The organism is Bacillus sp. FJAT-27225 (genome assembly GCF_001685025.1).
In the GTDB taxonomy this organism is placed as follows: Bacteria; Bacillota; Bacilli; order Bacillales; family Cytobacillaceae; genus Bacillus_D.
The window spans coordinates 573,426-1,285,093 of record NZ_MAYU01000001.1 but is presented as its reverse complement, the minus strand read 5'-3'; the positions used below and the strand labels follow the sequence as shown (position 1 = coordinate 1,285,093).

Annotated in this window: 692 protein-coding genes, 12 tRNA genes, 2 other RNA genes, 10 pseudogenes, 5 riboswitches and 7 other annotated features (1 of these 728 only partly in view); of the genes and pseudogenes, 583 read left to right on the top strand and 133 right to left on the bottom strand. The window is 43.6% G+C overall.

The window, feature by feature from the left end; all coding sequences use genetic code 11:
• Positions 1-65: 65 nt before the first annotated feature.
• The 13 genes from A8F94_RS06440 to A8F94_RS06380 all read left to right on the top strand — a co-directional run bounded on the left by A8F94_RS06440 (position 66) and on the right by A8F94_RS06380 (position 4,586).
• Positions 66-142, top strand: a tRNA-Ile gene (locus A8F94_RS06440).
• Between the two features lie 15 nt (positions 143-157).
• A tRNA-Ser gene (locus tag A8F94_RS06435) sits at positions 158-250 on the top strand.
• A 19-nt stretch (positions 251-269) separates the two neighbouring features.
• A tRNA-Met gene (locus A8F94_RS06430) sits at positions 270-343 on the top strand.
• Positions 344-346: 3 nt separating this feature from the next.
• Positions 347-423 (top strand) — tRNA-Asp (locus A8F94_RS06425).
• Positions 424-432: 9 nt separating this feature from the next.
• A tRNA-Phe gene (locus A8F94_RS06420) sits at positions 433-508 on the top strand.
• 21 nt (positions 509-529) lie between these two features.
• Positions 530-605: transfer RNA gene (locus A8F94_RS06415), tRNA-His, on the top strand.
• Positions 606-619: 14 nt separating this feature from the next.
• A tRNA-Gly gene (locus A8F94_RS06410) sits at positions 620-693 on the top strand.
• 5 nt (positions 694-698) lie between these two features.
• Positions 699-775 (top strand) — tRNA-Ile (locus A8F94_RS06405).
• A gap of 29 nt (positions 776-804) precedes the next feature.
• A tRNA-Asn gene (locus tag A8F94_RS06400) sits at positions 805-879 on the top strand.
• 3 nt (positions 880-882) lie between these two features.
• A tRNA-Ser gene (locus A8F94_RS06395) sits at positions 883-973 on the top strand.
• A gap of 3 nt (positions 974-976) precedes the next feature.
• Positions 977-1,048: transfer RNA gene (locus tag A8F94_RS06390), tRNA-Glu, on the top strand.
• 1,320 nt (positions 1,049-2,368) lie between these two features.
• Positions 2,369-3,517: a glucose-1-phosphate adenylyltransferase gene (locus tag A8F94_RS06385; RefSeq protein WP_066197091.1), complete on the top strand. Its 1,149-nt coding sequence runs from the start codon at positions 2,369-2,371 to the stop codon at positions 3,515-3,517.
• A gap of 16 nt (positions 3,518-3,533) precedes the next feature.
• Complete coding sequence (locus A8F94_RS06380) at positions 3,534-4,586, top strand: sugar phosphate nucleotidyltransferase (protein ID WP_066197088.1); 1,053 nt, start codon at positions 3,534-3,536, stop codon at positions 4,584-4,586.
• Positions 4,587-4,702: 116 nt separating this feature from the next.
• Here A8F94_RS06380 and A8F94_RS06375 read toward each other — a convergent pair whose 3' ends face one another.
• Positions 4,703-5,476, bottom strand: a complete 774-nt coding sequence (locus A8F94_RS06375) for a TraR/DksA C4-type zinc finger protein (protein WP_254660783.1) — start codon at positions 5,474-5,476, stop codon at positions 4,703-4,705.
• 216 nt (positions 5,477-5,692) lie between these two features.
• Complete coding sequence (locus A8F94_RS06370; protein ID WP_066197084.1) at positions 5,693-6,628, bottom strand: 1,4-dihydroxy-2-naphthoate polyprenyltransferase; 936 nt, start codon at positions 6,626-6,628, stop codon at positions 5,693-5,695.
• Positions 6,629-6,927: 299 nt separating this feature from the next.
• Between A8F94_RS06370 and A8F94_RS06365 the strand changes: the two genes are divergently transcribed.
• The 8 genes from A8F94_RS06365 (at position 6,928) to abc-f (ending at position 17,210) form a co-directional block, all read left to right on the top strand.
• A complete protein-coding gene (locus tag A8F94_RS06365; protein WP_066197082.1) occupies positions 6,928-8,340 on the top strand; it encodes an isochorismate synthase in 1,413 nt (470 codons plus the stop codon).
• A complete protein-coding gene (gene menD, locus A8F94_RS06360) occupies positions 8,337-10,085 on the top strand; it encodes a 2-succinyl-5-enolpyruvyl-6-hydroxy-3-cyclohexene-1-carboxylic-acid synthase (RefSeq protein WP_066197080.1) in 1,749 nt (582 codons plus the stop codon). The genes A8F94_RS06365 and menD overlap by 4 nt, the downstream gene beginning before the upstream one ends.
• A complete protein-coding gene (gene menH / locus A8F94_RS06355) occupies positions 10,082-10,891 on the top strand; it encodes a 2-succinyl-6-hydroxy-2,4-cyclohexadiene-1-carboxylate synthase (protein WP_066197079.1) in 810 nt (269 codons plus the stop codon). The genes menD and menH overlap by 4 nt, the downstream gene beginning before the upstream one ends.
• 15 nt (positions 10,892-10,906) lie before the next feature.
• Positions 10,907-11,725, top strand: a complete 819-nt coding sequence (menB, locus tag A8F94_RS06350; protein ID WP_066197077.1) for a 1,4-dihydroxy-2-naphthoyl-CoA synthase — start codon at positions 10,907-10,909, stop codon at positions 11,723-11,725.
• Positions 11,726-12,028: 303 nt separating this feature from the next.
• Complete coding sequence (locus A8F94_RS06345) at positions 12,029-13,519, top strand: o-succinylbenzoate--CoA ligase (protein ID WP_066197075.1); 1,491 nt, start codon at positions 12,029-12,031, stop codon at positions 13,517-13,519.
• Positions 13,516-14,622 carry an o-succinylbenzoate synthase gene (gene menC / locus A8F94_RS06340; RefSeq protein WP_066197071.1) on the top strand — a complete coding sequence of 369 codons (1,107 nt, stop codon included), beginning with the start codon at positions 13,516-13,518 and terminating at the stop codon, positions 14,620-14,622. The genes A8F94_RS06345 and menC overlap by 4 nt, the downstream gene beginning before the upstream one ends.
• Positions 14,623-14,968: 346 nt before the next feature.
• The gene (locus tag A8F94_RS26340) at positions 14,969-15,088 is read left to right on the top strand and encodes an RAxF-45 family protein (protein WP_302621295.1); all 120 of its coding nucleotides are present in this window, start codon (positions 14,969-14,971) and stop codon (positions 15,086-15,088) included.
• 235 nt (positions 15,089-15,323) lie between these two features.
• A complete protein-coding gene (abc-f, locus tag A8F94_RS06335; protein WP_066197069.1) occupies positions 15,324-17,210 on the top strand; it encodes a ribosomal protection-like ABC-F family protein in 1,887 nt (628 codons plus the stop codon).
• Positions 17,211-17,342: 132 nt separating this feature from the next.
• On the opposite strand, the gene A8F94_RS06330 is transcribed toward abc-f, so the two are convergent.
• Positions 17,343-18,398 carry a cytochrome d ubiquinol oxidase subunit II gene (locus A8F94_RS06330; RefSeq protein ID WP_066197067.1) on the bottom strand — a complete coding sequence of 352 codons (1,056 nt, stop codon included), beginning with the start codon at positions 18,396-18,398 and terminating at the stop codon, positions 17,343-17,345.
• An 11-nt stretch (positions 18,399-18,409) separates the two neighbouring features.
• Positions 18,410-19,771 (bottom strand): cytochrome ubiquinol oxidase subunit I, encoded by a 1,362-nt coding sequence (locus tag A8F94_RS06325; RefSeq protein ID WP_066197065.1) that lies wholly within the window; start codon positions 19,769-19,771, stop codon positions 18,410-18,412.
• A gap of 440 nt (positions 19,772-20,211) precedes the next feature.
• On the opposite strand from A8F94_RS06325, the gene A8F94_RS06320 reads away from it, so the two are divergent.
• Positions 20,212-20,565, top strand: coding sequence for a hypothetical protein (locus A8F94_RS06320; protein ID WP_066197063.1), 354 nt, complete (start codon positions 20,212-20,214; stop codon positions 20,563-20,565).
• Between the two features lie 119 nt (positions 20,566-20,684).
• Here A8F94_RS06320 and A8F94_RS06315 read toward each other — a convergent pair whose 3' ends face one another.
• On the bottom strand, positions 20,685-21,059 hold the full coding sequence (locus A8F94_RS06315) for a hypothetical protein (protein ID WP_254660800.1): 375 nt from the start codon (positions 21,057-21,059) through the stop codon (positions 20,685-20,687).
• A 235-nt stretch (positions 21,060-21,294) separates the two neighbouring features.
• The gene (locus tag A8F94_RS06310; protein ID WP_066197061.1) at positions 21,295-22,248 is read right to left on the bottom strand and encodes a metal ABC transporter solute-binding protein, Zn/Mn family; all 954 of its coding nucleotides are present in this window, start codon (positions 22,246-22,248) and stop codon (positions 21,295-21,297) included.
• Between the two features lie 523 nt (positions 22,249-22,771).
• On the opposite strand from A8F94_RS06310, the gene A8F94_RS06305 reads away from it, so the two are divergent.
• Positions 22,772-23,329: a beta-class carbonic anhydrase gene (locus A8F94_RS06305; protein ID WP_066197321.1), complete on the top strand. Its 558-nt coding sequence runs from the start codon at positions 22,772-22,774 to the stop codon at positions 23,327-23,329.
• 11 nt (positions 23,330-23,340) lie between these two features.
• Here the strand turns inward: A8F94_RS06305 and yidD are convergent, their stop codons facing one another.
• The gene (yidD, locus tag A8F94_RS06300; protein WP_441294178.1) at positions 23,341-23,589 is read right to left on the bottom strand and encodes a membrane protein insertion efficiency factor YidD; all 249 of its coding nucleotides are present in this window, start codon (positions 23,587-23,589) and stop codon (positions 23,341-23,343) included.
• 138 nt (positions 23,590-23,727) lie between these two features.
• On the opposite strand from yidD, the gene A8F94_RS06295 reads away from it, so the two are divergent.
• Complete coding sequence (locus A8F94_RS06295; protein WP_066197059.1) at positions 23,728-24,201, top strand: S-ribosylhomocysteine lyase; 474 nt, start codon at positions 23,728-23,730, stop codon at positions 24,199-24,201.
• Positions 24,202-24,589: 388 nt separating this feature from the next.
• On the opposite strand, the gene ytzI is transcribed toward A8F94_RS06295, so the two are convergent.
• Positions 24,590-24,751: a YtzI protein gene (ytzI, locus tag A8F94_RS24850; protein WP_077247591.1), complete on the bottom strand. Its 162-nt coding sequence runs from the start codon at positions 24,749-24,751 to the stop codon at positions 24,590-24,592.
• 149 nt (positions 24,752-24,900) lie between these two features.
• The gene (locus A8F94_RS06290; RefSeq protein WP_066197057.1) at positions 24,901-25,155 is read right to left on the bottom strand and encodes a DUF6154 family protein; all 255 of its coding nucleotides are present in this window, start codon (positions 25,153-25,155) and stop codon (positions 24,901-24,903) included.
• Between the two features lie 237 nt (positions 25,156-25,392).
• Here A8F94_RS06290 and A8F94_RS06285 point away from each other — a divergent pair, with 237 nt between their 5' ends.
• Positions 25,393-25,725 (top strand): hydrolase, encoded by a 333-nt coding sequence (locus tag A8F94_RS06285; RefSeq protein ID WP_066197055.1) that lies wholly within the window; start codon positions 25,393-25,395, stop codon positions 25,723-25,725.
• Between the two features lie 518 nt (positions 25,726-26,243).
• The gene (ytkD, locus tag A8F94_RS06280) at positions 26,244-26,726 is read left to right on the top strand and encodes an RNA deprotection pyrophosphohydrolase (RefSeq protein WP_066197053.1); all 483 of its coding nucleotides are present in this window, start codon (positions 26,244-26,246) and stop codon (positions 26,724-26,726) included.
• Between the two features lie 44 nt (positions 26,727-26,770).
• On the opposite strand, the gene A8F94_RS06275 is transcribed toward ytkD, so the two are convergent.
• The 3 genes from A8F94_RS06275 to A8F94_RS06265 form a co-directional block, all read right to left on the bottom strand.
• On the bottom strand, positions 26,771-27,574 hold the full coding sequence (locus A8F94_RS06275) for an ABC transporter permease (protein WP_066197051.1): 804 nt from the start codon (positions 27,572-27,574) through the stop codon (positions 26,771-26,773).
• Positions 27,567-28,331, bottom strand: a complete 765-nt coding sequence (locus A8F94_RS06270; RefSeq protein ID WP_066197048.1) for an ABC transporter ATP-binding protein — start codon at positions 28,329-28,331, stop codon at positions 27,567-27,569. Before A8F94_RS06270 ends, A8F94_RS06275 begins: the two co-directional genes overlap by 8 nt.
• Positions 28,332-28,490: 159 nt before the next feature.
• Positions 28,491-29,495 carry an ABC transporter substrate-binding protein gene (locus tag A8F94_RS06265; protein WP_066197046.1) on the bottom strand — a complete coding sequence of 335 codons (1,005 nt, stop codon included), beginning with the start codon at positions 29,493-29,495 and terminating at the stop codon, positions 28,491-28,493.
• 106 nt (positions 29,496-29,601) lie between these two features.
• Between A8F94_RS06265 and A8F94_RS06260 the strand changes: the two genes are divergently transcribed.
• Together A8F94_RS06260 and A8F94_RS06255 are read left to right on the top strand one after the other, a co-directional pair.
• Positions 29,602-30,393: an alpha/beta hydrolase family protein gene (locus A8F94_RS06260; protein ID WP_066197042.1), complete on the top strand. Its 792-nt coding sequence runs from the start codon at positions 29,602-29,604 to the stop codon at positions 30,391-30,393.
• 44 nt (positions 30,394-30,437) lie between these two features.
• Positions 30,438-30,680 carry a DUF2584 domain-containing protein gene (locus A8F94_RS06255; protein WP_066197041.1) on the top strand — a complete coding sequence of 81 codons (243 nt, stop codon included), beginning with the start codon at positions 30,438-30,440 and terminating at the stop codon, positions 30,678-30,680.
• A gap of 48 nt (positions 30,681-30,728) precedes the next feature.
• On the opposite strand, the gene pckA is transcribed toward A8F94_RS06255, so the two are convergent.
• Positions 30,729-32,315, bottom strand: a complete 1,587-nt coding sequence (gene pckA, locus A8F94_RS06250; protein WP_066197038.1) for a phosphoenolpyruvate carboxykinase (ATP) — start codon at positions 32,313-32,315, stop codon at positions 30,729-30,731.
• 124 nt (positions 32,316-32,439) lie between these two features.
• Here pckA and A8F94_RS06245 point away from each other — a divergent pair, with 124 nt between their 5' ends.
• The 3 genes from A8F94_RS06245 to asnB all read left to right on the top strand — a co-directional run bounded on the left by A8F94_RS06245 (position 32,440) and on the right by asnB (position 36,758).
• Positions 32,440-32,811 carry a thiol-disulfide oxidoreductase DCC family protein gene (locus A8F94_RS06245; protein WP_066197036.1) on the top strand — a complete coding sequence of 124 codons (372 nt, stop codon included), beginning with the start codon at positions 32,440-32,442 and terminating at the stop codon, positions 32,809-32,811.
• A gap of 108 nt (positions 32,812-32,919) precedes the next feature.
• Positions 32,920-33,036: riboswitch (SAM riboswitch) on the top strand.
• A 333-nt stretch (positions 33,037-33,369) separates the two neighbouring features.
• Positions 33,370-34,569, top strand: coding sequence for a methionine adenosyltransferase (metK, locus tag A8F94_RS06240; protein WP_066197034.1), 1,200 nt, complete (start codon positions 33,370-33,372; stop codon positions 34,567-34,569).
• Positions 34,570-34,868: 299 nt separating this feature from the next.
• On the top strand, positions 34,869-36,758 hold the full coding sequence (gene asnB / locus A8F94_RS06235; protein ID WP_066197032.1) for an asparagine synthase (glutamine-hydrolyzing): 1,890 nt from the start codon (positions 34,869-34,871) through the stop codon (positions 36,756-36,758).
• A gap of 41 nt (positions 36,759-36,799) precedes the next feature.
• Here the strand turns inward: asnB and A8F94_RS06230 are convergent, their stop codons facing one another.
• Positions 36,800-37,327: a gamma carbonic anhydrase gene (locus tag A8F94_RS06230; protein ID WP_066197030.1), complete on the bottom strand. Its 528-nt coding sequence runs from the start codon at positions 37,325-37,327 to the stop codon at positions 36,800-36,802.
• Between the two features lie 134 nt (positions 37,328-37,461).
• On the opposite strand from A8F94_RS06230, the gene A8F94_RS06225 reads away from it, so the two are divergent.
• Together A8F94_RS06225 and A8F94_RS06220 are read left to right on the top strand one after the other, a co-directional pair.
• Positions 37,462-38,265 (top strand): alpha/beta hydrolase, encoded by an 804-nt coding sequence (locus tag A8F94_RS06225; protein ID WP_066197028.1) that lies wholly within the window; start codon positions 37,462-37,464, stop codon positions 38,263-38,265.
• Positions 38,266-38,375: 110 nt separating this feature from the next.
• Complete coding sequence (locus A8F94_RS06220) at positions 38,376-39,440, top strand: tetraprenyl-beta-curcumene synthase family protein (RefSeq protein WP_066197026.1); 1,065 nt, start codon at positions 38,376-38,378, stop codon at positions 39,438-39,440.
• A gap of 575 nt (positions 39,441-40,015) precedes the next feature.
• On the opposite strand, the gene A8F94_RS06215 is transcribed toward A8F94_RS06220, so the two are convergent.
• Both A8F94_RS06215 and A8F94_RS06210 read right to left on the bottom strand, forming a co-directional pair.
• Complete coding sequence (locus A8F94_RS06215) at positions 40,016-40,588, bottom strand: class I SAM-dependent methyltransferase (RefSeq protein ID WP_066197025.1); 573 nt, start codon at positions 40,586-40,588, stop codon at positions 40,016-40,018.
• Complete coding sequence (locus A8F94_RS06210) at positions 40,578-41,561, bottom strand: TIGR01212 family radical SAM protein (RefSeq protein ID WP_066197023.1); 984 nt, start codon at positions 41,559-41,561, stop codon at positions 40,578-40,580. The genes A8F94_RS06215 and A8F94_RS06210 overlap by 11 nt, the downstream gene beginning before the upstream one ends.
• Positions 41,562-41,766: 205 nt before the next feature.
• Here A8F94_RS06210 and A8F94_RS06205 point away from each other — a divergent pair, with 205 nt between their 5' ends.
• The 11 genes from A8F94_RS06205 (at position 41,767) to A8F94_RS06155 (ending at position 53,540) form a co-directional block, all read left to right on the top strand.
• Positions 41,767-42,030: a YtzC family protein gene (locus tag A8F94_RS06205; RefSeq protein ID WP_066197020.1), complete on the top strand. Its 264-nt coding sequence runs from the start codon at positions 41,767-41,769 to the stop codon at positions 42,028-42,030.
• Positions 42,031-42,043: 13 nt separating this feature from the next.
• Positions 42,044-42,217, top strand: a complete 174-nt coding sequence (locus A8F94_RS06200) for a glycogen biosynthesis protein GlgD (protein ID WP_066197018.1) — start codon at positions 42,044-42,046, stop codon at positions 42,215-42,217.
• 339 nt (positions 42,218-42,556) lie between these two features.
• The gene (locus A8F94_RS06195; protein ID WP_066197017.1) at positions 42,557-43,510 is read left to right on the top strand and encodes a hypothetical protein; all 954 of its coding nucleotides are present in this window, start codon (positions 42,557-42,559) and stop codon (positions 43,508-43,510) included.
• Between the two features lie 22 nt (positions 43,511-43,532).
• Positions 43,533-45,515: a heme lyase CcmF/NrfE family subunit gene (locus A8F94_RS06190; protein ID WP_066197015.1), complete on the top strand. Its 1,983-nt coding sequence runs from the start codon at positions 43,533-43,535 to the stop codon at positions 45,513-45,515.
• Positions 45,515-46,006: a cytochrome c-type biogenesis protein CcmH gene (locus A8F94_RS06185; RefSeq protein WP_066197013.1), complete on the top strand. Its 492-nt coding sequence runs from the start codon at positions 45,515-45,517 to the stop codon at positions 46,004-46,006. The genes A8F94_RS06190 and A8F94_RS06185 overlap by 1 nt, the downstream gene beginning before the upstream one ends.
• Positions 46,007-46,036: 30 nt before the next feature.
• Complete coding sequence (locus A8F94_RS06180; protein WP_066197011.1) at positions 46,037-46,354, top strand: hypothetical protein; 318 nt, start codon at positions 46,037-46,039, stop codon at positions 46,352-46,354.
• A gap of 102 nt (positions 46,355-46,456) precedes the next feature.
• Complete coding sequence (locus A8F94_RS06175) at positions 46,457-46,972, top strand: NapC/NirT family cytochrome c (protein ID WP_066197009.1); 516 nt, start codon at positions 46,457-46,459, stop codon at positions 46,970-46,972.
• A gap of 2 nt (positions 46,973-46,974) precedes the next feature.
• Positions 46,975-48,420 (top strand): ammonia-forming cytochrome c nitrite reductase subunit c552, encoded by a 1,446-nt coding sequence (locus A8F94_RS06170; RefSeq protein ID WP_066197006.1) that lies wholly within the window; start codon positions 46,975-46,977, stop codon positions 48,418-48,420.
• 421 nt (positions 48,421-48,841) lie between these two features.
• Positions 48,842-50,029 carry an MDR family MFS transporter gene (locus tag A8F94_RS06165; RefSeq protein WP_066197003.1) on the top strand — a complete coding sequence of 396 codons (1,188 nt, stop codon included), beginning with the start codon at positions 48,842-48,844 and terminating at the stop codon, positions 50,027-50,029.
• A 359-nt stretch (positions 50,030-50,388) separates the two neighbouring features.
• Positions 50,389-50,609: a binding site (T-box leader), on the top strand.
• Positions 50,610-50,712: 103 nt separating this feature from the next.
• On the top strand, positions 50,713-53,124 hold the full coding sequence (gene leuS, locus A8F94_RS06160) for a leucine--tRNA ligase (RefSeq protein WP_066197001.1): 2,412 nt from the start codon (positions 50,713-50,715) through the stop codon (positions 53,122-53,124).
• Between the two features lie 101 nt (positions 53,125-53,225).
• Complete coding sequence (locus A8F94_RS06155; RefSeq protein WP_066196998.1) at positions 53,226-53,540, top strand: rhodanese-like domain-containing protein; 315 nt, start codon at positions 53,226-53,228, stop codon at positions 53,538-53,540.
• Between the two features lie 133 nt (positions 53,541-53,673).
• Here the strand turns inward: A8F94_RS06155 and A8F94_RS06150 are convergent, their stop codons facing one another.
• A complete protein-coding gene (locus A8F94_RS06150; RefSeq protein WP_066196996.1) occupies positions 53,674-53,925 on the bottom strand; it encodes an alpha/beta-type small acid-soluble spore protein in 252 nt (83 codons plus the stop codon).
• A gap of 113 nt (positions 53,926-54,038) precedes the next feature.
• Between A8F94_RS06150 and A8F94_RS06145 the strand changes: the two genes are divergently transcribed.
• Positions 54,039-54,221, top strand: a complete 183-nt coding sequence (locus tag A8F94_RS06145) for a sporulation protein Cse60 (RefSeq protein ID WP_066196994.1) — start codon at positions 54,039-54,041, stop codon at positions 54,219-54,221.
• A gap of 55 nt (positions 54,222-54,276) precedes the next feature.
• Here A8F94_RS06145 and A8F94_RS06140 read toward each other — a convergent pair whose 3' ends face one another.
• Complete coding sequence (locus tag A8F94_RS06140) at positions 54,277-55,548, bottom strand: NAD(P)/FAD-dependent oxidoreductase (RefSeq protein ID WP_066196993.1); 1,272 nt, start codon at positions 55,546-55,548, stop codon at positions 54,277-54,279.
• Between the two features lie 225 nt (positions 55,549-55,773).
• On the opposite strand from A8F94_RS06140, the gene A8F94_RS06135 reads away from it, so the two are divergent.
• Both A8F94_RS06135 and A8F94_RS06130 read left to right on the top strand, forming a co-directional pair.
• Positions 55,774-57,363, top strand: coding sequence for a putative polysaccharide biosynthesis protein (locus A8F94_RS06135; protein ID WP_066196992.1), 1,590 nt, complete (start codon positions 55,774-55,776; stop codon positions 57,361-57,363).
• A gap of 39 nt (positions 57,364-57,402) precedes the next feature.
• On the top strand, positions 57,403-58,122 hold the full coding sequence (locus A8F94_RS06130; protein WP_066196990.1) for a pseudouridine synthase: 720 nt from the start codon (positions 57,403-57,405) through the stop codon (positions 58,120-58,122).
• Between the two features lie 130 nt (positions 58,123-58,252).
• On the opposite strand, the gene A8F94_RS06125 is transcribed toward A8F94_RS06130, so the two are convergent.
• Positions 58,253-58,474 (bottom strand): DeoR family transcriptional regulator, encoded by a 222-nt coding sequence (locus tag A8F94_RS06125; protein WP_066196987.1) that lies wholly within the window; start codon positions 58,472-58,474, stop codon positions 58,253-58,255.
• 427 nt (positions 58,475-58,901) lie between these two features.
• On the opposite strand from A8F94_RS06125, the gene pepV reads away from it, so the two are divergent.
• From pepV to A8F94_RS06095, 6 genes are all read left to right on the top strand, one after another.
• Positions 58,902-60,326, top strand: a complete 1,425-nt coding sequence (gene pepV, locus A8F94_RS06120; RefSeq protein ID WP_066196985.1) for a dipeptidase PepV — start codon at positions 58,902-58,904, stop codon at positions 60,324-60,326.
• 19 nt (positions 60,327-60,345) lie between these two features.
• Positions 60,346-61,209, top strand: a complete 864-nt coding sequence (gene dat, locus A8F94_RS06115) for a D-amino-acid transaminase (protein WP_066196983.1) — start codon at positions 60,346-60,348, stop codon at positions 61,207-61,209.
• A gap of 347 nt (positions 61,210-61,556) precedes the next feature.
• Positions 61,557-62,084 (top strand): RNA 2',3'-cyclic phosphodiesterase, encoded by a 528-nt coding sequence (gene thpR, locus A8F94_RS06110; RefSeq protein WP_066196981.1) that lies wholly within the window; start codon positions 61,557-61,559, stop codon positions 62,082-62,084.
• Between the two features lie 74 nt (positions 62,085-62,158).
• The gene (locus A8F94_RS06105; protein WP_077247569.1) at positions 62,159-63,142 is read left to right on the top strand and encodes a diacylglycerol/lipid kinase family protein; all 984 of its coding nucleotides are present in this window, start codon (positions 62,159-62,161) and stop codon (positions 63,140-63,142) included.
• Complete coding sequence (gene pulA / locus A8F94_RS06100; RefSeq protein ID WP_066196978.1) at positions 63,129-65,270, top strand: type I pullulanase; 2,142 nt, start codon at positions 63,129-63,131, stop codon at positions 65,268-65,270. The genes A8F94_RS06105 and pulA (A8F94_RS06100) overlap by 14 nt, the downstream gene beginning before the upstream one ends.
• A gap of 408 nt (positions 65,271-65,678) precedes the next feature.
• Positions 65,679-66,464, top strand: a complete 786-nt coding sequence (locus A8F94_RS06095) for a phosphotransferase family protein (protein ID WP_066196976.1) — start codon at positions 65,679-65,681, stop codon at positions 66,462-66,464.
• Here A8F94_RS06095 and A8F94_RS06090 read toward each other — a convergent pair.
• Positions 66,450-66,737, bottom strand: a complete 288-nt coding sequence (locus tag A8F94_RS06090; RefSeq protein ID WP_066196975.1) for a YtzH-like family protein — start codon at positions 66,735-66,737, stop codon at positions 66,450-66,452. The two genes, A8F94_RS06095 and A8F94_RS06090, sit on opposite strands and share 15 nt — an antisense overlap.
• A gap of 257 nt (positions 66,738-66,994) precedes the next feature.
• On the opposite strand from A8F94_RS06090, the gene trmB reads away from it, so the two are divergent.
• Together trmB and A8F94_RS06080 are read left to right on the top strand one after the other, a co-directional pair.
• The gene (trmB, locus tag A8F94_RS06085; protein WP_066196973.1) at positions 66,995-67,636 is read left to right on the top strand and encodes a tRNA (guanosine(46)-N7)-methyltransferase TrmB; all 642 of its coding nucleotides are present in this window, start codon (positions 66,995-66,997) and stop codon (positions 67,634-67,636) included.
• A gap of 155 nt (positions 67,637-67,791) precedes the next feature.
• On the top strand, positions 67,792-68,634 hold the full coding sequence (locus tag A8F94_RS06080) for a YtnP family quorum-quenching lactonase (protein ID WP_066196970.1): 843 nt from the start codon (positions 67,792-67,794) through the stop codon (positions 68,632-68,634).
• A 108-nt stretch (positions 68,635-68,742) separates the two neighbouring features.
• Here A8F94_RS06080 and A8F94_RS06075 read toward each other — a convergent pair whose 3' ends face one another.
• Positions 68,743-69,063: a peptidase M4 gene (locus A8F94_RS06075; protein ID WP_066196968.1), complete on the bottom strand. Its 321-nt coding sequence runs from the start codon at positions 69,061-69,063 to the stop codon at positions 68,743-68,745.
• A 196-nt stretch (positions 69,064-69,259) separates the two neighbouring features.
• Here A8F94_RS06075 and A8F94_RS06070 point away from each other — a divergent pair, with 196 nt between their 5' ends.
• The 7 genes from A8F94_RS06070 to murC all read left to right on the top strand — a co-directional run bounded on the left by A8F94_RS06070 (position 69,260) and on the right by murC (position 78,228).
• Positions 69,260-70,333, top strand: a complete 1,074-nt coding sequence (locus A8F94_RS06070; RefSeq protein WP_066196966.1) for a M42 family metallopeptidase — start codon at positions 69,260-69,262, stop codon at positions 70,331-70,333.
• A 285-nt stretch (positions 70,334-70,618) separates the two neighbouring features.
• Positions 70,619-71,140, top strand: coding sequence for a DUF84 family protein (locus A8F94_RS06065; RefSeq protein WP_066196964.1), 522 nt, complete (start codon positions 70,619-70,621; stop codon positions 71,138-71,140).
• Positions 71,141-71,427: 287 nt separating this feature from the next.
• Positions 71,428-71,943 carry a hypothetical protein gene (locus A8F94_RS06060; RefSeq protein ID WP_066196963.1) on the top strand — a complete coding sequence of 172 codons (516 nt, stop codon included), beginning with the start codon at positions 71,428-71,430 and terminating at the stop codon, positions 71,941-71,943.
• A 242-nt stretch (positions 71,944-72,185) separates the two neighbouring features.
• The gene (locus tag A8F94_RS06055; protein WP_066196961.1) at positions 72,186-72,500 is read left to right on the top strand and encodes a thioredoxin family protein; all 315 of its coding nucleotides are present in this window, start codon (positions 72,186-72,188) and stop codon (positions 72,498-72,500) included.
• Between the two features lie 117 nt (positions 72,501-72,617).
• Positions 72,618-73,415, top strand: coding sequence for a DUF1444 domain-containing protein (locus A8F94_RS06050; RefSeq protein WP_066197313.1), 798 nt, complete (start codon positions 72,618-72,620; stop codon positions 73,413-73,415).
• A 154-nt stretch (positions 73,416-73,569) separates the two neighbouring features.
• The gene (locus A8F94_RS06045) at positions 73,570-76,650 is read left to right on the top strand and encodes a DNA translocase FtsK (RefSeq protein ID WP_175384358.1); all 3,081 of its coding nucleotides are present in this window, start codon (positions 73,570-73,572) and stop codon (positions 76,648-76,650) included.
• A gap of 276 nt (positions 76,651-76,926) precedes the next feature.
• On the top strand, positions 76,927-78,228 hold the full coding sequence (gene murC, locus A8F94_RS06040; RefSeq protein WP_066196959.1) for a UDP-N-acetylmuramate--L-alanine ligase: 1,302 nt from the start codon (positions 76,927-76,929) through the stop codon (positions 78,226-78,228).
• Between the two features lie 133 nt (positions 78,229-78,361).
• Here murC and A8F94_RS06035 read toward each other — a convergent pair whose 3' ends face one another.
• A complete protein-coding gene (locus A8F94_RS06035) occupies positions 78,362-79,477 on the bottom strand; it encodes an aminopeptidase (RefSeq protein WP_066196957.1) in 1,116 nt (371 codons plus the stop codon).
• Between the two features lie 265 nt (positions 79,478-79,742).
• Here A8F94_RS06035 and A8F94_RS06030 point away from each other — a divergent pair, with 265 nt between their 5' ends.
• From A8F94_RS06030 to ccpA, 5 genes are all read left to right on the top strand, one after another.
• A complete protein-coding gene (locus tag A8F94_RS06030; RefSeq protein WP_066196955.1) occupies positions 79,743-80,216 on the top strand; it encodes a DUF948 domain-containing protein in 474 nt (157 codons plus the stop codon).
• 21 nt (positions 80,217-80,237) lie between these two features.
• Positions 80,238-80,735 carry a YtxH domain-containing protein gene (locus A8F94_RS06025; RefSeq protein WP_066196953.1) on the top strand — a complete coding sequence of 166 codons (498 nt, stop codon included), beginning with the start codon at positions 80,238-80,240 and terminating at the stop codon, positions 80,733-80,735.
• Positions 80,736-80,832: 97 nt separating this feature from the next.
• The gene (gene ytxJ / locus A8F94_RS06020; RefSeq protein WP_066196951.1) at positions 80,833-81,156 is read left to right on the top strand and encodes a bacillithiol system redox-active protein YtxJ; all 324 of its coding nucleotides are present in this window, start codon (positions 80,833-80,835) and stop codon (positions 81,154-81,156) included.
• 347 nt (positions 81,157-81,503) lie between these two features.
• Positions 81,504-82,574: a bifunctional 3-deoxy-7-phosphoheptulonate synthase/chorismate mutase gene (locus A8F94_RS06015; RefSeq protein WP_066196948.1), complete on the top strand. Its 1,071-nt coding sequence runs from the start codon at positions 81,504-81,506 to the stop codon at positions 82,572-82,574.
• A 198-nt stretch (positions 82,575-82,772) separates the two neighbouring features.
• Positions 82,773-83,771 carry a catabolite control protein A gene (gene ccpA, locus A8F94_RS06010; protein ID WP_066196946.1) on the top strand — a complete coding sequence of 333 codons (999 nt, stop codon included), beginning with the start codon at positions 82,773-82,775 and terminating at the stop codon, positions 83,769-83,771.
• Positions 83,772-83,837: 66 nt separating this feature from the next.
• Here the strand turns inward: ccpA and A8F94_RS06005 are convergent, their stop codons facing one another.
• From A8F94_RS06005 to A8F94_RS05995, 3 genes are read right to left on the bottom strand one after another with little or no spacing between them, the layout of a single operon-like run.
• Positions 83,838-85,013 (bottom strand): acetoin utilization protein AcuC, encoded by a 1,176-nt coding sequence (locus A8F94_RS06005; RefSeq protein ID WP_066196944.1) that lies wholly within the window; start codon positions 85,011-85,013, stop codon positions 83,838-83,840.
• Entirely contained in the window at positions 85,010-85,657 is a 648-nt protein-coding gene (locus tag A8F94_RS06000; RefSeq protein WP_066196942.1) for an acetoin utilization AcuB family protein, read from the bottom strand. The genes A8F94_RS06005 and A8F94_RS06000 overlap by 4 nt, the downstream gene beginning before the upstream one ends.
• Before the next feature lie 12 nt (positions 85,658-85,669).
• The gene (locus A8F94_RS05995) at positions 85,670-86,302 is read right to left on the bottom strand and encodes a GNAT family N-acetyltransferase (protein WP_066196940.1); all 633 of its coding nucleotides are present in this window, start codon (positions 86,300-86,302) and stop codon (positions 85,670-85,672) included.
• A 174-nt stretch (positions 86,303-86,476) separates the two neighbouring features.
• Here A8F94_RS05995 and acsA point away from each other — a divergent pair, with 174 nt between their 5' ends.
• Positions 86,477-88,195 (top strand): acetate--CoA ligase, encoded by a 1,719-nt coding sequence (acsA, locus tag A8F94_RS05990; protein ID WP_066196938.1) that lies wholly within the window; start codon positions 86,477-86,479, stop codon positions 88,193-88,195.
• A 314-nt stretch (positions 88,196-88,509) separates the two neighbouring features.
• Here the strand turns inward: acsA and A8F94_RS05985 are convergent, their stop codons facing one another.
• Positions 88,510-91,251: a transglycosylase domain-containing protein gene (locus A8F94_RS05985; RefSeq protein WP_066196936.1), complete on the bottom strand. Its 2,742-nt coding sequence runs from the start codon at positions 91,249-91,251 to the stop codon at positions 88,510-88,512.
• Between the two features lie 141 nt (positions 91,252-91,392).
• Positions 91,393-91,611: a binding site (T-box leader), on the top strand.
• Between the two features lie 45 nt (positions 91,612-91,656).
• Between A8F94_RS05985 and tyrS the strand changes: the two genes are divergently transcribed.
• Both tyrS and A8F94_RS25655 read left to right on the top strand, forming a co-directional pair.
• The gene (gene tyrS / locus A8F94_RS05980) at positions 91,657-92,907 is read left to right on the top strand and encodes a tyrosine--tRNA ligase (RefSeq protein ID WP_066197308.1); all 1,251 of its coding nucleotides are present in this window, start codon (positions 91,657-91,659) and stop codon (positions 92,905-92,907) included.
• A gap of 109 nt (positions 92,908-93,016) precedes the next feature.
• Positions 93,017-93,190, top strand: coding sequence for a DUF6954 family protein (locus A8F94_RS25655; protein ID WP_175384357.1), 174 nt, complete (start codon positions 93,017-93,019; stop codon positions 93,188-93,190).
• A gap of 51 nt (positions 93,191-93,241) precedes the next feature.
• Here the strand turns inward: A8F94_RS25655 and rpsD are convergent, their stop codons facing one another.
• Both rpsD and A8F94_RS05970 read right to left on the bottom strand, forming a co-directional pair.
• Positions 93,242-93,844, bottom strand: a complete 603-nt coding sequence (rpsD, locus tag A8F94_RS05975; protein WP_066196934.1) for a 30S ribosomal protein S4 — start codon at positions 93,842-93,844, stop codon at positions 93,242-93,244.
• Between the two features lie 689 nt (positions 93,845-94,533).
• Positions 94,534-95,436, bottom strand: a complete 903-nt coding sequence (locus A8F94_RS05970; RefSeq protein WP_066196932.1) for a nuclease-related domain-containing protein — start codon at positions 95,434-95,436, stop codon at positions 94,534-94,536.
• 164 nt (positions 95,437-95,600) lie between these two features.
• On the opposite strand from A8F94_RS05970, the gene megL reads away from it, so the two are divergent.
• Positions 95,601-96,785: a methionine gamma-lyase gene (gene megL, locus A8F94_RS05965; RefSeq protein WP_066196930.1), complete on the top strand. Its 1,185-nt coding sequence runs from the start codon at positions 95,601-95,603 to the stop codon at positions 96,783-96,785.
• Between the two features lie 141 nt (positions 96,786-96,926).
• Here megL and A8F94_RS05960 read toward each other — a convergent pair whose 3' ends face one another.
• Entirely contained in the window at positions 96,927-97,409 is a 483-nt protein-coding gene (locus A8F94_RS05960; RefSeq protein ID WP_066196929.1) for a GAF domain-containing protein, read from the bottom strand.
• Between the two features lie 159 nt (positions 97,410-97,568).
• On the opposite strand from A8F94_RS05960, the gene refZ reads away from it, so the two are divergent.
• The 8 genes from refZ (at position 97,569) to rarD (ending at position 108,207) form a co-directional block, all read left to right on the top strand.
• Complete coding sequence (gene refZ, locus A8F94_RS05955; protein WP_066196928.1) at positions 97,569-98,192, top strand: forespore capture DNA-binding protein RefZ; 624 nt, start codon at positions 97,569-97,571, stop codon at positions 98,190-98,192.
• A 310-nt stretch (positions 98,193-98,502) separates the two neighbouring features.
• Positions 98,503-100,191 carry a septation ring formation regulator EzrA gene (gene ezrA / locus A8F94_RS05950; RefSeq protein ID WP_066196926.1) on the top strand — a complete coding sequence of 563 codons (1,689 nt, stop codon included), beginning with the start codon at positions 98,503-98,505 and terminating at the stop codon, positions 100,189-100,191.
• A 417-nt stretch (positions 100,192-100,608) separates the two neighbouring features.
• Positions 100,609-101,772, top strand: a complete 1,164-nt coding sequence (locus A8F94_RS05945) for a cysteine desulfurase family protein (RefSeq protein ID WP_066196924.1) — start codon at positions 100,609-100,611, stop codon at positions 101,770-101,772.
• Positions 101,751-102,959 (top strand): tRNA uracil 4-sulfurtransferase ThiI, encoded by a 1,209-nt coding sequence (gene thiI, locus A8F94_RS05940; protein ID WP_175384356.1) that lies wholly within the window; start codon positions 101,751-101,753, stop codon positions 102,957-102,959. Before A8F94_RS05945 ends, thiI begins: the two co-directional genes overlap by 22 nt.
• A 119-nt stretch (positions 102,960-103,078) precedes the next feature.
• Positions 103,079-103,282, top strand: coding sequence for an alpha/beta-type small acid-soluble spore protein (locus tag A8F94_RS05935; protein WP_066196920.1), 204 nt, complete (start codon positions 103,079-103,081; stop codon positions 103,280-103,282).
• Positions 103,283-103,487: 205 nt separating this feature from the next.
• Entirely contained in the window at positions 103,488-105,074 is a 1,587-nt protein-coding gene (mbcS, locus tag A8F94_RS05930; RefSeq protein ID WP_066196918.1) for an acyl-CoA synthetase MbcS, read from the top strand.
• A gap of 95 nt (positions 105,075-105,169) precedes the next feature.
• Positions 105,170-106,789, top strand: a complete 1,620-nt coding sequence (locus A8F94_RS05925; RefSeq protein ID WP_066196914.1) for an amidohydrolase — start codon at positions 105,170-105,172, stop codon at positions 106,787-106,789.
• Positions 106,790-107,286: 497 nt separating this feature from the next.
• Complete coding sequence (rarD, locus tag A8F94_RS05920) at positions 107,287-108,207, top strand: EamA family transporter RarD (protein WP_066196913.1); 921 nt, start codon at positions 107,287-107,289, stop codon at positions 108,205-108,207.
• Positions 108,208-108,413: 206 nt separating this feature from the next.
• On the opposite strand, the gene A8F94_RS05915 is transcribed toward rarD, so the two are convergent.
• The gene (locus A8F94_RS05915) at positions 108,414-109,217 is read right to left on the bottom strand and encodes an NAD kinase (protein WP_066196912.1); all 804 of its coding nucleotides are present in this window, start codon (positions 109,215-109,217) and stop codon (positions 108,414-108,416) included.
• A 145-nt stretch (positions 109,218-109,362) separates the two neighbouring features.
• Between A8F94_RS05915 and sppA the strand changes: the two genes are divergently transcribed.
• From sppA to ytfJ, 4 genes are all read left to right on the top strand, one after another.
• The gene (gene sppA / locus A8F94_RS05910) at positions 109,363-110,373 is read left to right on the top strand and encodes a signal peptide peptidase SppA (protein WP_066196910.1); all 1,011 of its coding nucleotides are present in this window, start codon (positions 109,363-109,365) and stop codon (positions 110,371-110,373) included.
• Between the two features lie 13 nt (positions 110,374-110,386).
• Positions 110,387-111,052 carry an RDD family protein gene (locus A8F94_RS26490; protein WP_077247568.1) on the top strand — a complete coding sequence of 222 codons (666 nt, stop codon included), beginning with the start codon at positions 110,387-110,389 and terminating at the stop codon, positions 111,050-111,052.
• Positions 111,053-111,189: 137 nt separating this feature from the next.
• Positions 111,190-111,861 carry a DUF2953 domain-containing protein gene (locus A8F94_RS05900; RefSeq protein WP_066196908.1) on the top strand — a complete coding sequence of 224 codons (672 nt, stop codon included), beginning with the start codon at positions 111,190-111,192 and terminating at the stop codon, positions 111,859-111,861.
• A 26-nt stretch (positions 111,862-111,887) separates the two neighbouring features.
• On the top strand, positions 111,888-112,388 hold the full coding sequence (gene ytfJ, locus A8F94_RS05895; protein ID WP_066196906.1) for a GerW family sporulation protein: 501 nt from the start codon (positions 111,888-111,890) through the stop codon (positions 112,386-112,388).
• Between the two features lie 49 nt (positions 112,389-112,437).
• On the opposite strand, the gene A8F94_RS05890 is transcribed toward ytfJ, so the two are convergent.
• Positions 112,438-113,202, bottom strand: a complete 765-nt coding sequence (locus A8F94_RS05890; protein WP_066196904.1) for a VOC family protein — start codon at positions 113,200-113,202, stop codon at positions 112,438-112,440.
• Between the two features lie 166 nt (positions 113,203-113,368).
• On the opposite strand from A8F94_RS05890, the gene tpx reads away from it, so the two are divergent.
• The 5 genes from tpx to A8F94_RS05865 all read left to right on the top strand — a co-directional run bounded on the left by tpx (position 113,369) and on the right by A8F94_RS05865 (position 117,974).
• Positions 113,369-113,869, top strand: a complete 501-nt coding sequence (gene tpx / locus A8F94_RS05885; RefSeq protein WP_066196902.1) for a thiol peroxidase — start codon at positions 113,369-113,371, stop codon at positions 113,867-113,869.
• Between the two features lie 142 nt (positions 113,870-114,011).
• The gene (locus A8F94_RS05880) at positions 114,012-114,995 is read left to right on the top strand and encodes a class I SAM-dependent methyltransferase (RefSeq protein ID WP_066196900.1); all 984 of its coding nucleotides are present in this window, start codon (positions 114,012-114,014) and stop codon (positions 114,993-114,995) included.
• A 297-nt stretch (positions 114,996-115,292) separates the two neighbouring features.
• Positions 115,293-116,486: an acetate kinase gene (locus A8F94_RS05875; protein WP_066197303.1), complete on the top strand. Its 1,194-nt coding sequence runs from the start codon at positions 115,293-115,295 to the stop codon at positions 116,484-116,486.
• A gap of 136 nt (positions 116,487-116,622) precedes the next feature.
• Positions 116,623-117,462 carry an EcsC family protein gene (locus A8F94_RS05870; protein WP_066196898.1) on the top strand — a complete coding sequence of 280 codons (840 nt, stop codon included), beginning with the start codon at positions 116,623-116,625 and terminating at the stop codon, positions 117,460-117,462.
• Positions 117,459-117,974: a MogA/MoaB family molybdenum cofactor biosynthesis protein gene (locus A8F94_RS05865; protein WP_066196896.1), complete on the top strand. Its 516-nt coding sequence runs from the start codon at positions 117,459-117,461 to the stop codon at positions 117,972-117,974. Before A8F94_RS05870 ends, A8F94_RS05865 begins: the two co-directional genes overlap by 4 nt.
• 50 nt (positions 117,975-118,024) lie before the next feature.
• Here A8F94_RS05865 and A8F94_RS05860 read toward each other — a convergent pair whose 3' ends face one another.
• Both A8F94_RS05860 and A8F94_RS05855 read right to left on the bottom strand, forming a co-directional pair.
• Positions 118,025-118,345: a hypothetical protein gene (locus A8F94_RS05860; RefSeq protein ID WP_066196894.1), complete on the bottom strand. Its 321-nt coding sequence runs from the start codon at positions 118,343-118,345 to the stop codon at positions 118,025-118,027.
• A gap of 28 nt (positions 118,346-118,373) precedes the next feature.
• The gene (locus A8F94_RS05855) at positions 118,374-118,826 is read right to left on the bottom strand and encodes a universal stress protein (RefSeq protein ID WP_066196892.1); all 453 of its coding nucleotides are present in this window, start codon (positions 118,824-118,826) and stop codon (positions 118,374-118,376) included.
• Between the two features lie 164 nt (positions 118,827-118,990).
• Between A8F94_RS05855 and A8F94_RS25645 the strand changes: the two genes are divergently transcribed.
• The 3 genes from A8F94_RS25645 to ald all read left to right on the top strand — a co-directional run bounded on the left by A8F94_RS25645 (position 118,991) and on the right by ald (position 121,004).
• Positions 118,991-119,152: a hypothetical protein gene (locus A8F94_RS25645; protein WP_175384355.1), complete on the top strand. Its 162-nt coding sequence runs from the start codon at positions 118,991-118,993 to the stop codon at positions 119,150-119,152.
• A gap of 168 nt (positions 119,153-119,320) precedes the next feature.
• The gene (locus tag A8F94_RS05850) at positions 119,321-119,677 is read left to right on the top strand and encodes a hypothetical protein (protein WP_077247567.1); all 357 of its coding nucleotides are present in this window, start codon (positions 119,321-119,323) and stop codon (positions 119,675-119,677) included.
• A 205-nt stretch (positions 119,678-119,882) separates the two neighbouring features.
• A complete protein-coding gene (ald, locus tag A8F94_RS05845) occupies positions 119,883-121,004 on the top strand; it encodes an alanine dehydrogenase (RefSeq protein ID WP_066196890.1) in 1,122 nt (373 codons plus the stop codon).
• Positions 121,005-121,050: 46 nt separating this feature from the next.
• Here the strand turns inward: ald and A8F94_RS05840 are convergent, their stop codons facing one another.
• The gene (locus A8F94_RS05840) at positions 121,051-122,154 is read right to left on the bottom strand and encodes a M24 family metallopeptidase (protein WP_066196888.1); all 1,104 of its coding nucleotides are present in this window, start codon (positions 122,152-122,154) and stop codon (positions 121,051-121,053) included.
• A gap of 169 nt (positions 122,155-122,323) precedes the next feature.
• Here A8F94_RS05840 and A8F94_RS05835 point away from each other — a divergent pair, with 169 nt between their 5' ends.
• From A8F94_RS05835 to A8F94_RS05825, 3 genes are all read left to right on the top strand, one after another.
• Positions 122,324-123,004 (top strand): metal-dependent hydrolase, encoded by a 681-nt coding sequence (locus A8F94_RS05835; RefSeq protein WP_066196886.1) that lies wholly within the window; start codon positions 122,324-122,326, stop codon positions 123,002-123,004.
• A 307-nt stretch (positions 123,005-123,311) separates the two neighbouring features.
• The gene (locus tag A8F94_RS05830; RefSeq protein ID WP_066196885.1) at positions 123,312-123,551 is read left to right on the top strand and encodes a hypothetical protein; all 240 of its coding nucleotides are present in this window, start codon (positions 123,312-123,314) and stop codon (positions 123,549-123,551) included.
• A 106-nt stretch (positions 123,552-123,657) separates the two neighbouring features.
• Entirely contained in the window at positions 123,658-124,977 is a 1,320-nt protein-coding gene (locus A8F94_RS05825; protein ID WP_066196882.1) for a CBS domain-containing protein, read from the top strand.
• 55 nt (positions 124,978-125,032) lie between these two features.
• On the opposite strand, the gene A8F94_RS05820 is transcribed toward A8F94_RS05825, so the two are convergent.
• On the bottom strand, positions 125,033-125,335 hold the full coding sequence (locus A8F94_RS05820; RefSeq protein WP_066196880.1) for a YtpI family protein: 303 nt from the start codon (positions 125,333-125,335) through the stop codon (positions 125,033-125,035).
• A 117-nt stretch (positions 125,336-125,452) separates the two neighbouring features.
• On the opposite strand from A8F94_RS05820, the gene A8F94_RS05815 reads away from it, so the two are divergent.
• The gene (locus A8F94_RS05815; RefSeq protein ID WP_066197299.1) at positions 125,453-126,394 is read left to right on the top strand and encodes a DHH family phosphoesterase; all 942 of its coding nucleotides are present in this window, start codon (positions 125,453-125,455) and stop codon (positions 126,392-126,394) included.
• A gap of 348 nt (positions 126,395-126,742) precedes the next feature.
• On the opposite strand, the gene ytrI is transcribed toward A8F94_RS05815, so the two are convergent.
• The gene (ytrI, locus tag A8F94_RS05805) at positions 126,743-127,246 is read right to left on the bottom strand and encodes a sporulation membrane protein YtrI (RefSeq protein WP_066196875.1); all 504 of its coding nucleotides are present in this window, start codon (positions 127,244-127,246) and stop codon (positions 126,743-126,745) included.
• Positions 127,243-127,581, bottom strand: coding sequence for a YtrH family sporulation protein (locus tag A8F94_RS05800; protein WP_441294177.1), 339 nt, complete (start codon positions 127,579-127,581; stop codon positions 127,243-127,245). Before A8F94_RS05800 ends, ytrI begins: the two co-directional genes overlap by 4 nt.
• Positions 127,582-128,005: 424 nt before the next feature.
• On the opposite strand from A8F94_RS05800, the gene dnaE reads away from it, so the two are divergent.
• From dnaE to A8F94_RS05760, 8 genes are all read left to right on the top strand, one after another.
• Positions 128,006-131,359, top strand: a complete 3,354-nt coding sequence (dnaE, locus tag A8F94_RS05795; protein WP_066196872.1) for a DNA polymerase III subunit alpha — start codon at positions 128,006-128,008, stop codon at positions 131,357-131,359.
• 118 nt (positions 131,360-131,477) lie between these two features.
• A complete protein-coding gene (locus tag A8F94_RS05790) occupies positions 131,478-132,716 on the top strand; it encodes an NAD(P)-dependent malic enzyme (protein ID WP_066196870.1) in 1,239 nt (412 codons plus the stop codon).
• Between the two features lie 68 nt (positions 132,717-132,784).
• Complete coding sequence (locus A8F94_RS05785) at positions 132,785-133,345, top strand: FadR/GntR family transcriptional regulator (protein ID WP_066197295.1); 561 nt, start codon at positions 132,785-132,787, stop codon at positions 133,343-133,345.
• A gap of 418 nt (positions 133,346-133,763) precedes the next feature.
• The gene (gene accD / locus A8F94_RS05780; protein ID WP_066196867.1) at positions 133,764-134,633 is read left to right on the top strand and encodes an acetyl-CoA carboxylase, carboxyltransferase subunit beta; all 870 of its coding nucleotides are present in this window, start codon (positions 133,764-133,766) and stop codon (positions 134,631-134,633) included.
• The gene (gene accA / locus A8F94_RS05775; RefSeq protein WP_066196865.1) at positions 134,627-135,604 is read left to right on the top strand and encodes an acetyl-CoA carboxylase carboxyl transferase subunit alpha; all 978 of its coding nucleotides are present in this window, start codon (positions 134,627-134,629) and stop codon (positions 135,602-135,604) included. Before accD ends, accA begins: the two co-directional genes overlap by 7 nt.
• 239 nt (positions 135,605-135,843) lie before the next feature.
• Entirely contained in the window at positions 135,844-136,806 is a 963-nt protein-coding gene (gene pfkA / locus A8F94_RS05770; RefSeq protein ID WP_066196864.1) for a 6-phosphofructokinase, read from the top strand.
• Positions 136,807-136,830: 24 nt separating this feature from the next.
• Positions 136,831-138,591: a pyruvate kinase gene (gene pyk / locus A8F94_RS05765; protein ID WP_066196862.1), complete on the top strand. Its 1,761-nt coding sequence runs from the start codon at positions 136,831-136,833 to the stop codon at positions 138,589-138,591.
• Positions 138,592-138,707: 116 nt separating this feature from the next.
• Positions 138,708-139,100 carry an FxsA family protein gene (locus tag A8F94_RS05760; protein WP_254660782.1) on the top strand — a complete coding sequence of 131 codons (393 nt, stop codon included), beginning with the start codon at positions 138,708-138,710 and terminating at the stop codon, positions 139,098-139,100.
• A gap of 102 nt (positions 139,101-139,202) precedes the next feature.
• On the opposite strand, the gene ytvI is transcribed toward A8F94_RS05760, so the two are convergent.
• Positions 139,203-140,324, bottom strand: coding sequence for a sporulation integral membrane protein YtvI (gene ytvI / locus A8F94_RS05755; RefSeq protein ID WP_066196860.1), 1,122 nt, complete (start codon positions 140,322-140,324; stop codon positions 139,203-139,205).
• 434 nt (positions 140,325-140,758) lie between these two features.
• Between ytvI and A8F94_RS05750 the strand changes: the two genes are divergently transcribed.
• From A8F94_RS05750 to thrS, 18 genes are all read left to right on the top strand, one after another.
• Positions 140,759-141,217, top strand: coding sequence for a DUF441 domain-containing protein (locus A8F94_RS05750; protein WP_066196858.1), 459 nt, complete (start codon positions 140,759-140,761; stop codon positions 141,215-141,217).
• Between the two features lie 580 nt (positions 141,218-141,797).
• The gene (gene citZ / locus A8F94_RS05745; protein WP_066196856.1) at positions 141,798-142,913 is read left to right on the top strand and encodes a citrate synthase; all 1,116 of its coding nucleotides are present in this window, start codon (positions 141,798-141,800) and stop codon (positions 142,911-142,913) included.
• A 175-nt stretch (positions 142,914-143,088) separates the two neighbouring features.
• Complete coding sequence (gene icd / locus A8F94_RS05740) at positions 143,089-144,357, top strand: NADP-dependent isocitrate dehydrogenase (protein ID WP_066196854.1); 1,269 nt, start codon at positions 143,089-143,091, stop codon at positions 144,355-144,357.
• A 329-nt stretch (positions 144,358-144,686) separates the two neighbouring features.
• Complete coding sequence (mdh, locus tag A8F94_RS05735; protein WP_066196852.1) at positions 144,687-145,625, top strand: malate dehydrogenase; 939 nt, start codon at positions 144,687-144,689, stop codon at positions 145,623-145,625.
• 220 nt (positions 145,626-145,845) lie between these two features.
• On the top strand, positions 145,846-146,322 hold the full coding sequence (locus tag A8F94_RS05725; protein ID WP_066196848.1) for a MaoC family dehydratase: 477 nt from the start codon (positions 145,846-145,848) through the stop codon (positions 146,320-146,322).
• Between the two features lie 146 nt (positions 146,323-146,468).
• Entirely contained in the window at positions 146,469-147,185 is a 717-nt protein-coding gene (locus A8F94_RS05720; protein ID WP_066196846.1) for a response regulator transcription factor, read from the top strand.
• Positions 147,182-148,951, top strand: a complete 1,770-nt coding sequence (pnpS, locus tag A8F94_RS05715) for a two-component system histidine kinase PnpS (protein ID WP_066196844.1) — start codon at positions 147,182-147,184, stop codon at positions 148,949-148,951. The genes A8F94_RS05720 and pnpS overlap by 4 nt, the downstream gene beginning before the upstream one ends.
• Positions 148,952-148,995: 44 nt before the next feature.
• On the top strand, positions 148,996-151,638 hold the full coding sequence (gene polA, locus A8F94_RS05710) for a DNA polymerase I (protein WP_175384365.1): 2,643 nt from the start codon (positions 148,996-148,998) through the stop codon (positions 151,636-151,638).
• A gap of 41 nt (positions 151,639-151,679) precedes the next feature.
• Positions 151,680-152,528 carry a DNA-formamidopyrimidine glycosylase gene (gene mutM / locus A8F94_RS05705; protein ID WP_066196840.1) on the top strand — a complete coding sequence of 283 codons (849 nt, stop codon included), beginning with the start codon at positions 151,680-151,682 and terminating at the stop codon, positions 152,526-152,528.
• Entirely contained in the window at positions 152,525-153,127 is a 603-nt protein-coding gene (gene coaE, locus A8F94_RS05700) for a dephospho-CoA kinase (RefSeq protein ID WP_066196838.1), read from the top strand. The genes mutM and coaE overlap by 4 nt, the downstream gene beginning before the upstream one ends.
• Before the next feature lie 331 nt (positions 153,128-153,458).
• Positions 153,459-154,490, top strand: a complete 1,032-nt coding sequence (locus A8F94_RS05695) for a glyceraldehyde-3-phosphate dehydrogenase (RefSeq protein WP_066196835.1) — start codon at positions 153,459-153,461, stop codon at positions 154,488-154,490.
• A gap of 572 nt (positions 154,491-155,062) precedes the next feature.
• Complete coding sequence (gene speD / locus A8F94_RS05690) at positions 155,063-155,437, top strand: adenosylmethionine decarboxylase (protein ID WP_053598736.1); 375 nt, start codon at positions 155,063-155,065, stop codon at positions 155,435-155,437.
• 134 nt (positions 155,438-155,571) lie between these two features.
• Positions 155,572-155,961: a hypothetical protein gene (locus tag A8F94_RS05685; RefSeq protein ID WP_077247566.1), complete on the top strand. Its 390-nt coding sequence runs from the start codon at positions 155,572-155,574 to the stop codon at positions 155,959-155,961.
• Between the two features lie 107 nt (positions 155,962-156,068).
• Positions 156,069-156,530 (top strand): transcriptional regulator NrdR, encoded by a 462-nt coding sequence (gene nrdR / locus A8F94_RS05680; protein WP_066196831.1) that lies wholly within the window; start codon positions 156,069-156,071, stop codon positions 156,528-156,530.
• A 93-nt stretch (positions 156,531-156,623) separates the two neighbouring features.
• Positions 156,624-158,036 (top strand): replication initiation and membrane attachment family protein, encoded by a 1,413-nt coding sequence (locus tag A8F94_RS05675; RefSeq protein ID WP_066196829.1) that lies wholly within the window; start codon positions 156,624-156,626, stop codon positions 158,034-158,036.
• 66 nt (positions 158,037-158,102) lie between these two features.
• Positions 158,103-159,038, top strand: a complete 936-nt coding sequence (dnaI, locus tag A8F94_RS05670) for a primosomal protein DnaI (RefSeq protein ID WP_066196827.1) — start codon at positions 158,103-158,105, stop codon at positions 159,036-159,038.
• Positions 159,039-159,535: 497 nt separating this feature from the next.
• Positions 159,536-160,387 carry a putative sporulation protein YtxC gene (locus A8F94_RS05665; RefSeq protein WP_066196826.1) on the top strand — a complete coding sequence of 284 codons (852 nt, stop codon included), beginning with the start codon at positions 159,536-159,538 and terminating at the stop codon, positions 160,385-160,387.
• A 468-nt stretch (positions 160,388-160,855) separates the two neighbouring features.
• Positions 160,856-162,784 carry a threonine--tRNA ligase gene (gene thrS, locus A8F94_RS05660; protein ID WP_066196824.1) on the top strand — a complete coding sequence of 643 codons (1,929 nt, stop codon included), beginning with the start codon at positions 160,856-160,858 and terminating at the stop codon, positions 162,782-162,784.
• Between the two features lie 61 nt (positions 162,785-162,845).
• On the opposite strand, the gene A8F94_RS05655 is transcribed toward thrS, so the two are convergent.
• The gene (locus A8F94_RS05655) at positions 162,846-163,715 is read right to left on the bottom strand and encodes a YsnF/AvaK domain-containing protein (protein WP_066196822.1); all 870 of its coding nucleotides are present in this window, start codon (positions 163,713-163,715) and stop codon (positions 162,846-162,848) included.
• A 262-nt stretch (positions 163,716-163,977) separates the two neighbouring features.
• Positions 163,978-164,109 (top strand) — a sequence feature (ribosomal protein L20 leader region).
• A gap of 79 nt (positions 164,110-164,188) precedes the next feature.
• Here A8F94_RS05655 and infC point away from each other — a divergent pair.
• From infC to A8F94_RS05625, 6 genes are all read left to right on the top strand, one after another.
• Positions 164,189-164,692 (top strand): translation initiation factor IF-3, encoded by a 504-nt coding sequence (gene infC, locus A8F94_RS05650; RefSeq protein ID WP_066196820.1) that lies wholly within the window; start codon positions 164,189-164,191, stop codon positions 164,690-164,692.
• Positions 164,693-164,708: 16 nt separating this feature from the next.
• Positions 164,709-164,909 carry a 50S ribosomal protein L35 gene (gene rpmI / locus A8F94_RS05645; RefSeq protein ID WP_066196819.1) on the top strand — a complete coding sequence of 67 codons (201 nt, stop codon included), beginning with the start codon at positions 164,709-164,711 and terminating at the stop codon, positions 164,907-164,909.
• 37 nt (positions 164,910-164,946) lie between these two features.
• A complete protein-coding gene (rplT, locus tag A8F94_RS05640) occupies positions 164,947-165,306 on the top strand; it encodes a 50S ribosomal protein L20 (RefSeq protein WP_066196817.1) in 360 nt (119 codons plus the stop codon).
• Positions 165,307-165,374: 68 nt separating this feature from the next.
• A complete protein-coding gene (locus A8F94_RS05635) occupies positions 165,375-165,647 on the top strand; it encodes a DUF1294 domain-containing protein (protein ID WP_066196816.1) in 273 nt (90 codons plus the stop codon).
• A gap of 253 nt (positions 165,648-165,900) precedes the next feature.
• A complete protein-coding gene (gene dut / locus A8F94_RS05630; protein ID WP_066196815.1) occupies positions 165,901-166,338 on the top strand; it encodes a dUTP diphosphatase in 438 nt (145 codons plus the stop codon).
• A 346-nt stretch (positions 166,339-166,684) separates the two neighbouring features.
• Positions 166,685-167,773, top strand: coding sequence for a M42 family metallopeptidase (locus tag A8F94_RS05625; RefSeq protein WP_066196813.1), 1,089 nt, complete (start codon positions 166,685-166,687; stop codon positions 167,771-167,773).
• A 157-nt stretch (positions 167,774-167,930) separates the two neighbouring features.
• Here the strand turns inward: A8F94_RS05625 and sspI are convergent, their stop codons facing one another.
• Positions 167,931-168,140, bottom strand: a complete 210-nt coding sequence (gene sspI / locus A8F94_RS05620; protein WP_066196811.1) for a small acid-soluble spore protein SspI — start codon at positions 168,138-168,140, stop codon at positions 167,931-167,933.
• A gap of 113 nt (positions 168,141-168,253) precedes the next feature.
• Between sspI and A8F94_RS05615 the strand changes: the two genes are divergently transcribed.
• The 3 genes from A8F94_RS05615 to pheT all read left to right on the top strand — a co-directional run bounded on the left by A8F94_RS05615 (position 168,254) and on the right by pheT (position 173,117).
• Positions 168,254-169,021: a TrmH family RNA methyltransferase gene (locus A8F94_RS05615; protein WP_066196809.1), complete on the top strand. Its 768-nt coding sequence runs from the start codon at positions 168,254-168,256 to the stop codon at positions 169,019-169,021.
• A 43-nt stretch (positions 169,022-169,064) separates the two neighbouring features.
• Positions 169,065-169,306, top strand: a binding site (T-box leader).
• 337 nt (positions 169,307-169,643) lie between these two features.
• Positions 169,644-170,681, top strand: a complete 1,038-nt coding sequence (gene pheS / locus A8F94_RS05610; RefSeq protein WP_066196807.1) for a phenylalanine--tRNA ligase subunit alpha — start codon at positions 169,644-169,646, stop codon at positions 170,679-170,681.
• A gap of 24 nt (positions 170,682-170,705) precedes the next feature.
• Positions 170,706-173,117 (top strand): phenylalanine--tRNA ligase subunit beta, encoded by a 2,412-nt coding sequence (gene pheT, locus A8F94_RS05605; protein WP_066196806.1) that lies wholly within the window; start codon positions 170,706-170,708, stop codon positions 173,115-173,117.
• A gap of 424 nt (positions 173,118-173,541) precedes the next feature.
• Here pheT and rnhC read toward each other — a convergent pair whose 3' ends face one another.
• Positions 173,542-174,504 (bottom strand): ribonuclease HIII, encoded by a 963-nt coding sequence (rnhC, locus tag A8F94_RS05600; RefSeq protein ID WP_066196804.1) that lies wholly within the window; start codon positions 174,502-174,504, stop codon positions 173,542-173,544.
• A gap of 336 nt (positions 174,505-174,840) precedes the next feature.
• Between rnhC and zapA the strand changes: the two genes are divergently transcribed.
• The 14 genes from zapA (at position 174,841) to A8F94_RS05530 (ending at position 191,338) form a co-directional block, all read left to right on the top strand.
• Positions 174,841-175,101, top strand: coding sequence for a cell division protein ZapA (zapA, locus tag A8F94_RS05595; protein WP_066196802.1), 261 nt, complete (start codon positions 174,841-174,843; stop codon positions 175,099-175,101).
• A gap of 6 nt (positions 175,102-175,107) precedes the next feature.
• A complete protein-coding gene (locus tag A8F94_RS05590; RefSeq protein WP_066196800.1) occupies positions 175,108-175,650 on the top strand; it encodes a CvpA family protein in 543 nt (180 codons plus the stop codon).
• Positions 175,651-175,736: 86 nt separating this feature from the next.
• Complete coding sequence (gene polX, locus A8F94_RS05585; protein WP_066196798.1) at positions 175,737-177,452, top strand: DNA polymerase/3'-5' exonuclease PolX; 1,716 nt, start codon at positions 175,737-175,739, stop codon at positions 177,450-177,452.
• A 48-nt stretch (positions 177,453-177,500) separates the two neighbouring features.
• Entirely contained in the window at positions 177,501-179,858 is a 2,358-nt protein-coding gene (locus tag A8F94_RS05580; RefSeq protein ID WP_066196794.1) for an endonuclease MutS2, read from the top strand.
• Positions 179,859-179,877: 19 nt separating this feature from the next.
• Entirely contained in the window at positions 179,878-180,282 is a 405-nt protein-coding gene (locus A8F94_RS05575) for a DUF350 domain-containing protein (protein ID WP_066196792.1), read from the top strand.
• 415 nt (positions 180,283-180,697) lie between these two features.
• Positions 180,698-182,401, top strand: coding sequence for a long-chain-fatty-acid--CoA ligase (locus A8F94_RS05570; protein WP_066196790.1), 1,704 nt, complete (start codon positions 180,698-180,700; stop codon positions 182,399-182,401).
• A 195-nt stretch (positions 182,402-182,596) separates the two neighbouring features.
• On the top strand, positions 182,597-183,178 hold the full coding sequence (locus A8F94_RS05565; RefSeq protein ID WP_066196788.1) for a TetR/AcrR family transcriptional regulator: 582 nt from the start codon (positions 182,597-182,599) through the stop codon (positions 183,176-183,178).
• Positions 183,179-183,203: 25 nt separating this feature from the next.
• Entirely contained in the window at positions 183,204-183,974 is a 771-nt protein-coding gene (locus A8F94_RS05560; RefSeq protein ID WP_066196786.1) for an enoyl-CoA hydratase, read from the top strand.
• A 123-nt stretch (positions 183,975-184,097) separates the two neighbouring features.
• Entirely contained in the window at positions 184,098-184,871 is a 774-nt protein-coding gene (locus A8F94_RS05555; RefSeq protein WP_066196784.1) for an electron transfer flavoprotein subunit beta/FixA family protein, read from the top strand.
• 25 nt (positions 184,872-184,896) lie between these two features.
• Positions 184,897-185,874: an electron transfer flavoprotein subunit alpha/FixB family protein gene (locus A8F94_RS05550; protein WP_066196780.1), complete on the top strand. Its 978-nt coding sequence runs from the start codon at positions 184,897-184,899 to the stop codon at positions 185,872-185,874.
• A 386-nt stretch (positions 185,875-186,260) separates the two neighbouring features.
• Entirely contained in the window at positions 186,261-187,118 is an 858-nt protein-coding gene (locus A8F94_RS05545) for a nuclease-related domain-containing protein (protein ID WP_175384354.1), read from the top strand.
• A 96-nt stretch (positions 187,119-187,214) separates the two neighbouring features.
• The gene (trxA, locus tag A8F94_RS05540; RefSeq protein ID WP_066196776.1) at positions 187,215-187,529 is read left to right on the top strand and encodes a thioredoxin; all 315 of its coding nucleotides are present in this window, start codon (positions 187,215-187,217) and stop codon (positions 187,527-187,529) included.
• A gap of 137 nt (positions 187,530-187,666) precedes the next feature.
• A complete protein-coding gene (uvrC, locus tag A8F94_RS05535; RefSeq protein WP_066196774.1) occupies positions 187,667-189,439 on the top strand; it encodes an excinuclease ABC subunit UvrC in 1,773 nt (590 codons plus the stop codon).
• A 70-nt stretch (positions 189,440-189,509) separates the two neighbouring features.
• A riboswitch (Lysine riboswitch) is annotated at positions 189,510-189,686 on the top strand.
• A gap of 422 nt (positions 189,687-190,108) precedes the next feature.
• The gene (locus A8F94_RS05530) at positions 190,109-191,338 is read left to right on the top strand and encodes an aspartate kinase (RefSeq protein ID WP_066197288.1); all 1,230 of its coding nucleotides are present in this window, start codon (positions 190,109-190,111) and stop codon (positions 191,336-191,338) included.
• Positions 191,339-191,401: 63 nt separating this feature from the next.
• Here A8F94_RS05530 and A8F94_RS05525 read toward each other — a convergent pair whose 3' ends face one another.
• A complete protein-coding gene (locus tag A8F94_RS05525; protein WP_066196772.1) occupies positions 191,402-191,845 on the bottom strand; it encodes a YslB family protein in 444 nt (147 codons plus the stop codon).
• 353 nt (positions 191,846-192,198) lie between these two features.
• Between A8F94_RS05525 and A8F94_RS05520 the strand changes: the two genes are divergently transcribed.
• From A8F94_RS05520 to A8F94_RS05455, 16 genes and pseudogenes are all read left to right on the top strand, one after another.
• Positions 192,199-192,810: a succinate dehydrogenase cytochrome b558 subunit gene (locus A8F94_RS05520; protein ID WP_066196770.1), complete on the top strand. Its 612-nt coding sequence runs from the start codon at positions 192,199-192,201 to the stop codon at positions 192,808-192,810.
• 56 nt (positions 192,811-192,866) lie between these two features.
• Positions 192,867-194,624 carry a succinate dehydrogenase flavoprotein subunit gene (gene sdhA / locus A8F94_RS05515; RefSeq protein WP_066196766.1) on the top strand — a complete coding sequence of 586 codons (1,758 nt, stop codon included), beginning with the start codon at positions 192,867-192,869 and terminating at the stop codon, positions 194,622-194,624.
• A gap of 6 nt (positions 194,625-194,630) precedes the next feature.
• Positions 194,631-195,437 (top strand): succinate dehydrogenase iron-sulfur subunit, encoded by an 807-nt coding sequence (gene sdhB, locus A8F94_RS05510; protein ID WP_066196762.1) that lies wholly within the window; start codon positions 194,631-194,633, stop codon positions 195,435-195,437.
• Positions 195,438-195,620: 183 nt separating this feature from the next.
• Positions 195,621-196,220 (top strand): class D sortase, encoded by a 600-nt coding sequence (locus A8F94_RS05505; RefSeq protein ID WP_066196761.1) that lies wholly within the window; start codon positions 195,621-195,623, stop codon positions 196,218-196,220.
• A gap of 200 nt (positions 196,221-196,420) precedes the next feature.
• A pseudogene (locus A8F94_RS26485) lies at positions 196,421-198,844 on the top strand (alpha-amylase family glycosyl hydrolase); the annotation flags it as partial.
• Between the two features lie 300 nt (positions 198,845-199,144).
• Positions 199,145-201,982, top strand: a pseudogene (gene pulA / locus A8F94_RS05500) (type I pullulanase); the annotation flags it as partial.
• Between the two features lie 203 nt (positions 201,983-202,185).
• The gene (locus A8F94_RS05495; protein WP_066196757.1) at positions 202,186-202,656 is read left to right on the top strand and encodes an acyl-CoA thioesterase; all 471 of its coding nucleotides are present in this window, start codon (positions 202,186-202,188) and stop codon (positions 202,654-202,656) included.
• A 100-nt stretch (positions 202,657-202,756) separates the two neighbouring features.
• Positions 202,757-202,972 (top strand): LuxR C-terminal-related transcriptional regulator, encoded by a 216-nt coding sequence (locus A8F94_RS05490; RefSeq protein ID WP_077247563.1) that lies wholly within the window; start codon positions 202,757-202,759, stop codon positions 202,970-202,972.
• A 406-nt stretch (positions 202,973-203,378) separates the two neighbouring features.
• Positions 203,379-204,899, top strand: a complete 1,521-nt coding sequence (locus tag A8F94_RS05485) for a class I SAM-dependent DNA methyltransferase (RefSeq protein ID WP_066196755.1) — start codon at positions 203,379-203,381, stop codon at positions 204,897-204,899.
• A complete protein-coding gene (locus A8F94_RS05480) occupies positions 204,889-206,151 on the top strand; it encodes a restriction endonuclease subunit S (RefSeq protein ID WP_066196752.1) in 1,263 nt (420 codons plus the stop codon). Before A8F94_RS05485 ends, A8F94_RS05480 begins: the two co-directional genes overlap by 11 nt.
• Positions 206,144-209,242, top strand: a complete 3,099-nt coding sequence (locus tag A8F94_RS05475) for a type I restriction endonuclease subunit R (protein ID WP_066196750.1) — start codon at positions 206,144-206,146, stop codon at positions 209,240-209,242. The genes A8F94_RS05480 and A8F94_RS05475 overlap by 8 nt, the downstream gene beginning before the upstream one ends.
• Before the next feature lie 245 nt (positions 209,243-209,487).
• Positions 209,488-209,628, top strand: a complete 141-nt coding sequence (locus A8F94_RS25635) for a hypothetical protein (RefSeq protein ID WP_175384353.1) — start codon at positions 209,488-209,490, stop codon at positions 209,626-209,628.
• A 31-nt stretch (positions 209,629-209,659) separates the two neighbouring features.
• Complete coding sequence (locus tag A8F94_RS05470; RefSeq protein WP_066196748.1) at positions 209,660-211,153, top strand: recombinase family protein; 1,494 nt, start codon at positions 209,660-209,662, stop codon at positions 211,151-211,153.
• Entirely contained in the window at positions 211,150-212,760 is a 1,611-nt protein-coding gene (locus A8F94_RS05465; RefSeq protein WP_066196746.1) for a recombinase family protein, read from the top strand. The genes A8F94_RS05470 and A8F94_RS05465 overlap by 4 nt, the downstream gene beginning before the upstream one ends.
• A 490-nt stretch (positions 212,761-213,250) precedes the next feature.
• Positions 213,251-213,610: a hypothetical protein gene (locus A8F94_RS05460; protein ID WP_066196744.1), complete on the top strand. Its 360-nt coding sequence runs from the start codon at positions 213,251-213,253 to the stop codon at positions 213,608-213,610.
• A complete protein-coding gene (locus A8F94_RS05455) occupies positions 213,611-214,453 on the top strand; it encodes a hypothetical protein (protein ID WP_066196742.1) in 843 nt (280 codons plus the stop codon).
• Between the two features lie 347 nt (positions 214,454-214,800).
• On the opposite strand, the gene A8F94_RS05445 is transcribed toward A8F94_RS05455, so the two are convergent.
• Positions 214,801-215,844, bottom strand: coding sequence for an HNH endonuclease (locus A8F94_RS05445; protein ID WP_066196735.1), 1,044 nt, complete (start codon positions 215,842-215,844; stop codon positions 214,801-214,803).
• A 19-nt stretch (positions 215,845-215,863) separates the two neighbouring features.
• Entirely contained in the window at positions 215,864-216,262 is a 399-nt protein-coding gene (locus A8F94_RS05440) for a hypothetical protein (RefSeq protein WP_066196733.1), read from the bottom strand.
• Between the two features lie 803 nt (positions 216,263-217,065).
• Between A8F94_RS05440 and A8F94_RS05435 the strand changes: the two genes are divergently transcribed.
• On the top strand, positions 217,066-217,950 hold the full coding sequence (locus A8F94_RS05435; protein ID WP_066196731.1) for a helix-turn-helix domain-containing protein: 885 nt from the start codon (positions 217,066-217,068) through the stop codon (positions 217,948-217,950).
• A gap of 313 nt (positions 217,951-218,263) precedes the next feature.
• Here A8F94_RS05435 and A8F94_RS05430 read toward each other — a convergent pair whose 3' ends face one another.
• On the bottom strand, positions 218,264-218,605 hold the full coding sequence (locus tag A8F94_RS05430; RefSeq protein ID WP_066196729.1) for a helix-turn-helix domain-containing protein: 342 nt from the start codon (positions 218,603-218,605) through the stop codon (positions 218,264-218,266).
• Positions 218,606-219,150: 545 nt separating this feature from the next.
• Here A8F94_RS05430 and A8F94_RS26335 point away from each other — a divergent pair.
• Complete coding sequence (locus A8F94_RS26335) at positions 219,151-219,282, top strand: hypothetical protein (protein WP_302621293.1); 132 nt, start codon at positions 219,151-219,153, stop codon at positions 219,280-219,282.
• Positions 219,272-220,060: an LAGLIDADG family homing endonuclease gene (locus A8F94_RS05425; protein WP_066196726.1), complete on the top strand. Its 789-nt coding sequence runs from the start codon at positions 219,272-219,274 to the stop codon at positions 220,058-220,060. The genes A8F94_RS26335 and A8F94_RS05425 overlap by 11 nt, the downstream gene beginning before the upstream one ends.
• 321 nt (positions 220,061-220,381) lie before the next feature.
• On the opposite strand, the gene A8F94_RS05420 is transcribed toward A8F94_RS05425, so the two are convergent.
• Together A8F94_RS05420 and A8F94_RS05415 are read right to left on the bottom strand one after the other, a co-directional pair.
• The gene (locus A8F94_RS05420) at positions 220,382-220,834 is read right to left on the bottom strand and encodes a GIY-YIG nuclease family protein (protein ID WP_066196718.1); all 453 of its coding nucleotides are present in this window, start codon (positions 220,832-220,834) and stop codon (positions 220,382-220,384) included.
• Position 220,835: 1 nt separating this feature from the next.
• Positions 220,836-221,651 carry a hypothetical protein gene (locus A8F94_RS05415; RefSeq protein ID WP_139070026.1) on the bottom strand — a complete coding sequence of 272 codons (816 nt, stop codon included), beginning with the start codon at positions 221,649-221,651 and terminating at the stop codon, positions 220,836-220,838.
• 434 nt (positions 221,652-222,085) lie between these two features.
• Here A8F94_RS05415 and A8F94_RS05410 point away from each other — a divergent pair, with 434 nt between their 5' ends.
• From A8F94_RS05410 to yihA, 20 genes and pseudogenes are all read left to right on the top strand, one after another.
• Positions 222,086-223,219, top strand: a complete 1,134-nt coding sequence (locus tag A8F94_RS05410) for a nucleotidyltransferase domain-containing protein (RefSeq protein WP_066196713.1) — start codon at positions 222,086-222,088, stop codon at positions 223,217-223,219.
• Between the two features lie 52 nt (positions 223,220-223,271).
• A complete protein-coding gene (locus A8F94_RS05405; RefSeq protein ID WP_139070025.1) occupies positions 223,272-223,652 on the top strand; it encodes a hypothetical protein in 381 nt (126 codons plus the stop codon).
• A 71-nt stretch (positions 223,653-223,723) separates the two neighbouring features.
• Positions 223,724-224,872, top strand: coding sequence for an SAVED domain-containing protein (locus A8F94_RS05400; RefSeq protein ID WP_066196707.1), 1,149 nt, complete (start codon positions 223,724-223,726; stop codon positions 224,870-224,872).
• A 250-nt stretch (positions 224,873-225,122) separates the two neighbouring features.
• Positions 225,123-225,245: a hypothetical protein gene (locus A8F94_RS26330; protein WP_302621292.1), complete on the top strand. Its 123-nt coding sequence runs from the start codon at positions 225,123-225,125 to the stop codon at positions 225,243-225,245.
• A gap of 84 nt (positions 225,246-225,329) precedes the next feature.
• Positions 225,330-226,916, top strand: a complete 1,587-nt coding sequence (locus A8F94_RS05395) for a recombinase family protein (RefSeq protein ID WP_066196704.1) — start codon at positions 225,330-225,332, stop codon at positions 226,914-226,916.
• Positions 226,917-226,918: 2 nt separating this feature from the next.
• Positions 226,919-227,020 (top strand): annotated as a pseudogene (locus tag A8F94_RS24835) (hypothetical protein); the annotation flags it as partial.
• A 181-nt stretch (positions 227,021-227,201) separates the two neighbouring features.
• Complete coding sequence (locus A8F94_RS05390; protein ID WP_066196700.1) at positions 227,202-227,657, top strand: MarR family winged helix-turn-helix transcriptional regulator; 456 nt, start codon at positions 227,202-227,204, stop codon at positions 227,655-227,657.
• 10 nt (positions 227,658-227,667) lie between these two features.
• A complete protein-coding gene (gene racE, locus A8F94_RS05385) occupies positions 227,668-228,465 on the top strand; it encodes a glutamate racemase (RefSeq protein WP_066196697.1) in 798 nt (265 codons plus the stop codon).
• 756 nt (positions 228,466-229,221) lie between these two features.
• Positions 229,222-230,271 carry a GerMN domain-containing protein gene (locus A8F94_RS05380; RefSeq protein ID WP_066196694.1) on the top strand — a complete coding sequence of 350 codons (1,050 nt, stop codon included), beginning with the start codon at positions 229,222-229,224 and terminating at the stop codon, positions 230,269-230,271.
• Between the two features lie 166 nt (positions 230,272-230,437).
• A complete protein-coding gene (gene rph / locus A8F94_RS05375) occupies positions 230,438-231,193 on the top strand; it encodes a ribonuclease PH (RefSeq protein ID WP_066196692.1) in 756 nt (251 codons plus the stop codon).
• A 16-nt stretch (positions 231,194-231,209) separates the two neighbouring features.
• Positions 231,210-231,809 (top strand): XTP/dITP diphosphatase, encoded by a 600-nt coding sequence (locus A8F94_RS05370; protein WP_066196689.1) that lies wholly within the window; start codon positions 231,210-231,212, stop codon positions 231,807-231,809.
• Positions 231,806-232,321, top strand: a complete 516-nt coding sequence (locus tag A8F94_RS05365) for a metallophosphoesterase (protein ID WP_066196687.1) — start codon at positions 231,806-231,808, stop codon at positions 232,319-232,321. The genes A8F94_RS05370 and A8F94_RS05365 overlap by 4 nt, the downstream gene beginning before the upstream one ends.
• A gap of 144 nt (positions 232,322-232,465) precedes the next feature.
• Positions 232,466-232,539, top strand: a tRNA-Arg gene (locus tag A8F94_RS05360).
• Positions 232,540-232,613: 74 nt separating this feature from the next.
• Complete coding sequence (locus A8F94_RS05355; protein ID WP_066196685.1) at positions 232,614-232,970, top strand: hypothetical protein; 357 nt, start codon at positions 232,614-232,616, stop codon at positions 232,968-232,970.
• Between the two features lie 151 nt (positions 232,971-233,121).
• Positions 233,122-234,156 carry a tetratricopeptide repeat protein gene (locus A8F94_RS05350; RefSeq protein ID WP_066196682.1) on the top strand — a complete coding sequence of 345 codons (1,035 nt, stop codon included), beginning with the start codon at positions 233,122-233,124 and terminating at the stop codon, positions 234,154-234,156.
• Positions 234,157-234,286: 130 nt separating this feature from the next.
• Positions 234,287-235,579: a trigger factor gene (gene tig / locus A8F94_RS05345; protein ID WP_066196678.1), complete on the top strand. Its 1,293-nt coding sequence runs from the start codon at positions 234,287-234,289 to the stop codon at positions 235,577-235,579.
• A 543-nt stretch (positions 235,580-236,122) separates the two neighbouring features.
• Positions 236,123-237,385, top strand: a complete 1,263-nt coding sequence (gene clpX / locus A8F94_RS05340) for an ATP-dependent protease ATP-binding subunit ClpX (RefSeq protein WP_066196671.1) — start codon at positions 236,123-236,125, stop codon at positions 237,383-237,385.
• Positions 237,386-237,709: 324 nt separating this feature from the next.
• A complete protein-coding gene (gene lonB / locus A8F94_RS05335) occupies positions 237,710-239,425 on the top strand; it encodes an ATP-dependent protease LonB (protein ID WP_066196668.1) in 1,716 nt (571 codons plus the stop codon).
• A gap of 453 nt (positions 239,426-239,878) precedes the next feature.
• Entirely contained in the window at positions 239,879-242,206 is a 2,328-nt protein-coding gene (gene lon / locus A8F94_RS05330) for an endopeptidase La (RefSeq protein ID WP_066196665.1), read from the top strand.
• Positions 242,203-242,826, top strand: a complete 624-nt coding sequence (gene yihA, locus A8F94_RS05325) for a ribosome biogenesis GTP-binding protein YihA/YsxC (protein WP_066196663.1) — start codon at positions 242,203-242,205, stop codon at positions 242,824-242,826. Before lon ends, yihA begins: the two co-directional genes overlap by 4 nt.
• A gap of 285 nt (positions 242,827-243,111) precedes the next feature.
• On the opposite strand, the gene A8F94_RS05320 is transcribed toward yihA, so the two are convergent.
• Complete coding sequence (locus A8F94_RS05320) at positions 243,112-243,597, bottom strand: LiaI-LiaF-like domain-containing protein (RefSeq protein ID WP_066196660.1); 486 nt, start codon at positions 243,595-243,597, stop codon at positions 243,112-243,114.
• A 297-nt stretch (positions 243,598-243,894) separates the two neighbouring features.
• Here A8F94_RS05320 and hemA point away from each other — a divergent pair, with 297 nt between their 5' ends.
• From hemA to ysxE, 8 genes are all read left to right on the top strand, one after another.
• Positions 243,895-245,241 (top strand): glutamyl-tRNA reductase, encoded by a 1,347-nt coding sequence (gene hemA / locus A8F94_RS05315; RefSeq protein WP_066196658.1) that lies wholly within the window; start codon positions 243,895-243,897, stop codon positions 245,239-245,241.
• Between the two features lie 14 nt (positions 245,242-245,255).
• The gene (locus tag A8F94_RS05310; protein WP_066196656.1) at positions 245,256-246,089 is read left to right on the top strand and encodes a cytochrome c biogenesis protein; all 834 of its coding nucleotides are present in this window, start codon (positions 245,256-245,258) and stop codon (positions 246,087-246,089) included.
• 15 nt (positions 246,090-246,104) lie between these two features.
• Complete coding sequence (gene hemC / locus A8F94_RS05305; protein ID WP_066196654.1) at positions 246,105-247,043, top strand: hydroxymethylbilane synthase; 939 nt, start codon at positions 246,105-246,107, stop codon at positions 247,041-247,043.
• A complete protein-coding gene (locus A8F94_RS05300; protein WP_066196652.1) occupies positions 247,040-247,819 on the top strand; it encodes a uroporphyrinogen-III synthase in 780 nt (259 codons plus the stop codon). The genes hemC and A8F94_RS05300 overlap by 4 nt, the downstream gene beginning before the upstream one ends.
• A 62-nt stretch (positions 247,820-247,881) precedes the next feature.
• Positions 247,882-248,862, top strand: a complete 981-nt coding sequence (gene hemB / locus A8F94_RS05295) for a porphobilinogen synthase (RefSeq protein WP_066196650.1) — start codon at positions 247,882-247,884, stop codon at positions 248,860-248,862.
• 315 nt (positions 248,863-249,177) lie between these two features.
• The gene (hemL, locus tag A8F94_RS05290; protein ID WP_066196647.1) at positions 249,178-250,467 is read left to right on the top strand and encodes a glutamate-1-semialdehyde 2,1-aminomutase; all 1,290 of its coding nucleotides are present in this window, start codon (positions 249,178-249,180) and stop codon (positions 250,465-250,467) included.
• A gap of 545 nt (positions 250,468-251,012) precedes the next feature.
• The gene (spoVID, locus tag A8F94_RS05285) at positions 251,013-252,221 is read left to right on the top strand and encodes a stage VI sporulation protein D (RefSeq protein WP_066196642.1); all 1,209 of its coding nucleotides are present in this window, start codon (positions 251,013-251,015) and stop codon (positions 252,219-252,221) included.
• A 77-nt stretch (positions 252,222-252,298) separates the two neighbouring features.
• On the top strand, positions 252,299-253,330 hold the full coding sequence (ysxE, locus tag A8F94_RS05280) for a spore coat protein YsxE (protein WP_066196640.1): 1,032 nt from the start codon (positions 252,299-252,301) through the stop codon (positions 253,328-253,330).
• Between the two features lie 18 nt (positions 253,331-253,348).
• Here ysxE and A8F94_RS05275 read toward each other — a convergent pair whose 3' ends face one another.
• The gene (locus A8F94_RS05275) at positions 253,349-253,522 is read right to left on the bottom strand and encodes a hypothetical protein (protein ID WP_254660798.1); all 174 of its coding nucleotides are present in this window, start codon (positions 253,520-253,522) and stop codon (positions 253,349-253,351) included.
• Between the two features lie 180 nt (positions 253,523-253,702).
• Positions 253,703-253,932: a binding site (T-box leader), on the top strand.
• A 77-nt stretch (positions 253,933-254,009) separates the two neighbouring features.
• Between A8F94_RS05275 and A8F94_RS05270 the strand changes: the two genes are divergently transcribed.
• From A8F94_RS05270 to A8F94_RS05260, 3 genes are all read left to right on the top strand, one after another.
• Positions 254,010-256,652 carry a valine--tRNA ligase gene (locus A8F94_RS05270; RefSeq protein WP_066196634.1) on the top strand — a complete coding sequence of 881 codons (2,643 nt, stop codon included), beginning with the start codon at positions 254,010-254,012 and terminating at the stop codon, positions 256,650-256,652.
• A gap of 89 nt (positions 256,653-256,741) precedes the next feature.
• Positions 256,742-258,046, top strand: a complete 1,305-nt coding sequence (locus tag A8F94_RS05265; RefSeq protein WP_066196631.1) for a bifunctional folylpolyglutamate synthase/dihydrofolate synthase — start codon at positions 256,742-256,744, stop codon at positions 258,044-258,046.
• 85 nt (positions 258,047-258,131) lie between these two features.
• Positions 258,132-259,853, top strand: coding sequence for a sensor domain-containing diguanylate cyclase (locus A8F94_RS05260; RefSeq protein ID WP_139070024.1), 1,722 nt, complete (start codon positions 258,132-258,134; stop codon positions 259,851-259,853).
• 53 nt (positions 259,854-259,906) lie between these two features.
• On the opposite strand, the gene A8F94_RS05255 is transcribed toward A8F94_RS05260, so the two are convergent.
• From A8F94_RS05255 to A8F94_RS05245, 3 genes are all read right to left on the bottom strand, one after another.
• On the bottom strand, positions 259,907-260,851 hold the full coding sequence (locus A8F94_RS05255) for a hypothetical protein (protein WP_066196627.1): 945 nt from the start codon (positions 260,849-260,851) through the stop codon (positions 259,907-259,909).
• Between the two features lie 103 nt (positions 260,852-260,954).
• Positions 260,955-261,398 (bottom strand): PilW family protein, encoded by a 444-nt coding sequence (locus tag A8F94_RS05250; protein WP_066196621.1) that lies wholly within the window; start codon positions 261,396-261,398, stop codon positions 260,955-260,957.
• Between the two features lie 4 nt (positions 261,399-261,402).
• The gene (locus A8F94_RS05245; RefSeq protein WP_066196616.1) at positions 261,403-261,825 is read right to left on the bottom strand and encodes a type IV pilus modification PilV family protein; all 423 of its coding nucleotides are present in this window, start codon (positions 261,823-261,825) and stop codon (positions 261,403-261,405) included.
• A 144-nt stretch (positions 261,826-261,969) separates the two neighbouring features.
• Here A8F94_RS05245 and A8F94_RS05240 point away from each other — a divergent pair, with 144 nt between their 5' ends.
• The 27 genes from A8F94_RS05240 (at position 261,970) to A8F94_RS05110 (ending at position 286,566) form a co-directional block, all read left to right on the top strand.
• On the top strand, positions 261,970-262,758 hold the full coding sequence (locus A8F94_RS05240; RefSeq protein WP_066196613.1) for a hypothetical protein: 789 nt from the start codon (positions 261,970-261,972) through the stop codon (positions 262,756-262,758).
• Between the two features lie 30 nt (positions 262,759-262,788).
• A complete protein-coding gene (locus tag A8F94_RS05235) occupies positions 262,789-264,165 on the top strand; it encodes a G5 domain-containing protein (RefSeq protein WP_066196607.1) in 1,377 nt (458 codons plus the stop codon).
• Positions 264,166-264,185: 20 nt separating this feature from the next.
• Complete coding sequence (locus tag A8F94_RS05230) at positions 264,186-265,847, top strand: GspE/PulE family protein (RefSeq protein ID WP_066196602.1); 1,662 nt, start codon at positions 264,186-264,188, stop codon at positions 265,845-265,847.
• A 10-nt stretch (positions 265,848-265,857) separates the two neighbouring features.
• Positions 265,858-266,898 carry a type IV pilus twitching motility protein PilT gene (locus A8F94_RS05225; protein WP_066196600.1) on the top strand — a complete coding sequence of 347 codons (1,041 nt, stop codon included), beginning with the start codon at positions 265,858-265,860 and terminating at the stop codon, positions 266,896-266,898.
• Positions 266,898-268,112 carry a type II secretion system F family protein gene (locus A8F94_RS05220; RefSeq protein ID WP_066196598.1) on the top strand — a complete coding sequence of 405 codons (1,215 nt, stop codon included), beginning with the start codon at positions 266,898-266,900 and terminating at the stop codon, positions 268,110-268,112. Before A8F94_RS05225 ends, A8F94_RS05220 begins: the two co-directional genes overlap by 1 nt.
• A 107-nt stretch (positions 268,113-268,219) precedes the next feature.
• The gene (locus A8F94_RS05215; protein WP_066196590.1) at positions 268,220-268,735 is read left to right on the top strand and encodes a prepilin-type N-terminal cleavage/methylation domain-containing protein; all 516 of its coding nucleotides are present in this window, start codon (positions 268,220-268,222) and stop codon (positions 268,733-268,735) included.
• A gap of 3 nt (positions 268,736-268,738) precedes the next feature.
• Positions 268,739-269,485: a prepilin peptidase gene (locus A8F94_RS05210; RefSeq protein ID WP_066196587.1), complete on the top strand. Its 747-nt coding sequence runs from the start codon at positions 268,739-268,741 to the stop codon at positions 269,483-269,485.
• Positions 269,486-269,541: 56 nt separating this feature from the next.
• Positions 269,542-270,537 carry a type IV pilus biogenesis protein PilM gene (gene pilM, locus A8F94_RS05205; protein WP_066196584.1) on the top strand — a complete coding sequence of 332 codons (996 nt, stop codon included), beginning with the start codon at positions 269,542-269,544 and terminating at the stop codon, positions 270,535-270,537.
• Positions 270,537-271,178, top strand: coding sequence for a PilN domain-containing protein (locus A8F94_RS05200; protein WP_066196581.1), 642 nt, complete (start codon positions 270,537-270,539; stop codon positions 271,176-271,178). Before pilM ends, A8F94_RS05200 begins: the two co-directional genes overlap by 1 nt.
• On the top strand, positions 271,175-271,999 hold the full coding sequence (locus A8F94_RS05195) for a hypothetical protein (protein ID WP_066196578.1): 825 nt from the start codon (positions 271,175-271,177) through the stop codon (positions 271,997-271,999). Before A8F94_RS05200 ends, A8F94_RS05195 begins: the two co-directional genes overlap by 4 nt.
• A 233-nt stretch (positions 272,000-272,232) precedes the next feature.
• Positions 272,233-273,267 carry a hypothetical protein gene (locus A8F94_RS05190; RefSeq protein ID WP_066196575.1) on the top strand — a complete coding sequence of 345 codons (1,035 nt, stop codon included), beginning with the start codon at positions 272,233-272,235 and terminating at the stop codon, positions 273,265-273,267.
• A 526-nt stretch (positions 273,268-273,793) separates the two neighbouring features.
• Positions 273,794-274,366 carry a Maf family protein gene (locus A8F94_RS05185; protein WP_066196574.1) on the top strand — a complete coding sequence of 191 codons (573 nt, stop codon included), beginning with the start codon at positions 273,794-273,796 and terminating at the stop codon, positions 274,364-274,366.
• A 76-nt stretch (positions 274,367-274,442) separates the two neighbouring features.
• The gene (gene radC / locus A8F94_RS05180) at positions 274,443-275,114 is read left to right on the top strand and encodes a RadC family protein (RefSeq protein ID WP_175384364.1); all 672 of its coding nucleotides are present in this window, start codon (positions 274,443-274,445) and stop codon (positions 275,112-275,114) included.
• Positions 275,115-275,286: 172 nt separating this feature from the next.
• Positions 275,287-276,312, top strand: coding sequence for a rod shape-determining protein (locus tag A8F94_RS05175; protein ID WP_066196567.1), 1,026 nt, complete (start codon positions 275,287-275,289; stop codon positions 276,310-276,312).
• Positions 276,313-276,337: 25 nt separating this feature from the next.
• Positions 276,338-277,219, top strand: coding sequence for a rod shape-determining protein MreC (gene mreC / locus A8F94_RS05170; protein WP_066196564.1), 882 nt, complete (start codon positions 276,338-276,340; stop codon positions 277,217-277,219).
• A complete protein-coding gene (gene mreD, locus A8F94_RS05165) occupies positions 277,216-277,731 on the top strand; it encodes a rod shape-determining protein MreD (protein ID WP_066196562.1) in 516 nt (171 codons plus the stop codon). Before mreC ends, mreD begins: the two co-directional genes overlap by 4 nt.
• Positions 277,732-277,831: 100 nt before the next feature.
• Entirely contained in the window at positions 277,832-278,512 is a 681-nt protein-coding gene (minC, locus tag A8F94_RS05160; RefSeq protein WP_066197282.1) for a septum site-determining protein MinC, read from the top strand.
• 1 nt (position 278,513) lies between these two features.
• Positions 278,514-279,320, top strand: coding sequence for a septum site-determining protein MinD (minD, locus tag A8F94_RS05155; RefSeq protein ID WP_066196557.1), 807 nt, complete (start codon positions 278,514-278,516; stop codon positions 279,318-279,320).
• A gap of 354 nt (positions 279,321-279,674) precedes the next feature.
• The gene (locus A8F94_RS05150; RefSeq protein WP_066196554.1) at positions 279,675-280,454 is read left to right on the top strand and encodes a M23 family metallopeptidase; all 780 of its coding nucleotides are present in this window, start codon (positions 279,675-279,677) and stop codon (positions 280,452-280,454) included.
• Positions 280,447-281,316: a M50 family metallopeptidase gene (locus tag A8F94_RS05145; protein ID WP_066196551.1), complete on the top strand. Its 870-nt coding sequence runs from the start codon at positions 280,447-280,449 to the stop codon at positions 281,314-281,316. Before A8F94_RS05150 ends, A8F94_RS05145 begins: the two co-directional genes overlap by 8 nt.
• A gap of 88 nt (positions 281,317-281,404) precedes the next feature.
• Positions 281,405-282,868 carry an Rne/Rng family ribonuclease gene (locus tag A8F94_RS05140; protein WP_066196548.1) on the top strand — a complete coding sequence of 488 codons (1,464 nt, stop codon included), beginning with the start codon at positions 281,405-281,407 and terminating at the stop codon, positions 282,866-282,868.
• A gap of 49 nt (positions 282,869-282,917) precedes the next feature.
• Positions 282,918-282,997: a sequence feature (ribosomal protein L21 leader region), on the top strand.
• A 14-nt stretch (positions 282,998-283,011) separates the two neighbouring features.
• A complete protein-coding gene (gene rplU / locus A8F94_RS05135; protein ID WP_066196545.1) occupies positions 283,012-283,320 on the top strand; it encodes a 50S ribosomal protein L21 in 309 nt (102 codons plus the stop codon).
• An 11-nt stretch (positions 283,321-283,331) separates the two neighbouring features.
• On the top strand, positions 283,332-283,673 hold the full coding sequence (locus A8F94_RS05130) for a ribosomal-processing cysteine protease Prp (protein WP_066196541.1): 342 nt from the start codon (positions 283,332-283,334) through the stop codon (positions 283,671-283,673).
• Positions 283,674-283,967, top strand: a complete 294-nt coding sequence (rpmA, locus tag A8F94_RS05125) for a 50S ribosomal protein L27 (protein WP_048825756.1) — start codon at positions 283,674-283,676, stop codon at positions 283,965-283,967.
• Positions 283,968-284,136: 169 nt separating this feature from the next.
• Complete coding sequence (locus A8F94_RS05120; RefSeq protein ID WP_066196538.1) at positions 284,137-284,670, top strand: Spo0B C-terminal domain-containing protein; 534 nt, start codon at positions 284,137-284,139, stop codon at positions 284,668-284,670.
• Positions 284,671-284,796: 126 nt separating this feature from the next.
• On the top strand, positions 284,797-286,089 hold the full coding sequence (gene obgE / locus A8F94_RS05115) for a GTPase ObgE (RefSeq protein WP_066196536.1): 1,293 nt from the start codon (positions 284,797-284,799) through the stop codon (positions 286,087-286,089).
• A 21-nt stretch (positions 286,090-286,110) separates the two neighbouring features.
• The gene (locus A8F94_RS05110; protein ID WP_066196534.1) at positions 286,111-286,566 is read left to right on the top strand and encodes an ACT domain-containing protein; all 456 of its coding nucleotides are present in this window, start codon (positions 286,111-286,113) and stop codon (positions 286,564-286,566) included.
• Between the two features lie 47 nt (positions 286,567-286,613).
• On the opposite strand, the gene A8F94_RS05105 is transcribed toward A8F94_RS05110, so the two are convergent.
• On the bottom strand, positions 286,614-287,156 hold the full coding sequence (locus A8F94_RS05105) for a transcription repressor NadR (protein WP_066196532.1): 543 nt from the start codon (positions 287,154-287,156) through the stop codon (positions 286,614-286,616).
• Positions 287,157-287,210: 54 nt separating this feature from the next.
• Positions 287,211-287,417 (bottom strand): hypothetical protein, encoded by a 207-nt coding sequence (locus tag A8F94_RS25630; protein WP_175384317.1) that lies wholly within the window; start codon positions 287,415-287,417, stop codon positions 287,211-287,213.
• Positions 287,418-287,806: 389 nt separating this feature from the next.
• Between A8F94_RS25630 and safA the strand changes: the two are divergent.
• The 3 genes and pseudogenes from safA to A8F94_RS05090 form a co-directional block, all read left to right on the top strand.
• Positions 287,807-287,960 (top strand): annotated as a pseudogene (safA, locus tag A8F94_RS26640) (SafA/ExsA family spore coat assembly protein); the annotation flags it as partial.
• 2,292 nt (positions 287,961-290,252) lie between these two features.
• On the top strand, positions 290,253-291,236 hold the full coding sequence (locus A8F94_RS05095) for a phosphotransferase (protein ID WP_066196526.1): 984 nt from the start codon (positions 290,253-290,255) through the stop codon (positions 291,234-291,236).
• 148 nt (positions 291,237-291,384) lie between these two features.
• Complete coding sequence (locus tag A8F94_RS05090; RefSeq protein ID WP_066196523.1) at positions 291,385-291,903, top strand: BofC C-terminal domain-containing protein; 519 nt, start codon at positions 291,385-291,387, stop codon at positions 291,901-291,903.
• Between the two features lie 86 nt (positions 291,904-291,989).
• Here the strand turns inward: A8F94_RS05090 and A8F94_RS05085 are convergent, their stop codons facing one another.
• Positions 291,990-292,493, bottom strand: coding sequence for an endonuclease (locus A8F94_RS05085; protein WP_066196521.1), 504 nt, complete (start codon positions 292,491-292,493; stop codon positions 291,990-291,992).
• 134 nt (positions 292,494-292,627) lie between these two features.
• On the opposite strand from A8F94_RS05085, the gene ruvA reads away from it, so the two are divergent.
• From ruvA to yajC, 6 genes are all read left to right on the top strand, one after another.
• Positions 292,628-293,236: a Holliday junction branch migration protein RuvA gene (ruvA, locus tag A8F94_RS05080; RefSeq protein WP_066196518.1), complete on the top strand. Its 609-nt coding sequence runs from the start codon at positions 292,628-292,630 to the stop codon at positions 293,234-293,236.
• Positions 293,237-293,247: 11 nt separating this feature from the next.
• Positions 293,248-294,249 (top strand): Holliday junction branch migration DNA helicase RuvB, encoded by a 1,002-nt coding sequence (ruvB, locus tag A8F94_RS05075; RefSeq protein WP_066196515.1) that lies wholly within the window; start codon positions 293,248-293,250, stop codon positions 294,247-294,249.
• Positions 294,246-294,452 carry a DUF2905 domain-containing protein gene (locus tag A8F94_RS05070; protein WP_066196511.1) on the top strand — a complete coding sequence of 69 codons (207 nt, stop codon included), beginning with the start codon at positions 294,246-294,248 and terminating at the stop codon, positions 294,450-294,452. Before ruvB ends, A8F94_RS05070 begins: the two co-directional genes overlap by 4 nt.
• 41 nt (positions 294,453-294,493) lie before the next feature.
• Entirely contained in the window at positions 294,494-295,522 is a 1,029-nt protein-coding gene (queA, locus tag A8F94_RS05065) for a tRNA preQ1(34) S-adenosylmethionine ribosyltransferase-isomerase QueA (protein ID WP_066196508.1), read from the top strand.
• 61 nt (positions 295,523-295,583) lie between these two features.
• The gene (tgt, locus tag A8F94_RS05060) at positions 295,584-296,723 is read left to right on the top strand and encodes a tRNA guanosine(34) transglycosylase Tgt (RefSeq protein ID WP_066196504.1); all 1,140 of its coding nucleotides are present in this window, start codon (positions 295,584-295,586) and stop codon (positions 296,721-296,723) included.
• Positions 296,724-296,752: 29 nt separating this feature from the next.
• A complete protein-coding gene (yajC, locus tag A8F94_RS05055) occupies positions 296,753-297,034 on the top strand; it encodes a preprotein translocase subunit YajC (protein ID WP_066196501.1) in 282 nt (93 codons plus the stop codon).
• Positions 297,035-297,115: 81 nt separating this feature from the next.
• Here the strand turns inward: yajC and A8F94_RS05050 are convergent, their stop codons facing one another.
• Entirely contained in the window at positions 297,116-297,511 is a 396-nt protein-coding gene (locus A8F94_RS05050; RefSeq protein ID WP_441294176.1) for a TIGR04086 family membrane protein, read from the bottom strand.
• A gap of 160 nt (positions 297,512-297,671) precedes the next feature.
• Between A8F94_RS05050 and A8F94_RS05045 the strand changes: the two genes are divergently transcribed.
• Positions 297,672-298,334, top strand: a complete 663-nt coding sequence (locus tag A8F94_RS05045) for a DUF421 domain-containing protein (protein ID WP_066196498.1) — start codon at positions 297,672-297,674, stop codon at positions 298,332-298,334.
• 39 nt (positions 298,335-298,373) lie between these two features.
• Here A8F94_RS05045 and spoVB read toward each other — a convergent pair whose 3' ends face one another.
• On the bottom strand, positions 298,374-299,936 hold the full coding sequence (gene spoVB / locus A8F94_RS05040) for a stage V sporulation protein B (RefSeq protein WP_066196493.1): 1,563 nt from the start codon (positions 299,934-299,936) through the stop codon (positions 298,374-298,376).
• 270 nt (positions 299,937-300,206) lie between these two features.
• Between spoVB and A8F94_RS05035 the strand changes: the two genes are divergently transcribed.
• From A8F94_RS05035 to dtd, 6 genes are all read left to right on the top strand, one after another.
• The gene (locus A8F94_RS05035; RefSeq protein WP_066196490.1) at positions 300,207-300,503 is read left to right on the top strand and encodes a post-transcriptional regulator; all 297 of its coding nucleotides are present in this window, start codon (positions 300,207-300,209) and stop codon (positions 300,501-300,503) included.
• A gap of 225 nt (positions 300,504-300,728) precedes the next feature.
• Positions 300,729-302,993, top strand: coding sequence for a protein translocase subunit SecDF (gene secDF, locus A8F94_RS05030; protein ID WP_066196486.1), 2,265 nt, complete (start codon positions 300,729-300,731; stop codon positions 302,991-302,993).
• 570 nt (positions 302,994-303,563) lie between these two features.
• On the top strand, positions 303,564-305,927 hold the full coding sequence (gene recJ, locus A8F94_RS05025) for a single-stranded-DNA-specific exonuclease RecJ (RefSeq protein ID WP_066196483.1): 2,364 nt from the start codon (positions 303,564-303,566) through the stop codon (positions 305,925-305,927).
• Positions 305,918-306,430: an adenine phosphoribosyltransferase gene (locus A8F94_RS05020; RefSeq protein ID WP_066196480.1), complete on the top strand. Its 513-nt coding sequence runs from the start codon at positions 305,918-305,920 to the stop codon at positions 306,428-306,430. Before recJ ends, A8F94_RS05020 begins: the two co-directional genes overlap by 10 nt.
• Before the next feature lie 359 nt (positions 306,431-306,789).
• A complete protein-coding gene (locus tag A8F94_RS05015; protein ID WP_066196477.1) occupies positions 306,790-308,988 on the top strand; it encodes a RelA/SpoT family protein in 2,199 nt (732 codons plus the stop codon).
• A 439-nt stretch (positions 308,989-309,427) separates the two neighbouring features.
• Positions 309,428-309,871 carry a D-aminoacyl-tRNA deacylase gene (gene dtd / locus A8F94_RS05010; protein ID WP_066196475.1) on the top strand — a complete coding sequence of 148 codons (444 nt, stop codon included), beginning with the start codon at positions 309,428-309,430 and terminating at the stop codon, positions 309,869-309,871.
• A 96-nt stretch (positions 309,872-309,967) separates the two neighbouring features.
• Here the strand turns inward: dtd and A8F94_RS05005 are convergent, their stop codons facing one another.
• Entirely contained in the window at positions 309,968-311,704 is a 1,737-nt protein-coding gene (locus A8F94_RS05005) for an SH3 domain-containing protein (RefSeq protein WP_066196472.1), read from the bottom strand.
• A gap of 210 nt (positions 311,705-311,914) precedes the next feature.
• On the opposite strand from A8F94_RS05005, the gene A8F94_RS25625 reads away from it, so the two are divergent.
• From A8F94_RS25625 to A8F94_RS04985, 5 genes are all read left to right on the top strand, one after another.
• On the top strand, positions 311,915-312,091 hold the full coding sequence (locus tag A8F94_RS25625) for a hypothetical protein (RefSeq protein ID WP_175384351.1): 177 nt from the start codon (positions 311,915-311,917) through the stop codon (positions 312,089-312,091).
• Between the two features lie 132 nt (positions 312,092-312,223).
• Positions 312,224-312,455: a binding site (T-box leader), on the top strand.
• Positions 312,456-312,646: 191 nt separating this feature from the next.
• The gene (gene hisS, locus A8F94_RS05000) at positions 312,647-313,918 is read left to right on the top strand and encodes a histidine--tRNA ligase (protein ID WP_066196469.1); all 1,272 of its coding nucleotides are present in this window, start codon (positions 312,647-312,649) and stop codon (positions 313,916-313,918) included.
• A 12-nt stretch (positions 313,919-313,930) separates the two neighbouring features.
• Positions 313,931-315,706: an aspartate--tRNA ligase gene (gene aspS, locus A8F94_RS04995; protein ID WP_066196466.1), complete on the top strand. Its 1,776-nt coding sequence runs from the start codon at positions 313,931-313,933 to the stop codon at positions 315,704-315,706.
• A 79-nt stretch (positions 315,707-315,785) separates the two neighbouring features.
• Positions 315,786-315,970: non-coding RNA, 6S RNA (gene ssrS, locus A8F94_RS04990), on the top strand.
• Between the two features lie 314 nt (positions 315,971-316,284).
• Entirely contained in the window at positions 316,285-317,058 is a 774-nt protein-coding gene (locus tag A8F94_RS04985; protein WP_066196463.1) for a tRNA threonylcarbamoyladenosine dehydratase, read from the top strand.
• A gap of 282 nt (positions 317,059-317,340) precedes the next feature.
• Here A8F94_RS04985 and A8F94_RS04980 read toward each other — a convergent pair whose 3' ends face one another.
• Positions 317,341-318,612: a replication-associated recombination protein A gene (locus tag A8F94_RS04980; RefSeq protein ID WP_066196460.1), complete on the bottom strand. Its 1,272-nt coding sequence runs from the start codon at positions 318,610-318,612 to the stop codon at positions 317,341-317,343.
• A 425-nt stretch (positions 318,613-319,037) separates the two neighbouring features.
• On the opposite strand from A8F94_RS04980, the gene A8F94_RS04975 reads away from it, so the two are divergent.
• From A8F94_RS04975 to A8F94_RS04875, 22 genes are all read left to right on the top strand, one after another.
• A complete protein-coding gene (locus A8F94_RS04975; RefSeq protein ID WP_066196457.1) occupies positions 319,038-319,703 on the top strand; it encodes a YczE/YyaS/YitT family protein in 666 nt (221 codons plus the stop codon).
• A 2-nt stretch (positions 319,704-319,705) separates the two neighbouring features.
• Positions 319,706-320,125, top strand: coding sequence for a cysteine metabolism transcriptional regulator CymR (gene cymR / locus A8F94_RS04970; protein ID WP_066196455.1), 420 nt, complete (start codon positions 319,706-319,708; stop codon positions 320,123-320,125).
• 43 nt (positions 320,126-320,168) lie between these two features.
• Positions 320,169-321,311, top strand: coding sequence for a cysteine desulfurase family protein (locus A8F94_RS04965; RefSeq protein WP_066196450.1), 1,143 nt, complete (start codon positions 320,169-320,171; stop codon positions 321,309-321,311).
• A gap of 446 nt (positions 321,312-321,757) precedes the next feature.
• On the top strand, positions 321,758-322,876 hold the full coding sequence (mnmA, locus tag A8F94_RS04960) for a tRNA 2-thiouridine(34) synthase MnmA (RefSeq protein WP_066196446.1): 1,119 nt from the start codon (positions 321,758-321,760) through the stop codon (positions 322,874-322,876).
• 411 nt (positions 322,877-323,287) lie between these two features.
• Complete coding sequence (locus A8F94_RS04955) at positions 323,288-323,953, top strand: tetratricopeptide repeat protein (protein WP_066196441.1); 666 nt, start codon at positions 323,288-323,290, stop codon at positions 323,951-323,953.
• Between the two features lie 31 nt (positions 323,954-323,984).
• Complete coding sequence (gene recD2, locus A8F94_RS04950; protein ID WP_066196435.1) at positions 323,985-326,438, top strand: SF1B family DNA helicase RecD2; 2,454 nt, start codon at positions 323,985-323,987, stop codon at positions 326,436-326,438.
• Positions 326,439-326,527: 89 nt separating this feature from the next.
• Positions 326,528-327,001, top strand: a complete 474-nt coding sequence (locus tag A8F94_RS04945) for a PRC-barrel domain-containing protein (RefSeq protein WP_066196430.1) — start codon at positions 326,528-326,530, stop codon at positions 326,999-327,001.
• Between the two features lie 11 nt (positions 327,002-327,012).
• Positions 327,013-327,204 (top strand): hypothetical protein, encoded by a 192-nt coding sequence (locus A8F94_RS04940; RefSeq protein WP_066196425.1) that lies wholly within the window; start codon positions 327,013-327,015, stop codon positions 327,202-327,204.
• A 148-nt stretch (positions 327,205-327,352) separates the two neighbouring features.
• Positions 327,353-328,414, top strand: a complete 1,062-nt coding sequence (locus tag A8F94_RS04935; protein ID WP_066196422.1) for an AI-2E family transporter — start codon at positions 327,353-327,355, stop codon at positions 328,412-328,414.
• A 366-nt stretch (positions 328,415-328,780) separates the two neighbouring features.
• A complete protein-coding gene (gene alaS, locus A8F94_RS04930) occupies positions 328,781-331,414 on the top strand; it encodes an alanine--tRNA ligase (protein ID WP_066196419.1) in 2,634 nt (877 codons plus the stop codon).
• A gap of 75 nt (positions 331,415-331,489) precedes the next feature.
• Complete coding sequence (locus A8F94_RS04925; RefSeq protein WP_066196417.1) at positions 331,490-331,756, top strand: IreB family regulatory phosphoprotein; 267 nt, start codon at positions 331,490-331,492, stop codon at positions 331,754-331,756.
• Positions 331,757-331,759: 3 nt separating this feature from the next.
• A complete protein-coding gene (gene ruvX / locus A8F94_RS04920; protein WP_066196415.1) occupies positions 331,760-332,179 on the top strand; it encodes a Holliday junction resolvase RuvX in 420 nt (139 codons plus the stop codon).
• Between the two features lie 10 nt (positions 332,180-332,189).
• On the top strand, positions 332,190-332,483 hold the full coding sequence (locus A8F94_RS04915; protein WP_066196412.1) for a DUF1292 domain-containing protein: 294 nt from the start codon (positions 332,190-332,192) through the stop codon (positions 332,481-332,483).
• A gap of 271 nt (positions 332,484-332,754) precedes the next feature.
• Entirely contained in the window at positions 332,755-332,883 is a 129-nt protein-coding gene (locus tag A8F94_RS26320) for a hypothetical protein (RefSeq protein ID WP_302621291.1), read from the top strand.
• 68 nt (positions 332,884-332,951) lie between these two features.
• Positions 332,952-334,088, top strand: a complete 1,137-nt coding sequence (gene mltG, locus A8F94_RS04910) for an endolytic transglycosylase MltG (protein ID WP_066196409.1) — start codon at positions 332,952-332,954, stop codon at positions 334,086-334,088.
• Positions 334,089-334,328: 240 nt separating this feature from the next.
• Positions 334,329-334,970 carry an O-methyltransferase gene (locus tag A8F94_RS04905; RefSeq protein ID WP_066196406.1) on the top strand — a complete coding sequence of 214 codons (642 nt, stop codon included), beginning with the start codon at positions 334,329-334,331 and terminating at the stop codon, positions 334,968-334,970.
• A 5-nt stretch (positions 334,971-334,975) separates the two neighbouring features.
• Entirely contained in the window at positions 334,976-335,905 is a 930-nt protein-coding gene (locus A8F94_RS04900) for a peptidase U32 family protein (RefSeq protein ID WP_066196404.1), read from the top strand.
• 38 nt (positions 335,906-335,943) lie between these two features.
• A complete protein-coding gene (locus A8F94_RS04895) occupies positions 335,944-337,212 on the top strand; it encodes a peptidase U32 family protein (RefSeq protein ID WP_066196400.1) in 1,269 nt (422 codons plus the stop codon).
• A 1-nt stretch (position 337,213) separates the two neighbouring features.
• A complete protein-coding gene (gene udk / locus A8F94_RS04890) occupies positions 337,214-337,849 on the top strand; it encodes a uridine kinase (protein ID WP_066196397.1) in 636 nt (211 codons plus the stop codon).
• Between the two features lie 288 nt (positions 337,850-338,137).
• Positions 338,138-338,614 carry a transcription elongation factor GreA gene (greA, locus tag A8F94_RS04885; RefSeq protein ID WP_066196394.1) on the top strand — a complete coding sequence of 159 codons (477 nt, stop codon included), beginning with the start codon at positions 338,138-338,140 and terminating at the stop codon, positions 338,612-338,614.
• 48 nt (positions 338,615-338,662) lie between these two features.
• Entirely contained in the window at positions 338,663-340,429 is a 1,767-nt protein-coding gene (locus A8F94_RS04880) for a penicillin-binding transpeptidase domain-containing protein (RefSeq protein ID WP_066196392.1), read from the top strand.
• Positions 340,430-340,703: 274 nt separating this feature from the next.
• Positions 340,704-341,387: a YrrS family protein gene (locus A8F94_RS04875; protein WP_066196389.1), complete on the top strand. Its 684-nt coding sequence runs from the start codon at positions 340,704-340,706 to the stop codon at positions 341,385-341,387.
• A gap of 31 nt (positions 341,388-341,418) precedes the next feature.
• On the opposite strand, the gene A8F94_RS04870 is transcribed toward A8F94_RS04875, so the two are convergent.
• Entirely contained in the window at positions 341,419-341,628 is a 210-nt protein-coding gene (locus A8F94_RS04870; protein WP_066196386.1) for a DUF2536 family protein, read from the bottom strand.
• A 219-nt stretch (positions 341,629-341,847) separates the two neighbouring features.
• Between A8F94_RS04870 and A8F94_RS04865 the strand changes: the two genes are divergently transcribed.
• From A8F94_RS04865 to A8F94_RS24825, 7 genes are all read left to right on the top strand, one after another.
• Positions 341,848-342,486 (top strand): class I SAM-dependent methyltransferase, encoded by a 639-nt coding sequence (locus A8F94_RS04865; RefSeq protein ID WP_066196383.1) that lies wholly within the window; start codon positions 341,848-341,850, stop codon positions 342,484-342,486.
• 16 nt (positions 342,487-342,502) lie between these two features.
• Positions 342,503-343,207 carry a 5'-methylthioadenosine/S-adenosylhomocysteine nucleosidase gene (mtnN, locus tag A8F94_RS04860; protein ID WP_066196380.1) on the top strand — a complete coding sequence of 235 codons (705 nt, stop codon included), beginning with the start codon at positions 342,503-342,505 and terminating at the stop codon, positions 343,205-343,207.
• A 14-nt stretch (positions 343,208-343,221) separates the two neighbouring features.
• A complete protein-coding gene (locus A8F94_RS04855; protein WP_066196377.1) occupies positions 343,222-344,145 on the top strand; it encodes a PLP-dependent cysteine synthase family protein in 924 nt (307 codons plus the stop codon).
• A complete protein-coding gene (locus A8F94_RS04850) occupies positions 344,146-345,279 on the top strand; it encodes a bifunctional cystathionine gamma-lyase/homocysteine desulfhydrase (RefSeq protein ID WP_066196372.1) in 1,134 nt (377 codons plus the stop codon). It begins immediately after the preceding gene.
• Between the two features lie 178 nt (positions 345,280-345,457).
• On the top strand, positions 345,458-345,712 hold the full coding sequence (locus tag A8F94_RS04845) for a YrhC family protein (protein WP_254660781.1): 255 nt from the start codon (positions 345,458-345,460) through the stop codon (positions 345,710-345,712).
• A 433-nt stretch (positions 345,713-346,145) separates the two neighbouring features.
• Positions 346,146-346,286, top strand: coding sequence for a YrzI family small protein (locus A8F94_RS24830; protein ID WP_077247556.1), 141 nt, complete (start codon positions 346,146-346,148; stop codon positions 346,284-346,286).
• 18 nt (positions 346,287-346,304) lie between these two features.
• Positions 346,305-346,445 (top strand): YrzI family small protein, encoded by a 141-nt coding sequence (locus A8F94_RS24825; protein ID WP_077247555.1) that lies wholly within the window; start codon positions 346,305-346,307, stop codon positions 346,443-346,445.
• 879 nt (positions 346,446-347,324) lie between these two features.
• Here the strand turns inward: A8F94_RS24825 and A8F94_RS25620 are convergent.
• On the bottom strand, positions 347,325-347,486 hold the full coding sequence (locus A8F94_RS25620; protein WP_175384350.1) for a hypothetical protein: 162 nt from the start codon (positions 347,484-347,486) through the stop codon (positions 347,325-347,327).
• A gap of 293 nt (positions 347,487-347,779) precedes the next feature.
• On the opposite strand from A8F94_RS25620, the gene sigK reads away from it, so the two are divergent.
• The 3 genes from sigK (at position 347,780) to A8F94_RS04835 (ending at position 350,789) form a co-directional block, all read left to right on the top strand.
• Positions 347,780-348,505, top strand: coding sequence for an RNA polymerase sporulation sigma factor SigK (gene sigK, locus A8F94_RS04840; protein WP_066196367.1), 726 nt, complete (start codon positions 347,780-347,782; stop codon positions 348,503-348,505).
• Positions 348,506-348,679: 174 nt separating this feature from the next.
• Complete coding sequence (locus A8F94_RS25325; protein WP_139070022.1) at positions 348,680-348,835, top strand: sporulation protein YjcZ; 156 nt, start codon at positions 348,680-348,682, stop codon at positions 348,833-348,835.
• Between the two features lie 157 nt (positions 348,836-348,992).
• Entirely contained in the window at positions 348,993-350,789 is a 1,797-nt protein-coding gene (locus A8F94_RS04835; protein ID WP_066196363.1) for a M3 family oligoendopeptidase, read from the top strand.
• A 72-nt stretch (positions 350,790-350,861) separates the two neighbouring features.
• Here the strand turns inward: A8F94_RS04835 and pssA are convergent, their stop codons facing one another.
• Positions 350,862-351,401 carry a CDP-diacylglycerol--serine O-phosphatidyltransferase gene (pssA, locus tag A8F94_RS04830; RefSeq protein ID WP_066196361.1) on the bottom strand — a complete coding sequence of 180 codons (540 nt, stop codon included), beginning with the start codon at positions 351,399-351,401 and terminating at the stop codon, positions 350,862-350,864.
• A gap of 181 nt (positions 351,402-351,582) precedes the next feature.
• Here pssA and A8F94_RS04825 point away from each other — a divergent pair, with 181 nt between their 5' ends.
• Complete coding sequence (locus A8F94_RS04825) at positions 351,583-352,368, top strand: phosphatidylserine decarboxylase (protein ID WP_066196359.1); 786 nt, start codon at positions 351,583-351,585, stop codon at positions 352,366-352,368.
• Between the two features lie 75 nt (positions 352,369-352,443).
• Here the strand turns inward: A8F94_RS04825 and A8F94_RS04820 are convergent, their stop codons facing one another.
• Complete coding sequence (locus A8F94_RS04820) at positions 352,444-352,584, bottom strand: sporulation histidine kinase inhibitor Sda (protein WP_066196356.1); 141 nt, start codon at positions 352,582-352,584, stop codon at positions 352,444-352,446.
• A 432-nt stretch (positions 352,585-353,016) separates the two neighbouring features.
• On the opposite strand from A8F94_RS04820, the gene A8F94_RS04815 reads away from it, so the two are divergent.
• The 8 genes from A8F94_RS04815 to A8F94_RS04780 all read left to right on the top strand — a co-directional run bounded on the left by A8F94_RS04815 (position 353,017) and on the right by A8F94_RS04780 (position 358,087).
• Positions 353,017-353,538 carry a YqeG family HAD IIIA-type phosphatase gene (locus A8F94_RS04815; protein ID WP_066196354.1) on the top strand — a complete coding sequence of 174 codons (522 nt, stop codon included), beginning with the start codon at positions 353,017-353,019 and terminating at the stop codon, positions 353,536-353,538.
• Positions 353,535-354,641, top strand: a complete 1,107-nt coding sequence (yqeH, locus tag A8F94_RS04810) for a ribosome biogenesis GTPase YqeH (protein WP_066196351.1) — start codon at positions 353,535-353,537, stop codon at positions 354,639-354,641. The genes A8F94_RS04815 and yqeH overlap by 4 nt, the downstream gene beginning before the upstream one ends.
• 62 nt (positions 354,642-354,703) lie before the next feature.
• A complete protein-coding gene (gene aroE, locus A8F94_RS04805; RefSeq protein WP_302621290.1) occupies positions 354,704-355,549 on the top strand; it encodes a shikimate dehydrogenase in 846 nt (281 codons plus the stop codon).
• The gene (yhbY, locus tag A8F94_RS04800) at positions 355,536-355,826 is read left to right on the top strand and encodes a ribosome assembly RNA-binding protein YhbY (protein ID WP_066196345.1); all 291 of its coding nucleotides are present in this window, start codon (positions 355,536-355,538) and stop codon (positions 355,824-355,826) included. The genes aroE and yhbY overlap by 14 nt, the downstream gene beginning before the upstream one ends.
• A gap of 24 nt (positions 355,827-355,850) precedes the next feature.
• Entirely contained in the window at positions 355,851-356,420 is a 570-nt protein-coding gene (locus A8F94_RS04795; protein ID WP_066196342.1) for a nicotinate-nucleotide adenylyltransferase, read from the top strand.
• Positions 356,410-356,982 carry a bis(5'-nucleosyl)-tetraphosphatase (symmetrical) YqeK gene (yqeK, locus tag A8F94_RS04790; RefSeq protein ID WP_066196340.1) on the top strand — a complete coding sequence of 191 codons (573 nt, stop codon included), beginning with the start codon at positions 356,410-356,412 and terminating at the stop codon, positions 356,980-356,982. Before A8F94_RS04795 ends, yqeK begins: the two co-directional genes overlap by 11 nt.
• Positions 356,979-357,335, top strand: a complete 357-nt coding sequence (gene rsfS / locus A8F94_RS04785) for a ribosome silencing factor (protein ID WP_066196339.1) — start codon at positions 356,979-356,981, stop codon at positions 357,333-357,335. Before yqeK ends, rsfS begins: the two co-directional genes overlap by 4 nt.
• Positions 357,332-358,087: a class I SAM-dependent DNA methyltransferase gene (locus tag A8F94_RS04780; RefSeq protein ID WP_066196337.1), complete on the top strand. Its 756-nt coding sequence runs from the start codon at positions 357,332-357,334 to the stop codon at positions 358,085-358,087. Before rsfS ends, A8F94_RS04780 begins: the two co-directional genes overlap by 4 nt.
• 181 nt (positions 358,088-358,268) lie before the next feature.
• Here the strand turns inward: A8F94_RS04780 and comER are convergent, their stop codons facing one another.
• Positions 358,269-359,096, bottom strand: coding sequence for a late competence protein ComER (comER, locus tag A8F94_RS04775; protein ID WP_066196335.1), 828 nt, complete (start codon positions 359,094-359,096; stop codon positions 358,269-358,271).
• Positions 359,097-359,177: 81 nt separating this feature from the next.
• Here comER and A8F94_RS04770 point away from each other — a divergent pair, with 81 nt between their 5' ends.
• The 3 genes and pseudogenes from A8F94_RS04770 to A8F94_RS04760 all read left to right on the top strand — a co-directional run bounded on the left by A8F94_RS04770 (position 359,178) and on the right by A8F94_RS04760 (position 362,747).
• The gene (locus A8F94_RS04770) at positions 359,178-359,789 is read left to right on the top strand and encodes a helix-hairpin-helix domain-containing protein (protein WP_066196331.1); all 612 of its coding nucleotides are present in this window, start codon (positions 359,178-359,180) and stop codon (positions 359,787-359,789) included.
• A 61-nt stretch (positions 359,790-359,850) separates the two neighbouring features.
• Positions 359,851-360,294 (top strand): annotated as a pseudogene (locus tag A8F94_RS04765) (ComE operon protein 2); the annotation flags it as partial.
• 101 nt (positions 360,295-360,395) lie between these two features.
• Entirely contained in the window at positions 360,396-362,747 is a 2,352-nt protein-coding gene (locus tag A8F94_RS04760; protein WP_066196325.1) for a DNA internalization-related competence protein ComEC/Rec2, read from the top strand.
• A 548-nt stretch (positions 362,748-363,295) separates the two neighbouring features.
• On the opposite strand, the gene A8F94_RS04755 is transcribed toward A8F94_RS04760, so the two are convergent.
• Positions 363,296-363,430 carry a YqzM family protein gene (locus A8F94_RS04755; protein WP_066196322.1) on the bottom strand — a complete coding sequence of 45 codons (135 nt, stop codon included), beginning with the start codon at positions 363,428-363,430 and terminating at the stop codon, positions 363,296-363,298.
• Positions 363,431-363,808: 378 nt separating this feature from the next.
• Between A8F94_RS04755 and holA the strand changes: the two genes are divergently transcribed.
• A complete protein-coding gene (gene holA, locus A8F94_RS04750; protein WP_066196319.1) occupies positions 363,809-364,828 on the top strand; it encodes a DNA polymerase III subunit delta in 1,020 nt (339 codons plus the stop codon).
• Between the two features lie 408 nt (positions 364,829-365,236).
• Here holA and rpsT read toward each other — a convergent pair whose 3' ends face one another.
• Complete coding sequence (gene rpsT, locus A8F94_RS04745) at positions 365,237-365,497, bottom strand: 30S ribosomal protein S20 (RefSeq protein WP_066196315.1); 261 nt, start codon at positions 365,495-365,497, stop codon at positions 365,237-365,239.
• Positions 365,498-365,722: 225 nt separating this feature from the next.
• Here rpsT and gpr point away from each other — a divergent pair, with 225 nt between their 5' ends.
• The 12 genes from gpr (at position 365,723) to mtaB (ending at position 380,085) form a co-directional block, all read left to right on the top strand.
• On the top strand, positions 365,723-366,847 hold the full coding sequence (gpr, locus tag A8F94_RS04740) for a GPR endopeptidase (protein WP_066196312.1): 1,125 nt from the start codon (positions 365,723-365,725) through the stop codon (positions 366,845-366,847).
• A gap of 109 nt (positions 366,848-366,956) precedes the next feature.
• Positions 366,957-368,135: a stage II sporulation protein P gene (gene spoIIP, locus A8F94_RS04735; protein ID WP_066196309.1), complete on the top strand. Its 1,179-nt coding sequence runs from the start codon at positions 366,957-366,959 to the stop codon at positions 368,133-368,135.
• Positions 368,136-368,147: 12 nt separating this feature from the next.
• Positions 368,148-368,474, top strand: coding sequence for a DUF3679 domain-containing protein (locus tag A8F94_RS04730; protein ID WP_066196307.1), 327 nt, complete (start codon positions 368,148-368,150; stop codon positions 368,472-368,474).
• Between the two features lie 288 nt (positions 368,475-368,762).
• Complete coding sequence (gene lepA / locus A8F94_RS04725) at positions 368,763-370,598, top strand: translation elongation factor 4 (RefSeq protein ID WP_066196305.1); 1,836 nt, start codon at positions 368,763-368,765, stop codon at positions 370,596-370,598.
• Between the two features lie 67 nt (positions 370,599-370,665).
• On the top strand, positions 370,666-371,823 hold the full coding sequence (hemW, locus tag A8F94_RS04720; protein ID WP_066196299.1) for a radical SAM family heme chaperone HemW: 1,158 nt from the start codon (positions 370,666-370,668) through the stop codon (positions 371,821-371,823).
• 106 nt (positions 371,824-371,929) lie between these two features.
• Positions 371,930-372,961, top strand: a complete 1,032-nt coding sequence (gene hrcA / locus A8F94_RS04715; RefSeq protein ID WP_066196294.1) for a heat-inducible transcriptional repressor HrcA — start codon at positions 371,930-371,932, stop codon at positions 372,959-372,961.
• Between the two features lie 107 nt (positions 372,962-373,068).
• A complete protein-coding gene (grpE, locus tag A8F94_RS04710; RefSeq protein WP_066196291.1) occupies positions 373,069-373,632 on the top strand; it encodes a nucleotide exchange factor GrpE in 564 nt (187 codons plus the stop codon).
• Positions 373,633-373,670: 38 nt separating this feature from the next.
• On the top strand, positions 373,671-375,509 hold the full coding sequence (gene dnaK / locus A8F94_RS04705) for a molecular chaperone DnaK (protein ID WP_066196288.1): 1,839 nt from the start codon (positions 373,671-373,673) through the stop codon (positions 375,507-375,509).
• A gap of 256 nt (positions 375,510-375,765) precedes the next feature.
• Positions 375,766-376,893 (top strand): molecular chaperone DnaJ, encoded by a 1,128-nt coding sequence (dnaJ, locus tag A8F94_RS04700; RefSeq protein WP_066196285.1) that lies wholly within the window; start codon positions 375,766-375,768, stop codon positions 376,891-376,893.
• Between the two features lie 16 nt (positions 376,894-376,909).
• On the top strand, positions 376,910-377,851 hold the full coding sequence (gene prmA, locus A8F94_RS04695; RefSeq protein WP_066197278.1) for a 50S ribosomal protein L11 methyltransferase: 942 nt from the start codon (positions 376,910-376,912) through the stop codon (positions 377,849-377,851).
• Positions 377,852-377,979: 128 nt separating this feature from the next.
• On the top strand, positions 377,980-378,723 hold the full coding sequence (locus A8F94_RS04690; RefSeq protein ID WP_066196282.1) for a 16S rRNA (uracil(1498)-N(3))-methyltransferase: 744 nt from the start codon (positions 377,980-377,982) through the stop codon (positions 378,721-378,723).
• 6 nt (positions 378,724-378,729) lie between these two features.
• A complete protein-coding gene (gene mtaB, locus A8F94_RS04685; RefSeq protein ID WP_066196279.1) occupies positions 378,730-380,085 on the top strand; it encodes a tRNA (N(6)-L-threonylcarbamoyladenosine(37)-C(2))-methylthiotransferase MtaB in 1,356 nt (451 codons plus the stop codon).
• Between the two features lie 423 nt (positions 380,086-380,508).
• Here the strand turns inward: mtaB and A8F94_RS04680 are convergent, their stop codons facing one another.
• Positions 380,509-381,435: a Na/Pi symporter gene (locus A8F94_RS04680; protein ID WP_066196276.1), complete on the bottom strand. Its 927-nt coding sequence runs from the start codon at positions 381,433-381,435 to the stop codon at positions 380,509-380,511.
• A 216-nt stretch (positions 381,436-381,651) separates the two neighbouring features.
• Here A8F94_RS04680 and rpsU point away from each other — a divergent pair, with 216 nt between their 5' ends.
• The 24 genes from rpsU to A8F94_RS04560 all read left to right on the top strand — a co-directional run bounded on the left by rpsU (position 381,652) and on the right by A8F94_RS04560 (position 404,365).
• Complete coding sequence (rpsU, locus tag A8F94_RS04675; RefSeq protein WP_015595024.1) at positions 381,652-381,825, top strand: 30S ribosomal protein S21; 174 nt, start codon at positions 381,652-381,654, stop codon at positions 381,823-381,825.
• A 20-nt stretch (positions 381,826-381,845) separates the two neighbouring features.
• Entirely contained in the window at positions 381,846-382,289 is a 444-nt protein-coding gene (locus A8F94_RS04670; protein ID WP_066196273.1) for a GatB/YqeY domain-containing protein, read from the top strand.
• Positions 382,290-382,549: 260 nt separating this feature from the next.
• Positions 382,550-383,188 (top strand): NfeD family protein, encoded by a 639-nt coding sequence (locus tag A8F94_RS04665; protein WP_066196271.1) that lies wholly within the window; start codon positions 382,550-382,552, stop codon positions 383,186-383,188.
• Between the two features lie 17 nt (positions 383,189-383,205).
• The gene (floA, locus tag A8F94_RS04660; RefSeq protein WP_066196268.1) at positions 383,206-384,189 is read left to right on the top strand and encodes a flotillin-like protein FloA; all 984 of its coding nucleotides are present in this window, start codon (positions 383,206-383,208) and stop codon (positions 384,187-384,189) included.
• A gap of 47 nt (positions 384,190-384,236) precedes the next feature.
• A complete protein-coding gene (locus tag A8F94_RS04655; protein WP_066196263.1) occupies positions 384,237-384,641 on the top strand; it encodes a hypothetical protein in 405 nt (134 codons plus the stop codon).
• 103 nt (positions 384,642-384,744) lie between these two features.
• Positions 384,745-385,041 (top strand): sporulation protein YqfC, encoded by a 297-nt coding sequence (yqfC, locus tag A8F94_RS04650; RefSeq protein ID WP_066196261.1) that lies wholly within the window; start codon positions 384,745-384,747, stop codon positions 385,039-385,041.
• A gap of 2 nt (positions 385,042-385,043) precedes the next feature.
• A complete protein-coding gene (yqfD, locus tag A8F94_RS04645; RefSeq protein WP_066196258.1) occupies positions 385,044-386,231 on the top strand; it encodes a sporulation protein YqfD in 1,188 nt (395 codons plus the stop codon).
• A 3-nt stretch (positions 386,232-386,234) separates the two neighbouring features.
• Positions 386,235-387,194 (top strand): PhoH family protein, encoded by a 960-nt coding sequence (locus A8F94_RS04640; protein WP_066196255.1) that lies wholly within the window; start codon positions 386,235-386,237, stop codon positions 387,192-387,194.
• Positions 387,195-387,389: 195 nt separating this feature from the next.
• Positions 387,390-389,570, top strand: coding sequence for an HD family phosphohydrolase (locus A8F94_RS04635; protein WP_066196253.1), 2,181 nt, complete (start codon positions 387,390-387,392; stop codon positions 389,568-389,570).
• Entirely contained in the window at positions 389,567-390,040 is a 474-nt protein-coding gene (gene ybeY / locus A8F94_RS04630; protein WP_066196251.1) for an rRNA maturation RNase YbeY, read from the top strand. The genes A8F94_RS04635 and ybeY overlap by 4 nt, the downstream gene beginning before the upstream one ends.
• Positions 390,027-390,392, top strand: coding sequence for a diacylglycerol kinase family protein (locus tag A8F94_RS04625; protein WP_066196249.1), 366 nt, complete (start codon positions 390,027-390,029; stop codon positions 390,390-390,392). The genes ybeY and A8F94_RS04625 overlap by 14 nt, the downstream gene beginning before the upstream one ends.
• A 583-nt stretch (positions 390,393-390,975) precedes the next feature.
• The gene (era, locus tag A8F94_RS04620; protein WP_139070021.1) at positions 390,976-391,899 is read left to right on the top strand and encodes a GTPase Era; all 924 of its coding nucleotides are present in this window, start codon (positions 390,976-390,978) and stop codon (positions 391,897-391,899) included.
• A 138-nt stretch (positions 391,900-392,037) separates the two neighbouring features.
• A complete protein-coding gene (locus tag A8F94_RS04615) occupies positions 392,038-392,181 on the top strand; it encodes a YqzL family protein (RefSeq protein WP_066196246.1) in 144 nt (47 codons plus the stop codon).
• A gap of 30 nt (positions 392,182-392,211) precedes the next feature.
• Positions 392,212-392,964 carry a DNA repair protein RecO gene (gene recO, locus A8F94_RS04610; protein ID WP_066196242.1) on the top strand — a complete coding sequence of 251 codons (753 nt, stop codon included), beginning with the start codon at positions 392,212-392,214 and terminating at the stop codon, positions 392,962-392,964.
• A 332-nt stretch (positions 392,965-393,296) separates the two neighbouring features.
• Positions 393,297-394,679, top strand: a complete 1,383-nt coding sequence (locus A8F94_RS04605) for a glycine--tRNA ligase (RefSeq protein WP_066196240.1) — start codon at positions 393,297-393,299, stop codon at positions 394,677-394,679.
• Positions 394,680-394,714: 35 nt separating this feature from the next.
• Positions 394,715-395,338 (top strand): helix-turn-helix transcriptional regulator, encoded by a 624-nt coding sequence (locus A8F94_RS04600; protein ID WP_077247552.1) that lies wholly within the window; start codon positions 394,715-394,717, stop codon positions 395,336-395,338.
• A gap of 29 nt (positions 395,339-395,367) precedes the next feature.
• Positions 395,368-396,171 carry a pyruvate, water dikinase regulatory protein gene (locus tag A8F94_RS04595; RefSeq protein ID WP_066197273.1) on the top strand — a complete coding sequence of 268 codons (804 nt, stop codon included), beginning with the start codon at positions 395,368-395,370 and terminating at the stop codon, positions 396,169-396,171.
• Between the two features lie 465 nt (positions 396,172-396,636).
• Complete coding sequence (locus A8F94_RS04590) at positions 396,637-397,152, top strand: YaiI/YqxD family protein (protein ID WP_066196229.1); 516 nt, start codon at positions 396,637-396,639, stop codon at positions 397,150-397,152.
• 14 nt (positions 397,153-397,166) lie between these two features.
• Entirely contained in the window at positions 397,167-398,972 is a 1,806-nt protein-coding gene (gene dnaG / locus A8F94_RS04585) for a DNA primase (RefSeq protein ID WP_066196226.1), read from the top strand.
• Positions 398,973-399,007: 35 nt separating this feature from the next.
• Positions 399,008-400,144 carry an RNA polymerase sigma factor RpoD gene (gene rpoD / locus A8F94_RS04580; RefSeq protein WP_066196224.1) on the top strand — a complete coding sequence of 379 codons (1,137 nt, stop codon included), beginning with the start codon at positions 399,008-399,010 and terminating at the stop codon, positions 400,142-400,144.
• Positions 400,145-400,766: 622 nt separating this feature from the next.
• Positions 400,767-401,909, top strand: coding sequence for an acyl-CoA dehydrogenase family protein (locus A8F94_RS04575; protein WP_066196221.1), 1,143 nt, complete (start codon positions 400,767-400,769; stop codon positions 401,907-401,909).
• A 155-nt stretch (positions 401,910-402,064) separates the two neighbouring features.
• Positions 402,065-402,427 carry a cytochrome c550 gene (gene cccA, locus A8F94_RS04570; RefSeq protein WP_066196218.1) on the top strand — a complete coding sequence of 121 codons (363 nt, stop codon included), beginning with the start codon at positions 402,065-402,067 and terminating at the stop codon, positions 402,425-402,427.
• Between the two features lie 115 nt (positions 402,428-402,542).
• Positions 402,543-403,253 (top strand): tRNA (adenine(22)-N(1))-methyltransferase, encoded by a 711-nt coding sequence (locus A8F94_RS04565; protein WP_066196215.1) that lies wholly within the window; start codon positions 402,543-402,545, stop codon positions 403,251-403,253.
• The gene (locus A8F94_RS04560; protein ID WP_066196212.1) at positions 403,250-404,365 is read left to right on the top strand and encodes a Nif3-like dinuclear metal center hexameric protein; all 1,116 of its coding nucleotides are present in this window, start codon (positions 403,250-403,252) and stop codon (positions 404,363-404,365) included. Before A8F94_RS04565 ends, A8F94_RS04560 begins: the two co-directional genes overlap by 4 nt.
• Before the next feature lie 34 nt (positions 404,366-404,399).
• Here A8F94_RS04560 and A8F94_RS04555 read toward each other — a convergent pair whose 3' ends face one another.
• Complete coding sequence (locus A8F94_RS04555; protein ID WP_066196210.1) at positions 404,400-405,356, bottom strand: 4-hydroxy-3-methylbut-2-enyl diphosphate reductase; 957 nt, start codon at positions 405,354-405,356, stop codon at positions 404,400-404,402.
• Positions 405,357-405,743: 387 nt separating this feature from the next.
• Positions 405,744-406,403, bottom strand: coding sequence for a VrrA/YqfQ family protein (vrrA, locus tag A8F94_RS04550; RefSeq protein WP_066196207.1), 660 nt, complete (start codon positions 406,401-406,403; stop codon positions 405,744-405,746).
• Positions 406,404-406,686: 283 nt separating this feature from the next.
• On the opposite strand from vrrA, the gene A8F94_RS04545 reads away from it, so the two are divergent.
• Both A8F94_RS04545 and A8F94_RS04540 read left to right on the top strand, forming a co-directional pair.
• Positions 406,687-407,997 (top strand): DEAD/DEAH box helicase, encoded by a 1,311-nt coding sequence (locus A8F94_RS04545; protein WP_066196204.1) that lies wholly within the window; start codon positions 406,687-406,689, stop codon positions 407,995-407,997.
• Positions 407,998-408,031: 34 nt separating this feature from the next.
• Positions 408,032-408,925, top strand: a complete 894-nt coding sequence (locus A8F94_RS04540; protein ID WP_066196202.1) for a deoxyribonuclease IV — start codon at positions 408,032-408,034, stop codon at positions 408,923-408,925.
• A 38-nt stretch (positions 408,926-408,963) separates the two neighbouring features.
• On the opposite strand, the gene A8F94_RS04535 is transcribed toward A8F94_RS04540, so the two are convergent.
• Positions 408,964-409,221 carry a DUF2624 domain-containing protein gene (locus tag A8F94_RS04535; RefSeq protein WP_066196199.1) on the bottom strand — a complete coding sequence of 86 codons (258 nt, stop codon included), beginning with the start codon at positions 409,219-409,221 and terminating at the stop codon, positions 408,964-408,966.
• Between the two features lie 170 nt (positions 409,222-409,391).
• Here A8F94_RS04535 and A8F94_RS04530 point away from each other — a divergent pair, with 170 nt between their 5' ends.
• From A8F94_RS04530 to A8F94_RS04520, 3 genes are read left to right on the top strand one after another with little or no spacing between them, the layout of a single operon-like run.
• Positions 409,392-410,168, top strand: a complete 777-nt coding sequence (locus A8F94_RS04530) for a metal ABC transporter ATP-binding protein (protein WP_066197270.1) — start codon at positions 409,392-409,394, stop codon at positions 410,166-410,168.
• Positions 410,165-411,019: a metal ABC transporter permease gene (locus tag A8F94_RS04525; protein ID WP_066196196.1), complete on the top strand. Its 855-nt coding sequence runs from the start codon at positions 410,165-410,167 to the stop codon at positions 411,017-411,019. The genes A8F94_RS04530 and A8F94_RS04525 overlap by 4 nt, the downstream gene beginning before the upstream one ends.
• Positions 411,020-411,024: 5 nt before the next feature.
• On the top strand, positions 411,025-411,438 hold the full coding sequence (locus tag A8F94_RS04520) for a Fur family transcriptional regulator (RefSeq protein ID WP_066196193.1): 414 nt from the start codon (positions 411,025-411,027) through the stop codon (positions 411,436-411,438).
• A gap of 709 nt (positions 411,439-412,147) precedes the next feature.
• Here A8F94_RS04520 and A8F94_RS04515 read toward each other — a convergent pair.
• Complete coding sequence (locus A8F94_RS04515; RefSeq protein ID WP_066196190.1) at positions 412,148-412,711, bottom strand: hypothetical protein; 564 nt, start codon at positions 412,709-412,711, stop codon at positions 412,148-412,150.
• 659 nt (positions 412,712-413,370) lie between these two features.
• On the opposite strand from A8F94_RS04515, the pseudogene A8F94_RS26635 reads away from it, so the two are divergent.
• Positions 413,371-413,556, top strand: a pseudogene (locus A8F94_RS26635) (DUF4190 domain-containing protein); the annotation flags it as partial.
• A 61-nt stretch (positions 413,557-413,617) separates the two neighbouring features.
• Here A8F94_RS26635 and ispG read toward each other — a convergent pair.
• From ispG to A8F94_RS04495, 3 genes are all read right to left on the bottom strand, one after another.
• Positions 413,618-414,727: a flavodoxin-dependent (E)-4-hydroxy-3-methylbut-2-enyl-diphosphate synthase gene (gene ispG / locus A8F94_RS04505; protein WP_066196185.1), complete on the bottom strand. Its 1,110-nt coding sequence runs from the start codon at positions 414,725-414,727 to the stop codon at positions 413,618-413,620.
• 122 nt (positions 414,728-414,849) lie between these two features.
• A complete protein-coding gene (locus tag A8F94_RS04500) occupies positions 414,850-415,179 on the bottom strand; it encodes a LysM peptidoglycan-binding domain-containing protein (RefSeq protein WP_066196182.1) in 330 nt (109 codons plus the stop codon).
• Between the two features lie 113 nt (positions 415,180-415,292).
• Complete coding sequence (locus A8F94_RS04495) at positions 415,293-416,069, bottom strand: DUF1189 domain-containing protein (RefSeq protein ID WP_066196179.1); 777 nt, start codon at positions 416,067-416,069, stop codon at positions 415,293-415,295.
• Between the two features lie 476 nt (positions 416,070-416,545).
• Here A8F94_RS04495 and A8F94_RS04490 point away from each other — a divergent pair, with 476 nt between their 5' ends.
• Entirely contained in the window at positions 416,546-417,028 is a 483-nt protein-coding gene (locus A8F94_RS04490) for a DUF456 domain-containing protein (RefSeq protein ID WP_066196176.1), read from the top strand.
• A gap of 79 nt (positions 417,029-417,107) precedes the next feature.
• Here the strand turns inward: A8F94_RS04490 and A8F94_RS04485 are convergent, their stop codons facing one another.
• Positions 417,108-417,803, bottom strand: coding sequence for a Crp/Fnr family transcriptional regulator (locus tag A8F94_RS04485; RefSeq protein WP_066196174.1), 696 nt, complete (start codon positions 417,801-417,803; stop codon positions 417,108-417,110).
• 335 nt (positions 417,804-418,138) lie between these two features.
• Here A8F94_RS04485 and A8F94_RS04480 point away from each other — a divergent pair, with 335 nt between their 5' ends.
• The 19 genes from A8F94_RS04480 (at position 418,139) to A8F94_RS04390 (ending at position 436,499) form a co-directional block, all read left to right on the top strand.
• Positions 418,139-418,747, top strand: a complete 609-nt coding sequence (locus tag A8F94_RS04480; RefSeq protein WP_066196172.1) for a superoxide dismutase — start codon at positions 418,139-418,141, stop codon at positions 418,745-418,747.
• Positions 418,748-418,967: 220 nt separating this feature from the next.
• Positions 418,968-420,185: an MFS transporter gene (locus A8F94_RS04475; protein ID WP_066196169.1), complete on the top strand. Its 1,218-nt coding sequence runs from the start codon at positions 418,968-418,970 to the stop codon at positions 420,183-420,185.
• A 157-nt stretch (positions 420,186-420,342) separates the two neighbouring features.
• Entirely contained in the window at positions 420,343-422,487 is a 2,145-nt protein-coding gene (locus A8F94_RS04470; protein WP_066196166.1) for a peptidoglycan D,D-transpeptidase FtsI family protein, read from the top strand.
• Between the two features lie 296 nt (positions 422,488-422,783).
• Positions 422,784-423,734, top strand: coding sequence for a PstS family phosphate ABC transporter substrate-binding protein (locus tag A8F94_RS04465; RefSeq protein WP_066196163.1), 951 nt, complete (start codon positions 422,784-422,786; stop codon positions 423,732-423,734).
• A 114-nt stretch (positions 423,735-423,848) separates the two neighbouring features.
• Complete coding sequence (gene pstC / locus A8F94_RS04460) at positions 423,849-424,796, top strand: phosphate ABC transporter permease subunit PstC (RefSeq protein ID WP_066196160.1); 948 nt, start codon at positions 423,849-423,851, stop codon at positions 424,794-424,796.
• A 1-nt stretch (position 424,797) separates the two neighbouring features.
• On the top strand, positions 424,798-425,682 hold the full coding sequence (pstA, locus tag A8F94_RS04455; protein WP_066196157.1) for a phosphate ABC transporter permease PstA: 885 nt from the start codon (positions 424,798-424,800) through the stop codon (positions 425,680-425,682).
• A gap of 17 nt (positions 425,683-425,699) precedes the next feature.
• Positions 425,700-426,506 (top strand): phosphate ABC transporter ATP-binding protein PstB, encoded by an 807-nt coding sequence (gene pstB / locus A8F94_RS04450; protein WP_066196154.1) that lies wholly within the window; start codon positions 425,700-425,702, stop codon positions 426,504-426,506.
• A 67-nt stretch (positions 426,507-426,573) separates the two neighbouring features.
• Entirely contained in the window at positions 426,574-427,233 is a 660-nt protein-coding gene (gene phoU, locus A8F94_RS04445; RefSeq protein WP_066196151.1) for a phosphate signaling complex protein PhoU, read from the top strand.
• Positions 427,234-427,499: 266 nt separating this feature from the next.
• On the top strand, positions 427,500-428,144 hold the full coding sequence (locus A8F94_RS04440) for a hypothetical protein (protein ID WP_066196149.1): 645 nt from the start codon (positions 427,500-427,502) through the stop codon (positions 428,142-428,144).
• A gap of 54 nt (positions 428,145-428,198) precedes the next feature.
• On the top strand, positions 428,199-428,348 hold the full coding sequence (rpmG, locus tag A8F94_RS04435) for a 50S ribosomal protein L33 (RefSeq protein ID WP_066196146.1): 150 nt from the start codon (positions 428,199-428,201) through the stop codon (positions 428,346-428,348).
• 60 nt (positions 428,349-428,408) lie between these two features.
• The gene (locus tag A8F94_RS04430; RefSeq protein WP_077247551.1) at positions 428,409-428,972 is read left to right on the top strand and encodes a 5-formyltetrahydrofolate cyclo-ligase; all 564 of its coding nucleotides are present in this window, start codon (positions 428,409-428,411) and stop codon (positions 428,970-428,972) included.
• Positions 428,972-429,757 carry a DUF92 domain-containing protein gene (locus A8F94_RS04425; RefSeq protein WP_066197264.1) on the top strand — a complete coding sequence of 262 codons (786 nt, stop codon included), beginning with the start codon at positions 428,972-428,974 and terminating at the stop codon, positions 429,755-429,757. The genes A8F94_RS04430 and A8F94_RS04425 overlap by 1 nt, the downstream gene beginning before the upstream one ends.
• Positions 429,758-429,862: 105 nt before the next feature.
• Positions 429,863-430,810 carry an L-lactate dehydrogenase gene (locus A8F94_RS04420; protein WP_066196144.1) on the top strand — a complete coding sequence of 316 codons (948 nt, stop codon included), beginning with the start codon at positions 429,863-429,865 and terminating at the stop codon, positions 430,808-430,810.
• Positions 430,811-430,866: 56 nt separating this feature from the next.
• Positions 430,867-431,061 (top strand): hypothetical protein, encoded by a 195-nt coding sequence (locus A8F94_RS04415; RefSeq protein WP_066196141.1) that lies wholly within the window; start codon positions 430,867-430,869, stop codon positions 431,059-431,061.
• 90 nt (positions 431,062-431,151) lie between these two features.
• Positions 431,152-432,699, top strand: a complete 1,548-nt coding sequence (locus tag A8F94_RS04410; protein WP_066196138.1) for a rhomboid family protein — start codon at positions 431,152-431,154, stop codon at positions 432,697-432,699.
• A 75-nt stretch (positions 432,700-432,774) separates the two neighbouring features.
• A complete protein-coding gene (locus A8F94_RS04405) occupies positions 432,775-432,996 on the top strand; it encodes a YqgQ family protein (RefSeq protein WP_066197260.1) in 222 nt (73 codons plus the stop codon).
• The gene (locus A8F94_RS04400) at positions 432,993-433,967 is read left to right on the top strand and encodes an ROK family glucokinase (protein WP_066196135.1); all 975 of its coding nucleotides are present in this window, start codon (positions 432,993-432,995) and stop codon (positions 433,965-433,967) included. The genes A8F94_RS04405 and A8F94_RS04400 overlap by 4 nt, the downstream gene beginning before the upstream one ends.
• A 95-nt stretch (positions 433,968-434,062) precedes the next feature.
• Positions 434,063-435,262, top strand: a complete 1,200-nt coding sequence (locus A8F94_RS04395) for a M14 family metallopeptidase (protein WP_066196132.1) — start codon at positions 434,063-434,065, stop codon at positions 435,260-435,262.
• 76 nt (positions 435,263-435,338) lie between these two features.
• Positions 435,339-436,499 carry a hypothetical protein gene (locus A8F94_RS04390; RefSeq protein ID WP_066196129.1) on the top strand — a complete coding sequence of 387 codons (1,161 nt, stop codon included), beginning with the start codon at positions 435,339-435,341 and terminating at the stop codon, positions 436,497-436,499.
• A 47-nt stretch (positions 436,500-436,546) separates the two neighbouring features.
• Here A8F94_RS04390 and A8F94_RS04385 read toward each other — a convergent pair whose 3' ends face one another.
• Complete coding sequence (locus A8F94_RS04385) at positions 436,547-436,720, bottom strand: DUF2759 domain-containing protein (RefSeq protein WP_066196127.1); 174 nt, start codon at positions 436,718-436,720, stop codon at positions 436,547-436,549.
• Positions 436,721-436,882: 162 nt separating this feature from the next.
• Between A8F94_RS04385 and A8F94_RS04380 the strand changes: the two genes are divergently transcribed.
• Positions 436,883-437,521, top strand: coding sequence for an MBL fold metallo-hydrolase (locus A8F94_RS04380; RefSeq protein WP_066196124.1), 639 nt, complete (start codon positions 436,883-436,885; stop codon positions 437,519-437,521).
• Between the two features lie 29 nt (positions 437,522-437,550).
• A complete protein-coding gene (locus tag A8F94_RS04375) occupies positions 437,551-438,639 on the top strand; it encodes a class I SAM-dependent methyltransferase (RefSeq protein WP_066196120.1) in 1,089 nt (362 codons plus the stop codon).
• 32 nt (positions 438,640-438,671) lie between these two features.
• Here A8F94_RS04375 and A8F94_RS04370 read toward each other — a convergent pair whose 3' ends face one another.
• The 9 genes from A8F94_RS04370 to comGA all read right to left on the bottom strand — a co-directional run bounded on the left by A8F94_RS04370 (position 438,672) and on the right by comGA (position 443,852).
• A complete protein-coding gene (locus A8F94_RS04370; protein WP_066196117.1) occupies positions 438,672-438,854 on the bottom strand; it encodes a YqzE family protein in 183 nt (60 codons plus the stop codon).
• A gap of 469 nt (positions 438,855-439,323) precedes the next feature.
• A complete protein-coding gene (locus A8F94_RS04365; protein WP_066196114.1) occupies positions 439,324-439,827 on the bottom strand; it encodes a shikimate kinase in 504 nt (167 codons plus the stop codon).
• A gap of 13 nt (positions 439,828-439,840) precedes the next feature.
• Positions 439,841-440,221, bottom strand: a complete 381-nt coding sequence (gene comGG, locus A8F94_RS04360) for a competence type IV pilus minor pilin ComGG (RefSeq protein ID WP_066196112.1) — start codon at positions 440,219-440,221, stop codon at positions 439,841-439,843.
• 5 nt (positions 440,222-440,226) lie between these two features.
• Positions 440,227-440,694 (bottom strand): competence type IV pilus minor pilin ComGF, encoded by a 468-nt coding sequence (comGF, locus tag A8F94_RS04355; protein ID WP_077247550.1) that lies wholly within the window; start codon positions 440,692-440,694, stop codon positions 440,227-440,229.
• Complete coding sequence (locus A8F94_RS04350; protein WP_066196106.1) at positions 440,645-440,977, bottom strand: hypothetical protein; 333 nt, start codon at positions 440,975-440,977, stop codon at positions 440,645-440,647. Before A8F94_RS04350 ends, comGF begins: the two co-directional genes overlap by 50 nt.
• A complete protein-coding gene (comGD, locus tag A8F94_RS04345; RefSeq protein ID WP_077247549.1) occupies positions 440,961-441,374 on the bottom strand; it encodes a competence type IV pilus minor pilin ComGD in 414 nt (137 codons plus the stop codon). The genes A8F94_RS04350 and comGD overlap by 17 nt, the downstream gene beginning before the upstream one ends.
• Before the next feature lie 23 nt (positions 441,375-441,397).
• Positions 441,398-441,730: a competence type IV pilus major pilin ComGC gene (gene comGC, locus A8F94_RS04340; protein WP_066196101.1), complete on the bottom strand. Its 333-nt coding sequence runs from the start codon at positions 441,728-441,730 to the stop codon at positions 441,398-441,400.
• Between the two features lie 18 nt (positions 441,731-441,748).
• The gene (gene comGB, locus A8F94_RS04335; RefSeq protein ID WP_066196096.1) at positions 441,749-442,780 is read right to left on the bottom strand and encodes a competence type IV pilus assembly protein ComGB; all 1,032 of its coding nucleotides are present in this window, start codon (positions 442,778-442,780) and stop codon (positions 441,749-441,751) included.
• The gene (gene comGA / locus A8F94_RS04330) at positions 442,770-443,852 is read right to left on the bottom strand and encodes a competence type IV pilus ATPase ComGA (RefSeq protein WP_066196094.1); all 1,083 of its coding nucleotides are present in this window, start codon (positions 443,850-443,852) and stop codon (positions 442,770-442,772) included. Before comGA ends, comGB begins: the two co-directional genes overlap by 11 nt.
• Before the next feature lie 347 nt (positions 443,853-444,199).
• Here comGA and A8F94_RS04325 point away from each other — a divergent pair, with 347 nt between their 5' ends.
• Complete coding sequence (locus tag A8F94_RS04325; protein ID WP_066196093.1) at positions 444,200-444,901, top strand: helix-turn-helix transcriptional regulator; 702 nt, start codon at positions 444,200-444,202, stop codon at positions 444,899-444,901.
• Positions 444,902-444,984: 83 nt separating this feature from the next.
• A complete protein-coding gene (locus tag A8F94_RS04320) occupies positions 444,985-445,227 on the top strand; it encodes a DUF2626 domain-containing protein (RefSeq protein ID WP_066196091.1) in 243 nt (80 codons plus the stop codon).
• A gap of 133 nt (positions 445,228-445,360) precedes the next feature.
• Here A8F94_RS04320 and A8F94_RS04315 read toward each other — a convergent pair whose 3' ends face one another.
• Together A8F94_RS04315 and A8F94_RS04310 are read right to left on the bottom strand one after the other, a co-directional pair.
• Positions 445,361-446,152: a YqhG family protein gene (locus A8F94_RS04315; protein WP_066196089.1), complete on the bottom strand. Its 792-nt coding sequence runs from the start codon at positions 446,150-446,152 to the stop codon at positions 445,361-445,363.
• Positions 446,130-447,818, bottom strand: a complete 1,689-nt coding sequence (locus A8F94_RS04310; protein ID WP_066196086.1) for a DEAD/DEAH box helicase — start codon at positions 447,816-447,818, stop codon at positions 446,130-446,132. The genes A8F94_RS04315 and A8F94_RS04310 overlap by 23 nt, the downstream gene beginning before the upstream one ends.
• 216 nt (positions 447,819-448,034) lie before the next feature.
• A riboswitch (glycine riboswitch) is annotated at positions 448,035-448,125 on the top strand.
• Positions 448,126-448,128: 3 nt separating this feature from the next.
• A riboswitch (glycine riboswitch) is annotated at positions 448,129-448,208 on the top strand.
• A 123-nt stretch (positions 448,209-448,331) separates the two neighbouring features.
• Here A8F94_RS04310 and gcvT point away from each other — a divergent pair.
• From gcvT to A8F94_RS04285, 4 genes are all read left to right on the top strand, one after another.
• Positions 448,332-449,438, top strand: coding sequence for a glycine cleavage system aminomethyltransferase GcvT (gene gcvT, locus A8F94_RS04305; protein ID WP_066196083.1), 1,107 nt, complete (start codon positions 448,332-448,334; stop codon positions 449,436-449,438).
• A 15-nt stretch (positions 449,439-449,453) separates the two neighbouring features.
• Positions 449,454-450,800, top strand: a complete 1,347-nt coding sequence (gene gcvPA, locus A8F94_RS04300) for an aminomethyl-transferring glycine dehydrogenase subunit GcvPA (protein WP_066196079.1) — start codon at positions 449,454-449,456, stop codon at positions 450,798-450,800.
• Positions 450,793-452,253 (top strand): aminomethyl-transferring glycine dehydrogenase subunit GcvPB, encoded by a 1,461-nt coding sequence (gene gcvPB, locus A8F94_RS04295; RefSeq protein WP_066196076.1) that lies wholly within the window; start codon positions 450,793-450,795, stop codon positions 452,251-452,253. The genes gcvPA and gcvPB overlap by 8 nt, the downstream gene beginning before the upstream one ends.
• A gap of 246 nt (positions 452,254-452,499) precedes the next feature.
• Positions 452,500-453,033: a DUF7010 family protein gene (locus tag A8F94_RS04285; protein ID WP_066196070.1), complete on the top strand. Its 534-nt coding sequence runs from the start codon at positions 452,500-452,502 to the stop codon at positions 453,031-453,033.
• Between the two features lie 66 nt (positions 453,034-453,099).
• On the opposite strand, the gene A8F94_RS04280 is transcribed toward A8F94_RS04285, so the two are convergent.
• Entirely contained in the window at positions 453,100-453,483 is a 384-nt protein-coding gene (locus A8F94_RS04280) for a rhodanese-like domain-containing protein (RefSeq protein WP_066196067.1), read from the bottom strand.
• Positions 453,484-453,682: 199 nt separating this feature from the next.
• On the opposite strand from A8F94_RS04280, the gene A8F94_RS04275 reads away from it, so the two are divergent.
• The 4 genes and pseudogenes from A8F94_RS04275 to A8F94_RS04255 form a co-directional block, all read left to right on the top strand.
• Positions 453,683-454,516 carry a lipoate--protein ligase family protein gene (locus A8F94_RS04275; protein ID WP_302621288.1) on the top strand — a complete coding sequence of 278 codons (834 nt, stop codon included), beginning with the start codon at positions 453,683-453,685 and terminating at the stop codon, positions 454,514-454,516.
• A gap of 352 nt (positions 454,517-454,868) precedes the next feature.
• Positions 454,869-455,657, top strand: a pseudogene (locus A8F94_RS04270) (ribonucleotide reductase N-terminal alpha domain-containing protein); the annotation flags it as partial.
• A 704-nt stretch (positions 455,658-456,361) separates the two neighbouring features.
• A pseudogene (locus A8F94_RS04265) lies at positions 456,362-457,516 on the top strand (vitamin B12-dependent ribonucleotide reductase); the annotation flags it as partial.
• 340 nt (positions 457,517-457,856) lie between these two features.
• Positions 457,857-458,465: pseudogene (locus A8F94_RS04255) on the top strand (vitamin B12-dependent ribonucleotide reductase); the annotation flags it as partial.
• A gap of 289 nt (positions 458,466-458,754) precedes the next feature.
• Here the strand turns inward: A8F94_RS04255 and A8F94_RS04250 are convergent.
• On the bottom strand, positions 458,755-460,530 hold the full coding sequence (locus tag A8F94_RS04250; protein WP_066196058.1) for a hypothetical protein: 1,776 nt from the start codon (positions 460,528-460,530) through the stop codon (positions 458,755-458,757).
• Between the two features lie 503 nt (positions 460,531-461,033).
• Between A8F94_RS04250 and splB the strand changes: the two genes are divergently transcribed.
• Both splB and A8F94_RS04240 read left to right on the top strand, forming a co-directional pair.
• Entirely contained in the window at positions 461,034-462,059 is a 1,026-nt protein-coding gene (gene splB, locus A8F94_RS04245) for a spore photoproduct lyase (RefSeq protein ID WP_066196055.1), read from the top strand.
• 90 nt (positions 462,060-462,149) lie between these two features.
• A complete protein-coding gene (locus A8F94_RS04240; protein ID WP_066196052.1) occupies positions 462,150-463,034 on the top strand; it encodes a patatin-like phospholipase family protein in 885 nt (294 codons plus the stop codon).
• Between the two features lie 306 nt (positions 463,035-463,340).
• On the opposite strand, the gene A8F94_RS04235 is transcribed toward A8F94_RS04240, so the two are convergent.
• Together A8F94_RS04235 and A8F94_RS04230 are read right to left on the bottom strand one after the other, a co-directional pair.
• The gene (locus A8F94_RS04235) at positions 463,341-463,715 is read right to left on the bottom strand and encodes an SA1362 family protein (protein WP_066196049.1); all 375 of its coding nucleotides are present in this window, start codon (positions 463,713-463,715) and stop codon (positions 463,341-463,343) included.
• Positions 463,716-463,781: 66 nt separating this feature from the next.
• Entirely contained in the window at positions 463,782-464,729 is a 948-nt protein-coding gene (locus A8F94_RS04230; RefSeq protein ID WP_066196046.1) for a DUF1385 domain-containing protein, read from the bottom strand.
• Positions 464,730-464,911: 182 nt separating this feature from the next.
• Here A8F94_RS04230 and A8F94_RS04225 point away from each other — a divergent pair, with 182 nt between their 5' ends.
• The 18 genes from A8F94_RS04225 to A8F94_RS04145 all read left to right on the top strand — a co-directional run bounded on the left by A8F94_RS04225 (position 464,912) and on the right by A8F94_RS04145 (position 478,959).
• Positions 464,912-465,385 carry a YqhR family membrane protein gene (locus tag A8F94_RS04225; protein ID WP_066196043.1) on the top strand — a complete coding sequence of 158 codons (474 nt, stop codon included), beginning with the start codon at positions 464,912-464,914 and terminating at the stop codon, positions 465,383-465,385.
• Positions 465,386-465,464: 79 nt separating this feature from the next.
• Positions 465,465-465,899, top strand: a complete 435-nt coding sequence (gene aroQ, locus A8F94_RS04220) for a type II 3-dehydroquinate dehydratase (RefSeq protein ID WP_066196041.1) — start codon at positions 465,465-465,467, stop codon at positions 465,897-465,899.
• A gap of 16 nt (positions 465,900-465,915) precedes the next feature.
• Positions 465,916-466,977 carry a M24 family metallopeptidase gene (locus A8F94_RS04215; RefSeq protein ID WP_066196039.1) on the top strand — a complete coding sequence of 354 codons (1,062 nt, stop codon included), beginning with the start codon at positions 465,916-465,918 and terminating at the stop codon, positions 466,975-466,977.
• A 21-nt stretch (positions 466,978-466,998) separates the two neighbouring features.
• Positions 466,999-467,556, top strand: coding sequence for an elongation factor P (gene efp / locus A8F94_RS04210; protein ID WP_066196036.1), 558 nt, complete (start codon positions 466,999-467,001; stop codon positions 467,554-467,556).
• Between the two features lie 147 nt (positions 467,557-467,703).
• Positions 467,704-468,168 (top strand): DUF6803 family protein, encoded by a 465-nt coding sequence (locus tag A8F94_RS04205; protein WP_066196034.1) that lies wholly within the window; start codon positions 467,704-467,706, stop codon positions 468,166-468,168.
• A 400-nt stretch (positions 468,169-468,568) separates the two neighbouring features.
• Positions 468,569-469,240, top strand: coding sequence for a response regulator (locus tag A8F94_RS04200; protein WP_066196030.1), 672 nt, complete (start codon positions 468,569-468,571; stop codon positions 469,238-469,240).
• A 48-nt stretch (positions 469,241-469,288) separates the two neighbouring features.
• Entirely contained in the window at positions 469,289-470,053 is a 765-nt protein-coding gene (locus tag A8F94_RS04195; RefSeq protein WP_254660779.1) for a cytochrome c, read from the top strand.
• A gap of 507 nt (positions 470,054-470,560) precedes the next feature.
• Entirely contained in the window at positions 470,561-471,622 is a 1,062-nt protein-coding gene (locus A8F94_RS04190) for a hypothetical protein (protein WP_254660778.1), read from the top strand.
• A 13-nt stretch (positions 471,623-471,635) separates the two neighbouring features.
• Positions 471,636-472,091, top strand: coding sequence for a cytochrome c maturation protein CcmE (locus tag A8F94_RS04185; RefSeq protein ID WP_066196024.1), 456 nt, complete (start codon positions 471,636-471,638; stop codon positions 472,089-472,091).
• Between the two features lie 25 nt (positions 472,092-472,116).
• Positions 472,117-474,099, top strand: a complete 1,983-nt coding sequence (locus A8F94_RS04180; protein ID WP_066196017.1) for a heme lyase CcmF/NrfE family subunit — start codon at positions 472,117-472,119, stop codon at positions 474,097-474,099.
• A gap of 1 nt (position 474,100) precedes the next feature.
• Positions 474,101-474,610, top strand: coding sequence for a cytochrome c-type biogenesis protein (locus tag A8F94_RS04175; protein ID WP_066196011.1), 510 nt, complete (start codon positions 474,101-474,103; stop codon positions 474,608-474,610).
• A gap of 12 nt (positions 474,611-474,622) precedes the next feature.
• Entirely contained in the window at positions 474,623-474,994 is a 372-nt protein-coding gene (locus A8F94_RS04170) for a hypothetical protein (RefSeq protein WP_066196008.1), read from the top strand.
• Positions 474,991-475,977, top strand: coding sequence for a hypothetical protein (locus A8F94_RS04165; protein ID WP_066196006.1), 987 nt, complete (start codon positions 474,991-474,993; stop codon positions 475,975-475,977). The genes A8F94_RS04170 and A8F94_RS04165 overlap by 4 nt, the downstream gene beginning before the upstream one ends.
• A gap of 22 nt (positions 475,978-475,999) precedes the next feature.
• Positions 476,000-476,704 (top strand): heme ABC exporter ATP-binding protein CcmA, encoded by a 705-nt coding sequence (gene ccmA / locus A8F94_RS04160; protein WP_066196004.1) that lies wholly within the window; start codon positions 476,000-476,002, stop codon positions 476,702-476,704.
• Positions 476,701-477,381, top strand: coding sequence for a heme exporter protein CcmB (locus A8F94_RS04155; RefSeq protein ID WP_066196003.1), 681 nt, complete (start codon positions 476,701-476,703; stop codon positions 477,379-477,381). Before ccmA ends, A8F94_RS04155 begins: the two co-directional genes overlap by 4 nt.
• 3 nt (positions 477,382-477,384) lie before the next feature.
• Positions 477,385-478,149 (top strand): cytochrome c biogenesis protein, encoded by a 765-nt coding sequence (locus A8F94_RS04150; protein WP_077247546.1) that lies wholly within the window; start codon positions 477,385-477,387, stop codon positions 478,147-478,149.
• A 12-nt stretch (positions 478,150-478,161) separates the two neighbouring features.
• Positions 478,162-478,287, top strand: coding sequence for a CcmD family protein (locus A8F94_RS24815; RefSeq protein WP_077247545.1), 126 nt, complete (start codon positions 478,162-478,164; stop codon positions 478,285-478,287).
• Positions 478,288-478,380: 93 nt separating this feature from the next.
• Positions 478,381-478,959 (top strand): TlpA family protein disulfide reductase, encoded by a 579-nt coding sequence (locus A8F94_RS04145; RefSeq protein ID WP_254660777.1) that lies wholly within the window; start codon positions 478,381-478,383, stop codon positions 478,957-478,959.
• A gap of 641 nt (positions 478,960-479,600) precedes the next feature.
• Here A8F94_RS04145 and A8F94_RS04140 read toward each other — a convergent pair.
• Positions 479,601-480,248 carry an SIMPL domain-containing protein gene (locus A8F94_RS04140; protein ID WP_066195999.1) on the bottom strand — a complete coding sequence of 216 codons (648 nt, stop codon included), beginning with the start codon at positions 480,246-480,248 and terminating at the stop codon, positions 479,601-479,603.
• 164 nt (positions 480,249-480,412) lie between these two features.
• Here A8F94_RS04140 and spoIIIAA point away from each other — a divergent pair, with 164 nt between their 5' ends.
• The 23 genes from spoIIIAA to A8F94_RS04020 all read left to right on the top strand — a co-directional run bounded on the left by spoIIIAA (position 480,413) and on the right by A8F94_RS04020 (position 501,863).
• A complete protein-coding gene (spoIIIAA, locus tag A8F94_RS04135) occupies positions 480,413-481,345 on the top strand; it encodes a stage III sporulation protein AA (RefSeq protein WP_066195997.1) in 933 nt (310 codons plus the stop codon).
• A complete protein-coding gene (gene spoIIIAB, locus A8F94_RS04130) occupies positions 481,338-481,853 on the top strand; it encodes a stage III sporulation protein SpoIIIAB (RefSeq protein WP_066195991.1) in 516 nt (171 codons plus the stop codon). Before spoIIIAA ends, spoIIIAB begins: the two co-directional genes overlap by 8 nt.
• Positions 481,854-481,864: 11 nt before the next feature.
• Positions 481,865-482,068 (top strand): stage III sporulation protein AC, encoded by a 204-nt coding sequence (gene spoIIIAC, locus A8F94_RS04125; RefSeq protein ID WP_043932815.1) that lies wholly within the window; start codon positions 481,865-481,867, stop codon positions 482,066-482,068.
• Between the two features lie 16 nt (positions 482,069-482,084).
• On the top strand, positions 482,085-482,474 hold the full coding sequence (spoIIIAD, locus tag A8F94_RS04120) for a stage III sporulation protein AD (protein WP_302621300.1): 390 nt from the start codon (positions 482,085-482,087) through the stop codon (positions 482,472-482,474).
• Between the two features lie 29 nt (positions 482,475-482,503).
• Entirely contained in the window at positions 482,504-483,691 is a 1,188-nt protein-coding gene (gene spoIIIAE / locus A8F94_RS04115) for a stage III sporulation protein AE (RefSeq protein WP_066195985.1), read from the top strand.
• 13 nt (positions 483,692-483,704) lie between these two features.
• On the top strand, positions 483,705-484,337 hold the full coding sequence (spoIIIAF, locus tag A8F94_RS04110; protein WP_066195982.1) for a stage III sporulation protein AF: 633 nt from the start codon (positions 483,705-483,707) through the stop codon (positions 484,335-484,337).
• A 31-nt stretch (positions 484,338-484,368) separates the two neighbouring features.
• Positions 484,369-484,989 carry a stage III sporulation protein AG gene (gene spoIIIAG, locus A8F94_RS04105; RefSeq protein ID WP_066197250.1) on the top strand — a complete coding sequence of 207 codons (621 nt, stop codon included), beginning with the start codon at positions 484,369-484,371 and terminating at the stop codon, positions 484,987-484,989.
• 2 nt (positions 484,990-484,991) lie between these two features.
• Positions 484,992-485,564, top strand: coding sequence for a SpoIIIAH-like family protein (locus tag A8F94_RS04100; RefSeq protein ID WP_066195980.1), 573 nt, complete (start codon positions 484,992-484,994; stop codon positions 485,562-485,564).
• Between the two features lie 705 nt (positions 485,565-486,269).
• Positions 486,270-486,785, top strand: coding sequence for an acetyl-CoA carboxylase biotin carboxyl carrier protein (gene accB, locus A8F94_RS04095; protein WP_066195977.1), 516 nt, complete (start codon positions 486,270-486,272; stop codon positions 486,783-486,785).
• Positions 486,786-486,790: 5 nt separating this feature from the next.
• Positions 486,791-488,143 (top strand): acetyl-CoA carboxylase biotin carboxylase subunit, encoded by a 1,353-nt coding sequence (accC, locus tag A8F94_RS04090; protein WP_066195974.1) that lies wholly within the window; start codon positions 486,791-486,793, stop codon positions 488,141-488,143.
• 21 nt (positions 488,144-488,164) lie between these two features.
• Positions 488,165-488,575: an Asp23/Gls24 family envelope stress response protein gene (locus tag A8F94_RS04085; protein WP_066195972.1), complete on the top strand. Its 411-nt coding sequence runs from the start codon at positions 488,165-488,167 to the stop codon at positions 488,573-488,575.
• Between the two features lie 273 nt (positions 488,576-488,848).
• The gene (gene nusB, locus A8F94_RS04080; RefSeq protein WP_066195967.1) at positions 488,849-489,241 is read left to right on the top strand and encodes a transcription antitermination factor NusB; all 393 of its coding nucleotides are present in this window, start codon (positions 488,849-488,851) and stop codon (positions 489,239-489,241) included.
• A 51-nt stretch (positions 489,242-489,292) separates the two neighbouring features.
• Positions 489,293-490,159 carry a bifunctional methylenetetrahydrofolate dehydrogenase/methenyltetrahydrofolate cyclohydrolase FolD gene (gene folD, locus A8F94_RS04075; RefSeq protein WP_066195964.1) on the top strand — a complete coding sequence of 289 codons (867 nt, stop codon included), beginning with the start codon at positions 489,293-489,295 and terminating at the stop codon, positions 490,157-490,159.
• Between the two features lie 123 nt (positions 490,160-490,282).
• A complete protein-coding gene (gene xseA / locus A8F94_RS04070; protein ID WP_066195961.1) occupies positions 490,283-491,644 on the top strand; it encodes an exodeoxyribonuclease VII large subunit in 1,362 nt (453 codons plus the stop codon).
• Entirely contained in the window at positions 491,634-491,867 is a 234-nt protein-coding gene (locus A8F94_RS04065) for an exodeoxyribonuclease VII small subunit (RefSeq protein ID WP_066197249.1), read from the top strand. Before xseA ends, A8F94_RS04065 begins: the two co-directional genes overlap by 11 nt.
• A gap of 4 nt (positions 491,868-491,871) precedes the next feature.
• Positions 491,872-492,765, top strand: a complete 894-nt coding sequence (locus A8F94_RS04060) for a polyprenyl synthetase family protein (protein ID WP_066195958.1) — start codon at positions 491,872-491,874, stop codon at positions 492,763-492,765.
• 240 nt (positions 492,766-493,005) lie between these two features.
• Positions 493,006-494,898 (top strand): 1-deoxy-D-xylulose-5-phosphate synthase, encoded by a 1,893-nt coding sequence (gene dxs / locus A8F94_RS04055; RefSeq protein ID WP_066195955.1) that lies wholly within the window; start codon positions 493,006-493,008, stop codon positions 494,896-494,898.
• Between the two features lie 4 nt (positions 494,899-494,902).
• Positions 494,903-495,745 carry a TlyA family RNA methyltransferase gene (locus tag A8F94_RS04050; protein ID WP_066195953.1) on the top strand — a complete coding sequence of 281 codons (843 nt, stop codon included), beginning with the start codon at positions 494,903-494,905 and terminating at the stop codon, positions 495,743-495,745.
• Between the two features lie 554 nt (positions 495,746-496,299).
• Positions 496,300-496,749, top strand: coding sequence for a transcriptional regulator AhrC/ArgR (gene ahrC / locus A8F94_RS04040; RefSeq protein ID WP_066195947.1), 450 nt, complete (start codon positions 496,300-496,302; stop codon positions 496,747-496,749).
• 16 nt (positions 496,750-496,765) lie between these two features.
• Positions 496,766-498,454, top strand: coding sequence for a DNA repair protein RecN (gene recN / locus A8F94_RS04035; protein WP_066195945.1), 1,689 nt, complete (start codon positions 496,766-496,768; stop codon positions 498,452-498,454).
• Positions 498,455-498,587: 133 nt separating this feature from the next.
• Positions 498,588-499,877 carry a SpoIVB peptidase gene (gene spoIVB / locus A8F94_RS04030; RefSeq protein ID WP_139070019.1) on the top strand — a complete coding sequence of 430 codons (1,290 nt, stop codon included), beginning with the start codon at positions 498,588-498,590 and terminating at the stop codon, positions 499,875-499,877.
• Positions 499,878-500,190: 313 nt separating this feature from the next.
• Positions 500,191-500,982 (top strand): sporulation transcription factor Spo0A, encoded by a 792-nt coding sequence (gene spo0A, locus A8F94_RS04025; RefSeq protein ID WP_066195933.1) that lies wholly within the window; start codon positions 500,191-500,193, stop codon positions 500,980-500,982.
• Between the two features lie 143 nt (positions 500,983-501,125).
• A complete protein-coding gene (locus A8F94_RS04020) occupies positions 501,126-501,863 on the top strand; it encodes a glycerophosphodiester phosphodiesterase (RefSeq protein ID WP_066197247.1) in 738 nt (245 codons plus the stop codon).
• Here A8F94_RS04020 and A8F94_RS04015 read toward each other — a convergent pair.
• On the bottom strand, positions 501,860-502,111 hold the full coding sequence (locus A8F94_RS04015) for a DUF2627 domain-containing protein (RefSeq protein WP_066195930.1): 252 nt from the start codon (positions 502,109-502,111) through the stop codon (positions 501,860-501,862). The genes A8F94_RS04020 and A8F94_RS04015 overlap by 4 nt on opposite strands.
• 180 nt (positions 502,112-502,291) lie before the next feature.
• On the opposite strand from A8F94_RS04015, the gene A8F94_RS04010 reads away from it, so the two are divergent.
• The 17 genes from A8F94_RS04010 to A8F94_RS03930 all read left to right on the top strand — a co-directional run bounded on the left by A8F94_RS04010 (position 502,292) and on the right by A8F94_RS03930 (position 523,486).
• Positions 502,292-504,358, top strand: coding sequence for a sigma-54 interaction domain-containing protein (locus A8F94_RS04010; protein WP_066195927.1), 2,067 nt, complete (start codon positions 502,292-502,294; stop codon positions 504,356-504,358).
• A 140-nt stretch (positions 504,359-504,498) separates the two neighbouring features.
• On the top strand, positions 504,499-505,404 hold the full coding sequence (gene yqiS / locus A8F94_RS04005) for a phosphate butyryltransferase (RefSeq protein ID WP_066195924.1): 906 nt from the start codon (positions 504,499-504,501) through the stop codon (positions 505,402-505,404).
• A 24-nt stretch (positions 505,405-505,428) separates the two neighbouring features.
• Positions 505,429-506,523, top strand: coding sequence for a branched-chain amino acid dehydrogenase (gene bcd / locus A8F94_RS04000; protein ID WP_066195921.1), 1,095 nt, complete (start codon positions 505,429-505,431; stop codon positions 506,521-506,523).
• A gap of 193 nt (positions 506,524-506,716) precedes the next feature.
• Positions 506,717-507,820, top strand: a complete 1,104-nt coding sequence (gene buk / locus A8F94_RS03995; RefSeq protein ID WP_175384363.1) for a butyrate kinase — start codon at positions 506,717-506,719, stop codon at positions 507,818-507,820.
• 14 nt (positions 507,821-507,834) lie between these two features.
• A complete protein-coding gene (gene lpdA / locus A8F94_RS03990; RefSeq protein WP_066195915.1) occupies positions 507,835-509,256 on the top strand; it encodes a dihydrolipoyl dehydrogenase in 1,422 nt (473 codons plus the stop codon).
• A gap of 67 nt (positions 509,257-509,323) precedes the next feature.
• Positions 509,324-510,331: a thiamine pyrophosphate-dependent dehydrogenase E1 component subunit alpha gene (locus A8F94_RS03985; protein WP_066195913.1), complete on the top strand. Its 1,008-nt coding sequence runs from the start codon at positions 509,324-509,326 to the stop codon at positions 510,329-510,331.
• A complete protein-coding gene (locus A8F94_RS03980; protein ID WP_066195908.1) occupies positions 510,331-511,314 on the top strand; it encodes an alpha-ketoacid dehydrogenase subunit beta in 984 nt (327 codons plus the stop codon). Before A8F94_RS03985 ends, A8F94_RS03980 begins: the two co-directional genes overlap by 1 nt.
• A 39-nt stretch (positions 511,315-511,353) precedes the next feature.
• Complete coding sequence (locus A8F94_RS03975; protein ID WP_066195905.1) at positions 511,354-512,667, top strand: dihydrolipoamide acetyltransferase family protein; 1,314 nt, start codon at positions 511,354-511,356, stop codon at positions 512,665-512,667.
• A 372-nt stretch (positions 512,668-513,039) separates the two neighbouring features.
• Complete coding sequence (locus A8F94_RS03970; RefSeq protein ID WP_175384349.1) at positions 513,040-514,797, top strand: methylmalonyl-CoA mutase family protein; 1,758 nt, start codon at positions 513,040-513,042, stop codon at positions 514,795-514,797.
• Complete coding sequence (gene scpA, locus A8F94_RS03965; RefSeq protein ID WP_066195898.1) at positions 514,790-516,952, top strand: methylmalonyl-CoA mutase; 2,163 nt, start codon at positions 514,790-514,792, stop codon at positions 516,950-516,952. Before A8F94_RS03970 ends, scpA begins: the two co-directional genes overlap by 8 nt.
• Entirely contained in the window at positions 516,953-518,008 is a 1,056-nt protein-coding gene (gene meaB / locus A8F94_RS03960; RefSeq protein WP_066195896.1) for a methylmalonyl Co-A mutase-associated GTPase MeaB, read from the top strand. It begins immediately after the preceding gene.
• A 267-nt stretch (positions 518,009-518,275) separates the two neighbouring features.
• Positions 518,276-518,713, top strand: a complete 438-nt coding sequence (locus A8F94_RS03955; RefSeq protein ID WP_066195893.1) for a BrxA/BrxB family bacilliredoxin — start codon at positions 518,276-518,278, stop codon at positions 518,711-518,713.
• A gap of 241 nt (positions 518,714-518,954) precedes the next feature.
• The gene (locus A8F94_RS03950) at positions 518,955-519,740 is read left to right on the top strand and encodes a transporter substrate-binding domain-containing protein (RefSeq protein WP_066195890.1); all 786 of its coding nucleotides are present in this window, start codon (positions 518,955-518,957) and stop codon (positions 519,738-519,740) included.
• A 78-nt stretch (positions 519,741-519,818) separates the two neighbouring features.
• Complete coding sequence (locus tag A8F94_RS03945; RefSeq protein WP_066195888.1) at positions 519,819-520,478, top strand: amino acid ABC transporter permease; 660 nt, start codon at positions 519,819-519,821, stop codon at positions 520,476-520,478.
• On the top strand, positions 520,471-521,193 hold the full coding sequence (locus A8F94_RS03940) for an amino acid ABC transporter ATP-binding protein (protein ID WP_066195885.1): 723 nt from the start codon (positions 520,471-520,473) through the stop codon (positions 521,191-521,193). The genes A8F94_RS03945 and A8F94_RS03940 overlap by 8 nt, the downstream gene beginning before the upstream one ends.
• A 759-nt stretch (positions 521,194-521,952) precedes the next feature.
• On the top strand, positions 521,953-522,933 hold the full coding sequence (locus A8F94_RS03935; protein ID WP_066195882.1) for an aromatic acid exporter family protein: 981 nt from the start codon (positions 521,953-521,955) through the stop codon (positions 522,931-522,933).
• A gap of 40 nt (positions 522,934-522,973) precedes the next feature.
• Positions 522,974-523,486: a L,D-transpeptidase gene (locus A8F94_RS03930; protein ID WP_066195879.1), complete on the top strand. Its 513-nt coding sequence runs from the start codon at positions 522,974-522,976 to the stop codon at positions 523,484-523,486.
• Between the two features lie 64 nt (positions 523,487-523,550).
• On the opposite strand, the gene prli42 is transcribed toward A8F94_RS03930, so the two are convergent.
• Positions 523,551-523,646 (bottom strand): stressosome-associated protein Prli42, encoded by a 96-nt coding sequence (prli42, locus tag A8F94_RS25615; protein ID WP_175384348.1) that lies wholly within the window; start codon positions 523,644-523,646, stop codon positions 523,551-523,553.
• A gap of 196 nt (positions 523,647-523,842) precedes the next feature.
• On the opposite strand from prli42, the gene mce reads away from it, so the two are divergent.
• The 4 genes from mce (at position 523,843) to A8F94_RS03910 (ending at position 528,484) form a co-directional block, all read left to right on the top strand.
• Entirely contained in the window at positions 523,843-524,256 is a 414-nt protein-coding gene (gene mce / locus A8F94_RS03925) for a methylmalonyl-CoA epimerase (RefSeq protein WP_066195876.1), read from the top strand.
• Between the two features lies 1 nt (position 524,257).
• Positions 524,258-525,808, top strand: a complete 1,551-nt coding sequence (locus A8F94_RS03920) for an acyl-CoA carboxylase subunit beta (protein WP_066195873.1) — start codon at positions 524,258-524,260, stop codon at positions 525,806-525,808.
• A gap of 75 nt (positions 525,809-525,883) precedes the next feature.
• Positions 525,884-527,005, top strand: a complete 1,122-nt coding sequence (locus tag A8F94_RS03915) for a M20/M25/M40 family metallo-hydrolase (protein WP_066195871.1) — start codon at positions 525,884-525,886, stop codon at positions 527,003-527,005.
• Between the two features lie 201 nt (positions 527,006-527,206).
• On the top strand, positions 527,207-528,484 hold the full coding sequence (locus A8F94_RS03910; protein ID WP_066197245.1) for a DNA polymerase IV: 1,278 nt from the start codon (positions 527,207-527,209) through the stop codon (positions 528,482-528,484).
• Between the two features lie 160 nt (positions 528,485-528,644).
• Here A8F94_RS03910 and zwf read toward each other — a convergent pair whose 3' ends face one another.
• Positions 528,645-530,147: a glucose-6-phosphate dehydrogenase gene (gene zwf, locus A8F94_RS03905; protein ID WP_066195865.1), complete on the bottom strand. Its 1,503-nt coding sequence runs from the start codon at positions 530,145-530,147 to the stop codon at positions 528,645-528,647.
• Between the two features lie 227 nt (positions 530,148-530,374).
• Between zwf and rnz the strand changes: the two genes are divergently transcribed.
• Entirely contained in the window at positions 530,375-531,298 is a 924-nt protein-coding gene (gene rnz / locus A8F94_RS03900; protein WP_066195862.1) for a ribonuclease Z, read from the top strand.
• A gap of 55 nt (positions 531,299-531,353) precedes the next feature.
• On the opposite strand, the gene A8F94_RS03895 is transcribed toward rnz, so the two are convergent.
• Complete coding sequence (locus A8F94_RS03895) at positions 531,354-531,626, bottom strand: hypothetical protein (protein ID WP_066195857.1); 273 nt, start codon at positions 531,624-531,626, stop codon at positions 531,354-531,356.
• Between the two features lie 155 nt (positions 531,627-531,781).
• Between A8F94_RS03895 and A8F94_RS03890 the strand changes: the two genes are divergently transcribed.
• Entirely contained in the window at positions 531,782-532,066 is a 285-nt protein-coding gene (locus A8F94_RS03890) for a hypothetical protein (RefSeq protein WP_066195853.1), read from the top strand.
• A 109-nt stretch (positions 532,067-532,175) separates the two neighbouring features.
• On the opposite strand, the gene A8F94_RS03885 is transcribed toward A8F94_RS03890, so the two are convergent.
• On the bottom strand, positions 532,176-532,643 hold the full coding sequence (locus A8F94_RS03885) for a GNAT family N-acetyltransferase (RefSeq protein ID WP_066195850.1): 468 nt from the start codon (positions 532,641-532,643) through the stop codon (positions 532,176-532,178).
• 458 nt (positions 532,644-533,101) lie between these two features.
• Positions 533,102-534,121: an NADPH dehydrogenase NamA gene (gene namA, locus A8F94_RS03880; RefSeq protein ID WP_066195847.1), complete on the bottom strand. Its 1,020-nt coding sequence runs from the start codon at positions 534,119-534,121 to the stop codon at positions 533,102-533,104.
• Positions 534,122-534,302: 181 nt separating this feature from the next.
• Here namA and A8F94_RS03875 point away from each other — a divergent pair, with 181 nt between their 5' ends.
• Entirely contained in the window at positions 534,303-535,283 is a 981-nt protein-coding gene (locus tag A8F94_RS03875; RefSeq protein WP_066197243.1) for an MBL fold metallo-hydrolase, read from the top strand.
• Positions 535,276-536,067 carry an SDR family NAD(P)-dependent oxidoreductase gene (locus tag A8F94_RS03870; RefSeq protein ID WP_066195845.1) on the top strand — a complete coding sequence of 264 codons (792 nt, stop codon included), beginning with the start codon at positions 535,276-535,278 and terminating at the stop codon, positions 536,065-536,067. Before A8F94_RS03875 ends, A8F94_RS03870 begins: the two co-directional genes overlap by 8 nt.
• Before the next feature lie 50 nt (positions 536,068-536,117).
• Here the strand turns inward: A8F94_RS03870 and A8F94_RS03865 are convergent, their stop codons facing one another.
• From A8F94_RS03865 to A8F94_RS03850, 5 genes are all read right to left on the bottom strand, one after another.
• Positions 536,118-537,149, bottom strand: a complete 1,032-nt coding sequence (locus A8F94_RS03865; RefSeq protein WP_066195843.1) for a DUF2332 domain-containing protein — start codon at positions 537,147-537,149, stop codon at positions 536,118-536,120.
• Between the two features lie 94 nt (positions 537,150-537,243).
• On the bottom strand, positions 537,244-537,717 hold the full coding sequence (locus A8F94_RS26480; RefSeq protein WP_368072769.1) for a hypothetical protein: 474 nt from the start codon (positions 537,715-537,717) through the stop codon (positions 537,244-537,246).
• Complete coding sequence (locus A8F94_RS26475) at positions 537,690-538,124, bottom strand: alpha/beta fold hydrolase (RefSeq protein WP_368072768.1); 435 nt, start codon at positions 538,122-538,124, stop codon at positions 537,690-537,692. Before A8F94_RS26475 ends, A8F94_RS26480 begins: the two co-directional genes overlap by 28 nt.
• A 27-nt stretch (positions 538,125-538,151) precedes the next feature.
• Complete coding sequence (locus A8F94_RS03855) at positions 538,152-538,583, bottom strand: SgcJ/EcaC family oxidoreductase (protein ID WP_066197241.1); 432 nt, start codon at positions 538,581-538,583, stop codon at positions 538,152-538,154.
• A gap of 22 nt (positions 538,584-538,605) precedes the next feature.
• Positions 538,606-538,797, bottom strand: a complete 192-nt coding sequence (locus A8F94_RS03850; protein ID WP_066195840.1) for a YqzH family protein — start codon at positions 538,795-538,797, stop codon at positions 538,606-538,608.
• A gap of 179 nt (positions 538,798-538,976) precedes the next feature.
• Between A8F94_RS03850 and A8F94_RS03845 the strand changes: the two genes are divergently transcribed.
• From A8F94_RS03845 to A8F94_RS26470, 5 genes are all read left to right on the top strand, one after another.
• Entirely contained in the window at positions 538,977-540,236 is a 1,260-nt protein-coding gene (locus tag A8F94_RS03845) for a Y-family DNA polymerase (protein ID WP_066195838.1), read from the top strand.
• Positions 540,237-540,353: 117 nt separating this feature from the next.
• Positions 540,354-540,686 carry a YolD-like family protein gene (locus A8F94_RS03840; RefSeq protein ID WP_066195837.1) on the top strand — a complete coding sequence of 111 codons (333 nt, stop codon included), beginning with the start codon at positions 540,354-540,356 and terminating at the stop codon, positions 540,684-540,686.
• 118 nt (positions 540,687-540,804) lie between these two features.
• Positions 540,805-541,077: a YfjL-like protein gene (locus A8F94_RS03835; protein WP_066195836.1), complete on the top strand. Its 273-nt coding sequence runs from the start codon at positions 540,805-540,807 to the stop codon at positions 541,075-541,077.
• A 69-nt stretch (positions 541,078-541,146) separates the two neighbouring features.
• Positions 541,147-541,737: a GNAT family N-acetyltransferase gene (locus A8F94_RS03830; protein WP_066195834.1), complete on the top strand. Its 591-nt coding sequence runs from the start codon at positions 541,147-541,149 to the stop codon at positions 541,735-541,737.
• A gap of 9 nt (positions 541,738-541,746) precedes the next feature.
• A complete protein-coding gene (locus tag A8F94_RS26470; RefSeq protein WP_077247540.1) occupies positions 541,747-543,006 on the top strand; it encodes a GNAT family N-acetyltransferase in 1,260 nt (419 codons plus the stop codon).
• Positions 543,007-543,033: 27 nt separating this feature from the next.
• Here the strand turns inward: A8F94_RS26470 and A8F94_RS03820 are convergent, their stop codons facing one another.
• The 6 genes from A8F94_RS03820 to A8F94_RS03800 all read right to left on the bottom strand — a co-directional run bounded on the left by A8F94_RS03820 (position 543,034) and on the right by A8F94_RS03800 (position 546,799).
• The gene (locus A8F94_RS03820) at positions 543,034-543,717 is read right to left on the bottom strand and encodes a DUF1129 family protein (RefSeq protein ID WP_066195828.1); all 684 of its coding nucleotides are present in this window, start codon (positions 543,715-543,717) and stop codon (positions 543,034-543,036) included.
• The gene (locus tag A8F94_RS03815; protein ID WP_066195825.1) at positions 543,714-544,049 is read right to left on the bottom strand and encodes a PadR family transcriptional regulator; all 336 of its coding nucleotides are present in this window, start codon (positions 544,047-544,049) and stop codon (positions 543,714-543,716) included. The genes A8F94_RS03820 and A8F94_RS03815 overlap by 4 nt, the downstream gene beginning before the upstream one ends.
• A gap of 167 nt (positions 544,050-544,216) precedes the next feature.
• On the bottom strand, positions 544,217-544,423 hold the full coding sequence (locus tag A8F94_RS03810; protein ID WP_066195824.1) for a CDGSH iron-sulfur domain-containing protein: 207 nt from the start codon (positions 544,421-544,423) through the stop codon (positions 544,217-544,219).
• A gap of 212 nt (positions 544,424-544,635) precedes the next feature.
• Positions 544,636-545,595 (bottom strand): alpha/beta hydrolase, encoded by a 960-nt coding sequence (locus A8F94_RS03805; RefSeq protein WP_066197236.1) that lies wholly within the window; start codon positions 545,593-545,595, stop codon positions 544,636-544,638.
• 116 nt (positions 545,596-545,711) lie between these two features.
• Positions 545,712-545,843 carry a hypothetical protein gene (locus A8F94_RS26315; protein WP_302621287.1) on the bottom strand — a complete coding sequence of 44 codons (132 nt, stop codon included), beginning with the start codon at positions 545,841-545,843 and terminating at the stop codon, positions 545,712-545,714.
• Between the two features lie 53 nt (positions 545,844-545,896).
• A complete protein-coding gene (locus tag A8F94_RS03800) occupies positions 545,897-546,799 on the bottom strand; it encodes a hydroxymethylglutaryl-CoA lyase (protein ID WP_066195818.1) in 903 nt (300 codons plus the stop codon).
• 133 nt (positions 546,800-546,932) lie between these two features.
• Between A8F94_RS03800 and A8F94_RS03795 the strand changes: the two genes are divergently transcribed.
• The 3 genes from A8F94_RS03795 to A8F94_RS03785 all read left to right on the top strand — a co-directional run bounded on the left by A8F94_RS03795 (position 546,933) and on the right by A8F94_RS03785 (position 549,530).
• Entirely contained in the window at positions 546,933-548,123 is a 1,191-nt protein-coding gene (locus tag A8F94_RS03795) for an acetyl-CoA C-acetyltransferase (RefSeq protein ID WP_066195816.1), read from the top strand.
• Positions 548,124-548,742: 619 nt separating this feature from the next.
• Entirely contained in the window at positions 548,743-549,000 is a 258-nt protein-coding gene (locus A8F94_RS03790; protein WP_066195814.1) for a YqkE family protein, read from the top strand.
• The gene (locus tag A8F94_RS03785) at positions 549,000-549,530 is read left to right on the top strand and encodes a GrpB family protein (protein ID WP_066195811.1); all 531 of its coding nucleotides are present in this window, start codon (positions 549,000-549,002) and stop codon (positions 549,528-549,530) included. Before A8F94_RS03790 ends, A8F94_RS03785 begins: the two co-directional genes overlap by 1 nt.
• Before the next feature lie 83 nt (positions 549,531-549,613).
• Here the strand turns inward: A8F94_RS03785 and A8F94_RS03780 are convergent, their stop codons facing one another.
• The gene (locus A8F94_RS03780) at positions 549,614-550,522 is read right to left on the bottom strand and encodes an aldo/keto reductase (RefSeq protein WP_066195809.1); all 909 of its coding nucleotides are present in this window, start codon (positions 550,520-550,522) and stop codon (positions 549,614-549,616) included.
• A 40-nt stretch (positions 550,523-550,562) separates the two neighbouring features.
• Complete coding sequence (gene mciZ / locus A8F94_RS24805; RefSeq protein ID WP_139070018.1) at positions 550,563-550,709, bottom strand: Z-ring formation inhibitor MciZ; 147 nt, start codon at positions 550,707-550,709, stop codon at positions 550,563-550,565.
• Positions 550,710-550,783: 74 nt separating this feature from the next.
• On the opposite strand from mciZ, the gene A8F94_RS03775 reads away from it, so the two are divergent.
• The 18 genes from A8F94_RS03775 to A8F94_RS03690 all read left to right on the top strand — a co-directional run bounded on the left by A8F94_RS03775 (position 550,784) and on the right by A8F94_RS03690 (position 567,783).
• Positions 550,784-551,335, top strand: coding sequence for an NUDIX domain-containing protein (locus tag A8F94_RS03775; protein WP_066195804.1), 552 nt, complete (start codon positions 550,784-550,786; stop codon positions 551,333-551,335).
• Complete coding sequence (locus A8F94_RS03770; protein WP_066195802.1) at positions 551,335-552,501, top strand: endonuclease Q family protein; 1,167 nt, start codon at positions 551,335-551,337, stop codon at positions 552,499-552,501. Before A8F94_RS03775 ends, A8F94_RS03770 begins: the two co-directional genes overlap by 1 nt.
• A 561-nt stretch (positions 552,502-553,062) precedes the next feature.
• Positions 553,063-553,701 carry a stage II sporulation protein M gene (gene spoIIM / locus A8F94_RS03765; protein ID WP_066195799.1) on the top strand — a complete coding sequence of 213 codons (639 nt, stop codon included), beginning with the start codon at positions 553,063-553,065 and terminating at the stop codon, positions 553,699-553,701.
• A gap of 115 nt (positions 553,702-553,816) precedes the next feature.
• Entirely contained in the window at positions 553,817-554,296 is a 480-nt protein-coding gene (gene fur, locus A8F94_RS03760) for a ferric iron uptake transcriptional regulator (RefSeq protein ID WP_066195796.1), read from the top strand.
• Between the two features lie 308 nt (positions 554,297-554,604).
• Entirely contained in the window at positions 554,605-554,832 is a 228-nt protein-coding gene (locus A8F94_RS03755) for a YqzK family protein (protein WP_066195794.1), read from the top strand.
• Positions 554,833-554,840: 8 nt separating this feature from the next.
• Positions 554,841-555,737, top strand: a complete 897-nt coding sequence (gene xerD / locus A8F94_RS03750; RefSeq protein WP_066197234.1) for a site-specific tyrosine recombinase XerD — start codon at positions 554,841-554,843, stop codon at positions 555,735-555,737.
• 511 nt (positions 555,738-556,248) lie between these two features.
• Entirely contained in the window at positions 556,249-557,436 is a 1,188-nt protein-coding gene (gene deoB, locus A8F94_RS03745) for a phosphopentomutase (protein WP_302621286.1), read from the top strand.
• A gap of 382 nt (positions 557,437-557,818) precedes the next feature.
• Entirely contained in the window at positions 557,819-559,123 is a 1,305-nt protein-coding gene (locus A8F94_RS03740) for a pyrimidine-nucleoside phosphorylase (protein ID WP_066195792.1), read from the top strand.
• A 125-nt stretch (positions 559,124-559,248) separates the two neighbouring features.
• A complete protein-coding gene (locus tag A8F94_RS03735) occupies positions 559,249-560,421 on the top strand; it encodes a D-alanyl-D-alanine carboxypeptidase family protein (protein WP_066195790.1) in 1,173 nt (390 codons plus the stop codon).
• Between the two features lie 183 nt (positions 560,422-560,604).
• On the top strand, positions 560,605-560,955 hold the full coding sequence (gene spoIIAA / locus A8F94_RS03730; RefSeq protein WP_066195788.1) for an anti-sigma F factor antagonist: 351 nt from the start codon (positions 560,605-560,607) through the stop codon (positions 560,953-560,955).
• Positions 560,955-561,395 (top strand): anti-sigma F factor, encoded by a 441-nt coding sequence (spoIIAB, locus tag A8F94_RS03725; RefSeq protein WP_066195785.1) that lies wholly within the window; start codon positions 560,955-560,957, stop codon positions 561,393-561,395. The genes spoIIAA and spoIIAB overlap by 1 nt, the downstream gene beginning before the upstream one ends.
• Before the next feature lie 12 nt (positions 561,396-561,407).
• Entirely contained in the window at positions 561,408-562,166 is a 759-nt protein-coding gene (gene sigF / locus A8F94_RS03720) for an RNA polymerase sporulation sigma factor SigF (RefSeq protein ID WP_066195783.1), read from the top strand.
• A 185-nt stretch (positions 562,167-562,351) separates the two neighbouring features.
• Positions 562,352-562,990, top strand: coding sequence for a stage V sporulation protein AA (locus A8F94_RS03715; protein WP_139070017.1), 639 nt, complete (start codon positions 562,352-562,354; stop codon positions 562,988-562,990).
• Positions 562,980-563,402: a stage V sporulation protein AB gene (locus tag A8F94_RS03710; protein ID WP_175384362.1), complete on the top strand. Its 423-nt coding sequence runs from the start codon at positions 562,980-562,982 to the stop codon at positions 563,400-563,402. The genes A8F94_RS03715 and A8F94_RS03710 overlap by 11 nt, the downstream gene beginning before the upstream one ends.
• Before the next feature lie 20 nt (positions 563,403-563,422).
• Positions 563,423-564,028 carry a stage V sporulation protein AE gene (locus A8F94_RS03705; protein ID WP_066195776.1) on the top strand — a complete coding sequence of 202 codons (606 nt, stop codon included), beginning with the start codon at positions 563,423-563,425 and terminating at the stop codon, positions 564,026-564,028.
• A complete protein-coding gene (locus A8F94_RS03700; RefSeq protein WP_139070016.1) occupies positions 563,979-565,457 on the top strand; it encodes a spore germination protein in 1,479 nt (492 codons plus the stop codon). The genes A8F94_RS03705 and A8F94_RS03700 overlap by 50 nt, the downstream gene beginning before the upstream one ends.
• Positions 565,458-565,672: 215 nt before the next feature.
• Entirely contained in the window at positions 565,673-567,007 is a 1,335-nt protein-coding gene (lysA, locus tag A8F94_RS03695; RefSeq protein WP_066195769.1) for a diaminopimelate decarboxylase, read from the top strand.
• Between the two features lie 404 nt (positions 567,008-567,411).
• A complete protein-coding gene (locus A8F94_RS03690) occupies positions 567,412-567,783 on the top strand; it encodes a GNAT family N-acetyltransferase (protein ID WP_066197226.1) in 372 nt (123 codons plus the stop codon).
• A gap of 2 nt (positions 567,784-567,785) precedes the next feature.
• On the opposite strand, the gene A8F94_RS03685 is transcribed toward A8F94_RS03690, so the two are convergent.
• The gene (locus A8F94_RS03685) at positions 567,786-568,334 is read right to left on the bottom strand and encodes a DUF309 domain-containing protein (protein WP_066195766.1); all 549 of its coding nucleotides are present in this window, start codon (positions 568,332-568,334) and stop codon (positions 567,786-567,788) included.
• Positions 568,335-568,704: 370 nt separating this feature from the next.
• On the opposite strand from A8F94_RS03685, the gene A8F94_RS03680 reads away from it, so the two are divergent.
• The 17 genes and pseudogenes from A8F94_RS03680 (at position 568,705) to A8F94_RS03600 (ending at position 585,441) form a co-directional block, all read left to right on the top strand.
• Entirely contained in the window at positions 568,705-569,478 is a 774-nt protein-coding gene (locus A8F94_RS03680) for a segregation/condensation protein A (protein WP_066195763.1), read from the top strand.
• Entirely contained in the window at positions 569,465-570,043 is a 579-nt protein-coding gene (gene scpB / locus A8F94_RS03675) for an SMC-Scp complex subunit ScpB (protein ID WP_066195760.1), read from the top strand. The genes A8F94_RS03680 and scpB overlap by 14 nt, the downstream gene beginning before the upstream one ends.
• Before the next feature lie 55 nt (positions 570,044-570,098).
• Positions 570,099-570,515 (top strand): hypothetical protein, encoded by a 417-nt coding sequence (locus A8F94_RS03670; protein WP_066195755.1) that lies wholly within the window; start codon positions 570,099-570,101, stop codon positions 570,513-570,515.
• 74 nt (positions 570,516-570,589) lie between these two features.
• Positions 570,590-571,079: pseudogene (locus A8F94_RS03665) on the top strand (DUF3907 family protein).
• 171 nt (positions 571,080-571,250) lie between these two features.
• A complete protein-coding gene (locus tag A8F94_RS03660) occupies positions 571,251-572,405 on the top strand; it encodes a D-alanyl-D-alanine carboxypeptidase family protein (RefSeq protein WP_066195752.1) in 1,155 nt (384 codons plus the stop codon).
• Positions 572,398-572,985 (top strand): nucleoside recognition domain-containing protein, encoded by a 588-nt coding sequence (locus tag A8F94_RS03655; protein ID WP_066195749.1) that lies wholly within the window; start codon positions 572,398-572,400, stop codon positions 572,983-572,985. Before A8F94_RS03660 ends, A8F94_RS03655 begins: the two co-directional genes overlap by 8 nt.
• 4 nt (positions 572,986-572,989) lie before the next feature.
• Positions 572,990-573,517 (top strand): spore maturation protein, encoded by a 528-nt coding sequence (locus tag A8F94_RS03650; protein WP_066195746.1) that lies wholly within the window; start codon positions 572,990-572,992, stop codon positions 573,515-573,517.
• Positions 573,518-574,226: 709 nt separating this feature from the next.
• A complete protein-coding gene (gene rluB / locus A8F94_RS03645; RefSeq protein ID WP_066195744.1) occupies positions 574,227-574,964 on the top strand; it encodes a 23S rRNA pseudouridine(2605) synthase RluB in 738 nt (245 codons plus the stop codon).
• 100 nt (positions 574,965-575,064) lie between these two features.
• Positions 575,065-575,589, top strand: coding sequence for a thiol-disulfide oxidoreductase ResA (gene resA, locus A8F94_RS03640; RefSeq protein ID WP_066195741.1), 525 nt, complete (start codon positions 575,065-575,067; stop codon positions 575,587-575,589).
• A 21-nt stretch (positions 575,590-575,610) separates the two neighbouring features.
• Positions 575,611-577,266 carry a cytochrome c biogenesis protein ResB gene (resB, locus tag A8F94_RS03635; protein ID WP_066195738.1) on the top strand — a complete coding sequence of 552 codons (1,656 nt, stop codon included), beginning with the start codon at positions 575,611-575,613 and terminating at the stop codon, positions 577,264-577,266.
• Positions 577,247-578,413 carry a c-type cytochrome biogenesis protein CcsB gene (gene ccsB / locus A8F94_RS03630; protein ID WP_066195735.1) on the top strand — a complete coding sequence of 389 codons (1,167 nt, stop codon included), beginning with the start codon at positions 577,247-577,249 and terminating at the stop codon, positions 578,411-578,413. Before resB ends, ccsB begins: the two co-directional genes overlap by 20 nt.
• Before the next feature lie 332 nt (positions 578,414-578,745).
• Positions 578,746-579,462: a response regulator transcription factor gene (locus A8F94_RS03625; protein ID WP_066195733.1), complete on the top strand. Its 717-nt coding sequence runs from the start codon at positions 578,746-578,748 to the stop codon at positions 579,460-579,462.
• Positions 579,459-581,234, top strand: a complete 1,776-nt coding sequence (locus A8F94_RS03620) for an ATP-binding protein (protein ID WP_066195729.1) — start codon at positions 579,459-579,461, stop codon at positions 581,232-581,234. Before A8F94_RS03625 ends, A8F94_RS03620 begins: the two co-directional genes overlap by 4 nt.
• Positions 581,235-581,799: 565 nt before the next feature.
• Positions 581,800-582,351 carry an RNA polymerase sigma factor SigX gene (sigX, locus tag A8F94_RS03615; protein WP_066195727.1) on the top strand — a complete coding sequence of 184 codons (552 nt, stop codon included), beginning with the start codon at positions 581,800-581,802 and terminating at the stop codon, positions 582,349-582,351.
• Entirely contained in the window at positions 582,326-583,492 is a 1,167-nt protein-coding gene (locus tag A8F94_RS03610) for a hypothetical protein (protein WP_066195721.1), read from the top strand. Before sigX ends, A8F94_RS03610 begins: the two co-directional genes overlap by 26 nt.
• Positions 583,493-583,681: 189 nt before the next feature.
• Positions 583,682-584,452: a peptidoglycan DD-metalloendopeptidase family protein gene (locus A8F94_RS03605; protein WP_077247537.1), complete on the top strand. Its 771-nt coding sequence runs from the start codon at positions 583,682-583,684 to the stop codon at positions 584,450-584,452.
• A 107-nt stretch (positions 584,453-584,559) separates the two neighbouring features.
• Positions 584,560-584,688: riboswitch (FMN riboswitch) on the top strand.
• Positions 584,689-584,853: 165 nt separating this feature from the next.
• A complete protein-coding gene (locus tag A8F94_RS03600; protein ID WP_066195711.1) occupies positions 584,854-585,441 on the top strand; it encodes an ECF transporter S component in 588 nt (195 codons plus the stop codon).
• A gap of 496 nt (positions 585,442-585,937) precedes the next feature.
• Here the strand turns inward: A8F94_RS03600 and A8F94_RS03595 are convergent, their stop codons facing one another.
• Positions 585,938-586,186 carry a ferredoxin gene (locus A8F94_RS03595; RefSeq protein WP_053599082.1) on the bottom strand — a complete coding sequence of 83 codons (249 nt, stop codon included), beginning with the start codon at positions 586,184-586,186 and terminating at the stop codon, positions 585,938-585,940.
• Between the two features lie 220 nt (positions 586,187-586,406).
• Between A8F94_RS03595 and A8F94_RS03590 the strand changes: the two genes are divergently transcribed.
• The 19 genes from A8F94_RS03590 (at position 586,407) to rpsA (ending at position 603,983) form a co-directional block, all read left to right on the top strand.
• Positions 586,407-587,507, top strand: a complete 1,101-nt coding sequence (locus A8F94_RS03590; RefSeq protein WP_066195708.1) for a helix-turn-helix domain-containing protein — start codon at positions 586,407-586,409, stop codon at positions 587,505-587,507.
• On the top strand, positions 587,485-588,984 hold the full coding sequence (locus tag A8F94_RS03585) for a RecQ family ATP-dependent DNA helicase (RefSeq protein WP_066195703.1): 1,500 nt from the start codon (positions 587,485-587,487) through the stop codon (positions 588,982-588,984). Before A8F94_RS03590 ends, A8F94_RS03585 begins: the two co-directional genes overlap by 23 nt.
• Positions 588,974-589,582, top strand: a complete 609-nt coding sequence (locus A8F94_RS03580) for a CPBP family intramembrane glutamic endopeptidase (RefSeq protein WP_066195700.1) — start codon at positions 588,974-588,976, stop codon at positions 589,580-589,582. The genes A8F94_RS03585 and A8F94_RS03580 overlap by 11 nt, the downstream gene beginning before the upstream one ends.
• Positions 589,560-590,330 (top strand): LysM peptidoglycan-binding domain-containing protein, encoded by a 771-nt coding sequence (locus A8F94_RS03575; RefSeq protein WP_066195697.1) that lies wholly within the window; start codon positions 589,560-589,562, stop codon positions 590,328-590,330. Before A8F94_RS03580 ends, A8F94_RS03575 begins: the two co-directional genes overlap by 23 nt.
• A 114-nt stretch (positions 590,331-590,444) precedes the next feature.
• A complete protein-coding gene (locus A8F94_RS03570) occupies positions 590,445-590,903 on the top strand; it encodes a YpbF family protein (protein WP_066195694.1) in 459 nt (152 codons plus the stop codon).
• 124 nt (positions 590,904-591,027) lie between these two features.
• Positions 591,028-591,663, top strand: a complete 636-nt coding sequence (locus A8F94_RS03565; RefSeq protein WP_066195692.1) for a CBS domain-containing protein — start codon at positions 591,028-591,030, stop codon at positions 591,661-591,663.
• A gap of 68 nt (positions 591,664-591,731) precedes the next feature.
• The gene (locus A8F94_RS03560) at positions 591,732-592,085 is read left to right on the top strand and encodes a hypothetical protein (RefSeq protein ID WP_066195689.1); all 354 of its coding nucleotides are present in this window, start codon (positions 591,732-591,734) and stop codon (positions 592,083-592,085) included.
• A 22-nt stretch (positions 592,086-592,107) separates the two neighbouring features.
• Entirely contained in the window at positions 592,108-592,881 is a 774-nt protein-coding gene (locus tag A8F94_RS03555; protein ID WP_066195686.1) for a metallophosphoesterase, read from the top strand.
• A 114-nt stretch (positions 592,882-592,995) separates the two neighbouring features.
• Positions 592,996-593,574, top strand: coding sequence for an adaptor protein MecA (locus tag A8F94_RS03550; protein ID WP_066195684.1), 579 nt, complete (start codon positions 592,996-592,998; stop codon positions 593,572-593,574).
• Between the two features lie 232 nt (positions 593,575-593,806).
• Positions 593,807-595,081 carry a Glu/Leu/Phe/Val family dehydrogenase gene (locus tag A8F94_RS03545; RefSeq protein WP_066195681.1) on the top strand — a complete coding sequence of 425 codons (1,275 nt, stop codon included), beginning with the start codon at positions 593,807-593,809 and terminating at the stop codon, positions 595,079-595,081.
• Positions 595,082-595,270: 189 nt separating this feature from the next.
• The gene (locus A8F94_RS03540) at positions 595,271-596,230 is read left to right on the top strand and encodes a YpdA family putative bacillithiol disulfide reductase (protein WP_066195678.1); all 960 of its coding nucleotides are present in this window, start codon (positions 595,271-595,273) and stop codon (positions 596,228-596,230) included.
• A gap of 47 nt (positions 596,231-596,277) precedes the next feature.
• Positions 596,278-597,234, top strand: a complete 957-nt coding sequence (locus A8F94_RS03535) for an asparaginase (RefSeq protein WP_066195674.1) — start codon at positions 596,278-596,280, stop codon at positions 597,232-597,234.
• A 261-nt stretch (positions 597,235-597,495) separates the two neighbouring features.
• On the top strand, positions 597,496-598,188 hold the full coding sequence (gene prsW / locus A8F94_RS03530; RefSeq protein ID WP_066195669.1) for a glutamic-type intramembrane protease PrsW: 693 nt from the start codon (positions 597,496-597,498) through the stop codon (positions 598,186-598,188).
• Between the two features lie 504 nt (positions 598,189-598,692).
• On the top strand, positions 598,693-599,433 hold the full coding sequence (sleB, locus tag A8F94_RS03525) for a spore cortex-lytic enzyme (protein WP_066195667.1): 741 nt from the start codon (positions 598,693-598,695) through the stop codon (positions 599,431-599,433).
• A 14-nt stretch (positions 599,434-599,447) separates the two neighbouring features.
• Positions 599,448-600,794: a germination protein YpeB gene (ypeB, locus tag A8F94_RS03520; protein WP_066195664.1), complete on the top strand. Its 1,347-nt coding sequence runs from the start codon at positions 599,448-599,450 to the stop codon at positions 600,792-600,794.
• Positions 600,795-600,882: 88 nt separating this feature from the next.
• Positions 600,883-601,062 (top strand): DUF5359 family protein, encoded by a 180-nt coding sequence (locus A8F94_RS03515; RefSeq protein WP_066195661.1) that lies wholly within the window; start codon positions 600,883-600,885, stop codon positions 601,060-601,062.
• A 362-nt stretch (positions 601,063-601,424) separates the two neighbouring features.
• A complete protein-coding gene (gene cmk, locus A8F94_RS03510; RefSeq protein ID WP_066195658.1) occupies positions 601,425-602,105 on the top strand; it encodes a (d)CMP kinase in 681 nt (226 codons plus the stop codon).
• The gene (locus A8F94_RS03505) at positions 602,102-602,695 is read left to right on the top strand and encodes a lysophospholipid acyltransferase family protein (RefSeq protein WP_066195655.1); all 594 of its coding nucleotides are present in this window, start codon (positions 602,102-602,104) and stop codon (positions 602,693-602,695) included. Before cmk ends, A8F94_RS03505 begins: the two co-directional genes overlap by 4 nt.
• 148 nt (positions 602,696-602,843) lie before the next feature.
• Complete coding sequence (gene rpsA, locus A8F94_RS03500; protein WP_066195653.1) at positions 602,844-603,983, top strand: 30S ribosomal protein S1; 1,140 nt, start codon at positions 602,844-602,846, stop codon at positions 603,981-603,983.
• Positions 603,984-604,071: 88 nt separating this feature from the next.
• Here the strand turns inward: rpsA and A8F94_RS03495 are convergent, their stop codons facing one another.
• On the bottom strand, positions 604,072-604,215 hold the full coding sequence (locus tag A8F94_RS03495; protein WP_066195650.1) for a YpzI family protein: 144 nt from the start codon (positions 604,213-604,215) through the stop codon (positions 604,072-604,074).
• A gap of 110 nt (positions 604,216-604,325) precedes the next feature.
• Here A8F94_RS03495 and A8F94_RS03490 point away from each other — a divergent pair, with 110 nt between their 5' ends.
• The 30 genes from A8F94_RS03490 to A8F94_RS03345 all read left to right on the top strand — a co-directional run bounded on the left by A8F94_RS03490 (position 604,326) and on the right by A8F94_RS03345 (position 632,106).
• Entirely contained in the window at positions 604,326-604,937 is a 612-nt protein-coding gene (locus A8F94_RS03490; protein ID WP_066195647.1) for a YphA family membrane protein, read from the top strand.
• Positions 604,930-605,805, top strand: coding sequence for a YIEGIA family protein (locus A8F94_RS03485; RefSeq protein ID WP_066195644.1), 876 nt, complete (start codon positions 604,930-604,932; stop codon positions 605,803-605,805). Before A8F94_RS03490 ends, A8F94_RS03485 begins: the two co-directional genes overlap by 8 nt.
• Before the next feature lie 13 nt (positions 605,806-605,818).
• Positions 605,819-606,004: a capping complex subunit for YIEGIA gene (locus tag A8F94_RS03480; RefSeq protein WP_066195643.1), complete on the top strand. Its 186-nt coding sequence runs from the start codon at positions 605,819-605,821 to the stop codon at positions 606,002-606,004.
• Between the two features lie 209 nt (positions 606,005-606,213).
• Positions 606,214-607,524 carry a ribosome biogenesis GTPase Der gene (gene der / locus A8F94_RS03475; protein ID WP_066195640.1) on the top strand — a complete coding sequence of 437 codons (1,311 nt, stop codon included), beginning with the start codon at positions 606,214-606,216 and terminating at the stop codon, positions 607,522-607,524.
• 20 nt (positions 607,525-607,544) lie between these two features.
• Positions 607,545-608,588: an NAD(P)H-dependent glycerol-3-phosphate dehydrogenase gene (locus tag A8F94_RS03470; RefSeq protein WP_066195637.1), complete on the top strand. Its 1,044-nt coding sequence runs from the start codon at positions 607,545-607,547 to the stop codon at positions 608,586-608,588.
• Between the two features lie 507 nt (positions 608,589-609,095).
• A complete protein-coding gene (locus A8F94_RS03465) occupies positions 609,096-609,293 on the top strand; it encodes a DUF2768 domain-containing protein (RefSeq protein WP_066195635.1) in 198 nt (65 codons plus the stop codon).
• A gap of 31 nt (positions 609,294-609,324) precedes the next feature.
• Positions 609,325-610,032 carry a hypothetical protein gene (locus tag A8F94_RS03460; RefSeq protein WP_066195632.1) on the top strand — a complete coding sequence of 236 codons (708 nt, stop codon included), beginning with the start codon at positions 609,325-609,327 and terminating at the stop codon, positions 610,030-610,032.
• A gap of 274 nt (positions 610,033-610,306) precedes the next feature.
• Positions 610,307-611,785: a stage IV sporulation protein A gene (gene spoIVA, locus A8F94_RS03455; protein ID WP_066195630.1), complete on the top strand. Its 1,479-nt coding sequence runs from the start codon at positions 610,307-610,309 to the stop codon at positions 611,783-611,785.
• A gap of 573 nt (positions 611,786-612,358) precedes the next feature.
• A complete protein-coding gene (locus tag A8F94_RS03450; protein ID WP_043933595.1) occupies positions 612,359-612,631 on the top strand; it encodes an HU family DNA-binding protein in 273 nt (90 codons plus the stop codon).
• 683 nt (positions 612,632-613,314) lie between these two features.
• Positions 613,315-613,881, top strand: coding sequence for a GTP cyclohydrolase I FolE (gene folE / locus A8F94_RS03445; RefSeq protein ID WP_066195627.1), 567 nt, complete (start codon positions 613,315-613,317; stop codon positions 613,879-613,881).
• Between the two features lie 24 nt (positions 613,882-613,905).
• Positions 613,906-614,142, top strand: a complete 237-nt coding sequence (gene mtrB, locus A8F94_RS03440) for a trp RNA-binding attenuation protein MtrB (RefSeq protein WP_066195625.1) — start codon at positions 613,906-613,908, stop codon at positions 614,140-614,142.
• A 234-nt stretch (positions 614,143-614,376) separates the two neighbouring features.
• The gene (locus A8F94_RS03435) at positions 614,377-615,171 is read left to right on the top strand and encodes a heptaprenyl diphosphate synthase component 1 (protein WP_175384347.1); all 795 of its coding nucleotides are present in this window, start codon (positions 614,377-614,379) and stop codon (positions 615,169-615,171) included.
• A 4-nt stretch (positions 615,172-615,175) separates the two neighbouring features.
• Positions 615,176-615,877 carry a demethylmenaquinone methyltransferase gene (menG, locus tag A8F94_RS03430; protein WP_066195621.1) on the top strand — a complete coding sequence of 234 codons (702 nt, stop codon included), beginning with the start codon at positions 615,176-615,178 and terminating at the stop codon, positions 615,875-615,877.
• Positions 615,878-615,909: 32 nt separating this feature from the next.
• Positions 615,910-616,872 carry a heptaprenyl diphosphate synthase component II gene (gene hepT, locus A8F94_RS03425; RefSeq protein WP_066195619.1) on the top strand — a complete coding sequence of 321 codons (963 nt, stop codon included), beginning with the start codon at positions 615,910-615,912 and terminating at the stop codon, positions 616,870-616,872.
• 200 nt (positions 616,873-617,072) lie between these two features.
• Positions 617,073-617,519, top strand: coding sequence for a nucleoside-diphosphate kinase (ndk, locus tag A8F94_RS03420; RefSeq protein WP_066195617.1), 447 nt, complete (start codon positions 617,073-617,075; stop codon positions 617,517-617,519).
• A gap of 143 nt (positions 617,520-617,662) precedes the next feature.
• A complete protein-coding gene (gene aroC, locus A8F94_RS03415; protein ID WP_066195614.1) occupies positions 617,663-618,832 on the top strand; it encodes a chorismate synthase in 1,170 nt (389 codons plus the stop codon).
• Entirely contained in the window at positions 618,832-619,905 is a 1,074-nt protein-coding gene (aroB, locus tag A8F94_RS03410; RefSeq protein WP_066195611.1) for a 3-dehydroquinate synthase, read from the top strand. Before aroC ends, aroB begins: the two co-directional genes overlap by 1 nt.
• Before the next feature lie 440 nt (positions 619,906-620,345).
• Positions 620,346-621,449 carry a histidinol-phosphate transaminase gene (gene hisC / locus A8F94_RS03405; protein ID WP_066195609.1) on the top strand — a complete coding sequence of 368 codons (1,104 nt, stop codon included), beginning with the start codon at positions 620,346-620,348 and terminating at the stop codon, positions 621,447-621,449.
• A 12-nt stretch (positions 621,450-621,461) separates the two neighbouring features.
• Positions 621,462-622,568, top strand: a complete 1,107-nt coding sequence (locus tag A8F94_RS03400) for a prephenate dehydrogenase (protein ID WP_066195606.1) — start codon at positions 621,462-621,464, stop codon at positions 622,566-622,568.
• A gap of 17 nt (positions 622,569-622,585) precedes the next feature.
• Positions 622,586-623,875: a 3-phosphoshikimate 1-carboxyvinyltransferase gene (aroA, locus tag A8F94_RS03395; protein ID WP_066195603.1), complete on the top strand. Its 1,290-nt coding sequence runs from the start codon at positions 622,586-622,588 to the stop codon at positions 623,873-623,875.
• A gap of 275 nt (positions 623,876-624,150) precedes the next feature.
• On the top strand, positions 624,151-625,044 hold the full coding sequence (locus A8F94_RS03390; RefSeq protein ID WP_066195600.1) for a hypothetical protein: 894 nt from the start codon (positions 624,151-624,153) through the stop codon (positions 625,042-625,044).
• A 26-nt stretch (positions 625,045-625,070) separates the two neighbouring features.
• Positions 625,071-626,330 (top strand): tetratricopeptide repeat protein, encoded by a 1,260-nt coding sequence (locus tag A8F94_RS03385; protein WP_066195598.1) that lies wholly within the window; start codon positions 625,071-625,073, stop codon positions 626,328-626,330.
• Positions 626,331-626,362: 32 nt separating this feature from the next.
• Positions 626,363-626,929, top strand: coding sequence for a ReoY family proteolytic degradation factor (locus A8F94_RS03380; protein ID WP_066195596.1), 567 nt, complete (start codon positions 626,363-626,365; stop codon positions 626,927-626,929).
• Between the two features lie 172 nt (positions 626,930-627,101).
• Positions 627,102-627,566 (top strand): YpiF family protein, encoded by a 465-nt coding sequence (locus A8F94_RS03375; protein ID WP_066195593.1) that lies wholly within the window; start codon positions 627,102-627,104, stop codon positions 627,564-627,566.
• Between the two features lie 191 nt (positions 627,567-627,757).
• Positions 627,758-628,270, top strand: coding sequence for a ubiquinol-cytochrome c reductase iron-sulfur subunit (locus A8F94_RS03370; protein WP_066195591.1), 513 nt, complete (start codon positions 627,758-627,760; stop codon positions 628,268-628,270).
• A 3-nt stretch (positions 628,271-628,273) separates the two neighbouring features.
• The gene (gene qcrB, locus A8F94_RS03365; protein ID WP_066195588.1) at positions 628,274-628,948 is read left to right on the top strand and encodes a menaquinol-cytochrome c reductase cytochrome b subunit; all 675 of its coding nucleotides are present in this window, start codon (positions 628,274-628,276) and stop codon (positions 628,946-628,948) included.
• A 63-nt stretch (positions 628,949-629,011) separates the two neighbouring features.
• Positions 629,012-629,782 carry a menaquinol-cytochrome c reductase cytochrome b/c subunit gene (locus A8F94_RS03360; protein ID WP_066195586.1) on the top strand — a complete coding sequence of 257 codons (771 nt, stop codon included), beginning with the start codon at positions 629,012-629,014 and terminating at the stop codon, positions 629,780-629,782.
• Positions 629,783-629,894: 112 nt separating this feature from the next.
• Positions 629,895-630,485: a DUF1405 domain-containing protein gene (locus A8F94_RS03355; protein ID WP_066195583.1), complete on the top strand. Its 591-nt coding sequence runs from the start codon at positions 629,895-629,897 to the stop codon at positions 630,483-630,485.
• Between the two features lie 97 nt (positions 630,486-630,582).
• Positions 630,583-631,374 carry a sporulation protein YpjB gene (gene ypjB, locus A8F94_RS03350; protein ID WP_066195579.1) on the top strand — a complete coding sequence of 264 codons (792 nt, stop codon included), beginning with the start codon at positions 630,583-630,585 and terminating at the stop codon, positions 631,372-631,374.
• Positions 631,375-631,431: 57 nt separating this feature from the next.
• Positions 631,432-632,106, top strand: coding sequence for a zinc metallopeptidase (locus A8F94_RS03345; protein ID WP_066195576.1), 675 nt, complete (start codon positions 631,432-631,434; stop codon positions 632,104-632,106).
• Between the two features lie 46 nt (positions 632,107-632,152).
• Here the strand turns inward: A8F94_RS03345 and A8F94_RS03340 are convergent, their stop codons facing one another.
• On the bottom strand, positions 632,153-633,025 hold the full coding sequence (locus A8F94_RS03340; protein WP_066195572.1) for a YitT family protein: 873 nt from the start codon (positions 633,023-633,025) through the stop codon (positions 632,153-632,155).
• Between the two features lie 190 nt (positions 633,026-633,215).
• Here A8F94_RS03340 and A8F94_RS03335 point away from each other — a divergent pair, with 190 nt between their 5' ends.
• The 18 genes from A8F94_RS03335 to A8F94_RS03250 all read left to right on the top strand — a co-directional run bounded on the left by A8F94_RS03335 (position 633,216) and on the right by A8F94_RS03250 (position 650,705).
• Positions 633,216-633,542 (top strand): nucleotide pyrophosphohydrolase, encoded by a 327-nt coding sequence (locus A8F94_RS03335; protein WP_066195567.1) that lies wholly within the window; start codon positions 633,216-633,218, stop codon positions 633,540-633,542.
• A gap of 26 nt (positions 633,543-633,568) precedes the next feature.
• Positions 633,569-634,372: a 4-hydroxy-tetrahydrodipicolinate reductase gene (gene dapB / locus A8F94_RS03330; protein WP_066195565.1), complete on the top strand. Its 804-nt coding sequence runs from the start codon at positions 633,569-633,571 to the stop codon at positions 634,370-634,372.
• A 12-nt stretch (positions 634,373-634,384) separates the two neighbouring features.
• Entirely contained in the window at positions 634,385-634,795 is a 411-nt protein-coding gene (mgsA, locus tag A8F94_RS03325; RefSeq protein WP_066195562.1) for a methylglyoxal synthase, read from the top strand.
• Positions 634,792-635,514, top strand: a complete 723-nt coding sequence (gene bshB1, locus A8F94_RS03320; RefSeq protein WP_066195560.1) for a bacillithiol biosynthesis deacetylase BshB1 — start codon at positions 634,792-634,794, stop codon at positions 635,512-635,514. The genes mgsA and bshB1 overlap by 4 nt, the downstream gene beginning before the upstream one ends.
• Positions 635,511-636,641: an N-acetyl-alpha-D-glucosaminyl L-malate synthase BshA gene (gene bshA, locus A8F94_RS03315; RefSeq protein WP_066195558.1), complete on the top strand. Its 1,131-nt coding sequence runs from the start codon at positions 635,511-635,513 to the stop codon at positions 636,639-636,641. Before bshB1 ends, bshA begins: the two co-directional genes overlap by 4 nt.
• Positions 636,642-636,650: 9 nt before the next feature.
• Positions 636,651-637,841: a CCA tRNA nucleotidyltransferase gene (locus A8F94_RS03310; RefSeq protein ID WP_066195555.1), complete on the top strand. Its 1,191-nt coding sequence runs from the start codon at positions 636,651-636,653 to the stop codon at positions 637,839-637,841.
• The gene (locus A8F94_RS03305; RefSeq protein ID WP_066195552.1) at positions 637,814-638,812 is read left to right on the top strand and encodes a biotin--[acetyl-CoA-carboxylase] ligase; all 999 of its coding nucleotides are present in this window, start codon (positions 637,814-637,816) and stop codon (positions 638,810-638,812) included. Before A8F94_RS03310 ends, A8F94_RS03305 begins: the two co-directional genes overlap by 28 nt.
• A 1,087-nt stretch (positions 638,813-639,899) precedes the next feature.
• On the top strand, positions 639,900-640,733 hold the full coding sequence (gene panB, locus A8F94_RS03300) for a 3-methyl-2-oxobutanoate hydroxymethyltransferase (RefSeq protein ID WP_066195549.1): 834 nt from the start codon (positions 639,900-639,902) through the stop codon (positions 640,731-640,733).
• Entirely contained in the window at positions 640,733-641,578 is an 846-nt protein-coding gene (panC, locus tag A8F94_RS03295; RefSeq protein WP_066195546.1) for a pantoate--beta-alanine ligase, read from the top strand. Before panB ends, panC begins: the two co-directional genes overlap by 1 nt.
• Before the next feature lie 36 nt (positions 641,579-641,614).
• Positions 641,615-641,998 (top strand): aspartate 1-decarboxylase, encoded by a 384-nt coding sequence (gene panD / locus A8F94_RS03290; protein WP_066195544.1) that lies wholly within the window; start codon positions 641,615-641,617, stop codon positions 641,996-641,998.
• Between the two features lie 97 nt (positions 641,999-642,095).
• Positions 642,096-644,879 (top strand): ATP-dependent DNA helicase DinG, encoded by a 2,784-nt coding sequence (gene dinG / locus A8F94_RS03285; RefSeq protein WP_066195541.1) that lies wholly within the window; start codon positions 642,096-642,098, stop codon positions 644,877-644,879.
• A gap of 137 nt (positions 644,880-645,016) precedes the next feature.
• A complete protein-coding gene (locus tag A8F94_RS03280) occupies positions 645,017-645,187 on the top strand; it encodes a YpmA family protein (protein ID WP_066195539.1) in 171 nt (56 codons plus the stop codon).
• An 11-nt stretch (positions 645,188-645,198) separates the two neighbouring features.
• Positions 645,199-645,672, top strand: coding sequence for a cell wall elongation regulator TseB-like domain-containing protein (locus tag A8F94_RS03275; protein WP_066195536.1), 474 nt, complete (start codon positions 645,199-645,201; stop codon positions 645,670-645,672).
• A gap of 30 nt (positions 645,673-645,702) precedes the next feature.
• Positions 645,703-646,890 (top strand): pyridoxal phosphate-dependent aminotransferase, encoded by a 1,188-nt coding sequence (locus tag A8F94_RS03270; RefSeq protein ID WP_066197224.1) that lies wholly within the window; start codon positions 645,703-645,705, stop codon positions 646,888-646,890.
• A 325-nt stretch (positions 646,891-647,215) separates the two neighbouring features.
• Positions 647,216-648,508: an asparagine--tRNA ligase gene (asnS, locus tag A8F94_RS03265; RefSeq protein WP_175384360.1), complete on the top strand. Its 1,293-nt coding sequence runs from the start codon at positions 647,216-647,218 to the stop codon at positions 648,506-648,508.
• A 198-nt stretch (positions 648,509-648,706) separates the two neighbouring features.
• Positions 648,707-649,411 carry a DnaD domain-containing protein gene (locus A8F94_RS03260; protein ID WP_066195531.1) on the top strand — a complete coding sequence of 235 codons (705 nt, stop codon included), beginning with the start codon at positions 648,707-648,709 and terminating at the stop codon, positions 649,409-649,411.
• Positions 649,412-649,576: 165 nt separating this feature from the next.
• Positions 649,577-650,242: an endonuclease III gene (gene nth, locus A8F94_RS03255; RefSeq protein ID WP_066195528.1), complete on the top strand. Its 666-nt coding sequence runs from the start codon at positions 649,577-649,579 to the stop codon at positions 650,240-650,242.
• Positions 650,229-650,705, top strand: coding sequence for a YpoC family protein (locus tag A8F94_RS03250; RefSeq protein WP_066195524.1), 477 nt, complete (start codon positions 650,229-650,231; stop codon positions 650,703-650,705). Before nth ends, A8F94_RS03250 begins: the two co-directional genes overlap by 14 nt.
• Positions 650,706-650,745: 40 nt before the next feature.
• Here A8F94_RS03250 and A8F94_RS03245 read toward each other — a convergent pair whose 3' ends face one another.
• Both A8F94_RS03245 and recU read right to left on the bottom strand, forming a co-directional pair.
• Positions 650,746-653,541 carry a penicillin-binding protein 1A gene (locus A8F94_RS03245; RefSeq protein WP_066195520.1) on the bottom strand — a complete coding sequence of 932 codons (2,796 nt, stop codon included), beginning with the start codon at positions 653,539-653,541 and terminating at the stop codon, positions 650,746-650,748.
• 30 nt (positions 653,542-653,571) lie between these two features.
• Positions 653,572-654,192: a Holliday junction resolvase RecU gene (recU, locus tag A8F94_RS03240; protein WP_066197222.1), complete on the bottom strand. Its 621-nt coding sequence runs from the start codon at positions 654,190-654,192 to the stop codon at positions 653,572-653,574.
• Between the two features lie 124 nt (positions 654,193-654,316).
• Between recU and A8F94_RS03235 the strand changes: the two genes are divergently transcribed.
• The 3 genes from A8F94_RS03235 to A8F94_RS03225 all read left to right on the top strand — a co-directional run bounded on the left by A8F94_RS03235 (position 654,317) and on the right by A8F94_RS03225 (position 656,424).
• Entirely contained in the window at positions 654,317-655,288 is a 972-nt protein-coding gene (locus tag A8F94_RS03235) for a DUF2515 domain-containing protein (RefSeq protein ID WP_066195516.1), read from the top strand.
• A gap of 448 nt (positions 655,289-655,736) precedes the next feature.
• Positions 655,737-656,003, top strand: coding sequence for a hypothetical protein (locus tag A8F94_RS03230; protein WP_066195513.1), 267 nt, complete (start codon positions 655,737-655,739; stop codon positions 656,001-656,003).
• 58 nt (positions 656,004-656,061) lie between these two features.
• Positions 656,062-656,424: a DUF1798 family protein gene (locus A8F94_RS03225; protein WP_066195511.1), complete on the top strand. Its 363-nt coding sequence runs from the start codon at positions 656,062-656,064 to the stop codon at positions 656,422-656,424.
• 592 nt (positions 656,425-657,016) lie between these two features.
• Here the strand turns inward: A8F94_RS03225 and yppF are convergent.
• Positions 657,017-657,217, bottom strand: coding sequence for a YppF family protein (gene yppF / locus A8F94_RS03220; RefSeq protein WP_066195509.1), 201 nt, complete (start codon positions 657,215-657,217; stop codon positions 657,017-657,019).
• Positions 657,218-657,402: 185 nt separating this feature from the next.
• Here yppF and A8F94_RS03215 point away from each other — a divergent pair, with 185 nt between their 5' ends.
• The 3 genes from A8F94_RS03215 (at position 657,403) to A8F94_RS03205 (ending at position 661,410) form a co-directional block, all read left to right on the top strand.
• Complete coding sequence (locus tag A8F94_RS03215) at positions 657,403-657,903, top strand: YppG family protein (protein ID WP_077247533.1); 501 nt, start codon at positions 657,403-657,405, stop codon at positions 657,901-657,903.
• 248 nt (positions 657,904-658,151) lie between these two features.
• Entirely contained in the window at positions 658,152-659,015 is an 864-nt protein-coding gene (locus A8F94_RS03210) for an ABC transporter permease subunit (protein WP_066195502.1), read from the top strand.
• Entirely contained in the window at positions 659,008-661,410 is a 2,403-nt protein-coding gene (locus A8F94_RS03205; protein ID WP_066195499.1) for an ABC transporter permease subunit, read from the top strand. The genes A8F94_RS03210 and A8F94_RS03205 overlap by 8 nt, the downstream gene beginning before the upstream one ends.
• Positions 661,411-661,482: 72 nt before the next feature.
• Here the strand turns inward: A8F94_RS03205 and A8F94_RS03200 are convergent, their stop codons facing one another.
• Complete coding sequence (locus tag A8F94_RS03200; RefSeq protein WP_066195497.1) at positions 661,483-661,965, bottom strand: Hsp20/alpha crystallin family protein; 483 nt, start codon at positions 661,963-661,965, stop codon at positions 661,483-661,485.
• Positions 661,966-662,186: 221 nt separating this feature from the next.
• On the opposite strand from A8F94_RS03200, the gene hcp reads away from it, so the two are divergent.
• Positions 662,187-663,488, top strand: coding sequence for a hydroxylamine reductase (gene hcp / locus A8F94_RS03195; protein ID WP_066195492.1), 1,302 nt, complete (start codon positions 662,187-662,189; stop codon positions 663,486-663,488).
• 245 nt (positions 663,489-663,733) lie between these two features.
• Here the strand turns inward: hcp and A8F94_RS03190 are convergent, their stop codons facing one another.
• Entirely contained in the window at positions 663,734-664,429 is a 696-nt protein-coding gene (locus A8F94_RS03190; RefSeq protein WP_066195488.1) for a Crp/Fnr family transcriptional regulator, read from the bottom strand.
• A gap of 193 nt (positions 664,430-664,622) precedes the next feature.
• Here A8F94_RS03190 and A8F94_RS03185 point away from each other — a divergent pair, with 193 nt between their 5' ends.
• From A8F94_RS03185 to A8F94_RS25610, 9 genes are all read left to right on the top strand, one after another.
• Positions 664,623-666,911 carry a DEAD/DEAH box helicase gene (locus A8F94_RS03185; protein WP_066195484.1) on the top strand — a complete coding sequence of 763 codons (2,289 nt, stop codon included), beginning with the start codon at positions 664,623-664,625 and terminating at the stop codon, positions 666,909-666,911.
• Positions 666,912-666,915: 4 nt separating this feature from the next.
• Positions 666,916-668,226 carry a ribonuclease H-like domain-containing protein gene (locus A8F94_RS03180; protein WP_066195481.1) on the top strand — a complete coding sequence of 437 codons (1,311 nt, stop codon included), beginning with the start codon at positions 666,916-666,918 and terminating at the stop codon, positions 668,224-668,226.
• Positions 668,227-668,801: 575 nt separating this feature from the next.
• Positions 668,802-668,900 carry a hypothetical protein gene (locus A8F94_RS26080; RefSeq protein ID WP_254660776.1) on the top strand — a complete coding sequence of 33 codons (99 nt, stop codon included), beginning with the start codon at positions 668,802-668,804 and terminating at the stop codon, positions 668,898-668,900.
• A gap of 74 nt (positions 668,901-668,974) precedes the next feature.
• A complete protein-coding gene (locus A8F94_RS03175) occupies positions 668,975-669,196 on the top strand; it encodes a CotD family spore coat protein (protein WP_066195478.1) in 222 nt (73 codons plus the stop codon).
• A gap of 94 nt (positions 669,197-669,290) precedes the next feature.
• Positions 669,291-669,848 carry a DUF1273 domain-containing protein gene (locus tag A8F94_RS03170; RefSeq protein ID WP_066195475.1) on the top strand — a complete coding sequence of 186 codons (558 nt, stop codon included), beginning with the start codon at positions 669,291-669,293 and terminating at the stop codon, positions 669,846-669,848.
• Positions 669,849-669,953: 105 nt separating this feature from the next.
• Positions 669,954-670,265 (top strand): cell division regulator GpsB, encoded by a 312-nt coding sequence (gene gpsB / locus A8F94_RS03165; protein ID WP_066197220.1) that lies wholly within the window; start codon positions 669,954-669,956, stop codon positions 670,263-670,265.
• Between the two features lie 84 nt (positions 670,266-670,349).
• Positions 670,350-670,731: RNase P RNA component class B (gene rnpB, locus A8F94_RS03160), an RNA gene on the top strand.
• 261 nt (positions 670,732-670,992) lie between these two features.
• Complete coding sequence (locus tag A8F94_RS03155) at positions 670,993-672,153, top strand: THUMP domain-containing class I SAM-dependent RNA methyltransferase (RefSeq protein ID WP_066195472.1); 1,161 nt, start codon at positions 670,993-670,995, stop codon at positions 672,151-672,153.
• 133 nt (positions 672,154-672,286) lie between these two features.
• Positions 672,287-672,451, top strand: a complete 165-nt coding sequence (locus tag A8F94_RS25610) for a hypothetical protein (protein ID WP_175384346.1) — start codon at positions 672,287-672,289, stop codon at positions 672,449-672,451.
• Between the two features lie 54 nt (positions 672,452-672,505).
• Here the strand turns inward: A8F94_RS25610 and A8F94_RS03150 are convergent, their stop codons facing one another.
• From A8F94_RS03150 to A8F94_RS03130, 5 genes are all read right to left on the bottom strand, one after another.
• The gene (locus tag A8F94_RS03150) at positions 672,506-672,805 is read right to left on the bottom strand and encodes a metal-sulfur cluster assembly factor (RefSeq protein ID WP_066195469.1); all 300 of its coding nucleotides are present in this window, start codon (positions 672,803-672,805) and stop codon (positions 672,506-672,508) included.
• A 14-nt stretch (positions 672,806-672,819) separates the two neighbouring features.
• Positions 672,820-674,064: a hypothetical protein gene (locus A8F94_RS03145; RefSeq protein WP_066195463.1), complete on the bottom strand. Its 1,245-nt coding sequence runs from the start codon at positions 674,062-674,064 to the stop codon at positions 672,820-672,822.
• 165 nt (positions 674,065-674,229) lie between these two features.
• On the bottom strand, positions 674,230-674,436 hold the full coding sequence (locus tag A8F94_RS03140; protein ID WP_066195461.1) for a DUF2249 domain-containing protein: 207 nt from the start codon (positions 674,434-674,436) through the stop codon (positions 674,230-674,232).
• The gene (locus A8F94_RS03135) at positions 674,433-674,675 is read right to left on the bottom strand and encodes a DUF2249 domain-containing protein (protein WP_066195458.1); all 243 of its coding nucleotides are present in this window, start codon (positions 674,673-674,675) and stop codon (positions 674,433-674,435) included. The genes A8F94_RS03140 and A8F94_RS03135 overlap by 4 nt, the downstream gene beginning before the upstream one ends.
• Before the next feature lie 14 nt (positions 674,676-674,689).
• The gene (locus A8F94_RS03130) at positions 674,690-675,379 is read right to left on the bottom strand and encodes a Crp/Fnr family transcriptional regulator (protein ID WP_066197219.1); all 690 of its coding nucleotides are present in this window, start codon (positions 675,377-675,379) and stop codon (positions 674,690-674,692) included.
• 1,272 nt (positions 675,380-676,651) lie between these two features.
• On the opposite strand from A8F94_RS03130, the gene A8F94_RS03125 reads away from it, so the two are divergent.
• The 3 genes from A8F94_RS03125 (at position 676,652) to A8F94_RS03115 (ending at position 679,420) form a co-directional block, all read left to right on the top strand.
• Positions 676,652-676,885: a DUF2249 domain-containing protein gene (locus A8F94_RS03125; protein ID WP_066195455.1), complete on the top strand. Its 234-nt coding sequence runs from the start codon at positions 676,652-676,654 to the stop codon at positions 676,883-676,885.
• Positions 676,886-676,987: 102 nt separating this feature from the next.
• Complete coding sequence (locus tag A8F94_RS03120) at positions 676,988-678,493, top strand: carboxypeptidase M32 (RefSeq protein WP_302621285.1); 1,506 nt, start codon at positions 676,988-676,990, stop codon at positions 678,491-678,493.
• Between the two features lie 9 nt (positions 678,494-678,502).
• A complete protein-coding gene (locus tag A8F94_RS03115) occupies positions 678,503-679,420 on the top strand; it encodes a DMT family transporter (RefSeq protein ID WP_066195453.1) in 918 nt (305 codons plus the stop codon).
• Positions 679,421-679,460: 40 nt separating this feature from the next.
• Here the strand turns inward: A8F94_RS03115 and A8F94_RS03110 are convergent, their stop codons facing one another.
• Genes A8F94_RS03110 through A8F94_RS03100 form a run of 3 tightly spaced genes read right to left on the bottom strand, consistent with a single transcriptional unit; the run spans position 679,461 to position 681,787 of the window.
• Entirely contained in the window at positions 679,461-681,128 is a 1,668-nt protein-coding gene (locus A8F94_RS03110; protein WP_066195450.1) for a b(o/a)3-type cytochrome-c oxidase subunit 1, read from the bottom strand.
• Complete coding sequence (locus tag A8F94_RS03105) at positions 681,128-681,604, bottom strand: cytochrome c oxidase subunit II (protein WP_066195448.1); 477 nt, start codon at positions 681,602-681,604, stop codon at positions 681,128-681,130. Before A8F94_RS03105 ends, A8F94_RS03110 begins: the two co-directional genes overlap by 1 nt.
• A 21-nt stretch (positions 681,605-681,625) precedes the next feature.
• The gene (locus A8F94_RS03100) at positions 681,626-681,787 is read right to left on the bottom strand and encodes a cytochrome c oxidase subunit 2A (RefSeq protein WP_066195446.1); all 162 of its coding nucleotides are present in this window, start codon (positions 681,785-681,787) and stop codon (positions 681,626-681,628) included.
• 742 nt (positions 681,788-682,529) lie between these two features.
• Here A8F94_RS03100 and A8F94_RS03095 point away from each other — a divergent pair.
• Positions 682,530-683,303: an SDR family NAD(P)-dependent oxidoreductase gene (locus A8F94_RS03095; protein WP_066195442.1), complete on the top strand. Its 774-nt coding sequence runs from the start codon at positions 682,530-682,532 to the stop codon at positions 683,301-683,303.
• Between the two features lie 148 nt (positions 683,304-683,451).
• Here the strand turns inward: A8F94_RS03095 and A8F94_RS03090 are convergent, their stop codons facing one another.
• A complete protein-coding gene (locus tag A8F94_RS03090) occupies positions 683,452-683,697 on the bottom strand; it encodes a hypothetical protein (RefSeq protein WP_066195437.1) in 246 nt (81 codons plus the stop codon).
• Positions 683,698-683,965: 268 nt separating this feature from the next.
• On the opposite strand from A8F94_RS03090, the gene A8F94_RS03085 reads away from it, so the two are divergent.
• The 5 genes from A8F94_RS03085 to A8F94_RS03065 all read left to right on the top strand — a co-directional run bounded on the left by A8F94_RS03085 (position 683,966) and on the right by A8F94_RS03065 (position 691,621).
• The gene (locus A8F94_RS03085; protein WP_077247532.1) at positions 683,966-684,673 is read left to right on the top strand and encodes a DUF421 domain-containing protein; all 708 of its coding nucleotides are present in this window, start codon (positions 683,966-683,968) and stop codon (positions 684,671-684,673) included.
• Between the two features lie 321 nt (positions 684,674-684,994).
• On the top strand, positions 684,995-686,077 hold the full coding sequence (locus A8F94_RS03080) for a type III polyketide synthase (RefSeq protein ID WP_066195436.1): 1,083 nt from the start codon (positions 684,995-684,997) through the stop codon (positions 686,075-686,077).
• Complete coding sequence (locus A8F94_RS03075) at positions 686,074-686,646, top strand: isoprenylcysteine carboxyl methyltransferase family protein (RefSeq protein ID WP_066195433.1); 573 nt, start codon at positions 686,074-686,076, stop codon at positions 686,644-686,646. Before A8F94_RS03080 ends, A8F94_RS03075 begins: the two co-directional genes overlap by 4 nt.
• Positions 686,647-686,948: 302 nt before the next feature.
• Positions 686,949-690,581, top strand: coding sequence for a dynamin family protein (locus tag A8F94_RS03070; protein WP_066195430.1), 3,633 nt, complete (start codon positions 686,949-686,951; stop codon positions 690,579-690,581).
• A 170-nt stretch (positions 690,582-690,751) separates the two neighbouring features.
• Positions 690,752-691,621: a 5'-3' exonuclease gene (locus A8F94_RS03065; RefSeq protein ID WP_175384359.1), complete on the top strand. Its 870-nt coding sequence runs from the start codon at positions 690,752-690,754 to the stop codon at positions 691,619-691,621.
• 481 nt (positions 691,622-692,102) lie between these two features.
• On the opposite strand, the gene sspL is transcribed toward A8F94_RS03065, so the two are convergent.
• Positions 692,103-692,240: a small, acid-soluble spore protein L gene (gene sspL / locus A8F94_RS03060; RefSeq protein WP_043933657.1), complete on the bottom strand. Its 138-nt coding sequence runs from the start codon at positions 692,238-692,240 to the stop codon at positions 692,103-692,105.
• Positions 692,241-692,564: 324 nt separating this feature from the next.
• On the opposite strand from sspL, the gene A8F94_RS03055 reads away from it, so the two are divergent.
• Both A8F94_RS03055 and A8F94_RS03050 read left to right on the top strand, forming a co-directional pair.
• Positions 692,565-693,062 (top strand): divergent PAP2 family protein, encoded by a 498-nt coding sequence (locus tag A8F94_RS03055; protein ID WP_066195424.1) that lies wholly within the window; start codon positions 692,565-692,567, stop codon positions 693,060-693,062.
• Between the two features lie 25 nt (positions 693,063-693,087).
• Positions 693,088-693,369, top strand: a complete 282-nt coding sequence (locus A8F94_RS03050; protein ID WP_254660775.1) for a DUF6123 family protein — start codon at positions 693,088-693,090, stop codon at positions 693,367-693,369.
• A 36-nt stretch (positions 693,370-693,405) separates the two neighbouring features.
• Here the strand turns inward: A8F94_RS03050 and A8F94_RS03045 are convergent, their stop codons facing one another.
• Positions 693,406-694,347, bottom strand: coding sequence for a DMT family transporter (locus tag A8F94_RS03045; protein WP_066195421.1), 942 nt, complete (start codon positions 694,345-694,347; stop codon positions 693,406-693,408).
• Positions 694,347-694,757 carry a reverse transcriptase-like protein gene (locus tag A8F94_RS03040; RefSeq protein WP_066195417.1) on the bottom strand — a complete coding sequence of 137 codons (411 nt, stop codon included), beginning with the start codon at positions 694,755-694,757 and terminating at the stop codon, positions 694,347-694,349. The genes A8F94_RS03045 and A8F94_RS03040 overlap by 1 nt, the downstream gene beginning before the upstream one ends.
• Before the next feature lie 331 nt (positions 694,758-695,088).
• Here A8F94_RS03040 and A8F94_RS03035 point away from each other — a divergent pair, with 331 nt between their 5' ends.
• Both A8F94_RS03035 and A8F94_RS03030 read left to right on the top strand, forming a co-directional pair.
• Positions 695,089-695,745: a reverse transcriptase-like protein gene (locus A8F94_RS03035; protein ID WP_066195415.1), complete on the top strand. Its 657-nt coding sequence runs from the start codon at positions 695,089-695,091 to the stop codon at positions 695,743-695,745.
• A gap of 10 nt (positions 695,746-695,755) precedes the next feature.
• A complete protein-coding gene (locus tag A8F94_RS03030) occupies positions 695,756-695,953 on the top strand; it encodes a zinc-finger domain-containing protein (RefSeq protein WP_254660774.1) in 198 nt (65 codons plus the stop codon).
• Positions 695,954-696,072: 119 nt separating this feature from the next.
• Here A8F94_RS03030 and cspD read toward each other — a convergent pair whose 3' ends face one another.
• Positions 696,073-696,273, bottom strand: a complete 201-nt coding sequence (gene cspD / locus A8F94_RS03025) for a cold-shock protein CspD (protein WP_043933662.1) — start codon at positions 696,271-696,273, stop codon at positions 696,073-696,075.
• 249 nt (positions 696,274-696,522) lie between these two features.
• Between cspD and A8F94_RS03020 the strand changes: the two genes are divergently transcribed.
• The 15 genes from A8F94_RS03020 to A8F94_RS02950 all read left to right on the top strand — a co-directional run.
• A complete protein-coding gene (locus A8F94_RS03020; RefSeq protein WP_066195412.1) occupies positions 696,523-696,789 on the top strand; it encodes a hypothetical protein in 267 nt (88 codons plus the stop codon).
• 113 nt (positions 696,790-696,902) lie between these two features.
• Positions 696,903-699,122, top strand: a complete 2,220-nt coding sequence (locus A8F94_RS03015) for a type IA DNA topoisomerase (RefSeq protein ID WP_066195410.1) — start codon at positions 696,903-696,905, stop codon at positions 699,120-699,122.
• Positions 699,123-699,284: 162 nt separating this feature from the next.
• The gene (locus A8F94_RS03010) at positions 699,285-700,961 is read left to right on the top strand and encodes a formate--tetrahydrofolate ligase (RefSeq protein ID WP_441294179.1); all 1,677 of its coding nucleotides are present in this window, start codon (positions 699,285-699,287) and stop codon (positions 700,959-700,961) included.
• A 228-nt stretch (positions 700,962-701,189) separates the two neighbouring features.
• On the top strand, positions 701,190-701,723 hold the full coding sequence (locus tag A8F94_RS03005) for a hypothetical protein (protein WP_066195404.1): 534 nt from the start codon (positions 701,190-701,192) through the stop codon (positions 701,721-701,723).
• A 97-nt stretch (positions 701,724-701,820) separates the two neighbouring features.
• Entirely contained in the window at positions 701,821-702,297 is a 477-nt protein-coding gene (locus tag A8F94_RS03000; RefSeq protein ID WP_066195401.1) for a glutathione peroxidase, read from the top strand.
• Positions 702,298-702,383: 86 nt separating this feature from the next.
• Positions 702,384-703,232: a DegV family protein gene (locus tag A8F94_RS02995; RefSeq protein ID WP_066195399.1), complete on the top strand. Its 849-nt coding sequence runs from the start codon at positions 702,384-702,386 to the stop codon at positions 703,230-703,232.
• A gap of 489 nt (positions 703,233-703,721) precedes the next feature.
• The gene (locus A8F94_RS02990; protein ID WP_066197210.1) at positions 703,722-704,321 is read left to right on the top strand and encodes an HD domain-containing protein; all 600 of its coding nucleotides are present in this window, start codon (positions 703,722-703,724) and stop codon (positions 704,319-704,321) included.
• Positions 704,318-706,198, top strand: coding sequence for an ABC-F family ATP-binding cassette domain-containing protein (locus A8F94_RS02985; RefSeq protein ID WP_066195396.1), 1,881 nt, complete (start codon positions 704,318-704,320; stop codon positions 706,196-706,198). The genes A8F94_RS02990 and A8F94_RS02985 overlap by 4 nt, the downstream gene beginning before the upstream one ends.
• A 178-nt stretch (positions 706,199-706,376) precedes the next feature.
• Complete coding sequence (locus A8F94_RS02980) at positions 706,377-707,513, top strand: conserved virulence factor C family protein (RefSeq protein WP_066195393.1); 1,137 nt, start codon at positions 706,377-706,379, stop codon at positions 707,511-707,513.
• Positions 707,514-707,600: 87 nt separating this feature from the next.
• Entirely contained in the window at positions 707,601-708,035 is a 435-nt protein-coding gene (locus A8F94_RS02975) for a BrxA/BrxB family bacilliredoxin (RefSeq protein ID WP_066195390.1), read from the top strand.
• A 95-nt stretch (positions 708,036-708,130) separates the two neighbouring features.
• A complete protein-coding gene (locus A8F94_RS02970) occupies positions 708,131-708,904 on the top strand; it encodes a class I SAM-dependent methyltransferase (RefSeq protein ID WP_066195387.1) in 774 nt (257 codons plus the stop codon).
• Between the two features lie 223 nt (positions 708,905-709,127).
• Positions 709,128-709,721: a YpjP family protein gene (locus A8F94_RS02965; RefSeq protein WP_066195385.1), complete on the top strand. Its 594-nt coding sequence runs from the start codon at positions 709,128-709,130 to the stop codon at positions 709,719-709,721.
• Positions 709,722-709,872: 151 nt separating this feature from the next.
• On the top strand, positions 709,873-710,574 hold the full coding sequence (locus A8F94_RS02960) for an anthrax toxin lethal factor-related metalloendopeptidase (RefSeq protein ID WP_066195383.1): 702 nt from the start codon (positions 709,873-709,875) through the stop codon (positions 710,572-710,574).
• A 100-nt stretch (positions 710,575-710,674) separates the two neighbouring features.
• On the top strand, positions 710,675-711,469 hold the full coding sequence (locus tag A8F94_RS02955) for a thymidylate synthase (RefSeq protein ID WP_066195380.1): 795 nt from the start codon (positions 710,675-710,677) through the stop codon (positions 711,467-711,469).
• A protein-coding gene (locus tag A8F94_RS02950) for a dihydrofolate reductase (protein ID WP_066195378.1) crosses the window boundary here: on the top strand, positions 711,466-711,668 show its 5' end (the start). It continues 298 nt past the right edge of the window; 203 of the gene's 501 nt are visible here — the first part of the coding sequence; its start codon is at positions 711,466-711,468; its stop codon lies beyond the right edge, outside the window. Before A8F94_RS02955 ends, A8F94_RS02950 begins: the two co-directional genes overlap by 4 nt.

Below are 711,668 nucleotides of genomic sequence, written 5' to 3'. Positions count from 1 at the left end.
AGCGTACGGTTCATACCCGTAAGGTCGGGGGTTCGATCCCCTCCGCCGCTACCAATTTTCATTAAGGACCTTTAGCTCAGCTGGTTAGAGCAGACGGCTCATAACCGTCCGGTCGTAGGTTCGAGTCCTACAAGGTCCACCAATTTTATATATAAATGGAGGAATACCCAAGTCTGGCTGAAGGGATCGGTCTTGAAAACCGACAGGCGGGTTAAACCGCGCGGGGGTTCGAATCCCTCTTCCTCCGCCATTTATATTCTTTTTATTATCGCGGGGTAGAGCAGTCTGGTAGCTCGTCGGGCTCATAACCCGGAGGTCGCAGGTTCAAATCCTGCCCCCGCAATACGGTCTGGTAGTTCAGTTGGTTAGAATGCCTGCCTGTCACGCAGGAGGTCGCGGGTTCGAGTCCCGTCCAGACCGCCATTTTTTTATGGCTCAGTAGCTCAGTCGGTAGAGCAAAGGACTGAAAATCCTTGTGTCGGCGGTTCGATTCCGTCCTGAGCCACCATTATCGGTTTTATAGATAATGGCGGTTGTGGCGAAGTGGTTAACGCACCAGATTGTGGCTCTGGCACTCGGGGGTTCGATTCCCCTCAATCGCCCCATAATAAATTCATACGCGGGTGTAGTTTAATGGTAAAACTCCAGCCTTCCAAGCTGATGTCGTGGGTTCGATTCCCATCACCCGCTCCAAATATGGGCCTATAGCTCAGCTGGTTAGAGCGCACGCCTGATAAGCGTGAGGTCGATGGTTCGAGTCCATTTAGGCCCACCATTTTTGTGTTTAGATTTTTATTTTTCTATTCCACAGTAGCTCAGTGGTAGAGCAATCGGCTGTTAACCGATCGGTCGTAGGTTCGAGTCCTACCTGTGGAGCCATATGGGGAAGTACTCAAGAGGCTGAAGAGGCGCCCCTGCTAAGGGTGTAGGTCGGGTAACCGGCGCGAGGGTTCAAATCCCTCCTTCTCCGCCATATGGCCCCTTGGTCAAGCGGTTAAGACACCGCCCTTTCACGGCGGTAACACGGGTTCGAATCCCGTAGGGGTCATACTAAGAGCAGCAGACACGATGTCTGCTGCTCTTTTTTTGCCTTTGGAGCAAGAGTATATACGAGATAGTAATTAATATTTTGTGCAGAATTAAGCACGATATATAAGCTCTGGATATTGGTTGAGGTCTATGCTCGTTTCAAGGCATTAAAAAACACACAGCTAACGGATTCTTTTATACTTGAAGTGTTGAGCAGCAAGTAAAAGGAATGGAGCTGCGTGCAATTGAATTTACACATGAATTTGCGTGGATTGAAAGAAACTACTGTAACCAAAGTTGAGGAAATTGAAGGCATACTCCGGATTCATGTGGAAGTTCCCCGGAAGCCTCACAAGTTTCCGGTTGTAGATACGTGACTCAACTATTCCGATGGATTTCTGGATAAAATCAAATAATTCAACAAAGGTTCCCAATCGAATGCTGTTGGCTTCAAAATAGCTCAGAATTTCAGTGCTAAAATGTTATTAAATCATCTGTATAAAGAAATTGATAATCACGATTGGTTAGCGAGAGAAGAAATTTGGTCTCTAGCCAAACGTTTGACGTAAATTTGTTATTTCTTCTTTTACCCCAAAAATTTAAGGTTCCGCATAAAAGTTATCCGGCATGTGAATTAGTATCGGCTCGAATTGTTTACAAAATGCTAGCTTTTAAAGGCAGTGAAGCATTCGTTTGCCTAAAAAGCAAAAGTCCCCCCAAATGACACCACTATTAATTCACTCTCCTAATTCCAGCCTTTCTTGTACCGGAAATATTCTCTCAATTTTCTGATATTTTTATAAAAGATTTCGAAAAATAGGATTAGCTCCCCTGTATTTTGGGTAACTAAATATAATCACTTACTGCATACCCCAGGTTTACCCGGAAACGTTAATCCTTTAGAAGAGCTACATACCCTTTCCTTTCTGGCAGTCACTAAGTTGCCACTTTTCTTTCGACTTTTCAAAACGAATATTGTCTATTTTTGAAGCAATAGTTGTCATGTGAACATGGTTGCGGTTGAATTTATAAAGCTTCTAACGGATTTACATGGTTTTTGTCAAAATAGTACGGTTTTTTTTACAAGGAAAAAGAATAGAATTAACGAATTAAAGAGCGTATTAGGAATATTCTTTTCAGAGGGGAAATTTGTATCACCGTAAGAAGGGTGGTACAAAAAAATAGGCAAATGATTTGTCTATTGAAAACTGCGGGGTATGGGGGAATAACGGTTCCAATCTTTAATCAAGCCGGACAGCCAGGAAAAAGCCTCTTGAGGTTAGGGACCTCACTTATAGGCTTTATTTTATTATTGTCCGGAAAAGAGAGGAGCGGCTGAATGGACAAAAAAAAGTGTGTGGCGATGCTTCTTGCAGGAGGCCAGGGAACGAGGCTAAAGCTGTTGACCGAAAAAATTGCAAAGCCGGCTGTGCCTTTTGGAGGAAAGTACAGGATTATTGATTTTACCTTAAGTAATTGCACGAATTCCGGTATAGATACGGTAGGGGTGCTCACCCAATATCAGCCCATGCTGTTAAATTCCTATATTGGGATTGGGAGTGCTTGGGACCTTGATAGAAAAGAAGGGGGGGTTACCGTATTGCCTCCATTTAGCGAATCTGCGGACGTTAAGTGGTACACAGGAACGGCATCTGCTGTTTATCAAAACCTGAGCTATTTAAGGCAGTATGATCCAGAGTACGTGCTTATTCTTTCTGGGGACCATATTTATAAGATGAATTATGAGGAAATGCTGAAGTTCCATGTTGAAAAAAAGGCGGATGTTACGATCTCAGTTGTCGAGGTACCCTGGGTGGAAGCAAGCCGCTTTGGCATATTGGAAACTGGTTCTAATATGAAGGTACTTGAATTTGAAGAGAAGCCTGAGAATCCCAAAAGCACCCTTGCATCCATGGGCATTTATATATTCAGCTGGGAAGTCCTGCTAAATTCCCTTGAGTCTGACTATAACAATCCGGATTCAAGCCATGATTTTGGCAAGGATATTATTCCAAACCTTGTTAAAGGGAAGGAAAGAGTCTTTGCATATCCATTCACAGGATATTGGAAAGACGTTGGGACAGTTGAAAGTCTTTGGGAAGCGAATATGGATCTTCTTGATGAGAAATGCAGCCTTGATTTATTTGATCATGGCTGGAGAATTTATTCGGTCAACCCAAACCAGCCTCCTCAATTTATTTCAGCCGATGCCACGATAATGGAATCGTTAATTAACGAGGGATGTACGATTGAAGGCGACATCGTGCATTCAGTTATTTTTCAAGGTGTAACGGTTGGAAAAGGCTCACATATCAAAGATTCGGTGATTATGCCTGATGCTGTCATCGGGAAAAACACTGAAATTGAGAGAGCAGTTGTTCCAGCAAATATGGAGATTCCAGACGGGATGGTCATTTGCCCTCCTCCAGGAGAAATTGTATTAGTCGATAAAAAAATGTGCCAGAAATATACCTTGCCTAGTAATTAAAAAGGAGGGACAGGAAATGTTAAAACAGCTGTTAGGTGTAATTGACGCCGCTGCTAACCACGAGAATCTACAGGAATTGCTGCTGCATAGGCCAGTCGCTGCCCTGCCTTTTGCCGGAAGATACCGGCTAATAGACTTTGTCTTGTCAAGTATGGTGAATTCAGGGATAAGGAGTGTTGCTGTGTTTCCCAAAACCAGCTATCGCTCGTTAATGGATCATCTAGGGTCCGGAAAAAATTGGGATCTTAATCGGAAGAGGGATGGGCTATTCTTTTTTCCACCTATGAATATAGAGGAAAGAGAGTTTAATGGAACAGGCTGCCTTGCCCATTTTGAAGAAAACATCGATTTCTTTTATAGGAGTTCACAGGAATATACATTACTATCTAACTCGAATACCGTCATTAATGAAGACTTTAGGCCTTTCCTCAAGGCACATTTGCGGAATAACTGCGATATTACTGAGGTTTATAAAAATGGCAAACCACTGAATATATACTTGCTGAAAACCTCGCTTTTAATTGAATTAATCGAGAATAGGCAATTCACGGGTTATACTAGCCTGAATGATGTTGTTGACGATTTTGGGAGCCCATATACCATCTGCAGATATGAGTTTGATGGATATGCAGAACAGGTAGATTCAGTAAGTAGTTATTATAGGGTTAGCATGGATTTACTAAAAACTTCCATTTGGGGAAAGCTTTTTAAAAAAGAACAGCCTGTTTTCACTAAAGTTAAGGATGAACCGCCTTCTCATTACTATAAAGGAGCTTCGGTTAAAAAAGCTCTTCTGGCTAATGGCTGCCAGGTCAGGGGAATGGTGGAAAACAGTATTATTTCAAGGGGAGTCACGATAGGCGAGGGCGCAGTGGTTCGTAATAGCATCATTATGCAAAAAAGCCAAATCGGGGAAAATTGTATCCTGGAGTCGGTAATCCTTGATAAGGATGTGAAAGTTGAACCAGGGACAATCCTTATCGGAACCCCGCAAAAACCAATCGTGTATGGCAAGGGGTCAATCATCAAACCGACTGCTGTACCCGTTAAATCGCTGCTGGCTTTGTAGAAATGACAAACAATCACTGGCTCAAACGGCTGTCAGAAGACGCGTTTTGAGCCAGTTTTTATTTTTAAAAAAAGGATGTTCCACCCTTGTATGGAACAATTTCTAATTAATAGATATCAATCATCTTCTTCTAAATAGCTGTCTTTGCGTTTATACGGAACGTCTCCCATTTGGGAGTCAATGCCTTTACGGTCAAGGACTTCTTCAAGATCTTCCAGTTTATCTACTTTATTGAACTGACGGTTGCCGCCTTCCATATCGTTCGATACGATTTCCTCAATATCCTCCGCCTGTGCTTCTTCATTGACTCCTTTATTATACAAGTCATTGTAGCTATCGTAATCGCCAACCATATCCTGGGGGCTATCAGCTGTTCCAAAGCGGGCAACCTCTTCAAAGCTGTCGTTTGTATCGATGACTCCGCCAGTGCTTCTGCCCCGGAAGGAATTCGGAATGGATGGCGTGAGGACATCCTCTTCAACTGGACGGTCGCTTGCCGGAATTCTTTCAGGGGTATGCTCTACGCAATATAAGGTGGAGGGAATGGCCTCCAGACGCTCATATGGGATGTTATTTCCGCACTCACGGCATACCCCATACGTACCATCCTCCATGGCTGATAGGGCCCGCTGTACCTTTTCAAGCTCTTCGCTGGTATGGCTTTTAAGCGCATAATTTTTCTCGCGTTCAAAAAGTTCTGTACCCAGGTCAGCCGGATGGTTATCGTAGGCAGATAATTCACCAACCGTTTCCCTTTCCGATGCATCACGGTCTGTATATCCGCCATCCATATTAAGTTGATTTTCTAGTACACGTTCTTCCTCTTTCAAGCGGTATTTTAAAGTGTTTTTTTGATTACCCGTTAACATATATATCCACTTCCATTTCATTGCAATTTACTCACTGTAATAAAATTGATACCCTTTCGGAATGCAATGAAACATGCAAAAGCGCAGAGCGCCTTCGTGGCAGAAGTAAAAGAATGGGTTTTTATAAAACATTGAATCATAATCAGGACAAGCCCTTCCTCCTAAATTCCACACTTAATGCTGCAGAACCCTTCCTGACATGAAATAAGCCCCCGCTTTTGGCGGGGGCTTATTTCATTAAATATAGTGGCCGATGAATAACCCAATGGCGAGCAAGAAACCAAAAATGGTATTGGTTTGTGCGGTTGCTTTCATGGCAGGCATCATTTCAATAGGAGTCTTGCCAGCTTTGAATCCTTTAATTGCCTTGATTGGTTTCGGCAAGCTTACGATTACAATGGCAGCCCATGGTGAAGCTATTCCTAACGCAATCAAAATCGCTACAATACTATATGAGGCAGCGAACATCCCCGCAAGGAACATGATTGCTTTTTCCCGTCCAAGAAGGATTGCGAGGGTCCTTCTGCCAAACTCCTTGTCACCATCCAAGTCACGGATATTATTTGAGAGAAGAATGGCACCGACAAGAATAGATACAGGAAGGGATACTAAAATGCTTGTTGAATTCACATAGCCGGTTTGAATAAAGAATGATAGCAGAATGATTAAGCAGCCCATAAAAAAGCCGGCAAACAATTCGCCAAATGGGGTATAAGCGATAGGGCGGGGACCACCGGTGTAAAGATAACCGAAAAGCATTGAAATGCTGCCGATTACAGCAACCCACCAGCTGCTTTCCATACAAATATAAACGCCCAGCAATACAGAAATTCCGTAAAGAGTTAGGGCTAATTGCATGACCGTTCTTGGCTTTATACCATCCCTTACAATGGCACCCCCAATGCCAATCGACTCTTCTGTATCAAGTCCACGGACATAATCATAATACTCATTAAACATATTTGTTGCTGCCTGTATCAATAGGCACGCTAGCAGCATTGCACCAAACAGTAATCCATCTATTTTCCCTTCTTCCAGGGCCAAAACAGTGCCCAGAAATACAGGGACGAACGCAGCTGTCAATGTATGGGGCCTCGTAAGCTGCCACCATGCACGGAAACCGCGGTTAGATTCAGGAATATGGGGTGTGCCAGTCTGTAACTGTGTCTGCATGCATAACACTCCCTGATAGTATTTGGCAATGGTAAAGAACACGCCACACTTAAGTGTAAGAAATATAGCGAAAGGTGTCAATTACTTTTTACTGGCATTAGCTTTTTCAAGCTCTATTTCCCATGTGGAAAAATCGGAATGTGATTAATCGAGCTTTGTGGCAGAATAAGATATAATAAAGGAAAAAACATGGTGTACTGTGACTACTGTTATTGACACTCCTGCAAATGGAGTAGTATTTTTAAATAGGCTTTAAACTGAATGGGAACAGTGGTTCGCGCTGTTTTGGAGGGATATAGTTGGTTACCATCCACGGTACAGAATTAAAGGAAGGCATCCTTCAGGGAATATCAAAAGCAAGGGAATTGGGCAGGCCTATACTTGTCAGTGAGATTAGCAGGATAGAGTCCCTTGAACCTTTGAGTTTTTTTGCCAATGGGAAAGAATCGTTCTTGGGTGAACGTTTTTATTGGAAGAGTCCGGGAGAGGAATTTTGTTTGGCCGGACTGGGTATCGCCGCTCAATTAGGCAGCGATAAAACGGATACCCGTTTTTTGCATATTAACAAGCAATGGGAAATGCTTGTGCATGATAGCATTGTGATCGGCTCTTCTTCATCAGAGGGAGTCGGGCCTTTAATGTTTGGGGGATTTACATTTGATCCTCATAAGGAGAAAACCGCTCTTTGGTCAAAATATCAAGATGCTCTGTTCCATATTCCACGTTTTATGATAACAGTCCTGAAAAACAATGAAGTATATTTCACTACTAACATCATGTGTACGCGGCATGATGGGGTCTCGCTCTTCAATAAGGTTGCCTCTGAAAGAGAGGCACTATTAACTATAGCAATGGAGCGAATGAAAAGTAAAAATGCTCCCCTTGTTGATATGGAAGAAATCGATCCAACTAACTGGAAGAAAACGGTAGAAACTGTTGCAAACGATTTAAAAAATGGCGGTCCGCTCAAAAAAGTTGTTCTGGCAAGAGAACTTCGGCTCCGATTTAATCGTCCGATCGATACAGGAACGATACTTGAAAATTTGCAGAAACAGCAAAAGTCCAGTTATATCTTTTCGTTTGAATCTGGAGGAGACAGCTTTATCGGAGGATCACCTGAAAGGTTAGTTAAAAAGGCTGGCCCAAAAGTCCTCTCTGCCTGTCTGGCCGGGTCTATTCCAAGAGGCAAAACGGAAGAGGAGGACAAAAAACTAGGCAGCCTCTTGCTTTCGGACGAAAAAAACCTTTCCGAGCATCAATATGTTGTCGATATGATAAGAGAAGCATTGGAGGAAACTTGCGAAATTGTTGCCATTCCCGAGAAGCCCCAATTAATGAAGGTTAGGGATATTCAGCATCTTTATACACCAGCAGAGGGAATCGCAAAGAAAGGTACAAGCCTCCTCCAGCTTGTTGAAAGGCTTCATCCAACTCCTGCTCTGGGAGGGCTCCCCAAAAAGCTTGCTGTGGAAAAAATCCGGGAGGTAGAAGTGCTGGACCGTGGCTTATATGCCGCGCCGGTCGGATGGATGGATTATTTCGGGAACGGTGAATTCGCAGTAGCAATCCGATCCGGCCTCATACAAGGAAAAGAAGCGTCCTTGTTTGCCGGCTGTGGTATTGTTGCAAATTCTGACGTAGAAAGTGAATATCTGGAAACAGGGCTTAAATTCAGGCCAATGCTTTCAGCCCTTGGAGGAATGAAGGAATGAATCATCAAGAAGCTTTAACATCCTATTTGGCGGCATTTGTAGCGGAACTTGTAAAGACTGGTGTAGAGGAAGTTGTCATCAGCCCGGGTTCTCGGTCGACCCCGATGGCTATGGTCATGGCTGAACATCCCGAGCTTACCGTCCATATCCATGTCGATGAACGTTCTGCTGCCTTTTTCGGACTTGGGATTGCAAAGGCGAGCGGCAGGCCTGTGGCACTCCTATGCACATCGGGAACTGCAGCGGCCAACTACTTTCCAGCCATTGTGGAGGCACGCTATTCACGGGTGCCTCTTCTTGTTTTGACTGCAGACCGGCCACATGAATTGAGAGATGTTGGAGCTCCTCAAGCAATCGATCAAATAGACCTTTATGGGAAGCATGTTAAGTGGTTTTCGGAAATGGCTTTGCCTGAAGAAGGCGCGGTAATGACTCGTTATGCAAGGACAGTATGTGCTCGGGCAGTCTCACTTGCAAGGCAGGTGCCAGCGGGGCCGGTCCATCTAAACTTTCCTTTCCGTGAACCACTCATCCCAAAACTGGATAATCTTCAGGCATTTGAGATGTTGGAAAGGCCCGACCGATATGTTTCGATCAGCCAGGGAAGACTTGGCTTGGATAGTGAGGAATACAGGGGAATAGCCAGGGTTTTTAATAAAAATAAAAAGGGAGTCATTATTTGTGGCCAGCTGGAAGGCAGGGATTTTGCCAGGAAGCTAGAACAGTTAGCCAGGAAACTCGGTTATCCGGTGCTTGCCGATCCACTGTCCCAGCTCCGAAGCAATGATTTCGGTGATGGCGTCCTTATTGATACGTATGATGCTTTCCTGCGTTCTTCAGATGCAAAGGAAATGCTGAAGCCTGATGTAATTGTCAGGTTTGGGGCGATGCCTATATCTAAAGCACTTACGACTTTCCTTAAAGAAAGCCATCTTGCCCGCCAATTTGTCGTTGACGGAGGAGGCGGGTGGAGGGATCCGCACTCGTTGTCGACTGAGATGGTTTATTGTGATGAAGACGTTTTTTGTGAAGGCATCCTGCCCTTCATCACGCCAGCAATTGATTCCGCTTATCTGGAGAAATGGGCAGATATAAATCATCTTTCCAAAGAAACGATGGTTTCGGAAATAAACAAAGAAGAATTAAATGAAAGCCTTGTCTATCATCAACTTCCAGATCTTCTTCCCAAAGGCTCAAGCCTCTTTGTAGGGAACAGCATGCCAATCCGGGATTTGGACAGTTTTTTCTGGAAAAACGATAAAGGTATAAGGGTCCTCGCCAATAGGGGGGCAAACGGGATTGACGGAATTATTTCCAGTGCGCTCGGTGCATCAATTCACTCTAACCCAATGTATCTTGTAATTGGTGACCTTACTTTTTACCATGATATGAATGGGTTGCTTCCGGCAAAACTGTACGGTTTGGATATAACTATTATTGTAATAAACAATAATGGCGGCGGGATTTTCTCATTTTTGCCGCAAGCCGGGGAAAAGAAAAACTTTGAGCTTTTGTTTGGAACTCCAATCGGGTTGGATTTTTCACATGCAGCTGCATTATATGGCGGGACTTTTACTCGGGTTGAAACCGTGGAGGACTTCCATGCTGCAGTTTTAAGTGCAAGGAAAGTACGGGGATTAAAGATTATTGAAGTGCTAAGTGAAAGGGAAGCGAATACGGCAGACCACCGCAGAATTTGGAAGTCTGTTTCCCAGGAAATAAGTAAGTTGGTAAAGTTAAAATGAATGCCAATATAAATAACCTGAATTATCACGTTGAATTGCGGGGAAATGGTACACCCCTCCTCCTGCTCCATGGCTTTACCGGGAGCAGCGGAACATGGAGCCCGTTTTTTACTAAATGGGAAGTTCATTTCAAACTGATTTGTCCTGATTTGCCTGGCCATGGCAAAACAAGGCCGATTTCTCAACCAGAGAGATTTTCCATGGACAATACAGTCGAGGACCTAAAAGGAATTCTTGATTATTTAGGGGTTGAAAAAGCGGATGTTCTCGGTTATTCGATGGGCGGGCGGATTGCATTAGCGTTCGCTCTGGCTTATCCAGAGCGGGTCCGGAAGCTAATAATGGAAAGTTCATCTCCGGGTCTTGAAAAGTCTTCTGACCGAAAAGAAAGACGCATGAAAGACAGTGAACTTGCCAATTTTATTATAGACAATGGGGTTAAAGCGTTTATCGATTATTGGGAGAACATCCCCCTCTTTGCATCACTTCAGAAAATGCCGGATAAAATCACTTCTGAGGTTAGAAGGGGAAGGCTTGAAAATAATCCAGAAGGGCTTGCACATTCTTTGTTAGGAATAGGAACTGGAGCCCAGCCTTCCTACTGGGAAAGGCTTGGGGAATTGGAGCCCGAGATACTACTCCTCGCTGGAAGCATGGATGAAAAGTTTTGCAACATTGCCGTTAACATGTCTAAAAGAATAAAAAATTGTAAAATGGCTATCATTCCTGAAGCTGGACATGCAATTCATGTGGAACAATCGGAAATGTTTGGTACAATAATAAGTGGGTTTTTGACAAATACATAAAGGAGGTTTTCTATTTTGACAGTAGAATGGGTGGCAGAACGCCAATACGATGAAATTCTCTATGAAACATATAATGGAATTGCCAAAATAACCATCAACCGTCCAGAGGTTCGCAACGCCTTCACTCCTAAAACAGTGATGGAGATGATTGATGCCTTTGCCTATGCAAGGGATGATTCAAACATTGGAGTTATTATTTTGACAGGTGCAGGGGACCTTGCATTCTGTTCCGGCGGTGATCAAAAGGTACGCGGCCATGGCGGCTATGTTGGGTCAGACGAGATTCCACGCTTGAATGTCCTTGATCTTCAGCGCTTAATCCGCGTTATCCCAAAACCAGTTATCGCAATGGTTAAAGGTTATTCAATTGGCGGCGGAAATGTCCTTCAGGTTGTCTGTGACTTGACGATTGCCGCAGATAACGCAATCTTTGGGCAAACTGGCCCGAAAGTCGGCAGTTTCGACGCTGGATATGGATCCGGTTATCTTGCGAGGATAGTCGGCCATAAGAAAGCTCGCGAAATTTGGTATCTGTGCCGTCAATACAATGCCCAGGAAGCGTTGGAAATGGGCCTTGTGAACACAGTTGTACCTCTTGATAAAGTTGAGGAAGAAACACTCAAGTGGTGTGAGGAAATTCTTGAAAAGAGCCCAACCGCTATTCGCTTCCTGAAAGCTGCAATGAATGCGGATACTGATGGACTTGCCGGCCTCCAGCAATTTGCCGGAGATGCTACGCTTCTTTACTACACAACGGATGAGGCAAAAGAAGGCCGCGACGCCTTTAAAGAAAAGCGCAAGCCAGACTTCGGCCAGTTTCCAAGATTCCCATAAGAAAAGCGGAATCGCCTTGGTCAGGGGCGACAAGCGCTGGAGGGCCTGAAGTGGAAGTCTTTCTTTGACTTCAACTGAAGGATCGAAGCGACCTCGAGCCCCTAGGCGCTGCTGCTGGACAAAAGAAAAGCGTAAGCGCCTTGGTCAGGGGCGAAGCTAAAAAATCATTGACGTTTACAGCTTGATGGACATTCCATCAGGCTGTTTTACTATTGAATAGAAAACCAAGTTCAATGTTAGGAACAAACCGTGTATGCCGTTTGGACATTAAAACGGGTAAGAACTATTAAGAAGGTGCACATCATGGATGTAAAAATGCCGCAATTTTTGAAAAAAAGAGCCTTCCTTACTCCGGAACGCCCGGCTTTGATATATAATAATCAACTAATAACGTTTATGGAACTATACCAGGAAAGTTTGTCCCTGGCAGGCAGGTTGACTGCTGTGGGAATTGGTTCTGAGAACTATACAGCCGTACTCATTAAGAATAATCTTGATTCCTCAATTCTGCTTTATGCCCTGCAGTTATGCGGCGTACCGACAGTCATGCTGAATAACAGATTGACCTCTGCAGAAATAGCGTGGCAGCTTCAAGATTCAAATGCCCAGTTCCTGATTAGTGAGCCCTCTTTGCTTTCTCTTGCAAAAGAAGCATCCTCAGGAATTGAAGGGTTACAAACCGTTTCCCTCGCTGAGTTATCCAACAAACCGCCAACAGAATTTGCAGAGCCAGATGAAATAGCCCTTGATCAAGTTTGTACCGTTATGTACACATCAGGTACAACTGGGCATCCGAAGGGAGTTTTGCAAACCTATGGCAACCACTGGTGGAGCGCTGCTGGGTCAGCCTTGAATCTCGGGCTGACAGATCAAGATACATGGCTTTGTACTGTCCCGCTTTTTCATATTAGCGGTTATTCAATTCTTATGAGAGGAATCATATACGGAAATTTGGTGGTGCTGCATGACCATTTCGATCCTAAACAGGTAGTTAAGGATATTTTTGAAAAAAAAGTATCGTATATGAGTGTGGTAGGAACAAGTTTAAATCGCGTTCTTGAAGAGCTGGAACCCAGAAAGCTTCCTGATACATTCCGCGCTATGCTGCTCGGTGGCGGGCCAGCACCACTCCCTCTCCTTGAAGCTTGCATCAATCAGAATGTTCCTGTTTTCCAGACGTATGGTATGACCGAGACGGCATCCCAATCGGCTACCCTTGCCCCTGAATACAGTCTGTCTAAATTAGGCTCAGCAGGAAAGCCGCTTTTCCCGGTTTCAATTAAAATTCAGCTTCCTGATGGAAGCGAAGCACCCGCCGGAGCAGAAGGGGAAATTCTTGTCAAAGGGCCAAATGTTACACCAGGATATTTGAACAAGCCAGATGTTACCGCGGAAAAAATTATCAATGGATGGTTACACACAGGTGACATCGGCCGAATGGATGAGGAAGGTTTCTTGTACGTTGTCGACAGGAGATCGGATTTAATTATTTCGGGAGGGGAAAATATTTATCCTGCAGAAGTTGAAAGTGTGCTCGTTTCTCATCCGGACATTTGGGATGCAGGAGTGACGGGGGTGCCTGATGACCGTTGGGGCCAGGTTCCTGCTGCTTTCATTATCCCTATGGAAGGGCGCACACTTACAGAAGAAGACTTGCGCGATTATTGCTTAACCAGGCTTGCTAAATATAAAGTTCCTCGGGACTTTTATTTTGTAAAAGAGCTGCCTAGAAATGCCGCAAACAAGCTCCTTCGCAGAAAGCTGCTTGGTCTCATTGGAGGAAATGGTCAATGAACCTGCATTCCATAAAGATATCAATCCTATCAATGCCTTTGAAACAGCCGTTTCATACACATCTAGAGACGGTTCGGACAAGAGAAGGGATACTAGTTGAAGTAGTGGATCAAAATGGGCTTGAAGGCTATGGGGAAGGTGTGGCATTCTCGTCTCCTTGGTATACCGAAGAAACGGTCGCCAGCTGCTGGGATGTAATGACATCCTACCTAATCCCAATTATTAAAAGAAATACAATCACTCATCCCGAGGAAGTATTCCGCTTATTTAGCCCGGTCCGTAGAAACCATATGGCCAAATCCGCCATTGAAATGGCGTTATGGGATTTATTTTCAAAGCAAGCTAAAAAACAACTTTCCCGGCTGCTAGGCGGTGACAAAAAGAAAATACCTGCGGGGGTTGTCGTTGCAGCCAAGAATCAAGCGGAAGCCATTGAGCAGACAGCACGCTTTGTAGAGGAAGGATATCAGCGCATCAAGGTTAAAATTAGTCCTGGCAATGATTATTCCCTGTTATCTGCACTGAGGCGTGAATATCCGGAATTGGCGATTATGGCAGATGCCAATTCTGCCTATACATTGGCAGATGCAGAAAAACTAAAAGCACTCGATGAATTAGGTTTGCTTTTAATTGAACAGCCGTTGGCTCATGATGATTTTCTTGAACATGCAAAGCTTCAGAAGCTGATTTCTACACCGATATGCCTGGATGAGAGCATAAACTCCTACTCTGATGCCAAAATGGCATTGGAATTGGGCAGCTGCAAAGTATTGACCATAAAGGCTGGAAAAGTCGGTGGTATTGGAGAGGCAATCAGGATCCATTCTTTATGCGAAGAAAAGGATATCCCTTTATGGTGCGGCGGGATGATTGAATTTGGTGTATCCCGGGCTCATAACATCGCTCTGGCGTCATTGCCAGGTTTCATTATACCAGGTGATATCTCGGCATCTTCCCGGTTTTGGGAAGAGGATATTATAGAACCCGAAATTACTGTCCAAGATGGATGGGTATCGGTGCCTGAGGGTGAAGGGATAGGGTTTCGCCTTAATCGGAGGCGAATTAACGAGATTACGTTAAAGGCGGAAACGTTTGTTTTCTAGTATTCATTTACAGGCCAGCTGGTTTTTAAGATTATTTACTTAACAAGCTGCCATTTTGGGCGGCTTTTTCTGTTTAATTTGGAACGGCTATAGGCGATAGACAGCTTTAGATTATAATTCTATGGACCTTTCCGTTGAAGGCTGGGCAAATGTATTTGTTTTAATTATGTTCCTTGTGGCTACTCTCATTTTAACGATTGCAATGATTTAAAACAGGAATAACATTCATCTTTAAGAGCAGTACCACAAAAATAGGCAGTTCAATGGTGTCTGATAATTTGCATAAATTATCTGACCATTTTATAATGAATTTATATATTGGATTTTTAAGGAGGTGGGATTTGAGATGAACCGGTCTGTTGGATTGCAAGGGCAGTTTATGGAATATGTCTATATTTGCCGTGCAATTTTTCATGAAATTGCTTTTAACGGGATACGTATGCCCTTTTTTAGCAATTTAATATGAACAGAACGGTAAGAGATCTCAATTCCTGCCCGATCAAATAAATCGCTGGCATTGTGGGCTGCAGCATGTCTATAATGCTTTAAGCTGGCATTCGGCGAAAACCCCATTAGCTGGGGATTTAGAAGAGTGTTTAGCGGCGAAATAAATGTCGATTAGCCATGGAAGACAGAGTCTTCTATGGCTTTTTTGTGTATTGCCTCTTACCGAAAATTTAATCGTGAAAGGAAAGAGGAACATGACAATATGCAGCATTCACCAGATTTCGAAAATGTTTGGCGGCAATAAAATCTTTGAAAATCTGTCTTTTGAAATCCAGGAAAAAGCCCGGATTGGATTGGTAGGCCGAAATGGCTCTGGAAAGACAACTATCTTTAAATTAATGGCTACAATTGAAATCCCGGATGAGGGAGAAATCCATATGAAAAAAGGGGCAAGAGTAGGGTATCTTGCTCAAATTCCACAGTACCCACTAGGAACGACAGGCCTGCATGTCCTGCAAATTGCATTCACTGACAAGATGAAAACAGCCGTGCGCCTTAGAGAGCTGGAAGAAAGTATGGCCATGGAAACGGATGATGTAAAGCTAGCAAAAAATATTGAAGAGTATGGCCGGTTGCAAGACGAATTCATTCTTTCAGGCGGATACGAGATGGAGGCAAATATAGCGAAGGTTGCAAATGGGTTGGGAATTACAGATCTACTCCAGAGAGATTTCGGGGAATTAAGCGGCGGTGAAAAGACAAAAGTTTGCCTTGGGCTTGTCCTTCTGCAGAATCCAGATTTGCTCCTTCTTGATGAACCGACGAATCACCTTGATATAGCTGCTGTAGAATGGCTTGAGGAATTCCTTAAGGAGTATGAGGGAACGATCGTCTGCATCTCGCACGATCGGTATTTCCTTGACAATGTCGTTACAAAGGTATTTGACCTTGAGGATGGAGAAGTTGCAGTGTACCATACAAATTACTCAGGATTTGTAAAAGAAAAGGAGGAAAGGCTGCTGCAAGAGTTCCAGGCCTACCAGGAGCAGCAAAAGAAAATAAAGAAGATGAAAGAAGCGATAAAGCGGCTTAAGGAGTGGGCGAACCAGGCAAATCCTCCGAATGAGGGCCTCCATAAACAGGCAAGAAACATGGAACGGGCGCTCGAACGTATGGAAAAATTAAAACGGCCCGTCCTTGAACGGAAACAAATCGGACTTGAATTTGAGAAAACGGACCGAAGCGGAAAAGAAGTTTTTATCATGAAAGATGTCTCAAAATCCTATGGAGAAAAAGAATTGTTCAGGAAGGCAAACCTCCTTGTCCACTATCTGGACAGGGCTGCAATTGTCGGTCCCAACGGAACAGGGAAATCAACCATTATTAAAATGGTCCTCCAGGAGGTAATGCCGGACAGTGGGGAGTTGAAGCTTGGCAGCAATGTAAAGATAGGCTATCTCTCCCAGCATTTTAATGCTGCAGACCCCAATATGAGGCTGATTGACGCGTTCCGGGAAGAGGTACATGTTGCGGAGGGAGAAGCACGCCATATACTGGCTAAATTCCTTTTTTATGGAGCAAATGTTTTTCGAAAGGTTGGCCAATTAAGCGGAGGCGAAAAAATGAGACTCCGTCTTGCCCAGCTGATGTACCAGGATGTTAATTTCCTTGTCCTTGATGAACCAACCAATCATCTTGACATCGACTCCCGGGAAGTACTTGAAGAGGCTTTGGAAGAATTCAAAGGAACCATTCTTGCAGTTTCCCATGACAGGTATTTTTTAAATAAGCTTTTTAAACGAACATACTGGCTTCATAATCAGAAGCTTTATTCTTTTGAAGGCGGGTATTCCTGGGCTAAGGATAAACTTGAGGAAATGCAGGCTAGAGTGGCTGTTCCTGAAACTGCGAGACCAACACAAAAGGCGGTTAAGCAAAGATTACCTGAACAAAAGGATGAAATAAAAAAATTGGATGAAGTGGAATCGGTCCTTATAGGTGTGGAGGAAAAATTGGCAGCTTTGGAAATCAAAATGTTAGAAGAGAAAGACCTGGCTAAATTGCAGGAGATATTCTCCTATAAAGAGAAACTTGAACAGGAAAAAGAAGAGCTATATGAGCAACTAGAGGGATTGATTTAAATCTCTTGTGTACAAATTTTATGTTACATGAATCCTGAAAATGTCCAGTCCGCAATAAAATAGTAGAAATCAAAAAGAGGCGTTTAGCCTCTTTTTTGATTATATGGTGCCAATACCTCCAAGCCCTCCGTTTTACTTCCTAGTTTCTCCCGCCTTTTGTCGTAAGTATTTTTTATCATGCATAAACAGACTCCAAAAGTATATAAAACCAGGAAACAGAATCGCAAACCCGACGATATAGGTTGCAAAAACGGCCCTGAAAGAATTTGGGTCGGTAAACGCGGTATGAATGGTTACATCCGGATAAACGAGATAGGGCAGGTGCGCCCTTCCGTATACATAACTTGCGGCAAGGTACTGGGCGGTAATCGCAATGACCGCTAACCTGGGCATTCCGGTCACTTTTTTTCCATCCTTAAAGGTAGGAAGAAATAGCGCCAGACCGCCAAGCAAGAACAATCCCAATGATAAGAACAGGATTGGAAGGTCATCTAACATTCTTTCGTATAGCCAGCCGGCTTCCCTATTCAGGGTAATCATAATTGCAAGAGCCATCACGATGGAAACCGGGCCCATGATCAGTGCATCGCGCCGGTACACTTTATATGCATCCATTTCATTCGAAACCTTAGAATAGTCGGCAAGCAGGAGTGAAGAGAGAAAAAGTGTCGAACTGATTGCAAAAGCAAAAAAGGCATACTCATTCGGGCTTGTAAAAAGACGGACTAAGTTAAGAGTCTGGCGGCCATCCTCAAAGGTATCGATATATTGGCCGTGAGTGATTGGCAATACACTTATCAGCAGTCCGGGAATCAGGAAACCGCAAATACCCGAAACATAGGTGAGCGGTTTTCTATATTCATCGGCAATATTTGAGAATACAAGAAAGGCACTTCTTAATGTTAAAAGAACAAGGATGAGACTTCCGGGTATCAGCAGCACCGTACCGAGCGTGTATGCTCCACGTGGAAATAAGCTGTACACGGCGACAACTAGTGCAACAATGAATGTATTTGTTACCTCCCATGTTGGCGATAAGTAGCGGTTGGCAATATTGGTTGCCATTGTATGGGGCTTATTGATGTAAAGCATCGACCAGAAGCCTGCCCCAAAGTCCATCGTTGCCATGACCGCATAGATGAAAACAAAACCCCAAAGAATCGTAATTGCAATATAGGCATCAACCATCGGGCCACCTCCTATGTATTGGAACTGAATAGCTGGACATCCTCATTTTCAGCCCGCTCCAAGTCTTTTTGAACAGGATTTTTTTTGAAAAAGTAGAGCAGTACAAAAATTGCAGCAGCTGCAAGTATCACATACAATGTTGCGAACATTGCATATAGCGGGCCTAGATTCGTCTGTGTCGTAACGGATTCCGCAGTCGTCAGCATCCGGTATATATTCCATGGCTGGCGTCCGGTGCAGGCGAAAATCCATCCAAGTTCAATTGCGAGAATTGACAGTGGCCCTGAAGCGACATAAGACCAAAGAAGCCATCTTGGATACTTTTCCTTTTTCAAAATCTTCTTCCAGAAAAGTCCGAAGAGGGAAACAACAATAAGATATACCCCGATAAAGACCATTCCATTGAATAACGTATGTGTGAACAAAGGAGGCCACTCTTCCTCCGGCCATTCATTCAGGCCTTTTACGACAGTATCAAAGCGATTCCCGGCTAAAAAGCTGAGTGCCCACGGGATTTCGATGCCATATTTTACAGATTGTGTTTCTTTGTCAGTAATTCCTGCAATTGAAAGCGGGGCGTACGACTGTGTCTCAAAAAGCCCTTCAGCGGCAGCCAGTTTTTCAGGCTGGTATTCATGAAGCATTTGCGCTGATTCATGCCCATTTACTGCTGTGAGGATTGAAAAAATAGCTCCTACTACAAGTGACAGGGTAAGAGCTTTTTGATGGAACTTATAAATTCGTGAACCGTACTCGGCTTTCATCATTTTATAGCCAGCGACCATTGCAACGACAAATGCGCCAACTATATAGGCAGACAGGGCGACATGCCCCGCAGTCACGAAAAAGCTCGGGTTAAAAAATGCTTTCCAGGGATCAACATTGACGATTTCGCCATTCACAATGTCAAAGCCGGCCGGAGTTCCCTGGAAGGCATGGACATTTGTAATCAGAACAGCTGATGCGAGCGCACCGAGAGCAACGAGTATGAGACTGACAATCCGCATCCATGGCTTGATTCGTTCAGCTGCATACACATAAATGGACATAAACAAGGCTTCAACGAAAAAAGCATAAATTTCAATTTGGAAGGGAAGCGCCATGACCCGCCCAATCACTTCCATGAACCCTGGCCATAACAAGGACAGCTGCATTCCCGCAATCGTCCCGGTCGGTATCCCGACTCCAAGCAGTACCGCGAATGCCTTCGTCCAGCGTTTGGCCATGACGACATATTCAATGTCTTTCGTCTTTTGATAAAGCAGTTCTGCCAGCAGCATCATGAGAGGCAACCCAACACCGATTGTTGCATGGATAATATGGAATCCCATCGTTGTACCGAACAGGGACCTGGCAATTGTTAAGTCACTCATTTTATTCTTCTCCCTTTCAATGTCACATAGTTTTAGTTTGACCAAGTCAGGAAATTTTAGACAAAAAAACCATGTCTGGAGTCTGGCTAACGGGTGCGGTTTTCGATTTCAAAAACTAACTTGGAAGACAAATAGCAGTCCGATTTACAATTGAATGGGGCTGCTCCTACTTGTTGAATCATATAAAAAATTCCCATCTTAGTTAGCACCCCTTTTAATAGGCTGTCAGAAATTATTGACAGTGTGCGATTGGTGTGCTGAAAATGATAAAAAGTTATTGGATATTTATGTTAAAATTAAAGGGGATTATTCACTCATTAAAGTTAGTTGATGATGATAGTTTGAAAGGCAGCAGAAAAAATAAGAGGATTTAGTCCCTTGGTATAGTGAACCAACGTGGCAATTTTTATTGAAGGATTAAAAAAGGGTGGAGAAGCAATATGAATAGGAGTATAAAATACTTACTTATTTCTGTTACGTTGCTTTGCATTTTAATCCCAAGTTATTTTTACATTCGATACCAGATGCTCCCGGTCTACCAAATTGAGTATAATGCCAGAGATGAAATGATTGACGGTATCACCTACACAGTAGATTACGCTTATTTTAAAAATCGTTCATATAGGTCTATTGTTAACCGATTAATGTATGAGGATGATTATCCTCTAGGGAAACAGATTGGGAGGACGGAGACTGAAACCGTTTTTGCAGTAAAAGGGCATAAAGATTTAATAGCTGTAAGAGGATTTATGAATGTGCCGCATTATTTCAAAGAGACTGAGGACAATGATTAGGTGCACTGGTCTACTTTAGATATGGGATGTCCAGCCGATTAAGCCGTAATTGTCAGGTGGGATTATATGTGGTTTTTTCTTAACTACTTTTTTAATTCTTAATGAACAAACAGGGGCAATCACTCCATCTGTAAGTTAAGTGTGTCATTTTCAGTATCTTCTCCTATGGCTTGTACATATAAATGATCGTGAAGGTATAACCGATCAATGCTCCAAGTTAAAGTAAAGCTGTTATCTTGTTCATCAGTTTTTAAATCGTAGCCGATTAACATTCTCTCGTTCCACGTGCCGGTGCCGGTTGGGATTAACCAGAACAAAACGGTTTCGGTATTACGAGCTTGTACATTAAATGTAATCTTCTTTGTCCCTTTCGGAATTTCAACCCAGCTTTCTTTTACAGGGAAATTGGAAGAGATACTGATTATTTCAGGCACAGATGGATTAGTTGGTTGAGTATAAATTAAAAGAGCTAAAGACAGAGCTATTTTCATCATTGACAATTGAATTCACCTCATACTTTTAGTATGTATGTTTAAAAGGTAAGTATGAGGAAGATACTCCACAACTCGGTGCAAATTAATAAGCGTCGAGTGAGAAGTTTAGCATTCAAACAATCAAAGTGCTGTAAAAAAGGGCTTGGAGCATAATGATATGCTCCAAGCCCTTACCAAGTTGCTTGCTGATTATTCGAATTTTGCACCTTCAAAACCGGCTATAGTGGGAGAAATCTTAATTCATCGCTTTTTCCAACGTTTTAAGATTTTTCTCCATAAGTGTAAAATAAGTTTCCTTGTTTTTTATATCCCGGTCGGTCCGAGTTGAGAGATTATGGACTTTGAGAAGCTCTGAATCTGTTTCTGCAGAGATAGCCTCAGCAAGCTTTGAGCTCACATTTTGCTCTACTAGGATGTAACGGATGCCATACTTATTTATCGTTTTAATTATTTTTTCCATATCCTTCTGAGTTGGCTCGCTTGAAGTTGACATGCCGGCAATCGGAACCTGTTCTATTCCATATCTTGATTCCCAATAGCCAAACGCTGAATGAGAAACGATTATTTTATTAATCTTTGCATTTGCGGCAGTTTCTTTAAAGTTTTGGTCGAGCTCATCCAGGTCAGCAATCAACTCTGTATAATTTTTTTCAAACTCATCCTTTAAATTCGGTTTTGCTTTTGAAAGTTCATCCTTAATGGACTTCGCAAGCTCCTTTGCATAAACAGGATCAAGCCAAACATGGGGGTCTACATCTCCGTGGTTGTGTCCATCTTCATGTTCATTTTCATTTTCATCCTCATGGCCCTCGTGTTCGTCTTCCGCGTTCTCCTCTGGATGAATATCCTTCGCGGCAGCCACCATCCGGACATTTTCACCCTTCATGGTCGATTTCGCCTTATCCACAAAACCCTCAAGACCCATCCCAATGTAAAAAAACAGGTCCGATTCAGCAAGAGCAATCATATCCTTTTGGGAAGGTTCAAATGTGTGTTCATCCGCCCCGGGAGGGTAGATGGAAGAGACATCAGCATGCTCTCCTGCAATTCTTTCGGCAAAATATTGAAGAGGAAAAACAGTTGTATAAATTGTCAATGTTTCTTTATTCTTTGTATTTTCTGTATCGTTGTCATTGCTGCACCCGGCCAAAAGAAAGGCAGCGAATAATAGTATCAGTAGTTTTTTCATAGTTTGCCTCCCAGCAAATCGTAGTAATTCCGATTTATAAAGTAAAAAAATTTATGTTAATAAAAGCTTTTCAATTGAGATTGAAGCGCCTTCAGTAGAAATTAGAGAATCATAAGTTTAACCTATATATGTTGAACTTAATAATTTACTTTCTGAGCCCTGTTGATTGGAGTGGAAGGCACGAAGACTCCTGCGGGAGCAGCGTGACAGGTGAGACCCCACAGCCGCCAAGGGCGGCGAGGAGGCTCACCGCACGCCCCGCGGAAAGCGAAGTGCCTAGAACGGAAATCAACAGACCAATTTAGAATATTATAATTTCAATCTATACATAGAATAACTTTTTATATAAATATAAAAAGTTAAATTGTAATGATTCCGATTTATCGACTTGACTATAATACAAAAAAATGAACATGAAAGCAAGCGAAAATTGATTTTTTAACTAAAAATCCTGTATCCTAAAAAAGGACCCAACATGGGCTTGCATGCTTATCTTATGTTTAGGAAAGGTGAAAAAGAAGATATGGACAGACTTAAAGAAATTTTAAACTACAATGAACAATTTGTAGAAAACAAACAATATGAACAATTTCAGACTACCAAGTTCCCAAATAAGAAGGCAGTCATTTTGACATGTATGGACACTCGCCTCCTTGAACTATTACCAAAGGCAATGAATCTTTCGAACGGGGATGTAAAATTAATTAAAAATGCCGGGGCACTGATTGCCCACCCATTCGGAAGTATTATGCGCAGCATTTTGGTCGCAGTTTACGAGCTACAAGCCGACGAAGTATTTGTTATTGGCCATTATGATTGCGGTATGAATTCTATGAAAGCAGAGAGTATGATTGAGAAGATGGAGGCAAGGGGTATAAAAAAGGAAACCCTTGAAACTCTCAATTATTCCGGGATTGAGATTAAGCAATGGCTGCATGGGTTTGACAGTGTAACCGACAGCGTCAAGCACAGTGTCGACACAATAAAAAAACATCCGCTAATGCCAGCAGATGTTCCTGTACACGGCTTGGTCATCGATCCTGAAACTGGCCGGCTTGATTTGGTTGTTGAAGGATATTAATTGTCCTTTTATCATGAATGGCGGTGCTTCCTGGAATCTGGCCAATCCTCGGGAACTGGGTCAAGGCCGCCAGGATGGAGCGGATGGCATTTAAGAATTCTTTTTATCGTTAAGTATCCACCTTTAAGTGCGCCGAAGCGTGAAATTGCTTCGGCCCCGTAGTTTGAACAGGTAGGATGGAACCTGCAGCTAGGCGGTTTCAATGGCGATATTGCCTTTTGATAGAATCGGATAATTCCGAGAAATAGTTTTGTTATCATAAATAGGTCTCCTTTTTATTCTTCATTAATTTAACACAAACAGGAAGAAACGTCTAAAAGGTGAATTTCCTTTAAAGTAGATGAAAATAGTCGGATTTTATGGTAAGATACAGAGAGAATAAAAAAGGAGTGACTTTCATGCCTTCAGTAGAAAGCTTTGAACTTGACCATAATGCAGTTAAAGCCCCTTACGTCCGCCATTGTGGTGTCCACAAGGTAGGCAGCGACGGTGTTGTGAATAAATATGATATTCGTTTTTGCCAGCCAAACAAACAGGCAATGAAGCCTGATTCCATCCATACACTTGAACATTTGCTTGCCTTTAACATCCGGAAGCATTCTGAAAAATATGACCACTTCGATATCATTGATATTTCACCAATGGGCTGCCAGACAGGCTATTATCTAGTTGTCAGCGGTGAGCCGACTGTAGAGGAAATTATCGACCTTCTTGATGCAACAATGAAAGAAGCGGTAGAAATCACTGAAATTCCGGCTGCCAATGAAAAACAATGCGGCCAGGCAAAGCTTCATGACCTTGAAGGTGCCAAGAAACTGATGCGTTTCTGGCTGACTCAAAGCAAAGAAGACCTAAAGCAGGTTTTTGCATAATATCGTAAAACGAGGCTTCCTTTTAGGGGCCTCTTTTTTAATGGTTAATATCATATAGCAGGTTGCCCATTTTAAATATCAGTTACAGTAATCCTATTGGCGCCATTTTGCTACTTTTAAAGACGTGAAACGATGCCAATAGGGTTTATTGGCACCATTTTGCAGTCTCAAAGACGTGAAACGACGCCAATAGGGTTTATTGGCACCATTTTGCTACTCTGAAAGACGCGAAACGATTCCAATAGCGCCTAGGGATAACCATCAGTCTATCACCGCAACTTGAAATATTATCACTGAGCTCTTGATTGAATTTGCTTACATCTGTATTAGAGAAAAAGCAGAGCATCATCGGCAATAATTATGCAATAAAAAAACCCGACTTCTATTGTCAGGCTTTTTTCTCCTGCCGATCCTCAACCAGAGAGGGAGATTCATCGGCAGGATCTACTGTGTGCCTAAAGGCATAAGCTTTATTTGTGGTAATTACCGCCAGTGCTATGACCACCAAAAAAATGACGAAAGATAAGACCATGATGATTCCCACTATCATACTCAATTTCCCATCCCCCTCGTACGACATTATTTAAAAACCATTCTATCATACAGGAAGAGAATGGCACAGTTTAGCGGAGCGATTATTTTGAATACAGAAAAAAGAGCCTTTTCCAAGGCTCCCCACTTCCAACCCCTATGTACTGTTTAATGTATATTCCTTGGATGAAACCCAGTAGGCCGCTGGCCGTAATCATCCCTGGCAAACTTGCCTTTTAGGCTTTCAATCAGGTAAATCCCCATTAAATTGTACAACTCTTGTTTGTCCATGTCCTGGATTAATGCTAATAAATCTTCATGGCTCATTTCTTCAAGAAACGCAAATGCAAGCATATCGATATCCTCTTCGTCCCCGGTAAGCTTGTTGCGGTATAATTCATAAAGTTCGTCAACCAATTTCACAACATTTCACCTCCAGACAAGAGAAATTTTTTAAGCAATAAAATCACCGTTTCTCTGTCTTTATATAAATTTTATACCCTTTGTTTAAAAAAGTATTCCTGCAGCTGAGACGCTGTCTTCTTATTTTAAACAATTTATGGCGGGAATGGCTGAAAAATGAATAAATCGTATAAAAAATATAGAAATGAGGGAAAAGAAGATAAAAATGGTATTCAACTCACGGAGGACTGACAAGCTATGGATGGACAAAAAAAGAAAACGTATTATATTTCAATAGCAACAGGTGAGATATCTCAAAGTGCGACAAGTTCTCCCTGGAATTTTAAAATTGAAGCCACCGATGAGGAAATTATCCAATTGCGGGAATACTTTGATGAAAACTATAACAATGAATTGAGCACATATGTCAGAGCCCATATCCCGTATGTTGAATATCATCATGACAAAGCGAATGATGCATATGATGACATGATGCAAAAGATTTACAGCCTTATTTATGAATTAGGGGACAATGAAGCTAAAAACCATATTGACTCAATGGGGATTCTTAACCAGGCTCCCAACCCTTAAGCTTTGCTGCTTCGATTGATAAATTGTATTTATGGGACGAATCTCTCTTCGTTGAACACTGGTTCGTCTATTAAATTGTATTTATAGGACGAATCTCTCTTCGCAGAGCATTGGTTCGTCCCTTAAATTGTATTTATGGGATGAATCTCTCTTCTCTGAACACTGGTTCGTCTCTTAAATTGTATTTATAGGACGAATCTCTCTTCGCAGGGCATTGGTTCGTCCCTTAAATTGTATTTATAGGACGAATCTCTCTTCGCTGAACACTGGTTGTCTCTTAAGTTGTATTTATGGACGAATTTCTCTTCGTTGAACACTGGTTCGTCTCTTAAATTGTATTTATGGGACGAATCTCTCTTCGCAGAGCATTGGTTCGTCCCTTAAATTGTATTTATGGGATGAATCTCTCTTCGCTGAGTATTGGTTCGTCTCTTAAACCGGCCCAATAGTTGAAGCTTTTGCTCATCCACGCTACGATTGTACTTATGAACACGATCATTCCTATTAGGCGGGTAACGATGGAAGAGTTTAAAGACATAAACGGGAACAGAATTCAGCTTTCTTTTAAAGACAGATTCTTCGATGAGGAAGCAGGGCATGTCCTGGTCATTTGCCAGTTGGATGGGCGCTGGCTTTTAACACAGCACAGTGAAAGAGGTCTGGAATTCCCCGGCGGCAAAGTGGAACCAGGAGAAACCATTGAACAAGCGGCCAGGAGAGAGGTTTATGAAGAAACAGGTGCCATCCTCAAAAAACTAAACTGGATTGCCGACTATCGGGTCCTGGATAAGGATACAGGGGAAGCGTTTGTTAAGGCTGTGTTCTCGGGGATTGCTGACAGGGTCGTCCAAAAGAAAACCTATTATGAAACAAAAGGGCCTTTTGTTTTTCAGGGAAATTTAACCGAAGCCCGACATGGTCCGAATTTCAGCTTTATTATGAAGGATGAAGTAATAGAGAAGTGCCTTAAACAACTGGAGTCAATAAAGAGTGGAAAATAATTGCGGCCGGCATCGATGAGCGCCGGCCGTTCGTTTGAATTTGGCTAATCTTTGACAAGCTTTTTCTCCACAAGGGCAACAAGCTGGTACATAAGTGTAGCGAAAACAGCAATTACTAGGAGCGACAGCAGCACAAGAGTAAAATTGAATACTTGGAAGCCATAAATAATCATATATCCAAGCCCTTTGGATGAAGCCAGAAATTCGCCTACAATAACCCCGACCCAAGAGAGTCCCACATTTACCTTTAAAGTTGAGATAATAGTCGGAAATGAAGCGGGGAGAATCGCTTCCTTAAAGCACTGAAATCTCGTTGCCCCGAAGGTTTTAAGGACTTTCAGGTAATTGGGATCCACTTCCTTGAACGAAGTGTAGACGACAATAGTCGTGATAATGATCGATATAATTGCTCCCATTGAAATGATTGACGCAAATCCGGGACCCATCGCTACGATTAAAATTGGACCAAGTGCAACCTTTGGCATTGCGTTGAGAACAACAAGGTAAGGATCCAAAATCTTTGATAGAAGCGGCGACCACCAAAGGATGGCCGCAATCAGGGTTCCCAGCAGCGTCCCAAGCAGAAAGCCGGCCACCGTTTCCGTCAATGTAATTCCCAGGTCTGCCAGAAGTGTTCCATTCTGCAATTTGGTTAACAGCAAATTCCAGATTTTCGTTGGTGCACTGAAAATAAGCGGGTCAATCCACTCTTTACGGCTTGAAAGTTCCCAGACTGAAAAAAATGCACAAAATATGAGAAGTTGGTAAAAACGTACAAGAACCTGTTCCTTTTTTAAGCCTTTCAAGTATTCCGCATGCTGGGAGCTGATAGGGGGATGGTTATTCAAGCGACTCCAGCTCCTTCCATATTTCTTTGAACAGTTTTCCGTAACTTTCATGATTTCTAGTTTCAAAGGGCTGAAGTTTCCTTAATTCATCCGGAATATGAAATACTTTATGGATTCTGCCCGGGCTTGCCGAAAAAAGGTAGATGCGGTCGCTCATCGCAATTGCTTCGCCAATATCGTGAGTCACAAGGATCGCCGTTTTGCCCAATCCTTTTAAAGTGGATAAAACAAGATCTTCAAGTTTTAGTTTTGATTGATAATCCAATGCAGAGAACGGTTCATCAAGCATCAGCACTTTAGGTTCGGCAGTGAGTGTCCTGGCAAGGGCGGCCCTTTGTCTCATTCCTCCGGATAGCTGTTTAGGCAGCTTTTTTTCAACTCCAGGCAAACCAATGTCCTGAAGGAGCTTAAGTGCCCGGGCTCTTCTTTCGGGTGTCAATTTCTTCGTTAGCTTTAAGCCTATTAAAACGTTTTCCTCAATGGTTTTCCATGGGAAAAGATAGTCCTGCTGGAGCATGTATCCGATATCATCCCTTGCGTCTTCAATCGGCTTGCCTCCGAGCAGGACTTTGCCCTCTGTTTGCTCAATGAGGCCGGCAATGATTGAAAGCAAAGTAGTCTTCCCACAGCCGCTAGGCCCGAGGAACGAAATGAATTCTCCCTCCTCGACTGAGAGGCTGATATCAGAGATGGCCGTAACTGCCATGTCTTTAGTAAAATATGTGTGCCCGACGCCTTCAAGTGAAAGCAAACTCATGCAGCGGCCTCCTTTTATCATTTTTTGCCCGCATCAAGGGGAGTTAGAATAAGATTCCGGGCATATGAAGCTTGATGGAGAGGGATGCCTGGTTCAGACAGCTCTGTTCAATTGAAGCCTGTGGAATCCCCATTATTAATTTATAAAGATAGCTGTCAGTTATTTTACTTTTTCAGCAATTTGGGTATTAACAAGTGTTTTATGGTCAATTCGCTGTGGGAGCTCCCCGGCTTCATCCATAATATTCTGAAGGTTTGCCCACTCCTCTTCATCAAGGATCGGGTCTGTAGCAAAGGAACCCTGGCTCTTATACCGTTCAATGACTGTCGCCATTATGCCGGGGTCTGTATCTTCAAAATATGGCTGAATTGCTTTTGCGATTTCGTTTGAATCGGTTTCCTGTACCCATTGTTGAGCCTTGTAGATGGCCTTCGTAAAATTTTCGATAATTTTTGGGTTTTTCTTCATATAGCTTTCTTTTGCCATAAAAGTGGTATATGGAACATGTCCGGACTCTGTTCCGAATGAAGCGATGATATGGCCTTTGCCTTCCTTTTCGAAGATACTGGCCGTTGGCTCAAACAATTGGACAAAGTCACCTGTGCCTGAGGCGAAGGCTGTTGCAATATTCGCAAAGTCGATATTTTGGATTAAGGTCAAATCCTTGTGAGGGTTGATTCCGTGCTTCTTCAATACAAACTCGCCGACCATTTGGGGCATTCCGCCTTTGCGTTGGCCAAGGAAAGTTGTGCCTTTTAGCATATCCCAGGAAAAATTGTCTATCTTTTCACGGGCAACGAGGAATGTTCCGTCAGTCTGAGTAAGCTGGGCAAAATTGATAACAGGGTCACTTGAGCCCTGGGATTGAACATAGATAGATGTTTCAGAACCAACAAGAGCGATGTCAGCTCCGTTTGAGAGCAGGGCAGTCATAGTCTTGTCGCCGCCAGGAGTTGTGGTTACTTGGACATCCAGTCCTTGTTCCTTGAAAAAGCCTTTTGCAAGGGCAACATACTGCGGAGTATAGAATAGAGAATGGGTAACTTCAGCAACTCGCACCTTTTCAAGCTTCTTCTCTTCTGATGTATCCTGGCATGCTGCCAGTGGCAGTGCCATAAGCACAGCAATCATGACTATAGACGCTGCCTTGAACCGTCTCAACATGGTGTTTACCTCCCGATATGAATTGGGCTATGTGCCTGTGATATCGTATGAAGAAGGAATGATTGTGTGAATGCCCATTGCCCGAAAAAATAAAGGAGGATGTATTATGGAAGTAGCAGCAGATGGAAAAATTATCTCAAAGGAAAAATTCCCGTCTCCAAATCCAGATATTGGATTATGGCTTATTACATATATGTCAGGCGATTTAAAGGTAAAAGGTCTTTTGGCAAAGCCGCTTGCTGGAGAGGTGACGGATGGATTTTTGTATTTGCGGGGCGGTATTAAAAATGTAGGAAAGGTCCGCCCGGCTAGAATTGCCCAATTTGCCGCCGAGGGCTTTGTTGTTTTTGCACCTTTTTATCGAGGCAATCAAGGTGGGGAAGGGGACGAAGACTTCGCTGGGGAAGACCGGATTGATGCATTTTCGGCCTACCAGGTGTTGAAGGAAATGCCTGGTATTTCCCATATTCATATCTTTGGGTTCTCAAGGGGAGGTGTAATGGCACTCATGACGGCCATCGAGTTTCCTGAGGCTGCATCTGTCGTAACCTGGGGCGGTGTGAGCGATATGAGCCTTACCTATGTAGAACGTGAGGATTTACGGAGGATGATGAAACGGGTCATTGGAGGAACACCGGTAAAGTACCCGGAACGGTATGAAAGCAGGACACCGCTCTATGAGCTTGAAAGACTCGTGCCCCCGGTATTAATTATTCACGGTGTCCATGATGACAATGTATCCATTGAACATGCCTATCGTTTGGAAAAACGGATGAGAGAACTCGGAAAAGACCCGGAAACTTGGTACTTTGACGAGTTTACCCACTACTTTCCTCCGAACGTAAACAGAAAAGTAGTCAAAGACCTCTGTGCATGGATGAAAAAGCAAGCTTGGTAGTGATAAAATAGAATGAAGGATCATTGCATAAAGGAGGAACGGTCATGGGCATGCCTCTAGAACTGAACACCATGATTGTCACAAAGGGCAGGGAAGAAAGGCTTGAGGAGAATCTATTTGTTCTTGAAAAAGAAGGCTATCGACTTTATCCAATCGATATCCCAATTGACATCCGCAAAACCATTGATGCTGACTCGAGCGGAACGGCAAGAATCACGAAAGTAGAATGGGGAGGGACGGTAACAAGGATTACGTATGAACTCATCTCGCTTTATTCTCCAAATTAGCAAACAAAAATGAGGCTCCCGTCTGGAAGCCTCATTTGCTTTTTCCACCTATTTTAGCGGCCCGCCTTTTTGTTCAATCAAAGGATCGATACCCTGAAACTTTTTAAAGTTTTCACGGAATTGGGCGGCCAATTCTGTTGCCTTTCGTTTGTAATCTTGCGCATCCTGCCACGTTTTTTCCGGCTGGAGCACTTCATCAGGCACACCTGGTACATGGAGGGGGACATAAAGCCCAAAAATCTGATCGCGGACTGTTTCACTATTGTTGAGTTCCCCTTCAAGCGCGGCCTGGACCATTGCCCTCGTGTAGCTTAATTTCATCCTGCTGCCAACTCCGTACTCTCCTCCTGTCCAACCTGTGTTAACAAGAAAGACCTTTGAATTATGCTCGAGAATTTTTTCGCCAAGCATCTCCGCATACCGTTTTGCCGGCAATGGGAGGAAAGGAGCCCCAAAGCAAGTCGAGAACGTTGCCTCGGGCGAGGAGATGCCACGTTCGGTGCCAGCCAATTTTGACGTATAGCCGCTTAGAAAATGGTACATAGCCTGTTCCTTCGTTAAGATAGATAGTGGCGGAAGGACCCCGAACGCATCCGCAGTTAGGAATACAATCGTATTCGGATGGCCGGCAACGCTTGGGGTAACAATGTTGCGAATCGCTTCGAGCGGATAAGCCGCCCGAGTATTTTCGGTCAAGCTGCCATCGTCATAATTTGTTCTCCGTGTTTTCAGGTTAACCGCGACATTTTCAAGGACTGCTCCAAAACAAATGGCATCAAATATTTGCGGTTCCTTTTCTCTCGAGAGGTTGATCGTTTTTGCATAACAGCCACCCTCTATATTGAACACCCCATTAGCGGACCAGCCATGCTCATCATCACCAATCAGACGGCGGTTGGGATCAGCTGAAAGGGTCGTCTTTCCAGTGCCGGAGAGCCCGAAGAACAATGCAACATCCCCTTCACTGCCTACGTTTGCCGAGCAATGCATCGGCATAATCCCGGATTCGGGCAAAAGGTAATTCATAACAGAGAAGATTGATTTTTTCATTTCACCTGCATATTCCGTCCCACCGATCAGGACTGTTCTTTTTTCAAATGAAATGATGATGAATGTTTCCGAGTTTGTACCATCGAGGGCAGGATCTGCTTTGAAACCGGGAGCAGAGATGACTGTAAATTCCGGTTTGTGCCCAGAAAGCCCGGATTGGCCAGGGCGGATGAATAATTGGCGGGCGAATAAATTATGCCAGGCAAATTCATTAATAACCTGGATAGGCAGCTGGTATTTCTGATCAGCACCCGCATATCCATTGAAGACAAAAAGCTCATCTTTTTGTTTTAAATAATCAATTACATTATTATATAAGGTAGTAAAGTTTTTTTCGGAAATAGGGCGGTTGATTTTACCCCACTCAATTTTACTGCTAATGGAGGGCTCGTCGACAATAAATTTATCTTCTGGCGAGCGCCCAGTGTATTTTCCAGTTGAAACGGAAACGGCACCAGTAGATGTAAGGATGCCCTCTCTGCGGCTAAGGATTTTTTCAACGAGCTGTGGTACAGAAAGTTGGGTAAGTATGTTGCCCCCGCTTAAGAGATTGCTCAGATTCTCAGGAATTTGTACTCCATTCATGGTAAATTTATTTCCCCTTTTAGATAATTTTGTAAAGCCTCATCCCGAAAATAGTATAACACATTGGTGTAAATGAGGTACATTATTAGCCGGCGAATCTTTTTTTAAAAAACGGAGGGTCGTTATGGCATTACTTGCGCTTTACGATGGAAATTGTGCATTATGCAAAGCTTCGAAGGAAAAGTCGATGAAACTTGACTGGCTCAGGCGAATTAAATGGGTGTCGCTGCAGGAGTATGAAAAAAAGGGCCTCAAGCCTTCTTTCCGCGCGGTTGATCTGAGAAGGGAGCTGCATGTATTGGAAGGTGCGAAGGTTTATAGGGGATTTTTCGCCGCCAGAAAAATGCTGCTTCAATTTCCGTTAACATTTTTGCCTGGTATTCTCCTGTATTTCCCCTTTGCGTCAATCATAGGTACACCTGTCTATAACTGGATTGCCAGGAACCGCTATAAGTGGCTGGGAACAACGTGTGAAAATGGAAGCTGCTCTTTATAGCATATTTGAAACACCAAGTGACCCATTTTGCCATAAACTATTGAAATTCTTGTTAAATCCATTGACATGCGAAGCGTTTATGATAATATTTACCCTTGAACGGATACTCTCTTATCCTGAGCCGGTGGAGGGACAGGCCCAATGAAACCCGGCAACCTGCTAATTGTGAAACCTTTTAGCAAAGGTGCCAACCTGACGCAAGGCGTATGCCTTGAACGATAAGAGTGAAAGGCGCGAATTTTGCAATTGAACCTTTCCTCACTACAGGGAAGGTTTTTTATTTTTGCTGCCTTTATTGGCGTCCCTTGGGGATCTCATTAAATCCAATTTGGCCCAGCCGCCTAAAGGGATTGGTGTAGTTATAAAAACCCCATGTTTACTTCATACTACTTAGGGAAATGAGTACCGTGACCGAGGTTTTTTGCAGGCCGGAGTATGTCCACAGCTGACCTCATTTATAAAAAATACGCCGATTGGCGAAGCCAGAGGCATAGTTTCAATGCTTACTTGGAAAGTGTTCAGCACTTTCTATTAGCAAAACATATAGGAGGAATCCAGATGCCAGCAAAACGCCGTTTATTTACTTCAGAATCAGTAACGGAAGGCCATCCAGATAAAATCTGTGACCAAATTTCTGATTCAATCTTAGACGCAATCTTGGCAAAAGACGCAAATGCACGTGTCGCTGCTGAAACGTCTGTCACAACTGGGCTTGTCCTGGTGGCAGGCGAAATTACTACATCAACGTATGTTGACATTCCAAAAATTGTTCGTGAAACGATCAAGGACATTGGCTATACTCGTGCCAAGTACGGTTTCGATGCGGATACGTGTGCAGTATTGACATCAATCGATGAGCAATCCGCCGATATCGCACTGGGTGTAGACCAAGCGCTGGAAGCCCGTGAAGGCCAAATGACCGATGCAGAAATCGAAGCAATCGGTGCGGGTGACCAGGGTCTTATGTTCGGGTTTGCCTGTAATGAAACTGAAGAACTCATGCCGCTTCCGATATCGCTTGCACACAAGCTTTCCCGCAGGCTGACAGAAGTCCGCAAGAACGAAACTCTCCCATATCTTCGCCCAGACGGGAAAACCCAGGTAACCGTTGAATACGATGAAAATGACAAGCCAATTCGGATTGATACAATTGTCATTTCAACACAGCACGGTCCAGAGGTAACTCTGGAAGAAATACAGCGAGATCTGAAAGAACATGTCATCAACCCAGTTGTACCGTCCAATCTGATTGATGAGAAGACGAAGTATTTTATTAACCCTACCGGGCGTTTCGTCATTGGCGGTCCTCAGGGTGACGCAGGCCTCACTGGCCGCAAAATAATCGTTGACACGTATGGCGGTTATGCCCGCCACGGCGGTGGTGCCTTCTCCGGTAAGGATCCTACTAAAGTCGACCGTTCAGCAGCATATGCAGCCCGTTACGTCGCGAAAAATATTGTGGCGGCAGGCCTTGCAGATAAGGTTGAGGTTCAGCTGGCCTATGCTATCGGTGTCGCTCGTCCTGTATCAATCTCAATTGATACTTTTGGCACGGGTACAGTAAGTGAAGACGTTCTGATTGAATTGGTCGAATCCAATTTCGACCTGCGCCCAGCCGGCATTATCAACATGCTTGACCTGCGCAGGCCGATCTATAGGCAGACAGCTGCTTACGGGCATTTTGGACGTAATGATGTTGACCTTCCTTGGGAGCGTACTGATAAAGCCGAGGTTTTAAAGGAGCAGGCTTCGAAATAAAGGGTTCAATATCGGGAGTTGCATATTTTATGTAACTCCCGTTTTTGTTTTTCGTCCAATTTTCTGTGATGTTTATTTTTTAAATTTGTTTTGAATGTTTAGATGGAGCGAAAATCCAGAAAAACTAATGTTCAGACTAAATAAATTTAGGGTATAAAATATGATAGGATGCATAATGGACATGGCTTATTTTTCCTAAAGCTGCCTATGCCATTTTTTGCTGAAAAATGATAGTATAAACTGTATGCCTTATAAAGGTATAGTCAAAAATGCAATGATCGGAGTAGGTGAACTACATAATGTGCGGTTTTATCGGTTGTGTCCATGAACAGCCCCAAAATTATTCAAATGAAGAAAAACAACTATTTAAAAATATGAATAACATCATCACTCACCGTGGTCCTGATGATGATGGTTATTACTATGATGAACACATCCAATTCGGTTTCAGGCGCCTCAGCATTATCGATATTGAATGCGGAGCTCAACCGCTTACTTATGAAAATGAACGCTATTGGATTATCTTCAACGGAGAAATTTATAACTATGTTGAATTGCGTGAGGAGCTTCTTAAAGAAGGCTTAACGTTTGAAACGCATTCAGATACGGAAGTTATTATTGCATTGTACAGCCATTTAAAGGAAAAGGCTGTTGAAAAGCTTCGCGGTATGTTCGCGTTTGTTATTTGGGATAAGCAAGAAAAGATGTTGTTCGGTGCTCGTGACAATTTCGGGATTAAGCCATTCTTCTACTACAATGAAGGGGATAAAACCTTCTTTGCATCAGAAAAGAAGAGCATCTTGCTTGCCCTCGAAAAAACGGACATGAATTATGACTCGCTTCAGCACTATCTTACGTATCAGTTCGTTCCGGAACCGGAAACGATGACAGAAGGCATCCATAAGCTGGAGCCTGGCCATTATTTTACTAAAAAGGCTGGCCAGCCAATGGAAATCAAGCGTTACTGGAAGGCTAATTTCGTACCGGTCTTTAAGTCCGAAGATGAATTTGTGAAGGAAATCCGTGATATCCTTTATGATTCAGTGAAAATCCATATGCGAAGCGATGTGCCTGTAGGTTCCTTCCTTTCAGGGGGGATTGATTCTTCAATCATCGCCTCAATTGCAAAGGAATTCCACCCGGCAATTAAGACATTCTCGGTTGGATTTGAACGAAATGGCTTTAGTGAAATTGATGTTGCGAAGGAAACAGCCGAAAAGCTCGGTGTGGAGAATATCTCATATGTCATCACACCGGAAGAATATATGGCTGAGCTTCCAAAAATCATGTGGCATATGGATGATCCATTAGCCGACCCTGCTTGTGTTCCGCTTTACTTTGTTGCCCGCGAAGCCAGAAAGCATGTAACGGTTGTCCTCTCTGGGGAAGGTGCCGATGAGCTGTTTGGCGGCTACAATATTTACCGCGAACCAGGCGATCTTCAGGTATTCAACAAAATACCTCGTGTTGGAAAGGTCCTTCTTAAGAGAATAGCCGACATCATGCCTGAAGGAACAAAGGGGAAAAGTTTCATTGAACGCGGCGTAACTCCAATGGAGGAACGCTATATCGGAAACGCGAAAATGTTCTCCGAGGACGAAAAGCGTGAGCTATTGAATATATACCGGAATGGCTTGGATTTCACTGATATTACAAAGCCGCTCTTTGCCGAAACCAGGGGCTACAACCCTGTTGACCGTATGCAGTATATAGATATTCATACGTGGATGCGCGGAGATATTCTTTTAAAAGCAGATAGGGTAACAATGGCTCATTCTCTTGAACTGAGGGTGCCATTCCTCGATAAAGAGGTATTCAGGGTTGCTTCGCAAATTCCTGCTGATTTAAAGACGGCCAATGGGACGACAAAATACATCCTCCGCAAAGCAGCTGAAAGTTTTGTACCTGCACACGTCCTTGACAGGAAAAAGCTTGGCTTCCCGGTACCAATCCGCCATTGGCTTAAGGATGAAATGAACAGCTGGGCTAAGGATATTATTCGTGAAAGCAATACGGACCACTTATTCAATAAGCAGTATATCCTTGGACTCCTTGATGACCATTGCCAGGGCAAAGCCGATAACAGCCGTAAAATCTGGACTGTTCTTGTGTTTATGATTTGGCACCAGGTCTTTGTTGAAGAGAAGTATTCATTCGGAGAAAAGGAATTTCAAACCGCTGGGAATTAACAAAGAAAGGAGGCGCTCCCTTAGGGTCCGCCTCCTTCTGTCTATTTATCTTCGCCGCCTTGGGCAAGTTCTTTATAATACTGCGCTTTTTCTGCATATTCCTTTGTAATTCTCTGCATTTCCTGGATATCTTCATTATTCAGTTCCCTGATTACTTTGGCGGGACGTCCAAGCGCGAGTGTGCCTGGGGGGATTTTTTTGCCGGGGGGAACAAGGCTGCCAGCTCCGATAAATGCCCCTTCACCAATTTCCGCTTTGTCCATAATGATAGATCCCATACCGATTAGCGCATTTTTCCTGATGATGCAGCTGTGGAGGATACATTGATGCCCGACTGTAACCTCATCCTCAAGAACTAACGGATTATTGGGGCTTTGGTGGAGGACTGAGTTGTCCTGAATATTAACACGCTTGCCAATAATTGTCGGCGCGATGTCACCGCGGATGACGGTATTAAACCAGATACCTGATTCTGGTCCGATTTCAACATCACCGGTTATGGTCGCAAAGTCGGCGATGAATGCCGTATTATGTATTTGAGGATACTTGCCTTTGTAAGGGTAAATCATATTGACACTCCTTTACCACAATCTATGTTTCATTTTATCGAAGCGGAAAGCAGATGCAAGCAAATTGGGTTTTCAGTAAACGCAGGTGTGATATAGTACTTTTATTGAGCAGTTCGGTTTTAGGAGGAATTCGTATGTGGAAATGGGAAGCTGACGGAGAAGCGAAAGCGGTTATTGTCATGATTCATGGAGCTATGGAGCACCACGGGCGCTATGGATGGCTAATCGAGATGTGGAGAACATCAGGCTTCCATGTTATTATGGGTGATTTGCCGGGCCAGGGAATGACAACCCGTTCACTAAGGGGCCATATTGATTCCTTTGATGACTATTTGACAGAGGTGAAAGATTGGATTCAGGCCGCCTATACATATGGATTGCCTGTGTTCCTGCTTGGCCATAGCATGGGAGGGCTCATTGCGATCAGGCTATTGCAGGAAGAGGAACACACACTAGCAGGCGCTATTTTATCCTCGCCATGCCTCGGGCTCGTCCATAAGCCATCAAAGGTTATTAATGGCCTTTCCTACGGCATGAATGTTATTTTCCCTTCGCTTCGGATGAATTCAGGGCTTACTGTCCAAATGGCGACACGAAACAAGGATGTCCAGGAAGCGGACTCGAATGATACGTTGTACGTGACCAAGGTATCGGTAAGATGGTATCGGGAATTGCAGGATGCAATGAAAACAGCGTTTGAAGATCTGTCCAAAACCCAGGACATCCCAACTCTCGTCATGCAGGCTGGCGATGACCTGATCGTAAACAAAAAGGCTGTCAGCAGCTGGTTTAACCAGGTTCCATTGTCGGAGAAGCGGTATAAGGAATGGCCTGGCCTTTACCATGAAATATTCAACGAACCAGAGCGTGAGCAAGTATTTCAATATGCAATAGATTTTGTAAACAGTCAATTAAGGGCAATCGGCTATATCATTTAGCCGCTCTTTTGACACTTGCAGGGGAGAACACTCTCCTCCTGCTTCAGATTAGATCCAGCCTTGCTTTTTTCAAAGCAAGTGCTTACAGAAGAGAAGTAGGTGGTTTTGAATTGATTATTCCAGTAAAACCAGTCGGGCTTATGGCGGTAAGCTACCGTAAAATTTTCCCGGCAGTAAAGGAAGAGTTGGCTTATTGGAAAAAGCGTGCTCAAGCAATTCCAAATCACGAGCTCCGCAAACAGGCACTTGCCAGTATTGATACAAAGACCTTCCATTGTGAGGGAGGATCCATTCTTGGGTTAATAGCAAAAAAAGAGTACAGGAAGGCAATCAAATTTATTGTTGCCTACCAAACAATCAGCGATTATCTCGATAATCTGTGCGACCGCAGCACCTCGCTCGACCCTGATGACTTTGCCAGCCTGCACGATGCCATGTTCGATTCCCTCTTGCCTGGCCCACGCTATGGAGATTATTACAGCAAACGGGAAGACCAGGATGATGGAGGGTATTTGGCAGAGCTTGTTTCCACTTGCAAGAAAGCCCTTCAGTCGGTGGATAGTTATCCAGTTATCCAGGATTATCTCCTTGAGCTATGCGGCTATTATTGTGAGCTCCAGGTTCACAAGCATGTACGCCAGGACGAAAGGGAAGGGCGGCTGAAAGAGTGGTTTGAACGCCATAAAAAGAGAATGCCCGACATGGAATGGTATGAGTTTTCGGCGTGTTCAGGGTCTACACTTGGCGTTTTCTGCCTTGTTTCGTATGCAATGGGAAGTGGCTTTAAAAGTGAAGATGCCAGGAAAGTTGTCAATGGCTATTTTCCTTATATCCAAGGATTACACATTCTTCTTGATTACTTTATTGATCAGGAGGAGGACAGGCTTGGCGGAGATCTGAATTTCTGTTTTTATTACAAAAACCAGGAAACTTTGTTCAATCGACTTCTACACTTTATGAAGGAAGCCGATCGCCATATCGAGGGTCTGCCAAATCAGCAGTTCCACAAGCTGATTAACAGAGGACTTCTGGGGTTGTATTTATCAGACAGCAAAGTTCGTAGCCAGGAAGGAGTCAGAAAGCTGGCTAAACAAATCATCAAAGCTGGCGGACCGATTAGCAAATTTTTCTATATGAACGGTATAGCGTACCGGCTGTTTCAAAAACAAAGCTGATTTAATCAAACAAAGCTGCCCCGAAAGGTACTTGCCTTTCGGGGCAGCTTTTAATTTGTACTGCTGAATTATTTGGATGATTTGAATAATTTAAATCATAATATCTGATCAGGGAATTCAAGAAATTCGTATTGGCCCAAGAGCGTCTCCCGCTCCTGCAGCAAGACTCAATGAATTGATTATACAAACAGTTCGCAATGGGAAAGGGTTTTTAGCTGTTATAACTGAATGTTGATTTCCCAGTGTTTGATAAATAAACGGAAACATTCCGCTTAAATTGGGAAATACCCATATTTCCCTGAAAATAAGGGGAGTTTTTCCGTTTATATGTAAAAATCATTGTATTTTGACTTTATTTAGTGAAGTTAACCGGAATATCTCCGCTTATACCAACTTCTTAAGCCCCCTTATATACATTAACCGGAAATTCTCCGCCTATGAATTCTCATACATATTCTATCTCGGCCGTAAGTTGATTAATCACTAAAACACCAGTGGTTTCAAATGGAAAAAGCATGGCGATCGCCATGCTTTTCCACTTTGCACCTAAAGAGAGAACCCATTAGTAAAGCCTCTTACCTTTTTTCGATTGCGACAATGAATGGAGGATTGTTTTTCTGGTTGATGAATCCGTATTGGAGGACATAGGCTTTCTTTTGGTCGAGCCCAATTGCGAACTTGAGCAAGTTGTCTCGTTCTTCTGCACCGCCTTCATGGCCGTGATAAACTACCAGAACAATGATGCCATCGGGGGAAAGCATTTCGAATATTTGTTCCACCGCAGAAATGGTCGTCCCGGATTTAGTAATGATCGTCTTGTCACTGCCTGGCAGATAGCCAAGGTTGAAAATGGCGGCCTGCAACTTTCCGTGGAAACTCTCCGGAATACAGGAGGCGGCATTCTCGTGGCCCGTTTGAAAAAGCTTCGCCCTGTCTGCGACGCCTGCATCCTCAAGCCGTTTAGAGGTGGCTTCGATTGCTTCAGCCTGAATATCGAACGAAAAGACTCTGCCCATTTCACCAACGAGATTTGCCAGGAAAAGCGTATCATGGCCATTCCCCATCGTCGCATCGATTGCGCTTCCGCCTTCTTGAACCGCTTTTTGTAAAAGCCCTCTTGCAAAAGGAAGCACTCCGTCAAGCTTCATGGAAAATTCTCCTTTCCGCCATCTCGGCCTTTTCAAAAAGCTTCCCCTGCCAGCTGTTCCGCCGCACTAGTTCCGCATCGATACTATTCAGCACTTCCCATTTATTCACACTCCACATTGGGCCGACCATCAAATCGATAGGCCCGTCCCCGGTTATCCGATGGATAATCATTTCAGGGGGAAGCACCTCAAGCTGGTCGCAAACGAGGGTGACATAGTCTTCAAGGGACAAAAACTCGAGCAGGCCTTTTTCATACTGTTTTACCATCGGTGTTCCTTTTAGAAGGTGGAGGAGATGGATTTTGATTCCCTGAACATCGAGCTTTGCAACCTCACGTGCAGTTTCCATCATCATTTCCGGTGTTTCTAAAGGAAGTCCGTTAATAATATGTGTACAGATTCTAATTCCGTGCTTGCGGAGCTTTTCAATGCCCTTTACATAACACGCAAAGTCGTGGGCCCTGTTGACCAGTTGTGCTGTGTTTTCATGGATCGTCTGCAAGCCAAGTTCAACCCATAAATACGTTCGTTGATTCAACTCAGCGAGGTACTCAACCACGTCATCAGGGAGGCAATCCGGTCTGGTTGCAATTGAGAGGCCGACCACTCCATCCTGCTTAAGAACCGATTCAAACTTTTCCCGCAGTACTGATACTGGAGCATGAGTATTTGTGAAAGCCTGAAAATAGGCCATGTATTTGCCGTCTTTCCATTTTGTATGCATTTTTTCCTTAATTTCGTTGAATTGGACTTCGAGCTCATCGATTCGCCTGCCGGCAAAATCGCCAGAACCGGCTGCGCTGCAAAATGTGCATCCTCCGTGGGCAACAGTGCCGTCTCGGTTAGGGCAGTCAAAGCCGCCATCCAATGCGACTTTAAATACCTTATGGCCAAACTCCTGGCGCAAGTGATAATTCCAGGAATGGTATCGTTTATGGTCTAATGCGTATGGAAAAGGGTTTAAACGTTCCATTTCGGGACACCCCATCATTTCTTAGTTTTGCCAAAGATGTTTGGCATAAAAAGAATTTTACCATGAAGTCCACTGTTAAGCCATTTCATTTCTTCCCATTAATATCGAGTGATAGATAACGCGGCAGTGAACAAAATAAGAGGGAAGCTGCATGCTGCAGATTCCAGTCCAAAAGAGGGCTGAATAATAAGTAGGGGGGACGTTAATGGCAACCCGACAATCAATTGAGGATTATATCCATAGATGCCAGCAAGCAATTGAATTTGCGCAGGATCAATATAACCATACTGCCAGGCAGGAGCATTATAATGCAGAAGGGTATACCGAGGCATTGCAAGTACTGGAGAATGCTTATAACGAAATGGCAGTCCTTGCAATGAGTGCCAACTCCCAGCAGCGCGAAAGGCTGAACAGGATGAGGCTTCAACTCCAGCAAGTCCAGAATGATTTGATTCTGCAGCGTTACTAAGGGAGGCGGAAGGATGAAAAAGCGTTCAAAGCAAAACAACCCTGAGCAAAAGACCCGCAATGGCTATAACAGCCAGGATGTAGAAGTTGGAACTGATTTAAACCTCATTGACAGGGCAAAGAAAGCCTACGAAAGAAAAGGCGGCCAGCCAGTCAAATCAAAAATGCATGTGGAAAATAATCAATAATTTTGAAGGCAGGGGCTTAATGGGCTCCTGTTTTTTTGCTATTAAAAATATTTGTGAACGTTTTGTGTAAGTTCATCAAATCTTCATATTTACTTCACACGTTTCACATAAATAAAAAGTGAGAGTAAAGCGAAATGCTGGGTTATTTGTGAAAGACTCCCTCATTTTACGTTCACAATTCGGTAAGAACTAGAAAAAATTTTGTGATTTAGGTCACAGAATGGCACTCCTATCCATGGTTTAAATAAGGTATCAACTTGAATGCTAATTGTTCGAATTAGTGGGCGTAGGCGAATAATCAAATCGCGTAAACTTAGCTCTTTGAAAGGAAGTGGCCAGATGGGCAACAAAATAGCCAGTCTAATCTTTTGTTTCATACTATTGCTGCCGGGAGCGGCTTTTGCAGAAGAAAAGAACGAGAATGTCCTGAAGCTTGAAGAGCTGACGGTCCAGGTTCTGCCGGAATTCGCGAACCATCCAGAGGATAAGAAATCGGAACAGCCTCCGTTGTTGATTGGATATCAAGGCAGCCTGATTAATTCCTCGGACAAGGCGCAAAAGGGAAAAATAGAAATCCCGCTGCCGGTTGAGGACAAAAACTTTCGGATCGGATTTGTAGCCGATTATGCAAGTGACCTGTCCCAGATGTACGAAATTGAGTATGAGCTTGATCAGGAGAAAGGGACGATTTCCTGGCAAACAAGCAGGGAGATCCAGCCTAAGGAACAATATAAATTCATTATCGAATTTTATACAGATGCGATAAAAGCAGATAAACAGAGTAAAATGCTTGACTACACATTCAAAAGCTTTACAGATATTGCGATGTTTAATGTGGTTGTTGTGGAACCAATGGAGTCCTCAAAATTGAAACTGGATCCGGCTCCAACTGAAACACCTCATGGCGATTCTTATGGTTTGAAGAAGCATATTTACCAGACAGCGAACATGAAGCCTGAACAGGATTTCACTGTCCACCTTTCGTATGACCGTACAGAAACAAAGACAACGAATGAATTGATGGAATCGACTGTTGGGAAACAAGCGCCGGCAAAGGCCGTTAAGGCGGAAAAGGTGCCGCTCGGATTTACGATAGCAGGCATTTCTGCTGCGAGCGTCCTGACTGCAGGATTACTGCTGCTCTTTATGAAAAGGCGGCAACAAACCGTGCCTGAAGCTGCAATTGAAACGAAAGTGGATGGGATGAAAGTCGCCCAGCTTCGTAAAATGCTCGTTGATGGATCGATTAATGAAGAAGAATATAACGAATTGCAAAAGAAACTAAAGTCTTAGAACGAACAAGGAGGGCGGCCGCATGTATATCATCGGGAATGTATCGTTAGTGCTCGGAATTCTGCTCTCCGCCTATACCATCATTGCAACAGCGGTTGGGGTCAGGAGGCAAAGCATGCAGTGGCTAGAGAGTGCCAAAGGCGGTATTGCAGGTACATTCGTAGCCGCAGTAACCTCGTCTGGCCTTCTCCTTTACCTGCTAGTGACCGGGCATTATGAGTTTACGTATGTGGCTTCCTACACGAATGATGCATTGCCGCTTATCTATAAACTGACCGCCTTTTGGGCAGGAAACGCGGGTTCGCTCCTGTTTTGGACGGCGCTGCTGGCAATTTATGCAGCTGTAATTGCTTTATCAAAAGCGAAAAATAACCCTTATAAGCCATATGCGCTTGCGATTCTGGCTATGAACTTGATGTTTTTCTTCATTGTAAACGTATCACTGGCCAACCCTTTTGAAATTTCAGAAACTGTGCCAGATGATGGCAACGGGTTGAATCCAATGCTTCAAAACCCTGGAATGGTGATCCATCCGGTTACCCTTTATCTTGGTTATGTAGGGCTGGCCGTTCCGTTTGCTTATGCCATGGCCTCACTGATGCTTAAAAATATGGATTCGTCCTGGCTAAAGCTTACTAGGAAATGGACACTGACTGCCTGGATGTTCCTGACAGCTGGAAATTTGTTAGGAGCCTGGTGGGCATATGTAGAGCTTGGCTGGGGAGGGTATTGGGCCTGGGATCCTGTTGAAAACGCTTCCTTCATGCCGTGGCTGACCGTTACTGCTTTGCTTCATTCAGTTATGATACAGGAACGAAAAAATATGCTCAGAAAGTGGAACTTGATTCTTGTCATCGTTTCCTACGGATTGACCCTGTTTGGTACTTTTCTCGTCCGCAGCGGTATCCTGACAAGCGTTCATGCGTTTGCAGACAGCAGCCTTGGCACCTATTTCTTCATTTTCCTGTCGTTCATGATTCTGTTTGCCGCGTATCTGGTTGTGTCCAGATACAGCCTGATTCACTCAAGGAGTGTTCCTGTAACGACAACATTCTCAAAGGAAAATAGTTTCCTCCTCAATAATTATATTTTGCTGGCGGCAGCTTTCGCCGTATTTTGGGGAACGGTCTATCCGCTCATCTCGGAAACGTTCACCGGAACTAAAATCAACACGGGAGCTCCTTATTTCAATATGGTGATGTCACCTATCCTGTTGGCATTGATTTTGCTGATGGCCGTCTGTCCTGCGATTCCATGGCAAAAAGCAGCCCCGGGACGATTCCTGAAGCAAATTCGCTGGCCGTTGGTTTCTACCGCAGTTTTCGCAGCACTCCTGATCATAAATGGGGTTAAAGGGACTTTTGCACTCATCGGAATATCGGCATGCATGTTCATGTTTTTAACCCATGTGGCTGAAGTAGTGAACGGTGTCAGAGCTCGTAGAAAAGCTACTTCTGAGAATATAGCCATTGCCACCATAAAACTTTTTAAGAAAAACAGCCGAAGATATGGCGGTTATATTGTCCATATCGGAATTGCGGTTCTTGCGGTTGGAGTCATCAGTTCACAAGCTTACCCGCTTGAAGTAATCAAAACGGTCAACAGGGGAGAAAGCTTCAAAATTGGCGGCTATAAACTTACTTTTACCAACTTTCATGAAGTTGAAAAAAGTGACCGCGATATTTTATTCGCAGAAATGGCAGTATCGCGTGACGGGAAGAAGCTTGAAACAGTCTATCCAGAGAAAACCTACTATGACAACTGGGCGGAGCCTGCAACTGAAGTGGCAGTGCAGTCACACTGGAATGAGGATCTTTATGTAGTCCTTAGTTCATGGGAAACGAAAAATAAAATAACAATCCTGGCCCGGGTTAACCCGTTTATCAGCTGGATTTGGGCAGGCGGGTATATCATGCTTGCCGGAATTTTACTCGCACTGGCAGGTGGAAGACGGACAGCAGGCAAATCAATTGTTCACTATATCACAGAAAGGCGGCCAGCATGATGGAGAAGAACCTTATGGCGAAAGCAGCGATTCTTTTTGCGGTAATGGCCCTTTCCATTTTTCCATCAGCTGTAATGGCCGCCTATACGGCCAACTCTCCCGAATTTAGGGAGGTGACAGGACAGCTCCATATGGATGGACATTCAGACCACGAGCTTTCAACGTGCAAGGTAAGGAAAGTGTACAACAGTGAAGTGCTCGAGATGCTGAACAAAGGAATGCAGCCTGATGACATCATTAGACATTATACAGATGAGTTGGGCCCGCAAGCTTTAAAGGTTCCCGATACAAAAGGAAGCGGGCTGATTGCCTGGATAATCCCCGGCATCGGTGTACTGGCTGGCGGCGCGGTTGTATCGGTTGCGATCAGGAGAGTGACAGCTCGCAAGGCTATACTGGAAAAAGTCAATGAAGATTCTACTGATAATGCCGGCAGTGATTTTTCAAACTTTGAAAAAACACTTGAAAATGAGCGGAAAAAACATTTCTAACATGCAGAAACAGGGAGGAGTTTGGTATATATGCTTGTTATCATACTTGTTTGTACAGCAATCATCGCTGTTTGCCTATACCTAATTATCTGGCCCTTTTTCACAGTTAAACATGCAGCAGCCGCCGCCGGCAGTGACAGCCTTGACATTGAATCCGTATATGAAGCGGTGAATGAGCTGGAAATGGATGCACTTATGAATAAAATCTCTGACGAGGATTTTAACGGTCTGAAAGATTCTTATTACCGGATTGCAGCTGAAGTAATCGAAAAGAAAACGAAAGCCGATCAAGATATCCTTGCAGCGCTTGAAGAAATACGAAGCGCGAAAAAACAGGCCGAACAATGATAGCGGCCCCACGGAACAGGCAGAGCCTGAGATTTTCCACTCAAACTTGGTTAGAACACATAGTGTTTTAATAGATAAACATTTACCTGGGGAGGTGAAAGAATGTTTAAGAAATTATTGGCGATAGACAAAAAGATACTCATTTTTGGCGCGCTGTTCGCAGGGATTGTCCTGTCGGTTGTGACAGTGAAGGCCATGGCCTATACGGACTCGCCAGATTTCTGCCAGAGCTGCCATATTATGGGCTCTGCGTACGGATCCTTTACGGATTCCACCCATTCTGAATTAGCCTGCAACGATTGCCATTTGCCGCACGACAATGTTGCAAAGAAGCTTGTCTTCAAAGGGAAGGCCGGTATGGGTCATATGTACTTTAATACTCTGGGCACAGAGAAAATTCCGGACGTTCTCCACGCAACGGAGAATACGGAAACTGTCGTCGAGCAAAACTGTATAAGCTGCCATCAAAGCACATTGACGAATATTGAACATGATGCGAAAGAAAGCTGCACAACTTGCCACAGAGGAGTACCACACGGAAAGAACTTTAAAACAGATGAGACATTCAATAAGCCGCCAGTATCAGGTGAGCTGCTTGAAAACAAGGGAGGATTTTAAGTATGAAAAGGTTCCGTTTAGGAGCTTACCTGATGCTTATGGCTGTCATACTGATCATCACCGGCTGCAGTTCGTCTAATGAACAAACAGCAGGCGCAAAAGCCAAGACAACAGGGCTCTCGAAAAATGAAATTTCAAATGAAGCGTTCAAGGACATGTTCCCGCTTCAATACAATAGCTATTTGAAGAATGAAAAAATGGAAGATACAAAATACAGCGGCTCAGTAAAACGTTCCAAGTATGATGCTGATAAAGAGCCTTATCTTCCAATCCTGTTCAACGGCTATGGTTTTGCTACTGAGTACAACGAAGACCGCGGCCATGTGTATGCGCTCGAGGATATTAAAAATGTTGCCCGTATCACGGACAAATCAGTTGGCTCCTGTTACACATGTAAATCAACTGCAGTCCCGCAAATGATCGAGGAAATGGGCGATGATTATTGGGGCGGCAATTTCAAAACTGAAATTTATCCTAAAGGGGAAGCTATGGGCCACTCTCCAATCGGCTGCTCCGACTGCCATGACCCGCAAACTATGGACCTTCGCATTACCCGTCCAAGCTTTGTAAAAGGGATGGAAGCACAGGGAATCGATGTTTCAAAAGCTACGAAGAATGAAATGAGAAGCTATGTTTGCGCACAGTGCCACGTTGAATACCATTTTGCTGCTTCCAACAGCGAAGTTACGTTCCCGTGGGACAATGGCTTCAAGCCTGAAGAAATGTATGAATTCTATGAAACAACTGCAAAGGAAAACGGCTTTGAAAAAGACTGGGTACACAATATTTCTGGAACGCCAATGCTTAAGGCTCAGCACCCTGACTTTGAGACGTTCATGGAAGGAACCCACGGTAAAGCGGGAGTATCTTGCTCCGACTGTCATATGCCATATGAGCGTGTAGACGGCAAACGCAAAATTTCGTCCCACTGGTGGACTTCACCGCTTAAAACTATGGATACGTCCTGCGGCCAATGCCACGGCGACCGTGACCTTGACAAGCTGAAAGACCGTGTTATGGAAATCCAGGATACACATATGGAGCAGCTTCATGTTGCCGAGGATGTTTCCCTGTCTGCCCACTACTATGTGAACAAAATGATTACTAGCAAAGTAAGCTCCGAGAAAATTAAAGCCGCTCAAGAGCATGTCCGTAAGGGGCAATGGTTCTGGGATATCGTCGCAGCTGAAAGCTCCGCCGGATTCCATAACCCACAAGGCTCAATGGATTCACTGGCGATTTCGCTCGAAGAGTCAAACAAGGCAATCATGATTGCGACCGAAGAGCTTGTCAAGAAAGGCGTCAATATCGACAAACTGAAAGAAGATATTGAAAAAGCCAAGAAAGCCGTAACAAGCGAAACAGACAACAAGAAAAAGAAAGACCATGCCATTAATGGGGAATTCCCGGCTCAACAGCCAGTCGTTCCGGCAACACCTAAGAAGTAATGAATGAAAACTGAAAGCACTGTTCCTTAGTGGAGCGGTGCTTTTTTTTGTGGAAGTAATTAGGGGAAATAAAAGTTCTTGGAATCGTTTGGTTGGTTTTTTGGGGGTGAAATGGTTTCAATAATGGCTATTGGCAACGTTTTGCCTTGTTTAAGAGGCTGAAATGATTCCAATAGAGGCCATTGGTAACAGTTTACCGCTTATAATGTGCTGAAATGATGCCAATGAATATTCCGGCCTAGTTAGTTGTGGTGTCATCGAAGAGTTTGTTCTGTTAATATCGGCGGGCATAAAAATCCATTGCATCGATCCTGCAAAAGGAATAGAATATCTCTTGGTGCATTTTATTAAACGACTTGCTTCAGCAAGTCTTGCCAACTATTTATTGCCTTATCGGGCAACTAGCAAAGGAGTTTCATGTATGCCGCGTTCGTTATGGCTCTTAATAATCGGGATGGTTGTCAATGTTATTGGCTCCTCTTTTTTATGGCCGTTAAATTCCATATATATTCATGATTATCTTGGAAAATCCTTGTCAACAGCAGGGTTCGTCCTAATGCTTAATTCAGCAGCAAGCGTCGCCGGCAACCTTGTAGGGGGAAGCCTATTTGATCGGCTTGGAGGCTATAAATCTATATTACTGGGTATCGGTATTGCCTTGGCTGCACTTCTCGGCCTTACACTCTGGCATGAGTGGCCGCAATATGTCATCTTTCTGACTCTGGCTGGATTTGGCTCGGGCGTTATTTTTCCGGCTATGTACGCGATGTCTGGTTCGGTTTGGCCTGATGGGGGCAGAAGGGCGTTTAATGCGATTTATGTGGCACAAAACCTTGGTGTTGCGGTTGGGTCCGCTCTTGGCGGAATTGTAGCAGGTTATTCATTCGAGCTGATTTTCTTTGCAAACCTCATCATGTATGTTCTGTTTTTCGGGATTGCCTTTTTTGGCTACAAGGGAATCAAAGTGGACAGCACAGCCCAGTCTTCCGTCTTGCAGGAAAATACTCCAAGATTTAAAGGAAACAAAGGCCTTCATGCCTTATTGATTTTATGTATTGGCTATTTGCTTTGCTGGGTGGGATATGTCCAGTGGCAGACAACGATTGCTTCCTATACACAGGAGATCAATGTGTCCCTTACCCAATACAGCTTGTTATGGACTGTAAACGGTGCGTTGATTGTCCTTGGCCAGCCATTCCTGAGTGCGTTCCTCAAGTGGTTCGGCCGTTCCCTTAAAGCCCAGATAATACTTGGAATGGTGATTTTTAGTATTGCATTTATTGTAGCCGCGTATTCAAACGGCTTCTCTGGCTTCATGGCAGGAATGATTATTTTAACAGCTGGTGAAATGCTGATATGGCCGGCAGTACCGGCAATTGCCAGTGAACTTTCCCCAAAAGGGCGCGAGGGCTTTTATCAGGGGATTGTCAACAGTACAGCAACTGGCGGCAGGATGATTGGCCCGCTGCTTGGGGGAATACTTGTTGACCTGTATGGCATGTCGATGCTTTTCACAATCCTGATCTTGTTATTCATTATCTCTATTGGCACAACGCTTATTTACGATAGAGGAATCCGAGGACAGAAACAATCTGTGAATGTCTCTTAAAGCGATATACAGCCCTGCCGGATTAGGCAGGGTTTTTACTGTTGAAAAATCAGTTAGACGGCGAATGAATTGTGACAAAATCGGTAATAACTGTAAATATCTCGGATAAATCTGCAAAACTCCCGGATAAAACCGAAAAGAAGTCCCGGAATATTGGAATGTACTTGAGCAAGGGTATCTAAGACAAAACCCCGTGACAGAAATATGCAAAATGTCCTTGAGCAGGTCGCACATATAAAAATGATGTTTCATCTCTGAAACTTATGTGTTGAAACGCCGCCAGAACCCATTTTTCTGCAGTTTGCTTGCATCCAAGCGAAATATTATATAAAATATCACTATCTCAATCCCATATACTAAACATGGCAATGAGAAGGAGCAGTAGTGAAGGCGTCCCGCCATTTAGAGAGCTGGCGGTTGGTGCAAGCCGGCCGGGACATTCATGAACTCGCCTTTGAGCCGCAGGTATGAACAGCTAGTAGTAATGCCTGCCGTTTTCCGCGTTAAGGATGAATGAAGCGAGTGTTTTACACTAATTTGGGTGGTACCGCGGGAAGATACATATCCTCTCGTCCCTGTTTATGGGATGAGGGGTTTTTTGCTTTTTTTTAAAAGAAATTGGCTGCATATTTTGCCAGGCCCAGCCTGGTCTTTGCAGGATAGATTGTAGGGAGGAATAGACAATGAGCTTCAACCACAGGGAAATTGAAAAGAAGTGGCAAACGAAGTGGGAAACAGAGAAAACGTTCAAAACAACCGAGGATAAAGGCAAGCCAAAGTTTTACGCGCTTGATATGTTCCCATATCCATCCGGCGCCGGACTTCACGTAGGGCACCCGGAGGGCTATACAGCTACAGATATCCTGTCACGTATGAAACGGATGCAGGGCTATAACGTGCTTCATCCAATGGGCTGGGATGCATTCGGGCTTCCGGCTGAACAGTATGCTTTGGATACCGGCAATGATCCGGCAGAATTCACGAAGAAGAATATTGATACTTTCCGCCGCCAAATCAAATCACTCGGCTTCTCTTACGATTGGGACCGTGAGTTCAGTACCACTGATCCGGATTACTATAAGTGGACCCAATGGATTTTCTTGAAGCTTTATGAAAAAGGGCTTGCCTATGTGGATGAGGTTCCGGTCAACTGGTGCCCGGCGCTTGGAACAGTCCTTGCCAATGAGGAAGTTATCGATGGGAAAAGTGAGCGTGGAGGACATCCTGTTGAGCGCCGCCCAATGAGGCAGTGGGTACTAAGGATTACTGAATATGCTGACCGGTTGCTTGAGGACCTTGAAGAGCTTGATTGGCCTGAAAGCCTGAAAGATATGCAGCGCAACTGGATCGGGCGTTCCGAGGGAGCCGAAGTTACATTCAACATCAAGGGCCACGATGGTACATTCAAGGTATTTACAACCCGTCCGGATACGCTTTTCGGTGCAACATATGCAGTCCTCGCTCCAGAACATTCGTTAGTTGAAAAAATAACGACAGCTGAGCAAAAAGAGGCAGTAGAAGCGTACCTCAATAAAGTAAAGGCAAAAAGCGACCTTGAGCGTACCGACCTTGCGAAAGAAAAGACCGGTGTCTTCACTGGCGCATATGCAATCAACCCTGTTAATAACGAAGAAATGCCTATCTGGATTGCAGATTATGTCCTTGCCAGCTATGGTACAGGAGCGATCATGGCGGTACCTGCCCACGATGAGCGTGACTATGAATTTGCCAAGCAGTTCGGGCTTCCGATTGTCGAAGTTGTTGCTGGCGGAGATATTGAAAAAGAAGCGTATACAGGTGATGGCGAGCATGTCAACTCGGGCTTCCTGAACGGCTTGAATAAACAGGATGCCATTCGTGACATGATTGCCTGGCTTGAGGAAAAGGGAGTCGGAACGAAAAAGATAACATATCGTCTCCGCGACTGGCTGTTCAGCCGCCAGCGTTATTGGGGCGAGCCGATTCCAATTATCCATTGGGAAGATGGCACAAGCACGGCTGTTCCTGAAGACCAGCTTCCGCTTGTTTTGCCGAAAACGACAGATATTAAGCCTTCGGGTACTGGCGAATCACCATTGGCGAACATTGAAGAGTGGGTAAATGTAGTCGATCCTGAAACAGGCAAGAAGGGCCGCCGCGAAACGAATACAATGCCGCAATGGGGCGGCAGCTGCTGGTACTTCCTGCGCTACATTGATCCAAAGAATGATAAGCAGCTTGCCGATCCTGAAAAATTAAAAGAATGGCTGCCGGTCGATATTTATATTGGCGGGGCCGAGCATGCGGTACTTCATTTGCTTTATGCGCGTTTCTGGCATAAATTCCTGTACGACATCGGTGTTGTCCCGACGAAGGAGCCGTTCCAGAAACTGTTTAACCAGGGTATGATTCTTGGCGAAAACAATGAGAAGATGAGTAAGTCGAAAGGCAATGTCGTAAACCCTGACCATATTGTAGAATCACACGGTGCAGATACGTTGCGTCTTTACGAAATGTTCATGGGGCCGCTTGATGCTTCGGTTGCATGGTCTACAAATGGCCTTGACGGTGCCCGCAGATTCCTTGACCGGGTATGGCGCTTATTCATTGAGAACGATGGGTCTTTAAGCTCGAAAATCCAGGAAGGTGCTTCGGCTGACAATCTTGAGCGTGTTTACCACCAAACTGTCAAAAAAGTTACCGAGGATTACGAAGGGCTCCGCTTCAACACTGGGATTTCCCAGCTGATGGTATTCATTAATGAAGCGTATAAGACTGACGTTCTTCCTAAGCCGCTTGTCGAAGGATTCGTAAAACTTCTTTCTCCTGTTGCACCGCATGTTGCGGAAGAACTTTGGGAAAAGCTTGGCCATACGGATACCATTTCCTACGAGCCATGGCCAACATTTGACGAATCCAAGCTAGTTGAAAACGAAGTCGAAATCGTTGTTCAAATCAACGGCAAGGTTAAGAAAAAGGTTATGGTTCCTGCCGATGCAACGAAGGAAGCCATGCAGGAGCTTGCAATGAACGAAATCAGCGGAGAGCTTGAAGGTAAGACCGTTCGCAAAGTAATCGCGGTTCCTGGTAAGCTTGTCAATATTGTAGCCAATTAAATTGAGTAGATCCTGGTAAAAAAACCGGGAATGTGGAAAAATTAGAATAGCATCCTCCGGGAAACCGGGGGATGTTTTTCCGAAAAAGGGGTGTATGTTAAATGGAAGAGATGAAAACAATCTCAACTGAAGAATTGCAAAAGAAGGTTGAAGCAGGGGAAAAGCTCGACATTATAGATGTAAGGGAAGATGAGGAAGTTGCTTACGGAATGATTCCAGGGGCCAAGCATATTAAAATGGGCGAAATTCCTGCACGAATGGATGAACTTGATAAAGACAAGGAGTATATATTCGTGTGCCGTTCTGGGGGCAGAAGCTTTAATGTATGCCACTACCTGCATGACCAGGGGTTTAAAGTGGTCAATATGGAAGGCGGCATGCTGGCCTGGGAAGGTGATGTCGAAGTTAATTTTTAAAGTATTTAGAGTGCTTTCCGTCTAAAATGGAAGGCACTCTTTTTGTGTCCTAAGCTGTTTAGTTAATTGGGTCTTAGTATATAAATTTATTTCGGTGGAAGCGGCTGTCCACTCCCACTCTAACTCATGAACATTACTGCTTTTTCATATTCTCCATTGCCATCCGCACCATTTCCTTGACCATGCTGCCGCCAAGCCTTCCGCCAACTTTGCCCGCGTCATGGGCAGCGATTTGGCCATTGTAGCCAGGCTGCAGCTGCACCCCAACTTCCTTGGCTGCCTCAAACTTTGCATCTTCAGGGCGTTTGGCACCGACTACTTTTGCCTTTAATTCATCAAGCCCATGTCTTGCTTCAGGAACTAAAATCTTATTGCGCCTGCTCATATTCTCGCCTCCTTGTTCTTATTTTGCAGCAAAAAATAAGAACTTATCCTGCATAGTTATAAACTGTTTGAATTTTGGGAAAAATGATTAACAATTTAAAGGAGGGGAAGAGGATGATTCAAGTTAAGCTTTTCGATAGGGAGCATGAAGCGGATTTAGAAAAGGAAATGAACCTTTTCCTGAAGGAATTGGATGAAAAGAGACTATACGATATTAAATATAATGTGGCCGCGATTCACGAGGATGAAGATGACCAGATTTATTGCTTTTCAGCGATGGTCATTTACAGGGCGTAAAAATCGACACGAATAAAAGAGGCTGTCCCAAAATACTGGGACAGCTTTTATGTTTTTAGCGAGAGGATCGGACATATTCGGCGGCACTGTTTCCAGCGAGCCTGCCGGTAACAAAGGCAGCCGTAATGTTGTAGCCGCCGGTATAGCCATGAATATCGAGGATTTCCCCGCAAAAATAGAGGCCTTCCTTCATTTTCGAAGCCATTGTCTTTGGTTCTATCTCCTTAACGGAGACCCCACCGCCTGTTACAAACGCCTTCTCTAAAGAGAGTGTCCCATTAACATGAAAAGTGAACTGCTTGCATAACGTGCAAAAGCTCCGGATTTTATCATGGGAAACTTCACCCGCCTGGGCAGATGGATCAATCCCGCTGCGTTCGAGCAGGAATAAGAGATATCTTTCCGGAAGGAGACCCTTTAACAGGTTCTTGACGCTTTTTTTCGGTTCTGCTTTTATGGATGCGACCGTTTCCTGGAATAATTCTTCTGCATTTTTATCAGGAAGTGCATCAATTGCCATTTGAACTTCCTTGAGATTCCACTTTTTCATCGCTTTAACGACAAACTGGCTGGAGCGGAGAACGGCAGGACCGCTGACTCCGAAATGGGTAAACAGCATGTCCATCCGGTGAGTGATGAGCGGCTTTCCTTTTGGATTCAGTACGCTGACCGCTGCTCCCCTGAGTGCAAGGCCCTGAAGTTCCTTTTTCTTAATAAAATCCTCAGAGGATGTCACAGGCACTTCTGTCGGGAAAAGCTCTGTTATTGTGTGCCCTGCTTTTTCGGCCCATGCATATCCGTCACCGGTTGAGCCAGTATGCGGGACAGACTTTCCGCCGACAGCAATAATGACTGCACCAGCGGTTATTTCGGTTCCATTGTCCAGCAATACGCCAGCTGCCCGATCATTTTCAATAAGCAAGTCCTTTACAGGTGAGTTTGTATAAATTTTCACCTTATATTCTTCAAGCTTGCGCAAAAGTGCATCAACGACTGATTGCGCTTTATCCGTAACCGGGAACATCCTACCGTGGTCTTCCTCTTTTAACTGGATGCCTAATCCTTCAAAAAAAGCAATAATATCCTCATTGCTGAATATCGAAAAACCGCTATATAAAAATCGTCCGTTGCCTGGGATATGCTTAATGATTTCATCAACAGGCAGCCTGTTCGTTACATTACAGCGCCCGCCGCCGGAAATGGCAAGTTTTCTGCCAAGCTTGTTTCCTTTATCAATCAGGAGCACTTTCGCACCTTTGGCTCCTGCCGCAGCAGCTGCCATCAGGCCGGAGGGTCCGCCGCCAATTACAATTACATCGTATTTCATCATTCACACCAACTTTGTTAAATATCCAGATTCAGTATCGACTGATTTTTAATTATTATAACCTACCAACCTTACCATGAAAATGTGGCCAAATGCGAAATTAATCGAAATATAAGGAATGGCAGTGGCACATTGGGGAAAAGAAAGGTACACTACTAATTAGCGTGCCGGTTCAAAAACATTGCATTCGGCACTTGCGGATTTTTAAGAGTAAGAAGGGATTTTATGTCATCAAAGCTTATTAGAGGAACGTTTATCCTGACTTTAGGGACGATTATATCAAAAGCGCTTGGATTGTTTTATGTTATCCCCTTCACACGTATTGTGGGAATAGAGGGAACAGAGCTTTACCAAATGTCGTATATTCCTTATACGATTTTTATAAGTATAGCGACAGCCGGGATTCCGCTGGCTGTTTCGAAATTTATAGCAAAATATAATGCACTCGAGGAATATGCGGTAGGCAGAAAGCTGTTTAAATCAAGCCTGGTCGTTATGTTGATAACAGGTATTTTGTCTTTCCTCGTTTTATATTTGTCTGCGCCTATTCTTGCGAGGGGTGAAGAGGATGCTGTTGCGGTCATAAGGGCAGTGTCATTTGCGCTGATTGTCGTACCTTTTATGAGTATGATTCGGGGATTCTTCCAGGGCCACCAATCGATGGGGCCTTCCGCAGTATCACAGGTTGTAGAACAAATTGTCAGAATTACATTTGTGCTGGCAGGAGCCTATATTATTCTTAAGGTACTTGATGGTAGCGTAGTGGACGCGGTTAAAGCAGCAACGTTTGCGGCTTTTGTAGGGGCAATTGGCGGCCTTGCCGTTCTTGGCTGGTACTGGATTAAGAGAAAGCCTGGCCTTGATGCGCTCCTTGAAAAGGATAAAGGGACGGCAGATATCTCGCTTAAGGAAATGTATAAAGAAATATTGGTTTATGCTACGCCCTTTGTCCTTGTTGGCATCGCGAATCCGCTTTTTCAATTTATCGACCAAATGACCTTTAAAGACGCGATGATGGCAATTGGATTTGATAATAAAGAAGCAGGTGCAGCCTTCTCCATCCTCAATTTTCAATCGCACAAGCTTGTTATTATTCCAGTTTCCCTTGCAACGGCATTTTCGTTAACACTGGTGCCAAGTGTGACAAAGGCGTTTGTTGAAGGCGATCGGAAAAGCCTTAACTTTCAGTTGAACCAGACATTTCAGGTGCTACTATTCCTTACCCTGCCGGCGGCGGCTGGATTGTCCTTGCTCGCTGAGCCGTTTTATACCGTATTTTATGGCCATATGGAGCTTGGCACTGAAGTGCTTAAAATGTATGCTCCGGTTGCCCTTTTCTTTGCGTTGTTTTCTGTAACAGCAGCTATTTTGCAGGGAATCAATCAACAGAAATGGACGATCTTAAGCTTGCTTACAGGGCTTTTAGTAAAACTAACTTTTAATATCCCATTCATAAAAATGTTTGAAACGGATGGTGCGATTGCTGCGACAGCCCTGGGCTATGGAGCAGCAATCCTGATCAATCTGATTGTGATTAAAAAATTCTCCGGTTATCGCTTCAGGCTCGTTTTCCGCCGCAGTTTATTAATTGTGATTTTTGGGGCGCTCATGCTTACGGCCGCAGCTATCACATACGGAATCATGTCGAGTTTCCTTTCTCCGGAGATCGAATGGCAAGCCCTTATTATCATTGCTGCAACAGCACTTATTGGAGGGGCAGTCTATTTTTATCTTTCCATTAAAACCCGCCTGATTTACTTCCTGTTTGGAGACAAGGTGGACCGGCTGCTGGGTAAACTGAGAATACGAGTCTAAAAAAGCACAAAAGATTACATTTGTAAGGAGTGATTTCCTTTGAGAATAGATAAAATGCTGGCCAATCTCGGATACGGCAGCAGAAAAGAAGTGAAGCAGCTCCTTAAAAGCGGTGCCGTGAAAGTGAACGGTACAGCAGCCAAGGATCCGAAGCAGCACATTGATCCTGAAAAGGACACCGTCACATTAAATGGGGCGCAGATTGAGTATAGGGAATTCATTTACTTGATGATGAATAAGCCTCCAGGCGTTATTTCTGCCACCGAGGATACCAGAGATGAAACGGTCATTGATTTGCTTGAAATGGACGATCAAGTATATGAGCCGTTCCCGGTTGGCAGGCTTGACAAGGATACCGAAGGGCTGCTGCTGATTACAAATGATGGACAATTGTCGCATCGCCTCCTTTCACCAAAAAAGCATGTACCGAAAACATACTTTGCAGTCATTGAAGGAGAAGTAACCGAAGCAGATGTCGAGGCTTTCTCCATCGGAGTCACGCTTGATGATGGCTACCATACAAAGCCTGGCGATTTGAAGATCCTAAAATCGGGGTTAATGTCTGATATCGAGCTGACCATTACAGAAGGGAAGTTCCATCAGGTTAAAAGGATGTTCCAATCTGTCGGCAAGCGCGTTGTCTATTTGAAACGCATTTCGATGGGACCGCTTGAGCTTGATGAAACACTTGAACTTGGCGAATATAGGGAACTGACAGATGAGGAACTCGACAGCTTGATGAACTATCAGCCTGAATGACAAGATATGGCCGGGGAAATCCCCGGCCATTTTTATTTCAATTATACAAAAAGAAAACCGCCAAATAGGCGGTTTTCATCTGAGGAGCGTTCAAACTACGCTTAAGTTTTTGAAGAGTATTGGTACTGTGTTAAGAGGACATTTTTACTTTCTTCTCGGTGGTTGTCCATTTGCCCCTGCTCGTGCTTTTGACGAGATCATTGTAGGCAAGGACATTTAAATCACGTTGAATGGTGCGAGGAGTGATGCCAAATTCGTCTACAAGATCCTGGGTCGAAACAGTCCCATTCTTGGAGATGAACATGTAGATGCACTTGATGCGGTTTAACATCCGGTTAGTCGAAGGTTTCAAAAAACCACTCCCTATCCATTTTTCAAACCCTGGGCATATTCCTGCTGACGGCCGACTGGTTAAGATTCAGATTAGGAATCTCTCCAAACAGCCACTCCCTTCCATTGCTTAGTGTTAATCATTTGTCCTTATTGTATCCCTTAATTCTGAAGATTTCCACCTTAAATATGAAATTTACAATATATTTATACTATTTTTGCACAAAACATTCGTGTTTACCTTTCTTTTACCCTTTTTACATACAATATGCACTTAATAATGCAGAATATGAGAGTTTAATGAAAATTTCGCAAATAAGCTGATTTTTCTTTTCTTTGTCCCGTTTTCACTTCGTTTTTTCTGTAAAGACTGGTAAGATTATTTTCATATCGATAGTCGTAGAATATGGGGAGGCACTGCCCATATATTTTTAGTGGGAGGATTTTTTGTGGAACAAATAAATTGGCTCGATGAAATCAGCAAAAGAAAAGAGGCATTCATTCAGGATACGCAGAAGCTTTTGCAGATTAAAAGTGTCCTTGATGAATCAAATCCGACAGAGGACGCACCTCTGGGACAGGGGATTAAGGAAGCTCTTGATTTCATGCTTGACCTCGGAGAAAAAGACGGGTTTATAACAAAAAATACAGATAACCTGGCGGGGCATATCGAACTCGGTGAAGGAAAAGAGCTAGTCGGCATCCTTTGCCACCTCGATGTTGTGCCTGAAGGAGATGGATGGACAAGCGGACCATTTGACGCCGAAATCCGCGACGGGAAACTTTATGCGCGTGGTGTACTGGATGATAAGGGGCCGACAATGGCTGCTTATTATGCAATGAAAATTGTAAAGGAACTTGGACTTCCTTTGAAAAAACGAGTCCGGATGATTCTGGGCACCGATGAGGAAAGCGATTGGCGCTGTGTTTCGAGATATTTTGAGACTGAAGAGATGCCAGGTCTGGGCTTTGCACCAGATGCTGATTTTCCAATTATATACGCGGAAAAGGGGATTTCGGATTTTGACCTCGTGCAATCTCTTTCTGGAGATGAGTCGGATGAAACTCCTCAGGTTGAGGTGCTGGCATTCAAGTCTGGCCTCCGCTATAACATGGTTCCTGACTTCGCCGAAGCATCCCTGCATGTACATAAAGCGGATACGGAAATTATGCAAAGGTTTATCGAATTCATGGATCAATATGGATTGGATAGGAAAGTCAATGTAGATGCGGGTACAGTTGTTTTGGAAGTTACAGGAGTGTCTGCTCATGGGATGGAACCTGAAAATGGGAAAAATGCCGGACTGTATTTGGCGGAATTTCTGTCTACGCTAAATATTGATTCTCGGGCAGGGCGGTATTTTAGCTTTATTTCCCGTCATTTTTACAAAGATTCACGTGGAAGAAGCCTTGGGGTCTCCTATAGCGATGATATTACCGGGGACCTGACCATCAATGTTGGAAAACTCTCGTACACAAACGAAGGCGGAGGAATGCTCGGCTTAAATCTCCGTTATCCAGTAACCGCCCAAATGGAGGAAATAAAAAGCAAGCTTCAGGAGACAGCAGGGAAGGAAGGCTTCGAGATTGTGAACTTCAGCGATTCCAAGCCCCACCATGTAGATGAAAATGATTTTCTCATCCAAACCTTGAAAAAGGTTTATGAGGAGCAGACCGGAGAGCCAGCCCAATTAATAGCGATTGGCGGCGGCACGTATGCCAGATCTCTTGAATCTGGTGTCGCCTTTGGGCCCCTGTTTCCTGGAAGGCCTGACGTTGCCCACCAAAAAAATGAATATATGTTTATAGAAGATCTTGTTAAAGGGGCGGCCCTTTATGCCCAAGCGATCTGGGAGCTTGCCAGGGAAGAGTAAATAATAGGAGGGGAACTAAATGGAATATGTAGTTTTAAATGGGGAAATTATCTCGCGTGACCAAGTGTCCATTGATATAGAAGACCGCGGTTATCAGTTTGGTGATGGAGTTTATGAGGTTATCAGAGTCTATAACGGAAAAATGTTCACAGCGAGCGAACACCTTGAAAGGCTTGAAGCTAGTGCGAGGAAAATAGGCATTGATTTAGGTTGGACGGTTAGTAAACTTGGAACCATTTTTACTGAACTGATTGAAAAAAATCAGCTAAGTACAGGGATTGTCTACCTTCAAGTAACAAGGGGTGTTTCGCCACGCAACCACGCATTCCCGCCCGCTGGGACTGCGCAGACACTAGTGGCGTATACGAGGAAAATGGAACGGCCGCTGCAAACGATCAAAAACGGGGTGGGAGCTCTCGTTGATGACGATATTCGCTGGCTGCGCTGTGATATTAAGAGCCTCAATCTTCTCGGAAATATACTGGCGAAACAAAAAGCTGCCGATGCTGGTTGTTATGAGGCAATTCTTCACAGGAATGGCACAGTCACAGAGGGGAGTTCTTCAAATATTTTTATTGTGAAGAATGGGTCTATATACACTCATAAAGCGAATAATCTCATCCTAAATGGAATTACAAGACAGACTCTTGAAAAGCTATGCGCTGCCGCAGCAATTCCATTTGTCGAAAAGGAGTTTGCAGTTGAAGAACTGAAAAGCGCTGATGAGGCATTGCTCGGAAGTACTACTTCTGAATTGACCCCGATTGTAAAAATTGATGGCAATCCGGTTGGGAACGGAGAACCAGGTCCTGTCACAAAAAGGCTCCAGCTTTTGTTTGAACAGGAAATTGAAAGGCAATGCGGGGCGATTGCTATAAACTGAAACTTCCATCAGCGTTTTTTGCTGATGGTTAGTCCCGTTCTAGTGCCGATAATTCGCCAAAGAGCGGCGACTAAGCGGCACTACGAACCCGATTAGTTCAACTAAGCCGCTGAACTTCACAGCGGCAAGTTTCACTGTATTTCACCAATCGGGCTTTAAGGGTCAGTTGCCTCTGAAAGAGGCTTACTGACCCTTAATGCGGGATAAAAAATTAATTTGCACATTAGATGATAAAAGGCTGCCCGAATGGTATGGGCAGCCTTTGGTTTTGGGAATATAGGCATAACGGAAACTTTTTCCGGTTTCCCATTGATTTTTTGTTAATATAAATCTAAAGGAGTAGAAAAATGAGCCATTATTTTTTTGCAGCCAAATTGCCTTCAGCATTGAAAGAAACAATGAATGACGAGATGGCAGGGCTAAAGGATATCTATCCTTTCAAGCGCTGGGTACATCATGAAGATTTGCATATAACGCTGGCTTTTTTGGGCCATGCTCCGGAAGACAAGCTGGATCGTGCAAAGAAGCTTGTCAAACATGCGATTCAACATGTTGAATCTTTTCAGCTTACGGTAGGCGGGCTTGGTACATTTGGGCGGAAAGACCAGCCAAGGATTTTATGGGCCGGGGTTTCCGAGAGCAGCGAATTAAGAGAATTGCGTAAACGTGTCTTCAAAGCATGTGAAGAGGCAGGTTTTCAATTGGAAACAAGGCCTTTTTCCCCGCATGTGACGTTGGCCCGCAATTGGGAAGGAGAGCGCCCATTCCAAAAGGCGGATAGGTCCCTAAAATCTTATGACTTTATAGTAGAGGAAGCAGTTCTGTACAGAACAAATATGGAAAAAACGCCGAAGTACGAACCCGTTGAAATCTAATCTCTTACACAAACATAAATATAAATATAAATAACCTCGGGACCATGCTTCGGTTATGGATAGGGGAAATCTGAGTGGAGATAAGAAAATATTATTTTATCGTAAACCCGAAAGCGGGCAATGGAAAATGCATTAAAAAGTGGAGAAAACTTGAGGAGAGGCTATTATCCCTCCAAGTGCATTATAAAGTTTACTATAGTAAATGGCCCGGGCATGCTATGGAACTAGCAAAGAAGATTGCCGAAGATCATGCAGGTAAACCAATCGTACTAATTGCTGTTGGCGGTGACGGAACGGCACATGAGGTACTGAATGGGATAGGCACCCACCCATCGATTACTTTTAGCTTTATACCTGGAGGTTCAGGGAATGATTTTTCGCGTGGTTTTTCTCTCCCCCGTGAAGCTGGTGCTGCGCTTGACGACCTAATTGGCAAATCGGCTCAGGATGCAGAAGTATTCGATTGTGGAAGGGTGTCATTTCCTGATAGCAGGAATCGGCTGTTTATTAACAATATGGGAGTCGGCTTTGATGCGCTTGTGTCGCGAAAGGCAAATGAGTCACGCATGAAGGCATTGTTTAACCGCTTGTCACTAGGGAGGCTTGTTTATGTTTATATTCTTTTGAAAGAACTTACTTCCTATAAGCTGAAAACAATTGAATTAACAATAGACGGAAATAGGCATATATATGAACAAACATGGTTTGTTACTGTCTCAAACCAGCCTTTTTATGGCGGAGGGATGATTATTTCACCAGCAGCCGACACAAGTGATGGCATTCTTGATATTACAGTGGTCCATCGGCTTTCCCGGGCCAAGCTTTTGCTTGTGTTTATGAGTGTGTTCTGGGGGAAACATATATACTTTAAAGAAGTACATACCTTTAAGGGCAGGAATATTGCAATCTCCTCTTCTTCACCTGTTGATGTCCATACAGATGGAGAATATATCGGCAGGACCCAACTTGCGAATGCAAGGGTTTTGCCAGGGGCTTTCAAAATCCTGTCCAAGTTAAGAGAACAGTTAATTGGTGGTGAGGCAAATGGCTTTAGTTAATCGTGATTTTGAGGCATATCTGGACGCAATGAATGAAATAACCATCTTGCTTCCTATCGCCTTTCGTGAAGCAGTTTCTGACATATTCACCCTAACCAATGAAGTGGTTGATCTTCCTTTGGATGTAGTGAATACCGAGGAAATAGAAAGTGGTTTCAGGCTTGCATGTAAATTTGATGGAGAATATGAATTTGGTACCGATTATGTTGTAAGGGGCAGTAACGGGTTAAAAACAGATGTGCAAATGGGTGCTGTTGTCCGCACAGCTGAATTCGATGCGAAGTTTTTTTACGATGGCAATGATTTGGGTTCCTCTTGCAAGAATGGAAGTACAACCTTTAAAGTGTGGGCGCCAACTGCTGTCCAAGTGAAGGTTAAGCTTTTCCCCCCGGGTGGGAAGTATTTTGAGCTTATAAAGATGTCAAGGGGTGAAAAGGGTGTATGGTCAATTGAACTGGACCGGGACCTGGAACTATACCGATACACGTATATGATTCTAGTTGATCAAGTATGGAGGGAGGCGGTTGACCCGTATGCAGTCGCAGCCGCACCAAATACAACACATGGAGTTGTCGCCAAGCTTGAAAATACGATTGTTGATAGAGTTTCCCTTCCTCCATTCACCCATCCGGTTGACTCAATCATTTATGAAGCCCATGTGCGTGATTTTACAATCCATCCGGAAAGCGGTGCCGTTCATAAGGGTCTTTATATCGGTGCTTGCGAAGTGGATACAGCAGGTTCGGACGGAAAGCCGACCGGCCTGTCCTATTTAAAGGAATTGGGTATTACGCACGTCGAATTCCTCCCATTCAATGACTTTGCGGGGATAAATGAATTAGGGGAACAGAAGGAATATAATTGGGGCTACAATCCGCTCCTCTTTAATGTTCCGGAAGGCAGTTACTCAACAGATCCGTCAAATCCTTATAAACGAATAACAGAATTAAAGCAAATGATTGAAGGTTTTCACTCCGAGGGATTAAGGATCATCATGGATGTAGTATATAATCATGTCTATATCCGCGAACAATCGTCATTTGAGAAAATAGTGCCTGGTTATTATTTCAGGTACCATTCCGATGGAAAGCCATCTGACGGAACGGGTGTTGGCAATGATATCGCCTCTGAAAGACTAATGGCCAGGAAATACATCCATGACTCTGTCAGGTTTTGGGTCGAAGAATATAATATCGATGGAATCCGGATGGATTTGATGGGAATTCATGACGTTGAAACCGTGACTGGAATCCGCTCCCTATGTGAAACTCTTAAGCCAGGAATGGTCATTATCGGAGAAGGATGGGACCTGAATACCCCGCTTCCTGCCTCAGAAAAAGCTAACCAGCGCAATCAGCATAAATTGGCGAATATTGGACAATTCAATGACCAGTTCCGTGACTCGATAAAGGGCAGCACCTTTAATCTTTATGAACGCGGATATGCTCTTGGCAATGGAACGTATACTTACCAAGCCAAGGAGGTTCTTGCAGGAAGCATTGGCCATTTCAACGGCGGGAAAGGCCTTTTTACAGAGCCAATTCAATCTGTAAATTATGTTGAGGCCCATGACAATCATACACTTTGGGATAAGCTTGAAGCCTGCCTAGATGGCTCAGGGGAATTGTTAAAAATGAAGTGCCACAGGTTTGCAACAAGCCTGGTCCTGCTTGCCCAGGGAATACCATTCCTTCATAGCGGCCAGGAATTTTTCAGGACAAAGAATGGAATAGGGAACAGCTACAAGGAGCCTGACGAAGTGAATCAGCTCGACTGGGAACGAAAAGTTAGATATTCGGACAATATCCGTTATATTAAAGGGATTGTTGAAATCAGGAAGCAGCTGGACTGTTTTAGGCTGAGAAGCGCGGCTGAAATCAATGCAAACATGAAGGATTTAGGACTGCAGCATCCGCTAATTGGTTTTCGCTATTCTAGTGCGAAGGGCATGGATGCCATACTAATTATGAATCCTACAGTATTTATTCATCATATTCCGCTTCCAGATGGAGAATGGAATGTCCTTGCAGATGATCTTCAAGCCGGAATAGCCCCCTTGAGGACAATTGGACAAGGGGGAAACGCTGTTTTAGAGCCAGTCAGCTTGATGGTTTTAGTGAAAAAATAGCTTGGAAAGTGTTTTTCTGCTTTTTGCTCTTGACGAAAAATGGCGAATGGCGCTAAAATTTATAGGATAGCTATTGTAAGAAGCTTACAGTAGCTGTCTTTTTTACTTTAACAAATAAACGCACTCTTCTTTTTGAATGAGTGTTCTAGCTGTGCGTCACACATCCCATGCTACCTTAGGTTTCTGGCTGTGATAAGCCATATTGTTTTGCTTACCTAGCCCATTATTAAAAGAAACCACTAAGTACTTTGCGATGTATATCGGGACGCACATGCTTTTCAATCGACCTCCGATTTCCACTAGACCCGGGCACCGGCGTTAAGAACCAATTCGCGTACCCTGCCCATCAAATAAGGACTGCAATCGCGGACAGCGAAGACGTTACGGACATAGTGTAGGTGACCTGTTTTGGAATATATATTAGGGAATGAATGGGAAATAGTCCCGGCCGGGGGCGCAACAGGCAAAGCTTTTTATGCTGAACATAAAGAGCAAAAGCTTTTTTTGAAGCGCAATTCATCGCCATTTCTGGCCGTGTTATCCGCCGAGGGGATTGCACCCAAGCTGGTTTGGACAAAAAGGCTTGAAAACGGTGATGTGATAACGGCCCAGCAATGGAAGAATGGCAGGGAATTAAAGCCCGAAGAAATGGGGCAGGAACGTGTCGCTAAGCTGCTCAAGAAAATCCATAGCTCAGAGCCGCTGCTCTCAATGCTAGTCAGGCTGGGAAAAAAACCTGTAGTTCCGGAGAAATTGTTTGACAACCTATTGGCCAGCCTTGATCAGGATGTTGCCGACATACCTGAAGTGAAAGAAGGCTTGCTGTTTTTAAAAAGGGAAATTGGGAATATCCAATACTCTGAACATGTGGTTTGCCATAGTGATGTAAACCATAATAACTGGCTGCTGGGGGAAGACAGCCAGTTATACCTGATAGATTGGGACGGGGCGACAGTTGGCGACCCGGCAATTGATTTGGGGATGCTTCTTTATTCGTATGTGCCCAAGGAAGATTGGGAGTCCTGGCTTGGCCGCTATGGAATGGAGCTGACGTCCAGCCTGGCACTTCGGATGAAATGGTATGTTTGTGCCGAGGCAATTTCAACCGTTCAATGGCTCAAGGATAAGGAAGATCAGGACACTGAAAGGCAAAAGTGGCTCAAATTTTTAGATGAACAGCTAAAGCTGTCCTGAAATTTGGTCGATGTCATTCACCCAGTTTGAAAGCTGCCCCTGGTGGGACTGGATATGCGCATCGAGATTCGCGCTTTGGGCGCCATGCTGCCCATATTCATAAATGTCCTGCAATATCCCTTTTACATTCTTGTTAATTCCTGTATGGGCCATTAATGACTTGACCAGTCTTTCAACTTGCTCACACTCAGCGACGGAACCGCAGCAATCGGTTTGGTGATTGTTCAATATATCTTTGAGGACAGATGCCTGATCCTTGCTGTTCAATGGCATTTGAATCATCCTTTCGATTTAGGTGTGAATAATTGGGAATCCATAACTTAGGTTGTGGATTCCCATGTTTGTTTATTCAAGCCTGAATATGGCAGGCTGCTTGCTATGAACAGGCTGTTCATGATATCTTTTAAACCGAGTGAATTTTTTTGACCGTGAAACCTAGCCTTGGCAGGGCAACCGAAGTCCCTGCCTGCCATCAGTGGGGATGAACAGAACCCCACTGATAGAAGGTTCACTTTATGAGGAGTGCGACTATGAGATTTCGTAATAAACCGTGGGCCGGGGAGAAAATCCGGCAGTATCCCCAGTATGTTGTTCAGGAGCCGGAAGAACATAAGGGGAAATGGAATGAGTTATTTGGAAATGACAATCCATTGCATATTGAGGTCGGAACTGGAAAGGGCAGATTTATTACTGGCATGGCTAATGCGAACCCAAACATCAATTACCTCGGAATTGAGCTTCACGAGGGCGTAATTGTAACAGCTCTGGATCGGATTATTGAGGCAGAGCTGCCGAATGTAAAGCTTCTTAATGTCAATGCTGCTGATTTGCTTTCAATTTTTGCAAAAGGTGACGTCGATAGGCTCTATCTTAACTTTTCAGACCCATGGCCAAAAACCCGTCATGCAAAAAGACGGCTAACGTATAAAAGTTTCCTGTCACTTTATGAGCAAATTCTTGTTGATGGCGGTGAGATTCATTTTAAAACCGATAATCAGGGGCTTTTTGAATATTCGCTTGTGAGCTTTTCAGAATATGGCATGCTTTTGAAATTTGTCAGCCTTGATTTGCATAACAGTGATTTTGAAGGAAACATCATGACCGAGTATGAAGAAAAGTTTTCCGAAAAAGGAAGCAGGATATTCCGTTGCGAGGTCCAATATCGGAAATAATGTGTAAGGCATTCTCTCCAAGGGGAATGCCTTTTTAATGTTTCTAATCAGAAAAATTTGGTAGAATAGTGAAAGCACTAAATGGGCATAGCCCTGTTTTCGATACTCCGGGAAACAGCTGCATTTTCCCGGCAGTCCAATAAGGAGGGGAAACAATGGAGCGCTTGAAAATTGGTGAACTTGAACTTGCCTGGTTAAAAGGCGGGGTTACCCATATGGATGGCGGAGCAATGTTTGGGGTCGTTCCGAAACCGTTATGGGAAAAGAAATATCCATGCAATGAAAGGAACCAGATTGAACTGCGATCAGATCCAATCCTGATTCAATATGAAGGGAAAAACTACTTAATTGAATCCGGCATGGGTAATGGCAAACTGACGGATAAGCAAAAACGGAACTATGGCGCAACCGAGGAATCCCAGCTTGAATCAGACCTGGCTGAATTTGGGTTAGGTTTTGGCGATATCGACTATGTCCTTATGACACACCTTCATTTCGACCATGCGTGCGGGCTGACAAAGGTTGACGCTGATGGAACTTATTTATCCGCTTTCCCAAATGCAAAAATCATTACCTCGAAGGTTGAATGGAATGAAATGAAAGAGCCGAATGTCCGCTCAAGGAATACATACTGGAAAGAGAACTGGGAAGCAATCCAAGGCCAGGTTGAGACATTTGAGAAGGAATGGAAACATGGCCCGTTCACAATGGTCCATACTGGCGGACACAGTGATGGACATTCGATTATTCTGATAGAAAATGGAGGCGAACTCGCTATCCATATGGCCGATATCATGCCTACTCATGCCCATCTCAATCCACTCTGGGTTTTGGCATATGACGATTATCCAATGGATTCAATTCCAGCGAAGCAAAAATGGATTAAACATGGAAAGGAAAACGGAGCCTGGTTTACCTTCTACCATGACGCTTTTTATCGAGCGGTGAAATGGGATGCTGATGGAAATGCAGTCAGTGAAATTAAGAGGGAAAGATAAAGTGAAAGCTACCTGTGCTTCTACGATTCTTGAGGTGAGGGTCTTACAGCCCGTAAATGAGGGGTAAAAAGTGAGACTGGCTGCAGGGCCAGTCTCACTCTGTCTAAATTATAGTTTTACTACTTCAAGGATTGTTCCGGTAGTGGCGTCCGAAACAAATTCAAACTGTTCTCCTGTATCGCTGCTGTTGGGATTCTGCCTTGTAATGCCACCGCGGTAAACCCGGTATTCAATTCCATTTTTCTCAAAAGGCAGTGCTTCCATATGAATCCATGAACCGCTTATAGGGCCAGATGCCTTAAATTGGTTTCTCGCATGCGATAGAACCTTTTGTGCTGAAACATCCCTGTTTTCCAAAATAGCTTCGTTCACAGCATATGCCGCGGCAGCTCCAGCTGCAGCTCCCAACAAGAAAGCTTTCCAATTCATACGTATCGCCTCTCCTTGAAATAAAATTCGGGTCAATATCATTTCAAGTATATCGTAGAATGGTGAAAGAACCTAATGCGAAAATGCAGGATGTAGCATTTAGAGTTAAATTTCTGTACTATTACCTGTATACATATTTAAGAAGCAATCAGATTTTTAACTGGTAACACTATAGCTTGAAGGGAGTCGGACATTTATGAATGAAAAAACACTTGATCTTTTTAAAACATTGACAGAATTGCCAGGTGCCCCGGGGAACGAGCATGCAGTCCGCAAGTATATGAGGGAACGCCTTGCTCCTAACTCAGATGAAATCATTCAGGATAACCTTGGCAGCATTTTCGGAGTCAGAAAAGGCAAGGATGAAGACCCGAAAATTATGGTTGCCGGCCATATGGATGAAGTCGGCTTCATGGTCACGGCCATTACCCCAAATGGAATGCTGCGGTTCCAGCCGCTCGGGGGATGGTGGAGCCAGGTACTGCTTGCCCAGCGTGTCCAAATCATAACGGATAACGGCCCTGTCATCGGTGTAATTGGTTCAATCCCTCCACATCTGCTCGATGATGCAAAGCGAAATAAGCCGATGGAAATAAAAAACATGCTCATAGATATTGGTGCAGATGATAAAGCAGATGCCGAAAAGGCTGGAATCCGGCCTGGCCAGGCGATTTTGCCAATCTGCGAGTTTACTCCAATGGCAAATCCAAAGAAAATCATGGCCAAAGCTTGGGATAACCGCTACGGCTGCGGGCTGGCAATCGAATTACTGGAGGAAGTCAGCGGCGTGGAGCTTCCGAACACGCTTTATTCCGGGGCTACTGTTCAGGAAGAAGTCGGCCTTCGCGGTGCGCAGACGGCTGCGAACATGATTAAGCCGGATTTATTCCTTGCCCTTGATGCAAGCCCGGCCAATGATGCATCAGGCAACAAGGAAGAGTTTGGACAGCTTGGCAAGGGCACCCTTCTCAGGATTCTTGACAGGTCGATGGTTACCCACCGCGGGATGAGAGAGTTCATTCTCGATACTGCAGAAACTAACAATATCCCGTATCAATACTTCGTCTCCCCAGGAGGCACCGACGCTGGGCGGGTCCATACTTCCCTTGAAGGTATTCCGAGCGCCGTTATTGGGATTTGCGCGCGTTACATCCATACACACGCATCGATTATGCATGTGGATGATTATGCTGCCGCTAAAGAACTGCTTGTTCGGCTCGTCAAGGCATTCGACAAAACGACAGTAGAAACGATTAAATCAAATAGTTAATGATTTTTCCGGCTTTTAATTCAAGTCTAGCCTTCACCGCCTTTGGCCGTGAAGGCTTTTGGTATAGGTTTAAGGAAATGCAATAAAACCAAATTACATTAGGAACGTTTTGGCTTCTAAAAACATGTAAAACCTAGCCAATGAATCGTATTGGGAACATTTTGCCTGCAAACAGCATGTGAAATGTAACCAATAAAGCGTATTGATAACATTTTGGCTAAAAAGATCATGCGAAATGGAACCAATAGATGTTTTTTAACTTTAGTTAAAAGTGGAGGAGAGAATGTGAGAGTAATCATTGGATCAGAAAATCCCGCAAAGGTATCAGCGGTACAAAATGTGTTTCAAGAATTCGGAGATGTAGAATTTGTACAATTGAACGTCCCTTCCGGTGTTTCCCCCCAGCCTTTTTCGGATGAGGAAACAATTGAAGGTGCTATCAATAGAGCGACTCAAGCATTTGAGCAAGGCGACATAGGGATTGGGCTTGAGGGAGGGGTGCAGATGACAAAGTATGGACTTTTCCTTTGCAATTGGGGTGCCCTGGCAGAGCAAGGCCAGCCGCCTCTTGTTGCCGGGGGAGCGAGACTCCTGCTTCCCGACGAGGTGGCAGGAAAGCTGCTGGCAGGGAAAGAGCTAGGCCCTGTTATGGACGAGTATACGAAAAAGAGAAATATCCGGAAAAATGAAGGAGCGGTTGGAATTTTCAGTAATGGTCAAGTAGACAGGGCCGCTATGTTTACTCACATAGTCAAGCTGTTATACGGGCAATATTCTTATAGAAAGGGTAGTTACAAAACCTCTTAAAATTCCTGTGGATTGGACTTGTGTTCGCTTTTGGTTTTAGTATTAGTTTGTCCTGTTATTTTTCTGTATTACAGATTTAAGCGGATTTTGTCCCGATTAGTTGAAAAGTATCCGAATCCAAATGTCTAAAAAAGGTATTAAAGACATCGAAAAGGAAGGCTTGTCACTCAGAATCAATGGGAGTATGATAAAGAGGAATCATAATTTGTCGGCTGGAGTGCAAAATTCGACTTTTTCCTATTAAGGCAAAATCCGAATTGGCGGGTCCTGCCGGGAGGGAAAAAGAGATGAAAAGAATACTCAGTACGCTTTTACTCTTGACGGTGTCGTTGGTTCTAGGTGCCTGCGGAGGACCTTCCTTTGAAGAAGAAAGTAAGAAAGCCATTACGGAAGCGAAAACTTCTTTTGAGGAAAAAAAGGAAGAGACGAATCAGGAAACAGAAGAGATTGCATTTTATTTGCCTTTTGGGTTTGAAGTTGAGGACGTGAAGCCAAACAATATCATTTTAAAAAATGGCGCAAAGACGTATATCCTATTTTATAATCCGCATGAGAATAAAGAAAGTAGAGTCGTTTATGAAGCGACAACTGCCCAATACAATAATCCAGATGTCAATGAAGAGTTTAATGGCGAAGGAAAATTTGGATATCTTTTGATCAAACAGCTGGAAGAAGGGCTCAATTCACTGACAACCGGAATTGGTGGAGTGAAGGTGTCTACGGAAACAAAAACCGGAAGCTTGGATGATGAAGCCAGAGAGATGATGCGGATTGCTAATTCAGTCGAATTGAATAAAAAGTGAAACAGGGATGGCCTAAAACTTTGGGCCATTCTTTTTTATGGGAAATTTGGCCGGCTTTGCAAATTTCAATCATTCAGCAATGATGCCTCTTTCATGTTATGCCGGAAAAATCTAAGGTTTGCTGGCACTTATATTGGGGAAAAATATTGTTCAGTACATGGCGGGCGTTTAATTAGACCAACCAGCCCAGCCTTGTTATGATGGATGTAACGAAAGACATGTGGCAAACAGGAGGAATAATGATGATACACCTGGAATCTATGGAACAATTTGAAGAACTAAAGAACACAGGCAAACATGTTTTTATGTTTTCTGCTGACTGGTGCCCGGATTGCCGGGTAATCGAGCCGGTTATGCCTGATATTGAAGGGCAGTTTAAGGATTTTACATTTGTCCATGTTGATCGGGATAAATTCATTGATCTATGCCAACAGCTTGATGTATACGGTATCCCAAGCTTTATTGGATATGAAAACGGTAAGGAACTTGGACGTTTTGTGAGCAAGGACAGGAAAACCCCAGAGGAAATTACAGGTTTTATGACTGGCCTTCGTTAATGGACAATCTTCCATCTCTGCACGAGATGGATTTTTTTTCGTTAATTACCAGAATTATATACATTTAGTGGAATTTAATAGGAAAAGAATATTGGATGGAGGTTTTGTAAATTGAAGATGGACAGCAGGAAAATGCGCAAAATTTTTGAGGAAAGGCTCGCTAAGCCTGGCAGGAAGTTTATATACGACAGAGATAAAGAGGATTTGAGGATTGAGCATGAAGCGAGCGGTAAAGGGATTACCGTATCGATTGGCGGAATTGTGGCTAAATGGCATGAACGGAAAGAAGCGGCAATTGAAGAAGCGATTTATTACATAGAGGAAGGCCTGGAGGCAATGGCTGGAGAGAGGCCTATTGAGGGAGAGATGAAGAAGGTTTTTCCTATCATTCGATCGGCATCCTTCCCAACAGAGCCAGAGGAAGGAAACCCGTTCCTTTTCGATGAGCATACCGCGGAAACGAGAATTTATTATGCATACGATATGGGAAATACCTATAGGCTTATAGATAAAAGGCTTTTACAAAAAGAAGGATGGGATCCTGGCCAAATCAGGGAAGTGGCCATGTTCAATGTCCGCTCACTTCCGATACCTTTGAAGGAGGACAAAGTGGCAGGCAACATCTTTTATTTTATAAATACAAATGATGGATACGATGCCAGCCGAATCTTGAATAAGGGATTTCTCGTTGAAATGCAGACGAAAATTGCCGGAACAATGGCATTGGCGGTTCCGCATCAGGATGTACTTATAATTGCGGATATACGGAATGATACAGGCTATGATGTACTTGCACAAATGGCAATGGGCTTTTTTGCTGCAGGCAAGACTCCTGTCACTGCTCTTTCCTTTTTATTTGAGAACGGGGAACTTGAACCAATCTTTATCCTTGGAAAAAATCGGTCTCAAAAGTAGGGCCATGTGAATTTTACTGCCGAATTCTCTCAGGGCCACTGTAGGTCAAAAGTCTGAATCGGATTGTTTTTCGCTATAATTCGATAAATATTGTCGAACTTTTTCGGAATCCTGTTAAAATGATAAAGAAGAATGCCGAGAAAGAGTGATTGATTTGAGTTTATTAAAAAGTTTGTACAGCATGTTCCAGGGAAGCCAGGAAGAGGACGCTCAGGACGATACTATACATAAAAACCAGGACTCTTCCAATTATGGAAGGAATAAAGAAACTATCGCTCGAGTTGCGTATGAGTACCCAAAAGGGAACTTCCGTTTCCCATTGATACCAGACCAAAATTCAAGCAGAAAGACAGAACGGCCTGTCCAAAAACAACATCCAATTGTGCAAAAACCTGTCAAGGAAACGAAAATAGAGCCTGTCTCCAAGGAACGTCCCGCCAAAAAGGTTAGGCCGTTCACTCCTACGGAAATACCATCACCTGTGTTTGGATATTCACGTTCTAAAAAAGGAGAGCCGATTGAGTATGAACTGAACGGATTTCTTACGGCGGATGAAGTCGAATTCCTGGCTCAAGCTCATCATGATAGTACTGAAGTCGCTTTGGAAACTGTTTCTGTTATGGAGTCCCATTCAGAAAATGGGGAATCCGTTGTAGATGATGAAATGGATCAGTCGGTTGAGTTTGAAGCAGTTAAAGATCACATCTTTACAGAGGATCCGGTTAGTCATCCAGCCGTAAATGTTGTTGAAAAACTTGTTTCAAATGGTAGCAATGAGAACATTCACGATAATATCGAGGAACTAAAAATTGAGAACAGTGACGAAACCGAAAATCTAGATGCAGATGAGCCTGTTCAAACAGTAGAATTTGAAGAGGAAGCAGCCGCAGAGTGGGAGACTTCAGCAATAACAGTATATGATTTAGAATTGGTCCAGGAGGCAGAAGAGGTTCAAAGCCTGCCAACAGGCGCCTTCGCAGCCCTGGATACGGGGGCTCCAGAAGCAACCCCAACTGTTTTAGAAATGGTCCAGGAACCCGAAGAGGTTCAAAGCCTGTTAACAGGCGCCTCCTCAGTCCTGAAGAAGGAAGCTCCAGCAGCAACCGCAACTAATTTAGAAATGACCCAGGAAACAGAAGAGGTTCAAAGTCTGCCCACTGGTACTGACGCAGTCCAGGAGATAGAAGTTGAAGCTGTAACCCCAACTGTTTTAGAAATTGCTCAGGAAATAGAAGAGGTTCAAAGCCTGCCAAATGGCACAGACGAAGTTCAGGAGAAGGAAGCTGAATCCGTAACCCCAAATGTAATAGAAGCGGCCCAGAAGGCAGAATTGATAATTGAAGATGCCGAGCTGCCAGGGGAACGACAGTCTGGCTTCTTACCCCCACAAAATCAGGAACATGAACTGAAACCTATAGTAGTGGATTTACTTCCTGAAGAGAAACAAGAAGTAGCCAGCATTGAAACTGAGACTCAAAAGAAAGATACAGAACGCCCTAAAAGACGGTCCCATTTGCCATTTAATGTTTTGATGCTCAAGCAGGATAGAGAAAAACTGGGACAGCAGCAAAAACCAGTTTTTAATCCCCTTTTTAGAAAAGATCCTTCAAAACCGGCTCCTACTGAGAACCAAGTGAAACAAGAGAGTAAGAGTAGTGGTAGTACTCCGGTTAAACAAGAAGGTAAGATTCTGGCAGATACTTCCGTCAAACAGGCTGATAGCGCGCCGATAGCGGAGAGTAAACTTATATCAGATAACTCAGTCAAACAGGATTTACAAGAAGATGGAATGACAGAGATTTCGGACAATATGGCCTATCGTTTTCCAGACATTGATCTTCTCGACCCTCCCATCCATGAAGAGGAGGATCCGGCCTGGCTTGAATCACGAAGAGAAATGCTTGAGCAGACACTTCACAATTTCAATGTCGGAGCATCGGTTGTCAATGTAACGCAAGGACCGTCGGTGACTAGATTTGAAGTCCACCCAGACCCAGGGGTAAAAGTAAATAAAGTAACCAATCTATCGGATGATATTAAATTAAGCCTGGCTGCACGAGATATACGGATCGAGGCTCCAATCCCAGGCAAGCATACCATTGGGATTGAAGTGCCGAACCCAAAATCCCGGCCTGTCATGATCAGGGAAATTATCGACAGCAATACTTTTATGGAGAAAGACTCCCCGTTGACGGCAGTATTGGGTCTTGATATTTCCGGAAATCCGATTGTTACTGATTTGAAGAAAATGCCGCACGGATTAATAGCCGGAGCCACCGGATCAGGGAAAAGTGTCTGCATTAATTCACTTCTGGTCAGCCTTCTTTATAAGGCTAGCCCGGATGATTTGAAATTATTGCTGATTGACCCTAAGATGGTAGAATTGGCTCCTTACAATCGAATTCCCCATCTTGTCAGTCCCGTCATTACCGATGTTAAGGCTGCTACTGCAGCTCTAAAATGGGCTGTCGAAGAGATGGAAAGGCGCTATGAATTGTTTGCGCATGCTGGTGTCAGAGAAATCACTCGCTACAATGACCTTGCCATGCAAACAAAACGCTATGCTGAAAAGCTGCCATTCATTGTTATTGTCATTGATGAGTTGGCGGATTTGATGATGATGTCGCCAGCAGATGTCGAAGAGGCGATTTGCCGGATTGCCCAAAAGGCGAGGGCGTGCGGCATCCATTTAATCATAGCCACACAAAGGCCATCGGTCGATGTCATCACCGGCCTAATTAAGGCAAATGTCCCGACACGTATTGCTTTCTCCGTCTCTTCGCAAGTTGATTCGAGAACGATTATTGATATTGGCGGAGCTGAAAAGCTGCTTGGACGCGGGGATATGCTGTTCCTGGAAAATGGATCCTCAAAGCCAGTCCGGCTCCAAGGCACATTTGTTACGGATGATGAGATTGATAAGGTTGCTTCTTTTACTAGAGGGCAAAGGAGCCCGAATTATTTATTCGAACAGGAAGAATTATTAAAGAAGGCACAGGTTACCGAGGAAGAAGATGAATTGTTTCTTGAAGCATGTGAATTCGTGGTTGGGCAGGGAGGAGCATCAACATCCAGCCTGCAAAGAAGGTTCAAGGTTGGCTATAACCGGGCCGCCCGTTTGATTGATATGATGGAAGAGGCAGGATATATATCAGGGGCCAGAGGGTCCAAGCCAAGGGACGTACTGATTACGGAGACTGAACTTGAAACGCTCCATGACTTGGGGCGCCGCTAGGCAGAGGTGCTGGTTTAACAAAAATTGGTTTTTTTGTAGTATTGTTTACGGTTCTGGGTAAATACTTAGAGTACTAGATGGGATATAAAGAGTAAATATTGCTTGCATTGCTGTATTGCTTTAGAGCGTTCGTTCATTAGTGTTTACCCGTCAAACGTGTTATAATTCAAAAATACATTGTCATATGTGGAAGACAGTTGGATTTTTTTCCAATTAGCAATTAATTTTAGGTGTCATATACTGTGTAACAGAAGATGTTTGGTGGAGGTTCTTTATATGACTATTTACCATTTTGTAGGTATCAAGGGGTCCGGAATGAGTGCTCTTGCACAAGTTCTCCATGATATGAATTATGAAGTGCAGGGCTCTGATGTCGAAAAGAGGTTTTTTACTCAGCAGGCCCTTGAGGAATCAGGAATAAAGATCCTTCCTTTTCAAAAAGAAAATATTAAACCTGGAATGGTTGTCATTGCCGGGAATGCGTTTCCCGATACGCATGAAGAAATAATGGAAGCAGTGAGGCAGGGCAACGAGGTGATTCGCTATCACCGTTTCCTGGGTGAATTCATGAAGAAGTTCATCAGTGTTGGAGTCACCGGCGCCCATGGGAAAACATCAACAACCGGCCTGCTTGCTCACGTCATGAAAGGGGCAGAGCCTACTTCCTACCTGATTGGCGATGGTACAGGCAAGGGGGAACAGGATGCTTCTTATTTTGTTTTTGAAGCCTGTGAGTATAGAAGGCATTTTCTCTCGTACTATCCTGATTATGCAATCATGACCAATATTGATTTTGATCATCCTGATTATTTTGCAAATATTGAAGATGTTTTTTCTGCATTTCAGGAAATGGCTGTGCAGGTTAACAAAGGCATCATTGCCTGTGGCGATGATGAACAATTGCAAAAAATACAGGCGAAAGTACCGGTCGTCTTTTATGGTTTTGGGGAAGATAATGATTTCCAGGCTCGCAATATCGTAAAAAGCCCGGAGGGAACAACTTTCGATGTGTTTGTCCGTAACACCTTTTTTGAGACATTCTCAATTCCTTCGTACGGCGACCATAATATTTTGAACTCTCTTTCAGTTATTGCACTATGCCATTATGAGGGAATCGATGTCAATAAGGTCAAGGATCAGTTGAAAACGTTCGAAGGTGTTAAGCGAAGATTCACAGAGAAGAAGCTTGGCAGCCAGATTGTGATTGATGATTACGCTCATCATCCTACAGAAATAAGGGCAACCATTGATGCAGCCAGGCAAAAATTCCCTGACAGGGAAATAGTCGCTGTATTCCAGCCTCATACTTTTACTAGAACCCAGGCGTTTCTCCAGGAATTCGCAGACAGCCTGAGTCTGGCTGATAAAGTATATTTATGTGATATTTTCGGGTCTGCCCGGGAAAACCATGGCAAGCTTTCGATAAAAGACTTGGAAAATAAAATTGGCGGTGCCGAGGTACTGACTGAAGAACGAACTGAAGTCCTCCAGGGCCATGAAGACGGCGTGATTATCTTCATGGGTGCAGGAGATATCCAGAAATTCCAGGACGCCTATGAAAAAGCGTATACTGCCTAAAAGAACTTAAGTATTGAAAAAGCGAAAAAAGGATGCGGGCTTTCCCTGCATCCTTTTTGTATGCTTTATCCCGCATTAACGGGCAGTAAAATTCAGTGGGGGATAAAAATTCCCCACTGATAGCAGTTTCACTTTATTTTAGATTTTCCGGATTCAGAACCTCTAGTTCAGGCAGCACAAAGCGGCCATCCTTGCGAATCAGCACATCGTCAAAGTAGATTTCACCGCCGCCGTATTCCGGGCGCTGAATGTTTACCATGTCCCAATGGATATTGGAGTGATTTCCATTATAGGCGTCCTCATAGCTTTGTCCAGGTGTAAAATGGAAGCTTCCATCAATTTTTTCATCAAACAGGATATCCTGCATTGGATTTTGGATATACGGGTTAACGCCTATAGCGAATTCGCCAACATATCGTGCACCTTCATCCGTATCAAAAATCTTGTTGATGCGCTCGGTGTCGTTGGAAGCAGCTTCAACAATCTTGCCATCTTTAAACGTGAGTTTAACATTTTCAAACGTAAAGCCCTGATATGGAGATGGTGTATTATAAGTAATAACGCCATTTACCGAGTCACGTACCGGCGCGGTATAAACCTCGCCATCAGGAATATTCATCTGGCCAGCACACTTAATGGCAGGAATATCTTTAATTGAGAATGTCAGGTCTGTTCCAGGCCCCGTCAAACGGACTTTATCGGTTTTATTCATCAGCTCGACCAGACTGTCCATTGCTTTATCCATTTTGCTGTAATCCAGATTACATACGTTGAAATAGAAGTCCTCGAAAGCTTCTGTACTCATTTTTGCAAGCTGGGCCATGGAAGAAGTCGGATATCGAAGGACGACCCACTTTGTTTTCGGGACCCTGATTTCCCGATGGACTTTCTTGCCAATCGTATTGCCGTGAATTTTCATTTTTTCGTCCGGAACATCAGCGTGTTCACTAATGTTATCGCCCGAACGCAAGCCTATGTATGCATCCATTTCCTTCATGACCGCTGCTTCAAAGTCTGCAATCATACCGAAGTTTTCTTCCTGTGCGCCCATCAGCAGCGCGCGGTCAACCTGGTGATCCTTTAGAAGAACAAACGGGTATCCTCCCGCTGCATATGCTTCTTTTACAAGTGCTGTTACAAGCTCGCGTTGAAGGCCAAAGTTTTCAATCAATACCTTTTCACCTTTTTGCAGGCGGACGGAATAATTGATTAAGTTCCTGGCGAGTGTTTCAATTCTTGGGTCTTTCATTGTCTTTACCTCCAAATAATAAAAATAGAATAATTCCCTTGGACAGACCATTTTCGACCTGTGGCGCGGGCGCTTTTGCTTTTACTATTCCAAATTCTAGTTTAACCGAAAAGTGGTGGAAAGTTTAAAATTTGGTTTGAAGATTAAAAACTTTTGTTTCTTTGAAGGAAAAAAATTAGTTTTAGGGAAATAATAATATAACCAGCTGTTTATGGTTTTTTGGTATGGGTAAAAGTAATTGTAGATTAACGGAGGTGTGAAACAGATGGAAATTATCCTTTATTTGAGTGTAGCGGTTATCGCTATAGCATTTTTTGTCCTTGTAATCTATTTATCAAAGACATTAAAATCGCTCCAAATCACTCTTGAGAGTGTTTCAAAGACACTCGTGGGGCTTGAACGCCAGCTTGACGGAGTCACCAAGGAGACAGCAGTACTGCTGCATAAAACAAATGCGCTTGCGGATGATATCCATAAAAAGTCCGAAAGCCTCAATACTGTTGTTGAAGCAGTTAAAAACGTTGGGACATCCGTCAATAAATTCAATCAGTCGGTCCAGACCATTGTTGGATCGGTTGACAGGCAAATTGACCAAAATAAGGACAAGATTTCACAAGTGGTTCAGTGGAGCAATGTGCTTCTTGAATTAAAGGACAAATGGAAAGCCAGGAAACAGGCAGCAGCTACTACTTCAGTCCAGCGAGAGTTGCTTGAACCCCGCACAGACCGCGGGAATTAATAATAAGGGAGGATTTGTAAAATGGCAGGCAGGGACAATGAATTGAAGGATTATGAAGAAAAGAACCTTACATCAAAGGATTTCATCACAGGTGCCGTAATCGGCGGACTGATTGGTGCGGCGGCAGCTTTATTCCTCGCACCAAAATCCGGGCGTGAACTTAGGGAAACAGTAACAGGCCAGGCTACCGCACTGAAAGACAGAACAGTCCAGATGAAAGATACAGTCGTGGAAAAGACCGGCGAATTAACCAACCTGACAAAGGAAAAAACCTCTTCCTTAACCCAGGCAGTCACTCAGCAATCAACCAATCTTATGGGTAAAATCAAGGGAAATGATTCAACTGGAGATTCTGTCAATGCAACTGAAGAACCAGCTGTAGAGACAGAGTATATTGCGCTTGAAACATCCAATAAGCCTTTTGAGGAATTGACCTTGGCAGATGATGCTGAAGTCCGTGAAAAACTGGAGGAAGTCAAGGAAGAGCTGGACGAAGAAGAAAACAAATACAACGGGTAACAGCTCAAAGCTGATCACTTGATAAGCAGGGCGGTGAAGTGATACTATTGCTTCACCGTTTTGCATGAAGGAAAACAAAGAGAAGGGGAATCTCATAATGATCAATACTCTTGAATCAATTGAACAATTTGAGGAAATCGTTCAAAAGGAACCAAAAGTCATGATACTGAAACATAGCAGTACTTGCCCGATTTCACATGAGGCTTTTGAGGAATACGGCGAGTTTGCAGGTGGCGAAAAAGTTCCGGCCTGGATGCTGATTGTCCAGGAAGCCCGTCCGCTATCCAATCACATTGCCGAAACTTACGGGATCAAGCATGAGTCCCCGCAAGCAATTCTTTTTTCAAATGGGCAGCCTGTCTGGAACGCTTCCCACTGGAAAATAACCAAAAAAAATCTGGATGAAGCACTATCTGAATAACCATTAAAAGCAGAACTCGCCGAATGGCGGGTTTTCTTTATATCCTGGCAAAAAGAAGTAAGCCAACAGGTTTAATCTCAATAACGCTTTTCCCCGTGATGTCAGGCACCGATTTTTTTAATCCCGTATATTAAATGTTTACGAAAACCAAGGAAAGAATAAGAGAAAAAGGCTAGAAGTTCAAACTACTGGTACTTTAGTGCTTAAAAGCGTTTAATCAATAAAGAAATAGTAGTGACAAAATTTTCGTAATAAAGTATAATATACCCTATTACCACTGAAACACAATATTTTAATATTGCCCAAATTATTGTTGACAGTCGGGCGACGAAAGGATGAAAACCGATATGAACGAATTGGATAAGTTGCGTTCGCGTATTGATGAACTAAACATGGACCTACTCAGAATTATTAGCGAGCGTGCCCAGCTGGCCCAGGAAATTGGCCGCGTAAAGGAAAATCAGGGAGTGTATCGGTTTGATCCTGTACGCGAACGAAAAATGCTTGATATCATTAAGCAAAAAAATGAAGGTCCTTTTGAAGATGCGACTATCGAGCATATCTTCAAGGAAATTTTCAAAGCAAGCTTGGAGCTGCAAAAGGATGACCATAGCAAAGACCTGCTCGTTTCAAGGAAAAAGCATCCTGAAAACACAATCGTTGAGGTAAATGGAGAACGAATTGGAGACGGTAAGCCTCACTTTGTTTTTGGTCCTTGTGCGGTCGAGTCTTATGAACAAGTTGCGGCAGTAGCGAAACATATGCAGCAAAAGGGACTGAAGCTTTTGCGCGGCGGTGCCTTTAAGCCGCGTACCTCTCCTTATGATTTCCAAGGCCTCGGCGTTGAAGGCCTAAAAATCCTGAAGCAGATTTCCAAGGAATACAATATGGCTGTCATCAGTGAAATTGTTAATCCTGCGGATATTGAAATGGCAGAAGAATATCTGGATGTCATTCAAATAGGCGCAAGGAATATGCAGAACTTTGAATTGCTTAAGGCAGCGGGTGCAGCAACAAAACCGATTTTACTAAAGCGTGGAATTTCAGCAACCATTGAGGAATTCATCAATGCTGCAGAATATATCATGTCACAGGGTAATGGCAATATTATTCTCTGCGAACGCGGCATCCGTACGTATGAAAAAGCAACAAGGAATACACTTGATATTACAGCTGTTCCAATTTTAAAACAGGAAACGCATCTTCCTGTCATGGTTGATGTGACCCATTCAACTGGCAGAAGGGATTTGCTGCTGCCAGCCGCCAAAGCTGCACTTGCGATAGGAGCAGATGGGGTAATGGCAGAAGTCCATCCGGACCCGGCTGTAGCCTTATCCGATTCCGCCCAGCAAATGAACCTCGAGCAGTTTGACAGTTTCCTATCAGAGATTATGGCTTCCAACCTTGTGCGCCAATAATCTTAAGAAATGCCTTCTGTCCCAGACAGAAGGCATTATTTTTGCAAAAAGTAAACAATGTTATTTGCAGCAATTCATCGGTTATCGTATGATTAGAAGCAACAAGTATGTATACTAACTCACATACATAAAAATGACTAGTGAAGCCAATTAGAGGCAAAATAAAAAAAAGGCCTGTTTTAAGGAGTGTTTACACGGATGAATATTACGATTTACGATGTTGCCCGCGAAGCGAATGTCTCGATGGCAACGGTTTCCAGGGTTGTGAACGGCAACCCGAATGTGAAACCAGCAACAAGAAAAAAGGTTATGGAAGTCATTGACAGGCTTGGCTATAGGCCAAATGCTGTAGCCAGGGGTCTTGCGAGCAAAAAGACAACAACGGTTGGAGTCATTATCCCGGACATTTCGAATATTTTTTATGCCGAGCTTGCCAGGGGTATTGAAGACATCGCAACTATGTACAAATACAATATTATTTTAAGTAACTCTGACCAGAATAAGGACAAGGAGCTTCACTTGCTGAATACGATGCTTGGAAAACAAGTGGATGGGATTGTTTTTATGGGCGGCAATATTACTGCTGAGCATGTGGAGGAATTCAAAAAATCCCCAGTGCCAATTGTACTGGCAGGATCATTGGAACAAACAAGGGAGATTCCTTCGGTTAATATTGATTATGAACAGGCCGTTTATGATGCTGTAACGGAATATATCGAGCGTGGGCATAAGCGGATTGGATTTGTCATTGGCCCTCTCCATGAGCCAAAGAACAGCGAGCTGAAGCTGAACGGATATAGGAGAGCTCTTGATGAAGCAGGCCTCCCATTTAACGAGGAGTATATTGTAGAAGGGGATTATACGTATGATTCCGGTGTTGAAGCCATCGAGAAGCTGATTGATGCTGATGAGAGGCCGACCGCGCTTCTTGTTGGTTCCGATGAAATGGCCCTCGGGGTTGTCCATGGCGCGCAGGATAAAGGCTTCAAGATACCTGAAGACTTTGAAGTCATTACTTCGGATAATACGAGACTGTCCCTGATGGTTCGCCCGCAGCTGACTACGCTAGTGCAGCCTTTATATGACATTGGTGCAGTAGCGATGCGCCTTTTGACTAAATATATGAATAAAGAAAAGGTCGATGAGCATATTGTCGTTCTTCCGCACCGCATCGAGGTAAGACATTCAACAAAATAATTGGAATTGAAATGCCCGGAGGCTGTACTCGCTCCGGGCATTTTAGTTTTTTACTTGAATTACTCGTTAAACTGACTCGGTCCTGGATGTATTTCTGATTGGATATAATGCCTTTTCAAGGGTCAGCCGATTCTTTTCGGTAATCTCGGCTTTTCTTGGAATCGGCTTATATAAATCAGGAGCATCTTCCCATGTTGACGGAAGCACCATCCCGGCTTTCTTCTCCCAAGCTTCAGTCCAGCCGGCAGGGAGATCCCCATCCGCAATTGAAGCTTTCCCGTTCATTTCAAGCCAAATAAGAGCCCAGGCCCGCGGGACGACTCTCCAGATATCATAGCCTCCGCCACCGACAGCGACCCATCTGCCATTGCAGTAACGATGTGCAATTTCATGGGCCAGCCTTGGGATTTCACGATAAATCTGCATCGTTCCGTATAAATGTGTTAATGGATCATAATAATGGGAATCTGCCCCATTCTGAGTCAGGATAATGTCGGGTTTAAAAAAATCCGCTACTTCTGTTAAAGCAGTTCTATAAACATGCAGCCAGGACTCGTCTTCAGTGAATGCATCTACGGGAATATTAAAAGAATAGCCATAGCCTTTTCCTTGTCCGCGTTCATTGATTGAGCCTGTACCAGGGAACAGGTATCTGCCGGTTTCATGTATGGATAGGGTGCAAACATTGGGATCATCATAGAATGACCATTGAACCCCGTCCCCGTGATGGGCGTCTGTATCAACATAAAGCACCCGTGCCTTATACTTTTCCTGCAAGTATTTGATTGCCACCGAGCTGTCATTATAAATGCAAAATCCCGAAGCCTTGCCCCTGAATCCATGATGGAGGCCTCCGCCAAGGTGTAATGCATGGGCGGCCTTCCCGGTCATAACCATATCCACTGCTTCAAGAGTACCTCCCACGATCATTGAGCTTGCTTCATGCATGCTTGGGAAGATGGGCGTATCCTCGGTTCCCAGTCCAAAATTCTCTGCCGTTTCTCCGCTAAGCAGGCCTTTTCCAGCCATTTTGACTGCATGGACATAGGATGGATCATGAATCAGGCATAACTCATCGTCTGTGGCCGGCCGGGGAGGGACGATTGAAGATTCATCCAAAGCACCGGCACGCCTTAACAAATCCATCGTTAATCGTATCCTGAACTGGTTGAAAGGGTGCTGGCCGCCAAAATTGTATTTCAGCAAATCATCCGAATAGATAAAGGCACAGGCGTCACTCATATCGGCATACCCGGAATGTTTGGCCATAAGACGTGATGTCCGGCGGCTTTCAGATCATGGATCAGGCCAACTGGATTCATCGTTTGGACTCGTATGACCAGTATTTTATAGGCTTCATCCTTTTTATCGGGGTACACTAGCACGCTTTGGATGTTTGCCTTCCGATTCCGGATCACATTGGCTACTTCCCAGAGAGTTCCTGATTTGTTTGGAACCTTTACTTCAATTTGAGAACCGGGTGTATGTGCTCCTGTCAGTTCCACAAGTGTATGGAGAAGATCCGTTTCAGTTACAATTCCGACAAGCCTGCTGTCCTGGATAACGGGCATGCAGCTAATATGATGCTCATAAAAGAGTGCGGCTGTCTCTTCAACAAAATCAAGGGGATGAGCCGTAATCACATTCTTTTTCATAATCGTTTCCAAAGGCTTTTGAAAATCTTCCGAATGCTCCTGCCTTCTAAAAATCGATGGAGTTGCATCGCGAATATCCCTGTCGGTCACAAGCCCGATTACATGCCTGTTCCCATCAACTATTGGAATATGGCGGATTTTGTAGTCTTCCATCAATTTGATGGCATCTGCAACTGTGTTAGCGGCCTGTAACGTGGCAACTTTTGTTTTCATGATTTCTTCGATAATCATCGTACTTCCCCCTTAGTACATAAAGCGGTTCATAAATCGAAGCTGATCGAATTTCTGGATCGATTCCGGCTTTACTCTTTTGCCGATTCTCGCCATAAGGCAATTGGCAGGATGGGAGCTGATTTCCGGATCATCGGTTGCGTACCACTCAAGACCCCCGGCATTCATCATCTTCTCCATGATCTTCCGGTACTCCCATACATTGAGGCCGGTTCCTTTTAGGTCCCAATGCCAGTAATATTCTGTCGTTATCGTAATGTAGTCCTCCATGGCATCATCCATCATTGATACTCTGAGAAGGTTTTTACCGACCGAATTCCCCCTGAAATCAGGGATAACTTCAATGGCTCCGAGCTCTATCAAATCCTCCATGTTTCCTTCTGACCATCGCTCGAGCGGGTCGGGATACAAATAGGTTACATACCCGACTATGGTATGGTTGTGCCTGGCAATGATAATACGCCCTTCTGGCAATGAAGCAATTTCTATCAGCGCCTTGTGCTGCTGGGCAGGCTGCCGAAAAGCTGTAAGATTTTCATGAAATTCATAGCCCGCTAGTTTCTCGGCAGAAATGGGCCCTTCAATGATGAGGTTTCCGTTTGCGGTTTTCAATTCTTTTGCATTATACGTTTTTACATGTTCCATTACGTCACCGCCTGCAAGCTTTGATAATAATTCTATTATACATAAAATCGTGATAGATAAAGCGCTTTCACTTAATTTTCTGTAAAAGGAGAGCTTATATAATATTTAAAAAATTGTGAATAGCATTCTTTTATACTATAATAATATAAACTCAATGAAGGGGGATAGTAATAAGTGAAAATGGAAGCGCTGCCAGTCATTCAAGGGGACTATAATCTGAAGGATTATCAGGAGGCCTATAAGAATTTTGACTGGAAAGAAACTGAAAAGGCATTTAGCTGGTATGAAACAGGCCTGGTGAATCTTGCACATGAAGCGATTGACCGCCATGCCGCCACTTTCCGCAAAAACAAAGTGGCCCTTTATTACAGGGACAATGAGCGGAATGAAAAGTACACCTTTAAGGAAATGAAGGACCTGTCCAACAAGGCTGCAAATGTATTGAAGACGTATGGGGATGTAGAAAAGGGGGACCGCGTCTTTATTTTCATGCCGCGCTCGCCTGAGCTGTATTTTGCAGTGCTTGGCGCAATCAAACTTGGGGCCATTGTCGGTCCGCTTTTTGAAGCGTTCATGGAGGGTGCTGTAAGGGATCGGCTTCAGGACAGCGAAGCAAAGGTGATTGTTACAACTCCAGAACTGCTAAACAGGGTTCCAGTCGATGAACTGCCTGCATTGAAGTACATATTTATTGTTGGGGACGGAGTTCAGGAAACCGATAAGGTTATTGATTTTAAAAAGAAATTTGCTGAAGCAGATAAAAATCTTAAGATTGAGTGGGTGGATAGGCAGGATGGGCTAATTCTCCATTATACTTCCGGCTCGACTGGAAAGCCGAAGGGAGTCCTGCATGTCCATAATGCGATGATCCAGCATTACCAGACCGGCCAATGGGTTCTTGACTTGAAAGAGGACGATGTATACTGGTGTACAGCCGACCCAGGCTGGGTAACCGGAACCTCCTATGGAATTTTCGGCCCTTGGCTTGCCGGGGTTTCAAATGTCATTGTTGGAGGCCGCTTCTCGCCGGATACCTGGTATAAGATGATTGAAGAGTTTGGAGTAACCGTTTGGTATAGCGCACCTACTGCGTTCAGGATGCTGATGGGGGCCGGGGATGAAATCGTCAAGAAGTATGACCTTTCAAGCCTTCGCCATGTGTTGAGTGTAGGTGAGCCGCTGAATCCCGAGGTCGTCAAATGGGGCATGAAGGTGTTCAACAAGCGTATCCATGATACATGGTGGATGACAGAGACTGGTGCCCAGCTGATTTGCAATTATCCATGTATGCCAATCAAACCAGGGTCAATGGGCAAGCCGCTGCCTGGCATCGAAGCAGCGATCATCGATGACCGGGGGGAAGAACTTCCTCCTTACCGAATGGGGAACCTGGCCATTAAAAGAGGCTGGCCATCAATGATGCATGCGATTTGGAACAATCCTCAAAAATACGAGTCGTATTTTATGCCGGGAGACTGGTATGTAACAGGCGACTCAGCCTATATGGATGAGGAAGGATATTTCTGGTTCCAGGGCCGTGTCGACGATGTGATTATGACATCAGGGGAAAGGGTTGGGCCTTTCGAAGTGGAAAGCAAACTCGTTGAACATCCAGCTGTAGCGGAGGCCGGGGTTATCGGGAAACCGGATCCTGTCCGGGGTGAAATCATCAAGGCGTTTGTTGCCCTCCGGGATGGCTATGAAGCAACGGAGGATTTAAAAGAAGAAATTCGCCAGTTTGTGAAAAAAGGGCTCGCTGCCCATGCAGCTCCAAGGGAAATCGATTTCCGCGACAAGCTTCCAAAAACTCGGAGCGGTAAAATCATGAGGCGCGTTCTAAAAGCCTGGGAGCTTGATCTTCCAACAGGCGACCTGTCAACAATGGAAGACTAATTAAAAGTTGAAGGTTTGAAAACTTGGCATTGCCAGAAAAAAAGAAACCGCATCGGATTCATCTCCAATGCGGTTTCTTTTTTGTTTACTGGCTTTATAGTGCCCAGCGGCAAGACGCCTGCAGGCCATACACGTTGAACAGGTGCTTGCGCTTATGTTCACGTCTAGCTCCAGCGCCTATCGCCTAGCAAACTTCAGGTCTCCTCCCTACGATAAGTCATCATCGAATCGCTATCGCTCTTCGTGATTCCTTTATCTCAGTCGAAGCCCCTCCAGTTTGTACGGCGATGACCAAGGCGTTTGCGCTTTTGTTGTTATTCGCCGCTTGGGGTTCCGCCGATTTCAATTGTATTGGATGGTGCGGATTCCTGGCCGGCAATATCGACTGCTGTGACATAATAAATACCTGGATTGGCAGGATACGATAATCCGGTACCAGCACGGATGCTGGCTACCCTATTCCCGTCAGCCGAATACACACGGTACCCGATAATGTCCTTCTCATTGACAGCACCCCATTTAAGGGTATTGCCTGATGCACTGAGGCCGACAGAGGCAGGGGTTTTCCCGTTTTCAGCCAGCTTTGCATCTGGAACAAGCAGGTTCGACCAGCGTTTCATTTTCGGAATAAGGGCCGATGCATTCTTGAAGTTCGTACCTGTCAAGGCAGATGCGTATTCCGGATTCAGGACAAGCCCTGTTTCGGCAAAGTCATCTGGAGTGGAATCAAGAGCCATGTAGTTTTTATCGCCAATCCTTACATACTTGCCCGAACTTAGGCTATCATCCGTTTTTGTTGGCACATACTTGGCGTTGAAAATATCAGTTTCGACCAGCCCGGCTCTTTTACAAGCCTCTGAAGGCAAGGTGCCGGAAATGGCACAGAATGACCTTGTGACAATTCCGTTAGGCCGTTTAAATTGTGCTTTAGGTGCGACCAGATTTGGATTTACATCATAGGCCGCATTAAGAAGGTCGGCCCATAGGTAGTTTGTCCGTTGGCTATAGGAAAGGCTGCCTTTAGTCTTCAATGATTTCTGCGTATCGTAACCAGTCCAAATTCCCATTGTAATATTTGGATTTGTTGCGACAATCCAGGAATCGTAGAATTGGTTTCCTGTTCCCGTTTTGCCGGCCCAGTCAGTACTGAATTTAAGTTTGTTCTTGACACTTGCTGCTGTACCATATTTAAACACGTCCCTCATGATATCTATTGTTAGATATGCAGTTTGCGGACTGAATACATCAGTCGGTTCTACTTTATGCTGATAAATCACATTACCGTCTTTATCAGTGATCTTCTCTATCATATACGCATCGATAAATTTCCCGCCATTAGCAAAAGTTGTGAAGGCATTGGTGTTTTCTTCAACCGTTACACCTTTTTGCATTGAACCGATTGCAGCTGCTCTATTCGTATAATCCTCTTTGCCCAGGGTTGTGATCCCCATTTTTTCAAGATACTGCCCCGGATTTTTTTTCTCAATTTGGCTATAAAGCTTCACGGCGGGAACGTTGTATGATTTGGCAAAAGCGTATCGGGCTGTTGCCATCCCGCTATAGCCGCCACCGTAGTTGCTTGGCCACGGTTTGTTTGGCTTATCGGGATCAAGGTGTAAAGGGACATCAGGAAGAATCGTGCCGGGTGAGGCTGCTCCCAATTCAAATGCAGGCGCATAAACGAGCAGCGGCTTCATGGTGGAACCGTTTTGCCTGATTGACCTTGTCGCATGGTTCAATTCCTGCTTCTTGAAATCCCTTCCCCCGACAAAACTGATAATCTTTCCAGTTTTGTTCTCGATCATAATGGCGCCGACCTCAACCGGTTCCATGACTGTCTTCTTTTCACCTGTTTCCGGATCTTCCTTTGTTTCCGGTTTATCCGGCCCGTAATAAGGGTATTGATTCTTGGCCTTCTCCATCGCATCATAGATTTTCTGGTCGATTGTCGTGTGAATGCGATAGCCGCTTTGCCTCAATTCTCGGCCTGCAAGCATATAATACTTATTATATAGCTTGTCATCTTCCTTTAGTTCCTTCTCAGTGACGCCTTCCTTCTCGGCAAGAACTTTTGTCAGAATTTCAGTGGCTCGCATTTCTGCTTCAACCATGACCCATGGATATTTTTCCAGAGGATCGGCCCCCGGTTCGACAAAGTCCTTTTTGATATCATAGGCGAGCGCGTCGCTGTATTCTTTATCTGTAATATATCCGCCATCATACATCCGTTTTAAGACAATCTTCATTCGGTTCAGGCCAGGTTCAAGATTTTCCTTGATCTTTTTGTCCTGGGTGAATGGCGTATAGCCAAAAGGACTTTGCGGCAAGCCAGCAATAAATGCAGCTTGGGCTAAGTTTAATTGTATTGCATCGACTCCAAAGATTCCTTTGGCGGCGGATTGGACACCTGCAATGTTACGGCCGGAAGAGTTACGGCCAAATGTTGCCATATTCAAGTATGCTTCGAGAATTTCATCCTTCTCAAAAAACTTTTCCAGTCTTAAAGCCAAAAGAATTTCCTTCGCTTTTCGTTCAAACGAGACTTCGTTAGTTAATATCTGGTTTTTAATCAGCTGCTGGGTGAGCGTACTTCCGCCAGATTGAACCGACGAATTGGTCACTTCCTGGACAAGAGCGCGAAGGATTGCCTTTGGAACGACTCCATCATGCTCATAGAAATATTCATCCTCAGTGGCAATCACGGCATTGATTACATGCGGGGATACATCCTTTAGCTTTATTTCCTCCCTGTAGAGGTCGGTGCGCAGCTTCCCAAGCGGGACATCGCCAGCAAAATAAACCTCGGAAGTTTCCGTATAATTATAAATGTCCTTCTTCATGCTTTCATAGCTTCGAATCGGCTCGTCTTTTACAAGCGATGCGAAATAACCAACGCCTGTTCCAGCGGCAAATGCACCGCCAGCCACGGAAACAACGAGAAAAATCAGGAATAGGTTCCAAAGGACCCCATACGAAATCCTGGCGTTTTTGACCGTCTTCTTATTTGTGAAAATGGACAAAGTTTTATCAAAAAATGAGTGCTTATTCTTCTCCATATCATCCCTCCAAAATCACATACATTATAGCATAAAGCGACGGCAAAAATGGAGATTGACTGGAATTTTCGGAAATTGTCAGGGGAATTGACATTTATCTTTCCCTATGGTAAAAAGAATTAACGTTTAATTTTCATAATTTAAACGGCTATGAAAGGGCGAAGTAGTTTTTCCATCCCTGGTAAGAGAGCTGCCGGTAGGTGCGAGGCAGTGCAAATGGAAAAAATGAATTACACCCCGGAGCCATTGCTTGCCCAGTTTTATGGGCGGCACGGTGTGAACCGTTATCCTAAGAGTTGGAGAAATGCAACCTTTTCTCAAGCTGGGTGGTACCGCGCGATTACGTTTTGCGTCCCTGCATTTATGCAGGGGCGTTTTTATTTTGTCAAAATTGGAGGAATTGTAGTGGATTTAATACAGGATTTACAATGGAGAGGCATCATTTACCAGCAAACCGATGAAGAAGGCATGAGGGAGACTCTCGCAAAAGAAAAAATATCCTTATACTGCGGGATGGATCCGACTGGCGACAGCATGCACATCGGACATTTGCTTCCATATCTAACCTTAAGGCGCTTCCAGCAGGCCGGCCATCGTCCAATTGTACTAGTTGGCGGTGCAACCGGGCTAATCGGAGACCCTAAACCAAACACCGAAAGGACGTTGCAGTCGATTGAAACTGTTCAGCATAATGTAGAGCGGTTGACAGAGCAGCTGAAAACCATATTTGATTTTGAAGGCGAAAACAGCGCACTTATGGTGAATAATTATGAGTGGACGAAGGATTTGGATATCATCACTTTTTTGAGGGATTACGGTAAGCATATCGGCATCAATTACATGCTTGCAAAAGATACGATTGCAAGCCGACTCGAAACAGGGATATCTTTTACCGAATTCACTTACACACTCCTGCAGGGGATGGACTTCAAGCATTTGTATGAGAAACACCAGTGCAGGCTGCAAATCGGCGGCAGTGACCAGTGGGGGAATATTACAACCGGGCTGGAATTGATCCGCAAAATGCTCCCTGATAGCGAAAAAGCCTTCGGAATGACCATTCCGCTCGTTACAAAGGCTGATGGTACAAAGTTTGGGAAAACTGAGGGCGGTGCAATTTGGCTTGATTCTGAAAAGACAACTCCGTACGAATTCTACCAGTTCTGGGTTAACGCAGCCGATGCCGATGTCGTCAAATACTTAAAATACTTTACCTTCCTGTCCCATGAAGAAATTGAAGCATTGGAAAAATCAGTCCAGGAAGAGCCGCATCTTCGAAAAGCACAAAAAGCGCTAGCTGAAGAAATGACCCGTCTGATCCACGGCCAGGAGTCGCTTGACCAGGCAATTAAAATCTCCGCCGCATTGTTCAGTGGGGACGTTAAAAGCCTGTCAGCTTCCGAAATCGAACAAGGATTTAAAGATGTTCCTTCCTACCAATTTGCCGGGGAAGAAACGTTGGTAGATTTGCTGGTTGCTGCGAAAATTTCTCCATCCAAGCGTCAGGCTCGTGAAGACATTACAACGGGTGCCGTTTCCGTTAACGGTGAAAAAGTTACTGATGCTGCGTATGTGTTGTCAGAAAGTGACCGGATTGAAGCAAAGTTTTCGATTATCAGAAGAGGAAAGAAGAAATACACTTTAATCAGGTATTAATATTGGATAGCCGCGGGTGTGCCTGCGGCTATTTATTTTTGCAAGAGTACTTCAGGAAGGAAACAGTGGACAGGCAGTCTTCGTCTACTATAGAAAGGAGTGATTATGGATGAAATGGCTGCTGCATCTAGTATTCCTGGTTTTGTTCGGCTTGCTGACATTCTTCGGGCTTGGCCCGGTGCTCATGGCGGATGGTGTTTGGACCGAGCGGCTCGTTACTGCCTTGATTGTGCTGGCTTTATACGTGCTGCTTGGTTTTTTATATAAACGATTTTCGAAATGACAAAAGACCCGGTCCATGTTGGACCGGGTCTTTTGGTAGAAGCCGCAATTATTAACGGCTGTAGAATTCAACGATAAGAGTTTCGTTGATTTCAGCTGGAAGTTCAGAACGCTCTGGTAGGCGTGTGAATGTTCCTTCAAGCTTATCTGCATCGAAAGTCAGGTAATCTGGAACGAAGCTGTTCACGTCAAGAGATTCCTTCACAACATCAAGGTTGCGGGACTTTTCGCGAAGGCTGATTGTTTGGCCAGGAGCTACGCGGTATGATGGAATATCTACGCGTGAACCATCAACAAGGATGTGGCCATGGTTTACCAACTGGCGTGCTGCACGGCGAGTGCGGGCAAGGCCAAGACGGTAAACAAGGTTATCAAGGCGAGATTCAAGAAGAATCATGAAGTTTTCGCCGTGAACGCCTGCCATTTTTCCTGCTCTAACAAACAGGTTGCGGAACTGGCGCTCAGTTACTCCGTACATGTGACGAAGCTTTTGCTTTTCTTGCAACTGCAATCCGTATTCGGAAATCTTCTTGCGTTGGTTTGGACCATGTTGTCCAGGAGCGTAAGGACGCTTTTCTACTTCTTTACCTGTTCCGGTTAGGGAAATTCCTAGACGGCGGGACAGTTTCCAGCTTGGGCCGGTATAACGAGCCATAATAGACTCCTCCTCGTGTTTTTATTTTGGTAAAATAAAAACCGTATGAATCAGCAATATGGGCCATTTTGTTTTCATGCATCCTCGCCCCAGCAGCATAGGGTTACAAGATACACCATCACTTTATGCCATGGGCGCATTGTGCGTCCGCTTTTCAAGTGAGGAACAAAATGAGATCCATAAAGGGTTCATTCAGGCTGCAATATTTTACACAAAGAGTATTATATAACTTTTTTAGGGGATAAGTCAAGGGCATAATTCGTTGACACCCAGGTTCCAGTTAGAGGCAGGCAGTTTTTTTAGAATATCTATTTATGAGGTTCTTGACGACCCTGTGAGCAAAAAAGTGTTGTTCGGTCGTTAATGGCCTTTTAACGACCCTGTAAGTAAAAAAAAGTGTTGTTCGGTCGTTAATAAGGCTTCTTGACGACCCTGTGAACAAAAAAAGCGGTGTCCGGTCGTCAATGGCCTCTTGACGACCCTGTGAGCAAAAAGAGAGTTGTGCGGTTGTTAATAAGGCTTCTTAACGACCCTGTGAGCAAAAAAAGAGTTGTGCGGTCGTTAATAAGGCTTCTTGACGACCCTGTGAGCAAAAAAAGAGTTGTGCGGTCGTTAACAAGACTTCTTAACGACTCTGTTAACCAAAAAGCCTTGATAGTGGCGTCAATATATTTAAAGAGGAACAAAAACTACTCAAAATAAGACCATCTACTTAATCTAACCATTTTAAAATTCTTTTCGAGAATGCTCTTAATCCATTTCATAGACACTATCCCGCACCAATTATGTATTAGGATAGTTTTTATTTGCTGATCGGGAAAGAGAAGCTTAAATTCTTCGACATGACGCATAACAGCTTCCTCCACTTTTTCGGTATGGGAGCAATTCTTGCAATTTAATTTCTTCCCCTCCACATACACGTCAAATGAATCACACCTTTGACATAGCATTCCGGGTCGAACGTGTTCAATCTCATAGGCAGGCAGCTGTTCAAAAGGTGAATTTTCCAAATGCATGGAGATTAGTTTATCTGCCAGTAATGTATGGTATCCCCTAAGCTTTCCTGTTTTTGTATTAAGTTTTTTAAAATAAGGGTTGAGATAGGTAGGAAGAATGATGGGTTTATCGAGAGGGGCATTGTATAAGGTGAATTCAGGGTTGATGAAGACAACAGAGCCTTCCACCTGGACGTTGAATCCAATACTTTTCAAGAGCTGGCGCAGTGACGTTTCGGTTCTGCTTAATTGAAGCAGGGGATCAGCCACTTCGGCCTGGGGCTTTTTAAATAACTTTCCGTCAGCATAAAAAAATTCCCCTTCAAAATTCTTAACCTCAAAAATGAAAATTTCATTTGGAAAGATAATCAACGTGTCAATCTGGAACGTCTTGCCGTTAATTTGCAGCAATAAATCGTTTAAAATGATGCAGTCAGATGTAAGCAGTTCGGTGCGCGCATCAAACAGCAATTCTCCTTCATACCCCTTTTTCAGGTTGCTATATTGCTGTTTAACGGCTTCCTCCAAATCCATCCTTCTGTCCAAAGAGCGGAGGACTCGTAGTTCTCTTGATTCAGTTCGCATCTTTTTTGGCATGGGACACTCCCTTTCTAAAATTAGTTCTTACACCTACTATTATAAACTACCTGTTCAAGTGTGAATAAGGTAACTTATGTGTTTTTACTTTCAAATTTTAAGGGGATATCATATGCTAGTATCAGGTTATGTGAACGTTTTCAATAGAACGAAGGGGGAGAAGGATGGACGGGAACAAATTGCAGCTTGAAACGAGGTTGATTCATTCGGGTTATGAGCCAAAGGAGCATAGTGGGAGCCTTGTACCACCGCTTTTTCAGACATCGACATTCGTATTTGAAAATGCCGCACAAGGAGAAAAGAGATTTGCAGGGGAAGAGGAAGGCTATATTTATACCAGATTGGGCAATCCAACAGTGAGCATTCTGGAAAGCAGGATAGCAGAACTTGAAGGAGCCGAGGCTGCCCTCGCGTTCTCATCGGGAATGGCGGCAGTGTCTGCCGTACTATTTTCACTGGTGAAATCTGGTGAACATATTTTGTGTTCCCCTGGAGTGTATGGCTGTACATTTGGCCTTTTGCAGCTCATGCAAGATCGATTTGGAGTTACACATAGTTTTTCGCCAATGGATAGTCCTGAGCAGGTAGCAGAGGCTATTCAGGAAAATACATGCTGCATTTTTATAGAGACTCCAATTAATCCGACGATGAAGCTTGTCGACCTTGAAATGGTATCAACCATTGTAAAAGGAAAAGGAATCCCGGTAGTGGTCGATAATACATTTTCATCCCCATATTTGCAAAACCCACTAGAGTTGGGGTGCGATGTCAGCCTGCACAGTGCGACGAAATACATTTGCGGCCATGGCGATGTAATCGCCGGGGTTGCTGCAGGCAGTGCGGATTTTATGAAAAAAGTAGCATTGTCCGCCCAGAAGGATATTGGCGGAGTCATATCGCCTTTTGATGCATGGCTTTTGCTCAGGGGAATTAAGACGCTTGCAGTCAGGATGGACCGGCATTGTGAAAATACAGAACAGATTTTTTCTTATTTAAAAAACCACCCAAAGGTGGCGAAGATTTTTTATCCAGGAGACCCGGAGCATCAAGATTACGATATTGCAAAGAAACAAATGAAGAAACCTGGAGCTCTCATCTCTTTTGAAATAGAAGGAACAAAGGATACAGCCCAAAAATTCCTTGACGAACTGAAGCTGATAAAAATTGCCGTCTCTTTAGGAGATGCCGAGACGCTGGCTCAGCACCCGGCCACGATGACCCATTCGGCAGTACCGGTAGAAGAACGGGCGAAGATGGGAATAAAGGATACACTGATCCGGTTATCTGTCGGGCTTGAGGCATGGGTGGATATTAAAAATGACCTTGAGCAAGCGCTCGAAAAAATTTAAAAGCGATCTAGAGGTAGTGCATGAAAAAACTTATAAATGAACTTGTGCAAACGTAAAAAAAACAAAAAAATGAGCCGGCAGCTGCCCGGCTCATTTTTGCTAATCAATTAGAGGGTGAAAAGCCAGCCTCCACTAGATAATTTATAGATAGTTAACCAATACAGCTACAAATTCCTCCAGCTTTTCCTGGTCGAGTTCGTCAAACCTATTTGTTTCAGGTGAGTCGATGTCGAGTACACCAAGTAGTTTTCCGTCCTTAATCAAGGGTACGACAATTTCAGATTGGGAAGCTGCATCACAGGCGATGTGCCCAGGGAATGCATGAACATCTTCTACCCTGATTGTTTCGAGTTTTGCAGCTGATGTGCCGCAAACTCCTTTTCCGAATGGAATTCTTACGCAGGCTGGAAGCCCCTGGAATGGCCCTAGGACAAGCTCGTTTTCCCCATCAACCAAGTAAAATCCTACCCAATTGATCCGGTCCAGGAATTGATTCAGGAGGGAGGAAGCATTGCTTAGATTGGCAATGACATTGTCTTCCCCTTCAAGCAAGGATTTCAGCTGTTTTATCACAAGGTTGTAATTCTCTTCACGTGTGCCTTTATACATTTCGACATTAAACATATTTATTCCCCTTTCTTCTCTATGTAATTTAACCTATTTTATCAGAAATTGTTTATCTTGGGGAGAAAGTGTCGACAGGTTTATAAAGGAGTTACAGAAGAAAGCTAGAAACAATACTAGAGTGGTCCTTGTCAATTTGGAGCACAAGGGAGGCTTGTTATGCGGAAAAATAAAAGGGAAGCCATTGTTCTAGCCGCCGTTTCACTTTTTAATACCCAAGGGTTTGCAGGTACCTCGATTCGCGATATTGCCTCAAAGGCTGGTGTGAATCCGGCAAATATTGCTTATTATTTTGAAAACAAGCACGGGCTGCTGGAATATTGCTTAACTACTTACTTCGAACAATACCTGGCTCAGATTGAAGCAGCGATACCTTTACTCGATATGGGGGCCCATGTGTGCCTCAAAAAAGTAATGGAAAACCTGATGTATTTCCAATGCGGAAATACTCAGATGTCCAGATTTATTGTAAGAGAGATGTCGCTTGATTCCCAGATGGTACGAGAGATTATGTCTACTTACTACCAAAAAGAAAAGTACTATTTCCAGGTCATTCTCGAACGGGGAATGAAAGAAGGGGTTTTCCGCAACCTATCGATTGCCTATGCGATCATTCAAATTAAAGGGCTGGTGACAATGCCGTTCCTGAATCCGCATTATATTACCGAAGTGCTTCATGTCTTCCCTCATGAACGCTATTTTGCTGATAAATACCTGAATCAGCTTTTTGATTGGGTTGATGGATCCCTGATTGCGCGCGATAAAGCCTCAATTGCTATATGAATAACAGCACCGGGGGAAACACCCGGGTGTCTTTTTTTTGCTTATGGAATATAAACAATCCAAGTGGTTTCTCCCGGTAAATCATTTGCAATTCATCCTCCAATGTAGTTGAATAAACATAGCTGTTTAAAGGCGCATTTTAAACCAATTCGGTGAAAATGCGTTTTTTCCGTTAGTTTTTCAAAAAAAAATGAAAAATCCCGTCAAAAAATGTCGCTTCCATGGTATCATAAAGGCATTAAATTAACTATAATAGCATTTTTATATAAAATTCAGTATCTGTCTTTCATTGAGGAAACAGGGGGATATTATGGAGATCATTATCGGAGTCATTTTCTTTGCGATTGCATTGTTTATAATAGGTTATTTTGTGAAACGGAAACATTATAAAGAAATTGACAGGCTTGAGGCATGGAAGCTCGATATAATGGACAGGCCTGTTCTCGTTGAGATGTCCAAAGTCAAGCAGTTGAATATGACAGGGCAGACAGAAGAACTATTCGAGCGCTGGCGCAATGAATGGGATGAAATTGTGACAGTTAAACTTCCTGAAGTAGAAGAAATGCTCTTCGATGGTGAGGAATACATAGATAAGTATCGATTTGGCAAAGCGAAGGAAGTAAAGCACAATATCATAGAGATCCTTGAATCAACCGAAGAAGAAATTAAGCGAATTCTCTCCGAGTTAAACGAGCTAGTTGGCAGTGAAGAGAAGAACCGGGGCGAAATAGAAGAATTGCGCGAAATTTACAGGGAATCGAAAAAAATACTGCTTGCGCACCGGCACAGCTTCGGCAGAGCCGAAAAAAGATTAGCGGAAATACTGGAAGAGGCATCTGTTAAATTTACCGAATTCGAAGAGAAAACAAACAATGGTGATTATCTTCAGGCTCGTGAGTTAGTCCTTGGCCTCAGACAGCTCCTTGAGGATATGATGCAGAGGATGGAGAAGACACCTCAGCTTCTGATAGAATGCCAATCCCTCCTGCCATCCCAGGTTAACGAACTGGCCGAAGGGTACCGTGATATGGCTTCAAATGGATACTATCTTGATCATCTCGAATTTGAATCCGAGCTTGCTAAAATGGGGCAGGAACTCGAAGGCTATCTGGCAATGCTTGAAAATGTGGAAATTGAGAAAGTCGAGCAAGGTATTGATGATTTAAAAAATCGAATCGACCAATTTATGGATCAGCTTGAAAATGAGGTAAAGGCGAAACAATACATTTTGCAGCATAAGGATCCATCCAATGATTCCCTTGACCGGGTAATTGAACATCATGAGGCAATCAAAGCAGAGGTCACCCATATACAGGAAACATACCATTTAACTGAAAAAGATTTCGCCTCACAGCGGAAGCTTGAGAAGAAGCTTGGAGACCTGGTCAAGCGGTACGATATACTGCTTGAAAAGATAAAGCTGAATGAAACAGCACAAACTGTTATCAGCTCCGAGCTGTCCGAAATAAAACAAGAACTTGAGGCATTTAGCGAAGAACAACAGGTTTTTGCAAAAAAGCTGAGTGATTTCAGGAAAGACGAAATAGAAGCAAGAGAAACTGTGCAAGAGCTTATTAAAAAAGTCTCCGAAATAACAAGAATGGTGGCAAGGAGCAATATTCCCGGGCTTCCGGAGCACTATATATACCTTCTTGAGGATGGGAACGAGTCAATCCGCAATGTCAGGCAAAAGCTGGAGGAGAAGCCTTTAGATATGGGTGCGGTCAAACAGCATCTTGAAATTGCCGAACTGACAATAGAAAAGCTTGCGACAACCACGAAGGAAATGCTGGAGAATGTTAGGCTTGCTGAAAAGGTCATTCAGTATGGCAACAGATACCGCAGCAAATACCCATCCGTTGCAAGAGGCCTTTCTGAGGCTGAGAAGTCATTCAGGAAGTTCGATTATCAAACGGCTCTGGAACAGGCAGCTACCTCAATTGAAGAAATTGATCCTGGTGCAATCAAAAAAATCGAAACGTTTGTTACTGTGGATTAAAATGAAAAAGGAACCGCGGTTTTGCCGCCTGGTTCCTTTTTTGTCTGCCATGCAGGCAGGATTTGTTCTGGTTAAGGAAATTATAAATTTCGCGACTGTGGATAACTTTTTTATTAAGCGTGTTTACGTCTAGCTCCAGCGCCTATCGCCTAGCAAACTTCAGGTCTCCTCCCTACGATAAGTCATCATCGAATCGCTATCGCTCTTCGTGATTCCTTTATCTCAGTCGAAGCCCCTCCAGTTTGTACGGCGATGACCACTAAGGAAAGCTCCTTAGAATAATCATCGCAGGGACAGGCGTTCTTTGCCTGTCACGAAGGCGCTTGCGCTTTTGCTACTTGCTCCCGCTAAATAATCATGCTACGTTTTTATCAAAAACAGAAGTTTATGGGAAACTAATACCGGAGGTTAACGCCAATGATTTATTTTGACAACAGTGCTACAACAAAACCATATCCGGAGGTTCTAGATTCCTATGTGAAGGTTGCTTCCGATTTCTTTGGAAATCCGTCTTCGCTTCATGGAATGGGAGCCAGGGTTGAGAAGCTTATGACCCAGGCGAGGTCCCAAATTGCAGGCTTGATTGGCTGTGAACCGGCTGAAGTATTTTTTACATCAGGCGGAACGGAAAGCAATAATCTCGCTATTAAAGGAACAGCTTATGGATACAGGAACAGGGGCCGGCACATTATTGCATCGTCCATTGAACATCCCTCGGTAAGGGAGCCTTTGCTCCAGCTCCAAAAGCAAGGATTTACTATTACTTTTCTACCAGTTGATCGTAACGGCAGGGTGAACCCTGTGGATATAGAGAAGGCGATCACGGATGAAACGATCCTAATTTCGATTATGCATGTGAATAATGAGGTAGGAATAATCCAACCGATTTATGAAATAGGCTCTTTGCTTAAAAACTACCCAAAAATTCTTTTTCATGTTGATGGTGTCCAGGGAGCAGGAAAAGTTCCTCTAGACCTAACTAGAGCAGGAGTCAGCCTTTATTCGTTTTCGGCTCATAAGTTTCACGGTTTAAAAGGCACTGGTGGATTGGTTGTTAAAAAGGGAGTAAAGCTTGAACCTCTTCTATCAGGGGGAAGCCAGGAACGAGGCCAGCGTGGAGGAACAGAAAATCCTGCTGGCATTGTAGCAATGGCAAAAGCACTCCGGATGTCTTCTGAAAAACAAAAGTCCAATTCGAAAACAATGGCTGACATCTTAAACAGATTAAGAAAAGGATTGGAAAAAATAGAAGGAATCACGATTCATACTCCAAACGAAGGGGCAGCTCCCCATATTTTGAACTTCTCGGTAGAGGGTATCAAGTCAGAAACGTTTGTGCATGCACTCGAAGAAAAAGGTGTTTTCATTTCGACAACGAGTGCTTGTTCTTCCAAGAAAAAAAGCGCGAGTAAGACGCTCCTCGAAATGGGCGTGCCTGAAAATTTGGCAGGCAGCGCAGCAAGGATTTCCCTTTCATATGAAAATTCGCCAGAGGAAGCGGATTTTGTGATTGAGGCAATTGAAAAAACAGTCAACGAGCTGGGAAAGGTTTTGAGATCATGTATTACGACAGAATTTTAATACGCTATGGAGAGATTTCAACAAAAGGGCGCAACCGCGGCAAATTTGTTGAGATGCTCAGAAAGAATATCTCACTTGCTCTTAATGAGTACCCGGGAATCAAAATTGAAGCGGACAGAGACAGAATGTATGTTGTTTTGAATGGGGAGGACAGCATTGAAGTGATGGCAAAGCTAAAGAAGGTGTTTGGGATCCAGTCGTTCAGCCCGGCGATTCGGGTCGAAAAGGAGATCCCCGCCATGAAGGATGCCGCCCTTTCCCTGCTTCAATCTGTCTATGAGGAAGGCCTTACTTTTAAAATAACCGCAAAGCGTTCCGATAAAAGCTTTGAACTTGATACAGATGGCATAAACCAGGAATTTGGCGCACATATGCTAAAGAACATACCTGGGCTTAAAGTCAAGGTGAAAAACCCTGATATTAACCTCGTGATTGAAATCAGGAGTGAAGCCGCCTATTTATCATGCGAAACGATACAGGGAGCTGGAGGGTTGCCGCTCGGTACAGGAGGGAAGGCGATGCTTATGCTTTCAGGTGGGATAGACAGCCCGGTCGCAGGTTTCCTGGCGATGAAGCGCGGGGTCCAAATTGAAGCTGTCCATTTTCACAGCCCTCCCTACACAAGTGAGCGCGCAAGGCAAAAGGTAATTGACCTTTCGGAAAAACTTGCAGAGGTAAGCGGGGAAGTCGTTCTTCATATCGTCCCGTTTACTGAGCTGCAGGAGGCTGTAAGGGCACAGATTCCGGAAAATTATTCAATGACAGCTACACGGAGGTTTATGCTTAGGATTGCCGATGCAATTCGCGAACGGAATGAGGGACTTGCCATTATTACAGGTGAAAGCCTTGGGCAAGTGGCTAGCCAGACGCTTGAGAGTATGTACGCCATTAATGAAGTGACGAATACCCCTATCCTCCGGCCGCTGATTACGGAGGATAAGCCGGAAATCATTAAAGTGGCCCAGGAAATTGGAACATATGACATTTCAATCCTGCCATTTGAGGACTGCTGTACGATCTTCGTCCCGGCCTCTCCTAAAACGAAACCAAAAAGGGACAAGGTTGCCTATTATGAAAGTTTTATCGACTTTGAACCTTTTGTGGAGCGGGCTGTAGAAGGAACAGAAACAATCCGGATAACCCCGGGGTACAGCAGGCAAAGCCCGGAAATCGAGGAGTTATTCTAATTGGGGGTAACTGGAAGATCCCAAAATATGCGATTAATGTTGTGAACAATTACCAATAAGCTGATTGAATGAAGCCATGTGATATGACACATTATATACTCACAAGGAGGTGAAATCACATGGCAAACAACAACAGCAACAATCTTCTAGTACCACAAGCTGAGCAAGCTCTTCAACAAATGAAAGTTGAAATCGCATCTGAATTCGGTGTAAACCTTGGTGCAGAAACTACTTCACGTGCTAACGGTTCTGTAGGTGGTGAAATCACTAAGCGCCTCGTTTCTATGGCTCAACAACAACTTGGCGGCGGTTTCTCTAGGTAAGTAAATTAAATACTATGGCTACAAGGAGCGGGTAAAACCGCTCCTTTTTCGTGTGGAATGCGAACAGTGCCAGGCACCACCCGAATTTTCTTGTTTCACAAAATGATGTTCCACAGTAGTCAATCACGCCTTCGCTAAAACGTTCCTAATTTTTAAAAAATTATATATAATAAGTGGGACAGGAATCATTAAGGGAGGGATAAACATGAACCGTGAAGAATTAATTGCACCCCTGAAATACAACCTTTTATCAGAATTTGAAGGATTTATAGAAAAAAACCCAAACCGAAAGGCTTTAATTTGGGAAAATGAAGAGGGTGACAGGAAGGAAGTTACATACGGACAATTGGCCGAACAAGTGAACAAAGCTGGAAATGTTTTTAAAGCGGCTGGACTCGATAAGGGAGATGTTGTACTGGTCGTCATTCCGAGGCTGATCGAGGCGTATATTGTTTATCTTGCCGCACTTAAGAACGGGCTAGCGGTGATACCAAGCTCTGAAATGCTTCGCGAAAAAGACCTTCAATACAGAATCACCCATGGGGATGTAAATGCAGTTGTCAGTTATTACCCATTCGCCAAGGAATTTAGCAATATCCAAAAAGAAGGGATGCTGAAATTCGTCGTCGGGCAGCAGGCGGAGGGATGGATATTCCTGGATGGGGAAATGGAGGAAGCCGCTTCCACTTTGGAACTGGCTGATACAATGAAAGATGATATGGCATTCCTGTCCTATACATCGGGTACGACCGGAAATCCAAAAGGTGTCGTCCATACCCACGGCTGGGCTTTTGCCCATTTAAGAACGGCAGCACCACATTGGCTGTGTATCCAGGAGTCTGATAAAGTATGGGCGACTGCAGGGCCAGGCTGGCAGAAATGGATTTGGAGTCCGTTCCTTTCCGTTCTCGGCTCGGGTGCAACAGGCTTTGTTTATCATGGTAAATTTGAGCCTGTAAAGTATTTACAGTTGCTTGAGCGCAATGAAATCAATGTTTTATGCTGTACACCAACAGAATACAGGCTGATGGCCAAGGCAGAGAATCTTTCTGATTACAAGCTATCCCATCTCCATAGTGCTGTGTCGGCAGGCGAGCCGTTAAACAGGGAAGTTATTGATACGTTTAAAAAGTACTTTAATGTTGATGTGCGTGATGGTTACGGACAGACTGAAAACACCCTTCTTGTCGGAATTACGAAAGAAATGGAACTGAGACCCGGCTCAATGGGTAAGCCAACACCGGGCAACAAAGTAGAAATCGTTGATGACTACGGCAAGCCATGCAAGCCCGGGGAGATTGGCGACATCGCGGTCCATGTAGAATCCCCTGCACTTTTTAAAAAATATTACAAAGATCCTGAACGCACTTCCATGCAATTCAGGGGTGATTATTACATTACCGGGGACAAGGCCAAAAAGGATGAAGACGGCTACTTTTGGTTTGAAGGCCGTGGAGATGATATTATTATCAGCTCAGGTTATACAATTGGGCCATTTGAGGTTGAGGACGCTCTTGTCAAGCATCCGCTAGTTAAAGAATGTGCTGTTGTAGCAAGCCCTGACGAGATACGGGGAAACATTGTAAAGGCATTTGTTGTTCTTAAGGAAGAGGCACAAGCGGAGAAGGAAAGCCTAGTTAAGGACCTCCAGGAACATGTAAAGGCGCTGACAGCTCCCTATAAATATCCTCGTAAGATTGAGTTTCTAGAAGAGCTCCCAAAAACAACTTCCGGAAAAATCCGCAGGATAGAGTTAAGGCAGAAGGAGATGGCACAGGCGGCAAGTAAGTAGATGTTCAGCCTATGTATATCCACGGCATGAATAGTAAAATGGAAAGCAGGCGGAGATCCGCCTGCTTTAGATATGAGTAGAGGAGAATGACACAAATGGCTACACTGCTATATGGAGGACCAATTTATACATTGATTGAGGAAGGGCATCAGGTTGAGGCCGTCCTTACAAAAGAAGGAAGAATTGTAGAAACAGGAACTGTTGCTCAGCTGGAAGCCGCCTTTTCTAACGAAATCGATAAAAGAATAGATTTGCAGGGCTGTACGATGATCCCGGGAATTGTGGACAGCCATATTCACTTGATAGGCCATGGGGAAAGGCTGATTCGCCTGGATTTGTCTTTGTGTAAAACAAGGCAGGAGGTGCTTGAAGCTGTTAAAGCCTATTCCCTTGGGTTAAAAGAAGGAGACTGGCTAGTCGGAGAGGGATGGAATGAAAACCTTTGGGAAGAGCCCCGGCCATTACATAAAGCTGAACTTGACGAAATTGCTCCCAATCATCCAGTTCTTTTAAAAAGAATCTGCAGACATGCGGTTGTTGCTAACTCATTGGCGCTCAAAGCGGCAGGTATCGATGAAAATTCAGTTGTTCCTGCCGGAGGGGTTATTTCCGCAGATGAATCCGGAAGTATTACCGGGGTATTAAAAGACAGTGCCCAGGATCTCCTGTACTCAGTGATTCCTCCCGCTTCCGAGGACTACTTGCTCCGCGCCATGAAGGCATCGATACATGATTTATACAAACTGGGGATCACCGGGGTCCACACAGAGGATTTGAATTATTACGGAGGCTTTGAAAAAACTTTCCGTGTGTTTAAAAGGGTGATTGAACAAGATGGGCTGAGGTTCAGGGCCCATCTGCTTGTCCATCATGGTGTTATTGACGATTTCGCAGAGTCGGGGCATTCTTTTCAATCGGGCAATGAATGGATCGAATTTGGCGCGATGAAAATTTTTTCAGATGGTGCCCTTGGCGGAAGGACTGCCTTGTTAAGTGAGCCATACGCTGACGAACCTTCCACGAGCGGAGTGGCGATTTTTTCAAGGGAAGAGCTGTCAGAGCTTGTCGGAAAGGCAAGAAAATACAATATGCCCGTCGCTATTCATGCAATCGGTGACTTGGCATTTGAATATTGCCTGGATGCCATTGAGGCTAATCCGTTAAATGGCCCTGGCCGGGATCGGCTGATTCATGCACAAATTCTTAGAGAGGATTTGATTGAACGGGCAGCACGGTTGCCAGTCGTTCTGGATCTCCAGCCGGCATTTCTGCAATCGGATTTCCCGTGGGTAATTGACAGGATTGGAAGCGAAAGGCTTGAGCATGCGTATGCATGGAAAACATTGCTTGATAAGGGAATTGCCTGCTCGGGAGGTTCAGACGCCCCAATCGAGTATCCAAATCCGTATCAGGCCATCGATGCAGCCGTCAACAGAATGGCTGGCGGAAAAGTGTATGGGCAAAACCAGGCATTGTCCGTATATGAAGCGGTGAGCCTCTTCACAAAGGGGAGTGCATATGCAGCAAGCCATGAACAGAACCGTGGCGAAATAAAGAAGGGAAACCTTGCTGATTTTACGATTTTAGACCGGAACCTGTTTTCCATACCTAAAGAGACACTTGGGGAAACCGAGGCAGTGATGACGATAATTGGCGGAGAAGTTGTCTTTGAAAAAAATAACGATCGTAAAATAACGCTTTTAGATTTTTGTTAAACCAGCTCTAACTATCGGATAAATTCACAAAAAGAAGCCCTAAGTGACTTTGCTGAGAAATATTGGAGAGCAAAGTCATTAAGAGGAGTTCTTAATGACTTTAAAGAGAAAAAACTTGTGACAAAGTCATTAATAGTGGCTCTTAGTGAATTTGCAGACAAAGTATTGAAAAAATTTTGTGTAAGTAATGAATTTAGTCAGATAGTGGACACTATAATTATTTTTTCCTGGCGGCTATTGGCGCCGTTTTAGGCCTGGCAAACGTCCAAAATGTCACCAATAGCTTGCATTGGCACCGTTTTAGGCCTGGCAAACGTTCAAAATGTCACCAATAGCTTGCATTGGTACTGTTTTGGACCGTGCAAACCTTCAAATTGTCAGCAATAGCATTGAAATGGTAAGAAGGCTTTGTATAAAAATAAAAAAATCCCCCCGCCCACACTCTTTTTGAGTTATAATATGAAATATTTCGATACTAGAAAGAACGGGGATACGCAATGGGGAACAATGAAATAAAGAGTGGAGTAATACAGGCTGGCTTTTCGTATCTGCTCTGGGGCCTGCTGCCGATCTACTGGAAGCTTCTCGGCCATGTCGACTCAAGTGAAATACTGGCCAATCGGATTTTTTGGTCATTTGTGTTTATGGTCGTCTTGTTGTTCCTGGCAAGGAAACAGACTTCCTTAACTGCCGTTTTAAAGGGGTTCAAGACACATCCAAAGCAAATGTATGCTCTTGCCTGTGCGTCTGTCCTGATTACGATAAACTGGTTTGTCTATATTTGGGCAGTTAATACAGGGCAGATGATAGAAACAAGCCTTGGTTATTATATAAACCCGCTTGTCAGTGTACTGCTCGGTGTAATTGTCTTAAAAGAAAGATTAAGCCTCGTTCAATATGCATCGTTTTTCATGGCTCTGACAGGGGTGTTAATTATTTCGTTTTCATATGGACGGTTCCCATGGATTGCCATGACGCTAGCGCTATCTTTTGGCATTTATGGGCTTGCGAAAAAGCTGATCAAGGTGGATGCGGCGATAGGGCTTACGCTTGAAACGATGGTTGTGACACCGGTTGCGGCGATTTATCTCGGATTTTTGCTAATGGAAGGTACATCAGCTTTCCTCCATAACGGATTAGGGACTAATATTCTGCTTGCTGCTGCTGGCCCTGCCACAGCGCTGCCGCTCCTGCTATTTGCTGCAGGGGCGCAAAAGATACCGCTGTCGATGCTTGGGTTTCTTCAATACATTGCACCGACACTTACGCTTATTCTCGGGGTATTTGTTTATGAAGAACATTTCAGCGGAACACAACTTTTAGCTTTTATGTTCATTTGGTCAGCTCTGACCCTATACTCCTTATCAAAATCAAAGCTGCTCAATTCTTTGCAGTTAAGGTTGAGGAAGCATCATTAAAAAAGGCATTCGCCAGATAAAAACTGGTGAATGCCTTTTGTTTTACTTAGGATTTTCCGCTCCAGGTGCTTCGCTTTCCGCGGGCGGCCTGGGAGCCTCCTCGGCGCGAGCGCCTGTGGGGTCTCCCACTGACCTTTTCTCCCGCAGGAGTCTTCGCACCTTCCGCTTCAATCCATTAGTTTCAAAGCCTTCTGTTCATTGAAGGATTACAAGAACGTCCGTTGTACTTTTTCCCAGAAGGAATTGTCCTTCAGTTTTACAGTTTTAATAATCTTATTGCTTAGCTTCACTTGAACCTTTTCAACATGCTGGACGCTTAACGCCTCGTTGTCCATTCCCATTGTTGGATAATCGTTGCCGTCTTTAACCACCTTAAGGGTAAGGGTGCGGTCCCCGCTCAGGATGAAGGAAGACCCTAGTGTCCTGAAACGGTTATTATTAAGGGAAGCGAGCTCGCTTACCTGAATGCAAGGCAGGAGTGGGTCAACAATAGCACCCTTAACCGATTTATTATAGCCTGTACTTCCTGTAGGGGTAGCAACAATCATTCCATCTCCGCGGAAAGTTTCAAAATAAAGGTCGTCGATAAAGACATCAAGCACGAATGTTTTAATGATGTTAGACTTGATACTGAACTCGTTCAGGCATTGAAACGTACTTTCATCGTCTATAGTTACCTCGATAGTAGGATAGCGGCGAACCTCAATCTGATCGTTCTGAGAAACAGCTTCAACCACGCCTCCGAGATTATCGATATGAAAATCGCAATACATGCTGAGACTCTCTGAGGTGGAAATGCCAACATATAGGGCATCATCCCTGAACCCTGTTTTCCTGACAGCCTGAAGGAATGTTCCCTCGTCACCAATACTGGTAATAATGTTTGCATCGTGATAATCCTTAACAAGCGTAAAACCATATTTTTCTGCCTGGTCATAAAGCGGTTTCACCTTCTGCAGCATTTCAGCATCCTTGGTATGATAAAGATAAAGATTTTTCCGATTCGACATTCGCATTTCCTCCTCAAACGGCTAGAGTTATTTGTACCAAATAAACAACCATTTTGTTAAAATAGTATTGTTTATTACCAAGTTTAGCATGTCCTGCCACATTTTAAAAACGAAACAGAAAATTTAGACGAAGGGGGACCTACATATGAATGGAAAACGCTGGGCAGCGATAGGGATTGCAGCAGCATTGTTTTTCTTTTCCGTAGTCATCAGTTTTTTATCTTCTTTTAATTCAGCGGGAATCGATAACGATTTTACCAACATGTTTGCTGGAGCCGGAGAAGGATTTGTTGAAGAAATAATTGAGGAAGGAAGCAGCCTTGATAAAATTGCAGTTCTTGAAGTAAATGGGACTATTCAGGATACTGGGGACGCAGTCTCTTTTTTTGAAAGCCCTGCTTATAATCACCGGATGTTCCTGGAACAGCTGGACAGTGCCGGGGAGGACGATGCTGTTAAAGGTATTATCATCAGGGTTAATTCGCCTGGAGGCGGAGTTGTTGAAAGTGCGGAAATTCATGACAGAATCGTTGAAATTCAAAAAGAAACGAAAAAACCTGTCTATATCTCAATGGGCTCGATGGCTGCTTCGGGAGGTTATTACATATCGGCGCCAGCTGATAAAATTTTTGCCAGCCGGGAAACGCTGACAGGCTCGCTTGGCGTCATCATGCAGGGAATCAATTATGAAGGGCTTGCTGAAAAATATGGGGTTGAATTTACCACTATCAAGAGCGGCCCATATAAAGATATCATGAGCCCGACTAGGGAAATGACCGATGCCGAACGTAAAATTCTTCAGGATATGATTGATAACTCCTATCAAGGCTTTGTCAAAGTCATATCAGAAGGTAGGAATATACCGGCTGAAGAGGTAAGGAAAATAGCAGATGGACGGATCTATGACGGGCGTCAGGCAAAAGAGCTTGACCTGATTGACGGGTTCGGCTATTTCGATGACGTCATTGAGGCAATGAAAAAGGATAAGAAACTGGGTGATGCCCAGGTTATCCGCTATGCAAATGGAATGGGCTTTGGCTCATTTTTTAGCATGGGAGCCCAAAAGATATTTGGCGGAGATATAGAAATACAGGGGCTTTTGGATATTATCTCCAGAACAAACTCCCCGCGCCTGATGTATTTGTATTCTGAATAAGGGAGGAAGCGTTATGGAGAGAAATGATAAACCAGAAGAAACCAGCTTCCGCGATCAGAATGCAGGTACGGGGGCGAATCAAACCAGCCAATCAACCGAAAGAGATGAGCTGAACCAGCCAATCTCAGGGAATGGCATTCTTTCTGATTCTTTAGAGGGGCAAAATGGTGATACTGTTCATGAAAAAATTAGCCATGGAAACAGGAATGAACAGGAGCAGGCATCTTTGAATCGTTTCCATCGGATTGAACAGGCGCCAAGATTCCCAGTTAGACGAGCGGGCTTTTGGATGAGATTTTGGGCATATTTGCTTGACCTGATTGTTGTTGGAAGCATAGGGCGAATTCTTCTATCACCACTATTCAATTTGATTGGTATTCCTTCGTCGGGAGGCATTTTTTCAGCGGAGAATATTGCTTCTGCAGCGCTCTTTTATTTGTACTTTGTCCTTATGACAAAATACCTTGGCCAGACATTGGGGAAAATGGCACTTGGCATTGCTGTCATCGAGTTGAAGGATGGAAAATTAAGCTGGCAGGATGTGTTAGTCAGGGAGTGGATTGGACGCTTCATATCCAAGACAATCTTCGTATTGTACTTAATTCCAGCCTTTCATCCACAAAAACAGGCCTTGCACGATATCTTTGCAGATACAGCTGTTATTCATGTTGAACGGTAAACCTTCTGGTTATGGTCGTTCAAAAATTAATCGAAGCTACTAAAAAATATCTGGATTTTAAACCTGTACCGGTGACGGTACAGGTTTATTTTTTTGTTATTGGCAGATACTAATAGGCTGAAAGGGCGGGGACGGACGTGTTTTGGTTGTTTTTCTCATTAACCGGAATAGTGTTGTTGATTGCACTAATTTGGGTAACCCGAATTACAGTACATACTGAATATAAAAATTATAGCGGCAACAATGAACTCCAAATACAGTTTCGGGCTTGGTTTGGGCTAATTCGCTATGCAATCACTATCCCCGTCCTTAATGTAGAATCCAATCCACCAGGCCTTGAAGCGGAAGGCTCCAAAGGAATAAATGGAGAAGAGGATACAGGAGGCAGGCTTTCCGCTGAAGAGCTTGTATCGATGCTCGAGGAAATCAAGGAAATCCTGGATCGTATAATCGGTGTACAGCCAATTATCAAGGACTTTCTGGCCCATGTGACAGTAAGGAAATTTGAGTGGAAAACAGCATTCGGGACAGGGGATGCTGCGATTACTGGTGTGCTTGCAGGGGCTATATGGGCAATAAAAGGAAGTGTTGCCGGTCTCGCCAGTGAATATATGAAACTAAAGGTAAAGCCGGATTTTATGGTGACGCCGTATTTCCAATTTAAAACAGCAGGTACTATGCTTACATGTATGTTTACGTTCAGGGCAGGGAAAGCTATTTCAGCAGGAATCAAGCTTTTTGCACACTGGAAAGGCAAAAAGACCGAGTTGCTATCAAAATCATTGAACGTTGTGCCGAACGAGGAATAATTACTTTATTATAAGGAGGAACCCAAATGTCCGATCATCCAATTCAGGGGTTGATGACAACCGCAATGGAAAGCCTGAAAGAAATGATTGATGTGAATACAATCATTGGCGATCCGGTTGAAACGCCGGATGGCAGTGTCATCCTCACTGTTTCAAAAGTAGGCTTCGGATTTGCCGCAGGCGGAACAGAGTTTGGCGAGGCTGGCCAGGAATCCGGCGGCAAACATCCTTTCGGCGGGGGAAGCGGCGGCGGAGTGTCGATTACACCTATCGCTTTTTTAATCGTAAATTCACAAGGAGTCAAGATGCTCCATCTCGACGAAAGTACCCACCTTTTTGAACGAATTCTTGAGACAGCTCCGCAGGCTGTTGATAAGATACAGCAAATGCTCTCAAAGAAAAGCCAATCAGGCTCAGATGAAAAAGAGGGCCAGGACAAGGAAAAGAGTAAGGAAAAGGATAAGGATAAGAATAAAGATAGCGGAAATAAAAAGAGTAAATCCGAGGACGAAGAGTTGGATTTTTAACAGGATAGGTGCTGCCCCAAAATCTATATATTTGGGGCATCCTCTTTTTTTATGAAAAAGAATAATTTGCTTTTCCTAATGTAAATGTTTTGCCCTTATATTCTGGATTATCTGTTCTGAATTGAAGCTCAGTGAGATGATTGGCCGTTCCTTTTTTAAAAAGGAAGGACTGGCTGCCAACGGTTAGAATTGATGTGTTAGTGTCCAGATGCTGAACAGGGAATCCGAAAAGCTTGCTCCAATGGCAGGAAACCTCATAAGGGTCGCCAACTTTAAAAATGGCTCGGGAGACATCGACAGAACCGCTCGGATGTGAATGGATAAATCCTGAAACTGTCAAATTTCTATGTCTCTCCTCGTCAGGCTGCTTCCATTTGATGAGAAAAGGGTAGGGAAGGCCATTGAAATTTCCTTTAATCATCAGCAGCTGCCACTCTATTAATTGACCTGCTGCGTTCACTCTTTTTCCATCCATAATTTCCGATACGTCCAGCCCTTCGTTCCTGAACCGAAAAGCCGCCTCTTCCATATCATCGGTCCTTAATGCAATCCTTCCGAAAACCTCTTCACCTGGAAGAAGATTTAGACAATCATGGACAAAAAGGATCGGCTCCTTTACCCCTTGGGCGATTTCCCTGTTTTCAACTGACAGAAATTCAATGTAGCAAAGGCCGAAATAACTGAGCGCATTGTACGTTCCCCAGTTTGTATGTGAGCCTCCCATGAACGCTTTCAGCCCGTTTTCAGCAAAACGTTCAATGCTTTTTTCAAGGCTGTTGACATGGTGTATCGTATGGTCCCATTTAAACTTCACTTGTAATCCACCACCTGTTAGTGTTCTTGAGTAAAACTATACAGTACTATACTGATTTGGGCATAATAGAACAATTTACGGTAAAACCGAAGTTCATTTTTTTGCAAATTGAAAGGTGAAAAGTTATAGTTACTCTGTACATAGTTGAACAAAGGAGGAAATGGGAATGGCATCTGTAACGTTTAAGGGAAATCCAGTAACGCTGGTTGGAAGTGAAGTAAAAGCAGGAGACAAAGCTCCTTCATTTACTGTTCTTGCCAATGATTTAACAGAGGTAACACTTGAGGATACAAAAGGACAAGTCAGGCTGATTTCTGTTGTGCCTTCACTTGATACAGGGGTATGCGATGCACAAACACGCCGCTTTAATGAAGAGGCCGGCAGCCTGGGCAATGTTAAGGTTCTGACAATAAGTGTGGACCTTCCATTTGCTCAAAAACGCTGGTGCGGAGCAGCAGGCGTTGAAAACGTCCAGACTCTTTCCGACCACCGCGATTTGTCTTTCGGCGAAGCTTATGGGGTTGTCATGAAGGAATTAAGGCTGCTTGCCCGTGCAGTGTTTGTTATTGACTCTTCAGATACTGTAACCTACGCTGAATATGTAAGCGAAGGAACAACTCATCCGGATTATGATGCAGCTTTGGCAGCAGCTAAAAACGCTCAATAATCAAAGAACCACAAAAATTCCCATATATACTGGGCCCCGATAACACGGGGCTTTTCATTTGCCTTGCTTCAGCGCTTTTCTTATTTGTGAATACAGAGAAAAGCTTGTAAAATGGGAAAAAATGAGTAACGGAGGCCATCATATGAAAATATCTCCGGTTGAACAATTGTTTGCCGTTTTTAATGAAACCACAACCATCCTCCAAGAGGAGCTTGCCTGTACCTATTTGGAGGCACTTGCCGAAACAGGAGAAAATTTGTTCCACGGATCTGTCCTCCAAGATGAGGTTAGCGAATTAAATGAAAAGAGGCTCAAAAAAAGCTATCAGACGATTCGGCTGGAATCTTACTCAAAGGAAGAGCGGAGGAAGGCGTTTCAGCTTGCCATCCTGAAAGGAATGAAAGAGAACGTCCAGCCCAATCACCAAATGACGCCAGATTCAGTCGGAATGCTCATGGGTTTTCTTGTCCAGAAATTTGTCAAGAATCCATCTTTCAGGATTTTGGATCCAGCGATTGGGACAGGGAACTTATTAACGACTGTAATCAATCAGCAAATACATAAACAGGTGGATGCCGTCGGTCTTGAAATTGACGACGTCCTTATCAAGCTTGCCTATGTAAATGCTAATCTCCAGCAGCATGAGGTCCAGCTATTTAATCAGGACAGTCTGCAGCAAATATTCAGCGACCCGGTGGATGTTGTCATCAGTGACCTTCCTGTTGGCTATTATCCCGATGATGACCGGGCATCCGAATATGAACTCTCAGCTTCGGAAGGACATTCGTATGCCCATCACCTGTTCATTGAACAAAGCATGAGACAAACGAAGCCAGGAGGGTATTTGTTTTTTGTTATCCCTAATGGATTATTTGAGAGCCCTGAAGCGCCCAAGTTGAATGACTACTTAAAACAAACCGCACATATTCAGGGTCTGCTTCAGCTCCCGCTCTCCATGTTTAAATCGAAGCAATCAGCCAAAAGCATCCTTATTTTACAAAAGTCAGGGCCTGGGACAAAACCGCCGAAGCAAGTGCTGCTTGCAGAGCTTCCAGCGCTTACAAACCAGACAGGGACAGAAGCGATCTTAAGCAAAATCAATCAATGGATAGCCGAAAATAAATAAACTTGCAGCATCTTCCAAGAGGGGATGCTGTTTTTTTACTTGTTTTCCCAAACTTGTGACTAATAAATGACAAAAAAAGACGAACAAAGAGTCAGAATATATTTATTTTTGTTCGGAACCGTTTTCATCAGACGAGCTTCTTGAAAATCGGTTTTGAGAGTGGGTACAATGGTTAATGGGTACATATACTATTGTCGTGCTATGGAACAATATTTCGAATCTGGACAGACAGAATGCCCCTTAAAGCAGGAGTCCTGTGCTGATTTGGAAGGGAATAAAAAAGGAGCGTTATTAAATATGTCAAAAATTATTGCAATTAATGCGGGCAGTTCTTCACTGAAGTTTCAACTGTTTGAAATGCCAAGCGAAAAGGTAATTACGAAAGGCCTGTTTGAACGGATCGGCCTAAATGATGCCATTTTCACTATCAGTGTAGGCGAAGAAAAGATTAAGGAAGTCACAGATGTTCCTGATCATGAAGTAGCTGTCAAAATTCTTTTGGACAAGCTTACATCAACAGGAATTATTGAATCATTGGATGAGATTACCGGAATCGGCCACCGTGTTGTTCATGGGGGCGAATCTTTTACCGATTCAGTCCTAATTACTGATGAAGTATTGAGCAAAATTGAACAGCTTTCCGAACTGGCACCATTGCATAACCCTGCCAACCTTACAGGAATCCGTGCATTCCAGCAAGTCCTTCCTAACGTGCCTGCTGTGGCTGTTTTTGATACAGCATTCCACCAGACAATGCCTGAAAGTTCATATTTATATAGCCTGCCATATGAATATTACGAAAAATACGGCATCAGGAAGTATGGCTTCCATGGGACTTCCCATAAATACGTTTCCCAGCGTGCTGCGGAATTGCTTGGACGCCCAATTGAACAACTAAGGCTGCTTTCCTGCCACCTTGGCAACGGTGCAAGCATCGCTGCTATTGAAGGCGGAAAATCAATTGACACTTCCATGGGCTTCACACCGCTTGCGGGAGTAACAATGGGAACTCGTTCCGGTAATATTGACCCTGCCCTTATTCCATATATTATGGAAAAAACAGGAAAGACTGCTGAGGAAGTTCTTGACGTTCTAAATAAGAAGAGTGGTATGCTGGCTGTTTCCGGATTCTCCAGCGACCTAAGGGATATCGAGCTCGAAGCTGAAAATGGTAATGAACGTGCTAAGCTTGCACTTGAAGTGTTTGCGAGCCGGATTCATAAGTACATCGGTTCTTATTCTGCACGTATGTATGGTGTTGATGCAATTATCTTTACGGCTGGTATCGGCGAGAATAGTGCGTCCATCCGTGCAAGGGTTCTTCGCGGCCTTGAATTCATGGGTGTATATTTTGATCCATCACTAAATGAAGTAAGAGGGGAAGAAGCATTTATCAACTACCCTCATTCCCCAGTAAAAGTAATTGTCATCCCTACAGACGAAGAAGTCATGATTGCCCGTGACGTTATGCGCCTTGGTAATATTCAATAAATAAAAGTTTGTATTAAAAAGCTGTGCCAGTTGACTGGCGCAGCTTTTTTCGTTACATTGGACGAACTTTGGGTTTTCTCTATTTTCTGCCATTTATGCTATACTTTATGAAAAGTCAGTATAAGGGGGGCAGGTCATGGCACTGTCAGATCGGGAAATGAGTGTCCTTGCCGAGATTAGAGACTGGGAAAAGCGCATGCGGGAATATGAGCCAAACGACATTCAGCTAACCTATGAAAAGTATTTGGAGGCTGGTTTTTCAATGCTTCCAGAAGAAGTTCAGAACAAATTTTTTTCGTTAGTCGATACGTGGATGTTCCATCTAAATGCGATGATCCAGGGCTCGCAATTTCAATTGGATGCAAAAGACAGGATCATGGCTTCTGCAAGGGTATTCAATAAACAGATACACACTATTGAGGACCTGCAGAAGCTGGATATTGACCAGTTAAATTATATTGCCCAACAGCAAATCGCGAAACACAGGCTGTATTCATTTGCGCAAGGGGCCATGGCCGGAACTGGCGGAACCTTGCTGCTTGGTATGGATATTCCCGCAATGGCCGTGATTAATCTCCGTGCAGTCCAGCTTTTGTCAATGACCTATGGGGTGGAAGGGAATACACCTTTTGAAATGATGACAGCTTTGAAAGTATTTCATACCGCGACACTACCGCCGCGCCTTCAGTCTGAAAGCTGGAATTCATTGCTCCAGGACTTGAAAGGGGAGGAAGAGCGTTATTTTTACCAGGGAAATGACAGGCTTACGGACGTGTCCTGGCTTGAACAACCAATCAGGCAGCTTCTCAAGGCGATGGTCATTGCGGCATTTAGGAAAAAACTGATTCAGGGTCTCCCCCTCGTCAGTGTGGCGGTTGGGGCGGCTTCGAATTATCAGTTGACCCGGAGAGTAACCGATTTTTCCCACAACTATTACCGGCTTCGGTATTTGATGAAAAAGGAGGATATCCTGTGAGTGTAAAAGACCATAAGAGAGAGGCACCCACTGCGGTTGCGTGTAAAATTATTACCGTTAGTGATACAAGAGATAAAGATTCCGATAAAAGCGGGAAACTGATGATTAGCATGCTTGAAGCAGAGGGGCATACAATAGTCGATCATGTCATTGTAAAAGATGAACAGGAAGCAATAAAGACAGAGGTTTTAAGCGGCTGTTCGAACCCGGAAATAGATGTTGTCCTAACAAATGGCGGGACTGGGATAGCGTTGCGGGATGTTACGATTGAAACAGTTACGAAGCTATTTGATAAAGAGATGCCGGGTTTTGGAGAATTGTTCAGGATGTTGAGCTATCAGGAGGATATTGGTTCTGCCGCATTACTTTCACGTGCGGCTGCAGGTGTCGTCAACAACAAGGCTGTCTTTTCTACCCCGGGCTCCAGCGGCGCAGTCAAGCTTGCTATGGAAAAATTGATCTTACCCGAGATTGGACATGTCGTCCGGGAACTCAAAAAGGATTTGAAATAGGCAGAAAGCTCCCGGAATTGGAGCTTTCTGCTCGATTGGATTTAAAATTATTAAGTATGGCTCTTATTTGTTTCTTCCAGTACAGCAGCTGATCTATACCAAAGCCATAAATCATTAATAATAGAAGCAAGTTCGGCGATTTCACTATTTAACTCACAGGATTTGGTGAAACTGCTTTCGTTTGAAAGAGCCGCCTGTTTTTCATTGATTTGATGCTCGAGCTCCTTGATTCTGTCAGGGATGGCACCACGTATTTGCTCCCAGGAAAAAAGAATTTTTTCCTGAATATCACGGTCAAATTGTTCAAAATCTCTCCCAACCCGCGGTACAGGAATACCCAGTCGGCGGTCATATGCAAAATAATGTTCCATTCTAATTCCTCCTATCATCCAGAATCTGTTATGCAAAGCCTTTTTCTGTTCTGACAACTAGAACGTCGCATGGTGCGTGAAGCGTAATATGCTCCGAAACACTTCCGATGAGAAACCGCTCCACAGAATTCATACCTGTTGCGCCACACACAATCAGGTCAACCTCATTATTTCTGGCAATATCCTTTGGAATTCTTAATTTAGGTGAGCCATATTCAATGAGAACGTCAACGTTATAAAGGCCGCTTGATAATGCCTCCTGTTTGTATTCTTCAAGCAGTTCTTTCGCAGTTTGGGAAGTGCGGTCCACCAGTCCCTGATCGTATGCCTCTACAATCGCGAACGTCCTTGTATCGATTACATGGACGATGAGCAGCTCTGCCTTGTTTCTGTTCGCAATACCAACAGCCTTCCTGAATGCCAATTTCGCCTCTTTGGATCCATCAACAGCCACTAGAATTTTTTCATAGTGGTTTGTCATTGGCCTTCCTCCCATAAATTTAGTTAAGACCATATACCGGGAGCGATGAATTGCTTGTATAACAAAATTATACATAAAAAAACTGTGTATAGGTGTAACGAAATATCGAAAAATAAAGGGGTAATGCACCGAAGTGTAATAAATCTCAAAGGAGGAAGCATTCGGTGAAAGATAACAGGCAGAATGAACGCAACCGGTTTACTTATGAAGACAATGGGTTGGAAGAGGTTAGTACCCAGATTATGGACTCCTATAATAGCGGCTTTATGGGGGAGCAGGAAGCAAAGGCAAGGACTCAGAAGAATTTGCAATCAAAAGGTGAATAAAGAAACATGAAAAAAGGCTGCCTTGGCGGCCTTTTTTCAGTCTGGTTCACCTTTCAAATAAATCAGGATAGCCCGGTCTTTTTTGTTAGAAAGGGCATATACCCAATACCTCCACATGGCATGTGCATATTCTTTAGTGTACCCAGAAAAAAATGAGGAGGAGTTACCTTGAATAATGAATATCAATTAATGCCTGCCCAGCCCCAAGTATTTGATGTACAAGGCCAGCCAGATATGAATGATACGAGAATAAGACCATTTGGCTTTGGCCGCCCGTTTGGCTTTGGCTTCGGTCGACCATTTGGCTTCGGTTTTGGCAGACCATGGGGCTTTGGTTTTGGTCGTCCATGGGGCTGGGGCTTTGGAGGTCCATTCTTTGGCGGGTTGCTTGGTGGATTGGCTGCTGGCGCTCTGCTTGCACCGGCATTCGGATATGGTTATGGATTTGGCTATCCATACTATGGATACGGCTATCCATACTATGGATTCCCTGGTTATGGATACGGATACCCTTACTACTGGTAATGTTGGATTTTGCGGAGTGTCCGGTTAAGACTGGCGCTCCGTTTGTTCTTAATTAAAATAATTCAGTGGTTTTTATTCGGAATAGTAAAAGTAGTGAAACTTAATCTTAATCTAGTAAATTCCAAAAAGTTTCCTCAGCATGCTATTCTTTTGATAGAATGTAAGTGCTTACAAATTCCAATAAAATGGTTTAGGAGGCAAAGGGATGAAAATCGGTGTGCCAGCTGAAATAAAAAACAATGAAAACCGGGTTGCGATGACACCGGCAGGAGTTGTTAACCTGCTGAAGTTCGGCCATGAGGTATACATAGAATCGGGTGCGGGCCACGGATCCGGCTTTACCGATCAGGACTACCTGTCCGCGGGGGCGCAAATCGTTCCGACAGCGGCAGATGCCTGGGAAAAAGAAATGGTTATGAAGGTAAAAGAACCGCTTCCTGAGGAATACAAGTATTTTTATGAAGGCTTGATTCTATTTACATATTTACACCTTGCACCTGAGCCAGAGCTGACAAAAGCCTTGATTGACAATAAAGTAGTCGGGATTGCGTATGAAACAGTCCAGCTTTCAAATGGGGCATTGCCCCTTCTGACACCGATGAGCGAAGTAGCAGGCAGGATGGCGGCTCAAATTGGAGCCCAGTTCCTTGAGAAATTCCATGGGGGAAGAGGAATTCTTCTATCCGGAGTACCTGGAGTACAACGCGGAACAGTATCGATAATTGGCGGCGGAGTTGCTGGCACCAATGCAGCCAAAATGGCGATCGGACTAGGTGCTAAGGTTACGATTATTGATGTGAATCCTGATCGCCTCCGCCAGTTGGATGATATTTTTGGTTCGGAAATAACCACCCTCATGTCAAATCCCTATAATATTGCGGAAGCCGTGAAAGAGTCCGACCTAGTAATCGGCGCTGTCCTGATTCCGGGAGCAAAGGCGCCCAAACTCGTTACGGAGGAAATGATCAAATCGATGAGGCCAGGAAGTGTGGTAGTCGATATTGCCATAGACCAGGGCGGCATTTTCGAAACAACCGACAGAATTACAACTCACGACAATCCAACATACATCAAACATGATGTCGTTCATTATGCTGTTGCAAACATGCCGGGCGCTGTCCCAAGAACATCAACAATTGCACTGACAAATGTGACTGTACCGTACGCACTGCAAATTGCCAATAAAGGCTACAGACAGGCGTGCCTGGAAAACGAGGCGGTTTTAAAGGGAATTAATACATTAAATGGCTTTGTCACGTATGAAGCTGTAGCCCAGGCGCATGGCCTGGAATTTAAGGGCAGCAGAAGGTTGCTGGAACAAAGCTAATCGAAAAAATAGCAGGATGCCATTCATAAAGGCATCCTGCTCTCTTTTACTTAATAATCTGCAATTCCTTCGGAAACTTTGTTAGAATTTCCAGACCGGATGCTGTCACGAGAACATCATCTTCAATCCGTACACCTGCTAATTCAGGAACATAAATGCCTGGTTCAATGGTGAAAACCATCCCTTCTTCCAGCGATAGCGGGTTGGTTGAGGTCAGGGAAGGATATTCATGTACGCTGATTCCAAGGCCATGACCAAGCCGGTGTGGGAAGAATTCACCGTAGCCTGCATCAGCGATTACATTCCGGGCAGCCACATCAACTTCTGAACATTTTACCCCAGGACGGGATGCTTCAATCGCTGCCAACTCTGCCTTCAACACTGTATCGTAGATTTCTTTTTGTTTATCATTTATATCGCCATATGCAACTGTCCTCGTAATATCGGAACAATATCGGTCGACAACAACTCCCAGGTCAAAAAGAACAAGGTCACCTTTTTGAATTTTTGTATGGCCTGGATTGCCGTGTGGGGAAGCTGCGTTTTTGCCTGTTAGCACCATTGTGCTGAATGACATTTCACTGACGCCCTTTTTCTTCATTTCAAATTCAATTGCAGCCAGAACCTCAAGTTCGGTTTTTCCTTCACGTATTTCATGTGTCCCAACTTGAATCGCAAAGTCGGCCAGTGAGCAAGCCTCACGAAGTGCCTTCAATTCCCGTTCGTCCTTTACAAGCCTAAGTGTCCTCATTTTCTCTTCGGCCGATACAAGGGCGCCTGCTTCCGGGAAGAGCCGCTGAATTTCTTCAAATCTTTCTACGTTCATATGCTCTTTTTCAATTGCGACTTTCCGGACTGAAGAGATTCCACGGGCAGCAATCGATTTTTTTATCATGACCCATGGATGATCCGTATCGGTGAAGCCGATGATTTCATTTTGCCATCCGGCATTCCTGGCATCGTTCTTTTCCATTGCGGGGCAGACGAGAAAAGGTTCTGCATCCTGAAATACAGCCAATGCCAATAATCGCTCATGTGGATCCGTAAAAAATCCAGACAAATAAAAAACATTATCTGGTGAAGTTAAAATGCAAACCTCGATTTCCTGTTCTTTCATCCAATTGGAAACCTTTGTCAAACGTTGATTCATAATAAAATCCTCCAAACTATTTCTCTCTATTCAAACCTATTATACCAAATACTTTGCGTCTCTAATTGGTATTAGGTATTTTAAATAATGGGTATTAGATAGTCGGAAGCAGGATTTAGACAAAATGAATGGAAAAGTATAAGTAAACAAGGTGAAAGGGGATTAGAACATGAAAGTTTCGTATCATGGCCATTCAGTAGTAAAAATTGAAACGGGTGGAAAAACAATCCTGATTGACCCGTTCATCACGTACAATAGCCTGACAGATTTGAAGGCTGAGGAGGAGAAGCCCGATTATATCATCCTGTCACATGGGCATAACGATCATGTCGGCGATACAGTCAGCCTGGCAAAACGGAATGATGCTCTTGTTATTGCGAATCACGAACTGTCAACCTACCTTGACTGGCAAGGAGTAAGGACTCATGGCATGCATATTGGGGGTTCGTACGAATTTGAGTTCGGGCGGGTTAAGCTTACCCAGGCTTTTCATGGTTCCAGTTATGAAACCGAGGATAAACAACTCGTTTATTGCGGAATGCCAGCGGGAATTTTATTGATGGCCGAAGGGAAGACCATTTATCACGCTGGGGATACTGGATTATTTTCCGATATGAAGCTGATTGGCGAACGCCATCCAATTGATTTGGCCTTTTTGCCGATTGGAGATAATTTCACAATGGGTCCGGATGATGCGGCGTATGCTGCTGAGTTATTAAATGCCAGCCAGGTTGTGCCAATACACTATAATACCTTCCCGCCAATTAAACAGGATCCGCATGCCTTCGCTAATTTGTTAAAAAAGAAAAACGGCCGGGTCATGAATCCGGGAGATTCACTGGAGTTATAAATCCATACCTTTAATGCCTCCCGTAATATTCCAAACGCATTCGAAAAATAAGCCTGAGGTGCATTGGCAACGTTTTGGGGTCTGGAAGGATGCAAAATGTAACCAATAGGCAGTATTGGAGGCGTTTCGGGTTCTTGAAACATGCGAAATGTAACCAATAGGCAAGATTGATAATGTTTTGGGCACTTGAGACATTCAAAATGCCAATGATAGATGGATAACCTTTTAGCAATCAATGGATAACCCGTCTTATTTCCTTCGCTATTGCATACTAATGAAACTAGAATAGGGAAGCGGAGGGAATAGAATGAGGAGAAATCGTTTGCTAATCTGTTTGCTTTTGGCCATACTGATGGTTTATTATGCAGTTCCGAGATTGTCTTTGGAGTTTAGCAGTGAAGCTGGAGCCTTTACCATTGCGTGGGCAATGGCGGCACTTCTTGTAATTGGCGGAAATATGGCGGGTCTGGTAAAAGAAGCAAAAGGGAAAACTACCCAGCAAACAAGAAGAAAAAAGCCTGTTCAGGCTCGAGGCCGAGGCCTGTAGCATTGTTTTTCAGCTATCCTTCATTGAATCGGGAAATTATTAACCTTATAATAAATAATAGGCAAATCCGCATGGATAGCGGAAACAAAAGCAGAGGGTGAAGGTCTTGGCAACTAAGCACGAACAAATTCTACAATATATAGATGGGCTTCCCATTGGAGAAAAGATATCAGTGCGCCAAATCGCCAAGGCGATGAATGTAAGTGAAGGGACCGCATACAGGGCGATAAAGGATGCTGAAAACAAAGGATATGTCAGTACGATTGAACGGGTAGGAACAATCCGGATCGAGCGGAAAAAGAAAGAAAATATTGAGAAATTGACGTACGCGGAAATCGTCAATATTGTCGAAGGACAAGTGTTGGGAGGGCGTGCAGGCCTTCATAAAACATTGAATAAATTCGTTATTGGCGCAATGAAGCTTGAAGCGATGATGCGCTATACGGGTGCCGGGAACCTTTTAATTGTCGGAAACCGGATACAGGCACATGAGCATGCCTTGAAGGCCGGAGCCGCGGTTTTGGTGACAGGCGGATTCGACACTGAGGAGCATGTCAAACGCCTTGCGGACAAGCTTCAAATGCCGGTTATCTCGACAAGCTACGATACGTTTACTGTTGCAACGATGATTAACAGGGCAATCTATGACCAGTTGATTAAAAAGGAAATTACCCTGGTCGAAGATATTCTGACGCCATTGTCGGACACCGTTTATTTGCGGACCACCGACAAAGCAAGCCAATGGCATACGTATAACAGAGAAACGAAACATGGGCGCTATCCTGTTGTCGACCATAGTATGAAAATCCAGGGAATGGTTACGGCAAAGGACGTGATGGGCCATAATCCTGATACGCTTATTGAAAAAGTGATGACCAAGAACCCGGTGACTGTCAGCGGCAAGACGAGTGTCGCGTCAGCATCCCATATGATGGTATGGGAAGGAATCGAGCTTCTTCCCGTTGTTGACGATTCAAATCGGCTCCAGGGAATCATCAGCCGCCAGGATGTCCTGAAAGCATTGCAAATGATTCAGCGCCAGCCGCAGGTCGGAGAAACACTTGATGATATCGTCACAAGCCAGATGGTCCTTTCAACTGGAAAAACCAAAGGTGAGGACTATTACCGGATTTCGGTAAGCCCGCAAATGACCAATCATCTTGGAACAATTTCGTACGGTGTATTTACCACTATTGTTACTGAAGCCGCCAGCAGAGTGCTGAGAGGCTATAAAAAAGGTGACCTTGTTGTCGAAAACATGACAATTTATTATTTAAAGCCAGTGCAGCTCGACAGCAACCTCGATATTTTTCCTAAGGTGCTTGAGGTAGGGCGGAAGTTTGGCAAGGTTGACATTGAGGTTTTTAATGAAGGGGTTCTGGTTGGGAAAGCGATGATGATGTGCCAGTTAATGGACAGGCATTAAGATTTATAACGGAAGGGAAGACATGAAAAATGCGCCGGCTGGCGCATTTTTCAGGTTAACTATTTTCTCCCTCTGCCTCCTTGATTGCATGTGGAAGATAGAATTTATAAGACTTAATTCCTGACCAAATATTAATGGCTCCCAAAAATATAAAAATCGCTGCGACAATGTATGTAACGGTTGTTTGGAATAAGAAAAGCTGATTTATGCCAAATGCCATAACAAACGTCCCGAGCGCGATTCCCGATTTTGAAGTAAGCCATAGCCTTTCAGCAGGGCGGCGGCTGCGTACATATTTAACCTTGAAATAAACATATAATGCAAGAGAGAAAATAATAATGAATACGAGGACCGGCATTGTAAGAACCTCCATATGTAGTTTAGCTAATACCCATTTTACCCGGAAATCCCGGCGAATGCTACCTTGCTCTTTTCGCCGCGAAGAGGGCAGCACCCGATGGAAAAGGAGTTTGTTATGAAGACGAAAATTTTTGATGCGATTGAAAAATACGAGACGATTATCATCCACAGACACGTCCGGCCTGATCCGGATGCATACGGGTCCCAGGGCGGATTGGCTGAAATCCTGAAAGAATCGTATCCGGACAAGTCAATTTATCTTGCTGGAAAAGGGGAAAGAACACTTTCCTTTTTATTTGAACCGGATGAAATTCCAGATAGCACCTACAAAGGGGCACTGGTCATCGTCTGTGATACTGCAAATACCGAACGGGTTTGCGATGGCAGATTTAACCTTGGCGAAATGCTGATTAAAATTGATCACCATCCTAATGAAGACCAGTACGGGGATGTCATGTGGGTTGATACAAATGCAAGTTCGACGAGTGAGATGATATATGAGCTTTATCTAGAAGGCAAAACCCGGGGGCTGAAAATGAATGACGAAGCAGCCCGGCTGCTTTACGCGGGAATCGTCGGAGATACAGGGAGATTTCTTTATCCTAGTACAACGAACAAAACATTTGCCTATGCAGGAGAATTAATCCGATATAATTTTTCAAGAAACGAACTATACGACAAATTGTATGAGCTCAGCCCCAATATCGTAAAGCTGAACGGATATGTACTCCAGCATTTTCACATGCACGGGAATGGTGTAGCTTCGGTAGACTTAACAAAAGAGCTTCTTAAAGAATTTGATGCGGTCCCTTCAGAGGCCTCTTTGCTAGTCAGTGCACTCGGCAATGTCGAAGGAATCAAGGCATGGGTCTTCTTTATAGAAGAAGAGGAACAGATAAGAGTCAGACTCCGCTCCAGAGGCCCGGTTATCAATGGTGTAGCAAGGAAATTTAATGGAGGAGGCCATCCTCTTGCTGCGGGTGCTTCGATTTATTCCTGGGATGAAAAGGACACTGTCCTTAAAGAGCTCCAGGACGCTTGTAAAAAAGCTTTATAAAGGCTGTTTTCGAAAGTCTTTTCTGAAAAAGAGAGAAATGTATGGTACTGAGGGTTGATTGGAGCGGAAGGTGCGAGCTCGTTCGAAAATGCATAAGACGCATTTTCTCCTGCGGTGCTTTTTCAGGGAAGATTATTCAACGTCCTGCGGGACAAGTGGGACAGGTGAGACCCCGCAGTTGCTTTAGCAACGAGGAGGCTCACCGCCCGCCCCGCGGAAAGCGAGCATCCCGGAGCGGTAATCAACTACTACATAAAACAACAATCTCTAATAAAAACCCAAACTTTAAGACGGCTCCGCAAATGGGAGCCGTCTTTATTCGTATAGACAAGCCAGATGGTTGTAACGTTACCGATCTAGATTAATATGGAGCTGAATAACGATTGTAGTATAGATAATCATTTCTTTTACTTCGAGCCGGTATTTTTTATCGTTAATCGTAAATTTTCTATTTTCAATTACCCGTTTTATTAATTCCCTGTTTTTAAAAGCAACTTCTAGATCTTTTGCTTTCAAGGTTTTTAAGTCCTCCATGACAGCGTCTTCTGTTTCATGGACACTGAGAAGGTCGAGGTCATATTTTTGATGATTGGTTATTTTAACCTGGATCGCCTGAATCAGAAGTTTTTCAATGTTTTGCTCGTTTAAATTCTTGTAATCTTCCTGCCAAATGATAATATCATCCTCAAGCTTTTTAATTTTGTCCTGCTGCTCTTGAACAAGGATCGATTGCTGTTCCTGGAATACCCCGTTTATATAGATGAAGATAGCCCAGCTGATAACAGCCCCAATCGCCATCCCGGCAAAGAACCTCTGCCAGGATCTGTCATTATATAACGGAGGGACTCTCATCGGGACATATGCTCCTGGGTAAACCATTCAATCAGGAGCGCTCCAGTTTGCGCCCCTCCGAGTGCAGAGAGAATGACCATGATTTGCTTAAAAACGTCACGGGTCTGCCCCTCAAATATCCCCCTCTCAAACTGGTAAACCGCATCAAAGGTTCCCCCAATTGCCGCAACGATTGCCCAAATTCTCAACATGGAAGAGAGTCTGGTAATCTCAGTGAGGGCAGGATGTCCAGTCAGGAAGGAAGCAATTCCACCGATGATGGAACCTCCGAGCAGAACCCCGAGTGCAATAAAGTAGCTTTCAATAAATGAGTGAAAAAATCCAGGCTGATTCATGGTATCCATCCTTTACGTATGCTTTTACACAATACGGATATCTTTTTGGAACAATCATATATGCTTCTTACTTCATCATATGGACAGGGCCTCCATATTATGAAGCAAACTATATAAGAGGAACTAAAGAATCTTAATTTAATTGAAGCGCCTCATGAAAGGCAAAGAACGCTCTCGACAGGCAAAGGCGCCTGGCTCTTCTGTGAAAATTCAAGGGAGCTTTCCTTTGTGTCCCTGCAATGATTATTCTAGGAAGCTTCCGTTCGTGCAGCGAAAATTAAAAGGATAACTTATAGGGTCCTCTTATATATTGGTTACAATTAAAACCATCTGATTGAGGATTCCATACAAAAGGGGAACATATTTTCTTTTTTAGCCTTAACATCTATAATAAAAGTAAGAAAAAAATTAGGGCGTGAATTCTATGTCGTTTATTCATCTTCAAACATATAGCGCATATAGCCTTCTCAGCAGTACCGCTTCCATATCGGGTCTCGTGGCAAATGCGAAGAAAAAAGGCTATCTTGCACTCGCCCTTACTGACCGGAATGTCCTGTATGGGGCGATCGAGTTTTATAAAGAATGTAAAAAAAATGGCCTGAAACCAATCCTCGGGCTTACTGTTGATGTTTTAAGCGGAAGGAGTGAGGGGGAAGCTTACCCGCTCGTGCTTCTCGCGAAGAATAAACATGGTTTTAGTAATCTTCTTAAAATATCCAGCGCGGTTCAAACTAAATCCGCTGATGGGCTGCCAATGAACTGGCTGAAATCTTACGCTTCGGGTCTCGTAGGGCTAACACCAGGTTTAAACGGAGAAATAGAATCGCTTATTCTTGACGGAAAGGATGAGGATGCAGCTTCGCTTGCCCGCTTGTTTGCCGAGATTTTTAAAGGGGAGTTTTATCTTTCCCTTCAGGACCATGGGCTTGATCAGGAGCTTGGCCTGAACAACAGGCTAGTCCAGCTCGCTGCCGAACTTTCTATACCGACAGTGGCAACCAATTCTGTTTATTATCTTGAAAAAGAGGACAGCCTCGCTCACGAATGTCTGCTTGCTATCAGGGATGGCGCGAAGCTGCAGGATGATGATCGAGCTACTTTGCAGGGGGAAGGCTACTATCTAAAAGATCCAGTGGAAATGGCAAAGCAGTTTTCTGATTTTCCTGAAGCACTGGAAAACACCATTGAAATTGCAGGAAAGTGCTCTGTTGAATTTGAATTCGGGAAATTCCACATGCCGAAATATCCCCTTCCCGAAGGCACCTCGCCGGACCAGGAACTGAAGAGGATTTGCTTAAAAGGATTAAAGGAGCGGCATTCAACCTTTGGCGGAGAATACCAGGAGAGGCTCCGTTATGAATTGGCCGTTATTAAAAACATGAATTTCAGCGATTATTTCCTGATTGTCTGGGACTTTATGAAATACGCGCGTGACAATGGCATTTTAACCGGACCTGGGCGGGGCTCGGCCGCAGGCTCATTAGTGGCATATTCCCTTTACATTACCGATGTTGACCCGCTCGAGCATGGGCTTCTGTTTGAGCGTTTCCTAAACCCGGAACGAATTACAATGCCAGATATTGATATTGACTTCCCCGATCACAGGCGTGATGAAGTGATTGCCTATGTGGCCGATAAATATGGAGAGCTTCATGTAGCGCAAATTGCAACCTTTGGGACGCTTGCGGCCAAAGCTGCTCTTCGCGACGTAGGCCGGGCGTTCGGACTGAATACAAAGGAATTGGATCAGTTATCCAAGGCGATACCGTCAAGAAATGGGATTACGCTCGAGGAAGCTTTTCGGGAATCGTCAAGGTTAAGGGAAATCGTGAATGAAAATCCGATGTATCAAAAGCTTTTTGACACTGCAAAAAAACTTGAGGGCCTTCCAAGGCATACATCCACACATGCTGCCGGTGTTGTGATTACTGGCAGCCAGCTTGTTGATCTTATCCCTATCCAGCACGGACACAATGGAGTTTACTTAACCCAATATTCAATGGAACACCTTGAAGAGATTGGCATGTTAAAAATGGACTTCCTTGGATTGCGGAATTTATCCCTATTGGAGACAATTGCCGCTTCAATTAGAAAAGATACAGGAAAACAGCTTGATATTAAGTCCCTCCCGCTTAATGATGGGAAAACGTTTGAATTGCTGGCGCAAGGAGAGACAACTGGAATTTTTCAGCTTGAATCTGAAGGAATGAGAAAGGTCCTTGTCCGCTTAAAGCCTACCCGGTTCGAAGATATTGTCGCTGTTAATGCGCTGTACCGTCCGGGGCCGATGGAAAATATCCCTCTGTTCATTGACAGGAAGCACGGCCGTGAGAAAACCACTTATCCCCATAAAGTGCTGGAACCCATTCTTGAGCCAACCTACGGGGTCATTGTGTACCAGGAACAAATCATGCAGATTGCGTCGGCAATGGCCGGCTTTTCGCTTGGGGAAGCCGACCTGCTCCGCAGGGCTGTCAGCAAAAAGAAAAAGGATGTTCTGGATAAGGAAAGGGAGCATTTTGTAGCAGGAGCCTTAAAAAAAGGCTACAATTCAGAAGCTGCCAATGAAGTATATGATTTAATAGTCCGGTTCGCGAATTATGGCTTTAATAAAAGCCATGCGGTAGCTTATAGTATCATCTCCTGCCAACTTGCATATTTGAAGGCACATTTCCCGACTCATTTTATGGCAGGCCTGCTCACGTCCGCGATTGGAAATGATGTGAAAATTGCCCAGTATATTAGGGAACTGAAAGGCTTGGGAATTGAGATTCTCCCTCCGTCTATAAACAAGAGCAGGTATTCATTCCATGTTGAATCAGGAAAAATCCGCTATGCACTTGGTGGCATTAAAGGTGTGGGAGGTACGGTGATAAAGGATATTGCCGAGGCGCGCAGGGCAAAACCATTTAGAGGGCTGTTTGATTTCTGTATCCGGCTTCCCAAAAAGTCGGCTTCACGCAAAACGCTAGAGGCGTTGGTTCATTCAGGCAGCTTTGATGAGTTTGGGGTTGACCGTGCATCTCTATTGGCCAGCATTGATATCGCTATAGAGCATGCCCAGCTCATGCGGCCTGAAGAAGACGGACAGGCCGGACTTTTTGGGTCAGAGGATTTTATGCCTGAGCCTAAATATATGGAAGTCGACCCGATTCGATTAGAAGACAAGCTGGCTTTTGAAAAGGAAGTGCTAGGCTTTTATTTATCAAGCCATCCTCTATCCATGCATGAGAAGGCCTTAAAAGAGAACGGGGCTAAATTCATTGCTGAATTGTCCAACCGGACTGGCTTTGCTTCTGTCGGTATTTATGTAACAAGCTCAAAGGTAATCCGGACAAAGAAAGGTGAACCAATGTCCTTTTTGACTATGAACGATTCAACGGGTGACCTTGAAGCTGTTGCATTTCCGGATGTGTATCGTAAATATTCAAAATTGTTGAATCAGGGACGGATGGCGGTTGTTGAAGGCAAAACGGAGGAACGGAATGGCAAGCTTCAATTCATGATTCGCAGCGCATTCGATATAGAGGAATGGGTAGCGGTCCATCAAAAGGAACGTTTATATCTTAGGCTGACAGCAGTTAACCAGGAAACAGGGCGGCTTACCGAACTTAAAGAACTCTTGTCTTCAAATAAAGGAACGGCCGAAGTAGTCCTTCATTATGATGGCGCTAATAAAACGATCAAGCTCGGAAGCGCACACCAAGTCATGCCAACAGAGTCACTCCTGCAGGAATTAAAGAGGTTTTTGGGCGAGGAAAATGTTGTCTTAAAATAACAAATATCCACTTTACATGGTTAAAGGATATGGTATAGTGGTTAAGAGGCAGTGTGGTCTGACCACTTTTAAATGGTAACAAATACAATTCCTGACATTTCTAAAGGAGTGAATGTCCTTGACATTGCGAGAAGAAGCCCTTCATATGCACCGTCTCCATAAGGGAAAACTTGAATCAAAATCAAAAGTAGAAGTAAGAAATGCCAGGGATTTAAGCCTTGCATACTCACCAGGAGTAGCAGAACCTTGCAAAGAAATCTATGACAAACCTGAAACAGTTTATGATTATACAATGAAGGGCAATATGGTTGCTGTTGTTTCTGACGGCACAGCTGTCCTTGGGCTTGGAAATATCGGCCCGGAAGCTGCCCTTCCTGTTATGGAAGGAAAGGCAGTACTTTTCAAGAGCTTTGCCGGAGTCGATGCATTTCCTATTTGCCTGAATACGACTGATGTTGAAAAAATCATTGAAACAGTCAAGCTATTGGAACCTACTTTTGGCGGCGTGAATCTTGAGGACATTGCAGCCCCAAACTGCTTTGAAATAGAGGAGCGGCTCAAAAAGGAAACAAATATCCCAATTTTCCATGATGACCAGCATGGTACTGCAATTGTGACTGCTGCTGGCCTTGTGAACGCATTGAAGCTGACAGGCAAAAAAATGACGGAAATCAAGGTTGTCGCCAACGGAGCCGGGGCAGCAGGGATTGCCATTATTAAACTTCTCTATCATTATGGTGTCCGTGATATCATTATGTGTGATACAAAAGGGGCCATCTATGAGGGACGCCCTTCTGGCATGAATAAAATCAAAGATCAAGTTGCAAAATTCACTAACCGTGACAGAATTCAAGGAGCTCTTCCAGATGTCATAAAAGGCGCAGACGTATTCATCGGGGTATCTGTAGCAGGTGCTTTAACAAAAGAAATGGTAGCGTCGATGAATGAGGGACCAATTATTTTTGCAATGGCCAACCCTGTGCCAGAAATTATGCCTGAAGAGGCTAAGGCTGCGGGAGCAAGAGTTGTCGGGACTGGCCGTTCTGACTTCCCTAATCAGGTGAACAATGTCCTTGCTTTTCCGGGTATATTCCGGGGTGCTCTTGATGCCAGGGCAACTCATATTAACGAAGCAATGAAAGTTGCTGCAGTAAATGCTATTGCAAGTTTAATCAGTGAGGATGAACTTAACGAAGATTATGTGATTCCGGGCCCGTTCGATCCAAGGGTGGCACCCGAGGTTGCCGCGGCAGTGGCGAAAGCTGCCATGGAAACAGGGGTTGCACGAATCAAGGTCGATCCTAACGAAGTAAAGGCACGGACAGAGCAGCTTTCGTTGATTAGCAAAGGACAGTGAAAATACTGGTGACAGATACAGGTCAAAAGTCAAAAGTATATATTGAAATTGTTAGGCAGCTAAGAGCAATGATCGCTGCCGATGGATTGAAAACTGGTGATAAAATTCCTTCTGAACGGGAACTGACGGAGCGCCTAAATGTAGGGCGCTCTTCTGTTCGAGAAGCACTTCGCGCATTGGAGCTTCTTGGATTGATCGAAACTAGAAGAGGTGAAGGGACCTTTATCCGCGATTTTAAAGGGAATCAGTTAGTCCAGCTGTTAAGTACGTTTGTCCTTCAAGATGACAAGGCGAAGAAGGATGTTAAGGAAACAAAATATTTTCTCGAAATGGATTGCTTAAGGATTATCCTTCAAAAAGGGGCCAATCAGCAGGTTGGACGGCTTGCCGCGCTGGCTAGTCATCATAATGTCAGTGATGATGAATTTTTCTATGAAGTTGTGCTTCTTGCCGATAACCACTTATTTCTGCGGATATGGGTCATCTTAAAAGACTATTACAATTCTCAGGATTTCACTGATGGATATCCAGCCTCTGAAGAATATGTTAAACTTATACAGGCAATTGAATCCGGGGATGAAGAAGCTGTACTTGGGCAATACAGAAAAATGAGAAAGATGTCTGTTTAATGCCGACAAAAACTGGCAATTTTTTAGAATCATATCGACTATAGTAGAGGTCAAACTAGCCTAGGTGTGACGGGCTTTTTTTAAAAATCAAGTGGTCTGGCCACTTTGGCCCGGCCTATTATGCCTATGGTTTGGACATGCATTTCGCATTAATGGGCTGTAAGTCCCTCGCTTAATGGCTTTAGAGGAATCAAAGAATCGCAGGCGGGGGTAACAGCAGTATGTGGCGGATTGGTGAGATACAGTGAATTTGCCGCTGTGTACTTCAGCGGCATAGTAGAACCAATCGGGTTCTTCTTCCCGCTTAGTCTCCTGGATACTCGGCGTATTAACGGCACTAGAACGGACTAACAATCAGGGGGTATGAAGCCCCCCACTAATCGAGGTTCACTTTATTTGGAATTAGGGAGGTACGAACTTGCTAAAAGGACTATTAACAAAATCCAAGAAAAGAAAGTATGCGGCCATACCTTCCGAAGCGGCAAAGCAGGATGTTCCGGAAGGCATTATGACGAAATGCCCTGGCTGCAAAAAAATCGTTTATACTCGTGAGCTTGCAAAGAATTTAAAGGTTTGCTTTCAATGTGGGCATCACTTTCCAATGAATGCCCGTGAAAGGATACAAAGCTTTCTTGATGAGGGCAGTTTTGAGGAACTTGATGCAGGCATGATTTCTGTGAACCCGCTAAATTTTCCGGATTACGTTGAAAAACTGGAAAAGGATAGAAAGAAAACAAACATGAATGAGGCGGTTGTAACAGGAACAGGGCTGGTTAACGGCCTGAATATTGTTGTAGCTGTAATGGATTCTACTTTTAGAATGGGCAGCATGGGGTCTGTAGTTGGCGAGAAAATCACCAGGGCAGTGGAAAAGGCAGCAGAACTGAAAGTGCCTTTTGTTATTTTTACTGCGTCCGGCGGTGCACGCATGCAGGAAGGCGTCCTCAGCCTTATGCAAATGGCCAAGACAAGCGTAGCCTTAAAAAGATTTAGCGACCAGGGGGGCCTGTTTATTTCAATCATGACCCACCCTACAACAGGCGGGGTTTCTGCAAGCTTTGCTTCTCTGGGAGACTATAATATTGCCGAGCCTGGCGCGTTAATTGGTTTCGCCGGCAGGAGGATTATTGAGCAAACAATCAGGGAGGAACTTCCCGAAGACTTCCAGACAGCAGAGTTCCTTTTGAAGCATGGACAGCTTGATGCTGTTATTGGAAGGCATGATTTGAAGGATAGAATCGGTGCAATCCTGGATATGCATCAGGATAGGGAGGATCTCGTATGGTAGGAGAACTTGAATTCGAGAAACCTATTATAGAACTTAGAAAAAAGATAAGTGAGTTAAAAGAGTACACAAAAAAGACTGATGTCGATTTAACTGCTGAAATAGACAAATTGTCTGCTCGGCTTGAGAAGCTTGAAAACGATGTTTATACAAATATCAAGCCATGGGACCGGGTGCAAATAGCTAGGCATTCCGCAAGGCCTACCACACTTGACTACATTGACCAGTTGTTTACCGACTTTTTTGAGTGCCATGGTGATCGTACTTTTGGCGATGATGAAGCAATTGTTGGGGGAATCGCCAAATTTAAAGGAAAACCTGTAACGGTTATTGGCCATCAGCGCGGCAAGGATACAAAAGAAAATATAAGGCGAAACTTTGGCATGCCTCATCCAGAGGGTTACAGGAAGGCCTTAAGGTTAATGAAGCAGGCTGAAAAATTCCGCCGGCCGATTATTTGCTTCATTGATACGAAGGGTGCATATCCTGGGAAAGCAGCTGAAGAACGTGGCCAAAGCGAAGCAATTGCCAGGAACCTTTTTGAAATGGCAAGCCTTGAGGTTCCGGTTGTATGCATCGTCATTGGTGAAGGCGGGAGCGGGGGAGCCCTTGCACTTGGAGTCGGCAACCATATTCTTATGCTTGAGAATTCCACCTATTCTGTTATCTCTCCTGAAGGAGCGGCATCGATTTTGTGGAAGGATGCTTCACAGGCAAGGCGCGCGGCAGAATCAATGAAAATAACAGCTCCAGATTTAAAGGGACTTGGCATTATTGATGGAATTATCCCCGAAGTAAAAGGTGGGGCCCATCGTGATTTACTAAGCCAGGCACATGAAATTGAGAAGTCGTTATACCGTTCCTTGAAGGAACTGTCTAAGCTTTCAGGATTGGAATTAGTTGACCAGCGTTATAGCAAATATAAGGCCATCGGTGAGTATTCGTTTTTAAATAGTTTTATCGGGGTAAATTAATGGCGTGCATCCCTGCACGCCTATTTCTTTGTTCTATGATTTTTTATCAATAAAGGTGATTTAAAACGCTTTCACTTTGCGGAGTATTCTGTGTTTTGTTAATTAAGTAGGATTAAGTTGTTAGACCTCTTCCTTAATGGTATTTTAGAGTTATTAGTGGATTTTTGAGAAATAATAACCAAGATAGCTTTTGCGTAAGACTGTACATACGGTTGAGCTATTGATAAGAGGTGATTTGGATGAAGAAAATTGGTGTCTTGACAAGTGGTGGGGATTCCCCGGGCATGAATGCCGCCATCCGAGCTGTTGTGAGAAAAGGCATTTACCATGACCTTGAAGTATACGGTGTTTATGGTGGATATGCCGGCTTGATGAATGGCAACATCCAAAGGCTTGAATTAGGTTCAGTTGGTGATATTATCCAGCGGGGAGGTACGATACTCCAATCTGCACGGGCATTGGAATTCAAAACGAAGGAAGGTCAGCAGCAGGGAATTGAACAAATGAAGAAGTTCGGCATAGAAGGCCTCGTTGTTATTGGGGGAGATGGTTCATATCGTGGGGCCAAAGCTCTTACTGAACAGGGTTTTCCTTGTGTCGGTATCCCAGGAACAATCGACAATGACATTGCCGGAACAGACTTTACAATAGGGTTTGATACAGCCCTAAATACAGTAATTGCTGCTATTGACAAAATCAGGGATACTGCAAGCTCCCATGAACGCACATTTATTATTGAGGTTATGGGAAGGGATGCAGGAGATATCGCTCTATGGTCAGGACTTGCCGGAGGAGCGGAAACCATCCTGATACCAGAGGAAACATATGACGTAAAGGAAATCGTCGATAAGCTTCGCAGGGGCAGTGAACGTGGAAAGAAACACAGTATCATCGTTATTGCCGAAGGGGTTGCCAGTGGTGTTGATCTGGCTCGCGAATTAGAGGAAATGACTGATTTTGATACTAGGGTTTCCGTCCTGGGCCATATCCAGCGAGGCGGATCACCTACAGTATATGACCGCGTACTTGCCAGCAGGCTTGGGGCACGGGCGGTAGAACTTCTAATAGAGGAAAAAGGCGGTAGGGCAGTCGGTATTGAAAAGAACCAACTGGTTGATTACGACATCATTGAAACTTTGGAACACAAGAAACATACGCTAGATTTAAGTTTATATAAATTGTCACAGGAATTGTCCATTTAAGGCTTTCTGACAGGAGGAACAAAAATGCGCAAAACGAAAATTGTTTGTACGATTGGCCCTGCAAGTGAAAGTATTGAGAAACTAACAGATTTGATGGAAGCGGGAATGAACGTAGCCCGTTTGAATTTTTCACATGGTGATTATGAAGAGCACGGTGCGAGAATTGCAAATATCCGTGAGGCTGCAGAAAAAACTGGAAAAAACGTTGCGATTCTTTTGGATACAAAGGGACCTGAAATCCGTACCCATACTATGAAGGATGGAGCGATTGAGCTCAATTCCGGCAATGAAGTGGTTGTATCAATGACTGAAGTCGAAGGTACAGCTGACATGTTTTCAATTACATATCCTGGCCTTATCGATGATGTCCATACAGGCTCAAGGATCCTTTTGGATGACGGGCTGATTGGCCTTGAAGTGTTGGAAATCAATAAGGAAAACCAAACAATCAGAACAAAAATCCTTAACAGTGGAACCCTTAAAAATAAAAAGGGTGTCAACGTTCCAGGTGTTTCTGTAAATCTTCCAGGCATAACTGAAAAAGACAGAAATGATATCCTATTCGGAATCGGACAAGGGATTGATTTTATCGCGGCTTCTTTCGTCAGAAGGGCAAAGGATGTCCTTGAGATCCGCCAGCTTCTTGAGGAAAATGATGCTGCACACATCCACATCATTCCTAAAATCGAAAACCAGGAAGGCGTCGATAACATTGACGAAATCCTGGAAGTTTCTGATGGTTTGATGGTAGCTCGCGGAGATCTTGGTGTTGAAATTCCAGCTGAAGAAGTTCCGCTCGTCCAAAAGCTGCTTATTAAAAAATGTAATGCAGAAGCAAAGCCAGTCATCACTGCTACACAAATGCTCGATTCCATGCAAAGAAACCCAAGGCCGACTCGCGCTGAAGCTAGTGACGTTGCCAACGCGATTTTTGATGGAACCGATGCAATTATGCTTTCAGGTGAAACTGCTGCAGGCTTGTACCCTGTTGAAGCGGTTCAGACTATGCATAACATCGCTTCAAGGGCTGAACAGGCACTAAATCATAAAGAAATCCTCACAGCAAGAAGCAAAGATACAGAACACAACACAACGGATGCGGTTGCACAATCAGTAGCACATACTGCCATGAATCTGGATGTTAGTGCGATCATTACTCCAACTGTCAGCGGGCATTCTGCCAGGATGGTATCAAAATACCGTCCGAAAGCTCCAATTGTCGCTGTAACATCGGATGCTGGTGTTCGCAGGCGCCTTGGCCTGGTTTGGGGTGTTTATCCTCAGCTTGGCAGGAAGGTGAAGGGCACTGATGAAATGCTCGATATTGCAGTGGGAGAAAGCTTGAACAGCGGGATTGTCAAGCATGGAGACCTTGTTGTCATTACCGCGGGTGTTCCTGTTGCTGAAGCTGGTTCAACCAATCTTATGAAAATCCATATCGTTGGTGATATCCTGGCAAAAGCGCAAGGCATCGGCAAAAAATCTGCATACGGCAAGGCTGTGATTGCCCGAAATGCTGAAGAAGCGAACGCGAAGGTACAGCCTGGCGATATACTTGTTACATTTGGTACAGACCGTGATATGATGCCTGCGATTGAAAAATGCGGAGCGTTGATTACGGAAGAAGGCGGACTGACAAGCCACGCGGCAGTTGTCGGTTTGAATGTTGGTATCCCAGTCATTGTTGGGGTTGAAGATGCAACCTCGATTTTCAAGGATGGCCAGGAATTGACTGTTGATGCTTCAACAGGATTTATCTATGACGGACACGCAAGCGTCCTTTAAGGATAGTTAAAACACAAAAAGAAGGGGAGAACCCTTCTTTTTGTTGTCTTTTCTGTATCCAGCCAATTTTGATATACTATTACTATGCATGAAAATAGATTTTAGGAGGTCCTCGCTTGTTCCGAACCTGGTTTTTTATTTTGCTTATCGTTGTTCCTGCTGCTGAAATGGGCATTTTGCTCTGGTCGGGCAAACAATTTGGAGTCCCTCTGACAGTGCTGCTCATACTTCTTACAGGTGTACTTGGTACGTATCTTGCCCGCAGCCAGGGCTTGAAAGTGATCAACCAGGCAAGGCAGCAGCTGCACTATGGACAGATGCCCGGAGAGGCAGTCCTTGACGGTATATGTATTCTCGTTGGCGGCACTCTATTGCTGGCGCCTGGATTTCTTACGGATGTGGTTGGAATCTTTTTGCTCCTTCCGCCGACCAGGAAATTTTTTAAACGTTGGCTGTCCCTCGCATTCAAGCGCTGGATGAATAGAGGAAATGTCAGGATTATTAGGTAACAAATAAGAATCCCTGCAATGTTCGGCTGGGTTTCGGTTTTTCGAAAATTAACGATTTACACTTATTAGCAGCCCAATTCATCAAAATCGAATTGGACTGCTTTATTTATTTGACTCTGTTCCCTTTATAAACATCCATAAATCTGTGAACACATTGGCCTTTTTTAATGTGTTGCCAATGACCAGTATAACAGGGCCAGCGATCAAACCTAGAAAGCCGAGCAGTTTAAAGCCAACAAATAAAGCAATCAATGTGGCAAGAGGATCAAGGCCGATATTGGTAGAAAGGATCTTTGGCTCCATCACCTGCCTTTGGACAAGGACGATGGTGTACAGGACCCCCAGCCCGATAGCAAGCCTGATATCGCCGGAGATGATTTCATATAAAATCCAAGGAACAAAAACCGCTCCCGTTCCGAGGTATGGAATAATATCGACGAGACCCGCAACTAATGCGATTGTAATAGCATAATCTACACGAAGGAAAAGCAGTCCGATTAAAATAATCACAGTTGTAATTGAGATAAGCGTTAGTTGTGCTTTAACAAAACCAAATAATGCTCTTTTTAAATCTGTAAAAACGGTTCTGCTGCTTGTCCATGCTTTGCCTGGGATGAAGCGGCCTCCGATTGCGGTAAGGCGATACCAATCTTTGCTGATAAAAAACGTCGCCAGAAAAGAAAATATTAAAACTGTAGCGGCATTTGGGAACCATCCGAGAATAGCGGGAATATTTCCAAAGAAACTTTGAAGGAAATCCCCCACAGTTGTGCCGAACTTTTGCCCTGCGCTTTGGATGTTTTTTAAAATCGTTTCTTGCTGTCCGGCATCCAGGTCATTAAACATTCCGGTTATTTGGTTATAAAGGGGAATCACCTGGGATGCAAACCAGTTCTCGCTGAACCGGAGAAGGGTATTTAAATGGGACGGCAAGACAGCAGCCAAATACGTTGCTCCGCTAACAATTTCGGCAACTAAAAGGGTCACTAGCCCTGCAAGCAATGCGAAAAGCAGCAGCAGTGTAAAAAGGACCGCCACAGCGCGAGGCATTCTTCCTTTTTTCTGCAAAAAGTTAACAGCAGGATTGATTAAAAACGCAATTGTGAAAGCAATAAGAAACGGATAAGCGACTGCCGATATATAATAAAAAGTTATAAGGGCCAGCACTATAAGGAACACTGTACATATGAACCTGGCGGCCCGGGCAATATAGATGGAGTTCAAAACACTTGCCTCCTTTGGTTATTCGATAATAGGCTCTAATAAAACTGTTCTCTTTATCAAGCTTACTAACGCTCTTTGACTAGTTTTAATAAGCTATTTGTTGCTATAGGAGAAAAGGAAAAGATTTGTAATTCAGTTGATTGGAGCGGAAGGTGCGAGACTCCTGCGGGACAAGCAGGGCAGGTGAGACCCCACAGTCGCTTTAGCGACGAGGAGTGTGAAATGCGTAAGTGCCTTGGTCAGCCCCGACAAGCGCTGGAGGGCCTGAAGGAGAAGTCGGTTTTTGACTTCACCTGAGGGACCGAAGCGACCTCGAGGGGCTAGGCGCTGAAGCAAGACTGGCTCACCGGACGCCCCGCGGAAAGCGAGCATCCTGGAGCGGAAATCAACTATTACTTAAAACTACAATCTAAGCCCAGAAAGGAAGACATCTAATGTATCAGGCATATTTATTTTTATTTTTGCTGCTGGGCATCGCGTTTGCTGCAAAGAATCAGTCGCTCATGATTGCGGTAACCGTATTGCTTTTATTAAAAATGATTGGCCTTGATAGTAAGGCTTTTTCATACTTGCAGACACGCGGAATTAATTGGGGTGTCACAATCATAACCATTGCTGTGCTGGCGCCAATTGCGAATGGAACGATTGGCTTTAAGGATTTGGCAGGAGCTTTTAAGTCTTCGTATGCCTGGATTGCCTTGCTTTCGGGACTGCTTGTCGCTTTGCTTGCGAAGGGCGGGGTGACGCTTCTCGCTGAGGATCCACACATCACCACAGCGCTAGTATTTGGCACCATTCTGGCGGTTTCTCTGTTTAATGGGGTTGCGGTAGGGCCATTAATAGGTGCGGGAATTGCATATGCAGCAATGAAGATGGTTGATTTCCTTAAATAAATCTCTTGCTAAATTTTGGAGCTCTTCTTGGCAGTTCGCCGGAGCATCAAGTTTGCAGAAGTGGTCTTTTACTAGTAAATTAAAAGAATAGCTATGTTCCCTTATATGCAACTTCCTTGCATAGTATGACAGGTTGTCCATTCCAGGTAATTGCAACGTTTATTTTGGCTTATGTGAAGCACCCGGTCGTCTGGCAGCAGAGTGACTGGGCCGAAGAACAGGAAAACAAAGAGAGAAATTCGTACTCTTTGTTTTCTACTAATATAGTATTTTTAATTTTTCCAATTCCTTTTCATTCACAAAAATCTGATAATTGTTTATAATAAGACGTGTAAGCGTAATCTTTTTTACATATATCCTATTGTTATGATTAAATAATTGTGTATAGTGTATAGTGGAAAAACAAATAAACGTGTGCACCCTATTTTTGGAAGGGCTGTCATTCGGATTGGCATGTGCCAAAACTGGCAGATGCTGATTTTTTAGAGTAATCCCGAGCGAGCGCTCAAGTTATTGCTTTTCACAACACTATAGAACAAAGGAATTGGGATACTATCAGAAGGTAAAGGAGAGATTTCGGATGTCAGTTACACGCGGTCTTGAAGGGGTTGTTGCTACAACTTCCTCAATCAGCTCAATCATTGATGATACATTAACGTATGTCGGCTATGATATCGATGATTTGGCAGAGAATGCTAGTTTTGAAGAAGTCATTTATTTGTTATGGCACCGCAGGCTTCCTACGGAGGCGGAACTTGATGAACTGAGAGGGCAGCTTGCTGCTGAAGCGGGACTCCCGCAGGAAGTGATAGATCATTTTAAAATGTATCCAATCAACTCAGTCCATCCTATGGCTGCCCTAAGATCCGCGGTTTCGCTGCTCGGTTTATATGACAGTGAGGCGGACGTGATGGACCAGGAAGCAAACTATCGAAAAGCTGTCAGAATCCAAGCGAAAATGCCGGCCCTTGTAACAGCTTTTGCAAGAATCCGGAAAGGGCTTGAGCCTGTATCGCCAAGAACTGATTTAGGCTTTGCGGCAAATTTCCTTTACATGCTGACCGGAAGCGAACCAGATGAGATTGCTGTAGAGGCACTTGATAAGGCCCTTGTCCTGCATGCCGACCACGAATTGAATGCTTCCACTTTCACAGCAAGGGTTTGCGTTGCAACCCTTTCCGATGTTTATTCGGGAATCACTGCTGCAATCGGAGCATTGAAAGGCCCGCTTCATGGCGGAGCAAACGAGGCGGTTATGAAGATGCTGACCGAGATTGGCACCCTTGAGAATGTGGAGCCATATGTCAGGGGCAAACTGGCGAACAAGGAGAAAATCATGGGCTTTGGCCATAGGGTTTATCGCCAGGGCGATCCGCGTGCGAAACATCTTCGAGCTATGTCGAAAAAGCTTACCGAGTTAACAGGAGAGCCACATTGGTATGAAATGAGTACACAAATCGAAGGGATTGTAACCAGCGAGAAGAATCTTCCGCCAAACGTCGATTTTTATTCGGCTTCTGTTTACCATAGCCTAGGTATCGATCACGATTTATTCACGCCGATTTTCGCGGTAAGCCGTGTTTCCGGCTGGCTTGCTCATATTCTGGAACAATATGAAAATAACAGGCTGATTCGCCCTCGTGCGGATTATAATGGCCCTGGAATGCAAAAGTATGTTCCAATCGGTCTCCGCTAAACAAGGAACCGTTCATTTTACTTTCGTGCCTGCAAATGATGTAATAGATTAGCAGGAACTATAGGCTTATGCCTGGTTCTTTTCGCAGCTAAAAAGGTTAGAAGCGAAGGCTTCTAACCTTTAAAGTGCGAATACTAACTGCTTAGCCAATTGAACAGTGGAGGGAGTTTTTAGAATGACAGGAGAAAAAATTACAGTACAAAACGGGGTATTGAATGTACCTAACAACCCGGTTGTCCCATTCATTGAAGGAGACGGAACAGGCCCGGACATTTGGGCAGCGTCTGTAAGAGTTCTGGATGCAGCGGTTGAAAAGGCATATAAAGGTGAAAAGAAAATTGTTTGGAAAGAAGTCCTTGCTGGAGAAAAGGCGTTCAATCAAACAGGAGAATGGCTGCCTCAGGAAACTCTGGATGCCATCAATGAATATTTAATTGCCATCAAAGGCCCTTTGACTACTCCAGTTGGAGGCGGAATTCGTTCTTTGAACGTTGCCCTTCGTCAAGTGCTTGACCTGTTTGTCTGCTTGCGCCCGGTCAGATGGTTTGAAGGAGTTCCTTCTCCAGTTAAGCGCCCGCAGGATACCGACATGGTGATTTTCCGTGAAAATACTGAAGATATTTATGCAGGTATTGAATATGCGAAAGGTTCGGATGAAGTTAAAAAGCTTATCAACTTCCTTCAGACTGAAATGGGCGTAAATAAAATCCGTTTCCCTGAAACCTCTGGTATCGGCATTAAGCCTGTTTCCGAGGAAGGCACTTCACGCCTCGTACGCGCGGCCCTGAATTATGCAATTAAAGAAGGCCGTAAGTCTCTAACGCTTGTACATAAAGGAAACATCATGAAGTACACTGAGGGAGCCTTTAAGAACTGGGGCTATGAATTGGCTGAAAAAGAATTTGGAGATAAAGTTTTCACTTGGGCTCAGTACGATCGCATCAAGGAAGAACAGGGAACTGAGGCAGCTAACAAGGCTCAGGCTGATGCGGAAGCAGAAGGCAAAATCATCGTAAAGGATGCAATTGCCGACATCTTCCTTCAGCAAATCCTTACTCGCCCTCGTGAATTCGATGTTGTTGCTACAATGAACCTGAACGGGGATTATATCTCTGATGCGCTTGCTGCTCAGGTTGGCGGAATTGGTATCGCGCCTGGAGCTAACATTAACTATGAAACTGGCCATGCTATTTTCGAAGCGACTCATGGAACGGCACCTAAGTATGCCGGACTGGACAAAGTAAACCCTTCTTCCGTTATTCTTTCAGGTGTCCTTATGCTGGAACACCTTGGCTGGAATGAAGCTGCAAACCTGATTGTAAAGTCTATGGAAAAGACAATCGCATCCAAGGTTGTAACCTATGACTTTGCACGCCTGATGGAAGGTGCAACCGAAGTCAAAACATCCCAATTTGGCGACGAACTCATTAAAAACATGGATTAAGGATAGACAGGCGGCGATTGCCGCCTGTTGGTCAATTTTTCCCCGCATTAACGGGCAGTAAGCTCCCCCAGCTCAGGATTCCATAAGTTAATGAGGAAAATTGGTGGGGGAACAACTGCCCGTAAAAGCCCGATTAGTGAGATAAGGTGAAACTTGCCGCTGTTTTTTAGCGGCTTAGTTGAACCAATCGGGTTCGTAGTGCCGCTTAATCGCCGTACTTTGGCGAATTAGCGGCAATAGAACGGGACTAACAATCAGTGGGGGATGGAGAATCCCCTCACTGATTGAAGTTTCACTTTATTAAATGAGGAAACAAGGGGGATATTTACATGTCACTGAAACGCAAAAAGATTTCGGTTATCGGCGGAGGATTCACAGGCGCCACAACAGCTTTCCTGCTGGCCCAGAAGGAGTTGGGGGATGTCGTGCTCGTTGACATTCCGCAAATGGAAAATCCAACAAAGGGGAAAGCACTTGATATGCTGCAGGCGGGCCCAGTCCAGGGCTTTGATGCAGCCATTACCGGAACATCAAGCTATGAAGACACGAAGGATTCAGATATTGTCGTCATTACAGCCGGAATTGCCCGAAAGCCAGGGATGAGCCGTGACGATCTCGTCCAAACCAACCAGAAAATCATGAAAAGCGTGGCACAGGAAATTGTAAAGCATTCTCCAAACAGTTTCATCGTAGTATTGACCAACCCTGTAGATGCAATGACTTATACTGTATTCAAGGAAACAGGATTCCCTAAAAACCGCGTAATCGGCCAGTCCGGCGTATTGGACACAGCCCGCTTCCGCACCTTCATTGCCCAGGAACTTAACTTATCGGTAAAAGACATTACCGGTTTTGTCCTTGGCGGCCATGGGGATGAAATGGTTCCGCTTGTCCGTTATTCCTATGCCGGGGGCATTCCGCTGGAGACGCTCATTCCAAAGGAACGCCTGGATAAAATTGTTGAACGTACCCGCAAAGGCGGCGGTGAAATCGTAAACCTATTAGGCAACGGCAGTGCATACTATGCCCCTGCTGCTTCCCTCGTTGAAATGTGTGAAGCAATCCTGAAAGACCAGCGGCGTGTACTCCCATCCATTGCCTACCTTGAAGGCGAGTATGGATATGAAGGCATTTATCTCGGGGTACCCACCATCCTGGGTGCGAACGGCATCGAAAAGGTTATTGAACTTGAGTTGACAGAAGAGGAAAAGGCGGCCCTTGATAAGTCCGCGGAAGCCGTCAGAAACGTCATGACCGTCCTCGCATAACGATAAACATAAAAATTCGGGGGAAATCCCCGGATTTTTTTCTAACCAAAGAATGGTATTTGTCTGTTGTCATAAGGGTATACTTGCTCAATGCCGTAGTTGTTGCCTGCAAAATGACTTTCTTTATTAAAGCCTCACTTTGTAGTATGGATGCTCTCTTAAACAAGAACTTTTTCAACAGTGTTTTTCTCATTTACCAAAATCCCCGGAGGTGCCGGCAGTGATTTTAGGAAAAAAGCGAAAGCTTGGCAGAGGAATTGAAGAAATTAAACGAGGTGAAAAACTGGCCCTCGCAGAAAAAATCCAGGACCGGGATTTGCTTCTCTACCTCGGCCTTACAAATGATGCAAATCCGCTTTATATCCAGCATGATTATGCTTCACAAACGCCGTTTGGAAAACCGGTTGTCCCGGCCGTTATGTTAATTGGAATTATCACCTCGGCTATTTCGAAATACCTTCCCGGGCCAGGAAGCCATATTCTCTCCCAGGAACTTGAATTTCCAAAACCGGTATACCATTATGGAACGGTAGATTTCCTCCTTGAGGTAACTGACGTGGATGAAACGAACCATGCCGTTACAATTGCCATTGAGGGGACGGATGAAAAAAACGAATCGGTCGTTACAGGCAAAATCAAAGTATGCCCTCCACATCGCCCTGTACAGATGGACGGCAGCGTATTGGAAAACTTTTAAGGACAGCTTAGTGGCTGTCCTTTTTATTTTTTTAATCTGAACTGCTAGTGGTCAACCGCCGCATTCCTTGAAGCTAAAATTTTTTTCCTATAGTATAGGAAATGAAAGAATATATAATAAAGAATTCTAAAGGACCGGGGGATCGTATGAAAAAAAAGGTGCTAGTTGTGGATGATGAACAGTCTATTGTCACGTTATTGAAGTACAACCTTGAACAAGGCGGCTATGAAGTGATCACTGCAATGGATGGAGAAGAAGGGCGGGAAACTGCAATCCGGGAGAATCCCGACATGATGATTCTTGACCTTATGCTTCCCGGGATGGATGGAATAGAAGTTTGCAAGCAGCTGCGCCAGCAGAAAATCATGATTCCAATCCTTATGCTGACCGCGAAAGATGATGAGCTTGACAGAATTCTCGGACTTGAACTTGGCGCTGATGATTATATGGTAAAACCATTCAGCCCGAGGGAGGTGCTGGCGAGAGTGAAAGCAATCCTCCGCAGGACTGCGCAATTCCAGGAAAAACAACAGGAGGAGCCATTGGAACAAGAGGCCATCCAGGTTGGTGACCTGACCGTACATCCTGACAGATTTGAAGCCTTTTTCAAGGAGGAGCCTCTAGAACTGACTCTAAAGGAATTCGAATTATTAAATTGCCTGGCGAAAAATAAAAATCGTGTGCTGACCAGAGATCAGCTTCTAAGCACAGTCTGGAACTATGATTTTGCGGGTGATACAAGGATTGTCGATGTCCATATATCCCATTTGAGGGAGAAAATAGAGAAGGATACGAAAAAACCGGAGTATATTAAAACGATCCGCGGACTTGGCTATAAACTTGAGGAGCCAAAAGGGGAATGACGAAATATAGGACAAGGCTTTTGATTGCCATTGTCTTTCTGATTGTCGGTGTCCTGCTTGGACTAGGTATTTTACTGGGGCAGCTATTCAAGGATTACTATCTTGATTCCTTCTATGAGAGGCTTGAAAAAGAGGGCAATCTTGTCAGCCGTTATATAGAAGACTATGGCGGGCTTGAGTATACTGACAAAAATGAATTGAGTAAATTCGGAACTGACTTGGGAGCAGGAATTATCCTGACAGACATGAAGGGCAGTATTTTATTCAACAGCCGGGTTACCGCTGGCAATGCAGCGGATATGGTTAAGAATGCCATAGCTGGAGGGGAAGAGCGGAAACGGTTTTTTAACCTGAAAGATGATCAAGACATTCATTACTACTGGACAGAAATAAAAAAAAATGGCAAGACGGAAGGGTATTTGTTTTTAAGCCTCGCATCAAGCGAATTGAAAGATGCTTATAAAAAAATTTGGTGGCTGCTTTCGGTAAGTCTGTTCCTCGCGCTAATTATTATCACTATAATTGGAATGAGGATTACAAGGCGTTATGCAAAACCGATCGAATCAGCTGCCAATGTAGCCATGGAGCTGGCAAAGGGGAATTATCGGGCCCGTACATATGTAGAGGATAAAGTTGATGAAACCGGGTTGTTAAGTTCATCGATTAATGTTCTGGCCAAGAATCTTCAAGAAATGGCCAAAGCACAAGAAATCCAACAGGAAAGACTGTCGACCTTGATTGAAAATATTGGGGTGGGCCTGCTCCTGATTGACAGCAAAGGATATATAAACCTTGTAAACCGGGGCTATCGGGAATTTTTTGATGTTGATCCTGATGACATCCTCTATAAGCAGTACTATGATGCGATTCCGTACGCGGAACTTAATGAAATGATAGAAACCATTTTTATAACTGAAAGAAGGCAGCAAGCCCAGGTTGTTCTTCCAGTCTCAATCGAACGCAGACATTTCGATGTATCCGTGCTGCCGATTATTAGCACGAATAGAGTCTGGAAAGGTGTTCTGCTCGTATTGCATGATATTACCGAGCTCAAGAAGCTTGAGCAGATACGGAAGGATTTTGTGGCCAATGTATCACATGAGTTAAAGACACCAATTACCTCAATTAAAGGATTTACTGAAACGTTGCTCGACGGGGCAATGAATGATGAAAAGACACTCCGTGATTTTCTGTCAATCATACAAAAGGAGAGCGACAGGATTCAGCATTTGATTCAGGACTTGCTTGAATTATCAAAAATTGAACAGCATAATTTTCGGCTCGAACTATCTAAGTTCGACCTTGTGTCCCTTGCCAGAGAAGTTGCGACACTGCTTGAAGGCAAGGCTTCCGCTAAAAATATTCCATTGCTTGTTGAAGCCGATGCTGAACCACTGGAAATGGAGGGCGATCCATTCAGGATTAAGCAAGTGATCATCAACTTAACATCCAATGCGATTGCTTATACTCCTCCTGGCGGGAAAGTTCAACTGTTTATCCAGGATGTTGGGAAAAGGGTAAGGCTGGTTGTAAAGGATAATGGAATGGGCTTTGATTCAGCTGAAATTCCGAGGATATTCGAACGATTTTATCGAATTGACAGGGCCAGGAGCAGGAACAATGGCGGGACAGGCCTCGGTCTGGCGATCGTTAAACATATAGTTGAAGCCCATCACGGGAAAATTGTTGTTAAAAGCAGTCCGGGTAAAGGTAGTGAATTCATACTTGAATTCAGGAAAGTATTTAAGGGAAAACCTAAAGGATAAACCTTCCATTGAAAACCGCAGTTTTGCAAATGAAGGAGGATTGGATATTGGAGAAGAAAAAGTTAGTTTTAATAGATGGAAATAGCATTGCTTACCGTGCTTTCTTTGCGTTACCGCTCCTGAACAATGATAAAGGGATCCATACAAATGCAGTGTACGGTTTTACGATGATGCTCAATAAAATTCTGGAGGATGAAAAACCGACCCATATGCTGGTCGCTTTTGATGCCGGGAAAACAACCTTTCGCCACAGCACGTTCAGTGAATACAAGGGAGGGAGGCAAAAAACCCCGCCCGAGCTGTCTGAACAATTTCCGTTTATTCGGGAGTTGCTCGATGCTTATCAAATTCCAAGGTATGAGCTTGAAAACTATGAAGCAGACGATATAATCGGGACTCTTTCCCTTAAGGCTGAACAGGAAGGGTTTGATGTAAGGGTCATTTCAGGAGATAAGGACTTGACGCAGCTTTCCTCAGATAAAACAACCGTTGGAATTACGAGGAAGGGCATTACCGATATTGAGGAGTACACCCCTGAACACATTAAGGAGAAATATGGCCTTGAGCCTTGGCAAATTATTGATATGAAAGGGCTCATGGGTGATTCATCCGATAATATCCCCGGTGTTCCGGGTGTAGGTGAAAAGACTGCGATCAAGCTGTTGAAGGAATTCGAAACGCTTGAAAAACTACTGGAATCCACCGATAAGGTGTCGGGGAAAAAGCTTCGTGAAAAGCTTGAGGAGTTCAGGCAACAGGCAATCATGAGCAAGGAATTGGCAACCATCACCAGGGAAGCTCCTGTTGAGGTTCAGCTCGATAACATCTCCTTTGAGGGATATGACCGGGAAAAGCTGATTTCGATTTATAAGGAGCTCGGCTTCAATTCGCTTCTTGATAAGCTTGGAGGAGACGAAGGTACTGGAACCGACGACGGCGAGCTTTCCGAGATCGAGTTTGAAACGCCATCGGAAATTAACCCGGATTTATTTGCGGATGATTCTGCCCTCTACGTAGAGATTCTCGACGACAATTATCATTATGCTGATATCATTGGTTTTTCAGTCGTTAATGAAAAGGGGAATTACTATTTTCCAACCAAACAGGCATTAGAGTCGAGCGCGTTTAAAGAATGGGCCGAGGACGAGTCGAAACATAAAACTGTTTATGACGCGAAGGCTTCCGAGGTTGCATTAAGAAGGCGCGGCATCCACTTAAAGGGTGTTGTGTTCGATGTTTTCATAGCATCTTACATTATCGACCCGACTGCCAACTTTGATGATCTGGCAGCGATTGAAAAGAAATATGGCTTAAGGAATGTACAGGGCGACGACAGCTTCTACGGGCGCGGGGCGAAGCGGAAGATTCCGGAAGAGACGGAACTGGCAGGCCATCTTGTCAGGAAAGGGATTTCCATCAACATTCTTAAGCCGCTTCTGGAAAAGGATTTACGCGGAAACAGCCAATATGAATTGTTTACTGAGCTTGAGATGCCTTTGTCACTCGTACTTGCCGATATGGAATCCTCGGGGGTCAAGGTTGACCTTGAACGCCTAAGAACGATGGGTAAAGAACTGCATGAAAAGCTGGCGGTAATTGAAGAAAAAATACATGAAATGGCCGGTGAGAAGTTTAATATCAATTCACCAAAACAACTTGGCACGATTCTGTTCGAAAAATTAGGTCTCCCACATGGCAAAAAGACTAAGACTGGTTATTCAACTTCGGCTGATGTACTCGAGAAGCTTTCCGCCGATCATGAAATTATCAGGCTTATTCTGGATTACAGGCAATTAGGGAAGCTTCAGTCGACCTATATTGACGGGCTTTTAAAGGTCGTTGACCAAAAAACGGATAAGGTCCATACCCGATTTAATCAGGCACTCACTGCCACAGGAAGGCTCAGCTCAACAGACCCCAACCTGCAGAACATTCCGATTCGCCTTGAAGAAGGCAGGAAAATCCGCCAGGCATTCGTTCCTTCTGAAGAGGGGTGGGTCATTTTCGCGGCTGATTATTCCCAGATTGAACTGCGGGTACTTGCCCATATTGCAAATGACGAAAAGCTGATTGAGGCATTCAAGTCGGGTGAGGATATCCATACGAAAACGGCAATGGCCGTTTTCCATGTCGAGGCGGACGAGGTTACTTCGAATATGCGCCGCCATGCAAAGGCAGTCAACTTTGGGATTGTTTACGGAATCAGTGATTTTGGTCTTTCGCAAAGCCTTGGAATCACAAGGAAAGAAGCAGGCCAGTTCATTGAACGATATTTGCATAGCTACCCAGGTGTCCAGGACTATATGGAGGATATCATTAAAGTAGCCAAGCAGCAGGGCTATGTCACAACTCTAATGAATAGAAGGCGCTATATTCCGGAAATCACTAGCCGGAATTTCAACCTGAGAAGCTTTGCAGAGCGGACAGCGATGAATACTCCGATCCAGGGAACAGCTGCCGATATTATTAAGAAAGCGATGGTTGATATGGCAGAAGCGCTAAGAAGGGAAGGGCTCAAAGCAAAGCTTCTCCTCTCTGTGCATGATGAATTGATTTTTGAAGCACCGAAGGAAGAAATTCCTGTACTTGAAAAGCTTGTTCCTGAAATTATGGAAAATGCAATTGAGCTAATGGTGCCTTTGAAGGTGGACTACTCGTATGGGCCAACATGGTACGATGCGAAGTAACTGGAACCGCGGCAAACACTATATAGAAAGGAGGAGTCTGAATGCCTGAGCTGCCAGAGGTGGAAACAGTCCGTAAAACACTTGAACAACTAATCCTTGGAAAAAAAATTAACCATGTGTCCGTGTTTTGGCCAAAAATGGTTAAAAACCCGGTGGATACAGAACAATTTACAGATGCGTTAAGAGGGCAGAGCTTTTTGAAGATTGGAAGGCGAGGCAAGTTCCTCCTTTTGTACACGGAGGAGTACACGCTCGTATCCCACCTCCGAATGGAGGGAAAATATTCCCTCGATTTGGCAGAGGAACCTGTAAATAAACATACACATGTTATCTTTCACTTTGAGGACGGCTACGAATTAAGGTACCGCGATGTCCGTAAATTCGGTACAATGCACTTATTCCTTAAAGGGACAGAGTTCGGCCAGGCTCCTCTATTTGGCCTTGGGCCGGAGCCTTTCTCAATAGAGTTTACGCCTGAATACCTGGCGGGCAGGCTTGCCAGGACCAATCGAAAGATAAAACCAGCCCTGCTTGATCAGACGATTCTTGTTGGACTTGGAAATATTTATGTTGATGAAGCCCTATTCAGGGCGAGAATACATCCTGAGCGCCTGGCTAGCTCCCTTTCGGAGGCAGAAATCGAAGTCCTCCACGAGCAAATTGTGTCCACGTTGGGTGAGGCAGTTGAAAAAGGAGGAAGCACGATCCGCTCTTATGTAAATTCCCAGGGGCAGATGGGGATGTTCCAGCAGGACCTGTTCGTATACGGACGGAAAGGCGAGGAATGCAAGAGCTGCGGCACTCCACTTTTAAAAAGTGTTGTTGGGGGACGGGGCACTCATTTTTGCCCTGCCTGCCAAAAGCTTGAGGAGAGCGGGGAAACAGTATGACACTGACAATCGGACTGACCGGCGGAATTGCAAGCGGCAAAAGTACAGTCTCGCAGATGTGCCTTGACTTGGGCCTGCCAGTCATTGATGCGGATGTTGAAGCCCGCCTGGCAGTTGAACCTGGGGAACCAGCATATGAAAAAATAGCCACAAGCTTCGGCGAAGGAATCCTTCTTCCGGATGGCAGGCTTGACCGCCCAGCACTGGGAGCAATTGTTTTTAATGATGAGGAAAAAAGGCTGCTATTAAATTCAATTGTCCATCCCGAGGTAAGGAAAAGGATGATTGCCAAAAAGGAAGCAGCAATAAACGCAGGAGCCTCCACCGTCATCCTTGATATCCCGCTCCTATTTGAAAGCAAACTTGAATACATGGCCGATAAAACGATTGTGGTATTTGTCGACCCTGAGGTGCAACTGGAGCGGCTCATGGAAAGAAATGCATTTTCACAAAAAGAGGCCGAAGTACGGATCGGTTCGCAAATGCCGCTTCAGGAAAAGGCAAAACGTGCCGATGCCGTCATAGATAATAACGGTGGACTTGACGAAACAAAACGCCAGCTATTGGACATACTTGAAAAGTGGCAGGCAGGAATATAAATTTAATGAGGCTGTCCCAACAAGTTCTGTCATAGGACTTCCCTGGGGAAGCCTTTTGTTTTTTTATGAACGTTTTAATTAGGTTTTGGTTTATGCTAATTAGCGTAGAAACTCTCCCGATTATCGAAAAATCTGCCTCGTGTTTCTTTATTTGTTACACTATTAATGGTATTCTCCGTAATAGAGTACCATTAATTAACGATATTTCTTTATTAAACTCAAAAACTTAGCGAAAACAGCACTTTAATTAGCACCATTATTCATAATTATGTTATACTAATTATATAAAAGACACTTAAAAGTATAACATATATTAGGAAGGGGCCGTTACATGAAGGCGAAAGTTGCTATTAATGGGTTTGGTAGAATCGGAAGAATGGTTTTCCGAAAAGCAATTCTTGAAGATGAAATTGAAATTGTTGCGGTAAATGCCAGTTATCCTGCGGAAACACTGGCACATCTGCTAAAATATGATACAAATCACGGTATATTTCAAGGGGATGTAATCCCTCTTGAAAATGAGTTAATTGTAAACGGCAAAAGGGTTAAGCTGCTATCCAACAGAAATCCGGAGCAGCTTCCATGGGCTGAATTGGATATAGATATTGTAATTGAGGCAACAGGCAAGTTTAATTCCCGCGAAAAAGCTTCACTACATTTAGATGCAGGAGCAAAAAAGGTGATCCTGACTGCTCCTGGAAAAAATGAGGATGTTACGATTGTCGTGGGGGTTAATGAAAATAGACTGGAGATCGACAAACATCATATTATCTCCAATGCCTCATGCACAACAAACTGCCTGGCTCCTGTTGCAAAAATCCTCGATGAGAAATTTGGTATTGAAAATGGATTAATGACGACAATACATTCTTATACAAATGACCAGAAAAATATTGATAACCCCCATAAAGATTTAAGAAGAGCACGGGCTTGCGGCCAATCAATCATTCCGACATCGACAGGTGCGGCTAAGGCGCTGGCTCTAGTCCTGCCACAACTAAAAGGCAAGCTTCATGGCATGGCTTTAAGGGTTCCTACACCAAATGTTTCGCTCGTTGACCTTGTGGTCGATTTGAAAAAGGATGTAACTGTGGAGGATGTGAATGCTGCATTCATCGAGGCTTCAAATAGAGAGTTAAAGGGAATTCTCTCCTTTACGGACGAGCCGCTTGTTTCGGTCGATTTTAACACGAATCCTCACTCTGCGATTATTGATGGCTTGTCCACCATGGTGATGGGAAGCAAAAAAGTGAAGGTTCTTGCCTGGTACGATAATGAATGGGGATACTCATCGAGAGTTGTTGACCTTGCAAAGTTTGTCGCCTCCCAAATATCTCAGCAGTCCAAGATGAAAGTCGGTTAATTATAGCTGTTAAAGAAAGCTGCCAAAACAGGCAGCTTTTTTGGGCTGAGATATAGAATAATGTTGATTTTTAAACGGAGATGATTTAAGCAGAAGGCGCGAGCTCGTTCGAAAATGCAAAAAACGCATTTTCTCCTGCGGTGCTTTTTCAGGGAAGATTATTCAACGTCCTACGGGAGAAAAGGTCAGTGGGAGACCCTGCAGGTGCTTGCGCCGAGGAGGCTCCCAGGCCGCCCGTGGAAAGCGAAGCGCCTGAAGTGGAAATCAACAGAATGGTTTAACAAAGCACTTTTGTTAAAAATACAGTCCGAGAAACAGGTTCTAAATTGAAATTTAATCGTACGCAGGATCAATCTTTTTGCCATGTTTTTTTCAAGATGAAATCTTTTTTAAGAGGTTGCAAAATCAATATAAACGAAGTATACTAGTCATCGTGAGCTTCTGGAACTGGGATTTATCCATTACTTAAAGGGTTAGGACCTCATTGGACTAACTTTCCCCCGTGGTAGTGGCCGAATGCCGTCAACATTGGGTTTCAGAAGAAAACAAACAGTTAGAGGGGGATAATGAATATGGAAACATTAGGAAGGCATGTGATCTCCGAGCTTTGGGGATGCGATTTTGAAAAATTGAACAACATGGACTACATTGAGCAAACGTTTGTTGAAGCCGCACTAAGATCTGGTGCCGAAATTCGCGAGGTAGCTTTTCACAAATTTGCTCCACAAGGTGTTAGTGGAGTCGTGATTATTTCCGAGTCTCATTTAACCATCCACAGTTTTCCTGAGCACGGTTATGCAAGCATCGATGTATACACATGTGGGGATTTGAATCCAAATGTAGCTGCTGATTATATCGCAGCAGCACTGAATGCGAAAACTCGTGAGAATATCGAGCTGCCACGTGGTATGGGACCTGTACAGGTCAAACAAGCTAAAGCTTTGTAATTTCATAATCTAAAAATACCCGGGGCGCGAAGGCGCCTCTTTTTATTTTAAAAGAAAAATACGTTACACTAATACATATAGATTGCTGCATACGTTAAAGATGCGTAACAGCGAGAGACATGGAGGTAGGAACCTTGAAATTGCTTACACGTTTTCGCAATAGCTGTGAAACAAGTGAAGGCCACCAGGATGCTGACTTAAGGACCCATTATTACAGGGCAAACAAGGATGCGCTTTTCCTGACAATTGAAGGAATTTTGAAGAAACGGAAGGGTACAGTTATTACCGACTCGTCGAAGGAACGTGGCGAAATTGCCGCAGATTTGTCTGAGCCTTTTAATTCCTTCCTCATCGCTACGATTGTAACAGTTAGGCCGTTTGAAACCGCGGTTGATTTTCATCTTTCGACAGAGCGTTTTATGCTACTTGGCAATTATCCCGCTTTAAAAAAGGAAATTCTTGATTTTTATAAGGAACTGGACAAGGCGCATACATATACTGGTGCCGGTAAAAACGCTGAATAGTCCTTGTGCATTCCGGAGGTTTTTTATAAGATTAAAGGTGATGGAATAATTAAATTTCACCGCCGGAATTCTCAGTTGGATTCCGGGAATGATGGAGCTGATTTAGTTTGAAATGCCCGGCATGCCAAAATAGCGGAACCCGAGTTCTTGACTCGAGGCCTGTTGATGACGGCCGATCGACAAGAAGACGTCGAGAGTGTGAGAAGTGCGGATATCGATTTACAACCTTTGAAAAGGTTGAAGAAATTCCACTTATTGTTGTAAAAAAAGAAGGAACCCGTGAAGAATTCAGCCGTGATAAAATATTGCGGGGTTTGATTAAAGCATGTGAAAAAAGGCCGGTTGCACTCAAGGAACTTGAGGAAATAACAGCTGATGTTGAAAAAGAGCTGCGCAGCCAGGGAACGTCGGAAATTAAGAGCGAAGCAATTGGGGAAATGGTGATGGACAGACTTGCCCTGGTTGATGAAGTAGCTTATGTCCGGTTTGCTTCAGTTTACCGCCAATTCAAAGATATAAATGTTTTTATCGAAGAGCTTAAGGAATTGCTTAAAAAAGAACAATCGTAACAATTCAGCGGGGAGTTTCCCGACGGACAGCAGGCATTCGCTACAAATGGGCGGATGCCTCGTTTTTCTAAAATAGGTTAGAGGTGAAGGAATATGGCTCAGCACTGGCAGGAATTGGTCCCGGTTGACAGATATGTTGTCTCCTCAAACGGACTGCTTCATGATTACGATAGAAAGATTCTTTCCTTCCTTTATCAGCCACTGATTGGGCCGGATTGCTTTAGTGTCTATTTAACGCTATGGGGAGAGCTTGAGGAAAACCGATTATGGGCTGACCCATCCTCCCACCATTTCCTGATGAACATGACAGGGATGAACCTAAAAGGAATTTATGAGGCAAGGTTAAAGCTCGAGGGCATTGGCCTGCTTAAGACATATGTAAAAAGCGAGGACGAAATCCGGTCATTTATTTATGAATTGCAGCCCCCTCTCAGTCCTGAACAGTTCTTTATGGATGGGATGCTGAATGTCTATCTATACCGTAAAATTGGAAAAAACAATTTCGCCAGACTGAAGAGGTTCTTTTGTGATGGGGCCTTGGATCCGAGTGGCGAATATCAAGATGTCACGAAGGCCTTTCAGGAAGTATATGCTTCAGCCCCTCTTGAAGGCATCCATTATCTGCAGGACAATGCTGCAGACCTGGAAGTTGAGGAAGGACAGCAATTCATTGGCAGGGACGATCCCCAGCCTATTCAAATACCTAACTCGACCTTTGACTTTGACTTGCTTGCATCCGGTTTAAGTGATTCGCTATTGCCAAAAAAGGCCCTTAACCAAAAGGTAAAGGATGCAATAAGCAATTTGGCATTTTTATATTCTATTGATGTCCTGCAAATGAAAAATATTGTTCTCGGTGCTATAAATGAAAACGATGAAATTGATCTGGAAGAGTTAAGGAAGGCTGCGCGTGATTGGTACCAATTTGTCCATTACGACAAGCTGCCAAGCCTTGTGGAGCGTGTTCAGCCTCCTCCATACAGGGAGCAGCTGGAAGAACCAAAAACGCAGGATGAAAAGCTGATTCACTATTTTGAAACTGCATCCCCACTTCAAGTATTAAGGGATTTATCAGGTGGGGCAGAGCCGTCAGCGGCAGATTTGCAAATCATTGAAGAGGTCATGTTTAACCAAAAGCTTATGCCAGGTGTTGTAAATGCTTTGATCCAGACGGTCATGATAAAAAGTGATATGAAAATGACCAAGGCCTATGTGGAGAGGATTGCCAGCCACTGGGCCAGGAAGCAGATAAAAACGGCGAAGCAAGCTGTAGACCTATCGAGGAAGGAACATAAAAAATATCTGGAGTGGAAAAACTCCGGTTCTTCCCCGGCTGCTACTGGTGGTAAACGCCAGACAAAGAAGAATGCAGTCCGGACGGAAATCCTTCCTGATTGGTTTGATGAGGAATCAAATAAGGCCCACCAAGAAGACAAGGGACAAACAGCAGAGCTGGAAGCCAGGAAAAAAGAAGTTGAGGAAAAGCTAAAGGCATTCAGGAATTAAAATGAGGACCGTTACTGAATTGTAAATCCTGTATGGAGCCCGCGAACGAAGGAGGGAGGGAAGAATATGGAACGCATAGACCGAACGCTGAGGCGGCTTGCCTCCAGTGAAAATTTTATGAAACGGTATGAACAAATGAAAGAACAGGTCATTTCCGACCCAGATGTCAAGGCGTTTTTTGAAAAAAATCGACAGGATATCACGGACGGGATGATTGAACGCAGCCTGGTTAAGCTTTATGAATATACGAGTCAAAGCAAGCAATGCAGAGGGTGCGAAAGCCTGGAGAAATGCGTGAATATAATGCAGGGCTTTCATCCCGAACTCGTCCTTACTCGCAATTCGATTGATGTACAGTATGAACGATGCCCGCGCAAAGTAATGGATGATGAAAAACGGAAAAATGAAAGGCTGATCCGCAGCCTCCATGTACCGAAGGATATTCTCCAGGCATCGTTTTCGTCACTGGACATTGATGGTTCACCAGGACGGCTTGACGCCGCAGAAAAAGCAGCCATGTTTGTGATGAATTATATTGATGGAAACAAACCGAAGGGTCTATATTTATACGGAAAATTTGGTGTGGGAAAGTCCTATCTTCTTGGTGCGTTAGCAAACGAGTTGGCTAAAAAGCAAATCTCTTCCATGATTGTCTATGTTCCGGAACTGTTACGTGAAATGAAAACGGCAATAGGGGACAACACGTTGAACGAGAAGATTGAAGCCTTGAAAAAGGAGCCTATCCTGATGCTCGATGATATCGGGGCAGAAGCAATGTCAAGCTGGACAAGGGACGAAGTGCTTGGTCCAATCCTTCAGTACCGGATGCTTGAAAAACTTCCTACGTTTTTCACTTCCAACTTTAATTTTGACCAGCTTGAGCATCATTTGACTTATAGCCAGCGCGGAGAAGAGGAAAAAATGAAAGCCCGCAGGATTATGGAACGGATTAAATATTTGAGTGAGCCGGTTATGCTTGATGGCCCCAACCGGAGAAATTAATTACAAAATCGCAAGCGCCTCGTGACAGACAAAGGAAGTCTCGCGACAGGCAAAATGCGCCTGTCCCTGCGATGATTATTCTTAGAAGCTTTCCTTTGTGGTCTCACCGTACAAACTGGAGGGGTTTCGACTGAGATAAAGGGATCTCTGAAGTTTGCGCATGTGTATGCGCTCCCTCAAAATCCTCATTACGCTGTCGCATAATTTCGTGCGATGTATTCTCAGGGAAGCTTTCCTTGTGCTATCGCTTTTTCTTCGTGCGACGCTTAGGCTGCCGAAGCCTTCCTTGTGGAGCTAGACGTAGACAAAACTCCAAAGTGGAGAAATCCATAAATTTTTTAACATAATGAAGCTGCCGGTCATCCGGCGGCTTTTTTCTGTTTTGGAGCATCTCGCAACGGTGCTGTCCCTCAAGAGTTTTCTTCAATTCCCCTTCTATTCATGGACAGCCTCCCATATATATAACAATAGAATTCTTGGGTACAGGGGGGATTTGGTTGGCGGAGATCCATTTCCGGAATATTCTCGATGCAAAGACTTTTCACCAGCTTCTGCAAAAACACCTGAAACAACGCGGGATTCACACAGATGTTCAGCTGTATGAAGAGCGTCCATATATAAAACTGAAGATCCATGCCCCTGAGGGGGAGTACCTTGATACATTAAAGTTCACATTTAATGAATTTATTTGGAAAGTAAAGTGGGATGAATGGTTCATGGAAATGATTAGAGATGCTTACTTATTTCAAGATTCTGCGGAAATTCAGCATATAACCGACATTATGTATTCCATCCTTGATGGGGAAAGGCAAGACTTGGCTTTGTTTATGGATTTGCCGTTTCCAGGAGAACAAGTAAGGGATTCAATTGAACAAGTCTTAAGTGAAGATGCTTCGCTATCCTTTGATTCTTATGCTAAGTTCAGGCTCCGCGCAGTCTTTGACTATATGAGTGAAATAGCGGCATTGTCCATTGATGAATACAAGATGGAGCAGGAATATCAGATCTTTATTGAATCGCTTAGATCGTTTTTATCAGGACGACCTCCAAAAATAGAAGAAATACACTTGCTTGCTGACGGAGAAGTTACATTTTATGATGGCAATATGCTGGAGGTGAAAAAGACGGAGCTCACAAAAATGATTGACCGGAAGCTTCTGATTAATCATCCTGTATATGTCGATTCTGTGTCAATCGCCCCGCTCCTGTCCATTGCCCCAAGGAGAATCGTTCTATATACTGATCATCATGATTCACCGCTGGTAAGGACAATTGTTAATATTTTTGAAGAAAGAGTACTTCTTCAAAAGAGGGAAAAACTTACGATTGAAGACGGACAATCGGGATAGCTGCTCATGAAAATAGAATGGTTTGTCCGCTGCTTGATTTTTGGCGAATGAATCATTATAATAACGTACATAGCAACTAAACCTAGCAAAAGTAATGATAAGGACATGGGTATTTCTGTACGGTTACCAGAGAGGGAGGGCTTGGTGAAAACCTCCTAACACGATAGAAATGCTTACCACCTTTAAACTCCGGCCGTGAAAATCCCATTTGGATGAGTAATTGCTGGCGGAAGCAGCCGTTATCTGTCCAAAGTCATATCCTGCCCATAGGCGGAGTATGAAAAATTGGGTGGAACCACGTGTGTAACAGCTCGTCCCTTTTCCAGGGACGGGCTTTTTTATTTTTTCAATAGGCTGTTTCACAAACCTTGTTGCTATAATAATCAACAATTTTTTAGAAAACAGCCTTCAATAACATTGTCAGGCGGAAAAGTTAGTAGAACTGCCGGCAGAAAAGGAGGAAAAGTTATGTCAGAGCTAAAAATTAAGTTCCCTGACGGGGCTGTAAAGGAGTTTCCGCAGGGTACCACAACTGAAGATATAGCCCAATCGATTAGCCCCGGCCTTAGGAAAAAAGCGATTGCCGGTAAAGTAAACGGACAAATGTTTGACCTTCGCAGGCCAATTGAAGAGGACGCATCCATTGAAATCGTAACGCCTGATTCACCAGAAGCACTCGAGATCCTTCGCCACAGTACAGCACACTTAATGGCACAGGCAATCAAACGTATTTACCCGGAAGTAAAATTGGGAATTGGGCCAGTTATTGAAGGCGGATTTTACTATGATATCGACCTTAACCAATCGTTGACTCCCGAAGACCTGCCAGCCATTGAGAAGGAAATGGCTAAAATCATTAATGAAAACCTTGATATCGAACGCAAGGAAGTAAGCAGGAAAGAAGCGGAAAGTATTTATAAAGAGATTGATGATGAATACAAGCTCGAGCTCCTTGAAGCAATTCCGGCTGACGAAAAAGTCACCATCTACTATCAGGGAGAATTCTTCGATCTTTGCCGCGGCGTCCATGTCCCGTCGACTGGCAAATTGAAGGAGTTCAAGCTGCTTTCTATCGCCGGTGCTTACTGGCGCGGCAATAGCGACAACAAAATGCTTCAGCGCATTTACGGTACTGCCTTTTTCAAAAAGGAAGACCTAAAAGAGCATCTTCGCTTGCTTGAAGAGGCAAAAGAGCGTGACCACAGAAAAATCGGCAAGGAGCTGGATTTGTTTACTACTTCTCAAAAAGTAGGCCAGGGGCTGCCAATCTGGCTTCCTAAAGGCGCAACAATCCGCCGCATCATCGAACGCTATATCGTTGATAAAGAAACAAAGCTCGGATACGATCACGTTTATACTCCAGTTATGGGAAGTGTCGATCTTTATAAGACTTCCGGGCACTGGGACCATTACCAGGAAGACATGTTCCCTGTGATGGAGATGGATAACGAACAGCTCGTTCTACGCCCGATGAACTGCCCGCACCATATGATGGTGTATAAGAATTCAATGCACAGCTACCGTGAGCTCCCAATTCGGATTGCTGAGCTTGGCCTGCAGCACCGTTATGAAATGTCCGGGGCATTATCCGGGCTTCAGCGCGTACGCGGGATGACATTGAATGATGCACATATTTTTGTAAGACCTGATCAAATAAAGGAAGAGTTTAAACGTGTTGTAAATCTTATTCTTAGTGTTTATAAAGATTTTGAACTGAATGACTACTCCTTCCGGCTATCTTACCGGGATCCGGAAAACACTGAAAAATATTTCGATGATGATGATATGTGGGAAAAGGCCCAGGCGATGCTGAAAGAAACAATGGATGATCTCGGCCTCGAGTATTTCGAGGCTGAAGGGGAAGCGGCATTCTATGGTCCAAAGCTAGACGTACAAGTTCGCACTGCTTTGGGCAAGGATGAAACATTGTCAACAGTCCAGTTGGATTTCTTGTTGCCTGAACGTTTCGACCTTACTTATGTTGGTGAGGATGGCAAGCAGCACCGTCCAGTTGTTATCCACCGCGGTGTCGTTTCCACTATGGAACGATTTGTCGCCTTCCTGATTGAAGAATATAAGGGTGCATTCCCGGCTTGGCTGGCCCCTGTCCAGGTTCAGGTTATCCCGGTCTCTCCATCAGTCCACTATGACTATGCCCGAAAAGTACAGGAACAGCTTCAAGAAGCAGGCTTCCGTGTCGAGCTAGACAGCAGGGATGAAAAAATTGGCTATAAAATCCGTGAAGCCCAAATGCAAAAGACTCCTTACATGCTTGTCGTCGGTGACAAAGAAGTTGAGGAGAATGCGGTCAATGTCCGGAAATATGGCGAGCAAAATTCTGAAACAATCGCCTTTGCCGACTTCGTGTCGCAATTGAAGAATGAAGTAAACAGATAAAGTTCCAACAATGAACAAATGGCTGCCGGTTGCCGGCAGCCATTTGCTATATTTACAGGCATCAGAACCTGTCTTTGCGTCTTTCACGAATATCAGTTTCGCCTTCAGACTCGATATGCGCTTCTTCACGCTTAACATTCTCAACAACTCGTTCGCTAGACTCGACTTCTTTTTTGCCAATGACAAGCTCTTCATTCACAACCGGTTTTTTCGTAACCTCAACCTTTTCTTCAACAATCGGGACGCGAATCGTTTCGTTCTCACCAATTGGTCCCGCATCCAGATTAGCTTCATTGCCATCAGCCGGGCGCCGTTCTACATATACCTCTTCATGTGTTACAGGAACATCAATCGTTTTTTGTTCCTCAACAACATCTTTATGAATCTCAACTTCGCCTGTTTGGACTCGATCCTTGTCCACTTTTAGCTGCTCTTCACGGAGCCTTAAAGTCCGCTCTTCGTCGGATTCAAGTGTATCGGATGTAGTAGTGGATGCAATATTGGTTCCGCTTTGCACAGGTGTATCATTAAAGAGACCGGTTGAGGCGGCTCCCGCATCTACTGCTTTCCCGCCATGGATCTCTTCAAATAAAATCAGTCTGCCTGACTCCAGGTCACCGGCATATTCCCTTGCTTCAGTTTCACTTACACCGGCTCCGACTAATCGATCATAATAGGAATTATCCATATCTTGGGACAAACCATCTAATTTTGAAACCATTTTATCTAAGAATCCTTTGTCCTCTTTTGTATCACCATGGTATATTTGTGCTTCGGACATGCCTGTTAAATTGCCAAGCCTGGACATAGAGTCCTCTGTGTTACCAAAAACAGATAGATTGGTTAGACTGTTTCCGTCCTTTTGATATCGTTCAACCGCTTCAATTAGTTCCTCTTGTGTGTTATAAACACCAACGACTCGTTTTCGCATATTTTACAACCTCCTGAATTGGTAATCGCCTCTTTCATATGGGCGTATTGAGGTAATTCCCGCCATTGGGGATATAGAAACAAACTTTAGTTGGAATCTTTACCATAATTTGGTATGAAGTTTTTCGGAAATAAACAGAATTACATATTGATTAAAAATTTGTGGTCTGATAAAATACTAAACGTTGCCGATAAAAAAACAGCATGTTTGACACAATGGTTCGTATGTGATATAGTTACAAAGGTGAAAAAGAATACGATTTGTTGGGAAGAAGAAGCACCCGCTTCTCACCTGGCTGACGCAGTGGCTGTTGGCAGGTTTTACGTTATGGTTTGTTTCAAACCTTATTTATGTACGTAAGTGTGGGTGTATGCATCCGCGCTTTTTTTATTGAAAAAAAACCTGTCCGGCACACCGGCGGCAGCGTATTCGTTATTAAACCCTGGAGGTGTCTAACTATTAGCAAAGAACAAATGTTGTTGAACGAAGGCATTCGCGCACGCGAAGTTCGCCTTATTGACCAAAATGGCGAGCAGCTGGGAATTAAATCGAAATTTGAAGCGCTCGAAATCGCAGGCCGCGCCAATCTTGACCTGGTGCTTGTAGCACCTAACGCCAAGCCACCTGTGGCCAGAATTATGGATTATGGCAAGTTCAAGTTCGAACAGCAAAAGAAAGACAAAGAAGCTCGAAAGAACCAAAAAGTCATTACGACTAAAGAGGTTCGCCTGAGCCCGTCCATTGATGAACATGACTTTAACACAAAGCTTCGCAATGCGATTAAGTTCCTTGAAAAAGGCGATAAGGTTAAAGCATCGATTCGCTTCAAGGGGCGTGCGATTACACATAAGGAAATCGGCCAGCGTGTACTGGACCGTTTTGCTCAAGAGTGCAAGGAAGTTGCGACGATCGAATCTCATCCTAAAATGGATGGCCGGAGCATGTTCCTGGTTTTAGCACCTAAAAACGACAAGTAACAAGGAGGACATCCCCATGCCAAAAATGAAAACTCACCGTGGAACTGCTAAGCGTTTCAAAAAAACCGGAACTGGTAAACTGAAGCGTTCCCACGCATATACTAGCCACTTGTTTGCAAACAAGTCAACAAAAGCAAAGCGCAAGCTTCGTAAATCTGCAATTGTTTCCAAAGGCGATTTTAGACGTATTCGCCAAATGCTTGACAATGTTAAGTAATCTCGAACGATCGATTCACATATAGGAGGGAAATTACATGCCACGTGTAAAAGGCGGTACTGTAACGCGTAAGCGTCGTAAAAAAGTTCTTAAATTAGCTAAAGGTTATTTTGGTTCTAAACATACATTATATAAAGTTGCTAACCAGCAGGTTATGAAATCCCTGCAATATGCTTACCGTGACCGTCGCCAGAAGAAGCGCGACTTCCGTAAGCTTTGGATCACTCGTATCAACGCTGCAGCACGCATCAACGGCCTTTCTTATAGCCGCCTGATGCATGGCTTGAAGCTTGCTGGTGTTGAAGTGAACCGCAAGATGCTTGCTGAGCTTGCAGTAAGCGATGCTCAAGCTTTCGCACAACTTGCTGATGTTGCTAAAGCACAGTACAATAAGTAATTTAAGATGATAAAGCCATTTCCGTAACTGGGAATGGCTTTTTCTTCATATCCCAAGGGGGAATTTCGATGGGAAAGACAATTTTTACATATTTGCTCCTTATAAATATCATTTCCTTTACGTTAATGGGGATTGATAAAAAAAGGGCGAGAAATGGACAATATAGGATTTCTGAACAGACGCTTTGGCTGTCAGCATTGGCTGGAGGAGCGATTGGAGCAACGGTCGGAATGAATTTTTTCCGGCATAAAACAAAGCATAGTGCATTTAAATATGGTTTTCCTTTACTTGCAGCCTTAGAAATCGTGGCTTTCTTATATGTATCAGCCAAATTTTATTAAAACAGCAGGTAAAGACCAATATTTCGTTTCTTTTTAAGGGGATTTGTAATCTTATATACGTAAACTAAAGAATTGCTGAAGTGAACATACTTTTATGATTGGATCGGAAGGAACGAAGACCCGTTCGCCAAAATGCACTTGCATTTTCTCCTTTGGTGCTTTTTGCGGGGAGGTTTATTCAACGTCCTGCGGGAAAAGCGGTACAGGGGTGCGTTATCTGCTCAAATTCCAACATGCCTGGAGGAGATTCAATATGCATTATACGTTAAAAGTTAAATTAGTACATAAGGATGCCAAATTGCCATTTAGGGCAAATCCAGGGGATGCTGGTCTCGATTTGTACTCGGTGGAAGAAAAGGTAATTAAGCCAGGAGAAGCTGCATTGGTTCGTACAGGGATCATTTTGGAACTTCCGGAGGGTACGGAAGCGCAGGTGAGGCCGAGAAGCGGTCTGGCTTTAAAGCATGCCGTGACGGTACTGAATAGTCCTGGAACAATTGATGAAGGGTATAGGGGAGAAATACAGGTTATTTTAATCAATCATGGAAAAGAAGAATTTCGGGTAGAAAAGCAAATGAGGATTGCACAAATCATCGTTGCCCCTGTCCCAAAGGTAGAAGTAATGGAAATAACCGAGCTTACCGAATCCGATAGAGGCAGGGGAGGATTTGGATCCTCGGGAATAAACTAGAGTTTAAAATAACAAATCATTATTGACTGGATTGAAAGAGGCTTCTCTTGAAGTGCTCTCCTATATAGGGAAAATTACAATTGTTGCTGTCACTGAACAAGAGTTAAATAACTTTATCGTAACAGTCTATGCTAATTCCGCTACCAAAGTTTTTGGTTGGCATTATTCTAGTTGAAGAGGAATATTTTACCGAAGGTGACTTAAACTAAAAAGCAAACAGGAAGTATGTATTAACAGAAAATTTTTACAAACAGCCAGGCTTTTTGTATAATGAACGGGCGAAGAGATGTACAGGCCTTAGTTACATACTGCCTGCATGGACCTATAAAAGAGGGGAGTCAATCGAATGGCACAACAATTAGATGAAACATTGCAAATGCTAAAAGCACTAACCGATGCAAAGGGCATCCCGGGAAATGAGAGGGAAGTCCGCGAGGTTATGAAAGAGTACATAGCGCCATATGCAGACGAAATCACAACTGATGGACTTGGCAGCTTGATTGCCATAAAGACAGGGAAGGAAGGCGGCCCAAAAATCATGGTAGCCGGACATCTTGATGAGGTCGGCTTCATGGTAACGCAAATTGATGAAAAAGGCTTTATCCACTTTCAGCCTGTTGGCGGCTGGTGGAACCAGGTCATGCTCGCCCAGCGTGTTACAATCGTTACCCGCAAAGGTGAGGTGACGGGTGTAATTGGGTCAAAGCCCCCTCATATCCTAACAGCCGAACAAAGGAAAAAGCCGGTTGAAATCAAGGATATGTTCATTGATATTGGTGCGGCAAGCAGGGATGAAGCTTCTGAATGGGGAGTACGCCCTGGTGATATGATCGTTCCTTACTTTGAATTCACTGTTATGAAAAATGAAAAGATGCTGCTTGCCAAAGCTTGGGATAACCGGATTGGCTGTGCGGTGGCAATTGATGTCCTGAAGCAGCTCAAAGATGTGGAGCATCCAAACGTAGTGTACGGAGTCGGAACGATTCAGGAAGAGGTCGGCCTGCGCGGTGCACGGACAGCCGCCGCTAAAATTGACCCTGATATCGGCTTTGGCGTCGATGTCGGTATCGCTGGTGACACACCGGGAGTTACCGAAAAGGAAGCGCTTGGAAAAATGGGTAAAGGCCCGCAAATTATTCTTTACGATGCTTCAATGGTCTCCCATAAAGGGCTTCGCGACTTCATTACGGATACAGCGGATGAATTGAATATCCCTTACCAATTCGACACTGTCCCGGGTGGCGGTACGGATGCAGGGGCCATTCACCTTTCCCATAACGGTGTGCCCGCATTGGCCATCACCATTGCGACAAGATATATTCACTCCCATGCCGCAATGCTTCACCGTGATGACTATGAGAACACAGTCAAACTGATTGTTGAGGTTATCAAACGCCTCGATGAACAAACTGTCCAAAACATTAAATTAGGGTAAGTAAACAGGGACGGTTCTCATCAGAGGAGAACCGTCCCTATTCGTTATCCCGCATTAAGGGGCAGTAAGCCTCTTTCAGAGACAACTGTCCCTAAATGCCCGATTGGTTCAACTAACAATCAGTGGGGATGAACCCCCCACTGATTGAAGTTTCACTTTATTGTTTTAACCCGCCTTCAAGGGCCTGGAGCATTTCTTTCTTTTCTTGTTCGGATGAGTTGTTCCAGATAATTTCAAAAAGGACGCCTAGGCCGGGAAGCATTTTCTCTTCACCTGTCTGGATTGCATCGACAATCGTATCCTCAAGCTCCTGCTGAGTGTTGTTTGCAATATTGTGGATAACGGCTGCACGTAAATCGAGATCCATTCTTTATTCCTCCTTTTTCAATGTTCCCTACTATCTTTTTCTTTCCATGGTTTTATTATGTATTTACAATAGGCTATAATGAGAAAATGAGTTCATAGAAAGGCGGAAAGAAAGTGAAGCACATCCAATCTGCCCAAAATCCACAAGTGAAACAATGGAAAAAACTCGCGATGAAAAAGGAGCGGGAGAGGACCGGACTGTTCTTGGCGGAGGGATTTCATCTTGTTGAGGAAGCACTAAAAAAACCGGGAACCGTTGTTGAACTGGTTATCGCGGAAGATACAGACATACCCCCTCGGATCGACTATAAAGATGTTTCCGTTACAACGATAACAAGAGAAATTTTTAAAAGCCTGTCTGAAACAGAGACACCTCAGGGAATACTGGCCATATGCCGGCAGGAATCTGGTGGAGGAGCACTTGACGACGCGAAGACATTTCTTCTATTGGATGCTGTCCAGGACCCAGGCAATCTTGGCACAATGATTCGGACGGCAGACGCTGCGGGAATCGATGCTGTTATTGCAGGGACAGGCACAGTCGATATATACAACCCTAAAGTACTTCGTTCAGCACAGGGAAGCCACTTTCATCTGCCTGTCACCACAGGCTCTCTTGATGAATGGATAGCCAAGATACAGGCTAAAGGCATTCCAGTTTACGGAACAGCTCTGGAAAACGCCCGGACCTATACAAAGGCAGCACCAGGAAGTGCATTTGCCCTCCTCGTCGGAAACGAAGGCAGCGGGGTTTCCAAACAACTTCTGGCACAAACAGACGACAATTTATATGTGCCCATTTTTGGAAAAAGTGAGTCTCTAAACGTAGCGGTTGCAGCAGGAATTCTTCTTTATTCTTTAAAAAATTCCGCAAACGTTTGAATCGCTCCGGAATTTGCGCTATAATAGCTACTAAATTCATAAAACAAAAACAATGACGGAGAAGAGTACCTTATCAACCGGCTTTAAAGGGAGAAAGTGCCTTGACTGAAAGCACTTTTAAAGCAGAGATAAGGGAAGTTCACCTCCCGAGTTGGCACCGGGACCATTCACCCTGAATGTAAAGGTGCACCGGCTACAAGCCGTTATCTTAATGAAGTGAACACGAATGTGTATACATACGTTGTTAACAAGGGTGGTACCGCGAACGCAAGCCTCGTCCCTTTTTTGGGATGGGGCTTTTTTGTGTGGAAAAGAGCTAATTAATATGCTTGCTGCCTACATTAATTTTGGCTGTATTAAAGGATAGTGGTGTTTTTTAAGGTAGTTGATTGCAGCAGCGGAAGGCACGTAGACTCGTTCGAAAATGCAAAAAACGCATTTTCTCCTGCGATGCTTTTTCAGGGATGTTATTTCAACGTCCTGGCGGGAGAAAAGGTCAGTGGGAGACCCCGCAGGCGATTGCGCCGAGGAGGCTCCCAGGCCGCCCGCGGAAAGCGAAGTGCCTGGAGCGGAAATCAACACATTTAACAGCCTGATTTTTTAAAATAAGGAGGAATATCACATGCAGGAAAGACTTGCAGAATTGCAAACTGAAGCGCTAGAAAAAGTAGCCCAGGCACAAAACCTGAAAGAATTGAATGATGTCCGTGTCGCTTATCTCGGCAAAAAAGGGCCAATCACCGAGGTGCTTCGGGGGATGGGCAAATTGTCCGCGGAAGAACGCCCAAAAATGGGGGCGCTTGTCAATGAAGTAAGGGGAGCAATCGAAGAAGCCATTTCCAATAAGCAAGTACAGCTTGAAGAAGCGGCAGTTAACGAACGCCTTGCTTCCGAAACAATTGATGTCACGCTTCCAGGTCGCCCAGTCAAAGCGGGAAGCCCTCATCCGCTTACTAAAATCATTGAGGAAATCGAGGACCTGTTCATCGGTATGGGCTATCAAATTGCTGAAGGCCCGGAAGTTGAAAAGGATTATTACAACTTTGAAGCACTGAATCTTCCAAAAGGCCACCCGGCCCGCGATATGCAGGATTCTTTTTATATTACAGAAGAGATTCTCATGCGTACCCATACTTCACCAGTACAGGCTCGCACAATGGAAAAACAGGGCGGCAAAGGGCCGATCAGAATCATTTGCCCTGGTAAGGTGTACCGCCGCGATAACGATGATGCAACTCATTCGCATCAATTTACCCAGGTGGAAGGGCTCGTTGTCGGTGAAAACATTCGTATGAGCGACCTGAAGGGAACACTTGCTGAATTTTCAAAGAAAATGTTCGGCGAGGATAGGAAAATCAGGCTGCGCCCAAGCTTTTTCCCATTCACTGAGCCTTCAGTTGAAATGGATATTTCCTGTAAAATATGTGGCGGCGATGGCTGCAGCGTATGTAAGGGTACAGGCTGGATCGAAATTCTTGGCGCAGGCATGGTGCATCCGAATGTACTGGAGATGGCTGGCTATGACTCTAAAAAATACACTGGTTTCGCGTTCGGCATGGGACCAGAGAGAATTGCGATGCTGAAGTACGGAATTGATGATATCCGCCATTTCTATACGAACGATATCCGGTTCCTAAAGCAATTTTCCAAGCAGGAATAGTTTAATTTAAAGGAGGTCCTACAAATGTTTGTTTCATATAAATGGCTTCAGGATTATGTGGATTTATCAGGAGTAACAGCTGAAGAGTTGGCTGAAAAGATTACAAAGAGCGGGATTGAAGTTGAGGGCGTTGAAACGCTGAACGAAGGAATCAAAGGTGTGGTCATCGGGCATGTGCTTGAGCGCGAACAGCATCCAAACGCTGATAAATTAAGCAAATGTCTTGTTGATATTGGCGAGGAAAACCCTGTCCAAATTATTTGCGGTGCTCCTAACGTGGCGGAAGGGCAAAAAGTGGCAGTTGCCAAAAACGGGGCGGTTTTGCCAGGCAACTTTAAAATTAAACGGGCAAAGCTCCGTGGTGAAGAATCAAACGGAATGATTTGCTCGCTTCAGGAACTTGGAATGGAAGGCAAAATCGTTCCAAAAGAGTACGCAGAGGGAATCTTTGTTTTCCCTAGTGATGCAGTTCCGGGTCATGACGCGATTGAGGCGCTGAACCGCGATGACAAGGTGCTTGAATTAGGCTTGACACCAAATAGGGCAGATGCCATGAGCATGCTCGGTGTTGCCTATGAAGTGGCTGCAATTTTAGGGAGAGAGGTTAAGCTCCCTGAAACGAAACTGGCTGAGTCGGATGAAAAAGCATCTGATTATATTAAAGTCACAGTGCAAGCTCCAGAAGACAATCCGCTTTATGCTGCGAAGGTAATAAAAAACGTCAAAATCGGCCCTTCGCCGCTTTGGATGCAAACTCGCCTGATGGCAGCCGGAATTCGCCCGCACAATAATGTTGTTGATATTACGAACTATATTTTGCTTGAATACGGCCAGCCGCTTCATGCTTTCGATTATGATAAACTCGGCTCAAAGGAAATTCTTGTCCGCCGTGCACGTGTTGATGAAAAAATCGTTACGCTTGATGATGTAGAACGGACACTTACACCTGACCATCTTGTTATCACAAATGGAACCGAACCAGTAGCGATTGCGGGAGTCATGGGCGGGGCAAATTCAGAAGTTTCTGCTGATACAACAACTGTCCTGCTTGAGGCGGCCTATTTCACGGGAGGTACAATCCGTAAGGCCTCAAAAGACCATGGCCTGCGAAGTGAGGCAAGTTCCCGTTATGAAAAAGGTGTCGATCCAAACCGTGTCCGTGCAGCTGGTGAGCGTGCAGCCGCTTTGATGGCACAATATGCAGGGGGTGAGGTTCTCGAAGGTTCTGTGGAAGCAGACACTCTGACTGTTGAGCCTGCAGTTGTCTCGCTTAATATGGAAAAATTGAATACCTTCCTTGGTATGGAATTGACATTGGACGATGTAACCGATATTTTTGCGAGGTTGGGCTTTGAAGCTTCCGTAGAAGGACGGGACGTCACCGTAGCTGTTCCAACCCGCCGTGGCGACATCACCATTCCGGAAGACCTGTACGAGGAAGTTTCCCGCCTTTATGGCTATGATAACATCCCGCAAACATTGCCTTCCGGTGAACAGTTGGCAGGAAAACTGACTTCTTACCAGGCAAAACGAAGAATTGTCAGGAGATATCTTGAAGGCGCAGGCCTTTACCAGGCTGTAACTTACTCATTAACAAGCGAGGAAAAGGTTTCTCAATTCGCCCTTGAAAAAACAGAACCCATTAAGCTGGCAATGCCGATGAGCGAAGAGCGCAGCCAGCTTCGGCTAAGCGTTCTTCCTCAATTGCTGGAAGTACTGAAATACAACGGTGCCCGCCAGGCTGACAGCCTAGCAGTTTATGAAGTTGGAGCGGTATTCCTTTCAAAAGGAGAAGAACTGCCGGTCGAAGAGGAGCATCTTGCGGCTGCGGTCACAGGCTTATGGCAATCCCATCCTTGGCAGGGTGAGAAGAAACCTGTAGATTTCTTCGTGCTGAAAGGGATACTCGAAGGCCTTACCGAAAAACTGGGCCTATCAGAGCGGGTTACGTATGCTGCTGCCCAGCTTGAAAACATGCATCCGGGCCGTACAGCTGAAATCCGTTTGGACGGGGAACGAATTGGCTTTGTAGGCCAGGTTCATCCGACACTGCAAAAAGCGCTGGATTTAAAAGATACGTATGTATTTGAACTTAAGCTTAATGTGTTGCTTGAAGCAGAGACTGAACCACTGCACTATGAGCCAATTCCAAGATTCCCTTCCATTACAAGGGATATCGCGCTTGTAGTTGATCAATCAACTGCTGCCGGAGAACTGCGCGGCATCATCCTTGAAGCTGGCGCACCGCTTCTAAAGGGAGCCGAAGTGTTTGACCTTTATGAAGGCGAACATATGGAACCAGGCAAAAAGTCGATTGCCTTTTCACTGAAATACTTTAACCCTGAACGGACATTGACTGATGAGGAAGTCACCAAGGTCCATGATAAAGTACTTGAAGTACTCAAGGAAAAAGCAGGGGCTGTGCTGAGGGGATAACCTCTTACTCTTTGTAAGTAGAAGGAATCATCCGCGGCAAGAAAGTTTCTGTAACATGATTTAACGGACGAATCAACGTTGTTCTAGGTGTGTTTCGTCTGATAAATATGATTTATGGGACGGAACGGCGAATTCGAGGAGAGATTCGTCCGATAAGTATAATTTATGAGACGAAACAGCGAATTGCGAGGAGAGATTCGTCCGATAAGTATGATTTATGGGACGGAACGGCGACTCCAAGGTGTGATCCGTCCCATAAGATTATTTAAAAAGCGAGGATCAATTTTCCGCTAATGACCTAAATACAAAAAGAGTTGGGGCGAATTCGTCCCAACTCTTTTTTTACTATTAATGAGTGCTCTTCCGCATCTTGGAAATCCCCATTTTGCCATCATTTATACTGTAGTAAAAGGAAATTATGTAGTTATCGGTTGCTCCTTCTCCTTGAGACAAGGTTCATTGCTTTTTGAGTATTGGCGAAGTGGAGCTTTACGAACTTCGGAAGAACTTCTTGCCCCTTTGCCAAGATCAGTTTCGCAGCTGCTTCATCCACTTTCGGGCCAGCTCCCTTTGGGATTAGAAAACCAGCTGCCTCAGAAAGATTTTCAAAATGCCTTATAAACGCGTAGCGTGCAAGAATAGATGCTGCTGCTACAGATAAATGCAGACCTTCTGCTTTTGTACTAAAGTAGACGTTGTCACGAATTATCGCCTGCTGGCCCCGTAAATGATTGTAATAAACGCCTCGTTCTGCAAATTGATCAATCAGGATGGCATCGGGTGTTTCGGGCGCGATTTTTTTCAGGACATGCCCAATCGCCTGATTATGAAGGAGTGCCTTTAATTTCCCTTGAGACATTCCCGACTGCTGCAGCTTATTGTATTTTTCGTTATGGAGTGTCAGCAGGCTGTAAGGAATCACGTCCTTTATGTCCTTTGCAATCGCAATGATTTTTTCATCATTCAAATCCTTTGAATCTCGGACGCCGAGTTCCTTTAGGAGTGGGAAATCCTGTTTTCGCGCATAGGCAGCCACTACAGTAATGGGCCCAAAATAATCGCCTGTTCCTACTTCATCAGAGCCTATGACTGATAAAAGCCCGAAGCCTGCAGGCAAATGGGAGCCGGGAGCAGGCTTTTGGGAAGTTTTTTTGCCGGGGGACGCAGCAGCTGGACTGGAAGAGAGAGCAGCCCATTGGGCGGCTTCACTTTCGGCACCGGCACCCTGAAACAAGACTTTTCCGGATTTATAGGCAGTAACCATACAGACAGGTGTTTTGGCTGCAAAAACGCTGCCCTGCGGAAGTTTATCAATTATGTATCGTGAATAATGATCCCTGAGCTGATTTATTTTGTCAGTTGTTACGGTAATGACGGCAGTTCCCAATGATCTGCACTCCTTTAAGGTTTCTTGTCAGCCTATTGTAGCATAATTTTTTAACAGTATTAACCGGCTTAAAGCTGTATAGCCATATTCTTTAAGTTAGGTATGTTTATTTCTTCGATTAATTGAAGGATTAATCTGCGCAGCCACATTTCTTTCAAGATTAATCTCGGAAAAACCCGTGGATAAATCAAAAAATCATATGCTGAAAAAGCATCATAATCTGACAAAAAATTCTTAAGAAAACTCTTGATTTAACATGCTGTACAGTTACACTTTTCCTGAAAAGCGTGTTCATGGTATGATAGGGATTAGGATTCTTTGAATGGAGGCAATTACGTGTCGAATGTAAATAAAAATAGGACAACGGTCGATATTTATGGCCAGCAATATGTCATAATTGGCCCGGAAAGCTCGAGCCATGTCAGGCTGGTTGCATCGCTGGTCGATGACAAAATGCGGGAAATCAGTTCCAAGAATCCTTCGTTAGATGCGAATAAACTGGCTGTACTGACCGCGGTAAATGCTGTAAATGACCTTATTAAACTTAGAGACCAGCTGGAAAAGCTGAAAACAGAAACGGAAAGGGAAAAGGGATAAAGGGGAATGCTGGATTTAGCAATTATTCTTTTATTGATTATGGGGTTTTTTATTGGCCTGAAAAGGGGCTTCATCCTGCAATTGATTCATATCACGGGATTTATTGTTGCCTACATAGTAGCCTATAAGTATTATGATATCCTTGCTCCGAAGCTGAAGCTTTGGGTTCCGTATCCGAATCTTGGCGAAACGTCGCCGCTGTCAGTCCTGACATCCGCGACAGGGGCGGAGGATGCATTTTATCGGGCATTTGCGTTCATTGGGATTTTTATCGCTGTGAAGATTCTGATTCAAATTATTGGGTCAATGCTGGATTTCTTGTCCCACTTGCCTATCTTAAGGCACCTGAATATTTGGGCAGGCGGAGTGCTTGGTTTTTTGGAAGTCTACTTGATTCTGTTACTATTGTTGTATATCGGGGCGCTTGTCCCAATTGGATTGATTCAAGAGCAGCTTGAAAACTCTGTCCTGGCCGAAGCGATGATTAAACATACTCCGGTTCTTTCACAGCAGCTCAAGGAATGGTGGATAGACTATATAGCTGCTTGAACTTCTCTGACAGCAGAGGAGTTTTTCTTTCTTTAACGGAACTTTTCGGATTTTTAAACGTACTGAAAGGATGGTGGGTACAAACTATGGAAACGAATAAAAAAGATGTTATAGGATTACTGGAAACGATTGCTGTTTATATGGAACTTAAGGGAGAAAATCCGTTTAAGGTATCGGCTTTCAGAAAAGCGGCATTCGCGTTGGAAACAGATAACCGAAGCCTGTCTGGAATAACCGATTTTACGGCCATTCCCGGAATCGGCAAAGGGACGGCGGCCGTCATTGAGGAATATATCACCGAAGGCGGCTCTACGGTTCTTAAGGAGCTGCAAGAAGAAGTGCCTGCAGGACTGGTCCCGCTTTTAAAGCTGCCTGGCCTCGGCGGAAAGAAACTAGCCAAGCTTCATGACCTTCTCGGAATCGAGGACATTGCTGACCTTGAGGAAGCCTGCCGCTTACATAAAATTTCGGAGCTGCCTGGTTTTGGGAAGAAGTCCGAGGAAAAAATCCTCGCGGCGATTGAAAAAGCAGGCGAACGCCCAGAAAGGCTTCCGCTTGCCTATATGCTTCCAATCGCGGAAAAAATAGAAGCACAATTAGCCGCTATGAGTGATATTGAAAAATTTTCAAGAGCCGGGAGCATTCGCAGATGGGCTGAAACCGTTAAGGACCTCGATTTTATCATCGCGACCTCCAGCCCTGAATCTGTAAGGGAACAGCTGCTTGCTTTACCAGATGTTAAAGAGGTTATTGGTGCAGGCGATACAAAGGTATCCATTACGTTTGGATTTGAATATGACATATCTGCAGACTTCAGACTCGTTACCCTTGCTGAACATGCCACTGCACTCCATCATTTTACTGGATCAAAGGACCACAATGTCCGGATGAGGCAGCTTGCAAAGGAACGCGGGGAAAAAATTAGTGAATATGGAGTCGAATCGGAATCAGGCGTCAAGACGTTTGAAAGCGAAGAAGAATTTTATGCACATTTCGGCCTGCCGTTTATCCCTCCAGAAATTCGGGAGGATGGCACAGAAGTGGAGAAATATACACCAGAACTTGGACTTGTATCGCTTGACCAAATCCAGGGTGACCTCCATATGCACTCAACATGGAGTGATGGTGCCCATACAATTGAAGAAATGGCAGAAGCATGCAGGGAAAAGGGATATCGCTATATCGCAATTACCGACCATTCCCAGTATTTAAAGGTCGCAAACGGCCTGACTCCGGAACGGCTCAGGGAGCAGAATGAAGAAATTCGCCGCCTGAATGCCAAGTATACCGATTTCAAAATCTTATCCGGAGTCGAGATGGACATTCTTCCGGATGGCACTCTTGATTATGAAGATGAGCTGCTGGCGGAACTTGATATTGTCATTGCGTCGATTCATTCCTCTTTTTCACAGCCTAGGGAAAAAATAATGATGAGGCTGAAAACGGCCCTTGAAAACCCGCATGTGGATATCATTGCCCATCCGACTGGAAGGCTGATAGGGAGACGGGCAGGATATGATGTTGATATAGAGATGCTGATTTCGCTTGCAAAAGAAACGAATACAGCCCTGGAGCTAAATGCGAATCCGCATCGCCTCGACCTGTCTTACGAATACTTAAAGAAAGCGCAGGAAGTTGGGGTGAAGGTGGCAATTAATACGGATGCCCATAAAACCGGGATGCTGAACCATATGGGTATCGGGGTTGCCGCAGCAAGGAAGGGCTGGATTAAAAGCAGTTCAGTTCTCAATACGTATACATTGGACGAATTACTCCAATTTTTACACCATCGGAATATATAAAATAGCTGCTTAAATCATGGCAGCATAAAGATAAAGGAGAGCTTCTCCATGCAGGAAAGAACATTGAAAGTCCTTGAGTTTTTCAAAGTCCGGGAGCAGCTGGCGGAATTCGCTTCATCCCCGCTTGGGCGGGAAAAGCTGTCCAAGCTTGTTCCCTCTACTGAGTTTGAAGAAGTAGAAAGGCTCCAGGAAGAAACAGATGAAGCAGCGACGGCTCTCAGGCTGAAAGGGAATGTGCCGCTGTCAGGAATCCATGATATCAGAGCCCATCTCAAACGTTCAGTTATTGGCGGGACGCTGAGCCCGATGGAGCTTGTCCAGATTGCAAGTACAATTTCAGCCAGCAGGCAGATTAAACGGTTTATTGAAAATCTCCATGATGAGAACAGTAAAATCCCTCATTTGTTTGAGTATACGAGCCAGATTGCCCCGCTTGGAAATCTGGAGCAGGCTATCAAAATGGCGATTGACGAAGGCGGTGAGGTTCTTGATACAGCAAGCGAAACGCTAAGGGCGCTCAGGCAGCAGCTGCGTTCGAACGAAGCAAGGGTCCGGGAAAAGCTGGAGAGCATGATTCGCTCTTCAAATGCCCAGAAAATGCTCTCAGATGCCATCATTACCATCCGGAATGACAGGTTTGTCATCCCTGTTAAACAGGAATACCGCGGCCATTATGGAGGGATTATTCATGACCAAAGCTCATCCGGCCAAACGCTGTTCATTGAGCCCCAATCGGTTGTTCAGCTTAACAATCAGGTTCAGGACATCAGGGTCAAGGAATCTCTTGAGATCGAACGGATCCTGTCTGAATTGTCGTCACGTGTTGCCGAGCATAGTCCTGAACTGGAAGTGATGACGGATGTGCTTGGAGAGCTCGATTTTATTTTTTCAAAAGCACGTTATGGCCGTTCAATAAAAGGTTCGAGGCCCAAGATGAACAACGAAGGCAGAATAGCCCTGTACAAGGCCCGGCATCCATTAATACCGGCCGATGTTGTTGTACCGAATGACATCCTGCTTGGGAAGGATTATACAACAATTGTCATTACAGGACCGAATACAGGCGGTAAGACGGTAACCTTGAAAACGGTCGGGCTATGTACGCTGATGGCGCAGTCCGGTTTGCAGATACCAGCCCTCGATGGATCGGAGCTGGCTGTTTTCTCCGCAGTATATGCGGACATCGGCGATGAACAATCCATTGAGCAAAGCTTAAGTACGTTCTCATCTCATATGGTAAATATAGTCGACATCCTGAAAAAAGCGGACGGCAATAGTTTCGTTCTCTTTGATGAGCTTGGTGCAGGAACAGATCCACAGGAGGGAGCTGCCCTGGCGATTTCCATCCTCGATGAAGTACACAACCGAGGGGCCAGAGTCATTGCGACTACACATTATCCTGAATTGAAGGCCTATGGGTATAACCGGGGCGGAGTGATGAATGCGAGCGTCGAATTTGACATTGAAACACTGAGCCCGACTTATAGGCTGCTGCTTGGGGTACCAGGCCGAAGCAACGCGTTCGAGATTTCAAAACGCCTTGGCTTGGATGAAAATGTCATTACCAATGCGAGGTCTCATGTCGGCGAGGACAGTTCGCAAATCGACAAGATGATTTCGTCGCTTGAGACAAGCAGGCGCGAGGCCGAGGAAGAGCTTGCAGATGCACATGATCTCCGCCGCCAGGCCGAAAAACTGCACGCCGACCTTCAAAAACAAGTTATCGAGTATTATGAACAAAAGGATACCTTGATGGAGAAAGCGGCAGAGAAGGCGCGTAAAATTGTTGAAAACGCGACACGTGAAGCGGAAGACATTATTTCAGATCTTAGAAAAATGCGTCTCGAAAAGAATGCTGAAATCAAGGAGCACGAATTAATTGAAGCTAGGCAGCGATTAGCCGGAGCCGCTCCCGAAGTAAAGAAAACAGAGAAGCCGGGTGCAAGGAAGGCAGCGAAGCACACCTTCAAACCAGGGGATGAAGTAAAGGTTCTCACGTTCAATCAAAAAGGAACGCTGTTAGAAAAATCCTCCAATGATGAATGGCAGGTTCAGATTGGCATCCTCAAAATGAAGGTAGCAGAAAAGGACCTTGAATATATAAATGTGCCAAAACCTAAGGAAGTCAAGCCAATGGCGATTGTCAAAGGCCGCGATGCCCATGTCAGCCTCGAGCTCGACCTGCGCGGAGAGCGGTATGAAGACGCCTTAATGAAGGTGGAAAAGTACATTGATGACGCCCTTCTGGCAGGCTATCCACGTGTATCGATTATTCATGGCAAGGGGACTGGCGCGCTAAGGCAGGGAGTCCAGGAATATCTTCGCAACCACCGTTCAGTTAAAAAGATTCGATTTGGTGATGCCGGAGAAGGCGGAACCGGGGTAACGGTCGCGGAATTCAAATAAAATCGGGGAGAATAGCGGTATGGAACAATTCTGGCAAAATGAATATATTCAAATTGCAGCATATTACAGTGTCGTTGTCCTTTGCCTTGTGCTTTTCCTGGCAGTATTTGAATTGGTGACCAAATATGATAACTGGGAAGAAATCAAAAAGGGAAATATGGCTGTAGCCATGGCAACAGGCGGAAAGATACTGGGTATCGCAAACATATTCCGCTATACTATCCTTGAACATAGTTCGCTGCTTTCAATGATTGGCTGGGGTGTATACGGATTCGCCCTTCTGTTATGCGGATATTTTATTTTCGAGTTCCTTTCACCGAAATTCAATGTGGATGAGGAAATCGAAAAAGGCAATTGGGCTGTTGGTTTCATTTCAATGGTTATTTCAATTGGCCTGTCGTTCATCATTGGGTCCGGTATATAAGGTGGGGGTTCAATCAGTGGGGGATTTATCTGCCGCTGATTGTTAGTTGAGCCTCCAACCTAAACTTTTTTGATTCCTTTCAGGCCTTGAGGGAGGACTTACAGCCCGTTAATGCGGGATAAAGCGAGGGAAGTAAAATGGAAAGACTGGGGAAGATACTGCTGGCTCTGTGCGGCCTTTTTTTCCTGATAGGGGTTATTTATATGGTGTTTATTGCCTAAAAATGAAAGGGTGTCCCAAGGAGATAACTGGGACGCCCTTTCTGTCTTTATACCTAAGTAGTAAGTACATAGTAATGGAAGCAATCACAGTTTAATAGGAAAATGTATTCTGTTTGTCGTATGCAGGTGAATAGATTATAATGGAAAAAAGAAAATGAAAGAATTTTTAAAAAACTTAACAAAAGGAGGCGCTTATGAGCAAAACGAAGCCATGGCTAAAACATTATCCTGAAGAAATTCCGGCAATGCTTGAATATCCCACCGATCCACTGCAGGATTATCTTTCAAAGGCGGCTGAAGAATTCCCGGACAAAACGGCTATTCATTTCATGGGAAAGGATTTAACCTTTCAAGAGGTTAGAGAGTCGGCACAAAAACTGGCATCCTACCTGCAGTCCTTGGGAATTGGCAAAGGCGACCGTGTGGCAGTGATGCTGCCAAATAGCCCTCAGGCAGTAATCAGTTTCTTTGGAATTTTATTGGCTGGCGGAGTCGTTGTCCAGACGAACCCTTTGTACACGGAACGCGAGCTGGAGTATCAAATGAAGGATTCAGGAGCACTAGCCATCTTAACCCTCGACATATTGTACCCGCGTGTTTCAAAAGTCATGAAACAGACTGATTTAAAACACATAATTGTAACCGCTATCAAAGACTATCTCCCATTCCCGAAAAATTTAATTTACCCCTTCATCCAGAAAAAGCAATACGGGATAGTTGTGAAAGTAAAGCATGAAGGAAGTGACCACCTGTTTACGGAAATTATGAAAAAACCGGCAGGCCCACTTGAAGTTCACCCATTTGATTTTGAGGAGGATCTGGCACTTCTGCAATATACCGGCGGAACAACCGGATTTCCCAAGGGTGTCATGCTGACGCATAAAAACCTGATTTCCAATGTGATGATGTGTAAAACATGGATGTACAAATGTAAACGAGGCCAGGAAAAAATACTTGGTATCCTGCCGCTTTTTCATGTGTATGGAATGACGACTGTATTGCTTCAATCTATTATAGAAGGCCATGAAATGATTCTTATGCCGAAATTCGATGCAGGAAATACACTTAAAATGATCCAAAAAAAGCGTCCGACCCTCTTTCCAGGCGCTCCAACTATTTATATCGGGCTATTGAACCATCCGGATATTAAGAAATATGACCTTTCCTCTATCGATTCATGTATTAGCGGTTCTGCCCCGCTGCCTGTTGAAATTCAGGAAAAATTTGAAGAAGTTACAGGAGGAAAGCTTGTTGAAGGCTACGGACTCACAGAGTCATCTCCTGTAACACACGCCAACTTTCTTTGGAACCGCCCCAGGGTAAAGGGAAGTGTCGGTGTCCCTTGGCCTGATACGGATGCAGTCATTCTGTCATTTGAAAATGGCGAACCGCTTCCGCCAGGAGAAATTGGTGAGGTTGCCGTCAAAGGTCCTCAGGTAATGAAGGGATATTGGAAGCGGCCTGAGGATACAGCAATGACATTGAGGGATGGCTGGCTTTTGACTGGGGATCTTGGCTACATGGATGAGGACGGCTATTTTTATATTGTCGACCGGAAAAAGGATATGATTATAGCTGGCGGATTCAATATTTATCCTCGCGAAATTGAGGAGGTCCTTTATGAACACCCAGCAATCCAGGAAGTGGTCGCCGCGGGTATCCCGGATCCATATCGCGGCGAGACGGTGAAAGCATACGTAGTATTGAAGGAAGGGGAAACCCTTTCGGAAAAGGAGCTCGATGAATTTGCCCGGAAACATCTTGCTTCGTTCAAGGTTCCGCGCATCTATGAATTTAGGGATGAACTTCCTAAAACCGCTGTAGGTAAGATCCTCAGGCGTGCATTGATTGATGAGGAAAAAAGAAAGCTTGCCGAGGAAGAACAAAAGCATGCCTAATAGACGGGGCCGCCTAGGCGGCTTCTTGTTTTTGCTGTGGGAAGAACATACAGGTTAAAATTGTGGTATAGTAATTCGGTAAGCAATTTTGAAATGAAAAGGGTGCAGTAAGCTTGACAGTAAAAGCAGCGAAGACGTACAATAAAATTATGAATGAATGGTCATTCATTTTTCTTCGAAAGGAGGGATGAGGAAGTGAAGAAGAATAAGCCAAAATACATGCAAATCATTGATGCGGCTGTTGTAGTCATAGCGGAACACGGCTATCATCAGGCGCAGGTATCCAAGATTGCCAAACAAGCCGGTGTGGCAGATGGGACGATTTACTTGTATTTTAAAAACAAGGAAGATATCCTCATTTCTTTATTTGAAGAAAAAATGGGTACCTACATAGAAAAAATCGAAGCGATGATGGCAGGAAAAGGGACAGCCGCAGAGAAGTTATTACTATTGGTTTCATCCCACTTTAAAATGCTGTCGGAGGATCACCATTTAGCCATTGTTACCCAACTCGAGCTGAGGCAATCAAACAAGGAGCTTCGCCTTAGAATAAATGAAGTCCTTAAAGGGTATCTGAAGCTAATAGATAAAATCCTCAATGAGGGAAAGGCCAATCAGGAATTTTCTGATGGGCTGGACGTAAGGCTTGCAAGGCAAATGATATTTGGGACAATCGATGAAACGGTAACGTCCTGGGTTATGAATGAACAAAAGTATGACTTAAATGCATTAAGTGGTCCCGTGCACGGATTGTTGATGAATGGGATTAGCCGTTAAATTTTCACATAAGGGGGATTGGACGTTGGAACTTTTAAAATGGGCCGATGAAGGCGGAATCGCTAAGATTACAATTACCCGGCCGCCAGCAAATGCTCTTTCCTCGGAAGTGTTGAAGGAGCTTTCCGCGATACTCGATGAAATTGAACCAAGAACCGACATCAAGGTGCTGCTGATCCATGGTGAAGGCAGGTTCTTCTCGGCGGGCGCGGATATTAAAGAATTTACGAGCATTAAATCGGAAAGTGAATTTGCAGCGCATGGCAAGCTGGGGCAGGACCTTTTTGACAGGATGGAAAAATTCCCCAAACCAATCATTGCCGCTATCCATGGCGCTGCTTTGGGCGGCGGGCTTGAGTTGGCGATGGCCTGCCACATCCGCCTCGTCAGTGAGACAGCCAAGCTAGGCCTTCCTGAACTCCAGCTTGGGCTAGTTCCAGGTTTTGCAGGTTCCCAGAGGCTGCCGCGCTTCGTAGGCTTTGCTCGGGCAGCGGAAATGTTGTTTACATCCGAGCCAATTACAGGGCTTGAGGCAGTCCAATATGGGCTGGCCAATCATGCCTATCCAGAAGCGGAACTTTTGGAGCATGCTTTTACATTGGCAAAGAAAATAGCCAAGAAGAGCTCTGGCTCGTTAAAGGCTGCGATTGAACTTCTTAACTATTCAAAATCAGGCGAGTTTTACGAAGGTGTGAAACGCGAAGCTGAACTGTTCGGCGAAGTGTTCATATCAGAGGATGGCAAAGAAGGCATCCAGGCATTTATCGAAAAGCGCGAACCGAATTTTAAAGGATAATTGATAGATCTGTCAGGCTGGTTTCGTCCAGCCTGGCAGTGATATCCATACAGGGATTTTTTTGTCCCGATTTTTTTAAATCTTTCGAAGAAATGAAATCTTGAAACTTGGGAGGGAAATGGCATGAATATTTTTGTATTAATGAAAAGAACGTTCGATACTGAAGAAAAAATTTCGATTTCGGGCGGCAAAATCAATGAGGATGGCGCTGAATTCATCATTAACCCTTATGACGATTATGCAATCGAGGAGGCAATCCGTGTCAGGGATGCGCAGGGAGGCGAAGTGACAGTCGTCACGGTTGGCTCTGAAGAGGCAGAAAAACAGCTACGCACAGCGCTGGCAATGGGTGCTGATAAAGCTGTCCTGATTAATATCGAGGATGACGTCGAAAACAGCGACCAATTTACGACTGCAAAAGTCCTTGCCGAGTTCTTGAAGGATAAGGATGCGGATCTGATTCTTGGCGGGAATGTCGCAATCGATGGGGGTTCAGGACAGGTTGGCCCGCGAGTTGCTGAATTGCTTGGCATTCCGTATGTAACGACAATCACCAAGCTTGATATCAATGGGAGCACTGTTACTGTAACACGTGATGTCGAAGGTGACTCCGAAATCGTAGAAACGTCCTTGCCGCTGCTTGTGACTGCTCAGCAAGGGCTGAACGACCCTCGCTATCCTTCACTTCCAGGCATAATGAAGGCGAAAAAGAAGCCGCTTGAAGAGCTTGAATTGGATGATCTTGATCTCGAAGAAGATGATATCGAAGCAAAGACAAAGACAATCGAAATCTATCTGCCGCCAAAGAAGGAAGCAGGGCGCGTCCTGCAAGGAGAGATTGCCGACCAGGTAAAGGAACTAGTCCAGCTTTTGCACAGGGAAGCGAAAGTAGTTTAATAGATACAGAGACGGAGGGAATAATATGGCGAGAAAAGTATTGGTAGTAGGCGAAGTCCGCGACGGTTCGTTAAGAAATGTTTCGTTTGAAGCGATAGCTGCCGGTAAAACTGTTGCAGAAGGCGGCGAAGTGATCGGGCTTTTGATTGGCGAAAGTGTAAGCGCTTTAGGAGCGGAGCTTTTCCAGTATGGCGCTGACAGAGTAGTGGTTGTCGAGGATGCGAAGCTGGGGAATTATACTCCGGACGGATATTCACAGGCATTATTGACAGTCATTGAATCGGAGAATCCGGAAGGCATCATTCTTGGCCATACAGCACAAGGGAAGGACCTAGCACCTAAAGTAGCGGCGAAACTTGGCAGCGGACTAATATCCGACGTAACAGCTCTCGAATCCGCCGGCGGGAACCTTGTGTTCACGAGGCCGATTTATTCCGGCAAAGCATTTGAAAAGAAAATAAGCACAGACGGAGTTATTTTTGCGACAATCCGACCGAACAACATTGCCCCTCTTGAGAAAAATGAAGAAGCAAGCGGAAATGTTGAAACCGTTTCCGCCGAGATTAAAGATTTAAGGACGATCGTGAAGGACGTTATTCGGAAAGCAACCGATGGGGTTGACCTTTCTGAAGCGAAGGTAGTTGTCGCTGGCGGGCGCGGCGTCAAAAGTGCAGACGGTTTCGAGCCGTTGAAGGAACTGGCAGCGGTACTTGGTGGGGCAGTCGGCGCATCCCGTGGCGCCTGCGATGCCGACTATTGCGATTACTCGCTGCAAATCGGCCAGACTGGTAAGGTGGTTACACCTGACCTGTACATTGCATGCGGTATTTCCGGCGCCATCCAGCACTTGGCCGGAATGTCCAACTCCAAAGTAATTGTTGCGATCAACAAAGACCCGGAAGCGAATATTTTCAAGGTCGCGGATTACGGAATTGTCGGAGATTTATTTGAAGTAGTTCCGCTCCTGACAGAAGAATTCAAAAAGTTGAAGGTACATTCTTAATAAGTAATAGGCGGGTGGTGAAAACCACCCGTTTTTCCTTTATGAGGAATGTTTTGTGTTTCATGATTTTTAAAGTCGCTGAATAATTTCTAAACTCGCTGAATTAATTTCAAAAGCGCTGAATTAATTCAAAACTCGCTGAATTATTTTTTTGAAAGTGATGAGCCTTACAAAATTTGTAATATAATTGTCTGTTCGGTGAAAATAATCTACCTTGCAAGGATTCCTGTGTCATAGTGAAGAAATAGAGAGGAAGTGAATGAAAAGGAGTGATTTATCTGCAATTATTGAAACCGCGAGAAGTACCGGTAAAAATATTAATCCTTGAAGCTCTCCTGAGACTGCTCAGACCCAATCATCCCATTGTTCCTAGAGTAAAACAAGATTTGAAAAACCGTCAAAAGGGATATAAAGGTGAGCAGAACGCTGACTATTATGCCCAGTTACTCCCAGACGATTACTTTGTCCTCCATGACCTCCGGCTATCCTTTAAAGGACTTATCTTCCAGATTGATACCCTCATTCTCACCACTAAATTTTTCCTTGTAGCTGAAATAAAAGCTTTTTCAAACGAGTTATATTTTAACGGAGATACGGGTGTCCTAACCATTTCCAGGCACGAAACCATTACTAGCATCGATAATCCACTCGTTCAAGCGCTGAATCACTGCAACCAGCTAAAAAGTTGGTTAGCAAGTCACATGTTTGAAATACCTCCAATTGAACACCTTGCCATTATCAGTAACGATAAAGCGTTAATCCGCTGCAGCAGTGTTTCTATAGCGAGGCATGTTAGTACCGCAAAAAGTTTTCCCCTTAAGGTTTTGGAACTTGCTAAAAGGTATAGAAAAGAATTTGTTACAGTTGAGGAGATTAAAAAAATCGCCCAGACCCTAAATGAATCTCATATCCCTGAAACAATGGATGTTATGAAACAGTATAATCTTAGAAAAGTTGAGTTAATGGAAGGAGTACCCTGTCCGACGTGCTTAAGGCGGCCTATGGATCGTAAAGGTATAAAATGGAATTGTTCGTGGTGTCAGGTTTTATCAGAGGAAGCTCACATTTCTGTTATAAAAGACTATCTTTTAGTTGTAAATGGATCAATATCAAATCAGGAGTGCTGTGAGTTATTAAAACTATCTTCATCTCATGTTGCCAAACGGCTGCTTTCATCTATGGGTCTCGTGAAAACTGGAAAAACAAAAGGCCGGACGTATTCACTCCCGAATGCAAACCGCTAATAATGGGGACGATAGGTGTGAGACAGATTATTAGCGTGCATAGGTAAATGGTGGTATACTTTCGGTAGAATTTAGAACCTATTAGGAGGCTTAAACATGGCTATTTCAAATGTAACTGACCAAAACTTTGCCGGTGAGACCGGAAAAGGCCTTGTTCTTGTAGATTTTTGGGCACCTTGGTGCGGTCCTTGCAAAATGATTGCTCCTGTTCTTGAGGAAATCGATGGAGAAATCGGCGACAAAGTAAAAATCGTCAAACTCGATGTTGATGAAAACCCTGAAACAGCGTCCAAATACGGCGTGATGAGCATTCCAACACTGCTTCTTTTCAAAGATGGCGAGCAAGTTGACAAAGTTGTCGGCTTCCAGCCAAAAGAAAACCTGACAGCTGTTATCGAAAACCATCTATAATTGAGTCACCAGCAGCCCGGCGAATTTGCCGGGCTGTTTTTTTATATAAAAATTGCACCACACGGCACCTATGGTAGAATAGGTAAAAACGCGGTATAATAGTCTTTTGTACAAAGAAGAAGGCGGTGTCCGCAGATATGAATGAAATAATTAAGCAAAAGCTGGCGCTGCTGCCGGACCAGCCAGGCTGCTATTTAATGAAAGACCGGCAGGGAACGATTATATATGTCGGCAAGGCAAAGGTATTAAAAAACAGAGTAAGGTCCTATTTCACCGGATCACATGATGCAAAGACGCAGCGGCTTGTCGGTGAAATAGAGGACTTTGAATATATCGTGACTTCCTCAAATATCGAGGCTTTGATCCTCGAGCTGAACTTGATCAAGGTGCATGACCCGAAATATAACATTATGCTGAAGGATGATAAAACGTATCCGTTCATTAAGCTGACTGCGGAGCGGCATCCAAAGCTGATTATTACGAGGAAAGTAAAGCGGGATAAAGGGAAGTATTTTGGACCCTATCCGAACGTGTACTCGGCGAATGAAACGAAGAAGCTGCTTGACCGGATTTATCCGCTCAGGAAATGCGCGACATTGCCCGACCGGGTTTGTCTCTATTACCATCTTGGCCAGTGCTTGGCTCCTTGCGTAAAGGAAGTGCCGGAGTCGGAATACAAGAAGATGACCGACGAAATTACTCGGTTCCTGAACGGCGGTTATAAGGATATTAAGAAGGAACTGACCGAAAGGATGAATGAGGCTGCCGAACAGCTTGACTTTGAACGCGCCAAGGAATTCCGCGACAAGATCGCCCATATCGAAGCGACAATGGAGAAACAGAAAATCACGACAACCGATTTCACGGACCGCGATGTATTTGGCTATGCCGTTGATAAAGGCTGGATGTGTGTCCAGGTCTTCTTCGTCAGGCAGGGCAAGCTAATTGAACGAGATGTTTCCCTGTTCCCGATTTACGGGGAGCCGGAGGAGGAAATGCTGACGTTCCTTGGCCAATTTTACGAGCAAGCGAACCACTTCAAACCGAAGGAAATTCTTATTCAGGATAGTGTCGACTGCCAGATGGCTGAAACCCTTCTTGGTGTAAAAGTACTTCAGCCACAGCGAGGCTCGAAAAAGGATTTAGTTAAGATGGCTGTAAAAAATGCGCAAATTGCGCTGACCGAAAAGTTTTCGCTTATTGAGCGCGATGAACAGCGTACGATTAAAGCCGTTGAAAATCTGGGCGCGATCCTCCGCATCCATACACCAAACCGGATTGAGGCTTTTGACAATTCAAACATCCAGGGGTCTGACCCCGTATCGGCGATGGTTGTGTTTATGGATGGGAAGCCGTATAAAAAGGAATACAGGAAGTATAAAATCAAATCTGTAAAGGGCCCGGATGATTACGAATCGATGCGTGAGGTGGCGCGAAGGCGATATTCACGTGCTTTGAAGGAAGGGCTTCCGCTTCCAGACCTGATTATCATTGATGGTGGAAAAGGCCATGTCGAGGCAGTCAGGGATGTACTTGAGAATGAGCTTGGACTCGACATTCCGTTAGGCGGGCTCGTCAAGGATGAGAAGCATAAAACTTCCAATCTGCTGTTCGGGAATCCGCTTGAAATTGTCCCGCTTCCAAGAAATAGCCAGGAGTTTTACCTTCTGCAGCGAATTCAGGATGAGGTTCACCGTTTCGCTATTACATTCCACAGGCAGCTGCGCGGCAAAAGTGCATTTCAGTCAGTTTTGGATTCGATTCCAGGAGTGGGTGAAAAGCGAAAAAAACTATTGCTGAAAAACTTCGGCTCTGTCAAAAAAATGAAAGAAGCGACCCTTGAAGAATTCCAGGCGATCGGCATACCAGAGCCGGTTGCGGAGGAGCTTATCAAAAAGTTAAAGGATTAAGATTGTCAGAATTTATTATACTATGATATAATGATGGAAATTTTATAATACTATCACTTTAAACTTCTAAAGTGAAGGTAGAGGCGCGGGCTTCATGAGTAGGAATCCGGAGATGATGGGAATCTAAGAAGGATTTTGAAAGGGGATACCGCCGAAGCTGAGGATGGCCCATTCCATCTCATGCTGGTTCTGTATTGAATAAATGCAGGATTGTCAGGGTAACTCACCCTGGAGAGCTATCTCACATAGATGCGTAATTGTTTTTTTGCGTATTCTGGGCAATGAGATATATCTCATTGCCCTTTTTATGTTGAGATAACTATTGATTTCGCAATTGTGGATAACTCTTTTATTGAGATTGTCCACGTCTAGCTCCAGCGCCTATCGCCTAGCAAACTTCAGGTCTTCTCCCTACGATAAGTCATCATCGAATCGCTTAGGTGCTCCTGCGCCTTAGCCTATTCAGGGAAGCATATCTTCAGCTCGTCGCAAAGCCCACGTAGCTTTTTCGAAGATGCTTTTTCATGATGTAAGGCAGGTAGTAGCTTCGCTCTTCGTGATTCCTTTATCTCAGTCGAAGCCCCTCCAGTTTGTACGGCGATGTGCAAGGCGCTTGCGCTTTTGTACTTTGTTGAGATAATGAAAAGCGGATTGAAAGAAGGGGAAACAGTGGCAATTATTGTTCAGAAATTTGGAGGTACATCTGTCGGAACACCAGAACGGATTATGAATGTAGCAAAAAGAGTTATTGAGGAACGGGCAAATGGCAATGAGGTCGCAGTTGTTGTTTCAGCAATGGGCAAGACAACTGACGAATTGGTTGCTTTAGCGAAAGCAATCACGTCCTCCCCATCCAAACGCGAGATGGACATGCTCCTGACTACGGGCGAACAGGTAACGATTTCGCTATTAAGCATGGCACTGCAGGCACTGGGCCAGGAGGCAGTTTCTTTTACAGGCTGGCAGGCCGGCATCCAAACCGAAGCAGTCCATGGGAATGCAAGGATTTTGGGGATTGACCCATCTTCTGTGAAAAAAACGCTTGAAGCTGGGAAAGTCGCAGTTGTTGCAGGGTTTCAGGGGATAACAGAGGCCGGCGACATTACAACCCTCGGGCGGGGAGGTTCTGATACGACTGCGGTTGCACTCGCTTCAGCATTGAAAGCTGCGCGATGCGATATTTATACCGATGTAACCGGGGTATTTACAACCGATCCCCGCTTTGTAAAGAATGCACGAAAGCTATTGTCTATTTCATATGATGAAATGCTTGAATTGGCGAACCTCGGTGCAGGTGTTCTTCATCCGAGGGCAGTCGAATTTGCTAAAAATTATGGAATACCGCTAGTTGTCCGTTCTAGCATGTCGAAAGAAGCAGGAACGATCATTGAGGAGGAAGCATCGATGGAAGAAAATTTGATTGTGCGGGGAGTTGCTTTTGAAGATCGGATCACAAGAGTATCGGTTATGGGCTTGTCTGAATCCCTGACAGGACTCCCGTCCATTTTTGCGGCATTGGCAAAAAACAGCATAAACGTTGACATCATTATTCAGAATGTTACTGGGGAAGGAACAGCCAATCTTTCTTTTTCCATTAAAACAGAGGATCTTGAAAGGACGATTGAAGTCCTTGAAACAAGCCGGAATACTCTCGGCTATGACCGGATCGAAACGGAAACAGGCCTTTCGAAGGTTTCCATTGTGGGTTCTGGTATGGTTTCCAATCCAGGGGTAGCTGCACAAATGTTTAACGTGCTTGCTAACAACGGAATCCAGGTGAAAATGGTCAGCACTTCCGAAATTAAAGTATCGGTCGTCATTGATGACAAGTTCATGGTCCATGCGGTCGAGACGCTTCATGATGCGTTTTCATTAGCGGGCAGCAGTGTCCGTTCCTAACAAAGCAAAACCCCTTTCCGCCAATATGCGCGGAAAGGGGTTTTTGGGCTTCGGTCAAAAGCATTATCCAACGTGATCTTTGCTATCCCATTTCACCGTAAACGAGGCCAATTTTGATTTTTTGACAGGGTGCTCGAACGCCTCGGCAATGACGCCTTTTTGCAGTTCAATTTGCTGGGCGAGGAATCCTGCTTCCAACTGGAAATAGGTTTCTGCCTTGGATGTGACGCGTGAGGCCAGCAGGACTGTTGAAAGCTCGAATTCCATTTCGTGCTTTGTTTCCTTTGTAACAGACAGGTCTCCCCATGATGCACGGGCAAAAAAAGCCTTGATTTCATCAACTGAATTTAATGGGTACTTCCTGGCCAGCAGCTTGCCTGCCCAATACATAATTTCCGGTGCGTTTTTGCCGAGGAGTTCGGGAAGAAGCACTTCCCTGATCAATTCATATCCAAATTTACTTACAGTTTCAGTTTCCGTATGTTCGGATGTGCTATATTCGTTCAAAAAAATACCCCTCTCTCTAACAATCTATTATATACAAATTTTTCAGTCGAAAAAACCTAAAACAAAAAACTGCTGATGGAAGAATATTCTACTATAAAAAAACACAGATGTTCCGTAGCGTTTAACTTCAGTAATGTAAGAGTTTTGAGTTCCAGTTCCTATATTAATATATTTTCAAAATTTAGTTTTTAAGCTGAAAATCTGTATCCGTTTTCTTGACGACCCCCAAGACTGGGGGTAAAATGAACATGTCACAATAATGTAAAAAAAGATTCATAACTTTTTCACAATGATGATAGTTTTAAAGTTTTGAAGGGGAGCCATCATCATTGTAATTACTAGGGGGTATGTTTATGGCGGAGAACAGAGAGTTTTTGTACCGCAGGCTACACTCACTGCTTGGAATCATTCCAATTGGTGTATTCCTGCTCCAGCACTTGACGGTGAACCATTTTGCGGCATATGGTGCCGAATCCTTTAACAAGGCAGCCGAGTTTATGGGAAATCTCCCATTCAGGCTAGTTCTTGAAACAGTAGTAATCTACTTGCCGCTGCTTTACCATGCCATTTATGGGATTTACATAGCGTATACGGCAAGAAATAACCCTAAGCGGTACGGTTTTTTTAGAAACTGGATGTTCACGCTTCAGCGTGTGACCGGCATCATTACTCTCGTTTTTGTCGTCTGGCATGTATGGGAAACACGTGTAGCGGCTGCATTTGGCGCTGATGTGAACTTTAACATGATGGCTGATATTCTTGATAATCCATTCATGGTTGTTTTTTATGTTGTCGGCGTGATTTCGGCCATCTTCCACTTTTCCAATGGGCTTTGGTCGTTCTTGGTCACTTGGGGTATTACTGTGACTCCGCGTTCGCAGCAGCTTGCAACATATTTCACAATCGGCTTGTTTATTGCCCTTTCCTATGTTGGAATTCGTACCATATTTGCATTCACCATTTAACACATACCAGGTTTTGTACCTGACAGAATTGGAATTAGGATAGGGAGTGGATCTAGATGGCAAAAGGAAAAGTAATTATTGTCGGAGGCGGGCTTGCCGGGTTGATGGCCACAATCAAGGTGGCCGAAGCGGGAACACCGGTTGAATTGTTCTCACTCGTGCCTGTCAAGCGGTCGCACTCCGTTTGCGCACAGGGCGGCATTAATGGTGCCGTCAATACAAAAGGTGAAGGCGACTCTCCGTGGGAGCACTTTGATGACACAGTGTATGGAGGAGACTTCTTAGCGAATCAGCCTCCAGTAAAAGCAATGTGTGAAGCTGCACCTGGGATTATCCACCTGTTCGACAGGATGGGCGTTATGTTCAACAGGACGCCTGAAGGCCTGCTTGACTTCCGCCGCTTTGGCGGTACACAGTACCACCGCACAGCATTTGCTGGCGCGACTACAGGACAGCAGCTTTTATATGCATTGGATGAACAGGTTCGCCGCTATGAAGTAGCCGGTCTTGTCACCAAATACGAAGGCTGGGAATTCCTTGGCGCTGTTGTCGACGATGAAGGCGTATGCCGCGGAATCACTGCACAGCATCTGACATCGATGGAAATCCATTCATTCTCCGCCGATGCCGTCATCATGGCGACTGGCGGACCGGGGATTATTTTTGGGAAATCAACAAACTCCATCATCAACACTGGCTCGGCCGCCGCAATTGTCTACCAGCAGGGAGCCCATTATGCGAACGGTGAATTTATCCAGATTCACCCAACAGCGATCCCTGGGGATGACAAGCTTCGTTTGATGAGTGAATCCGCCCGTGGTGAGGGTGGCCGGATTTGGACCTATAAAGACGGGAAGCCATGGTATTTCCTTGAGGAAAAATATCCAGCATACGGAAACCTTGTGCCGAGGGATATTGCAACGCGTGAAATTTTTGATGTTTGCGTAAACCAAAAGCTTGGAATCAATGGGGAAAACATGGTCTACCTCGACCTTTCCCATAAGGACCCTCGCGAACTTGATATTAAGCTCGGCGGCATTATTGAAATCTATGAAAAATTCATGGGCGATGACCCGCGCAAGGTTCCTATGAAAATATTCCCCGCAGTCCACTATTCAATGGGCGGGCTTTGGGTTGATTATGATCAAATGACCAATATTCCTGGGCTTTTCGCTGCCGGGGAATGTGATTATTCACAGCACGGCGCGAACCGCCTCGGTGCCAACTCGCTTCTGTCCGCAGTATACGGCGGAATGGTTGCTGGACCGAATGCTGTAAGGTACATCAATGGCCTTGAGAAGAGCTCGGATGCTGTTGAATTGTCGGTTTATGAAAACCATGTCCGCGAGGAAGAAGCAAAATGGAACCATATTATGTCAATGAATGGAACTGAAAATGCGTACATTCTTCATAAGGAACTTGGCGAGTGGATGACCGATAACGTAACAGTTGTCCGCCATAATGACAGGCTGCGCAAGACAGATGCGAAGCTTGAAGAATTGCTGGAACGCTATGAAAATATCAACATAAATGATACTGCTCGCTGGAGCAACCAGGGAGCAGCATTTACCCGCCAGCTTCAAAACATGATTCAGCTTGCTCGCGTCATCACGTTGGGTGCATTGAACCGGAATGAAAGCCGCGGTGCCCACTATAAGCCGGAATTCCCTGACCGTAACGATGACGAGTTCCTGAAAACAACAATGGCCAAGTTTACCGGCTCTAAATCAGCTCCACATATCTATTACGAAGATGTAGATGTGTCCCTAATCAAGCCGCGTAAACGTGATTATACGAAAAAGAAAGGGGAGTAGATAGGAATGCCTGAAACAACAGTGACCGAAACACCTGTAAACGAGACAGCTGCAGCTGCAGCCAAAACAGTAGAGTTTATTATTTCACGCCAGGACACTCCTGATTCTGACCCTTACGAAGAAACGTTTGTCCTGCCATACCGCCCGAATATGAACGTTATTTCCGCCCTGATGGAAATCCGTAAAAACCCGGTAACAAAGGACGGGAAAAAAACATCTCCTGTTTCTTGGGAGATGAACTGCCTTGAGGAAGTGTGCGGAGCTTGTTCGATGATCATCAACGGGAAGCCGCGCCAATCCTGCTCGGCACTTGTTGATAAGCTGGAGCATCCAATCCGCCTGGCTCCGATGAAAACATTCCCAATTGTCCGTGACCTTCAGGTTGACCGGAGCAGAATGTTTGATTCACTTAAAAAAGTTAAGGCATGGATTCCGATCGATGGAACATACGACCTTGGCCCTGGCCCGCGTATGCCGGAATCAAAGCGCCAGTGGGCATACGAACTATCGAAATGTATGACATGCGGCGTTTGCCTGGAAGCCTGCCCGAACGTCAACGACAAATCCGATTTCATCGGACCAGCCCCATTGTCACAGGTCCGCCTGTTCAATGCTCATCCAACGGGTGAAATGAACAAAGCTGAACGCCTGAACGCAATCATGGGCGACGGTGGAATTACAAGCTGCGGCAACTCACAAAACTGTGTGCAATCGTGCCCGAAAGGCATCCCGCTCACAACCTCAATTGCCGCGCTCAACCGCGACACATCTTTACAGGCATTCCGGAATTTCTTCGGAAGCGATCACGCATAATTATCGAAGAAAGGCTGTCCTTTTGTAATAAGGGCAGTCTTTTTATTATGAAAATATCTTTTGATTCATATTTGATTTTGAAGATGGAAAAATGTCCGTACCCTCCTGCCTAATACTTTAGATGTCTCCGGGTTTCGTTTTTGATATAATGATGCTAATAACCCCGTGAAACGAGGTAAGCAAATGAAGTTTATACGGATTATTCCGCTCCTGCTGATACTGTCAGGAATTGCTGTCCTGGGCGTTGGAGGTTATCAGCTGGCGGAAACAAAGATAAAAGAAAATAAATCTCTCGAAGAGGCCAGAAATTTGATTGAGCCAAAGGCAAATGCCGCTGCCAAGGAAATTCCCAGGGATGAAAATGGGTTGTTAAAGCCGGAGTTTGGTGATGTTGTAGGGTTACTCGACATTCCTGCGATCGATTCGGAGCTTGCGATTGTTGAAGGTACTGATCCAAATGATTTAAAAAAAGGCGTCGGCCATTATAAAGGCTCCTACTACCCTGGTGAGAATGGACAAATTGTTCTCTCAGGCCACCGGGACACGGTTTTCCGCAGGCTGGGCGAGCTTGAAATCGGTGATATACTAAACATCAAAATGCCAGATGGCGACTTTGCTTATGAAATAACGAGGACAAAAATCGTTGATGCTGATGACACTTCCATCATCACCCTTCAAAACGAAGAGGAAGAGTTAATCGTTACAACCTGCTATCCGTTCCGATATGTCGGAAATGCACCGGACCGATACATCATCTACGCGAAACCAAAGAAAGAAAGTTGAGCCAGCGGAAACGCTGGCTTATTTATTTTCGAAGAGTCAATGAAAAGCCCGAAATCCACTAACGAACTTTTTAATTTTTATAAAATTGCAAATTGAAAAAACATTTTCTGGGTGCTATTCTAGTAGTGAAAGCGATTGCATTAATTCTTTGTTATGAGGGTGCGTGCAATCGTTTTCACTAAACCGATTAAATAGGAGGTATGCAGTTGAAAAGGTACATATCAAGCCTTTTGGCAGTCGTTCTATTGTTTTCGACATTTGTGGTACCGTTTGCACGATTTGTCGAAGCAGCTGAGAAAACGTATGATACTGTCGTTTTACGGGGGGATGCACCTTCCTTCAGTGAACACTGGAGCGGTGATAATGATCCACTTACCTGGTCTGCCGAAGAACAAGTATGGAAAAGCAGAGCCTATCAGCTTGAAGGCGGTAAAAAGGTAGAGTACAAGTTTGTTATGAATGGAAATTGGATGTCGGGAGACAATCTAGTATTTACACCGCCTCAGACAGGTAATTATGTATTCGTTTTTCATCCTGAACAAGAACGTACTGTTGATGTCCGAATTGACTTGTCAAACTTTACAGGATCAATGACTCTGGAAGTAACCCTTCCTGAAGGGACGCCGGAATGGGCAACTCCCACGCTTGGTTCATCCCTGAATGGTTTTAATTATTCGGTTACATCCCTGACAAAGGTAGACGGGCACAAGTGGAAAATCGATCTTGCCGGCAAAGAAGGTGATACAGTCGAGTATTTGTACGCGCTCGGAGATGCAAAGTATGTTGAAAAGCGTGAACAAAAACGGACTGCGACTTTTTCTGCAGGAGGAAAAGTTTATTCCGATACAGTTACTGAATGGAAGGCGGTACCTGTAGCAAAGGATGTAAATCATAACTTTGCGTTTTCACCGGCTTTGCCGACCAGTGAAGACAATGTAATTGTTAAAGTTTCAGTTAAACACTTTGGAAATGTGACAAAAGGAGCGCTATACTTCACAACCGACGGCACAAAGCCTCTTGGTGCGCTCGGAGTAGCAGAGAATGGGCAGACTGTCATCCTAACCGCAAGTGAGCCAATGGTTGAAAATGGTGTAACCACAACCGTTTTTACCGGTGTTATTCCTAAGAAGCACAATGAAACCCGCGTAAAATATATTGCTGATGTATGGGCAGATGGCGGGACAACCTCCCAGTTTGCAGATACAAACGGCCTCGTACCTCAAGACGCAACTGAATTTGCCTACTATGTCGACCAATTCGAATCTCCTGATTGGGCGAAAAAAGCAATCATTTATCATGTGTTTGTAGACCGCTTCAATAACGGGGATAGGACCAATGATGAACCAGGAACTCAAGATCTGCCGTATGACGAGCAGCTTAAAGGCTGGATGGGCGGGGACCTTAAAGGTGTTCTTGATAAGCTTGACTACATCAAGAGTACAGGTGTCAACACAATCTGGATTTCACCAGTATTTGAGGGACCTTATTCTCATGGTTACCATCCTGCTGATTTTAAAGCAATCGAGGACCATTTTGGCAATCGGGACCTGATGAAGCAAGTGATTGAAGCTGCTCACGCAAAAGGCATGAGAGTTGTCTATGATTTTGTACCAAACCATACCTCAATGCAGCATCCGTTTTTTCAGGACGCTCTGAAAAACGGTGAAAACAGCCAGTATTATGACTGGTACACATTTACTAAATGGCCTGAAAAATATAACTCGTTCTCGGGAATTGCAGAGCTTCCTGAATTAAACAACAACAACTATGAAGTTCGCGATTATATATTGGACGAGGTCATTCCTTATTGGCTGGAAGAGTTGAATTTTGACGGTTTCCGTCTTGATTATGCCAAAGGGCCAAGCTACAGCTATTGGGTTGATTTCCGCCATAAAGTGAAACAGCTTAAGCCAGAGGCATTCATTTATGGGGAAGTTTGGGATAGCCGTGAAAAAATCAATACCTATGCTGGCGAGCTTGACGGCGCCCTTGATTTTGGCATGAGAGATGCTCTTGTCAATACGTTTGCGAAAGACCAAAGCATGGTTGGTTTAAGCAATACGATCCTCGATAACATTAAAACTTATCCAAAAGAATTTGTTACGGCGTCATTCCTTGACAGCCATGACCAGCCACGTTTCCTTTTTGAAGCGGGCGGCGATAAAGACAAACTGAAGCTTGCGGTAGCAACACAATTTACCCTGCCAGGTGCGCCCGTTATTTATTATGGTGATGAAGTCGGCCTTTCACAAAGTAAGGACCATAATTCGGTTTCCGATTGGAAGGACCGCTATTATCGTGAAATGATGCCATGGGATGCTGATAAACAGGACCTGCAATTAAAGGAGTTTTATAGCAATCTCGCAGCCCTCAGGTCCAGCGAAACTGCATTAAGTACCGGCGCGTTCCAAAAGCTTTCCGCAGACCAGCATGTGTTTGCATTTGAACGTTCCGACGAAACAGGGCGATTCCTTGTTGTAGTTAACAAAGGGGCTCAGCCAAAAGAAGTGGATGTAAATTCACTTTACAATCAGCTGGAAATTACGAACGTAACTTTAACAGATTCTCTAAATAAAGACACTGTTTCAAGTGACAGTAATGGCAATCTGAAATTCACAGTAGCTGCCAAGTCTTTTGAAATCTATGAAATTGCTGGCGACTTAGTGTTCAGCGACAAGCCGCTGGATAGAAATAAAGTTTTCGAGAAAGTAATTTTAAGAGGATCAGAGCCGCTTTCATGGGATGGGGAGTCCAATCCACTAACTTATGATGCTGAATCCAAGCTATGGAAGAGTGAGCCGATTGCACTTGAGGCCGGAAAGGCAATTGAATTCAAGTACGTAATGGATGGCAATTGGCTTGATGGGGACAACTTAAGGTTTACACCTGAAGCGACAGATGAGTATATTTTCAGCTTTGATGCCTTGAATCCACGGACTATTGATGTGCAGGCTGCCCAGCAGCCAATTACGACTTCGATCAAAATTCATTATCAGCCGAAAGCAGGAGATACAAAGGACTGGAATCTGTGGGTATGGCCGGATGGAATGAGCGGCCAGGTTTACCAATTCACCGGAGAAGATAAATTTGGGAAAGTGGCAGAACTGAAGATTCCTGGCGATTATAATAAAATCGGCTTCATTGTCCGTACCGATAGCTGGGAAAAAGATGGCGGCGACCGCTTTATCGACGGCATTTGGGATGGCAATGACGAAGTATGGGTCAAGGCTGGCGATGATACAGTTTACACCAGCAATCCAGATGGAGCTGAGCCTCCAAAAACATATGACTCTATTGAAGTGAAATTTAATTATTACCGATATGATTTAAATTATGACAACTGGGATATTTGGGTTTGGACCGACAAAACCGACGGCCAGGCAGTCAAGCTTGATAAAACTACATCTTATGGCAAGCAAGCTGTGTTCAAGGCAGACAATCTTGGCGGTGCAACAAAGGTTGGATTTATTGTCAGGAAATCGGATTGGTCCGCCAAAGATCCAGGTGACGGCGACCGTTGGATTACTGATTTTAGTGAAGATGGCAAAGCAGAAGTCTGGCTTGTCCAAGGACAAAAGAGGATTTACGACAACCCTGCAAAAGTCGACAGGACACCAAGAATTACTAAAGCGACAATTGATGAAATGAATAAAATCACGCTTACTACCAATCTTCCATTTTCGGTTTCAAACCATGGCATTACCTTGAGGGGCGCAGAGATTGATAAAATCGAAGCTGCAGATTCCAATGCCGGGGATATGACAAACAAAGTCATCATCACAACAAAGGATGAGCTGGATTTTGCAAAAGTTTATAAAGTAGCCAAGGAAGGCTACGGTGAAGCAACCGTCCAACTTGGGAAGGTAATTGGGAGCAAATCCTTTGAAGAAAAGTTCTATTATCCTGGCAAAGATCTTGGAAACACCTATTCAAAAGAACAGACCAAATTCCGCCTCTGGGCTCCAACTGCAAGCGAAGCAATGCTTGTAACCTATGAAAATTGGGACAGTACTCAGGGTACAGAGCTTTCTATGATTCGGGCAGAAAACGGCACATGGACTGCTGTCCTTGATGGCGACAAGAACGGAACGCTCTATACGTACAAAGTTAAAATTGGCGATACATGGAATGAAGCGGTTGACCCTTATGTTCGTGCGGTTGCGGTAAATGGCGATAAAGGTGCTGTCATTGACCTGGATTCCACTGATCCAGCTAAATGGACAGAGGATAAGCCAATCTTCAAAAACCGGGAAGACGCGATTATCTATGAAGCACATATCAGAGACTTAACCATCCATCCTGAAAGTGGCGTTTCTAATGAACATAAAGGTAAATTCCTTGGTGTCGCAGAAACAGGTACAACAGGACCTGATGGTGTAAAAACCGGTCTTGGCCATATTAAGGACCTAGGTGTAACTCATGTCCAGTTCATCCCGATGTATGATTACAACACGGCAAGCGTCGATGAAACAAAACTTGATACACCTCAGTACAACTGGGGCTACGATCCAAAGAACTACAATGTACCCGAAGGCTCGTATTCTACTGATCCATATACACCTGCAGTCAGGATTACAGAAATGAAACAGATGATCCAAACATTGCACGACAATGACCTGCGCATTGTTATGGATGTTGTTTACAATCATATGTTTAGTGCGTTTGAATCGAATCTCCATAAGCTTGTGCCAGGCTACTACTATCGTTACAACGAAGATGGCAGCCTCTCCAACGGAACTGGTGTAGGAAATGATACTGCGTCTGAACATAAAATGATGCGTAAATTCATTGTTGACTCGGTGAAATATTGGGTTGAAGAGTACAATATCGACGGATTCCGTTTCGACTTGATGGGTATCCATGATGTTGAGACCATGAATGAAGTGCGCAAGGCGCTTGACGAAATTGATCCATCAATTATCGTGATCGGCGAAGGCTGGGATTTGGCGACTAACCTGCCTGCCGAGTTAAAGGCTAACCAGAAGAATGCATACAAAATGCCGGGAATCGCCCACTTCAATGACGATATCCGCGATGGTTTGAAGGGAAGTGTCTTCAATGACACTGACAACGGTTTTGTAAATGGCAAACAGGGTATGGAGCTTCGCATAAAGAAAGGCATTGTCGGCGGAATCCGATATTCAGATGAAATCAACACGTTTGCTGACGATCCGGAACAAACTGTAACCTATGTCGAGGCCCATGACAACCATACACTTTGGGATAAGCTTCTTTTGACCAATCCAAGGGAGTCCGAGGAAGCCAGAAAACAAATGCACAAGCTGGCAACCTCTATTGTCCTGACATCTCAGGGGGTTTCCTTTATTCATGCAGGCCAGGAATTCATGCGCACGAAAGGTGGAGACCATAACAGCTACAAATCCCCGGATTCAGTCAACCAGCTTGACTGGCAAAGGCGCAGTGAATTTGACGAAGAGGTTGAATATTTTAAAGGCCTCGTAGAGCTGAGGAATGAGCATCCAGCATTCAGGATGACGACTGCAGAAGAGATTAAAGAACATCTATCATTCCTTAAAACTCCTGCAGGCTCTGTTGCATATGTCATTGACGACAATGCAAATGGGGATAAGGCTGGAAAAATTGCAGTCGTTCATAATGCGAACAATAAACCGGTTGAAATTACTTTGCCTGCAAGCGGGAATTGGAATGTACTTGTAAATGGTATTAAGGCGGGTAAAGAGACACTCTCAATTCACAAAGGAAACAAACTAACAGTGCCTCCACTATCCACTTATGTAGTAACTTTAGGTGGAAACAATAAGGGCAAAAAGGAAGAGAAGAAACCTGTTAAAACTCCTGCCGTTTTGGAAAAAAGAAAGTCTGCATAAAATCAATGGAATCTGCCGCTTTTTCGGGCAGATTCTTTTTAGTTTCCATTCGTTTCATTCGATACTATAATAAAATGAATGGTTACTCATTCATAAGAAGGACAAGGAGGAACAAAATGAGCAGAATTGGATATATTGAAGACATCGAAGAGTGGAAGAATGGCTTTCATTTTTCCTATCCCGTAAAGGTCCGTTTTTCGGAAACAGATATGTTTGGACATTTAAACAATACGGTTCCGTTTACATACTTTGAACTAGCAAGGATTGAATTCTTTAAGAATATCGGTTTCATGCAGGACTGGGTAAGGCCCGGCAATGAAACGATACCTGTTGTCGCTGACCTTCAATGCGATTTTTTAAAGCAGGTTTATTTTGATGAACCCATCGATATTTTCGTAAAGGCAAACAAGATCGGGACATCTTCAGTTGATATCCATTATATGGGCAAAACAGGCAAAGGGGACATATGTTTTACCGGGCGGGGGACTATGGTTCAAATATCCAAGAAAACTGGCAAGGGAGTCCCTTGGACAGATGAAATGAAAAAACTTCTCGCAAATCCAGAGAATCCAGCAATAATCAAGTAAATTTAGTCACTCAAAAAGGATTGGTTACATACTATATTCTGACTAAATATATACCCATCCCACGATTCACAACTGGCGAAGGCAAGGAGGGTTACAATACTTGAAGGAAAACGGATTCAACCATAAACCATTGCTCACCAAACGGGAAAGAGAAGTATTCGAACTGTTGGTACAAGACAAAACAACAAAGGAAATCGCTGGTGATTTATATATAAGCGAAAAGACAGTCAGGAACCATATTTCGAAGGAGAACAGGTTTGAAAGCAGGAATAAGAAACAAGATAAAACCGCCCTTTTTCGGCGGTTTTATCTATAGTATTCAGGATGCCAAAATTAAGTTCATTTAGACTTTATCTTGTAAGTTGGCACGAACAAACCGATGAAGTACGTCCTTAGGTAGAGCAGCGATAAAACCTCTTACTAGTGAAAGGAATCTTGTCCTTAAACCAAAGAGGTGAAGGGTTAAAGCGGTACATTGTATTTAAGTCCTTATATTAAATATTGTAAATAACATAATTTACTAATACGATGGTCCCAAACAGGACTAACGCCTTTTTTGTTGAATTCGTTATTGCTCTTCGGGAGCTAATCTATCCTCTTTCAAAATGTATAAAAAAAATTAGTGATATATTACCCCAGGATAGTAAAATGAAGGTATAAGACTTTACAATTTTATCTTTAATTGAAAGCATATAGTAAAGGAACACTGGGAGGAAATACTTGTGATTACTGCAAATATTGGATTTGAAGAAAAATTATGGAGTATGGCAGATAAATTACGTGGATCAATAGATTCAGGTGAATATAAAAATGTCGTATTAGGGTTATTATTTTTAAAATATGTTTCTGATTCATTTGAGGAAAAATATGCTGAACTACAACAAGATGAATACGCAGATCCAGAAGATAAAGATGAATATTTGGCAGAGAATATCTTCTGGGTTCCAAAAGAAGCTCGATGGTCATTCATAAAAGATAATGCGAAAAAGCCTGAAATTGGACAAATAATTGATAAAGCGATGGTCGCAATTGAAAAAGAAAACCCATCACTACAAGGTGTATTACCGAAAGACTACGCCCGCCCTGCCTTAGATAAAGTCCGCTTAGGTGAAACTATTGATTTATTCTCTTTTAAAGTAGGGGATTCAGAAAGTCGTTCAAAAGACGTGTTAGGTCGAGTGTATGAATACTTCCTAAGTAAATTTGCAAGTGCCGAGGGCAAAAATGGCGGAGAGTTCTACACTCCTTCATCTGTAGTGCGACTTTTAGTCGAAATGCTTGAACCATATAAAGGTAGAATATACGATCCTTGCTGTGGTTCAGGTGGAATGTTTGTACAAAGTGAAAAGTTTGTAGAGGAGCATCAAGGGAAACTTGGCGATATTGCCGTTTATGGGCAGGAGTCGAATCCAACAACATGGAAACTTTGCAAGATGAATTTAGCTATTCGTGGCATTGACGGCAACATTGGCTCTCATAATGCAGATACCTTTCACAATGACCTTCATAAAGGGTTAAAAGCGGATTATATCTTAGCGAATCCTCCTTTCAATATTAAAGATTGGGGTGGCGAAAAACTACGTGAAGACGTTCGTTGGGAATTTGGAGTTCCGCCTGTTGGAAATGCGAACTATGCATGGATTCAACATATGTATTCTAAACTGGCACCAGGCGGTACAGCAGGTTTTGTTTTAGCAAATGGTTCAATGTCTTCTAATACCAGCGGTGAGGGAGAAATCCGTAAAAACTTAATTGAAGCAGATAAAGTGGAATGTATCGTAACATTGCCTGGACAATTATTCTATTCAACACAAATTCCTGTATGTATTTGGTTTATTTCAAAAGATAAATCAAAAACAGGTAAAAGAAAACGTAACAATGAAATTCTTTTTATTGATGCACGTAAGCTCGGATTTATGGCAGATCGCACGCACAAAGAATTTTCTGATGAAGATATCAACAAGATTGCAGACACATTTCATAAATGGCGTGGAACAGTAGATGGAGAGTATGAAGATGTGCAAGGTTTCTGTAAATCTACTTCTATCGAAGATGTTCGAAATAACGATTATATCTTAACCCCAGGCCGATATGTTGGGTTAGAAGAAGTAGAAGATGATGGCGAATTATTTGAAGAAAAAATGGCTCGATTAACAAGCGAGTTATCGGAGCAATTTGCGAAATCAAAAAGGCTTGAAGAACAAATTCGGCAAGCACTTGGGGGTATTGGATATGAGCTATAATGAATTACCTCTGGGCGAAATAGCTAATGTAACAAAATTAGCAGGTTATGAATTTACAAAGTATATTGTTTACGATGAAAAGGCGGAAATCATTGCTATTAGAGGTTTAAATATAAAAAATGGAGTATTAGATTTAACCGATGTTAAAAAAATTTCTCGAAAAGTATCCGATGAATTAGTAAGGTCAAAATTATTTAAGGATGACATTGTATTAACTTATACAGGTACTATTGGAAATGTTGCTATTATAAAAGAGGATGATGCTTTTCATTTAGCACCAAATGTTGCAAAGATTACTTTTACTGAAAAAAAGTATAACCCTTATTTTTACTATAGTTATTTTAGAAGTGAAGATTTTTATAATAAATTAATGAATTATAGTGTTGGTAGTACACAAGCTACTATCCCAATGAAAACGATTAGGGAAATTACCGTTCCAGTTCCACCATTGGAGACACAAAATAAAGTTAGTAATTTTATTTCGAGTATTGATGAAAAAATTCGGATAAATAAGGAATTGATTGGTTCCTTAGAAGAAATGTCCCAAACGATTTTTAAACACTGGTTTATTGACTTTGAATTTCCCAACGAGGAAGGATTGTCGTATAAATCAAATGGTGGCAAGATGGTTGAAAGTGAGTTAGGGGAGATACCCGAAGGATGGATAGTAGGAGCTATAAAGGATTTGTGTTTAATATCGAGTGAGAAGATAAACCTCGATAAAGAGAAGCGTAATTTTCATTACATCGGTCTTGAACATATGCCACAAGGTAGTATTGCTCTTGGAAATTGGGAAAGCAGTAAAAAGGTGTCTGGAGTTAAAGGGGTATTTAATAAAGGTGATATTTTGTTCGGTAAGTTACGACCATATTTTAAAAAAGTAGGTATTACTTCGGTTGAAGGCGTTTGCTCAACAGATATTTTGGTATTTATACCAAAAAATGATTTTGGAAAAGCATATTTATTAATGAATTTAATTCAAGATAAATTTATTGAATATACAACAAGTACAGCTACTGGAACACGAATGCCAAGAACAGGTTGGAATCAGATTGGGCGATATAGTACAGTAATTCCCCCTACTAATTTGCTTATTAAATTTAGTGAAGTTCTTAGTCCAATGTTAGAACAAATCCAAGAGTTAATACATGAAAATATTTATTTAGGGCGAGTTCGGGATTCATTACTCCCCAAAATGCTCTCAGGAGAAATTGAAATCCCAGACGAAAGTGTGGTGGATTTAGTTGTTTAAGTACTTGGAATCGGACTTAGAAGAAGCAACGCTTGAATGGTTAGCTGAGATGGATTATTCCATCTTGGCTGGCCCCGATATTGCACATGAAGGGGATACTCCTGAAAGAGATAGTTACCAGGATGTAGTTTTAACAGAACGTTTGAGGGGTGCTTTATATCGTATTAATCCAACCGTTCCAACTGAGGCAATAGACCTTGCCATACAAAAAATCGAAGCGAACGAATCACCAAATTTAGTCATCAATAATCAAAAGTTTCATCGCATGGTAACAGATGGGTTGGATATTGAATTGCAAGGTACGGATGGATATAATCCAACGGTAAAAGTATGGCTTTTTGATTTTGAAAATTCAGCGAACAATGATTTTGTTGCAGTCAACCAGTTTACAATTATTGAAGGGAATCAAAACAAACGCCCTGATGTGCTTGTTTTCGTTAATGGGCTACCTTTAGTTGTCATTGAGCTGAAAAATGCTACAAATGAAGCAACTGGCATTTCAGAGGGGTATAATCAGCTACAAACCTATAAGCAAACAATCCCATCCCTTTTCCGCTACAATTCTTTTCTAATAACAAGTGATGGTGTAAATGCTCGTGTTGGTTCTCTAACAGCTAATGAAGAGCGTTTCATGAAGTGGCGTACCATTGATGGTATTGAACTTGCACCAAGATCACTTTCTCAATTAGAAGTATTACTAAAAGGTATGTTAGAGCCATCAAGGTTAATGGATATCATTCGAAATTTTATCTTATTTCAAACAGATGGAGAGAACACTTACAAAATTTTAGCGGCTTATCATCAATTTCATGCTGTAAATAAAGCGGTGGAAAAGGCAAAAATCGCTGTTCGGGGAGACCGTAAAATCGGTGTCGTTTGGCATACGCAAGGGTCTGGGAAGAGCTTATCTATGGTGTTCTATGCGGGGAAACTCATTCAAGCAATGAATAATCCAACCATAGTCGTGCTCACAGACCGAAATGATTTAGATGATCAATTATTTAATACATTCTCTATATCAAGTGACATCCTACGGCAAACGCCGAGCCAAGCGAACAGTCGTGATGAACTCCTTCAAATCTTGTCTGTTGAATCAGGAGGAATTATCTTTACAACCTTACAAAAGTTCGCACCTGATGAAGATACGGGAAAAATGCCATGTTTAACAAACCGTTCAAATGTTATTGTCATGGCAGACGAAGCTCACCGCAGTCAATACGGATTTGGGGCAACGGTTCGTGGAAATGAAGCGGAAACAAAATATGGCTTTGCAAAATATGTTCGTGATGCTTTACCAAATGCATCCTTCATTGGCTTTACAGGAACACCAGTCGAAGCAACAGACAAAAATACACCAGCAGTTTTTGGTGATTACATTGACATTTATGACATGACACAGGCTGTTGAAGATGGTGCAACAGTGAAAATCTTTTATGAAAGCCGCATCATCCCGTTAGATTTACCAAGTGATTTAAAATTAGATGATGAATACGAGGAAATAACAGAAGACCAAGAGCTTTCTGTGAAAGAAAAGCTCAAATCAAAGTGGTCTCGTTTAGAGGCATTAGCAGGTGCAGAATCCAGAGTAAAGAGATTAGCAGAAGATGTAGTGATGCATTTTGAAGAACGCCAAGATGCCATGTTTGGAAAGTCAATGGTCGTTGTAATGTCTCGCCGCATTGCCATCGATTTGTATAAAGAAATTGTGGAATTGCGACCAGAATGGCATTCCGATGACGATGATAAAGGGGTTATAAAAATCGTCATGACTGGTTCTTCAAGTGATCCTGCTGAATGGCAACCATACATCGGCAATAAGAAGAGACGTGAATACCTGGCAAAGCGAATGAAAGATATTGATGATCCTTTAAAAATTGTCATAGTTCGAGACATGTGGCTCACAGGTTTTGATGTTCCTTCAATGAATACGATGTATATTGATAAGCCGATGAAAGGGCATAATTTGATGCAGGCAATTGCAAGGGTCAACCGTGTATTTAAGGACAAGCCTGGTGGTTTAATTGTTGACTATATTGGTATTGCGGAAAACTTAAAGGAAGCACTTCATCAATACACTGAAAGTGACAAAGCAACAGCAGGTGTGGATACATCCGTAGCGGTTAATATTATGCTTGAAAAGCATGAAATCCTTGTTGAAATGCTCCATCAACATGATTATAGTGGCTATTTATCCAGTAAATCAACTGAACGGATGAATGCTATCATCTCAACAATGGATTATATTTTAGGTCTTGGTGAGGATGAAAAGAAGCGATTTCTCAACACTGTAACGGAACTATCAAAAGCATTTGCTCTATGTGCGACTACCGAAGAAGCACAAGAACTGAATGCGGAAATTGGCTTCTTTAAAGCGGTAAAAGCAAGCCTTGTAAAAAGTATAGGGGATGGCAGTAAAAAGAAAACGAACGCTCAAATGGAAGCACAATTGAATCAGCTAATTTCTAAGTCTGTGATTTCAGAAGAAGTAATCGATATTTATGAATCGTTAGGATTAGAGAATCCCGATATATCCATTTTATCTGACAAGTTCTTAGAAGATGTGAAGGCAATGCCACATAAAAATTTGGCAGTTGAATTATTAAATCGTTTGTTAAATGGCAAGGTGAAAAGTGTACAACGTGTAAATTTGATTCAAGCACGTAAATTTTCTGAGATGTTGTCAGGAGCATTAAATAAATATAATAAAAGAGCAATTGAAACGTCAAAAGTTATAGAGGAACTGATTGCGTTAGCAAAAGAGATGGATACAGCTTATAAACGTGGGGAACAGGCTGGACTGATCAAAGAGGAAATCGCATTTTACGATGCCTTAGCATCACATGAAACTGCTGAACAAGTATTGGGTGATGATACGCTTAAACTCATTGCACATGAACTTACAAAGTCAATTAAAGAAAATATGAGTATAGATTGGAACTTGCGAGAGTCTGCTCGTGCAAAGATGCGTGTTACAGTAAGAAGACTGCTTAAAAAGTATGGCTATCCACCAGATTTACAAAAGGAAGCTGTTGAAACTGTTATAAAACAAGCTGAATTAATGGCACAGTTAGAGTTTGATTTGAAATATTGATTTTTTGTATCAAAACAATATAGTAAACCTGAAATTTATGCTGCACAGAGGATGTAAACTATCCACTGTTTGAACTCCGTAGTGCTTTAGGGGATCCAAACCCAATGGTTTGGTTCTTTTTTTTGCCTAAACGTTCATAAAAATGAATATAATGTTCACGAAAGTGAATATCGTAAAATGAAACCGCATAGTATAAAGTGTGCCTATCCCCCCCTATCGCAGCAAAGACAAAAGGAGACTTTATAATGACAAAATCAAAGAGACCAAAAAACAAAATTACTTCAATTCAATACGTTCATGATCCTGAAGCTGCCAAAGAATGGATGAATGTATTTATGGATGTTACAATGAAGCATTTTTTAAGCAAAGGTAAGAATAAAGATTAATAAATAAATAATTTTCCAGTGAGGTGGTTATATGAAGCAAACAGCAGCCTATTATCGAAGTTCAACAAAACTTCAAGAGGATTCAGTACCTGCACAGCAATATAACATCAATCAATTTGCCTTGAAAAAAGGCATATTGATTGATGTTGAGTTTCCAGAGCCTTTCGTTTCTGCAAGAAAAAACAAGCTAACTGAAAGGCCTCAGATGAGTCAATTAATGACTGAAATACGCAAAGGCAAAATTGGAAGACTAATAGTCTATAAAAGGGATCGTTTGGCACGGAAGGTCGAGGAGCATCTGGAACTCTATAATCTATTTAAACGTTATAACGTCGAAGTTCTTTTTATCGCGGAGAATGAACCTCCGATGAGATTTGATGTATTTGGTGAACTAATTGAGTTATTCATAGGTGTTATGAATCAGCGTGATGGAGAACAAATTAACATGCGTATAATGGATACAAAATTGAGTAATTTTCTAAGTGGAAAGACGATAGGGTATGTACCTTATGGTTACTCAACAAATAAGGAGAAAACCAAAATCCTAAGAAATGAGAACGAACTGGTTACGGTTAAATCCATATTCAGTGAATGGAATACAGACAAGTATAAAAACTTTCAAAAGCTAGCCGAAAAATTAACAACTGATGGTATTAAAAGAGGAGAAAAAAACTGGACTCGAAACGAAGTTTCCGAGGTTCTTGCCAATCCGATTTATATGGGTTTAAGAATTGCCATGTTCCATAATCAGCCTGCTCAGAAATCGGTTGACGATTTAGCCATTATTAGTAAAGAAGATTTTGAACTTGCTCAAAATCTAATTAATAAGAGAAGAAAACCACAAAAAACAAAGGAACACTTCGATTACTTGCTGTCTGATTTACTCTTTTGCGAGTATTGTGATGCGGAAATTTTAGCAGAAAAGGAAAAGACGGGTGAGATTAAATTGCAAATGCCCTTAATTACAAGTCAACGAGTTAAAGACAAAAAGCCTTATCCGACCTACGAATGCAAAAATCACAATGTTGTAATAGTAACTCAAGAAATTGAACATGAGGTTTATTTAAGGTGCCAGGAGTTTTTCTCTGAATTGTTAAAGAAAGGCTTTGATAAATTGTACTCTAATCAGCTGAGGAAAAATATAAAGGAAATCACAAAATTAAAAACACAAATGGAAAGGGAATTACTCTCTGTTGAAGAAAAGTTAGTTCAGGTTACCAACAAATGGCTGGAAAAGAACAGTAATATTCACAGGGAGAGAGTTTTAGAGTATTCAAGACGTATGAAAGCAATTAAACAAGAAATTATTGAACTTGAAAGTAAAAAAGAATTGTTTATTGATGTGCCAAATCTAATTAAAGAAATTAGAGAGTACATTCTTAAAGATGCATTATGGAGTACCCTCTCGTTTTCTAAAAGACAGGAACTCATCCAAGATTTAGTGCACCACATTGTCATTAGCAAATACACTACACGTATTATCTTTAAACATCCTTTTTTAGAAACAAATGAGGTGAAATCATGAATTTGGCTGAATTTTTGAAGCAAGAAAATCTTAAAGGAGTTTTTTACGGCCGCCACTCAACAAAAGGTCAAAAGGTAGAAACCCAACGTCATGTTTGTTTTGAATTCGCCAAAAAACATGGGATTACGATGGTTGATGAGTACATTGACAAGAAGTCAGCCTTTAAGAAGAAGAATATGGACAATAGAACAGATCTTCAACGGCTACGTAAAGATGCGAAAGACCGTAAGTTTGATTGTGTGATCGTGTATAAAGCTGATCGATTAGCTAGAAAAATTGACCAGCATATGATTCTCTGGGGGGAGTTTCGGGAATTGGGTATTCCAATCATTTTGGCGGAATCTGAAAAACTTTACACCACAGACAGTCCAACGGAGATTATGGTGGAGATTGGGCTGAGTTCAATGGAATCAGAAAATACTCGGATAAGAACAAGTGACACCTACAAATCGAATACTGCAAAGGGTAAATGGCAAGGAGGCAATCTCCCTTATGGTTATAGATATGTTTTAGATGATGAAGAAAAAAGCATTATGGTTCAAATCCCTCTTCAAATTAAGAATGTAAAGCAAATCTTCAGCTTATACCGAAGAGGATATGGATTTAAACGTATAGCATCTTTAATGAACGAGGGATATCCTAAACATCCTGAAAAAGGGTCAGGTAAGTGGGTTGCAGGCAATATTAAAGCAATTATAACTAACCCTTACTATGCGGGGTATACCACAAGCCATAGGATAGTACCTGGTTCAGGTAACTCAATACAGGAAAGAAGTGAATGGACAAAGGGAAAGTGTGATGCAATTAATCCTGCCATATCCGAAGAAGTGTGGGACGCATGTATGGAAATTTATGAAAAGAAAAAAAGCAGAGAAGTTATGAAGAATAAGTATATCTCACCATACTTATTCATCGACATTCTTTTTTGCAAGGATTGCGACTCGAAAGTGAAAGGGAAAAATTACACCTCAGGAAAAGATAGTAAAGATTCTCGCCCCAACCGAAGAATGTATATTTGTACATCTTGCAAACAAAAATGGAGAGCATCAATTGTAGACGAGGAACTGTTTGAACAAATTATGAGTGGCTGGCACTATAATTATCACACTATCCCTAAGGATGACCTCCAAAAAAATATTATGGAGAAGATACAGGGGAAAATCGAAGAAATTGACAAGTCTGTGAGTTCCTATAAAGCTGAATTAGTTTTATGCTTGGATGAATTAAAGCAGGTCGAAAGCAAGCAATTAGAATTAATACAGAAACTTTCTGAACCAGATGAACTGCAACATGCACTAGTCCAATATAGAATCACTGTTAATAAGAAAATAGCATTGCTTGAAGACGAAATTGAAAAAGAACTCAGAGAAAAACAGCAACTTTATTTTTCTTACGGGGATGTGGGCAATTTTAAAGAAATCACGAAAGAATTAACTAGTTTTGAGTATGAACTAGATCAGCCAGAGATCAGAAAATTGTTTTTGTTTTTATTGAATAAAATTAGTATTAGAACCATTAGCGAGAAAAGTAATGAGTATGCGTATGACATAATTGCTAATGTTGATTTAAATCAAAGAGGACTAATTCAGCTGGGTGATTTGCAATGAATAATAAAATGGTGCTAAGACTTTCTGAGTCCTAGCATCCTTTTATTTTAGAATCAATATATGTGTTTTCAATATTAAGTATTAGCTATGGTGAATAATATTGTTGATAATGACCATAAAACAAGGGCCCTGAAATGACCCTTGTTTGAAATCTTATTGAAGATAAGCACCAGATACTTTAAGTACAATTCTTTACAAACTTGAAATTAAAAAGTTGTAATGAAAATTTCTTTAGCCTATTCATCGATAGGCTGGAAGTTTTACTTCGTAAGAGTCAACAGTGTAGATTAAATCAAATATTTGCTGTGCTCTGGTCTAGAGGTCACCTATGCTCATTTTGTTAAAATTCCCTTTATTTTCCAAACCTATTCATTTAATGCACTCTTAAATGTACTGTATGCAATTTTTGATAAGTAATTATATACATTATTTGTTATAATTTTACTGTAAAAATATATAATACTTGCAATTAGGGAAAGGATTGTAACGAATGCCTAAGATGAATAATGAAGCTTATGTAGTAAGAGGAGGGGTTTGTGCAGCAGAAACATTGATCAAAGCTCAAGAGAGAGACCCACAATATCACATATCAGTTAACTCTGCTAATGGTTACTCTGTTAAGGAATTATGCAAGTACGGACCCATAGAGGGATATAAAAAAGTCTCTGTAACTACAGTTGGAAATATACGTTTAAACAAATGGGAAGTAATTAGTTCTCCTATTGAAGACCCATTACCTAATCCCGTACATGCTTCAATAGAATGCTTTGGTCTTCTGGATAGTATAACTTCTCAAAAGCTATCAACTTTATTCGAGACAATTTTCAATCCTTTATTTGAGGTGAAGTAAATGAATAATAATCTTCCTTTACTAGTCGTTGATAGGAATTGGTTAAATAAAAATAATGATCCAATAATCACTAAACAACAAGTTAAGGATTTAAACTTAAATGAAGGGCAAAAGGTTATCGCAATTGAAGATGATAATCAATGGGAAGCTACTTTGATGTATGATAGTACCTTACCACATCAGGAACAATGGTATATTATTCTCGATTGGTCAACTTGGAATGAGTCTGACTTTAGAAATATAATTCCATTTGAAAAAATGTCAGAAAAAGAGGCAACTGAGCACCTTGATTGGTTTCTCAATAAGTATGAATCTTCGATGTTAACATTGAAAAACACATACAAATTTACTAATGGCTCAGGAGAATTAGACTTTTCTCCAAAGTCATTAATTAATTTATGGGATTGGACCCTTGAAATAAGCAAAATAAATGAAAAGAATAATTCATATATTAATCCTATTATCAAAAAACAAAACACTGACCTTATTACAAATTACACTGTTTGGGCTTATAAGCTAATTGGTGAAGATGACGTTTCTCTAAACGGAGGGATGATTGAAACCATTCGTCTTGTAGGCATGTATTTCGGAGAAGTGTGTACAAAGGATAATCCATCGGTAAAATGGGAAGTTGGTAATGATTCTAAACCAATATTATCAAGAAAACTATCAGGTGGGGTGGTAATGTTTTTAAATCCTTTTTCTATAATATATTCTGAACTCAAAAACAAGGTAGATTTAAATAAAAATAATCTATATGAAATTTACACAATGTTATTTGAAAAAAAACCTAACATTAATAATATTATTCGAAAATTTTGGTTAGAAGGTCCGTTAAGGTAAAAACGTTTCGAATACTATGGTATCGAGATGATTTCTTAAAATGGATATATAATTAAAATTTAGCTATTTCTTCGCTAAATTACTGCTTTTTAAACGTGAGTTTTAACACTTACTTTCACAAAAAAATGTTTATTTATAACACACATAGGTACTAAGCTTTAAGGAAAAGGGACAATTCCTCAGAAATAAGGGAATGTCCCTTTATAATTTCCATGTTTTTCAATAAACTGCCCCGTTTGTTCAATATGGAATTCAATAAAAAGGCGGCTAATCCTTCATGGATTAACGCACCAGTTTGTTCAAGTACAAATATTACAAAGTAAAAAAGTGAAGTGAATTTTTCCCCATTATAGAACAACATTACTTTCTAATGTCTTTTGCTTTTCTTCAAACAACTTCCATGTATATTCTAAGTATTTACTATTTAAAATATGTTCTTCTTTCATTGCCAACATCTCTAAATGGTACTGATCGTCTTCTCCAAATATACAATGTATCTTTTGAGTTACAGGATGAATCGCATAATATAAATCATCGAATTGAGTATGACAATTTGGACACAACACAATTAAATTATGGCTACTATCGTCTCCTCGATGAACCTTGTTGTACGGTTGAATATGATGAGCCTCAGAATAATACTCACCGTTAGATTTGCGTAATCTATAACCACACAATTGGCATTGATTGTCATACTGTTTCCGTAAATTTCGACTAATCTTACTATCTCGAACCAATCGTTGAATAGTTACTTTATTATTTTCAAGGTTTCTATTGTTATTCATGTCGTAATCTCCTATATCAATTTGGTTAACGTCATTCAATTCTGAATAGGAGCCAAAATTTACTGCTCTTTTTTTCTTAGCTAAGATTTCCTCAATGTTATAACGGTCGTACAATTCGTTCTTGTTTTCAGTACGAATAATCGACAAATATTCGTTAAACGCATGATCCAAGGCAGTATTCATATCTTGTTCTAATAAGATTTGATAAAGACCTTTTCCATTAGTGGAGATAAGTATGTAAAGCATCATACTGCGAGTAAGTAAACTTTGATGTAACTTCTTGTTCCCAAAGAGCACTTTATTATCTCTTCGCTCAAAGCAATTAAACAATTTGTTTATCTTGGTATTATCCAATGGTGCATTATCCATTACCAATAACGAATCATTTGGATAATGAAGCGTTTGGCGATAAGTCAAATATGTTTTTAAATACTTAACCGTTACATCGTTTAATGAAAGCCATTCAACTAAGTCGGAATTTTCTTCTGTTCGCCTAAAATTTCTTATTAGCTGTTTTTCTAAGTCTATATCTGATAATTTAAGTTTAATTACATCTTCTTGCTTAAACATATAAAAAAAAGAGAGAGAACAAATCAAAGGCAACATTTTTTCTTCATACTCATATCTAAAATTGATCACTAAACAAAGTACGTATCTCGTTAGGCGTCAAAAACTCAACACTATCTTCTCTCTCTTGTTCTTCAGAAACAAAAACCGATTTAACATTGTTTTGTAGCTGGAAATAGTCAAGTTCTTCGATAAATTTTTCCTCATACAAAAAATACAAAAATCGAAGCAAGCTGGGACGTACATTATTAGATTTCCTTCTTAATAAGGAAAGTCTTTTCTGACCAAAAATTGCACCATAGTTATTTTTTTCGACTTTATCAATTACGTTACTGTTAAAATAAGCGTCGAGAATCACTTTATAGCGTGAAAGTGTACTTGGTTGATACTGTGCCTTTTCAGTAGCAAATTCCATAAATCCTGACATGAGTATTTCATATTCTTCCGAATCAAACAATTTTGTCACCCCTTTATTAAATTTATGACTATTTGTCTAACAGGGAAAGTAATAATTCGGAAAAATTTTACATGAATTGGTACTTAAGAATAAATGGTAAATAATATTTTTTTCCTATCGGACAATTTTTAATTTATTAAATAATCCTCCCCCGTATGTTAAAAGACTTCTACAAAAGCGTTGATCCTCTTGAATGAACTCATTGGACAAGTTCTTTTCTTTCTTTATGTAAAAGAAGCGAAGCACTTAGTATATTATCGCTTGTAACATAATTGGTATAACATTATAAGGGTTCGTAAAAAAACACATGTTAGACAAGCTATAATGTTCCTGATATAAAGTTAGCCTTATTACATTATGATTTAAAAGTTATCACTCTACTAATAAATCGAGAATGAATTTAATGGACATGCAATAATGTTCGGCATGTGGGTAGAGGCTTGATTTATAGATGCTTTCTCGTTTCGGCAAAGGGATAGTTTTGGGATCCCTCAACTATCCCTTTGCCGATTTATAAAAGCTCTCTAAACGGCTTGTCCTATATACATCAAGGTCTTTTCCCCCCTTTTCCCACAAGGATTTTTGTTACTTAATTGCTTGGTTCGGCTTTTGGGTAGGATTACGATTTTGGTTTTCGGTAATGAGGTCATTTATTAAGTAATGTTACTAATACAAAGTAAAGCTATGAACCTTCAAAACCATTAAAATTAAAAAATTAGGTAAAATCGGAAATAAATCAACTTTAGTTCTTACTCATTAGTAACTTCATATATTTACTCTAGAGACTTTATAGGAGTGAGGTTATGAAGGAGTATAATGTTCATGAAGTTCTTGCAATTTTGAAGGAATATAATATTACCCATTCTCAACAAATGGTCACCAAATGGATAAGACAAGGGAAAATTAAGGGTACACGGAGTGAGAACCGTAAGGAAGGATACATGGTTTCAGGGAAGGATCTATTGGATTTTATTGAGGAACAACGGCCAGGATGGCCTAATGTTATGGAGGTGTATGATGATTATATAGAGGAGCTCAGACCCAAAGTCGTCCCAGAAATTGAAATTCATTTATCGAACAGAAATGAGTCTAGAGAGAACAATGTTAAGTACATGAGTGAGCGTATTAGTAGCTTAGAAACAAAACTATCTGAATTACAGGCAGAAAAGCAGTTGGTTGAAAAAAAATTAATCGAAATAATGGATGACAATATCCAACTTAGGCAGAAAGTTAATAATCTTCAGGAAGAAAGATTGAAAACATTCGAATCCCAAAAAGCTGCGACAAAAAACGTAAATAGTGCCAGGGTTGACAGAGTTAAACGTATGACTTTTGACCAATTCAAAGAAAATTCGGGCAATGTTGTTAAAGATTTAATGTTAGATGTGGAAGGGAAAGGGGTGTCAGACCATTTTGTTGTTTTATACCAAAAATTCTTTAATGAAGGTACATTAAGGTCCGAGTTAGTTAATGAAGACGGGCTTATAAAATGTCCATTTACAGGAGAGGAATCTAAACAATTCAAGCGAATATTGAAAAAGGCATGTAAGTTTTATTTTGAAAATCTAAAAGAGTCAAAGGAGCAGACAGAACAGGATAAAAATAATAAACAAAAAGGTCAAACTCAGAGAAATGATTTACTGAACAAGGAAGGTACAAACTATGAGCAGCAAAGTATGGATGTATAAAAATATGTTGTATTAGCCTTAATGAATCCTGCGATAAGTTCCATTCACCCTGGTACACCAAAGCGAAAAGAGCTTTCTTTTCGTTTTTTCTTTCCTCCATTCCTCCCAGAGCATCAAACAAAAAAAGACCGCCAATTAATAAATGACGGTCAAATAGTGGTAATGCACAGTAAGTCAAATTGTACTTTTCTAATAAACCATGGATAAATTTGTTCGACAGCAATCCAGTTTTATCCGTTTAACAATAAATTAGGACAATCAGTTTCGTATTAGCATAAATGCATATATTTATGTATTGGACAAAAGGAAGAGCTTATCGCTCTAATTTCTTATTCATTAGAAAAAATTGAATTCCATTTTCAAAAGTGGTTAGGAGATAATTAGCAGCCTCAGGATTTTTATTGAGTATTTTTTCATATTGGTAACGAATACTTAAGAACCTTTGCGAGATTTCGTCTGATTGTGATTCGATAGGCAATATACCTAGTTCGAGTTGGAGTTTATCAAGAATGTGCAATGGTATCGTATCGGTTTTCCCTGTCTCTAGCTGGCTCAAATAACCTGATGACACCCCTAATTCCTTTGCAAATGCGTTTAGTGAAATCCCCTTCTGTTCCCTTAAAAGTCGAATCCGTTGCCCCAAATTTCGCAACATAATATTTTACCTCCGTTCTCTCCATTCTATGCACAGTAAGGAGAAATTAAAGTGAATTTCTCCATTGATTGGGCGAAATCCTTCTTAACCAGCTTTATTACTCAATTACTTCATACCTAATAATCTCACAGAAAGGAATTTGTTTTATGTACAATTCATCAACTTGAAGGAAGATTTCTTTATGAGTTTCATCTAATCGGTTTACCCTGCCCTTGAATTCATAAAAAAACCTTCTCTCCATACTTTCACAGATACCTCATAGGAGAATTCCATCGCAAAATGGATACGCCCCTCAATATCCTCAATGAAAAGGAAGTGAAAAAAAGGTTAAGGACACATCCTCAATCAATTTTTTAATAGCTATTATGTATATTAATTCAGTGTACTGTTTTGGTATTGATCTGAGGCTCCTTTTAATGAACAACGGCTGCTTGGGTCCAGCAGGATTAACCGCCTTTTTTGTTGAATTACTTATTGAACAAACGGGGCAGATTAGTGAAATGAGGATGGTAAAATAAAGTGCAAATACAGAATGAGGGTGAGGAGTGAAAATGTCAACACCTGATTTAGCTGTACTTAATGAAATCAAAGCTTTAAAAGAGAGAAGGAAAAAACTCAGTAAAGAAATGATTAAAAAAAGAGATGAAATACTAATTAAGGTTTACAATGTCTTATAAAGAAATGGCAAAATTGTTTTCCTTAACTGATAGAGGAATACGTCTAATAGCTAATAAGTACAACTTGAAAATTAGAAATGGTAATGAACAATATAACGTAAACAAAGATTTCTTTAAGAGTTGGACTAATGAAATGGCATGGGTTTTAGCAATGATTTATACGGATGGGTGCATTCACGACACAGTTGGCAATCGTTCTTTTGATATAGCCCAAAAGGATACGAATATTTTGCATAAAATTAGAGATTTGCTTGGTTCAAATCATAAAATTATTGATGGATACAAGAACAGAAGTGCATGTCTTAATATTGGAAGCACAGAAATGGTAAATGACTTAAAATCATACGGAATGACTCCAAATAAATCTAGGTCCATTAAATTCCCTGATGTTCCTGAATTATATCTTCCCCATTTTATTAGGGGAGTGATAGATGGGGATGGATGGGTAAAGCCTAAAGGTTCCGTTTTAAATGTAACTAGTGCAAGCAAGGATTTTGCTGAATCCTTATGTAACGTGTTTAAAAGTTGGGGGCTAAATTCAGAAATAAGAACTCAGACTTCAGATGCAGGAACAACTATTTATAGAATTTGGGTTATTGGGATTTTTAGTGTTTGGAAACTTTCCTCAATTATATATCATAATTGTGGCGATTTATATATTGATTATAAACGGAAAAGAATGGAATATAATCAGTCAAGGATTAAACGTGTTTACGACCGAATTAAAGACGAAACTGATTTTGACAGAATATCAAATATAATTCGATATTATAGCTAACGTCCCTACTCGGATTTTACTTGTCAAACCAAATAAGTAAGAACAATGTGAAGTTCAAACAGCCCTTTTTGAAATTAATTAGGTTTGAACTAACATATGAGAGTTTTTGTTTCTAGGCTCAGATTGATTGTGAATTATTGTACTTAAATTAAAGGGTGCGAGAATCCCACATCACTATAGCTCAACTATCTTCAATTAGTAATTAAAACAAGGACCAATAATTAGGTGAAGTAAAACAGGCTTGTTACACAGCTTGATAGTAATAAAAAGGCTCGCCTTAATTAGGGCGAGCTTCTAATTATTCAACATACGCGTCAGTTTTTAATAACCCTTAATAGAGTCTTCAATCTTGGGAGTGTACTTTTCGTTCTTAATCCAATTTAGGTCTTGAGATGTTAGCTCGAACCACTCTCCTGAACAGCGTTTTTCTTTAAAGTGTTGGTGAAATAGATATTCGGTTTTATGATAGTTTTCACTTTTAATTATATGAACTGTATTAAATTCATAAGGCATGATTGTTCCAAAATCATTATTAATTCGTTTTTCAGGAACCTTAGCCTTCCCAATTTTAACTAACTTCTTACCAGATTCTTGAACAAAGTATACATACCCAGTATTAAAACTTACAGACTCAAACTGTTGACTTACTGGACTTAAATGATGCCATTCTTTTATACCAGTTTCGATATTTTTAGTAAGGTATGACCCTTTATATAATTTTACAATCAGTAAAATAAACAGAAAGATAAATCCTATAAACGTAAAAAAATCCATCTTAGCAGTCCTCCTTGTCATAAAGGATTCGTGGGGAATAAACCCTGTTTAACACACAAAAACCGCTGCGTTTTTTAAAGGTAACTAATAGTCGATGGCGTTGTAAGGTACGCTTGGGACATCTGTATTGTTGAAATTTCTTACGCTCAATAACAGAAGAAATAATGGGTTCAACATCATATCCATCTCCATAAACACCATTTATAAAAATAGTATGACAAGGTAAAACCGCAAGTAAGTCAATGATAACTTTGTTTAAGCAGCTATACACATACATCTCATACAATTCAATTCTTTTCATTTTTGGGAAAATGTGGTACCGAAGGTTTCCTCGTTTAGTTACTTTTTCGATTTGATAAGGAATAACATTTTCCAGGGTATGAAGATAGACATCACACTCTACTATATTAGAGTAGACATACAGACTATAAGCCTTGGCAAGGGAAGGATTTCTATGAAATTGACCATATTTCTTCACGGCCATTCTCCAAGCTTGTGGGTCACCTTCTAATACTTTTTTGACGAAAGGATACCTCTCTTCCCATTTTTCGTAGATACGCTGATCTACTGTTCGTCCTTTGTTTCTCTGGTATTTGTAGTAGTATGTAACGATTTTACTAAAACCAATCTTCTTTGAAAAGTGGGAAGGTTGGTATCTATCTTCTTTATCTGCCCATACTTCTTCGGCAGGACCCAACCTGTACTTGGGAAAAGGCTCAACGCTTTCCTTCAACCAGTCTATAGGCGAACATCCGTAAAGGTGATGAGCCTTTAACTCATCCAGCTGTACTTGTTGTCGGTTTGTTATTCTATACATTGAAATCACCAAATTTAGTATCTGCATGAGTGTTTCGAATTATGAGAGACATTCGAAACCTCTTTTGTAAAATCCTCGGAGTTATTTTTAAAGAACTTCTTGATATAAAGTAACTTTCCTGAAAAGATTCAGGAGACATATGTCTTAAGGGTGTAATTGGAATATCTTTAGAGGATTGCGTGTATCTCACCCTTGAGCCGACTGAGATGTATAAAGGCGGAAAAGATTAAAAACAAAAGGTGTTTATTGACCCAGAGAAAATTTAGCGTGTCAACACGAAAAGGTTGGGAGATGAAGGTAATCTAAGTAACAGTTAGCTTACTAACTTTTGTGATTTAAAATTATTTTGCTGCTGCAAAATTTTCTTGACAAAATTTGACAAGTTGCAATATGCTTGTACTAAGAATGCAAACACTTTTTTGGAAGGGGATCTTATGGATAAAGTACTTTCTTCAAATAGTTCCCAACTTGAAGATTTGCTACAGCGTGTAGGTATGAAATTGCAAATAAGTAAAACACAGCGAGAGTTGGCAGAAAGTAGATATAAAAGTGTAGGAGAATGGCTTTCTAAAGATGATACGCTCTTTAATGGAGTGGACATCGACATATACTCGCAAGGTTCATTACGTATTGGCACTACCGTCAAACCACTTACAAAACAGGAATATGACCTTGATTTAGTTTGTGAAATTAATCAGAACTGGCAAGGTAAAGACCCACTGAAATTATTAGACTCCATTGAAAGACGCCTCAAAGAAAACAAAATCTACGAAGGAATGGTTGAAAGAAAAAATCGTTGTATTCGGCTTAATTATGCTAACGAATTTCACTTGGATATTTTGCCTGCTCATCCCTTAAATCAATCAACAGACACCAATTTAAAAGTCCCTGACCGAAAGGCCGAGGATTGGAAGGACAGTAATCCAAAAGGATATGCTGATTGGTTCATAAACCGTTCTAATCAATATAAAATTCTTTTTGAAAAAAGTGCATCTATTGAACCCCTGCCAAGTGATGAACGTGTAGAAAAAAAGGCTCCTTTAAAAAGGGCAGTTCAGCTTATCAAACGGTACCGTGATGTTTATTTTAAAGATAATTGTGAGAATGCTCCTATCAGTATTGTTTTAACAACTTTGGCAGGAGATGTTTATAGTGGGCAACTTACAGTTAATGAATCCATTACTCACATTTTGGACAACATTATTGCTCATATTCCAAAAGACGGGGAAAGATTAGTTGTTTTAAACCCTGCTAATCGTAGGGAAGATTTAAGTGAGAAATGGGATCAGGATCAAAAATTATACCTATCCTTTATTAACTTTATGCTTGATTTTAAAGAGCATTGGGCCAAACTTAATAAATTACAAGGAATTCATGAAATTGCAGTGGAATTGAAAAACATGTTTGGCGAAAATATCATCAACGATGCCTTAAAGGAACAGGCAGAATTCATGGAAAAAGTAAGGAAGTCCAATAATCTTTCTATATTAGGCTCAGGATTATTGGTTGCTGCTTCTAAAGAAGAAAATAGGGTTAGTGTCAAACCGAACACGTTCTATGGTGAATAAAAGAATCCCGTTTAAAAAGTTTTCTGTTTCCATTTCCCAACAGGTCATTGCAATGGAAAAAGCATTTCCTAATTTTCAAACCGATTGGAAAAGGAACACAGTGATTTGGACGGGAACTTTAAAACCTACTCCTTTAAGCCGCTGCTATACTGTTCAAATTTTTTATTCTTTAACCATGGACCAACCAAAAATAATAGTTTTATCCCCCCCGTTAAGAAAAAGAGGAGATGCAAACATTCCACATACCTATCCTGGGAATAAACTTTGTTTATTTCGACCCAAGAAAAAAGAGTGGACCAAGGCAATGTTGATTTCGGAAACAATTATTCCTTGGACATCTCTATGGCTATATTATTATGAGATGTGGCAGGCCACTGGGGAATGGTTCGGGGGAGGAGAACACCCTCGACTTAGAAGGAAAAAAAGTAAATGAAAATGAGGGTTATAAACCATCGTTTTCTTTTTATAATGGTCCTTTTTAAAAAAATATAGGGGGTGGTATTCTTGTCAAAAACAAAAATTCCAGAAAAGGTCAAAATAAGATTATGGGGAAAGTCTGCAGGAAGGTGCCAATACGAAGGATGTAATGAACCACTATGGTTAGATTTACTTACCAAAGCTGAGTTTAATACTGCCTACGTGGCTCATATTATTGCTGATAGCCCAGATGGTCCACGAGGAGATAAAGTTCTTTCAGAACAACTGGCTATGGATATATCAAACCTAATGTTGATGTGTGATAAGCACCATAGGTTAATTGATAAAGAGGACGTAGAAGGGCATCCCGTAGAGCGTCTTATTGATATGAAAAAAAGGCATGAGAAGAGAATAGAAATTGTGACAGCCACTAAGGAGGAAATGAAAAGTCATGTCCTTTTATATGGTGCTAATATTGGTCAACATACCTCTTTAATCAACTATGCAAATACAACTCCAGCAATGATGCCACATAGGTATCCAGCAGAGACCCCTGCCATAGAGTTAAGTATGCAAGGTAGTTCTTTCCGTGATCACCAAGATTTATTTTGGACCATTGAGAGGCAACATTTAATAACGCAATTTGCTGATAAGGTGAAGCGGAGGCTCGAATTAAGAGATATTACCCATCTCTCGGTGTTTGCCATGGCACCTCAACCTTTACTCATTCAATTAGGAGCACTAATCAGTGATATTTGTTCTGCGGACGTATATCAGTTACACAGAGAACCAACCGATTGGTGTTGGCAGGACGACCCTGCAGATTTTGAATATATTGTTAAGGAACCTAGTAGCTGTTATAAGCAAGTTGCTATAAATCTATCCTTAAGTGCTAGTATTGATATTCATCGTATTTATAGTGTGCTTGGTGAGGAAACTTCAGTGTGGACATTAACCATTCCATCGCCCAATAATGATTACCTAAAGAGTAAAAATCAATTGAAGATGTTTCGTATCATAATTAGACGCCTGTTCGATAAGATAAAATTTGTTCATGGTCAAGATACCGTTATTAGTATTTTTCCTGCAGTACCACTTTCAATTGCCGTTGAATTAGGAAGAGTTTGGATGCCTAAAGCTGATTTGCCACTAGCTCTGTATGATGAAAACCGTGAGCTAGGTGGGTTTCAATATACTTTTGATTTGGGGGAAAGGACTGGTAAGGCAGCAACATAATCTCAAGTTAATAATGAATATGTAGACATTGGTTTCATAAGGTTTATTAAATTCGGAAAAAATTAACAGATAAGGAAAGTGGGCTTTTTATCCCAGGCATCGAGTAAACAGAATAGTGCTTCTCTCGGGCTATCCCTTGCCCAATGCTGTTTTTTTAGTTGTTGTGTTTTTTGGCTTGTTCTTTACTCAAACACAGATATCATAGGACAACTCCACTCCTACATAGCTTGATTGTAGGAGAGTGATAAATATGAGGGAACATCAAAAGACATTCATCTTTATATTTAAAAAGCCAGATAAGCCCTCTAAAACCCAGGAAGAAATATTGCTCGAACTCATCCAATCCGCAATCCGAAAGGCCGTAGCCAGATAAGCAGCTTAAGGTTATAATATAATATAAAGCAATTAAGCCCGACGCGTAAAAGCTAGGGCCTTTTTTATTACTGGGAGGTATATGATGAAGAACTCGATAACAGCGAGTTATGTTCGTGTCTCGTCAACTAAAGCCTCGCAGAAGGAATCACCTGAGCATCAACGAATGCTATGCGAGGAAAAGGCACTTAAAGAAGGCTTCGAAATTATTTACACATACGAAGATCGTTCTTCAGGAACGAGCATTAATGGCAGGGAAGATATAAAAAAAATGCTGGAAGATGCAAAAAAGGGATTGTTTAATACCCTTCTTTTTGCATCAATATCCCGTTTTAGCCGTGATCAGCTTGATGCCATCACCCTTAAACGAACATTGGTGGATGCACTTGGCATTAGACTTATATCAATAGAAGAAAATTATGATTCGGCTGTAGATAAAGATGAATTAAAATTTACGTTGTTCGCCATTATGGCTCAACAACAGGCAGAGCAAATAAGTTTAGCTTCGCGTCGAGGAAAGAGGCAGTCTGCAAGGAAAGGTAACTTTACTGGCTCCATCGCTCCATATGGTTATAGTAGGACAATCATCGCTAATCAAAAAACACTTGTTCCAAATAATGATGCTGAAGTTGTACGTAAGATATTTCATTTATATGTCCATGAAAATATGGGGGAAAAAAATATAGTTCATTACTTAAACAGTAAAGAAAACAACATACCATCTCCCAGAAAAGGTATTTGGGGACTCTCGACAGTGCAACGGATACTTCAAAATGAAGCCTACACTGGCAGAAATGTATTTAACAAGTATGAAGTTAAAAAAGTATATGAAGATTTGAATGATATGAGTGATCGAAAAAAGAGATTGGTACAAAGAGTTAAGGAAGAATGGTACCGCAATGAAAATAAAAATTGGGAAGCCATTATAGAAGATGAAACATTTGAAAAGGCACAAGAGTTGAGATTATTACGGGGAGGGGGCAAACGAGGCGGCCCTAGACAAAGAGTAAATGTTTTTGCAGGTTTTGTGCACTGCGGGCATTGTGGTAGCAGTATGGTGAGCATGAAATCAAAGAACGGGAAGAATTTGAATGATGGGCGAGAATATCGATACTTGATTTGTTCAAGAAGAAGGAGATTGGGTGAATTAGGATGCGACAACAGTAAGTACACCCCGTATTATGAATTTAGGGATTCGGTAATAGAAGAGGTATCCCAACGATTAAGACATCGGATTGACGTTGAAAAAGAAATTGTAAATTATCTGGATGAAAATAAGAATAAACATCAAAATAGAGGAAAGAAATTGGACAAAGAGAAGGCACAGCTTGAAAGGAACATGGAAATTAACAGGAAGTTGCTATTTGAATTAAGGAAGCAAAAAATGCTTGATACGAATATGGATGAAGACCAATATAGTTTTGAAAAAGAACAATATGAAAAAGAAATACAAACAAGCCAAAAACGCTTGAAAGATATTGAAGGTAAATTGACTAAAGAAGAAAATAAAGAGGAATATCATAAAGCAATAAAAGAAGCTCTTGAAGAGCTAGGTAACTTGTCATACGAAGATTTCGATGAGTTGCATATTACGTTAAAAAAATTGATTGATAAGCTAGTTATCTATCCTGACAATAAGGTGGAAATTTACACTGTATTAGATTCTGATTAATTACGACTTCAAAGCCTATCTCGAATGCAATGCAAAAGCTCGGAGTTAAGGGGCGTTCTCAGGCAGTAGTTGAACTCCTGCGAATGGGAGAACTAGAGCTATGATCAGGACCGGCATCCATGTGGAGGCCGGTCTCCATTTATGTGCCGGGATATTCTTTTGGTTGAAGGCTGCTGTGGCCTGTTATGTAGTTTCCCTTGAATTTTTGGCGAAAAAAGTAGAGAATGAATGTAACCAGAAGTAGGGGATTCAGCCTTTAAGGCTTTTTATGGGAGTGGTTAAAATATGGAACAGGTTAGAAGTGAAAAATTGGATCCAGTTATAGTTGGCCAAATTGAAAAAGATCTTCGCTACATAGCAGGTATTATAAAACAAAAAGGCAGGGAAATGCTTAGCAACTACACAATTACCCCGCCGCAATTTGTTGCGTTGCAGTGGCTCTTTGAAGATGGCGACATGACAATCGGGGAATTATCGAATAAAATGTATCTTGCGTTTAGTACGACGACCGACCTGGTCGACAGAATGGAAAAAAACCATCTGGTTGTTCGGGTTAAGGATCCGAAGGACAGGCGTGTTGTAAGAATCCATCTACTCGAAGAGGGAGAACGGATTATTGACGAAGTTATTAAAAAGCGGCAGGATTACCTGAACGATACATTAAAAAATTTCTCCTCTGAAGAAGTATCCGTTCTTCAGCACTATATGACAAAATTGCATCAGGAAATGCGGGAAAAATGAGGCGAGGCTCTTGAAACAGCCAATCGGAATAATAGACTCAGGTGTTGGCGGCTTAACAGTGGCAAGGGAAGTTATGCGCCAGCTTCCAAATGAACAAATTATTTATCTTGGCGATACAAAACGATGCCCATATGGGCCGCGTCCTGTCCGGGAGGTACGAAAGTTTACCTGGCAGCTGACGCGTTTTTTGCTTAATAAGAATATTAAAATGCTTGTGATTGCCTGTAATACAGCAACAGCGGCAGTCCTGGACGACATTCGCAGGGAACTCGATATCCCGGTTGTGGGGGTTATTTATCCCGGAGCCCGGGCGGCGATCAAAAATACTGAAAATTACCATGTCGGGGTAATCGGAACAATTGGCACAGTAAAAAGTGGTGCTTATGAAAAGGCGTTGAAATCTCTGGTCAGCAGGGTTTCCGTTGTAAGCCATGCATGTCCGAAGTTTGTTCCGCTCGTCGAATCCGGCGAGGTTGAAGGGGAATTGGCCGAGCGCATTGTAGCCGAGGCACTGGAGCCTATAAGGGGCAATAAACTCGACACCCTTATACTGGGCTGTACTCACTATCCATTGCTCGAGCCGCTCATCAAAAACTATATGGGCAAAGATGTCAAAGTCATCAGTTCCGGAGACGAAACAGCCCGGGAAGTCAGCACCATCCTCGATTACCGAGGATTGATTGAGCAGGACGCAGATGAACCGAAACACGAATTCTATACAACCGGTTCTGATATCCTCTTTACAAAAATTGCATCCCAATGGCTGGGCTATGATGTAAAAGGTGTAAAGACCGTTAAATTGGATTAACCTTTGGAGCTCCTTTTGGGGGCTTTTTTTGTGTTTTTGTCTATTTAAATGGGGATAGGCCAGTGAACTGCGGGAACTAAAAATGCGAACAGTGCCAGGTACGCCTCGGATTTTCTTGTTTCACGAGCGATGTTCCACGGGCTGAGTGTGCTATGGTTACTAGTTAACTTATTGGTAAACACAGTTCAGTTAGTAATAAAGAGTGATTTTCGGAAGTAGTTATTTGTAGTACTACTCAGAGTACTACTAGTTTTATCAGCAGATTGCCTAGTGATGCTCCGAGTACTACTAGTGAAAACTGACTATCTTTGTATCTAATCTAGCAATAAAGTGTGGTTCAAGAAGGTAGTCATTTGTAGTACTACTCAGAGTACTACTAGTGTTTTCATCAGATTGCCTAGTGATGCTCCGAGTACTGCTAGTGAAAACTAACTATCCGTTAACCTTGAATAGCAACAAAGTGTGGTTCAGGAAAGTAGTCATTTGTAGTACTACTCGGAGTACTACTAGTTTTTTCATCGGATTGCCTAGTGAACCTCGGAGTACCACTAGTGAAAACTGCCTATCGGCAAATCATAATTAGTAAAAAAGTGTACTTATTTTTCTGCTGCAAATCCGCTTTAATTAAATTCCGCAGGCGAAATTCACCTTCCTTTCCAACTTAATTTCTTATTACCAGTTTATTTTCAATGGCTTGGTCTAAATCTTCCAGGGGCTCGTATACATGTAGTACAAACTGTCTCAGGAGGGGTTTTCATGTCCAAAAATAAAATTAAGGTCCTGGCATCGGCTGTACTGCTATCTTCTGTTATGCTAACCGGATGCGGGCTATTCGGGGCGGAAACGGTCAAGAAGATCGACCCGCCAAAAAGTACTTCCTTTGAAAACAAAGAAGGGAAGAAAAACTCAACTACCAGTGGTGAAGCAGCCGAAACAACAGGCACCATTAAAACTGAATTGTATCTTATCGACAAGGATGGCTTTGTCGTTTCCCAGCCACTTGACCTTCCAAAAACAAATTCAGTCGCAAAACAGGCACTAGAGCATCTTGTCGTGAACGGCCCCGTTTCTGAAATGCTCCCAAATGGCTTTAGGGCAGTCCTTCCTGAAGACACCGATGTATCAGTCGATATCAAAGACGGAGTCGCAACTGTTAATTTTTCAAAGGAATTCAAAAATTACCAGCCTGAAGACGAGTTGAAAATCCTTCAATCCGTTACCTGGACATTGACTCAGTTTGACACGGTCGACAAAGTCAAGCTGAAGCTGAACGGCCATGAACTAAACGAAATGCCTGTCAATGGCACACCGATCAGTGACAGCCTGTCGAGGAGTTCTGGAATTAACCTCGATTCATCCAACACAGTCGATATTATGAACACAAGGCCGGTGACGGTTTACTACATTGGCGGTGAAGAAGGCTCCTACTATTATGTGCCTGTAACCAAGCGAGTGAGCAACACCATTTCCGACGACATTGTTGCTGCTGTTCAAGAACTTGCCAAAGGGCCGTCAACTACAAGCCTTGACAGCCTGTTCATGAGCCAGGTCAAATTGCTTGATAACCCGAAAGTCGAGGGCGGAAAAGTCACCCTCAATTTCAACGATGCGGTGTACCACAGCTTTGAAGAAAAAATCATTTCTGAACAGCTCGTTGATGCGCTTGTCCTTTCCTTGACTGAGCTTGAAGGAATTAAGGAAGTTTCGGTTCTGGTAAACGGCAAAGCTGAACTCGTCAAAGAAGATGGCAAAAAATTAACAGAGCCGGTAACGCGCCCTGAAAAAGTCAATACGGGTAGTTTCTAATAAACAATTTTTGTTATACTATATAATGAAATCAAAGAGGCAGCCGTTAAGCCGCCTCTTCTTTATTTTTTCCTAAATTAGAAAGTATGCCGCCATACTGGCGAATGCGATTTTTTGAAAAATGGGCCTACATCATAAAAACAGGTTATTCCAGGGAGGACTTTCTATGCGATTTGATGGCAGGGAACCGCTGCAACTAAGACCGATACATATTGAAACGAATTATTTAAAACACCCAGAAGGGTCAGTACTGATTTCAGTTGGAGACACGAAAGTGATTTGCTCCGCCAGCATTGAGGAACGAGTCCCTCCGTTCATGCGGGGAGAAGGAAAAGGCTGGATCACTGCTGAATATTCGATGCTGCCCAGAGCCACCGAGCAGCGCAATATCCGTGAATCTTCCAAAGGGAAGGTGACGGGCCGGACTATGGAAATCCAGCGCCTGATTGGGCGTGCGCTCAGGGCGGTTGTTGATTTGGAGGCTATTGGCGAAAGGACAGTCTGGATTGATTGCGATGTAATCCAGGCGGATGGCGGGACACGGACAGCTTCCATAACAGGAGCGTTCGTAGCGATGGCACTCGCACTGAACGGCCTCGCTCAAAAAAGAGTTCTGCCCCGCTTTCCTGTTGTGGATTTCCTTGCTGCGACAAGCGTTGGCATCCTTGGCAATGGACAGGCAGTACTTGATTTGAATTATGTTGAAGACTCCAAGGCGGCTGTCGATATGAATGTCGTTATGACAGGCAACGGTGAATTTGTTGAGCTTCAGGGAACAGGAGAGGAGTCAACTTTTTCCCGGGAGCAGCTGAATAAAATGCTCGAGGCTGCCGAAATAGGTCTGATTGATTTGTTTGAGCAGCAGCGAAACGCTCTAGGTGCTGACATTTCGGGTAAAATAGATTCTAGAATAAAAAAGTAACAAGGAGGACCAAGCCTTGAAAGAAGTAATTATTGCAACCAAGAATGCCGGAAAGGCAAAGGAATTTGAAGCCATTTTTGCAGAGAAGGGCATTAAAGTGATGACCTTGCTCGATTTCCCTGACGCTCCTGATGTAGAGGAAACAGGTTCAAGTTTTGTGGAAAATGCAACTCTGAAAGCCGAAACAATATCCCGGAAGCTCGGAAAGGCGGTCATCGGAGACGATTCCGGCCTTGCAATTGATGCACTGGAAGGCCGTCCCGGAATTTACTCAGCCCGCTATGCAGGCGAGGAAAAAAGCGACGATGCAAATATTGATAAGGTTCTAGAAGAACTTGATGGCATACAGGAAGAGCAGCGCACGGCCCGCTTCCATTGTGCGCTTGCATTTTCAGTTCCTGGCAACAAAACGATTACTGTTGAAGGGACATGCGAAGGGATGATCCTTCGGGAGCGCCGCGGCACAAACGGTTTTGGCTATGACCCAATTTTTTATGTGCCTACTCTTGGACGCACCATGGCCGAGCTGTCAAAGGACGAGAAAAACGCGATCAGCCATCGTGCCAACGCTTTGAAAAAGCTGAGAGAGGTACTAGATGGAGCTGGCCGTTCATGAAGAAAGTACTCGTTGTAAGTGATAGCCACGGTTTAGCCGATCCAATGAGAGTATTGAAAAAGAGGCATGAAGAAGTTGATGTGTTCATCCATTGCGGAGATTCGGAACTTGCCAGGGATGACGAAGCGCTAAAGGGTTTTGTAACGGTTGGAGGAAATTGCGACTTTCATCCTGGCTACCCGGATGAAGAAGTTGTTGATGTTTCTGGCAAAAAAATCTTTGTGACCCATGGCCATCTTTATTCAGTAAAATCCACGTTAATGAACATTCTCTACAAAGCTCGCGAAGCAGGTGCTGATATTGTCTGCTTTGGCCATTCGCACCTTTTAGGTGCAGAAATGTCAGGAGGAATCCTTTTCGTTAATCCAGGCAGCATCCGGCTGCCAAGGGGAATTAGTGAGAAAACGTACGTTATCCTGGGCATCGACGGAGATAAGGTAGAGGTCACTGTTTATGATTTGGAAAAAGGCGAATTGCCCGAATTAAAACAGCAGTTCCACCTAAACCAATGACCAACGGGAAAAACGGACGCCGTTTGGTTCCGTTTTTCCCATTAAAACTATTGTACAAAAACTTTTATAAATCTGGTTGACAACTCCTAACTTGCCTACTATAATAAAACATGTTCGTTAAAAACAATGATTCATTTTTACTTTGTCCCAGTAGCTCAGCAGGATAGAGCAACGGCCTTCTAAGCCGTCGGTCGGGAGTTCGAATCTCTCCTGGGACGCTCATACACTAGCCGGTAATCTCACAAATTGAGGTTACCGGCTTTTTCTATGCTGGAAAAAAGGGGAGCAGGCCATGCATATTATAAAGGCTCGAGAACTGGACTATCTTTATAAGTCTATAAAACCGATATTGGACACGGCGACTATCATTGAGATTGATGATAGGGAGACAGAGGAAACCCTACATCATTATTTGTTTTTGCACCAATATTACGACCGAATCGTTTCTTCCTCTTACTTTACAAAGGAAGAGGTGCTTCATAGCCAATATTATTGGTATCATCAATTCAAAGAAATGTATTTTGACAGGTTTGAGCATGATGGAGGTATGGAGCAGCAAGCTTTTAAGCTTCTGGAGCACCTGGACCGGGAACTGGAAGGGAATATCGATTGGCCGGTAATAGAAAAGATAGTAAACGGAGAGATATGAATCCTGTTTTCTCTATTTATTTCATAGATCGACCCTCTGTTTTAGGAAAGCTTCATATTGTAAGAAGATCTCTGTTTAAAATTGTTTTTTCTAGAATGCCATGCTAAACTTTTTTCAACTAAAGCTTGTATAACTTAAGGAATGATTTTTTATGAAAGAGGAAGATAGAGACAATATTGTCCTTTTTCCAAATGTGGAACGGCGTCTTGTAGAAAAGGGAATTGAAGCTCTGCAAAACAAACAATTAAGTGAAGCGATTTCCTTGCTTGAGCAGGGGTATGCACTTGATCCGGATAACGGCGATGTGATGGCGGCTCTCGTGCTGGCTTATTTTGAAGGCGGAGCACTGACCAGGGCCAAAGAGCTTTGCAAGGAAATGCTATTGGCGGGGCAAGGCGACTATTTCCAGATAGTCGAGATGTATATTACGATTTTGATTCAGCTGCATGAATACAAGGAAATAACAGAGGTACTAGAGGCATTACTTGATGAGCGGGAGGTGCCAGCCGAGAAGAGGGAACATTTCATGACGATTCTCCAGTTTTCTCAGAGGCTGGCGGATAATGAACCTGTGCCTGAGATGACTGAACAGGATTCCGAGCCGGCGAGACAGGAGACTGGGATTCAGCCCGAAGAGCTCGATCTACTCAAGATTACGGATTTGAATGAACAGGTCGCACTTGCAGGCAAATTAGCCAATCAGAATATCCGTCCTTTTGTAAACCGAATTGGAGAATATTTGAAATCAGCCGAGGGGCATCCTTTCATGAAGACGATGCTGTTAAATATTCTTCGTGAACAGGAAATGTTGAACGAAATGAATGTGGTAAAGTTTGGATTAATGGAGAATTTTATTCCAGCAGAGCTGCCAGCTCCCCATTCCCAGCCGCTGGAGAACGAGGTTGGGAGGCGGTTGGCCACAGAACTTGAACATCAAGACCCGTTTTTATTGGAGAGCACTTTAAGCCTGCTTGGAAGGCATGAGTTTGCCGTGTATCCATTTAAGCTTGAACCCGATGACCCTGCAGCCTGGGCTGCTGCCTTTGAGTATACCGCTCAAGTATACCTTGGCAATGAACCAAGCGTTGGTGAGCTAGCGGGTAGGTACAGTACGAATTTGGACGCTGTCAGCAAAGCTGCTGGCTGGATTGAAAAAGTGGAGGAAATTTCTTATCCCATTATTTAGCCGCCAGAGTTGAAAGAACAAATTCGTATGTGTATAATGTAGTGGTTGCAATGTGTAAACAGCTTATGGATTACATAGCGAGCGAATCTACCATTGGTAAATTAGGAAATAGATTGTTGGAGGGAACAAAATGTCTGCTACATGGGAAAAATTAGAAGGAAACCGCGGTGTTCTGACTGTAGAAGTTAGCGAAGAAAAAGTTGCGGAATCCCTTGATTTTGCTTTTAAAAAAGTTGTTAAGAATGTAAATGCCCCAGGCTTCCGTAAAGGAAAAATGCCTCGCCCAATTTTCGAAAAAATGTATGGTGTTGAAGCACTTTACCAGGATGCAATTGATCACCTACTTCCTGAAGCGTATTCTTCTGCCATTGATGAAACTGGTATCGAACCAATCGACCGCCCTGATGTTGATGTCGAGAAGTTTGAAAAAGGTTCAAGCGCAGTTTTTAAAATTACAGTAGAAGTTAAGCCTGAAGTCAAGCTTGGTGACTATAAGGGACTTGAAGTAACTGAGTTTGATACATCTGTAAGCGATGAAGATGTTGATGCTGAAATCAAAACTCTACAAAGCCGCCATGCCGAGCTTGTTGTAAAAGAAGAAGGCACTGCTGCAGAAGGCGACACAGTTGTTATCGACTTCAAAGGTTTCGTTGATGGCGAAGCTTTCGAAGGCGGAGAGTCTGAGAACTATTCTCTTGAACTTGGTTCTGGCTCATTCATTCCAGGCTTTGAAGAACAGCTTGTTGGCTTAGCTGCAGGCGAGTCCAAGGATGTTGAAGTAACTTTCCCTGAGGAATATCATGCTGCTGAATTGGCTGGCAAACTAGCTACTTTCAAAGTAACTCTTCATGAAATCAAGTCCAAGGAACTTCCTGAGCTTGATGATGAGTTTGCAAAGGATGCTGACGATGAAGTTGAAACTCTTGATGAGTTGAAAGCAAAAATCCGTTCACGCCTTGAGCATGACAAAGAGCATCAAAAAGAACACCATGTCCGTGACGGTGTTGTAGAAAAAGCTGCTGCAAATGCAGAAATCGAAGTCCCAGAAGCAATGGTTCGCAATGAAACAGACCGCATGCTTCAAGAGTTCGAACAGCGCCTGCAAATGCAAGGCATGAACATGGAGCTTTACTTCCAGTTCTCCGGACAGGATGAAGCAGCCCTTCGCGAGCAAATGAAGAGTGACGCTGAACAGCGCGTTCGCGTAAGCCTGGTTCTTGATGCAATCGCCGAAGCTGAAAACATTGAAGTATCTGATGAAGATGTGAATGCAGAACTAACTAAGATGTCCGAAATGTACAACATGACTCCAGAGAACATTACAATGGCTCTTGGAGGCACTGAAGGCATCAAGTCTGACCTTAAGAAAAATAAGGCAGTAGACTTCCTTGTCGAAAACAGCAAAACAGTTGCTGCTGAATAATATAAACATAAAAACAAGGCGCGATTTATCGTGCCTTGTTTTATACAATTAAGCAATTACATATTATAATAAGAGATAGATATACATATGAAAAGTTTTTAGGCAGTGGCTTAATTCCGTCAGGTTTTGGTTAAGCTTTAGGAAGTACATATAAAAGCGGAAGCACCCGGTTAGCGCCGTATGGCCTAGAGGGCCTCGACATGAGATAAAGGAAACACGATGAGCGAAGCGAATCGATGTTGACTTATCGTAGTGAGGGGACCGAAGGACACTAGGCGCTGGGTGCTGGAGCTGGATAAATAAAAGCGGGAGCACCCGTTATGGTGCTATAGTTGGACAATTATTTTTTTGACCGTTGCGCAGGCTTTAGGATTTTCGGGCTAAATTGGGCAAGAGTTATTATTTCCTGAAAGCATGTATCATGTGGTACAATGCAATACATAACGCCTTTTTGTTTCTGTAAGATTGTTCCCAATTTCCTAAATTAAGCCTGCACCTGTTGCAGCTAATAAATACGAAAACCGTTCTTAAGGGGTGAAAGATTTGTTCAAATTCAATGATGAAAAAGGTCAGTTGAAGTGTTCCTTCTGTGGAAAGACGCAGGACCAGGTACGCAAACTGGTTGCCGGGCCTGGTGTTTATATATGTGATGAGTGCATTGAATTATGTACTGAAATCGTCGAGGAGGAGCTTGGAACCGAAGAGGAAGTTGAGTTCAAGGATGTTCCGAAGCCAAAGGAAATCCGCGAAATCCTTGATGAATATGTGATTGGCCAGGACAATGCGAAAAAATCGCTCTCCGTTGCGGTTTATAACCATTATAAGCGAATCAACTCCAACAGCAAAATCGATGATGTCGAACTGTCGAAAAGTAATATTTGTATGATCGGACCTACAGGAAGCGGAAAAACCCTTCTTGCCCAGACGCTGGCCCGTATTTTGAATGTGCCATTCGCGATTGCTGATGCTACATCGCTTACTGAAGCCGGCTATGTGGGCGAGGATGTTGAGAACATCCTGCTCAAACTGATTCAGTCTGCTGACTATGATGTTGAAAAAGCAGAAAAAGGCATCATTTATATTGATGAAATCGATAAAATTGCCCGTAAATCCGAAAACCCTTCGATTACAAGGGATGTTTCCGGTGAGGGCGTACAGCAGGCGCTTTTGAAAATCCTTGAGGGCACTGTTGCCAGCGTTCCGCCTCAGGGGGGCAGGAAGCATCCTCATCAGGAATTCATCCAGATCGATACAACGAATATCCTGTTCATTTGTGGCGGGGCATTCGATGGAATCGAGCCTATCATCAAACGCCGCCTTGGCCAAAAGGTGATTGGTTTTGGATCCGATGTAAAGCAGACAGATATCAGCCAAAAGGAACTCCTTTCTAAGGTCCTTCCTGAAGACTTGCTGAAATTCGGCCTTATCCCAGAATTCATCGGCCGCCTTCCTGTTATCGCAAGCCTTGAGCAGCTTGACGAAGATGCGCTGATTGAAATCCTCACAAAACCAAAGAACGCTCTTGTGAAACAATATCAGAAAATGCTTGAGCTGGATGATGTTGAGCTTGAATTCGAAGAAGGAGCCCTGAATGAAATTGCCAAAAAGGCGATTGAACGCAAGACAGGGGCAAGGGGCTTACGCTCGATCATCGAAGGCATCATGCTTGATGTCATGTTTGACCTGCCTTCCCGTGATGACATTACAAAGTGTATCATAACGAAGGAAACAGTTGCCGAAAACAGTGAACCAAAGCTTGTTACAGAGGACGGCACTGTTATTAACGAAGAACGCACATCTGCATAAAACAATTTCTGCTGCCTGGCATTTAATGCCGGGCAGTTTTTTTGCCGAAACCAGATTTCAAAGTCGCGAATTAATTTCAAAACCGCTGAAATATTTATAAAATCGCTGAACTAGGTTCTTAAATCGCTGAATTATTTTTTACAGTTTTATTTCCCCCGGGAGTACCCCAACTGACTCTTGTAAAAGCAGAGGCTTTTAAACCACTCCATATTTTGGAATGTTCATTCTTTTCCATCTTACCATTCTTCACTTTTTTGTTTACTACGCCCCTTCAACGGAAATACTAACAAATAACGGAAAACGTATTGTTCAGGAGGGAAAAGGATGAGTTGGATGGGAATCGCCTTGGTAATACAGCTCTTCTTTGGAATTATCATCGGGCTGTATTTTTGGAACTTGCTAAAGAATCAACGGACACAAAAGGTAAGTATCGATAAAGAGTCAAAAAAGGAAATGGAACATCTTCGCAAAATGCGCTCGATTTCATTGACCGAGCCGCTTGCTGAAAGAGTGAGGCCAACTTCTTTTGATGATATTGTTGGCCAAAAGGACGGCATTAAAGCTTTAAAAGCAGCTTTATGCGGGCCGAATCCCCAGCATGTGATCATTTATGGGCCCCCGGGAGTTGGAAAGACCGCTGCTGCGAGACTCGTATTGGAAGAAGCGAAGAAAAATCATAAATCACCGTTCCAAAAATCCTCCGTTTTTATAGAGCTTGATGCCACGACAGCAAGATTTGATGAGCGGGGCATTGCGGATCCTTTGATTGGTTCAGTCCACGATCCGATTTATCAAGGGGCAGGTGCGATGGGGCAGGCAGGAATCCCACAGCCAAAGCAAGGTGCTGTGACCAACGCACATGGCGGGGTCTTGTTCATCGATGAGATTGGTGAACTGCATCATATCCAAATGAATAAGCTGTTAAAGGTATTAGAGGACAGAAAGGTTTTTCTCGAAAGTGCATATTACAATGAAGAAAACCAGTCCATTCCAACCCATATCCATGATATTTTTAAAAATGGCCTGCCAGCCGATTTCCGGTTGATTGGAGCAACAACGAGGACTCCGAATGAAATTCCGCCAGCAATCCGGTCTCGCTGTATGGAGGTATTTTTCAGGGAGCTCAGCCAGGATGAAATCATGACGGTTGCGAAAAAGGCTGCCGATAAGGTTGATATGGCGATTAGTGAAAACGGGCTGGAAATCCTTTCGAATTATGCCCGAAACGGGCGTGAAGCAGTCAATATGGTTCAAACCGCAGCCGGGCTGGCAATCACTCAGGATCGCAGTGAAATTAAGGATGAAGACATTGAATGGGTCATCCATTCCAGCCAGGCGACTCCGAGGATGGAACGCAAAATAAACGATCTTCCTGCGATTGGACTAGTAAATGGCCTTGCAGTATATGGACCTAATTCTGGTGCTCTGTTAGAAATAGAAGTAAGTGTCATCCCGGCAAAAGAAAAAGGCTCGATTAACATAACGGGCATCGTTGAAGAGGAAAGCATTGGAGGGCAAGGAAAATCGGTTCGCCGTAAAAGTATGGCACGCGGTTCGATAGAAAATGTTATTACTGTCCTGAGGACAATGGGCGTGCCTGCCGAAGCTTATGATATTCACGTCAACTTCCCGGGAGGCATTCCAATAGACGGTCCTTCTGCGGGAATTGCAATGGCAACCGGCATTTATTCAGCCATCTACAACATGCCTGTTGATAATCGGGTTGCGATGACTGGGGAAATTTCAATCCACGGGAATGTAAAGCCGATTGGCGGCGTTTATGCGAAGGTTTTGGCTGCAAAGAAAGCCGGCGCCAAAACCGTTATCGTCCCTGCCGAAAATATGCAGTCGATCCTGAACGAAATCGATGGAATTGAAATTATTCCGGTTACCCATTTTAATGAAGTAATTGGGCTTGCACTTAAAGAAAATGCTGCAAAGAATGTGGTACCGCAAAATGGCGGCACCCATGCAATGCCTGAGGGCGACGGTACAGTTATACCAGCTGCCGTACAAATGTCTAAAAAAGAATCAGTTTAATCCATTAAAACAGGATGGAACTTCGGAGTTGGATTGTCCGGAGTTCCTTTTTTATCCCGCATTAAGGGGAAGTCAAGCCTACTCAGAGTCAGCTGTCCCTAAATGCCCGATTGGTGAACAGTGAAACTTGCCGCTGTGGTGTTCCCAGCAGCTTAGTTGAACTAATCGGGTTCGTAGTGCCACTTAGTCGCCGCGAAATTTGGCGAGTTAGCGGCAATAGAACGGGACTAACCATCAGTGGAAGTTCACCACTGATGGAAGTTTCACTTTATATGAAACAAAGTAATTTTTCAAAAAGAATAACATAAATGCGCTTATAGAAAAGGATACTATGAAGGCGGGAAGCCCTGCTCAGCATAGATAATTAGACACGTTTTCTTAAATAAGATAGAATTGAACAAAGACAAATACCTTAAAAAGGGTAATGAATGCATTTTTGGAGGTGCATGGGTAATGGCGGAAACGAATGATAAACAAATCCCCCTCCTGCCGCTTAGAGGGCTGCTGGTCTATCCGACAATGGTGCTGCATCTGGACGTTGGCCGGGAAAAGTCCGTTCAGGCACTCGAACGGGCTATGGTCGATGACCATCTAATTTTTTTAACAACCCAAAAGGATATCTCGATAGATGAGCCGTCAGAAGACGACTTATACAGCATGGGTACATTGACAAAGGTAAAACAGATGCTGAAACTTCCAAATGGAACCATCCGTGTCCTTGTGGAGGGTCTTAAACGTGCCAAAATCGTTTCCTTCTATGATAGAGAAGAGTTTTTCTCTGTTACAGTGGAAGAGTATGAAGATAAAGAGACAAAGGATGTCGAAGATCAGGCTTTAATGAGAACGATGCTTGATTATTTTGAACAATACATAAAGATGTCCAAGAAAATTTCTGCAGAGACTTATTCATCGGTCGCAGATATTGAAGAGCCAGGCAGGATGGCGGATATTATCTCCAGCCACCTTCCGTTAAAGCTCAAGGATAAGCAGGAAATCCTTGAAACCATTGATGTCAAGGAACGGATGAGCAGTGTTATCAATATCATCCACAATGAAAAGGAAGTTCTTAACCTTGAAAAGAAAATCGGCCAGCGTGTCAAGCGGTCGATGGAACGCACACAGAAGGAATACTACCTCCGTGAGCAAATGAAGGCAATCCAAAAGGAGCTTGGCGAAAAAGAAGGCAAGACAGGAGAAATCGCCGAGCTTACCGAAAAGATTGAAATGGCAGGGATGCCCGAATCCGTGCAGGCTACTGCATACCGCGAGCTGGATCGCTATGAAAAAGTACCATCAAGCTCGGCGGAAAGTGCGGTCATCCGCAATTATATAGAATGGCTTGTGGCAATCCCATGGACAAAGAAGACAGAGGATGACTTGGATATTGCCAGGGCCGAAGATATCTTGAACGAAGACCATTACGGACTCGAAAAAGTAAAGGAACGCGTCCTTGAATATTTGGCAGTGCAAAAGCTAACCAACTCCCTGAAAGGGCCAATCCTTTGCTTGGCAGGGCCTCCGGGTGTCGGTAAAACGAGCCTTGCTAAGTCAATTGCCCGCTCGCTGAACAGAAATTTCATCCGTGTTTCACTTGGCGGTGTCCGGGATGAATCTGAGATCCGCGGCCATAGAAGGACATATGTCGGAGCAATGCCAGGCCGGATTATCCAGGGCATGAAAAAAGCCGGGACAATCAATCCGGTATTCCTTCTTGACGAAATCGACAAGATGTCGAGCGATTTCCGCGGCGATCCGTCGGCAGCGATGCTCGAGGTGCTTGACCCGGAACAAAACTTTAACTTTAGCGACCATTATATTGAAGAACCGTATGACCTTTCGAAAGTCATGTTTATCGCAACTGCGAATAACCTCGCAACCATTCCGGGGCCGCTGCGCGACAGGATGGAAATCATTACGATTGCTGGGTATACGGAAGTAGAAAAAGTCCATATTGCCAAAGACCATCTACTGCCAAAACAAATCAAGGAAAATGGTCTATCCAAGGGGACTCTTCAGATTCGCGAGGATGCGATTTTGAAGGTGGTCCGTTACTATACAAGGGAAGCCGGCGTCCGCAGCCTCGAACGCCAAATGGCAACCATTTGCCGGAAAACAGCCAAAATCATTGTTGCTGGTGAGAAGAAAAAAGTTGTTGTTACCGAGAAAAACATCGAGGACTTCCTTGGCAAACCAATTTTCCGTTACGGCCAGGCTGAACTTGAAGACCAGGTCGGAGTTGCAACCGGCCTTGCCTATACGACTGTAGGGGGCGACACGCTGCAAATCGAGGTGTCGATTTCTCCAGGAAAAGGCAAGCTTGTTCTGACCGGAAAGCTTGGCGATGTGATGAAGGAATCCGCCCAGGCGGCGTTCAGCTATGTCCGCTCCAAGGCGACAGAGCTTGGAATTGATCCTGATTTTCATGAAAAACATGATATTCACATCCACGTTCCAGAAGCAGCTGTTCCGAAAGACGGTCCTTCTGCGGGGATTACAATTGCGACCGCGCTCGTTTCAGCGTTATCGGGTAAACCGATTCGCCGTGAAGTCGGAATGACAGGCGAAATTACATTGAGGGGACGCGTTCTGCCAATCGGCGGCTTGAAGGAGAAAACCCTGAGCGCCCATCGCGCCGGGCTTACAAAGGTTATTTTGCCAAGAGACAATGAAAAAGACATTGATGATATTCCGGAAAGTGTCCGAAGTCAGATGGAATTTGTGCTCGTTTCCCATGTCGATGAGGTGCTGAAGCATGCGTTGTCGGATGGAGGAAAAGCATGAAGGTAACAAGTGCAGATATAGTAATTAGCGCGGTAAAGCCGGAGCAGTATCCTGATTCGGCTTTACCCGAATTTGCGCTTGCCGGCCGCTCAAATGTCGGCAAAAGCTCTTTTATTAACAAAATGCTGAACCGGAAAGCTCTGGCTCGGACTTCTTCAAAGCCGGGCAAGACGCAAACACTGAATTTCTTCCTTATTAATGAAATGATGTATTTCGTTGATGTACCTGGCTATGGCTATGCGAAGGTTTCAAAAAAGGAACGCGAGGCATGGGGAAAAATGATTGAAACATACATTACGACGCGCGAGCAGCTGAAGGCGGTTGTCCTAATTACGGACCTTCGCCATCCACCTTCAAACGATGACGTCATGATGTATGAATTCCTGAAGCACTACAACATTCGCTGCATCATCATTGCAACCAAAGCCGATAAAATTCCAAAAGGCAAATGGCAAAAGCATTTGAAGGTAACAAAGGAAACATTGGATGCTGACCCCAATGACCCAATTGTACTGTTCTCGTCCGAAACCGGATTGGGTAAGGATACAGCATGGGCTGTGCTCAAGCAGTATATGAATGAAGAAACTCGAGAAGAAGAACACGCGGAAGACGTGGAATAAGAAAAGCTGGGGGATGGCCTTGTATGGCCTGCCTCCAGCTTTTTTGTTTGTTTTTAGAATTTACGGTGAAGTTAATAGAGCTAGTAGTTTCAACGATTCAATTTCAATGTATTGGTTACATTTCAGGTCTATACGAGGGGTGAAACGTTGCCAATACGCTCTATTGGATACATTTCACCCATCTCGAAACACCAAAATGTGCCCAATAAAGGGTGTTGGGCACATTTTACAGGTTGCAGAATACCGAAACGTTGCCAATACGCTTTATTGGTTGCCAGGATATCTTTATTTTTTTCTGAAAAACAGCATCCATGCTCCAATAACAACCATCAGCACAGGCCAGAATTTCCAGATGAGCGAGACGCTGCTCTCAACGACGTTAAGCCAAATTCCAACTTTGTCGGTAAACAGGAGAAGGGTGGCGACGACCAAGAATAACAAGCCATTTAAAAGCCCTTTTCCGGTTTTTTGGTATTGAAGAAGGAATCCAAGTGCGATTATTGCTACGAACGTGCCGATATGATTCGGCCAAAAAGCGACTTTGCCGGCAACGTGGAAATGAAGGCCGAAACCGGCCAGGATGATTCCCGGCAGAATCGCATCATGGTCTCTTGCCATATAGCCTTGGCATAGAAAGGCGACGCCAACTATCACAAGCAGCGTCGGCCATGTATAGTATTGCTTTAAAGCTGTAAAGCCTGATTGCTCCAGAAAAAAATACAAACCGAAGCCGACCAGGATCACTCCGGGGAATAGTTGTTGGTTTCTCATTTGTTCTCTCCGCTTCCAGTAAGGTATCCTTGATATAACTAGTTATTTTTGCTAATGTATATATGAATGGACTTTTATTTTCGACACCATAAACCGGGTCGAAATACCAATTATTTTTACAATGCACTTTCCAGAACGGACCAAAAACCCGTTGCCGGAAGTTCAATATATTAATTTTTTCTTAATAATATCATAGAGTTTCGCTTTCTGTTCACATTTTTTCGGCAAGCTACCAAAATGACCGTGATATAATCTGAGTAGTTAGTTACGTGATTAAGTTGGGGGTGTTACTATTACATGCATATTTTAGTGGCAGGACTAAATTATAAAACCGCCCCTGTTGAAATTCGTGAGCGGCTGACGTTCAATCCGGCCGACCTTGGAAAGGCGACAGCCGACTTGAACGCCAAAAAAAGCATTCTCGAGAACGTCATCTTGTCAACTTGCAACAGGACAGAGATTTATGCAGTTGTAGATCAGATTCATACGGGACGGTACTATATAAAAGAATTCCTCGCTGATTGGTTCGGCTTGGAGCAGAGCGAATTTTCGCCCTATCTTTTCATATATGAAAGTGATGGAGCCATTGAGCATCTGTTCAATGTCTCATGCGGACTGAATTCTATGGTACTCGGTGAAACACAGATTCTTGGCCAGGTGCGGTCGAGCTTCCTGCTGTCACAGGAAATGAAGACGACTGGCACAGTGTTTAACCATTTGTTTAAACAAGCTATTACAGTTGCCAAACGTGGCCATGCTGAAACCGATATCGGTGCCAATGCAGTATCAGTTAGCTATGCTGCGGTGGAACTAGCCAAAAAGATATTTGGCTCGCTTCAAGATAAGCATGTCTTAATCTTTGGCGCCGGCAAGATGGGCGAGCTGGCTGCACAGAACCTTCATGGATCAGGTGTTGGCAGCGTGACAGTCATCAACAGGACTTATGAAAAAGCCCAGGACCTTGCACGGAAATTTGGCGGCCAGGCAAAGCAGCTGTTTGAATTGCAAAACTCACTCGCTGAGGCCGATATTTTAATCAGCTCGACAGGGGCAAGCAATTTTGTGATTACGAAGGAAATGATGGAGCAGGTTGAAAAGCGCCGCAAAGGAAAGCCATTGTTCATGGTCGACATTGCTGTGCCTCGCGATCTTGATCCGCGCATTTCCGAATTGAATAGTGTGTTTTTATATGATATTGATGACCTTGAAGGCATCGTAGAGGCGAATCTTCAGGAGCGGAAGAAAGCTGCTGCTCTTATCATGATGATGATTGAAAAGGAAATTGTCGATTTTAAGCAGTGGTTAAGTACGCTTGGTGTTGTGCCTGTCATTTCGGCGCTTAGGGAAAAAGCCCACCTCATCCAGTCAGAAACGATGATGAGCATCGAGCGCAAACTGCCACACCTTTCCGATAGGGATAAAAAGGTATTGAACAAGCATACGAAAAGCATAATCAATCAGCTGCTTAAAGATCCAATCCTCCAGGCAAAAGAACTGGCTGCCCGCCCAGATGCCGATGAGGCTCTCGATTTGTTCATGACAATTTTTAACATCAAAGAACTTGTCGAGGAGCAACAACAATCGAAAGCAGCCGAAACCGTGAAAGACATGGTTCATGCACCGCAGGCTTCCTTTCAGTCATAAGAGAGGTAATGTCTATGTTTGACATTCATATGACGCGACTGCACGAATTGACGGTTATAATTTATGCTTTAAGCGTGCTGTTATATTTCTTTGACTTTATCCATCATAACCGGAAGGCGAATAAGATTGCCTTCTGGTTACTTGCATTTGTATGGGTTTTGCAAACAGGCTTCCTCATTTTTTATATGGTCAGTACCGGACGGTTTCCAGTCCTGACGATATCGGAGGGCCTATATTTCTACTCATGGGTGCTCGTTACGATGTCACTCGGCATCAATCGGTTATTGAAAATGGATTTTATCGTATTTTTTACGAATATTCTCGGTTTCGTTGTTATGGTGATTCATATATTCACACCTGATCAATATGAATCCCACCTGATTAGCGAGCAGCTCATTTCCGAGTTGCTGCTAATCCATATAACGATGGCGATCCTGTCCTATGGGGCATTTTCAATGTCATTTGTTTTTTCCCTGTTATACATGATTCAGTATGATCTTTTAAAAAGAAAGAAATGGGGAGCCCGGCTTATCCGGATTGCCGACCTTTCAAAGCTCGAGCAGCTCAGCTACCTTCATGCCGTCATCGGAGTGCCGATGCTGCTGCTGAGCCTGATCCTTGGCCTCCATTGGGCTTATTGGAAAGTCCCGGAGATGCCCTGGTATGATGCGAAAGTAATAGGCTCCTTCATCCTGCTTGGAGCTTACAGCATTTATTTGTATTTAAGGATTGTAAAGGGGATTGCTGGCAAACAGCTTGCGGTTTGGAATATTGCTGCATTCCTGCTTGTATTAATTAACTTCTTCTTTTTTGGCCAGTTATCGTCATTCCACTTTTGGTATTCGTAGATTAGGAGGCTTTTTATGAGAAAAATTATTGTTGGTTCCAGACGCAGTAAATTAGCACTTACCCAAACAAATTGGGTTATCGAGCAATTGAAGAAAATTGCCGGCCCTTCATATGAATTTGAGGTAAAGGAAATCGTCACTAAAGGGGACCGAATCCTTGATGTTACGCTTTCAAAAGTAGGTGGCAAAGGCCTTTTTGTAAAAGAAATCGAGCAGGCCATGATGGATAAGGAAATTGATATGGCTGTCCACAGCATGAAAGATATGCCTGCAGTCCTTCCTGAAGGGCTTACGATTGGCTGCATCCCGTTCCGTGAGGATCACCGCGATGCACTTATTTCAAAAAATCATGTCAAACTGGATGATCTTCCTGCTGGTGCAGTTGTCGGAACAAGCAGTCTGCGCCGCAGTTCGCAATTGCTGGCAAAGCGGCCTGACCTTGAAATCAAATGGATCCGCGGCAATGTCGATACACGCCTCGAGAAGCTGAATAACGGCGAATACGACGCGATTATCCTTGCAGCTGCAGGGCTTTCCCGCCTTGGCTGGACAAAGGATGTTGTCACTGAATTCATCGATGATGAAGTGTGCATCCCGGCAGTTGGGCAGGGCGCGCTATCCATCGAGTGCCGTGAAGATGACAATGAACTGCTCGAGATTCTTGAAAAATTCACATGCAAAAAGACAGCTCTTGCCGTTCGGGCGGAGCGTTCCTATCTGCAAAAGATGGAAGGCGGCTGCCAGGTTCCAATCGCGGGCTTTGCCACTGCTGAAGAGGATGGCGACATTACCCTGAACGTTTTGGTTGCTTCCCCTGATGGGAAGGAAGTATACAAGGATACAGTGAAAGGCACCAATCCTGAAGAACTTGGCGAGAAAGCTGCTAGCCTTCTGATTGACAAAGGTGCGAAGGAACTGATTGATAAAGTGAAAGAGGAGCTGGACAGTGAATGATGTCCCAGGAGCCCCTGTCCGGTAAAAAGGTATTGATACCAAGAGGGGCCAACCAGGCAAAATCATTTTCGCGGCTCATAGAAAAGTACGGAGGGATTCCAGTCGAAATCCCTCTTCTTTCCTTTAAGCCTATCAGCTTGGATGACCACCTCAAACAAGTTTTGAATTCACTTGAATCCTATGACTGGATTGTTTTTACAAGCAATACGACAGTGGAAACGTTCCTGTCTTTTTTCCCTGAAGGGCTGCCTGACGCGATGCCAAAGGTCGCGGCAATCGGGGAAAGGACAGGAATTCTTTTGGAGAAAAAAGGTCTTGGGCCACATTTTGTCCCCACCAAATATGTCGCGGAGGTTTTTGCGGAGGAATTTATCACCCATATCCGTCCGGGCAGCCGGGTCCTGATTCCAAAAGGGAACCTGGCCAGGGAGCATATTGCCATGACGATAAGGGAAAACGGTTCTTTTGCCGATGAAATCGTTGTATATGAAACATACCTCCCTGAAGGCAGCAAGCTGAAGCTGAAGAATGCGCTTGCTGAAGACGGGCTCGACATCTTGATGTTCACAAGCCCATCAACAGTCAATCATTTTATGGAAGCGGTTGTAGAGTATGGCCTTAGAGAGCAGGCCGACCGCTGCATCGTTTCCTGTATCGGGCCGGTTACCCATGAGCGCCTGCTGGAATTTGGCTTTACCGTCCATGCCTCGCCCGAGCAGTATACGGTCGCGGATATGGTGGAAACTACAATCGATTATTTGGAAAGCGTACAATAAGCTTGTACAATAGAGAAGAATACGATCTGGCATTGCCAGAAATTGTCCGGAGGTAAGCAGTTATGGAACTTCAATTTTCACGTCACCGCCGTCTGCGCTCAAGCGCAAATATGAGAGCGCTTGTCAGGGAAACCCACCTTCATGTGGAAGACTTTATCTATCCGCTGTTCATCATTGAAGGCGAGAATATTAAAAATGAAATTTCGTCTATGCCAGGTGTTTTCCAGGTATCCATGGATTTGCTTGGAGCTGAAATCGATGAGGTTGTCGAGCTTGGAATCAAGTCGGTCATTTTGTTCGGTGTGCCACAGGACAAAGATGAATGCGGCACAGGCGCATTCCATGACCATGGAATTGTCCAGGAGGCTACCCGCTTCATTAAAGAACGCCACCCAGAGCTGATTGTTGTTGCCGATACATGCCTATGCGAATATACAAGCCACGGCCATTGCGGCGTTGTCGAAGGGAGCCGCGTCCTGAATGACGAGTCGCTTGAGCTGCTTGCCAAAACAGCTGTCAGCCAGGCAAAAGCAGGAGCCGATATCATTGCTCCATCCAACATGATGGACGGCTTTGTAGCAGCAATTCGCTCAGGCCTTGATGAGGCAGGTTTTGTTGATGTTCCGATTATGAGCTATGCGGTTAAATATTCGTCCGCATTCTACGGACCGTTCCGTGAAGCTGCCGAAAGCACTCCGCAATTCGGCGACAGGAAAACGTATCAAATGGATCCACCAAACCGGATCGAAGCAATGCGCGAGGCAGAATCCGATGTCCTTGAAGGAGCTGACTTCCTGATTGTCAAGCCTGCCCTATCTTATCTTGATATCGTCCGTGATGTAAAAAACAACTTCACTCTTCCGGTAGTAGCCTACAACGTCAGCGGCGAATACTCAATGGTCAAAGGCGCCGCCCAAAAAGGCTGGATCGACGAGAAAGCAATCGTGCTTGAACTGCTCACTGGCATGAAGCGTGCCGGCGCAGACTTGATCATTACCTACTTCGCCAAAGACGCAGCAAAGTGGCTGAGGGAAGAGCGTTAATATTGGTTTAGTGGTTAGGGCTGGTATCCCTTTTAGTATCGGTTTTTGCGGGAAACCGGTCCTTGTAAACCTCTAAGTTACTTTGATATGAAAAAATTGCTGTGCGAAAGTCATTAGGAAAGGTTCTAAGTGACTTTTCAGAGAAAAATTATGTGACAAGGTTACTTATAAAAGCTCTAAGTAACTTTGCAGCGAAAAATATTGTGACAAAGTCACTTATAAAAGTTCTGAGTGGCAATGCAGTCAACATCTGCTGGACAAATTTGCAGATGACCATATAAACACTATCCTAAATAGAGAAACGAGGGAACCGTCATGCGCTCATACGAAAAATCAATTGTAGCTTTCCAGGAAGCAAAGCAGCTAATGCCAGGCGGCGTAAACAGCCCTGTGCGCGCCTTCAAAGCGGTCAACATGGAGCCAATCTTCATGGAACGAGGCAAAGGCTCGAAAATTTATGATATCGATGGCAATGAATATATCGACTATGTATTATCGTGGGGACCGCTGATTCTCGGCCATACAAATGATAAAGTTGTCGAGGCAATCAAACATGTTGCTGAGCTCGGCACCAGCTTTGGTGCACCAACCTTGATGGAAAACGAACTGGCCAAACTGGTCATTGACCGTGTCCCTTCCGTTGAAGTTGTCAGGATGGTTTCATCCGGTACAGAAGCAACAATGAGTGCACTTCGTCTTGCCCGCGGATTTACAGGCCGGAACAAAATTCTAAAGTTTGAAGGCTGCTACCATGGCCATGGCGACTCGTTGCTGATTAAAGCAGGCTCCGGTGTCGCGACACTCGGTTTGCCTGACAGCCCGGGTGTACCTGAAGGCATTGCAAAAAATACAATTACAGTCCCGTACAATGACCTTGAAGCAGTTCGCTATGCGTTTGAACAATTCGGCGAGGACATTGCTGGCGTTATCGTTGAGCCAGTTGCAGGAAATATGGGTGTGGTACCACCGGTGCCGGGCTTCCTTGAAGGCTTGCGCGAAATAACTACTCAATATGGTTCATTGTTAATTTTCGATGAAGTTATGACTGGATTCCGTGTTGACTATAACTGTGCCCAAGGTTATTTCGGGATTACACCTGATTTGACTTGCCTTGGAAAAGTAATCGGCGGCGGCCTGCCAGTAGGCGCATTCGGCGGCCGTGCGGACATTATGCAGCAAATCGCACCGGCTGGCCCGATTTATCAGGCTGGAACCCTATCTGGCAACCCGCTTGCAATGTCCGCCGGCTATGCAACATTGAGCCAGCTGACACCGGAAACGTATACCGAGTTTGGTCGCAAGGCCGATATGCTTGAAAAAGGACTTAGCGAGGCAGCTGAAAAGTATGGCATTCCGTACTGCATCAACCGTGCGGGTTCAATGATCGGAATCTTCTTCACAAATGAAAAAGTCATCAACTATGAAAAAGCAAAGACCTCCAACCTCGAGTTCTTTGCCGAGTACTACGCAGAGATGGCCAACCAGGGTGTCTTCCTGCCGCCATCCCAGTTCGAAGGCCTGTTCCTGTCAACCGCACATAGCGACGAAGACATTGAAAAGACCATCAAGGCTGCGGAAGTTGCATTCTCCAAGTATAAAAAATAATGTGGTTTTGGCACCCTTCGCCCGGTTGTGGCGGGGGTGCTTTATTTTTGCGGGAATTTGAATGTGAGTGGCTGAAGATTAGTAAGGTATAGCCATTCAATTTGTCGTTGGAGAAGCTGCTCCAGTATCTCACAGCATTAATCAAGAGATTTTTAATGTTTATCGTGATATTCTGTGCTTTTATCAAGACATTCTCCACTCTTATCAAGACTATTTTCATTTTTATCAAGACTCTTCCAAATGTAACTCCATATAATTGAGTTGAAGAAAGGTAAATTGGAGTCCAAAGCTTTGAACTGCCGCTCGAGGTTTCGAAGTGTTTCTACGGTTACCCGGCAACAACTCGTTTTCAACCTTAACAATCATCCCCAAGATCAATCCACCCTACCACCTTTAAAAACGATTACAAACCCCAACTGTACACAGCGACTTCCCCGATATTTGATGGGCGAGACTCCTTGTTTTAATCATATTCATCAAAAAATTCTCATAGAGTGTAAGTGACATGGTGATTTTTTACGAAGGAGATGAAAGGAGGAGTCGCTTTGTCTCAGGAGAATCAATCGTCTTTGCGGTTTTCTTTAGAAGAATCGTTATGGTTTCGGAAAGGACAGGAAGTCGATGAGCTTGTCTCGATTTCGTTAAGCCCGGATATTACGATCCAGGAGACCGACGGATACATCAACATTCGTGGTGCGCTTGATTTGACAGGGGAATATGTTTGCAATGGAGATGGGTCAGTGGAGGCTGATGAAGCTGGGCCGGCTCTACGATATGTCCAGTCTGCAGTTTTGCGTGAGGAGGGGCTTTGGGATTTCGCGCACAGGTTTCCTGTTGACATTACCATTCCTGTGAACCGGATTGAAAGCATTTATGATATTGATGTGATTGTGGATTCATTTGATTATTCTTTTTCCGAAAGAAGCTGTATGAAGCTGACGGCCGACCTGATTATTAGCGGCCTGTATGCAGGAGAGCCGGAAGTGAAGGAGGAACCTGAGGAAATCTTTCTTGGGGTTCAGGAGCGTGAATACGAAGCAGAAGAAGAACTGGAAGAGGATTATGAGGAAGTGGAAATAGAGCAGCGGGAAGAGGAAGAGGAGCTCGTTTTTGAGGCCGAAGCGAGAAGGATGCCTGAAGACAACCCTGATGAATTGGCAACGTTCTCTGCTTTTCCGTTTAATCCATCATTTGCGTCGTATTGGAATCAGTCCCAGACCGTATCCAAAAGAGCTGAACAGCAGCCGCCAGTCCAGCAGTATCAGCAAGTCCGGCAGCAACAACCACAAGCTCAGGCACCTAACCAGTCTGAGGCCCAATATGAACAAGCAGAACAGCCGTATGCATCCGAACAGTATGGGGACGTCCAGGAGCTTGAAGCCGTGCAAACCCACCAGGTTGAGCTGGAATCAGCGGGTGAAGTAGAAACCATAGAGGTAGCAGCACAAGAACAAACGGAAGATCCTGTAGCCGAAGCAGAAGAAACGGTGGAAGTTGCTGCAGCTCCGGCGCAAAAGAAGAAAACGAAAAAGACCAGTATGTCGCTTACAGAATTCTTCGCACGCAGGGACGAACATGAAGAGCAGGCAAAACTGAAGGTATGCATCGTCCAGAAAGGCGAGTCGCTTGATAGCCTGTCAGACAGGTACAATGTGTCGGTTCAAAACATTCTTCGCTATAACAATCTTGAAATAAGCCAGGATGTGTACGAAGGACAGGTGCTCTATATTCCTGCCGCGTTTGCAAAAAAATAAAAGTGACTACGGGTGAGCGGGCTCATGCTCGCTCACTGTTTATTTATTTTAAAATTTCGGAAGTGAGCTGAATTCCGATGAATGAACAAAACCGGGTGAGGGAATTCGCGCCATTGCTGCAGCATTACGGCATCGAACCTTATTTTGTCGAGGATTTTGGAAACATTAAAAAAGTTTATAGCAATAAAGGGACGTTTGCCTTGAAGTCTATTGATGCCCATACAGGAATTGATTTTATCAGGCATGTCCAGCACTTGTATCAGCGGGGCTATAACCGGATTGTACCCATTTATCCGGCCCTTGATGGAAGGTACGGAATCCTGTCCGGGCAGAGGCTATATTATCTTATGCCCTGGCTGCCAAACGAGGCCCTCCAGGCATACAGGGAAAGAAGCCTGCAGATGATTCGTGAGCTGGCCCGCCTTCATACTCTTTCGGCAAAGGAAGTAAAGGTGGAGAAAGAGGAGCGTGCCGACCATTTTGAAAAAATGACCCTTCACTATGAAAAAAATCAGGAATTCCTCGATGGATTTATTGAGGGGTGTGAAAAAAAAATATACATGTCGCCGTTTGAGCTTCAGTTTTGCCTTTATTACACCGAAATTACCCAGGCAGTGAAATACTCGACGGAAAAGCTTAAGGAGTGGCATGAAAAAAGCAAGGAAGAAGAAAAAGCAAGGATGGTCATTGTCCATGGGAAGTTAAAACCGGAGCATTTTGTATATAATGAAAATGGGTATGGCTACTTTATAAATTTTGAAAGAGCGGGTTATGGTTCGCCTATCCATGATTTGCTGCCATTTATTTCAAAGATGCTTAGGACTCCTCCAAAGCAAAATGAGGAAGCCGTCGAAACAGCAACCCATTATTTTAAGTACTTTCCATTCAAGAAGGATGAAAAGCTTCTCTTTTATAGTTATCTCGCTCATCCTCTCCAGATTACAAGGACTGCCGAGGCTTATTTTTCAGAAGGAGCTGGAAGGAATGAATTCGCCTATTCCAAAAAGCTTCTAAAAGAATATTGGCATTTGAAAAATACAGAATATGTAGTCATGCGGCTTGTAGAAATGGATCGCCAGGTGGAAGCAGCAAAAGAAGGAGCCCAGTGATTTGTTCACTTGGGCTCCTTAAATAATTTCAAGGTATAAAGCCGTTGCCAGTAAAATTAAACATGCCAACAGAAGCACATCGAAAGTTGTAGGCAGCAGAATCGTCCGGATTCCCTGAAAGATGCAGAACGGAATACAGAATTGAGCCGCAACTGCTCTAATCGTCCGAACCCATGGAGGGTACGAGTACATATTGAACCGTTTCCTTTTCACTGCATTTCCCCCTTTTAATCCATCTATAAAAAGTGTATGCGGAGAAAGCTTGATAGGTGAACGCCCATTTTTGCAAAAAACGAATGAATTTGAAAAAAATTGGCCATCCTGATTGACGTCAGGAAGGTTTTTTGGATATGATATAAACTAAATTAATAATTAAAAGCAAAGACAGGGAAAAGTACAATGACCCGCCTGCTTTCCAGAGAGGGAGACTTACCAGCTGAAAGGTTTCCCAGGCAGCCCATTGGAATGTCACCCTTGAGCTTCTTCCGCCAAAGGCGTTTGCCGAGTAGTGGAAGACGGATCAACTCCGTTAAAGAATTTGAGCGCCGGCTGTTTTGCCGGAAAAAAGGTGGTACCGCGAGCCAACTCCATTCGTCCTTTTAATTTAGGATGAGTGGAGTTTTTTTATTTTTCTAGGATAACGGTCACACTGTCTATTGCAATTTAAGGAGGAATCACAATGGATCAAAAAGAAATCAGCATGCCGACGAAGTATGATCCGCAGTCGATCGAGCAAGGCCGCTACGAATGGTGGGTGAACGGCAAATTTTTCGAGGCGAAGGATGACGAATCGAAGCAGCCGTACACGGTTGTCATTCCGCCGCCGAACGTAACGGGCAAGCTGCATCTTGGCCATGCGTGGGATACGACGCTTCAGGATATCATTACCCGCATGAAGAGGATGCAGGGCTATGACGTTCTCTGGCTGCCTGGAATGGACCATGCCGGGATTGCGACCCAGGCAAAGGTTGAGCAGAAACTTCGCTCAGAAGGGAAGTCACGCTACGACCTCGGCCGCGAGAAGTTTGTTGAAGAAACGTGGAGATGGAAGGAAGAGTACGCAGGCCATATCCGCGAGCAGTGGGCAAAGCTTGGTCTTGGCCTTGATTACAGCCGCGAGCGGTTCACCCTTGATGAAGGGCTTTCAGATGCGGTTAAAAAAGTATTCGTGACCCTTTATGAAAAAGGATTGATTTACCGCGGCGAATATATTATTAACTGGGACCCGGCTACAAAGACAGCTCTTTCTGATATCGAAGTTATCCATAAAGATGTTCAGGGCGCATTTTACCATATGAAATATCCTTTGGCTGACGGCTCCGGCCACATTGAAATCGCAACAACTCGTCCGGAGACGATGCTCGGTGATACCGCGGTAGCTGTTCATCCTGAAGATGACCGCTATAAGCATCTGATCGGCAAAACAGTTATACTGCCAATCGTTGGCCGCGAGATTCCGATTGTGGGCGATGATTACGTTGACATGGAATTTGGCTCAGGTGCTGTTAAAATTACCCCGGCCCACGACCCGAACGACTTTGAAATTGGCAATAGGCACAACCTGGAGCGTGTTCTTGTTATGAACGAAGACGGCACCATGAATGCACGTGCTGGCAAATATCAAGGCATGGACCGTTTTGAGTGCCGCAAGCAGATTGTCAAAGACCTTGAGGAGCAGGGTGTCCTGTTCAAAATTGAAGACCACCTTCACTCTGTTGGCCACTCTGAGCGTAGCAACGCTGTTGTGGAGCCTTACCTGTCAACCCAATGGTTCGTTAAAATGCAGCCGCTTGCTGATGAAGCGATTGCCCTTCAGGAAAAGGAAAACAAGGTAAACTTTGTTCCAGACCGCTTTGAAACGAACTATTTGCGCTGGATGGAGAATACTCGTGACTGGTGTATTTCCCGCCAGCTTTGGTGGGGCCATCGGATTCCGGCCTGGTACCATAATGAAACAGGCGAATTGTACGTTGGTGTTGATGCACCTGAAGACATCGAAAACTGGACACAGGATAAAGATGTACTCGATACATGGTTCAGCTCGGCGCTATGGCCGTTTTCAACTATGGGCTGGCCTGATACGGAAGCAGCTGACTTTAAGCGTTACTTCCCGACTGATGTGCTCGTTACCGGTTATGACATCATCGGCTTCTGGGTATCCCGGATGATTTTCCAAAGCCTTGAGTTTACGGGAGAGCGTCCGTTTAAGGATGTTCTCATCCATGGCCTCGTTCGCGATGCGGAAGGACGCAAGATGAGTAAATCACTAGGTAACGGCGTTGATCCGATGGATGTAATCGCCCAGTACGGCGCCGATTCGCTCCGTTACTTCCTGTCAACCGGCAGCTCGCCTGGCCAGGACCTTCGCTACAGCACCGAGAAGGTTGAAGCAACCTGGAACTTTGCGAATAAGATTTGGAATGCATCACGTTTCGCATTGATGAACATGGCAGGGCTCACCTACGATGAGATTGACTTCAGCGGCGAAAAATCGACTGCTGATAAGTGGATTCTGACCAGGTTGAATGAAACAATCGAAACAGTTACCCGCCTGTCCGAGCGTTATGAATTTGGTGAAGTTGGCCGTGCACTGTACAACTTCATCTGGGATGACTTCTGTGACTGGTATATTGAAATGGCGAAGCTTCCGCTATACGGGGAAGACGAAGCTGCCAAGAAGACGACCCGTTCGATTTTGGCATACGTTCTCGATAACACAATGAGGCTGATGCATCCGTTTATGCCGTTTATCACAGAAGAAATCTGGCAGCACCTGCCGCACCAGGGCGAGTCAATTACGACCGCTGAATGGCCAAAGGTAAACCCGGAACTATCTGATGAGGCAGCGGCTGAAGAAATGAAGCTGCTTGTTGAAATCATCCGCTCAGTCCGGAATATTAGGGCGGAAGTGAACACACCATTAAGCAAAAAAATCAAGATGCTTGTTAAGGCGAAGGACGAAAGCTACCTGGCGATGGTTGACAAGAACCGTGCCTATATCGAGCGTTTCTGTAATCCAGAAGAGCTGCAAATTGGCACTGACCTAGCAACTCCTGACAAGGCAATGACAGCGGTTATCACAGGTGTTGAAATCATCCTTCCACTTGAAGGGCTGATTAACATCGAGGAGGAAATCGCCCGCCTTGAAAAAGAAAAGGCCCGCCTTGACAAGGAAGTTGAGCGTGTTCAGAAGAAGCTTGGCAACGAAGGCTTTGTGAAAAAAGCTCCTGCCCATGTTATCGAAGAAGAGCGCGCGAAGGAAGCCGATTACTCTGAAAAGAGGGCAATCGTTGAAGCGCGCATCAAAGAGCTTCGCGGGTAATAAGTACAGCTTAGACTAAATAAACAAAACTGAAGGCGGATTCCAAAACGGAATTCGTCTTCGGCATGTTTACAATTGGAGGCTTTCACATGTTTCAAACATATACTGAAGCGCTGGAATGGATCCATGGCAGGCTTAGGCTTGGTATGAAGCCTGGTTTGACAAGGATGGAATGGATGATGGACAAGCTCGGCAATCCCGAGAATCTTGTAAAGTCAGTCCATATCGGCGGGACGAACGGGAAGGGTTCGACCTTGACATTCCTGAGGTCGATTTACGAAGCGGCCGGCTATACGGTCGGAACGTTTACATCCCCATATATTGAATCCTTCAATGAAAGGATCAGCGTCAACGGCCAGCCGGTGTCCGATGAAGATATCGTTAAATTGGCGAACCGGATTAAGCCGCTTGCCGATGAACTTGACCAATCCGAGCTTGGCGGACCAACCGAGTTTGAAATTATTACGGCGATGGCGTTTGTCTATTTTGGAGAGACAGAAGGAATCGATGTAGCCATTTTTGAAGTCGGGCTTGGCGGCCGGTTTGATTCCACTAACATCCTGAAGCCGATGGTATCGGTGATTACGAATATCGGCCTGGACCATGTGGCGATCCTGGGCGATACGTATGAAGAGATTGCATTTGAAAAAGCAGGGATTATTAAGGAAGGGATTCCCGTAATTACCGGCACTCTCCAGCCTGGTGCTCTTAAAGTGCTTGAGGAGCAGGCGGATCAAAAAGGCTCCAGTCTGCTTCGTTTAGGAAAAGAAATCACCATCCTGGATCATGAAAAGGCAAAGCGTGGAGAACGGTTCTCGCTGGTAACTCCATTCGGCTTTCTCGGAAAATTGGAGGTTTCAATGATAGGTGAGCACCAAACTGCAAATGCTTCACTTGCAGTTGCAACGGCGCAACAATTGAATCAAGACGGCTTGATGAAGGCGGATGATACAGCAATCAGAAAAGGATTAAAGGAGGCTTTTTGGCCGGGCAGGCTTGAAATCGTCTCTGAAAATCCAATGATTATTCTGGACGGAGCCCATAATACAGAGGGAATCCAGGCACTTGTTGAAGAGCTGTCGGCCCGCTTTTCCAATGACAAGGTTAGAATCATTTTTGCAGCACTGAAAGACAAGCCGCTCGGCAGTATGATTAAAACCCTGGAGGAGGCGTCTTCAAGCCTGACTTTTGTATCATTCGACTTTCCCAGGGCAGCCAGTGCGAAGGAACTAGTAGCATTGGGTAATAATCCATTCAATTTGGCAGCAGATGATTGGAGAAGGGCCATCACGGACGAAATTGGTAAGCTTCGTGACGGGGAAGTGCTGGTGATTACCGGCTCGCTTTATTTCATATCAGAGGCAAGAAGGTACTTGCTCGAAAAAATCATTTAATCCAGTCCCATGGTGTGACAAGCTCCCTAAACTTTGGTAAAATGATTAAAAATATTAAGACTATTTTACCAAAGGGGGGCAGGCAATGAGTGTGGGACCGAAAACAAAGAGAATCATATTCCTTGTATGGCTTTTACTCGTTCCACCCGGTCTAGTGCTTACCTACATGATTTCGCCTCCTCCAGACCATTTGAACTTTATTGACATTTTAGGGTTCCTTTTGCTCGGCTCCATTGTGGCAGCAATGCCGATGATCATTAACAGTGTACCCGTTTTTTTGATCCAGTGGGTATCCATCGCGGTTTTTCTCCGCTACGGACTGTTCATTGAAATGATTACGGTCCAGGTTTCCGTGATTGTCCTATTGTTGAGCATCCGGATTCCAAAAGAAGGCATGTTCCGGCTGCCGCTGAACTCCATCATGTTTTTCATCGTATCCCTTCTAAGCGGGATGATTTATTTTGGACTTGGCGGCACCGTCATGCCGGACCTCCGCAGTGATGACGCCTCAAATTGGTACGCCGCCGCTTACGCCATTTTTTATTATGCCCTTAACCAAGTAATCATCATGTTTTTCCAAAAGGTTATTTACAAGAGCAATGAGTCGTTTTTCGGTAAAGATTTTGTTTGGGAATTGCTGACGACAGTCATGACCTTCCCGCTTGGCTTTGTTCTGTACATGCTCCACAAGGATATAGGGCCGATTGCGCTGCTGTTCATTGGAGGTCCCTTTGCTGGTGTCTCCCTTGTCCTGAGAGCGTACAACAAGACAGAGCATATCAATGAATACCTTCAAAAGGCAGCTGAAATCGGCCATCGGCTTGCCGAACGGGTCAATGTAAATGAGGTTACCGATTTATTTTTGCAAAAACTAGCCGGCATGCTTCCAGTTGACTATGCTTATGTCATTGAAATGGAGGAGCATAACCAGCTTGTCAGGTCACACCGGTATGAAAATGGAATCGCATACACAAATCAGGAGTTTGATTTTAATAGCAGCCGAGGAATCAGTGGTACAGTTTGGAGTACCGGGAAGCCAGTTCTATTCGGAACACGGAAAGAGTGGCGCCAAATTGGGAGCAGATCAATTCCTAAGGAAGCAGAAAGCGTCCTTGGCGTGCCAATGAAGAAAAATGGCAAAACAGTAGGGGTGCTTGTTCTTGCCTCGAAGCGGAAGCGGGCTTACGAAAAGTCGCAAGTAATCATTGTTGATATTTTATGCTCACATTATGCAATTGCCGTTGAAAACGCCCGCCACTACGAGCAGGCTAAAGAGGAAAGCGAGCGCTGCTCACTGACGAAGCTTCACAACTATCGTTACTTTGAAAAAGTGCTTACGAGGGAATTCACTATTCTGCAAAACCAGGGCCGGGAACGCCTTTCACTTATCATTCTCGATATTGACCATTTCAAATCGGTAAACGACACATACGGCCACCAAAGTGGAAATGAAGTATTGAGGGAACTGGCATCAAGAATTGAAAAGATAGTCGGGGAATCGGGAACTGTCGCCCGCTACGGCGGGGAGGAATTTGTCATCCTGCTGCCTGAAGCGACCAGCCGGGAAGCCTATAATCTTGCAGAATTGATCCGCCAGTCCATCGCCAACTGGCCGTTCCTGCTTAAAGAGAACATTGAAACCGACGGCTCTCAGCAACTGTCTATTAAAATAACCGCCTCATTTGGCATCGCCACCGCCCCGCAAGATGCAGACGACGCACTGGCACTCTTGAGGCACGCCGACCGCGCACTGTATGTGGGGGCGAAGAGGGCGGGGAGGAATCGGGTTGCGGCGTATGTTAAGTAAAAAAGAAGCGAGATTATCCCTAATAGTTAAAATGGGGATAATCTCGCTTTATTTTATTGAAGATAGTCTACTGTAACACCACTTGCTAAATTAATGGACCAATCAGTACTTCCTGAAAAAGAAGAGCATTTATTTCGCCCACCTAAATCATCATAAGGTTTTTTTATGCCATTTTCCAGATAATATGAATTACCCAAGACACAAATATCTAAAGAGTTACCATTAAGATCATTTGACTCTATCTTCTTTTTTAAGAGCAAATCTCCGAATACGAATATACTCACGTTTCCGTTCAATTTTAATTGTCCTATTGTTGCATCTCCACCAATAAATAAATCAGTGGTTCCTCCCATATCTAAAGCCCCGCCTAAATTCGTATGGTCTAAAATAACCAATTGTCTGTTTCCTTGCATGAGTAACTGTCCTGTAACATTTACCTCGTTACAAATTACAGGTGCTTTATTATCGATACCTTCTTTGCAAGTTGGATTAAGGGTATCACTCCCGTTGTTGCCATTTCCATTTTTAATAACCATTTCAGAACCGGCTGGTATTGAGGGAGTAGATATAGTCGATTCTGGTGATCTTTGTAACGGAATACTAGCTGACACCTTTTTCTGTTCTTTATTATTATCTCCTAAGCTATTAAAAGTCACCATATTGGTTGTATCTGTAATAGTTGCATTGAATGAGGAAACAATAAAATTACTGCCTGAACTATCAACTAGGACCTTATTAGTAAAAGCATCGTTATTAAAAAATTCCTTAATATTATTTTCTAAAAGAGAATTATAATAATTTATAATTCCTAATAAAGAGGGACCAACATTCGTCCCAAATTTTGTTGGGGCTTCTTTAATTAATTCTATCCTGGCATCATTCGCAATCTTGCTAATATTTGAATTTAATAGCTTGGTAGTATAAGTAACACCCATTTCAGCCAAATCAGTTGCATTGTTTATATCATCGACCTTATTTATTTGTACACGTGAGTTCATTGCCATGGTACTTAAAGAGAGAGCAAATACAAGGGTTATAGTAATAATAATTAGAACAACAATAAGTGTATAACCTCTTTGATTAATAATAACTATTCCTCCCTTAATAACGTTTTATTACTGTTTCAATTATGTAAGGTTTATTAACATTTTTGTCTCTTAACTCAAGATGTATGTATAACGGTTCCTTTGTATCTACTGTTAACGGGAAGGTGCCTTCAAAGCCGTTTGTTTTACCAACTTTAATTTTTATATTTAGGTTTTTTTTGGTTAGGTCAATATCCGGTGTTGAGGATCCAATATAGGCTCTTTTTTCTGTTGAGCTTACATCCTTATAATCCAATATATAGCTAGTTTTCTTTAAATGATAATCCTTAATGGTAGCTATTATTAAATTTGCTTCCCTGCTTAAATCGGTTTTTGCTGATAGTTTGGTGTAATTCTTATTTGAAGAAATGAGTACACCGAAAACTAGAGACGAGACAATTGAAAGTATAGCAATGGCAGCAAGCAATTCAATTAATGTTATTCCTTTTTCATTTTTCATAATATCACCTAACATACGTATAAGTTTCAGACTTTGAACCAGAACTGCTTACTACTATTTTGGCTTGATATAATATCGTTTTTTTCCCTTTAACATCTACTTCCTTTTTAACAAAATCCACTACGATATTAAATAATGTGTCATCCATCAACACACCATTATCTTTAAGATAATTAAGAATCTGTTCATTATTATAACTGTTTACTAGGACAAACTCGGCTTCATTGGGGGTAATATTTAATTCTATTCCATTAACGATTTTTTGAGCTTCTAGAGATGAATTAAGTTTTAGTTCGTTTTTGTTATTAAAAATAGCGGATTGAGTAAAAAAGCCTAGGAAGGAAGTAAGTATTATGGCTAGTAATACTATTGAGAGGAGAACTTCCAACAATGTGAATCCTTTCTGATTATGGAATTTTTTATCCACGTATGCCTCCACCCTCTTTTTAATTCTGTAAGTTTATTATACAATATTTAGAAAGCGAGAATTGTCATTTTTTATATCTTTCAGGCACTATTTGCAATTTTTTGAAAAAAATAGTGATAGATTAAGGGGAAAAGGGGTTTTTCTATGGATACATTGGTTTTGGGGCTAGGGTCTCTCATCCTGCTCGTTCCGATTCTTTATTTTCTTCCACTTGGGCTTTCAGCAAAAGGAAAAATAATTACACTATCTTTTGCTGCCATAGTGGCAATTATAGCAGCCTATGGAGTAAATATTTTTGGTCTATGGCAAATGGTTCTGGTAATTACAATGTTTTCCGCTGTTGGGGCTTATATCATGAATGGGAAACTTGAATCTAGTATATATACTGAGCAAGTAAGCAGCCATGATGATTATGAAGAAGATTTATTCCATGTAGCGCCTGATTTTTCCGAAAACCAGACAACTAGATCCGTCCATCAAGAAATAAATAGTGAAGAAATTGCAAAGCCAAAGATAGACGCTACAGAAGAAATAACCATAGATAGTATTTTAGATGAGATAATGGTTCCTATAGCTTCTGGTGAATCTCCAATTACCCCAACTAGCGAGAATGATAATCCTGAATCTTTATCCTTCCTAGATGAAATTGAGTTTGGCGTTTCTGAAGACAATAGTAAGCCATTAACCAACCCTGCCTCTGCATCCACTTCCCCTTTTGATGATGAAAGTGAATTGCAAGTTCTAATTTTTGAAGAAAATCAATCCGAGTTGCCAATACTGGAACTTAAACCTAGTAAACTTCAAGAATCATCTTTGGAGACTTTAAATGAGCAACAATTGGAGAATGAATACTTATCAGCGTTTCTTCAGGTTGCTGCTGGCAATGAGAAGGAAGAGCAAGAACCTTTGTTACAGGTTTCAAATCATCAGTAAACTTCGAGTTAAGTCGAGAGGGGCTTCGTTGTGAGAAAAAATCAACAGGTATTAAAACTTTTTATTGTCCTTTTCTTATGTACAGCATATATATTCAGTTTTTCACATTATGGAGCTAAAGCTTTTGACACTCTTTTTGCGGGTGAAGAAGGCTATCAGCCAGGAACCATGATTGGTTCAGTAAATCTGGAGGGTAAGTCTTCAACTGAAGCCCTTGCCCTATTAAAAACCTCTATCCAGGAATGGCAGAATAGTACTACTTATAAACTTGCTTATAAAGAAAAAACAATTGATCTGGAAATAGACCCGTTTGAATTTGCTCCTGAGGAGACAGTGTCGTCACTGGTTGATGGAAGGCAAAATGGAATCCATGTAACCTTGGATGAAACGATACTGGTTGAATGGATCAAACAAATCTCTCCACAATTAATCGGGATTGAAATCAATCTTAAGGACTTGAACGCAAAGCTCGTAGAACCTGCATCCACATTAACTGCAGGGGAAGTAGTTGTGAAGCTTTCTGATTTTATAGTCGATTCAAACAAGAAACCTGAAGTCATTGCTACAGGTACAGTAAAGGTGAAGGAAGCTTCGGATGAGATTGAAATGGCCCTGGACGGGTTCCCGGATATTAAAATTGAGGCATTATCGGATTTTTCATTTCAAGGATTTATTGAGCAGCAGAAAATAGAAGGTCTTTCAACTAGTACACTTAGCATGATGGCTTCGGCTGCTTATATTGCCGTGCTTCAAACCAATTTTGATATTGTTGAGCGGAATATTGGCAAGGAGCTTCCGGATTTTGCCGAGCTGGGATCTGAAGCGAGGATCGAGCCTGAGCTTGGCTTAGACTTCTCCTTCCGCAATCCAAATGATGCGGAGTTCGGATTGAAATTCGAATATGCAGGAGGAAAGCTGACTGCAACGATAATTGGAACGCCATTTCTTTATGAATATAAGGTCGTAGCAGACGGGGAAGACGTGTTTAAGCCAAAGACTATTATTCAGTTTAGTCCACTTCTGAAACCGGGACAAACAAACGTAAAAGAAGAAGGCAAAGAAGGAAAAATCATAAAAGTTTATCGTGAAGTATACAGCAATGGAACACTTATTGACATCGAAGCGATATCAGACGATTTTTATCCTCCTATTCATCGAATTGAGGTTAAGCCGCTGTCCGCAAGCCAGACTACTCCAACTAGCGAGACTCCAGGAACTAATACAGAAGCTCCTGTTTCGGAACCTGGAACCGTAGCTCCGGCTGGAGGGAATACTGAACCCGTCGTAACAGATCCTTCAACAGTTCCATCCGAGGCAGGAACGGGAAATGTCGATAATGGCAACGTTAAGAATCCTGGTAAAGATGATGGAGGCCTTTGGGGCAAACCGAATGAACAACCGAAATAAATGATAAGCAGGGATGTTATATGAGACAAACACGGAAGCGGCTCGGTGACTTGCTTCTGGAAGCCGGCCTCATTACGGGGGAACAGCTTAACACAGCCCTGAAGGAGAAGGCTCCAAAACAACGTCTGGGAGAAGCGTTAGTCCAAAGGGGTTATATTACCGAATTGCAGCTGATTGAAGTGTTGGAAATGCAGCTTGGCATTCCCCACATTAGCCTGTTCAGCTATCCGTTTGATAAAAACTTATTCAACTTAGTACCGAAAGATTTGGCGAGAAGGCATTTGCTAGTCCCACTGAAAAAAGAGGGAGACAAGCTGTTTATTGCAATTTCCGATCCACTTGACTTTTTGGCTGTCGATGACCTAAGGCTTCTTACTGGCTTTCAAATTGAAACTGCGATTGCAACGAGGGACGATATCCTCCGGACCATCAATAAATATTACAACACGGATGAAGGGCTTGAAGAACTTCTCGGTGAACTTCCTTCAGGAAACAACTCAAGTAGTGAGGATGTAACAGACCTAGATTCACCAATTGTCCGTCTGGTAAATCAGATTCTCGTCAACGCAGCTGTCCAGCGGGCGAGCGATATCCACATCGATCCTCATGAAACAAAAGTAGTGATTAGGTACCGTGTCGATGGGGTACTTCGGGTTGAACGAGTCCTGCCTAAGAGCATGCAAAATATTTTGTCTGCCCGGATTAAAATTATGTCGAACCTTGATATAACCGAATACCGGATTCCTCAGGATGGACGGATTAAGGTGAATCTCGATTTTCATCCGATCGACTTAAGGGTTTCCACTCTTCCGACTGTTTACGGGGAAAAAATTGTCCTTCGGATCCTTGATATGGGGAGTACGTTGAACGACCTTGCCAAACTTGGTTTCAATCAATTAAATTACAAACGTTTCCTGGACATGATCGAGCGTCCAACCGGAATTGTCCTTATCACTGGACCAACAGGTTCCGGAAAATCTTCTACACTTTATGCGGCACTAAACAAGCTAAATAGCGAAGAAGTAAACATAATCACTGTTGAGGACCCGGTTGAATATCAGTTGGAAGGCATAAACCAAATTCAGGTTAACCCGAATGTCGGGATGACTTTTGCAGCAGGTTTACGTTCGATTCTTCGTCAGGACCCCAATATCATTATGGTCGGGGAAATACGAGATAAAGAAACCGCGGACATTGCAGTCCGGGCTTCACTGACTGGACATCTTGTACTAAGTACGCTCCATACCAATGATGCACTTGGCACTGTTTCCAGGCTGATTGATATGGGCGTTGAGCCGTTCATGGTTGCTGCCTCCCTAGCTGGTGTTGTAGCCCAGAGGCTTGTACGCAAGGTGTGCCGGGATTGCATGGAGCTGGTTGAGCCATCAAAACGAGAACTTGAGATTTTCGCCCGGCGCGGTATTAAAATTGAAAAGGTTCCGCGCGGCAGGGGTTGTTCATCCTGTAGTATGAGTGGCTATAAAGGCAGAATTGCCCTCCACGAAGTTCTATCCATTACGGATGAAATCCGCAGGGTCATCATGGATGGGGAATCGTTCCAGCATCTTAAAGAAGTGGCCATTAGAAATAAAACGATCTTTTTGATTGATGATGGATTGCTAAAAATAAAACAAGGTCTCACCACAACCGAAGAAGTATTGAGAGTTGCGATTCTGGAGTAGGAGAGCACATATGAAAGAACAAATCGATATGATTTTAAGGGCCGCCTCTGAGCACAGGGCATCTGACATTCATTTGACTGTCGGTGTGCCTCCTATCATGAGGATTAATGGAGATTTAAAACGCTATGGCAAGGAGATGCTTAAGCCTGCCGATACGGATAGTATGGCTAGAGCCATTGTCCCGGAAGGTATGTGGGATGTTTTTAAGGAGAAAGGAGAGCTTGATTTCTCCTACAGCGTCCCTGGAGTATCACGATTTAGGGTGAACACATACCATCAAAGGAACTGTATAGCGATTGCGTTGAGGATAGTCTCCTCAAAGATTCCGACTATTGAAGAACTCAGCATGCCGGATACATTGAAGAAATTGATGGAAAAGCCACAGGGACTTGTCCTTGTTACCGGACCGACGGGGAGCGGGAAATCTACAACTCTCGCATCGATGATTCATTATATGAATCTGACGATGCGAAAGCACATCATTACGCTAGAAGACCCTATTGAATATTTGCATAAACATGGCAACTCGGTCATTGACCAGCGTGAGGTCGGCTATGACACCGGCAATTTCGCGAATGGCCTCCGGGCTGCACTCCGCCAGGACCCTGATGTTATTCTGGTCGGGGAGATGCGTGACCTTGAGACAATTGGGACAGCAATCACAGCTGCGGAAACAGGGCATCTTGTATTAGGTACATTGCATACATCAAGCGCCCCGGCAACTATCAACAGGATTATCGATGTCTTCCCGCCATCCCAACAGCCGCAAATCCGAGTCCAGCTTGCTTCGGTACTTGTTGGAATTATCTCACAGCGATTATTCCAGACCGCCGATAAAATGGGACGGAGGGCAGCAACCGAAATCATGATTAATAATCCAGCCATAGCCAACCTAATCCGAAATGAAAAGATCCACCAGATACCGAGCATTATGCAAACATCCCGGGCGCTTGGTATGCATACACTTGAGGCTAATATTAAGGAATTAATTGATAGAGGCATTATCCTTAAAGAGGTTGCTCAGCCATTTCTTGAGGAGATGATCGTATAATGGCACGATTTAAATATGAAGGACGTGACAGGCGGGGAACGAGGCAAGGGGTCATTAATGCAGTCTCTAAACGGGAGGCACTCCTAAAGCTAAAAGAAGATGGCGTGCGTGTAGTTGATATTAGTGAAATGCCTGAAACACTCTTGACAAAGGATATTTCTATAGGGAATCCGGTCAAGCTGGAGCATTTTGTTATTTACATTCGGCAGTTTGCAACATTGCTCAAAGCTGGAGTAACTGTTGTCGATGCAACGTCAATTTTGTCTGTACAAACCGAAAGCAAGGCTTTAAAAAAAGCTTTGATTTTAATTGAGTCTGAACTTCGTGAAGGCCGTCCGCTTTCACAAGCAGTAACAAAGCATAAAAAGATTTTTTCTCCTATGTTTGTAAATATGCTTCGTGCTGGAGAGGCAAGTGGTAATCTTGATGGAACATTGGAAAGGCTGGCAGACCATTTTGAAAAACAGCATCATACAAAGCAAAAAATTGTGTCTGCTTTAACGTATCCTGCCGTAATTGGTGTCTTAGCAATTGGAGTAGTTATTTTTCTATTAACATCAATTGTTCCTACCTTTGTCACTATGTTTGATGATATGGGAGGAGAATTACCGGCGATTACACAATTTGTTATGTCAGCCAGTGACTTTGTCCAAGTGTGGTGGTGGCTGCTCCTAATAATTTCGATAGGGATTGTAGCTGGGGTTATTGCACTAAGGAGAAATAAAGAGACTAAGTATTATTTGGATTATGCAATCTTAAGGATGCCGATTTTTGGCAATCTAATGCGCAAGGCAGTTTTAGCAAGAATGACTAGAACATTAAGTTCCTTATTTGCTAGCTCAGTTCCCATTCTTCAATCGATGTCGATTGTCGAAAATGTTGTTGAAAATGAAGTGATTGCCAGGGTAGTAAAAAAATCACGTGATTCTCTGGAAAAAGGACAATCTATGACTATTCCAATGGAATCTCATTGGGCATTTCCTCCCTTAGTCACTCAAATGGTTTCAATCGGTGAGCAAACTGGTTCCTTGGATGCCATGCTGGATAAAGTAGCAGAATTTTATGAAAAGGAAGTAGATATTGGAACAGACAAGTTAAAATCCCTTATAGAGCCATTAATGATAGTTGTTTTGGCGGTATTAGTAGGTACTATTGTTCTAAGTATTATGATTCCTATGTTTGAAATGTTTAACCAATTTGACAAAAAGTACTAAAATTAGTTTAAATTCTACAAATACCCTCTTTTTTACATGCCAAACTTGTTATATACTGTAAGAGTACTAATTTATTTGGGTTATAGACCTTAGAAGGAGCGGGGAAAATGTTCAAAAGTTTAAAGAAAAAAATAAAAGATCAGCGTGGTTTGACACTGATCGAGTTGCTTGCTGTTATTGTTATTCTGGGGATTATTGCTGCGATTGCCATTCCAGCAATTGGTGGACTAATCGACAATACTAAGAAAGATGCTCACATTGCAAATGCTCAGCAAATGATCAATTCTGCAAAATTGGCAATTACTTCAGATCCTGCCCTTCAGCCGAAAACTGATGGTGGGAAGAGTTATATATCATTAGCTTACTTAGAAGCACAAGGTTATATTGATGAAGTTAAGGACCCAGACGGTTCTAATTATGAGAAAGGTGATCCTGATTTAGTGGACGATGCAGATGCTACGAAATCATTAATAGGTACTGCTCCAGCTGATACTACCTCATATGTAGAAGTTACAAAGAGTGGAAAAGGTTACACATACGTTGTTAATCTGTATGGAAGTGAAAGAAAAATTCAAAAGGCTGCTCTTTCGGGATTGGTCAGAACAGCTGTAGTTAAAAGGTAATTAATGTTTATATTTCTTTTGTTTTTATACGGCATCACCTTCGGCTCCTTCTTCAACGTAGTCGGACTAAGGGTGCCAAATGGACAATCAATTGTCAGCCCAGGCTCTGCCTGTCCCAATTGCGGACACAAGCTTAAGGCTCATGAATTGATTCCAGTTTTCTCATATGTTTTTCAATGGGGGAAATGCCGCGGCTGTGGGTCGCGGATTTCCCCCATTTATCCAATCATGGAGTTTTTGACTGGAATCCTCTTTGTCCTTGCACCTGTCCTGCTTGGCTGGAGTTGGGAACTGATCATCGCCTGGACACTGATTTCGTTATTCATTATCATTACTGTATCTGACATCAACTATATGCTTATCCCTGATAAAATCTTGTTGGTGTTTGCAGGGATTTTTTTATTTGAACGCATCCTTTGGCCGCTTTCGCCCTGGTGGGATTCGCTGCTCGGTGCGGCTGCCGGCTTTCTGCTTCTGCTCTTGATTGCCTATGTCAGCAAAGGCGGCATGGGTGGAGGCGACATTAAGCTTTACGCCTTAATCGGTTTTGTTGTTGGAACGAAGCTGATGTTCCTTTCGTTCTTCCTTGCTACATTATTCGGGGCCGTTTTTGGAATTGTGGGTATACTGTCGAAAAAAATTAAAAAACGTGAGCCGATTCCATTTGGTCCGTTTATTGCACTTGCCACACTCGTTGCCTACTTTTTCGGAAATCAATTAATAGATTTATATTTAAGCTTTTTTTCATAGCATCCGCAGGCACGTATTCTGTGTCCTGATTTCTCTTAACTAAAGGGGTAGTTTGCATGGCCTTTTCCCTTTCACTTGGAAATAAACGACCAATTAATCTTATCTTTAATGACCATAGTATCCGCTATCTTGAGCTGAAGTCAGCGAATCCTCCTACTGCGCTAAGGTGGGGAGAGCGCAACATCCCGCCTGGCATCATTGAGGAGGGAAAGATTACTGACTTTCAGACTCTTTCTGTCATTCTTGAAGAATGTATCAATGAATGGAAGATTGCTAGAAGACCCATTCATTTCATCGTACCGGATCCCCTGGTGATTATCCGTAAAATTGCGATCCCTGCCGATGTCGAAGATGATGAAATCGATAGCCATCTTTATATGGAACTGGGCGCGAGCATCCATCTTCCGTTTGAGGACCCGGTATTTGACGTCTATCCTCTCGGCGAAAAAGACGGCAAAAAGGAGCTTCTTCTCTTCGCGTCTCCTGAAAAATTTGTTCAGGAGTATTCCGAACTTATAAGCGGAGCAAAGCTGGTTCCGGTTGCGGCAGACATATCTCCGCTTGCCCTTTACCGCCTTTATTACTCATTGGAAGCCCCGCAGCCGGATGAAAGCTTGTTTACTGTCCAAGTCAATTTGACCTCAGTCAATATGACCATTTTCGAGGAGCAGGTACCATACTTTATGAGGCAGTTCCCACTCGATTTCGAGGTGAACGACTGGGAGATTCGCCGGGACCGTTCCGGAACATGCGAATACCAGTACAAAGGTGACTCCTACAAGCTTGATGGCCAGTTTTCAATGATTTATTCGGAAATGAATAAATTAATGGACTTCTACCGCTATTCGGCCAATGTTGAGACCACTGGTGTAAACAAAATCCTGCTTGTCGGGGATCATCCGCTGCTTGACCGCATCCATGATGAAATGAAGGAACAGTTCGATTTGCCGATTTTCACTTTCCCGACAGAATCGATCCATAACAGCCGGAACAAATCGCTTCCGCAGACGCATGCGCTTGCGCTTGGGCTTTCTTTGAAAGAGGTGAGGTAATGCTGATTGATATTAACTTGCTTCCGAAAAAGAAAAGAAAAAGCGGCAGCCTGGTTGCTGTTTCTCTGATATTTACGGTGTTGTTTTTTGCAGCAGGCGGTTTCCTCTATTGGCAGTCCTCTTCCTTGAAGATTGATATTGCTGCGGTGGACAACCGGTTAGAAACCACCAAAAAGCTGCAGGAAATTGAAGAGAAGAAGGCAACCGAAGTCACTGCTGCTGATTCGGTTGCCAAGCTTGAACAATCGGTTACATGGGCTGAGGATTATGCGATTCCGTCTGTGCCGGTTATGAAGGAATTCACGTCTCTGCTGCCTGAACGCGGCTTTATCCAAACTTTTGCCTATCAGGAGACCGGCGTTGTCACGTTATCGGTCCAATTTGATACAACACGTGAGGCGGCTTATTTTCTGAACAGGCTGAATGGTTCGGGATGGGTTACCGAAGCTACATTGTCAAGCCTTGCTGCCACACAGACAGTCGGAGAGCAGCAAACTGCTGAATCTACAACAGTGAATGTAAACAATGAGAAAAAGAAAGACATTTTGCCTCGCTACCAGGGACAATTCGAAATCAAGCTAAATAAGGATTCGGTGAAAGCTGCAATCCTTGAGCAAGAGGAAGGGGAGAGCGGGCTATGAGGCTGGATCCTAAAAAACAAAAAATGGCCGTAATTAGTCTCGCATTCTTCCTCGTCTTGTTTGCTGCAGGAGGATATTTCTCCTGGGTCAGTCCGTTAAAAAGCGATCTTGAGATGAAGAAAGCTTCGCTTAAAACCGAAGAGCAGCTTCTCGCTGTCCTGCAAGGCAAAGAGAAGGAGACGGAGGAGTTTTCGACTGAAACAACAACTCAGCTACAGAATCGGATTCCGGTAAAGCCGCTCGTCGAACAGCTGATTCTTGATTTTGAAAAAGCGGAAGTGGTGTCAGGTTCAAAAGTTTTGTCCATGTCGTTTGCGAAAGATGGAACTGTAGAAAAGCCTGAAGCTGAAAATGGGGAAGCTGCTGCTGAGACAGCAACTGGAACTTCTGAAACGACGGAAACTCCTGCAGAAGGCCAACCCACTGAAGACGCGGCAACAGACGAAAATGGCCAGCCTCTACCGCCTAAATCCGTTATCCCTGTTCCAGAGGGTGTGAAAAAGGTGACCGTCCAGCTTTCTGTACAGGCACCTGGTTATCCGGAAATTGAAAAATTCATTGCAACATTGGAGAGCCTTAAGCGGATCGCTGTGGTTGAATCTATCAACTATACAGGTGGCCCAGAGGTGACTACAGTTGTTGCCGAGGAACCACCAATCGCCTTTACATTAACACTGTCGGCATTTTATATGCCTGGCTTGGCCGACCTCGCACAGCAGACTCCGAACATCGAAGCACCGGAGCCAGCGAAAAAGAAGAATCCATTGACAACCTTCTCGAATACAGTGAAGGAAGAAACAGACGATAAAAATGAAAATTAAATCAGGATTTGGCGAAAGCATCTTATAACAAGGCGACAAAAACCTTGTTATTTTTTTTTGCCTGTATGGTAGGATTATCAAAAAGCTGAAGCGGCTTGGTTAAACCCGACCAGCTTAAGACGGAACCCGCAGGAGGGGCCTGCCCTCCGAAGTGGGCCGGCTTAAGACCTCGAGGGTTTAGCCGCTGAAGCTGGATTAAACAAATCCGCCGTGGCAGAAGGGATGCGCTGATTGTGGACAAGCCGAAAAAAAATACGATTACGATAAAAATAAATGGTGACAGCCGGCCATATAAAGAAGAGTTGAAAAAGGAAATACCGAAGAAAGAAACCGTCCCGCTTGATAGTGCAACCTCTGCAGAGATTGAACAGGCAGCGGCGCTTGAAACAGGTGAGGAAAGCTTTGACTGGATATTACCGGAACTGGAGCCTGAAGCACCAAAGGAATACATAATTAAGGAAGCGACTGATACCGCCTCCATTTACCCCAAGCCAGCCAAGTCTTCAAAACCGTCCAGACAATCATTTAAATTTAATACAATCTCATTGAAACCGCTTGTCATTCCGATTATCTTCGCCATTCTAATCGGGGTTACGTTTGGTACCGGGATGCTGAAGATGCTCGGTTCAGGCGATGTGCTGGAAGAAGTCGGCTCTCCGATAAAGCCTGTTGCTGGTACAAGCAAGAAAGACCCTAAAACCTCTGATAAAAAAGCTGCCTTTACATTGTTGCCCCTTTCCACATTTGCTGTCCAGGAAGGTGTTTATACAAAAAAAGACTCGGCAGAATCGAAAAAAGATGAACTTGTCTCAAAAGGTATCCCGGCTGCAGTCCTCGACATGGATGGTAAAGCAATGATGCTGGTCGGCGTTGCTGACAGCCTGGAGAAGGCCAAGGAAGTTGGAGCCGCGATGAAGGCCAAAGGCATCGAGATATATGCAAAGGAAGTGGCACTTCCTGAAAAAGATGCAGGGAAACTGTCTGAGCAGGAAGCTGCTTTTTTAAAAGAATCCCCAGCGCTCTATAATTCATTAAGCGGAGCGGCTTCAGCGGGGATCAGTGGCGGCAGCCCTGACGAAACAGCCAAACAGGCCCTTGCACAACTGAAGAAAACAGATTCAAGTAAATTTAAGAACGAAAATGTAAAAAAGTTGTATAACGGCCTTTTAAGTGCTGCCACCCTTCTCTCATCAACTCCTGATGAAGCAGGAAGCATCAAAGCCCAGCAGCACCTTCTCGATTTCCTTGTATCCTATCAGTCTTTTTAAGCATACCTAACCCCGGGCAAACACCCGGGGTTGTTTTTTTTCGAATATATAAAACGAACAAGTGAATAGTGTTGATTGGAGTGGAAGGAGCGAAGACTCCTATGGGAGTAGCGGGGCAGGTGAGACCCCACAGGCGCTCGCGCCGAGGAGAAAGAAAAGCAGAGGCGACTGCCCAGCTCCGACGAGCGCTGGAGGGCCTGAGGCAGAAGTCGTACTTTGACTTCAGTTGAAGGACCGAAGCGACCTCGAGGAGCTAGGAGCCGCAGCTAGACAACTCACCGCCAGCCCCACGGAAAGCGAAGCGCCTCGCGACAGGCAAAAGCCGCCTGTCTCTGCGATGTGAATTCTTAGAAGCTTCCCTTTCTGGAACGGAAATTAACAGCAGTGTTGATTACAAAAGTTGGTTTTTAATAGAATAAAACCTGAAAAATTTCGACACTTTAATGATTAGAAATTGTTTGCAAGGGTGAAGTTTGATACGATTGAACTGTATCTCCCCAAACGAAGCAAAAAGAAAGGTGATTGTATGCCGAACCTCATTTTAGCCTCTTCTTCTCCGCGGCGGAAGGAACTTCTTGAAACTCTCCAGCTACATTTCCACATTTACAGCTCAGATGTTGACGAAAGCTTTGCTCCCGGTACGTCTCCTGAGGATATTGTCATGGGGCTTGCTGAACGGAAGGCGTCCATCGTTTTTGCCGAGCATCCGAATGATGTTGTCATTGGTGCCGACACAATTGTCGTGGCAGATGGCGAGGTGCTGGGCAAGCCTGCTGACCGTGAGGAAGCGATTGGGATGCTGAAGCGTTTGTCAGGCAGTGTCCATTATGTTTATACCGGGGTTGCGATTATTTCTCCGGATGCGGAAACCTGTTTTTATGAAAAAACTGAAGTCCATTTTTGGGAGCTGACGGACAGGGAAATTGACTATTATGTGGACAGCGGCGAGCCAATGGACAAGGCCGGCGGTTACGGTATTCAGGGGCTTGGCAGCATGCTTGTCAAAAAAATTGACGGCGACTATTTTGCGGTTGTCGGGCTTCCTGTGTCCCGGACAGTAAGGGAGCTTACCAGGGCTGGCTTTCCGCTTCCATACTAAATGTGGTTTTCGGACAATCTTTGTCCGGGCGCTCCCGCTTACAAGGGAGGAAAATTGGTTGACCAGTACGACATTAATGATCCGAGACTATCCCCAGGAAGAGAGGCCGCGTGAACGTTTTATTGCGGGCGGCCCCTCAAGTCTTTCCAACCATGAATTAATTGCACTGCTTTTAAGGACCGGAACAAAGGATGAATCGGTCCTTCAATTGGCTAACCGGCTTCTTTCGCATTTTGAAGGTCTCAGGCTTTTGAAAGCTGCCTCGCTTGAGGAAATTACCGCTATCAAGGGAATCGGCCAGGCAAAGGCGATTCAGCTGATGGCAGCGCTTGAATTGGGAGGCCGGGTCGCCAATCTTTCAAATCATGAACGCTATGTCATCCGTTCACCGGAAGATGGCGCAAACTATGTGATGAATGAAATGCGCTTCCTCAGCCAGGAACATTTTGTCTGCCTCTACCTCAATACGAAGAACCAGGTTCTCCACAAACAGACAATCTTCATCGGCAGTTTGAATGCCTCCATCGTTCATCCCCGCGAAGTTTTTAAAGAAGCCTTCCGCCGCTCTGCAGCTTCCATCATTTGCCTCCATAATCATCCCAGTGGCGACCCAACACCAAGCCGGGAAGATATCGAGGTCACGAAGAGGCTGTCGGAGTGCGGGAAGATAATAGGAATCGACGTACTTGACCATTTGATCATCGGGGAAAATAAATTTGTTTCACTTAAAGAAAAAGGGTACTTGTGAGACTATGTTTTTATTTGACGATACGATATAATAAAGCTTATGATTTTTTAGGGCCTGCCCATTAAAAATTACAAACAAATTGCTGAGTTTTTCAACAATTTCTGATATGAAGCCACCTTCAGTCAGGGTGGATTAATGACCGAATTTTTGCAACGGAAAGGGAGATACATTTATGTTTGGATTAGGGGCAAGAGATCTTGGCATAGATCTGGGGACTGCCAATACACTCGTTTATGTTAAAGGAAAAGGAATTGTTTTAAGGGAACCGTCTGTTGTTGCCTTTCAAACAGATACAAAGGATATTGTCGCTGTCGGGAATGACGCGAAGAATATGATAGGAAGGACTCCGGGCAATATTGTTGCCATGAGGCCGATGAAGGACGGAGTCATTGCTGATTATGATACAACCGCAACAATGATGAGGCATTATATTAAACAAGCTACGAAAAGCAAAGGCATTTTTAAAAGCAATAAGCCCTATATCATGGTTTGTGTTCCTTCGGGAATTACCGCTGTTGAGCGCCGTGCTGTAATCGACGCGACAAGACAGGCGGGGGCACGTGATGCTTTTCCAATAGAGGAACCTTTCGCAGCTGCAATTGGCGCAAACTTGCCAGTTTGGGAACCAACAGGCAGTATGGTCGTTGACATCGGCGGAGGTACAACTGAAGTCGCAATCATTTCGCTTGGAGGCATTGTGACTAGCCAGTCAATCCGGATTGCCGGCGATGAAATGGACGACGCAATCATTCAATATATCCGCAAAAACTATAACCTCATGATTGGGGACCGCACTGCCGAGACAATCAAGATGGAAATCGGTTCCGCCGGAAATGCGGAAGGCATAGAAAACATGGAAATCCGCGGCCGGGATCTGCTGACTGGCCTTCCTAAAACAATTGAAATTTCTGCTGAGGAAATTGCCGGCGCGCTTCGTGACACAGTCTATGCAATTGTTGAGGCGGTCAAGAGCACTTTAGAAAAAACACCGCCTGAGCTTGCTGCTGATATTATGGACAGGGGAATTGTCCTGACAGGCGGCGGGGCGCTGCTTCGCAATCTTGATAAAGTGATCGGCGAAGAAACAAACATGCCAGTCCTGATCGCGGAAAATCCGCTTGATTGTGTGGCAATTGGGACGGGCAAAGCGCTTGATCATATCGACTTGTTCAAGAACAAGGGCAGGGACTCCAAGTAATGGAATTAAAAACGAGGTGTAACTAATGCCACAATCTTTTTTTAACAAACGCCTCATTATTTTGCTTGTAACGGTTATTATCCTGGTAGCATTGATTGGATTTTCATTAAGGGAGCGCGACAGGCTGACGTGGCCGGAGCAGTTCGTCAAGGACTCCTCCGGCTGGCTTCAGTCGCTTGTCTCAACACCGGTCCAGTACGTTGCGGACTTTTTTGAAAATGTCTCAGACCTTCAGGATACATACAATGAAAATAAAAAGCTTAAATCTAGAGTAGTAGATGTTGCCCGGCTAGAATCCGAAGTCTATCAATTAAAAAAAGAGAATGAAGAGCTCCGGAAAACCCTCGATAAAACCGAATCTCTCAGCAAGTCGGATATCATTCAGGCCACCATTATCGGCCGAAATCCTGACCGCTGGAATGAACTGATTATCATTAATAAAGGATCTTCTGACGGCATCGAAAAGAATATGGCCGTGACCACTGCTGAAGGATTGATTGGAAAGGTTAAAAGTGTCAATGACTTCTCGTCAACCGTCCAGCTGTTGAGCGCGATGGATCCAAAAAACCGGATATCGGTCGTTACCCAGGGTGACGAGGCTATCTACGGTTTCGTTGAAGGCTACGATGAGGAAAGAAAGCTTCTTCAGGTAAAAAAGATTCCTCATGATGTTAAAGTGAAAAAGGGCCAGACTGTCGTGACATCCGGGTTAGGCGGTGTGTTTCCTAAAGGGCTTCTGGTAGGGAAAATCGAGGATGTCGAGCCGGATCAGTACGGGCTGAATCAGATTGCCTATGTGAAGCCTGGAGCAAACTTCTATGATATTAGTGAAGTTATGGTAATCAAGCGGCTTATGGACAAGCCAATGGCTTCTGAAATGGTGGATGACAAGGAGGAAGAGTTGTGAGGCGTATCTTCCTTCCTCTTTTATTGTTTCTATTCTTTACAATCGAAAGTATCTTTGTCCTGCTTTTGCCTTCGGAAACCTTCATGGATAAGTGGATTCTTGTCCCCAGATTTCTGATTGCGGTACTGATGCTGTTTGCGGTGTACGGGAAGCAAAAGCAGGCGATTATTTATGGGTTTGCGTTCGGGCTTTTATTTGATATGGTGTACACTGAAATTATCGGAGTCTATTTATTTCTTTTTCCATTGACCATAGCATTTGTTTCAAGGCTGATGAAGGTGTTCCATGCCAATGCGCTTGTTGTGATTGTGGCGATTCTTGCCGGCATATCGGCGCTTGAAATCGTGATTTATAAATTGAATCATTTTATCGGCATTACAGAAATGCCGTTTTCGGCTTTTGCTGAAGTGCGCCTTCTTCCGGTCATTGTCCTGAACCTTCTTTTCCTGGCGGTGGCCTTTTATCCATTAAGGCGCTTTTTTGAAAAATTGGCACAGGATGAAGGCCTATAAAAAGGATTTTTGGCACTGTATGTCGAATTGTATAGAAGGCAGCCTGTAACCTGGAGAACCAGGGAAGGCTGGGTGTTAGATGATCGGGGTGAAAGTAGGCGTGAGCAAACGGCAGCATGTGACGATTAAAGGGACGAAAGACGGCATCACGCTGTTCCTGGACGACCTTTGCTCGTATGAAGAACTAAAGAAAGACTTGGAGAGCAAGCTTTCAAGTCATAAGAATAGCAGCGGGGACAGCCAGCTTCTCCCGGTGAGGGTGAATGCCGGAAACCGTTATTTAACAGCCGGCCAGCAGGAAGAGCTGAAAGAGCTTATCAGGAGAAAAAAGCATCTTGTTGTTGAAACAATTGAATCCGAAGTCATTTCCAGGCAGGAAGCGAAAGAGCAGGCAGAAAAGTCAGCTGTTACGACAGTGGCAAAGATGATCCGTTCCGGGCAGGTTCTTGAAGTGCCAGGAGACCTGGTACTGATAGGCGATGTCAATCCGGGCGCGGTTGTCATGGCTGGGGGCAATATTTTTATCATGGGAATCCTTAAGGGGGTTGCCCACGCAGGCTGTTATGGCGATACACAGGCAGTAATTGCCGCTTCCGCGATGATGCCATCCCAGCTAAGAATCAGCCAGAACGTGCTTACCTTGCAGGGTAAGGCTGGCAATGACAATTTGCGGGATATGGAATGCGCGTACATAGATGAGGAGAACGAAATTACACTTGGCAGGCTTCAGTCATTGGCAAGTTTAAGGCCTGGATTAACTAGATTAGAAGGAGGGCGTTAATATGGGGGAAGCAATCGTAATTACATCCGGGAAGGGCGGCGTCGGCAAGACGACGACTTCCGCTAATTTAGGTACTGCCCTGGCCCTGCAGGGGAAAAAGGTCTGTCTGGTTGATACCGATATTGGCCTTAGGAATCTTGACGTTGTCATGGGGCTTGAAAATAGGATCATTTATGATCTGGTCGACGTGGCCCAGGGCCGCTGCAAAATGCATCAGGCGCTTGTTAAAGATAAACGCTTTGACGGGCTTCTGTTTTTGCTGCCTGCCGCTCAGACAGAGGATAAGACAGCTGTTACTCCAGAGCAGGTAAAGACTCTTGTCGAGCAGTTGAAGCAGGATTTTGATTATATTATCATCGACTGCCCCGCCGGAATCGAGCATGGCTATAGGAACGCCATCGCTGGTGCCGACAAGGCTGTTGTCGTCACCACTCCGGAGAAGTCGGCTGTCCGTGATGCAGACAGGATTATTGGCCTCCTTGAAAAAGAAGAAAACATTGAGTCGCCAAAATTGATTATCAACCGAATCCGGCCGCAAATGATGAAAAACGGTGAAACGATGGATGTCGAGGAAATCACCTACCATCTGTCGATTGAATTGCTTGGAATTGTCGCCGATGATGATGAAGTCATCAAGGCCTCGCATTACGGCGAGCCGATTGCAATGAATCCAAATAGCAAAGCATCAATCGCTTATCGCAACATCGCGCGCAGGATTCTCGGCGAATCGGTTCCGCTTCAGCAGCTCGAGGACAACAACCATGGTGTTTTTTCAAAAATCAAGCGGTTCTTTGGCGTAAAATCATAGATTGCTAGATAAGCAAACCCTTCCGTTCATGTAGACGGGAGGGTTTGTTTTTGTTAAGGATTTCGCCACTGAACGTCTCTTTCAGCCATGCTGAATATTTTATCGCCCGTTGCCACACTTTTATCACCTTGAATGAACTTTTTTTATCCCTCAACCACACTTTTATCACCCTGAACGAAGAGTATATCGCCCTTATCCATACTTTCGACACATAAAAAGATTAAAACTATAGTTCGAACAAAAGAAATCCACAATGTGCCCAACCTTTTACTGTCTCTCCTCCATTGAGTAGCATACACCGGACAACTCCTTCATAGACTTGTACAAAAACGTGTTTAAAAGGCTGGTGGAGATATGCAACCAAGCAAGGAGGAAATTCGCAGGCGGATTGCCAAGCGGAAGAAGGAACGGGGCCGGACAAGCAACAGGAGACCGGATAAGACAGTGAAAACACCGGTACCTGGCTGGCTCCAGGAAGATGAGAAATACGGGTTTAATGAAATGATTTCCTATGAAAGCGGTCCGGACGAAGGCGGGCATCCGCTGTTCAAGAAGGAAGTTTTTTTCTTTAAATTACTGGCTGCAGCCGTGTTGTTTCTTGTTATTGCGATTATGTTCCGGAGCCAGTCCCCGACGGTGGAGCCGGTCAAGGAGGTAGTCCTGAAGGGGTTCACGGAGGATTTTCAGTTTGCCACAGTCAGTAAGTGGTATGAAGATAAATTTGGGAAGCCGCTTGCCCTGCTTCCGGACCCAAAGGAAAAAAAGCCGGTTCAGTCTGACCTTGCCTTGCCGGCGTCCGGTAAAATCCTTGAGAATTTCGCAAAAAACGGCCAGGGCATCATGATTGAAACTGAAAAGGATGCACCTGTTGAAGCAATTGACGAGGGTCTCGTTATATTTGCCTCAACCAAAGAGGGGCTTGGAAAAACCGTTGTGATTCAGCATGGCGACAAGAGCGAATCATGGTATGGCAACCTTGATAAAATTTCTGTCGGGCTTTATGACCATGTTGGAAAGGCTAAGGAAATTGGCCAGGTTGGGCCAGGTGCTGATGAAACAAAAGGGGAATTTTATTTTGCGATCAAAAAGAAAGAAGGTTTTATTGATCCAATCCAGGTGATTTCCTTTGAATAAAGCCGCTTCCTTGCTGAGGCTTGTCCATATCCATCCCCTGTTATGGCTCGCAGCAGCCCTGGCAGTCCTAACCGCCCACTTCCAAGAACTTTGTATGCTGCTTCTGATTATTTTCATTCATGAAATGGGCCATGCGCTGGCTGCCGCGTCATTTTCTTGGCGAATCAAGCGGATATCATTCCTTCCTTTTGGCGGGGTGGCGGAGATGGATGAGCACGGGAACCGCCCGTTAAAGGAAGAAGCAATTGTGATTCTGGCGGGGCCGATTCAGCACCTTTGGATGATGGCAGCAGCATATCTCTTGTACACGTATGGAGTAGTACCGGATGGTGCCTATGAATTATTTATTTCCTATAACTTAATGATTCTATTCTTTAATCTGCTTCCGGTGTGGCCGCTTGACGGAGGGAAGCTCGTTTTTCTTGGCTTATCCTTATTGAAGCCTTTTCCCGAAGCACACCGGTGGACGCTGATTGCTTCGTTCATCGTTCTAATCGCCTTCACCCTCGCAATTGTGGCGATTGCCCCGCTTCATTTGAATAGCTGGATTATCGCCGGCTTTCTCTATTTCACGCTGTTTTTTGAATGGAAACAGCGCCATTATGTGTTTATGCGCTTTTTGCTCGAGCGTTATTATGGGAAAAAGGACAGCGGGCTCTCTGGTTTAAGGATGATAAAAGCCGATGAAGGAGAGCCGATCGTAGAAGTGCTTGCGAAATTTCGGCGCGGCTTCAAACATTCAATCTTGATTGATAACAACAATGGCGAAAAAGCGATTCTGGATGAAAATGAAGTTCTTCATGCGTGTTTTTCCGAGCATCGGATCTCAGGAAAAATCGGTGATATAATCTTTATATATTAAATGCTCAAGAGGCGTTCACCGGCTTTGCATGGTGAATGCCTTTTTTTGCGTTATAATAATAAAAGAATGAAAAAAGCGGGGTTTCAACATGAATCGATTACTTATAAATTATGGCACGCGTGAAAAACGGGCCGCTCTCATAAAAGATGGAAAATTGCTAAGGATTGAAATAAGCCGAGAGGGAAACCAATCCAGTGAAGGAAGCATTTTTTTCGGTTTTGTTACAAAGGTGCTGCCAGGGATGAATGCTGCATTTGTCGATATCGGGACGGGAAAGAACGCATTTCTCCATCGTGATTCACTAGCCTCGTACATTCAGTCTGGCGAATCAAAGAAAAGCATTTCTTCCTATGTCAGCCAGGGTGAGCGCCTGCTTGTCCAGGTGGAAAAGGATCCGGTTGGAAATAAAGGAGCGAAGGTAACCGGCATCCTTGAATTTCCGGGCAAACACCTTGTATACATGCCGCAGGGAAAGCAAGTGGCTGTCTCAAAAAAGATGTCTTCCCCGGAACGGCGTGAACATATCAGGAACCTCGGGCGGGAAGCACTAATCGATTCTGAAGGCGTTCTTTTCAGGACCTCATCCGAAAATGTCCTGGACGAAGAACTGCTGGCTGAACTGGGAAGCCTTCGCCAGGAAGCGGGAGAGCTTTTACAAAAGGCTGTCTCACTAAAGAATCCTGGCCTGCTATCGTATAAAGAACAATTCCTTGAAAAGGTCCAGGAGCTTCTCGAATCAATTGAGGAAGCTGAAGTGATTGCCGATGATCTTGGACTCATTGAAAAATTGAAAACCTATTCCCCTGGCCATACATATTCCTACTATTCCGGCAAAGTGAATCTATTTGATTCTCAAGGGGCTGATAAGGAATTGGATAAGCTGCTCCGAAGGGTTGTATGGCTGGAGAACGGCGCCTATTTGCTTTTTGAGGAAACAGAAACACTGATAGCCATAGATGTGAATACCGGTAAGTTCTCCGGGAAAAACAACCTCCAGGAAACCGTATTGAAAACAAACCTGCTTGCTGCGGTTGAGATTGCAAATCAGATCAGGCTTCGAGACCTTGCCGGCACCATCTTGATCGATTTTATTGAAATGAAATCCGAAGCCGACCGGCAACAGGTTGAGAAGAGAATGGAGGCTGAACTGAAAAAGGATTGGCGCAGGACGAGGGTGGCAGGATTTACGTCGCTCGGGATCCTCGAGATTACCAGAAAGCGGGTAGGAGAGTCATTGGCGGAAAAACTGACGGTGAAATGCCCTGCATGTGAAGGGACAGGCAGGGTGGTTAGCCCGGAAACAGTAGCGTTCAGGCTTGAACGGGAATTGTGGGAATACCGGGGCACTCTTGAAGAGGCGGTCCTCGTCGAGGCGACCCATGAGGTAAAGTCGGTATTTGCCGGAGAAGGCGATATCCATCTGAAGCGGATCCAGCAGTCGCTGGGATTGGAAATCGTGTTTATCGGTAAGGATTCCCCGCTTCATTATTATAAAATTCTTCAGTTCGGTCCGATGAATGAATTGAAAGAGAAAGCCCGGAATTTAGGTTGACACTGAACGCGTATATGTGATAGTATTTTCATGTTATGTTTGTAGCGCACCCGTGCTACAACCGCTCAGAACAGGTCTTAAGCTTTTGCACCGTGCAAAACGCCTGGGTTGGCGAGTCTTAGACTATGAGGAGGTGCAAGTTCATGTACGCAATTATCGAAACTGGCGGTAAGCAAATCCGTGTAGAAGAAGGCCAAGCCATCTACATCGAGAAGCTGAACGCAGAAGCAGGCGAAACTGTTACTTTTGACAAAGTTCTTTTCGTTGGCGGTGAAGATGTGAAAGTTGGCAGCCCGGTTGTTGAAGGCGCAACTGTTACAGCTACTGTTGAAAAGCAGGGCCGTGCGAAAAAAATCACAGTATTCAAGTACAAAGCGAAGAAAAACTATCGTAAAAAGCAAGGTCATCGACAGCCATACACTAAAGTTGTAATCGGCAAAATCAACGCGTAAGGCGTGATTGGATGATAGACGCACTAATTTTCCGAAACGAAACCGGCTCAATCCAATCGTTTTCGATTTCTGGACACGCATTTTTTGCCCAGCGGGGCAAGGATATCGTCTGTGCAGGCGTATCTGCTGTCGCTGTCGGTGCAATCAATGCCATCCACGAAATCACAGGCGTCACACCCGAGCTTGAACATGGTGAAGGTTTGCTCCGCTGTGTGGTTCCGGAAAACCTTCCGGCGCAGGAGCAAAAGACTATCCAGGTTCTTCTTGAGGGCATGCTCGTCTCATTGAGGACAATTGAGGAAGAGTACGGACAGCACATACGGATTACCTTCAAAAAACAGGAGGTGGAATAAATGTTATTGAAATTGGATCTTCAATTGTTTGCTTCCAAAAAGGGAGTAGGTTCTACAAAGAACGGCCGTGATTCCATTGCGAAGCGCCTTGGCGCGAAGCGTGCGGATGGCCAGTTCGTAACTGGTGGTTCGATCCTTTACCGTCAACGCGGTACAAAGATCTATCCAGGTGAAAACGTAGGCCGCGGTGGAGACGACACTCTTTTTGCAAAAGTTGACGGCGTTGTTAAGTTCGAACGCATGGGCCGTGACCGCAAAAAAGTGAGCGTATACCCAGCAGCTCAAGAAGCTTAAGTTTAACTAACCGAAAACTCTAGCCTCCATGGCTGGAGTTTTCTTTTTGCCTGGAATTGTTCTGATTACATAATCCACCACAATTTTCCGATAATACCAAATTTGCTTACGGAATCCGCTTTTTTTGTTATACTATGAGCAAATGAGCATCAGGCATAAGGAGTAATTTATGGAAAAGAATTGGGATCTTGTTGAAGTTCTCAGGTATTCCCGCCACGACTGGCTCAACAGGCTGCAGCTGATAAAAGGGAATCTTGATTTGGACCGAATTGATTGTGCAAAAGCTGTTATTGATAAAATCATAATTGACACACAGCAGGAATCAAAGCTTTCGAATCTGAAAATACCCGGGCTCGCCTCTCAGCTGCTAAGGGCCAATTGGGAAGGACACCATTTTCAGCTGGAATATGAGGTCCTATGTGAGCATCAGGTGCAGTCTGTTGAAGAAAAAATGATGACAAATTGGTTGGACGGGCTCTTTTCCACACTTGATCAAGCTGTGGAACCGTTCCAGGAGAACAGCCTGTCAATATGCATCGATTTAGCAGAGAATGGGATAAGTTTCAATTTTGATTTTAGCGGAATAATAAAAGAGACAAAGCTGCTAGGCGACTTTCTGCAAAAAGGCAGCGGCTTAAACATTACCCTCGGGAAGCTCTCCGATCGGGAGCTTGACTTTGAGGTATTGGTGCCGTTCTGCTGATGGATACCCGCCGTGTTGGTCTTTGAGGAAAGCGATACAAGGTAATGGGCGAAAGTCAATCATGACAGCCTGCAGTAACCAAACCGGCACTACTGCTTTTCTAGACAGACGGGAGGATTTTGAAAAATGTTTGTTGATCAGGTGAAGGTGTATGTAAAAGGCGGTGACGGCGGCGATGGTATGGTCGCGTTCCGCCGTGAAAAATATGTTCCAAATGGAGGACCTGCCGGCGGCGACGGCGGCAAGGGAGCCAATGTAGTCTTCGAAGTAGAGGAAGGCCTCAGCACATTGATGGATTTCCGCTATAAGCGGCATTTTAAGGCAGACCGTGGTGAGCACGGAATGTCGAAAAACCAGCATGGACGGGGTGCCAAAGATATGATCGTCAAGGTTCCACCGGGTACTGTCGTCTATGATGAAGAGACGAATGCAATCCTTGCCGACCTTGTAGAGCATGGCCAAACGGCAATCATTGCCAAGGGCGGGCGAGGCGGACGAGGCAATTCACGATTTGCGACTCCTCAAAATCCAGCCCCCGAGCTTTCCGAAAAAGGCGAGCCAGGGCAGGAGAGGAACGTTATCCTCGAATTGAAGCTCCTTGCAGATTGCGGGCTTGTCGGTTTTCCAAGCGTTGGGAAATCCACGCTTCTTTCAGTTGTCTCCTCAGCTAAGCCGAAAATTGCCGAATACCATTTTACAACAATTGTCCCAAATCTGGGTGTTGTTGAAACAGAAGACGGCCGAAGTTTTGTTATGGCCGACCTGCCAGGGTTGATTGAAGGCGCCCATCAGGGTGTCGGGCTTGGCCACCAATTCCTCCGCCATATCGAGCGGACACGGGTTATTGTCCATGTCATTGACATGGCAGCTACCGAAGGCCGGGATCCATTTGAGGATTATACAAAAATCAACCAGGAGCTTCAGCAATACAACCTGAGGCTGACTGAGCGTCCTCAAGTCATCGTTGCAAACAAAATGGACATGCCGGAAGCAGAAGAAAACCTGAAAAAATTCAAGGAACAGCTTCAGGAGGATTATCCGATCTTCCCAATCTCTGCGGTTACAAGACAGGGACTAAGGGATTTGCTGTTTGCGATTGCCGATAAAATTGCCGAAACACCGGAGTTCCCAATCCATGAGGAAGTACTTGAGGACAACAGTGTAAACAGGGTTGTCTATAAGCATGAGAAGGAACCGGAACAATTCAAGATCACAAGAGACCCGGATGGCGCCTATGTCATTTCAGGCGACAGTATAGAGAGATTGTTCAAGATGACTGACTTTTCCCGGGACGAATCGGTACGCCGCTTCGCCCGTCAGCTTCGTGGAATGGGCGTGGATGATGCGCTTAGGGAACGTGGCGCCCAGGATGGGGACATCGTCAGACTGCTTGAATTTGAATTTGAATTTATTGAGTAATGGCTGAGTGGGGTGGTTGGTGTGAGATATAACAAAGCAGACAAGAAATTTTATCTGATAAGGGAAGATGTATTGCCGGAAGCGATGAAGAAGACCATTGAAGCGAAGGAATTGCTTGAGCGGGGCAAAGCCGAAAATGTTGGGGATGCCGTCCGAAAGGTTGACCTGAGCCGGAGTGCGTTTTACAAATACAAGGATACGGTCTATCCATTTTCGCAAATTGTAAAGGATCGTCTTGTTACGATGGTTTTTCATCTGGAAGATCGCTCCGGCACTCTTTCACAACTGCTTGGAATGGTCGCGAATGCCGGCTGTAACGTCTTGTCAATCAACCAGTCCATCCCTCTTCAAGGCATGGCTGTCGTTACGCTTTCCCTTAATATAAGGGAAATTAAGATGGATGTTGAAGTATTGCTTGATAGCCTTCGGGACCTAGAATTTGTTGAGCGTGTAGAAATTCTAGGGACCGGAGCATAAGTTTAAAAAGCCTGTTTCCAAAATTATGGAAACAGGCTTTTTGTTGGTTAGGCATTTGGAATGAGGAAGCCGGATTTTTGCAGCGTTTGTTCTGCCCTTTCAAGCGCTTCCTTTGAATTTGCGGTCAATGTATGTAAATGATAGCCGCCAGTCAACTCGGAAAGAAATGAAGCGTTTGTTTCTCTTATTTTTTTCATAAAATTCGCGACTTCTGGCCGATTGGAAACCATGATGGATGCTGTTAAGTCTCCATAGACAGGATGTTCAATTTTCACATCCTTAATGGTTACCCCTTCATCCACAATCGCAAGAAGTTCCTGTTCTGTTTTTTCAGGAGGATGGAAGCAGGCTACTGTTTTTTCATATACCGGCGATTGGGCATTTTGTTTTAAATACAAATACCCTTGGCTTGTCGCAATGATTGGTTCATTTTTTGCTTTCAGGAGAGTAATGTCCCCAACAATGATTTGCCTGCTGACATTCGCACGAGCTGCCAAATCACTTCCGGTGATTGGCTCGCTGCTTTCCTTTAGAAGCGACAGGATAATCGCTCTCCGCTCTTCCCCGAGCAATTTCTTTTGTTCACCCATAAATCAACACTCCCGGTAGGATGGTAATCTATATTTTAACATAACAACTATTCATTATCCTTCATTCAAAGCAACCTGAAAAAAATTGCGGCTTAATTCCACAAGCGAATCAGCCAGTTTTCTTACACCTTCCTTACTGGTCGAGGTACCGAAAGATATTCTGATAAATTCTTTAGCCGGCTTGCCATCTATCCCGATTGCCTGCATTGTTTTTGAAGGGCTTAGCATCCCGGAACAATGAACCGGATTGGCCTCCCGCATTGGTTATGGTGCCTTGAAACGATGGAAGAACCAGTTGTACACAATCTCAAAAAGGTGAGCGAAGACATTGCCAGGAATGCCAAACTGGCTTTGAACCGCATGCTTCAGCACGCATAGGACGGATGCCTGGCATCCGTCTTTTTTACATCATTTAAAAATAAATCAGCGATTTTAGAATTAATTCGAACAGTTTTAAAGATAATTCAGCGGTTTTCAAATTAATTCTATAAGTGCAGAATGTTCCGTCAAATCACCATCGTCAACTAGTAACATTTTTGCCCTCTTATCATATCGATTTCAAAGATTGCATAACTTTTTATGTAGATTGTTAGCATTTTGCCCACACCAACATACACTATATGGACTTATGCCATAGGAGGGAAATCAGAGTGAGAATCCATATCGTACAGAAAGGGGATACTCTTTGGAAGATCGCCAAGAAGTACGGCGTGAATTTTGAAGAGCTGAAGAAAATGAATTCGCAGCTCAGCAATCCTGATATGATTATGCCCGGTATGAAAATAAAGGTCCCGACCCCAGGCGGAACAATAAAAAAACAAGCGCCAACAAGCGGGTCAAACCAGGGAGCATCCATAAATTACGGGGTCGTCAAGGAAGCCCCGACTGCTGAGCATCCCTTTTCAAACCTTAAGACATTATCACAGGACGAAACACCGGATGTTCCGGTCCCAGCGGAACCAATCACGGAGGAAATGCCAGTCACGCCTTATCAGCCAAAGGCCCCGCAGGAAATGCAAGGGATGGACGTTGACAATTACTTCATGATGAACATGAGCAATCTATCTGTAAAGGAAATACCGGTCAAGCCAATCAAGGAGGCACCACTTCCTCCAAAAAAAGAAGTGCCATTAAAGCCTGTACCTGTCATACCGACTAAAAAGGAAGTACCTCTCCCACCTAAAAAAGAAGTACCCATTGCGCCAATAAAGGAAGTGCCACTTCCACCCAAGAAAGAAGTACCGATTGCGCCAATAAAGGAAGTGCCGCTCCCACCCAAAAAAGAAGTACCGATTGCGCCAATAAAGGAAGTGCCGCTCCCACCCAAAAAAGAAGTACCGATTGCGCCAATAAAAGAAGTGCCACTTCCACCTAAGAAAGAAGTACCAATTGCGCCAATAAAGGAAATGCCGCTTCCACCTAAGAAAGAAGTACCGATTGCGCCAATAAAAGAAATGCCGCTTCCTCCAAAAAAGGAAGTGCCAATTCCTCCACCTGTCCCAACACCTCCACTAGTCCAGCCGCAGCCACCAGTCGTAGAAGAATATTGCCCGCCGCCTGTTGAGGAGTATTGCTATTATGTCACCCCAGTGATGCCGGGAGTATGCACACCTTGTCCTGTGCCATATCCGCCTGAACCGATCTGCATGCCGGAACCAATCTGCATGCCTGAACCGATTTACATGCCTGAACCAGTATGTGCGCCTGAGCCAATATGCCCTCCATATCCTGAAGTAGCTGGACAAATGTATCAGACGTATCCTCAGGGTGTTGCAGGTGTCCATTACGAGGAAGAATCTTCTTCATCGTCATCACTCGGAATGGGGCAATACCCAGGTTTTGGATATACTCAACAACCAACCTTTGGTGGAGTTATTCCAGATTATAGCCAGCCGCAATACGGAGGACAGCCATATCCAGTAATGGGCAGCCAGCTGCCATATGGAGTTCAGGAATCTACAATGATGGGAAGTCAACCATTATACGGAGGACAGCCATACGCAGGAATGGGCAGCCAGCTCCCATACGGAGTCCAGGAATCTCCAATGATGGGAAGCCAGCCGTTATACGAAGGACAGCCATACGCAGGAATTGGCGGCCAACTGCCATATGGAGTTCAGGAATCTCCAATGATGGGAAGCCAGCCGTTATATGGAGGACAGCCATATGCAGGAATTGGCGGCCAGCTGCCATACGAAGGCGAGGAATCTCCAATGATGGGAAGCCAGCCGTTATACGGAGGACAGCCATATCCAGTAATGGGCAGCCAACAGGCATTTGGAGGTAAGGAATCTCCAATGATGGGAAGCCAGCCGTTATACGGAGGACAGCCATACGCAATGGGCGGCCAGCTGCCATACGGAGGCGAGGAATCTCCATTGATGGGAAGCCAGCCACCATACGGAGGACAGCCATACCCAATGATGGGCGGTCAACCGCAATACGGAGGCCAGCCATATCCAATGATGGGTGGCCAACCGGGATACGGAGGCCAGCCATACCCAATGATGGGCGGTCAACCGCAATACGGAGGCCAGCCATATGCAATGATGGGCGGTCAACCGCAATACGGAGGCCAGCCATACGCAGGAATGGGCGGCCTACCGCAATACGGAGGCCAGCCATACGCAGGAATGGGCGGCCAACCGGAATACGGAGGCCAGCCATACGCAGGAATGGGCGGCCTACCGCAATACGGAGGACAGCCATACCCAATGATGGGCGGTGAACCGCAATACGGAGGACAGCCATACCCAGGAATGAGCAGCCAACCGTTATATGAAGGTCAACAAAACCCAATGATGGGAGGCCAACCTCAATTCGATGGTCAGCAATATCCGATGATGGGGGGCCAGCCGCAATTCGGGGGTCAGCAGCTCCCAATGTATGGCGGCCAGCCACCCTACGGTGAACAACAAATGCCAGAGACAAGTCAAACTGGCCAGGCAAACATGGGCGGACAGGGAGAGATGCGGGAAAATGACTTTATCCCGGGCGTTCCAAGAATATTTGCCCCACCTATGCCTTTCTCACAGCCGCCACTTTTGAATCCATATGGAATTGGCCCGCTAAGCCCTGGCCAACATGGATACATTGATGAGAGCGAAGATTAATCATAACCAACCAGGGGACGAGGATTTTTTGAATCGTCTCCTCTCTTGTTTGAAAAAACAAGAGACTGCACCAATTGTTAAACTACAAAAAATCCGTCCCAGAGTTCTGTATGTTAAAACCTCGGAACGAGAGTATATTCTTAAAGGATATTCAACTGATGTAAAATTGAAGCTATTGACAGCATTTACGGATAGATTAAAAAAGGAAGGATTCCAAGAAACCTGTTCCTATCTTTTAGATGACAGTAAAGAGCCGCTGTTTCTGGATGGTCATTACTACGGCCGAATGGAATATATTGAACCGCATCACCATCCCTTTACTTATTACGAAGAAACCGATCGGGTCAGTGGCTTGAAAATCCTCAAAAGATTCCATCGGATTACTCAAAGGGTTAAAAGTGATTTTTATACTTCAATTCAGCCTGACTATCTTGTGGATAAGTGGGAGGAGCGGCTGGATCGGTTTATAGCCAACAAAAGTGATGTGAAACAGTTTCTCGGCCACGCAATGGTGGAGGAATGTATTGAGTGGGCAAAGGTGGGGCTTCAAGGAATGAATAGTTTCCGTGGTGCCCTTCAAGTTGAAAAGTCTGCTATATTACATGGAGATGTAGCCCATCATAATTTTATTCGAGCAAAGACCGGGAAGATCTATCTCATTGATTTTGATCTAATCGGTATAGGTGCCCCTGCGGTCGATTACCTGCAATATGCTAACCGAATCCTTCCGTTCATTGGGTGGTCATTGCAGCACCTTTCGATGTATAAACAAGTGTCGAGGTATATGAACGATAAAAGTTTTTTATTTGGTTTAATTTATCCAACTGATATTTTAAGGGAATGGAATCGAACATTGAAAGGACCTGTTTTGGACTGGAAACTGCAACAAGTAATAAATCAAACAGTTCATCAGTATCAAGCCCGAAGGAATTTTGTAAGGGATGTAATGGGAAAACTGGGAGTATAAAATGAGCGACGCTGAAAAGCGTTGCTTTTTGCATTGAAAAAAATAACTACAAACATAACGAACCTCAATTACTCCTAAAAAGGATAATTAGGCAATAAAGGGAAATGATAAGAACGGATTAAAAATACGACAGGAAGAGGTGGGCAATATGACGCGGAAAACAGTATTATTTGTGGCTGCATTTCTAATTCTTCTGTTTGGCGGGATCATTTGTCCGGAAATGAGGGCATTTGCAGATGAAAAAGCGATTCAGGAGCCTCTTCGTCTGAAAGTGACACTTGAAAAGCAGTATCTCGATGGTGAGATAAGCCAGGAACATCTAATTGAAACCGTTACCTCATGGGAGGATTTCTGGTCAAAATATGAAAATTGGGCAACGATTGATATAAGCAAACATTCTGTTACATTAAGGAAACGGGAAGAAGATATTTCTCCACTCTTAAAGTCCAATGGCTACTTTGGATTGGGACAGGGAGGGGTGCTGGCGATTTTTAACGGGAGGCCACCGTACTCCCAAATCATCCAGTCATTTTTTCAAATTGATGTAAAAAAACTTGAAAGTAAACGACACGAAGAACTTAAAGAAGGCATCCCGATCCTCACCAAGGACCGCTATGTAGAAGTTCTTGAAAGCTATGTGCCTTATTCATCCTGCGAAAGCCATTAATCTGCTGAAACGCATGCGACCACAGGACCTCAATTTATAAAAATCAAAAAGCCAGGCAAATGTGCCTGGCTTCTTAATTTTCGGTTTTATTGTTCAACCTTTGTCACTACATAACTGTTATCTTTTTGTTCAACAGTGTATGTAACGCCGTCTTTTGTTTTGACAGTGCCTTTCTTTGCGTCGCCTTCAATTGTTACGTCGTCTTGAGTTGTCTCAGTAATGGACTTTGAGAAGAAAGGTTCTTCCTTAACAATGATTTGGCCTTTATCTGTTTTTTGGCCAGTTGAGTAGTGTGTAGTGATTTGCTTTGCAACATCTTCACTGTAATACTTTGTCAGGAAGGTTTCAGCTGCTGCTTCATCAGCAAATGTTGCATTCAGGACAGGAGTTCCGTCCTCAGCAGCATCATGCGCGTATACAGTATCTACTTTGTTTTCACCTAACCGGACCGCATTGTACATTTTTCCTTTTGCTTGGTCAGTTAGCTCGGTGCTTTCTTTTTCGCTAGCGGCTTTATCTTCTTTTTCTGAGCAGCCGACAATAACAAATGCTAGTGTGAAAACTGCCAGAAATGCCATTAATTTCTTCATTCCATTTTCCCCCAATCTGAAAATTAAGACCTTTCTCATTATAAGGAATCAGAGGCCCATTTTGCAATAGTTTTTTCAAATAAACTTAAATAGTATGGTAGAATGGAGTACAGCAAGGAAGAGGAGAGGAAAAAGTGTTCGATTTTATAAAAGGGAATTTGGACTTTGTTGGTCCTGAATACATAGTAGTTGAAAATGCCGGGATTGGCTGGCAGATTTCCACACCGAATCCATTTGCCTATTCCGGAAAAATAGGAAGTGAAGTGACAGTATATACGTACCATTACGTTAGGGAAGATGTGATGGCGCTTTACGGATTTTCAAAGCGGGTGGAAAAAACACTTTTTACAAAGCTTTTAAGTGTTTCAGGAATAGGGCCAAAAGGGGCCCTGGCGATTCTCGCATACGGGCAGCCTGAACAGGTCGTCCATGCCATTGAGCAGGAGGACGAAGCGTTTCTAGTTAAATTCCCAGGAGTAGGAAAGAAGACAGCGCGGCAAATGATTCTTGATTTAAAAGGTAAGCTTAAATCTATTACCCCTGAGTTGTTTCCGGATCTTTTCAATCAGGAAGCAGGTTTCGTCCCAATTGCAGGAAACAGCCAGCTGGATGAAGCGATTCTTGCATTACGGGCATTGGGGTATACAGAAAAAGAAGTAAACAAGGCGACTAAAGAACTTCGAAAAGAAGACTTGTCGACGGACCAATATATTAAAAAAGCCCTGCAGCGGCTTATAAAGTAAGGTGATCGAGAGTGGAAGAACGAGTTATTTCAAGCGAGGCGGATAAGCAGGAAATCATCTTTGAAACCAGTCTCAGACCTCAGACTCTTAGGCAATATATTGGGCAGGATAAGGTTAAGGACAATCTTGAGGTTTTCATAAGCGCTGCGAGGATGAGGCGCGAGACACTGGACCATGTGCTTTTATACGGTCCTCCCGGGCTCGGGAAAACGACGCTTGCGGCTATCATTGCAAATGAGATGGGCGTGAATTTACGGACGACCGCGGGACCGGCAATTGAAAGGCCTGGCGATCTTGCTGCCATATTGGCTTCACTTGAACCGGGCGATGTATTGTTCATCGATGAAATTCACCGTTTACCAAGAGCGATTGAGGAAGTTCTTTATCCGGCAATGGAAGATTTCTGTCTCGACATTGTCATCGGAAAAGGTCCGGAAGCAAGGTCGGTACGAATTGATCTTCCTCCGTTCACATTGGTTGGTGCGACAACCCGAGCTGGAGCGATATCGGCGCCATTAAGGGATCGATTTGGAGTTTTGGCACGGCTCGAGTATTATAGGGAAGAACAGCTAAAGGAAATTGTCGAACGGACGGCAGCCATCCTGGATACAGTAATCAGCCCGACTGCTGCCTCGGAAATTGCCAGGCGGTCAAGAGGAACCCCGAGGATTGCAAACAGGCTGTTACGGAGGGTAAGGGATTTCGCCCAGGTACGCGGGAATGGAGAAATTAATGATATGGCGGCAACTGAGGCGCTCGAGCTCCTTCAAGTTGATAAGCTGGGCCTAGACCATATTGACCATAAGCTTTTAACCGGCATTATTGAAAAATTCCGGGGAGGCCCGGTTGGCCTTGAAACGATAGCAGCCTCGATCGGCGAGGAGGCGAATACGATTGAAGACGTATACGAGCCTTACTTACTGCAGATAGGCTTCCTCCAGCGTACCCCCAGAGGAAGGATTGTCACAGACCTTGTTTATCGCCATTTTCATATGGAGGTGCCTAAAAAATGACGGGTTTGTCAAAAATGCTGATGGCGATAGGAGCTATTATTTTTCTCATCGGCCTGCTGATGCCTGTTTTTAATCTTGGGAAGCTTCCGGGAGATATTTTTATAAAAAAGGGCAATACAACCTTTTATTTTCCTGTTGTCACATCAATTGTTATCAGTATTGTCCTGTCATTAATATTATTTGTAATCGGCAGGTTCAAATAACGCACTAAAAATGAACGTTACTATAGGTAGGGTGCAAACGAATGAAAGTAGATATATTTGATTTTCACCTGCCTGAGGAATTGATTGCCCAGACACCGCTTCTTGATCGCGCCGATAGCCGATTGATGGTGCTGGACAAGCAAACAGGCAGAATACAGCATGAAAAATTCAAAGCTATAAAAGAATACTTGAGAAAAGGCGATTGCCTCGTATTGAACGATACAAAGGTTCTACCTGCCAGGCTGTACGGCGCAAAGAAGGATACTGGGGCAAAGATTGAAATCCTGCTCCTTAAACAGCTTGACGGCGACAAGTGGGAAACGCTTGTAAAACCGGCAAAACGGGTAAAGGAAGGAACCGAAATTGTATTTGGCGATGGTGTACTGACTGCAGTTTGCACAGCTGAAGCCGACCATGGCGGAAGAATTCTCGAGTTCAAGTATGAGGGAATCTTCTACGAACTCCTTGAATCGCTTGGCGAAATGCCGCTTCCTCCTTATATAAAAGAACAGCTGGACGACAAGGATCGTTACCAAACTGTTTACGCAAAGGAAAGGGGATCGGCTGCAGCGCCGACCGCAGGGCTCCATTTTACTGAGGAGCTGCTTGGGGAAATTAAGGCTATAGGCGTAAGGATCGCTTTTATTACGCTTCATGTAGGCCTTGGTACGTTCAGGCCGGTAAGTGTCGAGGATATCGCTGAACACGATATGCATTCCGAATTTTATATCGTTCCCGAAGAAACAGCGAAAATCCTGAATGAGACGAGGGAAAACGGCGGGAGAATCATTACTGTCGGGACAACTTCGACCCGGACGCTCGAAACCGTTGCTACAGCCAACAATGGCAGCTTTGCTGCCGACAGCGGGTGGACGGATATATTTATTTACCCGGGTTATCAATTTAAAGCAATTGATGGAATGGTTACGAACTTCCATCTGCCAAAATCAACACTAATCATGCTTGTCAGTGCGCTAGCCGGCAGGGAAAACGTTCTTCACGCCTACGAAACCGCTGTAAAAGAACGGTATCGATTCTTTAGCTTTGGCGATGCAATGCTTATTGTATAGAGATAATCTCTGCTTTTAGTGCAAACATGCACATTTCTTCAAATGGAAGGAGTACGTTGCTTTGACAGCAATACGTTATGAATTAATTCACACATGTAAACAAACCGGAGCGAGACTTGGGAGAGTCCATACCCCGCACGGCAGCTTCGAAACACCAATGTTCATGCCAGTGGGGACGCTTGCGACAGTAAAGACAATGTCGCCGGAGGAACTAAAGGAAATGGGCGCAAAAATTATCCTCAGCAATACGTATCATCTTTGGCTTCGTCCAGGGCATGAGATTATTCGCGAAGCAGGCGGGCTCCATAAGTTTATGAATTGGGACAGACCCATTCTTACCGATTCAGGCGGCTTTCAGGTGTTTAGTTTGAGCGAATTTCGGAAAATTGAGGAAGAAGGGGTTCATTTCCGGAATCACCTCAACGGAGACAAGCTGTTCCTCTCTCCAGAGGGGGCTATGGAAATCCAAAATGCGCTGGGATCGGATATTATGATGGCGTTTGATGAATGCCCGCCATATCCGGCAACAGAGGAGTATATGAAAAAATCTGTTGAACGGACATCACGATGGGCGGAACGCTGCCTGACTGCCCACAAGCGGCCGGAGGATCAGGGACTTTTCGGGATTATCCAGGGCGGCGAATTTGAACATCTGCGTAAACAAAGCGCCAGTGACCTTACAAGCCTTGACTTCCCAGGATATGCTGTAGGGGGCTTATCAGTGGGTGAGCCGAAGGATGTTATGAATCGCGTCCTCGAGTTTACGACTCCTCTTTTACCGGCCAACAAACCAAGATACTTAATGGGTGTCGGCTCACCGGATTCCTTGATTGACGGGGCAATCCGCGGCATTGATATGTTCGACTGTGTCCTTCCAACAAGGATTGCGCGTAATGGAACTCTAATGACAAGCAACGGAAGGCTTGTCGTCAAGAATGCCAAATATGCCCGTGATTTTGGGCCGCTTGATGAAAATTGCAGCTGCTATACATGCCGGAATTACAGCCGGGCTTACATCCGCCACTTAATTCGCTGTGATGAAACATTCGGAATTCGGCTTACAACTTATCATAATCTACATTTTCTGTTAGAATTAATGGAGCAAGTCAGACAGGCTATTCGAGAAGATCGTCTGGGGGACTTCAGAGAAGAATTTTTTGAGCGTTACGGGTTCAATAAGCCGGATGCAAAAAATTTCTGATATAGATTGGTTTGAAAGGAGGGAATTCGATGGAAGGGAATTTACTAGGTACATTGGGACCATTAATCCTGATGTTTGTCCTGTTTTATTTTCTGTTAATCCGCCCGCAGCAAAAACGCCAAAAGGCAGTCCAACAAATGCAAAGCGACCTTAAAAAAGGTGACCGCGTTGTTACAATCGGCGGCCTTCATGGCTTTGTCGATTCACTGGATGAGGACAAGGTAGTTATTCGCTGTGGCGATGGCAGCCGTCTTACATACGACCGTGCGGCTATCCGCGATGTAGTTTCAACAGATTCTGCAAGCAGTTAAACAACATAAAAAGGCATTCCCTAGGGAGTGCCTTTTTCCTATTAGCCTCTAGTTCCAGCGCCTACGTGTGCGCTTTTATTGCTAGATTGCCGTCCGCTTTGGCCCCGCCAGATTGACACCCAGGATGCCGCCCATCATCGAAATGAGGATATAGCAGACATGATACACAATTTGCTCAACATCAAATAATTTGTCATGGCCCAGATATTGAAACAGGAAAATGATAAATGAATACAAGAGCCCAGTCAATCCGCCAAGCATCCAGCCCTTTTCTCCCACTTTCCCTCCCGATAGGAAGCCCCCGCCAAACAAGCCGATAAAGGACATGGCTGTTATGATATATTCAAGCGAAACTTCCTTTAACGATGTAAACCTTAACAACAACGAAAAGACAAGTGAGCTGATGAGCGCAAAAGCAAAAATGAATACCAGCCCGTATAAAATCCCTCTCCCCATACTTCTTGTTTCGATTTTCACCCTCTCCCTTCCTTGCTAAGACAATCGTTGCCTAGTACAAGCATATTCAATACAAGAAGGATTAGAAGTACCAATTAAAAGAAACTTGGCAATAAGTACCTTACTGAATGGATTGGAAATGCGAAAACTAAACATGTTCAAACCTCGGAGGTGCTAACAAGTGGAGCATTGGGAAATATTGTTTCGGACCCTATTATTGTACCTCCTCATTCTGGTAACCTTCAGGCTGATGGGGAAAAGGGAAATCGGCGAACTTAGTGTCCTCGATTTGGTCGTTTTTATTATGCTTGCGGAAATTGCTTCAATGGCAATCGAAAATACAAATGATTCGATCTTTCATTCGATTATCCCGATGATGGGGCTGGTCGGAATCCAGATTGTTTTTGCATATGTTTCTTTAAAAAGCAAATGGTTCCGGGATTTAATTGATGGCAGGCCAACAATCATCATTAACAAAGGAAAAATTGATGAAAAGGCAATGAAAAAGCAGCGCTATAATTTTGATGATCTTCTTGTCCAGTTGAGGGAGAAGGATATCCGAAATATTTCCGATGTTGAATTCGCAATCCTTGAGACAACCGGAAAGTTATCTGTTTTTAAAAAAGAGCCCAAAGGAAACGCAAAGCGGGATCATTCACAGGGCGACATTACCATGCCCCTGATCATAGATGGAAATGTTCAGGAAGAAAATCTGAAAAGGATTAAGAAAACAAAGGATTGGCTTTTAGATGAGCTTAAAAGAAAAGGTGGAATGGAGATAGGCAAAATTTCTTTTTGCAGTTATGATCGGGGGAAGCTATATGTGGATGAAAAGGATTCATAAAAAAAAGCTGACCCCCTTAAATCGGAAAGTCAGCTTTTTTTAACGCGGTGAAAGCCTGGAAAGGAAAGTACCAATAAAGGGAATCCTTCTAAGCTCTTCAGGACGGATTAATTTTAGGAATAACACTAGCAGTGAATAAATGCTTCCCATACAGATAATAGATATTAACACTTTGTAGAGTATGGAAAGTTCCAGCGATAGTCCAGTATAAATGACATACCCTGTATAGCCTGAAACTCCAATTGCCAAAAAAATTTTTAAATAGTCCATAATATAAAAAGAGAATGAAATTCGTTTAAGTACTGTAGCAAAATGCAGCAGTGTAACCAGGACAGTCCCTGTCATCAATCCAAGCGCGACACCATTGATTCCAAAGGCCGGTTGTGAGGCAAGAAGGAAGATAACTGCTGTTTTAATGACTGCCCCAATCAAGCTGTTAATCATTGCTGCCCTGGCGAGATTCAAAGCCTGCAGTGCAGCCTGCAGCGGCCCCTGATAATAATAAAATAAAAAGAATGGTGCCATGAGCCTGATGAAGACGGCCCCATTTGCCGACCCATACATCAATGTCATTAACGGGTCGGCTAGTACATAAAGAACGGCAACCGATATTCCGCCAGTTAAAATTGAAAAGCGCAGCGCTTGCTGGAGGCGATGTTCAATCAGCTTTCCATCATTCTTTGAATTTGCTTCGCTAATTGCCGGGACAAGCGAGGTTGCCAATGAATAGGTAATAAAAGAAGGAAGCAAAAGCAGGGGCATCGCAAAACCGGTTAATGCCCCATATTGTTTTGTTGCCAGCGAGGTTGCAACGCCTGCCATCCCAAGACTGAACGAGACAACAATCGGCTCAAAGAACCATGAAACAGAGCCAATCAGCCTGCTGCCCATCGTTGGGACAGCCACGCTCATCAGCTCCTTAAAAGGCTGCTTTCCTGTTTTAACAAACTTGTAGAAGTCAGTACGAAGCCTGAATTTTTTCTTTAATTTAAATGCAGTCACTAAATAAATGAGAGAAACAAGCTCCCCAATGACTGCTGAAAGCATGGCGCCTGCAGCGGCATATTCTACCCCGTACGGCATGAATGTTTTCGTCATGATGGCAATCAAGGCAATCCTGAAGGTCTGTTCGAGAATTTGTGAATAGGCGGACGGTTTCATCGTTTGTCGGCCCTGAAAATAGCCGCGCAGAACAGAGGAAACTGCAATAATTGGAACCACAGGTGCTATCGCGATTAATGGGTAATACGTTCTGTTGTCAGTGAAAAGCGTTTCCGCCAGCCATGGAGCAAATAAAATCATTGCAGGTGTAAAAATGGCCGATAACGTAAGTGTTGTTGCAAGGGAAACAACCAGGATCTTTTTAATTTTTCCATATTCCCCGCGGGCTTCCGCTTCGGCAATATTTTTTGATATGGCGACTGGCAGGCCAAACTGGGTAATGGTGATGACCAAAACGAGCGTCGGGTAAGCCATCATATAAAGGCCAACCCCTTCTTCACCAATAAAACGGGCAATTGCGATCCGGTTAATAAAACCTAGCATTCTAGTAATAAATCCTGCCAAAAGCAGGATGGCTGTCCCTTTTAAAAACTTCGACATTCGTTTCCCACCTTCTCAAAATAGTGGATATAATATACAATTAACTATATGCACCGGGGTGGACAAACAGACATAGAGCATGCCAGAAAACTATCTGAGTTTAAATTCCGAATCCATTCATGGGAAGGGACTGTATCATCAGAAACAAGCAAAGGCGATGAGGCGGGGCCGAATCGCGCACTTTCAGAAATATTTAATTTGAGCTGAACGATTTAGTGAAGCTCTGCCGCTTTTCCACACAAAAAGACTAACTGTTTCAGGAGGATCTTAATGGAGTACGGGCATATTTACGACCAATACCGGGATAAACTTTTTCCAGTCCTTGAAAGCAAGCTTGAGGAATTCCGGCTTCTTGGCAATGATTCGATCAGTGAAGAAGCACTATGGGGCTATCTTATTAAGAAAAAATGGAAAAAGGATAAAGGAGAAAAACTTCTTCATGAGCTTGTCCAGGACGTCCTGACAGTAAAGATAAGTGATTTTATCAGTTATGCCACAATGGAAACATACAAAGAGTCTCCTTTTTCCCTTGATAATGAGGAAGAATGGAAGGAGCTCTTAAAGTAATTTTCAAGATTAATAGATGCGAGAAATCACATTAGAGTGCGGGAAAGTTTGTAGTGGCTCTGCAGGTAAGCTGCAGAGCCGTACTATATTTGGTAAGTTTTAGTAATTGTCCGATTTTCACCAAAAAAGTCATCTACGTTGAATTGACAGGCTACCCATGATAAATCATAATGATTCTATGTATTTACAGGTTAGTTTTGCCAGGAATTTAAGGAGGTTCATCACATGGTTAAACGCAACAGGATCGTGGCTTTTATCCTCATTGTTCTAGTAATGGGGAGCGTCATTGGCGCCACGTCCAAAAACATCTTGGGTAACATCAAGCTTGGCCTAGACTTGCAGGGCGGGTTTGAAATTCTTTATGAAGTATCGCCTGCCAAGGAAGGGCAAAAAATTAACCAGGAAGCACTGGCCAGTACGGCTGAGGCACTCGACAGGCGGATAAACGTACTTGGTGTCAGTGAGCCGAATATCCAAATCGAAGGCGACGATCGGATCCGGGTACAGCTTGCCGGTGTAACGGACCAGGCGAAAGCCAGGGAAATCCTATCGACCGAAGCGAATCTCAGCTTTAGGGATGCAAACGACAAGCTGATGATGGATGGAACCGACCTTGCTGAAAACGGAGCAAAGCAAACCTTCGATGAACAAGGAAGGCCGAGCGTATCACTAAAATTAAAAAGTGCAGACAAGTTCCGTGAGGTAACACAGGAAATAGTGAACCAGGCACCAAACAACTATCTTGTCATTTGGCTCGACTTTGAAGAGGGGGTTGATTCCTTCAAGGAAGAAGTCGGGAAAGAAGATCCAAAATTCCTGTCTGCCCCTACCGTAAATCAGGTGTTTAATGAGAATACGGTGTCAATCGTTGGGCAATTCACTCCTGAAGAGGCCCAGACGCTTGCAAGCCTGCTGAATGCGGGTGCGCTGCCTGTTCAGCTCGATGAAATTTATTCAACATCCGTCGGGGCCCAGTTTGGTGAGAAGGCTCTTGATGAAACCGTTTTTGCAGGAATTCTCGGGGTTCTCGCAATTTTTATATTTATGATCGCTTACTACCGGTTCCCTGGATTTATTGCAACACTTACACTTACAATTTATCTATTTTTGACTCTTCTTATTTTTGATTGGATGAATGTCGTCCTGACTTTGCCAGGGATTGCGGCATTAATTTTAGGTGTCGGTATGGCGGTAGACGCCAATATCATTACCTATGAACGGATAAAGGAAGAAATCAAAGTTGGGAAATCGATAAAATCGGCTTTCAAGGCTGGAAACGAAAACTCATTCTCAACAGTTACAGATGCCAACCTGACTACATTGCTGGCTGGTGTCGTCCTGTTTTTCTACGGGACTAGCTCTGTCAAAGGGTTTGCGACAAGCTTAATCATCGGTATTCTTGGAAGTTTCTTTACGAACGTATACCTGTCAAGGTGGTTGCTTGGCCTTTGGGTTAACAGCGGATTCCTGAACAACAAGCCTGGCTGGTTCGGTGTTAAGAAAAAAGACATCCATAGCCTCGCTGAAGGTGTGGATACGCTTGACCTTAAAACGAAGTTTGACCGGATTGATTTTGTCCGGAACCGGAAAGCGTTCTTTATTGCTTCCGGAGCAATTGTTGTCGTGGGTATTGCGATTCTCCTGATTTTCAGGCTGAACCTTGGCATTGATTTTACTCAAGGTACCCGTGTAGAAGTTTTATCGGACAAGCCGTTAACGACTGAGCAATTTTCTAATGAATTGAAAAAAGCCGGTTTTGAAACAGACGATATCGTTATATCTGGATCTAATAAGGAAATCGGGGTTGCCAGATTCAAGGATGATATGTCCAAGGATGAGATTACTCAGCTAAAACAAGAACTTCATGATGTATACGGGTCTGATCCAACAGTAAATAGTGTGTCACCGACTGTCGGGAAGGAATTAGCTAAAAACGCAATGATTGCTATGGCGCTTGCTTCGCTGGGCTTGATTATTTTCGTTGCATTCCGTTTCGATCTTCCAATGGGGATATCAGCAATTATCGCCTTGCTGTTTGCGGCATTTTTCATCTTCCCGTTATTCAGCATAATACGTTGGGAAGTTGATATTAACTTCATCGCCGCGGTGCTGACGGTTATTGGTTACTCAATCAATGATACGATTGTTACGTTTGACCGGATGCGTGAAAACATGCAGAAACGGCGCCGCCTGAAAACGAAGGAAGAAATCGCTGATGTTGTAAATACTAGTATCAGGCAGACGCTTGGGCGATCGATCAATACAGTTGGAATGGTTGCCATGACGGTCATTGCCTTATTGTTCTTCGGCAGCGAATCGATTCGCAGCTTCTCTCTAGCGTTACTGGTCGGCCTTATCGTCGGAACGTATTCTTCAATTTATATTGCGGCTCAGCTCTGGGTGGAATGGAAGAACCGCGAACTGAAGAAGAAGGGTGTACTCATCACTTACAAAGAAAAACGCAAATACAATGACCAGCCACAAGTCTAACCGCAGATTTTCTGCGGTTTTTCTTTTTGGAAGGGTATTGGGTAAACCTGTACTTTATTGCTACATTCGACCAATAGATGGTGATTTTCACTAGTATCACTCAGAGAACTGCTAGTGAATCGGCAAGCAAAAACTAGTAATACTCTGAGTAGTAGAACGTGCAACACCGAAAAAACAGTGGTTGTTTATCACTAGTAATACTGCGAATAATCACTAGTGAAGTTCGGTGTAAAACTGTTTAGAGCAAAACTCCGAATAAAGAAAGCAATACATTGGTTGCATTTTATTGATTTAAAAGCCTTCAAATGTCATCAATACTCCGTATTGGTAACGTTTTTGAAGAATTTATAGGCTGAAATGTCATCAATACGAGTTATTGGCACCATTTTTAATAAATTCACATGCTGAAACGAAACCAATGAGTTAGCGAAGCCTTTTCCACTGTATGAATGCCGAACTGAAGCATCCTCTCCGCATACCCCATCTTCCAATTCTTCACAAAGATACCTTGTTTCATCATTGTGCAGATTTTTTTGCTCCTGTATAATAGAAAAGTTGAGGGGTGAACGTATGTTACAGTCGAAAACACGATGGATCGTCCGTGAATATGATCAGGACAAGGCTAAAAAACTAGCAGAAGAACTGAAAATATCTCCCCTTGTTTCTTCCATGCTGATAAACCGGGGAGTTGATACATCAGAATCTGCCCGGTCTTTTTTATTTGGCGGCGAGGATTTTCACGATCCGTTTCTGCTTGATGGCATGGACAGGGCTGTTGCCCGAATTAAGGAGGCAATCACCAGCCAGGAACCTATTTTAATATATGGGGATTATGATGCGGATGGAGTCAGCAGTACAGCCGTGCTGATGATGACCCTTAAGGAACTCGGTGCAAATGTCGGTTTTTACATACCAGACCGGTTTTCCGAAGGCTACGGCCCGAACGAACCGGCGTTCAGGCAGGCTGCTGAAAATGGAATTAAACTGATTATAACTGTGGATACAGGAATTGCCGCTATTCATGAAGCTGAAATAGCCAAGGAGCTCGGTCTCGATTTGATCATTACGGACCACCACGAGCCCGGACCTGTTTTGCCGGAAGCACTTGCAATCATTCATCCTAAGCTTCCGGACAGCAAGTATCCATTTCGTGACCTTGCCGGAGTTGGGGTTGCATTCAAGGTGGCGCATGCCCTTTACGGCGAGCTTCCCGAACATCTTTTGGAAATTGCCGTGATTGGTACAATTGCCGACCTTGTCTCGCTTAAAGGTGAAAACCGTCTGATTGCAAAAAGAGGAATTGAAAAGCTGAAAACTACCAAAAATATTGGCATAAAAGCTATTTTAAGAGCTGCCGGAGTCGAACTTCATACACTAAATGAAGAAACGATAGGGTTCTCGCTTGCGCCTAGAATCAATGCAGTAGGACGGCTTGAACATGCGAGTATGGCTGTTGAGCTGCTTTTGACCGAGAACCAGGAGGAAGCGATGCAGCTCGCTGTTGAAATGGACTCGTTAAATAAAGAGCGGCAAGCGATTGTGCAGTCCATTACCGTTGAAGCAATGGAACAGGTGGACAAGCACTTCCCGGCTGAAACAAACAACGTTTTGGTTATCGGCAATGAGGGCTGGCATGCTGGAGTCATCGGCATCGTCGCTTCTAAGCTTGTTGAAAAATATTATCGCCCGGTGATTGTCCTTAGCTTTGATAAGGAGAAGGGTCTTGCAAAGGGTTCGGCGCGAAGCATTCCCGGGTTTGACCTATTTAAGAATCTGTCTGTTTGCAGGGATATCCTTCCGCATTTCGGGGGACACCCGATGGCGGCTGGCATGACATTGAAGCTTAATGATGTCAATGACCTTCGATTTAGATTGAATGAGCTTGCAGCCCAGCAGATGAGCAAGGAAGATTTTATCCCGGTGCTGCAGCTGGATGCAGAGGTTTCCGTTTCCGATGTGACTTTGTCCATCCTTGAGGAAATGCAGCTTCTCGCTCCTTATGGTATGGATAATCCGAAGCCAAGGATTTCAATTGAAAATGCCGGGATTTCGTCAATCCGGAAAATTGGCAGTGACCACAGTCATTTAAAGTTGACATTGGCGAATGAAGGCCGGGCAGTCGATGCAATAGGATTTGGTTTCGGACAGCTGTCAGACCATATTTCTCCTGCATCCAGTCTTTCGATTGCGGGTGAGCTTTCAATCAATGAGTGGAATAATATCCGTAAACCACAAATTATGCTACAGGATCTTGCAGTCAGGGACTGGCAGTTGTTCGATATCCGCGGTATCCGTTCGCTCGGTTCGCTTAAATCAAAGCTGCCTGATATAAGGAAGATTTTGGTCCTTTTTGATCCGGTATATGTACAGGGTATCGTACAAGGGGAAAAAGACGAAATTATCATTGTGGAATCAATTGAAGCTGCTGAAGCGGTAAAGCTTGATCATGAAAATGTTGTCCTTATTGATATGCCGCCTTCGAAAGCTATTCTGGAATCACTGCTTTCTGGCAAAAAGCCGGGAAGAATATACGCTGGGTTCTTCAAGGAAAACAGCGAATTTTTCAGTACGATCCCAGGCAGGGACCATTTTAAATGGTATTATGCATTCTTATTAAAAAATTCGCCTTTTGATATCCATAAATATGGAAGCGTGCTTGCCAAGAGGCGGGGATGGACGAAGGAAACGATCGATTTCATGTCTGAGGTGTTTTTTGAGCTTGAGTTTGTTACAATAAACAATGGATTAATTTCCGTTAATAAGACTTCGAATAAACGAGACCTGGCTGAGTCGCGAGCTTACCAGGAAAAGCAAGCACATATTGCTCTAGAGCAGGATTTGTTATTTTCTTCCTACGGACAGCTAAAAAGTCTGTTTACCCAAATCCTTGCTGAGCCTGTTGAAAATGAGGAGGCAATAAAAGAATGGATTTAAAACAATATGTTACAATTGTGCCCGATTGGCCGAAAGAAGGCATTAAGTTTAAAGATATTACACCGCTAATGAATAATGGGGAAGCCTATAAATATGCGACTGACCAAATTGTTACCTATGCGAAAGAAAAGAAAATTGACGTTGTTGTCGGTCCGGAAGCACGCGGCTTCATCATCGGCTGCCCTGTTGCTTACTCACTAGGGGTTGGCTTCGCGCCGGTACGAAAAGAAGGTAAGCTTCCACGTGAAACAATTAAAAAAAGCTATGGCCTGGAATACGGAACAAATGTCCTTACAATCCATAAGGATGCAATCCAGCCTGGCCAGCGTGTCCTCATTACTGACGACCTTCTTGCAACAGGAGGAACAATTGAAGCAACGATCAAACTTGTTGAAGAGCTTGGCGGAATCGTCGCAGGGATAGCCTTCATTATTGAACTGACTTACCTAGAAGGACGGGACAAGCTTGAAGGCTACGATGTTTTGACTTTGATGGAGTACTAATCGAAGGGAGTGCCGGAAAGGTGCTCTCTTGAATTTATTATCTCCTGGTTTTAAATACGTGTGCCCAGTGCCTTGTCCAAAGCCTAGAGGCTCGCCAATCGGCGAGTTTTCTTTATATTTTAAAAGGGATAGTCGTATGCAGGGTGATAGGCCAATTTTTTGAAAAAAGGCCACGAAAACAAGTTTTTTCGACAAAATTCTTGCTTTCCAATAAAAATCCTATCCAATCACTTTACAACCTGGGGTTTTTTCTCGATAATAGTAACAATCCTCTTATATTTTTCATACATCTAGGGAACAAAGGGGCTGCTCGTTTGTGGTCCGTAACTATATTTTCTATTAGAAACAAAGGTGATTTCATGGCGAATGATCAAGTGCTGACCGCCGAACAAGTCATCGACATGACAAGGGCCTATTTGAATGATGAGCATGTGCAGCTTGTGCAGAAAGCGTACGAGTATGCCGAGATGGCTCATCGTGAACAAATAAGGAAGTCCGGAGAGCCGTATATTATTCATCCGGTCCAGGTTGCAGGCATTCTGGCTGACCTAGAAATGGACCCGGCTACGGTTGCGGCTGGATTTCTCCACGATGTCGTTGAAGACACAGCGATTACCTTACAGGATATTGAAGCTGAATTCAACGAAGAAGTGGCCATGCTTGTTGATGGCGTGACGAAGCTGGGCAAAATTAAATATAAATCGCATGAGGAACAGCAGGCGGAGAATCACCGGAAAATGTTTGTTGCGATGGCCCAGGATATCCGGGTCATTTTGATCAAGCTGGCGGATCGCCTGCATAATATGCGGACGCTGAAACATCTTCCTTTTGAAAAGCAGCAGCGGATTGCGAATGAAACGTTGGAGATATTCGCTCCGCTTGCGCATAGGCTGGGTATTTCGACAATTAAGTGGGAGCTCGAAGACACAGCGCTCCGCTATTTGAATCCGCAGCAATATTACCGGATTGTCAACCTCATGAAGAAGAAGCGCGCAGAGCGTGAGCAATATTTGGAAGACGTGATTGATGAAGTGCGCGAACGTGTCGGTGAGGTTTCAATAAAAGCCGAGATTTCCGGCCGGCCGAAGCACATTTATAGTATATATCGGAAGATGGTCCTGCAAAACAAGCAATTCAGTGAGATTTATGATTTGCTTGCTGTGAGGATTGTGGTTAACAGCATTAAGGATTGCTATGCCGTCCTCGGCATCATTCATACATGCTGGAAACCTATGCCTGGCCGCTTCAAGGATTATATAGCAATGCCAAAACCAAATATGTATCAATCCCTTCATACAACTGTAATTGGCCCCAAAGGAGATCCGCTGGAGGTGCAAATCAGGACGGCTGAAATGCACAGGATCGCTGAATTTGGGATTGCCGCCCACTGGGCATACAAAGAAGGAAAGAGTGTCAGTGAAAGTGCGTCGTTTGAGCAAAAACTGACATGGTTCAGAAATATTCTTGAATTCCAGAATGATACGGCGAATGCCGAAGAGTTTATGGAATCTCTCAAAATAGATTTGTTTTCGGATATGGTATTTCTGTTCACACCGAAGGGCGATGTCATCGAATTGCCTTCGGGTTCGGTGCCGATTGATTTTGCTTACCGGATTCACTCCGAAATCGGGAATAAGACAATTGGGGCCAAGGTAAATGGCAAAATGGTCACGCTTGATTATAAGCTGAAAACGGGCGACATCATCGAGATTTTGACGTCGAAGCATTCATACGGACCAAGCCAGGACTGGCTGAAGCTGGCCCAGACCTCCCAGGCGAAAAACAAAATCCGCCAATTTTTCAAAAAGCAGCGCCGCGAAGAAAATATCGATAAAGGCCGCGAAATGGTTGAGAAGGAAATTCGCAATATGAATTTCGACATTAAGGAAATCATGACGCCAGAAAACGCCCGCAAGGTAGCTGAGAAATTCAACTTCATGAATGAAGAGGATATGTACGCCGCGGTTGGGTATAATGGTATAACCGCCTTGCAGGTTGCGAACCGCTTGACTGAGAAATGGCGGAAAAAACGCGACCAGGAAGCAGTTACTAATATTACTGAGGCCCTTACGGAACTAAAGACTCCGGCAACAACGGTTGTGAAAAAACGCGATTCAGGTGTCCGGGTCGCCGGCATTGATAATTTGCTGATCCGGCTTTCAAAATGCTGCAATCCTGTCCCTGGTGATGAGATTATCGGCTTTATCACAAAGGGGCGCGGAGTATCCGTGCACCGTGCCGACTGCCCGAACATCGAGAATGAGGACCAATCCCGCCTGATTCCGGTTGAATGGGATTCTTCTTTCACCGATCGGAAGGAATACAATGTGGATATTGAAATCAGCGGCTATGACAGGCGCGGGCTCTTGAACGAGGTTCTGCAGGCTGTCAACGAAACGAAAACGAATATTACTGCGGTTTCAGGCAAATCTGACCGGAATAAAATGGCGACGATTATCATGTCGATCGCGATTCATAACGTTAGCCATTTGCAGAAGGTGGTCGACCGGATTAAGCAGATTCCTGATATATACGCAGTCCGGAGAATTATGAACTAACCATTATGGCCGCTATGCGGCTTCTTTTTTTAGCTGCAAACTAGCTTTACCCTGGCATCGACAAGTCGAACAGCTAAGCGAGATTGATGGATTCCTGATAAATCGATATTTAGTGGATTAACCTCGGACTAAGCCAAGGGAATTAATCTACGGAAACCGAACTTAGTGGATTAATCTTGGTCTAAGCGGAGGAGATTAATCTACGAAAACGAGCTTAGTGGATTAATCTCGGACCAAGAAAGGGAGATTAATCTACGAAACCGAGCTTAGTGGATTAATCTTGGACCAGGCAATGGAGATTAATCTACGAAACCGAGTTTAGTGGATTAATCTCGGACCAGGCAAAGGAGATTAATCTACGAAACCGAACTTAGTGGATTGAATAAAAACGAATTATTAAATGTATTAATACATTTTTTTCTAGAAGGCAGGTTTTTTGATGAGAGCGGTTGTCCAGCGCAGCAAACAGGCGAGTGTTAAGGTTGAGGGAGAGGTAGTGGGCAGCATACCAGGAGGGCTCGTTGTTCTTTTGGGTGTCACTCATGATGATACTGAAAAGGATGCGGCCTTTTTAGCCGATAAGATTGTCAATTTACGAATTTATGAGGATGAGGACGGAAAAATGAACTTGTCGCTTCTTGATGTTGGCGGTGATATTTTATCTGTTTCTCAATTCACACTTTATGGGGATTGCCGAAAGGGGCGGCGCCCGAACTTCATGGCCGCGGCCAAGCCTGATGTGGCGAATGGGCTTTATGAGACGTTCAATACACTGCTCCGTGATAAGGGGATTCGAGTTGAAACGGGGAAGTTCGGGGCGATGATGGATGTCAGCCTTGTGAATGATGGCCCGGTAACACTTATCATTGATAGTAAATCCTAAAGCAAACACCCGCCAAGTCAGCGGGTGTTTTTTAGTGTCCAGTGTGAGGATTCGAGACTAATTAAGCATTCAGAGTTAATCTGTGCTGTGCATATGTTATTGCTCCTTGAAGTAGCGGGCAAGTCCGTTAAGGATACCAGTTGATGCGGCTTCCTGGAACTGGCTGCTTAACACGCCCATTTCCTCTGATACATTACTCAAATAGCCAAGCTCAATCAGAGCGGCCGCCCGCTTGTTTTCACGGATGACATGGTAGTCTCCATAGCGCGCTCCGCGATTTTTGGACTTTGTTTCATTTACGGTTGCTGTGTGGACGGCTTCAGCAAGCTTCTTTTGATAGGGATGATAATAAAAGGTCGTCATCCCTCGAACTGTTTGATCGTAAATGGAATCATAATGAATGGAAATAAATGCATCTGCGCCATGAATATGAGCCGAGCTGACCCTTGATGGCAGGGAATAATAGGCATCCCGGTCCCGGGTCATGACAACCTTGGCCCCATGGCTTCGCAGCTTGCTGTAAAGCAGGTCGGCGGTCCTTAATGTCAAACCCTTTTCATATGTACCTCTTATTCCGATTGTCCCAGTATCGATTCCGCCGTGGCCGGGATCAATGACGATGACCTTGTTTTTTAAATAGGAATATCCGCTTTCTTTATTGATTTGCGGCGCATTTCCCGTAACCTGGACAATCCAGCCTGCAATATAGCCGCTGTTCCCATTTTTCAGCTCGATTTCGTACCAGCTTCCTGATACCTTTTTTACTTTGAATTGGGAGCCTTTGTTAGCTCGGGCGATTACCTTTGCACTCTGTTCAGGCTTTTGGCGGATATTGCTGCCATCGTGAAGGATAGTTACAGTGCTTTCCTTCACTTTCTGGCTTGTTTTACTGGATTCCGTGGCGTCTTTCTCAAGGTACCAGCCTGCAACCCAGCCAAGTTTGCCTTTCTCGTATTCAATTTTGGCCCAGTTGTTCTTTTCTTCAAGAATACTGAACGTTTGTCCTTTTTCGACAGTCGCAATGATTTTACCGTCCAGTGAACCAGTTTGCCTCACACTCAGTGCAGTCGCTGTAACTGTTCCAATAATCCCGGTCAAATTTTTTTCGGCTGGCTGGCTTGTCCCGGCCGCGGCCAAAAACTCGGATGTGACCCAGCCCTTATTCCCATTTGAAAAAGAAATCTGTGACCAGCCATTGGATTCTGCGAGTACGGTCACTTCTACGCCTTGCTTCAGCTTTGCAGTTACTTCCGCTGTAACAGACGGGGATGTCCGTACGTTTAGAATATCCGCATTGACAATTTGTACGTTTTTACCACTTTTGGTTGCAGCAGGTGTCTGTACGACAGGCGCAGATTCCTTAAGGAATTCTGTTGAAACCCATCCACTCCCGCTTTTGCTGTTAATTTTGCTCCAAAGCCCTGATTTCTCTATGATGGTTACCTGTGCCCCCATCGATAAGGACCCTGCAATCGCAAAGTTTGTTCCCGGACCCTTTCTAATACGAAGCTGGTCGGCTGTTGTAACGGCGGTTTGGGTAGTTGTGGCATTAACTGCAGTTGTCGGCTTGTCCAAGAGCCAATTTGCAGCCCATCCTTTTTTACCAGAGGAAAGCATTATCTCAGTCCAATCATCTTTCTCGGAAAGTACTGTTAAAACTGCTCCTTTTTTTACAGTAGCCACCAAACCATAGCTTAATCCGGGACCACTCCTGATGTTAAGGCCGTCTACCGCTGCGGTGACTGACTGACCAGCAGCGTATTCCTTTAATGGGAAGACAGCTCCGATCAACAGGATGCAGCAGGCTGCCAGTAATAAAAGTTTTCTTCCCATTGTTCACCTCCTAAACGTATCTTTATTGTAGCGGAAATATGTGCCAGTTTCATTCAAAATTTCATTTTTCCGTCTCTTTATCTGTCATGCTGGGTTGAAAAGCTTATAAGACAGCAGATGAATCAATAAAAATTTCATAAGAAAAACCGAAACTTTTTTTCTCGTTTGGGGAGACTAGAAGAATAATCGTGTGTGATGGAGGGTTTTGGAATGAGATTCAGTGATAAGGGGATGCATGCGCAAGCAGGCCAAAAAGGAGTATTCGGGGTAGACTTTCATGATTTCATCGAAAGAGAACAGAATTCAGGTACATTCGAGTTGGCAAGCGAATTCGGTTTAACGATCCGTGATGTCCGGAAGCTGAAAAAAAAGCTTGAACGCTCCTAATTAAAACTTCTGTACGTAAGGGCCTATCACTGATTGTTAGTTGAACCAACTGGTGTTAAACGTCTTGACAATCAGCCTTTGGGTCATTATCATAGAATAAATAAAGCAAGGCCAATGTACATAGCTATATGGAAAAAACCGATGATGGAGCATAGTAGTCAAGCCATAAACCATGGTCAGAGAGGGATGGTCCCGGGCTGAAAGCCGTCCCGCATGCAGGATTGATGAATGAACACTCCGTAGGTTTCCCCCTGAACTAACAGTAGGGGGAGAACGTTGCAGGCGTTAACTGTAAAGAGGAAGCCCGGATAATCGGGTTTCAAATTAGGGTGGCACCACGGGAATCCAAACTCTCGTCCCTTGTTTAGCAATAAACAGGGGAGGGGAGTTTTTTTATTTTCCAGTAAATTCGGCAGGACCGTTAAAACGTCTTGGTTTTCTGGTAAACCTTAAGTACAGCTAAAAGTGGTCCTTGTCTTTGATACATAATCCAATTTCTTCACCCCTGCCAAAAGGGTTTTTAGACACAAAATAGATTTTAAAGGAGGAATCCTCATGTCAATTACTATTCCAAGGGGAACCCAGGATATCCTGCCGGGACAGGTTGAAACATGGCAGCTAATTGAGGAAAAAGCACGGCAGCTTTGCAATGTCTATCAGTACCAGGAAATCAGGACACCTGTTTTCGAACATACTGATCTTTTCAGCCGTGGTGTTGGGGATACAACTGATATCGTAACGAAAGAAATGTACACATTTGAAGACCGGGGCGGCCGCAGCCTGACTTTAAGGCCTGAAGGAACAGCCTCCACCGTAAGAGCTTACGTAGAGAAAAAAATGTTCGGGAATGCCGACCAGCCCGTCAAACTTTTCTATATGGGACCGATGTTTCGCTATGAACGCCCACAGGCTGGCCGATACCGCCAGTTTGTACAGTTTGGCGTTGAAGCACTTGGCAGTAACGACCCGGCAATCGATGCGGAAGTTATTTCACTGGCAATGACATTATACCGTGAGATGGGCCTAAAGAAATTGAAGCTTATCCTTAACAGCCTTGGCGATAAGGAAAGCCGGAAGGACCACAGGGATGCGCTCATCAGCCACTTCAAGCCGCGGATAGGAGAGTTTTGCTCCGACTGCCAGACAAGGCTTGAGAAAAACCCATTAAGGATTCTTGACTGCAAAAAGGACCGGGACCACGAGCTGATGAAGTCGGCACCGTCCATAGTCGAGTATTTGAATGAAGAGTCACGAGCATACTTTGAAAAGGTTAAGGAATACCTTCGCCAGCTTGACATCCCTTTTGAAGTCGATCCAAATCTTGTCCGGGGCCTTGATTATTACAATCACACAGCATTTGAGATTATGAGTGATGCAGAAGGATTCGGGGCAATAACAACGCTATGTGGCGGCGGCCGCTATAATGGCTTAGTAGAGGAATTGGGAGGGCCTGAAACCCCTGGAATCGGCTTTGCGTTCAGTATTGAAAGGTTCATAGCCGCTCTTGAAGCGGAAAAAATCGAGCTTCCTGTCAAAAGGGAAATCGACATCTACCTCGTTTCTCTTGGTGACAAGGCAAAGGATTATACAGTTGGCATGCTTCAGCAGCTTCGCAAGGAAGGTATTTCAGCTGAACGTGATTATTTGAATAGGAAGTTAAAGGCCCAGTTCAAAGCAGCAGACAGGCTGAATACCAAATTTGTCGCTGTACTAGGTGAGGATGAGCTTGATAAAGGTGTAATTAATTTAAAAAATATGGCAACCGGCGATCAGAAAGAAGTGGAATTGGCTTCTTTTGTTAAAACGTTTAAGGAATTGCAGCGATAAGGAGGATATCACATGTACGGCAGAAGCTTTTTTTGCGGCGAAGTGCCAACGGATGCTGTTGGAGAAAAAATCACATTAAAAGGTTGGGTTCAGAAGCGCCGTGACCTTGGAGGGCTCATCTTTGTTGACTTGCGTGACAGGACGGGAATTGTCCAAGTGGTCTTCAATCCTGATCAGCATGGAGATGTCCATAAAATTGCCGAAACCATTCGAAGTGAATACGTGCTTGATATAGTCGGCACAGTAGTTGCCCGTGATGAAGGAACAATTAATGAAAACATCCCTACCGGAAAAATCGAGGTTCACGCTGAAAGTGTAACAATCATCAATGAAGCGAAGACGCCTCCGTTCGTTATTTCCGATAAAACAGACGCATCAGAGGATATCCGCCTGAAATACAGGTATCTCGATTTCCGTCGCCCTGTTATTTTTAATACATTGAAAATGCGCCACCAGGTGACCAAAGCAATCAGGGATTTTCTCGACAGCGAGGGGTTCCTTGACATCGAAACACCTATTTTGACAAAAAGCACGCCTGAAGGTGCCCGTGACTATCTTGTCCCAAGCAGGGTGCATCCAGGAGAGTTTTATGCGCTTCCGCAATCGCCACAATTGTTCAAGCAGCTGCTGATGGTCGGCGGCATCGAGCGGTACTATCAAATTGCCCGCTGTTTCCGTGATGAGGATCTTCGCGCTGACCGCCAGCCGGAATTCACGCAAATCGATATTGAAACGAGTTTCCTAAGCCAGGATGATATTATCGAGATGATGGAACGAATGATGGTGAAGCTGATGAAGGAAGTGAAAGGAATCGACCTTACAGTTCCTTTCCCGCGCATGAAGTATGCAGAAGCGATGTCCCGTTTTGGCTCCGATAAACCTGACACAAGGTTTGGGATGGAGTTGAAGGACTTGTCTGAAACCGTGGCTGGATCAGGCTTTAAAGTATTCGCCTCCGCAGTTGAAAACGGCGGCCAGGTAAAGGCAATTGCCGTAAAAGGCGGGGCAGACAAGTATTCGAGAAAAGATATCGATGCTCTTGGAGAGTTTGCCGGCGTTTACGGCGCCAAAGGCCTGGCCTGGCTTAAAGTCGAGGCCGATGGTCTTAAAGGCCCGATTGCAAAATTCTTCGATGAGGAACAAAGCGAAGCGATCAAATCGGTTGCCGAGGCCGAGGCTGGCGACCTGCTATTGTTCGTGGCTGACAAGAAATCTGTTGTCGCCGATGCACTTGGTGCCCTGAGGCTGAAACTGGGCCGCGAGCTTGGCTTGATTGACCAGAGCAAATTTAATTTCCTTTGGGTGACTGAATGGCCGCTGCTTGAATACTCCGAAGAGGATGGCCGCTATTATGCCGCACATCATCCGTTTACGATGCCATTCCGAGAGGATCTCGGCAAGCTTGAAGAGAATCCTGCTGAAGTCCGTGCTCAGGCATATGACCTTGTCTTGAATGGCTATGAACTTGGCGGCGGCTCGTTAAGGATATTCGAACGTGACATTCAGGAAAAGATGTTCCAGGTGCTTGGCTTCAGCCCGGAAGAAGCGAAAGAACAATTCGGTTTCCTACTTGATGCGTTCGAATATGGAACACCTCCGCATGGGGGGATTGCACTTGGGCTTGACAGGCTGGTCATGCTGCTAGCCGGCAGTACAAACTTGCGTGATACAATTGCATTCCCGAAAACTGCCTCCGCAAGCGACTTGCTGACAAATGCTCCAGGAGAAGTCAGCTCTGCGCAATTGGAAGAGCTTCATTTAGAATCGAAGGCAGGAAAGAACGAATAGTTCATGTTGGGAAAAAAAGAGAATAAGGCTTGTTCCTTGAATAAACTCACCTGATATGATAATATAAAAACAAGTTAGAAGAGTCCTGAAGTGTACGTTGCATTGCCTAAATGTTTTGACCGAACATATTTTCTTCGGGAGTCTGCGTTCCGCGGCCGCGTAAATGCCCTTTTTAGGGACTTACAGCGACAACGGACAGGACACCCACCTGCTTTATGCGGGCCAAAACGAAGGAAACAGGCAACGGCACAAGTTGGGACTCTTCGCCTTTTTATCTATTACATAATTCCCCTGGAGGATTAGTCCTCCGGGGTTTTTTGATTTTGTAAAAACTCGTAGAACGAGCGTTACAGCAATTTGGAAATGTCCTTGAGCAGTCGCTCGATCAGTTCGGAAAGCCATTGCCTATATTAGATTTTTGAAGGCCTTTTCTGGCTTTTTTGTTTGGAAATCTTCTTGCATTACAAAAAGGTATAGTATATATTTTATCGGGGTAAAGATACATGAAAGCAAATTTTCGCCAAGGCATGTGGCGAAACTAAAGCTATATGCCACACATTTAAATGGAGTGATCACCTATGCTGCATCAATTTTCACGAAACGAACTTGCAATTGGCCAGGAAGGCCTTGATATTTTGAAAAATAGCACAGTCCTGGTGCTAGGAATTGGCGGAGTTGGCTCGTTTTCCGCAGAAGCGCTGGCAAGGTCCGGTGTCGGGCGTTTGATTCTAATTGATAAAGATGTCGTTGATATTACAAACGTAAATCGCCAGGTCATTGCACTATTGTCTACAGTAGGTAAGCCAAAGGCGGATTTGATGAAGGAACGGATAGCTGACATCAATCCGGATTGCGAAGTCATTTCTCTTAAGATGTTCTACACGGAAGAAACATATGAAGAAGTGTTTGCTTATAAACCGGATTTTGTCATTGATGCTTCTGACACGATTATTTATAAAGTCCATTTAATAAAGGAATGCCTGAAGCGCGGTATCCCGATGATCTCAAGTATGGGCGCCGCCAATAAAATGGATCCGACCCGTTTTGAAATTGCTGATATATTCAAGACTCATACAGATCCGGTTGCAAAGGTAATGAGGACAAAGCTTCGCAAAGAGGGGATCAGGAAGGGAATACCGGTTGTTTTTTCAAGCGAAAGCCCGATTGTCATTCGGGAGGACGTACGGAAAGTAGTTGGGAACGACAAAGCTCAAATCAGGAAAGCACAGATGCCGCCTTCCTCGAACGCATTTGTTCCTTCAGTGGCTGGTCTTATTATGGCAAGCTATGTAGTAAGGGAACTTTTGAAAGATATTCACATCGAACGCGTTTCTGGTGTTCCGGAAAAATAAATGATTGATGGAATCCATGGCCTTCGGGCTATGGGTTTCTTTTTTGCAAAAAGGTGATGATAAAGAATCTAACAAATTCCGTTCTATAAATGGAAGCTCCCCGCAACCTTCATCTTATTGGTTACATTTCAACCTGCCGCCGAGCTCGAAACAGTTCCAATAGCTCTTATTGGTTACATTTTGACCTGTCACATAACTCGAAATGGAACCAATCAAGTCTGTCGGTGGAAATCGAAACAGTTGCCCAAAAAAAGGAGGCTTCCGCCAAAGGAAGCCTCTCCATTATTCTTTCGTCAATTTTTCGTATACGGCGGCATAAGCCTGTTCGAATTTGCTGTTCCTTTTTGGCTTATAATAGCGCTTGTTCTTAATCTTGTCGGGAAGATATTGCTGACGGACCCAGCCCGATTCAAAATCATGTGGATAAAGGTAGTCGACGCCCCGGCCAAGCTCCTTGGCTCCCTTGTAGTGGGCGTCACGGAGGTGGTCCGGGACTTCTCCAGCCAACCCCTTTCGAATATCCGCCAACGCAGCATCAATTGCCATATATGCAGAATTGGATTTAGGTGACAGGCACAACTCGATTACAGCATTGGCAAGCGGTATTCTTGCTTCGGGGAAGCCGATCCGCTCCGCAGTTTCTATAGCTGCGAGTGTCCTGGCTCCAACTTGCGGATTTGCAAGGCCGATATCTTCATAGGCAATGACCAGCAGCCTTCTAGCAATGCTGGGCAGGTCGCCTGCTTCAATCAGCCGGCCGAGATAATGGAGTGCTGCATTGGCGTCACTGCCGCGGATTGATTTTTGGAAACCGGACAGTACGTCATAATGGGCATCTCCATCCTTGTCGTGGACAAAGCTTTTCTTTTGCAGGCATTCTTCGGCAATTTTTACATCTATAATAATTTTGCTTGTTTCGTCGGATTCGGTTGATAGAGCGGCAAGTTCGACAGCATTCAGTGCACTTCTAACGTCTCCTCCTGATCCTTTGGAAAAATGCTCCATTGCTTCAGGAGTGATGGTAATATTAAACGCTCCCAGGCCGCGCTCCTGATCTTGAAGCGCTCTTTCAATCGCCTTTTTAATATCATCAGGCTCAAGCGGCTTAAGCTCGAAAATTTGGCAACGGCTCCTGATTGCGGGGTTAATGCTGTGAAATGGATTGCTCGTTGTAGCGCCTATCAGTGTAATCATTCCGTTTTCAAGGTAAGGCAACAGGAAATCCTGCTTTCCCTTATCGAGACGATGGACTTCATCAAGCAAAAGGATGACCTTGCCTGACATTTTTGCTTCGGCGGCGACGATTTCCATATCCTTTTTATTGTTTGTAACGGCATTTAACGTCCTGAAGGCATACCTGGTGCTCCCAGCGATCGCACTTGCAATCGATGTCTTTCCAATCCCAGGGGGACCATAGAGAATCATCGATGAAAGCTGTTTGGCTTTGACCATTCTGGCGATTATCTTTCCATCACCTACTAAATGCTCCTGGCCGCATACTTCATCGAGTGTTCTTGGCCGCATCCTGAAGGCGAGTGGTTTAGTCTGATTCATGTTTCATCTCTCCAAAGTCAATTCTATCCTATAAGTGTACCATGCCGTATGCCGTTCAGCTAATATGGCAATTTGTCCCGCATTAAGGGTTGGTAAGCCTCTTTCAGAGGCAACTGTCCCTTAATGCCCGATTGGTTCAACTAACAATCAGTGGAAAACCCCCACTGATTGAAGTTTCACTTTATCCGGACCGATGCATAGTGCATTTCTTTGTGCTATAATTTCTAAAGCCTATCACTTTACTCAGTATTGGTTAATAGAAATCAGCCTAATCCCGCATTAACGGATCGTAACCCCACTCGCAAGGCCTTAAAGACAAAAAGGCGTATTCGGGGATAACAGCCGGTAAAAGCCCGATTGGTTTAACTAAGCCGCTGAAGTGCACAGCGGCAAGTTTCACTTTATCCAGCAAAGGGGTCTTTTCATTGTTTAAAAAGAGGAAGGGGCAAATTGGAGCAAGGTTTACGATTTTTACAATCGGCCTGCTCGTCATGTCTCTTGGAATCGTTTTGCTTATTAGAAGCAATGCCGGAGCAACGCCATGGGATGTATTTCACGTAGGCCTTTATTACCAGATAGGTTTAACGGTCGGCAGCTGGTCAATCCTAGTAGGAGTCGTCATCCTTACAGCAGCCGCCATACTGGCAAAGGAAATCCCACATATAGGGGCCTTTCTCAATATGCTTTTAATTGGTGTATTCATTGATATGTATATGCTGATGCCATTTATAAAGGAGCCTTCGTCTGTTGTTGGCGAAGTCGCCATGTTTGTTCTTGGGTTACTTGTTTACGCATATGGAATGGGAATTTACATCTCAGCTGGGCTTGGGACAGGTCCACGGGATAGTTTGATGGCAGCTGTATATGAAAAAACAGGCTGGAAAATCAGGAATGTCCGTGGCTCAATGGAAGTGATTGTCCTGCTAATTGGCTGGTGGCTTGGAGGCCCGGTAAGCTGGGGCACCATCCTGTTCAGCTTCTTAATCGGCCCAATATTAGGGGGAGCCTTGCCGCAATGCAATACGATGACAGATACAATTTTAGAAAAGATTAAAAGAAAAGATGCATTTAACATCAGTAAGGGGGCCTAGTTGTGAAAATTTCTACTAAAGGTCGGTACGGATTGACAATTATGATTGAACTCGCTAAAAAACATGGGGAAGGCCCGATTTCTCTAAAATCAATTGCACAGGCAAACGATTTATCGGAGCATTACCTTGAACAGCTGATTGCTCCACTCAGGAACGCCGGGCTCGTAAAGAGCATCCGTGGTGCATATGGAGGCTATCTTCTTTCCAGAGAGCCTTCACAAATTACTGCCGGTGACATCATTAGAGTTCTTGAGGGGCCAATCACTCCTGTTGAAGGCATCGAAGACGAGGAGCCTGCGAAGCGGGAGCTCTGGATTCGAATCAGGGACGCCATAAAGGAAGTTCTGGACAGCACAACAATAGAGGATTTGGCCAACCATAGTGAAAACCAATATCCAGATTCTTATATGTTCTACATTTAATGGTTAAGATAGCGTTAGTTAACATAGAAATGAAGGTGATTCCATGGAGCGGATTTATTTGGACCATGCCGCAACATCCCCTATTCATCCCAGAGTGATTGAAAAAATGGCAAAAGCGATGGGGGATTTCTACGGCAACCCATCCAGCATCCATTCTTTCGGCAGGGAAGCCCGCCACTTGCTTGATGAAGCCCGCCATACTTTGGCAAAGGGAATAGGGGCAGGAGCAAATGAAATCATTTTTACAAGCGGCGGTACAGAAGCGGACAACCTCGCGATTTTGGGAGTCGCAGAATCGTACAATGAAAAGGGCAGGCATATAATCACAACTGAAATTGAACATCATGCCGTCCTGCACGCCTGCCAAAGGCTGGAAAAACAAGGTTTTACCGTGACCTATTTGCCAGTTGATGAAACAGGCAGGATTTCAATAAGCGAACTCGAGCAGGCGTTAACAGATGAGACCATTCTTGTGACCATCATGTATGGCAACAATGAAGTGGGGACTATCCAACCAATAGAAAAGATTGGCAAGCTCTTAAGCAGCCACCAGGCATTATTCCACACTGATGCAGTCCAGGCCTATGGGCTTATTGATATTGATGTAAATAAAGCAGGCATCGACTTGCTGTCTGTATCGGCCCACAAAATCAATGGACCCAAAGGAACGGGTTTTCTGTTTGCAAAGGACGGCATCAAATTGTCGCCACGTTCTTTTGGAGGCGAACAGGAACGAAAACGCAGGGCGGGAACCGAGAACCTCGTATCGATTCTTGGATTTATGGAAGCAGCGCAACTGGCTGCCGAATCGCGAGAAGAGAAGGCTAAACATCATTTTGCCTTAAAGAAACGGTTCATCGAGGTGCTGGAGGAAGAATCTTCCGTTTTTGAGCTGAACGGTTCTCTTGAAAATTCACTGCCACATATAGTAAACTTAAGCTTTCCTGGCACGAATGTCGAGGCAATGCTCGTCAACCTTGACCTTGCTGGAATTGCTGTTTCAAGCGGATCCGCGTGTACCGCAGGTTCCATTGAGCCGTCGCATGTTCTTGTTGCCATGTTTGGCCGTGAATCCGAGCGAATCGCCAATTCTATCAGATTCAGCTTCGGACTTGGCACAACGGAAGCAGATATTGTACGTGCCGCAAAGGAAACTGCGAAAATTACCAGGCGGCTGCGCGGATAGCAGCGTGCATTTTACTGATTAAAAAGCGGAAGTGCTTTTTTCATATACCTTTGCTTCAGTTTTTACCGAGGGCTCGCCAATCGGCGGGTTTTCTTTATCGTTTAGGAATTATAGATTTTGCGACAATGGATAGCTCGATTATATAGCTTGTTTACATCTAGCTCCAGCGCCTACGCGTGCGCAAACTTCAGGCCTCCTCCCTACGATAAGTCATCATCGAATCGCTTAGTGCTCCTGCGCCAAAGCCTATTCTTGGAAGCATATCTTCAGCTCGTCGCAAAGCCACGCAGCTATTCGAAGATGTTGCTTCATGATGCAATGCAGGTAGTAGCTTCGCTCTTCGTGATTCCTTTATCTCAGTCGAAGCCCCTCCAGTTTGTACGGCGATGACCAAGGCGCTTGCGCTTTTGCTTTTAACAATTTTTAGAAAAAGTGTGGTGAATAACATGGAAAAAAGAGAGCCAAAAGATATAAGGGTTGTTGTCGGCATGTCTGGAGGAGTAGATTCATCAGTTGCTGCTTTGCTGCTTAAGCAACAGGGCTATGATGTAATCGGGATTTTCATGAAGAACTGGGACGATACAGATGAGAACGGAGTATGTACGGCAACAGAGGATTACAACGATGTCATCCGTGTATGCAACCAGATCGGCATCCCGTATTATGCAGTCAATTTTGAAAAGCAATACTGGGACAAGGTGTTCACGTACTTCCTTGAAGAATACAAAGCGTACCGCACGCCGAACCCTGATGTCATGTGTAATAAGGAAATCAAATTTAAAGCGTTCCTTGACCATGCACTGCAGCTTGGGGCCGATTATCTGGCAACCGGCCATTATGCACAGGTAGAATATCGTGATGGCGAATACAAAATGCTGCGCGGCCTTGATGAGAACAAGGACCAAACGTATTTCCTGAATCAATTGAATCAGGAGCAGCTGAGCAAGGTTATGTTCCCGATTGGCGGCTTGCAAAAATCAGATGTAAGGAAAATTGCAGCTGAAGCAGGGCTTGCAACAGCCGCCAAAAAGGACAGCACAGGCATCTGTTTCATCGGTGAACGCAACTTCAAGGAATTCCTTGGCCACTATTTGCCTGCACAGCCAGGCAATATGGAAACAATGGACGGAGAAATCAAAGGCCGACACGATGGCCTGATGTATTATACAATCGGGCAGCGCCACGGCCTCGGCATTGGCGGACAGGGCGACCCGTGGTTTGTGATTGGCAAGGATCTCAAGCGTAATGTCCTTTATGTTGGGCAAGGTTTTGACAATGAAAAGCTGTTTTCAACATCGATACTTGCTGACAATGTAAGCTGGACGTCCGATTCCGAGAAGCCTGCAGAATTTAAATGCACTGCAAAGTTCAGGTACCGCCAGGCGGACAATGGAGTGACCGTTAGACTTCTTGAAGGCAACAAAGCAGAAGTCATCTTTGATGAGCCAATCCGCGCTGTCACACCTGGACAGGCTGTCGTCTTTTATAATGGAGACGAATGCCTGGGCGGCGGAACCATTGATGAAATCTTCATGAACGGACAAAAACTTGATTATGTTGGTTAAAATATATCCCGATTCCCAGCGGCTGCTGGCAATCGGGATTTTTAATTTGATTGATTGAGGTTTGTGTCCAAAAAGTGTAAATCTCGGATATATTGATTTTTTCTCGGGTATATGACTTAAAGAAGTCTCGGATAAGTTGCGGTTTATCTCGGATATATGAGCTAAACTCTCGGATATCTGCCCAGTCGCCGATACTGGAAGGAGACATTGGGATGGTTGGTTTTCCAGATGATGTCTATATGCTCATATCAATGCGAAATAGGCTCATATGAGGCTCATATCCGGGTTAAATAGGCTCATATATTTTTCGTGTTCTTATGAGTACAACTTTCCCCCTGCTTCTCTCTACATCTGCCTAAAAAAGATACGATCAGTATGGTATACTTTTTTCTGACTGGAGTGTGATTTTTAATGGACAAAAATGTAAAAGGAATTGAACATATGCAAGCTGGAAGGCTTGAAGAAGCAGCAGTGGCTTTCAATGAAGCAATTGAACAGAACCCGGCGGACCCGGTTGGATATATTAATTTTGGCAACTTGCTCGCAGCAACGGGCGACAATGAGCGGGCCATGAAGTTTTTTCAAAAAGCGTTGGAGCTTGATGAGAATGCCGCAGCGGCCTACTACAGCATTGGAACCTTGCATTACAACAAAAAGGATTTTGAAAAGGCGACCGTCATGTTTGAAGCCGCAAGGAAAAAAGGCCTTGATTCCAGTGACAACTTTTTCATGTTGGGCATGTCGCTTAGCCAGGAAGGCAAGACGCGCCTTGCGCTTCCTTTTTTGCAAAGAAGCGTCGAGCTCATGCCTGAGGACGTTGATGCACGCTTCCACTATGGGCTTTGTCTTGCTCAAGAAAACCAACTCGATTTGGCGATTGGTCAGTTTGAAGAGTGCATCAAACATGACCCGAATCATGCAGATGCCTACTACAATCTTGGAGTGGCCTATGCCTTCAAAGAGGAAACAGCCAAAGCGCTTGATTATTTAAACGAATCCCTGCGCATTGAACCGGGACATACAATGGCCGCGAGCGTTAAGAATTTTATTGAAGAAACCCTCAGCAGCCAGCAATAATGATTATCAATGATTGAAAGGAGGGCTGTATATGGATCAACAGGATTCGCTTGACCTTTTTTCCGAACAGGGAAAGTATGTCAAGGGCAGGCCGATTGTGACGATCTTCCATAATGAAGCGAACCTTTACACTGTTGCAAAGATAAGGGTCGACGATACGAATGATACGTATGAAGACCGTGAAGCGGTCGTGACTGGCTACTTTCCCAAGCTGCATGACCAGGAAACTTACTTGTTTTATGGGGAATTCAAAGACCACCCAAGGTTTGGCCCGCAATTCCAGGTTACCCATTTCAGGAAGGATATGCCACAGTCGAAGCAGGGGGTTGTCGCCTATCTTTCAAGTGAAATGTTTAAGGGGATAGGAAAAAAGACTGCTGAAACAATCGTGGAAGTGCTAGGGGAGAACGCAATTTCCCGAATCCTGAATCAGCCTTCCCTTCTTGATTCCATACCCCGGCTCCCTCCGGAAACAGCTAAAATGCTCTATGACACACTTATGGAGCATCAGGGGCTTGAACAAGTGATGGTCGCGCTGAACCAGTATGGCTTTGGCCCTCAGCTTTCGATGAAAATTTATCAGGTGTATAAAGAAACAACACTTGAAGTAATTCAAAAAAACCCATACCAGCTTGTCGAGGACATTGAGGGGATAGGGTTTACACGTGCGGACGAGCTAGGGTACCAGCTTGGTATTTCAGGCAGCCATCCCGATAGGATTAAGGCGGCCTGTCTTTACACACTTGAAACGGAATGCATGCAGGCAGGGCATGTTTTCCTGGATGCCCGCGACCTGCTCATTAAGGTAAAGCAACTATTAGAGGAAAATAAACGGGATGTAATTGACTTTAAGGATATTACCGCGGAATTGATTAAACTTGAAGAAGAGGGGAAAATTGCGGGCGAGCAGCAGCGTGTCTATTTGCCGTCCCTTTATTTTTCAGAAAAAGGGCTGGTTACAAGCATAAAGAGAATTCTTGATCAAAAGGATATCGGGCAATTCCCTGAATCGGAGTTCCTTCTTGCACTCGGTGAACTTGAAGAAAGGCTTGGCGTGGAATATGCACCTTCCCAGAAAAAAGCGATTCAAACTGCAATTCATTCCCCGATGATGATCCTGACGGGAGGTCCTGGAACCGGGAAAACCACTGTCATCAAAGGGATTGTCGAGCTGTACGCCGAGCTTCATGGCTGTTCGCTTGAACCAAAGGATTATCATAAAAAGGATGAGACCTTTCCGATTCTGCTCGCTGCTCCCACTGGCCGGGCTGCAAAGCGGATGAGTGAATCAACCGGGCTTCCTGCTGTAACCATTCACAGGCTGCTCGGGCTTAATGGTTCGGAAACGTTCAGCCACGATGAAGAAGCCACACTCGAGGGGAAGCTATTAATAGTCGACGAGACATCAATGGTTGATATTTGGCTTGCCCATCAGCTTTTCAAGGCACTGCCAGAATCCATTCAGGTTATTCTTGTCGGTGATGAGGACCAGCTGCCGTCTGTCGGGCCAGGACAGGTACTTAAGGATCTGCTTCGCTCGGAACGGATCCCGACTGTAAGGCTGACAGATATTTATAGACAGGCAGAAGGTTCGTCCATCATCAGGCTTGCCCACGATATAAAAAATGGCGCCATTCCGGATGATCTAACCAATCAGCAGCCGGACCGCTCATTCATAAAATGCAATGGCCAGCAACTCGCCCAGGTTGTAGAGAAGGTGGCCGAAAATGCAAGGAAAAAGGGCTATCATGTCAGGGATATCCAGGTTCTTGCACCAATGTACAAGGGACCTGCCGGGATTGACAGGCTGAATGTCATTCTGCAGGAGCTGTTCAATCCAAATTCGGATGGAAAAAGAAAGGAACTCGCATTTGGCGATGTCAAATATAGAATCGGCGATAAGGTGCTTCAGCTTGTCAACCAGCCGGAACAAAATGTTTTTAACGGTGACATCGGTGAAATTGTCTCAATTTTTTATGCAAAGGAAAACACCGAAAAACAAGATATGGCCATCGTCTCCTTTGATGGGATCGAGGTTACGTATACACGCCAGGAATTGAACCAGATTACCCATGCTTACTGCACATCTGTCCATAAAGCACAAGGAAGCGAATTTCCGATTGTCATCCTGCCAATTGCCAGAAGCTACTACCGGATGCTGCGCCGGAACCTGATTTATACGGCAATTACCCGAAGCAGGCAGTTTTTAATACTTTGCGGTGAGGAAGAGGCGTTTAGGCTTGGAGTTGAACGAAATGATGAAATGACCCGCCAAACGACACTTACTCAAAAGCTTATTGAAACCTTGCCTGCTGCTGAAGAAAAAGAATCATCGGAAAATAACGGGATTCAGGAAATACAAAATAAAGTCAAAGGCAAGGTGGCAATTGCCGTGGGTGAAGGGCCTTCCTATGAAGAGATGCTGTTGAAAGTAAACCCAATGATCGGCATGGAAAACATTTCGCCTTATGATTTTATGGAATAGGCCGAAGACTAAATTCATAAGTCCCCCTGGATGGCGTGGAGTACAAGTACATCCAGCCGGGCAACCATGTTCGAAAAGGGCGTGAGGTATTGCGGACATTTGAGTTGATAAAGGGGTTGCCCGTCATAACGGGAACAAACGGGGAGAATCTCGGGACTGTAACGGATCTCTGTATTGCAGAAGGGAAGGTTACCGGGCTGATTGTCAGCAAACGAAATTTTCTCAAGCAAAAGCTTTACCTTGATTACAGCAAGGTGTTATCAATCGGGCCTGACGGAATTATTATTTCATCCCCGGAGGAACTTGAGAAAGGCATTACCAAATCCATTCATACGCTCTCACATCAAAGCCCAATTGCCGGAAAAATGGTCATGACAAGTGAAGGCAGAGCGCTGGGAGTCTTACATGATGTATATTTTAACGATGAAGTGGGCACAATCGTAGGGTACGAAATTTCGGATGGATTCTTTTCGGACCTGCAGGATGGGAAAAAAATTATTAAATCGGGCGGGGCCGCGAGCATAGGAAAGGATACCATCATCGTAACTCCTGAAATGACGTGAGGTGCCTTTTCATGTTAAGCTGCCCAAACTGCCAAAGCAAAGATATCGGTAAAATCGGCATCAACCAGTATTATTGCTGGAATTGCTTTATTGAGCTTTCTATTTCCAAGGGGCTGATCCATACCCATCAGGTGGAAGAGGATGGAACCTTAAGCTCTCTCGATGACTTGTTTGAAGAAAATGAGCGCCGATATTCAAGTTAAGTTGATACTTTAAAATGAAGCCGGGGAGGATTCTCCCTGGTATTTTTATTTTAGTTTGCTTTTATAAGCAAAAAGATAGCTGGGCTTTATACAACTTTGGAATAAACTGCACCCTCTTCTCGAAAACTAGCTTTGAGGGAGGTGCGGAATGAATATCCAATTAAAATGGTTCTACCGAATTGGCTTTTTCCTGCTGCTGCTTTCAACTGCATTCATTTTAATGAAATTGAAACCGTTCTGGATTCCCGCTGCCCGCCTAACAGGCTATTTGCTTACACCTTTTATCGCGGGAGGATTCATTGCCTATCTTCTCCATCCAATTGTTGAAAATCTGCATGGCAAAGGGCTTCATCGAGGGTTGGCAGTGCTGATCATCTATATTGTTTTTTTCGGAGGAGCGGGATTTGCCTTTTATAAAGGTGTACCTGCATTTATTAACCAGATTCAAGAGCTTTCTGCAAGCGCCCCAGACTTTGCGGACCAATACCGAGAGATACTTTCAGGTTTCGAAAAACGGACGGAAGGATGGCCGGACGGGATTAGGGATCGGGTTGATGGAGCCATTAATGCTGTGGAGAAACGGCTTGATAGTCTCTTCGACAGAGTGGCCGCAGGATTCGGAATACTGGCAGATTCGATTTTGACCCTTGCTGTCATTCCGTTTATAGCCTTTTACATCTTAAAAGATTATGAAGTGCTAAAGAGGGCTGTCTGGTATATGACCCCGAATAAATGGCGGCGGCAAGGAATTAAGTTTCTTCGGGATGTCGATGAATCTTTGGGAGGCTATATTCGGGGCCAGCTTCTTGTATGTACACTTATGGGCGTTATTTCTTCCATTCTGTTTTGGGTTGTGGGACTTCGCTTTCCACTGCTTTTGGGTCTGGCGGTCGCACTTACAAATGTTATCCCGTATTTTGGCCCTTTTATTGGAGCCATCCCTGCTGTCACGATAGCCGCTTCCACTTCTGCGAAAATGGTGTTTATCACAATCGTGATTGTCTTTTCCCTCCAGTTCCTTGAGGGAAATATTTTATCACCGTATATTGTAGGGAAAAGCCTGCATATGCATCCGCTGCTCATTATGCTATCGCTTTTGGCAGGAGGAGAAATAGGAGGAATACCAGGTTTAATCCTCGCTGTTCCGATTCTTGCAATCTTGAAAGTGGCCATCATACATGCAAAAGGTTTTATTGTGAGAACATTCTAATCGCCCTGATTGACAAACGAACTCTGCATCGCTATAATCCAGACATAGGAAAACAGTATCCGAGAACATGATGAAGGATCGAGTATGCTATTGGCAATCCAACCGCATTACATGCGGACAGAGAGGGCTTCCACTGGCTGGAAGAAGCCCGGATGAAAAATGGCAGAACGCTAATCCGGAGTGCAGCTAATCACTGCCGTATGCCGCGTTAAGGCATCAATGAGAGATGGGTAATAGAATTACTACCCATAATCAGGGTGGTACCGCGAGTCAAGCTCTCGTCCCTGTCCAGGGATGAGGGCTTTTTTGTGTTCTTTTTTTAAAAAATATGCTGCGCATTCCAGAAAAAAATAAGGAGGATTCAAAATGAAACAATTAACTGGCTCACAAATCAGGAAGATGTTCCTGGACTTTTTCCAGGAAAAAAATCACCAGGTTGAACCGAGCGCATCCCTCGTACCGCACGACGATCCATCATTGCTTTGGATCAACAGCGGGGTCGCAACCTTGAAAAAATATTTTGACGGCCGTGTCATTCCGGATAATCCGCGTATTACAAACGCACAAAAGTCGATCCGGACGAATGATATTGAAAATGTCGGAAAAACTGCGCGCCACCATACATTCTTTGAAATGCTCGGCAATTTTTCGATCGGTGAATACTTTAAGGAAGAAGCGATTGAATGGGCCTGGGAGTTCCTGACTTCACAAAAATGGATAGGGTTCGAACCTGAAAAGCTGTCTGTGACTGTTCATCCGGAAGACCAGGAAGCATATGAGTATTGGAACAAAAAAATTGGCATTCCAGAAGAAAGAATCATCCGCCTTGAAGGCAACTTCTGGGATATTGGCGAAGGTCCAAGCGGGCCAAACACTGAAATTTTCTACGATCGCGGCCCTGAGTATGGAGATGATCCAAATGATCCAGAACTATATCCTGGCGGTGAAAATGACCGGTATCTAGAAGTTTGGAATCTTGTCTTTTCCCAATTCAACCATAACCCTGATGGGACATATACACCGCTTCCAAAGAAGAATATTGATACCGGGATGGGTCTTGAACGGATGGCATCCGTTGTCCAGAATGTTCCAACCAACTTTGAAACCGACTTATTCATGCCAATCATTCGCGCAACAGAAGAAATCTCTGGCGTAAAATATGGTGAATCCAAAGAGTCGGACGTTGCTTTCAAAGTAATCGCGGATCATATTAGAACCGTAGCCTTCGCTGTGGGTGATGGGGCGCTTCCTTCGAATGAAGGGAGAGGCTATGTTCTGAGAAGATTGCTTCGCAGGGCTGTCCGGTATGCAAAGCAAATTGGCATCAACCGCCCATTTATGTTCGAGTTGGTCCCGGTTGTCGGCGAAATCATGCACGACTTCTATCCGGAAGTTAAGGATAAGCAGGAGTTTATTCAAAAGGTGATTAAAAACGAAGAAGAGCGATTCCATGAAACCCTGCATGAAGGGCTAGCCATTCTTGAAGGTATTCTGGAAAAAGCAAAAGAATCTGGCAGCAAGATGATTTCAGGTGCTGATGCTTTCCGACTATATGATACGTACGGATTCCCTGTCGAATTGACAGAAGAATATGCAGAAGAAAGCGGCCTTAAGATTGATTATGATGGCTTTGAAGCTGAAATGGCTGCACAGCGTGAGCGTGCCCGGGCAGCAAGGCAGGATGTCGATTCAATGCAGGTGCAGAGCGGAGTTCTCGGTGAAATCAAGGTTGACAGCAACTTTGTCGGCTATGACCAGCTTGAAACCAACTCAACAGTGCTCGTTATCGTAAAAAACGGTGAGATTGCCACGGAAGCAGCAACAGGCGAGGAAGTTCAATTAATTCTTGACCATACCCCGTTCTATGCTGAAAGCGGCGGCCAAATCGCGGACGAGGGCCTCCTAATTGGAGATGGAGTCAAAGCTTTTGTCAAAGACGTCAAGAAAGCTCCGAATGGACAGAACTTGCATCGCGTAGTAATTGAGAATGGCAGCTTAGAGACCGGAAAAAAGGTTGCCGCTGCTGTTAACCGGGAAAACAGAGTAAGAGTTATTAAAAACCATACAGCAACACATCTCCTGCATCAGGCATTGAAGGATGTGCTTGGAACACACGTCAACCAGGCTGGATCGCTTGTTGAAGCGGATAGGCTCCGATTTGACTTCTCGCATTTTGGCCAGGTAAAGCCGGAGGAACTCGAGGAAATTGAAAAAATAGTAAACGAGAAAATTTGGCAAAACATTGAAGTGGATATTTCCTTAAAACCAATTGCTGAAGCAAAGGCAATGGGTGCTATGGCGCTATTTGGAGAAAAGTATGGAGATATCGTCCGTGTCGTAAAAGTGGGTGACTACAGCCTTGAGCTTTGCGGAGGCTGCCATGTGCCAAATACTTCTGTTATCGGGCTGTTCAAAATTGTTGCTGAAAGCGGCATTGGGGCTGGTACCCGCAGGATTGAAGCGGTAACAGGTGAGGCAGCATACGAGTTAATGAACAGTCAGGTTGGTTTGCTGAAGGAAGCTTCTGAAAAATTGAAAGCAAATCCTAAAGACCTGCCTGCCAGAATAGAAGGCCTTCTTGCCGAACTCAAACAGGTTCAGCGCGAAAATGAATCGCTTTCCGCAAAACTTGGACACATTGAGGCATCAAATTTGACTGCGAAGGCTAAACAAGTAAATGGAATCACTTTGCTATCTGCAAATGTCCAAGGCCAGGATATACCGGGGCTTAGAGGAATGGCTGATGATTTGAAACAAAAATTGGAATCAGCCGTCATTGTTCTTGGCAGCGTGAACGAAGGAAAAGTAAACTTGATTGCTGCCGTAACCCAGGATTTAATTGGGAAAGGGTTCCATGCCGGGAAACTTGTCAAAGAGGTGGCAGTACGGTGCGGCGGCAGTGGCGGCGGGCGCCCAGATATGGCCCAGGCCGGCGGCAAGGAACCAGGCAAGCTTGATTCGGCGCTTCAGTTTGCCGAAGAATGGGTAAAATCAATTTGATAATCAGGACAAGTAGTGTAGAATGAATATATTACCAACGATTCTCTATGCTAACGAAAATGCGAGGTGCAGGCAATGAGCTCATTAGACAAAACAATGAGATTCAATTTTCCTGAAGAGCCATTTGAACATGATGTAGACGAAGTCCTTTTCCAGGTGCATGAAGCGCTTCAGGAAAAAGGGTACAACCCGATTAACCAGATTGTCGGCTACCTGCTTTCCGGTGACCCTGCCTATATACCGCGCCATCGGGATGCACGAAACATCATCAGGAAGCTTGAACGGGATGAAATCATCGAAGTTTTGGTGAAATTTTATCTTAAGCAGAAACGCGGAGGCTAAGTAATGCGGATATTGGGTCTTGACGTCGGCTCAAAAACGGTCGGCGTCGCCCTCAGCGATGAACTGGGCTGGACAGCTCAGGGTCTTGAGACAATTAAAATCGATGAGGAAAAGAACGAGTTTGGTTTTACCCGTTTGGGTAAAATTATAGAGGAGTATGGCGTCGGCCAAGTGGTGGTTGGTTTACCAAAGAACATGAATGGGACAATTGGGCCGCGTGCCGAGGCCAGCCAGCGTTTTGCTGATCAGGTGGAAAGCCTGTTCTCCGTCCCGGTTGTCCTATGGGATGAGCGGATGACCACCATGGCTGCTGAACGGGTCCTTCTCGAAGCAGATATGAGCAGGAAAAAACGGAAGAAGGTCATAGACAAAATGGCAGCCGTGATGATCCTGCAAGGGTATCTTGACAGTAAAAAATATTGAGGTGAAAACAATGGAACATGGAGATAACCAAATTACCGTTATAGATGAAGACGGCAAAGAGCAATTGTACACCATCCTGACCACTTTCGATCTGGAAGAGTTCGGGAAGTCCTATGTGCTATATTATCCTGCTGATGCGGATGAGAATGGTGACGATGAAATTGAAATCCACGCTTCAGCATTCGTGCCAGGTGCCGAGGGTGAAGAAGGGGATTTGATTCCAATCGAATCAGAAGAGGAATGGGACAGGATTGAAGAAATCCTTGGCGCCTTCCTCGATGAACAAGACGATTACGAGGATTAAGTAAGTAAGATAGGCTGGACCGGCGCTTTCGCCGGTCTTTTTTTTGTGCCGTATTTCCGGGGACAATTGGGAGGGTGAGAGAGGAGCTTTTCAAATAGATTAATCGTCCTGGGTAAAAGGATGATTAATCATACCTGCATGGGAGGAGTTTAATCTAAAATCACCTTTCCGAAAATGGATTTATTTTCCACATAGAGGCATTAAGACCCAGGAAGAAGCAGTCCATAAGGGCTGAACCAATTAATTCTTACTATCTCGATTAGAGGGCTAAATGAGGAATATCAAGGGATTTATCGACCCGGAATCATTGGAGACAGTTTTCTTCAAATTGACAAGAATCACTATATATGCTGAAATTATTACGGTAGTATTGAAAAAAATGCAGAATGTTGTTATATAATAGGCAAAAGAAACTAGATACCTTTACAGGATAAAGGACCTTTCACAGCCAGGAGGGGGAAAAGCAGAATGTCTGCTGACATGAAAAACAATAAGAAAGAGATGATTCGCCAAAAACTGATTGAGCAGCAGGGAGAGGCAAAAGTCGTAAGAAAAATCGTTTTACTCATAACGCTTGTAGCGATCGTGCTTGCTTTGGCATTAGGTGGAGGAGGATACCTTTATGTCAAATCCGCATTAAAACCTGTTGATCCCTCGAGCAAGGAAACGAAAAATGTCGTTATTCCTATTGGATCCTCGGTGACCGGAATCGCGAACGAGCTCGAGAAGAGTGGCGTTATTAAAGACGCCCGTGTATTTAAGTATTATGTCAAGTTTAAAAATGAGTCTGGTTTCATGGCAGGGGAGTACAAAATGAATCCTGCAATGACGATTCCTGATATAATCAAAAGCTTGAAAACAGGCAAGGTTGTCCAGCCGGAGAAGTTCCGGGTAACCGTCCCTGAAGGAAAGCAGCTTACTGAAATAGCGGAAATTATTTCTAAGGCGACTGGCGAAAACCAGGAGAATGTTTTTGCAACGTTAAATAATCGCGACTATATCAACAAGCTTATGGAGAAGTATCCTGACTTGTTAACGAAAGATATTCTTGGCGAAAATGTTAAATATCCGCTCGAGGGTTATTTATATCCTGCTACTTATCCAATTTATAAGGACAAACCAACAGTCGATGAACTTGTCACCATGATGCTCAATAAAACTCAGTCTGTTCTTGCTCAATACAGTGAAAGCAGCACAGAGAAAAATATGTCACCCCATCAGCTGCTGACAATGGCTTCATTGATTGAGGAAGAAGCAACAGAACAGGTTGACCGCCATAAGATTTCAAGTGTGTTTTATAATCGGATTGATGCCGGGATGCCGCTTCAGACGGACCCAACAGTTCTTTACGCACAAGGAAAACATAAAGAACGTGTTTTATACGAGGACCTGGAAGTGGATTCTCCGTATAATACTTATAAGCATCCGGGGCTTCCGCCTGGACCGATTGCCAATGCGGGTAAAATGTCGATTGAGGCGGCTTTGAATCCGGAGAAAACAGATTTTTATTATTTCCTTGCTGCAAAAGATGGAAAGGTTTATTTTTCCAAGACGCTTCAGGAGCATAACAAATTAAAGGCACAGCATATAACAAACAATAATTGATTATTGGCCGGGGAAGACATGGATTTTCCCCGGCTATTATGGTAAAATGATTCAGGTGTTTTAGAGAGAATAGTTTCCACTGGTATAACCCTAACTATAACTAAAAGGGGAATATGTTCCAGTTTATAGACTATAGCGTGAATTACAGCATCCAATGGATAAGCCTTTTGGCCTTCAAGGTTTGCTGTGAACGCTATTTTTTCGTGTTTAAGGCTACATAGCAAAGTTGAGGTGGAACGCTTGTTGGATGAAAAACTGCAAGCCTATATAGAGGGCCTTCTTCCTGAAAGAAATGGCTTATTTGCCGAAATGGAGGCTTTTGCAAGAGGTAATCATGTTCCGATCATGGAGCCTGCCGGAATGGAAGCATTGCTGCAGGTATTGAGGATTTTGAAACCCCTGCGTATTCTTGAGCTTGGTACCGCAATTGGTTATTCAGCGATGAGGATGGCCGAAGCAATTCCTGAAGCAACTGTAGTTACGATTGAACGAGATGAGGAAAGATATCGGCTTGCCAAGGAGTATTTCTCGAGAGGCGGGTTTGAGAATAAAATTCATCCGATTTTGGGTGATGCGCTTGAGGTTTCCGATAAAGTAAGCACGTTTGCTCCTTTTGACGCACTATTCATTGATGCTGCCAAGGGGCAATACCAGAAATTCTTTTCTTTATACGAGCCATATTTGACTGCAGGCGGAGTGCTTGTAACCGATAATGTTCTTTTTAAAGGGCTTGTTTATAATGAACAAACCGAAAATAAGAGGCTGGCAAAGCTGGCTGAAAAAATACATGGCTACAATGTTTGGCTTGCTGCCCAGGAAGCTTATACAACAACAATTCTCCCGATTGGCGATGGGGTTGCAATTAGTTATAAAAGAGGGTGAAGGAATTGAAAAAAACTGAATTGCTCGTAACACCAACTAGCGTGAATGATATCCTGCCTCTTGCCGAAGCAGGCGCGGATGCATTTGTAATAGGTGAACAACGTTTTGCCTTAAGGCTTGCTGGAGAGTTTAACCGGGAAGAGGTTAAGGAAGCAATTGAACTCGCCCATTCAAAAGGAAAAAAGGCATATGTATCCATGAATGCTATTTTTCATAATGAAAAAGTGGACGAGCTGGGTGAGTACCTTAAGTTCGCAAAAGAAGCTGGAGCGGACGCAGTATTGTTTGGTGACCCGGCGGTCCTAATGGCAGCGCGTGAAGTTGCCCCCGGCCTTACGTTGCATTGGAATACAGAAACGACGGCAACGAACTGGTACACCTGCAATTATTGGGGAAGGAAAGGTGCGAGCCGGGCCATATTGGCGAGGGAAATAAACATGGATTCCATCATTGAAATAAAAGAAAAGGCTGAGGTTGAGATTGAAGTTCAAGTCCACGGTATGAGCTGTATGTTCCAATCAAAGCGTTCGTTGCTAGGAAATTACTTTCAATACCAGGGCAAGACAATGGAGATTGAAAACAGCAGGCTGGACAAGGATATGTTCCTGCATGACAAAGAGCGGGGCACGAAATATCCTATTTTCGAGGATGCAAATGGAACTCACATAATGAGCCCGAATGATATCTGCGTTATCGATGAACTTCAGGAGATGCTTGAGGCAGGGGTCGATTCTTTTAAAATTGAAGGAATCCTTAAAACACCCGACTATATCATTAATGTGACCCGTCTTTACCGGAAGGCAATTGATCTTTATTTTGAAGATCCGGAATTATATGAGGATGCAAAGGATGGCCTTCTCGAAGAAATAGAAAAGATTCGGCTGCCATCAAGGCCTTTGGATACAGGATTTTTCTTTAAAGAAACGGTTTATTGATCTTTGTTTTAAATTAAGAGAAATGGAGGTATATGGCCTTGAGTGCAGTGAAAGACAGAGTCTCTGATATCATTGACGGAAAACGGGTAATTATAAAAAGACCCGAACTGCTTGCCCCGGCGGGAAATCTTGAAAAGCTTAAAATCGCTGTCCATTACGGGGCGGATGCTGTTTTTATTGGCGGCCAGGAATATGGCCTCCGTTCGAATGCTGATAACTTTACGTTTGAAGAAATGAAAGAAGGCGTCGAGTTTGCAAAGAAATATGGTGCGAAAATCTATGTTACAACGAATATTTTTGCACATAACGAAAACATCGATGGTCTTGAAGACTATATGCTAGGGTTAAAGGAAGCCGGTGTTGCGGGCATCATTGTTGCTGACCCGCTCATTATTGAAACTTGCCGCAGGATTGCCCCTGAAATTGAGGTGCATCTAAGTACACAGCAATCCCTCTCCAACTGGAAGGCGATCCAATTTTGGCAGGAAGAAGGATTGGAACGGGTTGTCCTTGCCCGTGAAACGAGTGCGGAAGAAATCAGAGAAATGAAGGAAAAAGTCGATATCGAAATCGAGACGTTCATTCATGGAGCAATGTGCATTGCCTATTCCGGCCGTTGCACGCTAAGCAACCATATGACTGCACGGGATTCAAACCGTGGCGGCTGCTGCCAGTCATGCCGTTGGGACTATGACCTGTACAGGCTGGAAGAGCACGGTGAAACACCATTGTTCCAAGAGGATGATGCTCCTTTTGCGATGAGTCCTAAAGATTTGAATCTTCTTCAATCGATTCCTCAAATGATTGAATTAGGTATCGATAGTTTGAAGATTGAAGGCAGGATGAAGTCGATCCATTACATCGCGACGGTCGTCAGTGTTTACCGGAAGCTGATTGACGCTTATTGTGAAGATCCGGATAACTTCACCATTAAGCAAGAATGGATCGATGAACTGGACAAGTGTGCCAACAGGGAAACGGCGCCCGCATTTTTTGAGGGAGTTCCTGGGTATAAAGAGCAAATGTTTGGCAATCATACCAAAAAGACAAGATTCGATTTTGTCGGGCTTGTACTGGATTATAACGAAGAGACTAAAATTGTTACACTTCAGCAAAGGAACTTTTTTAAGCCAGGTGATGAAGTCGAGTTTTTTGGTCCGGAAATCAATAATTTTAAAGCGGTTATTGAAAAGATATGGGATGAGGAAGGGCGCGAGCTTGCTGCTGCCCGCCATCCGCTGCAAATCGTGAAATTCAGACTCGACAAGCCGGTTTACCCAAACAACATGATGCGGAAGGAGAATTAATATGGATCGCAAACCAGTTGTAATCGGGGTTGCCGGGGGATCCGGTTCTGGAAAAACATCGGTCACAAAGGCAATTTTTGATAGCTTTAAGGGACATTCAATCCTCATGATTGAACAGGATTATTATTATAAAGATCAGAGCCACCTCCCCTTTGAGGAGCGGCTGAAAACGAACTATGACCATCCGCTAGCTTTTGATAACGACCTGCTGATTGAGCATGTTGAAACGTTGCTGGACCGCAAGCCTGTTGACAAGCCAGTATATGATTATTCGCTCCACACGAGGTCGAGCCAGGTGGTACATGTAGAGCCAAAAGATGTCATCATTCTTGAAGGAATCCTGATTCTAGAAGATGAACGGCTCCGTAATCTAATGGATATCAAACTATATGTCGATACTGATGCGGATATCCGAATCCTCCGAAGGCTTCAGCGTGATATTAAAGAGCGAGGCAGGACTGTCGAGTCGGTTATAGAACAGTATGTGAACGTCGTCAGGCCAATGCATAACCAGTTCGTAGAGCCGACAAAGCGCTATGCGGACGTTATTATCCCTGAAGGCGGCCATAACTACGTCGCCATCGACCTAATGGTTACTAAAATTCAAACAATTCTTGAACAAAAGTCTATTTTATGACACAATAGCATAAATAAAGAAGAAAAGCGGAAGCGCCTGGTTAGGGGCGACAAGCGCTGGAGGGCCTGAAGGTGAAGTCGTACTTTGACTTCGGCTGAAGGACCGAAGCGACCTCGAGCCCCTAGGCGCTGCAGCTGGACAAAAGAAAAGCGGAAGTGCCATGTGCCTTCCGCAACCCCTTAGTGCGCGCGCCCTGACAAGAGCGCGCTCGCTATCTATTTTACGGAAAAATAACTACATAGTAAGCGCGCACAACTCGATGTGCAGATAATATAAGGAGTGAATATTTTGGCAAAAGATAAAGTATTTCCAATGACACAGGCGGGCAAGGATAAGCTTGTACAGGAACTTGAACACCTTAAAACGGTTAAACGCAAAGAAGTAGTGGAAAGGATTAAAATCGCACGCAGCTTTGGTGATTTGTCCGAGAACTCTGAATACGACTCCGCGAAAGAAGAGCAAGCTTTTGTAGAAGGTCGTATTACCACTCTTGAAAATATGATCCGCAATGCAAAGATTATTGAAGAAAGTGAAATCGCTGGGGATGCCGTTGCATTGGGCCGCAGCGTTACATTCATGGAACTGCCGGATGGTGAGGAAGAAACTTACACAATCGTGGGCAGTGCCGAGGCTGATCCTTTCGAAGGTAAAATTTCAAATGATTCGCCAATCGCGAAAAGCCTGATGGGCAAGAAGGTTGGCGATCAAGTTGTTGTCCAGACTCCGGGCGGCGAAATGTCTGTCAAAATTACTTCAATTCACTAAGGTTTGAAATGGAAACATCTCGTCAAAGCTTTTGACGAGGTGTTTTTTATGTGGAAAAAGCGGGCAGTATCGATGCTGTATGTATATATGCTTTTATTTCTTGTTTTGTTGGCAAGGCTGATCCAAATTCAATTATGGGAGCCTGAAAGTTTTTCAGCCCACGACATTAATTTGGTAGAAGAAAGTGTTTTTCAACGGTCTCAGGAATTGATTATGGATGATGGGAGAGGGCGGTTCCTTGACAAAAATGGACAGTCCCTGACACATAAAGACGTATCCGTTCTAATTCTATTCCCATTTTTAAAAAATACCTCATGGCCGGTGGAACAGGTCGCGAGTATTGCCGGTGTCCAGGAAGGTAAGCTTCTTGAGGCTGTGAAGATGGCCAAAAAACCATTTGCTTATGGCGAACCAGAACCTCATTCATTGTCCGCCTCACAGGTTTCATCCCTTAATGCCCTTAAAATCCCGGGGGTATTTGCTGTCGAAAAGAAATTAAAAAAATCCGATGCTGTTGCTGGACAGCTTATTGGTTCGATCGGTGAAAACCAAGCTGCCTTGGAAAAAAGATATCCAGATAGAGCATTTCCACCGCGTACCCCCATTGGAATTTCGGGTCTGGAAAAAAGCTTTGATGAGTTTCTCGTAGCTGAGGGAAAGTCACGGCTCGTTTTTCATGTGGATGGCAGTGGAAGCCCTCTTTTTGGAACAAAGGTCAAGTATACTGGAATGGCTAACCCCTTTTATCCTGTAAGCATTAAAACTACGATTGATGCAGACATCCAACAACATGCAGAACAGATGGTTGATAACCATGGTATTTCCAAAGGCGGACTGCTGCTGCTTGATATTTCATCAAACAGCATTCTTGCGTCTGTTTCGAGGCCAGAAATAGATTCCAAGGATCCTTTTAAAGGGGATGGCATGACAAATTTAATGTTAAAAGAACAGATTATAGGTTCAGTTTTTAAGACAGTTGTAGCAGCGGCTGCGATTGACAATAGCCTTGCCAATGAAGATAGGCAATTTAATTGCAGCAGGACGATTGATGGAAAACCGGATCCTGTTTACCAGCACGGACTGCTTGGATTTTCGGATAGTTTTGCTGCAAGCTGCAATAATACGTTTGCTACGCTTGCAAAGGAACTAATGGAAATCGATCCGGGTATTCTCGAAAACTATGCTTCAAAACTTTCACTGACAGGAGGTGCGGGCTGGGAAGGGGATGTCTTTCAATTAGGTGGCTTTCATCAATTATCTGGGGAAGAAAAGGGAAGAGTATTTCTTTCGGATGAAGAGAGAACGGACCGTAACTTTGTAGCCCTGTCAGGAATCGGACAAAAGGAAGTGAGGGCAACCCCGCTTGCCGTTGCTAATATGATGGCAACAATAGCGAGAGGCGGTAAAAAGGAAATGGTCCGGGCTGTATTTGAAGTTGACTATAAAAATGGCACTACTATGTATGAATTCCCGCAAAAGGAATTGGAGGGGGAGCATCTTTCAACTAAGACAGCGAATGAGCTAGGCTTGCTGCTAAGAGAAGTTGTTATGAATGATAAAGGGACAGGCAGATGGTTTGCCGGCTTGCCATATGAAGTAGCGGGGAAATCAGGAACAGCTGAAACAGGCAGATATAGAAATGACAAGCAGCTCCACAATAAATGGTTCGCCGGCTTTTTCCCGTACAGCAATCCACAGTATGCACTGGTTACAGTCAATTTGGATGTATTTGATGACATGGGCGGTGTTAACCCTTTGTTTGCTGAAATGGTAACTTACCTGTATAACCGCGATCATGAAATTCAAGGGAATTAATGCGGCCTAAGATTTAATGATAAAAAGCAGTTTACCGGATTTATACCAGTGTGAGACCAAGGGATTAATCCACGAAAAGCAGTTTACCGGATTAATTTCAGTGTGTGACCAAGGGATTAATCCACAAAAATCAGTTTCCTGGATTAATCTTAGACTGTAACCAAGCGATTAATCTACGAAACAGGTGTATCAGCATCCGGCATTTTCCTTTTAACTTCAATAACAGTCATGGTAAAATAGTGACAACCTTTTTTGTAGGGAGGCTTTGTCAATAATGAATCAGGATTACACGGAAGGGACGCGTTCGCGCTACCGGGCAAAAAGAAAAAAGACCAATCTAATCTTAAATAGCTTAATTATTATTGTTATTCTTCTTATTTTAGCTGTTGGGTACTCAATCTTCGCAGGTGGAAATGATGCAGCTCCTAAGCCTGCAGATAATCCGGAAACCAGTGCCGCTGGGGGCTCCGGTAATAACCAGCAGAAAGACAATTCTGCAGGTGGAGATGTTTCTGAAGAAGCTTCCAAGGAACAGGACGAAAATGAACAAGAAGCCGATGAGCAGGAAGCTGACGAGAACGAAACAGACGAGTCAGAAGCAGCTGAACCTGTTGTGACCGAAGGCGGAAGTGATCAAAATGTAAGAAGGACAATTGAAAATCCGGCTTGGAAACCTGTAGGGACCCAGCAAACAGGTGAACATAAGGTCGTAACGGATCAAAGTTCTCAAGACTGGCAGGAAATGCTGGATGCACTGTCATATGCCATTGAAACTGATAAAAATTCGATGACGGTATGGTGGCTACAGCGAGACAGGGCCACCGAGGGTGGTGCAATTGGGACAGTAAGTGCCAAAGGAAACGACCAGGCCTATCGGGTTTATATCCAATGGGTAGATGGCGAGGGATACAAGCCGGTAAAGATTGAAGAATTAATTGAAAACGATAAGAAGTCATAGCGGGTGCTGGCAATTGCCAGTCCCGCTTTTTTTATTGTTTTTTCAGTTTGAAATGGACAGCTGCCGTGAAATACGTCTGGCCGTTTTCATTTACATGCATCTGGTAATTAACCGAATGGACATGAAGCATGATTGCTATGTTCACTTCGATTTGCGAAGCAATCTTCTTTTCCAATGTCTTTATGTCAGTTGCCTCAAAAAATTCAATTTTATCTTCAAGTAAGTCAAAATGCAGGTTCATTCTAATCCTCCCATAGATTTCTCGTCTCCATCCCGCATTAACGGGCTGTAGAACCCCACTAATTGAAGTTCACTTCATTGTAACCAGAACAGTTTATTTTTTGCAATCCGACTGTTGAAGGATAGCAATAGTTGTGATAAATTGGAACATAGTTACATCTAATTCATAGTATATCTATAGGTTTTTATAAGATTAAAAAATTCCGGAGAGTGATAATAGATGGGCAGGGAGTTTCTCGATTTATTTGAAGTTTGGGCGGATACGTATGATAAAACAGTTGACGGTCATGACAAAGAATATAAAGACGTATTCAGGCATTATGAGAACATTCTCGAGGCAGTTGCATCTAGATCAGTAGGTCATGTTGCTGAATTTGGAATTGGAACCGGAAATCTTACCAAAAAAATCCTTGCAAAAGGCTTAAAAGTGACTGGGATCGAACCCTCTCCGGCGATGAGGAAAATTGCCATGGAAAAGCTGACTGGACAAGCGGAAATACTGGATGGGGACTTTTTGCATTTTGAAGGTCTCGAAAATCCTGATACATTGGTTAGTACGTATGCCTTTCATCATCTCACAGATGATGAAAAAGCAACGGCAATAGCCCTTTATGGAAAGATATTACCCGTTGGTGGTAAAATAGTATTTGCTGACACCATGTATGAATCAATAGAAGCCTACGAAGCCGCGATAGCAGATGCAAAGGAAAAAGGGTATCAAAATCTTGCAGAAGATTTGCAGCGCGAGTATTACACAACGATTCCAGTATTGGAGAAAATACTGAAGGATAACGGATTCAGTACACACTTTTCCCGCTGCAATGAGTTTGTTTGGCTGATGGAAGGTGTAAAAAAATAATAAGCGAGGTTTATCCATGAAAATTGCCATAATTGGAGCAATGGAAGAAGAAGTCGTTTTATTGCGAGACAATATTGAAAATCAGAAACAGGAAACGATTGCGGGTTGTGAATTCACAATGGGTACTATGCACGGAGCGGAGGTTGTTTTGCTTCGCTCCGGGATTGGGAAAGTGAATGCTGCCATGTCTACAACAATCCTGCTGGAAAAATTCAAGCCTGACTCCGTCATTAATACAGGCTCGGCGGGCGGCTTGAATCCGGAACTGAATGTGGGCGATGCTGTCATTTCAACAGAAATACGCCACCATGATGTTGATGTTACGGCATTTGGTTATGAATATGGACAAGTTCCACAGCTGCCCGCAGCATTCACGGCGGATGATAGACTGGTTGCGGTTGCCGAAGCTGCGGCTTCTGAAATTGAAGATATTCAGATTGTCAAAGGCTTGATTACAACTGGTGATTCGTTTATGGACAATGCTGAAAGGGTAGAGGCTGTCCGAAAGAATTTTCCTGGAGTACAGGCTGTTGAAATGGAAGCGGCCGCAATAGCCCAGGTTGCCCATCAGTTCAAGGTACCTTTTGTGATAATCCGATCACTTTCGGATATTGCCGGCAAGGATTCCAGTGTTTCGTTTGATCAATTCCTTGACAAAGCTGGCCAAAATTCAGCAACGCTTGTAATGAAGATGGTTTCAGCTTTAAAAGACGGCCGTTAGATCGGAGGCTTATTATGAAAGTTTACGGAAGTGTCCATGAATTGATTGGCAATACACCAATTGTGGAGCTTAAAACATTTGAACAGCCGGGGCGAGTAAGAATTTTTGCCAAGCTTGAATTTCTTAACCCAGGAGGCAGTGTCAAGGATAGGCTCGGAGTGGAACTACTAAGAGAGGCACTGGATAGCGGCAAGCTTCATGCAGGAGGAACGATCATTGAGCCGACTGCAGGAAACACCGGGATCGGTCTTGCGTTGGCTGCGATCAAAAAAGACGTGAATGTTATTTTTTGTGTTCCTGAAAAATTCAGTCTCGAAAAACAAGATTTGATGAGGGCGCTTGGTGCAAGGGTCGTCAATACACCAACTGAAGAAGGAATGAAGGGTGCCATTAGGAAGGCTAACGAGCTATTGAATGAAATTCCTGGCTCTTATTGCCCCCAGCAGTTTGGAAATCCTGCAAATCCTGAAACATATTATAAAACTCTTGGACCAGAGCTTTGGGAACAAATGGATGGACAAATTGATATGTTTGTTGCAGGCGCAGGTACGGGCGGTACATTCATGGGGACGGCCAGATACTTAAAGGATCAAAATAAAAATGTAAAAACCGTCATTGTCGAGCCCGAAGGATCCATCCTGAACGGAGGCAAATCCGGCCCCCATAAAACGGAAGGGATCGGAATGGAGTTCCTTCCCGACTATATGGATCGAAGTTATTTCGATGCCATTCATACGGTATTGGATACGGATGCGTTCCGGCTGGTCAAGGAGCTTGCTGCACAAGAAGGCCTATTGGTTGGAAGCTCTTCAGGGGCGGCCATGCATGCCGCACTTCTTGAGGCGGAAAATGCTTCACCGGGTACAAATATCGTTGTTATTTTTCCTGATGGAAGCGAACGATATTTAAGCAAAAAGATATATGAAGGCGGGATATAAATGAAAAGAAAAACAAGACTTATACATGGCGGGATACCAAACGATCCTCATACAGGAGCCGTATCTATTCCAATTTACCAGGTTACCACATACTCCCAAGAAGGGGTAGGAGGCCATAAGGGCTTTGAATATTCCAGGACTGGAAATCCGACCAGGCATGCACTTGAAGAATTGATCAAGGATATTGAAGGCGGACATGCAGGGTTCGCATTTGGTTCTGGGATGGCTGCCATGACTGCCGTTATGATGCTGTTTAACTCTGGAGACCACGTCATTATGACTGATGATGTTTATGGCGGTTCTTTCCGTGTAATGACAAAGGTGCTGAATCGTGTCGGAATCGATTCTACATTTGTTGATACAAGCAACCTCGAAAACATTAAAGGAGAAATCAAGCCAAATACAAGGGCGATTTTCCTTGAAACACCAACCAATCCGCTTCTTAAAATCACTGATATTGAGGGCGTGGCTAAATTGGCGAAAGAGAATGGCCTTTTAACAATTGTCGATAACACATTTTCGACACCATATTGGCAGAACCCAATTGAGTTAGGTGCAGACATTGTCGTGCATAGCGCTTCAAAATACCTCGGCGGGCATAGTGATGTAATAGCAGGACTTGCAGTTGTGAATAGCCAGAAGCTGGCTGAAGATCTGCATTTTGTCCAAAACTCAACCGGAGGCGTCCTTGGGCCGCAGGACTCCTGGCTGCTAATCAGGGGAATTAAAACGCTGGGACTCCGTATGGAAGAAATGGAAGCTAATACAAAAGCAATCGTCGATTTCCTGATTAGCCATCCTGGAGTTAAAAAGGTTTTCTACCCAGGGCTTGAAAACCACCCGAACCATGAACTTGCCAAAAAGCAGGCACGTGGATTCGGAGGGATGGTTTCCTTTGATGTCGGCAGCGCCGAAAAAGCTGATCAAGTCTTGGGCAAAGTCCGTTACTTTACGCTTGCGGAAAGCCTTGGTGCAGTAGAAAGCCTAATCTCTGTGCCAGCCCGGATGACACATGCTTCAATTCCTGCGGAGCGCAGAGCTGAGCTTGGGATTACCGACGGGCTTGTCAGGATTTCAGTTGGAATTGAAGATGCGGAAGACTTAATCGAGGATTTAAAAAATGCATTAGAATAGAAGTGATGGCGCCGGATTCCTCCGGCGCTTTATTTTACAGGACTTTGTTTCCGCTTACTTTGGTAAAAGAAGCTAACAGGTAAACAATGTTCCCATAATGTTAATAATTACATCGTTCAAAACCTAATAAAATATGCTAAATTAGTTTAGTAGCATACTAGAAAAGCAGGTGAGAATGATGAATAAGGCAAGAGACCTTTTTGAAAAGATGAATGACACTAAATGGTTTGGAATTGTTCTATTAGCTGTCGGATCATTCTTCTATCTAGGCACAATCCTGCCTACTGAGCGAGTTTTGAGTGAATTTGATGTCGCTGGTATGTCAGTGGCTGCCCTTGTTTTTCTTGCGGCTTCCATTCTATTCTTTCTTAAATCCAAGGAATACAGGAATATGCTGATGGAGCATGAAGATGGAGAAGACTACTTTATATAGATACGATACAAACGTCCATAAGGACGTTTTTTTTGTATTCAAAACTCGTCCATAAAAAGGTAATAAAAGAATTTTTTACTAAATAGGGGTTTACAAACCTCTGATAGGTGGATATAATTACCGTAGTTAGTTAAAAATTCCTGAAAGGAGGCATTATCATGTTCATCAATTATGCATGGTTAAAAAATCAATACAAACTTAATACATGTTCTGCCTTCGGGGAATGGATTGCTTAAAAATTTTTAAGTTACAATTGCCATGTCTAAGCCGCAGGAGAACTATGCCTGCGGCTTTTTTATGCCTTAATAAGCCAACAGCTGTCATGGTTCCTTAATGGAGCCTTGAGTGGCTGTGGTAAGCCGCAGGAGATACCTTCTTGCGGCCTTTTTGTGCCTAATGAAGGATATCGATTTTTTTAAGGAGGTGATAAGTAATGACACTGAATATTTTCTTTATTACGGTTACGATCAAACGACGCCAAATGGACCCAGAAGAAATCATTAAACGGGAGCAGATATCGAAAATTACCGAGGAAAACAAAGATCGTCAATTTTCAATGTACCGCCCGTTTTAATTAAAGGTGGTGAAAGCAATGACTCTTCATATTTTCTTTTTGACAATTACAATCAAGCTCAGGGAATATAACCCGGAAGAATTAATTTCATTGGTGCAAACCAGGCAAATTACTGAAAAGGATAAAAACCTGAGGTTCAATTATTACAGGCCATTTTAATGTTTATTTTTTAAAAATAATGAAAGGTGGAGATTCACATGTGGTTATTGATTCAGAATAGTAGAGGTTGCCTTTGTATTAAGAAAGATACGACATAATCAGCCTCGGAAGGGAGGGGCAGCATGCCTTTGCATTGTTTCTTGTTAACGTTTTTCCCCGCATTAACGGGCAGTAAGATTCCCCATATCGAGACTAAAAAGTATAAGGAAAAAAGATAAGTCAGGAATAACTGCCCGTAAATGCCTGGTTGGTGAGATACAGTGAAACTTGCCACTGTGCTTTTCAGCGGCATAGTTGAACCAATCGGGTTCGTAGTGCCGCTTGGTCGCCGTAATTTGGCGAGTTAGCTGCAGTAGAACGGGACTAACAATCAGTGGAAAGTCGCTACTGTTTGAAGATTCTCTTTAAGTGAAGCGAACAAAATAGTCCATTCCAGTCATATGTATCCTTATTGAATGGTCGGCACCATTTATACTATAATAATTATTAGAATGTTAAGTACAAGGGGTGCTGGAAATGTTCTTAATGGTTATGGCGTTAATTGTTACGGGTGTTATTGGCTGCGTAATTGCAGCTGAAGTGAGCGTAGAAGATTAACTTGAAAAGCATCAACCCATTTGGGGCTGATGCTTTTTCTTGTTTATGGAAGGCTGTTTTCGCAAACTTTGTTGATATTAGAAAAACCATAGTATGATATCTAGTTGATTGGAGCGGAAGGTGCGAGACTCCTGCGGGACAAGCGGGACAGGTGAGACCCCACAGACGCTTTAGCGTCGAGGAGGCTCACCGCACGCCCCGCGGAAAGCGAGCAGCCTGGAGCGCAAATCAACTATTACAAAAAGCAACATTCTTTTAGAAAACAGCCTTATGGAGAAACTTTTAACTCCTTCTGTTTGGTTTAAACCAAAGAAGGACGATTAGTAAAATGGCTCCTGCCCCAGCCAAACCAGTCTTTGTGGATAAATCACCGAAGATGATTTGGGCAGCGAGGGCAAGGACAACCATAAAAAGAACAAGCACCAACACAACTTTTTCTGGCATTGAAATCCCCTTACGCTTCTTTTTCTCCTATTTTACCCCTCGTCTGCCTGAAAGTCTATTAGTCCGAAACGATGCATTCCCATGTATTCTCTATGGAGAATTTCCTGACAAAGTCCCTACTAACCTGGCTAGGTGACCTTCGCGTTTACAATTTTGTGCAAATTCGCTCTCCCCTCCAACTTTTATCCCTTTTAGCAAATAACGGAAATTTATATAGGACAGACACGAACGTTTCTTTTTATACATAGAGATTAGTTATAACACATGCTGAACAGAAAGCGGGGGTAAAATGTATGTCCAGTATATTGGCCGCACTTGGTTACATGGTAAAAGAAATCCTCTTTCTTGTTTCTTATGTTAAAAATAATGCTTTTCCTCAGCCCTTGTCATCCGCAGATGAAAAAAAGTACCTCAAGCTCATGGCTGCGGGCGATGCAAATGCCCGTAATCTTCTTATTGAACACAACCTCCGGCTTGTCGCCCACATTGTAAAGAAATTTGAAAATACCGGGGAGGATGCGGAAGATTTAATCAGCATTGGTACAATTGGCCTCATTAAGGCGATTGAAAGTTATTCGGATGGAAAGGGTACGAAGCTCGCTACCTATGCAGCACGTTGCATAGAAAATGAAATACTCATGCATTTAAGAGCTCTTAAAAAGACAAAAAAGGATGTTTCTCTTCATGATCCCATTGGCCAGGATAAGGAAGGCAATGAAATTTCCCTGATTGATGTTCTTAAATCTGAATCCGAGGATGTTATTGATACAATCCAATTAAATATGGAACTTGAAAAAATCAAGAAGTATATCGGGGTGCTGGATGCCCGGGAAAAAGAAGTGATCGTTGGCAGGTTTGGGCTTGACCTCCAAAAAGAAAAGACACAGCGGGAAATAGCAAAGGAGCTGGGGATTTCAAGAAGCTATGTATCAAGGATTGAAAAAAGAGCCTTAATGAAAATGTTCCATGAATTTTATCGCGCGGAAAAGGAGAAACGAAAAAAGGGAAAGAGCAGCTGACTAGGCAGCTGCTCTTTTCCTGTCCATTTATAATATAGCCGACTCCCCAAACGTTGATAAAGTGCTATAAAATGAATTTTCTAGAGAATCAAATTTATGCATAATTATTTTTTTATTCGCCCATGCACCTTTGAGATAGGTACATACCCTGTAGTAAGGGAAAGGGGTGAAAACATGTACGGTTATCCTTATCCGGGCCCGTATAGCTATGGCTATTCATATGGGGCAGGTGCTGGCGGCTTTGGCTTTTGGTATGCGCTCCTGATTATCCTGTTTATTATCATTCTGTTATTCGGGGGCTGGTGGTTTTTTAACTGCTATTACAGATGAAACAATGGGCCATCCTAATTGGAGGCCCTTTCAATTTTTCTTCCACCGTTAAAGAAGTGTTTTGCTGATTTATGGAAATCTTCTAATTACTTATCTATAATTAAAAGGTACATACTTTATCGGGTCTTACCTGAATGATAGAACAGGGGGAAATAGTTTGGCAGCAACAATATATTCAGACGTTTGGGACTTGGATGTATTTTTTCCAGGCGGAAGCGGCTCAAAGGAATTTGAACTGCATTTAACAGAAACAGAAGGTGCGATCAATCAATTTCATAGCCAGGTGAGTAACTGGCAACTTTCAGAGGTTGAAAAAGACGCCCCGGTACTTGCATCATTCATTACCTTATTTGAGGAAGCTTCAAAGAAAATTCGGCAGGCTGGTGCATTCATCAGTTGTTTAAAAGCCCAAAATACCGAAGATAAAAAAGCATATGAACTTCAGGCAAAGGTAACAGGTTTAAGTGCATCCTTCCAAACAGCACTTGGTGCTTTTGATGGGAAATTGGCAGATATTGCTGAAGAGGATTGGGAGAACTTAATGAAGGATGAAAGGCTTAAGGAATTGGCCTTTGTATTGACCGAACGGCGGACAAGGGCTGCCGAGAAACTGTCAAAAGAAGAAGAAGCGGTCGTCAATGCACTTGGAGTCGATGGCTATCACGCATGGAGCCAGATGTATGACATGGTAGTCGGTAAAACCAAAATCCCGTTTATCCAGGATGGCGAGGAAAAGCTTCTTTCAGTTGGACAGGCAGCCAACCAGTTTTCCAATCCTGATCGGGAAGTGCGAAAGGCAGTATTTAAGGAGTGGGAAGCCGCATGGTCAGCAAATGCTGATTATTTTGCTAAAATCCTGAATCATCTTGCCGGTTTTAGGCTAAACGTCTATAAATTGAGAGGTTGGGACGATTTCCTGAAGGAACCGCTTGATATAAACAGAATGAAAAAGGAAACTCTTGATGCAATGTGGGGAGCAATCGCCGAAACAAAGCAGCCGCTTAAGGACTATTTGGAGCGCCGGGCTGAACTTATGGGTGTGGAAAGGATAAGCTGGTACGATTTGGATGCCCCATTGGGAACGACTGAAACAAAAGTTTCATACCAGGAAGGAGCCGAATTCATCCTTGAACAGTTTGCCAAGTTTGGGGAAGAGATGACGTCATTTAGCAGACATGCTTTTGAAAATAATTGGATTGAAGCTGAAGACCGGCCGGGTAAAGCTCCAGGCGGCTTCCATACATACTTTCCGGAGGCTATGCAATCACGGATTTTCATGACCTATTCAGGCACACCGTCCAACATTTCAACACTTGCCCACGAACTGGGACATGGCTTCCATACGTATGCGATGCGCAATCTTCACCTGTTAAACAGGAATTACGCGATGAATGTGGCAGAAACAGCGTCTACCTTTGCGGAAATGATCGTCTCCGATGCTGCAGTGAAAAATGCGGCTTCTAAGGAAGAAAGACTTGCACTCCTTGACGATAAGATTCAACGATCCGTTGCTTTGCTTATGAACATCCATGCCCGCTTTATATTTGAGACCAGCTTTTATGAAGAAAGGAAAGCTGGCTTCGTAAGTGCAGCGCGCCTGAACGAGCTTATGGAAAAAGCGCAGGAAGAGGCTTATCTAGGTGCACTGGAATCCTATCATCCATCTTTCTGGGCTTCAAAGCTTCATTTCTTTATTACCGGTGTCCCATTCTATAACTTCCCATATACGTTTGGATTCCTATTCTCACTTGGAATCTATGCCCAGGCTTTAAAGGAAGGAAGCGGTTTTGAGGAAAAATACATTGCGCTCTTAAAGGACACTGCTTCGATGACAGTTGAAGACCTGGCGATGAAGCATCTTGGAGCGGACCTGACCAAAGCAGATTTCTGGTATGACGCACTGCAGCTATGTACGGACGATATAAATGAATTTCTTGAGCTGACAAAACAGTAACACCGAACAGCAAAAACCCCGGCAGTGACTTAGCTTGCCGGGGTTTTTGCACAAAATGAATGGTTAGATAAGTTAAACTTTTCGAAGTCTGAAGGTAGAAACCATAAGAAATGATAGAATCATAATCGTTATAATGAAAATTTGCGGCGGCAAGTACGGTATGGCTAGATAGCTCAAGGTCACAAGGCAGCCCGCAGCCGTAATCGGAAGTCCGGTAAAATAGCCATTGCCCTCAGTAATATTGAAACGGGCGAGCCGGAATGCGCCGCATGCTATGAAAAAGACAGTGAAAAAAGTTCCAGGCGCGCCAAGTTCAAACAAAATACCTTGATATAATAATAGTGCAGGAGCAACACCAAATGATATAATATCACTCATGGAATCCAATTGTTTACCAAGTTCTGATTCGATGTTGAATTTCCTTGCAACCATTCCGTCGAAGCGGTCGGCAAGGGCTGCTATGAAAATCAGCAGAAGGCTCAGTCTTAAGTTCCCATGTAGGGTAGAAATAATTGCGAAGCCGCCAAGCGATAAATTAATTAAGGTCAGAACGTTTGCTGTCTGGGTCTTAAGTTTTTTAACCGTAGGGACAACAACATCAAATAAAAACATTTCCTCACTCCTTTTACTTTCCGGCTGGGCATCGCAGTCCGGTATGAAAGAAACAAAGGCAAGGGCCCCGGGTTCTTGTCTGGCTAATCTTGAGAAACGGTTCATATCCTATCTTATTTAATTTTAAGCATTTTATGACGATTCGTAAAGAGTATATTTACACTTTTTGGAGGTTACTACATTGTTTCAGCCCATCTATAGGCTTATGATTGAATTGACAAATGGGAAGTGGTCATCCCAGCTTTTAAAAAAGTTTGCAAGGTCCAGGTACAGCAAGCATGTGGTGTCCCGCTTCGCAAAAGCTTATCGGCTTAACACAGAGGAAATGGAAACCGAGCTTAAGGATTTCCCTACCTTACATGAACTTTTCGTCCGGAAACTCAAGCCGGATTCCCGGCCAATCGATTTGGCGGATGACTCTGTTGTCAGCCCGGTTGATGCAGTTATCGAAGATATTGGCATCATCAAAGAGTCGAGTGAAATGGAAGTAAAGGGGAAAGTATATTCTGTTGAAGAGATGCTCGGAGACAGGGAAACCGTTGAAAAGTACTTGAACGGTGTATATATGATTTTTTATTTAAGCCCAAGCCATTACCACCGGATTCATAGCCCTGTGACAGGGGAGGTAAAGAGGCAATGGGCTTTGGGTACAAAATCTTACCCAGTTAACAAATGGGGTCTAAAATATGGTGTTAGCACCTTATCAAAAAATTATCGGATGATTTCCGAGGTCAAGACGGATTCCGGGATGGTTGCCATTGTAAAGGTTGGCGCGATGTTCGTAAATTCAATTGAAACAACCCACACTGGCTCACATCTTCAAAAAGGTGAGGAAATTGCCTACTTTAGCTTTGGATCTACAATAGTCCTTCTTTTTGAAAAAGGTTGTTTTGAGCCGTCAGATACTCTTCATGTCCCTCATCATATTAAAGTTGGGGAAAGGGTTGGCCTTTTCAAAAACGAATAGAAGAAAGGCGGCCCATTCAATAATGGAGCCGCCTTTCTATTTTTACAATAATAAAAAAAGCCCCTCAGGGCAAATTCAAGAAGACACTCGGATACGGCGTGATAAAGAACGGCGATGTATTTCCTTTTCTATTAAACGAATAAAATCCGGGCTCAAATTAAGCTCCATTGCCTTGTAATACGATTCAATAAGCAGCTCATCAGACAATTTCCGCATATGTAACACTCCCCCCTCAAATTTATAGGCAAGTTTTATGTGAAAAAAGCATATACTTGTAAGTTCAAGATGTTTGTACCACTAATCTACCAAAAAAGTGTTGTGAGAACAATCGTTCTTATTATCCACAAACACCAGTGGATAACCTGTGATTAAATTGTTTATAAATGGGAAAAAAGTGATAATGACAAGCGGTATAATGTTAATAATTTTATTCACAAGCTAGTGAATGTTGAATTTTGTCGAAAACTTTTATTAATGATATCCCTTTTTCAGCTGATTAATGGCAACTTTAAACGATTTTCTTTCGAATCTGTCAATATCTGCAGTAAATGATGAACACGATAGTAAATTCCTTTGAAACCTGAGGCAAAATTCGTTATGATGAAAACATTGCCAATCAAGATGATTTGAAGTAAATGAGGTGTAATCATGTTAAAGCATTTTCTTCCGGATGAACATGTGAAGAATATATTCGCTATTACTCCTGAGCAGCTTAAAGAAAAGGGTATTAAGGGAATCATTACTGACCTCGATAATACACTTGTTGAGTGGGATCGCCCCTACGCGACTCCAAAGCTTATAGAATGGTTCGATGAAATGAGAAAGAACGAAATATTGGTAACGATTGTATCCAATAATAATGAGCAAAGGGTAAGGGCATTTTCCGACCCGTTAGGTATTCCATTCATTTTTCAGGCAAGGAAGCCGATGACACGAGCTTTTAAAAAAGCATTGGCACGGATGGGAATTAAACGGGAGGAAGCAGTGGTAATTGGAGACCAGCTTCTGACTGATGTCTTCGGCGGAAATCGCGGCGGATTCCATACAATCCTTGTTGTCCCAGTTGCTTCTACTGATGGATTAGTAACAAGATTTAACCGTAAAGTTGAACGAAGGATTTTGAGCTTCTTTCGAAAAAGAGGAATGATCAATTGGGAGGATTCAAAGTGAGTGATGATCGCTACATTTGTATGGGATGCGGTGTCGGGATCCAGACGGTAGAACCTGGAGAACTTGGATATGCTCCGCAATCATCGTTAGAAAAAGAACAAATCATATGCCAGCGCTGCTTCCGGCTAAAGCATTATAATGAAGTCCAGGATGTCAGCCTGACAGATGATGATTTCCTCAAAATATTAAACCGGATTGGTGAAACAGATGCATTGATCGTTAAAATCGTTGATATTTTCGACTTTAATGGCAGCTGGATTCCCGGGATGCACCGGTTTGCAGGGAAAAATAAAATTCTGCTGATTGGAAACAAAGCGGACCTTCTCCCAAAATCAGTCAAACACAATAAGCTAATCAATTGGATGAAACAGCAATCGAAAGAACTCGGGCTCCATCCAGAGGATATATTCTTGATTTCCGCGGCAAAGGGTAATTCCATTAGGGAAGCTGCTGAAGCAATTGATGCTTACCGGCGGGGGAAGGACGTATATGTTGTCGGTTGTACGAACGTGGGAAAATCCACGTTTATTAACAGGATTATTAAAGAAGTAGCCGGCGGCCAGGATGTTATCACAACTTCTCATTTTCCAGGGACAACGCTTGACATTATTAAGATTCCCCTTGATGATGGCAAGGCGCTCGTTGACACTCCAGGCATAATTAATCATCATCAGATGGCTCATTATGTTGGAAAAAAGGGTTTGAAAACAATCACTCCAAAGAAGGAAATAAAGCCTCGGGTTTTCCAGCTGAACGAAGGCCAAACCCTTTATTTCGGGGGATTGGGGCGGCTCGATTATGTTAGTGGCGGAAGAAGGGGACTTGTTTGCCACTTTTCCAATGAACTGGAAATACACCGTACGAAGACTGAAAACGCGGATGATTTATACGAGAAACATCTTGGAGGATTACTTACACCTCCTGACTCGAGTGAAGTGGACTTGCTCCCTGAACTAGGAAAACAGGAATACACCATTAAAGATGGGAAAACGGATATAGTTTTTTCAGGTCTTGGCTGGGTAACAATCAATGAGCCAGGAGCAAAAGTTGTTGCGCATGTTCCAAAGGGTGTTCAGACACTGCTTAGAAAATCACTTATTTAGAACGCTGTACTTTTTGGCTATTCATGCAAGACAGAAAGAATGTTGCTTTTGGGGGAATCGATTTGAAGCTGTATGGAGTTATTGGAAATCCGATTGCGCAGTCAAAATCACCGATCATGCACAATGATTTATTTGGCTATTACGGGATTGAAGCTTATTACCAGCCATTTCTTATCGAAAAAGGCGAGCTTGCCAAAGCGGTGGATGGGATAAGGGCTCTTGGAATAGCCGGCTTTAATGTGACTGTGCCTTTTAAGTCTGAAATTATTCCGCTACTGGATTATATTGATCCACTGGCCAAAGAAATTGGTGCTGTTAATACTGTCATTAATGAAGGTGGAAAGCTAACTGGATATAATACGGACGGTACTGGTTTTCTAAAGAGCCTTGAGGACGAAGGTTTTTCAACAAAGGGAGCAGATGTTCTTGTGATTGGTGCCGGCGGGGCTGCGAGGGCAATCAGTTTTGCGATTGCACAAACCAAACCGAAGCGAATTGATTTTTGCAATCGGAGTACGGAAAATGCAACTAGGCTTGCAGAGGAAATTGCTGCACATGTACCGTCTTCACCACTTACATTGCGAGAGGCTGAGCGGGAAATCAATAAATACGGCGTTGTCATTCAGACGACGCCTTCAGGCATGTTTCCAAAAGATAAGGAAATGCCTTTACATTTGGAAAATCTAAAAACTCCGCTGGTTGTGGCAGACATTATCTACAATCCAATGGAGACGAGGTTCCTTGAAACAGCAAGGAAAAGCGGGGCATTAACAATCAATGGATTAGGGATGTTCATCCATCAAGGTGCCCTTGCATTTGATATATGGACCGGGATTCGCCCGGATACCGAAAGAATGAGAAACTTGCTGGTAAACCAGCTGGGAGGTAAAAGAAATGCTGACTGGTAAACAAAAACGCTTCCTCCGCTCGAAGGCGCACCATCTGAATCCAATTTTTCAGGTGGGCAAAGGCGGGGTAAATGAAAATATGGTAACCCAAATTGCCGACGCGCTCGAGGCAAGAGAGTTACTGAAGGTAAGTGTGCTTCAAAATTGTGAGGAAGACAAGGAGAGCGTTGCCGCACAACTAGTAAAAGGAACTGGCGGGGAGCTCGTCCAGATTATCGGGAATACGATTGTCCTTTATAAAGAATCAGCTGAAAACAAGCAAATCCAGCTTCCATAACGTGCATAATAAGGAGGAGGGCCAATGAAAAAGATCGGCATATTGGGTGGGACATTTAATCCCCCGCATATTGGCCACTTGATTATTGCGAACGAAGTGGGTATGGCTGCCGGGCTTGATGAAGTTTGGTTTATGCCGAACCAGGAGCCGCCCCATAAGGAAAAGTCGGCAGGCGCGGAGGATAGGGACCGGCTTGCAATGCTTCAACTGGCCACAAAAGGGAATAGACTATTTAAGATTCAGTCCATTGAGCTTGAGCGACCCGGTCCTTCATACACTGCCGATACAATGGATATCATAAAAAAAGAATATCCAAAAGACCAATTTTATTTTATCATTGGTGCCGACATGGTTGAGTACTTGCCTAAATGGCACAGAATCGATGAGTTGCTTAAAAAGGTTACCTTTATCGGCGTGGAAAGGCCGGGTTACAGCATGGAAACCGAATATGAAATCATGTCTGTTGATGTTCCCGAAATCAACATTTCCTCAAGCATGGTCAGAAGCAGGCTGCGAAAAGGAGAAACCGTAAACTATTTAGTACCGGAAGAAGTGGTTCGGTATATTAGGGAGAACCAATTATATGGACCGTGAACAAGCGTTGGCGTTCGTCAAGGGCCACTTGACTGAACAGCGTTATATTCATACAATCGGCGTAATGGAAACCGCCATTATGCTTGCCAAGAAATACAATGCTGATACAAAAAAAGCTGAGTTGGCTGCAATTTTTCATGATTATGCAAAATTCCGCCCGAAGAATGAAATGGAAAAGATTATAGCTGAAAATGGATTTCCACAAGATTTGCTCGATTATAATCCTGAATTGTGGCATGCTCCTGTCGGGGCCTACCTGACAAGAAAAGAAGCAGGGATACACGATGAGGAAATATTGGCTGCAATTCGCTTTCATACGTCTGGAAGACCAGGAATGAGCCTGCTCGAGAAGATTATTTATTTGGCGGATTACATTGAACCTGGAAGGAAGTTTCCCGGAGTGGAAGAGACACGCATAATTGCAGAGGAAAATCTTGATTTAGCATTGATTCAAGCTGTACGGAATACAATTATTTTTTTAATGAACAGGAACCAAACAGTTTATCCCGAAACATTTTTAACATATAATGACCTCATCAAAAACAGGAGGATTGATGGATGAGCAAGCCAGAACTTTTACAGGTAGCGGTGAAGGCCGCGGATGACAAAAGGGCCGAGGATATAATGGCGCTGAATATGAAGGGTATTTCCTTAATCGCAGACTATTTCATCATCTGCCATGGGAATTCTGATAAACAAGTGCAGGCAATCGCTAGTGAAATCAGGGAAAAGGCTGAAGAACAAGGCTATGGTGTTCGAAGGATGGAAGGCTATGACGAAGCGAGATGGGTCTTAATTGATTTGGGAGATGTTGTTGCCCATGTATTCCATCGGGACGAGCGGTCCTACTACAATCTAGAACGGCTGTGGGGAGACGCGCCGCTTGAAAACTTATCAAGCGTCCTGAATCCATGAGTTACGGACGATTTGCCTATTATTATGATGCGTTAATGGAAGATGCGCCTTATTCCAGATGGGCGGAGTTTGCCATTAAAGCTATTGGGTTTTACGGTCCTAAACAGGAAAGAACCCTTCTTGACCTTGGATGCGGGACTGGAGAACTTTCAATCCGTTTTGCCAAGGACGGATTTTCTGTAACAGGAGTGGACCTTTCTCCCGAGATGCTTTCAGTAGCCAGCTCAAAGGCTGAAGAAGAGAGAGTGCGAATCCGATTTTTTGAGCAGGATATGTCTGAGCTTGATGTGCCTGGCCAATTTGGTCTTTGCGGCATTTTCTGTGATTCATTAAATTACCTTAGCTCAGAAGAGGATGTAACCAGCACCTTTAGGCGCATCTTGGACCACCTTGTCCCGGGTGGATTGCTTGTATTTGATGTCCATTCGATCCATAAGGTTGTGCAGGGTTTTTTGAACCACTCATTTTCTTTGAATGGTGATGAGGTAGCTTATATTTGGGATAGTTTTGAAGGTGAACATCCATACAGTGTTGAACATGAAATCAGTTTTTTTGTTCTGGACGAAAAATCCGGAAAATATGACAGATTTGATGAGGTTCATGCACAAAGGACTTTTCCCGTAGAGACATATACTGCCTGGCTTCAGGAGGCAGGTTTTGAAGTTCTTGACATTGGAGCCGATTTTGATTTCGCTCCCCCATCCTCCGAGTCGGAACGTATATTCTTTATAGCAAAAAAACCGCTGGAATAAAGTGAAACTTCCATCAGCGATTTTTGCTGATGGTTAGTTGAACCAATCGGGCATTTAGGGACAGTTGACTCTGCAAGAGGCTTACTGACCCTTAATGCGGGATAAAAAACAGCCATTTCAAATGAGAAATGGCTGTTTTTTTTCTGAGAGAAAAAGGATAAACTCATTTTATGTCGAAACATTAATGTGGTGTGTATTGTTTTACTGTCTTTTCAAGATCTTCATTAAATTTGGCGTTTGTTGTCCTGAATAATTCCCTGAATAACTCCTCAAGTTCCCCGCCCTCAAGAACCTTTATTCCTTCACCGGTGATGCCGCCTTTTACACAAACCTTTTCCTGCAATGTCGGCAGGGTGTAATGCCCCTGTCTTAATAGCTCACCCATACCGACAATCATTCCACTTGCCATGTCGGTGGCCATTTGACTGCTGATACCGGTTTCCTTTACTGCCGCAGAAATAAATTGCTGGAGAATGAAGCTGAAAAAGGCTGGCCCGCAGCTTACGATGTCCGATGCAACCCTGACCAAAGGCTGTTCAATCTTAATTGGAGATGAAATTTTTTGCATGATCGACTCAACAATTGATTTCCATTGGTTGTCGCAATTTGTCCCAAAGGTAAGTAGCGACACACCGGCAAATGCACGGTTTGTTATGCTGGGAATTGCCCTTATGACCGAGCAGCCAACAAGGGTTTCCAGTTGGTTGGTTGAAATCGGGCTAGTTATTGAAACAAGGCATTTATCCTTTGAAAGATAGGAGGCGATTTCTTTAAGCAGGTTTGCAATATCCAAAGGTTTTACACAAATAAACACAATATCAGATAAGCAGGCTGCCTCAACAGCTGACTCACACACCCGGATGCCTGGAAATTCCTTCTGCAGAGCCAATGCTTTTGATTTTGTTCTATTGAAGGCAATTAGGGATTCCTCCTTAACAACACCACTGCCGATAAAGGCTTCTGCAAGAATTCTCCCCATGTTCCCTATTCCGATTATGCCGATTCTCATATTCATCCCTCCATAGCCAAACGAATACCACTAACACAATATGAAATGGACAACTGAATTATACCTAAAGGAAGTGTTCTCATGAAAGAGTGGCTAAATGAGAAAAAATATGTTATTGGTGCAGTCCTTGCAGGAGCAGCACTATTCTTTTATTTTTTGTACCAAGACTCATTTTTTGATTCGCAGGCTGCAGATGGGATTATCGCTGAAGACGCTCACCTTAATCCCGAATTTGAGGGAGGGGCAGATGCAGGACATACACCGGCTGTAATAGTAGTTGATGTAAAGGGTGCTGTAAAAAAACCGGGTGTTTATGATGCGAATGATGATGAGCGGGTTATTGATATTATTGAACGAGCCGGCGGTCTTACTGAAAAAGCGGATACGTCGGCTGTGAATTTCGCTCAGAAACTTACAGATGAAATAATTGTTTCGATCCCTGAAATAGGAGAAGCGGATGATAATCCTCCCACAGGCGTTGCCGGTGCATCCGGCAATGGTAAGATAAATATAAATAAAGCGACCGAAGTTGAACTTCAGGAGATACCGGGGATTGGGCCATCAAAGGCAGCTGCCATCATTGAACATCGTGAAAAGAATGGGCCTTTCAGGAAGCCGGAAGATTTAAAGGATGTAAGCGGAATTGGGGAGAAGACGTATGAGAAACTGGAAGGGACGATTACTGTCCATTGACCTTTATCAATTTGAACCTGTAAACTAAACAAGACAACCATTTTGTATCGGGGGAGAGAATGTGGAACGAATTTCTTGGGATCAATATTTCATGGCCCAGAGCCATTTGCTGGCGTTGAGGAGCACTTGTACCCGACTTATGGTCGGTGCAACAATAGTCCGGGATAAACGAATTATAGCGGGCGGTTATAACGGCTCGATTGCGGGCGGAGATCACTGCAGTGACCATGGCTGTTATGTGATTGATAATCACTGTGTCCGGACCATTCATGCGGAGATGAATGCACTGCTTCAATGTGCAAAATTTGGAGTTACAACAGGCGAGGCAGAAATCTATGTTACCCATTTTCCTTGTCTGCAATGCTCCAAAGCGATTATCCAGGCAGGAATTAAGACAGTTTATTATGCTGTGGACTATAAAAATCATCCATATGCAATTGAACTTTTTAATCAAGCGGATGTAAAAGTTGAAAAAGTGCCATTAACTGAAACAATCCTTGATCTTGGCAGAATTAGTGAATACTCAACGCCAGGAACACCCAGTAAATAACTACGAACAGGCATCCTGTCCCATTAGTAGGATGCCTGCCTTTTTTGGAGGCTTTCATGAAAACAAAAGCCATACTCCTCTTACCTCCCGCAATCCTAGGTGTGCAAACAGCCTTCTCCTTAACACTGCCTTCCCTTGTCTTATTAAGTATTTATCTGCTTCTTTTAATCTGGTTTAAAAAAATTCAAAAGAAGGAAATTCTAGTGTTCTTTTTTGTATTTTCTGTATTTTTCGGTGTAGCAAGCCATGCCGAATTCCAAAACACCACATCATTAATAGAAGGGGAATCAAGGATTCCGATTGAATTTCGCTCTGGCGTGAAAATTGATGGGGATTCTTTTAGGGCAATAGGCATTGATACGAGAACTGGAGAAAAAATCCTTGTAACCTATATAATCCGCTCGGAAGCAGACAAGCAAAGGCTCCTTTCCGTTTCCTTCTTTGGGCTCGCGTCCATTCTTGAAGGAGAGCTTAAAACTCCTTCTGAATCACGTAATCCTGGAGGTTTTCATTATAGAGACTACTTGATCCGAAAAAAAGTGCATTGGATTTTCGAATCTGAAACCTTTCCGCTTGCTCAAGCAGGTTATAAATCACTATCTATTCGTGAGCGACTCGGAAAGCTGAGGGAAACGGAAATAAGAAAAATATATGAACGGCTGCCAAGAGAAACTGCAACACTTGTGTCGGCCCTGATTTTTGGCGACCAATCGACCATTCCCGAAAAAGTGGAGGACGCCTATGTTACGCTCGGCATAACCCATTTGCTGGCCATCTCCGGCATGCAGGTAAGTGTTCTCGCAGGAATCGCACTATTTGTTGGCATCCGCCTCGGTGTTGCAAGAGAAAAAATGTCGTTTGCGCTCATACTGCTTTTGCCGATGTATGCTGTTCTGGCGGGGGGAAGCCCTTCCGTGAATCGGGCGGTTATCATGGCCGTTATTTTGCTTATGGTCCCTTTAGGTGGAACCCGTAATGGGTTGGGGCCACTTGATGCTCTAGCGCTCTCCTTTAAACTATATCTTCTGGTGGATCCCTACACAGTATTTGATGCCGGTTTTCAGCTTTCCTACGCTGTAACCTTTGCACTTCTGGTTTCCTACAAAGGGCTCAAGGAAAAAGGTTTAACAGGAATCGCTTTATTATTGACAGCTACACTTATTTCTCAATTATCCGCATTGCCTATCCTGCTGGCACATTTCTATACTGTCCCTCTTATAGGCATAGTTGCCAATCTGCTGTTTATCCCACTCTATAGTTTCTTGTTTTCTCCTGCTGTATACAGCCTTTACTTGCTTCTTCTTATCTTTACTACCCTTCCTGCTTCCATAATTGGCCCCATCAATAAACTGATTCTCTTTTCGGAAAAAATCGCCCTATCCCTTTCTGCTATCCCAGCCCAATTTTATCCAGGCCAGATGGGTTTTTGGCTATTGGCATTTTATTCACTATTAGTAGTGATTATTTTTACCAACTGGGAAAGGCAAGATAAGCTGCTTAACAACTTGCTTTTTCTGCTGATTCCATTTGCCGTGTTGTTTTCACAAAGTATTGTGGAAGCCAATTTTGCCCGAACGGGGGAAATTACATTGATAGATGTTGGACAGGGAGACAGTCTGTTCATTACTCTTCCGGGTGGAGCAGGCAATTATTTGATTGATACGGGAGGAAGTATTGTTTTTGAAAAAAAGGACTGGCAGGAGCGGCATGGCTCTTTTGAGCCCGGAAAGGATATTGTTATTCCATTTCTAAAAGCAAGAGGAATTTCGACGCTAGATAAACTTATTTTGACCCACGGAGACCAGGACCATATCGGAGGGGCGGCTGCAATTATTGAACACCTTAAAGTAAAAGAAATTGTTTTACCGAAAGTGACCGAAAAATCTGGAACAGAGCAAGCGATTATTAAAATGGCTGCCCAAAAACATATAAAAGTCACCGAGGTTAACAGAGGCGATAAATGGCAAGCAGGGGGAGCGTATTTTTATGTTCTATCTCCTGAAAAACGAGATAGTGGGAAAAGAAATGACCAATCAATAGCGATTTATACAATTTTGGGTGGTAAGGGATGGCTTTTTACTGGCGATCTTGAGGAACGGGGGGAAGCTGCCTTAATGGAACAGTACCCCCGGTTAAAAATTGATGTACTAAAAGCCGGCCATCATGGGAGTAAAACCTCATCCGGAGAAAAGTTTGTCGGCCATTATCATCCAAAGACCGTTTGGATTTCGGCTGGGGTAAACAACAGGTTTGGCCATCCGCATACAGAAACAATCCGCCGTTTTGAAGAGCTGGGGATGGCCATTTACCGAACGGATTTACATGGTGCCATAACCTATACTTTTTATGGAGATAAAGGAACCTTTTCCACTCACCTGCCATACAATGCACTATCCAAGGCGAATTGAACTACTCCACTTTCTAACGAAAATTTGAAGATGGAGATTCCTGCGAACACCCAAGTATCCTGCGGTTTTTTAGCAGGCTATCCCCGTCGCACCGACGGTTAGCAGTACCAACGGCATGAGCCTCCTGCAAGTGTTGAAAACCTGTACGTTGAATACGCCACGCACCCTACTTTAGCTTGGTTTTCGCAACTTCGGTATGCGTAGAGGCGAATGGTGCTTGGATATTTTACAGTGCGAAGCCTTTCTCGCACTAACCCCATATATCCAGTTTTCAAAGAACAACTTACAGGAATATTATACCACGCAAACAAGTGTTTTGGGTTTCGCCAGCCGACATTCATCTCGCACTTATTTTTGGGCTACGCCCTGCTCAAAATTGAAGTGGGAGTCTTCTGCCGGAAAACGATAAAGGTTAGAGTTCGTTTATATAAAAAGTGAATAGCCTCGATGAATCAGGATTTACTTCAACAGTGCCTATCCTTTTTGTCTATTTGAAATCTTCGGCTAAACAGAAAAAGGGCCGCTGTATGCGGCCCTGGAATCCCTCTTTAGGATCCAATAATTTTGATTACTGTCGCGATAATAAACATAGTTGCGAAGAAGCCAAAAGAAACAATGAATCCTACCCCTGAATCAATCGCATCATTTCGTTTGTCCTGGACATTTTGTTCGAATTCGTTCACAAGTTTCCCCTCCCCATTTCCATTTTAGTATAAGCGAACCATTTTGAAAAATCCAGCCCTGTCTTTTGTCAGGAGTTTACACAAATACTTTGAAGGTACAGGGCAAAAATAAAACCACTAAGGCATTCCGCCGGCGGGATGGGCCCGGGACTTATCCTTGCTGGCGTTCATATAAAACGGGAATCGGGAAATGGATAACCGATTCCCTTTGAATGCTTGTAAAATTGGACGGGCTTCTTTACGATAGAGAGAGGAAAACACTTGCTCTGATATAACGGAAAGCATACTGCACGAGAGGCAAGCTGTATTTGCCTCTTGTCTGCTTTTTCACTATATCAGGCAGAACGGGGACAGGTATGCTTTAGGGAGAGATACTAAATGGTAATTGATTTATGGAAGAAGATAAAAAGGAAGGATATTGCGCCGATTTACCTCTTATATGGGTCTGAAGCCTTCTTGATGAAAGAAACAGGGAACCTCTTGCTTGAACATATTTTGGGCGATGAACGGGATTTTAATTTTTCTAATTATGACCTTGAGGAAACACCGATTGAAGATGTAATTGAAGATGCTGAAACATTGCCTTTTCTTGGTGAGAAAAAAGTAATCTTCGCACAGAATCCATTTTTCCTGTCTTCTGAAAAACAAAAGGAAAAAACAGCCCATACTTTATCAAGGCTTGAAGCTTACATAAAAGAGCCCGCTCCATATTCCATCCTGGTGTTCTTTGCACCATACGAAAAACTGGATGAACGAAAAAAAATCACAAAGGAATTAAAGCGTCTCGCTACGGTTGCTGAAATGAAACAACTTGGCGAGTCAGATCTTAAAGTCTGGATTGCCGACAAAGCTGACCAAAGAGGGATTACCATAAAGCCGGATGCAGTAGAGACCATTATGTCCTTGGCAGGCACCAACCTTTTTATGCTTTCAAATGAGTTGGATAAGCTCGCCCTTTATGCCGGAGACGGGGGTACGATTGATGCGGCCACTGCCGAGCGGATGATCCCAAAGTCACTGGAGCAAAATATTTTCAGTCTTACAGATAAGGTTGTCCAAAGGAATTCGGCTGATGCGCTGCGTATTTACTATGATTTACTTAAACAAAACGAGGAGCCTATCAAAATTCTCGCGCTACTTGCCGGACAATTCAGGCTGATTTATCAGATTAAGGAACTCAGTAAAAAGGGGTATGGCCAGCAGCAGATGGCCTCAGCTCTCAAGGTACATCCCTACAGGGTCAAGGTAGCTGCTGGACTTGCTTCCAGATTCAGTGATATGGAGCTGGCAAAGATTATGAATATGATTGCAGATGCGGATTACCAAATGAAAACCGGCGGTGCAGATAAATCGTTACTGGTCGAACTTTTCCTTATGAAGCTCGGGACAGCGATATAAAAGCGAAATTAATTAAACTAAACAGGTGTTCGTGACGTTTTAAGTGTCTAAGGCCGAGGAAACGTCCACCAACCAGTTGTTCGTGGACGTTTTAGGTGTCTGAGGTCAAGGAAACGTCCACCAACCAGTTGTTCGTGGACGTTTTGGGTGTCTGAGGTCAAGGGAAAGTCCACCAACTAGTTGTTCGTGGACGTTTTGGGTGTCTGAGGTCAAGGAAGTGTCTACGAAACAGTTATTAGGGACAAGCGGACCAGAGTAACTTCTAGTGACCGGGATGCTTACTTCCTTAGTAGAATATAAATCCAATACTAAATCAAATAAAAAAACAGCCTGCTTCCAAATCGGAGGCAGGCTGTTTAACTCTTAACATTGTCAAGCTTAAAGCAGTAAACGGCTGCTTTGCTCTTCTTATAGAGAGTTGACTTTCTTAGCCAGGCGCGCTTTTTTGCGGGCTGCAGCATTTTTATGGATAAGGCCTTTTGCAGCTGCTTTGTCCAGCTGGCTTACAGCTTCAGCATAAACTTCTTTTGCAGCATTGCTGTCGTTTACAGTAACAGCAGCTTCAACTTTTTTAACAGCAGTACGCATAGCAGATTTTACAGCGGTATTTTGAGCATTACGATCTTCGTTAGTCTTTACACGCTTAATAGCAGATTTAATGTTTGGCATTCCATTCACCTCCTAAAAAAGAACCGAGACATCTATGAACTCGACTTTCACTTCCATAAACAATTATAAGGAACAAAAGATATTCTATCAAACCGGTGCCCGGATTGCAATACTCAATTGAAAAATGTGTAAAACTCCGGCCTTGACAGACTGAATGGCCTGGGAAAAATAAGGCAAAGATATAAGATAGGCAGTTTAATGACATGAAATGGAGGAATCCGTTTAATGAATGAATCAATTGATTTAAGCCAATATACAGTCCGGACAGACCTGGCTGTTGAAGCCAGGGAAATGGTGATTGCGGGCAGGGAAGGTACGATTGGACAGGAAGAAGATCTCTCAAGGATTGAAGGAGTCATCATTAAAGAGAGAGAAGTAGATGGAATGAAGGTTTCACTTGTCGAGATCACACCTGAAGGAGAATCACAGCTTGGCAAGAAGCCAGGCAGCTATCTCACGATTGAAGTCCAGGGAATCCGCCAGCAGGATACCGAAGTTCAACAGAAGGTTGAAAAACTTTTTGCTAGGGAGTTCGCGGCTTTTCTTGAAAACGCAGGGATAAAAAAGGGCGACTCCTGTCTTGTTGTCGGCCTTGGCAATTGGAATGTAACCCCTGATGCCCTTGGGCCGATGGTATGTGAGAATCTTCTTGTGACCCGCCATTTGTTCCAGTTGCAGCCAGAAAGCGTCCAGGAGGGCTATCGTTCTGTTAGCGCGTTGGCTCCAGGAGTCATGGGGCTTACTGGAATTGAAACGAGCGATATTATTTACGGGGTGATCGAGGAGACCAAACCGGATTTTGTTATCGCAATTGATGCGCTCGCTTCGAGGTCTATTGAGAGGGTTAATTCAACAATCCAACTATCCGATACAGGCATTCATCCGGGATCGGGAGTGGGAAATAAACGAAAAGAGCTCAGCAGGGAGACCTTGGGCATTCCTGTTATAGCGATCGGGGTCCCAACCGTCGTGGATGCAGTCTCCATTACGAGTGATGCAATTGATTTTGTTTTAAAGCATTTTGGAAAAGAACTTAGAGAGGGAGATAAACCATCAAGATCGCTCATTCCAGCCGGGATGATGTTTGGTAAGAGGCGAGAGCTTACTGAGGAAGATCTTCCTGAAGAGGAGCATCGAAAGACATTTCTTGGAATTGTCGGCACGCTTGAAGATGAAGAAAAACGGCAGCTAATCCACGAGGTGCTGTCACCGCTTGGCCATAACTTGATGGTCACCCCCAAAGAAGTAGACGTATTCGTAGAAGACATGGCCAATTTGATAGCAAGCGGAATGAATTCAGCATTGCACAGTCAAGTAGACCAGGATAATGCTGGCTTTTACACACGTTAATAGAAGGAAAAGGTTCTACCAACTCTAGCATCTTCATATGATTTACTAGGATTGAGCTTGGAAAGAAGCTGAAGCTTGTCCGTATATCATTGCCAGACGGGGTGGAACCATGAAAAAAAGCAACGCGTTAATTGTATCGGGTATCAGCATCGCAAAGGGAGCGGCGTTGATGGCTCTTTTGATTATCAGCTCTTTCTCAGCCAGCGGACTGCTTGCTTCCTTTGAAACAGGTTCCAGAATGTCCATGCTTCCGGTAAATCGTTCAAATCAAGATCTAAAAGGGGACATTCTTTATCAATTCATGGGTTGGGAAAATCATTATTTTGCGGGGGCGGGAGGAAAGGACTCCAGCCCCAAGCTGACAAACCTCTTCCTTGGGCTTTCGGCAAATATCAATCTCGATGACCCGAGGAGCTTGCTTGGACGCGAATTGCCTGGCTTTGCCTCCTTCGACGGACGGATTATTGTAGCTGGAGAGGGCACAAACTATACAAATATGCCGATGGAATCTGCACCGCCGATTGAAATTATGAAAGCAGAACGGGAGGCGGCACTCCAGAATCTTGAAGATATCCCGGAACCGGAGGAAAACAATGGAGCACCTGCTGCAAGGTGGAAGGAAGGTGTATTTGTTTACTTTTCCCATAACCGGGAATCCTATTTGCCGTATCTAAAGGGAGAAACGAATCCTGACCGGGCTTATCATTCCCAAATCAATGTGATGAAGATTGGCGATCAGCTTAAGAAAAGCCTTGAAACGCGCGGGGTAGGGACTGTTGTTGATAAAACCGATATTAATAATGTCCTCCTCAAAAAAGGATTGAACTTTAACAGCTCTTACGCGGAATCCAGGAATGTTGTCAAGGAAGTGATGGCGGGCAACAAAGAAATCCAGTATTTCTTTGATATCCATAGAGATTCGAAAAGGAAAAAAGAAACGACGAAGGTGATTAACGGGAAAAGCTACGCGCGGCTCTTTTTTGTAATCGGAGGGGAACATCCAAACTACAAAGAGAATATGAAACTTGCCACGGAGCTTCATGAACTTCTTGAAAAAAATTATAAAGGACTAAGCCGGGGAGTTTATTTGAAGAAAGGAATCAATACGAACGGCAAGTTCAACCAGGATCTTTCAGGAAAGGCTATTTTGATTGAGTTTGGCGGGGTGGACAATACGTTCGAGGAATTGAACCTGTCCGCAGATGCACTTGCAGATGTATTCGCGGATTATTTCTGGGATGCGGAAAGCGTTTCAAATCCTGCAAATCAGCCGGCAGATAAGCAGTAAGGAGGGAACGGCTTGAAACTATTTATGGTAAAGAGTCTGCTTCTTGCGATGTTCATGTTTAGTGTTGCCCTTGCTGGGATGCAGGCGGCCAATAATGGAATTAGCCGTATGAAAGGGTATGAAGACCCCGATTTCAAACAGCCGGTGACCATACAGGAAGAAGATGGTGTAACACAAGTTACGATAATGGGAGGGGAAGTCACTCATGGCTCACTCGAGGAAAAGAAGGAACAGTTAGAGACAACAAAGGCTGTCAACTTTTTCTCAGCATTGGGCAAAGGATTGGCGAGTGCCCTATCAAGTATTGCCAAGGTTATTGTGAATTCGTTCTCGGGTTAATGAATACTTCATATTAAGAAAAAGGATTCAGGTGAAAAACCGGAATCCTTTTTGATTTCTAGCTCCAGCGCCTACGCGTGCGCAAACTTCAGGTCTCCTCCCTACGATAAGTCATCATCGAATCGCTATAGATCTTCATGATTCCTTTATCTCAGTCGAAGCCGTCCAGTTTATACGGCGATGATCAAGCCGCTTTCGCTTTTGTTAGTTGTCCAAGGTTTACTATTGATTTTTCAATTGTTATAATGAAAAATAGTCTACATGTGCGTAAAACAGGAGTGAACCCGATTGAATAGAGAACAGAGATTAAACAGGCAGTCGAAAATCAGGAACTTTTCGATCATTGCCCATATTGACCATGGAAAATCAACACTAGCCGACCGCATCCTTGAGAAGACAAATTCGTTGACCTCGCGCGAAATGAAGCAACAGCTTCTTGATTCAATGGACCTTGAACGCGAACGCGGCATTACAATTAAATTAAACGCAGTCCAGCTTAAATACAAAGCTAAAGACGGAGAAGAGTATACATTCCATCTGATTGATACCCCCGGACATGTCGACTTTACTTATGAAGTGTCACGAAGCCTGGCTGCTTGTGAAGGTGCGATTCTTGTAGTCGATGCCGCACAGGGAATTGAAGCACAGACATTGGCAAATGTTTATCTTGCACTTGATAATGATCTTGAAATTTTGCCTGTCATAAATAAAATCGACCTTCCAAGTGCGGAACCGGAAAGGGTGCGTAAGGAAATTGAAGATGTCATTGGTCTCGATGCATCTGAAGCTGTTCTTGCATCCGCCAAAGCAGGTATTGGAATTGAAGACATTCTTGAGCAGATTGTCAAGCAGGTACCCGCACCACAGGGAGATCCGGAAGGCCCGCTGAAGGCGTTGATTTTTGATTCCCTTTATGATCCATACCGCGGAGTCATTGCTTATATCCGGGTTGTCGAAGGGACAGTCAAGCCAGGCGATAAAATCAAAATGATGGCGACCGGCAAGGAATTTGAAGTAAATGAAGTAGGCGTTTTTACACCAAAAGAAACACCTCGTGATGAGCTTACAGTTGGTGACGTAGGTTTCCTGACAGCCTCCATTAAAAATGTAGGAGATACGAGGGTCGGTGACACCATTACCAACGCAAAGGGCGGTGTAACCGAACCGCTTCCTGGATACCGAAAGTTGAACCCAATGGTTTACTGCGGATTATATCCAATTGATTCTGCCAAATTCAATGATTTGCGGGAAGCGCTGGAAAAGCTTGAACTGAATGACGCAGCTCTTCAATTCGAACCGGAAACATCCCAGGCGCTTGGGTTTGGGTTCCGCTGTGGTTTCCTGGGGCTTCTTCATATGGAAATCATTCAGGAACGGATTGAACGCGAATTCAAGATTGACCTTATTACAACTGCACCAAGTGTTATTTATCACGTTCATATGACAGATGGTACTGAACTTAAGGTCGACAACCCTTCAGCTATGCCAGACCCGCAAAAAATTGACAGGGTTGAGGAACCGTATGTAAAAGCAACCATGATGGCCCCTAATGATTATGTAGGTGCAATTATGGAGCTATGCCAGCATAAGCGGGGGATTTTCATTGATATGCAGTATCAGTCGGAAAACCGTGTCAGCATTGTGTATGAAATACCTTTAGCCGAAATCGTTTATGACTTTTTCGACCAGTTGAAATCAAATACCCGGGGATATGCATCTTTTGATTATGAATTGATTGGCTACAAGCCTTCGAAGCTTGTTAAAATGGATATTCTCCTTAATACAGAGCAAGTGGACGCCCTTAGCTTTATTGTTCATAGGGATTTTGCATACGACCGCGGAAAAGCGATTGTAGAAAAGCTTAAAGAGTTAATTCCAAGGCAGCAATTCGAGGTGCCAATCCAGGCTGCGGTTGGAACGAAAATAGTGGCCCGTTCAACTATTAAGGCGATCCGGAAAAACGTCCTTGCAAAATGTTATGGTGGCGACATTTCCCGTAAACGGAAGCTTCTTGAGAAGCAAAAAGAAGGGAAAAAACGCATGAAGCAGGTCGGCTCCGTCGAAGTTCCGCAGGAAGCATTCATGGCTGTACTGAAGATGGATGACGACAGTCCGAAAAAATAATTCAAGGGGGTTGGATGAGCCTTTACAGGCAAGTCCTGCCTCTTTTTGATTTTAGGAAGTGAAGTAGATGACAATCTTACGAAACGCCGGCCCCCGCGCCGCGTACATCCATATTCCGTTTTGTGAGCACATTTGCCATTATTGTGATTTTAACAAGGTTTTCTTAAAAGGGCAGCCGGTTGATAAATATCTTGATATGCTTGAGCGCGAAGTTGAGTTAACACTTGAACTTCATCCGCCAGAGGAAATGGACAGTGTGTTTGTTGGTGGTGGAACGCCGACATCATTAAATGAAGGACAGCTTGAAAGACTGTGCCGGATTATTTCGAGCCATTTGCCGCTATCCAACCAAACTGAATATACATTTGAAGGCAACCCTGGGGACCTTTCCATTGATAAGCTTGAAGTTCTTAAAAATCATGGGGTTAATCGCCTGAGCCTGGGGGTCCAGACTTTCGATGACACGCTTCTTGAAAGGATAGGCAGAAGCCATCGGGCGAAGGATGTTTACAATACAATAGACAATGCCAGGAAAGCCGGATTCGACAATATTTCTTTGGACTTGATTTATGCCCTCCCCGGCCAGACCTTAGCTGATTTTAAAGATACGCTTAAACAAGCCTTTTCTTTTGGGCTTCCCCATTTCTCGGGGTATTCTCTCATAATAGAACCAAAAACAGTCTTTTATAATCTGATGAGGAAGGGGAAACTTCCGCTCCCAGGTGAAGATATTGAGGCGGCAATGTTTGAGACGCTGATGGAAGAGATGGAACAGCATGGTTTACACCAATATGAAATAAGCAACTTTGCAAAACCTGGATATGAAAGCACGCATAATCTCACATATTGGAGCAATGAACCGTATTATGGCTTTGGAGCCGGGGCGCATAGTTACCTCGGCGGCTGGAGGAGGTCGAACGCCGGGCCGCTTACTAAATATATGTCTCCGATTGAGAATGGGAGCCTGCCGGTGTTTGAGGAAAATGAAGTGACTAGGCAGGAAGCAATGGAAGAGGAGATGTTCCTCGGTTTAAGAAAAGTCGAAGGAGTTAGTAAAGGTCACTTTCAACGGAAATTTGGTGTGTCGCTCGACAGTATTTTTCCAGGCCAATTGGAGGAACTGTCGAAAAAAGGCCTTCTCGAAGCAGATGGTGATAGTGTCAGGTTAACAAGAATAGGAAGAATGCTGGGCAATGAAGTTTTTCAGGAATTTCTTGCAGGATAACCTTCTGTTTTTTGAACCGTACTAATTGACATGGATTTGTTGGTTTGATACTTTAGTAGTAGAATTAGCACTCGATATTGATGAGTGCTAACAGGGGTGATGAACGTTGCTGACAGATCGCCAATTATTGATACTTCAAGTTATAGTCGATGAATTCATCCGTTCTGCGCAACCTGTTGGATCGCGAAGCTTGTCTAAAAAGGAACAAATTTCGTTCAGTTCGGCAACGATCAGGAACGAAATGGCGGATCTAGAAGAACTTGGTTTTATTGAAAAAACCCATACTTCTTCAGGAAGAGTTCCTTCCGATAAGGGATATCGTTATTACGTGGACCATCTCCTGTCTCCGCAAAAGATTAATGAGCAGGAAGTGTCGAAAATTAAATCGGTTTTTGCCGAACGGATTTTTGAGTTTGAGAAAATCATTCAACGCTCGGCAATGATCTTGTCTGAAATGACTAGCTACACATCCATAATGCTTGGTCCTGCGGCAGAGGAAAACAGGCTGAAGAAAATTCAGATAGTCCCTTTGAACCAGGAAGCTGCCATTGCGATTATCGTAACCGATACTGGCCATGTCCAAAACAAAACGGTAAAGCTTCCCGCCGCAATGGATGCAAGTGACCTTGAAAAGATGGTTAATATACTGAATGAAAGGCTGACCGGTGTGCCGCTAGTTGACCTCCGGGATAAGCTTTATAAGGAAGTTGCAGTCCTGCTAAGCCAGCATATCAAGAATTATGACTTTATGCTTAAGATGATTACAGAAACGTTCAATATGCCAATTAACGAAAAGCTTTTCTTTGCAGGCAAAACAAACATCCTTAGCCAGCCGGAATTCAATGATATTTCAAAAATCCGCGATCTTATGACGATGATTGAGCAGGAAAGGCCAGTATACGACCTTATTAAAAACACTCCTGCTGGAATTACGATTAAAATCGGCCGGGAAAATGACAACAGCGCAATGGAAAATTGCAGTTTGATTACTGCGACTTATGCAATGGGGGATGAAAAGCTCGGTAGTATTGCGATTCTCGGTCCAACCCGTATGGAATATTCCAGAGTCGTCAGCCTGCTGAAAATCATGAGCCATGACCTGTCGTCGGTTTTAACCAAGTTGTATCAAACAAAGTAGCAGTGGAGATAGTTAGTAAGGGCGGAATCCCGTTTCCGCCCTTTTCCCAAGAGATGACACGCATCGTTCTCTATAGTAAATTATGTCCTTTGAGGGAGGTGAGCAAGATGACAGACGAAATGAAAAACAACGAAACCCAAAAGCCAGAACAACATGCAGCTGACCAGCAAGCTGAGGAAATCTTTGTAGAAAATGAGCAAAAGCCTATGGCTGAAGACTCTTCAAATATCGTTCCAGAGTTGGAGAAAAAGCTTGAAGAAGCTGAAAACCGTACTTTGCGGCTTCAGGCGGATTTTGATAATTATCGCCGCCGGGTTAGATTGGATGCTGAAGCTGCTGAAAAATATCGGGCGCAAAGCCTTATTTCGGACTTATTGCCAGTATTGGACAATTTCGAGCGGGCCCTCGCTGTGGAAATAGAAGGTGAGCAGGCACAATCGTTTAAACAAGGAATGGATATGGTTTACCGTGGGCTATTGGAAGCCTTGAAAAAGGAGGGCCTTGAGCCAATTGAGGCGAAGGGTAAGCCTTTTGATCCAAACTTCCACCAGGCAGTCATGCAGGTTGAAGACAATTCCATGGAACCAAATTCAGTGGTTGAAGAATTCCAGAAAGGGTATGTCCTTAAACATAGGGTCATCCGCCCGTCCATGGTAAAAGTAAATCAGTAGAGTTCTGAATCTACATATTGAATTGGAGGAAAAGGATTATGAGCAAAATCATTGGTATTGACCTTGGAACAACCAACTCTTGTGTGGCTGTTCTTGAAGGCGGCGAGCCTAAGGTAATCCCAAATCCTGAAGGCAACCGCACAACTCCTTCCGTCGTTGCATTTAAAAATGGCGAACGCCAGATAGGTGAAGTTGCCAAACGTCAGGCAGTTACAAATGCAAATACAATTATGTCCATCAAACGGCATATGGGAACAAGCCATACGGTTGAAATTGAAGGAAAAAAATATACGCCACAAGAGGTTTCTGCAATCGTTCTTCAGTATTTGAAATCCTACGCTGAAGATTATCTTGGTGAAGAAGTAACAAAAGCTGTTGTTACTGTACCTGCATACTTCAATGACGCTGAACGCCAGGCAACAAAAGATGCCGGCCGCATTGCGGGTCTTGAAGTAGAACGGATCATCAACGAGCCGACTGCAGCAGCTCTTGCATATGGCCTCGATAAAATGGAAGAAGACCAAACTATTCTTGTTTACGACCTTGGCGGAGGCACATTTGACGTGTCGATCCTTGAACTGGGCGATGGAGTCTTTGAAGTAAAGGCGACTGCCGGTGACAACCGACTTGGTGGAGACGATTTCGACCAGGTTGTCATTGATTACTTAGTTGAGCAGTTCAAGAAAGAGAATGGAATTGACCTTTCCCAGGACAAAATGGCAGTTCAACGTTTGAAGGATGCTGCTGAGAAGGCTAAAAAAGACCTTTCCGGTGTTACTTCAACCCAAATTTCACTGCCATTTATCACTGCCGGGGCTGCTGGTCCGCTTCACCTTGATATTACTCTGACAAGAGCGAAATTCGATGAACTGACTGCGCATCTTGTTGAGCGTACGATGGGTCCTGTCCGCCAGTCGCTAAGCGATGCCGGTCTTTCTGCAACTGAAATTGATAAAGTCATCCTCGTTGGTGGTTCGACAAGGATTCCTGCTGTCCAGGAAGCAATCAAGCGTGCAACTGGCAAAGAGCCTCATCGCGGTGTAAATCCTGATGAAGTTGTTGCAATGGGTGCAGCAATTCAGGGCGGTGTTATTTCCGGTGATGTAAAGGATATTGTATTGCTTGACGTCACACCTCTTTCCCTTGGTATCGAAACAATGGGTGGGGTATTCACGAAACTGATTGAGCGCAATACAACCATCCCAACATCTAAATCACAAATTTTCTCAACAGCTGCCGATAACCAGACTGCTGTTGATATCCATGTGCTTCAAGGGGAGCGTCCTATGGCTGCCCATAACAAAACACTTGGCCGTTTCCAGTTGGCAGATATTCCGCCAGCTCCACGGGGTGTACCTCAAATCGAAGTTACATTCGATATTGATAAAAACGGTATCGTAAACGTTCGTGCGAAAGACCTTGGCACGAACAAAGAACAGCAGATCACAATTAAGTCTTCTACTGGCCTGAGCGATGAAGAAATTCAGCGTATGGTCAAGGAAGCTGAACAGAACGCTGAGGCCGACAAGAAAGCGAAAGAGGAAGCAGACCTTCGCAACGAAGCGGACCAGCTTGTTTTCCAAACAGAAAAAACACTGAAAGACCTCGAAGGCAAAGTGGATGCTGCTGAGGTGCAAAAAGCAAACGAAGCAAAAGATGCTCTTAAAGCTGCCATTGAGAAAAACGATCTCGAAGAAATGCGCACTAAGAAAGACGCGCTTCAGGAAATCGTTCAAAATCTGTCAGTGAAGCTATATGAAGAGGCTGCGAAGCAAGCCCAGGCGCAACAAGGCCAGGGAGCAGGGCCTGAAGGCTCCGCACAAAGGGACGACAATGTTGTAGATGCAGAGTTCGAGGAAGTAAAAGACGACAAATAAGAGCATTTACCAACTAATTACCCTAGTCGACGTAAAATGAAATGAACTAGCTAATGCCAACAGGAAAGTCAAAGTCAGAACAACAGGCTTTGACTTTTCTTTTGGAAAAAGGCTGCCTAGAGAATTCTCCACTTTACTCATGGCAAAATAGATTATATAAAGACTGAGAAACAAAAACGGAGAATGAATTCTTTTATTGTTTAGCATCCGCCTGGATGGTACAATAATCTTTATGTGAGATTTCGGGAGTGGTTTTATGAGTAAGAGGGATTACTATGAAGTCCTTGGAATTGATAAAGGAGCTTCAAAGGACGAAATTAAAAAAGCTTACCGAAAACTGTCCAAAAAACTTCATCCTGACATAAACCAGGAACCGGATGCGGACGAGAAGTTTAAGGAAGTAAAAGAAGCTTATGAAACGCTGAGTGACGACCAGAAACGAGCCCACTATGACCAGTTCGGGCATACCGATCCAAACCAGGGATTTGGCGGTGGCGCTGATTTTGGCGGGGGATTCGGCGGATTTGAGGATATATTCAATACATTCTTTGGCGGCGGCGCAGCCAGAAGGCGAGATCCAAATGCCCCTAGGCAGGGAGCGGATCTCCAGTACACAATGACAGTTTCCTTCGAGGAAGCGGCATTCGGGAAGGAAACCGATATTGAAATTCCCCGCGATGAAACATGTACAACTTGCCATGGCTCAGGTGCAAAACCTGGTACCCACCCGGAAACCTGTAAGCATTGCCACGGAAGCGGCCAAATTAATGTTGAACAGAATACTCCGTTCGGCAGAATTGTAAATCGGAGAACTTGCCACGTTTGTAACGGTACTGGTAAAGAAATTAAACAAAAATGTACAACATGCGGCGGGGATGGAAAAGTCAGAAAACGCCGGAAAATACATGTCAAAATTCCAGCCGGAATTGATGATGGCCAACAGTTAAGGATGGCCGGCCAGGGCGAAGCTGGCATCAATGGCGGACCTCCAGGCGATTTGTACGTCGTTTTCCATGTACGTCCGCATGAGTTCTTTGAACGTGAAGGCGATGATGTATATTGCGAAATGCCACTCACCTTTGTCCAGGCTACTTTGGGAGCTGAGATTGAAGTGCCTACCATACATGGAAAGGTCAAGCTCAAAATACCGTCGGGTACACAGACAGGCACTAAATTCCGCTTGAGAGGGAAGGGAATCCCTAATGTCCGCGGCTATGGTACAGGAGACCAGCATGTGATTGTCCGCATCGTCACTCCGACTAAGCTGACCGATAAACAGAAGCAGCTTCTCCGGGAATTTGGAGAAATTAGCGGCACTGCACCTTTGGGTGAACATGAGGAAAGTTTTTTTTCAAAAGTAAAACGCGCCTTTAAAGGCGATTGAGAGCGGGGCATGCATGATGAAGTGGTCTGAAATCAGCATCCATACAGCAAACGAGGCAGTCGAGCCGATTTCAAATATCCTCCATGAAGCAGGGGCAAGCGGTGTAGTAATTGAGGACCCGTTTGAACTGATTAAGGAACGTGAAGACCAGTTCGGTGAAATCTATCAGTTAAACCCTAAGGATTATCCGGATGAAGGTGTCATCGTAAAGGCATATTTGCCAGTCAACAGTTTCCTTGGAGAAACTGTTGAGGCTATTAAAGACTCCATCAACAATTTAATTATTTATGATATTGACATTGGACTGAACCAGGTCACCATTTCAGAAGTGAATGAAGAAGAATGGGCTACAGCCTGGAAGAAGTACTACAATCCTGTGAAGATTTCCGAGCGATTTACGGTTGTTCCAACATGGGAAGAGTATACACCTGTTTCAAGTGATGAATTGATTATTGAACTTGATCCCGGGATGGCTTTTGGTACTGGGACACACCCGACCACAGTCATGTGCATCCAGGCACTTGAGCGTACTGTTAAAGAAGGCGATACGGTCATTGATGTCGGTACCGGCTCGGGGGTTTTAAGTGTTGCAGCTGCACTGCTTGGCTCAAGTTCAGTCCGTGCCTATGACCTTGATGAGGTTGCTGTCCGGTCGGCCAGGCTGAATATCAAGCTCAATAAGGTTCATGATAAGGTAACGGTGGCAAGGAATAACCTTCTGGATGGTATAGAGGACGCCTCTGCAGATGTAATTGTTGCCAACATCCTTGCGGAAGTTATTCTTCGTTTTACTGATGATGTTGTTCGCGTTTTAAAACCTGGTGGAACCTTCATTGCCTCGGGCATCATTCAACAGAAAAAGGACTTGGTCAAGGCAGCTCTGCTTGATACTGGTTTTACTATCTCTGAAACGATTGTAATGGAAGACTGGGTAGCAATTATCGCCAAAAAAGATTGATTATGAAGGTTGGCGTCCGTTTTAATAAGCGGATGCCTTTTTCATTTAATTTAAATTTACATGGCAGAAGTGACTTTAGAAGAATCTTTTAGTAAAATAGAAACAATGCTTACAGAGGGGTGCGTCTCGTGCAGCGATATTTTGTGGACAAATTCGATAATGGCCGCTTTTACCTTGGAGGGGATGACTGCCATCATATTGTAAAAGTCATGAGAATGGAGCCTGGTGATTCTATTATCTGTACAACTAATGGCAGGAGTGCAGTTTGCAAAATTGCAGAAATTACCGGTGAAACAGTCATCGCGGACGTTGTAGAATGGAAAGATAGAACATCGGAACTACCTGTTAAGGTGACCATTGCCAGCGGACTGCCAAAAGGGGACAAGCTGGAATGGGTCATTCAAAAGGGCACTGAAATGGGGGCTCATCAATTTATCCCATTCGCTGCCTCACGCTCCGTCGTTAAGCTGGATGAAAAAAAGCAGGGAAAGAAGGCCGAACGGTGGCAAAAGATAGCAAAGGAAGCAGCCGAGCAATCTCATCGTGGTATACTGCCTAAGGTTGAGAGCTCATTTACTTTCCAGGAGCTTTTACAAGTAAGCAAGAACTACGATTTTCGGCTTTGTGCCTATGAAGAGGAAAGCCGGGCAGGGGAAACCGCTGTCCTTTCATCAACACTTCAAGAAGTGAAAACCGGACATTCCATACTGTTTGTTTTTGGGCCGGAAGGGGGACTTTCCGAAGCGGAGGTCCAGCTTTTGAAGGAACATGATTTTAAGCTTTGCGGGCTTGGCCCGAGAATCTTAAGGACTGAAACTGCGCCATTATATGCACTAGCTGCAGTGTCCTACCATTTAGAACTAATGAGGTGAATTTTAATGCCTACAGTCGCGTTCCATACACTTGGATGTAAGGTAAACCACTATGAAACTGAAGCAATTTGGCAGTTGTTCAAACAGGAAGGCTATGAACGGGTTGAATTTGAGTTAACTTCGGACGTTTATATTATAAATACATGTACAGTAACGAATACTGGCGACAAAAAAAGCCGCCAGGTTATTCGGCGAGCCATCAGGAAGAATCCGGATGCGGTCATTTGCGTTACAGGCTGCTATGCGCAAACCTCCCCTGCTGAAATCATGGCGATCCCTGGTGTTGACATTGTTGTCGGTACACAAGACCGCGTGAAGATGCTAGACTATATCGCACAATATAAGGAAGAACGCCAGCCTATTAATGGTGTCCGAAACATTATGAAGAACCGGGTTTACGAAGAACTGGATGTTCCGGCTTTCACCGACAGAACCCGCGCATCCTTGAAAATTCAGGAAGGCTGCAATAACTTCTGTACATTCTGTATTATTCCGTGGGCACGTGGCCTGATGAGGTCCCGTGATCCGAAGGAAGTTATCCGCCAGGCACAGCAGCTTGTTGATGCTGGATACAAGGAAATAGTCTTAACAGGTATTCATACTGGCGGCTACGGGGAAGATTTGAAGGACTATAATCTTGCAGCACTTCTTCGCGACTTGGAGGCGGAGGTGAAGGGCCTTAAGCGCCTTCGCATTTCTTCCATTGAAGCAAGCCAGATTACCGATGAAGTCATTGAAGTAATTAATGACTCAAACTTGGTTGTCCGCCACCTCCACATACCGCTGCAATCAGGTTCCGATACGGTCCTGAAGCGGATGCGCCGCAAGTATACAATGGAATTTTTCGGGGAGCGCTTGGATCGTCTGAAGGAAGCTCTTCCAGGGCTTGCAGTTACTTCCGATGTCATTGTTGGATTCCCGGGAGAGACAGAAGAAGAGTTCATGGAAACATACAACTTTGTTAAAGAACATAAATTCTCCGAATTGCATGTATTCCCTTATTCCAAGCGGACAGGCACGCCTGCTGCACGCATGGAGGATCAGGTGGACGAAGATATTAAGAACGAGCGTGTCCATAGGCTGATTTCGCTGTCTGACCAGCTTGCCAAGGAGTATGCATCTCAATTTGAAAATGAAGTTCTTGAAGTTATCCCTGAAGAGGAATTCAAGGAGACAGATGGTTCGGGTCTTTTTGTCGGCTATACTGATAATTACTTGAAAGTTGTATTCCCAGGCTCAGAAGACATGATCGGCAATATCGTTAAGGTTAAAATTACGAAAGCAGGCTACCCATATAACGAAGGGCAATTTGTGCGTGTCATTGAAGACGGCACAATTGAATTGAAAGAAGCAATCGTATAGCAAAAATTTGTCTTTTGAAGTGCTAAAAAGGTTAAATCATATACGATAAAGCAAGGCGATTCCCAAAGGAATTCGCCTTGCTTTTTTTTTAGGCGGAGAATTTCCGTCTAATGTATAGAGAGAAGTTTAAAAGATAGATATAAGCGGAAAAATTCCGATTAACTTCCCTAAATAAGACAAGATCCAACGAGTTGGATTATATAAACGGAAAAACTCCGCTTATATTTTGGGAAATATGGGTATTTACCGGCTTAAGCGGAATTTTTCCGTTTGTTTTTCAACACAGGGGAACAACATTCAATGTTGATACAGCAATACAAATAGGGTGAGAAATCACTGCAATTTCGCACCCTATTTGTATTGCGATTTACTGTTTTGCATTTTTAAAGAGAACCGGTGAGTCATTCGGATGGATTCCAATTATCATGTTTTGCTACCATGCATAAAAACAATCATCCTTCCAAAGCGTTCCGCAAAAGGAAGTGCTGCCAATGAGACTGCAACATTGAAAATGACCGAGATATGGGCAAGCTGTGCATCTGGTGAAGACGCCATCCTTGGCCCCAGATCTGCCAATGGAGTGATGAGCGGAATGAATAGCATGACGCCCAAGACGTTTAACCACACATGGGTAAAGGCCGAAAGCCTGGCTTCTTCTCCGCCGCCAATTGAGGCAAAAAGGGCGGTTATGCATGTGCCGATATTTGCGCCGAGCACAATTGCGATTCCTGCTTCCAGCCCAAGGAGTCCGGACGTTAAAAAACCCATTGCAATCCCGGTCATCGCAGTACTTGACTGAATAATCGCTGTCATGATTGCCCCTGCTGCAATTCCAGCCAGGACTGTCTCATTGAGTGCAGCCAAAAGGCTATTAACAGCCGGAATGGATGTCATCGGGATGGCCAGGGCCTCAAAGCCTTTCATTGCCGTAAAAACGGCAGATATGCCGATAAGGACCATGCCTATGCTTTTAAGGACCTTGTGCTTCATAAAGAATAGAATCCCTCCAGCGACTGCAAAAGGTAGCAAGTAACCGCTTATATTGAAGGTTATCAGTTCTGTTTTAAAAGTTGTGCCAATATTAGTTCCCAAAATAATTCCTATTGATTGGGGAAATGTCATTATTTTGGCGGAAATTAATCCAATTGTTAATACCATTACCGTCGAACTGCTCTGTAAAATTGCTGTTATGAAGGTGCCAGTCAGCATCCCTTTTAAAGGGGTGTCCGTCAGAGTTTCAAGGAATCCTTTTAATTTATTCCCGGAAAGGCTGAACATACCTATCCTGATAACAGTCATCCCCAATATGAATAAGCCAATGCATAATAGAAATAATAGGCCAAATTTCATGATATCCACTCCCTTTTACAGTCTATTGCCTGTCCTCTTGGAACATGCCTTCAAATTCGGAGTGGTACTATTGGAGAATCATTGAAATAAAGATGGGAAAGTATCATGCATACTTTATTTACAGTTGACCTTATAGAAAGGTTGTATTATAATGGCAAAGTACATGGATTTCCATGTTTGATGTGAGTGTGTTGTGTTCGGAGGGAGGGAAAGTTAATGTCTAAAACCGTCGTTCGTAAAAACGAATCGCTTGAAGATGCTCTTCGACGCTTTAAACGTACTGTATCTAAGTCAGGTACTATCCAAGAAGCAAGAAAGCGCGAATTCTACGAAAAACCAAGTGTTAAGCGTAAGAAGAAATCTGAGGCTGCAAGGAAACGTAAGTTTTAATTTAGAGAGGGTGGACTAACCTGAGTCTTCTCGAACGTTTAAATAATGATATGAAACTAGCGATGAAAAGCAAAGACAAAGACAAGCTCACTGTAATCCGAATGATTAAAGCTTCCATGCAGAATGAAGCAATTAAGTTTGGCAAGGAACTATCGGAAGAGGAAGAGCTGACTGTCCTTTCTCGCGAAATGAAACAGCGTAAAGACTCCCTTCATGAGTTTGATAAAGCAGGTCGTTCAGATCTTGTTGAGAAATTGCAGCACGAAATCGAGGTCGTTGAGCTTTACATGCCAGTGCAGCTTTCTGAAGAGGAGCTTGCAGACATTGTGAAAGAAACGATTTCTGAGGTGGGTGCAACGTCCAAAGCTGATATGGGAAAAGTGATGGCTGCCATTATGCCAAAAGTAAAGGGCAAAGCAGACGGATCACTTGTTAATAAACTTGTGCAACAACACCTTTCATAATTCAACTGACATCAACGGCCGCAGGCGAAAGCCTGCGGCTTTTACTGTTGTTATAGGCAATTATAAAAGTAATTCATCACTGGAAAACTAGCCCCAGCGGCTTTTGTTCCGGGTGGGAGCGCTTTGCTGTAAAGCAAGATAAAATCCAGATTTCCTCTTTATGGTACTAGCATCTTATTTTGTAAAAACTGAAACCATAAGGCGTGATGAAACGTACACACTGTTATGGAAGGATCTAAAACTTCAAAAGGAGGTTTGTCATGGCCGAATTTATTACAGATCCTATTGTAGTCACAATCCTGTTGACTATAGCTGGTATGGCAATGGTGCTGGAACTATTTTCACCGAGAATTGGCCTTCCTGGCCTTATTGGCCTGTCCGCGCTGCTGCTGTTTTTCTATGGGCACTTCCTTGCCGGGCTTGCCGGTTTTGGAACTTTGGCATTATTTATCGCCGGTCTGATTCTTATTTTTTTAGAATTTTTTCTCCCTGGTGCGGTTGCGGGTACACTAGGAGTAGCTGCGCTTATCGGCAGCCTGTTTCTAGCAGGTGAAAGCACCCTGCAAATGGGAATATCGCTCGTCATTTCAATTTTTTTCTCCATTGTCTTTTTTATTATGCTTGTGAAGGTCTTCCATAAAAAAATGGCTTTATTTAATTCGATGGTTTTATTTGACACGGCCAGAAAAGAGGATGGCTACGTAACAAATGTAAACAGAACCGACTTGCTCGGGAGTGAAGGGACGGCATTAACTGTTTTGCGGCCATCCGGTACAGCGGTTATTAATAACGAGCGGGTGGACGTTGTAACGGAAGGCTCCTTCATCCCAAAGGGTGCAACAGTAAAAGTCATTGAAGTCGAAGGGCCGCGCGTTGTAGTCAGAGAAAGTAATAACTGAGGAGGTTATAAGAGAGTATGAATGAAGCTATATTTTTGGTCGTTGTAGTGGCAGTAGGATTGATCCTATTGGCAATCCTATTGTCGTTTGTACCGGTTATGCTGTGGATATCCGCTCTGGCAGCCGGTGTCAAAGTCAGCATATTTACGCTTATCGGAATGAGGCTCCGCCGGGTAACACCCCACAGAGTCATCAATCCGCTTATCAAAGCACATAAAGCTGGACTTGGTGTCACAACAAACCAGCTTGAAAGCCATTATCTTGCAGGCGGGAATGTTGACCGGGTTGTTAATGCTTTGATTGCTGCGCATAGGGCCAATATTGAGTTGTCCTTTGAGCGTTGTGCGGCAATTGATCTGGCTGGGCGCGATGTTCTTGAAGCTGTCCAAATGAGTGTAAATCCAAAGGTTATTGAAACTCCATTTATCGCGGGTGTCGCAATGAATGGGATTGAGGTTAAAGCAAAAGCAAGAATTACTGTCCGTGCCAACATTGACCGCCTTGTCGGAGGTGCTGGTGAAGAGACGATTGTAGCCAGGGTAGGTGAAGGGGTTGTCTCAACAATTGGTTCCTCGGAGAACCATAGCAAAGTTCTTGAAAACCCTGATCTAATTTCCCAGACAGTACTTGCCAAAGGACTGGATGCCGGAACAGCATTTGAAATCCTGTCCATTGATATTGCCGACGTTGATATCGGTAAAAACATTGGTGCCGAGCTCCAGACTGAACAGGCCGAGGCTGATAAAAAAATCGCCCAGGCCAAGGCGGAGGAACGCCGCGCGATGGCGGTAGCGTCCGAACAGGAAATGAAGGCGCGTGTTCAGGAAATGAGAGCGAAAGTTGTCCAGGCAGAGGCCGAAGTGCCGCTTGCCATGGCAGAGGCGTTGAAATCAGGAAATATCGGGGTAATGGATTATATGAACTTCAAGAACATTTCAGCAGATACAGATATGAGAGGTTCGATAGGCAAAATGGGTAATGACAAGAAGGAAGGCCAGTAAACCATAAAAAGGTGAGGAATTCCGGCCGATAAGGAAGGAGGCTGGCTTTGGAAACAATTATTCTTTTTATCATTATTGCAGCGATATCAGCTATTTTTAATAAAGCAAAAGAAAGACCTGCAGATTCGAAACGGAGGACAATTCCGGAGCTTAAAAAGGAATTCCAGGAGGTCTATAAAGAGATTTCGCAGTCCGAAATTCCAAAAAGTTTAAAGGAGCTTGAACAGCGGCGAAAACAGCAAGTGCAAATTCCTAACCGGGAGGCTGCCCATCCAGTTGAAGCTGCTCCGAAAATCTCTTCTGGTAAGCAATTGCTTAAAGAACAGCCCGTTATGGTAAACGAAGAGCGAAAACCCTCGCTGGAAAAATCCGAAAAGGACCTCGCGGATGCAGTCATTTGGGCTGAAATTCTAGGACCTCCCCGCTCCAAACGTCCTTACTATAGAAGATAACGATTTAGGAAACAAATTCGCATGCAAGTCCCTAAATAGGAAAAACAAGTGCTAGAATCCCCTTTCATTTCATAAAAATGATGTGAAAGGGGGTTCTTTTTTTATGGCGAAAAAATGGGGCTTATCGCTACGCAACTGGATTGCAGCCAAAATGGATCTTCCCCAGGATGTCATCATGGATTTGCCAAGGATTACAATGATTGGGCAAATCCATATTTATATAGAAAATCACAGAGGACTCCTTTCTTTCACTGATCGTGAAATAAGACTTGTCCTGAAAAAGGGACAGCTTTTAATAAAAGGGAAAGCATTTGTGATTAAAACAATCCTGCCAGAAGAAATCCTCCTCGAAGGGAAGATTGACCAGGTTGTATATATAAATGAAGAGGCTGGGGGTTGAAAATGAAAAATGCGTGGGCGGAATTTCTTACCGGAAAAGTGACTGTTAAACTTACGGGAAAAGGCTTGGAGAGATTCCTCAATACATTAACACGAAGCGGTGTGCTGATGTGGAATGTAAAAAGGCTAGGCCCGGAGACCATGATGTTTACAATCAGTCTGCAGGATGCTCTCAAAATCCACACACTATCAAGAGGCAGAGAATGTAAGGTTACGTTTATCAGAAGAAAGGGCGTTCCATTTCTCTTTAAACGTTTGCTGAAAAATTCAGGTTTTTTGATCGGTGGTTTTGTATTTTTCTTTATGGTCATGTTGTTATCCAATATGGTTTGGGGTATAGAAATAAAAGGTGCTCAGCCTGAAACTGAGCATATAATCCGCAAAGAATTGGACAAGATGGGAATAAAAATAGGCAAGCCCCAGTTCACCCTGGACAATGTTGAGGCAATTCAAAGGAAGCTGACAGACCGGGTAGGAGCGATTACTTGGGTTGGTGTGGAGCTGCACGGGACAACCTATCAGCTTCGAGTTGTGGAAAAAAATGAACCAAAAGAACCGGAGTATGTATCACCAAGGCACCTTGTAGCAAAAAAGGAAGCGATTATCGTCAATTATTTTATTGAGAAAGGCCAGAGGTTGTTTGAGGTAAATGACCATGTCGTGCCCGGCCAGCTGCTTGTATCCGGCTTATATGGCAAGGAGGGCGAGCAGGAACCTGTCGCATCAAGCGGTGAAATATGGGGTGAGACATTATATAAAGCTTATGTGGAGCTCCCCCTGAATGCTACTTTTAAGGTTTACAATGGTGAGGAAAAGGAGAAGCATTCCCTCCAGCTGGGAAAAGTAAAGGTGCCGATATGGGGATTTGGCAAGCCTGAATTCAGTGAGTATGAAAAGGAAACGACCGCTGTCCCAGTCAAATTTTTAAAGTGGGAAATGCCCATTTCCTATGTGAATACAACGTATCGGGAGAGCGAAATCGTAAAAAGGGAATATTCGAAAGATGAGGCAATGAATAATGCTCTGGATTCGGCAGAGAAGGAAATAAAAAAACGAATAGATGAAGATGCTATTATAAAAGGTGAAAAGATTTTACATCAGTCAATTGCGAATGGTAAAGTAAGACTGTCCATCCTATATACAGTTGTGGAAAATATTGCAATAGGACAACCCATTATTCGAGGAGACTAGTGAATGACAGAAGACCTTAAAAGTTATAAACTTCAACTTGAAAACCCTAACGAAGCCATCATGCTTTTTGGCAATTCAGACACCAATCTAAAGATGATTGAACAGGAATTAAATGTGTCAATTATTACGCGTGGTGAATTGATCAATATCACTGGCCCGGAGGAAAACGCAGGGCAGGCAACGGCGGTATTGGAGAAGCTGGTTGAGGTAATAAGGAAAGGAATAAGCATAAGCCAAAGAGACGTGCTTTATGCCGTTGAACTTGCAAGAAAAGGAACCCTTGATTATTTTGGGAATTTGTATGATGAAGAAATCGCGAAAAATTCCAAGGGAAAATCAATCAGGGTTAAAACGATTGGGCAGAGATACTATATCAATGCCATGAGAAAAAATGATATGGTATTTGGAATCGGTCCCGCAGGTACAGGGAAGACGTATTTGGCAGTGGTCATGGCGGTAACTGCTTTAAAAAATGGGACAGTCAATAAAATCATTCTGACCCGGCCGGCTGTTGAAGCAGGGGAGAGCCTGGGCTTTCTTCCCGGAGATTTGAAGGAAAAGGTTGACCCATATTTAAGGCCGCTATATGATGCCCTTCATGATGTGCTGGGAATGGAACATACATTAAGGCTTATTGAAAGGGGAACAATTGAAATTGCCCCTCTTGCCTATATGCGCGGAAGAACATTGGATGAGGCCTTCGTCATTCTCGATGAGGCTCAGAACACAACCTACGCACAAATGAAAATGTTTTTGACCCGTCTTGGGTTTGGCTCGAAAATGGTCATCACCGGGGACCAAACACAGGTTGATTTACCGAAAGGGGCAAAATCCGGTTTATTTGCTGCAGAGGAAATATTAAAAGGTGTAAGAGGGATTGAATTTATCCGGCTAGAACAAAGCGATGTTGTTCGCCACCCTCTCGTAGCAAGAATTATTGAGGCATACGGGAAACATGATTAAAAGCCGCCACTTGGCGGCTTTTTCCTGTTTTTCGGATTTTGTCCATTCCAATCATTTTCAGAGAGAAAACAAACCTTCCTGACTATTCGTACAAATATAAGTGAAAGTTTATGAAAAAACTGGTATGATTTTAGAAAACGGACAAACAGCTATGCCGTTTAGGGGATACCAGCCGGAAGGCGGGAGGGATCATACATGGATTTGCTTCAAAAACAATTTCAAAAGCTGAAGCGGCTGCTTGACCTTGCTTTCTTCCGTGTTTTATTTTTTGCTATGCTCGGTACGATCCTGTTTCTGGCCATGTACAATAACGTCAAGCCTGACAAATTGAATATCGGCCTCTTTCATGTCGCGGATAAGACAGTTGTATCTCCTGTCACAGTTGAAGATAAGGAAAGTACCGAGCGGAAACGGCAGGAGGAACTTGACCGGGTCCAGGGAATCTATACAGTTAAAAGTGAATATGCAAAGAATCAGGTAGACCTTGTTTCATCCATTTTTGACTCGGCAGTGGAGGTCAATGGGGATATTCAGCAGGAGTTAAAAAAAGAGCAGGAGTCAAGTGCTGATTCTGAACCTGTTCCTGTCCGAACGGAACCTTCGACTTCCGAAAAGGTGAAAATGCTCAAGGAAAAATTAACACAATCTGTCATTGATGATTTGCCGGAAGAGGTGTTTACGGGCCTTGTATCGGTAAACAATGGCCAGCTATCGATTGCCAAGGATTTAACGGTAACGGCCATTAACAATGTCATGGAACAAACGATTCCTGCTGATGAGGTCGAGAACGCAAAGAAAAAGGTTGAGGAAGAATTGAACTTTTCAAGCCTCGATCCGGCCTTGAAGAGGGCATCCATTTTATTGGGCCGTTTTGCTGTCATCCAGAATGAATTCTTTGATCCTCAGGCTACCGAAGAGGCGAGGAGGAAAACCGCTGAAAGTGTCGAGCCTGTAAAAATTCTTGAGGGGCAAATAATTGTTAGTGAAGGCGATCTCGTAAGCAGGGAGAAATTCCGCCAGCTTCAGCTCGCTGGTTTGCTTGAAAGTGAGGATTCGGTCCGTCCTTTCATCGGTCTGGTCCTGTTAATCGCCGTTATCCTTGGCACAATTTATTATTATTTTTCACAGCAGAAAAACCCCGCTGATAAGAGGCAGACAAATCTGCTTCTGTTCGGTATGATATTTTCCTTTTCCATTATCATTATGAAAATAGTCAGCTTATTCCAGGAGCTCAACTATGATGGTACATTTTATTTATTTCCAGCGGCACTGGCTGGTATCATCATTTGCATCCTGATAGATGAAAAGCTGGCTTGGATAATGGCAGTCATCCAGAGCATATGCGGAAGTATTATTTTTAACGAAGAAATGGCCGGGACCCTAAATATGTCGGCTGGAATTTATATTTTGTGCGGCGGGCTTGCAGCAACGCTGATTTTGAAAGACCACCAGGCCAGATCCAAAATAATGTCGGCCGGGATGTTTGTATCAGCAGTAAATCTCGCGTTGATCTTATCGTTAATATTTCTCCGTAACGCCCAATATAGCGGTACTGAATATGGGATGTTTATGTTATTCGGAATTGTTTCGGGTATTTTGTCTGCGATTTTGGCGCTGGGTATACTGCCGTTCTTTGAAACCAGTTTTGGTATACTATCAACAATGAAACTGATTGAACTATCCAACCCTAATCATCCGCTCCTAAAGAGAATTCTGACGGAAGCACCAGGTACTTATCACCACAGTGTAATGGTTGCCAATATGGCGGATGCTGCTTGTGAAGCAATTGGCGCAAATGGGCTGCTTGCCAGAGTCGGATGCTATTATCACGATATCGGCAAAACAAAGAGACCATTATTTTTCATTGAAAACCAAATGAACCGGGAAAATCCACATGACCGATTAACACCTGAAAAAAGTGCGCAAATTATTATTGCACACGCTACTGACGGTGCTGCTTTGTTAAGGAAACATAAAATGCCGAAAGAGATTGTTGATATTGCTGAACAGCATCATGGGACGTCCTTAATTAAGTTTTTCTATCATAAAGCAAAACAGGCAGGCCAAGTGAATGAAGAGGACTATCGATATCCAGGGCCGAAGCCGCAAACAAAAGAAACGGCGATTATTGGCATTGCGGACAGTGTTGAGGCAGCTGTTCGTTCGACCGGGCAGCCCACTCCTGAACAAATAGAGTCAATTGTAAAGTCCATTATTTCAGACAGGCTGCAGGATGGACAATTAAATGAATGTGATTTAACACTCAAAGAAGTGGAAATCGTCGCCCATACTCTTTGTGAGACTTTGAAAGGCTTTTTCCACTCCAGGATTGAATACCCTGCTGAAACGACAAAACAAAAGGTGAGGCAAGCATGACGATGATGATTGATTTTTTGGATGAAACGGGCAAAGTTGCACCCGGGGAAATTTCCCAGGTGGAACAATTGCTTCAATTTGCTGCTGGAAAGATGAAGGTAGAGGAAGGCAGCGAAGTGTCGGTTACTTTTGTGGATAATGAACGGATTCATGCAATCAATCTTGAATACAGGCAAAAAGATGCGCCTACAGATGTAATCTCTTTTCCAATGGAGGAACAAGGAGAAGGTGAAATTGAGATAAGCGGTGCCGACATGCCGCGTATTCTGGGGGACATTATCATCTCCATTGAGAGGGCGAAGGAACAAGCTGAAGAATATGGCCATACCTATGCCAGGGAGCTTGGATTCCTGGCTGTCCACGGCTTCCTCCATCTTCTCGGCTATGACCATGAATCGAAAGAGGAGGAAACGGAAATGTTCTCGCTCCAAAAGGAAATTTTGGAGGAATTCGGGCTTGCAAGGGAATAACCGATTAATCAAGTCTTTCGGATATGCACTGGCAGGGATAGGTAGTGCGATCAGGAAGGAAAAGAATCTCCAAATCCATCTTGCCATTTCATTCATAGTAGTGGTTCTGTCTTTTCTACTGTCTATCTCAAAGATAGAATGGTTATTTGTTCTTCTTGCAATTGGCGGAATGCTGTCACTTGAATTAATGAACACAGCTATTGAAAAGACTGTGGATTTGGTGACAAAGGAATTTCATCCACTCGCCAAGCAAGCGAAAGACATTGCTGCCGGTGCGGTATTCGTTTATGCCCTTCTTTCGGTTTTGATAGGGCTAATTATTTTTTTGCCAAAGATAGCAATATGGTTTTAAATGCCGGAGCCACTTCCGGCCTTTTCTTTTTTTCTATAGGCTGTGTTAAAGGATATTGTTGATTTTTTAAAGTGTTGATTGCAGCGGAAGGCGCGAAGACTCGTTCGAAAATGCAAAAGACGCATTTTCTCCTGCGGTGCTTTTTCAGGGAAGTAATTTCAATGTCCTGGCGGGAGAAAAGGTCAGTGGGAGACCCCACAGGCGCTCGCGCCGAGGAGGCTCCCAGACCGCCCGCGGAAAGCGAAGCGCCTGGAGCGATAATCAACATCCTTTTTAACAGAGCCTTTCTATAAAAGAGCTGCTTCTATAGAGCAATTTGATAACGAAGGGGCTATAGGCTAAAATAGCTAAAAGAAGATTAAAACGGTATTTATGAGAAAATTCTAAATTTTTTTATTACGATTCGTTTGCAAAGAGTGAATCGGCGACGTTTTTAGGGTAAAATAGAGTTATGTAGGGTAAATCCTGTTATGCAGAAGGTTACTCTGTCAAATATGTGGTTTTAATCTTCGGAGAACGAGGAAATAAAAGATTACACCAGGATGTTCGTCTCAAGGTGTCAACTATCGGAGGATATACAGGAATGATACACGCTAGTGGTGAAGGAAAAGGGCACAAATCAGGGTTTATTTCTATTATCGGCAGGCCAAACGTAGGCAAATCAACATTTTTGAACCGGGTGATTGGCCAAAAAATTGCCATCATGAGCGATAAGCCGCAAACGACAAGGAATAAGGTGCAGGGTGTATTGACACAAGAGGATGCTCAGCTTATTTTCATCGATACACCAGGAATCCATAAACCTAAGCATAAGTTGGGCGACTTTATGATGAAAGTGGCCCAGAATACATTGAAGGAAGTAGACGTAGTCTTGTTTATGGTCAGTGCGGAAGAAGGTTTTGGACGGGGAGAGGAATTTATTCTTGAAAAATTCCAATCCATTAAGACTCCAGTTTTCCTGATCATAAATAAGATTGATAAAGTACATCCTGACCAATTGTTAAAAATAATTGATGATTATAAGGAAAGGCATCCATTTAAAGAAATTGTCCCAATCTCTGCTCTTGAAGGCAATAATGTCGACAGGTTACTTGACCAAATCAAGAAGTATCTGCCGGAGGGCCCTCAGTTTTATCCAGCTGACCAGGTAACCGACCACCCGGAAAGGTTCATTGTTTCGGAACTGATCCGCGAGAAAGCACTTCATCTTACTCGCGAGGAAATTCCTCATTCTCTTGCGGTTGTGATCGAGAAAATGGAACGGGATTCCAGCAAGGATATGGTTCACGTCATGGCAACCGTAATTGTCGAGAGGGATTCCCAGAAAGGGATTATTATCGGCAAGCAGGGAAGTATGCTGAAGGAGATTGGCAAGCGTGCAAGAGTCGATATTGAAAATCTGCTCGGCTCGAAAGTATTTCTTGAATTATGGGTAAAGGTACAGAAGGACTGGCGCAATAAAATGTCCCAGCTCCGCGATTTCGGATTCCGTGAAGACGAGTATTAATCCGATAACAATTCAACAGATTATGCATGTCCATGTTTAACAATATTTTCGTCTTATTATTTTTGAATGGCAGGCTATGATAAGTTTAATCAGGAACGAAAAAGAGCTAGTCTATATTAAGAAAGGATGGGGTTTTTGATGTTGGATTTTACCTGGAAAGTCTTTAGCCAGACAGGTAACATTGACACATATCTTCTCTTTAAAGAAATGGAGAAAGACAATCAAGAAATTCCCGGCAATCTGGATGACGAGCTAGCGCAAGTAGATTTTCCTGTTTCATAAGTTTGTCCATAACCCTGGATGGTGAATGGGATGCTTGAAAAATGTGAAGGCATCATCATACGGACAACCGATTATGCTGAAACAAATAAGGTTGTTACAATGTATACCCGGGAGCGGGGGAAGATAGGAGTAATGGCGAGAGGAGCCAAAAAGCCCAACAGCCGGCTATCTGCCATTACTCAATTGTTGACGCATGGCTATTTCCTTGTACAAAAAGGCAGCGGCCTTGGTACCATGCAGCAAGGAGAAATTATCTCACCAATGAGGTCGATACGGGGGGATATTTTCTTGACTGCCTATGCGAGCTTTATTGCGGAATTGACTGATAAAGGGACGGATGATGGCAGGGCCAATCCGTTTCTTTTTGAACTTCTTCTGCAAACTCTTGTTTGCCTGGACGAAGGATATGACCCAGAAGTGATTACAATGATTTATGAGATGAAAATGCTTAATGTATTAGGCCATTATCCGGTTCTTGATCAATGTTCCGTGTGCGGAAGCACTGACGGAAAGTTTTCCTTTTCAATTCGTGAAGGTGGATTTATCTGCCACCGATGTCTTGAAAAGGATTCTTATCATTTTAAAATTTCCCCGGCGGCTGCCAGGCTGCTCCGGCTGTTTTATCATTTCGATCTTAACCGCTTAGGGAATATTTCAGTCAAGAAGGAAACAAAGGACGAGTTAAAAAAAATCATCTCGGCATATTATGATGAGTATTCCGGCTTAAGCCTTAAATCAAAGAAGTTTCTAAAATCAATGGATAGTTTTCGCGATATGGTTTAACTTCAGTTGACATTGGCTTTCTTTTTCGCTACTATTTCTTTAAGATTAGATTAAAAGAAACCATATAACCGCATTGATGGAAAGGAGTACCTGTGTACCCCTGCATTAAGCGAGCCCGGGACGGTGGAAGCCGGGTGGCAGTGAACCAGGGAAGGCAGTCCTGAGCGGGCTTTAGTAAAGTGGCTGCGTCAGTTTGCAGCAAATAGGGTGGAACCGCGGGTAACTCTCGTCCCTATGCCATAAAAAGGCATATGGACGGGAGTTTTTTATTTTTTTAAAGCGATTCTTCCTGGCGTACTAACAAACTACCCCCAAAAAAAGGAGAAATGAAAATGACAGCTACAATGGAGCAAATCGTTTCACATGCCAAACACAGGGGATTTGTCTTCCCTGGCTCAGAAATTTATGGCGGCCTCGCTAATACATGGGATTATGGCCCGCTTGGCGTCGAGTTGAAAAACAATATTAAAAAAGCATGGTGGAAAAGATTTGTTCAGGAATCCCCTTATAATGTTGGTGTTGATGCCGCAATCTTGATGAATCCGCGAACATGGGAAGCATCAGGCCATATCGGTAACTTCAATGACCCAATGATTGATTGTAAAAACTGTAAAGCACGGCATCGTGCAGATAAACTAATTGAAAACGCACTTGATGAAAAGGGGATGGAGCTGGTTGTTGATGGGCTTCCATTTGAAAAAATGGAAGAATTGATCAAGGAGCATGACATTGCCTGCCCAGACTGTGGCAGCAAGGACTTCACAGGCATCAGGCAGTTCAATCTTATGTTCAAGACCTTCCAAGGAGTGACCGAGTCGAGTACAAATGAACTATTCTTGCGCCCCGAAACGGCTCAAGGGATTTTCGTGAATTTCAAAAACGTGCAACGTACAATGAGGAAAAAACTTCCGTTTGGTATTGCTCAAATCGGTAAAAGTTTCAGAAATGAAATTACTCCAGGCAATTTTACCTTCCGTACAAGGGAATTTGAGCAAATGGAACTCGAATTCTTTTGTAAGCCTGGAACAGAGCTTGAGTGGTATAAATACTGGAAGGATTTTGCCGAGAATTGGCTTATTTCACTTGGAATGAAGAAAGAAAATTTAAGGCTCCGTGACCATTCAGAGGATGAACTATCCCATTACAGCAACGCGACAACTGATTTCGAATATAAATTCCCGTTCGGTTGGGGAGAGCTGTGGGGTGTTGCTTCACGGACAGATTACGATCTTAAGCAGCATATGCAATTTTCCGGAGAGGATTTTCACTACCTGGATCCAGAAACGAATGAAAAGTATATTCCATACTGTATCGAGCCTTCCCTCGGCGCTGACCGGGTAACCCTCGCTTATTTGATTGATGCTTATAAAGAGGAGCAGCTCGATGATGGTACGACAAGAACCGTTATGCATCTGCATCCGGCTCTGGCTCCGTATAAAGCAGCTGTCCTGCCATTGTCTAAGAAGCTCTCCGAGTCTGCACGTGAAATTTTTGCAGACCTTGCAAAGGATTTCATGGTTGATTTTGATGAAGCGGGATCAATCGGAAAACGGTACCGCAGGCATGATGAAATTGGTACGCCATTCTGCATTACAGTGGATTTTGATACAGCAGATGATAAAAAAGTAACGGTGCGGGATCGGGATACGATGGAACAGACTCGTGTGCCAATTTCCGAACTTTCGAGCTTCCTACAAGGTAAGATTCAATTTTAGGGAGCTAGTATATCAGAGAACGGTGGTGAGAAAACATAGAGCTAAATAAAAGGCAGGAGCAAATCGTGCAAATCGTAAAAGAAAATGGGCCAATTACCGGAGAGAATATTGCAGAGAAGCTCAACTTAACAAGAGCAACACTGAGACCGGACCTGGCGATATTGACCATGTCCGGCTTTCTGGATGCAAGACCCCGCGTTGGTTATTTTTATACCGGGAAATCAGGAGACGAACTGCTATCGGAAAAACTAAATAAGATTCTCGTTGGGAGTTATCAGTCAAGGCCTGTTGTCGTTAATGAGAGTATCTCTGTCTATGATGCGATTGTAACCATGTTCCTTGAAGATGTCGGTACGCTTTTCGTGGTCGATGATCAATCGCTGCTTGTCGGGGTTCTTTCCAGGAAAGATTTGCTGCGGGCAAGTATTGGCAAGCAAGAGCTTACCGCCCTGCCAGTAAACATCATAATGACGAGAATGCCAAACATTGCCTTATGCCGAAAAGATGACCTGCTAATCGACGTTGCGAAGAAATTGATTGACAGGCAAATTGACTCCCTTCCCGTAGTCAGGGAGAAGGAGGAAGGTTTTGAGGTCATCGGCAGGATTACCAAAACGAGCATAACCAGGGTGTTTGTGTCGCTGGGGGGCAAAGAGTGAACAATGAGCAGAGGGGAATGGAAACAGCTATGGAGCAACCAGTCATATATGTAGTGTCGGATTCAGTCGGCGAGACTGCTGAATTAGTAACAAAGGCGGCGATAACGCAATTTAATGGAAATGATATTAAGCTGAAGCGGTTTCCATACGTAGAAGATAAAATCCACATTGATGAAGTTGTTTCTCTGGCATCCTTTGATAAAGGCATGATTGCTTTTACATTAGTAAAGCCTGATATGAGGGCTTATATGAGTAAGAAAGCGGATGAAGCCTCGATATTGGCAGTTGACCTGTTAGGCCCGTTAATGGATCAGATTGGTCAGTTAACCGGGCTTGCTGCAAGGCATGAACCAGGATTGGTCAGGAAGCTGGATGAAGATTATTTCAAAAAAGTTGAAGCAATTGAATTTGCGGTTAAATACGATGATGGACGTGATCCAAGAGGGCTCATGAAAGCGGATATTGTTCTGATTGGAGTTTCCAGGACGTCCAAAACGCCGCTTTCCCAGTACTTAGCCCATAAAAGATTAAAGGTTGCAAATGTTCCGCTTGTGCCCGAAGTGGACCCGCCTGAAGAATTGTACCGGGTTCCTCTCGAGAAGTGCTTTGGCCTCAAAATCAGTCCGGAAAAGCTAAACAATATCCGTAAGGAACGCCTGAAATCACTCGGATTGAATGATAGTGCAAGCTATGCAAACATAGCCAGAATCAAAGAGGAATTGGACTTCTTTGAAACGGTTGTAAGTAAAATTGGCTGCCCAGTCATCGATGTCACCAATAAGGCAGTGGAAGAAACTGCTAATGTCATCTTGCGGACAATCAGGAACCGATAGACTTAAAAACTTCTGTTGGAAAAAACACATGCCCACACTGGACATGTGTTTTCCCTTTCATAGGCATGTTCATATTGTGATTTTTATTATAAATACAGTTATATTCAGGATATTGTATATGTTGAATTTGAAAATTTCTATATAAAATGAACTAAAGAATCGACAGTAGTGTTCAAAAATAGTTTGTTTTATATTTTTAGATTGAACCGAAGTGCCCGTAGCGGAAATCATAAAAAATGTAATTTCAACATAGATAGCTTATGTACGATCAAAAAAATATTTTTTTAAGATAAAACATTAGCAAAAAAGCCTTTCATGTTCTATAATAAAAAATTGTGATAAAAATATCCATAATAGGTTTAGACTTGCATGTGAACGAATAAACTATTTATTGTCAGATGTCAAGTAAACCAATAGTAAAAAATTCGACACAATCTCCGATAAACTTATTCGGGAAAGAAGGAATTGGCGGGGGGATGTAGAATTAATACAAAGGAGAATGGCCCAACTATTTTTGTGGATGCGGATTCGTGCCCTGTAAAAGAGGAAATCGCACAATTGGCATCCGATTTTTCAGTAAAGGCCATTTATGTGGCATCATATGCCCATGTGACCACCAATCCCTTATATGCGAACTGGGATTGGAGATACGTAGATTCGAGCCGGGAAGCCGCCGACCTTTACATTATGAACCACTCGGTCAAAGGAGATGCAGCCATTACCCAGGATATCGGCCTTGCTTCTACTCTCCTGCCAAAAGGGGTTTATGTCCTATCGCCCAAGGGAAACGTATTTGAGGAAAAGACGATTCAGACCGCGCTTGATTTACGTTACTTAAAATCTAAAGCACGGGCCAGGGGCAATTACGATAAAGGACCGCCGCCTTTTTTGCCGGAAGACCGGGAACGCTTTGTAATGGAGTTTGTTAAACTGCTTTGCAGGCTAACAGGGCGCCAATTCCCGTTTGACAGAGAATCATAACTGGAGTTGTTCGTATGGCAGAGCGCATACCTGAAGAAAAGGTCAATCAGATAAGGCAATCTGTTGATATTGTTGATGTAATCAGCGATTATGTTCAACTGAAGAAACAGGGCAGGAACTATTTTGGTTTATGCCCATTCCATGGGGAAAATTCACCATCATTTTCTGTCTCTCCCGACAAACAAATTTTTTATTGTTTTGGGTGCGGGGCTGGCGGAAATGTTTTTTCATTTTTAATGGAGCTTGAAGGTGCCACTTTTGCTGAAGCAGCTTTAAAGCTTGCAGACCGCTCCGGGATAGAACTGGAAATCGCCACACATACGTCCAAAGGGGACCTGGCCAGACAAGCAGAATTACAGCCCTATTTTGATGCTCATGATTTGTTAAGGAAATTTTACCATCATTTGCTTGTAAACACAAAAGAGGGTCAGGAGCCGCTTGAGTATTTGCTAGAGCGTGGCTTCACCAGGGAGTCAATCGACAAATTCCAGATTGGCTATGCGATGGATTCCTGGGAATTTACTGCTTCGTATCTGCAAAAAAGAGGATATAAACCCGACTTGATGGAAAAAGCGGGCCTGCTTGTAAAACGTGAGCGGGATGGTACATACCTGGATCGCTTCAGAAACAGGATCATGTTCCCGATAGTTGACCAAAGCGGAAAGACGATTGCTTTTTCGGGCAGGGCGCTTGGTGATGAAAAACCCAAGTACTTGAATAGCCCTGAAACGGCAATCTTCAATAAAAGCAAGACTCTTTATAACTTTCATCATGCCAAGCCTGTTATTCGCAGGCTTCACCAGGCGGTACTGTTTGAAGGATTTGCCGACGTGATATCCGCAGATCGCGCCGGGGTCGAAAATGGGATTGCGACAATGGGGACTTCGTTGACCGATGAGCATATCTCGATGATTCGGCGGAATACACAGGCGGTAACCATATGCTATGATTCAGACAATGCCGGGATTGAGGCAGCCTACCGTGCGGGTAACTTGCTTGCACAAGCAGGCATCGAAATAAAGGTCGCTATTATGCCAGATGGCCTTGATCCGGATGATTACATCAAGAAATTTGGTGCAGAGAGATTTCGGAATGAAATAATAGATTCCAGCCATACTTGGATGTCTTTCAAATTTCTTTATTTTAGAAGAGGAAAAAATCTTCAGAATGAAGGAGATAGGCTAGCCTATATCGAAAGGATAGTAAGCGAAATTAGCTTGCTGCCAAAGGTGATTGAAAAAGACCATTATCTTCGCCAGCTATCAAGCGAGTTTTCGCTTTCGCTGGATGCCTTAAAACAGCAAATGGCTGCCAGTACCCCAAAAAAGGGAAAACAAGTTACGGAGCGCGTTGCACCAGTACCAGCCAGGCAGGCTATCCGGCATATATCAGGTTTGAAGCCAGCGTACTACAATGCGGAGCGAAGACTTATTGCTCACATGCTTAGAAACAGGGATATTGCATATGAAATTCAGGAAATGCTAAACGGGAATACGATGAACGATGATTATCATCAAGCCATTATCACCTATCTTTTTGGCTATTATGAAAAGAGCGACCAGTTTGTGTTAAGTGAGTTCCTTGATTATTTAAAAGATGATAAGCTCAGGAGGCTGGTTGCCGACATAGAAATGATGACGCTCAATGAAGAACTGGGCGAGCAGGAATTGAAGGATTACATCCATCAGGTGTTGAAACATCAAAAGATGTTAAAAATAAATGAAAAACGTGCACAGTTGAAGGAGGCCGAAGCTCAAAAGGATTATCTCAGGGCAGGCCAACTAGGAAACGAAATCATTCAAATGCAAAAGTCATTATAAGCAGTATGAGGATGAATTTTTAAGGAGGGGGACCTATGGCTGAAAAATCAGCACGGTCACAAGAGGTCGAGAACGAATTGACCATTGAACAAGTAAAAGACCAGTTAACGGCGCAAGGCAAAAAAGCTGGCCATCTTGCCTATGACGATATAGCCGAAAGAATGGCCAATTTCGATATGGATTCAGATCAAATGGATGAATTCTACGAATCCCTGCAGGACCAAGGAATTGAATTGCTTGGCAGCAAGGATGAAGAAGACGAGGACGAAGATCCAAGCCTTCAGGAAATTTCCAAAGATGATGAAGAATTTGATCTGAACGACCTGAGTGTCCCCCCTGGCGTCAAAATCAATGACCCAGTCCGGATGTACCTGAAGGAGATTGGCAGGGTTGACCTGCTAACGGCAGAAGAGGAAATCCAATTGGCCAACAGGATTGAGAAGGGCGATGAGGAAGCAAAACGCCGTTTGGCTGAAGCTAACCTAAGGCTTGTCGTCAGCATTGCCAAGCGCTATGTCGGCCGTGGAATGCTATTCCTTGACCTCATTCAGGAAGGGAATATGGGATTAATCAAAGCTGTAGAAAAATTTGATTACCGCAAAGGTTTCAAATTCAGTACGTATGCCACTTGGTGGATTAGACAAGCGATTACACGTGCCATAGCAGACCAGGCCAGGACAATCAGGATCCCTGTCCATATGGTTGAAACAATCAATAAATTAATCAGAGTCCAGAGGCAGCTTCTTCAGGATCTTGGGCGCGAACCAACTCCAGAGGAAATAGCCGAAGATATGGACCTTACGCCGGATAAGGTTAGGGAAATCCTGAAAATAGCTCAGGAACCTGTATCACTTGAAACGCCTATCGGGGAAGAAGATGATTCCCATCTTGGCGATTTCATTGAGGATCAGGATGCAACATCACCATCTGAACATGCCGCTTATGAGTTGTTGAAAGAACAGCTAGAAGATGTTCTGGATACATTGACCGACAGGGAAGAAAATGTCCTGCGCCTCCGCTTTGGATTAGACGATGGCCGCACCCGGACGCTGGAAGAGGTCGGCAAGGTATTCGGTGTCACCCGTGAGCGTATCAGGCAGATTGAAGCAAAAGCATTGCGAAAGCTTCGCCATCCGAGCCGCAGTAAACGACTGAAAGATTTTCTTGAATAAAAGTACACAAGAGCTTGCCTTAACAGGCAGGCTTTTTTGTTTTTGTTATAATCTGTTTTCGCAAACTTTGATGCTATAAAAGACAGAAGTATGGTATACAGTTCATTTGATTGGAGCGGAAGGTGCCAGCTCGTTCGAAAATGCGTCTTTTGCATTTTCTACTGCGGTGCTTTTCAGGGAAGATCATTCGACGTCCTGCGGGACAAGCTGGACAGGTGAGGCCCCGCAGTCGCTTTAGCGACGAGAAGAATGAAATGCGTAAGCGCCTTGATCAGCCCCGACAAGCGCTGGAGGGCCTGAAGGAGAAGTCGTTCTTTGACTTCACCTGAGGGACCGAAGCGACCTCGAGGGGCTAGGCGCTGAAGCTAGCCTGGCTCACCGCCTGCCCCGCGGAAAGCGAGCACCTGGAGCGGAAATCAACTCACTTTATATTACTGCACCCTCGGATAACAAACATACTCTGTTTTGATTCATTTTACTGAATCGGGAAACGGAAAGCAACTTGATGAGACATAAAAGTATTAAAAATTCCACTCATTTTTCCAAAGGTTATAAATGTTGAGAAAATTCAAGTATCCCCATATAATGGTTTAGAAAGCGCATACATTTTGGAGGGGGATATATGAATTTCAACTTAACTGCGGAACAAGAAATGATTCGAAAAACAATCAGGGAATTTGCGGATGCGGAAGTAGCCCCGGGCGCCCTTGAAAGGGACCGTACCAAGGAGTTCCCTTTAGACATTTTCAAAAAGCTGGCCAGTATGGGAATCATGGGCCTCCCATTTCCTGAAGAATATGGTGGAGGGGGAGCAGATACTATCAGCTTTGCAATTGTAACGGAAGAGTTAAGCAGGGCATGCGGTTCGACAGGCATAACCTATTCCGCTCATATTTCGCTTGGCGGGGCTCCAATCAATATGTTCGGAACCGAAGAGCAAAAGCGGCAATACTTAACACCAATATGCACAGGTGAGTCGTTTGGAGCATTCGGGTTAACTGAGCCCAATGCCGGTTCAGATGCAGGCGGCACCAGAACGTCAGCCAAGATGGACAATGGGGAGTGGGTAATTAACGGAAGCAAATGTTTTATTACGAACGCCAGCTATGCAAAGTACCTTGCTCTGACTGCCGTAACCGGAGGCAGCGGTGATAATAATGAAATAAGCGCGATTATTGTACCAACAGAAGCCAAAGGATTCACCATAATCGACAATTATGAAAAAATGGGGCTCCATTCCTCAAATACAACTGAACTAGTCCTCGAGGATGTACGAGTACCGGAGGAAAATCTCCTTGGCAAAAAAGGTGAGGGATTTAAACAGTTTCTAATGACTCTTGACGGGGGCAGGATTGGGATAGGCGCCATGGCGGTCGGAATTGCCCAGGCAGCTTTCGATAAGGCGCTGCAGTATTCAAAGGAAAGAAAACAATTTGGGAGAAGCCTTTCCTCTTTCCAGGCTACACAGTTTAAATTGGCGGACATGGCCATGAAAATCGAGCTTGCCAGAACGATGGTCTACAAAGCTGCATGGCTAAAGGACCAAGGCAAAAAGTATTCAAAGGAAGCATCTATATGCAAGCTGTATGCTTCCGAGATTTGCATGGAAGTAACAGACCAAGCCGTACAGATTCATGGCGGCTATGGATACATGAAGGATTACCATGTAGAAAGATATATGAGAGATGCCAAGCTCCTCGAAATAGGAGAAGGTACATCGGAAATTCAGCGAATTGTCATTGCAAGAGAAATTGGGTGCATCTGACCGATTTAGGCTGGGTAAAGTAACTTGTCCAGCCTTTTCATTTTTAATTGTGACAAAAGTAACTTTATCCTTTTCCTTCTACTGTTTTTCATATACAATAATAGTTGTTTGAAATATTAATTTTGTTTTTGTACGTACATAAGGGAGGGTATTTCATGAAAAATCCAGTCGTTCCTTTTATTATGATCATGGTCATGGGGATTGGCCTGATGTTTGTGCTTTCCTTCAAGGGACTTGGAGATTCAAAAGATCTTGCCAAAGGGGAAAAAGGCGGCGAAAAGACGGAAGTTGCGGCAAATCCTGAAGAACTTTATGAAGCCAAAGGCTGTGTGACTTGCCATGGGAATCAGCTGGAAGGTAAGGGAAATGCGCCGAAGCTGGCTGATGTTGGTGCTAGGCTGTCTGAGGCGGAAATCAAGGATATTCTTATAAAAGGCACAACAGGCGGAATGCCAGGCGGACTCGTTCAGGGTGCAGAGGCTGACGCCGTAGCCAAGTGGCTTTCTGAAAAGAAATAATTGTATAGAGATTCCAGAACAACGCTGCCGCAAATGCTGGCGGCGTTGTTTTTTTGCATATGGAAACATTCTTTTTTATACTGATATAGAGATGAACGGAAAAGTGGTGCTTAACTTGAACGCAGGACAATTATCAAAAAGGCTGCAAACAGTAGCAAACTATATACCAAAAGGGGCGAAGCTGGCAGACATCGGTTCAGACCATGCCTATCTGCCAGTGTTTCTTGCCGGCAGGGGCTTAATTGAATCTGCCATCGCCGGGGAGGTCGTTGAAGGACCCTATCAGACAGCCAGCAGGCAAGTCAGAGCAGAGGGCCTAGAGGATGTCATAGCTGTTCGGCTTGGAGATGGCCTTGAAGTCGTAGCTCCAGGCGAAGTCGATTGTATTTCCATTGCTGGAATGGGAGGAGCGCTTATAACTGAAATCCTTGAGGAAGGGAAAAATAAGCTGGATAGTGTTAAGCGGCTCGTGCTTCAGCCTAATATTGCAGCCTGGGCCATCAGGAAATGGCTGGTTGAAAACGGTTGGGAACTTATTGATGAGGATATTCTTGAAGAGGATAGCAAAATTTATGAAATTCTTGTTGCCGAGAGAGGAAAACCCGAACGTCCTTATACGACAGGCTTAGAAACCGGCCTATTGTTTGGGCCGTTTTTGCAGCAGCGAAGGCAAGAGGCCTTTCTTAAGAAATGGAAGCTTGAAAAAGAAAATTGGCAAAAAGTATTGGGTAAACTGGGACAGGCAAAACCTTCTGATGAAGTGGAAGCAAAGAAGGCGGATCTTCAGAAAAAGATAGTGCTAGTAGAGGAGGTTTTAAATCTATGAAGAAAATCAATGGCCATGAGTTTATTACGCTGCTTGAACGTTTTTCTCCAAAGGAATATGCCGTGGAAGGGGATAGAGTCGGCCTCCAGATTGGCCAGTTGAATAGGCGGGTTGACAAGGTTCTGATTACACTGGATCTTACTGAGGAAGTTGTCGATGAAGCAATCGATAAAGGTGTTCAGTTAATCATTGCCCACCATCCGCCAATTTATCGGCCTTTGAAAAAACTGGCAACCGATACGGTGCCAGGCAGGATGATTGAAAAGCTTATCAAACATGACATTTCAGTCTATGCCGCTCACACCAATCTGGATGTTGCAAAAGGCGGCGTGAATGATATGCTGGCCGAAGCTCTTGGATTGGCAAATACGGAGGTTTTATCCCCAACGTACGAGGAAAATCTTCAAAAGCTGGTTGTTTACGTCCCTGCTGCAGATGCTGAATCGGTCAGGTCAGTGCTTGGAAAAGCGGGCGCTGGTGCTATCGGAAATTATAGCCATTGTTCATTTTCCTCAGAAGGTACCGGGCGTTTCCTTCCTGGAGGGAATACCAATCCTTACATAGGCGAACAGGGACGGCTCGAGGAAGTGGATGAAGTAAAAATCGAAACCATTGTCCCTTCCCGGCTTACTAACAAAGCCATTGCAGCAATGCTAAAATCCCACCCATACGAAGAGCCCGCCTATGATGTATACCCTCTTGAAAATAAAGGGGAGATCCTCGGGCTTGGCCGGATTGGAACAATCGAAGAGATGACTCTTGCAGAATTTGCCGAGAAGGTGAAGAAAGATTTTGAAGTCGACGCTGTTCGTGTTGTCGGAGATTTATCCTCAAAGGTTAAGAAGGTAGCAGTTCTTGGCGGGGACGGGAATAAATATTTCTCACAGGCAAAATTTAAGGGTGCTGACGTTTATGTAACCGGCGATATTTATTTTCATGTTGCACACGATGCATTAATGCTAGGATTGAATATGGTGGATCCTGGGCATATTGCGGAAAAAATCATGAAGAAAGGACTCGCATCTATCATGGGCAGGATGTGTGCGGAAGCCGGCTTTGATGCAGAAATCCTTTCTTCAGAAATTGACACCAATCCATTTAAGACATTATGAAAAATCCGGCCAAAAGTGGCCGGATTTTTACTGTTTATAACTGCGATGCTGCCTTTTTTACTTTAGGCAGGATTTTAGTTAGAGGAACATTCTTTTTGCGTTCCCATGTATCTGGATTTTCAGGGTCATATTGTTCCAGAAATGCAATCACTTCTTTTGTAATCGGGGTTGGTGTAGATGCACCAGCCGTAACGGCAACAGTTTCTGCACCTTTTAGCCAATCCAGGTCAAGCTCTTCAATATCGGCAATCCGATAGGCTTTGGTGCCGGCAATTTCTTGGGATACTTGGGCAAGCCTGTTGGAATTATTACTTTTTGGATCTCCAACAACAATCAGCACATCCGCCTCGCCGGCCTGCTGTGCAACAGCTTCCTGCCTTACCTGGGTTGCCATGCAGATTTCCCTATGGACTTCGGCATGAGGATATTTCTCTTTTACTTTATCCATGATGTCGGCTACGTCCCACTGGCTCATCGTAGTCTGGTTCGTCACAATAATTTTATCATGGTGTAAATCAAGTTTTTCCACATCTTCCACAGTTTCAACGAGATGGACAATCCCCGGAGCGGCAACACCAACTGCGCCTTCCGGCTCCGGATGGCCTTTTTTGCCGATATAAATAACTTTGAACCCTTCTGCCTCTTTTTCCCGAATTAAATCATGGGTCTTTGTCACATCCGGGCAAGTAGCATCCAAGGCTACCAGTCCTTTTTGTTTTGCAAGGTTCCGGACTTCCGGCGATATGCCATGGGCCGTGAAAATAACGGTTCCCCCGTCAACTTTTTCAAGAATTTCCTTCCGGTTATTCCCGTCGAGAGTAATGATGCCCTCCTCTGCAAACGCATCGGTGACATGTTTATTATGAACAATCATCCCAAGGATGTAGATAGGGCGTGGCAACGATTTATCGAGAGCCGCGTTCCGTGCGATGACCATTGCATCAACAACCCCGTAACAATAGCCTCGCGGCGATATTTTTATCACATTCATTAATAAAGCCCCTCCTGATTAAGGTTAGACTTGCTTATCCCTTCTCATTATATAGGTATTAACCAATATGTTCAAAGTTAAAAATCTTACAGCCAATATGGTTGCTGTTATAGAAGGTTGAATAGTCGTTTCATACAGTGAAAAAGGGGAGAATTTGTTGGAGAAATTGGTAACGAGGTCGCTGAAAAGGCAGTTCGGACTCGCTAATAGCTAGGGCTATCTTCCCGAACTACACTTTATTGCTATTCGAATATTATGGATAGTAAGTTATCACCCGTCCTACGCAGAGACTCACTAGCCACCTGGCCGAAAAAAACTACTCTAAATGGGTAACTCCGTAAATGTTTTCTACGATAAAGTAAAAAAGGTGCCACTCAGCACCTTTCTTCAGAAAAATAGCCTTGGCCTAGGCCGGTCATCATCATTCCTGTTTGATTGCACCCGATTATCCTCGTTCCTGATCGGCCGTCCAAGCCATGGGTCACGTTGTGGGGAAGAAGAATGGCCATCGCTGGATTCCTCTATATGTTTGGTATCCTTGGGTTCCTCATCTTCCCGGTGGGATTTCGTTTTAACGCTTTTGTTATGTGAGACGGGTTTCTTCTCTGAGGTTTCTTCTGTGTCAGTATTTTTTAATCCGCGGTAAAGCTTCCACATGGATGGGAGGTTTTTAACAATCGGACCGTATTGTTCGATTAGCGGGCTAAAGGATTGGACTGTCTGAATGACGTTCTGCGTATTGGCTAAAAAGGCATTGAGTGATTCCGGATTGCTAAGTGTATTTAGAATGGACCCAGATTGTCCTGCATCTCCGGCTCGGGAAGCAACTTCTCGTCCCGGGACCTGTCCTCTTCCTGATTTTCCAAGCAGCCTTGAAAGCAGTCCCCCTCCTCCTCCTCTTTGTCCCTGAGACCTTGGAGGCATAGGGCCCATAAAAGGCGATGGAGGACCGTTAAAGCCATTAGAGCGACCGAAAGGATGTCTGCCTGGCCCCATAGCTGGCCGGTTCATTCCTCCCTGCCTATACATTGGCGGGAATGGTGGCATAGTTTAATCTCCTCTCAAAAGTAATTTCTCTATTTAAAATATGCAGAAGTCCGATTTGTGTTATGCTTTATGGCTCCAATTCAATAATTGGTTCGCCATCATTTTTAATTACTTAAAGAGGGGCTCCCGTAACCGCAATATTATTCATCAAAGCAATAGGAGGAATAACCTTCATGAAAGCGGGACTTTAAGCAAATCATAATAATAAGTAGCTTTACAATCCAAACTTTACTATAATAACAGGATGGGCAGAGTTCCAAAACCGAAACTAAGGAGCCTGAAAATGAGCGGAAATCAATTTAATCAATTTAATTTAAAGCCATATTTATTAAAAGCGATAGAATCTTTAGGGTTCACAAAGCCAACAGAGATACAGGAGCAGATGATACCAACTGCCCTGAAAGGTGGAAGTGCAATCGGCCAATCGAGGACCGGAACAGGAAAAACCCATTCCTACTTGCTGCCTATTCTGGAGAGGCTTGAGCCAGGCCGCCAGGAGGTACAGGCTGTCATCACTGCACCGACGAGGGAGCTTGCCAGCCAGATTCACCAGCAATTTTTGAAGGCGGTGGAACATTACGAGGGTGACGAGACAATAGTTGTCCGTAATTATATTGGCGGGACGGACAAGCAAAAATCAATTGAAAAACTAAGGGTTCAGCCCCATATTGTTATCGGGACACCTTCCCGGATTTTTTCTCTAGTTGATGAACAGGCACTGTTTGTCCATACAGCCACTACATTGGTAGTGGACGAAGCAGATTTAATGCTAGATATGGGTTTTCTTGAAGATGTTGACAGGATTGCATCAAGGATGCCCGAGAAACTGCAAATGCTAGTGTTTTCGGCAACGATTCCTGAAAAGCTGAAACCTTTCCTGAAAAAATATATGGAGAATCCGAAATATATTCATATTGATCCAAGAAAAAAAGCCGCGGAAAACCTGGAGCATTTGCTATTGCCTTCAAGGCATAAGAGCAGAAAGGAAATTGTCTTCAATGTCCTCCAAGTTATTAATCCTTATCTTGCGATTGTTTTTACAAACACGAAAAAAATGGCTGATGAGGTTGCCGATTATTTAATTGAAAAAGGGATGAAGGTCGGCAGGGTACATGGGAATCTTAATCCGCGTGAACGCAAGAAGATGATGAAACAGATTCAGGATTTGGACTATCAATACATCGTTGCGACCGACCTGGCCGCTAGGGGCATTGATATTGAAGGGGTTAGCCATGTCATCAATTATGAGCTGCCAACAGACCTCGATTTCTATATCCATAGGGTTGGAAGGACAGCAAGGGCCAATCTTTCCGGAACAGCCTTGACTGTTTATGATACTTCCGATGAAGATGCCTTGAACCGTCTTGAGAAAATGGGTATTGTTTTCAAGCATGTTGACGTTAGCAAAGATGGACTTGTTGAAATTGGCGACCGCAATAAGCGAAAAACCCGCAAGAAGCAGGAAGATGAGACTGACAAAATTGCGAGGTCGATAGTCAAAACGCCGAGAAAAGTAAAGCCTGGGTACAAGAAAAAAATAAATGAAGAAATAGCCAAGGTAAGAAAGCGCCAAAATAGATTAAAGAGGAAATAACGGCACTAACTGCTGAATGAAGGAGAAGGGGAAAATGTTGAAAATTGGTTCTCACGTATCGATGAGCGGCAAGGAAATGCTGCTAGCGGCCAGTAAGGAAGCCGTTTCCTATGGCTCCAACACATTCATGATTTATACAGGGGCTCCCCAAAATACAAGAAGAAAAAAAATTGAGGATCTGAATATAGAGGCCGGCAGAAGGCATATGGAAGAGCATGGAATCGGTGATATTGTAGTTCATGCTCCATACATCATTAATATAGGAAATACCACAAATCCCGCAACATTTGAGCTAGGGGTTAATTTCCTTCGCTCTGAAATTGAAAGGACGGAAGCCATAGGCGCCAGACAAATTGTCCTTCATCCAGGAGCCCATGTTGGAGCTGGAACGGAGACAGGAATAAAAAAAATCGTCGAGGGCTTAAATGAAGTGTTGACTGGGAAAGAAAACGTTCAGGTAGCTCTGGAAACGATGGCCGGCAAAGGATCGGAGTGCGGGAAGAATTTCGAGGAGCTGGCCATGATTATTGACGGTGTAAATTACAGTGACAAGATTTCTGTTTGCTTTGACACATGCCATACCCATGACGCCGGATATGATATTGTCAATGATTTTGATGGTGTCCTAAATGATTTTGACAAAATTGTCGGGATCGACAGGCTAAAGGTGCTTCATATTAACGATAGTAAAAATTCTATCGGAATGAGAAAGGACCGCCACGAAAATATAGGTTTTGGGCATATCGGTTTTGATGCCCTCAGCTATATTGTCCACCATCCACAGCTTATGTCGGTGCCTAAAATCCTTGAAACTCCGTATGTGGGGGAAGATAAGAAAAGTCAGAAGCCTCCTTATAAGCATGAGATTGAAATGCTTCGCAATAAAATCTTTGATCCAAGCTTAAAACCGGTTGTTACCCTCGCTTAAAATGAATGCCTCCCTGCTATTGGAACAGGGAGGCTTTTTTACGACTTGGTAAATTGTAGGAAAAGCTTATTCACTTCTTTTGCTGTATCAGGGCCTGCAATTTTCGCAATTTCCTTGATAATAGCAGTTCGCTGTGCGCTGTCAAAAATATTTATCTGCCTGCCTCGTAAGTATTCGGCAATTTGGCCTGCCTGTTTTTGGTTAATCGCGATACCAAACTGATTGGCATAGTTCAACAATTCCTTGTCAGTTATTGTGTTTATTTTATGATTGATGATATTTTCGAACAGTTTCACTTTCATCACTCCCCTTTCTTACTGTATGAGGGGAAATCCCAAACAGTGCCAACAATTTCTTGGAAAAAGTTTAATCAAGGCCAGAGGCTTTACAATCCATTCGCGGTGGGGTATACTACAAAACGTAAATCGGAATGATTCTTAAAATTGATTTGTTAATAGGTGATAATATGGCAAATATGCCTGTAATTGATATAACCGGGCTTTCTTTTCGATATGAAAAAGAAAAAGTCCTTGAAAATATAAATCTCAGTGTTCCAAAAGGGGCCTTTCTGGCCATTGTTGGGCCTAACGGGTCAGGAAAATCAACTCTGCTTAAGCTGATCCTTGGGCTATTAAAACCCCAAACAGGAGAAATCCGGCTATTTGGAGAACCACTTCGATCATTTGATGGGTGGGAGAAGATTGGGTACGTATCTCAAAAAGCAAACTCCTTCAACACTGGCTTTCCGGCGACTGTTGAGGAAGTAGTCTCCAGTGGACTTGTTCGAAAAATCGGCCTGTTTCGTTTTATGAAGGCAAAAGAAAAACAGAAAGTCCGGGAGGCCCTCACCTCAGTTGGGATGGCTGACTTTGCCGATAAAAATATAGGTGAATTGTCCGGTGGGCAACAACAAAGGGTGTTTATTGCCAGAGCACTTGTCAGTGACCCTGAACTGCTTATCCTTGATGAGCCGACTGTCGGGGTCGATCAGAGGCAGCAGGACATTTTTTATAAAATGCTTGAAAAACTTAACAAAAAAGCGGGGATTACGCTTTTGCTTGTTACTCATGACATTGGGACGGTGTCACAGGCAGTCACCCATGTTGCGTGTTTGAATAAGTACCTCCATTTTCATGGTGAATCAAGTGAGTTTGAAAAAATAGCGAAGAATGGATTATCGGAATTTTACGGCTACGATGTCCATCAGCTCAGCCATCACCATCACGGGGAGGACGGCAAATGATCAGCAGTATATTTCAATATGAGTTCTTGCAAAACGCATTTATCTCAGGTGCCTTGATTGGCATAATTGCCCCGTTGCTTGGTGTCTTCATTGTTGTCAGAAGACTCTCGCTCATCTCCGATGCATTGAGCCATGTAACTCTTTCAGGAATAGCGGCAAGTCTTCTTCTTGAAAAAAAGTTCGGTCTTTCGGGTGCAATTAACCCTTTGTATATGGGGATGGCTTTTTCGGTAGGCGGGGCATTGTTTATCGAAAAATTGAGAGCCGTTTATAAGCATTATCAGGAGCTTGCCATACCGATTATTTTGTCGGGCGGTATTGGCATTGGTGTGATATTTATTTCACTGGCCGACGGGTTTAATGCTGATCTGTTTGGTTATTTATTTGGTAGTGTAACTGCTGTCAGCAGGGCGGATGTCATGATAATTGCAATTATTGCAGTTATCGTTGCGGTTGTGATTTTCCTTCTTTATAAAGAGCTGTTCCTGCTATCCTTTGATGAGGACCATGCAAGGGCTTCAGGAATACCTGCAAATGCGATTCATTTTGTTTTTATTGTCATGGTAGCCCTTGTCATTGCTGCTTCCATGCGCATTGTTGGTGTCCTGCTTGTATCGTCTTTGATGACATTGCCTGTTGCCGCAAGTATGAGGGTTGCTAAAGGTTTTAAGCAGGCGATTGTTTTATCTGTGGTTTTCGGGGAAATTTCGGTTATTGGCGGCTTGTTTGCGGCTTATTATCTGGACCTGGCTCCAGGTGGCACAATTGTGTTACTCGCTATTGGCATCCTTTTACTGGCCATTATGTATAAAAAGATGGGCCTTACCTTGCGGACAGGGCGGAAGGAGTGACTGAAATGAATGTAGATGAAGCTCTTGATTATTTAAAGGAAAAGGGTTATAAGCATACCGGAAAACGCGAGGATATGCTGCAGCTGTTTTCCGATAGTGATAAATACTTGACCGCAAAAGATGTCCTGGACCGTCTGAAACAAAATTATCCAGGCCTAAGCTTTGACACGATATACCGAAATTTGTCCTTGTTTGCGGAGCTTGGCATTTTGGAAACGACTGAGCTATCGGGTGAAAAGCATTTTCGCTTCACCTGTTCAAGGCATTCTCATCATCATCACTTCATTTGCCTTGATTGCGGAAAAACAAAAGAGCTGGGAACTTGTCCAATGAGCGAGTTGAGCGAGGATTTAAAAGGGTACGATGTTTCTGGCCATAAGTTTGAGATTTATGGCCGCTGCCCGGATTGTGTGCTATAAACCATAAAAAAACAGCCAACTTTGGCTGTTTTTTTATGTGGAAAATTTCTTATTAATCCACAAACTAAGCGTTGCTGAACTTTTTACCACCTGGCAACCGTCAATTCATCCACGAACTAAGCGTTAGTGAACTTTTTACCACCTGGCAACCGTCAATTCATCCACGAACTAAGCGTTAGTGGACTTTTTACCACCTGGCAACCGTCAATTCATCCACGAACTAAGCGTTAGTGGACTTTTTACCACCTGGCAACCGTCAATTCATCCACGAACTAAGCGTTAGTGGACTTTTTACCACCTGGCAACCGTCAATTCATCCACGAACTAAGCGTTAGTGGACTTTTTACCACCTGGCAACCGTCAATTCATCCACGAACTAAGCGTTAGTGGACTTTTTACCACCTGGCAACCGTCAATTCATCCACGAACTAAGCGTTAGTGGACTTTTTACCACCTGGCAACCGCCAATTCATCCACGAACTAAGCGTTAGTGGACTTTTTACCACCTGGCAAACGGTCAATTAATCCACAAACTAAGCGTTAGTGGACTTTTTACCACTGGCAACCGTCAATTAATCCACGAATAAGCGTTAGTAACTTTTTACCACCTGGCAACCGTCAATTCATCCACGAACTAAGCGTTAGTGGACTTTTTACCACCTGGCAACAGCCAACTGAACGGACCCTAAGATCAACTGCTGAGCCGGGCCTATTTTCTCCACTCTGCTACCCATCGTGCGGCTTCTTCCCAGTTCTTCACTCTTATGACTCCTTTTGGGATTGGATCCCGGTTATAGGGAGTATCAAATAAGAGGACGGGGATTCCGCATTCTTCATGGATGGCAACCGCATTATCATGTTTATCTTCAAGGAATAAGTCGACTTTATATTTTTTTGCCGTTGCAATTTTATTGTGGGTGCCAATCAATTCGATATGATGGTATTCCAATTCATTCCTGGTGAACCATTCTTCCGTAACATGAAGCAAGTGCGTGGCTCTAGCACTAATAAAGTATAATTCAAATTGCTCCTTCCATTTGGAAAGCACATGTTTCGCTCCCTCTGCAAGGGGAGAACCAGAGTATATTTCAGGCTCTGCTCCTTGAAACCACGTAGAAAATTGCTGCCTAGGCACATCGGGGACAAGATGCAGCAAATCATATTCTTTTACATCATCCAGTGTTACATTTACTTTAAAATCACGGTTAATATAGGGCAAAATACTCGAAGGACAGGTGACTGTCCCGTCAATATCAATTCCAAGTCTTTTCATATAAAAACTCCTTTTGTCTATGTAGAATACAATGTTTGTCCCGGGTGCTATTTTTTGGAAGCTTGCCGTAGTGCAAGCTGCCAGCAGAAGAGGGATGGCCCCGGGTGATAAACAACCCTAATTAGGGACGCTTTACTTTATTTTACCAGAAGGAGTATGAGAGGTACTCCTTGCAAAGATTGACATAGTAAAAAAAATTCAGCCGTAAACAATAAGAAGGCTCCTACTTTTGAAAGTGAGGGATTAAGGTGGCCGATCAATCCTATGGCAGAAACACGATGCAGCAAGAGGGCAGGAACGATTCCGAAAATCAGGGAAGCAGGAATTACCAATCACAGTCGGGATATAACTACAAAGAAGAAACGTCTTCAGAGCCGCTGCTTTTACCTTCACCGCAGGGTACCACAACCATGCAGACAGGTACGGGGTTAACAGCAACAGGCTCAACTGCAACTAACTCAACTGGAACTGGTTCAAATGAGACTGGTTCAACTGCATCTAGATCCGCGCTAACTGGCACTGCTGGGTCAAGCCCGGCAGAAAACACCAGGGAAGAAACAGCAGGCGAGATTGCTGCACCTGTCCAGGTAAGGCAGAATCGAAACAATAAAGAAGGGCAGCAGCGAAATCAGGCTGATGAAAATGCGGGTACTTCGATGCTCGGTTATATTGCTCTAGGCTTGGCGATTCTGTCGTTGTTCTTTCTTCCTGTGCTGCTAGGGGCAGCTGGTATTGTCCTTGGGTTTTTGGCAATGAGAAGAGGGCAATCCAAAGCTGGCGGTTGGGCAATTGGCATTGGCGCGGTTTCACTTATAATTGGAATGTTCATAGCACCATTCTTTTGATCATTTCTCAAAAAGGAGCAATCGAAAAGAGGACGGCATTTGCCGGCCTCTTTCGTATTGCCTACTTCACCCCTTGTTCTTCAAGGGCTTTCTTTTCAAAATATTCCGCAGCGATTGCGTCAATTTCTTTCTTTAACTCTTCAACCATCGTCTCTTCAGGAACTTTCCGGACAATTTCACCTTTCCTGAATAGAAGCCCTTCGCCTCGTGCGCCGGCTATGCCAATGTCAGCCTCGCGTGCTTCGCCAGGGCCGTTAACGGCACATCCAAGTACGGAAACTTTGATTGGAGCTTTAATGTTTTGAATATATTCCTCAACTTCATTGGCAATACTGATCAGATCGATTTCAATCCGTCCGCAGGTTGGGCAGGCTATTAAGGTTGCCGAGTTGGCCGATAAACCAAATACCTTTAACAGGTCACGGGCAACTTTAATCTCCTGGACAGGATCTGCACTTAAGGAAATCCTCATTGTGTTGCCTATTCCCATATTGAGAAGGACACCGAGGCCGGCAGAACTTTTGATCGTGCCAGAGAACAGGGTCCCGGATTCAGTGATGCCGAGATGAAGCGGATAATCAAAGGCACGGGCCGCCTTTTCATATGCTTCAATAGCAAGATTGACATCAGAAGCTTTCATGGACACGATAATATCATGGAAATCCAGGTCCTCAAGAATCTTGATATGGTGGAGAGCACTTTCTACCATTCCATCAGCGGTAGGATAACCGTATTTATCAAGAATCTTTTTCTCAAGAGAACCGGCATTGACTCCTATTCTGATCGGTATCCCTTTTTCTTTGGCCGCTTTGACAACAGCTTCCACTTTCTCGCGTCTGCCGATATTACCAGGGTTGATCCTGATTTTGTCAGCGCCGCCTTCAATTGCTTTGAGAGCAAGCTTGTAATCGAAATGGATATCGACGACAAGTGGTATGTTGATTCTTTTCTTTATTTCAGGAATTGCCTCGGCAGCCCGCATATCGGGGCAGGCAACCCGGACGATTTGGCAGCCGGCATCTTCAAGCCTTTTGATTTCAGCGACAGTTGCCTCAACGTCATGGGTTTTGGTTGTTGTCATACTTTGTATAATAATTTCGTTGTTTCCGCCAATGGTCAGGTTACCGACCCGGACCGGGCGGGTTTTAGTACGATGTGTAAGTTCATTCACGTAAGGTCCGCTCCTTTGGTACTAAATAATAATAGGTATATACAAATAACAGTACTAGACTATTTTATCAGTAGCCGGGCATTCTTACAAGGTGAAGAAACTACAGCTGGAATCAAACTCCCTTAATTGGAATAACTGGGGAAAAGATAGGTTTTCCCGGCTTGAAGTGATTCGGGTGTCGAACCCGGATTAAGTGTTTCGAAATCAGTTATAAGCTTACTAATGGGAACCCCCGGATTTCCTGCTCCATATTCCTCAACAATTGACAGCAGCGTTTGGCCAGGCTTTACGGTAGCTTTGAAATGTGGTGTGGCAGGAGAGCTTGTTTCCTTTTTTTGTTCCGGATGTTTTCCAATTGGCGCAGTTGCAGCTGGAAGTGTACCGCTGGTTAAGTCTACGTAAACAGAAGCGATCAATGCTATCGTAAAGAGAGTGGCAATTAATTTTTTCATTGGACATGCCTCCTGCGGCAATTTGTAACATACATATGCGCAATAAGGAGAATTTAGAACAAAAAAACCGTCCATTAAGGACGGAATAAAATGGTGCGTATTGAAAATTTACTTTAGACAGCTTCTTTTTCAGAACCAGGGGTCTCTTTGATTGCCAGGTAAAGAACAATTGAAGACACGAACCAGTTAATTAACATACCATTTGGCACTATAGTCTGAAGAGCCTCCATAATTGTAAAAAAGATAGTTGATAGTGTGACACTGTATGCAGCCATTCTCCATAAATGCCTATATTGTAACTGCCGCATCCCGATAGAGCTGAACATAATGCCGAATCCAGCCAGTACACTAACTTCAATAAACTTTAAGGCCGAAGACATTATGAAAATCACAGCAAATACAATTGGCATGATTACCCCTTTTATACCATTCATAGACGAAAAGAATTCAAGGAAATCATTCTTTGTAATTTCACTGCCCTCCAGCATTGCGTATGGATAGGATTGCGTTCTCCCGCCTGCGGAAAGGGTAAATTCATTTTTAAGGAAGCCAAAAGTATTGCCAGTATCAGCAAGGTCTTCCCCCGTTACAGCACCGGTTGGATCCAGTGTAATCGAAAAGCTGTCCCTCTGAATGGTAACGGGTTTATCGATATCGGCTTCAAGGGTACCATTTTTAATAGTGAAATCAGGAAGCTCCTCACTAGCAATTTGTTTAGCTGTTTCAATGCCGTTGACTATGGCATGATTAAGGTAGTAAAAGGTAGGCAATACAGAAATGAAAGTGAGCAGGAAAACATACAGGATGGTTTTGCCGATTCCCTGGTTTCGGAATGAAGCAATGTCTTTTGGTGAATAGATGCTTTTATACAGTTGTTTAAAAACGTTCATGATTACACTCCCTATAAAGTGAAACTTCAATCAGTGAGGATACTTCATTACCCACTGTTTGTTAGTTGAACCAATCGTACACATGCGGCTGTTATCCCTCATCTATGCTTTTTCGATGAGGTAGGGGTTTAACAGACCATTAATGCGGGAAAAAGTTTCAACCCATTTATTTTATCCCTTCAACGCATCCTGTACAAGCGGAAGAAACCAGAGGCAAATATGTTAGAATAATAAATATTTTAGAAACATAGAAACGAACAATAAAGGGATTTTAGAGCCACTTTAATAAATGTGTAAAGAAAGAGATACCTTTTGTGGCCCTGTTGATTTACGTTCCAGGCGTGAAGCTCGTTCGAAAATACAAAAAACGCATTTTCTCCTGCGGTGCTATTTCAGGAAGATTATTCAACGTCCTGCGGGAGCAGCGGGACAGGTAATATTTAGTTTCAATTTATAAAGATAAAGGAGACCGGTAAATGGAAACAGTTATATGGGGAATTGTCATCATTATGTTTATTGTTGCGTTTGCAGGAATTGTATTTCCTGTCATTCCAAGTGTCCTTTTTATTTTTGGAGGATTTCTCATTTATGGTTTTTTTATATCATTTGAACCTTTTAATTGGTTTTTCTGGGTTATTCAAGGCCTTTTCACATTGTTGTTATTCGGTGCGGATTACGTTGCAAATATCATCGGAGTGAAGAAATATGGCGGTTCAAAAGCTGCAGTATGGGGGAGCACAATCGGCCTTCTAGTCGGGCCATTTGTTTTGCCGTTTCTCGGCATTCTTGTCGGCCCGTTTATTGGTGCGGTGCTTGCAGAAATGATGGTCCACAGAAAAGGGTTATCCGAAAGTGCGAAGATCGGCTTTGGTTCTGTTATCGGTTTTATAAGTGGCGCAGCAGCGAAAACTGTCATCCAGGCCGCAATGATTGCATATTTTTTATTTATGGTATTTTGAAGGCATAGAAAAAAGCCGGATTGGGACTTCGAAGCCCAATCCGGCTTAGCATTGTGATAGGGAAAACCTACATGCTGCATCAATTTAACCCGCATATCTCAAAACCACAATTTTGGCAATCGACTTCATGTCGCAAGTACGCTAAATCTTTTATTGTAAATTTCTGTTGATCATAACCAATTACGTTTATATCTCTCAATTCCTTCAAGCTTCTTTGAATAACTTCCCTGGTTCCGTACGTCAGATTTGCAAGTTCCTGATGGGTTAGAGGCAAGTCAATCAAAATGCCGTCTTCGGTATCAACACCATATGAATTGGCGAGTCTGATTAAAATTGAATAAAGTCCGCCTTTCTTTCCGTTCATGATTAAATCCTGGCATTTCATTTGAGCCTTTAAATACCTCGTGCTCATCCACGAAACCAGGGCTGTCATTGCAAAAGGGTCATTCGTAATAAAGTCCTCGAATTGGATCCGCGGAATGACAAGCAGTTCACAGTCAGTTAAAGCTTTAGCTGAAAAATGATAGCAGGATGAAGGGTTAAAGAGCTGGTATTCCACGACAATTTCTTTCGGAGTAAGAATTTTAAGGATAAATTCCTTTCCCTTTACATGAACTCTTCCAATCGCAACGCTGCCTTTTTGAATGATATAAATATTTTCAACAGCATCCCGTTCACTAAATAGAATCGTCCCTGCATTGTATTTTTGAAGCGGTTCCTTCCTGCCGAAAAACTGGACGAGTAAATTATATAGAGAGTCTTTATTTTCTTGCATACTATGCCACTCCTTATGTCTCCTTAAATTGATTAAAAAGAATAATTGCCAACGTGTCAATGTCGTTTTTACAATTTGTGGAAGAGGTTTAGAGCTGGTATGACTTAAATCGTTGACAAATCTAGGGAAAGTTGAAAGTGACAAATTTCCGAATCTTGAATAATAAAGATTAAAAAAACAGGCATAAAATAATCGAAGAAAGGGAATAGTATCAAGGTGTGTTACAAAGCGTATCATTTGAATCATCTGATCAACTTTGATAAGCTGTAACTGCAAAGCTTTGGAAATTTTCTACTATTTTCCGAAGAAATCGAGATACATAGGAGGAATGGAGAATGGCATTTGAATTGCCTCAACTTCCATATGGATATGATGCGTTAGAGCCTCATATTGATAAGGAAACAATGAACATCCACCATACGAAACATCACAACACATATGTGACCAACTTAAACAATGCACTGGAAGGAAACGAAGAGCTTCTATCGAAACCAGTAGAAGAAGTTATCGCGAATCTCGATGCGGTGCCTGAAAGCGCAAGAACTGCTGTCCGCAATAACGGCGGCGGCCATGCTAACCACAGCCTTTTCTGGCAAATTATTTCACCAAACGGCGGTGGCGAGCCTTCCGGCGAGCTTGCTGATGCACTTAACAGCAAATTCGGCAGCCTCGAGAACTTCAAAGAAGAATTTGCCAAAGCCGCTACTACTCGCTTTGGATCGGGATGGGCATGGCTCGTTGTCAATAATGGCGAGCTCGAAGTGACAAGCACTCCAAACCAGGACTCTCCATTGATGGAAGGAAAGACACCAATCCTTGGCCTCGATGTTTGGGAGCATGCCTATTACCTGAAATATCAAAACCGTCGTCCAGAGTACATCAATTCCTTCTGGAATGTTGTGAATTGGGATGAAGTTTCAAAGCGCTACAGCTCAGCAAAATAATGTAAGCCAGCAGGCTGCCCCATTAGTCGTTAAGCTCTTGGGGGCAGCTTTTTTTTATGTTAGGGGAATTTCAAACGTAAATTATAGTTGGATATAAGCCTGCAGAAAGTGGAAACTATCCCAGCACCTACTGACCAAGCACTGGAGGCTTTTTATTCTTATTTAGAATAGAAACAAGAAGGCTGATGAAAACTACCTTTATGAAAAAAGGAGTTTTCATATGCTGAACAAATTAAAGTTATTTGGGGATTTAGAAGTAACAAAGGATCTTAAGCTCTTACTCATATTAGGCGGCCTTTACTCATTGAGCATAGCTCTATCCAACACATTCGTAAATATTTACTTATGGAAGCAATCAGGAAATTTTGCAACAATCTCGCTTTATAATCTGTCCATTGTTGTTCTACAGCCGCTTACTTTCATCCTGGCCGGTAGATGGGCAAAAAAAATAGACAGGGTCATCGTTCTTCGGATTGGGGTTATTTTTCTGGCACTGTTTTATTTGGCTGTCCTTACTGCAGGTTCTGGCGCCTCGAAATTCCTCATCCTCTTGGGGGGGCTTCTTGGCATAGGATATGGGTTTTATTGGCTTGCTTTTAATGTCCTTACTTTCGAAATAACTGAACCTGATACGAGAGATTTTTTTAATGGATTTCTTGGTATCCTTTCTTCAGCCGGCGGAATGGTCGGTCCGGTTACCTCAGGCTTTATTATTACAAGGGTAGACAGCTTTAACGGATATACAATTGTATTTGGCTTATCACTGGCCCTTTTTTCGCTGGCTGTCTTCCTAAGCTTTTTCCTAAAGCCACGTCCTTCTTCAGGCAAATATGCAGTTGCTGATATATTTAAGGAACGGAGGCGCAACCGTAATTGGAAGCTAGTTACAAACGCCCATTTCTTTCAGGGGATTCGGGAAGGGACGTTTGTATTTATCATTTCTGTCTATGTTTTCCTTTCAACAGGCAGCGAGCTTTCGTTAGGGACATTTGGCCTGCTGAACTCGGGTGTTTCATTTATTGCCTATTACTTTGCCTCCAGGATGATTAAGAAGCAAAGAAGAAAAAAAGCAATCTTACTTGGGGGCATCCTTTTATTTGCTGCAGTTTTTCTGCTTGTGTTTAATGTGAATTTCTACAAACTCCTGCTTTATGGCAGTATTATCGCCATAGCCTACCCAATCCTCCTTGTGCCATATATGTCCATTACATATGATGTTATCGGGAGGAGCTGGAAGGCTGCGGAAATGAGAATCGAGTATATTGTTGTCCGAGAGGTTTTTCTGAATTTCGGCAGGATTGTATCAATTCTTGTTTTCCTTTCTGGCATAACCCTTTTTGATTGGCGCGAAAGTATTCCCATCCTGCTAGTCATCCTCGGCTCCGGGCATGCCTTTGTCTATTTTTTTCTAAGAAATGTTCACCTTTCATCACCATAGGGCCTTTGCTTGCAAGGGTCTTTTTTCATTGGAAAATAAAGTTGCTTCTCGTTCTGAAGCCCTATTTCAAAAATGGCAGACGGTTACGGATAGAAATAATCGCTGTGTTCCATTACAATAAGGGATAGTGTAAATTTTTAAAAGAAAGTGTGAGTACATGGTTACAACGAAAAAAAAGAAAAAAAGGGCTTATGTGCCATTTAGGCTGAATATATTATTTTTTGCAGTGTTTGTGCTTTTTTCTTTGTTGATCTTAAGGTTGGGCATTGTCCAAATTGTATATGGAGATGATTTTAAGCGCGAAGTTGAACGGACTGAGGATGTAACGGTTAAAAATCCGGTTCCTAGAGGGAAGATGTATGATCGGAATGGCAATATTATTTTGGATAATGAGCCGCTTAATGCAATTACTTATACGAGATATCAAGGTACGACTCAGGAAGAAATGCTTGAGGTTGCTGAAAAGCTGGCAAAGATGATCGATAAGCCAACTGACCGGCTTCAGGAACGTGATAAAAAAGATTTTTGGCTTTTGAAGAATGAGGAAGAAGCCAAAAAACTAATAACAAAAAAAGAATGGGATCAATATTACGATAAAGAGATTACAAATAAAGAACTGTACGAAATGCAAGTCGACAGGGTGACAGAAGAGCACTTGAAGAGCCTTACACCTGCTGAGCTTGAAGTAGCGGCGATTTGGAGGGAATTCAATTCGGGTTATGCCCAAACTCCGCAAATCGTTAAAAATGAAGGAGTGACGGATGAAGAATTTGCGGTAGTCAGCGAAAACCTTGAAGCATTGCCGGGAGTAGATACAACAACTGACTGGAAGCGCAAATATGTTTATGGAGATACATTGAGAACGATACTTGGGAATGTGACGCCTTCTGATAAAGGAATTCCCAAGGAACAGCTCGATTATTATTTATCAAGGGATTACAGCCTTAACGACCGGGTTGGAATCAGCTATATCGAAAGGCAATATGAAGAGGTCCTCCAAGGGCAAAAGGCGAAAGTGAAAAATAAAACAGATAAAGGCGGAAACGTCCTCGGCACTGAAGTCGTGTCGGAAGGGAAACGCGGGAAAGACCTGGTTCTTACTATTGATATGGAGCTTCAGCGTGAAGTTGAAAAAATCCTTGAAAAAGAACTCTGGGCCGCAAAGCGAAAGCCGGGATCTGCCCTTCTTGACCGGGGATTTGTGGTCCTTATGGATCCTTATACCGGGGATATTCTTACCATGGCGGGTAAAAAGATAGAAAAAAACCCGAAAACCGGTAAATACGAAATGAGTGATTATGCATATGGAGCTTTTACTAGTTCCTATAATGTAGGATCCACCGTTAAAGGCGCAACAGTCTATACAGGCCTTAAACATGGGGTTATCACTCCATCGACAACATTTTATGACACACCAATGAATATAAAAGGTACCCCGAGAAAATCTTCCTGGAGGAGCGGGCTTGGATTTGTCAACGCCGCAAGTGCACTTGAAGTGTCATCGAACATTTATATGTTCCATGTTGCTATCAAACTGGGGAAAGGAACGTATATTCCTAATCAGCCGCTTCCTCTTGACTTGAAAGCCTTTGGTACCTTTAGGGAATCCTTTAGCCAGTTTGGGCTTGGTGTCAGGACTGGCATCGACCTCCCGAGTGAATCTGCAGGTTTTGCCGGACCGCTAGAGAGCGGGAAGCTGCTTGACCTTGCAATCGGCCAGTATGATACATATACAGCCATGCAGCTGGCCCAGTATGTATCGACAATCGCCAATGGGGGGACAAGGATACAGCCTCATATCGTAAAAGAAATTCGCGAGCCTGAAATGGAAAGCGATGAGCTTGGACCAATCATTCAGGAAATTCAGCCCAAAGTACTGAACAGGCTGGAGGGCGGTGACAAACACCTAAAGCCTGTAAAGGAAGGTTTTTGGCGGGTTATGCATGGATCACGTGGTACAGCCAGGGGTTACTTTAACAACGCACCATATAACCCTGCAGGAAAAACAGGAACAGCCGAAGCATTTTATGATGGTTTTGAAAGAAAGAAATTCGGGAAAATTCCTCCAGAAGTTATGAACTTGAGTCTTATAGCCTTTGCTCCTTACGAAAAGCCAGAAATAGCGATTTCCGTACTAATTCCATGGGCATATCAGGGGAACGGGGGTAGCTATAATAATATCATTGGACGTCAAGTACTTGATGCATATTTTGAGCTCAAGGAAAAGCGGGTTAGCGGCGAAACGAATGAGATTGAAGCAAATTCGGGAGAAAGCCAGGATGAAATGAACCAAACTGAATAAACAATATTTAAAGTCGCCTTTTGGGGCGGCTTTTTTGTATGAATAGTTCTAATAAGTTTTCTTTCCTAATGCTTACAACAACTAGAATTGATATACCTTTATTGGGGGAAACTCATTTATATGAAATGTTTACCCAGCCGTAATGGAGGTTAAATATTAACAATAGTCGGAAAAAATAGACATGATTAAACAAGATAAATTTACAAAAGCTTAACATTTGATTTAAACGGCTTTTACAGTATATCTGTAAGCTAAAACTTGTAGGGAAATAACCAAACTCTAGGGGGAACAAATAAATGAAACGATTCAAGAAACTCGGCCTGCTTACAATGCTTGCAGCAGTAATGGTATTTACAGCAGCTTGCGGCGGCAACTCAGGCGGCAATGGAGAAGGATTGGAAGGAAGCGTCGTTATCGACGGATCTGGAACTGTATTCCCATTCATGGCCAGAATGGCTGAGGATTATATGGTTAACGAACAAGAAGACGTTTCAGTGGAGGTCAGCCGTGCAGGTACTTCTGCTGGTTTCAAAAAATTCCTTGTTAAAGACGGAACAGACTTCAATAATGCATCCCGTACAATAAAAGAAGAAGAAAAAGCTGAAGCAAAAAAGCTTGGCATTGATGTACAAGAACTAAAGGTTGCTCTTGATGGTATTACAATCGTCATCAATAAAGACAATACTTGGGCAAAAGAACTTACCCAGCAGGAAGTTGTTGACATCTTTACCGCTGCGAAAAACAAGAAAAATTGGTCTGATGTACGCCCTGACTTCCCAAATGAGCCAATTAAGACATACGGACCAAATGAAAACCATGGAACATACGAATTCTTTTATGAAGAAATTTTAGGTGAGCAGGATTTACCAGAGAATATTAATCTACAGCAAGATTATTCAACTTTGGTTGATCTCGTATCCAAAGATAAGAACGCAATCGGATTCTTCGGTTTTGGGTATTATGATAGCAACAAAGACAAGCTCTCAGCTGTCAATGTTGACTTTGGCAACGGGCCTGTAGAGCCTTCCTTAGATACAATCAAGGAAGATGGCGCCTATGCACCTTTTACTCGCGCAGTTTTCACATACTTGAATGAAGGACATGCGAAGGAAAAGCCGCAAGTACTGGATTACGCGATTTATATGATGGAGAACGCTCAGGATGTTGCGTCTGAAACTGGTTTTGCTCCGATTTCTGATGCAGACAAGCAGGCAGCGCTTGATGCCCTGAATGCTCTGAAAAAATAAAGATAAAATCCATTCCCATGGAAGATGAGAAGCCTGCCTTCTCATCTTTTGTGCCGTTAATTATGTTTATGATATATTTTCCAAGGAAAATATAGGGGTGAAAGGGGCCTTGATATGGACAACACAAGCAAAGGCAAGAAGCTGAACATTAGTGGGCTTATACAAGAAAAGAAAAAGTCTGCAAGCCTAGGAAGATACACAGAAAAATTAATACCAAGCATCCTCTTTGCTATTGCAGCGATATCTGTTTTCACGACGATTGGTATTGTCGTCACACTTTTGACTGAAACATTGTTATTCTTTAGAGAGGTTTCATTTATCGAATTTTTCACAGGTACCGTACTTAAACCTTTAGGTGAAAATGCACAGTTTGGTGTACTGCCTTTGTTGAATGGGACACTTATTTCTACTGCAATTGCAATGGTTGTGGCAATTCCTGTAGGGTTAATGACAGCAATTTTTCTTAGCGAATATGCATCGGAACGGGTTAGGAGAGTTCTTAAACCAATTCTTGAAGTGCTTGCGGGAATTCCAACCATTGTTTATGGATTCTTTGCATTTACATTTGTAACACCTTTGTTGCGATCTTTTATACCGGGACTTGAGCCTACGAATATATTGAGCCCTGGGATTGTAATGGGGATTATGATTATTCCGATGGTGGCTTCCCTTTCAGAAGATGCGATGAGTGCAGTACCTAACGCGATGCGTGAAGGTGCGTTGGCTCTAGGGGCAACAAAGCTAGAAGTTACCTGGAGAGTTGTCATTCCCGCAGCCATTTCAGGGATTATCGCTTCTTTCGTTTTAGGAATTTCACGTGCAATTGGGGAAACTATGATTGTTGCAATCGCTAGTGGAAGTTCCAAGAACTTCACTTTTGATATAACACAATCCATGCAGACTATGACAGCTTATATAGTGGAAGTAACCGGTGGTGAGGCTGCAGCGGGAACAACATTATATTACAGCTTGTATGCAGTCGCCATGACACTTTTCGTATTTACATTAGTCATGAACCTGATTGCGCAATATATTTCACGTAAGTTCAGGGAGGAATACTAAAATGAAATATATTGACAAAGGCCAGGTTCAGAAGAAGATGGGCACAAGACTGACTATAAACAACATCGCAAAGGCCATTTTCTTACTTGCAGCATTGTTTGGAATTGCTGTTTTGGCTGTCTTAATATATAGAGTCGTTCGCGATGGTATCGGCTGGATTGATATGGATTTTCTCACAAATAAACTTTCTACTAACCCTGAAAGGGCAGGAATCATGGGAGCGATCCTCGGTACGCTTTGGCTTATGCTGGTTGTAGCTCCAGTTACAATGATTCTTGGGGTAGGTACGGCAATATACCTTGAAGAATATGCAAAAAAAGGAAAACTGCAATCATTTATTCAAACGAATCTTTCCAACCTTGCCGGTGTCCCTTCTGTTGTATTTGGGATTCTAGGACTGACCGTTTTTGCCCGTTGGATGGATCTTGGTTCCGTAGTATTAGCTGGGGGACTGACGATGTCACTCCTCGTGCTTCCGGTAGTTGTTGTTTCAAGCCAGGAAGCAATCCGCGCTGTTCCGCAATTTTTGCGTGAAGCATCTTACGGAATGGGAGCAACAAAGTGGCAGACAATTAAAAATGTAGTTTTGCCGGCATCCCTGCCAGGAATCCTTACCGGGGTAATTTTGGCCCTGTCACGGGCAATTGGTGAAACTGCACCACTTGTTGTATTGGGAATACCGGCACTATTAATTCCATTCCCTGACAACATCCTGGATAAATTCACAATTTTGCCTGTTCAAGTTTACTACTGGACAGTTGACTCGGCTCTTGTCGCTGAATACGCAAATCTTGCTGCCGCGACAATCATCATTTTGCTTCTTGTACTATTTATTATGAATTCAATAGCAGTCCTAATAAGAAATAAATTCCAAAAAAGATATTAAGGCGGGAGGCCATTACGATGGGGACTACATCAGGAAAATTAAATGCACAGGCTGATACTAACACGGCTGCGAAAGCCGTTTACGAAACGAATGATTTTAATTTATGGTATGGCGAAGGCCATGCACTGAAGAATATTAATTTAGACATAAATGAAAATGAAGTGACAGCAATTATTGGCCCTTCCGGATGCGGAAAATCAACGTATATTAAAGCGTTGAACAGAATGGTTGAGCTTGTCCCAGGTGTCAGGACATCGGGAGAGATTCTTTATAGAGGTAAGGACATCCATGATAAAGATTTCGAGGTTGAAGATTTGCGGACCCGTGTCGGCATGGTATTCCAAAAGCCAAATCCCTTTCCAAAATCAATCTATGAAAACATTGCCTATGGCCCAAAAATTCACGGTATCCGCAACAAAAAAGTATTGGATGAAATCGTGGAGCAGAGCTTGCGCGGTGCTGCCATTTGGGATGAAGTGAAGGACAGGCTGAACCAAAATGCTTATGGGCTTTCCGGAGGACAACAGCAGCGGATTTGTATTGCACGCTGCCTCGCAATTGAACCGGATGTCATTCTAATGGATGAACCGACTTCTGCCCTTGACCCAATCTCTACTCTAAAGGTTGAAGAGCTTGTGCAGGAATTGAAACAAAATTACAGTATTATCATTGTTACACACAACATGCAGCAGGCCGCCAGGATTTCTGATAAAACAGCGTTTTTCCTAAATGGAGAGGTAGTTGAATTTGCTGCAACAAACAAAATTTTCTCAAATCCATCTGATAAGCGGACAGAAGATTACATTTCTGGCCGATTCGGATAATATTATAGTTGGAACCGTGATAAAACATCCGGCTGCACATATTCAGAAAGAATAATGGGGTGAGATAGTGGTTACAAGGACAAATTTTGACAATAATTTAAACCAATTAAAGGAAATGCTTATGGAGATGGTGCGCCTTTCAACAGTTGCTGTAAGAGAAGCAACTGAAGCACTTGTGGCACAGGATCTTGAGAAAGCAAATGGAATTGTTAAAGGCGATACAAAAATTGATGAGCTTGAGGCCAAAATAAATGAAAAGGCAATCCTCTTGATTGCGACTGAATCTCCGGTTGCAACCGACCTTAGAAAAATTATTGCGGCGTTAAAGATATCATCTGAGGTAGAAAGGATTGCCGATAATGCAGTAAACATTGCAAAGGCTGCTTTGCATATTGGCAAGGAAAAGCATATTAAGGAAATCGTTGATATCCCTAAAATGATGATTCTGGTTATCGAGATGCTAGAATGTGCCCTAAAATCTTTCTATGAAAATGACACTGTCCTTGCAAGGGAATGTGCAAAAAAAGATGATAAGGTAGACGAAATGTACGGCCAGCTTGTTAGTGAATTGTTAAGCTTTATTCCAAAAAATCCAACTGCGACAAACCAAATCACCCAGCTTGCATACACATGCCGCTACCTTGAAAGAATTGGCGATCACTCCACCAATATTTCTGAACAGGTTATATATGTAGTAACAGGAAAACTCTATGATTTAAATACTTAAAAGACAAAGCATGCTGCCTCTTATTGGCAGCATGCTTTTTTAGTGGTTTTTATTAATAGTGTCGAATATACGCAAAAATACAGGCTTGGGCTTTGTTTATAAAATTTTTTTATGTATTGAGAAGAGGACTGGCTTGGCAAGGCAAATTCCGACAATTTGCGTTCATTGTACAAGGATAGTGAAGGTGCTACGATTATTTTTGAAAGCGGCATATATTTATAGCTAATACACTATACTGATACGTTACAATAAAGGCGGTTGAACTTATGATTAAGTTGGGACAGGAAAAGAGCAGGGTAAATAGCGGGGATTATTATGATGAAGCAGCAAGGAACCCTGCCATTGAAATAGGAACGGGCATTTGGGTTAATGGGAAAGTAAACTGGAATTTTGATAACAGGGAAACAATTCTGTATGAAGAAGAACTGACAATGCGAGTGACAGAAGAAAAGCCTCATTCAAAAATCACCATGATTACCTATCATATTGTGAATCATAGTTCAGACGAAAAGCGAATAAAGCTTCTTTCCATGAACTATTTAAAAACTGCCCAAAGTGACCATTTTGCTTTTATATCCCCCGCAGACAACACTATTTTCCATTTGGCAGGGGAGAAAATGTTCATGATTGATGGCTTAAATGAATCAAGAAACAAATGGGAAAGTACTGTAATTCCTTCCTGGATTATTCATTCCGAGGAAATCTGGGCTTCTTTAAAGAATGGACAGCTAAAGTACCAGCCAACAGCCAAGGGCAATCCTGCAAGCCTTCTCTCAAAAACCTTTATTATTCCTCCAGGAATGACCCAGAAAGCTAACTCATGGATTATATGCGGAAACGATAAAAATGAGCTTGTATTTCTAAACGATGCCCTTTTGAAAAACAGACTAGCATTCCAAAAGAAAAAATGATATTATAGAAAAGTCGTATGAACGAATAAGCTTTAAGTGTTTGGAGGGAAAAACATGCGCGTAAATATTACGTTGGCTTGCACTGAATGTGGGGAGCGTAACTATATTTCTAAAAAAAATAAACGCAACAATCCTGATCGCCTTGAGCTCAAAAAATACTGCTCAAGAGAGAAGCGCACAACAGTACATCGCGAAACAAAATAAGCAGTAGGGCTTCCTGCTGCTTTTTTTGTTGTCTTTAAAAGTACAAAGAGGAGGGGTACCGTGGAAGAAAAGCGCATATTGAGGAAAAATATGATGCAAGAACTAAAATCAATTTCGGAAGACGAGTATAGCCGGCTATCGGGCATGGTAGCTGAATCGTTATACAAACAGCCTGATTGGCGGATGGCTTCAACAATTGGAATAACGGTATCCCGTCCACCTGAAGTTGATACATACCAAATCATTAAACAAGCCTGGTCTGATGGCAAAAAGATCGCTGTACCAAAGTGCCTTCCTGAAACAAGGGAAATGGAATTCCGTTATATTACGGACTTTAAACAGTTGGAGAGTGTCTACTATGGCCTTTTTGAGCCGATAAGGGAAAAAACGGACCTGGCAGAGCCCGGGAAAATTGGGCTGTTGATCGTTCCTGGCCTCGCTTTCACATTGGATGGGTTTCGAATGGGTTTTGGCGGGGGCTATTATGATCGGTTTCTTTCTGGATTTCATGGTAAGACGTTAAGCTTGGCATTTGAAAAGCAAATAGTCGATTACCTTCCTCTGGAGCCGCATGATATGCCTGTTTCAAAAATCATTACGGATAAGAGGGTTATATCCAAGTGATGATAGGGAAGTTTATAAGTATCATATTGATTTTCCTGGCCTCTGTTTCGGGATGGTACCTTCGTGCTCTTACAACTTCAGGAGCTGTTGCTGCAATAGTTTGCGGCCTGTTGATTTTTGCTGGAACAGGTGCCGAAGGCCTGATTCTCCTGGGTGTTTTTTTTGTAAGCTCCAGTTTATGGTCGATGTTTAAAAGCAAATCAAAAGCTTTGCTGGAAGAAAAATTGGCTAAGGGGTCGAGAAGGGATTGGAGGCAGGTTGCTGCGAATGGGGGTCCCGCCACTTTATGCAGTTTGCTCTTCATCTTTACGGGGAACGATATTTGGGTAATCTGTTTTGCCAGCGCAATCGCGAGCTCGAATTCAGATACATGGGCATCCGAAATAGGCCCATTGAGCGGTAAGGAGCCCTTTAGTATATTAACCTGGAGAAGGGCGGAAAGAGGCACTTCAGGAGCTGTTAGTTTATTAGGAACGACTGCGGGGGTTGCAGGGTCGGCGGTTATTGCGATTGCGGCTGTCCTTTTTTTCGAGTTGGAGATTACTACTGGATTGTTAATCTTTATCTTTGGTTTTTTAGGAAATGTGATGGATACAGTACTTGGGGCGTATGCCCAGGCGATGTATAGTTGTTCGGTTTGTGGAATGGAGACGGAAAAGCGCTATCATTGTGGCCATAGGACTAGGAAGATAAAAGGGATTGGCTTTCTGGACAATGACCTTGTCAATTTTATGTCAGGAATTCTGGCAGCTTCGGGAACATTTATCTGGCTAATCACAGGTTAAGGAACGCTGCTCAGGGAATGCTTTACATTAAATCATTTTGAGCCCTTGGGAAGCAATTAAACAACAGCTGTGATTTCAGCTAATTTTGTTTAGAGGAGGATATAAATGGGACAGGTAAACAGGGTTGTTTTAATTGGAACAGGTTTTGTTGGATCTAGTTATGCATTTGCACTATTAAATCAGGGTGTAACAGAAGAACTTGTGTTGATTGACTTGAACAAGGAGAAGTCAGAGGGAGATGCAATGGATTTAAATCATGGACTTCCATTTGCACCATCCCGTACAAAAATCTGGTTTGGCGATTATTCAGATTGTAAGACAGCGGACCTTGTTGTGATCTCGGCAGGCGCCAATCAAAAACCAGGCGAGACAAGGCTGGATTTAGTCGAAAAAAACACAAAGATTTTTAAAGGTATTGTAGATAGTGTAATGGGCAGCGGATTTAACGGAATTTTCCTGGTTGCTACCAATCCTGTTGATATCCTCACCTATGCAGTATGGAAATTCTCCGGTTTGCCAAAGGAAAGGGTTATTGGATCGGGAACTATACTCGATACCGCCCGTTTCCGATTTTTGCTAGGGAACTATTTTGATGTTGATACACGGAATGTCCACGCCTATATCATTGGCGAGCATGGGGATACTGAGCTTCCGGTTTGGAGCAACGCTGATATTGCCAACATGAGTATAGCAGAATGGAGTAAAAAGAAAGCGGATTTCAAACAAGAAGATTTGGATGAAATATTCCTGAACGTCCGGGATGCGGCCTACCATATTATCGAAAGGAAAGGCGCTACTTATTACGGTATTGCTATGGGGCTTGTCAGGCTGACAAAAGCAATTCTGGGCGATGAGAACTCCGTGCTTACAGTTTCATGTTACCTTGACGGTGAATACGGTCATAACGATGTCTATATCGGGGTGCCGGCTGTCGTTAATCGAAATGGTATCAGAGAGGTTTTAGAAATGGAACTGAGCGAAGAGGAAAGGGAAAAGTTTTCCCATTCGGTAGATGTCCTTAAAAAATACCTTCAACCGGTCCTGAAGCAATAAATATTGGATGTATAGGCTCCTTCCCTTTAGAAAGACTATGGGAGGGAGGGATTGTTATGAAAAAGAGCTTTTCATCCATGGTGGTTTTGGGAACGGCCGGCTACCTTCTTTATCGGAACCGCTACAGAGTAATGAATAGTGTACTGGGTACGGGCTGGGTAAGAAAGGCAGCGGTCAGTACTTTTATGGGAATGCCCGGGATGAGGGACAAAGTGATGAATACTGTATTTGGAGGGCCGAACCGTTTTTAAAACGGGACGGCCTTTCCTATATTCAGGTATAATATGTAGAGTAGGATTTTTGGGCGGGCATCGGCCGCCTGAGGAAAGCAGGGGAAATTAGTGTACAGTAAGAGTGATCATCTTTTTTGGGTGCTGGCCGAAGCATTCATAATCAGATCTGGCTATAGAATAATTAAATTATTTCCAAATGAGCAGGAGTTGTGGCTTGAAAAAAAAGAAAATAAACAAGCCCCCATCCTCCGGCTGCTCCGTTACAATCTTGATTGGGGCAATTGGATGGAAAAAGATATACATATGACAGCATCAACTGGTGATAAAATTCGCGGACAGCTGAATAGCCGGAAGCTTACAGTCGTGAATATCTATGTAAGCGAATTTGCTCCTGTCGACTCTTACGAACATTTGCTAAACGAACCGTTTATGTATTCGAAGGCCTTTTCTGAAACTTCTGTTCACACTGTTTTATTTACAAATGATACTTATCACGAAGCCCAAACGAGGCTGACAGACTTAACAGGTGTGAATCCTCTACCAGATACTCCAGTTGAGAAAGAGGGAGCAGAAGAAGAGCTTGCAGATGTTAGAATGCGCACCCTTGAACATGCGAGGCGGGCAAGCCAGGAGGAGCAGGCGATTTTTAAAGCTGGTAAGCCCATCTTTACATACTTCTTTATGGTTTTGCAAATTGTCGTCTTTATCTTTCTTGAGCTATCAGGTGGCAGTACAAATCCATCAACATTGATTGAATTTGGAGCAAAATTTAACCCGTTAATTCTGCAGGGTGAGTGGTGGCGATTTTTTGCTCCGATTTTCCTTCATATCGGGTTTTTGCATTTGGCCATGAATACACTTGGGTTATACTTTGTGGGAACTGCAGTTGAAAGGATTCTTGGGTCGGCAAGGTTTTTGTTTGTCTATTTATTGGCTGGATTTGGCGGTTCATTGGCAAGCTTTTTATTCAGCCATGACTTATCGGCGGGAGCGAGCGGTGCTATTTTTGGTTTGCTTGGTGCACTCCTCTATTTTGGGGTGACTTTTCCCAACTTGTTTTTTAGGACAATGGGTCCGACCGTTTTCTTTATTATTATCTTTAACCTGGTGTTTGGATTTTCGGTCTCAATGGTCGATAATGCCGGCCATCTGGGTGGGCTTGTTGGCGGTTTCCTTGCGGCCGGAATCGTTCATTTTCCAAAGAAAAAAAAGCCTTTCCTTCAATTGGGGTTTGTTTTATTCTCCGTGCTTGCTATCGGAGGCGGCCTTTATTACGGCTTCAATACTGAATTGGGTTCAAAGGACGAACGTTCAATTGTTATGCTCGCGGAAGAATATGTATCAAATGAGAATTATGATGCTGCATATAACTTGTTGCATGATTTTGAGGAAGGGAACAAGGTTACTGAAAAAACATATTTCCTTCTGTCCTATACAGAAATAAAAAAGGGTATGCTGCCTGAAGCAAAAGAACACCTCCAAAAGGCAATCAGCTTCGATCAGGATTTTCATGAAGCCCATTTTAATCTTGCGCTTGTATATTTGGAAGAAGGCCAAATTGATGAAGCCCGTAAGCATGCAGCAGAGGCAGTGAAACTTAACCCTGAAAAGCAGGAATACAAAAACCTGCTTACAGAGCTTGATAGTTTGCCTTAGAGGTTCGGTGAAGGCGGGGGATTAGATAAAATATGTATATTGCAGGAAGTAAAACGGGCCAGAGGTGAAGAAAGCGTGAAGAGTGTATATGAAATCCAGCAATTTTTAAAAAGGTACGGCACGATTATTTATGTCGGAGACCGGCTTGCTGATATGGAACTCATGGAGGACGAACTAAAAGAAATGTTCAACTCGCAGTTAATCGAACGCAATGAATTTGAGAATGCGTTAATGCTTCTGCGCCATGAAATTCAGCTGGAGAAGGAAAAAAACAATCGGAAAGGTGACAGAAAATGACAGAAAAATGGCTAGCAGGTGTTGACCTCGGCGGAACGACAACAAAATTGGCATTTGTTTCAATCTATGGTGAAATCCTGCATAAGTGGGAGATTCCGACGGATAATTCAAATGAGGGGAAAAACATTGTCCTAAACATTGCAAAAGCTATTAATGAAAAACTTGAAGAACTTGGCGAAAGAAAAGATAAACTTGCTGGTGTAGGAATGGGGGCTCCCGGTCCGGTCAACTATGCAAGTGGCGTCCTTTATAATGCTGTGAACCTGGGACTGAGGGAAAACTATCCGTTGCAGGATGTACTGGAAATGGAAACTTCCCTTCCGGCAGCTATTGATAATGATGCGAATTGTGCTGCAATCGGCGAAATGTGGAAGGGTGCCGGAGAAGGGGCAAAGGATCTTGTTTGTGTAACGCTTGGAACAGGTGTAGGCGGCGGTGTCATTGCAAACGGACATATTGTTCAGGGTGCAAGTGGCGCGGCAGGGGAAATAGGCCATATTACTTCAATAGCGTCAGGCGGTGCGAGCTGTAATTGCGGGAAAACGGGCTGCCTTGAAACAATTGCTTCGGCAACCGGGATTGTAAGGCTTTCACTAAAAAAGTTGGAGGAGAGCTCGGAAATAGGAGCACTGAACGATATTTATACTGCTAAAGGCTTGATAACCGCTAAAGATGTTTTTGATTGCGCGCGTATAGGTGACAATTTGGCACTGGCAGTTATTGAAGAAGTTTCTTTCCATTTGGGATTTGCTTTGGCAAATATCGCAAATACACTGAATCCGGAAAAAATCGTTCTGGGCGGAGGTGTGTCAAGGGCAGGAGAGTTCCTCACAGGGAAAGTAGCAAGGCATTTTGAACAATACGCTTTTCCAAGAGTTCGTGAATCAACTCAAATTGCCCTAGCGACCCTAGGAAATGATGCAGGAGTAATCGGCGCTGCCTGGCTGGCGAAAAACAAATTATCCCTTTAGATTTTTAGAGGCCTCCAAGTTAGGGGCCTTTTGTTATTTCTTTTTTATCAGCGGGATTCATACATTTATAAAAGTTGATGAAAGGAGTAGCTGGGATGAAGATATTTTTGGAGCCTGGTGAGACAAAAGAATCTATTGGTAAGCTTTTTAACATTCCTGTGGACTTGCTCGAGACTGTCTCTGATCCTCAAATTCCTTGTGAAGAGTTGCCCTCTAAAAAAACCAATCGCATCGCTATTCCGGGCCTTTGTACTCTTCCTTATCATGTTCAAAAGGGAGATAATCTTAGGAAACTTGAGCAGGATTGGAATGTCCCTCTCACAGTTATCACAAGGATTAATAACCTAAAGCCAGATGAAGATTTGAGAGAAGGACAATTGATATGGCATCCGTTGAGAATCACCTCTCCTATCATACCATGCAAGATGCCATATCATTCAAAGGTGCTTGAGCAGGATATAGAGATATTAAAAAAGGCCTATCCATTTGTTAAAGTTAGGATAATTGGGAGAAGTGTTCTTCGCAAGCCCATATACGAACTAATAATTGGGAGCGGGAAACGAAAAATTCATTTTAATGCTTCTTTTCATGCAAATGAATGGATTACATCGGCGATCCTCATGGATTTGGCAAACCATTATTTATTGGGGCTAACCAATGGATTGTCCGGTTGGGACTTTGCACATGCATATATGGACAATGAACTTTCGATTGTACCTATGGTAAATCCTGATGGTGTTGATTTGGTTTTGCAAGGCCCTCCCCTAGGCTGCGAACTTGATATCGTACAGATAAATGATGGGAGGACAGATTTTACTGGATGGAAAGCGAATATCAGAGGGGTAGATTTGAATAATCAATTCCCTGCCAATTGGGCTATTGAAAAGGAACGAAAGGAGCCAAAATCACCATCATCGCGTGATTTTCCAGGTGAGGCTCCCTTAACAGAACCCGAAGCAATAGTAATGGCAGAATTGGCAAGATCAAGGGAATTTGATATGGTCTTTGCGTTTCATTCGCAGGGTGAAGAATTTTATTGGGGTTATAATAACCGGGAACCAGAGGAGGCCGGTAAGCTTGCGGGTATGATGGGAGCCATGAGTGGCTACAGGCCAGTCAGGACGATAGACAGCCATGCGGGCTTTAAAGATTGGTTTATCGAAGAGTTCCAAAAGCCTGGATTCACAATAGAGGTGGGAAAAGGAATAAACCCGCTTCCTCTTTCACACTATGATTCCATTTTCCAGTCGGTATCAAGCCTATTTTTTTCAGTAGTCGGATTGAAAAAAAATTAATCAAATTGCATATATATTGAAACTAACGACAATGTCAAACGTCTATTATGATATCGACTTTAAAGGAGGGAAAGGAATGGGGCTATATAGATTTAGGCGTTCCACTTTTACTGCAGCAAAGGCCCTGTTCATTTGCCTTGTATTCCTTTTCCTGACAGCATGCACAAAACCAGAAGCTTTGAAGGTCATGCCTCCATTACAGTCCGATGAGCCAAGTGAACAAACAGAAGAGGAGAATGGGGGAGCAAGTAACTGGAGGCTGCCAATACAAGTGCCGGAAGGGGAATTTTTTAAAACATTCGGCTGGTTAAATGAATCAGAATTAATTTATGCTTCCAATTTAGCCTCGGGTTCGAATTTATATTCCTATTCATTAGGGACTGGTGAAAGCAGGTTAATTCTCTCCAGTAATACGCCTATTGTTACAGCAGCTGTAAGTCCTGACATGAAAAAAATTCTTGTTCATACTTCGCCCTCATCATTTGAAGCGATTGTATCCATTTACGATTTGGAAGGAAATGAATTGATGACCCAATCCTTCCCTTCAGCTGAACTTCGCGCAGAATGGAATCCGTATGTTGAGGATCTTGCCTTAATAATTGCATTTAATGAGGATTGGACATATAGCAGCTATCAAATGGATACAAACGAGAACCATGTAGATGAACTGGATCTGCCAGACCCGTTTGCAAAATGGGCAGGTAAAGAATTGGTTGCATACTTGAAATGGGATGAAAACACACCATCGTTTTTTGCTCCACTGGTCATCAAGGATCTTAAAGGCGATATCACATCGAGCCTGGATGAGCAATATTATCATATCGAGGCATATGAAAATCTACTTGTTTCAATCAGCCGTGATAAGCTTAACGAGGACCAGGCCGTATATACGTTTTATACTCCACAATTAAAAGAATTGGGATCATTTGTGGTTCCCCATCTAACAAAATTTTCAGATTGGCTCGTTCCTTTTCAGGCTTATAGTCCGGGTTCAGAAACGTTTGCAGTATTTGAACCGATAAGAAGTGGAGAGGCTGATGCCTATACAGAAGGATTTACGCTTGCCTCTTATGAGATAGGGGGGAGCAGGGAAGTAATTCTTGAAGGGGTTGACAACCAGCCAATCGTTTACTCTCCGGATGGCAAAACGATACTATATGGCTATCGGTTAGAACGCCTCATCGATCCCCGTACAAAAAAAGTAATAAATCTCATTGAGGAATCAGGACAAAATTAAAAGGCTGCCTTTGCGGAATGCAAGGCAGCCTTTTCCTTCCAATTTTCTTAGAGGCCGGAAGGGTATCCGTCTTTCCAGACAGTCATGAATGTGAACCAACCAAAAACAAGAAAAGTCAGGAACGCAAAACCGACACCAAGAAAGTTCTTATTTTTGAGCGCAGTAAAAGTTGAATACCCTGCCAAAAGTGCAACAAGCGTGAAAATGATCATTAGTCCCATACAATAGCCCCCTTTGTACCGTAACGGCGGGCGAGAAGCCCGTTTAAATATGTAAAAAAATAACCGTTTTCATTCGATTTTTATTCTATAGGTTTTTATCTGATTTGTCGAGCATTATAGTGTACAATAAGGCTATCAATCATCTAGACTGGAGGCTTTGCCATGAAGTGGTTTCCGCTCCCGCTTGGAGGGATTCAAGCAAATTGTTATATTCTTCACCGCAATGACGGTACATGCCTGATTGTTGACCCTGGCGATGAGGCCAAAAAACTGATTAGGGTTATTACTGAAAAAAAGCTTACTCCTCTTGCCGTCATTTTGACCCATGCCCATTTTGACCATATTGGGGCAGTTGATACGGTTAGAGATCATTATAAAATTCCTGTTTACCTGCACAAAAAGGAAGAAAAGTGGCTGGGAGATCCAGCTTTGAACGGTTCAGCCTTTTTCCCTGTAGAACCTGTTAAGGTAAAGGATGCGGACCATCTATTCAAAGGGGAAGGGGAAATGGAGATTGCCGGGTTTCACTTTACACTATACGAGACACCTGGCCACTCACCTGGAGGTGTTTCTTTCTATTTTCCTGATGACGGGCTTGTTGTTGCTGGAGACTCGCTTTTTATGGGAAGCATTGGAAGAACAGACCTTCCGGGGGGGAATTCCAAAGAGCTGTTAAACAGTATACATACGAAACTTCTAACATTGCCTGAGGAAACAATTGTCCTGCCTGGCCATGGCCCTGCAACGACAATTGGCGATGAAATGGACTCCAACCCATTTCTGAATGGATTCGGCATATGATTGCTAAAGTATAGGTGAGAGTGATTGGAATGCTATCGCAGCTGGAACAAAAAATAAACAATGCCCCCGGAAGGCTAATTACTTATGCCGAATTCATTGAAATGGCCCTCTATTTTCCTGAGAATGGCTATTACATGCGAGAAGGAGAAAAGATAGGCCGCTCGGGGGATTTCATTACAACAAGCAATATTTCTGATATATATGGACGTACACTTGCAAAGTGGTACTTGCACCTTGCAACGAGATACAAACTGGCTCCAGAAGTATGTGAGATTGGGGGAGGGAACGGCAGATTTGCCAAGGCATTCCTTGACGAATGGCGTTTGCATTCGGATACCGATTTACAATACGCAATTGTTGAAACGAGCCCTTATCACAGGAAGCTGCAGGCAGAATTGCTCTCTGGCTTTCCGGGCTTTTCGCAGCATGAAACTCTTGCAGGAATCCGGATTCAAAATGGCCTTATTTTCTCCAATGAATTATTTGATGCCCTCCCTGTCCATGTGGTTGAAAAACAACGCGGACAACTCTTTGAAGTGAAAATAGGATTGAAAGAAGGCAGGTTTTATGAACAGCCAGTGCCGCTAACCGAATCGAATATCGCCTCCTATTTGGAACGAAGTGGACTGTCCCTGGCAGAGGGGCAGAGGATAGAAGTCCCCCTCGCAATGGAGAGCATGGTTAGAGATATATCTGAATCCCTTGAAAAAGGACTTGTCGTAACGGTTGATTATGGCTATACAAATGAAGAATGGCAGAGTCCTGCCCGAAGGCGTGGGAGTCTTCGGGGATACAAAGCACATAGAATGTATGACGATGTTTTGCAGGATCCGGGAAGCATGGATATCACCACCCACATTCATCTGGACGGGCTTATCGAGGCAGGGCAAAGGCACGGGCTCGGGCTGGCATCGCTTATGCGCCAGGATGAATTTTTGATTGCGGCCGGGATTCTGAAAGAGTTGGAGGAACACTATGATCCTGACCCTTTCTCGGAACGAAGCCGGCGGAACCGCGCAATTCGAAGCCTTGTTCTCCCATCGGGCATGAGTGCTTCGTTTCACGTCATCATCCAGCAGAAGGCAACCGAGATTGGCACCGCTGGCCTCTTTGAATAAGGAAAGGAGCAATACTAGCGTTGTTTACGCTCTTATTGCTCCTTTTTTTTGATTCTTAAATAGACTAAATACGGAAGTATTCCAAACCAGCGGTACCAGAAGGCAGCTTTTTCTTCTTTCCTGGCCGCGCGGAGCCGCTTTCGCTCTTCGCGAGGCTGGTCATAGTACTTTACGAAGGTTTGAGTCATATATTTCACATAGTCATTTGTTTTCAATCGACACACCTGCTTTCGTTAACGTCTAGCTCCAGCGCCTATCACCTATCAAACTTCAGGGCTCCTCCCTACGATAAGTCATCATCGAATCGCTCAGGTGCTCCTGCGCCATAGCATATTCAGGGAAGCATACCTTCAGCTCGTCGCAAAGCCCACGTAGCTTTTTCGAAGATGCTTCTTCATGATGTGAAGCAGGTAGTAGCTTCGCTCTTCGTGATTCCTTTGCCCCACCTTAAGGCACAGTAGGCCTCCTTCGTCGGCAACTGTCCCTAAAGGTCCGATTCATTCACCTAACCATCAGCCAAAAGCGCTGATGGAAGGTTCATTTTATCTCAGTCGAAGCCCCTCCAGTTTGTACGGCGATAACCACTAAGGAAAGCTCCCTAGAATAATCATCGCAGGGACAGGCGTTCTTTGCCTGTCACGAAGGCGCTTGCGCTTTTGTTTCGGTGCTACAAGTATGTCCGATTTAAGCCTCTTTTAACCTGGCTGCGATTTCTTCAGCAATTGTCTCCGGACTTTTTTCATCAGTCATGACGGTCAAGTCTGAAATGGCCGTGTATAATGGAAGACGATTATTGAGTCTTTTTGCTATTTCCTTCTTTTTATCGCCTTTCAATAGCGGACGGGTCTCATCTTCAACCAATCTTTTTGATATCTCCTCCGCACTCGCTTTCAAATAAATAACCAGACCAGACTGCTTTAATAGCCCGCGATTAACCTCACGAAGGACAGCACCTCCGCCAGTTGCGACAACAAGCTCCGAACCGGGAAAACTTGTTAAGAGGGCAGTCTCCAAGTCCCTGAAGCTTTCTTCTCCCTCTTCTTGAAAGATTGCCGATATGCTTTTCCTTGCAGTACGTTCTATTTCTTCATCCATATCAACAAAGCGAATGCCCAGTTTTTCGGCAAGGATTTTTCCGACAGTTGACTTGCCGCTGCCCATAAAACCAATCAAAAAAATAGTTTTCATAGAATATCTCCATTCATTTGTTCTTGAACCATTTTACCATCTTTTTTTGATTGATATTATAATAACTTTGAGCCTGAATGGGGGTGCCTTCAGTCAACAAAACAATGAATGTAACCAAATGCTGGCCATTAGTGGCTGGTGAAACGGTATATGTAACAGTTCCCTTATCAAAAATATATTCACCAGCCGTTATAATTCCTTTGCTTTGGAACTCTCGCTCAGTTTTCTTTAATGCTGTCAGGAAGTAATAATCCTGTTGCTGTATTGCAGCCAACTCGATTGCCACTTTTTTCTCGATTAAAAGAATTTCCGCTGTCATGATTAAGAATAGGCACATCGACAATAAAATGGAAAGAGTCACTGGATAGGTGAAGCCTTTTTGGTATAGTCTCATACTTGTTACTCCCAGGGGATAATCGAATAAATGATTCCTTCGTAAAGGTTTCCCTCGAAATCCGTGGTTTGCATAATAATTTGCTGGCCTTCTCGTTTGAAGGCGACTGTATCAATATTTTGAAGCAGGATTTCATGCCCTGTAAGATTGACCCGCCGCCTAATGGTATTTCCGTATTTCTCGTACATCACTGTATCTTTTTCCAGCTTAAAAACAAGCTTGCCGGAAAGTACTTGGATTGAGGCTGCAGAAAGAAGCTCATTTTTCGCTTGAGTGTAAAAAATCTCCCATTCCATTTCTTGCAATTTGCGGCTTGTATGTGATTTGCCGCTTTCCAAAACCGATATGGCAGGAGCTAACAGGAAAGCGATTATGGACAGGCAGGCGAGCGAGAGAAGCATCTCGCTCATGATCAATCCTTTATTATTCAATTTTTTGGCATACTTCCTGAAACTGTGGTGTTGGATTTGCATCGCCTACACATACCTCCTTGCTTCCACCGATTCTCGTTTGTATAGATACTTTAAATTGATTCCCGTTTGCTCTAACAAAACGGTCAATCGGGTATTTATCTTCTGAAGCATAAGCAGATAGCTCGTTGAATAGTATCTTGGTTGCGTTTTTGGATAGTGTTGCTTTGGCGCTTTGCTTCCAAAGAAAAACCGTTGATGGAATGAGGAACATTGCTGCAATTGACAATGCAGAGAGGGAAAGCAATAAGTCTGAAAGGAAGAAACCGTCACCCTTCCGCAACATAAAACCGCCCCTTTCCAAGTTGAAAAACAAGCCGGTAATAACGCCCGTCTTTACGGACCAGGATTGTCCCAAAGCGGTTCACATTTCCATCAGGAAGAAACTTAAAATTAAGAGGCATGGTCCCGGGGGTTATCTGAAAAGCGGCTGGATAAATACGTTTTATCAATAAATTTACAACATATGTGTTATCAACATAGTAAAGGTTTTTTTCTCCCATGATGATAAAGTTTTGATCCCGCTGATGTGAGATTGCATACAACTGGGTGTAATATAAGTCTGCTTTTAGAAGTGAGAAGAAATGCTGTCTTTCCGAAGCGGAATGCAATGGTTTCATAAGCGAGACACACAGGGAAATAATCATGATGAAGCCGGCGAGGGAGATTAAGGCTTCGGCCATTGTAAAGCCCGCTTGGTTTCTAATCATTGGACAGTGGAAATAGCGACTTCACTAACTGTACCATCTGAATTTACAATGATCTGTTTTTTGCCTCCAGGGCAGACACCGGCTTCGGGGTTCAAGTATTTGGCTTGGATTAACGTATTTAAATCCTGAGGATACGCACCTCTTTCAAGTTGGTAGGCCTGGACCTGAGCTTCGACAACTTTTACAAGTGCGCCGCAGCCTTTTTTATTGATTGCCTCATTGCGACTAGTCAAATTGGGAATCGTGATAGCCAATAAAACAGATATGACAAGCATGACAATCATCATTTCAATCAGGGTAAAACCGTTTTCGTTTTTAATTTTTTTCATCTAGTATTCCTCCTTAAATTAAATGGCACTGAGCATATGAAACATTGGAAGCAAAATTGCCAGATAGATAGAAATGACTAAAACAGCAATGATTAAAAAAATCGAAGGCTGAATAACCTTGATTAGTACCTTTACTTTCTTTTCAAGTATGGAGAGGCAGTTCTTGCTATAAAAACGCAGCTCTTCTGGGAGCCTTCCATTTTTCTGTCCATGCCGGACAGTTGAAGAAAAACCATTCTCAAAGAAAGGGAGAGAGGGAAGGATAGCCTCGAGTGACTCTCCGGCTATAAGCCCGGATTTTATATGCCTGGCTATTTCACTATAAAAATCTTGTTTTTTATGGTTTTCAAAAAAAGTAAGGGCTTCCAGAAATGATAATCCTCCTGAAAGCAGGTAGCTTAATTGGATGGAAAAATAGTGGGTGTGGATCAGCCTGAAGGTTTGCCCTGCCAGTGGAACCTTCATGAGGAAACGTCTTTGGGTTAAGGCAGGCAGGCTTCTGTACCAAAATTGGTAGAGACATGCCAAGACTGTTAACAGGAAGGCTAGAATCAATGAGAACAAAGGCAAAAGTTGGCCAAACCGGATGACCCCTGCAGTGAAGCCGTGCTCCTCTAGCCCCATCGAATGGAACATTACTGTAAACCTGGGCAGAAGTGATTGCTGGACAAACGTAAACAGGAGTATGGTGGCAATAAGAAGCAGGGCGGGATAATACAAAAGGCTTCTTAGTTTTCTTGAATCCATATCCCTGTTCAATAGTACTGTGCTGCCTTCAAGAATTGCCTGCTCAAAGTTCCCATGCTGTTCAGCAAAATAGACGTAACCTGATAAATCCTTGTTAAAGCCCAGACCTTCAATAACGTCATGGAAGGGTGTCCCATTCTTCAAATCCTGCAAACAGGCAGAAAGTTCAAGCTTTCTTTTTGAAGGCAAGTGCAGGGAGATTGACTCGATTGCTTCAGACATGTGGTAGCCCCGCTGAAGCAGCTCTCCCATTTCTTTCAGGAATTCCGCCTGCTCCTTCAGCGGCCACTTATTACTCTTCATCAGAATATATCAGCCTTTCATATTCACACTTTTTAATATAGCCAAGTGCAATCCCTTTTTTAATAAAGTAGGCTAAAGTTTTGTATTCCGGCCGTACACTGTCGCCCTTGGATACCTTAATTGCTTCCCCAAGGCTTTTTCCTGACAATAATTCAAATATGCTTGCCCTTTTTCGGCCATTCACCGAGGGGCAGTACGGGGAACAATTTTCTCCGCAAAAAGGGCATACGAGTTCGACTATACGCTGGGCTGTAACCGCGAGTAAAGTTTGCTCAATTTCAAGCTGATTCACTCCAAACTCCTTCAATCTGAAAATAGCGCCCGGCGCATCCCGTGTGTGCATCGTACTTAACACCAGATGTCCCGTAAGTGCCGCCCGAATTGCTACTTTTGCTGTTTCACTGTCCCGGATTTCACCGACCATAATGATGTCTGGATCGTGCCGCAAAATGGCTCTTAGTCCAGCTGCATAGGTGACGCCAGCCTTTTCGTTTACCTGAACCTGCAGGACGGTTGAACATTCCTTTTCGATTGGATCTTCAAGAGTGATGATACTGCGCTGCTGCCGTTTGGCAGTTTCATTTAGAAGGGAATACAAGGTTGTGGTTTTTCCGGATCCGGTTGGACCTGTAAGGATAATCATCCCATTGGCGGCTTTCAGGAGATTGAACAGCTTCAGTGACATACTGGGAAATAGGGAGAGGTGCCTGAAGGAAAATGCTTCATGTTGGGGCAGGAGCCTGATGACCATGCTTTCCCTGTTATTCGAAGGCAACGTCGACAGCCTTAGGCCATATGTTCTGCCATCAATGCTGAAAATGACGGAACCGCTTTGCGGTTTTCTTTTTTCTCCAATATCCATATGAGCGGTAAATTTAAAATGAGAGATCAGCTTATCGCATTGGTCTATTGGGAGAGTCATTCGGGGAATAAGGCTGTTTGTGATGCGGAGCTGGACAAGGGTATCTGCCTTCCGTGGGAGAATGTGTATGTCCGTTGCCTGTTGCCTTACTGCATCGGCAATAATTCGTTCAGCAAGGGCTTGAATGATACTTGAAATCGTTAACACCACCTTTCCTCTTCATTATACATAAGTTTCCATAGAATGCTATTTTTCGACAGGTGTTTAAATGTGAATATTTTGTTAACACACCGGGTGTAGTCGTTTCTATAACGTCGTCACCTGTGAAAGGTAATTATGATTTTAGAGGTGAAAATAGAAAAATTGTTCAAGAAATTAGTGTTTGACAAAAACCTTGTATAAGATGAGTGGAATTAATGTATAAGTTTTAATGATAGACAACCGCCTAATTGTGAACACTTTCCAAACATATGGTGTTAACATTGTTAACCTCATTCCCATCATGAATTAGCTATATTATAATTGGATTAAATTGAAGGGGTCCGAGGTGAACCATGATGGAGCAAACGTTAAAAATTACAAATGTGCTGTCCGATCCAACCAGGTATTACATTTATCAATACATTACCAAACGCCACCAGGAAGTTACGGTTCAGGAAGTTGCAGATAATTTCAATATTCATCCAAATGTTGCACGTCTGCATTTGTCAAAGCTTGAGGATGTCAATATGCTCGCTTCTGAAACAAAGAAAACTGGAAAAGGCGGCAGGCCGAGCAGGCTTTATCGGCTTTCCGATGATGTCATTCAGCTTCACTTCCCATTCAGGGATTATATGCTTCTTTCGAAAGTAGCGATCCAGACAATGATGCTGCTTGGTGAAGAAGGGAAAAAAGCCCTTTATATCACCGGCAAACGGTTCGGCATGGAAGTGATTGAACAGGAACTGTCCAAAAAGCAGCAGTCAGGCCATGAGATGTCTTTTGAAGAAAAACTGTCAGTCCTAAAAAGTGCTGCCACTCTTGCTGGTTTCTATCCTGAAATTGATGTGAATGGGGACCAGACAAAGATTTATTTCCAAATCTTTAATTGCCCATTCAAGGAAGTAGCCCGCGACCATTCCGAAACGGTATGCAGCATGCATCATGAATTTCTTATCGGTATGTTTGAGGGGTTGTTTGATTCTGTGGAACTGGTTGAGAGCCATAACATGGCATCTGGGTGCGATACTTGTTCCTACCAGGCACTCGTAACCAATTAACTGAAGGTCAATAGTTTACATTTGTCTCTCTTTTACTTTATAATATTGTACGATGGTATTGCGGGTAAAAGGGAGGGATACATATGGAGCGGATGTACAGGGTACTTGGTTTCTGGACAGGAATTTTTACAGTGATGTTTTATGTGGGGGATATGAATAAAACAGCTCTGCTGTTCCTGGCTCAGACAGGATTCTTTGTTCTCTTGAGTTATCTTAAATTATCTGAACGCATGTATATGTATGTTTTTGGTGCGTATTTGACAGTTTTCTTTGCGGGTTTCACCTACTGGACCACCTTTATGATGCCGTTAGGCGGAGGACATTGATTTCGACTATTCGCCACAAACCGCCGGGATACTTTCCCGGCGGTTTGTTTTGTGGTTCCGTTGATAGGCTTACGGATTTAGGTGTGAGCCCCTGCCTGTTCCTGTGTTAAATTAACAGAGAAATAAACTAATACTAGACAGCATCCTCTTTAAGGTAGAATAACCCTCCATTAACCAGTGAAATTGAAACCTTTGGTTCGTATTGCTCCTGCAGTGCTTTTTTCTCAACAAGGTAGCTTTCTTCCCTGTCTTTATCCACATCCTCATAGAAATGATCAAGCAGGCGCTGATCCTTTTCCCATCTCTTGATTGCAGCATCTGCCCAGCTATGGTCCTCTGACTCAATTCGCGTTTTTAAATAATTTTCGATACGGATAAAGCCGCTTTTCGGCATAACTAAAGGTGAAAGTGTATATGAATAATCCGGTATTTTTGGTGTCAGTGGTATTGATAAAAGCTTTTCGTGAAATTCCTCAACCATTCTGCCATTGATCAAGTGCAAGCCGATTGATTTAAATACATCTCTTTTCCTGTCGCATTGGTAAGAAACCTTGACATTCATGCACAGCCATGGGAATAAAGGTGTCTGGTTTCCCGCCTGGTGGGAATGATAAAGCCTGGTATATCTGGCAAGGCTCCGGGCTGATTCAAATAGTTGGTGCAGCCTTGGTGAGCCGAAGTGGATTTGCTCTCCTTTCAGCCCCTCTGGTGCTTTTGCAGGATCGGTAATAAGTGTAATGGACATCGGGTTGGGAATTCCGCCTGTTTTCTCAAGATAATGCCAATAAAATGGCCGGTTCATTAATTCCTTGTCGATTTCGACTGTCAATTGCACGGTCATATGACCTGGTGACCTGTCAAGAACTTCACAGTCGTTTGAGCGGAAATACTCTTCAAGAAATTCATGAATGTCCTGCTGCTGCATGCTGTTCCCCCTTTGTATGGCCTTTGGCAAACTCGATCATTGAGGCCAGATTTTCCATTTTGATTTTCATTTCGCCTTCGGTAGCCGAGTGCCCGAAAATATCGGCCAGGTGCTCCTCAATATTGCCCAGCTCCAACCGAACAAGAATGTCATCCAGCTCACCTATAACCTTTTCAAACAGATTGATTTTCTCATAAAGAAGCTTGAGGACATGTTCCTCCATCGTATCTTTGACCGCTAAATTATAAATCCGTACATCCTTTTCCTGGCCAAGCCGGTGAATTCGTCCGATCCGTTGCTCTAGACGCATTGGGTTCCATGGCAGATCGAAATTAATGATATGGCTGCAAAATTGTAAATTGATTCCCTCACCGCCTGCCTCGGTGGCAATCAAAACCTGGGCTCGATGCTCGAATAACTCACGCATCCAATCCTTTTTCCCGCGTTTAAATCCTCCCCGGAATGGAACAGAACTGATACCGTGCTGCTGAAGATACCATTGGAGATAAAGCTGGGTTGCCCGATATTCTGTAAAAATAATCACCTTGTCATTAATTTTTTGAATGAGCTCCAGTGCCTTTTCTGCCTTGGAATTTCTCTCAACCTGATTAACCTTTTCTATCAATTCCTGTATTTTTGCCGTGTATTCAGAAGAAGGATTCTCCTTTTTGAACAGCATGTTTTTTAATGTATAATAAACGGCTTCCCGGCTGCTGCAAGCTTCCCGCTGCAGTGTCATAACCGAGAAAGCACTTGACTGTGCCCAGTCACCTGCGCTGCGAAGGCTTGAAATCGCATCATAAAGTGTTCGTTCTGTTTCAGAAAACTCAATTGGCATTGTTTCGACATGCCTTTTTGTCCACTCGATTCCGGTATCCCCGCGGCGGTTGCGGATCATCACCTTATTGACAAGTTCCTTCAGGCTGGCATCGTCATTTAAGGAACGGGAGTCCTTTTTATATTGATCATAGAAAGCAGATTCATTGCCAAGATGGCCGGGTTTAAGAAGGGAAACAAGATTGAAAATCTCGTCGATTTTATTTTGGATCGGTGTGGCTGTTAGAAGCAGGCAGAATTTCTTTTTTAAGCTCTGGACAAATTCATAGTTTTTCGTTTTGTTATTTTTAAGCTTATGTGCCTCGTCAATAATGACAAGGTCGTAATCCTGTTTATAGACGAGTTCCCGGTGCGGGCTTCGTTTTGCTGTATCAATGGAAGAAACTACGATATCGCATTGTTCCCACACATATGACTTCTTCTGTGTGACTGCGGGAATATAAAACTTCGAATTAAGTTCCATTGCCCACTGTGTAACCAAGGAAGCTGGAACGAGAATTAAAACCTTTTTAACCAGCCCTCTAATCATGTATTCCTTCAGAATTAAACCTGCTTCGATTGTTTTTCCAAGCCCGACTTCATCGGCCAGGATCGCCTTGCCATTCATATTTTCAACGACCTGTCTCGCAGCTTCTAATTGATGGGGAAGGATTGTCAGATCAGGAAGGTATTTGGGCGCCTGCAGTCCTTCAAACTCAGGGATGGCCAAATAACGTGATGTACCTGCGGCTAACTTGAAAAGATCCCAATTGCCCCATGGGCCATCGTTATCGATTCTTTGCAGAAAATCCTCCTGCCAGCTTGTATCGAATTCAATCTTTACCGACATGTGCCAACGCCCCCTTTCAAAAAGTGTTCATACCCGTATGTTTCGCCTGCCCCAAAGTTGTCCAGGCAGCTATAAAACGATTGCCCTGCCAAATGGTTTAATGGTAGGATGAAGGTAGTCTTGAAAGTTTCAAAAATTGCAATAATCTCCGGTTCAACATTGGCGTATTTCCATTGCTTCTTAGTATGGCCTGTTTTGAAAATATTATAATGGCGGATGATAACAAGGGGAGAGACTACACACGTAGCGCCGAAGGAGCAAGCAAGGAATTTGCGAATCTCTCAGGCAAAAGAACTCTTGTTGGACGCGGCTCTGGAGAGCGCTTTACATAGGTGAAGCCACCAAAGGGGAAAGCCTGGTTCAGGTAAACTTTCAGGTGCAAGGACAGAGACCTCCTGTTTATACCAAGGGAGGAATCTGTCCTTTTTTATGGCCAAAAATAGATGAATGGTCCAATGAGTAATGCTGGCTGGAGTATAAGCGAAACTATGATATGTAAAGGGGGATTTATTCATGACTGAGCTTAAGCGTACGCCTTTGTTCGAGACGTATAAGGAGTATGGCGGAAAGACGATTGACTTTGGCGGTTGGGAATTGCCTGTCCAATTTTCCGGCATTAAAGAAGAGCACGAGGCAGTCAGAACAAAAGCGGGCCTATTCGACGTTTCCCATATGGGGGAAATTGAGGTCAAAGGCGCGGACAGTCTTTCCTATTTGCAAAAAATGATGACCAATGATGTTTCAAAAATTGTGGACGGAGCGGCACAGTACACGGCCATGTGCTATGAAAATGGCGGGACAATCGATGACCTGCTCATCTATAAAAAGGGGATGGACCACTATTTGCTTGTGGTGAACGCTTCTAATATTGAAAAGGATTACAGCTGGCTTGAGGACCATCTGGAAGGAAATGTGACGATTGAAAACCTTTCAGACAGATTCGCCCTGCTAGCACTTCAAGGTCCTTTGGCAGGACAAGTCCTCCAAAAACTTGCAAGCCATGACAACCTTTCTGAAATCGGCTTTTTCAAGTTTAAGGAAGGGGTGGAACTGAACGGGACAAAAGCTTTAGTATCGCGGACAGGCTATACCGGTGAAGATGGCTTTGAAATCTATTGTGACCCACAGGATGCTATCAAGCTTTGGAAAGAAATCCTGGAGGCCGGGCAGGAAGAAGGGGTTCTTCCATGCGGCCTTGGGGCCCGCGATACACTTCGTTTCGAAGCTGGCCTTGCCCTTTATGGACAGGAGCTTTCTTCCGAAATTTCCCCATTGGAAGCAGGAATAGGCTTTGCGGTCAAGCTGAATAAGGAAAGTGACTTTATCGGAAAAGAAGCTTTGAAAGTACAAAAGGAAAATGGCATCCCAAGGAAACTTATTGGGATTGAAATGATTGACCGGGGCATTCCGCGCCATGGCTATCCTGTGTTCTCAGGAGATTCCAAAATAGGCGAGGTGACAACCGGAACACAGTCGCCCACGTTGAAACGCAATATTGGCCTTGTTTTGGTAGAAACAGAAAATGCAGAACTTGGCCAAGAGGTATTGGTTGAAATTCGTGGCAAAAAACTGAAAGCAAAAATTATTCCCGTTCCATTTTACAAACGGGCCAAGAAATAAGTAGGGGGGATCCTGATGAAGCACCGCTATTTACCGATGACAGAACAAGATAAAACAGACATGCTTGAGGCAATAGGCGTCGATTCCGTAGAAGAGTTATTCAATGATATCCCGGAACGAGTTCGTTTCAAGGGTGAGTATAACATCAAGCCGGCAAAGTCTGAAACTCAGCTTATGAAGGAGCTGGCCGGGCTTGCCGCAAAAAATGCAGATTTTAAAAGCCATGCATCGTTCCTTGGTGCAGGAGTTTATGACCACTACATGCCTGTCATTGTTGACCATGTACTTTCCAGGTCGGAATTTTACACGGCATATACACCATATCAGCCAGAAATTTCCCAGGGAGAACTGCAGGCTATTTTTGAATTCCAATCAATGATTTGCGAATTGACTGGGATGGATGTTGCCAACTCTTCCATGTATGATGGAGGAACTGCATTGGCGGAGGCAGCGATGCTGAGTGCAGCCCAGACGAGAAGGAAGAAAATCCTGATCTCGGAAGCTGTGCACCCGGAATCCCGCGAGGTTGTTAAAGCATACGCAAAGGGCCAATACATTGAAGTTGTTGAAGTTCCCGCTAAAGATGGCGTAACTGATTTAAATGCTTTAAAGGAGTTGGCTGCTTCAGATATTGCAGCAGTTATCGTCCAATACCCGAACTTTTTCGGAAGAATTGAATCTCTAAGAGAAATTGAAGAAATTGCCCACGCGCAAAAATCAATGTTTGTTGTATCCAGCAATCCACTGGCGCTGGGAATACTCACACCACCTGGCAAGTTAGGTGCCGATATTGTAGTCGGGGATGCCCAGCCGTTCGGCATACCTGCAGCTTTCGGCGGACCGCACTGCGGCTATTTTGCCGTAACGGAAAAGCTTATGAGGAAGGTACCAGGAAGACTTGTCGGCCAAACTCATGATGATCAGGGACGCAGAGGGTTTGTTTTAACCCTGCAGGCACGTGAGCAGCATATCCGCCGTGATAAGGCCACTTCCAACATTTGCTCGAATCAGGCGCTGAATGCATTGGCGGCATCTGTTGCGATGACAGCACTTGGCAAAAAGGGTGTCCGCGAAATGGCGGCAGCCAATATTCAAAAAGCTCATTATGCAAAGAAAGTTTTGCGTGAAAATGGAATGGAAGTCGCTATGGATGGCCCATCTTTTAATGAGTTTGTCGTTAAGTTGAATAAATCGGTCAAGGAAGTAAACCAGGCACTCCTCCGAAAAGGATTTATCGGGGGTTATGACCTGGGGCGCGATTACCAATCGCTTGAAGACCATATGTTAATCGCTGTAACTGAACTAAGGACGAAGGAAGAAATCGATACTTTTGCAAAGGAATTGGGGGATATACATGCATAACGAGGATCAGCCGCTAATTTTCGAGGTAAGCAAACCGGGACGTATCGGCTACAGCCTTCCGGAAATGGATGTGCCTGAACTTGATTTGAATGGCCTCCTTCCTGTCGGCTATGTAAGAGAAGAAGAACCGAATCTTCCTGAAGTTTCCGAACTGGATATTATGCGCCATTACACCGCTCTTTCCAAGCGTAACCATGGTGTGGATTCAGGATTTTATCCGCTCGGGTCTTGTACGATGAAATACAATCCAAAAATTAACGAAAACGTCGCAAGATACAGCGGATTTGCCCACATCCATCCGCTTCAGGATGAAAGCTCAGTTCAGGGTGCCCTGGAACTGATGTATGATTTACAGCAGCATCTCAAGGAAATTACCGGAATGGACGAAGTTACTCTTCAGCCTGCTGCAGGCGCCCACGGCGAATGGACAGGCTTGATGATGATTCGTGCCTTCCACGAGGCCAATGGCGATACCAAACGTACGAAGGTTATCGTACCGGACTCAGCCCACGGGACAAACCCTGCCTCAGCTACAGTTGCCGGGCTTGAGACAGTAACCGTAAAGTCCAATGAACACGGGCTAGTTGACCTGGATGATTTGCGCAGAGTTGTTGGTGAAGACACAGCTGCTCTCATGCTTACCAACCCGAACACTCTTGGCCTGTTTGAGGAAAATATCCTTGAAATGGCTGAAATCGTTCATGGGGCAGGCGGAAAGCTATATTATGACGGAGCCAACCTGAATGCCGTACTTTCAAAAGCACGCCCTGGAGACATGGGCTTCGATGTAGTCCACTTGAATCTCCATAAGACCTTCACTGGCCCTCACGGCGGCGGAGGCCCTGGTTCAGGCCCTGTAGGTGTAAAAGCCGATTTGATTCCGTTCCTGCCAAAGCCGGTCATCGCAAAACGTGAGGACAAGTATGTATTCGATTATGACAGGCCGCAATCAATCGGGCGGGTCAAGCCGTATTATGGAAACTTTGGCATTAATGTCCGTGCTTATACGTATATCCGCTCCATGGGTCCGGATGGCTTGAAGGCGGTAACCGAGTATGCTGTCCTGAACGCAAATTATATGATGAGAAGGCTTGAGCCTTATTTTGACCTGCCATTCGACAGGCACTGCAAGCATGAATTCGTGCTTAGCGGACGCAGGCAGAAGAAGCTTGGTGTCAGGACACTTGATATTGCCAAAAGGCTGCTAGATTTCGGTTATCATCCGCCGACCATCTACTTCCCGCTTAATGTCGAGGAGTGCATCATGATCGAGCCGACTGAAACCGAGTCCAAAGAAACACTGGATGGATTCATTGACACGATGATCCAGATTGCAAGGGAAGCCGAGGAAAATCCTGAAATCGTACAGGAAGCGCCGCACACAACAGTTGTTGGCCGCCTCGATGAAACGACTGCTGCAAGGAAACCGGTTCTAAGATATAAGAAAGACTAAATAGGGAAATGCCCGTACCGTATATGGTGCGGGCATTTTTAGATTTTACAGGCATGTTCATTGGAGTGGAGGGCGAAGCTCGTTTGAAAATGCAAAAATCGGCATTTTCTGCTGCGATATGGAGCTATCCTTTGTGGAAGAAAATCAACGAACGGTATTTAAATTTAAAAGTAACGAAATTTTTGAATATTCTTATGGTAAAATGTGCCTAAGACTGCTAATTTATAGTAAATAGGGAGTGGGTAAATGGAAAGAACCTTAGAATATCTTCAGACCGATATTATCCTAAGAGCGAAAAAGGGGTATCCAATATTATTGTCGGGATCAATCATTTTTTTGCTGTTTACTTTTTTGCCGCTTTTTTTTCCTATGAAGGTGATTTATTTAGTTTGGATTTTTGGCTTGGGCGTTATCTTTCCTCTCGGTTTGTTATTGGGGAAAGTGTTAAAAGTAGAAATTATGACAAAAGATAATCCAGTTGCTACTCTTGGTGGGATTGTTGCTGCCCCGCAGGCATTCTTTATTCCTGTCTTCATTCTTGTTTATCAAAATAACCCTGAATTTTTACCCTTTACGATTGGTTTGCTGGGGGGATCGCATTTTCTTCCCTATATGTGGATTTATAAAAGCAAAGCTTATTTGTTTGTTACTCTAGGGACTTGTCTGTCCTCTTTCCTTATTGGTTCAATCCTGGTAGAACAGGCATTTATATTCGTTCCACTGGCAATATCAATTGTTTATTTTCTGGGTGTTGTATTTATCTTGAGAGAGCTTAAATAATAAAGAATCGCTTTAAAAAAACAACGCACTGTTGAGTCACCATACTCAACAGTGCGTTTGTTTTTATTATTTCTTTGCTTTTATTTTACCGGACCACTTCTTAAAGCCGCCCTGGAGCTGGACAAGGTTACGATAGCCCCTCCTGTATAGGAACTGGGCGGCACGGCCGCTTCTCATTCCGCTTTGGCAATAAAGATAGACAGGTTGGTCAGGACGAATTTCCTTAATCCTTGTCTTCATTTGGGAAAGTGGGATGTTTCTGGCACCAAGGATATGGCCAGCATTGTATTCGTTTGGTTCACGGACATCAATGAGCTGGGCTTTCCGGTAGCCTGCACGGAATTCTTCTTCCGACACGGTTTTTACAATTCTGCGCTGGATCAGCCATGCTACGATGGAATAGACAAGGAAACCAGCAAGCAAAACGAGTATGAAATATAGTGTTTCCAAAATAGATAGAGCCCCTTTCAAGCTATACTGCAACAACATGTATAATTATATAAGCCAACTGTCGAATGAGTAAAGGGAATTGCCAAAATTCTTTTATCGAAGCAGAAATAGACGGTTCGTCTGGCTTTGAAAACAACTCTCTTTTTGCTAGACTTAACCTCATGATATGAAACGCATTAGCGAGCAGGGAGTTTTTCTTATGAAAGAACAATGGTATTTTATAGATTCGGGGAATTGTTCTCCTTCCTTTAACATGGCGCTTGATGAGGCTCTGCTTAATTGGCACAGTGAAGGCAAAATTCCTCCTGTCGTAAGATTTTACGGTTGGAATCCAGCTACATTGTCGATAGGTTACTTCCAAAAGGTCGAAAAAGAGATCAACTTGGAGGAAGTCAAAAACCTTGGCCTCGGCTTTGTTAGAAGACCCACTGGCGGGCGGGGTGTCCTGCATGAGCATGAACTTACATACAGTGTCATCGTTTCGGAGGAGCATCCAAAAATGCCGCAGTCGGTAACTGAAGCCTATAGGGTTATCTCAGAAGGAATTTTACAAGGATTTCAGAACCTTGGATTGGAAGCCTATTTTGCTGTGCCTAAAACAGATGAAGAAAAAAGTGCGCTAAAAAACCCTCGTTCCTCAGTATGCTTTGATGCTCCAAGCTGGTATGAGCTTGTAGTCGAAGGACGAAAGGTTGCTGGAAGTGCGCAGACGCGCCAAAAGGGTGTCATCCTCCAGCACGGCTCGATTCTGTTGGACCTTGATGAGGATAAGCTGTTCAGCCTGTTCAACTATTCAAGTGAGCGTGTAAAGGAACGAATGAAGGCTGCTTTCAAGGACAAGGCAGTCCCGATCAACGAAATCAGTCCGCGCAGAATAGACATTGACGAAGCGAAGGCTGCTTTTCATAAAGGTTTTGAAAAAGGGCTGGAAATCGATTTAGTTCCGTATCAACTGACTAGTGAGCAAGTAGACTATGTAAAAAAACTGGCAGCGGACGTTTATGAGAACGATAAATGGAACTATAAACGATAAAGAGCGGAACTCCCGCTCTTTTCTCTATTTTGGAAAATGATTCCTGTTCTTTATTGAATTACTTTATTTTCAAGCAACCTTCGAATTTTGTCAAAATTAATAATCTGCTGTAGAAATTCCTGCAATATCTCTTGTTTCCTCTATTTTTTAAGTGATTCTGTTTTTGACAAATTTTTTTCTTTTGCCTTTTACACAATATGTAGTAGTGTCGAAAAAATATTAAGCACAATATGTTGATTTTTTGGGTTTTAGATGATAGTTTTAGGGTATTCAAAAAATCAACTAGATATCTAGCATAACAACACAGATTTCGACAAAGCGGTTTTGTATCATTGGAGAAGGAGATGTGGTCATGTCTGTTGCACTAAGAAAAAAACTAAATATTGATTTTGATCGGCTCAATGAAGATATCCGGTTGTTCCCTCAGGTACATCCTGTTACCCCGGATATGCAAATTACTCACAAAGGTGTATCCCGGCTTGTCATGCTTGACCGATACACGTTTAAGGACACTGAAAAGCTTACTTTGACAAAAGGTGATTTCGTTGTATTGACGGTCAAGGAGGACCCGAAGTTCCCGGCCAGGGGGCTTGGCTACATTCTTGAGATTGACTGGGAAAAAAAGATGGCCCAGGTGCAGGTCGAGGAGGAGTTCAGGGGTGTGCTTGATACTCCGGAAGAAGTAAAGTCCGGTGTCATCATCCGTTCACTTGATGTGATTGAGAAGCCTCTTGAAATTTTCTACGAGCAGATTGCACTGAGAAATGCGACAGGCCTTGCACAGGCGGAGAAGACAGAGGAGAAAAGGCTTGAGTGGTTCAATAAGTTCTACGAAGAGCTTGTGAGCATGAACTTCATTCCGGCTGGACGAGTCCTATACGGTGCGGGTGCAGGAACAGATGTTACGTTCTTCAACTGCTACGTGATGCCATTTGTACAGGATTCGCGTGAAGGCATTTCCGACCATCGTAAAAAGGTGATGGAAATCATGAGCCGCGGCGGCGGTGTTGGAACGAATGGTTCAACATTGCGTCCTCGAGCAACACTTGCAAGAGGCGTAAATGGTAAATCGTCCGGTTCGGTATCGTGGCTGGATGACATCGCCAAGCTGACACATCTTGTTGAGCAGGGCGGTTCCCGTTAATATCCATGGCGGGAGTAAAATCTCGTGAATTGCTGGAACACCCTTAGAGCCTTATCAACCACAACGTGACTGGCGACGGTGAGCGTGATGGTTCGAAAATGATAAGGATTGGGCAATCAGCAGCGAAGCATCTCTGGAAACGGAGATGAACGTTCAACGACTATTGAAATCACCTAAAGATTCTACTGGAATATTGCCGAAAGGGTGTTAAGGATGGAATCCAAGGTGAAAGTAAACCATAAGCCACGGAGACGGGCCTATGGGGCGCGAGACAAAGAGATGATCTCTTTGATGATATAGTCTGGTCTCATATGAAAGTATGAGAGCCTGGCAGAAATGACCAGGCCCGCTTATGAAGCGAGTAACAAAAAAAGCGTGGAGCACAGATGATTATGTTGGCGGATTAACAGATGCACTAGTCCGCGTCGTTCAGAAAATGAACGGCTAGAAAATCGGGTGAATTGCAGGAAAATCCTTAGAGGCTGGCAAGCTACAACGTGGCTGGAAACGGCGAGCGTGAATGCTCTAAAAATTGCCAAGCATTGGACAATCTGCAGCCAAGCGTCATCGGGCATAGGTGATGGCGAAGGTCCAACGACTAGAGAGTGAGTCCCAACAATAAACTCTCATAAGCGCCCGGCCCCTAACAGATAAAGCTGAGGGTGATGATATAGTCTAGTCCGGCTGCAATGCAGCGAAATATTCCGAAAGGAACGGTATGCACGTGGCATCCTGATATTATTGAATTCATCATTTCAAAAATGCAGAACCCTCGAATCCTCAGGTTCCTCATTGAGAATACAAATGATGAATGGATTAAAAAGCAGGCAAAGAGCAAGTTGAAATTCACTCCGCTCACCGAGCAGGAAAAAGCAATGTACCAGGGGATTATTAATTACAAGCATATCCCTGGATACGGCGGATTCAGCGAGAAGATATTCGAAGATGCGGAGGAAAAGCTTGAAACCGGCGGTACATATACCGTCCATAACCCTGATTTCCTGACCGGGGCGAATATTTCCGTTACCCTGACAAAGGAATTCATGGAAGCAGTAGAAAATGACGAAGAGTATGAACTTCGTTTCCCTGCGACCGAAAGTTATGACGAAGAAATGATGAAGATTTACAACGAAGAGTGGCATAAAGTTGGCGATGTCCGTGAGTGGGAGAGAATGGGATACAAGGTTCGCACATACCGAAAAATCAAGGCAAAAGAACTTTGGAATCTGATTAACATTTGCGCCACATACTCGGCTGAGCCAGGCATCTTCTTTATCGATAATGCAAATGACATGACAAACGCCCAAGCGTATGGGCAAAAAGTAGTTGCAACCAACCCGTGTGGCGAGCAACCCCTCGCCCCATACAGTGTCTGTAACCTTGCTGCAGTCAACCTTGCAGCTATGGCAGACAAGGAAAACAAAACAGTCAATTTTGAAAAGCTTAAAAAGACAGTTGCTACAGGAGTAAGAATGCAGGATAACGTTATTGATTCAACACCTTACTTCCTGGAAGAAAATAAAAAGCAGGCACTCGGCGAACGCCGTGTCGGCCTTGGAGTAATGGGACTGCACGACCTGCTGATCTACTGTGAAACCGAGTACGGTTCTGAAGAAGGAAACAGGCTTGTTGATAAGGTGTTTGAAACAATTGCCGTGACTGCATATGAAACGTCCATTGAACTTGCCAAGGAGAAGGGAAGCTTCCCATTCTTATTGGGAGAAACTGACGAAGAAACAAATCGTTTAAGGAAAGCTTTTACCGAAACTGGATTTATGAAGAGAATGCCTGATCATGTAAGAACAGCGATTCTTAAAAATGGAATTCGCAACTCACACCTACTAACTGTTGCACCTAAATAATTTGGGCTTTTATGTGGTGACACATAATCGAAACCTCTTTAATTGCTGGGAAACCCTAAAGCTGTTTCAACCACAACGTAATTGGTGACAATAAGCGTGATGGTTTGAAAATGAAACAGATATTACAATGGGCAATCAGCAGGCAAGTTATCTTATTTAGCAGTAACAAGATAAAAGCTTCAACGACTAGAGCGGCAGCTCGTACCGCGCAAGCTATTGGCGTGGGAAATAGGAGGGCACTCACCCGAGTGTTTGATATAGTCTATCCTTGTGTGAAAGCACAAGCAGCTTATAAAGCGGTATAAAGAGTAGCGTCTTTATATGAATAAAAGAGACAGGATCCACAGGTACGATGGTAGGTGTATCAACAGGACTTGAACCATACTTCTCCTTCTCATATTTTAGAAGTGGACGTTTAGGGAAGTTTATTGAAGTAAAAGCAGATATTGTAGCCGAGTATTTGGAAAAGAATCCTGAAGCAGATCCGGACAACCTGCCAAGCTTTTTCGTGGCGGCGATGGAGCTTGCACCTGAAGCACATGCTGATGTGCAGTGCGTCATCCAGCGCTGGATCGACAGCTCAATTTCCAAGACGGTTAACGCGCCGAAAGGCTACAGTGTCGAGCAGGTCGAGAAAGTGTACGAGCGCCTTTACAAGGGTGGTGCCAAAGGCGGCACTGTCTACGTCGACGGCTCCCGTGATTCTCAGGTCTTGACACTCAAAGCGGAAGAAAATACTGTTGAAGATACACTTGATGTTAAACCTAAGCAAAAACAGCATGTTGTCCTTGTCGATACAATTAGCGACCTCCGTTCAACCGATGTTACAATAGGTTCGGAAATCGGCAACACATGTCCGGTCTGCCGCAAAGGAAAAGTTAAGGAAATCGGCGGCTGTAATACATGTACAAACTGCAATGCGCAATTAAAGTGTGGTCTATAAGGAAGAAATGTGGGATGGAAAAAATTTCCGTCCCTTTTTTTTGTCGCAAAAATTCAAGAGTCTAGAATTAGCAGTGAATTGTAGGTAATATCAAGGTTTTCTTGATTTTCTAGACTTGCAGGAGCAAAGGAACAATTGGTTTAATTTTCCGATAACTATAGAAATATTACGTATGTTCAAGATGCTGAACGATGGAAGAATTCAAGCGCTAAATAAAAAGCCTCGTTATTTAGAAAACCCGTGAAGAAAAAAATTCTCCACGGGTTTTTTCGTTTTTCTAACTTTGCATCTATCTTTTTACAAGTTCTATCTTTTTATCTCCCCTGTCGACGATGATCTTCCCGTCTTTCATTTCAATAATTACTTGGAGAGGGCTGCCGAATCCTGCATCTTCTGCTCGAATTACTGCCTTGTTGTTTTCGAATGTTGCGGCTACCGGTCCGATTGATACAATTTGGTTGCATTGGTTCATGCAGTGTTCATAGCTAACCGTCGCTTTGCCATTCTTAAAGTTTTGCAGTGTTACAAATGTTAGTTCACTCTGGTTCTCGTATTCGCCGTTAAACCCGCTTTTGTCTACAACAGGAGGCAGGGTGATAACTGGCGTCCCTTCCTCTTCCTCTTCATCTTCCTTTTCCCTGTTGTATTCCTCGTTGTAGGTGATAAGACCATTAGATGAATGTGCCTCAAGATATGGAAGACCCGGGAAAAGTTCATGCTCCTTTGTGACTTTGAATATATAGATGGTTTCATTGTTCTGTTTTTTTTCTTTTATCTCTTTTATATTAAGCCCCATGAGCTTTGCGTATTTTTCAACTTCTTCCCAAGTGAAATCAATCGTTCTTCCGTCAACAACATCATCTACGATTAGGTCGTCCAGCATCCATTGTCCAGACTTTTCATTGTATATCGCCGATAATTTCACATGTAATCCGGTTTTATAGCTTTCGTTCGCCAGTTCGATTGTCTCAATCGTTACGCTCTCCAGGCTATTGTCCAGAATTCTTAGCCGCACATCCGGAAGAAGCTCTGTCGGCGGTCCGTTTTCCCCCGATGTCTCTTCCTTCATTCTGAGAAATGGCTCGAGGCTTTCGTAAAAGTTCTCCGTCCCTTTTGAGTCATCGCGAACATCAATGATGGTTTTGTACAATTCAACCATTTCTTTCGGTGTTATCTTTTTGTGTTTTTCTTTCTTCTGGTACCATTCAACAACCTGCTTTGCATAGTTCCCATGTTTCGTTTGCGTTTCCTTACCCTTTAATATCTGATAGATGTCAAATGTGAGAAGCTGGATATCTTTCAGTCTTTCCTTTCCGTCAGTGCCAGGCTTAAAGGAAGCGTTATCAAACTGAAGGAACGCTGCGTCCGATGAAAACTCGAACCTTGGTAAATCTATTCCGGGAAGATAATTGTCATCGTATTTCAGGATGAGATTTCCGTTCGTGTCATAAAGTCTATTGTCCTTATACTTGCTTTTGGGATAGTAGCTGAAATAGATGATGTTAGCCAATATATATTTCGTTATCTCACTAAGTTCGAAATCAAGCGATATCAAATCATTGTAATAGTCCAACTCATCTTTTAATTTTTCCCTCATCTGATCAGGAGAAGCGAGCAGGTCTTTATTCAACTTTTCCTCTGCATTGCCCTGCAAACCCTCTTTTGCTTTATCCATAATAGCCATAACAATATTATTGTAAATATAGTTCTTAGCCAACTGAATGCTTCCTTCAAATCCGTCATCTCCGTTTTGAATCATGAACTGTTCATGGAAAACGAGATGTACAGGATGGTCATCGGGGAATTTCAGACCAGTCGTCCAGAATGACACCATGTCGAGGTCCCTAGTGATAATCGTATAAAAGTCCTGTGCGCGTCCCGAATCATGATACCCGATCGTCACGCCTGTCCTTCCCATCAATTCGATGTTGTCGATTTCCTCTACTTTGTACTCTGTATTGTTTTCTACAGGTTCCGCTTTCACGACTTCCGCTTCTTCCTTTTGTGAGCAGCCAGATGCAATTAACAGTATAGTTATAAATAAAGCCAAGAGCTGTTTCTCCAATACCTCTCCCCCTTAAACTTCGTATATAATAATACTGTGGTTTATGTGTTAATATTGTAAAAAGTTGTAATTTTATTTTTTCCTTAAAAGTACTTGATTTACAGGTGTTATTAGATTGTTTTTCGGATAAATAAACACGCCTTAAAATGCATTTAGATTGGGTTGAAACTTGATAAATGGATTCTGCTTATTTTGATTTGAGGGAAATTTATGGATAGAGACGAAGTTATACTTAAACTCGATAAATTAAGTTCTATACCTAGAAAGAAAAGAAGGAAGTATGAAGAGAATTATATTTTCGGATATTATTGAAGCATTTTTGGTATAACATAACCAAACTTTGACTTTTGCGTGACACCAACCACCTAATTTTATTGAAAGTGTTGTTGCCTAAGGGTTTATACAAAAACTATAATGGAAAAAATTTTCCGTCCCTTTTTCTGTTCATTATTTCTTTTTTGCTGATACTACTAGCAAGACTTTTTGCAAAAAGAGGGATGAACATGAAGCCATTTATGCCGCAAATAGTATATATCGAACCACAGGCGTTAGAATACCCGCTCGGCAGGGAGTTGAAAGAAAAGTTCGAAGCCATGGGGCTTGAAATCAAGGAAACAACATCACATAACCAGGTAAGGGGCATACCAGGTGAGAATGAACTCCAAAAGTACCGTAATGCTAAGTCAACATTGGTTGTCGGTGTGCGCAGGACTCTGAAATTCGACACATCCAAACCGTCTGCCGAATACGCAATCCCGCTGGCAACAGGCTGTATGGGCCATTGCCACTATTGTTACCTGCAAACCACCCTGGGTTCAAAGCCGTATATCCGAACGTATGTAAATATTGACGAGATTTTTGAACAAGCTCAAAAATACATGGATGAACGAGCCCCGGAAATTACCCGTTTTGAGGCTGCCTGTACATCTGATATTGTCGGTATTGACCATTTGACGCATTCATTAAAAAAAGCGATTGAATTCATTGGACAGTCAGAATACGGACAACTTAGATTCGTGACCAAGTATCAGCATGTCGACCATCTCCTGGATGCCAAGCATAATGGAAAAACCAGATTCAGATTTAGTGTCAATTCCCGGTATGTTATTAAAAACTTCGAACCAGGAACCTCTTCTTTCGATGAAAGGCTTGAAGCAGCAAGGAAGGTTGCCGGCGCCGGATATCCGCTCGGCTTTATCGTTGCTCCTATCTATATGCATGAGGACTGGGAGAAGGGCTACCATGAATTATTTGAAAGGTTGAAAGCTGCTCTAGACGGTGTTGAAATAAAAGACCTTTCATTTGAAATGATTCAGCATCGATTCACGAAGCCTGCCAAAAATGTCATCATGAAACGATATCCTAAAACAAAGCTTGAAATGAATGAAGAGAAACGGAAATACAAATGGGGCAGGTATGGGATCGGGAAATATGTCTACCCAACTGAGGAAGCCGCCAAACTGGAGTCAACCATCAGGGGCTATATCAGCGATTACTTCCCAAATGCAGAAATACAATATTTCACCTAAAAAAGGAAATTTTCAATTTGTCCACCGTACTATTTTGCAACGAAGCCGCTTAAAGATGTAGGAGTGAATACATCGACGGGAGTGGCTTCCATGCTAATAGACGGTGTTTTTTCCGGTGGTGGAATAAAAGGCTTCGCTCTGATTGGTGCATGTGAGGCAGTTGAAAGGCGGGGTTTCAGGTTCTGCCGGGTTGCGGGGACGAGCGCGGGCTCAATTGTTGCCAGCCTAATCGCGGCAGGTTATTCAAGCGTTGAAATGCGCGGCCTCCTCGATGAACTGAATTTAGAAAAGCTGCTCGATTCTCGAAAATTACTTATTCCCACCCCTGTTACGAAATGGCTGCTACTCTACTGGAAGATGGGTCTTTATAAAGGTGATGCGCTTGAAGCCTGGATTGCTGAAAAGCTTGCCCAAAAAGGTTTAAGGACGTTTGCCGATCTGCCTCCTGAATCATTAAGGATTGTCGCATCAGACCTATCCAACGGGAGGATGGTTATTTTGCCGGATGACCTTCCCAAATATGGCCTTTCCCCTGGTTCATTTTCTATTGCAAAAGCAGTCAGGATGAGCTGCAGTATCCCTTATTTCTTTGAACCTGTAAAGCTTGTTGATGCAAGCGGTACGAATATTTTAGTGGATGGCGGGGTTCTGAGTAATTTTCCGATGTGGCTGTTTGACAGGGAGAACGTGAAGAAGGTCAGGCCCGTACTTGGTATTAAACTTAGCCATGACCCTGAAAATCATCCAAAACACAAAATAAAAAATGCGATTCAATTGTTTGAAGCCCTTTTTGAAACGATGAAGGATGCCCATGATGCCCGCTATATTACCCGCAAACATGCAAGGAACATCATCTTCATACCTACTGCAGGAGTAGTGGCAACCGAGTTTCAACTGACTGAAGAAAAGAAAGAATTGCTAGTTAAACATGGAAGGGATTGTGCAGAGGCCTTTTTCAGGAAATGGAGCTACTGAATCCAATTATAAGGCTCTGTTATTGTTTGTTTTTTGTGGGTATGAGAATTCATAGGCGGAGAATTTCCGGCTAATGTATATGGAGGCAGCTTATGAAGCAGATATAAGCGGAGATTTTCCGATTAACTGCTCTTAATAAGACAAAATCTAATGAACTGAATCATAATAACCGGAAAAACATCCCTTATTTTTCAGGAAATACGGCTATTTCCCAATTTAGCTGGAATTTTTCCGTTTATTTTTCAAACAACGTGAAATCAACGTTCAGTTATAACAGAACCTATAAAAAAATAAAACCGGACTTCCCTAAAAGGTGGCCCGGTCTTTTTTCTTGCCTTTTTTTCCTTCAATTACTGTCAAATGTGCCTGTGCTTTCTTTTTGGGGCGTTTCAAGGATGCGAGCGTCCCATGGAATGCGTTTTTTCCTTGAGCATGGGTGGTGCGGTTCCCTTTTCGTTTCTTTGACTGTCTGGCAGCTTTGAGGAATGCCCGTTGCTCTTTTTTAGCAGGATTGGCGCTCGTGATTCGGCGGTAAATATAAAAAATAACCAAACCGATCAGGACTGCGATCACAATATTTTGTATGAAAGCGGCTGGGTCTTTAAGTAACGTCCCTATTAAGCCGATGACCGCGAAAAAGATAAGAAAGCCTATAAAGAATACTGATTTACGTTTGTGCAAGATAGCCACCTCCCTAAGAGCATCTTAAGCAAGTTTCCCCAATTTTAAACTTCTATACTTATTATTTTATACAATTTCGTCCTGAAGTGCCTTATCTTCTGTTTCTTTTTCCAGCTTAAGCAGTTCATTAAATGAAAGTATGGCAACTTCTACTTGGCTGTTGTCAGGTTCCTTGGTTGTCAGCAATTGGAGCCAGAGGCCTGGATAACCAAGAAAGCGAAGAACCGGGACATCCCGCAGTTTGTTAGTGAACTGAAGAACTTCAAAGGAAATGCCGAGTACAACTGGAATAAGCGCCAGCCTGTTCAGGACACGGACCCAGAGCGGATCGGTTGGAACAAGTAAATAGACGAATACTCCGACGACAACTGTAAACAGCATGAAGCTGGAGCCGCATCGGTAGTGAAGGCGTGAACTTGCCTGGACATTTTCGACAGTCAGCTCCTTGCCGCTCTCAAAGCAGTTGATTACTTTATGTTCCGCTCCGTGATATTGAAATACCCTCTTAATTAAAGGAGTAAGCGAGACAAAATATATATATGCAAGTAAAAGAATCAGTTTGATTAGCCCTTCGATTAATACCTGTGCCGTATCTCCCGGGAAGATTGGCTTGAATAGTTCTGCAAGGAAGACTGGTATCAGCGTGAACAGGAATTTGCCAAATAAAAACGAAATTACGCCGATGGCCGCAACGCCTAGCCATAAGGTGAGCTTCGAGGTTTCCTGCTCGGCAATCGTTTCATCTTCCTCCGGGTCAATATCGTATCGCTCTGTCGAAAAGTTGAGGTGCTTGGATCCATTCGCACTTGCTTCAATAATCGCAGCGATACCGCGGATAAATGGAATTTTTTTAAAAAAGGATACTAACGGACGGCTTGTCCGGGAAAGCCTGAAATACTCAATCGTATCATCTTTGCGCCTGACTGCTGTTACATAATGATGTTTTCCGCCAAACATGACGCCTTCAACAACTGCCTGGCCGCCATATATTGGTTTAGGTTCTTTCGTTGTCATTAGATCTCACACCAACCTACTCATAGAGTTGCACTCACAGTGGATACTGCCTGTACTTTCCTTTATTCTACTAGAAAAATACGAAAAGCTCTATACATTGGCCATTAACATTTTTGCTGGAAGGAGAAGACTGGGGATGTACATACTAAGAAAGAACGATTAATTACAAAGGAGAAGTAAAAATGGATTCCAATAAAATGAAAGACTTTCCTATGCTGGTTATATTAACAGGGTTCTGGGGAGGGCTGATCTGGAGCTTCATCGGCCAGATTGGGTACTATTTTAATTTTACTAAAATCCCGCCGAGAGTCATCCTCGAGCCCTGGGGGTTAGGGGATTGGAAGACGGGCTGGCTCGGGACACTTATATCAATCTTATTGATTGCTGTCATTTCAATTGGAGTGGCGTTTCTGTATTCAATGTTTTTGAAAAAGGCGAAGGGGCTTATTCCGGGAGCAATGTTTGGCCTTGGGATCTTCCTGTTGATTTTCCTGTTGCTGCATCCTATTTTCCCTGGCATTTCACCCCTTGGCGATCTTGATAAAAATACCCTTGTGACATCAGCGTGTCTGTTTCTTCTTTACGGAGTATTCATTGGTTATTCAATCTCCTGGGAATACTCGAATATTCAAACTAAACAGGAGGTATCCGGGTAGGAGAAAGAGAGGCGATATGATAAAATGATTTAGGTAAATAGTGCTGGCATTAGAGATTATAAAGATTTGGGGAATATCGATGAGTAAAAAAATTTTACTGCTTAATGGACCGAACTTGAATATGCTTGGTAAACGGGAACCTGGAATTTACGGAGCGGAAACACTCGCATCTGTTGAGGAAACAATCCGTAAGTTAGGGTTGGATAACGGCTGCGAAGTGGATTGCCGGCAATCCAATCATGAAGGGGTTTTGATTGACTGGATTCAGGATGCCGATGAAGAACGCTGCCAGGGAATCATATTCAATCCGGGAGCTTATACACATTATAGTTATGCCATCCGCGACGCAATTGCAGGGATTAGTGTACCGGTCATCGAAGTTCATATCTCGAATATTCATGCCCGTGAAAACTTCAGGCATACATCGGTTACAGCCGCAGCCTGCAAGGGCCAAATAAGCGGCCTTGGTACAAAAGGGTATGAACTGGCTTTTTACGCCCTAATGAACAGCTAAAAGGAGAGGAATTGGAATGAGTAAACTAGAAAAGTTAAGGAATGAGTTCTCGAAGCTCGGCATCGACGGGATGCTAATTACAAGCGATTTCAACCGAAGGTATATGTCCAATTTTACCGGAACAGCTGGAACAGTTCTAATTAGTGCGGACAAAGCGCTTTTCATTACTGATTTCAGGTACACGGAACAAGCAGCCAAGCAATGTGTCGGTTTCGAGATTATCCGTCATAATGGGACAATGCAGGAAGAAGTGGCGCTTCAGGCCAGGCAGCTTGGAATCAAAAGGCTCGGTTTTGAACAGGACCATGTTACATATGGAGTATATAAAACGTATGAGGCTAAATTTGAGGGCGAGCTCGTGCCAGTTGAAGGTGCAGTAGAAAAGTTGCGCTTGATAAAGACCGATGCAGAGATTAAGATATTAAAGGAAGCTGGGGCTATTGCGGATGCGGCCTTTACACATATCCTTGAATACATTCGCCCGGGCAGGACAGAATTGGAAGTTTCAAATGAGCTAGAATTCTTTATGCGCAAAGCGGGTGCAACATCTTCGTCTTTTGATACAATTGTTGCTTCAGGATACCGTTCTGCATTGCCGCACGGAGTGGCAAGTGAGAAAGTGATTGAAACCGGGGATTTTGTAACGTTGGATTTTGGTGCGTATTATAATGGGTATGTATCAGATATAACCAGGACTATTTCTGTCGGAACTCCAGACCAAAAGCTTAAGGAAATTTATGATATCGTCCTTGAAGCCCAGCTGCGCGGGCTTGCAGGAATTAAGCCAGGCATGACAGGGAAGGAAGCTGATGCACTTACCCGTAATTTCATAACTGAAAAAGGATACGGGGAGTATTTTGGCCATTCGACTGGACATGGCATTGGCCTTGAGATTCATGAAGGCCCAAGATTGTCGTCTCAATCTGATACTGTACTGGAGCCGGGCATGGTTGTAACAGTTGAGCCAGGCATTTATATCCCTGGGCTTGGCGGTGTCCGGATTGAAGATGATACCGTAATCACACTGGATAAAAACGAAAAGCTTACCCACTCAACAAAGGAACTGATTATTCTTTAAAAGGAAATAGGAGGAACACACATGATTTCAGTTAACGACTTCCGTACAGGACTTACCATTGAGGTAGACGGCGGCATTTGGCGTGTTATGGATTTCCAGCACGTTAAACCAGGAAAGGGAGCTGCGTTTGTCCGCTCGAAGCTCCGCAACCTTCGTACGGGTAATGTGAATGAAAAGACATTCCGTGCCGGTGAAAAAGTTGCAAAGGCCCAAATTGATAACCGCAGGATGCAATACCTTTATGCAAGCGGTGACCAGCATATCTTTATGGATAACGAATCCTATGAGCAAATTGAATTGCCTGCAAGTGTTATCGAGTATGAGCTGAAGTTCCTTAAGGAAAACATGGAAGTTTCAATAATGATGTATCAAGGTGAGACGCTTGGTGTCGACCTTCCAAATACAGTCGAGCTTGAAGTTACTGAAACGGAGCCAGGAATCAAAGGTGATACTGCATCAGGAGGTTCAAAGCCTGCAACACTTGAAACCGGACTAGTTGTACACGTTCCATTCTTTGTTAACCAGGGTGACCGCCTGATTATCAATACATCGGATGCTTCTTACGTTTCACGCGCATAATTTTTCTGATAACATTTTATTACAGAACCCGGATCTGCCATGCAGACCGGGTTTTTTCTATGTTAACAATTTCTACATGATTTCTGCTTAAATTCTGCACATTTATTTTTTACATAATAATCACCCCAACAAAAGGAGCAGATTATCATGAACATGACGCATTATATGGGTTTGCTGGCAGACAATCAGCCTTGGAACCTGATTATTTTTATGGCGGTGGTCGTAATAGCGGCTGAAACCATTGCTATTACAGAGCTGGGCATCTTATTTACACGTAACTTTAACGGGAAAATGCGGAAGGTGAACAAGATTACCAGCATTTTTGCAGGCATCTATTTTACAGGTATTTTCATTTATTTAATGCAGACAGCATGGATTCCGTTAACACTATCCGGCGGCTGGCACGGCTGGATTGATTTTACCGCAGTGACATTCTACCTCCTGGGGATTGTACCGCTTTTGGGAATGACCCTGATTGACATGGGGCTGGTAATGAAAAACAAGCCAGAGCAACAGAAAATGAAGGTTCATGTGTTTTATGTAGGCCTTTTCCTAGTAGTTGCCCATGTTGCCATGATTTTCGGCATGCCACAATATGCACGACATGAGTAATATGTAATGGCCAAAACAGCTGTCGGATAACCGGCAGCTGTTTTTTTAGGGGACAGAGATATTATAAATTTCGCGACTGTGGATAACTTTTTTTATTGGCCTACCTACGTCTAGGTCCGGTGCCTACGCGTGTGAAACCCTAAATGGAGCGGAAGCCAACAGAGTCATTTAACAAAGGAATTTACACTAATAAGCATAAACTTATGAAGATATTGTGAAGATAGCCTCCTTGAAATTTGAACGTTTTATTAACATCCTCCCAGGTAACTAGTCAGTAGGATATAAGGGGACTAAAATAAAGGTAATCACTAGTAATTAAGTGGGATATATCCTCAATATTACTATAAAAAAAGCCGTACGGTCGGTTACCGCTACGGGAGTTTGGGAGGCTTGAAGTCTAATGGAGAAAATTAATGTTTTGATTGTCGATGACCATTATATGTTTCTGAAAGGCCTTGAAAGTATTATAAGTGAAGACAGCTCTTTGAAAATCATCGGGGAGGCACGTGATGGCAAAGAGGCAGTGGAGCTGGCGAATGAAAAGAGGCCCGATGTCATTCTGATGGACGTAAATATGCCTACAGTAGGAGGTATAGACGCTCTTAAAACAATCATACAAGATCAACCGGAAATCAATGTTTTAATGATGGCCACCGACGATAATGAAGAAAGCTTGATGGAGGCCATGAAAAACGGTGCCAAAGGTTATTTATCAAAACATCTTCTCCCTGACGAGCTGCTTATGTTCATTCGCATGGTCCATAGAGGTGAGTATATAATTTCCGGCCCTCTTGCAAAAAAAATCATAGAGGCAAATACCAGTACTGAACAAAACACAACAGAACATGAAGCGGGGATGCAAAAGAAGGAAAATGTTTTGACCAAAAGAGAAAAGGAAATCCTCAGCCATGTGAGCAAAGGGATGACGAACCGCCAAATCGCCAATGCCCTGTTCATTTCAGAAAACACGGTTAAAAACCATATTAGAAATATTATGGAAAAGCTGCAAATGAACAACCGCCTTACAGCTGCAAATTATGCGAAGAATGAGGGCTGGCTGCAGCACATTTAATCCGAAAACCTTCACTGAATAGTTGAAAATACAGCATGGGAATATGAATTGAATTGTTACAATGAAGAAAGACCTGACAGTGCCAGCTGTAATTCAAAAATAAAAGGATTTTGGCAGGTTAAAGCCGAGGAAAAGGTGCAGATTATGAAGAAAAAATTATTAATCAGCAGTTATATACTTGTTGTCATAATTGGGATTTCAGCATTTGTATCGACAAATGGATTTAAAGGGAAAAATTATGAATCCGTTCAGGCTGGCGAGAAAATTTATCGGGCTGAATGTGCGCTTTGCCATGGAGACACTGGGAAAGGTGAAGGAGCAAAAATCGGGACTGCTCTTAATAGCGATGTTTTCCTAAGCTATGCTTCGGATAAGGATCTGTACAACTATGTTAAGTATGGCCGTCCTGACGCAGCCATGCCCGCATATGGTGAAAGGATGTCCGAGGAACAACTCCAGAACGTTGTTGATTTTATGAGAAGCTGGCAAAAGAAAGAAATGGATTTCGATGATGTCCCAAAGAAAATTGAGGGAAATCCAGTTGCCGGAGAAGAAATATATAATCGTTCGTGTTTGACATGCCACGGTGAAGCGGGAGCGGGCAAGAAGAAAATAGGTACAGTGCCAGTGCTCGCCAATCCTGAACACTTGAAGTATACATCCTACAGACAGCTGTGGATCGGAATCGCATATGGCCGGGAGGGTACCCGCATGGCTCCTTCTTTAAAAGGGCTGGAAGGTGTCCGGCAATTAAGTGAACAGCAAATTTCGGATGTAGTTGCCTATATCCGGTCCTTGGAGAAAACAGAATAAATACAAGAAACCCTGGATCGCCAATGCGGTGCCAGGGTTATTTTTTATCCAAAAAATCCTAAGTATTGGCGGTTGGGTAAGTTTAACAAAACGTTCATATCTGCATGAACTGGTAAAAAAGGATTGGCATTATAGTTAACATAGGAAATTAGGATTAGTTATTTTTCCATAATACATAAAGTTAACTAGTATTTAGAAATAGACTGATTGGCAGATTTCTAACATGATAGATTGTTAAAAACTTCACAAGAGGGATAAAAGATGAATATTTTTCCGCTATTTTCCTGTACATGCATAAACTCATTTCCTAGGAATGCAAGAAGGAGATTGTGAACAATTTATGTTCTTTTCATGTCAAAACCCCAACGTTTTTCTTCCTTTAACAAAATGTTCAAGAGTGATTAATCCAAAGGATAGTACTGTCGATTATATTTATTTCAAAGAGGACTATAGTGGAAAGTGGTACTGACTAGTTAATTGTTTTTCCACTATCCAAGGAGGATTATGATGATAAAAAAATTCTTGTCAGTAGTGCTTGCGGCTTCCTTTGCATTATCTGCGAATGGTACAGCTGCCAATGCGGAAGGGAATTTCACGACAGAGAAATTTCCTTATGAGGAGATGCAAATCCAGGTCATGCCTGAGTTCGATTATCCTGAAAACTGGCCAAAAGAGGAACCATCATTGTTAGTTGGCCAATACGGCACCATTACAAATAAAACTGGCGGGGACTTTACTGGGAAAGTAGAAATTCCAGTGCCCGTTAATGAAAAAGGCTTTCAAATTTACCTGGTGGCTGAGTTTCCCAGCCCTGAAAAACCCGAAGTCCAGCGCCCATTCGAAGTGGATAAAGAGAGAGGCGTTGTCGTCTTCCGGCCGCAGAAACCAATTAAAAAAGACGGAACCTATAGTTTCGTAGTTGAGTATTACTCAAACCCACTATCTGTGAAAGGTTCGGAAAAGAGCTTTAAGTATGAGTACAAGGCTCCATCTGCAATTGAAACGCTTGATGTTATTGTTTACGCACCGCTGAAGTCAACTGACATTGTTATGGATCCAAAACCAGCCAGTACCCAAAAGAGCGAATATGGAGAACAAATCGCTTTCTATCAGCAAAAAGGCGTAAAACAAGGTGATGCTATAAAATATGGCATTTTCTATAAGAAAGAAGGAAATGCTTCAACCCTATCAATGATTGATACTGCCAAAGCACCAAATGATGAGAACCATAGCGGACAAACGGCTACTGACCAGGTAGTTGGTGCCGCGGCTAATAATGGCGGCGGGAACGGGAATGGAGACCGTCCGATTATCGGTGCCGCAGGCGGAACCATCATTGGGGCTTCCATCATCATTGCGGGCATGTTCGTATTCTTTGGGTTAAAGAATAGAGCCGAAAACCGGAACCATCCAGCGCCAAAGAAAAAGACAAAAGATAAAAAGCCTGCTGAAACGCAGAAAAAGAAGAATGACTTGAATGTTGATGAAATCAAAGAGCTTCGCAAAAAACTGCTGAGTGGGAAAATTGATCAAGAGGCTTATGATGAGCAAGTCAAAAAATTGATTTAGGGGGATGGAACGAATGAAAAAGAACACGATTGTTATGCTGGGCGGATTCATCATTGCTGGCGCGATTGTCTTTTTGCTCATGGCAGCCACACCAGGTTCGAGTGGCATTGAATTAAAAATGAAAGACTTGCTGGCAAACCAGGAAAAACATAAGGACGATTTTGTGACAGTTGAAGGCCTGCTGATTGAAGATTCTATTAATTGGAATGCAGATAAAATCGAGTTGAAATTCGATGTTAAAGACAACGAAGGAAATATTATGCACGTTGTCCATAACGGTGTAAAGCCGGATAATTTCTCGGAAGGAGTTATTGTCATCCTTCAGGGGGCGCCTACTAAAAGGGATACATTTCAAGCCGAAACAGTTAAAACGCGCTGCCCTTCCAAATATGAAGGCGAGGACATGGAAAATTATGACCCGGAAGCACATAAAGAGAAGCTGAACAAAAAGCCTTCCACCGAAGAATAGAAGCCAAACTAAAGAAGGTGACGACATGTATTTATTCTCAAATGCGACAATCTTTGTAGGCCTGGCGCTGGCGATTTATTCATTGCTGGGGACCACCTACGGGATTGCAACAAAGAATCAAAAGCTTATCAATAGCGGCAAAGGTGCAGCATTCGGTTTGTTCATTAGTGCAACGCTAGCAATGCTTTCGTTATTTTACCTGCTCGGGACGTCGCAGTTCCAATTTGAATATGTCAATGACTATACAAGCAGCGAGCTGCCAGTCATTTATAAGCTGACTGCACTTTGGGCAGGGAATGCAGGTTCACTGCTTCTCTGGACGTTCTTCTTGACTCTCTATATCGTGATGATCGTTTTTTCAAGGAAGATGAAAGGAAACCCAATGGTTCCCTACATCATGTCGATCCTGATGGCCAATGCGGTTTTTTTCTTTCTGGTACTGGCTTTTGTAGCAAATCCGTTTGACATTTTGCCTGAAGTTCCTATCGAAGGAAAAGGCCTTAACCCGATGCTTCAAAACCCAGGCATGATTATTCACCCAGTAACCTTATACCTTGGTTACGTAGGGCTTGCCGTTCCATTCGCTTTTGCAATGGCGGCCTTAATCCTGAAGAACATGGATGACTTCTGGATTAAGATGACGCGAAGGTGGACGATTATCGCTTGGCTGTTTCTGAGCCTGGGCAATATTTTTGGCGGCCAGTGGGCCTACGTAGAACTAGGCTGGGGCGGATACTGGGCATGGGATCCGGTTGAAAATGCATCCTTCATGCCATGGCTGACAGCTACAGCATTCCTCCACTCCGTTATGATACAGGAACGCAAGAATATGCTGAAAGTCTGGAATATTAGCTTAATCATCATCTCGTATGCTCTGACTCTATTTGGTACATTCCTTGTACGAAGCGGGGTTCTCACATCTGTCCACGCTTTTGCGAATTCCAATCTCGGCTTGTACTTCTTAATCTTCATGGGTGTAGCTGTGATCGGTGCAATGTATGTTCTGATGAGCCGCTACAACCTGATTAAACGCAGTGCAGGGGAATTCAATTCCTATATCTCAAAAGAAAGCAGCTTTCTAATCAATAATTTGCTGCTAGTAGGTTCGGCCTTTGCGGTATTTTGGGGAACAATCTTCCCACTCGTGTCAGAGGCAGTCCGCGGCACGAAGGTTACAGTCGGGATTCCATTCTTTAATGCAACTCAGGCGCCAATCCTTCTTGGAATGATGTTTATAATGGCCGTTTGCCCATTGCTCGCTTGGCAAAGGTCATCGCTTAAAAATTTGAAAAAGAACTTCATGATTCCAGCCATTCTTGCAATCGCTGCGATGGCCCTGATGGTGATTCTCGGAATCTCCAAGGCGTGGGCTGTTATCGGCTATGGTGTTATCGTCCTTCTACTATGCACCCACTACCTGGAGTTCCACAGAGGCGTCAAGGCCAGAAGGAAAATGACTCGTGAAAGTATACCTGTGGCACTTTATAGGCTGATGACAAAGAACCGGCGCCGTTATGGAGGCTACATCGTTCATCTTGGAATTGCCTTCATAGCTATTGGGATTATCGGTTCACAAAACTATGACCATGAAACGATGAAAACTGTTGCAATAGGGGAATCAATCGAGATTGATGATTACAGGATAAATTACGACAAGCTCGATCAAAGGTCCGAGGGCATCAACGACATCGTTTATGCAGATCTGACTGTTTTCAAAAACGGTGAAAGACTTGGCAATTATGAGGTTGAAAAAGTATTTTACGGCAACTGGGACCAGCCATCATCCGAAGTGGCATTGATCTCAAACGCTGCGGAAGATTTATATATTATCCTCAGTGCTTGGGAAAATGACGGAAAGGCCACTTTCATTGTTAAGGTAATCCCAATGATGTCAGCGATGTGGTTTGGATCTTTCCTAATCGTAATAGGTTCCTTATTTGCAGTATGGAATGGAAAATATCAACATGTAACCCCTAGGTATACCGGAGCAACCAGGGAGGTAGTGTAGAATGCTTAAAAAGCTTTACGCCGGGCTTCTGATTGCTTTGGTCTTATTCCAGGCTGCCATTGCTCCCGCGGAAGCAAAGGATAAGGAATTTGATTATAAGTCACCTGAATTTAAAGCAGTGGCATCGCAGTTTGCCTGTACATGCGGATGTGGCCAGGATCATTATGAATGCGATCCAAATACGTGCAATCTCACAGTGGAGTTCAAGGCAGACCTCGTCGAAATGATGAACAAGGGTATGGATAAGGATGAAATCCGTAAGTATTATATCGGCATTTACGGGGAAGAAATCCTGACATCTCCGGAGAAAGAGGGCTTTAGCCTAACAGCCTGGGTCCTTCCATTTGTAGTATTAGGCGGAGCAGGAACAGCGGTATTCTTCATCATTAGAAAATGGGTTAGGAGAAAAAGTCCTCAAACTTCCATTGAAGAAGAATTTGTTGGGAATGACGAAGTAGAGGGTGAAATCCTTTCTTCAATCATTGATGAGGAACGAAAAAAGTATCTTTAGGATGTGAACAGAATGGAAGGAATTTCATTACTATCTATACTCTTTACTGCTTTGTTTGTACTCGGCTGCCTTTATCTTGTGCTAATGCCGTTGTTCAAAGAAGAGACCTTCCTTGACCATACAAGAAAAAGCCAAACGGATACAGCCACAAAGGAAGCATTGTTTACAACATTGAATGAAATTGAATTTGAATTCAAAATGAATAAATTATCTGAAAGTGATTACCGCCAGCTAAAAAGGCAGTATGAGATCCAAGTGGCAAAAATTATGAAGGATGAAGAAACTTCGGTAGAAAAAAATATCGATTTGGATCTCTTGGCAGAGGTCGAACGCGAAATTGAAGCATCCCTGAACAAGCAACAGAAAAAGGGGGAAGGAAAGTGATTAAAAAAATCACGATTTTCCTTCTCGGCCTAATGCTACTGGCCCCGGCAACCGGGGCCTATGCAGCCGAATCGAAAATCACCATCGATATGCTTTACCTTGTTGTCAGCCCTTCTGAAGACGGTTCAACAAACATGATGTACATGGTGAATTATACAAATACCGATTCGGAGGAATACAAAGGCGACGGTAAGAGTGAGGCTGTCTTAAATGTCACCTTGCCAGAGGGAGCAACCAATCTGAATTTTATGGATGCGAAAATAACATCAAAACAGACTGAGACTGGCTTCATTACAACTGATCCTATCCCGGCAAGCCAAACAATTGTACTTCCATACAGCTATAGAATGCCAGCAGGCAAGGAAATCAATCTGACATTTGACTATTCGACCCAGTTGATACAGGTGCTCGTGCCTGAGGGAATGGGGAGCATCGAATTTCAGGGAACGAAAGCGACAAATCAAGGAGTCTTTAATTTTGAGGACCAAAAATATGTAGGGTACAGTGTCGAAGGAATTCAGGCAAACCAAAAGCTGACCATGATTTATAACAAAGATCTACAGCCGAGCCAAAACGAAACCAGTCAAACAGGAGGAAATAACACAGAATCGGTTGTTTCAAAGCAATCACCTGCATTCCATAACCCTGGCCATCTTCGGATGTGGTACCAATCACCTTTGAAAAGCTTTAACCCACATATCCTAATGATTGTGCTGGCTGCTATTTTGATTGCGGGAATCAGCTATTACTCCTATTTTAGGGTAAAAACGAAAGCTGCTGCAGAAAAGCTGGAAAATGATACAGATGAAAAAGCATTTAAGCTGCTTATGGCCAAGCAAAAGACAATTATGGATAAGATTATTGAACTCGAAGAAAATCATGGCAATGGAGAGCTCTCCGAGAACGAGTATAATGCGAAGCTTGATGCCTATAAGCAGCACTTGGTCAAAGTCAAGCTTGGCCTCAGGAGATTTGTAGAGTAAGAGCGCAGTAGGAGGGTCTCTTATGATAGAAGTAAAAAAGATTACCAAACAGGCTGACAACAAACTCATACTGAGAGGAATCGACCTAACCATCAACAAAGGCGAAACGGTCGGGATACTTGGGCCGAATGGAGCGGGAAAAAGCACATTGTTGAAGGTGTTGGCAACGTTGATCAAACCATCCTCTGGCGAAGTGAAGATCGGCGGATTTGACCTGAAAAAGGAGCAATCGCAGATCAGGAAGCTTTTCGGCTACCTGCCCCACTCCAGTTTGCTCTATGACCACTATTCTCCTCGTGAAAACCTTGTATTCTTTGGAAACCTATATGGGGTGAAAGATGCTGAGCAAAGGGCCATAGAGTTAGTAAAAGAAGTAGGGCTATCGTTCTTTCTTAATGAGCCTGTCAAGAATTTTTCAAGAGGTATGACTCAGCGAATCGCAATAGCACGGGCCATTGTCCATGAACCGGATATCCTGTTCCTGGATGAGCCGCATACAGGCCTGGACCAGGGGGCGATTGCCATTCTCAACAATGTCATCCTGAGGATGAAGGACAAGGGGGCAACGACCCTGATGGTAACCCATGATTTCAAACAGGCAGCAGAAATCTGCGACAGAATCATAATCATTAAAAATGGGAAAATAGCGGATGATTTCTTACTTGAAGATAAAATGCTAGATTTATTATCCGAAAAATATAACAACCTGGTGGAGGGAGTATCATGAGCCATTTAAGGTCTGCCCTCCTGTTGGCAAAAAAAGATTTATACTCGGAGTTTAAGACGAAACAAGTCATGGTGACAATGGCTATATTTGCGGGGCTCGTCATCCTGGTGTTCAGTTTCGCTTTCGACCCGCAAAATAATACGACCAAAGCAGTCATTCCGGGAGTCATTTGGGTCATTATCGTATTCTCCGGAATCCTCGGCCTGAACAGATCATTTATATCAGAGCAGCGGAATGATACGATGCAGGGCCTTTTGATAGCGCCTATGGATGCTTCAAGCATCTATCTTGGCAAAATGATGGCTAACCTGGCCATGATGCTGATTGTAGAGCTAGTCTCCCTCCCGTTTTTGTTCTTGTTATTCGACTTTAAACATATGGGAAGCATGCCTTATTTTATCCTGGTGCTGTTTATAGGAACATTTGGATTCATCTCAATTGGCACATTCCTGGCGGCGCTTGCAGCTAATTCGAAAAGCAGTGAAATGCTTCTGCCCCTCCTGCTTTTTCCTATCACAAGTCCGATCCTAATCGGTGCGGTGCAGTCGACAAAAATCATTTTAACAAATATTGAACAGCTACCAAGTGCGATTGCCTGGATGCAGTTAATCGCGGCCTATGATGTAATCTTTTTTGTCCTATGTTTTTTATTAATCGAATATGTGTTGGAGGTATAGGAGATGAGCGTAAATCTCGAAACAGAACGTGCCGCACTCCCGCTGAAAGCTGCAGACCATTCCTTTGGGAACCCGATGGTATCCAAGGTACTGTTCGGCGGAACTATTGTTACGATGCTGGCAGCCATTTATTTAATATTCATGTATGCAGAAATTGAAAAAGTCATGGGTGTTGTCCAAAAGATATTTTTTATCCACGTACCATCAGCCTGGGTGGGATTCCTGGCGTTTTTTGTAACATTCGTATTCAGTATTCTTTATCTTTGGAAACGGAAACGCATTTATGATACCTATGCCTATATATCAGCTGAGATTGGCGTTTTGTTTACAACAATTGTTTTAACAACAGGGCCGATTTGGGCAAAGTCTTCCTGGAATACATGGTGGGCCTGGGAACCGCGCCTGACGACAACACTAATCCTCTGGTTCATTTATGTAGCCTATATCATGATTCGCCAAATGGATGGCGTTTGGGATAAGAAAGCCCGGCTTTGTGCTGTTTTTGGAATTATCGGCTTTGCTGATGTGCCAATTGTCTGGTTTGCAATCCGCTGGTGGAATACAAAATTCCATCCGGTTGTGTTCGGTGAAGGAAAAGACCAATCGGGAGGCGGCATCGATGATACAATGCTTGTGGCGCTGCTCGCGATGATTACGGCAATGACGTTCCTATATGCCTTGTTGCTTCATAAGGGCGTAACAGTTGAAAATATGAAAATCAAAGTCACTCAATACAAAGAAAAAATTCGCGAATCAATCGAAAACTAGGAGGATTACAAAATGGAATTTATGTATGGAGCATACTCGGTAGCCTGGATTTTAATTTTCGGATATATTGCGATACTTGGGAAAAGACAAACAAGCCTTAAAAAGGAAATTGAGTTTCTGAAACAATTGGATAAATAATACAATTGCAGGGCCTGGACGATTCGGGCCCTGCAATAATGGTGTCTTAGCCTAAAGTACGCGATGCCATTAATTTGAATCAGGAGGGTTACCATGAGTCAGGAAGAGATCAATGGTACAGCACAAGAGACCTCTATAGAAGAGCAGCCGAAACAGTTGTCCATGAAGCAGAAGATCATCAGGATGACAATTTTAGTCCTAATTGTAGGACTGTTTGGCATAATCGGCATGAGTATGGCCAAGAAGGCTGATGTTTCAACAATTGGCGACCCGGCCCCGGCATTTGAACTCGAAGATATAGACGGAAACATGAGGAATTTAGCTGAATTCAATACAGACCAGGTGGTTGTTCTCAACTATTTTGCAACCTGGTGTGGGCCGTGCGTGGATGAAGCACCTGAATTGGAAGCTTTTGAACAGGAATATGGTGACCGGTACAAGCTTCTTATCCTAGACCTTGGAGAAACAAGGGATCGTGTCAAGAAATTTATGAAAAAACATAATACAACATCTACTTATTTGTTCGATTATAATTCCAAGACCTCAAAATTATACGGTGTAACCGGCCAGCCTGAAACCTTTGTCATTGATAAAAAGGGCATCATCCGTGAGCATATTAAAGGGCCAATCACAAAAATGGAATTGTATAATCTGGCTAGCAAATATGAATGAGAAAAAGGATTGAGCACTTGGGGCTTAATCCTTAGGCTGTTGAGAACTCTCAACAGCCTTTATTATTTATTGCGTTATTAATCGAACGGATTCATTATTGAAATGCCATAAAAAATTGACTATTTGACATGTCTGTTGATTTGCGCTCCAGGCGCTTCGCTTTCCGTGGGGCAGGCGGTGAGCCTCCTCGTCGCCCTTGGCGACTGTGGGGTCTCACCTGTCCCGCTAATCCCACAGGAGTCTGCGCGCCTTCCGCGCAAATCAACAGGTGTTATTGATTGGACTTGCAACTCAATCAATCATTAATAGTAAGTGGTAAAAAATCAATGTTTAACCCAAAAGAATGTAGCCAAAGTGAAACATAGAGTAGTACAAGGACAAGGTAAGGTTAATTCACTTGTCAAAATGGGAGGTGGTTAAGAGTATAAAGGAAATATTGATTGAAGCTTTGCATACTCCAAGGAACTAAGCGCGACTACGATACTGACGGTTACGGGGCAGAAAAAGTGAGTAGGATTTACTTTTCAAGCTCCCAGAACTGAAAAAAGGATGCAAAACACTTCTTCATTCGGAAAAGGTGTGTTTCATTCTCTAGGTTATTATCTCCTGATGATTGGAGCATTTGGTGCCTAATCCTTTTTTTATTCAGTCCTTTTGAAGGTATATAAAGCAGTTACTGTTGCTTCAATAGTCAGCTGTCCTGATTTTATCGGGGTGCTGGTAGCCCCTTTGACCATCGGGACATGGTATTCCATAAGTGGCCTGACAGACCGGTTTACCTCCGTAACCATAACAGGAACAGGGTCAAGTGTGATCTTGATGGCCATGGCAATGGTTTGAGCCTTATTAAAGGCATTTTCAATGGCCAAAATAAGAGCTTCATTATAAAACTCTTCCTTCTTTTTCACCGAAAAAGTTATATCCGAAACAGTATTAGCTCCGCTTTGGACAGCTGTATCGACAACGATGCCAATCTTTTCCAAGTCAGTAATTGTAACCTGCAGCAGATGTGTGATTTTATAGCCTCGGAAGTGCTGGACACCATCCTTATAATCGTAAACAGATTCTATTCGGTAATCGAGTGTCCGAATCGTTTCTGCTGGAAGTCCAATTTGCAAAAGCGCCTGAATAACTGCTGAAATGATTCGGGCATTTTGCTGTTGGCCTTGGACGAGATCCTTAACCTCGGTAGAAACACCAACCGTGACGGTTGCTGTATCCGGTGTCGCTGCAACCGATCCTTCACCTGTTACCTCGATGGTATCCCTATTTTTTGTTGTTTCACTCACAATCCTTCCTCCTCTCTTTTTCCCTGCCTAATGAAGTGTACTCTGTAGCTGCTCAAACATTACAATCGTTTGCTGATTCTGATGAATGCCTGAGAACACAGTCATAATGATCTTGTACAGGCATACATTTTAACTATGGTACATGCAGCGGGAGGAGTATGCCAATGGACACAGTCGTTCATTTTTTGCCAAAAACAATTGCTGACGCGTTAAACGATATCCCTTCTGTATCAAGAGAAAATATTGAGGAAATCAGGATTCGAATTAACAGGCCAATTGAAGTAACTGTCCGGGGTGCACCGATTTTTCTTCCCTACAAAGCAAAACCGGAAGATGCCGTCCTGCTTTTGCAAAAGATCAGTAATCACTCGATTTATGCCATGGATGAGGAACTAATGAGGGGCTATATCACTGTTTCTGGCGGACACAGGGTTGGACTTGCCGGAAAAGTAATCCTTGAAGACGGAAAGGTAAGGGCTATTAGGGACGTTTCCTCATTTAATATCCGGATTGCCAGAGAACAAGTCGGTATCTCGAAGCAATTAGTGCCTTTAATTTATAGACAAAGCTGGCTTCATACGATGATTATCGGCCCTCCACAAACTGGAAAGACAACCCTTTTAAGAGATATAGCAAGGCTGGTTTCACTAGGAGATCAAGACTATCAGCTTAAACCGTCCAAAGCCGGAATTGTCGATGAACGATCTGAAATTGCTGGCTGTGTAAACGGAATTCCCCAGCTGACATTTGGGCCGAGAGTCGATGTTCTCGATGCCTGTCCCAAGGCGGAAGGAATCATGATGCTGATTCGTTCGATGAGTCCTGATGTCATTATAGCCGATGAAATTGGCAGAAAGGAAGATTCGGAGGCAATCATGGAGGCTGTTCATGCGGGGATCAAGATTATAACAACTGTCCATGGCCGTTCTTTTGATGAAGTAAGAAATAGGCCATCTTTAAAGGAACTTCTCAATTCACATATTTTTGAACGATTTATTGTTCTTGGCAGGTCAAAGGGGCCGGGGACGATTATAAGGATTCTTGACAGCGATGGGAATCCCGCAACTCCAATGGGGGGAGTGACGATGAATGATTAAATTGTTTGGAGCGATATTTATCCTCATCTCAACAACCTGGGCCGGGTTTGAACTGGCCAGGCATCTGAGCGAGCGGCCAAAACAGCTTCGCCAGCTTAAGTCTGCACTTCAGTCACTTGAAGCTGAAATTATGTATGGGCATACACCCCTCCATGAAGCATCGAGGAGGCTGGCCGCCCAGCTGCCGCACCCTTTATCCTGGCTGTTTGAATCCTTCGGGAATAGATTGGCAGCAACAGAAACGACAGTCAAGGAAGCCTGGGAAGAGAGTCTGCAGGAAGTTTGGAGACTGACTGCTCTTAAACAGGGTGAATTTGAGATTATGAGCCAATTTGGAGAAACGCTTGGCCGTCATGATCGGCTATCCCAGCAAAAACAAATTCAGCTGACATTGAATCACCTTGAAAGGGAAGAGGCGGAAGCAAGAGATATACAATCAAAATACGAAAAAATGATGAAGAGCCTCGGATTCCTCTCAGGCTTGCTCCTCATCATTGTCATGATATAGGGGGAATTTGAATGGGCTTGGATGTCGATATCATTTTTAAAATTGCCGGTGTAGGAATTGTTGTCGCCTTTTTACACACAGTTCTTGACCAGGTTGGAAAAAAAGAATATGCCCAGTGGGTAACCCTTTTTGGTTTCATTTATATCCTGTTCCAGGTAGCGACAATTGTAGACGGGCTTTTCCAAAAAATAAAATCGGTCTTTTTGTTCCAGTAGAGAGGAGGGCTCTAAAATTGAAATTCTAAAGATTGTTGGAGTTTCACTGATTGCTACATTCCTTGCCATGATTGTAAAGGAACAAAAACCAAACTTTGCATTTCTTCTTGTGTTATTTACAGGCTGTGCAATCTTTCTTTTCCTAATAGATAAAATTTACGAAATCATTTCCATGCTTGAACGCATTGCTTCAAACGCACATGTAAACCTGATTTATGTGGAAACGATCTTAAAAATTATCGGCATTGCCTATATTGCAGAATTTGCATCGCAAATAACCAAGGATGCAGGGCAGGGAGCGATTGCCTCCAAAATTGAATTAGGCGGAAAGATTCTAATCTTGACAATGGCGATCCCGATATTAACTGTCCTGATTGAAACAATTATTAAACTGATACCAAGCTGAAAGAGGGCAGTCTAAACTGAGGTGAAAATATGAAGTATATACTTTGCAAAGCTGTGATACCAATCCTATTCATTTTTTATTTAATGCCTGCACCAGTGCTAGCCTCAGCAGAAACAGTTTCAAAGGGAACAGAGGAGCTTGTTAATGCCCAGCTTGAAAGAATGGATTTATCCGAGGTCATGGAGTATTGGGAGGACATTACGAATGAATATGGGGGCTTCCTTCCCGAAAGTCAAAAGGGGAGCTTTTATGAATTCCTGAAAGGGGAAAAAAAGTTCTCTCTTGAGGAATGGGCAAAAGCCTTCATGAAGTTTGCCTTTCATGAATTTATTGCAAATGGGAAGCTGATGGGATCTATTATCCTATTAACTGTTTTTAGCATGTTTCTTCAATCCTTGCAAAATGCATTTGAGAAAAGCACGATCAGCAAGGTTGCATACTCGATTGTATTTATGGTTCTGGTTATTCTGGCGCTTAACAGCTTCCATATTGTAATAGATTACACAAATGAAGCGATTAGAACAATGTCTGCCTTCATCCTGGCATTGATCCCTTTGCTGCTTGGCTTGATTGCAGCTTCTGGAGGAATTGTTTCTGCGGCATTTTTTCACCCAGTTGTTCTTTTTCTAATGAATATTAGCGGAGTTCTGGTAGAAACCATAGTACTTCCTCTTTTATTCCTGTCCACTCTGCTCAGCATAGTCAGTATGATGTCAGAACACTACAAAGTCAGTCAGCTTGCTGGGATGCTAAAAAACTGGAGTATAGGCCTCCTTGGGATTTTTCTTACAATTTTTCTCGGCGTCCTCTCCGTTCAGGGGGCAACCTCCGCAGTTTCGGATGGGATAGCGATAAGGACAGCGAAGTTTATTACCGGAAACTTCATACCGGTGATTGGAAGAGTGTTTACGGATGCAGCGGATACTGTAATTGGGGCATCGGTATTATTAAAAAATACAGTAGGGATATTCGGGGTGCTGCTGCTGCTGGTAATCGCTGCCTTCCCGGCGATAAAAATATTAATGATTGCCTTTATTTATAAATTTGCCGCTGCAATTCTTCAGCCCCTTGGCGGAGGGCCGATTATTTCATGCCTCGATATGATAGGCAAAAACATCATTTATGTATTTGCTTCTCTGGGAATTGTTTCGTTAATGTTCTTTCTGTGCATGGCGGTTATTGTTGCAGCTGGGAATATCACGATGATGATGCGGTAAAGGAGGCATAGACATGGATTTTTTAATAGAATGGGTCACCAATATCATCTTGTTCGTCCTTCTCGCCACAGTCATTGATATGCTAATGCCAAATTCCGCTATGCAAAAATACACAAAAATTGTGACCGGTCTTTTACTGATTGCAATCATCCTCAGTCCGATTTTGAAGCTAATTTCAAGCGATTTTGAAGAAGCTTTGGCCTCACTTCCAGCTCTCCAGGCATCAAGTTACGGCGAAAATAGCAAAAGTTTACTAGAATCTCAGAAAAAAGAAATACAAGAGGCACAACATGCATATATTTTAGAACAAATGGCTGTCCAACTTGAGGCGGACACGAAAGAGGAGTTGATGAATCAGTTCGGGTACCAGATTAAGGGGATAACCGTTGCTGCTGATAATGTGGACGGGCAGGGCTTGCCGGAGCAAATTGACCTAGTATCCCTGCGATTGGCCGAGCCGGAAGAGGAAGTCCATTCGGTTCGGGCAATCGAAGTAGTCAATATTCGGACGACCGAACCCTTGCCAGAGCGCATTGCAGATGAGCAAACTGAAGAGATCAGAGCATTCCTGGCGGATAAATGGCAGGTGCCTGCAGAAAAAATTGTAATCGCCATTGAAGGAGGGGTGAGCAAGGGTGGGCAATAAAAATGACGGCCCGTTTTCCTGGCTTAAAAACATGCTGAATGGAAATGGGCAAAACGATAAAAAAAAGATGAAATATCAGTATATGGCGCTTGTCCTTTGTATTGGGGCAGCATTTATGCTGGCAGGAAATGTCTTCCTCTCCAACAATCAGGCATTGGACGCAGCAGCCGGAGTAGCACAGCCAGACCTGGAAGATGATGTCGCTGTATTCGGACAGAAGAAATCAAAGAAAGAAACAGTCACTGATTATGAGAGGGCCTATGAGACCCAATTAAAGGATGCGCTTGAGGATATGCTTGGGGTCAATGATGTTACCGTAGTTGTTAATCTCGAATCAACAGAGTCACGTGTTCTCGAAAAAAACACCGTCACTAAAAGGCAGACAACCAATGAAACCGACCGTGAAGGCGGAAAGCGGGAGGTAGAGGACGCTTCAGTTGATGAACAGCTTGTCATTATTCGAAATGGCGAGAAAGAAGAGCCAATTGTTGTCGAGACAAAAAAACCTGAAATCCGCGGGGTCCTTGTTGTAGCCCGCGGAGCAGATAATATAGAAGTGAAAAAATGGATTATTGAAGCGGTTACCAGGGCCCTGGGGGTTCCAAGCCATCGGGTCGCTGTCATGCCGAAAAAAAATAAGGGGGACTCCTAATCATGCTTTTGAAAAAACAAACAGTCTGGTTACTGACAATGTTAAGTTTGGTTATCGTTCTTTCAGTCTATTATGTTACCTCTGATCCACAAAGCAGCAAAGATTTGGCATCAATCGGCGAGGAGGCAAAGGAACAGGCTGAAGCAGGCAAAGAAGCAGGCAAGGAAACAGCAACTTCTCAATCTGAAGACGGTAAAACAATCGTTACCGAGACAAAGAACGATGAAGCCTTTGAAACCATTCGCCTCAAAATTACCGATCAGCGCAATGCCATGAAGGAAGAATGGGAAACGGTCATGGCTTCGACCGATTTGCCGCCTGAAAAACGAAGCCAAGCGGCCGACAAAATTGAAGAATTGAATGAAATTAGCCGCCAGGAAGAGATGCTCGAAACCCTTCTCAAATCAACAATGGGTTATGAAGACGCCCTTGTACGGGCTGATGGCGAAAATATTCGGGTAACGGTTAAGTCCAAAAAAGAGCACTCCGCAAAGGCAGCCAATGACATAATCCAGCTCGTTCGTACAGAAATCGGCTCAAAATTCACTGCTGTTGAATTCAAGCCTTCAAAATAAAAATCGTAAGCACTGGAGCTAGACTTAGGAAGAAAGCCGGGCCGTTGAGCCTGGCTTTTAGTGTTTTGATTCTGTTAAAAGTGAATGTTGATTTCCCTGTGTTAAAAAAATAAACGGAAAAATTCCGCTTATATTAGGAAATACAGGTGTTTCCTAAAAAATAAGGGTAGATTTTCCGTTTATGTGATTCAAATCTATGGATTTTGTCTTATTTAGAGATGTTAAGCGGAGTATCTCCGCTTATGCCCGCTATTTAAGCCTCCCCTATAGACATTAACCGGAAATTCTCCGCCTAAAAATACGTGGCGAATTCCTTTACGAATAATCATGCTTTATCGTATAGTATCTAACCTTTATTTGCACTTCAATGGAGAACCAATATCTCTCCACAGCCTTTTAAATGGGAGGGGCTTCGCATTGTGATTTAGAGGAAACTAGGTTCGGAGTGTAAATTAGATTTTTTCATGAAAAGCAGTTTGGGTGAACTTCTTCCCACCACCTTATAAATTAGGCGGTTGACCTCAAATTTATTTATAGATTATATGTCTATACTTATAATGAGTGAGTTGAAAATTTCTTTTTTTCCCTAAAAGATTTAAAATTAAATTAGGGGGCTGGATGTAAAATCCTTTTCATATTGAACTTAGACAAGGTATTATCGTATAGTATTAGTAGTTAGTCTTAAATTTGAAGGAGTGCTGAAAGGTGTTAAAAGTACAAGAAATCCGTGAATTAATAAAATTAATTGATCAATCCAGCATCGATGAATTTACTTTTGAAAACGAAGGTTCAAAAATCAAAATGAAAAAACATGGCCAACAGGTTGCAGTCGCTGTCCAGCCACAGCCACTTGCACAAGTCCCTCAGGCTGCTGTACCGGCTGTATCGGTCCAGCAAACTGAAAATGTGCCTGCACCTGCCCAGGAAGCTGTTAAGCAGCAGGAAGCAGCACCTGTTGAGGAGCAAACTGATTTACATAAGATTGTTTCCCCAATGGTCGGTACTTTCTATCAATCCCCATCCCCTGATGCAGATAACTATGTAAAGCCAGGATCCCAGGTGAATCCTGATACAGTGGTCTGTATTGTCGAGGCAATGAAGCTGTTCAATGAAATTGAAGCAGAAGTCAGCGGCGAGATTGTTGAAGTACTCGTTAAGGATGGCCAGCTTGTGGAGTACGGCCAGCCGCTGTTTTTGGTAAAAACGCAAGGGGAGCGCTAAGCAGTATGATTAAAAAACTGTTAATCGCAAACAGGGGAGAAATTGCGGTAAGGGTTATTCGTGCCTGCCGTGACATGGGCATCGATTCAGTAGCCGTCTATTCCGAGGCAGACCGTGAATCGCTCCATGTTCAGCTGGCTGATGAAGCTTACTGCATTGGGCCAACCTCCTCAAAGGACAGCTACTTGAATTTTACCAATATCATTAGTGTTGCCAAGCTTACCGGCTGTGACGCCATCCATCCTGGCTACGGCTTCTTGGCAGAGAATGCGGCATTCGCGGAATTATGCAGGGAGTGCAATATCACGTTTGTTGGGCCAAGCCCGGAAGCGATAAATAAAATGGGGACTAAGGATATCGCCCGCCAGACAATGAAGGAAGCAGGTGTTCCGATTGTTCCCGGCTCCGAAGGAATTATTAAAGATACGGATGAAGCAATCGAACTTGCAGGGCAAATTGGCTATCCTGTCATTATTAAAGCAACGGCTGGCGGCGGCGGGAAAGGAATCCGTATCGCCAGGGATGAACAGGATTTGATTAAAGGTATTAATATTACACAGCAGGAAGCATTGACCGCATTTGGAAATCCTGGTGTCTATATCGAAAAGTATATAGAAGATTTCCGCCATGTTGAAATACAGGTTCTTGCGGATACCTATGGAAATACCATTCATTTAGGTGAAAGGGATTGTTCGATTCAAAGGCGCCTGCAAAAGCTTCTTGAAGAAACACCATCTCCTGCCCTTGATTCCGAGATGAGGGAAGAAATGGGCTCCGCTGCGGTAAAAGCTGCAAAAGCGGTTGATTATACAGGCGCTGGTACTGTAGAATTTATATATGATTACCGCAATCGAAAGTTTTACTTCATGGAAATGAATACGAGGATCCAGGTTGAGCATCCCGTTACTGAAATGGTAACCGGGGTTGATCTTATTAAAGAACAAATCAAGGTTGCATCTGGCGAAAAATTGCCGTTAACCCAGGAAGAAGTCACTTTTACTGGCTGGGCGATTGAATGCCGGATCAATGCCGAAAATCCTGAAAAGAACTTTATGCCTTCGGCCGGGAAAATTAAAATGTATCTGCCGCCTGGCGGGATTGGGGTAAGGGTTGATTCTGCAGCCTACCCAGGCTATACAATTCCTCCTTATTATGATTCAATGATTGCGAAGGTCATCACATACGGAAGTACCCGGGAAGAAGCGATTGCCAGGATGAAAAGAGCCCTTTCCGAATTTGCAGTGGAAGGAATCCATACAACGATTCCATTCCATCTCCGGCTGCTTGAGCACGGCAAATTCGTCGAAGGAGAATTCAACACAAAGTTTCTTGAGATGTATGATGTGATGAAATCCTAGAGATACGCGGAGGTGTCTGGAATGAATGAAAACAGTATTTTGGAAATGAGCGAAGGCATGAGTGGCCATGGCAAGGTGGAAATTGCCCCGGAGGTAATTGAAGTTATCGCTGGGATTGCGGCTTCCGAGGTTGAAGGAGTTGCATCAATGAGAGGCAACTTTGCCACTGGTGTTGTTGAAAAGCTGGGCAAGAAGAATCATGGCAAGGGAATCAAGGTTGAATTGACCGAATCCGGGATTAAGGTAGATGTTTTTTGCATGATGAAATTTGGAGTTTCCATTCCTTCTGTTGCACAAAAAGTGCAGGATAACATCCGCCAGACCCTGTTGAACATGACTGCCCTGACTGCGGAGGAAGTCAATGTCCACATCGTTGGTATCCAATTTGAGACGAGTAAGCAGGAAATACCTGAAGTAGAACAGGAAATGTAATTCCAGGCTTGCATCTGTTTAAAAAGGGAAAAATGAATAAAGGGGGGCCGAGGCTAAATGCTTCCGGCCCTTTTCTATTGTTTCAAACTAGTGTTTAACCATAAGTTATGTTCATTGGCCCTTGCAGTGCATTCGCCTTTTCTGTATGCTATTATTTTCAGTAGGGAAAAAATAACTTCAACTCTATCACGCAACTCGGGCAACGTTTCATTTTGTGGCTATTTACGCAATTTATTTGATTTGCGATTAATTTATAAAGGAGCTAATTGTATAATGAAGAGAAGGACAGCCAGGGAAAAGGCACTTCAAGCGCTTTTTCAGATTGATGTTAGCGATGCGGAACCATCATCTGCAATAGAACATGTACTCGAGGAAGAACAGGGGGATCCGTACCTGTCTAGGCTTGTCAATGGGGCGGTCGAGCATAAGCAGGAAATTGACAGTTTAATAAGCAGGAATTTGGAAAAGTGGTCAATGGACCGGCTTGCGGCTGTTGACAGGAACCTGCTTCGCCTTGGTGTCTATGAATTAAAGTACTGCTCACAGGAAGTACCAGCAAATGTTGTACTCGATGAGGCAGTCGAAATCGCCAAGTTATATGGAGACGACCAGTCAAGCAAATTCGTCAATGGTGTGCTTTCGAAGGTAAAGCAGCAATTGGTATAACAGATTTGCAGAGTATGGGGCCGATCCAACTATAAAGAAGGAGGAATCGGGATGGCAGCTGAATTGATTAATGGAAAAGAAATTGCCAAAAAGAAACGGCAGGAAATTGCCGAGAAGGTTAGCGAACTAAAGGAACGAGGTATTCACCCAGGGCTAGCTGTAATTCTTGTAGGTGAGGACCATGCTTCCCGCACCTACGTCAGGAATAAGGAAAAGGCCTGTGGGGAAGCTGGAATCAAATCATTATTATATGAGCTTCCCGCATCGATTTCTCAGGATCAGCTTCTGGAAAAAATAGAGGAGCTTAATACGAACGATGATGTCCACGGAATCCTTGTTCAGCTTCCGCTTCCAGCGCATATTGAAGAAAAAACGATTATTGAAGCGATATCTCCTGAAAAGGATGTAGATGGCTTTCATCCTATCAATATTGGCCGGATGATGACTGGTCAGGATGCGTTTCTTCCTTGCACACCATATGGAATTATGGTCATGCTGGACGAAATCGGACTTGAGTTGACAGGAAAGCATGTTGTTGTTGTTGGAAGGAGCAATATTGTCGGAAAACCTTCCGGACAGCTTTTCCTGAATAAAAATGCTACTGTTACATATTGCCATTCAAGGACGACGGATCTTGAATACCACACGCGCCAGGCAGATATTTTAGTTTCGGCGATTGGAAAACCGAACTTCATCCGCGGCAGCCACATCAAGGAAGGTGCAACGGTCATTGATGTTGGAATTAATAGAAATGAAGAGGGTAAGCTTTGCGGGGATGTCCATTTTGGGGAGGTTTCCGAAAAAGCTGCCTACATAACGCCTGTCCCAGGCGGTGTCGGGCCAATGACCATTACAATGCTTTTATTTAATACGTTGAAAGCTGCCAGCCAATCAAAGCCTGTTCTTTCAAAAGCGTAACAAATTGATTTGCCTCTTGCCTAGAGTTTACATGCCTAGTCCGTGACGGATTACAAATGTAAACTTATAATGGAAAGGGGCTGTTTTTTTACTTAAGCTCTCAATACATGAGGAGTATGTTCCATGCAGGATACTAACCGATATTTAACGATTACAGCACTGACAAAGTACATAAAGAGAAAATTTGATGCCGATCCGCATCTTCAGGATATTTTTATCAAAGGCGAAATTTCTAATCTGAAGCAGCATTCGAGCGGGCATATGTATTTAACATTGAAGGATGATCGCGCGAGGATTTTAGCTGTGATGTTCGCCAGTAATTCGCGGAGCCTAAAATTTGCCCCTGAAAACGGGATGAAAATTATTGCGCGAGGCGAAGTTTCCGTTTATGAAGCCAGCGGCCAGTACCAAATATATATTAAAGAAATGAAGCCCGATGGTATTGGTGAGCTGTTTCTTGCCTATGAACAGTTAAAAAAGAAGCTTAACGCCGAAGGTCTGTTCAGGACAGAAAGGAAAAGGAAACTTCCGTTGTTCCCACAAACGATTGGGATTATAACCTCCCCTACTGGTGCAGCGATCAGGGATATCATCACAACCATTAAGCGACGCTATCCAGTTGCTAGATTGCTTGTATATCCGGCTCTTGTTCAAGGAGACTATGCGGCAAATTCAATTGCAGAGGCGATTCATCAGGCAAATCAAGACCGGGAAGCAGATGTCCTGATTGTAGGCCGGGGCGGGGGATCCATTGAAGAGCTCTGGGCTTTTAATGAAGAAGTTGTCGCAAGGGCGATCTACTCTTCAACCGTACCAGTCATTTCTGCAGTTGGCCACGAGACGGACTTTACGATAGCGGATTATGTAGCGGACCTGAGGGCTCCGACTCCGACAGCTGCTGCCGAAATGGCAGTTCCCCATATTGATGAGCTTCTCGAGCGAGTCCTGCAGCGGCAAGGCAGGCTGATTAGAGCAATGAAGGAAAAATTCACTCTTCAAAAAAACAGGCTTGACCGTATTCAAAGGTCGTATGCATTCCGATATCCAAGGCGTTTGTATGAGCAAAAACTTGAACAACTGGACAGGCTTACCGAAAATTTGAATCGGGGAACATACCGGTTGGTCACCCTTAAGAGGGATTCCCATTCTCAGCTTACAAGGATGCTTGAACGAAATAATCCGCGCCAGCTGCTTGCAGAAGCCTCAAGCCGGCGTGACAGATCTGAGCGGGAGCTTTTACGTGCTATGAATGTCATTGTCGCTGGCAAAAAGGCGGAATTTGGAAAGACCATCGCATCACTTGAGGCGCTTAACCCTCTTAAAATTATGGAGCGAGGCTACAGTCTTGCTTATACCGAGGACAACAGATTAATTAAAACAATTGGACAAGCAGAAATAGACGATAAAGTCACAATCAAACTTACAGACGGAAGCCTGCTTTGCAGAGTCCAGGAGAAAGTGGAGGAATCGAATGATGAGCGGTGAGAAAGAACTGACATTTGAACAAGCAATGGAACAGTTGGAACAGATCGTTGCGAGGCTCGAAGAAGGTGATGTTCCCCTTGAGGAAGCAATCGGCTTTTATAAACAAGGAATGGAACTATCAAAATTATGCCATGATAAATTAAAAAATGTTGAAGAACAACTGACCCAAATTATTACTGAGGACGGGCGGAAAGAAAGTTTTACAATACAGGGGGAGGAATAATACATTGGAGAACGAGCTTATTACTGCTTTTATAAAAAAATATAAACAGCTTGTTGAAGAAGAGCTGAGGAATGTGGTGGATAAGCTTGATGCCCCCCAATCTTTAAAGGAATCGATGGCCTATTCTCTTAGTGCAGGAGGAAAACGGATTCGGCCGATGCTCACTTTCGCAACTATGGATGCATTTGGCAAAAATCCGGAACTAGGTGTAAAGGCTGCAGCTGCAATTGAGATGGTCCATACGTATTCCCTAATTCATGATGATCTTCCAAGTATGGACGATGATGACTTGAGAAGGGGAAAACCAACCAATCATAAGGTGTTTGGCGAAGCAATCGCTATTCTTGCCGGAGACGCGCTATTGACTCACAGCTTTGAGGTCATCGGGGAAATGCCCGCCGAAATTGCATCGCCAGAGGTTAAAATGGATCTCTTGATCGGCTTGGCAAAGGCTTCAGGTGGCGAGGGTATGGTAGGAGGACAGGTTGCCGACATGGAAGGGGAACGAAAGGAACTTTCACAAGAAGAGCTTGAATCGATTCACGTCCGAAAAACAGGCAGATTGTTTGCTTACAGCGTATACGCTGGGGCCGTTCTTTCAGGAGCCAACCAGAACCAGCTTGATTGCCTTTCCCGTTTTGCTTATCATCTCGGACTGGCGTTCCAAATCAGGGATGACATACTGGATTTAATTGGGGACGAAGCAACAATTGGAAAACGAGTCGGAAGTGATACTTTAAATGAGAAAAGCACCTATCCGAAGCTGCTGACACTTGAAGGTGCCAAACTGGCTTTAGAAACCCACCGGAATAAAGCAAATGAACAATTGGCGGGCACCGGGCTCCGTGCAGCCATGCTCGAGGAGATTGTCTCGCTCGTGGCAAGCCGGGACCACTAAATTTCAATGTTTGAGGCATGAAGGCAAGTATGTTAGAATTTCTAAGGTGAACACACTGACTGTGCCGTTATCACGCTAGTGCTAGCGGCTGTTTTTATAAAGACGGTTAAAGTTTTGTCACGACTTACGTGAAATAGAAAGTAAAATAACGAGATGTTCTTGAGGAATCTGCCCATTCCTTTATAATAAAAGAGTTAAAGCAACTTCGGGCAGAATAAGCATGAAAGCGAGTGATCCTATTTGGATCTAACATCGATAAAAGATCCTTCCTTTTTAAAAAGGATGACTAACCCGCAACTTGAAAAATTAAGCAAAGAAATTCGCCAGTTTCTGATTGAAAAGCTTTCAGTAACCGGTGGACATATTGGCCCCAACCTTGGTGTAGTCGAACTGACCATCGCCCTTCATAAATGCTTCGACAGCCCTAAGGATAAAATTCTATGGGATGTCGGACATCAATCATATGTCCATAAGATTTTAACAGGACGCGCCTGTGAGTTTGATACGTTGCGCCAATTCAAAGGATTATGCGGATTTCCAAAGCGGAATGAAAGTGAACATGATGTATGGGAAACCGGCCATAGTTCAACATCCCTTTCAGCTGCGATGGGGATGGCGATTGCCAGGGATATAAAGAAAGAGGACAGCTATATCCTCCCGGTAATCGGTGATGGTGCCTTGACTGGAGGTATGGCGCTTGAAGCATTAAACCATATCGGACATGAAAAGAAAAATATGATTGTCATTCTGAACGACAATGAAATGTCAATTGCCCCGAATGTAGGTGCACTGCATAATGTATTAGGACGACTGCGGACTTCTGGGAAGTATAATGGCGTTAAAGACGAGCTTGAACTTTTAATCAAAAAAATACCGGCTGTCGGCGGTGTTCTTGCATCAACCGCTGAAAGAGTCAAGGATAGCTTGAAGTATATGCTCGTTTCCGGGATGTTTTTTGAAGAGTTGGGCTTTACGTACTTAGGGCCGGTCGATGGCCATAATTTTGAGGATTTGTTTGAAAACCTTGCTTATGCAAAGAAAACTGAAGGGCCAGTCCTTATCCATGTGATTACAAAAAAGGGTAAAGGCTACTATCCCGCTGAGTCCGATAAAATTGGTACCTGGCATGGAACGGGTCCTTATAAGACAGAAACCGGTGATTTTGTAAAACCTGCTTTTTCACCTCCATCCTGGAGCGGCCTTGTTGCCGAGACTGTCCGGAAGATTGCCAGAGCGGATGAAAGGGTTGTCGCAATCACACCAGCTATGCCTGTCGGCTCAAAGCTTGAGGGCTTCGCCTCTGAATTCCCGGACAGGATGTTTGATGTGGGGATAGCCGAACAACACGCGGCAACTGTCGCGGCGGGCCTTGCTACTCAAAATATGAAACCCTTTTTGGCAATCTATTCAACCTTCTTGCAGCGAGCCTATGACCAGGTGGTACATGATATTTGCAGGCAAAATTTGAATGTGTTTATCGGGATTGACCGCGCCGGCCTTGTAGGAGCTGACGGGGAGACCCACCAGGGAGTCTTTGATATCGCGTTCTTGAGGCATGTTCCAAATCTTGTCCTGATGATGCCGAAGGATGAGAATGAAGGGCAGCATATGGTGAATACCGCGCTTACGTATGATGATGGCCCTATTGCAATGAGATTCCCACGCGGAAATGGAATTGGTGTACCGCTGGATGAAACATTAAAACAAATTCCAATTGGGACATGGGAAGTTTTGAAAGAAGGCCATGATGCTGCGATCTTGACGTTCGGTACGACTATATCAATGGCTATGGAAGCAGCAACAGCCCTCGAAAAGCGCGGGATTTCAGTTAGGGTAGTCAATGCACGGTTCATTAAACCTCTTGATGAAGCGATGCTTACTGAAATCCTTGAGGGAGGCATGCCAATCCTTACAATTGAAGAAGCAGTCCTTCAAGGCGGGTTTGGCAGCAGTGTACTTGAATTTGCCCATGACCATGGATTTTTCAATGCAGTTATTGACCGGATGGGGATTCCGGACCACTTTATTGAGCATGGCAGTGTGGATCGCCTCCTAGAGGAAATAGATTTCACAATTGATTCAGTAATAAGCCGGCTGTCCGTATTGGCTGCCAAGAAGCAGCAAAGGGCGTAATCAAATGAAGGCAAAAAAGGAAAGACTCGATGTTCTGCTAGTTGAGAGGGGTCTTGCAGAAACTCGGGAAAAAGCAAAACGCGCCATTATGGCGGGCTTGGTATATACGAATGAAGAACGGCTTGATAAGCCCGGTGAAAAAATCAGTTCAGACCTTCCGCTGACCATAAAGGGCAATGTCCTTCCTTATGTGAGCAGAGGGGGACTGAAGCTTGAAAAGGCATTAAAGGTTTTTAATGTGGATGTAAAGGGCAAAACGATGCTCGATATCGGTTCATCTACAGGCGGGTTTACTGACTGTGCGCTTCAGAACGGAGCAAAAATGTCCTATGCACTTGATGTTGGATATAATCAGCTTGCGTGGAAACTTCGCCAAGATGAACGTGTCGTCGTGATGGAACGGACGAACTTCAGGTATGTCACCCCAGCTGATTTAGTGAAGGGGATGCCTGATTTCGCAACAATTGATGTTTCGTTTATTTCGCTATCCTTGATACTGCCTGTACTTGCAACTTTGCTAGTACCAGGCAGTGATGTGGTTGCGCTTGTTAAGCCGCAATTCGAGGCGGGCCGTGAACAGGTAGGTAAAAAAGGAATAGTCCGGGACGAAAAAGTACATCTTATGGTTCTAGAGAAAACAATAGCGCTTGCTATTGGTGAAGCCTTTACTATTGCAGGGCTTTCCTATTCCCCTATAACAGGCGGGGATGGCAACATTGAATTCTTGCTTCACTTGAAATGGGACGGAAAGGAAAACGGTGGGAAGAACCTCCTCGAAATCTCCCCCGAACAGGTTGTCAAGGAAGCTCACTCGGTCCTGAAAACAAAACAAAATGCTGAAGGATAAGCAATCGCTGCTTATCCTTTTTCCTGTCGGAGGGCTTCAGTATGCAGCCGAAGAGACGTCGTTAGGCCATGGACACGAGATTGTTTACCACAAGGGTTATTTTTGGGAGCTTTCCTTTGTGCCCATGAGGTAATTATTCAAGGAGCTTTCCCTCGTGGAGCGGAAATAAAAGGAAAACAAATTGAAAGCCGGTATGGCTACTTTTTCACGGCTGTTTTCGTCTTCATAAACCGGATGAAGGACGGTATGAGTACCTTTTCACGGCTGTTCCCGTCTTCAAACCGTATGAAGGATGGTATGACTACATTTTTGGGCTTGTTCCCGTCTTAATAAACCGGATAAAGGATGGTACGACTCCTTTTTCACGGCTGTTCCTGCCTTCAAGCCGTATGAAGGAAGGTACAACCACTTTTTCGTAGCTGTACCCGTCTTTATGGAATTTATTTTTTCACACGAATGATTGCACAAAAGCGGCAAAATCGGCTAACATATGGGTAGAACCGACAAATTGCATATTCATGCAAATGTTTTGATTGTCTTATGGGGTGAATATAATGAACAAAGGCCAACGACATATTAAAATTAGGGAAATCATTACGAGTAGTGATATCGAGACTCAGGACGACCTGGTGGACGAGCTGAAAAATGCCGGCTTTAATGTTACTCAGGCAACTGTCTCAAGGGATATTAAGGAATTGCATCTGGTCAAGGTCCCACTGCAGGATGGCCGTTATAAATACAGCCTTCCAGCCGACCAGCGTTTTAACCCTCTCCAAAAATTGAAGCGTGCGATGATGGATGCGTTTGTCCGAATTGACTCTGCCGGCCATTTGCTCGTTATGAAAACACTTCCCGGCAATGCGATGGCGATTGGTGCCCTCTTAGATAATCTTGATTGGGAAGAGATTCTTGGAACGATTTGCGGAGATGATACAATCCTGATTATTTGCAGGTCGACTGAAGAAACCGAAGCAATTACGAATAGATTCCTGGAAATGCTCTAAGTTGGAGGAATGTTTTTTGTTAACGGAATTATCAATCAAGAATTTTGCGATAATAGAAGCGCTCTCTGTGTCATTTGAAAAAGGACTGACTGTTTTAACAGGTGAAACCGGCGCAGGAAAATCAATCATTATTGATGCCATTCACTTGCTTGTCGGAGGCAGGGGGTCAGCTGAATTCGTCCGGCATGGCGAGGATAAGGCGGAAATCGAAGGCCTGTTCCTGCTTGACGATCAGACCCATCCATGTCTGGAAAAAGCGTTAGAGTTTGGGATTGAGATTGAGGATTCCATGGTTGTACTAAGACGGGATATCCATCTAAGCGGGAAAAGCATCTGCAGGGTGAACGGCAAACTTGTTACCTTATCCGTTTTGCGGGAGATAGGCGGAACCCTTGTTGATATACATGGACAGCATGAGCACCAGGAACTGATGAATGAAGCGTTGCATCTGCCGCTTCTTGATCAGTTTGGCTCAGCGGATATTCAGCCTGCGCTAGACACTTATCAGGGAACTTACCGGCAATATGAAGACACTTTATCAAAGCTGCGGAAATTAAGTGAAAATGAACAGCAAATGGCCCACCGCCTCGATTTAATCCAATTTCAGCTTGAAGAAATAAGCAATGCCAATCTGAGGCCGAATGAAGATGAGGAATTGGCGGAAGAGAAACAGCGGCTTGGAAATTTCGAGAAAATTTATGAAGCGATTCAGTCAGGCTATACTGCTCTTAAAGGTGATTCCAGGGCGCTTGATTGGGCCGGGGAAGCTATGGCGCAGCTTGAGGACGCGGCAGCACTCGATCCGGAGTATAAAGACCTGTCGGAATCAGTTTCAAACAGCTATTACGTACTCGAGGATGCGGCGGCAACCCTCCGAAATTCGCTCGATACACTTGAATATGATCCGCAACGCTTAAGTGAAATAGAGGACAGGCTAACTGAGATCAACCAACTAAAACGGAAGTACGGAAGGACAATCGGGGAAATTCTCGCCTATGAGGAAAGAATAAAGGTCGAAATTGATGCTCTTCAAAACAAAGAAACACATATCGGTAAGCTTGAAAAGGAATTGTCAAAGTTTAGGCAGCAATTAACCAAAGAGGCGGCAAGGCTCACAGCTGCAAGGAGGAAATGGGCTGATAAGCTGACAAAACTGATTCATAAAGAACTGAAGGACCTCTATATGGCCAAAACGGTCTTTGAAATCCGCTTTGGAAAGGAAAGCCAGCAATTTACCCGGGCTGGTATAGACAAGGTGGAATTCTTTATTTCAACCAATCCTGGAGAACCGTTGAAGCCGCTGTCCAAAGTAGCTTCCGGAGGAGAACTATCCCGGATTATGCTTGCTTTAAAAAGTATATTTTCGAAGCATCAGGGCGTCACATCGATTATTTTTGATGAAGTGGACACCGGTGTTAGCGGCCGGGTTGCCCAGGCGATTGCCGAAAAGATTTCACGAGTAGCCTCTGGCTCCCAGGTCCTCTGTATTTCGCACTTGCCTCAGGTTGCTGCGATGGCAGATACCCATCTGTTCATTTCAAAGATAACAAAGGGCGGCCGAACAAAAACATCCGTCGTCCCACTTAACGAACAAGAAAAAATTGTCGAAATTGGCAGAATGATTTCCGGTGTCGAAATTACTGACTTGACAAAGGAACATGCCAGGGAACTCCTGACGATGGCCGCCGAAATAAAGAATTCATGAAAAGCTATCCAATATGGGTAGCTTTTTTATTTTTCCCTTGGTTATAAATGCTTCAGAACACGGCAAAATTATAGTTGTAGCCATTTTTAAAGAAAACAGACGTGAGCACTAAGAAGCGAGGAGAGTGATGAATTTGAATGTAGGATTAATCAGAAAGATAATCGGTGGAATTCTCCTTGTTTCAATTATTGCCTTATCAAGCTGGAAACCATTTCAAGACTATCTCCAAATACCAAATGAAATAACAGTATTTCAGGGCCAGGAGTTTTCATTTAATAAGGCATTGCCTGTAACGGCTGCGCTTGATTCAAAATCCGGAAACATTGTCCTGAATCAGACAGACCATCTTGTCTCCGTATCTGCAAAAGAATCCGGGGCGAGTTCGGTTGTTCTTGACCTCGCAGGCATTCCAATCAAAAAAGTCGATGTAAAAGTGCTTAAGGATTTTAAAGTCCATCCAGGTGGACAGTCAATTGGTGTTAAGTTAAATTCTGTAGGAGTACTGGTGGTTGGCCATCATCAGGTGGAAACGTCAGATGGCCGAAAGTCACCAGGAGAACTTTCGGGAATCAAAGTCGGAGACATTATTACAGAGATAAATGGAAAACGGATTGAAAAAATGGCCGATGTTGCACCACTCGTACAAGAAGCAGGTAAAACTGGAAAACCTCTCAACGTCTCCATTACCAGGGAGAGAGGAAAGCTTAAAACAAATCTAATGCCTTTAAAAGAAAAAGGTGCGGATCATTACAAGCTTGGGCTTTATATTCGGGATTCTGCAGCAGGAATCGGAACAATGACTTTTTATCATCCTGAGTCCAAAAAATATGGAGCGCTCGGCCATGTTATTTCGGATATGGATACAAAAAAGCCAATCGTTGTTGAGGATGGCCAAATTGTAAGGTCTACAGTTACTTCAATTGAAAAAGGATCAAATGGAAATCCTGGTGAAAAGCTGGCACGGTTCTCTGATGACAAAGAAATCATCGGGAATATAAAGCGAAATAGCCCATTCGGGATTTTCGGAAAGCTGACAAAGGATATTGAAAACGAAGTGATTGACAAGCCGATGCCAATCGCCTTGTCACATCAAGTAAAAGAAGGTCCTGCACAGATTCTTACTGTTGTTGATAACGACAAAGTGGAGATGTTTAACATTGAAATTGTAAGCACGATCCCGCAAAAATTTCCGGCAACAAAAGGAATGGTCATCAAAGTGACCGATCCGAAGCTGCTACAAAAAACAGGTGGCATCGTCCAGGGAATGAGCGGCAGTCCAATCATACAGGATGGAAAATTAATTGGTGCTGTCACACATGTCTTTGTAAACGACCCAACATCGGGTTATGGTGTCCATATAGAATGGATGCTTTCGGAAGCGGGAATTGACATATATGAAAAACCGGAATTAAAGGCTAGCTAAAGGCAGCTGTCTCATGAGTTGTTCGCTAAGAACTTCATGGGGCAGCTTTTTATTTGAGCTCTATTTTTCACTGCTGTTTTATACATAACTTTGAGGGAATATAGGTAAAAGCAGTAAAAATATTTCGACAAATTGGTGAAAATATACGAAAAACGTCGAAATAAAGAGAAAAATTAAGATAAAGGCATTTTTCATGTGTTTTTTGAGAAAATTTCAATTCTACGCAGGAATTATAGTTGCATTGTCGAATTTGTCCTTTAGAATAGAAAATAGATTGGCTGAGATTACTTGGAACTTGAGGAGGTAAATGGGAGTGAAGAAAATTAAAGTTTGCGTCGTTGACGATAATCGTGAATTGGTAGGCCTGCTTGATGATTACATATCATCACAGGATGATATGGAAGTTGCAGGGGTAGCTCACAATGGCCAGGAGTGCCTAGAAATGTTGGAGGAAATAAATCCGGATGTTCTTGTTCTGGATATAATTATGCCCCATCTTGACGGTCTAGCTGTTTTGGAAAGGATGCGCGAAATTAAAAACGGACCAATGCCGCATGTCATTATGCTGACTGCGTTTGGCCAGGAAGATGTGACAAAGAAGGCAGTTGAACTTGGAGCCTCATACTTTATTTTGAAGCCTTTTGACATGGAAATGCTTGGGAATCATATTCGTACCGTCAATGGCAAGTCAAGCTCTGTTACAAGAAAAGGCCATACCTCCAGTTTCCGCTCCCATTCCGAGCAAAAGCCAAGGAATCTTGACGCAAGCATTACGACAATCATCCATGAAATTGGAGTACCGGCCCATATTAAAGGATATCTGTACCTCCGTGAAGCAATTTCCATGGTTTACAATGATATTGAACTGCTCGGATCGATTACGAAAGTCCTTTATCCGGATATTGCGAAGAAATACAATACAACAGCAAGCCGTGTAGAAAGGGCAATCCGCCATGCGATCGAGGTTGCGTGGAGCAGGGGCAACATAGATTCGATATCATCCCTGTTTGGGTACACAGTCAGCATGACTAAGGCGAAACCAACAAACTCAGAGTTCATTGCGATGGTCGCTGACAAATTACGGCTTGAACATAGAGCGTCTTAATAGGTAAATTGCCATCATAGGTTTTTAATTAAGGTGATCCTCCTTCAGCATCATTGCTAAAGGGGGATTTTTCATTGGGATATCGTATAATCAATGAGGGTAAAAGAATTCGGAGGGTACTTGATAAGTGGGAGGAGATTATAATGACGTTAATTTACGCCCATCGGGGATATAGGGCATCATTCTCGGAAAACACGATGACTGCATTCATAGAAGCTGAACGGGCAGGGGCTGAAGGGATAGAGCTTGACGTCCAACTGACAAAGGATGGGATCCCCGTGATCATACATGATGAAAAGGTAGACAGGACAACGGGAATACCGGGGTATGTCAAAAATTTTACATATAAAGAAATAAGACAATTAAACGCAGATTTTAAGAAAACATCCGCTAAAGGGACCGAGCCAATCCCTTCACTAGAAGAAGTGCTGGAATGGCTGACAACGACTCCGCTTGATTGCAATATTGAGTTTAAGAACGGAGTTATCCCATATTCGGGACTGGAAGAAAAATCAATTTCCTTAGTAAGGAAATTCGGCCTTGAAGAAAGAGTAATCCTTTCTTCGTTCAATCATTATAGTGTTGTCCATTGTTATAGAATTGCTCCCGACCTTGAAACTGCTCCTCTCTTTGCAGAGTTAATTTATAAACCGTGGGTATATGCAAAGGCGTTGGGCTCCAAAGGAATTCATCCAAACCATCTCTATGTGTCGGATGAAATAATTAAAGATGCACTTTCCAATGGTTTTGCTGTAAGGCCGTACACGGTGAATCGGGAAAAGGACATGGAAAGGCTTTTTGAAGCCGGGTGTACTTCAATCATTACTGATAATCCTGCTCTTGCTCTTGAAATACGAAATAAAAAAGGAAAAAGGCACTAAGCCTCTTTCCTTTCTTTGTTTTTAAACCGATCCTGAACCTTATTCCGTTTACGGTCGCGATAAAGGATAAAGCCGGCAACGAAGCCAACCCCTGCGACAAATAAAATGAAACCTGCCAAAAATTGAAGCCATAGGAACGGAAAAGGCTCAAGCAATTTACCAAAAAGCATATCACGCATCAATTTTACCCCATAGGCTGCCAAAAAGCCTGGGACCAGCATGACAGATAGAGCAGCCAAACGCCTCATGTGTTTCCTTCTCCAATCTTTCCAAGATATCCTTAAAAAAATCATAAGCCAAGATTCAGATTTGTCAAGAAAGTGTGAAACGGCTAAAATGGATATGAAAAAGGTTGCAGATTATTTAGCTTAGTCACGTGAAAATGTTTGCGGAGTTGATTCCTATTTTCTGCAGAGGGGGCAGGGAGATTGCCGAGTGTGATGATTATAGGTGCCGGCAAGGGCGGTACCGCCATACTGAAAATGCTCAGGGAAACAGAAGTATTTGATGTAAAAGCTGTCATTGACCGTAATCTTGATGCGCCCGGTTTACAACTGGCGAAAAGCGAAGGGATTGCGACAGGAACCGATTGGAAGCCTTTCATGGATCAAAAGCTTGATATCATCATTGAGGTTACCGGGAATCCTGCTGTTTTTCCCGAACTAAGAAAGGCAGCCAGCGATGCGATTCTTATACCGGGGAGTGTGGCTTTCCTTATATCTACCCTAATGGAAGTAAAGGAAGATCTAATTGGGCGACTAAAAAGTGAATCGTACAAACAGGAGCTAATCTTCAATTCCACTAACGATGGTATGATAGTTATTGACCAGAAAGGAATTGTAACCTTATTTAACCGCAGGGCTTCAGAGATGGTAGGTATCCGGAGCGACCTTGCACTAAATAGGCATATTCACGAAATTATCCCATTAAGCAGGCTTCCATTCATCCTTGATTCGAAAAGAATTGAAGCAAATCAGGAAATGGATCTTGGCAATGGGGTTAAAATCATTACAACAAGGATTCCGATAATCGATGAACAAGGAGTGCCAATTGGGGCTTTCGCTGTCTTCAAGGATATTTCAGAGGTCCTTAGCCTTGCGGAGGAAATCACAAACTTAAAAGAAATTCAAACAATGCTTGAGGCTATTATTCAGTCAAGTGATGATGCAATCTCAGTAGTCGATGAAGAGGGAAAAGGCATTCTTGTGAATCCTGCCTATATAAGGATAACAGGGCTGTCACGCGAGCAAGTGATTGGCCAGCCGGCGACTGCAGATATTTCCGAAGGTGAAAGCATGCATATGAAGGTCCTTCAAACGAGGCGTGCTGTCCGCGGTGTGCCGATGAGAGTCGGCCCCAATAAGAAGGAAGTAATCGTTAATGTCGCACCCATCATTGTGGAAGGGAAATTGAAAGGCAGTGTTGGAGTAATCCACGACATGTCGGAAATCAAGACACTGAATCGGGAGCTTTCAAGAGCCAGGCAGATCATCCGGACGCTCGAAGCAAAATACTCCTTTGATGATATTATAGGTATGTCCGAGGAAATGCTCTTAGCGATTGAACAGGCCAAACTCGCCGCAAAAACACCGGCAACAGTCCTATTAAGAGGAGAGTCGGGAACAGGGAAAGAACTATTTGCGCATGCAATACATAATGCGAGTGACAGGAAATTCAATAAATTTATTCGTGTCAATTGTGCCTCCCTCTCTGAAAGCCTTCTTGAAAGTGAATTATTCGGTTATGAAGAAGGGGCGTTTTCAGGAGCAAAACGGGGCGGAAGACGCGGATTATTTGAAGAAGCAAATAACGGGAGCATCTTCTTGGATGAAATAGGTGAATTATCGGCAAATACTCAGGCGAAATTATTAAGGGTATTGCAGGAAAGAGAAATTGTCAGGGTCGGCGGCACAAAAGCAATCCCGATTAACGTCCGTATTATCGCGGCAACCAATGTCAACCTGGAAAAGGGGATTGCGAATGGTTCGTTCAGGGAGGATCTTTACTATAGGATTAACCGCCTGCCTATTCATATTCCTCCATTAAGGAATCGGCTTGAGGAAGTGCCTCTTTTATGCGAGAGACTAATCCAAAAAATCAATCAAGATTATGGCCGAAACGTAGAAGGTGTGACGGAGGCTGCGATTCTTCGTTTAATGGAGTATGATTGGCCGGGGAATGTCCGGGAACTGGAAAATGTCTTAGGAAGGGCGATTATATTTATGGGATATAACGAAACAACCATTGACGTTAATCATCTTCCGGACCTTAAAAAGAGTATTTCGCAAAGCAGGGAAGCCATGCCTGGGACGCCAAGCGCAGAATCGTTAAACCTTGCTGAAATGGTTGATCAGTATGAAGCCGCAATCATCAGGCGTACACTGCAGCAAACTAACGGTAATAAAACAAAAACGGCAAGAATTCTCGGATTATCGATACGGAATTTATATTATAAGCTTGAGAAATATAACCTTGAAAACTTAAGCATGCAATAAGTTGCGTACTATGCAAATTGTTTCAAGTTTGCATCTCATTAGGAAATGTACAGCATGAAAAAATAACGGTTTTTACTTTTTGGCACGCTTCTTGCATTATTAGTTAAGGGGATACCCGATAAAGGGGTTGATTGCAAATAATGTTTCTTGATGGACTACTCGAGAGAGCTGTAGTGGAGGCGCAAAGGACTGTGGCAGTGGCGGCGGCTGCAGATGAAGAAGTTCTTGAGTCAGTTGCCGATGCGATTCGTCATGGGCTGGCGAAATTCACCCTCTATGGCAGTAAGGAACAGATTGGTGTCATCCTTGAACATATCCGGCCCGGATTGTCAGAAGATCCTTCGATAACCATTATTGACATTAGCGGAATAACTGATTCAGCAATAGAAGCCGTAAAGGCAGTCAGCTCTGGATCAGCAAGTGTGTTAATGAAAGGGAATGTCCCGACATCGGCCATATTAAAAGCTGTGTTAAATAAGGAATATGGACTTCGGACGAGCGGGATATTATCCCATACTGCCGCATTCGATGTGCCTGGATATGGAAGGCCTATTTTTATAACAGATGCCGCGATGAACATAGCACCCAATCTCGAACAAAAAGCTGCCATTATTGAAAATGCGGTTGCACTTGCACTTGCCAGCGGAATTCACAATCCAAGAGTTGCCCCGGTTTGTGCTGTTGAGACTGTAAATCCAGCCATGCAGGCGACGCTGGATGCGGCAGCGCTCGCTTTGATGAACCGCAGAGGGCAAATTAAAGACTGTATTATTGATGGCCCTTTGGCGCTCGACAATGCGATTTCAGCTTTAGCTGCTGAACATAAAGGTATTACAGGTGAGGTGGCTGGCAGGGCAGACATTTTGCTTATGCCCGCTATTGAAGCAGGCAATATTTTGTATAAATCACTTGTATATTTTGCCAAGGCAAAAGTTGGTTCAGTTTTATGTGGTGCCAGGGCTCCAATTGTCCTGACTTCACGGTCAGATTCTTCAGAAAGTAAGCTGTATTCTCTTGCTTTGGCCCTATGCTCATCACCAAAATAAGTCTATAAACAGGGGGAACAACAAATGGAAATCTTCAAGTATATGGAAAAATATGATTATGAGCAATTGGTATTCTGTCAGGACAAGCAATCCGGATTAAAGGCAATTATTGCCATTCACGATACTACCTTGGGACCAGCCCTTGGCGGAACAAGGATGTGGACATACGATTCCGAGGAGGCTGCCATTGAAGACGCACTCAGGCTTGCGCGCGGAATGACCTACAAAAATGCAGCGGCTGGATTGAATCTTGGAGGCGGAAAAACGGTCATTATCGGTGATCCGCGCAAGGATAAAAACGAAGAAATGTTCCGTGCGTTCGGCAGGTTCATTCAAGGTTTGAACGGAAGATATATCACTGCGGAAGATGTGGGCACAACTGTGGCCGACATGGATTTAATTCATGAGGAAACCGACTATGTTACTGGGATTTCTCCGGCGTTCGGTTCCTCAGGCAATCCATCTCCGGTTACAGCCTATGGCGTATACAGAGGAATGAAGGCTGCTGCAAAAGAAGCGTTTGGCTCCGATTCCCTTGAGGGCAAAACCATTGCGATTCAGGGTGTGGGGAATGTAGCCTATAACCTGTGCAAACATCTTCATGAAGAAGGCGCCAACCTTATTGTCACAGATATCAATAAGGAAGCCGTTCAGAGAGCTGTTGAAGAATTTGGTGCAAAAGCGGTGGATCCTGACGATATTTACAGTGTTGAATGTGATATTTACGCACCATGTGCACTTGGGGCAGTCATCAATGATGATACAATTCCCCAGCTTCGTGCCAAAGTCATTGCCGGAGCCGCAAACAACCAGCTGAAGGATACCCGGCATGGTGATACGATTCACGAGATGGGAATTGTGTATGCGCCTGACTATGTCATCAACGCTGGCGGTGTCATTAACGTTGCTGATGAGCTTCATGGCTATAATAGGGAGCGCGCAATGAAGAGGGTCGAACAAATCTATACGAATATTGAAAAGGTAATGGAAATAAGCAAACGCGATGGGATACCAACGTATGTTGCAGCAGACCGGATGGTCGAAGAAAGAATCAACAAGCTTAGGAATTCAAGGAACCAATTTTTACAAAATGGCCACCATATTCTTAGCAGGCGTTAAGGAAAAATCGAAACTACAGTATTTTTGAAGGCAAAGCCGCATGTGCTTTATTGGCATGCGGCTTTGCACTAATCCAATAAGCTTCTATTTCCTGTTATAATGCTTTACTCCCCTACCCTATGGAGCCGGGCATTTTTCTGTTGGAAGAATTGCTTAACGGCCATATCATCAGATTTTTTGGAGGTCTACTATGATGCAACACACACACTATCGAATCCTGGTCATCAATCCGGGCTCTACCTCTACAAAAATTGGCATTTATGATAATGAGCGTCCGGTAATGGAAAAAACAATCCGCCATGATTCAGAAGATATTGCTGCTTATGATAGCATCATTGACCAATACAAATTCCGTAAAACCACCATTCTCGAGACTCTTCATGATGAAGGCATAAATATTTCAAAGTTAAGTGCCGTATGCGGAAGGGGCGGACTGCTTCGGCCGATAGAGGGCGGGACGTATGCTGTAAATAAGGCTATGCTTGAAGACTTAAGGGCTGGGTATGCAGGACAGCATGCCTCCAACCTAGGCGGCATCCTTGCATATGAAATCGCAACAGCCTTGAACATCCCTTCCTACATCGTCGATCCAGTCGTCGTCGACGAGCTTCAGGATATTGCGAGGATTTCCGGGGTTTCTCTATTTGAACGAAAAAGCATTTTTCATGCTCTGAATCAAAAAGCAGTTGCAAGGAGAATTGCAAAGGAAATTGGGAAGCCTTACGAAACCCTCAATATGATTGTCACTCATATGGGGGGCGGAATCACTGTCGGTGTTCATAAAGGCGGCCGAGTCATTGATGTGAATAACGGACTTCATGGCGAAGGCCCATTCAGTCCGGAAAGGGCGGGAACGGTCCCTATCGGGGATCTTGTCAGCCTTTGTTTTTCCGGAGAGTATTACCGGGAGGAAATAATGAAGAAGCTAGTCGGCCAGGGCGGGCTCTTCAGCTATCTTGGCACAAGTGATGCAGTCAAGGTAGAGAAAATGATAGAAAAAGGTGACAAAAAGGCAAGACTTGTATATGAAGCAATGGCTTATCAAGTTGCCAAGGAAATTGGATCTGCCAGTACCGTTCTTGCCGGCAAAGTGGATGCTATCATTCTTACAGGCGGGCTTGCTTATGGCAAGGAGTTCGTTAAACTCATAACAGACCGGATTAATTGGATTTCGGATTGTTTTGTTCATCCCGGTGAAAATGAACTTCAGGCACTTGCCGAAGGCGCACTCCGTGTCCTTCGCGGTGAGGAACGCGTTAAAGAATATCCTAATAAAGTGAAGTCAGCTATTAAATAGTGGGAGGATAAATTATGGCTCAGGAATATGATTTGGTCATATTGGGCGGAGGAACGGGCGGGTATGTTGCCGCAATTCGCGCCTCGCAATTAGGCCTGAAAACAGCAATCGTAGAGAAGGGAAAGCTTGGGGGCACATGCCTCCATAACGGCTGTATTCCCTCAAAGGCACTACTTCGGAGTGCAGAAGTATATGTAACAGCAAAAAAAAGCGAGCAATATGGAATACTGGCATCTGACGTAAGCTTCGATTTTGGTAAAGTGCAAGAGAGGAAAAATGCAATAGTTTCCCAATTACATAAAGGCGTACAGCATCTAATGAAACAAGGGAAAATTGATGTATACGAAGGCACCGGCAGAATTCTTGGCCCGTCGATTTTCTCGCCAATGCCAGGAACCATTTCGGTTGAAATGAATGATGGCAGCGAGAACGAAATGCTCCTGCCAAAGAATGTGATTGTCGCTACGGGATCAAGGCCGCGCTCACTCCCCGGGCTCGATATTGACGGGACCGATGTTCTTTCTTCCGATGAAGCACTGAAACTGGAAACATTGCCTCAATCCATTATCATAGTTGGGGGCGGAGTAATCGGAATCGAATGGGCATCGATGCTGTCTGATTTCGGAGTACAGGTTACTGTCCTTGAGTATGCTCCAAGAATTATTCCAACCGAGGACCATGAGATTTCGAAGGAAATGCAAAGGCTTTTGAAAAAGCGGGGCGTTAAAATTGTAACAAGTGCTAAAGTTCTTCCTGAAACACTTACCAGGGAGGAAGGCGTTACAATTTCAGCCGAAGTGAAAGGCCAAGTAAAGGAATACAAAGCGGAAAAAATTCTTGTATCGGTCGGCCGCCAGGCAAATGTCGAAGGAATCGGCCTTGAAAATACGGACATACAGGTGGAGAAAGGCTTTATTGCCACGAATGAATATTTCCAAACAAAAGAATCCCATATTTATGCGATTGGCGATGTAATTGGCGGATTGCAGCTAGCGCATGTTGCTTCACACGAGGGGATTACAGCGGTGGAGCATATCGCAGGGAAAAATCCAAGCCCAATCGACTATACATTAGTCTCCAAATGCATTTACAGCCATCCTGAAGCTGCGAGCGTCGGACTGACAGAAGAGGAAGCCAGGGAAAAAGGCTTCAAGGTTAAAACCGGAAAGTTTTCGTTCAGGGCAATAGGAAAAGCGCTTGTTTTTGGCGAATCTGATGGATTTGTAAAAATTATTGCTGATGAAGAAACAGATGATCTTCTTGGTGTCCACATGATCGGACCTCATGTAACAGATATGATATCTGAAGCAGGACTCGCGAAGGTGCTGGATGCGACTCCATGGGAGATAGCCCATACAATCCATCCTCATCCTACACTGTCAGAGGCGATTGGGGAAGCAGCACTGGCAGTGGATGGAATGGCTATTCATTCGTAAAAAATATGCTTTTTGCTCTTGTAACGGAGCAAGTCCACTAATCTGAACAAATGGAGGTACATACTATATGGCTGAAAACCGCCACCACACTTTAGGCTTAAGTGATGAAACTGTTCTTGAAATGTTTGAAATGATGCTTTTATCCCGCAGGCTTGATGAACGCATGTGGCTTTTGAACCGCTCTGGCAAAATACCGTTTGTCATTTCATGCCAGGGGCAGGAAGCGGCTCAAATTGGCGCTGCGTTTGCGCTGAATCGACAAAAGGATTATATTCTTCCTTACTACCGGGACCTTGGTGTCGTCCTGACATTTGGCATGACTCCAAAGGAATTAATGCTTTCCGCGTTTGCAAAAGCTGAGGATCCGAACTCTGGCGGCCGCCAGATGCCGAGCCACTTTGGACAAAAGAAAAACCGGATTGTCACCGGATCATCCCCTGTGACTACCCAGGTGCCACATGCGGTAGGAATTGCCTTAGCCGGGAAAATGGAAAAGAAAGATCTGGTTGCGTTTGTAACATTCGGGGAAGGCTCGTCCAACCAGGGAGATTTCCATGAGGGGGCAAACTTTGCCGGCGTCCATAAGCTGCCGGTTATCTTTATGTGTGAGAACAACAAGTATGCAATTTCTGTCCCGATTGAAAAGCAGCTTGCCTGTGGAAAAGTATCAGACAGAGCTATAGGCTATGGGATGCCGGGCTATACCATTGATGGGAATGATCCGCTCGAAGTCTATAAAGTTGTAAAAGAAGCGGCGGATAGAGGACGCCGAGGAGAAGGGCCTACGCTAGTTGAAACAATTTGCTACAGGCTTACTCCGCACTCATCTGATGATGATGACAGGGCTTATCGGGCACCTGATGAAGTTGCAGAAGCAAAGACAAAGGACCCGGTTATTACGTTTGGCGCTTATCTAAAGGAAACGGGCGTTATGAATGATGAAATAGAAAAACAAATCAATGAGCGCGTCATGAAGCAGGTCAACGAGGCAACTGAGTATGCCGAGAATGCACCTTATGCAAAACCGGAAGATGCTCTTAAATATGTTTATGCCGAAGAAGGGGGGAATGCATAATGGCAGTTATTTCTTATATTGATGCAGTAACGATGGCGATACGTGAAGAAATGGAGAGAGACCCTAAAGTTTTCGTCCTTGGCGAGGATGTTGGCCGAAAAGGCGGGGTTTTTAAAGCAACCGTTGGCTTATATGATAAATTTGGCGAAGAGCGTGTCATCGATACTCCGCTCGCAGAATCTGCGATTGCCGGTGTTGGGATTGGAGCTGCAATGTATGGGATGAGACCGATTGCTGAAATGCAATTCGCTGATTTCATTATGCCGGCTGTCAACCAGATCATATCCGAAGCAGCGAGAATTCGTTATCGCTCAAATAATGACTGGAACTGTCCGATAGTGATTCGTGCCCCATACGGAGGCGGAGTCCACGGAGCGCTATATCACTCCCAATCTGTGGAGGCTGTGTTTGCGAACCAGCCTGGATTGAAAATCGTTATGCCTTCAACCCCTTACGATGTAAAAGGCTTGCTGAAGGCTGCAATCCGTGATGAAGACCCTGTCCTGTTTTTCGAACATAAGCGAGCTTACCGCCTGATTAAGGGCGAAGTTCCTGATACAGATTATACATTGCCAATCGGAAAAGCCGACATAAAACGCGAAGGTGATGACATCACTGTAATCACCTATGGCCTATGCGTCCATTTTGCTTTGCAGGCTGCCGAGAAGCTGGCCAAAGACGGCATTTCCGCGCACATTCTTGATCTTCGGACAGTATATCCACTTGATAAGGAAGCAATCATTGAAGCGGCCTCAAAAACAGGGAAGGTTCTCCTTGTTACAGAAGATAACAAAGAAGGCAGCATTATGAGCGAAGTCTCGGCAATTATTGCGGAGAACTGCCTGTTTGATCTTGATGCTCCAATAAAGAGGCTTGCCGGCCCGGATATACCGGCCATGCCATACGCACCGACAATGGAAAAGTTCTTTATGATGAATCCGGAAAAGGTAGAAAAGGCGATGCGGGAGCTTGCGGAATTTTAAAAGCTGTTCCCTTGATTAAGGTTGAAGGAGTGACTTCATTTGGCAATTGAACAAATTAAGATGCCGCAGCTGGGTGAAAGCGTGACAGAAGGAACAATCAGTAAGTGGCTCGTTTCCCCTGGCGACAAAGTAAATAAATACGACCCGCTCGCAGAGGTCATGACGGATAAAGTTAATGCGGAGGTACCGTCTTCCTTCACAGGGACGGTTAAGGAATTGATTGCTGCAGAAGGAGAAACGCTCGCCGTTGGGGAGGTCATCTGTACAATTGACCTTGGCGGCGAGGATACCGCTGGAAGCCGTGATACTGTCGAAACAGTTGAAGCCGGTACAGCACATGCCGCTGAAAAGCAGGGCTCGGCTGCTGCAGTCGATTCCAGCGAATCGGTGGACACATCAAGCAAGGCCAGGTACTCCCCGGCAGTTCTGAAGCTTAGCCAGGAACACGGCATTGATCTTGCTCAAGTAACGGGTTCCGGAGCGGGGGGAAGAATCACCCGCAAGGACCTTCTGAAACTCATTGAATCAGGAAGCATTCCGAAGGAACAGGCAGAAGAAGTGCAAATTGCTGATGCAAAGCAGGAAAATACTGCCCAAGGCAAAATGCAGGTAACTTCCGCATCGGCATCAGTATCAATTCCTACCCTTCCTGGCGATATAGAGATACCGGTTACCGGAGTCCGGAAGGCAATCGCTTCAAACATGCTCCGCTCCAAGCATGAAGCACCGCATGCCTGGACAATGGTTGAAGTCGATGCAACTGCGCTTGTTGAATACAGAAATTCCATCAAGGATGAATTCAAGAAGAAAGAAGGCTTTAATCTTACATTCTTTGCCTTTTTTGTAAAAGCAGTCGCCCAGGCCCTGAAGGAATTCCCGCAAATCAATTCGATGTGGGCTGGAGATAAAATCATCCAGAAAAAAGATATTAATATCTCGATTGCGGTAGCAACGGAAGATGCCCTTTTTGTCCCTGTCATCAAGCATGCTGATGAAAAAACGATCAAAGGCATTGCCCGTGAAATTTCAGAGCTTGCACGTAAAGTTCGTGATGGGAAGCTGACGATGGACGAAATGCAAGGCGGGACATTCACTGTAAATAATACAGGTTCCTTCGGTTCCGTGCAGTCAATGGGTATTATCAATTATCCCCAGGCAGCCATTTTGCAGGTCGAATCAATCGTAAAACGTCCCGTTGTGATGAATAATGGCATGATTGCGGTACGCGATATGGTAAACCTTTGCCTCTCGCTTGACCATCGTGTCCTTGATGGCCTGGTCTGCGGACGATTCCTGCAGCGGGTTAAACAAATCATTGAAAACATGTCAAAGGAAAATACGTCAATTTATTAAAACACGAGGCTGGCCAAATTACAGATTTGGCCAGCCTTTTTAGATGGTGTAAAAAATTTCTATTACCGATAATCGTGTTATGTTAACATCTGAAAGTTTGTTCTTCCTGCCTAACATTCAGCGGAACTGTAATAACCGCTGAATTAATTTCAAAATCGCTGAATTAGTTTCCAAAACCGCTGAATTATGTCCTACAACCGCTGAATTAATTTTTATAGAGATAGTATCAAACCCACAAAAGGTGTTTTCAGCGGATAATTCTTCTTCGTTGCCTGCTGTGGGCGGGCTATACTACAATTAAGAGAGAAGTTTTTTGAATCTTTGAATTAGAATGGAAGGGGTGTGGCAGTTCTTATGGGGTTAGGGAGTGTAATGAATTATCAATTTAAAAACTATACACTGGATGAGTGGAAGGACAAAGCTGAACAAGCTTTGAAGGGCAACACAGCAGATTCACTTTCCAGTGTTACTTATGAAGACATTATTTTGAAACCGCTTTATACTGCCCATGATAAAAGAAATCCGGGGTTCTCAGGAAAGCCGGACTATCGAAGGGGCATTTATCCAAATGGCTATCAAGATCAGCCTTGGCTGATAGCCCAAAAAATTCAATCTGATTCCGCGGAGAAATTAAAAGAAAAGCTTGAAGAAGCACTTGGAAAAGGACAAACTGCGATTGCACTGGATTCAGACAGAATTACCCCGGCATACGCAGAAGTTCTGGCACCATATGCCAGAGCTTATCCCTTTGCAATAAAAACAAACATCCAGCTTGAATCTGTACTAGAAGAGTTCGAAAAGAGAGTCGGCCAAGGGGACCTCACTGGATACATAGCTTATGACCCTATCTCAGTTTTTGAAAAACCTGTCAAACTTGAGGCTTGGGCTGAAACGGTTAAGGAAGCAGCAATTCGGCAGCCGGGCTTAAGAACAGTTATGATTGACACCGGCATTTATCACATGAAGGGTGCCAATGCGGTTCAGGAGCTGGCAGCCGCAGCAGCATCCGGGGTTTTATATCTGGAAAGCTTGCTGGATGCAGGTATGGCACTAAACGATATAGTAGACAAATTTATTTTCACGTTTCAGATTGGGACTGAATTTTTTATGGAGATAGCCAAGCTCAGGGCGGCACGGATTATTTGGGACAGAATAACAGAGGAATACGGCACCAGCAGGGAAAAAAGAAAGATGGTCATTTCCTCCGAAACTTCCAAGTTCACGCAAACATTATTTGATCCGCACGTCAATCTACTGAGGACAGGCAACCAGGCTTTTGCTGCTGTTCTTGGCGGGATTCAATATCTTCATGTAGAACCTTATGACAGCTTGACGGGGATCACCAGTTTTTCTGAAAGAATTGCCAGGAATATGCCACTCATTCTCCGGGAAGAAGCTCACCTTGATAAGGTGGCTGACCCGGGCGGGGGCTCATGGTTTATTGAAGAGCTGACTGAACAGCTTGCCGAAAAGGCATGGGCACTTTTTCAGAAAATTGACCAGCAGGGAGGCATGCTGGCGTCCATTCAATCAGGCTGGTTCCTTGAAGAGGTTGAAAAAACACTAACGGAAAGACTCTCAGATATTAAGGCTCGCAAACGGAGCATAATTGGTACAAATGTTTATGCGAACCTCGCTGAGGATAAGCCAAAACCGGGAATCATCAAACAAGCCAGGCTTTCGGCACCTTATGAAGAGCTGCGGTTAAAGGCAATTGCACTTGAAGAATCAGGAGTTAAGACCGCAGTCGGGCTAATTTGTTTCGGCGGCATAAAGGATCATAAACCTCGTGCTGATTTTGTGGAGGGTTTCCTTTCTCCTGGCGGAATCCGGTCTGTTCGAAGCGATGTACTCTATACTTTGGAAGACGTGATTGAATTTGTTGAAGCCAGCGGACTCGACCGTTTTTGCGTTTGTTCAAGTAACGAATTATATAATGAGGCTGGCCTCGATATCGCTAAGCGTTTGAAAGAAAACTATCCCGGAGTTTCGTTATATCTCGCAGGACAACCAGAAAACAAACTCGATTGGGAAGAGGCAGGCATCAAAGGGTTTCTCCATGCAAAGGCGAATTGTTATCAATTCCTTTCAGACATACTAAGCGGATTGGAGGTGTCAGCAGATGCGTAACAAACCAAACTTTCAAGCTATCACACTTTTTAACAGAATAGAGAAAAACGAGCCTCATTTGAAGGATGAGAAACGGCCCGAACCTTTTAAAACAAACGAAGGGATCCCATTAAAAACGTTGTACACCGAGGCAGACGTCGATGGACTCGAACATCTCGATGATAAACCCGGCCTGCCGCCTTTTACCCGGGGACCTTATCCGACTATGTACGTTAATCGGCCATGGACTGTCCGGCAATACGCAGGCTTTTCGACTGCTGAAGAAAGCAATGCCTTTTACAGGCGCAATCTTGCCATGGGACAAAAAGGCTTATCCGTTGCATTTGATTTGGCCACCCATCGGGGCTATGACTCCGACCATCCGCGAGTTGTTGGTGACGTTGGCAAGGCGGGGGTAGCGATCGATTCAATTCTCGATATGAAGACGCTGTTTGATGGCATCCCTCTTGACCAAATGTCCGTTTCGATGACAATGAACGGGGCTGTTCTTCCGGTTCTCGCCTTTTACATTGTTACCGCCGAGGAGCAGGGGGTCGAGCAGGAGAAGCTTACAGGGACAATCCAAAATGACATTTTAAAAGAATATATGGTTCGTAACACGTATATATATCCCCCGGAGATGTCGATGAAAATCATTGCCGATATTTTTGCCTATACATCTGAAAATATGCCGAAGTTCAATTCTATCAGCATTTCAGGCTACCATATGCAAGAGGCGGGTGCGCCTGCAGATATTGAGCTTGCCTACACGCTTGCGGATGGTCTTGAGTATGTGAGGACTGGCCTCAAGGCAGGAATTGATATCGATTCATTTGCACCAAGGCTTAGTTTTTTCTGGGGAGTTGGCATGAATTATTTCATGGAAGTTGCTAAAATGAGGGCTGCCCGATTTATTTGGGCAAAAATGATGAAAAGCTTTAATCCTAAAAATGAAAAGTCACTCGCACTCAGAACCCATTCTCAAACTTCCGGTTGGAGCCTGACAGAGCAGGATCCTTTCAATAATGTGATGAGAACGCTGGTAGAAGCGCATGCTGCAGCAATGGGCCATACCCAGTCACTCCATACCAATGCCCTGGATGAAGCAATCGCACTCCCAACTGACTTTTCGGCAAGGATTGCCAGGAATACCCAGCTGTTTCTTCAGGAAGAAACCGGAATCACGAAGGTAATCGACCCATGGGGAGGGTCCTACTATGTTGAAGCATTAACAAATCAATTGATTGAGCGTGCTACTGAACATATAGAAGAAATAGAAAGCCTTGGGGGCATGGCGAAAGCGATTGAAACCGGCCTCCCCAAGATGAAAATAGAAGAAGCTGCTGCAAAAAGACAGGCTTTAATTGATTCCGGAACCGAAATTATTGTCGGAGTAAATAAATATAGAGTTGAGGAAAAAGAACCTCTCGAAATCCTCGATATTGACAATACAGCAGTAAGGAACCGCCAGATTGAAAAATTAAAAGAATTGAAGGCGAGCAGGGATAGCCAAGCTGTTGCTGCTGCATTGGGCAAGTTGGAAGAGGCGGCAGTTTCAGGTAAGGGGAACCTTTTGGAATTTGCCGTTAAAGCCGCACGGGCGAGGGCGACGTTGGGAGAAATATCAGACGCGATTGAACGTGCAGCTGGCCGCCACAAAGCGGCGATTCGTTCTATAAGCGGGGTTTACAGTTCTTCCTTTTCAAATGACGAAGAAATTGAAAATGTTAAGCAAATGGCTGAGGAGTTTCTTGAGAATGAAGGAAGACGGCCGAGAATTCTCATCGCAAAAATGGGCCAGGATGGACATGACCGTGGTGCAAAAGTCATTTCAACTGCTTTTGCCGACCTTGGCTTTGACGTGGATATAGGCCCGCTATTCCAAACACCAGCAGAGACTGCTTTGCAGGCAGTCGAAAATGATGTCCATGTAGTTGGCTTCAGCTCTCTTGCGGCAGGACATAAGACCTTGCTGCCCCAGCTCGTTGAGGAATTAAGGAAGCTTGGCCGCCCGGACATACTTGTTGTAGTTGGCGGTGTCATCCCTTCTAATGATTATCAATTTTTATATGACCATGGTGCTGCTGCTATTTTTGGGCCAGGAACAGTCATCCCGGTCGCAGCCCAGGATATTATCAGGAAAATATACCTATCGCTCGGTTACGAGGAACTATAAATGGACCGTCAAGCTATCAATGATGGAAAAGAGAAAAAAGGCAGGCCGATATTTAAAAAGAAAAGGAGCCAGGAAGTACAGGTTAATGACTTGGTGAATACTATCCCAAAGGGAAGCAGAAGTGCACTTGCCAGGGGAATTACACTCATTGAAAGCAATGCATCCCGCCATTTTGGCGATGCACAAGTGCTTTTGCAAAAATTGCTCCCTTATACCGGCAATTCAATCAGAATTGGAATTACGGGTGTGCCGGGAGCTGGAAAAAGTACGTTTATCGAGACATTCGGCCTGTACTTATGTGAAATCGGCTATAAAGTGGCCGTGCTGGCCATCGATCCAAGCTCTTCTGTAAATGGAGGCAGTATTCTTGGAGACAAGACCCGAATGGAACAACTCTCCCGCCATCCTTCTGCATTTATCCGGCCATCGCCTACTGCTGGAAAGCTGGGTGGCGTCCATAGGAAAACACGTGAATCGATGTTGCTGTGTGAAGCAGCGGGATATGATGTCATTCTTGTTGAAACGGTGGGGGTTGGCCAGAGTGAGGTATCAGTCAGGGATATGGTCGATTTTTTCATGCTGCTGGTCCTGACAGGTGCTGGAGACGAGCTGCAGGGTATGAAGAAAGGCATTATGGAGCTTGCCGATGGTATTGTTGTCAATAAAGCGGACGGGGAAAACCTAAAGCTTGCTGAAAAAACCGCTCATGAATACCGGAGGATCCTCCACTTCCTTCAGCCGGCAACGATTGGTTGGGAAACTAAGGCATATGCCTGTTCCGCACTTACGAAAAAGGGAATTCCTGAAATGTGGGAATCTATTAAAGAGTTTGAAAGAAAGGGTAAGCAATCTGGAATTTGGGAGGAAAGGCGTCGAATACAGCTGCGCGGTTGGTTCCATACGGTAATTTCCAATCAGCTTCATTACGACTTTTATCAAAATGAAAAAGTGAAAGGCCTTCTTCCTAGGCTGGAATCTGAAATTCTCGAAGGAAGTACTACTCCTGCCAAAGCAGCTGACATGCTGCTTGGTGAGTTTTATAAAAGCGGTGAATAGAAATAGGGGCATGGCATCATAAATGTTGCTGATAAAGTTTAAAAATATGTATTGTTATACGTCCTTTATACAAAAAAAAGGGGATAGCCCAAAGGCTATCCAAAAAATTAGGGAGTTTAGGGGTATGGATCTAGCTGTATTCTTTTCTTTCCCAGTATGGAAAAGAAGTAAACCTTTTCCATGAAAAAATTCTCTTTTCTTGGTAAACGAGTATTTTCCCTGTTATGATAAGGGTATAGGTTTATATGCTAAACAGGGAGTGATTCCATGACTATGAATTTTAATTTGTTCATGAATGATGTTGTCCGCCAGGCCAGGGATGAAATATCGGCTGCCGGTTATACACAATTAAAGACACCTGAAGAGGTGGAACAAGCTTTCGCACAAAAAGGGACGACTCTTGTAATGATTAACTCCGTATGCGGATGTGCAGGCGGGATTGCAAGGCCGGCTGCAGCCCATGCACTTCACTATGATAAGCGGCCGGATCATTTGGTGACTGTTTTTGCCGGGCAGGATAAGGAAGCAACCGAAAAAGCACGCAGCTTTTTTACAGGTTATCCGCCATCCTCTCCATCATTTGCCCTGTTAAAGGACGGAGAAATCTGCACCATGCTGGAAAGGCATGATATTGAAGGCCATGAGCCGATGGCTGTCATTCAAAAGCTACAAAACGCATTTGATAAATACTGCGAAGAATTATAAATAGTGGAAAACGCTACCCGTCATGCCGATTGCATGACGGGTTTTTCTATGCATTGGGAAGGCTGGAAAAAATCAGAAAATTAATTTTTAAAAATAGTATTGAATAATTATTGAAACGTGTTAAAATTCATTAATGTGAATAAAAATAAGTCTATTCTTACTTAATTGGAAAGGATTCGAGCTTGGCTGTAATGGGTAATAGTTTATCGATTATTCTGAATAATAAAGGGAGGAAATTATAATGAAAAAAGGTTTGGTTCTGTTTTTGACTATGGCTCTTGTTATGGTCATTTTATCGGCTTGTGGTTCGAGTGAAAATAACAGCAATGGAGGCGGAGCAGAGGAAAATAAGACACTTACGATGGCTACCTCAGCTGATTACCCGCCATTTGAATATATTGATACGAAAAAAAGTGATGAAATCATTGGATTCGATGTTGATTTGGCAAAAGCACTTGGTGAAAAGCTCGGTTATGAAATCGAAGTAAAGGATATGGATTTCAACAGCCTTGTCCAGGCGCTTAAATCAGGACAGGCAGACCTTGTCCTGGCAGGTATGACACCAACTGAAAAGCGGAAAAAGAATGTTGACTTTAGCGATATTTACTATACCGCATCCCATTTAATTGTGACCAAGGATAGCAGCATTACAAAACTTGAAGATCTTGAAGGCAAGACGGTCGGTGTCCAGCTCGGTTCAATCCAGAGCGATAAAGCAAAAGAACTTCAAAAAGAAGTAGATTTCAAAATCGAAGACCGCAATAGAATCCCTGATTTAATTCAAGAAATTAAATCAGGAAGGTTTGATGCAGCGATCATTGAGGATACAGTCGCGAAAGGCTTCATTGAAAACGAAGAAGGTTTCTCCGGATTTACAATTTCTGAAAACCCGGAAGAAGCAGGTTCGGCGATTGCATTTGCAAAGGACAGTGAGCTGACTGATAAGTTCAATGCTGAACTGAAAAAAATGAAGGAAAACGGCGAACTCGATCAATTGATTGTTAAATGGTTTGGCGGGGAAGAATAGAGGGGAAAATTGAAACGTTCAGAAGGCATTGCCTTTCTGGACGTTTTTACAGTTGATTATAGAGAGGAATGGTTTTAAGTGGGACTGGATTTCGCACAAATTGTCCCTTCCTTGCCATATATACTGGAAGGGATTTGGGTAACGTTAGGGATCGTTTTCGTTGCAGGTATTTTGGGATTTATTCTTGGCATTATCCTTTCAATTTTCAAAATTAGTAAGGTTAAACCACTTGCCTGGTTTGCGGATGCTTATACAAGTGTGTTCAGGGGAACGCCACTTGTATTGCAGCTAATGATTATTTATTTCGGTTCTCCGCAACTACTCGGCTATCAAATTGATATGCACGTTGCTGCCATCCTGTCTTTCGGATTGAACTCGGGTGCTTACATTTCCGAAATTATCAGGGCGGGTATTCTTGCGGTTGACAAAGGGCAGAGGGAAGCAGCTATGGCACTTGGTGTTCCTTCCCGCCCAATGATGCTTGATATCATCCTGCCGCAGGCTATGAAAAATATCCTCCCAGCTCTAATGAATGAATTCATTTCGCTGACAAAAGAATCAGCGATTGTCACTACCATTGGAGTCGCGGATATTATGCGGAGGTCTTACCAGGTAGGGGCCGAATATTACGCCTACCTTGAACCGCTTCTTTTTGCCGGCTTAATTTATTATCTGATGGTCATTACTTTGACCTTCCTTGGAAAGGTTGTTGAAAGGAGGATGAGGCGCAGTGATTAAAGTCAGTGAATTGCGTAAAAACTTTGGAAAGCTCGAAGTATTAAAGGGAATCACAACTACAATTGCAGAGGGCGAGGTAGTTGCTATCATTGGCCCATCGGGTTCCGGAAAATCCACGTTCCTTCGCTGCATGAACATGCTTGAAACTCCAACAAGCGGCCGCATCTGGATTGGCGAAAATGAAATTACAGATAAGAAAACAAATATTATGAAAGTTCGTGAGAATGTAGGAATGGTTTTTCAACATTTTCATCTGTTTCCGCATAAAACTGTCCTTCAAAATTTGACGTATGCACCAATGAAAGTGAAAGGTCTTTCAAAAGCAGAGGCAGAAAAAATCGGATATGAGCTATTAGAAAGAGTCGGCTTATCCGATAAGGCTAACGAGTATCCCGGCAGGCTGTCAGGCGGGCAAAAGCAGCGTGTTGCCATTGCCAGGGCGTTGGCGATGCAGCCTAATGTCATGCTGTTTGATGAGCCAACCTCTGCCCTTGACCCCGAGATGGTCAAGGAGGTTCTCGATGTTATGAAATCTCTCGCCTACACCGGGATGACGATGGCGATTGTTACACACGAGATGGGATTTGCACGCGAAGTAGCGGACCGGGTCTTGTTTTTGGATGGTGGTGTTCTTGTCGAAGACGCCGCTCCCGAACAATTTTTCTCTCAGCCAAAAAGCAGCCGGGCTCGGGAGTTTTTGGAGAAAATGTTATAGGTACAGGGGCGGAACTGCGTGATCTACAAAGAGTTTGATTAAGTTTCTTGTCCATAACTTTAAAAGTCTTAGTATAAAGTCTAATTCTTCTTCGATCCACCGCCTGTCCTGTTTGGTTAAGTGTATAGAATTATGTGCTTTTGTCTTAATATGAGGTTGATTAATAGGGTATCATGGAGAAGATGGTCTAAGGATCATCTTTTTCTTGTTGTAGTGCAGGGGCGGAGCTGCGTGTTTTAGTGAGTGTATGGATTGAATTTCTGCCGATAAACTTTAAAAGCTTAAGTATGAAGAGTAATTCTTCTTCGCTCCACCGCCTTACTTTTTAGAATATAGTTTGTAATAGGATTAGGTTTTAAACTTTTAAAAAGGTTGATGGAATTGGGGGCGAAGCTGCGTGAATTGGTTTGATTTTCTTCCCAAACTTAAAAAGTTATAGTATAACCGGCAATAGGGGGCGGTCTGGTTTGCAGATATCCGATTCTCTTATCGAGGTTTGCCCAAAAAATACTTCATGGACGGAACCGAATAGTCAGAGGTGCAGTTCGTCTAAAAAATTCGTTTAATGGACGGGGCTGCGTCTTCGGAGGAGAGATTCGTCTAATAAAATTCGTTTAATGGACGGGGCTGCGTCTTCGGAGGAGAGATTCGTCTAATAAAATTCGTTTAATGGACGGAACTGCATATCCTGCGGAGAAATTCCTGCCAATAATAATATCTTATGCTATAAATGGTTGTAAACACATGGAGTGTGAGTGTATGAGGTACAGGATTGGATACAGAACGATTAAGACCGCAGTCGGTACGGCGGCGGCTATTATTATTGCCCAACTGCTGGGGGTGGCGAATTATTCTTCTGCCGGCATTTTAACGATACTTTGCATCAAACCAACGAAGCGTAAGTCGCTGAGGGCTGCATGGGATCGTTTTATTGCTTGTATGCTTGCCATGCCAATTTCCGCGCTTTTTTTCGAATTCATTGCTTATCACCCTCTTGTCATTGGGTTGATGTTGTTCTTTTTTATACCGACTGTTGTAATGGTTAAGGCGAAGGACGGGATTGTGACATCGTCCGTAATCATATTGCATATTTATGCCGCTGGTGAGGTTTCAACAGGTCTTTTTCTTAATGAGTTTGTCGTTATCATTGTAGGTATAGGAGTAGCTTTATTAATGAACTGGTATATGCCTAGTCTTGAATCAAAACTGTATGAATATAGCGGGAAAATTGAAGAAAATTTCCGGAAGATATTTTTGGAGATGGCAAGATACTTGAGGACGAATGACAGCAATTGGGCAGGACAGGAATTGACTGATACATCTAAACTGCTCAATGAGGCAAAAACGCTTGCCTTTCGAGATGTGGAAAATCATCTGACCAGGGAAGAAGATATTTATTATCACTATTTTACAATGCGGGAAAAGCAATTTGAAATCATTGAACGGATTCTGCCTATTGCTTCGTCCCTTTCTCCAGAGGTAGAACAGGCAGGGATAATGGCAGATTTTATTGAAGAACTATGTGAGAATATCCATCCAGGCAACACAGCCTATATTTATCTTGATAAGATAAAGGTAATGAGGGAGGAGTTTGAGGAAATGGAGCTTCCGAGAACCCGCGAAGAGTTCGAAACGAGAGCAGGTTTATTTCAGATGCTCAATGAACTAGAACACTATTTAATCATAAAAAGTTCGTTCAGAGGCCTGGAAAAACCAAAGAAAAAAGTATCAGCACAGTAAGATTCGCACAAACTAGGGAAAAATCCAGAGGGTGGTATGAATGGCGCATTTCCTGGCTGCACTGCTTACCGTTCTATTTGTTTCCCCAATTTGGCCTCTTGGGCCGAATCCGCTTCCCGGCGATACGTTTATTATCGTCAATAAAAAAACGAATGAGATGGCGTTTATTGATGCAAACAGGGTGCAAACCGTTTTGTCAGTTGCAACTGGCAAAAGTGATGATTTAACACCCGAAGGTCTTTTTACTGTCACGGTTAAGGCCGAAAAGCCGTACTACAGGAAAAAGAACATTCAAGGCGGCCATCCTGACAATCCGCTAGGATCCAGGTGGATTGGCTTTGATGCGAAGGCGACGGATGGCAGGGTTTACGGGCTGCATGGGACCAATGAGCCTGTTTCCATCGGCAAGTATGTCTCTAACGGCTGTATCCGGCTTCAAAACGAAGGGATTGAATCACTCTATCCTTTTATTCCGCTAGGTACAAAAATATTAATTACATCGACTGACCGGCCTTTTACTGAACTGGGAATAGAATACGGAGCGATACAATGAGAAAAAGGGACTGTCTATACGGCAGTCCCTTTTACATATGATTAGGAAATAAAGTGTGTCCTTATTAAAGGAAAGATGCCAATCCCATCAGGAGGGTTGAGGCAAGCATTGCGAATAGCATTAAATATACGATTACCTTCCTGGCTTTACGGTTGTTCATTTATATTCTCCTCCCTGAATGTAATATGGGATATCTCTATTTTAACGGTAAATGGGACATCTAACAACCTTTCAAATTGGGAAGGATTTATGACACTTTTTAGAGAATACAATAATTGTCGAAATATTTGGGAGAAAACTGCTTAATTCGTAGGGGATGTGGATTTTGCAGTTTTTAAATAAAGGGGGGATACAGGATGATTGAAAAAGTGGATCATATTGGAATTGCCGTAAAGTCTCTGAAACAAGCTCTTCCTTTCTATACAGATATCTTAAAGCTTCCTTTGCTCGGAATAGAGGAAGTGGAAAGCCAAAAGGTTATTGTTGCGTTCCTGGATGCCGGCGGGACAAAGCTTGAGCTGCTTGAAGCAACGTCTCCTGAAAGCCCAATTGCCAAGCATATTGAAAAGCGTGGCGAAGGCATTCACCATGTTGCATTTGGAGTGAAGTCGATTCAGGATAGGATTAACAATCTGAAAAGCGAAGGCATCCGAATGCTCAGTGATGAACCGAAGCAGGGAGCACATGGAGCCTTGGTTGCTTTTATGCACCCTAAGGATTCAGGCGGGGTTTTATACGAGTTTTGTGAGAAGAAAGGGATGGAAAAGTAACATGGCGGATATATTTGAGAAAATAAATGAATTATATGATAAACGCCGTGAAATTGAAATGGGCGGCGGGGATGAAAAGATTGCACGGCAGCATGCAAGGGGGAAGCTGACTGCAAGGGAAAGGATTAATCTGTTAGTCGACAAAGATTCTTTTGTTGAATTGAATCCGTTTATTGAGCACAGGATTACATATTTCGGAATGGATCAGCAAAAAGGGCCAGGCGATGGAGTTGTGACAGGCTATGCAAAAATCAACGGCCGTGCAGTTTACGTGTTTTCCCAGGATTTTACCGTTTTCGGGGGAGCGCTGGGGGAGATGCATGCCCATAAGATTGCCACGCTGATGGATTTGGCTGCAAATAACGGGGCTCCTGTTATAGGCTTGAACGACTCGGGCGGGGCAAGAATTCAGGAAGGGGTCGTTTCACTGGATGGATACGGGCAGATTTTTTATCGGAATGCCATTTATTCTGGGGTCATTCCGCAAATTTCTGTCATTATGGGACCATGCGCGGGCGGAGCCGTTTATTCGCCGGCTATTACGGACTTTGTGTTCATGGTTGAAGGAACAAGCCAAATGTTCATTACTGGCCCTAAAGTCATTGAGACAGTAACAGGAGAAAAAATTTCGGCTGAGGATCTCGGCGGTGCAAAGGTCCATAATACCATTTCCGGGAATGCCCATTTTAGAGGGAAAACGGAAGAGGAAGTATTGGAATCTGTTAGAAAGCTATTAAGCTATCTTCCGCAAAATTCGAAGGAAAAGCCGCCTGTTGTTGCTTTTGAAGATGAAGATGATTATAGGCCAGACCTCGTTGACTGTATTCCGTTTGATCCAATCAGGCCATATGATGTCCGTGTCGTTATCGAGCAGGTTGTTGATCAGAATAGTTTTATGGAAATCCATAAAGATTTTGCCAGGAATATTGTTATTGGTCTGGCAAGGATCAAAGGTGAACCAGTCGGGCTTGTTGCCAATCAGCCCAAAGTGATGGCGGGGAGCCTTGATATTGACTCTTCCGATAAAGCTTCTCGGTTTATTCGTTTCTGTGACTCTTTTAATATCCCAATTATTACGTTTGAAGATGTAACAGGTTTCTTCCCGGGAATTAAGCAGGAGCATGGCGGCATTATCCGCCACGGCGCAAAAATCCTTTTTGCCTATTCAGAAGCGACGGTCCCCAAGCTAACCGTAATTTTACGGAAAGCATACGGCGGTGCTTATGTTGCCTTGAATAGTAAATCGATAGGCGCAGATCTGGTATTTTCTTGGCCCAATGCGGAAATCGCTGTCATGGGGCCGCAAGGGGCGGCAAACATTATCTTTGCAAAAGAAATTCAAAATTCGCCCGAGCCTGAAAAGCTTCGCCAGCAGAAAATCGAAGAGTACCGGCAGCAATTTGCCAATCCGTACGTTGCAGCGGCCAGGGGGATGGTCGATGATGTCATTGACCCGAGGGAAACGCGGATTAAGTTAATCCAGGCATTGGAAATGCTCAGGAACAAGCATGAAGACAGGCCCCGGAAAAAGCATGGCAATATCCCGCTCTAATCCCGTCGGTTGAAGCTCGAGTTTCACAAGAGTATACTGAAATGGTGAGTACATAACCAGACGGAGGTTTTACGGATGATTAACAGTGAACGTTTGCTGAATGAGTTTCTTGAACTCATTCAAATCGATTCTGAAACAAAATTTGAAGCAACCATTGCAGAAGTCTTAAAAAAGAAATTCACCGAGCTCGGCCTCGATGTATTTGAAGATGATACGACGGCTGTTACAGGCCATGGAGCCGGCAACCTAATCTGCACACTTCCGGCAACAAAGGATGGTGTTGATCCAATCTACTTTACTAGCCACATGGATACAGTCACACCGGGCCAGGGCGTTAAGCCTTCAATCCAGGATGGCTATGTCGTAACCGATGGTACAACCATACTTGGAGCTGATGACAAAGCGGGCCTGGCAGCGATGTTTGAGCTGATTCGTGTCTTGAAGGAGCAGAATATCCCTCATGGCGAAATCCAGTTCATCATTACAGTTGGGGAAGAATCAGGGCTTATGGGTGCAAAAGCTCTCGATCCTTCAAAAATTACTGCCAAATACGGCTATGCCCTTGATAGCGATGGCCTTGTCGGGAATGTTGTTGTGGCCGCGCCTACACAAGCCCGGATTGAAGCCGTTGTTTATGGGAAGACCGCCCATGCGGGTGTCGCGCCTGAAAAGGGAATTTCTGCAATTACGATTGCAGCGAAAGCAATTGCCAGAATGCCTCTGGGGAGAATTGACAATGAAACAACTGCCAATATTGGAAGGTTCGCTGGTGGGCAGGCTACAAATATCGTCGCCGACCGGGTTGATATTTTGGCAGAAGCAAGATCGCTTGTGGCTGAAAAAATGGAAGCGCAGGCAGCAAAAATGAAAGAAGCGTTTGAATCGGCCGCAGCCGAAATGGGCGGCAGGGCCGAAGTGAATATCACGGTCATGTATCCGGGCTTTAAATTCGGTGCAGGTGACCATGTTGTCGAAGTTGCCAGGAAGGCTGCTGCGAAAATCGGCCGCAGCTGTGAACTGCAGCAAAGCGGCGGTGGCAGTGATGCTAACGTGATTGCCGGCTTTGGCATCCCTACAGTGAACCTTGCAGTTGGTTATGAAGAAATTCATACGACGAATGAACGCATGCCAATCGAAGAATTAAACAAACTTACCGAAATGACGGTTGCGATTGTTGAGGAAGTAGCAAACCAATAAACTGATTCCGGTTACTTAACGAATACAATCCAAAGCCCTGACACCCTACTTAGTGTTAGGGTTTTTTAGGAAGAAAAGGCTAAAATAGCTCATGCTCAATGCGTTGTCCCGTCCACTTTCTCTGACCATTACAGGCTTTGGGTAAGCTAGAATCATCCCCAGTTAGTGTGATAAACTAGAGGGGGAAATGAGGTGATGGCTGTGAGGGAGATGTACCCGAAAAAGGGACGGGTTATTTTGCATGTGGACATGAATAGCTTCTATGCATCAGTGGAGATGGCGCATGATCCGTCACTGAAGGGCCGTCCGCTTGCGATCGCTGGAAACCCTGAAGAAAGGCGCGGGATTATTGTCACGTGCAGCTATGAGGCAAGAAAAATGGGAGTCAAGACGACGATGCCTCTTTGGGAAGCAAAAAAAATATGCCCGCACTTGATTGTGATGCGCCCAAACTTCGACCGCTATAGGGCGGCATCAACAGCCATGTTTGACATTCTCTCACAATTCACCGAACTGGTTGAACCAGTTTCAATAGATGAAGGCTATTTGGATATTACAGGCAGCCACGAACTCGGCAGCCCGATTGAAATTGCCCAAACGATCCAGAAAAGGATTATGGCGCAGCTCGACCTGCCTTGCAGCATTGGCATTGCTCCGAATAAATTCCTTGCTAAAACTGCTTCGGATATGAAAAAGCCACTTGGCATCACAGTTCTCAGGAAACGGGATATTCCTGCCATTCTATGGCCAAGGCCTGTTGGGGATATGCATGGTGTCGGTTCAAAAACAGCAGAAAAGCTGAACGGGATTGGCATCCATACAATCGGGGAATTGGCCGGCGGAAATGACATTCAATTGAAGATGCTGTTGGGTATCAATGGAATTCGCTTGAAAGAAAGAGCAAATGGAGTGGATCCGCGCTTGGTTGACCCAGATGCGGTTTCGGATTTTAAAAGCATTGGCAACTCCACGACGCTTCCGAGAGACATGACAAATCAGCATGAATTGTTCCAGGTTTTTGACGGGCTTGCCGACAAGGTGGCAACCCGTTTAAAACGAAAAAAAGTCGTTGCCAATTCCCTGGCAATTACGATTCGATACAAAGACCGAAAAACAATCAATCGGGGCAGGAAGCTAAGGAATCCTGTCAGCACGAAGGAAGATATTCTCGGGCTTGCCAAACAGCTTTTTATAAGCAATTGGAACGGAAACCCTGTCAGGTTGCTTGGGATAACCGGTTCCGACCTGGAAGCAGTCGAAGAAGCAGTAACCCAGCTTGACTTGTTTTCATACGAAAAGGTTGCAAAAAAGGAGCCGCTGTTCAAGACTCTTACTGAACTTAAAGAAAAGTATGGCAAACATATCATTACCAATGCAGGATCAAAAGCCGAACTTGATGCGAATAAAGGAACCCAGACCAGCTTCAATAAGGATTTTCTGCGCGAATTTAAGCCCGGACAAGGAGAGAATAAAAAATAAAAGATGCCGCCCTAAATATAGACAGGGCGGCATCTTTCTTTTTTCGTATCGAGAGGATTTTGATTTTAAAATTAATATGCTACGCATTCAAGAAGCAAGATACCGCGCCGGCGAGGACCAGTTCCAATGGTGCTGCAACCACATCAACTATCCCCGGTTCTTAACATTTCTCAACTTTCAAATCCCGGACCCGCCACCAGGAGAATCCGTCCTTTTCAAGCAGCTCCTCGGCAGCTTTTGGCCCCCTTGAGCCAGCTTCATAATTCGGGAAGCTTTCATCACGAGTCTTTTCCCAAGCCTCCGAAATTTTATCAACAAAAGCCCAGGAGAGTGCAACTTCATCCCAGTGTGTAAAGTTTGTGGCATCTCCCCGCAGGCAATCATATAGAAGCAGCTCGTATGCTTCCGGAGTGTTGATTTCGTTTACCCCGTTATTTGAAAAACTTAATTTTACTTCTGTTGCATCCATGCCCTGGCCTGCTTTTTTGGCATTTAGGTGAAGGGTAATGCCTTCCTCAGGCTGAATGTGGATGACAAGCAAATTCGGACTTAGGGGCTTATTCGGCTGATAATACAGATTCATCGGAATGTCTTTAAATTGGACAACAATCTTTGTCGATTTGGCGCCAAGCCTTTTTCCGGTGCGGATGTAAAATGGGACTCCCGCCCAGCGGAAGTTATCGATCATCACTTTGCCGGCAACATACGTTTCGGTATTGGATTGTTTGTCCACCATCGGTTCATCACGATAGGCCGGAACTTCCACATCGTTGATTATACCAGCGCCGTACTGGCCGCGGACGAAGTAATCATGTACTTCTTCGCCCTCAATTGTCCGTAGTGACCGAAAAACACGAATCTTTTCTGAACGAATTTCGTCTGTTGTAAGCTTAATTGGCGGCTCCATTGCCAGCAGCGCAACCATTTGCAGCATATGGTTCTGGACCATATCCCTTAACGCGCCGCTTGTTTCATAATAACGCCCGCGCTCCTCAACACCGAGAGTTTCACTCGATGTAATTTGGATGTTGGAAATATAGCGGTTGTTCCAGAGTGGTTCAAACATTGCGTTTGCGAACCTGATGACTTCGATGTTTTGGACCATCTGCTTGCCTAAATAATGGTCAATTCTGTAGATTTCATCCTCATCGAAAGCAGTCCGGATTTGTTCGTTAAGTTCTATTGCCGATTTTAAATCATGGCCGAATGGCTTTTCGATCACGAGCCGCTTAAAACCCGCTGTATCTGTCAGGCCGTCTGATTTAAGATGAAGAGCAATTGGTCCGAAGAACTCAGGTGCCATCGCCAAATAAAAAATTCTATTTCCCATAAGTCCATACTTTTGGTCAAGATCTTCTCCGATTTGCCTCAAAACTGCATAGGAACCTGAATCAGTTACATCATGGGAATGGTATGTAAAATGGGACGCAAATTCGTCAAGTTGGCCGTCTGCCTCCAATGCTTCGCGGACAGAATTCTTTACATTTTCCTGGAATTGTCCTTCCGTCAACGGTCTTCTCGCTACGCCAATTACTGCGAACCTCTCAGAGAGCCGCCCTTTTTTGAAAAGCCTGTAAAGAGAAGGGAAGAGCTTCCGTTTTGCAAGGTCTCCAGTTGCCCCGAATATTATAATCAATGATGCTTGTTCTTTTGTTTGTACCAAGGATAAGGACTCCTTTTCGTGAAAAATTTCCATGTTGGCAGCTAAGTCTTTTCAAATATCTAAGTTTATCCCTTTATGTTAGATTTCGCAAATATAACGCAATCCATGTAACAATCTAAAAAAGCTGTATTCTCTTGAAGCATGCTAGGGCGATAGCCCGTGATTATGGTATAGTAGAGTAAATTTTAAATTATTTTGTGGACGGTTTTTAAAGAGAGGTTGTTAGTATGGATTTGTTGTTTCTTGGAACAGGCGCAGGCCTTCCTGCAAAGTTAAGAAATGTTACCTCAATGGCCCTTAAGCTTTTGGAGGAACGCGGTACAGTTTGGCTGTTTGATTGTGGGGAAGCGACACAGCACCAAATTCTTCATACGTCCCTTAAACCAAGGCGAATCGAAAAAATTTTTATTACCCATTTACATGGTGACCATATATATGGACTCCCAGGTTTGTTGTCAAGCCGCTCTTTTCAGGGTGGTGAATCCGAGGTTGAGGTAATTGGGCCAAAGGGAATAGATGCGTTTATTCGCACCAGTCTGTCTATTAGCGGTACATACCTGAAATATCGTCTGAAAATTACAGAGCTGGAAGAGGGAATTGTTTTTGATGATGGCCAGTTTAGGGTTGAAGCGCGTCTTTTGGACCACGGCATTGCTTCATATGGCTATCGGATTATTGAAGCGGACCGTCCGGGTACATTACTTGCTGATAAACTTTCGGCTGCTGGAATTCCTCCTGGCCCTATTTATAAAAAAATTAAAGCTGGGGAGCGAACCTTATTAGCCGATGGAACGGTTTTGGATCCCAATGAATTTGTCGGACCGTCTCAGAAAGGAAGGGTTGTAACAATTCTCGGTGATACCCGCCGCTGTGAAAATGCAGTAAAACTGGCTGAACATGCAGATTTGCTTATCCATGAGGCAACCTATGCAGCTGGGGAAGAATCAATGGCTCGCGAGTATTTCCATTCCACAACCGCACAAGCCGCAGAAGTGGCATTACGTGCCAATGCAAAGAAGCTTTGCATTACGCATATCAGCTCACGCTATGACCGGTTGGCGTCCCAGGAGCTCCTAAACGAGACGCAACGTTATTTTGCAAATACAGAGATTGCAGAGGATTTTAAAGAAATCCATATCCCGCTGCCATAGAATCAATGCCCGGCATCCATTCGGAAAAGCCGGGTTCTTTTTTGGGGCAATAAAGCTATTTCCCTCGATAGGCTTTCCACGAAGTTTTTAAGGACGAATAACTGCCAATCGCGGCATATCCATAGAACCATCCCATAAAAACAGCTGACCAAAAACTATGGGTATGGGTAACTAGAATGGATAATGCCAGACCGGTTACAAGTGCAATTGTCGGGACAAAAGACTTTGGTATCCTGAAATAAAGCTTCACAATTTGTGTGAATATCATAACTGCCGGAACCGCTATGACGGCATCCCAAACGTTTGTGTATACGATAGGGAATTCCACGGTATGAGCGCTCCCTTCAATGGTGCTTGAATGTATTTATTTTTATCAAAATGCTCGTGTTTAGTCTTTTTTTCTTATTGCCAATTTTTTCGGAATAATTATTTTTAAGTAGGGTAGTAGTACTTTAAGAATACTTTTCTCCAGGGGGAATGAGCATGGAAGCACTTATCATCATTGGTGTATATTGTATGATTATGGGGTCGATTGTCCTCATCGGAAGCGGATTGATCTGTTATTTCTTTCCTGCAATACATATTTTGTTTATTTTAGCTGGCAGCGCACTATTTGGCATCGTTGGGGGTTATTTGTTTAATGTCAACATTCTTTTCGCAGTTGTTTTTAACGTAATCCTTTCCGCAGTAGCTGCTGGACTAGGCCGGTTCGGGCGTTATCTTAAAAATAAAACCGATGTTGAACCTGAAAGCATCCTTCATTCGTAACGAAAAAAGGCGCCGTCCGGGTAGTAACGGGTTCGGTTTTGAAGTACAAAACTTTAATTAGCAATAAAAAAGAGGTGCAATTCGCACCTCTTTTATTTACCATTTAGCATTAGAATGCAATGTCTTTGTAAACAAATTCTCGATATTTCACAAATTCATTCTTCTTATAAAAGTTCTTTGCTATTTCGTTATTGAACCAATAGTCTAATTCAATCCTATTAATGCCGTTTTCTTTTGCAATATCCGTAATTTCGTTCATCAATTCAGAACCGTATCCTTTTTTTCTTTGGCTCTCTGCGATACTTATTTGATGCACATATACCGATTTATATGATTTTTTAAAGGCATTATCGGGATAATTTCTTAACTCAATCCAAGCATAACCTAAAGATTGGTCATCGTCCTCCAACAGAAGGAAATAGAACTCCTCTTTATCAATAATCTTTTGAAAGAAAGACTTAATTTCCTCAAAATTATATTCTTTGAAATACTCAGGGTATAAATTTGCGTGTAAATCGTGAACATATTTATTCAATTTAGCCACTAATTCAAAATCGTTTGTTCGACTGATATTCATATTCGTTCCCCTTTGTAAGAAAATTCCTATTCTCATACTATCATAAAAGTGTATTTCCTAAATAAAAAACAACCTTTTTCAGGTCGTTTTGACATAAGTTGCTTTAAGCTTGATATTCGAAATATAATTAGTAATCAAATTGGCACTTATTTTGGCATACGTTTCAGGCGTATGACATTAGCTGTTGTCATCCTGTTAAAAAGCGTGCTAATTTCAGTGCTAATTGTCACGTCAAAATGTAAAAAAGCTTATTATATCAACAATAATAAGAGGTCCAAATCATATGCGATTTGGACCGAAATTGATGCTCTAAATGAGTTTTTGTACTCCTAATCCGAACCCGTTACCGGAAAGGAAGGCGCCTTTAATTCTGGTCAGAGTAAATTTGTTCTCGTGTTAAATAGTTTAGCTTTCTACAAACTTATCCTTGGACCTTGCCGCTGTTTTTAGACTATTTACTATTTCCAGCCCCGCTCATATTGCTTCGGCATTCCGATTTCAACACCGAGTTCCTTTGCCGCGGTTCTTGGCCAGTATGGATCGCGGAGCAATTCCCGTGCTATGAAAATTAGGTCGGCACGTTCATTCTGAAGAATTTCTTCAGCCTGTTTTCCGGTTGTAATCAAGCCGACTGCTCCTGTGGCAATTTCAGCCCCATTTCGGATCGTTTCCGAGAAACGAACCTGATAGCCGGGGTACACATTAATATGAGCCGGAGCGACACCGCCGGAGCTTGTGTCAATCAAGTCAACTCCCTGTTCCTTCATCCATTTCGCCATCGGGAGATAATCTTCAGGAGTCATTCCTTCTTCCCGGTAATCATGCGCGGATATTCTGACAAACAGAGGGCCATCCCAAACCGTATTGACTGCCTCGATGACCTCACGCAGGAAACGGTATCGGTTTTCAACTGTTCCGCTATATTCATCTTCGCGTTTATTGGTAAGGGGAGAAAGGAATTCATTAATCAAGTAGCCGTGGGCAGCGTGCAGCTCGATTACGTCAAATCCTGCCTGCTTGGCCCGCTCTGCTCCTTTTTTAAAGGCCTCAATTGTTTCCTTGATATCTTCCTTTGTCATTTCTTTCGGTGTTTTATGTTTTTCATTGAATGGAAGCGCTGATGGCGCGTATATGTCTCCTTCAAGGACTGCCTTTCTGCCTGCGTGGGCAAGCTGGATTCCCATTGCCGCCCCATGAGCTTTCGCAAGGGAAGTCAGCTCTTTAAGACCTTCTACATGGTCATCGCTCCAGATTCCCAGGTCATTTGGTGAAATCCTTCCCTGCGGCTGAACTGCTGTTGCCTCAATTACAATTAAGCCGACTTGACCGACAGCTCTGCTTGTATAGTGGGTCCGGTGCCAGTCTGTTACGATACCATCCTCTTTTTCACATGAATACATGCACATTGGTGCCATCACGATTCTGTTTTTCAATGTTACTCCTTTTACTGTAAACGGAGTGAAAAGTTTCGCTGTCAATAGAATGTAGCCTCCCTTACATCTTTTTACTAATTTAGTATAACAAAGCTAATCTATTATAGAAAAATTGATGCTTGATAATATATTCAGCCAATTGAGAGGCGAAAATAATGACAAGGTTTTCCTGAATCGGTAAACTAATCGTATAATATAGGAAAATAATGTTGTGAGGGACTTTTTAATGGCAGAGTGGAAAGGGAATCTAGCAAAAATTACGCTGCCGACACCGTTTGCGGTGGGTGACGTAAATGTTTATTTAATAAAAGGGGACAGGCTCACACTTGTAGACGCCGGTCCGAAAACGAATGAAGCGTGGGAAGCTCTGAAAGCCCAATTGGCAGGCCTAGGTGTTTCTCCAGAGGATATTGAACAAGTTGTCCTCACACACGATCACCCGGATCATGCCGGGCTTCTTGATTTTTTTCCAAAATCACTTGAGGTCTATGGACACTACTTGAATGAAAGATGGATTAATCGGACTGAAGAATTTCTGGCAGAGCACGATCGATTTTTTATCGGGCTTTTTACCGATTTTGGGATTCCTCAGCAGTATTTGCGATTGGCCGGCCAGCTAAAAAAGTCATTAAAATACTCTTGCCGGCGGGGATTGACAGGGATACTTTCTGAAGGAGACGAGCTACCGGGCCTCGCGGAATGGCGGGTAATTGAAACTCCCGGCCACGCACAGAGCCACATCTCACTGTTTTGTGAAAAGGATGGAATATTGCTTGCGGGCGACCATATTCTCGCCCATATATCCCCGAATCCTTTACTTGAGCCTCCGCTTACCCCGGGGGAAGAGCGTCCGAAGCCCCAGCTCCAGTACAATGCTGCACTTGCGAAACTCAGGAATTATCCAATAGATTTAGTGTATACAGGGCATGGAGCTGAAGTAAGGAAACTTCCGCAATTGATTGACAGAAGGCTCGGCCGGCAGCATGAAAGAGCACTTCTTGTAAAAGGAATGCTCAATGAGGGCCCAAAAACTGTTTTCGAGCTATGCCGTGAGCTTTTCCCAAAGGCATTTGAACGAGAGCTTGGCTTGACTATGTCCGAAACTGTCGGCCAGTTGGATTATTTAGGATCATTAGGTGCAATTGATTCCTATGTTAATGGGAATGTTACCTATTATGAAGTCAAGCGGGGTGAGGGACATGGGTAATCTTTCCGGGAAAAATGTTGTCATTACCGGGGCCTCGGGAGGAATTGGGGCTGAAATAGCGAGACAAGCGGCTAAGAGAGGCGCAAACCTTGCGCTGCTCGCAAGAAGTACCGATAAACTCGAGACTCTAAAGGCAGAGCTGGAAACGACTTACAAGAGTACGGTAATTGTCCACCGGCTTGACGTTTCAGATACCGATAAAGTCATTGAAGTGTTCGAATTAGTATATAAACAAATGGGCGATATTGATATTCTCGTAAATAACGCCGGATTTGGCGTGTTCCGGCACGCCCATGAAGCCGAACTTGATGAAGTCAAGGCTATGTTTGATGTTAACGTAATCGGCCTGATTGCCTGCACAAGTGCCGTTTTGAAAAACATGCGAAAGAAACGGTCGGGTCATATCATTAACATTGCTTCACAGGCCGGCAAAATTGCTACCCCGAAATCAAGTGTCTATTCAGCTACAAAGCACGCTGTCCTCGGATATTCAAACAGTCTGCGGATGGAGCTTTCCGATTTTAACGTCCATGTTACAACGGTAAACCCGGGGCCAATTGAAACAAATTTTTTCAACATTGCGGACGAAAGCGGAACCTATGTGAAAAATGTGAAGCGCTGGATGCTGAAGCCCGAATATGTAGCCAGTAAAGTGGTTGATGCGATGGAGTCGCCTGTCCGGGAAATCAATCTCCCAGGCTGGATGAATATGGGCAGCGTTTTTTATACCTTGTTTCCACGCCTGTTCGAGAAGGTTGGCAAAAAGGCATTTAATCAGAAATAAACTTTATGTAACACCACTCGGGATAAAGATAACCTGAGTGGTGTTTTTCTTTATGCTAGTCTCCAATCAAACCATCTTCCATGTCCATCCGTTTCTGCGACAAGTTTATGGTCGTTGACCCCATCAACAAAGGAATCGAGACGAAGATAGTGATCCCTGATATTGTTGTAAAGATGAAAAATGTCTCTCTCTACTGCAATCGTTTCTATTGTTTCGAGCAGTTTTAGTTTCGTATCATAAGGTATCTGGTTGGCGACGTGAGTATGAAAGACAACTACTGTAAACTCTTTCGGTATCCTCCCGGCGATGTTGGGAAGAAGTTCTACACCGTCACCTTCAATGAAAGTGATTTTTTCTTGATTCTTGTTCATGCAATGCACTGCTTTTTCAAATAACGCCCTGCGGTCATGATGTTCCGGCCAAATCAGTGCTTTCATCCATAGCGAGTTTTCTTGGTTTCCCATATCATTCATATGCAGGTCTACGCCATATCGGGCTTTGACTGGGGGAGCGCTATCAGGAAATAATAGCTGTCCCTTTCCCTTTATTTCTGACTGAATGAACACTCCTGACTCACTGCTTCCGTAAACTTCTCCGGTGCCATATGAATAAGAATAATGGTCCCAGAGCAGTTGAAAGCCGGCACTCGTTCCGATTTCGATCAGTGCCAAGGGTTTGTGCGTTATTTCGTATATATGGCTGAAAGCAGGGAAAAGGTAGCCGCACCTTCTAACTTCGTTGGTTTGGACCAGTTTTGTCTGCAAAAGCTCAATGATCTGCTCCTGATGAACAGAACAAAATTCCTTAAAAGATAGGAATGCTGCCTCTGGAGATCGTGGATTGGTATTTATACTGGCGTAAAACCTTGCCAGGGGATGGTCTGTTCCCTTCAGGAGAAGGTAATGGACTGCCCCAAAGAGCAGGTTTGGAACCGGCTGTCCCGGTGAGGCATAGGAACTTAGCTCAAGAATATGTGGGTCTTCTGATATTTTCATCGAAAGGCTTTCGTACAACTCGCTTGAATTATTGCACTCTCTTTCTGCGAATGTCTTAAATGTTTCTGCAAGCTTGTAGAATTTCATTTATCCACCTCGAATAATCAATTATACCTTCATAAAATTCCGTGAAAAAATACTCATGCAAATTAAGGCGCTGGCTATCCCAGCACCTCTTCATCTATTTTTCTATACTTGCAAGAAAATCTTTGACAACCTTCCGATATTCGTCTGGCTGCTCCCGGTAGGGTGAATGGGCGCTTTCCTCAAAGATGTGCAGCTTTGCTCCCGGGACGAGGCTAGAGAAATAGCTGGTCGATTCTGGTGTCGCCTCATCATAGCGGCCGCAAAGGAAAAGGGAAGGTACATCCAATTCATGCAGTTTCGGGGTACAGTCAAATTCCTTTAAATTGCCGGTTACACAAAACTCGGAAGGTCCCCACATTAGGTTGTATACCTCACGATTTCCAAGCCTTGAAACAGTCTCCCGCTCTTCCTTGCTTATATCAATTCTGCAAACGAAATTTTTCGCGAACACAACCATTGCCTGCTTATATTCTTCTGAGTCTATAGTGCCATCCGCCTCGCAGCGTGTGATTGCCTCCTGGGTTTCTTTTGGAAGCTGTTTTAACAGGGTTTCTGATCCTCTGCCCATTGCGGTGCACTAAGGCAGGGGCTTGAAAAAATCGCAGCTTTAACACCTTCAGGCTTAGTAAGCATATATGCCGCAAGTAAGGTTGTTCCCCATGAATGCCCAAGAATATGTACGTTATCCAATCCAAGCTGCTCTCGTACCTGGCCAAGTTCTTCAACATAGCGGTCGAGGTTCCATAATGTTTGATCTGTTGGCCCCTGGGACCGTCCTGCTCCGAGTTGGTCATAATACACAATGGTCCTCCCATTTGCCCCCTCTGCAAGCTCGTCCAATCTTTGCAATGGATACGTTGTAGAGCCCGGTCCGCCATGGAGCACCATCAATGGGACGGCAGGATTTTCACTTTTTACAATGCGGTAGTAAACTTTGCCGCCAGTTACATTCACAAAACCTTCTTCAATTTTCAAAATGTTCTCCCCCTTGTATAAGATCCTCTATGCTTGCCTTAATTCCTCAGTCATTTCTTCGACCAGCTCCGGGCGTCCGTGGAACTGCGCCGGTGTATTCTGGAATAGCTCAATTTTCCATAGATCTTTATGCATTTTTGCTACCAATGTTTGATGGGCGTTAAGTTCAGGTCTGAGATCCATTTCGCCGGTCGGAACCATTCCGGCAATTGCCCGGAGGATTGCTGTGTCGTCTCCCAGCATTCTCACTTCCTTTATTTTTACGGTGAAGGGAGAGGTGGGATGGCTTTCAAAGATTGGCCTTGTATGTAAAAGCACTTCTTGAGGGCCGATCACAAGGCTTCCATCGAAACCAATCATCGTACCACCTTCTGCGAATAGCCTTGCCATTCCTTCAGCATCTCGTCTATTCCAAGACTCGATTAATTCCTTGTACAAAGACTCTATCTTAGTTCCCATTGATGTCATTCCGTCCTTCCATTTAAATTGTTAAAAATTCATACACAACATCGTTGACGATATGATGCAGAGGAGACTCAGGCTCTGCTTCTTTTTGCCTATAAATTTGTTCGCACAATTGTGCTATATCGCGTTCGCCAAGAGGCTGTTCCTCATTTGCATAATATTGCTTCAGGCAGTTTTGAATCATTTTTACAACTAGTTTTTCTTCCATTTGAAGCACCTCTCTGACAAGTATAACCCACTCACCGAGAGAGACGAAATGGAAATGAACCCTATTTTTATACAACATGCCGGAAAATTTCCATTGAATACGAACGCATATTCGCTTAATATATGGGTATAATGGTACGGAACGGATGTTCTTGTTTTGGTGAGAGGAGGTAAAATTGTATGGTTGATTACAGTACAATGCCGCAGCATAAAATTCTTTGCGTCGATATGAAAAGCTTTTACGCCAGCTGTGCAGCGGTCATGGAAGGGCTCGACCCGCTCAGCTGCTACCTTGCTGTAGTCGGGGATAAAGAGCGGGAAGGGAGCGTTGTTCTTGCTGCTTCGCCACTTTTAAAAAAGGAATTCGGAATAAAGACGGGCTCACGGAAATTTGAGATCCCAAATGATCCGAGAATCTTGGTTGTTGAACCTAAAATGGGTTTGTTCCTGAGAATCTCTACTGAAATCACCCGTGTTTTCCATCGCTACGTTCCAAAAGAAGCAATTCACGTCTACAGCGTTGATGAGAGCTTCATTAAAGTGGACGGGGCTGCAAAGCTATGGGGGGATGCCAAGACGATTGCGAGAAAAATCAAAGATGACATCGAACGCGAATTTCAGCTTCCGTGCGCGATTGGCATTGGCCCGAACATGCTCATGGCCAAGCTTTGCCTCGACCTTGATGCGAAACAGCACGGGATTGCCGAGTGGACCTACGACGATGTCAAAACTAAACTATGGAACGTTTCACCTCTTCGAGAGATGTGGGGCATCGGCAGACGCGTTGAAAAAACACTGAACGGAATGGGAATCTTCACTGTCGGCCAGCTGGCCCGGTATGACCTTGAACTGCTTGAGAAAAAATTCGGCGTTATGGGCAATCAGCTGTATTACCATGCCTGGGGTATCGACCTTTCCGATATGGGGGCGCCAATCATGGAGGGACAGATCAGTTTTGGCAAAGGCCAAATCCTCCTTCGCGATTATAAGGATGAGGAGGAAATCAAGCATGTCATTCTTGAAATGTGCGAAGAGGTTGCACGCAGGGCCCGGACGCACCAGAAGGCAGGAAGGACGGTTACGCTTGGCATCGGCTACAGCAAGGACGAATTCGGAGGAGGTTTCCACAGGGCCAGGACGATTTCGGAGCCGACCAACGTCACCATGGATATATACCAGGTTTGCCTCGAACTGTTCTCCGAGAATTACTCCGGCAAGACGGTCCGCCAAATTAACATCACACTGGGGAATATCGTTGATGATACCGAACTCCAGATGAGCCTTTTTGACATGGGCGCCAGCAAACGAAGGAATCTGGGCTATGTGGTTGATCGGATTCGCCACAAGTATGGTTCCGGGGCGCTGCTGCGGGCTGTCTCCTATACGTCTGCAGGAACGGCTAAGCACCGGGCAACACTGCTCGGGGGCCATAAATCATAAAGAAAAGCAGGATTCACTCAACTAAGTGACTTTACAACTAAGAATTTTGTGACAAAGTCATTAACAGACGCTTTAAGCGGGAACTTCTTGCTGAGCAACCAGAAAAGAGGGATGAACATGATTCGCGACCGCGGCAGGATAAAATGGACATCAATGATGCTCCCCGAGCACGTCAAGATACTCCGTGATTGGGTGAAGGAAGATTCATATGAGCAACAAACCGAACTAGATGAGCAGCAGCTCGAATTGATGAACGAAGTGCTCGGGGAAGCAATGGAATTCAATCAGGCTGTCGTGATTACACATTATCGCCGCCACAATTATGAAATCTGCGTTGGGCACATCCATTATTGGGATGAACTTACCCAAAAACTCCACATTATCGATTCCTTCGGGGATGCGCACCTCATTTCTATTACAGCAATTGCTGATGTAAGGCTGGCTGATTGACAGCCGGCCGCCTTCATTGGATAAAACCAGAGCTTAACAATAAAAAAGGCTGGAAAAAGAGTATCACTTCCCCTTCTTTTAGTGTAAAATTACACTAAAGGAGATTGTTGGGAAGGCGATGAAATTAAAAACAAAGAGTATATTGTTGCTGGTTTCCCTAGCATTGCTTGCAGGGGGCTTATTTTTATATGGAAATCCTATTGGCCGGGCAGATAGTAAAAGAATTGCTGAAAAACACCTCCAGAAAAAGCACCCAAGCCACTCTATAGAAATAAACGATATCGGCTACTATCCGGGAGAAGGCACATATATAGTCCATTACAACCTAAATGATGGGGAACGAGAAGGAAATCTTGATATAAGGAAAGGGAAAGTAATCAATAATGAATAGAAAAACCCCTAGGAAAATTCAGAAAAATTTGATAGCATATGGAAAAGAATCAGACTAGGGGGATGGAGTATGGAAATCGAAGAAGTATACGGGGACTTGCCGGTCCTCGAAACAGAGAGACTGCTCCTCAGAAAAATAACGCCAGCAGATGCGGATGACATATTTGCCTACGGGTCTAAGGAAGAAGTCGCCGCGTATGTAACGTGGGATACACACCGGACCATCGAAGATACACAAACTTTCATCGGATATGTCCTCAATCAATACCACAACAAAAAGGTGGCTCCGTGGGGAATAGAACTCAAAGAAACAGGCCGGCTGATTGGGACGATAGATTTTGTCTGGTGGCAGCCAGCCCATAACAGCGCGGAAATCGGTTATGTAATCGCACCTCAGTATTGGGGAAAAGGCATATGCACAGAGGCTGCGAAAGTGATTATGCAATTTGGTTTCGAGCAGATGGAGCTTGTCAGGATACAGGCGAGATGCTTTGCTGAGAATATAGGTTCGGCAAGGGTGATGGAAAAGGCCGGGATGAGCTTTGAGGGTATTAACCGGAAGGCGATGTTTACCAAGGGGAAGCATCGGGACTTAAAAGTGTATTCCATCCTTCAGGAAGAATTTTCTCTTTTACAAAACAAGGCGGCAGCTGTCCAATAGGAGATTACCTTGATTAAAGAAATTGATATTATGAATAAACAAAATGCCCAAGAAGTGCTCGGCATCCAGCTGCCAGCCTATATGGCAGAAGCAAAGCTAATCAATTTTTATGAAATTCCGCCTTTGAATGATTCGGTTGAAGCACTGCGCCAGTGTGGTGAGACATTTTACGGTTACTATGAAAATGGCAGCCTTTGCGGGGCAATCTCATTTAAGTTAATGAACGAAACGGTAGATATCCACCGATTGATGGTCCATCCTGATCACTTTCGGAAAGGCATCGCCAATCGGCTTCTAGCGTACCTTGAGAAAGAGAATCCACATGCAGATTCAATCATTGTATCGACTGGATCAGGAAATGGGCCTGCAATCGAGTTTTATGAAAAACATGGGTTCCAAAAAACAGGGGAACGACAGGTTGCAGAGAACCTGAAAATCTGTGAGTTCAGAAAAGAATTTAGCGACATTCCACCCAACGTAAAACGGGTCGTCCATGAACACCTGGAATTGATTGATTTAAGGCTGAAGGGGTTTTTGGATTCTTACTATCTCACCGGCTCTATTTCCATGAATGCCTTTACGCCGGGGCAAAGTGACATTGACTTTTTTGCTGTTATTAATCGTGAAGCTACTAAGGATGAAATTATATCTTTGAAGGAGATCCATGCATCCATCCACACACAGTATTCCGATTTAGTACTGGATGGCTTTTATGTACAAAAGGCCGAAATTGAATCAAATGAAGATGAATGGAACTGTTTGCGTTTTAATGATGGAGAATTTCACGGGGAAGTGAAGTATGGCAGACATTCAATTGATGCCTATCAGCTAGCAGAATACGGAGTATCCATAAAGGGCAGGAATGTTTCCGAGCTTTGCATTTCTGTAGATTGGGATATTCTGCTGGCGAGGATGAAAAACAACCTGAATACGTACTGGGTGAATTGGATGAAAAGAAGCAAAACATTTCCATCCGCCAGCTATTTCGGGCTCTTTTTCAGTGTGAAGGAAGTTGAATGGGGCGTATTGGGAGTAACCCGCTTGTTTTATACATTCAAGGAAAAAGACATTGCATCGAAAGCAGAGGCGGGTGATTACGCCTTAAAGTCAGTGCCAAAGAGGTGGCATAAAATTCTCCATGAATCGCTGAGACTAAGGAAGGGGATTAAGCCTTCCTATTATAGGTCCGTGTTCCAAAGGAGAACGGATGCGCTAGAGTTTATGGAATACATGATTCAGGAAATCAATAAATTTACAAAGGACAGATAAGCATTCGCTTTTTCTGTCCTTTCCTTATTAATTGGCCGCATTTTTTGCAAGAAGCCCATTCCTTAACATGTAGGAAATCCCCCAGGAGAGAAGGCCGATAATCACAGAGACGTACCACGGAAAATCGATAGCCGGGCCAGAATCGGGAATAAAGCGGCCTGCCGCAAGATAAAGTCCCATTAAAACGGCGGCCGAACCTCCAATGACAATCATATTTTTAGTATGAGAGACATTTTCGACAAAGAGCGTTTTTTGAATAAGATTGAAAAATAACCATATGAGAAAAAAGATTGCAATCACAGAACCAAGAAAAATAGGAATATCCTTTAATGGAAAAAGACTATTAACGCCATTATTTAAGAGCAGGCCACCAAGAAAACCATGAATAACGAGCATATAGCTCAGCAGCTGAAGGATGAGAGAGGAGATGAAGCCGGCAGCATTTCTTTTGCTCTCCTTTGGGATATCAGCAATCAGTTCATCGGCAAATCCCTTTGGGTCATCCCCAAAGAGTGCCCGTGCAGACTTCCCATCTTTCTGTGCTTCAAGCAAGTGGTCAAGAATTTCCATCAGGACCTCTTCTGTTTGCTGTTCAGACAAGGTAAGCTGCAGCCTGATATAAATGAGAAAATCCGAGTAAATTTTTTCGTTTTCCGGAGAAAGTTCTTTTTGTTTTTGATTATTCAGCTCAATTAATTGCTCCGCATTCATTCCATCCCGCTCCCTTTTATTAAAATCCTGCCTACAGGCTGTGCGATTTGCTCCCATTCCTCTTTGATAAGAGCGAGGGCAACATGCCCCTCTTTCGTTAAATGATAGTACTTCCGGTTTGGCCCTGCTGGGGAAGGCTCCATCTTGCCCTCAATGAGCCCATTTTTTTGAAGGCGAAGCAAGACCGGGTAGATTGTCCCTTCGCTTACATCCATCAGCCCTTCTTCCCGAAGCTTTTGGGACAGCTCATAGCCGTATACCGGTTCAATCGAAATGATGGAGAGCACGCAGCCGTCCAAAATTCCTTTTAATAACTGGCTTCGAATTGACATAATGAATACCGCCTTTAGGTATATGGTAAAACAAGATAGCTGTTTGAAAAACAACTACCTTGCTTTGCAAAGTAGTTAAGTATAGCATAAAAGAACAGGATAATAATGTCAATACTAATATGTACAAAAAGAAAAAAACCCGCCGATTGGCGAGTCAAATGTTCGTATTAATTCTCTTCATGGACACGGACCTGTGACTCAAAATTCCCCTTATGTGTTCCATCGCAAAATGGCTTGTTTGATGACAACCCGCATCGGCACAGTGAAAAGGCTGGTTTTGTTTTATATGCATTCCCCTGGCCATCAAGCAATTCAACATCTCCACTGATCCTGATTGATCCGTTATCGTTTACTTTAATTTGAACTTTTGACATTCCGATTCCTCCTAATGGTTTTTCCCTTTTTCTATAGTTTTAGACTATTAATCAAGTCTGTTGATTTCCGCTCCAGGCGCTTCGCTTTCCATGGGCTCCCACTGACCTTTTCTCCCATAGGAGTCTTCGCGCCTTCCGCTTCAATCAACTCTGTCTAAATAACGAATAACATAGTCCAATGTTAAAGCAATTCTGTTTTTCAAATACATATGCTACTGCCGGGCAGTTGATGTCTTATTGACCAAAGCCACAGTTTTACGCGCTGGAACGATTCCAATGCTCAATAGAAATTCGTCAATTACTTGTTCATATTGTTTGCGGTTTTCGTTGAATGATTGGGCATGGACACCGTTTTCGGCCATAAAGAGCATTTTTGGGCCATTCTTTTTTTCATATAGTGCCTCTGTCATTGAAGGCAGGATGAAATCATCCTTTGAGCTGTGAATGAACAAAACCGGATTCTTAATATTGTCTATCACCGTGATTGGCGATACTTCGCGCAGTGAATATTTATCACGGAAGCGAAGAAAAAGTTCAGCCAGTGGAACGAGTATGCCCGCTGGAAGATGGACTTCCTCTTTAATACGATAGGCAAGCTGTTCACGGAAATCAGAAAACGGGCAATCGGCAATATAAAAGTCAGCACCATCCTCGAGCATCCCCGCATACAGGAGCATTGTCGCTGCGCCCATTGATTCGCCATGAATGCCTAGTTTAATCTCCTTGCCCTTTTCGTTTTTTAACCAATCGACAACCGCTTTCAGGTCGAATTTTTCATAATGGCCGTAGGACGTTGTTTTTCCCCCTGATTCGCCATGGCGGCGATGGTCGAAAATCAGTGCATTAAAGCCGCGCTCTAAAAAAAGGTTCATGTATTTGATGGAATTGAACTTGTTCTCAGTCACACCGTGGCTAATGATTATATAATAGTCAGTGTCGTGAGGCTCGGCCAAGACACCCTTAATGTCATAGCCGAAAGGGGAGGGAATGGATACATCCCTTTTATTCAGAGACTCATATTCTTCATCAATGATTCTTCCTGCTTCACGTTCACGTTTCAGGATGAATTCATCCTCTTTCTTTTTCATAAACATCAGCCGGTTTGTGAAATAGATTCCAACTGCTGTAATAGCAGCAAGTATTGACAACAAAATCCTTAGTGCTCTTCTCAAAAAAATCCCTCCGGCCACAAATTGCATTCCCTACATTATTTTACCATTAGCAGCTGGTTCAAACCCATTATCCTGATAAAAAAGAATACCGCCCTGAACAGGCGGTGGTTGGAAACTTATTTGGGGGCATTTTGCCGGTTTGTAGGATGAAGTTCCTTATCCAAATCCTCTTTTGCTATTTGAGGCTTAATGTCCTTTGCTGTCGGCTCGCCCGTTTGGCTATATCCTTTGTCTCGCTTTTGGCTCATTGTCAGATCTCCCTTCATCTCTTTATTATTAAGATGAGCTCCGGGCAGAGAGCTTATGCACCAGATGAAGCTTGAAGTTTGTATATGACACTATCGATCGGCCGGCTTAGATGGGGTTTGACTATGTCGACAGCCTCTATAATTTTTTTCGATGAAATTCCTGTCTCGATTCCCATTCTCTCCAGCATATAGACAACATCTTCGGTTGCGACATTTCCTGTTGCACCGGGAGCAAATGGGCAGCCGCCAAGGCCGCCTGCGGAAGCATCAAAACGGTCAATGCCAGCCTGCATGGAAGCAAGTATGTTCGCTAATGCAAGTTTTCGTGTATCGTGGAAATGGCCAGTTAGAAGGATGTTTGGCATCATTGTCTTTAGTTTTCTAAAAAGTGAATACGCTTCGTTTGGCACGGCCATGCCAATGGTATCGGCTACACTCAGTTCATCCACGCCTGCTTTGGCAAATTCACTGCAAAGTTTAATTGTGTCGTCTTCGTCAATTTTACCTTCGAAGGGGCAATGCCAGGCTGTAGAGATGCAAGCCCTTACAAAAAATCCGTTCGTTTTTAATTCGCCGATAAGAGGCCGCAATTCCTCCATGCTTTCTGCAGTGGTTTTGTTAATGTTCTTCTTATTGAAGGTATTGCTGACTCCAACAAAGACTGCGACTGCCTTGATGCCTGTTTCCTGAACCCGGTCAATTCCCTTCTTATTAGGGGCCAGGACTATGGAACGTGTATTGCTGTCAAGGCATCCGTCTACAATTTCCGCTGCATCAGCCATTTGCGGCACCCATTTTGGTGATACAAACGAAGTCAGCTCCATTTCGGTAATTCCAGCCAGGCGAAGCGCATGGATGAATTCCATTTTTGCTTCCGTTGGCACAAAGCCCTTTTCATTTTGAAGGCCATCCCTTGGGCCAACTTCAATAATCGTTACTTTGTTTGGCAGTTGCATGCCATGCTCCCCCTTTAGTTATATTTCTTTCATTGTAATTTGACTATTTTGATTTGTGCAACTTTATGGATAACCCAATATGAAATAGGGTATGTAAAAATGGGTCAAAGTCACTTTCGAAAGGGGAAAACAAATGGAGAATAAAGAAATTGTCATTGTTGCGGCAACAAGGACAGCGATTGGAAACTTTAATGGAAGCTTGAAAAGTGTACCGGCAACAGAACTGGGAGCAACAGTCATCAAAGCTGCACTTGAACAGGCAGGAATACAGCCGGACCAGGTGGATGAGGTCATTCTTGGGAATGTCCTTCAGGCTGGACTTGGACAAAATCCCGCCCGCCAGGCAGCCATCAAAGCGGGCATTCCAAATGCGGCATCCTCGATGACGATTAATAAAGTATGTGGATCGGGCTTGAAGGCAGTACATTTGGCAGCTCAGGCAATTTATGCAGGAGATGCGGAAGTAGTCGTGGCTGGCGGAATGGAGAACATGAGCCAGGCGCCATATCTAATGAAAAATGCGCGGGAAGGCTTCAGAATGGGTGACCAGAAAATAATCGACAGTATGATTTATGATGGGCTCTGGGATGCATTCAACAATTATCATATGGGAATCACAGCCGAAAACCTCGTCGAAAAATATGAAATCACAAGGCAGGACCAGGATGCGCTGGCAGTCGCAAGCCAGGAAAAAGCGGTCCGGGCAATTCAAGAAGGAAAGTTCAAGGACGAAATCGTTCCGGTAACGATCCCGCAGCGCAAAGGCGACCCAATTGTATTTGATACGGATGAATATCCGAAAAAAGGGACGTCCCCTGAAACTCTCGCGAAACTGCGTGCAGCGTTTAAGGCCGATGGCAGTGTCACTGCCGGAAACGCATCCGGGATTAATGACGGTGCTGCCGCAGTGATTGTGATGAGCAGAAAGAAAGCTGAAGAACTTGGCGTGAAGCCGCTTGTTGTATTGAAAGGGAACGGCAGTGCTGGTGTTGATCCAGCGATTATGGGTATTGGCCCAGTAGAGGCTGTCAGGAAAGCGCTTAGAAAAGCAGGTGAATCAATCGAAACAATTGACCTCATTGAAGCAAATGAAGCTTTTGCGGCACAGTCGCTTGCTGTAGCAAAAGAACTGGGCTTTGATATGAACAAGGTCAATGTGAACGGCGGTGCCATTGCCCTTGGCCATCCAATCGGAGCAAGTGGTGCAAGAATCTTTGTTACACTTATCCATGAAATGAGAAGGCGCAACGCAAAGAAAGGCCTCGCGACACTTTGCATTGGCGGCGGACAGGGTGTTGCTTCGGTAGTTGAACTTGCGGAGTAATGAGAATATGAAAAAATATAAAGAACGGAAGCGGATTGCTTCCGTTTTTGTGAATTTATGGGAATATATATCACTATAAGCGATTGTAATTAAGTTTCTCGGTCGTTGGGCCGTTATGTACCCTACAACTATCAACGCCTTAATTGTGTTTCTCAGTCGTTTCGGTCATTGATGCCCGCCTATCAACGCCCTTAATCGTGTATTTCAGACGTTTTGGTCGTTGATGCCCCTCTATCAACGCCCTTAATTGTGTTTCTCAGTCGTTTCGGTCATTGATACCCGCCTATCGACGCCCTTAATCGTGTTTTTCGGACGTTTTGGTCGTTGATGCCCCTCTATCAACGCCCTTAATTGTGTTTTTCGGACGTTTTGGTCGTTGATGCCCCTCTATCAACGCCCTTAATCGTGTATTTCGGACGTTTTGGTCGTTGATGCCCCTCTATCAACGCCTTTAATTGTGTTTCTCAGACATTAAGGTCGTTGATACATCTCTATACCAAAACAAACCTTTGCGCACTATAGGCGTCATTATCTACCATCGGGATAAACTTGCCTATCATTTCTACTGCTAATAGAATCGAGTATAATAGTCATATATTTATAAAAGGGAGCGGCAAGTATGGCAAAGAAAAAGCAGACAAAAAGACTAAACCAGCAATCAAAGAAGACGGAATCTCCGCTAACACTCGGGGATATGATTGATCAGGATTTATTTACTCAGCTAAAAAACCGACAGCAGGAGTTAAAGCAGGAGGAAGCTCGCAAAGCTGAAGAGGAAGAGCAGCGCAAGCGCGAGGAGCGCCGATTAAAGGAGAAAAACAAGAGTTTCGAAGAGCTGCTAAACGAAAGCGGCATGAGCTGGAAAGACTTCAAGTAATGACGCCGCGGAGAGTAGAGGTAATTCCATACTCAACTGACTGGCCTATTAAGTTTGAGACAGAAAAAAAGCTGCTATTGGAAGTGTTGGACGGTGAAGGGCTTATCCTTCACCATATTGGCAGTACGTCTGTACCGGGCTTAAGTGCCAAACCTATTATTGATATTTTGGCTGAAGCTGATTCGTTGGCCATTTTTGATAGGAATGAAGATAAGATGAGTGGTGCCGGCTATATCGCAAGAGGTGAAAATGGAATTCCGGGACGACGTTATTTTGTTAAGGCGAGTTCAACCGGAGACCGAATCGTTCACTTGCATGCATATCAGTTAGGCAGCCCTCACGCAGGCAGGCATCTTTACTTTCGAGATTATCTAATCGCTCATCCTAAAAGAGCGAGTTCTTATGGGAATATAAAGGAAGAAGCTGCGAAGAAATTTCCATATGATATTGATTCATACATACAGTACAAACATGGGATTGCTAGTGAAATAGAATGTGAAGCAATTCAATGGGCAAATAAAAAAGAATAGGGCAGCCAAACAATCGGCTGCCCTAAAGATTATTCCTACATAACAAACAGGTGTAAGATCCCCACGGGATTGAAGTTCCTACCCTATCTATGCTCCGCGTACTCATTTGATTTTGTAAGTTCTCGAATAATCGCGATTTCTTCCTCTGTAAGCGGATTGGCTCGGGCTGCCTGTGCATTCTTTTTAATCTGTTCTACACTGCTTGCGCCGGTAACTACGGAAGCAACAGCGGGGTGAGAGAGATTATATTGAAGCGCCGCTTCTGTTAGCGGGCGTGAGCCAAGTTTCTCCTTAAGTAATGGAAGGAAGCTCCCAAGCTCATCAAGGCTGTAATCGAGATAGCCAGAAGGGGATGCTTTCTCCAGCATTTTCTCGCTGAGCAGCCCCTTGGCGACCGGTCCCCTCGTAACCGCTGATATGCCATTAGCTTCGAGAATCGGCAGGATGTCTTCCTCAGGCCTTCGGTCAAGCATGCTGTACTGGACCATGACAGAGACTATCGAGGATTTTTTTACATATTCCCTTACAACATTCGGCCGGATTGATGAAATCCCATAATACCGGATTAACCCCTCGGATTTAAGTTCTTCAAACGCTTCAATGGTTTCATCAATTGGATCCTCAATCGTACCGCCATGGAGCTGGTACAAATCAATATAATCGGTTTGCAGCCGTTTCAGGCTATCCTTGACTGCCTGTTTAATATGATCCTTTGAAGGATCCCATGACCAGCCGGATTTATCTGATTTCCAGCGATTTCCCGCCTTTGTGGCGATAATTACTTTGTCACGGCGTCCTTTCAAGGCTTCGCCGACGATTCGTTCATTTTCCCCGAAATCATACAAATCAGCAGTATCAAAATAATTGATCCCCTCATCAAGCGCAGCATCAATGATCGACTTGGCTTTGTCCAAATCTGTCCCAAGCGACATGCAGCCAAGGCCGAGAACGCTGACTTCGAGATCGGAATTGCCTAACTTATTTCTATTCATAGCAATCACTCCTTATGGGTATCTTACCCAAATAGGAGGATCACCGGCAACTTGTCTGCCTTTCTGCTTCATATTGGAGCAGGTCTGAAACGGTTAGATGTGTTGAACTGAGTTCCCGGAGTAAATAGCGGATTTCCCATGCTTTGCCGGAGAGAGTGAACCCCTTCTTATGTACATACGCCTTCATGGTTAATAACCCCCAATTAAAGTATGATAGAATGTATGAACATAAGGATAGGAATAGAACAGGAGTGGACATGCATGGGAAATCTTGAAGAAAAAACAATCGGCAGCAAGGAAATATTTAGTGGAAGAATCATCACCGTAAAGCTTGATGAAGTGGAACTTCCAAACGGCAAAACTTCGACGAGAGAAATCGTTAAGCATCCTGGTGCAGTTGCGGTACTTGCAGTAACGGATGAACAAAAAATAGTCTTGGTTGAGCAGTACAGGAAACCGATGGAGAGAATTTTGGTTGAAATCCCTGCTGGCAAGCTTGAAAAAGGAGAAGATCCCGCAATTTGCGCACGCCGAGAGTTGGAGGAGGAAACAGGCTATGTGTGTGAGGAAATGGAACATCTGATTTCCTTCTATACATCACCTGGCTTTGCAGATGAACTGGTCCATCTCTACATAGCCAGAGGCCTTTCCGTAAAAGAGGATGCGGCAGGACTTGACGAGGATGAATTCGTCAACCTTATGGAGGTTACACTTGACGAAGCGCTCTCCTTAATTAAAGAAAAGCGGATTTATGACGCAAAGACTGCCTATGCTGTCCAGTATGTCCAGCTTCAGGAGGCACTTTTAAAATAATGGAACGGTATTATGCGGATTTACATATTCATATCGGCCGCACAAAGACAGGGAAGCCGGTCAAAATAACCGGGGCAAAGTCTCTTACTTTCAGCAATATTATTGAACATGCCCGCAATAAAAAAGGTCTTCATATGATTGGCATTATCGATTGCCATTCGCCGGAGGTCATATTGGAGATGGAAGAACTGATTGCGGCAGGTGAGATGGCAGAGCTTCGGGGCGGTGGATTAGTGTATGAAGGGATGGCTGTTATCCCTGGTTCGGAGCTTGAAATTTATGATGAGAATTGTAAAGGTCCAATCCATGTCCTTTGCTATATGCCTAACCTGAAAGCAATGAAAGGCTTTTCGGCATGGCTTTCAGGGAAACTAAAAAACATTACTCTCAGCTCGCAGCGAATTTATGCAACAGGGCTTGAACTGCAGACAAAAGTAAAAGAGCTTGGGGGACTGTTTATCCCAGCCCATGTTTTCACTCCATTCAAAAGCCTTTATGGAAAAGGCGTGACAAAGTCTCTTGCCGAAGTGCTGGATCCTGGTCTTATAGATGGGATTGAACTAGGCTTGAGTTCGGATACATCAATGGCGGATGGCTTGGAGGAGCTGCACCGCTATACTTTTTTAACAAATTCTGATGCCCACTCTCTTGGAAAAATTGCTCGTGAATATCAGGCAATTCAAATGGAGGAGCCTTCTTTTTCAGAGCTTTCGAACGTTTTGAAAAGAAAAGATGGAAGGGGAATCCATGCAAACTATGGGCTTGATCCCCTGCTTGGAAAATATCATGGGACTGTTTGTGCGGAGTGTATGAACCCAGTGGCTCAAATAGGTACGACTTGCAGCCATTGCGGTTCGATAAAGATAATTAGAGGCGTCGCAGACCGGATTGCCGATCTTTCGAGTGCAAATGCCCATCCGGCATGGCGGCCTCCATATATTCATCAGGTCCCACTTGATTTCATCCCCGGCCTTGGGCCAAAGCTGTTTGAAAAACTATTGTGGCATTTTGGAACGGAAATGGATATTCTTCATAATGTTCCAAGAGAAGCAATTGAACAGGTAATTCCAGGGAGGATTGCGGAACTCATCATTGAAGCAAGAGAAGGAAGGCTTCAGCTTTCAGCAGGCGGCGGAGGCAAATACGGAAAAGTAGACTATTCATAGAAACCTCCCTTAATTTAATAGAGAGAAATGGCTGTTTTATAACCCTTATTGCTGTGAGGAAAGAAAAAGTATTGCATCAAGTTGGATGGACGGAATGTGCGAGCTCGTTCGAAAATACAAAAGGCGCATTTTCTCCTGCGGTACTTTTTTAGGAAGATTATTCAACATCCAGCGGGGGCAGCAGGACAGGTGAGACCCACAGTCGCAGGAGGCTCACCGCACGCCCCTAAGGTCCGCGAGCATCCTCGAGACAGGCAAAATGCGCGTCGTGACAGACAAAGGGCGTCTGTCCCTGCGATGTTTATTCTGGGTAGCTTTCCTTTGTGTCTCTGCAATGATTATTCATGGTAGCTTTCCTTTGTGTCTCTGCAATGATTATTCATGGGAGCTTTCCTTTGTGTCTCTGCAATGATTATTCATGGGAGCTTTCCTTAGTGGAGTGGAAATCAACTACTTTTACATACACACTCTTTCAGAAAAGAGCTAACGAAATAGAAGGAGCAGTAATAACCTAATAGGACTGGCATACAATGTAGAAATAATCCTTTAGGAGGAGAGACCATGAAAAAACGTATGAACCAGTCCATTGCAGCAGCATATTTAGGCGAACACTCCTCAATCTTTCTATTTGTCTCCATCCTGTTTATGATGGGAGTCATTTTCGGGGCCATTATTGTCAACAGCATGAATATAGCCCAAAAGGAAGATTTGTTCTATTATTTAACACAATTTTTTGGGCAGATTGCCAAAGGGGAAACTGAATCTGCCAGGGATTTATTTTTTCAGAGTCTAGTGCATAATAGCAAATTCATCTCGCTGATGTGGGTGCTCGGAATATCCATTATTGGGCTCCCAATCATCCTGATTCTATTGTTTATAAAAGGGATGGTTGTTGGCTTTACGGTTGGATTTTTGGTCAGCCAAATGGGTTGGGATGGGTTTATATTTGCATTTGTCTCGATTTTGCCACAGAATGTGATTATCATTCCAGTGTTTATTATCATGTCTGCAGTGTCAATTGTATTCTCATTGAAAATGATAAGAAGACAGTTTTTTAAAAAAGTAGGCCAGCCAGTCATGCCGTTATTTGGAAGATATGTTGCTTTTCTTGCGATAGCACTCGTTCTTTTAGCGATAGGATCGGGAATTGAAGCCTATCTTTCACCAGGTTTCATGAAAATCATTGCTGGATCACTGTGATGATTATCACTTTCAGTTAATAATAATTTTAATCTGTTATTTATAATAATTTTAGTTTTCAACTTTATTTCAATCTGTTATAATGGGATGGACAGTTGCGAGGGAGGTCAACCCCATGGAAACAAGGATTGAAAGAATAAAAAAACATTTGCATTCATCGAGCTATAAGCTGACTCCGCAGCGAGAAGCCACCGTTCGGGTTTTATTGGAGAACGAAGAGGACCATCTAAGTGCCGAAGACGTATATCTCCTAGTCAAAGAGAAATCGCCCGAAATCGGCCTGGCAACTGTTTATCGGACACTGGAATTGCTAACTGAATTGAAAATAGTCGACAAGATTAATTTTGGAGATGGTGTTTCCAGGTATGACCTGCGCCAGGAAGGTGCCGCACATTTCCACCATCACCTTGTCTGCATCGAATGTGGTGCAGTTGATGAAATTCAGGAAGATCTTTTGGAAGATGTAGAAGAGATCGTTGAACGGCGCTGGAATTTCAAAATCAAAGACCATAGGCTCACATTCCATGGAATTTGCCACCGCTGCCAGGGCAAAAGTGAAGCCGATAAAGTGGAAAAAGAAATTACAAATAAATAGTAACGGGCCTTCCGCTTTAGGAGGGCTTTTTGTTTTTAAAGGAATTATTAAGAGTATATGATTGTGGATATCTGTATAGAGACAATGGAATCTAGCTCCACAAGGAAAGCTTCTTGGAATAATCATCGCAGAGACAGAAAGGAAAGCTACCCAGAATAAACATCGAAGGGACAGACGCCCTTTGTCTGTCACGAGGCGCATTTTGCCTGTCTCGAGGCGCTTGCGCTTTTTGTTCTTGCGCTGAGGTATAATATTCTGCAAATTTGGCATACCTTGTACTAAAACCTGAAACGTGGGGGAAGACAACGATGATGTCATTTTGCAGGGCTGTTTATCATACTTTAAAGGTATTTATCTTGTTTGTAACCTGCACGGTCCTTTTTTATTATGGTATGATATGGTTACACGAAGAGTATCAGAACTATCACCGGTATGATGAGCCGAAAGGGGCTGCTGTCAAAGTTTCGAGCAGTCCACAGGGAGCTAACCCTGAATGGCTTGACCGGTTGTTGCTGTTCTATTTGAACGGGGAGTAATTTGCATGATGGAAGATCACTTAAAGGATTTTATTCATTTTTTAATGGTTGAAAAGGGATTGTCCCAAAATACGGTCATTGCGTATGAACGGGATTTAAAAGGATATTTGAAACATGTGAAAAACAAGGATGGACTTTCCTCTATTAATGATATACAGAGGACGCATATTCTCCATTATCTTGGAAAATTGAAGGAGGATGGCAAGTCGTCTAAAACGATTGCCAGGAACGTCGCATCAATCCGCTCCTTCCATCAGTTTTTATTAAGGGACAAAGCTTCCGAACATGACCCGTCGGTCCATATTGAGACACCAACTCTAGAAAGGAATCTTCCGAAAGTATTAAGCATGGAAGAAGTAGAAACCTTGCTGGAAACTCCGGCACAGGAAGGACCCTATGGACTAAGGGATAAAGCAATGCTTGAAATCCTCTATGCAACGGGAATTCGGGTCAGCGAATTAATAGGCTTGAATATTGGCGACCTTCATTTACAAATGGGATTCGTCCGCTGCATTGGAAAAGGGAATAAGGAGCGAATTATTCCAGTTGGACGGACTGCTACCGAAGCATTGCAGCGGTATCTCGATGATGGACGTCCCGAACTTGTAACCAAAAAGTCTGCTCGGGAGGAGGCATTATTTCTGAATCACCTGGGACAAAGACTGACTAGACAGGGATTTTGGAAAATTCTTAAGAAGCTGGCCACCGAGGCAGGCATTGAAAAGGACCTGACACCACATACGCTCAGGCATTCTTTCGCAACCCATCTACTTGAGAACGGCGCAGACTTAAGGGCAGTACAGGAAATGCTTGGACATGCCGATATTTCAACAACCCAAATTTATACACACGTCACTAAAGTCAGGCTGCGTGATGTATATAGTAAATTCCATCCAAGAGCTTAAGAGATTAGTAGAAAAAGGTGTCCCCTTCAGTATCGGACACCTTTTTCTTTGCCCGCTCTTAACTTTGACAGGCAAGGGGCCAGAATACCCACTATACCGTTCCGCTGCAAACGAAATGGAAATAAATGTAGAAAGGGTCAATTGCACTGCGGAGGTCGGTACCATTTATATATACATCCCAAATAGAGGAGCTTCAAAAAGCCTGCTTTAATTTAAGCAGAAAAATATGAAGATAACCTGAGTTACTGCTTGTAATTTTTGAGCGGTTTAGTAAAATATAGATGTCAGACTTCTGACGTTTCTACTACCGATTAATGAGTTTTTGGAAAGGGTAGAATATCAAAGAGACTTTCAATGTAGTTTTATTATCGTATGGATACTTTCTTAACAAATATGAAAACGATGACATTGGCCGAAAATAAAGGCGAGTCCAGTATTTCAACAATTGTATTAATAATAAGGCGGTAGATATTGAAACTTTATTCTTGCCGAAAAAAAAGGAGGAAAAAGAGTGGGCCAAACTGGTACATTCAAGCGAATTTTTTTAATTGTAATGGATTCCGTCGGAATAGGTGAAGCACCTGACGCAGAAAGATTTGGAGATAAGGGTTCAGACACGCTGGGGCACATTGCAGAGGCAATGGACGGGCTCAATATGCCTGTCATGGGTAAGCTTGGGCTCAGCAATATAAAAGAAATTAAAGGAATACAAAAACAGGAGAAGCCACTAGCCTATTTTACAAAAATGCAGGAAGCTTCAAATGGAAAAGATACAATGACCGGCCATTGGGAAATAATGGGCCTTAATATACAGACACCGTTTCGCGTATTCCCTGAAGGGTTCCCGGATGAACTTCTTTCTGAGCTTGAATCCCGTACAGGCAGGAAAATTATCGGCAATAAACCCGCAAGTGGCACAGAAATCCTTGTTGAACTTGGCAAGGAACATATGGAAACGGGAGCGTTGATTGTCTATACATCCGCCGATTCCGTCCTTCAGATTGCAGCACATGAGGAGATTGTTCCTTTAGATGAATTGTATCAGATTTGCAAAATTGCGAGAGAATTGACTCTCGATGAAAAATATATGGTTGGCCGTGTGATTGCAAGGCCATATGTCGGTGAGCCAGGGAATTTCAAAAGAACTGCCAATCGCCATGACTATGCGTTGAAACCATTTGGCAGGACTGTTATGAATGAGCTTAAAGATGCCGGCCAAGATGTGATTGCAATTGGTAAAATTTCAGACATCTATGACGGTGAAGGGGTAACTCAATCACTTCGTACTGTGTCAAACATGGATGGAATGGATAAGCTGAATCAAACGCTTGACATGGATTTTACAGGCCTTAGCTTTTTGAATCTCGTAGATTTTGATGCGCTATATGGCCATCGCCGTGATCCTGAAGGATATGGAAAAGCGCTTGAAGAGTATGATGCACGGCTTCCAGAAGTCCTTGAAAAATTAAAAGAGGATGACTTGCTCATTATTACCGCTGACCATGGCAACGATCCTGTACATCCCGGAACAGACCACACCCGTGAATTTGTGCCCCTTTTGGTTTATTCGAAACGGTTTGCTGAAGGGAAAGAGCTTTCACTTAGGGAAACGTTTGCCGATATTGGTGCAACAGTTGCTGACAACTTCAATGTGACAATGCCAGAGCATGGAAAGAGCTTCCTAAGTGAATTAAAATAGATTTTTTTTTATTAGCTATGTGAATGAATTGTTGATAACCAATATTATGATTGAAGCGGAAGGCGCGAAGACTCGTTCGAAAATGCAAAGAGCGCATTTCTCCTGCGATGCTTTTTCTTGGAAGACGTCCTACGGGATATAAGGTTAGTGGGAGACCCCGCAGGCCGCCCGTGGAAAGCGAAGCGCCTCGCGACAGGCAAAAACGCCTCGTGACAGACAAAGGGCGTCTGTCCCTGCGATGTTTATTCTGGGTAGCTTTCCTTTGTGTCTCTGCGATCATTATTCATGGTAGTATTCCTTTGTGAAGCGGAAATCAACAACATTGTTTAACATAGCCTCTTATTAAGCTAATACCGAAAAATGAAAAGGTATGGTGATCACGATGAGAATGGTAGATTTAATTGAGAAAAAGCGTGATGGGCAAGAGTTGACTGCTGAAGAAATCAATTTCATTATTCAAGGCTATACAAAGGGTTCCATTCCCGATTATCAAATGAGTGCCTTTACGATGGCAATCTTCTTTAAGGGAATGACCGAATCCGAACGCGCGGAACTTACGATGGCAATGGTCCAATCTGGTGACCAAATTGATTTGTCCGGAATTGAAGGAGTCAAAGTCGACAAGCATTCCACAGGTGGTGTTGGAGATACAACAACCCTTGTTCTCGGTCCACTGGTTGCTTCCGTTGGCGTGCCTGTCGCAAAAATGTCCGGGAGAGGGCTTGGACATACAGGAGGAACCATTGATAAATTGGAAGCGGTTGAAGGCTTTCATGTCGAGATTAGCAATGATGAATTCCTGAACCTTGTAAATAAAAATAAAATTGCAGTTATTGGGCAGAGCGGAAACCTGACACCTGCAGATAAGAAACTATACTCACTTCGCGATGTCACAGCGACCGTTGACAGCATCCCGCTTATCGCAAGCTCGATTATGAGCAAGAAAATTGCTGCCGGTGCTGACGCAATTGTTTTGGATGTTAAAACAGGTGCTGGCGCATTCATGAAGACCCTGGATGATTCCAAAGAACTTGCAAAGGCAATGGTACGAATCGGAAACAACGTAGGCAGGAAGACAATGGCTGTTATTTCAGACATGAGCCAACCGCTTGGATATGCAATTGGAAATGCTCTCGAAGTAAAAGAAGCCATCGATACACTAAAGGGCGAAGGACCTAAAGACCTGGCGGAATTGAGCCTGACTTTGGGCAGCCACATGGTCTATCTTGCTGGAAAAGCTGAATCTCTTTCTGAAGCACGCCGGATGCTGGAAAATGCAATCGCGGACGGTTCTGCCCTTGAGAAAATGAAAGTATTCCTTAGCTCACAAGGAGGGGATGGTTCAGTTGTTGATGATCCATCCAAGCTGCCGCAGGCAACCTTTATTACTCCTCTAGAAGCAAAAGAAAGTGGTTATGTTTCAGAAATTATTGCGGATGAGGTCGGGACAGCTGCGATGCTGCTCGGTGCCGGACGGGCTACAAAGGAATCCGAGATTGACTTGGCAGTGGGACTTGTCCTGAAGAAGAAAATTGGTGATAAGGTCGAAAAGGGTGAGCCACTGGCGGAGATCCACAGTAATAGCGAGAATATCGCAGAAGTCACCGATAAGCTTTATGCCAGCATCAAACTATCCAACGAAAAAGTCGACGCACCAACCCTAATCTATGGAGAAATAACAGAATAGAATACAAAGCAATGACAGTGCCAGCTTTAAAATAGCTTGCACTGTCTTTTTTTCGTTGAAGTTAATTGTATAGAAAAACCATTTTTGGAAAAAATGGAGGCTATAAAGAATGGAGGGTTATGTACATGAAACGAGTAGGTTCACTAATGCTTGCAACATTGCTTTCTTTCACACTAGTTTTACCAGGAACGGTTTCTGCCGAAGAAAATAACTCCACCGATTTGGCGAAAGATGTGAAATCGGCCATTTTAATTGAGCGGGACACGGGTACAGTCCTCTATGAAAAAAACAGCAATGAGCAGCTGCCTCCTGCAAGCATGACGAAAATCATGACAATGCTCCTTATTATGGAAGCGCTGGACGAGGGCAAACTCGATATTAATGAAAAAGTCAGAGCAAGTGAATATGCAGCCTCGATGGGCGGCTCACAAATTTTCCTGGAAGTCGGGGAAGAAATGACAACGAAGGAACTTTTGAAAGGGATCGCAATTGGCTCGGGTAATGATGCATCTGTTGCAATGGCCGAACGGATTGGAGGTTCTGAAGAAGCGTTTGTTGGCATGATGAATAAAAAGGCCAAGGAACTGGGCTTGAAAAACACTGTATTTAAAAATACAACAGGCTTGCCTGCCCAAGGGCATACCAGTACTGCACACGACATGGGAATCATGGCAAAAGAACTTTTGAAATATGAAGATATTACAAAGTATACAGGGATGTACGAAGCATACCTTCGCGAAGATACAGACAAAAAATTCTGGCTTGTTAACACCAATAAGCTCGTAAGATTTTATCCTGGGGTCGATGGTTTAAAAACAGGCTTTACCTCTGAAGCAAAATACTGCCTTACAGCAACCGCACAAAAAAATGGCATGAGGGTCATAGCTGTTGTATTTGGCGCTCCAACCTCTAAAGCAAGGAATGCCCAGGTGTCAAAGATGCTGGACTATGCCTTCAGCCAGTATGAAACGCATCCGTTATATCAGCGGAATATTGCGATAGGTGAAGTGGAAGTAAGCAAAGGCAGCCGCAAGAAGCTGGAGGCTGTTACAAGCGAGCCCATCTCCCTTCTGACAAAAAAGGGAGAAAAAACCTCCGATGTCAAAAAGGTAATTAGTCTAAAGAAGGACCTTCATGCTCCAATCGAAAAGGGTGACAGGATTGGAACCCTTAAAATTATGAAGGGCGGAAAGGTTCTCCAGGAGAGTCCCCTTGTAGCAAATAAAAATGTAGGGGAAGCCAGCTGGTGGACAATGTATAAGCGGGCTTTGGGCATGTTTACAAAGTCAGGCGAATAGTCTGTCGAAACGGTAAAGAATGACACTTTCTTTAGCGAATGGACACTAGTTTTGTCCTGGTAGAAGGATTTGGACAATCAAGTATCGAATTGACTCACTGTAAGGCGGCCAGACTGCATCCGCAGCTGGCAATCATTGGCGTGTATGCCAATTGCCGGAGTACACATTAGGAGGCCGGAGATAGTGAGTCTGAACATCGCAATGGAAGTGAGAAACGAAGTATTGTGCATCCGTTTGAGCGGCGAGCTTGATCATCACACTGCTGACGGGCTGCGCCAGCAAGCAACACATGCAATTGAAGAATATGGAATCCGCCATATCGTCTTGAACCTCGAAGGTTTGTCCTTCATGGATAGCTCCGGGCTGGGGGTAATTTTAGGACGCTACAAACAATTAAAGCAGCTTCATGGCGAAATGGTTGTATGTTCGGTTTCCCCAGCGATTGAACGCTTGTTTGATATGTCGGGACTATTTAAAATTGTGAAAATGGAGCCAACAGAAGAATTTGCACTCCAGCGACTGGGGGTAGCGTGATGAAGAACGATATGACTCTTCAATTCAAGGCCCTCAGCCAAAATGAATCGTTCGCGCGGGTGACTGTGGCGGCGTTTGTCGCCCAGCTTGATCCAACGATGGACCAGCTGACCGAGATCAAAACGGTTGTCTCAGAGGCAGTTACAAATGCAATTATCCATGGATATGAGAATGATCCAGGGGGAATTGTTCATATCCGGGTTTCGATTGAAGGAGAGACTGTTGAAATTGTAATTAAAGATACTGGAAATGGAATTACTGATATTGACGAGGCGCGGCAGCCGTTGTTTACAACTAAACCAGACCTTGAGCGATCCGGGATGGGTTTCACCATCATGGAAAATTTTATGGACGAGGTTGAGGTATTATCCGAGCATGGCAGCGGCACCGAGATCAGGTTGCGAAAGAATCTATCCCGAAGCAAAATGCTTTGCAATTAAGGAGACGGGCTAATGGATGTGGAGGTCAAAAAAGAAAGTGCGCAGCCGTTTCTAAAGGACCATGAGGTTAAGGAACTAATAAAGAGAAGCCATGAAGGGGATCAGGATGCCCGGGATACCATTGTCGAAAAGAACATGAGGCTTGTCTGGTCAGTTGTCCAGCGTTTTTTAAACCGCGGCTATGACCCTGATGACTTGTTTCAAATCGGCTGCATCGGCCTTCTAAAATCGGTCGATAAGTTCGACCTTTCCTACGATGTTAAATTTTCAACATATGCAGTTCCGATGATTATTGGAGAAATCCAACGATTTATTAGAGATGACGGTACAGTTAAGGTGAGCAGGTCCCTGAAGGAGACCGGGAATAAAATCCGCCGGGCAAAAGATGAAATGTCAAAAACGCTGGGACGTGTACCGACAGTTAACGAATTGTCCGAGCACTTAGGCCTTGAGCCTGAGGAAATCATTCTCGCCCAAGAAGCGAGCCGGACGCCTGCATCCATTCATGAAACAGTCTATGAAAATGATGGAGACCCCATTACACTTTTGGATCAAATCGATGATGGAAACGACGGCAAATGGTTTGACAAAATTGCCTTAAAGGAAGCGATTGGTGAGCTTGATGAACGGGAGAAGCTGATTGTCTACCTCCGTTATTACAAGGACCAAACGCAATCCGAGGTTGCCCAGAGGCTCGGCATTTCCCAAGTACAGGTTTCAAGACTTGAAAAGAAAATATTGCAGCAAATGAAAAACCATATGGACCTTTGAGTCTATATGGTTTTTTTTGTTGAATTATTATTCCTGGGCGATGGTATTAATAATTAAAAGTCAGTGAACTTTCCTCGAAACTTCTTAGCAACCTCTTTTATCTCCCATAAATCCGATAGACAAGGCAATTATTGCCTTTCATGAAGAATTCCCAAAAAATCCATACTAGCAATACAAGGAAACCAATGATGGAAGTGAGTGTTTTGGACAAAACGGTCTACATCCGGATGAGGAATCGAATATTGGTCCAGCCAGGCCAGGAAATTATATTGGCGGATGTTGCACAGGTCCTTGCCCCAGATGGGCTTGACCACAGGATAAAAAATATTCCGATTTACAAAATCACCTCCCGCGACAGCAATTTTGTCGTCATGGATGCAATGAAAATAATTCGCCATATCACTACCCTGCTGCCTGGTGCTGATGTCCAAACGATTGGGCCTGCCCAGACATTGATTGAAGTGATCGTTAAGAAAAGAGGGGTTTCCCTGCCCTTATTCATTTTGATTTGGTTTTTACTTTTTTTTGGCTCAGCCATGGCCATTATGAATTTTCACGATGATGTGAGTATGCGCAGTGTTCAGGAAAAGCTCTATTCCATCGTTACCGGGAAGGAGTCCCATGAGCCGCTGATGTTTCAAATACCGTATTCGATAGGACTTGGGGCAGGAATGGTCCTATTTTTTAATCACATTTTCAAAAAACGAATTAACGAAGAGCCAAGCCCGCTCGAAGTGGAAATGTTCAATTACCAGCAGGATCTTGACAACTATGTGATGATCCATGAAAACAAGGAGAGCATGAAGCGCCTTGATGATTATTAGGGAAGTAACGGCAGTGTTCATCGCATTAAGCGGAGGGCTTGCAGTTGGTTCTGGCTTTGTTGCCTTTCTTACCGTATTGGGAATTATCCCGCGCCTGTCACAAATCTCGAAAACAGCTGATAAGGCAGTCTGGTACGAAGCCGCAATTATCCTTGGGACGGTAGCTGGTATATATGGGAGTTTAAGGGATCCGGTATTTGGCTTGCCTGCCTTTCTGCTTGTCTTCCTTGGACTCGCAGGAGGTGTTTTTGTTGGCATGATTGCCGGCGCTCTAGCTGAAGTCCTTAACGTTATCCCGATTCTTGCCAAGAGACTGAATTTGGATGGGGAAGTCATTATCCTGCTTATGGCTGTAGTTTTAGGGAAAATTGCTGGATCGCTCTTTCAATGGCTTTATTTTATCCATCGATGAAATTTGGAGGTGATTGCTGAATGCAAAGACGTGTCATCCTCGTTACAGATGGTGATGAATATGCAAGGCGTGCAGTAGAGTGTGTTGCGGCAGAGATTGGCGGACGGACCATCTCTCTTTCATCAGGTAATCCCTCTACGCTATCCGGGCCTGAAATCGTTGATCTCATTAAACTAGCCCCTCATGATCCGGTTCTTGTCATGTTTGATGACAGCGGACTGGTCGGGGAAGGTCCGGGAGAATCTGCGCTGAAATACGTTGCCTCACATCCAGACGTGCAGGTGCTAGGTATTATTGCTGTAGCCTCTAAAACTCACCAGGCCGAATGGTCGAGGGTGGACGTCTGTATTGATCGCGATGGGGAACTTACCCCCTATGGTGTAGATAAGCATGGTGTACAGGAATTGGATATAGGAAGAATTTACGGAGACACAGTTTACTGCCTGGATGGACTAGACGTTCCAATCATCGTAGGGATAGGGGATATAGGGAAAATGGCGAGAAGGGACCATTTTTCCGCAGGCTCCCCGATTACGAAAAAGGCTGTCGAGCTTATTCTTGAAAGGAGCGGTTATGATGGAAGGGAAACAAAAGGGAAAAGCACTGCTTCCGAAATCGTTGAATGAAATTGAAACATATATGAAGGACAATGTAGGACTAGGAAAGAGCTTTGATCTGGGGGTCCGAAAGCTTCGGGTACTGCGTAAGGATGTACATTTTTATTATGTGAATGGCTTGTGTGAGACGACCTTTATTATGGAGATAATGGAAGAGTTAGTCGAAAGTGATACGAAAGGAAAACTTTCATCAGGCATTTTCCCTTTTATTGAACAGCATCTTGTTCACCAGACAATCGAAAAAGTAACGACGCTCGAGGATTTTGTTACCGCTGTTCTTTCAGGGATGATAGTATTTGTCATTGAAGGCGAAGGTACAGGTCTGTCTGTAGATACAAGGGGATATCCAGGCCGTCAGCCCCAGGAGCCTGATACGGAAAAAGTGGTCAGGGGTTCGCGGGATGGGTTTGTTGAGAATATCATACTAAATACTGCTCTTACAAGAAGAAGGATACGCGATGAACGATTAAGATTTGAAATTCTAAAAGTCGGAGAGCGATCAAAAACCGATATTGCAATCGGTTATATTGAAAACGTGGCAGACCCTGGCCTCGTTGAAAAGATCAGGAAGGAGATAGAGAATATCAAGGTAGATGGTTTGCCAATGGCAGATAAAACGGTTGAGGAGTTCATTGTGAATCAAGGATATAATCCATATCCGCTCGTTAGGTATACGGAGAGGGCGGATGTAGCTTCAGTTCATCTTCTTGAGGGCCATGTCCTTATATATGTAGATACTTCACCGAGTGTTATTATTGCGCCTGCAACTTATTTTCACCATGTTCAGCACGCGGAGGAATACAGGCAATCTCCCGCCGTAGGTACTTTCGTAAGATGGGCCAGATTCCTAGGTATTTTCTCATCAATATTTCTCCTGCCGCTTTGGTTTCTGTTTGTAGTAGAACCAACCCTTTTGCCAGAGCATCTATCTTACATAGGGCCTAATGAAAAAAGCAGCATTCCTGTTATCATTCAGCTGCTCCTCGCAGACCTTGGAATTGAGTTTTTACGAATTGCGGCCATTCATACACCAACTCCACTTTCAACCGCGATGGGACTGGTAGCGGCAGTTTTAATCGGCCAAATTGCCGTTGACGTTGGGCTTTTTCTTCCTGAAGTGATCCTCTATGTAGCGGTTTCGGGTATAGGTACGTTTACAACACCTAGCTATGAGCTTAGTGTCGCCAATAAAATAGGGAGGTTTTTCCTGCTTATTATCACGGCTTTTTTTCATTTGCCGGGATTTGTTATTGCTATAACCATATATTTACTGTTTTTAATCAGAATTAAAACTTTTGAAATACCCTATTTTTGGCCTTTCATTCCGTTTGAACCGAAGGCAGCACTGCAAATTCTTATTCGCCGGGCGGTTCCTGGAGCACTTCTGAGACCAAGAATTATCCACGCAGAAAACCGGCAGCGGCAGCCCTCTAAATGAAGCGGGCATTGCAGAAAGCACTTTGATGTGCTAAAGTAAACTCTATCAATAATTAACCTAATGATGTAGTGGACAGTACCTGTTGCGGGCCTGTCTTTTTCTTTATTCCGCTTTACAATCGGATCAGCTTTCAATGAGTGTGAGGGAGGAAGAACCCCACTGATAAGATTTTTACTTTAGTAAGGCAAAGCCATTAACAGGGGAGATGGGACTTTATGCATTTTTATGGAACAACAGCAGTGAACCAGGCCGGAAACCTGGAAATTGGCGGGGTTGATACCATTGAACTAGCAAATACGTATGGTACACCTCTATATGTGTATGATGTTGCTTTAATCAGGGAGCGTGCAAGAGGCTTTAAAAAGGAATTCGAGGCACAGGGAGTCAAGGCTCAAGTAGCGTATGCCAGCAAAGCATTCTCAACGATAGCGATGATTCAGCTTGCGGAAGAAGAAGGCTTGTCCCTTGATGTTGTGTCAGGCGGCGAACTATTTACGGCAAAGGCGGCAGGTTTTCCAGTCGGCAAAATCCATTTTCATGGGAATAACAAGAGTCGGGAAGAGCTTGAGCTGGCAATTGAAATGGGAATTGGCTGCATTGTTGTAGATAATTTCCATGAGCTTGCCTTACTTAAGGACATTTGCATTGAAAAAAATACAAGAGTCTCCATTTTGTTAAGGGTGACTCCGGGAATTGAGGCCCATACGCATGACTACATCCTTACAGGGCAGGAGGACTCGAAATTTGGCTTTGACCTTCAAAATGGCCAGGCCGAGGAAGCGCTCCTGGAGGCATGCGGATTTAAATACTTTGATGTACTAGGGATTCATTGCCACATTGGTTCACAAATTTTTGAGACTACAGGGTTTCTTCTCGCAGCCAAAAAAATCTTTGAAAAATTGGCGGCATGGAATCAAAGCTTTGGATATGAAACAAAGGTTCTAAACCTTGGAGGAGGATTTGGGATCCGATACACGAAAGAGGACAACCCACTTGCCCCTTCTCATTATGTACGCGAAATTATTGCTGAGGTTAAAGAACAGGCTGCTCTCCATGAAATGAAAATGCCTGAAATTTGGATTGAGCCAGGCCGTTCGCTAGTCGGCGATGCCGGGATAACCCTGTATAAAACAGGTTCCCGGAAAGAGGTTCCGGGTGTCCGCAATTATTTGGCCGTAGACGGCGGAATGAGTGACAATATTCGCCCTGCTCTTTACCAGGCAAAATATGAAGCAGTCCTGGCAGGCAGGCCTCTGGCGGAACCGAAGGAAACCGTTTCGATTGCAGGAAAATGCTGCGAATCGGGAGATATGCTCATTTGGGACCTGCCTCTTCCGGATTCCGGCAAAGAAGAAATTCTTGCTGTTTTTTGTACAGGTGCTTATGGTTATTCTATGGCAAATAACTATAACCGGATTCCAAGGCCCGCTGTTGTGTTTGCTGAAAATGGACAGGCTTCCCTAGTCGTAAAACGGGAAACATACGAGGATATGATTAGCCATGATGTGCCATTAACTAAATCCAACAACAAGGAAGCTGCCAACAAGTAGCAGCTTCCAGGCTTGTTTCATACAAAAAGCCGGTCTATGGATAATTTATTAGAAATAGTGTAGAATGGTTGATATTGGCATCAAACCGCTGGAGGGCACGGATGTAATGGGGGAAAAGTCGAATAAGGTTCTGCTGGCAGTTCTTTTCATTTTATCAATTGTTTGGGGTTTGATATACTGGTTTTTCATTGCGTAGTTAATGGTGGGGAATCCAACTATCAGCTTATTGCTGATAAATTGCAATTGTTTAGGTAAGTTGGTATAGGCGCAACTTGCAAGCTTTTCTACATATACTGATTCTAGATCCGGATTTATTGTCCGGGATGATTTTACCCGCATCAATGGGGATGAAAAACTCCCCGCTGATTGAAGTTTCACTTTATTATCATAATGAGGGATCTTACATGTTAATCCGATACAAAAAACAGTTTGAAAAAATTGCTATGGGTCTATTGTCGTTCATGCCTGGCGAAAAGGATATAAAAAAGCTTCAGCAGACAATGAAACAATATGAATCTGGTGTAGGCTGGCAGTTGTTTCTTTGGAAAGAGGAAGAGGATATAATAGGTCTCATTGGGGTTTTCCATACAAGTGATGAAACCTCTGAAATCCACCATATCTCTGTCAATCCATCACACCGTTTCCAAGGAATAGGGCATAATATGGTAAAAGCTTTAAGTGAGCTTTTTCCTGCCAAAACAATTACCTCAAACCAGGTGACGGCAGCCTTTTTTGAAAAATGTAAAGATGGTTTAAGCGCAGAATGTGAGAATTAATCTCATTCTGCGCTTTTTTGATCCCTGTCTGCAGTTTTAAAATTCCGCCGAAGTAACGCTTGTTGCCTTTCATTTATGATTATTGTACGGTCACGTGTCTTATGCCGATGGATAATTGACTCATTCGGCATATACCCCGATTCAAGGATTTGAAGCCCTTTCTTTTTGCACACTGATACCCATAAATCTCGTAATATCTCATCTTCAATCGGGATGGAAAAACCTTTGTATGTTTTTCCGGTTATGGCTTCTTCAATTAGTGCTTCTATCTGAGTAAAAAGATCTTCTCGATTAATTCCAAAAGAAGAAATAAGGTTTTCGTTCGTTTTGAACAGCAATAATGATTTTCGTAAATTTTTAGCTGCTCCTTGTGTATTTCTCCTCCGAAAGTGGTAGCAGCCAACTGCCAGTTGAATAAAAGCAACCCAAATGGACTTTTTATTGCCTGGGTCTACCTCCTTCCAATACTCCTCCAATAGTTCATGGCACTCAAAAAAGTCATGGTCACCGTGAAAATGTGCCAGATATTCTATATATGGCTCTGGATACATTCAATTCCCCCCGCTTCAATGCATTTCTATGTTCAGTTTAGCATAAGGCAAGCTTTGAGGTTGAAGATGGCTTTATATAAGGATTTGGGAAGAATTTTTTGTTGGATAAGCCGATTTAATCCTCTATACTATATAAGATGGACTAAAGATTTAAATCTTACTTGTTTATTTGTACTTTACTCAGAACCCACCTGGAATTCGCCTGCAGGGGAAGGAAGTAAAGCTTTCGAATCCGGCTATATATTAACAGGGAGGAATTTGGTTTCACAGCCTAATTCTGTAGTTTAAAAATGAAAGTAACCACCTGTTGGAACCTCAGCCTTTTTAGATTAACCAGAAATAGAAATACATAGAATTTGGTGAATAAATCATGCAGTATAATGTGAAAATTGATTCATTTGAAGGGCCACTCGATTTGCTGCTCCATCTCATTAATACCCTTGAAATTGATATTTATGACATTCCGGTCGCGCAAATCACGGAGCAGTACCTTTTGTATATCCATACAATGAAAGAATTGAAACTGGACCTCGCCAGTGAATACCTGGTGATGGCGGCTACACTTCTGGCCATCAAGAGTAAAATGCTTCTGCCCAAACATGAGGAAGAACTGTTCGATGATGCTCTTGAACCGCTCAGTGAGGAAGATCCCAGAAATGAACTTGTCGAGAGGCTGATTGAATACCGAAAGTATAAGGAAGCTGCCGTTGAGTTGAAGGAACTGGAAGAAGAGCGCAGCCTTATTTATACAAAGGCCCCAAGCGACTTGACTGATTTTGCTAGAGAGGCTTTGCAACAAAAGGCTCCAACTCCTTCCGTATCGATTTACGATATGCTTGGCGCCTACCAAAAGCTAATGCGGCGAAAGAAACTTCAAAAACCGGTGGTTACAAAAATTACAAGACAGGATATATCCATTGAAAAACGGATGGATGAGGTTTTGGAAACTCTTAAGGATAAACCATTGGGAATTGACTTTTACGAGTTATTTCCTTCTCCTGAGAAGGGGTATGTAGTGGTTACCTTCCTTGCCATTCTCGAATTAATGAAAAGGGACGAAATCTTTGCGGAGCAATCCGAAAATTTTGGCGACATCAAAATTATTTCTGCAAGGGAAGGAGCGGCAGCAGTTGGATATAATTAAGTATCAAAGTATATTGGAAAGCCTTTTGTTTGCTGCAGGAGACGAAGGGCTTTCTATCAAGCAGATTGCTGCGGTCTTGGAGATTGACGAACAGCAGGCAGCCGACCTAGTCGATGAGATGAAACATAAATTGGAAACAGACGAGGACCGTGGCTTAATTATTGTTTTATTGGCTGGAACAGTCCAGCTGGGTACAAAAAAGGAAAATGCAGATTTTCTAAAGAAACTTGTGGAAACACCTGGTACAACCACACTTTCACAGGCGGCGCTAGAAACACTTGCGATCATTGCGTACAAACAACCGATTACCCGATCTGAAATTGAAGATATCCGAGGTGTTAAAACAGAACGCCCTCTGCATACATTGATGGCAAAGGCCTTAGTAAAGGAAGTAGGAAGAGCTGAAGGATCGGGCCGGGCAATCCTCTATGGAACAACCAAGGAATTTCTTGATTATTTTGGCTTGAAGAGCCTTGAGGAACTTCCTCCGTTGCCCGATAAAGGGGAGGAAGACTTCATTCAAGAGGAAGCGGATTTGTTTTTTGGAAAGTTCAAGGAGCTTTAGGTATTCCAATTTTGTTACAATGGGGAAAAGATGTCCAAATGAGGAGGAAAGCGGGATGTTGATTAAACAAAGCAGGGGATATGAATTAGAAAAGGAAAAATCAAATACCTCGGAAGACTTTTTTAACCGCAGTCAACTGACCTACGTTGAAGGTGGCGAGGAGAGGACTTTACATGTCTTATACCTTCGTTATTTTGATGAAAACTTCACTGAGTTTGTACCGTATAAGGAAGATCCTCTTTTTTCTGCAGGAGGGAAGGATATTTATTTCAAGGATATCGTTGCACTGGTTTGCATGATTAAGAATCCAGGGCTTCGGAACCGAAAGCGCCTTTATCTTCACACTCAAAAAGAATTCTCGGCATTTTTCACGGGGATTGACTTTGACAAGCTTCCAGAAATTTTTGATTCGCTCGGTTCAAAAGGCAGTTATGAAATAAAATCGCCTCTAGAATTTGTGCATGTTTCCTAATCCCTTTTAAAAAAGCTTACTGGATGGGCTTAATCGATTTTTGGTAATCAACTTGTATCGGTGGAGGGACGAAAATGGCGAATACGCCCGTTGAATCGCAGCTTAAGGAAGTCCATGCTTTCCTTAAAGATTCAAATAAACACCTGGAATCTTTCCTTAACGAAACCAGCCTTACTAGCTTGATAGAGGGCGTTGAGGATAACCTGGATTACTTTAGGACCATCCTTTCCCAGATGAGAAGACTGTTGGTTTTTAGTGAAGAAGGCTTGGATACTTGTTCAATCCTCCTCCAGGGTTCACCTTTCCGAAAAGCGGCTGCGGAAAAGACGCTTTACCGAATTTATCACCAATGCATTGATGAATTCTTTTCCCCGAAAAAACGGAGCATGGTATGAGGATAGCCGCAGTGCCTACACGGGCAGAAACTCAATTATTTTTCATAAGCCAGTGCCTGATTCTGTGAAAAACCTCATCCAGGAACTTGAGTCCGAGTTCCAGCGCATTCGCGAAGATCTGGAATACTACGAGACCGATTACCGTACAAAAATGATTCAGTCAAAATAATAATGTAAACAAAGCCGCGGGATATCCTGCGGCTTTTTTCTGTCTAACTGCCTGTCCTCTGTTTTTGGTCATATTGGACAAGACTCCGCATACACTTGTACAAACATTTAAATTCATGGTGCATCAACAGTTGCGCTGTATCCTATTTTCAGGAAGGGAACGGAGTCTGTAATGAAAAAAGTGAAACAATTCTTTTTATGCCTCCTTATTTCCGTGCTGATCACCGGCGGCCTCTTGCCCTCAGGAGCCTCTGCCTCTCTTTCTGTCAGCGCAAGTGCGGCCATCCTGATTGAACAGGAGACCGGCCGGATTTTATTTGAAAAAAATGCTCAAACACCGATGCGGATTGCAAGCATTACGAAAATCATGACCGCCATACTTGCGATTGAATCAGGAAAGATGAATCAATTGGCGACCGTAAGCGAAAAGGCTGTCAGGACTGAAGGTTCCTCCATTTACTTGAAACCGGGTGAAAAAATAAAGCTTGAAGACCTTGTTTATGGGCTAATGCTGCGTTCCGGTAATGATGCAGCAGCGGCTATTGCTGAATTCGTTGGAGGGAGCGAGGAGGGGTTCGCATTCCTTATGAACCAGAAGGCAGAAGAAATAGGGATGGAAAATACGTTTTTTTCAAATCCCCATGGACTCGATAACAAGGAAAAACACTATTCAACCGCATATGACATGGCATTATTGACAAGGTATGCCATGAAAAATAAAGTGTACAGAAAAATCTCGGGCACAAAAGTACATAGGGCGGAAAATCCGGGTGAACGGTGGGACAGGGAATGGAAAAATAAAAATCGGCTTCTTTCAATGTACAAATATAGCACCGGAGGCAAGACTGGTTACACCAAGCGGGCCAAGCGGACACTTGTTTCAACCGCCCAAAAAGGAGAAATGGAACTGATTGCCGTTACTCTTAATGCACCGGATGACTGGGATGACCACGTAAATTTGTTTGAATCGGGGTTTAAGAGCTTTGACCTGGCAGAGGTTATCCCAAAAGGAAAGATTTCTTTGGAAAAACAGCCATACAAAAACGGCTATATTTTCACAGCAAAAAGAGTGATTTATCCTGTCACGGAAGAAGAGATGGACAAGTTTGAAGTGAAATATAAACTGTTGAAACCAGAATCAGGGAAATTTCGTGATACACAGAGAGGAAAAGTAACTGTTGCCGGGAAGGCAGAGGTTTATTTAGATGGGTCGCTAATAAGAACCGTCCCTGTTTACTTCAAGGAGTCAAAGGATCGGAAAACTGGTTATTTGGATAGTTTCAAGAAGTTTTTTAGTTTAGCAGTAGGGATCGACAAAAATGGTTAATTATGTTTGGGTTTTAATAACTGTGGTTGGAATTGTTTTTGCGCTTTTCAATGGGACGATTCAGGAAGTGAACCAGGCTGTTTTTCAGGGAGCAAAGGATGCGGTCACGTTATGTATCGGATTGATCAGCATATTGGTTTTTTGGCTGGGGATGATGCGGATCGCCGAGGAAGCGGGTTTACTGAAAGCGATGGCTAAACTGTTTAAACCGATTGTCAAACCTTTATTCCCTGAAGTGCCGGCAAACCATCCTGCGATGGGGTATATCTTATCCAATATAATTGCGAATATGTTTGGGCTTGGGAATGCGGCAACCCCTCTTGGTCTGAAGGCAATGGAGCAGCTTCAGGATTTGAACGTTCAAAAGGATCATGCAAGCCGTTCAATGATTACTTTTTTGGCAATTAATACAGCATCCATTACAATTTTACCTACGACAGTCATTGCGATTCGAATGAATTATCATTCTGCAAACCCGGCGGAAATCGTCATCCCGACACTCATTACAACGGTCCTTTCAGCACTAGGCGCAATTTTGATAGACAGGTATTATTATTGGCGGCGGAGCCGAAGAAGGTGATAGCTTGCAAACTCTGGCAGCGGTTTCTCTCTGGTTTATTCCATTAATTATTGCTTTTATCTTGGTTATAGGAACAATCAAGAAGGTGCCAACCTATGAAAGCTTTGTAGAAGGCGGAAAGGAAGGCATCAAAATAGCAATATCGATTATTCCGTTCCTTGTTGGGATGCTTGTATCTGTTTCGATTTTTAGAGCGTCAGGCGCAATGGATGTAGTAACAGGATGGGTACGACCTTTACTATATGGGGCTGGCATCCCACCGGAAATTGTACCGCTAGCCTTAATCCGGCCGATTTCGGGAACAGCGGCCCTCGGAATGACGACCGACCTGATTGCGACGTATGGGCCAGACTCTTTTGCAGGCAGGCTCGCCTCGATTTTACAAGGAAGCACGGATACCACGTTTTATGTGTTAACTGTATATTTCGGATCGGTAGGAATCAGGAAAATGGGAGACGCTTTAAAGGTTGGTTTATTGGCAGACGTTGTAGGGATTGCGGCAGCTATTTTAGTAGCAATTCTCATTTTTTAGCCTGGGCAGCTTGTCCAGGCTTTTTTGTATTTTTCTGCTATAAATAGTATTCGTTTTTATGAATAATGAAACGTCCTTTTCATGAAACTTTTCCTATAAATGAAAATAATTATGACTATATTTGTTGAACTTGAAAAAATTCTTTTGCAGTCCTGTTGATTGTAGAGGAAGGCGCGAGCTCGTTCGAAAATGCAAAAAACGCATTTTCTCCTGCGGTGCTTTTTCTGGGAAGATTATGCAACGTCCTGCGGGAGCAGCGTGACAGGTGAGACCCCACAGACGCCCAGGAGCGGCGAGGAGAAAGAAAAGTGAGGCGACTGCCCAGCTCCGACAAGCGCTGGAGGGCCTGAAGCAGAAGTCGTCCATTGACTTCGGCTGAAGGACCGAAGCGACCTCGAGGAGCTAGGAGCCGCAGCTAGACAGGCTCACCGCACGCCCCTAAGGTCCGCGAAGCGCCTCGCGACAGGCAAAAAGCGCCTGTCTCTGCGATGTTAATTCTCAGAAGCTTCACTTTGTGGAACGGAAATCAACAGACCTATTGAGAAAATATTAAATTCAATCTATACAGTAATTTTTCACAATACCCATTCTTCTGCATCAATAATCTGATTCGCGGTTTTTCAAGCTTTGAATTCGTACAAAATTGTGTCATAATTCATTAGAATACAATTGCACGATAATAATGCTAGAAATAACAGAGGTGGCATAGATGGAACGTTTGCAAAAAGTAATTGCCAGGGCTGGAGTTGCTTCAAGAAGAAAAGCCGAAGATTTAATTAAAGAAGGTAAAGTCAAAGTCAATGGCAAGGTTGTTTCAGAGCTTGGTGTGAAGGTCTCCCCTTCGGATAAGGTTGAGGTAAATGAAATCCAGATACAAAGAGAGGAGCCGGTTTACTTCCTTTTTTATAAGCCGCGCGGGGTCATTTCTACTGTAAAGGATGATAAAGGGCGAAAGGCAGTAACTGATTTCTTTCCGGACTTGGAGGAGAGGATTTATCCAGTCGGAAGGCTGGATTATGATACATCCGGGCTGCTTTTACTTACGAATGATGGGGATTTTGCTAACCTGCTCATGCATCCGCGCAATGAAATTGAAAAGGTGTATGTAGCAAAAATAGAAGGCATTCCTCTTAGAGAAAAGATTAAAAAATTGGAAAAGGGAATTAAGCTGGAGGATGGAATGACAGCACCCGCCAGGGTGAAAATGCTGTCGCATGATAAAAAGAAAAATACATCCATACTTGAACTCTCAATTCATGAAGGACGTAACAGGCAGGTAAGACGAATGTTCGAGGCGATCGGTCATAAGGTTACCAAATTAAAGCGGGAAAGGTATGGATTTTTGACTTTGGCTGGCTTAAAGGCGGGGGAAGCAAGAGAGCTGACACCACATGAAGTGAAACAGATGAGAGCGCTTGCCATGCAGACAGAGAGGAAAAATTCATAATACTGTCACAATTGATAAAGCGTTAACACTGTTCGTGTAGTGAAAAATGATATAATTTAGACAAATTTATCAAACATGTTCGAATTTTGGAGGAAGAGAAATGAAGAAAAGGCGGTTGGCAATCAGGTCGGTGATTTTGGTGCTATTGGCTGGGGCCGTTGTGTATACGCTTTATGCAAACTTCACCAAGGAAGAACGCGCCATGGTTACACCAGGGGATACGGCGCCAGATTTTGTTCTAACTGACCTTGAAGGTAATAAGCATAAGCTGTCAGATTACAAAGGCCAGGGGGTATTCCTGAATTTTTGGGGAACATGGTGTAAGCCATGTGAAAAAGAAATGCCTTATATTAACAATCAATATGCCCAGTTCAAAGATCAAGGGGTTCAGGTGCTGGCCGTAAATATCGGCGAATCCAATTTGGCAGTCGGCAACTTTGCTGAAAAATATAGCCTCGATTTTCCGGTCATTCTCGACAAGAGCAGGCAAGTTATGAATGCCTATGGGGTTAATCCCCTTCCAGCAACGTTCCTGATTGATAAGGATGGCAAAGTTGTCCGCTACCATACGGGCCAGCTGACGGAAGCGACTGTCAAGCAATATATGGAAAGCATTAAGCCTTGAGCTGTATAGGGAGATTTTATAATGAATCAAATAAAGTGTGATTGTGGACATGTCAATCCTCACGGTACAGTCCTATGTGAGGCATGCGGGAAGGCTCTTTCCCAAAATGCCAAACAGGAAAAGCTGCATGATATGCGGTATGAGGGCAGTTCCCGCCGGTCGCAAACGTATAACAAAACGTTCGTCGACAAAATTTGGAACTTCTTCTCATCGGTTAAAGTCGGCGTATGGCTCATCATTATCACCTTGGTGGCATCCGCGGTTGGAACGATTTTTCCACAGGAAATGTATATCCCAAATGTAGTCACACCCGAACAATATTATGAGGATCAGTATGGCTGGATGGGGAAACTGTACTATTTGCTCGGTTTCCATAATTTATACAGTTCCTGGTGGTATTTAATATTAATTGCAATGATCGGGATTTCCCTTGTTATATGCAGCCTTGACAGGGTTGTTCCGCTGCACCGTGCCTTGAAGGCGCAGCGGGTGATCAGGAATGACGGTTTTTTGAAAAAGCAAAGAGTTTTCGGGATAACAGAAGGCGCAGCCACTAATGACGAAATTGCAAAGGTAAAGGCAAAGCTTATTGAGCGCCGCTACAATGTCCGGGAAGATAACGGCAACCTGCTTGCGGAAAAAGGCAGATTTTCCAGATGGGGTCCTTATGTAAACCATGTTGGGTTAATTATTTTCCTAATAGGCGGTATGCTTAGATTCGTACCTGGCATGTATGTCGATAAAGTGCTTTGGATTCGTGAAGGTGAAACGACGGAAATCCCTGGAACTGAAAGTGAATATTTTTTGACTAATAATCAATTTATCCTTGAAGTGTATGACAAGGAGACTGAGGACGAAGTATTTAGTGAGGCTCTGGAACGCGCTGGTACTGTGGCGAAGACATTTCAATCCAATGTCGTGTTATATAAAAAGTCAGCCGATTCACTTCCAGGGGAAGAACCTAAACTTGAGAAACTAAAAGAATCCGAGATTCGAGTCAATGAACCTTTGAAATTCGATGACTATGCGCTTTATCAAGTTGACTATAAACTAAATGAGTTGAGTTCAATGACGTTTTCGCTAACAGATAAAGCCTCTGGAGAGCAATTTGGGGACATTAAGGTTGATCTGGATGAGCCTGCAAAAACTTATGAACTTAGAGACGGATATTCTGTTAAACTTCTTGGATACTACCCTGATTTTGAATTTGGTGACGATGGTGAACCAATAACAAAATCACGTGTACCGAATAATCCTGCATTTGTATTTGACATGATTACACCAGATAAGCCTGAAGGCGAGGTCAGCTTTGTTGCAATCCAGCAGACGATTGAACCTGAAGGAAATAACAAATATAAAATGGAATTCAAAAATGTAGAGACTAGGAATGTTTCCGCACTTACAGTCCGAAAAGACCATACACTTTGGGTACTGGCTCTCGGTGGGCTAATTTTTATGATCGGGGTCATTCAAGGTTCCTACTGGAATCACCGCAGGATCTGGGTCCAAAAGAGAAGTAACGATATTTGGATTGCGGCACATACCAATAAAAACTGGCATGGTTTAAAGCGGGATATTGGACAAATTCTCGAAAATACTAAACTAGGAATACCTGAAGATCAGCTTCAGGATGAAAAGCCAGAAGGAGGGGCGAATAGTGGCGGAGCTAAGCAGTAATCTGTTATTTGTAGCATTTATCTTATATTTAATAGCCACCTTCCTGTTTGGAGGGGCAATTAAAACCGGCAAGACGAGCAATTGGGGAAAGGCTGCCATTACGGCTGCCATTGCGGGCTTTATCTCCCAGATGGGATATTTTATAACAAGATGGATTGCTGCGGGGCACGCACCGGTCAGCAATTTATTCGAATTTACAACATTTTTCGGAATGGCTCTTGTCGGCGCTTTCATTTTCATATATTTTATTTATAAATCGGCTTTGCTTGGATTATTCACAATGCCGGTTGCACTTCTTGTCATAGCATATGCGAGTATGTTCCCGCGTGAAATCAGCCCGCTGATTCCGGCACTGAAAAGCTATTGGCTGCAAATCCACGTTATTACCGCAGCGCTTGGTGAAGCAATCCTGGCAATCAGTTTTGCGGCTGGATTGATTTATTTAATAAAGGTTATTGACCAGTCAAAATCTACTAAAAAAACGTTTTGGCTAGAGTCGATTTTGTTCACAATGGTTTGTGTACTTGGTTTTATCGTGGCAGCGGTTGGTTTTTCCAGTGCCGGTTATAAAGCTGAGTTTAATTGGATTGACAAATCTGGGAACCCCACTCAGGTTGAGTTCCATATGCCGGCGCTTGTGGGGCCGCATCAAGGAGAACTCCTGACAGACGGGAAGTTCGAGCCGCTAGTAGAAATGCCGGCGATTATCAATTCGAAAAAGTTGAATACTGTAATATGGTCTTTAATCGGTGGCGCCGTCCTTTATGGACTCATAAGGCTTATTTTAAGAAAGAGGATTTCGGCGGCTCTTAAGCCGTTAGTGAAAAATGTTAATCTCGATCTTGTGGATGAAATTAGCTACAGATCTGTTTTAATTGGATTCCCGGTATTTACCCTTGGAGCGTTAATTTTTGCAATGATTTGGGCTCAAATAGCCTGGACACGTTTCTGGGGTTGGGACCCGAAAGAGGTTTGGGCCCTGATTACATGGCTGTTTTATGCAGCGTTCCTTCATCTCAGGCTCTCGAAAGGCTGGCATGGTGAAAAATCAGCATGGCTCGCCGTTATCGGGTTTGCCATCATCATGTTCAACCTGATTGCAGTCAACCTAGTAATTGCAGGTCTCCACTCCTACGCCGGGTCATAGAAAGGCGGAAACTCCCGTTTAGCGCCGTATGGCCTGGAGGGCCTCGACATGAGATAAAGGAAACACGATGAACGCAGTGAATCGATGTTGACTTATCGTAGTGAGGGGACCGAAGGACACTAGGCGTTGGGAGCTGCAGCTGGACAGAGAAAGGCGGAAACTCCCGTTTAGCGCCGTATGGCCTTGACATGTAGGAAGTAAACGCAATTCGAATGGTCTTGTTTCACAGTAAAAGCCCCGCATGCAAATGCTGTGCAGCGGCTTGTAATAACTGATTAAATTTGGCAATTTATCTTTCATTTTGTAAACTAATTGCATGGGGGGAATTAACTATGGAAAAAGACGTAAAAATTCTTGTTGTTGACGATGAGGAGCGTATTCGCAGACTTTTAAAAATGTATCTCGAGCGTGAAGACTTTTTTATCGAAGAGGCAGAGGACGGCAATGAAGCATTGACCAAAGCGCTTGCCACTGATTATGATGTCATTCTGCTTGATTTAATGATGCCAGGAAAGGATGGCATAGAAGTTTGCCGTGAATTAAGGGAAAAAAAGGCCACTCCTGTCATTATGCTTACAGCCAAAGGTGAAGAAGTAAACCGCGTACAGGGTTTTGAAGTAGGAACAGACGATTATATCGTAAAACCTTTTAGCCCAAGGGAAGTAGTCCTGCGCGTTAAAGCATTACTTCGCAGATCCTCACAAACGAGCTACCTGCAAACTGATACAACGACCAAGGATGTTATTGTGTTCCCTCATTTGACAATTGATAACGATGCCCACCGTGTCACTGCAGATGGAAAGGAAGTAAGCCTTACTCCAAAGGAATATGAATTGCTTTACTTTTTAGCGAAATCTCCTGACAAAGTTTTTGACAGGGAACAGCTTCTCAAAGAAGTATGGCATTATGAATTCTTTGGGGACCTCCGTACGGTTGATACTCATGTAAAGCGCCTAAGGGAGAAGCTGAATAAGGTTTCCGAGCAGGCTGCGCGAATGATTGTGACTGTATGGGGAGTCGGGTATAAGTTTGAGGTTGTGAATGAATGATCTTTCTACGAAGTGTCGTAGGTAAACTTTGGTTTACCATTCTTTTGCTTGTTTCTTTTGTGCTGTTCATTCTCACCGTTATGCTGCTTGAGTTTTTTGAAAATGACAGCATTATTAAAACAAGAGAGGCTTTAACGCATACAGCTGAGAAAATTGCAAATGTCCTAAAAAAGCATGAGAATGATGAAACTTCGCTAGGATTGGAGATTTCATGGGAAATTCTAGATAATGTAACAAGGGCAGTCATTATCAAAAATCCCAACGAAGTCTATTATTCACCTAATACTGATGATAAGGGCAAGCTTAGCATTACGGATATTTACAATGATCCCGTATTATCCAAGGTACTCAACGAGGGTGTGGCAGTAAACAAAGTGTCCACCCTTTCTTCGAATCCAGGCAAAGAGGGCCCTAATTATTCCATTATTGGAGTGCCTCTTGAAGGATCTGATGAAAATGGTGCGGTTTTCATATATCAGTCCATCTCTGTTGTACAAGATACAACGAGGGATACGACTAAATTTATTTTATTGGTGGCGGGGGTAGCAATTGTCCTCACCACAATATTTGCGTTTTTTCTTTCAACAAGAATTACCTCTCCCCTCAGGAAAATGAGGGAAGCTGCCTTCGAGGTTGCCAGAGGCAAGTTTGACACCAAGGTGCCAATCCTCACCAACGATGAAATTGGCGAGCTGGCCACCGCCTTTAACCAAATGGGAAGACAGCTTAAATTCAATATGAATGCACTTAACCAGGAGAAGGAGCAACTGGCTAGTATCCTTAGCTCAATGGCGGATGGAGTCATTACTTTTAATAGAGATGGGACAATACTCATTACCAATCCTCCAGCAGACAGATTCCTTCAGTATTGCTATTATGATAAAGACAGTGCTGAGAGTGGTTCTGAAGAAGTACCAGCTAAAGTTATGGAACTTTTCCAGCAAGCAGTTGATACTGAAAGAGAGCAGATGGGGGAAATTACTTTACTTGGCAGGAGCTGGGTCATCCTTGTGAGTCCGTTATACAGTTCTAAATTCATTCGCGGTGCAGTTGCAGTTATTCGCGACATGACAGAGGAACGGAAGCTGGATAAAATGAGGAAGGATTTTATTGCGAATGTCTCCCACGAGCTTCGGACCCCAATCTCCATGCTTCAGGGATACAGTGAGGCCATTGTTGATGATATAGCAGGATCGGATGAAGAGAAAAAGGAAATGGCTAAGGTCATTTATGATGAATCACTTCGAATGGGTCGGCTTGTCAATGAGCTGCTCGATATAGCAAGGATGGAATCAGGCAATATGCAATTGAATACCGGAGAGATTCCGGTAGGACCATATATTGGCCGCATCCTCCGGAAATTCCAGGGCTTAGCGAAAGATCATGACATTTCCTTGACTGCTGAAGTAGACAATCCCGATTATTATTGTACATTTGACGGTGACAGGATTGAACAAGTATTCACGAATCTGATTGATAATGCAATTAGGCATACTCCAAAGGACGGAACCGTTAAGGTAACTGTCAGGGTCGATGATAGGGGTATGGAAGTGGAAGTTGCGGATACCGGATCCGGAATACCTGAAGAAGATTTGCAGTTCGTTTTCGAACGTTTTTACAAAGCGGACAAGTCACGCACGAGAGGAAGGGCAGGGACAGGCTTGGGCCTGGCGATTGCCAAGAATATAATAGAAGCCCACAAGGGTTATATATCAGTAAAAAGCAAGCTTGGACACGGGACGACATTTTCCTTCTTTATTCCCCGAAAATAGATGGAATACTTGGAAACATGACGCAAAATCTTGATACACGGGAAACATTTAAACCTGCGCAACGAAGCGCAGGTTTTTTGTTGTTATATTTAATGCGTCTGTTAAGGAATTCATAAAAGGAGGCTTTTTTAGCAATTTTGTTGCCGCAAAGAACGCCTCGTGACAGGCAAAAAGCGCCTCGTGACAGGCCAAAAGCGCCTGTCTCTGCGATGATTATCCATTGGAGCTTTCCTATGTGTCTCTGCGATAATTCTCCATGGGAGCTTTCCTTTGTGTCCCTGCGATGATAATCAAAGCAGCTTCCCTTTATGGAGCGATCTTTTAGAAAACAGCCTAAAAGAAAGCAAGCTCTTCTTTATACAAAGGAATTTTCACTCAATATTTTTATGGCAAGGCAGTAACAATTATTGATAATTTAGATGGACAATGCTGTTATGGAATCGCAAAATGAATGACATAAATTTGTAATATTTTCCTTCCTTTTTGTAACAAAACAGACTATATTTAAAAGTGTAACTTTATTGGTTCGTTTACGTCTAAAATTACGAACGGGGAGGAATAGAGAATGGACTCCGTTTTTACTGACCTATATAACAAATATCACCAGGAGGTTTTCCAGTTCTTATTTTATATGGTCCGGTCAAAAGAACAGGCGGAAGATCTGGTACAGGAAGTATACATCAGAGTTTTAAGATCCTACTCACGTTTTGAGGGGAAAAGCAGTGAGAAAACATGGCTCTTTTCAATTGCCCGGAATGTTGCGATTGACCATTTTCGAAAACAAAAGGGCTGGAAGCAAAAGCTTTTGGAAAAATTTGATTGGTCTACGGCCCAAGTAAGGGACCATCAGCCTCTTCCGGAAGAAATAGCTCTCCAAAGGGAAGAGATTAAAGGTATGTTTAAAAGTCTTGATTTGTGCACTCACGACCAACGCGCTGTCATCATCATGAGGTATCTCAATGATTTATCGATAGCGGAGACAGCAAAAGTTTTGGGCTGGACCGAAAGTAAGGTCAAAACCACTCAGCACAGGGCGATAAAAGTGCTGAAAGCCCAAATGGAATCGCTTTTTGAAACGGAGGGATTTGTGGATGAACAAGCGAGGGTGGAGCGATAAAGAGGTTGAACAATTCATCAGAGTCATGCCTAAAGTGACCGATGATCGCGACCCGCGGGAGATCTATCAGAATATCTCAATGAAAGTAACGAAGAAACGCCGAATTACCTGGATTATGCCAGGGTTTGCTGCAGCCGCAGCCGCATGCCTGTTGTTTTTGCTCTTCTCGAACGGTTCCTTTAATTTTACAGGAGACAGGCAGAATGCTTCAACAGGGAACGGAGATCCAAATGTAGCATTGGTCGATACCGATAACAACAAGAAAACAGGAAATGACGAAAATAAGGCATTGACTATGGAAGCCATAGATTCTAAACTCTCTGGGACAGCGTTATATCAACAGGATGTACAGGAAAATGAAAAGGCCGTTACGTTGTTTGTGCCTGACAGCCAAGCTCAATTTCCTGTCCCTATAACAGTAAAGGTAACTCAGGCAGAAGGCAACTGGGTAGATTCTTTAAAGACCGCGATGGCGTCCCTAAAGGAAGAAGATTTGAGCTTGAGCGACTATTATCCGCTTGATGTTAAACTTGAAGAAGGGAATACCTTTGCCGTCAATGTATCTGAAAATCACCCATATTCGATATCTGGCGGAAGTGAAAGAATGTTTTTAAAAGTAGTGAATGATACTGTAGAGGCGAATGATGAAACTATCAATACAATTATTTACACCACTAATGGAGAACCGGGGATAACTTTAAAACATATAAATACTTTTGTATCTGAAGAAAAAGTTTTAGAAAAAAAGAACCGTGCATATTTGTTTTCAAAACAGGAAGGCAAGGATATTCCTTTCATGGTGCCTTCCGAAAAGCCATTCGATAATTTTGAGCAAGCTATAGCAGCAATGAAAAAAGAGGGCTTTCAGATTGGATTGCAGCCGTCACTCCCTCAAAACTTTACTATACAGAATGTCTCTGTAAAGGAAAATGTCCTTCATTTTTCTCTTGGAAAAGGGACGGACCTGAAGGATAATGCAGCCACACTGCAATCTTTTGAAGCGCTTTTACTGACTGCGAAAGATTTTGACTATTCCGCGGTTAAAGTGGAAAATCCACCAATCAATAAACTGGGGCCTTTCGATTTAACAGACAAAGTGAATGTCCCGATAGGCGCCAATAAGCTGAATATTGAACAATAAAGCTGAAACCAGGCCCGCCATTTAGGCGGGTTTTTCTCTTTGTTAGGGAAATACTTCTAACTTTTTCCCTAGTAGATGAATAACTGCAGCAAAGAGTCCAAATTATAACAAATGTGCCAATTCCCGTTCTAAACCCTGGCCAAACAGCATATGGTGGGTAGTGCGTGTAAAAAGGAGGAGGATATATTCGTGAAAGATTACATAGTCAGATTTTTAATTGCCGGTATTATGGCGGTTTGCGTATCATTGCTGATCATTGGAGGAAGCCAGGCTAGAGCTAGCGAGATGAATGATAATTCTGAATGGGTCCTGCCTACTGACGGGATTATTACTGATGTTTTTGGGACAAGAGGCGGCACCCATAAAGGGATAGATATAGCAGGGGAATTAGGAGTTCCTGTAATAGCTGTGAATGACGGAACAGTAACAAAATCATATTTATCTGTATCCTATGGAAATGTTATCCTAGTCAAGCATCAAAACGGATTTGAATCCGTTTATGCGCATTTAGACAAGCGGTTAGTGAATGAAGGGGCACCTGTAAAAAAGGGGCAAAAAATTGGGACAATGGGGAATACAGGGTATTCAACAGGTGTACATTTGCATTTTGAGCTCCATAAGAATGAATGGACTTTTAAAAAGGAAAATGCAATGAATCCTGAATCCATGTTAGGGAAAATTGAAATAGGTGAATACATGGCGGCAGTTCCAATAACGAATCACCATAAAGAAAGCATCGAGGCAGGAGCAAACCTGAATAGGTCAGATCAAGCTTTCCATGTAGTTGCTGCGGGTGAAACGCTTTGGAAAATAGCACACATGCATAATTTAAGCGTTAAACAGTTGATGAAACTCAATAAGTTGAATGAGACTGTTATCCATCCTGGCGATGAGCTGGTCATTAAGAATGATATCGAGCAAGCAGCAAAGGAACTTGCTATATCGGCAGCGAGCAAGTAACAGCGGAATGGCTAATTTCCGTTCATAAAAATAAAACTTTTCTACCGAAGCTCTTTCTCTTTTCAAGCTGCCGTTTTTTCAGTATAATAAACTCGTAATTAAATATTGTCTATCTTCGGGGCTGGGTGAAATTCCCGACCGGCGGTGATGAGCTTTTGCTCTAGCCCGCGAGCCGCAAGGCAGGATTTGGTGCGATTCCAAAGCCGACAGTATAGTCTGGATGGGAGAAGATGGAGGTTCAGCAGACGTTCGAAAATTTTTGACGAGTAGAACGTTTATTAAGCTTGCCTTTGCAAATTTCTCCCTCGAGTATTATTACTTGGGGGATTTTTATTTATAGGGCCTGCTTGTTGCGGAATCTTTCTTCTTTAGTGGATGGACTCAAAGGAGAGAGGAAGAAAATGAAGAAAATGAATGTCAAAACAATGGTGGTCATCGGGATGCTTAGCAGCTTATCCTATGTACTTATGCTGCTGAATTTCCCACTTCCGGTATTTCCGGCTTACCTAATGATTGATTTTAGTGACATCCCTGCACTAGTAGCAGCGTTGGCGTTTGGTCCGCTGGCTGGAGTGCTGGTGGAATTAATCAAGAACATACTGGACTGGTTTATGACTGGCAGCCAAACTGGTGTACCTGTAGGTCATATCGCTAACTTTGCTGCTGGTATTTTGTTCATTTTGCCAACCTATTATGTTTATAATAAAATTAAAACCAGGAGAGGTTTGTCCTTGGCACTTATTGCTGGCACCGTTACAATGGCGGTCCTGATGAGTGTTCTTAATTACTTCTTATTCCTTCCAGCTTACACCTGGTTTTTGAATGCTCCTGCAATGGCAGATTCCGAAGCGCTAAAAAGTGTTGTACTGTTCATTCTGCCATTTAATATATTAAAAGGGATTATTGTTTCTGTTCTGTTCATGCCACTTTATGTCAAAATGAGCTATTGGATTAACCGCCAGAGAACGTCTGTACAACTAAATGGATAATAGTCGAAAAAGCAGCGGGATTCCCCGTTGCTTTTTTTTCAAAAATTAATAAGAGGATAGCCTCCTCTTGGATAGAGATTCATGAAGATGGGGGGCAATCGATAAAAGGTATCACATTCGAGACCGGAAGAGACGGTTTTGGGAGAAGGGATTAAAGTGAATTTCTTGTGCACAGCAGTTCAAAGGCAAGTTCCCTAATGGTCACAGTGTTTTGTCCTTGAGAGAGCAGTTCAAAGACAGTTCACATATCTGTCACAGCGTTTTGTCTTTGAGAGAGCAGTTCAAGGACAAATTCACATATCTGTCACATAGTTTTGTGTATGAGAGGCAGTTCAAAGACAAGTTCATATATCTGTCACAGTGTTTTGTCCATTGATTTGAAGCGGACCGGGCGATACTCTTGGGAAATATCGCGGTTCTTCTTCCTCCATGGCTACAGAAAAGAGGCTGTCCCAAAAGGTTTCTTTTGGGACAGCCTCTTTATGTACACCCTTTATTACTCGAACTTGGTAGGATTGCCGTCAAAAGGCTCATCGGCCACTTTGATTGAGTCAGTTGGGCAGCCTTCAAAAGCGTCCATCATGTCATCAATCAAAACATCTGGAATTTCAACGATCCCTTCGTTGTCATCCAGTGTCACATAGGCGATGCCTTCATCATCATAATCATAGATGTCCGGTGCAGCAGCTCCGCATGCACCACAGGCAATACAAGTTTCTTTGTCTACAATCGTATACTTGGCCATGAAAAAACCCTCCCGTTGGTATGAACAATTATTTCCCCGCAAAACGATGGAAACGCATTCCACATCTCTATTGTAAAAAAGAAATCCCAACTTTTCAATAGATAATATACTGATAATCCTTATCACTACTGCATTCTTTCGTCAATTTTCCCGAAATAAAGCCATCTAAACCACTATATTCATGATAGAATGATGGTATGAACATTTTTAGGAGGATGGTATGCAACAATTGCGCTATACAAACCAGCTCTCTTATTTAGAAATGCTAATTTTATTTTGCCTAAAACAATTAAATGGTGAGCGGTCAATTTATTCTATTTATCACCTCCTTAATGGCAAGAAATCCGCTCAAACCATTCAAGATGCCCATTTATTTGAACTTACTCGTTTTTTTAGAGTATATGAATCTTTATCCAGGGAACTGCTGGAAGACATTGTGAAAATTCTTGCTTCCAAAGGGCTAATTGAGAGCGGTAATCCCGCTCATTATTTTGTGACTGTAAAAGGGAACGCGCTATTGACGGAGGCACTTGAGGTTCATCCTTTTCCTAATCATTTGTCAGGATTGAGGTTCAGCCAGCTTAGCCAGATTCTTTGGGAGAGGCTGTCCCTACTTGTCCAGGTTTGCTCTCATTTTACTTATAAAGAAAATTCCTATGTTCCAATCCAAAAGGGCAGGCAAACCCAACTTTGGGTAAAGGCCTTCTTTTCTAAAAGGGATTCAGCTGAAAAGACGAAAATTCCTTATCTGATTTATAGAGAATTAATGGAAGTCCTTGATAACAAAGGGATTCCGATTCCTGATATTCTCGTTTTAAGGCTGAGCGGTTACAAACATATAGGTATGACGACGGGCCAGGCAGCAAGCAGGCTTGGTATGGATGAGGTTCATTACCGCGTTGAATTCCAGGGAATTCTCCACTATATATGCGAAACTGTCATTACAAATGGAGCCAGATTTCCGATTCTGTATGAGCTGGTGCGGGATGGAAGTAAAAGCAGCGCACTGACATTAACTTCACGCCAAACAATGAAACTTTTACATCAAGGATATTCGATTGAGGACATTTCCATGTTTCGAAATTTAAAAATAAGTACAATTGAGGACCATATTGTCGAGATAGCCTTGAATTGCCCTGATTTCTCCATTGATCCATTTGTACGTGCGGAAGAGCAACAAATGATTGCTGAACTAGCAGAAAAAACATCTTCGAAACAACTGCGCCATCTAAGGGATCTTTTAGGCGGCATGGATTATTTTAAAATACGGCTTGTATTGGCAAAGCTTGGTGATAGTAATGTTGGAACAAAAATTATATAAATATTTTGGCTTTGCTACTTTCCGTCCGGGGCAAAAGGATGTTGTTTTATCACTGCTATCGGGTAAAGATACTCTCGCAATGCTTCCTACCGGAACAGGTAAATCGCTTTGTTTTCAGCTTCCGGGATATTTAATGGAGGGATCCGTCGTTATTGTTTCCCCTTTGCTATCGCTGATGCAGGATCAGGTTGAGCAATTAAAGAAGAGAGGGGAAAAACGGGTTGTCGCCATTAATTCCTTTTTGTCCCCAGCAGAAAAAAAAGAAGCACTCTTACGCCTCCAACAGTATAAGTTTATTTTCCTATCACCGGAAATGTTAACAATGCCCTATATAATTGATAGGCTTAATGAGATTGAGGTCTGCCTCCTGGCAATTGATGAAGCCCATTGCATATCACAGTGGGGTTATGATTTTAGGCCGGATTATTTAAAGCTTGGCGAGTTTAGGAGCAGGCTTGGCAATCCGCTCACACTCGCTTTAACGGCTACGGCTACAGCCGAGGTGAGAGAGGATATTGCCAATAAGCTTCGTTTGAACAACCATGCAAAAATAATTTCAAGTATTGACAGGCCAAACATTTCTTTTCACATTGAACGGCTGGTCGATTCTCCTCAAAAAGATCGAAGAATACTCGAACTTGTGAAAACACTTAAACGCCCGGGCATTATTTATTTTTCCAGTAAGAGGGCTGCGGAGCAAATTGCGGAGCTGCTAAGGATTAACGGACATTCCCGGACAATGCCCTACCATGGAGGTATGGAACAGGAGCAGCGAGTGTTAATCCAACAACAGTTCCTGAATGGCCAGCTTGATATCATTTGTGCGACAAGTGCTTTTGGAATGGGTGTGGATAAAGAAGACATCCGATTTGTCATTCACTACCATATGCCGATGCAAATTGAATCATACTTGCAGGAAATTGGCCGGGCTGGCCGGGATGGACGAGCATCACTTGCCATATTGTTATACGCGAATGGAGATGAAATCCTGCAATACAGTTTAGCCGAAGGGGAATTGCCTTCGGTTGAACAGGTGGATGCCTTCTTTTCCTTTCTAAACAGACATAAATTGAAAACCAATGATAGAGGTAGTTTAGAACAGGCACGGGAGGCGGGAGGATTTTCCGATAACCAATGGCGCTGGTTTTCTGATTATCTTAACGGTATGGGAAAAGAGCAGCTGCCAGCTAAAGGCGAGGAAATAAACCGGTATATTGCTGGCAGAAATAGGATTAAGATTAATCAAATTCGTAAGATGAAGAATATAATTGAACATGATGGATGCATTCGAAATGCGTTTCTCGATTATTTCGAAGAACCACACCTCGAAACTCGGCGAAAAACATGCTGTGATGCCTGTGGGCTCAGTTTAACAGATTTTCTTGTTGAACTTGGTCAAAAGGAAAAAGCAGAAGCCGGGCATGACTGGAAAAGGCACTTATCTTATTTACTTCTGGGTGAAGGCTATGAAAAATAAACAAGCAGAACTTATTGGACAACTTACGGACAAAGAATTGCTCATCCATCTTTACGCAACCCAGTTATTTCTGCTGGTCGTTTCATTTATATTGGGTGTTCTCCTTTTTGATTTAAGGTTCTTTGGGAATTTAGCCCAATGGAATGATCCGGCCATTTGGTTAATAGGGCTGCCAGCGGGAATCGCTGTTGTCTTACTGGATATAATTCTAATGAAACTGCTGCCATCTTCCTATTACGATGATGGCGGGTTAAATGAAAGGATATTCCGTTCAAGAGGCACCCTCCATATTGCTTTTATAGCAGCAATCGTTGCCATAAGTGAGGAAATACTTTTCAGGGGGATAATCCAGGAGAAAACTGGGCTGATCATAGCCAGTATCATTTTTGCAGTAATCCATTACCGGTACTTATTTAATTGGTTTTTATTTGTGAATATTGTAGCTCTTAGTTTCTTCATTGGGGCTATCTATAGCTGGACTGATAATCTTGCGGTTACGATTGTGATGCATTTTACTATAGACTTTCTATTAGGTTTGGTTATAAAGCTAAAAAACAGGAGTGGAGGGAAAGTCGATGAACAAGGAAGACCCATATAGGAAACAGGCAGAAAAAAACCGGAGGCGGATCGTGATAGCCAAGCCGGATCCAAACGATGTATCTTCCCTGCCTCCAAGATCTAGGGTGCACCAGGAAAAAAAGAAAAAAACGGTACTTAAATTAAAATATCCTGTCATTCGATTACTTGTTCTTTTTTTCATCTTGCTTCCGATTACTGTACTAAGTGTTATTTCCAATATGGAAGAAAACAAGTCTGAACTATCAGCAAGATCCGGCTATGAAGAAGTCAGCCTGGAGGAAAAGGACCGTGAAATCGCCAGTGGAGAAGAAAATGGAGCAGATAAGTCAATTGCCACTGCCACTAGGGAGGATGAAACTGCTGAACGATCCAATGGCGATGCAAAACAAACACTTCAATCCTCATCACCCGACAAGCCAGCTACTGAAGGTAAAGACAGCCAGGTGTCTCCGGTAATTAGCCCTGCAAACACTAAACAGCAACAGGGGAATTCAGCTGCTAAAACATCTGAAATGGCAAATAAACAGACTGGTCAGGAAACTACTGAGCCAGAAGGCACTCAAACTGAGAGCTCAGGGTCCGAAGAAAGCAAGCCTGTAACCAGCAATAAAATTCTGTACCATACGGTTAAGCCAGGAGAAACCCTGTTTCGGATTGCAATGACATATTATAAAAACCAAGCGGGCATAGATACGATCCGCAAAGCCAATGGTCTAGTTGGAAATGAAATTGAGACAGGACAAACATTAAAAATACCAGTCAATTAACCGGCCGCCCGCAGCGGCCGGTTTTTAGTTGGGAAGCTCTTCATAAACAAGTGGACAGGTTCATACATTTCTATAAGATAACCTTGAAGCTAGTTTGGAAGGGGAATCAGGTCTATGGAAACACCAATAAGCATGCTTGATAGCCGCACTGATCAGGCAACAAAAGAAATGCTCAATAATGTGGTGAAAAGAAAAAAGAAGTTTGACGATGCGAAGCGTAAACATTATGCATCCATTACTGCCCTGCTTGGCATAACAGCCATTTACTTGGCCTACTTGTATTTTACCGTTGTGGTTCCTTACTCGTATTCATTTTATGCGATGTTTTCAACCTTCGTCGGAAATGGCTTGAATTTCTTTTTCTTTATCCTAACAGGCTCACTTTATGGGCTAATGGTGCTTTTAAAACAGCAAAGCGATAAGAAGGAAAAAGAGTTTCATGAACTTAGATGTGAAATTGTTGATCGAAGTAAAGACTTGTGGAAAAAGGAAGATGAGTGGAAATCCAGGCACATTGTGTTTGAGATGATGAAAAAACAATATGATATAAATCTTTATCATGAGAAGAAATAGTGTTTCATGAATGCAGGGAAGTTTTAAAGCGCCCTCTCATAATAAAATTCTATAAAAGAAAGGATTTTTAATTTAGTTTGTTGAAATAGTACTATGAAGGATTTTTTATGCAGAGGTGATGGGAATGTTCGTAAAAAGCATTATGATTCCAAAATATAATTGCCATGTGGTCCAATCGGGTGAAACGGTGCGCAAAGCACTGGAATGTCTTGAAGAACATCAGATTGACGGTGTTCCGGTCCTGAATGGCGATAAATATGAAGGGATTCTTACCCTTCATCGTATTTTTGAACAATTTTTCAAATCAGGCAAATCGAAAGATGCGTTCCTTGATGAAACGGTTATATCCGATATTGCTACTCATCAGGAATCCTACTTGGATGGTGGGGAGATTTTTGAAAATACGCTAATGGAATTAAGAAATTTCCCGTTACTATCAGTTGTTGATAAAAAAGGGAACTTTCTGGGGGTTGTAACCCGCTATGATGTTTTAAATCAATTTCAAAGTGCGTTTGGCATGAACAGACCAGGTGTCAGGATTGCTTTCACTTCGGTCGAAACCGAAGGAAGGATCGCGCGTCTGGCAGAGATTGCTCACCAATTCCATGAACATATTATTTCACTTGTAACCTTTGATGAAACAGATAAACTGGTTAGAAGGATCGTATTGAAGGTTGAGCGTAATCAAAATCTCGACAAATTTATTAAAAAGCTTGAAGAACACGGATTCCGTATTCTTAATATTCATGAAGATGAATAAACGCACCTGCTAAAAAAATGGCAAGTAGCTTATTTCCCCCTCATATATAGTATATGGGGGGATTTTTCGTGCACATTTTTATCCTTATGATTACGATGCTCATTTGCGGCTATTTATTCAGCTCTTGGATGGTGATTTCAAACCCATTTTCACTCAATAGCTTTTTGCTCGATTTAGTCCTGAATCCGCTCAGCTTTTTTGCCGCTGCTGTAGCATATTTTTCGGGAGTAGGAATCAATGGGTATTTGATCCGTACATTTTCAGCTGCTCCTAAAAGAAAGGCTTTAAATAGGTTGTCGGCTTTCTTCATTTGCTTCGGTTCAATTTCTATTTTTTATTTTCTATATCAGGTTTCTCCTGTACATACACTCGTATTTTTCGGCTCAAGCCTTATTTATGGTATGATTTCCATATACTTTTAGTCTGGTGAAGGGTGCTGAATGAATGGGGTTCTTTTATTTTTTGATGGCTGCCGCAGTTTTGGGTGCCATTCTGTTGGGTTATATGATTTATCTTGCATTTGAAAATAATCTTATAGAGCAGGAACTGCTCTTTTCCGACTTTCCTGAATCGTTCGGTGAGCTAAGGGTGTTTTTCATTTCGGATATCCATAAGAGACTTGTGGATGAATCATTGGTTAACTCCGTAAAAGGAAGAGTTGACATTGTGATAATTGGCGGGGACTTGCGTGAGAAAGGAGTGCCTCTAAGCAATGTTGAAACGAATATCCTAAAGCTGAAATCATTAGGTCCGGTCTTTTTTGTTTGGGGCAATAATGACTATGAAGGAGAGTACCGTGCCCTTGATCATCTCTTGCTGAGCCATGGTGTTAAAATTCTCGACAATACAGCAACTTCTTTTGAGTCAGTGAATGGTGATAAATTAGTGCTGCTTGGTGTTGATGACCTCGGTTTGCAGAAGGATCGGCTTGACCTCGCACTACTTGATGCCGGAGAGGGGGATTTTAAGGTTCTTGTGAGCCATAATCCTGAGATTATTAAAAAAATTGAGCCTGAACAAGGTATTTCATTGGTTCTAAGCGGCCATACACATGGAGGCCAAATTCGCATCGCTGGATTCGGCCCTTATCAAAAGGGCGGAATTCGAAAAGTTGGAAATCTACTGTTGCTGACTAGCAATGGCTATGGAACAACCATGCTTCCGTTAAGATTAGGCGCTAAATCCGAATGCCATCTGCTGACAATAAGGAATGGATAATTGTTAAAAACTGGTTCGATAACAAAAGTGGTGGTGATTAGTAAGACAAATCACCAACCCGCTGCAATGACATAAACTATCAAAAAGAGTGAGTCATGGCAGGGGGCTTAACGCATGCGTCTTGAAAGGTTGACAGCAAATAAAATTAAAATATTTATAACCTCTGATGACTTATTTGACAGAGGTTTATCCAAGGAGGATATAGTAAAGGATTCGCTTAAATGGAGGCAGCTTTTTACCGATATGCTTGAGGAAGCAAGCGACACGCTCGATTTGGATATCCAAGGGTCTGTTGCAGTTGAAGTGTTTTCCCTTCAGGCACAAGGGATGGTTATGATTATTACTGTTGCCGAACAACCCGGAGAAGAAGAGCTTCTCTATGATGGCTTCATAGACATGCAAGTAACGGTTGAAGGTCTAGAAGATCTTTTGTTTAGATTTGAATCCATAGAAGATGTTATTCAGCTGGTTAAGCGTCTTTCGCAGCTTGGCACTAACGGCGGAAGCCTGTATTCAATGCAGGGGAGCTATTATCTCCTCTTTGATGCCTCTTCCAGGGATGTCGAGCTTAGTGCTTCCTTAATGGCTGAATATGGGGTGTCCTCCATATTGAGCGTGGCTTATCTCGAAGAGTATGGGAAATTAATAATAAAAGACCATGCAATTCAGACTCTCCTCCATTATTTTCAATAAGCGGATAGCCCCCCTGGCGGCAGCCGCTATTTTTTTGCCTATCGCTAACCCTGAGAGGTAAAGGGCCATAGCACTTGTGTCTGTAGTCAAATGACTCATTTAACAACGTTTACACAAATCTGTGCGAATAGACTGAATTGGCATTTTTATCTTTGCATTAACTTTTTTTAAGTGTATACTTATCTCTGAAAGCCACGAACTTTCGAGCAGTGATATCTTAGGAGGTTTATAAATGGCAACGGGGAAAGGTAATGAAAGTACGAATCTTGAAAAACATGATGTTCTTAAATCCACGCAAACTGTCATCCATAAAGCACTTGAGAAGCTTGGATATCCCGAAGAAGTGTACGAGCTTCTGAAAGAGCCTATCCGGATGATGACTGTAAAGATACCAGTGCGCATGGATGATGGATCGATCAGGATCTTTACCGGATACAGGGCCCAGCACAATGATGCAGTCGGACCGACGAAGGGCGGGATTCGCTTTCACCCGAATGTAACAGAAAAGGAAATTAAGGCACTTTCAATATGGATGAGCCTTAAATGCGGAATTGTAGACCTCCCATATGGAGGAGCAAAGGGCGGGATCATTTGTGATCCACGCGATATGTCATTCCGTGAACTGGAAAGGCTTAGCCGCGGATATGTCAGGGCAATAAGCCAGATTGTTGGCCCTACAAAAGATATTCCGGCACCGGATGTATTTACCAACTCTCAAATCATGGCTTGGATGATGGATGAATACAGCAGGATTGATGAATTCAATTCACCTGGATTCATTACAGGGAAACCGCTTGTCCTTGGAGGTTCCCACGGCCGTGAATCAGCAACTGCAAAAGGGGTAACCCTTTGCATTCGTGAGGCGGCAAAGAAGAAGGGCATCGAGCTTAAAGGAGCTCGGGTTGTTGTCCAGGGATTTGGGAACGCTGGAAGCTATCTATCAAAATTCATGCATGATGCGGGTGCGAAGGTGATTGGAATTTCCGATGCATATGGTGCTCTCTATGATCCGAATGGCCTCGACATAGATTACCTCCTTGACCGCAGGGATAGCTTTGGTACAGTTACAAAGTTATTTAATAATACAATCACAAATAAAGAATTGCTGGAACTTGATTGTGACATTCTTGTTCCTGCAGCAATTGAAAACCAGATTACTGAAGATAATGCCCACAATATAAGGGCAAGCATCGTTGTGGAAGCTGCCAACGGCCCGACAACTTTGGAAGCTACGGAAATCCTGACTGAGCGTGGAATCTTGCTGGTACCGGATGTTCTTGCATCTTCCGGAGGAGTAACCGTGTCCTATTTCGAATGGGTTCAAAACAACCAGGGCTATTATTGGTCCGAGGAAGAAATAGAAGAAAAGCTTGAAAAAGTGATGGTAAAGTCATTCAAGAACATTTATGAGACAGCCCAGAACCGCCGCGTCGATATGCGTTTGGCTGCTTATATGGTTGGGGTTCGCAAAATGGCTGAAGCCAGCCGTTTCAGGGGCTGGATTTAATCCAAACCATTCCTGTATAGGCTCAATTTGCTTTTGCATTGATACCTTGATGAAAATCTCCTATCATAACAGATAGGGGATTTTTTTTCGCGAAAGAACGACAGTGCGGAGCTTCCTGTTGTGGAACGGAAATCGACACCAGAGTATAGAACCTAAGTTAATCTAATAATAGTTTCAGGAGTGGCAACGATGCAAAAAGAAGATATCATTATTATTGGAGCTGGTCCATGTGGCCTAGCTGCTGCAATATCATTGAAGAATGCTGGCAAAAACCCGCTTATTATTGAAAAGGGAAATATCGTGAATGCAATTTATCACTATCCAACCCATCAGACATTTTTTAGCACTAGCGAGAAGCTTGAAATAGGCAATGTACCGTTCATCACGGAAAATTACAAGCCGGTCAGGCTCCAGGCGCTAGTTTACTACAGAGAAGTTGTAAAAAGGAAGCAATTGAGGATCAGTTCGTTCGAAAAAGTAACTTCTATTAATAAAAAAGACAGTCTTTTTACGGTTAAGACGGAAAAAGATATTTACGAAACACCGTATGTTATTATTGCGACTGGCTATTATGATAACCCAAATTATATGGGTGTTCCTGGAGAGAGCTTGCCTAAGGTATTCCATTATTTTAAGGAAGGCCACCCTTATTTTGATAAAGACGTATGCGTTATTGGAGGAAAAAATTCCAGTGTGGACGCAGCGATTGAATTAAATAAAGCTGGGGCAAGAGTAACCGTGCTTTATAGGGGAAGTGAATACTCTCAAAGCATTAAACCATGGATTCTTCCAGAATTTGATTCGCTTGTCCGAAACGGGGCAATCCGCCTTGAATTTAATGCTCATGTGAAGGAAATAACAGAGCAGGAGGTATTTTTTGAAAAGGATGGACGCATCCAGCGAATTCAGAATGATTTTGTGTTTGCGATGACCGGATATCATCCAGACCACAATTTCTTAAAGCAAATCGGTGTTGAAATTGATCGTAAAACAGGCAGGCCCAGCTATAATCCCGAAACAATGGAAACAAATGTACCAGGAATCTTTATTGCAGGTGTGATTGCTGCCGGAAATAATGCAAATGAAATTTTTATTGAAAATGGAAGATTCCATGGAGACGTGATTGCAAAAGCTCTAACAAATAAATAATAAAGCATTGGGCAGGCCTGATGCTTTTAACGAATCAGGGTGATTGAATGAGAAAAGTAGTATTGTTGACCACAGGCGGCACCATTGCCAGTAAACCAAACAAGGATTCTGGCAAACTGGCCTCAGGGGAAATGACGGGGGAAGAATTAGCAGAGCGCTGCAAGCTTCCGGATGATATAGAAGTAATAGTAGAATCCGTATTCCAAAAGGCCAGCATGCATATTACGTTTGATGATCTGATTTACTTGAAAGAAAGAATTGAGGAATATTTCAAGGATGATACGATTTGTGGGGCAGTTGTTACCCATGGTACCGACACAATGGAGGAAACTGCCTACTTTCTTGACCTGACTATTGATGATGAACGGCCTGTTGTTGTTACAGGGTCACAAAGATCGCCAGATGATTTGGGCAGCGATGTGTTTATTAACTTAAGGCATGCGATCTATTCAGCCTGCTCAAGCGATTTACGCGGCACCGGCACAGTCGTAGTCTTTAATGAACGGATTTTCGGTGCGCGTTATGTTAAAAAGGAGCATGCTTCCAATATACAAGGATTCAGTGTCTTTGGATTCGGTTATTTGGGCATTATCGACAATGATGAGGTATTTATCTACCAAAAGCCTATTAGGCGGGAAGTATTTAAGTTAAAATCCTCTATACCGCGTATTGAGATAGTCAAATGCTATATGGGCGGAGATGGAATATTTATTAAAGCTGCCAGAGAAAGCGGAGCGAAGGGAATTGTGCTTGAGGGAGTCGGCCGTGGCCAGGTAGCTCCATTAATGATGGATGAAATTGAAAAGGCTATCGCTGAAGGCATATTGATCGTTATAACAACCAGTGCTGAAGAAGGTACAGTTTATACGACTTATGACTATAAAGGGAGCGCTTATGACCTTTATAAAAAGGGCGCAATTCTTGGTAGTGATAATGATTCTAAAAAGGCAAGAATTAAACTTGGTGTTGCTCTTGCCAGCGGTGTCACAAAAATAATATTTTAAAAAACTCACCCGGCAGCAAATAGGCTACTCGTCACCTTGCACAGCGAAATGCATAGAAAAGGTAACGAGTAGCCTTTATTTGTGACCTGTACTTTGTTTTCTAAATAAAGATAAAAATTTCAGCTTGCCTCGTTGTTAGTAAAGACAAACATTTTTCACAAGAAAAGTTCCCATTTTCTTTCTGTTCCCACCGTGTTACCATAAAGGAAATGGAAATTCAGGATAAGATGTGTTCGCATCTTTAAAGAAAGGAGGCCGTGCATGCTGGGGGTCTTTTCTGCCGGGATTGCACCCGGCCTCGCATTGCTCAGTTATTTCTATTTGAAGGATGAAGTAGAAGCGGAACCGCTTTCAGTTGTATTAAGGGCTTTTTTAAATGGAGCCTTGCTCGTTTTTCCAATCATGTTTATACAGCACGTCCTCTCTGTCGAGAATGTGGTTAATTCAGGTTTGGCGGAAGCGTTCTTTTCAGCTGGCCTGTTAGAGGAATTCGTTAAGTGGTTCATTCTGTATTATGTGATTTACAGGCACATTGCTTTTGATGAGCCCTTTGATGGTATTGTGTATGGTGCGGCTGTTTCGCTTGGCTTTGCTACTGTGGAAAATATTTTGTATTTGATTGGAAATGGTGTAGAGCATGCATTAGGCCGTGCACTGCTTCCAGTTCCAAGCCATGCCTTATTTGGGGTGATTATGGGATTTTATCTCGGAAAAACAAAATTCAGTAAAACAAACCAAAAATGGTGGTTGTTTTTATCAATAACCTTGCCAGTCGTTCTTCATGGAATCTATGATTTTATCTTAATCACTCAGGAAAATTGGATATACATTATAACACCATTTATGGTTTTCCTTTGGTGGTTTGCATTCAGGAAAGTTAAAAAAGCGCGGATCTTAAGTGCTGCCCATCTCAAAAGCAAGTATCAACCTCAAAAACCCCTTCACTTGCAGTAATTCTCTGGAATATTTGAAGAGTATAAACTTCTCATCTTTGAGGGGTTTATACTCTTTTTTTATCGATAGGCTGTGTTAAAGGAATTGTTATATTCGAGCAGTTGATTTGAGCGGAAGGCACGAAGACTCCTCGGAAATGCATACGCATTTCCTTCGTGCGTGGGATTACTCGAGGAAGTTGTTCAATATCCTGCGGGAGAAAAGGTCATTGGGAGACCCCGGAGGCGCTAGCGCCGAGGAGGCTCCCAGACCGCCCGCGGAAAGCGAAGTGCCTCGTGACAGGCAAAAGGCGCCTGTCCCTGCGATGCTGATTCTTGGGAGCTTCCCTTGTGGAGCGAAAATCAACAGTTCCGTTTACTAAAGCTAACGATTAAACATTGGACGAGATGATAGATTCTCCTAAATTTCTTTACTTATGATTCTCCATGAATTTTATTGTATAAAATCGCCTGTCTTACAAAAAATACACTCAATATAGAATGAATGGAAATGGAGGTACCAAAAATGAAAAAGAAGTGGATGGCGGTCCGCATATGCACATTAGTTTTATTGCTATGCCTTCCCGTCCTTTCTGCGACAGGTGAAAAAGCAGAAGCGTTCAGCAATCAGGTCATCCAGCATGGCGCAGTAGGGGAAGATGTAATTGAGCTGCAATCAAGACTGAAATACATTGGCTTTTATACTGGGAAAATAGATGGAGTCTTTGGATGGAGAACGTACTGGGCGCTCAGGAATTTTCAATATGAGTTTGGAATGAAGGTTGATGGTCTCGCAGGTGAAAATACAAAATCAAAGCTTGTAAAGGCCACCAAGTATAACAAGCCTGGCGGAGGCACAACAAAAGCTGCCGGACAGGCAAAACCATCGGCAACGAATGTCCCAAATGGCTTTTCCCAGAATGATATAAAGCTTATGGCCAATGCGGTGTACGGAGAAGCAAGAGGTGAACCATACGAAGGGCAGGTTGCTGTTGCGGCTGTCATTTTGAACAGATTGGAAAGCTCTACATTTCCTGACACCATTTCTGGGGTCATTTTTGAACCCCTAGCGTTTACGGCTGTCGCTGACGGACAAATATGGCTCACTCCCAACGAGACTGCGAAAAAGGCTGTAATGGATGCGATAAATGGCTGGGATCCTACTGGAAACGCAACTTATTATTTCAATCCGGATACAGCAACAAGCAAGTGGATTTGGTCACGCCCCCAAATCAAAAGGATCGGAAGGCATATATTCTGTAAATAAAGCAGGTGAAGGAAATGATTAGAAACGTAATAATCGTTATCCTCGTGGTTGCCCTTGCAGGGACCGGTTACTGGGGATATCAGGAGCATAAAGAAAAGAATGCAGTTCTGATCAATGCAGAGAATACTTACCAAAAATCTTTTCACGAACTCACATATGAAATCGATTTGCTTCATGATGAATTAGGATCAACATTAGCTATGAATACACGCAAGTCACTGTCGCCTTCCCTTGCCGAGGTTTGGAGGATTACTGCGGAAGCACGCCAGGATGTTGGGCAGCTTCCTCTTTCCTTGCTCCCGTTTAATAAAACGGAAGAATTCCTAAGCAGTGTAGGTGACTTCAGCTACAGGACAGCGGTAAGGGACCTTGAAAAAGAACCGCTTACTGACCATGAATACAAAGCTTTGCAGTCGCTGTATAAAGAAGCCGGCGATGTTCAGGAGGATTTGAGAAAAGTACAGCATACGGTTCTTAAAAACAATCTTCGCTGGATGGATGTGGAACTCGCTCTGGCCTCTGGCCGGGAAAACAGTGACAATACAATTATTGATGGTTTTAAAACCGTAGAAAAAACGGTTTCAGGTTATGGAGAAACAGATTTCGGCCCTGGTTTCGTCGATATGAAAAAAAGTGATGCCAACTTCAATGATCTTCCTGGTAAAAAAATATCAAAAAAAGAGGCAGTAGCAACAGCCAGGAAATATATCGGTTTTGATGGAAATGCCAAAACAAAAGTCACTAAAAATGGAAAAGGATCAGACTACGGGTTTTATTCAGTATCAGTCAAGAATAACCAAACAGGTTTGGAAGCCATGATGGATATTACTCAAAAAGGCGGCTATCCCATTTGGTTTTTGAATAACCGGCCCGTTAATAAGGCATCCATTTCCTTAAATGAAGCCAGCAATCGTGCCCTTGCCTTCCTCAAGGAGAACGGCTTCTCCTCAATGGAATTATTTGAGAGTGCGCAATATGATTCGGTGGGCGTCTTTACATTTGTTACTAAAATAGGAGAGACGAGGATTTATCCTGATTCGGTGAAGGTAAAGATTGCCCTTGATAATGGAATGCCAGTTGGTCTTTCAGCAGAAGATTATTGGAAAAACCATAAAGACCGAAAGTTGGATAAACCTGCAATCACCAGTGAAGAAGCAAGAAAGAAAATTAATCCAAAAGTAAAAATAATGGAAGAACGCCAGGCGGTCATTGTCAATGATGTACGGGAGGAAGTCCTATGTTATGAATTCCTGGGAACTCTAGGTGATGATACGTACCGGATCTATATTAATGCAAAGAATGGCGATGAAGAGAAGGTTGATAAGCTAAAAGAAGCTGAAGCATTGTACGAGGGTGCATGATATAGGCCGTGTTTTCAATTGTAGGAACCGTTTAAAATGATCATCTTGGGCGATACTGTAGGCAAATCCAAGTGAAAAGAGAGCGGTTATGAAAAGAATTGAACGCATAATGATTAAAATTGCTGTCGCACAGCTGCTATTTTTAATCCTTGCACAGCTGATATTTCATCAATTTGGGTTGTTACAGGAAGTTCTACCAATTACAAAATATGAAGGAGGGAAGTCCGAATCGTACACGGATTTCCTCGAATCCTTCCAGGATAAGTAGGGGCAGGAGAAATCCTGTCCTTCTTTTACTGTTTAGAAAGTATAACTTTTCATTAATAATTATCTAGCTCCCGCGCCTTCAGTCCAATCTTTACGGCGATGACCAAGGCGCTTGCGCTCTCTTATGATATCGGCACGTTACTTGGGACCTTCCCTTTGTGGTGCAAAATTCTTAAGTTCGATTTATATAACATCCTATATCAAAAAATCATTTAATCTATGGTAAAATAAATAATTGGTAGCTATATATGTTGAATGAAAGAATACCTAATTGGATTGGCGCAAAAATCCAGTAGCTTAAGTTCACTCTATATAGAAAATGAATTCAGCAAAGATATGCAACGGTTATATACAGGAGGATTTATGGATAAGAAAATTTCAATTGCTATTGACGGCCCAGCAGCTGCCGGAAAAAGCACAGTGGCAAAAATAATCGCTGAAAGGCTTTCCTACATTTACATTGACACTGGTGCGATGTACAGGGCTCTCACCTATAAAGCTCTTAAAAACGGGGTTGACTTGGAGAATGAAGAGAACTTGATTGATATGCTGCTTGGTACCTCTATTGGCCTATATCCATCTGACAAAGGGCAGCTCGTATTTCTTGATGGCCAGGAAGTAACCGGGGACATACGTACTGCAGAAGTAACCAACTCTGTTTCGATTGTTTCAAGGCATCGGAAGGTAAGGGAAGAAATGGTGAAAAGGCAGCAAAAGTTTGCAGAACATGGAGGTGTGGTCATGGATGGCCGCGATATTGGTACCCATGTCCTGCCCGATGCTGAAGTAAAAGTATTCTTGCTTGCAAGTGTGGATGAACGGGCTGCTAGAAGGCATGCCGAAAATAGTGCCAAAGGTTTTGCTTCCGACCTGGATACGTTGAAGAAAGAAATAGCTGCCCGGGACAAACTTGATTCGGAGCGTGAAGTTGCTCCTTTGGTGAAAGCTAAAGATGCGGTTGAAATAGATACAACTGCCCTGTCAATCCAGCAGGTGGCTGATACAATCATGGCATTAGTTAAAGAGAGAGTGGGGAAACAATGACGTTTTATGATTTTGCCAGAACAGTTGTTAAAGTTGCTTTAAAGCCTGTCTATCAATATGAAGTGATTGGAAGGGAAAATTTCCCGAAGGAGGGCGGTGTCCTGCTTTGTTCCAATCATATAGATAATCTTGATCCGCCAATGGTCGGGATTACTGCACCACGCCCTGTTCATTTTATGGCCAAGGAAGAGATTTTTAAAGTGCCGGTTTTGGGGAATATTGTCAGGAAGTGCAACGCATTCCCTGTTAAAAGGGGCATGAGTGACCGGGAGGCCTTAAGAAAAGGATTGGGTGTTTTAAAGGAAGGAAAGGTTTTAGGATTGTTTCCAGAGGGAACAAGAAGCAGGACAGGGGAATTGGGTAAGGGTTTGGCAGGAGCCGGATTTTTTGCCCTTCGCTCGAATGCCCATGTAGTTCCGTGTGCGATAATTGGTCCATATAAAAAATTCGGGAAACTGAAAGTAGTCTACGGGAAACCGATTGATATGGAAAAGGCAAGACTAGAAAAGGCTTCTGCAGAAGCTGTCACTGAATTAATTATGTCGGAAATACGCAAACTTATTGAAGAACACAAAGGGGTTTCCGCTTGACAAAAAAGTCCTTTTGTAAGAAGTTAATAAAAAAGGATATTTTTTAGAATATTCTATAGACTTGCAGCCGCGGATGGGCATATAACTTTTATTTGTTAGCCCCATCGATTATGTTAAAAGGGCAGCCAATGGTTAAGGAGGAGTACATATGTCGGAAGATATGAACCAAATTGAAGTTGGAACTTTTGAAATCGGGGACAGGGTAACCGGACAAGTTACCAAGGTTGAGGAAAAGCAGGTCCTCGTCGACATCCAAAACAGCAAGCTTGACGGAATTATTCCAATCAGCGAATTGTCCAGCATCCATATTGAGAAAGCGTCGGATGCGGTTTCTGAAGGTGATACACTTGAGCTTGAGGTAATGAAGGTGGAAGAGGAAGCTCTTATTCTCTCAAAGCGCAAAGTGGACGCTGAAAAGGCCTGGGACGAGCTAGAGCAGAAATTTCAAAGCGGAGAAGTTTTTAACGCTGAGGTAAAGGATGTCGTGAAAGGCGGCCTTGTCGTCGATCTTGGCGTCCGTGGATTTGTGCCTGCATCCCTGGTTGAAGCTTACTTTGTGGAGGACTTCTCCGATTATAAAGGAAGAGAGCTGTCCTTTAAGATTGTTGAGCTGGATAAGGAAAAGAACAGGCTTATCCTATCTCACCGCGCAGTTGTTGAAGAGGAGAAAGGCAAGAAAAAACAAGATTTGCTCGAAACCCTGCAGCCTGGACAGGTTATTGAAGGAACCGTCCAACGGATTACCGACTTTGGTGCGTTTGTAGATATCGGGGGTGTTGATGGCCTCGTCCATATTTCACAATTATCTCATGAACATGTCGAAAAACCGGGTGATGTCGTAGAGGAAGGCCAAAAGGTTCAAGTGAAGGTTCTAAGTGTAGACCGTGACAATGAAAGAATTTCCTTGTCAATCAAGGAAACACTTCCTGGACCTTGGGCCAATATAGCCGATAGGGCTGCAAAAGGCAGCGTCCTTACCGGTACAGTGCGCCGAATCGTATCATATGGAGCATTTGTTGAAGTTTTTCCTGGTGTTGAAGGCCTTGTGCATATTTCCCAGATTGCCCACAAACATATCGCAACACCTCATGAGGCTCTAAGGGAAGGCCAGGAAGTGGAAGTGAAAGTTCTCGAAGTCAATGAGCATGAGCAGCGCCTCAGCTTAAGCATCAAGGATCTTCTTGAAAAAGACGTCGAGGAAAATGTTGATTATGAACTTCCGGAAGAATCAAAAGGCTTCCAGCTTGGTGAGCTTCTCGGAGATAAATTAAAAAACCTTAAAAAATAATAGTAAAGTTTCAGAGGCTCCCCAGTTTCAAACGGGAGCCTTTTTGTTATGGGTGATCAAGAAAACCGCGCAGGAATCCCTAATTGTACTAATCCTTATGTTTGTAATTCAACTTTCTCGCCTCTTCTGGGGTTTGAAGCCCTGTAGCACCCGGAAAGCCTAAATCCTGGTCACGGTCTGATTCCACTCTTCCACTTTTCCTCAATTTCTTTTCCTGTCTGTCTTTTCCCATTTGCACACACCTCCTCTCTTTTAAAATAAATCAATGAACAAAGATTATTCACTCGTGTATGAAATTACATAGCTCCTGCCGATAATGGAAATGATAGGAGGAGGGTATGTGTGGCTGGGCTGTTTTTTTATTTATTGGCATGGTTGTTTTGGATTTATCTCACTTTCATACTTGACCGGAAAAGTCCGCTAAGACGAAGAATGGCAGTCGGCGTACTGGCGGTTATTGGGCTTGCGCCTTATCATGTTCAAGTATTCAGTATCACTGTTTATTTAGGTGCGTTGTTTCTCTTTTTCTTCTCACTTTCTTTTTTGAGAGGGGAAAAAATAAAGCAGCTTGCATATTTTTATATTTGCTCGCTAATTTTAGCGATTGCTTATGGTGGTATTCAAATTTTTTACTTCTTTGATCCGGTCATCTTTTTTATTAACAAGGACCTGCTTTCAGCCTTTATTATTGGAGTCTTATCGATCATCCTTCAAAATTTGCTGGGAAAAAGATTTCTTTTAGTTTTATTTGCTACATTGCAGGGCGAGCTGCTGCTTTCCATTGTCCTCATCCAGCTGGGTTTCCCTTATGAAGCAGGCGGCTATGTTTTTTTAGACCACGCAGCTTTTTGCTCCGTTTTAATCTTACTATGGAGTGCCATTGAAAAATTAACTTCACTTGTTGGAACACTATTCAATTCCGTTGAAAGGGGGAAGAAACTTCCTCATGAATGAATACACCTATCCAATTCTGACAGGCCTCATTGTGGGTGTGTTAGCCCGTCTTTACATGCTGAGGACAGATTATCGCCAATATCCAACGTATCTTCATGGAAAAATTGTTCATGTGGCTGTAGGTTTTATAGCCTCGGGGCTTGGTGCAGTGGTTGTTCCATCTGTAATGAACAAAGAGTTTACAGCAGTGACCTTCCTGACAATCGCTGCCTCACAGTTTAGGGAAGTAAGGAATATGGAGCGCAACACGTTGAGCGTGCTGGATGAATATGAGTTGGTAAAGCGGGGAAGCACCTATATCGAAGGAATTGCGATTGCATTTGAAAGCCGTAATTATCTTGTTATCCTGACGTCTTTTGCAGTAACTCTTGCTTATTTGTGGATAAACATAGTGGCTGCGATTGTAGCGGCCATTTTGGCTTTGATAGCTGTAAAGCTATTGATGTCAGGAGGGACAGTAGGAGAGATAGCGGATATAGAATACGTGCAGCCTAGATTTGAAGGCCCGGGATTATATGTAGATACAGTTTATATTATGAATATTGGTCTGCCTGAGCGCAGGAAGGAAATCCTTGAAAATGGAATGGGTTTCATCCTGAAACCTAAAAACGCCAATTCAAAAATCACACTGGGGAATTTGGGGCAGCGTCAGGCAATTCTCCATGATGTCTCAACCGCGCTTGGTGTTTATAGGGATTCTGGTACACCTGCGCTTGTTCCATTAGCAAAAAGAGATTTACAGGATGGGCGTTTGGCCGTGTTTGTCCTTCCCCATGAGAAGGATCAACAAAAAGCACTTGGTATCATTGCTGCTGTGCCGACACTGGAAAATGCAATCCGAATGCCTTCAAAAAAATTAAAAGAGTAGTGAGGGATGAATCGTGAGCCTAGAAAAGTTCATATTGGCCGTTGTGACAACCAATTCTGCTAAAGTTTCCGGAGGAGCAAGTGTTTTCCATTGCTCTGATAAAAAGGAAATGGACGAACTCACCGCAAATCTGGAGGCAATTCTGGATGGAATAGCGCATGCGCTTGGAGATGAATTATATATAATAGTCAAGCATTGAACGGAAATAGTTTTATTTGCGTCAATGGACGAACATTGTTACTATTATGAAGAGTTAAGCCCTTCCTTAGAAGGGTTTATTTTCGCTAATAGGAAAATATATAGATTAACCGTTTTAACGCATAATAAAGAGCGAAAACAGTACGTAACAGGCTGGATGCCAAAAAGGTGAACGCCTGAATCTTAGATCGCAAATTAAGGGTGAATTGAATGGTAAAACCAACAGTAGCAATTGTCGGACGCCCAAACGTCGGCAAATCAACCATTTTTAATAGAATAGTCGGAGAAAGGGTTTCGATAGTCGAGGATATTCCTGGTGTGACTAGAGACCGTCTTTATAGCTCTGCAGAATGGCTGACTCATGATTTCAATATTATTGACACAGGTGGAATTGATATAGGGGATGAACCGTTCCTTGAGCAAATTCGCCAGCAGGCTGAAATTGCAATGGAGGAAGCGGATGTTATTATCTTTATAGTAAATGGACGTGAAGGTGTAACAGCAGCCGATGAAGAAGTGGCTAAGATTCTTTATAAAACAAAAAAGCCAGTCGTCCTTGCAGTCAACAAAATCGATAATCCTGAAATGCGCGCGGAGATTTACGATTTTTATGCACTGGGCTTTGGTGAGCCTTTCCCTATTTCAGGCGCTCATGGACTGGGTCTTGGGGATTTGCTTGACGAGGCAGCAAAGCATTTTCCAAAAACCGATGACAGAGAATATTCAGAAGATGCCATCAAGTTCTGCTTGATCGGCCGCCCAAATGTCGGTAAATCCTCACTTGTAAACGCGCTTCTTGGTGAAGAAAGGGTTATTGTCAGTGATATAGCGGGTACAACCCGAGATGCTATCGACTCAATGTATGAATTTGAGGGACAGGAATATGTCATCATTGATACCGCAGGCATGAGGAAAAGAGGAAAGGTTTACGAGAGCACAGAAAAATATAGTGTACTCCGGGCTTTGCGTGCGATTGAACGATCGGATGTGGTCCTCGTTGTTATAAATGCGGAGGAGGGAATCCTGGAACAGGATAAAAACATTGCCGGATATGCGCATGAGGCAGGAAGAGCCGTTGTCCTGGTCGTAAATAAATGGGATGCTATTGAAAAAGATGAAAAAACAATGAAAGAGTTTGAAACGAAAATCCGTGAACATTTCAAGTTCCTCGATTATGCTCCAATTGTCTTTTTGTCGGCAAAAACGAAGAAACGAGTCCAAACCTTGCTGCCGGTCATTAATATGGTGAGTGAAAACCATGCACTGAGGGTTCAAACGAACGTACTTAATGATGTGATAACCGATGCAGTCGCCATGAATCCGACTCCAACCGATAAAGGCCGAAGATTGAAGATCTATTACACGACCCAGGTCGCTGTGAAGCCGCCTACATTCGTCGTTTTTGTTAACGAGCCTGAACTGATGCACTTTTCTTATGAGCGTTTCCTGGAAAATCGAATCCGTGATGCTTTCGGATTTGAAGGGACTCCAATCAAAATATTTGCGAGAGAAAGAAAATAACGTAAAGGTTGTGATATAGAATGGAGAAGCACGCTGGGGAAATCGCTGTATTAGGCGCGGGAAGCTGGGGAACTGCACTTGCGTTGGTGCTTGCGGATAATGGGCATAAGGTAAAACTGTGGAGCCACAATCCCGGACAGGTGATGGAAATTAATGAATCAAGGGCCAATGCGAAATATCTGCCGGGAATTGAGATTCCGTCACTAATAGAGGCTGTTTCATCATTGAAAGAGGCCCTTCAGGCTACAGATACGGTTGTTTTAGCTGTACCGACGAAGGCAATCAGAGAAGTCATCGCCAAAATGAGGGAAATACAGACATCTCCGGTAACCATTGTCCATGTTAGCAAAGGAATAGAACCTGATTCATTACTGCGAATCTCGGAAATGATTCAAGAGGAAATGCCAGCAGAGCTTTTGAAAGCAATTGTAGTTCTCTCAGGCCCTAGCCATGCTGAAGAAGTAAGTCTCCGGCATCCGACTACGGTTACAGTTTCATCGGAAGATATGGACGAGGCTGGAAGGATCCAGGATCTTTTTATTAACCAAAACTTCAGAGTCTATACCAACCCCGATGTCATTGGGGTTGAAATTGGCGGGGCTTTAAAAAATATTATTGCCTTGGCTGCTGGAATAACCGATGGCCTTGGCTATGGGGATAATGCCAAAGCAGCCCTCATGACAAGAGGACTTGCCGAAATCGCCAGGCTTGGAACCAAGATGGGAGCCAACCCGCTCACCTTTGCCGGGCTTGCCGGTGTGGGTGATTTAATAGTTACCTGTACAAGTGTCCATTCAAGAAATTGGAGGGCAGGAAACTTGTTAGGCAAGGGGCAGAGTCTTGAGGAAGTCCTTGAAAACATGGGGATGGTTGTCGAAGGAGTCAGGACAACGAAAGCCGCACATCAGCTAGCTGCCAAATATAATGTTGAAATGCCAATTGCGGATACGTTATATAAGGTGCTGTTTGAAGAGATTCCTGCCAAGGATGGCGCTGATATTTTAATGGCACGGAATAAAACCCACGAGATGGAAGACCTGACGAACATCCTCAAAGAAAATTAATTTTTGACGGGTTAACACTTGGGGGTTATTGGATAAAGACCATCTCTGAGAATGGTACATCCAAGCCTTTGAGAAAACCGATTTACAATCATTGATACTGGTCCATCTTACACTGATGGACACGGCTGTCAGTAGAACGGAACTGACCATCAGCAGTAGGCACGACTGAAGGAAGGTCCGCATTTAAACCCACTCTTAAGGAAACAGTAAGCCCTAAAGGGCAATTGTCCTAAACATCCTTTACTTTATTATCCAAACTTGGGCTTTTTGGAGATGCATTTATTTTTCTGCCTGCATACAATGCAACGAAACATTTTGGTAAAGTGAATTGTTGTGAGGGTATATTAGTTGAGATTTGAGCAAGGACTCGCCCCCCTTGCTCTTTTTTTATGCCACATCACCGATAGCTTGGAGGTTGGTTGGACAAAGTTGGAATCAACTCTGGCCAAAGAGTTCAAGTAAGCTTGTTCCTGTGATATAATAATTTTTTGTAAAGGGGGTATTTGTTTGTCACCAGCATTGATGAAAATGTGGATTTCGTTTGTTGGTATGGGGTTAATGTTTGTTTCCATTCTTACAATTTACTTGAGCAGGTACAAATTAAAAGGGGTCCTTCGGCTTATTACCGCCATTTTAGCCTATGTAATGATGGCGCTATCAGGGCTGATTATTTTCCTTGTCGTCATGAGTGGGCCAACAAGTTAACCGGTATTACATAATCCAAAGGATGGATGTTATGTTTAAAAGAATTAAAATCATGTTTATTTTCATACTTATATCCATTCTCTCGGGCTGTTTGTATCCTGAAGGTGAAATGGCACAAAACCAGATTCCTTATCAGGATCAGCTTAGTGCAGTCCAAACGGCTGTCAACCAATTTCAAACCGATAACGGCGGCATTCTGCCGATTAAAACGAAGGAAATGGATACGCCGATTTATCAGAAATATCTGATTGATTTTAACAAAATTTCACCAAGATACATGGCTGAACCTCCAGGCAATGCTTTTGAAAGCGGCGGCATTTTCCAGTATGTGCTCATTGATGTAGAAACAAATCCGACAGTCAAGCTGCTCGATTTAAGGATTGCGGACCAGATTCGCGAGCTGAAAATCCGGATTAATGCCAATGGCTATCCTCCCTATAAAGAGAGGATCGGGCAGAATGTCTTTACGATGGACTATAAAAAGCTTGGCTACAAAGAGGAGCAATTTGCAGTCAGCCCATTCACCCAGCAAAACCTTCCGTTTGTCGTAACAGGGGAGGCCGAAGTGTATGTTGACTATCGAAGTGATTTATACCAGGCACTTAAAAAATCAGAGAAATCATATGCAAAGGGCGATGACATCCGCAGCGTTTTAACAGACAGTTCAATGTTCGTTCCGGCGTATTCTTTGCCATATACCATTGATGGCAATGGAGAGCCTGTCTTTATGGAAAACTAGTAATTTACCCTATATTAAAAAATTGATAATCGTATGGCATAACCCTTTTTCTGTGAAATATATTTACAGGAGAAGGGTTTTTTCTTTTCGCATGCTTCCCTGGCTGGGTTAAGACCGGTATATTCCGGAATAATGGGTTTTCCCGAACAGGAGGTAAAAAATAAATAGGCTTTTAATGCATAAATAGATAGGACAACATCATAAACATATACTGTCCAAAATTACCTAAATGGATAATATTATCCCACTAACTCTAGGATCGGGAGGGGATCTCTTGGAAAGGGTAGATATTTTTAAAGATATTGCTGAAAGAACTGGCGGCGATATTTATCTGGGGGTTGTTGGGGCTGTGCGCACCGGCAAATCCACCTTTATCAAAAAGTTTATGGAACTGGTTGTACTGCCAAATATGAGCAATGAGGCAGAACGGGCAAGGACGCAGGATGAATTGCCGCAAAGCGCCGCAGGCAAAACAATCATGACTACTGAGCCTAAATTCGTCCCTAATCAGGCAGCTACAGTCTTTGTCGACGAGGGGCTTGAGGTGAATATTCGCCTGGTGGATTGTGTTGGCTATACGGTCCCGGGTGCAAAAGGCTACGAAGATGAGAATGGCCCTCGGATGATTACGACACCTTGGTATGAAGAACCGATCCCATTCCATGAGGCAGCGGAAATTGGTACTCGAAAAGTCATCCAGGAGCATTCGACAATTGGCGTTGTCATCACAACAGACGGAACAATCGGTGAAATCCCCCGCAGCTCCTACTTGGAAGCGGAGGAACGCGTCATTAATGAGTTGAAGGAAGTTGGCAAGCCATTCATCATGGTTGTCAATAGTGCCCAGCCTTATCATCCAAATACGGAGTCACTCCGAGCAAGCCTGGCTGAAAAATACGATATACCAGTCATTGCGATGAGCGTTGAGGGAATGCGTGAAACAGATGTCCTTAATGTATTGAGAGAAGCATTATATGAATTCCCTGTTATTGAAGTAAATGTTAACCTGCCAAGCTGGGTAATGGTGCTTAGGGAAAATCACTGGCTTCGCCAAAGCTACCAGGAAGCTGTAAGAGAAACAGTTAAAGATATTAAGAGATTGCGAGATGTCGATCGCGTTGTCACTCAATTCAGCGATTTTGATTTCATTGAAAGAGCCGGACTGGCTGGCATAGAAATGGGCCAGGGTGTCGCAGAGATTGATCTTTATGCCCCTGACGAGTTATATGATGAAATTCTAAAGGAAATTGTTGGGGTGGAAATCAGGGGGAAGGATCACCTGCTCGAGCTTATGCAGGACTTCGCCCATGCGAAAGCTGAATATGACCATATCTCAGATGCTCTTAAAATGGTTAAACAAACAGGCTATGGAATTGCCTCGCCTTCATTGGCCGATATGAGTCTCGAAGAGCCGGAAATTATCAGGCAGGGTGCGAGGTTTGGAGTAAGGCTGAAAGCAGTTGCACCTTCCATTCACATGATTAAGGTCGATGTTGAATCTGAATTTGCTCCAATCATTGGTACAGAAAAGCAAAGCGAGGAGCTTGTACGCTATCTCATGCAGGATTTCGAAGACGATCCGCTATCCATCTGGAATTCGGATATTTTCGGAAGAAGCCTCAGTTCTATCGTCAGGGAAGGCATTCAGGCCAAGATTTCGCTGATGCCCGAGAATGCCCGCTATAAGCTGAAAGAAACACTTGAGCGGATTATCAATGAAGGATCAGGGGGCTTAATTGCTATCATTCTTTAACAGAATACATTGCAGAAAGAGAAGGCTCCCAGCGGGCCTTTTTCTTTTGTCTGCTAGGAGTAATTATAACGCATAAAGAACACCATTTGTCGAAAAATTGTCGAATGCAAGTTTTTTTAATTATGAAGTAAATTTCAGCTGCACCGGATGCTCTCCTTGTTTAGATTGTCCAATAAACGGGGAAAGAGTATTTATGGCCATGTGGGATAGGTAGCGAAAGAGGAATAAAAATCTTAGTAAAGGCCTTGTTTTTCCTATATTCGACAAAAAATTAGTTTTTTCGTCCAACTGATGAAAAGATTTCCGCTATTTAATGGATTAATCTTGATATACGAATTTTTATGTGATAATCTTTTAACAGAATTATCCTCAAGAAGCACAAAGCCTTAATTTCATTGGGTTTTCTTTTGTTTTTTAAGTAAAAATGATTGAAATCCAGCGAGGCTTCATTTATGATAAGCCTTGTCAATTAAATACGGTTATACGTATAGAATTGGTGAAATTTGTTTAGAAATGTAGATAAGTAATCTTATCTGCCTCACTGGGCAAATCATTTGGGAGGAGGTGAATGGCATGAACAAGACAGAACTAATCAATGCGGTAGCTGAGGCTAGTGAACTTTCTAGGAAGGAAGCAACCAAAGCTGTTGACGCTGTGTTTGATTCCATTTTGGATGCATTGAAAAATGGTGACAAGGTTTCCCTTATCGGTTTTGGTAACTTTGAAGTTCGTGAGCGTTCCGCTCGTAAAGGCCGCAACCCGCAAACTGGCGAAGAAATCGAAATTGCTGCCAGCAAAGTTCCAGCTTTCAAACCTGGTAAACAACTCAAAGACGCAGTGAAATAATTACATACAGACGTACTTTGGGAGAAAAAAGGCCATGGAGGATTCCATGGCCTTTTTCATGTAATAAAAGAAACTTAAGAACTCGTAATTGTCGATAGCTCTTTTATCGAGATTGTCCACGTCTAGCTCCACAAGGAAGGCTTCGGCAGCATAAGCGTCGTACGAAGAAAAAGCGATAGCTTTTTCGAGGAGCGCCTACGCGTGCGCAAACTTCAGGTCTCCTCCCTACGATAAGTCATCATCGAATCGCTTAGGTGCTCCTGCGCCATAGCCTATTCAGGGAAGCATATCTTCAGCTCGTTGCAAAGCCCAGGTAGCTTTTCAAAGTTGCTAATTCATGAAGTAACGCAGGTAGAAGCTTCGCTCTTCGTGATTCCTTTGCCCCACCTTTAGGGACAGTAGGCCTCCTTCGTCGGCAACTGTCCCTAAAGGTCCGATTCATTCACCTAACCATCAGCCAAAAGCGCTGATGGAAGGTTCATTTTATCTCAGTCGAAGCCCCTCCAGTTGTACGGCGATGACCACTAAGGAAAGCTTCTGAGAATAATCATCGCAGGGACGGGCGTTCTTTGCCTGTCACGAAGTCGCTTGCGCTTTTGAAATAAATGCTATCGTTTTGCCCGGGTTAAAAAGGATATGCTAATATGAAAGAGACTTGCCAGATTTCTTAGGGGGATAGACATATGCCAGAAGTAAATAAAGCCCGGATTGAAGAAGCGGTACGGATGATTCTTGAAGCGATAGGTGAGGATCCCGACCGGGAAGGGCTGCTGGATACGCCAAAGCGTGTAGCCAAAATGTATGAAGAAATTTTCAGCGGAATGAATCAGGATCCGCGTGAGTACTTTGAAACAATTTTCGGCGAAGAACATGAAGAATTGGTTCTCGTTAAGGATATACCATTTTACTCCATGTGCGAACATCATCTTGTTCCATTTTTCGGTACAGCCCATGTTGCTTATATTCCTCGGAACGGACGTGTTACCGGGCTAAGTAAACTTGCCAGAGCTGTGGAAGCAGTAGCAAAAAGGCCGCAGCTTCAGGAGCGGATCACATCAGAAGTTGCAAACAGTATTATGCAGACACTTAAGCCTTATGGTGTCATGGTTGTGGTTGAAGCCGAACATATGTGCATGACTATGCGGGGAGTAAAGAAGCCGGGATCAAAAACGGTAACATCAGCTGTTCGCGGTATTTTTAATGAAAATGCAATTGCCAGGTCGGAAGTCTTAGCGTTGATTAAAGAGTAACAAAAAACATGTGGAGGCGGAAACATGGATAAAAAAGAACAGCAAACTGGAGAATTTGTTGTCATTAAGGCGGTAGAAGACGGCGTAAGCGTGATCGGCTTAACGAGAGGGACAGATACGAGATTTCATCATTCTGAAAAGCTTGATAAAGGAGAAGTCCTGGTTGCCCAGTTTACAGAGCATACTTCGGCAATAAAAATAAGAGGCCATGCAAAAATTCTAACACGTGTTGGAGAAGTTGAAAGTGAGGCAAAAAAATAAGGATCCAATTGAACGGTTGCTGCCGTTCTTTTTGTTTGATGGAAAGTGAGAGAAGATTGTCAATTCGACAAATTTTTCGCCTTTCCTCTTATTAATTTTATAAAACATAGCCATAAGGAAAATAAATTGTGATATAATGATGACTGCTATGTTTACTGAAAAATAATAACTCCAAAGAAAGACGCCTTGAAACAATATGGGTGTGGCAAACCAAGATGTACCGGGGTGATAATCGTGCACGACATCAAAAGAATAGCCGGTGAGGTCAAGTCCCTTATCGAGCAGAAGGTTTTTCATCCTTATTTGCTTCAGCATATCAATGCTCCAGTTATTGACGAAGACAAGCTCCTGTTGCTTGTTTCAAGGATGGAAGGACTTAGCTTATCCAATCGTGAACAAAAGAATTACGCACTGACTGCCATGCTAGTACAAATCGCTCTGGATACTCATGAACATGTTACAAATAAAATAGTTCCTTCCGATTTAAAGGAGAGGCAGTTAACGGTCCTGGCCGGTGATTATTATAGCGGCCTTTATTATAAGCATTTGGCGGATACTGATGATATCCAAATGATACGAGCACTTGCCAAAGGCATTAGAGAAGTGAATGAAAACAAAACCTTGTTCTATCAAAAGCAATTTCCGGACAAGGAGAGCCTTTTGGAAAGTATAATGAATATTGAAGCATCATTGTTGGCAAGATTTTCGGATTATTTTGGAAGAACCCCCTGGACGACATTTGTTGAAGGGTTCCTTCTTTTAAAACGCCTTTTAAATGAACGAAAGTTATATAGTGAACAAGAGAAAAACGGATTTTATGAAGCTATGGAATTGCTTCCCCCGGACTTTGGGTTTTCCGGGCAGGCCGTGCCTTTGATTGAAACGCTGGATAGATGGATTGCTGCAGTTGTGGCAGAAGTTAAAACTCGGGCCGCCGCAATTCCTGATATGAACTCCGTCTTGAAAAATAGGCTGGACGAGATGACAGGCGAGATTGGCCGGTTGAAAATATTTGTGGAAGAAGGGTAACTGCATGGCACGCTCAAAAGAAGAACGAGTCCACTCCGTGTTTGAAAGCATATCCGATAATTACGATAAAATGAATTCCGTCATAAGCTTCAAAATGCACCTTGCCTGGAGAAAGGACACAATGAAGCGGATGAATGTACGCCCTGGCTCAAAGGCTCTTGATGTTTGCTGCGGCACTGCCGATTGGAGCATTGCTCTAGCCGAGGCTGTCGGGAAAGAAGGGCATGTTACAGGCCTTGATTTTAGTAAAAACATGCTGAAAATCGGGGAAAAAAAAGTGGCGGATTTAAATCTGGGCAATGTTGAACTCATTCATGGAAATGCGATGGAATTGCCTTTTCCGGATAACACCTTTGATTATGTAACGATTGGCTTTGGGCTTAGGAATGTTCCGGATTATTTGCAAGTGCTTAGGGAAATGCACAGAGTACTTAAGCCAGGTGGCCTAGCAGTATGCCTTGAAACTTCGCAGCCAACCCTGCCGGTGTACAGACAGCTTTATTTTATTTATTTTAAACATATTATGCCAGTCTTTGGGAAGCTGTTTGCGAAGAGTTATCAAGAGTACTCTTGGCTCCAGGAATCAGCGCGTGAATTTCCAGGCATGAAGGAATTGGCCAACATGTTTACAGAGGCTGGTTTTACTAAAGTTTCGTATAAAGCCTATAGTGGCGGGGCAGCGGCTGTCCATTTTGGCAATAAATAGGCATCAGTATTAGGAAAAGCAGGGTGAATGCAATGAAATTAAAAATGATGACCTCATTTTTAAATTCCGACCTTACATTAATAGAAAAAACACTTGAAGATACAATACAAGCGGAATCATTGCTATTAAGGCAGGCTTCGCTGCATACCCTGCAGGCGGGAGGAAAGAGAATCCGCCCTGTTTTTGTTTTGCTCGCTGCAAAGTTCGGCAATTATGATATCGAGCGGGTGAAACATGTTGCTGTTTCACTTGAGCTTATTCATATGGCCTCCCTTGTACATGATGATGTGATCGATGATGCTGAGTTGCGCAGGGGCCAGCCAACAATCAGGTCAAAATGGGATAACCGGATAGCAATGTATACCGGTGATTATATACTTGCTCTTTCGCTTGAAGTGATGACAAATATCGAAAATCCGGTTGCTCATCGAATACTTGCGAATACGATTGTCGAAGTTTGTATCGGAGAGATCCAGCAAATTAGAGATAAATATCGTTTTAATCAAACGATACGCGATTATTTTAGGCGAATTAAGCGAAAAACCGCGATCCTCATTGCAGTTAGCTGTGAGCTTGGTGCGGTTGCTGGAGGCGCCGACCGGGAAATCAGCAGGAAGCTGTACCGTTTTGGTTATTATGTAGGTATGTCCTATCAAATCATTGATGATATCCTTGATTTTACCGGTACGGAAAAGGAGCTAGGGAAACCAGCTGGAGGAGACCTCCTTCAAGGAAATATTACCGCGCCTGTTCTGTATGCAATGGAAGATCCTTTGTTACGGGAAAAAATTATGGCTGTAAGTGAGCACACGAGCCAGCAGGAAATGAATGAGATTATCGATTCTATTAAAAAATCAAGCGCTATTGACCAATCGATGGCTCTTAGTAACCGTTATCTAGAAAAAGCTCTCACTATACTTGAAACGCTGCCCCAGAACAAAGCGAAGAAAACATTAAACGACATTGCAAAATATATAGGAAAACGAAAATTTTAAAACGCGCCTTTAAGGGTGCGTTTTTTTCGGTTAAGGAAATTATAAATTTCGCGACTATGAATAATTTTTTTAAGTCTAGCTCTACATGGAAGGCCTCGCTTTCATTAAATCTTGCCAAATTTTCTAAACAATGATACTATTTTCGTGGATTGCTACTTCTGCAATCAGCACTATTTACATATTTGTTTAGGAGTGGAAATATGGAAAAGACATTTTTAATGGTCAAGCCGGATGGGGTTCAGCGTGGAGTAATCGGGGAAATTGTTTCCCGTTTTGAAAGAAAAGGCTTTCAGCTAGCTGGTGCCAAACTAATGAGTATTCCTCGTGAAACGGCGGAACAGCATTATGAAGAGCATAAAGAACGTCCGTTTTTCGGAGAACTGGTTGATTTCATCACTTCTGGTCCGGTTTTTGCGATGGTTTGGCAGGGCGAGAATGTAATTGCAACCGCTCGGCAAATGATGGGAGCTACAAATCCTAAGGATGCTGCCCCTGGGACAATCCGCGGTGATTTCGGTTTGACTGTGGGCAAGAATATCATTCACGGTTCAGATTCACCGGCAAGTGCTGAAAGAGAAATTGCTCTTTTCTTCAAAGAGGATGAACTTGTTGAGTACACCAAGTTGATAAATGAGTGGGTTTACTAAAATGGAAGGGCACTTTGCATAGCAGAGTGCCTTTTTGTATCCGCTTACTGGCGATTCATGTTCCATCCGCCAATTAGCTTCGCTTGGCGGGGTACTTCGGTACAGGTATAATAGCACTATTAGAATGTGAGGGGGATATAAATATGAGATACATAACATCAGGCGAATCACATGGTCCGCAATTAACAGTAATTATTGAGGGTGCACCAGCTGGAATGCCGTTAACTGCAAAGCAAATCAATACAGAGCTTGCACGAAGGCAAAAGGGACATGGCCGGGGCAGGCGCATGCAAATCGAAAAGGATACAGTTGAAATTGTTGGCGGAGTGCGGCATGGTAAAACGCTCGGCTCTCCAATTGCGCTGGTCATTAAAAATGATGATTGGAAGCACTGGACAGGAATCATGGGCATTGATCCGATTGATGAGGAAGCCGAAGCGGGGATGAAAAGAAAAATTTCAAGGCCGCGCCCGGGACACGCGGATCTTAATGGGGCAATCAAATATGGCCATAGGGATATCCGCAATGTTTTGGAGAGATCATCAGCGCGGGAAACAGCTGCGAGAGTAGCAGCTGGTGCAGTGGCGAAAGCTCTCCTTTCAGAGGCTGGCATTCAAATTGCTTCACATGTTGTAGAAATAGGTGGCGTAAAAGCGGCAGGCATCAATATGGCTGTGGCAGAAATACAGGTTAAGAGCGAAAACTCCCCGGTCCGCTGCCTGGATCCTGATGCAGAGACATTGATGATGGAGGCTATTGATAAAGCCAAGGAAAATGGCGATTCGATTGGGGGGATAGTCGAAGTGGCTGCAGAAGGAATGCCGCCGGGGGTCGGCAGCTATGTGCATTATGACAGAAAGCTGGATGCAAGGATTGCCGGGGCCGTTATGAGCATTAACGCCTTTAAAGGGGTTGAATTTGGTATAGGATTCAAGGCCGCCAGCATACCTGGCTCACAGGTTCATGATGAGATTATTTGGGATGAAGAGAACGGCTATACACGCAGAACCAATCGCCTTGGCGGCTTTGAAGGCGGAATGACAACGGGTATGCCAGTCGTTGTACGAGGTGTAATGAAGCCAATCCCAACTCTTTATAAGCCGCTCCAAAGTGTAGACATTGAAACAAAGGAGCCGTTTACAGCCAGCATCGAGCGATCAGACAGCTGTGCGGTGCCAGCAGCCGCTGTCGTGGCTGAGAATGTTGTTGCCTGGGAGCTTGCTTCTGCCCTTATCGAGCAGTTCCAATCCGACAGGTTTGATGTATTTTTAGAGAATCTTGCAGCCTACCGCGAAAATGCGAGGACGTTTTAATGGCAACTATCCAAATTAAAACGGGAAGCAAGGACTATCCGGTTGTTATTGGCCAAAACGCAATCCATGAAATAGATCCGTTCCTTCGCAGCGAATTTCCGGATTTGACCAAGCTTATGGTTATTACGGATGCTAATGTTGCGCCATTATATTTGGAAAAACTTCAAGCAAGCCTGCATGGTTTTCAAGTCGCTGTCTTTACGGCTCCCGGAGGAGAAGAAGCAAAGTCAATTGACACCTATTATCGTGGAATGACCGCGGCCTTTGAGGCGGGACTAGACAGAAAATCTCTTGTCCTTGCCCTTGGGGGCGGGGCTGTAGGGGATTTGGCAGGTTTTATGGCAGCAACCTTCATGCGCGGAATATCCTTCATCCAGGTTCCGACAACCATTTTGGCACATGACAGCTCTGTAGGAGGCAAAACAGGGATTAATCACCATCTTGGAAAGAATTTAATCGGCTCTTTCCATCAGCCTGAAGCTGTATTTTATGATATCTCCTTCCTCGGGAGCCTTCCTGTACACGAAATACGTTCTGGATTTGCAGAACTTATAAAGCATGCCCTAATTGGTGATCCGGAATTGTACAAATGGATGAAAACGAATATAAAGGACTTGGCACAAATTCCTGCTGTTCAGTATGAAACGATTCTTGCTAGAGGCATTAAAGTTAAAGCCGCTGTTGTCTCTGAAGATGAGCGTGAGCAAGGTGTCCGGGCACATCTCAATTTCGGGCATACTCTTGGCCATGCAATTGAGGCGGAATCCGGCTACGGTACAATCACACATGGGGAAGCTGTCATGCATGGAATGCTGTTCGCGTTACAAGTAAGTAAAGAAGAGGCGGGGTTAGAGTTTAATCTTGATGAGTTCATATCCTGGATCAAAAGTATCGGATATGAAACACGCCTTCCGGAAGGGTTTGCCGTTGATGGCCTCCTTTCAAGAATGAAAAAAGACAAAAAAGCGGTGGGTGGAAAGCTTAGGTTTATTGTTCTGGAAGAAATTGGGAAACCTATTGTTAAGGTGCTTGACTCTGAAATGCTTATGAGAAAATTAGCATCATTCATATAAAATCCTTTCACGGTTGCTTACATGGAATCAAAGCAGGCAACGGGAAAGGGTTTATGGAAACATTTCGACTCTTGGGCTTAAAACATATACTTGGACACACACCGAGATGGGCAAGCTTTATGCCTATATAGGAGAAACTAAAGAATCACATTTTAATTGGAGCGGAGGGCGCGAAGACTCGTTCGAAAATGCATTCGCATTTTTTTCCTACGGTGCTACTTCAAGGAAGATAACTCAACGTCTTTGCGATGATTATTCATTGGAGCTTTCCTTTGTGAAGTGGAAAACAACAACCTTGTTTAACATATCCTCTGCTTAAAAGAAATAAAAATTAAAAAATTCAATTAAAACAAAGACTTTCTAGTAATGCTATGTTAAAATAAATACAAATTAACACACTTTACTGTGGTAATGCGTCTAAGTATAAAAGAGGTGTCTGTATGCGTTGGAAAGATCAAGTACTTTCCTTAAAGCCTTATCAGCCTGGAAAGTCAATTAAATCAGTTAAAGAAGAATTCGGCTTGGAAAAGATTGTGAAACTTGCATCAAATGAAAATCCTTTAGGTTGTTCAAAGCAGGTTATAGAGGCAATAAAAACCAACCCAATTCCACTTGAAATTTATCCGGATGGCTATGCTGGTGAGCTCCGTTCTTCACTTGCTGAGAAACTTGGCATTAGGGAAACACAGCTTATTATCGGGAATGGTTCGGATGAAATTATTGAAATTATCTCAAGGTCCCTTCTATATCCAGGGGTAAATACGGTTATGGCTGCCCCTACCTTTTCGCAATACAGTCATAACGCTATCATCGAAGGTGCCGAAATACGAGAGGTTCCTCTCGTTGATGGCAACCATGACCTGGATGGTATGCTGCAATGCATCGACAATAAGACAACCGTAGTTTGGATTTGCAGCCCAAACAATCCGACAGGCACGTATATTCCTAACCATGACCTAATTCATTTTTTGGAAAAAGTCCCTTCAGATGTACTTGTTGTTATTGATGAAGCTTATTTTGAATATGTGGTGGCTGATGATTTTCATGACTCGGTCAGTATCGTCAACCGGTTTTCCAATGTTATTGCTCTAAGGACGTTTTCGAAAGCATATGGGCTGGCTGGATTGAGAATTGGGTACGGAATAGCGGATGAAGCCATCATTCGCGCCCTTGACCCTGCCCGTGAACCATTCAACGCTAATGCGCTCGGGCAGTTTGCAGCCAAAATTGCTTTGCAGGATCAGGAGTTTATCGCTACCTGCAGGGAAGAAAACAGACGTGGACTTGAAATGTTTTACCGCTTCTGTGAAAAGTGGGATTTGCCATATTATCCTTCACAGGGGAATTTCATTCTGGTGAATTTCCGTCAGGATGCAAATCAAGTTTTTCAATTTATGCTGGAACGGGGCTTTATCGTCCGCTCAGGTGCAGCACTTGGCTTCCCTGAAAGTGTTCGGATTACAGTTGGTACGAAAGAGCAAATAGAAGGAATTTTCAATGTTTCTGAAGCATTCCTTGAAAAGGAAAGCCAGGCTAGAGTATAGGGGAGTGCGAAAGTGACTGGTAAGGTATTCATCATAGGATTGGGATTAATCGGCGGTTCTTTGGGCCTTTGTATCAAAAAGGCCCACCCCGATTCAACAGTAATTGGTTATGATATTAGAGGCAGGCAGGCCAATCTTGCGGAAATGCTTGGCCCGATAGATAAAGCGGTCGGAACAATCCAGGAAGGCGCCGTGGAAGCAGATTTAATAATTATATCTGCTCCTGTAAGGGAAACCGAAAGAATTCTTCAGGAATTGGCTGGCTGCAGGCTGAAAAGTACGGCAATTGTAACGGATACAGGAAGCACAAAGGAGCAGATTAGTAAGCTTTCCGAATCGTTAAGGAAACAAGGCATATCCTTCATCGGCGGCCATCCAATGGCTGGGTCCCACAAGAGTGGCATTACTGCTGCAAAAGAGAACTTATTTGAAAATGCATTTTACATATTGTCGCCAATTGAGGGAGAGAAACCAGAAAATATATTAGCATTAAAAGAGTGGCTTGCAGGTACAAGAGCTAAATTTTTGGAGTTAAATCCAAGGGAGCATGACTTTCTTGCCGGAGTGATTAGCCACTTTCCGCATATTATTGCTGCTTCGATTGTCCATCAGACTGAAAAGCTTTCAAGCAATCACCCTTTATTGCCGAGGCTTGCCGCAGGCGGATTCAAGGACATAACCAGGATTGCCTCCAGCAGTCCGGAAATGTGGAGAGATATCCTTTTGCATAACAAGGAAACCCTCTTGGATTTGCTGGATATGTGGTCACAGGAAATGGAAAGGGTGAAATCCTTGCTAGTGGCATCAGATCAGGCAGCTATTACTTCTTACTTTGCCGATGCAAAACTTTTTAGGGACGGCTTGCCTGTTAAGGAAAAGGGTGCCATCCCTGCTTTTTACGATTTGTTTGTTGATATACCGGACGTTCCCGGTGTTGTATCCGAAATTACAGGCTATTTGGCAAAAGAGAACATTAGTATTACAAACATAAGAATTATTGAGATACGTGAGGAAATATACGGTGTGCTTGTTATCAGCTTCCAAACGGCCCGGGACAGGGAGAACGCTGTAAAATGCATTCAAACTTATACCTCCTATCCAATTGAATACGAAAACTAGCAAGCGAAGGAGGCCCCATGGAAACAATTAAACTTATTCCTGCTTCAGCAGGCTTAACAGGTGAGATCGCAATACCGGGAGATAAGTCAATATCACATCGGGCAATCATGTTTGGAGCGATTGCTTCCGGTACGACCGTGGTTAAAAATTTCCTTACAGGGAATGACTGCCTAAGCACTGTTTCCGCGTTCAGGAACCTGGGTGTAACGATTGATTTAAATGAAACAACTGTTACCATCCAAGGCAAGGGGCTGGATGGGCTGAAGGAATATAACGGAACCATTGACGTTGGAAATTCGGGGACAACCATCCGGTTAATGATGGGTCTCATGGCCGGGCGTCCTTTCCAATCAAAATTCACAGGCGATTCTTCCATAGCCAAAAGGCCAATGAACAGAGTAACCCTGCCGTTAAAGGAGATGGGCTGCTCAATTGACGGAAAAGAAAATGGCAATTACATCCCAATAACGATCAAGGGCGGTAATCTTAAGGGGATTCCCTATACATTACCTGTTGCCAGTGCACAGGTGAAATCGGCGCTCCTTCTTGCAGGGCTCCAGGCCGATGGGGAAACCTCAATCACTGAACCCTCTTCTACTAGGGACCATACTGAGAGAATGATTCGCCAATTCGGTGGAAGGGTCGATGTGTCGGGAAATACAATTCACGTCCAAGGCGGACAGCAGCTAAAGGCAGCTGACATTACGGTTCCAGGGGACATTTCTTCAGCTGCATTCTTCCTTGTCGCGGCTTCAATTGTACCTGGCAGTAAATTGCTACTCAAAAATGTGGGCTTAAATGAGACACGGACAGGAATCCTGACTGTTTTAGAGGAAATGGATGCATCCACTGAAATTAACAATTCTAACCCCGATGCTTATGAACCAGCAGGTGATATTACAGTTTCCTATTCACAACTCAAGGGTACCACTATTGGTGGCAGCCTGATCCCAAGACTGATTGATGAACTGCCTGTTATAGCTTTGCTTGCCACCCAAGCTGAAGGAGAAACAGTTATTCGTGACGCAGCAGAGCTTCGTGTTAAAGAGACTGATCGCATTGAAACCGTAGCAAGTGAGCTTCGGAAGCTTGGTGCAAAAATAGAAACTACAGAAGACGGCATGATTATTTCGGGAGGAACAAGGCTTACTGGCGGCAGGGTTTCATCTCATGGTGATCATCGTATAGGTATGATGCTCGCAATTGCCTCTTTAATTTGTGAGAATGAAGTGATACTTGAAGATGCCGAATCGATAGCTGTTTCCTATCCAACCTTTTTCAAGGATCTGGAAAAACTAAAAAAGTAAGGTTCTTTACCATTTGAGCTGGTTTGCACTAAGAGAATAGCTGATTGGAGCGGAAGATGCGAGCTCGTTCGAAAATGCAGAGAACGCATTTTCTCCTGCGGTGCTTTTTCTACTTCTTTTGTTGAAGAGCCAAAAGTAAAGAAACATAACAGGTGCAGGTAAATCTGCACCTGTTTTTTTGTGAAAAGGAACCTGCTTCTGTAACTCTCTTGGCTATGTCATAAATTTTGAAAGGATGCATAGCTTGTCTTAAGAGAAGCGATAGGGGTGGAGAAATGCCATATTTAATTGAGAATGCTGCGATTCTGAGGGAAAACAAGATTACAAGAGAATCAATCATGACAGAAGGGGATACAATCGATACCATCAGGCCAGATTTGACAAGATACACATTTAGAAAAATGAATGTGGAAGGTTTTCTAATGACACCATGTTTTACAGTTTTGGATGGAACACTTTTGGATAACAGCCCGTCGCAGTCTACGCAGATAGTGAAGGATTATGTAATGAATGGAGCCACTACTGTCATTACATATGTAAAACCTGCTTATGAACGTGAATTGGCTGGCAGATTGGAAAACGCCCAAAAACAACTTTCGGATTCACCGGCCGACTACGCTATCGCCGTAAAAATTCCGCTCACTTCCCTTACACCAACATTAATCAGGGATTGCAAAAGAAGAAAATTGCCGGCCATTTTTGTTGAGATTAACCACCTATCCGATTTTGCCAAAGTTCCTTGGGGCTGGGTAAGAGAAGCTGTGTTTCCTGGTAATTTTCCACTCATACCGATTTTTAATGGAACTGAAACTGACGTAGACAGACAACTGTTAGTTAAGTGGACAAAAACTATGGCCTCGGAAAAAATACAAACCATCCCACATGAAATAAAAGAGTCCATTCCTCTCTCCCCATATGAAATGAACAGGTTGGGTATATACCCAAACCGTTCGAGCCTGCTTCATAAGGCCGAGTTAAGTTATAATTTATATAGAAACGATGAGGAAGTTAAAAATGTTGATGAAGTTTCAATGTTTCTTTATCATAGGGAAAGGCTTGCTGTAACCGTCCTTAGAGGCTGCGTAATTCGGCCTGATGAAAAAGCAGGAGTTGGGATGGTTACTGGCGAAAATATAAAGATAAAGACACATTCATACTATTCATTTTGAAATCACAGGATAAGGCGGAATGATTCATGAACCGAGTCAATAAAATTATAAGCATGCTGGAAAATGGACAACATACGGAAGCTATCAATGAATATAATGAAGTATTACAAACAGGGACTGCTGATGAGAAATTTCTTCTCGGGGAAGAAATGCTTCAATATGGTTTCCTGGAAGAAGCTATCTCGCTATTTGAAAACCTTCTTCTGTATTATCCTGGGGAAGGCGAAATCATTGTTCTTCTCGCGGAAGCATATATTGACAATGACCATGAAGAAAAGGCAATCCTGCTTCTTGAAGATATTGAAGATGATGATCCTTCTTATGGAGAAGCTCTGCTGTTATTGGCAGACCTGTATCAAATGCAGGGCCTTTATGAGGTGAGTGAAAGGAAATTATTAGCTGCAAAGGTATCTCTGCCAGATGAACCTGTTGTTGATTTTGCGCTTGCGGAGCTATACAGTTCGATGGGAGAAGTAAAGAAATCGATCCTTTTCTATGAGGAAGCGTTAAAGGAAGGCGAAAATATTGCCGGTGCCAATATTCATGAAAGGCTTGCTGAAATTCTAAGCGCATCCGGTGCATTCGAAGATGCTCTTCCTCATTATGAGAAAGCTCTTGGAAATAAAGTTGAGATTAATACATTATTCGGCTTTGCTTTTACAGCCTTGCAAGCGGGTTTCAGCCGGATCGCCATTGAAAAGTTTACAGAATTGAAGAACCTTGACCCCGAATATCACTCACTTTATTTAAACCTTGCAAAAGCGTACGAGCAGGAAGATGAGACTCAAAATGCATTTGAAACGGTACAAGAAGGAATAGGCCGCGATCAATTTAATAAGGATTTGTTTTTTTATGGAGGTAAGCTAGCCTTAAAGCTTGGGCTGGAACGAGAAGCAGAGGGGATGCTTCGAGAAGCACTCGCTCTTGATCCAGGGTTCTCTGAGGCTGCCCTGACACTTAATAAGCTTTTCATTCATCAGGATCGATATTCAGATGTAATTGACCTAATTGAGAATTTGGATGTAAATGAACATGCCGAGCCCCAATTTCTATGGGATGCAGCTGTTAGCTATAACGAACTTGAAGAATTTGAAAAAGCATCGGAAAATTTTGAAACCGCATATAATTTCTTCAAGGAAAATGAAAGTTTTTTGAATGATTATGGATATTTTCTTATTGAAGAAGGAAAAACAGGCAAGGCTGCCGAAGTTTTTAATAGGTTATTAAAGAATGATCCTTCAAATGAGGAATATGCTGGGCTGGTTGAAAGGCTTTCACAAGAATAATCAAGTTAATTTCGCAGAGGAGGGAAACGATCATGGCAACCCCTGTATCTGTCAACGAGAAAAAGGACTTTATCCGATGGTTTTTGAACCATTATCAGTTAAAGAGAAGAGAATGCGTATGGATCCTCAATTATCTTATGAGCCATGACCAACTGATGGAAAAAGTGCATTTTGTTGACCAGGCTCAGTATTGCCCGAGGGGCCTGATTATGTCGACCCATTGCACAGATAAAGTGCCGTTCCGCTTTTATAAAGAAAATATCATGACAACCGATGCCGAAAAATCGTTTCATGATATCAGGCTTAATAGGGAAGAAGAAATTTACATCCAATTGAACTTTAATGCCTCCAATAAGGTGCATCAGTATGCCGCTGTCCTTGAAGATAATCCGTATATGCCAAGACATTTACAGGTTAATGAGAAGGATAGGGCAGTAGCCCAGCAATTTCTGGAATACAGCATTCAAAGATTCAATGAGGAAAAGCTGCTTAACTTGATCGATGAAGCACTCGATAAACAGGATAAGGAAGCATTTCTTCTTTTTACAGAACAATTGAATCGAATGAAAAAGCCGCACCGATATGAGAGCATGATTTAACTGATTCTCATCTCTGCCAATCGGTTATCACGTAAGTCCGGTGAATGAACTTTGCCTGCCGCACGCTCGCCAACTGGCGAGTTTTTTTGTGAGAATCGTGTCGTAAAGATTCACATTGCAACTTCAGGAATGATATGATTGAAAGAGTTAAGCACATAAAGGAGGGAAGTGAATGAAATGGCTTCCGGTGGACATCAGCCAATACATGAACGCAAAAGAATATATTGACACTGCAATTATACCTCTGATTCAGATTGGCCTGGGAGACAAGATGCCCCAATCAGCGACAATGTCTGAATTTATTGGTACCCTCTCGGCAGGCCTCGAGAGGCAATTTGCGGGGCGGACGTTGTTGCTGCCAGCTTTTACGTATTTACATAATGAAACGAAGGAAGAATTGGCTAATCGTCTAAAGGGTTGGGAAACAGCTCTTCAGGGAGAAGGAATCCGGCATATTTTTCTTGTTACTTCAGACCAGTCATGGCTTCAGAACAACGATTCGTTGTCTGGGTCCTTGCTCTGGCTCCCAGCATTGCCTCTTTCAAGCATGGATGACCAGCAGAAAAGGTCGCTCATTAATGAACAGGTGAAGCAGCTTGCTGAACTGTTCACAACAAAATGGCGGGAAGAAATATAATATTCTTTCCCTATTAAGAAAGTTAAATTGCATTTGTACATCTATAACAAAATCGCCATTAAGTTCAGAAAATCAAAAGTTCACAAAATAGTATAATATTGACCTTGAATTCAGATTGATATATCATAATAATGTCCTAGTTATTCATTGTAAGTGTACGGACTTAACGTGTGAACAGAGGGGGGAGAAGCATGAGTAAGCATCGAGTTTCAAGAAGGCAGTTCCTAAGCTATACCTTGACTGGTGTGGGGGGATTCATGGCGGCTGGGATGATTATGCCAATGGTCCGTTTTGCCGTTGATCCTATGCTCAAAGCTGACAATGCAGGTGATTTTATTCCGACACCTAAAAAGGTGGCCGACATAACTGAAGAACCTGAGCGTGTCGATTATTCGTTTAAGCAAAAGGATGCGTGGTACGAATCCGAGGTAACTCAAACTGCATGGGTTTATAAAGATGAGGATGGGAAAATTATTGCCCTGTCACCAGTTTGTAAACACCTTGGCTGTACAGTCGGCTGGGATAATAGCCCGGATCATCCAAACGAGTTCTACTGCCAATGCCATGGGGGGCGTTACAAAAAGAGCGGTAAACTCGTCCCAAAAACACCGCCAATCAGCTCTCTGGATATGTACCCTGTCCGGGAGAAAGACGGCTTGCTTTATTTGGGTAAGCCGCAGCCATGGAAGGAAGGGGGTCTCTAACCAATGTTAAATAAGATTTATGATTGGGTGGATGAGCGCCTCGATATTACGCCGCTTTGGCGCGATATTGCTGACCACGAAGTGCCTGAGCACGTAAATCCTGCCCATCACTTTTCGGCATTTGTATACTGTTTTGGCGGTCTGACATTCTTTATAACCGTCATACAAATCCTGTCTGGAATGTTTCTGACCATGTATTATGTTCCAGATATAAAAAATGCATGGCAATCCGTTTACTACCTTCAAAATGAAGTCGCTTTCGGCCAAATTGTCCGGGGTATGCACCACTGGGGCGCAAGCCTGGTCATTGTCATGATGTTCTTACATACACTGAGGGTATTTTTCCAGGGCGCATACAAAAAGCCACGTGAACTGAACTGGATTGTTGGGGTACTCATATTCTTCGTCATGCTTGGCCTTGGTCTTACAGGCTACTTGCTGCCTTGGGATATGAAAGCGCTATTTGCGACAAAAGTTACACTGCAGATTGTTGAATCAGTTCCGTTAATAGGTCCTTACTTGAAAGCATTGATGGCAGGACACCAGGAAATTGTTGGTGCGCAAACGATTACCCGTTTCTTTGCAATCCATGTTTTCTTCTTGCCTGCGGCGCTGTTGGGACTAATGGGGGCCCACTTCATTATGATCCGTAAGCAGGGTATCTCAGGACCGTTGTAAAAATTCGCGGCAGGACTATTTTGATTCCTGCACCATATGACGAAAAAGGAGGGGGATTTTTCGATGCATCGCGGAAAAGGTATGAAGTTTGTTGGCGATTCACGGGTACTGGCGCCGTCCGAGCGTAAACCTATGACTCCCAAAGACTATTCGGAATACCCTGGAAAAACCGAAGCCTTCTGGCCGAACTTCCTCTTGAAGGAATGGCTTGTTGGCGCAGTTTTTCTAGTAGGCTTTCTTTGTTTGACGGTAGCGCATCCGTCGCCGCTTGAAAGGATTGCAGATCCGACGGATGCGGGTTACATTCCGCTTCCTGACTGGTACTTTATGTTCTTGTATCAGCTGCTGAAATATACGTATGCATCCGGGCCTTATAATGCCGTTGGGTCAATGGTTATTCCGGGTCTTGCATTCGGTGCACTGTTGCTTGCTCCGTTCATTGATAGGGGACCTGAACGGAAGCCATCCAAGCGTCCAGCTGCCACTGCGTTTATGCTTTTGGCAGTAGCAGCCATTTTCTACCTGACATGGGAGGTTGTCGCTCACCATGACTGGGCAGCTGCTAAACGCCAGGGAGCGATTGTTGAATCCAATATTGATAAAAATGCAGACGGGTATAAGATTTACCAAGATCAGGGCTGTATCACCTGTCACGGAGCCGAACTCCAAGGTGGAGCCGGCGGTGTCAAACTGATTGACCGCGGGTTTGATCCCGAACATGTTGCCAAGGTTGCCGTTGAGGGGAAAGGCTCTATGCCAGCGGGAATGTTTAATGGCACCGATGAAGAATTGAAAGTCCTATCTGAATTTATCGCGAATTTAAAGAGCGAATAATAATTAGGCTGATGGCGAACCCATCAGCCTTTTGTACTTCTATTCTTTTGAAGTTGAATTTTTTGTGTTACCATCAACCCATACATATATTTAGTAAAAGGCGGATCAAAAGATGAAATGGATTTACCCACTTTTTGCCCAACGGCCGGTACTTTGGTTACTTCTGATCGTTAATATTCTGGGAACACTTTATGGCTATATTTGGTATAGCCCGCAATTAAAAGAAACTCCTGCAATCTTTCTTGCTTTTGTACCGGATAGTCCTACAGCCAGCCTGTTTTTTGTTTTGGTACTTATTGCGTTCCTGTTAAAACAAAATTGGCCTATCATAGAGGCGCTCGCTCTTGTTACTTTGGTGAAATACGGTATATGGGCAGTTGTCATGAATCTTCTTGTTTTTGTAGAGACCGGCGAGCTGGATGGGATAGCCTGGATGCTTATGCTGTCTCACTTTGCAATGGCTGTTGAAGGTGTGCTTTATGCCCCTTTTTACAGGATAAAGGCTTGGCATCTTGCCATTGCAGCAGTTTGGACCCTCCACAATGATGTAATTGATTATGTGTTTTTTATGCTTCCAACCTATCATGTTCTCGATGAATATACACCTCAAATAGGCTATTTTACTTTTTGGCTGTCCATCGCATCGATTTTCCTGACATGGTATTTGTGTGTACGCCCAAAGCGGTTCAAGCTTGACATGTAAACCCTTTAAACTCTATCTATTGAAATATTGGCGGGACAAGTTCTATACTTGTCCTTTTTTTCATACATTTTTACTAGTATGAGAGGGGTGCCAATATATGAAGATTAGATGCTTCCTTATAAGTCTTTTTTTAATCTCTTTCCCGCTTTCGGTTTTTGCGGCGGAAAACCTCGCGGATGTTGAAAAACTTGATGAGATTTCTGACGATGCATTCCAGATGGTTAAGAATCAGAGATATGAAGATGCTCAAAAATTACTGAGTTATTTTTCAGAAGAGTTTGAGCAGATGTATGATGGGACTGTTCCGATAACCCTTGATGAAATGAGGATCGTTTCTGTATCCAGGGATGAGGCTATGGAAGCCGCGGCAAGCCCCACAATGGAATATCAGGAAAGGCTGAATAAAGTTACCCGGTTTCGCTTAGTTATCGATGCACTATCAACCTCATCCGATCCGCTTTGGTCGGAAATGGAGGACGATGTAATGGGAGCGTTCAGCCAGGCAAAACAGGCCGCTCAAAAAGGTGAACCTACACTTTATCATGCCAATTTAAATTCTTTTCTGTCAATGTACGAGCTCATTTATCCAAGTATGAAGATAGATGTTCCAAAAGAACAGCTTCAACGGGTCGATGCGAGGGTAAGGTCAATGGAAAAGCTGAGTTCGTCGCTGCCAAAAAGCCAGGCCGAGCTAGAGGAACTTGATGCGCTCGGAACGAGTCTTCAGGATATTTTTAACGGAATAGAGGAAGATGAAGCAGATCCCTCGCTATGGTGGGTTATTATTTCAACTGGCAGTATTATTATCCTGACATTATCTTATGTGGGGTGGAGAAAGTACAAAGGAGATAGAGAAATTGCAAAGAAACGCCGCGAGCTAAAAGATTGACATATTTCTCCCCTTTTCGGTAAAGTTATGATAACTAGACTGGATAGGGGGTTCAACATGTTTTTAATCTATTTTGCGATAATAATCCTTATTCCGTTATGGGCTCAAATGCGGGTTAAGGGAGCATATAAGAAGTACTCACAGGTCGCCTCATCTTCCAGGAAGACAGGCGCAGAAGTTGCAAGAGAAATCCTTCATGCCAATGGGCTTTATGATGTAAGGGTTGAAGAAGGGCGCGGCTTCCTGAGTGACCATTATGACCCGAGGGCAAAGGCAATCAGGCTTTCACCCGACATCTACCATGGCCATTCTTTAGCTTCCACAGCTATTGCGGCCCATGAAGTCGGGCATGCCATCCAGGATGGCGAGAATTATGCATTTCTTAGGTTCAGGCATGCGCTTGTTCCTGTTGCCAATATTGGAAGCAACTTCTCCTGGATCCTGATCATAATTGGAATGCTTGCCTATATGAGTGAATTGCTTTTGTTGGGTATCATCTTCATGGCCGCAGCGGTTTTGTTCCAAATCGTCACACTTCCTGTTGAATTCAACGCTTCGAGCAGAGCACTGGATCAAGTGGTTTCGCTTGGGATAATCCGGAATGAGGAAGAGCGTCCTGCGAAGAAGGTCCTTGATGCGGCAGCTTTGACTTATGTGGCAGCGGCAGCAGTTGCGGTACTTGAATTGTTAAGGCTTGTTTTGATTTATACCGGCATGACTCGTAACGAATAGAAAGAGCGGGGGTTAATTCCCCGCTCTTTTTGTTGTCTATTTGAACTTATACTTCAAAAGGATTTTTATTTGCATCAAGCGTAAAACCTTCTCCAAGGACGTCGTGGACGGCTGTTACAGAGACAAATGCATGAGGATCCACTGCTGTGATGACATTTTTAAGTCTGATGATTTCACTTTTAGGAACAACGCAGTACAAAACTTCTCGTTCCTTCTTGCTATAATACCCATAACCTTTAAGAACAGTAACCCCTCTGTCCATTTCCTTCATGATCCGTTCAGCAATCTCATCATATTTTTCGGACATGATCATCGCGCCCCTAGCAGAGTAAGCACCCTCCGCCATCACATCAATTACTCTTGCACCAACAGCTACGGCAACGAGGGTGTACATTGCTTCCCGATAATCGAGATAGGTCAGGAAAGATGCGAGGATTACGAGTGCATCAAACATGAACATTGTCCTTCCCATGCTAATTCCCCAGTATTTTTGGGCAATCCTGGCAATAATATCAACACCACCTGAAGTGCCCCCAAATCTGAAAATGATACCAAGGCCAACCCCTATAAATAGACCGGCGAATAACGCTGCCAAAAACATATCATCCCGAAGCGGAATCTCAAGAGGGATTCTTTGAAAAATCCACAAGAAAACGGAAAGCCCAACGGTTCCAATGATTGTATAAATGAATGCTCTTCTTCCAAGCAATTTATAGCCTAAAAAGAAAATAGGGATGTTTATAATCAGGTTGGAATAGGCAGGGTCAAAGTTGAACAAGAAGTAGATAAGAATCGTAATCCCGGTCACTCCGCCCTCTGCCAGCTGATTTTGTATGTTAAAATTAATAACTCCGAATGCCATAATTGCCGTCCCTAGCAAAATGAGCAGGATATTTTTCACTTTCAGGCCTTTTATCATGTATGAAGCCTCCCTTTGCCATATTTTGACCGATAAAGACGGATATAATTATATCGGATACAAGTTATTCCGGCAATTTCCGCCACATTTTTATTTCGTGAAAAAATATTTGTAAATGGAATTTAATTTAGCTAACATGAGTTATAGCCTATTACATATAAAACTATTCTTAATCGGCCGGGGTGAACCAATGGAAGAGACGAAAACAGTGAAACAGCTACAAAAAGAAGTGGATGAATATATAGGGCAGTTCAAAGAGGGCTATTTCAGTCCGTTGGCTTTGACTGCGAGGCTAACTGAAGAATTAGGGGAGCTAGCGAGGGAAATTAATCATTATTATGGGGAAAAACCGAAAAAGGCTACTGAGGAGACGAAAACAGTCAACGAAGAAATAGGGGACTTGCTTTTCGTAATGATTTGCCTGGCAAATTCCCTGAATATTGACCTTCAGGAATCCCATGACATGGTTATGGAAAAGTTCAGGACGAGGGACAAGGACCGCTGGACAAGAAAGTAATGATGCATAGAGGAGTTGTTAATTTTATGGAGAAAAAAATAAAAATTGTCATCGCTGGCCCAAGGGGGCGAATGGGAAGTGAAGCAGTCAAATTGGCAGCTGATACTCCTCATTTTGACCTAGTTGCAGTATTAGACAGGAGCAATAACGGCTTAACTCTCGGGGAATTAGGAAACTTCCCACTTTCCGATGTACCCGTCTTTTCTGATATTGAGGAATGCCTGCAGGCTGTAAATGCAGATGTGTTAATTGACCTGACTGTTCCAGAGGCGGGCATGCATCACGCCCGAACAGCTTTAAATTATAATGTTCGGCCTGTAGTAGGAACAACCGGATTTTCACCTGAGGATTTGGAAGAGCTTGAAGGACTTTCCAAAGAAAAAAGCCTTGGCTGTATCATTGCTCCTAACTTCGCCATTGGTGCTGTTCTGATGATGAAATTTGCCAAAATGGCAGCAAAGTATTTCGATGATGTCGAAATCATTGAGATGCACCATGACAGGAAACTTGATGCTCCATCCGGCACTGCTGTTAAAACAGCCCAGATGATTTCCTCGGAGCGTACAGCCAAAAAACAGGGCCATCCTGATGAAAAGGAAACATTAAAGGGAGCCCGGGGCGCAGATTATGAAGGGATGAGGATACATTCTGTCCGTCTTCCTGGTCTTGTTGCCCATCAGGAAGTCTTATTCGGCTCAGAGGGCCAGACACTTACTATCCGCCATGATTCGTATAATCGGGCATCGTTTATGTCAGGGGTAAAAACAGCTGTTGACACTGTCATGAAGATCGACTCGTTTGTATACGGACTCGAAAATATATTGGAATAGCGGGGGAGAAAGATGAATATTGCATTGATTGCCCATGACAAAAAAAAGGATGATTTGGTCAATTTCGTGACAGCATATAAACCGATATTTGAAAGCCACTCTCTGTTTGCTACAGGTACGACTGGAAAACGAATTTCAGAAGCGACCGGGCTTGAAATCCATCGCTTCCAGTCAGGCCCGCTTGGCGGAGACCAGGAGATTGGTGCACTCGTCGCCAACAACAAAATGGACGCGATTTTCTTTTTCCGCGATCCGCTTACGGCCCAGCCGCACGAACCGGATGTTAATGCATTGCTGAGGCTTTGTGATGTTTATGCAATCCCATTGGCAACTAATATGGGAACAGCCGAGATTGTTGTCAAGGGGATTGAAGAAGGCCATCTTGATTGGCGGTCGGTTGAAAGGGAGAATAATCCAGAATGACCGTTTATTCCGAACCTGTACATATCCTCGCTTTTGGCGCCCATGCTGATGATGTTGAAATTGGCATGGGAGGCACAATTGCAAAATATGCCGCCCGTGGAAAGAGAACAGTCATTTGCGATTTGACCATGGCAGAATTGTCTTCCAACGGCGACGTAGAAACAAGAAAGAAAGAAGCGGCCAAGGCAGCGTCCATTCTTCAAGCTGAGCGGATAGGGCTGCAGATGCCAGACCGCGGGCTATTTATGAAGGAAGAGTACATAAAACAAATAACAGCTGTAATTAGGGCGTATCGGCCACAGCTCGTTTTTGCGCCTTATTGCGTGGACCGGCATCCTGACCACGGAAATTGCGCCCGCCTTGTAGAAGAGGCGGTTTTTTCAGCTGGAGTCCGCAAATTTGATGATGGTACCCATTTCCCGCCCCATAAGGCGGACAGGGTTTACTATTATATGATCAACGGCTTTCATCAGCCGGAATTTGTTATAGATATTACTGCTTTTTTTGAATCGAAAAAAGCGGCACTAAATGCGTATGAAAGCCAATTTGTAAAACAGGATGACAGCTTCGATACCCCGCTTGTAAACGGCTATATTGATTCAATTGAAGCGCGGGAATCTTTATTCGGCAAGCAAGTTGGTGTCCAATACGCTGAAGGATTTAAAACTGGCGGTCCACTATTGCTTGACGGTGACCTATTGGGAGAAAGGCAGCTATGAAACCATTAAAAATCGGGATTACATGTTACCCTACTGTAGGAGGTTCAGGTGTTATCGGAACCGAGTTGGGCAAACTTCTGGCAGAAAAGGGACATGAAATCCATTTTATCTCCTCCAGTTTGCCATTCAGGCTAAAGAGGATGTACCATAATATCCATTATCATGAGGTAGAGGTCAATCAGTATTCTGTCTTCCAATATCCGCCCTATGATATTGCGTTGGCGAGTAAAATGGCTGAGGTAGCCAACCAGGAAGGCCTTGATCTCCTTCATGTCCATTACGCAATTCCCCATGCTGTTTGCGCGATACTCGCAAGGCAGATGAGTGGAAGGGACTTGAAAGTCATGACGACCTTGCATGGCACAGATATTACTGTGCTTGGGAATGACCCGTCTCTGGCAGATGCGATAAAATTTGGGATCGAAAAATCCGACATTGTAACGGCTGTGTCAAATTCACTCGTCAGCCAAACGATGGAACTGATTCATCCCGATAAAGAGATTGAGACCGTATATAACTTCATAGATGAACGAGTATATTTAAGACGTGCTGACCTGGAATTAAAGAAAAAATTGAAGGTGGACGAGTCAGAGAAGGTTGTAATCCATGTTTCCAATTTCCGGACAGTGAAAAGGGTACCGGATGTGATTCGTACTTTTGCAAAGATTGCAGAAGCAATGCCCGCAAAACTGCTGTTGATTGGAGATGGACCGGAGAAGAGAAATGTGACCCGGCTTGTGGCGGAGCTGGGTTTGAGGGACAAAGTCCTGTTCCTCGGCAAGCAGGACAATGTGGAAGAACTTTACTCAATTAGTGATTTAATGCTTCTTTTATCAGAAAAAGAAAGCTTTGGCCTTGTCGCGCTGGAAGCAATGGCATGCGGTGTGCCCTGCATTGGGACAGATATTGGCGGAATACCGGAAGTAATCCGTGATGGCATAACTGGATTTATATGTCCGCTAGGGGACATTGAGGCTATTTCAGAAAACGCAATTGCCCTATTATCTGATCCAGAGCTTCATCAACGTTTTTCAAAAAAAGCTGCTTCGGATACAAAGGAAAGGTTCAATGCAGACCGGATTGTTGGTGAATATGAAACCCTCTATTACAAATTGCTAGGAAATTAGGTGGGAATCGTGCAAAAGCCATTTTTAGATGCATTGCCCGTTCTGAATGAAATAGAAGCCGCAGGGTTTGAGGCTTATTTTGTCGGCGGGTCGGTTCGTGACACTATTCTGGGAAGACCAATCGGCGATGTTGATATTGCAACTTCAGCCCTTCCCGAGCAAATCAAAAAAATTTTCTCCCGGACAGTTGATGTTGGGATTGAGCATGGAACGGTACTTGTCCTTTATAAGGGTGGGTCCTATGAAGTGACGACTTACAGGACTGAAACAGGCTATACGGACTTCCGGCGGCCTGATGAGGTAAGATTTGTTTCCTCCTTAAAAGAGGATTTAATGCGCCGTGACTTTACGATCAATGCAATGGCTATGGATCGGAACGGAACAGTCATCGATTATTTCGGAGGCCAGGAAGACATCGCCAATAAACTAATACGAACTGTAGGAAGCCCTTTTGAAAGGTTTAGCGAAGATGCTCTTAGAATTATGAGGGCGGTACGCTTCCTTAGCCAGCTAGGTTTTGACATTGAAGATAAAACCCTTTCCTCTATAGTTGAAACAGCCCATTTGCTATCGCATATTGCAGTTGAGCGTAAAAGGGCCGAGTTTGAGAAAATGATCCAAGGAATCGGCAGAGTTGAAGGTATTAAAATGGTTTCAGATACTGGAATTCTTGAATATCTGCCCGGCCTGGGTGGTAGGGCAAATGAACTTTCAAAGCTGGCAACCTTTTCGATATTATCTCTTCGCCTAAATGAAATGTGGGCGCTGCTCCTGCATTTCCTGGCAATTGAAGAAAAGACTGCGGAGGGGATTCTGCGGGAATGGAAGCTGCCAATTAAGCAAATAAAAGAAATTTTGAAAGTGCTCGACTATTTTAGGCAGAGGCTTGACAATGATTGGGATGTTCTCCTTCTTTATCAGGCAGGGTTGGATACTATTTCTTCTGTGGAAAACCTGCTGCATGCAATTGGGCGTAAGGCTAATAAAGAAAAATGGGTTAGAACGTATGAAACTCTGCCAATTAAGTCGAGCAAGGATATGGATATATCCGGGGGCGACCTGATTAGCTGGGCGGGACAGTCCGGCGGGCCATGGGTTAAAGAGCAATTGGCTTTGGTGGAAGAGGCCATTCTTCTGGGCCGCCTTATGAACCGAAAGGACAAGATAAAGGAGTGGCTTCTCAATTGCAATCAGAAATAAGAAAAAAGCTGCTTGATGCATTTGCAGAAGCAGAAGATGAATTCATATCTGGGCAGGCACTGGCGGAAGCAGCAGGATGTTCAAGAACCGCTGTCTGGAAGCATATCGAAGGACTCAGAGAGGAAGGGTTCAGACTTGAAGCTGTCAGGAAAAAAGGATATCGGCTTATCGAGGTTCCTTCAGCCTTGACAGCGGATGAAATAAGACTCGGTTTAAAAACCGAATTCATAGGTAAAACCATCCATTATTTTAATTCGGTTGATTCCACTCAGAAAATAGCACTGAAACTGGCTGCTGAAAAGACCCATGACGGCACCCTGGTCGTAGCCGACGAGCAGACAGAAGGCAGGGGAAGAATGGACCGTAAGTGGCATTCCCCAAGCGGGACGGGCATTTGGATGAGTTTGATTGTCCGCCCGGATATTCCACTTCAAAAGGCACCGCAACTTACTCTGTTAACAGCCGTGGCAGTTGTGAGGGGAGTAGAAGCCGCAACCGGCCTTGCTCCGGAAATCAAATGGCCAAATGATATTTTAGCCAATGGCAAGAAATTGACTGGAATTCTTACCGAACTTCAAGCTGAGGCAGATCGGATTCATTCTGTCATTATTGGGATAGGAATCAATGTCAACCAGAAAGGATCCGATTTCCCTTCCGAGTTACGGGACCTTGCAACATCGATTGCCGCTGAAACAGGGACGGAACATTCCCGTGCTGGCCTTATCCGGGAATTCTGCCTTCAATTTGAAAAGTTGTATTTGTTATACCTTGAGGAAGGCTTCCGGCCTATTAAGCTCCTCTGGGAAAGCAGTGCAAGTGGTATTGGCGGGCCAATCAGGGCCCGGACATACAATGGGACGATTGAAGGAACTGCTTGCGGAATAACCGAGGAGGGTGTTCTTGAGATAGAGGATGCTTCAGGCACCATTCATTCCATTTACTCTGCAGATATTGAGCTGCCCAATACGTAATAATCCGAGAATCATTAGATGATGATGCCCCCAACGTTAGCGTTTGGGGCATTTTTTTAGTTATTGCTAGTGAAAAGTGACTAACTCGGGAGTTGTCTAGCACTTAAGTGTAGTGGGAGGGTAGTCATTTGTAGTACTACTCGGAGTATTACTAGTTTTTTCAGAGAGATGGCTAGTGAACCTCTGAGTAATGCTAGTGAAAAGTGACTACTCACGCAAGTTGTCTAGCAATAAAGTGTGGTGCGGGGAGGTAGTTATCGTAGTACTACTCGGAGTATTACTAGTTTTTTCGGAGTGATGGCTAGTGAACTTCTGAGTAATGCTAGTGAAAAGTGACTACTCACGCAAGTTGTCTAGCAATAAAGTGTGGTGCGGGAGGGTAGTTATTGTAGTACTACTCGGAGTATTACTAGTTTTTTTAGCGAGGTGGCTAGTGAGTCTCTAGTAATGCTAGTGAAAAGTGACTACTCACGCAAGTTGTCTAGCAATAAAGTGTGGTGCGGGGAGGTAGTTATTGTAGTACTACTCGGAGTATTACTAGTTTTTTCGGAGTGATGGCTAGTGAGTCTCTGAGTAATGCTAGTGAAAAGTGACTACTGACGCAAGTTGTCTAGCACTTAAGTGTAGTGTGGGAGGGTAGTCATTTGTAGTACTACTCGGAGTATTACTAGTTTTTCAGCGAGATAACTAGTGAATCTCCGAGTATTGCTAGTGAGAAGTAACTATTCTCGCAACTTGCCTGACAACAAACAGTGAATCTCGATTAACGATTAAAAACCACGGTCTGCCTGTCATTCCGTCAATCTTGTCTATTGGAGGCAAATCCATACTCGAGATAGCATTCCAAAGCAAATAATCGTTGGCATCCTTCATGGGTTTTGCTATAATTCGATTGGGCGGTATCCAAAAGAACTGCACCTTATGCAAGTCCTAATTAAACATGGTTTCTGCCTAGATCCGTAAAGGACCGGGACAGAGGGATAAAAACGCAAAAAACAACGGGATCCTCTGCCTTCAGCAAGGATCTTTTTCTATGCTGCGGCAAATCCTTTTTATCCCCTCTTCCTAACAGAAGGAGGATATTGATGTGAAAAGTACAACAGATTTCTTGAAGATGAAACAAAATGGCGAAAAGATTGTCATGCTGACGGCTTATGACTATCCGGCTGCCAAAACTGCCGAACAAGCTGGGGTTGAGATGATCCTTGTCGGTGATTCTCTTGGAATGGTCGTACTTGGCTACGATTCGACGGTTCCTGTAACAGTGGATGATATGATCCATCATTCAAAGGCAGTTAAAAGAGGGGCACCAGGTACATTTATTGTCGTGGATATGCCTTTCATGAGCTATCATCTATCGGTTGAGGATACCCTCAGGAATGCTGCAAGGCTTATCCAGGAGACGGGCGCAAACGCAGTCAAGCTGGAAGGTGCGGATGATGTGCTTGAAAAAATCAAAGCGCTTACCCAGGCCGGCGTTCCGGTATGTGCGCATCTTGGGCTTACACCTCAATTGGTAGGTGTCCTGGGCGGCTTTAAAGTTCAGGGCAAGACCGCGTCGGCGGCGTCAAAATTGATTGAAGATGCCAAGAAATGTGAGGAAGCGGGTGCGTTTGCTGTCGTTCTTGAATGCATTCCGAGACAGCTTGCCCAAGAGGTTGCTAATACCGTTTCCATCCCTGTAATCGGAATTGGTGCAGGGGCAGAGGTGGATGGACAGGTTCTCGTCTACCATGACCTTGTTGGCTACGGAGTAGAACGGGTTCCGAAGTTTGTAAAACAATACGGCCATATTGGCAATGATATCGTGGATATGATTGGGCAGTACGTTTCAGATGTTAAGAGCAGTAGTTTCCCTGAGAATGTCCATACTTTTACAATGAAAGAAGAAGAGCTCCAGGCTTTATATGGTGGTAAATAATGAAAAAGATTGAGCAAATTGTCGAGCTCCGTAAGCAGTTGACTCAGCATAAAAGAGAAGGACGTTCAATTGGCTTTGTGCCAACTATGGGCTTCCTTCATGAGGGGCATCAAGCGCTCATCCAAAAAGCCAGGGCCGAAAATGATATTGTTGTGCTCAGCATTTTTGTCAATCCGCTCCAATTCGGGCCTAACGAAGATTTCGATGCGTATCCGAGGGATTTGGAACGTGATCTAACTGTCGCCCGAAATGCCGGGGTGGACTATGTATTTGCGCCCGCAGCGTCGGAAATTTATCCTTCAAGGCCGACTGTTAAAGTCGCTGTTGAAGCAAGGACAGATGTCCTGTGCGGCAAATCAAGGCCTGGCCACTTTGATGGAGTGGCAACCGTACTAACTAAACTATTTTCGATTGTTCAGCCTGATAAGGCATATTTTGGCTTGAAAGATGCACAGCAGGTTGCAGTTGTCGATGGATTAATAAATGATTTTAATTTCCCTGTCCAGCTTGTAGCGGTGGATACAGTCAGGGAAGAAGACGGGCTTGCAAAAAGTTCGCGAAATGTCTATTTGACTGAGGAAGAGCGCAAGGAGGCTCCTGCATTGTACAGGGCACTGAAAGAAGGGCGCGAGGCTTTTGAGAATGGCGAAAAGAATCCGGACAAAGTCATTGATATTATAAAAGGCATAATTGAAAGGGAGACAAACGGCCAGATTGATTATGTGGAAATCTACCGGTATCCATCTCTCGAACCTGTTGAAAAAATTGAAGGCAAGTGTATTATTGCTCTGGCTGTTCGGTTTTCCGGTGCAAGGCTTATCGACAATATTCTTTTGGATGCCTAATCGTGTACATTTTGATAAATATGGAGGAGTAGCAGTATGTTCCACACCATGATGAACGGAAAAATCCATCGCGCCCGAGTAACTGAAGCGAATCTCAATTATGTTGGGAGCATTACGATAGACGAAGATATCCTTGATGCAGTCGGGATGATTCCAAATGAGAAAGTCCAGATTGTCAACAATAACAATGGCGCCCGCCTTGAAACGTACATTATCCCCGGGGAACGAGGCAGTGGTGTTATTTGCTTGAATGGTGCGGCTGCCAGGCTGGTTCAGGAGGGGGATGTTGTGATCATAATTTCGTATGTCCTTGTTCCTGAAGAAAGGGTTGTCTACCATAAACCCAAGGTTGCAATTATGGATGAAAACAACAAGATTGTCGAACTTCTTAACGCTGAACCGGCAAATACAATTATATAAATCACGAAAGCGGAACTGCCCTTGGCGGCCTCCGCTTTTTATTTTCTGTATTTTATGGTAGGGTTTTGATTGAGAGAACCTAGTGGGAAGTGTAAGGATGCACAAGAAATACGTAGTAGTCGATCTTGAAACAACAGGCAATTCGCCAAAGAAAGGCGATAGAATTATTCAGTTTGCGGCTGTTGTCATAGAAGACGGCAAAATATCAGATCAATATACAACGCTATTAAATCCGGGAAAACCTATCCCTTTATTTATTGAAGAGCTGACAGGCCTCACCGATGAAGCTGTAAAGGAAGCTCCACAGTTTAGTGAAGTGGCCCCAAAAATCTCCTCCATTTTGGAAGACGCCTATTTTGTTGCGCATAATGTTCTATTTGATTTGGGTTTCCTTCAGGAGGAACTTCTTATGGCAGGTGAAGAAGGATTTTTCGGGCCAGTTCTTGATACAGTTGAAATGGCTCGGTTTCTTGAGCCAGAAGCTGACAGCTATAAGCTATCTGACCTTGCAGAAAAGGAGGGGCTTAACCATGACCGCCCTCATCAGGCAGATAGTGATGCATACGTAACAGCAGAGTTATTTCTATTATTTTTAAAAAAGCTGGAAGCATTGCCTATTAAGACATTGAATCAACTTACTGCTCTCTCTGAGGGACTAAAGAGTGATATCCACCTTCTTCTGGAAGAGTATACATCCCGCCGTGGTACGCTTTTTCAAGCTGAAACCAGCTCGATGGTAACGATTAATGGTATCAGTCTGAAACGTAGAACGTCTTCGAGTGGCATTGATTCAGAGAGTGGTGTCCAGTACCCCTTTAAGGATGAGGAAAAGCAGGAAATGATGCGCAATTCCATTGAAGAGTATGAGAAGCGGACAGGGCAATTTGAGATGATGGATGAAGTCTATCATGCTTTCAGCAATCAAACGCATGCTCTGATTGAAGCTGGAACAGGAATTGGCAAATCAATTGGCTATTTGCTTCCTGCCGCATATTTTTCCCGAAAAAGCGGTGCAAAAGTTGTAATCAGTACATATACAATCCAGCTTCAGGAGCAACTCATGAAAAAAGATATACCGCTCCTGAAAAGAACTATTCCGTTTCCAATCACGGCTTCACTTATGAAAGGCAGAAGTAATTACCTTTCCCTTCCAGCTTTCGCCAAAAGCCTTGAAGAGGAAAATGACAACTATGATACTTCGCTTGCGAAGATGCAAATCCTTGTCTGGCTAACCCGGACCGAAACTGGTGACAGGGATGAACTCAATCTTTCCAGCGGGGGTGCCTTGTATTGGAACGGGATTTCAGAGGATGGGAACAGCACTGGAAGAAGTAGTGCATGGCAAGGCTATAATTTTTATGAACAAGCCGTCCAACTCGCAAATGAGGCAGATTTAATTATTACAAATCACTCCCTTCTGCTGGCCGATGTTGAGGCAGGAGGAAGGATCCTGCCTTCCTATGAGTACGCCATTCTTGATGAGGGCCACCATTTTGAACATGCCGCCGCCGAGCATCTGGGCATACGCCTGGATTATATTGGCGCCAGGCTGATCCTCGGGCAATTCGGCTTATTTGAACAAAAACAATTATTTTACAAAGCTGACAGATTCGTTTCCCAACTTGAAGGCAGAGGAAAGGCAGGATCGAGGGCAGCTATCAATCAAATCGTTGCCGATACAGTTTACGAAATGGATGAATTTTTTGGATTGCTCTTTTCCTATGTTAAAAAAGCAGTAAAAAATCATGGCCAAAACCGGTTGAAAACGAGAATTGACGAAAATAAGCAGGTCCATGAATGGGAGACCTTGAAAAATGCAGCTGACAGATTTTCTTTTTTACTTAAGGATATAAGCGAAGCAGCTGCATCCTTGCGCGAGTCCATTGCTCCGCTCGGCACTGATGAGGGTTCAGCATTGGCGGTACAGCTTGCAGCTTTCATTTCAGATGCTGAAGAACTTAGACTAAAATTGAATGGTGTTTTCACACACGATACGGAATTTGTCAAATGGATTGAAACCGATACACGTTCACCTCAAAATGCAACATGTATTTATTCAATGCCTTTGTCGGTTGCAAAAAAATTGCATTCTATGTTTTTTTCTTCAAAAAAATCTGTGGTCCTTACATCAGCAACGTTGACAATTGACCATTCTTTTAAGTTTATTCTTTCTGGCCTTGGCCTGAATCAGAATCAAGTTAACACTGTTTCAATCCCATCTCCGTTCAATTATGAGCAAAATGTCAAATTGTTTATATCAACTGATTTGCCCGCAGTCAACACTGTGCCGCAGGATGAATATATAGCAGAAATAGCTGGAAGAATTATTTCGATTTGCGATGCAGCGAAAGGAAGGATGCTAATCCTGTTTACATCGCATGAGATGCTAAAGAAGACGTTTGAACTTGTAAAAGAAAGCGGTCTGTTGGAGGAGTATGCACTGATTGCACAAGGGATTACGGGGGGCAGCAGATCTAGGCTGACACGCAATTTCCTGAAATTTGAGAAAGCCGTCCTTTTTGGCACAAATAGCTTTTGGGAAGGAATTGATATTCCAGGGGAGGGACTATCGTGTCTTGTTGTCGTCAGGCTTCCTTTCAGTCCGCCCGATGAACCTTGGACCAAGGCAAAATGCGAAATGATTGAAAAGACGGGTGGAAAGCCCTTTTCGGACTATTCACTTCCGGAAGCTGTCCTGCGTTTTAAACAGGGTTTTGGCAGGCTTATCAGAACCGGAAAAGACAGGGGAGTCATTGTCGTCTTCGATAGGCGGCTTGGGGAAGCAACATACGGACATTCCTTCCTTCGCTCGATTCCCAGGGTGCCAATTCGTAAAGTTGGAATTGATAAACTTATTGAAGAAATAGAAAAATGGCTATAAGAGGCTAGTGATTATTATTGATAATCACTGCTAAAAAAAGCTTTTTAAAATCCTGCCAATTGTCTTCTTCCCTGCTATAATGAAGAAATATAGATTTAAAAACAAAACCTGTCGGTATTTACAATGGAGGAACATGCATGGAAAGTAAAATTGAAGTATTATCAACTGTAAAAATTCAACATGGCCCTGACTTATATAAAGTGGTCGATGCCTTGAACCGGACGCTTAAACATGAAAATCTTATGTTCGGACTGGCGCTAGATAGCGAGGATCAAAGCAAAGCGATCTTTACAATATACCGGACGTAAGGGGCGGTACTGTGAAAAAACTGATTTTATTCCTTTTCCTGATTATTGCCCTGTTATTAGGGGGGGCCGGATGGATATACGCAAAGGCTACCGAACCTGTCAGGGCCGCCGAGGAGAAAGCAATAGAAAGGGCCATTAAAGAGGCAGATCTGGATGAAGCTGCAAAGTTCACGCTCTTTAATGGCGAAGAAACAATCTATGTTGTAGAGGGGAAAAACAAAAAAGGTGAAAGTATCATTGTCTGGATGCCCGAAAAGGACGGCAAAACTGTGGTCCATAAAAAAGGAGACGGTTTGACGAGACAGGATGCCATAAATAAGGTATTTGAGGAAAAGAATCCGGAGGAAGTAATTTCAATACGGCCTGGCATGGAAGAAGGCATTCCCTTTTGGGAAGTGTACTATTCCACCGGCAATGGCCTTATCAACTATTATTACGTTCACTTTGAAACCGGTGAAATGTATAAGCTAATAGAGAATCTCTAATTTGTCTACTGTGGAGGTAACAGTATGGAAATAAAATTGGCCAATAGGGTGCTTTCCCTGACCCCTTCATCAACACTCGCCATTACAGCAAAGGCGAAGGAACTCCAGGCAGAAGGGCATAACGTTATCGGTCTAGGTGCTGGAGAGCCTGATTTTAATACTCCAGAACATATTCTTGATGCTGCCAAGAAGTCAATGGATGAAGGACACACAAAATATACCGCAACAGCCGGGCTCCCTCAGCTTAAAAAGGCAATTATTGCAAAATTTGCTGCTGACCAGGGCCTGGATTATAAAATGAACGAAATTATTGTTGGGAATGGCGCTAAGCATATCCTGTATACCCTTTTCCAGGTAATCCTTAATGATGGCGATGAAGTGATCATTCCTGCACCTTACTGGGTCAGTTACCCTGAACAGGTCAAGCTTGCTGGAGGAAAACCGATTTACATTTATGCGGCAGAAGAAAATGCCTTCAAAATTACTCCGGAGCAGCTGCGAGGAGCAATAACGGATAGAACCAAAGCAATCATTATCAATTCCCCAAGCAATCCAACAGGGACTCTCTACACTGCCGAAGAACTTGAAGCCCTTGGGAGAGTATGCCTGGAGAAGGACATTTTAATTGTTTCAGATGAAATTTATGAGAAACTCGTTTATGGGGAAAAGAAGCATGTTTCGATTGCCGAACTTTCACCCGAGTTTAAGGAACAAACTATTGTCGTGAACGGCGTATCAAAATCCCACTCCATGACAGGCTGGAGGATAGGATATGCAGCAGGGAACCGAGACATTATTGATGCGATGTCAAGCCTTGCCAGCCATAGTACATCAAATCCTACAACCACAGCCCAATATGCTGCAATAGCGGCATATGAAGGGCCGCAGGAACCAGTCGAGCAGATGAGGAAGGCTTTTGAAGAGAGGCTTGCAGCCATATATCCAAAGCTTGCCGCGATTCCTGGTGTTACTTGTATCAAGCCGGAGGGGGCTTTTTATCTGTTCCCGAATGTTCGTGGAGCAATGAAGAAAACAGGGTACAAGGATGTAGATGAATTTTCGGAAGCCCTTCTAACGGAGGCAAAGGTTGCTGTGATACCAGGCTCCGGATTTGGTGCCCCGGATAATATAAGGATATCCTATGCCATCTCATTCTCTCAGCTGGAAGAAGCGATAGAGCGGATCCGCAGGTTTGTTGAATCAAAAACTAAAAACTAGCTTTCAGAAACAGAATGACCAGGATAAGGAAGCGGCAAACACCACTAAGTGACTATATAAAAATATGTTGTATTTAATATTTATTTGATTGGATTGAAGCAGAAGGCACGAAAAATTCCGCTTATCCCTGCGATGATTTTTCTATGAAGCTTTCCTTTGTGTAGCGAAAATCCAAGTTCACCCTTTTTTAATAATTTTTAGATAAACTAAATCAAGAATAAAGCCACGAATCATGCCGCTCCCTTGCTTGGCCATTTTTACACCTGTATAATAGAATGGATACATAGAAACTGTTAGTGCAAGTCTTGGAGGGAATATATCAGTGATTAAAACAACGATAGCAGAAGTCCATAAATACGTTGGCGAAGAAGTTAAAATCGGCGCCTGGCTCGCCAACAAACGTTCCAGCGGAAAAATTGCCTTTTTACAACTACGGGACGGAACTGGTTTTATCCAGGGGGTAGTCGTAAAGAGTGAAGTGGAAGAGGAAGTCTTCCAGACTGCCAAATCAGTAACCCAGGAATCGTCGCTTTACGTTACTGGAATCGTACAAAAAGATGAGCGTTCGCCATTAGGGTTTGAATTGAATGTGCGGCAGGTCGAGATTCTGCAGCTTGCCACAGATTACCCAATAACCCCAAAAGAGCATGGGACCGAATTCCTTATGGATCATCGCCACCTTTGGCTGCGATCAAAACGCCAGCATGCCGTGATGAAAATCAGAAATGAAATCATCCGCGCAACTTACGAATTTTACAATAACAACGGTTTTGTTAAAGTAGATCCGCCTATTCTGACTGGCAGTTCCCCGGAGGGTACAACGGAGCTGTTCCACACGAAATATTTTGATGAAGATGCCTACTTGTCACAGAGCGGTCAGCTCTATATGGAAGCTGCTGCTATGGCTCTTGGAAAAGTATTCTCCTTTGGCCCGACATTCCGTGCCGAAAAATCGAAAACAAGGCGCCACTTGATTGAATTCTGGATGATTGAACCAGAAATGGCCTTTACCGAACATGAAGAAAGCCTGGTTGTCCAGGAAGAATATGTTGCCTATGTTGTTCAGTCCGTTTTGAAAAATTGCCAGCTTGAACTGAAAGCCCTTGGCCGTGATACATCGAAGCTGGAGCAAGTCAAAGCACCATTCCCAAGGATTACGTATGATGATGCGCTAAAGCTTCTCCATGAGAAAGGGTTTGATGATATCAAGTGGGGAGATGATTTCGGAGCGCCGCATGAGACGGCAATTGCTGAGAGCTATGATAAGCCAGTATTCATTATCCATTATCCAACATCTCTGAAACCTTTCTACATGCAGCCGCATCCTGAACGGGATGATGTTGTACTATGTGCGGATTTGATTGCCCCTGAAGGATATGGGGAGATTATTGGCGGTTCCGAGCGTATATATGATTATGATTTAATGAAGAAGCGTATTGAGGAACATGGGCTTCCCGAAGAAGCTTATAAATGGTATCTTGATCTGAGCCAGTATGGTGCAGTCCCTCATTCAGGTTTTGGGCTTGGACTTGAGAGGACTGTGGCCTGGATCAGCGGAGTCGAACACGTTAGGGAAACCATCCCGTTCCCTCGTCTTTTGAACCGGCTATATCCATAAGCCTCGGTTTTTGTCGAAAGACGTTTCTTTAAAAAACGATTATCGGATTACCTGCCAGGACTCCAGTTTTGGCAGGTTTTTCAATAAAACCCCTATTATTTCGCCTTTATTCGCCTATATAATGTAAAATTATCCCTTTATCATTTGTTTGCCTGTGTCCCTATGATTCATGTTATACTGAAAGGGAGGTGTCGAAATATGAAGTCTAGTATCCTTGCATGGATGCACGAAGGGAATTTGACCATACCTTCCTTGCTGTTTTCTGAATACAAAAACATGAATTTGAATGAATACGAACTCGTCCTTTTACTTAACATCTTAAATCATGCCCAAAAAGGCAATGAATTTCCTACACCGGAACAGCTTTCCTCTCAGATGACTCTTACCGTTACCCAGTGCACTGATACACTAAGAAAATTGATTCAACGGGGCTACATAGATATCATCGAAGAACATAATTCAGACGGCATTCGTTATGAAAAATATTTACTTGATCCATTATGGCAAAAGCTTATTGATCAATTCCTGCTCAATGAAAAAGCCGAAAAGGAACGGGACAGGAAAACGGAAGAGCAGGACTTGTATACGATTTTTGAAAAAGAATTTGGCAGGCCGCTATCTCCGTTTGAATGTGAGACATTGGCAATGTGGGTAGATGATGACAAGCATGAACCACAAATCATAAAAGCTGCACTTCGGGAAGCAGTCATGTCCGGAAAGCTGAATTTCAGGTATATTGACAGAATTCTTTTCGAATGGAAAAAGAACGGCATTAAAACAATCGAACAAGCCAAAAACCAGAGTATCAAATTCCGTCAGCGCCAGCAGGCGAGGACTGTCCCTCAGCAGCGGCAGGCACCCCCGGTTACAGCTGTACCATTTTACAATTGGCTGGAACAGTAATAAGATAGTGGGAAACGAGAGGAAGGGTTCTCTCGTTTTTATTTCGTCCTTCTTGATAAACTCCACCTCATGTGCTGAGTTTCAAGCCTCTTAACTTGGACATACTGTTTCGTTGAATATGTGCTATTAGGCACCGAGAATTTGCTTGAAAGTAGGTGACAAATCATGCTGAATAAATCGCAAATCAGGTTCTGTCTGGATGAAATGGGCAAGATGTTTCCTGATGCCCATTGTGAATTGAATCATTCAAATCCTTTTGAGCTTGTCATTGCTGTCGCATTATCCGCCCAGTGCACCGACGTGCTTGTCAATAAAGTAACTGAATCGCTTTTTAAAAAGTACAACACTCCCGAGGATTATGTAAGTGTTCCTTTGGAAGAGCTTGAGAACGACATCCGATCAATAGGTTTATTTCGAAATAAAGCAAAAAATATCCAAAAGCTAAGCAAGATGATTCTTGAGGAGTATGGCGGAAAGGTGCCAATGGACAGGGATGAACTGACAAAACTGCCAGGGGTTGGCCGGAAAACCGCTAATGTCGTCGTTTCTGTTGCGTTTGGTGTGCCCGCCATTGCTGTCGATACCCATGTAGAGAGGGTCAGTAAACGCCTTGGTATTTGCAGATGGAAAGACTCCGTTCTTGAAGTTGAAAAAACACTTTTGAAGAAGGTACCGATGGAGGAATGGTCGATTACTCACCATCGGATGATCTTTTTTGGCCGTTATCATTGCAAAGCGCAAAATCCTCAGTGCCCAACTTGCCCATTGCTGGAAGTTTGCAGGGAAGGCCAAAAACGAATGAAAGGGAAGCTCCTGCATGCGCAAGGATAATCGCTGCATTCCCAATGAGCTTGATCACCCTTTTTTTGAAGGTAAAGCGGTACTATATTTTCCGGAAGAAGCCACTTTCTATTGCGGGAAAGAAGGGGAAAGGCCCTGGCATGAATCCAAAACTTCGGTTATAAGCCTAGTGGAGCAATGGCCTCAAACCAGAGAATCTATTGAACTGGCCTTTAAGGAAAGAAACAAACCTATGATTAGGGAGAGTATGAAGGCAGGTCTTTCGATTCTATTGAAATGCCTATACTGGGGCAATAGTAAACCTGTACTATTAACAAAGCTTGACCAAGTGGAAGACTTGGCAATAAGGCCTATAAATTGCAAGGAGCGTATAGAATTTCTGTTCCAGAGGCCGGAGCTCTTTCATTCTTATATACAATTGAATCAGCTCTTGGATGAACAAAAGAAGCACTTCATGAAGAGCCTGGCTATAAAGAAAGGGAGTACCAGCTAGTGGTACTCCCTTTCATTTGTATTAGATTTTTTAATGATTGTTAATTGCCACGGCCGGTGCTGCTTCCGCCGCCAGTTCCGCCGGTACCACCAGTTCCACCGGTTCCGCCAGTTCCACCGGTTCCGCCAGTTCCACCGGTACCACCGCCGGTTTCGCCAGTACCACCGGTACCACCACCGGTTCCGCCAGTACCACCGGTTCCACCGGTACCACCCGTTCCGCCGGTACCACCAGTTCCACCGGTACCACCAGTTCCACCGGTACCACCAGTTCCTCCGGTTCCACCGGTACCACCAGTTCCGCCGGTATCACCATCACCGTCGCCATCACCATTGCCATCATCTTCCCCATCATCGTCATCGCCGTTGCCATTCCCGTTACCATTTCCATTTCCATTTCCATTTCCGTTTCCGTTACCATTTCCATTCCCGTTGCCGCCGCCGTTGTTACCTCCGTTTTCGTTGCTTGGAGGTGGAGTTTCGTTTTCAACGGCAACCGTTGTGGTAGCCGGATTGCTGCTGGTTCCATCCTTAACAGCAGTTACAGTGACTGTATAGGTTCCGCCGGATGTAATATTAGGCACATCATACGAAGTATTCGTCGTTGTGTTGGAATGGACATTGGTTCCGTCCTTGGTCACAGCAATAGTAAAGCTAATATTCTCTTTTTCCTTATGGTTCCAGGTTAATGAGATTGAATTGTTCTCTTTGTTATAGCTTGCATTCAACCCTGTAGGTGCATCAGGCTTTTCATACTTTTGGGATACTTGCTTAGGCTTTTTCCCTTTAACGGCATATTCGTTTAACACCATGCTGTCCGGAGTATAATCACTAGCCAATTTTGCAGGAACAGAACCTTTTTCAATCCTGACGCGTTCAACAGATTTAGGCATTTTGAAATCAGGTGTTTCTATTCCATCCGAAACATGCTTCATCAAATTTTTATATAGTTCTTTGGCAATTTGCTGATCTTTTCCAGGCATGATTGGTGTCATCCTGCTTTCATACCCAGTCCAGACTGCAATTGTATAGTTGGTTGTATAGCCAGCGAACCAGGCGTCAGGTACTGCGCTTTTTCTTACTTTAAGTTTACGCAATTCATCTTCCGTATAGTTGGTTGTTCCTGTTTTACCTGCTGCTGGAAGGCCAGGAATATGGGCCCCAGTCCCTGTGCCGCTAGTCAGGACGCTTTTGAGCATATCTGAAATCATAAATGCTGTATAGTCCTTCATGACAGCCTTTGATTCAGGAGCAGTATCAATTTCTGTTTTATCACGAAGTTCAATTTTCGTAACCGCATGAGGCTTCGTATAATAACCGTTATTGCCAAATGCGCTATAAGCGCCAGCAAGCTGCATAGGGGAGACCCCGACCGTTTTGTCGCCGAATCCGCCTAGAGCATACGATTCATAAATTTCCTTTAATGGAATCCCGAGCTTAATGGCAAAATCCATCGCCCGGTCGGTACCAACCTCCTGAAGAGCTTGGACGGCAATCGTGTTTTTGGACTTGGCAAGTGCCGTGCGGATTGTCATCCATCCATCATATTTATCATTCCAGTTCCCAAATTCAACACCGCTCGAGTATTTGGTCGGTTTATCCTCCATCATATGGTAGGTACCCCATTGGAGATGTTCAATTGCCGGACCATAGTCAAGGATAGGTTTAATGGTTGAGCCTGGCTGCCTCCTAATATCTGTCGCAAAGTTATAGCCACGCTGAATTTCTTTATTCCGGTTTCCGCCAATCGCCCGGATTTCACCAGTCTTTGTATCTAGCATTACAATGCCGGCTTGGAATTTGTCGTCAGGGAACTGAACAATGTCATTTGTAAACATCATCTGATCAACATATTTTTGTGCGTCCGGGTCCAGTGTTGTATGAATGGTCAGGCCATCGGAATAGATGTCAAAATCTCCAGCTTTCTTTACTTCATCTATAACCGCATCAACGAATGACTCATAAGGCTTTTCCTTCTTTTTGCGTTTTTCCTCTGGTACAAGGCTCTTCTCAACCGGAATCGATTGTGCTTCCTTCATTGTCTGTTCATCAATAAATCCATGCTGATTCATAAGTGAAAGAACAATGTTTCTTCTTTTCTCTGCTCTGTCAGGGTGCTCAAACGGATTATACCTGTTTGGGCTTTGCGGCAGCCCTGCAAGCAGAGCAGCTTCATGAAGTTCCAGTTCATCCAGGCTCTTACCGAAATACTCTTCGGCTGCTGTTGAAACCCCGTGGATGTCCCCGCCCATTAAGATTTTGTTGACATACATTTCGAAGATTTGCTGTTTTGTATACTTTCTCTCGAGCTGATAGGCAAGCCAGGCTTCCTGAACCTTCCGTTTAATGGTTTTTTCGTTCGTAAAGAAGGAGTTTTTTATAACCTGCTGAGTGATGGTTGAAGCACCCTCAGAACCAAAACCATTTGTCAGGTTGGCGATAACAGCCCCGCCCAGTCGGATAATATCAATACCATGGTGCTGATAAAAACGGACATCCTCAGTGGCTAGAAATGCATCTTCAACTAACTTTGGAATATCTTTATAATCGACATATTCTCTTCGGACAGTTCCGATTTCCCTAAAAACTTCCCCATTCTTATCCAGGAGTTTTGAAGGAATTGGATCTCTAAGAAGCTTTTCTTCGAGTTTAGGTGCATCCTGTACAAGATAGGCAAAAGTTGCTACACCTGAAAGCATCCCGACTATGCCAAGGGCAATTAGGATGAGAAAAATCTTTTTTACCATCCCGCCGCGAGCCGGTTTTTTTTGTTTCTTTTTTCCCTGGGATTCCAGCTGTTTCCTTTTTTCCTCCCTGGATTTATACGTACCTGCCATAAAAATTCCTTCCTTTCGTACAATACGAATCTATTCACTTAAATCGTAGAGTTCATCAACAGTTTTCAAATAATCAATTCGTGGCTGAAATCCAAATGGAATCGGTATTCCTGTTTCGAGGATTTCGTTCTTGGTAATCGACTTTCGGCCGCCAAGCTCCATTCTCTCCCAAAATTTGAGCAAAGGCCCGGCATCCAGTAAGAAATATTCATCCGTACTGGAAAAGCGCAAAATAACAAAAGCGATTCCGCCTTGTTTAAGGACGGCCTCCATGTGATGGATTTGATGGTCATGAAAATTTTTAAGTGGAAACGATGAGGTGTTTTGTGTTTCTTTAGCCTCAAAATCTATATATCTTCCTTTATAAACTCCATTGTAATCGGTAGTGGAAGCTTGTTTGAAATAGGCTTCCTTTATGACGGCCGCGCTCCTTTTCGGATAGTCTACCTGGACAATTTGGATCGGGACAGGTTTTTTATGAATGACTGCAATCCCTCGGGATAAATAATACAGGTTGGTTTCATTCAAGTCATCCTCGAGAGTCATACCCCGGTTGCCATAGGATTCAACTGTTCGCCTTGGACGCCCAAGCTGCTGGGGCAGGGGGGAAGTGGCAGTGTATTTTTTCCCATTAGGATAATTGAACATGATAAGCACCTCACAGACTATTACTTATCATACCAAAGTAGCTTCAATTTTGCTGTATAAATTATTCCTGGGGGAGCCATTCTAACTATATCCAAATCAATCCATTTTTAAAAAAGGGAAGAAAAACATGCTGCTGTCTGAACAAGAAATCATTCATGAGATCTGGCGTGAAACAGCAAGGCTTAATAAGGACAATATCACCAGGACGAATGCTTATTTTCACTATTTCAAGAAACATCCAGACATTATTTGGTCTTTCCTGGCAAGCATGGTATCCAGAAATGGCGGGTACAACATGTGTGACCTTCAAGGCACAATCTTCCCTCACTTCCTTACAGACAAAACGAGGAAGCAATTATTTTTAACATTTGAGCGGGCAAACTGGCTTATTTTCCATGATGCTTTTCCACAGCTGATGCTCTATTCATATTCGACGAAAACAAATAAGCCGTTGTTTCACCTTTTGAAACATTTAAAGGTCTCTTCCTTTATGCAAAAGGAATGGACTATCTATTGGGAAAAGCAGGATAAAAACAGGCTGACAACCGCCCTGATTATCAATGAACAAAATGTCATCCAGGAACCAATCATTGAACATCCCGTTTATAAAAGCAAAGTATTTCAATCAATCGAGTTTAATTTCCAGGAGTGGCTTCATTTTAGTTGTGTTTTATTCCCGACATGCGGTGGAGAATTATATGGTGCGAGTGTATCAGGATTTAAAAAAGTAGCGAACCGGATTGATCTTGGAAGGAGACTGGCAAAAATTCTGTTTCACCCGCGGCTATTCCCCCATTTCTATGATTTTGCCAAAAACACAGTACATACCGGATCCAGGCATGACTTTGAGCAGTATTTCAAACAAACCATTCCGCGTGATACTCCATTTCTGCGAACCACCTTCCCGGTGATAAAGCATAATCGCCATATTTACCGTGACTGGAGCTTAAGGAAAGCGGCGCCTGTTCATAAACTTTTTTTGCCAATCAAGCTTAAAAATAATCCGCACCTGACTGACTGGTACTTCCATAAGCGCTCCCAGCTCCGGTTGATGGCACAGCTAAAGAAGGATTTTTTTCCTGGGGATTGGAAGCTTTAATCTGTCCTGTTAAATGATCGTTACGAAAAAAAAGCAAGGGGGATGCCCTTGCTTTGTGCTCAGCCGAACCCTGATTTTTCAGGCTCATTGACTAAAAAACCGGACATCCTTCCAGCCCGCATTAAGGGATTCCCGATTATTCGGCAGGCCTGTTTTCGCCAACAAGCTTTTTATCCCCATAACCTGTCTTTTTAGGTTCTTGGCCATTATGGTTTTTCTTGTTTTCATTACCCTTTTTCGCCATAGATAAACACCTCCATTTGTATCGTTCCCGAAACGAAAGTGTTCATGCGGGGAACTTGTCGAAACAATAGTGGCAAAGCAATCGGAAAGCTGCCGAATTTCACTACTTTTGGCACGTAGCTTCTAGTTTTGTCACTGAGGAAGGAAACAGGCGGGCGAGGAAGAATAGAGGAGTAACAAATACATTTAAAAAGGGGAAACGAATATGAGAGGCCGTGTTAGTGAAAGGGAAGAGCTATTGTTGCGTTTAAACGGTATTAATGAACAGCTTCTATTATTAGAGGCTGAGATGGAAATCGCTTTTACCGGTTTATCAATGGAGTTGATTAGTGAGAGGGTCTTTAAACTTGAAGCAATCGAAGAAAAGCTGGATCTGATGGAAACTAAGCAGGCCAGGGAGGAAGTACAGCCAGCTGGGGGGATTCCTTCCATTCTAAACATGAAACTTGAACTTGGACTGAGCGGCAGATAAACTTAAAGTGATGTATGGAGCCATTTTTAAAAAATGGCTTCTTTTTATGGAGGACACTATGGAATCATTAAAAGCTTTGGAAAAAATGACGGAACGGCTGTTGGAGTATACTCTGCAGTTTCAGAAAACATTTGAATTAACTCGGGAGAAAAATGCCGATGGAGATTTTTATTCAGATATAAAACCTTTCGCAGATAAAGTAAAGGAAATAAACGACCAATGGAAGGAAGCTGCTTTGAGGGAGTCATCTTTTCTTGCCAGGAACGGAATCTCCATCCGTCAGATCGAAAACGCACATGAACATATTGACAAGCTGTCAATCCAGGCCTTCTTTGTCAAAACCAGCCGCTATACGTTTATAAACTCATGCCGAACGGTTGAGTATACACTAAAAACCATTTTGGATAAGCTTAAACCATAAATAAAGGTAATGGCGGTCTAAAATGTTTGGAATTCACTGTAAGAAGTGAGGGCTCGGATAAAAGACCAGTTGATTGGAGCGGAAGGTGCGATCTCATTCGAAAATGCAAAAAACGCATTTTCTCCTGCGGTGCTTTTTCAGGAAGACTATTCAACGTCCTGCGGGACAAGCGGGACAGGTGAGACCCCGCAGTCGCTTTAGCGACGAGGAGTGTGAAATGCGTAAGCGCCTTGGTCAGCCCCGACAAGCGCTCCTCGAAAAAGCTAAAGCTTTTTCTTCGTGCGATGCTTATGCTTCCGGAGCTTACTCTTGTGGGGGGCCTGAAGGAGAAGTCGGTTTTTGACTTCACCTGAGGGACCGAAGCGACCTCGAGGGGCTAGGCGCTGAAGCAAGACTAGCTCACCGCCTGCCCCGCGGAAAGAGAGCATCCTCGTGACAGGCAAAGAACGCCTCGCGACATGCAAAATTCGCATGTCTCTGCGATGTTTATTCCGAGGAGCTTCCCTTTGTGGAGCGGAAATCAACTACTACTTAGAATACAGCCTAAGAAATAATACACTAAGAAAAAACCCGCCATTTGGCGGGTCATGTCTTAATTATATTGCTTTTCACCGGTTAATTCCGGTGCAGTGGCGCCTTTGGCTTCAAGTTCCCGGATTAACTCGCGGAATGTGGAAGCCGAGATTTCATTTTGAATATACAATCTCCTTGCATAATCCCTTAATACATTTACATCTCCGGAATCTGTGTCACGATGCAGGATAAAGCTTGTCTTCAACGTTGAAATATCCATGAAAAGCGCCCCTTTCCCCATTTTTTATATCGTATCACATAGATTCGTAAATCCTAATTTTTCAAAAATTTAAACTTCCGACAAAATTTTCATCAATTAGGGGTTGCAATTTTCTAAAAAGTCACAAGGACCAATCCCTTACATATAGTATAAGGAAACTATGTACGGAAGTGAGGATAGCCCACATGCAAAATAACCCGTATCTAACCCCTCCTTATGGACAGGTACCAAATGTTCAGCGCTGGGGGCAGCAAGTGCCTTATGGATTTTTTCCGCAACAGGATATGTGGAATCCCAATCAACTGATGGCTGGATATCAAACTGGTTATCCGCCAGCAGGGGGCGCTTGGCCGCAACCTCCACTTGGGCATCAGGGACCTCAGAATAAGCCTGAAAGCCATTTTCTTTTTCAAAATCCGCTTGAAACCGGGGGATACACGAATGGGATGTATGGCCAAAGCCAGCAGTTTCAGCCGATGAACATGGCCCCTCAATTTAATCCATATCCAAAAGGGCAGTTTATGCAAAAACCGCCAGGAGCGATGCAGTCAATCCTTGGTTCGTTCAAATCTCAGGATGGAACATATGACATTAACAAGATGGTTAATACTGCAGGCCAAATGGTCAATACTGTAAGCCAGGCTTCAGCATTGATTAAAGGGCTTGGAGGCGTTTTGAAAGTTTAAGATTGAGATAGCACTGGTGTTGTTCCTGTTTATAATCTGCGAAGTTTTCAACGTTCCACGTTTCAGCGTGGAACGTTTCTTCTTGTCCATTCCCCTGCTAAGAAAAGAGTTGACAAGATTTGATTTTTGTAAAAATTCTTTAAAATTTATTTCGTTTATGTTACGTTGAAAAGTGCAAATTACATAAATTGTAGATTTTCTGTAACATTCTTACTAACCACTACGTCACAATTTAGGGGGACTGATTCATGATACGTATTATACAGCAGTTTGTTATTATTGTTTTTCTGATTCTATTTTTGGCAGCCTTGCCAGCTTTTGTTTTTATCAACCCGGCAACCCAGTCGATGGACTGGACATTTGAGAAGGCACCGGAAATGTTCTTGACTTTCTTTCATAACCTAAGCGATGGCGGCCTTGGCACATATGAACTAAATGGCCGGATGAGGATTATTTCTGAAGACATAGGCGATAATTTTACTACTAGCCTTTCTATCATTTTGGTTGGAGTTGGAGCTGGAGTCTTGCTAAGCTTAATTTTTGGAATTTTCATAAGCAGGTTTAGGCTTACAAGGGTCGTAAACGCGATTTTGACTTTTCTTGCAGCAATTCCGGATTTTATCCTAATCATCATGTCGCTGGTTCTGGCAGTAAAGTTCTACACCTGGACAGGTATTCGGGTTATTTCACTTATGCCTGGTTCTGGGGCACTGAATATCTGGTTTCCGATGCTGATGACGGGTATTGCACCAACGCTGTATCTTTTCAAGATTGTCGCTGTTAAATATTATCAAACTAGCGGTGAAGATTTTGTCCGGACGGCGGTAGCAAAAGGACTTGGACCTACTTACATAAATTTTCAGCATGTTTTTAAAAATATTGAGCCGTTTATAAAGGCTGAATTGACCAAGGTGATTTCACTGGCAGTTGGAAACTTGTTCATTATTGAATATCTTCTAAATGTACAGGGAATCACCAAATTCATTTTTCAGAACAGCGAAATGCAGCCAGTTGCCATTGGGCTGTTTTCAATGTTGATTATTTCATTTATTACGTATTCTGCTATACGTCTTGCACTCTATTTATTTAAACGAGGATTTATCTATGAATAAACTACTTAGGATTAATTATGCCCTGTATGCTGGTGTTTTTCTTGTCTCGATTTTGATTTTTTTAGCTATATTTGGGAGCATACTGGCTCCATACAATCTGACGGAACAAATGGAGGCAAGGTATGAGAACGGTACAATTATCGCACCACCCGTTGAGCCGTTTACCACTAAAGAGTATCCACTGGGGACAAATAGGTGGGGATATGATCTGCTCACGCTTGTCCTTCATGGTATTAAGTATACTGTACTCATTTCAATTGCCGTAACCGTCCTTAAGATGGCGGCAGGGACGTTAATAGGCTTATATGTTGGAACATGGAAAAGAGTCCCGGGATGGCTTGTTGCCTTTGAGAACGCCTGGAGCTATGTTCCACTGTTCATTATTGTTTATTTTTTCATGTTCCCGATTACGTTTAATCCAACCTTACAGCCTATAAAACTGATTTACTACTTTATTATGATTACAGCAGCCATCAGCACGCCGAGCATAATCTCTTCTGTCCGTAAAAAAACGGAGGAAATAAACAAATCAGTATTTATTGAAGCCTCAAAAACGCTCGGTGCCAAGAGGCACAGGATTATTTGGAGGCATATATTCCCACAAATGAAAGAAACGCTGTTAATTATGTTCATTCTTGAAATTGTTTACGTGATTACAATCATGGGACAGCTTGCCTTGATGAACATTTTTGTCGGGGGAACGACACAGACTTTCGATCCTGTTATCTATATTTCGGTAACGAACGAACTGGCTGGCCTTGTAGGCCAGGCAAGGGGCAATATTTTTGGAAATTCTCATGTGCTTCTTGTCCCGCTTGCGACTCTTCTGCTCACAACTCTTTCCTTCAGCATGCTCGCAAATGGCCTAAAGAATCGTTTTCAGTCGAATTATCAAAGGGCACCTTGGATAAAGACTGGATTTGAACCTATTTTGGTGCCAAAACGGAAGGAATATGGCACATCAGCCAAGTTTTGGCCGCTAAAAGGAGAGAGGCTGGCACTTGTTCTGTTAGTGCTGGTACTGGTGTTTTCGGGAACGTATGTGTATGCCACGAGAAATAATGATGTTGGTGTTAAAAACTTCAGCAAGGCTCAATATGACCTTGATGTAAAAATGGACGAAGATGGACAATTTACAATTAATGCCGATGTAAAAGCAAAGAACCTTTCGAAACAAGAGTGGAAGGAACTTGTTTTCTACTTTATTCCTAACTCATTCAAGGAAGGTCATCCCTATAAAACTGTTAAGGGGCATTCAGAGGTCGATTTTAACAGTATAAAAGTCGATGGAAAGAAAGCAGAGTATACCCTTGACAATGATTTGTTAATTGTAAGGCTGCCAGAAAAAATGGAAAAGGGTGACAAGGTGGACGTCACCTTCTCCTATACAATGGATTTGCCAGAGGAAGGCAGCCGCCTCTCCAAGGTGAATGGCAACTATTATTTGGCACAATGGTATCCGATGCTGGCCACCTTTAGGAATGGTAAATGGAACAAGGGTGAATTCTCCAATGGACTGGAAACCTTCCACACTGATTTTTCGGATTACAAGGTTTCATACGATTTGCCAAATGGCTATTCATTTGTTTCAACAGACGGGCTTGATCCAAAGCTTGGCTCAAGCAAAGGAGAGGCCGAAGCAGAAAAGGTAAGGGATTTTTTTATTGCTGTCATAAAGGACATGGATTTGTACGAGGCTGAATCTAATGGCGTCAAGATCAGGCTATTCTCGAGAAGTGACCATGCCCGTGATCCTGAAAAAGCTCTGTCTCTCGCTAAAAATGCTCTGTCCTTTTACCAAATGAAAATAGGGGAATACCCACACGAACAGCTTGACGTAATCCTTGATCTTGGACAGAATATGGAATATCCGGGTATTGTGACTGTCAATCCGTATCATGATTTTGATGACTTTTTCAATATCGCGATTGTACATGAAATCGCTCATCAATATTTTTATGGTGTTGTATCAAACGACCCATTCAATGAACCTTGGATAGATGAAGGGTTCACAGAATTTGCGACTAATATGTATTTCTATATCGCCGAGGATCGCCCGCTTGGGATGGCACAGGAGCTATCTGTCAACAGAATGGCGATGGTTGAAGAACAAAAATTAAAGAAACAGCATTCCAACACACCGGTTGATCAAATTACCCATACAGCTTTCGTATACGGGCAGCCAGCACTAGAAATTTATAATATGGCACAGCAAAACTTTTACGTGCGAAAAGACGGCGACGAAAAGACTGTTATAATGGACTTTCTCTCAGAGTATTACAATCATTTTAAATATAAGGAAGTAAACACCGAACAGTTCATTAAATTTTCCATGGAGTATTTCAAGGTGCCAAGAGGGTCTTTCTCACATTGGCTGAATACGGAGAAGGAATAATTACAGAGTTGTAATAAGAAGAGAGGGAGTCCCGAAAATGGGTCACCCTCTCTTTTTCCAAGTAAAATACCATCAATCTATTTCAAGTGTATGTCCTTTATCAATTGGCAAGGTAATAGTGAGGAGCCCATCTGCATAAGAAGCCTTGGCTTTATTGTCGAGAATTGGTTTTTGAAGGTAAACTGACCTTGATTCAAGCTGTTTTGAAAAACTTCTTTTATAGCTTCCGTGGAGCTCGTCAGTTTCCACCTGCTCAACCTTGTTTTCAAACGAAATGACTACCTGGTTTCTGTAAATTTCTATTTTTATCTGGTCCCGTTTTACTCCCGGAAGCTCAGCTGTAACGATATATTCCTTATCATTCTCTTCCAATTTTGTCCTGAAAGAAGATGAACGGGTGAATGGATTCTGAAAAAAATCATCTATTGTCTGCAGGAAGCCTTTAACGGGAGGATAATGAAATAAATCATTTATATAGGTTAGCCGGTGATCGTCAGCTTTTGGCTTTGCGCTTGCCAGTTCCTTGTTCTCATTTCGCCTTTTTTTATCTTCCATTCTTTCTCTCCCTCTCTTTAAAATATAAATTCCCGTAAGTAGGTTGAGTTCTTTTCCACTGATATCATATGAAGATTTTTTAAAAAAAGTGAACGAACAATAAATATGTGAATGTTTGAACAAATGGTGACGGTTTGTAAAACAGTGATATAACTCACAGGATTTTTTCAATTTCAATTATATTCTGTATGGGTAGGAAGAATGAAAGGTGAGGAATGTAAATGTTCTGTTATCAATGTGAACAAACCCCATCCGGCGGGTGTACAGTAGTGGGAGTATGCGGGAAGGATGAAACGATTGCCAGCCTTCAGGATACGATTATTTTCGGCCTGAAGGGGATTGCCGCTTACCGGACCCATGCGAATCAACTTGGATATACAGATTCTTTTGTTGATGCGACAACACATGAAGCTCTTTATATGACGTTAACGAATTCAAATTTTAATGTCCAGGAGCATATTGACATGGCAATGAAGGTCGGCCAATCCGCCGTAAGGATCATGGAAGTGCTCGACGAGGCTCATACGAAAAGGCTTGGAATACCTCAGCCTATCCGTGTAAGCCAAAACAAAATAGAAGGCAAGGCAATTGTCGTATCAGGCCATAACCTGTTTGCTCTAGAAGAGCTGCTGAAGCAAACAGAAGGTAAGGGTATCAATATTTATACCCACTCCGAAATGCTTCCAGCCCATGGCTACCCGGCCTTGAAAAAATATTCACATCTAATAGGAAATATCGGTAAAGCGTGGTATGACCAGCGCCGCCTGTTTGAAAAGTTTCCTGGGGCAATCCTGGCAACAACAAACTGTGTGATGCCGATTAAAGGTACATACGCAGACAGGATGTTCTCTTATGAAGTAGCTGGCCTGGAAAATGTACAAAAGATTGAAAACGATGATTTTGCTCCTTTAATTCAAAGAGCACTTGAATTGCCTGAAGCCAATATTGACTCTGATGAAACATTGCTGACAGGTTTTCACCATGAAACCGTCCTAGGTCTTGCTTTTGAAGCCATTGCAGCTGTCAAGGAAGGCAAAATCAAACGATTCTTCGTCATCGCTGGCTGTGATGCACCTGGCAAAGGCGGGGAGTACTATCGTGAGCTCGCAACATCACTTCCTCCTGAAACAGTCATTTTGACAACTTCATGCGGAAAATTCCGTTTTAATGATGTGGATTACGGAACAGTTCCTGGAACAGACATTCCTCGCTATATTGACCTAGGTCAGTGCAACAACTCGGGTTCGACCGTAAAGATTGCGATGGCGCTTGCCGATGCATTTGAATGTGAAATCAATGAGCTGCCGGTCAGTATTGTTCTCTCATGGTTTGAACAAAAGGCTGTAGCTATTCTTTTGGGACTTTTCAGCCTCGGCATCAAAGATATCCGAATTGGGCCAAAACCGCCTGAATTCATTTCCAGCGGCGTTCTGGAAGTGCTGCAAAATACATTTAACCTTAAATTGATCGGAAACGCTCAGGATGATATGAACGAGATGCTTCAGCTTTCTGAAGTGAAATAAGACTTTAAAAAGGGGTGTCCCGTTTTGTCAGATTGGGACACCCTTTTGTTGTTGGAGTACAAGTTGATGTTAAAATAATTGAAAACGTCCATGAAACACTGATGGAGGACATTTCACCCTTCCAAGAGAGTCAAAATGTCCATGAACCCCTATTTGGTAGACATTTCAACCTTCCAGGAATGCGAAAATGTCCTTGAACAGATTGGCTCGGAAACAATTTATGGTTCTGAGCAGTCAAATGACCGTTACTGTAATATCTGCTCCATAAGTTCGTTTGGATTGAACTTCATATTTCCATGGCTGTCTACTTCAATTAGCCCATCTTTCCTCATTTTTGTCAGTGTCCTGCTGACAGTTTCTCTTGTTGTACCGATCATATTCCCCAAGTCTTTATTGGTAAATTCGCCTTTTAGAAGAATTCGCCCGTCACGTACTTCAGTTCCATGTCGTTGCCCGAGCCGGACGAGCAGTTTGATGATTTGTTCGTTTGTATTATTCAGGATTTGTTCCTCGAGCCTGTTCTGAAGGTCGACAATCCTTTCACCGAGCACGCGGAAAAGTTTAATACACAATTCAGGATTGTACATTAGAACGCTTTCAAATCTGGCAATGGGAACAACGACCAAGGTAGCAGGCTCAATTGCCTCGGAATAGGCTGGGTAATCTCCTTTCCGGAAAAAGCCGACATGTGGAAACATCTCGCCCCTTTGAAGGATATTCACGATTTGCTCCTTGCCGTTTGCATCGGATTTGTAAATTTTTATTTTTCCTTTAAAGACGAAGTAAACATTTTCAAGCGGGTCGCCCTGCATGAAAATATGAGATCCTTTCTTGTATTCCCTTGCAATTGCAATTTCAGCTATTTTATCTATTTCATACCTCTCCAACTCCCGGAATATTGGAAACCAGGAAAGCACGGTCCTTATCTCTTCAGCAAGCACTATACACACTCCTAATCGTTAATGTCTACTTGTATTGTATCAAAACATTTGAATTCAGTAAGAAATTGTTCCGTGGCAATATCTTGACAATATCCTGGAATTATTTTCATTACATTTCATCTGCACGAAAAGAGATGTTTTTCTTTTTTAACGAACGTCTATTCGCTACAATAGAGAATAGGGGGTGATGTACATGAAATTGAGAAAAAACCTTCAGGAGATGCTGGAACGGATTAGGCTTGATGGACAATTCAAGAATAATATCGTTCATTGGCATACAATTGATGAAAAACCGGCCAGGACTGAACCAATGCCGGATGGACTAAATCCTTTATTAAAAACAGCTCTTCAGCAAAGAGGAGTTTCTGAATTATATACCCATCAAAAAAGCGCTTTTGAAACAGTTATGTCAGGCCAAAGTATAACGGCTGTCACACCAACTGCTTCCGGCAAAACTCTTTGCTATAACCTGCCTGTTCTTCAGACAATTTTAAATGACAGCAGTTCAAGGGCACTCTATATGTTTCCAACCAAAGCGCTCGCCCAGGATCAGAAAAGTGAAATAAACGAATTGATCCAGGAAGCCGGACTGGATATCAACAGCTATACGTATGATGGAGATACACCGGCCAATATTAGGCAAAGAGTCCGGAAAGCAGGGCACGTTGTTATCACGAATCCGGATATGCTGCATAGTGCAATCTTGCCGCACCATACAAAATGGGTTAGCTTATTTGAAAATTTAAAGTTTGTGGTCATTGATGAGCTGCATACATATAGGGGTGTGTTTGGAAGCCATGTTGCAAATGTTATTCGCAGGCTTAAGCGGATTTGCAGCTATTATGGAAGTAATCCTGTATTTATTTGTACATCCGCAACCATTGCGAATCCGCTCGAGCTTGCCGAGTCTCTGACTGAAACAAACATGGTTTTGGTCGACAATAATGGAGCTCCAACAGGAAAGAAGCATTTTGTTTTTTATAATCCGCCTGTTATCAATAAACCTTTGAACTTAAGGAGAAGTGCAACACTTGAAGTGAGGAGAATTGCGGGAGAACTGCTTCGCAATAAAATCCAGACGATTGTTTTTGCCAGGAGTCGGGTAAGGGTTGAAATTATCCTGACATATCTTCAAGAACTTGTTAAAAATCAGCTTGGGCCAAAGTCAATTATGGGTTACCGGGGCGGTTATTTGCCCGCCGAACGCCGCCAGATTGAAAAAGGACTTCGCAATGGGGATATATATGGGGTTGTGAGCACGAACGCACTTGAGCTCGGTGTGGATATCGGCCAGCTTCAGGTGTGCATTATGACCGGTTACCCGGGAACGATTTCAAGTGCATGGCAGCAGGCAGGGCGTGCTGGCAGAAGACATGGTGAAGCACTTGTCATCATGGTGGCCAGTTCAAGTCCCCTTGATCAATATGTGATCCAGAACCCAGAATATTTTTTCAATAAAAGTCCTGAAACAGCAAGAATCAATCCTGATAACTTAATTATCCTTATTGACCATCTAAAGTGCGCCGCCTATGAGCTTCCGTTTAAAAAAGGCGAACAGTTTGGAAAGCTCGAAACAGAGGAACTGCTTGAGTATTTGGTGGAAGAGCGTGTACTTTACCAAAACGGCGATAAATGGTACTGGATGAATGATTCCTTCCCTGCCCATAACATTAGTTTAAGGTCTGCTTCACAGGAAAATGTCATCATTATCGACCAATCCAATATCGCCAATGTTAAGGTAATCGGTGAAATGGATACATTTTCGGCAATGACATTGCTGCATGACGAGGCCATCTACCTCCATCAAGGAATACAGTATCAGGTTGAAAAACTTGATTGGGACGAAAAGAAGGCGTTTGTCAGAGAAGTTGATGTGGACTACTATACAGATGCGAATCTAGCGGTTCAATTGAAGGTTCTTGAGGTTGACAAGCTTGCTGAGCGAAATGGAGTGGAAATTGGCTATGGCGATGTAAGCGTCAGGGCTATGGCCACCATTTTCAAAAAAATTAAATTTGAATCACATGACAATATCGGCTCTGGCCCGATTTTCCTTCCTGAAATGGAGCTGCACACGAGCTCTGCCTGGGTATCGCTAGAAGATAACCTTGACGAGCTCAAACATGACCGCCTCGAACAAGGATTGATTGGTGCAGCCCATGCACTATCCCATATTGCGCCCTTATTCGTGATGGCAGACCCGCAGGATATTCATGTCGTTCCACAAGTTAAAGCAGACCACAATGAGAAGCCGACGATATTCTTTTATGATAGTTACCCCGGTGGAGTGGGATTGAGTGACAAGCTATATGCTGGAATGGAAACGGTCCTTGAAGAAGCGTCTGCAATGATTGACAGATGCCCATGTGAAGAGGGCTGTCCATCATGTATTGGAATGGACGCAACTTCGATAACTGCAAAGAAGGATGCTTTAAAAATAACTAAACATTTCCTGGCGGCTGCCAGGAGCGCACGGTCGTGATTATATGTCTCTGAAAAATAAATTGAATAGGTTGAAGCCCCATCTTTCAGCAAGCCATAAGAGTAGTGGTCATGAAACAGGTGAGCACCTTAACCAAAGACCAAAAGGAGAATGGGATGATAAGACCCGCCTTCAGGAAGTAACCGCAGAGATTCGTTACTGGGAGGAATGGAAAAAGGCTGGTGTAAAGGCCTTCCATTTCGACGGTAATTATTGTTTGGTTCGGGAAGTTTTTTATCCGCTTCACCACCAACATGGGCGATATCAATTCAGCGATTTCCATGAAGCTGTCTCGTTATGGGAGGAAACCGGCATTGACCACCCTCTTTCCGCAAAGGGCCATTCCGCCGAGGAGCTATTCTTTTTTGATACGGAAACAACCGGGCTTGGCGGGGGAACAGGCAATACCATCTTTCTTCTAGGACAGGCAAGGATTTCTGAAAAACATCTCCATTTAAAACAGCATATCCTTCCTCATCCAGGTGCTGAGGTTCCGCTTTATCAAAGTTTCCTTGAAAGTGTCGATTATAGGACACTTGTTACGTATAATGGAAAGTCATTTGACTGGCCACAGGTGAAGACGAGGCATACGCTTGTCCGCGAGCATGTACCAAAGCTTCCGGAGTTTGGCCATTTTGATCTGTATCATGCGGCAAGAAGACTATGGAAGCATAAGCTTGAACGGATGAAGCTTTCAATGGTCGAAAAAGATGTTCTTGGCGTGGAGAGGGAAGATGACATTCCAGGATTTTTGGCACCGATGATTTATTTTGATTTTGTCGAGACAGGCAGGCCAGACGGGATGCTCGGCATTATGAAGCACAATGAAATCGACATATTATCCCTGGTTACTCTTTATACACATCTTACGTTCCAGCTATGCGGCAGGGATAGGGACCGGACACGCCAGGAATCATTGGAGGTAGGGCAATGGTTTTCGGCGGTCGGAAACCATTCTGAAGCCTCAAAAACATACTCTGAACTTATCGATGGCAATGACCAGCAAGCGGCAATTGCCAGGCTGAGGCTCGCTTATTCATGCAAAAAGGAAAAGCAGTGGGCTGAAGCACTGGACCTTTTCAAAGCCGCATCCGAATCGCCAAGTAATGAAATTTCTCTAGAGGCTAGTATCGAATCTGCAAAAATCCTGGAACACCGTTTCAGGGACTATCGCAGCGCATATCATTATACAGATTTGGCTTTCGGGAAATGTGAAGGAGAAAAAGTTCGCGGGGTTAGTTGTACACTTCGTAAAACTGATATTTTGTCGAGGCTAGCAAGACTTCAAAAGAAGCTTGGGTCAGATAAGCAATAAGAGGTGGTTTTAAGGGACTGGATTATAAGCAGAAGCCGGTCTCAATAAGAATCGGACTGTTGCGTAACGGAATCCATAAGCGGAAAATTTCCTGTTAATGTATATAGTTGTAGCATTAGAAGCGGGTATAGGCGGAGATATTCCGGTTAAATACTCTAAATAAGACGAAATCCAAAGATTTGAATAAAATAAACGGAAAAACTCCCTTTATTTTATAGGAAATATGGGTATTTCCCAATATAGCCGGAATTTTTCCGCTTATTATTCATTCGCATTGAAATCAATCAAAATGCACTGTATTTTGGCGGGGTACACTGGCTATTGTACCCCGCATTTTCCTATACAAATTGCATTGCAAATTCATCCTTTAATCATTTTGCATTACTTTTTTAACGTTTGCGATAGTGAATGGGAACCCGGTAATTGTGGCGGTTTTTTTTTGTCACAAAGTGTTCATATTTTAATGATAAAATTCATTATTTCCTAGTTGTTAATAGTAGTAAAACCTATTAAAATGGGGACTTGGGTGTAATTATTTTTCGACAAATATCTTCAATAGCGGAGCGGATGTATTCATGTATAAAGCGGTCTTTTTTCTGTTCTTCCTAATTGTTTTTCTAACGGCATTCGTTTTTACAAATATGAAGAATAGTTTCTACACATTTTTATTTTAAAGTAGGCAATTCTCCTATTCATTTTTCGCTTATTTGGCATAGGCTACTACAGCCATTCTGAAAGGAGCATGCCTATGTTTGGAAGACCAATGATGCCGGGAGCCGGATTTCAAATGGTTCCAGTCCGTGTGCAGCACGTATACTCCACTGTTGTGATCCCTCATATCCACCCTGCACATACAGTAACGGTTAACCATCAAAGAATTATTCATAAGCATTATTTCCCGCATACAAATTCAACGGTCAATCACCTTACACATTCAAATCCAGCCGGTCCGGGACTAATGCCTTACTAATCCAAAATGACTCAATAAGGGCGATACTGGCCCTTTTTGTGTTTTTATTCCTGTTCAATGGTAATATGATAGAAAGAGAACAGCATCGGGGGCGATTCCGACGTATAAAGTCATTGCTATTTCAGGCTATAAGCCATTTGAATTGGGAATATTTCAGAAGGACCATCCGTCTGCTGCGTTTATAAAAGCAGCCTTTAAAAAAGAAATTCTTCCCTTGGCTGAGACTGGCCTTGAATGGATTTTAATTAGCGGCCAGCTGGGTGCAGAGCTTTGGGCAGCAGAAACGGTTTTTGAGCTGCAGGAGGATTTCCCGGAGCTTAAACTTGCTGTCATTACCCCCTTTTTAGAACAGGAAGAGAAGTGGAATGAAAAGAACAAAGAATGGTATGAATCCATTTTGATTAGCGCGGATTTTGTGGATTCGGTGACGAAGAAGAAATATGAAAATCCAGCCCAGTTCAAGCTGAAAAACCAATTTTTCATCCATAAAAGCGACGCGCTCCTGCTTTTATATGATCCCGAAAAAGAGGGCAGCCCCAGGTTTCTTTATGAAATGGCACAGCAGGTTGACGGATACCCAGTCACGCTCATTACGTTCTATGACCTCCAACAGATTGTAGAAGAAGAACAGTTGAAAAAATACGAATTTTAAACAAAGCCACGAGGTGGATTACGCTCAGAAAAAGGTACATTGACAAAAGTGTCTATTTTTGAAAAAATAATAGGTAATGATTGGCTTACTGTAGAGGTGAAAACGATGCTATCGGATAAAATTAAATTAACCGCAAAAGATATCCTTGAACAGGAATTTAAAACAGCAATGCGCGGTTATAAGCAAGAGGATGTTGATAAGTACCTTGATTTAATCATTAAGGACTATGAAACATTCCATCAGGAAATTGAGGAACTCCAGCAGGAAAACCTCCGTCTGAAAAAACAGCTTGAAGAGGCGACACGACGGTCGGCCCAGCAGCCTCCTCCACAGCCTGCCGGAACGACAAATTTCGACATCCTGAAGCGCCTTTCCAATTTGGAAAAGCATGTGTTCGGCAATAAGCTGTATGAGTAACTGGCAGGAAATCCCGCTTCTTCCTGCAAAATCCATTGATTTGGCGGCGGGATATACATATAATAGAGAGTGTTCATGAGATTAGCGTTCGGGTAATCGCTGCAGCTTTGCTGTAGAGGAAAGTCCATGCTCGCACAGGCTGAGATGCCTGTAGGGTTCGTGCCTGGCGAAAAAATAAGCCAGGGCAGCTCATTTTGGGCTGACGGCCGGGAAAATGCCTAAGTCCTTTTGGATATGGCATGACTACCTGTAAAAGTGCCACAGTGACGGAGCCTTGCTGGAAACAGGAAGGGTGGAACGAGGTAAACCCCACGAGCGAGAAACCCAAACTATGGTAGGGGAACTTTCTCCGCGGAATTCAACGCAGGAGAAGGACAGGCAATACAGCCTGGAGATAGATGATTACCACCGGAGTACGAGACAATAGTCGCTTGCAGTACAATGGTACAGAACATGGCTTACAGAACGCTATTTCAGGAAAAATGAACAGTATAATCTTATAAATCAGGGCCTTCCCTTTGGGGGAGGCTTTTTGTATGTTGACTAATAGAAGAATTGGACATTTCCTCCCGTTTATGTAATTCTGTTAACATGTATGAATAGAGCCTTGGAAATGATGGGGCTAATGAAAGTGCTTTAGCACATGATAAGGTAGATGGCGGTGTTTGGTAAGGGGAGTGGCACCGGCCGAATTTTATATAAAGTACATATAGGTAAGGTGGAAATAATGAGTAAATATGAATTAATTGCAACGGCGGCAATGGGGCTTGAATCCCTTGTGGCGAAGGAAGTCAAGGACCTCGGCTATGAGGGAAAAACCGAAAACGGCAGGGTGACTTTCGTTGGTGATGAGCTTGCGATTGCCAGAGCCAATCTTTGGCTAAGGACGGCTGACCGTGTAAAAATAAAAGTCGGAGAGTTTAAGGCCTATACGTTTGATGAACTGTTTGAAAAAACAAAGGCACTTCCGTGGGATAAATTTTTGCCTGAGGATGCCGAGTTTCCCGTCAGCGGGAAGTCAGTCAAGTCGAAATTATTCTCAGTATCCGATTGCCAGGCGATTGTGAAAAAGGCAATTGTAGAAAAGATGAAAATGCGCTACAAAAAGGTTTCCCGTTTTGAAGAGACAGGGGCCTTGTTCAAGATTGAGGTTTCTTTGCTGAAGGACGTAGCAACAATCAGCCTGGATACAAGTGGGGCTGGACTGCATAAACGCGGATACAGGACAGAGCAGGGGGAAGCGCCGCTAAAAGAAACATTGGCAGCTGCACTCATTATGCTGACAAATTGGTATCCAGATAAGCCATTCATTGACCCGTTCTGCGGGTCGGGTACTATTCCGATTGAAGCGGCTTTGATCGGCCAGAACATAGCGCCTGGATTCAATAGGGAATTCGTTTCCGAACAATGGACCTGGATTGGTGAGGATATTTGGGAGAAGGCCAGGGCTGAAGCGGACGATCTTGCAAAATATGATCAGGTCCTTGATATTCAAGGCTCAGACATTGACCACCGTATGGTCAAAATCGCACAAAGCAATGCGTTTGAAGCAGGGCTGGGTGATATGATTTCCTTCAAACAGATGCAGGTCCGCGATTTGACGTCCGATAAGGAGTATGGAGTGATCGTAGGAAACCCGCCATATGGTGAACGGCTCGGAGACCGGCCTGGCGTCGAGCAGATGTACAAGGAAATGGGCCAAGCATTTGAAAAGCTGGATACGTGGAGCAAATATATTTTAACGTCGCATGAGGGCTTCGAAAAATTCTACGGAAAGCCGGCAACGAAAAAACGCAAGCTTTTCAATGGATTCATCCGCACTGACTTTTATCAATATTGGGGGCCAAGACCGCCAAGGAAACAAGCCGGCATAGTTGATAGTAACTAGTTAAAGTGATCCCAACACTGAATCAATTCGTGTCACTCAGCAACTAAGCTTTAGAATTTAAAAATCCCCGGTATAATTCCTTTAACCCCGGAATAGGATAGAACATGTTACCTTTTTTCGGGAGGAATGAAAATTGAACCAGGGACCAAACTTTGCAAAGATTGCCGAAGCTATTTCAAAGAGCATGGAAATGGCCAGACAGGATACAATGCTTAAAGAACAATCGTTCCTTTTGCTAAAGGAAGCGGAACAAAATTGGAAACGAGCCCTGTCGGCGAGGAAGCTTGCGAAATTATAACCCAAAAACTGGGAGCAGCAAATAATGGCTGCTTCCGGTTTTTTTGTTTTTCAATTATCCCCTCAATTGCTTGATTGCATCGGGTGACATCAGCACGGGCGACCAGGCCGGCTGCCAGACAAGGTTGACATGAACAGTCCGAATATCAGGAAGTGACTCAATCCTATGTTTAACACCGCTTGTAATGCTATCATGAAGCGGGCAGCCAGGTGTTGTCAATGTCATCGTAATTTCAGCATCCGATTCGTTGACAAGTTGAATGTCATATATTAGTCCAAGGTCGACAACATTAATATTCAATTCGGGATCGTAAACTCTCTTCAGTTCCGTGCGGATTTTTTCAACTGTATTCATAGAGGACCACTCCTTTATTTTTTCAAAACCAGAACGATTGTTATGCTAATAATCACAAGCACGATTGACACAGTGGCCTGCCCAATAAGAAAGGCTGCAGCAGATTGAAACAGGATTGAAAAAAACACGACTATCGAGGCCAAAGCCAGGACAATAAACAGTGGCAATGCAGCTTTGTCATTGACCATATCCTTTAAAGCCGGCACAGTGGTTTTACCAATTTCTTGGCTATATTTATGTGTCCACCAAAGGAATGGAACGATTTTATAAAGATAGCCGAGAATGCTATAGGCGATCCAAAGCATGATATAGAGATAGACAAGCGGCCCAATTGTAATGGACAGGCTCCCTGCTGCGAAAGAAACAAGGGCTGCCAGATGGATAATCATTCCAAACAATATACCTAACAATGCAAACATGAAAGGCTTATCAAGTTTTTTCTTAATTCTTTTACCAACAATTTGGAGTATATGCCAGGCAAACATTAAAAAACCAATTGCCAACAATCCCAGGCCAAGGCCCAACAGGATAACATTATCAGTCCAGAAGCTGGCAGTCGTAACGACAACACCTGTAACATAAACTGCATATACCCAGACAGCCATTTTCATCCCATAGCCATGGGCAAGCGAAAACATCGGAACCATTTTGTATGAAAAACCAAAAATCAGCAATGAGAACCAGCCGGCTGTTCCGAGCAAAATATGGCTTTTGAATATTGGGTTATAAACACTTCCACCGGATCCCGTTTTCATCGTCCAGACCATGGAAATGCCTAATAGGATGGTAGCAAACAGGCAGAAGAGTGCTGTCCCGACAAAAAGGGTCAGGATAGTTGGTTTTGCCTGTTTTTTTAACGTCATTGCCATTTGCAGCAAAAACATGAGGATGCCAAGGAGCATCAGCACACCAGGCAGGAACGCGTTGCCAGGGCTTATATAAAGCATAATTGAAAAAAGTGTTATACCTGCTGCCGTAACGGCAAATTGGACGAAACCGAATCTTTCGCTCCAAATCGGAGTGAGAAACGCAACAGGCACCAGCTGGTACATGGCTCCCATAGCAGTCATAAGCGCCCATCCAAGCAATAAGAGATGAGCCGCCGACCAGATGGCCGGAATCCGGAATATTCCTTCGGACACCATATCCCCATTCACAATCAACAATAGTTGGGAGGCTGCAAGGCAAACAAGCGCGATCAGGATGAACGCAAACGGCAGCTTGATATTCGTTTCATTGCCTGAAGTTTGTTGAATCAATTTGAATCACACCTTTTATCCCGTATTAACGGGCTGTAAGACCCCAACCTCAAGGCTGGGGAATCGATGAAGCGTAGGTGGGGGATAACAGCCCGTAAAAACCCGATTGGTTGAACTAACAATCAGTGGGAGGATGAAGAACCCCCCACTGATTGAAGTTTCTCTTTATCGAAAAATCTCAATTTTGAAGCTGCCGTCTTCCTGTTCTTCTGTATGCTGCTGGTATCCGAGTTCCTGCAGCTGCTCATACAAAAACATCGGACGGCGGTCATTGATGATGGTCAGTTTTTCAGAATCACCAAGCTTCTCAAGCGCTGCCAGAGTGCGCATCATAGGTTGTGGCGGTTCGAGGCCCCGGTTATCGAGAATCATGAATGGATACCTCTCTTAGTAAATGTTACCTTCCAATGTTTCTTCTCCAGCTCCTCGAGTTCATGAGTAAACCCTTTCGCCTTCATGACTGCAAACAGGGGAACGGGCTTAAACGGCGCATGAAGGATGAAGCAATCATTTTCCTCCAGCTCCTTTATTGCCTCCATAATTTTCTGAAACGGTTCAATTTTGTTTTTTAAATCTTCCCGTACATCCAATTCAATTACTCTATTTTCCATCCTTATCTCTCCTATTAAAAAAGTTCTCCTTGCAATTCATCTGTGTTGATGATGTAGAAGCCGGACGAATCCTGGCCAATGTACTTTTTCTTTTTTAAGTGATTCACAGTCCGGGAAACTGTCTCTCTGGAAGTTCCAATCATATTGGCCAGCTCGCGGTTTGTGAACTGTGTTGTCAATCTATGGAGGTCTCCCTGTTCGACGCCGTTAGACTTAGTCAGCCTAAGCAAAAGAAGGATAATTTGCTCATAAGTGTTATGAAGAATCTGTGCTTCGAGCCTTGCCTGAAGATCGACAATCTTTTCGCCAAGTACTCTAAAAAGCTTGATGCTTAGCTCCGGATAGGCAATCAGTACTTTTTCAAATTCATTGATTGGAATAACGACCAATTGAGCTTCTTCAATGATTTCTGCATGAGCGGGGTAATTTCCTTTTCTAAAAAAACCTGCATGCGGGAACATTTCACCTGCTTCCAGTACGGAAATAATTTGTTCCTTGCCGGTAGAATCTGTTTTATAGATTTTGACCTTCCCGGAATGGATGAAGAACACTCGATCAAGCGGATCTTCTTGCATGAATACATACATCTTGTTTTTATAAGTGCGGGCCTGAGCAATTTTAACAAGTTCCTCCAATTCGCAAAAATTCAATTCCTTGAAAATGGGAACCTCAGAAAGCCGCTTAATGATGTCAGTCCGTTTCATCGGCATCACCTTTTACCCTGTATATTTGTTGTTAACTAAAGTTTAGCAGGGATGAAAACCCAGTAATGTGATGTTCATCACGTTGTTTCCAATTAAATTGCCATTGTGTGAAAAATCACAGGCAGGACATGAACTGCACCACTTATAACAGTTTTGTGAACAGGTACAATTCCATTTGTAAACAGAAAAGAAAGGAAGGATGGTACATGGAATGACAGAGAGGACACAAACTTCCTAAAGTCCTGGGCGCTGGCGGATTATCCATCTTTGAGTAGGTGGCATTTTTGAAGTATTCGCAGATGTTATCATTGGTTTTCTAATCGTTCAAATGAGCCTTTTCAGGATAGCATGAGGCCGGTTTGGATCCAGGGAAGCAGCGGTGCGTTGTTCCGGGCGATACAAGTTTCATTCGGGGTGATATATGTATCGTTCAGGGCGATAAAACGTTAGAACAGGGTGATAAAATTTTTTTGAAACTTAGAAATCTCACTTACTTGGTAGGCGGATGCCACCTTCTTGTAAATAGGAATAAACTGGTTTACTAAAACTCACTATTTATTACTATATATGTTGAACTTAAAAAAATCTTTTTGGCAGTCCTGTTGATTGGAGGGAAGGCGCGAAGCTCGTTCGAAAATGCAAAAAGCGCATTTTCTCCTGCGATGCTTTTTCAAGGAAGCTTATTCAACGTCCTGCGGGAGCAGCGTGACAGGTGAGACCCCACAAACGCCAAGGGCGGCGAGGAGAAAGAAATGCGGAGCCGCAGCTAGACAGGCTCATCGCACGCCCCGCGGAAAGCGAAGCGCCTCGTGACAGGCAAAGAACGCCTCGCGACAGACAAAAAACGTCTGTCTCTGCGATGTTTATTCACGGAAGCTTTCCTTTGTGTCCCTGCAATGAAAATTCTAAGAAGCTTCCCTTTGTGGAACGGAAATCAACAGACCTATTTAGAAAATATTAATTTCAATCTATATAGTTAAACAATTTGGATAGCAAATTTTTACTAGTAGTACTCACAGGCTCACTAGGTAACCATCAAAATAAACTAGTAGTACTCCGAGTAGTACTAAAGGGACTTATCCTGGAAGTAACACTTAATTACTAGCTGAAGGGAATAGATAGTCACTCATCACCAGTAGCACTCAGAGACTCATTAGATAGTAGGAAGCAAACTAGTAATACCCAGAAACCTTTTAAAGTAACCAGACAAACTGTTAGCCCTCAAAGATTCATCTAGTTTCGCCTAAGAAACCTTAACAGGAGTGATTTTTAATGCAAACATATGCAGCCGTCGTAAATGTTCCTGATTTCCCGCCACGCGAAAAACATCCAACCATTTTTAACACATTTGATCGCTTGAATCATGGAGAGAAGATGCAAATCATCAATGATCATGATCCACGTCTGCTCCTTTACCAATTCATGATGGAGCGCCCAGAACAATTTGAATGGCAATATCTTGAGGAAGGACCTGAAACCTGGAAGGTCTCTATCCTGCGAAAATAACATTGAAACCCCCGAGTGCAATTGCTCGGGGGTTTTCGTGTTGTTCGCTATAATAGTTTTGGAAAAGTATGATAAAATGGGCAAAAGAAGGGGGAATCCAAGTTGGAACATAAAGCACTAGAACAAGAATTTTTGGAATACATAAAGAAAATGACTGCCTATAAAGAGGCGCTGGGATTGATCTACTGGGATTTACGGACAGGCGCACCGAGGGCTGGTCATGACCAGCGCGCAGAAGTAATTGGCATGTTGTCTGCGGAAGTATTCGCTATGTCTGTTTCCGAACAGATGGCTGGATACATAGACAGATTGTCAGGTGCGGAAGTCAGTGAAATCACAGCAGCGTCTCTTAAAGAATGTAAAAAGACATATGACCTGAATAAGAAAATTCCCGAGGCGGAGTACCGGGAATACGTTGTCCTTCAATCAAAGGCAGAATCAATCTGGGAGGAAGCGAAGGCGGCGTCGGACTTTTCGATGTTCATTCCATACCTTGAAAAACTTGTTGAGACAACGAAGAGATTCATCGGTTATTGGGGCTACGAAGGTAATAAATACAATACGCTGCTTGACCAATATGAGCCTGGGGTGACTGTCGAGGTCCTCGACGATGTTTTTGCGAGGCTCCGTGATAAAATCGTTCCCCTTGTCAAAAAAATCGCTGATACAGCGAATAAACCTGAGACAAAATTCCTTTTTCACCACTTTCCAAAGGAGGCCCAGAAAGCCTTCAGCCTCGAGGCTCTCAAGCAGATTGGCTATAACTTTAATGCCGGCAGGCTTGACGAAACGGTTCACCCATTTGCAACGGGCCTAAACCCGGGTGATGTCCGAGTCACAACCAATTATGTCGAAAACGACTTCAGGGTCGCTGTGTTCGGCACTATCCATGAAGGCGGCCATGCCATCTATGAGCAAAATATTTCAAAAGAGCTGATTGGAACTCCGTTATGTGACGGAACCTCCATGGGCATCCATGAGTCACAGTCGCTTTTTTATGAAAACTTCGTCGGACGCAGCCTTGGTTTTTGGAAAAACAATTACAGCCTTCTAAAGCAATATGCCGAGGGGCAGTTTGACGATGTTAGTGTTGAGAGCTTTTACAAGGCGATTAATGAATCAAAGCCTTCCTTGATTCGAATTGAAGCGGATGAACTGACATATCCTCTGCATGTCATCATTCGATATGAAATTGAAAAGGCCCTGTTCAATGATGAAATACAGCCAGCCGAGCTTCCGGAGGTCTGGAACAGGAAATATGAGGAGTATCTTGGTATCCGCCCTGAAAATGACGCAAAAGGAGTTCTGCAGGATGTCCATTGGGCCGGAGGATCGTTCGGCTACTTCCCATCTTATGCGCTCGGATATATGTATGCAGCCCAATTTATGGACACGCTGAAAGCTGAGATGCCTAACTTCGATACGATGCTGGAGGAAGGGAACCTTCTGCCAATCAAGGAATGGTTCACGAAAAACGTCCATCAATTCGGAAAAATGAAGCAGCCTCTTGAAATCCTTCAGGACGTAACCGGGGAAGGGCTGAATCCGGACTACTTAGTCAAGTATTTATATGAAAAATATGGAAATCTGTACGAGCTTGCGGAATAAGGTGAGGTAATGTTTTTTAAAAACAAACTGCCCCTGATTCTTATTGCCCTTGGCGCTGGGCTATGGGGCGCCATCGTGATTTTCGTACGGGGGCTTGCCGAGCTCGGTTTAAGTTCAATGGAAATTGTCACGATAAGGGTGGCAATGGCTGCCATCCTTCTTGCGGCGATTGGCTTGCTCCGCTATCGCAAAGAGCTTACCATTCGCGTCAAGGATAGCTGGATGTTCATCGGAACAGGAATACTCAGTATAGTATTCTTTAATTGGTGTTACTTTACATCGCTGAACAATATGGACGTTTCAATTGCTGTTATCCTTTTATATACTGCACCGATTTTCGTATCAATCCTTTCCTATTTCATTTTTAAGGAAAAGTTTACTTTAATGAAAATGCTCGCCTTGGCCGGGACGTTCCTTGGAGTTATTTTTGTGTCAGGCAATAGCACTGGAAGCCATACTGACATTGGGATTGTGGGGTTGTTAATTGGAATAGGAGCGGGTTTTGGTTATGCGTTGTACAGCATTTTTGGGAAAATAGCCTTACGAACATACACAACCTTTACTGTTACGCTTTACACATTTTTGGCTGCATCCGTGTTCCTTGTCCCATACACACGAATTTGGGAGAAGGCCTCCCAGCTTTTAAAACCGGAGGTACTCGGTTACGGGCTTGGACTTGCTTTGTTCCCAACTGTACTGGCGTATTTTCTTTATACGAAAGGACTTGAAAAAACGGACAGCTCGCTCGCATCGATTATCGCAACGGTCGAGCCGATTGTTGCCACACTGCTTGGCGTTTTCATGTTTGCAGAAAGCACAAGCATCATGCAGCTAATAGGGTCAGTCGTTATCCTGCTTTCGGTGTCGGTTGCAAATATGGAAGGCAATCCGTTCAGACGCATAAGAAAAGGGTTCCAGTCGCAATGACCGGAGCCCTTTAATGTTTTGCACAAGCATACTATAAAGCTTACTTCCATTTCTCCCATGTTTCATAACCCTTCGAGCCTTCAGGAGCTTGTTCGATAATATCCATTAGCGGAATCGTATACGCGAACAAAATTAGGACAGCGGTAATGCCAAGCCATACTCTCCAATTTTCAAAAAGTGCAGGAGCCTTTTCGTTTGGATCGCCTGCTTCAGCCACAGGGAATTCCTCTTCACCCTTCGGAGCGAAGAACGCAAGGTTTACGAAAATAATTAACACAAGGATGATTCCAATGAATAGGATTGAGCCGCCAATTGCCTGGGCAACCTGGTAGGGTATCCATTCGGCAGCCTGAGCTGAACCGCCATAATCGGAAAACGCTGAGCGCCTTGGTGCACCGAGAAGTCCAGCGGCATGCATTGCCCCTGACATGAAGGTCATACCAACTACCCATACCCATGCCTGGATGAGTGCAAGTTTATTCATTGATTTCGTCAGCTTCCTGCCTGTCAGGTGAGGGACAAGCCAGTACGAAATCCCGAAGAACGTCAGGATAACCGTTGTTGCAAGCGTCAGGTGAAAGTGCCCTGTAACCCAGATTGTATTATGGACAACCTGATTCATCTGATGGGAAGCATTGATAATGCCGCCCGCACCAGCTGGAATGAAAGCAGCCATGCCGATGAAAGGAACTGTAAATCTTGCATCACCCCAGGGCAATGTCCTGAACCATCCGAACAGGCCGGTCGCCCCTTTTGCACGGCCAGTTTTTTCAAATGTAGCAAACATTGAGAATGCCGTCATCAAGGATGGGATAATAACCATAAAAGTAAGAATGACCTGAATAAACTTCCAGGTAGGATCTATCCCTGGTTCAGTCAACTGGTGGTGGAAGCCGACCGGGATCGAGAAAATCAAAAACAGCAGGAATGACAACCGTGCAAGTGAATCTGAAAAGATTTTCCCGCCGATGATTTTTGGAATGATTGCATACCATGCCATGTAGGCAGGAAGCAGCCAAAAGTAGACAAGCGGGTGGCCAAAATACCAGAACAATGTACGGCTGATCAGTACATCTACCGTATCAACAATTCCTAAAGACCAAGGCAGAAGCTGGAACAGAACAGTTGCAGCGACACCGATTGTAGCAACAATCCAGAGGACGGTATTGACTACTACCATGAACGTAAGCAGCGGCCCAGTCTTGCCGGGATTATTTCGTTTCCATCTGACATACGCCATAATATTGGACGCTCCGCAAATCCAGCTTCCGACGACAACGAGAGTCAGCCCGCCATAGAAAATTGGATGTGCCATAAGCGGTGCATAAAAAGTAAAAAGGACGGTTGCTTCTTTTAATAAGATCATCACAGCTGCCATGATTGTACCGACTGTCATCGTCCAAAAGCCAATCCAGCCAGTTAGGCGGGCTTTATGTGTGAGCGTGCCTGCCGTCCGGCTTACTGCGGCAGTCTGGAAGCCCATGATGAAAAACGTAGTCAAAACAAGGCCAAGCAGTACACCATGAACGGTAAGGACCTGATAGTAATCAATTCCCCATGGAAGCTTGAATTCACCCGAACGGACCAGAACCTGCAGTAACCCCATCAGCCCGCCGAGAGCCAGCGCGGTAAAAGCAACATAAAAGTGGGCCATCGATAGCTTGGCGTCACGAGGGTCGACTTTTGTTTGTACGTTATTTTCCTGCATTATTCAGTCACCTCGATTGTTGAATACATTAAATGGTGCCCGCTGCCGCAATATTCGTTGCAGACAATCAGGAACTCCCCGGTCTTATCAAATGTTGTGACGAACTCGCTGACATAGCCGGGTTCAAGCATCATGTTGATGTTTGTTCCGGCAACCTCAAAGCCATGAATAACATCTGTAGTCGTGGCGATGACCTTTACTTTCGCACCAAGCGGTACTTCTACTTTCATAGGATTATAGGAAAAGGCGGATGCGATATAGACAAGTTCGTAGTCCCATTCTTTGCCTTCAACCTTATTCAGGCCGGGCTTTGTGAACGGATCGGTTGTTGCGACTTCCTTTACATTAATCGTATGGATCGCGCTTGGGGGCTGGTGTCCCATATGGAAGGCGCTTACCCCGACGGTAGTCAGGAAGATGGCCAAAATTGAAATGCCAAAAATGAGCCAAAGTTTCTCAGATTTATGGATATGCATGAAAAATTTCCCCTCTCTTTCTTAAAAGCGGTCCAGGAATAAGAAGTAAACGCCTAACCAGGAAACGATAATAAACAAACCTAATAAAAAAACCGAAACCAGTGTTCCTTTCAAAGGCTGTTCAGTGTCCGCAGTTTTGTGTTTTACCTTCCTGGCGGTTTTTGCTAATTCTGTCTTTGCCATCCCCTTGCACTCCCTTCTAAATAGTAAAAAAAGTCAATAAGTTCTCCTTCATCATACAAAACTCTGAAAAAAGTAAAATATGGTTTTCTAAAGTTCACAAAGTATTCATATCTTGGTTTTAACTGTGGCAATAGTGAAAACCTTTCATATCAGTGATTTAAATCACGTTTTAAAAAATGGAAATGTGTCTAAAAATTGAACAGCAAATTACAACTATGTGAACTTTGACGATATCGAGTGACATTTCTAACAGTAAGGAAGCAAATTTTATAGGTGCCTACCCTTTTTATTCACCTCTTAGTCCGAATAAAAATAAGATGTAATAACACCATTTTGAAGCATCGAAAGTGGGGAAGGATGATGGAAAAATATTATTGCAAAAAATGCCGTCTCCTCTATAGTACAGTGACCACCTGCAAAATTTGCGGAGAGCAGGCAGTGAACAGAATCTGGATAGAGGTCCAGAAGCATAAGAAGAATTCCTAGGAGCACCGTCATATACACGGTGCTTTTTCTTCGTTTTTTCAGGAAATAATAGGCCCGCCTGTTCACAGAGATTGTTATTTTCAACGAATTATTAATGGCTCAATTCCTTTAAAATTCGTCCTGATATTTGCTGAATTGGCTCGGCTGGCTGCATTACACGGACTATCAATAAAAGGGAATTGAAAAATCCCCCACTAATTAAATTTTCACATTATAATGAAATAGAAACAGAGATACATAGGAAGGGTGAAGTTGCGTGTATTTACCATCATTTCGGCTTGACGGGAAAAGAGCAATTGTAACAGGAGCGGGAAGAGGGATCGGCAGGGCTCTCGCATCGGCGCTGGCAGAAGCTGGCGCTGACGTGGCAATTCTGTCCAGGACCGCAGCTGATCTGGAAGAAACTGCACAACTCATACATAAGCAGGGCAGAAATGCGCTAGTTATTCCGGGAGATGTGACCAAAAGGGAATCAGTTGTACAGGCGGTCCGCACTGTGAAGGAAGAATGGGGCGGCGTCGACATCCTTATCAATAACGCGGGCATGAACATTCGTTCAAAGGCTTTGGATGTAACAGACGATGAGTGGGAAACCATCATGAATACCAACCTGAAATCAGCGTTTATGTTTGCCCAAGAGACCGGGCGTGTCATGAAGGAGCAGGGCACAGGCGGCAGGATTATCTCCATTACCTCGGTTGGCGGACATGTTGCACTTCGGACAGGTGTTGTATATGCTGCTACAAAAGCGGCGATCATTCAAATGACAAAGGTGCTGGCTCTTGAATGGGGACAGTACAATATCAATGTTAACGCCATCGGGCCATGGTACTTTAAAACGCCATTGACGGAAAAGCTGCTCGCCGATCCGGACTATGTACAGGATATCCTTGACGTTACTCCACTGAAGAGAGTCGGTGAACTGCCTGAGCTGGCTGGCCCAACTATTTTCCTGGCCTCAGATGCAGGCAGCTATGTTCATGGCCAAACGTTATTTGTTGACGGCGGGATGACGATACAGGGTTTTTAAGCGATTTTAAATTGGACATGCTAAGTGAAGGTTTCCTGAAAGCATAAGGAAACCTTTACTATTTTTTATAAACAGAAAAAAGGCTTCCAAAAAGAGTTGTCATTCAACCTTTTGGGACAGCCTTTAAAATTTTCCGGTGAAAGTGTATTTAAAATCTCTCATCGATCTCGATATCGATATTACTTTCTTCAAATTCGAATTCGCGGATACGCTCTTCGAATTCCCGTCTCCTAAATTCAAATTCGCGCCTCCGAATTTCGAATTCCCGTCTTCTGTCCTCAAATTCCTGCCGTATATCTTCGAATTCCCGCCTTCTATCTTCGAAATCACGGCGCCTGTCCTCAAGGTCGCGACGTCTTCTCTCACGTTCAAATTCGCCTTCAAAATGAGACATATCAACACCTCCTTTAAAAGATCATGCGAAAAGGGTTTCCCGGTACATTGAGTTGAGGGACTAGATTACAACGATTACAAAGCTTCCAGGAAATATCTTTCTCTATGTATATATAGTTTTTAAGAAAAACATTGCTTGGACAAGTATCATAGCGTTGAGGTGAAAATCATAAAAAGTGTGAGGTTTTCCTTGTTTAACCAAGTGATTGTTTAGGCAGGCATGTATCGTCCAATACTAAAGATAAATCTTGGTTAAAGGGGTCACAAATGTGGAAACAATTTACCGAGCATTCCTGGTTTTCATGGTAGGATATTTGTTTTTAAGGATGACTGGTAAAAAAGCGGTCGCACAAATGCATTCTTTTGATTTATTGTATATTCTTGTACTTACTAATATTATTAGTACCCCGATCGAGGTTAACCATTTGGGAAAAGCGATTGTCTATTCGGGATTAACAGTGATCATCTATAAAATTTTTATAAAATTATCATTACAGAATAAATTAAGATGGCTCTTTTATGACAGCCCTACCGTCTTAATACAAAACGGGGATATTCATAGAAAAGGTTTACAAAAGGTGCATATGCCTCTGAATGAATTATTAGCCCACTTGAGAATAAAAGGGTATACAAATATTCAAACGATTGCCCTGGCAGTAATGGAGGAAACAGGAAGTATCAGCGTGATTCCTAAATCAAGTTATCGCCCAGTACAACCAAATGATTTAAATTTGGATGTGTCGAAAGAATTTATCCCCATTCCCCTGATTATGGACGGCCAAATTGTTTACCATAATTTAAACTATCTTCGTTTAGAACAACGGTGGCTAATGGACGAGCTCCAAAAGAGGGGAGAAAAAGTGGAAAACATTATTTTGGCTGCTTTTTTAGGAGATGGGAGATTGCATATTGATAATAATAATAGTAAAGATCATCAAAACAATCCTTTTTACTACAAGCCTGGGCGGGAAAAGTAAAATGGTAAATGGAAAAGTTTTTGTAATGAACAAAATGGGAAGACGGTTTATACTAAAAATGCACAACAACATACCTTCAAAACGTTTGCTTCCCCATCCCCGGGGAAGCATTTTTTCATACATAAGGATGCTGGTATAGTTTTTGCATTTATAGGGAATAGGCTTATATTCACCCGAAATAAATTACGGGGGGCAAGGTTAAGGGGAACTGGTAATTGTCATTTATAAGTGGCATAGTTTTTCTATTGCGTCAGGGAAGTATACATATATCCTTTCCTATTAGCCAAAAATACCCTTACCGCCCCTTAAGGAGAATGATATATGCCAGCAATCCTATCAGTAGCCGAGGCCATGCCACCATTCAAAGTTGAGCAGGAGACAGCAACCGAGTTTGCACGTGAAATGTTCTCTGAATCGTTTAAGGACATTGAGCGATTATTGAAGGCTTTTCAGAATGGTCAAATTGAAAGCAGGCGGTTTGCCAAAGGTATCGACTGGTTCAAGGAGGACCGCACGTTCGAGGAGCGGAACGATGCCTTTATTGAATCAGCGGTGGAGCTGGGAAGCGAAGCGATTGCCCGCTGTCTGGACAATTCCTCTTTTCTTAAAAGGCCAGTGGAATATAATGAAATTGAGGCGATCTTTTTTATAACGTCAACCGGGCTTGCAACCCCGAGCATAGAAGCGCGAATTATGAACAAACTGCCTTTTTCGCCTCATACAAAAAGAATCCCGATTTGGGGACTTGGATGCGCGGGCGGTGCTGCGGGACTGTCGAGGGCATATGAATATTGCCTTGCGTTTCCAAAATCAAAGATTCTCGTCCTAAGTGTCGAATTATGCAGCTTGACTTTTCAAAAAAATGACCGTACCAAAAGCAATCTGATCGGCACCTCTCTTTTTGCTGACGGGGTCAGCTGCGCGTTAATATGTGGAGATGAGGTTACGGATTTAAACAATGGAACTATTCCGGAAATCCTGGCTACCCATTCGACTCTCATGCCAGATTCATTAGATGTGATGGGCTGGGATATTAAAAACGAAGGGCTATATGTTATTTTTTCACGTGACATTCCAACAATCATTGAGGGCTGGCTTAAGCCGAATGTTACAAAGTTTTTGGATGGCCAGGGAGTAAGTCTGGAGGACTTAAATCATTTCATCGCCCATCCCGGCGGCAAAAAAGTCCTTGATGCATATGTTGCTTCATTAGGGCTAGACGCGTCAATGACGGAAATTTCGGCAGATGTCCTCCGGAAATATGGAAATATGTCATCAGCCACTATCCTCTATGTATTAAGAAGGCATATGGAATTGCAGCCAAAGGCAGGTGAGCTAGGACTTGCAGCCGCCCTTGGGCCGGGCTTTAGTTCTGAGCTTCTTTTGGTGAGGTGGAAAGAATGACGCTTTTTCTTGTCGTTATAGGAATCGTCATTGCCCAGCGTCTCCTTGAACTGACTGTCGCGCGACGGAATGAAAAGTGGATGAAGGAAAAAGGGGCGATTGAATTTGGCCAGGGCCACTATCCATGGATGGTAATGATGCATAGTGCATTTTTCCTTTCGCTAATAGCCGAAGTGTTAGTTTTTAAGAGGGAGCTGTCACCGCTTTGGCCGTTGTTCTTAGTCGTGTTTCTTTTAGCCCAGGCTGGCAGGATTTGGGCGCTTACTTCCCTAGGGAGGTATTGGAATACGAAAATTATCGTCCTTCCTGGGGCTGACGTTGTTCAAAAAGGGCCTTATCGGTTTATCCGCCACCCAAATTATGTGATTGTTGCGCTTGAGTTATTGACCTTGCCGCTCATCTTTCAGGCATATTATACGGCATTCGTATTTTCGGCATTAAACTTTATGATGATGCTAGTCAGGATTCCAGCGGAGGAAGAAGCTTTAAGGAAGCTGACTGAGTATGAACAGGCGAAGGGAGACATGAGCCGATTCGTGCCGAAAATGTTAAAGAAGTTTGACAATTAGCCTAGGTTTATTGAAAACGTCTCTCATTCATGATACACTTTCCTTAACATTGAAAATCATTCTCATTCAGGAAGGTGTTACATATGGCTCTTGTTTTCGTTGGAGGAACGGTTGTCATTTACGCCACAATTATGAAGTACGTGCTGGGCCATGTCGCCAGGCCGACAGTTAAATAGGTTCCTTATTTCGATCAAGCCAGGGGATTATCCTCTGGCTTTTTGCGTTTTAATGGGAATAGAATGAATTTTCGTTTAAAATAGCCGTAGGGGAAATGATTATTCTTAAATAAGGGGAAACAATTCATGGTCCAAACAAAAAACCAACAAGAATCAGCTTCTAAGCTTAAAGGGGTATTATCACAACTTTACCTTTATTTAAAAGAACATGGTGATATAGAAAATGCCCAAAAAATAAAGCAACTTTCAACCAAGTATGAAGCGAAGGAAAATGTAATTGCGTTTTGCGGACATTTCTCGGCAGGCAAGTCTTCGATGATCAACCGGCTTGCCGGAGCGGATATTTTGCCTTCAAGCCCGATACCGACCAGCGCAAACCTTGTCAAAATAAAAACCGGTGAAGATTATGCAAAGGTTTATTTTAAAACTGGCATGCCCTGGATGTATATGGCTCCGTATGACTATGATGTCGTAAAAAGCCATGCGATGGATGGAGATGAAATCGAACAGATTGAGATAAGCAGCTCGACAATTAATCTCCCAATTAATGGCGCCATTCTTGACACGCCAGGCATTGATTCTGCTGACGATGCCCACCGGATAGCGACTGAGTCGGCTCTTCATCTCGCAGACTTGATTTTCTATGTGATGGATTATAACCATGTTCAGTCCGAAGTGAATTTTCTTTTTACAAAAGAGCTGACCGATGCAGGGAAAGAGGTTTACCTGGTTGTTAACCAAATCGATAAGCACCGGAATCAAGAGTTGAGTTTTGAAGATTTTAAAGAAAGCGTCTTGACTTCGTTCCAGTCGTGGGGCGTGCAACCGGCGGGGATTTTTTATACGTCGTTAAAGAATGTGCTCCATCCAGGAAATGAGTATTCTCAAGTAAAGCAGCTTGCCCACAACAAGCTCCAGCTAAATGAACAAGCATTCGAAAAATCAACGCGTGCTTCTATTGAAAAGGTTGTCCGCCAGCATCTAGACAAGCTGTCCGAAAGCCAGGAAGAAGAACGTTCCAGGCTTGCTGAAATTCTCTCATCTGCTGCCGATAGTGACAGCATTGAAGAAGAATTTTCATTAGTCAAAGGCATGCTTGAAGCTAGTTCTGCTAAAACAGAGCAGACTTTGAAAGAATTAGACCAAAAAATGAACAAGCTTCTGGAAAACGCCTATTTGATGCCGTTTGAAACGAGGGAACTGGCTCGTTCGTTTTTGGAATCAACCCAGCCTGGATTCAAAGTCGGACTGTTTTTTTCAACTGGAAAAACGATCGCCGAAAAGGCTGCAAGGCACGAAGCTTTTTTCAAGGAGATTTGCGAGAAGGCGAAAGAGCAAATTGACTGGCATGTGCGCGAATTGCTCCAGAACACCCTGAAGGAAAAAGAAATTCGCGATGAACATCTTTATTCGCTGGCACGGAATTTTTCGGTAGAGGTAACTGAAGACACTATTGAAAAACCGTTAAAGAGCGGGGCACTAGTTACTGGTGATTATTTGTTAAATTACACGGACGGGGTATCGTCCGAGATTAAGAAGGCGGCCAGGAATGCTGTTCATCGTTTTAAACAGGAATTCCGCGAAAACCTCGATAAACAAGTAAAAAAGGAAACTGCCGGCTTTGAATATGAGATGGCAAGGCTCTCCGAACTGATTAAGGCAAAGCAAAAGCTGGATTTGCTGGATCAAACGATAAAGGTATCCGAGTCGGAGCTGTCGGAGCTTCTGAGCAATCCTTCCAGATACGATGGGGCCGGTACAGTTTTTGAAAAACAAGATGAAGATGTCAGGATCATTCACTCGGATACGCCTGTAACGGCCGATACTGAGCATAACAGTAAACCTGCTGTCCAGTCTGAAGTAAAAAAGGCGGTCAAAGGGGGAGCAAATGCGGGTGCGGTTGCTTTGAAACTAAAAGAGGGGGCGGAGCTCGTGGCACCGCTGCCAGGCTTCGCGCATCTTGCGAAAGAGCTTGAAGACAGGGCTTCCCGCCTGGAAAGCAGGGCATATACGGTTGCATTATTCGGTGCTTTCAGCGCGGGCAAGTCTTCATTCGCAAATGCGCTGATCGGCGAGAACGGCCTGCCGGTTTCGCCAAATCCCACTACAGCAGCGATTTGCCGGATCAAACCTGTTTCTAAATACAATCCCCATGGATCCGTTGTCGTTCAGCTCAAAGAAAGTGCAAGTCTCCTTGATGATTTAAACCGTGCATTGAAATCATATGGAGGCAGTGTTGACAATCTGGAGGCAGCAGCGGCGAGAATAGATGAGTTGAAAAGTGTATCTTTTAACGGAGATGCTGCTGAAAAGGCAAATCTTGCGTTCCTGAATGCATTCCGGACTGGTTTTGCCGAAGTAAAGGATAAGCTCGGACAACAGCTTACAGCCGGGTACGAAGAGTTCACCGACTTTGTTGCCCGCGAGGAGAAGTCCTGCTTTGTTGAGTGGATTGATCTTTATTTTGATTGTGAACTGACCAGGAAAGGAATTAGCCTAGTCGATACTCCTGGAGCGGATTCAATTAATGCGAGACATACAGGGGTAGCTTTTGATTATATCAAAAACGCTGATGCAATCCTGTTTGTAACCTATTACAACCACGCTTTTTCAAAAGCTGACCGTGAATTCCTCATCCAGCTTGGCCGGGTAAAGGAAGTGTTCGAACTTGATAAAATGTTCTTCATTGTCAATGCCATCGACCTGGCAAAAGATGAAGAGGAAAAACAGCATGTTCTTTCCTATGTGGGCGGACAGCTTGAAAAATACGGTATCCGCAACCCTCACTTGAATCCTGTCTCCAGTCTGCTGGGCCTGAAAGAAAAACAGGAGAATTTGGATGGACGGATGTCCGGATTGCCGCAATTTGAAGAGGAATTTTACAAATTTATTTCTGAAGGGCTTTCCGGCATGGCCGCGGCTTCAGCTGCAAAAGAACTTCAGAGGATCAAGGGAATGGTCGTAAACCTTGTACAGTCGGCCAGACTTGATAAAACAGAGGCGAAAGAAAAAATCACGAAACTCCAAAATTCCAGGCAGGAACTTTCCAGGATGTTGGAAAAACAATCATCAGCCGGCCTGGAGCAAAGGGTGATTCAAGAGGCCGAGGAGCTCGTTTATTATGTAAAGCAACGAGTGTTCCTGCGCTTTAGTGATTTTTTCAGGGAATCGTTCAACCCATCAGTACTTAACGCTAACCGGAACATCAAACAGGCGCTTACCGCTTCACTGGAGGAACTGCTCGTAAGCCTTGGGCACGACCTTGCTCAGGAACTGCGCGCAACTGGACTGAGGATTGAAAAATTCACCGGCAGAGTGATTCGCGATTATTTGGCCGGCCTTGAAGAAGATTCGGCAGAGATATGCGAGGGGCTTACCTTTGCTGTGGTGAACCTGCCTGAGCCCGGCGGCATTGAGTTTTCGCGAGGGTTTGTTTCGACGGTCCCTTCCCAGTTCAGCCGTCAATTGGCGCTGTTTAAAAATCCAAAAGACTTTTTTGAGAAAAATGGCAAGCAAGTGATGCAGGATGAACTATATACAGTTTTGTCAGCAGAAGCGGATTCGTATCTACAAGTTGAATCAGAAAGGCTGAAGGAATATAGCAGCCAACTGGTTACAGAATGGTTTGGGGCAGCTATCAAGGAAGCATCGGCACAGGCCAACGATTATGTGAACAGTCTCCTCGAAGTATATGGAGGCGGATTAGATGCGGAGAAGCTGGAGTCGGTGTTAATAAAGCTTGAGGAAATTGCTTCTTAATCGCGAATTATCCCCCATATAAACTTTGTCTATGGTATAATTAAACTATGATTATGTTAGAAAAGGCGCTTGCTGCGCCTTTTTATTTTTCATTACATGAGTAGTGACTGAACTTATTATAACTTTGATGGAAAAATGGGGGAATTATTTTGCAAAAACAAGAATCGTTGATGCTTGTCGATGGGATGGCCCTCTTATTCAGGGCATTTTATGCGACTGCAGTTAGTGGCCAATTTATGATAAATTCAAAAGGGATGCCGACCAACGGGGTACAGGGCTTTTTGAAGCATATGCTTATGGCTGTTTCCGAGTTTAAGCCTACTCATTTGGCTGTTTGCTGGGACATGGGTTCAAAAACATTCCGCACTGAGCTGTTTGATGGCTACAAATCGAACAGGGGCGAGGCGCCAGTTGAACTTATTCCACAGTTTGACTTGGCTAAAGAGGTAGTTGACGCATTCGATATCCCTAATATTGGCCTGGCGGGCTACGAAGCGGACGACTGCATCGGAACGATTGCCCGACAGCTTAGCGGTACGATGCCGGTGTCAATCTTGACAGGCGACCGTGATATTTTGCAGTTATTGGATGAGCAAGTCTCGGTTATTTTGCTCAAAAAGGGCTATGGAAATTACCTTGTCCATACCCCTGAAACATTTTATGAAGAGTGTGGGCTGATTCCACGCCAGATGATTGACCTGAAGGCGCTGATGGGTGACCCAAGCGATAATTATCCAGGAGTTAAGGGAATCGGTGAAAAGACAGCTCTGAAGCTTCTACTCGAGCATGGCCATGTTGAAGGCATTCTTGAAAACCTGGATAAGCTGTCCAAGTCACATAAATCAAAAATCGAGCAGGATCTGGAGATGCTCCATCTTTCCAGAAGGCTCGCCGAGATTGACTGCAACGTCCCTGTCATGTGCGAAATCGACTCCGCTCAGTTTAAGCCAGACAGGGGGAAGGTTGAATCGATGCTGACTGAAACTGGCATTCGCGGCATCTCCAGGATGATTCCGTTTGATCCGGAACCAGTGTTTTAAAAAATTTGGAACTAAGGCCGTCCTTATAAATGAGGATGGTCTTTTTGGTGGCTATTTTTTGCTGTGGGGATTTAGGGAAAGCTTAAATTGAGGTCATTATAAATGATTTGCAGATGGCTCACGGCTTAGTCTTAATGACCCATGAGTAATAATAATGTCAATTACGACGTTTTTTGCCTCTCGCACGCTTTTCGGGCGTTGATGGCTATGTATCAACGACGTTTTTTGCCTCTCGCACGCTTTTCGGGCGTTGAAGACTTGTATCAAAAACGACACTCCGTGCACCTAAAATCGGTTTGTAGTGTCGTCAATGGTTCTTACCGACCCTGTACACCTAAAATTAGTTTGCACCGTTGTCAAAAGAGTTCTGACGACCCTGAGCAATAAGTATAATGTACCGTTGTCAAAAGTTGCCGGAAGCTAGGTCAATGATTCTTTCTTTGAAAGGAGCCCTATCCACGGGCTCCTTTTTTCATGAGCCTTACCGCTTTGTATTGCTTTTCTTAGCGTTGTTTTCCAATTGGCTTTTTGGCGCTGGCGTAAAGTCCGCATCCTGGCCAAAGCCCTGTGGATTTACGCCTGGGGCTTTAGTCCCGCGGTTAGAGTTATTCTTGCTCATTTTGTCACCTCCTGTTTTCTTAGTATCTCCGCGGGGAATAATAAAGTGAAACTTCAATTGGTGGGGGTTTTTTCCTTATCCCTCACTGATTATTAGTCCCGTTCTATTGCTGCTAATTCGCCAAAGAGTGCGGCGGCTAAGCGGCTAGGAGTCCGATTGGTTCAATTAAGCCGCATAATGGCGCAGCGGATAGTATTACTGGCTAATGCAGCTGTTGTCCCCCGCTTAATCTATTTCTGACTTTCCTCTAGGCAAGAGGTGGGGGTTTATAGCGCGTTATTCTGGGATAAACATGATTGCAAACAAGCAGAGAGGTGAAGTGAAATGAACAAAGGCGTAATTGTATCCCTGTTGAGCATTGGGATGGCACAGGGGTTGAAAATACCAATTCACTATGCAAAAACGAAAGAATGGCGGCCGGAATTATTTTTCCAGACAGGCGGGATGCCTAGTTCCCACTCTGCTGGAGTCTCATCCTTGACTACTTTCATCGCGCTAAAACGGGGGGTCCCAACCGTCGATTTTGCTCTATCGCTTGTCTACGGATTGATCGTTATGTACGATGCCCAGGGTATCAGGAGACAAACCGGGGAGCTGACCTTGAAGGTGAACTCGCTCGGGGAGCTTGTTGATAAAATTCATGATGATGAAGCGACGGTCGAATTTGAAGAAAAAACCCCGCAGAAGCTGAAGGAAATGCTTGGACACAAGCCGGGAGAAGTTCTGGGCGGTGCTGCTCTGGGAATCCTGATGGGGTACATCGGACATGTTTTGACAAAAAACGATAGAAAAATGTCTGATTTTACTTTACACTATAAGTAAGAAGTTCTTGTAATGACAGGAAGGATTGGGTGTAAAGGTGCAGACGCTTGATAGTTATCTGCAGCATTTGCAGGGGAAAGGCTTCCAGCTTCAGGAAGATGCAATCGGATTTATATACTTTGGCAAATTGTATACCAATGCGAGTGATGAAGTGGCTATTGCAGCTGTTGAAATTACGCTGAAGGCGCAGTTCAGTTTTGAGGGAAGCTTCTATGTGTCGCTTCTGGAAACACTTGTTGCCAATAATGTGAGAACCCGAAGAGGAGCGCTTAAATTTGTAAAGGACAGGCAGCTTTTGGCGATCTAATGCCCAACTTAATACCCGAAAAAGAGCCGGACGCAATTACGCGCCCGGCTCTTCTGTCCTATAATCCAAGCCTGTTTGAGGCTGAAGTTTGGCAGATGATCTGGATGGCAGCTCAGAGCAAATCATTCCCGCAAAGATCAGTGCACAACCGATAAATGCAGAAACAGTCAGCGTTTCATTGGCCCAAAAATAGCCTGCTCCTGCGGCAAATACCGGCTCCATCGCAAAAATCAGTGCAACCCTGGTCGGCGAAGTATGTTTTTGGAAGGCAGTCTGTACAAGGAAAGCAAAAGCAGTCGCGAATAAAGCGCAGATAACAAGGGCAAGCATGACTTCGGTGGAAAGCAGTATGTCTGGGTTAAAAGCATTTCCCCAGTCTTCAAAAAGGAAAGCAGCAAGAGATGAAAGAATGCCAACTGTTGCTATTTGGATGACTGTCAACAAAAGAGAAGGGAAGCTTTTGCTGTACTTTCCGGTAAGAATAATCTGCAGTGCAAATCCGATTGCGCAAATGAACACAAGAGCATCGCCTTTATTCAGTCCGGAAACCCCGCCCATTGTAAGCATGAACAGGCCAATTGTGGCTATAATGACACCAAGGACGGCATTCCGGCTTGGCTTCTGCTTCATTAAAAGAAACGAAAACAATGGGACCAGCACAACGCTCAGCCCGGTTATGAATCCAGCCTTTGACGAGGTTGTGTACAAAAGTCCTGCAGTTTGCGCGGCATAGCCAATAAACAAGAAGATACCCAGTAAAAATCCTGCAGCGAGTATCGTTTTGTTCAGCTGCTTAAGCTGGTGGCGTTCAAACAGAATTAGCCAAACCCCTAATACAAAAGCTGCTGCAAGGAAACGGATTCCGTTAAAAGAAAAAGGTTCGAGAAAACTAATTGCATTTTGGACGAGAACAAAGGTGGTTCCCCAAATAAACGCAACGAGCATTAAAACACCGTCAGCAAGGAGTTGTTTGTTCATCACGATTCCTCCCCATTGACCGGGCTGTTCTTCCTAATTGCCTGCCTTGCCAGTTCATCGGCTGTTTTGTTTTCGCTGCTCGGGATCCATTTCATAAAGAACAGGTCAAATTGGCGGCTCAGCTCGAGGGCGCGCTCGAGTAATGGAGCGTATGCCTTATTTTTAGCGAATTCCTTTTCAACTGCCCGATTGACAAGCTCGGAATCAGTACGGAACGAAACTGTCCTATATCCTTTTTGAAGACAGATTTCCAGCGCTTTAATAAACGCATGGTATTCCGCTTCATGATTGGACAAAGTTCCAAGCGGAAGTGAATATGTATCGGCTCCGCCATGCCCTTTTATAAAAATTCCAGCTCCGCTAGGTCCGGGATTGCCGGCACTGGCTCCATCGATGTATACTTCTATCAATCTCGATTCCCCCATTAATGTGCTAAAGTGATTTTATCATAAAGGGGCTAATAATATTACTGTAAATTGGTTTAGTCGTCTTTGTTTGTGTATAAACGTAATATTACTAGCCATGTAAACCTTGCCAATAAATGTTATTGATGACATTTCAGGCATGTTTTTGGAGTGAAACGATGCCAACACAAGCTATTGACGACACTTTTATTGGAATTTAAAGCAAAATGATACCAATAGGGTTCTGAAAAAGATCAATACATTTTTTCGTAACAGCGCCATATTTTTAAGGAATAGGCAAAAATAAAAGCATTACAAAAAAACCGGAGGCACTATCATGAAATATAGGTTAGAATGGGATTTTAAAATGAAAGGCAGCGACAATGTCCATTTCAGCTCTGACTGGCTGGAGGGGGAAGCAGCGCTTTCAGTCGGAGAAGAACTTGAGCGGACTGGAAAGGCAGTGGACATTTCCTTTGAAGACGAACTGGGCACTAGCTGGACGCTTAAAGAAATGCGGAAGCTTCTTGAAGAAACCGAAGAGGATCCACACGACGTGATTGTCTATTTTGATGGGGGCTTCCAAAAGGAAACGTATGAGGCGGGCCTTGGAGCGGTTGTCTTTTTTAAACAGGGCAAGAAAAAGTACCGGGTTCGGGCCAATGAGAAAATTGCAGAAATGGAAACCAACAATGAAGCAGAATACGCTTCAATGTACTTTGCGCTGTCGCTTCTGGAGGAATACGGAATTAGCAGCATGCCTTGCGAATTCCGGGGGGATTCCCAGGGCGTACTGAAACAGCTCGAAGGCGAATGGCCGTGTTATGAGGAAGTACTGAATAAATGGCTGGACCGGATTGAGAAAAAGTTGGAGGACTTAAAGATTAAGCCTTCGTATAAAGTACTATCCAGGAATGAAAACAAGGAAGCAGATAAGCTTGCAAGCCAGGCGCTGGATGGCAAAAAGATCATGGCAAAAACACAATTGCTGTAGGAGGTAGGGGATGGAAAAAAGGACAATCGACAGGAAACTGATATTCAATGAAATTAACGCTCTTTTGGCGGGCTATTGTGACGGCTGTTTTTTACAAAAACAGAACATGAATGATGCCGGGAGACGGAAGTCGCACAAGTTTTGCATCAGCCAGTGCACGGTGGGTGCACAGCTAAAGTCGCTTGGAAGCCAGCTGTCCGGGAAATAGGATGCAGCAAAAAAATGTATCGCGTGTAACTCTTCACCCACATGATAAACAAGAACTCGCCAATGGCATACAAAAAGGCTGGCATCTGCCAGCCTGAAACATCGACTTTGTAAACGCAATTATAGTTTTACTACGTTTGCAGCCTGTGGACCACGGTTTCCTTCGACGATTTCAAAAGAAACTTCCTGTCCTTCTTCAAGGGATTTGAAGCCGTCGCCCTGAATTGCTGAAAAATGAACGAATACGTCCTCGCCGCCTTCGACTTCAATGAATCCGTAGCCTTTTTCGTTGTTGAACCATTTAACTTTACCGTTTTGCATATTAACCTTTTCCTCCTAAAACCTTCGAGGCACCTGTGATGCCCAAGTTGAATATTATCATGAAGCAGATGAAGCAGGGTTGTCCTGATTTAGTCTGAACCATGATGCTATTACTATACCCCATAAAATCTGGTCAGTCAAGGAATGAAAGCGCTTTTGTTGGAAGTTTGTCCAATTTTCCCAAGTTTACAAATAATCTTCATAATTGCGGAATTTTAGCCATACCTTCTACTAACGGAGGTTGAGAATATGTATCGGATCGCCAAAAGGAATGAGGAACTAATTTTAAGATTTTTGCCGAAGTTGAACTTGTCATTGCCTGTGAAGGAGGAAATTTGCAAGGCGATTACAGCTGGCCAGCCAGATGTGAGTGAACTTGCCTCAACAGGAAATGCGCTGCTTTTCTTGAAAAATCTTGGAGCGGTGGCTATAGATGTGGAGCGGGTGCCATCCCTCGTTTTAACGGTGACAGCAGTGATACCAAAGGACAGATGGTTCACTTATGGTGAGGACTAGCCCAATCGCCGGAAGGCGTCTTTTTTTTTTGAAAAAATAACGCCTTTCACCAAAAAACAGCAGTTTTAGGCTAAAATGGAGGTATCTTGTTTAGATGGAATGGTGGGTAAAACGTGAAAAAAGTAATTATCTCCGAAAAGCCGTCGGTTGCAAAAAACATTGCCGATGCCCTGAAAATCAAAGGGAAGCAGGACGGTTTTTATGAAGGGGACGACTATATTATTACATGGGCGTTCGGGCATCTTCTTCAGCTCTGGGATGCGAAGGATTATGACACAAAGATGGCGAAGTGGAAAATGGACAACTTTCCGTTCATTCCCGAACAGTTTAAATATAAGGTGAAAAGCGATCCTAGAAACCGTGACAAAGAAGACCTTGGTGCAAAAAAGCAGCTGAAGATTATTCACAGTCTCATCAAGAGGGCCGATGTCGATGGGATTGTTTCGGCATGCGACTATGACCGTGAAGGGCAGTTGATTGGAGACAGTATCATTTACAATAGCAAAACGAAAAAGCCCGTATATCGGCTGCTCCTGAATGAATGGACACCTCAGGAAGTTTTGAACGGGCTCGCTTCCCTTCGGCTGAATACGGATTTACGGCCGCTGCAGGATGCCGGAGTCAGCCGCCAGTGGGCGGATTGGACAATTGGCATTAACTTGACGTCTGCGGCGACGCTAAAGTACCAGAAAGGTTCAGGGAAGGCTCTCAATATCGGGCGGGTATTGCTGCCAACATTGAAAATTATTTATGACAGGGATTTGGAGATCGAACGGTTCGTCCCGGAGACCTATTTTAAGCTGACAGCACTCTTCAAAACTTCAAAGAATGAAGAGTATGAAGGCACCTACAATGAAAAAGACGAAGACAAATTCAAGGACAAAGCCCAACTTGAGGCAGTGGTGGCGGCGCTGGCAGGGCACGAGGGCGTTGTGACAGATAAGAAGGTCGAGAAAAAGCAGGAGCTTCCTCCGTTCTTGTTTAATCTTTCCAACCTCCAGGGCTATATTACGAGTAAGTACAAGGGCTGGACTGCCGATAAAGTCCTGAAAGTTGCCCAATCGCTCTATGAAAAGAAATTCATTACGTACCCGAGGACTGCGAGCTCGGTGCTTGAAGAATCACTCGCGGGCAAGGCTGCCAAGGTGCTGGACAACTTAAAGAAAGACTTGCCTTATCGGGATGAAGTCGTTTTTAAAAAATCGAAGCGTGTCTTCGACTCATCAAGGGTTGAAAGCCATAGTGCAATCATGCCGACGTATATGCTTCCGAAATCGCTCACCTCTGATGAGGCGATTGTTTACAATGCAATCAAGAATCGGTTTATTATGCAATTCATGCCGGCTGCCGAATATGAGGAAACGAAAATTACGACGGAAGTTCCGGGTGCGGCTCTGGCCGGCGTATTTTTATCAAAAGGCCGGATTGAGCTTGTCGAGGGCTGGAAAAAGATTGAAAAAATCGAGTCGAAAGAGACGCTTCTGCCGAATATTGAGACCGGGGAGCAAGTCACCGTTGCCGGGACCGATTTGACCACGCACCAGACAAAGCCGCCTAAGCACCATACCGAGAAAACGCTGCTCCGGGTCATGGAGACATGCGGGAAGGGCCATGAGGAAGAAGATAGTACGGAAATGATGGAAGCAATATTGGCAGGCTACAGTATCGGGACACCGGCAACAAGGGCCGAGACAATTAAGAAGCTGAAGGATATTGGCTATATCGAGGCGCAGAACAAGAATTTAATCTGTACGGAGCTCGGCAGGAGGCTTGTTGAGACGTTCCCGATCCACGAGCTGTTTGACCTCGAATTTACTGGCAGGCTTGAAAAGACGCTTTCTGATATTGAAAAGCGCAGGGTCGCGAAGGATGAATTTTTACAAATAATTTTCGGATTCACATCTGAATCAGTTGAAAAAATCAAAGAGGGCGAGACGAAAATCCTTCAAGAAGTAAAGAGGGAGCGAAAAACGAAGGAAGTCCTTGGCAAGTGCCCGGAATGCGGCAAGGGGAGCATTATTGAAGGGCAGAAGGGATTCGGCTGCAGCAACTGGAAGAGCGGCTGCAAATTCACTGTCTGGAAGAATGACAAATTCCTTGCGGCTTTAAAAAAGAATCCCACTGTAACGATGGTAAAAAGCATTTTGAAAAATGGTTATGCTAACGTCAAAGGGCTGACGAGCAAGAAAGGCACAAAATTTGACGCCATCCTCCGTTACGAAAAGGACGAGGAAAAGGGCTATTATTCATGGAAAATGGAGTTTCCCGAAAAGCCGGCAAGAAAAGCTGCGCCGAGGAGTACAACGAAACAAAAGAAAACCTCAAATTCATAACATAATTTGGCAAGTGCTGAAGGAATCTATATGCACCTGCCTTTATTTTTTATGGAACTGATAAAAGTCACTCACAGGAGTAAAAGGATTTGTTACAATAGAACATGCAGGAAAAGTTTACACTAAATTCAGTCATGGATGCGGGGGATACTTTTGGAAAAAATCAAGCACAAGTCCGACATTGAAATTGCACAGGAAGCAAAAATGAAGCCAATCACTGAGATCGCTGCTACGGTCGGACTGGCTGAAGACGATTTGGAGCTGTATGGAAAGTACAAAGCAAAGCTCTCAACTGACACACTAAAGAAATTACAAACGAGGCCTAGCGGTAAGATTATTCTTGTAACTGCGATTAATCCTACTCCTGCCGGGGAAGGGAAGTCGACTGTTACTGTTGGCCTTGGTGATGCATTTAACAGGATAGGAAAAAAAGCGATGATTGCAATGCGCGAGCCTTCGCTTGGCCCAACTATGGGGATTAAAGGGGGCGCTGCTGGCGGAGGTTACTCACAGGTTCTTCCTATGGAGGATATTAACCTTCATTTCACGGGAGACCTGCACGCGATTACAACTGCCAACAATGCATTGGCAGCATTGATCGATAACCATCTGCAGCAAGGAAATGAGCTGCGCATTGATTCGAGGCGGATTGTCTGGAAGCGGGCAGTTGACCTTAACGACCGTGCACTAAGGAAGGTCGTGATCGGCCTGGGGGGCCCTATTCAGGGTGTTCCCCGTGAAGATGGATTTGATATAACGGTCGCTTCGGAAATAATGGCGGTTCTTTGCCTTGCCACCGATCTGGAAGATTTAAAACGACGGCTGGCCCGAATGGTCGTTGCCTACAATGATCAGAAGGAGCCTGTAACAGCGGGCGACCTTGGTGTTGAGGGCGCACTTACACTGCTCCTCAAGGAAGCCGTAAAACCAAATATTGTCCAAACAATTGAGCATACACCTGCAATGGTGCACGGCGGCCCGTTCGCCAATATTGCACACGGCTGTAATTCTGTTATCGCAACGACTGCAGCTGCCAAATTGGCCGATTATGTAGTAACGGAAGCAGGTTTCGGAGCCGATCTCGGTGCTGAGAAGTTTTTGCATATTAAATCACGCAGTGCCCAGATCAAGCCAGAGGCCGTCGTTATTGTCGCAACAATCAGGGCACTGAAAATGCATGGCGGGGTGCCAAAACAGGAGCTTTCAGCTGAGAATATTCCGGCTTTGACACTTGGCTTTGCCAATCTTAAAAAACATATTGAAACGATCAAGGCGTTTGGATTACCGGCTGTTGTTGCTGTTAACCGGTTTGTTACTGATTCACCAGAAGAAATTAAGACGCTGATTGATTGGTGTGAATCAGAGAACATTGAAGTTGCCTTGACAGAGGTATGGGAAAAGGGCGGCGAGGGCGGAATCGAGCTTGCCGAAAAAGTTTTGAAGGCGATCGAGGAAACACCAAATACATTCCAGCCTCTTTATGACCTTGCCGATCCAATCGATGTGAAGGTACGGACGATTGTCCAAAAGGTGTACGGAGGGCTTGATGTGGAATTCTCAGCTAAGGCGAAAAAGCAGCTTGTCGACTTTGACAGGCTAGGCTGGACCAACTTGCCAATTTGTATGGCAAAAACCCAGTATTCACTTTCAGACAATCCTTCTCTGCTTGGCAGCCCAACCGGATTTACTGTAACGGTCCGGGAATTCAAGCCTTCTATTGGCGCTGGATTTTTAGTTGCACTGACCGGAGATGTCATGACAATGCCTGGCCTGCCGAAAAAGCCGGCTGCAATGAATATGGATGTTGATGCAAACGGGAATGCGGTAGGGCTTTTTTAGTCATAAGGAGAAACAATCAAGGGAGGCTCTTTTAACAGAGCCTCTTTTTTAGCATGAACTTGAAACTGCCCATAAATTCGGAAAGTGCGCGTAAATTTTGAAAAATGCGCATATATGGGGGAAATTACGCATAAACCCGAAAAAGTGTGCATTAATCCAGAAAAGTACGAATAAAACGAGAAACTGAGGAATTCGTTACTATTATAGACTGTTAAGGGAGGCCAGAAATTGTTTGATCCAACAGCTTTTGATAATATGAAAGTAATCCTGGAAGGTTCACTTTACGATATGGATCTTGCCAAGGAGATTGCAATAATCGATCGCAAGGATATTGTCGATCTCGCATCTTTATCGAGGGAGTTTCTGGTTCGCTTCCATATGGTGGGGATTGCCGGGATAGAAGCAGAAGTAATACTTCGGGCAGGGCTGGTCAATTTAGCTGCGGAGCTTTTGCCAAGCGATACTCAAAAGAATAAAGCTGGCTGTGAGCTTCTGCTGCAATTCGATATGAAGCACAAAGACGACGAAACGATTTTTCTGGAAATCCAGTCAATCATCGAGTCGGTCTGGGGAGCGGAGCGAAAAATTACCCAGAAAGCTGCATTTGACCCGTTTGGCCAAGAGGACAGTATACATAATTGCATTACGGTTGAGTTTAATAGATTAATTACCGAGAGCCAGCTGAGCGACCTTCCCGATATGATTGCCTATACCTCAGAAACGCTCGTCCGCCTGTATACCTATCTTGAAAGCTTGAATTAGCGGAAAGTAACTGGAATGCAAGTGTGGCTGGCTATAATGCAAACATACATAGATTACGTGTGAAAAACGAAAAATATGAGAATGGTGGTGGACGACTTTGTCAGTATACGAATTTAAAGCACGGACAATCAAAGGTAAGGAAGTTTCATTACATGATTATGAAGGAAAGGTTCTTCTTATTGTCAATACTGCTAGTAAATGCGGATTCACCCCTCAATATGAGGACCTGCAGGAACTATATGCAGAATACGAGGGAAGAGGCTTTGCCGTACTGGGGTTCCCGAGCAACCAATTCGGCGGCCAGGAGCCTGGAACCGAAGAGCAAATTGAATCATTTTGCAGCTTGAATTACGGAGTTACCTTCCCTATTTTTGCGAAGGTCGATGTGAAGGGGGATAAGGCGCACCCTCTATTCGAATACTTATCAAAAGAAGCTCCAGGGATACTAGGCAGCAAGAGTATTAAGTGGAATTTTACCAAGTTTCTTGTTGACAGAAATGGAAAACCGATAGCTCGATACGCCTCAACCATAAAGCCGAATGATATAAAAAAGGATATTGAAAAGTTGCTTTAATACCTTTTTAAATGAGGACTAATTTAAGCCTGTACTACTTATATTTAGACTAAATACGAATTTATAACAATAAAGGGGGATTTTCTTTGAAAAAAACAGCCTGGGTAACGGATAGCACCGCATTTCTTGATGAGGAACTGCGGGGCAATCCGGACCTGTATTCCATCCCATTGACGGTAATCATGGATGGCCAGGAGTATGCGGACGGAATTGATTTGACTGCCGGTGAGCTTTTTTCCAAGCTGCGCGAATTAAAAACGCCTCCGAAGACTTCGCAGCCATCTGTTGGGGCGTTCAAGGATTTGTTTGAAAAACTGGCCGAAAACTACGACGAAATAATTACCGTACTTCTATCATCCAAACTAAGTGGAACGGTCTCTTCAAGTGAGCAAGCTGCCCAGTTGGTAGACATTCCTGTTACGACGATTGATTCCAAAATTCTTGCTTTCCCATTGTCGGCTCTTCTGAAAAAGGGAATTGCGCTGAGCAGGGAAGGGAAAGATGCAGCCGCAATCAAGGAGGAACTTGAACGATATCGTGATGAAAATGAGACATATGTATTGATTGGCAGCCTTGAACAATTGCACAGGAGCGGCCGGATGGGCGGCGTGCAATTTTTCCTCGGCAGCATGCTCAGCATCACACCGATTATTTCGATTGAAGATGGGAAGTTGGAAGTAAAAGAAAAAGCCAGGAGCAGCAGGAAAGCAAAAGATAAAATCGAAGGCTATCTGCGTTCTGCATACGAAAAGCACAAATTTAAAGAAGTGTATTTACTTTATGGCCTGCATGAGGACGCAGCGCTGGATTGGCAAACGGAATTGGAACCCCAATTCCCGGAACTCAAGTTTATCCGCTGCCCGCTTGGTGCTGTCATCGGGGTTCACGCCGGTGAAAATACACTTGGGATTAGCTGGTATCATAACATTGGTTAAGTATTAAGCAAATTTGCTGAAATCAGGCTGCCGAAGAAATATTCGGCAGCCGTTATTATTTTGAGCTTAAATACAGGATTTCACTGTAACCTTTAGGCAAAACCAAGGACAAAACCCAGTGACGGAAAGGTGAAAATGTCCTTGAGAAAGAGTTTCAAGGACAAAACCCCGTGTCGAAACTGTGAACATGTCCCTGAGCAAGGGTTTCAAAGACAAAACCCGGTGTCTAAAAGGTGAAAATGTCCTTGGGCAAGAGTTTCAGAGACTAATCAAAAGTTTGAAACCCCAGAAGTATCCCTTCTAGGCAGGTCCATATACCTCATGTTGATATGGAACCGAATTACATAAACCAGATTGTCTGTTTACAATAAGACTTGAAACACCTGTATCTTTAAGGCTAATGCCTTTCATGGTAAAATATCAGGATGAAAGGAAGTGCGCCTTTTGGAACAGACGATTGCCACAATAGAAGAATACGTGAAATCCGAGATGGGACAGGATTCAACCGGCCATGACTGGCACCATGTCAACCGGGTCAGGAAGAATGCCCTGCTGATTGCAAATTCGGAAGGCAAAGGTGATACCGCCATTATTGAAATGGCAGCCTTGCTTCACGATATACCTGATGAAAAGCTGAACCCTTCAGCAGAGGCGGGAAGGCAAAAGCTCGACGATTTTTTTATCCAAATAGGATTATCGGCTGCTGAGAAGAAGAAAATCGACGATATTGTTTACTCGATTTCATTTAAAGGCGGGAACGGCGGGCCGCTTCCTTCAATTGAAGCCGAAATAGTCCAGGATGCTGACCGCCTTGATGCAATTGGTGCCATCGGGATTGCCCGGACTTTTGCCTATGGCGGTAAGAAGGGCCAGCCTATATATGAGCCGGTACTTGAAGTTAGGGAAAACATGACGCTTGAGGAGTACCGGAACGGAAAGTCATCTACTATCAACCATTTTTACGAGAAGCTGTTGAAGCTCAAAGAATTACTCCATACAGACACTGCGAAAAGAATGGCCGAAAGCCGGCAAAGAGCGATGGAGGAGTTTCTTCAGCAATTTTATAGAGAGTGGGATTGCAAGCTATGAAAATGCTCACCGTTGAAAATCTATCAAAAACATACGGAGAGAAAAAACTTTTTAATACAATTTCGTTTACGATTACAGAAAAAGAAAAGATTGGCCTGATTGGTGTTAACGGGACAGGGAAATCTTCGCTTTTAAAAATCATTGCAGGTGTCGATGATTCGGACTCCGGAGAGATTATTGCAGCAAAGGACTACAGGATTGCTTATCTTGACCAGCAGCCGGACCTGGATCCTGACCTTACCGTCCTGGAGCAAGTGTTCCATGGTGACGCTCCAGTCGTTAGGGTAATGCGCAGGTATGAGCAATGCCTGGCTGAACTTGAATTATCACCGGGCAATGAGCAGGTTCAGGAGCAGCTTTTTTCCCTTCAAAAAGGAATGGATGCCGTAAATGGCTGGGATGCTAGCACGAACGCGAAGACAATTTTGACAAAGCTGGGTATTGACGGATATCAACGGAAAATCGGCGAGCTGTCGGGAGGCCAGAAAAAGCGGGTCGCGCTGGCAAGCGTACTGATAGAAGCACCCGATTTACTGATCCTGGATGAGCCGACAAACCACCTTGATTTCGACTCAGTCAAATGGCTCGAGGATTACTTGAAGAGTTATGCGGGTTCCGTTTTGCTTGTCACACACGACCGTTATTTCCTTGACAGGGTTACAAACAGGATTATGGAGCTTGATGGCGGAAATATCTATACGTATAAAGGAAACTATGGAAGCTTCCTTGAAGCCAAAGCTATCCGTGAGGAAAACGAAGCTGCAACTCTTGAGAAAAAGAAGAACTTGTTCAGGCGCGAACTTGAATGGATCCGCAGAGGCGCAAAGGCTCGTTCTACAAAGCAAAAGGCGAGAATAGACAGATTTGATAAGCTCGAAGAACAAGTTTCAAGTGGCAAAAGCCAGGAGAAAGTCGATATTTCACTTGCAGGCAGCAGGCTCGGAAAACAAGTTTTCGAATTGAAGGATGCAAGCAAGGCATACGGCGGAACGATGATTCTTGATCAGTTTAACCTGCTTGTTAAGCCGGGTGACCGAATTGGAATCATCGGAAAGAACGGGACAGGCAAATCGACACTGCTGAATATTCTTGCCAAACGGATTCCTTTGGATAACGGCGAATATGAAATGGGTCAAACCGTCAAAATCGGCTACTATACGCAAGAAAATGAAGATATGGATGAAAGCCTGCGGATGATTGAGTACATCAAAGAAACAGCACAGGTTATCAACACCACAGATGGGAAAACAATTTCAGCCTCGCAGATGCTTGAACGGTTTCTCTTCCCTCCCTCAACTCATGGAACACCGATCCGGAAGCTGTCCGGCGGGGAGAAGCGGAGATTGTATTTGCTCAAGATATTAATGGAAGCTCCAAATGTTCTGTTACTGGATGAGCCTACAAACGACCTTGATACCCAAACTCTGACAGTTCTGGAAGATTATCTTGACGATTTCCCTGGCGTTGTGATTACTGTTTCCCATGACCGTTATTTCCTTGATAAAACCGTAGAGCAGCTTATTATTCTAAAAGGCGGAGGAACTATTGGAACCCACTTTGGCAATTACTCTGAATACATGGAGAAACAAGCAGAGTCAGTCAATACATCCGCGGCTAAAACTCCTCCTGCACAGCCACAAAGGTTAAAGGAAAAAAAGAAAAGACTGTCTTACCACGAACAAAAGGAATGGGAATCCATTGACGGCGATATAGCCGCAGCAGAAGAGAGGCTTGCCGAAATTTCTGAGGAGCTGGCAAACACCGGGAGCAATTTCGAACTGGCAAGCAAGCTGATGCAAGAAGAAACCGAATTGAACGAAGAGCTTGAACGGTTAATTGAACGGTGGTCATATTTGTCTGAAATAGCAGAAGGCTAGCCAGATGCTAGCAGGTGCTAACGGTTTGGCAGCAACAGTTTTTTAAGGCATCCCGGTGCCCCGGGATGCCTATTTACATGCGTCTTTATAACTTCCCTAAAATAGCCACAGTCCTGCAGTCTTGTAAATTGGAAGAATCCCCGTAGTTTGTGATACAGTAAAAAATGAGGTGATACGAGTGAAAATCAAGTCGATCGAACCGACTCCGAGCCCGAATACGATGAAGATTAATCTTGACCAAGAGCTTCCAATGGGCAAGAGCCATAATTATAAAAAAGACAACCACGAAGGTGCTCCGGCAGTGATCCGCAGCATTCTTGACATTGAAGGCATAAAAGGTGTTTACCATGTAGCAGACTTTATTGCTGTAGAACGTAATGCAAAATATGACTGGAAGGAACTGCTGGCAAAAGTCAGAGGTGCATTTGGTGACGCAACTTCTGCTGTCGAACAGGCCCAGGAAGAAATTTCTCATTTTGGCGAAATCCAGGTACAAGTCCAAATGTTCAAGGATATTCCGCTTCAAGTCAAGCTTTTGGATGGAAATGAAGAAAAGCGCTATGGAATGCCTGACTATTTCCTTGAAGCGCGTGAACAGGCCCAGCTCGATGGAGACAATTATATTTTGCTAAGAAAATGGCAGGATTTTGGTGTACGCTACGGAGAATTTGATCAGATTGGCCATGAGGTCATTGAGGAACTGATTGCCGCCTATCCAAAGTCCAGACTTGATGAAATTATTAAGGCTGCCAAAGCTGCTGGCCCATCCGCGCCAATTAAGCCGACACGTGAAAGGCACCGGATTACCTCTGAAGACCTGGATCATCCAGAATGGCAGATTAGGTATCAGAAGTTGGAGCAAATTCCTGACCCTGAACTCGAGGACTTGCCTATGCTCGAGAAAGCCCTGCAGGACGAAAAGCCATCGATTCGAAGGCTGGCAACCGTCTATCTTGGGATGATAGAGGACAAAGCGGTATTACCGCTACTTTACAAAGCATTAAAGGATAAAAATGTTACAGTTAGGAGAACAGCTGGCGACTGCCTGTCCGACCTTGGATTCAGCGAAGCTGGTCCTGAAATGGCAAAGGCTTTAAAAGACGCTAGCAAACTTGTCCGTTGGCGTGCCGCAATGTTCCTTTTTGAAGTAGGTGATGAATCTGCCCTTCCAGCCCTAAAGGAAGCAGCCGATGATCCTGAGTTTGAAGTTGCATTGCAAGCCAAAATGGCAATGGCACGCATTGAAGGCGGAGAAGAGGCAAAAGGGTCCGTGTGGAAGCAGATGACCGAGGCGAGAAAGGCGAACCTGCAATAGCATTTCTTTAAACAAAAGGTTTCGAAGAATGGAATATGGAAATTATTTATAGTATCCTAATAATAATGAAACGGAGGGATTTTTGCTATGTCAATGGCATATGAAGAATATATGAGGCAAATGGTGAAGCCGATGCGCGATGAACTCGTAAACGCAGGCTTCAAAGAACTGACAACTCCTGAAGAAGTCGATTCATTCATGGGAGAAGAAAAAGGAACAGCAATTGTTGTAATCAACTCGGTTTGCGGCTGTGCAGCAGGCCTTGCCCGCCCGGCGATTACTCAAACGGTTTTGAACACTGACAAGAAACCTGATCATCTGGTAACTGTATTTGCAGGCCAGGATAAGGAAGCAACTGCCAAAATGCGTGAGTATTTCGGCGACATTCCACCATCTTCGCCTTCAGTTGCACTTCTGAAAGATGGCCAGGTTGTCGATTTTATTCCACGCCATGATATTGAAGGCAATACATTGGAAGGGCTTATGGAGCACCTTTCTACTGCAATGGAGAACAAATTTTAAGGGATGCCGTTTGGCGTCCTTTTTTCAACTCAAATTACCTGCATTACAAAACTGCTCGCCGATTGGCAAGTTTTCTACTAGTAGGAGAATACGTTATGTTTGTAACAACTGCTTACCGTGTGAATGAAAATATGTTGAATAGAGCAAAAAAGGCTGCCAGTGATCTATCTATTCCCCTTCTGCCTAGAGGAAAAAAATCGATTCCACAGATGCAAAAAGAAACAGGTTCTGCCTGCATCGTTGTAGGTAACGAATCCATCAAGCTTTATGGTATAGGAGAGGACAAGCCATTTTTCTTTCACCCGTCTTCAGCGATGTTCCGGGTCAAGCGGCTAATAGAGGGTGGCACCGATCCGCTGATTGAGGCAGCCGGGCTCCAAAAAGGAGGCTCTTTTCTCGACTGTACACTTGGCCTTGGCTCTGATTCGATTGCCGCAAGTTTCGCGTCAGGGATCGAGGGTACCATAAATGGCCTTGAGGGCAGCAAATATATTGCCTATTTAGTAAAACAGGGACTTTCCAGCTGGCCTACGGGTATTGGGCTACTTGACGACGCTATGAAACGGGTTAACGTTATTCATTCTGATGCGTTGTCTTATTTAAAAAGCTTGCCTGACAAATCAGTTGACTGTGTTTATTGGGATCCGATGTTTGATGAAGGCATTGAGGAATCGGAAGGCATCCGCGCGCTTCGCCAGTTTGCCGAATACAGGGGCCTTGGCGGGGAAGAGATCGAAGAGTCATTAAGAGTCGCCCGCCAACGGGTTGTTCTGAAGGACCATTTCAGAAGCCCACGCTTTGAAGAGTTCGGTTTTACAAGGAAAATCCGGAAAAATGCAAAATTCCATTATGGATTTATTGAAAAATAAAAGCCGGCCCTAACAGCCGGCTCTATTCTCAATCAGCGATCGATAAATAAACAAAATAGCCAAGCATGACCAACCCGCCAGTCATAATCACCCAATCCATACTCTTCCCACCCCTAAAGAAAAATTTTCATTATAGTTATTATATCCATATTAAAAACTTTAAAACTCATACCACTCCATTAAAAAAAGAAGTATAATAGATTTATACATAAAAAAGGGGGGACTGGCATTGAAAAAGTGGATACGTAAATCATTCGTTGTCATGGTATCGATCCTGACATTCGGATTGGTTACACCAGCCCAAATAGACCTTTTACAACAAGCGAACGCGGATAACAAACCTTCAGGCCGTGATTCTGCAGAATATGGTCCATCGCTGGAAACACATGCCCCGCCAGTTTCTGAGATTACCCGTGAACAATTTGTCGAAGAGATGGTCAAGCTTGCAGAGGCGAGGTCATATGAGAAGTTCGGGACGAGAATCAAACCAGTGATTGAGAATGAATTCAAGGAAATTATCCTTCCTAATATTGAAAAAGCGATTTCTAATACAACTGCCCAGTTTCCTGAAGAAGATTTGAGTGAATTGGTGATTTCCGAACAGCCAGGCGCGGGTCTTTCCGAAAAAATCTTCCATATCAAAGACGTACGGACAGGCAAGGATGTCATCCGTTTCCATGTTCGGCGCGATAACCCGCCACAGGCAGGATACTGGTTTAATTTTCATTACCATACTGCCCATGACAGATTTCAGGAGCATCATGAACTAGGCAGTATATATTGGGATAAGAACACTCCGCCCAAGTGGATGGCCTAGTAGTTAATTATTTTCATAGATAAGAATTCAACCCGGCCATTGCCGGGTTTTCGCTTTTTAGCCACAATTTCCATCGTTTCCTTGTCTGGTTTCCACTGTCAAGATGGTATAATTTCAATAGATACTAAACTATAAAACTGGGGAAATGAGAATGAAGAAGTTTCTTTATTTGGCTGTTCCTGTTGTGTTGTTTTTTTTCCTGGTGTCGACTTCCGAAGCGTCTCCGGGCGGTGTCGCGCTTGCTCAATTCAGCGGTGAGTCCGAGCTTGGACAGCAGCTAGAAAACTCGGATCGGGACATCCTGGCAGAAACTATTTTGCTGCCCGAAGATTCCTTTGACACTGTCGAGGCAGCAGAAATGATCCGGCGCATTGCAAAACTGCCCCAGCCGCTGCTTAACAGAATAGACGAAGAGGGAATCAGAGTCCGGCTTTTTGAAGGAAATCTGACAGATAATCCGACCGCTAGCCACCTAAAGGGTAAAACCCCGAGGGGCTACACAAACGGTGCTACATGGGACTCAGTTCCGGGTATTGGCGGGGCAGAAATTGTCCTTGTAAAAATTGGTGCAAGTGAAAAAGGGAAAGGGCATGGATCGATTAATCTGGAGCTCCATGAGCTCGCCCACTCAATTGATCATTTAGTTTATAAAGATTTTTCTGACCAGGATTCTTTTCAAGCTATATGGAAAAAAGAGCGGACAGAGCTTTTTCCAGGCCGGGATTATTTTATCATCTATCCTGAGGAGTATTTTGCTGAAGCATTTGCTTATTATTATTTTTCAGCAGAAAGCAATGCCTTCCTTAAAAGTACGGCTCCGCTAACATATGAATTGATAAAAGGCCTGGATTAATAACCGGGCCTTTTTATTAACATAAAAGCATTGTTTCGTTGACCCCCCCTTACAAGATAATCTAAAATAAAAAGGACAAACATAGGGAGGGTCTCAACAAATGAAACAATATCTAGATCTTTGCCGTCATGTTCTTGAGAACGGGACAGAAAAGGGCGACAGGACCGGGACGGGTACAATCTCGACATTTGGCTACCAAATGCGATTCAACCTGCAGGAGGGCTTCCCGCTTATTACAACTAAAAAATTGCACTTAAGATCGATCATCCATGAATTGCTCTGGTTTTTGAACGGGGATACCAATATCCGTTACTTGCAGGAAAATGGGGTAAGGATTTGGAATGAATGGGCAGACGAAGCAGGCAATCTTGGACCGGTTTACGGAAAACAGTGGCGGTCTTGGGAAGGTGCTGACGGTACAACGGTTGACCAGATTAGTGAGCTGATTAGTCAAATCAAGACGAATCCGAATTCACGCCGGCTGTTAGTAAACGCATGGAATGTAGCAGAAATCGATAAAATGGCTCTTGCTCCTTGTCACTGCCTGTTCCAATTTTATGTAGCGGACGGGAAACTGTCATGCCAATTGTATCAGCGGTCGGCAGACGTATTCCTTGGCGTGCCGTTTAACATTGCTTCCTATGCACTGTTAACGATGATGATTGCACAGGTTTGTGATCTCGAGCCTGGTGAATTCGTCCACACGTTTGGCGATGTACATATTTATAAGAATCATATTGAGCAGGTGAAGGAGCAGCTTAGCCGTGAGCCGAGAAAGCTGCCTCAAATGAATATCAATCCTGATGTAAAAGATATATTCTCATTTAAGTACGAAGATTTTACACTAGAAGGCTATGATCCTCATCCTCACATTAAGGGAGTTGTCTCTGTATGATTTCGTTTATCTGGGCCATGGATGAAAACAGGGTAATCGGCAGAGACAATAAACTGCCTTGGTATCTCCCTGAGGATTTAAAGTTTTTTAAACGGACCACAATGGGGCATCCCATCGCGATGGGAAGGAAAACATTCCAATCGATCGGAAAGCCATTGCCTGGCCGTGAAAATATTATCATTACCCGGAATAAGGAGTT

Excerpts from the sequence above, each read along its gene's own strand:
- A8F94_RS06385 (WP_066197091.1), top strand. The coding sequence starts at position 2,369 with ATGGACAAAAAAAAGTGTGTGGCGATGCTTCTTGCAGGAGGCCAGGGA.
- A8F94_RS06380 (WP_066197088.1), top strand. The coding sequence starts at position 3,534 with ATGTTAAAACAGCTGTTAGGTGTAATTGACGCCGCTGCTAACCACGAG.
- A8F94_RS06375 (WP_254660783.1), bottom strand. The coding sequence starts at position 5,476 with ATGAAATGGAAGTGGATATATATGTTAACGGGTAATCAAAAAAACACT.
- A8F94_RS06370 (WP_066197084.1), bottom strand. The coding sequence starts at position 6,628 with ATGCAGACACAGTTACAGACTGGCACACCCCATATTCCTGAATCTAAC.
- menD (WP_066197080.1), top strand. The coding sequence starts at position 8,337 with ATGAATCATCAAGAAGCTTTAACATCCTATTTGGCGGCATTTGTAGCG.
- menH (WP_066197079.1), top strand. The coding sequence starts at position 10,082 with ATGAATGCCAATATAAATAACCTGAATTATCACGTTGAATTGCGGGGA.
- A8F94_RS06345 (WP_066197075.1), top strand. The coding sequence starts at position 12,029 with ATGGATGTAAAAATGCCGCAATTTTTGAAAAAAAGAGCCTTCCTTACT.
- menC (WP_066197071.1), top strand. The coding sequence starts at position 13,516 with ATGAACCTGCATTCCATAAAGATATCAATCCTATCAATGCCTTTGAAA.
- A8F94_RS26340 (WP_302621295.1), top strand. The coding sequence starts at position 14,969 with ATGAACCGGTCTGTTGGATTGCAAGGGCAGTTTATGGAATATGTCTAT.
- abc-f (WP_066197069.1), top strand. The coding sequence starts at position 15,324 with ATGACAATATGCAGCATTCACCAGATTTCGAAAATGTTTGGCGGCAAT.
- A8F94_RS06330 (WP_066197067.1), bottom strand. The coding sequence starts at position 18,398 with ATGGTTGATGCCTATATTGCAATTACGATTCTTTGGGGTTTTGTTTTC.
- A8F94_RS06325 (WP_066197065.1), bottom strand. The coding sequence starts at position 19,771 with ATGAGTGACTTAACAATTGCCAGGTCCCTGTTCGGTACAACGATGGGA.
- A8F94_RS06320 (WP_066197063.1), top strand. The coding sequence starts at position 20,212 with ATGAATAGGAGTATAAAATACTTACTTATTTCTGTTACGTTGCTTTGC.
- A8F94_RS06315 (WP_254660800.1), bottom strand. The coding sequence starts at position 21,059 with ATGATGAAAATAGCTCTGTCTTTAGCTCTTTTAATTTATACTCAACCA.
- A8F94_RS06310 (WP_066197061.1), bottom strand. The coding sequence starts at position 22,248 with ATGAAAAAACTACTGATACTATTATTCGCTGCCTTTCTTTTGGCCGGG.
- A8F94_RS06305 (WP_066197321.1), top strand. The coding sequence starts at position 22,772 with ATGGACAGACTTAAAGAAATTTTAAACTACAATGAACAATTTGTAGAA.
- yidD (WP_441294178.1), bottom strand. The coding sequence starts at position 23,589 with ATGATAACAAAACTATTTCTCGGAATTATCCGATTCTATCAAAAGGCA.
- A8F94_RS06295 (WP_066197059.1), top strand. The coding sequence starts at position 23,728 with ATGCCTTCAGTAGAAAGCTTTGAACTTGACCATAATGCAGTTAAAGCC.
- ytzI (WP_077247591.1), bottom strand. The coding sequence starts at position 24,751 with ATGATAGTGGGAATCATCATGGTCTTATCTTTCGTCATTTTTTTGGTG.
- A8F94_RS06285 (WP_066197055.1), top strand. The coding sequence starts at position 25,393 with ATGGATGGACAAAAAAAGAAAACGTATTATATTTCAATAGCAACAGGT.
- ytkD (WP_066197053.1), top strand. The coding sequence starts at position 26,244 with ATGGAAGAGTTTAAAGACATAAACGGGAACAGAATTCAGCTTTCTTTT.
- A8F94_RS06270 (WP_066197048.1), bottom strand. The coding sequence starts at position 28,331 with ATGAGTTTGCTTTCACTTGAAGGCGTCGGGCACACATATTTTACTAAA.
- A8F94_RS06265 (WP_066197046.1), bottom strand. The coding sequence starts at position 29,495 with ATGTTGAGACGGTTCAAGGCAGCGTCTATAGTCATGATTGCTGTGCTT.
- A8F94_RS06260 (WP_066197042.1), top strand. The coding sequence starts at position 29,602 with ATGGAAGTAGCAGCAGATGGAAAAATTATCTCAAAGGAAAAATTCCCG.
- A8F94_RS06255 (WP_066197041.1), top strand. The coding sequence starts at position 30,438 with ATGGGCATGCCTCTAGAACTGAACACCATGATTGTCACAAAGGGCAGG.
- pckA (WP_066197038.1), bottom strand. The coding sequence starts at position 32,315 with ATGAATGGAGTACAAATTCCTGAGAATCTGAGCAATCTCTTAAGCGGG.
- A8F94_RS06245 (WP_066197036.1), top strand. The coding sequence starts at position 32,440 with ATGGCATTACTTGCGCTTTACGATGGAAATTGTGCATTATGCAAAGCT.
- metK (WP_066197034.1), top strand. The coding sequence starts at position 33,370 with ATGCCAGCAAAACGCCGTTTATTTACTTCAGAATCAGTAACGGAAGGC.
- asnB (WP_066197032.1), top strand. The coding sequence starts at position 34,869 with ATGTGCGGTTTTATCGGTTGTGTCCATGAACAGCCCCAAAATTATTCA.
- A8F94_RS06230 (WP_066197030.1), bottom strand. The coding sequence starts at position 37,327 with ATGATTTACCCTTACAAAGGCAAGTATCCTCAAATACATAATACGGCA.
- A8F94_RS06225 (WP_066197028.1), top strand. The coding sequence starts at position 37,462 with ATGTGGAAATGGGAAGCTGACGGAGAAGCGAAAGCGGTTATTGTCATG.
- A8F94_RS06215 (WP_066197025.1), bottom strand. The coding sequence starts at position 40,588 with ATGAAGCTTGACGGAGTGCTTCCTTTTGCAAGAGGGCTTTTACAAAAA.
- A8F94_RS06210 (WP_066197023.1), bottom strand. The coding sequence starts at position 41,561 with ATGGAACGTTTAAACCCTTTTCCATACGCATTAGACCATAAACGATAC.
- A8F94_RS06205 (WP_066197020.1), top strand. The coding sequence starts at position 41,767 with ATGGCAACCCGACAATCAATTGAGGATTATATCCATAGATGCCAGCAA.
- A8F94_RS06200 (WP_066197018.1), top strand. The coding sequence starts at position 42,044 with ATGAAAAAGCGTTCAAAGCAAAACAACCCTGAGCAAAAGACCCGCAAT.
- A8F94_RS06195 (WP_066197017.1), top strand. The coding sequence starts at position 42,557 with ATGGGCAACAAAATAGCCAGTCTAATCTTTTGTTTCATACTATTGCTG.
- A8F94_RS06190 (WP_066197015.1), top strand. The coding sequence starts at position 43,533 with ATGTATATCATCGGGAATGTATCGTTAGTGCTCGGAATTCTGCTCTCC.
- A8F94_RS06185 (WP_066197013.1), top strand. The coding sequence starts at position 45,515 with ATGGAGAAGAACCTTATGGCGAAAGCAGCGATTCTTTTTGCGGTAATG.
- A8F94_RS06180 (WP_066197011.1), top strand. The coding sequence starts at position 46,037 with ATGCTTGTTATCATACTTGTTTGTACAGCAATCATCGCTGTTTGCCTA.
- A8F94_RS06175 (WP_066197009.1), top strand. The coding sequence starts at position 46,457 with ATGTTTAAGAAATTATTGGCGATAGACAAAAAGATACTCATTTTTGGC.
- A8F94_RS06170 (WP_066197006.1), top strand. The coding sequence starts at position 46,975 with ATGAAAAGGTTCCGTTTAGGAGCTTACCTGATGCTTATGGCTGTCATA.
- A8F94_RS06165 (WP_066197003.1), top strand. The coding sequence starts at position 48,842 with ATGCCGCGTTCGTTATGGCTCTTAATAATCGGGATGGTTGTCAATGTT.
- leuS (WP_066197001.1), top strand. The coding sequence starts at position 50,713 with ATGAGCTTCAACCACAGGGAAATTGAAAAGAAGTGGCAAACGAAGTGG.
- A8F94_RS06155 (WP_066196998.1), top strand. The coding sequence starts at position 53,226 with ATGGAAGAGATGAAAACAATCTCAACTGAAGAATTGCAAAAGAAGGTT.
- A8F94_RS06150 (WP_066196996.1), bottom strand. The coding sequence starts at position 53,925 with ATGAGCAGGCGCAATAAGATTTTAGTTCCTGAAGCAAGACATGGGCTT.
- A8F94_RS06145 (WP_066196994.1), top strand. The coding sequence starts at position 54,039 with ATGATTCAAGTTAAGCTTTTCGATAGGGAGCATGAAGCGGATTTAGAA.
- A8F94_RS06140 (WP_066196993.1), bottom strand. The coding sequence starts at position 55,548 with ATGAAATACGATGTAATTGTAATTGGCGGCGGACCCTCCGGCCTGATG.
- A8F94_RS06135 (WP_066196992.1), top strand. The coding sequence starts at position 55,774 with ATGTCATCAAAGCTTATTAGAGGAACGTTTATCCTGACTTTAGGGACG.
- dat (WP_066196983.1), top strand. The coding sequence starts at position 60,346 with ATGGAATATGTAGTTTTAAATGGGGAAATTATCTCGCGTGACCAAGTG.
- thpR (WP_066196981.1), top strand. The coding sequence starts at position 61,557 with ATGAGCCATTATTTTTTTGCAGCCAAATTGCCTTCAGCATTGAAAGAA.
- pulA (WP_066196978.1), top strand. The coding sequence starts at position 63,129 with ATGGCTTTAGTTAATCGTGATTTTGAGGCATATCTGGACGCAATGAAT.
- A8F94_RS06090 (WP_066196975.1), bottom strand. The coding sequence starts at position 66,737 with ATGCCATTGAACAGCAAGGATCAGGCATCTGTCCTCAAAGATATATTG.
- trmB (WP_066196973.1), top strand. The coding sequence starts at position 66,995 with ATGAGATTTCGTAATAAACCGTGGGCCGGGGAGAAAATCCGGCAGTAT.
- A8F94_RS06080 (WP_066196970.1), top strand. The coding sequence starts at position 67,792 with ATGGAGCGCTTGAAAATTGGTGAACTTGAACTTGCCTGGTTAAAAGGC.
- A8F94_RS06075 (WP_066196968.1), bottom strand. The coding sequence starts at position 69,063 with ATGAATTGGAAAGCTTTCTTGTTGGGAGCTGCAGCTGGAGCTGCCGCG.
- A8F94_RS06070 (WP_066196966.1), top strand. The coding sequence starts at position 69,260 with ATGAATGAAAAAACACTTGATCTTTTTAAAACATTGACAGAATTGCCA.
- A8F94_RS06060 (WP_066196963.1), top strand. The coding sequence starts at position 71,428 with ATGAAAAGAATACTCAGTACGCTTTTACTCTTGACGGTGTCGTTGGTT.
- A8F94_RS06055 (WP_066196961.1), top strand. The coding sequence starts at position 72,186 with ATGATACACCTGGAATCTATGGAACAATTTGAAGAACTAAAGAACACA.
- A8F94_RS06050 (WP_066197313.1), top strand. The coding sequence starts at position 72,618 with ATGGACAGCAGGAAAATGCGCAAAATTTTTGAGGAAAGGCTCGCTAAG.
- murC (WP_066196959.1), top strand. The coding sequence starts at position 76,927 with ATGACTATTTACCATTTTGTAGGTATCAAGGGGTCCGGAATGAGTGCT.
- A8F94_RS06035 (WP_066196957.1), bottom strand. The coding sequence starts at position 79,477 with ATGAAAGACCCAAGAATTGAAACACTCGCCAGGAACTTAATCAATTAT.
- A8F94_RS06030 (WP_066196955.1), top strand. The coding sequence starts at position 79,743 with ATGGAAATTATCCTTTATTTGAGTGTAGCGGTTATCGCTATAGCATTT.
- A8F94_RS06025 (WP_066196953.1), top strand. The coding sequence starts at position 80,238 with ATGGCAGGCAGGGACAATGAATTGAAGGATTATGAAGAAAAGAACCTT.
- ytxJ (WP_066196951.1), top strand. The coding sequence starts at position 80,833 with ATGATCAATACTCTTGAATCAATTGAACAATTTGAGGAAATCGTTCAA.
- A8F94_RS06015 (WP_066196948.1), top strand. The coding sequence starts at position 81,504 with ATGAACGAATTGGATAAGTTGCGTTCGCGTATTGATGAACTAAACATG.
- ccpA (WP_066196946.1), top strand. The coding sequence starts at position 82,773 with ATGAATATTACGATTTACGATGTTGCCCGCGAAGCGAATGTCTCGATG.
- A8F94_RS06005 (WP_066196944.1), bottom strand. The coding sequence starts at position 85,013 with ATGAGTGACGCCTGTGCCTTTATCTATTCGGATGATTTGCTGAAATAC.
- A8F94_RS06000 (WP_066196942.1), bottom strand. The coding sequence starts at position 85,657 with ATGATTATCGAAGAAATCATGAAAACAAAAGTTGCCACGTTACAGGCC.
- A8F94_RS05995 (WP_066196940.1), bottom strand. The coding sequence starts at position 86,302 with ATGGAACATGTAAAAACGTATAATGCAAAAGAATTGAAAACCGCAAAC.
- A8F94_RS05985 (WP_066196936.1), bottom strand. The coding sequence starts at position 91,251 with ATGGAGAAGAATAAGCACTCATTTTTTGATAAAACTTTGTCCATTTTC.
- A8F94_RS25655 (WP_175384357.1), top strand. The coding sequence starts at position 93,017 with ATGAAATGGCTGCTGCATCTAGTATTCCTGGTTTTGTTCGGCTTGCTG.
- rpsD (WP_066196934.1), bottom strand. The coding sequence starts at position 93,844 with ATGGCTCGTTATACCGGCCCAAGCTGGAAACTGTCCCGCCGTCTAGGA.
- A8F94_RS05970 (WP_066196932.1), bottom strand. The coding sequence starts at position 95,436 with ATGCCAAAAAAGATGCGAACTGAATCAAGAGAACTACGAGTCCTCCGC.
- megL (WP_066196930.1), top strand. The coding sequence starts at position 95,601 with ATGGACGGGAACAAATTGCAGCTTGAAACGAGGTTGATTCATTCGGGT.
- A8F94_RS05960 (WP_066196929.1), bottom strand. The coding sequence starts at position 97,409 with ATGTTTAATGTCGAAATGTATAAAGGCACACGTGAAGAGAATTACAAC.
- refZ (WP_066196928.1), top strand. The coding sequence starts at position 97,569 with ATGCGGAAAAATAAAAGGGAAGCCATTGTTCTAGCCGCCGTTTCACTT.
- ezrA (WP_066196926.1), top strand. The coding sequence starts at position 98,503 with ATGGAGATCATTATCGGAGTCATTTTCTTTGCGATTGCATTGTTTATA.
- A8F94_RS05945 (WP_066196924.1), top strand. The coding sequence starts at position 100,609 with ATGATTTATTTTGACAACAGTGCTACAACAAAACCATATCCGGAGGTT.
- thiI (WP_175384356.1), top strand. The coding sequence starts at position 101,751 with ATGTATTACGACAGAATTTTAATACGCTATGGAGAGATTTCAACAAAA.
- A8F94_RS05935 (WP_066196920.1), top strand. The coding sequence starts at position 103,079 with ATGGCAAACAACAACAGCAACAATCTTCTAGTACCACAAGCTGAGCAA.
- mbcS (WP_066196918.1), top strand. The coding sequence starts at position 103,488 with ATGAACCGTGAAGAATTAATTGCACCCCTGAAATACAACCTTTTATCA.
- A8F94_RS05925 (WP_066196914.1), top strand. The coding sequence starts at position 105,170 with ATGGCTACACTGCTATATGGAGGACCAATTTATACATTGATTGAGGAA.
- rarD (WP_066196913.1), top strand. The coding sequence starts at position 107,287 with ATGGGGAACAATGAAATAAAGAGTGGAGTAATACAGGCTGGCTTTTCG.
- A8F94_RS05915 (WP_066196912.1), bottom strand. The coding sequence starts at position 109,217 with ATGTCGAATCGGAAAAATCTTTATCTTTATCATACCAAGGATGCTGAA.
- sppA (WP_066196910.1), top strand. The coding sequence starts at position 109,363 with ATGAATGGAAAACGCTGGGCAGCGATAGGGATTGCAGCAGCATTGTTT.
- A8F94_RS26490 (WP_077247568.1), top strand. The coding sequence starts at position 110,387 with ATGGAGAGAAATGATAAACCAGAAGAAACCAGCTTCCGCGATCAGAAT.
- ytfJ (WP_066196906.1), top strand. The coding sequence starts at position 111,888 with ATGTCCGATCATCCAATTCAGGGGTTGATGACAACCGCAATGGAAAGC.
- tpx (WP_066196902.1), top strand. The coding sequence starts at position 113,369 with ATGGCATCTGTAACGTTTAAGGGAAATCCAGTAACGCTGGTTGGAAGT.
- A8F94_RS05880 (WP_066196900.1), top strand. The coding sequence starts at position 114,012 with ATGAAAATATCTCCGGTTGAACAATTGTTTGCCGTTTTTAATGAAACC.
- A8F94_RS05875 (WP_066197303.1), top strand. The coding sequence starts at position 115,293 with ATGTCAAAAATTATTGCAATTAATGCGGGCAGTTCTTCACTGAAGTTT.
- A8F94_RS05870 (WP_066196898.1), top strand. The coding sequence starts at position 116,623 with ATGGCACTGTCAGATCGGGAAATGAGTGTCCTTGCCGAGATTAGAGAC.
- A8F94_RS05860 (WP_066196894.1), bottom strand. The coding sequence starts at position 118,345 with ATGGAACATTATTTTGCATATGACCGCCGACTGGGTATTCCTGTACCG.
- A8F94_RS05855 (WP_066196892.1), bottom strand. The coding sequence starts at position 118,826 with ATGACAAACCACTATGAAAAAATTCTAGTGGCTGTTGATGGATCCAAA.
- ald (WP_066196890.1), top strand. The coding sequence starts at position 119,883 with ATGAAAATCGGTGTGCCAGCTGAAATAAAAAACAATGAAAACCGGGTT.
- A8F94_RS05840 (WP_066196888.1), bottom strand. The coding sequence starts at position 122,154 with ATGAATCAACGTTTGACAAAGGTTTCCAATTGGATGAAAGAACAGGAA.
- A8F94_RS05835 (WP_066196886.1), top strand. The coding sequence starts at position 122,324 with ATGAAAGTTTCGTATCATGGCCATTCAGTAGTAAAAATTGAAACGGGT.
- A8F94_RS05830 (WP_066196885.1), top strand. The coding sequence starts at position 123,312 with ATGAGGAGAAATCGTTTGCTAATCTGTTTGCTTTTGGCCATACTGATG.
- A8F94_RS05820 (WP_066196880.1), bottom strand. The coding sequence starts at position 125,335 with ATGCCGGTCCTCGTATTCATTATTATTTTCTCTCTTGCATTATATGTT.
- A8F94_RS05815 (WP_066197299.1), top strand. The coding sequence starts at position 125,453 with ATGAAGACGAAAATTTTTGATGCGATTGAAAAATACGAGACGATTATC.
- ytrI (WP_066196875.1), bottom strand. The coding sequence starts at position 127,246 with ATGAGAGTCCCTCCGTTATATAATGACAGATCCTGGCAGAGGTTCTTT.
- A8F94_RS05800 (WP_441294177.1), bottom strand. The coding sequence starts at position 127,581 with ATGAATCAGCCTGGATTTTTTCACTCATTTATTGAAAGCTACTTTATT.
- dnaE (WP_066196872.1), top strand. The coding sequence starts at position 128,006 with ATGTCGTTTATTCATCTTCAAACATATAGCGCATATAGCCTTCTCAGC.
- A8F94_RS05785 (WP_066197295.1), top strand. The coding sequence starts at position 132,785 with ATGATCGCTGCCGATGGATTGAAAACTGGTGATAAAATTCCTTCTGAA.
- accA (WP_066196865.1), top strand. The coding sequence starts at position 134,627 with ATGGTAGGAGAACTTGAATTCGAGAAACCTATTATAGAACTTAGAAAA.
- pfkA (WP_066196864.1), top strand. The coding sequence starts at position 135,844 with ATGAAGAAAATTGGTGTCTTGACAAGTGGTGGGGATTCCCCGGGCATG.
- pyk (WP_066196862.1), top strand. The coding sequence starts at position 136,831 with ATGCGCAAAACGAAAATTGTTTGTACGATTGGCCCTGCAAGTGAAAGT.
- A8F94_RS05750 (WP_066196858.1), top strand. The coding sequence starts at position 140,759 with ATGTATCAGGCATATTTATTTTTATTTTTGCTGCTGGGCATCGCGTTT.
- citZ (WP_066196856.1), top strand. The coding sequence starts at position 141,798 with ATGTCAGTTACACGCGGTCTTGAAGGGGTTGTTGCTACAACTTCCTCA.
- icd (WP_066196854.1), top strand. The coding sequence starts at position 143,089 with ATGACAGGAGAAAAAATTACAGTACAAAACGGGGTATTGAATGTACCT.
- mdh (WP_066196852.1), top strand. The coding sequence starts at position 144,687 with ATGTCACTGAAACGCAAAAAGATTTCGGTTATCGGCGGAGGATTCACA.
- A8F94_RS05720 (WP_066196846.1), top strand. The coding sequence starts at position 146,469 with ATGAAAAAAAAGGTGCTAGTTGTGGATGATGAACAGTCTATTGTCACG.
- pnpS (WP_066196844.1), top strand. The coding sequence starts at position 147,182 with ATGACGAAATATAGGACAAGGCTTTTGATTGCCATTGTCTTTCTGATT.
- mutM (WP_066196840.1), top strand. The coding sequence starts at position 151,680 with ATGCCTGAGCTGCCAGAGGTGGAAACAGTCCGTAAAACACTTGAACAA.
- coaE (WP_066196838.1), top strand. The coding sequence starts at position 152,525 with ATGACACTGACAATCGGACTGACCGGCGGAATTGCAAGCGGCAAAAGT.
- A8F94_RS05695 (WP_066196835.1), top strand. The coding sequence starts at position 153,459 with ATGAAGGCGAAAGTTGCTATTAATGGGTTTGGTAGAATCGGAAGAATG.
- speD (WP_053598736.1), top strand. The coding sequence starts at position 155,063 with ATGGAAACATTAGGAAGGCATGTGATCTCCGAGCTTTGGGGATGCGAT.
- A8F94_RS05675 (WP_066196829.1), top strand. The coding sequence starts at position 156,624 with ATGGCTCAGCACTGGCAGGAATTGGTCCCGGTTGACAGATATGTTGTC.
- dnaI (WP_066196827.1), top strand. The coding sequence starts at position 158,103 with ATGGAACGCATAGACCGAACGCTGAGGCGGCTTGCCTCCAGTGAAAAT.
- thrS (WP_066196824.1), top strand. The coding sequence starts at position 160,856 with ATGTCAGAGCTAAAAATTAAGTTCCCTGACGGGGCTGTAAAGGAGTTT.
- A8F94_RS05655 (WP_066196822.1), bottom strand. The coding sequence starts at position 163,715 with ATGCGAAAACGAGTCGTTGGTGTTTATAACACACAAGAGGAACTAATT.
- infC (WP_066196820.1), top strand. The coding sequence starts at position 164,189 with ATGTTGTTGAACGAAGGCATTCGCGCACGCGAAGTTCGCCTTATTGAC.
- rpmI (WP_066196819.1), top strand. The coding sequence starts at position 164,709 with ATGCCAAAAATGAAAACTCACCGTGGAACTGCTAAGCGTTTCAAAAAA.
- rplT (WP_066196817.1), top strand. The coding sequence starts at position 164,947 with ATGCCACGTGTAAAAGGCGGTACTGTAACGCGTAAGCGTCGTAAAAAA.
- A8F94_RS05635 (WP_066196816.1), top strand. The coding sequence starts at position 165,375 with ATGGGAAAGACAATTTTTACATATTTGCTCCTTATAAATATCATTTCC.
- dut (WP_066196815.1), top strand. The coding sequence starts at position 165,901 with ATGCATTATACGTTAAAAGTTAAATTAGTACATAAGGATGCCAAATTG.
- A8F94_RS05625 (WP_066196813.1), top strand. The coding sequence starts at position 166,685 with ATGGCACAACAATTAGATGAAACATTGCAAATGCTAAAAGCACTAACC.
- sspI (WP_066196811.1), bottom strand. The coding sequence starts at position 168,140 with ATGGATCTCGATTTACGTGCAGCCGTTATCCACAATATTGCAAACAAC.
- pheS (WP_066196807.1), top strand. The coding sequence starts at position 169,644 with ATGCAGGAAAGACTTGCAGAATTGCAAACTGAAGCGCTAGAAAAAGTA.
- pheT (WP_066196806.1), top strand. The coding sequence starts at position 170,706 with ATGTTTGTTTCATATAAATGGCTTCAGGATTATGTGGATTTATCAGGA.
- A8F94_RS05590 (WP_066196800.1), top strand. The coding sequence starts at position 175,108 with ATGCTGGATTTAGCAATTATTCTTTTATTGATTATGGGGTTTTTTATT.
- polX (WP_066196798.1), top strand. The coding sequence starts at position 175,737 with ATGGAAACGAATAAAAAAGATGTTATAGGATTACTGGAAACGATTGCT.
- A8F94_RS05580 (WP_066196794.1), top strand. The coding sequence starts at position 177,501 with ATGCAGGAAAGAACATTGAAAGTCCTTGAGTTTTTCAAAGTCCGGGAG.
- A8F94_RS05575 (WP_066196792.1), top strand. The coding sequence starts at position 179,878 with ATGGAACAATTCTGGCAAAATGAATATATTCAAATTGCAGCATATTAC.
- A8F94_RS05570 (WP_066196790.1), top strand. The coding sequence starts at position 180,698 with ATGAGCAAAACGAAGCCATGGCTAAAACATTATCCTGAAGAAATTCCG.
- A8F94_RS05555 (WP_066196784.1), top strand. The coding sequence starts at position 184,098 with ATGAATATTTTTGTATTAATGAAAAGAACGTTCGATACTGAAGAAAAA.
- A8F94_RS05550 (WP_066196780.1), top strand. The coding sequence starts at position 184,897 with ATGGCGAGAAAAGTATTGGTAGTAGGCGAAGTCCGCGACGGTTCGTTA.
- trxA (WP_066196776.1), top strand. The coding sequence starts at position 187,215 with ATGGCTATTTCAAATGTAACTGACCAAAACTTTGCCGGTGAGACCGGA.
- uvrC (WP_066196774.1), top strand. The coding sequence starts at position 187,667 with ATGAATGAAATAATTAAGCAAAAGCTGGCGCTGCTGCCGGACCAGCCA.
- A8F94_RS05520 (WP_066196770.1), top strand. The coding sequence starts at position 192,199 with ATGGCGGAGAACAGAGAGTTTTTGTACCGCAGGCTACACTCACTGCTT.
- sdhA (WP_066196766.1), top strand. The coding sequence starts at position 192,867 with ATGGCAAAAGGAAAAGTAATTATTGTCGGAGGCGGGCTTGCCGGGTTG.
- sdhB (WP_066196762.1), top strand. The coding sequence starts at position 194,631 with ATGCCTGAAACAACAGTGACCGAAACACCTGTAAACGAGACAGCTGCA.
- A8F94_RS05505 (WP_066196761.1), top strand. The coding sequence starts at position 195,621 with ATGAAGTTTATACGGATTATTCCGCTCCTGCTGATACTGTCAGGAATT.
- A8F94_RS05495 (WP_066196757.1), top strand. The coding sequence starts at position 202,186 with ATGAGCAGAATTGGATATATTGAAGACATCGAAGAGTGGAAGAATGGC.
- A8F94_RS05480 (WP_066196752.1), top strand. The coding sequence starts at position 204,889 with ATGAGCTATAATGAATTACCTCTGGGCGAAATAGCTAATGTAACAAAA.
- A8F94_RS25635 (WP_175384353.1), top strand. The coding sequence starts at position 209,488 with ATGACAAAATCAAAGAGACCAAAAAACAAAATTACTTCAATTCAATAC.
- A8F94_RS05470 (WP_066196748.1), top strand. The coding sequence starts at position 209,660 with ATGAAGCAAACAGCAGCCTATTATCGAAGTTCAACAAAACTTCAAGAG.
- A8F94_RS05465 (WP_066196746.1), top strand. The coding sequence starts at position 211,150 with ATGAATTTGGCTGAATTTTTGAAGCAAGAAAATCTTAAAGGAGTTTTT.
- A8F94_RS05460 (WP_066196744.1), top strand. The coding sequence starts at position 213,251 with ATGCCTAAGATGAATAATGAAGCTTATGTAGTAAGAGGAGGGGTTTGT.
- A8F94_RS05455 (WP_066196742.1), top strand. The coding sequence starts at position 213,611 with ATGAATAATAATCTTCCTTTACTAGTCGTTGATAGGAATTGGTTAAAT.
- A8F94_RS05445 (WP_066196735.1), bottom strand. The coding sequence starts at position 215,844 with ATGTTGCCTTTGATTTGTTCTCTCTCTTTTTTTTATATGTTTAAGCAA.
- A8F94_RS05435 (WP_066196731.1), top strand. The coding sequence starts at position 217,066 with ATGAAGGAGTATAATGTTCATGAAGTTCTTGCAATTTTGAAGGAATAT.
- A8F94_RS05430 (WP_066196729.1), bottom strand. The coding sequence starts at position 218,605 with ATGTTGCGAAATTTGGGGCAACGGATTCGACTTTTAAGGGAACAGAAG.
- A8F94_RS05425 (WP_066196726.1), top strand. The coding sequence starts at position 219,272 with ATGTCTTATAAAGAAATGGCAAAATTGTTTTCCTTAACTGATAGAGGA.
- A8F94_RS05420 (WP_066196718.1), bottom strand. The coding sequence starts at position 220,834 with ATGGATTTTTTTACGTTTATAGGATTTATCTTTCTGTTTATTTTACTG.
- A8F94_RS05415 (WP_139070026.1), bottom strand. The coding sequence starts at position 221,651 with ATGTATAGAATAACAAACCGACAACAAGTACAGCTGGATGAGTTAAAG.
- A8F94_RS05410 (WP_066196713.1), top strand. The coding sequence starts at position 222,086 with ATGGATAAAGTACTTTCTTCAAATAGTTCCCAACTTGAAGATTTGCTA.
- A8F94_RS05405 (WP_139070025.1), top strand. The coding sequence starts at position 223,272 with ATGGAAAAAGCATTTCCTAATTTTCAAACCGATTGGAAAAGGAACACA.
- A8F94_RS26330 (WP_302621292.1), top strand. The coding sequence starts at position 225,123 with ATGAGGGAACATCAAAAGACATTCATCTTTATATTTAAAAAGCCAGAT.
- A8F94_RS05395 (WP_066196704.1), top strand. The coding sequence starts at position 225,330 with ATGAAGAACTCGATAACAGCGAGTTATGTTCGTGTCTCGTCAACTAAA.
- A8F94_RS05390 (WP_066196700.1), top strand. The coding sequence starts at position 227,202 with ATGGAACAGGTTAGAAGTGAAAAATTGGATCCAGTTATAGTTGGCCAA.
- A8F94_RS05380 (WP_066196694.1), top strand. The coding sequence starts at position 229,222 with ATGTCCAAAAATAAAATTAAGGTCCTGGCATCGGCTGTACTGCTATCT.
- rph (WP_066196692.1), top strand. The coding sequence starts at position 230,438 with ATGCGATTTGATGGCAGGGAACCGCTGCAACTAAGACCGATACATATT.
- A8F94_RS05365 (WP_066196687.1), top strand. The coding sequence starts at position 231,806 with ATGAAGAAAGTACTCGTTGTAAGTGATAGCCACGGTTTAGCCGATCCA.
- A8F94_RS05355 (WP_066196685.1), top strand. The coding sequence starts at position 232,614 with ATGCATATTATAAAGGCTCGAGAACTGGACTATCTTTATAAGTCTATA.
- A8F94_RS05350 (WP_066196682.1), top strand. The coding sequence starts at position 233,122 with ATGAAAGAGGAAGATAGAGACAATATTGTCCTTTTTCCAAATGTGGAA.
- tig (WP_066196678.1), top strand. The coding sequence starts at position 234,287 with ATGTCTGCTACATGGGAAAAATTAGAAGGAAACCGCGGTGTTCTGACT.
- lonB (WP_066196668.1), top strand. The coding sequence starts at position 237,710 with ATGAGTTGGATGGGAATCGCCTTGGTAATACAGCTCTTCTTTGGAATT.
- lon (WP_066196665.1), top strand. The coding sequence starts at position 239,879 with ATGGCGGAAACGAATGATAAACAAATCCCCCTCCTGCCGCTTAGAGGG.
- yihA (WP_066196663.1), top strand. The coding sequence starts at position 242,203 with ATGAAGGTAACAAGTGCAGATATAGTAATTAGCGCGGTAAAGCCGGAG.
- A8F94_RS05320 (WP_066196660.1), bottom strand. The coding sequence starts at position 243,597 with ATGAGAAACCAACAACTATTCCCCGGAGTGATCCTGGTCGGCTTCGGT.
- hemA (WP_066196658.1), top strand. The coding sequence starts at position 243,895 with ATGCATATTTTAGTGGCAGGACTAAATTATAAAACCGCCCCTGTTGAA.
- A8F94_RS05310 (WP_066196656.1), top strand. The coding sequence starts at position 245,256 with ATGTTTGACATTCATATGACGCGACTGCACGAATTGACGGTTATAATT.
- hemC (WP_066196654.1), top strand. The coding sequence starts at position 246,105 with ATGAGAAAAATTATTGTTGGTTCCAGACGCAGTAAATTAGCACTTACC.
- A8F94_RS05300 (WP_066196652.1), top strand. The coding sequence starts at position 247,040 with ATGATGTCCCAGGAGCCCCTGTCCGGTAAAAAGGTATTGATACCAAGA.
- hemB (WP_066196650.1), top strand. The coding sequence starts at position 247,882 with ATGGAACTTCAATTTTCACGTCACCGCCGTCTGCGCTCAAGCGCAAAT.
- hemL (WP_066196647.1), top strand. The coding sequence starts at position 249,178 with ATGCGCTCATACGAAAAATCAATTGTAGCTTTCCAGGAAGCAAAGCAG.
- ysxE (WP_066196640.1), top strand. The coding sequence starts at position 252,299 with ATGAATGAACAAAACCGGGTGAGGGAATTCGCGCCATTGCTGCAGCAT.
- A8F94_RS05275 (WP_254660798.1), bottom strand. The coding sequence starts at position 253,522 with ATGTACTCGTACCCTCCATGGGTTCGGACGATTAGAGCAGTTGCGGCT.
- A8F94_RS05270 (WP_066196634.1), top strand. The coding sequence starts at position 254,010 with ATGGATCAAAAAGAAATCAGCATGCCGACGAAGTATGATCCGCAGTCG.
- A8F94_RS05265 (WP_066196631.1), top strand. The coding sequence starts at position 256,742 with ATGTTTCAAACATATACTGAAGCGCTGGAATGGATCCATGGCAGGCTT.
- A8F94_RS05260 (WP_139070024.1), top strand. The coding sequence starts at position 258,132 with ATGAGTGTGGGACCGAAAACAAAGAGAATCATATTCCTTGTATGGCTT.
- A8F94_RS05255 (WP_066196627.1), bottom strand. The coding sequence starts at position 260,851 with ATGAACTCACGTGTACAAATAAATAAGGTCGATGATATAAACAATGCA.
- A8F94_RS05250 (WP_066196621.1), bottom strand. The coding sequence starts at position 261,398 with ATGAAAAATGAAAAAGGAATAACATTAATTGAATTGCTTGCTGCCATT.
- A8F94_RS05240 (WP_066196613.1), top strand. The coding sequence starts at position 261,970 with ATGGATACATTGGTTTTGGGGCTAGGGTCTCTCATCCTGCTCGTTCCG.
- A8F94_RS05230 (WP_066196602.1), top strand. The coding sequence starts at position 264,186 with ATGAGACAAACACGGAAGCGGCTCGGTGACTTGCTTCTGGAAGCCGGC.
- A8F94_RS05225 (WP_066196600.1), top strand. The coding sequence starts at position 265,858 with ATGAAAGAACAAATCGATATGATTTTAAGGGCCGCCTCTGAGCACAGG.
- A8F94_RS05220 (WP_066196598.1), top strand. The coding sequence starts at position 266,898 with ATGGCACGATTTAAATATGAAGGACGTGACAGGCGGGGAACGAGGCAA.
- A8F94_RS05215 (WP_066196590.1), top strand. The coding sequence starts at position 268,220 with ATGTTCAAAAGTTTAAAGAAAAAAATAAAAGATCAGCGTGGTTTGACA.
- A8F94_RS05210 (WP_066196587.1), top strand. The coding sequence starts at position 268,739 with ATGTTTATATTTCTTTTGTTTTTATACGGCATCACCTTCGGCTCCTTC.
- pilM (WP_066196584.1), top strand. The coding sequence starts at position 269,542 with ATGGCCTTTTCCCTTTCACTTGGAAATAAACGACCAATTAATCTTATC.
- A8F94_RS05200 (WP_066196581.1), top strand. The coding sequence starts at position 270,537 with ATGCTGATTGATATTAACTTGCTTCCGAAAAAGAAAAGAAAAAGCGGC.
- A8F94_RS05195 (WP_066196578.1), top strand. The coding sequence starts at position 271,175 with ATGAGGCTGGATCCTAAAAAACAAAAAATGGCCGTAATTAGTCTCGCA.
- A8F94_RS05185 (WP_066196574.1), top strand. The coding sequence starts at position 273,794 with ATGCCGAACCTCATTTTAGCCTCTTCTTCTCCGCGGCGGAAGGAACTT.
- radC (WP_175384364.1), top strand. The coding sequence starts at position 274,443 with ATGATCCGAGACTATCCCCAGGAAGAGAGGCCGCGTGAACGTTTTATT.
- A8F94_RS05175 (WP_066196567.1), top strand. The coding sequence starts at position 275,287 with ATGTTTGGATTAGGGGCAAGAGATCTTGGCATAGATCTGGGGACTGCC.
- mreC (WP_066196564.1), top strand. The coding sequence starts at position 276,338 with ATGCCACAATCTTTTTTTAACAAACGCCTCATTATTTTGCTTGTAACG.
- minD (WP_066196557.1), top strand. The coding sequence starts at position 278,514 with ATGGGGGAAGCAATCGTAATTACATCCGGGAAGGGCGGCGTCGGCAAG.
- A8F94_RS05150 (WP_066196554.1), top strand. The coding sequence starts at position 279,675 with ATGCAACCAAGCAAGGAGGAAATTCGCAGGCGGATTGCCAAGCGGAAG.
- A8F94_RS05140 (WP_066196548.1), top strand. The coding sequence starts at position 281,405 with ATGAATCGATTACTTATAAATTATGGCACGCGTGAAAAACGGGCCGCT.
- rplU (WP_066196545.1), top strand. The coding sequence starts at position 283,012 with ATGTACGCAATTATCGAAACTGGCGGTAAGCAAATCCGTGTAGAAGAA.
- A8F94_RS05130 (WP_066196541.1), top strand. The coding sequence starts at position 283,332 with ATGATAGACGCACTAATTTTCCGAAACGAAACCGGCTCAATCCAATCG.
- rpmA (WP_048825756.1), top strand. The coding sequence starts at position 283,674 with ATGTTATTGAAATTGGATCTTCAATTGTTTGCTTCCAAAAAGGGAGTA.
- A8F94_RS05120 (WP_066196538.1), top strand. The coding sequence starts at position 284,137 with ATGGAAAAGAATTGGGATCTTGTTGAAGTTCTCAGGTATTCCCGCCAC.
- obgE (WP_066196536.1), top strand. The coding sequence starts at position 284,797 with ATGTTTGTTGATCAGGTGAAGGTGTATGTAAAAGGCGGTGACGGCGGC.
- A8F94_RS05105 (WP_066196532.1), bottom strand. The coding sequence starts at position 287,156 with ATGGGTGAACAAAAGAAATTGCTCGGGGAAGAGCGGAGAGCGATTATC.
- A8F94_RS25630 (WP_175384317.1), bottom strand. The coding sequence starts at position 287,417 with ATGCGGGAGGCCAATCCGGTTCATTGTTCCGGGATGCTAAGCCCTTCA.
- A8F94_RS05095 (WP_066196526.1), top strand. The coding sequence starts at position 290,253 with ATGAGAGCGAAGATTAATCATAACCAACCAGGGGACGAGGATTTTTTG.
- A8F94_RS05090 (WP_066196523.1), top strand. The coding sequence starts at position 291,385 with ATGACGCGGAAAACAGTATTATTTGTGGCTGCATTTCTAATTCTTCTG.
- A8F94_RS05085 (WP_066196521.1), bottom strand. The coding sequence starts at position 292,493 with ATGAAGAAATTAATGGCATTTCTGGCAGTTTTCACACTAGCATTTGTT.
- A8F94_RS05070 (WP_066196511.1), top strand. The coding sequence starts at position 294,246 with ATGACGGGTTTGTCAAAAATGCTGATGGCGATAGGAGCTATTATTTTT.
- queA (WP_066196508.1), top strand. The coding sequence starts at position 294,494 with ATGAAAGTAGATATATTTGATTTTCACCTGCCTGAGGAATTGATTGCC.
- yajC (WP_066196501.1), top strand. The coding sequence starts at position 296,753 with ATGGAAGGGAATTTACTAGGTACATTGGGACCATTAATCCTGATGTTT.
- spoVB (WP_066196493.1), bottom strand. The coding sequence starts at position 299,936 with ATGTCGAAGTTTTTAAAAGGGACAGCCATCCTGCTTTTGGCAGGATTT.
- A8F94_RS05035 (WP_066196490.1), top strand. The coding sequence starts at position 300,207 with ATGGAGTACGGGCATATTTACGACCAATACCGGGATAAACTTTTTCCA.
- secDF (WP_066196486.1), top strand. The coding sequence starts at position 300,729 with ATGGTTAAACGCAACAGGATCGTGGCTTTTATCCTCATTGTTCTAGTA.
- recJ (WP_066196483.1), top strand. The coding sequence starts at position 303,564 with ATGTTACAGTCGAAAACACGATGGATCGTCCGTGAATATGATCAGGAC.
- A8F94_RS05020 (WP_066196480.1), top strand. The coding sequence starts at position 305,918 with ATGGATTTAAAACAATATGTTACAATTGTGCCCGATTGGCCGAAAGAA.
- A8F94_RS05015 (WP_066196477.1), top strand. The coding sequence starts at position 306,790 with ATGGCGAATGATCAAGTGCTGACCGCCGAACAAGTCATCGACATGACA.
- dtd (WP_066196475.1), top strand. The coding sequence starts at position 309,428 with ATGAGAGCGGTTGTCCAGCGCAGCAAACAGGCGAGTGTTAAGGTTGAG.
- A8F94_RS05005 (WP_066196472.1), bottom strand. The coding sequence starts at position 311,704 with ATGGGAAGAAAACTTTTATTACTGGCAGCCTGCTGCATCCTGTTGATC.
- A8F94_RS25625 (WP_175384351.1), top strand. The coding sequence starts at position 311,915 with ATGAGATTCAGTGATAAGGGGATGCATGCGCAAGCAGGCCAAAAAGGA.
- hisS (WP_066196469.1), top strand. The coding sequence starts at position 312,647 with ATGTCAATTACTATTCCAAGGGGAACCCAGGATATCCTGCCGGGACAG.
- aspS (WP_066196466.1), top strand. The coding sequence starts at position 313,931 with ATGTACGGCAGAAGCTTTTTTTGCGGCGAAGTGCCAACGGATGCTGTT.
- A8F94_RS04985 (WP_066196463.1), top strand. The coding sequence starts at position 316,285 with ATGCTGCATCAATTTTCACGAAACGAACTTGCAATTGGCCAGGAAGGC.
- A8F94_RS04980 (WP_066196460.1), bottom strand. The coding sequence starts at position 318,612 with ATGAATCAGACTAAACCACTCGCCTTCAGGATGCGGCCAAGAACACTC.
- A8F94_RS04965 (WP_066196450.1), top strand. The coding sequence starts at position 320,169 with ATGGAGCGGATTTATTTGGACCATGCCGCAACATCCCCTATTCATCCC.
- mnmA (WP_066196446.1), top strand. The coding sequence starts at position 321,758 with ATGGAAAAAAGAGAGCCAAAAGATATAAGGGTTGTTGTCGGCATGTCT.
- A8F94_RS04955 (WP_066196441.1), top strand. The coding sequence starts at position 323,288 with ATGGACAAAAATGTAAAAGGAATTGAACATATGCAAGCTGGAAGGCTT.
- recD2 (WP_066196435.1), top strand. The coding sequence starts at position 323,985 with ATGGATCAACAGGATTCGCTTGACCTTTTTTCCGAACAGGGAAAGTAT.
- A8F94_RS04940 (WP_066196425.1), top strand. The coding sequence starts at position 327,013 with ATGTTAAGCTGCCCAAACTGCCAAAGCAAAGATATCGGTAAAATCGGC.
- A8F94_RS04935 (WP_066196422.1), top strand. The coding sequence starts at position 327,353 with ATGAATATCCAATTAAAATGGTTCTACCGAATTGGCTTTTTCCTGCTG.
- alaS (WP_066196419.1), top strand. The coding sequence starts at position 328,781 with ATGAAACAATTAACTGGCTCACAAATCAGGAAGATGTTCCTGGACTTT.
- A8F94_RS04925 (WP_066196417.1), top strand. The coding sequence starts at position 331,490 with ATGAGCTCATTAGACAAAACAATGAGATTCAATTTTCCTGAAGAGCCA.
- ruvX (WP_066196415.1), top strand. The coding sequence starts at position 331,760 with ATGCGGATATTGGGTCTTGACGTCGGCTCAAAAACGGTCGGCGTCGCC.
- A8F94_RS04915 (WP_066196412.1), top strand. The coding sequence starts at position 332,190 with ATGGAACATGGAGATAACCAAATTACCGTTATAGATGAAGACGGCAAA.
- A8F94_RS26320 (WP_302621291.1), top strand. The coding sequence starts at position 332,755 with ATGAGGAATATCAAGGGATTTATCGACCCGGAATCATTGGAGACAGTT.
- mltG (WP_066196409.1), top strand. The coding sequence starts at position 332,952 with ATGTCTGCTGACATGAAAAACAATAAGAAAGAGATGATTCGCCAAAAA.
- udk (WP_066196397.1), top strand. The coding sequence starts at position 337,214 with ATGGATCGCAAACCAGTTGTAATCGGGGTTGCCGGGGGATCCGGTTCT.
- A8F94_RS04880 (WP_066196392.1), top strand. The coding sequence starts at position 338,663 with ATGTGGAAAAAGCGGGCAGTATCGATGCTGTATGTATATATGCTTTTA.
- A8F94_RS04875 (WP_066196389.1), top strand. The coding sequence starts at position 340,704 with ATGAATCAGGATTACACGGAAGGGACGCGTTCGCGCTACCGGGCAAAA.
- A8F94_RS04870 (WP_066196386.1), bottom strand. The coding sequence starts at position 341,628 with ATGAACCTGCATTTTGACTTACTTGAAGATAAAATTGAATTTTTTGAG.
- A8F94_RS04865 (WP_066196383.1), top strand. The coding sequence starts at position 341,848 with ATGGGCAGGGAGTTTCTCGATTTATTTGAAGTTTGGGCGGATACGTAT.
- mtnN (WP_066196380.1), top strand. The coding sequence starts at position 342,503 with ATGAAAATTGCCATAATTGGAGCAATGGAAGAAGAAGTCGTTTTATTG.
- A8F94_RS04855 (WP_066196377.1), top strand. The coding sequence starts at position 343,222 with ATGAAAGTTTACGGAAGTGTCCATGAATTGATTGGCAATACACCAATT.
- A8F94_RS04850 (WP_066196372.1), top strand. The coding sequence starts at position 344,146 with ATGAAAAGAAAAACAAGACTTATACATGGCGGGATACCAAACGATCCT.
- A8F94_RS04845 (WP_254660781.1), top strand. The coding sequence starts at position 345,458 with ATGAATAAGGCAAGAGACCTTTTTGAAAAGATGAATGACACTAAATGG.
- A8F94_RS24830 (WP_077247556.1), top strand. The coding sequence starts at position 346,146 with ATGACACTGAATATTTTCTTTATTACGGTTACGATCAAACGACGCCAA.
- A8F94_RS24825 (WP_077247555.1), top strand. The coding sequence starts at position 346,305 with ATGACTCTTCATATTTTCTTTTTGACAATTACAATCAAGCTCAGGGAA.
- A8F94_RS25620 (WP_175384350.1), bottom strand. The coding sequence starts at position 347,486 with ATGCCAGAAAAAGTTGTGTTGGTGCTTGTTCTTTTTATGGTTGTCCTT.
- sigK (WP_066196367.1), top strand. The coding sequence starts at position 347,780 with ATGTCCAGTATATTGGCCGCACTTGGTTACATGGTAAAAGAAATCCTC.
- A8F94_RS25325 (WP_139070022.1), top strand. The coding sequence starts at position 348,680 with ATGTACGGTTATCCTTATCCGGGCCCGTATAGCTATGGCTATTCATAT.
- pssA (WP_066196361.1), bottom strand. The coding sequence starts at position 351,401 with ATGTTTTTATTTGATGTTGTTGTCCCTACGGTTAAAAAACTTAAGACC.
- A8F94_RS04820 (WP_066196356.1), bottom strand. The coding sequence starts at position 352,584 with ATGCGGAAATTGTCTGATGAGCTGCTTATTGAATCGTATTACAAGGCA.
- A8F94_RS04815 (WP_066196354.1), top strand. The coding sequence starts at position 353,017 with ATGTTAAAGCATTTTCTTCCGGATGAACATGTGAAGAATATATTCGCT.
- yhbY (WP_066196345.1), top strand. The coding sequence starts at position 355,536 with ATGCTGACTGGTAAACAAAAACGCTTCCTCCGCTCGAAGGCGCACCAT.
- A8F94_RS04795 (WP_066196342.1), top strand. The coding sequence starts at position 355,851 with ATGAAAAAGATCGGCATATTGGGTGGGACATTTAATCCCCCGCATATT.
- yqeK (WP_066196340.1), top strand. The coding sequence starts at position 356,410 with ATGGACCGTGAACAAGCGTTGGCGTTCGTCAAGGGCCACTTGACTGAA.
- rsfS (WP_066196339.1), top strand. The coding sequence starts at position 356,979 with ATGAGCAAGCCAGAACTTTTACAGGTAGCGGTGAAGGCCGCGGATGAC.
- A8F94_RS04780 (WP_066196337.1), top strand. The coding sequence starts at position 357,332 with ATGAGTTACGGACGATTTGCCTATTATTATGATGCGTTAATGGAAGAT.
- comER (WP_066196335.1), bottom strand. The coding sequence starts at position 359,096 with ATGAGAATCGGCATAATCGGAATAGGGAACATGGGGAGAATTCTTGCA.
- A8F94_RS04770 (WP_066196331.1), top strand. The coding sequence starts at position 359,178 with ATGAAAGAGTGGCTAAATGAGAAAAAATATGTTATTGGTGCAGTCCTT.
- A8F94_RS04760 (WP_066196325.1), top strand. The coding sequence starts at position 360,396 with ATGAAAACAAAAGCCATACTCCTCTTACCTCCCGCAATCCTAGGTGTG.
- holA (WP_066196319.1), top strand. The coding sequence starts at position 363,809 with ATGGTAATTGATTTATGGAAGAAGATAAAAAGGAAGGATATTGCGCCG.
- rpsT (WP_066196315.1), bottom strand. The coding sequence starts at position 365,497 with ATGCCAAACATTAAATCTGCTATTAAGCGTGTAAAGACTAACGAAGAT.
- gpr (WP_066196312.1), top strand. The coding sequence starts at position 365,723 with ATGAATGAATCAATTGATTTAAGCCAATATACAGTCCGGACAGACCTG.
- spoIIP (WP_066196309.1), top strand. The coding sequence starts at position 366,957 with ATGAAAAAAAGCAACGCGTTAATTGTATCGGGTATCAGCATCGCAAAG.
- hemW (WP_066196299.1), top strand. The coding sequence starts at position 370,666 with ATGACAATCTTACGAAACGCCGGCCCCCGCGCCGCGTACATCCATATT.
- grpE (WP_066196291.1), top strand. The coding sequence starts at position 373,069 with ATGACAGACGAAATGAAAAACAACGAAACCCAAAAGCCAGAACAACAT.
- dnaK (WP_066196288.1), top strand. The coding sequence starts at position 373,671 with ATGAGCAAAATCATTGGTATTGACCTTGGAACAACCAACTCTTGTGTG.
- dnaJ (WP_066196285.1), top strand. The coding sequence starts at position 375,766 with ATGAGTAAGAGGGATTACTATGAAGTCCTTGGAATTGATAAAGGAGCT.
- prmA (WP_066197278.1), top strand. The coding sequence starts at position 376,910 with ATGAAGTGGTCTGAAATCAGCATCCATACAGCAAACGAGGCAGTCGAG.
- mtaB (WP_066196279.1), top strand. The coding sequence starts at position 378,730 with ATGCCTACAGTCGCGTTCCATACACTTGGATGTAAGGTAAACCACTAT.
- A8F94_RS04680 (WP_066196276.1), bottom strand. The coding sequence starts at position 381,435 with ATGAAATTTGGCCTATTATTTCTATTATGCATTGGCTTATTCATATTG.
- rpsU (WP_015595024.1), top strand. The coding sequence starts at position 381,652 with ATGTCTAAAACCGTCGTTCGTAAAAACGAATCGCTTGAAGATGCTCTT.
- A8F94_RS04665 (WP_066196271.1), top strand. The coding sequence starts at position 382,550 with ATGGCCGAATTTATTACAGATCCTATTGTAGTCACAATCCTGTTGACT.
- floA (WP_066196268.1), top strand. The coding sequence starts at position 383,206 with ATGAATGAAGCTATATTTTTGGTCGTTGTAGTGGCAGTAGGATTGATC.
- yqfC (WP_066196261.1), top strand. The coding sequence starts at position 384,745 with ATGGCGAAAAAATGGGGCTTATCGCTACGCAACTGGATTGCAGCCAAA.
- yqfD (WP_066196258.1), top strand. The coding sequence starts at position 385,044 with ATGAAAAATGCGTGGGCGGAATTTCTTACCGGAAAAGTGACTGTTAAA.
- A8F94_RS04640 (WP_066196255.1), top strand. The coding sequence starts at position 386,235 with ATGACAGAAGACCTTAAAAGTTATAAACTTCAACTTGAAAACCCTAAC.
- A8F94_RS04635 (WP_066196253.1), top strand. The coding sequence starts at position 387,390 with ATGGATTTGCTTCAAAAACAATTTCAAAAGCTGAAGCGGCTGCTTGAC.
- ybeY (WP_066196251.1), top strand. The coding sequence starts at position 389,567 with ATGACGATGATGATTGATTTTTTGGATGAAACGGGCAAAGTTGCACCC.
- era (WP_139070021.1), top strand. The coding sequence starts at position 390,976 with ATGATACACGCTAGTGGTGAAGGAAAAGGGCACAAATCAGGGTTTATT.
- A8F94_RS04615 (WP_066196246.1), top strand. The coding sequence starts at position 392,038 with ATGTTGGATTTTACCTGGAAAGTCTTTAGCCAGACAGGTAACATTGAC.
- recO (WP_066196242.1), top strand. The coding sequence starts at position 392,212 with ATGCTTGAAAAATGTGAAGGCATCATCATACGGACAACCGATTATGCT.
- A8F94_RS04605 (WP_066196240.1), top strand. The coding sequence starts at position 393,297 with ATGACAGCTACAATGGAGCAAATCGTTTCACATGCCAAACACAGGGGA.
- A8F94_RS04595 (WP_066197273.1), top strand. The coding sequence starts at position 395,368 with ATGGAGCAACCAGTCATATATGTAGTGTCGGATTCAGTCGGCGAGACT.
- dnaG (WP_066196226.1), top strand. The coding sequence starts at position 397,167 with ATGGCAGAGCGCATACCTGAAGAAAAGGTCAATCAGATAAGGCAATCT.
- rpoD (WP_066196224.1), top strand. The coding sequence starts at position 399,008 with ATGGCTGAAAAATCAGCACGGTCACAAGAGGTCGAGAACGAATTGACC.
- A8F94_RS04575 (WP_066196221.1), top strand. The coding sequence starts at position 400,767 with ATGAATTTCAACTTAACTGCGGAACAAGAAATGATTCGAAAAACAATC.
- cccA (WP_066196218.1), top strand. The coding sequence starts at position 402,065 with ATGAAAAATCCAGTCGTTCCTTTTATTATGATCATGGTCATGGGGATT.
- A8F94_RS04560 (WP_066196212.1), top strand. The coding sequence starts at position 403,250 with ATGAAGAAAATCAATGGCCATGAGTTTATTACGCTGCTTGAACGTTTT.
- A8F94_RS04555 (WP_066196210.1), bottom strand. The coding sequence starts at position 405,356 with ATGAATGTGATAAAAATATCGCCGCGAGGCTATTGTTACGGGGTTGTT.
- vrrA (WP_066196207.1), bottom strand. The coding sequence starts at position 406,403 with ATGCCACCATTCCCGCCAATGTATAGGCAGGGAGGAATGAACCGGCCA.
- A8F94_RS04545 (WP_066196204.1), top strand. The coding sequence starts at position 406,687 with ATGAGCGGAAATCAATTTAATCAATTTAATTTAAAGCCATATTTATTA.
- A8F94_RS04540 (WP_066196202.1), top strand. The coding sequence starts at position 408,032 with ATGTTGAAAATTGGTTCTCACGTATCGATGAGCGGCAAGGAAATGCTG.
- A8F94_RS04530 (WP_066197270.1), top strand. The coding sequence starts at position 409,392 with ATGGCAAATATGCCTGTAATTGATATAACCGGGCTTTCTTTTCGATAT.
- A8F94_RS04525 (WP_066196196.1), top strand. The coding sequence starts at position 410,165 with ATGATCAGCAGTATATTTCAATATGAGTTCTTGCAAAACGCATTTATC.
- A8F94_RS04520 (WP_066196193.1), top strand. The coding sequence starts at position 411,025 with ATGAATGTAGATGAAGCTCTTGATTATTTAAAGGAAAAGGGTTATAAG.
- A8F94_RS04515 (WP_066196190.1), bottom strand. The coding sequence starts at position 412,711 with ATGAAAAGACTTGGAATTGATATTGACGGGACAGTCACCTGTCCTTCG.
- A8F94_RS04500 (WP_066196182.1), bottom strand. The coding sequence starts at position 415,179 with ATGAAAAAATTAATTGCCACTCTCTTTACGATAGCATTGATCGCTTCT.
- A8F94_RS04495 (WP_066196179.1), bottom strand. The coding sequence starts at position 416,069 with ATGAACGTTTTTAAACAACTGTATAAAAGCATCTATTCACCAAAAGAC.
- A8F94_RS04490 (WP_066196176.1), top strand. The coding sequence starts at position 416,546 with ATGGAAACAGTTATATGGGGAATTGTCATCATTATGTTTATTGTTGCG.
- A8F94_RS04485 (WP_066196174.1), bottom strand. The coding sequence starts at position 417,803 with ATGCAAGAAAATAAAGACTCTCTATATAATTTACTCGTCCAGTTTTTC.
- A8F94_RS04480 (WP_066196172.1), top strand. The coding sequence starts at position 418,139 with ATGGCATTTGAATTGCCTCAACTTCCATATGGATATGATGCGTTAGAG.
- A8F94_RS04475 (WP_066196169.1), top strand. The coding sequence starts at position 418,968 with ATGCTGAACAAATTAAAGTTATTTGGGGATTTAGAAGTAACAAAGGAT.
- A8F94_RS04470 (WP_066196166.1), top strand. The coding sequence starts at position 420,343 with ATGGTTACAACGAAAAAAAAGAAAAAAAGGGCTTATGTGCCATTTAGG.
- A8F94_RS04465 (WP_066196163.1), top strand. The coding sequence starts at position 422,784 with ATGAAACGATTCAAGAAACTCGGCCTGCTTACAATGCTTGCAGCAGTA.
- pstC (WP_066196160.1), top strand. The coding sequence starts at position 423,849 with ATGGACAACACAAGCAAAGGCAAGAAGCTGAACATTAGTGGGCTTATA.
- pstA (WP_066196157.1), top strand. The coding sequence starts at position 424,798 with ATGAAATATATTGACAAAGGCCAGGTTCAGAAGAAGATGGGCACAAGA.
- pstB (WP_066196154.1), top strand. The coding sequence starts at position 425,700 with ATGGGGACTACATCAGGAAAATTAAATGCACAGGCTGATACTAACACG.
- A8F94_RS04440 (WP_066196149.1), top strand. The coding sequence starts at position 427,500 with ATGATTAAGTTGGGACAGGAAAAGAGCAGGGTAAATAGCGGGGATTAT.
- rpmG (WP_066196146.1), top strand. The coding sequence starts at position 428,199 with ATGCGCGTAAATATTACGTTGGCTTGCACTGAATGTGGGGAGCGTAAC.
- A8F94_RS04425 (WP_066197264.1), top strand. The coding sequence starts at position 428,972 with ATGATAGGGAAGTTTATAAGTATCATATTGATTTTCCTGGCCTCTGTT.
- A8F94_RS04420 (WP_066196144.1), top strand. The coding sequence starts at position 429,863 with ATGGGACAGGTAAACAGGGTTGTTTTAATTGGAACAGGTTTTGTTGGA.
- A8F94_RS04415 (WP_066196141.1), top strand. The coding sequence starts at position 430,867 with ATGAAAAAGAGCTTTTCATCCATGGTGGTTTTGGGAACGGCCGGCTAC.
- A8F94_RS04400 (WP_066196135.1), top strand. The coding sequence starts at position 432,993 with ATGACAGAAAAATGGCTAGCAGGTGTTGACCTCGGCGGAACGACAACA.
- A8F94_RS04395 (WP_066196132.1), top strand. The coding sequence starts at position 434,063 with ATGAAGATATTTTTGGAGCCTGGTGAGACAAAAGAATCTATTGGTAAG.
- A8F94_RS04390 (WP_066196129.1), top strand. The coding sequence starts at position 435,339 with ATGGGGCTATATAGATTTAGGCGTTCCACTTTTACTGCAGCAAAGGCC.
- A8F94_RS04385 (WP_066196127.1), bottom strand. The coding sequence starts at position 436,720 with ATGGGACTAATGATCATTTTCACGCTTGTTGCACTTTTGGCAGGGTAT.
- A8F94_RS04380 (WP_066196124.1), top strand. The coding sequence starts at position 436,883 with ATGAAGTGGTTTCCGCTCCCGCTTGGAGGGATTCAAGCAAATTGTTAT.
- A8F94_RS04375 (WP_066196120.1), top strand. The coding sequence starts at position 437,551 with ATGCTATCGCAGCTGGAACAAAAAATAAACAATGCCCCCGGAAGGCTA.
- A8F94_RS04365 (WP_066196114.1), bottom strand. The coding sequence starts at position 439,827 with ATGAAAACTATTTTTTTGATTGGTTTTATGGGCAGCGGCAAGTCAACT.
- comGG (WP_066196112.1), bottom strand. The coding sequence starts at position 440,221 with ATGAGACTATACCAAAAAGGCTTCACCTATCCAGTGACTCTTTCCATT.
- comGF (WP_077247550.1), bottom strand. The coding sequence starts at position 440,694 with ATGCAAATCCAACACCACAGTTTCAGGAAGTATGCCAAAAAATTGAAT.
- A8F94_RS04350 (WP_066196106.1), bottom strand. The coding sequence starts at position 440,977 with ATGTTGCGGAAGGGTGACGGTTTCTTCCTTTCAGACTTATTGCTTTCC.
- comGD (WP_077247549.1), bottom strand. The coding sequence starts at position 441,374 with ATGGCCGAAGCCTTAATCTCCCTCGCCGGCTTCATCATGATTATTTCC.
- comGC (WP_066196101.1), bottom strand. The coding sequence starts at position 441,730 with ATGAAAAAAATTAAAAACGAAAACGGTTTTACCCTGATTGAAATGATG.
- comGB (WP_066196096.1), bottom strand. The coding sequence starts at position 442,780 with ATGAAGAGTAATAAGTGGCCGCTGAAGGAGCAGGCGGAATTCCTGAAA.
- A8F94_RS04325 (WP_066196093.1), top strand. The coding sequence starts at position 444,200 with ATGGAGCAAACGTTAAAAATTACAAATGTGCTGTCCGATCCAACCAGG.
- A8F94_RS04320 (WP_066196091.1), top strand. The coding sequence starts at position 444,985 with ATGGAGCGGATGTACAGGGTACTTGGTTTCTGGACAGGAATTTTTACA.
- A8F94_RS04315 (WP_066196089.1), bottom strand. The coding sequence starts at position 446,152 with ATGCAGCAGCAGGACATTCATGAATTTCTTGAAGAGTATTTCCGCTCA.
- A8F94_RS04310 (WP_066196086.1), bottom strand. The coding sequence starts at position 447,818 with ATGTCGGTAAAGATTGAATTCGATACAAGCTGGCAGGAGGATTTTCTG.
- gcvT (WP_066196083.1), top strand. The coding sequence starts at position 448,332 with ATGACTGAGCTTAAGCGTACGCCTTTGTTCGAGACGTATAAGGAGTAT.
- gcvPA (WP_066196079.1), top strand. The coding sequence starts at position 449,454 with ATGAAGCACCGCTATTTACCGATGACAGAACAAGATAAAACAGACATG.
- gcvPB (WP_066196076.1), top strand. The coding sequence starts at position 450,793 with ATGCATAACGAGGATCAGCCGCTAATTTTCGAGGTAAGCAAACCGGGA.
- A8F94_RS04285 (WP_066196070.1), top strand. The coding sequence starts at position 452,500 with ATGGAAAGAACCTTAGAATATCTTCAGACCGATATTATCCTAAGAGCG.
- A8F94_RS04275 (WP_302621288.1), top strand. The coding sequence starts at position 453,683 with ATGAAAGAACAATGGTATTTTATAGATTCGGGGAATTGTTCTCCTTCC.
- splB (WP_066196055.1), top strand. The coding sequence starts at position 461,034 with ATGAAGCCATTTATGCCGCAAATAGTATATATCGAACCACAGGCGTTA.
- A8F94_RS04240 (WP_066196052.1), top strand. The coding sequence starts at position 462,150 with ATGCTAATAGACGGTGTTTTTTCCGGTGGTGGAATAAAAGGCTTCGCT.
- A8F94_RS04230 (WP_066196046.1), bottom strand. The coding sequence starts at position 464,729 with ATGACAACGAAAGAACCTAAACCAATATATGGCGGCCAGGCAGTTGTT.
- A8F94_RS04225 (WP_066196043.1), top strand. The coding sequence starts at position 464,912 with ATGGATTCCAATAAAATGAAAGACTTTCCTATGCTGGTTATATTAACA.
- aroQ (WP_066196041.1), top strand. The coding sequence starts at position 465,465 with ATGAGTAAAAAAATTTTACTGCTTAATGGACCGAACTTGAATATGCTT.
- A8F94_RS04215 (WP_066196039.1), top strand. The coding sequence starts at position 465,916 with ATGAGTAAACTAGAAAAGTTAAGGAATGAGTTCTCGAAGCTCGGCATC.
- efp (WP_066196036.1), top strand. The coding sequence starts at position 466,999 with ATGATTTCAGTTAACGACTTCCGTACAGGACTTACCATTGAGGTAGAC.
- A8F94_RS04205 (WP_066196034.1), top strand. The coding sequence starts at position 467,704 with ATGAACATGACGCATTATATGGGTTTGCTGGCAGACAATCAGCCTTGG.
- A8F94_RS04200 (WP_066196030.1), top strand. The coding sequence starts at position 468,569 with ATGGAGAAAATTAATGTTTTGATTGTCGATGACCATTATATGTTTCTG.
- A8F94_RS04190 (WP_254660778.1), top strand. The coding sequence starts at position 470,561 with ATGATAAAAAAATTCTTGTCAGTAGTGCTTGCGGCTTCCTTTGCATTA.
- A8F94_RS04185 (WP_066196024.1), top strand. The coding sequence starts at position 471,636 with ATGAAAAAGAACACGATTGTTATGCTGGGCGGATTCATCATTGCTGGC.
- A8F94_RS04180 (WP_066196017.1), top strand. The coding sequence starts at position 472,117 with ATGTATTTATTCTCAAATGCGACAATCTTTGTAGGCCTGGCGCTGGCG.
- A8F94_RS04175 (WP_066196011.1), top strand. The coding sequence starts at position 474,101 with ATGCTTAAAAAGCTTTACGCCGGGCTTCTGATTGCTTTGGTCTTATTC.
- A8F94_RS04170 (WP_066196008.1), top strand. The coding sequence starts at position 474,623 with ATGGAAGGAATTTCATTACTATCTATACTCTTTACTGCTTTGTTTGTA.
- ccmA (WP_066196004.1), top strand. The coding sequence starts at position 476,000 with ATGATAGAAGTAAAAAAGATTACCAAACAGGCTGACAACAAACTCATA.
- A8F94_RS04155 (WP_066196003.1), top strand. The coding sequence starts at position 476,701 with ATGAGCCATTTAAGGTCTGCCCTCCTGTTGGCAAAAAAAGATTTATAC.
- A8F94_RS04150 (WP_077247546.1), top strand. The coding sequence starts at position 477,385 with ATGAGCGTAAATCTCGAAACAGAACGTGCCGCACTCCCGCTGAAAGCT.
- A8F94_RS24815 (WP_077247545.1), top strand. The coding sequence starts at position 478,162 with ATGGAATTTATGTATGGAGCATACTCGGTAGCCTGGATTTTAATTTTC.
- A8F94_RS04145 (WP_254660777.1), top strand. The coding sequence starts at position 478,381 with ATGAGTCAGGAAGAGATCAATGGTACAGCACAAGAGACCTCTATAGAA.
- spoIIIAA (WP_066195997.1), top strand. The coding sequence starts at position 480,413 with ATGGACACAGTCGTTCATTTTTTGCCAAAAACAATTGCTGACGCGTTA.
- spoIIIAB (WP_066195991.1), top strand. The coding sequence starts at position 481,338 with ATGATTAAATTGTTTGGAGCGATATTTATCCTCATCTCAACAACCTGG.
- spoIIIAC (WP_043932815.1), top strand. The coding sequence starts at position 481,865 with ATGGGCTTGGATGTCGATATCATTTTTAAAATTGCCGGTGTAGGAATT.
- spoIIIAE (WP_066195985.1), top strand. The coding sequence starts at position 482,504 with ATGAAGTATATACTTTGCAAAGCTGTGATACCAATCCTATTCATTTTT.
- spoIIIAF (WP_066195982.1), top strand. The coding sequence starts at position 483,705 with ATGGATTTTTTAATAGAATGGGTCACCAATATCATCTTGTTCGTCCTT.
- spoIIIAG (WP_066197250.1), top strand. The coding sequence starts at position 484,369 with ATGCTGAATGGAAATGGGCAAAACGATAAAAAAAAGATGAAATATCAG.
- A8F94_RS04100 (WP_066195980.1), top strand. The coding sequence starts at position 484,992 with ATGCTTTTGAAAAAACAAACAGTCTGGTTACTGACAATGTTAAGTTTG.
- accC (WP_066195974.1), top strand. The coding sequence starts at position 486,791 with ATGATTAAAAAACTGTTAATCGCAAACAGGGGAGAAATTGCGGTAAGG.
- A8F94_RS04085 (WP_066195972.1), top strand. The coding sequence starts at position 488,165 with ATGAATGAAAACAGTATTTTGGAAATGAGCGAAGGCATGAGTGGCCAT.
- nusB (WP_066195967.1), top strand. The coding sequence starts at position 488,849 with ATGAAGAGAAGGACAGCCAGGGAAAAGGCACTTCAAGCGCTTTTTCAG.
- folD (WP_066195964.1), top strand. The coding sequence starts at position 489,293 with ATGGCAGCTGAATTGATTAATGGAAAAGAAATTGCCAAAAAGAAACGG.
- xseA (WP_066195961.1), top strand. The coding sequence starts at position 490,283 with ATGCAGGATACTAACCGATATTTAACGATTACAGCACTGACAAAGTAC.
- A8F94_RS04065 (WP_066197249.1), top strand. The coding sequence starts at position 491,634 with ATGAGCGGTGAGAAAGAACTGACATTTGAACAAGCAATGGAACAGTTG.
- A8F94_RS04050 (WP_066195953.1), top strand. The coding sequence starts at position 494,903 with ATGAAGGCAAAAAAGGAAAGACTCGATGTTCTGCTAGTTGAGAGGGGT.
- ahrC (WP_066195947.1), top strand. The coding sequence starts at position 496,300 with ATGAACAAAGGCCAACGACATATTAAAATTAGGGAAATCATTACGAGT.
- A8F94_RS04020 (WP_066197247.1), top strand. The coding sequence starts at position 501,126 with ATGACGTTAATTTACGCCCATCGGGGATATAGGGCATCATTCTCGGAA.
- A8F94_RS04015 (WP_066195930.1), bottom strand. The coding sequence starts at position 502,111 with ATGAGGCGTTTGGCTGCTCTATCTGTCATGCTGGTCCCAGGCTTTTTG.
- yqiS (WP_066195924.1), top strand. The coding sequence starts at position 504,499 with ATGTTTCTTGATGGACTACTCGAGAGAGCTGTAGTGGAGGCGCAAAGG.
- bcd (WP_066195921.1), top strand. The coding sequence starts at position 505,429 with ATGGAAATCTTCAAGTATATGGAAAAATATGATTATGAGCAATTGGTA.
- buk (WP_175384363.1), top strand. The coding sequence starts at position 506,717 with ATGCAACACACACACTATCGAATCCTGGTCATCAATCCGGGCTCTACC.
- lpdA (WP_066195915.1), top strand. The coding sequence starts at position 507,835 with ATGGCTCAGGAATATGATTTGGTCATATTGGGCGGAGGAACGGGCGGG.
- A8F94_RS03985 (WP_066195913.1), top strand. The coding sequence starts at position 509,324 with ATGGCTGAAAACCGCCACCACACTTTAGGCTTAAGTGATGAAACTGTT.
- A8F94_RS03980 (WP_066195908.1), top strand. The coding sequence starts at position 510,331 with ATGGCAGTTATTTCTTATATTGATGCAGTAACGATGGCGATACGTGAA.
- A8F94_RS03970 (WP_175384349.1), top strand. The coding sequence starts at position 513,040 with ATGAATTATCAATTTAAAAACTATACACTGGATGAGTGGAAGGACAAA.
- scpA (WP_066195898.1), top strand. The coding sequence starts at position 514,790 with ATGCGTAACAAACCAAACTTTCAAGCTATCACACTTTTTAACAGAATA.
- meaB (WP_066195896.1), top strand. The coding sequence starts at position 516,953 with ATGGACCGTCAAGCTATCAATGATGGAAAAGAGAAAAAAGGCAGGCCG.
- A8F94_RS03955 (WP_066195893.1), top strand. The coding sequence starts at position 518,276 with ATGACTATGAATTTTAATTTGTTCATGAATGATGTTGTCCGCCAGGCC.
- A8F94_RS03950 (WP_066195890.1), top strand. The coding sequence starts at position 518,955 with ATGAAAAAAGGTTTGGTTCTGTTTTTGACTATGGCTCTTGTTATGGTC.
- A8F94_RS03935 (WP_066195882.1), top strand. The coding sequence starts at position 521,953 with ATGAGGTACAGGATTGGATACAGAACGATTAAGACCGCAGTCGGTACG.
- A8F94_RS03930 (WP_066195879.1), top strand. The coding sequence starts at position 522,974 with ATGGCGCATTTCCTGGCTGCACTGCTTACCGTTCTATTTGTTTCCCCA.
- prli42 (WP_175384348.1), bottom strand. The coding sequence starts at position 523,646 with ATGAACAACCGTAAAGCCAGGAAGGTAATCGTATATTTAATGCTATTC.
- mce (WP_066195876.1), top strand. The coding sequence starts at position 523,843 with ATGATTGAAAAAGTGGATCATATTGGAATTGCCGTAAAGTCTCTGAAA.
- A8F94_RS03920 (WP_066195873.1), top strand. The coding sequence starts at position 524,258 with ATGGCGGATATATTTGAGAAAATAAATGAATTATATGATAAACGCCGT.
- A8F94_RS03915 (WP_066195871.1), top strand. The coding sequence starts at position 525,884 with ATGATTAACAGTGAACGTTTGCTGAATGAGTTTCTTGAACTCATTCAA.
- rnz (WP_066195862.1), top strand. The coding sequence starts at position 530,375 with ATGGATTTGTTGTTTCTTGGAACAGGCGCAGGCCTTCCTGCAAAGTTA.
- A8F94_RS03890 (WP_066195853.1), top strand. The coding sequence starts at position 531,782 with ATGGAAGCACTTATCATCATTGGTGTATATTGTATGATTATGGGGTCG.
- A8F94_RS03885 (WP_066195850.1), bottom strand. The coding sequence starts at position 532,643 with ATGAATATCAGTCGAACAAACGATTTTGAATTAGTGGCTAAATTGAAT.
- A8F94_RS03875 (WP_066197243.1), top strand. The coding sequence starts at position 534,303 with ATGGCAGAGTGGAAAGGGAATCTAGCAAAAATTACGCTGCCGACACCG.
- A8F94_RS03870 (WP_066195845.1), top strand. The coding sequence starts at position 535,276 with ATGGGTAATCTTTCCGGGAAAAATGTTGTCATTACCGGGGCCTCGGGA.
- A8F94_RS03865 (WP_066195843.1), bottom strand. The coding sequence starts at position 537,149 with ATGAAATTCTACAAGCTTGCAGAAACATTTAAGACATTCGCAGAAAGA.
- A8F94_RS26480 (WP_368072769.1), bottom strand. The coding sequence starts at position 537,717 with ATGGGCAGAGGATCAGAAACCCTGTTAAAACAGCTTCCAAAAGAAACC.
- A8F94_RS03855 (WP_066197241.1), bottom strand. The coding sequence starts at position 538,583 with ATGGGAACTAAGATAGAGTCTTTGTACAAGGAATTAATCGAGTCTTGG.
- A8F94_RS03850 (WP_066195840.1), bottom strand. The coding sequence starts at position 538,797 with ATGGAAGAAAAACTAGTTGTAAAAATGATTCAAAACTGCCTGAAGCAA.
- A8F94_RS03845 (WP_066195838.1), top strand. The coding sequence starts at position 538,977 with ATGGTTGATTACAGTACAATGCCGCAGCATAAAATTCTTTGCGTCGAT.
- A8F94_RS03840 (WP_066195837.1), top strand. The coding sequence starts at position 540,354 with ATGATTCGCGACCGCGGCAGGATAAAATGGACATCAATGATGCTCCCC.
- A8F94_RS03835 (WP_066195836.1), top strand. The coding sequence starts at position 540,805 with ATGAAATTAAAAACAAAGAGTATATTGTTGCTGGTTTCCCTAGCATTG.
- A8F94_RS03830 (WP_066195834.1), top strand. The coding sequence starts at position 541,147 with ATGGAAATCGAAGAAGTATACGGGGACTTGCCGGTCCTCGAAACAGAG.
- A8F94_RS03820 (WP_066195828.1), bottom strand. The coding sequence starts at position 543,717 with ATGAATGCGGAGCAATTAATTGAGCTGAATAATCAAAAACAAAAAGAA.
- A8F94_RS03815 (WP_066195825.1), bottom strand. The coding sequence starts at position 544,049 with ATGTCAATTCGAAGCCAGTTATTAAAAGGAATTTTGGACGGCTGCGTG.
- A8F94_RS03810 (WP_066195824.1), bottom strand. The coding sequence starts at position 544,423 with ATGTCAAAAGTTCAAATTAAAGTAAACGATAACGGATCAATCAGGATC.
- A8F94_RS26315 (WP_302621287.1), bottom strand. The coding sequence starts at position 545,843 with ATGAGCCAAAAGCGAGACAAAGGATATAGCCAAACGGGCGAGCCGACA.
- A8F94_RS03800 (WP_066195818.1), bottom strand. The coding sequence starts at position 546,799 with ATGCAACTGCCAAACAAAGTAACGATTATTGAAGTTGGCCCAAGGGAT.
- A8F94_RS03795 (WP_066195816.1), top strand. The coding sequence starts at position 546,933 with ATGGAGAATAAAGAAATTGTCATTGTTGCGGCAACAAGGACAGCGATT.
- A8F94_RS03790 (WP_066195814.1), top strand. The coding sequence starts at position 548,743 with ATGGCAAAGAAAAAGCAGACAAAAAGACTAAACCAGCAATCAAAGAAG.
- A8F94_RS03785 (WP_066195811.1), top strand. The coding sequence starts at position 549,000 with ATGACGCCGCGGAGAGTAGAGGTAATTCCATACTCAACTGACTGGCCT.
- A8F94_RS03780 (WP_066195809.1), bottom strand. The coding sequence starts at position 550,522 with ATGAATAGAAATAAGTTAGGCAATTCCGATCTCGAAGTCAGCGTTCTC.
- mciZ (WP_139070018.1), bottom strand. The coding sequence starts at position 550,709 with ATGAAGGCGTATGTACATAAGAAGGGGTTCACTCTCTCCGGCAAAGCA.
- A8F94_RS03775 (WP_066195804.1), top strand. The coding sequence starts at position 550,784 with ATGGGAAATCTTGAAGAAAAAACAATCGGCAGCAAGGAAATATTTAGT.
- A8F94_RS03770 (WP_066195802.1), top strand. The coding sequence starts at position 551,335 with ATGGAACGGTATTATGCGGATTTACATATTCATATCGGCCGCACAAAG.
- spoIIM (WP_066195799.1), top strand. The coding sequence starts at position 553,063 with ATGAAAAAACGTATGAACCAGTCCATTGCAGCAGCATATTTAGGCGAA.
- fur (WP_066195796.1), top strand. The coding sequence starts at position 553,817 with ATGGAAACAAGGATTGAAAGAATAAAAAAACATTTGCATTCATCGAGC.
- A8F94_RS03755 (WP_066195794.1), top strand. The coding sequence starts at position 554,605 with ATGATGTCATTTTGCAGGGCTGTTTATCATACTTTAAAGGTATTTATC.
- xerD (WP_066197234.1), top strand. The coding sequence starts at position 554,841 with ATGGAAGATCACTTAAAGGATTTTATTCATTTTTTAATGGTTGAAAAG.
- A8F94_RS03740 (WP_066195792.1), top strand. The coding sequence starts at position 557,819 with ATGAGAATGGTAGATTTAATTGAGAAAAAGCGTGATGGGCAAGAGTTG.
- A8F94_RS03735 (WP_066195790.1), top strand. The coding sequence starts at position 559,249 with ATGAAACGAGTAGGTTCACTAATGCTTGCAACATTGCTTTCTTTCACA.
- spoIIAB (WP_066195785.1), top strand. The coding sequence starts at position 560,955 with ATGAAGAACGATATGACTCTTCAATTCAAGGCCCTCAGCCAAAATGAA.
- sigF (WP_066195783.1), top strand. The coding sequence starts at position 561,408 with ATGGATGTGGAGGTCAAAAAAGAAAGTGCGCAGCCGTTTCTAAAGGAC.
- A8F94_RS03715 (WP_139070017.1), top strand. The coding sequence starts at position 562,352 with ATGATGGAAGTGAGTGTTTTGGACAAAACGGTCTACATCCGGATGAGG.
- A8F94_RS03710 (WP_175384362.1), top strand. The coding sequence starts at position 562,980 with ATGATTATTAGGGAAGTAACGGCAGTGTTCATCGCATTAAGCGGAGGG.
- A8F94_RS03705 (WP_066195776.1), top strand. The coding sequence starts at position 563,423 with ATGCAAAGACGTGTCATCCTCGTTACAGATGGTGATGAATATGCAAGG.
- A8F94_RS03700 (WP_139070016.1), top strand. The coding sequence starts at position 563,979 with ATGGAAGGGAAACAAAAGGGAAAAGCACTGCTTCCGAAATCGTTGAAT.
- lysA (WP_066195769.1), top strand. The coding sequence starts at position 565,673 with ATGCATTTTTATGGAACAACAGCAGTGAACCAGGCCGGAAACCTGGAA.
- A8F94_RS03690 (WP_066197226.1), top strand. The coding sequence starts at position 567,412 with ATGTTAATCCGATACAAAAAACAGTTTGAAAAAATTGCTATGGGTCTA.
- A8F94_RS03685 (WP_066195766.1), bottom strand. The coding sequence starts at position 568,334 with ATGTATCCAGAGCCATATATAGAATATCTGGCACATTTTCACGGTGAC.
- A8F94_RS03680 (WP_066195763.1), top strand. The coding sequence starts at position 568,705 with ATGCAGTATAATGTGAAAATTGATTCATTTGAAGGGCCACTCGATTTG.
- A8F94_RS03670 (WP_066195755.1), top strand. The coding sequence starts at position 570,099 with ATGTTGATTAAACAAAGCAGGGGATATGAATTAGAAAAGGAAAAATCA.
- A8F94_RS03660 (WP_066195752.1), top strand. The coding sequence starts at position 571,251 with ATGAAAAAAGTGAAACAATTCTTTTTATGCCTCCTTATTTCCGTGCTG.
- A8F94_RS03655 (WP_066195749.1), top strand. The coding sequence starts at position 572,398 with ATGGTTAATTATGTTTGGGTTTTAATAACTGTGGTTGGAATTGTTTTT.
- rluB (WP_066195744.1), top strand. The coding sequence starts at position 574,227 with ATGGAACGTTTGCAAAAAGTAATTGCCAGGGCTGGAGTTGCTTCAAGA.
- resA (WP_066195741.1), top strand. The coding sequence starts at position 575,065 with ATGAAGAAAAGGCGGTTGGCAATCAGGTCGGTGATTTTGGTGCTATTG.
- resB (WP_066195738.1), top strand. The coding sequence starts at position 575,611 with ATGAATCAAATAAAGTGTGATTGTGGACATGTCAATCCTCACGGTACA.
- A8F94_RS03625 (WP_066195733.1), top strand. The coding sequence starts at position 578,746 with ATGGAAAAAGACGTAAAAATTCTTGTTGTTGACGATGAGGAGCGTATT.
- A8F94_RS03620 (WP_066195729.1), top strand. The coding sequence starts at position 579,459 with ATGATCTTTCTACGAAGTGTCGTAGGTAAACTTTGGTTTACCATTCTT.
- sigX (WP_066195727.1), top strand. The coding sequence starts at position 581,800 with ATGGACTCCGTTTTTACTGACCTATATAACAAATATCACCAGGAGGTT.
- A8F94_RS03610 (WP_066195721.1), top strand. The coding sequence starts at position 582,326 with ATGAACAAGCGAGGGTGGAGCGATAAAGAGGTTGAACAATTCATCAGA.
- A8F94_RS03600 (WP_066195711.1), top strand. The coding sequence starts at position 584,854 with ATGAAGAAAATGAATGTCAAAACAATGGTGGTCATCGGGATGCTTAGC.
- A8F94_RS03595 (WP_053599082.1), bottom strand. The coding sequence starts at position 586,186 with ATGGCCAAGTATACGATTGTAGACAAAGAAACTTGTATTGCCTGTGGT.
- A8F94_RS03590 (WP_066195708.1), top strand. The coding sequence starts at position 586,407 with ATGCAACAATTGCGCTATACAAACCAGCTCTCTTATTTAGAAATGCTA.
- A8F94_RS03585 (WP_066195703.1), top strand. The coding sequence starts at position 587,485 with ATGTTGGAACAAAAATTATATAAATATTTTGGCTTTGCTACTTTCCGT.
- A8F94_RS03580 (WP_066195700.1), top strand. The coding sequence starts at position 588,974 with ATGAAAAATAAACAAGCAGAACTTATTGGACAACTTACGGACAAAGAA.
- A8F94_RS03575 (WP_066195697.1), top strand. The coding sequence starts at position 589,560 with ATGAACAAGGAAGACCCATATAGGAAACAGGCAGAAAAAAACCGGAGG.
- A8F94_RS03570 (WP_066195694.1), top strand. The coding sequence starts at position 590,445 with ATGGAAACACCAATAAGCATGCTTGATAGCCGCACTGATCAGGCAACA.
- A8F94_RS03565 (WP_066195692.1), top strand. The coding sequence starts at position 591,028 with ATGTTCGTAAAAAGCATTATGATTCCAAAATATAATTGCCATGTGGTC.
- A8F94_RS03555 (WP_066195686.1), top strand. The coding sequence starts at position 592,108 with ATGGGGTTCTTTTATTTTTTGATGGCTGCCGCAGTTTTGGGTGCCATT.
- A8F94_RS03550 (WP_066195684.1), top strand. The coding sequence starts at position 592,996 with ATGCGTCTTGAAAGGTTGACAGCAAATAAAATTAAAATATTTATAACC.
- A8F94_RS03545 (WP_066195681.1), top strand. The coding sequence starts at position 593,807 with ATGGCAACGGGGAAAGGTAATGAAAGTACGAATCTTGAAAAACATGAT.
- A8F94_RS03540 (WP_066195678.1), top strand. The coding sequence starts at position 595,271 with ATGCAAAAAGAAGATATCATTATTATTGGAGCTGGTCCATGTGGCCTA.
- A8F94_RS03535 (WP_066195674.1), top strand. The coding sequence starts at position 596,278 with ATGAGAAAAGTAGTATTGTTGACCACAGGCGGCACCATTGCCAGTAAA.
- prsW (WP_066195669.1), top strand. The coding sequence starts at position 597,496 with ATGCTGGGGGTCTTTTCTGCCGGGATTGCACCCGGCCTCGCATTGCTC.
- sleB (WP_066195667.1), top strand. The coding sequence starts at position 598,693 with ATGAAAAAGAAGTGGATGGCGGTCCGCATATGCACATTAGTTTTATTG.
- ypeB (WP_066195664.1), top strand. The coding sequence starts at position 599,448 with ATGATTAGAAACGTAATAATCGTTATCCTCGTGGTTGCCCTTGCAGGG.
- A8F94_RS03515 (WP_066195661.1), top strand. The coding sequence starts at position 600,883 with ATGAAAAGAATTGAACGCATAATGATTAAAATTGCTGTCGCACAGCTG.
- cmk (WP_066195658.1), top strand. The coding sequence starts at position 601,425 with ATGGATAAGAAAATTTCAATTGCTATTGACGGCCCAGCAGCTGCCGGA.
- A8F94_RS03505 (WP_066195655.1), top strand. The coding sequence starts at position 602,102 with ATGACGTTTTATGATTTTGCCAGAACAGTTGTTAAAGTTGCTTTAAAG.
- rpsA (WP_066195653.1), top strand. The coding sequence starts at position 602,844 with ATGTCGGAAGATATGAACCAAATTGAAGTTGGAACTTTTGAAATCGGG.
- A8F94_RS03495 (WP_066195650.1), bottom strand. The coding sequence starts at position 604,215 with ATGGGAAAAGACAGACAGGAAAAGAAATTGAGGAAAAGTGGAAGAGTG.
- A8F94_RS03485 (WP_066195644.1), top strand. The coding sequence starts at position 604,930 with ATGAATGAATACACCTATCCAATTCTGACAGGCCTCATTGTGGGTGTG.
- der (WP_066195640.1), top strand. The coding sequence starts at position 606,214 with ATGGTAAAACCAACAGTAGCAATTGTCGGACGCCCAAACGTCGGCAAA.
- A8F94_RS03470 (WP_066195637.1), top strand. The coding sequence starts at position 607,545 with ATGGAGAAGCACGCTGGGGAAATCGCTGTATTAGGCGCGGGAAGCTGG.
- A8F94_RS03460 (WP_066195632.1), top strand. The coding sequence starts at position 609,325 with ATGTTTAAAAGAATTAAAATCATGTTTATTTTCATACTTATATCCATT.
- A8F94_RS03450 (WP_043933595.1), top strand. The coding sequence starts at position 612,359 with ATGAACAAGACAGAACTAATCAATGCGGTAGCTGAGGCTAGTGAACTT.
- folE (WP_066195627.1), top strand. The coding sequence starts at position 613,315 with ATGCCAGAAGTAAATAAAGCCCGGATTGAAGAAGCGGTACGGATGATT.
- mtrB (WP_066195625.1), top strand. The coding sequence starts at position 613,906 with ATGGATAAAAAAGAACAGCAAACTGGAGAATTTGTTGTCATTAAGGCG.
- menG (WP_066195621.1), top strand. The coding sequence starts at position 615,176 with ATGGCACGCTCAAAAGAAGAACGAGTCCACTCCGTGTTTGAAAGCATA.
- hepT (WP_066195619.1), top strand. The coding sequence starts at position 615,910 with ATGAAATTAAAAATGATGACCTCATTTTTAAATTCCGACCTTACATTA.
- ndk (WP_066195617.1), top strand. The coding sequence starts at position 617,073 with ATGGAAAAGACATTTTTAATGGTCAAGCCGGATGGGGTTCAGCGTGGA.
- aroC (WP_066195614.1), top strand. The coding sequence starts at position 617,663 with ATGAGATACATAACATCAGGCGAATCACATGGTCCGCAATTAACAGTA.
- aroB (WP_066195611.1), top strand. The coding sequence starts at position 618,832 with ATGGCAACTATCCAAATTAAAACGGGAAGCAAGGACTATCCGGTTGTT.
- hisC (WP_066195609.1), top strand. The coding sequence starts at position 620,346 with ATGCGTTGGAAAGATCAAGTACTTTCCTTAAAGCCTTATCAGCCTGGA.
- aroA (WP_066195603.1), top strand. The coding sequence starts at position 622,586 with ATGGAAACAATTAAACTTATTCCTGCTTCAGCAGGCTTAACAGGTGAG.
- A8F94_RS03390 (WP_066195600.1), top strand. The coding sequence starts at position 624,151 with ATGCCATATTTAATTGAGAATGCTGCGATTCTGAGGGAAAACAAGATT.
- A8F94_RS03385 (WP_066195598.1), top strand. The coding sequence starts at position 625,071 with ATGAACCGAGTCAATAAAATTATAAGCATGCTGGAAAATGGACAACAT.
- A8F94_RS03380 (WP_066195596.1), top strand. The coding sequence starts at position 626,363 with ATGGCAACCCCTGTATCTGTCAACGAGAAAAAGGACTTTATCCGATGG.
- A8F94_RS03375 (WP_066195593.1), top strand. The coding sequence starts at position 627,102 with ATGAAATGGCTTCCGGTGGACATCAGCCAATACATGAACGCAAAAGAA.
- A8F94_RS03370 (WP_066195591.1), top strand. The coding sequence starts at position 627,758 with ATGAGTAAGCATCGAGTTTCAAGAAGGCAGTTCCTAAGCTATACCTTG.
- qcrB (WP_066195588.1), top strand. The coding sequence starts at position 628,274 with ATGTTAAATAAGATTTATGATTGGGTGGATGAGCGCCTCGATATTACG.
- A8F94_RS03360 (WP_066195586.1), top strand. The coding sequence starts at position 629,012 with ATGCATCGCGGAAAAGGTATGAAGTTTGTTGGCGATTCACGGGTACTG.
- A8F94_RS03355 (WP_066195583.1), top strand. The coding sequence starts at position 629,895 with ATGAAATGGATTTACCCACTTTTTGCCCAACGGCCGGTACTTTGGTTA.
- ypjB (WP_066195579.1), top strand. The coding sequence starts at position 630,583 with ATGAAGATTAGATGCTTCCTTATAAGTCTTTTTTTAATCTCTTTCCCG.
- A8F94_RS03345 (WP_066195576.1), top strand. The coding sequence starts at position 631,432 with ATGTTTTTAATCTATTTTGCGATAATAATCCTTATTCCGTTATGGGCT.
- A8F94_RS03340 (WP_066195572.1), bottom strand. The coding sequence starts at position 633,025 with ATGATAAAAGGCCTGAAAGTGAAAAATATCCTGCTCATTTTGCTAGGG.
- A8F94_RS03335 (WP_066195567.1), top strand. The coding sequence starts at position 633,216 with ATGGAAGAGACGAAAACAGTGAAACAGCTACAAAAAGAAGTGGATGAA.
- dapB (WP_066195565.1), top strand. The coding sequence starts at position 633,569 with ATGGAGAAAAAAATAAAAATTGTCATCGCTGGCCCAAGGGGGCGAATG.
- mgsA (WP_066195562.1), top strand. The coding sequence starts at position 634,385 with ATGAATATTGCATTGATTGCCCATGACAAAAAAAAGGATGATTTGGTC.
- bshB1 (WP_066195560.1), top strand. The coding sequence starts at position 634,792 with ATGACCGTTTATTCCGAACCTGTACATATCCTCGCTTTTGGCGCCCAT.
- bshA (WP_066195558.1), top strand. The coding sequence starts at position 635,511 with ATGAAACCATTAAAAATCGGGATTACATGTTACCCTACTGTAGGAGGT.
- panC (WP_066195546.1), top strand. The coding sequence starts at position 640,733 with ATGAAAAAGATTGAGCAAATTGTCGAGCTCCGTAAGCAGTTGACTCAG.
- panD (WP_066195544.1), top strand. The coding sequence starts at position 641,615 with ATGTTCCACACCATGATGAACGGAAAAATCCATCGCGCCCGAGTAACT.
- dinG (WP_066195541.1), top strand. The coding sequence starts at position 642,096 with ATGCACAAGAAATACGTAGTAGTCGATCTTGAAACAACAGGCAATTCG.
- A8F94_RS03280 (WP_066195539.1), top strand. The coding sequence starts at position 645,017 with ATGGAAAGTAAAATTGAAGTATTATCAACTGTAAAAATTCAACATGGC.
- A8F94_RS03260 (WP_066195531.1), top strand. The coding sequence starts at position 648,707 with ATGAAGTCTAGTATCCTTGCATGGATGCACGAAGGGAATTTGACCATA.
- nth (WP_066195528.1), top strand. The coding sequence starts at position 649,577 with ATGCTGAATAAATCGCAAATCAGGTTCTGTCTGGATGAAATGGGCAAG.
- A8F94_RS03250 (WP_066195524.1), top strand. The coding sequence starts at position 650,229 with ATGCGCAAGGATAATCGCTGCATTCCCAATGAGCTTGATCACCCTTTT.
- A8F94_RS03245 (WP_066195520.1), bottom strand. The coding sequence starts at position 653,541 with ATGGCAGGTACGTATAAATCCAGGGAGGAAAAAAGGAAACAGCTGGAA.
- A8F94_RS03235 (WP_066195516.1), top strand. The coding sequence starts at position 654,317 with ATGCTGCTGTCTGAACAAGAAATCATTCATGAGATCTGGCGTGAAACA.
- A8F94_RS03230 (WP_066195513.1), top strand. The coding sequence starts at position 655,737 with ATGAGAGGCCGTGTTAGTGAAAGGGAAGAGCTATTGTTGCGTTTAAAC.
- A8F94_RS03225 (WP_066195511.1), top strand. The coding sequence starts at position 656,062 with ATGGAATCATTAAAAGCTTTGGAAAAAATGACGGAACGGCTGTTGGAG.
- yppF (WP_066195509.1), bottom strand. The coding sequence starts at position 657,217 with ATGGATATTTCAACGTTGAAGACAAGCTTTATCCTGCATCGTGACACA.
- A8F94_RS03215 (WP_077247533.1), top strand. The coding sequence starts at position 657,403 with ATGCAAAATAACCCGTATCTAACCCCTCCTTATGGACAGGTACCAAAT.
- A8F94_RS03210 (WP_066195502.1), top strand. The coding sequence starts at position 658,152 with ATGATACGTATTATACAGCAGTTTGTTATTATTGTTTTTCTGATTCTA.
- A8F94_RS03205 (WP_066195499.1), top strand. The coding sequence starts at position 659,008 with ATGAATAAACTACTTAGGATTAATTATGCCCTGTATGCTGGTGTTTTT.
- A8F94_RS03200 (WP_066195497.1), bottom strand. The coding sequence starts at position 661,965 with ATGGAAGATAAAAAAAGGCGAAATGAGAACAAGGAACTGGCAAGCGCA.
- hcp (WP_066195492.1), top strand. The coding sequence starts at position 662,187 with ATGTTCTGTTATCAATGTGAACAAACCCCATCCGGCGGGTGTACAGTA.
- A8F94_RS03185 (WP_066195484.1), top strand. The coding sequence starts at position 664,623 with ATGAAATTGAGAAAAAACCTTCAGGAGATGCTGGAACGGATTAGGCTT.
- A8F94_RS03180 (WP_066195481.1), top strand. The coding sequence starts at position 666,916 with ATGTCTCTGAAAAATAAATTGAATAGGTTGAAGCCCCATCTTTCAGCA.
- A8F94_RS26080 (WP_254660776.1), top strand. The coding sequence starts at position 668,802 with ATGTATAAAGCGGTCTTTTTTCTGTTCTTCCTAATTGTTTTTCTAACG.
- A8F94_RS03175 (WP_066195478.1), top strand. The coding sequence starts at position 668,975 with ATGTTTGGAAGACCAATGATGCCGGGAGCCGGATTTCAAATGGTTCCA.
- gpsB (WP_066197220.1), top strand. The coding sequence starts at position 669,954 with ATGCTATCGGATAAAATTAAATTAACCGCAAAAGATATCCTTGAACAG.
- A8F94_RS03155 (WP_066195472.1), top strand. The coding sequence starts at position 670,993 with ATGAGTAAATATGAATTAATTGCAACGGCGGCAATGGGGCTTGAATCC.
- A8F94_RS03150 (WP_066195469.1), bottom strand. The coding sequence starts at position 672,805 with ATGAATACAGTTGAAAAAATCCGCACGGAACTGAAGAGAGTTTACGAT.
- A8F94_RS03140 (WP_066195461.1), bottom strand. The coding sequence starts at position 674,436 with ATGATTCTCGATAACCGGGGCCTCGAACCGCCACAACCTATGATGCGC.
- A8F94_RS03135 (WP_066195458.1), bottom strand. The coding sequence starts at position 674,675 with ATGGAAAATAGAGTAATTGAATTGGATGTACGGGAAGATTTAAAAAAC.
- A8F94_RS03130 (WP_066197219.1), bottom strand. The coding sequence starts at position 675,379 with ATGAAACGGACTGACATCATTAAGCGGCTTTCTGAGGTTCCCATTTTC.
- A8F94_RS03125 (WP_066195455.1), top strand. The coding sequence starts at position 676,652 with ATGCAAACATATGCAGCCGTCGTAAATGTTCCTGATTTCCCGCCACGC.
- A8F94_RS03115 (WP_066195453.1), top strand. The coding sequence starts at position 678,503 with ATGTTTTTTAAAAACAAACTGCCCCTGATTCTTATTGCCCTTGGCGCT.
- A8F94_RS03110 (WP_066195450.1), bottom strand. The coding sequence starts at position 681,128 with ATGCAGGAAAATAACGTACAAACAAAAGTCGACCCTCGTGACGCCAAG.
- A8F94_RS03105 (WP_066195448.1), bottom strand. The coding sequence starts at position 681,604 with ATGCATATCCATAAATCTGAGAAACTTTGGCTCATTTTTGGCATTTCA.
- A8F94_RS03100 (WP_066195446.1), bottom strand. The coding sequence starts at position 681,787 with ATGGCAAAGACAGAATTAGCAAAAACCGCCAGGAAGGTAAAACACAAA.
- A8F94_RS03090 (WP_066195437.1), bottom strand. The coding sequence starts at position 683,697 with ATGTCTCATTTTGAAGGCGAATTTGAACGTGAGAGAAGACGTCGCGAC.
- A8F94_RS03080 (WP_066195436.1), top strand. The coding sequence starts at position 684,995 with ATGCCAGCAATCCTATCAGTAGCCGAGGCCATGCCACCATTCAAAGTT.
- A8F94_RS03075 (WP_066195433.1), top strand. The coding sequence starts at position 686,074 with ATGACGCTTTTTCTTGTCGTTATAGGAATCGTCATTGCCCAGCGTCTC.
- A8F94_RS03070 (WP_066195430.1), top strand. The coding sequence starts at position 686,949 with ATGGTCCAAACAAAAAACCAACAAGAATCAGCTTCTAAGCTTAAAGGG.
- A8F94_RS03065 (WP_175384359.1), top strand. The coding sequence starts at position 690,752 with ATGCTTGTCGATGGGATGGCCCTCTTATTCAGGGCATTTTATGCGACT.
- sspL (WP_043933657.1), bottom strand. The coding sequence starts at position 692,240 with ATGAGCAAGAATAACTCTAACCGCGGGACTAAAGCCCCAGGCGTAAAT.
- A8F94_RS03055 (WP_066195424.1), top strand. The coding sequence starts at position 692,565 with ATGAACAAAGGCGTAATTGTATCCCTGTTGAGCATTGGGATGGCACAG.
- A8F94_RS03045 (WP_066195421.1), bottom strand. The coding sequence starts at position 694,347 with ATGAACAAACAACTCCTTGCTGACGGTGTTTTAATGCTCGTTGCGTTT.
- A8F94_RS03035 (WP_066195415.1), top strand. The coding sequence starts at position 695,089 with ATGAAATATAGGTTAGAATGGGATTTTAAAATGAAAGGCAGCGACAAT.
- A8F94_RS03030 (WP_254660774.1), top strand. The coding sequence starts at position 695,756 with ATGGAAAAAAGGACAATCGACAGGAAACTGATATTCAATGAAATTAAC.
- cspD (WP_043933662.1), bottom strand. The coding sequence starts at position 696,273 with ATGCAAAACGGTAAAGTTAAATGGTTCAACAACGAAAAAGGCTACGGA.
- A8F94_RS03020 (WP_066195412.1), top strand. The coding sequence starts at position 696,523 with ATGTATCGGATCGCCAAAAGGAATGAGGAACTAATTTTAAGATTTTTG.
- A8F94_RS02990 (WP_066197210.1), top strand. The coding sequence starts at position 703,722 with ATGGGACAGGATTCAACCGGCCATGACTGGCACCATGTCAACCGGGTC.
- A8F94_RS02985 (WP_066195396.1), top strand. The coding sequence starts at position 704,318 with ATGAAAATGCTCACCGTTGAAAATCTATCAAAAACATACGGAGAGAAA.
- A8F94_RS02975 (WP_066195390.1), top strand. The coding sequence starts at position 707,601 with ATGTCAATGGCATATGAAGAATATATGAGGCAAATGGTGAAGCCGATG.
- A8F94_RS02970 (WP_066195387.1), top strand. The coding sequence starts at position 708,131 with ATGTTTGTAACAACTGCTTACCGTGTGAATGAAAATATGTTGAATAGA.
- A8F94_RS02960 (WP_066195383.1), top strand. The coding sequence starts at position 709,873 with ATGAAGAAGTTTCTTTATTTGGCTGTTCCTGTTGTGTTGTTTTTTTTC.
- A8F94_RS02955 (WP_066195380.1), top strand. The coding sequence starts at position 710,675 with ATGAAACAATATCTAGATCTTTGCCGTCATGTTCTTGAGAACGGGACA.